Source organism: Blautia liquoris (assembly GCF_015159595.1).
GTDB classification, from domain to species: Bacteria; Bacillota; Clostridia; order Lachnospirales; family Lachnospiraceae; genus Novisyntrophococcus; species Novisyntrophococcus liquoris.
In genome coordinates, this window is the sequence record NZ_CP063304.1 from 1 (window position 1) to 922,746 (window position 922,746).

Below are 922,746 nucleotides of genomic sequence, written 5' to 3' on the forward strand. Positions count from 1 at the left end.
CTCGCACTTGATTAATCCACAAATTTATTATAATATATAGTAGAGTTATTATGATTGTAATGGTAATGTAGCAGAAGTGATATCGAAAGCGGAGACGAATATGAATCTTGTAGAACAGAACTGGACAGAAATTCTGAATAGAGTTAAAGAGGAGCATGATATTCTGGATGTTTCATTTGAAACCTGGCTTGCTCCTTTAAAAGTATATAAAGTTGAGGATAATATTGTGACAATTCTTGTGCCATCCCAGCAAGTTGGCCTTGACTATGTCAGTAAAAAATATAAATTGCCTTTAAAAGTAGCAATTGCTGAAATAACAGGAACAAACTACGAGATTGAACTGCTTTTGCCTGAAGAGATCGAACGCAGACAGAAAACTGAGGAAGATATAATCACTTCTTCAAATGCCGGTTTGAATCCAAAATATACGTTTGACACTTTCGTAGTCGGAAGCAATAATAAATTCGCCCATGCCGCTTCTCTTGCAGTTGCAGAATCTCCCGGGGAAATTTATAATCCTCTATTTATATATGGAGGTGTCGGACTCGGAAAAACTCATCTGATGCATAGTATTGCACACTTTATTTTACACAACAATCCAAAATCCAGAATACTATATGCAACGAGTGAAGAGTTTACGAATGAACTAATCGAGGCCATCCGTAACGGAAATAATACGGCAATGAGTAAATTTCGAGAAAAATATCGTAATATCGATGTACTGTTGATCGACGATGTTCAGTTTATAATAGGTAAAGAATCGACACAGGAAGAATTTTTTCATACCTTTAATACTTTACATGGAGCAAAAAAACAGATTATTCTTTCTTCAGATCGCCCTCCAAAAGATATGGATATTCTGGAAGACAGAATTCGATCACGTTTTGAATGGGGTCTTCTGGCTGATATCCAAAGTCCGGATTATGAAACAAGAATGGCAATCCTCAGAAAGAAAGAAGAACTTGACGGCTATAATGTCGGAGAAGATGTAATTGATTATATTGCCACCAATATTAAATCAAATATCCGGGAACTTGAGGGGTCCTTAAATAAGATTATTGCATATGCAAACCTCGAAAAACGAGAAATCAATCTTGCACTGGCCGAACAGGTTCTAAAAGATATGATTTCTCCAAATGAAAAAAAGGTAATCACACCCGAATTTATCATTAATACCGTAGCCGAACACTTTAATCTTTCTCCTTCAGACATCATCGGAAGTAAAAGATCAAGTAAAATAGCCCATCCTCGACAGATTGTTATGTATCTGTGCCGCGAATTTACCGGAACCAATCTGGTACAGATTGGCCAGCTCCTTGGAAAGAGAGATCATACCACAATCATGTACGGCATCGACAAAATAGAGGCCGAGATCAATAATCCTTCAAATACAGTTACAGAAGAAGAGATCGATATCCTGAAAAAAAAGATTAACCCGCCAAAGTAATTCACATTACTCATGTGGAAAGTCCGTGTACAAAAAATGGAAAGCATTTTACATTCAAACTTATACACATAACATACACAAGTCATACATAGGAAATCAACACAGTTATTCATGTTGATTTTTCCTTTAACTTCAAGGAGTTGGAGGCCATATCCACTTTTACACAACTCCTAAGAAGACTATTACGGATTCCTTTATATTTTATTATTTATGAAGGTCTCCGGCTATGAAAGGAGTTATACACATCTCATGAAACTTAAGTTTGCCAAAGGTAATCTGTTAAAAAGTGTCAATATTGTTATGAAAGCTGTACCCTCAAAAACTACCATGCCAATTCTAGAATGTATTCTAATTGATGCTTCATCCAGTATCATTAAATTTACCTCGAATGACATGGAACTAGGTATCGAAACAATTGTTGATGGAACAATTGAAGAAAGAGGAATTATTGCACTAGATGCCAAAATATTCTCAGAAATCGTAAAACGTCTGCCAGATGGTTATGTAACAATAGAGACAAATGAAAACCTGGAGACTATAATTACTTGTGGAAAAGCAAGATTTGATATACCCGGAAGATCAGGAGAAGAATTTTCCTATCTGCCAATGATAGAAAAAACAGATGGCATAGAAATTTCGCAGTTTACATTAAAAGACGTGATAAGACAGACAATTTTTTCTATTGCTGCAAATGAAAATAATAAGATTATGACAGGAGAACTTTTTGAAATTAAAGATAACTGCCTAAAAGTTATCTCATTAGATGGACATAGAATTTCAATTCGAAAAATTGAACTTACTCATTCCTATGAAAATAAAAAAGTTATTGTTCCGGGAAAAACTCTAAATGAAATCAGCAAGATATTATCCGGTGAAATGGATGATAAAGTAAATATATTCTTTACAAACAATCATATTCTTTTCGAGTTTGATCAGACAAAAGTAGTATCCAGATTAATTGACGGTGAGTATTTTCGCGTAGATCAGATGTTGTCCAACGATTATGAAACAAAAATTAAAATTAATAAAAGAGAATTTCTAGATTGTATTGATAGAGCAACTCTTTTGGTAAAAGAAGGAGATAAAAGACCCGTTATTATCAATATTGAGAATGAAAGTCTCAAACTTCATATGGATTCCGCTATGGGTTCGATGAACGAAGAAATTGGAATTGAGAAAGAAGGAAAAGACTTAATGATCGGATTCAACCCAAAATTTCTCATTGACGCTCTCCGCGTCATTGATGATGAGATAATTTCGATTTATCTGGTAAATCCGAAAGCTCCTTGTTTCATAAAGAATGAGGAAGAAGATTATATTTACCTGATTTTACCTGTAAATTTCAATTCTGTCAGATAAAAAGGAAAAAAATGGATACGATAAGAATAAAAGACGAATTTATAAAATTAGGTCAGGCTATGAAACTTGCCGGGCTGGTTTCGGAAGGTGTGGATGCAAAATTCCAGATACAAGAGGGAAACGTCAAAGTTAATGGTTCCGTTGAGATACGCCGCGGAAAAAAATTATATATTGGTGACGTATTTTCTTTCGAAGGTAAAGAAATAAAAATTGAGCAAAAATGACCCTAATATTTTATGTCAACCAACAAAATATTATGTCAACCTAAGACAAGAAAGAGCTGACATCATGTATGTGAAGTCTTTGGAATTAAAAAATTTTAGAAATTATGATTCTCTGTGTGTTTCCTTTGACCAGAAAACCAACATTTTTTACGGGGATAATGCCCAGGGAAAGACAAATATTCTTGAGGCTGTCTATCTTTGTGGAACCACAAAATCTCACAGATCAAGTAAGGATCGGGAAATGATTCAGTTTAACAAAGATGAGGCACATATCAGGATGCAGATCAGCAAAGCTGAGGTTGTTCACAGAATTGATATGCATTTAAAAAAAAACAAACCAAAAGGAATTGCAATTGATGGTATTCCAATACGCAAAGCTTCAGATTTGTTTGGCATCATTAATATTGTGTTTTTTTCTCCGGAAGATTTAAATATTATTAAAAATGGTCCCTCGGAGAGAAGAAGATTTGTGGACAGTGAACTGAGTCAGCTGAATCATATATACCTGATTTCTCTGGCCAATTATAATAAAGTGCTCATACAGCGAAATAAACTGCTCAGAGAACTAAAAGATACAAGATCCCTTTTGTGTACGCTGGATGTTTGGGATGAACAGCTGATAAATTATGGAAGAAGCCTGATTGAAGAGAGAACGAAGTTTATTGAGCAGCTAAATGAGATATTGAGTGATATTCATCTGCAGCTGACAGGTGGCAGCGAGCAGATTCGTTTGATTTATGAACCAAATACAAAAGCAGATGATTTTTTTCAGAAGTTAAAAGAAAATCGTCCAAGGGACCTGCAGCTTAGGACATCAACTCTTGGACCTCACAGAGACGACCTGTGTGTAGAAATAAATGGGATAGATATCAGAAAATATGGCTCTCAGGGACAGCAGCGTACGGCTGCTCTTTCCATGAAACTTTCAGAAATCTACCTTGTGAAGAAAATGATGAAGGATACACCAATTTTATTACTGGATGATGTATTATCCGAGCTTGACAGCAGCAGACAGAATTATCTGCTGAAAAGTATAGGTGATATTCAAACCTTTATAACTTGTACTGGCTTAGATGAATTTATGGAAAACCAATTTGATGTAAATAAGGTTTTTAAAGTTGCGGAAGGCAGGATTGCAACATAAGTAGGAGGAATTACATGAGTGAAGAAAACACAACAAATGTAGGGTCAAATATTGAATATGGAGCTGATCAAATCCAGATCCTTGAAGGATTGGAAGCGGTCAGAAAGAGACCCGGTATGTATATTGGCAGCACTTCCGTCAGAGGACTGCATCATCTGGTATATGAAATTGTAGACAACGCAGTAGATGAAGCTCTGGCAGGATACTGCAAACATATAGATGTAACGATTAATAAAGATAATTCCATCACAGTCATCGATGATGGACGTGGTATTCCTGTAGGGATTAATCACAAATCAGGTCTCCCGGCAGTGGAGGTTGTATTTACAATTCTTCATGCCGGTGGAAAGTTTGGAGGTGGAGGATATAAAGTCTCCGGAGGCCTCCATGGCGTAGGAGCTTCCGTTGTAAATGCCCTGTCGAGCTGGCTTGAGGTTACGATTTATAAGGATGGAAAAGTTTATCGTCAGAGATTTGAACGCGGGAAAACAGTTTATAAGTTAAAAATTATCGGTGATTGTGATAAAGATAAGACTGGAACTATGGTTGAGTTCCTGCCTGATGATACAATATTTGAGGAAACCGTCTTTGACTATGATACTTTACAGACGAGTATACGGGAAACTGCATTTTTGACTAAAGGATTAAGTATTACTTTAAGAGATATAAGATCGGAGAAACCTGTAGAGAAAAACTTCTGTTATGAGGGTGGAATTAAAGAATTTGTGAAGTATCTGAATCATAGCAAAACATCTCTTTACGATGAAATTATGTATTTTGAGGGTATGGTAAATGATGTTATGGTGGAAGTTGCCATGCAGCACAATGATTCATATACTGAGAACACATATGGTTTTGTCAATAATATTCATACACCGGAGGGTGGTACACACATAGTTGGTTTTCGTAACGCTCTTACGAAAACGTTTAACGATTATGCACGTAAAACAAAAATTCTGAAGGATAATGATCAGAATCTGAGTGGTGAAGATATCCGCGAAGGACTGACAGCTATTATCAGTGTAAAATTAAAAGATCCCCAGTTTGAGGGTCAGACAAAACAAAAACTTGGAAATTCCGAAGCCAGAGGTGCCGTTGATAGTCTGCTGAGTAAAAATCTGGAATTATTTCTGGAACAAAATCCAACGATTGCAAAGATTATTGTTGAAAAATCATTGATGTCACAAAGAGCCAGAGATGCAGCCAGAAAAGCAAGAGATTTGACTAGAAGAAAATCAGCACTCGATGGAATGTCCCTGCCCGGAAAACTTGCAGACTGTACAGATAGAAATCCGGAAAATTGTGAGATTTACTTGGTAGAGGGAGATTCGGCCGGTGGTTCTGCAAAATCGGCAAGAAGCCGTGATACACAGGCAATACTTCCACTGCGCGGCAAAATACTGAATGTTGAAAAAGCCCGATTAGATAAGATTTATGCAAATGAAGAGATCAAGGCTATGATCACGGCATTTGGAACAGGAATTCAGGATGATTTTGATATTACGAAACTACGTTATCACAAGATTATTATCATGACAGATGCCGATGTAGATGGCGCTCATATTGATACACTGATGCTTACATTCATGTATCGTTTCATGCCGGAATTAATTAAACAGGGATATGTCTATCTTGCGCAGCCGCCGCTCTTTAAAATTGAAAAAAACAAAAAAGTATGGTATGCATATGATGAAAAACAGTTAGAAGATATATTAAAAGAAATAGGACGTGACAATAACAATAAAATTCAGCGTTACAAAGGTTTAGGTGAGATGGATGCGGATCAGCTCTGGGAGACAACGATGGATCCGGAACACAGAGTGTTAAAAAGAGTAACCTTTGATGAAGAAACTGCGGCCGAGATAGACCATACATTTACCACTCTTATGGGTGATAAAGTAGAGCCCAGACGGGAATTTATCGAAGAAAATGCCTATAAGCTGGATATTGAAGATCTGGACATCTGATGATACCAGGTTTGCTATTGAGAGAATGCGGAGCAGTCCGTGGTATCAGAACAAAACTTTTTACAGAAGTTGATTGGAGGAAATAATGGAAGATAATGTTTTTGATCAAGTCCATGACGTAGACCTGAAAGAAACAATGGAAAAGTCTTATATAGCATATTCTATGAGTGTCATCGCTTCGAGGGCGCTGCCAGATGTCAGAGATGGTTTAAAACCTGTACAGCGAAGAATTCTATATTCTATGATAGAACTTAACAATGGACCCGATAAACCGCACAGAAAATGTGCCCGTATCGTCGGTGATACAATGGGTAAATATCATCCACACGGCGACAGCTCTATCTATGGCTCACTGGTCAATATGGCGCAGGAATGGTCAACTCGATATCCTCTTGTAGATGGTCATGGAAATTTTGGCTCTGTGGATGGAGACAGTGCAGCTGCCATGCGATATACAGAGGCTCGTCTGAGTAAAATTTCGATGGAAATGACTGCTGATATAAATAAAAATACCGTAGATTTCAGACCTAACTTTGATGAGACGGAAAAAGAGCCAGTTGTTTTACCATCTAGGTATCCCAACCTGCTTGTAAATGGTACATCTGGTATTGCCGTGGGAATGGCTACAAATATTCCGCCTCACAATCTGTGTGAGGTAATTGATGCAGTAGTGAAAATTATTGATAATATTATTGATCATGACAGAGATACAAACATGGAGGAAATATTAGATATCGTAAAGGGCCCGGATTTTCCAACGGGGGCTGAGATATTAGGTACAAGAGGAATTGAGGAAGCTTATCGAACCGGAAGAGGTAAGATTCGTGTTCGTGCTGTCACAAATATCGAGACACTGCCTAATGGCAAAAGTCAGATTATAGTTACAGAACTTCCATATATGGTAAATAAAGCCAGATTGATAGAAAAAGTTGCTGATCTGGTGAAAGATAAGAGAATTAATGGAATCACAGCTATCAATGATCATTCAAGCAGAGAAGGTATGAGAATCTGTATTGAACTGAGAAAAGATGCCAATGCAAATGTCATCTTAAACAAATTATATAAGCATACACAGCTTCAGGATACCTTTGGTGTTATTATGCTTGCACTCGTAAACAATCAGCCAAAAGTATTAAATCTTCTGGAAGTACTGAATCTATATCTGAAACATCAAGAAGAGGTTGTCACCAGAAGAACACAGTATGATTTAAACAGAGCGGAAGAGCGGGCACATATTCTGGAAGGATTGTTAAAAGCTCTTGATAATATAGACCGTGTGATAAAAATTATCCGTGGATCTGCAAACACACCAGAAGCAAAAGAAAATCTGATAGATGAATTCGAACTGTCAGATGCACAGGCTCAGGCAATTGTAGATATGAGACTGCGGGCACTTACCGGACTGGAACGAGAGAAACTTGAAAATGAATATAAAGATCTGATGGAAAAGATAGACAAATATCGTGCTATCTTAGGAGATCGTAAATTACTTCTCAAGGTAATCCGTAAAGAAATTATGGAGATTTCTGACAAATACGGTGATGATCGGAGAACTTCAATAGGTTTTGATGAATTCGATATTTCCATGGAAGATCTGATTCCGAGGGAAAACACGGTAATTACTATGACTAAACTAGGTTATATTAAACGAATGACCGTCGATAATTTCCATTCTCAGAACAGAGGAGGTAAAGGAATTAAAGGCATGCAGACGATTGATGATGACTATATTGAGGAACTCCTGATGACAACAACTCATCATTACCTGATGTTCTTTACAAATATGGGAAAAGTCTATCGGCTAAAGGCATATGAGATACCAGAAGCGTCAAGAACCGCCCGTGGAACAGCGATTATAAATTTGATTCAGCTTCAGCCGGGTGAGAATATCACTGCAGTGATTCCGATCCGTGAGTATGAAGAGGGTTATTACCTGTTTATGGCAACTAAGAATGGACTTGTAAAGAAGACTCCAATTACTGATTATGCGAATGTGAGAAAAACCGGACTTGCGGCAATTGCTCTGAGAGATAACGATGAATTGATTGAAGTTAAATCCACGGACAGTAAGAAGGATATTATTCTGGTTACGAAATTTGGTCAGTGTATCAGATTTAAGGAAACTGATGTGAGAAGTACCGGACGTGTATCTATGGGAGTGAGGGGAATTAATCTTCTGGATCAAGATGAAGTAATCGGCATGCAGCTGAGTTCGCAAGGAGATTATCTGTTGTTTGTATCTGAAAAAGGACTGGGCAAGAGGACCTCTATGAGTGAATTCACGCCTCAGATTCGCGGCGGAAAAGGTGTAAAATGTTATAAGATTGCAGAAAGAACGGGAAATCTGATTGGTGTAAAGGCAGTTAATTCTGAAAATGAAGTTATGATTATCACTACTGAGGGTATTATTATACGTATACAGTGTGATGATATATCTGTGTTGGGAAGAATTACATCGGGTGTTAAACTTATGAATCTGTCAGAAAATATATACGTAGCCAGCATTGCAAAAGTCAGAGACAAGAAAGATGGTGTAGCGGCAGCAGTATCAGAAGAAATAATCGAAGAGATGTCTGAAGAGGAAACCGATACAGATATAGATGATTCAGAAACACCTGAGCCATAAATGATGAGATTACAGGATTGTGTATGAAAGAGAATAATAAGTAACATTATCATAATAAGAGGTTGGGGTCAAAAGTAATTTGACCCCTTATGATACACGGATTGTTACGCTCTTCGAGCTCTCACAATCCTAAAAACATTCGAATTCCACCCTAATCGGGTTGCGTTCTCATGTTTTTACGGGTCCCAAAGTCATGCTTTTTCATGTGAGCATGAAACGCAGAACCTTTTGACCCTGGTATCATAAAATCGGAGATAATAATTATTATAATAAAGGGAAAAAACAGTTGACAAACAACTTGCTGTTTTGTATAATAATTAATGCGTCACATATTGGCGTAAATTAAATAAGTTTATTTTACTCAGGCAACTGGAGAAGTACTCAAGTGGCTGAAGAGGCGCCCCTGCTAAGGGTGTAGGTCGTTTGCGCGGCGCGAGGGTTCAAATCCCTCCTTCTCCGTTGATTATCAATGGGCAAAACTTGCCCCAAGATTATCATAAAAAAGTGTTGACAAAAGATACTAATATGTGATAAGATAATCAAGCTGTCGACGAAACAAGCTGCACAGCAAAACATCTCATATTGAGATAAAAAGAAAGAAAAAGTTCTTGACAAAGCAGATACAGCGTGATAAGATAATCAAGTTGCTGCAAAAACAGGAACGAACAGGAACCTTGATAATTAAACAGTAAAACACATCCTCGAAAGTCCATTTGAGAATTAACAATGAACGATCGAAAGATCCTTAAAAAACAGTAAAAGGGATAAATTAGCTAGTAGTTGATTTTGACCTGGAACGAACTTTGCATCAACTGAGAAATCAGCGGATGATCATATTGATCAGAGAGTTTGATCCTGGCTCAGGATGAACGCTGGCGGCGTGCTTAACACATGCAAGTCGAGCGAGAAATTCTTTCCAAAGTCTTCGGACAGAGGAAGGAATAGACAGCGGCGGACGGGTGAGTAACGCGTGGGGAACCTGCCTCGTACCGGGGGATAACAGTTGGAAACAGCTGCTAATACCGCATAAGCGCACAGCATCGCATGATGCCGTGTGAAAAACTCCGGTGGTATGAGATGGACCCGCGTTGGATTAGCTAGTTGGCAGGGCAAAGGCCTACCAAGGCAACGATCCATAGCCGGCCTGAGAGGGCGACCGGCCACATTGGGACTGAGACACGGCCCAGACTCCTACGGGAGGCAGCAGTGGGGAATCTTGCACAATGGGCGAAAGCCTGATGCAGCGACGCCGCGTGAGTGAAGAAGTATTTCGGTATGTAAAGCTCTATCAGCAGGGAAGAAAATGACGGTACCTGACTAAGAAGCCCCGGCTAACTACGTGCCAGCAGCCGCGGTAATACGTAGGGGGCAAGCGTTATCCGGATTTACTGGGTGTAAAGGGAGCGTAGACGGACCGGCAAGTCTGAAGTGAAATTCCAGGGCTCAACCCTGGGACTGCTTTGGAAACTGCAGATCTTGAGTACCGGAGGGGTAAGCGGAATTCCTAGTGTAGCGGTGAAATGCGTAGATATTAGGAAGAACACCAGTGGCGAAGGCGGCTTACTGGACGGTAACTGACGTTGAGGCTCGAAAGCGTGGGTAGCAAACAGGATTAGATACCCTGGTAGTCCACGCCGTAAACGATGAATGCTAGGTGTCGGGAAGCACAGCTTTTCGGTGCCGCCGCAAACGCATTAAGCATTCCACCTGGGGAGTACGTTCGCAAGAATAAAACTCAAAGGAATTGACGGGGACCCGCACAAGCGGTGGAGCATGTGGTTTAATTCGAAGCAACGCGAAGAACCTTACCAAATCTTGACATCCCTCTGACCGGTACGTAATGGTACCTTTCCTTCGGGACAGAGGAGACAGGTGGTGCATGGTTGTCGTCAGCTCGTGTCGTGAGATGTTGGGTTAAGTCCCGCAACGAGCGCAACCCTTATTGTCAGTAGCCAGCAGGTAGAGCTGGGCACTCTGATGAGACTGCCAGGGATAACCTGGAGGAAGGCGGGGATGACGTCAAATCATCATGCCCCTTATGATTTGGGCTACACACGTGCTACAATGGCGGAAACAGAGGGAAGCGAACGGGAGACCGGAAGCGAACCCCAAAAATAACGTCTCAGTTCGGATTGTAGTCTGCAACTCGACTACATGAAGCTGGAATCGCTAGTAATCGCGGATCAGAATGCCGCGGTGAATACGTTCCCGGGTCTTGTACACACCGCCCGTCACACCATGGGAGCCGGAAATGCCCGAAGCCTGTGACCGAACCTCTACGGAGGACGGAGCAGTCGAAGGTGGAGCTGGTAACTGGGGTGAAGTCGTAACAAGGTAGCCGTATCGGAAGGTGCGGCTGGATCACCTCCTTTCTAAGGAAACGGACAAGTAACCGGATGTGTTTTACTGTTTAGTTATCAAGTGTAAAAGTAACAGAAACGAAACTTTTACAGCTTGTCAGTCTCAAAACTGAATAACTAACTGCTGGCGGCGATGCGTTTAGGGGAAACACCCGTACCCATCCCGAACACGAAGGTTAAGCCTTAAGCGGCCGATGGTACTACACTGGTAACGGTGTGGGAGAACAGGTGGCTGCCAGCACCTAATAATAAAATTGAGGGCTTATAGCTCAGCCGGTTAGAGCGCACGCCTGATAAGCGTGAGGTCGGTGGTTCGAGTCCACTTAAGCCCAGCTAATAATTTAAGTGAAAGCCATAGGGCAAAGGCCCACTTAAGCCCAGCTAATAATATATCATAAATACCCAGGGGATATAGCTCAGTTGGGAGAGCACCTGCCTTGCAAGCAGGGGGTCGAGAGTTCGAATCTCTTTATCTCCACTCATCGATGAATGAATAGTCAGGAATCGGTGTATGATATGTACCTTGAAAACTGCATACAGATTATATCTATATCCAAGCGTGAAAAACGCAAGATAGAGAAAAGACATCCGAGGCATTGTGTATGAGAATACATGATGTTATCGAAACCAGATAGATTCGAAAGAATCGATGCTTTTAAAGAAAGTCGAAGTCCATGGAAGATGAGAGTCAGACATGGATTCCAATACAGAATCAGTAAACACAAAACCGAACCGCACGCTAGCGGGGAGGTGGACCAACAAAGGTCAAGCATTAAGAGCGCAGGGTGGATGCCTTGGCACTGAGAGCCTAAGAAGGACGCGGCAAGCTGCGAAAAGCTTCGGGGAGGCGCACACAGCCTGAGATCCGGAGATATCCGAATGGGGAAACCCGCATGAGCAGACCTCATGCATTCCTACGCCAATTCATAACGTAGGGAAGGGAACCGGGGGAACTGAAACATCTAAGTACCCCGAGGAGAAGAAAGAAAACTCGATTTTCCAAGTAGCGGCGAGCGAACGGGAAAGAGCCCAAACCATGGTGCGTGCACCATGGGGTTTTGGACTGCAGGAGGTACTTTCTAACTTAGCCGAATGGTTTTGGGAAAGCCATCCAAAGAGGGTGAAAGACCCGTAGGCGAAAAGAAGGAAAGACCGGCAGGATCCAGAGTACCACGAGACACGAGAAACCTTGTGGGAAGACGGGGGGACCACCCCCCAAGGCTAAATACTCCTCAGTGACCGATAGCGCATAGTACTGTGAAGGAAAGGTGAAAAGGACCCCGGGAGGGGAGTGAAAGAGAACCTGAAACCCTGTGTTTACAAGCTGTGGAAGTGTTACAAATGCACAACCGCGTACTTTTTGTAGAACGGTCCGGCGAGTTGCGGGTGCCGGCAAGGTTAAGCACTGTCAGGTGTGGAGCCGAAGGGAAACCAAGTCTTAAGAGGGCGAAAGTCGGAACACGCAGACCCGAAACCGGGTGATCTACCCATGTCCAGGTTGAAGCTGCCGTAAAAGGCCGTGGAGGACCGAACGCACATCCGTTGAAAAGGGTGGCGATGAGGTGTGGGTAGGGGAGAAATTCCAATCGAACCCGGAGATAGCTGGTTCTCCTCGAAATAGCTTTAGGGCTAGCCTCAGACAAGATACACGGAGGTAGAGCACTGAATTCCCAAGGGGGCGTCAAAGCTTACCAAAGGATATCAAACTGCGAATGCCGTGATACCGATGTCTGGGAGTCAGACCATACGAGATAAGTTGGATGGTCAAAAGGGAAACAGCCCAGATCTGCAGCTAAGGTCCCAAAGTGCGTGTTAAGTGGAAAAGGATGTGGGATTTCAAAGACAACCAGGATGTTGGCTCAGAAGCAGCCATACATTAAAAGAGTGCGTAACAGCTCACTGGTCGAGAGGTTCTGCGCCGAAAATGTCCGGGGCTAAAACACGACACCGAAGCTCAGGAATGATTGTAAGATCATTGGTAGAGGAGCATTGTCAGAACGAAGAAGCGGTACCGGAAGGGGCCGTGGAGATCTGAGAAGAGAGAATGCCGGAATGAGTAGCGAGAGAGAGGTGAGAATCCTCTCGGCCGAATATCCAAGGTTTCCAGAGTAAAGCTGATCTTCTCTGGGTAAGTCGGGACCTAAGGCGAGGGCGAAAGCCGTAGTCGATGGAAAGCAGGTGGAGATTCCTGCACTGCAGTAAAACAGAACTGTGGGGACATGTGTGGAGAGCACGGGCGCGGAATGGAAAGCCGCGTGCAAGCGAAGGAGGAGTGCTGCAGGTAAAACCGCAGTACAATCCAAAGACGTGAAGCGGACCGAAGTAAAGTAGGGAAGCGTGTGAGCCATGGATCAAGAAAAGCCGCTATTGTTTTTATTGTACCCGTACCGTAAACCGACACAGGTAGATGAGGAGAGAATCCTAAGGCCGACGGAAGAAGCATTGTTAAGGAACTCGGCAAAATGGCCCCGTAACTTCGGGAGAAGGGGTGCCTGGCGAAAGTCAGGCCGCAGAGAAAAGGCTCAAGCAACTGTTTAGCAAAAACACAGGTCTATGCGAAACCGAAAGGTGAAGTATATGGGCTGACGCCTGCCCGGTGCTGGAAGGTTAAGAGGAGAGGTCAGAGCTACGGCTCAAAGCTTTGAATTTAAGCCCCAGTAAACGGCGGCCGTAACTATAACGGTCCTAAGGTAGCGAAATTCCTTGTCGGGTAAGTTCCGACCCGCACGAAAGGCGTAATGATTTGAGCGCTGTCTCAACAATGCATCCGGTGAAATTGAAGTACCAGTGAAGATGCTGGTTACCCGCGCCAGGACGGAAAGACCCCATGGAGCTTTACTCCAGTTTGGTACTGGGACCCGGTACTGCATGTACAGGATAGGCGGGAGGCTAAGAAGAAGGTACGCAAGTATCTTTGGAGCCGCTGTTGGGATACCGCCCTTGCAGTAGTGGATTTCTAACCAGAGTCCGTGAACCGGACATGGGACAATGCCAGACGGGGAGTTTGACTGGGGCGGTCGCCTCCGAAAGAGTATCGGAGGCGCTCAAAGGTTCCCTCAGGATGGTTGGAAACCATTCAAAGAGTGCAAAGGCAGAAGGGAGCTTAACTGCGACACCGACGGGTGGAGCAGATACGAAAGTAGGACTTAGTGATCCGGTGGTATGAAAGTGGGATTGCCATCGCTCAACGGATAAAAGCTACCCTGGGGATAACAGGCTTATCACTCCCAAGAGTTCACATCGACGGAGTGGTTTGGCACCTCGATGTCGGCTCATCGCATCCTGGGGCTGTAGTAGGTCCCAAGGGTTGGGCTGTTCGCCCATTAAAGCGGTACGCGAGCTGGGTTCAGAACGTCGTGAGACAGTTCGGTCCCTATCCGGCGTGGGCGTAGGATATTTGAGAGGAGCTGTCCTTAGTACGAGAGGACCGGGATGGACCGGCCGCTGGTGTACCTGTTGAGCCGCCAGGCTCAGGGCAGGGTAGCCAAGCCGGGAAGAGAGAAACGCTGAAGGCATCTAAGCGTGAAGCTCACCTCAAGATGAGATATCCCATTCGAAAGAAGTAAGACCCCTTGAAGACGACGAGGTAGATAGGGCAGAGGTGGAAGTACAGCAATGTATGGAGCTGACTGTTACTAATCGGTCGAGGGCTTGACCTTGACACTTGATGAAGTTTATCATCAAGTGAAGGTCCGGTGTTTACAAAAAGATGGAATGATGTTATAATTTGTATGCGGTTTTGAAGGTACATACTTCAAATATCATAATGGCCCAGTGGCTCAGTTGGTTAGAGCGTCGCCCTGTCACGGCGAAGGTCATCGGTTCAAGTCCGATCTGGGTCGCTTTATTTTCTTAAAATTGTATATAATATGGGATCTTAGCTCAGCTGGGAGAGCATCTGCCTTACAAGCAGAGGGTCACAGGTTCGAGCCCTGTAGGTCCCATTATGGATGGATTCCCGAGTGGCCAAAGGGGACAGACTGTAAATCTGCTGGCAACGCCTTCGAAGGTTCGAATCCTTCTCCATCCATTGAAGAGTAAATTTAAATTGCCCTTCATTTGTTTTAGTCATTTAATTGGATGGTTTTCCTTGTGCCGATGTGGCTCAATTGGCAGAGCAGCTGATTTGTAATCAGCAGGTTATCGGTTCGAGTCCGATCATCGGCTTCAACAAATTTTTTATTTTAATAGCGCGGGATGGAGCAGTCTGGAAGCTCGTTGGGCTCATAACCCAGAGGTCGTAGGTTCAAATCCTACTCCCGCAATTGAATGCCTAGTTAGCTCAGTTGGTAGAGCAGAGGACTGAAAATCCTCGTGTCTCTGGTTCGATTCCGGAACTAGGCATATTTTTTTCGGAGCATTAGCTCAGGTGGTAGAGCACTTGACTTTTAATCAAGTTGTCCGGGGTTCGAATCCCCGATGCTTCAGTGTTTATTATGAATTTTAAGGATATCAAATTTATTTGATATCCTTTTTTGAAATAATATAATACTGAAGATAGGGGGAATGCTTAATATGGAACAAGCATCTATTAACACGAACAGACGGCATCAGATGGAGGCCAGACGTGCAGCCAGAAGAAAAAAGAAAAAAAGACAGACAATATTTTTATGTCTTTTATTACTGATTATTATTCTTTTGATGATTCTCATGGTATTTAAGATGTTAGATTCGAATAATATCCATGAAATCGATCAAATAAAAACTGTGAAGGAGGCAGCATATACAGAAGTTCCACCCGAAAATATTGTTAAAGAAGAAGAACCTCCTGTACCTTCTTCAGCCCCAATTCCAGTCAGTGTTATACCGGGTGAAAGTATACATAGTGCCAGTGGCTATCTTGTTCGTCTAAGAGATCAGGCAGTTGTAATGAATAAAGCAGGTACAGAAAAGATATATCCGGCTCCTCTGACAAAGATAATGACCATTATTGTGGCTATTGAGAATCTTTCAAATCTGGATGAAAATGTAATGATATCTGATGAAATTATAAATACTCTTTATACACAGGGTGCAGCTATGACTGGTTTTGTAGGAGGAGAAAACCTGACAGTAAGAGATTTGTTATATGGTTCTATGATATCTTCCGGAGCAGAATCTTGTGTAGGACTTGCACAGCGAGTTTCAGGATCGGAGGATGAATTTGTAAACCAGATGAATCAAAAAGCAGATGGGCTTGGTATGAATAACACTCACTTTGTATCGTGTACGGGTCTTCCAGGTGATGACAATTACTCAACTTGTAAAGATATGGCTGTTTTGTTTGAATATTGCCTGAGAAATGATGTATTTCGTGAAATATTTACTTCAGATACTTATACTACATCTGTTACGCCTCCACATCCGAACGGAATTGTCTTAAAAAATTCAGTATTAAGTGAATTAACAGAAAATAACTTGACAAACGGAGGAGTGATAGAAGGAGGAAAGGAAAGCTTTACGAATTCTTCCGGGCAGTGTTTGGCCAGTCTTTCAAAAATTGGAGAAGATGAATATATTTTAGTTACAGCTAAATCAGATGGAAATCCCAAAAGTGAACAATATCATATATCTGATGCAGTTTCTGCATATAATTTAATAAACTAATTTTTTGGATATCGGAAGCGGGGGCAGAGTATATGACAAAGCAGGAACATGATAAGTTATCGGAAGAAAGAGGCCAGACAGAAATTATTTTAGAAGAGATGCTGAATGAACAACAATATAGTTTCTCTATATTGGGACAGGAGTATTACAAAAAAGTATGTGAGGATCCAGACATTCTTATTTCTAATTTATCTGATTATGTGGATACAGTGAAAGTGAGTGAATTAGAGATCGCAAAATTGGAAGAAGATATCAAAGGGATGAATAGGCTGTTAAAAGAACCTTTGGATCTTGTCTGTTCAAAATGTGGAAGAATTATGGATCCGAATGCTAAATATTGCTCAGAGTGTGGAGCTCAATTGGAAAAAGAAGAACAAGACATAAATTGTCCCAATAGTCATATATTAGAATAAGAAACATGGACTGATATGTGTATATGATAAAAAATAAGAAACATATAATGCAGGAACAGATGAAATATTTTGCAGCGATTCTGTTTCTGCTTATTTTTTTGCCAATTCTTGGAACTATGCTATTGTCGGGAAAAAATTACGTGAAATTATCACAAAAGGATAATATTGAGCAACTACTTCCTTCTATCTTATACCGGGAGATACCGGATCATTATCAGTTAGAAACAATTTGTGCACAGGCTGTTCTCGTCAGAAGTCGTGTATGGTATGAATATGAAAAATCTGATTATGACCAGAAAGTCTATGATCAGATTCTGAAAGAAAATATGGAATATGAGAGATCACATCATTTACAAACTGACAGGATGCTATTATGTAAAGAGGCCGTAAAAAAAACAAAGGGGTGTGTATTGGGATATGGTGGTAGGATTGTATCAGCACCTTTTTGTCGGGCAAGTAATGGCTGGACCAGGAGTGGCAAAGAAGTTCTCAAGAGAGATGATTATGGCTGGCTGGTAGGTGTAGAGAGTAAGCCCGACTTAGATTATATGCCAAAGAGAAAACCACTTTCGTTTTCTAATGATGAGTTGTATGAAAAGTTGAAGAAAATTGATAAGGATCAGAAATTAAAGAAAGATAATTTTGCTGATCATATAGCGATATCATCAGAAGATTCTTCAGGATATGCAATGGAAGTCGAGGTTTTTGGGATAAAAATACCAGGAGAAGTATTTAGGGACCTGTTGGGACTACCCTCTGCATCTTTTTCTATTTCCAAAAGAGATGACAAAATATTGATCACCTGCAGAGGAAGTGGCCATGGTATGGGAATGTCACAATATGGAGCAGATCAAATGGCAAAGGGAGGAAAATCATGGCGTGATATCCTAAATTATTATTTTCCGAATACACAGGTTATGAAAGACAAGAAAAAATAGAAAAAATTGTATAGATTTTCATTTTTAGGCAACCCTACTAATACAGAAAAAGTTAATGATACCAGGAGCACAAAGTGCGCAACAATCCGTAGTATCATTGGAGCAAGAGAAATTTTGCCCCCCAATTTCAATAAAATTAGTAGAGGTGAATGAGATGGAATCAGGAAAAAAGACACTGCGTATTGTATTGAGCGTAGTTTTGGTAGCTGCTACTCTTGTCTGTGGTGTATACGTATACCATTATGAGAGTAAAAAGCCGGATGAGGCACGTATTGAAAGTGCAAAAAAAGATAAAGAAGAAGAAAAGAAAAGTAACGAAACAACAGAGGAAGAAGAGACAAAAGATGTAAATACTTATGATACAGAAAATGAAGAAACCAATGTTACCCCGGATCCAAGTGAACCACCGGCACCATCACAGAGCAGTGAAAATGAAGCACAGCCGGAGACTCCATCTGCGGATGCAGATGCAGCAGCTTCACAGGCTGTCCTTCCGGAACTGGATTTTAACGAAGGTACCTTACTAAATCTTCCGGTATCAGGAAAAATTTTAATTCCGTATAACATGGATAAAACTGTTTATTTTTCTACTTTAGATTCTTATCGATGTAATCCGGCAGTTATGATTGAAGCAGCTGTGGATACCCCAGTCGCGGTAGTGGCCAATAGTCAGGTTGTATCTATTACAGAAGATGCAGTTACAGGAACAACTGTCACCATGGATATGGGAAATGGCTATCAGGCAGTATATGGACAGCTGAAAGACGTGAATGTAGAACAAGGACAGACAGTTGCCAGCGGAACGGTTATTGCCAATATTAATACTCCTACAAAGTATTTTACGAAAGAAGGAAGCAATTTATATTTTGCACTTCAGAAAGATGGTTCTCCCCTTGATCCATCTTTGTACCTTCCCCCAGAAACTGAATGATTGTAAGATCCAAAAAAGATCACAGCATCTGAATGAATGTTGTGATCTTTTTTTTACATAATTGTCTTGATTTTAATTATGATATGATGTAATATAATTAGTACAACAAGTAGTTATTAAAACTATGTAATGAAATAGAGGCGATTAATATTGAAAAAAATATCTATTAAGGATCCGGGAAGTGCAATCACTCATGGAATAGCCTGTATATTGGCTATTCTTGGAACAGTACCGCTGCTTTCAAAGGCAGCGAGAGATCCGGATCATATTCATATCATTGCACTTGCAATATTTATGACCAGCATGATTTTACTCTACGCTGCAAGTACAGTATATCACACATTTGATATCAATGAAAAAGTAAACAAACGTCTGAAAAAAGCGGATCACCTTATGATATTCATACTGATTGCCGGAAGTTATACGCCTATTTGCCTGATTGTTCTGGAAGGAAGAACCGGTATTATCCTCTGTGCAATTGTCTGGACGGTGGCTATAATCGGAATGTTAATTAAAGCTTTCTGGATTAATTGTCCGAAGTGGTTTTCGAGCGTTATCTATATTGGGATGGGGTGGTTGTGTGTACTGGCATTTCCTCAGATCTTCCATGCATTGTCCAGACCTGCGTTTGGATGGCTTCTTGCAGGAGGAATTATCTATACCGCAGGGGGAATTGTATATGCAGTTAAAACCCCCATATTTGATGCAAGACATAAAAATTTTGGCTCACATGAGATTTTTCACCTGTTTGTGATGGCAGGGAGTTTATGCCACTTTATTATGATGTATTATATTGTAGAACCGATAGTAATCTGATACGAAAAGAGGTCTTGCGTAAGCTGAGTTGTCAGCCCGAAGACCTCTTGTTTTATATTTTCATGTCAATCAGCGCTAACTTTTTTTTGCGGGGAAGGTGCTTAATTTTCCATTCTCTTTGCATAGCCTCTTCTTTTGTTTTGAATGTCTCATAATAGACTAAAGATACAGGCCGCCGTGATTTTGTGTATTTTGCACCTTTTCCACAATTATGAGCCCTCAGCCTCTTTTCAATGTCATTCGTCCACCCAGTATAAAGGGTGTTATCACAACATCTGAGAATATAAGTATAATTTTTATTAATCATTTGATCCTCTTGTTTGTTCAAAATCTGCAGATTGATGCGTTTTTTCTGGGTTATGTAAGACCGCCGAAGCGGTCCCTTTATGGTAAAGCAACCGATAAAAGTATTTCACCCAGATATATGCATGCACTTTAAAAACTGACAGTATAAAACCTCGATTGCGGGTTTACTATACTATATGCAAAGAAACGCTACATTGACAGCAGTCTCATAGTTTTATGTTTTTGAAGAGAGAACCAAGATTTGTGGTCAGGTCTTCCGCCTTTGGAAGCTTCACATTTTTTACTGCATCTTCCTCGGCTTTTTTAGCATCGTCGTCTATTGCCTTGATGGAGAGACTTAATTTTCCATCTTTGATTGCGATTATTTTAACCTTAACGGGATCACCTACATTCAATACAACAGAAGGATCTTTGATCCTGTTCTGACTGATCTGTGAAACATGAAGCAGACCACTTAAGTGATTGCCAAGGTCGACAAAAGCTCCATAAGGTTTTATGCTCTCTACAGTTCCCTCCATAATAGTTCCGACTATAATCTGATCAATCTTTGCTTTTCGTTCTTCTTTTTCTTCTGCCTGCAGCAATGCACGGCGGGAGAGAATCAGACGATTTTTTTGTTCATCGATATCTAGAACTTGAACTTTGATCTCTTTTCCAAGGTATTCATTTAAATCTTCAATTCTCCCAAGGGAGAGTTTGGAAGCAGGAATAAATCCACGGATTCCCTCTACATAGGATACAACACCTTTGTTGACAATACCATCCACTGTAACATCCAGAATTGTCTTGTCTTCTTTTAGCTGTCTTAATTTTTCCCAGACCATTTGGTCCTCATCTTTAAAGGAATCAAAAGATTCATCTACAGCTTTATTAAATTCATCCATAGTCATTTTTTCTTCTGCCATTTTTTATACTCCTTATCATTAATAATGATGCACATGTGGTTATTCTAACATAGATACGTGAAAATAAAAACATTAAAATAAGAATTCTATTTACCATATATTTAAAAGATGTTACTATTATTACTATAGTAGGAGGTTTTCTATGAATAGAAGAGAAAAAGTATATATCATCGGTCATAAGAATCCGGATACGGACTCCATATGCTCGGCGATTGCATATGCTGATATAAAGAACAGAACAGAAAATGAAAGTTTTGTTGCAAAGCGTGCCGGACAGATCAATGAAGAGACAGAATATGTACTGGATCGTTTTGGTGTACGGGTACCTGGCTATCTCCCGGATGCGGGAACACAAGTAAAAGAGATTGATATCCACGAGATTTCGGGCGTGAGAGGGAATATATCCGTAAAAAAAGCTTGGAAAATGATGCGTGAAGAAAACGTCGTTACCCTACCGATTACGAGTAAAGATCAGAAACTGCTTGGTATTATCACAGTCAGTGATATAGCAAAGTCTTATATGGATGCTTATGACAGCAGTGTCATGTCACAGGCGAAGACAAAATACCGCAGCATCGCGGAAACTCTGGATGGCGAAATTATTATTGGTAATGAACATGGATATTTTGTGGAGGGAAGGGTTGTAATCGGTTCTTTTCATCCGGACTTTATGGAGAAATATATTAATAAAAGTGATCTGGTTATTCTTGGAAACAGAGCGGATGATCAGCTTTGTGCGATTGAGATGGAAGCCAGCTGTATTGTAGTGGGTCTTGGTGCAAAGGTGTCAAAAAGTATTCAGAAACTGGCTATGGACCATGACTGCGTGATTATCAGCAGCCCACATGATACGTATACGATTGCAAGACTCATTAATCAGTCTATTCCAATTAAACATCTGATGACGAAAGAGAACCTTATCACATTCTCAACGAATGATTTTCTGGATGATATTAAAGACATTATGAAGGCCCACAGGCATAGAGATTTTCCTGTTTTAGACAAGAAAAATCAATACATTGGTACCATATCCCGAAGAAACTTAATCGGAAGTGGAAAGAAAAAATTGATTTTGGTAGACCATAATGAGAAGACGCAGGCGGTGGATAATGTCAGTGAAGCCGAGATTTTGGAAATAATCGATCATCATCGGCTGGGTTCACTGGAAACAATATCCCCGATCTTATTTAGAAATGAGCCAGTAGGATGTACTGCGACGATTATGTATCAGATCTATCAGGAACGAAATCTTGAGGTGCCTCAGGACATTGCAGGGCTTCTTTGTGCTGCTATCATTTCAGATACGCTGATGTTCAGGTCTCCTACCTGCACGGCACTCGATAAAAAGGCAGCAGAATTTTTGGCTGATGTAGCAGGAATTAAAATCCAAGAATTCGCAAAGGAGATGTTTAAAGCAGGGAGTAATCTGAATGAAAAATCTCCGGAGGAGATCTTTTATCAGGACTTTAAAAAGTTCAATGTAGAGGAATCAAATTTCGGAGTGGGGCAGATTAACTCCATGGATGCAGATCAGCTTAAAGACATCAAAAATCAGATACTTCCACAGCTTGAAAAAGAGTGTGAGAAGCATGGAATTCCGAGGGTATACTTTATGCTGACTAATATTATTGAGGAATCCACGGAACTGCTGTTTTATGGGGACGGAGCAAAAGAATTGGTAAAAGAAGCTTTTTCACCGAATGAAGTAAGTGAGAACAGTGCTGTTCTTCCGGGAGTAGTTTCCAGAAAAAAACAGTTAATTCCGGGATTTATGTTAGCACTTCAGGATCAAATGTAGGAGAGGATAAAAAATGGCTAAACAGATATGGAAACCAGGTAATATGCTCTATCCTCTGCCGGTGGTAATGGTCAGCTGTAAAAGAAGAGGGGAAAAGCCGAATATCATTACGATTGGATGGACGGCAACGGTTAATACATCTCCCCCTATGACATCAATATCGATCCGCCCTTCCAGATATTCTTATCAGATGATTAAGGAAAGTGGAGAGTTTGTGATTAATCTCACGACGAAAGATCTGATTTATGCGGCGGATTACTGCGGAGTTAAATCAGGAAGAGATGTGAATAAATTCGATCATCTTCATCTGACGCCGTGTGAGTCAAGTTTGGTTGAAGCCCCTGGTATTTTAGAAAGTCCGGTTAATATTGAATGTAAAGTGAAAGAGATCAAAAATCTTGGCAGCCATGATATGTTCCTAGCCGAAGTTTTAGCAGTTCATGTCGATGAGAAGTATATGGACCGCAAGGGAGAATTCCTTCTGAATCAAACAGGATTAGTTACTTATTCACATGGAGAATACTTTGAATTGGGGAAAACTCTTGGAAAATTCGGATTTTCTGTGGAAAAAAAGAAGAAAAATCATAAAGATGGAGTTAAAAGAAAAGGCAGTCAGGGAAATAAAAAAAAATAATTCCTTAATAAGAAAGATGATCATCAGAAATATTCAATAATCCCAGTATAATAAGAATTTTTGCGCTGTTAATGAAGGGAACAAATTACAATCTTGCAAAGTGCTTTTTTTTCGTTTATAATTAACAAGAAGATGTATGATACTTATGGATTGTCAGATCATCTCTACTTTTGCAATTTAGGGTATCATTTATGATGAAAAAATATCAGGAGGATGAACAAATGTCATATGTTGACGAGATAATTCAAGAAGTCGTAGTAAAGAATCCCAGCGAACCAGAGTTTCATCAGGCTGTAAAAGAGGTCCTGGAATCTCTGCGCCCTGTGATTGAGGAAAACGAAGATAGTTATCGAAGAGAGGCATTGCTGGAGAGAATGGTAAATCCGGAAAGACAGATAAAATTTCGTGTTCCATGGGTGGATGATCAGGGACAAGTTCATGTAAACACGGGTTATCGTGTACAATTTAACAGTTCCATCGGGCCTTATAAAGGAGGACTTCGTTTTCATCCTTCTGTCAATCTTGGTATTATAAAGTTTCTTGGTTTTGAACAGTCATTCAAAAACGCTCTGACTGGTCTTCCGATTGGCGGAGGCAAAGGAGGAGCTGATTTTGATCCCAAGGGAAAGTCAGACCGAGAGATTATGGCATTTTGCCAGAGCTTTATGACAGAGCTATATAAATATATCGGCTGCGGCAGTGATGTTCCGGCGGGGGATATCGGTGTGGGAGCCAGAGAAATCGGCTATATGTATGGTCAGTATAAGAGAATTACTGGTTTGTATGAAGGAGTACTGACTGGAAAAGGATTGTCTTATGGAGGTTCTCTTGCAAGGACTGAGGCTACGGGATATGGATTGTTATATCTGACAGAGGAAATCTTAAAGATTAATAACATAAAACTTGCCGGAAAAACATGTGCAGTATCAGGATCCGGTAATGTAGCTATTTACGCAATTGAAAAGGCACAACAGCTTGGAGCAAAAGTCGTTACATGTTCAGATTCTAATGGATGGATCTATGATCCGAAAGGAATTGATCTTGAACTGCTAAAAGAGATCAAAGAAGTAAAGCGAGCACGTCTGACGGAATATGTAAAAGCTCGTCCGGATGCCCAATATCATGACGGAAGAGGTGTATGGAGTATCAAAGTTGATATAGCACTTCCCTGTGCAACACAGAATGAACTCCTCCCAGAAGATGCAAAACAGCTGGTGGAGAATGGATGCCTGGCAGTCTGTGAAGGCGCTAATATGCCTACAACTTTTGAAGCTACGGAATATCTGCAGGAACATGGAGTGATTTTTGCACCTGGAAAAGCTGCGAATGCCGGTGGTGTTGCAACTTCTGCGCTCGAAATGACTCAGAATAGTGAAAGGCTTAGCTGGACATTTGACGAAGTTGATGCTAAACTGAAACAGATCATGGTTGATATTACACATAATATAGACAGTGCTGCAAAGAGATATGGTCATGAGGGGAATTATGTGGCAGGTGCAAATATAGCAGGATTTGAAAAAATTGTAAATGCTATGACTGCTCAGGGAATTGTTTGATTTGTGACGAATGTCGCAGGAGGATCAAAATTTTGGCGGAAGCAAAGAAAAAGATTGTACTTTCTGATGAAGAGGGATTCTATAAAATTCTTCAGGATGTTTGCAGAGATTCTAGATTCTGCGAATCAAAAAAATATATTCAGCATGGAAACATTTCAGTTTATACGCACAGCATAGCGGTGGCATATTATAGTTGCTGGCTGGCTGAACACTACAATATAAAAGTGAAAAAGAAGGAACTCATTCGAGGTGCCCTTTTGCACGATTATTTTTTGTATGACTGGCATAAGAATAAAGAAGAAGGAAGGCATCTGCATGGATTTACACATCCGGCCACTGCTCTTAGGAATGCATTAGAGGATTTTGATCTGACTTTGATAGAGCAGGATATTATTAAAAGGCATATGTTTCCACTGATTCCTGTTCCTCCAAAATATAGAGAAGGAGTTTTGGTCAGTATCGCAGATAAAATTTGTTCGATATACGAGACGACGCATAGAAAACTGAACTGGTCTTTCTATCTCCTGAAATGGAGCTGAAGATTTGGTTTATAGAAATCAAAAAGGAGGTAGGGAATGAACGCCGAAAAAGAAAAGATGTACCAGTTACTGATCAGACAGCAGGAAGAGCTGCTTTCATATGAAGATCACTGGATCTCCATATTGGCGAATTCATCGGCACTTCTGAATGAAACACTTAGAAATTCTGTTTTTACCGGGTACTATTTGTTTGATGGTGAAAAACTTTTTCTAGGTCCGTTTCAGGGAAAAGTTTCCTGCACTTCAATTCAGCTTGGACGGGGAGTCTGCGGGGCAGCAGCTAAGAACAAAGAAACTTTGATTGTTGACGATGTCAGAGAATACGATAATTATATTTCCTGTGATTCGGCGGCGGCGTCTGAGATTGTCGTACCGATGTGTAGCGATGATAAACTTCTCGGTGTACTCGATATCGACAGTAGTAAAGTGAAAGAGTATGATGATTTGGATAAAAAATATCTGGAGAATTATATAGAAATAATAATAAGGGGATATGAATGATACCAGGGTCAAAAGGTCCTGCGTTTCATGCTTGCATGAAAAAGCATGACCTTGAGACCCGAACAAAAATGAGAAAGCAACCCGATTAGGGTGTATTTCGAATGTTTGTAGGGTGCTGAACATCCAGTGGATGTTCGTTTAGCACCGACCGGAGCGGAGCGAAGATACGTGAGCACAAAGTGCGGAGTAATCCGTGTATCATATGAATGATACCAGAATCCAAAACGTATGCTTGTAATCCGTGGTATCATTCAATTATTGTCTTTATAATGAAGGTATCAGTAATTTATCAAGATCCATCTGTCGCCCTGCGGTGACAGATATGGATCTTTTTATTTTTCCATAAACCAGATTAATTTCCTGCGTTTGAGATGAAATTAAAGTTCCATGTATGAGCTTGCCATCTGACCATGCGAGACTGATTTGGATGCCTCCTGGTGCGCGAAGTCCTGAAACACTTCCGGATTTCCACTTTTTGGGAAGAGCGGGAAACAACACAATGCGGTCCTCATCGGCCTGCATGAGCATCTCTGCAATTGCAGCAGTGGCGCCCAAATTCCCGTCAATTTGAAATACAGCACCCTCCCCTCTAGGGTGGCTGTCCATCAGATTGGGAAATGTGGATTGTCGCCAGAGTTTTTCCAGATTTTCGAGTGCTTTTTTTCCATTTCCCAGACGAGCGTAAAAATTGACAATCCAGGCACAGCTCCAGCCGGTGTGACCTCCGCCATAATGAAGGCGGCGTTCTAATGTTTTCTCTGCAGCAATGGATAACTCCGGAGTCTTATCCGGTGTGATCTGATGAGATGGGTGCAGTGCATATAGTTGTGAGATGTGTCTATGACCGGGTTCTGCCTCGTCGTAATCTTCTCTCCATTCCATAATCTGTCCATGTTTTCCGATTTTTGTAGGGGGAAGCAAATTCAGTATTTCTCTTGTCCTTTTTGTATCATCATCTTCGATATTAAAAACATTGGAAGCTTTTAGATAATCATTCAGCAGATCTTTTAAAATCTGTGTATCTATAGAAGAACCGGCACATACACGGCCCTTTGTTCCATCAGGAAGAATATATGTATTTTCCGGGGATACCGAAGGGCAGGTGACCATATCTCCGTGATCTTCAATCAGAAAGTCATGAAAGAAGAGAACAGTATCTTTTAAAAAAGGGTACATTTTTTTCAGAAAATCAATATCACCGCTGTATGTATAATGTGTCCAGATATGTGTGGCAAGCCATGCACCCCCCATGACCCAGTAGGTAGCCGGAACATAGAGATCTTGTGGTGCACAGTCACCCCAGATGTCCGTATTATGGTGCGCAGCGAAACCTCTGCAGTGGTACATCTCCTTTGCTACCATTTTTCCGTTATCCCACATACGCAGCAGATGGTCAAACAAAGGGAGATGGCATTCCGATAAACCGCATATCTCAGCAGGCCAGTAGTTCATCTCTGTATTGATATTGATGGTAAACTTGGAATCCCAAGCCGGAACATAGGAATCATTCCAGATGCCTTGCAGATTTGCCGGAAGACTTCCTGGACGACTGCAGGAGATCAAAAGATATCTTCCAAACTGGAAATATGTTTCTGCAAAAGAATTCTCTTCTCCGTCAAGATGCAGAGATACCTGATGATAGAGTCTCTGATAATCTTTCTGATGTTTCTGCCTGATACAGGTAAAACCGTCATGGGATGCATAATTCAGTTTTTTTACGGCAAATGTCTTATAGTCTTCGGCATAGAAAGAAGTTTCACAGCTTAAATATAAAGTGACTTCAGTGGCATCTCTTACAAGAAGGTGTTCTCCAAGGGTTTTAACACTGCCGTCTGTCACATCTGCTCTCAAAGCGGTAAAAAAGGAAATGCCTTTTTCTCCTAAAGATCCGTCCATAAAGATTGTACGATTGTCGAGTTTACCGGCATGGTCATAAAAACGGTTCCTGCGTAAAATAGCGTCAAAAGAGATTGTCCCTTCATCAGCCTTCAAGTGGAAAGAGAGTATTCCATGTGGATAAGATGCCAGATATTCTTTGCAGATGTGGAATGATTTATTATCACTTTGAAGCTGATATGATTCGGTCACCTTTCCATTCTCCAGATCAAGCATGCGTCCATAATCTGATAGATAGCCACCCTGGTTGTAATAGGTCAGCTCTATATTCCCGAGTGTCTGGTAGGGACGCTGGCTCTGCGGGATCCCCGACAGAGTGTAAGTCATCAGTTTCTCAGCTTCCGGAATCTTTCCCTCCAATATCAGGCCGCGAATCTCATTCAAATGTCCCTTTGCCTCCGGATTGATTCGATTTATAGATGAACCATACCAGATACTGTCCTGATTCAGTTGAATCACTTCTTTTTCCTGACCGCCGAATATCATGGCCCCCAGGCGGCCATTTCCGATTGGAAGTGCCTCCTCCCAGCGATCGGCAGGTTTTTCAAAACAGATAGAATTCATGAATTTTCTCCCTTTTAGTCGTATAGATATTCGTTATAAGTGACAGGCATCTTATGCCTTTGCTATGTCAAAACTATCGTATCATAAATAAACAAAAAAAGAAATAATAACAAAAAAGACTTGAAAAAGAACAGACGTTCTGATACAATAAAAAACATAAGTTCGGAACATTAGTTTGTATCAAAGGAGGAATTATAAATGGGAAAGAATATGGTTAATGTCGTAGGGACAGGACTGCTGATGACATTCGTAATGGTAGGGATGTTTGTACTGCTTTGTGTTGCGTGAAGAGAAAAATATAATGTTTTATTGTTGATAGAAAGAAGCCGATAAGTTTGAAATCACAGTTCATCTTATGGGCTTCTTTTAAATACTTGTACTTGACAAACAGTTTTGATATGATATAATTTGAAAGTCAAAGTATTTTAGAATAAAAGCAAATGGAGCCAAGATATGGTAGGAAAAATATGTGGAACTGGTTCTTATGCGCCTGCTCTGGTCTGGAGTAATAATAAGTTGGCCGAAATGGTGGATACGAGTGATGAGTGGATCAGGGAACGCACAGGAATAGCCAGAAGGCATGTGATTTCCGGGATAGAAGATGCAGCCTATATGGCAGCACAGGCAGCGCAGGAGGCTCTGAAGAGTGCAGGTATGAGGTCCAAAGAAATTGACCTGATCTTAGTTGCAACGATGTCATCGGAAGGGATTATGCCATGTACAGCCTGTGAGGTGCAAGGAAAAATTGGAGCTGATCGGGCCACTTGTTTTGATATGAATGCTGCATGCACCGGATTTCTCTATGCACTTAATACAGCACAGGCATATCTGGGTCAGGGGATCTACCGCACTGCGATTGTTATAGGTGTGGAGAGTCTTTCCAATCAGTTAAACTGGAAAGATCGTTCTACATGCATTCTCTTTGGCGACGGAGCGGGTGCTGTGGTTTTAAAAGCGCAGGACAGTGGAAGATATGCTCAGGTTACACATTCTGACGGTACAAGAGGCGAAGTTTTGACATGCAGCAGTAGAAATCAGATTCGTTTTGAAGAAAATCCAAAAGATCAATCAACGTATATGCAGATGGATGGTGGAGAAGTCTTCAAATTTGCTGTATCAAAGGTTCCGGAAGTCATACGGGAACTGTTAAGACAAGAGAAACTGTCAGCCGATGATATTGATTATTATATTCTTCATCAGGCAAATGAACGGATTGTGCGGCTGGCTGCCAAACGTTTGAAACTGGGTATGGATAAGTTTCCAATGAATATGGAAGAGTACGGAAATACTTCGTCTGCCAGTATCCCGATTCTGCTGGATGAACTGAATAAGAAAGAGATATTTCATAATGGCGACCAAATTGTTATATCCGGATTTGGCGGAGGGCTTACATATGGTGCCAGTCTCATGGAATGGTAAACAATCATGAAACTATTATTTATTTCAGATACCACGGATTGTTACGCACTGCGTGCTTTTCAAGATGGTATCCATACAAAAAGGAGATTGCTATGTTAGAAAAAATTAAAGAAATTGTTGCAGATTCATTAGGTGTGGAAGTTGATACTTTAAAATCGGAAACTTCTTTTAAGGATGATCTTGGCGCGGACTCACTTGATTTGTTCGAACTTGTGATGGCTTTGGAGGAAGAGTTTAATGTGGAAATTCCAACGGATGATCTGGAGAAAATTCAGACAATTGGTGATATTGAGACTTACATTCAGAAACTGCAGTAAATAATGATACAGGAGGCACTTTATGAAAACGAAAATCACCGAATTACTTGGAATCGAATATCCAATCATCCAAGGAGGAATGGCCTGGGTAGCTGAATACCATCTGGCAGCAGCTGTGTCCAATGCCAAAGGACTGGGACTGATCGGAGCGGCCAGTGCACCGGGATCGTGGGTACAAGAGCAGATCAGAGAGGCAAAGAAGCTGACAGATAAACCTTTCGGCGTCAATATTATGCTGATGAGTCCTTATGCTGATGAAGTGGCGGATATTATTGTAAAAGAGGGTGTCAAAGTAGTTACCACCGGAGCTGGCAATCCCGAAAAGTATATGAAGATGTGGAAAGATGCAGGGGTGAAGGTGATTCCGGTTGTTGCTTCTGTCGCATTGGCGAAAAGGATGCAGCGCCTTGGTGCTGATGCGGTTGTGGCTGAAGGGTGCGAATCGGGAGGTCATATTGGAGAGACGACGACGATGGTTCTGGTCCCTCAGGTTGCACAGGCTGTGGATATACCGGTGATTGCTGCGGGTGGTATTGCGGACGGAAGGGGCATTGCGGCTGCGTTTATGCTGGGAGCCAGAGGTGTTCAGATGGGAACCCGCTTTGTCGTGACAAAAGAATCCCAGGTTCACGACAACTTCAAAAAACAGATTATAAGAGCCAAGGACATTGATACTAAGGTTACGGGACGATCCACGGGGCATCCGGTGAGGGCACTTCGAAATCAGATGACAAAGGAATATCTGAAGAAAGAAGACGAAGGAGCCCCATTCGAGGAACTTGAACTACTGGCACTTGGCGGCCTTAGAAGAGCTGTCGTGGAAGGAGATGTCAAGACAGGAAGTCTGATGTCCGGGCAAAGTGCAGGTTTGGTAAACACCGAACTATCCTGTGAAGAACTGATACAGGAACTTGTGGGAGAAACCGATGCATTGATGAAAGGAACGGATCTTTATGAGTAAGTTGGCATTTCTATTTCCAGGACAGGGGGCACAAAAAACTGGAATGGGAAAAGACTTCTATGACAATTATCAGTCGGCCAGACAGGTATTTGACGATGCGAGTCAGTGGCTCAATCTGGATATGAAGGAACTCATATTTGAGAAAAATGAAAAATTGGATGCCACACAGTATACACAGGCGGCCCTCGTTGTCACCTGTCTTGCGATGGAAAAGGTTCTTGCTGATCAAGGGGTCTGTCCGGATGTGACGGCAGGTTTAAGTCTTGGTGAATACTGTGCAATTCAAGTTGCCGGAGGTATCAGTCTGAAAAATGCCGTCACGACAGTCCGAAAAAGAGGAATACTGATGGAAGAAGCGTATCCTTCTGGTAAGGGTTCTATGGCAGCGGTTATTGGACTGTCAGCAGATGAGGTGAAGGATATCCTTAAGGATGAAAATAATGTGAGTATTGCAAATTATAACTGTCCGGGACAGATTGTGATCACCGGTATAAAAACAGAGGTTGAAAAAGCTTCTGTGAGGCTAAAAGAAGCTGGAGCGAGAAGAGTTCTGCCACTGAATGTGAGCGGCCCCTTCCACAGTCCGATGATGGAAGAGGCAGGGATAAAACTAAAAAAAGTGTTGGATGAGGTCGAAGTGGATAGACTTGAGATTCCCTATGTTACGAATGTCACAGCAAAGTATGTGACGGACGAATGTCAGATTAAAGATCTATTATCACGACAGATTTCATCTTCTGTGCTTTGGCAGCAAAGTATTGAGAATATGATTTCAAAAGGCGTGGATACCTTTGTAGAGATAGGACCAGGTAAAACATTAACTGGCTTTATGAGAAAAATCAACCGTGATGTGAAGATGTATCATATTCAAAATATCGAAGAAATGGAACAGACTGTTACATCACTGAAATAAAGGAGAAAGTTATGTCTGATGAGAAAGTAGCCGTAGTGACCGGAGCATCACGTGGAATTGGAAGAGCCATAGCCCTGGAACTTGCAAGAACCGGTGCAATGGTTGTTGTAAATTATAATGGCTCCAAAGATAAAGCATGTGAAGTAAAAGCAGAGATTGAAGCAGAGGGGGGAAAAGCCCTGATCATGCCCTGCAATGTGGCAGATGCAAAAGAATGTGAGACATTTTTTAAACAGCTGATCCAGGAACTGGGACGAATTGATATTCTGGTCAATAATGCAGGAATCACAAAAGACGGACTTCTGATGCGTATGAGTGAAGAAGATTTCAATAAAGTTCTGGACGTAAATCTGAAAGGGACTTTTCACTGTATCCGGCAGGTATCTCGTCAGATGATCAAACAAAAAAGCGGGAGAATCATCAATCTATCTTCTGTCGTCGGGATTGCGGGAAATGCCGGACAGGCGAATTACAGTGCATCAAAAGCCGGGATAATTGGACTTACAAAAACTGCAGCAAAAGAGCTGGCATCCAGAAATATTACTGTGAATGCCATTGCGCCGGGCTTTATCGATACAGATATGACAGGGGTATTGACAGAGGGCATAAAAGAAAAGATCATATCGCAGATTCCCCTTGGACAGTTGGGAAAACCAGAGGATGTGGCAAAGGCAGCGGCATTTCTCGCATCAAGCGACGCAGGCTATATCACCGGACAGGTTTTATGTGTGGACGGAGGCATGATATAATACCCCGATTCTGGGGTGTTATGAAATTGATAAAGTGGAGGTTGTTATGAAGAGAAGAGTAGTGGTAACAGGACTTGGGGCGATTACGCCTCTCGGAAATGACGTTAATTCTTTCTGGGATGGAGTTAAGGCAGGGAAAGTTGGAATCGGGGAGATCACGAAATTTGATACTTCCGACTTTAAAGCAAAGCTTGCGGCAGAAGTGAAAAATTTTAATCCCCGTGAGTACATGGATTTTAAGATGGCAAAAAGGATGGAACCGTTCTCCCAATATGCAGTTGCCGCGGCAAAAGAAGCCTTGAGTGATGCCGGCATTGATATGAAAAAGGAAGATCCTTTTCGGGTTGGAGTTATTGTAGGATCAGGTGTCGGAAGCCTTCAGGCTATGGAGCGGGAAGAACATCGGATGACAGACAAGGGCCCTTCCAGAGTAGATCCTCTTCTTGTGCCAAGAATGATCACGAATATGGCAGCAGGTAATATTTCGATTGCAACCGGAGCAAGGGGAAAATGTACAAATGTAGTCACTGCCTGTGCTTCCGGGACTCACTGTATCGGAGATGCATATCGTGCGATTCAATATGGAGACGCCGATGTTATGATAGCGGGCGGTGCTGAGAGTGCTATCTGCCCAATCGGAATTGCAGGTTTTAGCAGCCTGACAGCACTTTCTGCCAGCGAAGATTCCAGGAGGGCATCAATCCCGTTTGACAAAGATCGTAATGGTTTTGTGATGGGTGAGGGTGCAGGTGTGGTCATTTTGGAGGATCTAAAACATGCCAGAAATCGAGGTGCCCATATTCTCGCGGAAGTTGTCGGATATGGAGCAACGGCGGATGCCTACCATATCACTTCACCGATACCGGATGGAAGCGGGGCAGCGAGAGCGATGGAAGACGCGATGAAAGAGGCAGGTGTGACATCAGATCAGATTGAATATATCAATGCCCATGGAACCAGTACCCACCATAACGATTTATTTGAAACAATGGCCGTAAAGTCGGCATTTGGAGAGGATGCGTATCATGTAAAGATGAATTCTACCAAGTCGATGATAGGACATCTGCTTGGAGCGGCTGGTGGTGTTGAATTTATCGTATGTGTCAAGACGATCCTTGATGGATTTATTCATCAGACAATGGGGACCATACAGACGGATGAGGAGTTGGATCTGGATTACGTGATAGGAGCACCCATCAGGCAGGATGTGAGCTATGCGATGAGCAACTCACTGGGATTTGGAGGACATAACGCAACTTTATTGATCAGAAGGTACAATGCTTAAAGGAGAACACAATGGAATTTGAAAAAATTATAAAACTGGTAGAATGTGTATCTGCATCAGGCCTGACTTCTTTTCAGTATGAATCCGGCGGAGAAAAAATTATATTAGAGTGTAAAAATCAGGATAATAGAATGACACCTGTTGGAAGTACGGTTGTATCAAACATGCCACTTTGGGATTTGCAGGCAAAAGGACAGACTTTACAGTCACAGCCTGTAGTTCCATCGAGGGAGGATGACGAATCCGGAAATATAGTGAAATCTCCGCTTGTGGGGACCTTTTATTCGGCTTCCTCTGAAGAGGCAGATGATTTCGTCAGTGTCGGAGATCATGTGAAAAAGGGCCAGATTCTTGCTATTGTTGAGGCCATGAAACTGATGAATGAGATAGAAAGTGATTTCGAAGGGGAAGTTGCGGAGATTTATGTAAAGAATCATGAGGCCGTGGAATATGGTCAGCCATTGTTTCGTATTGTCTGATCCAGGAAAGGAAAAACTGATGAATCATCTAAACGTTGAGCAGATAAAAGAGATTATACCGCATCGTCATCCATTTCTCCTGATTGATGAGATCGAGGACTATGTGCCGGGAAAATTAGCCATTGGGTATAAATGTGTGACTTATCACGAGGACTTCTTTGCGGGACATTTTCCACAGGAACCGGTGATGCCGGGAGTACTGATTGTCGAGGCACTTGCGCAGACAGGTGCTGTTGCAATTCTCTCCGAACCTGAGAATAAAGGCAAAATCGCTTACTTTGGAGGCATTAATAAGTGCAGATTCAAAAACAAGGTTGTTCCCGGAGATAAAATTCGCCTGGAGACAAAAATTGTGAAACAGAAAGGTCCGGTTGGGATCGGAGAAGCCACAGCTACGGTGGATAAAAAGACAGTGGTGACGGCGGAATTGACATTTATGGTCGGATAAGGGTGAGTATATGATTCGAAAGTTATTGATAGCCAATAGAGGAGAAATAGCGGTGCGCATTATCCGTGCCTGCAGAGAGATGGGAATCGAGACAGTCGCAGTTTATTCCGAGGCAGACCGGGATAGTCTGCATACTCAGCTTGCAGACGAAGCGGTCTGCATAGGTCCTGGTCCGTCGGCAGAGAGTTATCTGAATATGGAGCGCATTATGAGCGCGACGATGATATCAGGAGCAGATGCCGTACATCCTGGATTTGGGTTTTTATCAGAAAATGCACGGTTTGCAAAACTGTGCGAAAAATGTCATGTCACATTCGTGGGTCCCTCTTCTAAAGTAATACGTAATCTTGGAAATAAGCAGATTGCAAGAAATACGATGGTGGCTGCGGGTGTTCCGGTCATTCCTGGAACGGATGGCCCGGTGTATGACGTGAAAACCGGAATAAAGGAAGCAAAGAAGATTGGATATCCTGTGATTATCAAGGCAGCACTTGGCGGGGGTGGAAAAGGAATGCGCACCGCTCACACGCCGGAAGAATTCGAACGTGCTTTTCTCACGGCGCAAAAGGAAGCAAAAGGTGCATTTGCAGACGAGACAATGTATATTGAACATTTTGTGGAGCATCCAAGACACATTGAATTCCAGATTCTGGCCGATAACACCGGACATGTGATTCACCTGGGAGAGAGAGACTGTTCGATCCAGAGGAATCATCAGAAGATGATTGAGGAATCACCGTCTGTGGCCTTATCCGAAGATCTGAGAAAAAAGATGGGAAAAGCTGCTGTAAAGGCAGCAAAAGCAGCACACTATGTCAATGCCGGAACGATTGAATTTCTTCTCGAAAAGAATGAAAAGTTCTTCTTTATGGAAATGAATACCCGAATTCAGGTAGAACACCCTGTCACAGAATGGGTAACTGGGGTTGATCTGGTAAAAGAACAGATTCGAATTGCATCCGGACTGCCTCTTGGCATCAGCCAGAGGGATGTCAGGATTAAAGGACATGCGATCGAGTGTAGAATTAACGCTGAGAATCCTGAGAAAAACTTCAGACCATCTCCGGGAACAATTACTGGACTGCATCTGCCTGGTGGAAAAGGTGTTCGGGTCGATACGGCGCTCTACAATGGCTGCCAGGTTCCTCCATACTACGACTCCATGCTGGCGAAACTAATTGTCTATGGAGTGGACCGTAAGGAAGCACTCTGCACGATGAAAAGTGCCCTGGGTGAGACAATTATTGATGGAGTTGACACGAATGTGGATTATCAGTTTGAGATTTTGAACAATCCGGATTATCAGGAAGGAAATATTGACATAGAGTTTTTGAATACCCATGTGATTGCGGGGGTGAAGATTAATGATGTTTAATCATGTGTTTAAAAAAACAGCAACAGAGAGACAGGATAATTCTTCTGATGTCAGACCTGAGGTTCCGGATGGGATTCTAAAAAGATGTAATGCATGCAAGTCAGCTGTCTTTGTCGAGGATGTCAGGAAAAATCATAATGTATGTCCACACTGTCACAACTATTTTCGCATGAATGCCCACAGCAGATTGCGTATGATTGTGGATAAAGACAGCTTTACAGAGTGGGATATGGGGATAACTTCTAATAACCCGCTAAATTTTAAGAATTATCCGGAAAAACTGGAAAGCCTTAAAGAAAAGACAGGACTTGATGAGGCAGTAATGACCGGAACAGCCAAAATACATGGAATACCGGTTGCTCTCGGCGTCTGTGATGGCCGCTTTATGATGGCCAGTATGGGAGAAGTCGTAGGAGAAAAGATCACAAGGGCAGTGGAACGGGCAACGAATGAACAGCTGCCTGTTATTTTGGTTGCCTGCTCCGGCGGAGCACGTATGCAGGAGGGAATTGTATCCTTGATGCAGATGGCAAAAACGGCTGCAGCACTCAAACGTCACAGTGATGCCGGACTTTTGTATATCAGTATTTTGACAGATCCGACAACTGGTGGAGTGACGGCAAGCTTTGCTATGCTGGGTGATATTATTCTGGCTGAACCAGGTGCACTGATCGGATTTGCCGGCCCCAGGGTAATCGAGCAGACAATCGGGCAGAAGCTTCCAAAAGGGTTTCAGCGTTCAGAATTTCTTATGGAGCATGGATTTATTGATCAGATTGTGGAACGCGGCAAGATGCGCGAGACACTATATCAGATACTGATGCTGCATCAGAGGAAAGATACTCAAGAAATCTTTGGTGAGACAGTTGAATCGTATGCGGATCATGATGAGGATTTATCGAGTGTGGAAATGGATGCGTGGGAACATGTAAAACTTGCCAGGGATAAATCACGTCCTTCCGGAAAAGATTATATCAGCCTTTTATTCTCTGACTTTATAGAACTTCACGGAGATCGGGATTTTGGAGATGATCCTGCGGTCGTCGGCGGAATTGCATCTTTTCAGGGAATACCGGTAACGGTCATTACACAGGAGAAAGGATGCGGGACGAAAGACACCATTTACCGGAAATTTGGCATGGTGTCCCCGGAAGGATATCACAAATCTATGCGGCTTATGAAACAGGCAGAGAAGTTTAGAAGGCCTGTGATTCTGTTTGTCGATACACCTGGAGCGTTCTGCGGGATTGAGGCGGAGGAAAGAGGAGAAGGCGAGGCTATCGCCCGTAACATCTATGAATTATCTGGTCTTAAGGTGCCAGTTCTTTCTATCGTAATCGGAGAAGGCGGAAGCGGAGGCGCACTGGCCTTTGCAGTGGCAGATGAAGTATGGATGATGGAACATGCAGTTTATTCGGTACTTTCTCCGGAAGGTTTTGCGTCTATTTTGTGGAAGGATGGAAAGCGTGCCAAAGAAGCGGCACAGGTGATGAAACTGACATCGTATGATTTGAAAAATCTGGGTATCATTGAACATATCATAGGAGAAAAAAAGCCATTGACCCGAGAAAATATTCCGGATACAGCCAAAAAACTGGAAAGCTATATCATGAAGTTTATCCACAGATATGGACAGATGAACATCGACGAGTTAGTGGAGAACCGCTATCAGAGATTTCGGCAGTTTTAGTGCTGGAAAAGGTGTGCATTCTGTGTTATACTTAATGCGATTTAATGGCGGAATTTGTCGTCTGGTGAGGAGAGTGTGTGCTGTGGATAACCGGGAGATTATTAATGATGTATTGGTTCATCTGCTTAATGAGATCTGGCAACTGGAAGAGAAGGCCATTATAACGGATGAATATAAGGACATTACGAATAATGATATGCATATTATTGAGGCAGTAGGTCTTGATGGTGCTAACATGTCGGCTATTGCAGGGAAATTAAAAATTACTGTAGGTTCACTCACAACCTCCATGAACAGCCTGGTTAAAAAGGGTTATGCTGAGAGGGAGAGAAGTGAGAGAGACCGCAGAATTGTATATATCCATCTGACCACAAAGGGAAGAAGAGCATATCACCATCACCAGGAATTTCACGAAAAGATGACAGATGCTGTCCTCGAGAGACTGGATGAGGAAGAGATGGCTGTTTTAGCCAAGGCATTGAATGATTTGTATGCATTTTTCCGCCAGCTTGCAAACGATAAAGAATCTTGAAAGATCAGATTTTATATGATAAAAAATATTGTGCTTATAGGAATGCCAGGTGTCGGAAAGAGTACAGTCGGTGTGATTCTGGCGAAAGAGCTGGGATATAACTTTGTAGATTCGGATTTGATAATACAGACGAATGAAAAAAGACTGTTAAGTGAGATAATTGAACAGGAAGGCATTGATGGTTTTCTTAAGATAGAGAACCAGGTCAATGCCTCGCTTTGTGTACAGAAGGCTGTAATTGCAACGGGAGGCAGCGTAGTTTACGGATATGAAGCCATGGAACACCTGAAGAAGATTGGAAATATCATATATCTCAAGCTCTCTTATCAGGAACTTGAGAAAAGACTTGACAATTTGGAAGGAAGAGGAGTCGTTGTGAAATCCGGTCAGACATTGAGAAATATCTACGATGAGAGAACACCTATTTACGAAAAATACGCAAATCACATAATTGACGAGGAAAATCTTGATATTGAAAAGACTTTGCAGAAAATAGTGGAAGTTATTGGAAACTAAATGACATTTTATTACCATTTTATGGCAAGAAATTAAATTTTGTTTACAAAACCATGATGATGAGTTAAGATAGATGATAACATTAGAAAGCGGTCTGACAGGGCGAGTTTTAATATATGATGAAAAATAATCCGATTATTCTAATAAGGGTATGAAAATCGGAAATAACGAGGTGACTCATGGAACAGTATATAATCAAGGGGGGGAATCCTCTCGTTGGCGAGGTGGAAATTGGGGGAGCCAAGAATGCAGCGCTTGCAATACTTACAGCGGCGGTTATGACGGATGAACCGGTTCTGATAGAGAATGTACCGGACGTCAGTGATACGAACGTGCTTCTTGAGGCGATTTCTGTTATCGGAGCAACAGTGGACAGGATTGACCGTCATACGGTCAGAATCAATGGATCAACCATTGGATCAGTAAGTGTAGACTATGAGTTTATTAAGAAAATTCGTGCATCTTATTATCTTTTGGGTGCGCTTCTTGGAAAATATAAACGGGCGGAAGTTCCGCTTCCAGGTGGATGTAATATTGGAAGCAGACCAATTGATCAGCACTTAAAGGGATTTCGCGCACTTGGGGCAAAAGTCGATATCCTGCATGGTGCAATTCTTGCCCAGGCAGATGAACTCAAGGGAAATCATATATTTTTAGATATGGTTTCTGTCGGTGCAACGATTAATATTATGATGGCGGCAGCACTTGCAAAAGGAAATACTATTATTGAGAATGCGGCGAGAGAACCACATGTTGTGGATGCTGCCAATTTTCTGAACAGTATGGGAGCCAATATCAAAGGTGCAGGAACCGATGTGATCCGTATTCGCGGCGTGGAAGAACTCCATGGGACAAGATATTCCATTGTCCCGGATATGATTGAGGCAGGAACCTATATGTTCGCGGCAGCTGCGACAAAAGGGGATGTGCTTATCAAAAATGTAATTCCAAAGCATCTTGAGGCTATGACTGCAAAACTGGAAGAGATTGGCTGTGATGTGGAAGAGTTTGATGATGCAGTGCGTGTCAGTGCCACAAAGAGACTGGGAAGAACCCATGTAAAGACACTGCCCTATCCGGGATTTCCGACCGATATGCAGCCACAGATATCGGTTACACTAGCTTTGGCTGAGGGAACCAGTATTGTGACAGAGAGTATATTTGAAAATCGATTCAAATATGCAGACGAGCTGGGAAGAATGGGAGGATGTATCAAAGTAGAAGGTAATACCGCTATCATAGATGGAGTAGAGGGATTTACAGGAGCTCAGGTGAGTGCACCGGATCTCCGTGCAGGTGCAGCACTTGCCATTGCTGGTCTTGCTGCCGAAGGATATACGATTGTGGATGATATCATATATATCCAGAGAGGCTATGAAGATTTTGACGGCAAGCTTCGAGGCCTCGGAGCTGAGATTGAAAAAGTAAAGAATGAAACAGAAATACAGAAATATAAATTAAGAGTTGTTTAACTTCAAGGGACCTGCATGGTATCAGTCTTCTTAAGATGTACCAGGCAGGCTCTTCTTTGTCTTAGTCGGCAAGTTGCCTCTTGACGAATATTAAAAAAAGAGGTACAGTATATGCGTAAACTAAATAATGATTGCTTTTCTCTTATTCAGAGTGGTGGAGATACAGAGGATCTGTGAAGCCACGGCAACCCCGGAGACGGAAGGTGCCAGCCTGAGCGAAAGTTTCGAACAATAAGGGGATTTGATATTGATTTGTTGAGTCCGCCTGATCAGACGGGCTTTTCTCTATGTTCCAAATAAATATACTAATCTTAGGTATAGAAAAGCATCTCAGTTAATAAGGAGAACAGATACATGGAAAAAAGATTATTTACTTCTGAGTCCGTGACAGAAGGACATCCGGATAAAATGTGTGATCAGATATCCGATGCGATTCTGGATGCGTTACTTGAACAGGATCCGATGAGTCGTGTAGCCTGTGAGACAGCTACGACAACCGGCATGGTGCTGGTTATGGGCGAGATTACTACGAATGCCTATGTGGACATTCAAAAAATTGCAAGAGACACCGTACGTGAGATTGGTTATACACGAGGAAAATACGGATTTGACGCAGAAACCTGCGCTGTGATCACTGCAATTGATGAACAATCTACAGATATTGCCATGGGAGTTGACAAGGCCTTAGAGACAAGGGAAGATGGTATGAGCGATGAAGAGATTGATGCCATCGGGGCAGGCGATCAGGGAATGATGTTTGGCTACGCATCCAACGAGACGGATGAATATATGCCATATCCGATTGCACTGGCTCACAAATTGGCCAGACAGCTGACCAAAGTCCGTAAAGACGGGACTCTTAAGTATTTAAGACCGGATGGAAAGACTCAGGTTACGGTTGAGTATGATGAGGACGGGAAACCGTTTCGTCTGGATGCGGTTGTTCTTTCCACCCAGCATGATCCGGAAGTGACACAGAAACAGATTCATGAGGATATTAAGAAATATGTGTTTGATGCTATTCTGCCGGCTGATATGGTAGATGAGAACACGAAGTTTTTTATTAATCCTACAGGAAGATTTGTAATCGGAGGGCCTCACGGAGACAGTGGACTGACCGGACGGAAGATTATCGTGGATACATACGGTGGATATGCTCGTCATGGCGGCGGAGCATTCTCGGGAAAGGACTGTACGAAGGTTGACCGTTCTGCTTCTTATGCGGCTCGTTATGTTGCCAAGAACCTGGTGGCAGCCGGACTTGCAGATAAGTGTGAGATCCAGTTGTCCTATGCAATTGGGGTTGCTCATCCTACATCCATTCAGGCAGATACTTTTGGAACCGGTAAACTTTCCGATCAGAAACTCACCGAGATTGTACGTGATCACTTTGACTTAAGACCGGCGGGAATCATAAAGATGCTCGATTTGCGTCGTCCGATCTACAAGCAGACCGCCGCATACGGACATTTTGGAAGGAATGATTTGGATCTTCCATGGGAAAAATTGGATAAGGTTGATGAACTGAAAAAATATCTGTAAAAGCATTCAAAAAAGAGAAGGCATTTCCTATGACAATAGTCATGGAGGGGCTTTCTTTTTTTAAATTTCCCACAATCTTACAACTTTATAGAAAGTTTAGAAAAGTATGCTTTACTTAAGATGAAAAACCCTAACGCATATGCTATACTGAAATTAACTATAAAATTTGCGAAGAAGAGAGCGGTAGGAATGAAATTAAAGACAAGGGTAATTATCTCTTTTTTCTCTATAATATGTATACCGGTTGTATTGACATGCATTATGTTTCAAATTGGAATAAATGTAAAGATGGAGAGAATTGGAGAAAAGTATGGGATTGACGAGCCCACATTCGAGAGCCTTGTGAATAACACTCTGATGCTGAATAAGATTACAGAGAATGATGCGCAGGAGCTTCGCGAAGTCGTCAAAGACAGGCCGGAAAAACTAAAGGATCAAAATTATCTGAATAATTTCAATAACAGACTTTCGGAAAGTTATTCATTTCTTGTTATCAGAAAAGGGGACAAGATTGACTATAACGGAAGCAAAAAACATTTAGATAATCAGAAACTTCTTGATACACTGCCTGAATATGGAGATCCCAGAGCTTCCTCTGATAATGGAATTTACATGAGAGCAAAGGAACAGTCTATTGTTCGCCAGGTCGACTATCGGTCAGATGACGAAAAGACGAGTGCTTTTATTGTAACGAAGACAAATCGAATTCTTCCGCAGATGGAGTCCATGATCAAAGAGATGCTTGTCGTGGTGGTTCTGATTCTGGTTGGAACCAGTTTTGTGATGTGTCTTTGGATCTATCACGGAGTGGTCACACCAATTGGGCAACTGAAAACGGCGACACAGAATATCAAAGAGGGAAATCTGGATTTTACGGTTGGCGCCGATGGAGCCAGGGAAGTCCGGGATTTATGTGAAGATTTTGAAGAGATGCGCGTCCGTCTCAAGGAAAACGCCAGGGAAAAAGTTGAATATGACAGTGACAATAAAGAATTGATCAGCAATATATCTCATGATCTGAAGACTCCGATTACAGCGGTGAAAGGATATGTTGAAGGAATCATGGATGGTGTCGCAGATACACCGGAAAAGATGGACAGATATATTCGAACCATATATAATAAAGCTAATGAGATGGATCGTCTGATTGATGAGCTTACGTTTTATTCAAAGATAGATACAGATCGTATACCATATACTTTTACAAAGATCCATGTTTCCGATTATTTTGAAGATTGTGTGGAAGAGTTGAGTCTTGAACTTGAGTCTAAGGGCATTGAACTTGCTTATTTCAATTATCTCGAAGAGGACACTATTATCATTGCGGATGCAGAGCAGCTGAAAAGAGTGATCAATAATATTATCAGTAATTCCATAAAATATATGGATAAACCGCGTGGTGTCATTAACATTCGCCTGAGAGACGTGGGTGATTTTATACAAGTTGAGATTGAAGATAACGGAAAGGGAATATCTCAGAAAGATTTGACAAAGATATTTAACCGGTTTTACCGCACGGATGTCTCGAGAAACTCGAATAGAGGAGGAAGTGGCATCGGACTTTCCATTGTGAAAAAAATTCTGGAAGACCATGGCGGCAAGGTTTGGGCAACCAGTAAATTAGGTGTGGGAACTGTGATAAACTTTGTATTTAGAAAATATCAGGAGGTACCTTTAAATAATGAGCAGGATATTAATCATTGAAGATGAGGAGTCGATTGCGGAGCTGGAGAAAGATTATCTTGAACTGTCTGATTTCGATGTCTCTATTGAAAATCGCGGAGACATAGGGCTTGAAAAGGCATTAAATGAAGATTTTGATTTGTTTATCCTGGATCTCATGCTGCCGGAAGTCGATGGATTCGAGATCTGCAGACAGATTCGGGAGAAGAAGAACACCCCGATTTTGATGGTCTCCGCGAAAAGGGATGACATTGATAAGATCCGGGGACTTGGACTGGGAGCAGATGATTATATGACAAAGCCGTTCTCGCCTAGTGAGATGGTTGCCCGTGTCAAGGCTCATCTGGCCAGGTATGACCGTCTGATTGGAAGCGGAATGCCGAAGAACGATGTGATCGAAATGCGTGGTATCAAGATTGACAAAACAGCCAGAAGAGTGTGGGTCAACGGAGAAGAGAAAGGCTTTACGACAAAGGAGTTTGATCTTCTGACATTTCTGGCTGAACATCCGAATCATGTGTATACGAAGGAAGAACTTTTTCGGGAGATCTGGAATATGGAGTCTATCGGTGATATTGCCACAGTGACGGTACACATTAAGAAGATAAGAGAAAAGATTGAGTATAATACCTCAAAACCCCAATATATAGAGACAATCTGGGGTGTTGGTTATCGTTTCAAGGTCTGAATTAATATCTTTGAAATGATAGAAAGTGTAAAAGGAAGGGCTTAAACTAAATGGGTAAAATATTTTATATTATGGGAAAAAGCGCTTCCGGTAAAGACTGCATATATAAAAGAATGATGTGTGACTCGGATATGCGGCTTCTTCCCCTTGTACTGTATACGACAAGACCGATCAGAGATCAAGAGGTACCAGGAAAAGAATATAATTTTGTGAACGAGGAAGAGATTAAAAGGCTAAGAAGTCTGGAAAAGATCATAGAGGAGCGTTCTTACCACACGGTATATGGGATCTGGACTTACGCCACAGTGGATGATGGAAACATCGACCTGGAACAGAATGATTATGTGGGAATCGGAACCCTTGAATCCTATATGAAAATAAAAAAATATTTTGGAAAAGATTCCGTATGTCCGATCTATATTGAAGTAGAAGACGGTATTCGGCTGGAACGTGCACTTCAAAGAGAAAGAGAACAAAAGAATCCGAGATATGCGGAAATGTGCCGCAGATTTCTGGCAGATAATGAAGATTTCAAAGAGGAACATATCAGGGAGGCTGGTATTATAAAACGTTTCCAGAACAATGGGGATATTTCAAATTGTCTGAATGAGATACACAAATTTATAGGGAGTCGGCGAAAAACTTTGTAATTCAAGGTGCTGATGTGATATAATACAGATACCCAGAATTGTTGAAGTATAAAAGTACAAGATGATCTGTAGGTATGACGGACAAAATTTTGGAGGTGATGCTATGAGTGGCTTTGATGATGTACTCGGGCAGGAAAAGATCATAAAGCATTTACAAAATGCCATTTTGATGAACAAGGTTTCTCATGCGTATATATTTTCCGGGGAGCGTGGAGCGGGAAAGAAACTACTGGCATCGTTGTTTGCCATGACACTTTTATGTGAGAAGCAGGGTATCGATCCTTGTATGGAATGTGCATCCTGCAAAAAAGCCATGAGCAGGAATCACCCCGATATTATAAACGTTATCCATGAAAAGCCAGGTTCGATTGGCATTAAGGATATCAGGGAGCAGCTAGTTGATGATGTCGAGATCCGGCCATACAGCGGCCCTTATAAAATCTACATTATTAACGATGCACAGAAGATGACGCTGCAAGCTCAGAATGCTTTACTTAAGACAATAGAGGAACCACCAATTTATGCGATTATACTGCTTTTGACAGATAATCCGGATGCGTTTTTACCAACAATAACTTCAAGATGTGTGACGTTAGCTTTAAGGCCTGCGTCTGACAATGTGGTGAAGAGTTACCTGATGGATCGCATGCATATTCCTGATTATCAGGCTGAGATAGATGCTTCATTGGCACAGGGAAATATAGGCAGAGCGAAACAGGCGGCGACGTCTGCTGAGTTTGCACAACTTACCCAGAATGCACTTCATATTGTGGAGCAGGCAGAAAATATGCAGATTTATGAACTGGTGGATGCGGTAAAAGAGATGTCGAATGACAAGAATAATATCACAGATTATCTCGATATTTTTACCATGTGGTTTCGCGATGTGCTGCTGTTTAAGGCAACGCGGGAGATAGATAGCCTTGTATTTAAGCAGGAGATTAATCATATAAAGGAACGTGCGCAGATGAGTTCCTATGAAGGACTGGAACATATTATAGATGCGATTGAAACAGCCAGAATCCGGCTGAGTGCAAATGTTAACTTTGATTTGACAATGGAATTACTGTTCCTTACAATTAAGGAGAATTAAAATGACGAGAATAATAGGAGTTCGTTTTCGCAATGTAGGTAAGATATATTACTTTGATCCTGTATCTTTTGATATTAAGACAGGAGATCATGTGATTGTGGAGACAGCACGCGGCATTGAATATGGTCTTGTGGTACTTTCACCGAAAGAAGTGGAAGACTTTGAGGTTGTTCAGCCTTTGAAGGAAGTCCTTCGAATTGCTACACCAAAGGATGATGTAAAGGAAGAGAATAACAGGGAAAAGGAAAAAGAAGCCTTTGAGATCTGTCAGAAGAAGATTGCGGCGCATCATCTGGATATGAAGCTTATCGATGCAGAATATACCTTTGATAATAATAAAGTGCTTTTTTATTTTACTGCGGATGGAAGGATTGATTTTCGCGAACTAGTTAAAGATCTGGCAGCAGTTTTTAAGACGAGAATTGAACTCAGACAGATAGGTGTTCGTGACGAGACTAAGATTCTTGGAGGGATTGGGATCTGTGGCCGTTCCCTATGCTGCCATACGTATTTATCAGAGTTTGCACCTGTATCAATTAAGATGGCAAAGGAGCAGAATCTCTCATTGAACCCAACTAAGATATCGGGAGTCTGCGGAAGGCTGATGTGTTGCCTGAAGAATGAACAGGAGACTTATGAAGACTTAAACAGTAAAATGCCTGTTCACGGAGAGATGGTTATGACACCGGAAGGGCTGAAAGGAGAAGTGAGCAGTGTCAATGTCTTACGTCAGTTAGTCAAGGTCCTGGTTGAGGCAGACAATGAAAAAGAGATCAGGGAATATCCTGTGAGCGAGCTGAAATTTAAACCTAAGGCGAAAAAGGGAAAGGCTAAAAACAAAGACAGTAAAGAGGCAGTAAAGAAATAATAAACTGAGTCATTAAGGATGGTCAGATGGAATTACTAGAAGGTGAACGACTGGATGATCTCCAGAATGGTTACTGGATGATACAGGACAGGAAAGATTTTTGCTATGGGATTGATGCGGTGCTTTTGGCATCATTTGCAAGAGTAAAACAGGGAGAAAGAGTTCTGGATCTTTGCACCGGTACAGGAATTGTACCGGTGCTTTTGAAAGCAAAGACAAAAGGTAAACACTTTACAGGTCTTGAAATACAGGAAAAAAGTGTGGATATGGCGAGAAGAACTGTAGAATATAATCATCTTGAGAATGACATCACAATTGTACAAGGTGATGTCAGAGGGGTGGATGACATATTTTCTGGTACCTTTTTTGATGTTGTGACATGCAATCCTCCATATATGATCTCTAGCCACGGTTTGTCAAATCCGTACCTGCCCAGAGCGATTGCAAGGCATGAGATTCTCTGCACGTTGGAGGATGTAGTAAGGGAAAGTGCAAAACGACTGCCGCCGAGGGGAAGATTCTATATGGTTCACAGACCTTTTCGCCTGGCGGAGATTATAAATCTTATGATGAGGTATAAGCTGGAGCCTAAAAGAATGCAGCTTGTATATCCTTTCGTGAATAAAGAACCAAATTTGGTATTAATCGAAGGTGTAAAGGGCGGTAATTCCAGGATTACAGTGGAAAAACCTTTGATTGTCTATGAAAAGCCGGGGATATACACTGCTGATATCAGGAGAATATATGGAGAATGATAATATGCAAGGACAATTGTATCTGTGTGCGACTCCTATAGGGAATTTGGAGGATATTACGTATCGGGTAATCCATACACTACAGGCTGTAGATTTGATTGCAGCGGAAGATACCAGAAACAGTATTAAGCTTTTGAACCATTTTGAAATAAAAACTCCGATGACAAGCTATCATGAATATAACAAGATGGACAAAGGCCGTTATCTTGTGGAACAGATGACCCAGGGAAAAGAAGTCGCTTTGATTACAGATGCAGGAACACCCGGGATATCTGATCCAGGAGAAGAACTTGTCTCCATGTGTTATGATGCGGGTATCACAGTCACTTCTCTGCCTGGTGCATGTGCATGTGTCACAGCACTTACAATATCGGGACTCCCTTCCAGAAGATTTGCATTTGAAGCGTTTCTTCCTTCGGATAAAAAGGAAAAGAAAGTGATTCTGGAAGAACTTTCTTGTGAGACCAGAACGATTATCTTGTACGAGGCCCCTCACCGGCTTGTGGATACACTTTCAGAACTTAAGGATACACTTGGAAGGGATCGGAAGGTATCTGTCTGCCGGGAGCTTACGAAGAGGCACGAAACAGTTTTCCAGACAACTCTGACTGAGGCACTGTCTTATTATCGGACGCATACCCCAAAGGGAGAATGTGTGATTGTAATAGAAGGCAAGAGTAGAAGGATTATAAGAAAGGAAGAAATTGATTCCTGGATGCAGATGAAACTTGAAGATCATATGAAGTTCTATGAAGATCAGGGTATTACCCATAAGGAGGCAATGAAACTGGTTGCTCGGGACCGGGGGGTCCCGAAACGGGAAATATATAAGGAACTACTTCAGTAAAATTGTTATTCTTTCTTGTACATGAACCGGGCAAACAGTATCCCTGCCAGTGTACTTACAGTGGTGGCCGCGATAGCGGGTCCGATAATTGAGGCCGGAGCAGTACTTCCATACTGACTTCTATATGCAATCACATTAACCGGGATCAGCTGAAGGGATGAGATATTAACAATCAAAAAGGTACACATGTCTTTTGTGGCAATGTTTGGTGCACGAAGTCGGTTTGTTCCAAGATTACGGCAATCCTCTTCATTTAATTCTTCCAGTGACTCCATGGCCTTTAAGCCTGCCGGAGTTGCTGCCCATCCAAGCCCGAGAAAATTAGCGATCATGTTCAGTGAGATATGTCCGTAGGCCGGATGATCTTCCGGTACATTTGGAAAGAGAAACTTCAGAATTGGTTTCATCTTTTTTGTCATCTGTTCGATCAGACCACTGCTTGTGGCAACTTTCATCAGACCGGTCCACATGGCAGTGACACCGGCCATGGCGATTGCCATGGAGACAGCTTCTTTGGATGAGCTGACTGCGGCTTCTGTGACGTCTTTCAGATTCCCGGTGAGGGTTCCGTAGACGATTCCGATGATCAGCATACCTCCCCAGATATAGTTCATATTCCTCTCCTCCTGGTGCATAACCTTTTGACCCTATATGATACACGGATTACTCCGCACTTTGTGCTCACGTATCTTCGCTCCGCTCCGGTCGGTGCTAAACGAACATCCACTGGATGTTCAGCACCCTACAAACATTCGAAATACACCCTAATCGGGTTGCTTTCTCATGTTTGTGCGGGTCCCAAAGTCATGCTTTTTCATGCAAGCATGAAACGCAGGACCTTTTGACCCTGGTATCATTATATTCAGGGGAGGGATTTCTATGAAGCGGATCTTGCAGAGCAGCATGTCCATCTTTTTATTATGAAGGTGGAAGAAACAACTCTGTGAGTGCTATTTTCATGAATATTTTGAATTTTTATTCTTTAGGGGTTGAAAACCACTACAAAATGGTATAGTATCTAAGTGTAGAAAATTGTTAGCTTGAGCTAATTTTTATTGCCCAGGTCAAAAGGTTATAGGACTTGCGGTGTCGATTAATAAAAATACATTATTTACCGATTGAAAGGAGACATATGATATGAGTGATACATTACTCGACATACAAAATTTAGGGGTTTCTGTGGGGGATGATCATCATAAAATCCTAAGCGGCGTAGATCTTAAAATAAATAAAGGTGAGATCCATGTTCTTATGGGGCCAAACGGTACAGGAAAGTCAACGTTGGTCTCAACGATCATGGGTGATCCGAGATACGAAATTACAAGTGGAAGAATTCTATTTGAGGGAAAGGATATTACAGATGAAAAGACAGATGTGAGAGCCAGACTTGGAATTTTTCTTTCATTTCAGTCACCGGAGGAAATCCCGGGGGTAACTGTTGAAAATTTCCTTCGCACTGCGAAGGGTGCCATCGACGGCAGACCGCCGAAGATATTCAAATTCGAAAAAGAACTAAAAGCACAGATGGAAGCACTCGGAATTGATCCTTCCTATGCTGAACGATATTTAAACGTAGGATTTTCAGGAGGAGAGAAGAAAAAAGCAGAGATTCTTCAGCTGCTTATGCTGCAGCCAAAACTGGCCTTGCTGGATGAGACAGACTCGGGTCTGGATGTAGACGCCGTAAAAACAGTATCAAAGGGGATCCAGAACTATCACAATAAAACCAATTCCGTTTTGATTATCACACATAGTGCAAAAATATTGGAAGGACTTGACATTGATTATGTCCATATCCTCGAGAAGGGTAAGATTGTAAAAACAGGCGGAAGCGAACTGGCCTCCGAGATTATCGAGAGAGGATTTGAGAACATGGAGAAGAGGAGTGATGAATATGAGAAACTTTGACTCCGAAAAAACCGATGTTAAAGAAGTCGACAGAAGTGTCTATGATATTAAAGATGAATCTCATCCTGCCTTTGAAGTACATTCAGGTCTCACTGAGGATATTGTAAGCCAGATTTCGGAGGAGAAACATGATCCTGCATGGATGCGTGTTTTCCGAATGAAATCACTGGAATTGTATAATGAGATACAGGTTCCCGACTGGGGGCCTGATTTGGATGATCTGCATCTGGACGATATCAAGACGTATGTCCGCCCGGATACCCCGATGCGTGGAAAATGGTCCGAGGTGCCGCAGGATATTAAAGATACCTTTGACAGGCTGGGAATCCCGAAGGCAGAGCGCAAATCACTTGCCGGTGTAGGTGCGCAGTACGATTCAGAGGTTGTCTATCACAATATTACAGAGACGGCAGCAGCACAGGGAGTTATTTTTACTGATATGGAAAGTGCTCTCACGGGTCCTCATGAGGAAATGGTGAGAAAGCATTTTATGAAACTGGTTCCACCTTCTGATCATAAATTTGCAGCGCTTCACGGTGCGGTCTGGTCAGGCGGAACTTTTGTTTATGTTCCGAAAGGAGTGAAGGTTGAGATCCCCCTGCAGTCTTATTTCAGACTGAATGCCCCGGGAGCCGGACAATTTGAACACACACTGATCATCGTGGACAAGGGGGCATACCTTCATTTTATAGAAGGTTGTTCGGCACCAAAATATAATGTAAACAATCTACATGCAGGTTGTGTTGAGATCTTTGTGGGGGAGAATGCGAGAGTTCGCTATTCGACAATAGAGAACTGGTCCAAAAATATGTATAACTTAAATACAAAACGTGCCAGAGTAGAAAAAGGCGGAAGTATCGAATGGGTATCCGGATCTTTCGGATCCCATATTTCCTACCTGTATCCGATGAGTATTCTTAAGGGCGAGGGAAGTCATATGGAGTTTACTGGCATAACATTCGCCGGAAATGGACAGAACCTGGATACCGGTGCAAAAGTCGTTCATGCGGCACCGCATACGACATCCAATATCACAACAAAATCCATCTCAAGAGATGGCGGTATCTCTACTTTTCGTAGTTCTGTCAAGGTTGCTCCGGGCGCAGCCGGGAGTAAGTCCTCTGTTTCCTGCGAATCTCTGATGCTGGATGATCGGTCGAGGTCGGATACGATCCCTGCCATGGATATTCAGTGTTCGGATGCAGACGTTGGACATGAAGCCAAGATTGGGCGAATCAGCGAACAGGCGGTCTTTTATCTTATGAGCAGGGGGCTCAGCGAGGAAGATGCGAGAGCCTTTATCGTTGGCGGATTTGCAGAACCGATTGCGAAAGAGCTTCCACTGGAATATGCAGTTGAGATGAATAACTTGATTACTTTGGAAATGAAAGGCAGCATAGGCTGAGAAGGAGGTATCTGATGAATGAGCAATTAAACAATCTTCCTGTTCTCACCTGGAATCATCTGGGAGTTAATCGGGCCGGACAGGAATTTGCACTTCCTGAAGTGCCGCAGTTAGAGTCTGCAGAGAAAAATCTGACCATGTCGGTTCTGCCCTCTACGGTGGAAAGAATTCAGGAGTTTCCAATAGATTATAAAGATATGGAAAGTGGCATAGGCAGTGCCTATGATAATTATATAGCGAAAAACTCGAATGTCTCGTATTTTTTGAAAGTGAAACAGGAGACGGAACAGACGATTCGGACGAAGACCTGTATCACACCGGATCATAAGACATTGGCCGGTGATTTTGGAATTTATGCAGAAGAGGGAAGCAGTCTTGTTTGGATGCAGGAATCTGTGTCAGATGAAGAGGCTGCCGGCTTTTCCACAGAACTGACAAGGATTTACGCAAAGAAAAATTCACGGGTCAGACTGATACAGGTTCAGAATCTGAACAGATCTACAGCATGCTGGAATGGTGTTGCGATCTATGCGGAAGACGGTGCCAAGGTAGAAGTTGTGCGTGCCATACTCGGATCTTCTCACGCGGCATATGGAACGAGAGCAGAACTAAAAGGAAGAGAAAGCAGCTATCAGTTAGAGACTATTTATTTTACCGATCAGTCTCAGATCTATGACTTCAATGATGTTGCAAATCATTATGGGAAGAACACCCAGACAGATATGTATACGGCCGGTGTACTTGCGGGAGAGAGCAGTAAGATTCTCCGCGGAACGATTGATTTTAAAAAGGGAGCTGTCTATGCAGTAGGACATGAATCGGAAGAGGTGCTGATGCTTGGTGAAAAGGTCAGAAATCGCACCGTTCCTCTGATTTTATGTGCGGAGGAGCAGGTTGAAGGACAACATGCGGCATCAATTGGACGTCTGGATGAAACACAGATTTATTATCTGATTTCAAGGGGGCTGACCCCCCTTCAGGCGAGGATGCTTTTAATTGAAGGGCGTTTTGCCCCTGTACTGGACAAGATTCCTGATGAACAACTCAGAGAAGAACTTGCTTCTCAGATTGAAAGGAGATTGAAGGAAAATGAACCAAAGTAAGCTGCTTCATGATTTTCCGGTCCTGGCACAGGATGAAAATGGAAAGAAACTGTCTTATCTGGATAATGCAGCGACGACACAGCGCCCGGTTCAGGTTTTGGATGCGGTAAAGAACTTTTATGAAACAGAGAATGCAAACCCGTATCGTGGTGTATATGAGTTGGCAGCAAAGGCAACAGAGGCTCATGAACATGCAAGAAGTACGGTGGCGGAATTTATCAACGCCGACCACGATGAGGTGATCTTTACTCAAGGAACGACAGAGGGATTAAATCTGATAGCCTATAGCTATGGACTTAACTTTTTAAAGGACGGCGACGAGATTGTCATATCTGTAGCCGAACATCACAGCAATCTTGTCCCATGGCAGAGAGTTGCAAAAGCGACAGGTGCAGTGCTCAAATATATGTATCTGGACGATAGCGGACGAATTACAGACGAAGAAATCGAGAAAAAAATCGGATCAAACACTCGCCTTGTCGCCATCGCACAGGTGTCTAATGTTCTTGGACTCGAGGCACCCATCGAAAAGATTGTAAAAAAAGCACATGCTGTCGGAGCTGTTGTTGTTATGGACTGTGCACAGAGCCTTCCGCATATTCCGGTTGACGTCAGAAAACTAGATGTCGATTTTGCAGCATTGTCAGGTCATAAGATCTATGGTCCTATGGGGATTGGTGCATTATACGGTAAGAAAGAACTTTTGGAGAAAATGCCGCCATTTTTAAGTGGAGGTGATATGATCCAAAGTGTGCATGAACAGAGTGTTACCTATGGAGAGGTTCCGCGCAAATTTGAAGCAGGTACCAGAAACGTCGGCGGAGAAGTCGGCCTGGAAGCTGCAATCAACTATGTGAAAGAGATTGGCTATGACGAAATTATAAGACATGAGCATGAGCTGATCGAATATGCGATTGATCAGTTGAGAGATCTGCCATATGTGACAATCTATGGAGAGCCCTCGGACAAACTTCGTCATGGTGTGATTGCATTCAACATTGATGATGTGCATCCTCATGATACGGCTACAATCTTAGATGCCGAAGGCGTTGCAGTTCGTGCAGGGCATCACTGTGCCCAGCCTTTGATGGATTACCTTCATATCACTGCATGTGCCCGTGCAAGTTTTGCCATTTATAATACGAAAGAGGATGTCGATGCGCTGATTCGCGGAATCAAGAACGTAAGGAGGTACATGGGCTTTGGAGATTAATCAATTGTATAATCAGATTATTATCGAAAACAGCCGTGCAAAGTGGAACCGCCATGCGGTGGAGAACAAAACCATAAGTCTGGAAGGTGTAAATCCAAGCTGTGGAGATGATATTACTTTGGAACTCCGAGTAAAGGACAACATGATCGAAGACGCCGGGTTTGTAGGTGACGGATGTGCGATCTCACAGGCATCCGCTTCTATAATGATTGACTTAGTTAAGGGAAAGTCTGTCGGGGAAGCAAAAAAGCTGATGAGGATTTTCTTTGGAATGATCAAGGGAGAAATCACAGACGAATCTGAGATAGAAGAGCTGGATGAAGCGGCCGCCTTACAAGGCGTTTCACAGATGCCGGCAAGGGTAAAATGTGCAGTGCTTGCATGGCATACGCTGGAAGAGGCACTGGACGATGAAGAAAAAGAAGATAAAAAGGTATAAGATACGAAACCGGACGAAAACAACAAAAAATGTCGTCCGGTTTTTTGAAATTATAAAAAAAGTACTGTAATACCTTGAAAAAGATGTTATGATATGATAAAAGGACCGAAAGGTCATCGCGCGGAGCAATCCGTGTTATCAGGAAAATCATAGTTGGGAGGTATTTAAGTATGTACAATGATGAGCAATTAACCAGAATGCATGAGGGAAAAGGCTTTATAGCTGCCTTGGATCAGAGCGGCGGCAGCACACCGAAAGCTTTGAAGCTTTACGGAATTGACGAATCAAGATACCATGGTGACGAGGAGATGTTCGAACTTGTCCACAGGATGCGGACAAGAATTATCACGAGTCCCTCATTTACCTCAGAGCGTATCCTGGCGGCGATCCTGTTTGAGAACACCATGGATCGCAAGGTGGCAGGAAAGTATACAGCAGATTATCTTCTTCAGGAAAAGGATATTTTACCGATTCTTAAGGTTGATAAGGGTCTGGCTCCTGAGACCGAAGGCGTGCAGCTTATGAAACCCATCCCTTCTCTGGATGCACTTCTTGACAGAGCAAATGAGAGACACATATTTGGAACAAAGATGCGTTCGGTTATCAAACTTGCAGATAAAGAAGGAATCCGAAAGATTGTAGATCAGCAGTTTGAACTTGGACTGCAGATTGCAGAAAAAGGATTGATTCCTATTCTGGAGCCGGAAGTCGATATTTACAGCAGTCAGAAAGAAGAAGCCGAGAAGCTTCTGAAAGAAGAATTCTTCAATCACCTAAAGAAAGTTCCCAGTGATGTCAAATTGATGTTTAAAGTCAGCATTCCGACTATGGAAGGATTTTATTCGGATCTGATGGAAGATCCACGAGTTGTGAGAGTGGTAGCTCTCTCTGGAGGATACAGCCGGGATGAGGCAGATAAACTTCTTGCAAAAAATTCAGGATTGATTGCCAGCTTCTCAAGAGCTTTGTCTCAGGGACTTAATGATGCGCAGGCGCAGGATGAATTCGATAAAATGCTGAGAGATTCTATTCAGCAGATTTATGAGGCATCTATCAGCTGATTTATTCAAGCAGCAGAGGTTAAGCATACGGCACGGTGTAATACAGTTTTGCAGTTTTGAAAGTGGTATGGAAAAAGCGTTCATATGGGTAAAAATACATACGCCCGATGAGCGCCTTTTTTCTTTGGGTCTTCTCTTTTGGGAGGAATTGAGGTATGATAAATAGTAGTCCGAAAGGCTGGACTTTTGATAAAATACTGTATTATAGGAGAGTTGTAAAATGGGAATCAATGCACTAAAAATGTTGAAATATAAGAATGAATACGAACAATTTATGAATCGTCATCCAAAACTGTCTGTTTTTCTCGAAGCTGTGTCCCGGGAAGGGATTCAGACAGGAACTGTAATAGAGGCTAGGGTGACCATGCCAGATGGCAAAGATTATGTTTCAAATATAAAACTAACGGATCAGGATGTGAAACTGATTCAAGACTTGAAGAGCGATGGACTTGGAGGAAATTAGATGAAAGGAAAAACACTGGCCATAATATTGAGTATCTCACTTGCAGGGAGTATGGCAGGGTGTGGCATCTGTAATAAAAAGGGTAATATCTCTTCTGTTGTCGTGACGCTCCCTTCTTTTGAAGAGCCTGAAGCAGGATTCGATCCTGTCCATGGCTGGGGCATGGGAGATAATCTTCATGATCCTCTGATCCAAAGTACTCTTACCACGACTACAGAGGACCTGAAACTTAAGAACGATTTGGCAGTGGATTACACGGTCAGTGAAGATGGCCTCACATGGACAGTAACAATTCGAGATGATGTGAGATTTACAGATGGAAAAAAGCTCACCGCGAACGATGTGGCTTTTACCTACAATGAATGTAAAGACAGCGGTGCACCCAATGATTTGATGCTGCTTAAGAGAGCGGAAGCTATTGATGATGCTACGGTGAAATTCCACATGGAACGTCCCTTTAATATCTGGCCGTATACGATGGCACAGGTCGGAATTGTTCCAAAATACGCCTATGGACCTGATTATGGTAAGAATCCAATTGGATCCGGCCGATACAAATTAAAAAAATGGGATCGGGGAAAAGAGGCGATATTTGAGGCAAATCCGGACTATTATGGCGACGAGATCAAGATGAAGAATATTCATGTAAAGTTTCTGACAGAGAAGAAGTCATATCAGGCAGCTGAAAATAAGGATACTGATGTGGCATATATTTCGGCCGGCTATGCTGGCAGAAAGTTGAAAGGCTATCAGCTCAAAGAAGTTACCGCGGTTGATACGCTTGGAATGAATCTGCCTGTGGAGGAGCTTTCTTTGCGACGAGCTGTGAACGTAGGAATAGACAGAGACAAGATTGTGGATAAAGTACTAAAAGGTTATGGAACGCCTGCGTACACGATCTGTGATCAAACGCCATGGTATCAGGAGGAGGCAGAAACTGTCTGCGATCCGGAACAGGCCAAAGAAATCTTAGAAGAAGCCGGCTGGAATATAGGGGATGATCAGATCAGAGAAAGAGATGGAAAAAGGGCGGAGTTTAATCTCTGGTTCGATTCATCAGATGAAATCGAAGAGAAGCTGGCAAAGGAAATCTCAGATCAGCTGCTTACTCTGGGTATGCGGGTCAATCCTACAGCAGCAAAGTGGACGGATGTCTGTAAGAATGCACAGACTCAGCCGGCAGTCCGGGGAGTCGGAAGTTACACGCCTATGGAACTATATAAGATCTATCATAGTGATAAAGAAACAGGATCTTCCAGGTATTCGTCATATGCGAATCCATCTGTAGATAAATATATGGACGAGGCACTGGAAGCGCCATCATTCGAGACGTCATATGAATTATGGCGAAAAGCTCAGTGGGATGGAGACACTGGAATTAATGGAGATTTGCCGTGGATCTGGCTTTGCAATATGGAGCATTTATATTTTGTAAAAGATGATCTTCAAACAGGTGATAAGGATATACATCCACACGGACAAGGCTGGTCTTTATTAAATCATGTGGATCAGTGGCAGTGGATGCATTAATGACAAAAAGAGCAGATGGTATTTATGAAGATAGATATGGTCGAGTCTTTAAAAAGTGTGGAATGAGATATTACCAGGATTGCCAAGGCACTTTGTACAGAGCAATCAGAGCAATCCATGGTATTATATCAAGAATTCATGGGTCAAAAGGTCAGAAAACCTTCTGACCTTTTTGAATTACATGTATAAGGTTCAGATCATGATCCAACAGAACAAGGTTTCCGGCTTTTCCCTCTGTAATACTTCCGTAGTGGTTGAAAATCCCAATGGATTTTGCGGAATTGACAGCTGCGGCCTTTACTGCACTTTCGAGGGGGATTCCCATCTTTAATACTGCTGTTCTCAGGCAGCTCATCAGATTGGTCGCAGAACCGGCGATAGTGCCGTCTTTTAAGGCTGCCCGCGGTCCTGTTACCTTTACAGCCTGTCCGCCCAGAGAGTAATTTCCGTCCTTAAGCCCTGTGGCCATCATACTGTCGCTGATCAGGATGACACGGTCATCGCCGAAAAGCTGGAAGGTCGCCCGGATAACGGAAGGGTGGATATGGACTCCGTCACAGATCAGTTCGACCATTACATTTTTGTGGTCGAATGCCGCTCCGATTACGCCAGGGGCTCTGTGTGTGAAGGGAGGCATGGCATTATACAGATGGGTTACCTGTCTTGCACCTTTAGTAAAAGCCTTATCGGCTGTGTCATAATCGGCTGTCGTATGTGCGATTGAAACAACGACTTCATCTTTTACTGTCTCTATAAACTCCATAGAGCCCTCTTCTTCCGGTGCAATGTCAACCAGCTTAATCAATCCTCCAGATGCCTCTTGAAGGTTACGGTACATAGAAAGATCCGGATGATGGATAAAGCGGGGATTTTGGGCCCCCTTTTTTTTGGCAGATATAAAAGGCCCCTCCATGTTGATTCCGACCAGTTCGGCACCTTTGATGTTATGGTGAGCCTTTGCAGTCTCCATAATTTTCATCAGGCGTTCTTCTTCAAAAGTCATCGTAGCGGGGGCAATGGTGGTGATTCCGTTTTTTTGCTGGTAATCAGCGAGGGCAGAGATGGCTTCCTCTGTGCCATCGCAGAAATCATATCCGATACAACCATGAAAATGTATGTCCGTAAGACCGGGAATAGCATAAAGACCAGTTCCATCAATACATATACCGTCCACTGTAGATTCTGAAAATACGCCGTTTTGAATAAAGAGATCCTTCTCTATAAAAGTGTATTCGTCTGAAAATACCTTTGCGTTTTTAATAATCATATTTGAACATCCCTCCATTTTCTATTGTTGTTCTTCTTACTCTATTGTATACGATCTCGAAAAAAAAAGATAGATAAAATTATGTTCTGTTTTTGGGTTCATATCCGTAGACTGTAGAAGGAGGTTGCATATGAAAGTACTTTTATATTTGTCGGATTTTATGATTCCGTTTCTCATATTTTACATAATCGGTTATGGAATGCTTCAAAAACAAAATATATATGAAGACTTTGTGGCAGGGGCGAAAGATGGTTTGAAAACTGTAACTAATATACTGCCCACATTGATCGGACTGATGGTGGCTGTAGGGGTCTTGAGGGCTTCAGGCTTTCTGGATTTAATATCCGGACTGCTCGGCAGGATACTGAATCCAATCGGTTTTCCGTCTCAGCTTGTTCCCCTTTCTGTAGTTAAGATGTTTTCATCATCGGCTGCAACAGGCCTTCTATTGGATGTATATAAGACATATGGAACAGATTCCTTTATCGGTCTGGTTGCCTCTCTTTCCATGTCATGTACAGAGACGATATTTTACACAATGTCAGTGTATTTTGTGGCAGCAAAGGTCACGAAAACGAGATATACGCTCGCGGGTGCGATGTTTGCAACGTTTGCAGGACTTGCGGCAAGCGTAGTACTTGCAAGATTGATGGTCTGAAGAGAAAGGTATTGACATATTTTATGGAAACATGTATTATGAAAATATCTTATTATATGACTGAGGTAGTGTCAAATGATTTATGAAAAAACGGAGTCAAAAAATAGGCTCTGATGAACCTTGAAAACTGTAGATATTGATGAGTTTAGACCTTGGGGCGTTGCCCCAAACCCTACAAGGGACCAGTCCCTTGACCCATTTTCGGGCTTTGCCCGAACCCATCCTCGCCGGATGGCAGGAAAAGGGCGCAGTTGCGCCTTTTCTGCTGAAACAGGATAATCCGCGAACCTTATGTCAAGGAACTTTCGCGGCATATCCTCGTGCGTTGCACTGCGGTATTCCACGGTTTCCTTGACAATGGTTCCGCTCCTTTTAGGCAGTTCCCTGATTTTGCATATTTAAAATCGCCTGTTGACCTAGGAAAATAAGAAGTTGCCATTTCCCTGGCATATTGCCAGCACCACGAAGCAGATCTACATCATTAAGAACCGTGTAACCAGCATGTTTGTGGGGACGGAGAAAGTTATAATAAGCAACCCATAGTGCTAAATCATAGTTGGCACCGTCGATCGTATCAAAACCGTTTGTAGGTCGGTAAGAAGCCTTATAGGTGCGGTTTAGTCTTTCAATCATCTGTTTGTATGGTCGGAATTCTTTTGACACTTCATCGTCGTTGGTAAGTCCAATAACCTGAGTGATGTCGAATTTAAATTTATCGCCAAACTCGCGAAAAAACTGTTGAGCAGCTAATGGATAGGCACTGTAACCGTCTGCAATAAAGCGAAAATTTTTAGGAAGTTCTTTTAAGTGTCGAAAAGCCATTCGCATAGCAAGGATGCAGGGACCAACACCACGATTGTCAGAGACCTGATAGCCAATGATGGAGCGACTGGCAGCATCCATAATGAACCAAATATATGCTTTTATACCACGGATTTTGATGTAAGTTTCGTCAGCAGTAAATACCTTTTTGGTGCCATACTCATAGTTATCAACGAAAGGCTTGATACACATAGCAGCGGATTTACAGTAGTTGGCAATACTTTGGTGGGAGATGTCTATGTTGTATAGATCCTTGAGTGCCTGTTTTGTTTTTCTAAGAGACAGTCCAAGATTTATGTGCAGAGTCAGGCATAAGGACATGGTATTGGAATCAAACTTGGTGAATTTCAGGGAAGATGCATTCTTTGGCAGGGAGTTTAAGTCCAGCTTAAAGAAATCTATCGTGAATTCGCGGTAAATATAGTGGAGTTTGTATTTATTTTTGCCATAGTCTTCATCCAAATGTTTTTTGTCCACCTTCTTCAGGTTGTGCAGGTAGTAAGGGCATTTTGGATGAACGCATTTATGGATAATAAAGTGCTTACGGTCTTTCTTATGTACCAGGCTGTGATTACAGTGAGGACATCTCAAAACAGTAGTTTTAGAGAAACGATTGTCCTTTGTTGGAGAGAAGTGTGTCTGGCAGACTTTGCATAAGACTTGGGATTTCTTTTTCCCATCATTCCACATGAGATAGTCAACCGGTGCATCACAGGCGGGGCAGGTACAGTGTTTTGGAATATCGCATTCTACACGGCGGAAGACAGGCTTTATGGTCTTGCCATAACGCCACTGATAGTAAGAGATAAGGTCTTTCCAATTCCAGTCCTGTTTAGAGGAAATAACTTTTGGGAGTTCATCGATTTTGAACTTTTGATACTTTGGAGAATGGGAATCATCAAAAGCCCACTGTTTCAGCGGGATGTATCTGCAGATAAAGTTGATAAGCCAGCAAATTTGTTTCTGTTGGTATTGAATAAAGTGAAGTAAATAAAGTATAATGTCCATGAGCAATGAAATCCTTTCTGGTATTTTGGATTTTTAGTCGAGGACATTATACCAAAAAAGGGAGGACATTGCTCTTTTTATTGCAAACTCCCATAAAATCAAGGTTTATAACAATAAAACAGGGTAGTAATTTGACACTACCATGACTGAACAGGAGGAAAAGTTATGAAGAAATACGAGTGTGGGCCATGTGGCTATATCTATGATCCGGCAGAAGGCGATCCGGACGGAGGAATTGAACCGGGAACAGCATTTGAAGATCTTCCAGATGACTGGGTGTGCCCTCTATGTGGTGCAGGTAAAGAAGATTTTACCCCTGTAGAAGACTAATAAAGTATATGAATGCCGCATTGCATAAGACGGATTTTATGCAATGCGGTATTTTTGGATATACTATGATTATGAGGTCAAAGACATTTTTGACCTTATGAAATTGGGAGGACGAAAACATATGAAAACAATGAAATTAAGGGATGGCTTTTACTGGGCCGGAATTGTGGACAAGAATTTGAAAGTCTTTGATATCATTATGACAACAGAATTTGGTACAACCTATAATTCCTACATTATGAAAACAAAGGGAAAGACAATCCTCTTTGATACGGCGAAAGAAGCTTTTTTTGATGAATATCTTAATAAATTAAAAAAGGAAGTTGATGTCACAGCTATTGATTATCTCATTGTGAGTCATACAGAACCAGATCATGCAGGATCAGTTGGGAAACTTTTGGATTTAAATCCACAGATCAAGGTCATAGCAACAGGATGTGCAATTGATTTCCTGAAAGAGATCACAAATCGCGAATTCTTCAGTATCGCAGTAAAAGACAATCAAGAGATGAAGATTGGCGATAAGACTTTGAAGTTCCTGATTGTCCCGAATCTCCACTGGCCGGATACGATGTATGTGTATATTGAAGAAGAACAGATTCTGATAACCTGTGATTCCTTTGGCGCTCACTATGCCTTTGACGATGTTCTTGTGAGCAAGGTGACAGACCAGGAAGGTTATATGAGATCACTGAGGTATTATTTTGACTGTATTATGGGACCGTTTAAACCATATGTCCTGGATGCGCTTGATCGCATCAGGGATCTTGATTTGTCTATGATATGTACCGGGCACGGACCGGTTCTGGATACAAAAATTGACTATATCCTGAATCTATACAAAGAATGGAGTAATGTTGTCAGTCCAAATACCAAAAAGACTGTCATCATGCCTTATGTGAGTGCATATGGTTTTACTCGCCTTATGGCAGAAAAGATTGCGCAAGGAATTAAAGACAGCGGTGATATTGATGTCCGTACCTATGATATGGTGAATGCTGCAAGAGACAAGGTTTTAGAGGAACTTTTATATGCCGATGGAATTTTGTTTGGAACGCCGACAATTGTGGCAGATGCACTTTCTCCGATCTGGGATCTTACGAGTGCAATGTCATCCGTGACACATGGGGGAAAGCTTGCCGGCGTTTTCGGGAGCTATGGATGGAGCGGCGAAGGAGTCCAAAACATCACAGAACGATTAAGACAGTTGAAGATGAAGGTTCTGGATCCGATCCGTGTTCGCTTTAATCCTAGCGAGGTGGAACAAATCGACGCCTATGAGTATGGATATAATTTTGGGTGTGTGCTTCAGGAAAAGGAGAATCCAAAGACAAAACAAGGTAGTGGAAAACTAGTGAAATGTCTAATATGTGGTGAAATCTTTGATTCATCCCTGGAAGTCTGTCCTGTCTGCGGAGCAGGCAAAGAAAATTTTGTACCAGTGGAAATAGGTACTACAACATATCGTAAAGACACGGATAATTATTATGTCATTCTGGGAAATGGTGCGGCAGGTTTAAGTGCTGCAAAGGAAATTCGTAAGCGCGATCAGACAGGGTCTGTTGTGATAGTATCAGAAGAAGCTTTCTGTACCTATAACCGGCCAATGCTGACGAAAGCACTTATGGCAGATATCAACGCAAACCAGATTGCAGTGGAAGATGAACGGTGGTATGAAGATCATAGGATATTCCAGGTTTTAGGGAAGAAGATAGAGTCCATCGATGTTGATAAGAAAGAGGTTGTCCTTTCCGATCAAAGCCGTCTGAAGTACACACGGCTGATCTATGCCCTGGGTTCAGAATGTTTTATGCCGCCATTTGCAGGAAGTGATAAACCTGAAGTTCTCACAATACGAAGAGTGACAGATACGCAGATGGTGACTTCATTGATGAAACATACAAAGGAGGTTGTCGTAATTGGCGGCGGAGTACTGGGACTGGAGGCTGCATGGGAAATTAAAAAAACCGGATGCCAGGTGACTGTTCTGGAACTTGCTCCACATCTGATGGGGCGTCAGCTTGACGATGAAGCAGGCGAGATGTTAAAGATAATCAGTGAAGGTCAGGGGATTCGGATCCATACGGGAGTATCGATCGCTGCAATTGAAGGTGATCAACATGTGACAGGTGTGAGACTTGATGATGGTTCGGTATATCCGGCACAGCTTGTGATTGTATCTTGCGGCGTCAGACCCAATATTGCCCTTGCAAAAGAAGCAAAAATAGAGACAGACCGTTCCGTAATTGTGAATGAGAAGATGCAAACGAATATCCCGGATATTTATGCAGCCGGAGACTGTGCACAATATCAGGGTCAAAACTATGCAATATGGCCGCAGGCTCTTGAAGAAGGCAAGGTTGCCGGTGCCTGTGCCGCAGGAGATCCGGATATTAGCTATGAACCGGAACTTCCTGCTCTTTCCTTCAATGGAATGAACACTTCGCTTTTTGCAATTGGAGATAATGGAAAGAATCCGAATCTGATCTACAAGACTTTGGAATTAAAGGACAGTGGAAAAAAACAATATCAAAAGTATTACTTCTTAAACAACCGCTTGTGTGGAGCGATTTTGATAGGAGACACGTCCAAAATTGCAGAAGTTACAGTTGCAGTGAATAAGAGAATGATCTTTCGTGAATTCGTAAATACGCAGCATTAACAATCAGGCCCTCACCATTTTGATTATCAAAATATGGTGAGGACTTTTGCTTATGAGAGCATTTCCTTTTTCAGAATGGAAAATGGCATAGGACCCAGTTCAAGGATTTTTTGATGGAATTGTTTGAGATCAAAATCTTTTCCCTGCTGTTTTTTGCAGCCGTCTCGGATATCGAGAAAATTCAGGTATCCATAATAGTACTTCAGATAGTTCGCAGGTGTTTCCAGAATATACTGAAATACCTCTCCTATGGTTCCTTTATCCGAGATCCCAAAGTTTGCAAGGTACTTTTCAACCTGCTGCTCGTTCCAGCCATGATAGTGAATGCCCACATCAAGGATCGAATATAGAGCAAGATTCATCGAACGGTTTAGCCAGAGGATGCGGTTTTTATCTGGATTGCCATTGGCATAAGAGTAAGCATAGGATTCGATATATGTCGCCCAACCTTCTATGTAACCGCTTGGAGCATAGAGATGACGGATCAAAGGCGGATTGGTTTCTGAAAAGTATACTGTCTGATACAGATGCCCGGGGAATCCCTCATGGGCCAGTGTGGTAAAAAGTTCGGTTCCGCGCATATTTGCCTGTGGGTTTATGTAGATGGCATTAGGTGTGTTAATATCCACAGGGGGAGTCAGGTAAAATGCAGGACTTGAAAACTCCTGAAGATCTTTATGGACGTATTTGACCTCATAAGGAGTTTTTGAAAGACGAGGAAAGTCTTTTTTCATGCAGTCCTGGAGTTCTTCCAATATTTCAGCGGGTTTTGCAGCCTCAGAAGCAGATACATCCGGTTCGATCAAAAGGGAGGGATTCTTCTTCAGCATCTGGCTCATTTCCTTTGAATCTGCGACAAGTTGTGCAAGCAGCCGGCGCTCAAGTACTTCAATGCTGTCCTCAGTTCCCACCTGCGTGCGAAGAAGGTAAAGGTAGTAGGACTTCCCGCCTGGATAGTAGGAGAGTCCATTATTATTGACACCGCTTCCTTTTAATTGTGTGATTCCATCAATCAGCTGCTGATATGCGGGGATAACTTTTCCGACAATCAGCTTATTGTGCAAAGCCTGACAGGATGATCGCTCTTCTTTGCTCATCTGTTTCATATTTTGGATTTTTTCATTGAAAACTGGAATTAGGTAGTTTTCATCCGGTCGATCAATAAAGGCAAGACACTGAGCAATAACTCTCTCAGCTGCTTTGTCATTCATAAAAAGACCGCGTTTCGATTTTTCCTCTTCCAGTTTAAGAATTTTTTGAAAATAATCTGGCAGCGTTTTCAAAAGGTGAAGATAATCGAGGACGTCCTGTTTGCTGCGAAACGTGTATTCTGCAAGAAGTACGGGCAGCTGAGCCTGAACACCCAGGGAGGGACTCAAAGGGTCCTGAAGATACCATGCATCAGGACAATCCAGCCCTGCTTTACAGTTTTGTTTCAAAATTAAAAGCGTCAGGCGATTTTGTTTTGAAAGACGCTTTGGATTGAAAGAAGAGAGTACAGCGTTCTGATTTTCCATAGCAGCCTGATAAGATGAGGGATCTCCATGTGGAACTGAACCAAATGTGATGGGATAATCAGAGATATCACATGAATCCGGATCTGCAAGCGTGTAGTGAAGATTAATGGTAGATGAGCTGACCTCTGAACGAAATAAATTATCCGTGAAAGAATCGAATTTTTTATTTTCTGAATAAAAACCGGGGACAACCATGAGAGCCAGCAGCAACAGCAAAAGAACCGGAGTAAGAAAGAGCAGGACATGACGTTTTTTTCCGTGGAAAGGGTTTTTCATAAAACACACATTTCCTTTCGAATGACTCTTTAAAATAGTTTATGTGTGAAGATCATTGGAAAGTACAAAAAGATGTGATATGATACAAGGTAGAAAGGCTATGAGTAAAGGAGGTATTTGGTTGAAGCGTTATGTTTTGATAATCGCACTGCTCACTGCATTAACCTTTGCCGGGTGTAAAGAAAAAAAAGAAGAAATACCTATCGCGGCGAACTCATCGTCCAGCCTGGATGATGAAGATCCTAGCGATGACCTCGATGAAGAACTTCCCGGAGAAGACATACCGGAGTATGATGTAAAACTTCCCGGGAAGCTGTCAACATTTACCTTTGCAATATGGGGTGAAACATATAAACTTCCCGAGACTTTTGAGGAATTTACAAAACGTGGATGGGAGTACAAAGGAGATGAAACAGCTAAGCTGGGAGCTGAATCTTATGTGGAAGATGAAGTGTTTGAACAGGAGGGAAATCTTATTACTGCTGATTTGATGAATTTGGAGACAGAACAAAAAAACATTTCGCAATGTTATATTGCGGGGATTCATGTGGATGCATCAAATTCAAAAAGTCAGGGCATATTTATTAACCTCCCAGGCGGAATTGTATTTCAAAAGTCAGTTGAAGAGGATGTAACGGCAGCCTACGGATCACCGGTTGACCGATATGAAGAAAGCGGTTCTATCCTTCTGACTTATGAGTACGCAATGAACAGCAGGGTAAAGATGAGATTCGATCAGGAGACGAAAGCCCTGATAGCTTTGGACATACAGAATTTTCGTAATCCGGAAGGAGAAGAGGACCTGAAGAATGTCAGTGACACGGTAACGCCGGAGGTTCAGGCATATCAGACTCCGGAAGCTTTGGGAACCCGCCTCGATGAATTTGTTGTAAATTACGATGAGGCTTTTTATCGCCTTCCCGCCCCTGTATCCAGTTTTCTGGATAACGGATGGAGATTGGATGAGGAAGGCTCAGACGAGGCGATAAAATCGGCGAAATACGGATATGTCACTCTCTTGAAGAATGATCAGAAGGTCTATGCTGTTGTATATAATTATGGAAGTGATGCCACAGTAATTAAGAACTGTTTTGTCACAACACTGTATGGTGATTTGGATACTACAAAGATACGCATAGAGGCTGCGGACGGAATTACACTTGGGACAGACGAGGAGGAACTTCTTCAAAAAACTGCGGACGAACCGTATGAAAAGAGAGAAGATAAGGATAACGGATATGATATCTACACATTCTATGTAGATGACAGAAAGTCCGATTATACGCAGATTACTGTAGATCAAAAGCTTCATCTTGTGAGGCAGATCAAAGTGGTTCATAATAAGGATGTTCCTGAAGAAACAGACAATACGGATAATCCGGGTACTGCAAGTTAGATCGAAAGGAGAGATGACATGAATAAAATATATGACTTAATTATTATAGGATCCGGCCCTGCAGGTTTAAGTGCTGCAATCTATGCTCAGAGGGCGAAATTATCTACAATTATAATTGAAGCGAATTATATTAGTGGCGGGCAGATCGTCGACACTTATGAGGTAGATAATTATCCGGGACTGCCGGGAATCAGTGGAATGGATTTAAGTACGACATTGCGTGAACATGCGGAGAAGATGGGAAGCGAGTTTGTTACAGACGAAGTCAGAAGCTTGCTTCTTGAGGGAAAAGTCAAGACGGTTGTGACAAAGAATACGAAGTATCAGGCAAAAACTGTTCTTCTTGCCACAGGAGCAAAACACCGGAAGCTTGGTGTTTTGGGAGAAGAGAAATTTACAGGAAGCGGGGTATCATACTGTGCCACCTGTGACGGTGCCTTTTTTAAGGATAAGACAGTAGCAGTTGTGGGCGGCGGAGATGTAGCAGTGGAAGATGCCATATTTCTTGCCAGAATCTGCGAGAAGGTCTACCTTATCCACAGGAGAGATGAACTGCGTGCGGCTAAAATTCTTCAGGACAATCTGTTTGCCCAGAAAAATATCGAAATCATATGGGACAGTGTTGTAAATCGAATTGACGGTGATTTCCAGGTGAAGAGCATATTGGTAGAAAATGTGAAGACAAAGGAGATACATGATCTTAAAGTAAGCGGCTGTTTTATCGCTGTGGGAATTGTACCAAACAGCGATCTGGTGAAAGATCAGTTAAAGTTAGATCAGGGGGGGTATATCGAAGCAGAAGAAGACGGCGTTACCAGTATTCCGGGTGTGTTCGCAGCAGGTGATGTGAGAACAAAACTGCTCAGGCAGATTATCACTGCAGCATCAGATGGGGCGAACTGTATAACGTCACTTCAAAATTATCTGTTGCGTGAATAATTAAGATGTCAGAATTGTATTTAATTGTGTGGATTAGACATTGTGCACAATGTTTGGCGGAAATTGTCGAAAGGCATTTTTCCGCCAGAATTATACCACAAAGTTATCCACATAATCAAAAGCCGCAAGTTAGCTGAAAATAGAGTTATACACTGAGTTATCCACATTCTCCACCGCAAAAGAGGATAAAGATGAGATTTACATAAGAATTTCTGAGAACGAGTGTTTTGTAGAGAATTTATAAATCGTCATGAAATCAAAAAAAAATGAGTAAATCCCTTGACTTTCGAGAAATCAAAAAACGAAATATATTTCCAAAAAATGGCGGAAATATCCTAAAATCAATAAACAATTCAGACTATTCAGCGAATTTTTAAAAGAAGCGCTACCTTGAAAGGTAACGCTTCTATCTATCGTTCTTTTGCCTGTTTCATTTTTTTGATAACTTTCAGTCTTGTGAATTCTTCTCGCTCTTTTTCTTCCAGAGCATCCGAGATATCCTTTGTCAGAGTCACGTAATGAGGAATGGTTATATTTTTAAGAGCATTCGCACGTTTTTGTGTCTTTTTAATAGCAACAGCCAGACGATATGCCGAGTTTTCAATCATGGACAAGCGGATCGTCAGGTTTTTTACTTTTTCAAATGCAATTCTTGCCTCATCTAAGGATTCCCAGGTGTTATAATATGCATATGTCGGGTTTTGACCATCAGGATCAGACTGAACCAGTGGAATTTCAACACCCATGATGCTTCGCGTCTTAATTCGTATCGAGTCTTCGACAGGAACTGTATTGGAGATGGACTGTACATTATTGATTCCATTTTCTATATTTGCATTCTGGAGGGAGGCGTAAGCCTCACGGAAGGTTACATCAATCTGAGACTGAATTTCCCTGGCCTGATCAATCAGGTTCATCATTTCTCTAATCAGAATATTACGTTTTCTGTCCATCAGATCATAGCCCATACGTGACAGAGATAAAGAGTTCTTAGCCAGTATCAGATTTCCCTTAGTGGGAAATGTATTCGGATCCATAGAATCCCTCCTTTCCGATTATATATGATCTTCGTCAGTTTTGGACTGCTTGTCTGAACCAGTTTCGGCGGGGGTATAATACTTATCCAGAATCTTTGTATCAATACGATCGAGTTCCTCCCTGGGAAGCATACCCAGAAGTTTCCAGCCAATATCCAGCGTTTCCTCAATAGATCTGTTTTCTTCCTTGCCCTGTCCGATAAATTCGTGTTCAAAGGTGTTTCCGAAGTTCAAGTACTGTTTATCTGTTGGTGATAGTTCATCTTCACCAATTACAGAAGCGAGTGCTCTTGCATCGCCTACCTTTGCATAACAGGAGAACAATTGATTGGATACATCCTGATGATCTTCTCTGGTGTAACCCTCTCCGATACCGTCTTTCATAAGTCGTGAAAGAGAAGGCAGCACACTGATAGGCGGATAAACAGACTGCCCATGCAGCTGGCGGTCCAGAACAATTTGGCCTTCGGTGATATAACCGGTAAGGTCAGGGATCGGGTGGGTAATATCATCATTTGGCATGGTCAGGATCGGAATCTGCGTGACAGATCCCTCCTTGCCTCTTACGATACCTGCACGCTCATAAAGACTTGCCAGATCAGAGTATAGATAACCGGGATAGCCTTTACGTGAAGGAATTTCACCTTTTGAAGAAGAAACTTCACGCATAGCCTCGCAGTAGGAGGTAATGTCAGTAAGGATAACAAGAATATGCATACCTTTTTCGAATGCCAGATATTCTGCCGCAGTAAGTGCAAGCTTTGGCGTTACAAGACGCTCCACCACAGGATCATTTGCCAGATTCAAAAACATAACAACGTGATCCGATGCACCGCTCTCCTCAAAAGTACGGCGGAAGAATTCTGCCACATCATATTTAACACCCATTGCTGCGAATACGATTCCAAAGTTCTCATTGTTGTCATCACCTAAAGATGCCTGCTGTACAATCTGAGCGGCAAGATCATCGTGAGGAAGTCCGTTTCCTGAGAAGATTGGAAGTTTCTGCCCGCGAATTAGCGTTGTAAGACCATCAATAGCGGAAATTCCTGTACGGATATAATTCCTGGGGTATTGGCGGGCAACAGGATTTAACGGAAAACCATTGATATCCGCTTTATAATCGGACTCAATCGGTCCGAGAGCGTCAATCGGGTTTCCAATACCGTCAAAGGTTCTTCCGAGGATATCCTCAGAAAGAGCAATTTCCATTGGATGGCCGGTGAGACGAGTGTGGGTATTCTTAAGAGACATATTTTGTGTTCCCTCGAATACCTGTATGATTGCCTTATCTTCGTAGATAGCCTCAATACGGCCCAGTTTTTTTGTTTCATGACCAACATTGAATTCTACAATTTCTTGGTAGAATGCGCCTTTAACACCTTCTAAGACCACGAGGGGCCCATTAATTTCACTTAAACCTAAATATTCAATTGCCATAGGAATTCATCCCCTCCTTAACCGTTTTTCTTCAATACGTTGTCATAGAATTCGTCAATTGCGTTTCTATAATCATCAAACATCTCCAACTTGTCATTTGGCACATCAAATTTGATTGAGATTACTTTATCGAAGATATCATCCTCTTTTAACACGGACATTGGCATGCCCATTGTAACCAAGGTCTTCGACTTCTTATAAAGATATAAAATTGTTTCCATCATCTTATACTGCTTGATCAGCGGCACACTGGTGTCATCTTTATGGAAAGCATTCTGCTGTAAAAATCCAAGCCGTATCACTCTGGCAATCTCAAGCGTCAGTTTCTGATCATCGGGAAGCACATCACCTCCGATTAGTTTTACAATTTCCATCAGAGAGCTTTCATTATTCAGAATTGCCATAAGTTGATTACGCATGTCCACAAAGTTTTTGTTTACATGATCTTTGTACCATGGTGCCAGATCATTAATGTATTCTGAGTAACTGGTCAGCCAGTGAATAGCCGGGAAGTGTCTCGCATAAGCCAGAGATTTATCGAGTCCCCAGAAACAACGGACAAATCGCTTAGTATTCATAGTGACCGGCTCTGAGAAATCGCCTCCCTGGGGCGAGACTGCCCCGATAATGGAGACACTGCCTTCCTGACCGTTCAGACATCTCATCATACCCGCTCTTTCATAAAAAGCAGAAAGTCTTGAAGCCAGATAGGCAGGGAAACCCTCCTCAGCAGGCATTTCTTCCAGACGTCCTGATAATTCACGGAGTGCCTCAGCCCACCTGGATGTAGAATCGGCCATGATAGCAACATCATAACCCATATCCCTGTAATATTCCGCCAGAGTAAGTCCGGTATAAATAGAAGCTTCACGGGCCGCAACTGGCATATTTGAAGTGTTTGCAATCAGGGCTGTGCGGTCCATCAGAGGATTGCCGGTTTTGGGATCGACAAGTTCAGAGAATTCTTCCAGAACCTGTGTCATCTCATTCCCACGTTCGCCGCAGCCGATGTAGATGATGATATCTGCGTTTGACCATTTGGCAACCTGATGTTGTGTCATTGTCTTTCCGGTACCGAATCCGCCGGGAATGGCTGCTGTTCCCCCCTTGGCTATCGGAAACATGGTATCCAGAATACGTTGTCCGGTGATCAGTGGTTCCGATGCGGGATAACGTTCCAACGTTGGTCTGGCAACACGAATTGGCCACTTCTGACATAAAGTCAAGTCTCTCTTGGTGCCATTCTCCATCTTGATTTTTACAATAGGATCTTGGATCGTGTATTTTCCGTCTTCGGCCACCCAGGTGACAATGCCATGTGTATTGGGAGGAACCATGGATTTGTGCTCAATCATCTTTGTCTCCTGGGTTGTTGCTATGACAGTACCGCCAAAGACTTCATCACCCTCATGCACCTTCATATTTACATCCCACAGTTTGCTCGTATCCAGAGAGTCTACATTGACACCACGAGTGATATATCTTCCGGATTTTTTTGCAATCTCGCTCAAAGGTCTTTCAATACCGTCAAAGATGTTATTTAGAATTCCGGGTCCTAAGAGTACAGATATTGCGTCGTTTGTTGCTGTTACTGTGGCTCCCGGCTTCAATCCGGAAGTTTCTTCGTATACCTGGATTGTTGTGGTGTCTCGGGTAAGACCAATGACCTCACCTACCAGGTTTTGTTCACCTACATATACCATCTCAGACATCTTAAATCCGGTATTTCCTTTCAGATAGATAACCGGACCATTGATGCCGTAGACGATTCCTGTTTTATTCATGTGCAGCACCTCCATGGAAGATAAATGAATCTTTTTCATCACTTAAAAGAGTGATAAATGAATCATCAATTAATATATGTTTCTCTTTAATGACTGCACGAATTCCACCTTTAAAATCCTCTTCTGATATTGTCAGCTTTGTGCCTGTTTTCTGCTCAAGCTGATCCCTTAACTGGGCATCAGACGAGTTAATATAGATGACCAGTGGATCGGAACCAGCAAATGTGCAGGCTTCTCTTATTTTTCGTTCCAGATACACAGGATATTCCTGCGAATCCATAAAATTTTGAAGCTTGTCGCTGACTTCACGAAATAATTTATTTTTCAGTTCTGTTTCTTTTTTTGACAAGGTTCGTTTAATGCCAAGCTGCTCTGCAGAGAGACGTTTGTTTAACTCTCTTTTCGACTTTTCCTTCTCTGCCTTTAATTCGGCGGCTGCCTGACGCTGCATGGTTTCTTTGTGTTCGTCAAAAATTTTGTCGAGGGCAGCCTTGTGTTCCTCAATCATGGCTCGGGCCTGGGACTGAGCCGAATCTATAGAACTGTCATAAAAACTTTGTAATTTTTCTTCGACTGTCAAATCTCTCACCTGCCTTATAATTTAAGTCCAATTGCTTCGTTTACATAGGAAGTGATAAAATCAGCCTTTCGGCCTGTACCATGGCGGTCCGGTATCTCTATGATAAGAGGAAGCTTATTGTTCAGCCTGACATCGTCGATAATGTCAGGGAATTCTCTGCCAAATTTTTCAGTCAGCAGAATAATGCCAATTTCTTTATCTTTTAAAGTATTCTCGAGAGCGTTTCGAAGCTCCTCACGCTGATGAACCACGATTCCCTCTACCCCGGCAAGGCGCATACCGGTTTGTGTATCGACGTTGTCACTGATTAAAAACATTTTCATATATAGTGCACCTTACTTTCTTTAGGTTTTCCTATTGGTTTCCTTTGTATGCTCACGCAATTGTATTACAGTTTTCCGAGGATCATAAAGGAAATGATTAAGCCGTACAGTGCAATACCTTCTGCCATGGCCACGAAGATCATGGATTTACCAAACAAAGAGCCATCCTCGCTGATTGCACCCAGAGCGGCACTTGCGGAACTTGCAACAGCGATACCAGAACCAATACCGGATAATCCGGTAACAAGTGCGGCACCGAGATAACCCAGGCCAGTTGCAAGACCTGCACCGTCAGCGGCAGCATGTACACTTACAGTTCCTGCCATATTTACGATAGTTCCGACAATTAGTACGCCAAAGAATGCAAATACGTTCGTTGCCAGTGTCTTTTTATATCTTGCTTTTGTTTTGTCTCCCATAAAAAATACAGCTGTAGGGATGATAATAGTTAAAATAAGTGCAATTGCTGTAATAATTTGAATTATAGATGTCATGATAGATACCTCCATTGTAAATAAATTCTTTTTATCTTGTTTATGCGGCATGACAGCTCGCATATAAAAACCGGATAAGCCCTTAGTTTTTCTTTAAGAATGGCTTAAACTCTCGGCCATTACCTGTGTAAAAGCGGCTGAACATCTCATAGTACTCCAGACGAAGTACTTGGATACCAACGATCAGACCCTCCATGGCACATACAAAAACATTGCCAAAGACAATGACAATCCAGTTAGGAGATCCGCCGGATTCAGCACCTGCCAACATTAACACGACTTCCATCATAGCGGCGTGACTCACTGCAAACGCCCCCATACGGACAAAGGAGAGGGTGTTTGACAGATAACTTAAAAGAACTTCAAACAGTTCGAAGAAGCTTTGCATAAAGTACATACCCTTTCCACCTTCGATTGCTGGATTTCGACCTTTTACCAGTCTTGTCAATGGTTCCTTTAACATAATCAGAATCAGTGGAATAACGAACATGACCACTAATATCGCTGTTGCGGGAAGAGTGTGACCTGACATATACAAAAAGACTACTGTTGTCAGTGCTCCGTAGAACACCAGCCCGCTAATTGAGTTCTGATCAAAATAAGTGCCTTCCACATCATGTGTTCTGACTGCATTGATAATATGCAGAATCATCGTAAAGAGAATCAAAAACATGCCAAATGCGATGGCAACCACAAACACAGTATTCATAGTTCCTATGAACGGAAGGGTAGTCATAGCTGTCTTGGGTTTCAGCCAAAGTGCCGGAATAACATTTTCAAAGCCGAAGAAACTGCCGTAAAAAACCCCAAATATTGTTGAGAATATTCCGGCAAGGCTCATAATTGCGGCTAAAGTTATATTCTTAAATTTATAAAGTAACGCTCCTCCAACCACAAGACAGAGGCCCTGACCGACATCTCCAAACATACATCCGAATATAAAGGAATATGTGAGAGCTACAAAAATTGTAGGATCCATTTCATTATAACCCGGCAGACCATACATCTTTACAAACATCTCAAAGGGTTTGAAGATCTTCGGGTTTTTTAGTTTTGTCGGTGGCTGTACGAGGAGAGTACTGTTGTCATCTTCCAAAAAACAAAAAAGATTTGGATCATCTGCAATTTCTTTTTGAAAAGCAGATGATTCTTTCTCCGTCATCCAGCCACAGAGAATGTAGAAAGTTTCATGTTTTGAGTTCGTGCATGCGGCAAGTTTTCTGACATCAAAATTTTCTGACTGTGCAGAAAGCCTGTTATAGGCAGCAAGAATATCTTCTGAGCGATCACTTATCTGGTCTTGTATCTTTTTATCACATGCAGCAATTTTCTGATTCGTACCTTTCAGCTCGTCGGCCAGCTTAGTATGAGCCTCCATAGGAGTGCCTTCATAAGCGTCCGGGAGAAAAAGCCGTTCGAAATGCATAGAAGCGAAAGCCGCATCCACACGGCTTACATGCTCTCTGACACAAAAGTATATGCCCCATACATATTGATCATCAGAATGACAGCGGTAAAAAACAGATTCCATGTCGTTGTAAATATAGCTTTTTAATTTGTTGTAATATTCTTTTGGAATTTTACCAAAGCGAAATTTCAAATGTTTAAATTGCAGGATCGTTGAAATATCATATTCAAGACCCATAAATGGTTCAATCTTTTCGTAAAGTTCCTGGTATCTGCTCCTTTGAGCCTCATATTCTGCTCTCTCCTGATTGATCGCATTCAGATTTTTGTCCAGATCGCGTACAAGATTCACAGAATCCTCAATTGACAGCTTTTTGTCGGTGGCATTTGTGTCTTCTGGCAGAAGCTTTTTAAAGTTTTCTGTCAGCTTTAAGTCTTCTTTATATGGGTTAATCTGGATATAAGGCGTCAAATCTTGTACAGATTTTAACTCAGCCAATGCATTTTCCAGATGAATCTCATATTTTGACAGATACTCGTTGACCACACGGTCAATATCGGATTTTGGACCGGTAATACTCAGGAATTTCATCTTTTCTATCAAAGTAAAACACCTCCGGTTTGATTAAATATTAGTGTCATGTGCCAAAGCCTCCTTTCATGCCTATGTCTTTTTAATATAATTCATTGCTTTATCGGAGGCTATCCGGTAGCGCACACACTCAAGTGCAATAATAAGTCGGTCAACTTCATGTTCTTTGTGATGCAGATAAGAATATAAAGTGATAACGGAATAAGGGTTGTTACGTGAGGCACTTGAGAGAATATGACGCATAATATCCGCGTACATACTTTCCAGATTGTCCAGTGAAAATCCCTTATATTGCCGGGCATAAAAACATTGGTTAATTAATGATTCCAGAGTTGATAAGTTTTCAGCTTCAACCATTGCAGTGATCTGTTGATTGCTGATGCGGTATTTCACTGGAATCAAAAGAGCATAAATATCAGCAGATGACATATGATAATATTTTTTTGAGCGGTAAATCCACTGCAAGTTCAGCATTTCAAATTTGCTGCCATAAGCTGTTGTCAAGTCCTTAAGATCCTGCCCGGTATAAAGCTTATCCTTCATCTTCCAGATATCCCTGAAATAATAAAGATCCAAAGCCATCTCATAATCGAATAGTGTTGGATGTTCCGTCTCAAGCAGTTTCGAGAATGTTCCATAATAATCGGTCCCCTTCATGGCATCTACAAATTCAGGAAGAGTGGAGCTTGATGACATCGCAGAGACATTCAAATGGGAATGCTTCTGAAAAAACTCTTCAAAAGCAGACAAATCAATCGTTAAATTCCTCTGGTCAAAAAGGCTGTTCAGACATTCCTTAATTATAATTACCTCGTATCGCTTAAAATAAAGATCCAGAAATTTTCTCTGAGAGATATTGGAAAACTGATATATCTTCGCAAAATCCCGGTATATACTTTGGCGAAGCATACGCTCTATAGAGGCACGGTGAAGTTCGTTCTCATCCACGGTATTAAAGACCGACTCATAGGACTGAAATTTCTTTAGATAATTTACTGCCTCCAATACGGATCCTAATTCCGTGATATTTCGAAAATCGGCATCACTTAGGAAATGACTTTCCATTGCACGAATCTTGGTGGTAAGACCGCTGTAGGATAACAAACCGTTCATCTTATCACTTCCTTATTAGTTTTTCATAAATCTGTGTCGATAGATCTTCATGATTTTTTTCATATAGCTGATCTATAGTTTTAAGCTTCATCTTAGAGCTTTCTGTTAATGAAGCCAGTTCTGCATCTACTTTCTTTGAGAGTTCGTCCTGAAGAGAAGCCAATTCTTTGGCTGTTGAAGCATCCAGTTCTTTATCATATTCAGCAATACGTTTCTGATGTTTTTCATCAAGCTGTTTTTTTTGATTTGCAGCGGCATCTAGAATACGAGAAGCAGTCGCTTCAATTTCAGTGAGCTTTTCAATTATTTCATTCATTGCGCACCTCCTTTTCATGTCGAAATCATGCCCGGCTACATGTTACTATCATACACCTTTTTAAAAAAAATACTAGCAAAAAATGCAGAAAAATATGAATAAATCGTCTTTCCTTTTTTCACACTTTCTGATAGAATATTTTATGTATGTCTCTTCCCTCCAGGGAAGAATTTTACAATAAAAGTCAGCGAAGAAGGCGGTTTATCAGCATGCGTTTGAGAAATATCACAGGAGCACAGGAAATCATACAAAAGTGCGGATATGTTATAAATAATCCGGAAGCAGCAAAAGGACATTGGTCACAGATCTTTGGTAATGAAAATCCGGTTCATATAGAAGTGGGAATGGGAAAAGGTCGGTTTTTGATAGATATGGCACAGACTCATGCCAGGATCAATTATATTGGAATTGAAATGTATGACAGCGTACTTTTGAGAGCAGTACAAAGGGTAACATCGTTAGAAAACCCGCCTGGTAACTTTCGATTTATAAGGATGGATGCAAAAGCATTGACGAATGTGTTTGAAAAGGGAGAGATTGAAAAGATCTATCTGAACTTTTCGGATCCATGGCCAAAAGACAGACATGCGAAACGACGACTTACATCCAGACAATTCTTAGAATGTTATCGGCAGACTCTGCTTCCGAAGCAGACTGTTGAGTTCAAGACAGACAATAAAGATCTCTTTTTGTTTTCCCTTCAGGAAATAAAAGAATGTCACTGGATCCTGGATGCCTGTACCAGTGATCTGCACGAGGATGAAACGATGAACAGGGGAAATATTATGACAGAATACGAAGAAAAGTTTTCTTTGGAGGGAAATCCGATCTTCAAGTTAATCGCACATTATGAATAACGTCAGAACTACTGTATCATAGTATAATATATAGAAATAAAAACAGCAGGCCGGTGAAAGCCTGCTTTGGTCAAAGTTGGAAATGTCGGAGGTATATATTATGAAGAGGTCTAAAATAATAAATAAGCTGGAAGAGTTCAGTTACCAGATAAATGCAAAGAAGGGAAATACTCCTGTCATATTAAAATCAATTAATGAATTGGATAAATCGCTGGAAAAAATCGCAAATGACAGAAAAGATAAAAAAAAGTAAAAAAAGGGTTGATTTTTTCCTGATAGTCTACTATAATAATATTTACGTTCTAAAAATAACAAATGAATGCGCTTTTAGCTCAGTTGGTAGAGCAGTAGACTCTTAATCTATTTGTCCAGGGTTCGAGTCCCTGAAGGCGCACGGAAAGCACTGTTTTCGATGACGATAAAGAGCACCGGGGGCGGTGCTTTAATTTTTCTTGTGCGCCCGGCGGGCGCACGTTCTAACGGGTGAAAGTCCCGAATCCGCCTAGCAGTGGGAAGGATATAGCTGAACACCAAGGTTCTCGCCGTGAGGTTTGAGAGGGCTGAAGGAAGGTGTAGGCAAACCTCTGCCCCAACGAACAGAAACCATTTCAGGCTGAACACGGAGGATAAGACCGCAAGACAGGTCAAAGTCCAATAACTGCACGGAATCCGACACAGTAAAGATGGTGGGGACATGGAGAGAAAGAACGTGTGAGTACCCGGGGAGATCTCACGAACGTGACAAGGTGATAAAACATTCGCCGCCACGGAGTAAAGCTTGCCGTGAGAAGTCAGCAGAGGCCATAGTAAGCCGGTGATTGTAAATACCGGACGAAGGGCTGAACAGTAGGAGGTGTTATTTCCAAATGGAAACCGGACATGGAACTAAGTACAGACAACTTCATATTGAGGACTACCTGCGGATGGTATCTGCGGAACAGAAAGAACAGGCAGGAGTGTACGCCCAAGGAAGGATTACCGGGAACCCTGACACCAACACGGATTTTTGGATGGACAATCTGCTGGACACCATACTTAGAAGCGACAATCTCAACGCCGCATATAAGAAGGTGAAAGCAAACAAGGGAGCCGGTGGTATCGACGGAATGCAGGTGGATGAACTTCTGCCCTATCTGAGAGAACACCAAGGCGAGCTTGTCCGGCAGGTGAGGGAAGGAAAATATAAGCCAAACCCAGTCCGAAGGGTAGAAATACCCAAAGAGGAGAAAGACAAAGTGAGGAAGTTGGGGATACCCACCGTGGTGGACAGGGTAATCCAGCAGGCAATCGCACAGGAACTGACCCCTATTTACGAGGAACAGTTTTCAGACAACAGTTTCGGATTTCGACCCGGCAGAAGTGCGCATGACGCACTGGAAAGATGTAGGAAATACATCAACGAAGGATATATCTATGCAGTCAGCATGGATTTACAAACCTATTTCGACACGGTGAATCACAGCAAACTGATAGAGGTGCTGTCGAGGACGGTAAAGGACGGGAGGGTGATCTCGCTGATACATAAATATCTGAATGCCGGGATAATGGAGGACGGAGGTTTCCAGGAAACGACAGAGGGCGTGCAGCAAGGCAGCCCGTTAAGTCCGCTATGTGGAAATGTTATGCTAAACGAACTGGATAAGGAACTGGAACGCAGAGGGCATAAATACGTGAGATATGCCGACGACTGCCTGATTCTGTGCAAAAGCAGGAAAAGTGCAGAGCGGACGCTGGAAAACATTGTGCCATTTATCACGAGGAAACTGTTTCTGAAAGTCAACCTCCAGAAAACGACGATAAGCCATATCAGCAAAATAAAATACCTCGGCTACGGCTTTTACCGCTATAAAGGGAAATGCCGTATGAGGGTACATCCCAAATCGGTGGCAAAAATGAAGAACCAGCTAAGGGAACTGACGATCAGAGGAAACAAGTGGAGCAATTCGGAAAGAGAAGAGAAACTCCGAAGCTATGTGAATGGGTGGATTAACTATTACCGATATGCGGACATGAAAAGTCTGATGGAACAGACGGACAAGTGGCTGCGCCACAGAATCCGGGCGGTGTACTGGAAGCAATGGAAAAAGGTGCGCACGAGGTACAAAATGCTCCGGGCACTATACCTGTCAGAACGGAAAGTACACGAAATGGCGAATTGTCGGAAAGGAGTGTGGAGAGCGGCGGCAATGCTGAACTCTGCACTCACAAAAACAATCATAGTGGACAGACTCGGCTATCCTTGTATGTCTGCCCACTATCTGAAATCACGTGTAAACTATTGAACCGCCTTGGTACCGAACGGTATGCCAGGTGGTGTGGAAGGGGGATTAATCCCCCCCTATCCGATTTTAATTCCCAGTGGCCGATACAGTTTTCGCATTGTCTTAATTACTTTGTTTGTATCCTCATCGTGGATCACAATATCATCATCTGAAGCATAATCGCCAAAGGTGATTACATCCTCTACTCCTATATATTCCTTCAGATATTCTATCATGTTTGATTTTGAGGCGTTTCTGCTGTAAATACGCAGGTAGTCATTCCCGGGAAACGCTTTTGATGGAACAACTTTTATCTTGAGCTTCTTTGAAAAGTCCTGCCTGCAGAGTTCTTCATTAAGAGTGTGAATTGTATCATGATCTGCAAACGCATAGATGTAGACGGCTTCATGACCCATTGGGAACTTAGATTTTACATACTGCCGGTATGGTGATTTTCTGTAGAACAAATATTCTTTTTCTTCCGCCATTGTCATATGCTCCGGACAAAAGGTCACTGCGATTTCTCCGATAAAAGTGTTGATGAAGCAGTTTGCTTTCTGGTTGTCAAAGAAAGAGAGCAGTTTTTTAGTTGTAGCACCTGAGATCATATATAGTTTCAAATACTCATTTTGACGGACATCATATAGAACAGCCCCGTCCATAGCGATTACGGGGAGATTCAGATCAATGCCCTTGATTACCTCAACGAGAGAGGCAGGGGTGCGGTTTGTAAAAACCGTGAATTTTGCACCCTGAGAAATCATTCGATTTAACTCTATTTTGCTATAGGAACTTAAAGATTCATTCATGTTCAAAAGAGTATCGTCCAGTCCCGATATAAACAAAATGTCGTTATTATGATGATGGGGCAACTCAAAGTAATTGACTCCGATAGCTACGACAATTCCAATTAAAGTATCTACAACTCGATTTAATGCGTAGAAGATAGGATCATTTCCCACGGGGCCTAAGGTCATGGAAAAGAGGACTACGCAGCCCATAATCGCTGAGTTATTTAGTTTCAGCAGGACACTCGTATAGATAACGGGAACAACGGCAAGAGATATAAGTACATATTTGGGGAGTCCGCCCAAAGCTTCCATATGTGGAAAAAATCGCAAAAGCAAAGCGATCAGATATCCGAATACGGCACCGATCAAAGTACCGGCGATTCTTTCAAATCCTGTTCTTGCACTGTAATCCATACGTGACTGAATACAGATGCAGGCAGCGATAATTGCCTGAATAACATCCCGTGTTCCTCCAAGAATCATATTAATGATAAAGCAAATAAAGACAGCGACAGCCGATTTAATCATTCTCATACCAACCGGAGGTATCTTATTAGGTACTCGTATCATCTCTTTTTAACAGCCCTTCCTTGTTTTATAGCTGGAGAGTTATGTATATATATATATATGATACCACGTATTTCTATGAAAGAACAGAGGATGTAAAACTTGCAGGGATGTTTTTTCTGTTGTAAACTAAAATATAGAAAAAAGACAGAAAGGACATATCATGGGAAAAGAAATCAAAACAAATGCCATGAGGATTCTGGAAAAGAGAAAAATTCCATACGAATTGGTTCAGTATGAATCGAATGAGTTTACAGATGGTGTTCATATGGCAGAAAAAGAAGGAATTCCAGTTCATCAGACATATAAAACACTGGTCCTTGAGGGAAAAAGCAAAGAGTATTATGTAATGGTCATACCGGTTGACAGGGAAATCGATCTGAAACAGGCAGCAAAAGAGGTAGGAGAGAAGTCAATTCATATGGTTCCCGTCAAAGATATCACAAATCTTACCGGATATGTAAGGGGAGGCTGCAGTCCTGTTGGAATGAAAAAGAAGTTTCCTACATATATAGATGTTTCTGCCAGGGATTATGAAAAGATATATGTGAGCGGTGGCAGAATTGGAACGAGCTTATATCTTTCACCGGAAGATCTGTTAAAAGCAGTAAGCGCAAGTTATGCAGACCTAACTCAAAACACGATGCGATAAGTGATATCGGCAAAAGTAACCTCATCACCTGAGGTTAACTTGATTTCATCCTCGCCTGCTATCGGTCTTCCGTTTACAAAGGTCCCGTTTCTGGAGTTCAGATCACCGATATAGTAACCGGTCTCAGACTTTTTGATCTTTGCGTGAATGCGGCTCACAGCAGGGGAGTCGATAATTCCGTCGACAGCCTGCGAGAGCTTTCCTATAAGAACGAGTTCTTTGTTCAGAGGAATAGGGTCTGCAGTGTGAGTGGATAAAGGTATAAGTTGAGGACTAATATGAGGCTGGGCATTGCCAAGTAATTCAGTTTTCCCATAAAGTGGAGGTAAATCTTTATCTTCCTCTTTTGAGTTTATCTCTGAATACACGAAAGAAAAGGGACCTTCCTTCTGAGAAAGAGGATAGGAACTTGCGTTACCCTTATTCCGCTTTTTGCTCTCAGCATAATATGCAGCTACGGCCCCTCCTCCAGTCAGGCAGAGGATCAGAATACAAATCCATAAAGGAAGAGAAAAGATCTTGTATAGAATTATGGAAATCGTCAGAACTAACCCAATCCCTACTCCCAGAGCTTTTTCGTCAGAATTGTCTTCCTCTTCATCTGAAGACGAAAAAAAATCATCTAGAATTTTTTCCCTCTCTAAATTTTCAGGTTCCTGATCCACTGGGTCATTCGAGAGAGCTTCTGGTGGCGCAATGGAATTTTTCTGCAAATGAAGGGCTGATCGAAGTTCTGCGATGTCACAATGTTCTTCTGTAATTACGCGGTACAAACCGTAACCGGCTGTAACTGCTTTCTGATCCTTGTGGTCAATCTTGGGAAGCAGGTACTCCATTAGTTTTCGGAGTTCTTTTTGTATATCGTTATCATAACCAGGTAAAAAACATAGATTAATATCGTCTTCAGGAGTTATATAGATTAGTTCAGGCAATAAGATTAGATCCTTGAAGTTTAATAAAAACTGTTCCATAAGTTCTAAAACCTGAAGAATTTGTTCATAAAGATGAATGAGAAAATCTGCCTGTACATTTTTGCATTCATAAACATTCTTCAGTGACTGCATGGAAGTGATATCATAGCAGTATAAAGTATGTCCATCTACACCCCGGATGCTGCAGTGAAGCAGCCCGCCGATATCATTTGACAAAATCATTCTGACCTGATAAGTACTGGTGTCCACTGTACCTGGACTTTCTAAAATCACGTAATTGTGATTTAGATCTCTTTTGTATTCAATATTCATGTTCTCACCTTCCTAAATGCTTTTGCTAGGTACCAATTGGTATCCCGTCCAGTTTTTAGTTAATTTCTGTAAGCTGTTTTGTGCTTCTGATTTTCCGGATGATTGCTGCAGGCTCTGTGATTTGAGTTTCGGCAGATGACTGATAGCTTAACTTTATGTTACCTAAGGTTATGATATTTCCACGATAAGTAACTTTTATGTGATGGTTATATCTTTGGATATCTACATCGGGAACGCCGATTGCAAGAGGGGAATGATCCAACAGAAGGTATGCTTTTTCTTCTTCATATTCCGGAGACAAGACTGCCTCATAGGCGGCTTCGGTAAACCATACTTTTTGATGCGTAAAGAAGCTAAAGGAAAGTAAAAAGAATAATATAAATAAAATTAGTGGTACAACGAAAACTGCTTCTACGGACATAGAAGCCCGATAGAACTTGTGCTTTTTCTTCATGATAAAAACATCCTTCCCAGATAACTGAATAACAAAAATGGTATAAAAGGTAATTCTGTATCTCCTTTAAATTTTTTTAAGGCCAACAGTACGGCGGAGAAGATAAACGCCATAAAAAGCCCTGTCGTGAGTGTAAGCAGACAATCAGTGAAACCAATCCAAATACCTGTTGTCAATATTACGAGGCCATCTCCATAGCCGACCTTTTCACGACTGATTTTTCCGATCAGCAGAAGAAAGAGACCTGGAATGAGGTCAGGGATTAGGTTATAGAGGGGGTGGCCTGCAGTGAAGAACTTATAGAGTATGCCTGCAAGCCCATAAATGACGGTGGGGATAAAACAGATTTCCCTGCTGCGCAGATCCCTCCAACTGTTGATGATCAGAAGAGCAAAAGTTATAAGGTTTTTCCAATCCATTGCTGACAAAGACCTCCTTACCGTCTGCCTTGCGACTCACATCTGCTGCAAAGACTAAGATCAGAAATTTGTGACTGATCAACTAACCGGACATTTCTTTTCAGACCGCTGCATTCAAGGGTGTTGTGATAAGCGGTTCCATGTTCCGACAGATAGACTTGCTGATTTGTGTGTGATTTTTGAATGCATTTTTCACATGGATGATAACGGGCACCATCTATATTTCTGGATTTTTTTGCTTCTGAAAGAGATTTGGTGTATATATGGAGATCAAGATGCGTACAGGAGGGCTTTGTGTGGTATACGCTTTCATAATCGGTGACATACACCATCTTGCCGGAAAAATCGTTACCCGGCTGGATTCCCGCGCCCAGATATCCACACCAGATGTGAACTCTGGCATAACAAGGGACAGTAAGTGCAGGCAGTGGAATGGGGGAATAAGGAACTTTATACTTCACTTGTTTAGTGAGTGTCAGATAACCGTCAGAATCTGTAGTATCCCCGAATTCATATGCGTATGCGGCTGTTTTTTCAGCCTTGTCTTTTAAGGCGATGCTTTCTGATACATACAAACTATAAAAATTCAGCATACTGAATATGCCCAGACAGATTAGCAGGAAAAATGGAACTATAAGAGCAGCCTCAACTGTGAAAGAAGCCTTTTTCAAGGAGGTGAGGATGGCTGTCCTTTTACCGGACTTGACTTTACTGGTACAGGCAGGAAACTTCGGGGCAGATTTCCTTATGAAATTTTTATTCGTTTTTTCTTCTTCTCTGGGAGGAAAGCTCAACTTATTTTTTTGTGTATTATCCATGTAAAAGGACACCCATCCACACCTCCTTATTGATATCCGTATTTTCTGCATATCTTGTACTGGCTGTGATCTATTTCCCATTCACTCTCCATTTCCATTGATTCTACGCAGTTATCAATGCGAAAAGATTTATTCGGATTCTTCAGGTTCATGTTATATTCCACCAGATCCATCGCAGCCATTGTAAGAATTTTCTGTGACTGCTTAAAAAGCAGAAATCTCAAATACCAGTTATAATCAAAACCTTCGCTATTGCTGTGCACTATGATTTCTTTACTGCTCAGAAAGGATGTAATACCTTCAAGTGATATCTTCCAGCAGCTGTCAGTCTTGATCAGGGGAGCATTCTGGCCGGCGAGAAGACCTCGCACATCGGATATGCTCTCCACATAAGCCCAGCTGTATAGAAGTGCCAGTGAGAGAACCGGCTGCGCCACAGGGATCAGCAGGGACGAGGAAATACCCGTTGCTGCAAGATCAATCTGTGCCTTTTTTTCTTGAGAAGAACAAAGATAGATCAGATTCGAAACTTGCCGGATTTTTAACAGCTGATTAACGACAGATTTTAGATTTTCCGTATCTGTATCTTTCCCTGCAATCACATATTCAACCTGACAGGAAAGTCCGTCGGTGTGGCCGGATGACGTATAGTTTGGAAATTTGTCCATGATATATTCCAACATCATCAATCGATCCGTTTCGTTTGACGAAGCGGCAGGAAGAACCCCCATTCCCTGATTCAAGCTTCTGCTTGAAGGCAGAACGAAAGAATCTATCTTAAACGGTGACAATGCATCCGGATCTGCCACTACAAGTCCAAGAGCACCTGACTTTCTAATGTTTTTAATGAGCTCAATGGGATTTATGTGATCGATTTTAGCGGGAGTGGCCTCGGGTGGCTCATCGGATTGTAAGGGCACCGAAGCATTTATTTCCCGATCATATTCGGATATGGGATCGCTTTTTATCAGCGCTTTTATCTGGGTTAGCTGCGAGTCCATCTGTTTATCCTGTGTGTTTAGAGTGTTAGAAAGATCCTGTATACCAGAAGTCACGAGTGATGATTTCATATGTTCCGATACCTGGTGCACAAATGAGTTTCCCGTCTGATCTGTGGCCAGTATGTAACCGGTGATGCTGCCCGATACAAAGTCTGCTCCAAAAAAATTTCTATTTCCATGCCCGTATGGATCCAGGCTATCCAACGCATCGTGCCTGACCATCTCATATAAAGTTTTCATCTGAAGTGAATCGCTGCCAAAACCCCCGTCAATATAGAACAAATCATATTCTTCCAGGAGGTCTTTGTCATATTGAGCAAATAACGAAAACAGACCCTGGTCCATGGCTGACGCTATCATAACACGCCCTCCGGCAGTCCGGATGGATTTTAACATGGCAGTGAACAACGACAATATAATTGTCAGTGTCAGACAGAGGTAAATGGTGATACTTCCCCGGCTGTCCTTCATGGTATACAGCTCCTTCCTATTAGGCAATTTGGACTTGCGGTTAAATGTTTTTACTTTCTTTGGTAATCTTTGACAGGATATCATTAACCAGACTTACTAATTGTTTTTTAAAAATAACCACGAGAGCAATCAAAACGACAAGGATCAGAATAACCTCGACGACTGCAACTGCATCTTCTTCTTTCCAAAATGCCGAAAGTTCCTTCATAAGCCTCACCTCCTTTCCAATAATTTTATATCTTCCGAATATCATGAATAACCTTTCGATTCCAGTATGATCAGATTTTGGTAAAAGACAGATAAGCGGGTACCATTAAGATCAAAAAGACGATGCCAAGCATCAGGATCATGGGAACCAGCAGTTTTGTTCCGGCTTTTTCACCTGTAATTCGGGCGTTCCTTTTTCTCTGGTCGAAAGCATTGTGCGCTTCTCTCTCAAGAATATCCATGATGGCTTTATTACCTTTTCGTGCGTTTTGTGAAAGAACGGTGGAGAATGTTTTATATGCAGGGCATCCGCACCTTTTTCCGAGATTTTCATAAGCAGTAGTTTCTGAAACGCCACTCTTTATTTGTCGGTAAGTAAAGGCTATTTCTTCGTATACGGGATGATTCTTTTTATATTGTTCTTCCTCGATCTTTTTATAATCCATCGTGATTCTCTCAAAGCAGTTCCTTATACTGAGCCCGGCACTTAATAATAGAAGAAACTTGGATATTATGTCAGGATAGTCCAGCATCAGCTGCTCGTTCCGTGTCTGTATCAGCTGTTCCTGCTCCTTTTTGGGACGAAGATACAGGAAAAGAACGATAGCGAAGGTTAAAATCAAAAGAGAGACACCAGTAGATGAGGGCTTGAATTTCCATGTGATCTTATTTCCATCCATAGATTTTGGAAGAATGAAGTGTTTTCCCTCCAGTTCACTGTTTTCATCTTCAATTTTGTAATTTAGCTGTTCTCTAACCGTTTGGGGAGTGGGACGGAAGAGTTTTAAATTTTTCTGATAGATTTCTGATTGTTCCATGAGACTGACTTCGGCCTCAAGTAAAACTTCTGTTCCGTTTTTTGGGATATCGCGGCTTAAGATGCCTTCGAAATCGATGAGATCTGGCCGACTGCTGCTCCATGAGATAGAGACAGGGCTGTCTTGAAGGGAATCCGGCAGGTTTAGATTGTGGTCCACGTGGGAGAAAGACTGATTATCTCCCAGGATCTGTTGATCTAGCTGAGACAAAGCGTCCTTTAGCAGCTTCTTTCTTTCTCTTGGCGTATTAGTCTCTTCTGGTATCTGTAAAGTTATTTCTCCCTTTACTCCATCACTGATTTCAAAATCCAGAGTCTCTTCTCTTTGACCGCTTCCAAATGGATTGCGTTCCAGTCTGTACCCTGTAATTATTCTATTGGTGCTGTAGTCTTTTATCATACATGCAGCGCTTAAGACAACCCCGGATATGGCGAAAATTATCAAAGGTTTCTTTTGCATAGGATTCACCTCCGGTGAGATTTATACTTCGATATCTACGATTTTGCTGCCCAACAGATATGCAGCGGCGTATAAGATAAGTGAAAAAGTCATTACGATCCTGCCGACGGATGTCGTGTACATCTCCAAAAGGAAAGAGGGCATGGTGAGCTGGAGATAAAGTATGATACATGCCGGCATCAGGCTCATGATGTTCTGCTCGAATTTTTTTGCAGCAAGCTGTGCATCTATTTCCTGCCTGGTTTCTATCTTCTCGCTCAAAGTATTCCAGGTAGCCTGCAGAATCTGATTCAGGTTACCGCCAGTTCTTTTGGCGATTCGTATGACATGTGCAAAGGTTATGATATCGTCAATTTTACTTCGGCTTCCCAGATCTGCAAACAACTCTTCTACAGGGATTTTTAAGGATATCTGATTACACATCATATGAAGTTCCTGAACCATCACATCGGACTTTCCGTAGGTCTTTTCCAGTTCCAGGTAAGCTTCTTTTACAGAGTTCTCAAGGGAATGGCCACTCAATACGGATGTATGTATTGCAGATACTGCTTCTTTAAAATGATAATGAAGAGTCTGGCGCAGCTTTTCAAGTTTTCTTTTTTTCTCTTTCGAAAAGCAAAGCCACCCTACTGGAAAAATAAGAAGCAGTCCCCACATGCTGCGAAAGAAAAGATAATTAAATAGTAGAGAAATTCCAAGAACTTCCAGAGTTAACATCATGTATTCTTTAGCAGAAAAGAGATACGTATCATATTTTTGTTTCATAGCCCGACCTTTCCAGTTTTTGTGTGTTTCGCAAATCATTTCTCCTTTTCAGTTCTCCATCTTTCCTGTCGTAGAGAGTCTGGAGTCTGACATCCTCTTTCTGAAGATCCAGAACCTCTGTAATCTCTTCAACCTGGCGGTGTCCATCTTTATCACGCCCCAGATGGATTAGAATATCAATACCTGAGGCGATCTGACGACGAACGACAAAAAGAGGGAGTTCCATGCCCATAAGCACCATAGTCTCGAGACGGGTGATCATCTCTGCGGCTGAATTCGCGTGAGCAGTTGCCATGCTTCCATCGTGTCCCAGGTTCAGAGAACTTATATAGGATCTTGCCTCAGGGCCCCTGATTTCACCCACAATAACGCGATTCGGACGCATTCTAAGAGCAGACTTAATTAAGTCATCCATGGTGATTGTTAGTGATTCATTCATAGTGCCGGCTCTGCATTCGAGGCGTACCAGGTTATCGACATTTTGTATCTGAAGTTCTGCATTGTCTTCAATTGTCACAACCCTTTCAGAAGAGGGGATGAAGTTGGAAAGAGCGTTTAAAAAAGTGGTCTTTCCTGAAGATGTTCCGCCGCCGATCATAATGGAGTAACCGGAGATGACAAGTTTCTGTAGAAAACGTGCGGCATCCCGTGTAATGCTGTTGTTTTGTATCAGGTCAAGCATAGTAATGGGTGAATCAGGAAACCGGCGAATGCTCAGAATTGGGCCGTTTAAGGCAACAGGCTTTAATACGATACTTACTCTTGAGCCATTGTCAAGTCTGGCATCAACAATAGGAGTCTGCTCGTTGACAACCCTGTTGCACTGTCCTACAATCTGCTGTATCACATCGTCCAATCTTTCGGGTGAAGAAAATTGATGACCATATTTTTGGATTTTTCCTTCTTTTTCTATAAAGATATTTTGAAATCCATTCACCATAATTTCTGTGATTTCATCGTTTTCCAGCAGTTCAGAGAGTATATCCAGTTTTCGAATAGAATCAAACAGCTCTCTGCGAAGACGATCTTTCTCATCGAGAGTCATCGGGTTTTGTCTGCTCTCATTTAGGATCATATCATCGATCAGAGACAGAACCTCTTTATCCTCATATTCTTTTGTCATGTCCATCTGTGCCAAGAGCTGTTCTTGGAACTCATCCTTGTGACTTAACATGAATCCTCCTTTCTTAGTACTTCGCGGACATAATCTCCGAGTTCACTCCAGACTAAATTTTCAAAGTAAGCCTTTCCGCTGTGACTGGCTGCATGGAACGGAAGTTTCAGCTTTCTGATGCGCTCCATAAGATGTGTGTGTCCCCAGACATTTAGAAGATACTCGAATTGAGTAATTTTGGCAGCAGAAATAACATCATTTCTAATCGGAACATAGATTTGATCGCAGGCTTCCAAAATTTGGAATAGGTTTTGTACACCGTCACCCAGATCAAGGATCACAATCTCATAACGTGTTTCTTTTATAATCATTTCCAGAAGGCTGGTCCATTCCTCGTAAGTGGTGCACTGAATATCCATCGGAGAGAGCGCCGGAGGAATGAAGTCCAGGTTTTGCAGACTCTCTGTCATACTCGCCATTTTATATGAAAGGTTCATGTTCTCTTGACGGATGAAATAGAGAAGATCACTTAAGGTATGTTCAAATCTTTGTTCAAGCAGCTGGTCAAAACCGGAAAAGTTCTCAAGATTCAGATAGAGTACAGCTTGGCTTTTGGCCAGTATCTGACCCAGCGTCAGTGCAAATGAAGTTTTTTGGGTTCTTCCTATTGGTGAATAGACTCCGATTACACGGGTCTGCCGTTTTAGTACTTGTGTTTGGCTATGAGGTGTTTTATCAGCACCGTAATAACTCATGATTTCACGCAGCATGCCGTCGGAAGACTGATACTTGTAGACACTGGGATAGTGATCGAGACCTGGGTTATGAACACCCTCAGAAAGAATAATCAGCATCCCTACGTCTAACTGTTTGACCATGTCATTCATGGCTTTTCCTGAAATCAGAAGGATCTCAATGGGATGTTCTCTCGCGTAGTCACAAAGAACCTCCGGACTGGTAAATGCCTGGATTTCAAATGGGATACTCTTTTTATTGTTTAGATATTCCATGAAATTGTACGCATACTCTACCTCCAGATCACATACGGCGAATATGCTTTTGGGTCTGTTCAAGAATAGATACCTCCAATCCATAGAAGAATGCTGATCAGTATTGCCGCAGAAAAATGAATGTGCTCAGGACGTCTCCGGCCAGGGCAGCGATAGGATATTCGTTTTTTCTTTGTGATACAGCGATTGAAATAATTGAAGAAGTACAAAAGACGTCTGAAAAAAATATGATGATAAATAAGAATAAATAAAGAAATGACAGCACCGCAGACAAAGGAACATAACGTGCAGGTAAAGATTCCACCAGGCCCCATGTAGCCACCCAGTACGGAAAGTAGTTTTATGTCACCGGCTCCCAGCATACGCATCAGGAACAGAAGAAACAAAAGGGCAACAGGCAGCAGGGCTCCACATATAAATGTGAGTACTTGTGTGATTCCACCAGTTTTTATCTGAAAGATCAGTCCGATGCACCATCCTGCAAGAATCCATGTGTTTGAGATTTTTTCTGATTTAAAATCCATAGAAACAGATATGACTGTAAAGATGAGAACTAATACTTTTCCATGTCTATCACCTCCGAAGTTAAAGTTTAAATAATGAAATTGCAGCGAGTGTGCTGATGACTGTTTCCAGAAAAGACAATGAATCAATAAGATTTATTTGATGAAATTGATTATATACGAAACAGATATATTTGTCCAGTAAAATAATGCACAAAAATCAAGTGAAAAATTTGTGGATTGAGTTATTTGAAAATATTCATTATAATCTATTGTGTGGAGATATATATAAAGTCAATTTATCATTTATGACTGATATATTTAAAATTTTTACAGTCAGGCAGGAAGGAAGGCATGAGAGAAGAAAGATATAATGAGGATATTATCGATGAAATGCGAAAGAACCCTGCAAGTATTGTCAACTTAATCATTATAGGGGTGAACATCCTGATGTTTATCCTGGTGGAGGTTACTGGAAGTTCATCAGATGCAGAGCACATGATTGAATGGGGAGCTGCCTACACTCCATTGATTAAACAGGGACAATATTATCGCTTGTTGACTTGTATGTTTCTACATTTTGGAGCGGAGCATCTGTTTAATAACATGTTTTTGCTTTTTTTTATGGGATACTATCTGGAACAATATGTCGGAAAGATCTGGTATCTGATTATTTATCTGGGAGGGGGACTGTCAGGAAGCATCTTATCGTGGATTTTTGAAGAAATCAGAAGGGAAAATGTGATATCGGCCGGTGCATCAGGTGCTATATTTTCGGTGCTTGGAGCCCTTGTGATCATAGTCTGGCACTACAGGGGTCAGAAAAGGAATCTGAGTCTGCGTCGATTGGTTGCAATGATTGCATTATCTGTGTATGTAGGATTCAGTTCTTCCGGTGTAGATAATCTGGCCCATGTAGGCGGACTATTTGGAGGAGCTCTTTTATCAGTAGTACTGATTCACTTTAAGAGATTGGAAAAATTAAAGTGAACTGAGTTCCCTCATCTGGTATTGATGTTACGGATATGGATCCGTTATGAGCCTCTGCGATTTCTTTGCAGATCGCAAGGCCGAGGCCTGTACCGTCTTTTTTGTAAGTCACGAATGGGTCAAAGATCGTATCTGACAGCTCTTTTTTGATGCCACATCCATTATCTTCGATTTTAACTTCTACATTGTTTCCATCGCAGGATATATGGATGACTATCTTGCCGTTTTCGTGAGAGATGGCCTCTTGGGCATTTCGGATCAGGTTTGTGAATAATTGGTTCATCTTGACCGGATCCAGTTTAATTCTTGGAATCGCAGATTCCTTCTGAAGGATGAGACTGATCCCTTTTTCTTTCAGCATTTCCCTAGCTGAATCGGTGAGGTCAGTTAAAAACAGGTAAAGATTGACCTCTTCTTCATAAAGGTTTTTAGCATGGTTGTAGTCTGTCAGCTCATCCAGCAGTCTTCGAAGAATTGTCATATTTTCTTCGATTTTGTCATAAAAGTTGTAGGTAGTTATCTCCGGGTGTTCCTGTACCATCAGCTGAAGAAAGCTGTTGATTAAGGTTACGGGGTTTCTTACCTCATGGGAAAACTTTGACAACGTGTAATTATATTCTTCATTTTTCATATATATCACCTCTTTAGTTTAGTTTATCACCTGAATGTGTAATAATCAAACAAAAGAGTTTGCGTTTTTCTGACAAAAACTGACAAATGGAGATTTGTAAGAAAAAAAATAAGGAGGTAAAGGTGCTATGGATTGCGTTTTTTGTAAAATTGCAGAAGGTGAGATTCCTTCGGCTACAATTTATGAAGACAAGGATTTCCGAGTGGTGCTGGACATAGGCCCTGCATCTTTTGGACACGCGTTAGTATTGCCGAAGAGGCATTATGCCAATATTTATGAACTGCCAGAGGAAATTGTTTCCAGTGCATTTGTTTTGGCAAAAAAAACAGCGGTGGCCATAAAAGAGGGGTTACATGCAGATGGCATGAATATTCTTCAGAATAATGGGGAACAGGCGGGACAAAGTGTTTTTCATTTTCATATTCATGTAATTCCCAGGTATCAGGGGGATCAGGTGGGGCTGGTATGGACTCCGGGCAATCTGGATGAAAACGATAAGAAAGAGATCATCCAGAAAGTCAGACAGTTCATGTAATCAACAGGAAATAAATATGGACGGCATGGATTTTGGAGAAATTTACGAAAAATACTACTGTCTTGTGGTTAAAATTGCTTACGATATCATAGGGGATTTTTACCTTGCTCAGGATATTACTCAGGATGTATATGCATCACTTTATGAAAAAATAGATCAGATTGACATAGATAGGGTCAAGGGATGGCTGATTACGTGTGCATCACACAAGGCAATCGACTATAAGAGAAAAAAATATTATAACAGAGAAGTCATGGGAGATCACTTTTTCCCGGAACCAGATTCTATATCCACGGAATGTGTTTTTATAAGGAGGGAGATGTGGGGACAGGTTTTTGCAGAATTGTATGAGAAAAACAGACAATGGTTTTTTTTGATTATGTGTATGGATATTGCCGGTGAGAAGCCTGAAGAGGTTGCAAAAGTGCTGGGTATCACTTTGAACAACTTAAGAGTCAGGCATCACCGCGCAAAAGAGTGGGTACGCAAAAGATATGAAAAAGATTAGAAAAGTCTGTCTCGGCTTTTAAGCTTTTACCATGTTTTCAATCACGTCAATGATCACATGAATAGAGTCACTATGGCTGCTGTTTTTCATGGCGCTGATATACTGTTCTTTCTTGTTATATAATTGATGAACTGCCTGAAGCAGTTTTTCGGGGGTGATCGATTCCTCTTCCATAACGATACTGTAACCCTGCTTTTCAAAAGACTGCGCATTCAATATCTGATCCCCTCTGCTGGCACTTGCAGGCAAAGGAATCAGCAAATTTGGTTTTGCCAGTGCACTGATTTCGCAGATTGCATTCGCACCGGCACGGGAGATGACAAGATCAGCAAGTGCAAACATATCCGGGAGTTCTTTTTTTATATATTCATACTGAACATATCCTTCCATATCCTCTAAAGCGGGATCGGTTTTGCCTTTCCCGCACAGATGAATAACTTGAAATTCTTTCAGAAGATCGGGAAGTATGTTTCGAACAGCATTGTTGATGGCAGCGGCACCCAGGCTTCCGCCGATAACCATGAGAACCGGTTTATTGGCTGTGAAATTACAGAAGTTAAGAGCTCTTAACTTATTGCCCAAAAGCAATTCCCTGCGGATCGGTGTTCCTGTAACAATGGCCTTTTTTGACGGAACATTATTAAGGGTTTCGGGGAAATTACAACAGATCATGGCAGCTGACGAAACACACAATTTATTTGCCAGACCGGGGGTCATGTCAGATTCATGTATTATGACAGGTATCTTTAACCTCCTGGCAGCGAGAACGACAGGTACAGAGACGAATCCTCCTTTTGAAAATATGATATCGGGGGACAATTCTCTCAGAAGTTTTCTGGCTTCACGGAAGCCCTTTAAGACGCGGAACGGATCGCTGAAATTTTTTATATCAAAATAACGACGTAATTTCCCCGATGAGATACCATAATAGGGAATATCCTGTTCTTCAATTAATGTTTTCTCTATTCCGTCATAGGATCCAATATAGGAAATCTTATAACCGGCCTCTATTAAAGAGGGGAGTAAGGCGATATTAGGTGTTACATGTCCGGCTGTTCCTCCGCCTGTCAGAACAATATGTTTCATTCCATCCTCCTTCGCATCGGGTGATGCTGACTTATTTATGCTTTCAGTATACATTTAGTCGAAGGCAGGGGCAAGAGTTAATTTGATCCAGTGATGAGACGTATCTACAAAAGTTCAATAAAATACTTTGATTATGTAATTATTTTGATTTTGAATCGTATTACTTATTGTAAGGCATATCATAAACAGGAGGGGGGTACTTATATTTAAAGGTGCAAGATAATCTGCCTGAGGAACCCCACCACAGGCATCAGGAAATGTAGCAGGGCGTGCTTCAGTTCCGTTCCAAACACACGAAAAAGGCAGACAATGGATATCCGATATCAATATCGGTAGTATTGTCTGCTTTTGTTCTGGAATTTGACTGTCAATGCGTTATAATTAAATTATCGGAAGCAATTAATCTATCGGAAGCTTCTGATGGAATAGACTATAAAGCGGACTATAGAAGGGAGACAACACGATGTTAATTACTTTTTTAGGTGCAGCACATGAAGTGACCGGAAGTTGTTATTATCTTGAAGCTTGCCGGAAACGATTCCTGGTTGATTGTGGAATGGAGCAAGGACCCAATATCTTTGAGAATAAGCCGCTGCCGATTCCTGCATCAGAACTTGATTTTGTTTTATTAACTCATGCACATATTGATCACTCCGGAAATCTTCCGGCACTCTATGCAAAAGGTTTCCGGGGACCGGTCTATGCTACGGCGGCGACCAGAAATCTCTGCGATATCATGCTTCGTGACAGTGCACACATACAAATGTCTGAGGCTGAATGGAGAAACAGAAAAAATAAAAGACAGGGAAAAGAAGAATATATTCCTCCTTACACCCTGCAAGATGCCATAGGGTTGATTGAAAATATAAGAGGATTTCCCTATAATCGAGTCATCGATGTAGAAGAGGGAATAAAGATTCGTTTTACAGATGCGGGTCATCTGCTGGGATCGGCTAGCATTGAACTTTGGCTCACGGAAGATACGGTGACGAAGAAGATTGTTTTTTCCGGAGATATTGGGAATCTGAATCAGCCGCTGCTTAAAGATCCTGTTTATGTTAAACAGGCGGATTATGTTGTTATGGAATCAACATATGGTAACAGAAGTCATCAGCGGGTAACGGATTATGTAACAGCACTGGCCGGGGTCTTTCAGGAAACCTTTGCAAAAGGCGGAAATGTTGTTATCCCTTCTTTTGCGGTTGGAAGAACCCAGGAGATGCTTTTTTTCATCCGTCAGATGAAAGAGCAGAGACTGGTCACAGTATTTCCCGATTTTGAGGTTTATGTGGACAGTCCCCTTGCAGTTGAAGCTACACATATCTTCCATGAATCGGACATCAGCTGCTTTGATGAAGAGACATCTGAATTGATCAGAAAAGGAATTAACCCGATTAGTTTTCCCGGCCTGCGTCTTTCCATCACTGCAGGGGAATCAAAGAACATCAATTTTGATTCCAAACCTAAGGTAATTATATCTGCAAGCGGTATGTGTGATGCCGGTCGTGTGAAACATCACCTGAAACATAACCTCTGGAGAAAAGAGAGCACGATATTGTTCGTGGGTTATCAGTCAGTGGGAACGCCCGGAAGGGCACTGACAGAAGGAGCAAAAAGTATCCGCCTTTTTGGGGAGCCGGTTCAGGTGAATGCGAAGATTCAGGTACTGCCCGGAACAAGTGGTCATGCCGATCAGGAAGGACTTATGAGATGGGCGTCCTCTTTCGAAAACAGGCCGGATCATGTATTTGTTACGCACGGAGAGGATCAGGTTACCGAATTTTTCCGGGAGAGACTTTCACGTGAACTTCAATATGATGCGATGGCACCTTATAGTGGTACCATTTATGACTTGAGGGAAAACAAGATTGTAGAGACACCGGTGCCTGTTCGTCTGGAAAGATCGAAGAAAAGTGCGAAGAAGAACTCCGTGTATGAAAGACTTAAAGCTGCAGGGGAAAGGCTTCTTGGCGTCATCCGCCGAAATGAAGGCGGAGCTAATAAAGATCTGTCTAAATTCGCCGATCAAATTAACAGTCTTTGTGATAAATGGGACAGATAAAAGATTAAGGATAATATGTGCCCGGCTTCAATGAACCGGACACTTTATGGTGGATTGCTTAGATTGCCTGCTTTAATGCCTGTGCCAGTTGGTCAGGACAGGATGTATGCTTCGTTCCGCACTGAATTCCTTCTAACTTTTCAATAGCTGTTTTTACATCCATGCCATCTACCAGAGAACAGATCCCTTTTAAATTTCCGTTACATCCTCCGGTGAATGTGACATTTCTTACTTTGCCGCCTGTAAGGTCGAAGGTGATTTCTTTGCTGCAGGTTCCATGTGTCTTATATACCATAATGATGGCCTCCTCGTACAGTTGTAAAAAATGATTTGCCGTGATAAACTCTTTACAGAGCATTTCTACTATATCATGATGTTGGGGTCAAAAGTAATTTGACCCCATATGATACACGGATTACTCCGCACTTTGTGCTCACGTAATCCTACAAACATTCGAAATACACCCTAATCGGGTTGCTTTCTCATGTTTTTACGGGTCCCAAGGTCATGCTTTTTCATGCGAGCATGAAACGCATGACCTTTTGACCCTAGTATCATATCATTTTTACAGAAATGATTCCAGTGTAAAATACAGGAGGTAACAAAAAGTTCGAATGAATGTAATTGGTATTATTGGGGCAATGGAAGAAGAGGTTGTCAGATTAAAAGAGCATATGACAGAGGTAAAGGTAGGGACGAAGGCCTCTATGGAATTCAACAGAGGAAGACTAAATGGAAAGAATGTTGTGGTTGTCAGATCTGGAATTGGAAAAGTAAATGCCGGTATCTGCACGCAGATTCTGGCTGATGATTATAATGTAGATGCAGTGATTAATACGGGAATAGCTGGGTCTTTGAAAAAAGAAATCAATATCGGGGATATCGTGGTGTCAACGGATGCACTCCAGCATGATATGGATGCAACAAATTTTGGATATCCCAAAGGACAGATTCCAAGACTTGCTGTTTTATCATTTCCGGCGGATGATAAGCTGATTGAGGCTGCCTGTGATGCCTGCAGGGAGGTGAATCCTGAGATCTCTGTATTCAAAGGCAGAGTGGTAAGTGGAGATCAGTTTGTCGCCGACAAAGAATTGAAAGAGCGCATTATTCATGATTTTGACGGTTTCTGTACGGAGATGGAAGGAGCGGCTATTGCACAGGCGGCATATCTTAACAGGATTCCATACCTGGTTATAAGAGCGATCTCCGATAAAGCTGACGACAGTGCTTCCATGGATTATCCAACATTCGAGCGGGAAGCCATCGAACATTGTGTCAAGTTAGTGGAGAATATGGTGAAAAGACTATAAACCCGAAGAACCTGTCGTGATTTGACGAACGATTTTTATGCAAAAAACAGCATTTGCGGTATATAATGACAGTACCAAAACGTAAGGGGGTATCATTAATGCTGCAGACATGCATTGATATGAAATTATTTCAATACGGTATGATAGCGGCAGGCATCATGGGAGTATGGTGTCTGTTCTGGAGTAATCATTTTTATAATAGGGCGCTGGGCGACCTGAAGAGAAAAGATAAGCCGAAAAGTAAGTGGACAAGCAGTGTTCTGGAAGAAAGCAAGAATAAACTTCTGGAAGATCCGGATTCTTATATTCGTGTAAAACTTGCCGAAGCACGAGGGGCAGGCACTCACGTTGGGCGTTTACATCAGGGAGCAAATCTTTCGCTGTGTATCTGTGGTTTGTTATTCGCACTGGCCGGTTATACAGTGTTGAAGTATCATTATGAAACTTATGTGTTATGGAGGCATGGCCTGCTTGCAGGTGCCATCGCGTGTGGAATCTTGATGATTAAATTTTGCCAGAATCAGCCAGATAAGGAAGATCTTTTGGTTGACGCCTGGAGGAACTATTTTGAGAATATCAAAGGCCGGGCAAGAGAAAGAGCTCAGCCGGAGGTCTTTCCGGCCACGGTACAGGAACGGGAAAGTATCAGGAAAAAGAAAGAAAGGCGGCAGGAACAGTCAAATACTAATATGGAAGAGCAGATCACCCAGATTGAGAAAGGAATCCGTGAAGCTGCCGCATCGGACAGTCGGTTTGCAGGGGTCCTGACTCCCGAAGAGGAGACGCTGTTTCGGGAGGTGATCCGCGAATATATGAACTGATATAGGGCAAAGACCTGTCTTGACTGGAAACCCCTGGTTTGCTAAACTAAGCTTAGCCTGATGATTTTAAATCCATATAAAAAGGAGATACCACAACACATGGAGAATAAGTGTAAGTTCGATTATTCAAAGGCAGTAAAGTTTATCCGTGATGAGGAAACTGCATCATTTGAGCAGATTGCAAATAGTGCAAAAGAAGTCCTGACATCAAAAAACGGACAGGGGAATGATTTTCTTGGATGGGTTGACCTTCCAGTCAATTATGACAAAGAGGAATTTGCCCGTATCAAAAAAGCAGCAAAAAAAATACAGGGGGATTCCAAAGTGCTGCTTGTTATAGGAATCGGAGGTTCTTATCTGGGAGCCAGGGCAGCAATAGAATTTTTGCGGCATGGATTCTATAACAATATCACAGAGCAGCAGCGAAAAACTCCTGAAATCTACTACGTGGGTAACAGCATCAGCAGCAATTATATTCAGGGGCTGATTGATGTGGTCGGAGATAGAGATTTTTCTGTAAATATCATTTCAAAGTCCGGGACTACAACAGAACCGGCAATTTCATTCCGTATTTTTAAGGAGATCCTGGAGAAAAAATACGGGAGAAAAGAAGCAGCAAAAAGAATATATGCCACCACTGACAAGGCAAAGGGAGCATTAAAGAATTTATCCGACGAAGAAGGTTATGAGACTTTTGTCGTTCCGGATGACGTTGGGGGACGATTCTCCGTGCTGACCGCAGTAGGTCTGCTTCCAATTGCAGTAAGTGGTGCCGACATAGATCAATTGATGGAAGGGGCAGCAAGTGAACGTAAAAGGGCACTTGCTCTGCCATATGAAGAAAATGATGCATTAAAATATGCGGCAGTCCGCAATATCCTTCATAGAAAGGGGAAATCTGTGGAGATATTGGCCAACTATGAACCGAGTCTCCATTATCTTGCTGAATGGTGGAAGCAGCTCTTTGGCGAGAGCGAGGGGAAAGACCAAAAAGGCATCTTTCCTGCATCTGTAGATCTGACTACTGATCTCCACTCCATGGGGCAGTTCATTCAGGACGGCTCCAGAATTATGTTTGAAACGGTATTAAATATTGAGCAGTCGAAAGTTTCGTTAGAGTTAAAAGAAGAACCCGTAGATCTGGACGGACTCAATTATCTGGCCGGAAAGACCGTAGACTTTGTCAATAAGAGTGCCATGAATGGAACAATTCTGGCACATACAGACGGCAATGTGCCGAACCTGAGAATTGATATTCCGGAGCAGAACGAGTTTTATCTTGGACAACTTTTCTATTTCTTTGAGTTTGCATGTGGTGTCAGTGGATATATATCTGGTGTGAATCCTTTCAATCAGCCGGGTGTAGAGAGCTATAAAAAGAACATGTTCGCACTTCTTGGCAAACAGGGATATGAAAAGGAACGTGAAGAACTGCAAAAAAGGCTTTGATAACGCGTTACATTCATAAGCGGGGCTGCCGTACTTAAGGCGGCAGCCCTTCTACCTAAGTTTTACTCCTCTATTACCTGTATCTCCAGGTAATCAAAATCGATGTTCTCAATAAAGTTATCCTGTCCGAATCTTGTTTTCGATAATTCTTTAAACTCTGAAATATTACTGTCAAGCCAAATTGGTTTACTTAAGTCCCAGTTATCACACATCTCATAGACGGCATCAAATATCTTGTGCGTTCTGGTGTCATCCGTCTCGTTTAAGATCGTCTGGTCTTTTTTCATCTTATTGTCCTTTATGATCTTTCCCCATATTCGAAACATGTCCAAAATCCTTTCTATGTCTTTGCGGTCTTTGCAAAAATCTGATTCTGCTTTTTATGTTAGCATGAAATTCACAACTTTAAAACCCTTTTGAATCTGATTCTTTCGAAAATCTTAATATATTTCCGAGGTAATAGTAAAGAAATCCCTGATATCATAAGATGGTAAACAGAGTGGTTTTAAGCTATAATGAATGAAGCATGATTAAAAATGAGGTGAAAGATATGATGAATATACTGGTATGTGATGATGACAAAGAGATTGTGAATGCAATAGAGATTTATCTAAGTCAGGAAGGGTATCATGTTTTGAAAGCTTATGATGGACTTTCCGCAGTACAGATTCTGGAAAGAGAGGAAGTCCATCTTCTAATCATAGACGTCATGATGCCGAGGATGGACGGAATACATGCAACTCTTAAAGTGCGTGAAAAGAGTTCCATTCCAATAATCATCCTGTCTGCAAAATCAGAGGATGTGGATAAGATTCTGGGACTTAATATCGGTGCGGACGACTATATGACGAAGCCTTTTAATCCGCTGGAGCTTGTTGCCAGAGTGAAGTCACATCTGCGTCGATATACAAAACTTGGTAATATTGCAGCTGCAGAAGGCGGGAATGTCTGTCAGGCCGGAGGAATCGTAATCAACGATGATTTAAAAGAGGTCAGTGTAGACGGAGAACAAGTAAAATTAACACCCATTGAATATAATATTCTTTTGTTGTTGGTCAAAAACCCAGGCCGGGTCTTCTCCATAGAGCAGATTTATGAACAAATTTGGAATGAGGAGGCAATTGGAGCAGATAACACAGTCGCCGTCCACATCCGTCATATTCGTGAAAAAATTGAGATTAATCCGAAGGAGCCGCGCTATCTCAAGGTAGTATGGGGAATCGGATACAAGATCGAAAAATTATAGGAAGGAGCATCTATGCAAGAATCGAATACGGGGAATGCCAAAAAGGGAAAGAATGGATTCTTTGGAATCCCCTCCAAAATAGTTGTCGGAGTCTTACAGGTACTGTGTATCTTTATCTTCGCTTTTTCAGCTGCTATTTTACTTCTTCTGCACAACAGCGGTTGGACTTTGAATGATTTAGGGACGAAGGCACACTTCTACGAGACCCAGGCAGCAGGGGAAAAGATGGATGATTATCTGTCAAAGGTGGGCAATATAATCCGGCTTTCTGAACGATTTAAAACAGACGGGAAAATTAATCAGGAGGTAGTTGTTGACATTATGCATGACGAGATTTGGGAACCGCATGCTCAGATGATGGATGAAAGTTCTTTTAACCGGGAGACATCTTACACCTTAGGACAGCTTGAAAAAATGTCCAAGACCCAAATTGCAGATGAATTAAACGAACTTTCACAGAGCTACTATTATGACCCAAAAGGCGTTGATTTCGAAACACCGGAAACAAAAGCTGCCATAAAGAGAATTGAAGAGCTTTCCGGTGCAGATATTGATTCATTTTCAGATAAATTTATCTATATGTTTAAGAACGGGAAGGCTTTGGAAGAAGCAAAGGGACAGAAGACCGCTGCCGGGGAGACGCTTGCAGAGTACGCAGCGAAAAATAAGGATACTGTCTCGCTTCAGGAACTTTATGAGCAGCTTACTATCTCTATGGATCGTTACACAGATACTATGAGGATATTGAGCAATACTTCTTGTTTCAATAATTCTAATTTCAGATTTTTTCTAAAAGCCGGCAATGGGCATGTCTATACAAATGTTCCAGAGTGGAAAGATCTGAAGGATATATCAAAGATTGAACCTGAAGGGGATCAGTATATTTGCTACAACAGACAGCAGGGCATGATAGATAATCAAGGCAGAGAGTATCCGGACAACGAGGCCGGAAGATACTTAAGTGATATTCTATCGGATAATCCGGTTCTGGATACGGATGAGATGGTATATCTGGGGATGAATAAGGCATATCCGGAACATGATGAATTGTACAGGACAGCCAGAATGCTTGACAATTTTATGCCGTATGCACAGGTACTTGTTGTACTTGGAATAATATCCATTTTTTTGTGGATGCTCTTATTAATACTTGGGACAATTCAAGCGGGAAAAAATCCTTATCACGCCGAGATACATCTGTACTGGCTCGATAAAATTCCGACGGAGATTGGCCTGGCAGTTGGGATCCTTGCCATGATCGGATTGGCTATTGGGCCGGCATTCCTGATTGATGAAATAACCTCGTATGAACGTTCTATGTGGGTGTATGTCTTAAGTGCACTGGTTGCTGCACTATGCTATGCGGTATTCCTTTTGATCTATTCAAGTATCGTGCGCAGAATCAAGGCTCATAATCTCTGGGAGCAGAGCCTGGTCAAAAAAATTGCAGATTTAGGAGGAGGTATTTACAAAAGAGGGAAAACATCTACAAAGATGATCCTTGTATACGGCGTGTTTATCGGGGTGAACGCGATCCTTATTATTTCACGTTCCTGGGTATTTTTCTTTTTTTGTATGCTGCTCGATGCACTGGTTCTGCTTTATCTGATGAAAAAAGCGGAAGAGAAAAAGCGGGTCTTAGAAGGACTTGAAAGAATCGGTTCCGGAGATCTGGAATATAAAGTTGATGTGACGGATTTAAGTGGGGATAATCTGAAACTTGCGGAGACAGTCAATCATGTCGGAGACGGGCTCTCGGCTGCAATCTCGGATAAACTTAAGAGTGAGCGTCTCAAAGCGGATCTGATTACAAATGTCTCACATGATATAAAAACTCCGCTGACATCAATTATCAACTATGTTGATTTGTTAAAAAGAGAGAATTTTCAGGATCCCAAAATTAAAGGTTATATTGATGTTCTTGTTTCTAAATCTTGGAGGCTGAAGCAGCTGACAGAAGATCTGGTGGAAGCATCAAAGGTAAGTTCGGGAAATGTTAAGCTTGAGTTTATTACGATTAACCTGAATGAACTGGTGCAGCAGATGAACGGTGAATTTGATGAGAAGTTTAAGAAGAGCCGTCTAAGTATTGTGCCGACACTTACCACAGATGCATTGTGTATATCCGCTGACAGCCGGCATATGTGGAGGGTTCTGGAAAATCTGTACAGTAACGTGGTGAAGTATGGGATGCCGGGGACCAGGGTATACGTTGAGACAAGGAGAGATCAGGGAAAGATTATCTTTTCCATGAAAAATATCTCTGAAAATCCCCTGAACTTTGAGGCAGATGAACTGACGGAACGCTTTATCAGAGGGGACGTGGCACGTAAAACAGAAGGAAGTGGTCTGGGATTGTCTATCGCTTCTGAGCTGACTCGTCTCCTTCGTGGCACCTTTCATATCTATCTGGATGGCGATCTCTTTAAAGTTACGCTGTCCTTCGACGAAGTAAAGGAGCTGCCACACTAATTACTTAGTGCGACAGCCCCTTGGGACCCTAGTATTATACACCTGGTCTTTTATGCAGCGTAAAGTTTAAAGAGAGAGGCTGTCAAACAGGTTATTAACATTAACCATTCCATAGCCCCAGATGTTGTTTGGATACGTCAGGGCCTCATTGCGCTGAGCTGCGCGCTGCAGCATATTACTGATATCATTTCCTGTGATCTGGGAATAATTCCCCCGGATCACTGCCCACTCTAAAATCATGGCTACAATTCCCGATGTCTGAGCCGCCGCCGCACCGGTTCCTGTGTAAGAGGAGTAACTGCCAAGAGGGGCTGCACACGTAAGTTCAAAACCGGGAGCGGCGAGTGTCGGCTTGACCTTCCCGGTTCTGCTGTATCCTCTTCCGGATTCAATCAGGACACTGTTGCTGTTTTGATTGTATGCCGTTACGGTTATCAGATGTTTTGCATTACCGGGGGATGTAATCGTTGTGTCAGGCGAGGACTGCAGAAAATAAGTTCCTCCCGAAATCAGATTCCCCGATGGAAGCCATGCATGATAGGAGAAGTCCTCGCTGTTTATATTCGAAACTCTAAAGATCCAGACTCCCTCAACCGGATTACGTATGCGGATCAGGATACACTGATTACCACTCTCTTGTTCCAGGAGTATGTTATTAACCCAGAGCTCGCTGGAGGATCTTGTAAAACTGTAAGGGACACATTCCATGATTCGCGGGTAAATCATCTGCGTAGTCTCACCGGTCGGAGAAACAACTTCAATAGTCAGGACAGCTGGTGCGTTTGGCCATATTTCCATGGAAAACATGTGATCTTCGTTTCCCACCCGAAGTTCAAACTCCTCGGAGTAGGGGGCATTTGTTATGTTACTGTAGTAATGGCGGCGGGCATTTCCCTCATTACCGGCACAACACGATATTCCGATCCAGGGATTCTGGATCAGATAATCGAGATAGTCACTCATAGAACCTTCGCCGTCATGACCATTCAGAGAATTGCCCAGAGCAAAACAGATAGAGATCGGTCGATTCATAAAATCTGCAGTTTCTATGAGATAACGGATCCCAAGCAATAAGTCTGTCTCCTGATAACAAGTGACATTATCGGGAACCAGGAATAATTCCCTGATATTTTGTTTGGCCTCTTTTAGTTTAACGACAACCAGACCTGCATCCGGAACAACGCCACTGAAGTTGTTAACCGTATCGGTGTTACCGGCGGCAATACTTGCAACGGCAGTTCCATGGCCGTTTTCGTCTACTGTAGGAACCGTGGAAAGAGGGTTTGCACTTCTCAGAGCGTAGTTAATACTGTCGGCGTTGTATTCTGTTCCGTACCCAAAATTTCCAGGGGCAGGACCGTTCTGAATTGTCTGATCCCAGATTGAGACGATACGAGTGGTTCCGTCTCTGTTTAAAAAGGCAGGATGCTGGTAATCAATTCCGGTATCTATGATGCCAATCAGTGTACCTTGCCCAAACAGGGAAAGATAAGGGTTCAGCTGTACGCTTTGTATTCCGGACTGCTGAAGGCTGATTAGCGAGCAAAGTGTGTAGATAGTCGGAAAATTATGGTATAGATATCTTCCTATCATACACATATCCGTCGTATCGCCTCTGTACACATGAAGAATAGACTCGCGTTCGTTCATCGGAGTGATATCATCATCTGCAGCTGTCTGGGGCAGGACAGTATTGTTAAAAATCAGGTCATAGTATTGCTCATCAAGGATCTTTGCCATGTGATGATCTCCTCTCAAAAACTTAACTTGTCAAACAAATTTTGCAGATCTATCGTCCCATATCCCCAGATGTTGTTCGGATAGATACTGGATATCGTGCACTGTGCTCCCCACATCAGCAGATTGGAAATGTCGTTTCCAGTGACCTGTGTATAATTTCCCCGAACTATACCCCATTCGAATAACATAGCCATAATCCCGGCTGCATGTGCGGCGGCGGCACCTGTCCCGGTATAGGAACCATATCCTCCGGAATTGACCGCACAGGTCAGTTCAAAACCAGGAGCAGCCAGATTTGGTTTTACGATACCGGTTCTTGTATATCCTCTGCTTGAATTTAACAGGATTGTATCGTTGTTTTGATTATAAGCGGTAATCGTCATAACGTGTTCAGCATTACCTGGTGAGGTGATTGTTGTGGACGGTGAGGATTGAACAAAGTAAGTATCGTTTGATATCAGATCACCGGAAGGAAGCCAGGAGTGAAATGTATAATTTTCGTTGTTTATATTCTGCACCCGGAAGCTCCATACACCTTCATTCGGATTCCTGAGACGTATCAGTATGAACTGACTGCCGGATTCCTGTTCCAGAAGATAATTATTAACCCAGACGACAGCCTGAGATCTCGTAAAAGTATAGACAGAACAGTTATTGATTCTGGGGTATATGATCTGTGTGGATTCACCCAGGGGTGAGATGATCTCGACAGTCAATACTGCAGGACTGTTAGACCAGATTTCCATAGAGAACATAGTGTCACGTGCACTTATCTGAAGCTCGATTTCATCCTGATAAGGGGGTGCGGTGACCGAACCATAATAGTGACGTCGGTTGCTGCCTTCATTACCGGCGGCACAGGATACCCCGATTTGGGGACTTTGCGTCAGGTAATCCAGATATGTATTGGTGGATCCTTCGCCGTCGTGGCCGTTTTGAGAGCTTCCCAGTGCGATACATATGACAAGTGGACGGTTCAGCAAGGATGCGGTCGAAACAAGATAGCGAATTGCCAGCATCACATCGGAATCCTGATAACAGACTGCTTCGGAGGGCACAAGAAATAATTCTCTTAGATTTTGTTTTGCTTCTTTTAATTTAACTACAAGAAGATCAGATTCGGGAACCACACCACTGAAAGAATTCTCTTCGTCGATACTTCCGGCGGCAACGCTGGCAACTGCTGTACCGTGTCCATTGGTATCGGTAGAAGGAACGACAGACAGAGGAGAATCACTTTCCAGGGCAAGGTTGATGTTTTCCGCCGTGTATTCAGTTCCGTAAGTATAATTCAGAGGGGGCGGACCGTCCTGAATGGTCTGATCCCATATTCTGGCGATTCGTGTGCTTCCGTCAGAGTGTAAGAATGCAGGATGCTGGTATGTAATTCCGGTATCTATGAATCCTACCAATACGCCTTGTCCGAACAGGGCCAGGTAAGGGTTGGACTGGATGCTCTGTACGCCCGATCTGTTAAGACTGATCAGGGAAGTTAAGGTTAAAAAGGTCGGAAAGTTATGGTATAGATATTTTCCGACGGTACACATATCAGTGGTATTGCCTCTATATACATGTAATATGGATTCGCGTTCATTGATTGGAGTGATATTCGCACTCAAATCTGGAGTAAGCGAGGAATTATTTACGACCAGATCATAATATTGTTCGTCCAATATTTTTTCCATTTCATATGCTCCTGTTGTATCACAGTGCAGGCCGTTAAAAGATCCATGCGACAGTGCACTTGTGTTTTGACTTTATAACACTTTATGTTTCTTCTATTGTGAATATGAAAAAAAATGTCCGCAGCCGGTTTACCGGCTGCGGACATCGGGATAAACACATTCAGTTTTGATTCTGGTCTTTTGGATCCTGTTCGATCTGATCAGGTTCATCCTGTTTCACATCAAGTTCGCTCATATGAGCGATGACTTCATCTTCAGATTGTTCCAGATCTTCATCTGGAGGCATATAGTTTGCAAAAATCTTGTTAAAGAAAATTGAATTAATGTAGGTTATGCCAGAGAATCCAAAAAGGAATATAAACATCAAGTAGAAAGAAAATACATTTCCCGGCGCATACAGGCAGATCACAGGAGGGGCTATAATAATTGCCAGAATTAAAATCGTATAGGGCAGATGACGTATTGAAAATAATAATGAATTGGTAAAAGTATGTTTGATCGTGTTGTAAAATCTGCTCTGCGATGGGAATACATATAGGAGCACAAAAGCGTAGATCAGGATTAAAAAGTAAAATACATATCTGATATTCGTTATTGCACCTTTCATTACGTTGTTCACAAGATAGATATCAGCACCTAAAAACAGACCGATTGCCAGCATGATCAGCCAGATAATGGTTGACTGTTTAAAATTCTCTTTGAAAGATCTGAAATAACTTTTGAACACATAGGAATCTTCATTCCGTACCATCTTAATTGTTACGTAATACATAGCTGTTATGTTCGCCCCAATTGTAACAATTGGAATACACAAGACAATAAAGATAAAATTCAGGATCATCAAATCGAACAATCTGCTCATAACTTGGGAAAATTTACTGTCAATACTAAAAATACCGCCCATAGTCTGCTTTCCTCTTTTCTAAATAGTGACGTAAGGGTCAAGCCCCATATCAAAAAACTACTCCAAATGTAAAATGTTTTTAAAGCCTTATTGTCAAGTATAACGAAAAGTGGAAAAAAAATCAAATAGAAAATAGCTTTCGTCAATCTGTATACGATTAATAAAAATATTTGGTCAATCTGTCTGAAGTTTAAAAGGTACTAATACATGATATTCAGATTTGACAAATGAGGTTGTCAAAGTTTGTGTAAAAGTGGCATGGTGTAAAAGTAAGCAATTATGTATACTAGTGTCAGCAGATAAAAGAGGGATAAAAACCCTTGTAATAATTTTAGGAGGAAAAGGAAAATGTCAAGCTTATCATTAGAGCACATTTATAAGAAATATTCGAATGGGTTTGAGGCGATAAAAGATTTTAATCTTGATATCGAAGACAAAGAGTTTATCATTTTTGTAGGGCCATCAGGATGTGGAAAATCTACCACCCTTCGTATGATTGCAGGTCTGGAGGAAATCACAGAAGGAACTCTGAAAATCGGCGACAAAGTAATGAATGATGTAGAGCCCAAGGACAGAGATATTGCCATGGTTTTCCAGAACTACGCTCTGTATCCTCATATGACTGTATTTGATAATATGGCATTTGGACTGAAACTTAGAAAAGTTCCAAAAGATCAGATCAAAAAACAGGTAACTGAGGCGGCTAAGATTTTGGATCTTGAGAAACTGCTAGACCGTAAACCGAAGGCTCTTTCCGGTGGACAGAGACAGCGTGTTGCCATGGGTCGTGCAATCGTGCGTGATCCTAAAGTCTTTTTGATGGATGAACCGCTGTCAAACCTGGATGCAAAACTTCGTGTTCAGATGCGTACAGAGATTTCAAAACTGCATGAGAGACTGGGAGCTACTATTATCTATGTAACCCATGATCAGACAGAGGCTATGACCCTTGGTACCAGAATCGTTGTTATGAAAGACGGTGTGATCCAGCAGGTTGATACTCCACAGAACCTTTATAATGCTCCTTGCAACGCTTTCGTTGCAGGATTTATCGGATCACCGCAGATGAATATGCTTGATGTTAAAATCAGCGTTGAAGGGGAAGATGTATATGCGACGATCGGAGACCACAAGCTGAAGGTTCCAGCTTCCAAGGCTAAAGCATTAATTGATGGCGGATATGATGGAAAGACAGTTATTATGGGTATTCGTCCTGAGAATGTCAATGATTCTCAGATGATGGTTGAAGTTTCAAAGAACAGCGTGATAGAAGCAAAGATTAATGTATACGAGCTGCTTGGTGCAGAGGTTTATCTGTATTTTGAGCTGGAAGGATTCCCGATGACAGCACGTGTTGATCCCCGCACCACAGCCAGAACCGGTGATACTGTTAAGTTTGCACTGGATATGGAAAAAGTGCATATGTTTGACAAAGAGACAGAAATTGTAATTACGAATTAATAATCTTAAAGCTGCAGGAGAACACCGCATTGCTGACTTTGATCAGTATATGCGGTGCTTTTTTTATTTTGTGTTGATTCTTTTAAAAAAATAAGTTATATTTAATTATATGCCAATAACTCTGAATGAAAGAAAGGCAAAAGGCAGAGTATAACGGCAGGAAAGGATGTGACTATTTTGATTACGAGTCAAGTTTTACAGAAAACAATAGACGAATTAAAGAATATTACAAGAATTGATTTGAGTGTATTAAATCCCGATGGAAGTATAGTTGCTACCACGTTTCCAGAAATGGAAGTCGATGTTAAAGGCGTTGATTCTTTTGTAAACTCGGCTGCTGACAGCCAGGTGATCTCTGATTATCATTTCTTTAAAGTTAATGATAATCAGAATGTAGAGTACGTTCTTGTTGCAAAGGGAAACAGCGACGATGCCTATATGATAGGAAAGGTTGCCGTGAGTGAGATCCAGAATCTGATCATCGCGTATAAAGAGCGTCTCGACAAGAATAATTTTATCCAGAATCTTTTGCTGGACAACCTGCTTTTGGTTGATGTATATAATCGTGCAAAGAAACTACGGATTGATACAGCGGCCCGCCGATTGGTTTATATGATAGAGACCAAGAATGAAAAAGATACAGGAGCTATGGAGACGGTAAAAACAATATTTGCTTCGCACCCGAAAGATTTTGTCACTGAGGTGGAAGAGCACAGTATTATCATCGTCAAGGAGCTAAAAGAAACCGATTCTGACGAAGATATGAAGCAGACAGCACATATGTTGGTTGATATGCTAAACGCTGAGGCAATGTCACAAGTCCGTATCTCCTATGGAAATCCGGTAGCGGAGATTAAAGATGTATCAAAATCTTATAAGGAAGCGAAGATGGCTCTTGAAGTAGGGAAAATCTTCTATGCGGAAAAGAATGTTGTGCCATACAGCAAACTCGGAATTGGTCGGCTGATCTATCAGCTTCCCATTCCTCTTTGCGAAATGTTCATGACAGAAGTGTTTGGTGAAGATCTGCCGGATACATTTGATGATGAGACTTTGACAACAATCAATAAATTCTTTGAAAATAACCTGAACGTTTCCGAGACATCACGCCAGCTATATGTACACCGCAACACTTTGGTATACCGACTTGAGAAACTTGAGAGAAGCACTGGTTTGGACATCCGTGTATTCGATGATGCGTTGACTTTCAAGATCGCAATGATGGTGGTAAGTTATATGAAATATATGAGAAACATAGATTAGAGGAGATAAGGCAGCTATCCGATGGAGTTTTCCTGAATGATAGCTGCTTTTTAAAAAACGTTTTTAATTTCCAGAATACTTAGACAATTTAAAGAAACAATAGTAAAAGAAAAACAATATTAAAAAATGCAATAAATATGTTGACAAACGAAGAGAAATTTGCTATTATACAGTTAAACAAACAGTAAACAACTTACATCCTTTCGAATCGCTTACAAAAGAATATGATGACGAGAAAATCATATGAGATATATCGTAAGTGATGGAGAAAGCAGATATGTTTAGGAGGTGGTTCCATTGGGCAAGTTAGAGGTTAGCATTCAATACGAGAGTGGCATTACCCGGCACCCCCTGTTAGAAAACCTTTATCATATGAGTGATAAGTTTCCCTGATTGAATGGAATAGCAAAAGATAAAAGGTATATCCTGCCGGTACTTGTATTGAATATATGCCACGATAAGAAGAGGTTTTGATTTGTGTAAAGAAACAAATCAAAAAGGACAGGCAACCATTGAAATTGAAAGTATACATATCATTGGACCATAGATTAATCTTTTGTTGGATCTAAATTTGTTGAATAACAGATATTTATACTGATATCTAATATGATTTGTCTGACTGGAAGTACGATAAACCGATTATATTGTACCAAAACTCTTGCTTATCAATATAGATATGGAACAATTTCTAAGTAAGCAGACTTGGTGAAAGGAAAAGTTAATACTTACGAAGCAGGGAAGAAACTATAAAAAATATAAATAAAGAGCATACACTGCTCTGGAAAGAGAAACATATAATTGAATAAAGGAAATCAGTAGACAGCCGTCGTATCGATGAATTTTGGTATGACGGCTGTCGTTATGTTATGAAAAAACTTTATTGACAAAGTGAATAACATGCTCCATACTATTCATGTGGTACGGGGAGAAGAATAGATGAATTTAGATTTAAAAGATATATTGTGGGAAGACGAAGATATCCTGGTAATCAGAAAGCATGCAGGGGTACCGGTACAGCATTCACGTGCTGGGCAGATGGATCTGGAACATCTGTTGCTGAATTATCTTGCACTTAAAAAATCACAAAAGAAAACAATCCCATATCTGGCTGTGATTCACCGGCTGGATCAGCCGGTAGAGGGAATCTTGGTATTCGCAAAGAATTCTGATTCTGCGCGGAAGCTGAATGCTCAGCTGGCAGTGGGCCGGATTAAAAAAGAATATCTTGCAGTCACTGACCACGAACCGGAAAAGCTGGAAGGAACGTTGGATAATTATCTGGTAAAGTGTAAGGGGGATAACAGATCTGTAGTTACCCAGAAGGATGTACCCGGTGCGAAACGATCGATACTTAGCTATAAGACGTTGGAAAAAGACAAAAAAAGCGAAAAGGTTCTTCTTTTGATTTTCCTGAAAACAGGACGTCATCATCAGATTCGAGTACAGATGGCGCATGCCAAAATGCCCCTCTGTGGTGACAGGAAATACAATAAAGAGTATAAAGACGGTGAGAATCTGGCACTCTGTGCATACAAGCTGACATTTTTCCATCCAGTCACGAACAAAGAATTGAAATTTCAGGTCAGCCCTGAAAATATAGTATTCCATCCTTTCCTGGGAAAATTAAGAGAATAATAAGAAAATATGTGAAATGTCAATATAGACTTTACAACAAAAATTGTAGTATCATACTAGGAAGACAATCAGAAAGGGAGTATATTGAGGAATGAAGTATTTACGAAGCACGGGAGCAGCAGCACTTCTTCTGGCAGTTTTTATTTCAGGATGTGGAAGCAAAAAAGAAGATCGACAACCGGTTACCCCACCGACAAAGGAGCCAGTAGTAACAGAGACTCCAACTCCAAGTGAAGCTGTCAAGTCAACAGAAACTGTGAAACCAACAAAAGAACCGGAAGAAGAAATAAAAGTCACTCTTTCAAATTCCCAGGAATTGACCGCTGATTATACAACAATGAAGGACTTGCCTGTAGAAAAGGGTACTTATATTGCTGTAGTGGCCAAAGGAATAGATTCCAGTTATTGGAACAATGTGAAAAAAGGCGCTGAGGCAGCCATTAAGAAGTTAAATGAGGAACTGGGCTATACAGGAAATGATAAGGTGAGGATAACCTTTGAAGGGCCTGCAAATAATTCAGACATAGATTCACAGATTAATATTATAGATGCAGTATTGGCAGATAATCCGACAGTTCTCTGTCTTTCGGCCATAGATATGCAGTCCTGCAATGCACAGCTGGAAACAGCTCAGGAAAATGGAATACCAGTTGTGATTATTGATTCAGGTGTGGAGAATAATTTGATTGCATCAGCATGTGCAACGAATAACTATAATGCAGGTGCAGAAGCTGCAAAAAAAATGAGTGAGGCAATTGGAAACATCGGGGAAGTCGCTGTTATGGCACATCAGGCTACTGCCCAAAGCAGTATTGATCGTGTAAAGGGATTTACAGAAGAGATGACGAATCATCATCCGGATATTAAAATCATTGAAACTTCTTATGAGAGTGAAGACAAGACAGTAAAAGAAATCGTATCTGGAGTACTAAAAGATCATCCGGATTTGTCAGGATATTTTGGTACGAATGAGAACATGGCAGTCGGCGTCATGGATGCCATGCAGGAGACTGAAAATGATAAAGTAAAGCTTATAGGATTTGACTCTGGAGAAACACAGCAGAAAGCAGTGAAAGACGGAAAGGAATATGGGATGATCTGTCAGAATCCATATGGGATGGGATATGCATCTATGGTTGCTGCGGCCCGACTGGCATCACATCTTCCGGTAGATACTTACATCAGTTCGGGATATCAGTGGATTGACAATAAAAATATAACCCTGCCCGAAAATCGTCAATACTTATATAAATAGTAAAAGAGTATGTCTGGGGAACGGACATACTCTTTGTGCCTTTATTTGGGATTTTGCTGATCTTTACTTTCTTCGTTGTAGATATCCTGGATTTCTCTGGATATTTCGGACCGTATATCTGATAAATCAACTGTATAATTGGAGTCATCAGGCCGGGAGGGTTTATCGACAATCCTAGTTTTATCAGAAATAGTGTCGTCAGGCCGAGAGGGCTGAGGTTTAATCTCCGTCTGAGATGTAGGTTTTGGCCGGTATTGGTGTTGTATCTTTTTCCTACTTCTCTTTTTCATGTTTCTCTTTCTGATCTTTCCTCCATGTTTTTTCTTCTTTTTCCATAATTTCAGCTGAAAAGAAACTCCAAGAGCAGCCAGTATGATAGCCAGAAGAACGGTGAACAAAAGACTTTTATGTCCGGCCAGGTCAAGAATTGATTTCGCGGAACCTACGGCCCCATATAATGCAGTTATGATACTCACAATAATTTGTTCTTTCACAATGGCAAGAAATCCTACTGCAATTCCAAACACGACGAAGCCACAGATTGCACTGAAGGTTGGCGTTGGAAATAGTTGAAATAGTGTGAATATCACAACTCCGATACAGAGAAAAAATATTCCGATTCGGTAAAGCAGAAAAGAAAGGACAGTGAAAATCAATCCTCCCGCGAGGGCAGATCCCAGGCTGGCAACAGGGCCAAGATTAAAATACAGTCCAAGCGATATTCCAGCACCAAGTCCTAAAAGCAGGCCAAAGATGCAGCTCCAGAGTTTTCTTAGGGCATAGCCGAAAAAACAGTTGAGCAGCGAAAATACCAGAGCTGCCCCGACAAGATAAGAGGCATAAGTGGTAAAGAAATCAGTAATATATTGTGAGTTTCCGAATATTGTGCCTATATTGTTGATACTGTCCATTCGTGATTCTCCTTTATGTATCTGCTAGTGTCATGGATTATTCTATAATGTTTTTAACAATTTGGCAAGTGATAAAAAGGGATTCCAGAACAATGACTTATCCTTACGCATATATTATAGAAATATCAAAATTGGAGTATGTGCATGTATATAGAGAAGCCCCTGCCCTTTTATGCAGCGTATCCGCTGTATGCCGGAATGGAACAGGAACAGGAACATGAAAAAGATCTGCAGAAGATGAAAACCTACTATTCCAAAAGGTGTGCCAAAATTCAGCAGTTGGTGGAAGATGAATGTGATCAGATGGAGTATGACGGGAGCATGATGTTTGACGAATATCCGGACAAATTGATGATGGAAAACCTTTGCCGAAAAATTGAAAACAGATATTTGAGTCAGGAGAATGAAGATTCTGATGAGATGCAGGCGATGGATCGCAGAAGAAATCCGGAAGTCAGAGATTTGATCAGGGTACTATTGTTTAACGAAATGTTCTGTAGAAGGTGCAGGCACCGCAGACATCGCAATTATTACTATTATTAACATGATGATACCAGGGTCAAAAGGTCCTGCGTTTCATGCTTGTATGAAAAAGCATGACCTTGGGACCCGAACAAACATGAGAAAGATGTTCGTTTAGCACCGACCGGAGCAGAGCGAAGATAGATAAGCACAAAGTGCGAAGTAATCCGTCAGTCGGGTCAGAACTTGAAAGTTTACAGACCTGCGCGAGTATGAAACCTTTACAAAACCTTTAACAATTTTAAATTTTCATTTTTCTGTTGCTCTGTGAACCGAAAGCGATTACAATAGATAATAGATTCATTACACAGTTGACATAAGATTTGAATTATTTTACAGGGGTTATTGATAAAATTATTAGGGAGACGTTCTATGAAGAAAGGTGCTGTTCGTTTTATTGCACTTCTGGCCATTTTTATTGTATCTTTGGCGGGATTTTCATTTTATTTTAATAGAGATAAAGAAAAAAACACGAGAGATTTTGAAACATCGACATTGCCCACAGCATATATTAAGCTTGGAGATTCTTCTGTAAACCGTATGTTTGGCTACAAAAAAAAGATGGATGGAACGACTATGAGGGAAAGTCTTACTCCACTTTCGGCAGACAAGAATATGACTTTGCAGGTGAATCCATATGGGAGAAAAATTAAAAATATTTCTTATGAAATAACATCGGCAGATGGTTCAAAACTGGTTGGGAATGCCAGAATAAATGGACTGAAAGATAAAGACAATTTAAAGGAAGCTTCCTTTCAGATAGATCCGCCGCTTCTTATGAATCAGGAGTACCTGCTTACGTTTTCCCTATCTCTTGAGGGAGAATCGGATCCAGTCTATTATTATACAAGAATTGTACAAAGAGCAGGGGTTAACACAGACATATATCTAAAATTTGTACAGGATTTCTATGAGAGATGTATGAAGAAGGACGCGGCAGGTGAACTGACTACTTATTTGGAACCAGATGAGACTGTTTCGAACAACAGCTTTCATAATGTCACGATACATTCCAACTTTGATCAGCTGACATGGGGAACTTTGGCTCCAAAGATTGTTAATAAAGCGGTTCCTGTTATTAAAGAAGCGAATGAAAATACGTTAAGTGTAACGCAGCAATACACGATCAGCGCAAAGGACACAGATAATAATACAGAATATTATAGTGTCAGTGAGTTTTACCGCATGCGCTATACACAGTCTCGTGTAGTTTTGCTGGATTTCGAAAGAAGTGCTACTCAGATTTTTGATGCAAACCTTCCGGTAATTACCAGCACCGGAATCAGTCTTGGAGTTGTTGGAAAAGATGTGCAGTATGTAAGTAATAAGAGTGCAGATATCGTAGCCTTTGTGGTGGATGGTGACCTCTGGTCTTACAACAGGAGTGCCAATAAATGTACGAAGATATTTGGCTTTCGAACCAAAGCAGGTGACACCGATGAGAGAGCCGTAAACATGGAACATGATGTTAAGATTGTCCGCGTATCAGAGACAGGAGATATTTCATATGTTGTCTACGGATACATGAACTTAGATGTACATGAGGGAAAGGTTGGAAGTGCTGTTTATCACTATAATGCAGAGAGAAATGTGACGCAGGAAGAATTATTTATTCCGAGCAGTAATTCCTATGAATTTTTAAAGCAGAACCTGTCGATTCTGTCCTATGTGAGCCAGAAAGATCAGCTGTATCTTTATGTAGAGGGAAATCTCTATCAGGTCGATCTGACAAATGGCAGCTATAAGATCGTAAAAGACAAGATTGCATCCGACTGCTTCGTGATTTCAAAGAGCCAGGCATCTGTGGCGTGGATGGATGATATGGACGAGAACCAATCGACACATATCACGGCGTTGAGTCTGGAGACCGGAAAAACACTGTCTATATCAGCACCGGATGGACAGAAGATTAAAGCTTTGGGTTTTATCAACGAAGATCTGGTATATGGTGTTGCCAATGATCAGGATATTCTAAGCGATGCTGCCGGAAATGTAACATTTGCCATGAATCATCTATATATACGGAATTTTGATGATGAGATCATCAAAGAGTACCAGCAGGATGGTGTCTATGTGACCCAGGTTAATATTCAGGAGGGCCTCATGGAACTTGTGCGAGCCACAAGAGAGGGTAATTCCTTTGTTTCGGCAGCGAATGATCATATTATGAACAATCTGATGGATCGAGATAAAACAGTCAGCATAAAGATGAGTGTCAGCGAGAGAAAGGGAACGCAGGTGAGTCTTGTTTTTACAAAGGTCGGAAAGACTAGAAATCTGCTTGTTCTGCAGACAAAGTTTATTGATGAGGAAAATCTGCCGACGCTTACGATAGATGTGCCGAAACAGGAGACCGATGAGTACTATGTGTACGGAAGGGGAAGGCTTCTGGATGTGACATCCAAAGTGGGAAGTGCTATAAAAGAAGCTGACCAGAATGTGGGAGTTGTGCTGAACAGAAAACAGCAGTATGTATGGGAAAGAGGGAATCAGCCGGATAACAGGAAACTTGACGTGGGCGGCATTCCGCAGGAACTGCTTTCGGCTCCGCTGGATGAAGCCACGATCCAGAACACTCTGGGTGATTCTTATAAGGTGATGAACTTAAGCGGCTGCAGTCTGTCAAGTGCACTATATCAGATCAGTCTTGGGTATCCTGTGATGGTCAGGACCGGTGATGGCAGCAGTGCTCTGATTGTGGGATATGATCAATATAACATCTGGCTCTACGATACTTCGGAAAATAAGGTATATGCGAAGGGAATGAATGACAGTACCGCCGAATTTGGTGCTGCAGGCAATATCTTTATCAGTTACAGGGATAAAAAATAGAAAAAAGAAAGAGTTTCGAAGGGAAGCTCTTTCTTTTTTTATAATGGAATGCTGTCCCGAAGGCAGAGTGCACCATATCCAACCTGAGGGTTTGGGTAAATATCGAAGCCAGGAAGACTTCGAGCTCCACGTCGTAAATAAGCCTTTACCTTTTCTCCATATAAAAATGCATCATTTCCGCGAATGATTCCCCATTCCATCATAAGAGCAGCACTGCCTGTCACAAAAGGTGTTGCAAAAGATGTTCCGGTAAATTCTCCATAAGAAGTTCCGCCGTAAGAACTCGGAGCGGTGATTCTTACACCGGGTGCGACGATATCCGGCTTGACTGTAAGTACAATTCTGGTATAGCCTCTGCCGGAAAAATCAGCATAAGTCAGCAGGCGGGAATCATAGGCGCCAACCGTGATCGCACGGAGTGCCGTAGATGGTATGGTCAGTGTCGAATCCGAAAACGGAGTGAGAAATCGAGTGCTTGTTCCGACATATCCACCACTTGGAAGCCAGAGATTATAGGAACCCTCGACGATTCTTCTTGCTACCAGACGGAAGGTCCATATTCCGGAAGGCAGATAATTCTGATTGGTTCCAGGCAGAAAATCAAAGAAAATTTCCTGTGAGAAGGAATAGGGGGAAGGCATGCCATAGTAGACAAGCAGGTCAGTTCCGGGAAGGGAGTATCTTTGCGTTCCCGATACCGGATTGACGGGCCCAACGATGGTTCCATTTGGATGAATCAGGTAAATGTCGAATTCATCCACGTAATATTTCCAAAGTTGTATACTTAGTCCGGGTTCGTAACCTCCGACACTGAATTCAACGAGAGTAGAAGAGTTCGGCAAAAGAATCCCCGCAGTGTGCAGAGCAGTGTTCCCCTCATTTCCACTTCCGATACAGATGACATTTTGTCCGAGGTTGGCAACCGTATTAATATAGTTTTCAATAAGAGAATCACCGCTGTGAGATCCGTAGTTATTACCAAAACTTAAGTTTATCGCTATGGGCATCTGCAGAGATAGTGAGAGACGGACACAGTAATCGATGCCCTGTATCAGCTGAGTGGTACTGGGGAAGTCATTGGGAGCGGGGGTTCCTAATTTGACGACGACAAGACTGCTTAACGTAGCTACCCCAGCATAGACGCCCTCTGATGCACGGCCATTTCCGGCTGCGATCCCCATGACTGCTGTCCCATGGCCGCCTGGATCTGAACTTGGAACAAGAGTCGGATCTCCTGATAAGGCTTCATCAATCTGTTCCTTCGTGTATTCTGTTCCGATATTATATCCTTCGGGAGCAGGACCTGTTTGGATTGTCTGGTCCCAGAGACGCAAGATTCGCGTTGTTCCGTCTTCATTGCGAAAATCCGGATGCGTGTAATCAATTCCGGAATCAATACATGCAACCAGAACGCCATTTCCAAAAAGTCCATTGACATCATTCTGCTGCAGCGGATTTATGCAGGAAACGGCTCTTCCCGGATAGGCAGCAAAGGCCAGACGTTTGGGCTTTTCCATGTAGGTAATTTGAGGAAGAAGAGCCACCGTGTCCACAAGATCCGCCGGGACGATAAGAATTGCATAGTTGCCGAGAAGTAGGGTGATGACAATTCCCTCCTGCTCGAGAAAGCTGATATCTCCCTGGTAGTTTACGATGACCTCCCAGGTGTCACGCTCTACATTATGACCGATATTTAAGATGTATGATTTTCGTCTTTCCTCGGGGGTGGCTTCAAGTGCCAGGTTTAAAAGATTCTCTATTTTCTGATTAGGCATATAAGACTCCTTTTATCTGAGATATGATACCCTAATATCAGGGTATGAAGGAATCGCAAGATCTGTGCTTCATAGAATTGAATCTGTGATATGATGATAGGGAAAAAGAAAGGAGCAGAGTTATGAATGACTTTGAGATGGCAAAAAAAATCATACAGGAAGGAAGCAATATTGTGTTTTTTGGCGGAGCAGGTGTGTCCACTGCATCAGGAATTCCAGATTTCAGATCAGCGACGGGTCTGTATAATCGGAAAGCGGGAAGTGATTATTCACCGGAGTATATGTTAAGCCATACCTTTTTCATAAAACATCCAGATTATTTTTATGATTATCTGAGGAATAATTTATATTACCCTAAAGCCCAGCCAAATGATGCACATCAAGCATTGGCGAAACTGGAAAAAGAAGGCAAACTGACCGCCGTGGTCACACAAAACATTGATGGACTCCATCAGGCCGCCGGTTCGAAAAACGTAATTGAGTTTCACGGAAGCAGCAACAGATTCCACTGCATGCAATGTAAAAAGGAATATTCAGCAGAATTGGTGTATCAGTCGACAGATGTTCCAAGATGTGATGTATGTGGAGGACTGGTGAGACCTGATATTGTATTATATGAGGAGCCAATTGACCCAAACGTGTATCAGCGGGCAATTGAAGCAGTGTCGAATGCAGATATTTTGATCGTCGGAGGGACATCTCTGGTTGTTTATCCGGCGGCAGGACTTCTCGCATATTATGATAAAAAGAAATTGATTTTGATTAATCAGGAAACAACGGTCAATGACCATGCGGCAAATTATATAATAAAAGGAGATATATCACAGATTCTGAAAGAACTGGCAGATTAAAGAAAAAAATACAGCCTGTGAGTGCCCCGCCTTTACGGGGCCAGTTATGCAGGCTGTATCCTTTCTTGTGACTTATTCAGGATGAACTTCTGCCCTGGTATCGTCTAATATAGAAGTACAATGAGGGCAGCGTGTCGCTTCAATATCAATCTCCGACTTGCAGTAAGGACAGATTTTAGTGGTATCTTCCTCCTCTTCTTCGATTCCTCTGACATGGTTAGCTGTGGCAGAGATTTTGTTCAGTGTTTTGATCAGCATAAATATAACCAGAGCCATAATTAAAAATTGAAGAATACTGGTGATAAACACTCCGAAATTTAAGGTAGGAGCCTTTGCAGCAGCAGCCTCGGCAAGTGTGTCATAGTGATGACCATTCAAAGATATAAACCAGTTTTCAAAATTGACGCCTCCGGTGACCATCGTGATAAGAGGCATGATGATATCGGCCACCAGAGAACTGACAATATTTTGGAAGGCTCCGCCGATGATAACACCGACTGCCAGATCCATAACGTTACCCTGCATGATGAATTCTTTGAATTCGGCGATAAATCCCTTCTTTTCCATGGTAATCCCCCTTCTTCTTATGTATTTGATCATAGTTTAGTCCATATGGTAAAAGATGTCAAGATGTATAGGGAATACTTGCATAAGGACATTCTGTAAATGGATACAATAGTAATAACATCAGATTTGAGGTCAGTATATGGAAGATCATCCTGGAAAATCACCTGCTTTAATTAGAAAGTTTTCGTTTATGATGTTTGCTGTTTTCCTGATGGCAGCTTGTGTGATAGATGCAATTCGATATCTGCCTGGCCAGGTTACTGTAACAAGCAGTCATATCGCAAAGATGGATATGCCGATCTATCATGTCACAGCCGAAGAACCATACGTCGCTCTTACTTTTGATGTGGGAGGAAATCATGATGGGATACAGAAGATATTGGACGTTCTGGATTCCCGGCAGGTAAAAGCTACATTCTTCGCATCGGGAGAATGGATTGACAGATATCCGGAGGAAATATCCGAAATATGCCGCAGAGGACATGATCTTGGGATATATGGAGATAATCCAGAAATCATGAATCAGTTGACATATAAAGAATTGCAGAGTAATCTTTTGAGTGTACAAAACAAAGTAAAAAGTTTGACAGGATATGAGATGAATCTGCTGCGTCTGCCATATAGCGGATATGAAAGGACGGTTATAACAAATGCAAAAAAATGTGGATACTACAGTGTCAAGTGGGATATTGACAGCATGGACTGGAAAAATTACGGATCGGATTCCATTGTACATACAGTGATGGAGAATGGACATCTGCAAAATGGGTCAATTATCCGCTTTCGAACGGATGCGAGGTATACGGCAGATGCATTGAGTGCGGTGACAGACACTCTGTTTGCTCAGGGATATGAACCAGTAGCTGTTTCGAAGATGTTGGAACTTGAAAATACCGGGAACACTGGAAATGAATACTACGAATGAAAATGGAGAGTGATAAGGATGAAATTTACAAAGATGCATGGATGTGGCAACGATTACGTGTATGTGAATTGTTTTGAAGAGAAGGTGGAAGATCCATCTGAGACAGCAATTAAGGTGAGCGACCGACATTTTGGAATTGGATCGGACGGACTGATTTTGATAAAGCCTTCTAAGACAGCGGATTTTGAGATGGAAATGTATAATGCGGATGGTTCCGAAGGATCAATGTGTGGTAATGGCATTCGCTGCGTGGCGAAATATGTATATGATTTTGGGCTTACAGATCAAAAAAATATTCGGGTTGCCACAAAAAGTGGAATCAAAGACCTTGAACTTACTGTTGAAGGCGAAAAGGTATCACAAGTGCGTGTCAACATGGGGGAGCCGGTATTTGAGGCAGAAAAGATACCTGTTCTTAGCGAGACGAACCAAGTGATTGGAGAACCTGTAACAGTGGAGGGCAGAGAGTATTATATGACCTGCATTTCCATGGGAAATCCTCATGCGGTTGTCCCATTAAAAGAGCTGGAGAATCTGAAGATCGAAGAGACAGGTCCGAAATTTGAAAAAATGGAATCTTTTCCGGATCGTGTTAACACGGAATTTGTCAAAGTGCTGGACAGACATACAATTCAGATGAGAGTATGGGAGAGAGGATCCGGAGAAACCTATGCGTGCGGAACCGGGGCTTGTGCCGCCGCAGTGGCTGCCATCACAAACCACTGGGTAGAGGATAGTCCGGTGAAGGTAAAGCTTTTGGGCGGAGACCTGGAAATCTTCTGGGATCATGCCGAAAATACAGTTTACATGACGGGACCGGCAACGATCGTTTATAGTGGTGAGATCAATCTGTGAATATCTGGCCCAGGAGATGTAACAGAAACTTAAGACTTTTGTACTTTCTTTCTTTATCATAAGTCCTTATAATTAATGTAGTGACTTAAAAGGGGAAAAGTATGAATATACATAAATATAAAAAAATAATCAAAAGAAGCTGTATGTTATTTGCTGTGACGGGGACCTTTCTCTTATCAGCATGCAAGAATAAAAATGCCAGTATTGTGCTTATCACGAATGGAATGCAAACAGAAGACTCGGCCTCAATGAATTCGGCTGAAGAAGGAGTAAAGAAATTTACGAAAAACAGTAATAAGACATATACATCTGTTGCATCCAAGGAGCAGAATACAAAAGGATATGAGGAGGCAATTGATACTGCTCTTGAGGCCGGTGCAAAGGTAATCATCTGTCCGGGTAAAGAGTTTGAGACAGCTGTGTACAACAGGCAGAAGGATAATCTCAGTGTAAAATTTATCCTGTTGAATGGGCTGCCCCATGCTGCGGACAGCAAAAAGGAGAAGCTCAGGGGAAATACACATGCTGTGTTATTCTCTGAAGAACAAAGTGGATATCTGGCAGGATACTCTGCGGTCTGGGAAGGCAATACGAATCTTGGGTTCATGGGCGGAGAAAAAGATGACAGTACGATGTACTATGGATCCGGTTTTGTACAGGGGGCAAATGATGCCGCAAAAGAGATGGGTCTAAAAGCAGATCAGATTGTCGTTCGCTATGGATTTCTGGGAACGACATTGGCATCTCCACAGGTAGAGCAGACGGCAGCATCCTGGTATGACGAAGGATGCCAGGTAATCTTCGGATGTGACCACTCTATCTTAAACGCTATTGCGAAAGCAGCATCTGCAAGAGGAAGAAGAGTGATTACAGTCGACAATATATTAAATGATTTTTCCGCAAACGTTCTCTCCTGTATCAGCTATAATTATGGTTCTGCGATCTATAAAGTTTTAAATCATATGGAAGAGAAAGAATATCCGGGCGGAGAAGCCCAGACAGTCAAAGTGGGATCAGACGGAGTATATATAGATTTTGACCATTCTACGTTTCATACGTTTACTCCTGAAAAATATGATGAACTCTGTAAAGAATTAAAATCCGGCAGCAGAAAAGTAAAAACAGTAGATGTTACTAAAAATTTAAGAAAATATAAGATCGAAAATGTGACAGTAAATTTGGAAAAATAATTACATATAACTAAGTCAGACATAATAAAAAACATCATTTTATCCCTTAAAACAAAGAACCTCGGGGCAGTTTCAATTATTAAGTATTTTTTAAATCTTGGGGTTGCATCCTCCCGGAATATGTGTTAGTATGTAGAAAGAATCGAAAAAATGTTTCGGAAATGTTACAAATCAATTAGTATTTTGTTTTAAGGGGAATGAAAATGAAGAAAAAAGTATTGGCTATGAGCTTAGCTGTAGCGCTTGGATGTGCACAAGTGATGGTCGTAGGTGCAGATACAATCGACGAGGTAAAACAGCAGAAAGAACAGACAAGCAGTCAGCTGGCGAATACAAAAGCACAGATTAATGCCTTGGAAAGCAAGAAAAGTCAGTTGACAGGCGAGATTAATGACTTAGATGCGAAATTGGTTACGACGATTGCCAGCGTGAATGAATTAAAAGACAGCATCGCTAAAAAAGAAGCGGAAATCGAAGAGACGAAGGTTAAGCTGGAAGCTGCTGAAAAAGACCGTGATCAGCAGTATTCTGACATGAAGAAGAGAATCCAGTATTTATATGAGAACGGCGGAAATGGTGCTTGGGCAACCACTCTTTTAGAGAATGGCAATATCAGTGATATGCTCGGTAACGTAAAACAGACACAGGATCTGTATGATTATGACGAGAAGAAACTGACAGAATATGCTAATGTCGTACAGGAAGTCGAAGATCTCGGGAAAAAGCTGGATGATGACAAGACAGAACTGCTTGACTTAAAAGAAGGACAGGAAGAAGAACAGAAAAGTCTGGAAAATCTTCTGGAACAAAAAAGAGCGAGTTCCTCGGACTACGACAATCAGATCGCCTCAGCGAATCAGAAAGCATCGGAATACCAGAATTTGATTGGCCAGCAGAATGAAAAGATTCAGGAACTTGTCGAAGAACAGCAGAGACAGGCAGCAGCAGAAGAAGCTGCAAGAAAAGCAGCGGAAGATGCAGCAGCACAGGTTTCTAATAACACCGAAGAAACTTCATCTGTTTCTAATGCCGGCAGCGGATCAAACACCAGCACATCTGCAAAGCCAACAGCAAATACAAACTCAGGTTCATCAAATGGCGGAAGTGCCGGAACAACGAAACCGGCGAAAAACAATAATTCCTCCAATGGCTCCGGAAGCTCATCAAACAAGAACAACAGTAAGCCGACTAACAATTCCGGAAACAGCAAACCGGCCAACAATTCCGGAAACAGCAAACCGGCGCCAAGTACAGGCTCAGGATCGGGAAGTGCAATTGTAAGTTACGCAACTCAGTTTATAGGAAACCCATATGTATGGGGAGGCAACAGCTTGACAGGCGGTACCGATTGCTCAGGATTCGTACATCTGGTGTATGCACACTTTGGATATGATGTGGCTCGTCAGTCGGGAGCACTGCAAAGTGCCGGTCGTGGAGTCTCTTATGCAGAGGCACAACCCGGAGATATTATTTGCTACAGCGGACATGTTGCCATCTACATGGGCGGCGGTGCAATTGTACATGCTTCCAACAGTAAACCTTATCCGGCAGGCGGAATCAAGATCACTTCGAATGCGGCATACCAGCCGATTGTAGCTGTGAGACGTGTCATTGGATAATTAGAACTTAATACATAATTGAAATAAAAGTGGCTGTCGCTTAATGCGGCAGCCACTTTTAAATGTACGGGAAATTTAAAGATCGGGTATTTCGTCAGGTTTATCTTCTGTTACATCAACCCGAACGCCAGAATCAGATTTGTAGAGGCTGAAAGCAGATATGTTCAGTGCCAGAAGCAGAAAATTGATGAGAATAAAAGAAATAAATACAATTGCAGCTATTTTCCAGATTCGCCGCGAACGACGGTTCTTAATTGCAAGTTGCTCATTGATTTTAGAGAGTTGTTCCGCTACGGCATCCATTTCTGTCTCATTTTCTATTTTTGAACCCAACAGTTCGCTAACGGATACTTCGAAGATATCAGAAAGTCGAATCAGTAAACTTGCATCTGGAACGGACAATCCTTTTTCCCATTTGGATATGGTTTGACGGACTACATGCAAGCGGACAGCAAGTTCTTCTTGCGAAAGTCCTTTTGCCTTTCTGAGCGTTTTAAGATTTTCAGCAAACATTATAATGTCCCCTTTTCTGTCTTTTCTGTCTTTATAGTAATCTATATACATTCGTTGCGGCAAGCAACGCATTTTTACATTCGATATTTTTCATGATTGTATCACGTTTACAACTAAAACGCTATATGAATCTGAAGGAGAAAAACAGAAAGCAGAGATGTCTATGTTGACATAATCTGTGTAGCGGTTAGAATAAAAATAATCGCACATTTAGGCAGATAAAAACGTTAATCATAGTGAAAGGAGGTTTCAAATTTACATATGGACTTAGAGGAAGAGTATGACAAGATATATCGTTATTGTTTTTTTAAGCTTCATCATCAGCAAATGGCAGAAGATATTACGCAAGAAACCTTCCTTCGTTTCCTGGAGCAAAAAGAATATTGTGAAAGGGGGAAAAAGCTGCGCTATCTATATACGATTGCTCATCATTTGTGTGTCGATGCCTATCGGAAAAGTAAGGAGGAACCTTTGACAGACGAACTGCCATCAGAGGATATGGAAGATGACATGCTGACAGGAATTGTCGTGAAGGCGGCATTGAGGGAACTTAGCAGAGAGGAACAGGAATTATTGCTCTTAAGATATGCAAATGAGGTTGGGGTGTCTGATATTTGTTCTATTTTACATATGTCAAGATTCACAGTTTACCGAAAAACGATAAAAGCAATAAAACAACTTCAAAATATATTAAGAGAGGAAGATTTTAAATGAAGAAAAATTTTAAAAAGGCTCTGCAAAATGCATTTGAGCCGCCAATGCCATTACGGAAAAACGAATTTTTAAAAACCATTCCTCAACCTAAAACCAGTATGATATCTTTCATGCTGACACAGGCTGAATATCTTCCAAAACATGTTTGGTGGAGTTCTACGCTTATTGTTTGTATCGCGCTGTTTGGAGCTTATTTTCTGAAAAATGACGTGTTGGGAATAGTTTCTACAGTCATTCCATTTGCTGCAGTGTCTGTAATCACGGAAAATATCCGTTCAGACATCTATATGATGTCCGAACTAGAAATGGCCGCTCAATTTTCTTTAAAAAGTGTTGTACTTGCCCGAATGGGGATTTTAGGAGTACTACATTTGATACTGCTGCTGTTTCTGATTCCGCTGAGCTCTTTCTATAATGTTGCATCCGTTCTGCAGACGGGTCTGTATTTACTTGTTCCCTATCTTCTGACCATAACGATAGGACTTTGGGTAACTAGAAAAGTTCGGGTGATAGAGTCCATGTATGTATGTATAGGAATTTCAGCATGTATTAGCGGAATTAATTTCTTTGTGCAAACTATTTTTCCTATCGTATATGAGGAAAAGTACCTTCTAAATTGGATACTGATATTGATAATTCTAATTATATTAAGCATAAGGGAACTAAAAAAGGATATAAGACAAACGGAGGAACTGATATGGAACTTATTATAGACAGATTAACAAAGCAATATCATAGTAAAATTGCTGTAGACCGTATTTCAATTAAATTACAGCAAGGTGTATATGGTTTACTCGGTGCGAATGGTGCAGGAAAAACAACAATGATGCGACTGGTCTGCGGTGTTTTAAAGCCAGACAGCGGAACGGTTACGTTGGATCATTTAGATGTGTCTACAGAAGAATATCGAGCAAAGATTGGATATTTACCACAGGATTTTGGATATTACCCTGACTTTACAGGAATGGATTTCTTGCTTTATATGGCGGCATTAAAGGGGATAAAAAAAAAGCGGGCAAAACACAGAGCGAATGAATTATTGGAGCTGGTGTCCTTACGGGAAGAGGCAGGAAAAAAGATAAAAAACTACTCAGGTGGAATGAAACAGCGGCTGGGAATTGCACAGGCTCTATTGAATCAGCCGCAACTTCTAGTTTTAGATGAACCAACGGCAGGGCTTGACCCGAAAGAGCGTGTTCGTTTTAGAAATCTGATTGCTGAAATTGGGAAAGAAAATATTGTTATTTTATCGACTCATATTGTTTCAGATATCGAGCATATTGCGGATACCATACTGATGATGAAAGACGGACAGTTCATTTATCAGGGAAAATGGGATGAAAGTCAGGGGGATCTGGAAAAATTTTATTTGAAACAGTTTGAGGAGAATGTATATGAATGAAATAGGTACACTTTATGTCTATGAGTTGAAAAAAACTTTTAATAGAAAGATTGTTTGGATTGTTGGTGGTATAATGCTGCTGCTATGTGTGTTTCTTAGCCTGAGTGATTTGATCTCTAATTCAACTTCTTACGGAGCAGAAGAAGTGAGTGCATATGAGAGGATGAAGATAAATCAAGAAAATGCGAGAGACTTATCTGGAACCGTAATTGATCATACGCTGCAGCAGAAAGTAAAAGAATCAACCACGAATGTGAAACCGAAAAGTATGCAAAAATATGCACCTATTTATTTTTATATGCTTAAAATCATAGGCAATGACAGTATGACTTCGGAAATCTATTTTGATAAACTATATGAAGAATTATATGAAGAACGTGAGCATCAGATTTCTCAAAACCGTACAGACCAGAAACTGACAGAGAAGGAGAGGGACATTTGGAGAAATAGGGATGCAAAGATAAAGACACCCTTTACGTTTGAATATACAGATGGTTGGAGTAATTTATGGGACTTTGCCTATACAATCAATTATCTGCTGCTGCTTATGCTTTCTATCTGTCTATCTAATGTATTTTCCGTGGAACATTTGAGGAAAACAGATGCGATTATTTTATGCAGCAAATACGGAAGAAAAGAATTGTATTTTGTAAAAATACTTGCGGGAATAACATTTGGTGTAACGACCGCACTTTTATTCTTTGGAGTTACTGCTGCCGCAAGTATATTAATCTATGGAGCAGATGGTTTCCATGCAGCAATTCAAATTGCATTTCCATTATGTTCATGGAATATAAGTGTTGGTGCATCTGTTGTAATTTTGCTGTTTCTATTGATAGCCGTAGCCATCCTATATAGTGCTGTAATTATGTTCTTATCAGAGATACTAAAAAACAGTGTGGCAGTTATGGCCATTCCTGTCGGTTTTATGATTTTAACAATGTTGATGGATGTGCCCTATCAATTTCGCAGTGCTTCGCAGATTTATGATTTGCTTCCAACAAATTTACTGGCAGCATGGGAACTATGGGATGATCGATTGGTTTCTATATTGGGATACTATGTAACCAATGTTCAAATTGCTCCGATCGTATATCTGCTTATTACTCTTTTGACCTTAGTAATTGGAAAAAGAATATATATGAAATATCAGGTTGGAGCAAGATAGAACTACTTGCTGCAGATGGAGGAGGCAGACAATTTCTTCGTGTATACATTGAAAATATTGCTTTTATTCTCTGCTTACAACATTCCTCCCACCACGTCAGCGCCCTCCAATTTGAGTAGTTTTACCTTTACATCAACCCCACCCGCATAGCCGGTTAAGCTGCCATCGGAACCGATAACCCGATGGCAGGGAATAATGATAGAGATGGGGTTGTGCCCGACGGCTCCACCAACCGCTCGGCTGGACATGCTTTCTTTGTTCATGATCGCTGCAATTTTTGCTGCAATCTCACCATAGGTGGTTACTTCTCCATAGGGGATTTCACACAGTATTTTCCATACGTCCTTGCGAAAATCACTGCCGCGAGGGGATAGAGGCAATTGAGAAATACCCGGTTGTTTCCCGGCGAAATATCGATCCAGCCAGTTTTTTACCATACCAAAAACCGGCAGGTCGTCTTTTTTCATCATTGTTTCGGGCATATTTTTACAGAAGTATTTTTGACCTTCTATCCACAAGCCAATGAGATTGTTGCCGTCACTTGCCAATGTAAGCAATCCTATGGGAGATTGATAAGTTGTAGAGTAGCACATAATGAAATCCTCCTATTTTGCTGTTAGTGAGTTCCAAAGATATATGTAGCCAATATGTTTCTTGCCCCCTTGTTTTAGAACATGAATTCATTATACCACATCAAACGTGAAATACTCGCCATATTCGGACACATATTTTTATTTTGACCATCAATAGAGACATGTGTTTGTGAAGTAGAAGTGAAGAATGAAACTACATTCCAAAATATACGGAAGGTATATAATTTTTTCCTTTCGCTCCAACAAATGAGAGCTTTCTAATTTCAGAACTATGATGACTTTTTTATCAAAAAACAGATAAAATCCAGATTGTCTCCATATAAAATCCAGATTCGTGTAGTATAGTTTGTTTGTAGCAATAAATTGGAAAGCGTAAGGGGATAAGCTTTCGGATGATTAATGTCATCTGGAAGTCCTATTGTACAAAGCGAAAAAGGGGCAATTATAATGAGAAAATTTCCAAAGGAATACCTTCTGTTTTATATACAGATGACATTCGTAGGTATTTTTTTGCTGGTTCTTTTGGCTTATAACATAGATATACATGAGGAAAATAAGATTGACAACTAAGCAATGGAAATAGATGTGCCTTTGGAACAGAACGTAGGTATAAAGCAAGAGTGAATGCAACAAGATATCCTTTGTCAGAACATGATACCAGAATGATTATCGATTCAGTTGGGGGATACATTGTCAAACGATGGAAAATCAATGAAAGGGTATGATGTGGTTCTTACCATCAAAGTGGAGAGAGTTTCAAGTTTTGTGTAAATGAAAAAAACTGATGTAAAATATGTTAGCAGTGACCCAAGGACAGAACCATTCATACAAGGTTTTGTCCTTGTCTGTATTATAACGCTGATTTTTTGCATGTCAATAAAACTGGTTAATTGAGACCAGTTTTATTAATAGCCAGCCAAGCGTTCTTCAAAGTAAATTTCTAGTTGAGAATGGATCACGCCCCAATCCTGCCGATGACCAGTCCATTTTTTGGTTATATCCATTGTGGCCAGATACAACATTTTCAACAAGCTGTCATCAGAGGGAAATATCGTCTTGCTTTTCGTGACTTTTCTTAGCTGCCGGTTGAAGCCTTCGATGGCATTCGTGGTGTAGATTAAGCGGCGGACTGGTTCCGGATATTTGAAGTAAGTAGACAGCGTTGCCCAATTATCTTTCCAAGACTTCGATATCTTAGGGTATTTACTTGCCCATTTATTTTCAAAATCCTCTAATGCTGACAATGCTACATCTTCTGTGGGGGCGGCATAAACCCTTTTTAAATCGGCCATAAGCACCTTGACATCTTTGTAGGAAACGAATCTGGTTGAATTGCGGATCTGATGAATCACACAGTGCTGCACTTCGGTTTTGGGAAACACCGCTTCGATTGCCTGGGGGAAGCCGGAAAGGCCATCTATACATGCGATTAAAATATCACACACACCACGATTTTTTAGTCCATTCATAATGGATAACCAAAACTTTGCACTTTCATTTTCACCAACGTACATCCCCAAAACATCTTTATGACCGCTCATATCAATTCCAATGGCGATGTAAACAGCACGCTTTACAATTCGGCCTTCGCTACGCACATGATAGTGAATGGCATCCATAAAAACAATGGCATAGACTTCTTCCAAAGGGCGTTCCTGCCATTCACGTACAATTGGCAGAATCTTATCTGTGATCCGACTGATTGTGCTATCGGAGATAGCAATGTCGTAAAGCTCACGCATATGACTTTCGATATCTCCAGTGGTCATGCCTTTTGCGTACATCGAGATAATTTTTTCCTCCATGTCTTGCGTAACGGTATTCTGATATTTTTTAATGACCTGAGGTTCAAAGTCCCCATTTCGGTCCCGAGGAATTGCCACATCCATATCTCCATAAGAAGTATGCATGGTTTTGGAAGAATGACCATTTCTGCTGTTGTCGGTATCCTTGTTTCGATAGTCATACTTTGAATAACCTAATTCTTCATCCAGCTCCTCGTCCAGCACACCTTCCAGTAAGACAGACATCATGTCCCTCATGACGGAATTGACGTCAGTACCATCCTTGACATGGACATCATTGTTTTTCAGATAGTCTTTCATCATTTCGCGCATGGCTTGTTTCTGTGGTGATTCATTTCGTGTTCTCTTTGGCATAGTAAAACCTCCAAACTGATGTGATTTTATCTTACAACAGTTTGAAGGTTTACACAATCTTTGAAGGTCTCCCTCAAAGTGCTGCTTCTTTATTTAATAAACTACTTAATTTCCTTTCTCTTAAACACACAACATCCTATACCAACAGCACCTATTCCCCAAAATAATGATATGCATATGGTCGTTATCAAGTGTGAAATATTTAATCCGGGATTCAGCGACCATCTCCACAAGTAAGGAGGATAGAATTTAAGTACAGCTCCCTTACTAATTTCATAAGCCGAAGATATATCCTCTGTAGTCAACATATTAGAAACAACTGCTGACATAATGTAACAACTTATAAACAGAAAAATAAAAGACATAATTAAAGTTTTCGTTGTGTCCTGAAAAGCAACTGAAAATACCAAGCAAAATGATACAATCGAAAATGCCAGAAAAAACGTAAAAATTATAGTTCTGAAAAAGTAACCAGCATCCCCGCATATAGCATGAACAAAGTTTTCTACTCCATACTTGAAACATCCTACTACTGCCGAAAAGCAAATCAAGAATCCAACTACTAAAAATGTTTTCAGACACTGTACTAAATAGATAGCAATTCTACTATATCCGCAAACAATTTTTAAATTTATTGTACGCTGCTTAAATTGCTCGCTAAAAAGATAAGCACTATAGCATCCCGTAATAATAATCAATGCTACACCAACGTCCGCCATTTGATTCATGAATACTCCCATTAAATTATTAGGCGTGTTTTGTACTATTGGCTCTAAAAGGTACTCATCGCTTGTAAAAAGCAACGTCATCGTACAACAAATAAATAGCATAAAGTAAAACATCCTGCTGTGTACAAGTTGATATATCTCCATTCTTATTAATCGTTTTACCATACACTTCCTCCTAAAATTCCGCTTTTCGTATACAAATCAACGACAGAAGCAATAAAACCACGTCCCATAGCAATAACATGAAAAAATACTTATCTAGCGTCATTAAATTTCCGAGCACTAATTTAGTAGCTCCAACAGGCAGTATATGGGCCATTAAAAGACCTATACTTGAGCTATTTACACTTAATAGCGTTATTAAATGAAATATAATTGTTACACCTATCGATATTCCTTGATTTTTGGCAACTATTGCGAAGAACGCAGATAATAATGCCAAAAACACTCCCAGTAACACATATAAAACAAGAAAAATCTTGTATTCCCTATATTCACTTTTAGAAACTAACGGAATAATGCAAAGAGGGAAAATAAGAAGCTGAATCTCTATACACACGATAGTCATAGCAGCTTTCGCAAGTAATATTTTACTTTTCCTATTCCCGGATGATATTTCATATAAAATCTTTCTATCCTCATAGTCCTTTGCCATAAAACTTGTTCCATAAAGTGATGCAATGACAATTGTTAAAAACAATTTCTGTGCCAATAAATCAACGCTAATATCTTGCCCGGCAAACATCACACCATTAATTAACATTATTAGCATTGTAATAATCCAAAATAATTTATCATGCCTTAATTTGTACCATTCATATTTCATCAAACATCTCATTATCGACCAATCCTTTTGAAAAAGTATTCTTCCAAACTATCCTCTGAGACGGAAATTCCTGCTGGATCAATTCCGTTATCAGCAAACAGATTCATAATCTGCAATACTTCCCCTGCTAATTCATATACTCTGATCGTACCATCTTCCATTTCCTTAAAATCATCAGTTTTCAATTGATTTTTTAAAACATGTTTCACCTTTGCTGTGTCTTTATCCGTAATTAATACATATCTCTGAGTCTTTTGAGTTAATTCCTCATGAGTTATATTTTCAATAATTTCCCCTTTATTTATTAAGATGTAGTTATCTACCATTTGATACAACTCGCTGAGGATATGGCTTGATACTAAGATTGTGGCTTTTCTCTTTCTGCTTATCTGCTTAATTAAATTTCGTACTTCTAAAATACCGTCCGGATCCAATCCATTTATAGGTTCATCTAAAATCAAAAATTTAGGATCATTAACCAATGCCATTCCTATACCCAGCCTTTGTTTCATTCCTAATGAAAAATGTTTTACTTTTTTTCCACTTTCATTGCAAAGACCCACTAGCTTTAAAATCTTTTCGATTCTATCAAATGAAACACCATATAAGATACAAAGCGCCTTTAGATTTTGCTTTGCTGTCATATCTAAGTTTAATGCCGGACCTTCAATGATACATCCGATTTTCTTTCTTTTCTCTGTCAATCCTTTGATATCAGTTTCGCCGTCTAAAACAACCTGACCTGAAGTAGGATATGCCAAACCTGTAATGATTCTCATCGTAGTTGTTTTACCAGCTCCGTTCCTTCCGATAAAGCCATAAACCTTTCCTTCTTCTAGTCGTAAATTGATATTACATAAGACCTTATTTTTCGAATAAATCTTATTAACATCCTTCAACTCACAAATTATACCCATAATTCTTCCTACTCCTTCCTCTAGACTGCATATTATCAAAGAATCATTCAAACCACAATACCCATTAACGCAACGGTCAGATTACATTACTGAATGGTATATTTCATTTAAGTGGCAAGATAACAACTGCCGTAAAGCTCTCTTTTTCAATATAATATTTGAAATCACCATTATTACGTTCTATCGCTGTCTTTATGGATTTCAAACCATACCCATGAGTGTCCAATTCACTTTTGCTTGTCATTAACTTTTCCCCCTGGATATTCAAAGCTCCTTTATACGGATTTTTTATTTTTATAGCCAGTCCTCCTTTATATGAGAAATATTTCACTTCTATACATCTTTCTTCCAGGTTACTCCTTAATACTGCCTCTATTGCATTATCAAGCAAATTATCCATGATGGCTGAAATATCTACTGGACTAATTTCTAACTTTGGAACTTCATCCACAAGCAAAATCAACTCTATATCCTTGCTCTTACAAACAGCTGAATATTTACTCATAATCACATCCACAATTGAATTTCCACTTTTTATAACAGGTTTCATGTTATCTAAGCGCTCACCCAGCTGATCGACATATTCTCTTGCCTGGCCTACTTGTGCTCCATCTAGTAAATGGGATACATTAGCCATATGTTTTTTTATATCATGACGTATATTTTTTAATTCCGATGCCATATGCATTTGGTAGCTCACTATTTTATCCAACTCACTACTTCTCAACTGAAATATCTCAAGTTCAGTTTGTCGTTCATAGGCCCAACATATTTTTCCAAAAAAATAAATTACTCCGATCCCCATAATCAGTATGAGATACGATAATACAATCACATATTTCAAATTATTTGATAACTGATTATTATTCGTTAAATTGCTTTCGATAAATATGCACAACTGTAACATCTCTATAAAAACTACAAACATAAGATCTAATATGTACCAATATTTTCGTGGCAGCTTCGGTTGTAGTTTATTAATATATCTAACAAAAATAATTCCACACACGATCACTATTAATTTAATCCCCAATGTGAATACCGTTTCCATTAGAGTACTGTTAATTAATGTTGACGAAAACTGTTGTGGTAAGGAGAATACAATGTTAGCTATGCACATCTCACTCGCTCCCACTATATACATGCCCAAAATCAAATAGAAAATTTTCGTACACATATTTCCTTGAAAAATCATCTCACTAAATACACCAAATAAACCAAGCATTATTAATGGTTTTACAAAAATATTAACACTCAGTAAGTTGTTTGCTGCTGCTCCGATAATCATGCATGCAAACAGTATAGTTAAACCTAGTCCTTTTTCAATTTTTTTAGGCAATACACTCCATGGAATCGCCAGTATACTTCCTACTTCCACTAAGGAAAATGCATAATTAGCAAAATCTCTCATTATAATTGTCCCTCTCTATAAATATCATCCAGAAATGAGTCTAAGACCTGTTTTCTTTTCCTCCGACTCATAATTAACTCTTGACCATTATCTAAATATACCGTTGTTTCACCAACACTAATGACAAACTTCGCATTTACTATACAAGTCCTATGGATATCAAGAAACTCTAATGCAATAAATTTCCTGACTATATCAGAAAATTTATAATGGTATAATCGAAATTTTCCATAAACCGTATACATATATATTTCTCTATTAATAACCTCAAAATAGATGATATTATTCAATGGGAGCTTTAACTCCAAGATTTTATCTGCATTTTTTTCACCATATACTTGAAAAAATTGTATCTCAGGTTTTTCTTCTTTTATTTTTTTTACTACTCGCTTTACTGTATCCCCTAAGTATTTCTTCAAGTTATTTTTAGGCAAAAAACCAATAATATCATGTTGGAACATATTCAGTGCCTCATGCTCATAGGCAGTCATAAATATTAATTTGAAATTTTTGTCCAGTGCACGCAATTTCTGCGCAACGATTTTTCCATTCATATCTGGCATATCTATATCTAGAAATATAATATCAAAATATGGGATATTAGCACGAAACTCATCAACTAACTTTTTACCACTTTGATATTCCTTAAAATTAATATTCACTTTATATTTCTTAAATTCTGCATGAATAACCGGAAGAACACTCTTCAAAAAATAATTATCATCATCGCAAAAAGCTATATTTATCATATTCTCTCCTATTAAATGTTACCACTATTCTAAAAATTATATCATCTTCAGTTTCACAAGACAATGTGGATTTGAAGAATATACGCTGTTTTTAGCACTCACCTCTTGACAGTGCTAACAAGTGGTGATATAGTCACGATATAACAAAGTGATGTGGTTCTAAAGCCCATTTCTCATTAAAATATAGAGCCAGGGAGCTGGATCTTTTGTTTTACGAAGTTGGATGAATAGTGTTAATATGATAGATTGGAGGCAAAAAAGTATGAATATAAGCAAGTTTACACAGAAATCACTGGATGCTGTGCAAAACCTGGAGAAGACTGCCTACGATTTTGGTAATCAGGAGATAGAGCAGGAGCACCTGCTCTACTGTCTGTTACATCAGGAAGACAGCCTGATCTTAAAGATGATTGAGAAGATGGAGATTCAGAAGGAACATTTTCTGAAGAACTTGGATAATCTGCTGAATGGCAGAGTGAAAGTGCAGGGCGGACAGCCCTATATTGGACAGTATCTGAACAAAACACTGATTAATGCCGAGGATGAGGCAAAGGCGATGGGAGATGAATATGTATCTGTCGAGCATCTGTTCCTCGCCATGATGAAAAACCCGAATTCGAACATTAAGAAATTGATGAAAGAATATGGAATTACCAGAGACAGATTTTTAAAAGCTCTGGAAAGTGTCAGAGGAAATCAGAGGGTTACAAACGATAATCCAGAGGCAACCTATGATACGTTGGAGAAGTATGGAGTTAATCTGGTTGATCGTGCAAGGGAACAGAAGCTGGATCCCGTCATCGGCAGAGACGAAGAGATTCGAAATGTGGTCCGGATTCTGTCGCGTAAGACTAAGAATAATCCGGTTCTGATCGGTGAACCCGGTGTCGGCAAGACGGCAGTTGTGGAAGGACTGGCACAACGAATTGTAAAGGGAGATGTCCCGGAAGCACTAAAAGAAAAGACAATCTTTTCTCTGGATATGGGAGCTCTAGTTGCAGGCGCCAAATACAGAGGAGAGTTTGAAGAACGTCTCAAAGCCGTTTTGGAAGAAGTCAGAAAGAGCGAAGGGAAAATTATCCTGTTTATCGATGAACTTCATCTGATCGTCGGTGCCGGAAAGACGGATGGAGCCATGGATGCCGGAAATATGTTAAAGCCCATGCTGGCAAGAGGTGAACTACACTGTATTGGTGCGACAACGCTGGATGAGTACCGCGAATATATTGAGAAAGATGCAGCACTTGAGAGACGTTTCCAGCCAGTCATGGTGGATGAACCAAACGTTGAGGATACGATTTCCATTCTTCGAGGCCTAAAGGAACGCTACGAAGTGTTCCATGGCGTGAAGATTACAGACAGTGCACTGGTTGCAGCTGCGACACTGTCGGATCGCTATATCAGCGACCGCTTTCTTCCGGATAAAGCTATTGATCTGGTCGACGAGGCCTGTGCTCTGATAAAGACAGAACTTGATTCCATGCCGACGGAGTTGGATGAGCAGCGCCGCAGGATCATGCAGATGGATATCGAAGTTGCAGCGCTGAAAAAGGAAACCGACAATCTCAGCAAGGAACGCCTTGAGAGTTTACAGAAAGAACTGGCGGAACAAAGAGATGCATTTAATGCACAGAAGGCTCAGTGGGAGAATGAAAAGTCTTCGGTTGATAAATTATCTGCTCTTCGCGAGCAGATTGAAGACTTAAACCGCCAGATCGAGCACGCGCAGCAGAATTATGATTTGAACAAAGCCGCTGAACTGCAGTATGGTGAGCTTCCGAAACTCCAGCAGCAGTTAGAAGTGGAAGAAGAAAAGGTGAAAAATGCTGATCTGTCGTTGGTACACGAGAACGTTACTGATGAGGAGATCGCCAGAATTGTGTCCAAGTGGACTGGAATTCCTGTTGCGAGACTGACAGAGGGGGAGCGGATGAAGCTCCTCGGCCTGGAAGATCAGCTTCATAGACGGGTAATCGGACAAAATGAAGCGGTTTCACTGGTTTCTGATGCGATTATCCGTTCAAAGGCAGGAATTAAGGATCCCACAAAACCGATTGGCTCTTTTCTGTTTCTGGGTCCGACCGGTGTCGGAAAGACAGAACTTGCAAAAACTTTGGCAAGACAGCTTTTTGATGATGAGAACAACATGGTTCGTATTGATATGAGTGAATATATGGAGAAATACTCCGTATCGCGTCTGATCGGAGCACCTCCGGGATATGTGGGCTATGAAGAAGGCGGCCAGCTCACAGAAGCGGTTCGCAGAAAACCATATTCAGTCGTTCTTTTCGATGAGATCGAAAAGGCGCATCCCGATGTGTTTAATGTTTTGCTTCAAGTTCTGGATGACGGGCGGATTACCGATTCACAAGGCCGCACCGTTGACTTTAAGAATACGATCCTCATCATGACCTCCAATATTGGTTCTTCCTATCTTCTAGATGGGATTCGTTCTGACGGCAGCATCAGCGAAGAGGCGCAGCAGATGGTTCATAATGATCTGCGGTCACACTTCCGTCCGGAGTTTCTGAACCGGCTGGATGAGATTATCCTATTTAAACCTCTGACGCAAGACAACATCGGGGATATTGTGGACCTTCTGATGGAAGAGCTCAACCAGAGGCTGGGGACACAAGAGTTGTCTATCGAACTTACAGACAGAGCGAAAAGGTTTATTGTTCTTGGCGGGTATGATCCCGTGTATGGGGCAAGACCGCTGAAACGTTATATACAGAAAAATGTTGAGACACTGACTGCAAAGCTGATTCTGGAAGGCTCTGTCCACACAGGAGATACAGTTTTGATTGACGTCAGAGATGATAAGCTGGAGGCGATGATTAAACCTCAGGTTGAGGTGGTATCGTGATGCCAAAAGATCCCTATATGCTGCTGAGTTTTGTGAATACGCAGCTGCGGGATACGTACCATTCACTCTCTGATCTCTGCCAGAGCTTCCAAGTAAAAGAAAGAGAGATCATTGACAAGCTGTCAGCAGTTGACTACGATTATGATGAAAAATTAAATCAGTTTGTATAAAAGTATTAAAACTGGCTGCCGCACTGCGGCGGCCTTTTCTATTTACAGAAAACCCGCTTTCGTTTATACTTAAAGGGACTTTGGAGGTTAGACATGGAAAGTAAACAGGATACAGTTTCTTATAAAAGTTTTGCACAGGTCTATGACCTGTTTATGAATGATATTCCATACAGGGAATGGTCCGCGTATGTTCTGGGTCTTCTGAGGGAATATGGAATCAATGACGGTCTTGTTCTGGAGCTGGGCTGTGGAACCGGCAGTATGACAGAACTTTTGGCGGCGGGTGGTTATGACATGATTGGTGTAGATAATTCCGAAGATATGCTGGAGATCGCCATGGATAAGCGTGTGTCTTCCGGGCATGATATTTTGTATCTGCTGCAGGATATGCGTGAATTCGAACTGTATGGTACGGTTCGGGCGGTCGTAAGCATCTGTGATTCGATGAATTATATACGAAAGGAGAGGGATTTGCTTGAGGTGTTTGGACTGGTGAACAATTATCTGGATCCAAAAGGATACTTTATCTTTGATCTGAACACCATCTTTAAGTATGAGCAGATCGGTGACTCTACAATCGCGGAGAACCGAGATGAGGCCAGTTTCATATGGGATAATTACTATGACAAAGATTCCTGTGTCAATGAATACGATCTGGCTCTTTTTATTCCCGAGGGGGATCGGGGACTGTACCGCAAATACGAAGAGGTGCATATCCAAAAGGCGTATTCTCTGGATACCGTAAAAGAGTTGATTTTGGAGGCGGGGATGAAGTTTGTAACTGCATATGATGCATTTACCCATGATCCGGTAAAAGCGGACAGCGAGCGCATCTACGTGATTGCGCAGGAGAATGGAAAATAACCATAAAGGAGACGGATATAGATGGATTATATTGTACGAGCAACGGCAGCGGACGGGCAGATTCGTGCATTTGCCGCGACAACGAGAGATATGGTGGAGACGGCAAGAGCGGATCACAACACCAGTCCTGTGGCGACAGCGGCACTGGGAAGACTTCTGACTGCGGGAGCCATGATGGGAATTATGATGAAAGGTGATCAAGATATCCTGACTTTGCAGATTCGCGGAGACGGGCCGATTCAGGGGATTACAGTTACGGCAGATTCGAAGGGAAGAGCGAAAGGGTATGTGATAAACCCAAGTGTCATCCTGCCGGCAAACAGTATCGGAAAACTGGATGTCGGAGGAGCTGTTGGACACGGATATTTTCGGGTCATCAAAGATATGGGATTGAAAGAACCGTATACGGGACAGGTAGAACTGCAGACCGGAGAGATCGGTGACGATCTGACTTATTATTTCGCGGCAAGCGAGCAGACTCCTTCTTCTGTGGGACTGGGTGTTTTGATGGAAAAAAATAATACCGTAAAGCAGGCAGGGGGATTTATCGTTCAGCTGATGCCGGATACAGACGAAGCTGTGATCGAAAAACTGGAACAGAATCTTTCCGGAATAAAATCCGTCACTTCGATGCTGGAACAAGGTGACACACCAAAGATGATTCTGGAAACCGTGCTGCATGGGATGGATATGGAGATTAATGAAACTCTGCCGACAAGCTTTTATTGTAACTGTGACAGAGATCGTGTGTCGAAAGCACTGGTCAGTGTCGGAAAAGAAGAGCTTGAAGATATGATAAGTGAAGGAAAGGATGTTGAACTGAAGTGCCAGTTCTGTAACAGCAGTTATGTTTTTAATGTTGAGGAACTAAAAGGATTACTAAAGAAGGCAAGATAATGTTCGACGAAGGAGATCACATGAATCAGGGATTTGTAAAAATGGCGGCTGCAACACCGGATGTATTGGTTGCAGACTGCGTGGAAAATGCAGTGAAAATTGTGGATAACATACAGGAAATGGCGTCCGCCGGTGCAAAACTTATGGTATTTCCAGAACTTTGCCTGACTGGTTATACCTGCAGTGATTTATTTTGGCAGGAACGGATGATTGACGAGGCACGGACGCAGCTTGGTATAATCGCAGACCAGACGCGGGAAGTGGATGCGATCATTTTTTTAGGTCTTCCATGGGAAGAATGCGGAAAACTTTATAATGTGGCGGCGGTCATCAGCAGAGGCGAGGTGATCGGAATCGTTCCGAAGAAATATCTGCCCAATTATAATGAATTCTATGAGAGACGGCATTTCGAAGGGGGCAATGAAATAGTTCGGATGACTACTTTTGGCAAAAAAGAGGTTCCATTTGGCATGAATCTCTTATTTCAATGTGATGAGATGCCCCGTCTTACTGCAGCAGCAGAGATCTGTGAAGATCTCTGGTCACCAAACCCTCCAAGTACTGCACATGCCATGGCCGGAGCAACCATAGTGGCAAATCTGTCTGCCAGCGATGAGACCATTGGCAAGGACAGCTACAGGAAAAGTCTGGTGAACGCCACGTCTGCCCGTCTTGTCTGCGCCTATCTTTATGCCGCCGCAGGGGAGGGAGAATCGACCACGGATCTGGTGTTTGGCGGTCAAAATCTGATCAGTGAAAACGGCAGATTACTCTCTGAGGCTCCAAGATTCGAAAACGGGATCATTTACGCGGATATTGACGTGGATTATCTTGCCGGCGAGAGGAGACGGATGACCACATATCCTGCATGGAAGCGGGATGGTTATCAGGTGGTTAAGTTCCATCTTGAGATGGGGGAGACGAAGCTTGCCAGAAGGTTTGCCCCCTGGCCTTTTGTTCCGGAAGATCAGGCACTTCGAGATGAAAGATGCGATGAAATATTGAATATTCAGGCAATGGGACTGAAAAAGAGACTGGCACATACAAAGAGCAGATGTGCCGTAATTGGCATCTCCGGAGGGCTGGATTCCACACTGGCACTTTTGGTTACAACCCGTGCCTTTGACATGCTGGGAATCGATCGCTCGAATATCCTCTGTGTTACTATGCCCTGCTTTGGTACGACGGACCGAACCTATCGCAATGCCTGTGAGTTGACGCACATCATAGGTGCAGCGCTCATGGAAATTGATATCAGGAAATCGGTACTTCAGCATTTTGAAGATATTGGGCAGAACTTCGAAAACCATAATGTGACCTTTGAAAATGCACAGGCCAGGGAGAGGACACAGGTCCTCATGGATCTGGCAAATCAGAGAAACGGACTGGTGGTGGGAACCGGAGATTTGTCGGAGCTCGCACTTGGATGGGCTACTTACAACGGCGATCATATGTCTATGTATGCGGTCAATGCTTCTGTGCCGAAAACCCTTGTGAGACATCTGGTGAATTATTATGCGGTTACTTGCCAAGATGAGAAACTGGAATCTATCCTGATGGACGTGCTGGACACACCGGTAAGCCCTGAGCTGCTCCCGCCAAAAGACGGTGTCATAGCCCAAAAGACAGAGGATCTGGTCGGGCCATATGAACTTCATGACTTTTTCTTATACTATATGCTCCGCATGGGATATGAGCCTGCAAAGATCCTCCGGATTGCAAAACTCGCATTTTCAGATAAATACGATGAAAAGACGATACGAAAATGGCTGGAAACTTTTTACCGCCGTTTTTTTGCACAGCAGTTTAAACGATCCTGCCTTCCGGACGGACCGAAGGTCGGTTCTGTCGCGGTATCGCCGAGAGGAGATCTTCGCATGCCAAGCGATGCGTGCGTCCGGATCTGGTTAGATCAACTGGAGAACCTGTAACAGCACGAAACGTATAACCTTTTGACCCTGAAGATATTTATGAAACTACGGTTTCATAATGTGTGCAGGAGATGCATACACTTAGTTAGCCGCTAATTCAGACGTGCCTGGCATGTCTGAATCCAGTTTTGTGATGAAAGGGAGAGGTATATGTATGAACAGATGTCTCCTACAGAAGTGGAAAAGAAATTAGATACGAATCTGCAGCAGGGGCTTTCGAATGCGGAAGCAGCACGCAGAAGCAAAGAGAACGGGTATAATGTACTGGCAGAACCAAAGAAGAAGTCGGTGTTTACTATGTTTGCGGAACAGTTGAATGATCCTTTGATCTTTATTCTTCTGATCGCGGCCGGGATTTCTATGGCGATGCGGGAGATGAGTGATGCGGGGATTATATTTGCCGTCATCATCATGAACGGTGTGGTCGGAGTTGTACAGGAGGGAAAAGCCCAGAAAGCCTTGGAGGCTTTGAAGAAGATGACCAGCCCAACTGCGATTGTAAAAAGAGAAGGCGTTTACAAAGAGACTGAGGCGGCTGATCTTGTATGCGGGGATGTTGTCTCTCTCGAAACCGGCTGTCAGATACCGGCCGATATTCGGCTGATTTCCTGTTATAGTATTAAAACGGATGAGTCAGCACTGACCGGGGAATCTCTTCCGGTTCAGAAAACATCAGAATCGATTTTGGGAGAGAAACTCTCACTTGGAGATATGAAGAATATAGCCTTCATGTCCACAAATGTTGTTTACGGTCGGGGTGAAGGCGTGGTCACGGCTGCGGGGATGCACACGGAGATCGGAAAGATTGCCGGCATGCTGCATGGCGGTCACGAAGAGCCGACACCTTTACAGCGCAGACTGGGTGAAATCGGAAAGATTTTGAGTGCCTGTGCGGTGATTTTATGTGCTGCGCTTTTTGTTATCGCGGTGATTCAGCACAGGAATGTTCCAGAAATGCTGATCACGGCTATTTCTCTTGCGGTTGCCGCGGTTCCGGAAGGGCTTCCGGCGATCGTGACAATCGTGTTGGCACTGAGTGTTTCCAGAATGGTGAAAGTCAATACAATTGTCCGCAGACTTCCTGCTGTAGAGACTTTGGGTTCTGTGAATGTTGTCTGCTCGGATAAGACGGGAACACTGACTCAGAATAAGATGAAAGTGGTTTCGTGTTATACGGATCAGAAGAGCCTGGACTTGGAACAGCTGGATCCTTCGAAGAACCGGGAATTCCTGGAGGGTTTCGTGCTATGTAACGATGCTATCATCTCCGGCGGAGTATCTATGGGTGATCCCACGGAAATTGCACTGATGGATATGGGAGCACATTTTGGCATCAGCAAGATAAAGTTGGAAGATGAATACAAAAGAGTCGATGAGCTTCCCTTTGATTCCAAGCGTAAGATGATGACAACAGTTCATCAAAATGGGGGGAATAGAGTTTCTTACACGAAAGGGTCCAGTGACGTTCTCATAAACCGCTGTACAAGAGTTTTAAAAAAGGGCGAGATTGTAGCGATTACAGAAGAAGACAGAATACAGGTCGCACAGGCAACCCGTGATATGAGCAGTCAGGCACTGCGCGTGCTTGGACTTGCAATGAGGCCGCAGGCCGCTTCGCCAGAGGAGAACAATCTGGTGTTCATCGGACTTGCCGGGATGATCGATCCGCCGAGGGAAGAGGCAAAAGAAGCCATATCCGTATTCCGGCATGCCGGCGTAAAGACAGTTATGATCACCGGAGATCATGTGGAAACTGCATTTGCCATAGCAAAACAGCTGGGAATTGCAAGGTCGATGCACGAGTGTATCACCGGAGATGAGATCGAAAAAATGTCGGATGAAGACTTGAAAGAAAGATGCGAGAGCTTAAGCGTCTTTGCCAGGGTTTCGCCTACGCACAAGGTGCGGATTGTAAAAGCATTCCGTGCCAGGGGAAATATAGCCGCCATGACAGGAGACGGTGTAAATGATGCGCCATCTTTGAAATCCGCCGATATTGGAATTGCCATGGGAAAGTGTGGCACAGACGTAGCGAAGAATGCAGCTGATATCATTCTCACAGATGATAATTTTGCCACGATTGAAAAGGCAATCGAAGAGGGAAGGGGAATCTATGAGAATATCAAAAAATCCGTGCTGTTTCTTCTGTCATCCAACTTTGGTGAAATTATCACCATGTTTCTGGCCGTAACCGCAGGCCTCAGTTCTCCCCTGAAAGCCAGCCATATTCTTTGGGTGAATCTGATTACAGACTCACTTCCGGCACTGGCACTTGGTGTGGATGAAAATGACGGAAAGATGCTTATGGAAAAGCCGCCGCGCAGCGCTGCAGAGAGTCTGTTTGCCGGCGGAGGCTTATTTTGCACATTGTTCTATGGATGCCTGATTGCAGCGATCAGCCTGATCGCATTTTTCAGTGTACCCTATGCATTTTTAAACGGTCAAGGGGCGGCGTTCACATTGAGCAATATCAAAGCAGCCCTTTCTTATGAGGAGATTCTGATGCGTGCTCAGACTTATGCCTTTACGGTTCTCGGAATATCAGAACTGTTTCATGCAATTGGAATGAGAAACGTGGAAAAATCATTTTTTACGAACCATCCATTTTCGAATAAACTGATGATAGTAGCCTTCACGGTTGGGATTGCCCTTCAGATGCTGGTGACTGAGATTCCATATTTCAATCTTGCCTTTGAAACTGTGCATCTGTCATTTGGCGAATGGGTGGGTCTGACCTTTTTGTCTTCTATGCCGTTAATTGCCCATGAGATGTTGCTTTTTAATCCTGTATCCTGGTTAAAAAAACTTCATAAAAGCAAGGACAATAAGGAGAATGCCACTGAGCCAGGAAAGATCTGATTTCAGTTTATCAGCGATGAGATTACCCGAGAGGCAGCCAAAAAAGATTGCACATGCACCCACCGCGAGTGACAGTATTACCGTACAACTGATGTTAAGAGGAAGTACCCCGGCTCCGAAACCGACGGCGGCACTGTCCAGTGAAAGTGCGACTCCCAGAGATATAGCCTCTCTGGGGGAAAGGGTGTGACTCTGATCCATGTCGGCTTTGTCGGGGTCAGCATAGACCGTCAGTATAAAGCGAAAGTGCATGAATGAAAAGTGTATATATGGTGCCGTGGGCTGGTTTTTTCTGATCAGAGTTTTCAGATAGCTGTCGAAAAGTTTTAGAATTCCCAATCCGAATAAAATTGCAAAACAAAAAATCCTGATCAGCTGCTGTGGCAGGTAAGGACTGATTACCCTGCCTAAGGACAGGAAAATCAGCAGGATCCCACCGGAAATGAAATCCATCAGAGCAGCTGACAGGAAAGGAATTTTTATTTTATTTGTGCCGTAGGCAAAGCATGCTACAAAGGTATCTATGGAAAGTGCTGTCACAAGCACCAGTGATTCGAGAATAAGAGATAGAGATATCACATTTACTTACCCCACGATAAACTTTTTACTTATAATATGATAAAAAAAATAAAAAGTTACGCATTTCATGCAGGCATAAAATGCGTAACTTTTTTATTTGCTTACTTCGGCTTTTGAAAGTGCTGATTTTACAGCATCCAAAAGAAGCATGGAAGTATATTTATTGTCATCAGAATATTTTATGTTCTCTGTAGACTGTGTTGCATAAATCTGGCTTGCTATGTCTTCTAAGGTGGGTTCCATCAGAGGATACATGGCAGTAGTAACGTCACTTAGGTTTATCAGTTCAACAGAATTGATATGATCTTTATCTACAGTCACCTGTACGTCGAATGAGTTGCCATTTAATTCGATGGAAGACGTATAGACACCTGGTGTATACTGGTTGACCGAGGTGGAAACTGTAGCTTCCGAATTCGGTTCCCTGGAATTCTTACCATGAAACATCACGACAAGCAGTATGACAGCTACCACAGCCAGAATCAGAAAGATAGCTGTATAGATAACTTCTTTCATATGTAGTACAACAATTTTAGTTTTTGAACTCATAGACGGTACACTCCTTTTGCATTCTCTATAAATGATATGATCTGACTTATGAAAATATGCAGATATTAACGGTAATCTATGGCAAATTTCCAACAAAGCTTCCCGTGCTCTTTTACAGGGTTTCAACTTATGGTATCATATGATGATACCAGGGTCAAAAGGTCCTGCGTTTCATGCTCGCATGAAAAAGCATGACCTTGGGACCCGAACAAACATGAGAAAGCAACCCGATTAGAGTGCATTTCGGATTTTTGCAAACATAAAAAGGAGGCGGCTTATGTCGTTACAATTACTGCTTGGAAGTTCTGGTGTGGGGAAATCTCATTATGGCTTTCAATACATTATAGATGAATCAATCAGACATCCTGACAGAAAATACCTCGTTGTTGTACCGGAGCAGTTTACGATGCAGACGCAGAAGGAACTGGTTTCCCTTCACCCAAACAAAGGGATTTTGAATATAGATATCCTGAGTTTTCCCCGACTGGCTTACCGAATATTGCAGGAAGTAGGAGGAGCACCTCATCCGGTGCTTGAGGAGACAGGAAAGACACTGGTAATCCAGCGTATCGTACAGGAGCAGCAGAAGAACCTGAAATTTCTCGGATCAAACTTAAAGCGTACTGGTGCTATTGCCGAGATGAAGTCATTGGTTTCAGAACTCATGCAGTATCAGGTGGATGCTGCCTGTTTGGAAGAATGGGCCGGGGAAGCAAAGGATAAGCCGCTGTTGGCCGCCAAGCTTTCTGATACAGGTGTGATTTACAAAGGCTTCATGGGTTTTATGGAGGGAAGATATATCGCGGGAGAAGAAGTACTGGATGTCCTGTGCCGTAGAATCGGCGAATCGAAATTGATACGGCATAGCACGGTTTTTTTAGATGGTTTTACCGGTTTTACGCCGGTACAAAATCAGGTAGTGCAGGAGATGCTGCATCTTTGTGATAAGGTGATTGTGGCTGCAGCCATAGATGAAAGGGAAGATCCATTTCACTATGACGGTCCGCACAGATTATTCTCCATGACGAAAAAGATGATTCAGAAACTGACCGACATGTGCCGTGAGGGGCACATTGAGATAGAAGAGCCGGTATATCTAAGACATAACAAATATTCGAGATTTTCACATGCGCCGGCTCTTGCGGCTCTTGAGAAAAATATATTCCGCTATCAATTTAGTCCCTATGAGAAAAAACAAGATGAGATCTGCATCCGGGTAATGGATGATCCGAAAGCAGAACTTTTAGATGTGGCGCGCACGATACATAAAATTGTACGAGAAGGGGATTACCGATACAAAGATTTCGCTATTGTGACCGGTGACTTAAAGACATATGGCAATTTTGCAAAGCAGGTGTTTGAAAAGTTCGATATTCCCTGTTTTGTGGACGAGAAACATTCTGTACTTATGAATCCATTTGTAGAGTTTTTGCGTTCCGCAGTAGATCTTGTGGTTTCGAATTTTAGTTATGAGAGTGTCTTCCGATATCTGCGTTGTGGGATGAGCCATCTTGCGACATCCGAAATTGATGAGATGGAGAACTACTGCCTTGCGCTTGGAATCCGTGGTCTGAAGAAATATGAAGAGACGTGGGTTCGTGTTTATAAAGGGATGGACAAAGAGAAGCTTTTAGCTGTCAATGAATCCAGAATTCGTTTTATAGAAGAAGTAGGGGAGTTTGCACATGGGTTTAAGAAGAGAAATCTGAATGTTGAAGAGAGGACAAGAGTGCTATATGGTCTGATCTGTTCCTGCGAAATTCAACAACAGTTAAAGGAATATGAGGATGTATTCCATCAGAGTCAGGATATGGAAATGGAGCGGGAATATGGGCAGATCTATGGTGTTTTGATGGATCTTCTGGATAAATTGGTGGAGGTTTTGGGAGATGAGAAAGTGAGTCTTGCCCATTATCAGGAGATTTTGGAGGCAGGATTTCTTGAAACGTCTGTAGGTCTAATTCCGCCCTCCACGGATCAAGTATTGTTAGGGGATATCGAGAGGACGAGACTAAAAGATGTGAAAATACTGTTTTTCGTGGGAATTAATGATGGGATCATTCCAAAGCCAGTCTCAAAAAGCGGAATTCTCTCAGAACCTGACAGGGAGTATCTTGCCGATCAAGATGTTTGGCTGGCACCAACCGGGCGCGAAGAAATGTATATGCAGAGATTTTATCTGTATTTAAACCTTACGAAACCCTCTGAAAAACTTTTTTTATCCTACAGTAGATCTAACAGCAAGGGAGAAGCACTGCTCCCTGCATACCTGATAGGTATGATTTCGAAGTTATATCTGGATATCGAGGTGGAGGAAGTCAGATCAAACGGATGCGGCCTGTGGGAGATGGAGACAGCAGATGATGCGGTAAAATCTCTGGTAGAAGGGCTGAGATCGTTTCGGGAGGGAGAAGAAAATTCTGTATGGAAGGAACTCTTTTCCTGGTATTGCAGGGATGAAAAAAGAAAAAACCAGATCGATCATCTTGTGGAGGCGGCATTTTATGAAAATCCTGAGGAAGTGGTGAGTAAGGCTGTTGCAAAGGCACTCTACGGGAATATTCTGGTGAACTCGGCGACAAGGCTGGAACAGTTTGCGGCATGTGCATTTTCACATTTTTTGAAATACGGACTGGAACTTACGGAGCGTGAAACCTACGAGTTCAATGCTGCAGATATGGGGAGTATCATGCATGAGGCACTGGAAGAATTCTCGAAAAAACTGGATGAAAAAGGGCTTCACTGGAAGGACCTGACGGATGAGTTCAGAGAAAGTCTGATTGATGAAAGTGTGGAAAAACTTGCCGACAGTTATGGGAACACGATTCTTCACAGCACGAATCGAAACAGCTATATGATCATACGGGTGAGGAGAATGCTTAAGAGAACCGTGTGGGCCTTGCAGCAGCAGATAGAGCAGGGGATGTTCGAGCCGGGCGGATTCGAGGTATCATTTGCCATGGAGGACCAGCTTGAGGCAATCAACTTTGACATCTCACCGGATGAAAAGGTGAAGCTTCGCGGAAGGATAGACCGTATGGACCTCTGTGAAACGGATGATAAAGTATATGTGAAAATCATTGATTATAAATCGGGAAATACTTCATTAAGTCTGGTAGAGTTGTACTATGGGCTTCAGATACAGCTGGTTGTTTATATGAATGCGGCACTGGAGCTGGAACAAAAGAAATACCCGGATAAAGAGGTGGAGCCGGCCGGAATCTTCTATTACAGAATCGGTGATCCTTATGTCGCCGCGTCAGGCGGCGAAAGTGATGAAGAGGTACTTCAAAAAGTTCTGAAAACTCTGAGACTTGATGGAATTGCCAGAGCGGAGGAAGAAGTCGTTCATCTTATGGACCAAAACGTCGGTGCGGGTGAAAACTCCAGTATAATCCCTGTAGGCTATACCAGGAATGGCTCTTTAAATCGTTATTCCCATGTAGCTGAAAAAGAAAATTTCGATACCATCAGCCATTATACGAGTAAAAAGATTCGGGAGATCGGAAGAGAGATATTGGAAGGATATGTTCAGGTATCTCCTTATAAATTGGATAACAAGGAGGCGTGCACTTATTGTCCATATCATGGTGTATGTGGATTTGATGAGAGAATCGACGGTTTTTCGTTTCGAAAGCTGAAGAAAGAAGAGCAGGAAGAGATCATAGAGAAGATGAAGAAAGATTTATCCGAAAGCGGGGATGATAATTATGGCAGTGGCATGGACAAAAGAACAGAAGAAAGTGATTGATCTGCGAGATCGGAACATTCTGGTTTCTGCGGCCGCCGGTTCCGGAAAGACGGCGGTTCTGGTGGAGAGAATTCTCACTATGGTGACGGATAAAGAGAATCCTGTTGATATCGATTCTCTGCTGGTGGTGACATTTACAAGGGCAGCGGCAGCAGAGATGAAAGAGCGTATTAGGGCTGCACTTGAAAAAGCCCTGACAGAAAGTCCGGAAGATGAGCATCTGCAAAGACAGAGCGCGCTGATTCATCATGCACAGATCACAACGATTCATGGATTTTGTACCTATGTAATTCAGAACTATTTTCACCTTATAGATCTGGATCCCGGGTACCGAATCGCCGACGAAGGTGAATTAAAGCTTTTGAAAAAAGAAGTTCTGGAAGAAGTTCTGGAGGAGGCATATGAAGAAAAAGATCCGGGGTTCCTGAAGTTTGTGGAGTGGTATGCACCGGGAAAGAGTGACCAGTCCATAGAGAATCTGATCCTGAAGTTGTATGATTTCGCGGTCAGTTATCCTTACCCAAAGGACTGGCTGGATGAATGTAATAAGATGTATGAGTCAGCTGGGGAGGGCAGATTGGAAGATATGCCATGGATGCAGGAATTGTTGGAGGAGATACATACTCAGCTGCATAACGCACTGGAAGTAACAAAGAATGCGAGTGCACTTGCGCGGTCATCAGCCGGTCCATATATGTATCTGCCCATGCTGGAGGCAGATGAGGAGATACTTCATACACTTTTGCAGAAAGAATCTTATCAGGAGATGTATCAGGCCTTACAGGGAATGGGGTTTATGACCTTGTCCCGGAAGAAGGATACTTCTGTGGATGAGACATTACGGGCACAGGTAAAGGCTCTTCGGGATGACGTAAAGAGTATACTGACCGACATCCAAACAAAATACTGTTCCAGACCCAAAGAGCAGGTTGTAAGAGAATTTCAGTTGTGCCGAGAGCCGATTTTCTGGCTGGTTGGGCTTACGAAAAGGTTTATGGAAGTATTCTCAGAGAAGAAGAGGAGAAAAAGTCTGATGGACTTTTCGGACCTGGAACATTTTGCGCTGGAGATTCTTGTACAAAAAAAGAATGACGGATATGTAAGAACCGAAGCGGCAAAAGAACTCTCCAACCGGTATGCTGAAGTCATGATTGACGAATATCAAGACAGTAACTTTATTCAGGAATTCCTTTTAGAATCTGTGTCGGGTGTGTTTGATGGCACGTATAACCGGTTTATGGTGGGAGACGTCAAGCAGAGCATCTATGGATTCCGTCTGGCCAGACCCGAACTTTTTCTTAAAAAGCAGGAAGATTATACAGTAGAAAGCAGCAGGGAGCAGAGAATTGATCTTCACAAAAACTTCAGGAGCCGGAAAAATGTTTTGACTTCCATTAACTTTATGTTCCGGCAGATCATGGAGCGTTCTCTCGGAGGAATTGAATATGATGACTCAGAAGCCCTATATGCAGGTGCAGATTATCCAGATGGACAGGATCCTGATTTTCCGTGTACGGATGTTCTCCTGATTGACAGCAAATCACCGGAACTGGAAGATACGAAGACCAGGGAGACGATGATTGAGACCGAAGCTCTTTTTGTATCCAAAAAGATCATATCTATGGTGGGAAAAGACAAGGTATGGGACAAGAATCTAAAGACTTACCGAAAGGTCGAGTACCGCGACTGTGTAGTACTTCTTCGAACGGTCAGCGAATGGGCGGACATCTTCTCTCGTGTTCTTCAGAGCCAGGGAATACCGGCATATACGACTTCACAGACTGGATATTTTTCGGCGCTTGAGGTTGTGACAGTCCTCGATTTTTTGAGAATTTGTGATAATCCCATGCAGGATATCCCTTTTGCGGCGGTTCTTCATTCTCCTATCGGAACATGTTCATCTGAAGAACTTGCAGTGATCAAGAGTACATATCCAAGTCAGAGAATCTATCAGGCTTGTAATCTTTATGCGAGGGAAGGGTCTGATGAAAGCTTACGTGGAAAACTTTTAAGATTTTTAAAGATGATTTCCGATTTCAGAGACAGGGTTCCTTACACCCCGATTCATCAGCTGGTGGAGGAGATTTTAGAAGAGACCGGTTATGGGGATTATGCGGCCGCTATGCCCGCGGGTCAGCAGAGAACAGCCAATCTTGCCATGCTTGTGGAGAAGGCCGTTGAGTTTGAAGATACCAGCTATCGGGGTTTATTCAATTTTATCCGTTACATAGAGGAAATTCAAAAGTATGAGGTTGATTTCGGGGAAGTGAATATAAACGGCGAGACGGAAGATACCGTGCGGATCATGAGCATACATAAGAGCAAGGGACTGGAATTCCCTGTAGTATTCGTAGCGGGAATGGGGAAGAGATTTAACTTTATGGATGCAAACCAGACAGTAGTACTGCATTCAAAGCTTGGCATCGCATCTGATGTGATTGACAGCGAAAGGAGAACGAAGGAGGCGACCCTGTTAAAGGAGGCCGTTCGTCAGAGAATGACGAAAGAAACGCTGGGAGAGGAACTGCGTATTCTATATGTGGCACTTACCAGGGCGAAGGAAAAGCTGATTTTATGTGGAAGTGGAGACCTGAAAAAATGGGTCGAAAGCTGCGGATATCTCATTTACTCTGAGAACAGGCATCTATACTACGGAAGGCTTATCAAGGCAAGGTGTTATTTTGACTGGGTACTTGCATCACTTGCGGGACATCCCTGCTTTCAGAGTCTTTTTGAGATGTATCAGCTTCCCACAGGAAGGGAAGTCTCTCTGGAAGATAAGGATGCAAAGATTAAGATCCAGGTAATCACACCGTCATCCCTTGTAGCTTCTGAGATGCTCACAAGGATGAATCGGGATGTGAAGAAACAGGAACTTTTGCATTGGGATGCGAGTGTCATACGCGATCCAGATACAAAAAAGATACTCGAAAAGAGATTCTCGTATGTATACCCATATCGGGAACTGGCCCTTATACCAGTTAAGATGTCTGTGTCTGAACTGAAAAGATCCGGGGAGGATGAGCAAGGGGAGGAACTCTTCTACGAATCGGATCAAATGCCATATATTCCTGAGTTTATGCAAGAAGCCAGAGATGAAAAAGGCGGATCCGCCAGAGGAACCATATATCATAAGGTGTTTGAGAATCTGAATTACAAAAGCCTTAAGGCGGTAATTGAAAACCCGTTTTCTGAACTGAAAAGACAGATTGATGCGATGGTTTCAGATCAGAAGTTGTCAAAAGAGGATGCAGAACATGTATGGATCAGGGATCTTGTACAATTTCTCCACACGGATATCGGACAAAGAATCTGCCAGGCAGGTGCAGCCCAAAGGCTGTATCGAGAACAGCCATTTGTAATGGGCATACCAGCTTCCGATATCGACGAAAAGTGGCCGGCGGACGAACTTGTCCTGGTGCAGGGAATTATCGATGCTTATTTTGAAGAAAAAGGAAAGCTGGTGCTAGTTGATTATAAGACAGATCGAGTGACTGACCCCGATGGCAGTGATCTCGCTAAAAGGTACGAAAAGCAGCTTTTATACTATAAAAAAGCTCTTCAGCAAATCACCGGCAAGGAAGTAAAAGAGATGGATATCTACTCGGTCAGTCTGGGAAGAAAAATCGAGATCGTTTAAAAAATTCTCAAAATACTCTTGACAAATTATCTGGCTTATAATACTATATATCATATAATATAAGACAGAGAACAGTATAATGTGATAAATAGTATTATAGTCGAGCGAATAATTGTTTTCTGATCAGAAAGTCAGGAGTTGATAATATGGTATTTAATACTGGTGCTGCACTTTTGGATGCGATTGTGCTTGCAGTTGTCTCGAGAGAGAAAGAAGGCACCTATGGCTATAAGATTACACAGGATGTGAGAAACGTCATAGATATATCGGAATCAACCTTGTATCCGGTTCTTCGAAGATTGCAGAAAGACGAATGTCTGATGGTTTACGATATGAAATTTGACGGAAGAAACCGCAGATACTATAAGCTGACGGAAAAAGGCGAAGTTCAGCTGCGTCTGTATAAGATGGAGTGGAAAAGCTATTCCAGGAAAATAAGTTCGTTATTCGAAGAAGGAGGGGAGAGTTAATTATGAACAGAACAGAATTTATAGATCAGCTGAGCCGTCTGCTCTGCGACCTTCCGGAGAATGAGAGACAGGATGCCCTCGATTATTATAATGATTATTTTGACGATGCCGGTCCGGAAAATGAAGGAATGATCATACAGGAGCTTGGCAGTCCCGGGAAAGTGGCCGCGGGGATTCGCGCAAGTTACCGTGGGGACTATAAAGATCAAGGTCAGTACACAGACAATGGATATCGCGATCATGAAACATCACAGGAAAATCCGATATCAGCAGTGTCATCCGAATCAGGTCAAAAAGGCCGAGACAATAATCGGAACAGCAGGAAACAAAATCAGGAAAATAGAGAACAAAAACAGGATAACAGGGAGCAGAAACAGGAGCACAGGTATGACAAGAAAGGAAGACGCGGCGTGGGCGGATGGTTTCTCATCATCCTTGTACTCATAATGTTCTTGCCGATTACCTTTGGAATTACAGGTGGAGCATTTGGCATTCTGGCAGGGCTTTGCGCTGCGGTGCTGGCATTGTTCCTGTCGGGATTCATTCTTGCAGGATGTGGAATCGCCTTCGTGGTAAAAGGTATGATGCTTGCAGTCACTTCCCTGGGCAGTGGATTGCTGCTAACAGGGATTGGCCTGATCCTTTTTGCAGCGGGGCTGGCGCTGACTGTATTCTTTGTTTGGCTGCTGTTTAAGATACTGCCAAAAGTATTTCGATGGCTGATTAGCCGACTGTCCAGAATCTTTCACCATGGACGGGGAAGAGATGAGGGAGGTGCCAGCTCATGAAAGTGTGGAAAAAAGTTCTGCTGATTATCAGCGGTGTAGCTCTGGTATTGGGGATTTGCTGTATCGTTCTTGGACTGATACTTGGAGGAAGAACCAATGCGATAAGACATACCGCAGGAGACTATTTTAACATCGGCTTTGGAAACCATAGCTTTGATATCTGGGATGATTGGAGAGATGATTTTAGTGTGGGTAATGAGACAACCAGAGAATTTTCCAATATTGAAGAACTTGATATCGAGTCAAAGTATGGCGATATCATAATAAAGGAATACGACGGGCCGACCATCAAAGTCACATCGCAAAGGGTTAATCCGCTGAAATACTCCGCCGAAGAAGATGGATATGTACTTATGATCACAGATCATACAGTCAGATCATCCAATCATCCTAAAATCACGATCCAGATACCGAAGGATTATCATTTTACAGACGTTTCTATCGGTCTGTATGGGGGAACGGTAAGTATAGATACTCTGAATACAGATGAATTTGACGCAGACATTGGTGCGGGGAAACTTTTGGTAACCAAGGGCTTAAGCTCAACGGAGGTCGACTGCACTGTGGGAGCAGGTTCGATTGACTTTGGTCTGCTGGAATCATCGTATGTGGAGCTCGAATGCGGGGCAGGAGAGATTAAAACCTGGATGTCCGGCGGACAGTCGGATTATTATCTGGAAGGCGACTGTGCAATCGGAGAGGTTCGGTTTGGTTCGCAGAAATTCTCCGGAAATGTAGAGGATATTGCATTTGGATCGGGGGATAATGTAATCGATGTAGATTGTGGAGTTGGCCGTATTGATATTCAGTTTCAAGACAGCAAGGTCTGATGAGATTGAAACGTATTAAGGATTGTAAGAGCACGGCTTATGGCCGGAAAGGAAGTGCTATTATGGATAACAACAAAAGATTGTATCGTTCATCGACAAATTATATGCTATGTGGTGTCTGCGGGGGGATTGCAGAGTATTTTAACATCGATCCGACACTCGTCCGCATAGCATGGGTGGTATTAAGTGTCTTCAACGTGGGATGGGGGATTGTGGCTTATATCCTTGCTGCGATTATTATCCCAAAATAAAAGATGTGAAGGCGTATAATTCTTTTCGTTCTGGCAACACTCCTAGATAGTTAAGCCATACCACTTGAGTATGGCAGCAAAGAAAGGTGTGTGGTCTCTATGAACAGCAAAAGTGAAAAGAAGATCGATCTGAATAATCTTACCTCCGATGAAGTCATGAAGTATGAAATTGCAAATGAACTGGGGCTGCTTGATAAAGTCTTGGACAGTGGATGGAAAACTCTGACAGCAAAAGAAACGGGCAGAATCGGGGGGCTGATTACAAAGCGTAAAAGAGAGGCAAAAAAAGAGCAGGAGTGACTGCTCTTTTTTTAAAACAAACTTTACTTTATGGCTTTAAAGCGATATAATGTCACATAAACAAAGCCGTGGTGGCTACAGTCCCAAAAGGGACGAATAAATGTCAAAAGAAAAAGCGAGGGAGGAAAAAACAATGTACGCAAGTCAGATGTATGAACTTGGCGCTGAACCCAATATTATCAGGAAAATATTTGAATATAGCCAGAAGAGATGTAATGAAATCGGAGAGGAGAATGTCTTTGATTTTTGCATCGGAAATCCTAATGTACCGACCCCGGAGGGCTTTCATAAAGCAATCCGGGAGCTTATCAGTCAGAAAAACGATTATTTTCTGCATGGTTATACCTCAAATGCGGGGGATCAGGAGACGAAAAGGGCAATTGCCGCTGATTTGAATACCAGATATCAAACTTCGTTCCATGAAGATAACTTTTATATGACGTGTGGGGCAACGGCGTCACTTCGAATCAGTGTCGAAGCACTGTGCGAAGATGGGGATGAGTTTATTACATTTACGCCGTTTTTTCCTGAATATCGTGTTTTTGTGGAGACAGCCGGTGCCAGCCTTGTCACGGTCGAGACAAATCCGGACAGCTTTCAGATTGATTTTGATAATCTAAAGCCCGCTTTTTCAGAGCACACGAAGGGAATTATCATCAACTCACCGAATAATCCGTCAGGAGTGGTCTTCAGCGAAAAATCTATTCGGACACTTGCCGGGATTCTAAAAGATAAATCAGAAGAATACGGTCATCCGATTTTTCTGATCTCCGACGAACCTTACAGGGAACTGGTATATGACGGCTTAAAAGTACCATTTCTGACGAAATATTATGATAACACATTAGTGTGTTATTCGTTCAGTAAATGCATGTCAATTCCCGGTGAACGAATTGGATACATCCTGATTCCGGATGAGGTGGAAAATCATAAGAGCATTCACGCCGCCATCTGCGGTGCCGGCCGAGCACTGGGATATGTGTGTGCACCCAGTCTGATGCAGCATGTGATTGCGAAATGTGCCGGAGAGGTGGCAGATATCGAACTATATAAGAAAAACAGGGATTTTATGTATCAGGCACTGACTTCATATGGCTATGAATGTATCTATCCCAATGGGGCTTTTTATATGTTTGTAAAAGCAATGGAGGAAGACGCGGCAGCTTTTTGTGATAAGGCAAAAGAATTAGAGCTTCTCATGGTTCCAAGTGACAGCTTTGGCTGCAGTGGTTACGTTCGGATCTCATACTGTGTTCCACTGAAAAGAATTGAACGTGCTCTCCCGGCATTTCAGGCACTTGCAAAAAAGTATCAGTCGTGATAATCTGTGTATCATTAGCGTCAAAATACCTTTTGAAATTACATACTGGAAAAATTCAGTAAAGTATTATATACTATGATATAGAAAACACGATTAGACAAGGAGCTTTTGACATGAATGAAACGAAGGTTACTGATGCAGTCCGATATATAGGGGTCCATGACAAGACCCTAGATCTGTTTGAAAGCCAATATGCAGTTCCCTTTGGAATGACTTATAATTCTTATGTAATATTAGATGACAAGATTGCGGTTATGGACACGGTGGATGAACGAGCTACCAAGGCATGGATCTCAAATCTTAGAAACGTTCTTGACGGGAAAACTCCGGATTATCTGGTGATTTCTCATATGGAACCAGATCATGCTGCGAATGTGAAATATCTGGCCGAATTGTATCCCAATATGAAGATCGTTGCAAATGCGAAAGAATTCGCCATGATTGAACAGTTTTTCGGCGAGGATTACAAAGAACGGGGCATTGTTGTCAAAGAAAATGATACTTTAAGCCTGGGGACACATACGCTGCAGTTTATCATGGCCCCCATGGTTCATTGGCCGGAAGTGATGGTTACGTATGAAAAATCGGAGCAGATCTTGTTTTCTGCTGATGCTTTTGGAAGATTTGGCGGAGCAGATCCGAAAGAGGAATGGACCGATGAAGCCAGAAGATATTATATCAATATAGTCGGAAAATATGGAAAACAGGTCCAGATGCTCTTAAAGAAACTTTCCGGACTTCCGGTTTCAAAGATCTGTTCGCTGCATGGAGCAGTGCTTGATTCTGATATCGACTTTTATCTGGGAAAGTATGACACCTGGAGCAGCTACAGACCAGAAGAGGAAGGCGTTTTTATTGCATATGCGTCTATCTATGGACATACAAAGGAAGCTGCCATTCGGCTGGCCCAGATGTTAAAGAAACAGGGAAGCAAGGTTGTCCTTTGTGATTTGACGAGAGAAGACATCTCAGGTGCTGCTGCGAATGCTTTTCGCTACGATAAGATGGTACTTGCGTGTTCAACATATGATGGCAGTCTGTTTCCGCCTATGGAAGCATTTCTCCACAGGTTGAAAGTGAAGAATTATCAGAACAGAAAAGTTGCACTGATTGAAAACGGAACCTGGGCACCGATGGCAAAAAAACTGATGCGGACCTATATGGAATCAATGAAAGATGTGACAATCTGTGACACGATGGTGTCGATTAAGTCTGCTCTGAAACAGGAAAATCTGGAATGCATGGAAACTCTTGCAAAGGAGTTGTCAGATAACAGGAAGAAGGAATAAGGATGCATCTGTGCAGTCTTTGTCCGAGAAACTGTCATGTGGATCGTGACCTCAATCTGGGAGTCTGTAAAATGACGGATCAGATCTATCTGGCCAGAGCAGCGCTGCATTACTGGGAAGAGCCGTGTATTTCCGGAAACACAGGTTCTGGAACAGTCTTTTTTTGCGGGTGTAATTTGCATTGCGTGTATTGTCAGAATTATGAGATTGCCCATGCGGCTTCTGGAAAAGAGGTTTCTTTGTCACGGCTGGCGGATATCTTCCTTGAACTTCAGGATCAAGGGGCAGCCAATCTGAATCTCGTTACACCGACACACTATGTATTACAGATTATATCTGCGGTAAAGATGGCCAGAAATCGAGGCCTTAAGATACCGCTTGTGTATAACACCAGTGGATATGAAAAAGTGGAAACGCTGAAGATGCTTGAAGGTATTGTGGATGTTTATCTGACCGATTTTAAGTACTGGGAGGAAAAGACAGCTCTTGCATATTCGAAAGCGGGTGACTATCCTAAGGTGGCGAAGATGGCGGTAGAAGAGATGGTATCACAAGTCCCTCATCCTGTGTTTGACAAGAGTGGAATGATGCAAAAAGGAGTGATTGTACGTCATCTCCTTCTTCCCGGCCATGTTCATGAAGCAAAAAATGTGGTAAAATATCTTTATGAGACTTACGGATCTTGTATCTGTCTGAGCCTGCTGAATCAATATACACCCTCAAAAAGACTGCAGAAGAAATATCCGGAGATTGCAAGAAAGACGACAAAAAGAGAATACGATGCCCTGACAGATTATGCCTGCACTCTTGGAATTGGTCAGGCATATATTCAGGAAGGGGATACCGCAAAAGAAAGCTTTATCCCCAGTTTCCACTACGAGGGCGTGTAGTTTTTTTGATTCGATACAATGCATAGACGGTAAGAATGATTCCCACAATCATGGCCAGAAAGTTCAGGTAATCATCAAAATACCTGCTCTCCAGATCTGAAAGCCATGTTCCGAAGAAGTTAAAGAATGCGTGAAAAGTCATGCTTGCAATAAGAGAATTATATCGTTTTACAAGATATCCAAGCAGAATCCCCAAAAAGAATGCGTAGATTCCTTGAACAAGATTCATATGGAAGACACCGAACAGCAGTGCCTGCAGGATATTTGCAATCCAGAAGGGAGCGCCCGCCTTTTGGAATAAATGCATGGTAATCCCCCGAAAAGTCAATTCCTCCACAAGTGGCGGAAGAATAATTGTCGAAACGAACCAAAGCACAGAGTAGTTGAGCATTCCGGAGTCTTCGATCAGGTTATTGTAACTGTTCAGTGCATCCGGTATGAAGATGGACATGATCATGAATAACAAAGTCAGACTGTGCGAGACTCCAAGAGCAAGAAAAACAACCGGACCGACAGTTGACGGGCCAAAGGAGCCTCTTCTCCTGGATGAGTGCTTTTGGTATATGCCAAAAAAATACCAGCAAGTGACTGGAATCAGAGCACATGCATACATGATCGTCGAGATCAGGTTCAGGTAGTCTGGGCTGTTTGGATTTCCGGCGGGTCCAAGAAGCCGAAAGAGGAAAGCACCGGGGAACAAAATCTGCATCAGTGCAAAAAGATTAGGTACCAGAAAAAAGACTGCAAGTACCATAAGTAATGGAAGACATGCGTATAAGTATTTGCTGATTTTTTTCACAGATATCTCCTTTGTACAGTATTTGCCAAATTTCTGAATGTCAATTAAAATTTGGCAGGATGATTTTTAGATAGCTGTTCTTATTATAACACAATTCATTTATTTTTGGAGGTGACATATGAAAATTACGGACATTAAAATTGGGGAAATTTCAGTACCCCTGAAAACACCATTTAAAACTGCTCTTCGAACTGTAGACAGTGTCGAGGATATTATTGTTGAGATCCACACGGATTCTGGTCAGATTGGTTTTGGAGAGGCTCCGCCAACCGGGGTGATCACAGGAGACACGAAAGGTGCCATTGTAGGTGCACTAAAAGATCATATCATAAAAAGCCTTGTGGGAATGGACATTGAGAATTTTGAGGAAATTATGCTGAGACTTAATTCCTGTATTGTTGGAAATCACAGTGCGAAAGCCGCTGTCGATATTGCACTTTACGATCTGTATGGACAGCTGTATCACGCGCCTCTTTACAAGATGCTGGGAGGGTATCAGAAACAGATTATTACGGATATCACGATCAGTGTCAATTCCCCCCGGGAAATGGCAGAGGACAGTGTCGATGCGATAAAGAGGGGATTTAAGACTCTTAAGATTAAGGTTGGAAAGGATGCAGCCATGGATCTTGAGAGAATGAAAGCGATTCGAAAAGCGGTAGGTTACGATGTTGATCTTAGAATTGACGCAAATCAGGGATGGTCGCCTAAAGAGGCAGTTAAGGTTCTCACAGATATGGAGGACGCAGGACTTAATATTGAATTTGTAGAGCAGCCTGTAAAGGCCCATGATATCGAAGGGATGAAGTTTGTAACAGACCATGTTGCAATACCGGTTCTCGCGGACGAAAGTGTATTCTCACCCCAGGATGCTCTTTCAATTCTGCAGCAGCATGCTGCGGATTTTATCAATATCAAACTGATGAAAACCGGCGGACTTTACAATGCGCTTAAGATCTGCTCTATTGCGGAGGTTTACGGCGTTGAGTGCATGATCGGATGTATGCTTGAAGCTAAGGTCAGTGTAAATGCAGCCGTTCATCTTGCGGCGGCTAAGAGTATCATTACTAAGATTGATCTAGACGGACCAGTACTTTGCAGTGAGGATCCGGTAGTCGGAGGTTCGGTATTTGACAATGATCGGATTACTCCTTCAGATACACCGGGTCTGGGTGTGACGAAGGTGAACGGGATTCGTTATCTCGACTAAGAGAACGGAGATCACTTTTTGCTGTATAGTTTCTTAACTGTTTTGGCGACCTGATCGGAGTCTTTGCTTTCTACGGTGATGTCGCAGGTATCTTTGTAATCGCCAAAGCTAATAGTCTTGGGCAGATTCAGCTTTTTCTGCAGATAATGATTCATATTTTCTTTCCGGGCATTCTTGCATAGAATATGCAGGAGTGCCTGATTTTCATATTCACTTTTTTTCAGAAGAAAACGACAGTTTCGATCCAGACCTTCCTGGTTAAAATCGCTGATCAGAGCGTTCAGTCGCGTGGTATCATCCAGCAGGGTAAATGAAATCACATTCTGTTTTTCAGATCTTTTTCCCCGCATATAATTGTGGAGCGGAGAAATACGCTGCTTCTCATAATATTCTCTTTGCTGCGGGGTCTTAAAGTCCTGATAATAGATTAACAGGACATCATCGACGATAACATTCTCAAAAAAGTGAAAATTCTTGTCGTCCAGAATATGTTCAATTCTTGATACTGTCTGGCGGCTCATCATATATTTCAACAAATATTGATTTTTACCGATATCATAGAGAACGGCTCCGTCCATGGCGATGACCGGAAGCTGCAGGTGAAGATTCTCTGCTGCTTTAAGGATTGCAGCGGGCGTGTGACTGGTGGAGAGCGTAAAGTTTGCTCCTGATCCAATCAGATGATTCAGCTCCCTTATTGTATAAGCACTGGGGGTGCTCTTTCCGGGTAAAAGAATCTGATCGAGTCCGGAAGTAAAAAGGATATCAGTTCGCTTTTTTTGTGGAATATGGATCCAGTTTATAACATAGGACAGAAAAACGCCAAAAAGAGTGTCTGAAAATCGAAACAATACGAACAAAAAAGGTCCGCCGTCACTGCCTCTTGACACTACTGTGGCGCTTAAAAATACGACACAGGAAATATAAGAGGCCGTTGTCATATGAAAAATTACAGTGACATATATAATTGCTGTGATGCAGATGATAACACTTACAAGATAAAGGAAACCTTCCCTCGTGAATGCAGATATACGGATCTCAAGCATGGTTAAAAATGCTGCAAAGGAGGCGCCAACTGTAGTCCCAAATGCGCGATTAAGAGCGGTCCTTTTGCTGTTTGAAAGATCTGACTGCATCGATAATATTGACGCGATCATCGCGTAAAAAGGGCTTCGTCCCAGGTGCAAAATCCGAAATAGAAACATGATAAGAAAGGCCGTTACGGCTGTCTTGACGATACGAAGTCCTATTGTCGGAAGCGAATATGAACTCATATACTTTTTTCCCCCTTACTGTTTTGCCGGTACGCACTCGGCGAACAATTGATCTGCTGCCTGAATACTCTGGCAAAGTACCCCGGACTTGAAAAGCCGGACCGCTGTGCGATTTCCGTAATTGAAAGCGAATCACGTGCGAGCAGAGGCAGACTTTTTTCTATTCTATAATACATCAGGTAGTCAAACAGTGAAACATCCATGTACTTTTTAAAAAAGCGGCAGCATTCACTTTTGCACAGATGGATTTCATCGGCAATATCGGATAGTGTTATCTTATCAGAGTAATGCTCCTGAATATAAGATAGAATTGCCCGAAGTCTTTCAATATCTCTGACGGAATCTGTACTTTGGGTACTTTGGATTCGTTTTATATCCAGGTGATCATAGATAGAAAGCCAGACTGTCCCAAGCAGCTGAGAAACCTTCATTTCAAATGAAACGGAAGATTCCAGATAGAGTTGATAAATCTGATGCAGATTTTTCAGTACTTCTTTTTGCCAGCCAGTCTCTTCACGTAAAACCAGAGATCCAATGGAAGGATTTGTGACAATAGGATTCACATATTTTCGCTGCAGCACGCTTCCCTCAAAACCGTAGATAATGCGCGGGTGAAAGGTGGTGGACAGATAATAGCAGTCTTCACCGTCAATCATATGACCGGCATGAAGAGCGTTAGCGTTGCAGAAGAGGCCGTCCCCAGATGAAAGAAGATAAGTCTGGTCGTTGACCTGATAGCTGATGCGGCCCTCCAGAATCAGCGTAATCTCTATCTCGGGATGCCAGTGCCAGTTAAATGCCCCACGCTCATAGCGGGACAATACTTCCTGACTGATAAAAACAGGAAATTCAAAACACCCGTGTGATTTCACCTCTTTTTGCTTTTTATCTGTTTTAAGCTGCATAAAAATCCTCCCGCAGGCATGAAACGCAAAACCTTTCAACTCTGTATCATCTCAATATAGTGTCAGAAGTAACTAATATATTTATAGAAAAATATTAATAATCTCATTATAATGAGATTACAATAGGATTGCAAGTAGTGTTCTGTATGAACAGGAGGAGAATAATGGAGTTAAACGAAATCGGAAACTATTTTGACAAAATATTCGGAGGCGATGGCGATATCAGAAGATATTTTGCCCCGGGACGTGTCAATCTGATCGGGGAACATACGGATTATAATGGAGGACATGTATTTCCCTGTGCCTTGACGATGGGAACGTATCTTCTTGCAAGAAAGAGACAAGACAGAAAGCTTCGTTTCTTTTCTATGAATTTTGAGAGTGTTGGTGTAGTTGAAACATCACTGGATCAGATGGCACCGCAAAGTGAAGGCAATTGGACTGCTTATCCCAAAGGAGTTATCTGGACGTTTGACCAGAAAGGCTATAAAGTCGATCAGGGATTCGACATACTGCTCTATGGAAATATACCCAATGGAGCAGGACTATCGTCCTCCGCATCGGTAGAACTTGCCACAGCAGTTATGCTCCGGGATCTTTGCGGATTTGAAAGCCTTTCGAATATTGACCTGGCGTTACTGGGACAGTACTCGGAAAATAATTACAATGGGGTAAACTGTGGAATCATGGATCAATTTGCCATAGCCATGGGGAAAAAGGATCATGCAATCTTTCTTGACACTGCAGATCTAAGCTATGAATATGCACCGGTATCTCTTAAGAATGCGAGAATTGTGATCAGCTGTTCGAATAAAAAGAGGGGCCTTGGAGATTCTAAATATAATGAGCGCCGCAAGGAGTGCGAGACGGCGCTTGCCGAAATCCAGAACATAAAGAATGTAAAAAGCCTCGGTGCACTTACGATATCGGAATTTGAAGAGGTAAAGGATGCCATCAAAGATCCTATCAGAAGAAAACGGGCGAAACATGCTGTATATGAGAATCAGAGGACTATTATGGCAGTAGAAGACTTAAAGCAGGGCAAGATTGACGAATTTGGGCAGCTGATGAATGAATCGCATAGATCACTTCGAGATGATTATGAGGTGACCGGTGTGGAACTGGATACGCTTGTGGAAGAAGCCTGGAAGTGCAATGGAGTGATTGGATCACGCATGACTGGTGCCGGCTTTGGCGGCTGCACGGTGAGCATCGTGGAAAAGGATGCAACAAGCAGTTTTATCACTCGCGTTGGGGAAGCTTATGAGAAAAAGATAGGATATTCAGCGGATTTCTTCGTGGTGGATATCGGTGATGGAGCAAAGAGGTTAATATAAAGATGATTGATCTAAGTGTAAAGAAACTTGTACAGTATGGAATAGAAACCGCGTTAATATCTGATGAAGACCGCATTTATACGACGAACCGGATTCTGGAAGTGCTCGAAAAAGACAATTATGAGGAGCCACAGGAACAGGTATCCAATATAGATCTGGAGAAGACATTAAGGGAACTTGATGATTACGCTGCCGCGTCAGGCTTGCTCGAAGTGGACAGTATTGTATACCGGGATTTGTTTGACACCAGACTGATGGGATGTCTGGTTCCAAGACCAACGGAGGTGATTTCAAGATTTCACACACTTTATCAGAAAAGTCCAAAAGACGCAACAGATTTTTTCTATAAATTTAGTCAGGATACAGATTATATACGCAGATACCGAATTAAAAAGGATATGAGGTGGAACGTAAACAGCACGTATGGGGATATTGATATTTCGATTAATCTGTCAAAGCCGGAGAAAGATCCCAAAGCGATAGCGGCTGCAAAAAACGTGAAAGCAAGCGGCTATCCAAAATGTCTGCTCTGTAGGGAGAATGAGGGATATGCCGGAAATGTAAATCACCCGGCGAGACAAAATCACAGAATTATTCCTCTTACGATCAATCACAGTGAATGGGGACTTCAATATTCTCCCTATGTGTATTATAATGAACATTGTATTTTACTAAGTGGTAAACATGTTCCTATGAAGATCAACAGGGATACCTTTGTGAAACTCTTTGACTTTGTAGAGCAATTTCCACATTACTTTATCGGTTCGAATGCAGATCTGCCAATCGTAGGGGGATCTATCTTAAGCCATGACCATTACCAGGGAGGACATTATACCTTTGCCATGGCAAAAGCGCCTATTGAGCAGTATTTTGAAATCCCAGGATACACAGATGTGGAAGCGGGAATTGTAAGATGGCCTCTTTCTGTGATTCGTATCAGACATAAAGATGCATCGCGGCTGATCGACCTGGGCTGGCACATCTTAGGCTGTTGGCGCAGTTATTCAGATAAGAACGCTGATATCCTGGCAGAGACAGATGGGGAACCCCATAATACAATTACCCCTATTGCAAGAAAAGTGAGAGACACGTATGAACTGGATCTGGCTCTTCGCAATAATCTTACGACAAAAGAACATCCGCTTGGCTTGTATCATCCGCATGAAGAATACCATCATATCAAGAAAGAGAACATCGGTTTGATAGAAGTGATGGGTCTGGCTGTGCTGCCGGCACGCTTGAAAGATGAGATGATGACTTTGGCAGATTATATTTTGACGGGAAAAGACATACGATCCGATGAGACGATAAAAAAGCATGCGGATTGGGCATATGAATTCCTGCCCAAATATCCGCAGATCAATGAGAGCAACGTGATGGATATTTTAAAAAAAGAGATTGGGAAAGTTTTTGTAGGAGTGCTCGAAGACGCCGGCGTGTACAAATGTACAGAGGAAGGCAGAAAGGCATTTTCAAGATTTCTGTACACACTTTAATGAAAAGGAGACTTATTATGAGTATATTAGTTACTGGCGGTGCAGGTTATATCGGCAGCCATACCTGTGTGGAACTGTTAAACGAAGGCTATGATGTTGTAATCGTGGATAATCTCTATAATTCCAGTAAGAAAGCAGTTGAACGGATTGAAAAGATCACAGGCAGACAGGTCACATTTTACGAGGAGGATTTGCTGGATAAGGAGAAAATCGACTATATCTTTGACGTTGAAAACATTGACGCTGTCATACATTTTGCGGGTTTGAAAGCGGTCGGTGAATCTGTGCACAAACCACTGGAATACTATCACAACAATATAACGGGTACGGTAAATCTTTGTGATGTGATGAGAAGCCATGATGTGAAGAAGATCATATTCAGCTCCTCGGCAACAGTGTACGGTGATCCGGCACAGATTCCGATTACTGAGGAATGCCCGAAGGGAACGCCGACAAATCCCTATGGATGGACTAAGTGGATGCTGGAGCAGATTCTGACAGATATACATACTGCAGATCCGCAATGGAAAGTGATACTTCTGCGTTACTTTAATCCGATTGGAGCGCATAAGAGCGGGCTGATCGGTGAGGATCCCAAGGGGATTCCCAACAATTTGATTCCTTATGTAGCACAGGTTGCCATCGGAAAATTAAAATCGGTAGGGGTCTTCGGAGATGACTATGATACGCCGGACGGGACAGGAGTCCGAGACTATATTCATGTGGTTGATCTGGCAAAGGGACATGTAAAGGCAATAGAAAAGCTGTCAGATCAAAAAGATGTCGGCATCTATAACCTGGGGACTGGAAAAGGATACAGTGTACTGCAGGTGATTCAGGCTTTTGAAAAGGCCTGCGGACATAAAATCCCCTATGAAATCAAACCCCGCCGCGCGGGTGATATCGCTGCATGCTATTCCAGCTGTGAGAAAGCCAAACAAGACCTGGGCTGGAAAGCACAGTACGATATCGAAGAGATGTGCGTGGATTCGTGGAACTGGCAGACGAAGAATCCTGAAGGCTATTGATATTTTGGTTCACAGGTCAGATCACAGCCGAGCTTTTGGAATGTTTTTCTGTCTGCGGATGATAAGATGACACTGGAGTGTACCTGACAGCCTTTTAATCTGGCCAGCTGCGTCAGAGCCAGCTTTGCATCGTCGCTTCTGGCTGCGGTGCTTGACAAGGCTATCAGGACTTCATCGGTGTGGAGTCTCGGATTTTTGCTTCCGAGATACTTTGTCTTTAATGTCTGAATTGGTTCAATCGCTGTGGGGGAGATGATATGTTTCTCATGGTCAATCCCGGCCAGTTCTTTGATGGCATTTAAAATCAGTGCGGCACAAGGCCCCAAGAGGCTGCTGGTTTTTCCCGTAATGATCTTTCCACTTGGAAGTTCCATGGCGGCAGCCGGGGCATTCGTCGCCTCCGCCCTTACAAGTGCCGGAGATACTGTACTTCTGTCTTGCACGGTCAGGTGTTCCTGTTTCATAAGCAGCTCGATTTTAAAAGATTCTGCTTCCGTGGATGTACCGGCCGCGATTCCTTCCAGAGCATGATAATATCTCCGGATAATTTCCTGACGGGAAGCCTCTTTGCAGGCCTCGTCATCGATAATACAGTTGCCGGCCATGTTGACGCCCATGTCTGTCGGAGATTTGTACGGGCTTTCACCGAAGATGTTCTCGAATATAGCATTGAGCACGGGAAAGATTTCCACATCACGGTTGTAGTTTACAGTTGTCTTTTTGTAAGCTTCCAGATGAAAAGGGTCGATCATATTGATGTCATTCAGATCAGCCGTCGCTGCTTCATATGCAAGATTAACCGGATGCTTTAAAGGGAGATTCCAGACAGGGAATGTCTCATATTTTGCGTAACCGGCATGGATGCCCCGCTTGTGCTCATGATAAAGCTGGGAAAGGCAGGTGGCCATCTTTCCGCTTCCCGGTCCCGGAGCTGTGACTACAACCAGGGGCCTCGAGGTCTCAATATAATCATTCTTTCCGAACCCATCGTCACTGACAATGAGCGGAATATTGCTGGGATATCCCGGAATCAGATAGTGGTTATAGACTCTGATTCCGAGATTTTCCAGCTTTTTTTTGAACATGACGGCATTTGCCTGTCCGGTAAATTTTGTGATGACAACACTTCCTACATAGAGCCCTTTGGCCCGGAATTCATCAATCAGCCGCAGGGTGTCATCGTCGTATGTAATTCCCAGATCACCGCGGACCTTATTTTTTTCGATATCAGCAGCAGAGACAGCCATTACAATTTCGGCCTGATCAGAAAGCTGCATCAGCATACGTAATTTGCTGTCAGGGGCGAAACCGGGAAGCACTCTCGAAGCATGGTAGTCGTCGAACAATTTCCCGCCGAATTCCAGATAGAGTTTGTTGTCAAACTGGTTGATACGCTCTTTGATATGTTCGGACTGCATTTTTAAGTATTTTTCATTGTCAAATCCTGTTTTCATCTATTTATACGACTCCTTGTTTGGTGTTTTTTATCATCTGACCCGCTATACAGTATACCTTTTGGGAAAGATTCAGACAAGGGTGAATTCACAAAATTTTCATTGCTTATCCCATAGTTATCCTTTATAATATGATACAAGGGTCAAAAAGTAATGCGAATGGTTTTAGGATTGTGGGAGCACGAAGTGCCAGGCAATCCGCGAAAGTGCCGGATGTAGGAGGAGCAGAATTTGCCAGGAGAAAATAACAACGGGCCTTCAAATAGCGGGGGACCGAAGAATAAACAGACATTACTGATTATTATAATATGCATTTTGCTGAGTCTGATTTTTATGGGTATGTTCAGCAACATGGTTCATAATTCGACATCAAAGGATATCACATACGATAAGTTTTTGAGGATGGTTGAAAAAGACGAGGTAAAGGAGGTCACGATACAGTCAGGAGTACTTACCATTGTTCCCAAAGACCAAAAATACGACGGTCTGGAAGTAACATATAACTGCACTTTAGTCGGCGATGAGAATTCACTGAGAGATCTGCTGGAGAAACATGGGATCAAATTTGAGAAAAAACTTCCGGATGCCACGGGTACGATTATATCGGTGATTTTGAATCTTCTGATTCCCATTGTCATGCTTGTCGTCGGATTTACCCTGATTTCCCATATGATGAATAAGAACGGCGGAATGATGGGCGGAGTCGGAAAGAGCAAGGCGAAAGCTTATGTTCAAAAAGAAACCGGAGTTACATTCAAGGATGTGGCCGGGCAGGATGAAGCGAAGGAATCTTTGCAGGAAGTTGTTGAATTCCTTCATAATCCGGCTAAATATACGGCGATTGGAGCGAAACTTCCAAAAGGGGCTTTGCTTGTAGGCCCTCCCGGTACCGGGAAAACTCTTCTGGCAAAAGCAGTTGCCGGAGAAGCACATGTTCCTTTCTTTTCGCTTTCGGGTTCCGAATTCGTGGAGATGTTTGTCGGTGTCGGAGCTTCCCGTGTCAGGGATCTGTTTGAGGAGGCCAAGAAGAATGCACCCTGTATCATATTTATCGATGAGATTGACGCGATTGGGAAGACCCGAGACGCGCGATATGGCGGAAATGATGAGCGTGAGCAGACATTGAATCAGCTGCTTGCGGAGATGGACGGTTTTGATACGTCGCAGGGACTTTTGATCCTGGCGGCAACCAATCGTCCGGAGGTTCTTGATCCGGCTCTTTTAAGACCCGGACGTTTTGACCGGAGAGTAATTGTTGACCGCCCGGATCTGAAGGGACGTGTCAACATCTTGAAGGTACATGCAAAACAGGTAGCACTGGATGAAACCGTTGATTTTGATGCCATTGCACTGGCCACCAGCGGTGCTGTCGGTTCCGATCTTGCCAATATGATCAACGAGGCTGCGATCCTTGCAGTGGAAAACGGAAGAAAAGCCGTATCACAGAAGGATCTATTCGAATCTGTGGAGATTGTCCTTGTGGGAAAAGAAAAAAAAGACAGAATCTTAAGTCAGGAAGAGCGAAAGATTGTGTCATATCATGAAGTAGGTCATGCTCTGGTCACTGCTTTACAAAAACATGCGGAACCAGTGCAGAAAATCACTATAGTCCCAAGAACTATGGGAGCTCTCGGATATGTCATGCAGGTTCCGGAGGAAGAGAAATATCTCAATTCCAAGACAGAACTTGAGGCCATGGTTGTAAGCCTTCTGGCAGGACGTGCCGCCGAGGAACTTGTATTCCAGGATGTGACCACTGGTGCGTCCAATGATATCGAAAAGGCGACACAGATTGTCCGTGCGATGATTACGCAGTATGGAATGTCTGATAAGTTTGGTCTTGTCGGCCTCGCAGCTCAGGAGAACGAATACCTGGATGGTCAGACTGTTCTAAATTGCGGAGACGCCACAGAGACAGAAATCGATCATGAAGTGATGAAAATTATGAAAGAATCCTATGAGCAGGCAAAAGAATTACTGATGGAAAACAGAGATGCACTGGATAAGATTGCCGCTTATCTGATAAAGAAAGAGACGATTACCGGAAAAGAGTTCATGAAGATCTTTGACGAAGTGAAAAGAGAACGGATTACTTCGGATGATCCGCCGCAAGAATAATAGTTTATAGTATCCCTCAGGATGACTCTTCCTGGGGGATTTCGTGTAGAAAGGAAGATTAGTCAGTGGATTTTGATATAGAGGAAGAACTGAAAAAGCTACCTGCAAAGCCAGGCGTTTATCTTATGCATGATAAAAATGATACAATCATATATGTCGGGAAGGCAGTCAGTCTGAAAAATCGCGTACATCAGTATTTTCAGAGCAGCAGGAATAAGGGTCTTAAGATAGAACATATGGTTCCGCAGATCGCAAGATTTGAATATATTGTGACGGATTCGGAGCTTGAAGCACTTGTGCTCGAGTGCAATCTGATTAAGGAATATCGTCCCAAATATAATACCATGCTAAAGGATGACAAAACGTATCCCTTTATTCAAGTTACGGTGGGGGAACCATATCCCCGCATACTGTTCTCGAGACGGATGAAAAAAGATAAGTCAAAATATTATGGGCCATATACGAATGCTCTGGCTGTAAAGGAGACAATTGAACTGCTTCGGAAGCTTTACTCGATTCGTTCTTGTAACCGGAATCTGCCCAAAGAAATTGGGAATGAACGTCCTTGTCTTTATTATCATATCAAACAGTGTAAAGCACCCTGTCAGGGGTATGTCAGTGAGGAGGAATACCGCGCACAGATCGATAAAGCACTGGAGTTTCTAAATGGCAATACAAAGGAGACGAAAGAGGTGTTAAGTGATCTGGAAGATAAGATGGCGTCTGCATCCGAGGAACTCCGCTTTGAGGAAGCGTCACAGTATCGCGATTTAATTGCAAATGTCAGGCGAATCGGTGAGAGGCAGAAGATCACGCAAAGTGACGGAGAGGATAAGGACATCATTGCACTTGCGACAGATAAAGAAGATGCGGTGACGCAGATTTTTTTCATGAGAAAAGGAAAGATGATAGGGAGAGAACATTATTATCTGCGAATCGCAGAGCAAGATACCCGAGGAGATGTTCTGCTGAGCTTTATCAAACAGTTTTATTCAGGAACACCATTTATCCCCCGGGAACTGATGTTGTCCGATGACATCCAGGATCAGGAGGTGCTGGAGGAATGGCTGACAAAAAAGCGCGGACAGCGTGTGCACATCGTCGTTCCGAGAAAGGGGAAAAAAGAGAAATTGGTAGAGTTGGCTGCAAGAAATGCCGGGATTGTCCTGACTCAGGATCGTGAGAGAATCAAAAAAGAAGAAGGCAGAACGATTGGAGCCGTAAAAGAGATAAAAAACTGGCTGGGGTTAGAGCACCTTGAGAGGATCGAGGCATACGATATCTCTAATATCAGCGGATATCAGTCGGTCGGTTCCATGATTGTCTATGAAAAAGGCAGGCCAAAACGGCAGGATTACCGAAAATTTCGAATTAAGTCTGTTCAGGGGCCGAATGATTATGCCAGCATGAAAGAAGTTCTGACGAGAAGATTTCGGCGCGGATTGGAACAGGATTCCGGATTTGAAAAACTGCCTGATCTGATTATGATGGACGGAGGACGAGGGCAGGTAAACATAGCACTGGAGGTGCTCGATGACATGGGACTCGATATTCCCGTCTCCGGAATGGTAAAAGATGACAGGCATCGGACCAGAGGTCTGTATTATGAGAACCTTGAGATTCCTGTAGACAAAGATTCAGAGGGATTTAAGTTGATTACCAGAATTCAGGATGAGGCCCATCGCTTTGCGATAGAATATCACAGATTACTCAGAAGCAAAGGACAGGTACACTCTATCCTGGACGATATACCGGGGATCGGGCCAGCTAGAAGAAAGGAACTGATGCGCCATTTTCAGGGAATTGATGACATCAAAGGGGCGACCGTGGAGGAACTTGAATCTCTCCCTTCCATGAATACAAAGTCTGCACAGCAAGTATATGACTTTTTCCACAAAACAACGGAGGAGATCAGTTGAACAGCCCCTCCTGGTATGATACAATAATGTGATGATACCAGGGTCAAAAGGTCCTGCGTGAGAACGCAACCCGATTAGGGCGTATTACGAAACATCGGTTATGAAAATAAGTGTATGAAAGCGAGGGCTTTGATGATGGATATAAGTTTGGTAAAATTGGTTGAGGAGCTGAATCTCAAGAATCTGACGCCGGATGTGGATATGAATGAAGTCCGGATATCTGTCCCGGATATTAACCGTCCGGCCTTGCAGCTCACCGGATACTATGAGCACTTTGCAAGCGAGAGGGTTCAGATTATAGGTACGGTAGAATTTACCTATCTTCAGCATCTGAGCGAGGAAGACAGAGTTCAGTCTTTTGAAGAGTTTGTCTCCAAGGATATTCCCTGTGTGATCTTTACGACGAATATGATTCCGGAGGAAAAACTGCTCCGGTTATGCAGAAAATATCAGGTGCCGACTTTTGGTACAGACAGAAAAACTTCTTCGTTCATGGCAGAGATTATAAGATGGCTGAATGTGAAGCTTGCCCCCACAATTTCGATCCATGGGGTTCTAGTGGATGTATTCGGCGAAGGTGTTTTGATCATGGGCGAGAGCGGAATCGGAAAAAGCGAAGCTGCACTGGAGTTGATTAAAAGAGGGCATCGGCTGGTGAGTGATGATGTTGTCGAAATCAGCAAGGTGAGCGATATTACTTTAGTCGGCACAGCCCCGAATATCACAAGACACTTTATCGAGCTGCGCGGAATCGGGATTATCGATGTCAAAACATTGTATGGCGTGGAAAGTGTGAAGGATACACAATCTATTGATTTGGTCATCAAACTGGAGGAATGGGATAAGGAGAAGGAATATGATCGTTTGGGGTTGGAAGAAGAATATATCCAATTTCTGGGCAATAAAGTGGTCTGCCATTCTCTTCCGATTCGCCCGGGAAGAAATCTGGCTATTATTGTCGAGACAGCAGCCGTGAACCACAGACAGAAGAAGATGGGGTATAATGCAGCACAGGAGCTTTACAGGCGTGTGCAGCAGAACTTATCAAAGAAGAGAGAGGATTAGGCAATGGCAGAATATATATTTGGCGTAGATATCGGCGGAACAAGCATAAAATTCGGACTCTTTTTGACAGATGGCACTGTACTAGACAGATGGGAAGTCAACACTCGTCTGGAAAATAACGGGACTGAGATTATCCCTGATGTGGCAAAAAGTATTCAGAATAAGATGTACGAGAAAAAACTAAAAAAAGAAGAGATTGCCGGTGTCGGCGTCGGCGTTCCAGGTCCTGTCACAGAGAACGGAGAGGTAATCGTTGCGGTCAATCTTCACTGGGGGCACACGAAAGTTGCAAAAGACTTGGAGAAGCTGCTTAATATTCCGGTGAAAGCTGGAAATGATGCGAATGTTGCTGCACTCGGTGAGATGTGGAAGGGCGGCGGCCGCGGAACGAAGAATCTGATTATGGTTACACTTGGAACCGGTGTCGGCGGCGGAATCATCGTGGATGGCAAGATTGTCGCAGGGGCACATGGTGCCGGCGGTGAGATCGGACATGCATCGGTGGAACCGGATTTTCCGATTGCGTGCAACTGTGGAAACCATGGCTGTCTCGAACAGTTTACATCTGCCACGGGAATAGTTCGAATTGCAAAAGAAGAGATTGCGAAGGCAGAGAATACCAAGACGGTTTTAATTGAGAATGAGATCTCAGCAAAATCAATCTTTGATGCATATAAGGAAGGCGATGAAGTATCGAAAAAAATTGTAAATCAATTCGCCAGGTATCTTGGAAAAGCTCTTGCAATATTCGCCTGTGTCATTGATCCGGAGATCTTTGTGATCGGCGGCGGGGTTTCAAAGGCGGGACAGCCTCTGCTCCGTGCAGTTGAACAATACTACAGGAAATTCGCGTTTAAGTCCTGTAAAGAGACACCTCTGGTGCAAGCCAAGCTCGGAAACGATGCGGGGATATACGGAGCAGCAAAATTGGCACTTGACGCTGCTCGGTGAAATTTTGACGGAAACTAAGTGGTGTGACGAAAAAAAACGCAAGAAATAATAGCATTGACAAATTTATTTGTCAATGCTATTATTTTAATGACAAGTATTGTTGTCAAAATGACAACCTGATATGTCATCTCAAAGCTGTGAAGCATGCACAGAATGGAGGTTAAGATGCCATTATTAAATCATATGAAAGAGCATCGTGCCAGACTGGGTTTAAACCAGGCAGAGCTTGGAAAACTGGCGGGGGTATCCCGTCAGACTATCAGTTTGATTGAGAGGGAGGATTATTCCCCTTCGGTTACTCTGGCATTAAAGCTGGCAAAGATTTTTGGATGTCCGGTCGAGGACATCTTTGAATATCTGGAGGAGGAAAGGAAATGAGCAGGAAGAAGAAAGAAAAAAAGGCTTTTTGTCAATGGGCGGGAAGATATTGCTTGGGGCTGTAATCGGAGGAATCATCGGTTACATGTTTGGAGACAGTGATTCTACAGCTGTGGAGGAAACCGCCAATTACTTCTTAGATATGACGGTGAATGCGTATAGGCCTGTTATGATTATCGTCACCCTGTGCATGCTGCTGCTGAACCTCCTCTGTTTTTTTAAATTGAGATCCTGTGTGTTACAGGCAGAAGGGTGCAAAGACGAGGAGAAGAGTGATCTGCTTGATGATAAAATTGACCTTATCAGTACATTGTGCTTATCCGGAAACGGTGTTTTCTATATTTTGCTGTTTTTCACTTATGCGTTGTCATATATCAGGGGAGACGAAACAGATATTATGAAGGTTTTTTTGTTTATCGTCCCTGTTTTGATATATCCTACATTTAACATTCTTATTATCAACCTGCTAAAGAGGCATGACCCTTCAAAAAAAGGTGTCCCGGGCTCCGTGTGTTTTCAGAAAGACTGGATGGAGAGCTGTGATGAAGCGGAAAAGATGAGAACATTCCGAACATCCTATCAGACGAATATTGCTAGCTGTTACATTATAAGCATTGGTTTTTGTGCCACTGCAATCCTGGCCCTTTTCTTTCCAGTGGGTGTATTCGCGTTATTTATAACAGCACTTATGTGGCTGGCACAGACTATTATAACTGCTTATTATGATATAAAAAGTAAAAAAGAGAAGATGATGTAGACGGGATATATCCGATTACATATAAAAATCAACCCATGGAGGAAATAACATGAGACTTGAGGTGAAAGATATTCACAAAAGCTTCGGAGGCAAAGAAGTGCTTCACGGAATATCATTTTCAGTAGAAAGCGGGAGTGCACTGGGACTTTTGGGACGCAATGGCGCCGGAAAAACGACCACAATCCGCATTTTGATGGATGTGTTCAAAGCAGATAAGGGTGAAGTCCTGCTGGATGGCAAAAAATTTCGTCCCGGTGAATACCGTATCGGATATCTCCCTGAAGAAAGGGGGCTCTATCCTAAGAAAAAGGTGGGGGAACAGATTGCATATCTTGCCCAGCTGCGTGGAATGGGCACAAAGGAGTCGAAGGAGAGCATGCGAAGGTGGCTCGCGCGTCTGGAGGTATCCGAATATGAGAATAGACTGCTGGAAACCTTGTCAAAGGGAAATCAGCAGAAGGTTCAGCTGGCGCAGACACTCGTCTGTGATCCCCAGATCATCATATTGGATGAACCATTTTCCGGTTTGGACCCCGTTAATTCACAGGTGTTAGAAGATGTGATTCAGGAGGAAATCCAAAAAGGGAAGCTAGTGATTTTCTCCAGCCATCAGATGGGATATGTGGAAGAGTTTTGTAAGGATATCATAATTATCAATAAAGGAACCACAGTTCTTTCCGGTGATTTGAAGAATATCAAGCGGGAATTTGGCAACAATCGTCTGATTCTCTCAGTCAATGACATGGAGCATGAAGAACTGCACAGAAACGCAGACCAAAAGTGGGGAAGCCTGGTGAGTGTATACGGGCACAATAAGGAACAGTTAATTCTGGAGATGAAGCCCGATGTCAAAAAGGAGATGATCTTGAGTGCCCTTGCAAAAAGCGGTCTGGATGTAGAACGATTCGGAGATTATCAGCCATCGTTAAATGACATTTTTGTACAAGTGGCAGAAGATTAACCTGTCGATGAATAAAGACGAAAGGGATATATAGCATATGAAGAAGTTTTTAACAGTTCTGAAATTTGAAATCGGGAATTATTTTAAGAATAAAAGTTTCCTTCTTACCACAGTTGGACTGACACTTCTTATGGTGGGAGTCGTAATTGTACCTACTTTCTTTATGGGAGGCTCGAAAAAAGCGGATGCAGGGGAAGATACAAAGAACACCTTGGCATTTTTTGATGAAAAAGGGTATCTGGGAAATCCGAAGGAATTTGAACAACTGCTGCCCCAATATGACTGGCTGAACTGTTCTGAGGAACGGGAGCTTAAGGAGGCTGTAAAAAGTGAAAAGGCCGAAGCCGGATTTATTGTTCAAGGAGAGACAAAATACACTTATGTAGTGGAAAACAGATCTATGATGGACAACATACAGGAAAGCTTTGAATCAGGTATGCTTAAATCTTACCGAATGAAAACATTGACAGAACAAGGGATAGACGCCGGCATAGTGGAATCCCTGTATGAGAAGCCGCTGCAATCGGATACGATGATTCTGGGCAAGGATAGTGCAAAGAATTACACGTATACCTATGTATTGGTATTTGTGATGTATTTCTTTGTATTACTCTATGGGCAGATGATTGCTACCTCAATTACAAGTGAAAAGAGCAATCGAGCCATCGAGATTCTGGTCACCAGTGCGAACAGCAACAGCCTGATTTTTGGGAAAGTGGTTGCCGGCGCCGTCTGTAGTCTCTTTCAGGGCGGGTTGATACTGGGGGCAGGTGTTGCCTCTTACCGGATGGTTCGCAGTGCCTGGAATAACCGGCTGGATTTCCTGTTTGATATACCGCTCAATGCATGGCTTGCCTTTATCCTGTTTGGGATACTGGGATATCTGCTTTACGCGTTCCTTTTTGGCATGCTTGGGGCATTGGTATCGAAGACGGAGGACATCAGCAAAAGCGCCACACCAGTTACAATTATATATATTGTGGCATTTTTTGTAGCCATATTTGGCATGAACACGCCCGACAGCGTTTTAATGAAGGCTGCGTCCTTTATCCCCTTTACCGCCAGCAACAGTATGTTCATAAGAGTGGCTATGGGTTCTGTCACGGCGGCCGAGGTTGTGATCTCGGTCCTGATTCTGGCAGCATCCTGTGGACTTGTAGGATTTTTGGCCGCAAAGATCTTCCGGTTTGGTACTCTGATGTATGGAAATCCTATTAAATTTTCAGTTGCGTTGAAGAAAATTCGTGAAAAATAAGGGCAAACTCGTAAACCACTTGCTACTTGCGGCAAAAGAGAAAATCTAGTATACTGTTCTTTATAAAAACTGACTGTCTAAACTAAGACTATATGGATGAAAACAAACATTCAAAATCTGGTCAGTCATTATAGAAAGGGAATTTTTATGTCAAATCCAATCATTACAATCACCATGGATGATGGTGACATTGTGAAAGCAGAATTATACCCGGACATTGCTCCGAATACAGTTAATAACTTTATCAGCCTTGTCAAAAAAGGATTTTATGATGGACTTACCTTCCACCGCGTGATTCCGGGATTTATGATCCAGGGTGGATGCCCGCTTGGCAACGGAACCGGCGGTCCCGGTTATGGTATTAAAGGTGAGTTCTCTCAGAACGGCTTTGATAATAATCTGAAACACGAGGAAGGCGTTCTCTCTATGGCTCGTGCGATGCAGCCGGACTCGGCGGGAAGCCAGTTCTTTATCATGCACAAGAATTCTCCGCATCTGGACGGCGCTTACGCAGGCTTTGGCAAAGTGGTTGATGGCATGGAGGTTGTCAATAAGATTGCACAGACTCCGACAGATTTTCGCGATTGTCCCGTAAATCCCGTAAAGATTGCTTCCATTACGGTTGATACTCTTGGTGTGGATTATCCGGAACCGGAAAAGTGCTGATCTCTCCTTCTTTCAGAACAGCAAAATAGAGATTTTTTTGTTCCTGCAGTCTTACAGTACCTCCCGTGATTTCTGTCAGTTCGGATTTCAATGTGGGCAGATCGGATACATGAGTCAGTACGGTCAGAGAAACCTGATCAGTGTAGCTGCTCTCCATGACAGGGATATTCCGACTGGCGAGAAGATACTGGATCTTTCCGATCATACTGTAATCGGTACTGAGATTCAATAAGGTGCCAAGTTTCTTTTCTATGATAACAGAGGCTTCGACTGCCTGGCGTGCCGCAGTGGAGTAAGCTCGCACGAGCCCTCCGGTTCCAAGGAGAGTTCCGCCAAAATAGCGGGTTACAACCACTGCAGTATTGCATAGATCCTCACCCAGGATAACGTCTAGTATCGGATGGCCGGCGGTCCCTTGTGGTTCACCGTCATCGGAAGACCGTACAATCTCATGGTGGGTACCGACTGTATAGGCAAAACAATTATGGCTGGCATTCCTGTTTATTTTTCGAACCTTTTCTATAAATTCAAGTGCTTCTTCTTCACTTTCCACCGTATCTGCGGCAGCGATAAATCTGGATTTTTTTTCGATAATTTCAGCTTTTTCACCTTTGTATATAGTTTTATAGTTTTCAGGCATGAGAATCCTCCTGTTTGATAGATTTTGATCTGATTGAATGCTTTCTGCGTGCATCTTGCTGTAGTCTAAGTGACAGATGAGTGTCGGTTTGCGCCAATATTAAGAATTATAACATAGAAATTTTATATAAGGGGCTTTATTTCAAATTTAATATTTGATATAATGAATTCTAATCAACAAGGAGGAAAATCATGAACTTTGGTAAAAAGAGCGTATCCGATAAGCGCGATAAGCTAAACTCCTCATCTGCCAAGGTAGGTAAGAAGGCAGGAGTCTCCGCGTTACGTGTGCTGCTATTCGGTCTTTTGACCGTACTGGCCATGGTGATCTGTCTGGGGCTTGGAGCATTTAAAGGGCTTATAGACAGTGCACCGGATATTTCGGATGTAAACATTATGCCAATGGGTTATGCAACATTTATATACGACTCGGATGGTAATGAAATACAAAAACTAAATTCTTCGGATGGAAACCGTATATCGGTCTCAATCAAGGAGATACCGGAAAGTATGCAGCATGCGATTGTAGCGATTGAAGATTCCCGGTTTTATGAACATAATGGAATCGACCCCAGGGGGATCGCACGTGCTGCCGTAGTAGCTGTGAAGAATCGCGGCAAAAATATGGAAGGTGCCAGTACAATTACCCAGCAGCTTCTGAAAAATAATGTTTTCACAAACTGGACAAAAGAGGGTCCCATGGAAAGGTTCCGGCGTAAATTCCAGGAGCAATATCTGGCAGTCAAGCTGGAGTCGGAGCTGAACGCCGAAGGAAAAAACGCAAAAGACGTGATTTTGGAAAATTATCTGAACACGGTAAACTTTGGAGCGGGAGCCTATGGCATTCAAACTGCAGCCCAGACTTACTTTGGGAAAAACAGCACCGATCTCACTCTCTCAGAGAGTGCGGTTTTAGCGGCTATTCCCCAGAACCCGTCTAGATATAATCCACAAAGACACCCAGACTACAATAAAAAGCGAAGAGAAAAAGTCCTGAAGGATATGCGAAAGCAGAAGTTTATCACTGAACAGGAATATAATGAGGCCATTGCGGACGATGTATACGCAAGGGTAATCCAGACTTCCGATGAGAAAACTTCTCAGCCATATACGTATTTTGTTGATGCATTGGTCAACCAGCTGAAAGAAGATCTGATGAATCAGAAAGGATATTCAGAGGTTCAGGCTAAGAATGCCATCTACAGCGGAGGACTGAAGATCTATACGACACAAGATCAGAAGATCCAGCAGGTTATGGATGAAGAATTCCAAAATCCTGATAATTATCCTTCGGGTACAAGGATAGGGCTTGACTGGGCATTGTCTGTAACGCATAAGGACAACCCGGATAAAGTTGAAAATTACAGCCAAGAAATGCTCCAGAAATATTTTATGGATCAGGGAGACGAGGATTTTAATCTTCTATTTGACACGGAGGACGAGGCACGTGCTGCAGTCGCTACCTACAAAGCGGCCATCTTAAGAGAGGGTGATACGATTGTTGCAGAACGTATTGCTTTTACTCCGGAACCACAGGCATCTATGGTGGTGATGGATCAGTATACAGGATATGTGAAGGGACTGGTCGGAGGCAGGGGCACGAAGACAGCAAGTCTTACACTGAATCGTGCCACGGATACTTACCGTCAGCCGGGATCCACATTCAAGATACTTTCCACATATGGACCGGCACTTGACACCGAAGCAATTACACTTGGTGATATCGTGTTGGACGAGCCTTATCAGTATGTAACCGGGACACCGATCAGAAATGCCGATGGTCAGTTCCATGGAAATGTGAGTATTCGGACAGCCATACAGAATTCTTACAACATAGTTGCGGTCAAAACTCTGACTGATATTACCCCTCAGACGGGTTTTGACTATCTTAAGAAGATGGGATTTGACGGGCTAGTAGATTCAACGGCCGTTGATATCAGACAACCACTTGCACTGGGCGGCATCAGCAAAGGTGTTACGACACTTCAGCTGACTTCTGCCTATGCTGCTATAGCGAACAAAGGAACTTATCTGGAACCGGCACTGTATACGAAAGTACTTGACCATGATGGAAACGTTCTGCTGGACAATACACCTGTGGAAACACATATATTCAAGGACAGCACAGCATATCTTTTGACAAGTGCCATGGAGGACGTCGTAAAATATGGTACCGGTACGATGGCACAACTTGACAACATGTCTGTTGCGGGAAAGACTGGTACGACAAGCTCTACAAAGGATCTTGTATTTGCAGGATTCACCCCATATTACACTTGTAGCGTGTGGGCGGGATATGACAACAATATCCCTGTGCCTAAGAGTTCTCAGAACTTTCATAAGGTTTTGTGGAAGAAGGTGATGAGTCGTATCCATGAAGGGCTGCCGAATGTAGGATTCGAAAAGCCTGCCTCCGTGCAGGAGGCTTCGATTGACCCGACTACAGGTCTGTTGGCCGGACCGGGATGTCAGACAGCCACGGAGTATTATGAGATCAATACTGTTCCGAAAAAGAGATGCTACCATGTCCTGCCTGCGCCGACAAAGGCTCCGGTACCGAAGGATGATGATGAAAAACCTGATACCGAGAAGCCGGATGGATCTGCGGAACAGAATCCCGATAAAGATAACAAGGATCAGAACGATAATTCCGGAACAGATCAGGGAAAGGACAACCAAAAACCGTCGGATGAAAATTCTGGCGAAAAACCGGCAGCACCATCACCGCCCACAGATCCGGAAAATCCCCCCTCTGGTTCGGATGAAGGGCAGCCGTCACAGACTCCGGAGGATGGATGACTGTTCTGAAATAAAAAGAAGCTTTCCCGCCGTCGATAGTATGTCGACGGCGGGAAAGCTTCTTTATTGAAAAGAGAGAATTTTACAGTTCTGTCGTATCCGTGATCTTTGGCGGTACTTTGAAACCGGCAACGATCTTATCGTAACAAGATTCACACAGATCAAAGTTGTGTCTTTCCATATCTTTTTTGGAAAAGTAGCCCCAGAGGGTATCCACAGAACATATATCCTCTACGGGTATACCGTCCATTAATGTCAATTCTTTTCCGCAGCAGTTGCAGACTACGCGAATCAGCTTCTTAGAATCCTTATCATAGGTTTTCATGAACATTTCCTCCCGTTAAAACTCTTCCCCCTGTACCCTACAGTCTAAACCAGATACCCCTTAATTTCCAGAGGGAACTATTGGTATCTCCAGGACATCAAAACTGCATCTTCGACAGGCACTTCATAGTAACGAGGCCGCAGGCCGTCTTGTACAAAACCCAGCTTTTTATACAGCTGTAAGGCTGCCTGGTTACTTTCCCGGACTTCCAGGTGTATGGTGGTAATATTCTTGCTCAAAAGGTCATTTTTTAGTTTAGAAAACAATTCTACAGCGATTCCTCTGCGTCTGGAATCCATCCTTACGCAGATATTTGTAATATCAGACTCGGGGGGTGTCAGAATTGCCCCGCAATACCCCAGAACCTGCCCGTTTTCCTCTGCTACAAGAAGATGAACATCTTCGCGAATCAAGAAAGAGAAGAATCCATTCGCGGTCCATGGAACAGAAAAATTGGATTCCTCAATCGGGAGAACCTGCTCTAAATCATCCAGCTGCATTTCTCTGATCGTTATCATCTTGATTCCTCTTTTAACCGTTCTTCACGTTCCCTTTCGGCCTGAGTTTTTCTCAGATATTCGGGACGGTGCTCATCGGCACTGACTATATGGCCTTCTTTATAATAAATCTCTCCGAGTGCTCCAACGGAGGAAGCACGCTGACGGTTTACGTGAGCAGGTGCATAAGAGTGGACAACACGCAGGGTATCATCTAAAGTATCTCGGCAGACATCAACGCCGTCCCCCAGGAAGATAACCTCCCGTCCCAGGACGTTCAGCTTTTTGATAAGCTCTGCAGCCGGGATCGCCATCTGACTGGCAAGCGCTCTTAGCATGTGATCTTTATACTCGTAGATTCCAGTGTAAACCTGAGCTCGTCTGGCATCTATAATCGGGCAGATTATCTTGTCACAGTCATAGATGTTATAAGCCAGAGCATCAAGGGTCGGCACCTCGATCAGGGGTTTATCAAGAGCAAGGCCAAGACCTTTAGCAGTCGCCGAACCTATTCTAAGTCCGGTAAAGGAACCCGGCCCAGATGAAATTGCAATTGCGTCCACGGTATTTAAATCCAGTTCTATCATTGCAGCAATCGTGTCAAGCATGGGCAGCAGCGTCTGAGAGTGCGTTTTTTTATAATTTACTGTATACTCTGCCAACAATTTGTCATCTTCAAGAACTGCAGCCGATGCTGCCATTCCTGAGCTGTCAAGTGCTAATATTTTCATAAGTTAATGTCCCTTTCTTCTAAGCCTTGTGATACATCGGCGGGAAGTCCCGTGACGGTGATGCGTCGATAGTCGAATCCATGTCGGAGATCTTTTTCTATTGTAACCGAAATGACATGTTTTGGAAGCAGTTCCTTTATCATATCAGCCCATTCGATGATGGACACACCCGATCCAAAGAAATAATCGTCGTAGCCAATTTCCTCCATTTCGTCAATATCTTCAATCCGATATACATCAAAATGAAAGAAAGGAAGCCGTCCTCCTTCATAAACCTGTACAATTGTAAACGTGGGACTGCTGACTGGTTCCGTGATCCCAAGCCCTTTTGCCATTCCCTGTGTAAAGACAGTCTTTCCCGTGCCCAGGTCTCCGCTGAGAGTATAGACCTGTCCCGGAAGTGCGAGAGTTCCCAGCTTTTGGCCAAATGCTGCGGTCTCGGAAGCACTGTGGGTTTCTATTATCATAAGCAAAATACCTCTATTGTTTTGCGGGTTCTAGGCTCAGATAACCTCATGCGGGCATGAAGTATCAGACTTTTAAACCCTTTGTATCATGATACCACATCTGTTCTTTTGATACAATCAAGAGATGTGGCTGACGAGTGCGGCATTTTATGTTATTATGAAAGAAAATACCTTTTGATGTTTCATCATGAAATGTAAGGAGATCAGAAAGGAAGAAAACTATGGCAGAATTATTTAACTGGTTTTTAGCGATTGCGTTGGGTGCAATCAGTATAGCAATGTTCATCGGAAAAGGTGATGCAGTATTGGATCTGTTTGACGGAAAAAAAGATAATCCAAGAAAAAGATGGCCGGAAGAAAAACGAAAAAAATTCAACCGGGGGATTGGATATTTTACGGGAGCTCTTGCAATTGCCGAGGTTGTGATGGGACTTTTTTCTCGCAGATATCCGCTGGTGACACTTGGTGTTTTCATCTTCATGATTGTTGCTATATTCATGATCTTTCAGTATATTAAGAAAAACTTTTAAAACATAAATCTGGAAGTTTACATAGATTTTACATTTCTCCTGTTTTGTTTTTTACAAAGTTCCTGTACAGTTATTTATGAATAGAAAAGGTGTTGGAGCCTGATAATAACAAGACAAATATTTTTTGTACAACAGGAGAATCAATCATATGAATAAAAAAAGAATGATAACTTCGCTGATTATTTCAGCAGTGCTGTTGTTCGCTGCCGGATGCGAAAATCAGAGTGATACGATCAGTCTGGTTTCAAGAGAAGATGGATCCGGTACAAGAAGTGCTTTTATCGAGTTATTCGAAATTGAGGAACAGAATTCTTCCGGTGAGAAGGAGGATATGACAAGTCTGGAAGCACAGATTACGAACAGTACTTCGGTTGTGATGACAACCGTGGCAGGCGATAAATCAGCGATCGGGTACATTTCCCTGGGCTCACTCAATGACACTGTAAAGGCTATAAAGATTGACGGTGTAGGGGCCAATGCGAATACCATAAAAGATGGCTCCTACAAGATCCAAAGAAAATTCCATATTGTGACAAAAGGAGGGTTAACTCCTGCGGCTCTCGATTTTATGAACTATATCCTCAGTCTGGATGGACAGAAAATTGTGGAAAGCGAAGGGTATGTCCCAATGGATGGGGCACAGTCATATCAAGGGACCAATCCATCTCAGAAAGTTGTGGTGGGAGGCTCTTCCTCTGTCACACCGGTTATGGAAAAACTGGCGGAAGCTTACAAAAAGGTAAATGCAAATGCAAATATCGAGATTCAGCAGTCGGATTCTACGACTGGAATCAAAACTGCAAGTGACGGCCTCTGCGATATCGGGATGAGTTCGAGAGAACTGAAAGATTCAGAAAAGGATCTGGGTCTTGCGGATACCGTAATAGCGACAGACGGAATTGTGGTGATCGTAAACAAAGACAATCCGACCGAAGATTTGCGCTTAGAGCAGGTTCAATCTATCTATATGGACAAGATCACAGACTGGTCAAAGGTGTCGCAATAAAGGCGGGACTACATGGGAGATGAGTAAATGAAAGTAAATACAGTAAAAGCAAGTACAGTAAAAGAGAAAGTCATGAAGGGCGTATTTTTTATCGCAGCCGGAGTATCCATTCTGGCAGTCGCTTTGATCTGCGTGTTTCTCTTTGCCAATGGAGTTCCTGCAATCAAAAAAATCGGAGTATTCGATTTCCTTTTGGGTCAGGCCTGGAAACCGGGTAATAACCTGTATGGGATTCTTCCGATGATCCTTGGAAGCGTATATGTGACAGGAGGTGCAATTGCAATCGGGGTTCCCATTGCAATACTGACGTCGATATTTCTTGCATATTTTTGCCCCAAAAAGATGTATAAAGTAATACGTTCTACAATCAGTCTGATGGCCGGGGTGCCCTCAGTCGTATATGGATTTTTTGGACTTGTAGTCCTGGTGCCGTTTGTAAAAGATATATTTTCTCTGCCGAATGGGAATACGATGCTTACAGCATCCATTCTCCTGGCGATTATGATTTTGCCCACAGTGGTGGGTGTGACTGAATCAGCACTTCAAAGTGTTTCCAAAAGTTATTACGAAGGGGCGCTGGCTCTTGGCGCAACGCATACACAAAGTGTGTTTTTCACAGTTGTTCCAGCTGCAGGGTCGGGCATTGTCGCCGGAATCATACTCGGGATCGGCCGGGCAATCGGCGAGACTATGGCTGTGATTATGGTAGCGGGCAATCAGCCGCGCATGCCGAAGGGACTGTTTAAGGGGGTCCGCACCATGACATCCAATATCGTTCTTGAGATGGGATATGCGGCGGATCTTCACAGAGAAGCGCTAATTGCGACCGGCGTGGTTCTCTTTGTATTTATACTGCTCATCAATGTAATTCTGGCAGTGATGAATCGGAGGAATGAGCATGAATAAAAACATAAAAGTTTCTTATAAAAAAAGCTATACATCAAAGATGCTTACCTGGCTGACCTGGGGGGCGGCAATGCTCACCATGGCTGTGCTTGTATTCATCATAGGATTTGTTCTGCTAAAAGGGATCCCGCATCTGTCGCCGGAATTGTTTGCGCCCCATTATACAAGTGAGAATGTATCTTTGCTTCCGGCACTTGTAAATACGTTGTTTATGACGCTGCTCGCTCTTTTGATTGCAGCTCCGATTGGCATATTCGCAGCGGTTTTTCTGGTAGAGTACACAGACCATGAAGGAAAGCTGGTCGGATTGATACGCCTTACAGCCGAGACATTGTCGGGAATTCCCTCGATTGTATATGGATTGTTTGGTATGCTGTTCTTTTCAACAGCACTTGGGTGGGGATATTCCATGCTCGCAGGAGCATTTACCATGGCAATCATGATTCTGCCGCTCATCATGCGGACTTCAGAGGAAGCACTTATATCTGTGCCGCGCTCGTATCGCGAGGCAAGTTTCGGACTGGGAGCAGGCAAACTGCGCACAATATTCAAGGTTGTGCTTCCGGCAGCAATTCCGGGTATTCTCTCGGGTGTTATTCTCGCTGTCGGCCGTGTGGCAGGGGAGACGGCCGCACTGATCTTTACCGCAGGAACGGTGGCAAAGTATGCAGGATTTATGGATTCGGGGAGAACACTTGCTGTTCATATGTATGTCCTCTCAAACGAAGGGCTTCATATGGATCAGGCATATGCGACTGCTGTGATACTGCTGATCTTTGTTTTTGCGATGAATGAACTTTCTGAATTCGCCGCAAGAAAAATTTCGAAAGGACACGAGAATGAATAAGATAGAAGTTGAGAATTTAAACTTGTATTATGGAGAGTTTCAGGCACTAAAGGATGTGAACCTGAAGATAAAGGAAAAAGAAATTACAGCATTTATCGGTCCAAGTGGCTGTGGAAAGTCCACGCTTTTAAAATCGTTAAACCGTATGAATGATCTGGTGAGGGATTGTAAGATTACAGGGAAAATCCGTCTGGACGGTGAGGATATCTATGATAAAAAGATGGATGTCAATGAACTTCGAAAAAGAGTGGGTATGGTATTCCAGAAACCGAATCCATTTCCAATGAGCATCTATGATAATATCGCCTACGGACCGAGAACACATGGAATAAAGAGCAAGGTGCAGCTAGACGAGATTGTAGAAACCTCACTTCGCCAGGCGGCAATCTGGAATGAAGTGAAGGACAGGCTTAAGAAAAGTGCTCTCGGAATGTCAGGCGGACAGCAGCAGAGACTTTGCATCGCAAGAGCCCTGTCGGTACAGCCTGAAGTGTTACTGATGGATGAGCCAACTTCAGCGCTGGATCCGATATCAACATCAAAGATCGAAGATCTGACCGAGAAGTTAAAAAAGGAGTATACCATCGTGATGGTGACACATAATATGCAGCAGGCGGCACGTATCTCTGACAAGACAGTGTTCTTCCTCATGGGAGAGATTATCGAGGAGGGAGATACCGAGAAGATGTTCTCCATGCCTCGTGATCCGAGAACAGAAGACTATATATCCGGAAAATTCGGATGAGAAAGGATAGGTATGTATCAATGAGAGAATTGTTTCAAAAGCAGCTGGAGCAGCTTCACACCCTGCTGATCGAGATGGGAGCGCTCTGCGAGCAGGTGATCGAGCGAACGTATCTGGTACTGATGGCAGAGGACAAGAAGGCCGCTGCTGAAATCATGGAAAAAGATGAGATTATCGACATGAAAGAGCGTGAGATCGAGGATCTTTGTCTCAAGATTTTATTGCAGCAGCAGCCAGTTGCCAGCGATCTCAGGCGAGTTTCAGCCGCGCTTAAGATGATTACCGATATGGAGCGGATCGGGGATCAGGCCTCGGATATCGCAGAGATCATCAAAACTTCAAATCTAAAGGCTCCGGCAAAAGAAATTAGATTGAATGAGATGGCAAAAGCCACAATGCAGATGGTAAAAGAGAGTATCGACTCCTTTGTCAAACAAGATCTTGAGATTGCTCAGAAAGTTATCAAAGATGATGATATTGTAGATAATTTGTTTTTAGATGTCAGAGGTCAGATTGCTTCGGGGCTGACAGATGACCTTGTCTCAAGAGAGGAGCAGCTGGATCTTTTGATGATTGCAAAATATTATGAGAGAATTGGAGATCATGCCACGAATATTGCCGAATGGGTTGAGTTCTCCATACTTGGGCAGCATGTAGAAGAGGAATAAAAGGCCGGTGATGTCATGAAAGATATAGCTAAGACAAAAGTATATTGTGTTGAGGATGACAGAAACATCCGTGAACTGATCATATACACACTGGAATCAGGTGGATACCAGGTGAAAGGTTTTTCCTCATCCGAAGGGTTTTGGCAAAGCCTGAAAGAAGAACTCCCGGATCTAATCTTGCTGGATCTGATGCTTCCGGGCGAGGATGGGATGAAGATACTTGAGCGATTAAAAAGGTCTGGCAGGACAAAGTCTCTTCCTGTCATTCTCGTCACGGCTAAAGGTGCAGAATATGACAAAGTCAAAGGCCTCGACTGTGGTGCAGACGACTATATCACAAAGCCTTTCGGCATGATGGAATTCATTGCGAGAGTAAAAGCAGTACTGCGCCGGTCTGGATATGAAAACAGGCAGGCAGATACCCTGATCATCAAAGGTCTAAAGCTGCAGGTCTCTTCACATCAGGTGACGGTGGAAGGCGAAAAAGTGGAGCTCACGTTAAAGGAATTTGAACTGTTAAAATACCTGATGGATAATTCGGGGATTGTGCTCACCAGAGATCAGATTTTAACTGGCATCTGGGGATATGATTATTCCGGAGAGACCCGAACTGTGGATGTCCATATACGGTCCCTGCGCCAGAAGCTTGGCAGCTGCGGGGATCTGATTGAGACGGTGCGGGGAGTGGGCTATAGAATCGGTGAGTGATATGAAAAAGAAAATCCTGAAAAATACAGGCCTTTTAGTTGTACTTTCCATCCTTTTTACTTTTGTCATCATGAATATCATTATGTATGAGAGAAGTCTGTCTGAGATGAAAACGACAATCCAAAGCGAATGTAAAAACCTCAAGAACATTCTGGATCAGGCTGGAGAGGAGTATCTCACCCAGGAAATATCGGATTTGACATCAAGCCGTCTGACACTGATCAGAAGAGATGGAACTGTCTTGTATGAGTCCATGGAGCCCGTGGATCTGATGAATGATCATGATAACCGGCCGGAATTTCGCGAGGCGCTCAAAGAGGGGCGGGGAAGCGATCTGAGATCATCGGAAACTTTGAATGAACAGGGATATTATTATGCGATGATGCTGGAAAACGGCGATGTGATCCGCGTCTCCAGAAACATCGATACTGTTGTCAAAAGTATGCTTTCCGGTATTGTAATCGTCTTGGTGCTGCTCATGATCCTTGGTATTCTCGCCTTAATTTTGGTAAATCGGATGGCTGCACGCCTGATTGAACCGATCAATCAACTGGATCTGGAAGATCCGACAAGAAATATAGCATACGAGGAGTTAAGTCCGCTTTTGGTTCGAATCGATCGACAAAACACTAAGATCAGAGAACAGATGGATCAGCTGAGACAAAATCAGGAGGAATATCTTGCTATCACAGAGTATATGAAAGATGGTCTGATTGTGACGAATAACAAGGTTGTTCTTTCGATCAATCGCGCAGCACAGGAACTCTTTGATGTGACGCAGGAGGATTGTGTGAACCACGATATCATCACAGTTGGGAGAAATGAAGCGGTCAAGAGAGCGTTTCTGGCAGCACTTTCCGGAAAAAGCGATGAGCGGACAGCAGATATATCCGGGAGAACGTATCAGCTTCTTGCGAACCCTGTCCGGGCAGAGAAAGAGGATGTGACGGGTGTGGTTCTTTTGATTCTGGACATCACAGAAAAGCAGAGGGCGGAGATGATGAGAAAGGAATTCTCGGCAAATGTATCCCATGAACTGAAATCACCTCTCATGTCAATCTCAGGATATGCAGAACTGATTGAGAACGGAGTGGCAAAACCGGAAGATGTCAAGAAATTTGCAGGAATTATTCACAGTGAGGCCGCAAGACTGACTTCTCTGGTGGAAGATATCATCAAACTTTCCCGCCTGGATGAAAAAAGCGAACAACTTTCGATGGAAGATGTGGATCTCTTTGAGGTGGCCTGCGAGGTGAAAGATCATCTGGAATTAAAAGCAGAACAGCAGCGGATTGATATCGGACTTTGTGGAAACCATGTAATCATAACCGGCGTGCACCAGGTACTCTATGAGATGATCTATAATCTCTGTGAAAATGCGATCAAATATAACCACGCAGGAGGGCATGTGTGGATTAATGTATATTCTGAAGGACTTAAAGGAGCCGTAATTGCCGTAAAAGATGATGGTATCGGGATTGATAAATCTGAACAGGGGAGAATCTTTGAGCGATTCTATCGGGTGGATAAGAGCCATTCCAGAGAAACCGGCGGAACAGGGCTTGGACTTTCAATTGTAAAACATGGAGCATTACTTCATAATGCAAAGATTCAAGTGGAGAGCGAGATAGGAAGAGGGGCTGAGATTAGGGTGTATTTCTCTTGAATTCTGTTCTAATCTATGATATCCTTTTTTATATATTGGAAACGTTACCGGAACCGTTTTTGGTACACGATGTGTATGATAAAAAAATGAACAGTAAGGAGAATTTTGCGTATGAGAAGCAGTGGTATCTTGCTTCCGGTGTCGTCACTGCCCTCCAGATATGGAATCGGCAGTTTTTCGAAGGAAGCTTATGAATTTGTGGATTATCTTGAAAAAGCCGGACAGAGCAGCTGGCAGATTCTGCCTCTCGGGCCGACCGGATATGGGGATTCTCCATATCAATCTTTTTCTACCTTTGCAGGCAACCCGTATTTTATTGATCTGGAAACGCTGACAGACGAGGGCCTGTTGACAAGGCAGGAGTGTGAGAATTGTGATTTTGGTACTAATCCGGAATATGTCGATTATGAGAAGATGTATCATGCCAGATTTGGAGTTTTGAGGAAAGCATATAACCGCTATCAGCCGGATAATTCTTATGAGACATTTGTAAAAGAAAATACAGACTGGTTGGAAGATTACTGTCTCTACATGGCGATGAAAGACAGTCTTTGCGGGAGCAGCTGGAACAAATGGGAAGATGAATTAAAATATCGTAATCCCACTGCGCTTGCAAAAAAGAGAAGAGAGCTTTCGGATGATGTTGATTTCTACCGATTTTTGCAGTATGAGTTTAGCGTCCAGTGGGCAAAGCTTAAGAACTATGCAAATGAGAAAGGAATCCGTATGATCGGCGATATTCCGATCTATGTTGCGTTTGACAGTGCCGATACATGGGCGAATCCGGAGCTGTTTCAATTTGACGAAGAGGGAAATCCAAAAGGAGTTGCGGGAGTACCGCCGGATGCATTCTCAAAAACCGGTCAGCTCTGGGGAAATCCCCTGTATAACTGGGGATACCACAAAAAAACAGAATTTGCCTGGTGGATCAAAAGAATGCAGGCTTGCTTTAAGAGATACGATATCGTGCGGGTGGATCATTTTCGCGGTTTTGATGAATATTATGCAGTCCCCTATGGTGATTCGACGGCAGAGAATGGGAAATGGGAGAAGGGTCCGGGAATCGCTCTGTTTCAGGCGATAAAAAAAGAGCTGGGTGCTGTCGATATCATCGCCGAAGATTTGGGATACCTGACAGACAGTGTGCTGAAACTGGTCCATGACTCAGGATATCCGGGAATGAAAGTACTTCAGTTTGCCTTCGATTCCCGGGAGGAGAGCGATTATCTTCCTCATCACTATCCGCATAACTGTGTCGTCTACACAGGGACACACGACAATAATACACTACTTGGCTGGCTCGATGAGATGAGGCCGGAGGACAGAAAATTCGCCAGGCACTATATGCACAATGCGAAAACAGCAAAGAAAGATCTCCCCTGGGACTTTGTTCGCCTGGCAATGGCATCTGTGGCAGATCTGGCAGTCATTCCGATGCAGGATTACTTGTGTCTTGGAAGCGAGGCGAGAATCAACACTCCGTCTACATTAGGACAAAACTGGAAATGGCGGCTTCTTCCCGGACAGATTGATGATCGGCTGCTTGAGCGAATACGGGAGATGACGAAACTCTATGGAAGACTTCCAAAAGAATGAGGATAAAAATTATATATATAACTGGGAAGGAAAAGAGATAAGAGGATAACAAAAGATGGGAACCATAACAATTAAAGATATCGCAAAAAGATGTCAGGTAGGTGTCAGCACGGTTTCCAGAGCCATGAATGATCATCCGGATATTAATCCCAAGACGAAGAAGAAAATTTTGAAGGTGATCGAGGAATCCGGTTACGTGCCCGACAACAGTGCCCGCAATCTGAAACGGGTTGATGCGCGGGCGGTCGCCGTGCTGATCAAAGGTATCGGAAATACATTTTTTAATCAGTTCATCGAGATTCTTGAACAGGAATGCCAAAAAAGGCACTACAGCTGCGTGATTCAGAGAGTGGAAGAGTATGAGAATGAGATTGATGTTGCCCTTCAGATTGCCAGAGAGAAAAAGCTGCGTGGAGTTGTATTTCTAGGCGGAAATTTTTCCCACTCGGGGGAAGAATTTGGCAGACTGAAGATTCCCTATGTGCTCAGCACGATAAACAGTGGAGAAGGTAATAACCGTATTGCAAGTGTATCTGTGGATGACTTTAAGGAGAGCTATAAGATGACCGATTATCTTCTTGGACTGGGGCATAAGAGAATAGCGATTATCACGGCCAGAAAGGAAGACGAGAGTATCGGAAAACTGAGACTGCTCGGCTACCAGAGGGCACTTTCCGATCAGGGTATCCAGTTTGATGAAGACCTTGTCTGTTATATGAAGATGCATGTGGATCGGTATTCGTACCGCTCCGGTTATAAGATCACGAAGGAGCTGCTATCGAGGAAAACACCGTTTACGGCACTTTATGCCACATCGGATACGCTGGCAGTCGGAGCTATAAGAGCGCTCTTTGAGGCTGGGATCCATGTGCCGGATGACTGTTCAGTGGCAGGATTTGATGGGATGGAGGCCGGGGAGTTTTGCATTCCGGGAATCACAACAATTCGGCAGCCGGCAAAAGAGATTGCACGTGCAACGGCAGATCTTCTTTTCTCTATGATTGATAAAAAGGAAGAGCCAAAAAGAGTGATCTTTGATGGAGAACTGATTATACGCGAGTCAACCGCAATATCAAGAATTAAATCGTCTGAGGAGGAATAAAAAAATTATGGAAGAAAGAATACAAAAGCTCCTTTGTGAGCGTTTTGGAAGAGATATCGATCATTGTACAAAAGAGGAGATTTTCGAAGTATTGATGCTGATTACTAAAGAAGAAACTTCTAAAATACAAAGAAACTTCGGAAAGAAAAAGTTATACTATATTTCCGCGGAGTTTCTGATCGGGAAACTATTGTCCAATAACCTGATTAACCTAGGACTTTACGAGGAGGTAAAACAGGCACTTGCGGTTCATGGCAGGAAGCTGGAGGAGATGGAAGAGATGGAGATGGAACCTTCCCTTGGAAATGGTGGTCTGGGGCGCCTTGCGGCCTGTTTTTTGGACTCCATCGCCACGCTTGGACTTTTCGGAGATGGAATTGGACTGAATTACCATTTTGGTCTGTTCCGGCAAAGGTTTCGTGATCACAAGCAAAAAGAGGTGAAAAACCCGTGGATGCGGGCAGAGAACTGGACAAACAGGACGCCAGTCAGCTTTACTGTGCCATTTAAAGATTTCTCCATACAGTCTGTGATGTATGACCTCGATGTGCCGGGATATGAGGCCGGATGCAACCGTCTTCACCTGTTTGACGCGGATACTGTAGATGAGAGTATCGTCGCGGGAGACAGTATTGATTTTGATAAGCACAATATCCAAAAAAACCTTACGTTGTTCCTGTACCCGGATGACTCCGATGATGCCGGACGTATGCTTAGAATCTACCAACAGTACTTTATGGTGAGCAATGCTGCTCAGCTGATCTTAAAAGAGTGTGTGGATCAGGGATATGATCTTCATAAGCTGGATGAGCATGTGGTAATACAGATCAATGACACGCATCCCTCCATGGTGATCCCGGAACTGATCCGTCTTTTGACGGATCGTGGATTTTCCATGGATGAGGCAATTGATTTGGTGAGCAGGACTTGCGCGTATACAAATCACACGATTCTCGCGGAGGCTCTCGAGACATGGCCCACCTCATATCTGGAACAGGTGGTTCCTCATCTGATGCCGGTGATACAGGAACTGGACCGGAGGGTGAGAAAGAAATATACGGATGAAAGTACCTATATCATCGACGACAAGAATCATGTGCACATGGCACATATGGATATTCATTATGGATTCTCTGTAAATGGAGTGGCAGCACTTCACACGGAGATATTAAAAAATACAGAACTGTCGAACTTTTATAAGATTTATCCAGATAAGTTTAATAATAAGACGAATGGAATCACGTTCAGACGCTGGCTTGTATCCTGCAACCGTGAACTCTCAGCCTATATAGAGAAACTGATTGGGGATGGATTTAAAAAGGAGGCGAAAGAACTTAAAAAGCTTCTTGATTTCAAAGATGACAAAGAGGTTTTAAAGACACTTGGAAGAATAAAGAAGAAGAAAAAAGAAGAGTTCCGGGATTATCTCTATGAGACACAAGGAGTTCTCACAGATGAGAATTCAATCTTCGATGTTCAGGTAAAACGCCTTCATGAATATAAACGGCAGCAGATGAATGCACTGTATGCAATTTATAAGTATCAGGAGATCAAAAAGGGGCACAAACCGAAAACACCGATCACCATGATTTTCGGTGCAAAAGCAGCACCGGCTTACACGACTGCAAAGGATATCATTCACTTGATCCTGTGCCTTTCTCAACTGATTGAAGACGACCCCGAAGTCAGACCCTATCTTCGCGTTCTTATGATCGAGAATTACAACGTGACGAAAGCCTCGAAGATTATACCGGCAGCTGACGTCTCCGAGCAAATTTCTCTTGCTTCTAAGGAAGCATCCGGAACCAGCAACATGAAGTTTATGTTGAATGGTGCTGTAACTCTCGGAACCGAAGACGGCGCAAATGTTGAGATCGAAGAACTTGTCGGGGAGGATAATATCTATATCTTTGGCAAAAAACCGCAGGAAGTCATTGATTTATATGCAGACGGAAGCTATAGTGCGAAGGATATCTATGAGAAAGATGAACTCATTCATGAACTGGTGGATTTTATCATTGGCGAGGAGTTGACAAAGATCGGAGACAAGGAGAATCTGTGCCGTCTGCATCATGAGCTCGTGAGCAAAGATTGGTTTATGACCTTACTGGATACGAAAGAGTATATCTGTATGAAGGAGAGGGTGTTTCAGGAATATGAAAATCAGGAAGAGTGGAACAAAAAGGCACTGGTCAATATTGCAAAATCCGGATTTTTTTCTTCAGACAGAACGATAGAACAATATAATCGCGATATCTGGCATTTATAAGGTATTGCAGTCACAGATAGAGGATGTCCCCGATTGGCTTATATCAGTCAGGCGGGGACATACCAGTTAAGCTTTATCATTTGCTCTCTTTTTTATCTTTTCCCATTTCTCTTGATTTTTCTGCGCTCGCTCTAACTGCGGAGATGACTGCGTCCCGCATTCCCTTTCGTTCAAGAACACATACTCCCTCGATGGTGGTGCCGCCCGGCGAGCAGACGGCGTCTTTTAGGACACCCGGATTCTGCTTTGTCTCAAGCACCATCTTTGCAGAACCGAGAACTGCCTGAGAGGCAAACTCATAGGCAAGGTCTCTTGGCATTCCTTCCGCCACGGCGGCATCCGCCATCGCCTCGATGAATAGATAGACAAAGGCTGGGGATGATCCGCTTACCCCGGTTACCGCGTCCATCATAGATTCCGGGATGACCTCGGCCTTCCCCATACTGCAAAAGATGGACAGCACCTCCTGAAGATTCTCCTCAGTCAGGAATTGATTGGGACTGACGGCGGACATAGCAGATCCCACGAGAGCGGGAGTATTCGGCATCACCCTCGCGAGCTGAATGTTGGATTCAAAGAGGGATTCTACCTGACGAATTGACTGCCCTGCAGCTATCGATACAATAGCAGCATCTGTTCTCAGACTGTCTTTGATTTCTTTTATTACTACGGGATAGACAGCCGGTTTTGTGGATAAAAATAAAATATCTGATGCCGACGCTGCCTCTTTGTTATCTGTTGTGATGACAACATGTAATTTTTCCTCCAGTTTTCGAAGCTTTTCCTCTGTAGGGCCAGATACAATTATGTTGGAGGGTGCGGTAAGTTTCGATGACAAAATCCCACCGATGATGGCAGCGGCCATATTTCCCCCTCCGATAAATCCAATTTTTTTCATAGTTCCTCCAAAAATAAAAAAATACCTTTGACGATTTCATCTTTGTATCAGTATACATCAAGTTATCCCCATGTACTAGCGTTTAACGGAAAAATCTGTTAAAATGTCATTTGAAGTCATTTGAAACGTTTTTTACAATTCATACGAGAAGGATTTGAGACATGAAGAATTTATTGAAGTATATGAAAGGATATGTGAAGGAAAGTATCATAGCGCCGCTTTTTAAGATGTTGGAGGCAAGCTTTGAATTAATCGTACCGGTGGTGACGGCTAGAGTGGTTGATGTAGGGATTAAAAATGCAGATAAATCATATATCTGGAGACAATGTATTGTGTTGGTCATTCTTGGAATCATCGGGCTGCTCTGCGCGATCACGGCACAGTATTTTGCCGCAAAAGCAGCCTTTGGTTTTGGGACGAATCTGCGGGCGGACTTGTATAAACATATTAACAGTCTGTCGTATACAGAACTTGACACAGTGGGGACGCCGACATTGGTCACACGAATCACAAGTGATGTCAATCAGATGCAGACGGGCGTAAACCTCTTTTTGAGATTGTTTTTAAGATCCCCGTTTATTGTGATTGGTTCTGTGATTATGGCCATGACAATCAGTCTTAAGCTATCTGTGATTTTTCTGATCTCGGTCCCTATGATAGGGCTTGTGATTTTTTTGATTGTGAAGTTTACCATGCCAATCTATAAGAAGGTACAGAATATGCTGGACCGTGTGGTTCTTCTCACCAGAGAGAATTATGAAGGGGCTCGTGTCGTCCGGGCTTTTCGAAGGCAGGAATCAGAGAAAGAGGAATTTGCCCGGACGAATGATCACCTGAAGAAGACACAATTTAAAGCCGGAAGAATTTCGGCACTTATGAACCCTGCTACTTATGCACTGGCAAATCTCGCAATTATCGTGATATTGCTCGCCGGCGGCCGTCAGGTCGATACCGGGAATCTGACACAGGGAGAAGTAATCGCTCTGGTTAATTATATGAATCAGGCGCTGCTTGCACTGATCGTTCTTGCCAATCTTGTGATTACGGTTTCCAGAGCGTGGGCCAGTGCAATCCGTATAAATGAAGTGTTCGCGGTGGAACCGAGCATGACTGCACCTGAGAAAAGAATGGAAGATTCAAAAAAATGCTGCGAGCCTGAGGATGCCGTCGTTTTTGATCATGTGACCTTTACATTCGCGAAAGCACAGGCACCGTCTCTAAGCGATATCCATTTTACCGCCAAAAAGGGCCAGACGATCGGCGTCATAGGCGGAACGGGTTCCGGAAAATCGACACTGGTAAATCTGATTCCCAGATTCTATGATGCTACAAAAGGGAGAGTATTGGTCGATGGCGTTTTGGTTGGTGAATATCCGTTTGAACAACTTCGGGGGAAGACTGGGATCGTCCCGCAAAGATCCGTACTCTTCCGCGGCACGATTCGTGAAAACATGCAGTGGGGCAAGGCGGATGCGACAGATGATGAGATCTGGAAGGCATTGACGATTGCACAGGCAGCAGACTTTGTCAGAGAAAAAGGGAATGGTCTGGATGAGCCGGTGGCAACCAGAGGAGGAAATTTCTCGGGCGGACAAAGACAGAGGCTTTGTATTGCCAGAGCACTTGTGAAAGATCCGAAAGTCCTGATACTCGATGACAGTTCTTCGGCACTTGATTTTGCCACGGATGCAGCGCTTCGAAGTGCAATTAAAAAAGGGACAGAAGGAATGACTACATTTATCGTATCCCAAAGAGCGGCGACTGTGAAAGGGTCGGATTTGATACTGGTGCTGGATGACGGGAAGATGGCCGGCATTGGGACGCACGAAGAACTGCTAAAAGATTGTGAGGTTTATCGGGAAATCTGTGAATCTCAGTTTTCGAAAGAGGAGGTGACTGGATTATGAAGAAGACGAATAAAGTCGGGTCCACCTGGAAACGGATTCTTTCGCTGATCAAACCTTATCGTATGTATGTAATTTTGATGCTGGTGATGGCGTTTCTCACAGTGGCATCGACGCTTTACGCTCCGATACTAATCGGAGAGGGAGTGGATATGATTGTTGGACCTGGGCGGGTTAATGGCAAAGGACTTCTTTCACTGGTGCTCACTTTCTTGATTGTCATTGCGATTACTTCTGTCTCTCAGTGGATTATGAGTCTTGCTACAAATCATATTACCTTTCAGGTTGTACAAGATGTCAGAGACGATGCATTTCGTAAGATGGAGATATTGCCGATCCGATATATTGACAATCATCAGCCGGGAGATGCGATCAGCCGCATCACAACCGATGTGGAACAGTTCTCAGATGGTCTTTTGATGGGATTTACCCAGTTTTTCACAGGAGTTATCACGATATTCGGAACAATTGGATTTATGGTGTCCATACATCCGGGAATTACCCTTTTAGTGGTCTGCATCACGCCGTTGTCATTTTTTGTTGCGGGATTTATTGCGAAGCGGACATACGATCTCTTTCGCATTCAGTCTGAGGCGAGAAGTGATATGACATCACTTGTGGAGGAAATGGTCGGAAATCAACAGGTAGTGAAGGCATTTTCCTATGAGGGACGAGCAAAAGAACGCTTTGGGGTCATTAATGAAAGATTGAGAATTACGGGAATTAAATCAGTGTTTTTTTCGTCGCTTACAAATCCAAGTACAAGATTCATCAACAGTCTTGTGTATACCGGTGTGTGTATCTACGGTGCCTTCATGGCGATTTCAGGCGGAATCAGTGTAGGTCAGCTTACCAGCTTTATGGCATATGCTAATCAGTATACGAAACCATTCAACGAGATTTCAGGTGTTGTGACAGAGCTGCAGAATGCACTTGCCTGTGCAAAGAGAATCTTTGACTTCATCGATGAAAAACCTGAGACGCCGGACGATGCGGCTGCCGTGGATATGAAACACGGCAAGGGTAGTGTCGCGTTATCCCATGTGAATTTTTCTTACATTCCTGAAAAACCGCTGATTAAAGATGTGAGTCTTGAGGCGAAACCGGGGCAGAGGATTGCAATTGTCGGACCGACAGGCTGTGGAAAAACGACAGTGATCAATCTGCTGATGCGTTTCTATGATATCGACAGCGGCAGTCTTCAAATTGATGGACATGAGATCAGACATCTCACTCGGGATTCTCTGCGGGAAAATTTTGGGATGGTTTTACAGGATACCTGGTTAAAAAACGGGACGATTGCGGAGAATATAGCTTATGGGAAGCCAGATGCCTCGATGAAAGAGATTGAGACGGCAGCAAAAAAAGCACTTGCACATTCTTTCATTATGAGGATGCCGGATAAATATCATACGGTCATCTCCGAGGATGGGGGGAATATCTCCCAGGGACAGAAACAGCTTCTGTGTATTGCCAGAGTTATGCTGATGAAGCCTCCGATTCTGATCCTGGATGAAGCCACTTCTTCAATCGACACCAGAACAGAACTTAAGGTTCAGGAGGCCTTTCAGAACTTGATGGAGGGCAGAACCAGCTTTGTTGTCGCTCACCGTCTCTCCACAATCCGGGAAGCTGATGTGATTCTGGTGATGAAAGATGGTGAAATTATAGAAAAAGGAAAGCACCAGGAATTATTATCACGCGGCGGATTTTATGCAAAGCTTTATCAAAGTCAGTTTGCGAAAAGCTGAAATACGACAGAAAGACGGTGATAGAGATGTTTATGTTTAGAAAAAAGAAAGCAAATGTTGTGGCCGAGAGAAGTCACAGATGTGAGGAAAAACTGCGTGAGTATGCATTTTTAAAGGAAGATAAGATGTTTTCTGATCTTGACTCATGCAAAGATGGAATCACAGGTGAACAGGCCTGTGAGAAATTAGATGAGTTTGGAGAGAATGTAATTATCACAGGCACTGAAAAGGGTATTGTGAAAAGATTGGTGGAGGCATTTATCAATCCTTTTAATATCGTGCTTTTCTTTGTAGCTGTTGTTACTTTCGTGACTGATGTAGTAGTGGCAGAGCACAATGACTATGCGACTGCTCTGATCATCGTGCTGCTGATTCTGATATCAAGTTTGATTTCATTCTTTCAGAGCGAACGTTCGAATTCGGCTGCGGAGAAACTATCACACATGATCAGCAATAAAGCCGATGTGTTAAGAGACGGACAGATAAGTGAAGTCGAGATGCGTGAGGTGGTGCCCGGGGATATTGTCAGACTCTCAGCAGGCGATATGATTCCCGGAGATGTACGTTTCCTCACTGCAAAGGATGCATTCGTCGCACAGGCGGCTCTTACGGGCGAGTCGAACCCGGTAGAGAAGTTTGTAGAGATGTCTGAGGATAAAAGTGCGCCTCTGACGGATCTGCAGAATATCGGATTCATGGGAACGAATATCGTCAGCGGCAGCGCCATGGCTTTGATACTGACCACTGGAAATGACACATATCTGGGCAGTATGGCGAAGTCTCTAAATGGAAGCCGGGCAAAAAACAGTTTTGAGCGAGGGGTGGAGTCGGTCAGCAGTCTGCTGCTGCGTTTTATGTTGGTGATGGTTCCGGTCATCTTCTTGATCAATGGGATTACAAAGGGAAACTGGGCATCTGCACTGCTGTTTTCCGTCACCATGGCAGTAGGATTGATTCCGGAGATGCTCCCGATGATCATGACTTCCACGCTGGCCAAGGGTGCTGTAAATATGTCCAAACACGAAGTGATCGTGAAAAACTTAAGTGCAATTCAGACATTCGGGGAGATGGATATCCTATGTACAGATAAGACCGGCACTCTGACAGAGGACAAGATTGTTCTTGAAAAATATATGGATGTACATGGTAATGACGACATGAGGATTCTTCGTCACGCATATCTGAACAGTTACTTTCAGACAGGCCTTAAGAACTTGATTGACATCGCGATCATCAACCGTGCCGCTGATCAGGGGCTGAAACCGGTCTTGGACAAGTATGTCAGGGTTGATGAGATCCCCTTTGACTTTTCGAGAAGAAGGATGAGCGTTGTTCTGAAGGATCCTTCGAATAAGACTCAACTTATCACAAAAGGAGCTGTGGAGGAGATTCTCGGAATCTGCAGTCATGTGGAATATAAAGGCCAGATTCTTCCGCTTGAGGGAGAACTATTGGAAGAAGCACGCAGAATCTATCAAAAACATAACCGGGAAGGGCTTCGAATTCTCGCGGTTGCCCAGAAAAATGAAATTGCGGGGATCAGCGAATTCTCTGTCAAAGACGAGAACGATATGGTTCTACTGGGGTTTGTGGGATTCTTAGACCCCCCGAAAGCGAGTGCAAAGACAGCCATCGGCGCCCTGAAATCTCATGGTGTCCGAACGGTGGTGCTGACCGGAGACAGTGAAGGGGTTGCCATAAAAGTATGTCAGAAGGTCGGGCTTTCCTGTGAAAAGGTGCTGATGGGACAAGACGTGGAATCTATGGATGATGAGACATTGAAAAGAGAAGTCGCAGACTGTAACTTGTTTGCGAAACTTTCACCGGATCAGAAACAAAGACTGGTACAGACCTTTCAGAATATGGGTCATACAGTCGGATATATGGGTGATGGAATCAATGATGCCCCGGCGATAAGACAGGCGGATGTCGGAATATCCGTCGACAGCGGTGTGGATATTGCCAAGGAGGCCGCTGATATGATTCTGTTGAAAAAGGATCTGATGGTATTGGAAGAGGGTGTCGTCGAAGGACGAAGAACGTTTGGAAATATCATGAAATATATTAAGATGGCAGCCAGCGGAAACTTTGGAAATATGATTTCCGTTATGGTGGCGAGTATCTTCCTGCCATTTCTGCCTCTGCTGCCGGTTCATATACTAACACAGAACCTACTGTGTGATTTTTCCCAGATAGGAATTCCCTTCGATGCCGTTGACCGCGAATATCTTCAGACACCGCACAGGTGGGATACGAACAGTATAAAATGGTTCATGCTGATTATGGGACCGCTTAGTTCGATCTTCGATATCGCATGTTTCGGAGTCCTCTGGTGGTTTGTAGGAGCCAATTCTGTGAAAATGGCACCGACATTTCAGGCTGGATGGTTTATCTTCGGAACGCTGTCGCAGATTCTGGTTGTTCACATGATCCGTACAAGTAAGATACCATTTGTCCAGAGTCGTGCATCCCGGCCGCTTGTTTTGTCATCTACAATTGTGGCTGTTATTGCTATGGTTATCGTGTTTTCACCGATTACCGCAGGACTGGATTTTGCGGAGCTTCCCTTTTCCTATATTCCGTGGATGATACTGCTTCTGGCAGCCTATTGCCTGGCAACACAGTTATTTAAAAACTTCTATAAGAATAAGTTTGGACACTGGCTATAAAGTCTTCTTTCCGCCTCTTGCAATCCAGCTAAAAAGGAGAGTAAGAAAAATCCCCATCAGTGCACCGGTACTGTCAATCAGTACGTCTTTGCCGGAGGGTACTCTCGCCGCGACAAATGACTGATGATATTCATCACCGGCAGCGAAGAGGAGGCAGATGATGCCGCTTACCAGAATCAGTGCGATTCCCCTCAGACCATATACGTGCAGGGGAGTCGCAATGGTGATGGCAAGAATACAGTATTCCGTCATGTGTGCGGCTTTGCGCACATAATGATGATACTGTTGAACCCTCTGTTCCATCTGTGCTTCATTCCAGCCTTGATCTGTCACTTTATTGATGGCAATCACAGCGGTCTTTGTTACTTTTAGACTCAATTTTGAGGACTCTTCCCCGGCCTGACCTGAGAATGAGAAAATTAGGTACATCATGCAGAGTGCCGGCAGGAAAGATAAAGGTTTACATAAGGTTTTTAAAAGGCGTTTCATTTATTAGTGCTCCTGATATTTTTCTACACCAAGTTTAAAATTATTTATCTAAAATATAACAGGTAAGACAATGGTTGTCAATTTTGAGAAAGTTCGGATTTAACTAAGTCCGAAAAGAATTTGAGCTGTGAGATATTGTCATTGTTCGTTTCATCTAGTATACTTAATGAGAAACAGTTTTAGACAGCCTTGATAGTTTGATATATTAGGCTAAATGGAAAGGTGGCAGATACGATGAGTTATGCAGATCATTTGTTTATAAAAATGTGTCAGGATATTTTGGATCACGGTGTCAGCACAGAAGGGGAGAAAGTTCGGCCTCACTGGGAAGACGGGGCTTCGGCCTATACGATTAAAAATTTTGGTGTGGTGAATCGCTATGATCTTTCGAGGGAATTCCCGGCGATTACGCTTCGAAGGACGGCACTCAAAAGTTGTATGGATGAGATTTTGTGGATCTGGCAGAAGAAGTCAAATAATATCCATGAACTTCACTCCCATGTATGGGATGAATGGGCCGATAAGAATGGTTCGATTGGTAAAGCCTATGGGTATCAGCTGGGCGTTAAACACCAGTATAAAGAGGGAATGATGGATCAGGTGGACCGTGTCCTTTATGATCTGAAACATAATCCTTACAGCCGCAGGATCATGACGAACATCTATGTCCACCAGGATCTGCATGAGATGGCGCTGTATCCATGTGCGTATTCGATGACATTTAATGTGACAAAAGATCCGGACAGCGAAAAACTGGTATTGAATGCAGTACTGAACCAGAGATCACAGGACATACTTACAGCAAATAACTGGAATGTATGCCAGTATGCGATCCTGCTTATGATGTTTGCACAGGTCTGTGATATGAAACCGGGAACACTGCTTCATGTGATCGCCGATGCACATATCTATGACAGACACATTCCGATTGTCAAAGAACTAATTGCACGTCCGACTTATGATGCGCCAACTGTGAAGCTCAATCCGGATGTGAAAGACTTTTATCAATTTACCAGAGATGATCTGATTGTGGAGAACTATGTAACCGGACCTCAGGTCAAGAATATTCCGATAGCTGTCTGATTTCAGGGAGGATGATATGAAGGCAATTGTAGCGACCGACAAAAACTGGGCAATTGGCTATAAAAACAAACTTCTTGTGTCAATTCCCTCAGACATGAGATACTTTAGAAATACAACGAATAACCGCGTTGTTGTGATGGGAAGAAAAACACTGGAAAGTTTTCCGCAGGGACAGCCGCTGGCATCCAGAACGAATATTGTGATCACCAGAGATCCTGCGTATAAAGTAAAGGGTGCGGTTGTGGTACATTCCCTCGAGGAGTTAAAAGAAGAGCTGGAAAACTATGATGACGATGACATCTTCGTCATAGGCGGGGGGAGCGTGTATGAGATGCTTCTTCCGTACTGTGATACAGTACTGGTAACGAAGATAGATCTGGCCTATCAGGCAGATACCTTTTTCCCAAATCTTGATAAAAGTCACGAATGGGAGATGACAGAAGAAGGAGAAGAGCAGACTTGCTTTGATATTGATTTTCGGTTTACAAAATATGAGAGAAAATGAGTTAAAAACGATTAGAAAATGCCCATAGAGGAGTCAAGTTTTGAAGGAACAAAAAGGTAAGGGAAAAAAGGAGTTATTTCAACAACTGGTTCGTTTTGGATTTGTTGGTGTCAGTGCATTCATAATAGATTATGGAATTATGATTCTGCTGACTGAAGTATTTCACATTAATTATCTGGTCTCCAGCGGAATCTCTTTTTCCGTTTCTGTGATTTATAATTATATATTGAGCATATTCTGGGTTTTCAATGTAGACAAACAGAAGAGTGGAATTGCAAACTTTGCCGTTTTCATGGTACTGAGCATCATAGGGCTTGGAATCAATCAGCTCGTTATGTGGATATTAGTAGACAAGGCCCAAATATTCTATATGCTCAGTAAAATCGTGGCCACAATTGTGGTTTCAGTTTATAATTTTATTACAAGAAAAATATTTTTGGAGGAGTAAGAAAATCAAAAAGCTGTCGGGAATCCATGGTGATCCCGACAGCTTTTTGATTATATGATTATTTAATCGGACGATACCAGTAACCAGTTCTGCTATTTTGCGAATTCTCTTTGATACGTCCCGGTTTGAAGTTATTGAATCCGTACATGGATGCCATAAATTGTTCATTTGCATTATATATCCCCGGAACTCCGAGGTAATACTGGCCATTTCTTGTATTTGAGTGTCCCAATAACAGATGGTTATATCTTTGGAATCCGCGGTGAATAAACTGGTTGCATCCAATTGGAATACCAAATCTTCGCAAGTCAGAAAAGTCGCGAATCGTGATACTCACACATTCATCTATTTCGTCATCATTGAATGGCGTGAGAGGAGAATATTTTCTTTTCACATCCGTCCAGTTGTCTTCATTGTGCTTATGCCTGACATCTGCAGTTTTTATACTTTGTTGTGTCAGCGGTGCTTCTGGTGCCTCAGGGTCCTTTGCCGGCTGATCTGGTATCTGCCCGGACCAGTCGGGAGGAAGATTGCGCACTCTCTCTCCGGGAGAGACATCCTGATTATCCGGAGAGACGTTATTCGGGTCAATACCTATAGGTTGAACTGGCCGGGTAGGCTGTACGGGCTGAACGGTCCAAGTAGGCTGGACAGGCTGAGCGGTCTGGGTAGGCTGAACAGGCTGAGCGGTCTGAGTAGGCTGGACAGGCTGAGCGGTCTGAGTAGGCTGAACGGGCTGAGCGGTCTGGGTAGGCTGGACAGGCTGAGCGGTCTGGGTAGGCTGAACGGGCTGAGCGGTCTGGGTAGGCTGAACAGGCTGAGCGGTCTGAGTAGGCTGAACGGGCTGAGCGGTCTGGGTAGGCTGAACGGGCTGAGCGGTCTGGGTAGGCTGAACAGGTTGAGCAGGTTGAGCACGTTGTACATGTTGTGAGGGTTTCACAGGATGTACGGGAGGAGCTGTCCGAGTTGGCTGCGTGGGCTGTACTTGTGATGTCGGCTGGAGCGGCTGTATTCTTTGAGTAGGCTGAGCTGCCCTTGTGGGCTGAATAGGCTGGGCTGTTCTTGTGGTCTGAGCTGCCCTGGTAGGCTGAGCAGGCTGAATCTGCCATGCCGGGTGAGACGGATAGGTGTGTCCGGTTTGCTGATATTGGGAACGCGGTGTCCCGCGATATCCGAAATCTGTTCCATCGGAGTTGGCAGGCCGGGTAGGCTGAAGTGGCCGTGACGGCTGTGTCTGTCCAGCTGCCCCAGTGGATCCGGTAGGTCCGGTGGGTCCAGTAGCCCTGATAGGTTCTGTAACCCTGATAGGTTCTGCAGCCCCGGTAGGTCCGGTGGGGCCTGTAACGTCAGTAACTCCTGTCTGTCCAGTAGCTCCAGTGGATTCTGTGGGCGGAGTTTGGGGGGTACTTCCTGTAGCTGGCCGAATTGACGGAGCATTGCCCGGCAGTTGTCCGGCTGAACCGGAATTCTCATCAAACTGCTGGGAATTGAGATGATTAGTTTTTTTGGAAGCGGTAGTCTTTACAGGCTGGAATTTGCCCGGGGTAATTGGATTATCATCCCATTGGCTTCCATAGAATTTACCGCCGGGTTCTGTGAGAATCAGGCCGTTAAAGTCCATAACATTGTAAGATGTAGCGGGAATTCTTGCCGGTACAGATAAAATTCCACCGGTTCCGTCCTTTCCGGCATTCAGTTTTCCAAGAGGATAGCCGTTCAGATCTCCATCCTTGTAAATGTAGCCGTATATGGTAATGGGTGTATTTTCAGGAATGGATCGTACATTTAACTGAAACTGCAGTCTGCAGCTGCCAGAGCGAAGTTCTACCTTTACAAAGCCCCGGTTATTTGCTTTCTTATCAGATATGTATTCATATAAGTAGGAAACAAAACGTTTATAATCAGACATAAAGAGTCCTTCAGATATATTTCTTACTCCAAGAATATGTTTTTATTATTCAGATTATGATTGAATTTTATGTCTTGCGTATTTTTTTGACCTGGATGTTAAAGGTATGGTATACTCTTCTCAATTAAAAGTAAAGTGAGAACATGTGGAGCAGAGAAACTATGGAACATGAGTATTATATGAAAGAGGCTATAAAGCAGGCAAGAAAAGCCGAGAAGATTATGGAGGTTCCGATTGGATGTGTGATTGTGTATGAGGGAGAGATTATTGCCAGAGGATACAATCGCAGGAATACAGATAAGAATACACTGTCACATGCGGAACTGAATGCCATCAAAAAGGCAAGCAGAAAGCTTGGAGACTGGCGGCTGGAGGGCTGCACAATGTATGTCACACTGGAACCGTGTCAGATGTGTGCGGGGGCGATGGTCCAGTCGCGGATCGACGAAGTGGTGATTGGCTGTATGAATTCAAAAGCAGGATGTGCGGGATCCGTTCTTAATCTGCTCCAGGTTCCGACATTCAATCATCAGGTAAAGATTACGAGTGGAGTATTGAATGATGAGTGTAGTGAGATGATGAGCGGATTTTTCCAGAAACTGAGAGAAAAGAAAAAAGCAGAGAAAGCAGCAAAAAAAGAAGAGAGAAATGCAGCAGGAGGTGAATAATGGGTTTTTCAGTAGATGTCAGTGTTCCAGTAATTACAGTGTTTATACAGGGGCTGCTAAGCTTTTTTTCTCCCTGTGTGCTTCCTCTGATTCCCCTTTATATTAGTTATTTATCTGGAGGGACGAGGACAAAAGGAGTAGATGGAAAGGATTATTACGACAGAAAAAAGGTTTTGCTCAATACGATATTCTTTGTGATAGGAATCAGTTTCGTCTTTTTTGTTCTCGGACTTGGGGCATCTGCACTTGGATCTGTTCTCAAAGGGAACCAACTGCTCTTTGCGAGAATTGGCGGAATTTTGATCATACTGTTTGGGCTGTACCAGCTGGGTATATTTGGAGGTTCAAAGATTCTCGGAGGAGAACATAGGCTTCCGTTTCAACTTGATACACTTGCCATGTCACCATGGACGGCACTGGTTATGGGAATTACATTCAGCTTTGCATGGACACCCTGTGTGGGACCGGCACTGACTAGTGTTCTTTTGATGGCTGCATCTGCGAATACGAAGTTCCTTGGATTTGCATTGATTGGCGTGTATACGCTGGGTTTTGTGCTCCCATTTCTGGCTGTTGGAATATTCAGCACGACATTGCTGGATCTGTTCAAACGCCATGGAAATATCGTAAAGTATACGGCCAGGGCCGGCGGATTTCTCATGATTCTGATTGGAGTTATGATGTTTACCGGGAAGATGAACGATATAACGGGGTACCTTTCACAACTACAGACTGCACAGAAAACACAGCAGGATCAGAAAAAGACGGAAGAAGAAAACAAAGATAGGGAATCCGGAACCGTAACTGGGGAGGATGCATCAGGTGAGAATCATTCTGAAAAGCTTACAGATGCCATTGAGTTTGAACTGAAAGATCAATACGGTCAGATGCATCATCTTTCCGATTATAGAGGAAAAATTATTTTTTTAAATTTCTGGGCAACCTGGTGTCCGCCCTGCCGCGCGGAAATGCCGGATATTCAGAAACTCTATGAATCATATCAGACCAAAGAAGATCCGGAAGTGGTAATTCTTGGAATTGCAGCACCTGGATATGGAAAAGAACAGGATGAGGAAGAAGTCAAAAAATTTCTTCAGGATAACGGTTATACCTATCCGGTTTTGATGGATACGGGTGGAGACTTATTTGAGCAGTATAGTATCTATTCCTATCCGACTACATTTATGATCACTGCAGAGGGGAAAGTATTTGGCTATGCCAACGGTCAGCTGACAGATGATATGATGAAAAGCATCATACAGCAGACGTTGGACGGCACTACGGGCTGAATAGTCCGCAGTGCCGCCTTTTACTTGCTTCTGGAGCCGTAGAATAGATTATCGGAAATTTGTAGCTGGTTTCTAAAAAATCCCATACTTTTCTGCAATTACTTCTCTTATTTCACTAAATGGTTTTACTGCAGGGGGATTATCTGTGTGCTCTGAAAGATGCTTTTCCATCCATACCATATTATACCAGCGGCCAAACTTATATCCGCATTTATAAAATTCTCCAACGAATCGATATCCAAGATGTTGATGAAATTGAATGCTGTTTTGCGTGAGATATTCATCTTCAACTTCGGGATAAGCAATACAGGCATTTAAGTTCAAGATGTTTTGAGCAAAGAGAACCTTTTCTAATGCTTCGTACAACTCCCCCCCTATACCCAGATTTTTCTTATCATGCCTGACATACACCGTGGTTTCCACAGCCCAGTTATACGCTGGACGCTCTTTAAATGCACTGGCATAAGCATACCCCATAATTTCTTCGCCTCTCTTAGCAATCAGAAAAGGATATTTTTGTAAGACATGAGAAATTCTTGCTTCAAACTCCTGTACAGTTGGCACGACATATTCAAAAGTAATAGCTGTTCTTTCAACATACGGAGCGTAAATCTCAAGTAAGCGCCTTCCATCTTGTTTTTCTGCAATTTTGATTTTGCTTTTCATCATTTTGATCCTCGCAAATTCCTATTATCTATTTGTTTTTTATATTATTCCGTCGATGGTAATTGTAGCAATATATGGTGGAAAATGCAATTTTTTAGTTCGTTTGATATTAGGCATGCATGGTATAATAGGTTCATTTTCAAGAGTCTACGGAGCATGGATTGATGCCGTTACCAAATTTCACTGGAAGCAACCAATAATTGCGTGATAGTTGGTGGAGGCAACCGCTGTTTTTTAGTATTATGACTGCAAAACAGAAAGGAGTCAAATGGGCCAATGATTTTGCAAACACATGAGCTGACAAAAAAATATGGTGAATTCTACGCGTTGAATGGAGTATCCATAACGGTAAAGAAAGGCGATATTTATGGTCTTGTGGGCCGCAATGGTGCGGGGAAAACAACCTTTTTCAAATGTATTATGGGACTCGCGGCACCTACCGACGGGGCAATCGAAATAAACGGTGAAACGGCGAACTTGAATGCCGCCCGCCGTCAAATGGGGTTTATGATTACCCCCTCGTTTTTTCCGTATCTGAATGCAAAAGAGAATCTAGAATATCTTTGCCGGGTAAAGGGGGTAAAAGAAAAAGGCAAGGTAGAATGGTTATTAAAGATCGTAGGACTTATGGGCGTGAAAAAACCTTTTAAAGTCTTTTCGCTGGGAATGAAGCAACGCCTTGGCATTGCAGGGGCCCTGTTGGCCTCGCCCCCTGTCGTTGTATTAGATGAACCGATCAACGGCCTTGATCCACAAGGGATTATTGATATGCGCACAGTGATAAAAGAGGCACATACACAAACAGGAGCAACTTTTCTCATATCGTCTCACATCTTAGCGGAACTTGATTTAGTGGCAACACGTTTTGGATTTATTGAGCAGGGTGTTTTGCTGAAAGAAATATCGCATAAGGAATTGCACGAACGGACGAAAAAATCCCTTCTTGTCGAAGTGGATAACACATCAAAAGCGCAGACGATATTGCAATCGTCAGGTGTAGAAATTGCCGCCGTAAGTGGCCGCCAACTAACTTTAGATGCTCACTTTGACAAATCTGATGAGCTGGCCCGTGCTTTGGTAAATGGCGGTGTAAAGCTATATGACCTTCATCGGCAGGAAACCACATTGGAAGAATATTTTATGCGTTTGATTGGGGGTGGACGACATGCTTAAGTTGATTCGCGGGGAGTTATACCGTATTCTACATAAAAAAAGCCTGTATATGTATTTTGGCGTTTTAGCATTTGTTTATATTTTGCTTGCATTTATGCGCTCTGGTGGTTTTAATTCGGAATCCCTTGTCGGGGATGCAAGTAATCTCTTTTTCATGACCCCGGCTGTGGTGGGTGGATTTTTCTTTTCCACAATTTATACAGATGATTTGAATGCGAAAAACTTGATTACGCTTGCCGGGTATGGATTAAATAAGTCAAAAATCGTGACAGCGAAAATTATTTTGGCCGCTCTTTTCAGTACAGTCTTTTTTGGAGTGCTGCCGCTTTTTCACTCGGCTGTTTATATGGGATTTGGCTGTAGGGCCACCGTGGAACAACTAACTGTGGTTTATGCGGTTTCGCTTAAATATCTGCTGATGACTTTGGCATATATCAGTATTTCAAGCGTTGTAGTTTATGCCTTTCAGCATTCGACGTTTGCTATTGTGACCTATATTTTATTTTCGTTCGGTGTGATTGGAAATCTTCTTATGATGGCTGCACATACACTGAATTGTAAAATTTCCGATCACCTTATTTCGGGGATTACAGACAAGATTATGACGGATATTCTTGGTGGAGGTGTCTTACTTCGTCCCATAATTGAATATGCTGCATACCTTGTAATCTCGTCAATATTGGCAACAATGACCTTTTATAAAAAAGAAATGGAGTTCTAATTATGAAAAAAATAGTATTATGGATTGTTCTGGCGGCAGTAGTTGTGATTGGTGTAGCAGGTGCGATATGGGGGAAAGAATATTACGAAGACCGCTATATAGGAAAGGACTATTATGCAATGGTTCCCTCAAACTTTGATATGACACCGGAACCCTTGTATGATGATAAAGGCAAATCTCAAGATATTGGAAAGCTATATAAGCTGACGGCATACAACGAAAAAGGAGAAGCTAAAGAAGTTGAATTTACGGTTCGCGGAGGAGATAGTACAAAATATCCGCAGCCGGGCGAATTTTTATTAGTAAGTGTAAGCAAACAGCTTGTCGTCAAGCAGAGTGTTATTTCGGAAAGTAGTGTTCCGAACGCCGCACTTACAAAGATTAGAGAAAATCAATAACTTGAAATCCGAGGCGATTTTTCCGCTTCGGATTTTTATGATTGCAGCGTCAAATTTTGTGAATGATCTTCTAGGAAAATTATTTGTAGGAACTTTTTAATTGACAAAATGTAATGGATATATTACAATACAAAAGTAATCAAATCATTACATTTTGGAAAGGAGAGATTACATTGATATGGAATAGAATTAAGGTGTTGCGAGCCGAACAGGATTGGACACAGGCTGATTTAGCAGAAAAAGTCGGAATATCACGACAGGCGGTTATTTCAATAGAAAAATACAAATATACACCATCATTGGAGCTGGCTTTTAAGATTGCAGAAACCTTTGGCATTTCTATTGATAAAGTTTTTGAGCATAGGAAGGAAGAGTAACATGAGTGAACAAACAATTTTTTTGATTTTTATTCTTTTGGGGACGGGAACAACCCTTTGCCTGTACATTTTGAAAGCTGTAAAACAGGTGAAATATAAAGGAGATGAACGCTGGTGGCTGATACAATTAAAAGCGACGAACGCTGCCGATATTATGAACTTGGTTTTGATACTTCTGTTGCTGCTTGTGCCGTTGTTTATAGATAGACAAACTACATTCACACTTCAAAGGATAATAACCTTCGGACTGATTTATATAGGTGTACGTAATTTGATTGAATTAGTTGCAATGCTATATTTTGATAAACAACTATAATTACTGATTCCAAAAATCATATAAAGAGAAAATACTTGAAACAAAACGTCTGATATTGAGACCATTTAAAGAATATAATGGTCTCATAAATTAAGACACTTTCTCAGACAGATTTTAATGAATCTGATATACTAAAATCAGTAAGAAAGAAAGGATTCATTGCTATGTCCAGACAAAGAAGAAACTTTAGTGCCAAATTTAAATCAGACCTTGTGATTGAGTTAATTAAGGGAGCGAAAGATCTCAATACCCTTGCAACTGGGCAACCTTCTTCTCCAATGGGAAGTGGAACTTGAACAATCTCTGGAAGCGTGGCCTCGAGACAGACTTCTTTAAGAAGACGCTTCCAGTAGTAGTACTGGTCCTTGGTGAAGTGATTCTGATAACACCAGGCTTTGATGGTCAAGCCACTTGCCTGCTGTTCCCGGATCCGATCGGATCAGGTAGATAATTGCAACTTGTGAGTGACGTCGTTGGTATTCATGACTATCCCTCCGATATGAAATTTTTTGATCGAGAGAATTATCTCATTTTTTCAAGGGGAGTCACAGGTACCGGTGATTGAGCGTTTACGCGAGGAATTCGGGCATTGGGAGTTCGACCTGGTTATCGGGTCAAAAACCAAAGACGACAATGTCCTGCTTACAATGCTGGAGCGCAAGACACGAGAGTTCCTCATGATTCCTGTGGCAAATAAAGAAGCCTCCACTATAAGCAATGCTCTTATGTCACTTAGGAATCGTTATATTGAGCACTTCGATGAAGTGTTCAAAACAATCACTACGGACAACGGATCTGGGTTTGCAGATCTATCACAGATAGAATCCGTTGCCAAGACGCTCGTTTATTATGCTTATCTCTATACATCCTGCGAAAAGGGATCTGTTGAGCGCCATAATGGTCTTATACGAAGGTTCATTCCGAAGGGAAAGCGTATAGACCAGTTTTCAATCCAGGCCATTGCTGATGTAGAGACCTGGTGTAACAGTTTTCCACAAAAGATTTCAGATTACAGGACACCGGATGAACTCTTTGAGGAAGAACTCGATAAAATCTATCAATTAGATGTAGCCTGAAGGAGTGTCTAACTTGTTATTGCAATTTACGTTAATTTTTAGTAATATAGATACAAATAATTATGAATTAGAGTGTTGTCATAGAAAATATGAAGGACCTCTAAATGAGAAAGAAATAAGTAGGTAAACAGAATTTCTATAATAAGATTTGTAAGAGAAAAAATATATATCAAAGTTATTGTATATATGTGTTGAAAAGTAGATATATAAACTCAATGATGTGAAAGAGTGAATAATACAGGAAGTTTGCACTATACCGGAGGTTATCAGCATACATGGAAACAGAAAATGATATATTAGAAGAAACATTATCGATTGCCGATGATGGATATGTTTTGGCATATGACTATCTATTAAAAAAATATGAAAAAAATAATGATGTATATGGACCACAGACTCTATATTTTCTTGCATGTCTGGCAGGTGGTGCCAATATGCCTGATAAGGCATTAGAGTGGCTTACAACAGCAATCCTTGAAAAGGGATGGTGGTACCGGCCGGAAGTGCTGGATGATGATGACCTATCCTTGCTGAGAAGCAGTGATAAGTTTATTTCACTGAAATCTATTTCTGATAAGCGCCATGCAGAAGCTATGTCAGGAGCAAAGGCTGTATTTACCTGGGAAAAGAAGACAGCAGACAATCTTTTTATTGCTGTTCATGGAAACACCCAGAACGGGCAGACAGCAAAATCTGATTGGAAACCGATATTAAATGATAATACCGGGTGGCAGCTTGAAACTGTTCAAAGTGCTGTACCGGATGGATATGGGACGTTTCGTTGGAATTATGATATGTCATCTTATTTACCGGTAGCTCATGCATTGGAAAAAGTTCAGTCTGAAGGCTACAAAATGATTGTCTGCGGCGGTTTTTCCGCAGGGTGCGATATGATTTTGCGCACCATTATGTATTCTGAAGCACTTTGTAACACACTGTTTCTACAAAGTCCATGGATTCCTGTATTGAAAGGACATGAAGAAGAACTGCTGAAAGCAGTTAAACGAAAAAATATTCAGCTGAAGATATTCTGCGGATCATGTGACGAAGATTGTCTTCCTATGGCGGAGCATTTATATGAGATAACAAATACAGGTGGCATTCATGCGGAGCTTACTATTCAAGAAGGAAGCCGGCATCAATTCCCAAAGGAGTTACCTTATAGCTGAAATCTGCCAAAATAATTATTGCATTATGTGAGAATTTACTATAATGGCTCAGTTGTCAAGACAAAAATCTAAGATTTTTATAATGAACTGATCTTGTTGATTCGTTCAATCATGATGTTATTAGCCCAGCGGCTTTTGCCATCCATGCATTGTCGGATTCCATTTTCTTTTACGAAATCAATATACTGCTGGCTCGTAAACTGACAGCCCTGATCGCTGTTATGCCGAATTCGGCATAATTCTGACAGAGGCTGTCACTACAGATGGCCCGGGTGGATTGACCGAATGGAAAATGTGGGCTTTATTCGCGCTATGTCTAAAAAGGCTTGTTCTCCTGATAACGCTGCTTGTGAAGGGTTGTCACTTGGCGGAATGAGTCCGCTCAACTACAGAAAAAGTCTGGGGTTGGTAGCTTAGCTTTGATTTTAATCTGAAAAATTGGAAATTAACAAACAAAAAGGACAATTATACAATGGACACAGATAATGATTTACTAAAAAATCTGAATAAATTACACACAACCAGATTAGGTGTAGAACGCATTAAAAGAAATTTATCTTTAGATACAGATGATGTGGTTGACTGGTGTAAAATCAAAATCAATTCTGTAAACGCTGTTATTACAAGAAACGGGAAGAATTGGTACGCGAATGTTGATGGCTTTATTATAACTGTAAATGCTTATAGCTATACGATTATTACGGTACATAGGGAAAAGGAATGAAATATACAATTCGTGAGTTAAACGCATTTTCGGTTATTGGACAAGAAGTAGAGCTTACTAATTATCAAAAAAAGAATATTCAGATTAGTACACAGTTTTGGAAGAAATTTAACGGCAACTTGAAGAAATCATATCTTTCACAATCAGGAAACTGGGTAAAATATGCTTTTATGGAAAGAAGAAACGGAAAACTCTATTATTTCTGTTCTATTCCAAAGAAAACTATTATTCCAGATGGCTTTCTGTATAAGGAAATACCGTCTTATAAATATTTGGTTATAGAACATATTGGTGCTATGGGTAAAATATATGAAACTTACGGAAATATTTATCAAACGATTATTCCCAGCACACCGTATATCCCTATAAAAGATATTATCTTACACTTTGAAAAATATGATTATCGTTTCCATTGGAATAGAGATAATTCGATTATCGAAATTTGGATACCAATTAAGAGTAGTTAAATTGCAGTTTGTCGAACATAACAAAAAATGGGGCGCAGACAGCCAGTAAATGACTGTCCGCGCCCCGCTTTTCATGGGTGCGTTTTAGTATCTGTTACGCAGCAGAAGCTATCCTAAAGACGGTCATAGCTATCCTGCAAATCCTATTAAAGAAGTATTTGTTGAGAACAGAGGTGCTAAGTGGTATAATTTAGCAAAATATAACCGTTGCAAAGAGAAAAAGCAGGTGTTTAACATGAGCAACGAGAAAAGAAAAAATCCTAAGAGAAAATGTATTAACTATGGACGAGCCATGAAACAGCAGTTTATCGGATTGGGGCATTGTAAATGCGGAATGAGTTGGAAAAAGGATATTGAATATTTTGAACGCACTCCCGATATGGTCTTTGCGTTAGAGCGTCAGGTAGTTAAAAATCAAAAAAATCAGTAAAAATAAAGCAAGTCCCGGTTATTAGGCATATTGAAAACAGAATTTCAGGAGGTATACACATGGCAAAAAAACCTATAAAAGAAACAATTCATGCTAAAGGCATGGACATTGCTATTTATACAGAAAATTTTCAAGATGAATTCATTTCTCTTACCGATATAGCTCGATATAAAAGCAATGAACCAAAAGATGTTATCAAAAATTGGATGCGAAGCAAGGATACCATTGAATTTTTAGGTTTGTGGGAATCCTTGCACAATGAAAATTTTAAAGGGGTCGAATTCGACTCCTTTAAACGGCAAGCTGGTTCAAACGCATTTACACTTTCACCCCAAAAATGGATTGAAACGACAAATGCTATTGGTATCATTTCAAAATCTGGTCGTTCCGGTGGCACTTTTGCACATTCAGACATTGCTTTTGAATTTGCTTCTTGGATTTCAGCCGAGTTTAAATTGTATATTATTAAGGATTATAAGCGTCTTAAATCTGATGAGAATAGCCGTCTATCCCTTAATTGGAATTTGAATCGGGAGATTTCTAAATTGAATTACCGTATTCACACTGACGCAATTAAGGAAAATCTGCTTCCACCTGATTTATTGCCCTCTCAGATTTCTTTTACTTATGCAAGTGAAGCGGACATACTAAACGTTGCATTATTTGGTAAAACAGCAAGACAGTGGCGTGATGCTAATGCTGATAAAAAGGGAAATATTCGAGATGATGCCACTATAAATCAGCTATTGGTTTTAGCAAATATGGAAAGCTATAATGCGATTTTGATTGAGCAGGGAAAAAGCCAGTCCGAACGATTGATAATTTTACATGAGTTAGCAGTAAAGCAACTGAAAACATTGACTGGTTTTAGTACATCTGAATTACCGCAAATAAGAACTGATAATTGACATAGCGATTATTTTATGAAACATTATATCCACCGGTAAAGTGCCGCAATAGTTACACATTAACAAAGCCTTGTCCTCTTTTTTTACAAATTTTAATTGAACAAAATCGCTGCGCGATAGCCTGCCAAGGCTGTGGCATAGCGATTTTTTATTTTATAATAGGAAAGTTCGCCAAATGGCGAACAAAAGAAAAAGGTACTTCAATCCTCTTACGATCATTTACATTTTGTGTAAATGTAAAACTTTATAAAATCTAAAAAACACCATGCTAATACCTAAAATCTCCATATTTAAAGAAAAAAACTGAATGATAAAATAAAAGCATCAAGAAGATGGAAATAAGAAAAGAAAGAAGGTATGAGGGTATTATGGTTTCAGTAAAAACAAAAAATGTTGTCGCAAAATCATCCGGTCCCAAAAATCACTTTAAAAAGTATTGGCCGTATTACGTAATGATGCTTCCGGGAATTATTTATCTAATCATGTTTAAGTATGTTCCGATGATGGGAAGTGTCATTGCGTTTAAAGATTATTCGGCATATAAGGGTATCTGGGAGAGCGCATGGTGCGGACTGGAAAACTTCAAAAAATTGTTTATGTATCCGGATTTTTATAAGATACTTCGGAACACAATTGTGCTGGGACTGCTGAAAACAGTTTTGACATTTCCAATTCCGGTTATTCTGGCATTGATGCTGAACGAACTTCGGAATGCGAAGGTTAAGAAGGGAATCCAGACAATTATATGCATCCCCTATTTTGTATCATGGGTTGTTGTAGGCGGTCTTGTATTTGATATTTTTGGTGTTGGCGGATTATTCAATAATGTAAGAGAGTTCTTTGGAATGGATACACTTCTGGTTATGCAAAAGGAAATCTGGTTTCGTCCAATTTATGTACTTTCCACAATCTGGAAGGAATCCGGTTGGGGAACAGTTGTATATCTGGCCACGATCAGCAGTATAGACCCGAGCTTGTATGAATCGGCAGCAATTGACGGAGCGTCAAGATTTCAGAAGATGCGTTATATTACATTCCCGCTTTTGATTCCGACAGTGTTGACATTGTTTCTTTTGAACATTGGAAGTTTCCTGACACTTGGATTCGACCAGGTTTACAATCTGTATACTCCGATGACATATGCGGTTGCAGATATCTTTGATACATATGTATTTCGTGTGGGAATCCAACAGGCACAGTACAGTTTTGCAACGGCCGTTGGTCTGTTCCAGTCGGTAGTCGGATTGATTATGGTAGTTACATTTAACAAAATTGCAAATAAGGTTTCAGAGGATGGAGGGCTGTGGTAATGAAGGTTCGTACAAAAACATCACATGTACGGGAGTCGGCAAAGGACAGGATTTTCGAAATTGTAGTCACGGTAGTGTTGATTTTGTTTGCAGTTATTACAACGATTCCACTTATTTCGGAACTTGCGGTTTCCCTAAGCTCAAAGACTGCGTCACAGATGAATCTTATCAACTTGCTGCCGGTAGAATTTACGCTTGATTCCTGGAAATATCTTCTGGGTAAGGGGGGAATCTGGACACCATTTTTAATTTCGGTTTTATCGACTATACTTGGTGTGATTATTGCGTTGCTGCTGAACGTTCTGATGGCCTATCCGCTGTCAAAGATAGAGTTTAAAGCTTCAAAATATATTATGTTGTTTGTTGTGTTTACGATGGTATTCGCGGCGCCGAAGGTGCCGTACTTCCTGACACTCCGTTCATACGGATTATATAACAGCTATTGGGTTTTGATATTCCCACATATTATTACGGCATATAACCTGATTATTGTCCGGACATTTTTCAAGCAGTTTCCGAAAGAACTAGAAGAAGCTGCTATGATCGATGGATGTGGGAAATTCCGTATCTTATTCCAGATCGTATTACCCGCATCCAAAGCAGTATTGGCAACGGTTGGTTTGTTCTATGGTGTGACTATGTGGAACCAGTATGAGCATCCGATGATGTTCATTCAGAAGATGGATCTCTTTCCGCTGCAGATGAAGATTCGTTCCATCGTAGACGGCGGGAGTGAGCTGCAGGCGATTACAATGGCGCAGACGGCAAATTATACACCGGCGACGTTGAGCGCAGTAGCAGTTGTGTTTGCAATTCTTCCGATTTTAATTGGTTATCCATGGATTCAGAAATACTTTGCCAAAGGTGCAATGCTTGGTTCTGTGAAAGGCTGAGTGCGCCAAGAAAAGGGCGGATAGTTTGACAGGGACTGCGGTGTTCCAATTGTAAAATACATGATGAAACCTAAAAAAACACATAGTAATAACTAAAAACCCCATATTAAAAAAATGAAGAAAGCTGATAAAATAGAATCAGAAACTAATAAAGAACGAGGTGGAAAGGTATGAAAAGCAAATCCGTGAAAAGACTGTTAAGTGTAATAGCAGCATCAGTGATGGTATTATCCATGCTGCCAGGCTGCGGGTCCTCAGACGAGGTGGATGGAAAAACAGAATCTGATGGTAAAGAGGCAGTATCAGATAAAGACATTGAGGTATGGGGAACCAATACCGGATATCTACCGGTGGAAGCAGGAAGTGAATTGTACAATTTGTACAAGGAAATGATTGGTGTCGGTATTGTTCAGCCATACGTAGAGTGGAATGGCGGTGAGACTTACCTGGAACAGTTAAACTTGAGAATCGCGGCAGGCGATATGCCGGATATATTCACTCCGTGGAACGGTATTGAATCGGAGTTGATTGAGAGCGGTGCACTTCTGGATTTGACAGATTTACTGCCAGAGAAGGCTCCTCATTTGTGGGAAAGCATTCCGGAAGAAATGTGGGATGCCGTAAAAGCTAATGACCCAACAGGTGAGAATCGTATTTATGTGATTCCACAGGTTCTGAATTATGGGAGAAACGGCGGCATGATTCGTCAGGACTGGCTGGATAATCTGGGATTGAAAATGCCGGAAACACAGGAAGAATTCGTAGAAGTGCTCCGTGCATTTAAAAATGACGATCCGAATGGAAACGGTGTTGCAGATGAAATAGCCACTGGCGGACGTGCAGAAGCAAGATGGATGGGACAGTTGTTCGGACAATTTGGAATTGCAATGTGGGAGGGATATCCTCAGTGGGATCTTTATGACGGCGAAATTACATATTCCGCAGTGACTCAGAATATGAAAGATTGTCTGAAATGGATGTCAGAATTGTATGCGGAGGGTTTGCTAGATCCCGAGACGCTGTTAAATGACAAGTCTGCATGGGATGGAAAGATTAACTCCGGAGTTGTAGGCGTATGGGAACATCTTCCACAGGAGTGTTACAACTATGCTGAGAATATTTATAATGGAACAGGTGTAAAACCTGAAATTGCCATACTTCCGGCAATCTCTGCACCAGGATATGAAGGTTACTATACACAGCGTCAGATGAACGGCGGCGGATTTATTGTAGCCAACACAGAGGACGAAGAAAAAATCGATAAGATTATGAAGGTGTTGGATGCATACGGAAATCAGGATATGTGGATGGACTTCTACAATGGCGTAGAAGGTATGCACAGTAAGGTGATAGATGGTGAGGCGGTTCGCCTTCCGGATGATCCGTCTACACAGCAGAACTTGGTACTTGCACCATACAACAGTATTGCAACAATTGATTTTCAGGTAAATGTATTATCCACACAGTTGACAGACGACAGAGAGTGGGCAGTTTCTCAGGCGATTGAGAATGTTCAGAAAAATCAGGAGTATGTAAAGGGCTTTGCTGGTGACGGTTTACCGGATTCTATTTACTCTGATTATCCGGATATTGGAAACAGAACATTATATATTGAGTATGCAACCAAGATTATCACAGGGGAATACTCAATCGATAAGTTCGATGAGTTTATTGAAAAATGGTATGCATCAGGCGGAGAAAAAGTGACAGAATTGGTAAGAGAGTGGTATGCAGACAAAACAAAATAAGAACGGATATGGTCTTCGGCAGAAATTTGCAGGAGATGAATAAGAGGGGATCTTAAACTGTAGGAGTCCGGAGGATACATTTCCTCAGGGCTCCTGTTTTTATGATATAGGAAACGGAAGGAGTAGAGGATGAAAACACAGTATCAAGATGTGCGGGAGAAATAATCTGTGTTAGAATAGGTGAAAAGAGAAGGAAGGGGAAACTTACGTTTTGGTGTGGCGGTAATGAAGAAGACATGGAATAACTTGAATATGGCTTCAAAATTGATACTTGTGTTTTCAATGATTAGTGTAATACCGTTGTTTATCAGTAGTTTTGTGCTTTATCGCATATCTGCAGTTAGTTTGGAAGCAGCAATGGAGGAGACAACATCTATATTCAGTTCGCAGATTGCTTCAGATATGAATGCATTTGTAAGTGATTATGATTCCCTTACAAAATCACTATTGGTAAATAACGGACTGATGGATAATTTGGCTACCAATATTCCAATATCCCAACAGATTGAAAAGAAACTGTATTATCGTAAAATGGTTATGAAACTGATGACGATGGAAAGTGAAATTCAATCGATTACAATTATGAATGAAGCAGGGGAATATTATCAATATGACAGGAACGGAAAGACTTTAAATTATGAAGATCTGATTCAGCAGAAGTGGTTTTTAGAACAGCAGAAGCGTTCTGATACCATGTTTTTGACGCCTTTGCATGATTGCTCTTATTATGATAAAAATAAGGATCAAATTATAGTTACCTTTGGACGGAAAGTCTATGGGGGTAATGGAAGATATGCCGGTTTGATTCTGATTGATTTTCCGCCTGCGAGTATTATCAAGCTGAGTGATGCGTTTTTGCTGGAACGCAATCAATATAACATAAAAATCAATATTACAGATGAAGAAGGCGGTCTGATTTATGATTCGGATCTATCCAGTGGACGGGTAAATTATAGTGAAATAAATAAAGAAGAGCTTCTGATGTATCAGAAGAATCCAAGCAATTATCTTGTGATAGAAGATACGACGGAACAGTTGGGAATGAAGATTAATACAGTCATTCCCCGAAGCAAAATGCTTCTGCGAATCAATTTTATTCAAAAGGCGACCCTTCTTCTTGTTGTGATTTTGATAGCGGCTATTATTTCAGTGTCTATACTGTTCAGTAAAAGAATGGTTCATCTAATCAGGAAACTGCAAAGCAGTATGAAGCATCTGGAAAGTGGGAATTATGAGCTGATCACGGATTCGGCAGGCAATGATGAGATTGGAAGTCTTGTAAAAAGCTATAACCATATGGTTGGTAAAATGGAGGCACTGATTGAAGAGGTGTACCAGGCCGGAATTCGTCAAAAAAATGCACAGTTTCTGGCGCTTCGCACACAGATTAATCCCCATTTTCTGTTTAATACACTGGAATCAATTCGTATTAAAGCAATTTTGAATGGAGACGATGCAGTGGCAGATATGGTAAAGATGCTGGCAAAGATGTTCCGAACCGTTCTGGACAGCGATAAGAAGAATTATAGAGTACATGATGAATTGGAAAATATTCGATATTATATTCAACTCCAAAATATCCGATTTGATAATGTGATTACACTGACAGAGAATATAGATCCGCAAATCTATCATGCAAAGATTATGTCAATTCTGTTTCAGCCGGTGGTAGAAAACTGCTTTAAATACGGAAGTCAAGAGAGTGGTATACCGATTCATATCTCAATTACGGGGCGGCTGACGGAAGAGAAGATGATGGTATTCACCATCAGGGATGACGGGCAGGGAATGAGTCCGGAGAGGTTGGAAGCGGTACGCCAGGGACTATACATAGCGCAGGATGCGGAAGAGAGCACTTCTCATAGAATCGGACTTCGTAATATTGCCGAGAGACTCCATCTGCGTTACGGAAGTGACGGAGAACTGCGAATTGTATCAAGTGATGAACAGGGAACGGTTGTCGAGATTCGAGTACCATATATGGAGTAGATGAGGAGGTTGATTTATGGCATATAAAGTGTTGATTGTAGAGGATGAGAAAGAAAAAGCAAGAGGAATTGCCTATTTGGTAGAAAAGTACAATCCGGAATGCACACCGGTTCTATTGGCACATGACGGCAGGGAAGGGTATAAGAAGGCAGCAAAGGAACAGCCGGATATTATATTGACAGATATCCGTATGCCGGTCATGGATGGATTGGAAATGATCCGGGCACTGCGGGGAGTGGATTTTCCGGCAGAGTTTATTGTATTGAGCGGTTATGCAGAATTCAGCTATGCCAAGAAGGCAATTGAACTTGGTGTGAGAGATTTTATTACAAAACCGGTGGATGAAGAAGAACTGAGCAAAACTCTGAGTAAGGTGTGTAAAGAAATCACAGAACGAAGAGCGACAGAGGATTCCCTGAGTAAACTGAATGATGATATGAGAAATTATGCTCTACGGGATTTTCTGACAGGCGGCATGGACAGCCAGTATAAAGTCGGAGAATATCTGAAACAGATGGGGGTGTTGGAAGAATATGGACAGTATACCTGCATGGTGATGGAAGGGGATGAAGCGCTGAGTGATTTCCGTATAGAAGAAGGGCTCATTTCCCAAAATGGGATGTTTTTCTACGGTGTGAAGACGGGAAATGCACAGATGGCAGTTGTCGCAGGTTCGAAGAGTATGGATATAGAAGAAAAAAAGAATCTTGTTCGTCAGTTTATTATAAAGGAAGAGTTGGATCGACTCCATATAAGAATTGGAATTGGAAGTTCTTATGAGGAATATACGCAACTTCCGAAAGCATATGAAGAAGCCTGCGTGGCACTGAATTACCGAATCCTGAAGGGCAGTGGTACGGCAATTTTGTTTGAGGAACTGTATGATATGGAGAACCGGACAGATTTGCTTACAGAGAAAGAGACTGAGCAGCTGAAAGACCGGATTGACCGCTTTGATCAGGATGGATTTCATATTGCGGTAAAAGGGATTTTCAATCGAGCTCTTTCAGAAAACAATCTTTCACTTCCGGAACTGCAGAAATTGAGTCTGAATATTGTACTGCTTGGGCTGCATAATATACCAACGGCACAGCTACAGATGAATGGGTATTTTGGAAAAAACCTGTTCACGCTGAAAAGTATTGAAAAATTTAAGACTATGGAACAGCTGGAAAACTGGATTATGAATATGGTAAGTAGTATGAATGAAGTGATGTTGAAAGACAGTATACCGAAGAAAAAAGATGTGATTGTAGAGGCGAAAGAATATATCCGGCAGAATTATAATCAAAACATAACCTTGAATGATATATCAAAGCAGTTTTATATCAATCCGTCTTACTTCAGTCAGTTATTTAAGAAAAAATCAGGTATGACCTATCAGAAATATCTGACGAATTATCGTGTGGATCGGGCGAAGAAACTGCTGGCAGAGACAGAACTGCGAATCTATGAAGTATGCAAGCTGGTGGGGTATAGTGATGTGAATCATTTTAATCAGATCTTTGAACGGACGGAAGGAATGAAGCCCAGTGAGTACCGGCAGAAGTATGCGCAGGATAAGTGACCCGAATGCAGAGAGCAAGGCCGAAAAGGGAGGCAAAGATGGATTCAAAAATAGAAAGACTATTGAATAACGAAATGGATAATTATATTTTTCCGTTTTTCTGGCTGCATGGAGAAACAGAATCGTTAATTCGGAAATATATGCAAGTGATTTATGATGCTAATATCCGGGCTGTCTGTATTGAAAGCCGTCCACATCCTGATTTTGCCGGAGATGGGTGGTGGAAGGATATGGATATTATTCTGGATGAGGCAAGAAAGCGGAGGATGAAGGTATGGATTCTGGATGACAGTCATTTTCCCACAGGCTATTGTAATGGAAGGATAGAGGAAAAGCCGGTTTCTTGCAGAAGATGGTACCTTACATATAAGGTGCTGGGGGAAGTATCTGTGGGAGGCGAACAGACATGGGAGGCTTCGGAATATAAGAGTGCCGCTCCCTTTGAACCGACATGGATTGAAGATTATTTCCATATGTCATTTGAAACATTTTCGGATGATCAGTGGATAGGTGCCGTAGCTGTTAAAAAGAATGGATGCGGAGAAGAAGACCTTGTGATACTGAAGGAAAAGGAAGGGAAAATTGTATTTACGCCTTCAGAGGGAGACTGGAAAATCTATTCCTGTCATCTGACTAGAAACAGAGGACCGCATCGGAACTATATGAATATGCTGGATAAAGAGGCATGCCGCACATTGATTGAGACAGTATATGAACCTCATTATGTGCATTATAAGGATGATTTTGGAAAGACAATTGCGGGATTTTTCTCTGATGAGCCGGAGATTGGAAACGGACATCTTTATTTGATGGATCAGAAGATTTATGTGCAGAATGATCAGCCGTGGAGCGTACAGCTGCAGAAGGATCTGGAGAAACACTGGGGCGCAGACTATTTAAAATATCTGCCGCTTCTCTGGAACAGAGAATTTGATGAAAACCTGACAGCAAAGGTACGGTATGGTTTTATGGACTTAGTGACCCGGCGTGTGGAAGAGGATTTTTCCATGCAGATTGGCGACTGGTGCAAGGAACATGGTATACAGTATATAGGACACTTGATTGAGGATAATAACCAGCATGCTCGGTGTGGGTCCAGTCTGGGACATTTTTTCAGAGGCCTTGCGGGACAGGATATGTCGGGAATTGATGATATTGGGGGACAGGTACTGCCCCATGGGGAAGATATTGAGTATGTATCCCATCTCGGGACAAAAAGAGACGGTGTATTTTATCATTTTGCACTGGGGCGCCTGGCATCCAGCGCGGCTGCCATTGATGTACGAAAGCAAGGTCGTTCCATGTGTGAGATTTTTGGGAATTATGGGTGGAAAGAGGGGGTGCGTCTGGAAGCGTACCTTGCAGATCATTTTATGGTGCGAGGTATTAATCATTATGTGCCTCACGCTTTTTCTGCAAAGGCATTTCCGGATTCGGACTGTCCGCCCCATTTTTATGCGCATGGGCATAATCCTCAGTATCGATATTTTGGAGTATTGATGAAATATATGAACCGAATTTGCAATCTGATCAGCGGAGGAAGACATGAGAGTGAGGCAGCAATTTTATATCACGGAGATGCGGAATGGACCGGCATGACATGTATGTATATACAGGAACCCGCGCGGGTTCTGACAGAAGCACAGATTGGATTTGACTTCGTACCATCAGATATATTTACAGACGGATGTTACCAAGTGGATTTGAGCAATGGAATGAAAGTGCATACACAAGAGTACAAAATATTTATTATTCCGGAAGCGGACTATATTACAGTGGAGACTGCAGAAGCGATTGTAAAACTTGGCAGACAGGGATTTCCATGTGTTTTTGTAAATGCTTATCCGAAGGGATTATGCAGCCAGATAGAATTAGACAAGGAAGCGATATTATTGGAAGAAATAAAAGAAAATACGGAGCTTGTAAGACTTACAGAACTTGTCGATTATATGAGACAGAGAAAAATGCCTCAGATACAGTTACGTCCAGCAGAGAAATTTATCCGCAGTTATCAGTATTACGGAGAACCGGAGATTCTCTATCTAGTGAATGAAGGTAAAGAAACCTATAAAGGAAGCATCAGGCTTCCTGGGAAGACTGAGATGTGTTACCGATATGATGCGTGGGAAAATTGTCTGGAATCATTAAATATAAGAATAAGGACAAAGCAAAGTGAAATACCGGGGGATGGTGAAGCAGAAACCGAGTTAGAGATTGAAGTTCAAATTGAGCCGGGAAAGAGCTGGATCATTGTGTTTGATCAGGGAATGCCTGTGAATTTGAAAGAAAGAAGTCTCTGTCAGACGAAACACAAATTGAAAATAGAAACCAATTGGAAACGGTCTGTCTGTAAGAGCATTGACTATCCGGAATTTGGACAGAGCGAACTGGTTTCACTGCCTGATTTTGCAGAGAAAGAAATGCCTGATTTTGCCGGACTGCTGCGTTATGAGCAGGATGTGAGTCTGGGAGCTGAATCGGAGAGGGATGTGATTCTGGAGATAACAGATGCGGGCGAAGCTGTGCAAGTGTTTGTTAACGGAATGGACTGTGGAATTCAGATTGTGCCGCCGTATCGCTATGAGATTGGGAATTTCCTGCAACAGGGAAAGAATCAGATTGTGATTGAGGTGGCAACCACTCTGGAGCGGCAGATTCCGCCTAAGAATAAGCCGGAGAACTGGCATCCGCAGAACCATACAGGGCTGTGTGGAGAAGTTTATTTATATCAGAAAAAGTAAAGATTACAGAACCGTTAGGAGAGAATGAAATGAAACAATTTCCAGAAGATTTTTTATGGGGAGCAGCCAGCGCAGCTTTTCAAGTGGAGGGAGCAAGAAATGAGGACGGTAAAACAGACAGCATCTGGGATGCCACAAGTGAGGGGCATATCAAGCGAAATGTAAATGGAGATGTGACTTGTGATCATTATCACCGCTATAAAGAGGATGTAGCTATGATGAAAGAACTGGGGCTGAAAAGTTACCGTTTTTCAGTCAGCTGGCCGCGTGTTATGTCCAAACGTGGAGTGATAAATGAAAAAGGGCTTCAATTCTATCGGAATCTGGCGGATGAGCTGATACAGGCAGGGATTGAGCCGTTTTGTACATTATACCACTGGGATTTGCCTATGTGGGTCTACAACGAAGGCGGGTGGGAGAACCCACAGATTATAGAGGAATTTACAGAATATGCGAAGGCGGTTATTGATGCGCTCTCCGACAAAGTGCGGTACTGGATGACATTCAATGAACCGGCATGTTTTATCGGGTTTGGTTACTTTGAAGGACGTCAGGCGCCGTTTAAGACCAGTCACATGAGCAGAGAGCAGAAATTTCGTGATTTGGCACATATCAGCAAAAATGTCCTGCTCTGCCATGGTCATAGTGTGCAGTTGATTAGAGAGCGCTCTAAACTGGCAGATCCTCAAATTGGATTTGCGTTGAACGCGAGAAACTTTGTGGCTTATGATGAAACGGAAGCAAGTATTGAAAAAGCAAGAAAACGAGATGTTTGATATTGAAAAAGGATTTTCTATGGCTGCAAACTGGTGGGCGGATCCGATGGTGCTTGGTAAGGCCCCGGAATATATGGATGAGATTCTTACAGGGGAAGAATTGAAATTTATCAGCCAGCCATTGGATTACTTTGGTTATAATGTGTATTTTGCAAATAATTATAGTGCAGATGCGAATGCGCCGGATCTGGGATGGGCCGGTATGCCGCGCACACAGATGGGGTGGGCAATCACACCGGAAGTGCTCTACTGGTTACCGAAGTTCCTCTATGAACGTTACAGTCTTCCGATTCTCATCACAGAAAACGGTATGTCAAATCTGGATTTTGTAATGAGAGACGGAAAGGTGCATGATCCGCAGCGAATTGATTATATGTACCGGTATCTGAGCGCGTTACACCGGGCGATGGAAGAAGGTATTCCCGTAATCGGTTATACGGTATGGTCTATTATGGATAACTTTGAGTGGGCAGAAGGATGTGATCCGCGGTTCGGTTTGATTTATGTTGATTACAGAACACTGGAAAGAATACCAAAAGATTCTTTTTACTGGTATCGGAGAGTTATTCAGAATGGTGGGCTGGAAGACTAAAGCGAAGTAGGATACAGAGGAGATGAAAGGACAAAACAGAAAATGGAATTTGTAAAAGACATCAAAATGGAAATGCGTCCAAAAATCAGATATTGGCTGCCCTGTGCCGCAGTAGACGATACCTATCAAGTGTGGGTGAATGACAAGAAAGCAGATTTCCCAGATCAGGTTATGAAAGAAGTAGAAGTGACAAATCTGCTTGAAGAAGGTGAAAATGCTCTCCGGGTTGTCGTGAATAGTAATCTCTATAATCGGTTACTTGAGGAAGGTATGATATGGAAGGGAAATTCGATACCATTTACAGAAAAAAGATATGGAATTTGTGAGACAGAAGAGAAGCCGGTTTGTCTGTATAAAGTAAAGAGTAATTCAAAATAAAAACAGAGTTTATGTTTGAAGAACCCTACACCGGGAACGATCATTTTTTTGACTGGAATCACGATGGAATATCATCTCGGCCACTCGGGGCTGAAAAAATATCGAGTGTGCCTACACTTGAATTGCTTGCAGATTTATGTAATCTATGGAAGAGACATTTGATCAGACTTAACCATTAGTTAAGTTTAAAAGGTAAATTTGAATGCGCGTACCTTGTTTATCATTGCGGTTAAGTTTATGATTAGTATAAAGGAGGGATTAAATATGGAATTACAAATTGGAAGAATCATTCGAGAGCGCCGGAAACACCTCAATCTTACCCAAGAAAATTTAGCAATTGCCGTTGGGGTATCTGTGCCAGCAGTTTCAAAGTGGGAAAGCGGTAGTTCTTACCCGGACATTACACTGTTACTTCCTATTGCATGCACGCTTAATCTGACCGTAGACGAGTTGCTGGACAATCCCGGAAGTTTGTCTGTTGAAGAAGTGCCAAAACTCGGAGAAAAAGCAAAAAGATATTTTGAACAAGGTGATTATTTGAACGGAATATCGTTCTGTCAAAAAGAAATAACCGAAAATCCTCACTGCCTACTCTTGCAGTATCATTTTGCGGCAATACTGATAAACTATCTGTCTGTCTTGGATGGTAGTGAATATACCTTGGCCTTACAAACTGCTATTGCATGGCTGGAAAATGCGACCCAAATTCAAGAACCTGTTGAAATCAAACTGGCATCCTATTACTATTTAGGGCAAATGTATCTTAATACGGAAGAATATGAAAAGGCAGAGGAGGCCCTAAAAAAATTACCAAATGATATAGGTTTGGATTTTGCCAGTAGTATTGCATTACTTTTTATTCAAAAAAAGGAATACGATAAAGCAGAACAGTTTTGTCAAGAAAAACTCTACATTGATGTCAACTATGCGTGTTCAAATTTAGCGTTTTTAGCTGATGGGGCATATAAGACTGGGGATTATGAGAAGTCTTATGATCTATCTTCGAAAGAGGTGGAATTGTTAGACCTGTTTAAAATCAATTCCGATAAGACAATTTATGCTCTATGGCAAATGGCGTTATGTGCTAATTTGCTGGCCGATGAAGTCAGAACATCCCAATGTCTAAATCAAATGATGAATAGGATAGATGCGTTATCAGACTCGCCCATTACAGGAAACGCACTTTTTGAAAAAGTAAAAGCCCCAACGCAAGTAGTTTCAGCGGAAATGTCCAAGTATATTGTAAAGGATAATCTCAAAGCAATGATAATTAACAATGACCTTATGGATGTCCAAGCGTTTTCGCAAATACAAAAGCGCTTATGAGATGTGACAGAACAAAGTAAATAAAAAAAGTCAAAGGTCCTGCGGAGGTGTGATATGAATCATTTAGGTACAAAAATACTTGAAACAAAACGTCTGATATTGAGACCATTTAAAGAAACAGATGTTGAAGACATGTATGATAACTGGGCAGGCAATGATAATGTTACCCGATATCTGACGTGGCCAGCGCATGCTTCCAGAGAGGTCTCGAAATCTGTCGTGGATTTGTGGGTAAGTAATAATGAGGACATGAGAAATTATCAATGGTGTATTGAACTAAAAGACAATCAGCAAGCTATTGGCAGCATTGGAATCGTCCATATGGAGGAAGAGATAGATTCAGTAGAGATCGGATATTGTATAGGAGAAGAGTACTGGAACAGAGGAATTACAAGTGAAGCTTTCAAAGAAATTATTAAATTCCTGTTTGAAGAGGTTGCGTGTAACAGAATTTTTGCGCAACATGATGTACATAATCCAAATTCAGGGAAGGTAATGAAGAAATCAGGGCTTTTGTATGAAGGAACGTTACTAGAAGCAGGAAAAAATAATACAGGTATATGTGATATGGCCGTATATGGAATTACCAGGAACGTGTATAGTATGAAAAAGGGGGAGCAAAGAAGGCAGGCATTGGAATAACAAAAAATATAAAAAGAGTGATTTCTTAATATTAACACTTGACAAGAGGTCACTTCATAACAGAAAGGTGGTTTTCCATGGATAAATCGAATCTAGTATTAACATTGGAACAACGGCAGGCTTTGTCCATACAACAAGTGGAATCATTGGAACTTCTGGGCTATTCAAACCAGGAGTTGGAGTCGTTTCTTACAACGGAATACCTGGAAAATCCTATGTTAGAAAGTTCCGACGATAAACAAAGCACACAGATTCAGAATATTGAGCAAATGTATGAAAAAAGCACTTCCTACGAGGAACATTATAAAAAATGGGCAGATGACGATTCGAATCGTCAACAGGATATTGCTGCCAGTAACACGGAAGATTTAGCAGAGTCCTTGCTCTTACAGCTCAATAAAGCTGATTTCAGTGAAGAACAGTGGAACCTTATTCCGCATCTGATTCGGGGATTAGATGAAGACGGTTTTTTTCCATATGAACCGAGGGAATTTGCTGAGGTATTCCATACGGATAAACAAACCGTAGAGTGAGCGCGGACCCTTAAAGCAATCTATAAAAAAGGAATTCACAATATGGGTCGCCGGAAGCCCGGCTGTCACTAATTCGACGTTTTCATAAGCTTGAGTTGCAAACAAAGCGGTAAGTAGACTGGCGGTTACCGCACTCCCATGAATCCCAAAAAACCAGAGTAATTCTGCGAGAAATACTAACAGGCATGCCGCCCAGACATTACTACCCATATTTTGTAAAGGCATTTGCTGCCAGGGCAGTGCTTTCTGACAGACTTAAATCTGCACAGTTTTTTCCAAAATATGTCTGGGCAGCCGTCTGAATCCCATAGGCTCCCGCACCAAAGTTAACTGTGTTCAAATAGTTTTCCAGAATAATATCTTTGGCATTCAGCCCCTTGGCGTTCAGGCTGCTCTCAAGCTTGACAGCAAGATACTGCTCCTGGAATTTCCGGCGGAATCTTTCCATGGATCCCTCATGCACCCAATTCGTAAAGACATTGTTCTTCAGCAGCTGCTGTGTGATCGTGCTGGCACCTTCCATATTCTTGCCGCGGTTTTTTACAGCGACAAAAACTGCTCGTGCGATACCCTGAGGGTCAATTCCGTTATGCTCATAAAAACGGGAGTCTTCAATTGCCACAATGGCATGCTGCATACTTTCCGGGATTTCATCGATGGACACCGAAATACGGTTGCCATCCGAAGAATTTAACATAAATTAGCAAGAATTCCCCTTCCTCTTCAGGTGGCGGGATGAATTGCCATAATGTCCAAATCTTTGGAAAAGATTATATACAGCGACCAGTATAGGGATCGTTGCTTTTTGCACTGTATCCTCCAAAACTTTTTCTAAAACGTGGAAAGAACGCTTGTTCTTATGACAAAAATGTGTTATGCTATCATCAGTCGATAAGAGAAAAGAGATGATAAATGTGAATAAATTGGACAATAATGCACATTCAGTATTCCTCCTGTATTACCATCTGATTATGGTCGTAAAATACAGGAGAAAAGTGATTGATGATGATAGTTCTAAAAGGGCGGAGGAGATTTTTTCTTATATTGCACCCAAGTATGGAATTACCTTGGAAGAATGGAATCATGACAAAGATCATGTTCATGTGATGTTCCGGGCTCAGCCGAAAAGCGAACTCAGCAAATTTATCAATGCCTATAAGAGTGCAAGCAGTCGGTTAATTAAGAAAGAATATCCACAGATTCGAGAGAAACTTTGGAAAGAAGCATTCTGGAGCCAGAGTTTTTGTCTGCTCCGTGCAGGAGGAGCACCAATCGAAACCATACGGGCTTATATTGAAAGTCAGGGTGAAAAAGCATGAACAAAGCCATAAAATTTCGTATCTATCCAAATAAAGAGCAGGGAGAACAGTTTGCAAGAACCTTTGGATGCTGCCGGTTTCTATACAACGTGATGTTGGAAGATAAGATGAAAGAATATCAAAAAAGTAAAAAGCGGTTGAAGAATACGCCGGCTTTTTATAAAAAACAGTATCCGTGGCTGAAAGAGGTGGATTCACTGGCACTAGCCAATGTGCAGCTTCATCTGGAAAGGGCATATCAGAACTTTTTTAGAAATCCGCAGAGTGGTTTTCCAAAGTTCAAATCAAAACACAGAAGCCGTGCAAGTTATACGACGAATGTAGTAAATGGAAATATCAAACTGGAAGAAGGAAAGCTGAAGCTTCCGAAAATGTCTCATGTAAAACTGGTACAGCACCGACAGATACCGAAAGAATATCAATTGAAATCGGTGACGGTCACTCAGGAACCGTCCGGAAAATATTATGCCAGTCTTCTCTATACCTATGAGAGCCAAATAAGTGAGGAGAAAGAGGCGGTAGAAAAGATGTTGGGAATGGACTTTGCCATGAGCGGTATGGCGGTGTTTTCAGACGGAAGCCGGGCAGAGTACCCGATGTATTACCGGAAGTCAGAAAAGAAATTGTGCAAAGAGCAGAGAAAGTTGTCTCACTGTGTAAAAGGAAGCAGAAATCACGAAAAGCAGAGACGAAAAGTGGCTGTCTGTCACGAAAAGGTAAAAAATCAGAGAAAAGATTTTCAGCATAAGCTGAGCAGAAAATTGGCGGACAGTTATGATGCAGTGTGCGTAGAAGATCTGAACATGAAAACCATGAGCCGGAGTCTGCACTTTGGGAAGAGTGTTATGGATAATGGATATGGAATGTTTCTGGGAATGCTGGAATACAAGCTGATGGATCAGGGAAAGAGGCTGGTGAGAATAGATAGGTTCTATCCGTCAAGTAAGACGTGCTGTAAATGTGGAGCAGTAAAAAAAGAACTAAAATTATCGGAGCGGATATATGAGTGTCGTTGTGGAAACCGGATGGACAGGGATGTCAACGCGGCAATCAATATCCGTGAAGAGGGAAGAAAAATAGTATGTGCATAACTTCACCGAAAAAAAGCCCGTAACCGGGCAAAAACCGTGGGGCACACGGGGATAGCCTGCAGATACTTAGCCCGTTGGGGCTATTGAACAGGAAGCCCTCACTTCAAAATCATGAGATTTAAGTGGTGGGAGTAGGTCACTTCATATGCTTATTTTTCTCTTTTCCAAAACGAATTAAGAACGTCTGCTAATTTTTGGGGCGCTTCTGTATTAATTTCATGTCCTACATCTTCTATAATTTTCATCTCTGCATTTTGAATACGATTGCCTAAATCATTCGTAGCCCTTATATTGGCATTGTCATTTTTCCCACATACAAGCAAAGTGGGACATGAGACATCTTTTAAATTCAAGCTGAAATCTAAATCTATCATTGAATTCGTTAATGCAAGTATGTTCTTTTTTGGCATACCCATCTTTATAAATGATTTTTCAGGCATAACCTTAAAAATAAAATTCTGAAATTTCATCAAGTTTTTGGGGACCTTATATTGCGCACCAACTAATACCATGGACTGTATTCGATTTGGAAATTCTATTGCGTAATTCAGTGCAATAATTGCACCTAGAGAAAGTCCGCATATATGTAATCTGCCCGGCAGACTCTCACAATAAGTTACAAAAGAATGGTATAAATTTGTATAGGTTGCATCTTGTCCGTTTAATATTTTCCATAAATCCGGGCAGTCAATCGTATCGTCTAACGATAGCAGGGAAGTCGTTTTATCCCAAGTTGTTGAATTTTGTCCAAGTCCATGAATGAAAATATAATGCATATTGTTCCTCCTCGTATAATGAGTAATCTGTTCAATTGTCAAATTTGTCGTTGTAAGTAAACTTTATCTTTATCGTTTTAAAATACCACTTGTATTAAGAGCATATACAGTAGGAGAGAGGTCATTCGATCAAGCGGCATGGTCTTTCACCTCCCCTTCCAGGCGATGTCTTGTAATAAACAATACCAGATTTTCATGCAAGTTTTAAACGGCATGAAAGTAAATAAAAACATCCCTATTATTCAGTTAAAATAAAGTGTAACATAAGAAACGCTATCTTTGTAAACTACAAATTATTGTGGTCAAGATGGAGTGACTATAGGTAATTTTATTTATATTTTCAATATAAAAGGATTTGTTAATGTTAAATCAGGCATGACCTAAATATTTTTGTAAAGTATTTGCTGTGTCAAATTATTTGGGTCATTTTTGTTTTCCAGAGGTGAAGGCAATGAAAGTGGTGCGACGTTTAAACAATAATGTAGTATTAGCGGATGATGATGGCAAGGGGACTTTTCAACGTATTCCTAAAAAGTCTTTCTATTGGTATCGAGAAGTAATATGTTCAAATGGTGCTTACAAATGAGTGATTACTCCGAATGGGACGGCGATTGAAAGTAGTTGTAAAATCAATCGAATATGTATATTTTGCAAAAATTTAAGTTCCTGTTAAATGCTATATTCCGCCGTATATGGTTAACTCCATATCGGCGGTTTTTTCGATTATCATTTTTTCAATCGGAAGTTAGCGTGGTTAGTCATGTTTTCTTTTTAATGAAAACAGTATTATTACTATTATGGCTGTTAAGAACAGCGCTAAAAGAATCACTATGCCAATTCTAACACTAATTATCCCCAAAGAGTACAAAAGAGCACACACCGCAATTACAAGTAATATACCCGAAACACCTCCGATGATTTTTAACCACAAGGGTTTATTTTTTTTATTCATATTTTTCAACATTCCTTTCAAGATAGTTTATTCCCATACGATACAGGTTCATTGCTCCAATGCGATCATTATTGGATTTGTAACCACAGTTTTTACAGGTAAACAGATGCAGTTTCTTATCCCTGTTAGACTTTTCAATATGACCACAGATCGGACAGCACTGAATTACATACATCAGAAAGGTTACTATCTTCAACATCGTAAGTTACAGGGATATGTAAAAAATATTTACCGTGCTTATTTACGAGTTTGGAAATGATTGGCCTTCCATTACTCGTTATCCAAATCTCCCGTCTTAAAGACATTGTAACGTAGTGATAGCTGGCATCAATACCTTTCATATAAACTTCACGGTCGTTGATTTTGTCCGTCAATGCCGCACGAAGGAGCGTTTTGATTTCAACGTCTTTAATCGGGCTTCGCTCCATAGCGAGCAGGTAATCGTCCTTGTCAACCTTACTCCAGTCAATCACCTTACTCAGGTTTTTTTGAGAATGGTATCAAGGCAAATTCTTGTGCTCCTGCCATTGCCCTCTCTAAACGGATGAGCTACGTTCATTTCCACATATTTTTCGATGATTTCATCAAAAGTAGATTGAGGCATTTTTCCAATGTTTTCAAGGGCCGCTGCGAGGTACATAACAGGTGCGAATCGAAAACCGATTTTTGCAATGTTCACAGTCCGCATCTGTCCTGCAAAATCGTATATTTCATCAAACAGATACTTGTGTATATTTGACAATCCTTTAAATGTTCCGACCTCGAAGGTATCAAGCAGATTTAGTTCGAACAATTCAAGAGCTTTTTTCTTGCTTGCTTTTTCTTCGGCACGGGCAAGCTCTGCTGAGTCTGTAATGCCCAATTTATTTTCTCTATTTCTGTACATGTTCCAGATAATGCAGCACATCTATTACCTTCCTTTGCAGTTTCTCAGGTATTTCCTGTCTGCCTGGCAACACTGCTTGAAAACACTTTTGGGGTATTAATTCTTTTTTAAAAACGGGTTTTTTCAAGCCGAGAAGCATAGAAAGCTCTGATTGAAATTGCATATAATCATAGGTATCCCTTGTTCCGATATGAAATATTCCTCCAAGATCTTCTTTGATGATATAGGCAATCCATTCTGCAATTTGAATATTTGTTGTATAATTAACATGCAAATTGGGGTAGGTAACAATCGGCGTATGGCTTTCCGTATCCTCTATCAATTTCAATATTCGAGGGCAATTTCTTCCCCAAATTTCTGGAATACGAACAGTAACACATCTATCATTTAATTTCTCTTGCAGCAAATGCTCACATGCAATTTTAAATCTACCATAATCTGTATGAGAATCAGTTCTATCAGATTCATAATGAGGATTTTCCTCTGCCGCATCAAAGACATTAGCAGTAGATAGGAAAATGATTTTTCCAGCTTTATTTTCTGCCAAGTAATTGGCAACATCATTATGTGCTGCTAATTGTAGTTGAAAATCCCCTCCCAAACTTGAGATAATAATTTGAGGCCGTATACGATCCAGTATATTTTTAATAGAACCGGGTATGCCGAGGTCCAATTGAAGCATTCTATTTTGAGCAATACCTTCATTCTTTTGTGAGTGATAGGTTCCATACACTTCATAATGTTCACCCAGTCGTTGTGCAATTGCCTGACCGGCATAGCCACTGGCGCCTAATATTAAAATTTTCATCTGAAACCTCCTCTCAATTCTTTATGTATCTACACGTTATACCAATAAGTGTCAAAAGCACTGTAGGTGCTTCATACAGGCTTTGGAAATTGTGATAAAACAAAAAATACCCAAGCGACAGAAGCCGTTTGGGGACTGGATTCTCAAACGGAGTGGGTGGGATTCGAACCCACGCGCCGGAAAACCGACGACCTGATTTCGAGTCAGGCTCGTTATGACCTCTTCGATACCACTCCGAATTCATACATATCATCTGATCACGTCAGACAACGTATTTTATTATAAGGGTATTTGGCCTCATAGTCAATATAAAAACTGAAATTTCGCGTCCTTCGCGTCCTGTCTTATTTTTTTGACAGATATCGTGTGATTTTTCTGGTCCGATTGTTTTCATGCTCTTTTTTTGCGCACCGCAATATGTTAAAGTGTAATATATGAACGGCAGGCAGACTGTGAAAATGATAATAGGAGTGTGAGGGCATGCGTTTTTTACATATAGCCGATCTTCATATCGGCAAACGGGTCAATGAATTCAGTATGATCGAGGATCAACGGTATATACTGGATCAGATTCTTGCGGTTGTGGAACGGGAAAAACCAGATGGAATATTAATCGCCGGGGATGTCTATGATAAGAGCCAGCCGTCGGCGGAGGCGGTGGAACTTTTGGACGAATTTCTGACGGAATTGATGTCTTACAGGCACCCGGTTTTTGTGATCAGCGGCAATCACGATTCACCGGAGCGACTCGGCTTTGGCAGTCAGATCATGCAAAAAGACGAACTATATATTGCCGGGGTATTTAACGGGCACCTTTGGAAAGTCACACTTTCCGATGAATATGGACCTGTGAATATCTATATGCTTCCCTTCGTAAAACCGGCATCTGTGAGGCCTTTTTATGATGAGACAATCGAGACGTATGAGCAGGCAGTCCGAGCAGTGATTGATGACAGCAATGTTGACAGGAATGAGCGAAATATTCTGATCGCGCACCAGTTTATAAGTGCCGGCGGTCAAAAACCGGAGCAGTCGGACTCAGAAGTATTCTCGATTGGTGGATTGGACAATATTGATTCTGCTGTCTTTGAAGATTTTGACTATGTGGCTTTGGGACATCTGCATGGCCCGCAGAGAATTGGAAGGGATACCATTCGCTATGCAGGGTCACCGCTCAAATATTCCTTTTCGGAGGCAAGGCATCACAAATCTGTGGTGATGATCGGGCTTGCTGAAAAGGGGAACGTACAGTATGATCTGATTCCGCTGAAACCGCTCCGCGATCTCCGTGAGATTCAAGGACCGATTGAGGAGCTTTTGTGTGTTGGAAGAAAGGACGCTGCGTTCTCACAGGATTATATTCATGCCACGCTTACCGATGAAGATGAGATCTACGATGCCATAGGTCAGATACGAAAAGTATATCCGAATCTGATGGCACTTGACTTTGACAACAAAAGAAGCAGGCAGGCATCGGATGAGCAGGATGCGTTTGCACGGGAAGCGGCGAAAAAGAGCACGATGGAACTTTTTGCAGATTTTTATAAACTGCAGAATCATGTAGAACTATCGGCAGAACAGATCACAATCATGAAAGATATCTTCGAGAAAGCGGGGGGAGAACGATGAAGCCTTTACACGTCACGATGAGTGCATTTGGCCCATATGCAGGCAAAACAGAGCTGGATTTGCAGACCTTTGGCGGTCAGGGTTTGTTTCTGATCACGGGGGATACCGGGGCGGGAAAGACAACCATTTTCGATGCGATTGCATTTGCGCTTTATGGGGAGGCGAGCGGTGATATCCGCACAACGGACACGATGCGAAGTGATTTCGCCGAGCCAGAGATGAAAACTTATGTAGAGCTGACATTTTTGCACAGGCAAAAGACTTATCGAGTGATCCGAAATCCAAGGTATCTGCGCCCCAAAAAGAGCGGCGAGGGGACGACAGCAGAGAATGCCGATGCAGTGCTGGAAATGCCGGATGGAACTGTGATCACCGGATTTCGCGATGTGACGGCAAAAATCACGGACCTTCTTGGCATCAATTATAAACAGTTTAAACAGATTGCTATGCTCGCTCAAGGAGAATTCTTAAAGCTTCTTCTTGCGGACAGCAAGGAGCGTGGAGATATCTTTCACCGGGTGTTCGGCACGGAACTGTATCAGTTGGCAGGAAGGCTTTTAAAAGAGAGAGAACGGGATGCCAAAAGAAATTGTGAGGATGCGCAAAATGAAATTATGCAGTATTTTTCTCTTGTGTCATGTTCGGAAGACGAATGGGGGACTAAGTTCCAGACGCAGCTTAAAGACGCAGCCATTCATGATTCGGATGAACTGTTTGAACAAGTAAAGAAACTGGTCAAAAAGGATCGTTCACTGCAGGAGAATCTAAGAGAGAAGCTAAAAGATTCCCAGAGAAGACTATCGGATCAGATTACAGTGATTGCGGCGGCAACTGCATTGAATCAACTTTTTGATCAGAGGGATACGGCAAGAAAAAAAGAGGAAGAGATGCTAAGTCACCGGGATGATCATATGCGTCAGAAAAAGGATCTGGAGGATGCCAAACATGCGCGGTATACAATATATCCGCTGGAGAAAGATTTTCTCCGCGAGCAGGAGAAAGAGGACAAGCTGAAAGAGGAAATCGACGTTTTGCAAGAGAAGATCTCGGTGCTGTCCGGACAGATGAATCTTGCCGGGGATGAATACAAAAAACAGACAGAAAGAGCGCCGGAGCGTGAAAAACTGGCTTCGGCGATGGATCATCTTGCGAAGATGCTTCCTGCATATGATCAGGCGGATTTACTGAAAGATCAGTTGAGAACGCTTGCAAAGAAGAGAGCGGATCTGTTGGATGAGCAGGAAAGTCTTTTGAGACAGAAGGAAAGAATGAAGATTCAAAAAGATGAATTGCGTGCAGCACTTGAGCAAATGTCGAATTTGGAGATTCAGCTGGCAAGATGTGAACAGGAGTCCGAACAGATTCAAACAAAGTCGGAACATCTGGATAATGTGAAGAGCCATGTGGATAACCTTTTGAAAATGAAACAGGAGAGTGGAAAACTGCAGAAAGATTTTCAAAAAGCGCAAGATCAATTCAGAAAGGACAGCCGTATCTATGATGAGAATGAGATGGCATTTTACCGTGAGCAGGCGGGAATTATGGCGGAGAAACTGGAAGACAAAACTCCATGTCCGGTCTGTGGATCTACAGAACATCCGGCAAAGGCAGTCATAGCAGGCAGCGCTCCGAGCGAGGCCGAACTGCTAATGCTCAGAAAAAGAACGGAGAATTCCCGCGAAAAGATGCAAGATTGCAGTCGTAAGGCAGCAGCAAAAGCAGCTGAGACGGATCTGGCAGGGGAGCAGCTGAAACAAATGGTGGAAAAGCTGTTTTCGGAAGGGGAATTTTGCACAGAAGGGATGTTCAATTCAGAACGACTGACGAATTTGCAGCAGTTATTGGATGCTCAGATGCTCAGATGTAGTGAACTCACAAAGGAATATGTGCAGAGAAAGAAGATGTGTCAGAGAAGCATCAGGGATAAAAAAGCTCATAAAGAACAGTTGGCTCTTACAGAGCGGCAGCTACAGGAGAATGAAGCCAGAAGGTCAGAGGTGGACGAAGAGAAGACACACGTTTCATTCGAAGCGGATTCTAAAGCCGGGGAGTTGAAAAATATACAATCTTCTCTTGAATATGAGGACAGGCAGCAGGCCAAAGAACAGATGATGGGATGGGAAAAGGAGCTGAAAAGGCAAAAAGACGATTTTCAGAAAGCAGAAAAAGCTTACTATGATCTTCGAAATGATCATAACAGCAACCGGCTTTTGTTGGGGGATAAAGTGGAACAATACACGGAAACAGGAAGATTAAAGAAGAAAGCCTTTTTGCTCTATCAGGAGAGATTGACTGCGGTCGGATTCAAGAATGAAGCTTCGTATCAGGCTGCAAAAAAGACGGAAGATGAGATCCGTGAATCGGAAAACAGAATCCGAAAATTCGAAGATGATCAAAAATCGATCGTGCAGGAACTTGGCAGGCTTGAAATAGAAACAAAGGGAAAAGAAAGACAGGATCTGGATAGGCTTATGGCGCAAAAGGTTCAGACCGAACAGGAAAAAGAAAAAATTGACGGAGAGTTCCGAAAGGTACTTTCCAGACTTGGCAATAACGAATTGATTCTAAAGTCACTGGAAAAGGTCAGGAAGAACTTTTCGGAGTATACGAAAAAATATCTTCTGATTTCGGATCTTTCAAAAACAGCGAACGGCGAACTTTCGGGAAAACAGAAGCTTGCATTTGAACAGTATGTTCAGGCAGCATATTTCCGTCAGATTCTGATGGAGGCGAACAAACGCCTGCGGGAAATGACAAATGGACGATATGAACTTGTCCGCCGTGAAAGTGCTTCTGATTTTCGTTCGCAGACAGGTCTTGACATCGATGTGATGGACCACTACACCGGACGTCTCCGCTCTGTGAAATCGCTGTCCGGCGGAGAATCTTTTAAGGCATCTTTATCTCTGGCGTTAGGACTCTCAGACGTGATTCAAGGTCATGCCGGCGGTGTCGAGATCGATACACTGTTCATCGATGAGGGATTTGGTGCACTGGACGAACAGTCTTTGGAGCAGGCGATACAGACACTGGCTCGACTTGCTGATGGAAACCGCCTGGTGGGAATTATTTCGCACGTCAGCGAGCTGAAAGAACGGATTGACAGACAGGTCATTATAAAAAAGAGCAATAAGGGAAGCTCGATTCATATTCGCAGCTGAGAGTGAACATTTAAATCCGACAGTCCGAGATTTTTACACTCGTTATTCTGTCGGATTTATTATACAGATTGTTCTCCAATATCAAAAGTCTCTCTTCTTATATAATTTCAATGCAATCTGATATGAGATCAGCACAGTCAAAAGCCATATCAATATTCCGGAGGTTATTGCAGTTACTGGATTTTTGGAAAGCCATTCTATGAAACGGCTCAGAACTTTGCTTACGTGTTTCGAAATCACGATAATCAGGAATGCCAGCACCATCAGAGGCATGTATGTCATCATTTTTCCCTTGGCATATCCCATCTTGAAGAAAACAGGCAGCTGAAGAGTCTGAAGAAAACTAAGCACGAAGAATAAGGTGACTACCACGATTAAGGTTTCTCTTGCTTCAATCGGTCTATGGAGAAGCAGAGATAGCAGGACGGATACAAGGCATGCGAATACACCAAGGCAAAGTTCCATCAGAATTGTGAACAGATACCGGCCGCCCACGACTGCGTTTCGGGAGATGGACAGCGAAATATACAGTTCATCCATATTGCATTTTTCGCCTACGGCAAAGGGGTATCCGGTAAACATGAATCCATAAGCCATCAGGATGGAAATGGAGGAGGTATTCGACTGTACTGTGAAAAACAATGCAACTGCTATCATGATGAACAGGTTTTTCATAGTCACATAAGGTCGCAGTGTTACATAATCCAACTTCAGAAATGACAGTGTTTTATTCATCGGTTTTTCCCTCCTTGTTCATGAATACGATAATCTCGTCAAGCGTGATCGGTTCCGTCAGCAGCTCATTTGGCAGTTTCCTGATATCAGAAGTTTTGACCATTGCCTCGAAGCCAGTGCTGTATTCTCTTGCGCCGATGAGAAGTTTTCGCTGTTCCTCATTGATCTCATAAAGGCTTCCTTTCGCAAGCGAGTAGTTTTCCATCAGATCATCTTTGAGCCCTGTGTAAACGATTTCACCATTCAGAATGAAAGTAATATAGTCTGCGATCTTCTCAAGGTCTGAAGTGATATGTGTTGAGAATAGGACACTATTGTTTTCATCTGTCACAAATTCGCTTAGCAGATCACAGAGTTCCTCTCTGGCGACAGGATCCAGTCCGCTTGTCGGCTCATCCAGAACCAGAAAGGTGGCATGATGTGAGAGGGCAACCGAGACCATGAGTTTGACCTTCATTCCACGCGAGAGATCCCTTAATTTTTTCTTGCGGTCAATAGAAAACTTTTCAAGCAGCGATGCATAAGTTTCACTGTTCCAATGTTGGTAAAAAGGTGAAACAGCCGTCTCAATATCGGATGCGTTCCAGTCCTCCGCAAAATAAGGAGTATCCATCACAATGCCGATCTTATCGTTGAACTGCCCGTTCATGCCCTGGCTGTCTTTTCCAAAAAGCTTTATATTCCCGCTGGAAATGTTCAGCATGCCAAGAATTGTTTTGATTGTCGTTGTTTTGCCGGCTCCGTTCGGGCCGATAAATCCCATGATGTAGCCCTTTGGTACTTTAAAAGAAATATTTTTTACGGAGAAATTTTCATATTGTTTTTCCAGACTAGTAACTTCTAATACATACTCCATTCTTATTCCCCCTCCCGATATAAGAGGTTCAACATCCGGATGACCTCTTCCTTTGTGATGCCTCCGGCCTTCGCTGTGCCAATCGCATCATTTAATGATAACTCAATCTTTCTCAGTGTATTTTCCCGTGCCATTTCCTTATTCTGCGGCAGGACATAACTTCCCTTGCCCTGTACACTGGTGATAAATCCTTCTTCCTCCAGATCATTATAAGCTCTGGTTGTTGTGATGACACTGATTTTCAGATCCCTCGCAAGCTGACGTATGGAAGGCAGAAGCTCTCCCTCGGCAAGATTTCCGGAGAAGATTGCTTCCTTGATCTGCGATTTAATCTGTTCATAGATCGGAAGTTCCGATCGGTTCGATACGATTATTTTCATTTGATAGTAATGAAATCCTTTCGTAAAATTAAACAACTGTATATATACATATATATACAGTATAATCACTATTATGAGTTTGTCAAGGAAAAAATGAAATAGCTAGCAGCAATTCGATGGAGCATTCTTTGCATACCTCAGTACTGGTCGGGAAACACTATGACTGGAGGTGTATCATTATGTTCTCAAGAAAATCAGTGATCAGCTTCGGGATGGTCGCGATCCCGATAGCGATGCTCACAGCGACACAAGATCATGATATTCATTTTAATCAGCTGCACAAGGAAGATAATAGCCGAATTCGATATAAGAAAACCTGTGCACACTGTGGAAAGGAACTTACATCGAAGGATATCGTGAAGGGCTATCAATACGACAAGGATCAGTTTGTCGTAATTACCGATGAGGAAATCGAACAGATAAAGACAGAGAAGGAAAAGTCGATTCAGATCCTTCATTTTGCTAATCTGAATCAGATCTCACCTGTTTATTATGAGAAGACGTATCAGATTGTCCCGGAGGCCGGAGGCGAAAAGGCCTTTGAACTCCTGCGCACTGCTTTGATGGCAGAACAAAAAATTGCAATCGGAAAGACAGTTATGGGAACGAAGGATACGCTGATGGCGATTATCCCCAGAGAAGAGGGGATGCTGTTATCAACGATGTACTATGCCGATGAAGTGAAAGAGCTTCAAAAGTCCTATACGAGACCGGAAGTCTCTGATCAAGAGCTAAAGATGGCGAAGACTTTAATTGATTCGATGGATACGCCTTTTGAACCATCAAAATATAAAGATGAATATCAGGCGAAACTGCGCGGCCTGATTGAGACTAAGATTTCCGGTAAAGAGGTCGTCGCACCGCAGGATGAAGGCCCGTCTAAGGTGATTGACCTGATGGAGGCCTTAAAAGTAAGCGTTGCAAATGCAAAAAAAGAAAAAGAGACAGCATGAGAATTAACAGCCCGCGTGTATCAAAAGAGAGAGGATGATTATGGACAAAATCAGTGAATATCGGCAGAAAAGAAATTTTGACCGCTCCTATGAGCCCGAAAGTGCAAATTACCCCATGAGAAATGAACACTCAGGCGGGTTTCGATTTGTTGTTCAGCACCATATGGCAAGTCATGACCACTATGACTTTCGCCTGGAATGGGATGGTGTTCTGCTCTCCTGGGCGGTGCCCAAAGGGCCCTCCTATGATACACGTGACAAGCGATTGGCCGTTCATGTGGAGGATCATCCTTTGGAGTATCGCAACTTTGAGGGCACGATTCCAAAAGGTGAGTACGGCGGCGGAACGGTCATGCTCTGGGATGAGGGTTTCTGGGAACCGAGGGAAGATATGAAACAGGGGCTTTTCAAAGGTCAGGTGAAGATGAATCTGAGCGGGACACGTCTGAGGGGAAAGTGGGCTTTGATTCGCCTAAAAGGAAAGAAAGAACAGAAGTCTAGGGATAAACAAACAGATAACTGGCTCTTATTGAAGGAAAGAGATGAGTATGCCGGTATGGATTTTCGCTTGGAGAACTTCACTACAAGCGTGAGAACGGGCAGGACGATGGCAGAGATTGAAGAGGGGACAGAGGAAAAGATAGTCAGGAACCCCTTTCGACAGACCAAAGTTCAACTGGCAAAACTCGTACATCAGGTCCCCAAAGAAAAAGGATGGCTGTATGAGATGAAGTATGACGGCTACAGAATCGTAGCGTTTGCCGAGGGAAACCAAGTTCGCCTGATGACGAGAAACGGTGTGGACGTTACGGAGAAATTTTCCGATATTGCCCATTCCATTGTAAGTTTTGCAAAAGGAAGAGCTCTGGTTCTGGACGGTGAGATGACAGTGACAGATTCGAATGGCAGGACAGATTTCCAGGCACTGCAGGATTATCTGCGAGAGAAGAAACAAAAGGATCTGACTTATATAATATTCGACCTTCTTGCCTTAGATGGCACAGATATAAGAGATCTGCCGCTCGCCAAAAGAAAAGAGAAACTTGAAAGGTTGCTGGAAGATGCGCCGGAAAATCTATATTATAGCCGTCATGTCAGAGATATGGGAAATGAGAGCTTTGCCGCCGCCGAGAAGATGGGAATGGAGGGAATCATCGGAAAAAGAGAGGATTGCGTCTACAGCGGAACAAGAAATGGTGATTGGATTAAATTGAAGTGCGTGAAGAGACAGGAGTTTGTGATCGGAGGATATGCTGTTCGCGATGACAGTACAAGACAGATCAGTTCACTGTTATTGGGAGCTTATCAGGATAACTGCTTCCTATATGTAGGCCGGGTGGGGACTGGATTTAAAGAAGATGAGATACAGGAGCTTCTACAACAGTTTTCAATGATAAAAAGAATTGATTCGCCTTTTTTAACTATACCAAAACCCAGATCAGGCGAGCGTGTAACCTGGGTAAAGCCAAAACTGCTCGCAGAGGTGAAATTTGCGCAGTGGACGAAAGATCATATTTTGCGCCATGCGAGTTTTCTCGGGCTGCGGACGGATAAGGACCCGCTTTCTGTCCGGATGGAAATACAAGATGGCCCTGATACGTTTAGAGAAGCAAAAGCATCAGAAAAAACCATGCTTCACAGAAAGCCTGACCCTTCCGGCAGCAGTGAATCACGAAAGATTGGGGGAGTAATCATTACCCATCCGGATAAGTTGATGTTTGAGGAAGATGGCATCACAAAAGGAGAGATGGCCGAGTACTATGCCAAAGTATCCAAACGGATGCTGCCATATGTAAGCAAAAGACTTTTGAGCCTCGTATGTTGTCCAAAAGGAATCGCACAGACAAGCTTTTTTAAGAAACATCCGGCATCGGCCGATAAAAAGGCTCCGGTGCTTACGATCACTGAAAATGACGGCGAAGAGTCGGATTATCTCTATATAGATGACTTACACGATCTCTTACTTCAGGTTCAGAACAACGCAGTAGAATTTCATACCTGGGGGAGCAGGACAGAGGACCTCGAAAAACCTGACATGATGGTGTTTGATCTGGATCCGGACGAGGGGATGGACCTTGCGCGTGTGCGTCAGGGTGTATTGGATATCCGAAATATTTTAACAGATCTCTCGCTTACCTCTTACTTGAAGACCAGTGGTGGGAAAGGTTATCATATCGTTGTCCCGTTTCAGCCCGGTGCCGGCTGGGAGTCGTTTTCTGGTTTTGCGCGAAAGACAGCTGAGGTTTTGGAGCAGCAGTGGCCGGATCGGTATACAAGCAATATCAGAAAAGCGAAACGAAAAGGCAGAATCTTTATCGATTGGATACGAAACGGACGAGGAGCCACAAGTGTTGCTCCCTATTCGATTCGTGCCCGCAAAGGTGCCAGAGTATCGATGCCGATTACGTGGGATGAGTTAAAGGATGTGGATCCTGATGGGATTACGATGGAAGAGGCACTCAAGAGACTACAGTTTCCGGATCCTTGGGCAGGGTTCTATGAAAGCAGCCAGAGACTGAATAGGAACTGATCTATATAACCAATGTCATTCGATATTTTTTGGTAAGTATAGCGATTGCTTTTATTGTCCGCATGTGATATTATGATGCAAGCGTCAAAAGAGAAAGGACAGTTGTTATTGTGCATGTAAAACAAGAAGTAAGTCTGAAAAAGATACAGGAGGATGCAAAGAATAACTTCCGGGAAGGTTTCTTCTGCTGTGAAGCGCTGGTATCCGCAGTGAAAGATAATTTTGAATTGGATGTCCCGGATCAAGTGATTGCCATGGCTACCGGGATGGCAGTCGGTGCGGGGCATTCGGGCTGTATGTGTGGGGCCTTAAACGGAGGCATTCTCACATTGGGTCTGTTTTTTGGGAGAACCGAGAAAAAAGGACCTGCTGATCCGCAGGCAGTAAAGTGTATGGAACTGACGAATGAACTGCATGACTGGTTTCGGAAAGAGAATGGAAAGAATGCAGTCTGCTGCCGGGTTCTGACCAGAGAATTCGACATGGGTAAGGGAGAACACAAGGAACAGTGTATTCATTTTACCGGGATGTGTGCCTGGAAGACTGCTCAGATCATCGTACGCGAGCTGGGCCTTACCAACGTGGATGAGATAAAGACGGCACAGGAGGCTTGACGGTATGAAGGATCTGATTAAAAAAGTTCCCCTGCCGATCTGCGGCGTTGCTCTTGGGACGGCTGCACTGGGTAATCTTCTACAGAGCTATTCGGAAGGAATCCGCTATTTATGTGGAGTCATTGCCGGGATATTTCTTCTGCTGTTTCTGCTGAAGATGATATTCTATTGGGACAGCGTAAAAAAGGATTTGGAGAATCCGATTATGGCAAGTATCGCGGGAACATTCTCCATGGCATTGATGCTGCTCAGTGTCTATATCAAACCATGGGCGGGACAGGCTGCATTTATTATATGGATTGCGGCAATCTTGCTGCATCTTATGCTGATTATATATTTTACGGCGAGGTTTATATGCAAGCTGCAGATGCCCAAAGTGTTTGCCAGCTATTTTATTGTATATGTTGGGATTGTTGTGGCTTCAATTACGGCACCCGCTTTTAAAAGAACAGGAGTGGGAACAGCGGCATTCTGGTTTGGGTTTGCTGCACTAATAGTGTTGCTTGTCCTTGTGACGATTCGTTATGCGAAATATAAGGAAGTCTTGGAACCGGCAAAGCCGCTGATCTGTATCTATGCAGCACCTGCAAGTCTTTGCGTGGCAGGATATATTCAGTCCGTGGAATCAAAAACTTATGGATTTCTGATTGCGATGTATATATTGGCCTTGATACTGTACATATTTGCACTAATCAAAGCGGTTACCTATCTGAAGGTACCATTCTATCCGAGCATTTCGGCGTTCACTTTTCCATTTGTAATCAGTGCGATTGCGTCGAAACAACTGATGGCATGTCTTATAAAGATGGGAAGACCGATTCCTGCGCTTCGGTATATAGTTCTGCTTCAAACTGTGATTGCAGTTGTTCTGGTTGTATATGCGATTGTGCGATATTTGTTTTTTTTGCTGCAGGAAAAATCATAAGATTAAAAAGTGAGACATGAGAGACGGAACTTTCATATCTCACTTTTTTTGAGTAAACCGTCTGTTTTCCGGAAATACTGCCAAGTAGTTCATAAAAAGTTTATAGATGAACCCTTGACAACAAGATCATAAGAGAGCTATAATAATTGTGCACAATATAATTGAGGAAAATAGTTAGGAGGATTTTAATATGTCTGTTTATGATTATGAATATACTTCGATTGAGAAGAAACCGATAAAGATGTCTGAGTATGAGGGAAAGGTTCTGCTGATTGTCAACACGGCAAGCAAATGTGGATTTACCCCGCAATATAAAGGTCTGGAAGAATTATATCAAAAATATAAAGATCAGGGTTTCGAGGTGATTGGATTTCCGTGCAATCAGTTTATGGAACAGGAGCCAGGAGATGAAAAAGATATCTCGGAATTCTGCTCCGTGCGCTATGGCGTGACATTCCCTCTGTCAGGTAAAGTGGAGGTACGTGAGGAGAATGCCATTCCCCTGTATCAATACCTGACTTCACAAAAAGGATTTAAAGGACTTGGCAAAGGTTTAAAGGCAAAGGGTATGGAACTCATGCTCAAAGGAAGATATAAAGATGGCTATACGGATAACCAGATTAAGTGGAACTTCACGAAATTTCTCATCGACCGCAAGGGAAATGTGATTGAACGCTTTGAGCCGACCGTAGAGCCAAAAGATATCGCCGCTAATATAGAAAAACTATTGTAAAAAACTCTGGGAGGATTGAATTATGAACAAAGTTGTATATGTTTCAAGAAGTGGAAATACGAAGAAGGTTGCCGGAGCCGTTGCAAAAGGGGCATCTGCGAAGGCGGTTTCTGTGGAAGAGGCAAATCTTTCAAAACCGGTCAATATTCTTTTTGTCGGAGGATCTATCTATGCGGGAAAGATTGACGGTAAACTGCGCGATTTCCTCTCTGCTCTGAGAAAAGATCAGGTGAAGATCGTTGCTGTATTCGGCACAGCTGCAAGTAAAAAATCAGCGCTGCCTGAGGTAAAAGCAATTCTTGAGCCAAAGGGAATTTTGGTCAGCGATGATGCTTTTCAGTGTAAAGGTAAATTCATGATGGTAGGCAGCGGCCATCCGAATGTAGAGGATCTGAAACAGGCAGAGGCTTTTGCAAAGCGAATCTGTGAGGATAATTCCCATGAATGAGCAGATTTTAAAGCTCGAAAACCAGCTGTGTTTTCCTCTTTATGCTGCGGCAAAGGAGGTTGTTAATCGCTATAAGCCTTATCTCGATGAGATTGATCTGACATATACTCAGTATATCGCCATGATGGTTCTCTGGGAACATCAGAGTATTGGTGTAAAGGAGATGGGCAGATACCTCTATCTTGATTCCGGCACGCTGACGCCGCTTTTAAAGCGTCTCGAGAAAAAGGGATATGTCAGACGCGAGCGCTCCGAAAAAGATGAACGTGCAGTGATTATAACGATCACGGATAAAGGGGAAAAATTAAAGAAAAAGGCAGCGGAAGTGCCCCTCAAGATGAAAGGATGTATTCCGCTGTCTATAGAAGAAGCCGGTATCCTGTATAAACTTCTGTATAAGGTGTTGGATCAGGAAGTGTAGTGTTTCACGGTTTTGTTATATTCTTTCATGATATTCTGCAGAATATCCATATGCCTGAAGTCGTTGTGGTAGAGAATATTGATTTCCCGGATCATGCTTAGATTTTCAATCGGCAAAACCGTGATTTTTCCTTTTTTTAGTTCATCCAGACAGACACTGCGCGCAAGAATGGAGACCCCGATACCGCGGCGGATCAGGTCTTTAATGGTTGCGATGTTGTCTACTTCCAGAATGACGTTAAAATCATCGAGTGAGATATTACGGCTTTCCAGATTTGCTGTGAACAGATTTCTGGTATCAGAGGATGAACTTCGAAGAATTAATGGCTGCTTTTTCAGTTCATTCAATGTTACCATTCTCTTTTTGGCAAGAGGATTGTTATTAGAGACAACCAAGACCAGTGAGTCTGTATCAAGCAGCAGAGAATTGATACTGCTGTCTGGGATATTTCCCTCTGCAACAGCCAGATCCAGTTCAAAGCTTTTTAACATGTCATAAAGATTATTTATGGAGCTAGTAAATATTTTTATATTTGTTCCGGGATTTTGCGCACTGTATTTTCCCAGAACCTCGACTACAGCATTGCTCTCTGCGGTGTGAGTAATCCCCACTCGCAGATGTCTTATCTGCCTTTCATCATCAGCAAGTTCTTGCTTCATTCTTTCATATAATGCAATATTTCTTCGTGCATATCTAATCACATAATTTCCCGAACTCGTTGGCTTTATCCTGTTTCCGGAGCGATTGAACAGCTTCACATGCAGCTCCTGCTCTAACTGCTTGATATGCTGGGTTACAGCTGGCTGTGTCAGTGACAGATGTTCTGCAGCTTTCGTATAACTTTCGTATTCGACGACAGCAAGTAACGTGTACAATTTTGTATCAATCATCGGATCACCTCATTTCCCATCTAAACATAATAAAAGCTTATGATATATTAATTATTCATAAATTAACTTTATGATGTTTTTGTATATAATGGTAACATAAACAGGAGCGGGAAGCAACATAAAACAACAGCTAAAAAAATATAAGAGTAAAGGGGAAATGTTGAATTGAAGAAATTATTATCGATCTTTGAAGTCTTTTTTAAAATTGGATTGTTTACTTTCGGAGGAGGCCTTGAGATGCTTCCTCTGTTTAAGCGAGAGTTAGTCGAAAAGCATCACTGGATCACAGAGGATGAACTGATGGATATGATATCAATCTCTCAGTCCGTACCGGGGAGCCTGACAATCAACAGTGCGGCTTTCCTTGGAAGAACCATGGAAGGTATCAAGGGTGCAGTCTTTGCAATCCTGGGCGCAGCACTGGCTCCGATGCTCTGTATTGCCCTGGTTGTAGTAATTGAGCCTTTGATTGATGGCAATATCTATGTGGACCACTTTTTTACAGGAGTTCGTGCCGCAGTGGTAGGCCTGATCTTAAGTGCACTGCTGGATCTTCGATCACATGTACTTCAGTCTAAGGCCGATCTGGTGATTATGGCAGGATCATTTGGAGCGATGCAGGTGTTTGACATTAACTTTGTTTATATCATTGCCTGTGGAGTCTTATGTTCTCTGTTCTTGTATTTTCTGGCAAATAAAAACAAAGTCGGGACTGCTATTATATTAGGAAGTAATCTTGTGATATCAGCAATAAACTATAAGACTGCCTATGTCTTCTGGGGAATTTTTGCCCTATCCTACATCTGTTATCGATATGACAGATTTCAGATTCGAAAGAAAATCGAAAATAAGAATATCGAACAAGAAGAAAAAAATCCACATGTGGCACTGAAAGGGGAAGAGGCAAATGCTAATACTTGAATTATTTTTAAGATTTTTTAAATTGGGTTTTATGAGCTTTGGCGGGGGATATGCGATTGTCCCTCTGTTATATGAAGAGGTGTCGGGTATATGGGATGTAACGAAGACACAGTTTGCCAATCTGATTGGCCTGTTCGAACTGACGCCCGGTTCTGTGACAGTGAATGCTGCAGGTTATGTGGGGTATCAGATTGGAAAAATACCGGGAGCTGTGCTGTCGACCATTGGCGTTATACTGCCGTCCTTTATCTTGATGCTGATTATAAGCAGCCTCCTGAAGAGATTTTCTGAAAATGAACTGACAAACGAAGTGATCCGGGGAGTCAGACCTGCAGCGATGGGAATTATGTGTTCTTCGCTCATCTTTTTTATCGGGACTTCGATTATGGAGGCCGGCAATATGCCAAAATCGATATCAGATCCTCTGGTTATCAGTATTCCTTCGCTTTCTATTGCAGCACTTAGTTTTTATGCTGTGCATAAAAAGAATATAAACCCTATTTGGGTTACACTGGGCGCAGGAGCTCTGGGCGTTTTACTTGTAAAATGACAGAGTCTGAAAAAAACCTTGACTTTTGACATTTTTAAGGATATAATATCTGAGCGTGCATAAGATGTACGACCATTTTGTGCGCAAAATTTTATAATAAGAAGTTAAGCAACCGGGTACCCCGTATTATACGGAGATTTTATCAGGAGGTGAAAAGGAATGCCAACATTCAATCAGTTAGTAAGAAAAGGACGTCAGACCACATCTAAAAAATCTGATGCTCCGGCTCTGCAGAAAAACTTTAACTCTCTGCAAAAGAAAACATCCGATCTGTCTTCACCACAAAAACGTGGCGTCTGCACAGCAGTAAAGACAGCGACACCTAAGAAGCCGAATTCAGCACTCAGAAAGATCGCCAGAGTTCGTCTCTCTAATGGTATCGAAGTTACAAGCTATATTCCGGGTGAAGGACATAATCTTCAGGAACATAGTGTTGTTCTGATTCGTGGAGGAAGAGTTAAGGACCTGCCAGGTACAAGATACCACATTATCCGTGGAACATTGGATACTGCAGGTGTAGCTAACAGGAAACAGGCCCGTTCCAAATACGGTGCTAAAAGACCAAAAAAATAATTAAGACAAAGGTCTTTTGTCTGCTTTAAGCAGGCTTACTAATATTCGAATTTTCTTGTATCACAGATATCTATGATTGTACGGTGTTCCTTAACCTTTCACGGTTGCAGGTTAATAGAGAATTTACCAGTGCGAACATACATTATATGTGTGAGTACCTGAGATCTAATCGAATTATGATTAAGGAGGGAAGTAACGTGCCACGTAAAGGACATACTCAAAAGAGAGATGTTTTAGCAGATCCGTTATATAATAATAAAGTGGTAACCAAACTTATCAATAACATCATGTTAGATGGTAAGAAGGGTGTTGCACAGAAGATTGTATACGGTGCATTTGCTAAAGTTGAAGAAAAGGCTGGAAAACCAGCTATTGAAGTTTTTGAAGAAGCTATGAACAATATCATGCCGGTTCTTGAAGTAAAAGCAAGGCGAATCGGTGGAGCTACGTATCAGGTTCCGATCGAGGTAAGACCGGACAGACGCCAGGCATTAGCACTTCGCTGGCTTACGACTTATTCTCGTAAGAGAGGCGAAAAGACTATGGAAGACAGGCTGGCCAATGAGCTTCTGGATGCAATGAATAACACAGGAGCATCCGTTAAGAAAAAAGAAGACATGCATAAGATGGCAGAGGCAAATAAGGCTTTTGCTCATTACAGATTCTAATGCAGGTTTTAGGTGAGAAGGATTCCGGTCTTGGCCGAATCCGACTCGTTTCATACTAAAACAGGAGGAAAAAATTTTGGCTAGGGATTATCCATTAGAGAGAGTCAGAAATATCGGTATTATGGCACATATTGATGCAGGTAAGACAACTCTTACCGAGCGTATTCTGTACTATACCGGTGTTAACTATAAGATTGGTGATACCCATGAGGGAACTGCTACCATGGATTGGATGGAGCAGGAACAGGAAAGAGGTATCACAATTACTTCAGCCGCCACCACCTGTCATTGGACGCACGAAAAGGACGGTGAGCCGGAGCCAGGTGCTTTGGAACATCGCATCAACATTATTGATACGCCAGGACATGTTGACTTTACTGTAGAAGTAGAGAGATCCTTACGTGTGCTTGACGGAGCAGTCGGTGTATTTAGTGCAAAAGGCGGTGTCGAGCCACAGTCTGAGAATGTATGGCGTCAGGCGGACACTTACAATGTCCCACGTATGGCATTTATCAACAAGATGGATGTTATGGGCGCTGATTTCTACGGTTCCGTAGATCAGATCAGGACTCGTTTAGGAAAAAATGCAATTATGCTTCAGCTGCCAATCGGAAAAGAAGATTCCTTTACTGGAATCATCGATTTGATGGAAATGAGAGCTTACATCTATAACGATGAAAGAGGCGACGACATCACGATTGAGGAGATTCCGGATGACATGAAGGAAGATGCAGAACTTTATCGTGCAGAGATGATTGAGAAGATTTGCGAACTGGATGATGATCTTACGCTTCGTTATCTGGAAGATGAGATTCCATCTGAAGATGAGATGAAAGCAGTTCTGAGAAAAGCCACCTGTGAAGGTACAGCTGTTCCAGTATGCTGCGGTTCCGCTTATAAGAATAAAGGTGTTCAGAAACTTTTGGATGCTGTTATTGATTATATGCCTTCACCAATTGATATTCCGCCAATTGACGGAACAGATATGGAAGGAAACGAAGTAGTCAGACATTCATCTGACGAAGAGCCGTTTTCAGCTCTTGCGTTCAAGATTATGACTGATCCATTTGTAGGAAGACTGGCCTACTTCAGAGTATATTCTGGTACCATGAAGGCCGGCTCTTACGTATACAATTCTACAAAAGACAAGAAAGAACGTGTCGGACGTATCCTTCAGATGCATGCGAACAAGAGACAGGAGCGAGAGATCGTATATTCAGGAGAGATTGCTGCGGCAATCGGGCTGAAAGTTACATCTACAGGTGATACACTCTGTGACGAGCAGCATCCGGTAATTCTTGAATCCATGGAATTCCCGGATCCGGTTATTGAGTTGGCTATTGAACCTAAGACAAAGGCCGGGCAGACAAAACTTGGCGAGGCTCTTGCAAAACTTGCAGAAGAAGATCCAACCTTCCGTGCCCATACGAATGAGGATACAGGACAGACTATTATTGCCGGAATGGGTGAACTTCATCTTGAGGTTATCGTGGATCGTCTGCTCCGCGAATTCCATGTAGAGGCTAATGTCGGTGCTCCGCAGGTTGCATATAGAGAGACCATCACGAAACCGGCTGATGTTGACAGCAAGTATATCAAGCAGTCCGGAGGACGTGGACAATACGGACACTGTAAAGTTAAGTTTGAGCCCATGGATCCGAATGGGGAAGAAAGCTACAACTTCCAGAATTCTGTTGTCGGCGGAGCTATTCCGAAAGAATATATCCCGGCAGTTGATCAGGGTATTCAGGAAGCTATGAAAGCCGGTATCCTCGGAGGATTCCCGGTAGTAGGTGTTGCGGCTAACGTATATGACGGATCCTATCATGAGGTCGATTCTTCAGAGATGGCTTTCCATATCGCGGGCTCTATGGCATTCAAAGATGCTATGCACAAAGGTTCCCCGGTACTTTTGGAGCCGATCATGAAAGTGGAAGTTTCCACTCCGGAAGACTACATGGGAGATGTTATCGGTGATATTAACTCCCGTCGTGGACGTATCGAAGGAATGGATGACATCGGCGGAGGAAAGATGATCCGAGGATTTGTACCTCTTGGAGAAATGTTCGGATATGCAACTGATCTGCGTTCCAGAACACAGGGTCGTGGTAACTACTCTATGTTCTTCGACAGATATGAGCAGGTTCCGAAGTCGGTACAGGAAAAAGTTCTGTCTGCTGTAAGCAAATAGAAATTATAAGTCAAAAAACACACTTGCAATACCTTTGATTATGCAATATAATCAAGGGTAGCAGGTTGCGTAAAATAAAGAAATTTAAAAGCCCGTATGAGGCATATCTATTAAGGAGGAATTTTAAAAATGGCTAAGGCTAAATTTGAAAGAACAAAACCCCATTGCAACATTGGTACCATTGGACATGTTGACCATGGTAAAACAACTCTGACAGCTGCTATCACGAAAGTTTTGTCTGTAAGAGTACCTGGTAATGATTCTGTTGATTTTGATCATATCGATAAAGCTCCGGAAGAAAAAGAACGTGGTATCACAATTTCTACTTCTCACGTTGAGTATGAGACAGAGCACAGACATTATGCTCATGTTGACTGCCCAGGGCATGCCGATTATGTAAAGAACATGATCACAGGTGCTGCTCAGATGGATGGAGCTATCCTTGTTGTAGCTGCTACAGATGGTGTAATGGCTCAGACAAAGGAGCATATTCTTCTTTCCCGTCAGGTAGGCGTACCTTATATCGTAGTATTCATGAATAAATGCGATATGGTTGACGACGAAGAATTACTGGAACTGGTAGACATGGAAATCCGTGAACTGTTAAGCGAGTATGACTTCCCTGGCGATGATACACCGATTATTCAGGGATCCGCTCTGAAGGCAATTGAAGAGCCGGAAGGACCTTGGGGAGACAAGATTATGGAACTTATGGATGCTGTTGACAGCTGGATTCCGGATCCACAGCGTGCAACAGATCAGCCATTCCTGATGCCTGTAGAGGATATCTTCACAATCACAGGACGTGGTACAGTTGCCACAGGACGTGTTGAGCGTGGTACACTTCATCTGAACGAAGAAGTTGAAATCATCGGAATCAAAGAAGAGACACGTAAGACAGTTGTAACAGGTATTGAGATGTTCCGTAAACTTCTGGACGAGGCTCAGGCTGGTGATAATATCGGTGCACTGCTTCGCGGGGTTCAGAGAACAGACATCGAAAGAGGACAGGTACTTGCAAAACCAGGTACGGTAACCTGCCATACAAAGTTTACCGCTCAGGTTTACGTTCTTACAAAAGATGAAGGTGGACGTCATACTCCTTTCTTCAACAACTATCGCCCTCAGTTCTACTTCAGAACAACGGACGTAACAGGTGTTATCAATCTTCCGGAAGGAACAGAGATGTGTATGCCTGGTGATAACGTAGAGATGACAATTGAACTGATTCATCCAATAGCTATGGAGCAGGGTCTTACATTCGCTATCCGTGAAGGTGGACGTACAGTTGGATCAGGACGAGTTGCTACAGTTATTGAGTAATAATTGTATAAATAAATAATTTGTGATCAAACGGAGTAATACAAATGCCGCAGTTCTTGGAAAATTGAGAACTGCGGCATTTTTAATTGCTGTTTTAAATTATAGTTCGATCAGCTCTTTTGGTGAATGGGCGAGATCTTCGTATCCGTCTTCTGTGATCAGAATCATGTCCTCGATCCGGACGCCGCCGAAACCAGGTATATAGATGCCAGGCTCGATGGTCTCAATCATGTTTGCTTTCATGACTGTCTGGTCAGTCATGGAGAAACGCGGTTCTTCATGGATGAACAGGCCGACACTGTGACCAAGTCCGTGCCCGAAGCAGTCTCCATATCCGGCTTCCGTGATGATATCCCTGGCAATTTTGTCCACCTCACAGCCCTTCATGCCTGGTTTTACTGCAGCCATGGATTCTTTATGTGCACAAAGAACGATATCATAGATCTCCTTTTGCTTATCATTTGCCTTGCCAATTACTATGGTTCTTGTCATATCGGAACAATAGCCCTTGTAGATGCAGCCAAAATCCATAGTGAGAAAATCGCCATATTCCAGTTTCTTTTCACTTGGAACAGCATGAGGCATAGAGGAGTGAATACCGGATGCAACAATAGAATCAAAAGATAACCCTTCTGCACCGTTCATCTTCATCTCGTATTCAAGACGGGCAGCTACTTCAAGCTCTGTCTGTCCCTCTTTGATATAACCTAACATGGCTGAAAATGCAGCATCTCCAATACTCTCAGCTTTTCTGAGGTAATCGAGTTCTTCCGGAGTCTTAACCTGACGAAGTTTATTCACGGATTGTCCCATGGGGGTCCAAGCTTCAACATGGAGCTCATTCTCGAACTTATTAAAATCACTGCACAACATGGAGCAATCTTCATATCCAAGAGTCCTGGCATGATCCTGGCTGATGCATCTGTTCAGAAGTTCGGTCCTGGAATGTTCTTTGTTCTCCTCAGTTACTGTGAAATCACTTTCTTTTTGGGCTGCTTCTGTATATCGGGAATCCGTGATCAGCACATGCTGGTTTTGGGAAATGTATAAAACACCTTCGCCGCCTCTAAAACCGCTGATATAGCGCATATTATAAGGATCGGTGATTAACAGTGCATCGATATTTTTCTGGCTTATCAGGCCGTTAACATTATCTCTCATTTATCTGATTCAATCCTTTCTTAGGTTTATGTATAAGAACATCTTAGCACAATAAAATCTCTTTTACAATCGTTTTCCTATGTGACTAACTCACAGAACATTATTTGAAATTGTATTATTCTATACTCAACAAGAGATACTAGTACATAAGAGATATTAGTACAAAAAGCAAATGACTTTTAATAAATGGAGGTAACTGATATGGCAGTAACACAATTAAAAAAAGACAAATTTGATGAAGCGATTCAAGAAAAAGGAAAACTTGTGGTGATTGATTTTTTTGCAACCTGGTGTGGACCTTGTAAGGTTTTAAGTCCAGTTGTTGATCAGGCGTCTGAAGAATTTACCGATGTGGCTTTTTATAAAGTGGATATTGACGAAGAGATGGAACTCGCTCAGAGATATCAGGTGATGAGCGTACCAACAGTCCTTTTTATAAAAGAGGGCGAGGTTGTAAATAAGAGTGTTGGATCGATTCCAATTGAACGCCTGAGGGACCTCATCAATGAGGCGAAATAATAAGTTTATAACTGAAAAAGTTTGATAAAAGTTTTCTATGTACTTTCTCCTATTAGGGACAGCATCATGACAGATGCCGTCCCTCTTCCTTTTATGACACTTTGATCATAACCTTCCCGGTTCTGCGGTATTCCGGCTTTGTGAAGACATCTGCGATATCGTCAAGCGGTACGATGTTTGTGATCAGATTTTTTACATCTATCATGTGTGAATCCAACACCGCGACAGCCCGCTTAAATGTGTATGGGTTGATGAAAGATGATGTGATCTTCAGTTCTTTTTTAAAGACAAGATCCGGCCGGAGTGGAAAACTATCATCTGGAGATGCCAGACCAAAGAACATGACAGTAGCTGTATTGCCCGCAAAGTTTAGGGCATCTTCCTGCGTATGTATATTGCCGACACACTCGATGACAACATCTACGTTTTCACAATAATTTCTTAGAACGGTTTGCACATCCTCTTCCAGTGGATTGATGACCTTGGTGGCGCCCAATTTCAATGCCTGGGTTCGCTTCTCCTCTACAGGTTCTGATAAAATCAGCTTAGCCGCCCCTGCATGTTTTGCAAGCTGCAGCATAATCATACCAATCGGTCCGCCTCCGATGACCAACACAGTTGAACCCACTTTGATATTGCACAAATCAATTCCGTTCAAGCAGCAAGAGACCGGTTCAGCCATAGCCGCTTCCATAAAACTCAAGTCTTCTGAGAACGAATAAACTTGCTTTTCGTGTGTGATGACATATTCCGCAAACGCGCCGTTCACGGTCGTCCCGACTCCGATCATATCTGTACAGAAATGGGCCTTCCCATTCTTGCAATAATAGCATTCTCCGCATGTGTCATTGGGGTCCCCGCTTACCCGGTCGCCGACCTTGACGGAAGTGACATTCTTCCCGACTTTTGTGACCACACCAGAAAACTCATGTCCCGGTATCAGTGGGGGAGTGACCTCAAAAGCACCTCCGTCACCGTTAAAAATATGGATATCGGTGCCACATACCCCACAGTACTTTACCTGAATTAATACTTCATCCTCCTTTAGATCGCGAAGAGGAACCTCTTTTACAGTTAAATCTTGTTTTCCCTGGTAAACTGCCGCTTTCATCCTATTGCCCTCCTGTTTGTATGTTAAACTTAAATATGAACCTTGTTATAGGTATCATACGTCAAAATCATACAAGGTGCAATGAAAAACAGACAAAACCATCATTTTATTTTAATTGAAATATGGTATACTACTAATATGATGCAAGTGTCAAAAGGTATTTTGACGCTAATGATACATAGATTGTTACAGGAGGGTCAGATAATGTACGGTTTGGATGAAGTAAGAGCGGTAGATCCTGAAATTGCGGTTTTGATCGAAAAAGAACTTGAGCGTCAGAACAGTCATATTGAACTGATAGCTTCCGAAAACTGGGTTTCGAAAGCGGTCATGGCTTCGATGGGAAGTGTATTTACGAATAAATATGCGGAAGGATACCCGGGAAAACGTTTTTACGGTGGATGTCAGTATGCTGACGAGGTGGAAACACTGGCAATTCAACGTGCAAAGCAGATTTTTGGATGTACGTATGCCAACGTTCAGCCGCATTCGGGAGCACAGGCGAACATGGCAGTGTTTTTTGCTCTTTTAAAGCCGGGAGATACGATTCTGGGCATGGATCTGGACCATGGCGGCCATTTGACACATGGAAGTCCGGCTAATTTTTCAGGAGCTTATTTTAAAGCGGTGCCCTATGGAGTAGATGATCATGGGTTTCTGGATTATGATCAGGTAAAACGTCTGGCGAAGGAATACAGACCAAAAATGATTGTGGCAGGTGCCAGTGCCTATGCCAGAAAAATTGATTTTAAACGGTTCCGGGAAATCGCCGACGAGGTGGGTGCATATCTGATGGTGGATATGGCTCATATTGCGGGACTGGTTGCGACCGGGCAGCATGAAAGTCCGATTCCCTATGCTCATGTGACAACCACTACAACCCACAAAACACTTCGCGGACCACGCGGTGGGCTGATCTTATCTTCAGAAGAATTTGCAAAAGACCATCAGCTGAATAAAGCCGTATTTCCAGGAATCCAGGGAGGGCCCCTGATGCATGTGATTGCGGCGAAGGCCGTCTGTTTTAAAGAAATTCTCAGTGATGAATTTCAGCAGTATGGGAGAGATGTGGTGACAAATGCCAAAGCTTTATGTGACGGATTGGTGAAGCGCGGAATTCAGATTGTATCCGGCGGAACGGACAATCATCTGATGCTGCTTGATTTGGCTCCCATGAGAAAAACAGGAAAAGAAGTGGAGAATCTGCTCGACAGTGTGAACATTACGGCAAATAAGAATACTATACCAAATGATCCTAAGTCTCCGTTTGTGACCAGTGGTTTGAGGCTTGGTACTCCGGCCGTGACTACCCGCGGGATGAAAACAGGAGATATGGATGTGATTGCACAGGCAATTGCCGTTATGCTTTATGAAGGGGAAAGCGGAGAGAAAAAAGCAGAGAAGCTGGTTAAAAACCTTACGGATAAATATCCGCTGTAATAGAAGGAGAGCCGGGGATGCATGATCCCCGGCAGGTATGAAAAAGAAAATTTATGCTAAAAGAGCAAGGCAGCCATCTATCTCTGACTTTTCTCTGACTTTTAACGACTACTAAACTCTTTATTTGATTTATGACTTTAGTATACAGAACATTTGTGAGTAAAGTGTGATGAAATATTCAATAAACTGTGAAGACTACATGAAGTATCTATAAAGCGCTTTATGAATATTTTACATCTAGGGCCAAGATCTTAAAGATTAAACATTTTCTGGAATGATCTCAGGTTTTCTTTTCACATCTATTTCGATCTCTTTGTTGTTTGCGGTTACGGTCAAAGTAGAGTGCTCAAGACTGCCTTCCAGCATTTTTTCTGCGATGGCATCCTCCAGTGTAGATTGTATCACTCTTTGCAAGGGACGTGCCCCATATACCGGGTCAAATCCTTTTTCGGATAGTATGCCGACGGCCTTGTCGTCCACTTCTAGGGTAAAGCCAAGCTGCCTGGAACGATCCTGCAGTTCTCTTAACATCTTGAGTGTGATTGCATGAATCACTTGCTTATCCAATTGATGGAAGATAATGATATCGTCCAAGCGATTCAGGAATTCAGGCTGAAAAGTTTCTTTGACAGTTTCTTTGATTCGGGACGCCATGTCTTCCTTTTCCTGCTCGGCAGATGCTTCCGCTGAAGAGGCGAATCCGAGTGTTTTCTTTGAGGCGAGATCTCTTGCACCGAGGTTTGAGGTCATGATAATAATCGTATTTTTAAAATCTACGGTTCTGCCCTGTCCATCGGTAAGTCTTCCGTCATCCATAATCTGCAAAAGTGCATTCCACACATCGGGATGTGCTTTTTCTATTTCATCAAAGAGAACAATGCTGTATGGTTTGCGTCTCACGCGTTCTGTCAGCTGACCGCCCTCTTCGTATCCGACGTATCCCGGAGGGGACCCAATTAGTTTTGAAACTGTGTGTTTTTCCATATATTCTGACATATCAATTCGAATAACAGCATTCTCATCCTGAAACATTACCTCGGCCAATGCCTTGGACAACTCCGTTTTTCCTACACCGGTCGGACCAAGGAAGAGAAAGGATCCAATTGGGCGCTCCGGCGAGCGAATTCCCGTCCTGCTTCTGCGGATAGCCTTTGCCACGGTAAGGATAGCTTCATCCTGTCCTATGACACGTTGATGAAGGGTATCTTCGAGCTTCATCAGTCTCTGGCTTTCACTCTCCGTGAGCATAGTTACGGGGACTCCAGTCCACTGTGATACGACAGATGCGACATCTTCTTCATTGATTTCGTGGATTTTTGAATTGGTCCACAGCCCTTTCTGGTAATCTAGACGTTCCCGAAGGGTTTTTTGACGGTCTCGGATCTTAGCTGCCTCCTCATAGTTCTGGATGTTTACGGCCTCCTGCTTTTTGTTCTGCAGCTGATGGATCTCCTCTTCCATTTTGCGAAGATGGGGAGGTATGGTCATGCTGTCTGTTTTTACACTGGCCGCAGCTTCATCAATCAGGTCAATGGCCTTATCCGGCAGATATCTGTCGGAAATATAACGAGAGGAAAGTTCAACGGCGGCCTTTAAGGCATCATCCGTGATCTTTAGGTCATGGAATTGTTCGTATTTTTCACGAATTCCTCTCAGAATCGAAAGTGTATCCTCTCTGGAAGGCTCATTTATTGTAACCGGCTGGAATCTGCGCTCAAGAGCAGCATCCTTTTCGATATATTTTTTGTATTCATTCAACGTCGTGGATCCGATAACCTGGACCTCACCTCTTCCGAGAGCCGGTTTTAAGATATTTGATGCGTCCATGGCGCCTTCTGTTGCACCTGCTCCAATCAACGTATGAAGCTCATCGATGAAAATAATAACATTTCCGGCGGCCTTGGCTTCGTCGAGATACGATTTGATTCGTTCCTCGAAATCCCCACGGTATTTTGTACCGGAGACCATTTTGCTAAGATCCAGAGAAAGTATTCTTTTGTCCAGAAGGTTCTTTGGTGCCAGTCCCTCAGATATCCGCTGTGCCAGACCTTCTGCAATGGCGGTTTTTCCTACACCAGGTTCTCCGATAAGCACAGGATTGTTTTTCGTCCTTCTGGAAAGGATCTGAATAGCTCTTTTTATTTCTTTGTCTCTTCCGATGACCGGATCGAATCCACCTGCGGATGCAATTGAAGTGAAGTCCACACTGAATTGTTCCAGGGTTTTTGTCTCTGGTGCTTCCTTTTGCTTCGTCTGTGTCATAGTCTGTGGCCACTGTGTGCCCATGGTATCCATGAGATCTTTTATTATCTTATCACAATCGGCTCCTGCAGAGGTCAACAACTGGTTGGCTGCACAATTCTTCTGAAGGAGGATTGCGAGCAGGATATGCTCAGGATCTGTCGATGCGTGATGCAGCTTATCTGCCTGCGATTTGGCAAGTTCTAAGACCTGATCAGCCTCCGTGCTAAAGCGCATCAGAAAGCTTTTGGAAGCTTTTGCTGCATCTTCATCATAAGTTTTGATCAGATCAGCGATCAGCTGATCATCAAATCCATTCTTGAGCAAAGCGCTGGCTGCACTGCTGTTCTTGTGGTCTTTACTTACAAGAGCGAGAAGTAGGTGCTCACTGCCCGCGAACCCATGTTCCATATCGCCTGCAATACCTACAGCTGTCTTTAGAAGAAGTTTGGATTCTTTGCCAAGTGATTGTTTACTCATATATGACAGCCCCCTTTTTTTCTTGTTGTATCTCATCGCGAAGCCTTGCGGCTTCCTCGTACTCTTCACTTTGCACTGCCTGTTCAAGCTGGTATTTTAATGCATTCAGGCGGCGTTTTTTCTTAATCTCCTCATCTGCGGCATGCAAGAAAGGACTCTCACCGATATCCCTTGCCTTTGTCTGATTCTGCATATACATCCAATTATTTCCTCCCATCTGGTTCCATGCACTCTGCTGCTTTGCAGCAATTGCATATTGTCTGAATTTTTCGGCACAGTCGTTACACAGATGAACTTCCTGTTCCACTCCCATCCAATTTACTAAAAAACTAAGTGTAGCTTCATTTTCATGACAATGCTGGCACTTCATGTCAGATCACTCCTTTCTGTGGCAAGGCCTGTTGTTCACTCCCTCGTAGATGTCTACGAGACGGTTGAGATAATCTATCAGTTGAAACATATCCTCTTCACCGAACTTAGAAACAACTTCATTTAACATCTGTTCGTAGGAAACTTTTGTTTCCTTTAATACAGCACTGCCTTTCGGTGTTGCAGTTACGTATAACTTTCTTCTGTCAGATAAATCTATGTCACGGATAATATAACCCTTTTTCTCCAGGGAGTTTAAAATTTGTGAAATCGCTGGCCTGGATAGATGCATGCAGGTCTGAATCTCCGTGACGTTTAACCTGCTGCTTGTGCAGACACAGCCGTTCGTGATCTTATCCATGACAACCCATTCATTAAGTGGAATGCAGCAATGAGAAGGATAGCAGGCATCCAGTTTCTTAAAGCGAAAGGAAGCACTTAAAAAGCTATCCTTTATAGAACTCCCCATGTGATTCACCTCCTGTTAGTTAGTCGAGACTAGTTAAGAACTTAACTATTTATTTGCTTAACATTATAACGCGTAATATCAGAATGTCAATAGGTTTTGAAAAAAATATACTAAAATAGTGTACATTTTGAAAATGTACTTGAAGGATCCCAGATATTGCTGTATATTAGAAGAAAAATAACTACATATGGTAAGATTGTGAGAGCCCGAAGAGCGTAGCAATCTGTGTATCATTAGCGTCAAAATACCTTTTGACGCGTGCATGCTATACCGAAATACACGAGAAGGAAAGCTGGGAGGGAGGAAGAAAGGTAAATGATAGATACAATGAAGATTGTAAAACGAGATGGGAGTTTTGAAGTATTCTCTTTAGATAAGATTAAAAATGCTGTGAGAAAATCATTTTTAAGTGTCGATACGCAGATCAGTGAGCAGGAATATGGTCGTCTGACCAGACGTATTGCAAAAAAGATAACGTGTGATTATTCAGATGAAAACAGGGCTTCCGTGGAAGAAATTCAAGACATTGTGGAACAGACTCTCATGGAGGAAAATTACTATAAGGAAGCAAAGAGTTATATCCTTTATCGCGATGTCAGAAATAGAAAACGAAAAACAAGAGATGACATCAGTGAATTTTTTAGAACACTTCCTGAGATTGATCAAACGTTAAAGAAGATTGAAAGGGATTTTAGAGAAGAAGTTTATGATCTGGATTATCTGAAAAATAAGTTCAAGGCTTTTTATAAAACGGACATGGATACGGATGAATGTCTGTCTATGCTGATTAAAGCGGCCGTGGAACTGACTACACAGGAAGCACCTCATTGGGAATACATTGCAGCAAGGCTTTTATTTATTCAAGTTGAACGAAATCTAAAAAAGGAGGCCAGAGATCTTCGCATCCATAGCCTCTATGAGAAAATCAGTTACCTCACGCAGCAGGAGCTGTACGGGAGCTATATTCTAAAACATTACACAAAAGAGGAAATTGATGAATTTGAGACCTATATTGATTCATCCCGCAATGAGCTTTTAAACTACTCAGGACTTGAACTACTAATCAAACGCTATGTGATCCGTTCTCATGAAAATGTTCCTCTTGAGAGCGTTCAGGAGATGTATCTGGGGATTGCCATGCATCTGGCTATGCTCGAAAAAAATGACAGAAATAGCTGGGTAAGAAAGTTTTATGATATGCTTAGCACACTTAAGGTGACTATGGCAACACCGACGCTCTCGAATGCCAGAAAGCCGTATCAGCAGCTGTCCTCGTGCTTCATTGATACGGTACCGGATTCTTTGGATGGAATTTATAGAAGTATTGATAATTTTGCCAAAGTAAGTAAGTTTGGCGGAGGGATGGGAATGTATTTCGGAAAGGTACGAGCAAGTGGAAGCAGTATCCGCGGATTCAAGGGTGCTGCAGGTGGCGTGATTCGGTGGATCAAGCTGGCAAATGACACGGCCGTAGCAGTAGATCAGCTTGGCATGAGACAGGGGGCTGTCGCGGTTTATCTGGATGTATGGCATAAAGACTTGCCGGAATTTTTGAATCTTCGCACGAATAACGGAGATGACCGGATGAAGGCCCACGATGTATTCCCGGCGGTATGCTACCCGGATTACTTTTGGAAGATGGCAAAAGAGAATGTCGAGGGGGACTGGTACTTGATGTGCCCTCATGAGATTCTCACTGTAAAAGGATATGCCCTGGAGGACAGTTATGGGGATGAATGGGAGAAGAAGTATCTGGATTGTATAAGAGATGAGAGAATCGGCAAACGGGCGATTCCCATTAAAGAACTCATTCGTCTGATTATAAAAAGCGCTGTGGAAACGGGGACGCCATTTACATTTAACCGAGACCATGTAAATCAGGCGAATCCCAATAAACATAAAGGTATGATTTACTGCAGCAACCTGTGCACAGAGATTGCACAGAATATGAGTGCCATTGATGCCGCCGATCAAAGGATTGAGCAGGTAGATGGTGAGACGGTTGTTGTCACTGTTACGAAGCCAGGAGACTTTGTTGTGTGTAACCTTGCCAGTCTCTCCCTTGGCAATATTGATGTGGATGACAGCGAAGAGGTTATGGATATTACAAGGAGTGTAGTCCGGGCTCTTGACAATGTCATCGACTTGAATTTCTTCCCTCTGCCCTATGCAAAAATCACGAACCAGAAGTATCGTCCGATCGGACTTGGAGTGAGCGGGTATCATCATATGCTTGCAAAACATCAGATCAGATGGGAGAGTGAGGAACATCTAAAGTTGGCAGATCGGGTTTTCGAAGACATTAATTATGCGGCGATTACTGCAAGCATGGAAAATGCCAGAGAAAAAGGGACATATGAGTGTTTTGAAGGCAGTGACTGGCAGACGGGAAAATACTTTGAAAGCAGAGAGTATCATTCAAAAAGATGGATCAAACTAAAGAAAGAGGTCGCCGCGTCGGGTATTCGAAATGGATATCTTCTTGCGATAGCGCCCACAAGCAGTACCAGTATTCTCGCGGGAACGACAGCAGGACTGGATCCCGTCATGAACCGATATTTTCTTGAGGAGAAGAAGAATGGCCTCGTTCCCAGAGTGGCACCAGATCTGTCACCGGATACCTACTGGTATTATAAAAATGCCCACTATATTGACCAGATCTGGTCTGTCAGGGCCTGCGGTGTTCGCCAAAGACATATTGATCAGGCACAGAGCATGAACCTGTATATTACTAATGAATATACATTCCGAGGGGTTTTGAATCTTTATATCAGAGCATGGGAGGAAGGGGTGAAGACGATCTACTATATTCGTTCCAGGAGTCTGGAAGTAGAGGAGTGTGAAGCCTGCTCGTCATGAAAGGAGAACAAAGTGGGCTGCTTTGTACAAAACAGGAAAGAAATAGGAAGGAGAGAGTTATTGCAAGACAGGGTTTGTTTTCAATAACAAGGAAGATATGAGTGAATTGAAGAAAAAGTTATTATTTAATCCCGACGGTGATATCGATGTGGGAAAGCGAAAATTGGTTGGGGGAAATACTACAAATCTGAATGATTTCAATAATATGAAATATACGTGGGTCAGCAGCTGGTACCGTCAGGCGATGAATAATTTCTGGGTTCCGGAAGAGATTAACCTGAGTATGGATGTAAAAGAATATCCCAATCTAGCTGATCCTGAAAGACGGGCTTATAATAAAATTTTGTCATTTTTAATTTTTTTGGACAGTCTGCAGTCTGCGAATCTCCCTACGCTGGGCGAATATATCACTGCAAATGAGGTGAATCTCTGTCTGGCAATCCAGACATTTCAGGAGACGGTTCACAGCCAGAGCTACAGCTATATGCTGGATACTATCTGTGAACCTCAGCAGAGAAATCAGGTTTTGTATGAATGGAAGAATGATAAACATCTTCTGGAGAGAAATACATTTATTGGAGATATCTACAATGCTTTTCAGAAGGAGAAGTCTCTTGACAATATGATGAAGACAATTGTTGGAAACTATATATTAGAAGGAGTTTATTTCTTCAGCGGGTTCATGTTTTTCTACAATCTCGGAAGAAACAATAAAATGCCGGGATCAGTTCAGGAGATACGCTATATTAATCGTGATGAGAATACCCATCTTCGTCTGTTCCAGAATATCATCATGGAACTTAAAAAAGAGGAGCCCCACCTTTTTACTCCGGAGAAAGTTGATGTATATCGAGCTATGATTAAGGAAGGCTGTGAACAGGAAATTCGCTGGGGATGTTATGCAATTGGAGACGAAGTTCAGGGGCTGACAAAAGATATGGTGACAGACTATATTCAGTATCTGGGTAATCTGCGATGTAAAAATCTTGGGTTTGACGGTATCTTTGAAGGACACGATAAGGAACCGGAATCTATGACCTGGGTCAGTCAGTACAGCAATGCCAATATGATAAAAACAGATTTCTTTGAGGCGCGCAGCACGGCATATGCAAAGAGCAGTGCTTTGTTGGATGACCTGTAAAAAACGAAAAGAAAGACCTTGACTTTCAATTATTCACATGATATATTTATATAGTGACGTGAAAGAAGGTCTTTTTTTTATGCACAAATCAGGGCGGCATCCCTGAGACTGTATGAGAGAAATGACTATAAGGATGAAGTGATTCATCGAATATGCAATGATACAGTGGAGGTGGAAGTCGTGCGCGTAAATATAACATTGGCATGTACGGAATGTAAACAACGTAATTATAACATGACAAAGGACAAGAAGAATCATCCCGACAGAATGGAGACAAAGAAATATTGTAGATTCTGCAAGAAACACACAACTCACAAAGAGACCAAATAATTAATAGCTAAATTTGGCGCGATGCGTGATACAGAGGTGATAGGATGTCAGAAACGGTAAAAGAAAAGAAAGTTAAGAAAAGCTGGTTCAAGGGCTTAAAGTCCGAATTCAAGAAGATTGTCTGGACCGATAAGAAGAGTCTTGCAAAGCAGACAATTGCTGTTCTTGTGATCTCTGTGATCATGTGTGTTTTGATTGCAGTGATTGACAGTGCCTCTTTTGAACTGGTGAATTTATTACTGAAGTAAGGGCAAAGGTGATTCAATGTCAGAGACAAACTGGTATGTTGTTCATACCTATTCCGGCTATGAGAATAAAGTAAAGGCCAATATAGAAAAGACAATTGAAAACAGACATCTTGAAGACCAGATTATCGAAGTGCGAGTTCCTCTTGAAGAAGTGATAGAAGTTAAGAACGGAACAAAGAAACAGGTACAGAGAAAGTTGTTCCCGGGCTATGTTCTCATAGACATGGTCATGAATGATGACACCTGGTATGTCGTAAGGAATACAAGGGGTGTGACCGGATTCGTCGGTCCGGGCTCCAAACCGGTACCACTTACAGAGACAGAGATAAACTCACTGGGTCTGATAGAGCAGGATAAGCCCGAAGAGGATGTAGTGATTGATCTGGAAGAGGGCGATGCAGTTGTTGTTACAGGCGGAGCCTGGGAGAAGACAACCGGAGTCGTTTTAAATATCAATAAACCAAAGCAGGTTGTCACGATCAATGTTGAACTGTTTGGCCGGGAGACCCCGGTGGAAATCAGTTTCTCAGAAGTTCAGAAGATATAATTATTTAAGAGACTGCGGGATCATATATGATGCTGCATGACTCGTGGGAGGGGAATTCCCGCAATTACCACAATATAGGAGGTGCCTTAATATGGCAAAGAAAGTAACAGGATATATCAAACTACAGATCCCTGCTGGTAAAGCGACACCAGCACCGCCGGTTGGCCCGGCTTTAGGTCAGCACGGTGTTAACATTGTACAGTTTACAAAGGAGTTCAATGCCAGAACTGCCGACAAAGGAGATGTTCTCATCCCCGTTGTAATCACTGTATATGCAGACAGAAGTTTCAGCTTTGTAACCAAAACTCCTCCGGCAGCTGTTTTGCTGAAGAAAGCCTGCAATCTGAAATCTGGTTCGGGAGTTCCGAATAAGACAAAGGTTGCAACCATTTCCAAGGATAAACTGCGTGAGATTGCAGAGACAAAGATGCCTGACTTAAATGCAGCATCTGTTGAGACTGCGATGAGCATGATTGCCGGAACAGCAAGAAGCATGGGTATCACAGTAGAAGAATAGAATTAATTCCATTTTGACCCGGAAAAAAGAGACGTGGGAGGGAAATTCCCGCAATTACCACCAGGAGGTTATAGAAAATGAAACATGGTAAGAGATATACAGAGGCTGCAAAAACAGTTGATCGTACAACACTTTACGATCCTGAAACCGCTGTTGCAGCAGTTAAGAAACTGGCAGTAGCAAAGTTTGATGAAACAATTGAAGTACACATTCGCACAGGATGTGACGGACGTCATGCCGATCAGCAGATCCGCGGAGCAGTTGTGCTGCCACATGGAACAGGAAAGACAGTTCGCGTTCTGGTATTCGCAAAAGGTGCAAAAGCTGATGAAGCTGCTGCAGCCGGAGCTGATTTCGTTGGAGCAGATGAGCTTGTCCCGAGAATCCAGAATGAAGGCTGGCTGGATTTTGATGTAGTTGTTGCTACACCGGATATGATGGGAATCGTCGGACGCCTGGGAAGAATCCTTGGACCGAAAGGTTTAATGCCAAACCCGAAGGCAGGAACTGTAACTATGGATGTTACAAAAGCTGTAAATGATATTAAAGCAGGTAAGATTGAGTATCGCCTCGATAAATCAAACATCGTACACGTGCCGATTGGAAAAGCTTCTTTTACGGAGGAGCAGTTAGCGGACAACTTCCACACACTGATGAGTGCGATTAACAAGGCCAGACCTTCTACACTGAAAGGGCAGTATTTAAGGAGCGTTACACTTGCTCCGACAATGGGCCCCGGTGTGAAACTGAACCCTGTTAACCTTGCATAAATAGAATGATTGAAAAAGACTGATGCGGACTTTGACGTCCTGCTTCAGTCTTTTTTGAACTTGTAGTACACAGATAGGATGACATATCGGAAGATGAAAGAGGTGTAAGAGGATGATAAATGCAGGATTAATATTAGAAGGCGGAGCGACCAGAGGGGTATTCACGGCCGGTGTTTTGGATTATCTGATGGAAAACGATGTTTATCTTTCTCATGTTGTGGGTGTGTCGGCCGGAACCTGCAATGGCGTGGACTATATTTCCCGGCAGATCGGCAGATCTCGAGATTGTATGATTCACGAGGACAAAAAAGATGGGCATGCCTACATGGGTGCTTCAGTTCTTTTGAAAAAGCATACGCTTTTCGACATGGATATGGTGTTCGATGAATATCCGAATCACCTGTATCCTTTTGATTTTAAAACATATGAGAATTCTGACATGAAGGGTGAATGGGTCGTCACGAACTGCCTTACCGGTGAACCCGAATACATGGATGATAAAGAGAACCGGGAAAATCTTATGACAATCTGCCGTGCATCTTGCAGCATGCCAATTGTATCTCCGATGGTATATATCGGAAAAGTGCCATATCTAGACGGAGGCGTCTCGGATTCAATTCCGCTTAAGAGGATGTTTTCTTATGGAAAAGACAAGAACGTTGTGATCCTGACCAGGAATCCGGGATATCGAAAGAAACCGTTCGGTCGAGCGGAAGAGAAACTTTATGCCCGTGCACTGAAAGATTACCCAAAGATGTACGAAGCTTTCAAAAATCGTTATCAGGTATATAATCATTCCGTGAAAATGGCGGAAAAACTGGAAAAAGAGGGGAAGATATTTCTTATCAGACCACTTGAGAATACAGTGGGACGTACGGAGACAAGCTATGAGAAACTGATGGCGTTCTACCGCCATGGGTATGACTTGATGTCAGAACAGTTTGAAAAGCTTGTAGATTACCTGAATAAATAATATTGACAGTACAAAAAATATGTGATATGATACATCAGTATCACGCCGAAGACAGCAGGTGCCGTAAGGCATAAGGTTAATAACGCCTGCCGAGGATAGAAATTCTTTAGATGAAGAATATTTAGTCCTGTTCTGTGTGAACAGGACTTTTTTAGCGTGTACGATAAATCTATAAGGAGGTGCACCAATCGTGGCAAAAGTAGAACAGAAAAAACCGATCGTTGATGAGATTTCCAGTCTGATCAGTGATGCAGAATCTGTGGTACTGGTAAACTACAGCGGACTTACAGTTGCAGAAGATACTCAACTTCGTAAAAACTTAAGAGAAGCAGGTATCGTTTACAAAGTTTTTAAAAACACAATGATGAACTTTGCATTTAAGGGAACTCCTTGTGAAGAGCTCTGCAAACATCTGGAAGGAACGAATGCAATCGCAGTTTCCAAAGATGATGCGACAGCTCCGGCAAGAATTATTGCAAAATTCGCCAAAACAGCTCCGAAAGCAGAACTGGTTGCAGGCTGCGTAGAAGGAAGCTATTATGACAAGGCAGGAATTGAATCGCTCTCCACAATCCCTTCAAGAGAAGAACTTCTTGGAAGATTACTTGGAAGTATGCAGTCACCTGTCGCAAACTTTGCTCGTGTGCTGAAACAGATCGCTGAATCAAAAGGTGATGAAGCAGCAGCAGAATAATAAGTGATATCAAGGTCAAAAGGTAATACGCTTCAGTCTAAAAAAAACATAAGTTTCGACCTTGACTATTCAGAACAAAAAATAAAAAAGAAAGAATATTTGGAGGTAAATAAGAATGGCAAAGTTAACAACCGCTGAGTTTATTGATGCGATTAAAGAATTATCTGTATTAGAATTGAATGATTTGGTAAAAGCCTGCGAGGAAGAGTTTGGTGTATCCGCATCTGCAGGAGTTGTAGTTGCAGCAGCCGGTGATGGTGCAGCAGCCGAAGAAGAAAAAGATGAATTCGATGTTGAGCTGACGGAAGTCGGAGCAAGCAAGGTTAAAGTTATCAAAGTTGTTCGTGAAGTTACAGGACTTGGACTGAAAGAAGCAAAAGATCTCGTTGATTCAGCACCGAAAGTTATCAAAGAGTCTGCAACAAAGGCAGAAGCTGAAGAGATTAAGACAAAATTGGAAGAACAGGGTGCTAAAGTTACACTTAAGTAATTACACTGTAACTGCCATAAGAAGTAAAAGATCCCGGATAAGTCTGTTTCCAGATTTTACCGGGATTTTTTTCGCGAAAAAATGTATAATTTCCTGTTGACATACTTGACAAACTGTGATAATGTAAAGGATGCACTATTATGGCAAGATATGCCTAGGAGATTGCCCATATAACAAAAAAGCAATCTAAGGTATATGGTTATAATAAATATTAAAACACACAAGGGGTGAAACGTCAATGGAGAAAAACAGAATACGTCCCGTAGCCAGCGGAAAAAGTATGCGAATGAGTTACCAGAGACAAAAAGAAGTTTTGGAGATGCCCAACTTGATAGAGGTTCAGAAAGATTCCTATAATTGGTTTATCCACGAAGGCCTCCATGAAGCCTTTGATGATATTTCTCCAATCTCAGATTACAGTGGTAAGCTGAGCCTGGAATTCGTAGATTTTACTCTGTGCGAAGACGATGTTAAGTATTCCATCGAAGAGTGTAAACAACGTGATGCAACTTATGCGGCACCTTTAAAGGTTAAAGTGAGGTTGTATAATAGAGAGAAGGATGAAATCAGCGAACATGAGATATTCATGGGTGATCTTCCATTGATGACGGCAACAGGTACATTTGTAATCAATGGCGCAGAGCGTGTTATTGTTAGCCAGTTAGTACGTTCCCCTGGTATATATTATTCTATCGCACACGACAAGGTAGGAAAACAGCTGTATTCTTGTACTGTGATTCCGAACCGCGGTGCCTGGCTTGAATACGAGACGGATTCGAATGACGTCTTTTATGTTCGTGTTGACAGAACAAGAAAGGTTCCGATTACGGTTCTGATCCGCGCACTTGGCATTGGAACGAATGCGGAGATCGTAGATCTTTTTGGGGAAGAGCCGAAAATATTGGCAAGCTTTGGAAAAGACACTGCTGAGAATTATCAGGAGGGTCTTCTTGAATTGTATAAAAAGATACGTCCGGGTGAGCCACTTGCAGTTGAGAGTGCTGAGAGTCTGATTAATTCCATGTTTTTTGATCCCAGACGTTATGATCTGGCAAAGGTCGGACGTTATAAATTTAATAAAAAACTATCTTTTAAAAACCGTATTCGTGGTCACGAGCTCGCTGAAACAGTGGTTAATCCGCAGACCGGAGAAATTATCGCTGAAAAAGGTGCGAAGATGAGCCTGGAACAGTCGCTTGAGATCCAGAACGCTGCGGTTCCGTTTGTATGGATAAAAACCGAGGAACGGACTGTAAAAGTTCTTTCTAATATGATGGTTGATATTAGAAATTGGGTTGACTTATCAAAAGAGGAGCTTAACAGCCTTCACGTGACGGAAGATGTCTATTATCCGGTATTGGAGAAAATTCTGGAAGACTATACAGATATATCAGAACTCAAAGAAGCGATTGCCCGGGATATTCACGACCTGATTCCAAAGCATATTACCAGGGAAGATATTCTTGCTTCTATTAATTATAACATACATCTTGAGTATGGAATAGGAAATGATGATGATATTGATCATCTGGGAAACCGTCGTATCCGTGCGGTGGGTGAACTTCTTCAGAATCAGTATCGAATTGGATTGTCAAGACTCGAGAGAGTTGTCCGCGAGAGGATGACAACCCAGGACATCGATGGTATTTCACCGCAGTCTCTGGTCAACATCAAACCGGTGACTGCTGCGATTAAAGAATTCTTTGGTTCTTCACAGCTGTCACAGTTTATGGATCAGAACAACCCTCTGGGAGAACTGACACATAAGAGGCGTCTGTCGGCACTTGGACCAGGCGGGCTGTCAAGAGACCGTGCGGGGTTTGAGGTCCGTGATGTTCATTACTCTCATTATGGGAGAATGTGCCCGATTGAGACTCCTGAAGGACCTAACATCGGTTTGATTAATTCACTGGCATCGTATGCCCGCATTAATCAATATGGGTTTATTGAGGCACCTTATAGAAAAACAGACAAATCAGATCCTATGAATCCGCGCGTGATAGACGAAGTTGTATATATGGCAGCGGATGAAGAGGATAATTACCACATTGCACAGGCGAATGAACCGCTTGATGATAATGGATATTTTATTAATAAGAATGTGGCAGGCCGCTACAAAGAGGAAACGCAGCAATACGAGCGCCAGATGATGGACTATATGGACGTTTCTCCTAAGATGGTCTTCTCAGTTGCAACATCACTGATTCCATTCTTGCAGAATGATGATGCGAACCGTGCACTGATGGGATCAAACATGCAGCGCCAGGCAGTGCCGCTTTTGACAACAGAGGCACCGGCAGTCGGCACAGGTATGGAAGAGAAGACAGCGATTGACTCGGGTGTTTGCGTACTTGCAAAGAAATCTGGTACGGTTTCTTATTCGGCGTCAAATGAGATCCGAATAACAAATGATGATGGAACCAGAGATGTCTATCATTTGACGAAGTTTATGCGGAGTAACCAGAGCAACTGCTACAACCAAAGGCCAATCGTCTTCAAGGGAGACCATGTGGAGGAAGGCGAAGTGATCGCAGATGGCCCGTCTACGGATCACGGAGAATTGGCCCTTGGCAAGAATCCCCTGATCGGATTTATGACCTGGGAAGGTTATAATTACGAGGATGCAGTTCTTTTGAGTGAGAGGCTGGTGCAGGACGATGTATTTACCTCCGTTCATATTGAGGAATATGAAGCAGAGGCGCGTGACACCAAGCTTGGGCCTGAAGAGATCACAAAGGATGTCCCAGGTGTGGGTGATGATGCACTCAAGGATCTGGATGAAAGAGGAATTATTCGAATCGGCGCGGAAGTTCGTGCCGGGGATATTCTTGTTGGAAAAGTCACACCGAAAGGTGAGACCGAGCTTACGGCAGAAGAGAGACTTCTTCGTGCAATTTTTGGTGAAAAAGCCAGAGAAGTTCGTGATACATCGCTGAAAGTACCCCATGGTGAATATGGTATTGTTGTTGACGCAAAAGTCTTTACCAGAGAAAACGGCGATGAGTTATCACCCGGTGTCAATCAGGCAGTCCGAATCTATATTGCCCAGAAGAGAAAGATCTCTGTCGGCGATAAGATGGCCGGGCGTCATGGGAATAAAGGTGTTGTTTCCCGTGTGCTTCCTGTTGAAGATATGCCGTTTCTACCAAATGGCCGCCCCCTTGATATCGTTTTGAATCCCCTGGGAGTACCTTCGCGTATGAATATCGGTCAGGTGCTTGAGATTCATCTTTCACTGGCTGCAAAAGCTCTTGGATTTAATATATCCACTCCGATTTTTGACGGGGCAAATGAAGTCGATATTCAGGACACACTGGATCTGGCAAACGATTATGTGAATACAAGCTGGGAAGAGTTTTCAAAAAAGTATAAAGATAAGCTGCTGCCTGAAGTGTATGAGTATCTGCATGACAACCTTGACCACAGAAGTGAATGGAAAGGGGTTCCGATCCAACGAGATGGAAAAGTGACCTTACGTGACGGGAGAACCGGTGAGTTCTTTGATGGCCAAGTTACAATCGGCCACATGCATTATCTGAAACTCCATCATCTGGTGGATGACAAGATTCATGCCCGTTCTACAGGCCCATATTCTCTGGTTACGCAGCAGCCACTGGGTGGAAAAGCTCAATTCGGCGGACAGCGCTTCGGAGAGATGGAGGTGTGGGCCCTTGAGGCATACGGTGCTGCATATACACTGCAGGAGATTCTGACAGTGAAGTCGGATGATGTGGTAGGGCGTGTAAAAACTTATGAAGCAATTATTAAGGGTGAGAATATACCAGAACCTGGCATACCGGAATCCTTTAAGGTACTCCTGAAAGAACTTCAGTCGTTAGGACTTGACATGAAGGTCTTAGATGAGAATGATAATGAGGTGAAACTCATAGAATCACAGGATTATGGCGAGACTGACATGCGTGCCATTATCGAAGGTGATCGTTATACAAATAAAGAAGAAGATTTTGGCTCATACGGTTATGGCAAAAAAGAAATTAGCGGAGACGAGATGATTGACGTCGAAGAAGCCAATGATGAAGAAAAAGATGATCTCTTAGAATTTGACGAAGGACAGGATGAGTAATGCACATCCAAATCGTGAAAGGGGTATTTAGATGCCAGAAACAGTAAATAAAGAAACTTACCAGCCGATGACATTCGATGCAATTAAGATTGGCCTTGCATCTCCGGAAAAGATTCATGAATGGTCATATGGTGAAGTAAAAAAGCCAGAGACAATCAACTACAGAACTTTAAAACCTGAGAAAGATGGGCTGTTCTGTGAACGTATTTTCGGACCCACGAAAGACTGGGAGTGCCATTGCGGAAAATACAAAAAGATACGTTATAAAGGTGTGATTTGTGATCGGTGCGGTGTTGAGGTGACAAAATCTAGTGTACGCCGTGAGCGTATGGGACACATTGAACTTGCGGCTCCGGTATCCCATATCTGGTATTTTAAGGGGATCCCATCCCGAATGGGACTGATCCTTGATCTGTCTCCGAGAACCCTGGAAAAGGTGTTGTATTTTGCCAGTTATATTGTATTGGACAGCGGCGATACAAGACTGCAGTACAAACAGGTTCTCACTGAGAGAGAGTATCAGGAAGCGCGTGAAGAGTATGGGGATGCTTTCAGAGCTGGAATGGGTGCTGAGTCCATCAAAGAGCTGCTTTTTGCAATTGATCTTGATAAGGAATCAGAGGAATTAAAGAAAGGCCTGAGGGAATCTACTGGGCAGAAACGTGCTCGTATCATCAAGCGGCTTGAAGTAGTGGAAGCCTTTCGTGAGTCTGGAAACCGGCCGGAATGGATGATCCTGGATGCGGTACCGGTTATTCCGCCGGATCTGCGTCCTATGGTTCAGTTGGATGGAGGTCGCTTTGCAACCTCTGATTTGAATGATTTGTACCGCAGAATTATAAACCGCAACAATCGCCTGAAGAGATTGCTGGAACTAGGAGCGCCGGATATTATTGTCCGTAATGAAAAACGTATGCTGCAGGAAGCGGTTGATGCTTTAATAGATAATGGACGCCGTGGCCGTCCGGTTACAGGTCCCGGAAACCGTGCACTGAAATCTCTGTCGGATATGCTGAAGGGAAAATCAGGCCGTTTCCGTCAAAATCTTCTCGGAAAACGTGTTGACTATTCGGGACGTTCAGTTATCGTGGTAGGTCCGGAGCTTAAGATCTATCAGTGCGGACTACCAAAAGAGATGGCAATCGAGCTGTTCAAGCCTTTTGTTATGAAAGAACTTGTTGCAAATGGAACCGCACATAATATCAAGAATGCCAAAAAGATGGTTGAGAGGATGCAAGATGAGGTATGGGATGTCCTGGAAGAGGTAATCAAAGAACATCCAGTTATGCTGAATCGAGCGCCTACACTGCATCGCCTTGGAATTGAAGCCTTTGAGCCGATTCTGGTTGAGGGAAAGGCAATCAAACTTCATCCATTGGTTTGTACTGCATTTAACGCCGATTTCGATGGTGATCAGATGGCGGTCCATCTTCCATTATCTGTAGAGGCTCAGGCCGAGTGCAGATTTATGCTTCTTTCCCCGAACAACCTGCTGAAGCCTTCGGACGGAGGTCCAGTGGCTGTTCCGTCGCAGGATATGGTGCTTGGAATCTATTATATTACGCAGGAGAGGCCAGGTTCCGCCGGAGAAGGAAAATATTTTAGAAGTCTGAATGAGGCGATCCTTGCAAAAGAAAACGGTTATCTGACACTGCAGTCGAGAATCACCATTCGCCGCTATGGAAAAGATGCGGAAGGTAATCCAATCCATGCGAATGTGAACTCTACACTTGGACGCTTTATGTTTAATGAAGTTATTCCACAAGATCTGGGCTATGTAGACAGAGAGATACCGGGAAATGAACTTCTTCTTGAGATCGATTTTATGGTTGCCAAAAAGCAGCTGAAGCAGATTCTTGAAAAGATTATCAACAATCATGGCGCCACAAAGACGGCGGAAGTGCTGGATGACATCAAAGCCATGGGATACAAGTATTCCACACTTGCAGCTATGACCGTGTCGATCTCAGATATGACTGTGCCATCTGAGAAACCTCAGATGATTGAAGATGCCCAAAATACTGTTGACAGAATTACCAGAAACTACAAACGTGGTCTGATTACCGATGAAGAGAGATATAAAGAGGTTGTTGAGACCTGGAAAGAGACTGATGATAAGCTTACACACGCACTGCTTTCAGGACTAGATCCTTACAATAACATCTTCATGATGGCTGATTCCGGTGCGCGTGGTTCTGATAAACAGATTAAACAGCTTGCCGGTATGCGTGGACTTATGGCAGATACGACTGGTCACACGATTGAGATGCCTATCACATCCAACTTCCGTGAGGGATTGGATGTACTGGAATATTTCATGTCAGCTCATGGAGCCCGTAAGGGACTATCAGATACGGCCCTTCGTACCGCCGATTCCGGATACCTGACAAGACGACTGGTTGATGTGTCTCAGGATTTAATTATCCGTGAAGTTGACTGCAGTGACGGGAAAGATCTTCCCGGTATGTATGTCGAGGAATTCGCAGATGGAAAAGAAGAGATTGAGAGTTTGCAGGAACGTATTACAGGACGTGTGGCCTGTGAAACGATAAAAGATAAAGATGGGAATGTGCTGGTAAAAGCAAACAGCATGATCACGCCAAAGAGAGCTGAGAAAGTCATGAAATATGGCGTGGATGAGAGCGGTGAGTTTCTGAAAAGTGTTAAGATCCGTACAATTCTCACCTGCAAGTCCCATGTGGGTATCTGTGCGAAATGTTACGGCATGAACTTGGCTACAGGAGAAACCGTTCAGGTTGGCGAGTCTGTCGGAATTATTGCTGCTCAGTCTATCGGTGAGCCTGGTACACAGCTGACTATGCGTACATTCCATACCGGTGGTGTAGCCGGTGGGGATATCACACAAGGTCTTCCCCGTGTCGAGGAACTTTTTGAGGCAAGGAAGCCGAAAGGCCTTGCGATTATTACAGAGATCAAGGGCCGTGCGTCGATCAAAGACAGCAAAAAGAAACGTGAGATTACAGTAACCGATGACGAAGAAGGAGTATCTAAGACCTATTTGATACCTTACGGTTCCAGAGTGAAAGTTCAAGACGGTGATATACTTACTGCCGGTCAGGAGCTCACAGAGGGAAGTATTAACCCGCATGATATCTTAAGAATCAGAGGGGTCCGTGAGGTGCAGGACTATATACTCCGCGAGGTACAGCGTGTTTACCGTCTCCAGGGTGTGGAGATCAACGATAAACATATTGAAGTTATTGTTCGTCAGATGCTGAAAAAAATCCGCGTGGAAGAGCATGGAGACACAGATTTCCTTCCGGGAACTCTCGTGAATATACTTGATTTTGAAGATGCCAATAACGAAATGATCGGTGAAGGTAAAGAGCCGGCAGTCGGAAAACAAGAGATCCTTGGTATTACGAAAGCTTCGCTGGCAACAGATTCCTTCCTCTCCGCGGCATCCTTCCAGGAGACGACAAAAGTGTTGACAGACGCTGCTATTAAAGGAAAGATAGACAGATTGATTGGATTAAAGGAAAATGTTCTGATCGGAAAATTGATTCCTGCAGGAACGGGAATGAAGGCTTATAGAAATATTAGTCTGGATTCTGACCATGAACTGGAGGATCAAATTGCAGAAGAAGAAGCGGAAAAGGCAAAGAGAGAAGCACAGGCCGCTGAAACTGTAAAGGCAAAAGATACGAAGTCAAAAGGCAGCTATTCGATGACAGATAAAGAAGAAGCGGCTGATGTAACTGTAACCGATGATCAAAACGCAGATCATTCAACCATTGTTCTGTAGGAAATAGGAGAAATTATATTAAAAAAAGATGCCATTGCATATGTGATGACATCTTTTTTTATGTTTTCCTTGCCATTTTCCGGGAATAATAATAAACTAATCATAAGTGCCAGCTCAACCAGGACAGGAAATCAATGCACAATAAGATATTGACAGAAAGCGAGGGATATATGTTTTGAAGAAAATCACTCAGATGGATGGGATGAGTGGCCTGAAATTGGCCGTGAACGCTTTGATGATGGTGATAAATGGATTCTTACTGGCCATAATTATCTGCCTGTATGTGTTTCAGCCATCGGATGGTAAAAGAGTAAATGCCACGATTAATAGTTACAGGAATGACAGAAGACAATACTATGAGGAAGGTGAGGTCTACCGTCAAGTAAACGATGATGTTGATACCTACAGGGCATCAGGACGACCAGATTAAAAACTCAGATACCATACCAGGGGAGAAAATTGAAAAGCAAAAAGGATGAAAGTGAATCATGCAAAGAAAAGTAAGAGAAATAGTTCAAAAGCTGCCACTATGGATACGCGGGTTGATAATAAACATGGTGGCTTTATTGCTTCTGCTTGCTGTTTTTTATATGACGGGGAATTATCTTTATGGACCTGCCAAGACAGCAAGGGCCTATTGTGATGCAAAACTTTCCGAAGACTGGAATAAAGTGTACGACAATTGTAAATTACCGGATTCGAAATTTTTAAGTAGAAAGATCTTTGTCAATGCCAATTCTTATCAGGAGGAAGGCACAAAAAAGAAGAGAGACAAAAAAGAAATGACTTCTTACATGCTGCGAAAACAGAAGGGCGATGCGAAACGATCAACTTATAAGGTCAGTTACTCCCTAAAAGATGATGGAGAAAGTTATTCAGATAATCTGGTCATGACACGAGGGGAGAGCGTCCTTCACTGGTTTCACAACTGGTATGTACTTCCGGAAGATCTTTATCTCAAGGATATAAAACTGACAGTACCAGAAAAGGCAAAAATAACGGTTGATGGCATATGCCTTTCGGGAGGGAAGCCTTCAGAAGATAAAAATCTGGCAATATATAAACTTCCCTACATGTTTCGTGGAAATCATACCATAGAGTTGAAGGAAGCAGGAAAAGAAACATATCAGGAGATTTTTGAGATTGATAATCAACGTTCAGTGGAAGTTGTTCCGGAATTCGCGCTGAGTAACGAATCTGGCCGTGAGATCAGCGAACGGGCCGAGCAGGCAGTCAATGAGATTTTTAAGGCCACATCCGGAAATCAGTCGTTTTCAAAGGTGAGCCAGTTTTTCGCAGAAGACTCTTTTGCTTCTGCAGAATCTGATTTTAATAAACTGAAGACCAAATTCTCCACGAAAAAGAGAGCAGGAATATCGACTTTAAGTGTCACAAGAATTACGACTTCCGTTAAAAATAATAAAGAAGACAAAATGAGTGCTGAAATTGAAATCCGCTACACGGTGCAGGAGGTGAAAAGACGTTTCTTCTTTTTTTATAAAGATAAAAATTATTCTGATACAGAAAGTTTAAAAGTACGTGTCGCAAAAGAAGACGACCGATGGGTCTTTGATCATGGAATAATACCGTTACTTGAAAAAGATAGATGAAAAACAGGGGAAAATCATGAAGACAATAATAGAATTTATCAACAATTGTTTTGCTTTTTTTGAGCCGTTATCTAATTTTATATGGGAGTTTCCAACCAATTTTGGCTGGTATGCGAAGATACCGATTTTGGGAAGTCTTCCGTTCGCTATTATATTATTGGTTGGTTCAGGAGTATATTTTTCTTTTAAACTAGGATTTATCCAGGTTACATATTTTAAAAAGGGAATCAGAGTGCTGACAGAAAAGAGAAATGTAAAAACAGGAATTTCACCTTTGGCAGCCTTCTTTTTGAGCACTGCGATGAGAGTCGGACCTGGTAATATCCTTGGAGTCACAGGTGCTATTGCAGTCGGAGGGCCGGGTGCACTTTTCTGGATGTGGATTTCTGCATTTTTCGGCATGGCTACCGCTTACATGGAAGCGGTTCTGGCTCAGATATTTAAAGAAAAGAAGGACGATGAGTATGTGGGCGGACTTCCATTCTATGGAAGAAAATTACTGGGAAATAAAGCATGGGTTGGTATTTCCCTGTCTGTTCTTTATATTCTATATGCATTTTGCTGTCTGCCTGCCCAGGGGTTTAATGTAGTATCCTCCCTCGGCCGTCTTGGAGAGATCGCAACAGGTAAGACATTTGCCGCACAATCCGTTTTTTATTATATTATCAGTATCGTCATTGTGATCGCTACAGCTGTAATTGCCTTTGGCGGGATTAAAAAAGTATCGAAGATAACGGATAAGATGGTACCTGTGATGGCAGTTGTCTATATTGTAACGGTTTCGGTTTTGGTCGTTGTGAATATTAACAGGATTCCTTTTTTCTTCAAGAGTGTATTCGGGGGTGCATTTAGGCCGAAGGCTTTTTTTGGAGGAGCTTTTGGCATTGTGCTTGCGCAGGGAGTAAAACGAGGTCTCATGTCGAATGAGGCCGGCCAAGGTACCATTACAATGTCAGCGGCTGCAGCAGATGCAAAGCATCCTTGTGAACAGGGTATCGTGGCTTCACTGGGCGTATTTCTGGATACAATTGTCATCTGTACCATGACGGGATTTGTTGTTGTCATGGCTCATAGCTGGATGGGGCCGAATGCCGCAGCTTGGACTGAAATGGACAAACTGCCCAAGTTTACGGCTTCCATTGCAGAGCTGACACCTGGAACGGCCTTTAACGCTGTTGTTACATTCCTTGTAACGCTGTGTTTTTGCCTTTTCGCTTATACAACGCTTTTGGGGATGGTAAGCTTTTCTGAAATTGTAGCTAATCGAATCAACAAGAGCAAAAGATTTATCAATGTAATCCGTGTATTGGCACTTTTTACGATGGCATTTGGAATTCTATGCAACATCGCAGGTCTGGAACTGGGAAATCTCTGGGCATTTTCAGATCTTGGCAATATATTAATTGTGCTCGCCAACATCCCAATTCTATATGTCGGATCAAAATATGTTTTCAAGGCTACCAGACATTATAAGAAGAACGATGCAACACCGTTTACATCCTCTACAGTCGGCCGGAATGACTGCACTTACTGGGACGATAAAGCTATAGAAGACCGTCAGGAAAATCAAGGTTGACACGAGGCCTGGTTTTAGGTAAAATACATTTATATTCCTTTGAGGGAGTAGTCGGCAGATTGTCTGCAGTGATATCAACATAATGATGAAAATCTGGTATTGCTTGAAATGACGAGACTCAGAAGAGCTTTTATGAGTTCTTCTGGGTCTTTTTGACGCCAGTAAGAAAAACGAGAGGATATGAATTATGAGTTTGACGGAATTATTTATACTTGCGGTAGGATTATCTATGGATGCATTTGCAGTGGCAGTCTGTAAAGGGTTATGTCTGGAAGATTTGACATTTAAAGATGCACTGACAGTCGGCCTGTGGTTCGGAGTGTTTCAGGCTGTCATGCCTCTGACCGGATATATACTGGGAGCCCAGTTCCGAGATCAGATCACAGCCATTGATCACTGGATTGCATTCATACTTTTGGTGCTGATCGGGGGAAACATGATCAGAGAGGCCTGTTCAAAAGAGGACCATGGGGAGCCGTGCTGTAAGGAGAAGAAGAAAGAGCTGGCTCCAAAGACAATGCTTGTCCTCGCTGTTGCCACCAGCATCGATGCTTTGGCTGTGGGAATCACTTTTGCATTTTTAAATGTCGAGATTGTTCCTGCGGTATCCTTTATAGGTGTTGTTAACCTGGTCTGTTCTGTCGCAGGAGTATACATTGGCCACAGATTCGGCATTAAATTAAAAACAAGGGCTGAAATCACCGGAGGGGTCATCCTGATTTTGATGGGCAGCAAAATTTTGCTCGAGCATCTTGGCATCATATAATGATGGGGATCAAAAGTAATTTAACCCCCATGATACACGGATTACTCCGCATTTTGTGCTCATGTTATCTAAAATCTCAGCAGTGTCGAAAAATGTAAAATTAATAGAATTGTAATTGCATATTGTCATCGAAACAGGTATGATAGATATATAACAGATCATGGTTTCCGTGTCTTGACGGAACAAAAAGATACATAGTTTGGTGATGATATGGATAAAGAAAAACTCAGAAAAATTGTAGAACGTAATCGAAGAAGGACAATGTTCCAAAACTGTATGAAGGTTGTAGTATGTGTACTCGTAACACTTGTACTTGTGACGGTGGGATGGAAAGCTGCAGAACCTTTTGCAAAAAAAGGGGGCATCAGTACAGATGATAAGACGTTGCCGGTGATTCAGGTTCAGGCCGGAACGAACACTCAGGCGGATGGAAGCGGTGATGCATCAAAAGAATTGATTCCGGATGACAAGTCACCTGTGAATGAGATCCCTGGGTGGCAGGCAGACGGCAATGGATGGTGGTATGCCGCAGATTCTAAGACACTCTATTCGAATGGGTGGCTGACGATTGATGGTCAGCGTTATCACTTTGGGAGCAGTGGATATATGGATACCGGGTGGACTCCTATCGGTGGAAAAGGCTATTATTTTCAGGATAACGGGATTTACGATCCAAACAGAGATCCCAAGAAAGTAATCGCGCTGACTTTTGATGACGGACCGGGTCCTTACACCAATACCTTGCTGGATATCCTTCAGCAGAATCATGTTAAGGCGACATTTTTTATGCAAGGTGTTAATGTTAAGCGCTATGGTGCCGACACGATTCCGAGAATGGTACAGTTGGGATGTATGTTGGGTAATCATTCTTATGACCATCCCGACCTGTTGGCCGCCGGGCCGGAGGTGGCAAAGCAGCAGATTGATCAGACAGATCAGCTGATTGCACAGTACAACAATGGGGCAGGGGCAGATGTAATTCGCTTTCCATATGGAAAGTTCACAAAGGAGATGTCACAGGCGACAGGCAGGTCCTGTTGGTTCTGGGATCTGGATACGAGAGACTGGGAGACAAAGAATACGGATGCCACGATATCAGCAGTTTTAGATCATGTAAACGGCGGGGATATTATTCTGCTTCATGATATCCACGAAACAACCGTGGCGGCCTGCCAGACGATTATACCAGAACTGATTAACAGAGGCTATGATCTGGTCACGGTCAGAGAGCTGGCGGCGTCCAGAGGCTATGAAACAGAGGCAGGGGTTACATATTATGGCTTTACGGATAGAGATTTGACAAAAGATACTGTGACGGATAAAAACAGGTAGCAAGAAATTATAAAATCGATCGGAGAGAATGTACTGGAATCTCACTGGTCGATTTTTTGATGATCCGTCGACATATAACGTTGTGAACAGACGAAATGAATGTTATACTTGAAAAAAGAATGATTTATATAAATGAAATCTTACTACTGGAGGTTTGTATTATGGGAGAAGTGCAACATGATGGGTTGATGTGGGCCCTGGTAAAGGAGAAACCGGAAGAGGGATTATGGATGAAGAGAGTTCCGATTCCCAAAACAGGTCCGAATGATGTAAAGATCAAGATTCATAAAACAGCAATCTGCGGGACAGATGTTCATATCTATCAGTGGAATGAGTGGGCACAGCGTACCGTGCCGATTGGTCTTACAGCAGGCCACGAGTACGTCGGAGAGGTTGTAGAGACTGGTGAGGCAGTGCGTGGATTTAAGGCAGGCCATCTGGTATCCGGAGAAGGACATATTACATGTGGAAAGTGCAGGAACTGCCTGGAAGGTCACAAGGAAAACTGTAAAAATGCGAAAGGGGTCGGGGTTAATCGAAATGGTGCATTTGCTGAGTACCTTGTTATTCCTTCCTGCAATGTCTGGCCATGCAATCCTGCAATACCGGAGGAAACGTATGCGATCTTTGATCCCTTTGGAAATGCAGCCCACGCCGCACTGTCATATGATTCTCTTGGCGAGGATGTCCTGATATCCGGAGCTGGTCCGATCGGGTGCATGGCGGCGGCAATCGTGAAGTTTGCAGGAGCAAGGAATGTTGTTGTAACAGACTTCAATAATTATCGTCTGGAGCTTGCTGCAAAGCTTGGTGCGACCAGAACTGTGAATCTTAAAAATGAAAAATTGACAGATGTCATGCAGGAGATCGGCATGACAGAAGGGTTTGATGTAGGACTTGAGATGTCTGGTGCACAGTCAGGTTTAGGAGATATGATTCATAATATGAAACATGGTGGAAAAATTGCTCTTCTTGGACTGCAGAGACCAGATGCGGTTGTGGATCTTGAGACAGTTATCTTCAATGGACTAAATCTTCGCGGAATTTACGGAAGAAAAGTGTGGGACACGTGGTATAAGATGTCCACTATGCTGCAGGCAGGATTGGATATATCTGCTATTATTACCCATCATTTTGACATCAGGGATTATGAGAAAGGATTCGAGGCAATGATCTCTGGTCAGTCTGGAAAAGTGATACTGGACTGGGCCAGGGTAAATGATAACAGATAATAACGGATCGTATCATTCAAGGAGGGCTATATATATGGCGCGCAAGAACGAAATATTAGATATTTATGCAAAAGAAGTGGAGAAAATCAAAGAGGCAGGTCTTTTTAAAGGAGAAGCGCCCTTTGTCTCTCCGCAGGGAGCAAGAGTAGTGATGGAAGACGGCAGAGAACTTCTCTGTATGTGTTCAAATAATTACCTGGGTCTGGGGGACGATCCCCGACTGATTGATGCGGCGAAGAGAACATATGATGAGAAAGGCTACGGAGTGGCATCTGTGCGATTCATCTGCGGGACGCAGGATATTCATAAAAAACTGGAAAGAAAGATATCTGATTTTCTAAGTACAGATGACACTATTTTATATTCGTCCTGCTTCGATGCAAACGGAGGTCTGTTCGAGACAATTCTTTCCGAAGAAGATGCCGTTATCAGCGATGAGCTGAACCATGCATCGATCATCGATGGCGTACGTCTTTGCAAAGCAAAGCGTTTCCGCTATAAGAACAACAATATGGAAGATCTGGAATCTAAGCTGAAAGAAGCGGACGATGCGGGGGCAAAGGTAAAACTGATCGCAACAGATGGTGTATTTTCCATGGATGGAATTATCTGCAACCTAAAAGGAATCTGTGATCTTGCAGATCAATACAATGCTCTCGTCATGGTAGATGACAGCCACGCGGTGGGATTTATCGGAAAAACAGGACGCGGAACTCCAGAGTATTGTGGTGTGCAGGGGCGGGTAGATATCATCACCGGAACGCTTGGAAAAGCACTGGGAGGAGCCTCAGGAGGATATACCTCAGGCCGAAAAGAGATTATTGATCTTCTCAGACAGAGAAGTCGTCCGTATCTGTTCTCGAATTCATTGGCTCCCGCTATTGCGGGCGCAAGCCTGGAATTATTCAATATGCTTGATGAGAGCACCAGGCTTCGGGATCATCTGGAGGAAGTAACACGATACTACCGAAATCTCCTTGTGGACAATGGCTTTGACGTTATCTTGGGGACACATCCTTGTGTACCGGTTATGCTCTACGATGAGAAAGTTGCAGCAGAATTTGCAAAACGTATGATGGAAAAAGGAGTCTATGTAGTGGCGTTTTCTTATCCGGTCGTTCCAAAGGGAAAGGCCAGAATTCGTACCCAGGTTTGTGCGAGCCATACAAAAGAGGATCTGGAATTTGTTGTAAAGTGTTTCATAGAGGTTAGACACGAGATGGGACTGGACAAAGAATAAAGAAGTAAAAGGACGGCCATATCAGCTGGTTAACAGTGATATGGCCGTCCTTTGCTTCCGGGAAACTATAGACTGCCAGTCATGAAAGTGTGCCCAATCTATTTTAAGCTTGCACGTTTTCTCATTCTGGAGTCCAGAATACGTTTTCTGATGCGAAGACTTTTTGGTGTTACTTCAAGAAGTTCATCCGTATCTATGAATTCAAGTGCCTGCTCCAATGAAAGCACCCGTGGAGGAGTAAGCTTTAACGCCTCATCTGCAGACGAGGATCTTGTGTTAGTAAGATGTTTTGTTTTACAGACGTTCAGCTCAACATCCTCTGCTTTTCCGCACTGTCCGATCACCATGCCGGCATAGACTTTTTCACCCGGGCCGATGAACAAGGTTCCGCGGTCCTGAGCAGAAAAGAGACCATAGGCAACAGATGTGCCGCCTTCAAATGCGATTAGAGAGCCTTGCTTTCTGTATTTGATGTCCCCCTTATAAGGAGCGTAGTCGTCAAACGTGGTATTCAATATTCCCTGACCCTTCGTCATCGTCATGAAGTCACCGCGAAAACCAATCAGTCCACGGGAAGGAATCTCGAATTCAAGTCTCGTGTTTCCACCGCTTGCCTGACTCATACCCTGAAGTTCGCCCTTACGTTCGCTTAGGCGCTGGATCACAGTTCCTGAGAACTCTTCGGGCACATCGACATAAGCGATTTCCATAGGCTCCAGTTTACGTCCCCGTTCATCTGCCTTATAAAGCACTTCGGCTTTACTTACTGCGAATTCATATCCTTCACGGCGCATATTCTCAATCAGAACAGAGAGATGAAGTTCTCCGCGTCCTGAGACCTTCAGGCACTCAGGAGTCTTGGTGTCCTCCACACGCAGGCTCACGTCTGTATTCAGTTCGCGGTAGAGACGATCTCTTAAGTGACGGGAAGTGATATATTTACCTTCCTGTCCTGCCATAGGAGAATCATTCACCATAAAGTTCATGGATATGGTTGGCTCTGATATCTTCTGAAATGGAATAGCCTCTGGATTCGATGGATCACAAAGGGTATCACCGATACGGATATCGGGGATCCCCGATATCGCAACAATAGAGCCAATCCCTGCTTCCTGGACTTCTGCTTTATTCAGTCCCTCGAATTCATAAAGTTTGCTTACCTTTACACGCTCTTGTTTTTGAGGGTCATGGTGATTCAGCAGCAGGATATCTTCATTTATCTTGATTTTGCCGTTATCTACTTTTCCAACACCGATTCGGCCAACATATTCATTATAATCAATTGTGCTGATCAGTACCTGGGTGCCTTTGTCAGGGTCACCTTCTGGAGCGGGGATATAGTTTAATATTGTTTCGAAGATCGGAGTCATGTCTTTTGGCTCATCCTCCAGATTATCAAGAGCAAAACCACCCTTGGCAGAGGCATAAAGGAACGGGCAGTCCAGCTGTTCATCGGATGCATTCAGATCCATGAGCAGCTCTAATACCTCATCAATAACCTCAGCGGGTCTTGCCTCTGGCCGATCAATCTTATTAATGCAGACAATCACCTTCAGATCGAGATCCAGTGCTTTCTGGAGCACGAACTTTGTCTGTGGCATGGGTCCTTCAAAAGCGTCTACCAGCAGGATTACACCGTTTACCATCTTCAGAACACGTTCAACTTCTCCTCCAAAATCAGCATGTCCGGGGGTATCTATGATGTTAATCTTCGTTCCCTTATAATTTACGGCTGTATTCTTGGACAGTATTGTGATTCCACGTTCACGTTCTATCGCATTGGAATCCATGACTCGATCCTGAACTTCCTGGTTTGCGCGGAAAATACCACTTTGTCGGAGCAGTCCGTCAACCAGCGTTGTCTTGCCGTGATCTACATGGGCAATGATAGCGACATTTCTTACATCATTTCTTTTCGTTTTCATTTATATTTACCTTCTTTTCTTAACCGTCAAACTACACGGTCGTAGTATAGCATAAATTGTCGGATTTGAACAGGGATAGAAATTACAAAAAATAATTGTTCTAAGATCTATTTGTGGTGAATAAATATGTTTAATATAAGATACCAACAAGAGAAAGGGGAACTATTTATTCATGGCAGATAAGATTATTGAAAACAATCAGGTACAAATTATGGGAGAGGTAGTGTCACAGTTTACATTCAGTCATCAGGTATTCGGGGAAGGTTTTTATCTGGTAGACGTTAATGTAAAACGTCTCAGCGATGCAACAGATATCATTCCGGTTATGATATCCGAGAGACTGATCGATGTGACACAGGATTATGATGGCGAATACATACTAGTGACGGGCCAGTTCCGCTCCTACAACAGACATGAAGAGAAGAAAAACCGCCTGGTACTGTCCGTCTTTGCCCGTGAGATCACCTTCGTGGAGGAAGAAGATGATTCCGTCAAAACCAACCAGATATTCCTGGATGGCTACATATGCAAACCTCCTGTTTACCGAAAAACGCCTCTCGGAAGAGAAATCGCCGATTTGCTGATTGCCGTTAATCGTCCATATGGAAAGTCAGACTATATACCTTGTATATGCTGGGGAAGGAATGCCAGGTTTGCTTCTGCATTTTCAGTAGGTGGACACGTTCTGGTCTGGGGAAGGATCCAGAGCAGGGAGTATGTCAAAAGACTCAGTGAGACCGAATCAGAAAAGCGTGTGGCCTATGAAGTATCTGTGAGTAAACTCGAATATGCGGATCAGGGGTGAAAACAGTTCTTGACAATGATATAAACAGATGTTATTATGAAAATTAAATAAAGATTGAAGATAGAGGTTGCATTTTTCAAGAGTATGATGTTGGATGTTCCAGAAACAGGTGAAAACAGCAGAAAGGGAAAGATGCCGAAAGAATATAGCATCTGGGTTATAGTTCTTGGGCGTGACATTAACAGTGGCACGACTGTCATCGCAAGGTGGAGTGCTATCCCATGTATATGGTTTAAGTATATACGAGAGACGGCGCTCATGCTCCGTCTCCTTTTTAGTACCCGTAGATATGGGGTTGCTTTCTCATGTTTGTTCGGGTCCCAAGGTCATGCTTTTTCATGCAAGCATGAAACGCAGGACCTTTTGACCCTGGTATCATAACATATATATATAAGGAGCGGATCATGAACACTGCTGTCAAGAAGGAGGAAAGATATGGCTGTATTTAAAGGAGCAGGAGTTGCAATAATAACTCCAATGAAGGACAATGGGGATGTGAATTTTGAGAAACTTTCTGAAATAATCGAAGATCAGATAAATAATGGCACAGATGCGATTATTATCTGTGGTACGACAGGGGAGGCTTCCACGCTTTCACACGAGGAGCACGTAAAGACTATCCGTCATTGTATCAGACAAGTGAATGGCCGTGTTCCTGTGATTGCAGGCACAGGTTCTAATGATACCGCAACGGCAGTCCGGACATCGACAGAGGCAGAGGAAGCAGGGGCTGATGCGGTTCTTCTCGTTACACCTTATTATAACAAGGCGACGCAGAAAGGTCTGATCGAACATTTTACAAAGATAGCGAATTCAATCTCTATTCCGGCAATACTGTACAATGTCCCCGGCAGGACAGGATGCAATATTCAGCCGAAAACGATAGCATATCTTGTAAAGAATGTCGAAAATATTGTCGGTGTGAAAGAAGCCAGCGGCAATATCTCTCAGGTAGCGGAGCTGATGCATCTTACGGATGGTGAGATTGATCTTTATTCGGGAAATGATGATCAGGTTGTTCCGATTCTTTCCCTTGGCGGACTCGGAGTGATCTCTGTTGTGTCAAATGTCGCCCCAAAATATATGCATGACATGGTTATGCAATTCTTTAATGGGAATGTGAGAGAAAGTGCCCGAATGCAGCTTGATGTCATGCCGCTTTGCAAAGCCTTGTTCTGCGAAGTGAATCCCATCCCTGTAAAGACCGCCATGAATCTGCAGGGCTGGGATGTGGGGCCACTTCGACTGCCGCTTTGTGAGATGGAACCTGATAACAAGAAACTATTACACAATGTGATGAAAGATATGGGACTCTTATGATAAAAGTAATTATGAATGGCTGCAATGGACATATGGGACACGTGATCTCAGACCTGATTTTTGATGATGATGATATGGAGATTGTTGCCGGAATCGATATTTCAGGAGAAGGAGACTGCAGCTATCCTGTCTATACAGATATTTTCAACTGCAAAGTTAATGCAGATGTTATGATAGATTTCTCATCCTATAAAGCAACGAATCGTGTACTTGAGTACTGCGGGCAGAGAAAACTGCCCCTGGTACTTTGTACAACGGGACTAACTGAGGAACAACTAAACCTCGTTTCTAAGATGAGCCGAGAGACAGCAATTCTTCACTCGGCGAACATGTCTCTTGGCATTAATGTCTTGTTTAAACTGATACAGGATGCAGCAAAAGTTCTGGCCCCGGCAGGATTCGATATGGAAATCGTGGAAAAACACCACAGATTAAAAAAAGATGCACCCAGCGGGACGGCGATTGCTCTGGCAGATCACCTGAATCAGGCGCTGGACAAGCAGTATCATTACTGCTTTGACCGCAGCCAGAGACATGAAGAAAGAGATTCAAAGGAAATCGGGATTTCTTCTGTCCGCGGCGGAACCATAGCGGGCGATCATGACGTGATCTTCGCAGGAACAGATGAAGTGATCACGATTTGTCATCAGGCAAGTTCTAAAGGTGTATTTGGAAAAGGTGCACTGGAAGCAGCAAGATACCTTGCCAATAAACCGGCCGGTCTGTATGATATGAGCGATGTGATTGCCGGATGAGTATTTTACCCGCAACATCGTATTTTTTGTGAATAATTCCATTGATTTTTCGCATACTACTCCTATCAATGAATGATTCCAGAACTGCACAAGCACAAAGTGCGAAGCGGACGATGGTATCATGGAATCAAAATATCTATTGAATGAGCAAAGGAGAGTTATGATGAAACACATGAAAAAAATCCTGATTGGCTGTCTGATGGTAATTATGCTTACAGGCGTTACAGCATGCGGAAATAACAATACGAATGATGCCACAGACGGTACGGACAATGGAACAACTACAGATGGAACAGATAACGACAAAGTTGATAATAACGACAGAATTGATGATAAAGACAAAACCGATGATAAGGTAAGAGACAATAATACTGACATAGACAACAATGGGGACACTGCTGGAGATAAAGTAAGAAATGGTGCGAACGATGTTGTCGATGGCGTCGGTGAAGGTGTTGAAGGTGTTGGCCAGGGCGTTAAGGATCTGGGAGATGATGTGACCGGAACGGATAATGACAACAACACGAATAACAACGCAGACAACAATACAACAAAGGATACAAACGATAATCGTTGACGGAATGACAAGAGCAGCCGCCTGCTAAGCATATTGAATGCATATAGCAGTGCGGCTCTTTTTATGGAGGGTTTCTAGATGAAAAAAAATCAAGAGACAGGTCTGTCCGTCTGGCAGCTGTCTATGATGGCAGTTGGATCCGTGATCGGTGGTTCCTTCTTCTTAGGTTCTTCAGTTGCCATACATTCTGCCGGACCGTCTATCATTCTTTCGTATATATTGGGAGGAATTCTTGTCTATTATATCCTGTTCGCCCTTTCTGAGATGACAGTCAATGATCCGGATGCCGGGTCATTTCAGACATTTACGGAGCGTGCATATGGAAAGATGGCAGGGTTTGTGACAGGATGGGTTTACTGGGCAGGTATTGTTCTTGCGATGTCGAGCGAGGCAACAGCGATCTCTGTTTTGGTAAAAATATGGTTTCCCCATGTCTCTACATTGATTCTGGGAAGCATAATTATCGTGAGTGTAACAGTTATCAATTTGTTAGGGGCACAGAGACTTGGAAAGCTTGAGAGCATTCTGGCGGCAGTGAAACTTATCACAGTTGCAGCATTTATTGTTATGGGAGCACTTCTGATTATAGGTGTTATAAAAGGAAATCAGGCAGGAGAGAATCACGGGTACAGTCGTCCGGCCTTTCTCATGGAACCTTTTTTTGCGAATGGGTTTAAAGGGTTTTCAGGAAGCCTGCTGGTGGTGATATACGCCTATTCAGGGTTTGAGGTTTTAGGACTGGCGGCAGCTGAGGCCAAAGATCCAAGAAAGACGGTTCCCGTGGCCATTCATAAGGTTGTTACTATTTTGTTGACTCTTTATATTATATCTGTCGGAATCATTCTGGCTTTAATTCCAACTGATGAGATCTCAGGCGATAGAAGTCCAATGGTGGCAGCCCTGGAGCACTATGGTTTTGACTGGGCAGGGAATATCTTAAATATTATACTGATTACTGCTATTCTCTCCACCATGCTGGCCTCTATGTTTGGTGTGGGAAGAATGATTCGCACACTTGCGTCTGAGGGACTTGCGCCGGCATTTTTAAAGGAAAAGGCAGAAGTTCCGTACAGGGGACTTATCTTCTCTGGATGCGCGATGCTGCTGGCACTTCTTGCAGCAATATTGATGCCGCAAGTCTATGTTTTTCTTATCAGTGCAGGAGGATTTTCATCGATATTCGTATATATCATGATTATGGCATCTCATATTCGGTTTCGGGAGAGGAACGGAAAGCCTAACGACAAATTAAGGCTTGAGGGATTTCCTTATTCTTCTTTGTTTGTGATGATATGTCTGATTGCCGCTGTTGCCTTTATGCCTTTTGTGAAAGGACAAACAGCTGGTCTTGCAGCAGGATTCATGATTATTGCTTTTTTTAGCGTGGCGTATCTTTTTGTAAAAAAGCATGCAGAAAAACCGGATCAGCCAGTTGACAAGTCCTGAGAAATCCAGGATACTAGAGGCAAAGCAATTATGAAAATGGAGGTTGAAAAGCTATGAGGTACCCTGACTTTTTAAATGACAATGGGATCATAGGATTTGTCGCCCCTTCTTTTGGATGTAATACTGAACCCTATTATACAGCATTCAAGAACGCTCTGTTGGTCCTGAAGAAAAAAGGATACCAGATAGATCTGGGACCAAACTGTTTCGAGGGTAAGGGAATTGGAATCAGCAATACACCCAGACGTTGCGGGGAGGAATTTAGCGAATATTACTGTTCAGATGAGAACGATGTTCTTCTGTCATGCGGAGGCGGAGAACTGATGTGTGAGATTCTGGATTATGTGGATTTTGAAAAGATTAAGATGAACAGACCTAAGTGGTTTATGGGTTATTCTGATAATACAAATCTCACGTTTTTGCTCACAACGATTTGCGATGTAGCTTCGATCTACGGACCTTGTGCTACGACTTTTGGTATGGAACCATGGCATCTGGCCATCGAAGACTCCGAAAAGCTTCTGCGGGGAGAAAAACTCACTGTGACAGGCTATGAGAGATGGGAACGGGAATCGAAAAAAGACGAGGAGCACCCGCTTATGCCTTATCATGTCACAGAAAAAAGGATTCTCAAGGTATTCGCTAAAGAAGAATATGTTGCGATAAAAGGACGCCTGTTGGGCGGTTGTATGGATTGTCTGAGAAACCTGATTGGGACCAGATACGATTATGTGGCGGAATTCAACAGGAAATACCATAATGATGGGGTAATCTGGTATCTCGAATCTTGCGATTTAAATGTTATGGATATCCGAAGAGCACTCTGGCAGATGCTTCATGCCGGATGGTTTGAGAATGCAAAAGGGTTCCTGATAGGAAGACCATATCACTACGGAGAAGAAGTCATGGGCCTTGACCAGTATCATGCGGTTTATGACATTCTACATATTTTAGATGTCCCGGTGGTAATGGATGTTGATCTTGGCCATCTTCCGCCCATGATGCCCTTGATTAACGGTGCGTATTCGCTTGTAAATGTCAGGGGAAACGATATCCAGATTGAAATGCGGACGGATGTGTGAAGTTTTTAGAAATCTATTGCAATGAAGGGACAGGATTGTTATAATTAAAGTACTTACTAAAGGCTTAATCATTGCTTTTAAGTAAAATACAATTAAAGGGGTTGACGGCATTGAATATTATTATTAGTGGAAAAAACATCGACATCACAGAGGGAATCCGCTCTGCTGTTAACAGTAAACTTGGAAAACTTGAAAGATATTTTACTCCTGACACGGATGTCAACGTTACTTTGAGCGTTGAGAAAGAAAGACAGAAAGTCGAAGTTACAATACCTGTGAAGGGCCGGCTTATTCGTTCCGAACAGGTCAGTAATGATATGTACGTATCCATTGACCTGGTAGAAGAAGTGATAGAACGGCAGCTTCGCAAATATAAGAGCAAACTGATCAATAAGAAACAGGATGTAAGCAACTTCCAGAAAGATTTTATTGAAGACGAAGATCTAGAAGATGAAGATATCAAGATTGTCAGAATGAAAAGATTTGGCATGAAACCGATGTTCCCGGAAGACGCATGCGTTCAGATGGAACTTTTAGGGCACAATTTCTTTGCGTTTAGAAATGCAGAGACGAATGAAGTGAACGTGGTTTACAAGAGAAAAGGCAATACGTATGGATTAATTGAGCCGGAAAACTGAGATCATATGAGGTAGGGGCTGACGCTGCGGCGCCAGTCCTTTTTGCGAAAATGCTAGGACCGCCGTAAATCTGTACAGGAAAAGTGTAATAAAATCATTGTTAATTTGTATTAAAAGTGTTAGAATAGGCGGTATGAGAATATTAGGAGTGTGTAAAAATTCATGAAAATATCAGAGAAATTATTTGGAACGCACAGTGAGCGTGAATTAAAACGCGTCATGCCGCTGGTTGATAAAATTGAGGCACTGCGCCCGGATATGCAGAAATTATCTGATGAAGAGCTGCGTGCGAATACGAAAAAATTTAAAGAACGTCTGACCGGAGGAGAAACTCTGGATGATATTCTTGTTGAAGCATATGCAACAGTACGTGAGGCTGCCAGACGTGTACTCAATATGGAACCTTACAGGGTGCAGGTTATGGGCGGAATCATCCTGCATCAGGGACGTATCGCTGAGATGAAAACCGGTGAAGGAAAGACGCTGGTTTCCACACTTCCGGCTTATTTGAATGCACTGACAGGACGTGGCGTCATGATCGTCACGGTCAATGATTATCTGGCCAAAAGGGATGCCGAGTGGATGGGAAAAGTTCATGAATTCCTCGGCCTTACAGTCGGGGTGGTGCTGAATCCTATGAATAATGACGAACGACGTGCTGCTTATGCCTGTGATATTACTTATATTACGAATAACGAGCTTGGGTTCGACTATCTGCGTGATAACATGGTCATATACAAGGAACAGCTTGTACAAAGGGATCTGTATTATGCTATCATTGATGAGGTCGATTCTGTTCTGATTGATGAGGCAAGAACACCGCTTATTATCTCCGGACAGAGCGGAAAATCCACAAAACTGTATGAGACCTGCGATATCCTTGCACAGCAGCTGGAGCGCGGTGAGGCCAGCGGCGAGATGACGAAGATGACAGCTATTATGGGTGAAGAGATCGAAGAGAGCGGAGATTTCATCGTCAATGAAAAGGACAAGATTGTAACTTTGACAGAAGATGGGATCAAAAAAGTTGAGAATTTCTTCCATATAGACAACCTGTCTGATCCGGAGAATATGGAAATTCAGCATAACATAATCTTAGCTCTGCGCGCACATAATTTGATGTTCCGTGATAAAGACTATGTAGTGAAGGATGATGAAGTGTTGATTGTCGATGAATTTACCGGACGTATTATGCCGGGACGGCGGTATTCAGACGGACTGCATCAGGCAATCGAGGCGAAGGAGCATGTAAAGGTCAGAAGAGAGAGTAAGACTCTTGCGACGATTACATTCCAGAACTTCTTCAACAAGTTTGAAAAAAGAGCTGGTATGACAGGTACTGCGCTCACCGAAGAACAGGAGTTTCGTGATATCTATGGCATGGACGTTATAGAGATTCCGACGAATGAACCGATGATTCGTGTAGACTACGACGATGCTGTCTACATGACAAAGAAAGAAAAGTTCCGTGCGGTTGTGGAAGAAATCAAGAGATCTCATGAAAAGAATCAGCCTGTTCTGGTCGGCACGGTAACGATAGAAACTTCCGAACTGCTCAGCAAGATGCTGAAAAAAGAAGGAATCAAACATCAGGTTTTGAATGCCAAGTTCCATGAGCTTGAGGCAGAGATCGTATCCCATGCCGGCGAGGCAGGGACTGTCACGATTGCAACGAATATGGCAGGCCGTGGTACCGATATTAAATTGGATGACGAGTCTAGAGCTGCCGGCGGACTGAAAATTGTCGGAACAGAGCGCCATGAATCAAGACGTATTGACAATCAGCTGCGTGGACGTTCCGGACGTCAGGGTGATCCTGGTGAATCCCGGTTCTATATATCTTTGGAAGATGATCTGATGCGTCTGTTCGGATCTGAAAAACTGATGGGTGTGTTTAAATCACTCGGTGTTGCTGAGAATGAACAGATCGAACATAAGATGTTATCTTCTGCAATTGAGAAAGCACAGAAGAAGATTGAGGCAAATAACTATGGAATACGTAAGAATCTGCTCGATTACGATCAGGTGAACAACGAGCAAAGGGAGATCATCTACAAGGAGAGAAGACGTGTACTTGACGGCGAGAATATGCGTGATTCGATTCTCAAGATGGCATATGATACCATTGATGATACCGTGGACATGTTCATCGGAGAAAATGCAGATCCCCAGAAGTGGGACCTTGGAGAGCTCAATGCCTTTTTAATCCCGATCATTCCTGTGAAACCTCTTAAGAATGAGGATGTCGCAAAGATGAAGAAGGATGAACTGAAACAGAAACTTAAAGAAGAAGCTGTAAAGGTATACGAAGAGAAAGAGAGCCAGTTCCCGCAGGAGGAGCAGATCCGTGAACTAGAGCGTGTTATTCTTTTGAAAGTAATTGATCAGAAGTGGATGGATCATATTGATGATATGGATCAGCTGCGTCAGGGTATCGGACTTCAGGCTTATGGTCAGAGAGATCCGAGAGTCGAATATAAGATGAGTGGCTATGATATGTTCAATGAAATGCTTAATTCTATCGAACAGGATACTTTGCGGCTGCTCTACCATATCCGCGTCGAAGAAAAGGTAGAAAGGGAGCAGGTAGCAAAAGTAACAGGAACCAATAAAGAAGAGGGAAGCCCAAAACCGACTTATAAGCGTTCCCAAAAGAAGATCTACCCGAATGATCCATGTCCGTGCGGCAGCGGATTGAAATACAAACAGTGCCATGGAAGAAAAGATGCAATGCAGGCATAAGTATAGTCGGCAAGTAAAGAAATAATCAGTTTTTTATCAAAATATATATCAGAAAGAGGTGAAGCAAATGGTTGAATTGGATCAGTTTAAGACTGAATTGAGTTCCTATGAGGGACCATTGGTGGAAGTGAGGGATTCACTTTGACCTCGCTGACAAAGAACAGCGGATCGAAGAATTAGAAAGAAAGATGGAAGAACCTGACTTCTGGGACAACCCTGAGAGAGCTCAAAAGATGATGAAAGAGCTTGGGAGCTTGAAAGAAGACAGGGACACATATCATAAACTTGTCCTGGCCAGGGAAGATATGGAAACCCTGATTGAGATGGGATACGAGGAAAATGATGCCAGCGTAATCCCGGACATCAGGGAGATGCTTTTGGCCTTTAAGAAGGATTTCGAGAATATACGCATTAAGACCTTGTTATCCGGAAAATATGATGAGACAAATGCAATTGTAAAATTAAACGCAGGAGCTGGCGGAACAGAGGCTATGGACTGGTGTTCTATGCTTTACCGCATGTATACACGCTGGGCAGAAAAAAAAGGTTTTTCTCTGGAAGAACTTGATTTTCTGGAAGGGGAAGAGGCAGGTATCAAATCGGTTACATTTCAGGTGAACGGTGAGAATGCATATGGATTGCTGAAATCTGAAAAGGGCGTGCATCGTCTGGTCAGAATATCTCCATTCAATGCAAATGGAAAACGCCAGACCTCTTTTGTATCATGCGATGTGATGCCAGATATAAAAGGTGATATTAACGTAGAGGTAAAAGATGAGGATATTCGGGTGGATACGTATCGCTCAAGCGGAGCCGGCGGACAGCATATCAATAAAACTTCATCAGCGATCCGCATCACTCATTTCCCGACAGGAATTGTGGTGACATGCCAGAATGAGCGTTCACAGCATATGAACAAGGATAAGGCTATGCAGATGCTCAAGGCAAAACTATATCTGTTAAAAGAGCAGGAGCAGGAAGAACAGCTTTCCGGGATTCGAGGTGAAGTGACGGATATTGCCTGGGGAAATCAGATTCGCTCTTATGTTATGCAGCCATATACGATGGTGAAGGATCACAGGACGAATGAGGAAGTCGGCCAGGTAAATGCTGTATTGGACGGGGATATTGATCCGTTTATTAATGCATACCTGAAGTGGACGGCACTTAAGAAGTAAGTGACAATCATGACATGGAGGTGACATGGATGAAAGAGGCATGGTGGAAGGAAGCGGTTGTGTACCAGATCTATCCGAGAAGCTTTATGGACAGCGATGGGGACGGCATTGGAGACCTGAAAGGTATTACAAGCCGTCTGGATTATCTGAAGACTCTGGGAGTGGACGTGATCTGGCTTTCGCCGGTATATCAATCACCGAATGATGACAATGGATATGATATCAGCAATTACCGGGATATTATGGATGAATTTGGAAGCATGTCTGACTTTGATGAGATGCTGAAAGAGGCTCATGACCGCGGGATACGGATTGTGATGGATCTCGTGGTGAATCACACATCGGATGAACATAAGTGGTTTGTGGAAAGCCGAAAAAGCAAAGATAATCCATACAGAGACTACTACATCTGGAGAAATCCAAAAGAAGATGGGAGTGCCCCCAATAACTGGGGTGCAAGCTTCGGAGGTTCCGCATGGGAATATGATAAGAATACAGACATGTATTATCTTCATCTCTTTTCTAAAAAACAGCCAGATCTAAACTGGGATAATCCGAACGTTCGGGATGAAGTCTTCGACATGATGACTTGGTGGTGCGAAAAGGGTATCGATGGATTCCGCATGGATGTAATCAGCATGATCTCAAAGACACCCGAGATGCCGGACGGCGAAGAGACAGACGCACAAGGCTACGGAAGCTTCGCTCCATATTGTATTCATGGACCTCATGTTCACGACTATCTAAAAGAGATGAACAAAAAAGTTCTCTCGCAATATGATCTGATGACTGTAGGCGAGACTGCCGGCGTCGATATTGAACAGGCAAGAAAATATGCCGGTGAAAACAGCCATGAGCTGAACATGGTCTTTCAGTTTGAGCATGTCGAGTCAGACGGAAAATATGGGAAATGGACAGACGAGAGAGTACCGCTGTCATTTTTAAAGGAGAACCTTTCCAAATGGCAGACCCAGTTGTATGAAAATGCCTGGAACAGTCTTTACTGGGATAATCATGATCAACCCAGGGCAGTTTCTCGTTTTGGCGATGACAGTTCAAAGTACAGGGACGTTTCAGCAAAGATGCTCGCGACTCTTCTTCACATGATGCAGGGAACACCCTATATTTATCAGGGGGAGGAACTTGGGATGACGAATTACCCGTTCCAGTCAAAAGATCAGTTCCGTGATATCGAGAGTATACATGCATATGAAGATTGGGTTGAGTCAGGAAAGGTAAAACGGGAAGAGTTCTGGCCCTGTCTTATCAATAAGAGCCGGGATAATGCACGGACTCCGGTACAGTGGGATGACACCGAGAATGCAGGATTTACCACCGGGACGCCCTGGATTGATGTAAATCCGAATTATAAGACAGTCAACGCGAAAAATGAAGTGAACGATCCGGATTCTGTTTTTTCATATTATCAACAGTTGATTGCTCTTAGGAAGACTTATCCAATTATTGTGTATGGAAAATATGATCTGATTCTTTCAGACGACGAGAACATATTTGCTTATACAAGAACTTTAGATGACAGGCAGCTACTTGTGGTATGCAACTATACAAAAAAGAACTGTAAGCTTCGGGTACCGAAAGAATATGAGGGAGCCGATTGTCTGATCTCGAACTATAACAGGGATAACTATCGGGGAATGTTGGAACTGAATCCCTATGAAGCATTTGTCCTTTTTCGGAAATAAACAAAATATCCGTAAACGTTACGGTGAAAAAGAAAACAGTCAACAAAAGTTGACTGTTTTTTACTAAAATATTCTCCGATTTTTGTATTGCAGCTTTTTTCTGAATATGGTATTATCTTTACAGTGGACACAAATGTATTTTTGGGACACACAGTGTGGAGAGGAAGGTTATGTCAGAGACAGAAAAATATTATGTTGTGAAAGAAAAAGCAGTTCCTGAAGTCCTTCTGAAAGTACTTAAGGCAAAAGGCCTGATAGAGAAGAAAGAGCTTACGGTCCAGGATGCGGCAGAGAGAGTGGGCATCAGCCGGAGCTCTTTTTATAAATATAAAGATGATATCTTTCTTTTTCACGATACTGCAAAGGGAAAAACAATTACCTTTATTCTGCAGATGGATGATCAACAGGGGTTACTGTCCGATGTTTTGAAAACAATCGCAAGGTATAATGGAAACATCTTGACGATTCATCAGTCAATCCCCCTTAACGGAGTGGCTACTCTTACAATCAGTGTAGTGATCGCACCAGATATAGGGGATGCAACGGGAATGATGAGCAGTATTGAGAGTAAAGAAGGTGTTCACTACTTTAAGATATTAGGCAGGGAGTAAATATGATAAAAGTAGCAGTATTAGGATATGGAACCGTGGGATCCGGTGTTTTAGAAGTTTTTCAGAAGAATCAGGAAATATTGAATCAAAATGTCGGCGAAGAGATTGAATTAAAATATGTCCTGGACAGGAAGAAATTCCCGGGAGATCCGGTCGAAAGATACCTGATTCATGATTTCGAGACGATTGTAAATGATCCGGAGATTAAAATTGTTGTAGAAGTGATGGGAGGTCTGAACCCGTCCTTTGATTTTGTAAAAAGATGTCTGGAAAACCAAAAGAGTGTCTGCACATCCAATAAAGAACTGGTCGCGCAGCATGGGACAGATCTTCTTTTGACGGCAAAAGAGCATCATGTAAATTTCTTGTTTGAGGCCAGCTGTGGTGGAGGAATACCAATCATCCGACCGTTGTATCAATCTTTGACAGCGGACAGAATTGATGAGGTTTCCGGAATCCTCAACGGGACAACCAACTATATCTTAAGTAAGATGACGAGTGACGGATATGGGTTTGAAGAAGTATTAAAGAGGGCACAGGATAAAGGATATGCCGAACGGGATCCACAGGCGGATGTTGAGGGATATGATGCATGTCGGAAAATTGCGATCCTGTCTTCTCTTGCTTTCGGAAATTATATCGATTATAAAGATATTTATACAGAGGGAATCACCGATATTACTGCCACAGATATAAAGTATGCAAAAGCGGCAGGCGCGGTAATTAAGCTTCTGGCCATTGGCCGTCGGACAGATCAGGGTGCATACGCACTTGTATGCCCTGTGATGATTGACGCTTCGAATTCTCTATATAGTGTAAATAGTGTCTTCAATGCAGTCTCAGTACATGGCAACATGATTGGAGATGCTATGTTCTATGGAAAAGGTGCGGGGAAGCGTCCGACTGCAAGTGCAGTTGTGGCAGATGTTGTGGAGGCAGCAAAGAATCCGGGTACAACTGTGATGGGAGATGGATGGAACGCAAAGAAACTGGAACTTATGCCATTGGATGATATACCAGGCCGTTTTTTTGTTCGTATACAGGGAAATATAGCCGCCTGTCTTCCTTCGGTTGAGAGCGTATTTGGAGAAGTGGATCCGATTACTGTTCCAAGTATCGACCGTGAATTCGGCTTTTTCACAGGGGAAATGACTGAGGCACAATATAAAGAAAAGACAGAACGGCTGGAAGGAATTATTCATATGATCCGAGTTAGATTCTAAAGGAGGTCACACACGGTGAAAACAATTGTAATGCTGTCAGATGGCATGGCGGACGAGTCGGTTTTTGACTTCGGGGGAAAAACACCCTTGGAATATGCGAGTACGCCAACTTTGGACCGCCTGGCAAAAGTGTCTGAGATTGGTATGGTCCGGACGATTCCGGAGGGGATGGCTCCGGGCTCAGATGTCGCCAATCTGTCTGTGATCGGATATAATCCCAGACTATATTATACCGGGCGCTCCCCACTTGAGGCTTTAAGTATTGGTGCTAAAATGGACGAAAATGATGTGGCACTGCGCTGCAATCTGGTTACAGTTTCCGAGGAGGACAGTTTGCCTTATGAGGAGAGAAGGATGGTTGACCACAGTGCATCTGAGATCACAACCGAAGAGGCAGAGCAGCTTTTATCGGATCTGAAGAGTGAGTTTGAAAGCGATAATTGTCACTTTTATACCGGTACGTCTTATCGTCATTGCATGATCTGGAGAGGTGGGGAGATACTGCCCTTTACTCCACCCCATGATATTCTTGAACAGAAAATCGGAAGATATCTGCCAGAGAACGATTTGTTTTTGTGCATGCTAAAAAGAAGCTATGAGATTTTGAAAAATCATCCGGTAAATCAGAAAAGAAGAGCAGCCGGTTTGAATCCGGCAAACAGTTTCTGGTTTTGGGGTGCGGGAACAAAGCCTTCTCTTCCTTCTTTTTGGGGCAGATATCATAAAAAAGGAGTTATGATATCCGCTGTTGATCTACTAAAGGGGATAGCAGTGGGAATTGGACTTGACAACAGGAATGTTGAAGGGGCGACTGGAGGACTTAATACCAATTATGAGGGAAAGGCCCAGGCGGCCGCAGATGCACTTTTAGGAGAGAATTATGATTTTGCCTATATCCATCTCGAGGCACCAGATGAGATGGGACATCAGGGAAGTGCTGTGAAAAAAGCAGAAGCCATACATCGGATGGATACCCGGATTCTGGCACCGCTTCTGAGACAATTAGATGCCTCCGGTGAAGAATACAGACTGCTTGTGCTGCCGGACCACCCGACACCGGTAGGTCTGCGCACCCATACAGCTAATCCTGTACCATACCTGTTGTATGACAGTACAAGGCATCAAAACCATGACTGGAATTACAACGAGCAAGAGGCCGTTGACAGTAAGAACCGGGTTGAACATGGGTGGGAATTGATGGACTATCTTTTTTCGGACGGCAGTTCTTTATAGTTCATGATTCAGCTGACGATAAAAATTTGCCACTGTCACATGGTGATATGGAGTGATCCAAAGCAGTGGAATAGAGCCGCCGATATATCCCAGAGAATAAAAACCAAAAAAGCTCAGAAAACTCACGTAGAAGTAAGCTTTCAGGTTCCCTTTCATCATTCTTGAACTGTTTCTTAAGGATTCCATTGCCGTAAGTTCTTCGTGATCTATCAGAAGGAAAGTCGACATGGAATAACGCAGAAGGATCAAAAATGTCACCAGACCTCCGATCCCCAGAATTAAGAGCAGACCCAGAGTATAAGTAAGAACAAATCGAAGGACGGACTGTAATTCAGGATTCGTAAATAGATGTTCATTTTTTTCAAAAATATAGCTCGTATAGATAATCACCGGCACGATAGTAAAAATCATACGGATTAGTCCCTTGATGGTTTCAACAATCAGGAAGCGGTCCGAATGGTGGGTAAACGCATAGAACAGATTACCAACAGAAATCGGCTGATGTCGGCTCACGGACAGAGACGATACCCAGATGCCTGTGGACAGAAGACTCAACAGGACGTTGCAAAGGAATGCAATAACGATTCCGCTGATGACGGAGAACATCGACATGCTCCTCAGCAGATACCAGTATATAAACATGAAAACGAAGGAGCTGATTATTGAATACATGATATAAGTGCCGATATATATCCCGTAATTCCCGATTAAGGCTTCACGGGCTTCGCTCTTTAGATATTTTGATTGACTCATATTTTGCACCAGGCCTTTCATTGTAGATTCATAATCACAGGGCTGTTGTTGTATCATTAGATGGGATGTCACTGCCATTCGGAAGAATGTCCTCGTAATTCTCTATGATATCAGTCCAGTTCATCTTAGAGACGTCGTTTACTACAGAAACAAGAGAGAAGACCATGACAATACAGCCGACAATCAGACCTGCAGCAGATAATCCGACGCCTATTTTTGCAGGTTTTTGCATGCTTCCTCTTCCTCTGGACAAAAGTGCGAAGATGATTCCCAGAACGGCAAAAGTCAGTCCCAATCCATAGAGCGAAAACAAAAGTGAGCAAATTCCTAAAATAAAGGCAGCTTTTGCCATTCCGGGAGAACCAGATTCGTGATAAGAATACGGATCAGGGGATGGTTTTTGAAAGGGATCATTATAGTTGCTATTATCCAAAAGTAACACCTCCTCGACCTTGGATATGATAATAGTTTATCACGGGAACCAAGGCTCCGCAAGTACAAGGTAAAGTCTTTTTATCCAACAAGGGAGGCGAGATGTGCAGCGAAGATGCTGTAGAATAAGATGCACCACGGTTTCATAGTCACAATAATGAGAATGAACTTCTTTTTGGATATTGGCGTCAGTCCTGCCAGCAGACACAACTCGTCGTCGGGAGTCAGAGGCAGAAAAATTGCAAGTGCAAAAACCCACAGGAAGGAATCTTTCATTGTCCATCCCAGATATTTATCATAGAACTTTTCACCAATCAGGCCCTTCACTACAGGGGAGCCATATTTCTTTGCTATAAAAAAAGCGGTAATTGATCCGATGCTGATAGCCAGGTAATTGATCCAGAAACCATTGACAGCTCCAAACAGAAGTGATCCGGCGATGCATCCGAAAAGGCCCGGAAGAAAAGGGATAATCACTTGGAAAAACTGGATGAAGAACAACATAATCGGTGCGAACAGTCCAAAACTGTTAATATAGTTCTTGAATGAATCTAAAGAATGAAAATGACCATCTATGTAACTTTTTGCAAAAAAAATAATTGTCAGGACTAGAAAAGCCAGTCCTAAAATTTTACTGATTTTCTTGGCTAATAAAACCTTCTCAGACATAATATTCCTTATTCCTCTCATTCGAATGAATATAAGTATACCTTATTTCTGTGAAAAAGTGGAGAAGAAAAGATTAAGAAACATTTAAAATTAAAAACGCTTGGCATTTTTTAGACAAATGTGGAACTTGACATTATGAATTTTAGAGACTATACTTTTAAAGTAGTTTTCTAAAATATATTTCCGGGGTGCCGCTATGCGGCTGAGATTGGCTTTCGGGCCTGACCCGTATTACCTGATTCGGTTAATGCCGACGTAGGGAGAAGCCATATATTGCATCATGACTGATAGAATGCATGACCTCCTCACAGGTGATATCCCGTAAGGAGGTTTTTTAATGCAGAAAATAGAAACAGTAAATCATGGCAATCCGGATGCCAAAGGAGGAGATCTATGAGCTCTGTCAGGATCAATCACCTGAATGTAGATTTAAGCGGAAAAAAGGTGCTCGAGGATCTCTGTCTGGAATTCAACACGAAAGAGCGTATCCTGATTCTGGGGGCAGGAGGATGTGGAAAGTCTACGCTGCTTCTCTCTATGATGGGGATTGTTCAGCGGATGGAAAATGCTGAAGTGACTGGAGAAGTGTTCTTCGATGATTGTCCGGTTACAAAACTAAAAGCCTTCGAAGTGGCGAAAGTTTTGGGTATTGTGTTTCAAAATCCGGAAAGTCAGTTTTGCACGCTCTATCCGGAAAATGAAGTGGCATTCGGTCTGGAAAATCTCGGTGTGGAGCCAAAGAAGATGGACCGGATTATCAGCGATTCGCTGATGGCAATGCATTTTCCCAAGAAAAGAATTCATGCTCAGATCAATCAACTTTCCGGAGGTGAACAGCAGAGGCTGGCGTGTGCTGCAGCAGTGGCACAGGGAGCACAGATGCTTCTTCTGGATGAGCCTACTTCGAATCTAGATCCCGAGGGGAGAAGACAGGTTGCAGACGCGGCAGAAACTTTGAGCAGAAAGGGTAAAGGACTTCTTGTGGTAGAACATAACCTGGAGAATTGGCTTCCTCTGCTGGGGCGTGTGATTGTTTTGGGGAACAACGGAAAACTTCTGGCTGACGGTGACCCAAGAGATGTTTTTGTAAAATACAAAGATCAGATGACACAGCAGGGAATCTGGCGCCCGAGGGCACTTCGCATGTTCGACGAGCTGAAAAGTCTTGGATATACGCCGGCACGGGTACCACTTACTGCAAAAGAACTTCGCAAAGAGCAGATATCTTGGGAGCTGCTTGCAAAAGCATGGGAAAAGGCATTTCCAACTTGTGTCCGAAAAATCTCCACCGCAAAACCACTTATTCAGACGGAACATCTTACGGGGGAATATAAAAAAGGACAGCCTGTTTTTAGGGATGTAAGCTTTCGGATGGATTGTGGAGACTTTGTAGCTTTGACGGGAAGAAATGGCAGCGGAAAATCCACGCTGGCAAAAACATTGGTTGGGCTTCATGAGGCCTCAGAAGGACGGATTATGCTGTTTGGACAAGATACAACCGGGGAAAGGGCGAGTTCTGTTTTCAGAAGCGGTGATATTGGTTATGTGTTTCAGAATCCAGAGCATCAGTTCTTGAAGGAGACGGTCTGGGACGAACTGAAATACAGTGTCAGACAGGATTTAAGCGGGAACAGTATCGTTCACAGACTGATTCAGCAATTCGATCTACAGGGTGTGGAGAGCAGCAATCCCTTTCGTCTTTCCGGGGGGCAGAAGCGCAGACTTTCTGTCGCCATTATGTTGTCGGGGCATCGAAAACTCCTGATCTTGGATGAGCCTACTTTTGGTCAGGATGAAAAAGCTACATATATGTTGATGGATAAGCTGATCGAATACAATCAGGGAGGAACTGGCATATTGATGATTACGCATGATTTGGATCTGGCGGCGAGATATGCTAATAAGATAGCAGTGCTTTCAGACGGCAGCCTTGCTTATTATGGGACACCAGAGGAGCTCTGGAAAAAGCCCGATGTGATTAAACACAGCGGACTGCAAATTCCTTTTTTTGCAGAACTGCGTATGGAGGATCAATAGAACGATGAATAAAAATATAAACCCGACAGCAAAATTACTCGTGAATTTGGTCATCCTTTTATGCAGTGTGTGTATCTCAGACCCATTTACGATCATTCTTCTTTTTATGACGTGTGTCATCTATGGAATCTGTTCTCGTGCATTTACTGTAAACAGTCTCAAAACCATGATGCCGATGGGCGTCTTCGCTCTGGCAATGCTGTGGATGAACGCAGCATTTGCCCGCACAGATCATGCGCGGATCATTGGTACATTTGTGCTTTTTCATTTCACGGATCAGGGGCTCGCTATTGGAATATCGATATTTTTCAGGATATTGACTATCTCATTTTCCTCGATTTTATTTATTTCAACGACAGATGCGGATGATTTATTACTGAGCCTGATTCAGCAATGTCATCTGAATCCCGCAATTGCGTATGGGGTTTTAACGGCCTTTCGCTTCTATCCTCTGATGAAATCGGATCTTGCACAGATTGATGCTGCGCATCAGATTCGGGCAGCCGTTCATGATAAAAAAGGATCCGGAAAAATTTCATGGTACCGTAAGGCAATTCCTCTTTTAGCTTCGAATATACGGCGGGCGGAGCAGGTTTCTGTGGCGATGGAGGCCAGAGGATTCGAGACAGGCATGCATCGGACTTACCACAGATCGATTCGATGGAAAGTTTCTGATACAGCCTTTGTGACAGCGGCATGTCTTCTGATCGCAGTGATTTTGTTCGTATCATGGCAGATGGGATGGCTTCTTATCTTTCACAGGTGGAAGGGATTTTAACATTTTATCATGAAGATGACGCCGCAAAAGAGAGTATAATTATAAGATAGAGGAGGAATAAGAAATTATGTCATCATGTAACAACAACTTAAAGAACTCGGTGGCAGGTGCCAGAATTGGTATCTATCCCATGCAGGATGATTTTGCCGATATCATCCTGAATGCTGTAAAGGAAAGTGATCATAAAGGAATTTATGTCAGAACGGATGATCTTGGCACAACAGTTCAGGGAAGACTCGGACGTGTATTTAATTATGTGAAAGAAGTTTTTTGCCGAGCAGCTTACGCCGGCGGACATGTCACGGCAGATGTTCTGTTTTCTGTCGGATGTCCCGGTGATGTGCCCGAAGACTTCGACTTTGATGTTTCCATTAACGAAAAAGAAGATATTCCCGGATCAAAGATTCATACAGCATGTGCATGGTCATTATATCCCCTGGGAAATGAAGAATATTTTCCCATTATTATTGATGAGATTGAAAGGTTTAAAAAGGAAGCTGATGTACGGGTGACCGCCTCCCATTACTGCACAAGGATCGATGGAAAAGCACAAGACATCTTTTCGCTGCTTGAATCTTCGATGAAAAGAGTATGTGAAAAGAATTCACACACGGTCATCCATGCGTTATTCTCGAAAGGCAGTCCCTCTAAAGAAAGAGAAACGATTGATACAGACGAGGAGAAAAATGATGATTAAAAGATTCAAATGGACATTGAAAGATATTATAGTACTTTGTGTACTGGGGATTGCCTTTGGGGCACTGTATATGGGTGGCGTCGGTATCTGGGGACTTGTCAATGGTATACTTGGGCCTTACGGGTTGGAACTTGTTTATGGTATCTGGTTTACTGCATCAATCACGGCATTTTACATTATCAGAAAACCTGGAATTGCACTTGGAGCCGAGATGCTTGCGGCCCTCGGTGAGGTACTTCTCGGAACACCGGCAGGAGTAGGGGTTTTTATCGGTGCTTTTGTACAGGGCATCGCATCAGAGGCGGTATTCGCAATTACGAAATGGAAGAATTATTCAACTCCGGTACTGGTTTTAGCGGGCATGGCACCAAGTGTCACAACTTTTATCTATACCTATTTTCTCTATGGATATGGATCCTTCCCGGTGCCAATGCTGATTTCAATGCTGGCGATCCGTCTTGTTTCAGGTGCAATACTTGCAGGCCTGCTGGGCAAGGCCATCGGTGACGGACTCGCGGCTACAGGAGCCCTGTCAACATTTCCCTTGGGACGTGAAATGGCAGAGAAAAAGGAAAAAAAAGTTTCTGCTCAAGCTGCAGAGAAATAAAGATCAATCCATAACGAGACAGCACAGAGATATCCTGCAGCTGCCTCGTTTTTTCTTGTATAAGAAAAAAAACCTGATATAATGTATGATACCAGGGTCAAAAGGTTATGCGTTTCATGCTTGCATGAAAAAGCATAACTTTGGGACCCGAACAAACATGAGAATGAAGCCCGAACAGGGCGGAATTCGAATGTTTGAGGATTGCGGGAGCCCGAAAGGGCGGAGCAATCCGTGGTATCATCATCGGTGCGGAACACCCCAGGGAATCTCGTGCTCTTTTTCATGTTCACATGAAAAAGGCATATCCCCGCGGCCTAGACAAACAAGAATGCAGCGCCCCAGGGAATCTCGTGCTCTTTTTCATGTTCACATGAAAAAGGCATATCCCTCGGCCCAGACAAACAAGAGAGGATAAAAATATAGATGTGGATTGCAGACAAATGGAAAGACTATGAAGTGCTGGACACTTCTGACGGAGAAAAGCTAGAGAGATGGGGAAAGTATATTTTGGTGAGACCAGATCCACAGGTGATCTGGAGCACGCCGCGTAAACATCCAGACTGGCAGAAGATAAACGGCCATTATCACAGAAGCAGTAAAGGCGGCGGAGAATGGGAATTCTTCAATCTCCCCGAACAGTGGAAGATCTCATATCGGGATTTAAATTTTCACTTGAAGCCTTTCAGTTTTAAGCACACGGGTCTGTTCCCGGAACAGGCGGTAAACTGGGATTGGTTTTCAGATAAGATTAAAAATGCAAACAGACCTATAAAAGTATTGAATTTATTTGCATATACCGGAGGTGCCACCCTGGCGGCAGCACAAGCCGGTGCATCCGTGACACATGTGGATGCTTCGAAAGGTATGGTGACCTGGGCAAAAGAAAATGCAGTAGAATCAGGACTTGAACAGGCCCCTGTACGATGGCTTGTGGATGATTGCAAGAAATTTGTGGAACGTGAAATCAGAAGGGGGCATCATTATGATGGGATTATCATGGATCCGCCCTCATATGGAAGGGGTCCCAAGGGCGAAATCTGGAAGATAGAGGAATCGATTTTTCCCTTTATCATGCTCTGCACACAGATATTAAGTGAGGAGCCCCTGTTTTTCCTGGTGAACTCCTATACGACCGGACTTGCGCCGTCAGTTCTTGGCTATATGCTTTCCGTGGCACTTAAGAAATACGGCGGCTATGTAGAAGCTGAGGAGATCGGACTTCCAGTCATGTCTTCGGGACTGATTCTGCCCTGTGGAGCATCCGGAAGATGGGAACGATAATAAATGCAAGTTATGATAAAGAATAATTCAAAAAGCTGAGAGTAAAAGCGAGAATATAGGAAGAATATTGTGTAATATGAAAGAATACCTTGACAGAAGTTCAATCTGAGTAATAAAATAGATAACAATGATGTAAATGAACTTGTCAAGGAGGGAATCGTATATTATGAAAGCATATAGCGAGTTAAATAAGGAAGAATTGCTGGCTTTGAAATCACAATTGGAAGCAGAATATCAGGACATTAAGGCAAAAGGACTGTCACTTGACATGTCCAGGGGAAAGCCCTCAGTTGAGCAGCTGGATTTGGCGGAGAAAATGCTTGGCATTATAACTGATAATGAAGACGTAAAGGCTGAAAACGGTCTGGACTGTAGAAATTACGGAGCTCCGATCGGACTACCCGAAGCGAGGAAACTTCTGGGAGATATTGCCGGAGTGTCTGCGGATCGTGTGATTCTGGGAGGAAACTCAAGCCTTCAGCTGATGTTTGATACGGTATCGAGATCATATTCCCATGGTGTACTGGGAAGTATTCCATGGTCAAAATTAGATTGTGTAAAATTTCTCTGTCCGGTTCCCGGATATGACCGCCATTTTGCAGTGACAGAATACTTTGGTGTTGAGATGATCAATATTCCGATGACAGAGGACGGTCCGGATATGGATCTTGTCGAAAAACTGGTATCAGAGGATCCCGCGGTTAAAGGTATTTGGTGTGTTCCAAAGTATTCCAATCCGCAGGGCTATGTGTATTCTGATGAGACGGTGAGGAGAATGGCATCTTTGGACCCTGCAGCAGAGGATTTCCGCATTTACTGGGATAATGCGTATGGGATTCATCATCTGTACGAAGAGGCAGAAAAGCAGGCACAGATTCCGGACATCTTGACAGAGTGTGAAAAAGCCCAAAAACCGGATATGGTTTATGAGTTCATATCCACATCCAAGGTTAGTTTTGCCGGAGGAGGAATCTCGGCTATTATCAGTTCTGATGCGAATTTGGAGCAGATCAAAGAGTATATGTCTTTTCAGACAATTGGAAATGATAAACTGAATCAGCTTCGCCATGTGAAATATTTTAAAAGTCTTGACGGTGTGAAGGCTCATATGAAGAAGGAGGCGGATATTCTCCGGCCAAAATTTGAAGCAGTGGAGAGCATCCTTGAAGAGTCCCTGGGGGGTCTGGGTATCGGGAACTGGACTCGTCCGCTGGGCGGATATTTTATTTCCTTTGATGCAATGCCGGGCTGTGCGAAAGAGATTGTCGTAAAGGCGAAAGAGGCAGGACTTGTTCTGACAGGAGCAGGGGCAACCTATCCTTACGGAAAAGACCCCAAAGATTCCAACATTCGTATTGCGCCTACCTGCCCGACACTTTCGGAATTGATCCTGGCGGCCAAGGTGTTTGCAGTGAGTGTAAAACTGATCAGCGCAGAGCATCTTCTGAGGGAAATGTAGGGAAAGGAAAAAGGGGCAGAGTGGATACTGGATATTCCGCGCTGTCCCTTTTTTGCATCCTCCTTTCGAAAAGTCTTTACCGCAATCAGGACTGGTGATATACTTACGGATAAGGGGAATTAAAAGCATTAAGGTAAAGGCAAGGTATATATATTATGAATAGATTAAAAAAGAAAAAGATTGTTTTGGGTATCCTTGTTGGGATCCTGATGATCCTGATTGGTGTTTACCTTGGAATAAGCCTCTTCTTTCACTCACATTTTATAACAGGAACCACGATTAATGGTGCAGATGTAAGTAAGATGACTGTCCAGCAGGCAAAGAAAGCCCAACAAGATCACATATCAGAATATATTCTTACAATAAAAGAGCGCGGAGGAAATACCGAGAAGATTACAGCAGATCAGCTCGGTCTTACTTATGTAGATGATAAAGGTGTAGAAAAGCTTTTGAAAGAACAAAAGGCTTTTTTGTGGCCTGTTTCTGCCGGGAAGAGAAAAAACTATGAGTTGGCGGCGAATGTTTCATATGATAAGAGTATTGTCGATGGAATTCTTGAGGGGCTTTCCTGCCTTCAAAGCGACAATCAGACACCGCCCCAAGATGCCTTCGTTCAGCCTGAAGATAATGGTTTTGCTATCGTTCCGGAGAATCCGGGAAGTACATTAAAGCGTGATGATATGAAGAATGCGGTGATCAATGCGATCGATACCGGAAAAGAGGCACTTGATCTTGAAAAAGAAGATCTCTATGAAAAACCTTCGGTTGTGAGTACAGATGAATCACTGAAAAAAGACATGGATCAGATGAATGCTCTTACAACTGCGAATATCACCTATGATTTTGGAGATGACCGGAAGTTTACGGCGGATCGCAGTGTGATCAAGGACTGGCTGGTCAAAGGCGATGACGGAAACTACACAGTGGATGAATCCGGCGCTGCCAAGTGGGTAAGGCAGATGGCATATGAGACTGATACATTCGGACTTGCCAGAGATTTTACAACACATTCAGGGCAGGTGATTCAGCTGCCCTATGGCGGAGACTATGGATGGCTGATCAACCAGAAAGAGACGACTTCTTCGTTGATAGAAGCCATTCAATCCGGCACACAGGAGACTAGAGAGCCGGAATATACATATAAGGGGATGGACCGCTCAAAGAATGATATTGGCGGCACTTATGTGGAGATCAGCATCAGTGAACAGAAGATGTGGTGTTACAAAGACGGACAGCTGATTGTGGAGACTCCCGTTATTACAGGCAATCATTCTACAGGGCATGACACACCGTCAGGCCACGTATGGGCAATCGATGCAAAAAAGCGAGACGCAGACTTTAAAAGATATCCTGTACATGTAAATTTCTGGCTTCCTTTTAACGGGGATGTGGGAATTCACGACGCAAGCTGGCGCACTGAGGAGATGTATACTCCCACATTTTACCAGAATAGCGGATCACATGGGTGCATTAATACTCCAGTCGATGCCGCAGAAAAAATCTTTAATACAGTCGGCATCGGCTCTCCTGTGATCGTATATTATAGTACAGATCAGGTTGTAGGCCCGCAGCCAACCCAGGAAAACAGCATCTGATGCTGGACGCCACAGGGAACTAGTGCAAATTTTCATAATGAAACAAATAGGAGGAACAATAACATGAATATCGTAGTATTAGCCGGAGGAACCAGCACAGAGAGAGAAGTCTCTATTGATTCCGGCACCATGGTGTGCAGGGCATTACGAGAGAAGGGACATCAGGCAATACTTTTAGATGTATTCTTTGGGCTAGATGAGGTTACAGAACCGTTATTTGGTCCGGATTATGATATAGATCGCGCTGCGGATAAGATGAGGGCGAATTCAGGGGAAGTTCAGAAAACTGCCAGAGAGCGAATAGAATTTTTTGGATCACATGTAATCGAGATCTGTCAGAAGGCGGATGTTGTATTTCTAGCTTTGCATGGGGCCAATGGTGAAGATGGAAAGGTGCAGGCCGCATTCGATCTTTTCGGGATTTTATATACCGGGACCGATTATCTCAGTTCTGCTATTGCAATGGACAAAGGGCTTTCAAAAGAACTATTCGAAATTCATGGTGTTCCGACACCGAAGGGTATAACGATTAACGCAAACAAAGGATATTCTGTTCATCCGGCTGCGTATGATCTTACTTTTCCACTGGTGGTGAAGCCCTGCTGCGGCGGCTCCAGTGTGGGAGTGTCTATCGTCAATACTCAGGAAGAGTACGAAAAAGCCCTTCAGGACGCATTTTTTTATGAATCGGAAGTAGTAGTTGAGGAATATGTGTATGGCCGTGAGTTCTCTGTAGGTGTGGTCGATTCCAAGGCATATCCTGTCATCGAGATAGCACCGATACAGGGATTTTACGACTATAAGAATAAGTATGAGGCCGGCTCCACAATAGAGACCTGCCCTGCTGACTTAGATGATGAAACGACACATAAGATGCAGGAATACGCTGTTATGGGTGCCAAGGCTCTGGGAATTAAGAGTTACTGCAGACTCGATTTTATGATGAGAGAAGACAAAAAGATGTATTGTCTGGAAGCGAATACACTTCCGGGCATGACCAGCACCAGTCTGCTCCCGCAGGAGGCAGCAGCAATTGGAATTGACTACCCTGCACTCTGCGAAAAGCTGGTTAGCCTGTCACTACAGGCACAGGAGAAAAAAGAATGAAGAATATGACACTGGAGCATATAGCAAACGCATGCGGCGGAAGTTATATCGGTACAGAAGGAAAAAAAACCGTCTGTGTATCGGATATCACGACAGACAGCCGAAAAGTATCAGATGGCTGTCTGTTCGTGCCGATTCAGGGAAGTCGGGTAGACGGGCATGATTTTATAGACCAGGTAATTGAAAAGGGTGCACTTGCTGTGCTCTCCGAGAAAGATCTGGGAATACAAAACTTTCCTTACATTCGAGTTGAGTCGTCACTGAAAGCTTTGAAGGATCTGGCCGAATATTATCTTCAACAACTTAAAATCCCTGTGATTGGGATTACCGGAAGTGTCGGAAAGACCAGTACGAAGGAGATGACGGCGGCTGTTTTATCACAGAAATATCATGTTTTAAAGACACAGGGAAACTTTAACAATGAACTGGGGCTTCCGCTCACTGTCTTTCGGCTTCGCGATGAGGATGAGATGGCGATTTTGGAGATGGGAATCAGTGATTTCGGCGAGATGCGTACACTTGCCGAGATTGCACGTCCCAAGACGGCCATGATCACAAACATTGGATATTGTCATCTGGAAAACTTAAAGGACCGGGATGGAGTTTTCAAAGCGAAGACAGAGATATTTGAATATGTCAGAGATGACGGACATGTAATCTTGAACGGAGATGACGACAAGTTGGAGCAGGTCTGTGATGTTCATGGAATAAAGCCTGTAAAATTTGGACTCAATCAGAAGAATGACGTCTATGCCGATGAGATAAAATCAATGGGATTTTCGGGTGTGTCCTGTACAATTCATACGCCTGCGGGCAGTTTTAAAACACTTGTCCCGATGCCTGGAAAACATATGGTGTACAATGCCCTTGCGGGTACCTGTGCGGGTATTCTCTATGGTCTCACGCTGGAGCAAATTAAATCCGGAATAGAAAGTTTTCAGCCGCTTGAGGGGAGATTCCATATTATCACAACCTCCAGGTATCAGATTATCGATGACTGCTACAATGCAAATCCCATGTCCATGAAGGCTTCCCTGGAAGTTCTTCAGGATGGTGAAGGACGAAAAGTGGCAATCCTCGGCGATATGGCTGAGCTTGGAAAAGACGAGAAAGATCTGCATGAAGAGGTGGGTACATTTGCCGGGAGCCTGAAACTGGATGCTCTGTACTGCACCGGACGTTTAAGTGAAAGTCTGGCCGCTGCCGCTAAAAAAAGCAATTCAAAACTGGATGTCCGCCATTTTGTGGATAAGGATGCTTTGCTTGACTGGCTGCCCATTCTGCTTAAGGACGGGGATACGATTCTTGTAAAGGCGTCACATTCCATGGAGTTTGACAAGGTCGTGAAGTATCTGGAACGAGAAGAGAAGTAGGAGGGAGATGCAGATGCTACGATTAATATTAGTGCTGTTTTTTGCAGTTGCATATTTAATTTTAACGATACCAGTGCTGGCTGTGGAATGGCTGATAGGTAAATTTAACCCCCATGTGAAGGATATCACCTCTTTACGCATGGTTCAGTGGATCTTCAAAGTTATCTTATGGGGTGCCGGAGTGAAACTGGATGTGATAGGCGAGGATAACGTCCCGAAGGATCAGGCAGTCCTCTATATTGGAAATCACCGCAGTAACTTTGATCCGATTATAACATATTCAAGATGTCCGGGACTGACCGGGTATGTGGCAAAGAAGGAAATGAAAAAGATCCCGCTGCTATGCACCTGGATGAAATATCTGCACTGCCATTTCCTTGACAGGAAGGATCTGAGACAAGGACTTAAGATGATCCTATCCTGTATCGAAGATATTAATAATGGTATTTCCATCTGCATCTTTCCGGAGGGGACAAGAAGCAAGCAAGAGACAGAGACTCCGCTTCTTCCTTTTCATGAGGGAAGCTTCAAGATCGCACAGAAAACAAATTGTCCGATTATACCGATGGCGCTTACAGGAACAAATCGAATTTTGGAAACACAGTTTCCGAAAATCAAATCAACACACGTGATTCTCGAATACGGAAAACCGATTATCCCTTCTGAGTTATCCCCAGAAGAGAGAAAACATCTCGGAGGATATACTGGAAAAGTGATCGAAGAAATGCTGGAAAAAAATCGCTCCCTTTTATAGAGGACAGGATAAACAATTGTTATGCACTGCTGTATGGCCGATTTCATTTGGTCTGCGGCAGTTTTTTATTCTAATCATCGGGTATCATGCATACAATACCAATAAAGAGCGGGTAGAGGCCAAAGATTGAAGAAAATTGCCTACTTATTAATATGTGCACTGTTTGTGGCAGCAGCTATCAGCTGCTCTCCAAAAAAGAATGACGGGGATGAGTACAAGGCTTGCGACTTTACCGTGCTGAAAACAGGGGAGATTCCAGATGAAGTGAGTCAGCTGATTGAAAAGCAGGGCGATGAGGCATTCCAGATGGTCTACAGAAGTGACGGATGGCTCTTTTGCATGCGTGGATATGGAAAACAGAAAACCGGAGGTTATTCCATCCGTATTCTGGATGTAGGTATTCGTGGTGAGATGCTGCGCATAAAAAGTGAACTGCTTGGCCCCCAAACCAAAGAAGAACAAAAAGGCGTCGGGTCCAGGCCATATTTTGTTTTAAAATTGGAAGATCCGGGATACCCGGTGATGTTTGAAGAATCAGGAGGGGAAATGAATGGAATTAACGAAGAAAAATCTGCATCAGATTTGCAGAAAAAGTGATGCGAATACCCAGATTACGTTTGATGAAGATTACAATGTGCCAGATTCTAAACCAGATGTAGGGCGCATGATACAAAAAAAAGGAGAAGTCAATCTTACGGAAGTTGTTGTCAGTGACGGGCACGCTCACATCACCGGATCTTTGGACTTCCATCTGCTTTACGTCTCTGACGGTGATATCAGAAGAATATACAATCTGGACGGCTCACTTCCGATTGATGAGAATATCAATCTCGATGGAGCTGCAAGCGGTGATAAGATCTGTCTAAGATGGGATATGGAAGACCTCAGTATCCGATTGATCAACTCCCGAAAACTGAACGTGCGTGCCCTGATTACGTTTCATGCTTATGTGGAGGAGTTACAGGATATCTCTCTGCCGATCGACGTCAAAGAGTCGGACAGTGTATCGGTAAAAAAAGCAGAGATACCGCTGTTGGAGCTTAGCGTACATAAAAAAGACACCATGAGGATAAAAAAAGAACTGACACTTGCCTCGAATAAGCCGAATATTCATACAGTGCTCTGGAAGGATATGCAGGTACGTGCTTTGGATATCAGGGGACTGGATGGGAAGATAGAGGTAAAAGGCGAGTTGTTTCTGTTTACCCTATATTCCGGTGACGATGAAGATCATCCTCTGCAGTATCTGGAACAGGCACTCCCATGGCATCAGGAGGTAGAGTGTGACGGCTGTACGATGGATATGATTCCAAATATCGAGGTAAATATGAGCCAAAGTGACCTGGAGGTTGCACCCGATGCCGACGGAGAAGAACGTGTCCTGCAGATGGATGTCGTGCTGGAACTCGATATCAAGATGTATAAGGAAAATAATTGCCAGATTGTGGAGGATGTGTACACTCCAAATAAGAAGTTTGTGCTGGACACAAAGCCTGAAGTATTAGAGAGCCTTTTGGTTAAAAATTATTCGAAGTGCCGTGTGGAAGATAAGATAAATGTACCGGAGCCGGCGAATAAGATTCTGCAGATCTGCCACAGCGAGGGAAGCGTAAAAATAGATTCCGCACAGGTGGCAGAGAAAGGGATCAATGTAGAAGGTATTGTACAGCTTCGTATTCTGTATATTATCAGCGACGACGATATGCCGTTTTATTCTATGGAGACAGCAATTCCATTCAGCCATGTGGTAGAGGCACAGGGGATCAGCCAGGACTGCCGCTATTACCTGCAAAGTGATATCGAGCAGCTGTCCACGATGATGCTCGACAGTAATGATATCGAGGTAAAAGTGGTAATCAATCTGAATGCCCTTGTGATGCGTGAGCATAAGAAAGCTGTTGTAAATGCCATAAGGGAAGAACCGCTTGATGTAGAAGAAGTAAGGGCAATGCCGGGTATTGTATGCTATATGGTCCAGGACAATGACACACTTTGGGATATCGCCAAGAGATTTTATACTACTGTGGATGAAATCATAAAATTAAATGACCTGCCGTCAGAGAATGTCAAACCTATGGATTCCCTGCTGCTGGTTAAGAAGGTAGAGTAACAGGATGCAGGCACGCGGTTAAAAAATCGCGTGCTTGCATTTTGAATATAAATCAGTTACTATATTTGTATAGCAAAAGATGAGGTGAATTATGAAATTACGGGCTATGGCGAAGATCAATCTGGGCCTTGATGTGGTGAAAAAGCGTGAGGATGGCTACCATGAGGTCCGCATGATTATGCAGACTATTCATATGTATGACCAGATTGAGCTGCATAAAAGTGATATTGTCGGGATCCATATCAAAACGAATCTGCCCTATCTGCCGACAGGGGAGAATAACCTGGTTTACAGAGCAGCCAAACTTCTGATGGATGAATACCATATCACGAAAGGTCTGGATATCAATCTTGTAAAATTTATCCCTGTTGCAGCAGGTCTCGGAGGGGGAAGCTCAGATGCTGCGGCGGTTCTTGTAGGAGTGAATCGGATGTTTGGCCTTGGTCTTTCCCAAAAACAATTGGAAGATAAGGGTGCCAAAATTGGTGCGGACGTTCCCTATTGTATTTTAAGGGGAACGGCACTCGCCGAGGGAATCGGCGAGGTGCTCACACCGCTTTGCTTGATGCCGCCTTGTTATATTTTGGTTGCTAAACCCGGAATTAATGTTTCAACCCGGTATGTATATAAAAATCTGGATCTTGAAAAAGTAAAAAATCATCCAGATATAGACGGGATGATCACTGCCATAAGCAAGGGATCTCTTACAGGCGTGACATCACGTATGTCGAATGTGCTGGAGAATGTGACTGCAGGCGAATATCCCATTATTCATGAGATTGAGACAAAGATGATAGAATTAGGAGCGTTAAGCGCTATGATGAGTGGAAGCGGTCCGTCTGTGTTTGGAATCTTTGAGGATGAGAAGAAGGCGCAGCGCGCTTATCGTAAACTGAAACATACAAGTCTGGTAAGACAGATTTTTTTAACAAAGCCTTTTGGGCGAAGAGGAAAATGAGGAATGGATAAAGATACGTTAACTTTAAGCATGGGGGATTACCAATATATGCCGCTCCGGGACGTGGTATTTCATACGCTTCGAGATGCGATTCTAAAGGGAGAACTGCAGCCTGGTGAGAGACTGATGGAGATCAGACTGGCGGACCGCATGGGTGTGTCAAGGACACCGGTTCGCGAGGCGATTCGCATGCTGGAACTAGAGGGGCTTGTGATCATGATTCCGAGAAGGGGAGCACAAGTTGCGCAGATCACCGAAAAGGATCTGAAGGATGTGCTGGAAGTACGGATGGGTCTTGAAGAGCTGGCAGTGAAATTTGCCTGTGAGAGAATTACACCGGAGCAGTTAAAGAAGTTGAAAGATGCCTCCCTGCAGTTTGAAGAGCAGGTGAATACTGTGAAAGAAGATGACATCACCGCCCTTGCAGAAGCGGATGTACACTTTCATGATCTTATCTATCAGGCGACAGATAACCAGAGACTGGTACAGCTTCTGGGAAACTTAAGAGAACAGATGTATCGTTATCGTGTAGAATATTTAAAGGATGTGGAAATTCGTTCATCCCTGATAAAAGAACACAATGAGATCTGTAAGGCACTTGAGAATCATGATGAGAAAGAAGCCTATGCCTATACAATAACTCATATTAAAAGACAGCAGGATACCATCATGAGCATGATGAAAGAGGGGAAAAGAGAGAATCCTGACTGAAAAGGCAGAATAGAAGCAGTGGAAAAGGGCTGTGCACCATTCAATTGGTGTGCAGCCCTTTTTCTCGTATGAATTTCCATAAACAGGAAATACTGTTGACAGAGGGACTCAAAAAATGAAAGGGATACATTCAATGTCTGAGAAAATAAGTCACGATATAGGAGTAAATGAAAGATACATTCGAGAGAGATGTGAGGGATGTGCTGATATTATCATCCGTCCGATGAAACTCGGAGCTGGGGTAAAAGTAAGATGTCTTGTGGTGTATATAGAGGTTGCAGTCAGTAACATGACTCTGGAAGATTCCGTGATCGGAAAGCTGATCAATCATCTCTGGGAGATCCCGGGGGATAAAATCAAGGAATTTGTCGCAGATAACGGTCTTGGAATCTCGGATACAGCAGAATTTACGGAGATGGAACCTGCCTTTAAGGCAATGCTGGCCGGAAACGCAATCTTCTTCCTTGACGGATATGATAAAGCTATAAAGATCAGCAGCAAAGGTTATCCGAACATGGGAGTGTCCAAAGCGGAGTCCGAAAAAGTCTTAAGAGGTTCCCAGGAAGGGTTTTCAGATTCGGAAAAGGTGAATACCGCACTGATACGTAAGAGAGTCAGAAGTACGGATCTGAAGGTAGAGGAGATGATGATCGGTGTACGCTCCGATACGATGGTCGCATTGGTTTATATGAAAGAATTGATGCCGCCTCACCTTCTTACAGAGGTGAAGGAGAAACTTGAGAACTTTGAGATTGATGGAGTCCTAGATTCTGGAATGCTCGAACAACTGACAGAAAACAACTGGAAATCTCCATTTCCGCAGTTTGAGACGACGGAACGCCCAGATCGTGCAGCCATGGAGGTTTTAAACGGCAGGATGGTTATCATCTGTGATAATTCTCCGATGGCGGTCATGATTCCCACGACTTTTGACAGTTTTTTGAAAGTGAGCGAGGACCGCTATAATCGTTTCGAGATTGTCACGTTTCAGAGACTTATTCGATATGTGGCGGTTTTTATTGCAATGGGCTTATCAGGGAGTTATCTTGCTGTAATCAATTTTCATACACAGGTGGTTCCGACTAATCTGCTCCTTTCCTTTGCTCAGTCGCGCCGGGGAGTTCCATTTCCCAGCATGGTGGAGATTATTCTTATGGAACTTGCCTTTGAACTCATCCGTGAAGCCAGTATCCGTATGCCCGGACCACTGGGCGGAACGATCGGTATCGTGGGTGGGTTGATTATCGGTGATGCGGCAGTGAGCGCAAATCTTGTAAGTCCGATGACGGTTGTTGTGGTTGCAGTAAGTGCTCTCTCTTCCTTTGCAATTCCGAATGAAGAGTTTTCAGCGGCTTTTCGGATTCTAAAGTTTGGATTTATATTGTTGGGGGGACTGTTTGGAACTTTTGGACTCGTATTAGGAGGTTTCCTGCTGTTAGGACACCTGAGTGCCCTGAGCAGTTTTCAGATTCCATATCTGATTCCGTTTGTCGGACGGGACAAACCGGATTATGTTAATGAAGGCGACAGCATGATCAGAGCACCTCTTCGAAGGATGCGATATCGTCCGGTATATGCGAATAAAGGACAAAGGGTGAGACTGAAGGAGAAGAAACATGAATCAAAATAAAAAGGAAAGTACAGCATCGGAGAATACAGGGATTTCAAACCGCCATATGAAACGGCAGCTGGTCATCACTTTTGGCGGTGCTCTAATCCTCCTCCTGTCCGGTGAAGCAGCAGGAGGAGGGCGCAATGCGATACTTGGGATTGTACTGGGATATGGCGTGCTTTTGGCATACTTATGGATCCTCGTGAAAAATCGAAAGGAAATACAGGATCTGGTTGTTTCCGGTAACATATTAAAGTGGTTGATGCGTTTATTCTATGGAAGCTTTTTAGTTTTGACAGGGAGCTTTCTTCTTGAGAAAACCAGTCAAATCACAAAAATCTATCTGTCTGCGAATATGAATCAGAATCTTGTTAGGATCCTCATTCTGACAGCTGCTGTCATCGGCATGGGCAGCGATACGAGGAAGAGAGCACGCATGGGGGAGATGGCTTTTTCACTGATTTTCTGGGGTTTTGTTTTGCTTTTAATCCTGTCGGCAGTTCATATGCGGGTTCCGGATGGCACACAGATGCCACCTTTGGATGCCCGATCTGTATTTTTTTATGGGTATCAATATTTTTGCGTCGGAAGCATCACAAGTCTTTATCCTTTTGCGTATACAAAGATAAAAGGTGATCCGAATCAGACGTGGTCAATTGGAAAGGCATGGATGACTTTGAGTATTCTCTTTGGGGCCACAGTTCTGATTCTTCTTGGAACGTATGGATACCCAGGGGTGAAATCTATGGAACTTCCAGTACTAAACTTGATGGCCGGGACGAATCTTCCGGGGGGATTTCTCGATCGGTTTGATATTATCTGGATGGCGCTGCTTTTGTTTTCACTGCTATTTTCTATCGGAAGTCTGATGTTTTACTGTGTAAAGATCTTTCTTCCCGAGAACTGCGGGCTTGATTCTGAGAAAAGGGAAGGTTATACCAGAGGCATTCTTGTAGCGGCGACTTTGATTATATGGGTGTTATCTATAGTGAATTTTCGGGGAATGGTAATAGAGGATGTATATATGCGGCTGTTGAAGTTTTTTTATGGACCACTTTTTGTGATCATCACTTTGCTGGCCGGATTTCGAAAAAAAGGAGATCAGTGATGAGAGAGATATTAAAAAGAACGGGAATCATAGGAGTCGGCATGTTAGCCCTGTTTCTTGTCGGCTGTGGGGGTGTCGAGCCTGAAAAGAGAGACTACCCTATGACTCTGGCTTTCGGCCATGAGGATGGCAGTAACTATGTGATCTACGGAATGGCAAATCTGAATGAAGTAACCGAGCAGGGAAAAGGTGAGCAGGATACACCAGAAGTTCTGAAAATAAGAGGAGAGTCCATGAGCGAGATTCATGAAGAATATGCGAAAACACAGCAGTATTATCTGGATCTTGGGCATGTACAGGCGGTGATCTTCGATAAGAGTCTTCTTGATGATAAGGAGTCATATGGAAAGATCGTTGAAGAGATGCAGGGCATACCGGAGATTGGGAAGAATGCCTATGTGTTTCGTACCACCCGGCTGGAAGAGATTATGATAACCGGTCAGGAAAAGGAGGACAGTCTTGGAGAGTATCTGCGAGGAATGTATGAAAATCATATGAAAATTAAAAAAAAGGGCCTTACGCTGGAAGACCTGTATTACGAATGGAATAACTTTGGCGTCATTTCGAAGATTCCGACATTGAATGTAAAAGATGGGCAGGTGGTATTATGCGAAGATCTGTAATCACCTGGGCGGCGGCCATATTCATGGGCATTTTTGCAGCGATATTTGCAGGAGAAACACAAGGAAAAGAGGCGGCATTGCAGCAGGAAATCGCAAAAGAGGTGATACGTTTCCATGTACTTGCAGACAGCGATCAGGTGAAAGATCAAGAAATAAAATTAGAGGTGAAAGAGTGCCTGCTTGACCATATCAATTTCTTGATCCGTGATGCAGGTTCCCTGGAAGAGACAAAAGCAATCCTAAAAAATAACACCGATTATCTTCAGCGTGAGGCAAAAAAGTGTCTGAAAAAGAAAGGAAACATGGATTCTGTCACTGTGAGTTACGAGACAGATCATTTTCCCGTGAAAAGTTATGGTGAGTATACATTTCCGGCCGGGCAATACGAAGCACTTCGTGTGAAAATTGGCCGTGCTAGGGGCCATAACTGGTGGTGCATGCTTTATCCATCTTTATGTTTTCAGGACTCTCTCCACCCCGTGCTGAAAGAGGAAAAATTGGATCAGGTACTAAGTGACGATGCCTATGACAGCATATTAAAAACAGAAAAGCCGCATTTTACTTTTCGATGGTTTGACTTGAAATTGCCCGAATAACAAGGTATGATAGAGAAGATAAAAAAATACCCTGGGACTTAAGGGGCACAGTACGTATGTGCAAAAAAGCCCGTAAGAGGCATAACAGACTAGGAGTAATTGCAGCTATGATAATAGACAAATATGCGCCAATCGGCGTGTTTGATTCTGGTGTGGGCGGGCTCACGGTGGTGCGTGAACTCATGCGGAATCTTCCTCAGGAGAACATTGTATATTTTGGAGATACCGCCAGGGTTCCCTATGGAAATAAATCGAAGGAGACGGTTTTGCGCTATTCCAGGCAGATTATTCGCTTTCTTGAGACAAAGGATGTGAAGGCGATTGTTGTGGCATGCAATACAGCAAGCGCACTTGCAATGGACACGATTGAAAAGGAAATCAATATTCCGATTATCGGGGTGGTAATTCCGGGAGTTCATACAGCACTTCGGACGACGAGAAACAACAGGATTGGTGTGATAGCGACAGACAGTACGATTAAGAGCAATCTTTATCAGACGCTGCTTCGCAGTAATAACAGCGAAATCACAGTTTTTGGCAAGGCTTGTCCTCTCTTTGTACCCCTTGTAGAAGAGGGATGGACCAAGGATAGGATTACATATGAGATAGCCTGCCGTTATCTGGATGATGTTTTGGATAAAGATATCGATACACTGATTATGGGTTGTACGCATTATCCACTGATGCGTTCGCTTTTGAAAAAGGTAGTCGGTGATGATGTGACACTTGTCAATCCGGCATATGAGACCTCGGTGGCACTGAAAAAGCTGTTAGAGGACCTAAATCTTCAAAATCCCGGTGATTTTGTGAAAGAGAAGAAATTTCAGTGCGGCAGATACCGCTTTTTTGCCAGTGACGCAGTTGAACGATTTAATACATTCGCTGATACGGTGCTCCCCTGCGAAGTGGAATCTGCCGAACTTGTGCAGATTGAGGATTTCTGATTGGGAAGAAAGGGAAATTTCTGATGAAAAAAGATGTTATGATCAGTATGTCGGGACTTCAGTATATGGCAGGAGATGATTTGGATGCCCGTCCGGTTGAAGTAATGATACCGGGAACGTATTATATAAAAAACGGAAAAGGTTATCTGGTCTATGATGAGGTCATGGAGGGTTTTGAGAACAAGACCCATAATATCATGAAGTTTAATCAGGAAAAGATTGAACTACATAGAAAAGGGCTGATCGATGTACAGATGATTTTTGAAAAAAACAAGAAAAATCTCTCGCTATACAAAACTCCTTATGGAATGATGAATATGGGAATTGCAGCGACAGACATACAGGTCGATGAACAGGAAGATGCTATAGATGTGTCCGTGGATTATACATTGGATATGAATGGCTCTTATGCCGCAGACTGTACGCTTTCTATGAAGATACGTTCCAGAGTTTCTGATTAAAAATAAAATCCCCCGAATCTGCCACGCTGTGGTATCCGGGGGTGATTTTACGATATTGTATTCAGCTGTTTCCTCTTGCCTTGTCAAGAGTTCGCTTCCAGAATCCTTTTTTCTTTGCCGGCGCGGTCAGAGGGCCTCGAATTCCCCTGACATCTGTGATATAGATGCCACTGATGGTTGCCTTTACCTCTTTCTTTACGGGAATGAGATCGAAGATCTTCTCGTCAGCTACCATGGTCATGATTCTTGGTCCGATTTTAGCCTTGACGATCGGCAGTTTTGAACGTTTCATCAATTTTGGAGTCTGATCAATTACCATCTGCGGAAGGCCTGATTCTGTTATCTTTAATCGTTTCTTATCTATGATCAGCATAGAAACCGTTTGCTTTGCCGCTTCAATCTGTTCTTGCTGTGCGGCCTGTTTCCGCTCTGCCTTCTTTCCGAAATAATACAGTACCACCAGTAATACTGCCAGTACGGCAAGAATAATCAATAAAATCTGCCAGACTTTCATACCTTAACCTCCTATGATATACCGGATCTGATATCTGCGGATTGCCCGCATTTATGCCCGAGATGTATAAAGTGTATCATTTTTTTAATTAAATGGCAAATAAATTTTTGACGGAAATCATGAGCCTGTGATACAATGGGTGTACGAATACGAAGGAGAAAATCATGGCTGTAAATAACGAGCATAAGACGGAGGACAGGCTGCGAAGGCAGAGGCAGGCACGTCTTGCAAGGGAGAGAAGGCGCAGAAAAAAGAGACAGAAAGCAATAATGATTCGTGCCGCCTGCGTAGTTGTATTTCTTTTGCTTATCATAGGTATCGTCTTTGGAGTCAGGGGGTGCCTGCGCTACAACAACAGGCGGGAACAGCAGCAAAAGGAGAGACAACAGGAGCAGGCGAAGAGGGAAGAAAAAAGGATACAAAAGAGTCAGGACGCACTCGCAGAGGCACAAAAGATGGCAGCCGGTTACGACTATGACGGTGCGATTCGCCTCCTCAAAGGAATTGACAATTACGAGGAAGATGACGCAATAAGTGCGGCGGTTACGGCACTGAAAAAAGACGAGGCCGGTATGGTGACATATCAGGTGGATCAGGTAGAACATTATTATTTTAATACACTGGTTGTGGATGAAGATGCCGCTGCGTCCTCTGATAAGGAATCTGTTCTGCAGGCAAATCAGGAGACGATGACGGTAGATGCGTTTAATCAGACAATTCAGAAGATGTATGAAGATGGATATGTACTGGTCAGCATACACGATCTTGTGAAAGAGTCTGAGAGTAAAGACAAGAAACAAACGTTTAAGAATGGGACATTACGACTTCCTGCAGGGAAAAAACCTTTTGTATTGTCCCAGAATGATGTGAGCTATCCGTTTGAACTTTCCAAAAGCGGCCGCGGGTCGAAGATGATAGTCGGACAGGATGGAAAGGTTCTTGTACAATATGAAAAACCCGATGGGAGTGTGGAAGACGGGGATTATGATGTAGTACCATGTCTGGATACATTTATCGAAAATCATCCCGACTTTTCTTACCACGGTGCCAGAGGAATTCTGGGGCTTTCCGGGTATAACGGTGTCCTTGGCTACCGCACAGATGAAACACTGGGAAAAAGCATGGAAGATGGAAATGTCTATGGGGATTACGGGATCTTTGATGTTCCTTCCGAGACGGAAGGAGCAAAAGAAGTTATAAAGGCACTTGCAGAAGAAGGCTGGGAATTTGCATGTAATGGTTATGAAAAGATCAGCTATGCGAGTACTTTTGACAGAGTAAAAGCAGATGTTGAAAAATGGGAAGAATACGTAGGGCCTTTGATTGAGGGAACGGATATCCTTTTATATCCCGGCGGATACGATATAGACAGTTGGACCGATTATTCCTCCGGAAATCAGAAGTACAAGTATCTGAAATCACAGGGATTTAAGTTTTTCTGCAATATCGATCAGACGAATGATTACTGGCTTCAGATCAGGAGCGGTTATCTACGTCAGGCAAGGAAAAAAACTGGAATGTAAGCGCTCTTTGATTTCGCAATGAGATAAAACTTACATTTGACAGCAAAACAAATCTGAATGGAGACTATAATGAAGAAAAAATTAGTTACGATATTGGCTGTACTTTGCACCGGAGCACTTGTCTTTTCCGGGTGCGGAAAGAAAGATTCAAAAGAAAAGAACACGACAAGTTCTGCAAGCACCCAGACGAAAGACAAGGATAAGGACGGCGGCAAATCATCAGACAGCCAGGAGGTCCCAAAAGATGATGATCTTCCAATTGTGGATGAAAAAGATGTCACTAAGTGTATTGAAATTGGTGATTATAAAGGCCTGAAACTGGAGAAAACAGTGACCCAAGTGACGGACAAGGATATTGATGATGCGGTAAAATCAAATTACAGTAATACGCCGATTAAAGATGAACCCGCTAAGATGGGGGACACAGCATACATCAGCTATGTCGGTAAGATTGACGGAAAAGAATTTGACGGCGGAAGTGCTGACTCGGTTCCGCTGACACTTGGATCGAAGAGCTTTATCGAGGGATTTGAAGAAGGAGTAGTCGGAATGAAAGCCGGTGATACGAAAGATTTGAATTTGACATTTCCGGATCCATATGAGAGTAACAAAGATTTATCCGGTAAGCCAGTAGTCTTTACAGTTACAGTAGGCAACGTCACACGTCCGTTTACAGAGCTTTCAGAGGAATGGGTAAAGCAATACACAAAATCGTCAAATATTGATGAGTATAAGGATACGATTAAAAAACAGCTGACGGATCAGGCGGCCGCCACAGATGAAAATGCTCTTAAGAATGTGGCATGGCAGAAGGTTTTGGAGAACAGCAACGTAAAGCAGTATCAGAAAGAAGAACTTGAATCTTCGAAAAAAGAGATGGAGGACTATATCTCGCAGTATGCTGCAATGATGGGCACAGATCTGGATGGATATAAAAAGCAGGCTGGAATCTCGGATGAAGATTATGAGACACAGCTAATCGTCGGTGCGAAAGAGACTGCAAAGAGTAAGATGGCCATGAAAGCAATAGCTGAAAAAGAAAAATTCACAAAGAAAGACCAGGAATATAAAGATTTGCTTGCAAAGACAGCAAAAGAGTATGGTGTATCGGAAGATGATTTTATTAAGCAGATGGGTCAGGATCAGGTGGATGCCTATATTGAAAGCGAACGTATCATGAAGGTGATTCTGGATTCCGCAGAGATTAAGGAAGTACCGGCTGAGACGAAAGACACTGCGTCGACTTCGTCAGACAAGTGAGGATAAAGGGATATGGCAGACGGCTTTCTATCACCAGAAGGTGAGTTTTTTGAAAAAAATGAAAAAGAAGATTTTCATAGTATGACGGCAAGAAGGATTCTTGGACCGGATTACAGCGATACGGATCCGGTAAGCGAACTGATTCGCCGTGGCTATCTGTCACTGATAGAGTTCCGGGCGCCCGGCGGATTAAAAAGTATCCAGCCAGATCTTGATTATGTGATCGGTAAGAGATCGGGGATGCTGACCGATGCACAGAAAGAATGGCTTGAGCTGCATCAAGATTGGCTTACCAGACATCAGCAATATACGATCAATATGGACGAGAATGGTATTTTCAAAGATTACGAATTAAATGATGTCAAAATGTATCTCGTCTGTGATGTCTGCCCTCTTCGGGATACCCGGAAGTTATGGTGCGACGGAAGAAACATAAAAGAACCGGATGACTGTGGGGCATGTGATAAGATTGTACCGGAGCCGTTAAAACACCGACAGAGATAATCCGTATGGATTCTACTGGAATCGAGTTACGTATCTATGGTTATTCGGATCAAAAAGGTTATGGTTTTCATGCAAGTATGAAAAGCATAACCTTTTGACTCTAGTATCCTGTTTATCTCACTGCTTCTTTTGCATATTTGGTAGTGACCAGTTTGTCATAGGGAGCGCGCCTGGACAACTCTTTGCTGCTTTCGAGGATATCCTGCAGAAGTTCGAAACTTTCTTTTTCGTATATCAGATCGGATTTCCATGTCTCCTGGTCATAATAACGTTTTACAATGGTAGTGATAGTCTCCAGTTTCGTTTCTTTAAACTGAGGGGCAATCACTTTGGCGATCTCTTCTGGAGTATGATTTTGGACATAATCCATTCCTTTTTGAAGTGCGTTTGTGAAAGAATGAATAATCTCAGGATGATCCTTGATATAACTCGATTTGGCACTGTAAGAAGTGTAAGGAACATATCCAGAGTCTGTTCCGAGGGATGCAACGACATATCCATCGCCCTCTTCTTCCAGAGCGGTCGCGGATGGTTCAAACTCAACCGTGTAATCGCCGCTGCCTCCAGAGAATGCAGCTGCAGTGGAACCGAAATCAATACTCTGATTGATGTCAAGGTCTTTAAAAGGGTCAATATTGTTCTGCTTCAAGACATATTCGAAGACCATCTCAGGCATTCCGCCCTTTCGTCCTCCAAGTACATCTTTTCCTTTGATGTCCTCCCACGTAAAGTCGGGCTCTTTTTGTCTGGACACCAAAAAGTTTCCGGCTCGCTGTGTGAGCTGGGCAAAGTTTGTGATGACATCATTCGCACCTTCAAGATAAGCGTAGATGGATGACTCACCGCCCATAAACCCAATATCAGCCTCACCGGAGATCAAAGAAGTCAATACCTTGTCAGCCCCGAACCCCGTCACCAGTTCCAGATCAATCCCCTCTTCCTTGAAGTAGCCCTTCTCAATAGCCACATACTGTGGAGCATAGAAAATCGAATGTGCGACTTCATTGAGCGTGACATGTGTGACCTTCGAAGAAGAATCTCTCTTCCCTGAACAACCAGAGAGAATAAGGCCTGTCAGAAGTGTAAATATTAGTAAACTTAACGTTTTTCTTCTCATAAAATCCTCCTGTTAGATATATTACGGTGCTATATTCTATGAGAAACCAGGGCAAATGGTGCCCTCCACTTGCCACCCAAAGAAAAAAAGAGTATAGTGATACCAAGAGTTTCAAAGTCATGCTTTTTCATGCTTGCATGGAAAAGCATGACCTTGAAACTCGCAACAGCATGAAAAGGAAGCCCGCCAGGGCGGACTTAGAATGCTGTTAGGATTGCGTGAGCGCAAAGCGCGGAGCAACTTACACAGCCCCTTGCCCTCTACTTAAAGTGCTATTCTGATATTTTGCAGAGAAAGTCACATCCTTACCGAACCAAGACGGCGGTATGAACTTGCGTGCACTTTCCTCATCTGGGAATTCCACTTCTGCGAGATAAAGAGTCTCATAGGGTTTATGAAAGTGATCCAGTTCGATCTTAAGCTTCTGGCCAAGAGGGAGGACATACCGGGTTTTTGATATCAAAATACCATCTGTTTTGGGGCGCATATGTTCATATGCTTCTTTTGTAAGCGGAAGATTGTATTCTTCTCTGGACAGAAACCCCTTTGATTTATAGGTAAGAACATACTCATCACCCTGACGGCGGATGCGGACAACGGGTTCCGTATTCAGGTAGCCTTGTTCAATTTCATAATGGGGATACCGATTTATGTTTTCCGGCAGTTGATGTATCAGATATTTACGTTCAATTTCCATATAAGTTCCTCGCTTTCGTTTTGATATTCATGATGTCCAGGGCGGAAGTTGTTGGATTGATTATAACACAACAGTAAAAAGAAGAGAAGATGATGGGTAATGATTGTAAGAGTCATTACAGAAAGGATGAAGAAGATGGCAAAAGCATATATATTTTTGGCGGATGGATGTGAAGAGGTGGAGGCACTGACGCCGGCCGATCTGTTTCGAAGGGCAGGCATCACAGTGTCTACGGTTTCTATTATGGGATCACAGACAATCGAAGGGGCACACAAGATTAAGTTCAAAGCAGACCAGTTGTATATGGATACGGACTTTGAAGATGGGGACCTCTTCATGCTTCCCGGAGGAATGCCGGGCACGAAGAATCTTGCGGATTACAGCCCTCTGATTCAACTTCTGAAAGACAAAAACAATGAGGGGAAGCGTCTTGCAGCAATCTGTGCGGCACCTGCACTCATATTGGGTGAACACAGTTTTTTGGACGGAAAAAAGGCTGTCTGCTATCCGGGTATGGAGGAAAAGCTGCTTAAAGCTGAGGTTCATACCGAGCCGGTGATCACAGATGGCAATATCACGACCAGCCGGGGAGTCGGCACGGTAATCGACTATAGTTTGGAACTTATACGGCTGCTCAAAGATGAGAGGACTGCACAAGAGATAAAAAAGAGCATTGTTTATTAAAAAAGGCTCTTTTCATTTTTCTATGTTTATGCTATACTGCAATAATGACTGTAAGTTTGAGATGATGCGAGCATTACTTTATAGATTTCAAGGAGGAATAAAAAAAGACATGAGTGTACAGGTCGAAAAATTAGAGCACAATATGGCGAAACTTACAATAGAAGTTTCAGCTGCAGATTTTGATAAAGCAATCCAGAAAGTATATGAGAAACAAAAAAGTAAAATCAGTATTCCGGGATTTCGTAAAGGAAAAACTCCCAGAGCTGTCATTGAAAAGATGTATGGCACAGGTATCTTTTATGAAGATGCGGCAAATGACACGATTCAGCAGAACTATCCGGCAGCAGTATCCGAATCTGAACTATCAATCGTATCGCAGCCTGATATTCAGGTTGTTCAGATCGAAAAAGGAAAACCGTTTATCTTCACGGCAGAAGTTGCTGTAAAACCAGAAGTTACTCTCGGGGAATATAAGGGGTTAGAAGTTTCGAAGTCAGACCTTACTGTGACCGATGAGGACGTGGATGAAGAAATAAAAAAAGAGCAGGACAAGAATGCCAGAACTATTACAATCGAGGACAGATTTTCCCAGGAAGGGGATACTGTTACGATCGATTTTGACGGTTCGATAGACGGGGTTGCCTTTGACGGTGGTTCCGCAAAAGATTATCCTTTGACTTTAGGCGCTCACCAGTTTATTCCCGGATTCGAGGAACAGCTTGTCGGAAGGAATCCGGAAGAAACTGTCGATGTACATGTAACGTTCCCTGAGGACTATCAGGCAGAAGAACTGCGGGGAAAAGAAGCAGTGTTTCAATGTGTCATCCACAAAATTGAAGCGAAAGAGCTTCCCGAATTAGATGATGAATTCGCCCAGGACGTCTCAGAGTTTGACACGATGGAAGAATATAAAGCCGATATCAGGAAAAATCTGGAAAGTAAAAAAGAAGAAGAAGCAAAACGCGCAAAAGAGGATGCAGCGGTTGACAAAGCAATTGAGAATGCCACAATGGATATTCCGGATGCCATGGTCGACACGCAGGTAAATCAGATGGTCGATGATTTTGCAAAAAGAATCCAGTCTCAGGGACTTACCATGGAGCAGTACATGCAGTTTACCGGTTCAACGATGGACAGCGTCCGTGAGCAGATGAAGCCGCAGGCACTCAAGAGCATCCAGTCCAGACTGGTACTTGAGAAAATAGCTGAGGCAGAGAAGATTGAAATCGGCGATGACAGGTTGGATGAAGAAATCAAAAACATGGCAGAGATGTACAAGATGGAACCGGATAAATTCAAAGACCTCATCGGCGATTATGAAAAAGAGCAGATGAAACAGGATCTGTCCGTTCAGGAGGCAATTACATTTCTGGCAGACAGTGCAGTAGAAAAATAACAATAGATGTTTTTTTCAAAAGGAGGCTATAGTATGAGCTTAGTACCTTATGTCATAGAACAGACAAGCAGAGGCGAAAGAAGTTACGATATATATTCAAGATTGTTAAAAGATCGCATCATTTTTCTCGGTGAAGAGGTCAATGATGCAAGTGCAAGCGTGATTGTCGCTCAGCTTTTATTCCTTGAGGCAGAAGATCCGGGAAAAGACATTCACCTGTATATCAACAGTCCGGGCGGTTCTGTTACATCCGGATTCGCAATTTACGATACGATGAAGTACATTAAGTGCGATATTGAGACTATTTGTGTTGGAATGGCAGCCAGCATGGGGGCATTTTTGCTGACAGCCGGAACAAAAGGAAAACGTCTTGCACTGCCAAATGCCGAAATCATGATTCACCAGCCTTCCGGCGGTGCCCAGGGACAGGCTACAGAAATTGGGATTGTGGCAGATCATATCATGAAAACGAAACAAAAGCTAAATAAGATCTTATCGGAAAGTACAGGGCAGCCAATTGAGAAAATTCAGGCTGACACCGAGCGTGATAACTATATGTCCGCTCAGGAAGCTCTGGACTATGGTCTGATTGATAAAGTAATTACGAACAGATAAGAATTGTCAGAAAGGGGTACTGCATTCGCAGCGCCCTTTTGTTAAAAAAATGGAAGGGAAAGGATACGTAAAATATGGCAGTAAAGGGAAATGACAGAGTCAGATGCTCATTTTGCGGAAAGACCGACGAACAGGTCAGAAAGATGATTGCGGGTCCCGACGGAGCTTATATCTGTGATGAATGCGTAGGGATATGTTCCGAGATCATCGAAGAAGATTATGAGCCGGAGATGACTGATTCAGATGATATTAATCTTATGAAACCAAAAGAGATTAAGGAATATCTCGACGAATATGTCATAGGACAAGACGAGGCAAAGCGTGTGCTGTCCGTGGCTGTATATAATCACTATAAGAGAATTTTAGCTCAGGAGGCATCGGAAGTGGAGCTTCAAAAGAGCAATGTTCTAATGCTTGGACCGACAGGATCTGGAAAGACATTGCTGGCCCAGACACTCGCAAAGCTTTTGAATGTGCCGTTTGCGATCGGCGATGCTACGGCTCTTACCGAGGCCGGATATGTCGGCGAAGATGTGGAGAACATTCTGCTAAAATTGATTCAGGCTGCTGATTATGATATGGAACGTGCACAGCACGGCATCATATATATCGATGAGATTGATAAAATAACAAGGAAATCGGAGAATGCATCCATCACCCGGGATGTCTCTGGTGAGGGTGTGCAGCAGGCACTCCTTAAGATTCTGGAGGGAACCGTGGCAAGTGTGCCGCCGCAGGGAGGAAGAAAGCATCCACATCAGGAGTTTATTCAGATTGATACGACGAATATTCTGTTCATCTGCGGTGGAGCTTTCGACGGAATCGAAAAGGTGATCGCATCTCGTCAGGATACGAAAGCCATCGGATTCGGCGGAAATATCTCGGAGAAGACAGATGAGAATGTAGGAAAACTGTTAAAGCAGATCATGCCGCAGGATTTTGTAAAATACGGGATGATTCCGGAATTTATCGGGCGTGTGCCGGTGGTTGTATCGCTGGATGCTTTGGATGAAGATGCATTGATTCAGATTCTCACAAAGCCTAAAAATTCACTGGTAAACCAGTATCGCAAGCTGTTTGAACTGGATGGTGTCAGACTGGAATTTGATGAAGATGCACTGAAAGCGATGGCGAAAAAGGCGATGGATCAAAAGACCGGTGCCAGGGGATTAAGATCCATCATGGAAGGAACTGTGATGGATCTGATGTATGAGACTCCGTCAGACAACACGATTAAGTCCTGCAAAATCACCGCTGATGTGGTGGGCAGGAAGGGAGAACCCGTTATCGAATATGGAGAGGCCGCTCCTATCCCGAGAAGGAAACAAAGCAGACGCAAAGGCAGACCGGAAACGGCTTGATGAAGAATTGAGGAGTACAGATGAGTAACCTGATTAGAGTGATGCCGGCGGTTACACTTCGAGGTGTAACGATCTTGCCGGATATGATTGTTCATTTTGATGTGAGCAGAGATAAATCCGTGAAAGCGGTTCAATCCGCTATGAGTTCTGATCAGAAAGTGTTCTTAATTACGCAGCGTGACCCGGAGGTTGAACATCCGGGTCTGTTTGACGTGTATAAAGTTGGTACCATAGCTAAGATTAAACAGATTGTAAAGATGCCGGAAGGTGTACTGCGGATTCTGGCGGAGGGCGAAGATCGGGCAGAATTGAAACAACTCAGGGAGAAAGAGGAATATCTTGAGGCCGAGATTGAAAAGATAAAGGATTGTGAAAGAATCGAGGATGACGATGTCAAAGAAGCCATGCTTCGCAGTATGAAAGAACTTTTTATTGTTTATGGGAAGGATAATCCTCGGATCAGCAAACAACTGCAAAAAGAGATTCTTAAAAATGATGACATTGTGCAGCTGATGAATCAGATCTCGATCAATATCCCGGTGACGTATCAGCAGAGGCAGAAGATCTTAGAGGCAGCAAGTCTTGCTGACCGGTATGAACAGCTGGGGTTGATTTTGACAAAAGAGATTCAGATCAGAGGAATACAAAGTGAACTTCAGCAGAAGATGCAAAGTCAGATTGATAAGAACCAGAAAGACTACATCTTAAGAGAGCAGATGAAGGTGATTCGCGAGGAACTCGGTGACGGTGCAAAAGCCGATATTGACCGATTTCGGGAGGAAACCGAAAAACTTACGGCATCGAAAGAAGTAATGGATCAGATTTATAAAGAAATCGATCACTATGAAAACGTGAGCAATAACCCTGCAGAGGGAGCAGTAAGCAGAGGGTATATTGAAAACCTGCTGGGTCTTCCCTGGAATAAAACCTCCAGAGAAACGAAAGATCTGTCAAGGGCCAGAAAAATCCTCGAGGAGGATCATTATGGACTTATTAAGGTAAAAGAACGGATACTGGAAACACTGGCAGTCCGCATGCTCACACGCAAAGGGGATGCGCCGATTATATGTCTGGTGGGACCTCCCGGAACAGGAAAAACTTCCATCGCAAAGTCTGTCGCGAGGGCACTGAAGAAGCGATACATCCGCATCAGCCTGGGCGGAGTCCGCGATGAGGCTGAGATCAGAGGACACAGGCGAACCTATGTGGGAGCCATGCCGGGAAGAATTGCCGCAGGTTTGCATCAGGCCGGAGTGAAGAATCCATTGATGCTTCTGGATGAAATCGATAAAATTGGTTCAGACTATAAAGGAGATCCCTCTTCAGCACTTCTGGAAGTCCTGGATTCGGAACAGAACAGTAAGTTTATCGATCACTATATTGAGATCCCGATTGATCTGTCGGATGTTCTGTTCATTGCCACAGCGAATGATATCCAGACAATTCCGCGGCCCCTTGTCGATCGAATGGAAATCATAGAGATTTCAAGTTATACAGAAAACGAGAAGATGCATATCGCAAAAGAACATCTGATCTCAAAGCAGATGAAGGCAAATGGTATAAAAAAGGGGCAGCTGATTATCCACGATGATGCTCTGGAACACATGATTTCTTCCTATACACGAGAAGCAGGTGTCAGAGGTCTGGAACGCAGCATTGCCCAGATCTGCAGAAGATCTGCGCGTCTGATACTGGAAGAAAAAAAGACAGTGTCCGATGTGCGCACAGATAATCTGGAAGCCTATCTTGGAAAGCCCAGATATACGATTCCAAAGATGGGTAAGAATCCCGAAATTGGAATCGTGAACGGACTGGCCTGGACGAGCGTGGGAGGTGTCACACTGGAGGTTGAGGTGAATGTTATGCCTGGCAAAGGTGCATTTCTCCTGACCGGAAGTCTCGGAGATATTATGAAAGAATCCGCACAGACTGGAATCAGCTATATTCGCTCCGTCGCAAAAAGGTATGGTATCTTTGATGATTTTTTTAAAGAAAATGACATTCATATACATATTCCGGAAGGGGCAGTTCCAAAAGACGGTCCGTCTGCCGGCGTGACAATGGTGACAGCCATGATATCTGCGATCACAAAGAATCCCATTCGGCAGGATGTGGCAATGACCGGAGAGATTACGCTGCGAGGAAGAGTGCTTCCAATCGGCGGGCTGAAGGAAAAACTTCTGGCTGCAAAAAAGGCCGGAATTACAACTGCATTTGTCCCCGATGAAAATCGTCCGGATGTGGAAGAATTGGATAAAGAAATAACAGATGGCCTTGCGATCTGCTTTGTAAAGTCGATAGATCAGATTTTAGAAAAAGTAGTGATATGGCCCAAGACCGAGAAAATAGAGGAAAATGTATCATGATTATAAAACAGGTATCGCTGGGATTTGTATGCGGAATTACAAGCACGCTTCCTGACACAGGGCAGCCTGAGATTGCATTCGCCGGGAAGTCGAATGTGGGAAAATCATCGCTTATCAACGCGCTGATGAACAGAAAAGCTCTGGCAAGGACAAGCGGACAGCCGGGTAAAACACAGACGATCAACTATTATCATGTAAATGAAGAGATGTATCTGGTTGACCTTCCAGGCTATGGTTATGCGAAGGTTTCTGAGAGCGTTAAGGAAAAGTGGGGAAATATGATAGAATCCTATCTGCATTCCTCGCAGACCTTAAAAGCTGTATTCCTTCTGATTGATATCCGTCATGATCCCTCAGCAAATGACAAGACGATGTATGACTGGATCAGTTATCAGGGATATCAGCCGGTGATTATTGCGACAAAACTAGATAAGATTAAGCGCAGCCAGATACAAAAACAGGTGAAACGAATCCGCGAAGGGCTGGATGTGGCGGAGAAAACACCAATTATTCCATTCTCCGCCCAGACAAAACAGGGCCGTGATGAGATCTGGGACTTAATCGAGGAGTTCTGCTGATGGGGATTATTAGAGCGTCAAAATTAGGATTTGAGTATTACAAATACAATGATGAAGATCAGGATCCAGAAGTTACCCGTGCGATCGAGGATGTGAACTTAGATATCAGGGCAGGACAGTTTATCGCAATTCTTGGTCATAACGGCAGCGGGAAATCAACACTGGCAAAACACATGAACGGACTTCTTGTTCCCACGGAAGGGACACTTTGGGTCGAGAACATGGATACTTCCGAAGAGGAGGATGTCTGGAAGATCCGCCAGAGAGCTGGAATGGTTTTTCAAAATCCAGATAATCAGATTATCGGCACGGTTGTGGAGGAAGATGTGGGATTTGGCCCTGAGAATATGGGTGTGCCCACAGACGAAATTTGGAAACGGGTTGATGAAAGTCTTGAAAAAGTTGGAATGGTTGCCTACAGACACCAGTCTCCGAATAAACTCTCAGGAGGACAAAAACAGAGGGTTGCGATCGCAGGGGTCATGGCGATGCGGCCGAAGTGCATCGTGCTCGATGAGCCAACGGCCATGTTGGATCCCAATGGAAGAAAAGAAGTACTGCAGGCTGTCCTCGATTTGAATCAGGAAGAGGGTGTGACCGTGATACTGATCACACACTATATGGAGGAAGTCGTCCATTCGGATCATCTATTTGTGATGGATAAGGGGCGGATTGTCATGCAGGGAACACCCAGAGAGATCTTCTCACAGGTCGACCGATTAAAGGAGCTTCGTCTTGATGTCCCGCAGGTAACTTTGTTGGCCCATGAACTGGGAAAGTCCGGGCTTGACATTCCGGAAGGAGTTCTTACAATTGAAGAACTGATCAAAAGTCCCGGTATTCAAAGTGCGCAAGAGAAAGCCCGTGCAAAAGATACAGAAGTTGATGGAGCGAAGAACCGTGTTTTGGATCATGCACTGGAATCCCAAGAGGATTCAAGTGATGATCAGGGATCTTTGCGGTTGGAAGATGTGACGTATACCTACAGTCCGGGCACCGTATATGAGATTCATGCCCTGGATCATGTGAATCTTAAGATACCGCAAGGGCAGTTTCTGGGAATTATCGGTCATACGGGAAGTGGAAAGTCGACTTTGATTCAGCATTTGAATGGTCTGATCCGACCAACCGGTGGTAAAGTTTTGTACAGCGGAGAAGACATCTGGGCAGAAGACTATGATCTCAGAAGCCTGCGGTTTCATGTAGGACTCGTATTTCAGTATCCGGAGCATCAGCTCTTTGAGACTGACGTACTGACCGATGTGTGCTTTGGACCGAAGAATGAAGGGCTGACATCGGATGAGTGCAAGGCACGGGCGATCGAGGCACTCGAACATGTCGGAGTGGGAGAGGATTTATATGAGAAGTCTCCGTTTGAACTGTCAGGCGGACAGAAACGAAGAGTGGCAATTGCCGGCGTTCTGGCCATGAATCCGGACGTTCTCGTGCTGGATGAACCCACTGCAGGTCTAGATCCGAGAGGAAGAGATGAGATCCTTGATCAGATCGCCCTGCTGCATAGGACGCGGGGAATCACGATCGTGCTGGTCTCACACAGCATGGAGGATATTGCAAAGTATGTAGAGCGTCTTGTTGTCATGAATGAAGGAAAAAAGGCGTTTGACGGGGCCCCAAAAGAGGTTTTCTCTCATTATAAAGAGTTGGAAAAGATGGGACTTGCGGCGCCGCAAGTGACTTACATCATGCATGCACTAAAAGATCAGGGACTGTCTGTGGATGTCACCTGCGATAAGGTGCAGGAGGCAAAGGAGTCAATTCTTAAAGCCGTCAATCAATTCGAAAAAAAGATACAGATGGGACAAACGAATGATTAGAGATATTACATTAGGACAATACTACCCGGCAGATTCTGTTCTGCACAGACTGGATCCCAGAGTCAAGTTTATCGGGACAATTGTGTATATCATATCGCTTTTTCTGTTTAAGAGCTGGGGCTACATTCTTGGAACTATGTTCTTAGGCGGCGTTATCATACTTTCGAAGGTGCCCTTTCGCTTCATGGTCAAAGGTTTAAAGACGATTGTGGTACTTCTTGTAATCACGCTGTTCTTTAACATGATTTTTACACCCGGGGAGGTACTTGTAAAGATTGGTATTATCAAGATCACAAAGGAAGGACTCAGCCTTGCAGCGAGAATGGGGATTCGCCTGATCTATCTGATTATGGGATCTTCAGTGATGACACTTACTACGACCCCAAACCAGCTTACAGACGGTCTGGAGCGTCTTATGAAACCATTGGATGTGATCCACGTACCCGTGCATGAGATTTCGATGATTATGTCGATTGCACTTCGCTTTATCCCGATCCTTCTGGAAGAAACTGATAAGATTATGAAAGCGCAGATTGCAAGAGGAGCTGATTTTGAGACCGGTAATATATTTAAAAAGGTAAAAAACATGGTACCGCTTTTAGTACCGCTCTTCGTGTCAGCATTTCGCAGGGCAAATGATCTGGCACTTGCCATGGAAGCCCGTTGCTATCACGGTGGCTTTGGAAGGACGCAGATGAAACCGTTAAGATATAAGAGGAGAGATTACGCCGCCTATGGCGTGCTCGCCGCCTATCTGGGCCTTAGTATCACCTGCCGTGTGGTACTTGGATGGTAGAGGTGAAAACCATGCGTGTGAAACTGACAATTGCCTATGACGGCACAAATTACAGTGGGTGGCAGATTCAGTCCAATGGCATTACAGTTCAGGATGTTTTGAATCAGGCACTTAAGAATCTTTTGGGTGAAGATGTCAGGACAATAGGGGCCAGTAGGACGGATGCAGGTGTCCATGCCCTGGGAAATGTAGCAGTATTTGACACGACATCTCAGATACCGGCGGAGAAGTTCTCATATGCCCTGAATGCAAGACTCCCGGAGGATATCCGAATCCAGAGATCGGAAGAAGTGCCGACGGATTTTCATCCCAGATTCACGACGACTATCAAAACTTACGAATATCAGATTCTGAACCGAACCTTTGCAGATCCCACGAGAAGGCTTTACTCCTTCCACTGGTATGGAAAACTGGATCTTGAAGCGATGCAGCAGGCAGCCCTTTATCTTGTGGGGGAGCACGATTTCAAGAGCTTTGCGACGGAATCCCCAGATGTGACAACCACTGTTCGTACCATCAATTCTATACGGTTGTGGAAGGAGAACGATATGATTCATATTCGGGTCACGGGAAATGGATTCCTCTATCATATGGTTCGCATTATAGCGGGAACCCTGCTCGAAGTAGGAAAAGCAAACTACAGACCCGAACAGATCCAAAAGATTCTCACTGCAAAAGATCGAAGAGCGGCAGGACCGACCGCACGAGCGCAAGGACTGACTTTGGTTGAAATTTGTTATCCCGACTGGGAATAGAAGAATATACCTCAGGACCTGGCGAAAGGTGAAGAAAACAGTTGACACGCCCGGCTGAGTATAATATAATGTATTATTGTGACAATGTATGTAAATACCTAAGCCAAGCCCCGGTGGGTGTTTTAACATATATCTGAAAAGTGAAGGAAAATGATTACAGGAGGTAAATCCATGAATACTTTTATGGCTAATCCAGATAAGATTGAAAAAAAATGGTATGTAGTTGACGCCGCTGGTTGTACTCTGGGTCGTTTGGCATCAGAGGTAGCGAAGGTTTTAAGAGGAAAGAATAAACCGGAATATACTCCTCATGTTGATACAGGAGATTATGTAGTTGTTATAAATGCTGACAAGATCAATGTAACCGGTAAGAAATTAGACCAGAAAATATATTATCAGCATTCCGGATATGTCGGTGGAATGAAAGAAACCACACTGAGAGATATGATGGAAAAGAAACCAGAGAAGGTTATTGAGAATGCAGTCAAAGGTATGCTTCCAAAAGGACCTCTGGGAAGACAGATGATTACGAAACTTCATATATACGCTGGTGCTGAGCATCCTCATGCGGCTCAGAAACCGGAAGTATTAACATTTTAAGGAGGAGGTAAAAAAACATTGGATAGCACAAGATTCTACGGAACTGGAAGAAGAAAAACATCGGTTGCAAGAGTTTACTTAGTACCAGGTACAGGTAAAGTTACAATCAATAAAAGAAGTATAGATGATTATTTTGGACTTGAGACATTAAAGACAATCGTACGCCAGCCACTCGTTGCGACAGAGACAGCTGACAAGTTCGATGTTCTGGTTAATGTATATGGTGGAGGATACACTGGACAGGCCGGTGCCATCAGACATGGTATCTCAAGAGCACTGCTTCAGGCAGATGCCGATTACAGACCGACCCTTAAGAAGGCCGGATTCCTGACAAGAGATCCAAGAATGAAAGAAAGAAAGAAATACGGTCTCAAGGCAGCACGTAGAGCGCCGCAGTTCAGCAAGAGATAATCAAAGCCCCAAAGGCTCGACAAACCCCGGAAAATCAATGGTTTCCGGGGTTTGTCTATGTCCGGAGATATCAAAGATAAGAGATTGAACTTAATCAGCTAAACTGATTTATCTGCATTTATAAGATTTGAAAAAGGAGGAATCATTCTATGACCGGACCAGACAAGAAAAAACTTTATCCGAATAAAAATATAAAGACAGTTTGCTATATAAGTAACCTGCCTAAAAGACCCAATGTTGAGATTGGAGAATATACCTATTATAGCGATAATCAGAATTCTCCGGAGAAATTTTATGATAATATAGAGCACCACTACGAATTTCTGGGGGATAAACTCATAATAGGCAGGTTCTGTGCAATAGCCGAGGGTGTCAAGTTTATCATGAATGGAGCAAACCACAGGATGGACGGAATTACAACCTATCCGTTTAATATCTTTGGATGCGGGTGGGAAAAGGTTACCCCTGCAATATGGTGGAACTGGGACGAAGAGAAGATATTTAATAATCTTGAAAAGCTAACATCGGAAGCAGGGTTAGATAAATTAATGAAATAAATAGTTCTTTTATAAAGCATGTAGACAAATAGGAATTTATTAATATCAATATTTAGTAGATAGGAGAAAAGAATGAAGTCATTTTTACTAATTGGACAATCAAATATGGCAGGTCGTGGATTTACACATGAAGTGCCTCCGATTTATAATGAAAGAATTATGATGTTGAGAAATGGCAGATGGCAAATGATGACTGAACCAATTCATTTTGATAGACCAGTTGCGGGCGTGGGGCTTGCGGCATCATTTGCAGAAGCTTGGTGTAAGGATAATAAGGGAGAAAAAATTGGTCTCATTCCATGTGCAGAAGGTGGTAGCTCCATTGATGAGTGGTCGATAGATGGAACATTATTTCGTCACGCAATAAATGAAGCTAAATTTGCAATGGAAGATAGCGAATTGGCAGGAATACTATGGCATCAGGGGGAAAGTGATAGCCAAGATGGAAAATACAAAGAATACTATGAAAAAATATTAAGAATCTTTAATGAAATAAGAAGAGAATTATCTGTACCTAATATTCCATTTATTATAGGTGGTTTGGGCAATTATTTGGGTAAGGTGGCATTTGGTGCAGGGTGTGTGGAATATCAACTCATTAACGAAGAACTAAAAAAATATGCACAGGGTAAAGAAAATTGCTATTATGTTACTGCTAAAGGACTTACATCTAACCCAGACGGTATCCATATCAATGCTATGTCACAGAGAATATTTGGCATAAGATACTATGAAGCATATCATAAAAAAGAGCATATATATGAACCATTAACAAATGAAAAAGAGTTAGTGGATAAATGTCATAATAGAGTGAATACTTCAGCGGAAAAAACATATATAACACTAGAAAGATTTACCTTGGGAAAGATTTCTTATGAAGAGTTGATGAAGGCTTTTTCGTAGGGATATGGCAGCAACAAATTCCAATTTATCGGGTGGGATTATTTCTATAACACGAAGATAAATAGAAATATAAGGAGAATCTAAATGATAATTCGTCAAGAACAAAGAAACGATTATGAAGAAATATATCAAGTAGTTCAGAAAGCCTTTGAGGAAGTAGAGCATCGGGATGGCAACGAGCAGGATTTGGTTGTTGCTTTGCGAAAAGGGGTGGCATTTGTGCCGGAATTATCTTTGGTAGCAGAAAAAAACAACAAGATTGTTGGACATATCATGTTTACCGAAATTCACATAAATGATATAACACAACTTGCTTTAGCACCGCTTTCGGTTTTACCTGAATATCAAAACCAAGGGGTGGGTAAAGCGTTGATGGCTCAAGGGCATAAAATCGCCACTCAAATGGGATATGGGTTCTCAGTAGTATTGGGTAGTGAAAAATATTATCCGAAAGCAGGGTATGTACCTGCCGAGCAATATGGTATAAAAGCACCATTTGATGTTCCAAGCAAGAATTTTATGGCACTTGATCTACAAGGTAATTCGCACAAACTGAATGGTATAGTGGATTATGCCAAGGAATTTTTTGAAGTATAACGAAGATCGAATGTTTATATACCCCGCATATAAACAGGAATTTATCATTAAGATAAAGTTACTATGCTGTAATGAATACAGGGACTTATCTGCTGCTTTTTTCTGTTTTTATTTTGTAAGCAGATACAATATGGCTATGTTGGACGAAAGGGCATATTTCAAATAAGAGTACCAGATATTCTATACGCAATCAAAATTCTAACCCCATTTGGTTTTCCACATGCAGGATTTCGGTCAAGCGACTATTTTCCTCTGTTGCCTTGGATATTTTTGTATCTATGCGGATTTTTCTTTCATCAAATTTTTATGGAGCATGAGACTTGGAAAAGGTTTGCACATTATAAGCTCCCCTGCTTGTCGGTCATAGGAAGTAAAACGATATGGATTTACCTGTTACATCAGCCGCTAAGTATGTTGATTTGCAGTTTGCTCTTTCATTAAAGGCGCAGCGATAATTAACAATGACCTTATGAATGTCCAAGCGTTTTCGCAAATACAAAAGCGCTTATGAGATGTGACAGAACAAAGTAAATACTGTTTAAAATCATGCTTGATGATAGATAAAAATTATACTATTTTTTAACATAAATTAGCAAGAATTCCCCTTCCTCTTCAGGTGGCGGGATGAATTGCCATAATGTCCAAATCTTTGGAAAAGATTATATACAGCGACCAGTATAGGGATCGTTGCTTTTTGCACTGTATCCTCCAAAACTTTTTCTAAAACGTGGAGAGAACACTTGTTCTTATGACAAAAATGTGTTATGCTATCATCAGTCGATAAGAGAAAAGAGATGATCAATGTGAATAAATTGGACAATAATGCACATTCAGTATTCCTCCTGTATTACCATCTGATTATGGTCGTAAAATACAGGAGAAAAGTGATTGATGATGATAGTTCTAAAAGGGCGGAGGAGATTTTTTCTTATATTGCACCCAAGTATGGAATTACCTTGGAAGAATGGAATCATGACAGAGATCATGTTCATGTGATGTTCCGGGCTCAGCCGAAAAGCGAACTCAGCAAATTTATCAATGCCTATAAGAGTGCAAGCAGTCGGTTAATTAAGAAAGAATATCCACAGATTCGAGAGAAACTTTGGAAAGAAGCATTCTGGAGCCAGAGTTTTTGTCTGCTCAGTGCAGGAGGAGCACCAATCGAAACCATACGGGCTTATATTGAAAGTCAGGGTGAAAAAGCATGAACAAAGCCATAAAATTTCGTATCTATCCAAATAAAGAGCAGGGAGAACAGTTTGCAAGAACCTTTGGATGCTGCCGGTTTCTATACAACGTGATGTTGGAAGATAAGATGAAAGAATATCAAAAAAGTAAAAAGCGGTTGAAGAATACGCCGGCTTTTTATAAAAAACAGTATCCGTGGCTGAAAGAGGTGGATTCACTGGCACTAGCCAATGTGCAGCTTCATCTGGAAAGGGCATATCAGAACTTTTTTAGAAATCCGCAGAGTGGTTTTCCAAAGTTCAAATCAAAACACAGAAGCCGTGCAAGTTATACGACGAATGTAGTAAATGGAAATATCAAACTGGAAGAAGGAAAGCTGAAGCTTCCGAAAATGTCTCATGTAAAACTGGTACAGCACCGACAGATACCGAAAGAATATCAATTGAAATCGGTGACGGTCACTCAGGAACCGTCCGGAAAATATTATGCCAGTCTTCTCTATACCTATGAGAGCCAAATAAGTGAGGAGAAAGAGGCGGTAGAAAAGATGTTGGGAATGGACTTTGCCATGAGCGGTATGGCGGTGTTTTCAGACGGAAGCCGGGCAGAGTACCCGATGTATTACCGGAAGTCAGAAAAGAAATTGTGCAAAGAGCAGAGAAAGTTGTCTCACTGTGTAAAAGGAAGCAGAAATCACGAAAAGCAGAGACGAAAAGTGGCTGTCTGTCACGAAAAGGTAAAAAATCAGAGAAAAGATTTTCAGCATAAGCTGAGCAGAAAATTGGCGGACAGTTATGATGCAGTGTGCGTAGAAGATCTGAACATGAAAACCATGAGCCGGAGTCTGCACTTTGGGAAGAGTGTTATGGATAATGGATATGGAATGTTTCTGGGAATGCTGGAATACAAGCTAACGGATCAGGGAAAGAGGCTGGTGAGAATAGATAGGTTCTATCCATCAAGTAAGACATGCTGTCAATGTGGAGCAGTAAAAAAAGAACTAAAATTATCGGAGCGGATATATGAGTGTCGTTGTGGAAACCGGATGGACAGGGATGTCAACGCGGCAATCAATATCCGTGAAGAGGGAAGAAAAATATTATGTGCATAACTTCACCGAAAAAATGCCCGTAACCGGGCAAAAACCGTGGGGCACACGGGGATAGCCTGCAGATACTTAGCCCGTTGGGGCTATTGAACAGGAAGCCCTCACTTCAAAATCATGAGATTTAAGTGGTGGGAGTAGGTCACAGAAGCATGGTATAATCTCTCTAAGAAGGATACTATCAATTATCAGATATGATAACTGAGCAAGCAATGATAATGTCACCCGATATTTGACGTGGCCAGCGCATACTTCACATAATCCAAATTCGGGGAAGGTAATGACGAAATCAGGGCTTTTGTATGAAGGAACGTTATTAGAGGCAGGAAAAAATAATACAGGTATATGTGATATGGCCGTATATGGAATTAGCAGGAACGTGTATAGTATGGAAAAGGGGGAGGAGAAATGAGTATTCTTGAGATTAATCATTTCAGCAAGACTTACAAGGGAGCAAAGAAGGCAGTAGATAACCTGACGCTTACCGTGGAGCCCGGTGATATATATGTGTTTATCGGACACAATGGTGCCGGAAAGTCTACGACAATGCGAGCGATAGCTGGTATTCTGGATTTTGAAGAAGGGGATATCCGGATTGATGGAATGTCCATTAAGAGCCAGCCTTTAGAATGTAAATCAATCTTCGCATATATACCAGATAACCCTGATTTATATGAACATCTTACGGGAATTGGCTATCTGAATTTTATTGGGGATATCTTTGGATTATCTGCTAAGAGCCGGGAGCAGGATATTAGAAAATATGGAGATGAATTTGAAATTACAGCAAATACGGTAACAGGTGTGATGATGGCCATTCTTTTATCAGGGGGATTGATGCTGTTGGGCCCGGACAAGCTGGCGGAGATTCTTAAAGAACCGGCAGCAGCGAAATATATGTTACAGGCAAGCCCATATGCAGCAGCAGCGTTTCTTGGCATGTGTTGCACAACGATGGCCTCTGTCTCGCTGGAGGGCAAAAGTCTCTGGATTCTTCAGAGTATGCCTGTAAATATGAAGGATATTATGAACAGTAAAATTCTGGTCAACCTCACAGCTACGGTTCCGGGAGCGCTGATCAGTGCCACAATGCTTGTGATTGGCATGAAACCGGGATTGGCGGGAGGGGTTGTTTATTATCTGCTCCTTCTGGCCTTTGGTGTTGGTACCGCTGTATGGGGGCTGCTCATTAACTTGATGATACCAAATTATGAATGGGAAAGTGAGACACAGGTTGTAAAACAAAGTCTTCCAGCATTTTTAGGGATGTTTCCGCTTATGCTGCTTGGAGTTCTGCTTGGAGCAGTCGCTGCGGTGCTGCCGGTGGATTACAGGCTGACAGGGCTTGGCGTTTCCCTGCTGTTATTTGGCGGTTCCTATATCTTGTATCTATACATGATGAAAAAATATAAAAAGATGCCAGTGTGATAGAAGAGAAATCTCTGCAATATACCGGTTGACTTTGACGCTGCGTAAGCTTGATAAGTACGGGGAGGGTACGGCTCGATTTATGAGTGATGCCATCAGGATTTACTGTAGCAGCGGCTTGTAGAAAGAAAAGTAATAAAAAAAACCATAATAATTGAGAAGAAAGTTGGGCAGCACCATAATGAAGAAAATTATCAGACTACAAATTGAAAATCCCAAAAGTTTAGATCCAATATATGGGATTGATACCGTTTCTGGCGATATAATAAATGCATGTTATGATAGACTTTTTCATTTTGAAAATGATCATTTTGAGCCATTACTGCTTGAAGAATATTTTAGTAATGGAAGAAGTATCTATTGTAAGTTGAAAAAAGAAGTTTTATTTAGCAATAATAAAGAGTGTACATCTGATCACGTAGTGACCTCGCTGAAAAGATGTATTACTAAGTGTGAAAAAATAAAAACATATATTCATGAAGATATTCATACAACAGATATCCAAAGAGTTGATAGCCATGTCTTAAAAATCAATACAAAAATGCAGCTAAAAGATTTTGTCAAAATTTTTTCAAGTAATGCAACATCCATTGTGAATTTAATTGACTATAACGAAAATTTTTTTAAACGAAATACCTGTGGAACAGGACCCTATGTGTTTTCAAGCTATAAAAATAACACTCTGAGACTGATAAAACACTTGAATTGGTGGGGGAAGGAAGAGCTGTTAGATGAAATAGTTATAATTTCAAATTATAATTATGAGATATTAAAAAGGATGTTCCTAGAGGGTGAGGCAGATATCATGTATGCTCTCCCTTCTGATGTTGGATCATTTATAAATAAGCGTAATATCAGAGTTGAGTATTTCCCCTCTTTAGATACATGTTGTTTTGTGCTTAATCAAGCATCAGGAAGATTGAGAGATTATGAGCTTCGTAGATTTATTTGTAATATAGTTAACAAAAAAGAGATAGTAGATAGCATTCACAGGGAAAATATATACGATTTAAACTGTGTGATACCTGCAGGACTTGGGTATAGTTATAATAAATGTAATGGAAGTATATTTGATTCAGGAAAAATGATGTGTAAGACAACAAATGATGATAAGCCAATTAAAATTTTAAGTGTCAATGGGCTAAATGACGCTGAAGTTATGTGTCAAAATTTAAAAGAACAATTATATAAATATGGAATAAACAGTCATATCTGCTCTCTTGATTTTAACAGTTATTGTGATGAATTTGATAAAGGGAAATTTGATATAGCTTTTCTGTCTTGGGCAGTTGACATTGTAGATCCGATAGGGTATTTATATGATTTTTACCATTCAAAGGGAGAAGTATCAAGAGCGATTCGATATAACAACAAAAAAATTGATCAGATGATTGAGAGTAATAAATCCAACAATTTTGATTCAATTATTCAAAAAGCAGAAAGCGAGCATCTATACATATGGTTATATCAGGGCAACAATCTAAAGATATATAAAAACAGGATTATAAAATTAAAACATTCATTAATGGATGGAGATTATTCTTTCAGACATATACGGGTTAAATCATGAAGATGCTGAATTTAATAGAAAGTTCAAGTAAACATATAAGCGACAACCGGATAACTTCGCATAGTGAAGACGGATGCATATGCTTCGGCATACGTATATTGAGCAAAGGTATATTGCTGATTTTCAGGAAAAAGATAAGCACATAAATGTAAGATAATAGAGCACCATCTCATTCTTTATAAAATAAAGAATGAGATGGTGTTTTTTGTGCTCGAATCTGGGTGTAAAGACAAAAATCATGGCTTTGGGGTGTATAAAGAAATGGCATAGAAAATGCCACAGAGAGAATCAATACCGGAAGAATGTCCAATTGCTTCAAACGCCGGAAGAATATCCTGGACGGAGGCGGCGGAACTAAGATTCATAACAGCCTGACCAAAGTGTCCCCTCAGGGCACATTTCAGAAACTCCTGGCTGATGTCGTTTGTATTATCCAGATGTCTTTCCAGTTGTTCTTTTAAGGAACGAGAAAAAGGATGGAGCCATTGGCTGCATAAGATTAGCCCGGCTAAAACTCCACAAAGGAAGTCATCCCCGCTGGGCGTCAGACCAATACCCAGTCCCACCAGGCTAACTAATTCAGAAGCGGCATCGCCATAATTGTATTGCTTAAAAAAGGCAGTGCATTGATTGATCTTTGTCTGAGCAAAAGTTAAAAATAAAAGTGAATCCAAGCTGGAAAAGACTATTCCCTCAGCTGCTGTTTCAGAAAAGATTGGACGAAAACCATTGAGGTGTGATTCATCTAAAGCCTGTTGTAAAACCGGCACAATTTTATTGGGATAGGTCATCGGTAATAACCTGGTGAATGTTATGAAGGCATTACGGTAGTTAAAAGTAATGGTTTCTCCAGAAGTGGCGATGTTGATCCCCAAAGCTGTAGTTGTTACCTGTTGTCCAGGTATAACAGGCAGCTTTTCCATACTGGCTTCATCCAGAGTGGTTATCAGACTGATTGGAGAAATTGGAGAAGCGGTTGCCTGCAGAGCAAGAAGAAAAGAGTCTATCTTTAGATTTATTGTTTTGCTATATACCGAATGAACGGTTCCTTTTTTACGGGAAACGAGAATCTTAGCTATGTAATCAGTGGTGTGGGAAATAGCATAAACCATATCTTTTATGTATCCTTTCGTATAGCCTATCTTATATTTTATCAAAAAATGGGATAAAATACAAAAGTTATTTAGAATTACAAATGAATTTATACACTTTGGACAAAAAATAAGTTTATAATTTCGTTTTTAGGCAATTGTTTTTGTGAAACTTTCTATTTAAAATAATAAAAAGTGCTATTTTAATAGCAACCTTTGGTAATAAAATTGTTAAAGGAGGAAATACGTGGAAAATCATGATTTTCAAATTAGTGATGAGGATTTAAACAATTTCCGTGAACGAGGTTACAATGACGATTTACTGCCAAAACGTCAATCCGAAAGAAATATGGGAATTCGGAACTATTTTACACTGTGGATGGGATCGATCCATAACATTCCCAACTATGCAGCAGTAGGAGGTTTTTTATTCCTGGGACTCTCCCCAATTAATGTTGTTTTTGCATTAATATTAAGTGCTGTTGTTGTTGCAGTATTTTTGTCTCTTAACGGAGTGGCCGGGTCTAAGTATGGAATACCATTTTCCATACATTTAAGGTCAACTTACGGAGCACTTGGAGCAAAGTTACCTGGTTTTCTGAGGGGCTGTGTGGCGGCAATTGCATGGTTTGGCCTGCAAAACTATACTGGGTCCCAGGCTTTATTAATTTTAATTGGAAAACTGTGGCCTGGTTTCTTACGTCTGGGGGGAGAGACTAAGTTTTTTGGAATCAGTATTCCCGGATTGATTTCCTTTACAATATTTTGGGCCATCAATGTTTTAATTGGATTGGGCGGAGGCAAGATACTTAATCGGTTTACTGCAATTTTAAGCCCGCTGATTTACATAGTTTTTGGTGGTATGGCAATTTGGGCAGTCAATGCAGCCGGAGGAATCGGTGCTATCTTTTCGTATCGCGCTGTTGAGACAAGCAGTAGTGTACCACCAGTTCTTATTTATCTGATGATTATTAACTCGGTTCTTGCAGTCTGGGCAGCACCTGGAGCAAGTGTGGCGGATTTCACTCAGAATGCAAAATCAACCAAGGCTCAGATGATCGGGCAGATGTTAAGTATGGTAGTTGGATATGCAATATTTGCATTGTTTAGTGTTGTGATCTTAATCGGAGGATCCATTCGCTATGGTACACAGGAATGGAATGTTCTTAACATTATTGAGCAGTGGGATAATCTGCCGGCTGTAATCCTGACGATGGCTGTTTTTCTTTTGACTACAATTTCCACCAATGCCACAGGTAATATTATCCCCGCCGGCTATCAGATACTTGCTTTATTGCCGAAAAAAATTAATTATCGAAAAGGTGTTATTATTGCAGGGATTATCAGTTTTGTTATTATGCCATGGAAACTGATGGAACGTTCCGACAGTATCTATGTGTTTTTAAATGCAATCGGGGCAATACTGGGACCGGTAGCCGGGGTCATGATTGCACATTTCTTTTTCAGCGAAAAGCAAGAACTGGACCTGAACCAGTTATATATGGATAAAACAACAGATAATACGGAAAATCCCTATGTGGGAATAAATCGGAATTCGTATATCGCAACTATTATAGCCGTAGTATTGTGTTTAAGCGGTCAGTTTATACCAGTATTATCGGGGATATCGGATTACCTATGGCTGGTCGGCTTCTTCTTTGCCTTTGTACTGTATCTGATTTTAGATAAGCTATGGCCAGTGAAACGAACAGGTGTAACCAGCAACAAAAAATAAATTCTTGATAGGAGGAACACAAGATGAGCTATGATTTAATTATTAAAAACGGGTTGGTGATCTTAGAAGGGGGTGAAGTAAAAACCGATATCGGTGTAAAGGATGGGATTATTACCGGTATTGGACATGGTTTAACAGATGGTGAAACAATTCTTGATGCAACTGGGCTGATCGTAAGCCCAGGTATGGTAGATGCTCATGTACACATTACAGAGCCGGGAGGAAGCTATCGTGACCAGTGGGAGGGGTATGAAACCGGTACGGCGGCCTGTGCAAAAGGTGGGGTGACGTCTTTTGTAGAGATGCCTTTAAATCAGATTCCGGCCACTACAGATGGAAAAACTCTTGAGATCAAGTACAATGCCGGAAAAGGGAAACTAAAGGTTGATGTGGCCTCCTTTGGCGGCCTGGTACCTTTTAATCTGGATAACGGCGGAATCAAGGAACAGCATGAAGGTGGTGTTGCAGCATATAAATGTTTCATGGCAACCTGTGGAAACCGAGATATTGATTTTGATTTTATGAATGTGGATGACTATTCGCTTTATGAAGGAATGCGCCAAATTGCCAAAACCGGAAAAGTACTGGCGATTCATGCAGAAAATGCTGCTCTTACAGATACTCTGGGAGATTTAGCTTATAAAAGTGGAGAGACATCTTTAAAATCTTATGTTGAAAGCCGCCCTGTATTTACAGAAGTTGAGGCAATTCGCAGAGCAATCTTCTTTGCGAAAGAAACAGGATGTCGGATTCATATCTGCCATGTGACCTGCCCGGAAGGTGTTGCGGAAGTGACGAAGGCAAGAGCAGAAGGTGTTTGCGTTACCTGTGAAACATGTCCACATTATTTGTATTTTAATACAGATGAGTTGGATGCTATCGGGCAGGTAACAAAATGTTCACCACCAATCCGCGATAAAGAGAATCAGAAGGAACTGTGGAAAAAGGTGCTGCACGGAGAAGTGGATTTTGTTGTTTCCGATCATTCTCCTTGTACGCCAGATTTAAAAGAAAGTGAAAATGCTTTTGAGGCTTGGGGTGGAATTTCAGCGGTTCAAAATAGTGTGGATGTTTTCTATGATGAAGCAGTTCAAAAAAGAGGGATGCCGCTAACGCAATTTGCGGATCTTATTGCAGCAAATCCGGCTGACTTATATAAGCTCAATCAAAAAGGAAGAATTAGTATTGGTAAGGACGGAGATTTCGTGTTAATTAAACCGGATGCTCCGTATACTCTGAAGGCAGAGGATCTGGAATATCGTAATAAGATCAGTGCCTATGTAGGACGCAAGATCGGTGCTCAGGTGGTTCAAACGATTTTGAGGGGTAAGGTTATTTATAATAAGGACAGCGGCGTAACGAAAGAATTCTCCGGTAACTACATAAAAGTAAAATAACATAGACGATAAGTCTGAAATGGCTGGCAGCGGATGAATATAGTGTGAATGAAGGGACGGATTGTTTTTGGGCACTCCGTTCCTTCATTCGATGAGAAAGATAAAAGTAAATATTCTATTATTTTAAAGCCTTTTTTTGATGAAACAAAGGGTTGATTCCAAAAGCCGCACGGTATCAGGATGATCTGGTTGACGGTCAAAATCATGGATTATTCCTGATACTACAAAACGTTTCGGCTGATACTTTTTACACAGCTCAAGGAATTCTGCATAAGGCACATCTGGATCACTGGTACTATGAGCACAAAATAACGGGCAAGGCAGCTGCTGATATGCTCTTAAAGAATACTGCAGAAAGAAATCTTTTTCTCTGCCTTGATAAAAAAGGGATCGCCATAGTCCCGTTTGCCGAGCATATACATAAGCACTGTAATGAGTATCCAGACTGCCTGATCCATGTATTTCGGATGGCAGGGATTTGAGACAGGATTTATCGACAGGCGGGAATGAGCAGTAATATGATGTGGGACTGTCAAACCAGCCGTCACTTACAAAACCATACCCATAATAGGAGATAATCCCATTTGGCGGGTTCAGTAGTCTGTTTCCAGATGCAGCTATGAGGCACAGATAAGCTCCGGCAGAACGCCCCCATAGAAAATAGGGGAGCCTTTCTTTCGTATATGCCTGTGGCCTCTTTATGTAATCGTTTACGGAGTCGATAACATCCTCAAGAATCATGGAAATCCTGGCGGCAGGAGCAAGAGGATAATCAAAGGCGATAATGGTATATCCAGCTTTTGTAAGGATCTGCAGATGAGGCTGTGGCAAGTCATCTCTGCTGCCATATAACAGACCACCACCATGAAAATATAGAATACAGGCAGTTTGTCTTATTTTTGGATCACAGTAGATGGTGGCATGTTTTAAATAAGGGGTTTCACTTAACAAAAGCTTATATTGTTCCAGCATAATGGCTCTCCTTTAAAATTATAAACTTATTATAACACAAATAATAGTGTTAAATATTAAACAAAGGTGAATAAAAGAGATAAAAAATATCTATTCTTTTATCTCTTCTGTTAGTTGAAAAAGCACTTGAAAAAGGGGGATAATCAGGGTATATAAACTTGTTAACACTGCACAATATGGTAAAAAAAGAAAGGATAAGTTATGAGTTATTTAAATGGACAAACAGGTTACAGAGAAGATTTACTGGATACACGTTCTATCGTAAAAAAGGAAAATTATGTTTTGATTGAGCCTGATGGAATTGTCAAAAATGCTATTCCCGGATACGAGAATTGTGATGTAACAATTCTCGGTTCACCGGAACTGGGTGCTTCTTTTGCAGATTATTTGATTACCGTAAATAAAGGCGGTATGAATTCTGGTTTTGGCGGAGCGGGTCTGGAATCTTTTCTCTATGTTTTGGAAGGAGAAGTTACTGTCAAAAATGCGGATAAGGAGGCAGTACTGACAGGTGGAGGATATATTTATTCTTCTGCGGGCAATCTGGTATCTTTTGTGAACACTGGTAATGAACCTGCTAAGATTTTCGGATATAAGCGCAGGTATGAGGAGATAGAAGGGTTCTGCGCTCATACGGTTGTTGGAAATGCCAAAGACCTTCCATGGGTTCCATACGAAGGAATGGAAAATTGTTATGTGAAAGATTTTCTTCCGGCAGCCGGAGATTTTGGATTCGATATGAATTTCCATATTCTAAAATTCCATCCGGGTGCATCGCACGGATATATTGAGACCCACGTACAGGAGCATGGAGCCCTGATTCTGACTGGCAAAGCTATGTACAGATTAGATCAGGACTGGGTTCCGGTAAAGAAAGGAGATTACATCTTTATGGATGCGTATTGTCCTCAGGCTTGTTACGGTGTGGGTAAAGATGAGGATCTGACCTATCTCTATTCCAAAGATTGTAACAGAGATGTTAAATTATAAAACTATATTGGAGGAGAATTAATAAATGAAACTTTCAAGAGCAGAGCTGAAAAGTCTGATGAAAAACAAACTGATGAGAGCCGGCCTTAAAGAGGAACATGCAGAAATTACAGCCGAAATTCTGACATGGTCAGATGAACGGGGATACCATTCCCACGGAGCTGTTCGGGTGGAGTACTACAGTGAAAGAATCTCAAAAGGAGGTATTACGATAGAGCCAAATTTCCAATTCAAAGAAACAGGTCCCTGTTCAGCAATCTTTGAAGGAGACAATGGCAGTGGGTATGTTGCTGCCAAGTTAGCTATGGATAAAGCAATCGAAATGGCTAAGAAGAACGGAATTGCAGTTGTAGGAATACGCAATATCTCCCACAGTGGGTCGATTGGTTATTATACCGAAATGGCGGCGAAAAAGAATCTTGCTGCAATTTCTTTTTGTCAGTCAGACCCGATGGCTGTACCTGTAGGCGGATCAGAGCCCTATTACGGTACCAACCCGATTTCTTTTGCAGCCCCTACTGCAGATGGCAGGACCGTTGTCTTTGATATGGCCACAACCGTTCAGGCGTGGGGCAAGATTCTGGATAAGCGCTCCCGGGGTGAGTCTATCCCGAATACGTGGGCAGTAGATGCTAAAGGGAATCCGGTAACAGATCCGAACCTTGTGAATGCACTGCTTCCTATGGCCGGAGCCAAAGGCTACGGACTAATGATGATGGTGGATGTATTTTCCGGGATTCTCCTGGGTGTTCCTTTTGGGAAACACGTTAGTTCCATGTATCATGACTGTTCCAAAGGCCGGGAACTTGGACAGATGCATATTGTTATAGATCCGGCCCGATTTGTGGGGATCGAGGAGTTTAAAAAGAATATGTCCCAATGCTGTGATGAACTAAACTCCATAACTCCGGCAGATGGATATGACAAGGTGTATTATCCGGGTGAGCGGGCAGAACTTCGAAAAGAAAAAGCATATGCCTCAGGTGGTATTGAAATTGTTGATGAAATATACGAATATTTAAAAAGTGATGATATTCATTTTAACAGATATGATCATAAGAACAGATTTGCGGATTAAGGAGAAAAAAATATGTTAAAAACGCTTGTAAAGAAAGGCAGTTATCATGATTCTGTAGTATTGATGCTTTTGACAAACCACATTGCCGCAATTAAAGGGGTTAAGACAGTTTCAATTATGATGGCAACGCCTGCGAATAAGGATATCTTTAAGCAGAGCGGCCTGGATACTGAAGAATTAATGGCAGCTACTGCAAATGACATGGTTGTTGTAGCGGATGTAGATGATGATAGTCTGTTGGATACCATTATGTCAGAAGTAGATCTGTTTTTTCAGAATCAGTCCGCAAAGAGTGCAGATAAAAAGAGCAGTAAAAGTGTAAAGTCCTGGGATAAAGCACTTGAAAACCTTCCCAATGCAAATCTTGCAGTTATATCTATTCCGGGAGCATATGCGGCATTAGAAGCAGACCGTGCCCTTGATGAGGGAATGAATGTATTTATGTTCAGCGATAATGTGACGATTGAGGATGAAAAAAAGCTAAAAGAAAAAGCCCATGAAAAAGGTTTGGTTGTTATGGGACCAGACTGTGGTACCGGAATTATTCAAGGGGTTCCTGTTGCATTTACCAATAACGTTGCACCCGGTCCTATTGGGATCATTGGTGCATCGGGAACAGGAATTCAGGAACTGACTACGATTATTGACCGCCTGGGTGAAGGCGTAACAAATGCCATTGGAACAGGAGGCCGTGACCTTTCGGCGAAGGTTGGCGGAATTACGATGATGGACATAATCAATGCCATGGAAAGTGATGAGCATGTGAAAGTCCTGATTGTCATATCAAAACCACCACAAAAAGCAGTGCGGGAAAAAATTTCAGCTCGGCTGAGTATTTGTAAAAAGCCTGTTATTACGTTATTCCTGGGAGAAAAACCAGAATATCACGAAGAAAATTTTTATCATGCCTATACACTGGATGAAGCAGCTCGTCTGGCCGTTAGTCTTGTCCGCAAAGAAGCAGTCAAAGAGGGTATGGTAAATGTTGACAATTCCCAGTTCTATTGTGCTGATGAGAAGAAGACAATTAAAGCATATTATTCCGGCGGTACTCTTGCCGGAGAAGCAGCAATGCTGATTAAAGATGCTTTGCAGATGCGGATTCCACCACAAAAAGCAGAAGGGTATATGCTTAAGACAGCAGGACATATTGTAGTTGACCTGGGAGATGACGTTTATACACAGGGAAAACCACATCCCATGATTGATCCGGCAAAACGGATTGAATGTATGCAGGAAGCAGTAGATGATGAATCAACAGGGGTGGTTCTTTTAGATATCATGCTAGGCTATGGTTCTCATGAGGATATGGCAGGTGCGTTGATTCCCACAATTAAGAAGCTTCAGGAGAAGGCTACTGCAGAAGGCAGAAAAGTATTTTTCATTGCGACAGTATGTGGAACCAGAAGAGATTTTCAGGGATATGATGAAGCTGTCAGTAAATTAACTAATGCAGGGGTGATTGTCTGTGAGACAAATAAACTGGCTGTGCGTACCGCAATCCAGGCTATCGGCCTTGATTTTTCTGATCCAGAAAAAGAAATTCGGGCAAAGGAGGTAAAAAAAGTAACTGCGGGTCAGACTTCAGAAAAGTTACTGCAGATGTTATCCGGGAAACCAAGGATTATTAATCTGGGACTGAAAAGCTTTGCAGAAGTAGCAGAAAAGTTTGGCTGTGAAACAATACAGTATGACTGGACGCCCCCGGCAGGCGGAAATGTTGAGTTAATTAAAACATTAAGCTTTTTGCGTCATTATGAGGGATTTGACATTGATGAGGCCAACCGCAAAGTAGTTGCCAAAATAGTATCCGGCCAGCCAGTTATTAAAGATGTGGCGGCGGCAAAAACAGTCATCAAGGAATTGGAAAAAGGTAAAGTGATTCTTCATGCCGGCCCCCCTATTGCATATCGTGATATGCCGGATACGGTACAGGGATCTTGCGTTGGGGCAGTGCTTTTTGAAGAGTGGGCCGATAATGAAGATGATGCAAGAAGATTATTAGAATCCGGTGAAGTTACATTTATTCCCTGCCATCATGTCAAGGCTGTGGGACCCATGGGGGGAATTACTACTGCCAATATGGCCGTTTTTGTTGTGGAAAATGAAACGGATGGAAATGAAGCTTATTGTACATTGAATGAAGGTATCGGCAAGGTTCTTCGCTTTGGTGCATATTCAAAAGAGGTCGTTGAGCGGCTTCGCTGGATGAGAGATGTGCTGGGGCCAACACTTGGAAAAGCAATTAGATTATTAGGCGGAATCAGTGTTAATCCGATTGTTGCAAAAGCCATTGCAATGGGTGATGAATTCCATCAGAGAAATATCGCCGCTTCGCTGGCTTTTTTGAAAGAGGTGGCACCAACCATTGTGAAAATGGACATGGATGAAAAACAACGTGGCGATGTTATCCAATTTTTATCGGATACAGATCAGTTCTTCCTGAATATTATGATGGCGTCAGGCAAAGCGGTTATGGATGGAGCCCGGATGGTAACCGAAGGAACAATTGTAACTGCAATGTGTCGTAATGGCGTGGAGTTCGGGATTCGCATTGCAGGTATGGGAGATGAATGGTTTACCGGTCCGGTTAATACTCCTTCGGGGTTGTACTTTACCGGATATGACGGAGAGGATGCCTGCCCGGATATTGGCGACAGCTCTATAACAGAAACTTTAGGTGTTGGCGGAATGGCAATGATCGCGGCACCGGCTGTTACCCGATTTGTTGGAGCGGGAGGGTATGAAGATGCCCTCCGAACCAGTACAGAAATGACGGAAATCACAATTGATAGGAATCCAAACTTTATTATTCCAAACTGGAGCTTTAAAGGCACATGTCTTGGAATTGATGCTAGACTTGTTGTTGAAAAAGGAATAACACCGGTTATTAATACCGGAATTGCACATAAAATTGCCGGTTACGGACAGATTGGGGCAGGTACGGTTCATCCTCCATTGGAATGCTTTGAAAAGGCAGTCCGGGCATATGCAGAGAAACTCGGGTTTAGTCTGTAACAAAAACAGTGTGAAGGGGTGCGAATGCAATGAGTCTATAATCTCTTTACATAGTGGGACTAGTAAGTATCTGGGCAATCTGACACATACATCTTGGGAGTTGGAAAATGAATATACCAGTTAATTTATTCATGTGGATTATGGCATTTCTGCCAATCATTGTTCTATTGGTTTTAATGATGAAATTTCATTGGGGTGCAACGGAAGCAGCCCCAGTGGGACTTTTGATTACAATTATTACCGGTGTCTTTTTTTATAAGGCGGATATTCGGTTAATTGCTTCTGAAAGTGCAAAAGGAATTTGGAATGCATTGATTATTATATTAATTGTGTGGACCGCAATTTTAATGTATCAGGTAGGAGACGAGGCCAGGGCATTTTTGGTAATACGTAACGGAATGCGCAAATTATTGCCGAATGAGCTGCTATTAATATTGGCAATGGGATGGATTTTTGAAAGTTTCTTACAGGGAATCACAGGTTTTGGCGTTCCGGTAGCTGTGGGTGCTCCACTGCTGATTGGAATTGGTGTAAAACCTATGTGGGCGGTTATTATTCCTTTGCTCGGACAAGCCTGGGGCAACACCTTTGGGACTTTGGGGGCGGCATGGGATTCTCTTGCGATGGGTACCAATCTGATTCCGGGAAGCGGCGAATATCTCATGACTGCTTTATGGGCAGGCGTGTTTATCTGGATTTGGAACGTAATTGGAGGGCTTGCCACCTGCTGGTTTTACGGCAAAGGCAGAGCCTTAAAAAAGGGTTTTGCAGCAGTTCTTATTCTGTCCGTAATCCAAGGCGGCGGAGAACTTTTACTGACCCAGATCAACACCACAATATCATGTTTTGTACCAGCATGTATCTCTTTGATTGTAATTTTAATCCTTGGCAGGACAAAATGGTACCGGGAAGAATGGAGTCTTAAGGATAGCCCCATTATGAACCGTGACTATGCTTCACAGGGAGGGGAGGAGGCTCCTTTGGACATGAGTCTTATCCAGGCGTTTGTTCCTTATTTCCTGCTTTCTTTCATTACTTTGGCAGTGTTGTTGATAAAACCAGTTTACAATTTTTTGGGACAAGTTGAATTTGGCTTATCTTTCCCTAAAACAGTGACCGGTTATGGCCATGTTAATGAGGCATATGAGAGTTTTTCACCACTGACTCCTTTTAATCATGCCAGTATGTTCTTGCTTGCTTCGTCATTAATTGGACTGGTATATTATAAAAAACATGGCTGGATCAAAAAGGGCGGTGCTCAAAGGATATTTGTTAAATCCATATCGATGACAATGCCTTCAGGAATCGCAGTGATATGTCTGGTTATTATGTCGAAGATAATGGATGGAACCGGTCAGACAATTGTACTGGCAAATGGAATAGTCAGCGTCCTTGGAAGAATCTATACTGCACTGGCGCCTTTTGTGGGATTTTTAGGGACCTTTATGACTGGAAGCACTATGAGTTCCAACATTTTATTTGGAGGATTCCAGATGACCACTGCAAACCTCCTGCAAGTTGATCCTTCACAAATTATGGGTGCGCAGACAGCCGGCGCGACCATCGGCAGTGCCATCAGTCCCAGCAAGATTATTCTGGGGACAACAACAGCAAGCATTCTTGGCAGTGAAGGTGATATTATGAAAAAAATTCTGCTTATCACGCTTCCGGCCACTATTCTGATTGGATTGATTCTGTTTGTAATTACAATCATATGATACAAAAACACAGGAGAATACAGGATGGAACATAACAGTTTTTTTCATACTAAGGAAGGTTCGCTTACCTTGGCTTTTGTTGTAATTATGGTCGCTTTTGTTATAATTATGCTAGGTCTAAATATAGCAAATGATGTAATATGTCTGATTGGGTTCGGATTGGCTCTTTGCGGAATGCTCTATTCGCCGACCGATGTATATATTTTAAAACCATTAAAAAGATGTTGGGGTCAAAAGTAATTTTGCCTCCATGATACACGGATTACTCCGCACTTTGTGCTCGCGCAACCCAGGTATCTTTAAAAATAAATAATAGAAAAAGAGGATGAGTGTATGGCAATAGAAGAAATTGTTGGGAGAATAGCCGAAGATCTGGAACATTTAAAGCAATATACAGCTACTCAAGGAGAGGGATGTACGAGACTTCCCTTTACCAAAGAAGCACAAGGAGCAGTGGAGTTCCTAAAAAGTACTATGCAAGAAGCGGGATTGTGTGTAACAGAGGATGCTGCCGGAAATGTCATTGGCGTTTTGGAGGGCGTAGACTCGGAAGCACCCTGTGTGATGATGGGATCCCATTATGATTCTGTTGTAAATGGCGGTGATTTCGATGGAGTTGCAGGAATTGTATGTGCGATTGAAGTTGCAAGACAGTTAAAGGAAAAAGAAATTGTTCCACAACGTAATTTTGTAGTTGTAGGTTTTTGTGATGAAGAAGGAATGCGTTTTGGGACTGGATATTTTGGCTCCGGTGCAATTTTAGGCAATCGCGATGTTGCGTACTGTAAGCGATTTAAAGATGTCAATGGGGTATCCATTTACGATGCCATGAATAGCTATGGTCTGGATCCCGAAAAGATCGAGGAAGCAAAATGGCCAAAAGGCTCCATTGGATGTTTTCTGGAAGCACATATTGAACAAGGACCCGTTCTGGATGCCATGGGTATAGAAATCGGCCTTGTTGATTGCATTGTTGGAATCCAGAGACATATGGTTACCGTTCATGGAAGAGCAGACCATGCAGGTACAACACCTATGGATATGCGGATAGATGCTGTTGAAGCAGCTGCAAAAGTAATTTCAAAAATACCTGACTGGGCCAGAGAAAAGGCGGATGGAACCGTTGCTACGATAGGATATATTAATACCGTTCCTGGAGGAGTAAATATAGTTCCGGAAAAATGTGAATTTACTGTGGACATCCGTTCTAAGAACAATGATAATATTAATGATATTAGTAAACGAATGGAAGCTGCCCTGGAGAGGGAAGTAAAGGCTATCGGCGGAAGCTTCGAGATTAAAAACACGTTAACGATTACATCGGTAGACTTGTCTAAAGATATGCTGAAGATTATGGAAGAAAGCTGTAAAGATCATCAATATAGCTACAAATATCTTCCAAGCGGAGCAGGTCATGATGCCCTGGAAATAGGGCAGGTGATTCCCACAGCAATGATTTTTGTACCAAGTGAAGGGGGAAGAAGCCATTGCCCAGTTGAATTCACCAAATACAGCGATTTTGCAAAAGCAGCAACTGTTATGACGGATCTGGCCATAACATTGTTGGAAAAATAATTGGTAAAGAGCCTGCCTTGGGTCATATTGCAGTGCTGTCTCTGAGTTTTTATGGTATAATGAAAAACACAGTTACTGCTGAATTTAGTTATAATATTCTTATTGTAGGTGGAGTATGGGATTTACGGTAGAAGAACTCCTTAAAATTGAGGAAGTAAAAAATCTGTCTGTAATCTGCGGACAAGATGGACTTAAAAATGAAATAAAAGGTGTCACTATTATTGAAGCTCCTGATATTGCTAAGTTTATCAATGGAGGGGAGTTGCTGCTGACCGGATTATTTGCTTTTAAAACCTGTAGTGTAGATGAATACAAAGACTTTCTTCGGGAATTGGGAAAAAAAGAGATCAGTGGTCTGGCTTTAAAAAGGGGCAGAACAGTAAAAGAGGCAGATGTTAAAATTGAACTGCTCAAAGAATTTGCCCGGGATAACCATATACCATTAATTGAAGTTCCTTTTGAACTGTCTTTTCAGGTTATAATTGGTCTGGTTATGGAACATCTGTTTAGTGATGAAGTTACTCAGCTGAAGTACTACAAAACAACCCATGACAATTTTTCAGCATTGACCTTGTCAAATGGATTTAACGAGAATAAAATTCGAGACATCTTGGGGCTGTTAGATAAGATGATTTGTAATCCGGTATCACTTTATGATCAATATATGTCTTGTTATGAGACAACAGCAGGTGAAAAAAATCAAAGACTAAAGATTGCTGCTGATGCCACGAAGTATGATCCTGGAATTTTAACTAATTATATTTATTTGAAGCAGGAAGATGAACATAATCGGTATATTGTTGAAATTAACCTGAATGTGGGGCTCCGGATGTATCTGGTGGTGACAGAGATGATGTCAACATTTAGTCTGATGGATTGTATTGCATTAGAAAATGCTATTATCGCACTTCAATATGAGTTTTCAAGAATATTCGCTGTTTCAGAGCTGGAAAAGAAGTTTCAAAATGATCTTCTGCATAATATTTTGAGCGGTAATATAGAATCAATAGAAGAACTGAAGAAGAGTTCGAGCCTTCTAGATGTCAATATTGATGGCTATTATCGTGTGGTTGTATTTGGCGTAACAAATGAAAAAAGCTCTCGCAAAGATACGATTAATGAAAAGATGCACCACATTGATTTGCTGGAAGAAACAGTTGCCCATAAGCTTCCGAAAAGCAAGGTATACAGGGATCTGGATAAGATTGTAGTTGTCATGGAAGTTAACTCTGATTCCTCACAGATTGAATATCGGGAAGAGTTGAAGGATATCCTGAAGCAGATTCAGGCGTTTATGACTGTCCAAAATAAATATCTGAAGGTAAAAGCCGGGGTGGGAAGAATTGTACAAGGGATACTACAATTGCCCAAAACCTATAAAGAGGCAAATGATGCCTTTTTGTTTGTCGATATTGCCGGTGACATAGTGGGAGAAAGTGCCGTGCAGATGATGCTTTTTTCGGACTTGGGAATTTTTAAATTATTGTGTCAGTTAGATGATCCGGAAATGTTAAGGGAGTATGTTCCAGAAACACTTGGAAAGTTATATGATTACAAAAAACCTCAAAGAGATGATTTGATAATGACGCTGAAAACATATCTGGATAAAAACCAGAATCTTTCCAAGACGGCCAAAAGCTTATACGTGCACTATAAAACAGCAGCTTATCGTATTGAGAAGATAGAAAAGATAACTGGAATAGATTTTAATAATGCCAATGAAGTGTTGGCTGTCAGAATTGGTCTGATTGTCCATCGAATGATCGAAAATTATGAAAAAAAGGTTATTTAAAATTTGATTTCTTGTAGAAATGGTCCAGTATATATGACTGGCCATTTTTGCTATAAGGATAAACTTTGACTTTAAATCTCCAAAGTAAATGTCTTTGCTAAAGTACTGGAAGTACGACACAAAATGTTGTCCCATCCTTTTCATTACTTTCAGCTTTGATTTTTCCGTTATGCTTTTGTACAATTGTGTGCGCGATTGATAATCCAAGACCGTAACCGCCTGTTTCTCGTGATCTGGACTTGCTTGCACGATAGAAGCGTTCGAAGATATGTTCCAGATCCTTTTTGGGAATTATCACACCTGAGTTTTTGATACTTAGGATCACTTTTTCGTGTTCCTGCCGCAGCAGAAGATAGATCGTTCCTCCTTTTGCGTATTTACATGCATTGTCCAGCAAGATGATCAAAAGCTGTTTGATCTGCTTTTCGTTTCCATTAATTAGAATATGATCCTGAATGTCTTCTGTCATCTCGGTTTTTTGTTCGTAAGTCACGGACTCGAAAGAAAGGATGCACTCCCAGACAAGCCTGGATAGATCAAACTCTACATGTGGAGCAGGTGGAGCGTTGTCTGCATCCTCTCTTGCAAGAAATAAGAGGTCCTGCAGCAGATCCTTCATCTGAATAGCTTCTTCTTCGGTGTTGTCAAGCCATTTTCTTTCCTCTTCGATGGTATGTTGTGAATGACTTTTGATGATTCCCAGGTTGGCGAGGATGACAGTTAGCGGAGTTTTCAGTTCATGAGAGGCATCTGCTACGAACTGATGCTGTTGATCCCAGGCTTTTTGTACCGGTGCAAGGGCTCGTTTGGAGAGAAAGAGGCTGATGATAAAGGATGTCAGAAGTACGATTGCAAATATAAGCACTGAAATCAGGATCAGGCTTTGCATGCTGTCCTGTTCATTAGTAATATCTGCAAAGGCAATCTTCAGACCGTTTTTTGCAGCCTGCATTTTAAACCGCAGTCCCATACTCTGCAGTGTTCCGGAAATTTTATTAGCTGCAATAGCTGCGTCTGCAGCTTTTTGCGCAGTGTCAGTGTCAACTTGGATGCCGCTGTCATTGATACCCGATACGGTATTTGAATTTACTTCAAGTGTTACGGTAAATACAGCAATTTTGCCAATTCCACTATCATCTTTGGGGCGTGGAGGTCGTTTCCCATCCCTGTCACCGAATTCCAGTGCCGGTTTTAAATCTTCTACATCTCCGGACAAAGTCCGGTCAATCGCTTTTATGCTGTCTGCGTAGAATCTCCGGTAGTTGGAGACACACATGACAACCAGTGCTGACAGGATGACGGCGATTACAAAGATCATATTTGTTATGATGAATCTTTTTCGTAGTCTCTTAAGCATCTTTATTTCCCTCTAGGCGATAGCCGACTTTTCGGATCGCTACAATTCCCACTTTGGAACCAAGATAGTAAAACTTTTTCCTGAGAAATGAAACATAGGCTTCTACATTATTATCCTCCGCATCGGAGTCATTTCCCCATACTTTTTCTATCATAGATTCTTTTGAGATGATCATATTAGAATTGATCATCAGCATCTTCAAAATCTCAAATTCCTTAAAACTTAAGTGAATATTTCTGTCCTTGCACCACAGATCATTCGTGGCGAGGACGAGTTTCAGGTCACCAAAGGTAAGATTCTCGAAGATTACTTCACCGGTTCTTCTGGCGAGGGCACGAATTCTTGCCAACAGCTCCCCGGGTTCGAAGGGCTTGGTCATATAATCATCGGCACCGTGATCCAGACCTGCAATCTTGTCGCTGATATCATCTTTGGCAGTTAGCATCAATACTGGTGTCTGAATCGCCTGACTTCTCATTTCGTGAACGATAGAGAATCCATCCATTTGAGGCAGCATCACATCTAAAACAACTACATCGTAGTTTCCGTTTGTTGCGTAATCCAGTCCATCAGTTCCAGTGTAGACCACATCACAGAGGTACTTTGATTCTGTCATGATCTCCCGCAGTGCCTCTGCCAGACGAACTTCGTCTTCTACAATTAGTATATTCATTTCACACGTCCTCCTCGATTTATCTTCAATATACAGTTGCTTCAATAACAACAAGTCTTATCATAATGGTTGTCACGTCTGTTTACACTCAGATTATAAGGATGAAACCTGAAATAAAGCTGAAATTGTACCTGGGATATGATATAGATTGAACAGGTTATCTTTTCCTACAATCAGAAAGAAAAAGTATTGGAAGACTGTGCTTGTAATTGCGCACAGGATGTGCACAGTTAATTTTAGAGAGATGTCCTTTGTCAGTGTAATTAGTGCATTGCAACTATTCATTTTCTATATGCCATTCTGTAATCCTTCGGTGTCATTCCAGTTTTCTGACGAAATTGTCGGTAGAGATGCACTTCGCTGGAATAACCGCAGATATCCGCAATCTTCTCCACACTTAGATCTGTGTTATGTAAGATGGTTTTTACTCTTTCTATTCGCATATTGATCAGATCCGATTGGAGCGAGATACCAAAAAAATCGGAATATAAATGTTGAAAGTATGAGCAAGAGATCCCAACTGATTCGGCTAGTTCTTTTATTGAATATTTTTTCATTGGCTGTGACTGAATCTGAAATCTCAGTTCCTGCATTCTCGCATAATAGGGACTATATTTCTTTGGACAATTTTTATCTTGGTATGCAGCCTCTACATTATTCATCAGAAGCTTAAAAAGCATATCTACATTCTCATCGCGCCACTTTTCATCTGCATAACTGTTTTCCCATAAAATCTGTTGAATATATAATGTAAATCGGGGAGGATTGCTCAAAGGTATCGCATTGTAAAACAGCTTGGCATAGCGGTCTAATATATGATCGTCGTCGCATCTGAAACGAATCCAGTCATCAGAATACTCCCCATCCGGATTCACACAGTGATAGGGAACCTCACGTTTAATAAGAACAACCTGATTAGGTTTTACAGATAATTTTTGATCTGTAAATGTAAATACCCCGTTTGTCTTGGCCATCAGAAGGACATGCCCATCTGCCCCATAAGGACGACTCATTTCAAAGGATTCCGGATGTTCACTGTTACATTCGCCGGCTATTATCGTATACATGCATAGCTCTCCTTACTCATAACAGATAATGTTAGTAATTAACGCTATTTGATATTATATCACAGAAAATTTGAAGATACAATGTAGCTGTAAAGTAATCATTTATACTTTATGTAATTTGTTTTTCTTGTCTTTGTACATTTTTTTGTGTACAAATATAAAAATTACGGAGGAGGTATTTTTATGAAGCATTCAAGATTAAACAAAGCAGTTCCATCACTACTTGCTGCAGCAATGGCCGTATCATCAGCATCTTACACGCAGGCAGGAACTTCCCCGCCTCAGAGTCAAACTTCGGATTATTCGGATCTCTCTGTCTGGCATTCGGCATCGGATTCGGATATGATATTCTCTGAGGGAGACATCACGCTGCAGGGAAGCTCCAAAATTATAGGTGATGCGGGAACCAACTCCACAAGAGACAAAAGTGTTCGCTTTGACTGGTCAACCTTTATTGACGGAGATCTCTGGATCGGCCCACACAGTGAGTGGTCCAAAGTTGCCACTTCCCCGAAAGCAGATGTAGGTGAACATGCGTCGAAGAAGATCCGACAGCTTACGAGAGAGAAGAAATTCGCACCGCCAGCTTATCGCGATTCCCCCGCTCTTGAACCGAAAGGAAATCTGTATGCCGGATATCAAGATACTGGAGATGCTATAATTGATAAAAGTGGTGCTTATAGCAATATTTCTGTAACAAAAGATCTCGTTGTAAATATTGGAGATGAGGATCTTAATATTACAGCAGAGACACTGTCTGTCTCCGGAGATGGGCAGATTATTCTGAATCGAAGCGGAAGCGGCCATGTAAATTTGTTTGTGACTGACAGTCTTGAATTGTCTGGTAGTGGAAAAATCAATTCCAAAGGTAATTACGATAGTATCAATTTGTATTATAGTGGGAATTCACCACTTCGTTTTGGAGGAAACACTCGTGCAAATATGAGCCTATACGCCCAAACAGCGGATATCTCTCTGTCAGATTCTGCACAGATGACAGGCAGCATTGTAACAGGAGCGAAGGATATTTCTCTCTCGGGAAATTCTCAGCTGAATCCGGGTGAGATCTACGCACTGAATGCAGCACTATCCCTAAGCGGAAGCAGCCGTATACAGGGGGTTACAGTATCCGATACCCTGTCTCTTTCAGGTACTTCCCAGATCGAGTACGACGACTCCATGAGCCTTAAGGTGCCAGAGTTTAAAGCGCAGAAAACACCTGTCACTGAAAAACTAGGTTCCGGAAACTGGGGTATGTATTATGACTTCAATCGTTTCGATGACAAGACTTTTAAGGCAAATTTCGATTATGACTTGTCTATGCTTAAGAAGCTGCCTTTTACTTATTTCCGTCTCGGATTTGTCATTTATGACAATATGGTTGATCAGAATGGCAATTACAACTTCTCTCGCCTTGACTATGCCGTTGATGAGACGCTCAAAGCCGGAAAGAAAGTGATTCTTCCCCTGTGGTTTGTCAATGATGGAATCGCAGATAAAGGAAACATTGATTACCACGAACAGGTTAGTAATATGAGAAATCTAATTACCGCCATGGTGAAACACTATAGTGGGAAGGGAATTATCTATGAGGCGCTTGATGAGGCAAACTCACTGGGGCATTTCTGGATGGAACAGTGGAGTGATGACTGTGTGGAGGATATTCTGGCATTGAATCAGCATTTTGTCCAGACCATACAGAGGGAAGATCCGACCGCTGTCTTTATGGCTGGTGACTTTGCGTGGCCGAAGAACAGCAGTGACGGGAGACTCGACCGGGTACATAACATGATCGAAAAGGGATATCTGGATTATGGCACTTATGGCAGCTTCCATCCTTACACTAACGGAATCCCTGAACAGATGCTGGGCGACAGATATGATATCGAAGCCATGAATCATATATTGAGCCACAATCTGCTGCCGGCCGCGACGGAATTTGGCTTCCCGCATAATATTCCCAATCCATTTAACGGGAATTATACCCGCCAGGAACAGTCTGATTATACCGTCCGCCAGATGCTTCTTCTGGATGCCATGGGATTCGAGGTGATCTTGCCGTTCACCATGGACAATTCCGATAAAGCCTGGGCCCTGCAGGCACAATATTATGATGCCGGCGTCGGTGAAGGCAAAGACCCTTACTTTAATCAGGTAGGCGACAAAATACAAGATCTGTTCGGAAAGCTGGATGGCTACACGTTTGAGGCTCGGGAAGATAGCGAAAGCGAGAATGATTATATATTCCGTTACACTTCATCCTCGGATGACCGCCCGGATAAAATTGTTTACTGGACTGCGGAATCCGATCATGAACTTGAAATTGAGGGTAATACTTTTATGGTGACTGGAACACCCGAAATAGCAGAATAAATACAGGAGGATATTATGAAAAAGAAAGCAGGAAACAAAACCTATAAACTATGGACAGCTGCAGCTCTAAGCACAATTATGGTCACTTCTCTTCTGAGTGGATGTGGAGGAGGTGATAAAGGGGGCAGTAGCTCTGGCAGCTCAAAAGCAGAATTATCCGACTCTGTAGAGGCAAAGGAGAATACATATCCTCTGAACTCCGATGATACATTCACATACTGGGGAGTTATGCGCCCCAATATTGCACCGAACTTTACGAATATGGGGGACACTCATATAGGAAAACAATGGCAGAAGCAAACTGGTGTGAAAATTAAGTTTGAGCATCCGGTTACCGGACAGGACACAGAACAGTTTAATCTGATTCTTGCGGATGGGAATTATCCCGATTTGTGGGACTACGACTGGAGAAGTTTCCCCGGTGGCCCGGCAAAAGCCTTAGATGACGGTGTAATCCTGGAGCTCAACGATTTAATCAATGAGCACTGCCCGAATCTGAAAAAATATCTGAAAGACCATCCAGAGGTTGCCCGCACGATTAAGACAGATGACGGAAGATACTATTCTTTCCCCTCCCTGCGAGATGTGTATGCCTCTTATCTGGGCCCCCTCGTTCGGTCAGACTGGCTGAAGAAGTGTAATCTTGAGGTTCCCGAGACGATAGACGAGTGGCATGATGTACTTACAGCTTTTAAAGATCAGATGGGCGCCAGTGCTCCATTTACTGCATCGAATAAGTCGGATACCTTTTTCGCCTATGCATACGGCGTCCAGAACGGATTTTTTCTGGATGACGGAAAAGTTGTCTTTGGACCGGCCAAAAAGGAATATAAAGAGTATATGAAAACTATGCACCAGTGGTATGATGAAGGATTAATCGATCCAGATTATTTTGCAAGCGGTGAAGACGAAACGACAGCGAAGATGACCACAGGTCGTTCCGGAGTTACCTCAGCATGGGCTGCTTCAGGAATGATGAACTACATCCCCATCGGCCAGGAAACAGAGCCTGAGTATGACTTGACTGCAACTAAAAATCCAGTTCTGAAAAAAGGAGAAACTCCCGAATACGGGTATATTGAAAACCCATACTATTATGGAGGTCTCGCAATTGGAGCAACCTGCAAAGATCCGGTTACCGCCGCAGAGGTTCTCGATTACGGATACGGTGAAGAAGGTCATATGATGTTCAATTTTGGTGAGGACGGGGTCTCTTATACCATGGAAAACGATAATCCGGTTTACACGGATGTCGTCTGGAAAAATGAAAACGGATGGCCGGTTTCCCAGGCAATTGCCGACTATATTCTGGCATACAGCTTTGGTCCTTTCGTTCAGGACAGCCGCTATCAGGAGCAGTACCTGTATATGGATCAGGCAAAGGAGGCTATTAAAACCTGGGCAGACACAAACGCGAAAGAGCATCTGATGCCGGAAATTACCAGGACATCCGATGAGAGTTCTGAATATGCGACAATTATGAACGATATTGGAACATATGTAGGCGAGATGTCCGCAAAATTTATTATGGGAACGGAAGATATTGACAGTGGTTTTGATAAGTATCTGGATACTTTGAATCAGATGGGTCTCGAGCAGGCTGTCGAGATCAACACTGCCGCATACGAGAGATACCAGAAACGCTGAAAGAATACGGGGAGGTTTCAGCCTCCCCGATTTTAAAGGAGTCAGATCATCTATGAAAACCAAAAAAGAAAAATTCAGTTATAGAGTCAAACGGGACTGGGTCAGGAATAAGTCCTTATATATCCTGATCATACCCGTTATCGTATTTTATGCAGTTTTTATGTATAAGCCAATGTATGGTGCTCTAATAGCATTTCAGGATTATATACCGACAAAAGGGCTGCTTGGGAGCAGCTGGGTGGGATTGAAACACTTTATACGATTCTTTAACAGTCCGTATTTTGTGCGTCTTGTCCGGAACACGATCGTCCTGAGCCTGTATAGCCTGGTATTTGCATTTCCGGCGCCGATTATACTCGCTCTCCTGCTCAACGAGGTGAAGAAAAAGAGATACAAGTCCTTTATACAGACGGCCACCTACCTTCCACATTTCATTTCATTAGTAGTTGTTGTAGGCATCATCAAAGAGTTCTGTGTGTCTGATGGCCTGATCAATGACATTATTGTATTTCTCGGAGGGAAAAGAGTTCCTCTGCTGCAGGATCCGGCATACTATCGTATGATCTATATCCTCTCGGATATCTGGCAGGAAATCGGATGGGGATCCATAATTTATCTGGCAGCCCTTTCCGGGGTAGACCAGCAGCTCTACGAGGCCGCCGAGATTGACGGCGCGGGAAAGTTTAAGCAGATGCTGCATGTGACACTTCCGGGAATTACTCCTACCATCGTAATTATGCTGATTCTGCGTCTGGGTTCGCTGATGGGTATGGGGTATGAGAAGACAATTCTGCTCTATAATAACTCTACTTATGAGACAGCAGATATCATTTCATCTTATATCTACCGAGTCGGATTACTGGAACAGAACTGGAGCTATTCAACGGCAATCGGTCTGATGAATTCACTGATTAACTGTGTGCTTTTGGTTCTGGCCAACAAGATCAGCAAAAAAGTAACCGAAAACAGTTTGTGGTAAGGAGGCGTAAGTGATGAAAAAAAATAAAAAAATCAAGGTCTCCCTGCCTGAGAGAATCTTCCAATGTGTCAACTATGTACTTCTGCTTATTTTGGCTGTCGTATGTATCTATCCGATGTGGCATGTATTAATGGCTTCTTTCAGTAAGCCCAATAAGATAATCCGTCATCAGGGCGCTCTGATTAAACCTCTCGGATTCAGCATTCAGGCTTATAAACAGGTACTCTCGAATCCAAATATTTTAAGTGGATATAAGAATACATTAATCATACTTGTGAGCGGCGTTATCGTATGTCTGTTCATGACCTCTCTTGGGGCATATGTTCTGTCGAGAAAAAACCTTATGTGGAAAAAGCCAATTACAATCTTTATTATGATCACAATGTTCATAAGCGGAGGACTGATTCCCTTCTATCTGAATCTGAAATCACTGCATCTGACCAACACTTTGGCCGGGATCGTTGTCCCCTTTATGATCAATACATACAATATGATTATTCTTCGGACAGCTTTTGAATCCATACCGGACAGTTTAATCGACGCAGCTGAAATTGATGGTGCAAGCCATCTGAAAATTCTCACCAGTATTGTACTTCCATTATCCAAACCCACGTTATCCGTGATGGTCTTATATTACGGAGTGGAAAAATGGAACGGATGGTTCTGGGCATCGGCGATTCTTCGCGACCGGAATCTTCTTCCGCTGCAGGTCATTCTCCGGGAGATACTGCTTTCCTCCACACAGTCCATGCAGGCAGGAGGGATTGGCGGAGACACAGAGGCTATCGGCATGACTATCCGATATGCGACCATTATCGTCGCAACAGTACCGATTCTTCTGGTTTATCCTTTTATACAAAAATACTTTACAAAAGGCGTCATGATCGGAGCGGTGAAAGAATAAGCTGCTCCCAATAATTACATGAGGAGACAAAACATGTTATATCCAAGAAACAGTGAATCACGCAGCGTAATAAATCTCGATGGAATTTGGGACTTTAAACTAGATAACGGCAATGGAATGAAAGAAAAATGGTTCGAAAAAAGGCTGCAAAATCCAATCAAAATGCCCGTCCCAGCCTCCTACAATGATCTTCAGGAAGGATATGATTTTCGAAATCACTGCGGTCTTGTGTTTTATCAGCGGGATTTGACTATCCCGCGTGCCCTTCTCGAAAGCCCGGACCGGCTGGTCTTACGTTTCGGTGCCGTGACACATAAAGCAAAGGTATATGTAAACAAAGAATTAGCAGCCAAACACATTGGAGGCTTTCTCCCTTTTGAAGTGGAACTGGATAAGAGCGGGCTTCACACACACAATTTGCTTACAGTATGTGTCGACAACCGTATTGATTACTCCACGCTCCCTGTGGGTCGGGAAGATCACCCTGATAAAAATGAGGCCAATTTTGATTTCTTTAATTACAGCGGAATTATCCGACCGGTTTTTCTGTACACTACACCGCGTGCATACATTGAAAACATTACAATTGTACCGAAAATTGATGCGAAAAAAGCATCTTTGACTTATACTGTAAATACCAAAAATGCTACTTCACATGATCCGGAAATGGATACTTCCATTCATATCGAACTGCTCACAAGAGACGGAGAGCTAGTTTCCGATGAACATAAGATAACGGGAACATTGAATGTTGATAGCCCTTGCCTCTGGGAACCGGGAAATCCATATCTGTATCAAGTTCGAGTCTCTTTCGAAGATGATATCTATGAATTTTTATACGGAATCCGGACGGTCGCCGTGAAAGGAAACAAATTTTTAATCAATGAAAAACCATTTTATTTCAGAGGATTTGGGAAACATGAGGATACCTTTCCAAATGGCCGAGGTTTCAATGAGGTTATGAACGTAAAAGATCTGTCTCTGTTTGATTGGATTGGTGCAAATAGTTTCCGAACCAGTCATTATCCCTACAGCGAAGAAATGATGCAGTTGTGTGATGAAAAGGGGATTGTAGTAATTGACGAAGTACCGGCTGTCGGTTTAAATATCAATTTCAGCGGTGGAGCTAATCTCCATAACGGAATTGAAATCGGGACTTTCAGTCCGGAAAACGAGGGTGGAATCCGGACCGCTTTGGCACATCAAAAAGTAATACATGATTTGATAGATCGAGACAAAAATTATGCCTGTGTCGTGATGTGGAGTATTGCAAATGAACCGGATGGTTCTGCAAAAGGTGCATACAACTATTTCAAACCGCTTTTCGACCTTGCAAGAAGGGAAGATCCCCAGTGTCGCCCTTGTACCATGGCCAGTGTTGCAATGGAAAACTATAAAGACGATTGCAGTTTAAAGCTTAGTGATATCTATTGTTTAAACCGCTATTACGGATGGTATATTGCCTGTGGCGACCTTTCCCGTGCCCGTGATCTAATGGAAAAAGAAATGAAGTTCTGGAACTCGACTGGTAAACCTTTTATGTTCACGGAATACGGAGTGGATACCATAAGTGGATATCACAATTCGACACCTCGTCTGTTTACGGAAGAATATCAGCTGGAATATTATAAGATGAATCATGACGTTGTAGATCAATTGGATAATTTTATAGGTGAACAAGTATGGAATTTTGCTGATTTTGATACAGAGGAAAACCTCACCCGTGTCTGTGGAAACAAAAAGGGACTATTTACCAGAGATCGAAAACCGAAACTTGCCGCTCACTATTTCAGAGAGAGGTGGCATCAACCGGATAAATATCATTGATTGCGACTATGTAATAAATAGTAAGGAGAACTTATATGATTATAAAAAAAACAGCCAGCGTACCACTGATTACACATGACCCGTATTTCTCAGTCTGGTCACCGTCAGATCATCTTTACGACGCCGATACCATGCATTGGAGCAGAATATCACAGAGAATGTATGGGAGTCTGGCAGTGGACGGTGAAACATATTATTTTATGGGAAACCATGATGACAATAAGGTACTTATGCAGACATGTATGGAGCTTACCGCGACATCTACAATTTATCATTTTGAAAACGAAGCTGTGAAATTAAGTGTGCGGTTTACTTCGCCACTTTTGCTGGAAGATCCACTTTTGGTGTCAAGACCATGCACTTATGTGGATTTTGACATCGAAAAGAAAAAAGACGTAGTGGTAAGCTTGCATTTGGAACTGACAGCAGAGCTTGTTAGATATACGAAAGGCAAGATTATCGGGGGCAGTCATCAGGCTTCGCTGCCATCTGGAGGCAGTTTCCATTATGCCACTATGAGTAAGGCAAACCAGGCACCGCTCGGACACAGTGGAGATAACATTACCATCGACTGGGGAACGCTATATCTTGCTTCTGATTCGAAAGGCACCAAGATCTTGTTTGACGGCGAAGAGGAATGCTTAAAAGGCAGCGCTGCAATACAAGATCAAAAGGAGAAGGTATCCTTCGTGATTGCTTACGATGACCTTTTGTCAATCTATTATTTTGGAAACTGGAAGAAGGCTTATTGGACAGAACAATATGCAACGATTCTTGATGCAATTGCGGCAAGCCTAGAGGATAAAAAAGTCGTTTTAAAGAAAGCAGAACAATTCGACCAGAGGATGGAAGAGGCTGCGGAGAAGTCCGGAGGCAAAGAATATGCTTACTTGTGTAATCTAAGCTATCGTCAGAGTATCGCTGCACATAAACTGATTACAGATGAAAACGGGGAAATCATCTTCCTTTCCAAAGAAAATGATTCGAATGGATGTATCGGAACCGTGGATGTCAGCTATCCTTCGATTCCTCTGTATCTGCTGCACAACACCGAATACGTGAAAGGAATGCTTAGACCGATATTCCGATTCAGCCAGCTTCCGGTGTGGGAGTTCGACTTCGCACCACATGATGTCGGGCGGTATCCCTATGCGTCCGGTCAGGTCTATGGACTGAAGAACCATAAAGGCGAATACGACGGTGAAAATGGAAACATAGCTCCCTTTTATCATCAATTCCCGAAAAAATGTGATATCTATGAATATCATTTCCAAATGCCAGTGGAAGAGTGTGGGAATATGCTGGTTATGACAGCAGCGGCCTGCCTCTTGGATAAGAATGCAGACTTTGCCCTTCCCTACATGGATATTCTGAAACAATGGACGAAATATCTGATAGAATATGGTGATGACCCGGGAGAACAGCTTTGTACTGATGACTTTGCAGGCCATCTCTCCCATAACGTCAATCTTTCAGCAAAAGCGATTGTAGGAATCGAGGCATATGCACAGATTTGCAGACTCGCGGGCAGCGAAAAAGATTATGAAACTTATCACGAAAAAGCAAAAATGATGGCAGAAAGCTGGGAAGACCGTGCATTTGATCAGGATCATTATAGACTGACCTTCGATGGTGAGGGTACCTGGAGCTTAAAATACAACACAATCTGGGATAAGTTCTTCAATAGCAATCTGTTTTCTGATCAGATGTATGAGAAGGAGATAGAATATTATCTGAAGAAAAACCAGAAATATGGTGTACCACTCGATAACAGAAAGTCTTATACGAAGAGTGACTGGATTCTGTGGTCGGCGGCGCTTACGGACGATCTGGAACAGAGGAAGCAATTTATTGAACCAGTGGCGAGATACCAGCAAGAAACCGAGTCACGGGTACCGTTCTCAGACTGGTACGACACTAAGACCGGAAAACAAAATGCCTTTATTGCAAGAAGTGTACAAGGTGGAATCTTTATGCCAATATTGATTGACAGAATGCAATTCATTGGCCGACAAGGAACAAAATAGATCCACCGCGATCGCTCGGAGGCGCTGCTCTTGAGACGCTTAACTTGCTATAACTCGCCTATTCGTGGTATTCTTATGATAATAATCACGATTGGACGATGAGATATGATTAAAAATACAAAAAAGTTGGTGCTTGGGATACTGGCTCATGTGGATGCCGGGAAGACGACACTGGCAGAGAGCATGCTATATCTGACCGGAAGTATACGAAAACTGGGTCGGGTCGACCATAAGGATGCGTTCTTGGATACTTATGAATTGGAGAAAAACCGTGGAATTACCATATTTTCCAAGCAGGCAGTGTTCATTTCTGGGGATCGGGAAGTGACTTTACTTGACACCCCGGGACATGTGGACTTTTCAGCGGAAATGGAGCGGACGCTGCAGATCCTGGATTATGCCGTGCTGGTTATCAGCGGAGCCGATGGGGTACAAGGGCATGTGGAAACTCTCTGGAAACTATTAAAGAAATATAAGATTCCGACCTTTTTGTTTATCAATAAGATGGACCAGCCAGGGACAGATCGCGGACGCCTCATGGAAGAGCTTCAGCGAAGGCTTGATGAACGATGCGTGGATTTTACGGGCTGTCCGGGGCAGGAAGAATTTCTGGAAAATCTGGCGATGTGTGATGAGATTGTTTTGGACGAGTACCTGAAAAAAGGCAGTATATCCGAGAAGAAAATCACCGGGCTGATCACACAGAGAAAGGTTTTCCCCTGCTATTTTGGGTCTGCACTGAAAGTGCAAGGTGTCCGGGAACTGTTGGATGGGGTTACGTCTTACACTCATTGTCTGGACTATCCCGATGAGTTTGGGGCCCGGGTATATAAGATCAGCAGAGATGATTCAGGTATAAGACTGACACACTTGAAAGTGACAGGAGGATGTCTGAAGGTAAAGATGCTTCTGACAAATCGGTCCGGTGACATTGATAAAGATCCGGATGGCACTGCTGTCTGGGAAGAGAAAGCAGATCAGATCCGTATTTATTCCGGTTCTGATTATCGCATGGAAAAAGAGGTGCCGGCAGGAACGGTCTGCGCTGTCACTGGGCTTAGCAGCACATATTCCGGGCAAGGCCTGGGCTTTGAAAGACACAGCGAAGAGATTCCGGTATTGGAACCGGTTCTGACTTATCAGATTCTGTTCCCGGAGGGAACAGATCAACATCGGATGCTCCGGAGACTTCGAGATCTGGAGGAAGAAGAGCCCCTTCTTCATATCGTATGGAATGAAGAGCTGCAAGAGATTCACGCACAGGTGATGGGGGAAGTTCAAATTGAGATACTAAAAGATTTGATCCGGGAGAGATACGGCGTGACTGCCGGTTTTGGATCCAGAAAGATTGTGTATAAGGAGACGATTGAGAATACGGTGGAAGGGGTCGGGCATTTTGAGCCTCTCAGACACTATGCAGAGGTACATCTTCTGATGAAGCCAGGGGATCCTGGCAGTGGTCTTGTGTTTTCAAGCAGCTGCAGCGAGGATATTCTCGATAAGAATTGGCAGAGACTCATTCTCACACATCTGCAGGAGAAAAGCTATCGTGGTGTTTTGACGGGATCCGAGATTACCGATATGAAGATTACGCTGCTGACTGGGCGTTCACACATCAAGCACACGGAGGGCGGTGATTTTCGGCAGGCGACGTATCGCGCGGTGCGCCAGGGGTTGATGCAGGCAAAATCTGTGCTGCTGGAACCATATTATGCATATCGGCTGGAGATACCAGTCGATATGCTTGGAAGGGCGATCTCGGATGTGCAGAGAATGGGCGGCAGTTTTTCGGAGCCGGAGACACAGAATGATTTTTCCATAATCACTGGTGAAGTGCCGGTGAGTACCATGCAGAATTACCAGAGAGAAGTGACAGCATATACAAGAGGCAGGGGCAGTCTGTCTCTTTTGGTAAAAGGCTATAAGCGATGCCACAATGCGAATGAAGTCATAGCCAAGAAAAGTTATGACCCGGATAAAGATCAGGAAAATCCGTCATCTTCCGTCTTTTGTGCCCATGGGTCCGGTTTTTTGGTTCCATGGAATCAAGTTCGTGATTATATGCACATCAAAACGGATGATATCGGACAAGATCGTTCCTGGAACACGGGAGACAGTGGGGATTCCCTGCGCAGTGAAAATGCCGGAAAAAGTCTGAAACTGGACAGGGAACTAAAGGATATCTTCGAGCGGACTTATGGTACCACCCAGAGAAAGAAAAACGGGTATGCAAAGACCATTCGCACGGCCGGGCAGCGAGAAGAAAAAAAGAATTATGGCAAAGAAAAAGAGGAGAGCAGGAGACCGGAGTATCTGCTGGTGGATGGATATAATATTATCTTTTCCTGGGAGGAACTAAGCGACCTTGCAGCATATGATCTGGGCGCTGCGAGATCAAAGCTGATGGACATACTTTCCAATTATCAGGGATACAAGAATAATACGCTGATTCTGGTTTTTGATGCCTATAAGGTGGAAGGAAATGCAGAAAAGACGATGAAATATGATGACATCTATGTGGTGTATACGAAGGAAGCGGAGACAGCAGATCAATATATCGAAAAAGCTGTACACAGAATGGAACACAGATATAACTTGACGGTTGCGACCTCGGATGCGCTGGAACAGATTATCATCATGGGACAAGGGGCCATCCGAATGTCCGCGATGGAATTAAAAGAAGAGATTCAGACCGCAAATATCGAGATTTCCACTACTTATCTGAACAGACAGCCGCACAGTAAAAACTATTTATTCGATCATCTGCCCAAAGATCTGGTGGAGTTGATGGAAGAGATTCGTCTGGGGAAAAAGAACCGAAAGAATAATCCGCAAAAGAAAAAGAAATAAGAAAAAAATAGAGAAAGAACGAAGAAGGCAGGTCCTGGTATTGGATCTGTCTTTGCTTTTTTATTCCAATTCTGCATCATATGATCTAATTATAAATAATATATCATTAAGAAAGAAAAATGAGCAAAAAATTTATATTTAATCAAGATTATTAGTATATTTGGGACAAAATTCACTAATTATTATTATATAAAATTGTGGGTTGTAATTAAAATCACGATAGCATATAATATAAACAGGCGATAAAATATACATAGATTCAAGAATAGTATATCGTTATAAAATATACGTTCTTTATATCGCTATAGTATAACAAAGATAAGTACAGGAGGGTCTTATGGATTTTTTGGACAGACGTGCAGGCGTTATCTGCAATGAACTGAGAAGACTTGCGGTAAAGCAGAGAAGAAAGATCGACGGGTGGGAATATAAGAAGGGATTCTTTATACACCCGGAAGATGTCAAAGATGATTTAACTGAGTTTGAATCCTTTGACAGCGACAGGATGTATTGGTACGGACCGGATGAACACTATTGGTTCCGGTGTGAGCTTACTGTGCCAGAAGAGTTTGACAATAAACCTCTGTGGCTGCATATCAGCACAGCTATTGAAGGCTGGGCAGGTGGCGATCCACAGTTTTTACTGTTTGTAGATAAGAATCCGCTTCAGGGCGTGGACAGCAATCACAATGATATTCTCTTAAGCCGGGCTGCCATATCCGGTAAAACTTATCTTCTTGAACTGCAGGCATACAGCGGCAGACCCTATGGTGAACTCAAGATGATTGCAGAGGCCAGGGAGATTGATCCTGAGATTACCGGATTATATTATGATATGAAAGTTCCGCTGGAGGCATTCCCAAGATTAGAAAAAGATGGAAAGCCAAGAAGGGACCTGGAAAGAGTTTTGAATCATGCCGTCAACCTTCTTGATCTTCGGACACCCTATTCAGAGGACTTTTACGATAGTGTACATAAAGCTCGAAAATATCTGGATCAGGCATTGTATACTGATCTTGCAGGCTCAGATGAAGTAATTGCAACCTGTATCGGACATACTCATATTGATGTCGCATGGCTGTGGACGGTTGCCCAGACGCAGGAAAAGACAGTGCGCAGCTTTGCAACAGTTTTGAAATTGATGGACGAGTATCCCGGGTATCAGTTTATGTCCAGCCAGCCCCAGCTATATCAGTTCCTTAAAGAACGATATCCAAAGACCTATGAGCAAGTAAAACAGAAGATCAAGGATAAACGCTGGGAGCCGGAAGGCGGTATGTGGGTTGAAGCAGACTGCAATCTGACCAGTGGAGAGAGTCTTGCTCGTCAGTTCTTATATGGAAAGAGATTTTTTAAAGAAGAGTTTGGACTGGACAATGAGATCTTATGGCTTCCCGATGTCTTTGGTTATTCAGGGGCACTTCCTCAGATTATGAAGAAGAGCGGTATCAAATATTTCATGACAACAAAACTTGCGTGGAATCAGTTCAATCAGATGCCATATGACACGTTTATGTGGAGAGGGATTGACGGAACCGAGATTCTGACGCATCTGGTTACGACACTCGGTGTAGGTCAAAGCGAGGATAACTTCTTTACAACTTATAATGGTATGCTGCATCCGGATGCAATCCTGGGCGGATGGCACCGCTATCAAAATAAAGATATCAACAACGATATTCTGATCTCTTATGGCTATGGAGACGGAGGCGGCGGTCCGACCCGGGATATGCTCGAAACTTCCATTCGTATGGAAAAGGGAGTTGAGGGAATACCGAAAGTTCGACAGGCGTTTTCCCATACCTATTTTGAAGAGTTGGAGGAACGGGTAAAGAATCATCCGCGCCTGCCCAGATGGGAGGGAGAACTATATTTTGAATATCACCGGGGAACTTATACTTCCATGGCCCGCAATAAACGTTCCAACAGAAAAGCGGAGCTGCATATGATGGATCTAGAGTTGCTCAGTGTTCTTGCAAAAGAAATGGTCGATTATCCACACGAAAAATTGGACGATCTGTGGAAAGTCATATTGAAAAATCAGTTCCATGATATCCTTCCGGGTTCGGCGATTCACGAGGTGTATGAAGTATCAAAACATGAATATGAGCAAGTGGAAGAAAAGATTGGCATACTGACACAAGAACGATTACAAAAGCTTTTGAAGACGGAAGAAAACAATGCAATTACAATATTCAATACTACCGGATTTGAGCGTGATGACCTTGTGGTTCTTCCCGATTTTGAAGGAAATGCACTTCAAAACTCCAAAGGTGATGTTTTCGATGTGCAAAAGACAAAAGAGGGAGCCATCGCATACATCGAACATCTGCCGTCAAAAGGCTACGAGATATTTACACCCGCTGTCAGAGAGGAGAAATCAAATCCAATTGCATTTTCTGAGGATGGCATAGAGACTCCATATTATATTATAAAGTTCGATGAAAATGGATGCATGACTCGTATCTGGGATAAGGAAAATAAGCGTGAGGTGTTAAGAGAAGGCGAGCATGCTAATCTCTTGCGGATGTATGAAGATAAACCCATGAGTTTCGACGACTGGGATATCGATATTTACTACACAGAGAAATTCTGGGATGTCACTGATCTTGCGAAGGTGGAATGGATCGAGGAAGGACCGATACGCGCAGCCCTGTATCAGGAACGCCGTGTCAGTAACTCGACAATCTGTCAGAAGATATATTTTTACGCAGATTCACGCAGAATCGATTTTGAGACAAAGGTAGACTGGAGGGAGCATCAGCATCTTCTTAAGGTGCATTTCCCAGTCAATGTTCACACGGATGAAGCTACTTATGAGATACAATATGGAAACCTGACTCGCAAGACACACAGCAACACCAGCTGGGACAAAGCTCAGTTTGAATCCTGTGGACAGAAGTGGGCTGACCTTTCAGAAGGACATTACGGAGTAAGTATCCTAAATGATTGTAAGTATGGACACTCCATCAAAGATGGTGTGATAGGACTCACGCTGATCAAGTCAGGCACCGATCCGAATCCCACAGCTGATCAGGAAGTACATCATTTCGCTTATTCTATATATCCACACGCTGGGACGTGGAAAGAGGGTGAGACGGTAAAACAGGCATACTTTTTTAACCAGCCAGTCCTTGTGCATGCTGGAAATGCAAAAAACAGCAGATTTTCTTATGTTTCTGTCGATGCCAGAAACGTTGTACTCGAGACGATCAAAGAAGCAGAGGACAAAGATGGTGTGATCATACGACTCTATGAGTGTGAAAATGCACTGACCAATGCAAGACTGACATTCGATGCTTTGATAAGTTCTGCATGCGAATGTAGTCTGATTGAGGAAGAGACTGCAGAGGTGAAAACAAAAGGAAATACATTGAAATTTGCAATCAAACCATATGAGATAAAGAGTTTTCGGATTCGTTTTTAATCGGGATTATAAACACATATTAGATTGTGGTCTTATAGGAGGTATGACATGATGAAAAAGAGAGCGATTTCCATTTTAATGACAACTTGTCTGCTTTTTGGTCTGGCGGCGTGTGGGGGACCGCCTCCGGGAGAAGAGACAACGGCAACAACATCCGCAAAAACAGAGGTCAAAAAAGGTGAAAAGGTCTATATCACAGAAGGAGCAATTCCGGATCCGGCAACCTTTATTGCGAACCAGCATTCTGAGGCCGGAACTGGAAATTTCGGAGATCTCGCCTATGAGGGACTGATGCGCTATCAGCGAGGAACTGATGATATTCAGATGCAGCTGGCCGAGAGTTACACGAACGAGGGGAATAAGACAATCTTTAAACTCCGGCCGGATGTGAAATATAACGATGGAGAGCCTTTTACAAGTAAAGACATCTGGGCATTTTATGCGATCAATCCAAACACTCCGGTAGAGTATCTTGAGAGCGTGGAGACACCGGACGATTTTACAGTTGAATTTGTCTGGAGAGAGCCTGCGCCGTCGGAGCAGCTTCGAACCATGCTGATCACAAGAGAGATTCATCATGCGAGATGTCCTTACCATATTTATGGAAAATATGCAGATGAGTTGAGCAACCTTTGGGCACAGCTTCCGGATCTTACTCAGAAACAGATTGATGAAGGCGTGAAAGCCCCGTGGGGGAAAGACCGGACGGCGGACCCAAAGACAGCTGCGAAAATCGATGATGTATATAAACAGTACACACACCATGAAGAAAAGGAACATTATGTGATCGGAACCGGTCCCTATGTGAATGTATTGGGACATACCATGAACGAGGCGACATTGATTCCAAATAAGTATTATTGGAATAAAGATGTAAGACTCTTTGACAAAGTCATCATCAAAAAGACAACGGGCGAGACGAAGGCTAACATGATGATGAACGAAGACATCTATGCAATGGACGGAACACTGCCAAAGGATATGACAGAGAAAGTTCTCTCGTCCAACAAGAATGTGATCTATTATCCTATGAAGGATCCGGCATGTATGGGAGTTTATTTTAATACAAAGTCTGAGAGAGTTCCGCTCGATAAGAAGGAATTCCGCCAGGCTCTAAACTATATTGTGGATCGTGAGGCAATCCGTGATATCGGATCCTACCAGTCAGATACTAATCCATATTCTACGACTGTTATTCCGCCTTCGATGCTTGAAAAATATCTGAGCCCGGAAGTCATTGATAAGATGAGAAATTATTCTACAGATCACGATAAAGCGGCAGAACTGCTCGAAAGTATCGGCTGCACCAAGAAGGGCGATGAGTGGCTTAGCCCCGAGGGAAAACCGATGAAGATGGTGGTCGGAATTGATAAGGGATGGTATGTTGCCACACTGATTGCACCTGCACTGGCAAACCAGTTTAAAAAGTTTGGCATTGACTGTGAGGTAAAAGCGATGGATGGCAGCATGTATGGAAAAGCAGCTGATGATGAGCATCAGTTTGACATGAGCTTTGACTGGATGAATATTGCATGGACTTTCAGCCATCCGTTCTTCAGCCTGTCTGAGTTCTTCGATGCGGGAAATGGAATGTTTAAGAAGATGAATTTTCCATTTGATGAGAATCGTAAACTTTCCACTCTGGAATTGGAAGACTGGGATGGGAACAAGTTTAACCCATGGGCATGGACACAGGGCATGCTGCGCGAGAGCGATGAGAATGTCAACAAGGACCATTATGAGAGAATGATCTGGGCGACAAACGAAAATGCTTTCGGCATCAACTTCTTCCAGAACACGACAGGTTACTGGGAAAATATGAAGTATGTTTCCGGGCTCCCCATGCTGGATAAACTGACAGACGACAGATGGATGCCAATTGCAGAAACTGAGGAAGAGGATATCCAGGTTCGTAACCTAAATATCGGACAGTCTGGATATATTCGTAAAATGTGGATGCTGCAGCCGCCCGAAGACAAGGAGGAGGGCAAATGAAATCCCGATACTATATAAACAAGATCGGCATGGCTATCCTGACTATTATACTTTGTTCTATTCTGACTTTTGTACTGTTTCGCCTCATGCCGGGTGATATCTTCACCGCAAAGGCACGTGATATGGCAGTCGAGAGAGGAATTCCACTGGAGGAAGCCAGAAAACTGGTTGTCAGCCGATATAACTATGATCCGAAGGAACCGATCCTTTCGCAGATGAAGCGCTACTATGGCGCTCTTCTGCGGGGCGATATGGGGAATTCCATGTCGAATTATACGGTAAAAGTCACTTCAATTATTGGTTACTATATGCCGTGGACACTGTTTCTGGTTTCGATTGCACTCATACTAAGTTACTTACTGGGCACATGGCTGGGAAGTATTATGGCATGGAAACGAAAATCTGTGGTGAGTGCTCTGATTGCTGGGTATACAACAATTGTAAATGCAATTCCGCCGGCACTTGTGCCGACACTCGTCCTGGCTATCTTTGCATTTGGACTGAGGTGGTTTCCGATCCAGGGGGCTTATTCTTCGAATCTGACCCCGGGATTTAACTTCACATTTATCAAAGATATGCTCTGGCATGCGGTGCTGCCGGTGTTTGCCTATACCTGTACACAGATCAATACCTGGGTGATGAACATGAAAGGAAGTTGTGTCAGTGTTATGGCTGAGGACTATGTCTCCGCCGCATATTCCCGGGGAATCTCGAGTAAAAGGATACGGAATAAATATGTGAAAAAGAATGCATCCCTGCCCCTTTATACCTCACTGGCAATCAGTTTTGGGTCTATGCTTGGAGGCGCAACCTATATGGAAGGACCATTTGCCTATCCGGGAATCGGATCACAGCTCGGCGCAGCCCTTGGAAACCGTGATTTTACTGTCTGCCAGGGAATTCTTCTGATTACGACAACTGCAACGGTTGTGGCAAGTCTTGTGGTAGATCTGCTTTTACCGAAACTTGATCCGCGTGTAAAAGCTGAGGACTAATAAGGAGGGGAATAATGAATACAATCAAATCGTTTTTCAAGACGATGTATCAAAACAAACAGGCTTTCGTCGGAATGATTATTCTTATTTTCTTTATTCTTACAGCAACAGTAGGGACAAAGGTTGTGCCGCTGGATCTGGGGACGGATTTCGAAAACCGTTATCAGATGCCTTCACTTTCTCACCCCCTGGGAACAGATTATGTGGGAAATGATCTGTTTCAGCAGATCGTTCATGGAACAAAATCGGTGCTGTACATTGGACTTCTGGCATCGCTTTTCACTGTGGCATTGGGCTTCTTTTTGGGAGCCCTCGCCGGTTTTGCGGGAGGTGTTGTAGATCGAATTATATCACTAGTGGCGCAGATTTTGATCAGTGTACCGATTTTTCCGATTCAGCTGATTATCGCTGTTGTCTTTCCGATCAAAAGTACCGTTATGCTGGCGGTAGTTCTTGCAATTTTAAGCTGGGCACAGCTTGCAAGAAATGTCAGGTCGACGATCCTTTCTCTAAAGCAGAGAGAGTTCGTCCTTGTTGACAGGATTATGGGTATGCCCCAGTGGTATATCATATTTAAAGAAATTCTGCCAAATGTGACTTCTTATCTGGCATCGACATTTGTACTGAACACGAATGCAGCTATAGCATCCAGTGTTGCGCTGATGATGTTAGGGATGGCTCCCTATGATGTCACACACTGGTCGATTATCCTCTCCAACGCCACAGCACAGGCGGCAAGCGGAATGAACACAGCGGGAATCTTCAATATGCTGGTTCCGACTTTGGCGTTTGTGCTCCTGCAGATGTCTCTTATCTTCTTCGCAAATGGCCTGGATGAGGCACTGAATCCGAGACTGCGTTCTGCCGCAAGTGCCAAAAAAAATAAAAGGAGGATAAGTCCGAATGCCGCCTAAAGAACAGATAACAAGTAGTATGAAATCAGATGTTTTCGGGGAGATCAGTTTAAAAATAGAAGATTTGTGTGTTGACTTTTTGCTGTCAGGCGGGGATCTCCGCGCAGTCTATCATCTGGACTTTGAACTTCCGGCACATAAGATGACAGGGCTTGTCGGGGAAAGCGGCAGTGGGAAAACAACGCTCACAAGTGCTATTCTCCGCTCGGTATCGACGCCGGGTGAGATCACACAGGGCAAAATTTTTTTCGAGAATCAAGATGTTTTGAAACTTTCCGATGAGAAGCTGAGAAGGTTTCGGTGGAATGAGATAGCTATGGTTTTTCAGGCGGCTCAGAACTCTTTAAACCCCTCAATGACCATCCAGGAACAGTTTGCGGAAACAATTATGGCTCACCGAAAGAACATAAGTAATAAAGAGATGATGGAGATTTCCAGAAAACTTTTAAAGCAGGTGAAACTGGAACCAGAACGCATCTTAAGATCCTATCCTCATGAGCTTTCCGGCGGGATGAAACAGAGAGTGATGATTGCATTTGCGCAGCTGCTCGATCCGCCTGTTCTTCTGCTCGATGAACCGACGACAGCGCTCGACGTCATTACACAGGATTACATATTTACCCTTATTAAACAAATGCACGACCAGACCCATAACACCATGCTGCTCTCCACCCATGACATCGCAATCGTTGCGAGAGTCTGCGATTATATGGCCGTGATGTATGGTGGACGAATTGTCGAGATGGGGGATATTTTCACGATGTTTGAAAGCCCACTGCATCCCTACACACAGATGCTGATCAAGGCGGCACCTTCTCTCGTTGGGGAATTAAAGGAACGTGTTGCGATTCCGGGCTCTGCTCCAGATCTCATGAAGCATCACGAAGGATGTATCTTTGCCGACCGATGTCCTTACTGTTATGACCGGTGCCAAAGCGAAGAGCCGAAACTTAAGGTTGTCGGGGAAGAGCATCTGGCGGCTTGTCACAGAGCCGATATTGGGAAGGAGGGCAGGTGATGGAAAAAACAGCACCGATTGTAGAACTTTCACACGTAGAGGTCAATTTCAAGAAAAAGGCCGGACTGTTCAAGAAAGCAGACTATGTAAACGCACTGCATGATATTAATCTGTCTATCTATCCAGGGGAAGTCGTCGTTCTCGTAGGGGAGAGCGGAAGCGGGAAGACAACTATGGCGAATGTGATCGCCGGCATCGTACAGCCGACCTCGGGTAAGGTATTTTTCAAGGGCACTCAGGTGCCGAAAATGAATCAGGAGCAAAGGGAGGAGTACCGAAGCAGGATACAGATGGTGCAGCAGGATTCCTATGCCTCCTTAAATCCGATGCGCAGGATGATTAAAACACTTGGAGATCCGCTTGTAATTAAAAAGTATTCCGACAAGAAAAACGTCGAGGAAAAAGTCTCTCATTTTCTAAATACCGTTGAACTGACACCGCCAGAAAACTTTCTGCAGAAATACCCACATCAGCTTTCCGGAGGGCAGAGACAGCGTATGTTGATTGCACGCGCAATTTCCATGAATCCTGAACTCCTTCTCGCCGATGAGCCGGTTTCCATGATTGATGTATCGCTTCGCGTTTCCGTGCTGAACCTACTTGCAATATTAAACCAGAGGGACAACATTGCAATTACCTACATTACACATGACCTGGCAACGGCACGTTATGTGGGGCAAAATGGAAGAATTGCAGTGATGTATCTGGGGCAGATCGTTGAAACCGGGAATCTGCAGGAGGTGCTTTCGAATCCACAGCATCCCTATCTTCGTGCTCTGCTTGCTGCTGTGCCGATCCCGGATCCGAGGGTTGCAAGGCAACCCAGGGAGACCAATATTAAGACTATGGAAGAGATCGAGGAGGGAATTCCTCATGGCTGTCGTTTTCACAACCGCTGTCCTTACTGTAAAGAAATCTGTAAAGAAAAGAAACCGGTTATGGAGAAACATGGTTTTTCTATGGCTGCATGCCATCGAATAGCGGAACTGCCGCCGTTTTCACTTTATCAGGCTTCAAGGAAGGAGGACAATCATGAAGGATAAAGAGGAGTCTTATCAGGGATTGACAGAACTTGATGAGTTAGTGATCACTCAGGCAAAACCCTATCTGTCTGCTTCCATTCTCTGCTGTGTTCTTTCGATATTCTGCCTTTTTATTATAGGAGTACAGCCGAAAGAGCCAGGATTCTGGCTTTGCATCCTGACTTTTCTGCTAAATGTATTGTTTATAGCAGGAGTTTACAAAAAGACTCATAAAATTAGAAAGACGTAATAAGATATGATCAAGAATTGACATACTGGTCCTTTCAGTCTACAATAAATATTAACTAACTGTTTGATGATTTCGGAAGGATTATAATGAAGTTTTTATATCGATACGTGAAGCCGTTTGCAGGTATCATGCTGGTCGGTCTTTTTATCAAGACGATTGGCACGATGTCTGAACTGGCTTTGCCCTATATTCTAAGTTACATACTTGATGAAATTGTTAAATCAGACGGGCGGATCTCGATGATTGTTCTGTGGGGCTGCCTGATGATTTTTTTTGCGTTGCTCGCGCTTGCATGCAATGTTAAAGCCAACCGTATGGCATCGAAAGTTTCCAGGGACTGCACGGAAAATGTCCGCCATGATCTGTTCTATCGCACGATGACCCTGTCCGGCCACCAGATTGATACCTTTACAATCCCTTCACTTGAGTCAAGGATTACCACGGACACTTATAATGTTCAGAATTTTATCAACAGAATTCAGCGCCTGGGTGTACGGGCTCCGATTTTGCTCTTCGGTGGGATGATTGTGACGCTTGTCATGGATTCGTATCTGTCACTTGTCATGTTCGGGGTTCTTCCGGCAATCTTTCTGGTTACACTGTTTGTCTCGAGAATTGGCGTAAGGCTCTATACGGGAGTACAGAAGGCCGTAGACAACATGATCCGTGTTGTCCGGGAGGATTCTCAGGGAATCCGTGTAATCAAGGCATTATCTAAAGTAAAGAAAGAACACCAAAGATATGATCAAGTCAACCAGAAATTGGTTCGTGCTGAGAGAAAAGCAGGCCTTGTCATGGGATCGGCAAATCCGATTATGGATTTACTGATGAATCTTGGCATCATCTTTGTAGTGCTGCTCGGGGCTTACCGTGTAATGGGACGCCAGACACAGCCGGGAAAGATTGTGGCATTTACACAGTATTTCACCATGATTTCGACTGCACTGATCTCTGTTACGCGTATGTTTATGATGTATACAAAGTTCTCTGCGTCCGCGATTCGAATCAAGGAGGTTGTGGATGCGCCGATGGGGCTGACACCACTTTCCGAAAAGAAATACCCCCCTATAAATGAAGAAGGCTATCTTGTCCTTGACGACGTCTCATTTGCATATCCAAATAGCAAGGAAACACTTCAGCATATATCATTTTCTCTGCCCCGCAGATCATCACTTGGAATTATTGGTGCCACAGGAAGTGGAAAGACGACGCTGATCAATCTGATTATGCGTCTCTACGATGTGGACTCAGGAGCTGTAAGGATCAAAGGGCGCGATATCCGCACAATACCGGAAGAGGAACTTCATCATATCTTTGGCATCGCCATGCAGAATGATTTCTTGTATTCAGATACGATTGAAGAAAACATCAGCTTCGGACGAGATCTTCCTCATGAGAGCGTTGTCCGTGCCGCGAAAATAGCACAGGCGGATGATTTTATCATGTCATTTTCCAAAGGATATACGTATGTATTGAATCAGAAGGCGACAAATCTCTCCGGTGGTCAGAAACAGAGAATTCTGATTGCCCGGGCACTTGCGGCAGATCCGGATATCCTGATTTTGGACGATTCCTCCTCAGCCTTGGACTACAAGACGGATGCGGCACTTAGACAGGCGATCGCCAGACATCACAATGATGCAACACAGATTATAGTTGCGCAGAGAGTCAGCTCGGTTAAGAGCTGTGATCAGATTCTTGTTCTGGAGGAGGGAAAGATTCTGGGACTGGGTGATCATGAACATCTGATGAAAACATGTGAGGTATATCGGGAGATCAGTGAATCGCAGATGGGAGGAAATTTTGTTGAGTGAGAAAAAACAAGAAGACGGGGCAAAACAAAAAAAGTCTCATATCTTACAGCGGCTGATCGGATATATGATGGATCAGTGGCCGCTTGTGCTTATGTCTGTCCTTTTGGCTGTTTCATCAAACTATCTTGCTCTTTTGGGTCCCAGGTTTCTGGGAAATGCGATTGATGCTATCTCGGATGAGAGGGGGGTGCAGATGGATATCGTCATGCAAAGTTTCTGGCGGATGCTCATCTGCTATGTGCTAGCAGCGATGTTCGCTTATCTGCTGAATTTTTGCATGGTAAATCTGAGCCAGAGAATTACTTACCGAATGAGAAAACAGCTGTTTGAGAATCTGACAACCCTTCCAATATCTTATTTCGATACACATACGACCGGTGATATCATCAGCCGTATATCTTATGATGTTGATACGGTTAATGAAACCTTGTCTTCCGATTTGGTACAAGTGCTCGCCAGTGTATATACGGTCTTTGCAGCACTGTATTTTATGATTAAAATATCAAAACCTCTGATACTCGTATTTGCCGTTACCGTTCCGATTTCTGTAATCTTTACCAGGGTGAAAGCGAAAAAGATACATCCCCTGTTTCGCAAGCGTTCACGCAAACTCGGAGAGCTGAACGGTTATGCGGAGGAGATGCTCTCCGGTGCGAAGACAATTGGTGTCTACGACAGAGCAAAAGTAATCACAGACAGATTTGATCAGAGAAATAAAGAAGCGGTAGATGCCTATTATGATGCCGAATATTATGGTGCCATGATTGGCCCGACGGTCAATTTTATCAATAACCTGTCCCTTTCGCTGATTATGATATTTGGAGGGATTCTTTACCTCTTATCACAGAGTAATACGGTTGCAGCAGGCTCTATCTGGTTTATAACAATCGGCGGGGTCACCCAGTTTGTGATGTATTCCAGAAGATTCACCGGACCAATCAATGAATTCGCCAATATCATCAGCGAATTCCAGTCGACCTTAACGGCCTCTGAACGAATCTTCCGTATCATCGATGAAGAACCTGAGAAGGCAGATAAGCCAGGGGCAAAGGAACTTACAGACGCCGCAGGTGAGGTTGAATTAGATGATGTCAAGTTTGGATATAACCCAGACAAAACGATCATTCACGGTCTGTCGATCGATGCAAGACCGGGCCAGACGGTGGCAATTGTGGGCCCTACGGGCGCCGGGAAAACCACCATTATCAATCTTCTGATGCGGTTTTACGATGTGAATGAGGGAGAGATCTTCGTCGATGGGAATGAAATACGTGATATGACAAGGGACAGCCTGCGTGGTTGTTATACGATGGTGTTGCAGGATACATGGCTTTTTTATGGAACAATATTGGATAATATCATCTACGGAAATGAAGATGCAACGATGGATGAGGTGATTGCCGCCGCAAAAGCCGCAAGAATCCACTCTTATATCGAACATCTGCCGGATGGATATCAGACCATATTGTCTGACGATGGTGTCAATATATCAAAGGGTCAGAAACAGCTGATTACGATAGCCCGCGCGATGCTGCCAAAAAGCCGAATGTTGATCCTCGACGAGGCAACTTCAAACGTAGACTCACGTACAGAATTTAAGATCCAGGAGGCGATGGCTCTTCTGATGAAGAATCGTACCAATTTTGTCGTTGCGCACCGCCTGTCCACAATCAAGAATGCCGACAAGATTCTGGTGATCAAAGATGGAGATGTCATAGAACAGGGAACTCATGAAAAACTTTTGAAGGAAGATGGGTTTTATGCGAAGTTATATAATAGTCAATATTCATGATACCAGGGTCCCAAGTGCGGAGTAATCCGTGTATCATAGGGGTCAAATTACTTTTGACCCCAACATCTATTCATAAGAGGAATTTACTTCAAGTGATCGAGAATAAAAAAAGAGCCTTTCCAGGCTCTTGGGATTTTTATATCGGGAGAATAGCTTCCCTGTCATACACACTGCAAGCGGAAACTCCAAATCACTAATTGCGGAGGAAGTGATCGGGAATATACAGGTGCATGAACAGTGGAAGTATTCACCCTGCCGTTTCATGCAATGCATAAATTCCGCTCCAAGGTCCCGTTAGGATTAAACGTCCCTAATCGGGTATTCCATATCGAATGGATAGATGGAAAACTTTGCTCGGAAGCTTCAACCTTTGACAGACTGAGCAGGTTTCCTGGCTTACAGATCAACGCCTGACGCTCCTTCTCATACAAAAGTACAATGGATTCTGCGCCCTGCTTTCTGCTTACAGTGACCGGATCGCTTGGGATTTACACCCAGATTCCCTTTTCACCACTACATCGTGATGCACTCAGAATGCTGATATGAAATTTATACATAAACATATCATAGCACTACGAGTGAAATGTGTCAAGAAAGTTTAGAGAATGCAGAATGTTTCTGTTAAAATAGTGAAGGACCGAAAGAACTCTTGACAAATAAAAAAAAGTCTTCTATGATAAACAAATATAAAAGTGTTGAGAAAGAGGAGTACGCAGTACCTGCCGCCTAAGAGAGGATGATTCGCCGGCTGTAAGATCGTCCGGAGGGCAAGCTGCGGAAGGTAGCTTTTGAACTGAGATGCCAAAGACAGGCGAATTGTAAAGCCTGATTGTGTAGGCATTTCCGGTTGTCCCCGTTAATAGACAATAATGAGAGATAAACAAAGGTGGTACCGCGGAGTTTTCCGCCCTTTTGGTGTAAGACCGCGGTCATGACCTGTTACAGTAATGAGTGGGAACAAGATTGCGCGTCTGGCACATATTTTGTTCCCATTTGACGTTATTGTAAAGGAGAAAGAGATGAGTAAAGAGCTTGCCAAGACCTATGATCCAAAAGGTCTCGAAGACAGATTATATCAAAAATGGATGGATAAGGGGTATTTTCATGCAAAGGTAAACCCAGATAAGAAACCGTTTACCATCGTGATGCCTCCGCCGAATGTGACCGGCCAGCTGCATATGGGTCATGCACTGGATAATACCATGCAGGATATCATTGCGCGCTTTAAAAGAATGCAAGGATATGAGACTTTGTGGCAGCCGGGCACTGATCATGCTGCAATCGCCACAGAAGTCAAGGTGACGAACATGCTGCGCGATAAAGGCATCGACAAAGAGGAAATCGGCCGCGATGAATTTCTGAAATACTGCTGGGAGTGGAAAGAAAAGTATGGAGACCGTATCGTGGAACAGCTCAAGAAGCTGGGATCTTCTGCAGATTGGGAGAGAGAACGCTTCACTATGGACGAAGGCTGTTCCAAGGCTGTCGAGGAAGTTTTTGTAAGACTGTATGAAAAGGGCTACATCTATAAAGGTTCAAGAATCATCAATTGGTGTCCGGTCTGTCAGACGTCACTTTCGGATGCTGAGGTAGAACATGAAGATCAAAATGGACATTTCTGGCATATTCATTACCCGATTGTGGGAGAAGAAGGCCGTTTTGTGGAGATTGCGACCACCCGTCCGGAGACGATGTTGGGGGATACTGCCGTTGCAGTGAATCCAACCGATGAGAGATACCAGGATCTGATCGGGAAAATGCTGAAACTGCCGCTTACTGACCGTGAGATTCCGGTTGTGAAAGATGAGTATGTTGATAAAGAGTTTGGAACAGGCTGCGTAAAGATTACACCGGCTCATGATCCCAATGATTTCGAAGTCGGAAAACGTCACAATCTGGAAGAAATCAATATCTTAAATGATGACGGAACAATGAATGAGCGTTGTGGAAAATACGCCGGGATGGACCGCTACGAGGCCAGAAAGGCAATGATCGAGGATCTGAAAAAGGAAGGACTTCTCGTGAAGACGGTGGAGCATGTACACGCGGTTGGAACACATGACCGCTGTCATACAACTGTGGAGCCGATGGTGAAACCTCAGTGGTTCGTAAAGATGGATGAGATGGCAAAAGCGGCGAAAGATGCCTTGAATAACGGAGAACTTAACTTTGTTCCGGAACGTTTCGACAAGACATATCTGAACTGGCTTGATAACATTCATGACTGGTGTATCTCCAGACAACTCTGGTGGGGCCATCGGATTCCTGCATATTACTGTGATGACTGTGGTGAAGTAGTCGTGAAGAAGGACGGGGCGCCGGACGCTTGTGAAAATTGTGGATGTACACATTTCACTCAGGATCCGGACACCCTGGATACGTGGTTCAGCTCAGCACTGTGGCCGTTTTCAACACTTGGATGGCCGGACAAGACACCAGAACTTGAATATTTCTATCCCACGAATGTCTTGATTACGGGTTATGATATTATCTTTTTCTGGGTGATCCGCATGGTGTTTTCCGGAATTGAACAGACTGGACAGGTGCCGTTCGACCATGTTCTGATGCATGGACTGGTTCGCGATTCCGAGGGGAGAAAGATGAGCAAATCTCTCGGAAATGGCATTGACCCACTTGAGGTGATTGACAAGTATGGTGCCGATGCTCTTCGCATGACGCTGATTACAGGAAATGCACCGGGAAATGACATGCGTTTCTACTGGGAGCGTGTAGAAGTAAACCGCAATTTTGCGAATAAAGTATGGAATGCTTCCAGATTTATCATGATGAATCTCGAAAAAGCTGAATTGCCCGATACAATCAGGAACAGCGAGCTGACAAGTGCCGACAAGTGGATCTTAAGTAAAGTAAATACACTGACCCGGGAAGTGACAGATAATCTTGAGAAGTTTGAGCTTGGAGTTGCGGTGCAAAAAGTTTATGATTTCATATGGGAAGAGTTTTGCGATTGGTATATCGAGATGGTGAAACCGCGTCTTTACAGCGAAAACGATACATCAAAGGCGGCTGCACTTTGGACATTAAAGACCGTTCTTTGCGATGCACTGAAACTGCTTCATCCTTATATGCCTTTTATTACAGAGGAGATTTACTGTACTCTAAATCCAGGGGAGGAATCCATTATGACTTCATCATGGCCGAAGTACAAGGATGAATGGAATTACCGGGATGATGAGGAAGCTGTTGAAATTATCAAGGAGGCAGTTCGCCAGATTCGCACGGTGAGGAGCGAGATGAATGTTCCCCCGAGCAAAAAGGCATCGGTATATGTTGTATCTGAGAACGAGAAGATTCGCGATGTCTTTATGAACGGTAAGATCTTCTTTACTTCCCTAGGCGGAGCCAGTGAGGTGTTAGTACGTGAGAACAGAGATGGTATCGCGGATGATGCACTCTCCGCCGTGATTCCGAATGCGACAATCTATATTCCTTTCGCAGAGCTCGTAGATATTGAAAAAGAGATCGAACGTTTGAGAAAAGAAGAGCAGCGTCTTAAAAAAGAGATTGCACGTTCACATGGCATGCTTGGCAATGAAAAGTTTCTGAACAGAGCACCTGAAGCTAAAGTTCAGGAAGAAAGAGATAAACTGGAGAATTATCGGCAAATGATGGATCAAGTGAAGGAACGGCTGGCACAGCTATCCTGAAAGAATGATCCTGTGAGGAGATTAGAATGAAGTTACTGAAAAAAATTAACTGGCAGAAGATAAGTATATTCTGTAATAGGGTTTCCATAATTTTACAGGCTCTGGCCTGCTGCCTGCTTTATTTTGTGATAGAAGCGATTTCCCGCCATTCCTTTGTACAGGCCTGGGATTTTATGACGAGCCGTCCATGGGTATTTTTGTATAATTCATTTTTGATTTTTACTACTTCGATTATTGTATATCTGTTTCGAAGAAGAACGCTAGTTCGAGTGACGATAGGAGCATTGTGGCTGCTTCTCGGTATCGTGAATGGTGTGATTTTAGCCAATCGTGTTACTCCGTTTACCGGCCCGGATTTGAAACTTTTAAGTGATGCCACAAAGATCGTGAATAACTATCTATCGCCTGCTCTATTGGTTGTTGTTATCATATTATTGATTATCGGAGTGTTTCTCCTGATATGGCTTGGAATCAAAGGACCAAAATTCAAAGGAAAAATCCACTGGCCGGTCAATATCGCACTGGTCGTTGTAACGGCACTTCTCTTTGTGGGGACTACGAAACTTGCGCTTGAAAAGCGAGTTCTTTCCAACTATTTTGGTAATATCGCATTTGCCTATCAGGATTATGGCTTTCCGTATTGCCTTGGAGTGACCATCTTTGATACTGGAATTTCTGAGCCAAATGGTTATTCCGAAGAACTGATGGACAATATCATAAAAAGTGAAGGTGATCATCCGGATACACAGATGGAACAACAGCCCAATATCGTCTTTTTGCAGCTGGAATCCTTCTTTGATCCGGAACAAGTCAATTTCCTGAATCTCTCGGAGGATCCGATTCCTATTTTCAGACAGCTGATGAAAGACTATTCCTCAGGTTATTTCCGTGTGCCTGCTGTCGGAGCGGGAACGGCGAATACAGAATTTGAAGCGATCACGGGGATGAGCCTTCATTATTTCGGACCGGGCGAATATCCCTATAAGACGATTTTAAAACAAAGCACTTGTGAAAGCGCTCCGTTCGTGTTAAAAAATCTTGGGTACTCGACACATGCAATTCATAACAATGAGGCGAACTTCTATGCCAGAAAGTCGATATTTCCGATGCTAGGATTTGATTCCTTTACCTCCGAGGAGTATATGCCGGATATCTCAGATACGAATGAGAATGGTTGGGTGAAGGATCATATTTTGACGGATGAAATTGTAAAGGCCATGGATGCAACCGATGGGCCGGATTACGTATACACGATCTCTGTACAGGGGCACGGCGATTATCCGACGGAGCCGATACTTAGCAATCCGGAAATTACAGTTACCGGTGCGGAGAACAAAGAAAAGAATAACTATTCCTGGGAATATTATGTCAATCAAATTCATGAGATGGATAATTTTATAAAAGAATTGACAGATACACTGTCGAAATACCCGGAACCGGTAGTGCTTGTGATGTACGGCGATCATCTGCCGACGATGGGACTTGAGACTAAGGATATGGAGAATCGTTATCTCTTCCAGACAGAATACGTGATGTGGGATAATTTTGGATTAAAGAAGCAAGACAAGAATCTGTCCTCCTACCAGGTAGCAGCGGAGGTATTTAACCGCATTGGAATCCATGACGGAACAGTTTTAGGATTTCATCAGACACGCAGGAATACAAAAAATTACCAGGTGGATCTGGAAGCACTACAGTATGATCTGCTTTACGGAAAAAAGTACGCTTATGGCGGAAAGAGTCCATATAAGAAGAACCCTATGACACTTGGTGTACTTCCGATTACGATTGACAAAGTGGAGAAAATCTCAGATGACACGTATTCGATTACGGGTGAGAACTTTACGGCGTCGAGCAGGTTAGAGATCAATGATAAGATGCTCGAAGATACACGCCCTGTCAGTAACACTCAGTTCTTGATTAAAGATCTGGACCTGAAAAATGGCGACAAAGTTGATATTGCGCAGCAGAGTAACTCTTCGACGAGAAGAGTACTGTCTCGAAGTGCAGCTGTCATATATCAGGCTCCAGATGCCGAAAACGATATGACGCTTCCTTCCAAGACGCCGCAGGCGACTGGGACTGGGGATCCGGATCCGTCAAAAGAGGCACACGACACTTCCGAAGAACCCGCAGACGAGACAAAAATGGAAGATAATTGAAAAAACCTTAAAAAATGACACAAACCAGAAAAGTGTCGAAGAAAAACTCTAAAAAACTATAGACATATTCCATCACTAGAAGTATCATAATGAACAGGGGCCGCACTTTAAGCGGCCCAACTATGAATAAAGTGGTGGAATATTTTGAATTACGCAGAAGCTGTTGAATATATAGATGAGATACCCAAATTTACCAAGAAGAATTCTTTAGATCACACAAGAGAACTGCTGCGGCGTATGGGCAGTCCAGAAGAAAAGTTCAAGATCATACATGTAGCCGGAACGAATGGGAAAGGAAGCGTATGCTCTTATCTGAATGCTATGTTGATGGAAGGGGGTTACCGCTGTGGCATGTTTACGTCACCGCATTTGGTTAAGATTAACGAGCGATTTATGATCAACAATAGAAAAGTAAGTGATGAATTGTTTCTTGAGGCGTTTACAGAGCTAAAAAAAATCATTGATCAGTTTATTGTACAGAAAGAGGCGCACCCAACTTATTTTGAGATGCTTTTTTTGATGGGGATGTACATTTTTGACAAAGAAGATGTCGAATATGTGATCCTTGAGACCGGGATGGGCGGCCGGCTTGATGCAACTAACACGGTAAAGAGACCGCTTGCCTGTGTGATCACTTCGATCAGCAAAGATCATATGGAGTATCTGGGAGATACAATTCCGAAGATCGCGGCCGAAAAGGCGGGGATTATCAAACCACATGTGCCGGTAATTTATGATGGACATAAGAGGGAGGCTGCCTGCGTGATTGCGGCAAGGGCCAAAGAGCTTAAAAGTCCGGCATATGAATTGGTATCATCCATGTATACTGTGAAAAAGCAGGGAAGAGACGGGATTACGTTTGAATTTTCATTTGAAAAGGAGAAAGTGACCTTACAGATTCCTTACATAGCAAAGTATCAGATGATGAATGCGTCACTGGCATATCTTACCATGAAAAAGCTTGAGAATGTTCATCATATTTCGCGTGAAAACCTGATCCATGGAATTGCCAAATCCAGATGGCCCGGCAGGATGGAGACGGTGCTTCCCGGAGTGATCATAGACGGTGCTCACAATGAAGATGGAATTGCAGAATTTGTAAAGACAGTAAATGATTTTAAAAGTGAAGGTGAAGTCACGCTTCTTTTCTCGGCGGTCCGTGATAAACGGTATCAAAGTATGATTCGGGAGATTGTAGAGGGAATACATCCGCAGCATGTAGTGACAACACAGATTTCGGGAAACAGGATCGTATCTGCTAAAGAGCTTGCAGCTGTATTCGCAGAGCTTGGATGTCAGGATGTCTCGGCCTGTTCGAATGTGGGAGCGGCCTTCGAAACCGCAAATCATAAGAGAAAGGGAGGCATGTTGTTCTGTGTCGGCTCTTTATATCTTGTCGGAGAAGTGAAAGATTATCTGAACAACCGAAACCGGTAGGTAACGAGAAGTCTTACAGTTGGAGGATATATGATTAATTACGAGGAAGAGCTAAAAAAATTTAAACCGCTGCTGGATGTGGATGAAGTGGAAGACGCTATATACAGCAGGGATCTGACAGATGTCATAGATATATTAAAAGAGATGCTGAAGATGAATCATGACATGAACTACGATCAGGATACGAAGGAGCAGACATAAGATGAAATGTATGAATTGTGGTGCGGTGGTTCATGATGCCAAGATTTGTCCTGAGTGTGGCTTTGATCTTGAGGTTCAGATGCATTCTCTGCAGCTTTCTGTTCAATATTATAACCAGGGATTGGATAAAGCCCAGATTCGTGATTTGTCCGGGGCTATTGAACTGCTGAAAAGAAGCCTCAAATTCAATAAGTTGAATATCCCGGCCAGAAATCTTCTGGGACTTGTCTATTTTGAAACAGGAGAGGCAGTATCTGCCTTAAGTGAATGGATTATCAGCAAGAATATCATGCCGGATAACAATGCGGCTACGGATTATATTCAGAAACTACAGTCTGAACCGGCAAAACTTGATATGATTAACCAGACCATAAAAAAATTTAATATTGCATTAAAATGCTGCCACGAGGGGAATGAAGATGTTGCGGCGATTCAGCTGAGGAAAATCTTGTACCAGAATCCCAAACTGATCAAGGGTTACCACCTTCTGGCTTTGATCTATCTGAAGAGAGAAGAGTATGAAAAGGCCAGGAGAATATTGAAAAAGGCTATGAGAATTGATAAGACGAATGCAACGTCTCTGCGCTTTTTAAAGGAAGTGGACGAGCAGACAGGTACTGTGACCAGTCTTGAGCCGAGAAAACTTTTCCGACGGCAAAAGGGAGAGCAGGCACCAAAGGAGCAGATTCAGCAGGACAGTGTGACTGTGATTCAGCCACCGACGTTTCGCGAGACATCCATGGCGGCAACGCTCCTTAATATCGGGCTGGGGCTGATTGTGGGAGGGCTGATGGTCTGGTTTCTGTTGATTCCGTCTATCAAACAGGGAATTAACCGTAACGCGAATGAGAAGATCGTTGAGTACAGCAACACGATGGCAGGTCAGAAAACTCAGATTTCAGATCTGAATGATCAGATCAAAAAGTCAAATGACACGGTGGCATCAGCACAGCAACAGATCAATGATGCCAACGAAAAGACCACTGCATATGAGAACCTGATGAAGGCGAATTCTGCTTACACGGATGAAAAATATGATCTGGCAGCAAATGCTCTTGAGGGGATGAACACGGAACTGTTGTCTGTGGATGCAAAGGAAATCTACGATAAGATTTATGCAAGTGTGCAGACTACGATGTTCACACAGCTGAAATCAGCAGGTCAGGAAGCCTTCGATAAAGAGGATTATGACATGGCAATCGATAAGTTGACCAGGGCAAAGGAGATCAAGGACAATGATTACACGGTGCTCAACCTTCTTGCTCATTCTTATCGTAATAAAGGGGATACCCAGAATGCGATTGACAATTTTCAGGAAATTATAGATAAATTTCCAAAGACAAAACGTGCGAACAGTGCGAAGAGCTTTATTGATAAGCTGCAGGCAAATACGAAGACGCCGGATGATACGAAGTCTGGCGATGATTAAAAAAGAGAAACCTCCAAAATGGGGATGCGCTATTTCGCGTATCCCCATTTTGATTTCGGATTACCAGGTACAAGCTGCCGGGCAGTCCATAAATATCAATATTGTGTACTGATAAATTTAGGGAAAGGGGTTAGACAGATGAATGATTTACATGAATTATTTCAGGTCAAGGGGAACATACTAATAGTCAGAGTACCTGAGGAACTAGATCATCACAGTGCCGAGACAATCCGCGAAGGGTCGGAGGAGATTTTGGAGACACTCAAGATCAGGGAGGTGGTTTTCGATTTTCACGATACACAGTTTATGGATAGTTCCGGAATTGGAATGCTGATGGCAAGATACCGGGAAATGAAACAGATGGGAGGTACAATCAGGGCAGTTCATGTCAGAAAAAGAGTTGCCAAGATCCTGCAGCTTTCGGGTATTTACAAGGTGATTCCAATTGAATTAATACGAAGCTGGAACGATCTTTAAACAATAAAATATAGAAAAGTTCATAAGGAGGTTATACACAGATGGAGAACACCAATGAAATGGTAATTGAGTTTGACAGCCGCTCATGCAATGAAGGGTTTGCCAGAGTAGCTGTCGCAGCATTTTGCACACAACTGAATCCTACACTTGAAGAGGTGGCGGATCTGAAGACTGCGGTGTCGGAAGCTATCACAAATTCTATCATACATGCCTATGACGAGGGTGTACATAAGATTCGCATGGAATGTAAGATTGTTGATCATGACTTGTATGTAACGGTCATCGACTATGGAAAAGGTATTGAAGATGTCGCAAAAGCCATGGAGCCTCTCTTTACTACAAAACCTGAGATGGAACGTTCTGGTATGGGCTTTGCTTTTATGGAAGCTTTTATGGACGATCTGAGTGTTATCTCAAAGCCGGGCGAGGGGACGCAGGTTCATATGATGAAACATATTGGGAGCGAGACAACACGCCCCCTTGAATAGGAGGAACTTCATGGATCATACCCTTATGTTGATAGAAAAGGCGCATACAGGGGATAAAGAAGCAAGAGATACTTTAGTTGAACAGAACTTAGGCCTGGTGTACTCTGTTGCAAAGAGGTTTATGAACCGTGGTGTAGAGATGGAGGATCTGGTACAGATTGGAAGTATTGGACTGATTAAAGCTATTGATAAGTTTGATACTACTTTTGATGTCAGATTCTCTACTTATGCGGTTCCGATGATTACAGGTGAGATCAAGAGGTTTTTGCGGGACGATGGCATGATCAAGGTCAGCCGTTCTATGAAAGAGACAGCCGGGAAAGCTTATATGGCTCGCGAGATTCTCGAGAGGAAACTGGGCAGGGAGCCAAGTCTGAACGAAATTGCCGAAGAGATTGAGCAGTCTGCACCGGAACTTGCCATGGCCCTTGATGCGGCGGCCGATGTGGAGTCTTTGCACAAAGTCATTTATCAGGGAGAAGGTAATGATATTTCTTTGATGGATCGAATTGAAGATCCTGTTTCCTACGGAGACAGGATGATGGACCGCATGCTGCTGGAAGAGATATTGAAAAAGCTGGATGCTGAAGAAAGACAGCTCATCTATCTGAGGTATTTCTGTGATCAGACTCAGTCAGCCATTGCTGAGAGGATGGGAATCTCTCAGGTTCAGGTGTCCAGGATGGAGAAGAGAATACTGAAACAGCTTCGCAGGGAAATTTAGTCTCTTCTGCGAATAGTTTCCATGGAAATTGCCATACTAAGCTTATAGATTAGAGAGGAAGGCAAGATGGCCAGATGAGTAAGATACTTTATGTACAGACAGATAAAAATGTGAAAGTGACCAAAGAAACGGTTCTTCTCGGTGATATTGCAAAACTTAGCAGTGCGGATGCCAAAGTATTACAAAGAAATCAATGTCGCAAGGTGGTTTCTCTTGCGAAAGGCAAATATGGCAGATATGTAGTTTCCGCAATGGATTTGATAAAAGAAATAGAAAAAGAAGAGGAGAACGTGGATGTAACGCATATCGGAGAGGCGACTTTTGTGATCACCTATGAGAATCCGAATGCGAAGAGTTCCGTTATAAGCTGGGTAAAAACAATTCTGATCAGCCTTGTCACGTTCTTTGGCACAGCGTTTTCAATTATGACATTTAATACAGATGTGTCAGTGGCTAAGTTGTTCAGGCAGATCTATCACATGTTCACCGGAGGGAAATCATCGGGGTTTACCATTCTGGAAATCACCTATTCTATAGGCATCGCGATCGGTGTTATCTTCTATTTTAATCATTTTGGAAGCAGAAAGCTGACGCAGGACCCAACACCTATGGAGGTACAGATGAGACTTTATGAGGATGATGTCGATACGACAATCATTGAGAAAGATGAGCGGAGGAATAAGAAATCATGTGGCAGCAATTCTTGATGGGAGGTCTTGGCCTGGTGAGCGGCTTTATCATAGCAAGCGGGACGGTGGCTTTTATCATTAGCCTTGGTGTTGTGCCAAGATATGCAGGGATCACGCGGACAGCAGATAAGGTGATGCTGTATGAAAATTGTTGTATTTTCGGAGCTATATTAGGAAATGTTCTTTCACTCTACCGAGGACAGCTCCCGCTTGGAACAGCGGGGCTTGCCATATATGGAATCTTTGCTGGGATCTTTCTGGGAGGATGGGTGATCGCCTTGGGTGAGGTGGTCGACATCTATGCGATACTTGCCAGACGTGCCGGTCTTACACGTGGGATTCCCATCGTGATTGTCTGTATGGCACTTGGCAAAGCACTGGGATCGCTTTTTTATTTTTTTAAAGGCTGGGCAAAATAAAAGAGTTACAGCAAACGAAAAGTACAAAAATCAGGAGGAAGTTACGAAACGATATGGGAAGCATAAAAGATGAAGACAAAAAGAAGGAATATGAACAGTATGTGAACCAGGTGACACCAAAAAATAATCTGTTTGTGCAGATGATAAAAGCCTTTGTTGTCGGGGGGCTGATCTGTGATCTCGGTCAGGTTATCCTGAATTATTGCAAGAGTCAGAATATGAATAAAGAGACGGCAGGGGCATGGTGCTCATTGACTTTGATCTTTATCAGTGTAGTTTTGACGGGTCTGAACCTGTATCAGAAACTGGTAAGTTTTTCGGGTGCAGGAGCGTTGGTCCCGATCACGGGTTTTGCTAATTCTGTAGCGGCACCTGCCATAGAATATCAAAAAGAGGGCCAGGTCTTCGGGGTCGGATGCAAAATTTTTAATATTGCGGGCCCTGTGATCTTATACGGTGTTTTTATCAGCTGGCTTTTGGGTCTTATCTATTGGATTCTAAAGTTGATGCATGTGGTATGACAGCGTGCATCAAGGAGCAATCCGTGTATTATGGAATGATACACAATACTTTTAGAAAACAGAATGAACAGAAAGGTGGATGGTTTCGTATATGAACCAGATAAAAGGCAGACAAAGTACAAAATTCGAAAAGGATGTATATATTCTCGGCTGTGCTTCTGTTGTCGGACAGAAAGAAGGGGAAGGTCCCCTGGGAGATAATTTTGATAAGGTGGTAAAGGATCCGATGTTTGGAAAAAAGAGCTGGGAAGAGGCGGAGAGCGAGATGCAGGCTATAGCGGCACGCTTGGTCCTTGAAAAATGCCAGATCAAGGCAGACGATATCCGTATGGTATTCGCAGGAGATCTGTTGGCACAGTCGATTGCATCGTGTTTTGGACTGGTCGACCTGAATCGGCCTCTCTATGGTCTCTTTGGTGCATGCTCCACTATAGGTGAGGCAATCTCACTGGGGGCTATGGCGGTAGCAGGCGGATATGCAAATCATGTATTATCTATGACGTCCAGCCATTTTGCAAGTGTAGAGAAGGAATTTAGATTTCCCCTTGCTTACGGTAATCAGAAACCGCCCTCATCCAGTTGGACTGTCACAGGCAGCGGGGCCTGTGTTATCTCATCGGAGAAGAGCAACGTTAAGATTACGGGGATAACATCCGGAAAGATCGTCGATTTTGGTCTCAAGGATTCACAGAATATGGGAGCTTGCATGGCTCCGGCAGCAGCAGACACCATTTCTCAGAATATGGCTGATTTTGACAGAAATCCCGGAGATTATGATCGGATCATCACCGGAGATCTGGGTAAGATTGGAAGAGAAATACTTATAGAGTTGATGAAACAGAAAGGATATGATATTCGTGACAACTATCTGGACTGTGGAATGCTGATATTTGACTCAAATACACAGGATACGAATGCGGGGGGAAGCGGATGTGGATGTGCAGCAACCGTTCTGGCGTCGACGCTGATACCGAAATTGGAATCAGGAGAGTGGCAGAGAATCCTCTTCGTTCCTACCGGGGCTTTGATGTCTAAGGTGAGCTTTTTTGAAGGACAATCAGTTCCGGGAATTGCTCAGGGCGTTGTCTTGGAATATGTGGGAAAGGAGAAATAAAGATTATGGATTATATAAATGCATTCTGGGTAGGAGGATTGATCTGTGCATTTTGCCAGATACTGCTTGAGAAAACAAAGATGATGCCCGGACGAATCATGGTGCTTCTGGTTTGCTCCGGTGCAGTTTTGAGCTTTTTAAATCTTTATGATCCATTTGCCGATTATGCGAAGGCGGGAGCCAGCGTTCCACTTCTTGGTTTCGGTCATCTGCTCTATCAGGGAGTCAAAGAGGCAGTCGACAAGCAGGGATTTATCGGCCTCTTTACAGGTGGACTAAGAGCCGGTGCGGCCGGAACCAGCGGAGCATTAATCTTCGGATATTTGGCAAGCCTCGTGTTCAAACCGAAGATGAAAGACTGAAAACCAAATGTCACAGTTGCGTTTTTTTCCAACCGATAGTATAATCTAAATATTAAAGCCCCGGGGGGCTTAAGAAAACAAAGGGTCAGAAGTGTCTTGACCCTTAAAGTATTTCCGGAAATGAGGTTATGAATGGTTTATGGCGGAGGATATCAAAAAGCGTTTTTATGACATAACAGGAGAATCAAACGTAAAAGAATACGAACCGATGAAAATGCATACCACTTTTCGTGCGGGAGGACCCGCCCGATATTATATCTGCCCGCACACGGTATCTGAGATTTCACAGATCCTACAGGTCTGTCGGGAATATGAACTTTCTTGGTTCATTCTTGGACGTGGCAGTGATCTGCTGGTCTCGGATCAGGGATATGATGGAGTTATCATACAGATGTATCAGAATTTTGATGATATTGCAATTGAAGGCAACCAGATCAGGGCACTCTCGGGTGCTCTGCTTTCCAGAATAGCTGCAAGAGCTCAGAAAGCATCGCTTGGTGGATTTGAATTCGCCTCAGGGATTCCCGGTACTCTGGGGGGGGCTGTTATGATGAATGCCGGAGCTTATGGCGGGGAGATGAAACAAGTCCTTGCCGGCGCCACAGTGATGGATCAGGCGGGCAATGTCATAAAACTTGCTGCAGATGAACTTCACCTTGGGTATCGAACCAGTGTGATTAAAGAAAAAAACTATATTGTTTTGGAAGCAATTCTTGAGCTTATTCCAAAGGATAAAGAAGAGATTCTTGTTCTTATGAATGATTTACAGGAGAGGCGTGCATGCAAACAGCCACTCGAATATCCGAGTGCCGGGAGCACGTTTAAGCGTCCCAAGGGTTATTTTGCCGGAAAGCTTATCATGGACAGCGGCCTTCGGGGATATTGTGTCGGGGGTGCCTGTGTGTCAGAAAAGCACTGCGGTTTTGTGATTAACAGAGATAATGCCAGTGCCTCAGAGATCTATCAGCTGATCAGTTATATTAGAAGAACCGTCCATGAAAGATTTGGTGTCTGGCTGGAACCGGAAGTGAAGATGTTGGGAAAGTTTGACTAGGAGATAAGCATACATGCGTTTTGTGATAGTGACAGGGATGTCCGGAGCCGGAAAGAGTACGGCACTTAAGATGCTGGAAGATATGGGGTATTTTTGCGTAGATAATCTTCCGATTTCTCTTGCTGAAAAGTTTGCTCAGCTTATCTTAGATGGTGTCGAGGGAAGAATCAGAAAAGCCGCCATGGGCATTGATGTCCGAAGTGGTCAGGCTCTGGAAGATTTGCAGAACGTTTTGGAGCATATGAGTATCATCGGAATCGAATACGAGATACTTTTTCTCGATGCAAGGGACGATGTCCTTGTCAAACGTTACAAGGAGACAAGACGGGCACATCCTCTGGCGAACGGTGGCCGTATAGATGTCGGAATTAAGAAAGAGAGAGAAAGATTAGAATTTCTGAAAAAACAGGCTGACTATATTTTAGATACGAGTCAGCTTTTGACCAGAGAGCTGAAGATAGAACTGGATAAGATTTTTGTATACAATCAGGAGTTTAACAGTCTGATTATAACGGTACTGTCTTTTGGCTTTAAGTATGGAATACCATCTGATGCGGATTTGGTATTTGACGTCCGTTTTCTTCCCAATCCGTATTATATGGATGATTTAAGACCCAAAACTGGTCTGGACCAGGAAGTCCGCGATTATGTGATGGGATTTGACAATACTCGTATTTTTCTGGAAAAGCTTCAAGACATGATAAATTTTTTGATTCCGAATTACATCAATGAGGGGAAAAACCAGTTGGTGATAGCGGTCGGCTGCACAGGAGGGAAACATCGTTCCGTGACACTTGCCGAAGAACTTTACCGGTGCCTGAAAAAGGGCGAAGGATATGGTTTAAGTCTGGAGCATCGCGATATTGAGAAGGATATGTATCGAAAGAAGGGGTAAAAGATGTCTTTTTCCAGAGATGTAAAGGAAGAATTATCCATGCATATACCGCAGGCGAGACATTGTCAGATAGCGGAGATTGCAGCAATTATCATGTACTGCGGACATGTCAAAATTACGGCAAAAGATCATTTTTCAATCCGGGTACAGACAGAAAATCTGTATGTTGCCAGAAAACTCTTTACTTTATTGCAAAAAACCTTTAAGATAGAAACAGAAAATGTGGTTCGCAGGAGCGAAAATAAGAAAAGACTTGTAACATATGTAGTGTACGTACAGGATGCACGCAGAGTTTTGATGGCGGCAAAACTGTTGGACAGTAATCTGCAGCTGATAGAGAATCCTCCCTTAAAGCACAATGTTATTGTTCAGAACGATTGCTGCAGACGGGCTTTCCTGAGAGGCGCATTTCTGGCAGCTGGTTCGATCAGTGATCCACATCGGTTTTACCATTATGAGATTGTATGTCAGACTTCATGGAAGGCAGAACAGCTCGCAGGCTTAATCCGCAGTTTTGAGATAGATGCAAAGATTGTGAAACGAAAAAACCATTATGTGGTATATGTGAAAGAAGGCTCGCATATTGTCTCATTGCTGGGATTGATGGAGGCGAATGTTTCCCTTTTGAATCTAGAGAATATCAGAATATTGAAGGAGATGAGAAACAGTGTCAACCGTCAGGTGAACTGTGAGGCAGCCAATATCAATAAAACTGTGAATGCAGCCGTAAAACAAATTGATGATATTACATATATCAGAGACACCATAGGTTTAGAGGCTTTAAGTGAAGGGCTGGAGGAAATTGCAGGACTAAGGCTTCAATACCCGGAAGCGACACTGAAAGAACTAGGCATGATGCTTAGCCCACAGGTGGGAAAATCGGGTGTAAATCATAGATTAAGAAAGTTGAGCAATTTAGCAGAGGAGCTAAGAGGAAGCAAGGAGGAGAATTATTATGATTAGGAAACCTATTACCATTGAACTGTCAACTGGAATGGAAGCAAGACCTGTAGCTTTATTAGTCCAGGTGGCCAGTCAGTTCAGCAGTGATATCTATCTTGAGATTCCCGGCAAGAAAATCAATGCAAAAAGTATCATGGGTATGATGGCATTAGGCCTGGATACCGGTGAAAAGGTTACATTGACAGCTGATGGGCCGGATGAAGAGGAAGCCATAAAAAGTGTAGAAGAATATCTGACCAATAAGTGATTAAGATAAACTGGGCTGTTGCTTTTATGTAACAGCCCAATTCGATTGACGATGAAAAAACCAAGGAGAAATATGAATGTCTAAATTTTTACGTTTTATTGTTAATCTGTGCATGATCTGTCTCCTGCTTGGTGCCGCGGCACTGATTGTTCCGCAATTTGCCGGTATATCCACAACAGTCGTGGACAACGATATTACAGATACAAACTTAAGCCTGGGTTCCGTGGTGTATGGAAAAAAGGTCAGCCTTGATAAGCTGAAAAAAGGCGACAGCCTGCTTTCCTCCGCGGATGCCTCAGTACATACTTTAAGGATTACAAAGGCCGATCCAAAGACCGGAGAGTACACATTGAAAAGTGGGGAAAAGAAAGAAGAGAAAGTCACACTCCACGATAATGCTGAAAAAGTTCTGGTGACAGTACCCGTAATCGGGTATCTCGCCATAGCTATACAGACGTTTGAGGGAAGAATCATTCTTGGACTGATGATTGCTTTTCTGGTGATTTTATTCATCCTTTCTGAAATATGGAAAAATAGTGAAGAGGAAGAAGAAGTGGAAGAAGATGTCAGGGATCTTGATTACGAGAAATCAGATCCGATAGATACCGGACATATAGAAGAAGACGAGACAGCAGCCATAGAGGAATATGAAAAAAAGACTGACAAGGTAAGCCTGGATGACGACACACAAGATACATCTGACGTGGTAAAAGAAATTCAGGAACTAATATTGGAACCCGCAGATGAGCCGGAAGAAAAACCGTCAGAAATTGAAGACGATAATTTTACAGCAGCAATTCAAGCTGCACTGGAGAAGGAAGCAGATGCTGTCCCAAAAGCCGGCAGCACCAGTCAGGAGAAAGAGGTGCCGGAAGAACCGGATCCGGCGATGGAGTCTCCTGCTGAAGAAGATATCCAACACACCTTGGCGGATCATAAAATATTAGCCATGCCTGCCATGACAGCGGAAGAACTTCTGCAAAAAGCTCTGGAAGAAGGCGATGATCCGAAAATCATCAAATATGAGGAGGAAGGGATAACGCTAATTGATTATTCCGATGTCCTGTAGATAATCATGGTATGCATTGAAATGATAACAATCACGGATGCATACCTGTTTTTTTGTAAATAATAAATTTTTTAAAAAAGTTCTTGCATTATGGGGAAAAACCTAGTATAATGGCTCTGTTGTGACATTGATAGCGTGGAAGCGTGAGGTTGCTGCCTATTAGCAGGTTTTCCGTGGAGCGAATGTCAAGTTATGAAACTGGCGACAAGTCACTGTACAAAGAGAATAGTCCACTGATGTGGAACGGTTGTGTGAATAGTTAGGACACACACGGAGAAGTGTACAGTCACCACTTGTCGTACTCGAATAGTGCGAATAAGGAGGCGACTTTTTTTATGGCAAGTCAAGTAATGAGAATCACATTAAAGGCTTATGAACATCAATTGGTGGATGCATCTGCAGCAAAAATTGTTGAAACTGTGAAAAAGAATGGAGCAACTGTGAGCGGACCGGTTCCGCTTCCGACAAAGAAGGAAGTTGTTACTATCTTGAGATCTGTACACAAGTATAAAGATTCCAGAGAACAGTTTGAGCAGAGAACCCACAAGAGACTAATTGATATCATTGCACCGACACAGAAGACAGTTGATGCATTATCACGTCTTGAGATGCCGGCTGGTGTCTATATTGATATCAAGATGAAGACAAAATAAGCGTTAGTTGATTGAAAAAATCCTAAGTTTTTTGATATAGAAGAAACACTTCGCAGGAATCAACATCCCATCCCATATGGGTTATAGTGTTCCACTTATATCAACTGTGCTAGGATGAGCTCCGCGATATGCGGTGCTCCGCTGTAGAACAACAGGAGGTAAAAGAATGAAGAAAGCAATTTTAGCTACAAAAGTTGGAATGACTCAGATCTTTAATGAAGATGGAACGGTTATTCCGGTAACTGTATTGCAGGCGGGTCCTTGTGCCGTTACTCAGATTAAGACACAGGATAACGATGGTTACAGTGCAGTTCAGGTCGGTTTTACTGAGAAGAGAGAAAAACTTATCAATAAACCGATAAAAGGGCAGTTTGATAAGGCCAGGGTGTCTTACAGAAGATTCTTAAAAGAATTCAGACTGGATGATGCCGAAGATTATAAATTAGGACAGGAAATTAAGGCGGACATTTTTGAAACCGGCGATAAAGTTGATGCAACTGCTGTTTCTAAGGGAAAAGGATTCCAGGGTGCCATTAAGAGACATAATCAGTCCAGAGGACCTATGGCTCATGGCTCCAAATATCATCGCCATGCAGGATCCAATGGTTCGGCATCTGATCCGAGCAAGGTGTTTAAGGGAAAAAAGATGCCTGGACACATGGGTGGAAAACAGATCACTGTTCAGAATCTTGAGATTATACGCATTGATTCCGATAACAATTTACTGCTGGTCAAAGGATCTGTCCCAGGACCTAAGAAAGCACTGGTAACGATTAAGGAAACAGTGAAGACTGCAAAATAATGGGAAGGAGGACTAACAGATGTCAAATGTATCTGTTTTAAATATGGAAGGCAAGGAAGTTGGCACCCTTGAACTGAATGATGCAATATTTGGTGCAAAGATTAAAGAACACCTCGTACATCAGGCAGTAGTGCTGCAACTTGCAAATAATCGTCAGGGAACACAGAAAGCTAAAACACGTTCCGAAGTAAGGGGCGGGGGAAGAAAGCCATGGAGACAAAAAGGAACCGGTCATGCGAGACAGGGATCCATCCGGGCACCGCAGTGGACAGGCGGCGGAGTTGTATTCGCACCGCAACCAAGAGACTACTCGTTCAAGATGAATAAGAAAGAAAAAAGAGCTGCTCTTCTGTCAGCATTGACAAGCAAAGTTCAGGATAAAAAATTCATCGTCCTCGATGAATTGAAACTTGACAATGTTAAGACAAAAGACATGAAGAAAGTTCTGGACAATCTAAATGTATCAAGTGCAATCCTTGTTCTTGGAAAAGAAAATGAGAATGTAGTGTTATCAGCGAGAAATCTCCCGGGAGTAGCTGCTACGACCGTGAATACACTGAATGTATATGACCTGCTGAAATACAACACTGTAATCGCTACGAAAGCAAGTGTTGCATCTATTGAGGAGGTGTACGCATAATGGCAAAGCTGAATTATTATGATGTAATCTTAAAACCAGTTGTGACTGAGAAGAGCATGAGCTCCATGGGCGAGAAGAGATACACATTCTTAGTTCATCCGGAAGCGAATAAGACACAGATCAAAGATGCTGTTGAAAAGATGTTTGACGGAACAAAGGTAAAAAGTGTCAATACCATGAATGTACTCGGAAAGAAAAAACGCCGTGGAATGGTAGTAGGAAAGACAGCTAAGACGAAGAAGGCAGTCGTTTCTCTGACAGACGACAGCAAGGACATCGAGCTCTTTGAGAGTCTGTAAAATAAGACAGAAATTAGAAAGGAGTTAATAGAATGGGAATCAAAAGTTTTAACCCATATACACCTTCCAGAAGACATATGACTACTTCTGATTTCTCCGAGATTACAAAATCTACACCGGAGAAATCTCTGCTGACATCTCTGGACAACAATTCTGGACGTAATAACCAGGGTAAGATTACAGTAAGACATCGCGGAGGCAAGGGCAGAAGACAATATAGAATTATTGATTTTAAAAGATATAAAGACGATATACCTGCGACTGTGAAATCTATCGAATATGATCCGAACAGGACAGCTAACATCGCTTTGATCTGCTACGCAGACGGAGAAAAATCATATATTCTTGCACCGGAAGGACTGAAAGTCGGCACAAAAATTATGAATGGCCCAAATGCTGAAGTACGTATCGGAAACTGCCTGCCATTATCATGTGTACCTGTTGGTACGAATGTTCACAATATTGAACTGCATGTAGGAAAAGGCGGACAGATGGTTCGCTCAGCGGGAGGCGATGCTCAGCTCATGGCAAAAGAGGGCAAATATGCCACCCTTCGTCTTCCTTCAGGAGAGATGAGAATGGTTCCGATTCAGTGCAGAGCTACAGTTGGGACGGTAGGAAATGGTGACCACAGCCTGATTACAATCGGCAAGGCTGGACGTAAACGTCACATGGGTATTCGTCCGACTGTTCGTGGATCTGTTATGAACCCAAATGACCATCCACATGGAGGTGGAGAGGGCAAGGCACCAGTTGGACGCCCGGGGCCAAGCACACCTTGGGGCAAGCCTGCTCTTGGATATAAGACAAGAAAGAAAAATAAACATTCCAATAAATATATTATTAGAAGAAGAGATGGGAAAGCATTATCTAAATAAGGAGGTTATTTGAATGGCTCGTTCACTGAAAAAGGGACCATTTGCAGATGAAAGCTTACTGAAAAAGATCGACGCTGCAAACGAGTCCAAAGATAAAACAGTAATAAAGACATGGTCAAGACGGTCTACAATCTTCCCGTCATTCGTCGGACACACAATTGCTGTTCACGATGGCAGAAAACATGTCCCGGTTTATGTTACAGAAGATATGGTCGGACACAAACTGGGAGAGTTTGTCGCAACCAGAACCTATAGAGGACATAGCAAAGACGAAAAGAAATCTGCAATTCGCTAGTGACAAAAACCCCTTATGGGATTGAAAGGAGGCCTACTAATCATGGCTAAAGGACACAGAAGTCAGATTAAGAGAGCAAGAAATGAAGAAAAAGATACAAGACCTTCAGCGAAACTGTCATATGCTAGAATGTCAGTTCAGAAGGCTTGCTTTGTACTAGATGCAATTCGTGGAAAAGATGTTGAGACTGCACTCGGCATCCTGACCTATAACCCGAGATACGCCTCGGATGTGATCAAAAAACTGCTGGAATCCGCTGTTGCAAATGCTGAAAATAACAACGGATTAAGCAAAGAGAACCTCTATGTAGCTGAGTGCTATGCGAATAAAGCGCCGACTATGAAGAGAATTAAACCAAGAGCACAAGGCAGAGCGTATCGAATCGAAAAGAGAAACAGTCATATCTCTATCGTGTTAGATGAAAGATAAGGAGGGTAAGAATGGGACAGAAAGTTAACCCACATGGCATCAGAGTCGGAGTCATCAAAGACTGGGATTCAAAATGGTATGCACAAGGCGATTTTGCCGATTGTTTAGTCGAAGACTATAATATCAGAAACTTTTTAAAGAAAAAATTATATGGCGCCGGTATTTCAAAAATTGAAATTGAGAGAGCGTCAGACAGAGTAAAAGTGATTATCTATACGGCGAAACCTGGTATCGTTATCGGTAAAGGTGGATCCGAGATTGATAAAACAAAAAATGAACTTAAAAAATATACAGACAAGAAACTGATTGTTGATATCAGAGAAGTTAAAAAACCAGATCGCGATGCTCAGCTTGTGGCAGAGAACATTGCTCTCCAGCTGGAGAATCGTATTTCCTTCCGCCGTGCGATGAAATCCACGATGCAAAGAACCATGAGAGCTGGAGCAAAAGGTATCAAAACATCAGTATCTGGTCGTCTTGGTGGAGCTGATATGGCTCGTACAGAGTTTTACAGTGAAGGTACCATCCCGCTGCAGACTTTACGTGCAGATATCGACTATGGTTTCGCTGAAGCAGACACAACTTACGGAAAAGTTGGCGTAAAAGCATGGGTCTACAATGGTGAAATACTTCCAACCAAAGGAGCTGAGGAAGGGAGCGGTAAATAATTATGTTAATGCCAAAGAGAGTAAAACGTCGTAAACAATTTCGTGGATCTATGAAGGGCAAGGCCTTAAAGGGAAACAAAATAAGCTATGGCGATTATGGACTGATCGCTACAGAACCTTGCTGGATCAAATCAAATCAGATAGAAGCTGCCCGTGTCGCTATGACTCGTTTTATTAAACGTGGCGGTAAAGTTTGGATTAAAATATTTCCGGATAAACCAGTAACTGCAAAACCTGCAGAAACTCGTATGGGTTCCGGTAAAGGCGCTCTTGAATACTGGGTAGCAGTTGTAAAACCAGGCCGTGTATTGTTTGAAATCGCAGGTGTCCCGGAAGAGACAGCCCGTGAAGCATTACGTCTTGCTATGCATAAGTTACCATGCAAATGTAAAATCGTTTCTCGTGCAGATTTAGAAGGCGGTGATAACAGTGAAAATTAATAAGTATGTAGAAGATTTAAGAACAAAATCAGCTGCAGAATTAAATGATGAATTAGTAGCTGCTAAAAAGGAACTCTTCAACTTGAGATTCCAGAATGCAACCTATCAATTGGAAAATACGAGCAGGATCAAAGACGTTCGTAAGAATATTGCAAGAATTCAGACTGTGATTGCCCAGAAAGCCAAAGCAGAGAATTGAAAACTGGAAAGGAGTACCAGATACCGTGGAAGAAAGAAATCTGAGAAAAACACGTGTCGGCAAAGTAGTCAGCGATAAGATGGATAAGACGATTGTCGTTGCAATTGAAGATCACGTTAAACATCCGCTTTACAAAAAGATCGTGAAGAAGACGTATAAATTAAAAGCACACGATGAGAACAACGAGTGCAAAATCGGTGATACCGTGAAGGTTATGGAAACCAGACCGTTATCGAAAGATAAGAGATGGAGACTGGTTTCAGTCTTAGAAAAAGCAAAATAAGGAGGACGCTAGGATGATTCAGCAGGAAAGCAGATTAAAAGTCGCTGATAATACTGGGGCAAAGGAAATCCTCTGCATACGCGTTATGGGCGGTTCAACAAGAAGATATGCAAGCATCGGGGATGTAATCGTTGCTTCGGTCAAAGATGCAACACCAGGTGGCGTTGTGAAAAAAGGTGATATTGTAAAGGCCGTTGTTGTTCGCACTGTAAAGGGAAGCCGTCGTAAAGATGGTTCTTATATCAAATTTGATGAGAATGCAGCCGTTATCATCAAAGATGACAAGACTCCAAGAGGAACCCGTATTTTTGGGCCAGTAGCCAGGGAGCTTCGTGAGAAACAGTTCATGAAGATTGTTTCTTTAGCTCCTGAAGTATTATAGGAGGTCAAACATGGCAGTTAAAATTAAAAGAGGCGATACCGTTCGAGTAATCGCCGGAAAAGATAAAGGCAAAGAAGGAAAAGTTCTTTCCGTAAAAGAGAAAAAAATTCTTGTTGAAGGCGTCAATATGGTGACAAAGCACGAGAAACCTTCTATGTCAAATCAGCATGGTGGTATTATATCAAAAGAATCTCCCCTTGATATCTCGAATGTGATGTACCTTCACAATGGGAAAGTTACAAGAATAGGTTACAAGATGGATGGAGACAAAAAGGTCCGCGTTGCCAAGGCAACAGGCGAAGTAATCGATTAAGAAAGAGAGGAGGCCAAAAAACAGTGAGTAGATTACATGACAGCTACAACAGTGAAATTGTTGATGCGTTGACAAAAAAATTTGAATACAAGAATGTTATGGAAGTGCCGAAACTTTCAAAGATCGTTATTAACATGGGTGTCGGTGAGGCAAAAGAGAATGCGAAAGTATTAGATGCTGCAGTCAGTGATCTGACAGCGATCTCAGGTCAGAAACCGGTTCTTACAAAAGCAAAAAAATCTGTTGCTAACTTTAAGATCAGAGAAGGAATGCCGATTGGATGCAAAGTTACCTTACGAGGTGAGAGAATGTATGAATTCCTCGATCGTCTGGTAAATCTTGCACTTCCTCGTGTTCGAGATTTCCGCGGTGTGAATCCTAATGCGTTTGACGGAAGAGGAAATTATGCCCTAGGTATCAAAGAGCAGTTAATCTTCCCTGAAATCGAATATGACAAAGTCGACAAAGTTCGTGGAATGGATATTATCTTCGTTACAACAGCGAAAACAGATGAAGAAGCTAGAGAATTATTGGCTCAGTTCAATATGCCGTTTGCTAAATAAGGAGGAAATATGGCTAAAAAGTCAATGAAAATTAAACAGCAGCGTGCACCGAAATACTCTTCAAGAGCGTATAATCGCTGCAGAATATGTGGTCGTCCGCATGGATATTTAAGAAAATATGGAATCTGCAGAATTTGCTTCCGTGAGTTAGCATATAAGGGTCAGATCCCGGGAGTTAAAAAAGCGAGCTGGTGACCGAAAGCAACTTAGCGAAAGCAAGCCATAGGCGTTGAGCTTAATGCGAGGCTGTTCGTGAACCTTAACGAGTACGAAGTACGAGTTTAGTTGAACGAACCACCCTCTGTTCTCGATACCCCCTGGAGCATGAGCTTAGTTGAATGAACTCACCCGTCACGATAGATATAGAAGGAGGAAAAACAATGACAATGAGTGATCCTATTGCAGATATGCTTACAAGAATTCGTAATGCAAATACTGCAAAGCATGATACCGTAGATGTTCCGGCATCAAAGATGAAAATCGCTATTGCTGATATCCTTGTTGATGAAGGCTATATTGCCAAATATAACATTATTGATGAGGGAAGCTTTAAAACAATCCATATTGTGTTAAGATATGGTGCGGATAAAAATGAAAAGATTATTACAGGCTTAAAGAGAATTTCAAAGCCTGGACTTCGAGTATATGTTAACAAAGACCAACTTCCAAGAGTACTTGGTGGCCTGGGCATAGCAATTATTTCTACGAATAAAGGTGTCATCACAGATAAAGAAGCGAGAAAACAGAACGTCGGCGGAGAAGTACTTGCATTCGTGTGGTGACCGAAAGCAACTTAGCGATTGACGAGCCGGTAGGCGAAGACAGAGCTTAGTGCGAGGTCGTTCGCGAACCTTAACGAGTACAAAGTACGAGTTTAGTTGAGTGAACTTACCCGTGGAAAGCAACTTAGCGATTGACGAGCCGGTAGGCGAAGACAGAGCTTAGTGCGAGGTCGTTCGCGAACCTTAACGAGTACAAAGTGCGAGTTTAGTTGAGTGAACTCACCCGTGGAAAGCAACTTAGCGATTGACGAGCCGGTAGGCGAAGACAGAGCTTAGTGTGCTGTTGTTTATAAATTAGAAATACTGAAAACAGAAGAGGACGTTTTTTATAAGATCTTCCTCTTCCGAGAATTTAAGTTATAGGAGGAAATTTGGTATGTCACGTATTGGAAGACAGCCAGTTGTTGTTCCTGACGGCGTAACAGTCGAGATTAAAGAGAACAATGATGTAATAGTTAAAGGACCAAAAGGAACACTTGAGAGGTCCCTCCCAATTGAAATGGAAATTAAATTGGAAGATGGAAAGGTAATTGTTACCAGACCAAATGATCAAAAAAAGATGAAATCATTACACGGCTTGACCAGAACACTGATTTCAAACATGGTTATCGGTGTGAAAGATGGCTTTGAGAAGACTCTTGAGGTTAACGGTGTAGGTTATAGAGCTGCAAAACAGGGCAAGAAACTTGTACTAACATTAGGCTACTCTCATCCGGTAGAAATGAATGATCCAGAGGGATTGGAATCCATTGTAGACGGAAATAAAATTACCATAAAGGGAACCGACAAAGAAAAAGTAGGCCAATACGCTGCTGAAATCAGAGACAAGAGAAGACCCGAACCTTACAAGGGCAAGGGAATCAAGTATACTGATGAAGTGATCAGACGTAAAGTTGGTAAAACTGGTAAGAAATAAATAAGGAGAGTGTGGAAATGATTAATAAAGTATCAAGAACGCAAGTTCGCCAGAAAAAGCATAGAAGAATGCGTAATCATATCGCTGGTACCGCTGCTAAGCCACGTCTTTGTGTGTTTAGAAGCAACAATCATATGTATGCTCAGATTATTGATGATACAGTTGGAAGTACTTTGGTTTCCGCTTCTACTCTTCAGAAAGACGTAAAAGCAGAATTAGAGAAAACCAATGATGTCAAAGCAGCAGCATATCTCGGCAGTGTAATAGGAAAAAAAGCGGTTGATGCAGGTATCACTGAAGTCGTTTTCGACAGAGGCGGTTTCATATATCAGGGTAAAGTTCAGGCATTAGCAGATGGAGCCCGCGAGGCAGGTCTGAAATTCTAGGAAAGGAAGGAAAAGAACACATGAGACATACAATCATTGATGCCAGCCAGTTAGAACTGGAAGAGAAAGTCGTATCTATCAAACGTGTTACCAAGGTTGTTAAAGGTGGTCGTAACTTCCGTTTTACTGCTTTAGTAGTAGTTGGTGACCACAACGGACATGTTGGCGCAGGTCTTGGAAAGGCAGCAGAAATTCCGGAAGCAATTCGCAAGGGAAAAGAAGATGCCACTAAGAAGTTGATCACTGTTGCTACAGATGAGTACAATAGTATCACACATGATGTTATCGGAAAATACGGCAGTTCCAACGTACTGCTTAAGAGAGCTCCCGATGGTACTGGAGTAATTGCAGGAGGACCTACACGTGCCGTAATAGAGATGGCCGGAATTAAGAATATTCGTACAAAGTCTTTAGGCTCGAATAACAAGCAAAATGTAGTTTTAGCGGCAATTGAAGGACTTAGTCAGTTAAAGACACCTGAAGAGGTAGCTAAACTCCGTGGAAAATCAGTTGATGAGATTCTGGCTTAAAGGAGGACGAAAAAATGGCAGATAAATTAAAAATAACCTTAGTAAAGTCTACGATTGGTGCAATACCAAAGCATAAAAAGACTGTAGAAGCGCTGGGACTTAGAAAACTTAACAAGACAGTTGAGATGCCAGATAATCCTGCCGTACGCGGTATGATTCATCAGGTAAGCCATCTGGTTAAAGTAGAAGAGGCTTAAACGTTTAGAATTATAGAAGGAGGTACCATAATGGACTTATCAAATTTACAGCCTGCCGAAGGTTCCAGACAGAGCAATATGTTCCGAAAAGGCCGTGGACATGGATCGGGTAACGGAAAAACAGCCGGCAAGGGACATAAAGGGCAGAAAGCCCGTTCGGGAAAAGGACCGAGACCAGGCTTTGAAGGCGGACAGATGCCGTTGTACAGACGTCTTCCCAAGAGAGGATTTAAGAACATAAACTCTAAGGAGATTGTCGGCATTAATGTCAGCGCTTTAGATCGTTTCGAAGATGGCGCAGAAGTAACTGTAGCTTCATTAGTTGAGAGTGGGATTGTGACCAATCCAAAAGATGGAGTTAAGATCTTAGGTAGTGGTGAAATTTCCAGGAAACTGACAGTGAAAGTGAATGCCTTTAGTGAAAGCGCAAAAGCTAAGATTGAGGCAGCAGGTGGAACAGCCGAGGTGATCTAATGTTTAAAACATTAAGAAACGCATTTAAGATCAAGGAAATTCGAAAAAAAATATTTTATGTTTTAATGATGTTGGTTGTGATCCGTTTCGGGTCACAACTTCCAGTACCCGGTGTTAATACTGCTTTCTTTGCTGATTTTTTTAAGAATAACAGTAATGAAGCCTTCAGTTTTCTGAATGCATTTACAGGAGGAGGATTTGATAATTTTTCAATCTTTGCACTCAGTATTACACCTTATATTACATCCTCTATCATTATACAGCTTCTGACGATTGCCATCCCGAGCCTGGAAGAGATGCAAAGGGATGGAGAAGATGGAAGAAAAAAGATTACAGCACTTACGCGTTACGTTACAGTAGGGCTTGCTTTATTCGAATCGGTAGCTATGGCTGTCGGTTTTGGGAACAAAGGACTTCTGAATGATATGACGTTAATTAACGTAATTGTTGCCGTTGCATCTCTTACAGCCGGTTCAGCTTTCCTGATGTGGGCAGGAGAACAGATCAATGACAAAGGGGTCGGAAATGGTATCTCCATGGTCCTGCTTATTAATATCTTATCGCGAATACCGACAGATATGGTGACTTTGTTTAATAAGTTTATCAAAGGTAAAACTATTGCAAAAGGTGTTTTGGCAGGAGTTATTATATTCTTGATTATTCTTGTACTCACTGTTTTCGTTTTAGTGTTAAATGGTGCAGAGCGAAGGATTCCTGTCCAGTATTCTAAGAAAATGCAGGGAAGAAGAATGGTAGGCGGTCAGTCTTCCAATATTCCTCTGAAAGTCAATACAGCAGGAGTTATGCCAATTATCTTCACATCGTCAATTATGTCTTTCCCTGGAATTATCGCATCTTTTATCGGAAAAGCAAATGTAGGCGGATGGGGCGGAAAAGTTTTGGGTGTACTCAACTCCGCGAATTGGTTCAAAAAAGATAATATGTTTAATACGATTGGATTGATTCTCTATGTTGTATTAGTGATATTCTTTGCTTACTTTTATACTTCAATTACTTTTAATCCATTGGAAGTTGCAGATAACATGAAAAAACAAGGCGGTTTTATACCAGGCATTCGTCCGGGGAAAGCTACTGTCGAATATTTGAATTCAATCTTGAATTATGTTATTTTTATAGGTGCTGCAGGGCTTACAATTGTAGCAATCATACCGTTTTTCTTTAACGGCATGTTTAATGCAACCGTTTCCTTTGGCGGAACATCCCTTATTATTATAGTATCTGTCATACTGGAGACATTAAAACAGGTTGAATCTATGATGCAGGTTCGTAATTATAAAGGATTTTTGAACGATTAAGAACGTTTACATTGGGCTGTGGCGTGTAATTCCGTCATAGCCTTTATGGGATTGGAGATGAAAGATGAAGATCATTATGTTAGGTGCACCGGGTGCCGGAAAAGGAACTCAGGCTGAAAAAATAGCGGATCGATATCATATACCACATATCTCAACAGGGGACATATTCCGTGCGAATATCAGTGAGGGGACGGAACTTGGTAAAAAAGTAAAAAAGTATATTGATCAGGGACAGCTGGTTCCGGACGAACTGACTTGCGATTTGGTCGTGGACCGTATTTCAAAATCTGATGCGGCAAATGGTTATGTATTGGATGGATTTCCGAGAACAATTCCACAGGCAAAAACCCTCACGGACGCTATGGATGAGCGAAATGAAAAAATTGATTATGCAATCAGTGTAGAAGTGCCTGATAAGGACATCATAGAACGTATGTCAGGACGCAGAGTATGTCCCGGATGTGGTGCCACATATCATATCAAACATCAGCCGCCAAAGCAGGAAGGGATCTGCGATAAATGTAAAAAAGAGCTGGCGATGAGAGATGACGATCAGCCGGAAACTGTGAAAAAACGACTGAAAGTTTATCATGAACAGACCAGTCCGCTGATTGACTTCTATCGCACTCAGGATGTTTTATATCAAGTTGATGGTACAACTGGTATTGAAACGGTATTTTGCGATATAATGAAAATATTAGGAGTATAAAGCGATGTCTGTATCTATTAAAAATGCCAGGGAAATTGAGCTGATGAGATATGCGGGACATCTGTTGGAAAAGGTCCATGACGAACTGGGTCAGGCTATTAAGCCGGGAATGTCAACCTGGGATATTGATCATCTAGGTGAAGAGATTATCCGCAGTTTTGGATGTACACCGAACTTCCTTAATTATGAAGGATATCCTGCATCTATTTGTGTATCAGTCAATCAAGAAGTTGTACATGGGATTCCAAAAAAGAATCGCATCTTAAAAGAAGGCGATATCGTAAGTCTTGATGCTGGCCTTATCTACAAAGGATATCATTCCGATGCCGCACGTACACATGCAGTAGGAGAGATCAGCGATGAGGCAGAAAAACTCATACAAGTTACAGAACAAAGCTTTTTCGAAGGAATCAGGATGGCAAAAGCAGGGAATCACTTGCATCAGATATCGGCAGCAATTGGTAATTACGCAGAAAGCTTTGGATACGGTGTTGTTCGAGATCTTACAGGTCATGGAATCGGTACACATCTTCATGAAGACCCGATGATTCCGAACTTTGCATGTAAGAGCCGTGGAATTCGTCTGCAGCCGGGCATGACACTTGCAATTGAACCTATGATAACACAGGAAAGTCCTGAAATTTACTGGTTGGATGATGACTGGACAGTTGTCACAGCAGATGGAAAACTCTCAGCACATTATGAGAATACAATTCTGATTACTGAGGATGAGCCTGAGATCCTGACTTTGACACACGTGAGGTGAGGCCATGAGAGATCCCAGCGTTGGCATGTTTGCAAGAAGCCTTGCAGGACATGATAAAGGAAGACTATATATTATCATTAAAACAGACGATGAGTATCTTTATCTGGCAGATGGAAAAAACCATACTGTGCTTCGTCCAAAGAAAAAGAAAAGAAAACACATCCAACATGAATCAGAGCTGTCTGAGATTATAGGTGAGAGGATTGCAGCAAAAAGCCCAATCCTTGATGAAGATATTATCAAAGCAATGAAAACCAAGGAGGTTTAAGAATGTCAAAATCAGATGCAATTGAAGTGGAAGGCAAAGTGCTCGAGAAACTTCCCAATGCTATGTTCAAAGTAGAACTGGAGAATAAGCATGTTGTCCTTGCTCACATCAGTGGAAAACTCCGTATGAATTATATCCGTATCCTTCCGGGAGACAAAGTGACCATTGAGCTGTCACCGTATGACCTGGATAAAGGACGTATTATCTGGAGAGATAAATAATTTAAAGCCTTTAGACGATTCATCAACTTATCGGAAGGAAAGCAAATGCCTTCATAAGCCGCTTGCTTTCCTTCCGATAAGTTATACATACTGTTATGAAGGCGTTGTATACCTCTATGGTATGATTTGTCAGGATTCCTTGACAAAAATAGATTGACGTATAGAAGCAAAAAGGCTATAATAGAGTTTGTTGACCGGAATCAAGAGCATAATTAATTTGGCTTCATGAGACGTTTTTCATACTTTTTAGGGTGTGAATCATAATCAGAAAACTGAAAATCCAAGGGATTGGATTTTTTTTTAAATTCATATGTCCATCTAGTAAAGACAAATGTATAAAAAAGAAAAGGAGTAGTACCAATGACGAAGTATGTGGGTAAGAGAATTGTTCTTGCTTTGGTCACGTTGTTTATCGTATGTGGTATCACGTTTTTTGCGATGAATGCCATTCCCGGCGGGCCATTCGACGGAGAAAAAGCCATTTCACCTGAAGTGAAGGCAGAGATGGAAAAGAGATTTAACCTTGATAAACCGGTTTCTCAGCAATTTATAATTTACATGAAGAACATATTACACGGCGATTTTGGTGTATCAGCGAAAACAGGTCGTGATATAGGAAAAACGATATCAACTTCCTTTAAAGTATCGGCTAAACTGGGTGCGATGGCAATTATAACTGCTGTTGTTTTTGGGGTGATTCTTGGGAGTAGTGCTGCTCTTACAAGAAATCATTTACCGGACAGGCTGATTATATTTTTATCTACATTAATATCTGCACTGCCAAGCTTTGTATTGGCATCACTATTACTTCTGGCTTTTTGTATTAAGTTAAAATGGATACCAGTATGGAATCCGAAAAATCCAAATTATATATTACCGGTTATTTCACTTGCGGCTTATCCGATGGCCTATATCACCAGGCTGACAAAAACCAGTATGTTGGATGCTATGGGACAAGATTATGTCCGCACAGCAAAGGCAAAAGGGGTTGCAAGTTGGAAGGTTTTGTTTAAACATGCGCTGCGTAATGCGCTAATTCCTGTTGTCACTTATGTGGGACCTATGATTGCTTCGATTTTAACCGGAAGCCTTGTTATTGAGAAAATTTTTACAATTGGCGGTTTGGGGTCGAAATTTGTTGACAGTATTACGAATCGAGATTATCCATTAATTATGGGTGTGACAATATTTTTGGCGGTTTTGATGGTAACAATGAATCTGATTACAGATATCGTATACAAAATCATTGATCCGAGAATCAACTTGGATTAGGGAAGGAAAACAAAAGATGGACAACACAAATAATAATATAGATCAAATGCCTAAAAAATCTCCATTTAGTATGCAGATTGATTTACAGAAGTTTGAAAAAGCTACGGATGAAGAAAAACACCAGCAGGAAGTAATGAGCAATTCGTCCTCTTTCTTCAAAGATGGGATGAAAAGACTCAAAAAAAATCCTCTTGCGATGGGAAGCATCATTGTGCTGATTCTAATTGTACTTATGATCATCATCACGCCTCACGTTATTCCTTATCAGTATTCACAGATTATCACTGTTGACGGTGTACGTGATAAGTCTGCATCTAATATGGCACCTTTAAAGCATTCAGACTTGGAAAAAGAATACATTAAAAAGGGAGGAAAGGTATTTCCTCACTTGATGGGTACTGACGAACTGGGTCGTGATTATTTTGTGCGTGTCGTTTACGGCACCAGAATTTCTCTGACTGTCGGGATCATTGCAAGTATTCTGGTTCTGCTGATAGGAGTTCTATATGGAAGTATTTCAGGATACTTCGGCGGAAGAGTGGATATGGTTATGATGCGTATCGTAGATGTGATTTATTCGGTCCCTGATTTATTGATGATCATACTGCTTTCTGTAGTACTCAATGAAATTCTGGATGTAAACAGTTTTCCATTTATGCAAAAATTGGGTACAAACATGATATCCCTCTTTATAGTATTTGGATTGTTGTACTGGGTAGGTATGGCACGGCTTGTACGAGGACAGATACTCACGGTAAAGGAGAATGAATATGTTCTTGCAGCGCAGGTCAGTGGGGCAAAATCAGGAAGGATTATACGAAAACATATTCTTCCAAATTGTATCAGCGTTATTATTATATCGGCAGCACTACAGATTCCATCCGCTATATTTACAGAGAGTTTCTTGAGCTTTATTGGACTCGGAGTAAAATCGCCGATGCCATCACTTGGCTCTCTGGCAAATGAGGCAAGAGCAGGACTTACCACTTATTCCTATAAACTAATTTTCCCGGCAATTATGATTGCCCTGATTACTTTGGCATTCAATTTGCTTGGTGATGGTCTGCGCGACGCATTTGATCCAAAATTGAGGAGGTAAAAAATGAATGAACATATATTATCTGTAAAAGATCTGCACACCTCCTTTACAACAGAAAAGGGAGAAGTCAAAGCTGTAAATGGTGTATCCTTTGATCTCGATAAAGGAAAGATTCTGGGTATTGTTGGTGAATCTGGATCTGGAAAGAGTGTCACTGCCTATTCCGTTATGCGGATTCTTGAGGCAAATGGGAAGATTGACAGTGGAGAAGTGTTATATAAAGGACAAGATATTACAAAATTTTCTGAAAAACAGATGAGGGACTTTCGCGGAAAATGCTGCTCCATTATTTTTCAGGATCCCATGACCAGCTTGAATCCGGTATTTACTGTAGGAAACCAGTTGAAAGAGGCGATTGAGCTACACACATCCAGAAAAGGAAAAGAAGCTGAAAACAGAGCTGTAGAAATGCTTACTCTGGTAGGGGTCAATGAACCAGAGAAACGTATAAAACAATATCCTTTTGAATTTTCAGGCGGTATGAGACAGAGAGTTATGATCGCTATGGCTCTTGCCTGTGAACCGGACATTTTGATTGCTGATGAACCTACTACGGCATTGGATGTTACGATTCAGGCTCAGATTCTGGAACTCATGCAGGATCTTCAGAAAAAGATGGGTATGGCGATTATCATGGTCACCCATGACCTCGGGGTCATCGCTGATATGTGTGATGAGATCATTGTGATGTACGGTGGACGTGTATGCGAACGTGGTACAGCGGAGGATATTTTCTATCGCCCTTCCCATGAGTATACAAAAGGGCTTCTAAGTTCTATCCCTGATGTAGAGAAAATCGGAGAAAAACTTCACCCAATTCCCGGAACCCCAATTAACCTGCTGAACATGCCCAAGGGCTGTGCATTCTGTCCGAGGTGTGAGAGTGCAATGAAGATCTGCTTGAACGAGCAGCCGCCGGAGATGCAGCTTCCGGACGGACATTATGCTTCCTGTTGGCTAAATATAAAAAAAGCGATGGAAGCGAAGGAGGGAGCCGCTCAACATGAATAAAGATTATATACCAAATAAAGATAATCTGATTGAAGTTAGTAATCTGAAGCAGTACTTTCCGATAAAAGTAGGATTCGCGAAAAAAGTTCCGCTTAAGGCAGTAGACGGCGTATCATTTGCGATAAAGCCAGGAGAGACACTGGGTCTTGTCGGAGAGTCCGGATGCGGAAAGACAACTGCAGGCAGATCTCTGCTCAGGTTGTATGCGCCCACTGATGGTGATGTGTTTTTTAACGGAGAGAGGGTTGATGAGAAGAGCATAGGGCATATGCGTAAAGATATGCAGATGGTTTTCCAGGATCCGTATTCTTCTTTAAATCCCCGAATGACGGTAGAAGATATTATCGGTGAACCACTGGATGTCCATAAGATGTATCATTCTAAAGGTGAGCGAAGAGACAGAATTTTGGAACTCATGGAGCTTGTGGGACTGAATGCTGAACATGCAACAAGATATGCTCATGAGTTTTCCGGTGGTCAGAGACAGAGAATCGGAATCGCAAGGGCTCTGGCTACGAACCCAAAGTTTATCGTCTGCGACGAAGCGGTCAGTGCACTGGATGTATCCATTCAGGCGCAGGTAATCAATATGTTTGATGAACTGCAGAAAAAACTTGGTGTAGCATACCTTTTTATTGCCCATGATCTGCTGGTTGTTCATCACATCTCAGATCGTATCGCGGTTATGTATCTGGGGAGAATTGTGGAGATGTCAGATGCAGATGAACTGAATGAGAATCCGATTCATCCGTATACACAGTCACTGCTCTCAGCGGTTCCTTACCCAGATCCCAGGAAAGCAAAAGAACGTCACAGAATTATTCTGGAGGGTGATGTCCCAAGCCCCCTGCATATGCCTACAGGATGCGCTTTTCGTACCAGATGCAAATATGCGACTGAACAGTGTGCGAAGGAATGCCCACAGCTGACCGAGCGCGGCGATGGACATCAGGTAGCATGTTGGAACAAGTAAAGTTCAACTAGGTGAAATTATGACTTTCCTTTTTGGAAGAATTAAGGTATAATCATCTAATATAGACCTTAAAAAATTGCTTTTAAGGCGAATAAAGGAGGAGATTTTTATGAAAAAGCGTATCATAGCAGTGTTACTTGCCACAACTATGGTTCTTGGATCTGCCATGGCAGGATGCGGAAATTCGAATGGAGAAAGTTCCAAATCTTCGGCCAGCAAATCGGAGAATAGCAAATCGGAGGATAGCTCCGCTGGCAGTACGTCGGCTGTTTCTGAAGAACACGGACCATCTAGCGAAGCTGCACCGGCCTGGGATAAGTTTGACAAGCTTATTCATGATATCAGAAGAGAAGTAGATCCGGCTAAACGTGAATCAATGATGCACGAAGCAGAGGATATGCTGATGGATACATGGACGGCAATCCCGTTGTATTATTACAATAAAAACTATTTGCAGAGTACAGATGTCACAGGAGTATATGCCAACTTGTTTGGATATAAGTTTTTCCAGTATGCACAGGCACCAGACAATAAACTGTCAATGAACCTCGGACCGGAACCCGCTAAGTTGGATCCTGCGCTGAACTCTGCAGTTGATGGGGCAATTCTCTCAATCATGGGATTTTCCGGACTGTATACTTTTAACGACAAGGGTGAGCATGTTCCGGATCTGGCGGAGGACTATGAAATGTCAGAAGACGGACTTACCTATACATTCACAGTCAGAGACGGCCTGAAATGGTCGAATGGTGATCCGCTGAACGCAAAAGACTTTGAGTATAGCTGGAACCGTCTCGCAGATCCTAAAACAGGAGCGGACTATTCCTATCTGACAGATATTATTAATAAGAAAGATGACGGCAAGCTCGATATAGAAGCTTCGGAAGACGGAAAGACCTTTACCGTTAAACTTGTCGCTCCCTGTCCGTATTTTCTCGACCTGGCTGCATTCCCGGCATTCTTCGCTGTACCGCAGAAGAGTGTTGAAGCTGCAGAAGGAGCGGATTCAAACCCGGGTGCATGGGCTTTGGAAGCAGGGTTTGTTGGTTCGGGACCATTCCTCTTAAAAGAATGGAAACATAATGAATCTATGTTATATGTGAAGAATCCAAATTACTATAATGCAGATAAGGTATCTATTGAGGAGATTCAGCTTATGTTGAGTGATGATCATACAGCGATCTTTAATGCGTTCAAAGATGGATCCCTGAATTATGCCGATGTAATTCCGACAGATGAGATGAAGAATGTCAAAGATACACCGTAGTATCATGTGATTCCGAATCTCGGAACCTATTACTGTGCATTCAATGTAAACAGCGATTTGTTTAAAGGCAAAACAGTTCAGCAAGCAGCCGATATGAGGCATGCGATGTCCTTACTGATTGATCGCCAATATATCGTTGATACTGTTGCACAGGCGGATCAGGAGCTTGCGAATACCTTTGTTCCTGCAGCTATGGAAGACGGTAGTGGCGAAGAATTCCGCAAGAACGATGATGATTACACATATCCGGACAAAGAAAATGTAGGATACTACGATCCGAATAAGGTCGATGTTAAAGGTGCTATCGAACTTCTCAAGAAGGCAGGTTTCGAATTCGACGGAGAGATGTTATCCTCCAGCACACCGATCAATATGACCTATGCGGTCAATGAAGGATCTGGAAATGTTAAGATCGCAGAAGCAATTCAGCAGGATCTTGCTCAGATCGGAATTAATGTAGACGTTGAAACAAAAGAGTGGTCTGTATTCCAGGAAGAAAGAAAGAATGGTGTCTATGACTTCCAGCGTGAAGGATGGATCGCAGATTACAATGATCCCATTAATATGCTTGAGATCTTTGAATCCACATCCGGTAATAACAACAGTCAGCTTGGTAAATAGACAACAGATTGCCAGATAAATATCTCTTAAAAAAACAGGGCTGCCCGGCCGAATCTTACTGACTCGGTTCGGACAGTCCGCTTTTGTAAAAATGTACTTGCAATCCTTGAATTTCAATGATATAATATAAAGCGATCTTTTGTGCGCATTTTTGGACTAACCCGCCAGAAAACGTATTGAAAGAACGAAACTTATTTGTTTTATTTAAGAAAGGAGGATTCATCATGAAAGTGAGATCTTCAGTAAAGCCAATGTGTGAGAAGTGCAAAGTGATCAGAAGAAAAGGCAAAGTAAGAATCATTTGTGAGAATCCAAAACACAAACAACGTCAGGGATGACCGGAAGTACTTAATAAAAACGAGCCTAGTGGCGAAGTTTGAGTTTAGTACGAGGTCGTTCGTGAACCTTAACGAGCATAAAATGCGAGTTTAGTTGAACGAACATCCTTGAAACAATTATTAAGTGCGGCTGCAGTTGACTCACCAGGAGGTGTTGTCGACTGATAATATTATAAAGTAAGACATGATTAAAATAATTGTAATCATGACACCCCGGTGGATGCATATAGTATCCCCTTATAATATTGCTTAATACTCTTTTACATTCATTTTGTGCGAAAGAGAACGGTCGTGTGAGGCGCGGCTGGATACAGATGTATCGTATCCCAATTAGGAAAATATTAGTATAATGGAGGAAAACGTACATGGCTCGTATAGCTGGTGTAGATTTACCAAGAGACAAACGTGTTGAGATCGGCCTGACTTATATCTATGGTATAGGCAGAAGCAGTGCCGACAGAATTTTAAAAGAAGCTGGGGTGGATCCGGATATCCGCTGCAGAGACCTTACAGATGACGATGTTAAAAAGATCAGTGATGTCATCGATGGGACTCAGACAGTAGAAGGTGATTTGCGTCGTGAAGTTGCTATGAATATCAAACGACTTCAGGAAATCGGATGCTATCGTGGAATCCGCCATAGAAAAGGACTTCCGGTTCGTGGGCAGAAAACTAAGACAAATGCCAGAACCCGTAAAGGACCAAAGAGAACAATTGCGAACAAGAAGAAATAACAAGTAAATAGAAAGCGTAGGTTAGTTTTTATTATGGCAAAAGTGACAAAGAAATCGACAAAACGTCGTGTCAAGAAAAACGTTGAACGCGGACAGGCACATATCCAGTCATCATTCAATAATACGATTGTTACACTGACTGATACAGCTGGGAATGCTCTTTCATGGGCAAGTGCAGGTGGTCTGGGATTTAGAGGTTCAAGAAAATCTACTCCTTATGCAGCCCAGATGGCAGCAGAAACTGCAACAAAGGCAGCATTGGTACATGGATTGAAAACTGTAGATGTGTTCGTAAAAGGACCTGGTTCAGGACGCGAAGCAGCAATTCGTGCATTACAGGCGAATGGTCTGGAAGTCACCAGTATCTGTGACGTTACACCTGTACCGCACAATGGTTGTCGCCCACCAAAACGTAGAAGAGTCTAATTAGGAGGTCATAGCAAATGGCAGTAGATAGAGTTCCGGTTCTGAAAAGATGTAGATCTTTAGGGTTGGATCCGGTTTATTTGGGAATTGATAAAAAGTCCACACGTCAGTTGAGACGCTCGAATCGTAAGATGTCTGAGTATGGACTTCAATTGAGAGAGAAACAGAAAGCAAAATTTATATACGGAGTACTGGAAAAACCTTTCCGTAATTACTATAAAAAAGCAGATAAGATGGCAGGACAGACAGGTGCTAACCTGATGACACTTCTGGAGATGCGTCTGGATAATGTTGTTTTCCGCCTTGGATTTGCAAGAACGAGAAAAGAAGCGAGACAGATCGTTGATCATAAGCACATTACCGTGAATGGCAGAACGGTTAATATTCCATCATACCAGGCTCATCCGGGAGATGTAATTGAAGTAAGAGAAAACAAAAAATCCTGTCAGAGATATAAAGATATTCTGGATATGACAGGAGGACGTCTGGTACCGGAATGGCTGGATGCAGATCAGGAAACACTGAAAGGATCTGTTAAAGAACTTCCTGCTCGTGAAGTAATTGATGTCCCTGTAGATGAGATGCTGATCGTCGAATTGTACTCTAAGTAAACAATAGCAACAAGCCAATCAATATTATAAGGAGGGGCTTTCGAGTGTTTGATTTTAACAAACCGAAAATTGAGATTACGGAGATTTCTGAAGACAAAAGATACGGCAGATTTGTAGTAGAACCCCTGGAAAGAGGTTACGGTACAACACTTGGTAATTCTCTTAGAAGAATTATGCTTTCATCTCTGCCGGGTGCCGCAGTCAGCCAGGTTAAGATCGAGGGCGTACTGCACGAATTCAGCTCCATTCCAGGAGTGAAGGAAGACGTTACAGAGATTATCATGAATCTGAAGAGCCTTGCTATTAAGAATACGAGCGAGACTGACGAAGCCAAAATTGCTTATATAGAGTACGAAGGTGACGGCGTAGTGAGAGGATCTGACATTCAGGCGGATCAGGATATTGAAATCATGAATCCCGACCAGGAGATCGCTCATTTAAGCGGCGGTGCGGACTGTAAGCTTTATATGGAACTGACAATCACAAAAGGCAGAGGTTATGTGAGCGCCGATAAGGGCAAGACAGAGGATATGCCGATTGGTGTAATCGCAGTAGATGCGATCTATACACCGGTAGAACGTGTGAATCTTTCCGTAGAAAATACCCGTGTCGGCCAGATAACCGACTTTGATAAACTTACTTTAGATGTTTACACCAGAGGGACTCTCGATCCGGACGAGGCAGTGAGTCTTGCAGCAAAGGTTTTAAGCGAACACCTGAAACTGTTCATTGATCTTTCTGAGAATGCAAAAACTGCAGAGGTTATGGTAGAGAAAGAGGACAATGAAAAAGAAAAGGTTCTTGAGATGAACATTGATGAACTTGAGTTATCTGTTCGTTCTTATAACTGCCTGAAACGTGCCGGTATTAATACAGTAGAGGAACTTTGCAATAAAACCCCTGAAGATATGATGAAAGTTCGTAACCTTGGACGTAAGTCTTTAGAAGAGGTTCTTGCAAAATTAAAGGAACTGGGGTTGGAGCTTAGCCCTGGCGAAGAACAGTAATTGTTTGTAGAAATAAGCGCTGTGTCAGTAAGACCGAAGAAGCATGGCATATGCGTTCCACAAATGGAGGAAAATAATGGCTAAATATAGAAAACTGAGCAGAACATCTGATCAGAGAAATGCATTGCTCAGAAATCAGGTGACGAATCTGCTTTATCATGGAAAGATCCGTACAACGGAGGCCAAAGCAAAAGAAATTCGTAAAATTGCAGAGGATTTGATCGCTCTTGCAGTTCGCGAAAAAGATAACTATGAGACAGTAACCGTAACAGCAAAGGTTCCGAAAAAGGATGCTGACGGAAAACGTGTGAAAGAAGTTGCAGACGGAAAGAAAATTACCGTCTACGATGAGGTGGAAAAGGAAATCAAAAAAGATTCCCCGTCCAGACTTCATGCCAGACGTCAGATGATGAAAGTTTTATATCCGGTTACTGAGGTTCCGAAAGAAAACAAAGAGAAGAAGAAAAACACAAAAAAAGTCGATATGGCCGCTAAATTATTTGATGAGATTGCACCGAAGTATGAAAACCGCAATGGCGGATATACTCGTATTATTAAAATCGGAGAGCGTAAAGGCGATGCTGCCATGGAAGTTCTTATTGAATTGGTGTAATATTTTATACATCAACTAACAAGGTTGAGTCAAAAGAGTGAACGAAAGCGTAGCAGTTGTTCGCTCTTTTTCTCTTTCAAGGAGTTATACAATGGAGAAAAAAAAGCTTTTATTCATATTTAACCCCAGGGCCGGAAAAGGACAGATTCGCAGTAAACTATTCGAGATTATAGATATCTTTGTCAAGCATAACTTTGAAGTTATTGTTCATCCAACGCAGAAAGCAGCTGACGCATATGAAAAAACAATGGAACTTGCACAGCAAGTCGATCTGGTTGTATGCAGCGGAGGCGATGGAACTCTCGATGAGGTTGTGAATGGGCTGATGGAAGCTTCCGCTCAGGTACCACTGGGATACATACCGGCGGGAAGTACGAATGATTTTGCCAACAGTCTGAAAATATCTAAGAATATGGTCCGTGCGGCAAAGGATATTGTAGAGGGACATCTGTATTCCTGCGACGTGGGTGTATTTAATGAAAAGAACTTTGTGTATATTGCCGCTTTTGGCCTGTTTACGGATGTCTCATATGAGACAGACCAAAATCTGAAGAATGTATTAGGACACCTTGCATATCTTCTGGAAGGGAGCAAACGAATCTTCAATGTTCCTACTGCCCATATGAAAGTGAATTGTAATGGGATGACACTGGAGGGAGAATACATCTATGGAATGATCACGAATGCACGTTCTGTAGGAGGTTTTAAGAATCTTGTAGGACCCGATGTTAAACTCAACGATGGCCTGTTCGAGGTGACTCTAATACGGAATCCCAAAAATCCGATTGAGCTCAACGAGATTATTACGTCTCTGATCACCGCTGAGGATAAGACGGATCTGATAGACAACTTCAAGACCGATTATATCGAGATTGAATCACCCGAGAAAGTGGCATGGACACTGGACGGGGAATTCGGAGGAGAACATACCGCCGTGAAAATCTTTACAAAAAAACATGCACTTGAAGTGATCATCAATCACAATGGAAAAGATAACGACGGAAAAAACTTATAAAATGGATTATTTTTTTGTTGGCAAATTCCCTCATTTAGGTTATAATAGATCCAAACAAACAAGGAAAATTCATGTCAGCATGATGTTAATATTATAAATTACAAGGAGGAAGCAATGTTAGTATCAGCAAAAGATATGTTGCAAAAAGCAAAAGCAGGGCATTACGCAGTCGGACACTTTAATATTAATAATCTGGAGTGGACAAAAGCTGTGCTTCTCACCGCTGAAGAATTAAGATCCCCGGTTATTCTGGGTGTTTCCGAGGGTGCTGGAAAGTATATGACAGGTTTCAAGACCGTTGCAGCGATGGTTAAGGCTATGATAGAAGAACTTCACATCACGATTCCGGTAGCATTACATCTTGATCACGGGACTTACGAAGGATGTTATAAGTGTATCGAAGCAGGTTTTTCTTCTATTATGTTTGATGGTTCTTCTTATCCAATCGATGAGAATGTGGCCAAGACAAGAGAACTCGTGAAGATTTGTGCTGAAAAGGGAATGTCACTTGAGGCAGAAGTTGGAGCTATAGGCGGAGAAGAAGATGGTGTAATTGGTGTCGGCGAGTGCGCTGATCCAGAAGAATGTAAGATGATTGCTGATCTGGGAGTTGATATGTTGGCTGCCGGTATTGGCAATATACACGGCAAGTATCCGGATAACTGGGCTGGGTTGAGCTTTGAGACACTTGCAGCAGTTCAGGAATTGACAGGCGAGATGCCACTTGTACTTCACGGCGGAACCGGAATACCGGACGACATGATTAAAAAGGCCATTGATCTGGGGGTATCCAAGATCAATGTGAATACAGAGTGTCAGCTGGTTTTTGCTGAGGCAACCAGAAAGTACATTGAAGAGGGAAAAGACCGTCAAGGAAAGGGATATGATCCCAGAAAACTACTGGCACCCGGAATAGAGGCAATACAGGAAATAGTGAAAGAAAAGATGGAACTTTTTGGCTCAGTTGGTAAAGCCTGATTGAGTTTGGCAGGTATATAGTTGATAGACGAGGGCGTTCTGCGAATGGTGTAGAATGCCCTTTTGATGTATCGAAACAGAGAGGAGAATATGCGTATGCAGGAGAATGTGAACGTAGCTGAAATTTTTGGAGAGAATGTTTTTAACGATGCCATTATGCAGGAAAGACTGCCCAAAAAGGTTTATAGAAGATTAAAAGATGCAATTGCAAATGATGAAGAATTGGATCTTGATACAGCCGATATGATAGCCCACGAGATGAAAGTCTGGGCAATCGAAAAGGGTGCAACTCATTTTACTCACTGGTTTCAGCCGCTTACGGGGGTCACAGCGGAAAAGCATGATGCTTTTATCACGGCGCCGGATGAAAGAGGAAAAGTGCTCATGAGCTTTTCCGGAAAAGAGCTCATTAAGGGAGAGCCAGATGCATCATCTTTTCCCTCTGGAGGACTTCGTGCAACCTTTGAAGCGAGGGGATATACGGCATGGGACTTCACTTCTCCTGCATTCGTTCGTCAGGACGCGGCAGGGGCAACACTTTGTATTCCGACTGCTTTTTGCTCATATACTGGTGAAGCACTGGATCAGAAGACACCGTTGCTGCGTTCTATGGAAGCAATTAATATGCAGTCTCTTCGCCTGATAAGACTGTTTGGAAATACAACATCAAAAAAGGTTACTCCGTCTGTAGGTCCGGAACAGGAATATTTTCTGGTGGATGCCAAAAAGTTTCTTCAGAGAAAAGATCTGATCTATACGGGGAGAACCTTATTCGGAGCCATGCCGCCGAAAGGTCAGGAGATGGACGATCATTATTTTGGAACGATTCGTCAGAGAATTGCCGGATTCATGAGAGATGTCAATATTGAGTTGTGGAAGATGGGCGTTTCAGCGAAGACACAGCACAATGAGGTGGCTCCTGCACAGCACGAACTTGCGCCTATCTATACGGAGGCGAATATCGCAGTCGATCATAATCAGATTATTATGAAGACATTAAAAAGAGTAGCTTGTCAGCATGGAATGAAGTGTCTGCTTCATGAGAAACCATTTGCAGGGGTGAACGGTTCTGGAAAGCACAATAACTGGTCACTTACGACAGATGACGGGATTAATCTGTTGGATCCGGGCATTACACCTCACGAAAATATACAATTTCTTCTGGTGTTAAGCTGTATTATCAGTGCGGTTGACAAACATGCCGGACTACTTCGCGAATCAGCAGCCGATCCGGGAAATGATTTTAGACTTGGGGCAAATGAAGCACCGCCGGCAATCATATCCATATTCCTCGGGGAACAACTCGAAGATGTAGTGGAACAGCTAATCAGCACCGGAAATGCCACCAGAAGTAAAAAATGTGGAACACTTCACACAGGGGTCAGGACGCTGCCCGATCTTTCAACAGATGCAACAGACAGAAACAGGACATCACCCTTTGCCTTTACAGGTAATAAATTCGAGTTTCGAATGGTGGGGTCCAGAGATTCGATCGGGATGCCAAATACAGTTTTGAATACAATCGTGGCAGAAGCTTTCTGTGATGCCTGTGACAGACTGGAGAACTCCAAAAATCTTGTAGATGCGGTTCATGATCTGATTAAGGAAAACCTAAGTGAGCATCAAAGAGTTATCTTCAATGGGAATGGATATTCCAGGGAGTGGGTTGATGAAGCCGAAAGAAGAGGCCTGGCCAATATAAGATCTATGGTGGATTCCATCCCGGAACTTCTGAAAGAGGATACGGTCACCATGTTCGAAAAATTCCATGTCTTTACGAAGGCAGAGCTTAATTCTCGCGCAGAGGTTCAATATGAGAATTACTCAAAGACTATTAATATAGAAGCAAAAACTATGATTGATATCGCCTCGAAACAGATTATACCAGCCGTTATCAAATACGAAAAGAGTCTCAGTGAAACTATAATCGCGATAAAAAATGCCGGTGTCTGTGAAGTGAGTGTCGAGTCCGAACTGCTGTGTAAGACATCATTGCTCTTAACAGAAGCGAATAGAGCGTTAAAGAACCTTAAAGAGACAGAGACAAAAGCATGTTCGCTGCCCGAGGGAGCACCGCGGGCGAGATACTATCACGATGTTGTAATGGAAGCTATGAACACTCTTCGAAGTCCCATTGACCGTCTCGAGATGATCGTGGATAAGGAGATGTGGCCGATGCCATCATATGGCGACTTAATGTTTGAAGTCTGATTTTTATTTCATATGTGTCATATCAACTGTGGATGAAGAAGCCTTCCGATTATATAGGGACACTGTCTTTATACCTATCGGAAAGCTTTTGACTGTTTTTCCGGAAAATGTCCTCTGCTTTTCAATTCTTGTGTTTTTTGATTCTTTCTGGTATAATTAATCGGAGTGTCGTTGGAAAGGTTTTTAGGTACCTTTGGAAAGTGAGGCATATGTGCAATAAAATTGACGTGTTAGGTGTGCATATAGATTATATGGATGCAGAATCATCTATGAATCGAATAGCAGAAATGATGAAAAGTGACCGCATGGATATGGTAAGCGTGGTGACCATGAGTACTCTGATGCTTGCCAGGAGAGATCCTGTGTGGAAGAAGTATATAGAAGATATGGATCTCACCGTCATCGGAGATGATGAGATTTTAAAAGCCGCAGATATCTTAATGGGACCGATCAAGGAAGAAGTTCAAAACAACAAATTTATAGAACTTTTTTTTGATTTTATGATTCAGAATCAGAAACAGATCTTCGCTCTTGGTGAGACAAAAGAAGAGGTCGAAGGCTTAAGAAACTATCTGCATAATGATTATCCCGGGATTCAGATTGTCGGTGAAGCGGTTGTACAAGACGATGCTTCGCCTGAAAAATATATGAATGAGATCAACAGTCTTACGGTTGACGTGATTGTAAGTGGACTTTCCGGCTTTCGCCAGGACATGCTCGCGTTTGAGAATAAAAGTCAGCTGAACTCTAAACTGTGGCTTTGTCTTGGAAAACAGCCATTTATTCAGTCAAATGCAGGTTTAAAAGTGAGCCTCTGGAGCACACTATTAAGGAAGAATGCATTCAAACGAATGGTGGCAAAATATAAGGAAGAGAATCATATGATTGTCTGATATAGATGATGATGAGGAAGACATATGAAAGAGTCTGGGTTTGTAAAGAGCAGATATTCCGATTATCTGCTCATAATTATCGGAACGGCTTTGATGGCTCTGGCAATCAATCTGATACTGGATCCGGCGGGGCTGGTAACAGGAGGATTTTCGGGTCTTGCAATTGTGATTAAGTCTTTGACCGGAGAGTTTATTGAGGACGGGATACCGATCTGGCTTTCTACGACGGTATTAAATGTACCGTTGTTTTTAATTGGATTTAAAATACAAGGAGCCAGATCTCTGGGTAAAACACTTTTTGGCGCAGCTGCACTTTCTGCATGGCTTTACCTGATCCCTGCGGGTTCACTGGCACCGGATGATCTGCTGCTTTCTGCTGTGTTCGGGGGTGGACTGCAGGGATTGGGAATTGGTCTCGTCTTTATCGGACATGCAACGACAGGTGGAACAGATATGGCGGCTGCACTGGTTCAAAGAAAGTTCCGGCATTATACGATCGCACAGGTTATGCAGGTGATCGATGGAATTATTGTACTTAGCGGTGTATACGCATTTGGGATCAGCAAAGCACTGTATGCGGTGATTTCAATTGTCGTGATGACGAAACTTACTGATACATTAATAGAAGGTCTTCATTTTGCGGTATCTGCATACATTATTACGGAGAAACCGGAGGAAATTGCCAGTGAGCTGATGCTAAAGGTAAACCGGGGGGTTACCGGCATTGATGCAAAAGGCATGTATACGGGTAATAAACGCACCATGCTTTATTGTGTGGCCGGAAAGAAACAAATTGTTGAGCTAAAAGATATTGTGATGAAACTGGATCCGAATGCCTTTGTTATCGTAACGGACGCAAAAGAAGTTCTGGGAGAAGGTTTTATCGAAAACATATGACATTTGTAAATATTTACCCTTTATTTTTGGGGTATTTTGTATTAAAATGTAGAGTATGTTACAATGGGATAAAAAGATCACGCTTCATTACTATATAGTCGAAAGAGGGAAAAGTTATGATTTCAAATCAGATACTGCAAAATACAATCGAAGGCATTAAGTCGATCTCGAGAGCAGAACTCGCTGTCACGGATGTGGAGGGTAATGTACTCGTGTCTACATTTCCTGAAGAGGAGATCAGTAAAGAAGAGGTTGAGAATTTTGCCGAATCACAGGCTGATTCTCAGTCTATGAAAAGCTTACAGTTTTTTAAGGTGTATGATGAACACCAGGCAGAATATGTGTTAATTGCCAGGGGTGACAACGAGGATATCTTTCTTGTTGGAAAGCTGGCGGCATTCCAGCTGCAGAATCTCTTAGTGGCTTATAAAGAGCGCTTTGACAAAGATAATTTTATCAAGAATCTGCTGCTCGATAATCTGTTGCTGGTCGATATCTATAACCGTGCAAAAAAGCTTCATATTGATACAGAAGCACGCAGAGTCGTATTTATTCTGGAGAGTGATCCTGACAAGGATCGTGGAACACTGGAGAATGTCAGAAATCTATTCGGTAATAAATCCGGTGATTTTGTCACCGCTGTCGATGAAAAAGACATCATTATAGTCAAGGAACTGGCCGAAGATGATGATTATACTCAGATGAACAGGATTGCTAACTCGGTCCTTGATACACTGGGCCGTGATGAAAATCATGAGGTTCATATTGCCTACGGAACCATCGTTAAGGAATTAAAAGATGTCTCACGCTCTTATAAGGAAGCGCGGATGGCTTTGGATGTTGGAAAAATATTCTTTGAGGAAAGGGATGTCATTGCCTATAGTTCACTAGGAATTGGACGTCTGATTTATCAGCTGCCCATACCACTGTGTAAGATGTTTATCAAAGAGGTTTTCGTCGATAAATCCCCAGATGATTTTGATGAGGAGACACTGACTACAATCAATAAGTTTTTCGAAAATAATCTGAATGTATCAGAGACATCCAGACAGTTGTATATTCACAGAAACACATTGGTATACCGTCTGGATAAACTGCAGAAAAGTACAGGACTGGATCTGCGCGTATTTGAAGATGCGATCACGTTCAAGATTGCGTTGATGGTCGTGCGGTATATGAAGTACATGGAAACTCTGGATTATTAAATTTATGTGCAGCATTAACCCCAGAGTTTTTTTAGGAGGAATATAATGATTACATTAGATGGTGTAAGTAAGAGTTATGAGAGAGGCCAGCCGGCTATTGATAACATATCCTTACACATAGATGAAGGGGAATTCGTTTTTGTTGTGGGAAACAGCGGTTCCGGAAAATCAACGCTAATCAAACTCTTATTAAAAGAGTTAGAACCGACTTCCGGAATCATAAAAGTAAACGGACAGACATTAAGCAAGATGAAGAGAAGAAAGATTCCCAAATACCGCCGTGGTGTGGGTGTTGTATTTCAGGATTTCCGCCTTCTAAAGGACCGCAATGTTTATGAAAATGTAGCATTTGCGCAGAGAGTGATTGAGAAACCGGGCCGTGTGATCAGAAAAAGGGTTCCCGAAGTACTGACATTAGTAGGTCTTGCTGAGAAATACAGATCTCTGCCAAGAGAGTTATCCGGTGGCGAGCAGCAGAGAGTAGCACTTGCCAGGGCACTGGTAAATCGTCCGGATATTCTGCTTGCGGATGAGCCTACAGGAAATCTGGATCCGAAGACATCAACTGAAATTATGAAGCTGCTTGAGGAAATTAATGCACGTGGTACTACTGTACTCGTCGTCACGCATAATCGTGAAATTGTAAATGCGATGAAGAAGCGGGTGATTCGGCTGCGGAAAGGCGTCATAGTGAGCGACGAAGAAAAAGGTATCTACCATGAGGATTAGTACAATTGGTTATAGTATCAAACAAGGTGTAAAGAATATCTGGAGAAACAAGATGTTTTCGATTGCATCGATTGCAACCATGAGTGCCTGTATCTTTTTGTTCAGTCTGTTTTTCTCTGTCCTGACAAACTTTAATTATATTATAAAAAGTGTCGAAGAGGGCGTTTCCATGGTTGTATTCTTTGAAGAGGGAACCGATCAGGGCACAATTGACGGGATTGGAGATCAGATTGAGGCTCGCCCGGAAGTAAAAGATGTAAAGTATGTATCTGCAGATGAATCATGGAAGAGATATCAGGAAAGATACTTTAAGGATCATCCTGAGGCGGCAGAAGGATTCAAGAATGATAATCCTCTTGCGAATGCGTCAAGTTACGAAGTCTATGTAAATAAGGTGGAGCAGCAGAGCACACTGAAAGAGTTTATAAAAAAACTTCCCGGTGTCCGCGCGGTGAACCAGTCTGAGGAAGCCACGAAAACACTGTCTACCATTAACAAATTGGTCGGCTACGTATCTATTGTGATTATCGGAATACTATTCGCAGTATCTGTTTTTCTGATCAGCAATACCGTCTCAGTTGGAATTTCCGTGCGCAAAGAGGAAATCGGGATTATGAAACTGATCGGTGCGACGAATCTGTTTGTCAGACTTCCTTTCCTGATGGAAGGTATCTTAATCGGACTGTTGGGTTCCGCAGTCCCCCTGGCAATATGGTATTATGTGTATAATAAGGCAATTACATATATATTAAATAAATTCCATATGATTGCCGACTTTATGAATGGATTAATGCCGGTGACACAGGTTTTCCATACATTACTTCCGGTCGGACTTCTGCTCGGTATGGGTATTGGCTTATTAGGAAGTATATTTACGATTCGAAAACATTTAAAGGTTTAATAGCTTAGAGCTGTCTCAATTCCAAAGAGTATGGTATTGAAGGCAGCTCATCGTATATATGAAGGAGTCAGGATGCGCGATAATAAAAAATCAAATGACGGGCTAAAAGGTTTTATCCTTGGAATATTGACGACACTTATCGTTTTGGGTGCGCTTTTTTTAGTTCAAAACCGCGGTTATCTCATACACGGGAATATGACTCCTACACAGGCCGGCGCCAGGAAGAAAATTGCCGACATTTACTATTCGATCGACAAAAGCTATCTTGGTAAAATAGATGATGACACGCTCACGGATTATATGTGTGCAGGTCTTGTTCAGGGTCTCGGGGATAAATATTCGACTTACTACACACAGGAACAGTATGAGAAGATTATGCAGTCCGCCGGTGGACATTATTCCGGTGTCGGGGTTGCCATTTCCAAAAATAATAACAAAGAGATACAAATAGAATCCGTTTTTGAGAATACACCGGCTTTTAAGGCGGGGATTAAACCAGGCGATATTCTCCTCAGGGTAAATGACGAAGATGTTACAAAGTTGTCTGTAACGGAGGTTGTCAGCAGGATTTCGAAAATCAAAGAAGGGGATGTTGTTTCACTGACACTGAAAAGAGACAGTGCTTCTTATCAGACGGATGTAACGGTCGAAGAGGTAGAAGCGGTGTCAGTATCGGGAAAGATGCTGCCGGATAATACCGGCTATATTAGGATATCAGAATTCACAGGTGTCACCTCAGATCAGTTCAAAAGCGCATATAAGAAGCTGAATGAAGCAGGAATGACAAGCTTGGTGATTGATCTCAGAAGCAATCCCGGCGGTCTGGTAACCGGTGTCTGTGATACACTGCGTCAGATTCTTCCCAAAGGGGTGATTGTTTACACAGAAGATAAGTACAAAAACCGAGAAGAGCAGAAATGTGATGGGAAAAATCCGATTGATATCCCGCTGGCAGTGCTGGTAAACAAAAGTTCTGCCAGCGCATCAGAGATCTTTGCAGGTGCGGTGAAAGATTATGGAATTGGAACTGTTGTTGGAACTGTCACTTATGGAAAAGGTGTTGTGCAGGATACGTATCAGCTGAAAGAAGGAGGGGCTCTTAAGCTTACAGTCTCGCATTATTTTACCCCTAAGGGTAATAATATCAATGGAAAAGGAATCTCGCCGGATGTCAGCGTCGACCTTCCGGAGAATTCATCAGAAGATGTTCAGCTGGATAAGGCGCTGGAAGTACTCAAAGGATCAGAGGAGGGAATAATAAGATGAAAAAAAGCAGAGAGTATGTGATCACCACAGAAAATACATGTGATATGCCTTATAGTTTCTATGAAGAAAATGGTGTGGAGTATTCATATCTTCCCTGTACCATGGGAGATATTGTATATAATAAAGAAAATGATATTGATCCAAAAGAGTTTTACGATCGGATGAGAAACGGAACCATGCCGACTACTTCACAGGTCAATATAGAGGATGCAAAAAAATTGTGGAGACCAATTCTTGAAAAAGGTTATGACATTCTTCATCTGTCATTTTCTTCTGGGTTAAGCGGTACATACAATAACTGCTTCCTCGCAGCGAAGGAACTGATGGAAGAGAATTCACAGTATAAGATCCTTGTTGTAGATACGCTCTGTGCTTCTATGGGACAGGGGCTTCTTTTATGGAAAGCACTGGAACAGAAACGTGAAGGAAGAAGTATCGATGAGACAGCTTCGTGGGTAGAGTATCACAAGAAAAATCTTTGCCATGTCTTCACGGTAGATGATCTGATGCATCTTCACAGAGGGGGGAGGGTATCCAAAGTAAGTGCAGTTTTAGGCACAGTAATCAATGTCAAACCGATGCTTCATGTTGACGATGAAGGACATCTTATACTGTTGAGCAAGGAGAGAGGGCGCAAAAGGGCATTACAGTCACTTGTAAGTATGATGGATGAACGTCTGGGAAGCTATCGAGATAAGAATGATGTTATTTACATCAGCCATGGAGACTGTGAAGAGGATGCGTTATATGTAAAAAATCTGCTGCAAAAAAAATATGCATCTATAAAAAAGATAGAAATCAATACAATCGGATCCACGATCGGCGCTCATGCGGGGCCCGGCACCGTGGCAATGTTCTTTATGGGAGATCAAAGATGAGCAGAGAAATAACAGATGGTTTATTAAAGTTTGTGGAAAACAGTCCAACCAGCTTTCATGCTGTTTCAACTATGCAAAAGGAACTTGATGACTGCGGTTTTATACACATCTACGAAGAAAAATCATGGAATCTTCAAAGAGGCGAAAAGTATTATGTGACGCGTAACGGATCATCGCTGATTGCCTTTGTGATTCCTGAGAATATGATAACAAGTTTTCAGATCATGGCCAGTCACAGCGACTCACCGACTTTCAAGCTGAAATCAAATCCCGAGATTGATGTAGAGGATCATTTCGTGAAATTAAACGTTGAAAAGTATGGCGGGATGATGATGGCACCATGGTTTGATCGCCCTCTCTCACTGGCAGGAAGACTGCTTGCTGTAGATGATAAAGGCCAGATTACCCCGCACCTTATCAAGATAGACCGCGATCTGGTGCTGATTCCGAATCTTGCGGTCCATATGAACAGAAAAGCCAACGATGGTTATAGTTATAATCCTCAGATTGATATGCTTCCGCTATTCGGAGGGGCGGACAGTAAAGGCACGCTGATGAACATCTTAAGCAAAGAAGCCGGTGTAAAACCCGATCAGGTTCTCGACATGGATGTCTATCTGTATAACAGGATGAAAGGGAGCATATGGGGTGGAAAAGAAGAGTTTGTTTCGAGCTCCAGACTTGACGACCTCCAGTGCGTATACTCTTCACTGAAGGCTTTTAAATCGAGCAAAAATAAAAATCATGTGATTGTTCATTGCGTTCTGGATAATGAGGAGGTAGGGAGCCTGACGCGTCAGGGAGCTGCATCTACGTTCTTGAAAGACACTTTGGAACGAATCGCAATTTCAATGAATTTATCGAAAGAAGAGTATCTGCGTGCGCAGGCTTGCGGATTCATGCTTTCTGCGGACAACGCTCATAGCGTACATCCCAGCCATCAGGATAAGACGGATCAGAGCAATCGGCCATATATCAATGGTGGTGTTGTATTAAAATATAATGCTAATCAGCATTATACGACAGATGCGTTCAGTGCCGCTGTGGTTAAAAGTATCTGTGCTCAGGCCAATGTTCCCATTCAGACGTTTGTGAACCGCTCTGATATACCAGGGGGCTCCACGCTGGGTAATATCTCAAACGGACAATTTTCCATACATACGGCGGACATCGGACTTGCTCAGCTGGCCATGCACTCTCCCTATGAGACGGCCGGCGTGTGTGATACCGAATATCTGGTCAGGATGGCAAGTGCATTTTACGATTCGGATATTCAGATAAAGAAAGATGGTTCCTGTAAGATCGTGTTTTAGGCAACAAAAAGCCGCTGCACCAGATATTTGAGTGCGGCGGCCTTTTGTAGTTCAAATCAATAAATTTTGTTTAGCTGATCAGAAGATCGATATTGTTTATATCACATTGTTCCTGATATTCCTTGGGAAGAATATGATCTGTAATGACCGATTGTATCTGATCCAACTTTGCATAAGTCATCAGGGAAACCTTCCCAAATTTCGAGTGGTCGGCCAAAAGGTAATTTTCCTGACTGTTTTCAATTACTGCTTTTTTGATTATATATTCTTCGGCAGAAGCTATTGTAAGACCATTTTTCACAGAGATGCCTGAGCATGACAGAAAAGCTTTTCCAATGTTGTACCTCTTGAAGTATTCCAGACAATCGGTACCGACCAAAGAGAGTGTATCGGTCTTCAGTTTTCCGGGGAGAGATATTACATTAAGGTTTGAATATTCGGTTGCCCTTGCAGTTACACGCAAGCTGTTAGTGATGATTGTAACATTCTTATCAGAGATATAGTCAATCATGTTACGACAGGTTGTGCCGGAATCGATATAGATGATATCGCCATCTTCCACAAGCTGAGCCGCCTGACGACACAAAAGATCCTTTTCACGTGCCAGGGCGACTGTTTTTTCACGGCAGGAAATAGTTTCTTTTGGTCTGCTGCTTATGCCGGAGGTGTTATTAACATTCGGCTTTTCCATGATATCACCATAGTTCAAAGAAGGTATCTCCATATTCTCAGGTATAGTTACAGATTTTGCTTTACTCATATTTATGTCTTCTGGCATATTGTCCTCATTCTTAATGTAGAAGTTTCTGTCGATTTCTTTTTCCAGTGCCTCCTGAATTGTGTTCGCCAGAGTTTCGTCGTCTGAAATGATCTCTGAAGAATCAGATGCCGGACGCTGATCTTTGTGTTCAGTTGATTCCAGAAATTCGGAAGTGTCAGAATCTGCGTTCTTAAAGGACTTACTGTTGGCGAATTCCAGTAGATTTTGCGCCCTGATTTTCTTCATATCGTCTTCTTCATCGTTTTTCAAAATTCCGGACAGGATATACAATACAACCAGAGCAGAAAATAATAAGCATAAGATAATTCTTCCCTCAAAAGAATGTGCTGCTATGGATATGTAGCCGATCAGAGGAACCGTGATATATACCTTCTCTGCAGTTTCCTTGGCTTTGAACAAACCTTCTTTTCCTGTAAATTTGGATACGTGAACAGAAGTGTCAGAAAAGTCGAGTAGCTGATCTCCCTCATCCAGGCGATTTGTGTTTACAGGATGACTGTAAACAACAGTACCAATCCCCAAATTGGTATCTGTTATGTTGTGGTCAATAATTACAGTTGTAACCCCCGCAGATGGCGGAATTATCAGAGCCAGTGCAGACAGTAGGAAACAAATGATAAGTAAATTGATAATTAGTCGTAAATGTTTAGTCACTTTGCCTTTCTCCTTTGTTTTTGTCAGTGCCTTTTATTATAACTTGAGTTGAAAAAATATGCAAGACTTTTCTAATACGTATTATATGTGAATTGGGAGTGGATGACTATACTTATCTGGTTAAGCATGATAAAATATGTAAGATTATATATAATTCTCGGGCAGGAGGAAAGAGTAGATGGATCATTTTGAATTACATTCCAAATATCAGCCTACCGGTGATCAGCCGGAAGCGATTGCCAGACTGGTCAAGGGATTTAAAGAAGGAAATCAGGCAGAGACGTTACTCGGGGTAACCGGGTCAGGCAAAACTTTCACGATGGCTAATGTGATAAAGCAGATGAATAAGCCTACACTGGTCATTGCACATAATAAAACCCTTGCGGCGCAGCTTTATGGAGAATTTAAAGAATTTTTTCCTGAAAATGCGGTAGAATATTTTGTGTCTTATTATGATTATTATCAGCCGGAGGCGTACGTTCCGTCTTCGGATACGTATATAGCAAAAGATTCAGCAATCAATGATGAGATTGATAAACTTCGTTTGTCAGCTACCTCTTCGTTAAGTGAAAGAAAGGATGTCATCATCGTTTCCAGTGTATCTTGTATCTATGGAATCGGAAGTCCTTCCGATTATATGAATATGACGATATCTTTAAGGCCCGGAATGGAAAAAGACCGGGATGAGGTGATTAAAGAGCTGATCAATATACAGTATGACAGAAACGACATGGATTTTCACAGAGGAACCTTTCGCGTGCGCGGAGATGTTCTTGAGATATTCCCGGCTGAGGAAAGTGAGCTTGCGGTCCGCGTCGAGTTCTTCGGGGATGAGATTGACCGAATTACTCAGATTGATACCCTGACAGGAGAAATTAAGTCTGAATTGAAACATATTGCAATCTTTCCGGCATCTCATTATGTCGTTCCCTTGGAAAAAATCCGCGAAGCAACCGTTGAGATTGAGGCGGAGCTTGAGGAAAGAATCAGATATTTTAAGAGTGAGGACAAGCTTTTAGAGGCACAGAGAATTGAAGAGAGAACGAATTTCGATATCGAGATGTTAAGGGAGACCGGGATCTGTGCCGGAATCGAGAATTATTCCCGACATCTGACAGGCTTAAAACCAGGACAGCCGCCCTTTACGCTGATTGACTATTTCCCGGATGATTTTCTGATTATGATTGATGAGTCACACAAGACGATTCCACAGATTCGCGGTATGTATGCAGGTGATCAGTCCCGCAAGGGAACACTGGTGGATTATGGCTTCCGTCTTCCCTCTGCAAAGGACAATCGTCCCTTGAATTTTGAGGAGTTCGAAAGTAAGATTGATCAGATTATGTTTGTCTCGGCGACACCAGGAGAATATGAAGGGGATCATGAACTTCTGCGTGCTGACCAGATCATACGACCGACCGGACTGCTGGATCCGAGAGTTGAAGTAAGGCCGGTACAAGGCCAGATTGATGATCTGATCAGTGAAGTTAATAAAGAGGTGAAAAAACATAACAAAGTATTAATTACGACGCTTACCAAACGAATGGCAGAGGATCTCACGGATTACATGAAGGAGAATGGCATCCGTGTACGCTATCTGCACTCAGACATTGATACGCTGGAGAGGACGAAGATCATCCGTGATATGCGTCTGAATGTATTCGATGTGCTGGTGGGAATCAACCTTTTACGAGAAGGACTTGATATCCCTGAAATTACTCTTGTTGCAATATTAGATGCAGATAAAGAAGGATTTCTGCGCTCAGAGACTTCCCTGATTCAAACCATAGGAAGAGCTGCCAGAAACTCGCAGGGTCATGTGATTATGTATGCAGATATGATGACCGACTCTATGAGACAGGCTATCGATGAAACAAAAAGGCGGCGCATGCTTCAGCAAAAGTATAATGAAGAACATGGAATTACACCTAAGACGATTGAAAAAGGTGTGCGTGATTTGATCAGTATCTCACAGGATGTGGCAAAAACGGAAGATCAGATGGAAAAAGATCCTGAATCTATGAGTAAGGATGAACTCGAGAAATTGATTAAAAAAGTAAAAAAGGAGATGAAGGCAGCAGCGGCGGAACTGAACTTCGAGGCCGCTGCCGGGCTTCGCGATCAGATGATTCAACTAAAGAAATATCTCGAGGAATTTTGACTTTTTTAAATAAAAACCAATAAAGGTGTTGACAAAATCAAAAGTCAGTACTATAGTAAGAACATAGATGTTAGCACTCCACAACATCGAGTGCTAACAAACCTGATAGGAGTGCAACAGCGAAACGACGTAATGTGCCAGGCATTCTGCAGGTATCAAAATCATAAGAAGGGAGCTTGGAACATTGGATTTGGATGAAAGGAAACAAAAGATTTTAAATGCGATTATCCAGACTTACCTGGACACAGGCGAACCGGTTGGATCCAGAACCATTTCCAAATATACAGACTTGAATCTGAGCTCTGCTACGATAAGGAATGAGATGTCGGATCTGGAGGAGATGGGTTACATTATGCAGCCCCATACTTCAGCCGGCCGAATTCCATCAGATAAAGGTTATCGACTATATGTCAATCAACTTATGAGGGAAAAGAACCAGGAAGTTGAAGATATCCAGCAGCTTGCGATCAAGAGAACTGACAGGCTGGAGAAGGTTCTTCAGCAGGTGGTGAGGGTTCTGGCAATGAATACAAACTATGCTACAATGATCACCGGACCTCAGATCCATAAAACCAGGCTGAAATTCATTCAGCTGTCCAAGGTCAGCGAAGAGCAGATATTAGCTGTGATTGTTGCCGAGGGAAATATGGTTAAGAATCGGATGATTCCACTGGAAGAGCCGATCAATGACGAGCAGATATTGAAATTGAATCTGATGCTGAATACACAATTAAACGGCCTGACTATGGACCAGATCAATCTCGGCATGATAACCAAATTGAAAGAAGAAGCCGGCATTCACAGCAGTGTGATTAATAATGTGCTGGATGCGGTGGCTGCTGCAATTGCTGTAGATGCTGATGATGTTCCTGTGTATACCAGTGGTACTACAAACTTTTTGAAATATCCGGAACTTGTTACAGACAGTGAGAAAGCCAGTCAGCTTCTGGGCACTTTCGAAGAAAAAGAAGTGCTGATAGATATGCTCAAAAATGTAGAAAACAGCAGTGGTGAAGATGACGAGAACAGCACAGGCATCCAGATTTATATAGGGAATGAGTCCCCGGTTCAGACGATGAAAGACTGCTCCGTTGTCACTACTACCTATGAATTAGGGGATGGAATGACGGGCACAATAGGAATTGTGGGTCCCAAACGTATGGATTACGAAAATGTGGTGGATAACCTGAAGACTTTGAAGAGTCAGCTGGATGGGATATTCAAAAAACAAAAAAAACCGGATACTTAAAAGGCGGTGGATAATAAGTGTCACAAGAAAATAAGAAAGTAGACGAGAAAATGGAGAATACCGAAAAAGACTTAACGGACATCCATAAACAAACGGATCAGATACAGACCGAATCGGATGTCCAGGAGACACCTAAGGAGACGGATCAGCCACAGGATGAGAAAACTGCGGACGATAAGAAGCAGGATCAGAAAAAAGAAACTGATGAGGAAAAGCAGGAGCTAAAAGAAGATTTAAAAGATGGTGCTAAAGAAAAAGATAAAAAGTTTTTTAAGAGAAAGAAAGACAAAAAAGACGAGAAAATTGAAGAATTGACAGATCAGCTTAAGCGCCAGATGGCTGAGTTCGATAATTTCAGAAAACGCACGGAGAAAGAAAAATCAGGAATGTATTCCATGGGTGCGAAGGATGTTGTGGAGAAAATTCTGCCAGTTGTAGACAACTTCGAAAGAGGACTTGCGACAGCATCGGATATGTCAGATCCTTTTGTCAACGGGATGAATAAAATTTATAAACAACTAACTCAAGTTATGGAAGATATGGGGGTGACTGCAATTGAAGCAGTCGGAAATAAATTTGACCCCAATCTGCACAACGCAGTGATGCATGTGGAAGATGAAGATGCAGATGAGAACGTTGTTGTAGAAGAGTTCCAAAAGGGCTATTTATATAAAGACTCTGTCGTACGCCACAGCATGGTAAAAGTGGCAAATTGATATGATACCAGGGTCAAAAGGTCCTGCGTTTCATGCTTGCATGAAAAAGCATGACCTTGGGACCCGAACAAACATGAGAAAGCAACCCGATTAGGGTGTATTTCGAATGTTTGTAGGATTACGTGAGCACAAAGTGCGGAGTAATCCGTGTATCATACATTGATATGATACCAGGGTCAAAATTCATATAGAATAATCAGGTAATCAGGAGGAATAAAAACTATGAGTAAAATAATTGGTATTGATTTAGGTACAACCAACAGCTGTGTCGCAGTGATGGAGGGTGGAAAACCAACGGTTATCACGAACACAGAAGGTGCCAGAACGACACCGTCGGTTGTAGCGTTTACAAAAACAGGAGAGAGACTTGTCGGAGAACCTGCAAAACGTCAGGCTGTTACCAATGCAGACAAGACAATTTCTTCCATCAAGAGACATATGGGAACGGATTATCGTGTTACGATTGAGGGAAAGAATTATTCACCGCAGGAGATCTCAGCGATGATTCTCCAGAAGATGAAAAGCGATGCAGAAAATTACCTCGGCGAAAAAGTAACAGAGGCAGTGATCACAGTTCCCGCTTATTTCAATGATGCACAGCGCCAAGCGACAAAAGATGCCGGAAAAATTGCAGGACTTGATGTAAAACGTATTATCAATGAGCCTACAGCGGCAGCTCTTGCCTATGGCCTGGATAATGAAAAAGAACAGAAAATCATGGTTTATGATCTGGGTGGCGGTACATTTGATGTCTCCGTCATTGAAATTGGAGACGGTGTAATTGAAGTATTATCAACCGCTGGAAACAATAAACTGGGCGGCGATGATTTCGATCAGAAGATCGCGGATTACATGATTGCCGAATTTAAGAAGAATGAAGGCGTTGATCTGTCCGGTGACAAGATGGCTATGCAGCGTATCAAAGAAGCTGCAGAGAAGGCAAAAAAAGAGCTTTCAAGCGCAACAACGACGAATATTAACCTTCCATTTATCACTGCGACTTCAGACGGACCGAAACATTTTGATATGAATCTGACAAAGGCCAAATTTGACGAGCTGACAAGTGATCTTGTCGAGAAGACAGCAGAGCCGGTTACAAGAGCTCTTTCTGATGCCGGAATCTCAGCTTCTGAACTTGGAAAAGTACTTCTGGTTGGCGGATCTACCCGAATTCCCGCGGTACAGGACAAAGTAAAACAGCTGACAGGTCATGAACCAAGCAAAAGCCTGAACCCAGATGAATGTGTTGCACTTGGTGCTTCCGTACAAGGTGGAAAACTTGCAGGGGATTCAGGAGCAGGTGATGTTCTTCTGCTTGATGTCACTCCGTTGTCATTATCCATCGAGACGATGGGTGGAGTTGCCACTCGTCTGATTGAACGTAACACAACAATTCCTACTAAGAAGAGTCAGGTGTTCTCGACTGCAGCTGATAACCAGACAGCAGTTGATATCAACGTAGTTCAGGGTGAGCGTCAATTTGCCAAGGACAATAAATCTCTTGGTCAGTTTCGTCTGGACGGAATTCCACCGGCAAGACGTGGAGTTCCTCAGATTGAGGTTACTTTCGACATTGACGCCAACGGTATTGTGAATGTATCTGCAAAGGATCTGGGAACCGGAAAAGAGCAGCATATCACAATTACAGCGGGTTCGAATATGTCTGACAGTGAAATAGATAAAGCAGTAAAAGAAGCAGCTGAATTCGAAGCACAGGATAAGGTAAGAAAAGAAGCGATTGATACCAGAAATGAAGCAGACTCAACGGTATTCCAGATAGAGAAAGCTCTCGAGGAAGTCAAGGATAAGATTTCTGACAGCGATAAATCCACGGTACAGGCTGACCTTGATGCATTGAAAAAACTTCTCGCTGACACTCCGGCAGAAGAGACAAGTGAATCACAGGTAGCCGCTATCAAGGCTGCTCAGGAAAAACTGACACAGAGTGCTCAGCCGGTTTTCACTAAGATGTATGAAAACATGCAGCAGAATCAGGGCGGAGATGCCTCCGGTCAGGAGCAGGCTGGACCATCGAACGAATCCGGCAATAATGGTGGCGATGACGATGTCGTTGATGCAGATTACAAAGAAGTATAAGAAAGTATAGATAATTAGTAAACGGCAGGGAGCGCAGATTATGTCTGCGCTGTACTGCTGTTAGAAGGTGATAGATAAATGGCAGAAAAAAGAGATTATTATGAGGTCCTCGGAGTAGATAAGGGTGCGGACGATGCCACATTAAAACGTGCCTATCGTAAACTTGCAAAAAAGTATCATCCGGATATGAACCCGGGAGATAAAGAGGCTGAGGCAAAATTTAAGGAAGCGACAGAGGCCTACAGTGTCTTAAGTGATCCGGATAAAAGACATCAGTATGATCAGTTTGGTCACGCTGCTTTTGAAAATGGAGGCGGCGGAGCCGGTGGTTTTGGCGGTTTTGATTTCGGCGGTGACATGGGAGACATCTTCGGAGACATCTTCGGAGATTTGTTTGGAGGCGGAAGCCGCTCCAGAAGAGCTGATAATGGGCCGGCAAGAGGCGCAAACCTGCGTGCTTCTGTCCATATCACATTTGAGGAGGCCGTTTTCGGCTGTGACAAAGAGATAGAGCTCACTCTCAAGGACACCTGTAAGACCTGCCATGGAACAGGTGCAAAACCGGGCACTTCGCCGGAGACTTGCAGTAAGTGTAACGGAACCGGTCAGGTGACCTATACACAGCAGTCTATGTTCGGCACGATCCGTAATGTCCAGACTTGTCCGGAATGCGGCGGCACTGGAAAGATGATCAGGAATAAATGCTCTGAATGCCATGGAACCGGGTATACGGCGAGTCGTAAAAAGATCCAGGTTTCTATTCCGGCAGGAATTGATAATGGCCAGAGCATCCGAATCCGTGACAAGGGAGAACCCGGAAGAAACGGAGGACCCAGAGGAGATCTGCTTGTAGAAGTCATGGTAGCCCGCCATCCAATATTTACAAGAGAAGATATGAATATCTATTCCTCGGCTCCGATATCATTCGCACAGGCTGCACTTGGCGGAGATGTCAAGATCAGTACCGTGGACGGAGATGTCGTATATACAGTTAAGCCCGGAACTCAGACAGATACCAGAATCCGTCTGAAGGGAAAAGGAGTTCCTTCCTTGCGCAATAAAAACGTTCGCGGGGACCAGTATGTGACACTGGTTGTTCAGACACCTCTCAGATTGAATGAAGAAGCAAAAGAAGCACTTCGCAGATTTGATGAGGCGAGTACAAACAGCTTAGGCGGAAGCGAAAAGAAAAAAAGAGGCTTCATGGATAAAGTAAAAGAAGCTTTTGAAGATTAACAATATAACGGGTCAAAAAGTTATGCTTTCATGCAGGTGCAAAGGGCATACCTTTTTGACCCTGTTCTTTTCCTTGATATTTTGCCCAAAATCGTGTATTATTATCTATACTTGATTATGAAGGATTGGAAGTAAAAACCATGAAATGGAATAAATACACATTAAAAACAAGAAGTGAAGCAGAGGATGTCGTGATTGCAGCATTGGCGGATATTGGGATACAGGGCGTTGAAATTGAGGACAAACAGCCGCTGACCAGACTGGACAAGGAGCAGATGTTTGTCGATATACTCCCGGATAGTCCTGAGGATGACGGGATTGCTTACCTTCATTTTTATCTGGATCCCGAAGATGATAATGAGACAATGCTTGGCAATGTAAAGAAAGAACTGGATGAACTTAGGGTATTTATTGATATAGGTGAGGGAACAATCACAGTTTCAGAAACTGAGGATAAGGATTGGATTAATAATTGGAAAAAGTATTTTCATCAGTTTCATGTGGATGATATCCTAATCATTCCTTCCTGGGAAGAGATACAGCCGGAGGATACAAAAAAGATGATACTGCATATAGATCCGGGTACGGCTTTTGGAACCGGAATGCATGAAACAACACAGCTTTGCATCCGCCAGCTGAAAAAATATGTCACAGAGGATACGAATCTTTTGGACGTTGGAACCGGAAGCGGCATATTATCAATCATAGCGTTAAAACTGGGTGCGCAATCTGCGGTGGGTACGGATCTTGACCCATGCACGATCAACGCGGTTAAAGAAAACAAAGAGGCAAATCAGATACCGGAAGATGCATTCAGACTGATGATTGGTAATATCATTGATGATGAAAAAATACAGTCAAAAGTAGGCTATGAGAGGTATGATATTGTAACGGCAAATATTCTGGCCGATGTGCTGCTCTCGTTGACACCGGTGATTGTTCATCAGATGAAAAAGGGCGGTATCTACATCACATCCGGGATTTTGGATGTCAAAGAACAGGAAGTGAGAAAGGCAATTGAGGATGCAGGCCTTACAATTGTTGAGACCACTCGTCAGGGTGAATGGGTGTCTATTACGGCACAGAAGAGGTGATGCATGTATCGCTTTTTTGTAGAACCCGATCAGATTGAAGAGAAATGGATTCGTATCCGCGGCAGTGATGTGAATCATATAAAAAATGTCTTAAGGTGCAGAATCGGAGAGGAAATTCGGGTGAGTGCTCAGGGTGATCGGGAGTATGCCTGTTGCATTGAGCAGATAGATGAAGATGAAATATTGGCAGAGATTTTGTATATTCAGGAGAACGGTATGGAACTTACATCCAGAATATACCTTTTTCAGGGAATCCCGAAAGGGGATAAGATGGAGTGGATTATCCAGAAGGCAGTTGAACTCGGAGTGTACGAAGTGATTCCTGTTGATACAAAAAGAAGTGTCGTAAAACTTGACCGGAAAAAAAAGGAAAATAAAATCAGAAGATGGCAGGCGATTTCCGAGAGTGCTGCAAAGCAGTCAAAGCGCATGATAATTCCAAAGATCAGTCCGGTTTTAACATTTGACCAGGCGGCCGACAGAGCCGATTCGTTGGATGTTTGTCTGATTCCCTATGAACTTGCAAAAGGATTTCAGAAGACTAGAAGTATCATGGAAGGAATCAGACCGGGGCAGTCCATTGGGATTTTTATCGGTCCGGAAGGCGGATTTGATGAACAAGAAGTAAAGCTTGCTATAGAACATAAGATTGTGCCCATCACATTGGGCAGAAGAATTTTGCGCACTGAGACTGCAGGGATGACGGTCTTGTCAATTTTAATGTATCTGCTGGAAGGAAAATAAGATGGAAGTGTATTTTGACAATTCAGCGACGACGAGGTGTTACGATGCGGTCAGGGAGATTGTAGACCATACAATGATGGGGGACTACGGTAATCCCTCTGCCATGCATAACAAAGGGGTCGAAGCTGAGAAGTATATAAAAGAATCAAGAGCAGTACTGGCCAGACTGATGAAAGTTCATGACAATGAGATATACTTTACCTCAGGCGGCACAGAGTCGAATAACTGGGCACTTTTGGGAACGGCGCTGGGAAATCGCAGGCAAGGGAATCACATCATCACAACGGACATTGAACATTCGGCAGTTTTGGCTCCTCTTACATTTTTAGAGGAACAAGGTTTTGAGATTACAAAATTAGGGGTAGATTCTTCTGGAAGGATCAGCCTGAAAGAGCTGGAGGATGCCATTACGGACGAGACGATTCTTGTCTCGGCCATGTATGTGAATAACGAAATTGGTTCCGTACAGGATATAGAGGCGATCGGAGAATTGATTAAGGGGAAAAATCCAAAGACTTATTTTCATGTAGATGCTACCCAGGCATTTGGAAAGTATAGAATCTATCCCAAAAGATTGAAGGTAGACATGCTTTCAGCCAGTTCACATAAATTTCACGGTCCTAAGGGTGCAGGCTTTTTGTATATTAAAGATCATGTAAAGATTCATCCTCTGATTATGGGAGGCGGACAGCAAAACGGTATGCGTTCCGGCACAGAGAATGTTTCTGGTGTGGCAGGAATGGGAAAAGCCGCTGAACTGATCTATAAGGACCTTGACAAGAATTGTGGGCATCTGTATGAATTGAAAAAACACCTGATTTTGGGACTTAAGAAATTCCCTAATGTAGTGATACACGGCATGAATATGGAAGAGGGGGCGCCACATATTGTAAATGCCTCTTTTGTAGGCGTGCGAAGCGAGGTCATGCTTCACGCTCTGGAAGAACACCAGATCTATGTGTCTGCAGGCAGTGCATGCTCAAGTCACAGAAGATCCGGAAGTGCCACACTTCTTGCCATAGGATGCCCAAAAGAAGAGAGAGAGTCTGCCGTGAGATTTAGTTTCAGTGAATTCAACACAATCGAAGAGGTTAATTACGTTCTACGTGTATTGGCGGAACTGCTTCCTATGCTCAGAAGGTATACCAGACATTGAAAGGAGATAACATGTACAAGGCATTTTTGATAAAATATGCTGAAATTGGAATTAAAGGAAAGAACAGGCACTTGTTTGAGGAGGCACTCGTAAGACAGATCTGGCACGCCTTAAAAGACACAGACGGAACATTCAAGGTTGTGCGTGAGCAAGGAAGAATCTTTGTCTTTGCACAAAGCGAATTCGATTATGAGGAAACTATCGAGGCTTTAAAACATGTGTTTGGAATTGCAGGAATATCTCCGGTTATTGTACTTGAGGAACTGGAATTCGACGCTCTGGCATCTACTGTAACTGAGTATATAAAAAACCTCTATCACGATGAGAAGAAGACCTTTAAAGTGAATGCCAGAAGGGCGAATAAAGAATATCCCATGAATTCCATGGAACTGAACTGTGAACTAGGGGATAGAATTTTAGTTGCCTGTCCAAACCTGAAAGTAGATGTACACCATCCGGATATCAATCTGACGGTTGAAGTGAGGAAGAAAATATACGTATATTCTGAGACGATATCGGGCCCGGGTGGTATGCCGGTGGGGACGAATGGATCTGCCATGCTGCTGCTTTCCGGAGGTATTGATTCTCCTGTTGCAGGTTATATGATTGCAAAGCGCGGAGTGACGCTTGATGCGGTATACTTTCACGCACCGCCATATACGAGCGAACGTGCAAAGCAAAAGGTTGTGGATCTTGCAAAAATTGTATCCCGTTACAGCGGACCTGTCAGACTTCACATCGTGAATTTTACAGATATTCAACTGTACATTTATGATAAATGTCCTCACGACGAACTGACGATTATCATGAGGCGTTATATGATGAAGATTGCAGAACAGTTTGCAGAAAAGGATAAAGCACTGGGACTGGTCACTGGTGAGAGTATCGGACAGGTAGCAAGCCAGACGATGCAAAGCCTGGTATGTACCAATGAAGTGTGTACGATGCCTGTGTTTCGCCCCCTGATCGGTTTTGACAAACAGGAGATTGTGGATCTGGCTTTAAAAATCAAAACCTATGATACCTCAGTTCTGCCCTATGAGGACTGTTGTACGATTTTTGTTGCGAAGCATCCTGTTACGAAGCCAAACATCAACATTATCAGACGTTCGGAACAGAACCTGCAGGAAAAGATCGATGGGATGGTTCGGACGGCCATAGATACGGCGGAGACGGTCATGGTTGAGTAAAAAAAGCAGCTGCTGATGCAGCTGCTTCGGTCTGCCCTTATGGGGCTGACCAGATATCTGTTCCATTATTTCATCAAACAAGGTATGGGTTTAATACAGCCAAAACCGCCTCCAGATTTTCACCTTCGGAGTGAATGTTGAGGTCGATCGGTTTTGATAAATCCAAGCTGAATATTCCCATGATGGATTTTGCATCTATTACGTACCTTCCGGATACTAAGTCAAAATCAAAATCAAATTTGGAAATATCATTGACAAATGATTTTACTTTGTCAATTGAATTGAGTGAAATCTGTACTGTTTTCATTGATAAAATCCTCCCTGAACTTAAGTTGAGTTAATGAGACCTTTTTTAGATAACTATTAACTATCAACGGGGAAAATATAATTTTGATAGTATAGTATCATCGTCATAATAATCTTACATTTTATGGCAGTAAAAGTCAAGGCGAAAACGCACAAATAAACATAAAAATCTTTGGTAAATATTTAGAGAAAGTAGGGAGAATATAATGAGCAGGACAGTAGCTTTTCATAACCTGGGATGTAAAGTTAACGCTTACGAGATGGAGGCCATGCAGCAGGAACTTGAGGAAGACGGATATCAGGTTGTCCCATTCTCACCCGGAGCAGACGTCTATATTATCAATACGTGTACGGTTACGAACATCGCAGACAGAAAATCCAGACAAATGTTGCACAAGGCCAGAAAGATGAATCCTCATGCGGTTGTAATTGCAGCCGGGTGTTATGTGCAGACGCAAGGCGAAAAAGTTGTGAAAGATTCGGCGATTGACATTGTATTAGGGAATAATGAGAAACATAAGTTGACAGAAATCCTGAAAGAATACAAAAATGCAGATCTTTTCGATAATAAGGAAAAAACAGACGCGGACATGCATATGATTGATATTAATCACACCAGTGAATACGAGCCGTTATCTATCGCACGGACTGGAGATTACACCAGAGCATATATTAAAGTCCAGGATGGGTGCGATCAGTTTTGCTCTTACTGTATCATACCTTTCGCCCGGGGACGTGTCAGAAGCCGTCAAAAGAAAGATATCATAGAGGAATGCAGGAGACTTGCAAAAAACGGTCATCAGGAGATGGTGCTCACAGGGATACATCTGAGCTCCTATGGGAAGGACTTTGAGGAAAAGGACTCTTTCTTAGACTTGATCCGTGCAGTTTGTGAGATTGACGAGGTAAAAAGAGTGCGGCTTGGATCACTAGAGCCGCGGATTATTACGGAGGAGTTTGCAAAAGAAATTTCCTCTCTCGATAAGGTTTGTCCGCACTTTCACCTTTCACTTCAAAGCGGCTGCGATGCAACACTTGTACGGATGAATCGAAAATATACATCGAGGGAATATATGGAAAGCTGCAGGATATTGCGAAACTACTATGAAAATCCCGCACTTACGACCGACATTATCGTGGGATTCCCCGGTGAAACATCAAAAGAATTCGAGGAGTCGAAAGCTTTTGTAGAATCAATTCATTTCTTCGAGACACATGTATTCAAGTATTCAAAAAGAGAAGGAACCAAGGCGGCTGCGATGCCCTGTCAGATTCCGGAGAATGTAAAACATGAACGAAGCCAGATTTTGATCACTCTGGACAAAAAAAGACGTGTTGAATACATGGACCAGTTTGCAGGAAAACGGGTAGAGGTGTTATTTGAAGAACTGCAGGAGATCGATAACGAACGGTATTATACAGGCTATACCCGCGAATATATCAGAGCTGCAGTCAAATCTGAGACTTCGCTTTCCGGTACACGGGTGCCGGTTATCATTCACTCCCAAAAAGATAATTTGCTTCTGGGCGAAACTTGCCATTGAATTTTTTCGTAAAGTATATTAGAATGAAATAGATATCAATGAACGAGGACGTGAAAAAATGACGGATTTAGGTAATACACAATACTTTAAAGTCAAAGGTGAGCCGGAGATTCAGGTGAAAGAAGTTCTGGACGTGGTGTATAATGCAATGTCAGAGAAGGGATATAATCCTGTGAATCAGATTGTAGGGTATATTATGTCCGGAGATCCGACTTATATTACCAGCTATAAGGGCGCCCGCAGCATGATTATGAAAGTAGAGCGGGACGAGCTCGTCGAAGAGCTTTTAAAAGAGTATATTAAGAATGAATCCTGGAAGAGAGACTAGCAGGATGCGTATACTGGGGTTAGACTACGGCTCTAAGACAGTGGGCGTCGCAGTGAGCGACCCCCTTGGGATTACGGCTCAGGGGGTAGAGATAATAAGAAGAAAGTCTGAGAATAAGCTGCGTCAGACACTTGCCCGTATTGAAGAATTGATTAAACAGTATCAGGCAGATCAGATCGTGCTTGGATTTCCCAAACATTTGAACAATGATATTGGAGACAGGGCTGTGAAATCTCTGGAATTTAAAGAGATGCTTGAAAAGAGAACAGGCCTGAATGTTGTCATGTGGGATGAGAGATTTACAACTGTCGAAGCGAACAGAACATTGATAGAAGCGCAGGTGTCGAGAGAGCATAGAAGATTATATGTAGATCAGATTGCAGCAGTATTTATCCTGCAGGGATATTTGGATTATTTGTCCAATCAGAAATCAGAATGAAATGCCTGCTCTTGGAAATACTAACTTGCAGGTGTATAATTGTTGCTATTTTTGATGGCAAAAGGACGTAAACTATGGAAAAAATAAAATTTATATCGGAAGATGGAAGTGAAGTGGATTTTTTCGTGGAAGAACAAACCATGGTAAATGGTACCAGTTACCTATTGGTTTCAGATTCTGACGAGGATGAGGCGAATGCTTATATTATGAAGGATGTTTCCAGGGAATCCGAACCTGAGGCACAGTATGTTATGGTGGATGATGATATCGAATTCGATGCTATAGCAGGAGTATTTGCCCAGATGTTGGATGATGTGGACCTCCGGTAAAAATTTAAGCGTTGTATAGCAGGGAGATGACAGAAGAAGATCTTCTTGTTTTGTGTGTTCAAAAAAAATGGAGGTATATGCTATTTGAAGAAAAAAAGTGAAAGTAAATTAAAGATCATTCCTCTTGGCGGATTAGAGCAGATTGGAATGAACATCACTGCCTTCGAGTATGAAGACAGTATTATTGTAGTGGACTGCGGTCTGGCATTCCCCGAGGATGATATGCTGGGGATTGATCTTGTGATCCCGGACGTCAGTTACTTAAAGGACAATATAGATAAAGTAAAAGGGTTTGTGATAACCCATGGACATGAAGACCATATCGGTGCACTGCCTTATGTGTTAAAAGAGGTCAATGTCCCGATCTATGCGACAAGGCTTACGATAGCCTTAATTGAAAACAAATTAAAAGAACACAACCTTCTTCGCTCGACAAAGAGAAAAACAATAAAATACGGACAGTCTATTAATTTAGGCGCTTTTCGAATTGAATTTATTAAGACAAACCATAGTATACAAGATGCAGCAGCCCTGGCGATCTACTCACCGGCAGGAACAATTATTCACACAGGGGACTTTAAAGTAGATTATACTCCAGTATTTGGTGATACCATAGATCTGCAGCGTTTTGCGGAAATTGGGAAAAAAGGTGTCCTTGCACTCATGTGTGACAGTACCAATGCAGAACGACAAGGCTACACAATGTCGGAACGCACGGTTGGAAAGACCTTTGACAATATTTTTTCAGAACATAAGAATACTCGTATCATTATAGCTACATTTGCGTCTAATGTCGACCGTGTGCAGCAGATTATCAATTCTGCCTACAAGTTTAAGAGAAAAGTTGTTGTAGAAGGGCGCAGCATGGTAAACGTCATAGGAACTGCATCTGAGCTGGGGTATATCAAGATCCCGGAAAATACCCTGATTGATATCGATCAGATGAAGAACTATCCGGATAATCAGATGGTTATGGTTACAACGGGAAGCCAGGGGGAATCTATGGCAGCACTATCCCGTATGGCTGCTGATTTACACAAGAAAGTGACAATTAAACCGGGGGACACGATTATATTCAGCTCGAATCCAATTCCGGGTAATGAAAAAGCTGTATCCAAGGTTATCAATGAATTGATTGCCAAGGGCGCAGATGTTATATTCCAGGATGTGCATGTCTCAGGACATCCATGTCAGGAAGAGATTAAGCTTATCTATTCTCTGGTAAAACCGAAGTATGCAATCCCTGTACACGGGGAACTCCGTCATCTGACAGCACAGGCGAAGGTTGCAGGGACGCTCGGAATACCGAAGGATCGTATTTTTATTCTGAGATCAGGCGACGTACTCGAATTAGATGACAAAGATGCCGCTGTGACCGGAAAGGTACACACAGGAGCCATCATGGTAGATGGTCTTGGAGTTGGAGATGTTGGAAATATTGTTCTGCGTGATCGCCAGCATCTGTCAGAAGATGGAATCATGATTGTGGTTCTGACACTGGAAAAATACAGCAATCAGCTTCTGTCCGGACCCGATATTGTATCACGCGGATTCGTCTATGTCCGCGAAGCCGGAGATCTGATGGGCGAGGCGAGATCCGTGGTCGAAGAGGCTCTCGACAACTGTCTCAGACATAAAATCAGTGACTGGGGTAAGATTAAGACGGAGATCAGGGAAGCATTAAGCGATTTCATCTGGAAGAAGACAAAGAGAAGGCCGATGATTCTTCCGATCATTATGGAGGCTTAATAATGTCGGATGAGGTGACACGCCAAACTGAGGCGCTTGCCAGCGCGATTGTAAACAGTGAGGAATACCAGACATTACAAAAATATGAAGAACAGTTAAAAGAGAAGCCGGATCTTCGCAGGAAGATTGATCATTTCAGGGATAAAACTTATCGTTTCCAGCAGCAGGAGGGAATTGATCCCTATGAGGAAGTGGACAAACTTGATCAGGAGTTTGTCCAGCTTCGCAGTGATACACTGGCAAATGCATACCTGGAAGCTGAGCTTGCTTTTTGCAGAATGATGCAGAATATTCAGGAGGCTCTTGTGAAAAATCTGGATATCGCCATACCGGATGAGGTTTAGCAAAGGAGAGGCATATGGCAAAGAAAAAGAAGGATACCGGCTATAAAGCAGCCTTGTTTGGTGCCAGAGGAATCTTAAAGACACTCATATATATCTGTGGTCTTGTGATCATCTTATATCTGGGAAAGACTACTTATACATTTGGTTATGATGTATTTAACCAAAAGCCTGTTGCTGAATCGGAAGCTAAGGGTCAGGATGTCACCGTGGTTGTAAAGGACGGAACATCTACTTATGGGATCGGGAAACTGCTTTATGAGAAGGGACTGATCACAGGTGGCCCCAGAGTTTTTTGGGTACAGGTTCGTACGTCAGACTATTATGGCAAGCTGGAAAAAGGAACGTATATCCTGAATACCCATCAGACAGTGGATGATATGCTAAAGATACTATCAAAAGAAGAAACAAAAGGGCAGCCGTCCGAAGAAGATGAGGGAGAAGAGGGAGGCAGCGAAGAAGACGCAGCTTCCGTGCCCCCGACAGAGGAGGAAGGCACCCAGGAGGGCGGAGAATAAAATTGATTGTTGATGAGCGAATGACGACATTCATCAATTCAATGGATACCTCGAACACGCCATATCTTGAGAAGCTGGAACAGGAGGCGAAAAGGTCTTATGTTCCGATTATCCGAAGAGAAATGCAAAGCTTTTTAAAGGTATTACTTACAATAAAGAAGCCAAGGAGAATCCTGGAGGTGGGAACCGCCATAGGATTCTCTGCTCTTTTTATGGCGGAATACGGACCAAAGGATTGTGAGATAACAACAATAGAAAATTATGAAAAGAGAATCCCTATTGCCAGAAGAAATTTCTTAGAGGCAAAAAGATCAGACCAGATTACTTTGCTTACAGGGGATGCGAAAGATGTGCTGAAGACTCTGGAAGGATCCTATGATATGATTTTTATGGATGCAGCGAAAGGACAGTATATCAATTTTCTGCCCGATGTTTTGAGACTGATGGAAGAGGGAAGTATACTTGTCTCGGATAACGTTCTGCAGGAAGGGGACATCATAGAATCTCACTATATTGTAGAGCGCAGGAATCGTACCATTTACAAACGCATGCGGGAATATCTCTATACACTGAAACATCACGATGAGCTTGTGACGGCGATTATACCGCTGGGAGACGGAATCACCTTAAGCGTCAAGAAACAACAGTAAAAGATGGAGGCAATTATGAGAAAACCGGAGTTATTAGTGCCGGCAAGTAATCTTGAAGTGTTAAAAATAGCCGTGATATATGGTGCAGATGCGGTATATATCGGCGGAGAGGCATTTGGCCTGAGGGCAAATGCAAAGAACTTTTCGATGGAGGACATGAGAGAGGGTATACGTTTTGCTCATGAGCATCAGGTAAAAGTCTATGTGACGGCCAATATTCTTGCCCATAATGGAGATCTTGACAGAGTCAGAGAATATTTTGAAGCACTAAAAGAAATCAGGCCGGATGCATTGATCATCTCGGATCCGGGAGTCTTTCAGATCGCGAAAGAAGTCTGCCCCGAAATCGAGAGACATATAAGCACACAGGCAAACAATACCAATTATGGAACCTTTCGGTTCTGGTATCAGCAGGGCGCAAAGAGAGTAGTCGCTGCACGCGAACTCTCTCTTTCAGAGATCCGGGAAATGAAGAGAGAGATTCCAAAAGATCTTGAGATTGAGGTGTTTGTCCATGGAGCGATGTGTATGTCCTATTCAGGCAGATGCCTGCTCAGCAACTATCTGACCGGGCGAGATGCAAATCAGGGTGCCTGTACACATCCCTGTCGATGGAAATATTCTATTGTCGAAGAGACGAGACCAGGGGAATATATGCCGGTCTATGAGAATGAACGAGGCACTTATATCTTTAACTCGAAAGATCTTTGCATGGTTGAACATATACCAGATCTTTTTGATGCCAAAATTGACAGTTACAAGATTGAGGGCCGCATGAAGAATGCACTGTATGTCGCTACGGTTGCGCGTACCTACAGAAAGGCAATTGACGATTATCTTCGAGACCCTGCGATCTATGAGAAACATATGCCGTGGTATCAGGAGCAGATTTCGCACTGCACATATCGTCAGTTTACCACTGGGTTTTTCTATGGAAAACCAGGGCAGGAATCTCAGATTTACGATAACAACACTTACATTCAGTCTTACACGTACCTTGGAATTGTGGGCCAAAGAGATGAACGCGGGTATTATAGTATAGAGCAGAGAAACAAGTTTTCCGTTGGTGAAGAGATTGAGATTATGAAGCCGGATGGAAGCAATGTGACAGCGACAGTAAATGCCATCTATAATGATGACAAAGAGGCGATGAACTCGGCACCGCATCCAAAACAACAATTATGGATAGATTTGGGACACGAGATGGATTCTTTTGATATTCTTCGAAGAAAAAACATGTCTTAATCTGTCAAAAAATAAAAGGGACAGTTGGAAAAGCACAAATTCGTTGGTTCAATCATAGAATAGATTGAAATCCTCTTCGAGGTGCAGCTTGAAAACTTTCCAAAAGCCCCTTTGCGCGCGTGATGAAAAGATATACCTGAAAAAATTTCAAAATGGAGACCTCAGTGCGAAAGATGTTCTGATTGAACATAATATGCGTCTGGTGGCTCATGTCGTCAAGAAGTATCAGGGGGTGGCGGAGGACCAGGAGGATCTCATCTCTATAGGTACGATTGGCCTGATTAAAGCGGTGGATACGTTTGATTACAATAAAAGCAGCAAACTGGCCAGTTATGCGGTTCGCTGTATAGATAATGAGATTCTGATGTTCCTTCGCTCCCGCAAAAAGTTAAATAAAGAGGTGTCTCTTTATGAATCCATAGGAACCGACAAGGAAGGGAACGAAATACATCTTATGGATGTGATTGAAGGGGATGCCGAAGATACGGAAGAGCAATATCTGCAAAAGGAGGATGTGAGAAAGCTCTATGAGCTGATCGAGCAGATATTGACAGAACAAGAATATAAGGTCATCTGTATGCGGTATGGGTTATATGGCACAGAAGGCCTTACTCAGCGCGCCATAGCAGCGCAGATGGGTATCAGCAGATCCTATGTATCAAGAATCGAAAAAAATGCAGTTATTAAGTTGAGAAACCATTTTAAATGACACACTAATCCTGCAAGTATTTAAATTTTGCCCTGATCGGGGTAATTGGGGTCACATTCCCATATTTCTTCGGGTCAAAAGGTCATGCTTTTTCATGCAAGCATGAAACGCAGGACCTTTTGACCCCTATGATACACGGATTACTCCGCACTTTGTGCTCACGTAATCCTACAAACATTCGAAATACACCCTAATCGGGTTGCTTTCTCATGTTTGTTCGGGTCCCAAGGTCATGCTTTTTCATGCAAGCATGAAACGCAGGACCTTTTGACCCTAGTATCATATATATTTGTGTTGACACTTTTTATTTCAGATGTATAATTTATTCATAGAGCAAATCAAACAATCCGGTTCTCGGATGAAACAATGTCCTTTTGGACTCAGGCAAGTTTTTATTCTTTTTGATTTCCTAGGTTTGTTAATTTACTGGAGGTATTATGTTTTGTAGTGTTTTGTCGGCTGCAATCTATGGGATTGATGCCGTAAAAGTACAGGTGGAGGCCGATGTAAGCGACGGGATGCCACAATTTGTTATGGTGGGTTCTGTGTCTTCAAGGGTAAAAGAGGGGCAGGATCGCGTAAAAACAGCTCTGCGGAATGCAGGTGTAGCCTTTCCGCCAAAGAGAGTGACGGTCAATCTTGTCCCTGCTGATATCAGGAAAGATGGATCAAGATTTGATCTGCCGGTAGCTGTGGCGTTTTTAAAGGCTGTCGGGAGGATTCCACCAAAATCACTTTCTGACGCCATGATCATCGGAGAAGTGCGCTTAAACGGTGCAATACAGGGTGTTACAGGGGTACTCTCAACCGTCCTTTTGGCCAGAAAAGAAGGCCTTTTAAGATGCGTGATACCGCATGACAATATAATAGAAGCAAAGGCAGTAGATGGGATCAAAGTGATTGGCGTCGCTTCCCTGCAGCAGCTGATTGCCTATTGTATTGATGAAACGCAGACGGAGGAGGAGAATATTGTTTTGCCAGTCAGTGAGAGGAAAGACTATGATGTGGATTTTCAAGATCTTGTCGGACAAGAATATGTAAAGAGAGCTGCTTTGATCGCTGTCTGCGGTTTTCATAATCTACTGCTGAGGGGAGGACCGGGAAGTGGCAAGACTATGCTGGCAAAGTGTCTTCCTACGATTATGCCGCAGCTGACAAAAGAGGAAAGTCTTGAACTTTCCAAGATTTACAGTGTGGCAGGATTACTCCCCAAAGATGAGCCGGTTATAAAGAGGCGGCCCTTTAGACAGCCGCATCATACGATATCGTTACAGGCATTGGCCGGCGGCGGGCGGATACCGATCCCGGGAGAGATCACTCTGGCTCATCATGGAGTCCTTTTTCTGGATGAGATTGCCGAGATACCAAAAAAGACGATTGAGATCTTAAGACAGCCTCTGGAGGAACATCAGATTGTGATATCAAGAATAGGAGGAAGATTTACATTCCCTGCTGATTTCATGTTGGTGGCGGCGATGAATTCCTGTCCCTGCGGTTATTATCCTGATACGAATCGGTGTACCTGCAGTATGTCTGAGATTATAAGATATAGAAATAAAATCAGTCTTCCACTGCTGGACCGAATGGATCTGTGTGTGGAAGTACCGTCTCTTCGGTATGAAGACCTCACGGGAAATGATAGGCGGGGTCAATCATCAGAAAAGCTTCGACAAATTGTATGCCGTACGCAGCAGATACAGCGTGAGAGATTTAAAGAAAAAAATTACGAACAATCTAATATCATACGATTAAACAGCAGTCTGTCTTCGTCGGACATAGAAAGATTCTGCCCGCTGACCCCAGATGCCGGGAAACTCCTGAAACAGGCTTTCGAGATTTATGGCCTTACGGCAAGGGGGTATCATCGGATTATAAAAGTTGCGAGGACGATTGCGGATATGGAGGAGAGTGATATGATTCGGGCAGAACACGTCAGTGAAGCGATCTGTTATAGAAGCCTTGATAAAAGAGCACTTTGGAAGGAAAGTGAAACGTATGACAGCAAAACATTATGAATACATAAAGATAGAGGACCCTAGATATCCCATGCGCCTGAAGATGATTCCCAAAAGGCCGGGCGGCCTTTATGTAAAAGGTGAGCTTCCCGGAGATGATCTGCCCTCTGTTGCAATTGCCGGCGCCAGAGCATGCTCTTCTTATGGAAAACAACAGGCCTTCGAGTTTGCAAAAGTACTTGCAGGGCAGGGAGTTCAGATTATCAGTGGTCTGGCCTATGGTATAGATGCCAGCGCACATGAAGGGGCGCTGGCGGCAGGAGGAAAGACTTTCGCAGTTTTAGGATGTGGTGTGGATATCTGTTATCCAAAAGAAAACTATCCTGTATATAGAAGAATGATCGAAAGTGGAGGAGTTCTCTCTGAATTCGCCCCCGGATCAGCCCCGAAGCCATGGCACTTCCCAATCCGAAATCGCTTGATCAGCGGTCTGGCAGATGCAGTACTCATCGCAGAAGCAAGGGAAAAAAGCGGCTCCCTGATCACGGCCGACTACGCACTGGATCAGGGAAAGACGGTTTTTGCACTGCCGGGGAGAGTATCGGATGCCCTGAGCAAAGGGTGCAATTACCTGCTTTATCAAGGGGCGCAGGTCGCATATGAACCGGGCTGTATTTTAGAAGAGTTGGGAATTTTTGCGGGTAAAACTGACAAAAAAGAAAAAAACTTTTCAAAAGAAGAACAGGAAGTTTATGATCACCTTGAAATTTGGCCCAAAAGTCTGGGCAAACTTGTGGATGAGACAGGACTAAAAATGCCGGTTTTATCTGGAATTCTGCTGTCTTTGCAGCTTCAGGGTACTGCCGTGGAATCATACAGAAACTATTGGCGAAAATATGGAGAATTTTAGCTCCATATCTTCGAATTTTTTGAAAATGGATGCCCCTATCCGGGAAAAAGAACTTGCAAGAAAAAATAAATTGGTGTATAGTGGTTAAACTGTAACAACATAGAAATAGGAGGCATCATTAGATGGCAAAATATCTTGTTATCGTGGAATCACCGGCGAAAGTAAAAACGGTGAAAAAATTCCTTGGAGCCAATTATGAAGTAGCAGCATCAAACGGACATGTTCGTGATCTTCCAAAGAGCCAGCTTGGAATTGATGTGGAGCATGACTTTGAACCAAAATATATTACAATCAGAGGGAAAGGCGAACTTCTCGCCGGCCTTAGAAAATCAGCAAAAAAGGCGGATAAGGTCTATCTTGCAACTGACCCGGATCGTGAAGGGGAAGCAATTTCGTGGCATTTGTCAAAGGCTTTGAAGCTGGATGACAGTAAGATGCGACGTATAACGTTCAACGAAATTACGAAGAATGCCGTAAAGGCTTCGATAAAAAGTGCCAGAGATATTGACATGAATCTGGTGGATGAGCAGCAGGCCCGCAGATGTCTGGACCGTATGGTGGGATATGAGATCAGTCCGCTGCTCTGGAAAAAAATAAAACGTGGTTTAAGTGCGGGGCGTGTTCAGTCTGTTGCGCTGCGTATCATAGGTGACCGGGAAGATGAGATCAATGAATTTATTCCTCAGGAATACTGGTCACTGGATGGGCAATTTCATATTCCAGGTAAAAAAAAGGAACTGACGGCTCACTTTTATGGTAAAAATAAAAAGAAAATCAACATAGAGTCGAAAGAAGAATTAGATGATATCTTGAAAGAACTTTCTGACGTCAGTTTTCAAGTTTCGGAAGTAAAGAAAGGAGAGCGAATAAAAAAAGCTCCGCTTCCTTTTACAACCAGTACTCTGCAGCAGGAAGCAGCGAAAGTTTTGAACTTTTCAACTTCCAAGACAATGCGCATTGCCCAGCAATTATATGAAGGAGTAGATACAAAAGGCGGACTAATCACCTATCTGCGTACCGATTCTACTCGTATTTCTGCAGAGGCGAGTCAGATAGCAAAAGAGTATATTAATGAACAGTATGGCCGGGAATATACTTCTGATGTGGCTTCCACGGAGAATAAAAACAAGAAGGCACAGGATGCCCATGAAGCAATCCGGCCTACAGATATTACGAGACTTCCGGCTATGATTAAAGAATCCTTGTCAAGAGATCAGTTCCGTCTTTACCAGCTGATCTGGAAAAGGTATACGGCCAGCCGCATGCATCCAGCGATATATCTGACCCATTCGATTAAAATTACAGGCGGAGATTATTTATTTACAGTCTCTGCATCCGAGCTGAAGTTTGATGGTTTTATGTCTGTCTATACGCAGGATGAAGATCAAAAGAAGAGTGATAACCTTCTTTTGTCTTCCATCGAGCAGGGAACCGATCTGAAGTTAAAAAAATTTATACCCGAACAGCACTTTACTCAGCCACCGGCTCATTATACGGAGGCATCTCTGGTTCGGACATTGGAAGAGTTAGGCATCGGACGACCCAGTACGTATGCCCCCACGATTACCACGATATTGTCACGACGGTATGTTACGAAGGAGAAGAAGAATCTCTACATGACGGAGCTTGGCGAAGTGGTGAACTCAATGATGAAAAAGGCATTTTCGACAATTGTAGACGTGAATTTCACCGCGAATATGGAAGCACTGCTCGACAAAGTCGGTGACGGAAGTGTTGAGTGGAAAACCGTTGTCAGAAATTTCTGGCCGGATCTGAAAGAATCTGTGGACCGCGCGGAGGAGCAGCTGGAACGTGTAGTGATAGCTGATGAGGTGACGGATGTCATCTGTGACAAATGCGGGCGCAATATGGTCATCAAATATGGACCACATGGTAAATTTTTGGCCTGCCCCGGTTTCCCTGAATGCAGAAATACAAAACCGTATCTGGAAAAGATTGGTGTAAAGTGCCCCAAGTGCGGTGGCGAGATTATACTGAAAAAGACGAAAAAAGGAAGACGGTATTATGGATGCGAGCATAACCCCGACTGTGATTTTATGACTTGGCAGAAACCTTCGAATGTGAAATGCCCCAAATGTGGCGGTTATATGCTGGAAAAGGGAAATAAGCTGGTATGTGCCAATGAGCAGTGTGGATATGTCACACAAAAACCAAAAGAGGAAAACGATGTAGATACCAGATCTTAAAGTTTTCAGACAATATCTTGCATAGATTTGTGTTTTGTGATAAACTGTCTTAGAGGTGAAATGCAATCTATATTTAACTAAATTAGATGTATGATTACTGTAGGCTTATTGAATTGTAGCACAAAAAATAATATCTAAAATTTTTAGAAAGGAGTATCGTTATGAGTGTACAGTTATTAGATAAAACTAGAAAGATCAATAAACTGCTTCACAATAACAATTCTACAAAGGTTGTCTTCAGCGACATTTGCAAGGTTTTGAGTGAAACATTGAATTCTAATATTCTGGTTATCAGTAAAAAGGGAAAAGTTCTGGGAGTTGGACTCAGTAATGATGTCAGGGAGATTACGGAGTTAATTGATGATAAGATTGGTAATCATATTGATTCGCTTTTGAATGACAGATTCTTGAGCGTCTTGTCAACGAAAGAGAATGTAAATTTGGAGACACTAGGTTTTGAAGGTGAACAATTTCAGCAGTACAATGCGATTATAGAGCCAATCGATATTGCCGGTGAACGTCTTGGCACTGTCTTTATGTACCGATGTAATACGAATTATGATATTGATGATATTATTGTAAGTGAATATGGAACTACGGTGGTTGGTCTGGAGATGATGCGTTCTGTCAACGAGGAGAATGTAGAGGAGAATCGAAAAGTCCAGGTTGTTAAATCTGCTTTCAGCACGTTGTCCTTTTCAGAATTAGAGGCAATCATTCATATCTTTGATGAACTCGAAGGGGACGAGGGAATTTTGGTTGCCAGCAAGATTGCAGACCGGGTTGGGATTACAAGATCTGTGATCGTGAATGCACTTAGAAAATTCGAAAGCGCCGGTGTAATTGAATCCAGATCCAGTGGCATGAAGGGAACGTACATCAAAGTATTAAATGACTATATTTTTGATGAACTAGATGAAATAAAGACCAAAAATACCTTCAAGGGTCATGAGAGAAAAAACCAGAAATAATTATTGTCGGGCAGATTCCGAAAGGAACCTGCCTTTTTCATGAGTGTTTCCGCAATCAGGGAGCCATGGCTTTGGAAACCTTGGTACAATAAATTTAAATATTGAGAAATCAATAGAAAACAAGAGGTTTAGAAAGAAAAAATAAGATAATACTATAAAATACAACGATAAATACAGTTGCGATTTCTGACCAGAATCACTAATATAAGAGACATCGAGTAGCACTCAACGACATCGAGTGCTAATAAAGAAAAATCTAAGGAGGTAACATAGAATGAAGTTAGTACCATTAGGTGACAGAGTTGTATTGAAACAGTTGAAAGCGGAGGAAACTACAAAATCAGGTATTGTTCTTCCGGGACAGGCGCAGGAGAAACCACAACAGGCAGAAGTTGTCGAAGTTGGACCTGGCACTGAAGATGTAAAGATGGAAGTTAAGGCCGGCAATCAGGTTATTTATTCCAAATATGCCGGAACAGAAGTAAAATTGGGTGATGAGGAATATATCATTGTAAAACAGGAAGATATACTTGCAATTGTTGAATGAAAAGTTTTAAATTATTAGATAAAATCAGACAGGAGGCTATTAGATATGGCAAAGGAAATTAAATACGGAGCAGAAGCAAGGGCGGCTCTGGAAACAGGTGTTAATAAATTATCTGATACGGTCAGTGCTACTCTCGGACCGAAAGGAAGAAATGTAGTTCTGGATAAACAGTTTGGCACACCACTCATCACAAATGATGGTGTTACTATCGCAAAAGAGATCGAGCTGGAAGATGGCTTTGAAAATATGGGTGCACAGCTGATTAAAGAAGTTGCTTCTAAGACAAATGATGTTGCCGGTGACGGAACAACAACAGCTACAGTTCTTGCACAGGCGATGGTAAATGAGGGTATGAAGAATCTGGCAGCAGGTGCTAACCCTGTAGTTATCAGAAAAGGGATGAAGAAAGCAACAGATAAAGCTGTGGAACTTATTTCCGGGATGAGTCAGGCTGTAGAAGGCAAAGAGCAGATGGCCAGAGTTGCCGCGGTATCTTCCGGCGATGACGAAGTTGGTCAGATGGTTGCAGATGCCATGGAAAAAGTATCCAACAACGGCGTTATTACAATTGAAGAATCCAAGACAATGCAGACAGAACTTGATTTGGTGGAAGGTATGCAGTTTGACCGCGGATATATCTCTGCTTATATGTCAACAGATATGGAGAAGATGATCGCAAATCTCGATGATCCATATATCTTAATCACTGATAAGAAGATCAGCAACATTCAGGAGATTCTTCCACTCTTAGAGCAGATCGTTCAGTCTGGTTCAAGCCTGCTGATCATTGCAGAAGATGTTGAAGGTGAGGCATTGTCTACCTTGATTGTAAACAAACTTCGTGGAACCTTCAAAGTTGTTGCTGTGAAGGCACCGGGATATGGCGATAGGAGAAAAGAAATGCTTCAGGATATCGCAGTTCTGACTGGCGGTACGGTTATCTCTGAAGAACTTGGATATGAGCTGAAAGATACAACTATGGATCAGCTAGGACGTGCAAAATCTGTCAAGGTTGAGAAAGAAAACACAACAATTGTAGACGGAATCGGCAATAAGGCAGACATTGATGCCAGAGTTGGACAGATACGCGCGCAGATTGAAGAGACAACATCTGATTTTGATAGAGAGAAATTACAGGAAAGACTCGCAAAGATGGCAGGCGGTGTCGCTGTTATCCGCGTCGGTGCTGCAACAGAGACAGAGATGAAAGAAGCAAAACTTCGTATGGAAGATGCTCTGAACTCAACAAGAGCAGCAGTGGAAGAAGGAATCATCGCAGGAGGCGGTTCTGCTTACATCCACGCTTCAAAAGAACTTGAATCATTCACGGAATCTCTGGAAGGCGATGAGAAGACAGGTGCAAAGATTATTCTGAAAGCACTGGAAGCACCTCTGTATCATATTGTTGTCAATGCAGGACTCGAGGGTTCTGTAATCATTAATAAAGTAAAAGAATCAGAAGTTGGAATCGGATTCGATGCTTATAATGAAAAATATGTTGATATGGTTAAGGCAGGCATCCTGGATCCATTTAAAGTATCCAGAAGTGCATTACAGAATGCAACAAGTGTTGCTTCTACCTTGCTTACAACAGAATCCGTAGTTTCCACAATACCTGAAGAAACTCCGGCAGCACCAGCTGGCGGTCAGGGAATGGGTATGATGTAATTGGCAATATGTAAGTAAAAAAAGGAGCTATGCGCATAGACGCTGGCTCCTTTTTATGATATTATGATACCTAGGGTATAAAGTGCGGAGCAATTCGCAGGTATCAGAAATAAGAATGTAGTACAGAAGTCAACATAAACCAAAGTTAAAGAATTATGGAGTGTACTAGCATGAGCAGACAAGAGAAAGAGAAGGGTCCTGCCAAACATCATCGCTATGAGTCAGACATGACCAGAAAAGAAAAAAGAGAGATTGAGAAAGAAAAGCTCTCGACGATGAGCATTGGCGGAAAGCTGGGATATATCTGGACATATTACAAAGGAGCCATGGCGGCCATCCTTGGGGTGATTTTATTGATCGTGGTTATTCTCCAGCTGGTCGAGAATTCCAAATATCATACGATATTAAATGTCAGTGTTGTCGATGCACAAACTATGGAGGAGCAGAGTAAGATACAGGATGAATTACAAAAACAGTTTGGTACAAAGAATAAATATGATCAGATTACATTTGACACATCTTATATGATGGGAGAAGATGTCGAAAAAGCGGATTATAACACAGTGATGAAGTTTACTACAGTGATAGCCGCAAAAGATATGGATGTTTTGATCACAACGCAAAATGTTTACAACCATTATAAAGAGCAGGAGATGTTTCTGGATCTCTCTTCATTATTTACGCCAGAGGAATGTGAGAAGCTCGGTATATCGAAAGGGACAGATATGCTGGATATCACGAATACACCGTGGCTTGAAAAGCATAAGTGGGTTCAATACGAACCCGTGTATCTTACTGTTATCAGCAATACACAAAATCAGGACAAAGTAAAAGAATTTATCACTGCGGTTGAGGAGGAGAAATAACAGATGAGCGATTTGTATACAGAAGTTTTAGTAGAGAAAAAATTCACCGGAAAAGATATGGCAGTTAAGGTAATCCTGATATTTTTAACCGTACTTGCAGCGATAGCAGGTATTCTGATCCATCCGATGATTCTGATAGCTGCACTGGCTTTTGGTATTGCAGACTATTTTCTGATTCCAAGATTAAATATGGAATATGAATATCTTTATGTAAATGGAGAGCTTGATATAGACAAGGTTTTTTCGAAACAAAAGAGAAAAAAGGCCGGAAGTTACACTTTGAGTAAGATGGAAATTATGGCACCGCTTAACTCTCACCAGCTTGATTCCTATCGAAACAATACAAACATTAAAACGGTTGATTATTCCTCCGGTAAAGCCGATCACAAAACATATGCGGTTATTATTCCAGGAGATAAAGGGTTGGAGCGTCTTCTTTTTGAGCCGAATGAAATAATAATCAAAGATATCAAGAGTAAAATGCCGAGAAAAGTATTTACGGATTGACATCTCTTTTATATTTTGGGATACTAGGATTAAAAGATGTTTGTCAAAAGTAATTTGAAGAACGGAGGATATAGATGGGAACGATTATTGGCGAGGGAATCACCTTTGATGATGTGCTGCTTGTTCCTCAGTACTCAGAAGTGACCCCGAATATGGTTGATTTAAGTACACATCTGACGAAAAGCATCAAGTTAAATATTCCTATGATGAGTGCCGGAATGGATACAGTGACAGAACATCGTATGGCAATTGCCATGGCAAGACAGGGTGGTATCGGCATTGTTCATAAAAACATGTCAATTGAGCAGCAGGCAGATGAAGTGGATAAGGTAAAGCGTTCTGAAAACGGTGTCATCACGGATCCCTTTTACTTATCCCAGCACCATACGTTACAGGATGCAAGCGATCTGATGTCAAAATATCGGATTTCAGGAGTTCCGATCACTGAGAATGGAAAACTTGTGGGGATTATCACAAATCGTGATCTGAAGTTTGAAGAGGATTTTTCAAAACCGATTAAAGAAAGTATGACTTCCGAAGGTCTGATAACGGCAAGGGAAGGGGTTACTCTTGAAGAGGCAAAAAAGATCCTCGCAAAGTCCAGAAAAGAGAAACTTCCAATCGTAGATGACAGTTTTAATCTGAAAGGTCTGATCACGATCAAGGATATTGAAAAACAGATTAAATATCCGGCATCGGCAAAAGACTCACAGGGGCGTCTTCTCTGCGGTGCGGCAGTTGGAATTACAAGCAATATTATGGAACGAGTGGATGCTTTGGTGAAGGCACATGTTGATGTCATTGTTATTGACTCGGCCCATGGACACTCCGCTAATATACTCCATACACTGAAAGAAATGAAATCCTTTTATCCAAACCTTCAGGTTATCGCGGGAAATGTCGCGACAGCTGAGGCAACAAAAGATTTGATTGCTGCAGGAGCAGATGCAGTTAAGGTGGGAATCGGACCGGGATCCATATGCACAACCCGTATTGTCGCAGGAATCGGAGTTCCACAAATCACTGCGGTTATGAACTGTTATGCAGAGGCAAAAAAGTCGGAAATTCCGATTATAGCAGATGGAGGAATTAAGTATTCCGGAGATATGACAAAGGCCCTTGCTGCAGGTGCAAATGTGTGTATGATGGGAAGTATTTTCGCAGGCTGTGATGAAAGTCCGGGAACTTTTGAGCTATTTCAGGGAAGAAAATATAAGGTTTACCGCGGCATGGGATCAATCGCGGCTATGGAAAATGGAAGCAAAGACCGATATTTCCAGTCGGATGCTAAAAAGCTAGTACCGGAAGGTGTGGAAGGGCGTGTCGCTTATAAGGGACTGCTGGAAGACACCGTATTTCAGTTGCTGGGAGGAATCCGTTCCGGAATGGGATATTGCGGAGCTAAAGATATTGAGACACTAAAAGAAACAGGGAAATTTGTGAAAATTTCTGCAGCTTCTCTGAAAGAATCTCATCCTCATGATATCCATATTACAAAGGAAGCACCGAATTATAGCTTAGATGAGTAAGAGACAATCATGCAAAGTTTCAGCCGACTCTTTCGAGAATTGAGTCTGAAATTTTGCATGTTTTTTCCAGAGGAGTAATAGTTATGATACATAAGAAGAAGTCTCACAGGAGGTTGTCGAAAGCATACAGACGCCGCCGCCGTATTGTCTATCGAAACAGGGCAGTACTTGTATTATGTATGGCACTGTTGGTGTGGACCTGTGTATGGGGAATTAGAAGAAAAGTGTCTGATGGAGGAGCAAATCAGGCAGTAATAGCACAGACATCTGTAGACTGGAGGGGAGCACCGGCAATTAATGTACAGCTTCTGACGCCGAATCAATATTCGCGTCCGCAAAAGAAGCTTCACGCAGTCAAGGGGATCGTGATTCATTATACCGCCAATCCCGGGACAACAGCTCAGGCAAATCATAATTATTTTGAAGGATTAAAAGATGGATCGGGTGTTTATGCCAGCAGTCATTTTATTGTGGGACTTGATGGGGAGGTTGTACAGAACATTCCCACCACCGAAGAGGCATATGCCTCTAATTCACGAAATGATGATACGATATCTATTGAGACCTGCCATCAGGATGAATCAGGTTCATACAATGAGAAAACGTATGCGAGTATGGTTCAGCTGACCGGATGGCTGTGCGTAAGATATCATCTGGATACAGAGGATGTAATCCGGCATTATGACATAACAGGGAAGATATGTCCCAAGTACTTTGTCGACCATGAGGATGCATGGAAACAGTTTAAAAGGGATGTTTCAGACAAGATCAAAGAAATTAAGACTGAACAGAGGGGGTGACGAGACGAACAATTTGCTGTAAATTCAGAAAAAGGATTCTCTAAGTTTAGACATATTTATTTCGGGATGCCCCTTGAAAATAGGAGTGAGTATGTTACAATAATGTTACGGATTAATCAAAAAGGTGATAGTATGAATTTATATGAGGCTATTTTTGTAAGAAAATCAGTACGAAATTTCAGCATGGAGAATCTGAGTGCTCAGACGCTGGATAAAATTCAAACACATTATGATGAGTTAACGGGCCTTTTCGGCAATTTTAAGACAAACATTGCGATTCTTGATAACCGGAAAGGACAGCATAAGGCATTGAGCTTTTTTGGTGTCAAAGCCCCTTATTATTTGGCATTTTATTCAGAAGAGGCACCCAAATATCTGATGAATGTGGGATATATGATGGAACAGATGGTTCTGTATATGTGCAGCATTGGAATCGGAACGTGCTATATCGGGACTAACAAAGTGAAAAAAACAGAAGTGTCTTTGAATGGTCTTGGTCTGATCGGAGTTGTGGCGTTTGGAAAAAGCAAAGGGTCTCATGTCAGGAAACAGTCGGAAGCTAAGCGTTTGAGCCTTGATGAATTGTGTGTGTTCAAAGAAGTGCCGAGACAGTGGATGAAGCAGATGTTAGAAGCAGCACGCCTTTCCCCATCCAGTTTGAACAGGCAGCCTTGGCGTTTTGTCGTATACGACAGCAGAATACACATTTTTTCAAAGAAGGACAGTGTAGAACGGCTGAAAAAGTGGGATGAGGTCAATTTTGGAATTATGTTTGCCAATATGATGGTGGTGGCAGAGGAATTATGGCTGGATGTCGATCTGATCAAACTAGAGGACATCTCTCAGAAGAATTTTTCAAACAGTCAGTATGTGCTGAGTGCGATTTTGAAGCCATAACAGAAAAACGCATTGACAAAGTTCAACATTTATAGTATATTTATATCTGCGAGTAATAAACTCGAAGATATGCGCGAGTGGCTCAGGGGTGGAGTACAACCTTGCCAAGGTTGGGGTCGCGGGTTCGAATCCCGTCTCGCGCTCTATAGAAAGAAGATCAGAAATTTCGGTTTCTGGTCTTCTTTTTTTCAGGAAGCCTTGCGGGTATTATGTAAGCGTCAGCTTGATTTAAAGATTGATCTCCCATAACGGTCTAGAACTTTAAGCAGTACACTTCCCAACACTCCGCAGGAAATAATTTCCCCGATGCCTACAGTGAGCATCATGAGTGGAATTGGCAGATTTATCTGATAGCCATAGTACAGCACAAAAGGTACGACTAAGGTATTGACGATGACAGGAGGAACTGCAACCAGATACTTATGGCGTCTGACGCGATAAGAGATTGCCGCACCGATGAGTGTGGCCAGGCTTCCGAATAGAATATCGGGCAGGATGCTGCCTCCTATGATATTGGAAAGCAGACAGCCAATAAAAAGTCCGGGAATCGCGGCCGGTGTAAAATAGGGCAGTATCGTTAGAGCCTCGGATATCCGCACCTGGATATTTCCATAGCTGAAGGGGGCGAATACCAGCGTCAGAACAACATAAATGGCTGCAATCATGGCAGATTGCGAGATAAATAGTACTTTCTTGTCTTTCATTTTCATTCTCCTCTAGTTTTTTTTACCGTGTGGAAGGTTACGAACACACAACGATAATAAGTATAACATTGGCAGTGCAAGGATAGCAAGGGAAGATATGCAAAATCATGCTTGACAGGGGCAGGCAAGGTATGGTACTATCTCATTTAGATAGTTTAGCGTAGTAACGTGTCTCATTGATAAATTGATAAAAATAAAAGTGGGAGGATTCATATGATGAAAAAAAGTCTGGCAGGAGTATTAATTATGGGATCGGTGATGGCTGCACTGACGGGATGTACAAAGAAAGGCACTGACAGCAGCTCGGCTAATTATGCAAATACAAGTGAAACAAACAGTTCAAAATCTTCAGAAACAGGTACCTTTACAGTAGGATTCGATCAGGATTTTCCGCCGATGGGATTTATGGGTGATGACGGAGAATTTACCGGATTTGATCTGGAACTGGCTGCGGAGACAGCAAAGCGTATGGGACTTACAATCAAGTACCAGCCGATTGCATGGGATTCCAAGGATATGGAATTAAAATCAGGAACGATTGACTGTATCTGGAACGGATTCACGATGAACGGGCGCGAAGAAGGCTACGCATGGAGTGAGCCTTATATGGAGAATGATCAGGTGTTTGTTGTCAGAGAAGATTCCGGGATCAGTAAAATATCAGACTTAAGCGGTAAAAGTGTGGAGGTTCAGGCAGATTCCAGTGCAGAGGCAGCTCTAAAGGATAAGCCGGAGATTACGTCTTCCTTCCTCTCGTATCAGGCAGTTCCGGATTATCTTACAGCAATGATGGACCTTGAGTCTGGAGCAACTGATGCGATTGCCATGGACAACGTAGTTGCAAGCTATCAGATTAAGGCTGCGAAAAAAGATTTTGTAATCTTAGACGATCCGATTACAGCGGAAGAGTATGCGGTCGGTTTTGCAAAAGATAATACGAAACTGCGAGACGAAGTGCAGAAGACTCTGGATGAAATAGCGGCCGATGGTACGGCAAAGAAAATATCGGAAAAATGGTTTGACAAGGATATTACCACGATAGGAAAAGGGCAGGGGGAAAACTAAAGTGAATATAGATATAGGGGTTCTGTTGTCTAAGCTGGGAAGCGGCATGCTGACATCTTTTTGGATCTTCTGCATTACCTTGCTTCTTTCTATTCCACTGGGACTTTTGATCACATTTGGAAGGATGGCACATAATGCCATTCTTCGAACCATCACGAAAATATACATTTCCATCATGCGTGGAACACCTCTGATGCTGCAGCTGATGCTTGTTTATTTCGGGCCATTTTACATCTTTCATGTAAACATAAGTTCCACATACCGTTATACGGCTGTCTGTATCGGATTCGTGCTCAACTATGCGGCTTATTTTGCAGAAATATATCGCAGTGGAATAGAGTCCATGCCAATCGGACAGTATGAAGCCGCGAAAGTACTGGGATACAGCAAGGCACAGACGTTTTTCTATATCATTCTTCCACAGGTGGTGAAACGAATTCTGCCTACGATCACGAATGAGGTCATCACGTTAATTAAAGATACTTCTCTGGCATTTGTAATCGGAGTAACTGAGATGTTTACGAATGCAAAGGCACTGGCATCCGGGATGTCAAGCGTTATGCCGTATCTGGGAGCCGGCGTCTTTTATTATGTCTTCAACTTTGTCGTGGCGTTTGTCATGGAGAAGTTTGAGAAGAAACTGAGCTATTACCGCTAAGGGAGGAGGAGTGGAATGAAATATCTGGAAATGAAACATGTAAAAAAACAATTTGACAGTCTGGAGGTCCTAAAGGATATCTCTCTCTCCGTTGAAGAGGGGGAGGTGACTGCGATCATCGGTCCTTCAGGTTCCGGAAAGTCAACGCTTCTTCGATGTGCGACCATGTTGGAAGAGATGGACGACGGAGAACTGTACTATCTTGGCGAGCAGGCGGCGAAAAGTGAGAATGGACGTGCTGTATATCAAAAACCCGCTGTGCTCAAAAAAATGCGCCAATACTATGGTCTTGTCTTTCAGAACTTCAATTTGTTTCCCCACTACAGCGTTTTAAAAAATATTATAGACGCTCCCATTCATGTGCAGAGACGAAAGAAAGACGAGGTTGGGGAGCAGGCAATGAAACTTCTCGATCAGATGGGACTTTCCGATAAAGCGGATGCTTATCCCTACCAGCTCTCGGGCGGACAGCAACAGAGAGTCTCCATAGCCAGAGCACTTGCCATGAATCCGAAGATTTTATTTTTTGATGAGCCGACCTCGGCACTTGACCCGGAACTCACCGGAGAGATTTTAAAGGTTATCCAGGAATTGGCAGCTATGCATATGACGATGGTGATTGTAACTCATGAGATGGAATTTGCCCGTAAAGTGGCAAACCATATCATCTTTATGGAGAACGGAATCATCTTGGAGGAGGGAACACCCGACGAGGTGTTTTCCTCTCAAAATGCAAGAATTTTGAGCTTTCTTGGAAAATTCAAGCGGGATTAGTCTTGCTTTTAGCAACACGCTAGCTTATAATTATACAGGGACTGCGCCAGCACTTTGTGCCGCGCAGCCCGCGGTAGTGTTATAATCAAGAAGTTTGAGGTAATTAGATGGAGCGAACCGATAAATATATAAGCCCGTTATCTGAGAGATACGCCAGTGGTCAGATGCAGTATATCTTTTCACAGGACATGAAGTTTAAAACATGGAGAAAATTGTGGATTGCACTGGCTGAGACCGAGAAAGAGCTGGGTCTTTCGATCACTCAGGAACAGATTGATGAATTAAAAGAGCATCAAAATGATATTAATTATGAGGTGGCCAAAGCCCGTGAAAAAGAGGTGCGCCACGATGTGATGGCACATGTATATGCGTATGGTGTGCAGGCTCCTCACGCAAAGGGCATTGTGCATCTTGGTGCGACAAGTTGTTATGTAGGCGATAACACGGATATAATCATCATGAATGAGGCACTCACTTTGGTGAAAAGACGCCTGCTCTCCGTGATCGATGAACTCGCAAGGTTTGCAGATCAGTACAAGGACTTGCCGACACTGGCATTTACACATTTTCAACCTGCGCAGCCTACGACTGTTGGAAAGAGGGCTTCTCTTTGGCTGCAGGATTTTACCATGGATTTTGAAGACCTTGAATATGTTCAGAGTACTTTGAAACTATTGGGAAGCAAGGGAACCACGGGAACTCAGGCAAGTTTTCTGGAACTTTTTGACCAGGATCAGGAGAAGGCCGACAAGATGGATTCTATGATCGCCGACAAGATGGGGTTTTCATCTTGCTATCCAGTATCCGGACAGACCTATTCAAGGAAAGTGGATACCAGGGTGGTCAATGTGCTTGCGGGAATAGCTGCCACAGCGCATAAGTTCTCCAACGATATACGCCTGCTGGCACATATGAAGGAGATCGAGGAACCCTTTGAAAAGGATCAAATCGGCTCATCTGCCATGGCCTATAAGAGAAATCCGATGCGGAGTGAACGAATTGCTTCTCTGTCGCGCTATGTGATGATTGATGCTTTAAATCCGGCAATCACATCGGCAAATCAGTGGTTTGAGAGAACGCTGGACGATTCGGCGAACAAGAGACTGTCGATTCCGGAGGCGTTTCTTGCGGTCGATGGGATTTTAGAGCTATGCCTGAATGTCGTGAGTGGACTCGTGGTGTATCCGAAGGTGATAGAGAAACATCTCATGGATGAGCTTCCGTTTATGGCGACAGAGAACATCCTGATGGATGCTGTCAAAGCTGGCGGAGACAGACAGGAACTTCACGAACGCATTCGTGAGCTATCCATGATTGCGGGAAAACATGTAAAAGAAGAAGGATGTGAGAATGATCTTCTGGATTTGATCGCAGAGGATCCGATGTTTCATCTGTCAAAAGAAGATCTCAAGAAAACCATGGATCCGGCAAGATATACCGGCCGTTCGGCACAGCAGGTAGAAAACTTCCTGAAACAGGCAGTAAATCCTCTTCTTGGGAAGAATAAAGAACTGCTTGGAATGAAGGCTGAGATTAACGTATAAGCTTGTACTTCATATCTGATATGGGGTGATGTCTGTGACACCGCCCCATATTGGTGCGGTTTCGATGTTACATGTAAGTAAATCAACATCAATTAATTAGGAGGATTATAATATGATCAAGGCTATTGTAGGAGCAAACTGGGGAGACGAAGGAAAAGGAAAGATCACGGATACACTGGCTGAAGAAGCAGATATCGTAGTGCGTTTCCAAGGTGGAGCCAATGCCGGCCATACCATCGTGAACAACTATGGGAAATTTGCACTTCATACATTGCCGTCTGGTGTTTTCTATAAGCATACCACGAATATTATCGGAAATGGTGTTGCACTTAATATCCCTGTCTTATTTAAGGAACTTCACGAAGTGGAAGCGAAAGGGGTTCCGGAACCGAAACTTTTGATTTCGGACCGTGCACAGATTGTAATGCCTTATCATATTCTCTTTGACCAGTACGAAGAAGAACGTCTCGCAGGTAAATCATTTGGTTCCACAAAATCGGGTATCGCACCTTTTTATTCTGATAAATATGCGAAGACAGGCATTCAGGTTCATGAATTATTTGATGAAGATGATTTAAAGGAAAAGCTTGAAAATATCTGTACAGTGAAGAATGTCCTGCTGGAGCACTTGTATCACAAACCGCTTTTAAATCCGGATGATATCTTTCAGGAACTTATGGAGTATAAAGAGATGGTAAAACCATACATGTGTGACACATCACTTTATCTGTGCAATGCACTAAAAGAGGGGCAACAAGTTTTGTTGGAGGGACAGCTTGGAACTTTAAAGGATACAGATCACGGAATCTATCCGATGGTAACCTCATCCTCAACTCTTGCAGCTTATGGTGCAGTAGGCGCTGGCGTTCCGCCATACGAGATCAAAGACATCATCACAGTCAGCAAAGCCTACTCAAGTGCAGTGGGGGCAGGTGAATTTGTCTCAGAGATATTTGGAGATGAGGCTGATGAATTGAGAAAACGAGGCGGAGATGGCGGCGAATTTGGTGCGACGACAGGACGCCCGAGACGTATGGGATGGTACGATTGTGTCGCCTCAAAATATGGCTGCAGACTCCAGGGTGCTACGCAGGTTGCCTTTACAGTACTGGATGTTCTGGGATATCTGGATGAGATTCCTGTCTGTGTTGCCTACGAGGTTGATGGTAAGACAACGACAGAGTTTCCGACAACGTCGAAGCTTAGGAAGGCGAAACCAGTTTATAAGAAGCTTCCGGGATGGAAACAGGATATACGGGGAATAAAAGAATATGAGGATCTTCCCAAAAACTGCCGGGCCTATATAGAATTTGTTGAAGAACAAATAGGTTATCCAATTACCATGATTTCAAACGGTCCGGGAAGAGAAGATATTATATACCGCAAAAAGTAAGCGGATTTCCGGAACGGAGGTATCAGTGAGGGTAATTTACAAAAAGAAAAGCTTCCTGTCTATTTTGAGTCTTATACTTTTTCTTACCGCCTGTGGCAGAAAGAGTGAGATTCAGGAGACCACCATTTCTGTCAGTGCAAAGGGTGCACTTACAGAGGAGATTGTAGGCAGCAAAGATAAACAGAACTATCCGTTGGACGAGTTACGGGCTTTCGCAGAGGATGACATTAAAAGATATAACAAGAAGGTAAAAGACGGACAAGTAGATCTAAAATCCTGTGAAATCAAGAGTGGAGTTCCCAGAATTAAGATCACCTATGGTTCTTGGAAAGACTATGCGGATTATCACAATTCTGTGTTTTTCTATGGTACGATAGAGGAGGCCAAAAAAAAAGGATATGATTTTGACACCAAATTTGTGGATAACAACGGTGATACAGCTGCCTCTTCCACAATCCTTGCCAATGATGCTAACTGGTATGTAGTAATACTGAATGAACCAATCCGCGTGAAAGTGAGCAAAGATTTCATCTATGTAAGCGAAAATGCAAAAGTAATTCACGCGAAAGAAGCAGGACCCAGAGAAAAAAAGGATCAAGAGAATGGTAACATCACGACAGACGCTCTTGTTTATCTGATATGCAAATGACAATCCACAGTATTGATCATTGACGAATGTAAAGGAGATAAGAATGGAAAAGACAATGGAAAAAATAGTTGCTCTTGCAAAGTCAAGAGGATTTGTTTATCCGGGTTCAGAGATATATGGGGGTCTTGCCAATACATGGGATTATGGCCCGCTTGGTGTTGAACTGAAAAATAATGTAAAAAAAGCATGGTGGAAAAAATTCATAATGGAGAATCCCTATAACGTGGGTATTGACAGCGCAATTCTTATGAATCCACAGACATGGGTGGCGTCCGGTCATCTCGGAGGGTTTTCTGATCCACTGATGGACTGTAAGGAGTGTCACGAACGTTTTCGTGCAGATAAAATAATCGAGGATTATTGCTGTGAAAAGGGAGTAGAGATACGAGGGGGAAGCGTAGATGCATGGACACAGCAGGAAATGAAAGACTTTATAGAAGAAAACCAGGTTCCTTGTCCAAGCTGCGGCAAGCATAACTTTACAGATATTCGTCAGTTCAATCTGATGTTTAAAACCTTTCAGGGGGTAACAGAGGATGCGAAAAATACAGTTTATCTGCGTCCTGAGACAGCGCAGGGGATCTTCGTAAACTTTAAGAATGTACAGCGGACATCACGGAAAAAGTTACCATTTGGGATTGGTCAGATCGGAAAATCTTTCCGAAACGAGATCACACCGGGAAACTTTACTTTCCGTACCCGCGAGTTTGAACAAATGGAACTGGAATTCTTCTGTGAGCCAGATACAGATCTTGAGTGGTTTGCTTACTGGAAGAAGTTCTGCCTTGACTGGCTTTACGAATTGGGCCTTCATGAAGGCGAGATTCGCTATCGTGATCACGATGCAAAAGAACTCAGCTTCTACAGCAAGGCGACAACAGATGTTGAATTCCTCTTCCCGTTTGGTTGGGGAGAGCTGTGGGGAATTGCCGACAGAACAGATTATGATCTGGGCAGACACCAGGAAGAGTCTGGACAGGATATGACTTATTTTGATGACACAAAGAATGAAAAATACATTCCTTATGTGATCGAACCTTCTCTTGGTGCGGACCGCATGGTTTTAGCTTTTCTCTGCAATGCTTATGACGAGGAAGTCTTGGATGAAGACAAGCATGATATTCGAACGGTTATGCATTTCCATCCGGCACTTGCACCCGTAAAGATTGGTATTCTGCCGCTGTCTAAAAAGTTGGCAGCAGGAGCGAATGACATTTATCAAGAGCTATCAAAGATCTACAACTGTGAATATGATGACCGCGGAAATATCGGAAAACGCTATCGCCGTCAAGATGAGATCGGAACACCATACTGTGTGACATATGATTTCGATTCCGAGACAGACCATGCTGTCACTGTACGCGACCGCGACTCTATGGAACAGGAAAGAATTAAGATTAAAGATCTGGAAGCGTACTTTATTGAAAAATTCAGATATTAAGATTCAAGGATAAAACGCCCCCAAAAGACACAAGGTATGTCTTTTGGGGGCGTTTTATTGCCCTGACGGTGCTCATTTTTGATACAAGAAAAGAACTCTTTTCAATAAATATATATTAGTGTTATTATATTAGAAAATAAAATGATAATTATTATTGGGAGGTAAATATGAATAACTACCAAAGAAAAAAGATGGATTCCAGATGTATGGATGAAGACAGCAGAATTCGTGTTGAAAAGCTTGTTGAAATTCTTAAGATGAGCGTAGATCCCGATAAAAGAAGGGAGATTGCAGCGTTTCAGGAGAAAGCGGATGACGGCATGACGATGCCCTTTGAAATAGGGGATAGCACGTGGAGAATAGGGGTTGAATTGCGAAAGACATCAAACAGTGAGACAATGGAAGAACAGACAAAGATGTCTGAGAGATTTACAATCAGACCTGAGCAGAGACGAATCTTTAAAGGTGGCAAGCCTGTTCTCTTGACATCAAAAGAGTATAAGATCTGCGAGATGCTGTTAAATAGTCGAAACAGAGTGGTGACAAGAAATGAGATTTTTTATAATATCTGGGATTCCGCAGATAATGTTGTCAATGACGGCACGTTGAATGTTCATATCTGTAGAATACGAAAAAAACTTGAGTGTAGTTCATGTATAGAAACTGTAAGGGATGTCGGTTATCGCTGGGGATGCTGCAAAAGAGATTGTTACAAATAAGAGCGCAGCTTTCTTGTGTCTAATATTGTGATTGTTCCTCTGGAAAGAAGGACAATGCCCTCTTTCTCAAAATATTTCAGCATTCGGGATACTACTTCCCTGGCACTTCCCAGGTTCTTGGCAATTTGCTCATGAGTTGTCTTAAGCACACAAGAACCCGATCGGATTCTCTCATCTTCGAGATATGCAGCAAGCCTTTTATCAAAACTTGAAAAAAGTATCTGACCAAATGCCCACATGACATCAGAGAAATGTTCAGTTGTATGCTTATAGATGTAATTTTCCACATATATGTTATGATCAATAAGTGTCCGAATGGCAGGGGTATTGCTCAGCAGTATCTTACTGCTTTCTTCTGCTTCAATCTGAATATCGAATGTGATTTCCTGAATCAGACAGGAAGCTGACAAAGTGCACACTTCATCTGGGGCCAGTCGAAACAAGGTGATCTCCCGGCTGTCTTCCGATTGAATGTAGATCCGAATCTGTCCTTCGAGCACGATAAAAACGCCAAGGCAGTCTTCGTCACGGCTGTAGATGAAAGAATCTTTTTCATATCTTATCATAGTGGAATTAGAGATGAGAAGACTTTGCTCTCGTGAGTTTAGCTTATTCCAGAAAGGATAACTTTCCTTCAGATAATGTGTGATGATGTTTTCAGATTGATTCATAGGAACCTCCGTAATCCGTCTTCTTAATGTATATGATGCTATACTTACAGTGTATCCAATTTCGTGTTTAATTGCAACTATTTGAAGAATGATATTTTATCCTTTTGACCCAGGTATCATAAGATATGACTTGCTGTCATAAACTGTAAAAACAGCATTTGTAGGGGACCTTTATTTGAAGGATTATATCGAAGAACGTGCTGTGGAGATTGCCACCTACATAATTGAGCACAATGCCACGGTCAGACAAACGGCAAAAGAATTTGGAGTTTCCAAAAGCACGGTCCACAAGGATGTCACAGACAGACTCATACAGATAAATCCGCTTCTTGCACAGAGTGCAAGGAAAGTTCTTGATGTGAATAAATCGGAAAGACATATCAGAGGAGGTCTGGCTACCCGGGAAAAATATCTTCATCAGAAGCCCAGGTAACCGGAAGTTTCAGCGAAAAAGGGACGTCGTATCTTGCACGGCAGTCCCTTTTATTCGGCAATTTATGGAGAAAAACAAGTGAATAGATAAAATAATATACAAACGGTCATCTTAAATAAGACAATTTCAGAACAAAGTTGACAAGAAATTATATAGATGATATAATGGAAAAAATTAGATGATTGATGTACTTGCGGCGTAGCAGGGACAACGACTTTTAAGCACGTTGAAGTGCCTTTGGTTTCCTTTTTATAAGAAAACCGGGGTACTTTTTTGTTTTATGAAAGGAGGATTGATTTGGATTACTTTTATCTGAAAACGCAGATTTTTACAGGCAGGGAAGGGCTTGATGATATCCTTGCCAGAGTAAAAAAAGCATTTGTTGTCACAGATCCCTTTATGGTAAAGAGTGGTATGTCCGAATATCTGACATTGCCATTTGAACAGAAAGGGATAGAGTATCAGGTTTTTTCAGAGGTAAGCCCAGATCCGGACATTTCACTGGTAGCAAAAGCACTGTCGATGATGCAGGAGTTTCAGCCTGAAGTTGTGTTCGCTCTTGGAGGAGGTTCTGCGATTGATGCAGCCAAGGCTGTGAATTATCTGTATGCAAGAGGGGGAGGGACGAATAAGTGCAGATTTATCGCAATTCCGACGACAAGTGGGACAGGCTCTGAGGTCAGCAAGTTTGCCGTGATCAGTGATCCGGAGAAGTCGGCCAAATACCCTTTGGTTATGGATGATCTGATTCCTGATGTAGCTATATTGGATGCAGAATTGGTAAAAAGTGTTCCGCCATCAGTCACTGCAGACACAGGAATCGATGTTCTCACCCATGCAATTGAGGCCTTTGTATCTACGAAAGCCAATGATTTTACGGATGCGGCCGCCGAAAAGGCAATTCGCCTTGTAAGGGACAATCTGCTGAAAGTATATCAACAACCGGGCAATCTTGAGGCACGCCAGAAGATGCATCATGCATCCTGTCTTGCCGGGATCGCATTCAGTAATTCGGGGCTGGGACTGAACCATGGGATGGCTCACACGTTGGGGGCTCATTTTCATATTCCTCATGGACGGGCGAATGGAATTCTGCTTCCCTATGTGATGGGATTTAATGCCGGATGCTTTGATAAGATTACGCCTGTGGCGGCACGTTACGCGGAAATTGCGGGAAACAACGGTCTTGAAGGCCCGACACTCAGACAGAGTGCATTCAATGTCGTTAGAGACACAAAACAATACATCCAGCGGCTGCACATTCCATCCAACATTGAAGCGGCGGGTGTTTCAAGAGAAGATTTTGACCGTGTACTCGATGAAATGGCTGAGGCGGCATTGAATGATGCCTGCACGAAGACAAATCCACGGGCATGTACCAAAGAGGATATTCGAGAACTGTTTGTAAGAGCATATCAAGGCAGACTCGTCAGCTATTAATTGATTCAGAGAAGATCAGAGGACTTTACATATGTATGAAGACAAAAAAGAGCGGATTATACAGGAATTTGTACCAGGCAAGCAGGTCACGCTTGCCCACGTGATTCCACATCCGGTGAAAGATTTATATGCGAAGATGGGGTTGATTGACGGGGAAGGCGCTATTGGGATTTTTACCATAACACCAAGCGAAGCAGCCATCATTGCGGCGGATGTCGCCGGAAAGGCAGCAGATATCAAGATCGGATTTGTGGACCGATTCAATGGTTCTCTGGTGATTACCGGTGATGTAGCCGGCGTCGAGTCTGCCCTGCATGACGTTATCCATGTGCTGTGCAATACTATGGGATTTGCACCAACTTCGATCACACGTTCTTAAGGGAGATTTCATGGATAACAAGAAGAAAAAGAGAGTGATCTTGATTGGACGTTCTATGGCCGGAAAGACGACGATGTGCCAGTATATGAATCACGAAGGCTTGAAGTATCATAAGACACAGACGATCCAGCTGATCAATGATAAAGTAATTGATACACCGGGAGAATATCTGGAGAGAACTTATATGCGCGGAGCCCTGCAGGTGACGGCAGTGGATGCAGATGTGATTGCTTTTGTGCAGGGGGCAGACGAGGCAGGAACGATGTTCTCACCGGGATATGCCAGCATGTTTGGAAAACCGTGCATTGGGATTGTTACAAAGAGTGATCTGGCATCAGAAAAGCAGATTGAAGATGCAAAGAATTTTCTGAGACAGGCCGGCGCACAAAAGGTTTTCGTGACGAGTAGTTACGAGGGAACAGGTTTTGAAGAACTGATCCATTTTTTTGAGGACGAATAGAGACGAATAGATCAGAGGTTACAGATCATTAACTACATGGATGTTCAGGCGGAAGGACAAATACGATGAGAGTAGTCATTGCGGACGATGAACCAATTACGAGAATGGATTTAAAAGAAATGCTTGAAAAAGAAGGCTACGAGGTCGCCGCCGAAGCAGGTGACGGGTTCGACGCCATTGAAGCATGCAGACAAGAAAAACCGGATCTGGCTATCTTGGATGTGAAGATGCCGCTTTTGGATGGCCTGATGGCCTCACAGGTCATAAGTGAGGAAAGTGTGGCCGGTGCGGTAGTGCTGCTCACGGCATATGATGACAGGAAGTTTATAGAGGAGGCAAAAAAAGCAAAAGTAAGCGGCTATCTGATGAAACCTATCAGAGAAGGCTCGCTGATACCAGCTCTCGAAATTGCCCTGGAACGCAGCCATGAGATACAACGGTTAAAAGAAGACTATGAGATGGTGTCAAAGAGACTTGAGAGCAGGGTTGTTATCGAACAGGCGAAAGGTGTGATTATGAGCAGCAGAGGACTTTCTGAGCAGGAAGCGTATGACTACATCAGAGGTATCAGCAAGAGCAAAAATGTCGCGATGAAAAAGATTGCGGAAATTATATTGATGCGCAGGGGAAAATGACATGTCGAATGAGATTAAACAGCTATGCAAAGAATATACAGATTTGTCAAAGGAAGAAGTTCAAGTCATAGAGATGATGGCGCAGACCCTTCAGCCGCTGGCTAATCTGGAGGCCGCTGATATTTTTATAGATTGTCCCTGCAGGGAAGGCGATGCGATTGTGGTCGCCGAGGCAAAGCCGGAAGATGTTCCCTCTTCCTACAAGGGGAGTGTTGTCGCAATGATGGCGCTGGAGGAGAATGAACCGGCTGTCGCGCGAACACTGAAACTTGGAATAGCGACAAAATATATGAAAGCGAGAACGCAGGAGAACAACTATACCATTCAATCGGTAGAGCCCATAAAATATCATTCTCGGGTGATTGGGGTACTCATACGAGAGAGAAGAATTACCGATGATTCAAGTAAAGCAGACGAACAGTATAAAGCCGTAGAAATTCCATTAAATCACATGATTAATGAAAATGAATGGCTGACGGAAAGCATTGATGAAGGATTGATCTTAGTCGATGCCAATGACAATGTGATTTTTCGAAACGCTTATGCGAAAGAACTGTTTCAGGCTCTTGGCTATGTGGTGGATATTCTCGGACAGAAGTATAAAAACATTCGGCTGACCGGGAATTATAAATCAAAGGATTTTGGTGAAGTGATTTCGGAAGTAAAGATCGGCAGTCATTATCTGAGAATTCGCCAGATTAAACTGGATAAAGGAGATATTCGTCTGGCTGTGATTGTCCGCGACATTACTTGGAACAGAGAGCAGGAAAAGAATCTGATGCTCAAGTCAAAGGCGATAGAAGAAATCAATCACAGAGTAAAAAACAATCTGCAGACTGTCGCATCACTTCTCAGGATGCAGGCGAGACGGACAGATAATGAGGAGACAAAGCAGCATCTAGGTGCGAGTATTAACAGAATCCTCTCAATAGCAGCTACTCATCAGCTTCTTGCACATAGTGCCAAAGATGAGGTCAGTTTGAAAGAAGTTCTGAAGAAGGTAATGAACAATGTGCTTCAGTCTCTGGTGGAGACGGGACAGAAGATGCACATGGAGATCATCGGGGATGATATGATGGTAAACTCTGATATTGCAACGTCAGTCGCCATAGCTGTGAATGAACTGCTTTCAAACTCCATAAAGCATGCATTTTCCGGCAGCGAGGAAGGAAATATCCATATTTGTATCGAACAGGGACAGATGTTGTCAAAAATCACAGTAAGCGACGATGGAAAAGGATTTGACGTCAGACAGAAAGAACCGGGAAGTATGGGACTTGAGCTTGTAAAGTCAATGGTACGCGACAAGCTGCATGGATACTTGAAGATAAGATCTGATGATACAGGGACGAAGGTTTCCTTCGAGTTTATGAATCAGACAGAAGATCTCATAAATTTTCCGGAATAGATTGAAAATTAGCGGCATAGTGGGAAGGTGGTCAGATGAGAGAAGAAATTTTAAGTGTTGGAATCGATATTGGAACCTCTACGACGCAGTTGATTTTCAGTAAACTAATTATTGAAAATCGGGCGAGTGAGTATGCTGTACCGCGTATCGACATTGCCGAGAAAAAGGTTGTATATCGCAGTAAGATTTATTTTACGCCTCTTTTGTCACAGACTCTGATTGACACAGAAAAAGTAAAACAGTTGATATCCGATGAGTACCGAAGAGCCGGTATCAGTCCGAAAGATCTAAAGACAGGAGCCGTGATCATCACAGGAGAGACAGCCAGAAAGCAAAATGCAAACAGTGTGCTGGAAGCATTAAGTGATATGGCCGGAGATTTTGTTGTAGCCACCGCAGGACCGGATTTGGAATCTGTCCTGTCTGCAAAGGGGGCGGGAGCGGATAAACTCTCTGAGGAACATAGAGATGTGACAGCCAATATCGACATCGGAGGCGGTACCAGCAATATTGCCTTTTTCCAGAAAGGGGAACTGAAGGGTACCTGCTGTCTGGACATCGGCGGGCGTCTGATCCGCGTTGAAGAGGGGCGGATTACCTATATTTATCCCGGAATACAAAAACTGGCAGAAAAGCATCAGATTCGAATCGAAGAGGGGGATCGGGCAGATGAAAAGGTTCTTTATCGAATCTGTGAATATATGGCTTCACAGCTGGCGATGGCACTTTATACAGTCGAGGAAGATTCAATACATAAGTCGATGTATACCAATGAGGGAGCTCCGCTTCCAAAAGATCCAAAGATCACGTCAGTGACTTTCTCAGGGGGAGTGGCAGATTGTGTGTACAACAAAGAAGAAGGAAATATTTTTAAATATGGAGATATCGGTGTCCTGTTGGGAAAGGCTGTGAAGAACAACAGCTCTCTGCAAGGACTTAAGATATATCCGGCAGCCGAAACAATCAGAGCCACCGTGGTCGGCGCCGGAACACATACTACTAATGTGAGCGGCAGTACCATCAGCTATACCGATGGAAAACTACCTATCAAAAACATCCCGGTTCTCAAGGTTTCCGCGGAGGAGGAACAAGAACCATCAAAATTTTTGGAGGCAATACGAAACAGACTGTTTTTGTATAAGACAGATGACGAGACAGAACAGGTGGCAATTGCATTCTCAGGAAGTTATCATACAAGTTTCCAACAGATTCAGGAACTTGCGAAGCTGATTGCAGAGGGTGCAGGTGAGATCATTCAGGGGCCTTATCCGCTCATACTGGTGATCGAAAATGACATTGCCAAGGTTTTGGGCAATGCAGTCAATGTTTTGTTGGAACGGAAAAAAGATGTAATATGCATCGATGGAATTCATGCCGGAAATGGCGATTATATTGATATCGGTGCACCTGTTGCGGATGGCAGGGTTGTTCCGGTGGTGACAAAAACACTGATCTTCAATACATGAGAAGCAGCCTGTAAATTCAAAAAAGGAGAGGTGAAAGAATTGATCCTAAAGACGAAGTTATTTGGTAAGATGTATGAATTTAAGTCTCTTCGTGAGGTGATGGCAAAGGCCAACGAAGAGAAATCAGGCGATAAGTTAGCGGGCATCGCAGCGGAGTCAGCCGAAGAAAGAGTGGCGGCAAAAGTCGTTCTCTCCCATATTACATTGCAGGATCTCAGGAATAATCCTGCAGTTCCGTATGAGGAAGATGAGGTAACACGAATCATACAGGACGGGATTAATGAAAAAATCTACAATGAGCATAAACATAAGACGGTGGCCGAATTCCGCGAATGGCTTATGGATACCAATACAACCAGCGAGATGATCCGAAGAGCATCCAGAGGACTTACCAGCGAGATGGTAGCAGCTGTGTGCAAACTGATGACAAATCTGGATCTGATCTATGCGGCAAAGAAGATGCGGGTTTCTGCTCACTGTAATACGACAATCGGACTTCCGGGAACTTTTTCATCGCGCCTGCAGCCGAACCATACCACAGATGATCCAAAGGGAATTATGGCTTCTGTGATGGAAGGATTAAGTCTGGGCTGTGGTGATGCCGTTATTGGTCTCAATCCGGTGGACGATTCTGTAGAAAGTGTTACGAGAATACTAAAAAGCTTTGATGAGTTTAAGAATAAATGGGAAGTTCCCACACAGATTTGTGTACTTGCACATATCTCGACGCAGATGGAAGCTATCCGGAAATTCCATACCCCCATTGATCTGATGTTCCAGTCCATCGCCGGATCTGAAAAAGGAAATAAGGCATTTGGAATTGATGGTGCAATGCTGAAGGAAGGTCATGACATGATGGTGCAGGAGGCAACCAGCACAGGGCCGAATCTGATGTATTTTGAAACCGGACAGGGATCTGAACTTTCTTCGGATGCTCACAATGGCTGGGATCAGGTGACAATGGAAGCCAGATGCTATGGACTTGCGAGACAATATGATCCGTTTCTGATCAATACCGTAGTGGGATTTATCGGACCGGAGTACTTGTATGATTCCAAGCAAGTGATAAGGGCGGGTCTTGAAGATCACTTTATGGGTAAATTAACCGGTGTGCCAATGGGGTGTGATGCCTGCTATACCAACCACATGAAAGCGGATCAGAACGATATTGAGAACCTGGCAACACTTCTCGTGGCAGCAGGATGTAATTATATCATGGGCGTGCCTCAAGGTGATGACTGTATGTTGATGTATCAGTGTACAAGCTATCATGAAGCGGCAGGTCTTCGTGAAGTATTCGGACTCCGGCCGATCCGTGAGTTCGACCAGTGGCTAGAGAAGATGGGATTTTCGAAAGACGGAAAACTGACACCACTCGCCGGTGACGCATCTGTATTTTTGAAATAAGCAGGAGGTGAACGATTTGGTAAATGAAAAAGAATTGAGAACCATCATTGAACAAGTTCTGATGGAAATGAATGTTGACAATACGAAAAGTGCTGCTGCAGACGAATCAAGAGACGAAGACAGGAGGCAGACAAACCAGAGCTGTAAAGCTGAAGAAACAAAAATTGAGGACGGTTTTATTCCGGATATCACAGAGATTGATATTCGTGACCAATATCTGGTGGAGAATCCAGTGAGCAAGGAGGCCTATGCGGATCTGAAACATTATGCTCCGTGCAGGCTTGGAATCGGAAAGGCCGGGGCACGAATGAAGACGCTTCCTGTCCTTGAATTCAGGGCTGCCCATTCAGCTGCACAGGATGCGGTTTTCTCCAATGTGGATCAGGATTTTATTGACAACATGGGGTTGTTTACCGTACAGACACAATGTACCTCAAAAGATATTTACCTCACCAGACCTGATCTGGGAAGAAAACTAAGTGAAGAAGGCGTAAAAACAGTCGAAGAAAAATGCAAGAAAAATCCAAAGGTACAGATCTATGTATCCGATGGACTTAGTTCGGCGGCAGTTGCAGCAAACGTGGGAGATGTCCTTCCAGCTGTGGAACAGGGACTTAAGAGCTATGGCATAGAAAGCGGAACCCCGTTTTTTGTAAAGTACGGACGTGTCGGGGCCATGGATCAGATTTCTGAGATTACCGGTGCCGATGTAACCTGCGTGCTGATCGGTGAACGTCCGGGACTTATCACGGCAGAATCGATGTCAGCCTATATTGCTTATAAAGCGACAGTTGGCATGCCCGAAGCGAGAAGGACTGTAGTTTCCAATATCCATAAATCCGGTACGATCCCCGCCGAAGCAGGTGCTCACATCGCAGATGTGATAAAGAAGATCCTGGATAAAAAAGCCAGCGGAACAGATCTTAAGCTATAAATATTCAAAGAAAGGAAGCGAAAAATAATGAAACGAGATCCAATAAAAGCGGATGTCCTTGCGACAAAGATCATCCCTAATGTCAGCCCAGATTTGGCGAAAGAGTTAAATCTGACGCCGGACCAGAAGTCAATTGCGCTGATTACGTCGAACAGCGATGATGTTACCTACACGGCACTCGATGAAGCAACAAAAAAGGCTGATGTCTCTGTGGTGTATGCCAAGAGTTTCTATGGTGGCGCCGACAATGCGAATACGAAACTGGCCGGTGAGATTATTGGAATTCTGGCCGGACCAAATCCGGCAGAGGTTCGAAGCGGTCTGGAAGCATGCGTGGATATGATCGAGAATGTTGCCCACTTTGTATCTGCCAATGAAGACGATTCCATCATCTATTATGCTCACTGCATTTCGCGCACAGGCTCGTATCTGTCAGACGGAGCAGGAATTGCGCAAGGCGAGGCGATTGCCTACTTGATCGCACCGCCACTTGAAGCAATGTATGGTGTAGATGCTGCATTGAAAGCGGCAGATGTAAAGATGTGTGTTCTGTATGCACCTCCTTCCGAGACAAACTTCGGCGGGGCATTGCTCACCGGCAGCCAGTCAGCCTGCAAAGCGGCCTGCGATGCGTTTGCACAGGCTGTGGAGTTCGTGGCGGACAATCCAAAGGAGTGATGAAAGAACCTGCAGACGGAGGTAAAAGATATGAAAGCATTAGGCATGATAGAAGTATATGGCTACCTTGCTGCAGTCGAAGCGTTGGATAGTGCACTGAAAGCGGCGAATGTTTCTCTGGTGGATGTGGTTAAGGTAAGAGGTGGTCTGGTCACTGTGTTGGTGGATGGAGACGTTGGAGCCGTAAAGGCTGCGATGGATGCCTCACAGGCTGCAGCAGAGCGAGTGGGGCGTATCAACAGCCTTCATGTGATCCCACGTCCGGCCGAAGGTGTGATCAGGATGCTTACTCCTGACTGCGGACCGGAAATGTCTGCAGATGATGAAAGCACTCCAGATTTAGAAACTTCGAGTTCTTCCCTGTATGAAGAAGAACTCAACCATATGACTGTAGCGCAACTTCGCAGATTAGCAAGGGAAATGAAAATAGATACCATGACCCGGCAGGAAATCAGAGATGCCAAAAAACAGGAATTGATTCATGCAATCATACATAATAAGAGACAGGAGAAATAAAATATGCAGCTATACGATAAAGATCTATTGTCGGTGCAGGAAGTACGCGAGCTGGTGGATAAGGCGAAAGCTGCTCAGGAAGAGTTGAGTCACAAAAGTCAAAAAGAGGTGGATTTTCTCGTTAAATCCATGGCATCTGCCGGTGTACGTAATGCAAAACGTCTGGCGAAAATGGCCTGTGAGGAAACAGGATTCGGAATTGAAGAAGATAAAATTGTCAAAAACGTATTTGCGAGCGATGGTGTGTATCAGTATATTAAGGACATGAAGACGATAGGGGAGCTGGACTATGATAAGGAGAAGAAAGTAAAGAGTTATGCGGTTCCAGTGGGTGTGATCGCTGCTCTTATACCGTCGACAAATCCAACGTCAACAGTTCTCTATAAAGCACAAATTGCCGTGAAGGCAGGGAATGCAATTGTGTTTTCACCCCATCCCAATGCCAGAAACTGTATTTTAGAAACCGTAAAAGTGATTCGCCAGTCTATTGCAGAGGCAGGAGGGGATGAAAATCTGGTATCTTGTATCACAACACCTACGATTCAGGCAACCAGTAACCTTATGAGTCATGCGGATGTCGCGTTGATTCTTGCCACGGGCGGTTCAGCCATGGTACGGGCAGCCTATTCATCCGGGACACCGGCAATCGGTGTGGGACCGGGCAACGGGCCGGCTTACATTGAAAAGACGGCAGATCTTCCCTGTGCGGTTAAGCGAATCATGGATTCCAAGACGTTCGACAATGGAACGATCTGTGCATCCGAACAGTCCGTTATATGTGACGATGACAGGGAAGAGGCAGTACAAGAAGAGATGGAGCGGCAGGGAGCGTACTTCCTGAGCGATGAGCAATATAAACAGTTAGGCTCCTTTATCCTGAGGGCGAACGGCACGATGAATCCGGAAATAGTCGGAAAGAATGCAAAGGTAATCGCCAGACTTGCAGGGATTCAGGTGCCGGAAGGAACCAGAGTACTTGTGGCGAGAGAAGATGGTATCGGAAAAGGACATCCGTATTCCAACGAAAAACTATGCCCGATTCTTGCATTTTACACAGCCCCATCTTATAGAGAAATTTGCGAGCTGACGGAAGAGATTCTTCATTATGAGGGAGCGGGTCATACCTTCTCGATACACACAAAAGATGAGAGCATCATTGAATATTTTGCAAAGAGGGTACCGGCTTCCAGAATTGTCGTGAACGCGGCGAGTGCGCTTGGCGGAATTGGCGCGACAACTGGTTTGGTTCCGGCACTGACACTTGGATGTGGGGCAGTCGGCGGAAGTGCCACATCGGACAATGTCGGACCGGCGAATCTGTTCAACGTCAAAAATGTCGCATGGGGCTGTAAAGAACTAGAAGATATTAGGAAGGAGCAGCCCGACTGCTCGGAAGGAGTATGCAAACCCCTTTGCGGGGAAAACAGCTTCAGAGATATCGACATTGACGCCGTGGTCAGCGAAATCATAAAGAGACTTCAGGCAGTATGAGCAGACCAGAACCAGTGAATATGTGTTTTATAAATAATAGACGAGATGTCAAGGAGGATTTGATATGGCAGCAATGCAGGCATTAGGAATGATTGAAACAAAAGGTTTAGTAGCATCAATAGAAGCAGCCGATGCGATGGTAAAAGCGGCGAATGTAACTTTGATTGGGAAAGAGCATGTAGGCGGCGGACTTGTGACCGTGATGGTGCGCGGGGATGTGGGAGCTGTTAAGGCGGCTACAGATGCCGGTGCGGCAGCCGCAGAACGAGTAGGGGAACTGGTTTCTATCCACGTAATTCCGCGTCCGCACGAAGAGGTAGAGGCCATTCTTCCTAGATTAGGAGAGTAAATCAAAGAAAGCAATACCGTTGACAAGTAAAAGCAGATGATATTTATATGATCAGGAGGAATGAATATGGCAGCAACACAGGCACTGGGAATGATTGAAACAAAAGGGTTGGTTGCATCGATAGAGGCTGCCGATGCGATGGTAAAGGCGGCAAATGTGACCTTGATTGGGAAAGAGCATGTAGGCGGCGGACTCGTGACCGTGATGGTGCGTGGAGATGTGGGAGCTGTGAAAGCAGCTACAGATGCGGGGGCAGCGGCAGCAGAGAGAGTAGGAGAGCTTATATCCATTCATGTAATCCCAAGACCACATGATGAGGTGGAAGCTATTTTGCCGAAAATTGACCAATAATCAGGTGCAGGGAGCATAAAGGAGGTGGCTTTGTTTAATGAAAGTGATAACGGAAGCATATCTGCGTGATGAGTTACGAGCGTCTAAGCCAGATTCCTATACGATTCCGGAGGGAAAGATCCTGTCACCGGCGGCCAGAGAATATCTGCAGCAGTACAAAATCAAGATCATATGTGCAGCAGACCAAAAGAAACGGGAGCAGAAAATACAAAACAAGGAGCCAGAAATTGTAGCAACGCCAGTTTTGACAATGCCAGAAGTAAAGCTGGCTGCCGGGGAGAGTGCAAAGAAACCAAAATTTGTGGATTATGAGACAGGAGCCTACTACTTTGAAAAACCGGAGCATATGACACACTTATACGCAAATGTGCTGGTTCCAAAGGATCACAAGAGAATTCTCTTTCGGGGAAAACTGGACAGTCTCGAAGCCTCGTTCGTCTTAGTTCAGAGCATGCTTGATGAGACCGGTGAAACTGAAAAGCTGATTGCCGATCTTTTAGATATTTTAGACAGCTTGCGGGAAATGATGCGCTGCGATGCACTGAATGAGCCGTTTCGAAGGGATTTGATCATAGGGCTGACCCATGAGGAACTCAGAGAACGTTCTCATGACCCGATGAAATTCTACAACATTAAGCAAATGGTATTGCCCGATTATACATTGGGAAAGACGTATGCTTTGTTAAATCAGCTTCGTGCTTTCATAAGAGAGACAGAGGTGGCAGCTACTGGTGCATTTCGTAATGGGAAAACGTATGATCGAAAAGACATTATCGAGGAGTTAAATCGTATGTCCAGTGCCATGCATATTATCATGTGCAAGTATCTGGCGGGCGATTATAAATCTTAAGGAGGAAAGATGGAACAGCTGGTAGATCAGGTAGTACAGGCAGTTAGAAAAGCCGGTCTTGTGGAAGTGGAAGTTTCAGCCAGACATGTTCATCTGTCGCAGGAAGATATGGAAACCTTGTTTGGGAGCGGGGCCACGCTTCATCCAAAGCGGCCGCTCTCCCAGCCAGGACAATTCTTAAGTGAAGAGCGGGTGAATCTGATCGGAAACAGGGGAAGAAAAGAGCATGTTGCAATCTTGGGCCCGGTACGAAGCCATACGCAGATTGAACTTTCGAAAAGTGACTGCGTGGATTTGAAGATAGACGCACCACTTCGGGAATCCGGACATCTGGACGGAGCTGCTTCTATCCGGATCGAGGGTCCTAAGGGAGTGATAACTGTGAAACAAGGAGCGATCGTTGCCCACAATCATATACATGTTCCCCCGAAAATGGCTGATGAACTATGTTTAAAAAATGGCGAGCATGTGAGCGTCAAGGTACTTGGCAGGAGGCCAATGACTTTCAATGATGTAATTATCCGGATCAGTGAAAACTTCAGATTTCGTATGCACATCGATTTTGATGAGGCAAATGCCGCATTTGTGAGCGGTTTTACTCTCGGAAAAATAATAAAAAAGGAAAAAGACTGACGTCGGGGAGCTTAAAATACAGATGGATTTAAAACGTGTGGATGAATTTATACAGCGTGTAGAGGATTCCGAGGTTGGGACATTCTCACCGGTAGGATCAAAATTGAAGGTCGGTGTGGATCTGGGCACAGCATACATTGTCCTGACGGTGTTGGACGAGGATGACAATCCAATTGCCTGTGAAAAACAGGCGTCCAGCGTGTTAAGAGACGGTGTAGTCGTAGATTATACGGGTGCGTTGGACACAGTGACAAAGTTAAAGAAAAAGCTGGAAGAACGCTTGGGAAGAGGGCTTGTAAATTGTGCGATTGCAATGCCTGCGGGAACCGAAGGAAGCACCAAGACCCATCAATATGTCGCGGAAGGCGCAGGGTTCGAGGTGACGAATGTTCTGGATGAGCCCTCCTCAGCCAATTCGGTATACCAGATCCAAAACGGAGTGATCGTGGATGTCGGAGGAGGGACCACAGGACTTGCTGTATTCAAAGACGGACAGGTGTATAAAACCGCAGATGAACCGACAGGCGGGACGCACCTGACACTTGTTCTTTCAGGAAATTACCATATACCCTTTGACCAGGCAGAGGCGATGAAACAAGATTACAGCAGACATAAAGAAATCCTTCCTGTCGTGAAAGCAACGATAGAAAAAATTGCATCCATCATCAGCCGCTATGTGGATTCCAATGAGACAGATATGATATATCTTTGCGGCGGAACCTGCTGTCTGACAGGAATTGAAGATATTATAGAAAAAGAGACAGGCATCCGGACAATCAAGCCTCGCAACCCTTTTCTGGTTACGCCGGCGGGAATCGCGATGAACTGCAAACTATAAGGAAAGGAGGAGAATGGATGGATATTGATCAATTAGTAAATGAGATCGTAAAACGGGTACAGGCAAAGATCGAAGATAGGGAAAATGTCTGTGATGCTCCTTTAAACACCAGGTCGAAACCGAGGATTCTGATTTTAAATGATTTTCATAAAAGCAAATGTGATGAGTTTGTCAAGTCCTCACAGCTCTTTGACTATTATGACATGGATTATGCCTTACAAGAGGAATACGACTGTCAAATCTCTTCTTATGAAGCTGTGATAGCTTTTCATCTGACGAACGAATATCTGGGAAAGATTGCAAATGGCATCTTTGACAGCGGTTATACAAGGCTGTTCGGAGAGGCACTTCTTGCGGGGAAAAAGATATTTCTTCCGAAAGAAGAGATAGAACTGTGTACTTATCAGAAGAGTGCACCAATCATTTATTACCGCAGACTTGCGGACAATCTGCAGCTATTGACGGAAAGTGGTGTTGTGGCTGAATCTTATCGTGTTCTGCCGGATTTTATATTGAATGGCGGGTCTGATTTAAAAGATAGCAAAGTGGAGCGAAAATCTGTACATTGCGAAACATTTGGTGAAGTAGGAATCTGTAAACATGTCATCACGGAGAGAGATATCAGGAAGGTCTGGGAAGAAAGTAAGATCCAGAAGATCGTTATTGGTTCAAAAGCAATTTTGACGGATCTTGCGAGAGAATATGCGGATAAACAGAAGATAATGATTGTACGCTCAGACGATACACATTCCGTGAGAGGTGAAAGAAGATGAAGACAGGAAGAGTGATAGGCAATATCTGGGCTACTCGGAAGGCAGAAGATCTGGAAGGGCTGAAATTGATGGTGATTCAGCCCATAAACCTGTTAGATGACGAGCCGATTGATAATCCGATCGTTGCAGCGGATATCATCGGCGCAGGGGTCGGAGAGAAGGTTCTCTATGTAGGGGGAAGTTCCGCCAGAACTGCAGCAGGCAGCCGGGAAATTCCTGTGGATGCCACCATTGTGGGGATTGTGGATGATCAGGAGATCGACGAGGATCAGGTACATGGAAAGCGGTGATTGCATGGATGTGACAGAAAAGATTAAAAAAGCAGGAGTGGTAGGAGCCGGAGGAGCCGGTTTCCCGACACATGTGAAACTAAATGCAAAGGCAGAATATTTCATCATTAACGCGGCAGAATGTGAGCCTCTGATTGAGATTGACAAATATCTGTGCAGGACCTATGCCGATAGAATCGTCAAAACTGTGGATTCTCTTGCAAAATTTTTGCAGGCGGAGCAGGCAGTCATCGCCTTAAAAGGAAAATACAAAAGCGAAATTGCAGCACTCTCGAACGCAATACGAAGTCAGCATGCAGATATCCGTATTCATCAGATGGACACCTTTTATCCTGCAGGAGATGAGCAGATTATGGTACATGAGGTAACGGGCAGAGTTGTCCCCGAGCGTGGACTGCCGCTGGATGTAGGATGCGTGGTGGATAATGTTGGAACCATTCTTGCCATCGCCGATGCCATAGAAGACAAACCGGTGACGGATAAAATTCTCTCCGTTACCGGTGATGTAGAGCACCCGCTGCTGTTTCAGGTTCCCATCGGAACTAGTGTCCGCTTTCTTCTCGATCAGGCAGGGCTTTCAAGAGGTACATATGGAGTGATAAACGGCGGTCCCATGATGGGAAAGGTTTTGCACGGAGAAAACGAGATTGATGAAGCGGTTGTGACAAAGACAACAGGAAATCTTCTGGTGCTGCCAAAGGATCATTACCTGATGAAACGATCCGCACTCAGTGTAAACCGCATGGCTCACCAGGGAAGATCAGCGTGTATTCAATGCAGGATGTGTACCGATCTTTGTCCGCGATATCTGATTGGACATGATGTACAGCCGCATCTCGTCATGCGAAACCTTTACCGGGAGAATACGGATCTGGATCGTGAGGAGTATAAGAAAGCATTTGGAAGCGCTCTAAATTGCTGCAGCTGCGGAATCTGTGAGATGTTCTCGTGTCCTATGGGTCTTTCTCCCAGAAAGATGAATGATTACGTAAAGGGAAGGCTTCGCACGCAGGGGATTCAAGTGGAGAAAAATCACAGTCCGAGTGTCCGAGACGGATGGGAGCATAAAAAAATACCGACCAGTCGTCTGACTGCACGTCTGGGACTTTCAAAATACGTATCACACGAGGTGCCTGATGATGTAGTTCAATTGCAGCCGGATTGTTGTTTTATACCGCTGTCCCAACATATAGGAAAACCGGCTGTGCCGGTTGTGGAAAATGGAAATCGGGTGGAGAAAGGGACACTGGTGGCCGGTGCAGCGGAAGGTCTGTCAGCGAATATTTACTCTGGAATGACCGGAATCGTCACAGAAGTTACTAAGCGTGGGATCAGAATTAGCAGGAAGGGGGATTAGGGCATGGGAAAATCAATTGGCATGGTGGAACTGTCCAGTATCGCCAGAGGAATTGAGACAAGTGATTATATGGTCAAGGCCGCCCAGGTAGACCTGATTCGCTCTTCAACAATCTGCCCCGGCAAGTACGTCGTTATCGTTGCCGGAGATACAGGAGATGTAAAGGCGTCCATGAAAGAAGGAATCGACAGAGGCGGAGAATATCTTGTGGATTCGCTGGAGATTCCAAATATCCATGAACAACTGATACCGGCTCTTTCGGGAACGGTCACGGTGGATGACCCGCAGGCAGTCGGCGTAATTGAGTTTTATTCCGTGGCATCAGCGATACTGGCTGCAGACCAGGCTGCGAAAGCCGCCCAGATTACTTTGATTGAAGTCAGAATAGGGTTTGCAATCGGCGGAAAAGGTTTTGTCACTCTTACAGGGGATGTCGGTGCAGTGAAGGCGGCAGTTGAGGCAGCCGTGCGGGAGAAGGACCTCTACGTAGAGAGCACCGTCATTCCAAGACCGGCACCTGAAGTCTTCCAGTCATTATTATAAATACTTACCGCAAGGAGGAGCGCGTATGTTTCAAGAATTGATTGACAATATAAGCAATGTCAGTGTATTTACGGAGAGCATGAAACAGTGGATCAGCGGATTATCGGTCAACGACGTGATTGTTTTTGTCATGATGATCTTTATGATCATCGGAGCAATCGATCGAATCAGAGGTAATAAGCTGGGGTATGGGGAACAGTTCGAAGAAGGTTTCAATGCCATGGGCCCCCTTGCAATTGCCATGGCCGGTGTCGTGGCGGCAGCGCCCGTTCTGGCTATTATCCTGAAACCAATCATTGTGCCTGTCTATAAGCTGCTCGGAGCAGACCCATCCATGTTTGCCACAACCCTTCTGGCATGCGATATGGGTGGTTATCCGCTGGCAATGAAGTTGGCAGAAAACGAGACGATTGGAAACTTTTCGGGCTTGATTCTGGGAACTATGATGGGACCGACGCTGGTATTCACCATTCCGGTTGCCTTGTCCATTATTAAAAAGAAAGATCGCCCATACCTCGGAGCCGGTATTCTGGCCGGTATGATCACCATACCGATCGGCTGTATTGCCGGCGGTCTGGTTATGAATGTTACAAAATATAAAATTAGTATAGGAACGATTCTCATCAATCTTGTGCCGGTTATCATCATTGCAGGACTGATCGTACTCGGATTGTGGGTCATTCCGGATAAGATGATCCGTGGATTTAATAAATTTGGCACGGGGGTCACGGTTGTCATAACCGTATTTACAGCGATTGCGATCTTTGAATATCAGACAGGAATCAAATTTCCGCTGATGAATATCATGGTAGAACCGGATGCAGACGGGATAATTCCCTTGGAGAGCGGACTTTTGACCTGCGGTCAGATCTCGATTGTATTAGTGGGAGCATTTCCCATGGTTTTCTGGATTACAAAAACATTTAAAAAAGGACTCAGTGCGATTGGTAAGAAATTCGGCATGGATGAAAACGGATCTGCGGGTCTTGTGGCATCACTGGCAAACAATATTGCAATGTTCAACATCATGGACAAGATGAATCCAAAGGGAAAAGTATTAAATGTGGCTTTTGCAGTCAGTGCGGCATTTGTGTTCGGTGATCACCTTGGATTTACCGCAGGCGTAAATAAAGAGATGATATTCCCAGTGATTGTCGGAAAACTTGTCGCAGGGATCACAGCGCTTCTGCTTGCGAATGTACTCTCTCCGAAGCTGCTGTCTAAGATTCAATCCTCTGTGGAAACAGATGCAGAGGAAGCGTAAAGGGGGCATTTATTTATGAATGTAAGTGAAGATATGATACGTCAGATAGTCCGGGAAATTCTTTCTGAACAGAGCCCCTCCAATCAACCTGTGGAGAATTTTGTAAAAGAGAAGGACAAAAGCGGTATTCTGAAGATTCAGACAGATACGGTTATATGCGAGCCGTTTGAGCAAGACGGTGTGAAACTGAAAGATGTTGTCACTTTGGATGAGGCACCACATATGGGATGCGGGATTATGGAGCTGGATCATACGGATTTTGAATGGACACTTGTCTATGATGAATACGATCTGGTACTTGAAGGTACTCTGGAAATAGAAATTGACGGAAGAGTCTTAAGTGCAAAGCCCGGTGAAATAATATATATTCCGGAAAACAGCCATATCCATTTTAAGACACTATCCAAGACGAGATATGCTTATTTTACATATCCGGCCAATTGGCAGGAACGCCTGAAGAATAAGGAAAAGTAAGCAGATAAACGAATATAAAAAGATGAAACATCAGCATCCAATTGCCGCAGTAAGCCGCATATGGATGCTGTTTTTCAATCAAGAAATACTTGTCAGAGGGAGAAAATTCAACTATACTGTAAAAGTACGAAATGAAAAACAGGAGGCATACTTTTTTGGAAAAAGAACTGATTCTTATTTTGGACTTTGGCGGTCAGTACAACCAGCTGATTGCAAGACGTGTACGTGAGTGCCATGTATACGCCGAAGTTCATCCTTATACATTATCAATGGAAAAGATCAAAGAGATGAATCCGAAGGGAATCATCTTCACGGGAGGACCAAACAGTGTATACGATGGCGAGTCAGCCAGATATGGTGTCGAGATCTTCAGGCTTGGGATCCCGATCCTGGGTATCTGCTATGGGGCTCAATTGATGGCTTATCTGCTCGACGGCGCCGTTAAGACAGCACCGGTCAGCGAATATGGAAAAACCGAAGTGCTTTTGGACAACTCTTCTGCCTTATTTGACGATGTATCCGAGAAGACGATTGCATGGATGAGTCACACCGATTATATATTCAAAGAACCCGAAGGGTTTAAAGTCACAGGATCCACACCGGTGTGTCCGGTGGCCGCTATGGAAGATGCGGACAGAAAGCTTTATGCTGTTCAGTTTCACCCGGAAGTTCTCCATACAAAGGAAGGGAAGAAGATGCTTTCCAACTTTATATATAAGATCTGCGAGTGCGAGGGAACATGGAAGATGGATTCTTTTGTCAAAACAACGATTTTGGATCTGAAAGAGAAGATTGGAGACGGGAAAGTGCTCTGTGCACTTTCGGGCGGGGTCGATTCTTCCGTTGCAGCGGTATTATTGTCAGAAGCAATCGGGGAACAGCTGACTTGCGTCTTTGTGGATCATGGTCTTCTGCGCAAGGACGAGGGCGATCAGGTAGAGGCAGTTTTCGGGCCGGATGGTCCTTACAAGTTGAATTTTGTCCGTGTCAACGCGCAGGAAAGATTCTATCGTAAGTTAAAGGGTGTCACGGAACCGGAAGAGAAACGTAAGATTATCGGAGAAGAATTTATCCGCGTATTTGAAGATGAGGCCAAGAAGATCGGAAAAGTGGACTTTCTGGTTCAGGGAACCATCTATCCGGATGTGATTGAGTCCGGCCTTGGAAAATCAGCGACAATCAAGTCTCATCATAATGTAGGAGGGCTTCCTGACTATGTGGATTTCAAAGAGATTGTCGAACCGCTTCGAATGTTGTTTAAGGACGAGGTCCGCGCAGCGGGGCGGGAGCTTGGTATTCCGGAACATCTTGTAAACCGTCAGCCCTTCCCGGGACCGGGACTCGGAGTCCGCATCATTGGAGAAGTCACAGCCAAGAAAGTCCGCATTGTCCAGGATGCAGACGCCATTTACCGCGAAGAAGTAGACAAAGCCGGATGCAGCAAGAATCTCGGACAGTACTTCGCGGCACTCACGAACATGCGCTCTGTCGGTGTCATGGGCGATGAGAGAACCTACGATTATGCGATTGCACTTCGCGCAGTATTGACCAGTGATTTTATGACCGCGGAATCAGCAGAAATTCCATGGGAAGTGCTGAATAAGGTCACGAACAGGATTGTAAATGAAGTGAAAGGCGTCAATCGGGTGCTGTATGACTGCACTGGGAAACCGCCGGCCACGATAGAATTTGAATAGCAGTCGAATTGGCATTTGGATTACCTTTCCAGGTGCCTTTTCTTTTGGAACAGGACCAACTAGTGTTGGCTTTATTTATTAGGAATAAAGTAATGATAACACAAGAAAGTACTGGATAAAACAATCTGCCGCATAATGCATCAGAATAACTTATCCAGTACCTTCTTTTAATTTGCATGAAAACAAACATCTTCAGACTTCCATCAGAACAGTGTATGGAACCTGAAATGTTCCACAGAATCGGTTTGAAGGTTGGCGCTAAGATTGCAGAGGAAGAATTTGAAAGGGCATTAATTTTTTGCGGAACAGGTATGGGAATCCATATTGCAGCAAGTAAATGCCCCCACGTACATGCGGCAGTGGTAGAAAACGTTCCTTCTGCGCTTCGATGTATCACAGGAAATAATTGTAATATTATGTCTATGGGTGCACATTATGTAGCTCAGCATACGGGGATTGCTATGGCAGATGCTTTTCTGGAGCATAATCTTGGAGATGGTTATGAGGAGCGGAATAATTTTTATGAATTTCATAAGCTTGCCTACGATGAATTGGAAGCATTTGAGTACGAAGAATTCAAAAAAAATGGGTTTGAAGTGAAAAAAATTGGAGAAGTAGAACTGGGACCGGAACCATTGGAATAATTATATATGTGTTAAAAAGCTCAAACCTAGAACTCATTGGGGGGAGAGCTTTTTTTGATTCAGAGCTGACAAATGGTACTAAAGCATTATGATAATCTTGGAAAACATATATAAGGCTGATAACGGTTTCATATTTTGCTTCTTAAAGTAATAGCAATAAAAGGCTGGGTCTGGTAGAATAGTATGGAAAGAGAAAGGCGGTTTTAGTTATGATAGGAGATATTGTAAAGGTAACTGTCGATAGACCGTTGGGAAGTTATCATCCAGAGCATAAAGATATATATTATCCAGTTAACTATGGATTTATTGAGGGAATTATTGCACCGGATGGTGAAGAACAGGATGCTTATATACTGGGAGTTTACGAGCCTGTAAAGGAATTCACAGGAGAAATAATAGCAATTATTTGCCGGGCTGATGATGTTGAAGAAAAATGGGTTATTGCACCTGAAAACATTTCTTTTAGCAAAGAAGAAATTATGGAACAGCTAGGATTTCAAGAACAGTATTTTAAATCAGAGATTAAAATGTAGAATTAACCAAGTAAGTGGGTGTGAAAACAGATCCATGAAAACACCTCCCCTTCTGCTGATTTTAGTATGAGGCAGATGGGAGAGAAAATCAAGAGCTGTTTATCTGATGGCGTGCTTTGACCGTCGCCCTTTCATATAATTCAGTCAGAGAAACGCGCTTGTGGTTATGGTAAAGCTCCAGAAAGATCATTTTTTGTCCGCAGTTTGGGCATTCCAGTGGATCATAACCAAAAGACAGGAGAATTAGAGTTCTCCATTGATTGAAATCCAGAAGAATTTTATGTTTAGGTTTGGGAACAGCCTTTGCAAGACGTTTGTCTATTTCACGATCTCTAGCATAAAGGCCATAATAGCGGGTCATTTTGAAATGTTTTTCCGGGATATGCTGAATCAGGAGTTTGATGAATTCCGGAACGGGAAGTGTTCTCTCAATATAAGTATTATCCTCATGCCGGTTGTAATGAAAAGTAACCTGTTCACCATCATAAGAGTCAATACGGGAGGTGGCAATGACTGGTCGTCCCAGATAACGGCTGATATACGTTACAACCGTATCAGGGTCGCAGAGATTCGATTTCGCATAAACATAGAATCCCTTCTTGTCCCTTCGATAAATGGAAGACTTCATTTTTTTAAAGGAGGGTCCAATCTGTGCTTGCATTTCATTCAGGAGAGCAGTCTGAAAAGCAGTTCTGAGATATGGATAGCTGAAATGCTTCACGACACGCCAGAAGCCGTTATCGGAATATCTGCCTTCTGTGAGAAGGCAATGGATATGAGGATTCCATTCGAGAGGACGCTCAAAAGTATGGAGCACACAGATAAAACGGGGAACAAAATTTTTCGATTTGTTCATATTATGGAACATTCTTAAAATGACACTTCGAACAGCAAGAAAGAGGCAGTTAAGAAGAGAACGGTCTACCAGAAAGAAGTGTCTGAGAGACTCATCTATGGTAAAGACCAAATGGCGGTGACTGCAGCGGATGAGCTTAAAGGACATTGAGGTAGAGCGTTCCATGGAATATTTATTCCCACAGGTGGGACAGAACCTGGAATGACAACGAAAAGGGACAAATTTAAGTTCAGCACAATCAGGGCATCCATACATGGCACCGCCATAGGAAGGATCCCCACAATGAATCATTTTAGAGATGTTTTCCATACATCTCTGGGATGAAGAGTATATTGAATGATTTCATAATTGTCTCTGAAGATAGTCTGTAAGATGTTCATGAGATTATTATGAAACAAAATGGTAAAAAAAGAACCCCCTAATCCCCTCAAGATTGAGGGGCAGGGGAGTTAAAGTGTCGAAGACACTTTTTTCATAAAATTTATAGCTCTTTTTGATTGTGCAATATCAGAAATATGCTGCGGAATAGATTTTAACTTCAGTACATAAAACAGTCGATTCACTACATTCCTCCCAAAATAACAGTTTAAATTCTTTATACTAAGAAGGAATTTCTGCGCTGAAAGATCTAGTCTTAATTGACACTATTATTATATTGGGAGGAATGAGTGAAATTGAAAGAAGGAAAACAAGTAGAAAGAATAAAGGGTGTTGCTTGCAAAAGCAATTTATGTGGTAAAATCATTGGCTGGTTATTTTTAGTCACAATATTAGCGGGCCTGTTTCCGGCGTCACCGTTGTATGCGGCTGCCGAAAAAGTGCAGACTGCGCAAATTCCTGTTGTCCATCAAGTGACCGGAGAGCAGATCCCCGAAGGGGTTAAGTTTGATTTTTTGTTAAAACAGGTTGATGCATCTGGGACAGAGATCACTTCAGGAATACAAGCGTCAAAAACTGTCACCACAGTTTCCGGACAGGCTTCCTATTCCTTTGTTTTTGATCTTGGGCCTATTCATGATGGGACTTACTATTTTACCATCCAGGAGCGTTCGATATCTCCTTCCCTGGGTTGGGAATCTCTGCCCGAAGCACAGATGATCAAGGTGCTCGTATCTGATGGTACAGCAACCATTCCCAATCCGAACAGTACAAAAGGGGATGGGCTATTATGGGAGGCACCAGGTACGAATGGCAATCCCTTCGGATCAGGAAACTATTTCAGTGTATTATGTTTTGAGAATTTCTCTGTTCAAGGAGCAGATGTAGAAAGCGGATTAGCAGTTGGGGGAGAGCTTCAAAGTACTGACCAATATTCGCTTGGAAAGCCATATAAAAATGTTGGCTGGCCGGTATCTCCTCACTCGCCACGATTATTGGTAAAAGGAAATATTGATATGCCTGGCCAGCTTGAGGTTTGGGGTGGTACAATTGTGGTCACTGAAAATTCTATCGTCAATGCTAATCCTGCCCGGGCGATGGAATATATTGGATCAGATGACTCTTACTGCCAAGGTGATGAAAGCGACTTCCGTGAATATGATACATCTGTTGTACGGGAACCAGAACAAAAGATAGTGCGGTTTTTTAACAATGCTGAGGCCGATCTTAAATTACTAAGTCAAAATTACAAAGAACTAAACGGTGTAGCTGTTAAGGTGGTAAATTGCATGACGGGTGCGTCCCATCCATTTGCAGATATTAATAACTCGAATTATATCGAAAATATTTATTTTGACAGCTCGGTTCATGGTATTTTCCCAAATGATTATGTTGACTTTGACACAATCGTTTTCAATTTGACCTTAGATGGATTTAGCGGTAATCAAGCAGAGCTGCGCAGCATTTATATGAGTATTCCCGATGATTATGACGGCAATATAATCTTTAATGTGTTGCCTGGTGCAGGGATAAACAAATTACGGATCAATACCGGAGCGATGTTTATCAATGATCAGAAGGCCAGCTATGAGCTTGCGCGTGAATATTCAGACCGCATTATATGGAACTTCCCATCTGGAGAATTGGATGAGATTAGCGTAAATAAGCATTTGTTGATTGGATCAGTTCTAGCACCTAATACTGCTTTTATACCGAATGAAGGATCAGTTGATGGAACACTGGTTGCTAAAAGTGTAACAGCGCAAGGAGGTTGGGAAACGCATGCAGCCACGAGGTTTGGACATAACAAGCAAACGATAAGTCCGATCGACATTATTTTTTCCAATGCATATAAAGCACCGCAAGAAGATAATAGTGTTTCCGTAGCGATCAAAGGATCAAAAATCCTTACGGGAAAGAGTTTGGAGGCAGGACAATTTACATTTGCCTTGCTTGCGGACGGTATTGTCCTGGATCTTGTCAGCAATGCCGGAGACGGGAGCATAACCTTTACTGGTCCTTATCTGGAATATCAGCAGCCTGGAACGTATACCTATACCATGTTGGAGTGCGGTCCGTCAGCAGCTATTTCAAATGATTGGAACATTGGTCAAAAACCCGGAAGCAAAACACCTGACGGGAATGGCTGGGTCTATGATTCAAGTCAGTTTGAGATTGAGGTAGAAGTCAGCGATCGGGGTGGATATTTAGAAGCGGTACTACAATATAAAGATGGAGCCGCTGATTTCCATAACAACTATTCTACATCTGAATTTGTTTTGTCTTTAATAGGAAATAAAACTGTTGAAGGAAATACGCTGACAGATAATCAGTTTGAATTTGGTGTATTTGATGAGGAGAACACCTTAGCAGCACATGGAACAAATGATGCATCAGGGGTAATTGCTTTTGATAAAATAACCTTGAATAAGCCGGGAATCTATCAATATACGGTCAAAGAACTTTCTGCTTCGGCAAATGGTTGGAAAAAGGATGATAACGTTTATAAGATTACAGTAACTGTAACGGACAATGGCAGGGGTAGTTTAACCGGGAGTATCGAATATCCAGATGGCAAATTAAACTTTCATAACATTTACACCCCAACGAAGGTTGTTTTACCTAAGACAAACACAACAAAGACAAATTCACCGAAAACGGGAGATACCAATAACATGTTTTTATATCTGGTAATATTGGCGGCAGCCAGTCTTACGGGAGTGACCGGAATGATTATGCGGCACTATTTTAAAACAAAAAATATAAAATAATAGCGTAAACGTAGGTGGTACGATGCTAAAATGAATAATTTGAAAATATCCTCTCACGAAAAAACTCAAAAGTCGCATAAATACTGATATTTTCTGCGATTCCCGTTTGCAAAATCACGGTTTTTTGATATACTAATTGAGTAGGATTAAATACTCATAGGAGGCGCGAGTATGTACTATGATTTTGCTGTAAAAATTCCAGAAAACACAGGGAAGATATCAAAAAATAAACGTGGTAATACAACTTATATTGAATATACATATGATAGGGTATATCTACGAGGAGGAACAGCGTGAAAATCACAATGATACATGGTCAGAGCCATAAGGGTTCTACATATCATATTGCAAGAATGCTTGCAGAAAAGCTGGATGGTGAGATATTAGAGTTTTTTCTTCCACGAGATTTTGACGGAATCTGTGTCGGATGTACGAATTGTTTCATGAAATCCGAGACGCTCTGCCCCCATTATGAGCAGCTGAAGCCGATTACAGAGGGAATTGATCAGGCAGATGTAATTATTCTGGCAAGTCCGGTGTATGTGTTTCATGCTACCGGGGCTATGAAGGCATTATTGGATCATTATGGGTATCGCTTTATGGTACACCGTCCGGAAGAAAGCATGTTTGAAAAACAGGCTGTATGTATTTCAACTGCTGCAGGTGCAGGCATGAAAACTACAAATAAAGATATGGCTGACAGTACTTTCTTTTGGGGGGCTGCAAAAACCTATAAATACGGAGTAGCTGTTGCCGCAGACTCATGGGATACGGTGAAACCTGAGTTAAAAAAGCGTATTGATAAAAAAACGACTGCAATAGCAGATAAAATAATGAAACACGCAGATTGTATAAAACCAGGTATAAAAACCAGAGCTTTTTTTCATGTTATGAGAGTTATGCAAAAAAATGGGTGGAATGAAACAGATGCCGCCTACTGGAACAAAAAAGGATGGACAGCAAAAAAACGGCCATGGAAAAATCAACCCGGAACCATGGAGGCGCCGGGTTGATTTTTAGCGGTCACAACAGCTGTGCCCTTCCTCGTGGGATGATATCCCGTGGCTGCCGCAGCCATCTCCTTCCCCATGGTCATGCTCATTGTGGTGGCTGCATGCTGCAGCAGGGTCGTATTGCAAGTCACCGGACAGGAAGTCTTTTACAGCGTGTTCGGCATTTCCAGAGACGCCGCCGTACAACTTGATACCCGCTTCGCTCAAGGCAAGCTTTGCACCTCCTCCGATTCCTCCGCAAATCAGGGCAGTAATACCCTTTTCTTTCAGAAAACCAGCCAGCGCACCGTGACCGTTTCCCTCTGTGTTCAAGATGGCGGTTGACTGAATCTTTCCGTCATCAATATCATAGACTTTAAATTGCTCAGTGTGTCCAAAATGCTGAAATACGTTTCCATCTTCATACGTTACCGCAAGCTTCATTTTTCTTCCTCCAATTCTTTTGGAAAATTGACAGATCCTTTTCGATTGCAGCAGCACTTGCCGCAGGATGGATGAGGATGTTCGCAAATCCGCACATCGCCGCCGCCAATTTGCAGCGGATGTCCCTCTACGATACATTGAGCCAGTGTTTTCCGGGCACTGGCGTAAATGGCCTGTACAGTGGTGCGGGCGACCTCCATCTGCTTTGAACATTGCTCCTGTGTCAGTCCTTCTAAGTCAATCAGGCGGATGACCTCGTATTCGTCAAGAGTCATGGTGACAACCGAAGCATCTCCTTTACATGGCTTGAAGCTGGTACATCGCGGATGTGCGCATACACGTCGGCATTTCCTGGGTCTTGCCATCTTTTCACCTCGTTTTATCAATCAAGTTATCGACATATGTCAGTATCATTATACTGCATTTATGTCATATGTCAATAATTAAAAACTCACGTGTCTTGAAAAAATAGTCATTTTTTGTTAGTATGATACTAGGGTCAAAAGGTCCTGCGTTTCATGCTTGCATGAAAAAGCATGACTTTGGGACCCGAACAAACATGAGAAAGCAACCCGATTAGGGTGTATTTCGAATGTTTGTAGGATTGTGAGAGCTCGAAGAGCGTAACAATCCGTGTATCATAAGGGGTCAAATTACTTTTGACCCCAACCTCTTAGTATGATACCAGGGACAAAAGCGGAGGTAATAAAAAAATGTTAAACATAGCATTATGTGATGATGATCGAAAGGCAGTCTCTCGGTATGCGGGCTTAATTAGGCAGATTGCAGCAAAGCATCAGATACCGATTGAGATTTCTTATTTTGACAGTGGGGAATCCCTATTCCAACAGTATCGAGAAAAGATGGAAGATCTGGACATTGTGTATCTGGATATCTTAATGGGTGGGATGAATGGAATGGATACGGCCAGAAAACTGCGGGACAACAAGTGCAAAGCTCAGATTGTTTTTCTGACTAACGATGAGGAATGTGTATATGATGCATTTGAAGTAAGCGCTATCCAGTATCTTGTAAAGGAAGACACCAGCTTTTCTAAATTTGAAAGGGTTTTTCTAAAAGCTGCGAAACTGATCGTGAAAAGGGCGGGGGAGATGTTTACTTTCGAGTTTGATGGGACAAAAGGCATAGTCCCTATCCGTGAGATTTCCTATTTTGAGATCCACAGAAGGCTTGTAACGATACATTATGGAGAGGGGAAAACGTGTAAATTTTACGGCAATATGTCACAGCTAGAAGAGCACTTAAGTAAATATAATTTTATCCGCGCCCATCGTTCCTTTTTAATACAGCTGCCCTACATTGCAATGTTTCGTCAGCGAGAGTTATTGTTAAAAACGGGTGAAGCCGTTCCAATCGGAAATACTTATGAACAGCCGTTAAAAGAGGCCTTTGCAGGGTATATTTCTGAACTGAGTATCTACTGTGAAAAGGAGACAGCCCTGTAATAGGAGAAATCGGTAAGGAATTTTGCAGCAGCATAAGAGTGGAACAGTAAATTGGAACAAAATATGAATAATTATCAATTCGATTGACCATGATATAAAGAAATGATAGAATACAGTTAATTGTAATCATGGAGGTGGTCAGTGTGAAAAACTCGTCAGTTCGCTTATCTGAAATTTCAATTCAGAATTTTAAAAATGTCGAAAACGGACAGTTAAATTTTATAAACCGAAGAAAAGATTTCCGTTCAAGTATTCTGGGATTGTACGGGCAGAACGGTTCTGGGAAAACAGCGTTGATAGATGCAATACAGTTGTTAAAATATACACTTTGCGGGAAAACCATACCCACAGAGATGGCCGATTATATCAATATTGATGCCGAATATGCAAATATGATGTATGTGTTTGAAGTCTTAACACCTTCGGGTAAATTTGAGGCTTTTTATGAATTCCATATTCGAAGAGAGGAAAATCTTTCGGAGCAGAATCTGGATCTGTCAGAAGGTTATGAAATTCCATACAAAATAGTAATTTCTGATGAAATTCTCAGCTATTCTTTTGAAGGATCGGGGCAGAGGATTCGGAAAGGTCCATTGATCGATACGCGGACGGACGGTGTATTTGTCCCGGTTTCAAAGTATCATGGCCTTATCGGGAACGACAAGAATATGGCTATGAACTTACTCGTAGCAAAGAAAATGGCAGCTAATTCATCGAGATCTTTCATCTTTTCAAGAGAATTGCTGAACGCGGCCAGAAAACAACAGGAGGAAAAGAAAAACGACCTGGAATTCATGCGGCATCTGACCTTATTGGAAAACTTGATCTTTTATGGAAACTATGAATTATTTGTCATAAACACAGCGAATACAGGCATGATCAGTATGAATGCCCTTCCATTATCTTTTAAATATGAAGAAAGAACCAGCGGCATGATCGGACAACTGACACTGCCGCTTGACAGTTCTGCCGTTATTCCGAAAGATGCACTAAATGTAGCAAAAAAGATCATTTGCAATATGAACATAGTACTTGAACAGCTCGTGCCGGGATTGACGATTGGTCTGAAAGAATCAGGTTCTGAGACTTTGAAAAATGGGAAAGAGGGAACCAGAATTCAGCTGATATCGCGTAAAAACAATAAAGATATTCCTCTAAAATACGAATCCGAGGGAATTAAGAAGATAATTTCTGTTCTTCAGCTTCTGATTGTGATCTATAATCAGTCCTCGATTACAGTTGCGATTGATGAACTGGATTCGGGTGTGTTTGAATATCTTCTGGGAGAAATCCTCCGCATTATATCTGAGAAAGGAAAAGGTCAGCTGATCTTTACGTCCCATAACCTTCGCCCCTTAGAGACACTGGATCGAGGTTTTATTGCATTTACAACGACAAATCCCTCAAAAAGATATATGAGAATGTCGAATCTTAAAGACAATAACAATCTGCGCGACTTTTATTTCAGAGATATTGTTCTCGGTGAGCAGAACGAGGAGGTTTACAAGCCGACAAATAATGCAGAAATTGCTCTGGCTTTCAGAGAGGCTGGTGACATCAGTGCCACGTAAAAAAATTGTATTTGTAATTGTAGAAGGGCCTTCCGATGACGAGGCACTGGGGGTTATTATTCATCGTATCTATGACAAGTCTGTGGTTCATGTTGAGATCACTCACGGAGACATCACTTCTAAGTCGTCTGTCACGCCTGGAAATATTGCCGCCAAAATAGGAAGAGTAGTTCAGGAATATGCGAGGTCAAATCATTATAAACAGAATGATTTTCAGGAGATTATTCATCTGATCGATACAGATGGAGCATATATAGAAGAAAAGGATGTTGTAGAGGATCCCAGTGCAAAGAAACCATTTTATACAACGACAGAAATCCGTACAGCAAGGCCAGATCAGATCATCCAACGAAACAAAAGAAAAAGTGACAATATAAACCGTATCTGCGTTATGACAAAAGTATGGGGCTCCATTTTGTATCGTGCCTATTATATGTCGGCAAATCTAGATCATGTTCTGTATAATAAATTGAACAGTTCCGATGAAGATAAAGAAAATGATTCCTTTGCATTCGCAAAAAAATATAAGGATCATTTAGATGATTTTATAAGTTTTATCGCAGACTCGGATTTTTCTGTGTCGGATGATTTTAAGCAGTCATGGGAATTCATAAAAGCAGACAAGCATTCCCTTGAACGACATACCAATCTGGGAATCTGTTTTAAAGAGGTACCGTTGTCACAGAGATAAGTGGGAAAATTGTTGTTCTATCCAGAAAAAATGGTATATACTTTGATTACGTATAAGGTAAAGAAACAGGAATGGCTTTTGCCATTCTTTTTTCTTGCCCAAAATATGAACATTCTGTAAACAATGTAGCGATTTACTTGACTACTATACTAAAGTAATCTATACTCTTTATCAACTTATCAATTTACCACTCTACTATAGTAAAGGAGCAGTATGGAGGTATTCAAGGAAACTCTGAAAAAGGATGAGCAGGTCTCGTCTAAACTGCGAAGCGTATATGAGCAGTTTGGATATAAAAAATATAAGATGGGCGGATTCGAGGAATACAGTTTGTATCTGGAAAACAGGGATTTTCTGCCGAGTGATCAGATTATTGCATTTCCAAATGCACAGGGAAAGATGATGGCACTTAAACCAGATGTCACACTCTCTATCATCAAGAATACGAAAGCCAGACGTGGACAGACTGATAAACTATATTATATGGAAAACGTATTTCGTCATTCAAAGGATTCTCATGAATATCAGGAGATCAGCCAGATGGGTCTGGAACTGATTGGAGATGTAGGGACATATGAGACATGGGAAATCCTGGAGCTGGCGCTTGAGAGTCTGGCGGCGATTGAATCGGAATTTATTCTTGATATCTCGCACATGGGATTTGTGACCGGTTTGCTCGACAACATGAGCATAGATCGTTCTGTCCGAGAAGAACTGCTCGCCTGTATCCGATCCAGGAATCTTCATGATCTGAGGGCAATCTGTAAAAGAGAAGAAATTTCAAGAGAAAACTGTGAAAAGCTGGAGGCGATGGTTATGACAGACGGCGACGCTTACCAAATGCTCAAAAAGGCGGAAGAACTTGTGGAGAATGAATCTATGAGCAGCGCTTTAGAGGAACTCAAAAAGCTGATGGAAATTGCATCCATACACCCTTTTTCGAATCATATACATATTGATTTTTCCATTGTGAATCAGATAGATTATTACAACGGGATTGTTTTTCAGGGGTTCACAAAACACCTTCCGCAAAATGTATTGTTCGGCGGGCGCTATGATCATCTTCTTGAGAAGTTTGAAAAAGATGCCGGTGGAATCGGATTTGCACTCTATTTAAATGATCTGAACCGCGTTTATCCCGTAAAACAGGAATATGATGTGGACATACTGCTCCTCTACGATGAAGCAGCAGATTTTAAAACCTTGTCAAAGACGGTCTGCGAGATGGTAAATGCCGGGTATCGTGTGAGAACGGAAAGAAGTATTCCCGAGGATTGCAGGTTTCAAAAACTTGTGAATTATAGAGAAGAAAGTGAGGCGGAGCATGCTTGATATTGCATTGCCGAAGGGTCGTCTTGGAGATCAAGTCTATGAGTTGTTTTCCCGTGCAGGGTATGACTGCAGATCCATCTATGAGGACAGCCGAAAGCTGGTATTTCAGAATGAAGAAAAGCAGATTCGATATTTTCTGGTAAAGCCCAGTGACGTCGATATCTACGTCGAGCACGGTGCTGCCGATGTGGGTGTGGTCGGCAAAGACGTGCTGCTCGAGAGCGATAGCGATGTGTATGAACTTCTGGATCTAGGGCTTGGAAGGTGCAAGATGGCCGTGGCAGCCAGGGATGATTATCAAGAAGATAGGGATCGTGTGCTGCGTGTTGCCACGAAATTTACAAAGACAGCAAAGTCATATTACGAATCCGTGAATCGCGAAATCGAAATCATAAAACTACACGGTTCCATTGAACTGGCGCCGCTGCTTAGACTATCCGATGTGATTGTGGATATCGTGGAAACAGGCAGAACACTTGAGGAAAATCATCTGAAAGTGATTCAGGAGATTATGCCGGTCAGTGCACGGTTGATCGCGAATAAATCGAGCTATCGTTTCAAGCATCAGGCGGTGAATCAGATGCAGATCAAATTGAAGGAGGAATTGGACGGTGATATCATTTTATAAAGCGAAAGACATGAAAAAGGAAGACATTCTCACACGGGGAATTTGTTTTGACCCGGAAATAGAGAGGACTGTCGATGAGATTCTCGCATCTGTTCGGACAAACGGAGATCAGGCATTGTATGAGTACAACAGAAGATTCGATCATGCCGACCTTTCTTCGCTTGAAGTAAGTCAGGAGGAGATGCAGAAGGCATATAAGGCCGTGGCATCGAAATTCTTAGAAACCTTAAAACTCGCCCGGAAAAATATTGAGGATTTTCATAGACGTCAGGTGCGCAGTCAATTTGTTATCACCGATCAGCCGGGGGTAGTACTGGGACAGAAAATTACACCGATTGAAAGAGTGGGTCTGTATGTTCCGGGCGGAACTGCAGCTTATCCGTCCACGGTTTTGATGAATGCAGTACCGGCTAAACTGGCAGGTGTACAAGAGGTGGTCATGGTGACACCGCCGAATGAAGATGGCAGTATAAAACCTGAGGTACTTGCCGCGGCCCAAATAGCGGGAATTTCCCGTGTGTTTAAAGTGGGCGGTGCACAGGCAATTGCGGCACTTTGTTATGGCACAAAGACTATTCCGCGTGTAGATAAAATTACGGGTCCCGGCAACATCTATGTCGCCACTGCCAAGCGGCGTGTCTATGGCATGGTGGATATCGATATGATCGCAGGTCCCAGTGAAATTCTGGTGATTGCAGATGAGACCTCAAAACCTGCGCAGGTCGCGGCCGATCTTCTTTCGCAGGCAGAACATGACCGGATGGCTAGTGCCGTGCTCGTGACGGATTCGTTAAAACTTGCAAAAGAGGTGCAAGAAGAACTAAAAAAGCAGCTCATGACGCTTCCCAGAAGCGAAATTGCAAGGACGTCTATGGAGAACAACGGGAAGATCATTCTGACAGATTCCATCGATGAAGCAGTAAAGATCAGCAATCAGATCGCACCGGAACATCTGGAACTTTCTGTTCAAGATCCCTTTCGGATTTTGGGTGCTGTGAAAAACGCAGGCTCTATCTTCCTCGGAACGCAGGTCCCGGAGGCACTTGGAGATTATCTGGCAGGCCCGAATCATACACTGCCAACTGGTGGTACAGCGCGATTTTCCTCCCCACTGTCCGTGGATGATTTTGTGAAAAAATCTTCTTTTATCTACTACACCGCCGATGCACTGGACAAGATTGGAGACCACGTGATTGATTTTGCAAAAAAGGAAGGATTAGACGGCCATGCCCGGGCGATATCCGTGAGAACGAAAGGGGAACTGCTATGAGCAGGTTTTTGAGCAAACGATTGAACAGCCTTGAACCGTATGTGCCGGGAGAACAGCCTCACGGTAAAAAGTATCTGAAATTGAATACGAATGAATCTCCGTATCCGCCTTCCCCAGCAGTACTCGCAGCGAAAAATAAGGAAGAGAATCTGCAGCTGTATCCAGATCCGGACGCAGGGTTGCTTTCGGAGGTGCTTGCGGCGAAATATAAGGTGAATGCAAATCAGATTTTTTTGGGAAATGGATCCGATGAGGTTTTGGCATTTCTCTTCCAGGCATTTTGCGACGAAGATCATGAAATCTGTTATCCCGATCTCACATATGGATTTTATTCGGTATTTGCCGCACTTTTTGGCCTAAAAAGGAACGAGATTCCATTGAAAGCGGATTTTACAATTGACCTCGGCGACTATGCTTTCTGTGGGAAGAATGTTTTGATCGCCAACCCAAATGCCCCAACCGGACTTTCCTTGAAAAGAGAGGAAATCGAGCAGATTTTGAAAACTAACGCGGAGCATCTGGTTATCATCGACGAGGCCTATATTGATTTCGGAGGCGAGTCATCTGTTTCGCTCCTTGAGAGATACGACAACCTGATCGTTGTGCAGACATTTTCAAAATCCCGTTCACTGGCCGGTGCCAGACTGGGATACGCAATTGCATCTAAAGAAATAATCGCAGACCTGAAAAAACTTAAATTTTCTTTTAACCCTTACAATATCAACAGCCTTTCGATGAAAGCCGGGACAGCGGCTGTACTGGACGAAGAGTATTATTGCATGTGCTGTGAAGAACTGATTCAAACTAGGGAGAAGACGAAGCGTGCTTTGCGTGAACTGAAATTTACTGTGACAAATTCCGATACAAATTTTCTGTTTGCAAAACCAGATGGGATCAAAGGAGAGGAGTATTATTTGGCACTTAAGAGGCATGGAATTTTAGTGCGCCATTTTAACACAGAAAGAATCAGAGATTACGTAAGAATCTCAATAGGAACTCCTTTACAGATGGACTTTTTTCTGGAAGAGACGAAGAAGATACTGAAAGGAAGCAAAAAGATGCAGGAGGTGATACAAAAGTGAGAGAGACAGAGTATAGCCGGCGGACAAGTGAGACAAATATTTCGCTTACACTTGTGATTGAGGGGAGCGGAAAATATGACATCCATTCGGGGTGTGGGTTTTTAGATCATATGCTGGAACTTTTCACAAGACACGGCAGATTTGATCTGAAGCTAACTTGTGAAGGCGATACGCAGGTAGACTATCATCACACAACTGAAGATATCGGAATCTGTCTGGGGGAGGCATTTGCCAGAGCTCTGGGCGAAAAACGCGGAATTAGCAGATATGGGAGCATGCTCCTCCCCATGGACGAAGCACTGATCCTGTGTGCGGTTGATTTGAGCGGCCGCGATCTGCTCATCTATGATGCGGTGCTTCCGACAGCAAAGGTCGGGGATTTTGACACAGAGCTGGTGGAGGATTTTATGCTGGGTTTTTCCCGCACACTTCGGGCAACGATACATATTCGGCAGATTTCCGGGAAAAATTCACACCATATCATCGAAGCTATGTTTAAAGCCCTCGGCCATGCGATGAAAGGGGCGGCAGCCATTGATCCTGAATTTGCGGAGGAGATACCTTCCACAAAAGGCATATTATGAGGAGGCATTATTCATGATTGCAATCATAAACTATGGAGTTGGAAATCTATTCTCGCTTACCAGCTCCTTGGATTATCTGAACATCGACAACATAATCACCAGTGATTACAGCCAGATCCGACGTGCAGACCGATTAATTCTTCCCGGGGTAGGGGCATTTCCCGATGCCTATGATATGCTGCAGCATTTTGATCTTGTACGTATGATATGTCAGGAAGCAAAAGACGGTAAACCGATTCTCGGCATCTGCCTGGGAATGCAGCTTTTGTTTGAGCGAAGTTATGAATATGGATCCTGCCCCGGACTTGGCCTGATACCGGGGGAGATTTGCCCCTTGTCGGAGGATCTGTCGGGCAATCTGAAAGTTCCGCATATCGGCTGGAACAGTCTCAAATTCACGAAAGAAAATCCCCTCTTACGAAATAACAAAGAGGGGGATTACGTCTACTATGTGCATTCGTATTATGCAAAAGGATGTGACAAGAGCACCATTGCCACTTCAGAATATGGTGTCGATATCACCGGGGCCGTCTGCCGAGGAAATGTCTATGGAACGCAGTTTCATCCGGAAAAGAGCGGAGAAGCTGGCCTCAATATCCTGCGGGCATTTGCAAGTCTGTAAGAAAAGGAGCATGATAAAATGATTATTTTTCCCGCGATAGATTTAAAAGAAGGAAAAGTTGTCCGTTTGACGCAGGGTGATTATGACCAGATGGAGGTGTATTCGGACAACCCTGTTGAGATAGCAGAACAGTTTGAAGCGCAGGGAGCCACCCATCTTCATGTGGTGGATCTCGATGGTGCCAAAGCGGGCTATGCTGTTAATGAACCGATTATCTCAGAAATCGTAAAGAACACAAAACTCTTTGTCGAAGTTGGCGGCGGCATTCGAAGGGAAGAGCAGATCGGAAAGTATCTGTCTGCAGGTGTCAGACGTGTGATCTTAGGATCCGCCGCGGTTACGGATTTTTCGTTTGTAGAGGAGATGGTGGAAAGATATGGCGGCAGTATTGCAGTTGGTGTCGATGCAAAAGACGGATGCGTTGCTATCCATGGGTGGCAGGAGGGCACGAAAGTTGATGCATTCGATTTCTGCAAAACCTGTGCCGCATCTGGTGTTTCGACGGTAATCTTTACGGATATTGAAAAAGATGGAAAACTGGAGGGCACGAATCTTGAAATCTACCGAAAACTATGTAAAATCAGGGAACTGAATATGATCGCATCCGGCGGTATTTCAAGGAAAGATGAACTTGTCAGCCTGCAGGAGATGGGAATCTATGGCGCTATTGTGGGAAAGGCGATTTATACCGGAACTTTGGATCTGAGAGAACTAATCAAAGGCACAGAAACGGCGCGAAAATAGGAGGAAACATGGTCACAAAGAGAATCATACCCTGCATGGATGTGAGAGACGGACGTGTGGTAAAAGGGGTGAATTTTAAAGGGATTCGTGATGTGTCAGATCCCGTAGAACTCGCAGAATATTATTACGAAAATGGCGCGGATGAACTTGTTTTCTATGATATCACGGCATCTGTGGAAAAACGTCTGCTCTTTACAGAAGTTTTAAAGGCAGTTGCGCGCCAGATTTTTATTCCGCTTACCGTCGGCGGTGGAATACATTCACTGGAAGATTTTGATCGGGTCTTAAAGTGTGGAGCCGACAAGGTCAGTGTCAATTCCGGAGTGATCGATAATCCCGACTTAATCAAAGAGGCGGCGAAACGCTATGGAGATCAGTGCGTCGTGCTCTCCATGGATGTAAAAAGTGTCGGAAATCACTATCATCTGTTTCGAAAAGGAGGCAGAGAGGACACCGGAATCGATGCAGTCGAATGGGCAAAGAGGGGAGAGACAAATGGTGCGGGAGAACTGGTCGTAAACAGTATTGATACAGACGGTGTCAAGAAAGGATTTGATCTGGAAATGCTTCGCACGATCTGTGAAAATGTGTCGATCCCGGTGGTTGCATCTGGCGGTGCGGGAAACAGGGAGCATTTTTCTAAACTGTTTCTTGAGGTTCCGGATGTGGACGCGGCACTGGCCGCATCGATCTTTCATTTCAAAGAAGTGAAAATCCCTGAATTAAAGAGGTACCTTATGGACGAGCAGATTGAAATACGCATGTGAAACGGGCCGCAGTTTATTATCTGTGGGCATGCCAGGAGGATATATTCGATGAATCAAGATGAAATGCAGTTGAAATTTGATGCGGATGGTCTGATACCGGCCATTATACAGGATTATTATACGAAACAGGTGCTGACTCTTGCCTATATGAACCGCGAGAGCCTTTCAGTCAGCATGAAGGAGGGAAAGACATGTTTTTGGAGCAGGAGCCGGAAAACACTTTGGCGAAAAGGGGAGACATCCGGGAATTACCAGCATATCGTCTCCATCACTGCGGACTGTGACAGGGATGCCCTGGTGATTGAAGTGGTAAAAGACGGGCCGGCCTGCCACCTTGGGACACAGTCTTGTTTTAACGATAAGATATACGACGGCGGTATTCGAAAGGATTTTTCCATAGACGGCCTATATGAATTGATAGAGGGAAGAAAGACAGATGAAAAAGAAGGGTCCTACACTTCCTATTTATTTGAAAAGGGCATGGACAAGATTCTGAAAAAAGTAGGGGAAGAATCGACAGAAGTTGTGATCGCCGGGAAGGGCGGCGCAAAGGATGAGACTATTTTTGAGATCTCAGATCTGACTTATCATGTGTTGGTGTTGATGGCAGAGATGGGCATTTCGATCAATGACGTTCGAGATGAACTTGCAAAGCGCCATGTGATCGATCACAAGGTAAAGCAGGAAAAAATGCAGTGATAGAAGTTATTTTCTCCGCAAATATTGACTTGAGGTGCGCAATGCCGTATACTCATGGTAAAGTGGGGGTGGCAAAATTGCCACCCCCACTACGTGGAAAGGAGACTGGATATGCCGCAAAAAAAGCGAACCTACATTGCCATCGATTTGAAATCTTTTTACGCATCGGTAGAATGTCAAGAACGAAAATTGGATCCGTTGACGACGAATCTTGTGGTTGCGGACGCATCTCGTACAGAAAAGACGATTTGCCTTGCGGTATCTCCGTCTTTGAAAGCCTATCATATTCCAGGAAGAGCAAGATTGTTTCAGGTTGTCCAAAAGGTGAAGGAGGCAAATCGTGAACGTCAAAGACATGCTCCGGGCAGAACCTTTACCGGTTCCTCTTACGATGACAAGAAACTTAAAGTTTCTCCGGAGCTTGCGGTCGATTACATCGCGGCGCCTCCTAGAATGTCTCTTTATATGGATTACAGCATGAAAATATATGAGATTTATCTAAAGTATATCGCACCGGAGGATATCCATGTGTACTCCATCGATGAGGTGTTTATGGATGTCACAGATTATCTGGGCACGTATCAGATGACGGCACGTGAGCTTGCGATGAAGATGATTCGTGATGTGCTAAAGAGCACGGGAATCACATCAACCGCAGGAATCGGAACGAATCTCTATGTCTGCAAAATTGCTCTTGACATCGTTGCAAAGCATGTGCCGCCGGATCAAGACGGTGTGCGTATCGCATCACTTGATGAGATGTCTTATCGTCAGCAGCTTTGGACACACCGGCCGCTTACGGATTTCTGGCGGGTGGGAAGAGGATATGCCAGAAAACTAGAGGAAAACGGCATGTATACAATGGGGGATGTGGCACGGTGCTCACTTGGAAAACCTTCCGATTATCAAAATGAAGAACTGCTGTATCGCCTGTTTGGTGTCAATGCGGAGCTGCTCATAGACCATGCCTGGGGGTATGAACCGTGTACGATTGCCGATATCAAAGCCTATAAGCCCGCTGCAAACAGCGTGGGTTCGGGTCAGGTCTTGCAGTCACCCTATGATTTTGAAAAAGCAAAACTGATTGTCCGAGAGATGACAGAACTTCTGGTACTGGATCTTGTGGATAAAAAGCTGGTGACAGACCAGATGGTTCTGACTGTGGGATATGACATTGAGAATCTAAAAGACCCTGCAATCCGCAAAGCTTATAAGGGTGAGATTACGGTAGATCAGTATGGGCGCAGTATACCAAAGCATGCACACGGCACGGCCAATCTCGACCGTGAAACATCTTCGACAAGGCGGATTGTGAATGCTGTGATGGAACTGTATGACAGAATTGTGGACAAAAAACTCCTGATTCGACGACTCAATATCACGGCAGCACACGTTGTAAAGGAAGATTCTATAGAAAAAAAAGAAACTTTTGAGCAGCTGGATCTCTTTACGGATTACTCTACTTTGGAAAAACAACGCAAGGAAGAAGAAGAGAAATTAGAGCGAGAGAGAAAAATGCAGCAGGCAATGCTTGAAATTAAGAAAAAGTACGGAAAAAATGCCATCCTGAAGGGGACAGATCTACAGGAAGGTGCGACGACGATAGAAAGGAACAGACAGATTGGCGGACACAAAGAATAGAGAATACAATATTCATGACTATGACGACATCATCCGCCTTCCGCATCATAGTTCTGCGGTTCATTCCTCTATGCCGGTGAAAGATCGGGCAGCACAATTCGCGCCATTTGCGGCACTCACGGGGCATGGGGAAAGGATCAGGGAGACGGCACACATGGCAGAAGAAAAGGCAGAAGAAAAGACAGAAGAAAAGACAGAAGAAAAGATAGAAGATATCTAGTTAATTGCGACTAATTGATGAAATGGGATTGCGTTTTTGCCAAATAGAATCTATACTATAATTTGATACTAGGGTCAAAAGGTCCTGCGTTTCATGCTTGCATGAAAAAGCATGACCTTGGGACCCGAACAAACATGAGAAAGCAACCCGATTAGGGTGTATTTCGAATGTTTGTAAGATTGTGAGAGCTCGAAGAGCGTAACAATCTGTGTATCATTAGCGTCAAAACACCTTTTGACGCTTTCATCATAATTTGATACTAGGGTCAAAAGGTCCTGCGTTTCATGCTTGCATGAAAAAGCATGACCTTGGGACCCGAACAAACATGAGAAAGCAACCCGATTAGGGTGTATTTCGAATGTTTGTAAGATTGTGAGAGCTCGAAGAGCGTAACAATCTGTGTATCATTAGCGTCAAAATACCTTTTGACGCTTTCATCATGATTTATAACCATGTTAAAAGTACACCAGAAGAAGGGAAGTGTTAAGTATGTCAGATTCAGGATTTTATCGCTGTGATAGTTGTGGCACTACAGTTTATTTACTTAAAAAAGGTGGATGTGAACCTTCCTGCTGCGGCAAAACGATGACACAGCTTAAAGTTAACGCAGCAGAAGCGGCAACAGAGAAACATATCCCGGCGGTAGAAAGAACAGACGACGGAAAGCTAAAAGTTACTGTTGGCTCCACCTTGCACCCGATGACATCGGAGCATTTTATTGAGTGGATTGCACTCAAAACAGATGACCGAGTCGATATCCGATATTTGAAACCACAAGATCAGCCCACGGCAGTATTTGACAATGTATTAAATGGCAGTGTATACGCATATTGTAATTTACATGGTTTATGGATCAGGGAATTAGATTTTGTCATTCCTGATGAAGGGGCATGCTCTGCCGAGTTTCCACAAGGCTGTGTGATTCCCGATTAATAAATCAGTAATTGGACGAAAGGACAGTGACATTTTCATGAAGAAAGAAATTGATGTATTCGATTATGCAAAAGATATCACAAAAGCACTTGGCAGCGGTGTCCTGCTGACAACAAAGGCAGACGACAAGGTAAATTCCATGACGATTGGCTGGGGAAATCTTGGCGTTGTCTGGGGAAAACCGGAGCTCATCGTGTTTGTCAGAGAAAACCGTTTTACAAAAGGACAGCTGGATAAAAACCCGGAATTCACGGTTAATATACCATATGGTGATTTTGATAAGAAGATATTGGGATACTGCGGATCAAAATCTGGGCGCGATGTCGACAAGGTAAAAGAGCTGAACCTGACGCTCGAAGAAGCCGAGATCATCACCGTTCCGGCCATTAAAGAACTGCCTCTTACATTGGAGTGCAAAGTAAATTATAAACAGACAATGGACCTTGGAGCAATCAGCGAAGAAAACAAACATTCATTCTATCCTCAGGATGTCGACAGTTTCTTCCATGGCTCAAACAAAGATATACACACCGCTTATTATGGCGAGATCGTCAGCGCGTATATCGTAGAATAACGAATATCCGGCTGCTCAGCAGCCAGCAAGGCAAAGCCTTACATAAGGTAAAAGTTATTTATGTAAGGCTTACCTATTCTAATTTCATTAAACAATTCAGCGGAATCTAAGCATGTTCAAAATTTCAGAAAAAGTCTAGGTAAAACAAATTAAGGGTGGGCATCGTGGACAACGAACCAAAGATTGATTTTTATAAACGCGTGGCGCTGGTATGCCGGCGGATTCCGAAAGGGACAACAGCGACATATGGACAGATTGCCCTTTTATGTGGGTATCCCAAGAACTCCAGACAGGTAGGATATGCACTTGGCCATCATCTCGCCGAAGATGCTCCTGCACATCGCGTGGTAAATACAAAAGGAATCCTAAGTGGAGCCGATTCCTTTGAGACACCCAGCAGGCAAAGAGAGCTGCTTGAGAAAGAAGGTGTAGCGGTGACCTGGACAGATCAGGGCTACCGTGTTGATCTGAAGACATATGGCTGGAAAAACACTCTGCGAGATGCCTTATGGATTCGAAACGAGTTTGAAGCAAGAAACATCTGAAACGTGCAAACAAAAACACTTTTCGATTTGCAACACCGCAGAAAACACGCTATAATCTATGAGGTAGGCTATCGGAAGGAAAACAGGAGGCTTTGGAGGAGATATTTTGCCAGGCGAGATTAAGATTAAAACTCCTGATCGGGAGATACCGATTCAGGTAATTCGGTCATCCAGAAAGACGATGGGTCTTGAGGTGAGACGAACGGGCGAGGTGCTTGCGCGAGTTCCCCATTCTCTGACGGATCAGGAGCTGAAAGCTTTTATTATGAAAAACCAGGAATGGATAAAAAAACATGTTTTTCTGGAAATGAAGGAACAGACCACGACCAATGCCACGCCGCTGCAGGAGTTGACGACAGAGGAGATAAAACGAATCAAGCAGAAGTTCGCAGCGCGAGTTTCACATTACGGAAAGAAGATGGGAGTGACCTGGGGAAGGGTGACAATCCGAAATCAGAAAACCAGATGGGGCAGCTGCAGCTCGAAGGGGAACCTGAACTTCAATTACCAGCTCTATTATCTTTCGGATGAGCTTTTGGATTACGTGGTGGTGCACGAACTGGCACATCGCAGACATATGAATCATTCGCCCCAGTTCTGGGCAGAAGTTGAGCAATATTATCCAGATTACAGAGAATCCAGGAGACGTCTGAAAGAGATACGCATCATATGAGCATGCCAGGCTGCGCACGCAGAGCACGAGACAATGCACGGTGTCAGGACAAAGGATAAAGGAGGAGATTTGGGTGTGAGTGATTCGCACAAGGTTTTACAGGAAGTATTCGGCTACAGTTCTTTTCGTGAGGGGCAGGAAGAAGTCATCCATGCGGCACTGAAACAACAGGATGTACTCGGTATTATGCCGACCGGGGCAGGAAAATCACTCTGCTACCAGATTCCGGCACTCCTCTTTGACGGTATTACCGTCGTTGTCTCACCTCTGATCTCACTGATGAAAGATCAGGTTGCGGCTTTAAATCAGCTTGGAGTTCACGCGGCATTTATCAACAGTTCGCTCTCGGAAGGACAGTATCGAAAAGCGATGGCAAATGCGTGCCGCGGGCAGTATAAGATCATCTATGTGGCTCCGGAGCGTCTGATGACGGAATCCTTTTTGTCGTTTACATCCTGTGTCGAGATTTCTATGTTAGCGGTTGACGAGGCACACTGTATTTCCCAATGGGGGCAGGACTTTCGGCCAAGCTACATCAAAATCGTGGATTTTATTCAGACGCTGCCGAAAAGACCAGTGGTTGCGGCCTATACAGCTACGGCGACAAAGGCAGTCAAAGAGGACATCATCTGCATCTTAGGTCTAAAAAATCCCTATGTGGCAGTCACAGGATATGACAGAGAGAATCTGTTCTTTGCAGTGAAAAAACCGCAGAATAAACAACAGGAATTACTCTTTTACCTTCAGAAAAATAAAAACAGCAGCGGCATTATCTATTGTAATACCAGAAAAAATGTGGAAGAAGTCTACGATAGCCTGATCGAGAGAGGATATCCAGCGGCGAGATATCACGCAGGGCTTTGTGACAGCGAGAGGAAACAAAGCCAGGATGATTTTATCTATGACATACGGCCAATTATGGTTGCGACGAATGCTTTTGGGATGGGAATCGACAAGTCGAATGTCCGTTTTGTGATTCACTATAACATGCCCAAAGATATCGAGAGCTACTATCAGGAGGCAGGCAGAGCCGGCCGGGACGGTGAACCGGCGGAATGTATTTTGCTTTATTCAGGGCAAGACGTAAGAATCAATGAATTTCTCATCGAAAAACAACTGGAGAACGATGAACTGGATTTTGAGGAGCGAAAGCTGATCAGAGAACGCGACAGCGAACGCCTCCAAAAGATGACATTTTACTGCTTTACAAATGAATGTCTGAGAGACTACATCCTCCGATATTTTGGGGAATATGGGAACACCTTCTGCGGAAATTGTGAGAACTGTCTGACTGAGTTTGACGATATCGATGTGACACAAGAGGTGAGCACCCTGATCCGAATGGTTCATGCAAGTGGTGAGCGGTATGGAATCAATGCCATCATCGAGGCTGTACATGGTTCTAAGACCGCAAAAGTACATAAATTTCATCTGGAACAAAGTCCCGGCTTTGGGAGCCTGAATCAGGTGACACTGGTGCGGATTCGACAGATTTTGAACGATATGCTGCTCAAAGGATATCTGTATCTGACACCGGGAGATTATCCGATTCTTAAGATGACAGACAAAGGACATAATCTGATTTTTGGAGAAAGCGATGAGAAGATCATCTTGAAACTTCCAAAAGAAATAGAAAAAGCACATACGAAACAGAAACAGAAAAAAACGGCTGCTGCAAAAGCAAAATATCCCATACTTTTTGAAACCCTCCGAAAAAGAAGATACGAGATGGCACAGAAAAATCACGTTCCGCCGTATATCATCTTTTCGGATAAGACACTCAAAGAGATGAGCACATATCTGCCGTCAACGAAAGAGGCCATGCTGCAGATAAATGGCGTGGGAGAGAAGAAGTACGAAAAATACGGAAAAGAATTTATGAATCTGATACAGGAATACAAGGCAAGTGAGGAATTAAAAGAACTCTCATAGTAAAAAGGAGAACGTTAATGAAGCAGAAGATACATGATAAATCTCTCGGTCAGCTGAAAATCAACGAAAAAACCTATGAATATTACAAGATCGATGCACTGAAAGAGGAGGGCGTTACAGTTGACAGATTGCCTTACTCAATCAGAGTCCTGCTGGAGTCTGTGATCCGGCAGTGTGATGAATTCAGTATTACAGAAGAACATATCACAAACCTTGCCCACTGGAACAAGGATAGCAATGGTTCGTCCGAAGTTCCTTTTCTGCCCGCAAGAGTAATCCTTCAGGACTTTACAGGAGTTCCGGCGGTTGTAGATCTGGCATCCATGAGACAGGCTATGGCGGATGCCGGCGGTGATGTGAAGAGTATCAATCCGGAAGTTTTGGTGGATCTTGTTATCGACCATTCTGTTCAGGTAGATGAGTATCTCTCGAAACATGCTCTGGAAGAAAATATGGAGAAAGAGTTTGAACGCAACAGGGAACGCTACCAGTTTTTGAATTGGGGGAGATCAGCTTTTGATAATTTTAAAGTTGTTCCCCCTGCAACCGGAATTATTCATCAGGTAAACCTTGAATATCTGGCAGATGTCGTACACGAGAACAAAGAGGAGGATCAGATTCTACTTTATCCGGATACCCTGGTGGGTACAGACTCTCATACGACAATGATCGGGGGACTTGGCGTACTCGGATGGGGTGTCGGCGGGATCGAGGCAGAGGCCGGAATGCTCGGACAGCCGTCTTATTTTCCAATTCCCGATGTTATCGGTGTTCGTTTTACCGGTTCACTTTCCGCCGGAGTCAATGCGACAGATCTCGCCCTCTATGTGACACAGGCTCTGCGAAAAAAAGGAGTGGTCGGAAAATTTGTAGAGTATTTCGGAGAAGGGCTTAATGCACTTTCCCTTGCTGACCGTGCGACGGTGGCCAATATGGCACCAGAATATGGGGCAACCTGCGGGTTTTTCCCGGTAGATGCGAAGACAATTGAATATCTGAGGCTGACTGGCCGTGAGGAAAGACATATTCAGGTCATCGAAGCTTATCTGAAGGCAAATCATATGTTCCTGGACCACACGAAACAGACGCTCGATTATACGGATGTCATAGAAATTGATTTGTCACAGATTCAGACTGCACTTTCGGGTCCAAAACGTCCGCAGGATCGCATTTTGCTCGGGAAGATGAAAGAGGAATTCGAAAAATCAATCACAGCTCCAGCAGGCAATCAGGGACACGGTCTTGCGGAGAGTGAATTCGAAAAGGAAGCACAGGTGAACCTGACTGACGGCAGAAGCAGTGTCATGAAAACCGGAGCTATAGCGATCGCCGCGATCACATCTTGTACGAATACTTCGAATCCGACCGTCATGGCAGGGGCAGGTCTTCTCGCCAAGAATGCTGTGGAAAAAGGGTTAGAAGTTCCCGCTCATGTAAAGACATCACTGGCACCGGGCTCTAAGGTCGTGACCGAATATTTGAAAGGGGCCGGACTGTTGTCCTATCTGGAACAGCTGGGATTTGGGGTTGTCGGCTATGGCTGTACCACCTGTATCGGGAATTCCGGACCGCTCCTTCCCGAAGTATCAGACGCAATCACTGAGCAGGATCTGCTCGTGACATCTGTTCTCTCAGGAAACCGGAACTTTGAAGGAAGGATTCATCCCCTGATAAAGGCGAATTATCTTGCGTCACCGGTTTTGGTAGTAGCCTATGCGCTGGCAGGAACAGTAGATATTGATCTTCTTCATGAGCCGATCGGAGTGGGGAAAGACGGAAAAAAAGTTTATTTGGAGGACATTTGGCCAGATTCAGATGAGATCGAAAAAACAGTCGCAAAAAGCGTGACACCCAAGGTGTTCCGGAAGGAATATCAGTCTGTTTATGATAGTAATCCACTGTGGAATGCAATCAAAGTCGATGGCAAGAATAAGGATTTATATGATTTTGACAAGGATTCTACCTATATACAAAACCCGGATTTCTTCGATCATATAGCAAAGGAACCGAAGAAGATCAAGCCAATTACGGACCTTCGGGTTCTGGCAAAATTCGGTGATTCCATCACGACCGATCATATATCACCGGCGGGTGCGATTGGGGAGCATACACCGGCGGGAAGATATCTGACGGAGCACGGTGTCCCAAAAGAGGAGTTTAACACGTATGGTTCCCGGAGAGGAAACCATGAAGTGATGATGCGCGGAACCTTTGCAAATATCCGAATTCGAAATCAGATTGCACCAGATACCGAAGGCGGTTATACTACGTACTGGCCGGACCACGAGTTGATGTCGATCTACGATGCATGTATGAAATACAAAAAAGACGACACGGGTCTTGCGGTACTTGCCGGAAAAGACTATGGAATGGGTTCTTCCAGAGACTGGGCTGCAAAAGGGCCGATGCTGCTGGGCGTCAAAACGGTGATTGCGAAAAGCTATGAGAGAATTCACCGCTCTAACCTCGTCATGATGGGCATCCTGCCGCTTCAGTTTCTGCCGGGGGAATCAGCAGATACTTATGGACTGACCGGGGAGGAGACCTTTTCAGTTGATATCAATGAGAATGTAAAGCCATCCTCAAAAGTGAACGTGACCGCAGTGCTGGGTGAAAAAGAGACTACGTTTGACTGTATTGTTCGGTTTGATTCCTATGTCGACATTGATTACTACCGTCATGGCGGAATTTTGCAGATGATTTTGAGAAAAAAACAAAACGACATGATGTCATGACTGCGATTGGGGTGTAGTATATGAAATCTGAAAATCTGGTGTTTAATTTCAGACACAGTTACTCAGAAAAATTGAAAGAAGAAAAGGACCTGACGTGGGTAGAATGTTCCGATATTCAGGAATGTGTACGCTATTGTTCTGCCCGTGCAAAAAAACAATTGAAGAAAAAGATTGACCAATTCGATATCTCCGGAATCCATTTTATAGATTCCGGAGATTATCATTATATGACGAAGTTTATCACAGATCGAATTACAGAGCCGTTTTCTCTGGTCCTGATCGATCACCACACAGATATGCAGAAACCGATTGTGAAGGGATTCACCAGCTGTGGAAACTGGGCCTGGGGCGTGTTAGAGGAAAATCTGCATCTTGTGCAGTTGATTCTGATTGGACAGGATCAGCGGTTCATCGACGAGCTCGATCTGTCGAATGCTGACAATAAAGAAAAAGTCCTTGTAATCAGCGAAGAACAGCTTGGCCATGGAAATGCAAAAGACATATTTGCGGGAATCCAAAAAGGGATTCCGTTGTATCTTTCTATCGACAAAGACGTTTTGTCAAAAAAAGAGGCACTCACAAACTGGGATCAGGGTAATATGAGTGTGTCATACCTGAAACAGCTGATCAGGTTCTTCTTTTTCAAGTGGGATGTAATTGGCATCGATCTTGGCGGAGAAGTTCCTAATGCATTTATAAAAGCAGAGTTTGACAAGGAGAGGAGAATCAACGGCAGATTAAATCAGGAGTTGTATTCATACATCATTGAATGTTCAGAACGCAGACGGCCTCCTGTTCTTTGATATCTGCATAGAGCATCAGTGAATTGGATCTGTAGACGCCGATAACTTCGTTTAAAGATCCATATTCCGGGCAGATGTCAGAGAAGATATTTTTACTGTGGGCCCAGAAGTTCTTGTTGAATATTAAAGTATCTTCCGTCTCTAATATGGCTGCATAAAAGATCTTCGCCTCTACAAGATCCTGAAACATATGGCTGCCGTATGAGAGCTCTGGCATATATCCTGTTTTCCCATCGGAATATTCACAGATGATGTTAAAGTTTGAAATATTTGAGAATCCCACAGGTATTCCAAGCTCGGGCGATGAGGTGCCGATTCGGCCGGGAACAACGAGCATCAGCCGAAGTGTTTTATCCGAAAAATGACGGTTGATTTTATCGACAGCCGATACGAGCTGCCCTTTTTGGACATAAGGGAACCGGTAATAGTTTTCTGAATCTATCCAGATGACGTAATCGATTCTCTGGCTTGCAGTGTCACCCATAAAGGTTTTTCTGATCTTAAAGAACGTCTGCGCCCCGGAGAGTTCCGGAATCCGGATAGATTTTGCCTTTTTCCAGACAGAGAGGGGACGACATTGTACGAGGTTGACCATAAAATCGTTTTCTTCATTGAAATTTACGGTATATTCGATGTCCACTGGGACGCCGTACTGTGTCTCCAGCGTCTTTAAGATGTTCTGCATCATGGTGGTGAATTCTTTCCTGTGGACAATCTTTTCACAGGAAATGTACTGGATATCCCGCAATTCTCCACGATCATAGAAGTTTCGCTCGGCCTCACGGTCATGTTCTGCAATGAGCTGACGATACCATCTTGGAAACTGTGGCAGCAGCTGACAGGCATCTATGCTTTCAATTCTATTTCGGGAGAACACGATGGCATCCATGTTTCTCTGGGAGAACTTATGACGAGACTGAGGATCGCTCAGAGGAGAGCGTTCCGGCCGGTCCAGATTCACGAGACGTGGGTAATCGCCATCGGTCCGGTCAACTGCACGGGTTCCCATGCCGGCGACGAGACGCAGCATCCCGGCATGAGGATCCAGGTCACTGTTCCATCGGTAAAGGCTGTAGGAAAATCCAGTTCCGGCTGCGCAAGGCATAAAATAATCGCCGAACCGTGTACCGGACACACGTTGGACCAGGATGGCCATCTGCTCATCATTTTTGGCAAGTCCTCTGGTTTTGCGGTATTCGAGGGCAGAGTGGTCCATCGTACTCGCATACACCCTTTTCACTGCATTCTCCAGCATTTTTAGATTTCCTTCCGGAGAACCGCCATTTGCACAGAATATTGATTCGTATTTTCCGGCAAAAGCACTTCCGAAACCATCTTCAAGAAAACTGCTTGAGCGAACGATCACAGGGCTCTGTCCAAAATACTCCAGCATTCGCCTGAACTGTTCACGAATACCCGATGAGAATGTCCCTGCAAGGATTTTTTCTTTCATGACCTCACCGGCAGGAAAATAAGTTTCGTCATTTTTTTGCTCAATTCGAAGGTTCCAGAAACCATTTTCCACGATATAGGAATAAAAAACATCAGTGCCAATGAAGAAGGAATCGTGGGGTTCCAGTCGTTTTTTATACTGGGGAAGATGAAGTTCCAAGAGCTTTCTGGCGAGCAGCATGCCACATGCTTTGCCTCCGATTGTTCCTGTTCCGATCATGCGATCCTTGATAAAGAGATAATCTCGGGGTTCAAAGTTATCAAGGATCAGACAAGAGAGCCGCGGATCCCGCGTCATCATACTCAGAACGATCTTTTTAGCAGTGTGTGCGAACGGCTTTTGGGCGAGATAACTGTCTTTTGCGCTCTGGAAAAAACGTTCATAGCTGTCGAGGTTTTGCTGCTCGATAAATGTGCTCTCCAAATGGAGCAATGAATAGAAAGCACTCATATCGATTCCGTTTGCAAGGACTGAAAAACGTTGGTCCCTTTCCATGCGGTGAGGAAGAAACATTTCCGGCGAATAACGGTTCCATACCTTGAGTGGGTGCAGATAGCGGACATTTTCATCGGAATATACATCTAAGAACAGCTGCGTTGTCTCACGGATTCTGGCAATTGTCTCAAAGCTGTGGTGACCTCTGAGAAGTGGAAAAAATGCGACTGTATCCATTTCGAACAGGTATGGACAGGTCACGCAAAAGAAATTGCCCATCATCAGATCGGTGAACCAGGCCGCCTGCAGATCTGAGAGTGAGTCAAAGATGTAGATTGCACCTGATCCCTCCTTCGTGATAATGTTATGGACATTGATGGTAAAACTTTCGAATCCAGAGGAGGCATTCAGGCAGTAAGTCTGCACACCAAAAAAATCTGTAAGAACAGACGGTTGTCCGGAAAATCGTATATAGATTACATTTCTCCCCTCCGAAATCATCTGCCTTGCAAAAGGTTTTGCAAAAGTGCGGTAGTCATCCAGAGATGAAACCTGCCATACGACATTGTCACCCATGCGTATATGGTGAAGCATATGGTCAAGACCCGGGATACCGGAATTTACTTCTATAAAAGAACCCATATCAAAGGCACCTCCAAAATCTTCTGATTTTGTTATTATTATATTTCATTCTACAATGGATGTAAATTGAAAATATGGATATTGGATATTTATTGCGGATATGTTATTCTATTTTTATGATACTTAGAATGAAAGCAAAACAATATTAAAATGGAGGGTAATCTTATGGAGGGTATATTTGAATCGCCAATGGCACATCTTATGCATCTACAGGGAGGAAAGACAAGGTCCATCAGCCCGGAGAACAAAGATGGTTCCAAGGGAATGGGCGGCATGGCGACGGAGGGAACGGGAAAATCTTGTGCCCGTGATCTGGGACAGGGATGGAAGGTATCTCCTTCGGAAGTCATACCGGCGAATTCCGTGCTGACACTTGCGAATATTGAAGACCAGGGTGTGATCCAGCATATCTGGCTTACATGTCCGTCAGAAGACTATCGGACATTGATCCTAAGATTTTACTGGGATAATGAAGAGAACCCTTCTGTGGAAGTACCACTGGGAGATTTTTTTTGTATGGGATGGTGCAAAAGAGATAACCTGAGTTCATTTGCGGTCTGTGTGAATCCATCAGGAGGCATGAACTGCTATTGGCAAATGCCATTTCGCGGAGCGTGTAAAATCACGATTGAGAACATTAATGACAGTGACAGCATCATATACTATCAGGTTACATATTCACTGACAGAAGTTGCTGACAATGCACCTTATTTTCATGCATACTGGAACCGAAGCAATCCTCTTGAAGAACGAAAAAATCATATTATTGTCGATAAAATTAAGGGTATAGGTCATTATGTCGGAACATATCTGGCCTGGGGAAGTAATAGTTCTGGATGGTGGGGAGAAGGTGAGATTAAGTTTTTCATGGATCATGATCGGGAATATCCTACAATCTGCGGCACAGGAACAGAAGATTATATCGGCGGTGCATGGAACTTTGAATTCCCACAAGGTGAGTACTGCAGGTTTTCTACCCCTTATTCCGGGCTTCATCAGATTATAAAACCCGACGGACTATATGCTTCACAGCAGAGATTCGGCATGTATCGCTGGCATATCACAGATCCCATATGTTTTGAAGAGGATCTTCATGTAGAGATACAGGCACTTGGCTGGAGATCGGGAGGAAGATATCTCCCGCTGCACGATGACATAGCATCTGTGGCATATTGGTATCAACTCGAACCACACGATAGAATGCAAAAAATTCCGGGAAAAGATGAACTGGAAGTGAATTAAGATGACCCAAACTAGAGCATTCTGGGAATTAGTTGAATTTTTTTAAAATGACTTAAAAGAACAATAACAAAAGAATAGTAATATGTGACAAAATCCTTGTAATTTTTTCTGAAATGATATAGTATATATATCAAGACCACTTATGAGCACGAGCACGAAACATTCCATGGGGGACATTTGTTTGCCTGAATGAAGCCATGCTATTAGATAGAAAGGAATTAAATTTATGAAACATTTGCCACTTTACGAAAAGATTTACAAGGATATCTCTGATGCAATCAACCGAGGGGATTACAAACCTGGTGACAAACTGCCGTCAGAAAAAGAACTTACAGAAAAGTATAATGTGAGCCGTATTACGAGTAAAAAGTCGCTGGAGATGCTCTCTGATGAAGGTCGTATTGTTCGGATGCCCGGGAAAGGTTCTTTCGTGACAAATGCGGCGGTCAAGTTAAAAGGACATTCTTATCGGGAAGCTTCTGCCGATAATTCCGATCACGAGAATAGATTGCCTGAAAATGCTAAATTCGGCGATGATGACCAGCAGGAAAAAGAGAAATTTGAGATACGGCTTATCGGTGTCATCATGGAGGGATTTGGCAACGGCTTTGGTTCAACAATGTTAAACAGTATAGAACGCGAGTGCCGTAAGAAAGGCCTTACGATGCTTTTTCGGTGCAGTGACGGATCTGTGGATGAAGAGACGAAAGCCATCGATGATTTTATTAAAGCCAATGTAAAAGGCATGATTATTATGTGTGCTCAGGATGAGAATTATAATCCGAGAATCCTGCAGCTTGTGGTGGAACATTTTCCGGTGGTGACGATTGATCGTCAGATGAAAGGAATACCAGTTTCTCATGTTGGAACTAACAATATAGAGGCATCCAGAAAGCTTACGGAATGCCTTCTTGATCAAGGCTGCCGTGGGATCTGCTTTGTAAAACCAGATGCAGATAATACATCGACATTACAGGAAAGAATAAAAGGATTTAATCAGGCGATGAATGAACATGGGATCATCACAGATGCCAGCAATTATGTCACAAACCTGAAAGCGACGCTGCCAAAACATCATTTTCAGGAGATGATTGAACAGGATAAGGAGACGATATATCAGCATCTGACAGAGTATCCCCAAACAGAGGCTTTCTTTGCGGCGGAGTATGGAATCGCATTGATATTATATCAATGCCTGTTGGAGAGAGGAGTTGAGAAGAAATATCCGATTGTATGCTTTGATTCCAACGATAATATCACCGGGCAGTACCCATTTCTGCACGTACAGCAAGGAGAAGAAGAGATTGGTAAAGGTGCGGTGGATACCTTGCTTGACGTGATGAAAGGTGAGAGAAATGTCAGAACGATAATGGTTCCATATGAGATTAAAAGATAAAGAAATGCCTGGAATATAGCCGGGCGTTTTTTAGTGTTAATATCTATGGGAATACTATAGAATAACATGACTGGAATATAAAAATATAATATATATTGACGATCCCAATAAAGATATATATAATATAACCTATGAGCAGGAAAGCAAGCGGATCCGAAGGAGACATTTGCTTTCATCTCATAGGTTAACGAAAAACCGAAGGCTTTGAGTTACTGCACGAAGTGCAGGCTATGAGCAGGAAAGCAAGCGGATCCGAAGGAGAGATTTGCTGAAAAGACCATAAGTGTCTTAAAGGACGCTTTATGATAAAAATAATGAATGAGGAGGAAGGATATTTTATGCCGAAGGCAATTCCTGAAATATTAATCAAACGATCCGAAGCGTTGGAGAAATACTACGAAAAAGCATATCCAAAACTGGCGCCTATGGTAAAACAATGTTTTTTAAATGCGATAGAAACTACAGTGGAGAAACTGTATGACGGTACATACTTTGTGATTACTGGAGATATCCCGGCTATGTGGCTTAGAGATTCTGCCGCACAAGTACATCACTACATCCGATATGCAAAAGGGGATCAGGTACTCGACAAGATCATACGTGGTGTTCTGAAAAAGCAGGTTAGTTTTGTCCTTTTAGATCCCTATGCCAATGCATTTAATTCAGAAGATAACGGCAAAGGTTATAAGGATGAGACAGATCAAAATCCCGGTGTATGGGAGCGCAAATACGAGGTTGATTCCCTGTGTGCTCCAATTTATCTTGCACATGCCTATCTGGAGGAAACAGGAGAGTCCAAGATCTTTGACGAAGACTTTCTGAAGATGATCAAAACAATTTTAGAGGTTTTTCGCACGGAGCAGGATCATGCAGCACGCTCACCGTATCATTTTCAGAGACATAACGGAGTCAGTACGGACACCCTTCCAATGGAAGGAAAGGGGAATCCTGTGTCACCTTGCGGGATGACATGGTCCGGATTTCGACCATCTGATGACAGTTGTACTTACGGATATCTGGTTCCGGCAAATATGATGGCGGTTAAGGCGCTGGACTACGCCGAGGAGATTATCAATTCTTTTTATGATGACAGTAAGACAGCTGGAGAATGCCGCAAGCTGTCAGATGAGATTAATACAGGAATTCAAGAGCATGCTGTTGCAGAAGCTTTGGGGGTCGGGAAAATCTATGCGTATGAAACAGACGGAAGAGAAAATTACCTTCTGATGGATGATGCGAACTCTCCGAGTCTCCTGGCAATTCCCTATCTGGGATACACAGATACGCAAGATGAGATGTACCAACGAACAAGAAAATTTGTACTGTCGAAAGAAAATCCATACTATTATGAAGGGAGGTATGCAAAAGGGATCGGAAGTCCGCACACACCAAAAGGATATATTTGGTGTATCAGCATCATTATGCAGGCACTTACATCGGATGACAGTGAGGAGATCTTAAACTGTCTGGAAATGTTGTCGCGGACGCATGGGGAAACGAACTATATGCATGAATCCTTTCATCCGGACAAACCGGAGGAGTACACCAGATCGTGGTTTGCATGGGCGAATTCACTTTTTGGAGAATTGCTGGATCGTTTGATGGAGAATGATTTTTTTAAAATAAACACAGACAACTAATTATGAGACGGGGGATATTTGGATATGGAAAGGAAGCGAAACTATAAGGAAACAAAGACGAGCAGTCCCACAGAGAAGGTGAAAGTACTGGATTATGACATTGACTTTGAACAGATAGCTTATGACGCTTTCACCGCTTATATTGACAACTTCTACACCCACGACGAAGAGGAAGATGTGTGGCGTTTCGGAGGTTTCTGGACAGGAGCCGAGACGTTTGAAATCGTGATTGATGCATATGAACATACCGGGGATGCCCGCTATAAAGAGATGATTGATCAGATCTATGAAGGTTTTACAAAGGATTACAAGCACCAGGAGGTTGAAGGCTGGTGGGGCGGCAATGACTACAATGATGACCTTATGTGGATTACAATTGCCTGTGCAAGATCCTACCTTGCGACGGAAGATACGAAATACCTTGCCACGGCCAAAGTCAATTTTGACAATACTTATGCGAGGGCATGGAGCGACGAGCTGGGAGGCGGACTGTTCTGGCGTGCTGACAACAAGACGAAGAATGCCTGTGTCAATGGTCCCGGGGCGATTGCAGCCTGCTTTCTTGGAGAAGCACTGGATGACGAGAGCTATTTTGAAAAAGCAAAGAATATTCTGGAATGGGAAAGGGAGGTTCTCTTTGATCCTGTGACTGGACACATTGATGACAACGTTGGCCTCAACGGAGGCAGAAACTCGTGGGCATCCACCTATAATCAGGGGACATTTATCGGTGCCAGCTGCCTTCTGTATGATCATTACGGCAAAGAAAAGTATCTGTCAGATGCGGTTTTGGCAGCAGATTACACGATGATTGATATGTATCATTATGGTGTGATGAACAACGAAGAAAGCGGCGAGGATCTTCCTGGTTTTAAGGGGATTTTTACAAGATGGTTAAATGATCTTATCGTCAATCACAATCAGCCTCAATATATCGACTGGATGCAGTACAATGCACGGACAGCCTGGAACAACAGGAACTCAGCAGGAATTACAAAAACCCAGTGGGGAAAAAAGACTGAGGACAGCGAGAGTCCATCTTCCTGGGATGCATCAGCGGCGACAGCTTTGTATCAGAACACGCCGAATTCGAAAGACTTGATTAGAAGTGCGTTCCACCCAATTCCAGCCAAAGATTTTGACTCCGTAAGGAATATCACCATAAAGACCGAGAATGGAATGAAATATGTTGGAGATATTAAAAATGGTGCTTATACGGTCTACCACAACGTGGATTTTGGCAATATAGCTCCTGAAGCTGTGGAATTTCAGGTATTTCTAGAGGTTGCCGGGGGAAGCATCGAACTGCATGTTAAAAGCCAAAAAGGGGAGCCTGCGGCAGTGCTTGATGTGACCAAAGCCCAAAATGCCAACAAAGCCATCAATAACTGGACGAATCAGGCGACAAAGATGACTACAAAGGTCACTGGCCTTCAAACTGTATATCTGGTATACAAAACAGAGGAATCTCAGTCTTATAAATTGAATTTTTTTCGTTTTCTCGCTGAAAATTAGCAGATTGTGGATTGACTTTATGTATCATGTGAGCGAAAACATCTGCAATATAGATAGTTTAGTATTTGAAAATCCAAAAAATATTGACAAAATGTAATGTAAATGTTAGAATATAACTGTATTTACATATGAATAATAACCATTGGATTGTTACTGGTAAGCAGGCAAGACCAAATTTTGTAAAGTCTATACATAGACTGTACAAAGTTTGGTCTTTTTTTCATTAGAAGCCTTATTAATTTTTGATTTGGGGTGTATAAATGCGGGTTGAGAAAGTAATTAATAATAATGTTGTTAGTACCAAAGATGAAAACAGCCGTGAAGTGGTTGTCATGGGAAAAGGATTAGGGTTTAAAGCAAAGCGGGGAGATATGATTCGAGAAGATCGAATTGAAAAGATATTCCACATGGAAAGCCAGAGCTCAGTAGATAAATTCAAAGTGTTATTAGAAAAAATGCCCTTGGAGCATATACAGGTGACAAGTAAGATCGTGGAACATGCCAAAAAGGTTCTTAATAAAAAACTAAACCCGAATATTTACATTACATTAACCGATCACATCAATTTTGCTGTCGAACGGTATAGGCAGGGCATGATGTTTCAAAATCCTTTAGTATTGGAGGTGAAGAACTTTTATCGTCAGGAATATTTGATTGGGAAATATGCGGTTGACCTGATCGGAAAAGAATTAAAAGTGGCTTTGTCTGTGGACGAAGTTGTCTCAATTGCTCTTCATATTGTAAATGCAGAATATAATACGCAAATGAGTGAGGCAATCCATATTACAAAATGTATTCCCGAAATTCTTGACATTGTAGAGGAGTATTTTAATATTCGGCTGGATAAAGAATCTCTACATTATGAGCGCTTTGTAACTCATTTGAAATTCCTGACCCAGAGAATTGTTAAGAAAGAATTATTAGATAATAAGGACAAAGAATTTGAAGAAGCGATTGAGAGATTATACCCAAGAGAGTTTAAATGTGCCAGAGAAGTAAAAGGTTATATTGAAGAACATTTTGAGTATCAGATTACAGAGGAAGAATTGGCTTACCTGACAGTGCACATCAGACGAGTGATTTTAGCAGATCAATGACAGAAAATAGTTGAAATTAAGGAGATAAAAATGTTTGGTAAATTAAAAGGAGTTTTAGGTAAGACAAAAAATGTTGTCTTAGCACCAGTGCAAGGTGAGGTATGTCCTCTTAGCGAGGTAAAGGATCCAACATTTAGTACGGAGATGCTTGGGAGAGGTGTTTCAATAAAACCGGAAAGGGGGAGAATCGTGGCACCGGCGGATGGTGTCATTACAACTCTATTTGAGACGAAACATGCGGTCAGTATTACAACGGATTTCGGTGCAGAGATACTGATACATGTAGGTCTGGATACAGTGAAATTAAAAGGAAAATACTTTGTGTCTTATGCTGAGACAGACGACAGAGTAAAAAAAGGGGACCTGCTGATAGAATTTGATATGGATAATATAAAAAAAGCAGGCTATGAAGTTATTACACCGGTTGTAATCTGTAATTCGGATCGTTTTCCCAATATGGAGACAACAACTGGTCAGAGAGTAAAAGAACTGGATGAAATTATAAGACTATAAGACAAAGGGGGATATACTATATGATGAAATATCTGCAAAGATTAGGGAAATCTTTAATGTTGCCGGTTGCAACCTTGCCAATTGCCGGGATTCTTATGGGTATAGGTTACGCGATTAGCTCAACCAGCTGGGGCGCTGACAGTGTCATCTCCGTGTTTTTGACAAAAGCCGGAGGTTCTGTGATCGACAATTTACCAATTCTGTTTGCTATAGGGATCGGTATTGGAATGGCTAAGAATAATGACGGTGCCGCTGCGCTTGCGGCACTTGTATCCTGGCTTATGATAACGAATTTGCTCTCTAGCGATACGGTAGCAGCCATGACCGGCGCAGAAGCGAACATGGCATTTGATATGATTGAAAATGTCTTTATTGGTATTATTGCTGGTATCATAGGCTCTTCCTGCTATAACAAGTTTAAGAATACAAAGCTTCCGGACGCACTAGCTTTCTTCAGTGGAAAGCGAAGCGTTGCTCTTGTTACGGCGGGTGTTTCTATATTAGTAAGTATTGTATTGTTCTTTGCATGGCCATTTGTATATGGGCTACTGGTGAAGTTTGGAAAAGCAATTATCAGTACTAAGGCCATTGGAGTAGGTATCTATCAGTTCTTTAATCGGCTACTCATACCCACGGGCCTTCATCATGCACTGAATTCTGTATTCTGGTTCGATGTTGCGGGCATCAATGATCTGGGCAATTTTTGGGCAGGCAGTGGTACATATGGTATGACTGGTATGTATATGGCCGGATTTTTCCCCTTTATGATGTTTGGAATTCCCGGGGCAGCGTTGGCAATGTATCACACGGCGAAAGATAAGAATAAAAAGATAGCAGGCAGCTTATTAGCTTCCGCAGCATTATGTTCGTTTCTGACCGGAGTGACAGAACCACTGGAATTTTCTTTTATGTTTCTTGCGCCGGGGCTCTATTTGGTGCATGCGATTCTGGCCGGCATATCAGGATTCATTGTAGCTTCTCTGCCAATAAGAGCCGGGTTTAACTTCAGTGGAGGTATGATCGACTATGTATTAAGCTTTAGCTCGCCGATGGCTCAAAATCCCTTATGGCTGATCCCGATCGGTCTTGTGTTTTTCATGCTGTACTATGTAGTATTTCGCTTTGTCATCACAAAGTTTGATTTAAAAACACCCGGAAGGGAAGATGACGAGAGCGAAGAGGCAGAGTTGAAACTGGATACAGATATAATCTCTGGCGGCGATTATGCAAAGGTGGCGGCTACTATATTAGAAGGTCTTGGGGGAAAAGAAAACATTGCCGATGTGGATAACTGTATCACGAGGCTCCGGATAGAGGTGAAAGACTATACGGCAGTCGATGAAAAGAAAATAAAATCGGCAGGTGTTGCGGGCATTATCCGTCCGAGCAAGACAAGCGTACAGGTGGTGATAGGTACACAGGTACAGCATGTAGCCGATGAATTTAAAAAACTTCTGTAACCGGAGGTAAGATGAACACAATAGCAAGATGAACACAAAAGAGGGAAACGCAAAGCTGAATATCAGTTTTACGTTTCCCTCTTTTATAGGGGATATATTGCCGCTGAGCAAAAAACAGATTAATGGGCGAACTGTGAATTGTACAGCTGTTCGTAGTATCCTTTTTTTGCAAGTAATTCTTTATGGGTACCCAGTTCCACAATGTTACCGTCTTTCATGACCAGAATCAGGTCAGCATTTTTGATTGTCGACAGTCGATGGGCGATGACGAAGGAAGTACGTCCTATCATGATCTTTTGCATCGCATCCTGCAGCATCTGCTCCAGACGAGTATCCACAGAGCTGGTGGCCTCATCAAGGATTAGAATTGGCGGATCGCAAAGGACGGCACGGGCGATGGTCAGAAGCTGCTTTTCACCCTGCGAGATGTTGTCGGCTTCTTCATTTAACACCATATCGTAACCTTCCGGCAGCGTCATGATGAAATGATGCACATTTGCAATTTTTGCGGCTTCTACGATTTCCTCTCTGGTCGCATCGTCCTTGCCATACGCGATATTTTCCCCGATCGTCCCCTTGAAAAGCCAAGTGTCCTGGAGGACCATGCCAAACTGGGAACGCAGATCTTCACGCTTCATCTGGCGGATGTCCGTGTTGTCAATCTTGATGCTGCCGCCGGTCACGTCATAGAAACGCATCAGAAGATTGATCAATGTTGTCTTCCCGACGCCGGTTGGCCCTACGATTGCGACCATCTGACCGCTTTCGATTTTCGCATTTAAACCCTGGATCAGCGGCTTGTCTGGTGTATAGGAGAAATAGACATCGTTGAACACCACATTTCCACGAATGGGTGCTGTGAGAGGCTTGTAATCGGTGTCCTCATACTCTTCTTCTTCGTCAAGAAAATCAAAGACACGGTGAATGGCTGCTACGGCGGACTGTATTGCTGCCGAGAGCTGTGTCACCTCAGAAAGGGGCTGATTTACCTGCCAGATATAGCGGATAAAGGACTGCAGTTGTCCAACGGTGATGACGCTGGATATGACATAGAGTGCTCCCAAAATCACAATCCCTCCAATGCCCACGTAAGTGACCAGTGTCACCAGAGGAGACATCAGACCACTGATAAATTGTGCTTTAAAACCATTATCACAGAGATTTGAATTGGCCTCTTTGAACTCTTCGAATGCATCCTCCTGCTTTCCAAAAAGCTTGATTTCATTAAATCCGGTGTACTTTTCCTGAACAATACCGTTTAGCCTGCCCAGAGCATCCTGCTGTTGGGTGAACAGTGGCTGCGACTTTGTGACAATGATTTTGGATATGATCACTGAAAAGACGATGATCAGCATCGCAGACAGAGCCATTTTCCACTGTATACGGAACATCATGAAGACGGCAAAGGTCAGACCTAAAATTGCGTTGAAGATTCGGGCAAGACTTTGCTGAAGAGCATTTGAGATTGTCTCCATATCATTCGTGATACGGCTTAGCGTGTCGCCCAGCGGTACAGTGTCAAAATAAGCGATTGGAAGCTTTCGAATCTTTCCTTCTACTTCATTTCGAAGATCCACCATCGCATCCTGAATCGCATCCGTCAGTAAGAACATAAAGAACGCGTTGCTGGTCGCGCTGACCAGATAGACGATGAGAAGAGTGACGATCAACTGTGCTATTTTTGCAAAATTGACACCGTTACCGGCTTTGACATCGGAAAACAGCTGGGTTGTGACCATTCCTTCAATGTAAGGGGCAGCTGCATTCAATGTTGCCACGACGACAATCAGAATAATTGCTCCAAAGATTTTTGCCTTATAATTTTTCAGATAAGGAATCAGCCTTGACATGCCGGTATTCTTTTTCATGCTCCTAATTCCTCCTTTGATAACTGGCTTTCTGCAATTTCCCGATATATCGGGCAGGTTTTTAACAGTTCTTTGTGTGTACCCTGACCGACAACCCGGCCTTCATTCATCACAATAATTTTCGTTGCGTCAATGATCGAGGAAACCCTCTGTGCCACGATCAGTGTGATTGCTTCTTTTGTCTCGGGTTTCAGATTTTTTCGCAGCGCGGCATCTGTCCTCAGATCCAAGGCGGAGAATGAATCATCGAAGATATAGATCTCGGGTTTCCTTACAATTGCTCTGGAAATGCTGAGCCGCTGACGTTGACCGCCTGAGAAGTTTCCTCCTCCTTCTACGACTTTTTCGTCATATTTTTTTGGCTTTTCCTGAATGAAATCATAAGCTTCTGCGATCTGTGTGGAGTGATCGAGTTCATTTTTCGAGGCCGTATCCTTTCCGTAGCGGATATTTTCCCTAATGCTTCCGGAGAACAGCAGTGCCTTCTGCGGAATGAATCCAATCTTCTCTCTGAGGGCTTTCAGGTCATACTTACGAACATCGACACCGTCTACTTTAATTGAACCAGTGCTGATATCATAAAAACGCGGAATCAGATTGATCAGCGTACTCTTACCGCTTCCGGTGCTCCCGATAAATGCAATCGTGTCACCCACTTGTGCTTCGAAGGAAATATCTTGCAGCACGGCGGCCTCCCCGTCTGGATATTGAAAGGATACGTGGTCGAAGACCAGCGATGTACTTCCGTCTCCGTCCATAACCGGGTTTTCCGGATTCTGTATCAGCGGTTCTTCATCGAGAAGTTCCTGAATACGCTTTGCACTGATTGCGGCTCTCGGATACATCATAAAGACTGTGGAAAACATCATCATGGAAAACATTGCGTGAAACATGTATTCCTGGAATGCCACAAGCTGTCCGACCTGCAGAGTTCCCACATTAATCATGCGGGAGGATATGACGTAGACAACGATAACACCGAGATTTAAGAGCAGGAAAAATGCCGGCTGTGTGACAGACATGAGCTTAAACAGTTTCTTGGCATTCCCTGCGTAGTCTTCATTGGCATCCGCAAAACGTTTGGATTCATAATGATCCTTGCAAAAAGCACGGATAACACGCACACCGGTCAGGTTCTCTCTCGAAATCCGATTCAGACGGTCCATTCCCTTTTGCTGCCTTGCGCTGATCGGGCTGCTGGTTTTGGCAATCTGATAGATTCCCAGAATCAGAATTGGGATACAGGCGCCGATTACCATCGATAGTGACACACTGGTCTTTAACACCATAAACATGCTAATCAGCATCATGATCGGTGTCAGAAGAGCTGTCCGAAAGATGACATTTAAAAACTGCATGAGGACAAATGCATCATTCATTGTTCTTGTGATCATACTGGAAACACCGAACTTATTATATTCCGTATGAGAGAATTCCTGTGATTTCCGAAAGATATCATTTCGCATATCTCTTACGATTTTCGTACTTGCTCTGGAACTGCAGTAAGCCAGAACAATGTTTCCAAGTCCTCCCAATAGTGCAACCACAAGCAGGATTATTGCCTTGTGGTAAACGTAAGATGTGTCATTCTGACTGATCCCATTGTCGATCAGATCGGATACGATCGTTGGAATCCCAAGTTCCGCCGCTGCGAAACCAAAAACCGCCAGAATGTTGAAAAAAATGTACCGCTTGTAGCGGTTCATGTGATGTAGCACCAGCTTCATACTTTTCCTCCTTCGTATTCTTCCGTTTTGAAAATGTGGTAGATATAGATGATACTGTTATGGATAAGCAGTTATACTATCATATCATATAGAGGAGGGGGAAAGTCAAGAGGGAGGTGGGGAGAAAGTGAAAAACCTTAACATAGGAAATTGGTATGCTTGAAATCCTGGTGGACGTTGTCTTCCGTGGAGAAAGCGAATAGTAAGAATCGTTTGCGGTGAATTTGGAATTATTGTATACTCTTAGGGAAGAACCTATCAAGTTTTTATATAAAAGTTTTTAAATTTGTCCGGAGGATATTAATGATGAGGATAAAATCAATAAAGAGTTTTTCTGCTCGTATGTTTCTGAGTGTCTTTTTGTTTGTTGTGATTCCTATGTATATTCTAAATCTGGTCTCAGTAAAAAAGATGGAGAATACTCTTCAGGAGCGACTTAGTGAGCAGGTAATAGAAAATATTTCTAAAAATGAAGGCTTCGTCTATGAGCAACTACAGGATTTAGCATATTATTCCACCTTATTTGTCAATGATAAAGAATTGAGAGAACGTATCTCGAATTCGAACACACAGCTTTATGAAAATTCGAAATATTTTGATCAGATCGTTGAGCGTGCAGGCATTCTGAGCTTGGAGACTCGATTTCCATCTCTAAACGTTCTGCTTTTAGATAAATACGACCGTATCTATTCAAATCTTCCCCATCAGCAGAATGTGCAGGAAATCAATGAAACACTATTGAATAAAAGTAAAATAGAACATGGTCATGTTGTGTGGGACATGTTTGGAAGAAAAGAATTAAGCGGCGAGGGGAAAGAATCTATATCTCTTGCCAGAGCTGTATTAAGCAATGGAACAGATGGGGTACAGATCGGTACTATAATCATAAGCATAAGTAAAGAGGATTTTGAAAAAACACTGATGGAGTATTCAAGTCCGGGGGATTTTGTTTACATGTGTATGCGAGATGGGACGGTACTTTTAAATAATGACAGGAAGAAGGAGATATCAAGCAGTGAATTTTCAAAGGTATATAGCAAAATTGATTCGTCTTACAATGGCAGAACACAAGTTAAGATATCCGATAAAAATTTTCTCGTTTCTTACTATACGATGAGGAAACCATGGGAATTTAATGGAAGGGCAATAAAAGTTATTAATTTTACCGATTACGATGTAGTAAGAAATGATATTATGGCTCTTACATTGAAGATAGATGTTACTGCAGGAATTTTGTGTATCATGGTGATTTTAATACTAGTTGTGCTCAGCAATTGGCTTGTAAAACCGATAAAGTTATTAACACAAAAAATGGAGTCTTTTGATGTGAACACACCAATAGTGGGCCTCGATATCAAGAGAAAAGATGAAATAGGAAAACTTAATGAATCCTTTGTGAGAATGGGGAATAATATTCATCGTCTGTTTGATCAGCTCAATAGGGAACATAAAATTCGAGAACAGTATCATTATGAATCACTAAGGGCACAGTTAAATCCCCATTTCATTTTTAACACATTACTAAACGTTAAGTCGATGGCAAAAATCCGTGGAGCAGACAATATTGTAAAATGTATTGATGCTTTTGGAAACCTCTTATCCTACAGCATGTTAGAAGAAAAGACGTTAGTTTCTCTTCAGGAGGAGATTAAAAATGTAGAAAGTTATATCTATGTACATAACTGCAGGTATCCCGATTATGCAAAATTGCGAGTCGATGTATCGGAAGATCTTTTAGACGCCAAAATGATGAAGTTCATCTTACAGCCAATTGTAGAAAATGCAGTAGTACATGGTTATGATAATAAATGCGAAGAACTGTGTATTACGATTCGTGCTTGGAGGCAAGAACATTTTCTATATATTCATGTCATAGATGATGGGGTTGGAATATCGAAAGACGCTGCAGATGCGTTCGAATCAGGAAAGAAAAATTTGGACAGAGATAAGATGACAAAGATTGGATTATCTACGGTCGATTCCTGTATCCGGATGGCATTTGGGGAAAGTTATGGCCTGAGCCTGAAAGCAGGGGAAAATAGGGGGACAATTGTGAAATTTATTCTGCCGGAGATATCTGATAAAGAAGGAGAAGCGTATGAGAACGGTTTTGATTGTGGATGATGAAAACTTAATACGAATCGGTATTATGTCAATGATTGACTGGGAGGAAAATGGATATCAAATTCTCGGAGACACTGGGCTGGGTGAGGAGGCAATTCGTCTAATTGGAAAATTAAAGCCGGACATTGTATTGACAGATTTAAAGATGGATCCAGTTGACGGATTCGAAGTTATCAAAAAGGGATTATCGATTAGCCCAAAGACAAGGTTTTTGGTGCTCAGTAATTATAATGATCTGGAAACTACAAGGAGTGCAATTCGATTAGGTGCATCAGATTACATTTTTAAACTGTCCATAGATCCGGAGAACTTATTGAAAGTAATGAATGAGATTTCCAGGGTGGAACCGGTGATTCAAGAACAGGATTCGAATGAGACTCGAGTAAAAACATATTTTGACTGGGAAAAGGAAAATGCAATAAAACATATCGTGGATTATGGAGAAAATCCTGAGCAAGCACTATCGGATATTTGTATAAGAACGAATTTTGAACATCCCTATATGGTATTATTCCTTAGAATGGATAATCTCAGGGCGTTAAGACAGGCTGGAGAGTATAAGGATTTATTATTTGTCAAAAAAACGCTGGAACAGATGGCTTTGGAGATATTTGGACGCCAGTTCCTGCTTGAGATTTTTCGGTATGGTGATGCTGAAATGGTTTTGATGGTGAATGAAAGGTATTCGAACAGCTTTTGTCATGTGGAAAGAGCATTTACGGTTTTGAATAATTATGCGAAACAAAACTGTGGATTTTCTTTGAGTGGTGGATGCAGTTCGGTCTGCCTGAATTTGGGTGCGTTTAGGCAGGCACTCTTGGATGCAAGAAGAAATGCAAGAGATGTATTTATGCCTTACGAGGATATGATTACACAGGAAACAAAAAAGAATACTGTTAAAGCTGCAGATGAATCGTGTAGATTTATGTATTTGGAAGCTGATGTAAAACAAGATAATATCAGTGAAGCACTGAAGATACTTTTAAAATATATGGAAGATGCAGCGTTTCAAAGCTCAATTCCAGGTAGTTGCGTCAAACAAAAAATTTTGGAATATCTTCAGGTGATGATGTATGGATTTATCAAGATTGGTTATGAAAAGAAAAATTTAGTTGACAAAAATGGAATATCTTTTGAAAATTTGATTTATGAATATGATACACTTTTAGCGGTAAAGACGGCGATAGAAGAAATAGCGCTTAAAGTTGAGAATTCTTTAAACGAGATGAGAAAAGAAGATCGTTTAGAAGTCACCAAAGCAAAATATTTTACAAAAGAACATTTGCATGAAGAAATCTCCGTAAAGCAGGCGGCTTCTTATGTCCATATGAGTGAAAGCAGATTTTCACATATTTTTAAGGAAGATGTCGGGATAAGCTATATTGATTATGTCAATCAAATGAGAATTGCCAGGGCTAAGACCTTGTTAAAAGGCAGTGACAGTATCTATGAAATAGCGTTTCAAGTTGGGATTTTGAATCCCAATTATTTTAGCACCCTGTTTAAAAAGTATACAGGAATTTCACCGATGGAATATCGTAGAAAAAAGTAGCAGAATAATGTAGACAATAAAGCAGAAAATGAAAGATATGAAAAATATCTTTAAAATCATAAAAAATTAATAGCAGAAATTTGAAGAGTCGAAGCAATTTAGATTATTCATTGTTTGGACATGTTTTTGTATACTTTAATTACAATGATGTTGGGGTCAAAAGTAATTTGACCCCTATGATACACGGATTATCCGCACTTTGTGCTCGCGTAATCCTACAAACATTCGAAATACACCCTAATCGGGTTGCTTTCTCATGTTTGTTCGGGTCCCAAGGTCATGCTTTTTCATGCAAGCATGAAACGTAGGACCTTTTGACCCTGGTATCATTACAATTAAAGTAGGAGGAGAAAAGGATGAAAAGAAAAGCTTTAGTAATGCTGGCTGTCTCAATTATGACCGCTGCTGTAATGGCCGGATGTGGAGGCTCTGACAAAAATGGCTCTTCAAATGAGTCGGGAAAAGAAAAATCAGATGATGTAGTGACCTTACGATTATGGGGAGGTGTTCCACCGGAAGCCGGACCGCAGGAGTCGTGCGATCTTTTTAATAAGGAGTACAAAGATAGGGGTATTCAAGTTGAGTATGAACGTTTTGTAAACGATGAGACAGGAAATCTAAAACTTGAGACAAACCTTCTCTCCGGGACAGGAATAGATCTTTATATCTCTTATGCATCGGATCAATTAGAAAAAAGAGCTTCTGGAGATATGGCTCTTGATTTGAGTGAATTCATGAAAGAAGATGATTTTGACCTGGAATCTTATGTTGGGGATATGGCTAAGGCATATTATGTGGATGGAAAACCATATTCATTACCTACGAAATCCGATAAGTATGGGATTGTTATCAACAAAGATATGTTTGATAAAGCAGGAATTGAAGTGCCGAAAGACTGGACATTTGAGGAGTTTAGAGAAATAGCGAAGAAACTTACACATGGAGAAGGTCAGGATAAAGTATATGGAATGTTTTGGAACACACAGCAGGATATTACCTATCCGTTAAATTATCTATCTGTTCTGACACTTGGCGGAGACCCAATGTATCAGGATGAAAATACAACACGTTTCTCTGATCCGGTCAATATAGCAAGTATACAATTACTGAAAGACATGATGGCGGAAGATGAAACGTCTCCAACGCATACGGATTCCATGACGCAAAAGCTGTCACAGGAAGGAACGTTCCTTGCAGAAAAATCGGCTATGACAGTTGGTCCATGGATGATCAGAAGCATCAAAGATACAGCGAATTATCCTCATGAGTTTGTTACAGCGTTTGCCCCTTACCCAGTGATAGACGAAAACCAACGAAATTACACGCAGGGAGGATATGGAGATCATCTGTGCATTAATCCGAAATCAGAACATACAAAAGAGGCATGGGAGTTTGCAAAATGGTATGCGATGAAAGGTATGATTCCATTAGCGAAGGGCGGAAGAGTACCTGCATTTAATACATATGATGTTCAGGAGGTGACGGATGCATTTATGGATGGTGCCGAGGACCTTCTAGATGAGGAATCAACAAAAAGTGTATTGATTGAACCTGCCGATAATTATGCGGTTCCGACAATTACAAACCATATTGCGGAAATAAAGAAAGTTTTAATAGAGGAAAGTGAGAAGGCGTTAATTGGAGATGAATCTGTTGAGGATGCCATGAAAACGGCAGATGAAAGAAGTTCTGTGATATTGAATAAGTAAAAGATCAAGGTGTATAGAAGGGCTGGGTAAATACCTGTCCCTTCTATATTGAAAGGAGCAGAATTTGGATAAGATACACTTATCAAAGAAAATAAAGCAGAATTTAACCGGTTACGCTTTTATTCTGCCGAATGTGATTGGCGTTTTTCTCTTTACATTATTTCCTATGGTTTTTTCGCTTATCACGAGTTTTACGGACTGGGATTATACAAAAGGGATTGGAAATTGGAATTATATCGGGATGCAAAACTATGTAGAGATGTGGAAAGATGATTGGTTTACAAGTTCACTTCTCAATACGATTGTGTTTGCATTGATAGTTGTTCCATGCACAATTGTAATTTCATTAGTTCTGGCGGTGATTATTGATCAATATTGTTTTGGAAAAGTTCCCCTGCGTATGGCTATGTTTATGCCATATATCTCAAATATTGTGGCGGTGTCTATTGTATGGGTTATGATGTATTCTCCCTGGGGACCTTTTACTCAATTAGTCAAGGCATTTGGTGTAAAGAATCCCCCCCAATGGCTTGGGGATGAAAAGTGGTCTCTGATTGCAATCATGATTATGACTATATGGAGTCAAGTTGGATATTCGATTATGATTTATACCTCATCAATTCAAGGGCTGCCAAAGGATGTATATGAGGCGGCAGACATAGATGGGGCATCAGGGTTCCAAAAGTTTTTTAAACTGACAATCCATTTTTTGTCACCTACAACTTTCTTTTTGATTATTACAACGTTTATTTCCTGCTTCCAAGTGTTTGCACAGGTACAGATCATGACGAAAGGTGGTCCGGGCAGCTCCTCTAATGTCCTTGTCTATTACATATATACCTCGGCATTTTCATTTTATAAGATGGGGTATGCGTCGGCAATGTCATGGATTCTTTTTATTATTCTGTTTATTATCACGATGATTCAGTGGCGCGGACAGAAAAAATGGGTGAGCTATTAAGGAGGGCACGATGTCAAAAAGTAAAAAAAGGAAACTCATTTTCAGGATATTTATAACAATCCTTGTTGCGTTGTTTGCGATTACGATGATCACGCCTTTTTTATGGATGCTGTCTGCATCGATGAAACTGCCAAATGATGTTATGAAACTTCCGATCAAATGGATTCCGGAATATTTTTATCCGGATAATTATAAGAAAGTATGGAATATTGGTGAATCCGCTGTAAGAGACTATCATTTTGGAAGAGCATACTTTAATTCTCTGAAGATAGCAATTATTAATCTAATCGGCTCTGTTATTACGAGCTCAATGGCTGGATATGCATTTGCAAAGCTAAAGTTTAAGGGAAGAGACGCTATTTTTTTGATCTATCTTTCAACAATGATGATACCAAGCCAGGTTACATTGATTCCGAAATTTGCAATTTTCAACAAATTGGGAATGACCAATACTCATTTGCCACTGATCCTGCCAGGCCTGATTACAATCACGGGAACCTTTTTGATGCGGCAGTATTTTATGCAGATTCCGAATGAATTGAGGGAATCAGCCAGAATTGATGGAGCAGGCGAATTTCAAATATGGGCCCATATCATGCTTCCTGTTGCAAAACCGAGCATGGCATCTCTTGGAATGGTTGTGTTTTTGTGGAACTGGAATGCTTACCTTGAACCGCTCGTATTTTTGAGCGACTGGAGACTTTACACAATTCCTCTGGCGCTTACGAACTTTATTGAAGAGAGTGTGACGGAATATAATCTTGTAATGGCGGCGGCATCTTCGGCCTTAATTCCGGCTTTTGTGGTTTTTCTATTGGGTCAAAAGTTTTTGGTAAAAGGTTTGACTGCCGGAGCTGTGAAAGGATGAATCGAGAAAAAATAAGGGAAGGCAGGTAGAATCATGGAAAAAATAATTGATAAAACGTATGACTTTGTTGTAGTTGGCGGCGGGCTGTCTGGTATGTGTGCGTCGATTGCAGCCGCCAGAAAAGGTGTACATACAGCTTTGGTGCATGACCGCCCGGTTCTTGGAGGGAATGCAAGTTCAGAGATCCGAATGCATATCTGTGGTGCGAATCGACATGGTCAGAATCCAAATGCCAGAGAAACAGGGATTTTGGAAGAAATTCTTTTGGAAAACAAAAGAAGAAATCCACACATGGTATATCCAATCTTTGATATGATCCTTTGGGAGAAGGTAAGATTTCAGGAAAACCTTGATTTGTTTTTAAACTGTTATGCAAATCAAGTTGAGGTTGAAAATGATAAGATTCGTAAAGTGACTGCTTTTCAGATGACAAGTGAAAGAGAGTATCATTTTTATGCAAAACTATTTCTCGACTCGACCGGTGATGGAAGTATCGGAGAAAAAGCAGGTGCAATCTATCGGGTCGGACGGGAAGCAAGAAGTGAATTTGGTGAAAACCTTGCGCCGGAAGAAGCGGATACAGCAACTATGGGTAATTCAATGATGTTTAAGGCGAGGGATATGGAAGAAAATGCTCCTTTTATATGCCCTGACTGGGCAAATCAGTATACGGAACAAGATCTTAAAAATCGAGATCACACAGATGCTACATCTGGATATTGGTGGAATGAGCTTGGCGGAACTCGATATGACACGATTGATGATGCACAGGAGATCAACGAAGAATTGCTTAAATCTTTGGCGGGACTATGGGATCATATAAAAAATGGTGGCGATCATGCTGCGGATCAGCTGGAATTGGAGTGGGTCGGCTTTTTGCCGGCGAAACGTGAAAGCAGGCGGTTTGTCGGAGATTATATCTTGAAGCAGTCTGATATTGATGAGAAAAAAGTGTTTGAGGATGCAGTGGCTTATGGCGGATGGACGATGGATCTGCATACTGCAGATGGTCTTTTAAGTGCTGATGATGTTCCTACAGTCTGGAATCCGGTTAAGGAGTGGTATACGGTTCCTTATCGATGTCTTTATTCAAAAAATATAAGAAATCTATTCCTGGGAGGAAGGATTATCAGCTGCTCACATGTGGCATTTTCATCCTCTAGAGTCATGGGAACCTGTGCAGTTGTTGGTCAGGCAGTGGGGACTGCAGCATCTATTGCTGTAGAGAAGCATATTGATCCCAGAGAGGTAGGAAGTTATATTCAGCTGCTGCAGAGAGAATTAATGAAGGACGATTGTTTTATTCCGGGATATTGTTATGAAGACAAAGAAAATTTTGCAGCCACTGCAGAAATTACGGCTAGTTCTCATGAAAAAGGCTGCGAGCCACGGAATGTGATGAATGGGTATGCGCGAGCAGACCAAAGGCATACGAATTGTTGGAGGAGCAAAATTACGGAAGGATTGGAACCAGAACTTACACTAAATTTCAATGAGATTAAGACAATTCATGAAATTCGTTTGATTTTTGATTCGAATCTTTCGAAAGAAATTACTCCATCCATCAATAAAAGTGTCCTTGAAAGACAAGATCAGGGCTCACCAATAGAGCTGGTGAGAGATTATGAGATCGAATTCCTGCATAATGGAAAGATCCGTAATACTCTGCGATATAAATCCGAAGGACAACGGCTGAATATTCTTTGCTTTGACGAAGGGATAAAAAAGGTCGATGCCGTGCGGGTCAGAATTTTGAACACATACGGAAGCAAATTTGCGTCTGTCTTCGAGGTCAGGATTTATTGATAGAAACAGAAATTTGAAAGGAGTATGAAGCTATGAACACATATATAGAAGATAAGAGGGAAATATCTGTTCTTGGTAACTATGATGTTTTAGTTTTGGGAGGCGGACCTGCTGGGGTTTCCGCAGCAGTAACAGCCGGCAGACTAGGCGCCAAAACCATGCTGATTGAACAGCTTGGAAACGTGGGCGGAATGTCGACGACAGGTCTTATGAGCCATTGGACTGGAAATACGAAGGGCGGTATTTATGAAGAAATCATAAAACGCTCAGTATCGATGGAAGAGGAAGAGTATGTCCATACAAACAAATCGAGCAGACAGACGATAAATCCCGAGAATCTAAAAACCATTTATCTGCAAATGCTGGAGGAGGCAAATGTACATATCCGGCTATACACATTTGCCAGTGAAGTGATTATGGAAGACAATCGACTAAAAGGCGTGATTGTAGAGAGTAAATCGGGAAGAGAAGCGATCATGGCCAAAGTGGTGATCGACGGCACCGGGGACGGAGATATTGCTTTTCAAGCGGGAGTGGATTTTGTAAAGGGACGTGAAGAAGACGGACTTATGCAGCCGGCAACTTTGATGTTTAAAATTGCAGGAGTAGATTATTCAAAGGCGGTTTTCCCTGGAAAATTTGAAGATCATCTGATGATACCTAAAGGAGATATTCAAAAACTAGGAGAAGACTCTCTTCCGTTTCCGGCAGGACATGTGCTGCTTTATCGCACGTCACTTCCAGGTGTAGTTACCTGCAATATGACGAATGTTTTAGAAATAGATGGTACTAATGTGGACGACCTTGTACGTGCGACAATTCAATGCCGGAAACAGATGCAGCCGATCGTGGATTTTCTGAGAAACAATGTTTCGGGCTATGAAAAGTGTTATGTAATTTCATCGGCAGACTTAATTGGAATTCGTGAGACCAGACATTTTAAAGGACTCTATACAATCAACGAAAAGGATATAGAAGAAGGAAGAATTTTCGATGACTGGGTGGTTTCAAAAGCGCATTTTAATTTTGATGTGCATAATATTTCCGGCAGTGGATTGGATAAGACGGGTGCTCAGGATACATTTAAGCAGAAGAAAGGGTACACCATTCCATATCGGTGTTTTATACCGGAAAAAATCGATGGGCTGCTGCTTTCGGGAAGAAATATCTCTGGTACACATCTGGCACATTCGAATTTCAGGGCAATGCCAATTTGTGCAAACATGGGGCAGGCGGTTGGAATTGCTGCATATATTGCTGCGAGAGAGAATGGTCTGCCAAGAGATGTCGATGTGAAAGAAATACAAGAAATACTGAAAGATCAAGGATGCGTCAAATAGGTAATCGCCCCTGTCTAAGATCGCGATTACCCAAGAAAAATTAAAGAAAATATAGATTTCGGTTTTGTAAACCCGATGCTGTGAAAACAATCTTGCGAGAGCTTCGGACGTCAGGCAAAGGTGCCGCGCATATTACTTTGTGCAGCACCTTTCTCTGGTCTGTCTAGGAGCCAATTAAAACTTCTTTTCCCCGAAAAGCAAAACCATAGTGTATTATTTTATCCTTCGGGATTTTGTTGGCAATCAGTTCCATATCATAGTTTCTTTCTTTAATTTGTTCCAGTGCGTTTTGAACGGTCTCAGTAAGATTTTTTTCTTTTCTGGGATTAAATACTTTGAATTCCAGAATATATGCCTTATCATTTGGACTTTGAGGAAGCATCATAACATCATATCGTCCAAATCCACTTTCCCTGTTTGATGTGATATGATAGCGATCTGCAAGATCAACGATCAGCCCCAGCACAAATCCATGATAAAAACGCTCTGGTTCAGCGTGTTCTGAAGGTTGTTTTCCTGTGTCAAAGCTGCTGAAAGTTTTCAAAGCAATCTGACTTAGGAATTGATTCATATAATCCAGATCCCCCTGGAGGAGTGCATCCTTAAAATTGCTGTAGGAAGTATCATCTGCGGAGAACCAATTCTCAATCATCTCTTCAAACATCAGCATTGTCTCATAATTTGTGATTCTTAAATAGTAAGTGTATTTGCCCGTCTGATTGTCAAAATTCCAATCTACTATCTTTAGATAGCCGGCTGCAAGCAGTAGACTCCAGATTGCCCCCTTTTTTTGGGGGAGTTGTTCAAATATAACTTCTTCATCCAACCCGGTTTCCAGAACTCTTCCTGCAAGAAGCTCCTCCATACTCATCTTAAGCTTGGGTGTACCCTGTTGAATCAGATCTGATACCAGCTTATTGGAACTTGTGTCTGCCCAATAGGTCTTAAGCTCTCCGGAATCTAAAAACTTTGTGATGGACCAGGGGTTATAGATATCAGCTCGATTGCCAAATACAAAACCATCATACCAGAATTTTACCTGCTCCATCTTTGAATTCATTCCCATAAGTTCCAAAGAATCTGATACTTCTGTTTCAGTAAAACCAAAAGCAGTAGTATATTTATTTGAAGTAGTTGTGACTACTTCCAGGTTATTCATATCTGAAAAAATCGATTCTTTGCTGACTCTGGTGATACCGGTTAAAATTGCTCGCTCCAAGTATGGATTGGTTTTAAAAGTCGAGTTAAATAAAGCCCGAATCAAGGAGGTAAGTTCCTGCCAGTACCCATTTGTATATGCTTCCTGTAATGGAGTGTCATAATCATCTAAAAAAATAAATACTTTTTTACCATATCGGCGCTTCAAAAAATAGGATAAATCTTTTAGGGCTCTGGTGATTGTTGTATCAGTGACAGGGTTTTCTTTTTGTGGATATTTTGAATACTCTTCAAAAGAATTAAAGTATTGTTTTTCTGTTTCGGTCAGACTGTCACCTTGCAAAAGATGGCTGTGTTCCCGGTAAGTCTCGGCTAGTGTTGCGATAATCCCGTCTCTGGTATCTTGATAGGTTCCCCCCTTGATATCCGAAAAGCTTATAGAAATTACAGGATAGCTACCCTGGAGCTGCCGATATTTGTCATCTTTCCAAATGGAAAGACCGCGGAATAAATCCTCTCTTTTTGAATACTGATTCGAAAAGAAACATTTGAACATATCTAAATTCAGGGTTTTGCCAAATCGCCTGGGACGGGTGATCAATGTGACGGCATCTCCGTTTTCCCACCATTCCTTAATAAAATCGGTTTTGTCAATAAAGAAATAATTGTGTTCTCTTAAATATTCAAAACTTTGGGTTCCGATTGAGATTGTCGGCTTCATAGGGTTCGCACTCCTTCCTATGTTAGAGATTTATTAAGTCTTTGGTTTTAGTATGGTACAGTCTGATAGACTTGTCAAGTATTGGGAAGGAGATTTAGGTGGAAGAACACGTCCATCCAATTGGAATTGTTGTAGGAGGAGTGGAAATGTTGAGGAGTAGGAGTGGTATATGAAATATGTGTGTGAAAATTGACGAGTTTCATCGAAAAATTGTAGAAAATATGATAAAATGGAACAAAGATAAGAAGAGCCGAGTTCGTATGATTTTTAAAACTGAACTCAGCCGTTCTCATTATACACAAAATAATAATTTCAATCCGCACTTTGTAGAAAGTGACCAGTATTATTATAACATAAACCCTTGGGTAGAAAAACAAAATATTTGATAAAAAATTTACAATGTTCCAATTCTTGTACACTACATTGACTAGTTTTATGAAAAATTCTAGGTAATTGCTTAAAATCAGATTGACTTTTATGATAAATAGAATTATAATCTTTATAAACAAATTAATAAAAGAAAATAATTTGCTGATTGAAAATGGGGGATATATTATTATGTTTGAATTTATGAAAACTTTCACCGTACGTGCAAACTACGAATGTCGTAAAGATGGTATCCTCCCCGGATATCTCGGATCGACAATACGCGGAATTTTGGGTCATTGTATCCGCGAGACTTATTGTCAGGAGAAAGACAAAAAATGTTTTCTATGTGAGAGACGAGAAGACTGTATGTATGTCCGCTGTTTTAATAACACAGGTGGGGAAGCCGGTGCGGTGAATCCATATAACATCTATGTGCATGGACAGGGGAAAGAAAAGTGGGAGAAAGGTGATACTTGTGTTTTTGACCTCACACTGCTGGGCACCGCAACAGAATATGCAGAGGTCTATCTGGCAGCACTGATTGATGCAGAAAAAAAAGGGTGGGGCGCTGCCCGACTGCCATTCAGGCTCATTCATGTTACAGATTCAAAATCCGGGAAAATGCTCTATGCCAGAGGAAAAAGCTGGCTTCACAACTTGAATCCAACGATACTATCAATTGAGGAGAGGAATGCCTCATATGCCTGTATAAATTTTGATACGCCGCTCAGAATAGTTTCCAGTGGAAAGCTGCTGCGGAACCTGCCATTTGATGTGTTGATTCAATTTCTGAGCCGGAGGATGTCACTGATCACGCAGAAGTACACCGATGTCTGCCTGGAATGGGACACGGAGATGATGCTCCAACAGGCAGCACAGATTCGGATTGCTGATGAAAGCTGGAGGGAAGTTCCCTTTTCCAGATATTCGATAAATCAAAAAACTGGAAAACTAGAACTCGATGCGATTTTCGGTTGGGTTTTGTATGAGGGGGATTTATCCTGCTTTGTGCCACTTCTGGAGGCGGGAAAATATGTTCACATCGGGAAAGGAGCAACTATTGGTTTTGGGCACTATGAGGTGTTTTACGATTCATAATGTTTCTTAATAATATATGAAAATACTAAGGAGAAGATAAGAAATGTGTGCAAAAGAAAAGAGTGAAAAGAAAACGGTCAGTTATGAAACTGTACTGAAATCATTAGGAGACAACTATGTGGAGATTGAACGGTCGATTGTGAATCAGTTATTGCTGGAAGTGCCCAATCACCACCTGACAACAGGAACTTACCGGGAAAAGGTATGGCAGGAATTGTTCGAAATGGTGATTCCGAAAAAGTATCGCATGGAACAAAGCGTATTTATTATTGATTCTTTTGGTAATATATCTAAAGAGGTCGATTTGGCAATTTTTGATGAACTCTATACACCGTATATATTCAATTACGGAAAAATCAAATTTATACCAATTGAAGCCGTGGCAGCAGTGGTTCAGTGTAAAAGTAGGAATCCAGATGAAGAAGGACTTGATAAGTGGGTAGAATCAATTAATGGTCTGATAACATCGTTTGATTCCGTAGCCAGACAGGCCACTGCTATGACGGATAATTTAAGTGAGTTGCTAAAGGAAATAGAACCTCGGAAAAAAGTAACACAGACAGCAACGCGCCCTATTGAAATATTATGTATGCTTGAGGGTGAGGATGCTATGGAAAAATATGAGGAGTATTTTGATATAATATTATCGTCAAAGTACTCTGATAAAAGAGAGGATAACAAATTATGCAAATTAATACCAAATTCTTGTCGGAGTTTAAAAGAATGGAACACTGCGTTAAATCATTCATTTATGAATGGAAGTATGGGCAAGGGAGACATAGATTATCGTCAGAAAAAAATAGCGGAAATTGAGAATGATCGACCACATATCCTTGAGGATTTGAAAGTTTTGAAAGGTAACCCAAAGGAGGAAAATGTAATTCTCTCGCTGGTTTTCCAACTGAATCAATTGCTGATGATTATCAATAACCCGATGCTTTTCCCTCATCGTGCCTATGCGAACAGATTCAGTAAAATCTTACAAGGGAAAGAGCAAACAAAGGATAAGCAGTCAAAGGAGAAAAAATAAATGAGTTACATATTGGCGAAGTTTGATGTCAGCGGAATTCAGGACTATATTTTTGCGACAAACCGTCTGCAGGAAAATGCCGGCGCATCTTATCAGGTGACTCGTGTTCTGGACGAGTTCCTGATAGATACATGCGACGAAGTATTGGGGGAGGAAGCCGTGGTGGATGAAGGGCCAGAGGAGACAAGTTTGCGTCTGCCAGGGAAAGAGAGTAGCGAAGCCGAAATCCTGTATATTGGCGGCGGTAATGCAATGGTATTATTCCGCAACAGGGGTACGTATGAAGAGGTGAGAAAAAAGCTGACCTATAAAGTCATGAAAGATTGTCAGGGCATCTATCTGGCGGTTGCATGTATCGAGACGGAGCTGAAGGATTTTTTAAAAGACAGAGAGAAGTTAGATACGCAGCTGGCGCAAGTCAAGCGCCGCATGGTGCGAATACCAAACTATTCTCCATTTCCCGTAGTCGAACAGGATAATGATACCCACCAGCCAATTACTGCGATATCCATTCGGAAAAATGCCAGTGGCGACAGCGTCGAATACATCACGGAAATTCAGCGCCAAAAAAGGGAAGGTTACGAGCTTATCAGCCGAAACAAAAATCTGTTTCCGGAGTTAGAGAATGGACAACGCTATAAATATCCGAAAGAAATGGAGGTGCTTTCCAAACGGCGTGGAGAGGACAGCACAATTGCGGTTGTTCACATTGATGGCAATGGTATGGGGAACCGCATGCATCAGATTCTAACGAAAAACAGAAATTATGATAAGGCAATTCCCGCCTTGCGCAAAGAATCGCAAGAGATTGCGAAACTTTTTCGTGAAAGTTATCAAGAGGTGCTGCAGGAATTGGTGCAATGGCAAGTGGATAATAAGCCGCGGACGAATATAAATCAAGAGGATAAAGAATTGCTGTTGCCGTTGCGGCCAATTCTCATGGACGGCGATGACTTCACATTTCTGTGCACGGCAGAACTGGCTGTCCCGATGGCAGCGGGCTTTATCAAGAAACTGATGGACAGGCAGAAAGGCAGGGAAGAGATCATCACAGCCTGTGGCGGAATTGCCTTTGTCCATAGTCATTTTCCATTTCGAATTGCCTACTCTATTGCGGAGGAATCCTGCGCAAGGGCTAAGAAAAGCTGGTATCAAAGGCATCAAAGTAAAGAACAACAGGTTTTTGGGTATCTGGATTTTCAGGTGATAAAGGGAAGTGAACTGACCTGGCAGACAGAGGATACCAGATGGAAAAATCGTCCATATATGATCCCTCTAAAGGAAACGCAAAGGGATAAAAATTCACTGAAATCTCTCATACATACGTTAGATGCGATGCAGAGTTGGCCATCAGGGAGATTACATAAAATCTATGCTGCACTCCAAAGAGGAGATTCCTCCATGCAACTGTTAGAACGTGAATTTGAGTCGAGGGGCTATCACCTGGAGAAACTGACCCAAGGAAGATGGGAAGAATCCCCGCTCTTTGATGCATTGGAGCTGCAGGGATTGTGTCAAACAGACTTGTTAAAGCGTTTTACAGATATAGCGAGGTGCAAATAGATGAAGCGATGGAATTTAAAGATTGAATTAATGAGTTATTTCTGTACAACAGATGGCGAAAATGCACCGGGGCTGATTCATGACAAGACGGCTCTGGACCATGGGATTCCTTATATTCCGGCAAAGCGTATCAAAGGCTGCCTGCTGGAAGCTGCAAAGGAGATGGCGGATAATGATGAGATTGAACAGGAGATGCTGCCACGCATATTTGGCAGACCAGGACAGGAACAGGGTGAGGGGATTCGTCTGGGCGATGGATACTTATGCCGGATTCCGGGATATCTTTTAAAGCAGGAGACAGATGTAGAGATTTCGAGAGAGGAGTATCTTGCATTTCAAAAGATAATGGAAAAAAATTCAGAGTTTTCTGCTGACTGGCTGGAAGAGATCTTTACCAGAAGGCAAACACGAACTGCGCTGGAGGAATCCCAAATTGCGGAGAAACATTCGCTGCGAACGATTCAGGTGGTTCCGGCCGGTATGGTTTTCAATTGTCCGATTGAAGGAGAACTCGAAGAGAAAGAAAAAGACATCTTGTGTTGGTGTGCAAAAGGAATGCGCCATATGGGACTTGGCATTTCCAGGGGGATGGGAGAGGTTCACTGTGTACTGGAAGAAATCAAAGAAACGAAAACATGTGAGCAATCGCGTGAGCCGACTGAACAATTCCCACTCGAAGCAGAGGTAAGCCTGTCCTATGAGATTGAGCTTCAGATGCCGGTGGTTTTAGCGGCAGACGCTGAGAGTGGAAGTGACTATATTCCGGCCAGCACGATAGCGGGTGCATTGGCAGGAATGTATATTCAGAGACATTCACTGGGAAAAGATGCTCATACGGATGCTGGATTTCGAAGAATCTTTCTACGAGACGGCGTACAGTTTGGCCATGCGTTTTTTAAAAAAGAAAATCTGGAATATTACCCCTGTCCTAGAGTCATAGCACTGGTAAAGGAGCATCCGGAGCAGTGGCTTTATATTATGGATGATGTTTCGGCGGAAGTGAGACGTAAGAAAATATCCGGACAGATTGCTTTTCCGAACGGAAAGGAGAATACAATAGCAATTGCATCACCTCGAAAAGAGATTCATTTTCACCACGCAAGACCGGAAAATCGGGGGATTGCACATCCGCTCAATGACAGAGTTAAGAACAGCGAAGAAAACATGGGTCAATTTTTCCAGTATACGGCGTTGTCAAAAGGACAGACATTTAGCGGAACTTGGATTGGCAAGTGGGCTGATCTTCGGGATTTAATAGAATGTCTAAAAGAACACCAGTACACCTTGATGTTGGGCAGGTCAAGAACCGCCGAATATGGGCGTGCAAGAATTCATACTGGAGATTTGACTGTATTGGATCATAAGAATAAAACGACGAGGGGAAAGCAGTGGTTACTGTGGCTGGTAAGTCCCTTGGTTTATAGAAAACAGGACGGAATGTATGCGACCGGGTTTGAACCGCTGTTGAAAGATCTGGAAGAAAAACTAGAATGCAACATTACGTCATCGAAAGAGATGTGCGACTACACCGTCTTGGGCGGATACAACAGTAAATGGAGACTTCCTGCAAAGACATATCCCGCTTTAGCACCTGGGAGCGTGCTATGTATAGAGACAGACCGGGATATTACCGCAGAAGAAATCGAGCAGCAGCGGTGGGGAATGTTGACTGGAAAGGGCTGCGGACAAGTGAAAGTGGAACCGATGGAACACTGGAGAAAACTCGAACAAGTGAAGGAGGACTCTCTAAAAAAATGCAGAGGAGGTCTTGTGGAAACGGCTCCAAAAGCCGAACAGAAACAGAACGGGGAGAAATCTGTATTGCTGGATGTTTGTTTGGAATATAAAGAGAAGCGATGTCAAGAAGAGCAGGATAAGGATGCAGCATTGCAAGAGCTGGAAGAACATGATAAGGGAAATGATTTTCTACCGGCATCATCGGCTATTTCGGTATTGGAACATTTAGCCAGAACATTGGATGCAAAACAGAAATCTCAGATAGATAAAATATTAGATAAGGAGGCAGATAAGATTCAAAATGAGGAAAAAAAGAATATGATTCAAAAATTTCTGAATCCTTGTAATGGAAAATCAAATGCGTTTATCACGTGTTATTTGGATGCTGCAAAGTGGAGAGCGCGCAATCGGGAGACAGGCTTGAATCAGGAGGAGAGAGTCAATGAATAAGACAGAAACGCAAAGCAATAAGATATGTGAACGCTTATGTGTGAAAATAACAGCTTCTCTGGATGCCCCACTTTTGATTGGCTCCGGGGAAGAGGAGCATACAGATGCAGATGTAGTCGTGAATGAACAAGGACAGCCATACATACCTGGGAGTGCTTTGGCCGGGGCTATGCGCAGATATATGTGCGGGATAGATGACGATGAGATTCCTGTGGGCATGGGAAAAAAGATGACGCCAGCAGATTGGCTGTTCGGTGCTCCTAAGAATGGGGAGGCAGGAGAAGTCGATGATCGCCAGAGTAGAATATTTGTCTACGATGCCCAACTATTGGATGACGCTAAGATTCAGATTCGGGATGGGGTAAAGCTGGACGAAAATAAAACCGCAGTTGCCATGGGAAAGTATGAAATGGAAATTGTCGAGCGGGGTGCATCGCTTGTTCTTCGATTTGAGATTATTGAACGGGAAGAATGGCTGGAGATCTTTGAGAGTAAGGAAAAGATACAGGAAAAAAATATGGCATGGATTCAATGGCTGCTGCATGGATTTGACAGCGGAGAGCTTCGGCTGGGGGGCAGGAATAACCGCGGTTTTGGCAAAATAGCGATAAAAGATGTGTATGTCAAGGTGTTTGACATGAGTAAAGCGTATCAGACATGGTTGAATTGGGACTGGAACCAGCCACATGCTTTTCAAGGAGCACAGCGGATAGAGATTGTGAATAAAAATCAGCTGGAGCATTGTCTGGAAATACCGCTGAGCATTCCCGGTACACTCCTCGTTCGTTCCTATAAGACCTCGTTTAGCCGCGAGAATGGACAAGCAGACTATGTCCAATTGACAGTAGGCGGAGAAGGAAAACAGGCAGTGATTCCCGGCAGCAGCTGGGCAGGAGCATTTCGCAGCCATTTGGTTAAAATCATCCGGGAAATGGGAGCGGATTCCGGCTTTGAGAAAACACAGAAGATGCTGGAACCCTTATTCGGAAGCTGGATCAGTGGTGAAGAAAAGGAACAAGACTTAAAACCATCTCGACTTGTTTTTGAAGAAACCTTAGTAGAGGGAGGACATGGACTGCCAACAGCCAGAAATGCGATTGACCGATTTACCGGGGGTACGGTTCAGGGTGCGTTATATGAAGAGATCCCCTGGGTGCAGGGGTCCGGATTGCTTCGCATTCGCTGGCGAAAAGACCGAATATCCGATGAGAAGGACCTCACAGAAGCTGCTATATGTGGAGTGCTGCTCTGGGCAATCAAGGATTTGCAAGCAGGTTTTTTTGCTGTGGGTGGAGAAACGGCAGTGGGAAGAGGAATCTGTATGGAACCGAAAAGACCTCTGTCAATTAAATACGATGGACAGGAACTGAAAGAGAAGAGACAAGAAGAATATATGCAAGAAGCAGCACAATGGGTACAGGGTTCTAAAAAACAAAATGCCAGGAGGAATGCAAATGGACGGATGTGAAACCTTGACAGAGCTCTCTGAAATAGAGGCCAAGAATCAGATTAGCAGTCAATTCCAGCAACCTGCAAACATATATGCTGTGCTTGACGATGCAGTTTGCTTCGGGATATTTCAGTACGATAAATTTTTAATCGCGCCAACCGAAAAGAAAAAATTAGCAGAGTTAGATTGGAAATACCTGCGGGAACTTCGTGTTTTTGAGGAGAATCAGGAGCTGCTTTTGCTGCCGGAAGAAACGGGTTCTAACCGATGGACAGGCAGAATACGGCGGGATTCCTCCGAGATTTTAAATGGCGACAATATCATCAAAGAGAAGCAAAAACTTTGGGGGCATTTAGAAGGCAGCTATCGGGCAGAAGGTGTAGTATGGAGCCTCCTGAAATCGGAGCGGGGAACCCGGATATGGATTCCGTGGGAAATGAAAGAAAAAGAGGCCGCAATTTGTGTATACAAGTATCTACAGATTCCGGATGAATCAGAGGTACAGTGTAGCCAGAATGATATTCGAATGGTCGGCTTTTGCTCATGGGGAGGAGGAAATGCAAATGAATAAAGAGGAGAGATTTGTAAACCCTTATAACTTTATTCCGTTTGAAAGGAAATGTGAACGCAGCAAACCGGAGATAAACAGAAACGATTGTTATACAGGGTATTTTGACTGCAAGATAACGCTTTTAACACCGTTGTTTATTCCGAATACTTCATCTGATACAAGGCTGGTATGTGAAAGTGATAGAAAGGAAGCAGCGAAACGTTCAGAAGAAGATGGGAAGAATGTGGAAGAGGAATTCAAAGGCTATGACTTTTTCTCGTATGACGATTGGTCAGGGGAAAAGGCAATAGATGATTTAAAAGAGGCTTATCCTCCCAAAGAGCCGATTATTCCAGGCAGTGAACTTAGGGGAACGCTGCGCAGTGTATATGAGGCTGCATTCAATGGGTGTATGTCGTCTGTATCATCAGAACGGATACTCTCCAGGAGATCGAATGACGTTATGAAGCCGGGTATTCTGATGGAAAAGAAGGAACAAGGGGATAAGGTAGGTAAGAAGAGTGGGTGGATTCTAAAACCTTGTAAGAAAGTTGGAATTACATTTCGACAATGCTCCGGAGAATATGAAAATTGGAAGGAAGGGCAGGAGATATGGTTTAAGCCCCGAGGAAGGGGAAATATATGTGATAATTATGAAGTGATTGAAGAAAGCACTTATGCAGAGCCTAAAGAAGGTGGAAAAGAAAGATACGAAAGAGCGCAATGGAAAAAGGAAAAATATTTTAAGGGATGGCTTCATAAAGGCGAGCCTATAAAAGGAAAATGCCATGAATCTATTTTTTACAGTCCTGATAAAGCTAGAGAAAATGTTCTTTCTTGTGATGTCGATGCATTAAAAAAACTAAAACAAGAATATGGTACGTCTAGGTATAATGAGTATAAAGTGGATCCAAAGGGGACGCTTGTCTATTATAATCGAAAAGGAGAACATATTTATCTATCTCCTGCCTGTATTGGGAGGGAAATATTCACTAAATCTATTACGGATTTATTGGAAAAGAATGGCGGGTATATGCCATGTACAGGGAGTGGGGATAAATTATGTCCGGCATGTCAGATATTTGGAATGTTGGAGAACACAGGGAAGCATGTTTCCTATTCCTATGCTTCTAAAGTGCGGATAACAGATGCTAAGTTAATTCAACCAGCAGTGGATCGTGACAAACTATTTGATGCTCCTCTAGTTCTTCCGGAATTAGGAGAACCTAAGCCGGGCTGCGTTGAGTTTTATACAGAATCTCCTTATGAACTTACAGAAGAGAAAGCTCATAGCGATAAATATATAGAGAACAGAGAGGGCTATTGGACTTATGATTATAAAGATGTGGGAAAAATAAATCATGTTCCACTGGAGAAGAACCAGCCAAAACTGCGTGGTCGGAAGTTTTATTGGCACAGTAATCCAGATTGTAAAAGCATAAGAGAAAAAACAGGGGAAAAACTTAGTGCTATGAAAGTCAGGATAAGACCCATGAAAAAAAATAATCAGCCTCTATTTTGCTTTCGTGTATATTTTGAACAGCTGAATAAGCAGCAACTACAGCAGCTAAAATGGACACTGGATTTTGAGGATAGGAATTGTGCCCATAAATTAGGTCGTGCAAAGCCTCTGGGATTTGGCAGTGTAAAAATTCAAGTGGATGCACTTGTACTTCGGGAGATTGACTTTAAAACAGGTATTTGGAGAGAAAAGGTTCAAGATATAAAAACATTTTTCCCAAATCCTATTTGGAATAATAAAAATCGAACTAACCTGAAGTTAATAGCAGATTGGGAAAATAAACCTGATAATGTGAGGTATCCCTGCGTTAAAACAGCAAAAAATGCGAACGCAGATGGAGGGGATGATGCAGCGGGCTATGAGTGGTTTGCACAAAATAAGGGGAAGATGCGATTCCCTAGTTTTATGAAGGTTCTTCCAAAAGTAGCTGAGGATGCTTTGAAAGATTTGGAATCCGGTAAAGCATTGGATATGTTAGATAGAAAATAAGATTTGCAGGTACTGTGTTGAGTAGAATTAGGAATGTAAAGCGGTAATCCTCGGTTATTCAATTGCCGAGTAGTTCATACATAGAATTCTTTCTGAAATGCTTGCAAGGATAAGTGATAAGTGATACTATTGTATGGTGCGAAAGGGTAGTGAACATAAAATTCCAGGGGGATTCGCACCAGAAATAGTGCACAAAATAGTTGGGGAAAGACAAGTATACAGATTCTTAATGTTATATGTGTGCTCGCATTGTAAATTGTGTATATGAATTTGCTCGCTGAATGATAAAATTCTATACAAATTTGCTGTCGATATCTGTATGGATATCGTGGATTGAAATCGACTTAACATACTTTTCCATCTCCCTTTCCCTTAAAAGTCGATATCTGTATGGATATCGTGGATTGAAATCGACTACTATCGTGAGTACGACATGATGGTAGACGGTCGATATCTGTATGGATATCGTGGATTGAAATTATACGTTGTGGTGTCTCTACCCATCCATAGTTGTCGATATCTGTATGGATATCGTGGATTGAAATGCTGAGGGACGGCATATCTGAGATTATTGGATCACGTCGATATCTGTATGGATATCGTGGATTGAAATTGGAAGGCCTAACCAGTGTTGTATAGCCCTCACAGTCGATATCTGTATGGATATCGTGGATTGAAATTATCCAACTCTGATGAAACTGCATTTCATGGCAGCGTCGATATCTGTATGGATATCGTGGATTGAAATAAATGGATGCCCTGCCTTAAATTGTTCTTTTTCGTCGATATCTGTATGGATATCGTGGATTGAAATGTTAATCTGCATGAAGACATTATAACAGCCGTTTCCGTCGATATCTGTATGGATATCGTGGATTGAAATTTTCAACAACTCACGAATTCGTGGATTTTCTTTAGTCGATATCTGTATGGATATCGTGGATTGAAATTTTGCTCTCCAACCTGCTAACTCATCCATCAAATCGTCGATATCTGTATGGATATCGTGGATTGAAATAAGATTCCCGATGGAGTTTCTTTTAGTCAAGAAGAGTCGATATCTGTATGGATATCGTGGATTGAAATTCTTTATGTGATGGACATTGAAGAAGGGTCTATCTGGTCGATATCTGTATGGATATCGTGGATTGAAATCCATATCCCTTGATTATACAGCATTTTCTTTCCGTCGATATCTGTATGGATATCGTGGATTGAAATTACAGGTCTACTATTAATGGATAGTTGACGGTATGGTCGATATCTGTATGGATATCGTGGATTGAAATCATTATTTGGATGGGAAGAAGACGGATGGCTTACAGTCGATATCTGTATGGATATCGTGGATTGAAATCCTGCATTCGACTTCCAGAATTCGGTTGATGGCGTCGATATCTGTATGGATATCGTGGATTGAAATGTCATCCTCGGGGTCGAAACCGATGGTACAGGTTCCGTCGATATCTGTATGGATATCGTGGATTGAAATCGTCATAACAGAGTTTTTTACAATCGAATATGTCAGTCGATATCTGTATGGATATCGTGGATTGAAATATCGCAATGATAAGAGGAGCAAGCGTTCCGACCTGTCGATATCTGTATGGATATCGTGGATTGAAATTTACTGGCTGCATCACTCAGCAGCGTTCTGGTCAGTCGATATCTGTATGGATATCGTGGATTGAAATTATAAGATTAGCTGGATAGCATGGCCAGTCCAGGTCGATATCTGTATGGATATCGTGGATTGAAATTGATATCTGATTCGTCAAAATCAGATTTTTTAAGTCGATATCTGTATGGATATCGTGGATTGAAATTTGTTGAGGATACTACAGTTGTCCGTGATCCGAAGTCGATATCTGTATGGATATCGTGGATTGAAATAGCAGTAGACCGCTGTCTTTCCCACCAGAAAATGGTCGATATCTGTATGGATATCGTGGATTGAAATGTTGTGATTATGCACAAAAAATATGCAAATTGCGGTCGATATCTGTATGGATATCGTGGATTGAAATATAAATTTTATTTTTTTCTGCTGTTCTTTGGTTGCGTCGATATCTGTATGGATATCGTGGATTGAAATACCCTTATAAAGTGTATTCTGAGCAATCAGTTCCGTCGATATCTGTATGGATATCGTGGATTGAAATTCTTACGGACTGCATGAAATCACTGTCTTTTCGGTCGATATCTGTATGGATATCGTGGATTGAAATTTTTCGTCCGATGAGCGTTGCTCCACTTACGAAGAGGTCGATATCTGTATGGATATCGTGGATTGAAATGCGAACGAGAGGTCGGCGACTATGACACAATCGCGTCGATATCTGTATGGATATCGTGGATTGAAATATCTCTTCGTATGTGTATTCTTCTGCAAGTTCCTCGTCGATATCTGTATGGATATCGTGGATTGAAATGATTTTTAGCGTCTTTATTGGAAAAGAGAATATTATGTCGATATCTGTATGGATATCGTGGATTGAAATAAGTTACGTCGGCGCAGCATGATCTCTATTTTACGTCGATATCTGTATGGATATCGTGGATTGAAATTAAAATTGAAAGTGCAGAGGCGCGCTCAGCATGGTCGATATCTGTATGGATATCGTGGATTGAAATAGATATGTTAGTATTCTCTGATCCTCTGCCCCTGTCGATATCTGTATGGATATCGTGGATTGAAATCCCATCATCAGTTCCAATCCAATCTATCTCTGACGGTCGATATCTGTATGGATATCGTGGATTGAAATTCTTCTCTCTCTGAAAATATTGTTCTTCCCGGCGTCGATATCTGTATGGATATCGTGGATTGAAATTGTTACCTTCGTAGCAAGCATAGTGTACTCTTCGTCGATATCTGTATGGATATCGTGGATTGAAATATTTTTAAGATTCAGCCATGCCCGCCAAACACGGTCGATATCTGTATGGATATCGTGGATTGAAATATTTTGGGCAATGTCTATCCGGTCTTCGTGTTCCGTCGATATCTGTATGGATATCGTGGATTGAAATTTATGTCCGATTTCTAACATTTCACCAAATAGTGTCGATATCTGTATGGATATCGTGGATTGAAATCACAAATTGTTGTGGATAACTTGAGATGTAGTAATCGTCGATATCTGTATGGATATCGTGGATTGAAATACTATATGTGAGTAACTAATACTAATATGCACAGTCGATATCTGTATGGATATCGTGGATTGAAATACCCGTAATGGGTTAGGAAAGTTTTTGAAACTTCGTCGATATCTGTATGGATATCGTGGATTGAAATAATAAAAAAATCGGCGTTCAGACGGGTACAACGTCGATATCTGTATGGATATCGTGGATTGAAATCACGAACACCGGCGCCTTGTTCGGAAAAACTACGGTCGATATCTGTATGGATATCGTGGATTGAAATATACATTCCGGCTATGAACTTATGCATGGCCTGTGGTCGATATCTGTATGGATATCGTGGATTGAAATTTATGTTTGCAAACAGGTCGGACTGACTACACAGTCGATATCTGTATGGATATCGTGGATTGAAATGGATATACGCATTGCAGCCGTTGGTAGAGCATGGTCGATATCTGTATGGATATCGTGGATTGAAATACTCTAAAATGCTTTGCCAATTTGTACAGATTAGTCGATATCTGTATGGATATCGTGGATTGAAATAAAAACACAAATGGCTTATCTTTCGGACGGTGTAGTCGATATCTGTATGGATATCGTGGATTGAAATGCCGGATATAGCTTGTCAATCTGGTTAAATTTTTGTCGATATATATCGTGGATTGAAATAGCAAATTTTACTGATAAAAATATGAACAAAAAATCATAATAACCTATAGAAAAAATATAAAAATTATGTTAAGATATGATCTATGGAGGTGATTGGGATTAGATATCTCGCACATATTAGTGAAGATAAAACTAGAGAACAGGCATTATACGACCATTTAATAGGAACGGCGAAACTTGCTGGAGAATTTTCATCCGCTTTTCATTGTGAGGGTTGGGGATATGGCTGTGGAATGATGCATGATATAGGAAAATATTCAGATAAATTTCAAAAACGTCTTCATGGCGGTTCAATCACAGATCATGCCACAGCTGGAGCAAAAGAGTTATATAAGAGAAATATAATAGCGGCCTACTGCATTTCCGGGCATCACTCTGGACTTCTGGACGGAGGGCAGTCTGCGGATGTGGGGGGAGAGGCTACTTTATGCGGAAGAATGCAGAAAAAACTAGAAAATTATCAGTATTTTCAAACAGAAGTTGAAGTTCCAAACTTTCCTGCTATTCCACTTAAACAGCTGGGAAAGGGCGGCTTCAGTCTATCATTTTTTATTCGTATGCTGTTTTCCTGTCTGGTAGATGCAGACTATCTGGATACAGAAATGTTTATGGCAGATGGAAACGTCGACAGAGGTGATTTTGATCCTGTGGATATTTTATTTGAACGTCTTTTTCGCCACGTGAAACCATGGCTTCAAAATACGGATAAGAATACGGTAAACGGAAGGCGGACCGCGATTCTTAAAGCCAGTTTGGAGATGGGAAAACGTAAGAAAGGCCTTTTCCAAATGACGGTTCCCACTGGCGGTGGGAAAACAATTTCATCCCTTGCTTTTGGACTTTGCCATGCGAAAGAGCATAGGCTTAACAGAGTCATTTATGTCATCCCATACACTTCAATCATTGAACAAAATGCCCAGGTGTTTAAAGATATTCTGGGTGAACAAAATGTTCTGGAAGATCATTGCAATGTGGTTTATGAGGATAGAGATGGGGAATTAAATCTGATGCAGCTGGCGGCGGAAAATTGGGATTGTCCGATTGTGGTGACTACCAATGTCCAGTTTTTTGAATCGTTGTTTGCCAGTAAGACATCTAAGTGTCGAAAATTACATAACATTTCCAATAGCGTGATTATCTTTGATGAGGCGCAGATGTTGCCAATTAATTATCTGAGGCCGTGCGTTCAGACAATCAGTGAATTGGTTTATAATTATCAAAGTTCTGTTGTACTTTGTACGGCTACGCAGCCATCCTTGAAACAATTTTTTCCTTCTCAGATGGAAATTTCTGAGATATGTCCTGATGTTAAAGGACAATATAATTTTTTTAGGCGTACAAGCTTTAAAAATGCCGGGGAATTGGCAAAAGATCAGTTGAGCATGGGATTAAGAGAGCATTCTCAGGTACTTTGCGTTTTGAACAGCAGGAGAGCAGTTCAGCAGATTTATGCCTCTTTAAGCAATGAGAAGGGGATTTTTCATCTTTCCACTTTCATGTATCCTAAGCATAGGAAAAGGCTTTTGTCTGTCATTCGAAAACGTTTACAAGAAGGTAAACCATGTAAATTAATTTCTACCAGTCTGGTTGAGGCTGGAGTGGATTTTGATTTTCCAACTGTGTATCGGGAATTGGCAGGAATTGATTCTATGATTCAGGCAGCCGGAAGGTGTAATAGAGAAGGAAAACGTCCACGGGATATGAGTAAAACTGTGATTTTCACATTGGAGAAGGAGGAGAATATCCGTATTCCTCAGTCGCTGAAGCTTCCAATCGAAGTTGCAAATCAGGTGTCAGAAGAATATGAAGATATTGCTTCTCCAGAGGCAATCGAAACGTATTTTAAACAATTGTATTATTTTAAGGGCGAAAGTCTGGATGTAAAGGATATTATAGGGCAGATGGAGGAAGGAGTAAAATCAAGACTTTTCCCCTTTGCAACAGTAAGCAGGCAGTTTCGACTAATTGAAAATGATACAAAAACTATTTTCATTGACAAGGAGCCGGAAGCGAAGCAAATTGTTGAAAGAATCCGGCGCGGAGAGCATTCCCGTCAGCTGGTGAGAGAAGCAGGGCAATACTGTGTCAGCATATACAACAATGACTTTGAGAACCTGAATGGGGCGGGAAGGCTGGAAGCAATTGAGATGGATTTTTATCTTTTGCGTAACAAGGAACAATATACTGAACAGAAAGGTTTGGAAATTCAGGTAGAAAGAGGAGATGCAGTAATGTATTGACGAATGAGAGGAGGAATTTCATGAGCCATGGAGTAAAAGTCCGTGTCTGGGGTGATTTGGCGTTATTCTCCAGACCGGAAATGAAAGTAGAGCGGTGTAGTTATGATGTGATGACGCCGTCAGCGGCCAGGGGTATTTTAGAAGCAATCTACTGGCATCCTGGTATGCGTTGGATAATAGATCGGATTTATGTCAGAAAACCTGTTCGTTTTACCAGTGTACGAAGAAATGAAGTAAAAGATAAGGTTCTGGCAAGTAAGGTGCTGTCTGCTGTAAATGGAGGCAAGAATCCGCTGTATATCAGCACCAAGAAAACGATTGTTCAGAGAGCTTCCATATTACTGCAGGATGTGGACTATGTCATTGAGGCACATTTTGAAATGACGGAGCAGGCAACCGACAGTGATAATCCCGGAAAGTTTAAAGATATTATTATGCGCCGCTTAAGGAAAGGTGAATGTTATCATATGCCTTATTTAGGATGTAGAGAGTTCCCGGCTAATTTTGAGCTCTTTGAGAAAGCAGATATTGATACAGCCTATCCTGGTGAAGACAAGGATTTGGGCTATATGTTATATGATTTTGACTATTCAGATCCGATGGATATTCAACCGATGTTTTTTCGGGCAGTTTTAAGGGATGGCATCCTGGAACTAAGGGATTGTGAGGTGGTACGATGATATTGCAGTCTCTGGTTCAGTATTATGAAACGCTGGAGAGAAGGGGAGAAACAACAAAACCCGGGTGGTGCAGGGCAAAGGTATCATTTGCGCTTGAGCTTTCTCCAGATGGAGATTTGATTCGGGTCCTCTATCTGAAAGAGGAAAAGGAGAGAGGGAAAAAGACAGTTTGGGAACCGCAGCTGCTTACAGTGCCGCAGATGATTATCAAGACTTCGGGAATAGCGGCAAATTTTTTATGTGATAATTCCAGCTATTTTTTAGGAATTGACAATAAGGGTAAACCAGAACGTTCGAAAGAGTGCTTTCAATATGCCAAAGAAAAGCATAACCAGATTTTAAAGGAAACAGATTCTATGGCATCCAAGGCTGTGCGGAGATATTTTGAAAAATGGGATCCCGCTGTAGCGATGGAGAATCCCGTTTTGGCTGAGAATTTGGAAGAAATACTAGCCGGAGCGAATCTGATATTTTATTTTGCCGGTAGTTATCTGCAGGAGGACAGTGCAATAAAAGCCGCATGGGAAAAATACAGGCAGGAGACATCGGATGGTCCGAAAGGAATTTGTCTGGTAACTGGGCAGAAAACTAAAATTTCCAGAATTCATGGAACGATTAAGGGAGTAGCGGGAGCACAAACCAGTGGAGCAGCATTCGTTTCGTTTAATGCACCTGCATTTGAATCTTATGGAAAAGAGCAAAGTTTTAATGCTCCTGTAGGAAATTATGCTGTATATGCATATACGACAGCACTTAATCATTTGTTAGGGGATAGAAAACATGTGACAACGATTGGAGATACAACGGTGGTATATTGGTCGGAGGACGGAGAGGAAGTCTGCCAAGATGTGTTTGCAGATGTATCTGCTCCATCCAGTGCTAATTACGAAGTTGTAGATGGTGTATTTAAAAATCTGGAAGCAAAAAAAGCAGTAAATGTTCCCGGGGTGGATAAGGCAATTTCTACGGAACAGCGATTTTATATACTGGGTTTGTCACCAAATGCAGCCAGACTTGCAGTACGTTTCTTTTATCAGGACAGTTTTGGCAATATACTAAATCATATAAAGGCTCATTATGACAGGATGGAGATTGCAAAATCAGCAAAGGATGAGATGCAATATATGGGCATCTGGAGAATGTTGATGGAAACTGTAAATAAAAAATCTAAAGAAAAGAAACCGCTCTCCAATATGGCAGGAGCTGTCTACAGGGCAGTTGTTTCGGGAGAGCGCTACCCCAATTCCATGTATCAGGCTGTGATGGGGAGAATACGGGCGGAACAGGATGACAGTGATAATCGGACTTATAAAATCACCAGAGGAAGAGCAGCAATTATTAAGGCTTTTTTGCTTAGAAACACAAACTATGGCAAGGAGGATATAACTGTGGCACTAAATGAGAAAAGTGAGAATGTAGTTTATACATTGGGCAGAGAATTTGCAGTATTAGAGGAAATACAGGAGGCAGCTAATCCTGGTCTTAATGCAACAATCAAGGATCGGTATTTTAACTCGGCCTGCGCAACACCGGCATCTGTTTTTCCAATTCTGTTTAAATTGAAGAATAGCCATATCAAGAAGATGAGAGATAAAAAAAAGGAAATTTATTATGAGAAAATTTTAACTGATTTACAGGGGAGGATTCCGCTTGCCGATACAGGAGTTTTGGCATATCCAAAGAGATTGTCACTGGAAGAACAAGGGATGTTTATTTTGGGGTATTATCATCAGACACAGAAACGATATGAAAAAAAAGCCAAGGAGGAAGTATAAGATGGGAGATGTAATTAGAAACAGATATGAATTTGTTGTGTTATTTGATGTGGAAAATGGAAATCCTAATGGGGATCCGGATGCGGGAAATCTGCCAAGAATAGATCCAGAAAGCGGTTATGGAATTGTTACTGATGTATGTCTGAAGAGAAAAATCCGTAATTATGTGGATACAATAAAAGAAGAGAAAGAGGGATATAAAATCTATATTAAGGAAGACGTTCCTCTAAACCGGAGCGATCTGACAGCATATAGCTATTTGGGAACCACCGAAAAAGGGATTAAGGATTTAAAGAAAAATGATCCGGACGTAGACCGAAAAATCCGTGATTTTATGTGCAAAAACTTTTTTGATATCCGAACTTTTGGGGCGGTCATGACGACATTTGTAAAAGCGGCATTAAACTGTGGTCAGGTTCGCGGACCCGTTCAGCTTGGATTCGCCAGAAGTGTGGATCCAATTATTAGCCAGGAGGTCACGATTACACGCGTTGCCATTACGACAGAAAAAGACGCAGAAAATAAAAGTACGGAAATGGGCAGGAAAAGCATTGTGCCTTATGGGCTTTATCGGGTGGAAGGTTACATATCTGCCAATCTGGCAAGAAAAGTAACAGGATTTTCAGAGGAAGATTTGGAACTGTTATGGGAAGCGATAATCAACATGTTTGAAATTGATCATTCAGCAGCCAGGGGTAAAATGGCAGTTCGTGAATTAATCGTGTTTAAGCACAGCAAAGAGATGGGAGATTGTCCGGCTTATAAATTATTCGATGCTGTTGAGGTACATAAGAAGGAAGATATAATTTATCCAAGGCAATACAAGGATTATTCAGTAACGATCCACGAAGACCAGATTCCGGATTCGGTAGAAATATCAAGAAAAATATGATGGAATATAAGGAAGAAGATTACTTAATGCTCTCAGGGATTCAGCATTTTGCATTTTGCAGACGGCAATGGGCACTTATACATATTGAACAACAGTGGCAGGAAAATGAACATACTATAGCCGGAGAACTGCTGCATAAAAATGCTCATGATCCGTATTTTAAAGAGAAAAGAAAAGATGTAGTTATTAGTCGGGCATTGCCTGTGTTTTCGAGGAGAATGGGTATCAGTGGTGAATGTGATATTGTCGAGTTTAGAAAAACAGAGGATGGAATTCCGCTTTATGGGCACAGAGGGTTTTATCAGATTTATCCTGTTGAGTACAAGAAAGGAAGTCCAAAAGATTCTCAGATTGATATTCTACAGCTTACAGCGCAGGCCATGTGTCTCGAAGAAATGTTTTCCGTAGAAATTAAGGAAGGTGCTATTTTTTATGGAGAAATACGTCACAGAGAAACCATCAAAATTACTGATGAATTGAAAATGCAGGTACGAGAGTCCTTTGATGAAATGCACCAGCTCTATAACAGGAGATATACGCCAAAAGTGAAATGGACGAAAGCTTGTAATGCCTGCTCCCTGAAAGAAGTTTGTATACCAAAATTGGGAAAAGCCTCTTCTGTGAAAACGTATATTCATAAGGTGATAAGGGAGGAGTCCCCATGAGAAAATTGCTGAATACATTATATGTAACATCACAGGATAACTATCTTTCTCTGGATGGAGAAAATGTGATAATATTAGATAAAGAACAGGAGGTAGGGCGTCTGCCGCTTCATAATCTGGAGGCCATTGTCTCCTTCGGGTACAGGGGAGCAAGTCCTGCACTCATGGGTGGATGTGCTAGCCGGAATATTGCCCTGTGTTTTCTGACACCACAGGGAAAGTTTTTAGCAAGAGTGACTGGAAAGGTGAAAGGAAATGTTGTCTTAAGGAAGAAGCAATATGAAGTATCTGATAATCCAGTTATGTCTGTAGGAATAGCAAGAAACTGTATTCTTGGAAAAGTATATAATTCTAGATGGGTACTGGAACGGGCAATCCGGGATCATGGTGTTTCTGTGGACTTGGAAATGCTAAAAAAGGCTTCCGGTCATTTGAAAAACTCGTTGAGCAGCATAGCAACATGTATGGACTTGGCGCAGCTTAGGGGGTATGAGGGGGAGGCTGCAAGTGTTTATTTTGGAGCGTTTGATCAACTGATTTTACAACAAAAGAAGGAGTTTGTATTTTCGGGCAGGAATAAAAGACCCCCTATGGATAATGTAAATGCAATGTTATCTTTTGTATATACACTTTTGACCAATATGATAGCTTCTGCACTTGAAACTGTTGGATTGGATCCATACGTGGGATTTATGCATACGGATCGTCCAGGGAGGGTTTCTCTGGCATTGGACTTAATTGAGGAGCTAAGGCCAGTTCTGGCGGATAGATTTGTTTTAACATTAATCAATAAAAAAATGATTACCGGAAAAGACTTTACAAGAAAAGAAGATGGTGCTGTCTTAATGAAAGAGAAGGCAAGAAAAGATATGTTAGTGGAATGGCAGAATAAGAAGAAGGAAGTCATTACTCATCCATATCTTGGAGAAAAAGTAGAATGGGGCATGATTCCTTTTGTTCAGGCTATGCTATTAGCCAGGTATTTAAGAGGAGATATTGATGAATACCCACCATTTTTCTGGAAATAGGAGGTTCTTATGTTAGTACTCGTTACTTATGATGTGAATACAGAAACAGCTTCCGGAAAGACACGGTTAAGAAAGGTGGCAAAGCAATGTGTGAATTATGGAACTAGAGTTCAAAACTCAGTCTTTGAATGCGTAGTGGATCCTGGGCAATGTCTTTTGCTAAAATCTATTCTAACAGATATTATTGATGAAAATGTTGATAGCCTTAGATTTTATTATTTGGGGAAACAGCGAAATGCTAAAGTGGAGCAGATCGGGGTCTGCAAAGGCGTAAATGTAGATGAGCCTTTAATCTTTTAGTGTGTGGTTAAAAAATAGTCAGTATCCATTCATTTATCTCTGTATGGGTCTGATTGAGTCATCTAAATCAGATGGATGTAAAAATGATGCGACAGCACTTGCAACAGATGATGCCCATGGTGGAACAGATAACAGAGTACTTGCTGCAGAAAAAAATACTGAACTAATCACTAGTAGCTTCACTTAGAAAGTAACCCCAGGTTTTGAACTTGATGAAACCGAAACAACAGTACTTGGTTGTCCAGTAGGACACATACCAGAAAGTAGCTCTTCTTTTCCACCACCAGTGTACAGTTTCTAAAACTTATAAACGGGTTGCTAAGCTGTTTACTTCAAAACGCAACACATGAACGTGCAAGAACCCAAGGGGATTGAACTGGATGAGCGATTATGCAAGCTTTCGAATCGGAATAAGTCATTATTTGAAGCTAAAATAGCAGCACTTAATTTCTGAAAGCTCATTAACTACTATTGAAAGGTTTGGATCATTAGACTTAAATCCAGTAATTACTTAGATAATCGGTAGTAGATGGCTTGATCACAAGCCACGAAACTTGAAGTATTGAATAAACTAAAGATTTACAATTATAAATATGGGGTTTTCAAGGCGCTGAAATGGGCTAGACTAATTCAACAGAATTGCCATATTTGTATACCAACCAGTAAATGGATGACTTTGTGCGAAATATATGTGCGCAGGAATTTCCAAGGAGATTCGCACCGGAAAGATAGGGAATATCAATTGTGATTTGAAAAAACTAATAATGAAAGAATAAAAAGAGTAAATAATAGTGTGGTTTATAGTGATTATTTATAGAAAATGAATTGTTTTTTGTGAAAATTTGCTGTCACCACCTTCGGGGTGGTGTGGATTGAAATTATTGTATTACCATTATTATCTTTACTCTTTATTGTCACCACCTTCGGGGTGGTGTGGATTGAAATTCTATTGTCCACATCGTGCCTCCATAATCTTTTAGTCACCACCTTCGGGGTGGTGTGGATTGAAATCCAGCAGTTGATGTTATTCAGGAGTTGAGAAAAAGTCACCACCTTCGGGGTGGTGTGGATTGAAATGGCTACAATGTTAGACATAAGATCTACATCATGGGTCACCACCTTCGGGGTGGTGTGGATTGAAATCGGCTATGTTTGCGTTGTCTGCAACCATGCTGTCGTCACCACCTTCGGGGTGGTGTGGATTGAAATCTTTGTTGTGTGACATTTTCTGTCTTTGAAAAAGTCACCACCTTCGGGGTGGTGTGGATTGAAATTTTTAGACGACAACGGAACTCCCGATAACGTGCATGGTCACCACCTTCGGGGTGGTGTGGATTGAAATAATTGTTTTTGAATCAAAAGCGGATGAAGTAATCGTCACCACCTTCGGGGTGGTGTGGATTGAAATCTGTAGCATCAAACAGTGTCTGCAATCGCCTGGGTCACCACCTTCGGGGTGGTGTGGATTGAAATCATTTGCTGCTTTTGTAAAACTGCTTTGTCTCTTGTCACCACCTTCGGGGTGGTGTGGATTGAAATAAAGATATCACTCCTTTTAATCAAATGGAAGTTCGTCACCACCTTCGGGGTGGTGTGGATTGAAATGCCAACAGTCGGAACTTCGTGCCCAATTGCCTCGTCACCACCTTCGGGGTGGTGTGGATTGAAATGTAATTGCATGGATGAGTGCCTTAAACTGCGTAGTCACCACCTTCGGGGTGGTGTGGATTGAAATCCCTCTACGGCGTCAAGGTACTTTTCGACTGTGGTCACCACCTTCGGGGTGGTGTGGATTGAAATAATTTTTTTATTTTATTTTTTCGCTTGATTTTTTGTCACCACCTTCGGGGTGGTGTGGATTGAAATTGTCTGACATTCGCATATCAGTCAAAGAATCATCAGTCACCACCTTCGGGGTGGTGTGGATTGAAATCGGTAGACCCAGCCAGTGCTGTATTGCACGTACAGTCACCACCTTCGGGGTGGTGTGGATTGAAATAATACAAGTGGATCTCCAGACTCTCTGATAATATCGTCACCACCTTCGGGGTGGTGTGGATTGAAATGTCTGACAGCATTGTAAATTCACCGTCTTTCAACGTCACCACCTTCGGGGTGGTGTGGATTGAAATATCAGTCAAAGAATAAGAACGCCAGAATATTATCGTCACCACCTTCGGGGTGGTGTGGATTGAAATTAACAGATTAGGGCATAAACAAGTCAGCACCACAGTCACCACCTTCGGGGTGGTGTGGATTGAAATCATAGTCGATCTGTGGCGTCTGTCCTGTTTGCTGGTCACCACCTTCGGGGTGGTGTGGATTGAAATCCTGAAACGCATTGATGATATCAAAAATCATCTGGTCACCACCTTCGGGGTGGTGTGGATTGAAATATCTGTGACAAATCTTAAAATATTTACTGTATAGTCACCACCTTCGGGGTGGTGTGGATTGAAATCGTGTTTGGTGGTGAAAACGGTCAGCGGATTACTGTCACCACCTTCGGGGTGGTGTGGATTGAAATATGGATGCAACAATGATGCTGTTCAGTGTCCGAACGTCACCACCTTCGGGGTGGTGTGGATTGAAATCAGATGTGCAAAAGAAACCATTCACCGCGATTGAGTCACCACCTTCGGGGTGGTGTGGATTGAAATAGTATTAGTAAGGCTCTGGATGGGCGCACAGGCGTGTCACCACCTTCGGGGTGGTGTGGATTGAAATGTAAATATCAAGCCAATTTTCCAGAGGCATAGTCGTCACCACCTTCGGGGTGGTGTGGATTGAAATGTTTGGATGCAGCTTTTGAAATACTAAATCCATTGTCACCACCTTCGGGGTGGTGTGGATTGAAATAATGAGTTGTAATCAATGGGCTGAAAATTTTGCGTCACCACCTTCGGGGTGGTGTGGATTGAAATAGATCAGGAGAAAGCATTAGAAGAAATGATGGAAGTCACCACCTTCGGGGTGGTGTGGATTGAAATTTACAACTTTACGGGTTAAGTCCGTAGCAGATACAGTCACCACCTTCGGGGTGGTGTGGATTGAAATCGCTTGATGATATCGCCGTTGGTTACATGGGCGGCGTCACCACCTTCGGGGTGGTGTGGATTGAAATCTTCGTATTATCACCTCCAATTGCTTTGAGTATATCGTCACCACCTTCGGGGTGGTGTGGATTGAAATGTTATGCTTTGATAAATGCAGCACATAATGTTGTGTCACCACCTTCGGGGTGGTGTGGATTGAAATGAGTTGTGTCTCGAGGAAACAATCAACGTCTCCGAGTCACCACCTTCGGGGTGGTGTGGATTGAAATAGAGAAGGCCCTATCAGATTCCATGCTTCAAGGCAGTCACCACCTTCGGGGTGGTGTGGATTGAAATATATCTGGATCCGCCCCATTCGAAACCGATTAAGTCACCACCTTCGGGGTGGTGTGGATTGAAATTGTTCAAATTCTTCACGGTCGATTTCTCGACTATGTCACCACCTTCGGGGTGGTGTGGATTGAAATTCAATAAAGAAAAGCCGGAAGAAGTAAAGGTTGAGTCACCACCTTCGGGGTGGTGTGGATTGAAATCAGATGTGCAAAAGAAACCATTCACAGCGATTGAGTCACCACCTTCGGGGTGGTGTGGATTGAAATCCTCCTTTTTTGTACAAAAATAGCACCTATACAGTCACCACCTTCGGGGTGGTGTGGATTGAAATTGGATGTGTTTGGCGTTATTGCTGATGTTGTCGGGTCACCACCTTCGGGGTGGATTGAAATCTTGACAAAGAAAGTTTTCTGGCCATGGACTTAGAGTCACCACCTTTGGGGTGGTGTGGATTGAATGTATGGAGTAGAAGAATAGTTTATAGTTGATTCTGTCACCTTTTACAAATATCTGTTTGAGATCCCTCTCCTGACAAGTAGTCTTGAACTGCCTGCCTTTTTAATTGAGCCGAATAACAACTCTTATAACCGCTCATTAAAAGTGTTTCTTCTCCCATACTCTCATTAGGGAGCATATTACTTTAATGCGAAGCCACTTTACATGTGCGCCCGGTGGTGCACGTTCAACCGGTGCAAGTCCGGAATCCGCCTAGTAGTGGGAAGGATACAGCCGAAGGCAAAGGTGTTCATCGCAAGGTGAAATCTGAAGAAGCCGGATGTTGGAATAGAACCAACGGGCAAATCTCTGGTCTGACGAACAGAAATCACATCAGGCTATGCAAGAGGATATGGCATGACAAGTTGAAGTCCAATTACACGGAATCATGTATGGTATATGTGGCAGATGGATGGAGAGAAAGAATGTGTGAGTATCAGGGTTATCGCCAGTTAATGATTATTACCAGTTGGTTCTAGAATGACCTTTAAAACTTAAAAATAGTTTCCTCAACTGGTAATAATCCTTGGTACTTAAGATGTGCTTATCTTCTGACGGATTCGTTGTAAGATGTCCATATCTTCCCATTTTGGTTTTTCATCCATCTCTTTTTTCGGTTAAAACAGAGGCACTGGATTGGAGCACAGCCGGTATCATTGCTTCGGAACCAATTTCAAGATAGACATTATGACAATCTTGTCATAATAATCCTGCGTTTCGTAAATGGACTGGTGTCCCATATATAATGAAAGATATTCAAGGTTGGCATTCACATCCCCTCCCTGTTCAATAAGCTGCTGCAGAGAATGTACTGCAAAAGTATCACGGAGATCATGCAGGCGTGGCCCGTAGCCTCTTCCACGATGCGGAATCCCTGTTTCCCCTATCAGGTTGCAGAAATATCTGTATGCAGTATTTGTGCCAATCTGCCCGTTGTGCAGATCAGAGCCAGAATCAAAAAAATATACATTATGGCGGCTACAGCGTTCTGATAGATATTCCTCACATTTTAGTGAAAGGGACTCTGTAATGGGGAGCAGCCGTTGTCTCCCGTTTTTTGATTCCGTAACGAGCACCGTGTGTCCCACCAATGAGACATCGGAAAGCCTCAGTGACAATGCCTCGGAAATACGCATTCCGGTACAATAAAGCACCGTATATAAACATGAAATGACATTTTTCATGTTTGGGTTTACACTGTCGTAGCAGGAATGAAAGTCAGATGCTTCCTGTAGGAGGAGGATTATCTGCTCCCTGCTGAAAATATAAGGCGTATAAGTGCTTTTTCTGCTACCATGAAGCCCGGTAACATAAGCATCTTTTATTCCAATCCTGTGCATGTACCACCCTAGTTCCCTTAAAACGGAAGCATCTTTTAAAACAGAGGAAAGCCTGCGTTGATCTGTTATCTGTAGAAATCCGTCAACGGTTTCTTTGTCTAACATTGTTGCAACACTTGGAAGGGAACAGCAGTAATTATCAAATGTTTTTAGTACGGAGACATAAAGGCGCTCTTTTCTTCCGGTTGATTTTTTGTATTTTACGAATCGTTCAAATATATCTTTCATTCCACATTTATAACCATGTTCATTCATTGGACGGCACCTCCAATGAGCAGCGTGAGAGTCTTGAAATATCAACTTTTGAATACAGGCGTGCTGTTTCTGCTGAGGTCTGCCCCAATACATTTGCTATAGTAAAGATAGAATGCCCATCATTAACCATGCTGGTAGCAAGAGAATAGCGCAGACAGTGTGAACCGTACTTCCTTTTACCGATATCAATATCGCAGGAAAGGAATGCATTCCTGACCACACTGCTGACCGATTTTGAACACAGTCCCATTCCGTCAGCTTTGAGAAAAAGCAACCTGGAACTACCGCGTGGGCGTTCATTTAGGATGTAATCAGTAATGGCATTCCCTACATGCGGTAGAATCTTGTGGCTGATAGAAGGACATGAAAGGCATTCCTACAGATCTGTTCCCGGCGGCTCAGTTGGTAAGAGGGAAGGTTCCATATGTCCTTCTCCCTTGTATTTATAAGGAAGGATACAATTAAATCTTCATCTAGTTCCTTGTCGCCTGCTTCTTTGCAAAAAGAACGGTAAAAGCAGGCATAATTCTTGTGGATTGTCTGTTCTTTGATACCTGCATCTCTTAGTTTGGAGAGCAGGTCACCTGTAATCGTTTGTACTAACATCTTTATCACCTCATAATGGTATTTCAGCAAAGCTGATATCTCCATTATAGATGATATGATTATTCCCAGTTGATTGTGTAGGAATACATTATTTCAGTCATTCTAGAACCAACTGGTAATAATCATTAACTGGCGATAACCCAGGTTATTACCTGCTAGTAATAACCCGGGGAGGTCTGTATGAAATGCTTTGAAAGGAGTAACCACCGTTCAAGGAAATGAGGCGGTGCCATGCAGAAGTCAGTAGAGATCATAGTGTGCGACTTGAAAGTCGCTGTTTAAATTGTGATAGATTCACTACTACATCCGTTTGAAGTAGTAATACGAGTTTTTGCGTTTCGCAAAAGCCTAATTGGAGCATTCTCTGCTAGTATTAAACCTTATAGATTTAATCTATTCAAGTCTTATGTCAAGTCTTAATAAGCACCATTTCATTCATTGTATGAAACAAAGTACCATATATTATGTATTTTATAGACATTTCTGTTTCGCGATAATATAATAGTCACAATAGAAAGAAATAAATCTCGGTAAAAAACATTAATTTGCATATCACATATTAAAAAAAGGAAATAATATTATGAAAAGTGTAAGGGTGAAACTGAGAGAGTACTTAACACATGCGAGTAATACAGAACGAGAAATTATACAATTCATTTTGAAAAGTCCTGAAGATGTTTCTGTTATGAGTGTCAGGGAATTGGCCAGAGTTACATTTACATCGCCTTCGACAGTAACGAGATTTTGCAAAAAAACCGGATTTAACGATTATAAGGATTTTCAAAGATCATTGATGTATGAAAACGCTATGCGAAAGGAAGCTATTACAGATAAAAATTCAGAGATCAAAAAGGATGATTCAATTGAACAGCTAGTGAACAAGATTATTTACAAGAGTATCGTTTCTCTTGAGGAGACAAAAAGTCTGATAGATTTGGAGATCCTTGATGGAAGTGTATCTGTTATACAAAAGGCGAAAAGAGTTGCTTTCTTCGGAATGGGAGCGTCTTTACTGGTGGCAAAGGATGCTTGCCTGAAGTTTATGCGGGTCAATAAAGTATGCATAGTGAATGAGGATTTTCACGCACAGCTGGTTCAGGCGAAGAATATGACCAATGAGGATGCAGCGATTATTATCAGTTACTCAGGAATGACAAGGGAGATGGTGGAATGCGCGGAAATCTTAAAAGATGTTGGAGTACCGATTATTGCCATTACCTGTTATCATGAGTCACCATTATCAAAAATTTCTGACTATAATCTATATGTTACAGCAACCGAGTTTGAGTTTCGAACTGGAAAATTAGGTTCACGACTTTCACAATTGGCAGTCATTGATATGCTGTATGTTACATATGTCCAGGAAAACTATGAGACTTGCATGGACAGTCTTAGAAGAACTTATATCTCCAAAGAGGAGAAAACCAATCATGAGGGAGAGATTCGATGGCAAATTTAGAAAGACTGATGACAGAAAAGAGAAATACGAAAACTATGAATCTGGATGAGATGTCCCCTTATGAAATCATAACAATCATGAATAAGGAGGACCAGAAGGTTCTGGATGCAGTCCATGATGCGCTTCCGCAGATCGGAAGAGCCATAGAATGGACAACAGAAAGCCTGCAGAAGAACGGGAGAATCATCTACATAGGAGCAGGCACCAGCGGACGTCTTGGTATTTTGGATGCTGTGGAATGCCCCCCTACCTTTGGAGTCTCTTATGACACGATTGTAGGTGTAATTGCAGGAGGCGAAGGAGCATTTGTAAAGGCAGAAGAGGGGGCGGAAGATGATCCGGAGCTTGGGAAGGAAGATTTGAAGCGGATATATCTTTCATCGAATGATGTTGTGATAGGTCTGGCCGCCAGCGGCAGAACACCTTATGTGCTTGGTGCACTTCAATATGCAAAGGAGGTGGGCTGCAGGACAGTAGCGATATCCTGTAATACAAATACAAAGATTTCGGAGAAGGCAGACTGTGCAATAGAGCTTCTGACGGGTCCGGAGATTCTGACCGGTTCCACCAGATTAAAGGCAGGGACTGCAGAAAAGATGGTTTTAAATATGATATCTACAGTCAGTATGGTAGGGATAGGAAAGGCGTATCAAAATCTGATGGTAGACTTGCGGCAGACGAACAAGAAACTTGTAACCCGAGCGGAGAATATCGTGATGGAAGCGGTAGGCTGTGAGAGGGACGAGGCAAAAAAAGCTTTGCGGGAAGCTGGCGGAGGAGCAAAGCTTGCAATTACAAAGATGCTTTTGAACTGTGATATAGAAACTGCCCGGGAGTGCCTCACGCAGGCAGATGGAAAAGTGAAAGTTGCCGTGTCAAAGCGGTTAACCATATAAAAAAAGGAGGGTTTTATTTTATGAAAAGAAAAAGAATGGCGGCATTGGGGATGGCAGCTGTAATGACACTTTCATTATTGGCGGCAGGCTGTGGTGGAACAGACAAAGGGGGAAGTTCATCCGCTTCCGGTACGGCCGCAGAAGGAAAAAAGGACGTGGTAACAGCTTTACTGCCTCCGGTTTCTGCTACTTATCAGGATAAAATTAACACCTACATTGAGGATTTTAATAAGGAGAATCCGGATATTGAAATTAAAGTCACAACGGCAAGCTGGGAGGATGTAACGCAGAAGCTGGATGTTCAGGTAAATGCCGGATCACCGCCGGATATTGCCTTTATCGGCAGCAGCGGAGTAACAAAGTATCTGGATACGGATATGGCTGTAGATATTTCAAAATATCTGGAAGAGGATCAAATAAATGATTTTGATGAAAATGTTCTGAATTATTTTAAGAATCAAGAAGGACTGTATGGTCTTCCGGCCTACTGTGAGATTCAGTGTATCGGAGGAAACAGAGAACTTCTGGAGACTGCCGGAATTGACTGGAAAGCAGTACAAAAAGATGGGTGGACATATGATGAATTTCGAGAGGCTATAAAAAAGGGAGTTGTGAAAGAGGGTGATCAGGTAAAAACCTACGGATTTCTCTTTGCCTGTGCCGGTGTTACAGCAAAGGACTATTTTGGGATCTTTGTTAAGAATGCAGGGCTGCCAGATGCTTTTGATAAGGACTTAAAGTATGCATATACCAGTAAACAGATGCTTACATTTCTGGAAGATTTGAGAGCCTTAATTGATGATGGTTCTATGCCAAAGGAACTGGGTTCTATTGATGCCGGAAAAAGATGGAACATGATGCTTACCGGGCAGACCATGATTACAGGAAAAGGATTGTCTTCCTTTGAAAAATCAGCCTATGAAAACACTGAAAAGCTGAAGAACAATGACAGCAGTGCGGTAGAAGGAAGTATTCCTGTGGAATATGTAGTACTTCCTGTACCGGTATTTGAAGAGGGAAAGCAGCAGGCACAGGGGGCGGTTGACGGATACATCTGCCTTACAGGGGAAAAGAATCCGGATGAACAGCATCTGAAAAATGTTGCAAAGGTTGCATACTACCTTGCCAGCAGTGAGCGTGCTGCTCAGACCTGTCAGGAGCTTTATTTAAAGCCGGTTTGTGAGACCGGACGTACTGCTTATGAGAAACTGCCTCCAATTGAAAATAAGAATGAGGATAATACAAAGGCAGTGGAAACCCTTACAGCACAGATTGCAGAGGCAAGACCGGACATACCGGCTGACAAGGGTGCTGCGGCCATAAAGATTCAGGATGAAGTTATTATGCCGAAATTCCAGGGGCTGCTGGCAGGGGAGGTTACACCTGAAGAGATGTACAAGGCAATTGTGGATACAGGACATGCGGCATTTGGTGAGGAAGGATGTGTATCAGATGAATCTTAAACTTTTGGAAAACTAGCACATTAAAGTGATATCCTGTAAGCAATGCTTACAGGATGTTCAAAACAAATTGTCGGACGTACCTGATAGAATGGGAGGATCCTGAATAGTGAAAAAAATGAAGAAAGAAGCCATGTGGGCATATGTGTTCATACTGGTTCCGTTGTGCACATTTATTGTGTTCACATTGTATCCTGTAATCTCTGCAGCTGTTATCAGCTTTCAGAAGTATAAACCACTGGGTTCGGAGTGGGTCGGGTTGGACAATTATATAAATACTTTTAAGAATGGCTTATTCTATAAGGCCCTGAAAAATACACTTGTATACTCCATTATAACGGTACCGGTATCCATGCTGTTATCATTCATGATTTCCATTATGATTTTGCCATTTCGGAAGAAATTGCAGTCAGTATTTAAGGCGGCCTTTTATCTCCCGGCAATTGCGTCAGGGGTTGCATTATCCTTCGTGTGGAAATGGATTTATGATCCGCTTCCGTCCGGATTGTTGAATAATGTGGTTAAGATGTTTGGCTTATCCAACCAAAATTGGCTGGGGAGCCAGAAAACTGCAATGCTGTCCCTGATCATCATGGCCGTTTTCGCAGGTCTGGGACAGAATGTCATCATTTATACCGCTGCATTGCTTGGAATTGATTCGACCTATTATGAGGCGGCTGATATAGATGGAGCTACCTTCTTTCAGAAAGTACGTTATGTCGTATGGCCAATTGTAAAACCCACTACGGTTTTTCTGACCATTACAGGAGTAATCAATGGTTTCCAATCCTTCCAGAACGCATATCTGATGACAGGCGGAGGGCCTGACAATGCAACGACCATGGCAGGATTGCTGATATTCAATCGTGCATTTACATATTTTGAATATGGAGAAGCCTGTGCCCAGGCTTTGATTCTTGCCGCAATCATAGCAGTTTTTGCGGTGCTGCAATTTAAACTCAGTTCCGGAGACGTGGAATATTAAAAGGAGGGCATGATGGGATTATATAAAAAATATAGCGGAAAACTAAAATATAAAGGAAAAATCCGAAATGTGATTCTGGCAGCTGTATTATTCACGATTGCTCTGGTCACATTGTTTCCTATTTATTATATGGCAATCTCCTCCTTTGGAGCACCGACAGAGGCAGGCGGAGCCAGCTATTCGCTGATTCCGAAACATTTTACGCTGGATTCTTATAAGTTTTTCTTTTCTTTTAGCACCTATTCTTTTCGCTGGTTGCTGAATTCTTTGTTGGTAGCTTCTGTGGTCACAATTAGCAATGTGATTTTTGCAACACTGGCCGGCTATGCATTTGCAAAATTGCGTTTTCCCGGATGCAAGGTATTCTTTTTTGTTCTTCTTGTGGCGATGATGGTGCCTTATCAGGTAACACAGGTTCCCCTGTATATCTTGATCGTCAATGTCTTGAAGATCCAGGATACCTACATGGCTCTGGTTGCACCGACTCTTGTGACTTGCTACAATGTATTTTTGGCAAAGCAGTTCTTCACTTCGCTGCCGACTTCTATTATAGAATCAGCAAAGATCGAGGGGTGTAGTCAGCCTATGATCGTATGGAAAATTGTTGTGCCGCTTTCAAAAACCATACTTTCGGTCATGGCAATTATGACGTTTCTCGGAGAATGGAACACCTTTTTCTGGCCTTTCCTAGTCTGTAATTCAGAGTCCATGCAGACCATTCAGGTTGGCTTGAAAAACTTCAGCTTTGCAAATACAACTTACTTTGCACCGATGATGGCGGGTGCTACAATTTCCGCTCTTCCTATGTTCATTCTGTTCTTTTCACTGCAGAAATATTTCCTGGAAGGGGTTACGGTAGGTGCGGTGAAAGGGTGAGTGTCATGAAAAAAGAAAAACCATATCTGCTTGGACTTGACGGTGGAGGAACAAAGACGATGGTCTGCGTTGCAGATGAAGAAGGCAACATTTTAGAGCGGTTCGAATCCGGAGCGTTTAACATGAATGGACAGAGCAGGGAAAAAGTACTTCAGACTCTGAGTGATATTTACGTCCGGCTTGAAACGCTTGGATATGAAATCAATAAATGCTGGGGAGTCGGCATCGGAGCCGCTGGAATCAGTAACCCGGCGGTTTCTCAATTTTTAAGGGAAGCGTTCCAACAGGAGGGTTTCCACTGCCGTATCGGATTGTTTGGGGATCACGAAACGGCCCTGGCGGCTGCCTTCCCGGAATGTCGCGGAATGGTATTGATTTCAGGAACCGGCTCAATCTGTATAGGGAGGGATGCGGCGGGCAGGCAGTACAGGGCAGGAGGATACGGGCATCTGATTGATGACGTGGGCAGTGCTTATGCGATTGCCAGAGATATGCTTTCAGCGGTGGTACGCGCAGAAGACGGAAGGGCAGAATCCACACTTCTTAAGAAATTGATTTTTGAAAAATTAAGTATTCAAAAAACAGAAGACCTGCTTGAATTTTTATATCAGCCAGGCCGTTCGAAAAAAGAAGTGGCATCGCTGGCTCCGCTTATCAGTCAGGCGGCCGCATATGGAGATTGTCCCGCAATGGAGATAGAAAGAAAGAGCGCCCGGGATCTGGCCGACCTTGTAATTGCTGTAGCCGGAAAGATGCCGGAGGAAAAGCATCTTGCTCTGAGTGGAAGTGTGCTGCTCCACAATCTGAATATACGAAGGCTTGTGTGCAGCTATCTGGAAACGTACGACGGCTCTATAAAAATCATTATGAACCATGGGGAAGCGGCGGTCGGTGCACTTCGGCTTTTTAGGATGACAGACGATGCATGTCCGGAGGGAAAGAGATGATAAAAAAGTATCTGACGATAGATATTGGAGGAACATTTATAAAATACAGCATCATGGATGAGAAATACAGGATACTGGAGGAAGGGAGCGAGGGGACAAGAAAAAATCCAGAGGAATTTTTAAAGCAGCTGGAAACATTGGTACTTCGTTACAAGACAGAGGTGGAAGGAGCGGCGGTTTGTATTGCCGGATTCATCAATCCCGAAACAGGAGAAAACACGGACGATAGTGTTGGTGAAAATTTCAGGGCTTACAATTTGAAACAAGCGCTTTCCACAGCAGGGGATTTCCCGGTTATTCTTGAAAACGACAGCAATTGTGCTGCCCTTGGTGAGATGGTGCTGGGGGCAGGCAGAGGTCTTCGGGATTTCTGTCTTTTAACGTTTGGCACAGGGATTGGAGGGGCACTTGTTTTGGATGGTAATCTGTACCGTGGGAAACATTTTAAAGCAGGAGAAGCTGGTTTGACCTTACTGAGATATTCTATGACAGATGGTAAAACTTCATGTGAAAGCGCAGGAGCCACATCGGCCCTGGTACGGGAGGTATCCCGGACGCTTGGAAGAGATGTGGATGGAATCTATATCTTCGGACATCTGGATCATCCGGATATCTTAAAAAAATATAACGTATGGTTGGAAAAGGCAGCGCTTGTAACAGGCAATACAGCCATGCTGCTGGATCCGGAGGCAGTCCTGATCGGAGGAGGAATCTGTGGCTCCCCAAGGTTTATAGGCGATCTGCAAAAGACTGTTTACCACATGTTTCCGCAACTTGAGGATTATACGGAAATCAGAGTGTGTGAAACAGGAAATCAGGCGGGCCGAATCGGGGCGCTTTCTTTGTTTCTGAAACAAGCCTTTTAAGAGAGGAGTATAGGATGGAGAAAGGTATTAAGATTGTAACAATCGGAGGCGGTTCTAGTTATACGCCGGAGCTTGTGGACGGGTTTTTAAAGAGATATGACAGCCTTCCGGTGAGAGAATTGTGGCTGGTGGATGTACCGGAGGGTGAGCATAAGATGCAGGTAGTTGCCGGACTGGCCCGCCGTATGGTAAAAAGGGCGGGGGTGCCTATGGAAATCCACACGACGCTGGATCGCCGCACAGCGCTGAAAGATGCCGAGTTTGTGACAACACAGCTTCGTGTAGGGCAGCTTCAGGCCAGAATTAAAGATGAGAGGATTCCAATTTCGCATGGAATTCTCGGACAGGAAACGAATGGGGCGGGAGGATTGTTTAAGGGTTTAAGAACAATTCCAGTCATTATGGATATCTGCCGGGATATGCAGGAGTTATGTCCAAAAGCATGGCTGATTAACTTCACGAATCCGGTAGGAATGGTGATGGAGGGGATTCATAAGTATACGGATTTTCACAAGATCATCGGTCTGTGTAATGTGCCTATTGGAATGCATCGTGCCATTGCAGAACTTTTAGGACGCAGGATGGATGAGGTGCAGGTAACTTTCGGCGGATTGAATCATATGGTCTTTGCCACAAAAGTCATTGTGGATGATAAAGATGTGACAAAAGAAGTACTGAAACTATGGGGCGGCCAGAGCGTTAAGAATATCAAGGGAGTTGTCTGGAATCCTGACTTTATAGAAGAACTGGGTGTGCTTCCCTGCTCTTACCACCGGTATTATTATATGACAAAAGAATATCTCCAGGAAGAGCAGGAAAAGTTTGAGAAACATGAGGTACGGGCGGAATTTGTAAAAGGTGTGGAGGAAGAACTGTTCAAGCTTTATGAGAACCCCAGTCTGGATCAGAAGCCGAAGCTTCTGGAAGAACGGGGAGGGGCCTATTACAGTGACGCAGCATGTAATCTGATTAACTCCATCTATAATGATAAGCGGGATATCCAGGTGGTCAATACAGTAAACCATGGTGCAATAGAAAATTTTGAGGATGACGAAGTTGTGGAGGTTAGCTGTGTGATTACTAAAAATGGGCCGGTACCTCAAAAGGTTGGCCGGCTGCCAAAGGCAGTCAATGGATTGATTCAACAAATTAAATCTTTTGAGGCAGCAGGAAGTGCAGCGGCAGTTACAGGTGACAGGAAAAAAGCCCTGCTGGCATTGATGATCAATCCGCTGGTCATGTCACAGAAGACTGCAGAGGTTGTGCTTGAGGAACTATTAGAGGCGCATCGGAAATATCTTCCACGGTTTTTTGCAGACAAAACTTCTATAGATAAGGAGGAGCAGCTATGAGGACAGTGCATGTACAGAAGGATTCACCGTTACTTGTAAAAACATATCAACTTTTTGCGCAGTCGGTACAAAACGGGGATATGCTTTCTAAGAAAATGAGCTTTGAAAAATTTCAGGATACATTTTTCCCGGAACGGAAAGGAATTACAGCTGTCAATCTGTTGGAAGAAGAGGGAAGGGCATTTGCCTTTGGGTGTCTGGATGAAAGCATACAGAAGACCTTCATTACCATGGTGATTGTGAAAGAAGAGGAACGGGGCAGGGGGCTTGGCAGATGGATTTTAAATGAGCTTGAGCAGGAGCTGATAGCTCGTGGGAAACGGCATAGACTGGAAATTTCCTTTTTTAATCCGATAACGTTATCCTGGGTTATTCCGTGGAGGAGGGGCGCGGAACATCCGAATATGCCGGGTGTGGATGTCGGATCCGGTGCATATCTTTTCTTGAAAAACTGCGGATACCGGGATTTTTCCATGCAGAACAGCTACTACACGGCTTTGAATACTTATCATTACCCCAAGGCTATGGAGGATAAGAAGAACGAACTGGCTCATGCAGGATTTAAACTGGATCTATATGATGAGAGGATACATACCGGGATGGAGGAGATGCTGCGCAGATTCGGAAATCCCATGTGGGAGCGGGAGATACTTGGAGAACCATCACGTCAAAAAGGCGGACGTCCGATTCTGGTTCCGCTCTATGAAAAGCGGGTATGTGGTTTCACGGGACCGTTGGATGTTGAAAAGAATGGAAGAGGGTATTTTGCAGGAATTGGAATTGACCCGGATTTTCGCGGAAAAGGATTGGCTAAAGTATTGTTTTGCGAATTGTGTCAGACGCTTAAAAAAGAGGGGGCATCCTATATGACCCTTTTCACGGGAGAAAATAATCCGGCCAGAAACATATATGAGGATGCGGGTTTCTCCATCGTAAGAACCTGGGCTGATATGAGGAAGGAAGATTAAAGAAAGTACGATTAAAGACAGAACGAGGAGGTATGATATGGCAAAAACAGTTATGGCGATAGGGGCGCACATAGGAGATGTGGAGCTGACCTGCGGAGGTGTATTAGCTACATATGCTTTAAAAGGATATCAAGTCATCACAGTGGCACTGACCGGTGGGGAAAGGGGAAATCCGCCTCATCTTACGGTGGAGGAATACCGGAAGCAAAAAGAAGAGGAAGCAGCAGGTTTTGCCGGAGTCCTGGGTGGAACAGCGGTTGTACTTCCCTATGTGGACGGGGAGCTGCCGGATAATGAGGAGGTCCGCTATCAGGTGTGTGATCTGATACGCAGCTACAGGCCGGAAGCGTTGATGACACATTGGAAATACAGCATGCATAAGGATCATGAGCTGACGCACAGAATCGTCAGGGATGCACAGTTTTACGCCGGGCTGCCTGCAATCATACGAAAGGATAAGGCTCATTTTGCAAAAGGGCCGTACTATGCGCAGAATTGGGAGGATTCTCCTGAATTTCAGCCATATGTCTATACCGTGGTGAGCCGGGAGGGATTCAAGCTTTGGAAAAAAGCCATCCGGCTGCATTGGTTTGCGGTGAACAGCCCTAGCTTTCCCTATATGGATTACTATGCCCATCTTATGCGATGCAATGGCTGTCTGGCAAGAACAGAATATGCCGAGGCTTTTGCGGTAAATGAAGAGGATAAGAGGATCACAGTACATGAGTTTTGATTGGAGGCCGGTATGATAAAAAATGGAATTGACTGTATTGGCAAATATGATAAGGTATTGCGTGGGAAAAGGCTGGGTCTTATCACATCGATATCAGGAGTAGACCAGAAGCTTTGCTCTACGATAGAAATACTTGCAGGAAAATATGAATTGCGTGCACTCTTTGCCCCGGAGCACGGTGTCCGGGGAAATGTGGGGGCAGGGGATGTCGTGGACAGCTATACTGACCCCTATACAGGGATACCGGTGTTCAGTCTGTACCGGAAGGATTCCAAACGTCTTACAGAAGAAATGCTGGAGCTTGTGGATGCGGTTGTCTATGATATCCAGGATCTGGGTGTCCGTTACTTTACCTTTATTTCAACGATGTATTATGCCATGCAGGCCTGCGAAGGCTGCCAAAAAGAGATGATTATTATGGACCGCCTGAATCCTTTGGGCGGAAAGGCAGAGGGAAATCTGATAAAGCCGGAGTACGAAAGCTTTATCGGGGCGTATCCTTTGTGCATGCGCTATGGATTAACTATAGGAGAACTGGCAGAGATGATATATGAGGAACAGCAGTATCATTTTCCGCTGACCGTAATTCCGATTGAGGGATGGAATCGGGAGATGCTGTTTCCGGAGACGGGAAACATATGGGTGATGCCAAGTCTTGGCATGCCCAGGTTTGAGACGGCGCTTTTATATCCGGGGACCTGTCTGTTCGAGGGGACAAATCTTTCAGAGGGGAGAGGAACCGCAGCTCCCTTTGAACTGATTGGGGCGCCCTATGTGGATGGGTATCGGTTTGCAAAGCATATGAATGAAAGGAAGCTGCCGGGAGTTCTTTTCTCTCCCGCCTATTTTGTACCCTCAACTTCCAAGTATGAGAAGGAAGAGTGCCAGGGAGTACACATTCATATTACAGATATAAATGCTTTTTGTCCTGCAAAGACTGGTCTGACGCTGTTGTATGCATTCCGCAGCTGCTATCCGGAACATTTCCGGTTCTTAGAGCCTTTCCGCGAAGGGGGAAGGCGAAGTATTGAGCTGTTATTCGGAAACAATAAGATTATCGATTCAAATATATCATTGGAAGAATTACTGGAATCTTTTGAAAGAGACAGTGAGTTATTTTGCAGGCGTAAGGAAAAGTACCACAGGTATTAAAAGCAAAGTGTTCTGTGATAAATTTTCAGATACAATAGGAGGACCGTATGAAAATAGAAGAAATGACACTGCAGCAGAAAATAGGGCAGCTATTTGTAGTTGGATTTCCGGAGACAGAACCGGGTGATGCGTTTTTTGAACTGGTGGACAGATATAAAGTGGGAAATGTCATTTTATTTTCCCACAATGTGGAGAATAAGGAACAGTTAGCGAAATTATGTGGAAAACTTCATGAAAAAATACGAAAGACGACAGGGGTTCCTCCCTTTATTAGCATTGATGAAGAGGGTGGGGTCGTATCACGCTTACCCCAAGGGTGTGCGGTCATGCCCTCTGCCATGGCACAGGCACGGACAGAAAACCGGAATCTGATGTATCAGGGGGCAAAAATCACGGCACATGAATTAAAGGAGTCAGGCATTAATTTTAATCTTGCCCCTGTTCTGGATATCAACAGCAATCCTGAAAATCCGGTCATCGGAGTCAGGAGCTTCGGCGAAAACCCTGAGACGGTCACCCAGTGCGCAAAGGCTGTGATGAGGGGATATCTGGATGGGGGTATTTTATGTGCGGGAAAGCACTTTCCAGGTCATGGGGATACATCGGTGGATTCCCATCTTTCACTTCCGGTCGTGGATTTGTCCCGTGGAGAGCTGGAGAGCAGGGAACTGGTTCCTTTTAAAGCCCTGATTAAAGAAGGGCTTCCTGCGGTTACCATGGCACATATTCTGGTTCCTGCTCTGGAGCCCGAAAAAATCCCCTGCACAATGTCCAGGAGGGTTGTTCGCGGATTCTTAAGAGAAAACCTCGGATTTCAAGGACTGATTATCTCTGACTGCATGGAGATGAATGCTATAAAAGAATTTTACGGGACGGAAGCCGGGACAGTGGCAGCGCTTGCCGCCGGGGTTGATTTAATCTTTATTTCCCACACGTCATCTCTTGCCAAATCCGCCATCCTCGAGGTAATGAGGGCACTGGAAGACGGAAGACTTTCCATGGAACGGATAGATGAGGCAGTTTCCCATGTCCTGGCTCAAAAAGAGCGCCTTTTGACATTATCACAAGGAGAAGGGGAAAAACCTGATGCAAAAGCCCGGATTAAATTTGCAGGTGAATTCTTGGAGAAAACCATTACTCCGCAAAATGGAAACATATCCGGGGCTTTTTGCCTGGGAAAGAATCCTGTGTTTGTCGGACCGGTACCTTCCCGTGTGACGCTTGCCTCAAGCAGTATCAGCGATACATTTGATTTTTCCCATGAGATGCAAAAGACATTCGGCGGGGAAGCTGTCTGTATCCCGCAGAATCCCGATGACCGGGAGATTGAGAATGTCCTGCTTGCTTCCAGAGGCAAATCGGCGCTTGTACTTGCTACGTTGAACGGCCATCTGTCTGCCGGACAGAGGAAATTAATTGAAGCCGTAAAAAAAGAAAACATTCCCAAAGCCTTTGTGGCACTTCGGAATCCTTACGATTTAGAGATTTCCGGGGAAGATTATTTTGGTGTTGTGTTATATGAGTATTCACTCAGGACGATTGGCGAACTGAAAAAATATTTCCGGAAGACACAGATAAAAAACACATGGGATGAACAATAATTATCATATTAAAAATGGAAAATAAAAGAATGCAATGAGGCCCTCAACAGGGCTCATGGATTTCAAACGGAGATGCTCTAACATAGATTGACTAATATACTTTATTAGTTATGCCAAGACCTAGAAATTTAAAAAATACACAAAAATTCATGTAAAAAATTGAATGATATGATGAAAATATTGAATTCCATTGACTCACACCAACCTATATGATAGCTTATAGGTAGTAATTAAGATAGGAACGGGTAAAAATGAGACAAGGAATTAACAGAACCCCACTGCAATCAGAAATAATTAAATTCATACAGGATTATATACAAGAGGAAAATCTTAAAACAGGCGATAAGTTACCTTCTCAGGCGGGACTGATAGAGATGATGGGTGTCAGCAGAACATCGCTTCGGGAAGCTATTAAAACGATGGAAGCAAAAGGTGTATTGGAAACGAAAAACGGCAAAGGAGTTTTCGTAAAGAATGATGACAGGAACTTAATCTTGTCTCAGCTTAGCTTTCTCGAAGAGAAAGAGTCTTTACTGGAGGTTATTGAAGCTCGTAAGATACTCGAAAGGGAAATCCTAAAACTTACCGTTAAGAACATTACGGAGCATGAGATCGAAGAACTGGGAAAAGTTTTAAAGGTGATTTTAGATAAGTATCATCGAGAGGAGCGGCAAAATGTTGAAGATAAACAATTTCATTATATGATTTACGAATACTGTCATAACAGAGTCTTATATAAGATGATGTTGTCTGTCAGATATTTATCCGATAAATTGTGGGAATTTCCTCTGGATATGAAGGAACCTTTTACAGACACAATTCCGTTTCACAAAGATTTGTATAATGCCATCAAAGAACGTAACGCAAAGAAAGCATTGGACATAAATGATCAAATTTTGGACATGGTATACCATACCGTTCAGGAACGGTAGCATTATAATGTGTGTCGGGTTTTAGACACATCAACAGACAAAAATGAGGAGGGGTTATGGATATCCGGTTTGAATTGGAACGAATGGAACGGATTTTAAACGATATAGAGAAGCTTCGCTGTTCGGAATCCGCTGCGGTTACGGAATATAGGATCTGGGACGGAAAAAAGGAAGATGGAGCTGTATGCGATACCGGGGAATGGAGGCAAGCACAGATAGATACTCCCTGGAAGGGGACAGATCAGCACAGATGGTATCGGACGAAGATACAAATCCCCTTTTCCATGAGGGAGAAACATGTTGAATTTTGGATTTCAACCGGAAGAGAGGGGCAATGGGACGCTACGAATCCTCAGATGCTTTTTTATCTAAACGGTAAAATCATACAGGGAATTGATGTAAACCACCGACGTGTTTTGATTTCAAAAAATGCTGTTTCAGGTGAAGAATATGATATTGCCTTATATGCGTACAGCGGAACCGTAGAGGGAGATTTGATGATTCATACCGGTATCGAGGCATTAGACGAACAGGTGAATCAAATCTATTACGACTTTATGGTTCCGGTTCAGGCTGTAAAAGTCCTGATGAAAGATAAAAAAGATGATGCGAGAAAAATTCTGCTGAAATTACAAAATGCAGCCAAAACCATAGATTTAAGAATGCCTTATTCGACGCAGTTTTATGAGTCAGTACATAAAGCCGGCCTTATGCTGAAAAAGGAGTTTTATACAACAGAACTGGAAAATATACCGAAGGTCAGTGGCATAGGACATACACACATTGATATAGCCTGGCTATGGACCGTTGAACAGACACGCGAAAAAGTCATCCGAAGCTTTTCAACGGTGCTCAGACTTATGGATCAGTATCCGGATTACAAATTTATGTCCAGTCAGCCGATTCTTTATCATTTCGTCAAAGAACAAGAACCCGAGATGTATGAAGAAATAAAAAAAAGAATTGCAGAGGGAAGATGGGAAGTCGATGGTGCCATGTGGCTGGAATCAGACTGTAACCTGCCAAATGGAGAATCCCTGGTTCGGCAAATTCTAAAGGGGCATAAGTTTTTCAAAGATGAGTTTGGAAAAGAGAGCAAGTCCTTGTGGCTTCCGGATGTATTTGGATATTCTGCAGCCCTTCCGCAGATTTTGAAAAAGTGTGGAATACCTTATTTTATGACAACAAAGATTGCATGGAACCAGTATAATCAGCTGCCCAATGATACATTTCTATGGAAGGGTATTGATGGTAGTGAGATCTTTGTATTTATGCCTACAACATGTAATTATGACAGGACACTGGGAGAAAATATCTCTTATTCTGAAACCAGAAATACGACGACTTATACCGGGATTATTAATCCGAATATGCTTTTGGGAACCTATGAACGTTTTCAAAATAAAGATTTGACAGAAGATACTCTTATGCTTTATGGATATGGAGACGGGGGAGGCGGGCCGACCCGGGAAATGTTAGAATGTGCCGACAGATTAAAGTACGGGCTGCCTGGAATTCCGAAAATACAGCTTGAATCCGAGCAGGAATTCTTTGATCGCACCTATGCGAACATTGCTTCAAAGGAAGAGATGCCAACCTGGGATGGAGAATTGTATTTCGAGTATCATAGAGGAACGTATACATCTATGAGCAAGATAAAACGATACAATCGAAAAAGTGAAATCCTCTATGAACAACTGGAAATGTTAAGCAGTATGTCTTCTCTCTTAGGCATAGAGTATCCCCGGAGAGTGATAGATAACGGATGGAATACAATCCTGCTAAATCAGTTTCATGATATTATTCCAGGAAGTGCAATAGAAAGCGTGTATACACAGTCGGAGAACGAATATGAAGAGATTTTATACGAAGGTTCAGACACTGTCCAAACACTTGCGAGCCAGATAGCTGAGACTGTGTATTCATCAAAACAATCCATTATCGTTATCAATACATTAGGATATATGAGAGATGATATTGTAGAAGTCGATACTCAGGGAGCGTATATTGCATCAGGACTTATCGACCAGGCTGGAAATCACTATGAGATCCAATACATATCTGAAAACAGGTTTCTGTTTTTTGCAAAACAATTGCCCCCAACCGGATGGAAAACTTTTTATATTCAGCGGGGAGAAAAGCCTGAAAGCCTTAAAAATAAGTGGAACTATGAATTTGAAAATGATTTTTATTCCGTTCGTTTCAACAAGGATATGCAGATAGAGTCCCTTTATGAAAAGAAAAGCCAAAAAGAATTTATAAAAGAAAATCGTCTCGGAAATGTACTGACGACATATGAAGACAGGCCTATGAATTGGGATAACTGGGATATCGATGCCTATTACAAGAAAAAGAAATATGATTATGACGGGATTTCCGATACAAAAGTGCTTGAATCCGGGCCACTTAGAACTGTAGTGGAGACTTCCTATAAATTTTTAGATTCTACTGTGACACAAAAAGTTTGCCTATATAAGAATCTGCCCCGGATTGATTTTGTCAATCATGCAGATTGGAAGACACATCATGTTTTACTAAAAGTGAATTTCCCGGTTCAGATTAATACAAAATATGCAACATATGAGATCCAATATGGAAATGTAGAGCGGACAACTTCCAATAATCATAGCTGGGAAGTGGCACAATTCGAAACATGTGGACATAAGTGGGCCGACCTGTCGGAAAACGGACTGGGGATCAGTCTTTTGAATGACTGCAAATATGGATATGGAATAAAAGATGGTGAAATGTCACTAACGTTGATAAAATCGGGAACATATCCAAATGAAAATGCAGATATCGGAATGCACGAGTTTACGTATTCCATATATCCACACGACCGCAGATGGCAGGAAGCGAATACAGTAGCGATGGCGTACAATCTCAATGTTCCTTGTATAAACGTTCTTCATCAGGGAAATGAAACAGGTAGTCAGCCACAAGAATTTAGTCTGGTTTCCTGCAGCCAAAAAAATTGTTTTATTGAGACAATGAAGGAAGCGGAGGATGGAAAAGGATGGATTCTTCGCATGTATGAAAATAGCAATACCAGGGTAAAAGCAGATATAAAGTTAGGACGGGAAGCAGAATCAGTTATGGAATGTGATCTGATGGAACATGATTTAAAACAGCATAAATGTGATCACAAGAGATTCCAGGCCTGGTTTGAACCCTATGAAATAAAAACATTTCGAATTAATTGGGCATAGGAGGGAGAATAGCATGCTTAAAGAATTAACACAACTTTGGGGCGTCAGTGGAAGAGAAAGGCGGGTATCGGATTATATTATTGATCAGATTACGCCATATGCAGATGAATTAAAGAGAGATGCAATGGGTAATGTGATCGCACTGAAAAGAGGATGTGGTGAAAACAAGAAAAAGATCATGACTGCAGCACATATGGATGAAATAGGATTAAGCGTTGTAAAAATTATGGATAACGGATTAATTCTGGTTAAAAATGTAGGAGGAGTTTCACCATATGTAGCTTACATGAATCGTGTCAGGTTTGCGAACGGAACAACAGGATGTGTGTCTTGTAATAAAGCTGTTCAAGATTTAAAGCCGAATGAGATTGATCAGTTGTACGTGGATATAGGAGCAAAAGATAAAGAAGAGGCAAAAAAGTATATTCAAATCGGAGACTGTGCTTCATTTTTGGGAGAGTACATAAAACTAGCTGGCGATAATGTGATGTCTAAAGCTTTCGATGACCGAAGTGCATGCTATATTCAAATTGAGACGATAAAACAATTAAAAGAAGTGTACCACGATATTTACTTTGTATTCACTGTACAGGAAGAAGTAGGATTGTTCGGATCCACTACTTCAGCAGAAAGTATTCATCCCGATTTGGGAATTGCTATAGATATCACTGGTTCCTTCGACATTCCGGGAGATGATTTTGGCACACCGGTATTAGGTAAAGGCGCAGCGATAAAAATAAATGATTCCAGTGTAATCTGTGATGAAATCCTGACGCAGTCATTGATCGACTGTGCAAAAGAAGGCAATGTACCATACCAGCTCGATGCACTAAGGGCAGGCGGTACAGATGCCGGGGCAATCAACAAATCAAATGGGGGCGTAAAAGTCTTGGGTATTTCAATACCTACCAGATATGGGCACACACCAAATAGTATTATTAATCTGGAAGATGTCAGGGCATGTATAAGATTGCTTACAGAATTTGTTCAAAAGCCCTTGAACATCGTTACAGAAGAAATAATAAAATGAGAGAAAGAAGGAGAAGTCTATGTTTCAACGGAGGTATCTAAAAAAGGCAGCTGCATGCACTCTGTCTTGCATCATGGCATTTAGTATGGCAGCCTGCGGCGGTTCAGGAGGAAATAAGGAGAACGGGTCGTCTGTATCTCAGCAGGAGGGAAAAAATCCGGGAGATGGTAAGCAGGTGGTAAATATTGCCATGACTACGGATCCGGACATTCTGGACCCAACCCGTTCGGATGACGCACAGAAAAATCAGATTACGCTGGAAGTCCAGGAAACTTTAATACGTATGAAGGATGGAAAGATCACACCGGGCGGTGCAAAGTCATGGGAAACTTCAGATGACGGTCTTGTCTGGACATTCCATCTGCAGGATAACAAATATTCGGATGGTACACCTGTGAAGGCGGATGATTATGTCAACTGTATGCTGAGAACCTTTGATCCGGAGGTAGGATGCCATAATGCCGGAATGTTTTATTGCATTGAGGGAGGAGAGGCTTATAATACAGGAAATGGCAAGAGGGAAGATGTGGGCATAAAAGCTCCGGATGATCAGACATTGGAGATTCATCTGAATGAAGCGCTTCCATATTTTCTTTTGATGGCTAATTGTGCAAACCTCACTCCGGTACCGGCTGATAAAACAACTGGCGAAGATAATCTTACATATGGTTCAAATGCAGAAGGAATGATGTACTCTGGCCCCTTTGCAATAGAAAGCTGGACAAGAGGAAGCCAGATCGTACTTAAGAAAAATGAAAATTACTGGGATGCAGAGAATGTTAAATTGGATACCGTTAATTTGATTCTTGCGCAGGAAGAAAATACAAGACAGCAGATGTTTGAAGAAGGTAATCTTGATATGTTAACGGGAATCAACTCTGAATACCGTAAAAAGATGCAAGATAAAATTGACTCAAAGGAAGTAGTGTTCGAGGAGAACGCAAATCCAAGTTCTTCTTATATCTGTTTTAATAATAATGATCCGGATGGTGTTTTTTCGAATGCTAAAATCAGAAAAGCATTTTCACTGGCAATCGACAGGGAAAGTTTTCTGAAAAATGTACAGAAAAAGAATAAACCGGCTTATGGATTAGTTCCTTATGGAATTAACAATGAAGAAAGCATGTATCGGGAAGAGATAGAAGATCCATTGCTGAAATCGAAAGATGAGGACCCCGTCGCCCTATTTGAAGAGGGATTAAAGGAAATTGGAAAAACCAGAGACGAGATTACTGTTACTTTCCTGCAAAGCAATGCCAATAATGATACGAAATTAAATTCTGAATTTTTCCAGAGACAATGGCAGGAGAAATTTGGAATTACGGTAAAAATTGATACAGCAGCGGATAATTCAACATTCAACAATACGGTTTCAAAGGGAATGTATCAGATTTGTAACACTGGCTGGGGTGCGGATTACAATGATCCTATGACCTTTATGCAGTGCTATCTCACCGGAGATGGTAATAATCCGGCGTTTTTCTCCAATAGTGAATATGACAAACTGGTCAACGAAGCTAAGTCCGAACAAGATATGAAGACGAGACAGGAAAAATTCGCAAAAGCTGAGAACATTTTGATTAACGAGGATGCGGGGATTGCACCACTTAGCTATAGTTTTCAGGAAAACCTGATTAACAAGAATCTCAAAGACTATGGAATTAATGGATCGGGTGGACCCCTGATTGAACTGAAAAATGCATATATGGAGTAAATAATCAATTAATCTTGAGGCGGAGAAATGGTTCTCTGCCTCTGACAAATTTAAGGAGATTAGGATGGTTAAGTACATATTAAAGAAATTACTGTACATGATAGTCACGCTTTGGATTATTATGACAGCTACTTTTTTTATGATGAATATGATTCCGGGAGATCCTATGCAAAATGGCACAAAGGTTCTCCCGGAGGCAGTGGCGAAAAATCTGGAGAAAAAGTGGGGATTAGATAAGCCAATCACGGAACGCTATGCGCGGTATATAAAGAATTTCCTTAAAGGCGATTTAGGGGAATCCTATACAACACCCGGATTAACTGCCAATGAGGTCATTGCAAGCAGACTTCCGGCTTCTTTGAGGCTGGGGTTACAGGCGGTAATTGTTGGGCTGGTACTGGGGTTGCTCATAGGAATTCTGGCAGCACTTCGGAGAAATACATGGGTCGATTTTCTGGCTATCTTCCTAGCAATTGTGGGTGTATCAGTTCCAAGTTTTGTATTTGCCGCTTTACTGCAAAAGAGTCTCGGGGGGAGTTTCTTTCCGATTGTCGGCTGGGTTACAAAGGGAATGGGATTGCCAGAACAGTTTAGAGTTACAGCACTTCCGACATTATCCGCTGCGATAGGCGGAATGGCAACCTATTCAAGATTTATGCGTTCTTCTGTCCTGGATGTCCTGAGTAATGATTATATTTTGACGGCAAGATCGAAGGGCTTATCAGAAGGTGAGATTTTACGCAGGCATGTTTTAAGAAATAGCATTACACCAATCATATCAATCGTTGCTCCTCAGGTGGCCGGGATTGTAACCGGATCATTTGTAATTGAAAGAATTTTTTCGATACCGGGACTTGGAAGGTATTATGTGGACAGCGTAAACGGGAGAGATTATCCGATGATTATGGCAACCACGATATTCTTTTCAGCTATATTTATTGTTTCTATTGTTGTGATGGATATATTATATGCGTTAGTTGATCCGAGAGTAAGACGGAATTTGATTAAATGACAATAAAAAGCAAGATGGCAGAAAGGAATAGGATATGGATAGTCAAAAAGTGACTCTGACAGAAGATATGTTTCGTCGAGTCGGGACGAATGAACATAAATCAGAAAGTGTGGTCAGGCCAAGTATATCGTATTGGCAGGATGCATGGAGGCGTTTAAAACAAAATAAAGTTGCTTTGTTCAGCATGTGCTTCTTAATATTTATGGTATTGATGTGCATATTTGCGCCATATATTTATCCACATGCATATGATGAACAAATTATTGAGAATACGAATCAAGGCCCAACGGCTCAGCATATCTTTGGTCTGGACGATCTTGGACGAGATATCTTCGCACGTGTGTGGGTAGGAGGGCGTGTATCACTTGCAATTGGTCTCGTTGGGGCGGTGGTCTCTCTGGTTGTCGGTGTAATATATGGCGGAATCAGTGGGTATTTTGGCGGAACTGTAGATAATATTATGATGAGAATCGTGGAGGTTCTGGTTGGAATTCCATACATGATCGTAGTAATACTGGTGAGTATTGTGCTTGGAAAAGGTATGGGATCGTTGATTTTAGCCTTATGTCTTACGAGCTGGACCGGACTGGCCCGGTTGGTGAGGGGGCAGATTCTTAATTTGATGGAGAGTGAATACATACTGGCGGCGAAAGCATTAGGGACGCCAACTTATAAAATCATTTTCAAGCATTTATTACCGAATACCTTGAGTGTAATAATCGTAGATACAACATTTTCTATACCCAGTTTCATATTCGCAGAGTCATTCTTAAGCTTTATAGGAATGGGAATACAGCCTCCGAATACGAGTTGGGGAGCGATGGCAGCGCTTGGTCAGCAGCAGATGTCCTATTACCCACATGAATTACTCTTTCCGGCATTGGCGATATCGCTGACGATGCTGGCGTTTAATTTACTTGGGGATGGGCTGCGAGATGCATTTGATCCCAAATTACGTCAATAACATACCAGGAGGAAATAAGATAAAGATGAGTCATTTATTAGAAGTCAATAATTTAAACGTTTCCTTTCATACCTATGCGGGTGAAGTTCAAGCTGTTCGTGGTGTGTCATTGTATTTAGATGAAGAAGAAACACTTGCAATAGTAGGTGAATCGGGATGTGGGAAGACAGTAACATCAAAAGCAATTATGGGGTTAATTGCCACCCCTCCGGGAGAGGTGAAAAAGGAAAGCGAAATCTTGTATAAGGGCAAGAATATATTAAAATATTCCAAGAAGAAATGGCAGGATTATCGGGGGAAAGAGGCGGGAATGATCTTTCAGGATCCCATGACCTCTTTAAACCCTACAATGAAGGTAGGAAAACAGATTCAGGAGGGTATCAGAAAGCATCAGAAGATCAGCAAGCAGGAGGCGAAAAAGAAAACAATAGAGCTTCTGAAGAAGGTCAATATACCGAATCCGGAAGAGCGTCTTGACCAGTATCCTCATGAATTCTCCGGCGGTATGCGTCAGCGGGTGATGATTGCCATTGCGCTGTCATGCAATCCGAATATTATGGTAGCGGACGAGCCGACCACAGCCCTCGATGTAACGATACAGGCACAGATTTTAAAGCTTCTCAAAGATATTCAGAAATCGAATCATTCCTCTATTATCATGATTACACATGATCTGGGTGTTGTTGCCGGCATGGCTGATCGTATAGCCGTTATGTATGCGGGAGAAATAGTTGAAGAGGGATCGGTGAGGGATATTTTTAAAAATCCTCAGCATCCTTATACTTATGCTCTGCTAAATGCGGTTCCCAACCCTGAGCTGGAGAATAAGGCAGAATTGCACGTAATTAAGGGAACACCTCCTGATTTAATTTCACCGCCGAAAGGTTGTGCATTTGCACCACGATGTAAATGCTGTATGCAAGTTTGTCAGGAATATGAACCGGAGAGAACAGAAATATCGGTTGGGCATATCGCGAGGTGCTGGCTTCAGGATCCGATGGCTAAAAAGATTTATAAATTTGACGATGCAAGGAGTGTGATGATGGAATGAACACGGAGACAAGAGAGCCGCTTATAAAAGTCACCCATTTGAAAAAATACTTTCCGCTTCAAAGAAAAAAAGTACTTAAAGCCGTCGATGATGTATCATTTGAGATCTATCCAGGAGAAACTATGGGACTGGTAGGTGAGTCGGGATGTGGGAAAACAACGTGCGGAAGAACAATATTAGGCCTGTATCCGGCCACCGGCGGAACCATTCATTATAAAGGCAAGGACATCAGCCAGCTAAAAGATAAAAAAGATCTTCTGAAATTCAAGAAAGATGTACAGATGATCTTTCAGGACCCCTATTCATCATTAAATCCTCGTATGACGGTAGGCGATATTATATCAGAAGGAATGGAAAACCACCATTTACCAGGGGGACATGCCAGAGTACAGGAATTGTTGGAAATGGTTGGATTAAACAAAGAGCATGCGAATCGCTTTCCACATGAGTTTTCTGGTGGTCAGAGGCAGAGAATCGGTATTGCCCGTGCATTAGCTGTCAAACCTGAATTTATCGTATGCGATGAGCCTATATCTGCACTGGATGTATCCATACAGGCCCAGGTTGTCAATCTCCTGATGCGCCTTCAGGAGGAATTAGGTCTTACATATTTATTTATTGCCCACGATTTGTCTATGGTTCGTCATATTTCTGATCGTGTAGGGGTTATGTATATGGGTCAATTGGTAGAACTGGCTCCAAGTCAGGAACTCTATGATAAGCCGATACACTTTTATACGCAGGCTCTGCTTTCAGCAATACCAATTCCGGATCCTGATATTGAGAAAACTAAGACGGTTCTTCCACTGGAGGGTGAAGTCGGAAGTCCGATAGACTGCGGACCTGGATGTCGATTTAATGGAAGGTGCAAATATGCTACGGAAACCTGCAGAAGCGTTACACCAGTACTAAAAGAAGTTGAAAAAGGACATTTTGTCGCGTGCCATGTAATAAATGGTGAAACGTAATTTAGAATATAGAAATCATAAGAAAGCCATGACAATAAAATCATGGTTTTTTTGTCTGAAGCCATGGTTTAGACGCTAAAGTGTTCCGATTTGAAAATTCTATAAACAAATAACAAAATATTATATTGAACCTTTTGCCCTTTCTGTTATCCTATATATATGAATATCAGAAAGGGCAAATCTATGGACTATTTAATGGGAATTGATCTGGGAACGTCAAGTCTAAAGACTTTGATTATGGAAAGAAACGGAAAGATTATTGCACTGTCAAAATGCAGATATGATGTCCAGTCACCAATGCCCGGATATATGGAACAGGATCCCAAGATATGGTGGCAGGCTTGTGTGCAGACAATCAGGGATTGTCTATACAAGTCCGGAATAAATTCGGATGAGATAGCGTCACTTGGTTTTTCAGGACAGATGCATGGACTTGTATTACTGGACAATAAGAAAGAACTAATTCGTCCGGCGATTTTACATAATGATGCAAGATCCGGTGATGAAGTAAAGGAGTTATATGAATTGTTGGGAATGAAAAACATTCAGGAGCATCTCATGAATCCACTTTTCACTGGTTCTCAGATTACATCTTTATACTGGATGAAGAAGAATGAAGTCAGACAGTTTCGAAAAATCCGATATATTCTTTCACCTAAAGATTACTTACTGTTCAGGTTGACGGGCGTCATCTGTACAGACTACTCAGATGCTTCTGCTACACTTCTTTATGATATCAAAGAAAATCGCTGGTGGAAGAAAGCTTTGGAGTGTATCGGTCTGTCTGATTTGCGCATGGCACCGGTTCAAGAGTCAATAATTTCTGTTGGAAAGGTATTGGAAGCAGCAGGAGAAGAAACTGGAATTTCGAAAAAAACGGTTGTTTGCGTCGGAGGAGGAGATCAGGTTATGCAGGCACTGGGGAATGGAGTAGTGGAACCTGGTAAGGCTACAGTGACGATTGGAAGTAGTGGCCAGATTTTTATTCCAACAGACTGCCCTGTTGGGAATCCGAATTATAATATGCATACTTTTTGTGGAGCACAGGAAAATACATGGTTTTCTATGGGCGCAATCCTGTCCGCAGGACTAAGTTTAAAATGGGCGGGAAGTGTTCTGGAAGTAAACGATTTTGCAGAACTTAGCAGAAGAGCGGAACTTGCCCCGGCCGGGAGTGGTGGCATTCTTTTTCTCCCCTATCTGAATGGAGAGAGAACTCCACATATGAACCCTATGCTTCGTGGGGGAATTTTAGGTTTGAATACGAAAACAGGGACAAACGATTTTGTACGATCTGTAATGGAAGGGGTGGCATTCGCTTTAAGAGAAGCAATGGAAACATGTCTGCAGATAACACCAGATCCAACACTATGGATCGCATCAGGAGGAGGGACGCAAAGTAACATCTGGATGGAAATTTTAGCAGATATTCTTGGCAAGCCACTTTATATATCAAAAGTGGAGGAAAATGCAGCAGTTGGAGCTGCCATCACAGCTGGGGTGGGGGCTGGTGTTTACCGAAACCTAAAAGAGGGATGTAAAGAGGTAGTATCTTATCAGCCAGATCCAGTTGTTCCAGATGTAGAGCGAATAAAACAATATGAAGAATTGTATCAGATATTCAAAGAAAGTTATACCGCAAATAAGATGGGACTGGAAAAATTGTCACAAATTCAAAGGAGAGATCAGGATGCTTGAGCAGCTGCCATATATAGGAGGAAGAATTACAAGACAGATATCCGCTGAGAATCCCACTGGGAATCCGGGAAATGCATGCAGATGGAAAAATGCAAATGAAACATTAGATGGGGGTAAGAATCTAAAAGTTCATCCGTTCTTACAGCTAAGTTCTGGCGAGACAAAGATTTTAGCAGATATGGAAGGACCTGGATGTATCACAGAAATTTTCTTTACCTGTGATCATGTGGAATTAAGTGAATTAGTGCTGCGTATTTATTGGGACAATGAAGAAAATCCATCTGTGGAAACACCAGTTGGGATGTTTTTTGCTAATGGGTTTGATGCATATAAACATGAAATCCATTCAGCAGTTATCATGGCGCTGCCTCGCAATGCGTATAGCTGCTATTGGCAGATGCCTTTTAAAAAACATGCAACGATCACTCTGACACATGGGGGTACAGAAAAAATCTCCTGCATTGCTTACCGGGTGATGTACCAACTTTATGATATCCCCGATCACATGATGTATTTTCATGCTTCTTATCATCGGGAGAACACCAGTTTCGAGAAGCCGATATATACAATATTGGATCACGTGGAGGGTGAAGGCTGTTACGTTGGCACTTACCTTGCCTGGAATGCCTTGCATAGTGATTGGTGGGGGGAAGGGGAGGTAAAATTCTATATAGACGATGACGGATTTTATCCGAGTATGGCAGATAACGGAACGGAAGACTATTTTGGAGGATCGTTTGGGTTTTCCCCATTTAATTCAGATCTATGCTGGAATGAAGAACAGACATTTTCAGCACCTTATATGGGCATGCCGCTTGCAGTTACCGGCGGGGCAGACAGCGTCAGAAAATACAGCTTATATCGATGGCATATCTATGATAATATCGGATTTCGACATAAACTTCGGGTTACGGTGGATACAATTGGTTTATGGGATAGACAAGGATATAGACCACTAGATGAAGATATTGCTTCCGTTGCGTACTGGTATCAATGTGAGCCACATAGACCCTATAAGCGCTTGCCGTCTGCAGAGCAGCGAATGGATCGCTGAGAGCGACGGGGATTGACTATTCCCCGCCATTTTTCTCTCTGTAAGCGGAAGGAGATACCCCTATCTTTTTTTTAAAGCTGTTACTGAAGTAATATTGATTGGCATACCCACATCTGCTACTGATTTCCTTTAATGAAATATTGGAATTGACAAGATATTTACAAGCCTTGTCAATTCTATAGCTTGTGATGGTGTCGCTAATACTGATCTTTCTGACCTTTTTATAGAGTGCACTCATGTAGGAAGGACTGACATTAACATGTCTGGCGATATCATTGAGAGAAAGGGAACTGTCATCGTAATTCTCGGAAATATAGATATGGGCCAGTTCACATACCTGATTATGATATGTATCAAGAGATGTATCCATTTTTTTACATACATGAACACATAACTGATTCATCCATTCATAGAACTGTTCATAAGTCTGAAAAGAATCAAAATGTGTGTATGCTTCTATGATTTCACTTTCGAGATCGGAAGTATCGATATTCAGCTCATATAAGAACTTCAAGATTCTTCCAAGAAGAGAATAGATTCGGATAAACATCATATTTTTTGTTGGATACTTCTGCGTTTGTTCCAGAAAAAATGTATGAAGCCATTTCTCTATTGCCAGAAGATCTTTTTGACACAGCAGGCTGATAAACTCTTCCTCACTGGAGTCGGAGAATGATAAAAGACTGAAATCTTGTCCCAAAGCTTCTTTTGCATCAAAGATATTCTGATGTGGAAAGAAAAAATGATATTTTAATGCATGAGCAGCATTTTCATAAGAGATATGGAGATCCCAAATATCGTTCACAATGCTTCCTATACCAATATTCATCTTCAATAAATTACTGGGATAGTCTTCTAATAAGGAAGAAAGCACTTTATGTGTGGACTGAAGAAAGTGATTGGGGTTTTTCGTATTTTGTGCCAGAATCATGATAATATCATTAAGCTCTTTTACAAAAAACATCCGGTCAAAGATCCCATACCTATCCCGAAGAAGATCTATAACGTGAAGGACCTCCATCTGATATCTTGTGATTCCAAGTTGTTCCTCTAGTTCTCTTGAATTTCCAAAATTGACTTTTACTACGTTAAAATAGTCAAAGTTTAAATCTAGATTTAAGAATACAGGGTATCGTCCAAGGTAAGATTCGGCATCTTTGCCCTTATATGTCATAAGATCCAGAAAAAATTTCTCGATCATAAGAGGACGGCTCTGTTCGATGAGCTCTCTGTTGTGATTTTCCTGATCGATGGATAGCAGAGCGTGTTTAGTTTTTTCAGTTAAGTAATCATAGTCAATTGGCTTTTCAATATAATCACATACACCCAGACGAATTGCCCGTTTTGCGTACTCGAACTTATCATAGGCACTGATCAGAATTATTTTCACCGATGGATTGATGGAGACAGCAAGGCTGCTCATGGAGATTCCATCAAGATCAGGCATTTCGATGTCAGATATAATTAAGTCGACGGGTTCCGCTTTCATTGATGTGATAGCGGCAGCTCCACTGGATTCAATATGTATTACCTGGGCATCCATAGAGTTCCAGTCAATATTTCTGGCAATTCCCTCACTGGAAATAGAGTTATCATCAACAATCATAACTTTTTTCATGGGTCTTTCTCCTCCATCTGGTCAAATAAAATCGTAATTCTTGTGCCTTTTCCAATACTGCTCTCAATCTGAATATTACCGTTCCCAAAGGAGGGACTTGAAATTCTCTGATTGACATTTCCTATTCCATAATGCTTTTCATAGTCAATTTTTTTATCCTTAAGTGTCTTCTTCAGATCATTCAGCTGCTTTACAGTCATGCCACATCCGTTGTCTGTAATTGTGATAATTACTGTATCATCGCCATAACATACGGACACATTAATATGTATGTGGGATGATATTCGGGAAATGCCATGATGAATACTGTTTTCCAGGAAAGGTTGAAGCGTAAAGCGGCACATCATGAAATTCTCAATTCCGTCTTCTTTATAAATATCCCATGTGAGAGTATCATTATGACATAGTTTTTCCAAATCAAGATATAAACGACAGATTTCAAGTTCATCCTTTATTGAAACCAGATCACTGTTATTCCTTAGGAGTAGACGATAAAAGCGTGTCAGATCTGTAATCATCTGATTCGCAGTGTCAATTCTGCCTAATGTCATGCAGGTTTTGACGGATCCTAAAATATTATATAAAAAATGAGGGTTAATCTGGGACTGCAGCAATTGATATTTCAGCTTTTCCTCCGATAAAGACAAATCCAGAATTGACTGCATATTCTCATTCAGAGAACTCTGCATCTTGTCAAACGTAATGATCAGTTCATCAATTTCATCGTATGCCCGAGAGTCTGCAGAGGTAGGGATCAGGTTGTAGGATGCAAGATCTAAGGAATTACCCAGGCTGAAATTTTTCATGGCAAAGGATAAGATACGCAGTCTTTTCGTAAGGTTTTGTGACATGCTTATAATAATTAAAATAGTAATGGGAAGGGCGATGAGCAAGGTAATAATAATTGTCCGCAGTAATATATGGGTATTGGCTTTCAGGTAATGGTCAGGTATTTCTGTCATATGATACCAGCCATTATCTAATTCCATTACATGGTAATGTTTGCCGTGCTCATGAAAATTTGTTTCTTTCTTGTGGCTTTGCAGAAGTGAGAGTTCTTCCCGGGGCAAATATGTCCCTACAAGATGCTTGTTCGTATGCGCAGTTATCAGTCCCGTGTTTGATATCAGGTAACTTGAGATCTCTGAGTTTTTGTATGTGTCCGATAATGACCTGGAGAATTCATCTGTCTTTAAAAAGATCATATAACTGTATTCAATATCGCCATTTGTCTGGTTTTGGAGGAATCTTCCACAAACGATAACATCTTGTGGCGACTGATCTTCAGAGACAATGAAGGGGAGTTTCATGCCTGGTTTGTAAAACCATGTGGAAGCCGTTCCCTGAATGTTTTTCCGTGTGTCAGCAGGTGCAAAATCATATATCTGAGACAAGGGAAGTAGATTAAGACCTTCATGAGCACCTAACATATTATCAGGCAGGAATACGTAAATATGGTAGAAATTAAAGGTCGATGTAAACAAGGAGATATCGTTTCTTACATTATTTAGTGATAATAAGGTCTCGTCCATAGATCTGTCTTCAAGAGTAAGCGAATACATGTCATACTGTATTGAATCCGCTACATTTTCAGCTTGCTGGATTCTGTCATTGATCTGTGTATTTAGCTGATCAGAAGAGAGGATTGCACTGTCCATAATTTTGTCCTCCGCGATACTTTGCGTTACATGATAAAAGATAAGGGCGATGATAGTAAGAGGCAGTAACGTACATAAGAAAAAAGACAGCAGCAATTTTGTCTGAAACCCCGAAAATAGTTTCCTAATATGAATGATGAGAACTTTTATCGCCATTCGATTACCCTCCTTGAAGTTTTGCTCTGCATTTCAGTATAGGGAAAACATCTGTGCAATTCAATACATACAAAAATAATATAAACGAATCGAAAGAAATTGTATTTTGTCTAATACAATTCTTTGTTATTCTTGGGGAAGTAAATAAAACATGGCATTCTAAGAGAGGAGTGCCGGAAAGGTAAAGTTATGAAAAAGAGAATGATAAGTGTACTGCTTAGCATGTTGATGCTCACAAGTTTACTGACCGGATGTGGAGGGGGTTCCAAGGATTCCGGGAATGCATCGTCAGGTGGAGGCAACAAAAAAGGGGCGTATGATTTGACTCTTTACAGTATTAATACCACGGACCCGGATTTTGATGACTGGTTAAAGAATGTAGAAGATGCAACCGGGCTAAAAATTAATGTCATCGCTGCCCCAACCGATTCAGACACTCGGCAGCAAAAGATTACAACAGTTCTGTCTACAGGCGATTCAAGTGTCGATGTTATTGAAATTAATGATGAAATGAGCGCGTCATTTAAAAACTCTGGATGGCTTGAGGGTTTAAATGATAAGGTTATGACAGATGATATAAGGGGTCAGTTTCCACAAGGATATCTGAAAGATATGATTACAGATAAGGATGGCAATGTTATAGGTGTTCCGGGTTATATTGGTTATCTGGCTTTCTGGGTAAATCAGAAGATCATGGATGAGGTTGGCATAAAGTCTATTGATACGAAAGATGATTTTATGAAATATATGAAAGCCGTTTCTGGTAATGGAAGATATGGATATGGAGGATCTTGGGAGAAGACATATTCTCATAATGAAATTGCACAATTTGTCAATATGTTTGGAGGAGATTATCTGGACTGGAAGAACCCCAAAAATAAAGAAGCAATACAATTTTTACATGACATGGTAAAAGAGGGAGAAACACCAATTGATCAAATAGCAGATAAGTATGAACAGATGAATCCAAAAGCAAATGATGGAAAATACGGATCCTGGTTTATGTGGGGATTAGGAACTGATTATGAGAAAGCTGGTATGCTTGGAGCGGATAAGATTCATATGGCAATGGTACCTGATTTTAGTGGTGAGGGAAAGAGAAGTATCTTTACAGATTCCTGGAGCTATGTACTGAACAAAGCCTCAAAGAATAAAGATGCTTCATTGAAATTCATGAAATATATGACGGAAGAAGGTGGAATGGAGGCTTCTTATAAAGCATTTGATCGTTATCCTGCCCGTGCGGATGTAGCGGAAAAAGTAGTGCCTGATTCAGATCCGGCAAAAAAGATGTACAGTGAGTATGCAACAGAATGTGATGTAAAAGGACGTCCGATGCTGCCGCAGACCATGGAATTTATAACTGACATGGGCACTATCTTTCAGTCTTGCATGAAAGACGAAATTACAGTTGATGAGTTCTGCAATAAAGCAGCGGAGATGGTAGAAAAATATGGTAAATAAACTACGAGACACTGCAGGAATTATCTGCAGTGTCATCTGCTAAGCGAAAAGGAGGCACTTTTTGAACACAAAACAGAAGTCTACAAAATGGATGATTCCATGGATTCTGATACTTCCCGTAGTCTTGATTCGTGGATTCACAACCCTATATCCGATACTTGCAACCTTAAAAAACAGCCTGTTTGATATCAAGGTTCTATCTGGTGTAAAAGAATTTGTAGGATTGAGTAATTATATCAATGTCTTTAACGACCCTAAGATTATTACGTCGATTAGTTTTACTTTGATGTTTGTTGTAGTCTCTATGATTTTTCATGTTGTTTTAGGAGTAGCGCTGGCTTTAATATTGAACATGAAATTTAAAGGCCAGCGATTTCTTCGTACCATTGTACTGATTCCTTGGGCAATGCCGGCTGTTGTTGTAGGTATGGCTGCAAAATGGGGATTTAACAATGATTATGGACTTGTAAATGATTTTATACGGCGATTTGTACCTTCGTTTCAATACAACTGGCTGATCAATACGGGATCAGCCAGAGCATCGGTAATCATCATGGACTTATGGAAGGATCTTCCTTTTTTTGCGATACTTGTGTTGTCAGGACTGCAGTTTATATCCGGAGATATTTATGAAGCTGCAAGGGTAGATGGTGCAAATGGAGTGCAAAGTTTCTTTAGAATTACACTTCCTCTCATCACAAAAAACGTAATGACTTTGTGCATCCCCTTTACTTTGTGGAGACTGACCACGTTTGATCTTGTATATTCAATGACATCAGGCGGACCAGGTGAGGATACCTCGTTGATTGCATATCGTATTACGACGGAAGCTTTTACTAACCTGAATGTCGGATACGCATCAACACTTGCAGTGATGTTATTTATCGTCATGGCTGCTTTTAGTTTTCTCAATATGAAGGTCATGAGTAAGGTGGATAGTTAGGAAGGAGAACTTTATGAACGAATCAAAGAAATATAAAATTTACAGAGGACTTGTTTCTGCGGGAAGATGGGTTCTCTTTGCATTAGTAGCATTTCTGATTCTTTTTCCTGTTTATTGGATATTCATCTCTTCTATAACCCCTCCGGGGGAATTGTTTCAAATGCCTATAGATTATCTTCCTGACAATCCATCTTTGGACAGCTACAAATTTCTTGTTGAAAATGTAGGCCTTATTTCTAAAATAGGCAACACAATTCTTATTATTGGTGTTACACTGCTAATAGGCACCGTAATATGTGTAATGGCAGCATATGGATTCTCCAGATTTCACTCTAAGGGAATTAATCTTATGTTTGGGTTTATTATTGCTACAATGCTGATTCCTGAAGTTGTCACTGCAAGACCGCTTTACGAGTTTATGCAAAAGGTAGGGTTATATGATACATATCCCGGTTTGATTATTCTATATATCAGCGCTGTTATTCCCTTTACTGTTCTGATATTGAGAAACTTTGTCGGGGAAATACCAGTTTCACTTGAAGAGGCAGCAGCGATTGATGGGGCATCATTTTCACAGAGGCTTTTCCGGATTGTGCTTCCTCTCATGAAACCAGCGATTGCAACTGTATGTATTATTAACTTCATCACATGTCTGAATAACTTTTTTACACCGCTTTACTATTCAAACGGAATACAGGTTCTTTCAGTTTCTATTGTACAGTTGCCATTGCGTGATAATATGTATGGTGTACCATGGGATCTTGTAAGTGCTATGGGATGGATTATCCTGCTGCCGATTATTATATTTGTAGCTATATTTGAAAAGCAGATTATGGAAGGAATTATGGCTGGTGGAGTAAAAGCATAAAAAAGAAAGGAAGGTATTACATGATGTATGATTTAACAGGAGGAGCTCTTGGGTCTCTGCCATTGGCGAAACATGTAAAAAGCCGATCGATTAATGCGGAGAATCCGCGTGGAGAAAAAGGGAAAGGCGGAATGACAGCGAGTCCCCTTGGACCGTCAAGGAAGGGAAATCCCTGTCTGCATGATATTGCAAGCGGTCAGACTGTAACGTTGGCGGAAATTGAAGGGCCTGGTGTCATTAATCATATCTGGATTACTGTGACAAATAAGACTACAGAGGCAGACTGCTTTGTCTTGAGGGATCTGGTACTTCGTATGTACTGGGATGAAGAAGAAAAACCCTCCGTAGAATGCCCACTTGGAGACTTCTTCTGTTGTGGGTTTGGAAGAGAATGTGATGTGAATTCATTGCCGATTGTAGTGGTTCCAAGCCGTGGATTAAACAGTTATTTTCAGATGCCGTTTCAAAAAAAGGCCAGAATAACTCTTGAGAACCAGCATACCAATGCAATTCCGGCTTTCTTTTATCAGATTGATTACGCGCTTCATGAAGAACTCCCGGAAGATATCGCTTATTTCCATGCACAGTGGAGAAGACAGAAAATTACGGAACTTCAGAACGATTATGTGATTCTTGATTCAGTAAAAGGAAAAGGACATTATGTTGGAACCTATCTGGCACTGACAACACTGGAACGTTACTGGTGGGGCGAAGGTGAAATAAAATTCTATATGGATGGTGATGACGAATATCCGACAATCTGTGGAACAGGCACAGAAGATTATTTTGGCGGTTCATGGAGTTTTGCAAAACAGATAGATGGAAAAACGGTAGAACAAAACTACAGTACCCCCTATTTGGGGTATCCATACTATTCCAGCCATGATGAAGAGATCCATAACTTGTATCACAATGATGACTGTATGCCAATGCGGGGCTTTTACCGCTGGCATATTCAGGATCCAATCTGCTTTGAAGAGGATCTGAAAGTGACTATCCAGCAGATTGGAGTTGGATATCGAGGTTTATTTGAACGACAAGATGATGTTGCCAGTGTTGCTTACTGGTACCAGTCTGAACCTCATCATACATTTCTGCCCTTGCAAAAAAAAGAGGACAGATGGCCAAGATAAAGAAAAGGTGTAGTGCTTGAAGAGACAGATAGGGTTGTTTGGACTCTGCGTGATTCTTTTTCTTTCGGGATGTAACTATACCGAAAACAATGTACAGGAAAAAGCCACGAAAGAGAATAAAGACAGTATTACTTTGATGCATGTAAATGCAGATAAGGCAGGTGTGCAAAAGTATGTGGAAGATGCTGAAAAAAAGCTAAATATTAACATTAATTTAACTTCGCCTCCTGCGAATGCTTATAATCGTCAGGCGAAGATATCCACATTACTTTCTTCTGGGGATTCCAGTGTAGATATCATTACGGTCAATGATGAGATGATCAGCGAATTTAAACATAAAGGTTACTTAGAGACCCTGGACAGTGCGGTTATGCCAAAGGATATTATACAATGTTATCCAAGTGATTATATGGAAAAGATTGTAATGAAAGATTCGAAGGTGTATTCTGTACCTTATGCACTTGATATCATGGTATTTTGGGTCAATGAAGATGTTACAAAGAAAGCTGGAATTAATCAGATATCAGATCTGGAGGACTTCAAAAAACTGCTGAATACCAATTATGGAAGTGGGGTGTATGGATATGGAGGGTCCTGGGAAGCCACATATGCATACAACGAAATTCTTCAATTTATAAACATGTTTGGTGGAGACTTTCAAAATTGGTCCGATCCCTATACCAGAGAAGCGATGCAGTTTTTGCATGATATGCTAAAGGATCGAAAAGTTGCGGTAGATGTTCTTTTCGACCAATATGAACAAATGGAACAAAAGTTTATGAATGGTAAGACTGGAGCTATTTTCATGTATAGCGGAATTCTAAATACATTTCTAAAAGCAGGAAAGTATGGTGAGGATAAGCTTCATGTTGTACCGCTGCCTATGTTCCGCGAACGAGCGGCCAACGTTGGAAGCTGGCAATATGTGCTGAACAAAGGATCGAAACATAAAGAAGCAGCAAAAAAATTTCTATCATATGCAGCAAGCAGGGAAGGGAGTATGGCATATGCAAAAGCCATGAATCATCTTCCAGCCAGGCTAGATATTATAGAAAATGAAGATCTCGGCATACCGGATCTCGATATCTGGAAAGACTACGTGGAACATGTAAAATTGAAGGCCAGACCTTTGTCAGATGATCCAATGTCAGAAATTGAGAAAATAGGAGTTCTGTTTCAGAAATATGTTACAGATGAAATTACGTTGGAGGAGTTTTGCGACAGTGCCGGCGAAATTGTATGATTCAGATCATGTAAGGTAATCACAGAACAATAAAATAAAGAAGGATATTGAATTAAGTTGGGTATACTCGTTCAATGTCCTTCTTTTTTACTTTAGTGTGCCCGGCGGCGCACGTTTCTAACCGGTGAAAGTGCCGTGTACCGAACGGTACGCACGTTATTTCATTAAAAAAAATCTTATGGGAATAATAGAAATGTATTGACAAATAGGAACAGAGAATAGTACAATGTACTATATAGAAAGAAAGGAGTTATTAAAATGGCATTTTCAATTAGATTGTCAAAAGAAGAAAAAGATTTAGCTGATAGCTATGCAAAAATTCATTCTATTTCTGTTGGAGAGGCCTTTAAAAGGGCGTTATTTGAAAAAATAGAAGATGAGTATGACATTGCTGTTGCCGATGATGCATACAATGAATATCTAAAAAGTGGAAAGAAAAGCAGACCTATTGAGAAATTATGGGATGAAACGAATTTATGAATTACCGAGTAGAAACAACGCCTAGATTTGATAAAGAATTTAAAAAACTTGATAAATACACAAAACGAATAATTAAAGCATGGATTGATAAAAATTTAATTAGATGCGAAAATCCGCGTCTACATGGAAAAGGACTTACATCCAATCGTAGCGGACAATGGAGATATAGAATTGGTGATTACAGATTGATATGCTTAATTGAAGATAACAAGCTTGTTATCACTGCATTAAATATTGGGCATCGAAGAGACATTTATAAAAAATAGTTTCAAACAAGGAAGGGGCTTCTCGCTCCTTCCTTGTTTGTACCTTTCGAGTCCTCTTGAGAACCAGCATGCCAATGCAATTCCGGCTGACAACACTCGTTCAATGTCCTTCTTTTTTACTTTTTGTGGTGAATTTTTCTTCCGGGTGCTATACTGTAGCTATTATAGAATGTGAAAGCAGGTACAAAATGAAAAAAAGGTATATGATTTTGGGCATTTCAATAGTAATCATGTTTGTTGGTTTCTTTCTTACCTGTGAAAGCTACCATTATGGAAATCCAAGAAAAACAGCAACAGATGAAAACCGTATTATGGTCATCCTATCAGGAGGTGCAGATGATCTGAGTTGGAATATGGCGAACATTGAAGGGGTCAGAAATTGTAATAACCAGATGGAAAAGAATATTGAATATGTAGAAAATATAAAGGAAAGTAATTTTGAACAGGAAATGAATGTATATGCGGATAAGGGATATAGATTAATTATAGCAGTTGGGTCACAATTTACAGAGGCGGTGGAAGCCGTTGCACCTAAGCATAAAGAAACTGTTTTTTGTGTAATCAATGGTGTAAAAGAGAAAACAAGAAATATAGTGGCTGTACAACCGAATGAGAACGAAGCCAGCTATATTGCCGCATTGATTGCCGGAAGTGAAACCCAAAACGGAAAATTTGCTGTTATAGGAGGATATCCCAATAAATGGATGGTCAAATTATTAGATATATATGAAAAAGCAGCAATTAAAACTGCATCAAACCGTGGGTTTACTGATGCATCCAGTCGACGTGCATATACGAACAGCTGGGATGATGTTGATTTGGGAGAGATGATGACGGAACAAATGGTCGAAGATGGTGCTGATATAGTTTTTACGTATGCTAATAAGGCCGGTTTAGGCTGCATTGAAGCAGCTGAACGGAATAATGCAAAAGTAATCGGCTTTTGCACGGATCAAACAAAAATCAACCCAGATGTAGTGATTGCATCCGTTGTATTTGATTTTGGAAAGTTATATCAATGGATTATTGAACATTACGAAAAAGGGGAACTGTCAAATAAAAAACTATATCAAATTGGAATGAATGAGGAGATGTTTTATCCTGTATATACAAATAATATCTCTTCAAGGACACAAAGTCTAGTAGAGAAAAAATTGAAAAAGATGAAAGCGGGAGAGACTCCATATTCGACAGAAGAAAGGAAAAGCTATGTCTTTAAGAAATAAAATGAGTCTGATGTTTGTCAGTATTATCTGCATTGTTTCAATAGCTATAGGATATGCTTCCTATTATTCGGCACAGCGCTTAATATTGGAGAATAAAAGAGATGATATGGCTAATACCGTGAATTTAATCGATATAAATATTACAGAACAAATTCGGACAATTAATGAATTTACGAATTATACAAGTGAAAATTTACAGTTACAGAAAATTGCCGGTGAAGGCATTCAAGGTGAATTGGATGGGGAACTTCTGACTTGGTTTCAGAATTTATCACAATCATATAAGGCAATATCAAATATCTATACATTGAATCAAGATTTAAACGTCACATATCAATATAAAACAGAAAGTATGTTTGAGGATACCGAACAGTTACGGGGTTATTGTGATAAAGCGACTAAAAAAACAGACAGAGATATCTGGTCAGGCTTATGTTCTGTGCGAACAGAAGGGTATAAAAAAAAGTCAGTGGTAATGTTGACAAAGGCCATTACTAATCCAAAGCAAAATAATGTAATTGGTTTTCTGGTAATTGAATTTGACCCGGATAGTTTCGCGAAGTTGTTGATCAATAATTTAAGCACATTTCAACACCAGCATACATTGATCATTGATAAAAACCATGATACAATTTGCACTAACAATAGTGTGCAGGCTGATTATACAGAGGAGGCAATTCAACGTTTTGATTCAGGAGAGAGACAGTTTGACTTCCATTGGGCAAATACGAATTATCATGTATGTGGACAATATAACGGAATTACCGGGTGGACCATTTATTCAATCATATCTTCAGCAGATATTTTTCCCAAACTGACAATTTTGAGAAAACAGATAATATATATAGTGATTCTGTTTTTGTTAGTGAGTTTTATTATGAGTATCATTCTTGCCTATACGTTGACCAAGCCTATGAAAAAATTGTCGGAAGCAATGAAAGTGGCAGAAAAGGGAGAATTCAATATTCAGATTGTTACCAGAAGAAAAGATGAGATTGGATCGCTTATTCGCTCATTCAATTACATGATTAATGAAATAAAACTTTTGATTCAGAAAGTATACGAGGAGAAGATTACGCAAAAAAATGCAGAATTAGGTGCGCTGCAGGCGCAGATTAACCCACATTTCCTATATAATACGTTAGATACTATAAACTGGATGCTGATTGAACGAGGGGAAGATGATATCAGTGATATCGTACTCTCTCTTGGAGATTTGATGAAATATTCCATTCAGGGAGATAATATGGTGACGTTACAAGATGAAATCGATTATGTTGAGAGTTACATACGAATTCAGAAATGCAGGATGGAAGACCGTTTAAATTATTCTATAGATATTCCGCAAGAAGCAAGAATCTGGCGTATCCCGAAATTGACTTTACAGCCCATTGTGGAAAATGCGATTACCCATGGGATTGAGACGAAACCTGAAGGTGGAAGCTTGAAAATCAGTGCATGGGTATGTGATGATAAGTTGTCACTTCAAATTAAGGACGATGGTGTAGGAATATCGGAAGGCGACATTCAAAAGATACAGTCCGGACAGGGGAATAGTATTGGAATGCACAATGTTCAGAAGAGAATTCAACTGCACTATGGATCGGAGTATGGATTGAAAATCAGATCAAAAAAAGATATAGGAACAGAGATAACGATGTGGATTCCCAAAGAGTCCTCCGAATAGAAAGTAGGTGAGACTATGAGGATTGTTATAGTAGATGATGAACCGAAAATCAGGAATGGATTAAATAATTTGCTGAATAAAAGAGAAGGATGGGAGGTGATCGGAGTCTATGAGGGTGCCAGAAAAGCGCTGTTAGACATAAGTGAGAAAAGACCAGATGTCATCATAACAGATATTAAAATGCCGGAATTTAATGGGCTGGACCTCATTGCACATATTCGAGAGAGAGATAGTCGTATTGCGATTGTGATTTTAAGCGGCTATGGGGAATTTACATTTGCACAGAGGGCGATTGAGCTTGGTGTATACCGATATCTCACCAAGCCTACGAAACCAAGAGAATTAATTCAGGTATTAAAAGAGATTGAACAAAAACAAATTTCAGATGATAAGAAAGAGGATTTTCGAGAAGGACAGGTGCAGGAAAAGGATATTCCAAACTTGTTGGTTCGTCAGGCAGTGGATTATATTGAACTGTACTTTTCGGGAAAAATCGGTTTGAAAATAATCGCAGAAGAATTGTATATCTCCCCCAATTATCTGTCAGAACTTTTTAAGAAGAATATGGGTATGAATTTGTCAGATTACCTTTTAGAGTATCGAATGAAAAAAGCAAAGGAATACCTGCTTCAACCGGAGTATAAAGTATCGGATGTGTCTAAGATGGTTGGATTTCAAGATTCAAGATATTTTAGCATTACATTCAAAAAGATGAATCAGATCACACCATTAGAATTCAGAAACAGTAAACACCCCTTGAAATCGTGACAGGTCTCAGGGGTGTTTATTATTACCAAAAAATAGCTTGTAAAACATAGATAAAGTAAAATATTAAACATAATCGTAGAATATTACTCTGTCAGAAGTAAACAAAAATAAGTATACTTATCATAAAATGTAGTAAAAAAACAAAAAGGGAGAGTTGTTATGAGAAAAAGGAGATTTTTAGCAATATTTATGTGCACCGTGATGACACTGGCAATGATGACGGGATGTGGAGGAGGAGCCGATAACAGTTCGTCCGGATCATCGGGATCATCGGCTAAGAAAAAAGGCGAAGGTGATTACAGTAGTATGAAAATTGTTCTGATCCTTCCGGGAAGCATTGATGATCAGAGTTGGAATGCCAGTAATAATGCAGGTGCCGAAACATGTAATAAAGAACTTGGAACCAATATTGAAGTTGTAGAATCTGTTCCGGTAGAAGAATTTGAGTCCACTTTTACAGAATATGGAGAGAAAGGCTATGACCTGGTTATGTCAGCTGGAAGCCAGTATGATGAAGCCTGCGCAGCAGTTGCTCCGCAGTATCCGGATACGATTTACACTGTGATCAATGGTACGGCCTGTGAGTCGGATAACATGGTTCCGGTGTTTCCAAAAGAGTATGAGGGGTCCTACCTTGCAGGAATCATTGCGGGATATACGACAACGAATGGAAAATTTGCTACACTTGGAGGAGAATCAAACGCTGCAATGGTTAAGCTGATGGATACCTATGAGGCGATGGCGATAAAAACGGCAGAAGAACGTGGAATATCAGGAGCTTCGTCAACCCGTTCATTTTTAAATACATGGACGGATGTCTCTGTTGGAAAGTCAATGACATCACAGATGATCGACAATGGTGCAGATACGGTGTTCTGTTATTCAAATGAAGCGACCTCGGGTTCTATTCAGGCGACAGCAGAGAAGGATGCAAAATTTATCGGATATGCGGCAGACAAAAACAGTGAGAGCGACTGTGTGGCGGCATCGGTGAATATGAATTGGCCAAATATATATCCCTGGATCATCAAAGGAGTCAAAAGTGGTGAATTAAAGGGTGCCCAGGAAGTCGGAGTAAAAGAAGGGGTATTCGAAGTTATCTATACAGATCAGTGCTCAGATGAGTGTAAGAAAGCAGTAGAGAAAGCCACAGATGAAATTTCAGATGGAAAAATTGATATGGAACAGTATTTCTCCAAAAAGTAGAACATACAAGATTTGTTCAGGCGGTGTCATACACCGCCTTTTATCAAAACAGGAGGAGAGGTGTAATGGGAACACCGGCAATTGAATTAAAACATATTACAAAAAGATTTGCAAAAGTGTTGGCGAACGATGATATATCTATGAAAATTGGAGAAGGAGAGGTTGTCGCGCTTCTTGGCGAAAATGGCGCCGGTAAAAGTACGATCATGAAGATCTTATATGGCTTGTACCACGCTACATCTGGGAGCATTTTGATTCATGGGGAAGAAAGAAAAGTTGATACACCAAGAGATGCGATGAATCTGGGAATATCTATGATTCAGCAGCATTTTTCTCTGGTACCGGCTCATACAGTTACAGAAAATATAATTTTAGGTAATTGCAAAGGAAAGATTGACTACAAAGCGAAGGAAAAAGAAATTCAGGAACTCGCAGACAGTTATCATTTTGAAGTCCGTGCAGACGAATATGTGAAGAATCTAACTGTGGGAGCACAGCAAAAAGTCGAGATATTGAAAGCACTTTATCTAAATGCAAAGGTACTGATTATGGATGAACCTACTGCTGTATTGACACCGCAGGAAGCGGAAACTCTGATGCAGTTTGTCAAAGAGTATGTTGCAAAAGGAAATTCTGTTGTTTTTATCACACATAAAATGAAGGAAGTTTTTGAAGTTTCAGATCGGATTATTGTCATGCGAAACGGGCGTATTTGTGGCACCGTAAATCCCGAGGAGATTGGAACGATTACAGAGACTCAGCTGGCACATATGATGATCGGACACGATTTGGAAAAGCTGCAGACTCCCGGGAATGAGGATTGTTGTCAGCGCCAGAAAAGGCTTACAGTCGAAAAGGTTTCGATTCGGCCGGAGAATCAAGCACCGCTGCTTTCTGATATTACATTTGATATCCATGAGGGAGAAGTGTTAGGCTTTGCAGGCGTGTCGGGAAATGGTCAGCAGGAGCTCTGCGAAGCCATATATGGCGCCAGAAGTATTACAGAAGGAAAGATTACACTGGATGGAGAGGATATTTCTGATTTGTCAGTGAGAGAACGTATTCACCATGGAATGGGCTATGTTGCCTCTGACCGTTTTCGTTACGGCATGGTTGCAGATATGTCTTTATCGGAAAACATGTTGTTGAAAGCAAGCTATCTTCCCAGATGGATCAAAAAAGGAATGATTGATTGGAAAAAATTAGACCGGGATACAAAGACAGCAATCAAAGATTATAAAATTAAGGCGCCGGATCATTCTGTCTCTGCGGGAAGTTTGTCAGGCGGAAATCAGCAGAAAGTTGTAGTTGCAAGAGAAGTTGACATGGGCAATAACGTGGTTATTTTTGATCAGCCAACGAGAGGCTTAGATCTGGGTGCAATTAATTATGTACATAAGACCATTCTGGAAGAAAAAAGGCAGGGAAAAAGTATACTTCTGGTTTCGACAGAGTTGTCTGAGATTTTTTCTTTATCTGACCGCATAGCTGTACTTTATAAAGGGAAAATCATGGGGATTTACCAGAACGGAGATCTGACAACGGAAGAAATCGGACTTTTGATGGCAGGCTATACGATTGAGGGGGATGATGAGCATGAAGAGAAATAATATGAAAGATTTCATTCTGTGGACAATTTTAGCTATCGTTCTGGGATTGTTTTCAAGCTTTATTTTCCTGCCTCTACTGGGTGTCAATCCGTTTCATGCAGTGTCTGTCATGTTTACGGAGACGTTCGCGGATACGTTTACGATGGGCAATATTCTGATTAAGACGGCACCTCTTATTTTGACGGGACTTGCCTTTGCATTTACCTACAAGGCAAACTTGTACAATATTGGTGCACAGGGGCAGTTTTACACAGGATGTATCTGTGCAGCGGCAGTATCCCTTGGGCTTGGTGAAAAACTGCCGGGCGTGTTGGTGATTCTTCTTGCAATGCTTGCCAGCATGCTTGGCGGCGGTGCTGTCGGACTGTTGATTGGGTTTTTAAAGGCAAAGTTCAATGCAAATGAATTCTTGATCAGTATGATGTCCACGTATGTGATTACTTACCTTATGCAATTTCTGCTGAGAACAGTGTTGCAGGAATCAAAACATGAGTATCTAAAGACTGATTATCTGGATAAGACAACCTGGCTTCCTAAAATAATTCCCGGGACATCGGTTTCGCTGGGAATTGTGATCTCTATTGTGGCAGCAGCTGCAATTTGGTTTGTTTTATATAAAACAGCTCTGGGATATCGTTTGAGGGTTACAGGTATGAATCAGGATGCGGCTAGAATGTCAGGAATTAATCCGAAGAAACAGTATATGATCGCATTTACAATCAGTGGGGCAATTGCAGGTTTGGCGGGTCTGGTAGAGATCAACGGGATGCAGCATATGTTACTCACGGATATTGATACACAGATTGGCTCTTATGGAATTGGAATTGCGATTCTTGCAAATGCACATCCATTGGGGGTTATTCCGGCAGCCCTGTTGTTTGGTTTCCTTCAGGTCGGCGGAACTGTTCTTGGACATGCGTCGGATGCACCTGCAAGTGTTATTGATCTGATGCAGGGATTTGTGATGCTCTTTGTGTTAATGTCATTCTTTTTTAGAAGAAGAATTGAATTAAAGAGAATGAAACAACAAAAACTGGCAGGAGAGGGGGAAGCATAACATGGGAAATATTGTGAATTTACTTACAAGAGCATTTTTTATGAGTACGCCTCTGATTCTTGGAGCTTTGGGAGAGGTGATTGCAGAACGAACCGGAATGATGGTTACTGCGGTTGAAGGGATTTTCCTGATTGGAGCCTGGGGTGGTTTTATAGGTGCGTATGTCACGGGAAACCTTGGGATCGGTTTCTTGCTTGCTTTGGTATGCGGAGTTTTAGTGGCAATGCTATACGGTTTAACTACCGTCTATATGAACCAACATCAGATTGTAATGGGTACTGCCATAGCAATCCTTATGACGGGGTTTTGCACATTCTTTTACCGGGTGATTTTCGGTGTACAGACGACACCATTAAAAGTGAAAGTATTGGACACCATAAAAATCCCTTTGTTGTCAAAAATCCCGGTTATAGGACCTGTTATTTTTTCACAGAATATAATAACGTATATCACATATCTGCTGGTTCCGATCATCTTCTTTGTCTTGTTTAAGACGTCATTAGGTCTGACGCTTCGTTCTTGCGGAGAAAATCCGGAGGCAGCGGATGCGGCAGGAATCAATGTCCGACGCGTCCGTTTTCTGGCGGTAGCTGTGGCAGGGGGACTCGGCGGTATAGCAGGGGCATACTATTCCTTATGTAATGTTGGAATGTACACATCAGAGATTATCAATGGGCGTGGCTGGATTGCGTTTGGAATTTGCTTTTTGGGTAACTGGAACCCCGTTGGTGCCTTGATCTTCGGAGTGGTATTTGGTATATCGGATGCAATTGGTGTTTATGTGAAAGCATTAGGGGTGGCAGGGCTTCCCAGTGAGCTATTTAGCGCACTTCCGTACTTGCTGGTCATTATACTGACAGTCTGTAGAAAACAGTTAAAAGCACCGGAAAAACTGGGAGCAAATTATATAAAAGAAAACTGATCAATGTCAGAAGTTGAGAAAATAGAGGGACAGATCCATATCCGTCAGCCAGAAATGGCTGGCGGTTTTTGATTGTCGCGAGTGTTAATGCTCTTGTATTCTAGAGGGCTTACTCCTTCTACACGCTTAAATACTTTACTAAAATAAGAAGGGGAGGAAAATCCAGTCATCTCGGCTATTTCTGAACAGGTTAAAGAAGATTTTAATAAATAATTTCTGGCGTTTTTAATTCGAATATCCGTCAACAATTGATTTGGGGTTACGTCATATTCCCTTTTCACGCATCGGATGATATGTACGGGATGGACATTAAGGAAATTGCCCAAGTCCGATAACGTCACATTATCGGAATAGTGACTTTGCAGATAGTTCAATGTTGCATATGCAATATTATTGTGTGATGCTGTGTCGCTATTTGGAATAATCAAAGACAAAATTTTCATCAATAATTCCTGATAAAATAGGATTCCCTTATGAGCTTGTGATGAGTTTTCATGAGGGTAGTATTTGTTGATTTTTACCATTTCAACCTGTTTTAAGAGATTTAGTAATGTTGTGCCTCTATCTTGTGTCAGAGTTTGGAAGGATGGTATTACAATATTGGAAGAAGAAATTGTGTATACATTTGCCTTATATGGGTCGTAGGACTCATTTTTTATACTGTTGGAATAAGTATACTCCCCAGTTGTATAAAAATGTAGCCAATGAAAATAGGTTTCTGCACTGCAGTTTTTATATCCATAATGTGTTCGATTTGGATGAAGAATCAATGCATCATTTTCCGCCAAGTGGTAAGAATTCTCTCCATCCGACATATAAAGATCTCCATATTCTACAAAAATAATATCAAATACATTCAGATTTGAACGACGTCTATGTCGATCGCCGGGACGATATAATGCAGAACCAGCGTGGATGAAATAAGGGAATGGCGGTGTTGAAAGTGTAATATATTCCATAAAAAGTCTCCTCTATCATGTTGATAATATACAACGAAAATAACATAACACCGAGGAAAAGTCAATGATTTAACTATTTCTATGCTAATAAAATACAAAAAACTATGATAAAAAAATACAAATTGCTGTTAAGAAAATTTATTTACTTGTAAACATACGTCAACTATGATAGATATGCAATCATTAATAACCGAAAAGGTTTAGGGTGTACAGGAGGGTTAAAAGTATGAAAAGAAGAATTTTTAGTTTAATGTTGTCGGTTGTGGTTCTAGCTAGTTTAACGGGGTGTGGAGGCAATTCTGTGACATCGGATAAGTCGAAAGACAAAGCCAATAAAGAAACAACGGACAATGATGAAGTTGAATTGACATTATGGGCACGTCAAAATTATTATGATGTTTGCAAAATTGCATCAGAAAAGTATCATGAGAAAAACCCACATGTTACAATCAAAGTGGCTGAACAGACGGAACTGTCAGATCAATTTGCAATTGCGTTATCGGCTAATAACGAACCGGATATTGTTTCTATGGATAGTGTTTTAATTCCTTACTACTCATCAATTGGTGCATTAACTGATATTACAGATAAGGTAAATGAAATGGATTTTAAAGATACTTTTAGTGAGGGTATGATTCGTTTATCTACTTTTGAAGAGCAGCAATTTGCTGTCCCTTTTGGACCCGATGTATCTGTTTTGCTATATAATAAGGAACATTTTAAGGAAGCGGGGTTGGATCCGGACAAGGCTCCTGCCACGTGGGATGAATTAGTGGAGTATGCAGAAAAATTAACGACGGAGGATCATGCTGGATATGTTTATAGCGGTGGAGATGCGGGTGGAAATATGTTTACTTTTGTCCCCTATATCTGGAGTAATGATGGAGATGTGTTGACAGAAGATGGTTCTAAATCCTTGTTGGATCAACCGGAGGCGATTGAGGCTTTACAATTTTTTTGTGATTTAACGAATAAATATAAAGTTACACCTGCAAGTGTTAATTCCTATGATTTTGGTGAGGCGACAGATGCTTTTACCACTGGTAAAGCGAGCATGGTAGTTCTGGGAAGTGCTGCGGTCTGGAATATATTAAATGGGGAGTATGGAGATATTTCTATCGGTATTTCGTTGATTCCAGCAAAAGATGGTAAAAACTTTACATCTTTCTCAGGAGGAGATAGTCTCGCAATTAGCAGAGGATGTAAAAATCCAGAGGTGGCATGGGATTTCATTCAATATTGTTTATCAGAAGATATACAAGTTGAAGAACTGGCACAATATGGAATGATACCTGCACGGTCTGATTTGTTTGAGAATGAATATTTTAATGAAAGACCGGAGTTTAAAGTGACACAAGAAGCATTAAAAGTAGGACGCGCGCCTTATAGCTTGAAATATAATGAAATGTATGCACCTTTTTTGGATGGGATGCAGGCGGCATTAAATGAACAAATGACTGCGGAAGAAGCATTTACGAGTGCTGCCAAAAAGATTAACTCTATACTAGAAGAATAGTAGTTTCAATTCAGAAGTAGCAAGATGATGAGAGACATTGTCTTGTTGCTTCTAAAAAAGATAAGAAACAAGAAATTCCATTTTTAGAAAGGAATTGGTGAGCATCGTGCATATTAAGAATAAAAAAGGTGAAACATTGAATTTCCTTTTTATCCTTCCGGCTGTTCTACTGAATCTCATGTTTTTTATATGGCCTTTTGTGAGAGCATTATATATGTCTTTTTATGACTGGTCACTTATGGGAAATAAGAAATTTATAGGACTTGGAAATTTTATAGAAGCGTTTCATGATGAAAAGTTCATAAATTCTCTTATATTTACACTGAAATACGCAGTTATTGTTACGCCATGTCTTTTTATTGTGGCGTTTGCACTTGCCTTATTGGTGAATCAAAACTTTAAGGGGGTTACAATCTTTCGGACAATTTACTTTGCACCGGTTGTTATCTCAATGACAACTTGTAGTCTGGTATGGCTATGGATTTATAATGATTTATATGGTGTTTTAAATTATATTCTGGATAAATTGGGAATTATTTCTGAAAACATTTTATGGATGAATTCGGCAGATACATCCCTTCCTGCTATTGTGTTTATGATTACATGGAAGATGGCAGGTTTTACTATGTTAATATTAATCGGAGCATTTCAGACGATTGATGAAGAAGTGTATGAAGCAGCAAGCATAGATGGTGCATCCAAAATTCAAAAGTTTACAAGGATCACGCTTCCGATGATTAAATCGTATATTGCATTGGCAATGATCATTTCCGTAATTGGTTCTGTGCTGGCATTCGAACAATTTAGTATTATGACTAAGGGAGGCCCCTCCTCGTCTACAACGACGACAGTTCACTATATCTATAATACATCGTTTAAATATTTTCATTTTGGATATGGTTCTGCAATATCTATGATTTTATTGGTGATATTGCTTGGGTTAAGCTATTTTCAGATGGCTGCACTAAAAGATCCTACGGATAATTAGAATGCGAGGTAAATTATATTGAAGAAAAAGAAGTTTCATATAAACCCGAAAATTATTATAAATGTAGTTGTGGCTCTGCTTTTTATTTCGCCATTATATTGGACATTTATTACATCCATAAAAGAAAAGGCAGAAGTTTATGGAACGCCTCCGACATTGTTCCCCAAAAGTTTTTCTCTTGAAAATTACACAAAAATATTTACAATTAATGATGGTATCTATTTATCGTATTTTTTTAATTCGTTAAAGATTACGATCATAACGGTGTTTTTTGTTTGTGCTATTAGTGTGTTAGCGGGATACGGATTCTCAAAATTGGCATTTCCAGGCAAAGGAATGTGGATGACATTGATTATGCTTGCGTTAATGGTACCTTTCCAGGCATTAATGGTGCCGTTATATAACATTATGTCGGAATTAAACTTGCTAAATTCCCAGTTATCTTTGATTTTTATATATGCGACATTTCAAACGCCTTTTTGTGTTTTTATGATGAAGAATTCCTTTGATATGATTCCCAAGGAACTAGGTGAAGCTGCGGTGATTGATGGTGCAGGAAGATTTAGAACCTTTTCAAAAATATACTTTCCGCTTGTTTTGTCCGGCATCGTTACAGTAGGAGTTTATTCAGCCTATACGACATGGAATGATTACATCATTGCATTAGTTTTTGCTAATACAAATATGAAAACGTTTAATGTTGGACTGGTGAATATGGCACTCGGAGATTACGGAACAGATTGGGGAATACTAACCTCGGGTTCTTTTGTCGGATTGATACCTATTCTCATTATGTTCATATTTCTACAAAAATACTTTGTAAAAGGCATGATGAGTGGTGCATTAAAATAATAATTAGAAGAGGAGTTATGGGATGAATCTAAGCGGAGAGATGATAAGATTAAACTTGACGGAAATTAAACCAGAAGGATGGATACTCGACCAATTACATATTCAAATGGATGGTTTGACAGGTAAGCTTTATGAGATCTGGGATAGCGTAGGCAGTTATTCCGGATGGTTGGGGGGGAGTGGAGAGAATTGGGAACGCGGCCCCTACTATTTGGATGGCTTAGTTCCGCTTGCATACTATTTGAAAGATAAAAAGCAATGGGAATTATGCTGTAAATTTATTGAATGGACATTGGGAAGTCAGGATGAGGACGGGAATTTTGGACCCGTGACGAGTAAGGAGGATTACTGGTCTCGTTATGTGATGCTAAAGGTATTAATACAATTCCAAGAGATTACGGGTGATAAAAGAGTCATTCCCTTTTGTGAAAAGTATTGTATTTATCTTAACAAAAAAATAAGAAGGAAGCCTGCAGTTGAATGGTCAAAGGCCAGAATCCCTGATTTGATATATTGTGTGAGATGGATTTTTGAAAGGACAGGCAATGAAATTCTGTTAGAGCTAGTTGATGAATTAGAAAAACAGACACTAAATTGGACAGATGTATTTCGTAATTTTCCTTATACTCGTTCTACTGCTCATTATCTTAATTGGGATAAAGTATCCCTTCTGAGAAAGAATCTTCTGGATGAGGTATTTGTTTATCATGAAACACATATTGTAAATATTACTATGGGTTTAAAATATCCTGCAATGCAATATTCTTTTCATAAAGATAAAAAATATTTGGATATTGCAAAAAACGCAATTGATACCTTGAACAAATATCATGGGGTTGTATCAGGAGCAATTAATGGGGATGAGCACTTAAGTGGAAACTTGCCTACGCAAGGAGCGGAACTTTGTTCTATCGTTGAATATATGTTTAGTCTTGAAATATTAATGGAGACTTTTGGAAGTGCTTTTTTTGCTGATACATTGGAACGATTAGCGTACAATGCGCTGCCTGCGACGATTACTGAGGACTTTATGGCACATCAGTATGTACAGCAGGCAAATCAGGTCTTGGTATCCAAAGCAAAAAGAAATTGGTTTAACAATGATGATACAGCAAATATGTTCGGTTTGGAGCCGCACTTCGGTTGTTGTACCGCGAATATGCATCAGGGATGGCCTAAATTTGTCAATAGTTTGTGGTACAAAAAAGGGAATGACACATTAGTATCCATGGTGTTGGCACCCAACACAGTATGTACCGCATTGGAGGAAGAACCAGTTGAAATACAATTGGACACAGAATATCCATTTAGGGACACGCTTACCTATAGGATTAAAAAAGCTCCATCAAAAGAGATAAAGATACAAATTAGAATTCCTGGATGGTGTAAGGAACCAAAGATTATTTCGGAATCGGGGACAGTAGGACGTGAAGATGAATGGATTATAATAAGCGATCGGTTCCATAAAGGAGATGAGTTTCAGATAGTTTTGCCTATGGAAGTAAGATATTCACATTGGCAGGGAGACAGTATTGCTGTTGAGAGAGGGCCATTGGTGTATGGCCTTGATATCAAAGAGGAATGGCGGATATTTAAAGAGGTTGCTGGAATAAAAGATTATGAAATTTTTCCTGGTGGACGCTGGAATTATTCTCTGCTAAAAAATGGTAAAATTAGAGTGATTCAAAATGATGTTAGTAAGGTGCCCTTTTCAAAAAAGAATCCCCCGGTTCGGCTGATTGCTAATGGCAAACAATGTGATGAATGGAAGATTGAAAATGACAGTGCAGGTCCAATTCCTAAGAGTCCGGTTATGAATGATCATAAGACTGTTCCTGTTGACTTAATTCCGTTTGGGTGCACCAAATTAAGAATTTCGGAATTTCCTTATTATGTAAGGGAATAATTTAATGACAATAAAGCTGTCCGTACTTTGTGGGTACAGATTATGAATTATGGAGAGATCATCCATTTTCCTCGCGGATCATCAGAAAATTCTTAGGTGATATTCCATAGTACTTTTTAAATCATTTGCTGAAATACCCGGCATCTGTAAACCCGCAAAGCAATGCAGTATGAAAGCTGCACTGAGGTATTGGGGACTTACGTATAGCGCAGATGCTATGGTACTTAACTGCATATCGGGATCCATATAGTGTACATTACAATGGACAATTGTAGATCATACAACAGGAAAAAAGAGGAATGATAGCCAAGATAAGACAAAATTGTATCAAACGAGAGATAACTGAATTTCTAATTGTGAATCCAATATTCTTGTGATAGACTGAGCATATGGTGTAGGATACATATCAGAAGAAACACCAAAATGATAAGGAGACAAACAATGAGTACAGCAGGAATCAGAGACTTTCGACCCAGAATTCACTTTACACCTCCATCTATGTGGATGAATGATCCTAATGGTATGGTCTATGTGGATGGAGTTTATCATTTGTTCTATCAGAAATATCCTTATTCTACCGGACATGGTCCAATACATTGGGGGCATGCGGTTACAAAGAATCTGGTGCATTGGGAACATAAGCCAATAGCTATTTACCCAGACGAGCTGGGATCCGCCTTTTCAGGAAGCTGCGTCTATGATAGGAATAATACATCAGGGTATGGAACAGAAAGGCACGCGCCAATTATAGCTATTTATACAAGCCATAATAATAATACCGGATTGGAGCAGCAGAGCATTGCCTATAGTACTGATGGCGGTAATCATTTTGAAAAATCTTATCTTAATCCTGTGATAAAGAACCCCGGACTCTCAGATTTCAGGGATCCTAAGGCTTTCTGGAATTCAAAAAAAGAGTGTTGGAGCCTTGTATTAGCTGCGTATGACCGTGTTCAGTTCTATTCTTCTAAAGATATGAAACAGTGGGAGAAGACAGGGGAATTTGGTTTGGAAGAAAACCATGCATCAGGGGTGTTTGAGTGTCCGAATCTATTTCCGGTACATGTAGATGATAAAGTATTGTGGGTATTACTGCTCAGCATGACGACAACCGTGGAAGACGGTAAGAGCAGAACACAGTATTTTATCGGTGATTTTGATGGAGAAACATTCAGATGTACTTATCCATCGGATGAACCTCTTTGGATTGATTTTGGTTTTGATAATTATGCCGGTGTTACTTTTCAGAATCTTGATGAGCCTTTGTTCATCGGGTGGGCACAGAACTGGGAATACTCAGACCGGGTTCCCACAGGCGAATTTTGCAGCCAGATGACCCTCGCCAGAAAACTGTCATTAAAGAAAATCGGAGATACTTATCGACTTTGTGGACAGCCGGAAGGCATCAGGCAGTTTCAAGCGCAGGCTTATCGTATCGAAAACAAAACACGAATAAGATCTGAAACATTCGGAATGAGAATTCATGGGAGAGGTGATGCAAAACTAACTCTTGCAAATTCCAAAAATCAGGAGATAATCATTGAGGTTAATGATGACCGTATTATCGTAGACAGAGGAAAGGCCGGAGCGAATGACTTTGATGAAACGTTTATGACAGAACAGTATTCAAGAGCTACCATGACAAGACTTGCGCCAGGGGAATATGACGTTGAACTTATTTTTGATGTCTCCCTTTTGGAACTCTTTGCCGATGATGGATTAGAAGTGTGTACAATGGAAATGTATCCGGATACACCATATGATCGGGTGATATGGGAAGGGAATCTGCAAGTTGAGTATTATCAGATTGTGTAGACAATCAGGGACATAGAAAACCTACTTCTATGTCCCAAATAAATCCTCAGATATTAATGAACTATATCTTTTTTCTTAATATCTTCATCTGCAGCACCCCATCTACATGGAACACTTCTGAATATAAACAAGGGTTTCCAAACAGGTCATATCCCACTTCGCCAAGAAAGAGAAGAGCAGTGCCACGTGGGATGCCAAAAATCCGGGCCTGTTCATCGTCGGTAATTTTGGCATTGATATCTGACATAGACATATAGACTTTCTTATGGCAGTTCTTTTCCAGAAAATTAAAAACTGGGTTTTTTAGATCTTCCAGAGTATAGTTGTCATCCGTGACATATCGATGTGCTATGTAGTCAAAACACATAATCGCAGGCTTGCCGTCTGCAGAGACGGCCTTGAAGATTTTATAGACCTTTTCGCCCTCCTCGATGTTAAGTTTCCCAGACAGGGTCTTATCACAGATGATAGTCTCGATATCAACTTTCTCAACTTTTGGTGTAAAACCGGCCATTTTTACCAGATCCATGAATTCAGCTAATAAGTCCAGGCGTATTTTCGTATCTGCCACATAGCGGTTGATAATAGAACCGACTCCGTGTTTCCGGCTGATAAAGCCTTCCCGATCCAGGATTGAAAGACAATCCCGGATCAGATTTCGGCTGACTCCAAACTTTTCGGCAAGGACTTTCTCTGTTGGAAGCTTTTTTTCTTCCTTATAGATCCCGTTAACAATTTCATCCAGAAGCAGCTCGGTTATCTCTTCGGAAAGCTGTTTTGTTTGCTTTGCCGCCTTTTCCATACAAATTTCAATCCATTTCTTTCAATTATTTTCTTTCCAATCATGTATCCAGTCTTCTAATACTGGCAGATGCTGCTGCCCGCAGATCGAGTATTTCAAACTGTTACGTTCCATATCGAAGATATCCTCTTCGGTCAATTCCAGTGCATCTGCAGTTTGAATCATATTTTCTATCAGATCCCCGACATATGGGGGATCGTCTGAATTAATTGAGCACGGAATTCCCTGATCCATCAAGCGTTTTAATGGATGTTGTGACAAATCCGGATATACGATCATAGTATTACTTAAAGGACAGATAGTCAATAAGATTTCTTTCTCAGCTAAGAGGTTCATTAATTTCCTATCATTCACAGAGAGAACTCCATGCTCAATTCTCTTACAATGCATTCTCTCCACTGCATCCCATATATTCTGAACGGCCTGATCCCCGGCATTTGGATCTTCTCCTGCATGTGCACTCAGATAAAGGCCCATATCTTCTGCGAGTTCGTACGCTCTTTTGTGTTCGATACATGGATTCCCCCTTTCCTCACAGTCCATGCCGATTCCGGTGATGATTCCCAGATAGGGTTCCAGGCTCTTTATAAACTGATAGCTATCTTCTGCAGATAAGGAACGGTCGATACCTGCGATAAAGGTAATATCAATTCCATACTTTTTCATTGCCTCCTGTCTTCCGGCCTCATAACCGTTGATGACAGTCTTAAGGGGAATATTTCTTACCTGATTTAAAGGGTAGTCCAGTAAGAATTCGGTATAAATGATATTTTGTTCTTTTGCTCGTTTTCCAAGTTCGAGTATGACTTCATAAAAATCTTCTTCGTTTATGCAGACAGAATTGATAAGTCTGTCACTTGCCATGAAAGAATCCAGACTGGTGACATTTTTTTTGATGTACTTTTTCATTTCTTCTTCGGAAGAGAAGGGGAGTTCTATTTTATTCCTCTTTGCAAGTTTTACGGCCGTTTCGCCTGGAATAGACCCTTCAATATGGATATGATTTTCACCTTTCGGTATCGTTCTAATCATTTCTGTTAATTTTTCTGAAATCATGCGTTTTTCTCCTCTACATTATTTTTAATTCCCATCATTAGTTCTCCAAGTTCTTTGAGAGATGTTTTTTCGGTACTCACGGTTTCTATGATTTGACCGTGATAGATCACCATGATACGGTCGGTCAGATCCATCAGTTCGTCCAGCTCACTGGAAACCAAGAGCACACCGCCGCCCTTTTTCTTTGTATTTATAATTTCTCTTTGAATATATTTTGCAGCCCCGATATCCAGTCCTCTGTCAGGATGTACGGCGATCAGCAGTTTGGGATTCCTGCTCAGTTCACGTCCGACGACTACTTTCTGTTGGTTTCCTCCCGACAAATTCATGATTTTTTCATCTGTATTCTGTGCCTTTATCTCGAATTCGTCACAAATTCTTTTTGTGTAGTTTTCGATATTTTTTGACTGGAGAAAACCAAATCTGGAAAGCGGTTTGTGCAAATAAGACATTAAGATCATATTTTCTTTAATTGACATTTCCTGCACGATTCCGTATTTTTGCCGGTCCTCGGGGATATGGGCAACACCTCTGGACATGATTTTCCGGGATTTTTCTCTGGTAGTGTCGGTGCCATTTATCATGATTATTCCTTTTGAAGCCTGTTTTATCCCGGTGATGCAGTGAATCAGCTCACTTTGACCATTGCCGTCTACTCCGCAGACTCCGAGAATTTCCCCTTCATGAACCTGAAAAGAGATATCTTTCAAGACTTGAACCTTCTTTTTATTCTGATAAGAAACATTCTGGAGAATTAAAACTGGTTTTCCCACCTCCGTTTTTTCTTTTTTTATAGTCAGTTCTACTGTTTTGCCTACCATGAGTTCAGCCAGTTCCCGGGTGTCCACAATATCTTTGACCCATATAGTCTTTATCGTCTCACCCTTTCTAAGAACTGTGCAGGCATCGCAGACAGCCATGATTTCCTTCAGCTTATGACTGATAAAGATAATCGTACAGCCCTCGATTTTCAGCTTTCGCAATACATCGAACAAAGCTTCCGCTTCCTGTGGAGTCAGTACAGCTGTTGGTTCATCGAGAATCAGAAGCCGGGCTCCGCGGAATAATGCCTTTAATATTTCCACTCTTTGCTGTTCTCCGATACTGAGGTTTGAAACTTTCTCCCACGGATTGATTTCCATATGAAATGTTTCTGCCAGTTTTTTCAGTTTTGCTGCGGCAGATTTCAGATCCAATACGGTCTTGTTATCCTTCAGACCAAGAACAACATTTTCGATGACGGATTGAGCGGGAATCAGCATAAAATGTTGATGCACCATTCCGATTCCATTTGATATGGCATTCTGAGGTGATGATAGATTCAGCTTCTTTCCGTCCAGATAGATTTCTCCTTCTGTTTGTCTGTACATTCCGTATAAGATATTCATCAGGGTAGACTTGCCAGCTCCATTTTCGCCGAGAAGAGCATGAATTTCACCCTTTTTTATTGAGAGTGTCACATCCTTATTGGCTGTCACATTGCCAAACTGTTTTGAGATATGATTCATTTGCAAAAATTCCATGTTCCTCTCCTTATCTTATATATGGTTTCGCACTGCAGGCCGGTTTGTTGGAGTTCTTTCTGTAGAGACACAGAGCGAAAATGGTTATGATATAGGGGACCATGAGCCAGAACTGATAGGGAACATGGTAGGAGGATGCCTGCATTCTATATTTCAGGGAATCTGCCATTCCAAATACCAGAGCAGCTATGAATACACCTCTGGGTGTATAATTTCCAAATACTACAGCGGCTACGGCGATGAATCCTCTTCCTGCTACCATGCCCTCTGTGAAGGAGCTCATCTGGGACAGGGAGATATAGATGCCGGCCAGTCCTGACATGATTCCACTGAAAAACATGGTTGAATATCTTACCCTGTCAACGGATATTCCCAGGGTGTCACATGCTCTGGGGTTTTCTCCGACAGAACGGATCTTCAGTCCCACATTTGTCTTATAGAGGACAGCACTGACTATGGGAACTGAAATCAGAGCTATGTAAACAAGAATCGTCTGGTTGGAGAAGATGGCTCCTATAATCGGAATGTTTTTTATGACGGGAATCTCAATTTTTTGAAACAGCGGGATATCTGCATTGTCAGTTCCAATTCCGAACACGGATCGATTCACGGTTACAGTCAGGCCTCCTGCCAGAATATTAATGGCAGTGCCCACTACAGTTTGATCGGCCTTTAGAGTGATCGAGAAAAATGCAATAATCAGATTGACTGCCACACTTCCCACAACAGCGCAGAGCACACCGATCCAGATACTTTTGCCGGCCCATGATCCAATTGCTCCGAACAAGGCTCCGGTCAGCATAACGCCTTCTGTCCCGATATTTAATATTCCTGCTCTTTCGCTGACAACCAATCCCAGCCCTGCTAACAGAATTGGAGTTGCCATACGAAGTACCGTCATAATGACACTATTCAATAATTCCAATGGCTTCTTCCTCCTTTATGACGTGCTTTTTTATCAGGACTTCCTTGATTTTTCCGGCCGGCAGATTTCTTCCTATGATAAACAGGATAATCAGTCCCTGAATGACGGAAATGAATGCATTCGGGACTTTTGCAAGCATTTCCATGGTACCGGCTCCACTGCTCATGGCTCCGAAGAGCAGAGAAGAAAAAAGGATGCCGATTGGTGAATTGCTGCCCAACAAAGCGGCAGCAATCCCTTCAAATCCCAGGTCCCCGGCAAATGCCTGCGTCAGTCGCGTCTGTACACCCAGAATTTCTATTGCTCCGGCAAGTCCTGCAAGGCCGCCGGAGATTGCCATTGCAATTCCCTGATTTAAGTTTTTGCTGATTCCTGCATATTTACCGGTATTTTCGTTCAGTCCAATTACTCGAATCCCATATCCGAGAGATGTGTGCCAGAAAAACAGAAAGTATAGGACAATTACAAGAAGAGCAATGAGAAATCCAATGTTTAGTCTGGACCCCGGAACGAATAGGGGAAGCTTTGCGGATTCCAGGATCTGGCAGGACTGTGGATTACTGTTTGACCCTTTGGTATCTTTCATGGGACCGGTGACCAGAAAACTGACAAGGTAGGCTGCAACATAATTCAACATGATAGTCGTTATCAGTTCGCTTGCCCCAAACACAGATTTCAGAAGACCCACAAGATATCCAAAGAGAGCGCCGGCTGCGATTCCGGCGAGAAGGGATATTGTTATATGTATTCCTCTCGGAAGCTGATCAAAATTGGTTGCAATTAAAGTGGTGCAGATAGCTCCCATATAGAGCTGACCAGTGGCTCCAAGATTGATCATCCCACTTTTGAATGCAGTAGAAAAAGCAACCGCTGTGAGGATGAGAGGAGTTGTTTTTACTGCTGTCTCACAGAGAGAATTTATACTTCCAAAAGAACCCTGCAGAAGGTATCTGTAGGAATTCAGCGGACGATATCCCATGATTTTCATAACAAGTCCTGCTATGATCAGAGCCGCTATTACAGACAAAGCGGCATATATCAAAGAGAAAAGCGGATCGTATAGTGTTTTGTTTTTTCCATTCTTCATGATATTCACCTTAGTTGGTTATGATTGGTCTATAGAAACCGAGATTTCTTTGGACTCCAGTTTTTTGAAGACATCCGCGATCTTTTCCTTGTCATCATCAGACAGTATCTGATCGGATGCCGGAAGCCATTCGCCCAGATAGACGACTCCTTCTTTCGCACCATATTTGGGGATACTATCACCAGAGAGTTTCCCATCGAGGAATTGCTTATAGGATGCCAGATAGGCAACAGAAGTGTCTTTGTTGACGGCTGTCAGCATAGTGTCCGGTCCCTTGCCTTTTTGACCATCACCGGTTCCCACAGAATAAATACCGGAAGCCTGCGCACCCTCGATGACTCCTATACTGGCATCATCCGCCATAGGAACGACAACATCAACACCGGCGTCCGCAAATGCAACGGTCTGCTCTTTGGCAGCGGTGACGTCCAGAAAATCTCCGGTCATGGCACTGTCGATTTCAATCTCTGGATTTACGTATTTTACACCTTGTTCAAATCCTTTATTTCCATTGATGATAGGCGTAATCTCCATACCTCCTACAAAACCTGCTTTCTTTGCATCAGATGCATATGCTGCAATTACGCCTAACAAGAAACCCTGTTCTTCATCGGATATTTGCACGGAATAGTAATTAGTGCCCTGTTCTGTTCCGTTTATAATGATAAAGGTAACGTCCGGATAATTGGAAGCATTTTCTGCTACGACATCCTGATAAGAATCGCTGGAAATATAGATCAGGTTCATACCGGCTTCAGCATAAGTACGGATACTGTCTGCACAGTCAGAAATAGCTACATTTTCCTGATAAAACACTTCTGCACCTTCTTTTTCAATCAGCTGCAGTCCCTGATAGGCTGTATAATTCCAACTCTTATCACTGATTGAACCACTGAGGATCAGGCCAACTTTCTGTCCCTTTTTATCAATACCAGAAGCTTTTGAGGTTCCGGCAGCTTCTGCAGTTTTTGAACTATTATCAGAACCCTTACAGGCTGTACCTAACAACCCTGTGCATACCAGTAAGACAGATAAAGCAAACATTTTGATCTTTTTCATTTTAAACTCCTTTGCTCAGGAAAAACACGTTTGCATGTTAGTTTTTATTTGATGGCTTCCAGTAATTTTCATGTAATTTCAGAAAATCATCTTCCAGTTCGAGGATTGGACCCACAACCTCAATATTTTTTTGACCGCTTGCAAATACAACCTGAGCAGGAAGATCCAGGGTTGGATTTCGAATATCATCTCCGGTGTATTCTTTTAGTTTTGACTCCCTTGCAATCATGACAATACGTCCCAGATTTCCCCAATAGATGGCGCCTGCACACATGGCACAAGGTTCTCCGCAGTTGTACATGGTAAGATGCTTCATCTCTTCTTTTGAGTAGAGCTGACTTGCCCTGCGCATCAGCAGTGATTCTGCATGAGCTGTGCAATCGCCACCTCCGGTCACTTCTTCATTTCCCTGTTCCATCAGGATTTTGCCGTTTTCATCTGCCAGCAGGCATCCAAAAGGATGATTTCCCTTTTCTTTCGCCTCTTGGCAGATCTCAATTACTCGCCTTAACAATGTTTCTTCGTATGGCTTTAGATCTTCTAAGCGGGTGGTTTTGTCTTCATACTCTCTGATAAATTTCATACTTGTCTCCTTTACATTCGCATACAGATGATGAAAGCGTCAAAAGGTATTTTGACGCTAATGATACACAGATTGTTACGGTCTTCGAGCTCTCACAATCTTACAAACATTCGAAATACACCTTAATCGGGTTGCTTTCTCATGTTTGTTCGGGTCCCAAGGTCATGCTTTTTCATGCAAGCATGAAACGCAGGACCTTTTGCCCCTGGTATCATACAGATTGGCAGTAACTGGAAATAATATATAAAAAAATGCAGTACTCCAATGATCTTTCCATTAAAGAACTGCATGATCTCCCTCCTTGCATAAGTATAGGTACTACCTATTTATTTGTATTTTATCATGAGATTTCATTTTGTCAATCACCATTTGATTTTGGGGTTTTTGGGTTAATTACACAAATATACTTGTAAAATGAATTTACATAGAATAAATTTTATACAGGAACACGAAAAAAATGTAAATATTTTGATGAAAATGGAAAATATGAATTAATTAATGTGGGATGTAAGTGAAAAATTATGTGACATAGATTTTAATAAGACCTGAATGGAAAGATGTAAGATTTATTGAGAATCTAGATTCCCCAGTCTAGTGTAAATGAAGAATATTATGCTGAAAATTAACGTTTTCTGAAAAAATAATGGTATAAATTTTAGACAATTTACTATTTCATCATCACTGAATATGATGAATATGTACAAACCAAATAAAACTGATAGGAGATGGTGGTATGGGAGTAAAAAAACAAAGAAAAATTGAAGGAGGAAAAAAACAAAAACAGGGATTCAAAAAGGCTTTCAAAAACAACTGGCAGTTATACGTTCTTGTCTTGCCGGCGTTGATTTATTTTTTTGTATTCAATTATCTTCCACTTTACGGGATACAGATTGCCTTTAGAGATTATAAAGCAGTGCATGGAATAGCCGGAAGTGCATGGGTAGGATTAAAACATTTTAAAACCTTCTTTGATGCTTATTATTTTAAAAGGCTGTTATCTAATACGCTTTTACTGAATGTCTATTCATTGCTATGGAGTTTTCCGATTCCACTAATTCTGGCTATTTTACTGAATCAGATCAAAAGTGCAAAGCGAAAAAGGTTCATCCAGACAAGTATTTATGTTCCTTATTTCATATCTACAGTGGTGCTTGCAGGCATGCTTTACATATTTCTTTCTCCCAGTGGTGGCATATTCAATGTCTTTCGTGATGCTTTTGGTCTGAAAGCAGTGGATTACATGTCAGAGTCAAGTGCTTTTCGAACAATCTATATTGTATCCGGCATCTGGCAGGGAGCCGGTTGGGGAACGATCCTCTATATCGCCTCACTTTCAGGGGTTGATCAGGAACTTTACGAAGCAGCCGAAATAGACGGAGCGAGCATTTGGCAGAAAATACGTTACATTGATTTTCCGAGTGTGATTCCGGTTGCTATGATGGTGTTTATTCTTGACTGCGGAAAATTATTGAGCAGTAATACCGATAAAGCACTTGTCATGCAGACACCAGGCAATATACCTACATCAGATATCATTGGTGTTTATGTATATAATATTGGCTTGGGAAGTGGACAATTTTCATATACAGCAGCTATTGGTTTGTTCGTGAATGTGATCAACTTTGTTCTGATTATTGCAGTGAATAAAATCTCAAAGAAAGCAACAAATGTAGGTCTGTTTTAATAGAAAAATAAGGTTGGGAGGCGCTTAAATGGTTCGGCAGAAAAAAAAGCTAAGCATGAGTAATCGGATCTTTTACATATTTAACGGTATCTTTTGGACAGTTATAATGCTTATTATACTGTATCCCTTATATCTGGTAATCATTGCATCTGTTTCGGATCCGGATGCAATTATACGGGGCGAGGTGATCTGGCACCCGGTTGATTTTTCCCTGATAGGGTATAAGGCAGTTTTACAATATGGAGAACTTATCCGCTCTTATGGGAACTCTATATTATATACAGTAGTTAGTGTGTTTATTAGTATAGCAGTGACTATGGCAGGAGCATATGCTTTGTCAAGACCTAAATTTCCGGGAAAATCATTTATCAATTTTTTACTGGTTTTTACTATGTTCTTTAGTGGAGGATTGATACCAACATTCTTGGTGATGAGAGATATCGGGCTTTATAATACAAGGCTTGTGATGATTTTGATGGGAAGCGTAAGTGTGTGGAATCTGATGGTGGCAAGAACCTATATTCAGACTAGTATTCCTCATGAATTATACGAAGCGGCCATGCTCGACGGTGCGTCGCATTTTGATTATTTCTTTCGATGTGTGATTCCTTTGAGTAAGACGATTATTGCAGTGCTTGTCGTGTATTATGGTGTAGCCAAATGGAATGATTATTTTACAGGACTGGTTTACTTAAAAGACAGATCCCTTTTGCCGCTGCAGACAGTACTGCGTGAAATACTGGCAACACTACAGGTGGATAAATCAGGTGACTATATGCTGAGTATATCCGAAAATGCTGCCTCTATGAACGAGGCGATACGTACTGCTAATGTGGCAAAATATTGTATTATTGTGATAGCGACAGGCCCTGTGGTTATCTTATATGCGTTTTTGCAAAAGTATTTCGAAAAAGGAATTATGATAGGTTCTTTAAAGGGATGAAATCAACACAAAGAATGTGTTGCAATAGAAAAGGAGGCAGTGTAATGATGAAAAAAATTTTGGCTGTAACGCTTGCGGCAGCAATGACGGCGGTAACCATGGCAGGCTGCGGATCAGGTGGAAGCAAAGAAGATTCAGAAGAGAAAAGCAAGAGCCAGACCACAGAAAAAGACAATTTTAATGAAGAAGGGTATCCGATCGTGAATTCGCCGTTGACCCTGAAAGTGATGCTATCAATCAGAGATACCGATTCTCTGATTGCCCCAGACGATATGCCCGGAATTCAGGATTTGGAAAAGAAAACAGGAATACATATCGATTGGGAGGTAATTAAGGGAACTGACTGGAAGACCAAGCTGAATCTGATGTTCGCTTCGGGGGAGTATCCTGATATTATTATGGGATCAAGTGGAGAGGTTGATGTTGAAGAATATGGAGTAACCCAGGGACTACTGCTGCCTTTGGACGATCTGACAGAAAAATACATGCCGACTTATACGCAGCGGATTACAGACGAGGAAACTGATCCAACAGCCAGTCTGGTGGCTTCCGATGGGAAAAAATATTCCGTTGGTTATTTGGTGGGGCAGAATATTAATACACAGGCTCATTTCTTTATTAATCAGACATGGATGAATAATCTGAATCTGGAGATGCCAAAGACGTTGGATGAACTGACGGATGTTCTTCGAAAGTTTAAAACTGAAGATCCGAATGGAAACGGACAAAAGGATGAAATTCCTGTGGAAATGTCATTGAATGATGGCTACTATGGTGTGCCGTGGATGCTTCCAATGTTTGGAATTCCGGCCACACCCCTGTATATAGATGATAACAAGGAAGTACAATTCGCACCTGTACAAGAGGGATTTCGAAAGTGTATGGAATGGTTGAATATGTTATATAAAGAGGAGCTGCTCGATCCGGAAATCCTCTCTCAGGATGCAAATACTGTAGAATCAAAGCTAAGCGGAGGCAATGCCGGATTCTTTACTGCATGGCGTTTGACGGCCATGGGATGGGATAATGGGGTAGAAAAAGACTGTACACTATTTATGCCGACGGCGCCGGAGGGAGTGACACCAAAACTGGCCAGATATCTGGAAATGGCAAAGAATGGCGCTTATATTACTACATCAAATGAACATATCCCTGAAAGCATGCGATGGCTGGATTCTTTGCTGGACACTGAGACCATGTATTCGTTGTATTATGGACCAGAGGGGGAAGGATGGGAGTACGATGCAGAGAATAATAAGATCAATTCAATTGTGACAGATACAAGTGGTACGAAAAACTGCCTGGATGTGAATACATTGTTTTTTGCACCTGCGAAATATATATCAGATACTTTTAATATGTCACCTCAACGTCTGGAGAAGACCGATTACTGTCAGACCTATGACAAAGCAGGCATCATACAGAAGTATTCCAATGATTATCTGACGACAGCTCCATTGACTGCAGAAGAACATGCCAATAGTTCTTTGATAGAAACAGATATCAAAAACGCAGTGGACGAAAATATGGCGACTTTTATATCGGAAGGAGTCACGGATGATAACTGGAATGCGTTTGTGAAAATGTTTGAAAATATGAAGGTTTCAGAATATGTAGACATGTATCAGAAAGCCATTGACAAGATGGATATAAAATAATATAACCGGGTATAGTCCTGCAAAAAATAAAGGGCTATGCCCTTTTGGTAATTACGAGGGTAGGTTTGGAAATTTATCATTCAAAAGTAAGAGGGGCAAAATGATGAAGAGATTCTCAAGGGAATTTAGGAGCAAAAATCTATGGGGTTATATCTTGTCTTTTTCTGCAATTATGGTATTCATTTTTTTAATTATGGGATCTTATTTGTACTGGTTTTATTACAATACAGTCTATACTAATTTTAAAAAATCCAATCTGGATTATCTCTCTGCGGTCTCAGATGAACATGAAAATAACATGAGCGTATTGAATAATATAATGACACAGCTTAGTCTCATGGGAGGAAATGTGGAATTTAGTCTGCACGATCAGCCTCAGAAGAGCATTGAATTGAAAAAGGTGATGAATCAGTATCTGTCAGTAAGTCAGTTCTTCGACCGCTGCTTTTTCTTTTACCATGGGGATTCTTATCTCTATAATCAGAGCACATCAATAAATGTGAGTAATTTTGTGACGGAAGGGATCCGCTTAGAGAAATTCAATTCAGAGCAATTAAAGGAGTTTCTGTATGAGAACGAAAAGATGTCTGTACTTTCGGAACAGAAAATAGAAGGATACCTGGTTCAAAAATCAGGCAGGATCATGGAAAGCACTGTCATTTATTCCATTCCTATGGAGCCAAAGAAAGAAAGCACTATTTTGTTTCTAGTAGGTGGGAAATATTATGATAAGCTACTTGGAAGTGAATCGAACGATAAGAGGCGGACTTTTATATTTTATCAAGATGTTCCAATTGTTGCCAGAGGGAATGTGCCATTAAGTCCTGATCCGCCGGGAAAATCAGATGAAGAACAATATGTTATGAAAAAAGACGGTGAAAAATATCTGGTTACCTGGATGCAGGGAGAAAGTGGGCTGCTATACTGTACAGTACAGTCTGAAAAGATTTTTCAGAATAATTTTTTCTCAGAACAATGGGGAGTGCTGCTGATCTTGGCAATTTGCAGTATTCCTACTGCTTTTGCTTTTTTGAAACTATCCAAAAGCTTATCGGAAAAGGTTCGGAGCATTAATATTCTTCTGGGGACAGAAGAATATTATAATATGGAAAATATGGAAAACGGAGTTCGTGTTCTCGTGGAAAACCACAAAGAAAGCAATGAGGAACACATGCTGCTGCGCAGAACGAGATTTATCAGTGAATTTGTTCGTGGACAATTTGCGGACAGAGATCAGGTGATTTGCGTGGCTAAGGAAGCGAGTCTTAACATAGATAAAGCATATTATGTTATTACACTTATGGGAGATTATGGAGATAATGCTGAAAATGTTGGGCAGGAAATGATGCTCCATGCAATATCAGAAAAAAGGGTCGAAGAAGGATATGGTATACACCTGATCAATAGCAACCAAAGCCTATATGTTCTTTTCTCAGATTCGATTAAGAGATTGGAAGAATTATTAAAAGAGTTGTTTATTGTCGGTAAAAACTGCTGTGAGGAATTCGTTATGTCTGTCAGTGATTTTCACAGTGATTTTTGTGAGGCGCCAACTGCCTATCTGGAAGCAGATTCAGCATATAGTACCCGATTATTGGTGGACAATGGGAGAATCCTATATTTCACAGACATAGAAATCCGGAAAGGATCGATTACGGTTACGGATCCTTACTTACATAGATTGAGAAGTGCAATTCGGGATCGAAATGAAACAGAAGTAAAGAAAATCATACAGGAGATATGTGATACTCTTCGATCCAGCGGTCAGTCGCTGCTTACATTTCGAATTCTCTGTAATAATATTATTTATATGCTCTTTGCGGAGGGAAAAGATAGCAAGATCAGTTTTGAAGACACCTATAGTGTATTTTCACTTGCACAGTGTCTCACTCTCAACGATTTCCACGATATTTTATGGGAGGTCTGCAGTAAACTGATGGAAGCATATCCTGGGAAAGCAGAAAGTGGAGAAAAGTTTGTAGGAGAAGCAATAGAGAATATGAAACAAAATTATCAGAATACGGAGTTTAATATGGCTACGCTGGCGGAGCAGCTAGGGGTCAGCAGTGTGACTCTGGCAATAAAATTCAAGAATGCAATGGAAATAAGCCCTTCTGATTATCTGACTATTTTACGGATGGAACAGGCAAAAGTCCTTTTAAAGGAAACTGATCTAAAGGTGAAAGAAATAAGTGTCAAAGTTGGTTATATGGACGTTCATGTTTTTATTCGCAAATTCAAAAAATACACGGGAACAACACCCGGTCAATATCGAGTGCAGGCGATATAATATCTAAAAAAATTACACCATACATCTAAAAAAAGTCCTATTTATAGAGTTAGGACTTTTATAAAATAGATAATAAGACCAATTATAAAAGGGGAGAAGATTGATGAAATATATGAATCCAGTTGTACGGGGCTTTCACCCGGATCCGAGTATATGCAAAGTGGGTGAAGATTACTATCTGGTCAACAGTTCTTTCGAATACTTTCCGGGAATTCCTGTCTATCACAGCAGAGATTTGGTAAATTGGAAGCAGATAGGCAATTGCATTACCAGAAAATCACAGATTTCCCTGCAGGGAGCTAAAGATTCAGGAGGAATATGGGCACCGACAATCAGGCATTATGATGGAAAGTTCTATGTTACTTCAACCTTGGATGGGGGTGGAAATTTTATTGTTTCTACAGACGATATTCAGGGAGAGTGGTCGGACCCTGTGTGGGTTCCTATGAGCGGAATTGATCCATCTTTGTATTTTGAAAACAGGAGAACTTATTACTGTACGAATCAGACACTGCATCCGGGTCAGGAAGAAATCACCATGGCTGAGATCGATATAGCTACAGGCAGACTGCTAAGTGAGATTAAAACCATATGGAAAGGGACAAAAGGCGGATTCCTGGAAGCTCCTCACATTTATCATATCGGGCACTGGTACTACATGATGACTGCAGAGGGAGGAACGAATTTCAATCACATGATTACCATAGCAAGAAACAGAAACCTTTGGGGCGATTACGAGAGCTGTCCATATAATCCCATACTCACAAATAGGCATGATACATCGAAAGAAATCCAATGCACCGGACATGGGGATCTAATCGAAGACAATCATGGAAACTGGTGGATGCTGCATCTGGGAATCCGCCTATCCAGAAGAACCATGTCTCATCTTGGAAGAGAGACATTCCTTACACCTGTAGAATGGAAAGAGGATTGGCCTGTTATCGGAAACGATGGGAAAGCAAAGTTAATAGAAAAAGGCCCCCTATGGGAGAAACAAAGGGAGAAAAAGTGTTTTGCACCTGATTTTGGAGAAGAAAACTGGGAGCCAGATTGGATATTTTTAAGAAACCCGGATTTCTCCAATTATATCAGAGGCAATGGTACTCTTACAATTCGGCCATCAGCTAAGTTAGAGGAAAGCCAGAGCAGCCCTTCCTTTACAGCGATAAGACAATGTGATTTTTCCTGTAAAGTGGAGGTAAATTTACAATTTTCTCCTGTATTGGATGGAGATGAGGCGGGGATACTGATTTATTTATCTTCGGAATTTTATTATTGCTTTTCAAAAAAGAAAATCGATGGGGAGAATTACCTTGTGGTAGAGAAAAAAGCCGAAGATTTTATACAAAGGTCCTGTATGGTGAAGATAAAAGGAGAAAGATTACGGCTGATCATAGAAGCGGATGCATTGGAATATCGTTTTTATTATGAACAGGAGGAAGAAGAAATAACCCATTTTGCTGGGAGAGCGTCTACACGCTTTCTTTCCTGTGAAATAGCAGGAAAATGCTTTACAGGAACAGTAATCGGACTATATGCACTGTGTGAAAATCCCTCGACTGCGGAAGCGATATTTGATGGTTTTTGTATGAAATAAAATGAGCTGTCAATTTATTTCACTTGAAAGATAAGATATGGAGGTCAAAACATGGCTAGAAAAGAAATAGGAATAATGACTGGATGGGAGTTTGCATTAGAGGAAAAGGGTGAAAAACATTTCTCAGAAGTTGAGCTTCCTCATGACTGGGCGATCACTGGTCCGTTCAAAAAAGATATGGAGCAGGGAGAAGCACAGGGTTTTCGGGACCGCTGGGGAATTGGCTGGTATCGAAAAAAACTTGAGTTAAGTGAAAAAAAGGATAGGTGTTGCTATTATCTGGATTTTGGCGGTATCTATGAGGACAGCACTATATGGTTCAATGGTCACATGGCAGGAGGTCGAAAGTACGGATATAGTCCTTTCCGGCTGGATGTTACCGATTATGTACATACAGGAACCAATGAGATACTAATACGCGTAGACAATACAAAAAAGCCCGTGGATCGCTGGTATAGTGGTGCCGGGATTTATCGGACAGTAAAGTGGATTGAGACAGAAAAACACCATTTGGACGAGCGAAAAATCAGAGTCAGCACCGCGATAGATAATAATTCAGGTGTCATCACTGTGAATCCCGGAATACAGGGGAGTATGCGCCTGAGCGCTGAACATGATGGTAATATGTATCAGACTGAGAGAAAAGAAGAAATCATAACCTTGCGAATTCCTGACGCAAAATTCTGGTCCGCAGAGGAACCAAATCTGTATCATCTGAAACTGGAACTTATGGATGGGGAAAGGTGTGCAGATCAGATTACGATGCATGTGGGAATCCGTGAGTTTGATTTTATTCCTGACCGGGGGATGATCGTAAATCATAAACCGGTAGTATTGAAAGGTGTTTGTGTGCATCAGGACATAGCCTGCAGAGGAATTGCTGCAACAAAGGAGATGTGGCGTACACGGCTTATGGACTTAAAAGAGCTTGGCTGTAACGGTATACGTGCGGCTCATCATATGTATGCAGAGGAGTTCCTGGATTTGTGTGATGAGCTTGGATTTTATGTCTATGAAGAATGCTTTGACAAGTGGACCGGGGGCCTTTACGGCAGGTATTTTGAAACAGAGTGGAAAAAAGACCTGACAACAATGGTAGAAAGAGACCGGAACAGAACATGCGTATTTATCTGGGGGCTTGGAAACGAAGTGGAAAATCAGGCTCAGGACTCTATGATCCGTCTGTTGAAAATGTTGAAAGGACAGGTCGTGTCATTGGACAATACAAGACCGGTAACTTATGCAATGAATCCCCATTTTAAGAGGGAGAGTAACGTGGATTTATCCAGGGTGAAAGATATCCAGAAGTTTGTGGACGAGACAGATGATATGGAAATCTGTGATATGGAAGAACGCCTGGATTGTATTGCGCGGATCGCAGATGTAGTTGATATTATCTCCTGCAATTATCAGGAACAGTGGTATGATAAAATTCATGAAAGATTTCCGGATAAATTGATTCTGGGAACGGAGATTTATCAGTTTTTCAAAGGGCATGAGAATCAGATGCAGAATTTTATCTGTGAAAACCCTTCTCTTGTCCCATTGGAAAAGAAATATGTGATGGGTGGTTTCATATGGACGGGTTTCGACTATCTTGGAGAATCCATGGGGTATCCGGCAAAAGGATGGGGGGGCTCTCTGATCCGCACCAATGGTAATCGCAGACCCTCCTATTACATCATGCAGAGTTACTGGAGCAAAAAACCGATGGTATACTTTGCTGTGATGGATTACAGTCTAAAAGATGAGGGAGTAAAAGAACACTGGGATATTCCGATTTATGCGGAGCATTGGCATTTTCCGCAGTTTCACAGGGCAGTCATTCCCTATATGATTGCCAGCAACTGTGAGGAGGTCAGATTGTTTGTTAATGAAAAAGAGTTCTATCTGCCCAACCCATCTCAGTGTGCCAACCGATTGATTACAGGATTTATTCCCTATGTTCCGGGAAGAGTTAAAGTAGTGGGATATATACAGGGGGAGGAGGTATGCAGCAGGGAAGTTGTCACCCCGGATGCTCCTGTAGAACTAAGATTTACAGAAGGTGAATATGTATCGGCTGACTGTGGTCAGCAGAGACTACTGACAGTCCGGGCATGTGACGAGCATGGAAATCCATACTTTCGTGAAGAGTCTCTCGTAAACTTTGAAATCGAAGGAAATGGAGAAATTCTGGCGGTGGATAATGGGAATCTGATGGGAAATGAGCCCTACGATGAGGCTTTTATTCATATGTATCACGGTCAGGCAAGTGTCCTCGTCAAATGCGGGGATATTCCGGGAATCATCCGGGTATCTGCACACGCATCAGGTATGAAAAGTGGTTCTTTACGGTGTGGCTTGAATACGGATAAGTAATAATGCAACGGGAGGGAAAATGATGGAATTTAAAGCGAAAAGAAAAGACTTAGTTCCTGTATGGATTGGAAAAGATGAGACAGAGGCAGTCAGTATTGCAGTAGAGAATCTGAAGGTCGATTTGCAAAAGGTTTTGGAAACAGAGACATTGTTATCGAAAGTGTCTGATGCAAAAATTGTCGTGGGAACCATCGGTGTCTCTCATGAGATAGAGAGATACTTCGATCTACATAAACTCCAGGATGAAACAGGAGAATTTCGAAAAGAAGCCTATATTCTGACGGTGACCGATGGGCGTCTGGTAATTGCGGGAACGGACAGACGGGGAACAATATACGGAATATACGAGTTCTGTGAATGGATGGGTGTTTCCCCTTGGTATTTCTGGGCAGATGTTCCGGTTCGAAAGCGAGAGTGCATTCATCTTCCGGAAGGATATGAAAAGATTGATTACCCATCCGTGGAATATAGAGGGATCTTTATCAATGATGAAGAAGAACTTGAGCACTGGGCGAAACTTCACATGGACGAGAATACCATAGGAACACATACGTATGAAAAAATATTTGAGCTGCTTCTCCGGCTGAAAGGGAATTATATCTGGCCGGCAATGCATGTCAATTCCTTTAATATAAAAAAAGAAAACGGAGCACTGGCAGACCGGATGGGTATTGTAGTGGGAACCTCTCACTGCGACATGCTGATGCGCAGCAACAACCGGGAATGGCTGCCGTGGCTTTCGAGAAAAGGATATCAGGATGTAAAGTATGACTACTCCATAGAGGGAAGAAACAGAGAAATTTTAAATGAATACTGGAGGGAGAGTGTTCAGCAAAATAAAGACTTTGAAGTGAGTTATACCCTAGGTATGAGGGGGATCCATGATTCCGGATTCGAGACGAGCATGCTCGATGGAAAGACAGACGAGGAGCTTCGGAGACAGAAAATCGAACTACTGGAGACTATTATATCAAATCAGGATCAGATTCTGGAGGAGGAGCTCACCGAGACACCACTTAGATTATTTATTCCGTATAAAGAGGTATTGGAATTATACGATCATGGACTCAAAATTCCGGAAGACTTTACCATGATCTGGGCAAATGACAACTACGGATATATCCGGCGTTATCCCTCCATAGAGGAACAAAAACGGCCGGGGGGACATGGAATTTACTACCACAATTCTTACTGGTCACCGCCGGGAAGATCGTATCTTTTCCTTTGCTCTATTCCTCTGGCCCATACAAAGTATGAGCTGATGAAAGCTTATCAGGAAGGAATTCAGAAGTTGTGGATCCTCAATGTGGGTGCATTGAAGCCTCTGGAGATGGAGGCAGAGTTTTTTCTGCGCCTTGCCTGGGAGGCTGGGAGAACAGATGAAAGAACCGCGGACACGGATCGTTATGTGAGTCAGTGGATTGACAGAAACTTTTCAGGAGACCATGGGCAGAAGCTGGCGCCCATGATCAATCAGTTTTCTCAGATTGCAAATGTCAGAAAGCTTGAGATGATGGAGGACGATGTTTTTTCCCAGACGGCTTATGGGGATGAGGCCGTAGTCAGAGTTCATAAGCTGAAAGAGATTCTGGACAAGGCAGATGAAGTATATGATAGTCTTCCCGCAGATGAAAAGGATGCGTTTTTCCAGCTGGTTTTGATGAGAATTCATGCAGTTTATCTGACGATGTGCCAGTATTACTTTTCAGATAGAAGTACGCTTTGCTGTTCCCAGGGAAAGATGCAGGCAGCGAAACAGTATGTAGAGGAGACAAGGGCATATGAGGATGCCAGAAGAAAACTCATCTTCTACTATAATCACAATATGTCCGGAGGAAAATGGAACGGAATCGTTACACCGGAGGACTTCCCGCCGCCGAGAACGGCGATGTATCCTGCATGTACCCCACCCCTTTCTATGGGAGAAACTAGGATGCTTATTTCTCTTTGGAATGAAGAAGACAAGATTTCTTTTGTCAGTCCTTCCACGAAATGGCTGGAGATTTCCAATGCGGGAGCGGGCAGTTTTCAATATAAGATTGAAGCTCCGGACTGGGTGAAACTTTCGAAAAAACATGGACAGGTGTCCCGGGAAGAGAGAATACTAATTTCAGCAGATGATACAACTGAAAAAAGGCAGGGAAAGATTCTTATTACAAATGAATCAGATGGCAGCAATTACGATATACCGGTAGAGATAGATCCTGTGCCTGCTGATTTTGAGAATCCGGAAGACGACGGAGCAGTTGTGATCTCAATGTCTGGTGTAAAAACAAAAGGATTTCGAACTATTCCGAGACTTGGAAGGGAAGAAGGCAGCCTTCTGGAAGGATACAAAGAAGGGGCAGAGACATCTTTTCCTATATATTTGACCAGTGAAGGAGAATTTCTGCTGGAAGTTCACCGGTTTCCCTCTCTGAATTCTACCGGAAGGATTCGAATGGGCGTGAAGATTGACGATGGTGAATTCCGGACCATAGAGAGTAAAGCCACTGATGAGTATAGGGATACCTGGGAGTGTAACTCCGCAAATAATGTGGACAAGCTCTGGCTGAAACTGGCGCATCTGAACCATGGATCCCATACGATTACCCTGAAAGTAATAGACCGGTATTTTGCAGTTTCTAAATTGGTGATTTATACAAAAAAGAAAAAAGAAAACAATCTCGGGATCCTCCGTGGGAGTCAAGAACTTCCCAAAACGGGGTGGATTTTAAAATGGGCAGATGACTTTTACGGAAACTTCAGACTTAAGCCAAGAAAAGAGATTTTCGCCAGGAAGTCAGTGACAAAAGACAGTCTGGTAGCCACAGATCATTTTATAGAGGTCCCGAGATATGCCAAGACAAAAACTCCTGAAGAAATTCTTAAAGCGGCGTATGAAGTTTTTGAAGAGAAGGATCAGGCAGTAAAGATCGATGCTGTCACTGCGTATATGCAGACAGATTTCGCTTTTACAGAACAGGAGAACTGGCAGTACTGCAGCAGTGAGTCCTATGGAAGAAGTGGTCTGGCATTATATATCAGGGATAAGGAAAGATATTGGAAGGACGTCATGTCTGCGCCAAAGCTTAACTATCAGATCAAATGTACGGGCGGAAGGTATTGTTTGTGGGTGCTGCTTCGAATTAATCCTACAAGATTGTATTGCCTGGGCGCAGCAGTGGATCACAACTTTTTAAGTGAAAATCAATTGTATAATCAGGGACGATTATGGAGATATGAAGCAGAACAGATCTGGCAGTGGCTTTCTTTTGCTGACATAGAACTCAGTAAAGGGAAGCATCTGCTGACATTAGCAGTACTATCAGGGGGTGTCAGGATAGACAGACTTTACCTGACGAAAAAAAGTGACACTCCTCCGATGGATCTGTACTGGGACTACGGGTTAAATTAATCAGAAACTTTTCTTTATTGCATAAACTTCCGGCATGGGTTAAAATCTCATTATGGAGACAAAGAGATCTCTGAATCATATGGGGTCAAATTACTTTTGACCCCAACCTCATATTATTTAACGAAAGGTTTTAACTATGTCTATTTCTAACACAGAAAACAAAATAGGGATCCCACTGGAGGGTTTCGGCGAAGCATCCCGGAAGGCATCCTGTGAGGGAATTGTCCTTCTTAAAAATGACCGCAACATGCTCCCTTTCCTTTCCTCTGACAACATTTCCATCTTTGGCAGATGCCAGATTGATTATTATAGAAGTGGAACCGGTTCAGGTGGTGCGGTAAATGTAGAATACACATCGAATTTGTTAGATGCTCTTCGTCAACAAAAAGATGTACGCATCAATGAAGAGCTGGCAGCTGTTTACGAATCATGGATCAGAGAACACCCCTTTGACAACGGGGGAGGCGCCTGGGCAGCCGAGCCATGGTATCAGGAGGATATGCCTGTTTCAGATGAACTGGCAGCAAGCGCGAGTGAAAATTCCAATAAAGCCATAGTCGTCTTTGGCCGAACAGCCGGCGAAGATCAGGACAATGCCCCTGTGGAGGGTAGTTTTCTTCTGACAAGGGAAGAACTCGGAATTTTGCATACCGTGACAAAACATTTTGATCAGGTCGCAGTGGTCTTAAATGTCTCGAATATCATAGATATGAGTTGGCTTGACACTTTGGAATATAAGGATCACATATGCTCGGTACTCTATAGCTGGCAGGGAGGTAGTGAAGGTGGTAATGCCTGTGCATGCGTTCTTTCTGGAGACGTAAATCCCAGTGGAAAGCTGGCGGATACGATAGCCAGTTCGATCGACGATTATCCCTCTACGAAGAACTTTGGGGACGAAAAAGAGAATATATATCAGGAAGATCTCTACGTCGGATATCGCTATTTTGAGACATTTGCACCAGAGAAAGTACTTTTCCCATTCGGATATGGGAAGTCTTATACAGACTTTGAACTGAGAGGTTCCGGCTTTCAGGTGAGCGGAAGCGGAAAAGACACACGGATTAAAGTCTGCGTTGAAATAAGAAACAAGGGTTTGAAATATGCCGGTAAAGAAGTCGTACAGCTCTATGTGGAAGCGCCGCAGGGGGCGCTTGGAAAGCCATCCAGATCGCTGGCAGGATTTGCAAAGTCCAGCTTGCTTGCGCCACAGGAATCAGAAAAGCTCCAGATTGAGGTTTCGGTTACCGCATTGGCATCCTACGATGACAGCGGCAAAACAGGACACAAATCTTGCTGGGTCCTCGAACCAGGGGTGTATCGCTTCTATCTGGGTACGGATGTGAGATCTGCCGAGCCGGTCTGTGACGACAAAGACACCTTCTATCTGAACGATTGTCTTGTGACAGAACAGTTGGAGGAAGCACTTGCTCCTACAAAAAGTTACCAGAGGATCCGTCCCGGACAGAGAAAAGAAAATGGAACGTATGAAATTGCTTATGAAGAAACACCGCGCCATACGATATCCATGGCGGAGCGGATTTGCGAGAATCTTCCGGCGGACATGCCGATCACCGGGGATCGGGGAATTACATTTCGAGATGTGAGAGACAAAAAGGTCGAATTGTCAGAATTTGTGGCGCAATTTTCAAAAGAAGAACTGGCCAGAATTGTTCGGGGCGAAGGTATGGGGAGTCCACTTGTAACGCCCGGAACCGCATCTGCTTTCGGCGGCGTTGCAAAGAGTTTGAGACACTATGAGATTCCTGCAGCATGCGCATCGGACGGTCCGTCTGGAATCCGTATGGACAGTGGTCTTAAGGCGACACAGCTTCCGATTGGCACGTTGTTAGCCTGTACCTGGAATCCGGCACTGGTTGAAGCACTTTATGAACTGGAAGGCAGAGAATTGCTTTCGAATCGCGTTGATACACTTCTGGGGCCGGGAATCAATATCCATAGAAATCCATTAAATGGAAGAAACTTCGAATATTTTTCCGAAGATCCGCTTCTTGCCGGACGTTTTGCGGCAGCGGTTACAAGAGGAATTGGAAGAAAAGGCCCTGCCGCGACGGTGAAACATTTTGCATGCAACAGTCAGGAGCAGGGGAGAAACACAGCTAATTCGGTAGTTTCCGAGCGTGCACTTCGCGAAGTTTATCTGAAAGGTTTCGAGCTTGCTGTGAAAGAAGGCCAGGCACGCTCTATCATGACTTCCTATAATCCGATCAATGGTCACTGGTCGGCCTCAAACTATGACTTGTGTACGACTGTGCTGAGAAGGGACTGGGGATATACAGGAATCGTAATGACCGACTGGTGGGCAAAGATGAATGACCCAGTAGCCGGGGGAACTGCTGGTGTGACGAACACAGCTGCAATGGTGCGGGCACAGAATGATCTCTATATGGTAGTGACAAACAAAGGAGCCGAGGAAAATGCCTACGGTGACAACACGCTGGAAGCCATAGAAGAAGGAAAACTTACAACAGGCGAACTTCAAAGATCAGCGATGAATATCTTAAATTTTATTCTGCATTCACCAGTGGCAGAACGTGCGGAAAAAGACATCGCTGCGGAAGATGGTGAGGACGGATTAGGTGCAGAAAATATCCGATTTACCACGATTCGTTTTCTGCCAAAAGAGCAGAAGAGTCGGCAGATTACACTTGAACAGGACGGAAAGTACAAGATTCTGGCAAAGGTAAAGTCAGACCTTTCGGAGCTTGCACAGTCATCTACTAATATTTGCATGAATGGCCAGATCGTGGCAACGATTCAGTCGCATGGAACCGATGGAGTCTGGAATCTGATCAAAGTAGAAAACGTGTTCCTAAAGGCGGGAGAATATGAGATGACACTCGAAACGATAAAACCCGGTCTTGAAATCACATGGGTCGATTTGACTGTGTGAAGTTAATCATCATATAGCTATTTTGAAAAAGTCCATTAAGACATCTTGACCCCACAAAAGTATGGTGATACAATATATAAAAGTGGCTTTTGCCATGTGAGTTCGAAAACAACGAGTAGTATTTATCAGGGCAGTATCTGATAAGTGCTCCTCGTTGTATTATTTCAGAGAAAGAGGTATACACATTATGCTAAAAGAGCTTGCTAAAAGTATTCGAGAATACAAAAAAGCTTCGATTGCAACCCCGTTGCTGGTATCGGTGGAGGTAGTGTTGGAATGTATCATTCCCTTTATTATTGCAAACCTGGTGAATCATATTAAGGCCGGCAGTGATTTAAGTGTGATCATAAGATATGGAATTGTACTTTTTATTATGGCAGCATTTTCACTTTTGTTTGGCGCACTGGCGGGTAATACCAGTGCAATTGCTTCGAGTGGCCTTTCAAAGAATCTTCGTAAAGATATGTTCATCAAAATTCAAAGTTATTCATTCGAAAATATTGATAAGTTTTCCCCTTCATCAATCGTGACAAGAATGACAACAGATGTTTTTAACATACAGAATGCCTATATGATGATTATCCGTGCTGCGATCCGTTGTCCGCTGATGATTGTGTTCGCATTTGTCATGGCCTTTGTCATGGGCGGAAGGATGGCATTCATTTTTTTGATTGTTGCTCCAATCCTGGGTTTTGGACTTTTTACAGTAATTCGTAAAACAGTTCCTTTATTTCGAAAGGTTTTCAGAAAATATGATAATCTGAATGCTTCCATACAGGAAAATGTGAATGCCATGAGGGTTGTAAAATCTTACGTTCGTGAGGATTATGAGAAAGATAAGTTTGAATACGCCGCACAGGATGTCTGTAACGATTTCACAAAGGCCGAGAGAATTCTGGCTTGGAACGGACCGATGATGCAGTTTTGTATTTATACGGTTATGAGTTTTGTCTTATCCTTTGGGTCTTATATGGTTATTACCACCAGAGGTCTGGATCTTGATCTCGGGCAGATGTCCGCGCTGGTTACATACAGCTTTATGATCCTGCAGAGTCTGATGATGTTGTCCATGGTATTTGCCATGATTACGATGTCAACCGAATCTGCAGAACGTGTTGTTGAGATTCTGACGGAAGAGAGTTCCCTGACGGATCCCGAGGATCCGATTTATGAAGTAAAAGACGGATCAATTGATTTTGAAAATGTCAGTTTCAAATATTCAAAGAATGCGAAAAAGATGGTTTTGTCGGATATTAATCTTCATATTAATTCCGGTGAGACGATCGGAATTATAGGTGGAACAGGGTCATCAAAATCCTCTCTGATCCAGCTGATATCAAGACTATATGATGCGACCGAAGGAACAGTCAAAGTTGGTGGCCTCGATGTGAGAAGTTATGATCTCGATGCTCTTAGAAACCAGGTTTCTGTTGTTCTTCAGAAAAATGTCCTGTTTTCTGGAACGATTAAAGATAATCTGAGATGGGGCAGCAAGGATGCGACAGATGAACAGATGATTCAGGCATGTAAGATTGCACATGCGGATGAATTCATTGATCAGTTTCCGCAAGGGTATGATACTTATATAGAACAGGGCGGAAGCAATGTCTCCGGCGGACAGAAGCAGAGACTGTGTATCGCCCGTGCACTATTGAAAGATCCTAAGATCCTGATCATGGATGATTCGACCAGTGCAGTTGATACAAAGACGGATGCCCAGATCCGTAAAGCGTTCCGAACGTTTATTCCGGAGACGACGAAGATTATTATCGCACAGCGTGTTTCATCGGTTGAGGATGCCGATCAGATTATTGTTATGGAAAGTGGCCGGGTCAATGCGGTCGGAACCCATGACGAACTGATGGCTCATAATGATATTTATAGAGAGATTTACGAATCACAGAATAAGGCAGGTGATAATGATGAAGAGTAATGAAAAGGTTAAGCCGACTTCCGGAATCAAGAAAGGTACGGCACTGCGCGTTATAAAGACACTATTTCAATTTTATCCGGTTATGATGCCTCTGACAGTGATCTGTATTCTGTTTAATGCCATAGTAGGGGCAATCCCTGCTGTGTTTATGCAGCGTGTTATGGCAGTTGTTGAGACAAGCTGGAAGACAGGGGATTGGGCAGGTGCCGGTCCAAAGATATTGTCAGACGTCAGAATTTTGGTCACTTTTTATGTGTTGTCCCTGCTTTCCGGTGTTGCATTTAACCAGATGATGGCTGTTATCACACAGGGATTTTTAAAGAAAATGCGTGTGAAGATGTTTTCCGGGATGCAGAATCTGCCGATCAAATACTTTGATACGCATAATCACGGTGATATTATGAGTCACTATACGAATGATATTGATACGATGCGGCAGATGGTATCACAAAGTTTCCCACAGCTTTTGATTTCAATCGTCTCAGTGGTCAGTGTATTCTTTATTATGATTTACTACAGTGTCTGGCTTGCTCTTGTCGTAGTGATTGGTGTTATCATCATGTTGTTTGTCACAAAGAAAGTGGCAGGGACATCATCGAGATTCTTCTTCAGGAACCAGGACTACCTGGGGCGGGAAGAAGGTTATATAGAAGAAATGATGAACGGTCAGAAGGTTGTCAAGGTGTTCTGTCATGAGCAGGAGGCGATTGACGGTTTCAATGAGATCAACGATAAACTGTTCGTGACATCGAGCACTGCTCACCGCTACGCCAACATGCTGATGCCGATTCTTACAAATATCGGAAATGTATTATACGTTATCGTAGCTGTGGTGGGTGGGATCCTTTTGGTACAGGAAATACCGAATATCAGTCTTTCGGGAATGGCAATCAGTATCAGTGTGGTAGTACCCTTCCTGAATATGACAAAGCAGTTCTCCGGAAATGTAAGCCAGGTTTCAAATCAGATCAACTCCGTTGTCATGGGTGTTGCAGGTGCACAGCGTATTTTCGATCTGATCGATGAGAAGCCGGAGCAAGATAATGGATTTGCGACTTTAGTCAATGCGAAAGAAGCGAATGGAGACATCGTGGAATGCAAAGAGCATACAGGAATCTGGGCATGGAAATACCCTCATGAAGATGGGAACGTTACTTATTCGAAGCTAAATGGTGATGTCCGATTCCGCGACGTGGACTTTGCCTATGATCCGGATAAGATGATTCTGCATGACATCTCCATTTACGCAGAACCGGGACAAAAGGTTGCGCTCGTGGGTGCCACAGGAGCCGGAAAAACAACGATTACCAATCTACTGAATCGTTTCTATGATATTGTGGATGGAACAATTCTCTATGACGGAATTGATATTAATGAGATCAAAAAGGACGATCTGAGACATTCACTCGGAGTCATCCTGCAGGATACCAATCTTTTCACCGGAACAGTTATGGACAACATCCGCTATGGCAGGCTGGATGCAACGGATGATGAGTGTATTGAGGCTGCAAAGCTTGCCGGAGCGGATGATTTCGTCACGCGGCTGCCGAACGGATATCAGACGATGCTTTCAGGAAATGGTGCGAATCTTTCCCAGGGACAGCGTCAGCTGCTTGCCATCAGTCGTGCTGCCGTTGCGGATCCGCCGGTTTTGATCATGGATGAGGCGACATCCTCTATCGATACAAGAACTGAGGCGATCGTACAGCGCGGCATGGATGCTCTGATGGAGGGCAGGACTGTATTCGTCATCGCCCACAGACTTTCAACTGTAAAGAACTCAGATGTCATCATGGTACTGGATCACGGACGAATCATAGAGCGTGGCAATCATGATCAGCTGATTGAGAAGAGGGGAACTTACTATCAGCTGTATACAGGTGCATTCGAACTCGAATAACTCTATCATAAAAAAGCCCTGAGACTGGCTGATATCGGAGTAATCCGGCAGAGCGCAGTCTCAGGGCTTTTATCGCAGTTAGTTTTCGAGTTTGCTATTATTTATACTTTGTCAGTTTTCCAATCAGGTTCACTTTCGGGCAGGTTCCTCGCCAGATACTCACCAGACTGGGATAGTGCTTATAAAGCATTAGTATGGTGATGATCATTGCCAGAATTCCCGCTTCCGATCCATATCTAAAAAATGCCGGAACGAGAAAAACAATAGGAATAGTGATCGCACCAATGGGAAGGTATTTGGTGAGCAGCACGAGGATACCACCGATGATGCATGCGAGAAATCCGTAACCGGGTGAATACAAGACCAGCAGGATGCACGTGACGGCGACACCCTTTCCGCCTTTAAAGTGTTTCCAGAATGGAAAATTGTGACCGATCAGAACACCAAGGCCCGCGTAGAGGATAGAAAGTCTGTGCGGCAGAGAAAGGAACACGCCGCACAGAACGCAGGCAATGATCGTCTTTCCGATGTCGCCGACCAGAACCATAAGACCGGGCAGAATGCCCAGTTGGCCGGTTACATTTGCCATGCCGGGATTCCCGCTTCCAATTTCCTCCGGGTGTTTTCCAAGTTTATTCTGTACCACTAGTTCAGCAGTCAGAAAATTACCAAATCCATATCCTATCAGTAAACAGATGATACGTATCATAAAAGGTACCCCCTTTAGGCTTGTGATCTGATGTTGCTTTTGCAAATCCAGTATTATTGATAACCTAGTATAGCATCATCTACAGAAGTTTCAAGGGCTTTTGTCAGTATGGGCCAGATTATTCCATATATTCGGGTGTTACGCGTTTGTGACTTCAGGTTCATGTTTTATACGATTTTGATCCTGTATTTTTGCAGCCAGTAGTTAACCTGAAGCATGTAGGCAATTAGCTGGGGCCCCGCCATCAGTTGTCCGTAGAATGGTTTTCCATAATCAGACGGCGATTCCAGGAATGCATAGACTTTTCGCTGATCCAGGAAGTCGCGGATCGGGGCACGCGGATCGGTCAGTGTCTCTCTTAACAGATTTGCGAGCATTTTTTCATATGCGGGATCATAGGTCTTGGGGTAGGGACTCTTTTTTCTCCACAAAATTTCTTCTGGCAGAATTCCCTCTGCACTGTAGCGAAGCAGTCCTTTTACAATGCCATTTGGACTTTTCATGTCCCATGGAACATTCCAGAGATATTCTACGATTCGGTGGTCGGCAAAAGGCACTCGTGCCTCGAGTCCAGAGTACATGCTGGCCCGATCCATACGGTCCATAAGCGTCACCATAAACCATCTGAGATTCAGGTAAGAGATTTCACGTCTGCGGCTTTCTTTTGGATCCTCTCCGATAAGACGCGGTGTCTCACTTATCGTCTTTTCATATGCTGCATGGGCGTATTCCTGTAGGGACAGTTCATGAATGACATCATCGGACAGCAGCATTTTCCGAGGTTCCATACTTGGGGACCAGGGAAATTCGTCTGTTTCAAAGGCCTCCCTTTTGTGGAACCAGGGGTAACCACCGAAGATTTCGTCGGCGCATTCGCCAGTCAGTGTTACTTTGTTGTAGCTTACAACCTGTGAGCAGAAGTAAAGCATCGAAGATTCCACGTCACCCATACAGGGGAGATCCCGGGCATCTACTGCTTTGAATAGATAGTCAATCATATCGAGGTTATCGCATTCAAGAAATCGATGATTTGTTCCGGAATATGTGACCATCTTTTCCACCCATGGCCGGTCCTGACTTGGCTGGAAGGAGTTTGACTGGAAATATTTGCTGTTATCTTTAAAGTCAAAAGAGAATGTGTTAAGCACTTTCCCCTGTTTTTTCAGCTCTCGGGCACAGATGGCTGTGACGATACTGCTGTCGACGCCTCCAGACAGGAACGTACTGATGGGAATGTCGGAGAGCATTTGTTTTTTGACAGAGTCTTCGACAAGCCATGCAGTCTTCTCTACGGTTTTTTTCCATGGGTCCTCATGGGGATGACTTTCCAGTTTCCAGTAAGAAAAAGATTTACAGCCGTCCCGATCAAATGTGAGATATTCTCCCGGCAGGACTTCAAGGGTGTCTTTGAAAACGCCTTTTCCGTAAGATTTTGCCGGACCTAAGGCAAACACCTCGCATAATCCGTCGCGGTCTAAAGCGGGCGAGAATCCGGGGTAGGAGAATAACCCTTTGATCTCTGATGAGAACACAATTGTTTTATTCAGGATTGTGTAGAATAAGGGTTTTACGCCCAGACGATCGCGGAAGAGGAAGAGCCTGTCGGACCGGGTATCCCAGATGGCAATCGCGAAGATGCCGTTTAACTTCTTAATATAATCAGCTCCATACTTCATATAACCAATCAGGACAACTTCTGTGTCGCTTTCGGTTTCGAATTCGCATCCCTCTTCTTGAAGTTCATTCTTTAATTCACGCATGTTGTAGATCTCTCCGTTCAGGAGAATACTGCATGAGGTTGATTCATATCTTCGAGTCATGGGCTGATGCCCGGTCTCCAGATCAATGATGGAAAGCCTTACGTGGGCAAGGCCGCAGTTTTCATCCAGATAGCTTCCCTCGTCATCGGGGCCACGGTGTTTTTGAACTCGATTCATCTGGTCAAGGACAGCGGTCCACTTTCCGCTGTCTTTCGTATAATTCTCAGTTAGATTACAAAATCCGGCAATTGCGCACATTGCTGCCTCCTTCATGAAAAGTCGGGATCACTGGATCACCGGTTGATATTGTCTGTCATCAAGAGCCATTTCCAGAGTCGGAATCAGAAGTTTGGTATGTGCAATCATGGAATTTGGCTTCTTTTTGGGATTATCCTGGCCGAAGGGGACGAAATAAATATGCTTAGCATTCATAAGCAGACCAATATTTTTCATATTTGTCGCCAGAGCATCGTTTGTTGCGATTGAGAGAACCAGGGGCTTTTCGTTGCGCAAATGGGCCTTGGCTGCCATAAGAGCCGGCGTGTCAGTGATTCCATTAGCCAGTTTAGCGATGCTGTTGCCAGTTGCGGGCATGATAACCAGGATGTCAAGGAGACTCTTCGGACCGATGGGTTCTGCCTGATCAACTGTGAGAATCGGTTCATTTCCTGTAATATATCTTGCCTCGGATATAAAGTCCCGGGCGTTTCCAAAACGGCTGTCTATTCGTTGGGCGTTGTCGGAAAAGATCGGCGTAACGATGGCCTCGGCTTTTACGAGGTCTTGTAATACCTCGAATGCTTTTTTATAAGTGCAAAAGGAACCGGTGAATGCAACACCTACTTTTTTCCCTTTTATAGTCATATACTAAAACTCCTTTCTGATAAAAGGTAAATTGGATTTTACAGAGCGAAGGATGGCGTTTGCAGAAGAGACGGGAGAATACCGCCCCGGAAGCTGGGGCACCAGGTGTGCCGCCAGATGAAGCTTTTCGGCTGCGTCATAATCAACTCCGCCCGGAGCCGATGCTATGTCTATGATTAAGGCATCCGGCTGAATCTTTTCCAACAGTTCATGCGTGAGCAGAACGCTGGGAATGGTATTAAAGATGAAAGAGAAGTGACCGATAGAATCTTTCAGCTTTTTCATATCAATGGTGCCATCTGTGACGATTTCAGCTTCGGCTCTTGCCCTTGGGTTTCTGGCGCATACTGTCACTTCACAGAAAAGGCCTTTCAGGTAAGTTGCCAATGACTTTCCACACTTTCCATAGCCCAGCACGAGACAGGGACTGTGAGAAAGATTTTTGCTGCTTTCGGCAATTGCTTCACAGATTGCACCTTCCGCAGTTGCAATAGAGTTATAAAGTGTAAGTTCTTCATCATTCATTAGATCAAAGACCCGCACGCCCTTTGCACTCAGGGTGTCTTTAAAAAATGCGGGAATATTTCCTGCAAAGAAATACTGTCCCTCCTGAAGAGAAGCCGTGAGTTTATCAGGGATCAGATTCATCTCTCCCGTCTGATGGTTAATGAGTTTGTTTCTCATCAGCGGAATAGGCGCGATGACAGAAAAAGCACTACTTACGGCATCTTCAATACAATCAGCCGAAAAAGCTTTCTCTGATTTTTCACAAAGGGCATACTGACACACACGGTATCCCTCATCTATCAGTTGCTCAGTGATAAAAAACTGGCGCATATCTCCGCCAATCACCGCAAAATCATAATTTTGTCTATTCAAAAAAGTGCCTCCTATTGTGAGTTCACTTATAAATAACATATGATACAACAGGGTCAAAAGGTTATGTTTTTCATGCTTGCATGAAAAAACATAACTTTGGGACCCGCAAACTCATGAGAATGCAGCCCAATAGGGCGGAATTCGAATGAGTTTAGGATTGCGGGAGCACGAAGTGCGGAGCAATCCGTGTTGTATCAAAAGGTGCGAGAGGCCACAAGGAAACTTGTGCTCTTTTTCATGTTCACATGAAAAAGGCATACCCCGTGTTGTCAGCACCCTTTTTTGCAAAATGCCCAAAATCTCGTAGAATCCTGTCGGATTCATTGACTTAATGTCTATTCTTTATTATAATATACGGTAGGATTGCATGCACACGAAGTGCAGACCAATCCCCGGTATCAAAGAATGAAATCCAGGAGAATTAAGTTCTGATGAATTAAAGGTTTGACAGATAATAAGCTTGGAAAAAGAGGAAACAATGGAACATAAGACTGGTCTGGAAGATGCATACGTGATGAAAGACAATAAGAGGCTCCGTATGGGATATACGACAGGATCGTGTGCTGCCGCCGCGGCAAAAGCGGCGGCGTCTATGCTTTTGTGTGGAAGTAGCATCGAGGAGACTGCACTTATGACGCCGAAAGGTATTCTGCTGCATCTTCTGATCGAAGACATCAAGATCAAGACAGATGACAACAATACACCGATTCAGGTGAGCTGCGCAGTGCGAAAGGACGGCGGGGACGATCCGGATGTGACAGATCAGGCGCTTGTCTATGCGACAGTGACCAGACAAGACGAGGGAATCACGATCGATGGCGGAGAAGGTGTGGGACGTGTGACAAAACCAGGTCTTGCCCGTGCGGTCGGGGAGGCGGCAATCAACCCTGTTCCCCTTCAGATGATTACGCAGGAAGTGCAGGATATCTGCAGAGAATATGGATATCACGCTGGATTAAAAGTGGTCATCAGCATCCCGAGAGGAAGAGAACTGGCAGATAAAACCTTTAATCCCAGGCTTGGAATTGAGGGCGGGATCTCGGTTCTCGGGACCAGCGGGATTGTGATCCCCATGAGCGAAGATGCACTGATTGCCAGCATTCGTCTGGAAATGCAGACGTATGCTGCACGAGGAGAGAAATATCTGCTTGTCACACCCGGAAATTACGGAGAGAGATTTGCCTCTCAAATGAAGGAGTTAGATCACAGCACACAGATGAAATGCAGCAATTATGTCGGAGAGACAATTGACATGGCTGTCGAACTGGGGTTTAAGGGCGTCCTTTTTATCGCCCATATTGGAAAATTTATCAAAGTCTCCGGCGGGATCATGAATACGCACTCCCACAGCGCAGACTGTCGTGCAGAACTCATGGCAGCGGCATGTATCCGGGCTGGGGGAGATGCGGATACAGCCCATAAGGTTCTTGATACATTTACCACTGAGGAAGCACTTGATGTTCTGGAAAAATCTGGTGCACAACTGGTTTGCAAGACGATGGAACAAGTCTGCCTGCGTGTGGAATTCTATCTGAAAAACAGATGTAAGGGCAGAATTCAGATTGGTGCAGTTCTCTTTTCACAGGTGAGGGGAAAACTGGGCGAGACATCTGAGGTGCCTTCGCTGATTAATTATTTAAATAACGAATGAGAGGAATAAAATAGATGACAGGAAAATTATATGGTGTCGGTGTCGGTCCCGGGGATCCGGAACTTATGACTTTAAAAGCGGTAAAGGTCATAAGAGACAGCGATGTGATTGCGCTGCCGGGAGAACATCCAAAAGATACGGTTGCCTGGCAGATTGCGGTAAAAGTCTGCCCGGAGATGGAAGAAAAAGAACTTCTGGCAGTACCTATGCCGATGACGAAAGATAAAGAAAAACTAAAAGAGAGTCACAGACAGGGTGCAAGAATCATCTGTGGCGGGCTAAAAACCGGAAAGCAGGTGGCTTTTCTGACACTTGGAGATCCGACGGTTTATTCTACCTATCTCTACATGCATAAAATCGTAAAAAATGCCGGATATCCGGTTGAAATCATTAATGGGATCACTTCATTTACCGCAGTAGCGGCGAAACTGAATATGGGTCTGGCAGAGGGCGGCGAGCTTTTACACGTTGTACCGGCGTCCTATCAGATTCAGGATTCCCTGGAACTTCCCGGGACGAAAGTTCTGATGAAGGCTGGAAAAAGGATCCGCGATGTAAAACAGCAGCTGAAAGATCATAACGTGGAAGTTTCGATGATTGAAAATTGTGGAATGCCTGAGGAAAAGATCTATTACGGGGTGGATGAGATACCGGAGGATGCCGGCTATTATTCGCTGTTGATTGTAAAGGAGAAACGAAGATGATTCATTTCGTAGGAGCAGGCCCGGGAGCACCGGACTTGATTACTGTTCGGGGAAAACAATACCTTGAAAAGGCAGATGTGATTATCTATGCCGGATCGCTGGTGAATCCGGAACTGTTAAGCTATAAAAAAGAAGGCTGTGAAGTCTATAATTCTGCAAAAATGACGTTGGAAGAGGTTATCGCTGTCATGGAGCAGGCTGAGAAAAGCGCTCTGACGACGGTGAGATTACATACAGGCGATCCCTGTATCTATGGTGCGATCCGTGAGCAGATGGATATCCTGGATGAGAAGAAGATTACCTATGATTCGTGTCCCGGCGTGAGTTCTTTTTGTGGGGCGGCATCGGCACTCGATCTGGAATATACGCTGCCGGATGTCTCTCAGAGTGTTGTGATTACCAGAATGGCAGGGAGGACTCCGGTACCCGAAAAAGAGAGCATAGAGTCTTTTGCAGCACACCAGGCGACGATGGTGGTTTTCTTGAGTACGGGGATGCTGCAGGACTTAAGCCGCCGGCTAATTGCAGGAGGATACACGGCCGATACGCCGGCAGCCATCGTGTATAAGGCGACCTGGGATGACGAAAAGACATGTGTCTGCACTGTGGGTACACTTGCAGAGACGGCAAAGCATGAAGACATTACGAAAACCGCACTGATGATTATCGGAGATGCGGTCACACATTCAAATTATGACCGCTCTTTGCTGTACCATCCCGAGTTTACAACAGAATACAGAAAGGGGAGCAGTCCGACGTAGTTATGAAAATAGCAGGAATATGTTTTACCCAGAACGGGTATCACTTGTTAGAGAAGATAGAAAAGATCTTAAGACAGGAGGATCACGATGTCTGCGTCGCTTATAAAAGCCGCTTTTCAGCGAAAGATCATCCGGAGAAACTCCAGGAGGATTTAAAAGAATGGGTTGGGAAACGTTTCCTAGACAGCGATGCGGTCATTTTTATCGGTGCTACAGGGATTACGGTACGAACAATCGCGCCGTATGTAAAGGATAAAAGGCAGGATCCGGCTGTGATTGTACTCGATGAGAGTGGAAAGTTCTGTATTCCGCTCCTGTCCGGACATATCGGCGGTGCAAATGATCTCGCCGTGTGGCTGGCGGATCGGATACATGCGGTTCCGGTTGTGACAACGGCGACGGATATCAATGATATCTTTGCCGTCGATGTTTATGCGAAGAAGAACCATATGACACTTTCTAATATGACCTATGCGAAAGAGGTTTCTGCATCACTGCTGAGTGGATATCCGGTGGGCTTTCAAAGCGATTTTCCGGTAGAGGGTGCGCTTCCATCGGGATTCGTGTGGGAGAAAGATCTGGGTCCGGAAGATCCAGAGACTGTGACGCTAGGTGTAAGCGTCAGTCCTTCCTACAAGAATGCACACTTTGACCATTGTCTGTGGTTGATTCCAAAGTGTATCACAATCGGGATTGGATGCAGAAAAGGGGCAACTTCTGCGCAGATTGCGGATCTTGTCCGCGATGTTTTAAAGGAGAATTACCTCTATCCGGAGGCTCTTAGCCGCGTGGCTACAATCGACCGGAAAGCCGAGGAGCCTGGACTTTTGCAGTTTTGCAGGGAACTAGATCTTCCGATGGTCACCTACACAGCAGAGGAGCTCAATGCAGCAAAGGGGAAGTTTACCCCATCCAAATTTGTCAAGGATACCACGGGCGTGGACAATGTATGTGAACGCTGTGCGATGCTTGCGGGTAATGGTGAGATGATTGTAAAGAAAACACAAAAAGATGGCGTAACCTGTGCCTGCGTGCTTTCAGACTGGAGGGTTAGCTTTGAATAAGATTTATGTTGTGGGCATCGGCCCCGGAGCTTATGAAAAAATGACAATTGAGGCTGATCGGGCCTTACAGTCAAGCGATATGATAATTGGATATACGGTGTATGTAGATCTGGTAAAGGAACACTACCCCACTAAGATATTTCTCACAACGCCGATGAAAAAAGAAGTAGATCGCTGCATGATGGCGTTTGAGGAAGCAAAAAAAGGTCACGTGGTGTCGATGATCTGCAGCGGAGATACCGGCGTCTATGGAATGGCGGGGCTGATGTATGAGATCGGGGAAAAGTATCCGGATGTGGAACTTAAGATTATACCAGGTGTGACGGCGGCTCTTGCAGGAGCCGCTGTCCTTGGGGCGCCCCTGATTCACGATTTCTGTCTGATCAGCCTAAGCGATCTTCTGACGCCGAAAGAAAAGATAAAGAGCAGACTTTTACACGCCTCTGAGGCGGATTTTGTGATCTGTCTATATAATCCATCGAGTAAGAAGCGAAGCGGTTATCTTAGATGGGCATGTGACCTAATGATGGAATATAAGAGCGAAGATACCGTCTGTGGAATTGTAAAAAATATTGGCCGGGAGAAAGAGAGCGTTTTGCTTCTGTCACTTTCACAGTTAAAGAATACAGACGTGGATATGTTTACCACGGTATTTATAGGGAATTCTCAGACGAAACAAGTAGATGGACATATGGTGACCCCGAGGGGTTACAAGGGGGTCTGAAAATGTATCAGGTACTGCTGTTTGCGGGTACGATTGAGGGCCGTCTTCTCGCAGAATTTTTAAGGACACATCACATAAAAACCAGAGTTTGTGTGGCCACAGAGTATGGCCAAAGTCTGATTGATGGCGATTCGGATATCCATGTCTCCCATGAGAGACTTACAAAAGAGCAGATGGAAGAGCTGATGGACTCCATGCCGGGTGTCCTTGTCGTGGACGCCACGCACCCCTACGCTGCGCTTGTGACGGATAATATCAAGAATGCCGCAGCACACACGGGTTGTGAGTATCTCCGCCTTTTAAGAGCAGGAGAAAGTATGCATGAGAACACAGGCCAGGGTCTGCCTGTTATCTATGTGGATTCTGCCGCGGCTGCCGCCGACTGGCTAAACGGCCGAGAGGGAGCCGTACTGCTTACGACAGGGAGCAAGGAATTGGCCGAATTTACGAAGGTAAACAATTATGAGGAAAGGCTGTATGCCCGGGTTCTTTCTCTTTGGCAGGTTGTGAAAAAGTGTTCAGATCTTGGAATTCAAGGAAAGCACCTGATCTGCATGCAGGGACCATTTTCCGTGGAAATGAACATTGCTCTGATTCGCCAGCATCAGATCCGATATCTTGTCACCAAAGATACTGGGGCCGCGGGAGGGTTTCCGGAAAAGGTACAGGCAGTAAAAGAGACAGGCACTATACTTGTAGTGATAGGCCGGCCGGTAAAGGAGACTGGAAAGTCTCTTCTGGAATGCAAACATAAGCTGTGTGAGCGTTTTCACTTGGGTTCAAACGCACGGATTGCCCTTGTCGGCATCGGAATGGGAAAAAAAGACGGTATGACCTGCGAGGCCAGAAAATGGTGTGAGAACTCTGATCTGCTGATCGGTGCCTCACGTATGCTTGAGGCTGTCGCAGGTGAAAATCAGGATGTTTATCAGGAATACCGCGCCAAAGAGATTGCAGATTATATCCATAAACATCCGGGATATGATCAGATCGCCATTTTGATGTCTGGCGATGTGGGCTTTTACAGCGGAACTAAGAAGTTGCTTGAGCTATTGCCCCAAGATACCAAACTCTTTCCAGGCGTGGCCTCTGTCGTGGATTTTTGTGCAAAAATCAGAGAATCCTGGGATGATGCCGTGATTTTAAGTGCTCACGGGAAGAGATGCAACTTGTTGATGGAGATTATGCAGCATGAAAAAGTGTTTGCAATTCTGGGAGAACGTGGACAGGTAAGCGACCTTTGTGGAAAACTGCACGACTTTGGGATGGACAATGTGGATATCTATGTCGGCGAACGGCTTTCCTATCCGGAGGAACGGATTATAAAAGGCCATCCGGCAGATTTCCTAAAGTTTGTCACAGATCCGCTTGCAGTTATTCTGGTAAAGAACAAACATGCTTTGGCGTGTGTTACGCATGGACTTTTAGATGAGGACTTTATCCGGGAGAAAGTTCCGATGACAAAGGAAGAAGTGCGTGAAGTCGCAGTCTGCAAACTGCATCTGAAACGCGATTCTGTCGTTTATGATATCGGTGCGGGCAGCGGTTCTGTCTCTGTGGAGATGGCCCGTGTGGCATCGAGGGGCAGAGTCTATGCCATCGAGAAGAAGCCAGACGCAGTACAGCTGCTTAAAAAAAACCGTCAAAAGTTCTGTACAGACAATATGGAGATTGTAAAAGGATATGCCCCGGAGATACTTGAAAGTCTTCCTGTTCCGACGCACGCATTTATCGGCGGTTCTTCCGGTAATCTGAGGGAAATTTGTGAATTGCTGCTGAAGAAGAATCCCAAAATCCGTCTGGTTATGACGACGATCACTCTCGAGACACTCACCGAGGCGCTGAGTGTGCTAAAAGATCTGGCGGTAAGTCATCAGGAAATTGTGCAGATGAGCGTTTCAAGATCCGAGGAGATTGGCCGTTATCATATGATGAAGGGCCAGAATCCAATCTACATTGTATCCTGCCAGGGCGAATGCCAGGTAAAGTCCATGGACAGAAAGGAGAATATATGAGCATAGCGAGAATCCTTTTTGCCGCACCAAAGAGCGGAAGCGGGAAAACACTGATCACCTGTGGTATCCTAAATCTTCTGAAACGCCGTGGTCTTGAGGTATCCTCCTTTAAGTGTGGCCCGGACTACATTGATCCCATGTTCCATCAGACAGTACTTGGAATTGCCGGCAGAAATCTGGATCCTTTTTTCACAGACCCGGATACGACCTGTTATCTCTTTGAAAAACATACAAAAGCCTCCCAGATTGCTGTGATGGAAGGTGTGATGGGTTATTACGATGGTCTTGCCGGGACGAAAACAAGGGCAAGCACCTATGATATGGCAAGGATTACCAATACTCCGGTGATTCTTGTGGCAGATGCGAAAGGAGCCAGTGTCTCGCTGGCTGCTTTAATCAAGGGATTTCGGGATTACAGAGAAGACAGCCATATCGAGGGTGTGATCTTAAACCGACTTTCTCCTATGATGTATAGCGGGATGAAGGAACTTATCGAACGTGAGACAGGTATCGCAGTTCTTGGATACGTTCCGGTTTTAGAGGATTTTGGACTCGAGAGCCGCCATCTGGGTCTGATCCTTCCGGGTGAAGTGCCGGAGCTCAAGGAAAACCTGAACAGACTATCCGACACACTCGAAAAAACATGTGATATTGACAGAATGATGAAACTTGCATCCGGTGCGGGCGAAATCACTTTTGACAAAGATAAGATCAGCACAGCCGGACTTTATACATCGAACGTTAAGAACCAAAGAGTGAGAATCGGTCTTGCCAAAGATGAGGCTTTCTGTTTCTTTTATCAGGACAACCTGGAGTTATTGGAAGATCTGGGTGCAGTTCTTGTGCCTTTTTCTTTGATTCATGACCGGAAACTCCCAGATGATCTGGATGGACTATTGCTTTATGGAGGCTATCCGGAATTGTATGCGAGGGAATTAAGTGAGAATAAATCGATGATGGAAAGTGTGAGAACGGCTATTCAAGAGGGTCTTTTGACTGTGGCAGAATGCGGCGGATTCATGTATCTGCACCGTGAGATGGAGGACATGGAAAGACATAGCTGGCCGATGACTGGTGTGATTGACGGAAAAGTCTCTTATACAGGCAGCTTAAGTCGGTTTGGGTATATCACATTAAATGAAGGCAGTGTTTTTGGAGAAAAAATAGGACCGCTTACGGCGCATGAGTTTCATTACTTTGATTCCACAAGCTGCGGTAATTCCTTTCATGCAGATAAACCGGAAAGCAGCCGACACTGGAAGTGCGTTCACAGCACAGATACTCTGTTTGCCGGGTTCCCGCATCTTTATTACTATGGAAATCCCGCATTTGCAAAGAACTTCATAGATCGGTGCCACGAGAGGAGATTAACGTGAGAGACATGATACTTCCGGCTGTGGCGGCAGGATTTTTGCTGGATCTGATCTTTGGAGATCCGCATTTTCTATATCACCCTATACGGCTGATCGGAAAACTCATCGAAAAACTGGAAAGATTTCTGCGGGCTGTATTCCCAAAGAATAAACGTGGAGAGCGCATCGCCGGGTTTTTACTGGTGATCTTTGTGGTCGGAATCAGCACTGCGCTTCCCGAACTCATTCTGCATTTTTTCTATACAAAAGTGAATATCTGGGCATATTTTGCGTTGGAGACGTTCTGGTGTTATCAGCTTTTGGCGACAAAATCTCTGAAGGTGGAAAGCATGAAGGTCTATGACAAGTTAAAGAACGGCACGCTTACAGAGGCAAGACAGGCAGTTTCCATGATTGTGGGACGGGATACGGATGCTTTGGACAGGGAAGGCGTTACGAAGGCGGCGGTCGAAACCGTGGCGGAGAATACGGCGGACGGTATCATTGCCCCGCTGATTTTTATGATGATTGCCGGGGCAGCAGGAGGGTTTTTCTACAAGTCGATCAATACCATGGACTCCATGGTCGCATATAAAAATGATAAATACCGTTATTTTGGTACTCCTGCAGCAAAACTTGATGATGTGGCAAACTTTCTGCCAAGTCGAATCGGCGGACTTTTGATGATTGCCGCAAGTTATCTGCTCGGGATGAACGGGAAACAGGCGAAAAAAATCTTTTTCCGAGACCGCAAAAAACACAGCAGTCCGAACTCCGCGCAGACAGAATCTGTGATGGCAGGGGCACTGGGTGTACAGCTTGCGGGCAATGCCATCTATTTTGGAAAGATGGTGGAAAAGCCTGCGCTGGGGGATCCGCTTTGTGCGGTCAATCCGGAGGATATTGTAAAGGCCTGCCGGCTGTTATATGCGACGGCTGCTCTGGCATTGGTGCTGACTGGAATCATCCGGCTGCTTGTACTATTGATTTTTTGAATCAAAAATGCCGGAATGGGAGTCAATAGATCTGATTGATATCAACAACTTACGCGCAATCGAGAGGGCAAAATGGAGAATTTGATGAAAGAACAGATACACGGCGGGGATGTGTACCGGCACCCGGATGTGCTCGATTTTTCCGCCAATATGAATCCTCTGGGCACGCCGGAATCGGTGATTTTGGCGGCACAGAAAGGAGTAAGAAACATCTGCAATTATCCGGATGTGCAGCAGCACAAATTAAAGACCGCACTGGCAGACTATGAGAATGTGCCATATGGATCATTGATTTGTGGAAATGGTGCGGCTGAGCTGATCTTTACACTTGCCCAGGCGCTGCGTCCGAAGCGGGCTGTGGTGTTGGCACCGACGTTTGCGGAATATGAGCTTGCCTTAAAGAGCGTGGGATGTGAAATGCACCATGTAATGCTTTTTGAGGAAGATGGCTTTGAGTTAAAAAGCGTACAGGGGGTCTGTGATGAAGTCTCAGCCGGGGCAGACCTCGTCTGTCTGTGCAATCCGAATAATCCCACGGGGAAACTAATCAGCCGCAAGATGATTCTTTCTATCTTAAATCACTGCAGAAAACATCATTCGCGTCTGCTGCTGGATGAGTGTTTTAATGATTTCATTGATGATCCGGATACGTATACGCTGAAACATGATTTTTATGAGTATCCGAATCTTTTTCTGCTCAAGGCATTTACAAAGAGATACGCAATGGCAGGCCTTCGGCTTGGTTACGGAATCTGTTCAGATGTCGGTCTTCTCGACCGCATGGGAAGATGCGTACAGCCATGGAACATCTCTATACCGGCACAGGAGGCGGGAACGGCAGCGTTAATGGAAAAGGATTATGAAAAAAGGGCACGCTTACTGATCCGCACAGAGAGGGAATGGCTGAAGGGGGAACTGAGAAACGCAGGGCTTACGGTATATGATTCAAAGGCAAATTATATCTTTTTTAAGGGACCGGAAGACCTGGGCAGGCACTGCCTTGAGAATAAGGTTATGATTCGTGACTGCAGCAACTATGCCGGTCTTGCGAAGGGATATTACCGGATTGCCGTAAAACGGCATGAGGAGAATGAACAGCTGATCAGGGCGATTGGGAGGTAGAGGATATGGCGAAGGCGATTATGATTCAGGGCACGATGTCGAATGCGGGCAAGAGCCTGATTGCGGCAGGATTGTGCAGAATATTTAAACAGGATGGGTACAAAGTGGCACCATTTAAATCTCAGAACATGGCCTTGAATTCTTTTATCACAAAAGAGGGTCTCGAGATGGGGCGGGCACAGGTGATGCAGGCGGAGGCGGCGGGAATCGAGCCTTCGGTTGATATGAACCCGATTCTGTTAAAGCCCACGAACGACACCGGTTCGCAGGTGATTGTAAACGGAGAAGTTCGCGGCAACATGAGCGCGAGGGATTATTTCAAATATAAAAAACAGCTTTTCTGCGATGTCATGAAGGCTTACCAAAAACTCGATGAACAATATGATATCATTGTGATCGAGGGTGCGGGAAGTCCTGCTGAGATCAATCTGAAGGAAGATGATATCGTGAATATGGGCATGGCAAAGCGTGCGCATGCGCCGGTTCTTCTGGTCGGCGATATTGACCGGGGCGGCGTGTTCGCTCAACTGGTCGGAACGGTTATGCTTTTGGACGATGAGGAAAGAGACATGATCAAAGGGCTGATCATCAATAAATTTCGCGGGGACAAGAGCATTCTGGATCCGGGAGTGGAGATGCTCGAGAAACGCGCGGGGAAGCAGGTTGTCGGCGTTGCACCTTATCTCGATGTTTCGCTGGAAGATGAAGACAGTCTGACCGAACGGTTCGAGGGAAATCAAGAAGTGGGGTTGATCGACATCGCGGTGATCCGTGTTCCGAGAATCTCGAATTTTACGGATTTCAATCCTTTTGAGCGTATGCCCGGGGTGTCCCTTCGGTATGTGACAACTGTAAACGGGCTGAAGAATCCGGATATGATTATTCTGCCCGGGACTAAAAATACAATGGGAGACCTTCTGTGGATGCGTCAGAACGGCCTTGAGGCGGCAATCCTTAAAAAAGCGGCGGCTAAAACAGTAATCTTCGGGGTCTGTGGCGGCTATCAGATGCTGGGTGAGATACTTTCGGATCCTTATGGAGTGGAGCAAAAGGGTACGATGCGTGGTATGGGTCTGCTCCCCATTGAAACCGTATTTACCAAACAAAAAACTAGAACTCGCGTTTCCGGTTCCTTTTCGAAAATTGAAGGACCGCTTTTTGGCCTGCATGGAGTACAGCTTGCGGGTTATGAGATTCATATGGGGGATACGACGCTTTTGGAGGGAGCCAGAGCGCTTACCAGTATCCGTGACACGAACGCGGATAATTCCGGAGAAAAGGCTGATGGAGCCTTTATGGGTCAGATCTATGGGAGCTATGTACATGGTATCTTCGACAAGGAAGAAGTCTCTGACCGGATTGTACAAGCACTTGGGAAAAAGAAGGGAATTGACACCAGTGAGATGACGGGTGTTGATTATCAGACATTCAAGGAGAGTCAGTACGAGCTTTTGGCCGATGGCCTTCGAAAGAATCTGGATATGGAGCAGATTTATCAGATTTTAAATGACGGACTATGATTACAGCAGCGATCAGGGATTATTTATTTCGTGCTTGTATGAGAAAGGATAATTATGGAGGTTAAGGTGGAATTGGAAAATGTAAGGCCTGTGGATATCGAGAAGCGAAGCTTTGAGATTATCACAAGAGAACTGGGAGAAAGAAAACTCCCAAAAGATCAGGAACTGATTATAAAAAGATGTATCCATACGAGTGCAGATTTTGACTATGCAGATAACCTCTGCTTTTCGGATGGTGTGGTAAAAAAAGCGATGGATGCATTAAAACATGGGGCGAACATCGTGACCGATACGCAAATGGCAAGAGCCGGAATCAACAAACGATCCCTTAAAAGACTTGGCGGGGAAGTATACTGCTTTATGTCCGATGAGGATGTGGCGGTGAAAGCGAAAGAACTTGACGTGACCAGAGCCCATGTCAGTATGGAGAAGGCTGCTTGTCTTGAAGGTTCGCTGATCTTCGCCATTGGAAATGCACCGACGGCACTTGTGCGCCTGTATGAATTGATTGAAGAGGGCAGAATTCATCCGGAACTTGTCATCGGTGTTCCTGTGGGATTCGTAAATGTTGTCCAGTCGAAGGAACTGATTATGAAGGCTGACACTCCTTATATTGTGGCAAGAGGCAGAAAAGGAGGAAGCAACATCGCGGCGTGTATCGTGAATGCACTGCTCTATCAGATCAGCAATGATCGAAGCTGAATCGGTTTACCAGAACGGATCTGCCTGTCTGCACATAAACCGGTACATTCATACATAGATCTTATAATAAAACGATGATACCACGGATCGCTCCGCACGGATCTTTTGTTCCTGGTATCATACAGATTGTGTGAGAATCAAAGCCTATGAGAAATAAGAGAGAAGATATCACATTCGATGCGAGCAGCCTGTATACTTATGAGAAGATGCGGCGAGATCTATATATGTTTGAAGCTTGTTTTCCACATATGGCTCTTAATACGGCAGGAATTTCACTTGATGGGCGGGATATCTATGAAGTCATTGTTGGAAATAGAGATGCTAAAAGGCACATTCTGATTCAGGCTTCCATACACGGCCGGGAGTATATCAATACCCTTCTTGCCATGAGACAGCTGAAAAGTTTTCTCGAACAGGAAGAGCCGATGAATGAGGTGTGTTTTCACATCCTTCCTATGACGAACCCAGATGGTGTTACAATCTCTCAGAGAGGCCCCGGGGCAATTCGGAAACCAAAGTTAAGATCCAGGCTTCAAAGGTGCTGCAAAAAGGATTTCAAATCAATAAAAGCCGGTAACGAAGGGACAGTGATTCCGGAATCAAAATATGACGAATATTGGAAGAGATGGAAGGCGAATGCGAGAGGAGTTGACCTGAACCGAAACTTTGACAGTGGATGGCAGGCCTTTCAGGGAACTGCATATGCCTCCTGTGAGCAGTACAAAGGGGCGTTTCCGGCATCGGAACCGGAAGTGCAGGCGATCTTAAAGGTAGAAGCCGAGAATCCTGTTGTGTGTACAATCTCTTACCACTCGTCCGGTCCGGTCATCTACTGGGATTACGGAAGTACAGGGGACGTACGGCTGGCAGATCAAAGCTTGGCTGACTTTGTTTCGAAGGTAACAGGATATGAAAAAGAGTCCACGATCTTAAGTGAACTCGATGCCGCAGGATGCAGTGATTATTTTGTCCTTGAGAAGAGAATTCCATCTGTCACCATAGAAAATGGGGAAGGAGAATGTCCGATCTCATATGAAGAATTCGATGCAATCTGGAGTGCAAACCAAAAGTTATGGCCTCTGCTTGCCAGATATGTCTGTGAATATAAAGGATAGACAATGATCCAGGCCTCGAACAGAGCAATCCTTACGGATGTGCCCTTTTCGGGGCTTTTTCTCTCATTGCCTCTTTTATATGACTGATCAGAAGGTTTCGGATCTCTTTATACTCTCCTAATCCTTTTAAGACGCAGGTTACAGCGTAGCCCTCGGCTTCGAAGCGACTCTTCCAGGAATCAGGATTATCACCTGCCATATCGTTGTTGGCATGGTCGCCTGCCACAATCATAAAGGGAGCGAGAATGACCCGTCTGGGCTGATATTCACGGATCATGTTCAGAAGAGAATCCATGCCTGGATAAGATTCCACGGTACCCAGGAAGATGTTGGGATATCCGCTGTCTTTAAACGTATAGTCCAGTGCCGCATAGATGGAATTCGCATAGTGCGTGGTTCCATGCCCCATCAAAACCAGCACTTCATCTTTGCTCAGATCTGGGAATTCATCTACAATTGCATGAATTAAACACTCATTATCCTTAAAACTTGTAAGGACAGGTGTTCCGAAACGAATCGAAGAAAATTGTGGCGAGAAGGAAAGTGCCTCTTCCGTCATAATCTCGTTTTCGATTCCGTTGATCACATGAGTCGGCTGTACGATGACGTCTGTGATGCCGTCTGCCAACATTCGTTCAAACGCTTCTTTTACGGTATCATAGTGGATGCCGTCCCTTTTTTTGATCTTAGATAATATCATCTTGCTGGTCCATGCCCGATAAATATGATAGTCCGGGTAAGTATCTGCGATGTCTTTTTCAATCGCATCAATTGTGACTTTTCTTGTGCTGTCATAGCTGGTACCAAAACTCACAACTAGAATTGCCCGTTTTGGTGCTGCATTGTTTTGTATGGCATGAAAACCAGAAGAGTTTCCGGAAGCAGCGGCAAAGGGAATTTCTGAGATATACTGTTCCAAGGCATCCAGATTGTGCGGAACAGGAAGTGTTGTCTTAAGTATTCCTTTTTGACAGAGACTGTCAAAGAGCAAGAGTGCTGCAGGGGCAGTCAGATTGGTCTCATCGAGAGCTCTTTTATTGGAGAAAACCTCTACAGGTGTTCCCTGCATCAGGACCTTTCCATCTTTGAAGAGAACAATCTCATCAGCCCACTCGAAAGCATAATTCACATCGTGGGTTGCCATCATGACGGTAATCCCTTTTTTCGTCATCTGTTCTACGGCATGATTGACGAGTGCTGTATGTTTCGGATCTAGTGCGGAGGAAGGCTCGTCCAGGATGATAACTTCCGGGTGCATAACCAGGATGTCTGCGATGGACACCTGTTTTTTTTGCCCTCCGGACAGTGCATGAGTCGGTTTGCTCCGATACGGTGTGATCTCCATCTCGTCGATGATGGCTTCCACTTCTTCTTTGGCTGTTTCTTCGCTGACGCCCATATTTAGAATGCCAAACGAGATTTCCTGATAGACACTTGCGGAAAAAAGCTGATTGTCGGGATCTTGAAAGACAATACCGACATTTTTGCGGAGATCTAAGAGTCCTTTTCTGGTATAATCCACTGGTTTTCCATCGTAATACAAGGTACCGGAGGAAGGTTTGTGGATTCCGTTGCAGCAGAGGAAGAAGGTCGACTTGCCAGAGCCATTGGCACCCATAAATGCTATCTTTTTTCCCTTTTGAATCTCAAGCGAGAGTCCATTTAGGGAGTGTGTCTTTTCATCATCATAGGAAAAGTACAAGTCATCGGCTTTTAGAATTACATCATTTTCTCTCATCGTATTCTCCAGATCATTAGTAATATCAATAGCAGTTCATATAGAATCAGCAAAAGGAGTTCAGAACTCTTTGCCGGATAATTTTCAGTTAATACATGAATTGTCCCGTCATAACAACGTGCTTCCATGGAATCATATAGGGCGTCTGATTTTTTCATGGCCCGTATAAACAGTGCGGATCCGAGTGATCCAAAAGATTTGCAGGACGTTTTAAAGTTGCGATTTCCCAGCCGCGAATTCTGTGAAGTTGTAATCGCAGAGGCAACATCCGTCAGCACGAAGATGAAACGGTAGATCAGCAACATCAATTCAATAAACAATGCGGGGAGTTTCAGCTTTCGAAGCTGGGTCAGAATATCGGTCATCGGTGTATTCAAAGACAGAAAATAGAGGCAGGACACACTGGCAAGAGCTGTCAGTATCAGAGAAATTCCCTGGTGAAGTCCTGCATGGCTTCCGGTGATGAAGTAACTTCCGATGGGTATGGCATAAGCATCCAGTGGGGTCCTGCTGATATTTACAAGGATTGCGATGGTAGACAGGAGAAGAAAGGCCAGAGGAATTCCCATAAGCCTGAGAAACCGGCGCATAAGAACTCCTCCGCGGCAGACACAAAGCCAGGTGTTGACACCGATCACAATGCAGGAGATTAGTGCGGAACGGCTGATGATGCATAAAATAAGTGTGGTGATGCTGTATGCAAGTTTTACCCCCGCGTTGACATATCGAAGTTTTGACTGATAACAAAGTTTATCAATAATCATAGTCTGCCCCTTTCCATGGTAATTACAGATCCTGATCTTCTTTGCCCAGCTTTTTGCGCTCCACAAGACGGCCCATGCAGTATGCGATGATGCCGACACCGATTCCGGTCTGGAGACAGAATAAAAGACTTTCTACTTCACCTGGGAGTTCACCACCGATAATTTTTTCAAGAATCGGCTCAGCCCATGGCTCATAGCTGCTGTCAACTTCTGCCACTACTTCGCTTCCGGCATCATCAGATCCGCCGAACTCGGCGCCTTTTAAAGCAAACAGTGGAACGAATGCGATCAGTATGGCCACAATCAGCAGAATCACTACAAGTTTGGTATTTTTTTTCTCTTTCATCAGATTAAGCCTCCTTCATAAAACCGATGGATTTCAGTTCTTTTTTCGCATATGTTTCCAGGCCGATGATGATCAGGACGGTGATGATTCCTTCGAGGATCGCAAGCGGGACCTGGGTAGGTGCGAAAACAGCCAAAAATTTCACAGCGGATGCCGGGACGCCTCCGGCCTCTGACGGATGAGCCAGTGCCAGCTGGAAAGCTGTAATACAGTATGTAAAGAGATCCCCTAAAGTGGCTGCAAGGAAGATGGAGACCAGCTTATTGACTTTGAGTTTCATGCAAAGCTTATAGATTCCATAAGAGAGGAACGGTCCTGCGATTGCCATGGAGAACGTGTTGGCACCGAGTGTTGTAAGGCCTCCGTGTGCCAGAAGAATTGCCTGGAACACAAGTACGATGATTCCCAGTATGCTGACAGCGGCAGGTCCGAAAAGAATCGCTCCGAGGCCCGTTCCGGTCATGTGAGAGCAGCTTCCGGTTACAGACGGAATCTTCAGTGATGATATCACGAAGATGAAAGCTCCGGCCATTGCCAGAATTGTAAGGGCACGCCGATTGGTATTCAGCGTATTTTTGATGGAAAAAAATCCTGCAACAAAGAAAGGAATACAGATAACCCCCCATACAATACAATAGACCGGGGGAAGGTATCCTTCCATAATGTGCATCGCATTCGCAGCCGGTATGATACCAAAGCTGATCGCCAGTGCGGCAGCAAGCGCCACAAGTTTCTTTTGTTTCTTGTTCATAATTACTCCTTTCATTTTTACGTATACCCCCCTATTATCTTTTTGTGCATGAAAAAAACGCCTCATCATGCTTCCGTTTTTATATTATGAAGGGCGTACAGACGGCCGGGTATACAAAAAAGCCGCCTTACGAGATGCCATCACTCGTGACACCGCGTAAATCTCATACAAAAGGCAGGTCTTCTGGCTTAAGTCATATCATCTGTCTCCTTCCCGGTTACCCAGTGGATCTATTGACAGGATACTTTGCGCATGAGCGCAAAGGACTATCACAGCGGCGTGACCGCGGGGGAATCATACCCCTACTTCCCTATTATCCTATGAAAATGAAAAACACAGGCTCCTTTTGCATTCAATTGTAACAAAATTATAAAGCTTATATGAGTAAAAGTCAATGTGAAATATACAAGAGCTCAAAGTTGTGAGCTCCATGTTTGCATGAAAATGCATAAGTAAATTTCGCAAAAGAGAGAAAAGAGAGTTTAGAATTTAAACAAAGTGTGTTATGATAAGTGCTGTAAATACGATGGAGGAATTGAAGATGAGTGTACAAATGGTCGGCATTGATTATCATCGCGCCGATGTGGATATACGAGCTGCTTTTTCATTTACGAAAAAAAATGCCGGTGAGGCCATGAAATATCTGACAGAAAAGTCCGTAGTATCCGGATGCGTGATTATATCTACCTGCAACCGCATGGAGTTGTGGGTTAATACAGCACAAGACGAGTGCATCTCTCTGGCAGATGAATTGTGTGAATTAAAGGGAGTATCAAGAAAAGAGTATGACTGCTATTTTGAACAGCGCAGTGGGGATAACGCAATAAGACACCTCTTTCGTCTGGCCTGTGGCTTGGATTCCATGATCCTTGCAGAAGATCAGATTGTGTCACAGGTGAAAGACGCTCTATCTATTGCGAGAGAAAATTACTGCACAGATAATGTACTCGAGGTGCTTTTCAGGAAAGCAGTGACTGCTGCCAAAAAGGTGAAAAGCAGAGTGACTTTTACCCATGGAAATGCAACAGCAGTAAGTCGTGCGGTGGATATGTTGAAATCTCAGGGATACCATTTTAAGAACAAGCGCTGCATGGTTATCGGAAATGGCGAGATGGGCAGAATTTCGGCCTCGACATTAAGAGAGGAAGGTGCCGCCGTCACGGTTACTGTGCGTCAGTACAGAAGCGGAGTGGTACAGATTCCTGCCGGCTGCAATAGAATTAATTACGGCGAGAGGATGGAACTTTTGCCCCGATGCGATCTGGTGGTGAGCGCTACAGCGAGCCCGAATTACACAATACGAAGGGAACTATTTGATCAGAATGGGAAGATGGATCATCCGATTTATGTCATTGATCTTGCGGTTCCGCGGGACGTTGAGCCAGAAGTGGGAGAGATTGAGAATATTACATTATATGACATCGATGATTTCAAGATTACTGCACAGGATGCAAACCGTGAGGCAATCATTCGGGCAGAGAAGATTCTGGATGAGGAGATGGAAGATTTCTTTAACTGGTATAACTGCAGAGATCTGATTCCAAGAATACAGAAACTGCAGGAAGAGGCAGTCAAAGACCTGAACCTTCGGATCAGCAAAAAAATGCATAAATCATCCCTTGAGGAGATAGAACAACAGCTTCTGCTGGAGCAGATTGATGTCTCTGCAGGAAAAGTTGTGGGTAAGATGATGTTCGGACTTCGTGATCATCTTGAAAATGATTGTTTCCGGGAATGTCTGGACGGACTGGAGAAATTATATGAGTGAGAACAAAGCATTCTTCCCTATGTTTATCGATCTTACGGATAAGAGAATTCTGGTGATTGGAGCCGGTAAGATTGCTGTACGCAGGATCAGGACATTACTTTTGTTCACGGAGCAAGTAGAGGTGACGGCTCGAAAATTTCTGCCGGAAATACAGGAACTTGCTGCGAAAGGGAAGGTTAAAGTTGTCGAAAGCACATTCGGTGAAGAACTTATGGACGGGGTCTTTATGGTTCTGGCTTGTACGGATGACAAAAGGCTTAACAGTCAGATCTGTGCCACTGCAAAGAAAAGAAATATCCTTTCCAATAACTGCAGTGATCAGACGGAGTGCGATTTTTTCTTTCCGTCTGTAATTAAGAAAGACGAGTTGGTTATCGGCATCAATGCCGGCGGAACAGATCATAAAAAAGTAAAAGAAGTAAGAAGGAAGATAGAGAGGATCACGGGATATAATGAAGCAGATTACAATCGGCACCAGAAAGAGTACACTGGCACTGATACAAAGCGAGATGGTAAAAAAGTACATAGAGGATCACAATCCGGAAGTTGAAGTGAGACTTCTGAAGATGAAGACAACCGGAGACAAGATATTGGATCGCCGCCTGGACCAGGTGGGCGGAAAAGGTCTCTTTGTAAAGGAACTGGATAAGGCACTTCTCGATTCGAGAAGCGATCTGTCCGTACATAGTCTGAAAGATCTGCCCATGGAGGTATCCGATAAACTTCCTGTTCTTGCCTATTCAAAGAGAGCGGATCCAAGAGATGCCCTGGTTCTTCCGATAGGGGCGTCAGAGCTGGATTTGTCGAAGCCGATTGGAACCTCAAGCAGACGACGCATTGTACAGCTTGCAGTGCTCTATCCCGAAGCGAGATTCGAGAGTGTCCGGGGAAATGTTCAGACGAGACTGAACAAGTTGGATGCCGGAGAATATGGCGGTCTGGTACTGGCGGCGGCGGGTCTTAAAAGACTGGGGCTCGACAATAGGATTAGCCGATACTATGAACCGGAGGAGATTCTTCCGGCAGCGGGGCAGGGAATTCTTGCGGTACAGGGAAGGGCTGGTGAATGTTACGACTATCTGAAGGGGTTTGCCGATGAAGCAGGTACCTTCGCGGCACAAAGTGAGCGAAGCTTTGTACGGGAATTAGATGGGGGTTGTTCTTCCCCAATTGCTGCATTTGCAAGGGTCAGAGATAGTCAGATCTATCTGACAGGTCTGTACTGCGATGAGGAGATGAAAGATGTAAGGAAAGGCGAGATCAGCGGACCGGCAGATATGGCCTGTGAACTTGGGATCCGTCTAGCGAAGAGATTGAGAGAAGAGGTGTGATATGAGCGAGGGAAAAGTATGGCTGGTAGGTGCAGGTCCCGGAGATGCGGGACTTCTCACTAAAAAGGCAGAAAGTGTGTTGAAAGGTGCGGATGTTGTCGTATACGACCGGCTAGTCGGTGACGGGATACTTACGATGATTCCAGAGAGTGCTAGGATGATCGACGTGGGGAAAAATGCCGGCCATCACACGAAACAGCAGGAGGAAATCAATCAGATTCTCCTTTTGGAAGCACAGAAGGGTAATCTGGTTGTAAGGCTGAAGGGAGGAGATCCTTTTCTCTTTGGAAGAGGCGGTGAGGAGCTTGAACTTCTGATTGAACATGGCATCCCCTTTGAGATTATCCCCGGAGTGCCTTCTCCGATCGCGGTGCCTGCCTATAACGGGATACCAGTGACACACAGAGATTACTGTTCTTCGGTGCATTTCATTACAGGTCACAAAAAGGCTGGTGAAGAATACGATATTGATTTTGATGCTCTGGTAAGAACAAAGGGGACGCTGGTGTTCCTGATGGGTCTTGGCGCACTCGATGACATCTGCAGGGGACTTCTGGATGCGAAGATAGATCCCGGTATGCCTGCATCTGTCCTGCAGCAGGGGACCACAGCCGGACAAAAAAGAGTTGTGGCCACAGTTTCCACACTTTCGGATGCAGTCAGACGAGAGAAAATTGAGACACCGGCCCTGATCGTGGTCGGAAAAGTGTGCGAACTTTCAAAAAAGTTTGAATGGTATGAGAAACTTCCGCTGTCAGGGTGCAAAGTGGTAATCACCCGCCCGGGAGGAAAAAATTCAAGGTCAGCGGAAAAGCTGAGACGTCAGGGAGCAGAAGTTCTCGAACTTCCGGCGATCCGGACCGAAGTGATCCCAGACAATCAAAGACTTTTGCAATGTATTCAAAATGTGAAAAGTTATCAGTGGATTGCTTTTACAAGTACCACTGGGGTGCGTATTTTCTTTGAAGCAATGGCAAAAGAGCACTGTGATATCAGGAATCTGATGCAATGTCGGTTTGCAGCCGTTGGAAGAGCCACTAAGAAGGCGCTTGCACAGTGCGGATTTTTTGCCGATTTGGTTCCGGAGGGTTCTGACGGTGCCTCTCTTGGAGAAGAACTTGCGAAAGTCTGTGGACCATATGATAAGATTCTTCTTCCGAGAGCAGAGGCCGGAGGTCATGAGATTCTCGATGAGATTGGGAAGAGAAAAGATCTTGTCGTGGATGATGTTTCGATTTATACCACAACATACAAAAGATCAGGCTATCTGGATGAACGAAGACTCTTCGAGACGGGGAAGATTGACTGTGCGGTCTTCACCAGTGCCTCCACGGTAAAAGGATTTGTGGAAGCGACGCAAGGGTTAGATTATACTCTTGTGACCGCTGCCTGTATCGGAAAACAGACGAAAGCGGCCGCAGACGCCTGTGGTATGAAAACCTTTATGTCTGACAAGGCTACTATGGACAGCCTTGTCGATTTGGTGATAGAATTAAAAAAGAACAATCAGAAAGGAAGTTAACAGGATTATGGATCAGAACTTAAGACCACGCCGTCTGCGTGGAGGAAATACGATCCGAAAGATGGTAAGAGAGACAAGGATGGACAAGTCTTCACTGATCTATCCGATGTTTGTCATGGACGGAATGAATATCAAGGAGGAGATTTCCTCTATGCCTGGCCAGTACCGCTATAGTGTCGACCGAATGTCCGCTCAGCTGGAACTTTTGCAGCAGGCTGGAGTATCAAGTGTGATGCTGTTTGGAATTCCAGATGAAAAAGACGAAGTCGGGAGCCAGGCATATGCCCGGAATGGAATTGTACAGAGAGCACTTCGTGAAGGAAGACGTCTTTTTCCGGATATGTACTTTATCACGGATGTATGTATGTGTGAATATACCTCACACGGTCACTGTGGGATCTTACATGGAAATGATGTCGACAATGATGAGACACTGAAATATTTAAGTGAGATTGCGCTGTCTCACGTCGAGGCGGGAGCAGATATGGTGGCACCGTCTGATATGATGGATGGGCGTGTTCTGGCGATCCGTCATAAGCTGGATAAAAATGGTCATAAAGACACGCCGATTATGTCTTATGCGGTGAAATATGCGTCAGCGTTTTACGGACCGTTCCGCGATGCGGCCGATTCAGCTCCGTCGTTCGGAGACCGAAAAAGTTATCAGATGGACTTCCACAACAGCCGTGAGGGAATTAAAGAGGCACTCTTGGATGTAGGTGAAGGTGCCGATATTATCATGGTAAAGCCCGCCCTTTCCTACATGGATATGATCAACAAAGTGAAAGAACAGGTCAATGTTCCTGTAGCTGCATACAGCGTCAGTGGGGAATATGCGATGGTGAAGGCTGCAGCTAAAAATGGCTGGATCGATGAGGAGAGAATTATGTGTGAGATGGCAGTATCCACTTATCGGGCGGGGGCACAGATCTATCTCACCTACTATGCGAGGGAACTGGCAAAATGCATGGATGATGGTATCATCGGATAGGAGGTTTGACATGAAGACACATTCAGAACGTTTGTTTGACGAGGCGGTAAGATATATTCCCGGAGGGGTAAACTCGCCGGTTCGGGCCTACCAGGCTGTCGGCATGACGCCCAGATTCATGCAAGGAGCTACAGGGCCTTATATCTTTGATGTGGATGGAAATAAATATATCGATTATATTTGCTCCTGGGGTCCCATGATCCTGGGACACAACGATCCGGAAGTGTTAAAAAGTGTCGTGGAGGCTTGTGAATATGGTTTGAGTCTCGGCACTGCCACTGAGATTGAAGTGTGTATTGCAAAGTTTATCTGTACGAAAATACCGCATGTCGAGATGATTCGTATGGTAAATTCCGGCACGGAGGCAGTGATGAGCGCTGTTCGTGTTGCAAGAGGATTTACCGGAAGAGACAAAATTATTAAATTTGCCGGCTGCTATCACGGTCACAGCGATGCAATGCTGGTCAGTGCGGGGTCCGGAGTCATGACTTCAGGCGTTCCCGACAGTCTGGGCGTGACAAAAGGGGCGACAAAAGACACACTGACAGCGTGCTATAATGATTTGGAGAGCGTCAAAGAGCTGTTGGATGCGAATAAAGATCGGGTAGCAGCCATAATTGTGGAGCCGGTAGCCGCGAATATGGGTGTGGTTCTGCCAAAACCTGGATTTTTGGAAGGACTTCGGAAACTTTGTGATGAGACAGGTTCCCTTTTGATCTTCGATGAGGTGATCACGGGGTTTCGTCTCTCCTTTGGCGGGGCTGCAGAGTATTTTGGAGTACGCCCAGATCTTGTCACCTATGGGAAAATCATCGGCGGAGGAATGCCGGTAGGGGCATATGGTGGAAGGCGGGATGTCATGAGTTTCGTATCTCCGGCAGGAGACGTTTATCAGGCAGGAACTTTGAGCGGCAATCCAATAGCGATGGCTGCAGGAATGACACAGCTGCAGATCCTTTATAATCACAAGGATAAATATAAGGAGCTAGATCGCCTCGGTGTGAAACTTTACGGTGGAATGGAAGAACTTTGCCATCAGTATGATCTTGAAGCACACGTAAACTATATTGGATCTCTGGGAAGTTTATTCTTCACACAAGAAGAAGTCATTGACTACGATTTGGCGAAAACAGCAGATACAAAAGAATTTGCAAGATACTTTGCCTTCATGCTGGAACAGGGGATTCATCTTGCTCCCTCACAGTTTGAGGCGATGTTCCTGTCCTGCATGCATACCGATGCGATTATTGATGAGACATTAAATATATTCGAGAGATACCTGAACGATACAAAGATTGTTTAAGTGCTTTGCATAGAGCATAACTTTCGACTTAAACAAACATAAGAATGGAGAAGAGAGATGGCCGCTTTAACTATTAGTGCTAAAGAAGAAAAACGTCTGAAAGGACTTGGATTATTAAACAATAAAGGAACAGACAATTTTTCGGCAAGGATTATAACGATAAATGGAAAAATTACAGCAGAACAGATGAGAGGAATCAGTGAGGCGGCAGAAAAATACGGAAATGGTATGGTGACATTTACAACAAGGCTCTCGATCGAAGTACAGGGAATTCCTTATGATAAGCTAGATGAGTTTCAAAAAGATATAGCGAACTACGGTCTGAAGATCGGAGGCACCGGTTCAAAGATCAGGCCGGTTACCAGCTGCAAAGGAACCGTCTGCCACTACGGACTGATTGATACATTCGCACTGTCAGAGGAAATTCATCACAGGTTTTTTGAAGGTTACGGAGATGTCAGACTTCCCCATAAATTTAAGATTGCGGTTGGCGGGTGCCCGAACAACTGTGTAAAACCTAATCTGAATGATGTCGGCATTATCGGACAGATGGTACCGGTTTATGAAGAGGATCTGTGCAAGGGCTGCAAAAAATGTAAAGTCGAAGACGTATGTCCGGTCAATGCACCGAAAGTAGTGAACGGCAAGATGCAAATTGACGAGAATATCTGCATTCACTGTGGACGCTGCGTAGGTAACTGTCGTTTTGACGCAATTAAGACTGGAAATCAGGGATATAAGATCTACATAGGAGGCCGATGGGGTAAGCAGATCTCAATCGGGCGTGAACTGGACAAAGTGTTCTTTGACAAAGAAGAGGCATTAGATGCGATTGAAAAGACGATTCTTCTCTACAAGGAACAAGGTAAAACGGGAGAGCGTTTTTCACAGACGATTGAAAGACTCGGATTTGACACTGTTCAAAAACAGATCATTTCCTAGATCTTGGCAATAATCATGCAGAAAGGATATTTTATGGAAGAAAAAGCAAAATTTCGCTTTGCCGTCATGGGAGCTGGCCACATATCCCATAAATTTTGTGATGCAGTAAGTCTGATCGATGAATGTGAAATCACAGCGATCGCCAGCAGAGATCTGAAGAAAGCCCGCAAGGTAGCACATAAGTATGGTATTGCAGCGGCTTATGACAGTTACGAACAGATGTTGATTGATGAAAAGCCGGATGCAGTCTATATTTCAGTTACCACGAATGCTCACTATGACCTTGCAATGCTCTGCATGGCTCATGACACACCGATCCTCTGTGAAAAAGCGATGTTTCGAAGTGCATGTGAGGCCGAGGACGTGTTTCGCCATTCCAAAGAGCAAGGTATCTTCGCGATGGAGGCGATGTGGAGTCTTTTTCTGCCAAATATCCGTCAGGCAAGACAATGGATTGAAGAAGGGAAAATCGGAGATATCACCCTTGGAAGATTCGATATCGGATTTCAGGCGGAGAAAAACCCAAAGAACCGCTTTTACAATCCAGACCTTGGAGGCGGTGCATGCTATGATATTCTGGTCTATGCCTATGATATTTTGACCTGGCTGATTGGACAGCCGGTACAGGGGACATCCGTTCAGGCAGTGTATACGAATGACGGAGTGGACAAGACAGATATTGTCCAGCTGGAGTTTCCAGATTGTATGGGCGTGCTGACTGCGACCTTCGAAGCAAATCTCGGCGATCAGGAACAAGCTGTCGTCTATGGCAGCAGAGGTAAAATTGTGATTCCCCATGCACATCACGGGAAGGAATGTTGTCTTTATGTGGAAGGTGAAGAGCCAGTAACATGGAAAGATGACAAGACAATCAATGGATTCGTATATGAGATACAAGAAGTGATGAGCTGTATCGAAAGAGGGGAGATTGAGAGCAGCACCGTACCACATGAGATGACTATGAGGACGTCGCTTCTCTTTGATAAAATATATGAATAGGTTTTCGAGAAAAAAGCGTTGCCACAAGATAGGAATGGTCAGCGGCAAAGTCTTAATTAACAGCTTAAACATTGTGAGTTGTTTTATTTAACTATTGGTGATATACTTACAAAGACACAAACGACATATCGGGCTTGTATCATATAATAAGCCGCGAACCACTCAGTTATTTTGGAGGAAAAGATAAAGTGAATACTTTAAAAACTGAAAAAAGAAACATGGAAGTCAAAGCTAAAAGACTTAGACGTGAAGGATTTGTAACAGGAAATATCATTGGCAAGGAAATCGATGGATCCATACCGGTACAGATTCCGCAGCTGGATGCAGAGAAACTGATCAAGTCCGGTGGTAAAGGAAGTCAGGTAAAACTGGATGTTGATGGACAGATATATAATACTCTGATTAAAGATGTTGATTATAATGCCTTAAGACATCAGATCTATGAAATTGATTTTCAGGCATTGGTTGCAGGTGAAAAAGTTAATTCCGTTGCAGAGATCATACTGCTCAATCAGGATATGATCAATACAGGTGTTCTTGAGAGACCGACTACGGAAATCGCTTACCGTGCAGTTCCAGATGCATTGGTTGAAAAGGTGGAGGTTGATGCCGGTCGTCTGAAGCTCGGCGACAACATTTTGGTGAAAGACCTTGAAATTGCATCCAATAAGGATATTGAAATTCTTACAGATCTTGATGCAGTTGTTGCAACTGTTTCTGCAGTAAAAGAAGAGCCAACTCCCGAAACGGATGAAGACGCAGCAGTAGATACAGAAGCTGCTCCGGAAGCATAATTAGAATCTTCTTAAAATAGAGTCAGGCGTTTTTGCCTGGCTCTATTTTTGACTTATTGGAGAAAGATGGTGGTAAAGGAATAGAGGGCAAATAAGTCATCTATACATATTTTAGATTAATAGGAGGAAGTCAGTAGTTATGGGAAGAAATTTAACTGAATTACATCCACGCCTGCAAGAAAAGGTTGCGCAGCTACAGATACTGTGTGCAAAGGAAAACCTATTGCTTGGCATCGGCGAATGCTTTCGGACAGCTGCGGAGCAAAATGAATTATATGCTCAAGGCAGAACTAAAGCGGGTGCAATCATTACCAACGCACCGGGATCGAGTTACAGCTCACAACATCAATGGGGGATCGCGTTTGATTTTTTCAAAAATGTGCGCGGTCATGAGTACGATGACAATGCATTTTTTACCCGTGTTTCGCAATTGGGTAGGACAATTGGCCTGGCTTGGGGCGGAGACTGGCACAGCATCGTGGATAAACCGCATTTGTACCTCCCGGACTGGGGATCCAATACGGGTATCCTGAAAAGTACGTATGGAACCTTTGAGAGTTTCAAGAAAACCTGGAGGAAAGCATCAATTACTCCGATTAAACCGGCTCAGCCAGTCGTGGAACCCCCCTGGAAAGCGACAGGAACTGCGACCTGTGGCGGAGATGGGGTCAGAGTGCGTATGATTCCGAATGGCAATGTGATCTTACAGTTAAACAAGGGTCAGCGATTTGAGGTCAATGGAGAAACGTCTGGAAAATGGGTAAAAATTAAGGCGCAGAACACGATCGGATGGATGCACAGCAATTACGTAAAATACGACAAACTTATCCTTAAAGAGGACGGCAAGTGGGGTGCAGATACGACCAGACGAGCACAGCAGATCTTTGGTTTGCCACAGGACGGCGTTATCAGTAACCAATTAAACTTCTATAAATCCATATGTCCCGGGATTTTATCCGCACAGTGGAGTAATGCAAAAAAGGGCGGATCACAGCTTGTACGTGCAATGCAGGCATGGTTAGGTATACCACAGGACGGATACATCGGACCGGTATTTATAAAGGCTTTGCAAGGAAAAATGGGCAAGCGTCAAGATGGCGTATTGTCCAATCCGAGTCAATGCATTACTGCTTTTCAGCATTGGTGCAATCAGCAGTCTTAATAAATGTGTTCCGCTAGTAACACGTTAGTAACAAATTCTAAAACCCCTTAGTATAGCAAAGTTTCCGAAAACTTCCGAAACTCCTATAGATAAGCAAAGGAAGAGCCTGGCAGGGGAGCTGCCAGGCTCTTCGAGGGGAGTATAAATAATTAATAAGGGGTTATTAATTGTAAAAAAAATTTTTTGAAGGGTAAATTCTTTTTACATTGGTAATTATAATACATAATTTGGAAAATTGCAACAAATTAATTATGTGAATAATCTCTAAACATTTGCTCCGATTTTCGGTAAAAGTACTATTTTCGAAATGCTTTTCGGCTGAATCCGGGTATGGAGATCAGAATTGGGTATAATGATATGGACAGAATCAGTCCGGATATTCCCTGAATGAGATTTGCCGGTATGCTGGCCAGCGCTCCTTTGACTCCATAAAAAAACATTTCAAAAAGATAATACCCTCCGCTGATAACTGCCATATCAATAAGTCCGCACAAAAAAACTGCGAGATAACAGGATTTACGGGACTTGGCGAGGTATTCATAGACATATCCGCATAGCAGTGCTGTGATGCCCTTTATTAAAAAAGTGGCAGGTGAATAGAAAAAATATCCTCCGATAATATCGGCCATAGCAGAACCAATTCCGGCAGATAAAGAGCCATACATGGGGCCTAAGAAGATTCCGGATAAAATTACGATGGAATCTCCAGGATGGATATAACCGCCCGTTCCGGGCGTTGGTATCCTGATAACCATTGTGGCGATACAGGTCAACGCTGCAAAGAGTGCAGCATAAATTAAATTTTTAAATTTTTTGTCCAAAACACGAAACCTCCTTGGTACAGTATTACCGCAAAAATCAATTTTTTGCATATACACAGTATAACGCAGAAGAATTGATTTAACCAGCACGTGACAAATTTTTCATGAATTATTTTTTGATCTTTAAGCATACTAAGAGCGTAACATCATAAAAGGAGGAAACAAAACTATGAGTAAGAATTATAGTAGCAATAACTACAGCAAAAATAACGCTAATAATGCGTATAACACAAGCAATGAATCCAATGCTTACAACACAAGCAACGAATCCAATTCGAATGCGTATAATACAAGCAATGAATCCAATGCGAACAACTGTGGAAGCAACGCAACATCAAAGAACTATACTTCAAAGAACACAACATCCAAGAACTATACTTCTAAGAATGCGACTTCAAAAAATGCAACATCCAAAAATGCTTCAAACAAGAATACAACTTCTAAAAATTCTTACAACGGCACAAACAAGAATGCATATGAATCAGATGCATTCGATGACAGATACTAAATAACAGCAAATTCTTAAATGGTGAATGACAAAGGCGGACTCTTTGCTTATTGCAGGCGAAGGGTTCGCTTTTATGACTTTTGAACTCAGTGTATCATAGTATAATAAAAAGAGGTTTGATGATATGAGATGTCTGGGGATGATTTCTGCTGACGAAGTGGATCGGTACATCGATCACCCGGATGTATTGATAATAGATTTACGTTGCCAGGAAGAATATATGCAGATGCATATTGAAGGAGCCTGTAATATTCCTTACGATGAGTTTGAATGCTTATGTTTGCCGCGAGATAGACTAATTGTGCTTTATTGTGATCGTGGGGCAGCCAGCCTTATTAAGGGAAGGGAACTCGCCAGATGTGGATATCGTGTGCAGTCTGTCACGGGGGGGATCCATGCATACAGGGGGAGACATCTGGTCAAGGGAGAATAAGATGCAGGACAGCAAAAGGGCAGTAAACTCAATCGAAGCCAGGATTCTTTGATTACTGTTCTTTTTGCTGCCATATTTAAACCCTTTAAAAGACCTTGTCGAGTTTTGAATTTTACTGTATACTATTTCTATGTATTCATTGACTTTATAAGACACGAAAGGATTGATTCATCTATGAAATATATGATAGCTTCGGATATTCATGGATCCGCATATTACTGCAGGAAGATGCTGGATGCTTACAAGAAAGAAAAGGCAGACCGGCTGGTACTTCTTGGGGATCTTTTATATCATGGTCCGCGCAATGATCTGCCGAAAGATTATGCTCCAAAGCAGGTGATTGCCATGCTTAATGAGAATAAACATGATATATTGGCGATCCGGGGAAACTGTGATGCCGAGGTAGACCAGATGGTACTGGAATTTCCAATTATGGCGGATTATGGTGTCTTAATTGATGAGGGCAAAACCTTCTATCTCAGCCACGGGCATATCTATAATGAAGAACATATGCCGCCACTGCAAAAAGGTGATGTATTTCTCTATGGGCATACGCATATACTTCGGGCCGAAGATAAAGATGGACAGGTTTATTTGAATCCGGGAAGTGTATCCCTGCCAAAAGAAGGGAATGTACCAAGCTATGCGGTGTTGGATCATGGTACATTTTCAATCAGGGATTTTGACGAGAACACGATCAGACAACTGGAGATTTAGATGAAACAGATTATATTTGCAACGGGAAATTCAAATAAAATGGTTGAAATCCGAGAAATTTTGGAAACACTTAGTATTCCTGTGATTTCCATGAGGGAAGCTGGAATTGAGATGGATGTTGAAGAGAATGGCTCCACGTTTGAAGAGAATGCACTGATTAAGGCGAGAGCAGCTGCCTCGGCCGTTCATGACAGTGATACCTATGTACTTGCAGACGATTCGGGATTGGAGATTGACGTTCTAAATAAGGAACCAGGCATTTACTCAGCAAGATATATGGGAAAAGATACTTCTTACCACATCAAGAATCAAAATTTGCTCGAAAGAATGAAAGGGGTACCCAATAAAAAGAGAACTGCAAGGTTTATATGTGCCATTGCAGCTGTCTTGCCTGATGGATCAGAGATTACCACAAGAGGGGTGATCGAAGGCAAAATCGGTTATGAGGAACGTGGAGAGCGTGGATTTGGATACGATCCTATCTTCTATCTCCCGGATATGAGCAGAAGTACGGCTCAGCTTTCGCCGGATGAAAAGAATGCTATCAGCCATCGAGGAAGAGCATTGCAGGAAATGAGAAGAAAATTACAAGAAATCTGTTGACAAGGTAAACAAAAGATTGGTGAGGTGTAGGATGAAGATTTTAATTGTAAGTGATACACATGGCCAGGCGGAAAATTTATTGAGAGTACTTGACAGACAAGGACCAGTCGACTGCCTGATTCACTGCGGGGATATTGAAGGCCAGGAGAATTATTTTCGCACACTTACAGATGGCCCCTGCTACATGGTTGCCGGCAATAGTGACTGGGGGACAGACCTGAGAAGAGAACTGGAGTTTTCTCTGGATGACTACCGGGTATATCTGACACATGGGAACCAATTTGGAGTTTCTCTGGGAACGAAGCAGCTGAGAGATGAAGCAAAAAGCCGCAATATGCAGTTCGCAATGTTCGGACACACGCACAGACCGCTGATCGAGGATGCGGATCATCTGGTACTTATGAATCCCGGTTCATTAAGCTATCCCAGACAGCTGGGACGAAAGCCCAGTTATATTGTAATGGAGATTGACAAAAACCATGAGGCACATTACCAGATCCGCTATCTCGATTAATGGCGGAAGTTTTCAGAAATCTAAAAAAAGTGTTGACATTCCTCAGATGCTGTAATATACTATATCTTGCGTCAAGCGCTTTTGGTAGTTTTCGGGGTGTGGCTCAGCTTGGCTAGAGCGCCTGGTTTGGGACCAGGAGGCCGCAGGTTCAAATCCTGTCACCCCGATTACCGATTACATGCGGGTGTAGTTCAATGGTAGAACACCAGCCTTCCAAGCTGGATACGTGAGTTCGATTCTCATCACCCGCTTACGTGTTTGTAGCTCAGTTGGATAGAGCAACGGCCTTCTAAGCCGTGGGTCGGGGGTTCGAATCCCTTCAAGCACGTTTGGCTTTCTGCCAGTGAAAACAGTCGTTTTCATTTTCTAATAGTTATATGGTGGGTATAGCGCAGCTGGTCAAGCGCGCCAGATTGTGGCTCTGGAGACCATGGGTTCAAATCCCATTACCCACCCTGCCGTAGATGGCGAACGTTGGGCTATCGCCAAGCGGTAAGGCACAGCACTTTGACTGCTGCATACGCTGGTTCGAATCCAGCTAGCCCAGCTGATACAGGGAGCATTAGCTCAGGTGGTAGAGCACTTGACTTTTAATCAAGTTGTCCGGGGTTCGAATCCCCGATGCTTCATAAAAGCAAGTCTGTGAAGGCTTGCTTTCGTTATTACAGGAGAAGTATTTTTTAATATCGATTTGTTCTTAGGTCAGCGGTCATGGCGGAATTGGCAGACGCGCAAGATTTAGGTTCTTGTGTTACGACGTGAGGGTTCAAGTCCCTCTGACCGCATTTTATAACAAATGTATTGAGGTCTTTCGAATTTTTTGTTATACTAAAGATAAGATATCGCAATGAGCGCAGTAATTCATAAGTATCATCACTGAAGACATTAAGACATCATGCAGTAAAAGGAATCCTTTCATGAAAATCTCTTTGAATACTATCCCCAAAGATATGAAACCAACATCATTAATTAATCGAATAAAGGAGTTTAAATATGACAAAAGCGCAATATGAGTCTTTGCAGCTTGGAAAACTAAAAGAATTGGCAAAAGCCAGAGGCATGAAAAGAATATCGACCTTGAAAAAACAGGAGTTGATACAACGTATGCTTGAAGAAGACGAAAAAGAAGAGAAAAAAGCAGATTCCGGCGCACAACCGACAACAGAGACTTTACAAAGCCCGCAGGAGACACAGACGGTACCTAATACACAGGAAGCAAAACCATCAGCAAGAAAAGAAAGTTTGAATACATCTCAGGATTCTCCCAAAACACAGAGCCACAGTCCGCATGCACCTCGGGTATCACATGCGACACCGAACTCACATAATCTACATCCATCACCGAATCAAAATACACAACAAAATTCTCATGATTCACAAAATGACCGTACAACACAAAATCCTCATCAAAGACCGGTAAATGATGGCGAAGAACACTCAAAAAAAGATTTTGAAAGACTGGACAGCGGCGAAGAAGTAGGGGGGATTTTGGAAGTAATGTCTGACGGATATGGATTCATCCGTTCTGATAATTTCCTTCCTGGTGAAAATGACGTCTATGTCGCACCATCACAGATTCGCAGATTTCATCTCCGGACCGGGGATATTCTAAGAGGGAATACCCGAATTAAGTCGTTAAACGAAAAGTTTTCAGCTCTGCTTTATGTCAAATCGATTAATGATCTTCCGCCGGCTATGAGTATCCGAAGAATGAATTTCGAAGATATGACACCTATTTTTCCAAATAAGAGAATATATCTGGAACGCCCGGACGGGACTATGGCTATGCGTATTGTAGATCTGGTGAGTCCTATCGGAAAAGGACAGCGCGGAATGATTGTATCCCCTCCAAAAGCAGGAAAGACCACGCTTCTCAAAGATGCTGCAAAATCCATCTTAAAAAATAATCCTGAAATGAACCTGATGATTGTACTGATCGATGAAAGACCGGAGGAAGTGACAGATATTAAAGAGGCGATCTCAGGTCCGAACGTGGACGTGATTGCATCTACCTTTGATGAACTGCCGGATCATCATAGAAGAGTATCAGAGATGGCGATTGAGCGTGCGAAACGTCTCGTGGAAAGCAAAAAGGATGTGGTCATTTTCATAGACAGTATCACCAGACTGGCCCGTGCTTACAATCAGACTGTACCACCGAGCGGAAGGACATTATCAGGAGGTCTGGATCCGGCCGCACTTCATATGCCAAAACGATTTTTCGGGGCAGCCCGTAATATGCGTGAGGGAGGAAGTCTGACGATACTTGCCACCGCACTTGTGGATACTGGAAGCAAGATGGATGATGTGGTATACGAAGAGTTTAAGGGAACTGGAAATATGGAACTGGTTTTAGATCGAAAACTTCAGGAAAAGAGAGTATTTCCTGCTATTGATGTTGTTAAATCGGGAACCAGAAGAGAAGATCTTCTTCTTTCCAGTGCAGAGCAGGATGCGGTGAACATCATACGAAAAGCATTAAACGGAATGAAGTCTGATGAGGCTGCGGAAAACCTTATGAATATCTTTGCCCGTACCCGGACAAATGAGGAAGTTGTGGCTAGAATTCGCAGGAAAAGGATTATCTAAAACCACTTGCATAAAAAAATAAAACATGCTATAATTTATTAGCTATTTAAATTAGAAGTAATGTGGCAGTTGCCGCAAGTAGATAACATATCGTAGAAGAGGTGAAAGAAATGAAACAAGGAATCCATCCGGCTTACCATCAGGCAACCGTTACCTGCAACTGTGGTAATACATTTACAACAGGATCTACAAAAGAAGACATTCATGTTGAGATCTGTTCCAAATGTCATCCGTTCTTTACAGGACAGCAGAAAAATGCAGCGGCACGCGGACGTATTGAAAAATTCAATAAGAAATATGGTATCAAATAATAGATATTGCATATTGAGACTTGGGTTGAGGTTGGAAAATCTCAGCCCCTTTTCTTATAAAAAGTTCATCCGAGAGCTGTCAGGGTGGACAGACAGGACATCAATCCGGATAGTAAAGGAAACAGATTATGAAATCATCTAATATCGGCGGTCAGGCTGTTATGGAAGGAATAATGATGCGTCACGGGGATTCTTATTCCATTGCGGTTCGAAAACCAGATCATGAAATTGAGGTCAGGGTAAAACCATACCAGAGCCTGATTCAGAATAAAAAAATATTAAGCCTTCCGATTATCCGTGGGGCAATAAGCTTTTTCGATTCTCTAATTATTGGAACAAAGTGCTTGATGTATTCGGCAAGCTTTTTCGAGGATGAAGAAGAGGATGATAAGGAGAAAGCAAAAAAAACGGAGGAAGAACAGAAAAGGCAGGAAAAATGGCTTATGTATGGCACTGTGGGGTTTTCCATTGTGCTCTCGGTGGCCATATTTATGATGCTTCCGTACTTCCTCACGAATCTGCTGCGGCATTTGATATCGTCTCATGTCATTCTATCTCTTGTGGAATCAGTGGTGCGAGTTGCAATCTTTCTTTTGTACCTGTTTATAGTTTCGCATATGAAAGATATACAGAGGACGTTTGAGTATCACGGTGCGGAACATAAGTGTATTAACTGTATTGAGCACGGCCATGCACTCACAATTGAAAACGTCAGGGACAGTTCAAGAGAACATAAACGCTGCGGAACTAGTTTCCTGTTCTATGTGATGATTGTAAGTGCCATATTATTGATGTTTGTTCGTGTGAATTCTCCCGTACTTCGTATCGTGGTGAGACTGCTTTTACTTCCAGTAATTGCAGGCATATCTTATGAAATTATCCGAATGGCAGGCCGCAGTGACAATAAGTTTGTTAATGCATTAAGCAAACCAGGGCTGATGATTCAGCACATGACAACTCGTGAGCCGGACGAAGAAGAGATTCAGGTTGCGATCGAGGCGGTGGAAGCAGTCTTCAACTGGAAGACTTATCTGGCAGAGAATTTTGATTATGACATAGAAGACGGTGAGGGGAAAAAATCATTTTCCGAAGCGTATGAGTGAAAAGATAGAAGTACTGACTTCGCTGAAGTCCTGGAAAGAATATGGTGAAATTACTCTGAGGATGGCTGGGATCCCTGATTATAAAGTGGATGCCTGGCTTTTGATGGAGTATGTATGCAATATTAATAAGAGCTATTACTATCTGCATATGGACCGCCCTATGGATAAATCCGATGCAATAGAATATCAAAAACTGATTGACAGAAGATCCAGACACGTTCCGCTGCAGTACCTGACGAGAGAAGCCTGGTTCTATGATCAGCCGTTTCTTGTAAATGAGGCGGTTTTAATTCCCAGACAGGATACGGAAACTCTGGTGGAAGAATCGTTAAAATACCTGAAACCCCACAACAGTGTCCTTGATCTTTGTACTGGAAGTGGCTGTGTAATCCTTACACTGATTCGGCATGCGTCTGTGATTGGAACAGGAAGTGACGTGTCAGAAGAGGCACTTACAGTGGCAATGGAGAATGCCAATAGACAAAAAGTGAATAATTGTGCGTTCATCCTCAGTGATCTCTTTGACAAGATCAATGGAACCTACGACATGATCACGGCCAATCCGCCTTATATTCCGACAAAGGATATCAAAGGTCTCATGAGGGAAGTCAGTGAACACGAACCAATTCTGGCATTGGATGGACATGAGGATGGCCTGTATTTCTATAGAAAGATTGCAGATGAGGCACGTGGATATCTGAAAAGCGGAGGGCGCCTTGTCATGGAGATCGGATACGATCAGCCAGATTTGGTAAAGGATATATTATTTCAGAATGGATATAGAGATATAAAGATAATCAGAGATCTTGCCGGACTTCCGCGCGTGATGTCAGCAAGGTGGTCATAAAATAAGTAAAGGAGAACCTAATGTTTGATAAACTAGACGATATTTCAATTCGCCTGGAAGAAATTTTGCGTCAGTTAGCCCAGCCCGACGTGGCCGCTGATTCGGCCAGATTTCAAAAGTTAATGAAAGAACAGGCGGAATTGCAGCCAATTGCAGATGCCTATCAGGAATATAAGAACAACCGTCAGGTCATCGAGGACAGCATCTCCATGTTGGAAGGCGAAAAGGATGATGAAATGCGTGAAATGCTCAAAGAAGAGCTGTTCGATGCAAAAAAACAGACGGAACAACTTGAGGACAAACTGAAGCTCCTGCTTCTTCCGAAAGACCCGAACGATCACAAGAATGTCATCGTTGAAATCCGAGCAGGTGCCGGAGGAGATGAGGCGGCGCTGTTTGCAGCCGAAGTCTATCGTATGTATGTTAAATATGCTGAAAACCGTAACTGGAGGACAGAGATGATCAGTGTGAATGAGAATGGAATTGGAGGCTTTAAAGAAGTCACATTCATGATTAACGGTACTGGCGCATATTCCAGGATGAAGTATGAGAGTGGTGTTCACAGGGTACAGCGTGTACCCGAGACCGAGAGCGGCGGAAGAATCCACACGTCCACAATTACAGTGGCGATCATGCCAGAGGCAGAGGAAATAGATTTTCACCTTGACATGAAGGACTGCAAGTTCGATGTGTTCCGTGCATCTGGAAATGGCGGTCAGTGTGTCAATACTACAGATTCAGCTGTGCGTCTGACTCATATACCGACAGGGATTGTTATATCTTGCCAGGATGAAAAATCACAGCTCAAGAACAAGGACAAAGCCTTAAAGGTTCTGCGTTCCCGCCTTTATGATATGGAACTTGAGAAGCAGCATGATGCAGAGGCCGAGGCAAGGAGAAGCCAGGTCGGATCGGGTGATCGTTCGGAAAAGATCAGAACGTATAACTTTCCACAGGGAAGAGTGACCGATCATCGGATCAAACTGACACTTCACAAACTTCAGGAAGTATTAGACGGAGACTTGGATGATCTGATCGACAGTTTAATTGCCGCAGATCAGTCCGCAAAACTCAGCAGTCTGGAAAATACTGCATGAATTCTCGACACGAATAAGTAGGAGAGGGAAGCAAAAAAAGATAAAGCATGAGGAGAGAGATATCATGAAAAAAACATCATTGGTGATTATGGCAGCCGGAATTGGCAGCCGTTTTGGCAAAGGAATTAAACAGCTGGAACCAGTGGGGCCATGTGGAGAGGTGATCATGGATTATTCGATACACGATGCGCTGGAGGCAGGATTTAATAAAGTAATCTTTGTAATTCGAAAAGATCTTGAAGAGGATTTTAAACAGATGATCGGACACAGGATTGAACAGCTGACAGAGGTGCAATATGCTTATCAGGAGTTGGATGATCTACCAGAAGGATTCGAGAAACCAAAAAAGAGAACGAAGCCCTGGGGGACAGGGCAGGCGGTTCTCTGTGCAAAAGATGTTATTCATGAACCGTTTGCCGTCATTAATGCTGATGATTATTATGGAAAAGAACCCTTTGTGAAGCTGCACAAGGACCTGACTTGCGAGCATACTATAGAAAAGGGTGTTCACCCTGTCAGCATGGCTGGATTTGTGCTGGAAAATACACTCAGTGACAACGGCGGAGTGACCCGTGGGGTCTGTACGACCGATGAACGGGGGAATCTGATAGGAATCAATGAAACCTCCAATATTGTAAAGACAGCTCAGGGTGCTGCAGTACAGGACGAAAAAGGCTTTACTCCACTCGACCCCGAATCCTTGGTGTCCATGAATATGTGGGGACTGCGGCAGGAGTTCTTGGATGAACTTGAAGAAGGATTTGCCGAATTTTTAATAAATCATAAGGATGATGAAAAGACAGAATATCTTCTGCCAACCTTTATTGATGAACTTCTACATAAAGGCAGGGCACAGGTAAAGGTATTAAAGACCACTTCCAATTGGTTTGGAGTTACATATCAGGAAGATAAAGATTCAGTAAAAGACGCATTTTGCAGGCTGATTGCAGACGGCATCTATGACAAAAACCTGTACGAAAACAAAGTTGAAGCTTAAAAAGAAATTATAACTATAGGGAGATCAAAATCATGGGAAAATATTTTGGTACGGACGGTTTCCGCGGGGAAGCTAATATCGATTTGACAGTAGAGCATGCATATAAAGTAGGGCGTTTTCTGGGCTGGTATTTCGGAAAAGATCACAAGGCGTCTATTGTGATTGGAAAAGATACTCGTCGTTCCAGTTATATGTTTGAATATGCTCTTGCTTCGGGACTTACTGCTTCCGGTGCAGATGCCTGTCTGCTTCATGTGACTACTACACCGAGTGTGTCATATGTTGTGAGAACTGAGAATTTTGACTGTGGAATCATGATTTCAGCCAGCCACAATCCATATTATGACAATGGAATCAAGGTCATAAACGGACAGGGGCAGAAGTTGGAATCAGAGATTGAAGAGCAGATAGAGAATTACATCGATCAGGAAGAACCAAAGGTTCCATTTGCAATAGGGAAAGATATCGGGAGAACCATCGATTTCTCAGCGGGAAGAAACCGCTATATTGGACATCTGATCTCGATTCCGACGCGTTCGTTTAAAAATATCCGTGTTGGTCTGGACTGTTCGAATGGCAGCTCCTTTTCCATTGCAAAAAGTGTTTTTGATGCAGTAGGTGCAAAAACATACGTGATCAGCAACAATCCGGATGGTACAAATATCAACAAAGACTGTGGTTCTACTCACATTGAAGCTTTACAGCAGTTTGTAAGAGATAATCAGTTGGACGTAGGGTTTGCCTATGACGGAGATGCGGATCGCTGTATCGCTGTTGATGAAAAAGGTGAAGTCGTGGACGGCGATATGATTATGTTTATCTGTGGAAAGTACTTGAAAGAGCAGGGAAGATTAGATCAGAATACGATTGTCACAACAATTATGTCAAACCTGGGACTTTACAAAGCATGTGACCGAGAGGGGATTCGTTATGAAAAAACGGCTGTCGGGGATCGCCATGTATGTGAGAATATGATGGCAAACGGCTATTCTCTGGGCGGAGAGCAGTCGGGCCATATCATATTCAGCAAACATGCTTCGACAGGCGACGGGATTCTGACATCTTTGATGGTTATGGAAGTAATTCTTGAAAAGAAGACTTCACTTCATACACTGGCAAAAGAAATCACGATATATCCGCAGTGCCTGAAGAATGTGAAAGTAGCCGATAAGAAGGCGGCAAAAGAGAATTCAGCTGTTAAAAAAGCGATTGCAGAGGTGAAACAATCACTTGGGGGGGAAGGAAGAATCCTGGTCCGTGAAAGCGGAACGGAACCTGTAATTCGTGTGATGGTGGAAGCTGCAGAGGATGCGCTGTGTGAAACCTGCGTAGATCAGGTAATTGAAGTAATGAGACAAGAAAACCTGATAATTTCAGACTGAGAAATTTGTATGGAGAAAAAACTTTGAAGAAACGAAGGATCCTTACGGTCTTAAGCAGTCTGCTCATCTTTATGTCAGCCTGCGGACCGAAAGATTATACCGGTGCATATGACTTGGGTGTGAAATCATTAAAAGAGAATGATTATAATACAGCACTTGCGAGTTTTTTAAAAGCCAAGGAAGATTCTGAACTGGAAGTAGAATCCAGCCGCATGATAGGAATTACCTATCTGAAAATGGGAGACTATAAGAATGCAGTCACTTATCTTGATGACTGCCGAAATAAGCTTAGATTTAAATCTGAGGAGTTCGAATGTGATGTGATGTATTATCTCGCTGAGGCCTGCGAAGGCAGTGGAGATACGAAAAGAGCAATAAAACTTTACAGCCGCCTGATCAAAGAACATGATGATGCAGATGCCAGCTTTATGAGGGGCAGGATTTATCTCGGGCAGAATGAGGAGAAAAAGGCCAAAGCTGATTTCAAAGCTTCGCTTGCAAAGAACCCTGGATATGACAATTATATCAGAGTCTATTTGATTTATGCGGGCAATAACCGTGAGGCAGATGGTGCGGCATATCTGGAAGAGGCTGTTAAAAAAGAACCCAGGGGAGCAGAGGAACAGTATGAGCAGGGACGTATCTTATATTATCTGCAGGATTATGATAAAGCGTCCAAAGTCTTGAAAGAAGCGGTCGATGAGGGAGTCGATGAGGCTGTCTGGCTGCTGGGACAGATTTATCTGAAGAACCAGAATCAGGTATCCGCGCGAAAATTGTATCAGCGGTATCTCGACGAAAACAAGGATTCGGCAGCCGCTTATAATGGTCTTGCACTCTGTGACATTGCAGATAAAAATTATGATGATGCACTCTCTGACATACAGACAGGCCTTGAAAAGGCAGATAATAAAGATAAGGAGAACTTGTTGTTTAATGAGATTGTCGTCTATGAAAATAAACTTGATTTTAAAACAGCGAAGGAAAAGATGAACGTCTTTGTGCAGCAGTATCCGGAAAACGAGACGGCCGTTCGCGAAAACTTGTTCCTTCAGAGCCGTTAAAAGGAGGAGATATGGAAGATCTTTTTGAATCTGAAAAAAGAAAAGAACGTGTGATTCTTGTCGGTGTAGCAGGCCAGGGGCAGGAGGAAAAAGTTTATTGGTCTATGAAAGAACTTGCAGAACTTACGAATACTGCCGGTGCCGAGGTGGTTGAACAGGTCGTGCAGAACCGGGAATCAATTCATCCTGGAACGTATGTGGGGAAGGGAAAGATTGATGAGATAAGGCAGATGCTGTATGTAAGGGAAGCAGATGGTATTATCTGTGACGATGAGCTTTCTCCGGCTCAGATGAAAAATCTGGAAGATGAACTGGAATGCAAGGTTATGGACCGAACACTTCTGATTCTGGATATCTTTGCATCCAGAGCAAAAACCAGTGAAGGGAAGATCCAGGTTGAGCTGGCCCAGTTGAAATACCGTCAGGCAAGGCTTGTGGGGCTACGTTCTTCTTTGTCCAGACTGGGTGGAGGAATCGGAACCAGAGGACCGGGAGAGAAAAAGCTGGAGATGGACCGCCGTCTGATTACAGACCGGATCGCTGCTCTTCGAAGAGAACTGCAAGAAGTCCAAAAACATCGGGATCTCATTCGGGAAAAGAGAAAGAAAGGACAATTAAAGGTCTGTGCCATTGTAGGATATACCAACGCCGGGAAGTCTACACTCCTCAATGTGATGACAGATGCAGATGTTCTGGAGGAAGATCAGTTGTTTGCAACGCTTGATCCTACGACTCGTGTGCTGGATCTTCCGGGAGGACAGCAGGTATTGCTGACGGATACCGTTGGCTTTATTAATAAGCTGCCCCATCATCTGATTGAGGCATTTCAGGGCACCCTGGAAGAAGCAAGGTATGCGGATATTCTGATTCATGTTGTCGATGCATCGAATCCACAGATGGAACAGCAGATGCAGGTGGTATATGATACCTTGAAACAGCTTGGTGCACAAGATAAGACGGTACTGACTCTGTTCAATAAGCAGGATAAAAGAAATCCGGAAGAGCATAATTTTACAGATCCCCATGCGGATTATATACTGAAAACCTCATTGAAATATCTAAAAGGCCCGGATCAGATCAAAGGCACTCTGGAAGAAATTATAAAATCACAGCAGATCTTTATCGATCGGCTATATTCTTACACAGAGGCATCTAAGGTAGCTTTGATCCGATCCTTTGGACAACTGGTTTCGGAAGAGTATCTGCCGGAGGGCATAAAAGTACAGGCCTATGTGCCAAAGGAACGGTATGGGAATATCTGATTTATGCTTTCAGTCTCCGTATTGTGGGCAGATAAAAGGAAAGATAGCTGCTCCCCATGACCAGAATGACAAGGATTAGATTCAGGATACTATTTCCGGCCATGAATCTTCCCAGGATCGCATCGGCAAAAAAACTAACTCCTAAAGCGATCATGAGCAGGCCTGATGGCTTTAAGATACACTGCATGGCATTGAACGAAAAACGGGCGCTTTTTTTCAGAAAGATTACATTTAAAACACTGGAGACAAGTTCACTGAACAGAAGACCCCAGAGGTATCCTTTGACGCCGAATGACGGAATAGCAAACAGCACAAACAGGATTCGGATGGACAATCCTGCGATGTTCTGATAAAAACAAAGACGCGTTTTTCCCAGACCATTCAATATACTGGTCAGGGTGGAATTCAGATACAAAAACGGACTGATAAATCCCAGGATCTGCAGATATTTGCCGGCCTCTTCATTTTGAAAAAGAAGTGTTCCGATGGCATTACCGTAGGCGCAGAAGACACCGACTGCAAAGATACCCAATATAAGACAATACTTTATCGTGACTTCGATCGTTTTTTTTACATTTTCATCATTTCCAGCGGCCTGGTCTTCGGCAACACTTGGAAGCAGCATAACCGCCACTGAACTGGTCAGGGCACTTGGGAAGAGGACCATGGGAAGAGCCATGCCGGTTATAATACCATAAGTTGCGAGCGCCTGGTTGTTGGATAAACCACACAGGCGCAGCCTGCTTGGAATCAGGACGGCTTCCACACTGTGCAGCAAGGTGATGCAGATTCTGTTTGCCGTGAGCGGATAGGAGAGTGTAAAAAGCTCCTTGAAGTTCTTTTCAGCCTCGCTGAGGTGAAAATGGTAATTATATTTGGAACACTCCCAGGCAATTGCAATCAAAGTGAACAAGCTGGCACCAGCTTCCCCTGCAAGCAGTCCAATTACGGTCATTATTGCGTCCGGCTTTATTCCCCGACTTATCATGATCTGATATACGAGATAGGAAGAGAGGACTCTGATAAGTTGTTCCAGGAGCTGGCTGGCTGACGGAATTCCTGTCTTTTTTCGAGCGTAATAATAGGAAATGATACAGGTATGTATCGTAGACACAGGAACTGACAGCGCAAGGATGTCGAGCATCCTGGCAGTTTCCGGTTCACCCAGAATATGTATGGCGATAAAATTCGAAAAAATACGGATGAGACATGCAGCCAGGACAGAGAGACAGACACAAAAACCTGTTCCGACGAAAAGCACATCAAATCCGCCCTTCTTGGATCCTACGGCATTTTTTGCCGCAATGGTTCTGGACATGATTGTCTGGAATCCGCCGATACATATGGCCGCACACAGAAAGGAGACGGGCGATAAAAGCTGATAAATCCCCATACCCGTGGCACCGATTGTATGTGACAGGAATATTCTATAGAAGAACCCTATGATTCGGGTTAAAAAGCCTGTTCCGGTGAGAATTATAGTACCCAAGAGCAATGTTTTTTTGCGTGACATCATACACCTGATTTTTATATACTTAGAATAAATGTATGTCGGAGCGGGCCTTGACAGAACCTGATTGCGGTGATACTTTATAATGGATTAAAGGAGATTGACAGCATGATTTATTTAGATAACGCAGCTACAACCAAGACGGCACCGGAAGTAGTAGATGCCATGATTCCGTATTTTGGCGAACTGTACGGCAATCCTTCCAGTATCTATGAAATCGCAGGAAAGAGCAAAGAAGCGGTGGATAAAGGAAGAAGCCAGATTGCGGACGTACTAGGTGTCTCTCCGGAGGAGATCTACTTTACCGCGGGCGGAAGTGAGTCCGATAACTGGGCGATTATAGCCGCGTTTGAGTCTTGCAAATCAAGAGGAAATCACATAATCACGACGAAAATCGAACATCACGCCGTTCTTCATACTTGCGAATATCTGGAAAGGGAAAGAGGAGCAAAGGTCACTTATCTGGATGTGGATGAGAAGGGTATGGTGGATCCGAAAGAACTTGAACGTGCTATTACTCCCGAGACAATACTGATCTCGGTGATGTATGCGAATAATGAGATCGGTACGATCGAACCAATTCAGGACATCGGGAAAATAGCTAAGGAACATGAGATCCTTTTTCATACGGATGCCGTACAGGCATTCTGTCAGGTCTCGATTGATGTTGCTGCATGCAACATAGATATGCTTAGCTCCAGTGGTCATAAGATTAACGGGCCGAAAGGGATCGGCTTTTTATATATCAGAAGGGGCGTAAAGATACACTCCCTTATCCATGGCGGAGCGCAGGAGAGAAAACGACGCGCAGGTACGGAAAATGTCCCCGCAATTGTTGGATATGGTGTGGCTGCCAGCCGTGCATGGAACTCTATGGAATCCAGAACAAAGAAAGAAGTTCAGCTGCGCGATTATATGATCGACAGAATTCTGAGAGAGATTCCATATTGTCGCCTAAATGGAGATCGTGTGCGTCGTCTTCCAAATAACGTAAATATCAGCTTTCAATTTGTAGAGGGTGAATCCCTCCTGATTATGCTTGATATGGAAGGGATTGCAGCATCCAGCGGATCCGCCTGTACATCGGGAAGCCTGGATCCGTCTCATGTATTGCTCGCCATTGGTCTTACGCATGAGACTGCACATGGGTCACTTCGCATGACATTGGGAGAAGATACGACAAAGGAAGACATTGACATCACTGTAGAGAAGATAAAGGCAATCGTTAAGCGGCTCAGAAGCATGTCGCCACTTTACGAAGACTTTATGAAGAAGCAACATTGAAGCAGCAAAAGAAAAAGAGGATTAGTATTAAAATGTCGAAGAAAGTAGTGGTAGGAATGTCAGGAGGAGTGGACTCCTCTGTGGCTGCCTATCTTTTAAAAGAACAAGGCTATGATGTGATCGGAGTTACCATGCAGATCTGGCAGGATGAGGACGAATGTTCACTGGAAGAAAATGGGGGATGCTGTGGCCTCTCTGCGGTTGAAGACGCCAGAAAGGTGGCTCGGGTTCTTGATATTCCTTACTATGTCATGAATTTTAAAGAGGAGTTTCAAAGGGATGTCATAGAGTATTTTAAATATGAATATCTCCATGGAAGAACGCCAAATCCGTGTATTGCCTGTAATCGTTATGTGAAATGGGAAGCCCTCCTGCAGCGGAGCCTTGCGATTGGGGCGGATTACATTGCCACCGGTCATTATGCACAGATCGCACACCTGCCAGGTGGACGATATGCGATTCAGAATTCGGTTACATCTGCAAAAGATCAGACATATGCTCTGTATAATCTGACGCAGGAACAACTGGCCCGCACATTGATGCCGGTTGGAGCTTATCATAAAGATCAGATTCGTGAAATAGCAAGTCAAATCAGGCTTCCGGTCGCACATAAGAAGGACAGTCAGGAAATCTGTTTCGTCCCTGATCATGATTACGCTTCATTTATTGAGAACGAGACGGGAAAAGAGATGCCGGAGGGCAATTTTGTAGATACATCCGGTCGGGTGATCGGCAGACATCACGGAATTACACACTATACTGTCGGACAGCGAAGAGGACTTGGGATTGCCGCTGGGAAACGTATCTTCGTATTAGAGATACGCCCGGAGACGAATGAAGTCGTGATCGGGGACGAGTCGGATGTGTTCTCGCATACGGTACGCGCGGACAAGTTGAATTTTATGGGAATTGAGGACCTTCCGATAGGAAAATCCATGGATTTTACAGGAAAAATCCGCTATGGACATAAGGGGGCATCCTGTACGGCTAAAAGGACAGGAGAAGATGAGCTCACCTGTTATTTCCCGGAGTCGGTAAGGGCTGTTACGCCGGGACAGGCCCTGGTACTTTATAAAGATGGATATGTAGCGGCGGGAGGAACAATACTATGATAGCTGATTCACATATGCACACGAGTTTTTCCACAGACAGTGAAGCACCAATGGAAGAGATGGTTCAAAAGGCCATCGAGCTTGGTCTTGACAATATCTGCTTCACGGATCATTATGACAAAGATTTTGGAGGAGACTTTCACCAGATGGGTGAAGAAGAGGCGTTTCAGCTCGATACAGAGTCTTATCTTCGAAGCATCGAGCGAGTGCAGGAGAAGTATGAAGGACTCATTGAGATTCGTGCAGGTGTTGAGCTGGGGCTGCAGCTGCATTTGAAAGAATGGCTTTCAAATTATGTGAATGAATACCCTTTTGACTTTGTCATAGGCTCTATGCATCTTCTGGATGGAAATGATCCTGCGATACCAGGCAAAATCCCAGAAGGCAGTCAAAAGGAACTGCTCCGCAGATATTTTGCAGCAACGGCTGAAAATCTTGACAGCTTTCATGGTTTTCAGAGTCTGGGTCATATGGACTATCTGTCCAGATACCTGGATGAGGAGGCTGGTGCCTATAATTATGCCGATTACAGTGATGAGATTGATGCCATTTTGAAACAGCTGATCAAGTATAACGTGGCTATGGAAGTAAATACTGGAGGGTATCGTTCCCGTCAGGACAAGTCGAATCCGAAAGAAGATGTACTGAAAAGATATAGGGAACTTGGCGGGGAACTGATTACAATCGGTGCGGATGGGCATACTCCCAGACAGATCGCTTTCGGTTTTGACCGGGTATCGGAACTGCTCTTAAAATGTGGATACAGATATTATGCACTTTACAGGCAGAAAAAACCAGAATTTATGAATCTGGTATTGTAATTTTGGTTAAAATTAGGTAGAATGTAAATAGGTTGATGTTTCTTTAACAATCTGAGAAACTCAATGAAATCAAAACACTTTAGGAGGAATAAAAATCATGGCAGTAAAAGTAGCAATTAATGGTTTTGGACGTATCGGCCGCCTTGCTTTCAGACAGATGTTTGGCGCGGAGGGATACGAAGTCGTAGCTATTAACGATCTGACATCACCAAAGATGTTGGCTCATTTGTTAAAATATGATTCATCACAGGGAAAATATACATTGGCTGATAAAGTAGAATCGGATGACGATTCCATCACCGTAGACGGACAGAATATCAAAATTTATGCATTCCCGGATGCAAATAACTGCCCATGGGGCGAACTTGGAGTTGATGTAGTTCTCGAGTGCTCAGGATTCTACACATCAAAAGAAAAAGCTCAGGCACATATCAATGCTGGCGCTCGTAAAGTTGTTATCTCTGCTCCGGCAGGAAATGACCTGCCAACAGTCGTTTACAATGTAAACCACGAAACTCTGAAACCGGAAGACACAATCATATCAGCTGCTTCCTGTACAACAAACTGCCTGGCTCCTATGGCAAAGGCACTTAATGAACTTGCACCCATTAAATCTGGTATCATGTGCACAATCCATGCTTATACAGGGGATCAGATGATTCTTGACGGACCGCAGAGGAAAGGCGATCTCAGAAGATCTCGTGCAGCTGCAGTAAATATCGTTCCTAACAGCACTGGTGCTGCAAAAGCCATTGGCCTTGTTATTCCTGAATTAAAGGGCAAACTGATCGGTGCTGCTCAGCGTGTACCGGTTCCGGCTGGTTCTACAACACTGTTGAATGCAGTTGTTGAGGGCGATGTAACTGCTGAACAGATCAATGAAAAGATGAAAGCTTCTTCTGACGAATCCTTTGGATACAACACAGATGAAATCGTATCCAGTGATATTCTCGGCATGACTTTTGGATCATTGTTTGATGCTACACAGACTATGGTTCTTCCTCTCGGGAATGGAACAACTCAGGTGCAGGTAGTTTCATGGTATGACAATGAGAATTCTTATACAAGCCAGATGGTTCGTACAATCAAATATTTCTCAGAGTTATCATAAATAAAAAACAAGATCCATAAGGGGTCCGGTTCTCTTTGGACCGGGCCCTGATTTTTATATAATTTGACGCTTACATCAAAAGAGGTTGGGGTCAAAAGTAATTTGCCCCCCTATGATACCCAAGGTCATGCTTTTTCATGCGAGCATGAAAAGCAGAACCTTTTGACCCTGGTATTATCAAAATAAATAGGAGAATGATTATGCTGAACAAAAAAAGTGTAGATGATATTAATGTAAAAGGGCAAAAAGTCTTGGTTCGTTGTGACTTTAATGTGCCCCTTGAAAACGGAAAGATTACTGATGACACCCGACTGGTGGCGGCACTGCCGACAATCAAAAAACTGGTTTCAGACGGTGGAAAGGTAATTCTCTGCTCGCATCTTGGAAAACCGAAAGGACAGCCTCTTCCTGAGATGTCACTGGCACCGGTTGCTGTCCGTTTAAGTGAACTTCTGGGACAAACAGTAAGATTTGCAGCGGATCGGGGAGTGGTTGGACCGAATGCAAAGGCAGCGGTTGACATCATGAATGATGGAGACATCGTTCTTCTCGAGAATACCCGTTACAGGGCAGAAGAGACTAAGAATGAAGATACCTTTAGCAAAGACCTGGCATCCCTTGCAGAAGTATTCGTAGATGATGCATTCGGAACTGCTCACAGAGCGCATTGTTCGAATGTCGGTGTTACAAAATATATGAAGACCAATGTAGTCGGTTATCTGATGCAAAAAGAGATTGATTTCCTGGGAAATGCAGTCAATGATCCGAAACGTCCTTTTGTGGCAATCTTAGGGGGTGCGAAAGTTTCCAGCAAACTTTCCGTAATCGAAAACCTTCTGGATAAAGTAGATGTACTGATTATCGGAGGGGGAATGTCCTATACTTTCAGTAAAGCACAAGGAGGCACAGTTGGAAATTCTCTTCTGGAAGAAGATTACTGTGACTACGCATTGAAAATGATCAAGAAAGCCAAAGACAACAAAGTAAAACTCTTACTTCCTGTAGATACAGTCATTGCTGATGATTTTTCAAATGATGCAAATACGGAAGTAGTTGATGCCGGAAAGATCCCTGATGGATGGGAAGGCCTGGATATCGGACCAAAGACCTGTGATCTGTTCGCAGATGCGGTAAAAGATGCACAGACGGTAGTTTGGAACGGACCGATGGGAGCCTTCGAAATGTCAAAATTTGCAGTCGGAACCGAAGCTGTTGCTAAAGCACTTGCCGACACCGATGCAGTCACAATCATTGGCGGCGGAGACTCCGCAGCAGCGATCAACAGCCTTGGATATGGCGATAAGATGACACATATCTCAACAGGTGGCGGAGCATCTATGGAGTTCCTGGAAGGAAAAGAACTCCCCGGAGTAGCAGCAGCAGATAATAAGTAAGGCACTTAGCGAGGTGTTGTCGAGCCTAGTAAGGTGAACAAACCCATAAGGCACTTACTTAGAGAGGCACTTTTAAAGGAGAAAATTATGAGAAAGAAGATTATTGCCGGAAACTGGAAGATGAATATGACTCCGACGGCAGCCGTGGAGCTTACAAATACATTGAAGCCGCTGGTTGCGAATGAGGAGGTCGATGTCGTATTCTGCGTTCCTGCCATTGATATCATTCCTGTGGTAAAAGCCTGTGAAGGAACGAATATTCAGGTAGGAGCAGAGAATATGTATTTTGAGGAAAGTGGAGCCTATACTGGTGAAATTTCACCGGAGATGCTTACGGACGCCGGAGTCAAGTATGTGGTTTTGGGACATTCTGAGAGAAGAGAGTATTTTGGCGAGACGAATGAAGATGTGAACAAGAAGGTCTTAAAAGCCTTTGAACATAATATCACTCCGATTATGTGCTGCGGTGAGACTTTAGATCAGAGAGAACAGGGTATCACCATGGACTTCATACGTCAGCAGGTAAAGGTAGGATTTTTGAATGTAACTGTGGATCAGGCCAAAACGGCGATAATCGCCTATGAGCCAATCTGGGCGATTGGAACCGGAAAGACAGCGACGGCCGATCAGGCAGAAGAGGTCTGCAAGGGAATCCGTGACTGCATTGCCGAGATCTATGATAGGGATACTGCGGAACAGATCAGAATTCAGTATGGTGGTTCTGTCAATGGCAAAAATGCAGCAGAGCTTTTCGCACAGCCAGATATTGACGGTGGTCTGGTCGGCGGTGCTTCCTTAAAAGAAGACTTCGGAGAGATCGTACACTGGTGATATCAGGGACTCAAAGTACGGAACAATCCGTGGTTCACAAAAGTGCAAAACGCCACAAGGAGACTAGTGTTTTTTATGCTTATATGAAAAGGCACCCTCTCCCGAATTAACACGACAGAGGCATATTACCCAATTGACTGATCCGGTAATATGCCTCTGCTTATCACCCGTTTGAAAGGATGAAATATTAATTGAACGTAGAAAGCTTTCAGAAAAAACTAGGCGAGATCATGAAACTTGCGAAATATAACAACAACATATTGAACTATGATATCGCCGTTCATTTCTTTGAAGAAGACCACTTAAACGAAGACCAGACTGCAAGTATTCTTGCATACCTACGGTCACAGGGAGTCCATATAAAAAATGGACTGGGAGATGACGGCACTAAGGCGGATGGGCCTGTGCCATTCGTGACGAAAAAAACTCCTGATCCACTTACACAAGAGGAAGAAGAGTATTTAAAGGATTATTTGGAAGAAATCAGAGGCGGATTTGAATCTGAGGAGCAAGAGAAGAGACTGCTGAGATCAGCTTTGGAGGGTGACGACGAGGCAAAGAAACGTCTGATTGAAGCCTATGTTCCGGATGTGATATCTTCAGTGAGAAAATTCCATCGCAAAGAGTTCTTTGCCGGTGATATGCTGCAAGAGGGCAATCTGGGTCTGATAATGGCACTTGAAGACATTGCTGACCATAAAGATACAAATCTTCGTGCATGGATCATGGGTTCCATCGATCAGGCAATACTTACAGCCATACAGGCACAGGAACAGCAAAAATGGGAAGATGATGCTCTGGTGGGGCGGGTAGAAAAACTTGAATCAGCAGTAAAGCAGCTCACAGATGAATCCGAAGAAAAATTCAGCGTAGAGGAATTGTCAGCACTTTTAGACATGAGTGTGGATGAAATAGAAGATGTACTTCGCCTGACCGGCGATGACAAATAACGCCACTTGTGATACAATGTTTTAGGATTGCGGGAGCAGAATGCAGCCCGAATAGGGAATACCAAGGAGGAAGGAAGAGTTATGCCACCGATCAACGGAGCCTGGGCAAGGGCACTCGAAAGTGAATTTCACAAACCATATTATAGAGAGCTTTTCAATACGGTAGGTAAAGAATACCGGACACATAGGGTTTTTCCACCTCCGGATGATATTTTTAACGCATTTCACTTTACACCGCTGGATCAGGTGAAAGTGGTGATCTTAGGACAGGATCCTTATCATGGCGATGGGCAGGCGCATGGTCTTTCTTTTTCTGTAAAGCCTAGTGTTGAGATTCCACCGTCATTGGAAAACATATATAAAGAACTGGAAGATGACCTCGGCTGTTACATACCCAATAATGGCTATCTGGAGAAATGGGCCAGACAGGGAGTCCTGATGCTGAATACGGTTTTGACGGTGCGGGCTCATCAGGCAAATTCACACCGTGGAATCGGATGGGAGCAGTTTACCGATGCGGCAATTAAGGTATTGGCAGATCAGAACCGGCCAATGGTATTCATACTTTGGGGAAGACCGGCGCAGGCCAAAAAATCCATGCTGTACAATCCAAAACATCTGATTTTGGAGGCACCTCATCCCAGCCCTCTTGCAGCTTACAGAGGATTTTTTGGGAGTAAACCTTTTTCCAAAACAAATAAATATCTCGAGGAAAACGGAATTACACCCATCGACTGGCAGATAGAAAACAAATAAGAAGAGATACGGAGTTAGAAGATGAGTAAGAAAAATACGCTGATGAAAAATGCCACTCTGCTTATGGCGGCATCGCTCATTTCCAGAATCATAGGATTGCTTTACAGACGTCCTCTCGGACAGGTACTTGGAAGAGAAGGGCTTGGGTATTATGCGTATGCAAGCAATCTGTATGCAATATTGCTTTTAGTGTCATCATACAGCATACCAATGGCAGTTTCCAAAGTAGTATCGGAACGTCTGGCACTGAAACAATATAAGAATGCACACAAAGTCTTTCGGGGAGCACTTCTCTATGCATTGCTTGTCGGCGGATTTGCCGCACTGATCGCACTATTCGGGGGAAGATTCTTATTGCCGAGAAATCAGCAGAACGCGATTCTGGCACTCCGTGTTCTTGCACCTACCATTCTGTTGTCAGCTATACTTGGTGTTTTCCGTGGATATTTTCAGGCACATAATACCATGATGCCTACTTCGATCTCTCAGATATCAGAGCAGCTTGTGAATGCAGTAGTCAGTGTACTGGCGGGCTATCTTTTAATCAAAGGATTTGCAAAAAATAAGACAACACATGCCATCTATGGTGCGGCAGGCGGTACGATGGGAACCGGAGCGGGCGTGCTCGCAGGACTGATCTTTATGATATTTGTCTACATGGTAAACAAGAATACGATTGAAAGACAGATGGAGAGAGATATCAGTGAAAAAGAGGAGAGTTTTGGTGAAATTTTTCGAATTATCTTTCATTTAGTGACTCCGGTTATCTTCACGACCTTTATCTATAATGCAAGTGCTTATCTGGACAGCTACATTTTTTCCAGTATTCAGGGCTTCCACGGGATCAGCAGCAAGGTGATTTCAGAACAGTATGGCGAATTCAGCAATTATTATATCACATTGATCAATGTTCCATTGTCTCTGGCTTCCGCCAGTGCCTCTGCCATGATGCCGATTGTGTCGGGAAATTATGCGACTGGACAGAAAGAAGATGCAAACAATCAGATCAGTGAGACGATAAAGCTGACGATGTTCATCTGCATTCCGGCTGCTGTGGGGTTATCTGTGCTGGCGCATCCGATAATGGGAGTCCTGTTCCCGGGATCGACACGCCTTGCGAGTAACCTACTGATGTTCGGAGCAATCTCTGTGATCTTTTCAGCACTGTCGACAATCACAAACAGCGTCCTGCAGTCGATCGGGCAGCAGAAAACAGCACTTTTCAATGCAGCAATTTCGCTGGTGCTCAATCTTGTCATATTGGCTTTGATGCTCTTGATTGCACCGGGAATCGGAATTTATGCCCTGTTGATTGTCAATATTTTGTTTGCTGTCAGTATGTGTATATTGAACGGCATGGCAATTAGTAAATATCTGGGATATAAAAATGAAATCAAAGATTCCTATGGAAAGCCATTTGTAGCAGCTGCAGGAATGGGACTAATCACAAGAATTATATACAATGGACTCTTTGAGCTGACGAAGCGTCCGTCGATTTGTCTGATCATCTCTATTGTAATTGCAGTTGTTGTATATTTGATCCTTTTTGTTGTGGTTACAGGTACAAAGGAAGAGGAGATGAAGCGTTTTCCGTTTGGAACAAAGATTACTGCATTTTTGCATTTAATTAAAATATACCGTTAAGACCTGAAAGGATAAAGAAATATGGAAAAAATAGCAAGTTTTACTGTAAATCATATAGAGCTGCAGCCTGGAATCTATGTGTCAAGAAAAGATCATATCGGGGCGGAGACGATCACTACTTTTGATCTTCGAATGACTTCTCCGAATGAAGAACCGGTTATGAATACCGCAGAGCTTCATACGATAGAACATCTTGCGGCGACCTGCCTCAGAAACGATTCAAAGTGGAAAGATAAGATGATTTACTTTGGACCGATGGGCTGCAGGACAGGATGTTATCTTCTTCTGGCGGGTGATTATGAGTCGAAAGATATTGTAGATCTCGTTACTCATACATTCGAGTTTATCCGAGATTTTGAAGGCGAGATTCCCGGAGCAAAGGCAAAAGACTGCGGAAACTATCTGGATCAGAATCTGGGTATGGCAAAGTATACAGCAAACAGATATCTGAATGAAGTATTATATGATATTAAGCCAGACCGGCTTGTATATCCTGAATGAACGGAAGGTGGCTTAAAAGCAATATGAAAGATACAGCTGGAAAGTATGTAGCTTATGTGGGAACTTATACACATGGCAGCAGTATAGGAATTCATCTGTATGATGTAGATGTGGAAGAAGGCACTCTGACAGAGCGAAAGGTGATACCGGTGAGAAATTCTTCGCACATCTGCCGATCTCTAAACGGGAAATACCTGTACTCTATAGCAGATGAAGGAGTTGCTGTCTTTTCGATTGATGAAAAAGACGGAGACCTGCTGCCAATTAATAAAGTTGATATCGATGGAATGCGAGGATGTTATTTATCGGTAGATCAGGACGGATGTTACCTGTATGTGGCGGGTTACCATGATGGAAAGGTGACGGTGGTACATACACATCGTGACGGCCGGCTGGGCAGCCTGATGGACGGAGTGTTCCACAAGGGCCTCGGAAGTGTAGCAGAACGGAGCTTTCATCCGCATGTAAGCTGTGTGATTCCCACACCGGATAATAAGTATCTTTGCGCAGTGGATAACGGTATTGATCAGGTTAAGATTTATAAAATAAATAAGCAGAAGAACAGGCTTCAGCTTGTGGATATATTAAGGTGCGAAAGGGAATCCGGGCCGAGACGCCTGCTTTTTTCGAAAGATGGACGTTTTGCCTATCTGATCTTTGAATTGACGAATGTGGTAGATGTATTCGGGTATAAAGAGGGGGCGAATGCCCCCGAATTTGAGAAACTGCAGTCCATCAGTACTACTTCTGACAACGTAGACCGTGCACATGATGCTGCGTCTGGCATCTGTTTTTCGAATGATGGCAAATACCTGTTTACGTCCACAGCGGGAGATAATACAGTTGCCATGTACAGCATCAATTCCAAAGACGGTCTGCTGAACAAGGAATTTGCACTCCCCATCAGTGGTGAATATCCAAAAGATATCGCTATGTTTCCAGATGATAGGCACATTGCGGTCGTGAACCATGAATCAAACAGTATTACGACATTTGCCATTGATTATGAAAGAAAGGTTCTGGTGCAAAAAGGAAAGCCTATGAAAGTGGAGACGCCAAACTGTATTCTGATTGCATCAGTTGGCGCGATGATATAACTAGTTCCATATTTTTTTCAGATTAGACAGCCGGCAGCTCATGCCAGTCATCAAACTGTCAATCAGCGTGACTGCGGTCATTGATTCGACAACAACAACAGCACGGGGCACTATGACAGGGTCATGGCGCCCTTTGATATTGATTTCAATATTGTCACCTTTTGAATTGACCGTCTGCTGCGTGGTGAAGATGGAAGGGGTTGGTTTGAAAGAGGCTCTCAGGATCAAGTCACTTCCATCACTGATGCCTCCGAGAATTCCCCCTGCATGATTGGTCTTTTTTCTCACCTCACCATTTTCTCCGACAAATGCATCATTATTATGACTTCCTGTGGTGACGGAAACTTCTTTTCCATCTCCAATTTCTATGGCCTTTACAGCACCGATGGACATCAGTGCTTTTGCAAGGTTGGCGTCCAGTTTTTCAAACACGGGATCTCCGACACCAGAGGGAAGACCGTGTACGATACATTCTATACATCCCCCTGAGGAATCCTGTTTCCTGAGACAATCTTCCAGATATTCGGATGCACGTTCTGCTGCGGCCGCATCTGGCATATTCAGTGAATTTCTGTTGATTTCTTCCGGATGAAATGTCTCAATGCTGACAGGTCCAATTGAGCGGACATAGGTAGTCAGTGTGACCCCCAGTTCTTTTAGTAGTTTGGATGCTATGGCACCTGCCGCGACACGCCCTGCAGTTTCTCTTCCGGAAGAGCGGCCACCCCCTCTGTAGTCGCGGAAACCGTATTTTTCGTCATATGTATAATCCGCGTGTCCTGGACGATAGTAATCGGCGATTTTGTTGTAATCTTCGGACCGCTGATCCGTATTTCTGATCATCAGTGCAATTGGAGTGCCGGTAGTATATCCTTCAAAAACCCCTGAGAGTATTTCAACAGCGTCTCCTTCTCTGCGCTTTGTGGAATACCGATCTTGTCCGGGCTTTCTGCGGTCTAAGAACTTTTGAATATCTTCCCGCTCAAGCAAAAGACCTGCCGGACAGCCATCTATGACTACTCCAATTCCCTTTCCGTGAGACTCTCCCCATGTTGTAATCTTAAAAATCATTCCATATGTTGAACCGGCCATAATCGCCCTCCTAATTATTTTTAGATACCAGGGTCGAAAGGTTCTGCGTTTCATGCTTGCATGAAAAAGCATGACCTTGGGACCCGAACAAACATGAGAAAGCAACCCGATTAGGGTGTATTTCGAATGTTTGTAGGATTACGTGAGCACAAAGTGCGGAGTAATCCGTGTATCATAAGGGGTCAAATTACTTTTGGCCCCAACCTCTATTTTTATCTATCAGGTAAAATCAAAGACCGTTTTTGCGCCTGATTTTATTCCATTGGTTACAGTATAACGTTTGACAAACATATTTTCAACGATTATAATGGACAAAGGTAAATAAGTTACATGCTATGATGGGTGTATTTTTTGAAAGGATGTGTTGTTATGGAAAGCGGGCCTTCCCCGGAATCGCGAAGTTCGAATAAAAATCTGAAAAAACTTAATTATATAGAATAGATAAGAGGGCAAGGTTCGAGTGATTCTTTTTGCCCTTTTACGAGTGGTGAAAGGAGTCACATAACATGATCAGAATTTTCAAATCAGAAGAAACACGAATTAAGACACTGGAAGCACCGGAAGAAGGGTGTTGGATTGCACTGACGAACCCGTCGGACAATGAACTGTCTGAGGTTACGCGCCGTTATGGGATAGACCAGAACGACCTGCGTGCACCTCTGGACGAAGAAGAACGTTCACGAATCGGGATTGAAGATTCTTACACTCTTGTTTTGGTGGATATCCCCGTGATCGAAGAGCGTAATAACAAGGATTGGTATGGTACGATTCCCTTGAGTATTATTGTCTGTGATAAGGTGATAATAACGGTATGTCTCGAAGACACACCGATCCTCACAGACTTTATGAAGGGAAAAGTGAAAAACTTTCATACCCATATGAAGACTCGCTTCATTCTGCAGATACTATACAGAAATGCCAGTATGTATCTTAATTATCTTCGTATCATAGATAAAAAGAGTGATATGGTTGAGAAGAATCTCCATAAATCCCAGAGAAACAAAGAATTGATCGAGCTGTTGGAACTGGAAAAATCGCTGGTTTACTTTACAACATCTCTGCGGTCGAATGAAGTTGTATTGGAGAAACTTCTGAAGGTGGATACCATTAAAAAATATCCGGAAGATGAAGATCTCCTTGAGGATGTTATTATCGAGAATAAACAGGCAATCGAGATGGACAATATCTATAGTGGAATCTTAAGCGGTATGATGGATGCATTTGCCTCGGTAATATCCAACAATCAGAATATTGTTATGAAAGCACTCTCCGTCATCACAATTGTGATGTCAATACCAACAATTATATATTCGGCTTATGGCATGAATATGAATGTAAAAGGAATGCCCCTAGCCGGAAACCCGCACGGATTTATAATTGTCATAGTTGTGTCTGTTGTGCTGAGTCTGGTTGTTGCATTGTGGTTTTCAAAAAAGAACATGTTCAGATAAATCAGTGTTTTTTCATGTCTGAAAAAGACATAAGCCCTCTGCAGCATTATTACAATCTAAAGAAAGTGAAAGAACAAATATGAATTTTTTAGGGAAGATGGAGCGCAAGTTTGGAAAATATGCGATCCGTAATTTGACGGTTTATATAATTGCCACGTATATCATAGCTTATTTTCTTCAATTTTTGGGAAGAGCAGGATTACCGGTTCTTGGGTATCTTACCCTGGACCCCGGTTTGATTCTTCGTGGTCAGGTCTGGCGCCTGATAAGTTGGGTTCTAATACCGCCGGACAGCTTTAATCTGATCACCTTGATTATCTTGTTTACTTATTATCAGTTGGGATCTGTGCTTGAGAAAACCTGGGGAGCATTTCTCTATAATGTGTATATCTTCTTTGGGTTAATTATGACAGTCATAGGGGCATTTATTCTCTATGCGTTTATGGGTGACGCCTATACAATATTGGGCTATGGCTCACAGTTTTCCACTTATTATGTCAGCCTTTCCATTTTTTTGGGATTTGCCCTCACATATCCCGATATGCAGATGCTGCTGTATTTTTTCATACCAATCAAAATCAAGTATCTTGCAGTCATCGATGTCGTGTATTTGTTGTATTCTGTTGTCACAGGAAATTGGGCTGGCAGGGTAGTGATTATCTGTTCTCTGATGAACGTAATCGTCTTCTTCTTGCTGACGAGGAATTATTCACGCATCAATCCGCGGGAGATCCATCGCAAAAAAAATTTTAAGAAAGCAGTATCAAGAGGCCAGGTGAACAATGGCGGCGCAAAGCATAAGTGTGCGGTCTGCGGGCGGACAGAAAAGGATGATCCAAATCTGGAATTTCGTTTCTGCTCCAAATGCAAGGGCAATTACGAATACTGTCAGGACCACCTGTTTACTCATGAACATGTAAAATGATAAAGAAAGAGAGACAATACCAGATGAAAAGAACAAAGATTGTTTGTACTATGGGTCCAAACCTGAATGACGAAAAAGTAATGAGAACTCTGATTGAGACAGGAATGGACGTTGCGCGTTTTAATTTTTCACACGGAGATTATGAGGAACATAAGAGCCGTATGGATATGTTAAAGAAACTTCGCAAGGAGTATAAACTTCCGATTGCAATCCTTTTGGACACAAAAGGACCGGAAATCCGGACGGGTGTTCTGGAAGATGGAAAAAGTATAGAGTTAAAGGAAGGACGAAAGATTGTCCTCACGACAGAGGATGTTGTCGGAAACAGTGGTAAAATATCTGTCAGCTATAAAGAGCTGCCTTCTGATGTAAAAGAAGGTGATAAGATTCTGATTGACGACGGTCTGATTGAGCTTAGAGTTGATGAGGTGTCCGGCACCGATATCGCCTGTATCGTGGATAACGGCGGAGAACTTGGCGAACGAAAAGGAATCAATGTTCCGAATGTTTCTGTCAATCTTCCTGCCATCACAAAAAAGGACAAGGAAGATATTCTTTTCGGAGTTAGTCAGGGAATTGATTTTATCGCTGCCTCTTTCGTCAGAAAACCAGAAGATATTCGGGAAATAAAGAGTTTCTTAGCCGAGAATAATGGTTCCCATGTCGATGTCATTGCAAAGATTGAATGTGCTGAGGCAATTAATAATATTGATGCAATTATTGATATTGCTGATGGTATCATGGTGGCAAGAGGAGATCTTGGCGTGGAGATTCCTCCATATCAGGTGCCACATCTTCAGAAAACGATTATTGAAAAATGCAATCACAAATACGTACCGGTTATCACAGCAACGCAGATGTTGGATTCCATGATGCGAAATCCCCGTCCGACTCGTGCAGAAGTGGCAGATGTAGCTAATGCTATCTATGATGGGACGGACGCCATTATGCTTTCTGGCGAGACTGCTATGGGAAAATACCCGGTTGAGTCTGTACAGATGATGGTTCAGGTTGCCGAAGAAACAGAAAAATATCTCAAGTTTGATACATACAGAGATAAAAAATCTGTGAATGAGGGCTCCACCGTGTCAAGTGCTGTCGGATTCGCTGCCGTCGAGATGGTCGAGCACATAGGAGCAGCATGTATTGTCACGCCGACGATGTCTGGAAAGACAGCACGTCTGATCTCAAATCTGCGGCCGAGTGTACCAATCTACGCTGTCACTCCCCATGAATGGGCGAGAAGAAAGATGCAGCTGTATTGGGGAGTAAATCCTGTGGAGGGATACTTGGAGGACACGACAGAAAATATCATCTCTCATGCACTTTACTTGGTTACACGCGAAGGATATGTAAAGAGGGATGAGAAGATCATATTTACAGCGGGAGATCCGTCTACAAATGATGTGAAAGGTGAAACTCAGGCTACCAATATGCTTCATATTGTTCAGGCCAAATAACTATAGATAATCACAACCATTCGAATGTTGTAAAAAAACTGCTAGGAGATACTATAACGATGAAAAAGCCTTTTGTTACAGATGAGAAACTGAAAGAGATTACAGCAACAATTCCAACGCCCTTTCATCTATATGATGAAAAAGGCATCCGTGAGAATACAAAAGCAGTCAAACAGGCTTTTTCATGGAACCCGGGGTTTAAGGAATATTTTGCAGTGAAAGCCAATCCCAACCCCACACTAATCAAAATCATGGGTGAGTATGGCTGTGGCTGTGACTGTTCGTCTCTGACAGAACTGATGTTGGCTGATGCGATGGGATTTTCCAAAGATCAGATTATGTTCTCGTCGAATGTGACACCGAAAGAGGAGTATATTCTCGCAGACAAGCTTGGTGGAATTATAAACCTTGATGATTTCACCCATATTGATTTTTTGGAGGAAACACTTGGAGCTATTCCGGAGGTAATCAGTTGTAGATTTAATCCGGGCGGATTATTCAAGATGAGCAACGGAATCATGGACAATCCGGGAGATTCTAAGTACGGGATGACGACGGAGCAGCTTTTCGAGGCGTTTCGGGTGTTGAAAGCGAAAGGTGCCAGGGAGTTTGGAATTCATGCATTTCTCGCATCGAACACTGTTACCAATGAGTATTATCCAATGCTTGCAAAAATCCTGTTTGAACTGGCCGTAAAGCTTCAAAAAGAGACCGGATGCCATATTAAGTTTATTAACCTTTCCGGAGGAGTGGGAATTCCTTACCAACCAGATGAGACGCCAAATGATATTCTGGCCATCGGCGAAGGTGTTCATAAAGTGTATGATGAAATCCTGGTTCCGGCCAAAATGGGTGATGTCAGTCTGTGCACAGAGATGGGGCGTTTTATGACTGGCCCATACGGCTGTCTGGTCACAAAGGCTACCCATGAAAAGCATATATATAAAGAATATATTGGCTGTGATGCGTCAGCAGTGGATCTGCTGCGTCCGGCAATGTATGGTGCCTATCACCATATTACTGTAATGGGAAAAGAGGATCAGCCATGCGATCATAAGTATGATGTTACCGGTGCGCTTTGCGAAAATAATGATAAGTTTGCTGTCGACCGCATGCTTCCTAAAATAGAGCCAGGCGATCTTCTTGTTATACACGATACCGGAGCGCATGGATATTCCATGGGTTATAATTATAATGGCAAATTGAAATCAGCCGAGGTCCTGCTGAAAGAAGATCAGAGCTTTGAGGTGATACGTCGTGCGGAGACTCCGAAAGATTACTTTGCCACTTTGGATGGGACGTCCGAATATAAGAAAATGTTTCCGAATGGATAAGTCAATATAGATAGCAGCTCAGTTGTGGGAAACACAGTCTGGGCTGCTTTTTGCATCTTTAAATCATAAATTGCATTGCAAGATTTGTAATATGGGAAATGAAACACTAATTATTTAATAAAGACAAGTTACTATACTAAATTATCAATTATTTGAGAATATTATTCTGAATATATTGACAAATATGACGAATATGGTATAATACAGATAGTTCAAATCATTTGTTGCAACTTAGTTAGTTTCTCCTTTCTCCAAAAATTCTCCCGGTGATGATCACTCCGGGAGAATTTTTTTATTCGGTGAAGACTATGATAAGATGAAAATTTGTGGTAAACTGAAAAACAAAAAGGAATTGCACAGATTGTTATAGTGCAGGCCGGTTAGGAGTTGTATTATGGATAATTCAAAACAATTGCCACTTCGTGAAGATGTACCAGAAGCTAAGACATGGGACTTGACGAGAATATTCACAGATGATGATGAATTCGAAACGGCATTTCATATGCTTAAGAAAGATCTTGAAAGATCCAGGGAATATAAGGGAACACTGGATAAAGGTGCGAAAGATTTCCTTGCTGCTTTGGAATGGGTGCTCGCAGTTTCCAGAAAACTTGAAACCTTATATACTTATAGCAGCATGAAGACAGATCAGGACACGGGAAATACATTCTATCAGGGAATGAATGCCAGAACAGGTGCACTCCTTGCACAGACGAGTGAAGCCATCAGCTGGTTCGAGCCGGAAGTTCTTTCCCTGAGTGATGATGTGATCTGGAGTTATTTTGATAAAGAGCCCCAGCTTTTTGTTTATCGTCATTTTGTAGAGCAGATAGTGGATAATCGTCCTCATGTACTTCCGGAAAAACAAGAAGCACTTCTTGCGGCGGCCGGTGAAATTCTCGATTCTCCGGGTACGACATTTTCGATTCTCAACAATTCAGATCTCGTGTTTCCGACGATCGAAGATGAGAATAGGGAAAAGGTTCAGCTTTCGCATGGAGTCTATGGTCAATTGATGGAAAGTACGGACAGAAGTGTTCGGAAGGCTGCATTCAAGGGTCTTTATAGTGTCTATGATCAGTTTCAGAATACATTTGCCACGACGCTACGGACAAATGTAAAGACTCATAATTATAATGCCAAAGTACATGGATATAAATCTGCAAGGGAAGCTGCACTAAGTACAAATCATGTTCCTGAAAGTGTCTATGATACGCTGGTGGAGGTCGTGAATAAGAATCTGCCCCTGCTGCACCGCTATATGGAGCTGAGAAAGCGATTGTTAAAGGTGGAAGAACTTCATATGTATGATGTGTACACTCCTTTAATGGGCGAGGCACCGATCACCTATACATTTCAAGAGGCAAAGGCCCAGGCCCTCGAAGCGCTTACTGTGATGGGCCCAGAATACATGAACATAGTACACGAGGCATTCAACAACCGCTGGATTGATGTTGTGGAGAATAAAGGTAAGAGGAGTGGTGCTTATTCCTCCGGGGCTTATGACACAGATCCTTATATTCTGCTGAACTGGCATGACACACTGGATCAGGTGTTTACCCTGATACATGAGACGGGACACAGCGTGCATAGTTATTTTACCCGTCATAATCAACCTTACGTTTATGGTGATTACTCTATTTTTTTGGCGGAAATTGCCTCAACAACCAATGAAAATATTCTGACAGAGCATCTGCTGAAGACGAGGAGTGAGCCAAAAGTTCGTGCCTATGTGCTGAATCACTTTCTGGATGGATTCAAGGGAACTGTATTCCGTCAGACACAATTTGCCGAATTTGAACATTTTATGCATGTGGAAGATGCTAAGGGAACAGCACTTACAAGTGATTTTTTGGATCAGGCATATGGCAAACTGAATAAAAAATATTATGGGCCGTCAGTAGAAGAAGATCCGGAGATAAGTCTTGAATGGGCGAGAATCCCACATTTTTATTACAATTACTATGTATTCCAGTATGCAACCGGATTCTCAGCAGCTTCAGCTCTTTCGGATAAGATTTTAAATGGAAAAACAGACGCATTGAATGCTTATCTGACTTATCTAAAATCAGGCAACAGTGATTATCCGATCGAAGTCATGAAGAAAGCCGGCGTTGATATGACAAAAGCAGATTATCTGAAGGATGCAATGCATGTCTTCGAGAGCAGGATGAATGAACTGGAAGACCTGGTGCAAGAGCTGGAAAAATAAGAAAATAATTATTATGGGATGAATAAGTAATCTTCTCAAAGCGAAAAGCTTTCTGGGGATTACTTTTTTATTGCAGCTATTGGCTGATCAGTACAAAAAGGCTAGGTGAGATTTGATGAAAAATCGTATCTTCGTACCATGTTATATATACAGGAATAACAATATAATAAAGTAGATAGATCAATAGTTGTTAGTCATAGAGAGGGGGGATAATTTATGGATTTCATGCAACGAGCAGCAACAAGAGACTATTCGAAACATTGGAGTACTAAAGGTACTTTTCCATGGATGATTCAACAGCCGAAACCGAAGATTGAAAAAAGACAGATCAGTGTACGTGATAATTATATTCGTTGTGTAAAAGGAGAAAAACCTTATTGGATGCCTGCTTATTTTTACGAATCGGATACGGTATGGCCGGATGCAATAGAAGAACACCCAGTACCTGAAATCGATGGTTATGACTGGTGGGGAGTAAATTGGTTTATGGTGGATGAAATCAACGGGATGATAACAAAACCGGGGACCAGAACAATTTCAGAGTTTTCTAAGTGGAAAAAAGAACTGCAATGGCCAGATGTGTCCAAAATTGATTTTGAAAGTGATGGAAAAAAGATCCGGAAAACATTAGATCCGGAAAGACCACATATTTATGAGTGTGTGGAGGGGATCTTTGAACGACTTCACGAATTGATTCCGTTTGATGAAACGCTTTTAGCATTTTATGAGGAGCCAGATCTTTTAGAAGAGTTTTTTCAAAAGATGGCCGATTATAAAATTGAGACGACGGACAAAGTTTTTGATTTCTATGGAAGGGTTGATGGTGTTTTATATCATGACGATTGGGGAACGCAAAGAAGTGGTTTCTTTTCAAATGAAATGTATCGGGAGCAGCTGATGCCTTCTACTAGTCGCTATTTGAATTTTGTGAAAAGAAAGGGGAAATTTATAGAGTTGCATTCCTGTGGCAGGAATATGCAGTATGTGCCAGAAATGATAGAGATGGGGATTGATATGTGGACTCCTCAGCCGAATGCAAATGATGCAGATTTCCTTCACAACACCTATGGAAAAGAAATGACTTTTTCTTTCCCGATAACTATAAAACAGGATTGGAGTGAGCAGAAGATTCGTGAGGGCGTTCGTGATTTTGTTGACCATTATGGTGAAAACGGGCGCGTAATGGCATGGATTATGACGGAACCAATGGACGCTGAAAAAGAAAAGATTGCCAGAGCTGAATTGTATCATTATTCTTTAGAATACTATAACAAGCTATATCAACGGGAGGAGGGGCTATAAAATGAATGAAAATAAACAAATAAAGCCAATTCAAAGTGCTGCAATACTTGCTATTTTTCTGGGTGCGATGGCGTTTACGGTGGTCACACCGGCAATGGCAACTTTAGCACAGCATTTTGAAGGGAAAGATGTTTCCTGGATCTCTACTCTGCCTACATTGTTTGTAGTCATTGCTACGATGATTTCCGGAACAATCATGGGAAAAAGAGTGAAGTATAGGACACTTGCAATTGTATCAAGTGTTTTATCTTTGCTGGGTGGATGTGCTCCTGCATTTTTTGACAGTTATACTGGAACTTTAATCTGCAGGGCTATTATGGGATTTGGTCTCGGACTGATGGCACCCCTTGGGAATGCACTGATCATCGGGCTATATGAAGGGAAAAAACAAGCATCCATGTTGGGGTATGGGACCTTATTCATGAATGCCGGCGGGATTATTATGCAAATGCTGGGGGGATCGCTGGCCGAACTTGGATGGAATAAAACATTTTACGGGCATGCTTTTCTGGTAATCGGACTTGTCATGTCATTTTTCCTGCCTGAACCAGATAATGTGTCTTATCAAAAGGACACCGGGAGTGATGGAACAAAAGCTAAGGTGAGCGGGAGCGTATGGGTGATTGCGCTTGTGGTTTTCATATTCGGTATGCTGAACTATCCAATTATGATGAACTTATCTGTGTTATTTGAAGCGAGATCGGCAGGGGGTGCTGCAGCGGCCGGAACTTCACTTTCTCTCTATACAGTAGCGGGCTGTGCTGCAGGCCTATTGTTCGGAAAGATTTTCCAGATGGCGAAACGTTGGTGTCTGTCTCTTGGATACGTATTGAGTGCGCTTGGAGCTTTGTTCGTATATGTTGGCCAGTCAGCAGCAGTTATGACAATTGGATTGATTTTAATTGGCTTTGGGTTTTCTGTTATCATGCCGGCTTGTCTATCGTGGATTGGGATAAGTACTGCACCAGAGACAATTGCACTTGCAACTTCAATTGTAATGGCCGCTACGAATCTTGGGAGCTTTGCAAGTTCTCTATGGCTGCAGATATTAAAGATGGTGACAGGTGAAAATCTATATAGTGCTATTGTGGCAGAAATTATAGTGCTCTTTGTTACGGCAGTAATTTTTGCAGTCTATAATCCATTTAATGCCGTAAAAAAAGACACTGGCACTGCCACGGGTGCAGTCTAACTTATTCGATTGCTTAACTCCAGTATGCGTATGGATAAGCTGATATATTCCCTTGTGTATGCACGATTAAGATCACATTGTAGTTTGTTCTCCAGCTTTTTGATTCGGTATACGACTGAATTGCGATGAACAAAAAGGGTTTGGGCGGTTCCAATCAGGGATCGCTCATTTTCTATGTACGCCTTTAATGTTTCAAAAAGATAATCATTTGAATTCTCTTGTAGATTCCATAATTTTACGACATCAGGATGACATGCGTACAGCTTGTATTCAGGTCGCGCTGATTCGAGGATGTAATCGATGGCATAGGTATAAAAAGGATGAAAGATTTCCTTAACAGTTCGCTGCGTCCCTGCTTTTAATGCATAGGATGCCTGATCCATCAAAAAATGCAGTCTGTTGATATCAAAAACAGGAAGACTGGCAGAAAAGACAAAATGATTGGGTTTTGACAAATCTTTCAGTATAGGATCTGGGCAGTCATTGCTTTTTGAGGTATTGCACAGGATTACAAGATTCTGTTCCAAGTGAATAACTTCACATTTTGATAATTGCTGCGTAAACATATGTGAAAGAATAGTGACCTGTTCTCTGTCATAGGATTTGAAGCTTAAAAGATACAACTGATACTGATCTTTAATTTCCCATTCGCGAAAAAGCAGTGTCTCTTTCAGCTGCTCATGGTCAACGTGCTTTCCCCTCAAAAGCAGTGGATAGATATTCATATTTTGGCGACAACTGGAAACTTCGTCCAGACTTAGGGGCTGCATCTTTAAGATCCCGGCAAAGATGTCAATCAACTGATAATCGCCGGGATTTAAGGGGCGCTCTTTTTCGAGAAGCGTAATTCTCCCGCAGAAGAGATCATCATAGTACAATCCATAAGTGATTCCCTGTCGATACTTTTTACTTACAAAGTCGAGACGTTTCATTCCATCATAGTCAAAGATGCTGCCGGCAGCTTGAAATTTTATAAAGTTTAGAAAGTTCATCGATGGAAATCTGTATTTTAAAAGAAAATCCCATTCCTCATCCACCTCCCCGATGCCATAGCGGCTGCTCATTCCAAGAGTTCTGCTGTTTCCGTTAAAGAGGATGATTGGATTTTGAAAAAACACCCAGGACTGATCAATGGCCTCCTGATAATTCCTGGAAGCGATCAGATGAATGATGTTCGAATACCAGTCATCATAGGAGTCAAAGACGGACTGAACGATTTCAGAAGCCTCGGAAACGGAGATATCTTTTAAACGAATGGTATCGTCTTCCCCGTCACAGATAACGTCCCTTCCTTCCTGAGAGATGAGTACACAGTTTGTGGCATAAGCCCGCCTTGCACTTTTCAATATTGGTTTTGCATCCTGCCTGATATTCAAAATTGGGTCCAGGGAGTATAATCTGTTTGCAATCATCCACATGCTGAGTTTCATGAACTTTCTCCTCTATTATAAATCGCTTTTGATAATAAATGATACCAGGGTCAAAAGGTCCTGCGTTTCATGCTCGCATGAAAAAGCATGACCTTGGGACCCGTAAAAACATGAGAACGCAACCCGATTAGGGTGGAATTCGAATGTTTTTAGGATTGTGAGAGCTCGAAGAGCGTAACAATCCGTGTATCATAGGGGTCAAATTACTTTTGACCCCAACATCAATAAATAAGACAAGAGTGATTGTTAAAAGTGTTATCTGTATACTAGTATACCATATCGGATTGGTATATGAGTACAAAAAGAAAAATATATAAAGAACAGTTATTGTACTCATCAAAGCTATTATCCGGGATTGTTTTTTTGTATAATTCTTAAGTAGGAGAGCAATAAGAAGGGAGATCAGAACATAATGACAAAAAGAGAGAATCTGTTGGAAACCATTCGGGGAGGGAATCCAGAACGTTTTGTAAATCAGTATGAATACTTAAGCCTGATTCCTGATCCGGCGATGCTTGCTGCTTTTGGGAATATTTCAAAAGGCCACGATGGCATCAATGGATGGGGCGTCACAATACGCTTTCCGGAATATGTGCCAGGTCCATTCCCGGATACGAGTGAGAAATTGAAAGTGATAAAAGATATAGCAAACTGGAAAAGTTATGTAGAAGCACCGCCAGTTCATTTTCCGGAAGAAGCATGGAAACCCTTTACCATGATGGCAGAGAAGGTAGATCGAAAGGATCAGTATGTGGCATCTATGGCTGCACCGGGAATCTTTGAGAAACTGCATTATCTGATGGGTATGGAAGATGCGATGATAGCATTTTACGAAGAGCCAGAGGCAATGCACGAACTAATTGATTTTCTTGCAGATTATGAGATTTCCGCTGCAAAAGAAGTTGTTTCGCATCTTCATCCGGATGCCTTGTTCCATCATGATGACTGGGGCAGCCAGAAGTCTTCATTCCTTTCACCGGAGATGTTCGGAGAGTTTATAGCACCTGCTTATAAGAAGATTTACGGATTCTGGAAGGCGAATGGGGTGGAACTGATTGTCCATCACAGCGATTCCTACGCCGCTAACCTGGTACCGTACATGATCGATTGTGGAATTGATATCTGGCAGGGGGTGATGTCAACCAACAATGTTCCTGAATTAATTCAGCGCTATGGACAGCAGATATCCTTCCATGGAGGAATCGACAATGGAAAAGTAGACCGTACGGACTGGTCAGAGGAGACGATCAGAAAAGAAGTCGAAACCATGTGTCATGACTGTGGCAGACACTTCTTTATTCCGGGAACCACGATGGGCGGACCGGAAAGTACTTATCCGGGTGTCTATGAAACAGTTTCCAAGGTAATCAATGAAGTTTCAAAAGAGATGTTCTAGTTCACAGACAAGCACGTAATTTTTAAACTACGGCAGGAAATTTCCTCTATACATTGCCTTAAACTCTCGCGGTGAGATTCCATATACTGCTTTGAAGTTCCGGAAAAATGAAGAGTAATCTGAGAATCCACAGAGTTCGCTGATATTGCTGAAGGCTTCCCCTTCCCAGATCAATTCGCATGCTTTCAGGATTCGCTTGTGATTTACGAAGTCGTGTACGGTCATACCCGTCAGTTCTTTGAAGACGCGGACAAAATGGTATTTGCTGAGGTGAGCCTGACTGGCCAGCGTATCTAGTGTGATGGGTTCATCAATGTGCTCATTGATATAGTCCGTCAGGGTCCGGATCATAGGATTGCTGCTGGTGTTCTCAATTCGGAAAGAGAATTCGGGATGGCGGCACAGTTGATTTAAAGAGATGAAAAACAAAGTCAGGTACGAATCTTCTAGAAGTTGTTTTTCTCCTTTTGGTGTGAGAGAATCTGATTCCAGATATAAAAGTGTGTTCAGATATTGAGATAGATGCTCTCTGTGGTGAGCGGGGAAATGCCAGGCCGGGGTCTGCGTCTGAGTGAAACAGGAGGTCAGGTCTGCGTTTTGCTGTGCCAGTGTTTCCAGATAGTTTGCGGAGACCCACATTAGAATCCGCTTTGAGTTTTCGTGTTGGTTTTTCACGTACTGGTAATGATGAAATTGATTTTGCCTGATCAGTATAAAATCACCTGGATTTAAGTGATATGTGATGTTGTTGACCAAAATTGCAAAATCACCCTGACAGATAAACATAATCTCATAAAAATGATGAAAGTGCATCTCCATCGCACCACTGGGGATGCCTTTTTTTTCGTAAATCTCAAAGTTGTCCTTCAGCATATATTGCCTGGCATCATCTGCATCCATAACGGATAACTGCTTTCTGTTCATCGGAATACACCTCCTTTTTCATGTTATCATAAAATAGCAACTTTTGCAATGAATCAAGCACAATATAACATTACAATGCAAATGATTTTGGGTATGATAATGATAATAGTAAAAAATTGTGGAATGGAGGAATTATTATGCAGATGACAATGCGTTGGTATGGAAGTAAATATGACACGGTGACACTAAAACAGATCCGGCAGATTCCGGGAGTTACGGGTGTGATCACGACATTGTATGACAAAATGCCGGAAGATTTATGGACCTGCGATGAGATCATGACTATGAAAAAAGAAGTGGAAGAGGCCGGACTGACTATTGCCGGGATCGAGAGTGTGAATGTTCACGATGCAATCAAAGTGGGAACACCGGATCGAGATCGGTATATTGATACCTATATTCAGACTCTTGAGAATCTTGGAAAGGCAGATATTCACATGGTCTGCTATAATTTCATGCCTGTATTTGACTGGACTCGTACGGAACTTGCCAGAAAACGTCCGGATGGTTCTACGGTCCTCGCGTACACGCAAGAGGCAGTGGATAAGATCAAACCGGAGGAAATGTTTGATTCCATAAAAGGGGATACCGAGGGTGCTATGATGCCTGGTTGGGAACCGGAGCGTATGGCAAAAATCAAAGAACTTTTCGCAATGTACTCTGATGTAGATGACGAGACACTCTTTACAAATCTGAAGTATTTTCTGGAAAGAATTATGCCAGTATGCGACAAATATGATATCAAGATGGCAATCCACCCAGATGATCCGGCATGGAGCGTCTTTGGACTTCCGCGTATTATTATTAACAAGGAAAATCTTCTGCGTCTGACAAAAATGGTCGATAATCCACACAATGGGGTGACGCTTTGTACGGGATCTCTTGGGACAAATCTGAAAAATGATCTTCCGGATATCATCCGGTCTTTAAAAGGCAGAATTCATTTTGCACATGTACGGAATCTGAAATTTAATTCTCAGGATGACTTTGAGGAGTCGGCACATCTGTCTTCGGATGGAACATTTGATATGTATGAGATCATGAAAGCTCTGTATGACATTGATTTCGACGGACCCATTCGTCCGGATCACGGGCGAATGATATGGGGTGAAAAGGCAATGCCAGGCTATGGCCTCTATGACCGTGCACTTGGTGCCACTTATCTGAATGGTCTGTGGGAAGCAATTGAGAAAAGTGAGGGGAGGTCCTCAAAATGATCTTAAGCAATCGTGGTTTAAAAAGTGATGAGTGGAAGGCTGCCGGTTATCAGATACCATTATTTGATAGAAAAGCAGTGACGGAGAATACAAAGAAAGCCCCAAGATGGGTACATTTTGGGGCAGGTAATATCTTTCGGGCATTCCAGGCAAATCTGATGCAGAAACTGTTAAATGAAGGTGTGTGTGATACCGGCCTTGTAGTAGCAGAAGGGTTTGATTATGATATTATAAATCTGGTGAATCGGCCACATAATGATCTGAGTATTCTGATGACATTAAAGGCCGACAATACCGTTGATAAAAGCGTAATCGGCAGCATTGTGGAATCCGTGATTCTTGACAGTGAAGATAAAGCTTCATTTTCTAGGATGAAAGAGATCTTCTCCAGTCCTTCCCTGCAGATGGCAAGCTTTACTATCACAGAGAAAGGATATCAGCTTGCAGATGCATCCGGAGCTGTTCATCCTGATGTAAAAAGAGACTGGGAACATGGTCCGAATAAACCTGAAAGTTATATTGGAAAGATTGCATCATTGCTTTATACCCGTTATCAGGAAGATAAATTGCCGATAGCGATGGTGAGTATGGACAACTGTTCCCATAATGGAGAAAAGCTGGAAAATGCTGTCCTGGCATTTGCAGAAAATTGGGTGGAACGCGGATCAGCAGAAGAGGGATTTTTGGCATATCTGAAGAACGAAGATAAGGTCAGCTTTCCCTGGACAATGATTGATAAGATCACCCCTCGACCGGACAGAAAGGTGGAGCAGATCCTAAAAGAAGACGGCATAGAAGATGTAAGCCCGCTGATCACACCGAAACATACGTATGTAGCGTCTTTTGTGAATTCGGAGGAATGTGAATATCTGGTCATAGAGGATAAGTTCCCGAATGGACGTCTGCCGCTTGATAAAGCAGGAGTGATGTTCGCAGATCGTGATACTGTGGAGAAAGTGGAACGGATGAAAGTCTGTACCTGTTTAAATCCGCTGCATACAGCACTGGCAATCTATGGATGTCTGTTGGGCTATGATTTGATTTCAGAGGAGATGAAGAATCCACTGTTGAAAAAGATGATTGAGCGGATTGGATACAAAGAGGGACTCCCAGTTGTCACAGATCCCAAAATCCTGAATCCGGAACACTTTATCGATGAAGTTGTGAATAAGAGAATTCCCAATCCGTTTATGCCGGATACCCCTCAGAGAATTGCCACGGATACATCACAAAAACTTGCAATTCGATATGGAGAGACCGTAAAGTCCTATCTGGGAGATGACACTTTGGATGTAAAAGATCTAAAGATGATTCCGCTTGTATATGCCGGCTGGTTTCGTTATCTGATGGGAATTGATGATGATGGTAAAAAGTTTGAACTTAGTCCGGACCCTATGTTGGATGTGATTTGTCCGGCACTTGCCTCACTGAAACTGGGGCAAGTCAAAGATGCTGAAAAAGTACTCAAACCATTTATGGAAAATTCTGCTTTGTTTGGCGTGAACCTGTACGAAGTCGGACTTGCGGCTCAGGTTTTGCAATACTACAAAGAACTTGCGGCAGGTCCGGGAGCAGTCAAAAAGACATTGGAAACCTATGTAAAAAAAGCATAAGTTTTGATCTGTAGTATCTCATACAAGAAAAGTCACAAGTCGAAATAGATTTGTGACTTTTTCAAAATTATACTTGCTTTTTATGCTCCGAGATATTATACTGTTATTGGTTGAAAGAGATTATCACGCAGATATAGTTCATCGGTAGAACGCCAGCTTCCCAAGCTGGAGAGACGAGTTCGATTCTCGCTATCTGCTTTTTTTGTGCTCGAAATTGTCTTCGTGGCGCATTCGATAAAACATTGGAATATAAAGCCCTCATGTAATCAGCATAATTATGATTTCTGTGAATATCAAGATATCAGCTACTTTCTTCTAACTAGTCTTCATAAACATTTCTATGGTTCTTCGCTGTTTCCTCTGTCAATTGGGCGGTATCACGCCATGTTGTGCAGTGCCAATATCCTGTCCTAAAATTGTCTTCCAGACTCATTCCGGTCTAAAAAAGAAAAAACCCCGCTTTTCGTAAAAAAGCAGGATGCATCTATGAAAAACGAGGGTCCTGAATTTTTCATTCAAAACCCTCGTCAGACCATATAAACACTGGATTTTACAGCCCTATATCTATTTTGGCCTAATGTTATACTGCCGGCAGCGGGACTTGAACCCGCACGTGGTTGCCCACAACAGATTTTGAGTCTGCCTCGTCTGCCATTCCGACACGCCGGCATATCTTGTGCTTAAACAAGCAAAGTAATAATATCATAAATTTTCATGAATTGCAAGAAGAACTTTCCAGGCGGCATAGCAGCCTATAACTAGCATACAATCCATATATAACCCTTTGGTGAAATCACCAATCAGAACTATAATAAAACCCTTTGTCTATGAATAACTTGTTTTACGGGTTCATATACATATTTTAAGAGACAAAAAGGGGGACAGGAGTGATGCATAAGAGATGGGTGGGTTGAGAAAAACAGAAATTATCAGGCTGTTTGCAAAGTCAATACGCAGTATTCTGGAATTGTTTGATAAAGATTTTGACGGGATTTATGAGATCAGGCTTCGAACTGGGGCACCGCTTCAGATGATCTATGGGGGAAGAGACTGTTTCCTTAAGAAAAACGGAGGAGAAACTTATCTTTCTCAAAATGCCTATGTTGTTACAACTGAGGATATATGCGAAACGATGGAGTACATAGGAAATTATTCGCTTTACGCTTTTGAGGACGAGCTCAGACAAGGATTTCTGACGGTGCGGGGAGGACACCGGGTAGGGGTTGCCGGACAGGTGATTGTGGAGGATGGAAAGATCAAGGGAGTAAGCCCGATTACTTGCGTAAATGTGCGCATCTCGCATCAGATTATAGGGTGTGGTAATGTTCTGTTTCCATATCTTTGGAACTGCGGCGAGTTCTGTCATACATTGATTATCTCAGCGCCCAGATGCGGAAAGACAACACTGCTTCGGGATATCGTAAGACAGCTGTCTGATGGGAATGAGAGATTTCCGGGGCTGACAGTCGGTGTGGTTGACGAAAGGTCTGAAATTGCGGGATGTTACCAGGGAGTACCGCAAAATGATATCGGGATCCGCACAGATGTGCTGGATGGGTGTCCGAAAGCAGAGGGTATGATGATGCTGATCCGCTCCATGTCACCGCAGGTTGTGGCAGTGGACGAGATTGGTACAGCTGCTGATATCAGGGCGCTGGAATCGGTTCTGAACTGTGGATGCAAAGTACTTGCCACAGTCCATGGAAATAACATTGATGATGTCAGAAAAAAGCCACTGCTTTCCTCCATGGTAGATGCACATGTGTTTGAACGGTATGTGCTGCTTTCGAACCGCATGAGGGCAGGAACAGTACAAGCTGTATTCGACGGGAGAGGAACTTGTTTGTTTGAAAGGGAGAGATTTGCATGTTGAGAGCAATAGCGATTGTGCTTCTGGTGGTATGCTGCGGGCTGCTTGGATTTGCCAAAAGCAGGGCAGAATCCGGGAGAGTAAAGGAACTAAAGGCTTTGAGAAGGATGACATCTTTGCTGACGGGTGCAATTACCTTTGGATCAGTTCCGCTGCCGACCGCCCTTGCCCAGGTCGGAGGGAAGATGGAAAAACCATATAAAGATTTTCTACAGCAGGTATCTGGAGAATTGAAAAAACTTCCGGGTCAACCATTTACAGAGGTATTTAGCCGGAACACAGATGAATATCTAAGCGATACGCACCTTCAAAGAGAAGACCGCGAGTCACTGAAGAATATGGGTGCAGATTTGGGATTTCTGGATAAACAGATGCAGCTTATGACACTGAAAGCATATCAGGAAGAGTTGGAGGAGAAAATCGGCGGACTGGCTGATGATCTGCCGACGAGAATGAAACTGTATCAGAGTCTTGGAATTATGGGAGGACTTTTCCTGGCCATACTTTTGATATGATGATACCAGGGTCGAAGGGTCCTGCGTTTCATGCTTGCAGGATTGCGTGGTACGCAGCAGGATTCAAAACAGGAAAGGAGAACAGGTGGAGGTCGGAATCATCTTTAAAATCGGGGCAGTGGGAATTTTGGTTTCTGTACTGGGACAGGTTTTAAAACACAGTGGCCGCGAAGATCAGGCATTTCTGACCAGCCTTGCCGGGCTGATTGTGGTGTTGTTCTGGCTGCTGCCTTATATAGCTGATTTATTTGAGACACTTAGAAAATTGTTCGCATTTTAGGAGGTGTCGCCTTGGACGTGATTAAAATAGCGGTATTGGGGATAGTCGGGCTGATTTTATGCCTCATTGTCAAAGAACTTCGCCCGGAATATGCATCCTATATATCGATGGCGACTGGCATCTGTATCCTACTTCTTGCCACAGGAAAACTTGAATATCTGCTTGACATGGTAAAAAAGATGGAAAAGTATGTTCCGATTGATTCAACGTATCTTTATACGCTGTTTAAGATGATTGGAATTACTTATGTGGGTCAGTTTTCCGCCGGGTTATGCAAGGACGCAGGGTATTCCTCTATTGCGGGTCAGATTGAGGTCTTTTGTAAATTATCTATCTTAGCCTTAAGCATGCCGATACTTAGCTCACTGCTGGATACGATCCAGGGGTTTCTCACATGAGAAGGAATATGATAACACTCATGGCTGTTGTCCTGTTCCTTCTATTAGGAGGACAAGCGGTCTGGGCAGATGGGGAAGGCAATTCAGAGAAAGAGGTGGAGGATTCACTGCTTGATTCTATGGATTTTAATTCCATCCAGGCAGCAGTCGATGAGATGCTTGAAGATCAGTCCGTGTCTTTTTTTCAGGCTGTCGAAGAATTGATCAAAGGAGAAGATCCATTTTCATATGAGAATGTCAAGAAGATGGTAAAAAAAGTGGTACAGTCAAGCTGGGGAACGCAAAAGACAATATGGATTAATATACTGATACTAGTGCTTGCATCGGCATTGTTTTCCAACTTCTCCGGACTTTTCAATGACGGACAGTTGGGGGAGATGAGTTTTTATATTGTATATCTGCTGCTTTTTGGGCTTCTGATCAAAAATTTCACCATACTTAGCAGAGAACTTGAGAACACCCTAAACGGAATCCTGACATTTATGCGTGCGCTGACGCCAGCATACTATCTTTCCGTTGCAACTGCTACGGGCGTTAGTTCTGCCGCCATGTTTTATCAGATTGTACTTGTGATTATTTCACTGGTGGAGAAAGTGCTCATTAAGCTGGTACTGCCCGGAATCCACATCTATATTATGATGTCTTTTGTCGACCAGCTTTCAAAAGAGGATATGATGGCGTCGATGGCCGAACTGCTGAAAAACGTCTTGAGCTGGACGATGAATACGATGCTCGGCATGGTGGTGGGACTTCAGGTGACAAAAAACCTGATAGCGCCTGCACTTGACTCATTGAAACGGACAACGATAGGAAAGACTGCAGGGGCAATTCCGGGATTGGGAAATGTCATCAATTCCGTAACAGAGATGGTGATTGGATCTGCTGTACTGGTCAGAAACTGCCTTGGCGTGGCAGCTGTCGTGATTCTGTTTCTATGTGCGCTGAAGCCGGTTTTGCATATCGCCGTTACCGGGCTTTCATATCGGTTTCTTGCTGCATTTTCCGAGCCAGTTACGGACGAGCGCATTGTAGACACCCTGAATTCTATGGGGGAGGGATGCGGATTACTGCTGAAGGCATTGTTTACAACGGAGGTCTTGTTTTTGCTAACGATTGCAATCCTGGCAGGATCCTACGGCGGTGCATAAAAAAAGGAGGGGCGGATGACGGAAGCAATTTATGACTGGATGAAAAATCTTGTGTTCTTTTTTTTGTTTATGGCTGCCATATTAAACTGTCTTCCGGATAATCAATATCGAAAATATGTCCAGTTTTTTTTGGGCCTTGTGCTTTTGGTTCTTCTTGCCGGACCTTTTCTCAAAGCAGTCAATCTCGATATCATCCTGAAAGACACGTTAAGTTCGGAAGTTCTTGATGAAGAATTAAGAAGCAGCAAGAATGCGGCGTATTCCGTGGAGGGGGTACAAGAGGAACTTCTGGAGAATGCTTATGCGAAGGAGATAGAAAGACAGATCAGCGATATGTTAGCGGAGCAGAAGATTCAAGTGGATAAGATACAAGTCACTTTGAAAGGAGAAGATCGCCTTCAGGTAGAAAAGATCTCTCTTTGTGTCAGCAACATGCAGGAGCCATTGTACCAAAAGGAGGGGGATGATATGAACCGGGAGTTTACAAGAAAGCTTGATGCTGTAAAAACAAAGTTGTCACAGGTCTATGAAGTAGATGCGACTCATATAGATATTAGCAGGTAGTGGGAGGGAAGATGAAGGAAAAAGTTAAAGCTTTCCTTACAGGTATGAAGAAAGAGCAAGTTGTTGTCTATGTGCTTCTGCTTTTGCTGCTGATCGTAATTGCACTTCCTGTAAAGAAAAAAGATAAAAATACAGGCAATAATGAAAAGGAGGTGGAACAAGGAACTTCTTCCCAAAAGGAGCGTGACACTACACAGGTCGAGGCAATGGAACAGGAGCTGTCGAATGCTCTTTCCAAAGTCGATGGAGTTGGAAAGGTGGATGTCGTGATTACATTGGAATCGACAAATCAGAAAATAGTCGAAAAAGACCGCCCCACTTCTGAAAACAGTGAGAAGACGGATGGGGAAGGAAGAAATTCTTTGGTTTCCTCAGGAAGCACCGAGGAAAGCACTGTCTATGAAAAGAGCAGTGACGGAGGTCAGAGCCCTTATGTGGTATCGGAAACCTTTCCTGAGGTGAGAGGAGTGCTTGTCATAGCCGAGGGGGGGGATAATGCTGCTGTAAAACAGCAGATTTCTGAAGGTATAATGGCATTATTTCGGGTGGATGCCCATAAAATTAAAGTAATGAAAATGAAATAAGAAGGAGAATGCTATTTTGAAGAAAAAACTGTTCAAGAAAAATCAGATCATAATTACAGCATTAGCGGTTATGATTGCGGTAGCCGGGTATATTAATTATGCAGATAAAAACTTGAGCCAAAAAGGCAAAGAGGCAACAGCCAAAACTGAAGATGCCAAGGCGGAAAAAGATGATACAGTACTTAAGGACATTGAAAGTCTGGATACCGATATAACGGATGTAACCGCGGAGAATGCGGCACCGGAGGAGAACAAGACGGATGAGGCAAAACCGGAAGATGCTGCTGACAACCCGGATGCAGACGCCGCAACGGATACACCTGGAGAAGCAGTTCTCACCGGAGCCAATACGTATCTTGCTCAGGCAAGACTCGACAGAGAACAAACACGTTCTCAGAATAAGGAAACTCTGCTTTCTATCATTAATAATACGCAGCTGTCAGAGGATGAACGACAAGGTGCAATCAAAAGTATGGTTGACATGACAGATGCTGTGGAAAAAGAGGGTGCGGCAGAACTGTTATTGGAAGCAAAGGGATTCGAGGATGTCGTCGTGAATATGACCGGTGAAACTGTGGATGTTGTTGTGCCCCAAAACAATCTGGGAGATGATCAGAGAGCTCAGATTGAAGATATCGTAAAGCGCAAAACAGGTACACAGCCTGAAAATATTGTAATAACACCGATTGACTGACTATCATCCATATGATAAAATACATAAGTTAGTGTAAAATACAACTATGAGCAGCACGATTAGAGAATTCATAGTTTACAGGCAGTCAGTTAAGCTGCTTTGAGGAGACATTTAACCAATGAATAATAAAGTAAGAGACATAATATACTTGACCAGTGAGTTCAAAGAGCAGGCGGATCCTGAAGAGGAGACATTTGCTTTTTGCTCATTGGTTCAAAAAGAGCCCTAAATTATGAGTCTGACACACGGGTGACAATTATTTTAAGGTTTTAGGAGGATTTTTTAGTGGCTGATTATACAAAGGAAATAGAAAGACGCCGTACGTTTGCGATTATTTCTCACCCTGATGCTGGAAAGACGACTTTGACAGAGAAGTTTCTGCTCTATGGAGGCGCAATTAATCAGGCGGGATCGGTTAAAGGAAAGGCGACTGCCAGGCATGCCGTATCGGACTGGATGGAGATTGAAAAAGAGAGAGGAATCTCTGTGACATCATCTGTGCTCCAGTTTCATTATGAGGGCTACTGTATCAATATTCTGGACACGCCCGGACATCAGGACTTTTCAGAGGACACATACCGGACTTTGATGGCTGCAGATTCTGCAGTGATGGTGATTGATGCATCGAAAGGTGTAGAGGCACAGACAAGAAAGCTTTTTAAAGTCTGTGTGATGAGACATATCCCAATTTTTACTTTTATAAACAAGATGGACCGCGATGCAAGAGATACTTTCGACCTGCTTGATGAGATCGAAAAGGAGCTCGGCATTGCAACGTATCCGGTCAACTGGCCGATCGGCTCAGGGAAAAAATTCAGAGGAATCTATAATCGGGAGTCAAATCAGGTGATGACTTTCTCGGATACCCAGAAAGGTACACACGAGGGACAGGAAGAGAATGTTGATGCGGACAAGCTGGTTGAAAGAAGTCTTGCTGATCAGGAACAAGTTGACACGCTTGGTGATGAGATTGAGTTGCTTGACGGGGCCAGTGTTTCTTTTGATCAGGATCTGGTCGACAAGGGAGAATTGACGCCGGTGTTCTTTGGGTCGGCGCTTACAAACTTCGGCGTTTTGACATTCTTGGAACATTTTCTTAAGATGACAACATCACCGCTTCCCAGAGTTGCAGATGGGAAGGAAATTGATCCGGTTAATGCAGATTTTTCTGCGTTTGTCTTTAAGATTCAGGCGAATATGAATAAGAACCACAGAGACCGAATTGCATTTATGAGGATCTGTTCCGGAAAGTTTGATGCCGGAATGGAAGTGTACCATGTACAAGGAGGTAAGAAGCTGCGCCTGTCCCAGCCTCAGCAGATGATGGCGGACAGCCGACATGTAGTACAGGAGGCTTATGCGGGAGACATCATAGGAGTATTTGATCCTGGAATCTTTTCTATCGGTGATACAGTATGTGCCACTGGTGATAACTTTCAATACGAGGGGATCCCAACCTTTGCACCGGAACATTTTGCAAGAGTTTCCCTGATTGATACGATGAAACGAAAACAATTTGTTAAGGGAATCAATCAGATTGCACAGGAAGGTGCCATCCAGATCTTTCAGGAGCTAAAGGGAGGTATGGAAGAGATCATTGTAGGTGTTGTCGGTGTCCTGCAATTTGATGTCTTAAAATATCGCCTGACGAATGAATACAACGTCGAGATTCGTCTGGAAACACTTCCATATGAATATATCCGATGGATCGAGAACAAAGATGAAGTAGAAGTGGATAAGATCGTCGGTACATCTGATATGAAGACCGTTATGGATCTAAAAGAAAGACCCCTCCTTCTGTTTGCAAATTCCTGGAGTGTAGGCATGGTTCAAGAACGAAACGAAGGGTTAAGGCTTGCTGAGTTCAGCAAAAATTAATAACACAAAGAAAAATGAAAAGATTGTCTGCCTGTATGCATTATGGTGGATGATCTTTCTTGTGTTTAATCGGAGATAAAAGCGAAATACTTTAAATAACCTTTTATTTTCTAAACCTTTTTGTTATAATAGTAGAACAGACAAACCCAAAAGGAGGTTTTAGCGCTATGTCAGAAAACAAGAATACTAAGAATAATAACACCTATACGATATATGATGATGAGACAGTAGGAACTGTACAGATTGCGGATGAGGTTGTGGCCATTATCGCCGGGCTTGCTGCCACCGAAGTAGAAGGAGTAGCTTCCATTGCAGGGAATATAACGAATGAGCTGATTGGAAAGCTTGGGATGAAGAAACTTCAAAGAGGAGTAAAAGTAGAAGTCGCAGAAGGAGTAGTCAGCGTAGATCTGGATATCAATATCAAATATGGTTACAGTATTCCCAAAGCCAGCGCCGTGGTACAAGAAAAAGTGAAATCTGCCATTGAGAATATGACAGGACTGGAGGTAGCTGATGTAAATGTCAATATTGCGGATGTTGATATGCAGCAGTCAGAGTAATACAGATGAAGAGAAGAGAGTTACGTGAGAGTATATTTAAACTATTGTTTATTGACGATTTCAACAGTGATGATGAGATGCCCGAACAAGTTTCTCTGTACATGGATACACTTGATGAGAATTATGAGAGCACAGACGCTCAGGACCGTTCTTATATAGAACGGAAATACGAGCACATCCGTGATCATCGGGAAGATATTGATCAGCTGATCAAAAAATCTGCAACGGGATGGAAACTGAATCGTATGAGTAAAGTTGATCTTTCCATCCTGCGGCTTGCCATATACGAGATGATCTATGATGATGAGATTCCTGTAAAAGTGGCTATCAATGAAGCTGTTGAACTGGCAAAACGTTTTGGAGGCGATACATCAGCGTCCTTTATCAATGGAATACTGGGAAAGGTTGTAAGGGATCGCTTTCCGGAATCGCCAGAGGAAGAACTTTGAGCAGTATATATTCAGTAGGACAGGTAAATACCTATATTAAACGCATGTTTCAGCAGGACTTTATGTTGAGCCGAATCTATGTCAGAGGAGAAGTCAGTAATTTAAAATATCATCCTTCCGGACATATCTATTTTTCTTTGAAGGACGATATGTCAGCGATCTCCTGCGTAATGTTTGCGGGAAGCAGAAGAGGTCTTGCCTTTCAGATGAAAGATGGGGATAAAGTCGTCGTCGGGGGCAGTGTCAATGTTTATGAAAAGAGCGGACACTATCAGCTCTATGCAAAAGAAATAAAACGGGAAGGCTCAGGACTCTTATATGAGCGTTTTCTGGCACTTAAGCAAGAGCTTGAGGAGATGGGGATGTTTGCCTCGGAGTACAAACAGCCAATTCCTGCCTATGTGAGAAAGATGGGCGTGGTAACGGCGTCATCCGGGGCGGCAATTCAGGATATCCGCAATATATCCTATCGCAGAAATCCATATATTCAGATTATTCTGTACCCGGCTCTCGTGCAGGGAGAAGGTGCAAAGGAAAGCATTGTCCGGGGGATCGAAACGCTGGATCAGATGAATCTCGATGTTATCATCGTCGGCAGAGGCGGCGGCTCTATAGAAGATCTGTGGGCGTTTAACGAGGAAAGTGTTGCCCGAGCCATCTTCAACTGTAATACCCCGGTGATTTCAGCGGTCGGTCACGAGACAGATACAACAATTGCTGATTTTGTGGCAGATCTTCGTGCACCGACACCTTCTGCTGCAGCGGAACTTGCAGTGACGGATATCCGCAGTCTTTTCAATCAGATGGAAGAATACCAGAAACACCTCCGGTATTCTATGCAAAACAAAGTGATCTTTGCGAGACGAAGATTAGAGGGATATGAAACCAGGTGGAATTATCTGAATCCCCAAAATCAGATTATTGAGAAGAGACAGCAGCTGCTTGAGATTGAACAACGTATCCAGTACCGGATGGAACGTGTGCTGACAGGGGAAAAACACCGTCTGTCCTTATATATTCAGCATTTCAAAGGACTGTCACCACTGGACAGATTAAACCGGGGATTTTCTTATGTTGAAGATGAAACGGGACATGCGGTCACGAAGATCAGTCAGGTTAATCCGGGAAACTATGTGAAAATTCAGGTAAGCGATGGGGAACTGGGAGCACAGATCAAGACGGTTGTCCCTGCAGAGCGGGAAATGTTATCAAAAGGGGAAGAAAATGGCTGATAAAGACAATGAATTGACACTTGAGCAGTCTTTTGATGAACTCAATAAGCTGGTAGAGAAACTTGAAAAGCCGGACATCAGTCTGGAAGAATCATTTCAGACTTATAAAAAAGGAATGGAACTTCTAAAAGAATGCAGCAGCAAGATCGATACAGTTGAGAAAAAGATGCTTAAAATAAATGGAAATGGTGAGATCAGTGAATTTTAGAGATGAATTGAATCAAAAGACACATTGGGTGGAATCGGTAATCGAAAGATATCTTCCAGATGGCGAAGAGTTTGCTTGCGCCCTAACAGATGCCATAAATTATAGCATGAAATCGGGCGGAAAGAGAATTCGGCCGCTGCTTATGTATGAGAGCTACCATATGGTGGGCGGAAGCCATGCGGTTGTGGAGCCTTTTATGGCTGCAATCGAAATGATACATACTCATTCTCTGATTCATGATGATTTGCCTGCAATTGACGGGGATTTGTATCGAAGAGGAAAGAAGACCACCCACGCAGTCTTTGGAGAAGCACTCGGTGTGTTAAGCGGAGATGCTCTGCTCAATCTCGCATATGAGACAGCGATGAAAGCCTTTTCTTATGCAGATGATAAGAACAATACCATCGAGGCTCTTACTATTCTGACTTTAAAGGCGGGTATTCACGGAATGCTGGGCGGTCAGAGTGTGGATGTTACAAATGAAAAAAATAATGTGGAGCATTTAGACAAAGAGACACTGGATCATATATACCGAAACAAAACAGCATCACTATTGGAAGCCCCGCTTATGATTGGAGCTGTACTCGGCGGTGCATCGCGCGGTGAAATCACCTGTATGGAGCAGATCGGGAGAAAAATTGGGATGGCATTCCAGATACAAGATGATATTCTGGATGTTACCAGTACAACAGAAGTTCTCGGGAAGCCGGTGTTCAGCGATGAAAAAAATCAGAAGACGACCTATGTGACTCTTATGGGAGTACAAGGTGCCAAAGGTGAGGTTGAACAATTGACATCGGAGGCTTTGCGGCTTCTTGACACGTTGCCGGGCGAAAAAGAGTTTATGAAAGAGTTACTGTCTTATCTTGCTTTTCGGGACAGATAAAATCCCGCCCGTCAGGGAGACATCTAGATTTTTAAGACAGATGAAAGGATGAGAGGAATGTTGGAACAGATAAACGGACCAGAGGATATTAAGCGGATACCGGAACAGCGTCTGCCGCAGCTGGCAGAGGAGATCCGAAAGTTTCTCGTGGAGAAATTGAGCGAAACAGGGGGACATCTTGCATCCAATCTCGGAACCGTGGAACTGACGATTGCGCTGCATCGGGTGCTGAATCTTCCCAATGACAAATTAATCTGGGACGTGGGTCATCAGGCATATACTCATAAGATATTGACCGGAAGAAAAGAGGAATTCGACAGGCTTCGCATGGAAGGGGGAATCAGCGGTTTTCCAAGAAGAACGGAAAGTGCGTGTGATTCTTTTGATACGGGGCATAGTTCTACTTCGATTTCTGCCGGTCTTGGTTATGTACAGGCACGCGATTTGAAAAGCAAGGATTATACCGTCGTGTCAGTCATCGGTGATGGGGCCCTGACCGGAGGAATGGCATACGAAGCTCTAAACAACGCGTCAAATCTGAAAACCAATTTTATTATTGTTTTAAATGATAACAACATGTCCATCTCGCCAAGTGTGGGTGGAATATCCAGTTATCTCGCCGAAATGCGGACAGCATCTGCCTACACAGGGCTGAAAACTGATGTCACGACAGCCCTCGAGAAGATTCCCGGTGTCGGTAAAGGAATGGTGGATGCAATCAGAAAGACGAAGAGCAGTATCAAGCAGTTTGTGATACCGGGCATGTTTTTCGAGAACATGGGGATTACCTACCTGGGTCCGGTAGACGGACATGATATTAAAACTATGACGAGGGTGTTTCAGGATGCCAGACGTGTCGAAGGTCCGGTCATAGTCCATGTCATTACACAAAAAGGGCGTGGGTATCTTCCGGCCTTGCGGCATCCGTCCAGATTTCATGGAACATCTCCTTTTGAGATTGATACAGGAATTCCTAAAAAACATACAAAACCTACATGGACGGATATCTTTTCTACAGTCATGCGGAAGATGGGAGACCGCGAACCTGATGTAGTGGCTGTGACAGCCGCCATGAAAGAAGGAGTAGGACTAAAGCGTTTTGCCAACATGTTTCCGGAACGTTTTTTCGATGTTGGAATTGCAGAGGCACACGCAGTGACATTCGCAGCGGGACTTTCTCTTGGGGGCCTTATTCCGGTTGTGGCCATCTATTCAACCTTTTTGCAGAGAGCATTTGATCAGATTATCCATGATGTCTGTATGCAGAATCTACACGTGGTATTTGCCGTCGACAGAGCCGGATTGGTGGGTGCAGACGGAAGGACGCATCAGGGAGTGTTTGATCTGTCATATCTGGGTATGATGCCCAATATGACAGTTATGGCGCCAAAAAACATATGGGAGTTATCCGATATGATGAAATATGCGGTTCATGCAAGTGGTCCTGTGGCAATCCGATATCCGAGAGGAGAAGCCTGTGATGGGATGAAAGAGCATCGGGAAAGAATAGAACCCCATAAAGCAGAAGTTATTCACCGTGGTGAGAAAATTGCAATTTTAGCTGTCGGGAATATGGTGAGCACTGCAGGGGAGGCTGTAAGAGATCTGCAAAGGCAGGGGATTAATCCAACGCTTGTGAATATGAGATTTGTCAAACCTTTTGACAAAGAGCTTGTCAAAGAACTTGCCTTGTCCCATGACTGTCTGATTACGGTTGAGGAGAATGCGATAAGCGGCGGTTTCGGAGAGCAGATCCTTGTGTATGCAGAGGAAGAGAAACTAAAGGTTGAGGTAGAGATCATGGCGGTTCCGGATCAGTTTGTATCACACGGAAGTGTAAAACATCAGCAGGAAATCACGGGCCTTGATACGCAGGGGATTGTCTCACGTATTCTTTTGCATGAGCGTTTCCATCCAAAGGAAAAGATAGATGCGAAAGAATGTACGAATGAAGAGGAAAGTTTGAGCGAAGAAAAGTTGGAGAATAGTAAGAGATGAAAGAACGGTTAGATGTACTTCTGGTAAAAAAAGGAATTTTAAAATCCAGAGAAAAAGCAAAGGTAGTCATTATGGCCGGGGATGTATTTGTCGACGGGCAGCGAGAGGATAAGGCGGGGTCGATGTTTGATGATTCAGCAGATATCACTCTGCTGGGGAATCCGATTCCCTATGTCAGCCGCGGAGGACTGAAACTGGAAAAAGCCATGAAGCAGTTCTGCCTCGATCTTTCCGACAGAATCTGTATGGATGTCGGTTCTTCCACAGGCGGATTTACAGATTGCATGCTGCAAAACGGTGCATTGTTTGTCTATGCGGTCGACGTGGGACGCGGACAGCTTGACTGGGGACTTAGAAATGATCCCAAAGTCCGCTGTATGGAGAAGACAAATATTCGATATGTCGTACCGGAGGATATTGACCGCAAACCATCTTTTGTCTCAATTGATGTATCTTTTATTTCCCTTACAAAGGTGCTCCTGCCGGTATATAATCTGATGGAGAAAGAGGGTGAGGTGGTCTGTCTGATTAAGCCGCAGTTCGAGGCAGGAAGAGAAAAGGTACAAAAAAAGGGCGTTGTGAGAGACCCTGCTGTGCATGAAGAAGTGATTCAAAAAGTGATGGATTATGCCAGAACGATTGATTTCTCGCTTTGTGATCTTGACTTTTCTCCAATTAAAGGCCCTGAGGGAAATATTGAATATTTGCTTCACCTGGCAAAAACCGGCCATCCGCATGACAGGGAAGAGCTCCCGGTAAAAGAAGTTGTTGCCGGGGCACACAAAGAACTAGATAAGTAAAGCAGGTTGAAAAGATGAAGCAATTTTATATCATTACGAATACAATGAAAGACAAAAATCTTGTAGTCACGCATGAGATATCCGATTATCTTAAGAAACATGGCTGCTGCTGCTATATCAGGGAAGAACAGCCGCATGACAGCAGAAAGATTCCTTCCGCTGTCCAATGCGTTCTTGTACTTGGCGGAGATGGAACCCTTCTTCGTGCCGCCCGGGAAGTCGTGGATCAGGATGTCGCTTTGTTAGGGGTGAATCTTGGAACACTCGGATATCTGGCAGAACTCGATCTGAAAAGTCTTTATCATGGGCTTGATCTTCTGATCGCCGATGAATATAAGATTGAACAGAGAATGATGCTCATGGGCAGTGTCTATCATGAAGATAAACTGATCAGCAATGATATTGCACTGAATGATATTGTGATGACCCGCGACGGAATTCCCCGCGCGGTAGATTATAATAATTTTGTAAATGATAATTTTCTGAATAGTTACCATGCAGACGGGATCATTATATCGACTCCGACTGGTTCTACCGGATACAGCTTGTCAGCAGGCGGTCCGATCATTTCCCCGGATGCATCTATGCTGCTCATGACACCTCTTGCACCGCATACCTTGAATACCAGGAGTATTATCTTCGCGGAAAAGGATAAGATAACGGTAGAGTTCGGTGCAGGGCGAGATGGACGATTCGAACGCGGAGTAGCCACTTTTGATGGAGAAAACCGTGCACATATGGTGAGCGGAGATCGGATAGAGATACAAAAAGCGAGAAAGGACACCAGAATTGTCAAGATCAGTGACAGGAGTTTTCTGGAAGTACTGCGGAAGAAGATGGCGAATACCTAGAAGATCACAAGGAGGTGCAACATGAAGATTGCCAGGCATGCACAGATATTAAAGCTGATTAGTCAGTATGATATTGAGACGCAGGAGGAATTGGCAAAAAGGCTGAATGAGAGCGGATTTAAGGTTACACAGGCGACCGTATCCAGAGATATCCGTCAGCTGAAACTGATGAAGATTACAAAAGAAGACGGACATTCAAAATATGCGGAGCAGCAGACCACAGACCAGGAGGTTCTGCTGAGATATATCAGAATCCTGAAAGAATCCATGATCTCAATGGATCTGGCTGTTAATATCGTTGTTCTAAAAACCGTATCTGGTATGGCTATGGCTGCGGCTGCGGCTTTGGACGAGCTGGCCTGGAGTGAAATTGCAGGATGTATAGCAGGAGATGATACCATTATGTGTGCGGCAAGGTCCGAAGAGGATGCACTTATGGTTATAGATAAACTAAAGAAGACACTGGAGAGCTTTTGATCATTGAGGCGATATTATGTTGACGAATTTACATGTGAAAAATCTGGCTCTGATTGACGAAATTGAAGTGGAGTTTGGCTCTGGTCTCAATATTCTGACCGGTGAGACAGGAGCCGGAAAGTCTGTTATCATAGGTTCTGTAAATCTGGCACTTGGCAGGAAAATGTCAAAAGAGATGATTCGAAAAGGGGAACAGTCTGCCCTAGTTGAACTGGTCTTTCAAACCAGTAATTCCAAAGTTGTGAAAAAATTAAAAGAGATGGAGATTGATGTGTCCGATGGACAGATCATTATCACCCGCAAACTGACGGAAGGCCGCAGCATCAGCAAGATTAATGGCGAGACTTGCACGGCTGCACAGATTAAAAATATCTCTTCGGATCTTCTTGATATTCATGGACAGCATGAACATCAGTCCTTGTTGTATAAAGACCGGCAGCTTGCCATACTGGACGCATATGCCCAGGAAGAGATCAGAGAAGATCGCCTTGAAGTAGAGCGGGGCTATAAAAATTTCAAAAAAATCAAGAAAGAACTATCCGAATATCAGATGGACCAAGAGGGAAGAGCCAGAGAAATCGATTTTTTGGAATTTGAAATCAATGAAATTGAATCTGCATCCCTGATAAGAGGAGAAGATGAACAACTGGAGCAGAAGTATAAAAAGATGTTTCATGCCAGAAAGATTGCAGAAAGTCTGAATCAAGTCTATACTCTTTCTGCTTATGAGGATGAAAACGGAGCCGGAGAACAGATCGGCAGAGCAATCCGGGAACTTTCTCAGATTTCTGGATATGACAGTGCATTAGGTGAAATGGAAAAGGTTCTTACAGATATTGAAGGCCTTTTGAACGATTTCAACCGGGAACTTTCAGATTACCAGTCAAAAAATCTTATTTTTTCGGAAGAAGAATTCATTGAGGTCGAAAACAGACTGGACGACATCAATCATTTAAAATCAAAATATGGTAATTCGATTGATGAGATTCTGGATTATCAGCAAAAACAAAATGAAAAACTTCAGCAAATGCTTCATTATGAAGAGCGCAAAGAAAAACTTGCTGCAGATTTGAGAACTGCAGAGGAAAAACTTGAGGCATCATCACATAATTTATCCGAAAAACGGAGATTCTATAGCAACAGGCTGGAAAAGGAAATCGTAAAAGGAGTGGAGGATTTAAATTTTGAAAGTGTAAAGTTCAAAATTGATTTTCAGCGGTTGGAGCAGTATACACAAAATGGATATGACAGTATTGAATTCCAGATTTCAACCAATCCGGGAGAAAAACTAAAATCACTGGCCAAGGTGGTATCGGGTGGCGAGTTGTCCAGAATAATGCTGGCGATCAAGACAATTCTGGCAGACAAAGATGACACGGAGACATTGATTTTTGATGAAATTGATACGGGGATTAGTGGTCGGACAGCATCAAGAGTTGCCGAAAAGATGAATCAGATCGGAAAGAACCATCAGGTTCTGGCGATCACACATCTTCCACAGATTGCTGCTATGGCAGACAAACATTTTGAAATTTCAAAATTCACAGAAGGAATGAAGACAAAGACGATAATCCAAAAGCTGTCGGAAGAAGAGTCAATTATGGAACTGGCACGGATTCTGGGCGGCGCAAAGATTACAAAAGCAGTGGAAGAGAATGCAAAAGAGATGAAAGAATTGGCGCGGATTCAAAAATCTTCCCGATTATAATAGCTGAATTATCACATACTAGGAAGGATACATGATGTTAAGTCATGTGTCCTTTTTGACAGAAAGGATGTGATAATAATGACTAGAAGGCAGAAATATCGCAGATTGACAATTATATTACTGACAGTTGCCTGCGTAGGAACCGGAATATACGCATATATCAATTTCCGGGATTCTATTCCGGATGAAATCCATTACTGTGAGGATGATGATAATCCATTAGGCAGACTGACCACGCATCCTTACGTCACCTATTCAGAAGATATGGAAGTTTCGGGAAACGGGTCATATAAAGTGGATGTGAAACTGGCGGATCTGATTCCGCTGAAAACTGTGAAGGTAGAAAAGGTAGATCGTCCATCCGTATATGCCAGTGGAAGTTCCATTGGGATCTATATGGAGACTGAAGGGATTCTAATTGTAGATTCCGGGGAAATCCAGACTGCAGAAGGAACGCTTTCAAAGCCGGCGGAACATATCGTAAGAGCGGGTGATTATATAGAAAAGCTGAATGGAGAAAAGCTGCAAAACAAACAGGAACTGATAGAGAAAGTAGCCTCGGGCGATGGCAGCGCCATGGTTTTGTCGGTTATCAGAGAAGGACAGCCACTCGATCTTAAGATTAGTCCGGTGATGGCAGAAGACGGTTCCTATAAGCTTGGGATATGGGTCAGGGATAATGTACAGGGAATTGGAACTTTGACATATGTGACGCAGGAGAACCACTTTGGAGCCCTCGGACATGGAATCAGTGATACCGACACCGGAGATCTGCTGAAACTTGGCAAAGGCGAGCTCTATCATGCGGAGATTCTGGATGTTTTAAAGGGAAGTCGGGGAAGTCCGGGTGAACTTCGGGGTGTCATTCGCTATCGGGATGAGGATATCATGGGAAGAATTGATAAAAATACTAAAATTGGAATATATGGGAGTATTGATCAGGAAGACCGCGATCAACTGCCGCTTACACCATATGAGGTCGGCATGAAACAGGAGATTCAAGAAGGACCTGCGACAATCTTGTGTAGTGTTGATGGGTCTATCAATGAATATCAGGCGAAAATTGATCACATAGATCTTGGAAAGACGGATACGAACAAGTGCTTTGAACTCTCTGTAACAGATGAGAGACTTTTAAACACAACCGGAGGGATTGTTCAGGGAATGTCAGGAAGCCCGATTATCCAAAATGGCCGAATCATAGGAGCAGTCACTCACGTGTTTATTGCAGATTCAACATGCGGCTACGGAATCTTCATAGAAAACATGCTTGACCAGTGATTTATTTGACAATAATTGACGGAAAATGTTGAAAATAGAGATAAAATGTAATTTCCTGTAACTTGAATAGGAAAAATGCGAAAGAAAACTACTAGTATTTGGAAATTTCTATTGAATTTAGAAGATTTAAAACCTATAATGAATCTAGTGTTTGGAAATAAGATATCTTAAAAGGGCGCCCTCCATTTCCCACACATCATAATCAGACAATATCGGGGTTGATTATGGCAGGAACAACGGGAGGAGATACTGTACTATGGAAAAACTGAATATTGCAGTTGCAGATGATAATGAACGAATTTTGGATTTACTATCTACCATTATTAGAGGTGATCAAGAACTTCAACTGGTAGGACAGGCAGATAATGGCAAGGACATCTACGATATCATACGGGAAAAAAATCCGGATGTTGTTTTGCTGGACATTATTATGCCCAAAATGGACGGACTTACAATCATGGAAAAAGTATCTAATGATCAAACGATTAAGAAACAGCCTGCCTTTATTGTGATTTCTGCGGTTGGGCAGGACAGAATCACTGAGGATGCCTTTAATCTGGGAGCGAATTATTACATTCTGAAACCCTTTGACAATGACGTGGTACTTAGTCGAATAAAAACGGTAGGAGGAAGAGAAACCAGACGAGGGGAAGTAAGGATGAATGAGTATACACCACAGCCACAGGAAAGGAACCTGGAACTTGATGTTACGAATATTATTCATGAGATAGGAGTCCCCGCACATATTAAAGGATATCAATACTTAAGAGATGCAATTATACTTTCCGTAGAAGATGTGGAGATGCTTAATTCGATAACAAAAATTCTGTATCCCACAATTGCAAAGAAACACCAGACAACATCGAGCAGGGTGGAACGTGCAATTCGCCATGCAATTGAGGTGGCCTGGAGCAGAGGCAAGATGGACACGATAGACGCGTTGTTCGGCTATACAGTCAGTAACGGAAAAGGGAAACCTACGAATTCCGAATTTATTGCTCTGATAGCAGATAAAATCAGGCTTGAGTATAAGAACTGATCCGCTAAAGCTGTTTAGATGCTTTCCAATCGTGGGGTTCTATGCTATAATTTATATGTTTAGCAGGACAAGGACAGGGAGGTAAACTGATTGAAAAAAGTATTATTTACAGCCTCAGAAGCGGTACCTTTTATCAAGACCGGAGGATTGGCCGATGTGGTCGGATCCTTGCCAAAATATTTTTCGAAAAAAAATTATGATATACGTGTTATGATTCCAAAGTATTCTGATATCGGCGAAGAATTTACAAAACAGATGCATTACATGGATCACTTTTATATGGATTTAAACTGGCGTCAGCAGTATGTGGGAATCTTTGAACTTGAATATGGGGGAATCAAATTCTATTTTATTGACAATGAGGAACATTTTGCAGGGCCCAGGCCTTATATGGGTATACCGGAAGATCTTGAAAAATTTGCTTTTTTTAGCAAGGCCTCGCTGTCTGCATTGCCGACGATCGGTTTTCGCCCGGATATTATCCACTGTCACGACTGGCAGACGGGCCTGATTCCTGTGTTTTTAAAAGATGGTTTTCAGCAGAGAGAGTTTTACCGTGGAATAAAAGCGGTTATAACGATACATAATCTTAAATTCCAGGGTGTATGGGACATCAGTACAATTAAGAATATCACAGGTCTTGCTGATTATTATTTTACGCCGGACAAACTGGAATATAGGAAGAACGCCAGTTATCTGAAAGGCGGTCTGGTATATGCGGATGCAATTACCACGGTCAGTAAAACTTATGCCCAAGAGATTCAGATGCCCTTTTATGGAGAGGGTTTCGATGGGTTGATGCGGGCTCGCTCAGAAAATCTCCGCGGGATTCCAAATGGTATTGACTACGAGGAGTATAATCCGCTTACGGACAAAAACATTGCAAGAAAGTATTCAGCTAAGAATTTCCGAAAGGAAAAGGTGAAAAATAAGACGGCCCTGCAAAGGGAGCTTGGATTGACCGTTGATCCCAAAGTTATGATGATCGGAATAGTGTCTCGCCTTACAGACCAGAAAGGTTTCGATCTGATTGCTTATATGATGGATGAGATATGCCAGGATAATATTCAGCTGGTAGTCCTCGGAACGGGAGAAGCCCGTTACGAGAATATGTTTAGGCATTTTGCATGGAAATATGGAGACAAGGTATCAGCCAATATTTATTACTCTGAAGAAATGTCGCATAAGATCTATGCATCAGCGGATGCATTTCTGATGCCGTCTTTGTTTGAACCCTGCGGTTTAAGTCAGCTGATGAGTCTGCGATATGGGACCCTTCCGATTGTACGTGAGACGGGGGGGCTTGCAGATACAGTAGAACCTTACAATGAATATGAGGGAACCGGAACAGGATTCAGTTTTAAAAATTATAATGCCCATGAGATGTTGGGAATTATTCGATATGCCGAGCGGACTTATTATGACAAGAAAAGAGCGTGGAACAAGATCGTAGACCGTGCAATGGCAGTGGATTATTCCTGGAATCATTCGGCACTTGAATATCAGGAGCTATATGACTGGCTTTCAGAATAATTAGCACAGGACAGAGGCAGATTCCGGCAAAGGCCGAAAGCTGCCTCTGCTTGACGTTCCTCTGCTTTTATGGTAGATTAAAACTGTAATTCAACATGGCAGTTTTCCTGCGAGTTTCCCAAAAGATATTGACAACAATCAAAAAGTGTAATACGATATACATAATGTGCGAACATATGTTTGCGGGATAAGGAGAGAATATGTCGAATAAAGATGAGAAGTTAAAAGCCCTTGAGGCTGCAATCGGACAGATAGAAAAACAATATGGAAAGGGTTCTGTGATGAAACTGGGAGATGCCAGTGCACATATGAATGTGGAGACGATCCCCACAGGCTCTTTGAGCCTTGACATTGCCCTCGGCCTGGGCGGCGTTCCAAGAGGAAGAATTGTGGAGATCTATGGACCGGAATCATCCGGAAAGACAACTGTGGCTCTTCATATGGTTGCAGAAGTTCAAAAAAAAGGTGGAATTGCAGGATTCATAGACGCTGAGCATGCTTTGGATCCCGCCTATGCCAAAAATATTGGGGTTGATATCGATGATCTCTATATCTCACAGCCGGACAGTGGAGAACAGGCTCTGGAGATTACAGAGACGATGGTCCGATCGGGTGCAGTGGATATCGTAATTGTCGATTCTGTTGCCGCTCTGGTTCCAAAGGCGGAGATTGACGGTGAGATGGGAGATTCCCATGTAGGACTGCAGGCGAGACTGATGTCGCAGGCACTTCGTAAACTGACCGCTGCTATCAGCAAATCAAATTGCATCGTAATCTTTATCAATCAGCTGCGCGAGAAAGTCGGTGTCATGTTTGGGAATCCTGAAACTACGACAGGTGGCCGTGCCCTGAAGTTCTATGCGTCCATCAGACTTGATGTGAGAAGAATTGAGGCGTTAAAGCAAGGCGGCGAAGTAGTCGGAAACCGCACCAGAATCAAGGTGGTGAAAAATAAGGTGGCGCCGCCGTTTAAGCAGGCAGAGTTCGATATTATGTTTGGAAAAGGCATTTCCAAAGAAGGAGATGTCCTCGATCTGGCTTCAGATCTGGGTATTATACAGAAAAGCGGTGCATGGTATGCATACAGCGATGCCAAGATTGGTCAGGGGCGTGAGAATGCAAAGCAGTATCTGACTGAGCATCCGGATGTCTGCGATGAGGTGGAACTGCAGGTGAGGGAAAGTTATGGTTTGATCGAACAGGATGAGAAACCGGAGGCGGATACCGGCAATGATGATACAGACAATTAAACCGCTGACGAAGAAAAAAAGTCGGGTGATAACAGAGGGGCAGTCTGATTTTGTGTTATACAAAAGTGAGCTGTCCCGTTATCACATCAAAGAGGGCATGGAACTTTCTGATGCGACTTATGAAGAGATCATAGAGAAAGTCCTGAAAAAGCGTGCAAAGCTGCGCGCACTGCATCTGCTTACAGCACAGGACCGGACGGAACATCAGCTCAGAGAAAAGCTGAAAAGGGACGGGCACCCCGATGAAGTTATCGACTGTGCAGTTGATTATGTAAAAAGTTATCATTATATTGATGATGCCAGATATGCGAAAGTCTATGTGAGAAGCATGCGTGAAAAAAAGAGCGCCAGATGGATTCGATTGGAACTGGAGAGGAAAGGGGTATCCGAATCGTATATCTTGGAAGCCCTGAAGCCATACGAGGGAGAATCTGAGGTGTCTGTCATAGAAAATCTTGTGCAAAGGAGAGCAGGAGAGCCACATCCTATAGATGAAAAGGAGATGCGGCGCCTGTATGGCTATCTTATGCGCCGCGGATTCAATGGATCAGAGGTCAAAAAGGTGCTTCAAGGCTATCGTGAGGCTGAATCATATCATTACTAAAACAGCTGTGAAAAGGTATAACCATCCGTGGACAAGTCCATATATGGTTATACCTTTTCACAGTGTAATGGTTAAACTGATTGACAAAAGGTAAAAAACAGTATAAAATTGAGGTGTTGTGAATGAACAATGAAAACTAAATAAGGAGGTGCTCCTGTGATAGTTGCAATAGTTGCAATTGTTGCTGTGTGTGTTACTCTACTTATTGCGGTTCCTGTTGTTAGCAAAACTGCAGTTGACAAGAAAGTCCGGGAAGATGCCGAAAAAATTGGCACTGCAGAGGAAAAGGCCAGAAACATTATAGATGAGGCGTTGAAAACTGCTGAAACTAAGAAACGTGAGGCACTTTTAGAGGTTAAAGAGGAATCTTTAAAAGCTAAGAATGAGGCTGAAAAAGAGAATCGGGAACGAAGGCTGGAGCTGCAGAAGTATGAAAAGCGAGTACTGTCCAAGGAAGAATCAATTGACAGGAAAGCCGATGCGTTAGAGCGTCGCGAAAATGATATTACAGCAAAAGAAGCAGAGATTAGAAAAAAAGGAAAGCAAATCAACGAGTTACATGATCAGGGAGTACAAGAGCTGGAGAGAATATCCGGTCTCACCTCCGAACAGGCAAAAGAATATCTTTTAAAATCTGTTGAAGACGAAGTTAAAATTGACACTGCAAAAATTTATAAGGAATTAGTTACACAGGCGAAAGCCGATGCAGACAAAAAAGCAAAGGAATATGTGGTTACCGCGATACAAAAGTGTGCAGTAGATCATGTCTCGGAGTCCACAATTTCCGTAGTACAGCTTCCAAATGATGAGATGAAGGGGAGAATTATAGGCAGGGAAGGGCGCAATATCCGTACCCTGGAAACTCTTACAGGAGTGGACTTGATTATCGATGACACACCGGAAGCGGTAGTGCTGTCTTCATTTGACCCAATCAGACGAGAAGTGGCACGTATCGCATTAGAGAAATTAATTGTTGATGGACGAATTCATCCGGCTCGCATTGAGGAAATGGTTACAAAAGCACAAAAAGAAGTGGATGCAACGATTCGTGAAGAAGGCGAAGCGGCGACTCTTGAAGTCGGCGTACATGGCATTCATCCTGAATTGGTCCGCCTCTTAGGCCGTATGAAATTCCGTACCAGCTATGGACAGAATGCATTGAAGCATTCAATTGAGGTGGCACAGCTGGCAGGCTTGCTTGCCGGTGAGGTAGGAGCAGATGTGCGCTTGGCAAAGCGTGCAGGACTGCTGCATGACATTGGAAAATCCATTGACCATGAAGTAGAGGGATCCCATATTCAGATTGGTGTTGATCTCTGTCGTAAGTACAAAGAGCCTGCGATTGTTGTTAATGCGGTGGAATCCCATCATGGTGATGTAGAACCACAGTCTCTGGTTGCATGTCTCGTACAGGCTGCAGATGCTATTTCAGCAGCTCGGCCGGGAGCGAGAAGAGAGACATTGGAAACATATACAAACAGATTAAAACAGTTAGAAGATATTACAAACTCTTTTCAGGGAGTGGACAAGTCTTTTGCTATTCAGGCAGGTAGAGAAGTCCGTGTTATGGTGATACCAGATCAGATCAATGATGACGAGATGGTACTTTTGGCGAGAAGTATTTCAAAACAGATTGAGGCAGAGTTGGAATACCCAGGACAGATCAAAGTGAATGTAATTCGCGAAAGCCGCGTAACAGACTACGCGAAATAAGTAATTTTCTTTAGTAAACATAAAAGGTTGTGATTTTCATCAAAAAACGATGAAGATCATGACCTTTTCGTTTGCGCGAGATTGATTCCCATGTATAATGATCTCAAAAGCACAAATGATAAAAGAAAAGTGTAAACAGGAAAATCTGAAAGGGCCAAAGACATGAAGAAAAAAATATTGATTTTAAATACCGGAGGGACGCTTTCCTCTGTGGAAAGCGAAGAGGGCCTGGTTCCGGGACTTAGCAGTCAGAAGATTCTTGGAAAGATGCATATGGTAGCTGAAGATATTGAAGTGGAAATGAAAGATTACAGTTCTGTGGACAGTGCGAATATATTTCCCGAAGACTGGGCAAAGCTTGCCAAAGTGATCGCGGATGAATATGAGAAGTATCAGGGGATTGTGGTAATTCATGGGACCGACACACTTGCCTATACGTCATCTATGCTGACTTTTATGCTTCAGAATATTCCGATTCCGGTGGTGGTTACCGGAAGCCAGCTTTCGATTTCTCATCCGGTAGCGGATGCGATGGAGAACTGCCGATGTGCGATTCACATGGCGGCGAGTGGTTATCCAGGGGTTTTTGTGGCATTTAACCGGAAGGTGATCTTAGGATGCAGAGCATCCAAGGTCCGTACGGTGAGCTTTGATGCGTTTGAGAGCATTAACTATCCGAACGTGGGAGAGATCAGCTCACTGGGTCTTCACATTGATGAGAATCAGATTCCGTCCAGAAAGGGGATTTTCCGTCCGCAGATGAATTATTCGGAGAAAGTATTCATGTTGAAGCTTTATCCTGGAATCGATCCCGGCATTTTGGGTTTTTTGCAGCAGCAAGGTTATCGCGGGGTCTACATCGAAGGATTCGGACTTGGCGGAATGCCGTTTCTTCATCAGAATTTTATAGCATCTGTGGAAAAGGTAATTAAACAGGGTATGGTGGTGCTGGTCGGAAGCCAGTGCCGATATGAGGGAAGCAACCTGTCTGTCTATGAGACGGGACGTAAGGCACTCAAAGGAGGAGTTTTTCAGGCTTACGACATGACTGCAGAGACAGCCGTCACAAAATTTATGTGGGTGCTTGGACAGTCACAGAATCATCACGAGATGGAAGAGTATTTTCTTATGGATCTCGCCGGAGAAGTGAGCATTCCAAAGTGAGATCATCGATGGCCGGTCGGGCTTTCTTCTCATGTTTTTCTTTACAGGCAAGATATAACAGGGTATGATTAATCTGTGAGATTTATCACGCGGTGCGGAACAATCCGTGTATTATAATAAGAGGAGGTATCGTAGTGAAACGTTCTAAGATTAATGCTTGTATTAAGGACATGGAAAGACTGGTAAGGGAGAATGGATTCCATCTTCCGCCATTTTGCAGCTGGACACCAAAAGAATGGGAAGACAAGGGCCATGAGTATGACGAGATTCGTGACAACATGCTCGGATGGGATATCACAGATTATGGCCTGGAAGACTGGGACAAGGTAGGGTTCGCTCTGATTACGCTGCGTAACGGAAATCAGAATAATCCCAAATACAAAAAAGTATACGCAGAGAAATTACTGATGTTGAAAGAAGGACAGCATTCTCCCATGCATTTTCACTGGAAGAAATCAGAGGATATTATCAACAGAGGCGGCGGAACGATGATCATTCACGTCTATAACGATGATGGCAATGAGGAACTTGCCGACACGGATGTCTGCGTGAATTCCGACGGCAGATCTTACTATGTGCCTGCGGGCACAGGTGTTGAGCTAAAACCTGGGCAGAGCATCACCTTGTGGCCTCATCAATACCACGATTTCGATGTCAAACCGGGGACTGGCGATGTCCTGATTGGTGAGGTTTCCATGTGTAACGATGACAATACAGACAACCGCTTCAATCCGCCGGTCGGCCGTTTTCCAAAGATTGAAGAGGACGAAGAGCCATACCGTCTCCTTTGCTTTGAATATCCCAAAGCCAGAGAATAACTAAAACTGACTGTAAGCGTGGCAAACCCATTCTGTCAGGATGAATGCAATGCTGCTTTTCGATATTCGCCAGGCGTACAGCCAAACTGACTTTTAAAAAGACGGTTAAAATGATTAATGTTCTGAAATCCGGATTCGAGAGCAGCTTGCTTGATTGTAACAGCATCATTGCTCATCAGGTATTTTGCTTTGGAAAATCGAGCTTGTATAAGTTCTTCCTTAGGTGAACAGTGGAAGAAATCCTGGTAATAGATATAGAGCTGGCTCTTTCCGATATGCAGAATCTTACATAGCTGTTCGATGGTCCAGTTCTGTTCACAGTTCCCCAGCATCTGTCCGCGAAGCGCCAGAAGCTGGGGATATATATTCTGATGCTGTTTTGTCGGCACGGACTCCTGACACTGCCCGCGGTGAAGAAGGATCAGAAGCTGTCGGATATAAAGTTCCATCATAGTTTCAGAAAAGGTCATCTGACTTAGGAACTCCTGATAGATCTGCTTTAGCAGCCAGTTCAGCTCGTCCGTGTTGTATGGATAAAGTATATCATTTAGCCGGATATCATATTGATCTACAATTTTACGGTCACAGCTGAAATGAACATAGCTGTTGAAGAACTCTTTATCTGCCCGATAATTTTGATACTGTCCGGGAGAGTAGAGGATACATGCTCCTGATCTCACTTTTAACGCAGAGCGGCCTGGAAAGCGAAAAGTCATCGGAGCAAGGACTAAAAGGAAGAGATAGCTAGCTGTTCCAGACGGACGATAGATCAACTCACAGTCAGGATTGTGTGTGTGATATCCGCAATAATCAATTGAAATCATAAGAACTCCTTTCTGCAACTGTAAGCAGATGAAATATCTGCAAATAGTTTTTGCATAAAACATAAAAAATATCCAAGACCTGAGAAAAGAATAACAGAACCGGAAGAAATGTCAATATTAAAAGAAATTAGGTAATTGATACCAAGAGTCGAAAAGAGTATGCTGTTCATGCTTGCATGAAAAAGCATACAAAGAAGAGAGAGGGCAGAGGATGAAAAAATCAAACTTATTTATTGACAAACACTTTAAAGTTGCAGAAGTAGACAAGAGGATCTACGGATCCTTTATCGAACATCTCGGACGGGCTGTGTATGGAGGAATTTATCAGCCGGAAAGTGCCTTTTCGGACGAACAGGGATTCAGGACAGATGTCGCAAAACTGATTACCCGGCTGGATGTTCCGGTTGTACGTTATCCGGGAGGAAATTTTGTATCTGGATATCACTGGGAGGACGGCGTAGGACCAAAAGATGAACGCCCCAGAAAAACGGATCTGGCATGGAATGTCATCGAGACGAATCAATTCGGATTGAATGAATTCATGGACTGGACAAAAAAAGCAAATACAGAGGCCATGATGGCGGTAAATCTTGGAACTCGGGGTGTGGATGATGCAAAAAACATTGTGGAATACTGCAATCTCAAGGGCGGTACGTATTACAGCGATCTGAGAAAAAAACACGGCTATCAGAATCCTCATGACATTAAACTGTGGTGTCTGGGCAATGAGATGGACGGTCCGTGGCAGATGGGACATAAGACGGCACCGGAATATGGCAGGATCGCCGCTGAAGCCGGCCGCATCATGAAGATGGTGGATCCGTCGATTGAACTTGTGGCATGCGGAAGTTCATCCCTTACGATAGATACGTTCGGTACCTGGGAGGATACGGTTCTTTCAGAAGCTTATGACATGATAGATTATCTTTCCCTTCATCAATATTATGGGAATCAAGATAATAACACACCAGATTTTCTGGCCAACACAGTTGCCATGGATGAATTCATCAGTTCCGTTGTATCCATCTGTGATGCGGTAAAAGCAAAAAAACGCAGACATAAGAATATCAACCTGTCGTTTGATGAATGGAATGTATGGTACCATTCCCATGAACAGGATCAGAAACTGGAGCGTTGGTGCGAAGCACCTCATCAGCTGGAGGACATCTATAATTTTGAAGATGCACTGTTGGTTGCCGGGATGATGATCACGATGCTTATGCATGCAGACCGTGTGAAAATTGCATGTCTTGCGCAGCTTGTCAACGTCATCGCACCGATTATGACCTCAGATACAGGGGCGTGGAAACAGACCATTTATTATCCTTTTGAGCTGATTAGCCGATATGGCCGTGGTACAGTCTTAGGCACACTTTCTGATGCACCGTGTTATGAGAGCTCTCACGGAGACGCGTCGTATCTCGATGCAGTCTGCATTATGGATGAGGAACAGAGTGCTCTGACAATCTTTGCAGTGAACAAAGACCTGACGGATTCTATGGAACTCTCCTGTGATCTTCGTCAATTTGAGGGATATCAGGTGAAGGAACATCTTGTGCTGACAAATCCGGATCTGAAGGCTGTCAATACAGAAGAACATCCCGATTGTGTAGTACCTGTAAAAACTCAGAATGCAAAAGTGACGGATGGTATTTTACATGCCTTACTTTGCGACAAGAGTTTTCATGTAATCCGTCTGGAAAGGTAAATTGGAGTGAAAGTATGAAGAGTATCATTGAAGATATAAAGAATAAAGACTTTAAAAGAGTATATCTGCTTTATGGAGAGGAAACATATCTGAAGATTCAGTTTCGGGACAAACTGTGTCATGCACTGAATCAGGAAGATACAATGAATTATTCCGAATTTGAGGGAAAAGGTCAAAACGAAGGTCAAATCATAGATCTGGCTGAGACGATGCCTTTTTTTTCAGATCACCGTCTCATTCTTTTGCAGGATACGGGATTCTTTAAAAATAAAGCAGATCGGATGGCGGACTATATGGCCGAACTTCCGGATTATATCTGCATGATATTCGTGGAGAGTGAAGTTGACAAACGCAGCCGTATGTACAAGGCTGTCAGGAAATACGGAAGAACTGTAGAATTCGTGAGCCAGGATGAGAAAACACTTGCCAGATGGGTTTTGGGAACGCTAAAAAGAGAAAACAAGAAGATCACAAAGTCTGATCTGGATCTGTTTTTTACGGTGACGGGCACAGATATGGGAAATATAGAAAGAGAACTTGAAAAACTGATCTGTTACACAATGGGAAGAGACGTAATCACAGACAAGGACATCAAAACGATATGTACCGCCCAGATCACGAATCAGATCTTCGATATGGTCCGGGCAGTGACAGCGAAACAGCAGAAAAAGGCACTGGATCTATACTATGATCTTCTTTCGTTAAAAGAATCGCCCATGAAAATTCTCGCACTGATCGCAAGGGAATTCCATATGATGCTGCAGGTGAAAGGCCTGCAGCTTGAAGGAAGTGATATCCATACAATCGCCGAACGAACAGGTCTTCGCGATTTTGTGGTAAGAAAGTATCTGCCTATGACACGCAGCTATTCCATGGAGCAGCTGCGTGCCGCCATGGATGACTGTATTACAACTGAGACAGATGTGAAGACAGGGCGGCTTTCGGATGCCATGAGTGTGGAACTGCTGATTATCCGGTTTAGCTCGAAAAAGTCATATTAATGCCTTCAGAAATTGTGTAACTGAGACGTTTGATTGTCTCGTCGATATCTTTTGGGGTTACGAACATAGACATCAGCGAAGGGCTTATGATTTCGCCTAAGAATTCCTGAATCTCGGATTCTTCCAGAGCTTCCAATAAGTTGGAAACGGCATCATGGACGATCGTCCCGGCATCTACCACGGTGGGAATGCCAATTCCAATAACGGGAATGCCAAGCGTTTCTTTTGTGAGAGCACAGCGGTAATTCCCCACGCCAGAACCGGGACTGATTCCGGTGTCAGTCAGTTGTATCGTGCAGTTTAGACGTTTGGTATTGCGGGCCGCCAGAGCATCGATGACAATGACGGAGTCCGGCTTTGTCTTTGCTATGACACCCTGGAGGATTTCCATCGTCTCCATTCCGGTTTGGGCCATAACACCCGGTACCAACGCACTGATCATCGGGGCACCTTTTGTGCCGGGACCGGCGTATCCGTATTCACGTACAAGATGTCGGGTAATATGCAGATTATTGATGACATCGGGGCCAAGGGCATCCGGGGTGATTTCCTGATTTCCAAGTCCTACGACAAGGACGGAATTTGGATGGGCGGGCAGCAGTTTTTTTAAATGACGCGAAAGTTCTACAGAGATTTCTCGGTGGTAATCGTCGTCATCTGCTGTCATAGAAGGAGCTTCCATCGTGATATAGGTGCCAATTGGTTTTTCCATCAGATGTGCCCCATGTTCAGTTTCGATTTTTACCCAAGTGGTACGAAGATCTTTAACCTTATTATAATGTTTTCGGATCTTAACGCCGGGTATCTCTACGTTGTCTTTTTCGTATTTTTCACCATTCTCCATGACAAGATCGGTTCGCACTTTGTACTGATTCATTTGGATCGTCTCCTTTGCAGGTCTTTTTAAGGCTTATCTTATCTTTTGCATTTTTCATTTAAATATGTATTGACAATGACAGATAAAAAGTATAAGATAAATTAGTATGTTCGTCGGAGTGTCCGTGTCTGCCCCGACGGCAAAGATAAAAATGATATCAGGTATACAGGAGGTGTAACTTTGGCAAATATTAAATCATCGAAGAAGAGAATTCTGGTAGCACAGACAAGAACAGAAAGAAATAAAGCAGTCAGATCTGCTGTAAAAACTTCGATTAAGAAAGTTGAAACAGCTGTTGAGGCAAAAGATAAGGCTGCTGCCCAGAGCGCACTTACAGCCGCAATTTCGACAATCGAAAAGGCAGGTTCGAAGGGCGTTTATCATAAGAACAACGTATCCAGAAAAGTTGCACGTTTGAGCAAGGCTGTAAACTCAATCGCATAACGCATAAATAGATAAAACAGATAAAATCAGAGGTTTCCATTCATACCGTCATGTGAATGGGAGCCTCTTTCTGATTGGCCGGGCTTCCAACGTCATGAGAATGAATCTGCAGGTATCAACTTACACTCCATGCATAAACTATATACAGGGGGTGAGAGGTTGGACAATAATGACAAAGGGACGGGGACAGTGGTGATTATCATACTGGCAGTGATTGCGTCGGTTTTAGTTTACAGAAGTTTTAAAGTTATCTCATCCGGCGGATTTGACAGAGGAAAAGAGATTATCTCTTCTGCGTACGAGCAGGCACAGAAACTGGCAGTCAAAGTTTACCTGCCGCAAGTTTATTATGACGAAGATAATCCAGGCAGTGGAGATTTTATTGAACATGTGGCTCAGACCGCAAAGGAGCAGATTCCGGGAATGGGTGTGAGTCAGAAAAAAAAGACGGAGGATGAGATGGCCATCGAGGATGCCTCTACCAAAAAAGCAATCATAGATGAAAATAATAAGGCTATCCAGACAAAGATGACTGCAGAAAATCAGCAAAAAGTACAAGATGACGAACAGAAAAAGCAGGAAGAGGAGCTCAAGAAAAAGCAGGAAGAAGAGGCAGCGAAAGCGAAAGAAGAGGCGGCGAAGGCAGCCAGTTCCATTAATATTATAAACCCCATACCTTTAGACTCGCTGAGGGACTTTAATTATCTCGTAAAAAACTACTTTGTTGTCGATAATAATACGACAGCTGAAAAATCTCAGATTAATGTAGACGAATTCTGGTCAAAGGATATGAAGATCACAAAAGATCCGTCTGTTCCGCAGATTCTGATCTACCATACCCATTCTCAGGAGACATTTGTGGATTCGGTGCCTGGTGATGCGAATACCACTGTGGTGGGCCTTGGAAATCTTCTGACATCGATTCTTCAGGATACCTATGGCTATCAGGTAATTCATCTGACCAATACTTTTGACCTTGTGGACGGAAAAGAAGAGAGAAGCAGAGCTTATGATTATGCGCTTCCTGTCGTTGAGCAGACTTTACATGACAACCCATCTATTGAAGTGGTGATTGACCTGCACAGGGATGGTGTAAAGGATTGGCAGCATATGGTCACTGAGATTGATGGAAAGCCAACAGCACAGATTATGCTTTTTAACGGAGTTTCCCGCACGAAGATGAACGGCGACAACCCGTCACTTCCCAATCCCTATATCAAAGACAATCTGGCATTTTCTTTTCAGCTGGAACACATGGCAAACCAGTGCTATCCGGATTTTACCCGCTGTATCTATCTAAAAGGACTGCGATACAACCTGCACGTGCGCCCAAAATCCATTCTGCTGGAGGTGGGAGCTCAGACCAATACATTGGAAGAAGTGAGAAATGCTATGGAACCTTTCGCAAAAGTGCTTAATTCCGTTCTGGATGGGACGAATAAAACACTGCAGTGAGTGCAGAGGCAAAGAAGAGTGACAAAAGCCCCTCATCTGTGGTATTATGTAATTTGTAAAGACACATTTCAGGAGGATGAAATACTTGGCAGTTATAGATCAAAAGAATATACGGAACTTTTGCATTATTGCGCATATTGATCATGGAAAATCCACGCTTGCTGACCGGATTATTCAGATGACTGGTTTGCTGACCGAACGTGAGATGCAGTCTCAGGTGTTGGATAACATGGAACTTGAGAGAGAACGTGGAATCACAATCAAAGCGCAGGCAGTCCGGACCATATACAAGGCAGAGGATGGACAGGAATACATTCTGAATATGATAGATACCCCAGGGCATGTGGATTTTAATTATGAAGTTTCCAGGAGTCTTGCTGCCTGCGACGGGGCGATACTCGTGGTAGACGCTTCTCAGGGGATTGAGGCTCAGACTCTTGCAAATGTCTATCTGGCTCTGGATCATAATCTGGATGTGTTTCCGGTGATCAACAAGATTGACCTGCCCAGTGCTGAGCCGAATCGAGTGATCGCAGAGATCGAGGATGTGATTGGAATCGAAGCGCAGGGATGCCCTGAAATTTCGGCAAAAACAGGATTAAATGTTAATCAGGTTCTGGAAGAGCTTATAAAAAAAGTTCCGGCCCCCGGCGGGAACAGAGATAATCCTCTCCAGGCACTGATCTTCGACTCTGTCTATGATTCATATCGAGGTGTCATCATCTCATGCAGAATCAAAGAAGGTAGTGTGAGAAAAGGAACCAGGATCAAGATGATGGCCACAGGTGCCACAGAAGAGGTAGTCGAAGTCGGATATTTCGGAGCCGGGCAGCTGATTCCCTGTGAGGAACTTACGGCGGGAATGGTCGGATACATCACTGCAAGTATCAAGAATGTTGCCGATACACGTGTAGGTGATACGATCACGAATGCGGACAGACCTTGTGAGCAGCCTCTTCCGGGTTATAAAAAAGTAAACCCTATGGTTTACTGTGGGATGTATCCGGCGGATGGGGCGGATTATCAGGAACTGCGGGATGCACTGGAGAAACTTCAGCTCAATGATGCGTCACTTTTCTTTGAACCTGAGACATCTGCAGCACTGGGATTCGGATTTCGCTGTGGTTTTTTAGGCCTTCTGCATCTGGAGATTATACAGGAACGTCTGGAAAGAGAGTACAATCTGGATCTTGTCACCACGGCACCTAGTGTAATCTACAAAGTCCACAAGACAGATGGGACATACATGGAACTTACGAATCCGTCCAATCTTCCGGATCCCACAGAGATAGACTATATGGAAGAGCCGCTGGTCTCTGCAGATATCATGGTCACGACAGAGTTTATCGGACCGATCATGGAACTGTGTCAGCAGAGAAGGGGACAGTATCAGGGCATGGAGTATATGGAGACAACCCGAGCGCAGCTGCACTATAAATTGCCGCTGAACGAAATCATCTACGATTTCTTTGACGCTCTGAAATCGAGATCGAAAGGGTACGCATCATTTGACTATGAGCTTTGCGGCTATGAGAAGAGCGATCTTGTAAAACTGGACATCCTGGTAAATAAGGAAGAAGTCGATGCACTTTCCTTCATTGTGTTTGCTGACTCGGCTTATGATCGCGGCAGAAGAATGTGTGAGAAACTGAAAGAAGAGATTCCAAGACAGCTCTTCGAGATACCGATTCAGGCGGCTGTCGGTTCCAAAATTATTGCCAGGGAGACCGTGAAGGCAGTTCGAAAAGATGTACTTGCCAAATGCTACGGCGGCGATATCAGCCGAAAAAAGAAACTGTTGGAAAAACAGAAAGAGGGAAAGAAACGCATGCGCCAGATCGGGAATGTGGAGATTCCCCAGAAGGCATTCATGAGTGTCCTGAAACTTGATGATGACTGATGAGAGGCTGTTCCCTTTTTAGGGGAATGGCCTTGCGTTTTCTGCCTTGCGAGGTGAAAAGGTTCAAGGAGGAATCAATGAACAAAAAAGAATTAGAACTCTATGTGCACATCCCTTTTTGTGTCAAAAAATGTGATTACTGTGACTTCCTTTCTTTTTCCTGCTCCGATGAGGCGAAAGTTTCTTATACAAGAGCTTTACTCAAAGAGATTGACAGCCAGCCGGATATGGAGGATTATCAAGTGGTTTCTATCTTTTTCGGGGGAGGAACACCATCTCTTATGGAAATTGATCTGATGCAGAAGATAACAGAACAGATCAGGGGTAAATTTCACATTTCCGATCAGGCGGAGATCACACTGGAGGCAAATCCGGGCACGCTTACGATGGAAAAATTACAGGCTTACCTTCAGATGGGTTTTAACCGTATCAGTATCGGTTGTCAGTCGCTGTCGAACACAGAGCTTATCAGACTTGGGAGAATACACACGGCGGAGGAGTTTTACGAGAGCTTTTTACTGGCACGCAATGCGGGATTTGATAATATAAATGTGGATCTGATGTCTGCACTGCCCGGACAAACCTTTGAGAACTGGGAGAGAAACCTGCGGGAAATGGCAGATCTTGCACCGGAACATATCTCTGCCTACAGTCTGATACTGGAAGAAAGAACTCCATTTTTCCAGAAACAGTGCGATTTGGATCTTCCAGATGAAGATACGGAGCGGCTGATGTACGAAAAGACGCAAGATATCCTGAGAGAATACGGTTATCATCAGTATGAGATATCGAATTATGCGAAAGCAGGGTATGAATGCCGTCACAATATAGGTTACTGGAAACGGGTTCCTTATTTGGGATTTGGACTTGGTGCGTCATCTCTGAAAAACGAGGAGAGATATTCGAATACTTCCGATTGGAAAGAATATCTGAAGAAAAGTGACAGACCAGAGAGCATAAAAAAGAGCTGCGAGAAACTGAGCAGGAAAGATCAGATTGAAGAATATATGATACTCGGTCTTCGGATGAACTGCGGTGTCTCGGAAAAGGATTTTTCCGGGCAATTTGGCTGCACCTTTGATGATATCTATCATGACGTAATCAATAAGTACGTAAAAACCGGATACATGCAGAGGACAGAGGGGAAAATCACTTTGACAAGAAAGGGAATATCGGTCAGCAATATCATCATGGCAGATTTTATACTCTAAGGGAACAAACGTTTGCTTTCTGGGTGCGATTGTGATATGATATATTAGACAAATTATAATAGCAAAAGGAGCTTTAATATAAATATGGCATTACAGCAAAAGAAAGAATTTATTAAGATACGGGGTGCTGCAGAGAATAATCTGAAGAACCTGAATGTGGATATCCCGCGCAATGAACTCGTGGTTTTGACAGGACTTTCTGGATCAGGAAAAAGCTCACTTGCCTTTGATACAATCTACGCAGAAGGGCAGCGGCGCTATATGGAAAGTCTTTCCTCCTATGCCAGACAATTTCTGGGGCAGATGGAAAAACCGAATGTGGAAAGCATCGAGGGTCTGCCGCCTGCGATCTCCATAGATCAGAAATCCACAAACCGTAACCCGAGATCTACCGTGGGAACCGTGACAGAGATTTATGACTATTTTCGCCTCCTTTACGCACGCGTGGGAATTCCGCATTGTCCGAACTGCGGCAGAGAGATCAGCAGACAGACTGTGGACCAGATGGTGGATAAGATCATGGAATTACCTGAGCGGACGAGGATTCAGCTGCTGGCACCAGTGGTAAGAGGAAGGAAAGGCAGGCACGAGAAAGTGCTTGACCATGCAAAAAGATCAGGATATGTCCGCGTGCAGATCGATGGCAGCATATATGAACTGTCCGAGGATATCACACTTGACAAGAATAAAAAACACAACATTGAGATTGTTGTGGATCGTCTGATTGTAAAGAAAGGAATTGAGAAGAGACTTACAGATTCCATTGAAAACGTGCTTACACTTTCAGGAGGCCTGCTTCTCGTCGATACCATGGATGGCAATATGTTAAGCTTCAGTCAAAGCTTTTCATGCCCCGACTGTGGAATTAGCATTGACGAGATTGAACCCAGAAGTTTCTCATTCAATAATCCTTTTGGGGCCTGCCCGAGTTGTTTTGGCTTGGGATATAAGATGGAGTTTTCGGAAGAGCTTATGATACCGGATCCGTCTTTAAGCATTGCGCAAGGGGCAATCGTCGTATTGGGCTGGCAGTCCTGCACGGACAAATCCAGCTATACCAGAGCGATCTTAGAGGCACTGGCAAAAGAATATCATTTTTCCCTGGATACGCCTTTCAAGAATTATCCAAAGAAGATTCACGATGTTCTGATTTTCGGAACTGAGGGAAAAAAGGTCAAAGTTTACTATAAAGGGCAGCGAGGTGAGGGGGTTTACGATGTAGCCTTTGAGGGGTTGATCAAAAACGTGGAGCGCCGTTACCGCGAAACCAGTTCGGATTCCATCAAACAGGAATACGAGACATTTATGCGGATTACGCCCTGCCCGGACTGTCATGGACAAAGACTGAAACCGTCATCTCTTGCTGTGACAATCGGCGATAAAAATATATTCGAGGTAACATCGCTGTCTATCGAGAAACTGACTGCTTTTCTGAAAGACTTAACATTGTCGGAACATCAACTACTGATTGGAAAACAGATACTGAAAGAAATCCGTGCCCGTGTGCAGTTTCTAATGGATGTAGGCCTTGACTATCTGACGCTTGCCCGTGCGACAGGGAGTCTGTCCGGGGGGGAGGCACAGCGAATCCGGTTGGCAACTCAAATTGGATCTGGCCTTGTCGGGGTCGCATACATTCTGGATGAGCCGAGCATCGGTCTGCACCAGAGAGATAACGATAAACTTTTAAAGACGCTGATGCATCTTCGGGATCTCGGCAATTCCCTGATTGTGGTTGAACATGATGAGGATACGATGAGAGCCGCTGACTGTGTGGTAGATATTGGACCTGGTGCCGGAGAGCACGGGGGAGAACTGGTGGCGATTGGAACTGCAGAGGATCTGATGAAGAATCCGAACTCTGTCACCGGGGCATATCTGAGTGGAAGAAAAAAGATTCCGGTTCCAAAGACCAGGAAAAAGCCTGCAGGATGGATCAAAGTTTGTGGTGCAAAAGAACACAATCTGAAAAATATTGATGTGAAAATTCCTCTTGGCGTCATGACTGCCGTGACCGGTGTATCCGGTTCAGGAAAGAGTTCCCTTGTAAATGAAATTCTATACAAGAGACTGGCAAGAGATTTGAACCGCGCACGAGTTATTCCCGGGGAGCATAAGAAAATTGAGGGTATGGACCAGTTGGACAAGGTGATCAATATCGATCAGTCTCCAATTGGAAGAACACCAAGATCCAATCCTGCGACTTATACGGGGGTATTCGACACCATTCGCGACCTATTTGCCTCGACGGCGGATGCAAAAGCGAGAGGATATAAAAAAGGTCGTTTCAGTTTCAATGTAAAAGGCGGAAGATGCGAAGCCTGCAGAGGTGACGGTATCATCAAGATCGAGATGCATTTTCTCCCAGATGTGTATGTGCCATGTGAAGTTTGTCATGGACAGAGGTATAACAGAGAGACTCTGGAGGTAAGATATAAGGGGAAAAGTATCTACGACGTGCTGAATATGACTGTGGAAGAAGCTTTGACCTTCTTTGAAAATGTCCCCTCCATCAGCAGGAAGATCCAGACACTTTATGACGTGGGACTGTCCTATATCCGTCTCGGACAGCCGTCTACAACACTTTCCGGAGGAGAGGCACAGAGGATCAAGCTTGCGAGTGAACTCAGCAAAAGAAGCACCGGAAAGACCATCTATATTCTGGATGAACCTACGACGGGCCTGCATTTTGCCGATGTACACAAGTTGATTGATATACTGAAACGCCTTTCGGAAGGCGGAAACACCGTTGTGGTAATTGAGCATAATCTTGATGTGATTAAGACAGCAGATTATATCATAGATATCGGACCGGAAGGCGGCGATAAAGGCGGAACCGTGATAGCTGCTGGCACACCGGAGGAGATTGCGTCGAATCCGGTATCTTATACCGGACAATATGTCAGAAAATATCTATAAAAACCACTTTCCCTCCCCCCACCTTATGGTGTATGATAGGAGTGCGTAGCAATCCGTGGTATCATACACGGTGCGAGAGCCCACAGGGAAATGCGCCTTATGTGGTAAAGAAAAAGAAAGGGGATTATTATGGCTGCGGTAACGGATATTGGAATTGATTTGGGTACAGCCAGTATATTAGTCTATACAAAAGGCAAAGGGATTGTTTTAAAAGAGCCGTCCGTAGTTGCTTATGATAAAGATGCCGATAAGGTAAAAGCTATTGGAGAAGAAGCCAGACAGATGATCGGAAGGACGCCGGGTAATATTATGGCGATTCGGCCGCTTCGTCAGGGCGTCATCTCTGACTATATGATTACAGAGAAGATGCTGCGGTATTTCGTACAGAAAGCCCAGGGAAGAAAGTCTTTTCGAAAGCCTAGGATCGCAATCTGCGTGCCAAGCGGTGTAACTGATGTGGAGCGGCGTGCAGTCGAGGAGGCAACTTACCAGGCCGGGGCAAGAGATGTGACAATTATCGACGAGCCGATTGCAGCAGCGATCGGTGCCGGAATCGATATCACAAAGCCAGTCGGAAACCTGATTGTAGATATCGGAGGAGGGACAACCGATGTGGCAGTCATTTCCCTCGGCGGAATTGTGGTTTCTACTTCAATCCGGGTGGCAGGAGATAACTTCAATGAAGCAATTATCCGTTATGTGAGAAAGAATCATAAATTATTTATCGGGGAGCAGACCGCTGAGGCAGTAAAACTGCAGATCGGAACGGCCTGCAGGCGTCTGGAGACAAAATCAATGGATATCAAGGGGCGCAATGTAGTGACCGGTCTGCCAAAGACTATTCATCTGACTTCCATTGAAGTCTGTGAGGCATTGAAGGATCCTGTGAACCAGATTGTGGAGACCGTTCAGAACGTTCTAGAGAAGACACCGCCGGAACTTGCGGCTGACGTGTCTGAGAGGGGGATTGTTCTGACAGGCGGAGGTGCTCTGCTGGACGGGATTGAAGAAGTTATTCAAGAGAAGACTGGAATCAATACGATGACAGCTGAGAATCCAGAGATGGCTGTCGCAGCTGGTACTGGAAAGTACGTGGAACTGATGAATAAGTTTAATCATTAAGGATTGCAATGGAAGATAAAGTAGAAGGATATGTGGAACATATCATATTTCGAAATGAAGAGAACGGGTATACAGTATTAAATCTCAATTTTGAGGGAAATGACCTTACATGCGTAGGGACCTTTCAGTATGTCAGCGAGGGAGAATATCTGGAAGCAACGGGAGAGCATACCTCCCATGCTGTGTATGGCGAACAATTTAAGGTTGAATCCTATGAGGTCAAGGTTCCGCAGGACGCAAGAGCCATGGAACGTTATCTCGGATCGGGAGCGATTAAAGGAGTAGGTGCAGCTCTGGCCGCCAGGATTGTCCGGAGATTTAAGGAAGATACTTTGAATATCATCAGAGAAGAGCCGGAAAGACTTGCTGAGATAAAGGGAATCAGCGACAGAAAGGCCCACGAGATTGCGGGACAGATTGCCGAGAAGGCCCAGATGCAGGATGCGATTATCTATATGTCGCAATATGGCATTAGTCTCGCACTTGCGCTCAAGATCTATAATCAGTACTCCGATAAGGTTTATTCGGTCTTAAGAGATAATCCTTATAAGATTGCCGAAGATATTCCGGGTGTGGGATTTAAGACAGCTGATGAGATTGCATCCAGAATCGGAATACGCGTGGACTCCCAGTTCCGCATCCGAAGTGGACTTTTTTATGTCCTGACACAGGCCAGTGTAAATGGCCATATCTACCTGCCCAAAGATGTCTTGTTTCGCAGAGCCAGTGAGGTGCTTCAAGTTCCCGTCCAGGCTATGGATCAGCAGCTGATGGATATGGCAATTGAACGAAAAGTAATTCTGAAAGAAGAAAAAGACGGACAGGAAGAGCCCTGTACCATCGTCTATGCCAGTCAGTTCTATTATCTGGAATTGGATACAGCCCGTATGCTTCATGATTTGAATATCACCTGCCAGGACGACCATATTCAGATCGAACACCGGATAAAAAGTATCGAAAGCAGGGAAAATATTGAACTGGACGAACTCCAGCGTCAGGCAGTCGCCCGGGCGGCGTGCAGCGGACTACTCATTCTGACAGGGGGACCGGGAACCGGAAAGACCACGACGATCAATACGATGATTCAATATTTCGAATCTGAAGGCATGGATATTCTGCTCGCTGCACCGACGGGAAGAGCAGCAAAACGAATGACGGAGACGACCGGCTATGCCGCTTCCACGATTCATCGTCTGTTGGAACTGTCCGGGTCTGTGGAAGAATCCTCGGCAAATGTAACATTTGAGAGGAATCAGGATAATCCGCTGGAGACCGATGTGATTATCATTGACGAGATGTCCATGGTAGATATTAATCTGATGCATGCGCTGCTTTTGGCAATCGTACCAGGAACAAGGCTGATCCTGGTGGGTGATGTCAATCAGCTTCCCAGTGTGGGACCGGGAAGTGTACTGCGTGATATGATCCGCTCGAATGCGTTCAAAATGGTCGAACTGACCAGAATTTTCAGACAGGCAGCTAAGAGCGATATCGTAGTAAATGCTCACAAGATCAATGCAGGGGAATCTGTCACCCTTGACAATAAGAGCCGGGACTTTTTCTTTCTGAAGAGATTTGATGTCAATGTAATCTTGAAAGTTATCGTGGTGCTGATTCAGCAAAAACTTCCCAAATATGTCGAAGCGGATGCGATGGATATTCAGGTGCTTGCCCCGATGAGAAAAGGTGCACTTGGTGTCGAGAATCTGAATCTTGTGCTTCAGCGATACCTGAACTCGCCATCTCAGGAAAAAAAAGAAAAAGAGACGGTTCGCGGTGTATTTCGTGAGGGTGATAAGGTGATGCAGATCAAGAACAATTATCAGATGGAATGGGAAGTAAGAGGAGCGAACAACTTTGCTGCCGAACAGGGGCTGGGCGTATTCAACGGCGATCTGGGTGTCATTCGGGAGATTAATTCTTATGCGGAGACATTAACTGTAGAATATGATGAGCACCGCTTTGTGGAATATACGTTTAAACAGCTGGACGAGCTGGAACTTGCCTATGCCACAACCATACATAAAGCACAGGGAAGTGAATACCCTGCAGTAATCATTCCACTGCTTGGTGGTCCTAGGATGCTTATGACCAGAAATCTGTTGTACACAGCGGTGACAAGAGCAAGGAAATGTGTGATGCTGGTGGGCAGTGATGTCACCTTTCAAGCTATGATTGACAATCATAAGATCGAAAACCGATATACGACACTCGCAGAACGAATTACGGAGTACAAATAAGGGAGGAGAGCTTTCGGGGAGAAAGGATTCCTTATGAATTTGTTAGACATCTTATATCCAAAGCACTGCGCTTTATGTGACCGTGCGGTTACAAGCCGGGAGTACCCGGTGTGTATTTCATGCAGAAAGGAGCTAAAGCCGATTATCGGCCCAAGATGCATGAATTGCAGCAAACCCATAGAGAACGAGACGGAAGAATTATGCCTGGACTGCAGGCGACATCATTTTTCCTACGACAGCGGGTTTGCTGTTTTTTTATATTCCGGGAAGATGAAAGATTCCGTCTTGAGGTTTAAATATCAAGGCAGACAGGAGTATGCACAATTTTACGGACAGATGATGAATCTTTTTGCCAGTGACTATATTAACCGATGGAAACCGGATGTCCTGATGCCGGTTCCCATACACCGGGAAAAGCTTGTAAAAAGAGGATACAATCAGGCTCAGGTGCTGGCGGAAACCTTAGGAGGGATGTGGGGGATTCCGGTCGATGCCAAAAGTCTGAAGAGAAAGCGAAGAACAAGGGCACAAAAAGAACTGAATCCACAAGAGCGAAAGAAAAATCTAAGAGAGGCATTTACACTGAATAAAAAAGTGAAATACGATACAGTTGTCCTCGTAGATGATATTTATACCACGGGGAGCACGGTAGATGTTCTCGCCGGACTTTTGAAAGAAAATGGTGCCAAAAAGGTGTATTTTCTAACCGTATGTATCGGAAAAGGCTTGTAAACATCTTTTCATAGCCTGCGAATTATGATACAATGGTCAAAGATATCAGGGCTTGCGGGAGAATCTGATGTGAATTTGACAACAATCGAGAGGTGTCTATGTTAAGTGAAGAGAGAATAGAGCTGATGACGAAGTTGTCCCTCTTTGAGAAGAGGGAAGAAAAAAGGTATCTGAGAATCAGTAAATATTATCGCAGTGACTATATTGGGATTTCTCTGCTTAAGAATTTTTTTGCGGTCACAATTGCTTATATTCTGATTCTTGCCCTTTTTGTAATCTACCGAATGGATCACGTCATGATTACGTTAAACGAATTAAAGCTTCGTCCGCTGACATTTAAAGTAATTGCGGGATACTTATGTATTTTGGCAGGATACAGTGTTATAACCTATATCATCTCTTCTCTTCGCTATAAAAAGGCAAAAAAAAGTGTAGAGTCTTATATAGAAGATTTGAAAAAACTGGACCGGCTTTATAAAAACGAGGCAGTTGGGACCAGACATAAAAGACCGGGAGGAGATCGCAGATGAGCACAATCTTAGAGTGGAAAGAGAGAATACTGGATGTTTATGATGACTATCGGCAGTATATTCAGCTGATATTGAAATTTATATTGGCATTCATAATATTCCTCACAATTAACCAGCAGCTGGGATATATGCATTTGATCAACAACATGTTTGTTGTCCTGATAGTATCTTTGCTGTGCGCAATTCTTCCGACCTCGGCTATCGTAGTTTTCGGCGGGATTATGATATTATTACATACGTTTGCACTTGGATTGGAGGCGGGAGTTCTTACTTTTGTATTCCTGCTGCTTATATACCTCCTGTTTTTTCGGTTTACTCCGAAAGATGCTCTGGCGGTGGTCATTACACCGGCTGCCTGCTCAATTGGCATACCAGGAGTTGTCCCCCTTGTTGCCGGCCTCCTTGGCGGACCTGTTTCATCCATATCAGTGTGCATTGGAATTTTCTGCTTTTATTATCTCCAGGTTATCAAAAAAGTGATCAAACCTGTGAAGAGTGCAGGAACCAGCGATATGTTGGAAAACCTTCAGAAGATGATTCAAGGAGTTTTGAATAATAAAGCGTTGCTTATATTCATGATATCTGGTGCAGCAGCTGCAATAATTGTCTACGCAATTCGCAGGATGAGTATAAAATATGCCTGGTATCTGGCGATTGGGATCGGATGTGCAAGTTATATCATCATCACGGCTGTCTTTAGTGGGGTGATGGATGCAGGGATATCAATTTTCAGTCTTTTCTTTGGAACAATCGTATCCGGAGCAATCGCACTGGTTGTTGATTTCTTCAATTTCAATGCAGACTATCGAAGTATTGAGAATCTGCAGTACGAAGACGATTCCTACTTTTACTATGTAAAGGCAGTGCCAAAGAAACGAAGCGATGCGAAGAATAAGCAATGGAAAAGAAATCTTTCGAAGATGAATGCTGACAAACCGATAAACATAGAAAGACACAATGACCAAGATACGGATACAGATGCATCAGAAAAATATATGGATGTAGACTTTGAAGAAAAGCTGGAAAAATCCCTAGACGAGTTAAAATAGATAACAGATTCGGAAGAAAGGAAGTGACTACATGGATCGTATCATCATCTGGTTTAAAACACAAGCCGCAAATTTTTCATTTCCTCAAATACCGAAATCAATTGAAATTATTGATATTGTTCAGATTCTGATGATTGCATATTTTGTATATCACCTGATTTTGTGGGTAAAAAATACGAGAGCATATGTCCTGTTTAAAGGCATTACGTTAATTGCTGCATTTGTCCTAATCGCGAAAATTTTTCAGATGAACGTGATTCTGCAGATCTTCAGAGGAGTCAGCGTTGCTGCGATTACGGCAGTTGTCATTATCTTTCAGCCTGAACTTCGAAGGGTGCTGGAGCAGCTGGGAGATAAGAGTATTTTTGATTTTGCCTTTCTTGGAACGTCCAATGCTCAAAGTGACAAGAGATTCAGCGATAAAACGCTCAATGAGATGGTCAGAGCATGTTATGAGATGGGTGAGGTGAAGACGGGCGCCCTGATTGTAATTGAACAGAATATATCGCTTACAGATTATGAAAAAACAGGAATTCCTGTCGATGCGATATTGACAGGTCAGCTCTTGATCAATATTTTTGAAAAAAATACACCTCTGCATGATGGTGCTGTGATTGTCAGAGGGGACAGGGTGACATCGGCCACCTGTTATCTGCCATTGTCGGAGAGTATGGCACTCAGTAAAGATCTGGGGACCAGACATCGTGCAGCTGTTGGAATCAGTGAAGTAAGCGATTCCTTTACGGTTGTCGTCTCAGAAGAGACGGGAAATGTTTCTTATGCATTGAATGGAGAGATTACGACTGCAGTGAATCCCAACGAACTCCGTGAACAGCTTCATAAGATCCAAAAGCTATCTGTTGCGCCGGAGAGTTCCAGAATTCAACATTGGAAGGAGCGGGTAAAGCATGAAAAAAAATATGACAAAAAACCTGACAAATAACCTTGCTCTGAAAATTGTATCACTTTTTTTTGCAGTGCTGATCTGGGGCATTGTAGTCGGAGTCAGTAATCCGATTGAACCGAAGACCTATGATGTTCCTGTGACGATTACACATGCGAATTATATTCAGACAGGAAAAAAGACCTATCTGATTGATGATCAATATCGAACCATACGTGTGAAGATAAGAGATAACAGGCAGAAGCTGGGTACGATTAAGGATTCAGATATTGTCGTCGAAGCAGATCTTACGCAGATTGTCGATATGGACACTGATCCGGTGTTCGTTCCCCTGACGGTTTCGTGTCCCGGGGTGGAGGATAAGAATATCACACTTTCTAGAACAACGATTCCAATTAAGATCGAGGATATCGAGCAGGAGACTTATAATATAGAAGCAGATACCGGAGATACGATACCGGGCGACGATTATGAGGTGGGAAAAGTTGCGCTGGATCCGGAAAATATCAGTATATCGGGACCGAAATCTATTATCAGTAAGATAGACCGCGTAAAAGCATTGCTGGATGTAAGCGGTATGACCGCAGATGGGGACAGATCGACTGAGCTTGTGATCTATGATAAGAACGGCGAAGAGCTCACAGATGATACCATGAGTTATCTGAGATATGATATTGGAAGTACGAAGGTGAAGGCGTCTGTTGATCTGTGGAAACGCAAAGAGAATGTTAAGATGAACATCCACCTTGAGGGAGGACCTGCGAGCGGATATCAGCTTGGCGAGATCATTACCTCTCCCTCAGAGATTACAATGGTTGGAACTGATAATGCTCTTTCTGATCTTGCTGCGAATGACAATACAATAGATATCCCGGTTCCAAGGGACGTCATTGATCTGAAGAATAAAAAGTCGGATGTAAGGGGAACTTTGGATCTTACGACTGTTTTTGACAAGGATAGCTCGATTCGTCCAAGTTCCAGAACATCGGCAATTGTGATCAAGGCAACGATACTTCCGAACGGGAGCAAAGAGTTCGACCTCGATGTGGAGGCGATCCAGAAAAATGGACTGGATCCTAGCCTAAGTCTCACCTACGATCAGCCTACGATTTCCATCCGGGTTAAGGCATCAGACAAAAAATTGGATGCATTCAATCCGGCGCAGATGATTCAAGCATCCATAGATCTAACAGGTAAAGTTGACGGAGATTACCCTGTACCTGTGACTGTCAAACTGCCGGAAGGATATGAGATGGTCGATGACGTACAGACTACGGTGCATTTGAAAAAGGCAGAAAAGGCAGCTGCGGCTTCCGCCGCAGACTGAAGTTTCGCATCTGGGGAAAGCCAGGAGGAAAATATATATGGTCAGCAAAAAAGTGAAAGTGATCAACCCATCAGGTCTTCATCTGAGGCCTGCAGGAATATTGTGTAACAAAGCGATGAATTACAAGTCTTCCATTACATTCGACTACCAGGATAAGGTGAAGACCGGTACGGCTAATGCAAAGAGCGTTTTAAGCGTTCTCGGTGCATGTGTGAAAACCGGTGATGAGATTGAGATACACTGTGACGGCGAAGATGAAGAGGAAGCCCTCAAAGATTTGACAGAGGCAATTGAAAGTGGATTAGGAGAGTAATTACAGATGCGTTTAAGAGCAAAAATTAAGAAGGCAGCAGTCTGCGCGGCAGCAATTCTGACGATCAGTACGACGATGACAGTGCCGTCTGTGGCAGCGGTGAATAACGCAAACCAATTTTCGGTCGATACAAACAGCTGGACGGGATGGCCGCAAGCCCCCGACATCTTGTGCAGTACCGGAATTCTCATGGATGCAGACACCGGACAGATTTTGTTTAATAAGGGTATGGATGATCAGAGATTTCCTGCAAGTATCACGAAGATTATGACAGCCCTGCTTGCCATTGAAGATTCGACACCCGATCAGCAGGTTACTTTCACAGCTACAGGAATGGCGGATGCCTACTCTGGTGTCTCGAATATTAATCCGCAGTTGGGAGAGTCCTTCACGATGGAACAGTGTCTCTACATGATGATGCTGAAATCGGCCAATGATGTCGCCACACAGGTGGCAGAGACCATTGCCGGAAGTGTTCCCGCATTTGTAGATAAGATGAATCAAAAGGCACAGCAGCTGGGATGCACCAATACACATTTTAATAATGCCAATGGGCTGCCGGATGACAATCATTATACATCGGCACGTGATATGGCGCTTATCACCCGAGAAGCATTTAAAAATGAGACATTTCGTAAGATTGTAAGTACACAGAGATATGAAGTCCCTGCGACAGCGATGTCAGGTCCGCGCGTCTATGATAATCATCATCAGATGCTGCTTTCAGGAACCAGATGGACCTATGAGGGTTGTCTTGGCGGAAAGACTGGGTATACAGATTCGGCACAGAGCACGCTTGCGACCTATTCAGAGAAAAACGGTATGAATCTGATCGCGGTCGTCTTACACGGACCAGGAGATGATGCCGTCTATATGGATACGATCAGCCTTATGGATTATGGCTTTGAAAACTTTAAGCCGAAAGATAGCGGTCTTGTGACAGCCGATGGTAAGATTATCTTCGAAGATCAGGCATTGACGCAGCAGGAATATGACAAAAAGATGGCGCCAGAACCGACAGGGAAGGAAAAGGAACCTCAAAACTTTGGCGGTAATAGCAGTACATCAACATCCAAGGCAGCCCTATCAAAAAAGAAGAAACAGCAGCCCGCACGCGGAAAAGCGGATATGGGTGCGTACATAGCGATTGCAGTACTGGGCGTACTTATCTTGACCGGAATCATCCTGATAATCGGGATATTGCATAAAAGGAAAAAAGAAAGAAAAGACGAATATGAGGAATCATAAGAAAAGGCCGCGGACAGCGGCCTTTATGACATCATTTAGGATGATTGTAGCAGTATCAGCAAGTCTTACTCTTTGATAGTTCGTAGAAGCGCGTCCTCTGACAACAACCTAATGTTCATCTTTCTTTGTGAGAAAGGTGATAGCCAAGAATATTCCCAGCGAGACAGCGCTTAATATGATGCCCTCCCGCAGAAGTGGCGCCTGATAATTAAGCGTGAATTCGTGTTCTCCGGCTTGCACATAGAAGCCTGTGAACCCATAGTCTGTTCGGACAAGCTCCACGGGTTTGCCGTCTACTGTGGCATGCCAGCCTTTCTCGAAGGGAATGGCAAGAAAAGCGAGACTGTAGGAGCCGGCATGTATCTTTCCGGACAGGTGGCTGTCATTCCCGGTATTATTGATCGTCACTCCTGAATCTTCTGGAAAATCTGATGCCGCACTTTGTGCCATAAACGAGATATCTGTCAGAGTATGTGCGATGCCCTGATATCTGCTCTCACAGCGGATAGATGTTGTATCTTCCGGAATGGTGAGAGTGTAGGTGTAAGTTGGCTGTACATCAAACTTGGTAAGCTCAATCCTGCCAGTATCGGTGATTCCATTATTCGTGATAAAAGTAAGTGCCGGCGGCCGTATGGCAGTGATGTTAAAGTTCATGGTGACTGGTGCTTTTTCTTCTTGCAGGGCGGAGTCAAGGGGGATTGTCACGCCATCCACGAAACTTACTGCGTGGCTTTCGGGATTGATGTGCTCTGTGAGTTCTGACGCATTGTATCGTGTGTAATCAGGAAGGGGCTGCTTGGCATAAGAGGCAAGCTCCTCGGCAGACATTGTCAAATTGTCCGGTTCGTCTGTTACCACTGCCTGAGATATGAGACCGGAGAGATCATAAGCACCGGGATTTGCCTCAAAGGTGCTCTTATCCAGAGTATTCTGATACAGACGGCCGACGGAGGCGTCATTTTGATTCTGATATAAATACAGGGATCCAAATTGCCTGAGCAGACGATACGCGTCGCTGCTGTAATTTTCATCCGTTGTCACAAGATATTTAATTCCGAACAGTGTGGCAAACGCGTCATCATGTGCGATATGGCGATAGGTAGTTCTCGCAAAATTATATAAGTTCAGGTTCGGGATCATTTTTTCGGTAAATTGGATCAGGTTCCGATTCAGTGTCGAGTTATAAGTTCCGATCCCGCGGTAATCCTGAGCGCAGGATTCCATAGACCAAGAAGCCTGTGCGAATGTCTTCTCTATGCGGCAGAACTCAGGATCAGTGTCCTCTACATATCGAAGTAGGTTGTCCATATCCGGACTGTATAGATAGTTGAAATAATTCGGATCACCTTTTACCACCGATGAACGTCCCCGGGCGGTGATATGGGAATCACTCATCACGTTCACAGCGGTCACACATGCAAGAAGAGCAAAGACTGCGGAAGTGCTGTAGCTGCGGACTGGATTCCTGTGAGCTGCCATATACAAGAGACAGATCATGAGCAAAGTGCTTCCCCACAGAAGAAGGACATTCAGTTTCACGGACGGGGTCAGGGCGGTTTTTCGGTAACTGAAGCCGTAAAGTATCGTGGCACAGATCAGAGTCAGGATGCCGCCGGTGATGCTGAAATATCTCCGATCGAAGATGACGTCTGTCATGTTTGCAACAAGCAGAGCAAATACTGGCATGAGTACGAAAGTATGTCTGGAAAATGGTGCGGCGAATCCGTTGAAGACCAGACTTCCGGCCATGAGCAGCAGCGCCACAGCAGATAACAGGATCAAAGTCCACTGTGTAACCTTTTTTCTGGTGCATTCTTTTGAACGTGCCAGATAGAAAAGGTACTGTACAAGCAAAATCACGAATAAGGTTGAGAAGAAAACATTCGGATCTTCATAAAAATTGGAATATCCCCGGTATGGCATGTGAATCGTGTCATTTCCAATTCCCTCAAGATTCGAGGAGAAGAAACGAAACAGCAAGGTGAAGTAGTAGCGAAGAGGGTAAGGTGCAATACTTGTCCAGATCTTCTCCCAAAATCCCATGTTGCTCTCCAGACGGGAAGAGACATTTGTCACGAGAGCAAATGCCGGAAGCAGTGAGAAGAGTCCCATACAGACGCCTAAGATCATGGATGCACAACCTCGAAAAAAACGCCTATACCGCGTCTTCCAGAGGAGATCTTCCATGAAAAAAAGACGGATAATCAGATAAATCCCACCTGTCAGCATTGTCATGTATCCCGTGTAGTAACTGTAGATGATAATACAGGTTGTGATCAGAGAAATTGACGGTGAAAAGCGATCTCTGTGAAGTGACTTCTCCAGAAGATACAAAAAGAGCGGCAGATACACAGCGATCATGGAAAACTGGTAATGCTGTCCCCAGACAATTAAAAACCCATTAAATGCATAGAGATAAGACGCCAGCAATTTTGCCTTGTCTGAAAAGGAAAAGCAAGTCAGAAACTGGTAGCATGCAATTCCAGCTAGGATCATCTTGCCAATATGAAGATAGATCAAAAGATATGGCATCAATGCCGGTCCAAAGATAACACCCGCGAGATACAAGATCATCAGAGATGGATCGAACAGGTTCAGCTGCAGCATACTGGTGCCGAAACCGTTCGTGAAGTCCCAGACGGAGAGATTTCCGTCGCGGATATGGTTTACGATGGAATTGAACTGCATGATATATTGCTGCTGCGTGTCGGCACCAATGTCATTGAAGATAAAGATGGAGTTTCCAAAAACATACTGGTAATATACGAGACATGAAGACAGCAGGATTGTGATGGCGAGAACCATTCTTGGATGTTGCTTCAAGGTCCGCAGTTTATCAGAAAAATTCATAATACAAATACCTCAATTCTCAAGTCATTCTTAAGTAGTATACCACTACTAGAAAGGAGTGTCGATAATTTAACCGAATTCATGCCCCGGAATTTGGTTATAGACAAGGGTGACACCATTCAAAGGTGCAAACCCGGATATCTGCATATCCGCAATATCTGGATGAGCTCCATGCAAGTCGGGGAAAGTAAAATTAAGTGTGTATTTTTCGCCGTTATATGCAGCGGTTGTACCATCGCCGGTAAAGACAGCGGTATGTTTTTTAAAGATTAAGGACCTGTCTTCTGTCTTTCCATCCACCTTATATATGGTAAAATCAAAGGCGGTATCTGTCACATTCGAGATATCTACATTATAATAGTCGTCTGGCTGATAGACACCGTCGATGATCTTTTCGTCTTCAACGCCATATACAGACTCGTCGAAATATGTTGCTTCATATAATTTCAATGCCGCTTTTACCGATTCGGATCCGGTACTGGATGTCGATGTATTATCCTTGGCAGTGTTTTCATCAGTCATATTCTTAGATTCGGATGATGGCTTCGACGAAGTTTTTGCAGTAGAAGAGGATTCGGTATTCGAGGGTGGTTTTACATTCGAGGAAGAATCATTCTCTGCAGAAGGCGTGCTCTCTGAAGCCAAATGACTGTCGGATTGAGAATTTGTTAAAGCATTTGTCGGGGCGGATTCGGAAATGGCAGATGACGATGTCTCTTTCTTTGAGGTTGCTTTTGCATTTCCACAGCCAGTTAATAATGATGATAACAGCATCGATGACGATGCGAGTACGATAATAAATTTTTTATTCATAATTTCCTCCTGTTTGTTTCTGTATTTACTTATCCTACTATAGAATTGTTACTATTTTTCGTGTGAACTTGTTAACTATTATTCATGATTCTTTTATACTAATATGAATATTGTTTGAAGTTGGCGATGCTATGAATGTAATATTCTTAATCTTCTGCTTGATTGTCCGATCTGAAACTATTATGACACAGCTTTTTCATACAGGGTATGTAATATACAAATAAGAAAAAAAGAGTGCAAATCTCCCGGATGATGCACTACGTGGAGATGTGATCGGAAAAATATTTTTTGAATGGGACCAGTGTTACATTAGATAATAGAATTGTGATAGTAAAGTTGTCGAACTTGTGATAATTACATTATGCAATATGCTGAAGAAAATTAGCGAAAAGAATTGGAAATCATAAGAAAACCAAAAGATTACAGTTGTTACAACTGATAATCTTTGATATAATACAATTATTATATTCTGTTAGGAGCGACAAGAATGAATTTCAAAGGTCATAAAAAAAGAAAATCGTCGAAACTTAATCTTCATTTTCATAAAAATCTATCAAAAATATCATTTCATAAAACAAGGACTACAAACTATTTTTTTAGAATTATGTCAGGTTTGGGCATAACCGTGACTGTTATCATTGGATTTTTGGCCGTACTGATTCTGCGAAGTTCTTCATGGATGCTAAAAACGTGGAACAACTTATCAATGGAGGAGTTAGTATTTCATATCAAGTCACCACTGCAGGGAACAAATGAGGGAATGATTAGAGACTATATTGTATCCTGCCTTATCATTTCACTGGTTATTGCAGTTGTATTGGCGGCAATTTTTATTATAACCAAAAAAAACAGAATGGCTCATCGTATTAGTATATTGACTACATTAGTGATTTCTGGTTTGACTATTGTATTATCTGTCCGCCATGTATGGACAATGCTTGATATTACAGCTTTTAGCAACAATCATAATACATATTCAACTTTTATCGATGATAATTATGTTGATCCATCTGATGTTTCTATAAAATTTCCGGAGAAGAAAAGAAATTTGGTTTACATATACCTTGAATCAATGGAGATGACTTATGCTGACAAGAACAATGGAGGAGCTTTTAAAGAAAATGTTATTCCTGAGCTTACTCAGCTATCATTAGATAATGAGAATTTTTCAGGAACTGAAAATATTTTAAACGGAGGTACTTCACTGACTGGAACAGGTTGGACTGTGGCAGCCATGTTCGGTCAGACATCAGGCCTTCCTCTTCTAATTCCAATTGAAGATAATTCTATGAACACACAAGAACATTTTTTCCCTGGGATTACTTCACTCGGTGATATATTAAAATCTGCTGGATATCAACAGAGCTTGTTGATTGGATCAGAAGCAGAATTTGGCGGAAGAAAACTGTATTTTACTGAGCATGGGGATTATAATATGTGGGATTATAATTACTTTAAGAACATTGGGGGAATACCACAGGACTATCGAGTGTGGTGGGGATTTGAAGACAATTACCTATTTAAATTTGCAAAGAAAAAGCTTACCGAATTAAGTTCTTCAGATGAGCCCTTTAATCTTACTATGCTTACAGTAGATACACACTTTGAAGATGGCTATTTGTGCCCTGACTGCTCTGATACGTTTGGTGATCAGTACTCTGATGTTATGGCATGTTCCAGCAAAAAGGTAACAGAATTTGTTGATTGGATAAAACAACAAGATTTTTATGATAATACAACCATAATTATTTCTGGTGATCATCCGACCATGGACAGTGATTTCTGTGATTCTGTTGATGAAGATTATCAACGTAAAGTGTATACTACATATATTAACTCCGCAGTCGAACCGGAGAATACTGCATATCGTGATTATGCTACGTTGGATGCTTTCCCGACTACGTTAGCAGCAATGGGTGTAAATATAGATGGAAATCGTCTTGGCCTGGGAACAAATCTATTCTCCAATACACCAACTCTGATAGAAAGATTTGGGATAGATTCTATTAATGCAGAATTTGCGAAAAATTCAAGATTAATGGAAAATCTTACATCGGATATAAAAACAGATGATGATTTAAATATCTCTGAACAAGAAACCGTAGAAGAAGTGCAGACACCGGTTGTTACTGCTGATCTTTCGGTAATACCTTATGATTATCGCACTGGGAGATTTCAGGTGAACATAAATAATCTGGTGACAAATGGCACTGTAGATTTGCAGGCAGTTCGCTGTGCGGTTTGGGCAGCCGAAGATCAGAGTGATCTTCAGTGGTATGAGGCTGAACAACGGGAGGACGGATCTTATGTTGTAAATGTTATGGCAAGAGATTTCGGCTATGTGCAGGCAGTTTATAATATTGATGTGTATGTATCTGATACTATGGGCGAAAATCAGTTAGTTGGAAGAGTGAATGGAGAAATAGTAGGATAGTTATTAATAATTTTGAAAAGAGCAGGAAGACAGTTCATAATTTGGCTCCTGCTTTTTTTATATTCAAATTACGGGATCTTCTATTATCTAAATCTTTTTGAAGTATGAAACTCAGACGGATATAGACTGGTAAGCGTGTACGAAATTTGTTATAATATAAGGAAATATTTTTGATCAGTGAAAGGATCAGATTAATAATGAAAAAAATATCACTAATTGTGCCATGTTACAATGAAGAAGCGGCCTTACCTCTTTTTTATGAAGCAGTAAATAAAGTAACAAACAAAATGGATGAATATGAATTTGAACTGCTATTTATTGATGATGGATCAAAAGATAATACGCTTGCCGAACTGCATAATTTATCGGGAAAGGACAATCGCATTACTTATATTTCCTTTTCACGAAATTTTGGGAAGGAGGCAGCAATGTATGCGGGCTTTATCAATGCCAAGGGAGATTACGTTGCTGTTATGGATGCTGACTTGCAGGATCCGCCGGAATTACTACCACAAATGGTAGCTTACCTGGAAAGCGGAGAGTATGACAGTGTTGCTACAAGACGAGTAACTCGTGAAGGTGAGCCAAAAATACGTTCCTTTTTTGCCCGTGCTTTTTACAAGATAATCAACAAAATCTCTGATGCTGATATTGTAGATGGAGCCAGGGACTATCGTCTAATGAAAAGGGAGATGGTGGATGCTATCGTTGAGATGGGTGAACATAATCGCTTTTCAAAGGGAATTTATGGATGGATTGGATTTAAAACAAAATGGCTCCCATATCAAAACACAGAACGTGTAGCAGGAGAAACAAAATGGAATTTTTGGAAACTTTTAAAATATAGTGTTGATGGAATTGTTAATTTTTCTCAGGTGCCTCTTTCTCTGGCATCATGGAGTGGTGTCTTTTTTACAATCATTGCTTTTATAATGATTTTGGTAATTTGTATAAAGAAACTGGCATTTGGTGACCCAGTGAATGGATGGCCATCAATGGTATGTATAGTTATGTTTATTGGTGGTGTCCAATTGTTTTGTATCGGAATCATGGGACAATACATCTCCAAGATGTATTTAGAAACCAAAAAACGTCCTCACTATATTGTTGGAGAAACGAATAGTGATGACGTAAAGAAAATTCAATAAAGAAAGGCCTGGCTTTGAGTATGAAAAAGGGAAGAGTATTTCTTATAGTGAGTTTATGTATGACACTCATAGTAATCTCTGGATGCGGAAAAAGTAGAAAATCTCATTCGGATATTCCAAAATCAGATGATGAAGAGTATGGAATGGAGATTGTAGACGATACAAATAAGAATGTTAATATCTTAGACATTGTTGATCTGGGAGATTATAAAAATCTGAAATTAAATCATCAAGAAAAGAAAGTGACTAATTCCGATGTGGAAAGGGCAGTTGCAGATGCTTTACAAAACACACAAATCGTTGATGAGGGTGCTGAAAGTGGGGATTGGGTTTTTGCCAGTTTTACCGGACAGGTTGATGGAACCATAATATCTGATGAATCAAATGAAGGAATGCAGTTTAAAATTGGAGAAAGTGGCATGCCTTTTGGATTTGATGAATCTATTATTGGGTTGAAACCTGGTGAATCAAAAGATATAGACTTACAATTACCTGATGAATATAAGAAAAACCCTGATTTATCCGGAAAGAAGATAACGTATTCCATTATAGTGAATTCTATTACAAGATCGTATCCTGAGCTTACCGAAGATTGGATTCACAAGTACACAGAATATAGTTCAAAGGATGAATACAAGAGTTCGGTCAGAGAAAATTTGATACAGGAGGCGTCATTAAATCAGAATGACATTGACGAGGAGGAGTTTTGGGAAAAGATTAAAAAGACCTGTATTATTGAGAAATACATAAAAACGGATATTGATTCAGCAAAGAAACAATTTGATTTAAATATGAATAATAATTTGCAAATGTCCGGCATTGATCTGGACACTTATAAAAGTCAAATGAAGTTAAATGATAAAGAATATGAGAAACAAAAGATTAATGATATAAAAAGAATTGTAGAACAGGATATGATAATCCGTGCCATTTCTAAAAAAGAAGGATTTAAAATTGATGATGAAAAATCAAAAGAGGTTATTATGGACATGGCTAATGAGTACCAGATGACGGAGCAGAGTTTCCGATCGCTGTTCAAAAAGAAGGATCTTGAAAAGCAAGTCATGAGAAGAAGGGTTATTGATTTGATTGCTGAAAATTAAACTTGCTTGCACTGACCTAGATTTGATGATATAATTACCGAAGTCAAAAGTCATTTTTGAATGAAAATTGGAGGATAAAAAGATGCGTACCTACTTGGTGACTGGTGGAGCCGGATTTATCGGTTCAAACTATATACATTATATGTTTAAAAAGTATGATAATGAAATTAAAATAATTAATGTGGACAAGCTAACTTATGCAGGAAATCTCGAGAATCTGAAAGATCTCGAGAATCGAGATAACTACACATTCATTAAGGCTGATATTTGCGACAGAGATTCCATTAACAAAGTTTTTGAGCAAAATGATGTTCAAAGAGTTGTCCATTTTGCTGCAGAAAGTCATGTTGATAGGAGTATCAAAGATCCGGAAGTGTTTGTAAGATCGAATGTATTGGGTACTATGGTCATGCTTAATGCAGCGAAAGATTCATGGGAACTTCCAGATGGAACATTTAAGCCGGATCATAAGTTCCTTCACGTGTCGACGGACGAGGTATATGGCTCGTTAGAAAATGAGGGGGAATACTTTTATGAGACAACACCCTATGATCCTCACAGCCCCTATTCCGCCAGCAAGGCATCATCAGATATGCTTGTAAAGGCATATATGGATACCTACCAGTTTCCGGCAAACATTACTAACTGCAGCAACAATTATGGTCCCTATCAGTTTCCTGAAAAACTGATCCCTCTTATTATCAATAATGCACTTCAGGGAAAGAAACTTCCCGTCTATGGTGATGGTAAAAATGTACGAGATTGGTTATATGTTGAAGATCACTGCAAGGGTATTGACATGGTTCAGGAAAAGGGCAGATTGTTTGAAACTTATAATATCGGTGGGCATAATGAAAAGCAGAATATTCAGATTATTAAAATTATTATTGAATGTCTGCAGAAAATGCTCCCTGATAACGATCCAAGGAAAGCCCTGGTGAGTGATCAGCTAATTACTTATGTTGAGGATCGAAAAGGGCATGATCGCCGCTATGCGATATCACCAGATAAAATTAAAAAGGAGATAGGATGGTATCCGGAAACAAAATTCGAAGACGGAATTCGAAAAACAATTGCATGGTTCTTCGATCATGAAGATTGGATGAAGAATGTTACAAGTGGTGACTATCAAAAGTACTATGAAGATATGTACAGCGACAGATAATATTTGCATGTACTTGCCAAAAATGCAGTGAGGGTGTTCCACACTGCTTTTTGGCATCTTTTTGATGAAAAACGGAGGAATATAAGATGAAAGGTATTATATTGGCAGGGGGATCGGGCACGCGTCTATATCCACTGACTAAAGCCATATCAAAACAGATCATGCCGGTTTATGACAAACCTATGATCTACTATCCATTGTCTACACTGATGCTTGCAGGCATTAGACAAATTTTAATTATTTCAACACCGAGGGACTTGCCTGTCTTTAAGGAACTTTTTGGTACTGGCGAACAACTAGGGCTTTCTTTTGAGTATGCGGTACAGGAGAAACCCAGAGGGCTCGCAGATGCATTTCTCGTAGGAGAAAAGTTTATCGGAAATGATAATGTTGCACTGGTTCTGGGAGATAATATTTTTTATGGACAGAGTTTTTCCAAGGTTTTAAAATCTGCATCGGAAAGAGAAAAAGGCGCTACTATTTTTGGATATTATGTGCGTGATCCCAGAGATTACGGGGTAGTTGAATTTGATAAAAGCGGAAGAGCTTTATCAATTGAAGAAAAACCGGAGATACCAAAGTCTAATTATGCCGTTCCAGGATTATATTTTTACGACAATGATGTTGTAGAGATTGCTAAAAATGTAAAACCTTCTGCTCGTGGAGAGATTGAGATTACGAGTGTGAACAATGAGTATCTCAGACGAGGTACCTTGCAGGTAGAAACGCTTGGTCGTGGTTTCGCCTGGTTAGATACCGGAAATCATGATTCGCTTTTAGAGGCAGCAGATTTTGTTTCGGCATTTCAGAATCGACAAGGTCTTTATATCTCATGCATAGAAGAGATAGCATATAAGAAAGGATATATCTCAAAAGAACAATTGATAAAACTTGCCCAGCCACTCCTAAAGACAGAATATGGTAAATACTTGATGGAAATCGCTGAGGGACTTTAAGTGAAAAGAGGAACTAATAATGGGAAAAATTAATGTTGAAACATGTAATATTGAAGGATTAAAGGTTATATCGCCAACTGTATTTGGTGACAAACGAGGATATTTCATGGAGACATATAATCGTAAGGATTTTGAAGCAGTTGGAATAGATATGGAGTTCGTACAAGATAATCAGTCGGCTTCAAAAAAGGGAGTATTAAGAGGGCTGCATTTTCAGATTAAATACCCACAGGATAAGCTTGTCCGTGTTGTCAGCGGAGAAGTTTATGATGTGGCGGTGGATCTAAGACCAGAGTCTGAAACATATGGAAAGTGGTATGGAGTACTGTTGTCAGCAGAGAATAAAAAGCAATTCTTCATCCCTAAAAACTTTGCACATGGTTTTATAGTACTTTCTGAGAATGCCGAGTTTGCTTACAAATGCACGGATTTTTATCATCCGAATGACGAAGGTGGAATCTTGTGGTCAGATCCCGATATAGGTGTTGAGTGGCCAGTACCTGAGGGAATGACAAAAGGGGATTTAATCATATCAGATAAAGATACAAAGTGGTTGGGAATCAAGAATCTGAAGAGATAACTGGAGGTTTAAATTTGTCAACTTATTTTAACAATTTTTTAAAGTATAAACCTCTGCTGAGTGAGCTTACGATGAGAGATATTAAGACAAGATATAGGCGTTCTGTGTTGGGAGTGTTTTGGTCTTTGCTTAATCCACTTTGTCAGATGATCGTTTTAAGTGTTGTATTCTCCAGCCTTTTTAGGAACGATATTGAAAATTTCCCATTATACATTTTAAGCGGTCAGGTAATATTCAATTTCTTTACTGAGTCTACAAGCACTGCGATGAGTTCTATTATAGGGAGTTCCTCGTTGATTAAAAAGGCATATATTCCTAAGTATTTATTTGTCCTTTCGCGTATTTTATCAAGTGGAGTCAATGTGTTGGCTTCCTTTGCTGCGCTTATAGTAGTGATGCTTGCAACACATCAGGAATTTCATATTACGATTATCCTTGCGATAATCCCAATAATATTTGTAGTCGTTTTTTCCAGTGGAGTAGGCTTGATATTGGCTTCATATGCTGTCAAGTTCAGGGATATCATACATCTGTATGGAGTTTTTATCACTGCCCTGATGTATATGACGCCTATTATTTATCCAATGTCCATGCTTCCGGAAACAGTGAAAAAAATTGTAATGCTTAATCCTCTGACAAACATGGTTATTATGTTTAGAAACCTTGCACTGGATGGAATTTTACCGAGTATGGCCTCAATTTTACTTGCGCTGGCCGAGTGTATCATAGTTGTCGTTGTAGGATTATATGTGTTCTATAAAAAGCAGGATTCTTTCATCCTGAACTTGTAAGGAGATAATTATGAGTAATGTAATGATAGATGTAAGTGATGTCTCCATACGTTTTAACTTAGAGCGGGAGCGAGTTAATAGTCTGAAAGAATATCTGATAAGAACGATAAAAGGTACAATACAATATGATGAGTTCTGGGCACTGCAGCACATATCCTTTCGGGTTGAAAAAGGTGGATCATTAGGACTGGTGGGCTTAAACGGAAGCGGTAAAAGCACATTGCTTAAGGTGATTGCAGGTGTGTTAAAACCAACGGAAGGTTCAGTAAAAGTGAATGGAACTATTGCTCCACTGATAGAATTAGGGGCAGGTTTTGATTTTGATCTTACTGCGCGTGAGAACGTATTTTTGAATGGTGCAATATTAGGTTATTCAAGAAAGATGATGCTTGAGTACTATGATGATATTGTTGATTTTTCAGAACTGGTAGATTTTATGGATGTTCCTGTGAAAAACTTTTCCTCAGGAATGTTGTCCAGGCTGGCGTTTGCAATCGCTACAATTGGAAAACCAGATATCTTGATTGTCGATGAGGTTTTATCTGTCGGTGATTTCCGTTTCCAGCAAAAGTGTGAAGCACGAATACAGAATATGATCGGGTCAGACACCACAGTGTTGTTTGTATCACACAGCATTGAACAGGTGAAAAAGATCTGTAAAAATGCCCTTTGGCTTGATAAAGGTCATATGAAAATGTATGGAACAGCAGAAGAAGTGGGAAATCAGTATGAAATATCGTGAGATTGAGGTATAAGATGAAAAAAGCAATAAAATATATCATAGCAGCGTTTGTCATTATAGGATTTTCTTCACTTTATGCAAATATAGATAAGGAAATTCCAATTTATGATAAAACTGTTGATACAGCACTCTATGGAAATATGGGAGAACTTCATCAGGGGATTTATATACAGCAGGAGTTTATCTCAAAAAAATCTGTTTTGGATGGAATCAGTATTAAATTTGGTACTTATGGTATTGATTTGACATCTACCTATGATTATCAGATTCTTGACGGAGATTCCGGAAAGATAATAAGAAATGGGATATTAAAAGGTGCAGATGTTGAAAATGGAAAATTTCATGTAATCCGCTTTAAACAAATTAAGGGCTGTAAAAATCAAAATTTTGTTTTTCGATTCGGCTCCTCTAATGCCCAGGTTGGCAATGCACTGACTGTTTTTAATGTACCCAAGGGCAAAGAGAGGGTAAAATTAACATTAAATACCGATAGTTTTGATCACAATACACTGGCAATGCGTACAGTGAGCCATCAGTTTGATGTTGAGACATTCATTAGCGTTATATTTGCATTGACCTATCTGTATGTGTTTATTATTATTTTATTTAAGTTCTTTAATTAAAGGATAAATTATGCAAAACGATATATATGAAGTTAAAAGAGAACGCTTTGATCTGGTAGATGACAGTATCTATATTTTACAGGGAATGTTTCCGAAAAAATATGATGTCAGGGCTAAAATTGGCAAACAAAAACTTGAATCCTCAGTAAAATTGTGGGATAATACAAGTGTATTGGAAAGATTTGCCGATCTGGATGCAGCTGTCGGAGAAAAAGTAACAATACAAGTAAAGATTCCTGAGAAAATTCCTACACATGAAAAACTGACGATTGAGGCAGTGAAAGATAGTGACCATATTATGTGGTTTACAATTACGACGCGGGAATTAGTGAGAAAACAAAAAAGAATTCAATATTTTATTGAAGAGGAGCACGTTAGTTTTGCAGATAAAACCTGTAAAATAAGGGGTTGGGCAGTGAGCACTGATCCATTGGATATTTCCGTATGGGATGCAAACAGAGAAAAGGTTAACTGCAATATCCAGAGGCTGAACAGACCAGATGTCGTTGAATTATTTAAAGAGTATCAGGTCGAAGAAAAGTGCGGTTTTTATATCGAATTGGATCATATTTCAGGTAAACAATATGGTTTAGTGATGTCGGCTGGAGATGAAGATATGATCTATAATATCTCCTTGAGTAAGAGCCGAATCTTATCTCACAAAATTGTAAAGTATTCGAAAAAAGGTTTAAGATATTTGCAGAATCATGGATTCAAGGCATTCATTAATAAAGCATTAATTAAGATTCGCCAAAAAAAACAAGGTCCTGTGGATTACCAGAAATGGCTGCCAAAACATCTTCCCACAAAAGAAGAACTTGACAGACAGAGAAAAGAAGTATTTAAGGTTCAACCCAAATTTAGTATTGTTGTTCCGTTGTATAAAACACCAGAGCGATATCTTGCTGCACTTATTGAATCTATTGAAAAACAGACATATACAAATTGGGAACTTTGTTTTTCTGATGGAAGTGGAGCGGGGTCTCCACTGAAACAATATTTGGATGAATTGGTAAAAAAAGATTCCAGGATTAAAGTGATTAAATCAGATGTGCCAAAAAAAATTTCGGAAAACACAAATCGTGCAATTTCGATAGCAACAGGTGATTATATTGTTTTTGCTGATCATGATGATGTTTTAACAGAGCATGCACTTTATGAATGTGCCAGAGCTGTAAATAATAATTCTGATATAGATGTAATTTATTCGGATGAAGATAAGATGTCTATGGATGGAAATAAGTTTTTTCAGCCTCATTTTAAACCTGATTTTAATATTGACCTTTTATGTTCTGTTAACTATATCTGTCATCTGTTTGTGGTGAAAAACAATCTGCAGAAAAAAGTTGGTTTACTTAGAGAAGAATTTGATGGTGCGCAGGATCATGATTTTATTTTCAGATGTGTGGAAAAAGCCAAACAGGTTTACCATATACCAAAGATATTATATCACTGGAGAAGTCATGAAAATTCTACGTCTGAAAATCCGGAGAGCAAGCTATATGCCTTTGACGCCGGGAAACGTGCTGTCCAGTCACATTATGACAGAATGAAATTTCCGGCAATAGTATCAGAAGGCGAGTATCTTGGGCTATATCGTACAACGTATATCATGGATATAAAGCCATTGGTTTCGATTGTTATACCTAATAAAGATCATATTGATGACTTGAACCGTTGCATAAGCAGCATAGAACAGAAGTCTGAATATGAAAACTATGAATATATAATCGTTGAAAACAATAGCGAGGAACAAGAGACATTTGAATACTATAAGCAATTGGAAAAGGAAAATTCTAAAGTCAGAGTCGTATATTATAAGGGAAAATTTAATTTCTCTTCGATAAACAATTTCGGTGCGAAGTTTGCAAAGGGTAAATATTTATGGCTACTGAATAATGATACCGAGATTATTAATAATAACTGCATTGAGGAGCTGGTGGGATACTGTACGAGAGAAGATGTGGGTGTCGTTGGGGCAAGGCTTTACTATGAGGACGATACAATCCAGCATGCAGGAGTTGTTGTGGGATTTGGTGGAATTGCAGGGCATTGTTTTGTACAACAGCCAAGGGGTTCTACTGGTTATTTCCATAGAATTATATGTGCTCAGGATTATAGTGCAGTAACGGCTGCCTGTATGATGGTGAAAAAGTCGGTATATGATGCAGTCGGTGGAATGACTGAGGAGTTGGAAGTGGCTTTCAATGACATAGATTTTTGCCTGAAGGTACGATCTCTTGGTAAACTGGTGGTCTATAATCCATATGCTGAGTTATATCATTATGAATCGAAATCTAGGGGATTGGAAGATACACCAGAGAAGATTAGACGGTTTCAGGGTGAGATTGCCATTTTTGAAAAAAGATGGCCTGAAATATTAAGAGATGGAGATCCGTACTATAATCCTAATTTAACATTAGAAAGTCAGGATTTTTCATTGAAACGTATATAAGTTTGAGTTGGGGATGAGGAGGTTTACAGATGAAAAAGAAAAAAATTTTAATTGTTACAATAGCTTTGACAATGTCACTTGGAACCCAGGTAATATGGGCGGATAACGCGCCATCGACATATGAAGCATCAGGCATCAGTAATAGTTCAGAAGAGAAGGATAAACCAGCAGATGGATTCGAAGATCCAGATGAAAACAAAAAGGATGAAGTTTTTTCTGACGATTCTTTAGAAAACAAAACTCCATCCCCTGAAAATGAGTCGGATTCTGAGCTTTTGCCTCAGAATGCTGTGCAGGAATACTCAAATACAATCACGCCTGAAGATCAGAAAAAAATTGAGTTTCATATGAGAGGTATTGATGCAAAACTTAGCAAGGACGGATCAAATGTCACAGTTACACCACAATATACTTCAAATGTAGATAGTACCCATATTAATTTCCGATATCTGATTTATGATCTTCAGAAATTAATATGGACAGAAATTCCTGCTGGTGAATCAGATGATTCAAGTTGCGTCTGGCAGCCTTCTCAACCGGGAACGTATTGGATCCATGTGATTGCTGATCCTGGTAATGGTACAGAATATACAAGTACGATTGGCTATGTTATTCAGGGAGCAAGGCTTGGGGATTTTTCCATGGACCACAGTAGTTCACAGCCATGGGATACTGCGATTACCTTACACGGATCAATAGTCAATCCATTATCTGAAGAACTTACCTATGAGTATCTGGTGTACGATGGAAGGTACTGGATGAGCCTGTATAAGTCTGAAGAACTGAAAGATTTTACATATACAGCTGACAAACCAGGCAGTTACTTGATCTGCTATCAGGTTTACAATGCGGAAGGGGTTGTTATAGGACAGAAATTTTTGGGATATGATGCACAGGAATTATCTGTCAGGATCAATGCGATACATGCAAATATAAGCGTATCAGGGGGAGTGGATCTCAGCATAGATGGCGGAACAAATGATTCTCAGACGGAATTTAAATGGGTAAGCTATGATCTAACAAAGAAGCAATGGATACTGATACAGGATTGGTCGACGAAGGTGAATGCACATTGGTCACCGAAGAGCGCGGGTCCTTATTGGATACAAGTAGAGGGGAAGACCAGAACGGGTCAGACCGACAATATGCTGATCGGATATAATGTAAAAGACATTAAGATTACCTCCTTTACAAGTGATATCAGTTCTCCAAAGGCGATTGGTACGACGATCGGATTATCCGGAACTGTGGAAAATCCAATGAACCAGAAGCTGCAGTATCGTTATATAGTTTATGATGGGACAACCTGGAGAGAGTTGTATTCTTCTGATAATCTGCAGAAAGTGTATTACTGGAAACCGGAACAAAAGGGAAATTATCTTTTATGCCTGGAGGTGACAGGGCCTGACGGTAAAGTTTATCAGTCATTTATGTCATACCAGATACAAGCTCTTTCGACAAAATTAAAAAATTTGCAGGTATATACGCCTGATTATCGGACATATTATATCATGCAAAATGTTGATTCTAATGATGGGAATTTGAAATACAAGTATCAGATCTATGATCTGAGAACGAAACAATGGCATATGCTTTCGTCTGGCGGAGTAAATACATATTGGCAGCCGAAGACCAGTGGGGACTATTGGATTCACGCATCCATTGTCGGAAGTGATGGCAAAGAATATACACAAACGATAGGGTACCACATTAAAGGATATTCTATTGGCAGTTTTGGCTTTTCGGGTAATTTGGAAGCCGGAAAAACTGCTAAGCTTTCTGCGAGTGGATATAATTATCTGGGTGAGAACTATACTTTTACTTATCTGCAATGGAACGGATCTGGATGGAATATCTTATATCGTGGAAATTCTCCTTCTGCTGTCAACTGGACGCCGCCTGTCAGCGGTGACTATGCCTTTTGCTGTCAGGTATCGAATCCGTATGGAGTAGTTGATACCAAAACAATTCACATTTCCAACAGAGACTTTACGAAAACGGGATGGTATTACGAAAACGGTTATAAGTTTTATTATATTAACAATCAAAAACAATTAGACCTCGATGGTATTTTACCAAGGCAGTCATCTTATATTGCCAGAGTCAACCGAACAACCTGCACTGTCACGATTTATGCAGCAGACGGAGGTAATGGGTATATTATACCTGTAAAGCGTTTTGCATGCTCTGTCGGACTTCCGGGAACACCTACTCCAACTGGGACTTATCGAACGTCTGTAAAGTATCGTTGGCATGAGCTGATGGGACCATCGTTCGGTCAATACTGTACTCGAATTGTAGGCGGGATCCTTTTTCATTCGGTAGCAGGTTCAAACACGACAAGTTTTAACCTAAACCCATCCGAATATAATAAGTTGGGGAAACCGGCATCCCACGGATGCGTAAGGCTGAGCGTCAGAGATGCAAAATGGATCTATGATAATTGCAAGATAGGTATGCAGGTCACGATCTATGACAGTTCAAATGCGGGGCCTTTGGGACAGGGACCCGTATACCGAATAACGAATCCCGGACAAAATTGGGATCCGACAGATCCTAATGTTTGATACAAAGAGAAAGTAATATAATTATCTAACTTATAGCTGTTGCTCCAGAAGATTTGTGGTGTATCCTCTGGAGCAACAGTTGTTCTAAAGGAGCAGAGTGACAGATATGATGAAAAAATTTGATACCATTGATGAATTTATAAAAAAAAGCCGATGGTCCATCGTGATATACTTTTTCTTTATTCTGTTTTCATATGGAATAAAGCTATTTCATGTTATAGTTTCAATTGATACAGAGAGTATCATAAGTGTACCGGAAGCTTTGTATAAGGCATGGTTTGGTATGGGACGCTTTGGAGCAGTGCTGCTTAAAAAGATTTTGGGGACATATTGGTTTAATCCATATGTAGCGTCTTTTATGATGGTTGTGATGCTGCTAGTAGGTGGTCTTATATGGATGTACTTATTTTCAAACCTGAATGATTCTCTGAGTAAAATTGGTTGGATTTTCCCTACTGTGTTTTTTACATCACCTATAATGGCTGAGCAGTCCAGCTTCTTGCTGCAGGCATATGAAGGTGCTTTCTGTATTGCACTGGTAGGAGTATCTTTGATATTTTTTTTCAAAGCTATTTATTATAGCAAAGGTTACTATTATATTCTTTCAACGATTTGTATTTTCTTTAGTTTTTCGACATATCAGTCAACTGTAATCTTATTTATAACAGGTGCAATTTCATCATTTTTACTTTTTTATGATGATATTGACAGAATTCAAGTAAAAGAAGACAAAACTTTTAAACAGGTAAAACACGGAGAAGATTCGAGAACAGTTATATGTTGGAGGACAATTGGGGGATTGATTCTAGAGTTTGTATTAGCATATTTCATATATTCTGTTGTAAACAAAATCGTGTTGTCTGTTCTGAATATACAAACGCACCCCTATATCACAGATCAAGTCAGATGGGGTAAGGATTCATTGAACGAATGTTTGAGAAACATAGTAAAGCAGGCTAAAAACATCTTGTTTGGAAAATCTGTCTATTATAATTTTGCCCTTGTTGTTTTAATAGTTGTATTCTTAATATATATTAGTTTACAGTTCGTACAGAAAAAGAAGGCTTATTATATTTATTTTCTTGCTTCTCTCGCTCTATGTATTTGCCCGTTTATTATGATCCTGTTGCTGGGCGGCACTGCAAGCGTCAGAACAGAATGGACGATTCCATTTGTAACAGCTTTTTTAAGTATGTACCTTGCAGGACACATTATTTGTTTTGACCGTGATATAATTCCATTGTCGCTCAAAAGGGCTGCTTTGCTGGGATTCTTTGCTTTGAGTATGCAGCAGGCCTCGGTAACTGCAAGAATATATTACACGGAATATGCAAAGTTTCAGCAGGACATGGTACTTGCCATAAAGATATCGGATCGCATTGATCAATTAAATTTAGGAGATCCACCGGAAAATCCGGTAGTATTTATTGGGGCAAGACCAACACATATAACCCCATCCATGTATACCGAGAAAGAGATAGAGTTAAGCGGGAGATCCTTGTTTTCTATGTCTTTTTATACCCAGCATGGAACATATGTGATGCGTAATTTTATGAAGAGTATAGGCTATGAATATGCGTTTCCGAGCGAAGAGCAGATACAAAAAGCAGAAGAAATTTCAAAAACTATGAATTCTTGGCCGGACACAAACAGTGTAAAAAATGAAGAGGGGATTATTGTGGTTAGATTATCATGAATACAGTTAGGAGAGAATGATATGCATACAAAGCAAATGATAAAAGCGTTGATGATTACAATTTCTATCGCGCTGAATGTATCCGTGGGAATTTCGATTAAAGCGGATTCAATAGCAGGAGAACGTTGTGATGAACAAGAACACGTTACAGGGATGGACGAGAATGGTAACGTTTCTGATTTGTCTGTTGAGAACGGAAGTTTTGAAAATCATCCGTCCTTATTTTCAACGGATAATGTTCAAATCGTAAACTTTAACATATCCGGCAGCAAGGTTACCGAATATGTAAATTCTGAAGACAGTAAGTTGGTAGGCTATTTAAATGGTGCCTATGCAGCGGACGGAGCTTATCTGGGAACGACAGGTAATGGCAAAGTGAAATTCATGATTGCTGGTGAAATAGGTGTTGTGGATTCAGAGGATGTTCAGGTGGTGAATTATAAAGATGCAAAATCTGTAAGCTATTATACAGTGTCGGGGGGGAGATTAATACACAAAATAACTACAAATATGACCAAGGCATCTTATGCAAGTTCTCTTGACAATGGACAAGCGCCCACATATTTAAAAGATGGTGCAAAATACTATAGCTATGATGGTCATTATTTCTACAGTGAGAATCAATATGCACAGATGCTGGAAGATTATAAAAATAACAATCGAGATCATTCAGTGAATAATAATAGCCCCTTTTACAATTATTATCAATTTCTTCCGCTAAGGAGCACTACTCGCTATTCTGAAGATGAGTTAAACAATATTATCAGGAATCGACCGATTAATGTAAATTCAAAGATGCAGAACATTGCATCATCTCTGATTGAGAATCAGAATAAGTATGGGGTTAACGCATTGTTGGTTGCCGGAATTGCAGGAAATGAAAGTGCATGGGGAACAAGCAATATATCGCAGACAAAGAATAATCTGTTCGGACTAAATGCAGTAGACAGTAGTCCGGGTGCAAGCGCAAATACATTTTCCAGTGTTGATCAGTGTATCAAAGAGTTTACGGAAACCTGGATGTCAAAACAATATATGAATCCGTCAAATTGGAAACATGCGGGTAGTTTTCTGGGAAATAAGGAAAGCGGGTTTAACGTACGGTATGCCTCGGATCCGTATTGGGGAGAAAAGGCTGCTGCCGGTGCATATGTTCTTGACAAGAATGGCGGAAACAGGGACATGTATTCATTCAGGGTAGGTATTAAAAACGCATTTACACAGGTAAATGTCAGGCGTGGCAGTTCAACAAGTACAAAAGCAGTGTATCAGACCCCAAAGCAGAGAAATACAACTTTTATTGTACGCAGGAAGAATCCGATAAATAATTTTTATGAGATTCAAAGTGATGGCGTCCTTAATGCAGATCGAACAAATCTTGATGAGTCAGGCGAATACAATAAAAGCAATATGTTGGTCAATATATCTTCAAACTACATAAAAGTAATATCAGATTCCAATATGAACTTTCGGGATGTTAATTCCGGAGATTGGTACTATGACGAGGTGGATTATGTATCAAAGATTGGAATTATGACAGGAATGAAGACTGATATCTTTGGACCTATGGATTCAATTGCCAGAGCACAGTTTGCTGTAATGCTGTGGAGAATAGGCGGTGAGGAACCGATACCTTATAATGGAAAATTTCCGGATGTGGGCAATAATATATGGTATACAGACGCAATAGCCTGGGCCAGTAAATATAACATTATTACGGGTTATCAGGATACAGGAAAATTTATGCCGGCCAGTCCGATAACAAGACAGGAGTTGGCTGTAATGCTCTACAGATATGCGAATTATAGGAAGATGGACACGAATAAAAAAGCTGATTTATCTAAATTTAAGGATTCTACAATGGTTATTGATTATGCAAAAGATGCAATGCGATGGGCCGTAGGCAGCGGAATCATAACAGGAAAATATCAGGGGACTCAGTTAGATCCGTTAGGAGTGACCTCAAGAGCAGAATGTGCCATTATGATAGACCGTTTCCTTAAGTTAATATAGCAGGACTAATGATAGAAGTAACAGAGAAGCAGCTTGGGATGCTGTTCTCTGTTACTTTTTTAAAAATTAGACTATTTGTGAAGCCCTCTCAGTTTACCGTTGAACTTAAAGCCAGATATTTCTTTACTCATCCCAAGCACTTACACTATTTATTGTTGCTGTCTCTAAACTTAGCCTTCAGTTTACGAAATGGTGAAGTAATTTTCCATGAGGTAGAGTTCTCAATCATATTTAGCGTATTCAATAGATCGAAATTACTTTTTTCAAGTTCTTTGCTTTGTTGTGTAAGAGATAGTATAACATTTTCCTTTTCAACTAAAGCCATATTGAGTTTTTTAATCTCCTGATTTTGATGATTTATTTCTCCGTCTAACTTGTTGATATGAAGTCTACATAAGTTAATACTGCTTTTTAAACTGTCATATTCAGCCTGACAACCTTGAAGATAGGGATCGTTATAAAGATGAGTCCCGGTGTATTTGCCAACTTCAATTGTTGAAAAATTATACTTCTCCTTGAGAAGCGCAGCAGTTTCCGGATTATTAAGAAGCCCTTCGATTTTTAACAAACCTAAAGCAGAATATGCAGTGGATTGATTAAAAGATCTGCAGATTAAAAATGCTTTCTCACATGAGAGTTCTTGTGGTGTACTTGCATTTTGGTTTATAAAAAAGTCTTTGAAAGTGTGTATAAATAGTTCATCTTCCATATGATCAAAAAAGTGGTATCGTATATGCATTTGTTCATTATAAAAACGTGTGTCATGTGTTTCCGAGTAACTACTCACATTTTTGTCATCATTTAATATACGTCGGCATTTCATCAGTGGTTCTTCTATAACCCCAAAAGTGTACTTCTGAGTAAATCGGACCCACCATTCCATGTCTGTCGCCTGAATGTAGAATAGATTATGACCGCCGATCGATGAAATCGTTTCTGCTTCAACCATAGATGAAGGATTTGGAAGCCTATTTCCGTGAAAGAAAAAGAAACGAAGCCAGTATTTCTGATCCTCAGTGTTGGCAGACAACAGCTCTTTTAATTGTGATAATTCTTCATTTACAAGTTTTCCATCTTGATCAATCAGGTCAACCCAGGTGAAACAACCCTTGTGTTCAGGGTGTTCCTTTAAATAATTAAGCTGAATCTCAAGTTTATTGTCATTCCAGACATCATCGCTGTCCATGATAGCTAAATACTTGCCATTCACCTTAGAAAAACCGTAGTTTGTAGCATAAGAGATATGTCGATTTTCTGAAAGTGTGTATATTTCTACCCGCTTGTCGGTTATTTTATTTAAGAGCTGCGGAGTGCTGTCGGTTGATCCGTCATCTACGATAATAAATTGCAAGTTACGATAGGATTGATTTAGTACACTATTTACGCTTTCAAGTAAATAGTCTTCGGAATTATGGACGGTCATAACTACACTGATTAAAGGAAGATCCATTTTTTTAACCACTCAAAGCCTTTCTTTTTTATATTAATAAGATTGTGAGAGCTCGAAGAGCGTAACAATCTGTGTATCATTAGAGTCAAAACACCTTTTAACGCTTTCATTATATTATACGTTACCGTTAGTTACATTTCAATACGAGCAATAAGATTCCTACGTTTTTTCAACTCAAAATTCTTCGATTTTGGACCTTTTGATTGTGCTGTTCTGTTTTTTATGTTAGTCTATACAGAGACTTAATTGGAAGGTGTATAGATGAAAAGAGTATATATACATGCATATCTGCAGGAAAATCTTGGTGACGACTTGTTTGTAGAGACATTATGCAGAAGATATCCTATGGTTCGGTTCTATATCATAGCTGATAAATCTTACAAGACAAGGTTCAGAGATTTACACAATTGTAAGGTAAGGGATCCGAAAGAAAAAAAGGTCCTTTTGGCGAATAAGATACTTAAGCATTTTAAAAATGTGAATTCATATCTCCAAGTATTGATTAGACGTTCTGAAGCAGTTATTCATATTGGCGGATCATCTTTCGTACAGCATCATGATGATTGGTCGGAATTCTATAATTTTGATAAGATGCTGGTTGAGAACAGCAAAAACCTTTTCCTGATTGGAGCAAATTTCGGCCCCTATAAAGATCAAAGATATCTTAAAGCATATCACGAGTTGTTTAAAAAATATAAAGGTATCTGTTTAAGAGACGAATATTCTTGGAATCTCTTTAGAGATGTTCCGCAGGTTTCTTATGCACCAGATGTTCTGTTTGGACTAAAATCAAATATTACATCGACCGTTAATAACAAGGAGAAAATAGTTATTTTCTCCCTCATTGATCTTCAGAACAGACAAGGAAACTATGACATAAGTGTCTATGAAGCGGATTATATTAGGTTTCAGGTCGATCTGGTTCGATATTTTATCAGTGAGCAGTATAAAATCATCCTTATATCGTTTTGCCGGAATGAAGGAGATGAGGTCATGATTCAAAAAATCCGTGAAAACTTTAATGAATTGGAAAGACAGAGAATTCAAAATATGAGTTATCAAACGGATACAGAGCCCATACTACATGAATTTGAAAAAGCTGAGATTGTAATTGGAACCAGATTTCACAGTATAGTTTTGGGGTTTGTCTATGAGTGTAAGGTGCTCCCTATTATATATAACCAAAAGACAGAAAAAATGCTAGACGATTTAAAGTATACATTATCTATAAAGCTTCCGGAATTAAACAATACTGACGCTACTGAATTAGGGAGAAAAGTTACTCTAAGGAAGCCATTAGATATAAGTGAGCAGGTTAAGCTGTCAAAGAGACAGTTTTATTATACGGATATGCAGTTTGCATCGGCCGATGAAAATGATTGATTTCCATAATGAAAAGGCTTATAATTTAACATTGAGTACAAAGATAGTGAGGTAGTACCAGAATGAATATTGACAACAGGCTTTTAATATATTTTTTCTTTGATGCAGATGGTGTGGTAGATGATTATAACATATATATGCTACAAGATATGATGAAAAGCTGCCAGCATCTGTTTGTAATCAGTAATGGAAAACTGACAAAAGAAGGTTATGAAAAGTTTTCAAAACTTGCTGATTGTATTGTGGAACGTAATAATACAGGTTTTGATGTGGGGGCTTATAAAGAAGCTCTTCAGACGATTGGTTGGGAAGAATTATCAAAATATGACGAAGTAATACTAATGAATTATACTATTATGGGGCCGGTTTATCCGTTTGAAGAGATGTTTGAAACTATGGATAATAAACAGGATCTTGACTTCTGGGGAATAACGAAATATCACGAGGTCCGAGTTGATCCATATGGTAAAATCAAATGTGGATATTTGAGAGAACATATACAGTCCCATTTTATTGCGGTGAGGAATAAGATGCTGACAAGCGATGACTTTTATGAATATTGGGAAAAGATGCCCCCTATTAAAAGTTATGGTGATTCTGTTGCATACCACGAATCTTACTTTACGCATCATTTTGCAAAAAAAGGATTTAAGTGGGATGTCTATGTAAATACAGATGATATGAAAAAATTCACAGAATATCCGCTGCTAAAAGCCCCGAAGAAATTGATTGAAGAAAAACGTTGTCCTATATTCAAAAGGAGAAGTTTTAATCATGATTATATCGATTTTATAAATACAACGATTGGTGAGCCAACATATGAATTGATGGAATATCTGAAAAATTCTACGAATTATGATGTGAATTTAATCTGGAATAATATACTTCGATGTTGTAACCAGGCAAAGATCAAAGAGTGTCTGCAGCTAAACTATGTAATTCCTTCTAAAATTTCCCCTGATATTTCAGGAATCCTTGAGAAACGAAGAATCGCATTAGTTTTACATCTGTATTATGAAGAACTGTTGGAAGAGAGTTTTCAGTACGCAAGCTCCATGCCGGCAGAAGCGGATGTATATATTACCGTTGGAAATAAAAGAATGAAAGAACTTGTTGAAAAACGTTTTGACTCTTTAGAGTGTAGAAATCTGAAGGTAATGCAGATACCAAACAGAGGCAGGGATGTAGGATCTGTGTTGGTGGCAGTGAATCCGGATATTTTGCAATACGATTATGTTTGTTTTGCACACGATAAAAAGGTTACACAGCTAAAACCGGAATGTAAAGGTGCTTCCTGGGCATATTTGTGTTTCGAGAGTGTATTAAAGAATAAAGACCATGTGAATAATGTGATTCAGCTTTTCGAAGATAATCCGAGACTTGGATTACTTACTCCGACACCACCGAATCATGCTGAATATTTTCCGACAATGGGGAATGAATGGGCAGGTAATTTTAAAAATACGAAAAAGCTTGCAGAACAATTGGACATACACGTACCTATGTCAAGTGATCAACCGCCGATATCTGCTTTGGGATGCTTTTTTTGGTATCGTCCTAAAGCAATGATAAAACTGTATGCGAGAAATTTTTCCTATGAAGATTTTCCAGAAGAACCAATGAAAAAGACAGATGGGACAATCCTTCATGCTGTAGAGAGGCTATATTCATTTGCAGTACAGGATGCCGGATATTATCCAGCATGGTGTTTCAGTGATAATGTTGCATCAATGGAGATAACAAACCTATATTATATGCTTCGTGGAATGAATATGGCAATGATGAATGGGGGGCTGGCAGGTACATTTGTCGACGTGGTGAATGAAATGAAAAGAAGAGGGCCGGCTATGAGATCACTCTCCGATCTGCATAATGAGTTGATGGGGCTGTATGGATCCGGTGCATCAGCAAAAAGTTCGTTTGACGGCATGATGCATCTGTATTATAGTGAGGGAGAAGGATTTAATGAAAGATCTTCGGAAATATGTCGAGCTTCATTCAGAAAGAACCGTTTTGAAGTGGAATTTGAGATTCCTGATGATAATTCTATCATAGAGCAGCTGAGATTTGATCCTGGTGAGGAAGGCATGATCATTCTGAAAAAAATGTATGCTTTCATCGAATATGAGGATGGACATCATGATATCATTGAGATGGAGACTTGTGACTCCAACGGGTTCTCTTTTGATAATAAGATATTATTTATCAATCAAGATCCACAGGTATATATACAATGTGGCACAGAATCAAGGGCTATTTCAATCATGATTAAAGGGGAATTGGACAAAGATGTTACTCCTGACATAGTGGAGAGGGCAATTAACCAGAGACTTCCCATGATGACTCCGAAGTTATATTTTGATACTGGAAACGGAATCAATGAAACCGATGCGCTTCATGTGGTAAACAGGGGAAATGCAGAAAGAATTGAGGCATCATTTACATTTAATCAGCCAATTGCAATTAAGATGTTTCGCTTTGATCCTTGCGAACAAGGTATGTTTATAGTACAGGATCCGGAGATTAATATCATTTACTCAGATGATTCGAGTGAAAATTTGCAGCTATCTGATCTTTCCACAAATGGATATAGGATCGAAAACAATATATTCTATTTAAATGAGGATCCACAGATGAGTTGGACAAACAGAAAAGGACAGGCTGTGAAACAGGTTTGGGTTAGTATGAATGTAAGCCAGGAATTTGATGCGTCTGTTATGGATGAAATCCTTTCCAGAAAAGAGTCCTTGGTCTCATTTGCAAAAAAGCACTTAAAATAGTTCCAGACAGAAAGGGACACTTATGAAAAAAGAGCGGTTATTTTATCTGGATTTTGTGAGAGCTGTCGCAACGATAATCATAGTTCTCACACATTATAATGCGATTTTCCTGTACACAAATCCTCCTATGCCTGAGAAAGCTGTTTTAGGAATTTCATTTGCAAATGTGTATATTGGTGATTTTGGTGTCTCCCTGTTTTTGACGATCTCTGGGGCTGCATTGATGTACGTTTATCAGGAAGAACTAAAATGTAGGGATTTTTACAGGAAACGTTTCTTAAATATTTATCCTATGTATTGGATAGGATTTATACTGGCTTTTTTGATCGAGTTTTACAAAAATCGTGGATTTAATCCCGATATTCCCCGATATAAAATTATCTATAGTTTTTTGGGAATAGATAAGTATATGTCGAACTTTGGAGACATCAATTTTTCACTCGTAGGTGAATGGTTTTTAGGACTCATTATAGTATTTTACCTGCTGTTTCCACTGATCAGAAAATGGATGAATACATCTTCGATTAGTCTGGGAGTTATTGCTACAATTGTATTCATTGTGTTTCTTGTCATGAATTTTGATCAAAACTCCATTTTACTTCCGGTACTTCTTCCAAGAATACTGTTTGGTATGTACTTTGTGAAGAGCAAACGAAAAGTGAATTTGCCTGTTGCGGTTGTTTCGTTAGCGATTCTCGTGATTAATTACTTAGCTGCCCCAAGTATAAACAGAGATTTACAGGCGACATACGTTGGAATTTGTGGCTTTTTGGTATTGGTTTATATTGCCGATTATTTAAGATGGGTTCCATTCAGAAGATTGTGCTCGTTAATCTGCAAGTACTCGTATGCGATCTTTATAGTCCATCATATGGTTATTTTACAGATCGTATCCAGAATGGATTTAAATGCACTGACAAGAACCTATAGTTATTTATTGTTCATGACTTGCTGCATTGCAGTTTTTGCAGTGGCTTATTTGCTGCAGAGGATATATGACAGCATCATGGAATTGTTTAAAAAAGATGAAAGGAGCGTATGACTGCTTTTGGGCATCATACAAATTTTAAGATGGAGAAAGTATTAGTTACAGGTTCTGGCGGATATATTGGAAGACATGTAGTAAGGACATTGCTGGACATGAATTATACTGTAATTGCTGCAGATATACACAATACTGAAGTTGATGACAGAGCTACAAAAATAAACATATCAATTTTTGATGATGATCCGGATATTTATAAACACCTGGGCAGCCCGGACATATGTATTCACTTGGCATGGAGAAATGGGTTTGTACACAATGCCTGCACTCATATGGAGGATCTGTCAGCTCACTGCAGATTCTTAAGACGAATGATAGAGTCTGGTCTTAAAAATCTGGCTGTAATGGGTACGATGCATGAAGTGGGGTATTGGGAAGGTGCGATTGATGAGAACACACCATGCAATCCTTTATCTCAATATGGAGTGGCAAAAAATGCTCTTCGCCAGTCATTGATGCAATTGACAAAAACACAAGATTTTAATCTATACTGGCTGAGAGCCTATTATATACTTGGGGATGATATGAAGAACCACTCCGTCTTTACAAAGATTCTGCAAAAGGCAGAGGAAGGAGAAAAAACATTTCCGTTTAATTCTGGAAAAAATCTTTACGATTTTATCAGTGTTGATCAGCTTGCAGAATATATATCGAAAGCAGCCACACAAAAAGAAATTACAGGTATCATTAACGTTTGCACTGGAAAACCCGTTTCACTGGCAGATAAAGTAGAAGAGTTCATTAAAAGAAAAAGGTTATCAATCAAATTGAATTATGGAGCTTTTCCCGACAGATCATATGATTCACCCGGAGTGTGGGGAAATCCTGAAAAAATGAAAAAAATATTAGAAATGTTTGAGGGGAGATAACTTATGAAGGTTTTAGTTACGGGTGTTAAAGGACAGCTTGGCTACAGTGTTGTTCGGGAGTTGGAAAAGAGAAATCATCAAGCTATAGGGGTAGACATTAACGATATGGATATTACCGATGCAGATCAGACAAAAAAAGTGATAATGGATATAGCACCTGATGCAGTAATTCATTGTGCTGCATATACTGCTGTAGATGCTTCTGAAGATAATATGGCTTTGTGCAGAAATGTTAATGTTAATGGAACTGAAAATGTTGCCAGAGCCTGCCAAGAGCTAAACATCAAGATGATGTACATCAGCACAGACTATGTCTTCGGAGGTGAGGGAACACATGCATGGGAACCAGATGATGAATGTCATCCGCTCGGAGTTTACGGACAGACAAAATACGAGGGAGAACTGGCTCTTCAGAAATATGTGAAAAAGTTCTTTCTGGTTAGAACGGCCTGGGTTTTCGGCCGAAATGGCAAGAATTTTATCAAAACCATGTTGAATCTTGCTAAGACTCATGATACATTGACAGTAGTTGATGATCAGATTGGCTCTCCGACGTATACGTATGATTTGGCCAGACTGCTTGTCGACTTGATTGAAACCGAAAAATACGGTACCTATCATGCAACTAATGAGGGCTTTTGCTCCTGGTATGATTTTGCCTGCGAGATATTCCGGCAGGCCAGTTTGGATGTGAAAGTGATACCTGTTACCAGTGAAGAATATGGATCAAAGGCAAAGCGGCCTTTTAACAGCCGCTTGAGTAAGGATAAGTTAGATGAACAAGGATTTAAACGCCTTCCGCCCTGGCAGGATGCTTTATCGAGATATTTAAAGGAGATTAACGACTGAGGCTATGAAAAAAGTTTTGTTACTCGGAGGTAATTATTTCCAGCAGACTGCGACGATAGCCGCGAAAGAGTTGGGCTATTATGTGATCAGTGTTGATTATCTGCCGGATAATCCCGCACATAAGTATGCGGATGAATATCACAATATCAGTACGATTGATAAGGAGGCAGTGCTTGCATTGGCACGTGAGAAGCAGATTGACGGAATTGTATCCTATGCTTCCGATGTGTCCGCGCCGACTGCAGCTTATGTGGCCGAAAAGATGGGACTTCCCACGAATCCGTACGAGTCAGTTATGACGCTTACGCATAAAGATCGTTTCCGTGCATTTATGCGTGAACATGGATTTCGGATGCCACGGGGAGATAGCTTTGCGGATGAATCAAAAGCACTTGATTTTTTTAAGAAGCTTTCGAAACCGGTCATGGTAAAACCTGTGGATTCTTCAGGCAGCAAGGGAGTTACAAAGATTTTTACCGACGAGGAATTTCACGACGCCTATGAGGAGGCGTTGTCGTATTCGATCATAAAACAGGTAATCATCGAAGAGTTCATATCGAAAAAAGGTTATCAGATCGATGGAGACGGATTTATCGTGGATGGAAAGATTGCATTCTTTGGCGTGATGGATCAGCATCATGATATTGAATGCAGTCTGTATACGCCGGTTGGTCTAAGTTGTCCATCGAAACAGAAACAAAAGTATCAGGATGAGGCAAAAGAGCAGATTCAGAAGATCTTTGATCTGTTGGACATGAAGATGGGCGAGTTTAACTTTGAGTATATCATCGGTGAAGACGATCAGGTGTATATTCTGGAGATCGGCCCGAGAAGTGGTGGTAATCTAATTCCAGACACTATCAAGGTGGCAAGAGAAGTCGATCTGGCATCCTATGTGATCAAAAGTGCCGTGGGTGATGACTGCTCCGATTTGTCTGAGAGACCAATACATAGCTGCACTTCTTCATATATTGTTCATGCTACAAAAGATGGTATATTCAAGAAGATTGAGATTGATGAAACTCTTGAAGAACAGATTGAAAGACAGGAGATTTTCGTCAAGCCAGGTGATCCGGTGAAGAAATTTAAAAATGCTGGCTATGGGATAGGAGCTATGATTATCACCTTTCGGAATGTGGAAGAGATGTGTGAGCGCATCGACCATATGAATGATTATATCAAGGTAATTGTGGAATAGCTTCACAAAAGGAGGATGGTATCTTGACACCCTTTACTGAAGGCGATAGACAGGTGCCTAGATGATTTTATGAAAAAACTTATGATTATGGGAGCCGGGTATACCCAGATCCCTTTGATAGAAGCTGCAAAACGTCTGGGTTGTCATACGATTGCAGCCAGTATTCCCGGGGATTATCCAGGGTTTGCGGCCGCAGATGAGGTGGCTTTGGCAGATATTGCCGATCCCGACGCTGTCGTTAAAAAAGCAAAAGAACTCAATATTGATGCGGTTACAACCTGCGGATTAGATCTTGGTATGGCTGCAATTGGTGCTGTGGCGGAAGCTTTACATCTTTCGGGGCCATCCAAAAGGGCGGCAGCACTGGCCTCGAATAAATTGCAGATGAAGACTGCTCTTGTAAAACAAGGGGTGCAGACTGCTCGGTTTGTCTGTATTCATACGAAAGAGGAGCTGGTTCATGCACTGGATCAGTTCCCTTTTCCTGTTATTTTAAAAGCTGTGGATCAGATGGGAAGCAGAGGAATCTTTCGGTGTGATACTGCGGAGGAGACTTTTGAAAATTATGAAAAGACCATGGCAGCTACGAAGAAAGACTACTGTCTTCTGGAAGAGTTTATCGAAGGCGAGATCTTTGGCGTGGAGGCTATGATTCAGCATGGGAAGATCCTATATATGCTTCCGAACAACATTGAGGCATTCATTAGTACAACTCCTACACCGATCGGACATTCTGTACCATTTAAGGAATTGGATATACTGGGAAGTCAGATTGAAGAGCAGACGAGAAAGGCAATCTTTGCGCTCGGACTCGACAATTGTCCTGTAAACTGTGATTTTATAAAAAAGGACGGAAAAGTATATGTGATAGAACTCACTGGAAGGTCAGGTGCAACGGGCCTGTCTGAAATGGTGAGTATTTATTATGGAATCGATTATTATGAGACTATCGTAAGACTGGCGCTTGGAGAATCAGTAGAGGGATACTTTATGGGAAAGACTCCCCATACTGCGAACCTGACACGGACATTGATGTCTGACCGAAGAGGGATCTTAAGAAAAGTTTATAACTATAATCTTCCATCAGATGATATCATAGATCTTTCTTTTAATGTACATCCGGGTGAAGAAGTGCGCACCTATAAAAACGGCAGAGACCGGATCGGACAGCTGATCCTAAAGGGCGATTCCCTGCCCTTATGTGAGATGCGAAAGGGGGAGATCCTTTCTCATATCAGTCTGGATCTTGAGGGAGACATTCCCCTGTATGATACAGTGATTCATCCGATCTCCGACATCGGCGGGAATCATGTGTATGTAAAGCGTGAGGACACACTTCCATTCTCTTTCGGCGGCAATAAGGTACGTTTTGCAAAGTATTATCTAGATGACATGGAACGGCAGGGAGCCGATGCACTGATCATATATGGCAATTATCATTCGAATCTCTGCCGGATTCTCTCTCTTGCGGCACATCAAAGAGGGATTCCCTGTAGTATGGTATATAACGTGGATGATGTGGATGACTCTCAGACAAGCTATAACTCTTATCTGATTCAGGCAATGGATGTCAGAGAATTTACCTGTCATAAGACAGAGATCAGCCGAGCGGTCGAACAGGCAAAGGAAGATCTTACCGGGAGAGGGTTTCACCCTTATTATATCTATGGAGATTCTCTTGGAAAGGGACATGAATGGGTTCCGATGCAGGCGTATGCAGATACTTACCAGGAAATACGAGCTTACGAAATTCGTGAAAATCGAAGATTTGACTATATTTTTCTTGCATCCAGCACAAATATGACACAATCTGGTCTTCTGGCGGGCCTTCTGACCGACCGAGACACTGACAAAAAAAGACGCCAGATCATCGGCATTTCGGTTTCCAGAAACAAAAAACGTGCCGAAGAAGTGATTTTAGAAAACCTGCGTGCTTACAGTGAGAAGATGGATATTACATTTCCTGTGGATCCAAAGGCTTGGATTACCATATCTGATGAATATCTGGATGGCGGATATGGGCGCTTTCATGAGAAGGTTAGCCAGACCATCCGAAGTGTCTATGAAGAGGACGGTCTGAACCTGGACGGGATCTACACGGGAAAGGCCTTTTATGGAATGAAGGAATATCTGAAAACTCATCAGATACGAGGCAAAAATGTTTTGTTTTTGCATACGGGTGGTGCGCCCCTGTTCTTTGACGAGCTGACAGATTTGTATTCCGGGAAAGGTAAAGGTTGAAAGTTATGGATCGTTGTGAGAAAATGGATAAAACAGCAAGATATGATGTGAGGTGGTTTCTCTTGCTCCATATCAGTCTGCTTTTCAGTTCGCTCAGCGGTGTGTGCTCGAAACTGGCAGCAGGTCAGAAATTTTTGTCTTTGCGGTTTTTCTTCTATTACGGACTGGTTCTTGTGATTATGTTTGGATATGCCGTTATCTGGCAGCAGATTCTGAAGCGGATGCCGCTGACTGTGGCTTATTCCAACAAACCAATCTCTCTGATCTGGGGAATGGTCTGGGGAGCACTGATATTCAAGGAAAGGATTACATGGAAGATGATTTTGGGAGCGGCGATAATATTTGCCGGCATTTACCTAGTGGTGACAGATGATGAGTCGTGAAACGATTGCAGTTTTAATACTTTTAAGTTCCGTGTTGATTTCTTCTATCTCGCAGATTATGCTGAAAATTTCGGCGAATAAGAGCTACGGGACCAGACTTTTGGAGTACCTAAATCCTCTGGTTATCACAGCATATGGAATGTTTTTTGTATCTACGATACTTACGATGTTGGCTCTTCGCTATCTTCCGCTGTCGATGTCTCCGATATTGGAGTCTGCGAGTTATATTTTTGTCAGTATTATGGGATACTTCTTACTAAAAGAAAAATTTTCCAGACGTAAGATCGCAGGGCTGGCGCTGATTCTGTTGGGGATACTGGTATTCTCGGCACTGTAGATGATGTCTGGAAGTTGGAGGAAATATATGTTAGTGTCAATTGTGGTGCCTTGTTATAATTCAGAGGGATCTGTCGGAGAACTGGTAGATCTTTGTGAAGAGGAATTCGACCGGTTGGATGGTTATGAGTGTGAAATCATCCTTGTAAATGATTATTCGAAAGACCGTACTTTCGAGACGATCCGCATGTGTGCCGAAAAATATTCCAATGTAAAGGGAATTAATCTGGCCAAAAATTTCGGACAGCACGCGGCAATTATGGCAGGTCTTCACTATGTAAGCGGTGAACTTGTCGTGGGGATGGATGATGACTTGCAAAATCATCCTTCGCAGATACTTCAATTCATCGAAAAGTTGAATGAAGGATATGATGTCGTATTCGGAGTTTTCAAAGAGCGGAAGTTCTCTTGGTTTAAGAATCTGACGGGGGCGGTGAGCCGCTTTTTCCTGTGGCATCTGTTGGAACGTCCGAAGGATATCCAGATGAGCAGCTTCTGGCTTGCCAGACGATTCGTGATTGATAAAGTAAAAGAATATGAAGGTGAGCAGGTATTCATACAGATCCTGTTTTTCCGCACGACACATAATATTGCGAATATCGAGATAGATCACTATGAACGAGAGTATGGAAAATCGAATTATACATTCGGAAAGGGACTGAAATTGTTTCTGTCCTGCATTAATTTCACGGCACTTCCGCTGCGTTTGTCCACACTGTTCGGGATGGCATTTTCGAGTATAGGACTGATTGGTGCACTGGTTGTATTGATCAGAAAACTTCTTCACCCCTCGATTGCGATGGGATGGGCATCGGTGATGTGTGCCATGCTGGTCTTTTTCGGTATCATGTTTTTTATGGTAGGAATTCTCGGCGAATATGTGGGGAAGATTATCCTGAATGTGAATAAAACACCACAGTTTGTAGTGAGGGAGACGTTAAATATTGCAGAAGAGAAAAGGGAGAAAGACCATTGATCGATTTTAACAGGCCGGCATTCGTCGGAAAAGAACTGGATTATATCAAAGAAGCAGTGGACAATAAAAAACTCTGTGGAGACGGTGTATTTACAAAGAAATGCGCTGCCTGGATGCGGGAGCATTTTCATTCGAAATACGTGATGCTGACGACTTCTTGTACAAGTGCACTTGAGATGGCGGCTTATTTGTCCGGAATTGGTCCGGGGGATGAAGTTATCATGCCTTCCTATACCTTTGTCTCATCGGCAGATGCATTCGTGCTGCGGGGAGCGAAGATCGTCTTTGTGGATATTCGGCCGGATACCATGAATATTGATGAGAATAAGATTGAGGCAGCAATCACAGATAAGACGAAGGCGATTGTGCCGGTTCACTATGCGGGTGTCGCCTGCGAGATGGACAAGATCATGGAACTGGCGGAGAAATATCATCTGAAGGTCATTGAGGATGCCGCACAGGGAGTCAATGCTTTCTATAAGGGGAAAGCACTCGGCACCATCGGAGATTTTGGATGCTACAGTTTTCATGAAACCAAAAATTATACCATGGGTGAGGGCGGTGCACTCCTGTTTCAGGATGATTCTTATCTGGAAAAGGCGGAGATTCTCCGCGAAAAGGGGACGAACCGAAGTAAATTCTTCCGGGGACAGATTGATAAATATACTTGGATCGACTACGGATCTTCTTATCTTCCCAGTGATATGAATGCCGCTTATCTCTATGCTCAGCTGGAAGAACACGACAAGATAGATAAAAAGCGTATGGATATCTATAAACACTATGAGAAAGCTTTAAAGCCGTTAAAGGACAAAGGTCTGATTGATCAGCCCTGTGTCCCAAAAGAAGCCGTACATAATGCCCATATGTATTACATAAAGGTGAAAGATCTGAATGTCAGGACAAATCTGATTCGTTATATGAAAGAACGTGATATGATGTGTGTATTTCACTATGTCCCGCTGCACTCTTCCCCGGCCGGAATCAAATATGGCAGATTCTCCGGTGAGGATTGCTATACGACAAAAGAGAGTGAGAGACTGGTGCGTCTGCCGATGTATTATGCGCTCACGAAAAAGGATCAAGATCGCGTGATTTCCTGTCTGTTATCTTTTCCTGGTTATGAAGGGCAGGTTGTATGAATCTTTCGAAAATGCTTTATTTTATAAAGAAATTAAAACCTTATAATATTGTAAAAGGTCTGCGTTATCTGAACCATTATGGACCAAAGGAATTTTTTAATCGCCTTTTTGAACGTCTGGAACCGGATGAAGTGCCTTACGGACCATGGTATGAGTCTCACAGGGCCACCCCGGAGGAATTGAAGCGGCAGAGCAGGCATACTTTTGCATATGCGCCTCTGATCAGCGTGGTGGTTCCGGCATACCACACACCAGAGGCTTTTTTGCGTGAGATGATTGAATCCGTGAAATCTCAGTCGTATGAAAACTGGCAGCTTGTCATAGCAGATGCCAGTCCGGATGACGAGAGGATGAATCAGGTGCTGAAAGTCTATGCAGATGATGACAGACGAATTGTCGTGAGAACACTAAAAGAAAATCTGGGGATCGCCGAGAACACGAATGCCGGTTTTTCGGCAGCTGCGGGTGATTATGTTGGGCTTTTGGATCACGACGATCTGCTTGCACCCGATGCCTTATATGAAGTTGTTGACCTCTTGAATAAAGATAGACACACAGATGTTGTCTATACGGATGAAGACAAGGTGACTACAGATCTTTCTGAACATTTTCAGCCGCATATGAAACCGGACTTTAATCTGGATCTTTTAAGATCGAATAATTATATCTGTCATTTTTTCGTTGTGAAGAGATCTTTGATTGAACGGGTCGGGGGCTTCAGACGGGAGTTTGATGGGGCACAGGACTACGACTTTATCTTTCGCTGCGTAGAGCAGGCAAAAAAGATTGGCCATATTCCCCGAATTCTTTATCACTGGAGAACACATAAAACTTCCACGGCAGATAATCCTGCAAGCAAGATGTATGCGTTTGAGGCCGGAAAACGGGCGATCGAAGGGAATCTGATGCGTATGGGAGTCACAGGAGCGTGTGTGTCTCACACATCAGATTACGGATTTTACAATGTCACTTATCCGGTGAAAGGCAGTCCGCTGATCTCAATCATTATCCCGAATAAAGATCACATCGATCTGTTAAAGCAGTGTATTGACTCAGTCACAGAGCTTTCTACTTATCAGAATTATGAACTTCTGATCGTGGAGAACAACAGCAAAGAGCCTTCTACTTTTGAATATTATCAGGAGCTTGAAAAACGCAGCAAGGTACGGGTGATCACATATCAGGGTGAATTTAACTTTTCAGCAATCAATAATTTTGCCGTATCAAGGGCAAAAGGAGATTTCCTGATCTTCTTAAATAATGATATTAAGGTGATCACACCAGGTTGGATGGAGAGCCTTTTGGCAAATGTACAACGACCGGAAGTGGGTGTCGTGGGAAGTAAGCTGTATTATCCGGATGACACAATTCAACATGCTGGAATCATCATCGGAATCGGGGGTATCGCAGGACATGCTTTTCTGGGAATGAAGAGAAGCAGAACCGGATATCTTCACAAGGCTTCACTGCAGATGGACTACAGTGCAGTGACGGCGGCGTGTATGATGATGAAACGAGAAGTGTTCGACCAGGTCGAAGGCTTTGACGAAAAGCTGAAAGTGGCCTTCAATGATGTCGATCTCTGTCTCAGAGTCTGCCAGGAAGGGTATCTTTGTGTGTATGACCCGCATGTAGAGATGTACCATTATGAATCAAAATCACGCGGATTGGAAGACAGCAAAGAAAAAGTACGCAGATTTCAGACAGAGATTGAATATATGCGCACGAGATGGATTGACTTGCTGAAAAAAGGAGATCCCTATTATAATAAGAATCTCACTCTTGGCAAATGGAATTATTCACTTCGACCTTAAAAGGAGACTTAGTATGAATGAAGTATCCGTTGTGATACCAAACTATAATGGAATCGATTATCTTAAGACCTGTCTGAACTCTGTGCTGGATCAGAGCTATACGGATGCCGCCGTCATTGTGGTGGATAACGGTTCTACAGATGGAAGTCAGGAGCTGATTCTTTCGGCATATCCGCAGATCCGGCTGATATCACTGTCTAAGAACACTGGATTTTGTCATGCCGTGAATGTGGGAATACAGGCAGTGGACAGCACTTATGTCATCCTGCTCAATAATGACACCGAGGTGGAGCATGATTTTGTGAAGAATCTGCTTTTGGGAATCAAAAGACATAAGAAGGCTTTTTCTTGTGCCGCCAGGATGATCTCATACCACGACAGAGATAAACTTGACGATGCCGGAAACTTCTATAATGCGTTTGGGTGGGCATTTGCCAGAGGCAGGGGAAAAAGTGTTTCGCTGTACAAGAAAGAAGACCAGATTTTCGCATCCTGCGGCGGAGCTGCGATCTACCAAAAGGAGATTATAGAAGAAATCGGATCTTTTGATGAGGAACACTTTGCTTATCTTGAGGATATTGATATCGGATACCGTGCCCGTATTCTGGGATATCAGAACTGGTATATACCGGATGCACAGGTCTGGCATATCGGCAGCGGCACCAGCGGTTCTCAGTACAATCGTTTCAAAATCAGGTATTCTTCAAGAAATAACATCTACATGATATACAAGAATATGCCCTTATTGCAGATCCTTGTCAATCTTCCTTTTCTGTTAGTCGGTTTCCTCTTGAAAATCCTTTTTTTTGCCGGGAAAGGGTATGCAAAAGAGTATCTTGCCGGTATAAAGAATGGATTTTCCCTATCTTTTACGGCGAAAAAGAGAGGTAAAAAAGTAAAGTACCAACAACAAAATTTCAGACATTATCTGAGAATCCAGTGGGAGCTTTGGATAAATATATTCCGAAGGCTGGCATAGGACAGTCTGCATTTTTTTATTGCTCTTTTTTGTGATTTGTTGTATAGTAATTCTATTGGTTACGAAGTAGCATAGTATTTTGAATTTGAAAGGCGTAAATCGTATCATGATTAAGGATAATCAGAGGTACTTTAACCGGCTCCATGTAGTGATTGACGGATGTGTGATTGCTTTTAATTACTGGATGGCATGGGTGCTGAAATTTAAAACCCCGATATTGGGTGCGGCAAAGGGCGGAGCACTGCCCTTTGCCGAGTATATGGAGCTTTTGATCCTGATTGTACCTTTGTTTTTGATTTTGTATTATGGATTTAGTCTGTATACGCCAAAACGGGTACAGGGCAGACGTCTGGAGTTTGCGAATATCATCAAGGCAAATACTCTTGGGATTATGATTCTGATTCTCGTTTTGTATATGCTAAAAGAGATTCATATTGCCCGGTCGGTATTGTGGATTTTCTATCTGCTGAACTGCTTTTTTGAGACGCTTGTCCGAAATCTGATCCGCATGACTTTGAAAAAGATGCGGAAGATGGGGTATAATCAGAAACATATATTGTTAGTCGGCTATAGCCGTGCGGCAGAACAGTACATCGACCGTATCATAGGGAATCCCGAATGGGGATATACCGTGAGAGGAATTCTGGATGATCATGTGGAAGCCGGAACAACCTATAAGGGAGTCAAGGTCTTAGGCCGAATTGCCAACTTGATGGTCATCCTGCCGGAGAACCGGCTCGATGAGATCGCCATCACTTTAGGGCTGAATGAATATCACCGTCTGGAGAAGATTGTGGCGATGTGTGAGAAGTCCGGTGTACACACGAAGTTTATTCCGGATTATCATAATATTATACCGACAAGGCCTTATACCGAAGATCTGATCGGACTTCCGGTGATTAATATCCGATATGTACCGCTTACAAACACATTCAATGCGATGTGCAAGCGGATTATGGATATTGTCGGTTCGATTGTGGCGATTATTCTCTTCTCGCCGGTGATGTCGATTGCGGCGATTGGTATCAAGCTGACATCACCTGGTCCGCTGATCTATAAACAGACCCGCGTCGGACTGCATAACAGAAGTTTTGAGATGTATAAATTTCGTTCTATGGAGATACAGCCCGCCGGCGAAGAGAAGAAAGCGTGGACAGTGAGAGATGATCCGCGCGTCACGAAGATAGGGAAATTTATGAGGAAGACAAGTATAGATGAGCTTCCTCAACTCTTTAATGTTTTGAAAGGCAACATGAGTCTGGTAGGGCCAAGACCGGAAAGACCATTTTATGTAGAAAAATTCAGGGAAGAGATCCCTAGATATATGGTGAAACATCAGGTGCGTCCCGGTATGACCGGATGGGCACAGGTCAATGGTTACCGCGGGGACACTTCGATCAAAAAGAGGATTGACTATGATCTTTATTATATTGAGAACTGGAGCTTAGGACTGGATGTCAAGATTTTACTCCTGACGATATTCCGGGGCTTTGTAAATAAAAACGCATATTAAGACGTTGGGGTATAAAGTTTCTTCCCCACGATACCAAAGAAGTACGAGGACAAAAAACATGTCAAAAAAAAAGGTCAACAAAAAAAGCAAGGCATATAAGCGGCGCAGACGAAGAAGAGTGGTTTTTGGACTGGAACTTGTGGTGCTGCTGATTTTGGGTGCTGCCCTTTTCGGCTTTGCTTACTTTAACTCAAAGCTTGACAAGATGCAGGATGGCAAACTGGATTTCAGTAAGATCGGTGTGAACAAGGATGTACAAAAGGCCGACAAGAACCAGAAGACCGGTACAGAACTTATCGCTCTGGCCGGACTGGACACGCGGGATAATTCTCTCGGTGCCGGAAGCAGAAGCGATACAATGATGATAGCCTGTGTCAATCATGATGAGAAGACAATCCGGCTGGTGTCTCTTTACCGTGACACCTGGCTAAACGTATTCGCAAGAGATGGCGGGGACAAGTTCACTAAGTGCAATGCTGCTTATGAGATTGGCGGTCCCGAGCAGATGATCACGATGATGAACAAGAATCTGGATCTTGATATCACAGATTATGCAACGGTGGACTTTAAAGCACTCTCAACGGCAATCGAAGATCTCGGAGGTCTTGATATTGATCTGACTCGAGCAGAGATTGTACATGTGAATAACTATAACAAAGAGACTTCTAAGGTTTCGGGTGTTCCATATAAGGAGATAGAGCTTCCGAGCAAATCGGAACTTGACGGTGCCCAGACCAAGACTTTTCATCTGAACGGTACACAGTCTGTGTCCTATGCCCGAATCCGAAAGGGAGATGGAGCAGACTTTCGAAGAGCCGCCCGTCAGCGTCTTGTCTTGAGTAAACTGATGGACAAGGCAAAAGGCGCAAGTCTGCCACAGCTGAACTCTTTGATGGATTCTATCTTTCCGCTGGTGAAGACTTCTCTTACGAAGCAGGAGATTATCAAGCTTGGCCAAGCACTTCTCACCTATAATTTGGACATGGAGAATGGACAGCTTGGATTCCCGATCGACCATATGTGGGGCGAGCCTGTAAAAAAGGCTATGAATGGCAACGACTGTGTTGTTCCCGTCACTTTAGAGACGAATGTAGAGAAATTACATGACTTTATCTATCCAGGGATAAACTATGAGCCGTCGGCTGAGGTAAAAGAATATAGTGATCATATCATAAAGGAAAGTGGATACGGCGAGAACGATATCCCGAAAACTTCTGAAAATGGTGCACTTCCAGTGAGTCCGGAGAGTAATTAAACAATGAGATCATATAAAGTAGATGTTTTAATACCGACATATAAACCTGATAAGGATTTTGCAAAGCTGCTGCGCCAATTAGCGCAGCAGTCTTATCATATAAGGAATATAATAATTGTAAATACCGATGAAAGGTACTGGAATCCCGGGTGGGAAGATATCAGAGAGCGCATATTTGTGTCCCATATTACACCAGAGGAATTTGACCATGGCGGCACGAGAAGGCTGCTGGCACAGTCTACGGATGCGGATATCATGGTATACATGACTCAGGATGCTATTCCGGCCGATGATCGTCTGATCGAGAAACTGGTCGAATGCTTTGCTATGCCCCGGATCAAGGCTGTCTATGCGAGGCAGCTTCCGAAAGACGGATGCAGTACGCTGGAGCGTTATACGAGAGCTTATAACTACCCATCTGAATCTGATATTAAAGACAAGGATGATCTTTCAAAGTTCGGAATCAAGACATTTTTCTGCTCCAATGTCTGTGCGGCATATGAGAGAAAAACTTATGAAAAATTAGGCGGTTTCGTGGAGAAGGCTGTCTTTAACGAAGACATGATCTACGGAGCCAGGCTGATTCAAGATGGGTATGCGATCGCCTACGCTGCAGATGCGAAGGTTTACCATTCACATAACTATTCCTGCATCAGGCAGTTCCAGAGAAATTTCGATCTGGGTGTTTCCCAGTCTGATCATCCGGAGATCTTCTCGAAATATCCCTCTGAGGGGGAGGGCTTTCGTCTCGTGAAGAAGACTGCTTCTCATGTGATACAGATTCATAAGCCATGGCTGCTTTTTCAGCTTGCAGCCATAAGTGGGGCAAAATATATGGGGTATTTTTTCGGCAAACATTACCGTGCCCTGCCCAACTGGTTGATCTTGCGATTTACGATGAATAAAAACTATTGGAAGGAAGGGGTATAGAGGTATGTGTGGTATTGTTGGATATATAGGTGAGAAACAGGCGGCGCCAATTCTCTTGGATGGCTTGTCGAAATTGGAATATCGGGGATATGATTCAGCGGGAATTGCCGTCTTTGATGGAGAAGCGATTCATATGACAAAATCGACCGGACGCTTGAAAGTGTTGGAGGATCTCACACATGGCGGTGCTCTGCTTTATGGAACTGCAGGAATTGGTCACACAAGATGGGCCACTCACGGGGAACCCACGGATGCGAATGCACATCCTCAGATCAACAAAGACGGATCCATCGCAGTGGTTCACAATGGAATTATAGAGAACTATATCAAATTAAAGAAGAAGCTTGAAAAAAAAGGTTACGAATTCCGTTCACAGACAGATACAGAAGTCATAGCCCATATGCTCGATTATTACTATACCGGAGATCCTATCGAAACGATCGCGAAGATCATGCATCGCATGGAGGGCTCTTATGCTCTGGGAATCATGTTTCAGGATCACCCCGGCGAAATTTATGCAGTGCGAAAAGACAGTCCACTGATTGTGGCTGAAAGTGACCAGGGTAATTTCATGGCTTCCGATGCACCGGCAATATTGAAATACACACGTAAGGTTTATTTTATTGAGAATGAAGAAATCGTCAGGCTTGGCAGGGATTCGCTGAACTTCTACAACATCGATGAGGAGGAGCTGACAAAAGAACCCACTATGATCGAATGGGATATCAAAGCTGCGGAAAAAGGCGGATATGATCACTTTATGCTAAAAGAGATCTATGAACAGCCAAAAGCCGTCTCAGATACTCTGATCCCTCGTCTGAAAGATAAAGATATCATCATCGATGAACTTGGCATGACAGATGAAGAGATTAAGAGGATCCGAAAGATCTATATCATTGCCTGTGGATCTGCATATCATACAGGGGTCACCGCCAAGTATGTGTTTGAAGGACTTGCCAGGATTCCCGTCGAGGTTGACCTTGCTTCTGAATTTCGTTATCGGAATCCGATCTTTGAACCGGATACATTTGCCATTATTGTCAGTCAGTCCGGTGAAACTGCGGATTCTCTCGCAGCACTCCGCGAGGCGAAAGCGCATCATATCAAGACACTTGGAATTGTCAATGTTGTGGGAAGCTCGATCGCAAGGGAGGCAGATAACGTGATGTATACCTGGGCCGGCCCGGAAATCGCTGTGGCTACGACGAAAGCATACAGCACGCAGCTGATCGCACAGTATCTTCTGGCACTGAAGTTTGCAAAAGTGAGAGAAACCATTGATGAAACTACATTTTCATCGATGATTGATTCCTTAAAACAGCTTCCAGAGCAGATCTCTTTCCTTTTAAGCCATAAGGAAAATGTTCAGAAATTTGCGAATCGATATCTGGCTTCCGATCATGTATTTTTCATCGGCAGGGGTATTGACTATGCGATCTCTTTGGAGGGATCTTTAAAATTAAAGGAGATATCCTATATTCATTCGGAGGCTTATGCGGCAGGAGAACTAAAGCACGGAACAATATCACTGATCGAGGACGGAAGACTGGTTGTAGCAGTTCTCACGCAGCCGGATCTGTATAAAAAGACGATCAGCAATATTTTGGAGGTAAAGACAAGGGGAGCGTTTGTCATGGCGGTGACAACCGTGGGCAATACACAAGTGGAAAAAGTCGCAGATTACTGCATCTATATTCCTGAGACGAATCCATATTTTACCAATTCTCTGGCTGTGATTCCGCTTCAGCTTTTTGGTTATTACGTTGCTCTCGGAAAAGGGCTGGATGTTGACAAACCTCGTAATCTGGCAAAGTCAGTCACTGTGGAATAAAAATATTTGTTCTTTTCACGATTTTTTAAAATGTTTTTCACATATTAAACACATATTTCACGTATTATAAGACTTGTAAGATACAAGGATAAGAAATTATACACACGAAGTGCAAAACAGCCTGTGTATCGTGATATGTATGATACTTTAGATAAAGTCTTTTTAATAGATCAAGAAGAGAGGTAAAGGATTATGAGTGACGAGTATAATAACAGTGAAAAAGATAATCTGAATCAGGATAATCTGAATCAAGAGAATCTGAATCAGGAGAATACGAACGGCAATACAGATACGAATGATACGGATTCCACCTATAGTTGGGTGAATCCAAAGATCAGCGGCAGCGCAGGGAAAAGTGAAACTGCAAATGATGATATGGCAAAGTATGCTTCCGAAGATGTGGGCGGTGCCGCATCTGACAATAATCAGAGGGAATATTATCATATTAATAAACCAAAGCAGCCGGAACATAATGAAAAGAGTCCGGATAAGAAATCAAAAAAAGCAAAGAAGGCAGAGCATATGACTTCGAATGGTAACAGAAAACCAAATACAGGGAAACGCTGGGCGACGAATATATCTATGGCGCTGGTATTTGGACTTGTGGCCGGTTCCGTGATGTATGGGGTCAATTATGTAGGCGGCCGCATAAACGGCACCGATTCACAGCAGACGATTCAAAATACCGCAGTGGCGACGGAGAAGTCAGATGGAGTAACAACCACTTCCTCCACTACAAAGCAGGGCACATTTACCGTGGCAGAGGTTGCCAACAGTGCAATGCCTTCCATGGTTGCCATCTCCACAGAGACTGTAGAGAATATACAAAGTTTCTTTGGAACCTATTCTCAGACTGTTCCGGCCAGTGGCAGTGGTGTGATCGTAGGAAAAAATGACAAGGAGCTTTTGATTGCAACAAACAATCACGTTGTAAAGGGCGCACAGAAGGTATCTGTGGCATTTATCGATGACAATGCAGTGGAAGCCCAGATTAAAGGAACAGATACCGACAATGATCTGGCGGTTGTGGCCGTAAAGCTTTCAGATGTTCCGGAGGAGACGAAGAGCGAGATTAAGGTGGCTTCGCTTGGCAATTCCGATGAGCTGCAGATCGGTGAAAGTGTGGTTGCCATCGGAAATGCACTTGGCTATGGTCAGTCTGTGACTAACGGTATTGTCAGTGCGAAAGAGCGCACTGTTCAGGCACAAGACGATGCGGGAAATCCGGAAGAGTCTCAGGGACTGATCCAGACAAATGCAGCGATTAATCCGGGCAACAGCGGCGGTGCACTGCTGAACATGAAGGGCGAACTGATCGGTATCAATGAAGCAAAATACTCGGATACCAGCGTTGAAGGTATGGGATTTGCAATTCCGCTTTCAAAAGCTGAGCCAATCTTAAAAGACCTTATGAATATGCAGACTCGTGACAAAGTCGATGAGAACAACGCCTCCTATCTGGGAATCACAGGAACGGATGTCAGTGCCGATGCCAATCAGGCATATGGAGTTCCGGTTGGAGTTGTGGTGCAGGATGTTGAAGAAAATGGACCTGCGGACAAAGCCGGCATTAAGAGCAAAGATGTAATCGTAGGTTTTGATGACAGAAAGATCACCTCGATGGCCGATCTGTTGTCTGCACTTGAATATTATGGAAAAGGCGAAAAAGTCGAAGTCAAGATTAAGAGAATGGGTGAAGGAGACTACAAAGAGCAAAAAGTCACCGTGACACTCGGAGCAAAATCCGACCAGAAACAGACAACACAAAATCCCCAGACCCAGCAGGTAAATCCATTTGGAAGATAAACAGATAAGCGCAGAGTTTTATCTCTCTGTGGCTGTGAGAATAAAAGACAGGTTTTATCAGGCCCTGTCTTTTATTATATATATAGGTTGCACACTCAAACCGTTTCAGATATAATAAACTTACCGGAAGGAATACAAGCGGATTTTCAAAAGCCGAAGTGTGACTGATCGGAAGGAAAGAGAGGATAGTATATGTCAGAGGACAAGGATAAGATAAACCTGCCCGCGGATGAAGATCCAAAGGCCGAAGAGACTGACAGTGATCATAAAAAAGACGACGAATATGAAGAAGTCTGCTTTATGTGCAGGCGGCCGGAGAGTAAAGCAGGAAAGATGTTCGAGCTTCCCGGAAATATTCATATTTGCTCCGATTGCATGCAGAAGAGTTTTGATACCATGAATAATGGGAACATGAACTATAGCGACCTGCTAAGTCAACTGCCTCCGAATGTCAGTATGATTGATTTAAGTTCTATCCAAAAGCAGGTTCCGCCTAGGCAGCGTCCGAAGAAGAAAAGCCAAGACAAGACAAAGGAGACAAAGAAACAGTTTTCTATGGAGAATATTCCGGCTCCGCACAGACTGAAGGAGATGCTGGATGACTATGTGATCGGACAGGAATATGCGAAAAAAGTGATGTCGGTTGCAGTTTATAATCATTATAAACGTGTTTTCTCTTCCCGGGAAGACGGAGTTGAGATTGAGAAATCAAATATGCTTATGATCGGGCCTACAGGTTCCGGCAAGACTTATCTGGTTCAGACACTGGCAAAACTTCTGGATGTGCCGCTGGCGCTTACAGACGCAACATCTCTTACGGAGGCTGGTTATATCGGAGATGATATCGAAAGTGTTGTCAGCAAACTTCTTGCGGCGGCCGACAATGATGTAGAACGCGCAGAACATGGAATTATCTTTATCGATGAGATTGATAAAATTGCAAAGAAGAAAAATACGAATCAGCGAGACGTGAGCGGTGAAGCTGTTCAGCAGGGTATGCTAAAACTGCTTGAGGGCAGTGATGTTGAGGTTCCGGTTGGAGCTAATTCGAAAAATGCCATGGTTCCGCTTGAGACAGTAAATACGAGGAATATTCTCTTTATCTGTGGCGGAGCATTTCCGGATCTGACAGATATCATCAAGGAAAGGCTGACCAAGACATCATCGGTAGGATTTCAGGCAGATCTGAAGGATAAGTATGACGATGAACCGAATCTGGTATCAAAGGTTACAACCGATGATTTGAGAAATTATGGAATGATTCCAGAATTCATCGGACGTCTCCCAATTATATTCACCTTAGATGCACTCTCGGAGGATATGATGGTTGAGATCTTACATGAACCGAAAAATGCAATATTAAAGCAGTATAAGAAACTGCTTTCCATGGACGAGGTAAAGCTGACTTTCAGTGAGGATGCACTTCATGCGATTGCAAAAAAGGCGATGGAAAGACATACGGGTGCCAGAGCATTGCGCTCGATTATAGAGGATTTTATGTTGGATATCATGTATGAAATACCAAAAGATGACAGTATTGGAGAGGTTGTTATTACAAAAGAATATATAGAACGCACAGGCGGCCCGCGTATTGTTCTTCGGGGACAAGAAGTCCCGAAGATTGGGATGCAATAATTCAGGTGATTGTTAGAAAGGAGTACATTATGGCAAATGATTTTTTCAGCCATCTGGGCAAAACATTGACAGATACCGCAAAAAATGTCGGAGAGAAGACAGATGAGTTTATTTCGGTGCAGAAACTGCGCAGTCAGCAGTCTTCTCTTGAAAGTAAGATAAATAAAGACTATAAGCTGATCGGCGAGCTTGTATACCAAAAGTATGTGAATGGAGAGCCATACAGCGAAGATCTTGCGGCTCTTTGCAGAGAAATCATGCAAACCCAGAGCGACATTACAGATCTGAAAGATAAAATTGCAGATCGAAAAGGACAGACGATCTGCCCGGTCTGCGGAGCGGCTGTTCCAAAAGATGCCGATTACTGTATGAAATGCGGTTCCCCGATTCCGATGCAGGATGCGGAATACGCCCACTATGAAGAGGCTTTTTCCGAGGAGCCGGATGAAAAAGAGGAATCAGCCGACACCACTTTCGATGAAAAAAGCGATGCCGGCGAAGTGAAATTAGATGACAAGGCAGAAGAAACCGGCAAAGAAGAGTAAGAGGTTCTTATGGTTTACATTGCAGTTCTTTTCGGCGTATTCTTTGGAGACCTGATCATCAAGAGGCAGGCGGAACAAAAGATTGGGATGGGGGAAGAATACCCCATTTTGAATGGAAGATTCATCATTCGTAAACTTCATAATGATGGGCTTGCTTTCGGCAGACTCTCGGATTACCCCAGACTGATAAAGTGGGGAAATCTGGGAATGCTGGGAAGCATAAGCCTTTATTTTATCTGGCTTTTGATGCATCCCGGGCAGCGGCTGAAAAAGGTAGGTCTTGGTATGGTGATTGGCGGAGGTCTTTCCAATGAGGCTGACCGCATAAACGCAGGTTATGTAACTGATTATGTCAGCATACAGAGCCGTTTTGAAAAAATCAGGAGAATTGTGTTTAATATATCAGATTTCTTCATTTTTATTGGAAGTATCCTATACATACTTGGAAGCTTTAAAAGAAATACGGGAAAATAGAAGGAGAATGAGTTTTGAAAGATAATAAAAAAGGTATTGTGACAGCAGTGAAGGGTCTGGTCGTAGGATCCACTATGATGGTGCCCGGAGTTTCAGGGGGATCCATGGCTATGATTCTGGGTGTTTATGACAGGCTGATTCACTCGGTCAGCTCCTTTTTCGAAGACATTCGGGAAAATATCAAGTTTCTTTTTACGTTTTGCATTCCGGCACTTTTTGGAATACTTTTATTTGCCAGACCGCTGGAATCACTGATCAATGCATATGAGAAACCTATGATGTTTTTCTTTATTGGTATTGTACTCGGAGGATGTCCCCTGATATTTAAAGAAGCGGGAATTCAAAAAGTCAGCTGGAGGGAAGTCATAAATCTGGCAATTGGAGCTATGATCGTGGTGGCGATATCCTTTCTCCCCGAGAACCTGTTTGCAGGTACGTCCGGCGGAATTGGAGGATTTATGGTTTTGTTTATTGGCGGAATTATCGTATCAATTGCTCTGATCCTGCCCGGAATCAGTGTAAGCTACATGCTTTTGGTTCTTGGCATCTATCAAGGTGTACTGCAGGCAGTAGGAAAGCTGGACATTCCCTATCTGCTTCCATTGGCGATCGGACTGATCGCCGGAATTATCTTCCTGACAAGGTTCCTTGAAATCGCCATGAAACGCTTTCCGAAACCGACCTATATGATTATTCTGGGATTTGTTCTCGGATCAGTTGGACAGGTATTTCCGGGAATGCCTACTGGGATTGAGATCTTGATCTGTCTTGTGCTTGGTGTTACTGGATTTGTTTTGATCTACTTTCTCTCAAAATTGGAAGAGCAAAAGACGAAAGAATCAGTGAATGAACCGAAGACTCCGAAGACCTCAGATGTTTCGTTTTGACTTTATAAGAGATAGGATATCTTCGTTTCGGTCGGTGCTGAACATTCATTGGATGTTCAGCACTGAACAAACATTCGAAATACATCCTAATCGGGTTGCTTTCTCATGTTTGTTCGGGTGAAAATGTCAGGATCAAGATAAAAAAAGATGTTGACTTTTATCTTGTATTCTGGTATTATACTTCTTGCGGGTACAAACACCCCAATATAATAATGAGCAGGAATGGCGGAATTGGCAGACGCGCAGGCTTCAGGTGCCTGTGGTAGCAATACTGTGAGGGTTCAAGTCCCTTTTCCTGCATCCTTTGAAATCACCGTATCTGCGGTGCTTTTTTTATACCTATATTTCTCCTAACAGATTTTGTTCGGATCAAATTAATATTTATCTTGCATTCACTCTGCGATGTATGATAGAATCTCAAAGATTAGTAGGATGTACGTACAAATCTATTTCCAACAATATTTCAGCCACAGAAAGGACGAAAGCAGAGACATGAAAACAAAAACATTTCTGATTTTGGAAGACGGACATATATTTTCCGGCATAGGAATAGGCTCCCCAAGGGAGGTGATCAGTGAGATTGTTTTCAACACATCGATGACGGGCTATCCGGAAATTCTGACGGATCCCTCGTATGCGGGCCAGGCGGTGTGTATGACGTATCCTCTGATTGGCAATTATGGTATCTGTTACGAGGATCGACAGTCGAATCAGGTATGGCCGGACGCATTGATTGCGAGGGAGTTTTCCAGAACTTTCAGTAACTTTCGATCGCAGGATTCGATTCAAAATTATCTAAAGAGTTATGATATCCCGGCAATTGAAGGAATTGATACACGGGCATTGGCGAAGGTCCTCCGGGAACATGGTACAATGAACGGCATGGTTACAACCAATTCTAATTATGATCTAAGTCAAATTATTCCCAAATTAAAAAAACATAAAAATCAATATCCAGTACGAAAAGTGACATGTTCCAAAAAACAAATTTTTGAGGGAACAGGTTTTAAAGTCGCGCTTATGGATTTTGGAGCAAAAAAGAATATTGTGGATTCACTTAGGCAACTAGGCTGTGAAGTGACGATTTATCCTGCATTTACAAAGGCCGAGGAGATTTTTTCGGATAAACCGGATGGGATTATACTCTCAAACGGTCCGGGGGATCCGAGAGAATATACCGATATTGTCCGAGAAGTAAGAAAGATATATGATTTTGATATACCTGTATTTGCAATCTGCCTTGGCCACCAGCTTATGGCACTGGCGGCAGGCCTTCGTGTGCGCAAGATGAAATACGGGCACAGGGGAGCTAATCATCCGGTCAGAAACCAGGATACAGGCCGTGTTTCTATCACATCTCAAAATCACGGGTATGTGGTGGATTCAGCCTCCATGGATGAGAGAATTGCGGTTCCCTCATACATCAATGTAAATGACAATAGTATAGAAGGATTGAAATATGTAGACCGAAATATAGTTACAGTCCAATTTCATCCGGAAGCGAGTCCGGGTCCGCAGGATACGAGGAACTTGTTCAACAGGTTTATAGAGATGATGGGAGGACATGTTTATGCCTAAGCAAAAGGATATAAAAAAAGTACTTGTCATTGGTTCCGGTCCGATTGTAATTGGCCAGGCGGCGGAATTCGATTATGCGGGAACGCAGGCCTGCCGATCTCTTCAGGAAGAGGGCGTTGAAGTTGTTTTACTGAATTCGAATCCGGCGACGATTATGACAGATGGAAGAATTGCCGACCACATATATATAGAACCCCTGACTCCTGAAGTGGTAGAGAAACTGATTATAAAAGAGAAACCGGACAGCATTCTTCCCACTCTCGGTGGACAGGCTGGTCTGAATCTGGCGATGGAGCTTGTGGAAAAGGGCATATTAAGAAAGCATCATGTACGACTGATCGGTACCACATCTCTTACAATCAAAAAGGCGGAGGATCGTCAGGAGTTTAAGGATACGATGGAGAAGATCAACGAACCAATCGCAGCGTCACTTGTGGTCCGGGATGTTGCATCCGGAATCCAATTTGCAAAGGAGACAGGATATCCGGTTGTACTTCGTCCGGCTTATACACTGGGAGGAAGCGGGGGCGGAATTGCAGAAAATGAAGAGCAATTGATCGAAATACTGACAAATGGATTGCGGCTCTCCCGTGTACATGAAGTTCTGGTGGAGCGTTGTATCTCAGGCTGGAAAGAGATTGAATATGAAGTGATGCGCGATGGGGCCGGAAATTGTATTACAGTTTGCAATATGGAGAATATTGATCCGGTAGGTGTGCACACCGGTGACAGTATCGTGGTGGCGCCCAGTCAGACGCTGGGGGACAAAGAATACCAGATGCTTCGAACTTCTGCGATGAATATCATCGAAGAGCTTCAGATTACGGGCGGATGTAACGTCCAGTATGCATTGAACCCTCAAAGCTTTGAATATTGTGTCATAGAGGTCAATCCAAGGGTGAGCCGCTCTTCGGCACTTGCATCAAAAGCTACGGGATATCCGATTGCAAGAGTGGCCGCTAAAATTGCTCTGGGCTATACCCTGGATGAAATCCCGAATATAATCACCCAGGTGACAAAGGCAAGTTTTGAGCCTGCACTGGATTACTGTGTGGTCAAGATGCCAAGACTTCCCTTTGATAAATTTACCAGTGCGAAGAGGAGGCTTACAACTCAGATGAAGGCAACCGGAGAAGTTATGAGTATCTGTGATAACTTTGAAGGCGCACTTATGAAGGCGATCCGATCGCTGGAGCAGCACGTGAATTCTTTGCTTTCCTATGATTTCTCGGCATTGACATCCGATGAAATGGAGAAGGCATTGCATACCGTGGATGACATGCGGATCTGGAGAATCGCCGAGGCGTTGAGAAAAGGAATATCTGTTGAAAAAATTTATGAAATCACTCAAATCGATCCCTGGTTTATCGATAAAATAGCAAAACTGGTGGAGATGGAGGATGGTCTTCGGACGCAGAGATTAGATGAAGAGTTACTGAGGGAGGCAAAAAGGCTGGAATTTCCGGATTCAGTGATTGCAGATCTTACAGGCAGAAGTGAAACTGAAATAAAGAAACTTCGCAGACAATATCAGATTCAGGCAGCCATAAAAATTGTCGATACCTGTGCGGCAGAATTCGATGCACAGACACCCTATTACTACTCTGTATATGGAAGTGAAGATGAGGCCGTACAAACTAGGGGTAAGAAAAAGGTACTGGTTCTCGGATCCGGGCCGATTCGTATCGGGCAGGGAATTGAGTTCGATTACTGCAGTGTACATGCCATCCGCTCCTTTCAGGAGACGGGATATGAGACGATAATCATCAACAACAATCCTGAAACGGTTAGTACAGATTTTGACATTGCAGATAAACTATATTTCGAACCTCTTACACCCGAAGATGTGGAAAATGTTGTAAACATTGAAAGGCCGGATGGTGCGGTTGTTCAGTTCGGCGGCCAGACAGCGATTAAACTTACCGAGTCGCTGATCAAGATGGGAGTGAAAATCTTAGGCACTGCGGCCTCTGATGTCGATGCCGCAGAGGATCGTGAACTTTTTGACAAGATTCTGGAAAAATGCAAAATTCCCCGTCCCGAAGGACGAACTGTATTCACCACCGAAGAGGCGAAAGAGGCAGCACATGTTCTGGGATATCCAGTTTTGGTGCGTCCCTCTTATGTCCTGGGAGGACAGGGAATGCAGATCGCCGTCCATGATGCAGATGTTGAACAATATATCGGAGTGATTAACCAGTTCGCACAGGAACACCCGATCCTTATAGACAAATATCTTCGGGGGACGGAACTTGAGGTTGACGCCGTTTGTGATGGGACAGACGTTCTGATTCCCGGGATTATGGAACATATCGAAAGGGCGGGGGTCCATTCCGGGGACAGCATCTCTGTATATCCGGCGAAAAGTATCAGTCAGAATACGAAGAAATTGATCGAAGAGTATACCAGACTTCTTGCACGTTCACTGCATGTGATTGGCCTGATCAATATTCAGTTTATCGCTGTCGGTGAAAAGGTATATGTCATAGAGGTGAATCCGCGTTCGTCCCGGACCGTGCCTTATATCAGCAAAGTAACTAAGATTCCGATCGTTGATCTTGCCGTCGCTGTGATAACAGGCAAAACGCTGCGGGAGATGGGGTATACCCCGGGACTTGTGCCGGATGCGAAATACTTCGCCATAAAGATGCCGGTGTTTTCTTTCGAAAAAATACGTGGAGCAGATATCGGCCTTGGTCCGGAGATGAAATCCACGGGAGAATGTTTGGGGATATCCGAAGATTTCCATGAGGCACTGTATAAGGCATTTCTCGGGGCAGGCATGTATCTTCCCAAATACAAAAAGATGATTATGACGGTTAAAGATGAGGATAAAGAAGATCTGGTGCCGATCGCCAGACGCTTCGAAGCACTGGGATACACCATCTATGCGACGAGAAGCACTGCAGACATTCTGCAGAAAAACGGCATTCAGGCTGCAAAAATCAATAAACTGGAAAACCCCTCACCGAATCTGATGGATCTGATTCTCGGACATGAGATAGATCTGATTATTGATACACCCAAAAGAGGATCAGAACATGCAAAGGACGGATTTTTGATCCGAAGAAATGCAATCGAGACGGGAGTTCATGTACTCACAACTCTTGACACTGCAAGAGCACTCGCAAGCAGCTTGGAAAATGCCGGAAAAAGAGAGCTGGAACTGATTGATTTATCTCGAAAATGAAACATGGGCTGTTCGATTTTCTGTGTGTCTGCTTGTTTTTCTACCGCAGATAGCATATAATTATGAGAAAGCAGCCCGAACAGGGTGACAAAAAATCGAAGTGAGGTCTAGACATGGTTTTAATCGAATGGTTAAAAGTGATCCTTTTAGGGATTGTGGAGGGGATCACAGAGTGGCTCCCTATCAGCAGTACCGGACATCTGATTTTAGTAAATGAATTTGTAAAACTTAACCAGAGTCCAAAGTTTATGGAAATGTTTAATGTTGTGATTCAGCTGGGAGCGATTCTTGCCGTTGTGGTAATCTACATTGAAAGGCTCTGGCCGTTTCATACGAAGAAAAAAGCTCCGGAGAAGCCGGTTTTTGCCAGTCCAAGTGATAATAAGGCACTTGCCGCATGCCAGAATTTTATGACAAAATACTTTTATATGGATAAGATAGTTCTCTGGCTTAAGATTGCGGTGGCGTGCCTGCCGGCGATGGTTGTCGGACTGCCGCTGGATGACTGGATGGAAGAGCATCTTCACAATTATTTTGTTGTCGCACTGATGCTGATTATCTATGGTGTATTATTCATTGTGATCGAAAACTATAATAAGAACAGGACACCGCGTATTCGCCGTGTGCGTGATATTACATTCAAAGATGCGCTGATGATTGGACTTTTCCAGGCACTGTCACTGGTTCCGGGAACTTCTCGTTCCGGCTCGACAATAATCGGGGGAATTTTAATTGGTACGTCCAGAGAGGCTGCAGCAGAGTTTACATTTTTCCTGGCCATCCCGGTTATGTTCGGTGCAAGTCTCATCAAACTTTTGAAGTTTGGACTGGCGTTTACAGGAACTGAGGCGGCAGTATTAATTGTCGGCATGGTTGTTGCCTTCCTGATCTCGGTGCTTGCGATTAAATTTCTGATGGGGTACATAAAGAAGCATGACTTTAAAGTATTTGGCTGGTATCGGATAGCACTGGGTGTGCTTGTACTTATGTACTTCGGCCTGAAAGCGAGGTTCTGATGAAAGAGACGGTTGCAACGATTCCTCTGATGGATGCCTTTTTGGCAAAGGACGAGTGCCCGTTCTGTTTTCTGGAAAGGGAAGCGGAACGGCATGCCATCTCCTTTATCATGGGATCGGCATATATGGAAGATGATATCCGGATGCAGACAGATAAGATTGGTTTCTGCCGTCATCACTATAAGATGATCTATGACTACGGAAACCGATTGGGAAGTGCACTGATATTAGATACGCATCTGAAGAAAATCAATCAGGAATTAAAGGAACAGATCGAGTCATTCAAACCAGGTAAAAAGCCATCCATCTTCGGACACAGGAGGACAGACGGGGAGCAGGAAACAGCAAAAGGAGCTCTTCCGACATGGATTGATGAAAAGACCACTTCCTGCTATGTCTGTGATCATTTTCAGAGCAACTATCAGAGGTATCTGGATACATTTTTTGATATGTACAAGAAAAATCCCGAATTTAAGAAAATATTTGAAAACAGCAAGGGCTTTTGCCTGCCTCATCTCGGGGATCTTGTAAAGAGAGCCCCAAACAAGCTGAATGAGAAACAGCAGCAGGAGTTTTATCCTGTCTTATTTCAGCTGATGCAGACGAATATGCAGCGCCTTCAGGAGGAAGTATCCTGGTTTGTGGATAAGAATGATTATCGGAACAAAGATGCCCACTGGGGTACATCGAGAGACAGCATACAAAGGGCAATGCAAAAACTGGCGGGAGGGTACCCGGCGGATCCCATATTTAAGCAGGATTCCTGATCATTTTCACGAAACAGGCAGCCCAATTTCTCTTGACTATAAATGTGATTATGATACAATGAATGTGTGCGCCAAAAAATGGCGTATATGTAAAAGTAGAGGGTATATTCTGGAAAAAACAGGAAATACTTTACTATAAAATTTCACATTACATTTAGGAGGAAAAGTAAATATGGCAAAATGGGTTTATATGTTTACTGAAGGTAATGCGTCTATGAGAAACCTGCTTGGTGGAAAGGGCGCTGGCCTTGCAGAAATGACAAACCTGGGACTTCCGGTTCCACAAGGGTTTACAATCACAACGGAAGCTTGCACGCAGTACTATGAAGACGGCGAGAAGATCAATGATGAGATCATGGGTCAGATCATGGAAGCAATCTCTAAGATGGAAGCAATCACAGGGAAGAAGTTCGCCGATAAGGAGAATCCGCTTCTGGTTTCTGTCCGTTCAGGAGCAAGAGCTTCTATGCCGGGTATGATGGATACCATCTTAAACCTCGGTTTAAATGAAGAAGTCGTAGAGATTCTAGGAGAAAAATCCGGAAATCCACGCTGGGCATGGGACTGCTATAGAAGATTTATTCAGATGTACTCCGATGTTGTCATGGAAGTCGGGAAAAAGTATTTTGAAGAACTGATCGACCAGATGAAAGAGAAAAAGGGAGTAAAGCAGGATGTTGAACTGACTGCCGATGACCTGAAAGAACTGGCCGGACAGTTTAAAGACGAGTACAAGAAAGTTCTGGGCGAAGAATTCCCGTCGGATCCAAAAGATCAGCTGGTTGGAGCAATCAAAGCAGTATTTCGTTCCTGGGATAACCCGAGGGCCAATGTTTACCGCCGTGACAATGACATCCCTTATTCATGGGGAACTGCAGTCAATGTTCAGATGATGGCATTTGGAAATATGGGCGATACATCAGGTACAGGTGTTGCATTTACACGTGACCCTGCTACCGGCGAGAAAAAACTCATGGGTGAATTCCTCATGAATGCACAAGGCGAAGATGTCGTTGCAGGTGTTCGTACGCCGAATAAGATTGACCATCTGAAAGATATTATGCCAGAAGTTTATGATCAGTTTGTAGATATCTGCCATACTCTGGAAGAACACTATAGAGATATGCAGGATATGGAGTTTACCATTGAAGATAAGAAACTTTATATGCTGCAGACTCGTAATGGAAAGAGAACGGCTCAGGCGGCTCTTAAAATTGCGTGTGACCTGGTAGACGAGAAAATGATTACAGAAAAGGAAGCTGTCTCGATGATTGATCCCAGAAATCTCGATACATTGCTTCATCCGCAGTTTGACGCAGCAGCACTGAAAACTGCCGTTCCGGTTGGAAGAGCACTTGGCGCATCACCGGGAGCTGCATGTGGTAAGATTGTGTTTACCGCAGAGGATGCAAAGGAATGGGCTGAAAGAGGAGAAAAGGTTGTTCTTGTGCGCCTTGAGACCTCTCCGGAAGATATCGAAGGAATGAAAGCTGCTCAGGGTATCCTGACAGTACGTGGCGGTATGACATCTCATGCAGCGGTTGTTGCACGTGGAATGGGTACCTGCTGTGTATCCGGCTGCGGGGATATCGCTATGGACGAGGCGAACAAGCAGTTTACGCTTGGCGGGAAAGTATATCATGAAGGAGATCCAATTTCACTTGACGGTTCTACCGGAAACATCTATGAAGGGATTATCCCCACAGTAGATGCCACAATTGCCGGAGAATTTGAAAGAATTATGTCTTGGGCAGATAAGTACAGAACGATGAAGGTTCGTACCAATGCCGATACACCAAGAGATGCGAAAAAAGCACGTGAGCTTGGCGCAGAGGGAATTGGACTTTGCCGTACGGAGCACATGTTCTTTGCAGGCGACAGGATCGAAGCTTTCCGCGAGATGATCTGCTCAGATACAGTGGAAGAAAGAGAAGCCGCACTTGATAAGATCCTTCCGGTACAGCAGAAAGATTTTGAGGAACTGTATGATGCATTGGAAGGAAATCCGGTTACAATCCGTCTGCTGGATCCGCCGCTCCATGAGTTTGTTCCCACAGATGAGGCGGATATCAAGAGACTGGCTGATGCCAAGGGCAAGACCGTTGATCAGATTAAGGTGATTATCAATTCTTTGCATGAATTTAACCCGATGATGGGCCATCGTGGATGCCGTCTTACAGTCACATATCCGGAAATCGGTGTGATGCAGACGAAAGCGATTATCCGCGCTGCAATCAATGAGAAGAAGAAACATCCGGACTGGACGATTTGCCCGGAGATCATGATTCCGCTGGTGGGGGATATCAAAGAGCTGAAATATGTCAAGAAGACAATTGTCGAGACTGCAGATGCCGAGATTAAAGCATCCGGAATTGACCTTGAGTATGAAGTGGGTACGATGATTGAAGTTCCAAGAGCTGCACTCACCGCCGATGAAATCGCAAAAGAAGCTGATTTCTTCTGCTTTGGAACAAACGATATGACACAGATGACCTTCGGATTCTCTCGTGATGATGCTGGAAAATTCCTGAATTCTTACTATGATGCGAAGATCTTTGAGAGTGATCCATTTGCAAAGCTTGACCAGAACGGTGTCGGCAAACTGATGGATATGGCTGTCAAACTGGGAAGACCAGCCAATCCGAATCTGCACATCGGAATCTGCGGCGAGCATGGCGGAGATCCAAGTTCCGTAGAGTTCTGCTATCAGCTCGGACTCGACTATGTATCCTGCTCCCCGTTCCGTGTACCGATCGCAAGACTGGCAGCGGCACAGGCTGCGATTAAAGAAAGCCTTTCGTAGAGCGAATGGTGGCTGTCCTAGGGGCAATCAATGGGAAGATTTAACCGTTGATGTCTATATCTAAAATGACGATAAGCGTATCATTAGAAATAGTGGTACGCTTATTTTTTGTCCCAATTTGCACATTTGAACCGTTTTCAGTTTCACCATGTAATTTTCTTATTATGGACGAACCAACAAATCATTTAGATGTTTATGCAAAAAAAGCGTTGCAGGTTGCTTTGTCTGAATTTGCAGGAACGGTAGTGTTAGTATCGCATGAGGAAGCATTTTATCATGACTGGACACAGAGGGTTATAAACATAGAAACAAAATAATAACTTTTGCATGATATTTGATAAAGAAAATATTGAATAGTAGTCTGTCAAATTAAAAAAACGGAGTTTTGGTGGCATAAACGGACAAGGCGGCAGGGAGAAATCTCTGCCACTATTGATATTGTTCGGCTGAGCGAGTATAATATATCTATTGAAAATTTGGAGGTCTGTTATGTTTGAATATATGACCGTACAGGAAGCAGCAAAACTATGGGAAATTTCCGAACGGCGAGTACAAAAATTATGTGAAGAAAATCGTCTTGAGGGAGTTGTTCGTCTTAGCCGAGTATGGCTTATTCCCAAAGACGCTAAAAAGCCTGCTGACGGGCGTTTAAGAGAATACCGAAAAAAGGAAAAATAAGAATTGAGGAAATAATATGTCTACAAAGATTTTAGTTATAGAAGATGAACTTAAAATGCAGGAGATATTAAAAGAGTTTCTTGTGGAGTACGGATATTCCATTGACTGTGCCTGTGACGGTCTGGACGGCCTTGCCATGTTCCGGCAGACGACCTACGCCCTGATTCTTTTAGATATTATGATGCCGAAAATAGATGGCTTTGCTGTTTTGGAGTTAATCCGCAAGGAATCCGATGTTCCTGTTATTCTGCTTACCGCATTGGAGGACGAAGAAAATCAGATTAAAGGATTTGACTTGCAAGCGGACGATTACATATCAAAGCCTTTTTCCATGAATCTGCTTATCAGGCGCGTGGAAGCCGTATTGCGCAGAAAACAGCCTTACCCGGTAAAAGAAGAAACCAAACATACTGTGGAGCATAAAAATGTTGTTTTAGATTTAGAAGCCTGTGAAGTCCGCATTTCAGGGAGAACGGTTCCTTTCACTTATAAAGAATACGAGTTAATAAAATTATTCATGGAAAACAAGAATCGTGTGTTTACCCGTGAGGAACTATTGAATCAGGTCTGGGGTTATGACTATTATGGTGACGGAAAAGTAGTCAACGGGCATATCAAGAATATTCGCAAAAAGATAGGTATGAATTTTATTACCACTGTGCGGGGAATGGGGTATAAAATTGATGGGTAAATTGATAAGCAGGATTAAAAACAGTTTAAGTACAAAAATATTTCTCGGCGTCATGAGTATTTTGATTACCGTGTGTCTGCTCATTTTCGGCAGTCTGCGTATACTCATGCCGAAAGCCTTTGAGAGTGAGCAAAGCGCGCAGTTTAGTACCAATCTGCATAAACTGGCAAATCAGCTTGAAACAATCGACATAGAGGATTTAGAATCATACATCACCTCCTTTGCCATAGAAAACCGTGCGAATGTCACCGTTTATGATGAAAACGAAACCGCTGTATCCTCCGTGAATATTGCCGAGGCAACAGATGGTTCTCCAGAAAAAAAGAGCAATAATAATGTTGTAGGAACTGTAACATTTCAAAATGAGGGGCGGGCATATTCTTTATCGGCGGATATTGCGGTAAGCACCGCAGAGCAACTTACAGGGACATTCATGCAGGTTTTCCCTTATATTTTAATCATTATCATTGTCATCTCCGCATTATCCGCGTTTCTATACTCCCGCATTTTGGCGAAGCCGATTGTGGATATCAGCCGTATATCCAAAAAAATGACGGCACTGGATATGACATGGCGGTGCGATATAAAGCGTTCGGATGAAATAGGCGTTTTAGCGGACAACTTAAACCGGATGGCAGCCAGCCTTGACAATGCCTTAACCGAACTAAGAACCACCAATGAAAAACTGCAAGAAGATATTGAGTGGGAACGGCGGCAGGAAAAACAGAGGAAAGACTTTTTTGCGGCCATTTCCCATGAACTCAAAACGCCTGTCGCTGTTCTGAAAGGTGAGTTGGAGGGAATGATATGCAATGTAGGGAAATTCAAAGACCGGGACACCTATTTGCAGGAGGCTTTTGAAACGGCGGAATCCATTGAAAAATTAGTCCGGGAGATTATGTCTTTGGCAAAGGTGAATATGGAGGAAATGAAGTTACACAAACAGGACATTCCTCTAAACGATATAGTAGCAGACTGCCTAAAGATACATGAAGACCTGGCTGCGGCAAAGCAGATTGCAATACAACAGGATTTTGAGGACGGCATATTATGCCGTGCCGATTACATGAACCTGAAAAAAGCCGTATCCAACATTATCGGAAACGCTGTCCACCATTCTCCTGAAAAAGCATCCATCGAGATAATCATACGAAAATCCGGCGGGAAGGGGATTTTGTCCGTAGAAAATTCCGGTGTTCATGTCCGGCAGGAAGAAACCCTAAGGGTTTTTGAACCGTTTTATCGGATCGATAAGTCAAGAAGCCGACATACGGGCGGCAGTGGCTTGGGGCTGTATATTGTCAAAAACATTTTGGATATGCACGGCTTCAGATATTCGCTGGAGAATACGGAAAAAGGCGTTAAGTTTACAATCGCTTTTTCCTGACCAGACCAGTAAATTGTAATGTTGGGAACTGCCCCTATGGGTGGTTCCTTTTTTTGTGGTTTTTGAAAATCGCACCTAAATCACACCTAAATCGCATTTATATGGCACTTTTTCGTTGTAGGATAAGCCTATCAATGATCAAGGAGGCAAAAATCCATGAATACACCAAAAAGGTCACTGTTATATGTAATACGAAAAAGAAGCCGGACAGGACTGCTGTTTGTCATATTGCTTGTGGTATCGACCCTTGTTTTGAGCGGCCTGTCCATTATGGACGCAGCGGGAGATTCTTCCGCTGAACTGCGGGAATCTACTGGGACGAGCTTTACGATGGAACGAAATCTGAGTACGGCAACCAGAAGCAACAGCGGCAACAACTTTGTATATCAACAGGAATACATAGCGGATGAAATGATTGAAAAAATATCAGACATTGACGGTATCAAAGGGTATAACGCAAAAATAGGAGGTTATCTTGAACTCCAGAACTTGGATGGGGATAGATTTGAAACGATTGTATACAACAAGTGGAATGAAGAAGATTTGAAATACGATATCGGAACATTTGGCTGCTTTAATACAGCCTATGATTCATTCTTTACCAGTAATCAATTTGAATTAAGTGAAGGTCGCCATATCGCCACAGATGATAAGCAGGTTATTCTTATTAGCGATGATTTGGCAGAAAAATATAACTTTAAAGTGGGAGATAAATTGAAACTCACTCTATCAGAAGAACAGGTTCAATTTGAAAAAAGATATGGAGTTTCTGATATTTCTGCAAATAGTGTTGACGTAGAAATTATTGGAATCTACAAGATCTTGGAGGAACAATCTGATAAAGAAACGTTAGGCCAGTACGAACTGTATGAGAATTATGTTTTCACAGATATGGCAACGTTTAAAGAGGTATTCTCAACATGGGCTGTGGCAGCAAAAGAAAATGAACAAGGGTATGAATCTGCTGATTTCTTTTTAACCGATCCAGCACAATTAGGCAGCATCATGTCAGAGGTTTCAAATATTTCCTCTATCAACTGGAATAATTTTACCCTTACCGCTAATGACGAGGTATTTCAACAGTCAGCCAGTTCCATGTCAAATGTAGAAAAGCTGATTACCACAATGATTATCGTTGTAGTAGTTATCGCTGCCGTCATCATTACCTTGATCCTCTCCATGTGGGTGCGAAGCCGTATGCGGGAAACAGGAATCCTGATGTCAACGGGTATTCCCAAATATAAAATTGTGGCGCAGTATGTGTTGGAAACGGTTTTGATTGCCATATTCGCCTTTGCCCTGTCCTATTTCACCAGCAACGCAATAGCCGGAAACTTAGGGCATATCATAGATTCTACCATCACCGCAGGAGATGTGCACATTGCGATAAGCAACTTTATCCTTGTCTTCTGTACAGGCATAGCGGTCATATTGGCGTCAATCGGAATATCCAGCATCCCGGTCATGCAGATGAATCCGAGAGAAATCTTATCGAAAATGAGTTAAAGGGGGAAATCATGAGCTTTATAAAACGTGCATTTTTACACACTACCAGAAAAATTGGAAAAAGCCTGCTGATATTCTTTGTGCTACTGATTATTTCCACCCTTGTCCTGACCTGCTTATCCGTATGCTCGGCGACCAACACGGCGGTGCTGAATGTCCGGGAGTCCCTGGGGGGCAGCTATACCCTGAATGCCAAAGGAACAGACGGGCAACTCACTAATTCCATTCTGGATCAGATTGCCCAGATAGACGGCGTGGAAAGAATTGATAATGCCCGTTCCGAATCCTATGCCGAATACAAAACGTCGGACGGCGTTTCCTTAGAGGTCAAAAAGGACGCGGCCTTTGACGATATGACAAAAGGCTTTGAACACGCGGGAAAATTGCAGAGCAACCTATACTCTGAAAAAGACGGGCTTTTCGTCAGTGAGGGTTTTGAACTGTTGGAGGGCAGGAATATTACAAAAGGCGATGAAAACGTCGCCCTGATCCATGAGGATTTTGCAAAGAGAAACGGACTGGACATAGGGGATACCTTTGTACTGGACTTGAACGGCGATATGGTGGAAATCCCCGATTATGTATCCACTCCGGTAGAGGTCGAGATTATCGGTATTTTCACGCATACCACGGAACAGGAAACGGCGCTGAACGTGTCCTATACGTTATATGAGAACACCGTATTCACAGACCCGGTGTCCTTTGCACAGCTTTTCGACGCCAGACGGGACACCTATTATTCCAATGCGGAAATCGTGGTAAACGACCCCGCAAGGCTCGACGCAATCGTTGCCGAAATGGAAACGATTGACGGTGTGGACTGGGATTCCTGCAACGTAACATACCATGACAAGGACTACCAAAACGCGAAAGAACCGCTGGAATCATTGGGAAATCTGGTTAGTATCAGCATTGTTATTATTATCATCGTCAGCGTAGCATTGCTTGCGTTGATATTGGCCTTATGGGTACGGAACCGCCTTCATGAAACAGGCGTGTTCATGTCGATGGGCCTCGGTAAATTCAATATCCTTTTACAGCACATCACGGAAATTATATTAGTGGCTGTCCTGGCCTTTGCCCTGTCATTTCCGGTTAGTTCGGTAATTGCACAAAAAGTAGGCGATACCCTGCTGGAACAAACAACGGCCTCAGTCACGGAAACGGTCAGTAATGAGAATGCGGATGAAGCGGGTAGCGCCGCATCCGGCCTAAGCAATTTGGAGGTGGAGGTTGCGCCTTTGCATCTCCTGATTGTGTACGGCATGGGAACATTGGTGATTATCCTGTCCGTGGCGATTGCCGCATTGCCTATCATGAAAATGAAACCGAAAGAAATACTATCTTCACTCAGCTAAGGAGGAATCTGTTATGAATATTTTAGAACTCAAAAACATCAAGTTTTTCTATCAGAAATCAAAGCCTGTACTGAAGGGCATCAACATCTGTCTGGAAAAGGGCAAGGTATATGCCATCCTTGGCCCGTCGGGGTGTGGAAAAACCACTCTGCTCTCTCTAATTGGCGGACTGGATGAACCTACAAGCGGTGAAATTTTGTACAACGGGACGGAAATCTCAAAGATTGGACTGACCAATCATCGCAAAAACAATGTGTCATTCATATTCCAGAGCTACAACTTGATTGACTATATGACCCCTGCTGAGAATGTCAATCTTACATCAAAGCTGCCCGCACTTCCCGTACTGGAAAAAGTGGGATTGACAAAAGAAGAATCAAAGAGAAATATACTAAAATTATCTGGCGGACAGCAGCAGCGTGTGGCGATTGCACGGGCATTGGCTTCTGATGCCGAAATCCTGCTTGCGGACGAGCCAACCGGCAATCTGGATGAGGACACCGCGCAGAGCATTACGGAGCTTCTATTGGACAGTGCGCATGGTACGGCTTCAAAATGCGTGGTGATCGTAACGCATTCCCATGAATTGGCGAATCAGGCGGATGTAATTTTACGATTGAAAAAGGGTGGCTTGCAAGTACCATAAAATAAGGCTGATTGTTACCTGATATACCACAATGCCCGTCTTGGTTCCAAATGCACAGAACTGGATGCACCAGATAAGCTTCGCATCTTCCATGACTTTTTCCGTACTGGTGAGGAAACAGCCTTTCGTACCATTTGTCAACAAGTTCCCCCGAAATACAGAGCTTTACAAGCTAATGACAACCATGTTTAATGAAAAGTAGAAATTCGCAAAAGTCGCCCACGCGTTGGTCATACTCAATACCCTTTTCACGCTGTATGCTATCGTATGGAATTTTTTTATCACAAGCAGTATTAGGGAAACGTTATTGATGGGTCCTCTAACGCTAATTACAACCGTATGCAGTATTATTTTTCTGGTGATAAAACGCAAATTAAGAAAAAACTAATCTATATGGGGTTATTGTCGATAACAACTTGATACAAAATACCGGGCGTTTTTGACACGCCCGGTATTTTAGAGGGGTATTAGGAAAAGAGAAATGGATAAAAAAGATAAGGTAGCTGAAAAACAAAAAAAATATATATATCATTATGAAAAACTTTGTGCCGATCTGAAAGCTCAAAATCGCAAAAAAATAGAAGTCCTTTATTCGGAGACAAAAGCTTCTGTTTTTGGGCTATGCTGTGCCGCCCCTTTTGTTGCCGCAATTCTTTTTAGCTATTTTTTACTGAATACTAACAATGGAAAACAACACAATATTTTTTATGGCATTATCATACTTATTGCCTGTTTTTCCCTATCCATTATTGTCCATGAGGTATTGCATGGTGTCGGATGGTGTATTGCTGGTAAGGTAAGGTGGTCGCATATCCATATTACTTTTGAAGGTGATATGCCCCTTTGCCATTGTGATGTCCCTCTGAAAGGGAGACAATACCTGGCGGGGGCATTGCTGCCGGTGATACTATTAGGATTTATTCCTGCGGTTATCGCATTTGCTATTCCCAATATTTTTCTAATGATATTTTCTGTTTTGAGTGTTGTAAGTGCGGGAGGCGATTTGTTACTTTCATTGAGAGTAATAAGGCATTGGGATGACATGATAATAGATCACCCAACAGAAGCGGGATTTGTTGCGTTCACGGCCTGATGGCACAAAAAAGGAATTAATATATAGGAAAAGCTATAATCATAATAAAGCAGAGGGAAAGATGAGTGTAGGAGAAGGATAACACGATTTTCTACAGGGTAAAAATCAATTCAATGCAAAACCCTTTCCCTGTAGTTGATATCGGGTCCAGTCGGATTTCGATGCAGAGGGCTTCTGCATACTTTTCAACCAGATATAGCCCCATTCCGGTTGCTTTTTGCCTGTCGGGGTGGTTTCCTGTAAAGCCCTTGTCAAAGATAAATGGTGCATCCTCCGGCGGGATTCCTTTTCCATTATCTGTTACAAAAAGATGTATCTTGTCATCGTTTTGCCATGCCGAAAGAGTCACTTCTCCTCTTTCGGGATCCGAATATTTCAAGGCGTTGTTCATAAGCTGGGAAATCATAAACCGCAGCACTTTCTGGTCCGATATAAGAGTCAATGGCGGCAGCTTATGATGTACCGCAATGTGGCACTCACCGGACAGAAAAGTATAATCATCAACAATTTCCTGAATGCATAGGTCCAGTCGGAACTTTGTGAATTTATACTCTTTGTGGTCGACTTGCAGGCGGGCATAATATAGTACAAGATCTATATTGTTGTTTAACTGTCGCTGCACACGATTCATTCTGGAATAAACGTAAGAACTCATTTCGTCTTTGTGATTGTTTAAGACCAGAGTAGAAAGGGAGAGGGGGGTTTTCACCTCATGTACCCAGCTCTCGATAAATTCCTTATAGGATAGCAGTTCTAGTTCCTTTTCATTCACTTGTGATGTCTGAAAGTGCATCTTCTCATACAGAGTTTCAATTGAATTTGTCCAGTTACGCCCAGTGGCATGCACAAGCTTTTCCTTATTTACTTCATCTGGCATTTCCAGAAAGTTTTCGAAGGCATCTGATATCCTGCGACGATGTCTCGCATCCACGATCACAGAGAATGCAAGTGCGATCAGCGTAAAAAGCAGAATCAGCGGGCCAAAACTTTTGACGGCGGATGGCTGCAGCAGCCATATGACAAAGAAAAGCAGCGAGTCGAAACATAACAGTAATACTGCAAAGTATCCGCAACTTTTTACAAGGCGTTTCATATATGTTCTACCTCCAGACAGTAGCCTTGTCCGCGGACGGTCCTGATAACTTGACTGAGGCCGACTAGTGACAGCTTTTTTCGAAGACGCGTGATGTTCACCGGGACAATATTTTCATCGACAAATTCTTCTGTGTTCCACACGAAAGAAAAGATTTCGCTGTGTGATACAGTCAGAGGATATTTTTCCATCAACAGGCGCAGAATCTTTCCCTCAGTTTCCGGCAATATCAAAGACTGTCTTCTCCACACTAATTTGTAGGTATCCGTATCTAGTGCAAGTGTTTTGACTTGGATCAGGCTGCCTATTTTCTGATAGATCTGCAAAAGTCTGTCCGCACGGGCGAGCAATTTGTCTGGATGGCATGGCTTGATCAGAAAATCATCAGCGCCAAGTTCTAGCCCGTTAAGCTCATCTGAGAGTGTATCCCTTGCCGTCAAGATCAATATGGGAAATGAGGCTCTGCATTTCAGCTCTTTGCACAGTTCAAATCCCGATTTATTTGGCAGATTAATGTCCAGTATCAATAGATTTGGTGCTGCGTCAAGAATCTGCTGTTTGGCAGTTTCAAAGGAAGAGATACCAAAGACTTGGTATCCCCTCTTTTGAAAGGTCAGCATAAGTTCTTCACGTAGATAAATATCATCTTCAGCAATAAGAACTCTTGTCAAGTGGCATCCCTTCTTTCTTCTGTTTCGAGTGAATATATTTCGCGGCAGGCTGTTCTGGTCACGATTTTAATGTAGATAATTTCTATTATTATAAAGACTGTAAGCACAATTAGTGCATAAGTCGTGACGGTGTGGATTGATGTCTCAGCCGGGAGTCTTGTAAGACCGGAAAACATGGAGCAGACGGCAGCAACACTGCTGATTGCTGCAACACCGAGGACAAGTGAGAAGAAGACGGTAATCTGTTTTTTTACACTGTCACAAAGTTCTCTGATCCCGGTTCCGAGCATAAGAAGAGTCAGGTATCTGTGTTTATTCTGCCGCTGCCAAATCAGATACTTTAATCCGATGACTGTATTGGCGATCAACAGAAATAAGATTCCAAGATAAATCGTCAGATAGCTTGCGGATACCGTGTAGAACAGATTGCGTCCAATGCCAGACAGGTAACTGTCGTATTTAAGGCCAGTCTTGGAAAGAATGCTGTCCATCTTTTGAATTGCCTGCATCAGCCCCATTTGATTGATTATCTCATCTTTCAGTGTGATATTTGTGCAGAAAGGGTCAGGCTCTGTTGCCAGCTTTGAAAATAATTCGTCCGGAACGATCAGGGCTGTGGAAAGAGTGATCGCACGGTCAGCTACGATATTATCATGACACAGTTTAGAAAGCAAGGAGTAATTTGTCCCGTTAATCTTGATTGAAACACCTTTTTTAAGGGCACTGTCAAGGGTAGAGAATGTATATCCATCGTTCATTGAAGAGAATAGAGCAGTCTGCCCCTCTGACAGTTCAAGTTTCTTTTTACCCATCGCCTGCATCAAATCATTGTAGGATCCCTCCGAAATCACACGTTCACAAGAAAGATATTCGGCAATATTTCCACCTCTTTCAACTTCACGCAGCGTTTTTGCCAGCTCGTCGGTATTGATTTTTGCATCTGTTCGGGAAAGATAGATGGGATATGAAGTTTTGACTATGTCCCGGATCTCTTTTTCGTCTAAGAGATGATGGATTTCTTGTTCATTTCCAAAAACCGAAAAATCGGTAGAACGGGTCTCTCTTGCATTTCCATGGCCAAGGGAAATACCATAAGAGACACAAGAAAGCGCCAGCAGCAAGAGCAGTGAAGAGATTGCCAGTGTTGAATATTGATGCAGTACATTTTCCTGAAGTTGTCTGCCAGTGAAAGTTGCAAGGCCTTTCGCGCCAGGGCGTTTCCTGCGTATTCTTTTTCCCAGGACTTCCCCTAATCCACGATATAATAAAAAGGTTCCGACAATTCCGGAAAAAAGTAAGAGAGGTGTCGCGTAATTTAAATCCATCAGGTGGAAGAGGCCAAGGTAATATGCAAAAAGCAGTAGGACAACTCCAAGAATAAAAGAAATAGTGCTCTTTGTATTTGACATTTCCAGCTGTGTTTTAACAGAATCACTGTGCAGCAGCTCAGCTGGTTCCGTATGAGCGAGGGAAATACACAGGATGATTAAAGAGAGAAGCTGGACGAGGATATAGCCGCCGATCGTCCAAAGAATAGCTCCGGGTGACAGTGTGAAATGGTGTCCGATAATACCGAGTCCTACAAGCTTTACTGTTACCAAACTGATGATCTCTGTCAGAAAAAGAGCTGCAGGGAGCCCGACCAGCAGCGAGAGCAGACTATTCCAGAGTGTTTCACCAAAAAGCATTGAAAATAGCCGGCTGCGTTTCATGCCGAGCATCAGATACATGCCAAATTCCTTACGCCGGTTGTCCGTCTGATATTTACAGGCAAAATACACTAGAAAGAAGACAAAAAACAATGACAGTATATATACTGCCGGGAGCAGCAACATGAGTTTGTGTACCGCATCGCCTTCAATCGTGGCTAGGAAACGCATGACATCCTGCTCTCCAAGAGACAGAAGCGTATAAAAAGCAACGATGGCGATCACCAGGGATCCGAAAAACAGACCGTTTCCCTTTCGGTTTTTGGCAGCATTTCGATAAACCTGTTTAAAGAACATTTGCACTGCCTCCTCCCAATTGTGCCATAACCGTCACGATTCGTTCATAGAAGTCTGCTGTGGACTCCGTTTTTGTATTTCGGCGAATTTCGTGAAAAAGTTTACCATCTTGAATAAATAAGATGCGGGTGCAGTAACTTGCCGCATTGGCATCGTGGGTCACCAGCATGATGGTTTTGTCCAGTTCCCAGTTGATTTCAGCAAGCTTATCCATCAGTGTTTTTGAATTTTGGCTGTCGAGAGCACCGGTAGGTTCATCTGCAAGCACAATATCCGGGTTTGAAATCAGTGCCCTTGCCGCGGCTGTCCGTTGTTTCTGCCCGCCGGACATCTGTGATGGGAATTTATCAAGAACATCTGTGATTTCCAGTTTTGAGGCGATGTCTTGTATTTTACTTTCGGCTTTCTTTTCTGTAATACCATGAAGGGATAGTGGAAGAACAATATTTTCTCTTGCAGTCATATTGTCAAGCAGTTCGAATTCCTGGAATAAGTATCCGATTTCCCTACCACGATAGTCGGACAGCTGCGTTCCATGAAACTTTGATAAATCCTGTCCATGCAAGATAATCCTGCCGGAACTCGGAGTAGTCATGGTGGCGATACAATTTAAAAGGGTTGTTTTCCCGGAGCCGCTAGCCCCCATAATTCCCAGAAATTCACCCTTTAAAACATCGAAGGTGATTCCGCGCAGAGCCTCTGTCTTATTCGAGGCTTTTCCATAAGTCTTACTCAGATTTTCTACTTGTAGAATTCGTTCAGTATCCATTTTTTCCTCCTCATTCTATGATTCCTTTGGAGCCGCTGCTTTGCATTTCATAATTTAAGTATAAGAGAGAATGAGACAGAAAGCTACTTACAGTTGATGTAAGGTGAAGAAATTTGCGTAACAACTGGAACCGTACTAACGGTATATTCCTTTGTCATCTATAAAAAGAAAAGCTGACTTATTTGTTGTTCATGTATCTCCATAACGTTGTCCGGCTGATTCCGAGCCTTTTGGCGGCGGCTGTCTGATTGCCGTCACAGGTATGAAGAACATGCTGCACAATGTCTTTATTGATGGCATTCAGATTTTGATTTAAATTCAGGGTGAAACTGTTCTCAGGAGAAACAGCGTCATTTTCAGCGGGAGAGGGGGAGGTTTTCTTATGTCTGAAAGCATAAGGAGAAGACAAAACAAGGCCGGATTCCTCTTTCAACAATTCCCTGATCGTTTCTGCTTTTATGTATGGAGTATCTGTCTTTAACACTGCCTCCTTTATGATGCGTTTGAACTGTGTATAGTTATAGGGATAATCATAAGTTTCAAGTAGTTTTATGGCCTCATTTTCCAGTCCGACGACCTGTTTTCCCAGTGTTCGATCCAGGGTATTAATATAAAGCCCGGCAGAGGAAGCAATATCGTATTTTCTCTCGCGCATAGGCTTCATGGGAATTACGATAAGGTCCATAGCATTGATATATCGTATGGCGGTATGCATCACCCCATCGCCGGCGGACTGGGTACAAGAAAAAATCAGATGGTTGCGCACGTGTACATTCGAATCTAAGATCACAGAGAGAAGCTTCTTCTGCCGTTCTTCCGATAAGCGATCGATATTGGAGATGTAGATTGTGTTGCCGTTGTCCGTAAGCGGTGACTGATAATGATTGATGATAAAGTTCCAGCTTCTGTCATTAATAAATGAGCAGTTTATAACATAGAGTGGATGATCTCGAAAATCACTCATCGAGTAATAAAGGAAGGCAGCTCTGTCTTTTCCGGTACCAGTTTCTCCGGTAATCATGATTCCTGTATCTGAGTCTCCGGCTGCCTTTGCATCTTCTATAATTTCCCGGCCCATTTTTGTGTTGCTGTAAAAACTGTTGGTGAAATGATCTTTGGCCTCTTTTTTGTCCATGATGGTAATACCATATTTGGAGTACGTCAGGGGGATTTTGGATGATGTAAGCTGAAAGATGATATACGAGTGTGAGCTATCACCGGATAAAGTGGATTGTACAAAATACATCTGATTTTCTATACGGATGAAAAAAGAATGGTTGGCAGTCTGAGGAGAAAGTTCCGACTCGTCTGACAATTTTTTACAGATCAAAGAAGTTTGACCAGGTTCAAAAGTTGAGAAGAGGCATTGATCATTCCTATCCAAGACAAGGTAATCACTACTGCTGTTTTTTAACACGTGCCTCATAAGCTTTGCGTTTTGGTTTATCTCAAAATTCCTTTCATATTCGTCTATTGCATGATCAACAGAAGTTTTCAGACTTTCCATACTGGAGGTCAAAAGTATCGGTGTGATTCCAATCATTTTTGCATAATCATAGGGAACAGTATCGCAGATTACAGTTTCATAGTCCAGCTTTTTCAACTTATCCAGGAGCACAGTGGCTTCTGACGAAGTACTGATAGAGAAAATGTCAATCGGGGTTTGGAGCAGATCGCATAAAGTCTGCGCGATGTCAGTAAGGGAATGAAACCCGATAAATGCAAAACGGGTATGGGTCTGCTCTGCCATTTTGATACACCTGAGGACATCATAATAATCAATTTTAATATCAGTCACCGGAATCGGCACAGCATTAGAAATCATAGCGGCAGTATTCGCCCTCGAGATAATCAGATCGTATTCCATAAAATATTCTTGTGCAATAGACACGCCTTTTTCCATGTTTCCAAACATAGCGGTTAATTTTATATCCTGTCTCTGCTCTTCATATTGTCTCATCAGGGCTGCGAGTCCTTCATAAGGAGCGATTCCCAATATTTTAATTTTTTTGTCCATATATTCCTCCGGATTGTTTCAAAATTAAACATATTATATACGGAAAGAGTTGAAAAGTAAAGGGCATTTCTTTATGATTATAAGTGAAAGGATAAAAGTGTTTCAAAAGTGAATAACGAACAAAGCTGCCTGCCCTGATCAGGGAAAGATGTAGCCGGTTTGTGTGTATTTCACTGGAAGAAAACGGGCACACTATGAATTGATGTGTGAGAGAAGATGAAAGACAGGAGGAGTATGTGATGAAAGAATTTTTATTACCCTATGGAAAGGGAACATTGAAAGCGGAGATAGAAGAGGATCATCTGGCAGGGGTTCTGCAGTCAGAACTTCACAGCTATCAAGCATCTGAGAGTGGTGCCGAGCTTGTACAGGATGCATTGGAACATCCGATCGGTACACCCAGACTCTGTGATATGGCGGAGGGAAAGAAGAAGATTGTGGTCATTTCATCGGACCATACCAGACCGGTTCCGAGTCATATTATTATGCCACTGCTTCTTGCGGAGATCAGAAAAGAAAATCCGGATGCGGATATCACCATTTTGGTTTCCACAGGACTGCACAGAGGGACAACAAAAGATGAATTGAGATCGAAATATGGTTCCGATATTGTTGACCATGAAAAGATTATTGTTCATGATTGTGATGACAAGGATAACATGGTTTATATCGGAAAACTCCCGTCCGGTGGAAATATCATCTTAAACAGACTGGCTGCAGAGGCAGACCTGCTTGTGGCGGAGGGATTTATTGAGCCGCATTTCTTTGCCGGATTTTCAGGCGGAAGAAAGAGTGTGCTTCCCGGGGTTGCAAGCCGTGAAACTGTGATGTACAACCATAATTCCGGTTTTATAGCAGATCCGCATGCCAGAACAGGTGTTATCGAAGGAAATCCGATACACAAAGATATGTTGTATGCGGCGAGAGCGGCAAGACTGGACTTTATTATCAATGTTGTGATTGATTCAAAACATGATCCGATCTATGCGGTGGCCGGCGACTGTGACCTTGCACATATACAGGGACGTGAATTTCTTGTTTCCAAGTGCCAAGTAGATGCGGTCCCTGCTGATATTGTGATCTCGACGAACGGCGGATACCCGCTGGACCAGAATATGTATCAGTCTGTGAAAGGAATGACCGCTGCAGAGGCAACGGTAAAAAAAGGCGGAGTGATTATTATGCTGTCGAAGGCCGAGGATGGAGATGGTGGAAAGTCATTTCACGAGACATTCCGCGATGAGAGGGATCTAAACCGCATGATGCAGACCTTCCTTGACAGAAAGCCTGAGGAGACGATTGTTGATCAGTGGCAGTCTCAGATTTTTGCAAGACTTCTGCTAAAAGCAACGGTTATCTATGTTTCATCCTGTGATGACCAGCTGGTTGATGATCTTCATATGATTCCGGCACACAGTATGGAAGAGGCTATGGAAAAAGCTAAATCGATTGTTTCAAAAGATGACTATCAGGTAACGGTTATTCCAGATGGGGTATCTGTAATTGTAAAAGAGTGAAAATGAGGGGAGGCTATGCATGAAATTCGTATTAATTCCGGATTCCTTTAAGGGAACACTAAGTTCAACTCAGATTTGTGAGATTGTCACCGGAAGGATTGAGAAACATTTTCCCGGAAGTGAAATTGTTTCGATTCCCGTTGCGGATGGCGGTGAAGGCTCAGTGGATGCATTCATTACAGCTGTCGGCGGAGAAAAGATTTCCAAGAAAGTTAAAAATCCTTATTTTGAAGATATGGATTCCTATTACGGGCTGATCGAGAACGGACAGACAGCTGTGATTGAGATGGCCTCATGTGCGGGTCTTCCTCTGGTTGAGGGAAGAGAAGATCCCAGTCGTACGACTACCTATGGTGTCGGACAGTTAATGATGGCGGCAGCCAGGCGGGGAGTTAAAAAAATAATTGTAGGTCTCGGGGGTTCCAGTACCAACGATGGTGCCTGCGGTGCTGCTGCCGCCTGCGGGGCGAAGTTTTTTGACGCAGATCAAAGAGAGTTTGTGCCGGTTGGAGGAACTCTGTCTGATATTAAGAGCATAGACCTTTCCGGAATGAATCAGGCTCTTAAAAATGTAGAGATTGTTGCGATGTGTGACATTGACAATCCGATGTATGGCCCCGCGGGTGCGGCTTATATTTTTGGCCCTCAGAAAGGTGCCGATGAAAAGATGGTGTCCGAACTGGATCAGGGACTCGTAAATCTTGCCGGGGTAATAGAGAAAACAATAGGGAAGGATATCAGCCAGTTTCCGGGATCAGGGGCAGCAGGAGCCATGGGTGCGGGAATGATTGCATTTTGGAGTGCCGAACTGCAGATGGGAATTCAGACTGTCCTGGATACGGTTAATTTTGACGACTTGATTTTAGATGTCGATTATATCATTACGGGTGAAGGTAAATTGGATTCACAGAGCCTAAGAGGAAAAGTTGTGATTGGAATCGCCGGAAGGGCTAAGAAACAAAAGAAACATGTAATTGCAGTCGTAGGCGGAGCAGATGACAATGAAATCAGGGAAGTCTATGATATGGGAGTTACAGCTGTTTTTCCGATTAACCGGCTGCCTCAGGATTTTTCGGTCAGCAGAAAATACAGCAAAGAGAATCTTGCATATACAGCCGACAATATATTAAGACTGATAAAATCAAAGATGTGATAATACACAAGGAGGAAATTTGCTTATGAAGATTCTACAGACGATAAAGAAGATCCCCGGAGGGCTGATGATCGTACCTCTGCTTCTGGGAGCGATTATCAATACCATTTCCGGTGGAAAAATCTGGGGGATGTTTGATGGAACCTTTACTACTTACTTATGGAAAGATGGCGCTATGCCCATTCTGGCTGCATTTATATTCTGTAATGCCACATCCATTAATTTTAAAAGTGCCGGTGTCACGATCTATAAAGGGGTTGTAATCACAGCTGTAAAAGTCGGACTCGGTATCTTAGTCGGGCTGCTATGTGGAAAAATATTTGGAGATAAGGGCTTTCTTGGTCTTTCCACTCTGGCAATTGTTGCGGCTATAGCGAATTCCAATGGAGGCTTATATGCCGCACTGGCAGGTGAATACGGGGATGCGACAGATGTAGGTGCTGTATCAATCCTGTCTATTAATGATGGCCCGTTCTTCACGATGGTTGCTCTGGGAGCTGCCGGTATCGCGAAAATCCCAGTAACGATGCTTCTGGGATGTATTATTCCTGTGATCTTGGGATGTATACTGGGGAATCTGGATGATGATATCCGCAAATTCTGTGAGCCCGGGGCATCCATGTTGATTCCATTCTTTGCTTTCCCTCTGGGGGCAGGACTAAATATCATGAATCTGTTAAAGGCAGGGGCTCCCGGAATTATTTTAGGAGTGGCCAGTACGCTGATTACGGGACTTGGTGGTTACCTTGTGTATAAGCTTTTGAGGATGGATCATCCCGAAGTTGCTGCAGGTATCGGTACTACAGCGGGAAATGCAGCAGCCACACCTGCGGCGGTGGCAGCAGTAGATGGGTCTCTTTTGGTTGTCGCGGAAGCGGCGACCGCACAGATTACAGCGGCTATTATTGTGACAGCGATTCTCTGTCCGCTAATGGTTTCATGGCTTCATAAGGTAGAAGAAAAGAAACGTGTGAAAGCTTAAAATAAATTATTACGGTCAAAATGCAGCCGCAAAGTTAAATAAAGCCAGAATGGCAGTCAGATTAATAGACTGCTGTTCTGGCTTTATTTGTTCTTAATTGGAGGTTTAGAATAAATTAGTATTAGTGAATAATATTGATGAAATTTTTTAAGAGCTTTTACTGTCCGATAAGAAACAGGAAGGTTTTGGTTTACTATCTTCTTGGAATCATCTATAATAAGTTTATCACACAATACACGGATTTCCCCCATAAGTTGCTGTTGCAAGAAAGAGGAGAGAGAATTGCCAATTATCAGATAGTGTCGTAAAACCCCTTGCTTTGCAAATAGACTGAGTCAGAATAAGCTGACATACGACAACTGGTGACGTAGAAGGAATTGATGATAGATTATGAAACGAATAACACTTGAACATCTGCTGAAGCATCAGAAGCACAAAACCTATCCTGAACAGTATGATTATATCATGTCCCTTTTGGAAAATGCTAAGATAAAACCGCTGAAGGCTTCAGGAACCAATGGAAAAAAACCTGCCCTCTATCGTGAATACTGGATTTTAGAGAAGAAGAAGGATTACAGCGCACTGGAAGATGAGTTGAAATTCAAACTTCTTCCCATGATTTCTGTGGATTATTATCTTTCTCATCAGGATGTCTATGAGAAAGACAGGCAATGGGTGCTGATGCTCAATGATTATCTGAAAGACAGTTCAAAGCTGCTGGATGTTCAGGAGTCAGAGAATGAAAGAAGCTTTGAGATCTGGGGTCATGAGAAGTTCTTGACACGTGGCTGCGGGAAACATATCTTACAGAGATGTGGTATTGACCTGAAATTGTTGAATGTTTACGGTACGACGGAGCCTCTGGCTTACTATTCGCATACCAGGAATACTCCTCAGAACCTGTTGATTCTGGAGAATAAAGATCCATATTACAGCATGCGGAGGCATCTGCTTGCGGGAAAGGATACCATACTTGGCGCCAGAATTGACACTCTGATCTATGGGGCGGGGAAAGGAGTTCTCCGCTCTTTTCGAGATTTTGATCTATGCGTAGAGCCTTATATGAAAGACAGCAGGAATATGATGCTTTATTTCGGAGATCTGGATTATGAAGGGATTGGAATCTATGAGAATCTTGCGGAGATGTTTCAGGAGAGATGGGGGATCCGGCCTTTTATACCTGCTTATTTGGCAATGATGCAGAAGGCGAAGACAGCAGCGAATTCTGGGGATGAGAAACAGATGCTGACGTGTCTGCCGGATACAAAAGAAAGACAGAACCGGAATATCAGGGATCTGTTCTTCTCGTATTTTGGAGAAGCAGATGTCAAAAAGATGAAGAAAATCCTGGAGCTTGGGAAGTATATTCCCCAGGAAATATTGAATATTACAGATTTCTAAAGAGGACAGAAGACTATGCAGCATGAATTTTTAAAGCATTTTCCCAAACGGATGAAGAACGTAGGCTTGTATGCGGTGTTGATTCAGAACAGTATCCAAAAGACCACGTGGAGGCAGTATGGATATATGACATCGGATGAACAGTTGAATCTGATCTTTGCGGTGATGCTTTATATTATGGAACAATCACTTCGGGAAGATAATTGCACGATGGATGATATCGGTGCCTATATTGACACAATTAATGTCCAGTACTGGCATAAGGGCATGAACTATGAGGACTGCCGGCAGCTGGGCGATTTTATCGTCAATGTCATCCTGTCTAATGATGGCCGAATCATGCAGTTTGATGGTTTCAACTTTGAAGAGAATACCTATCAGACGATGAACATCAGCTATGTAGCGAATAAGATTGTCTATGTAGATCTGGAAGTGAAACGAACCTCATATTATCTGACTGATGACGGTTATAATCTTCTTCTCGGGACTCTGGAAATTGAGAATAACATGAAATTGACGATTCATGAGATGATCTTTCAGATGCATCTCGAGAAGCAGAGCTACGACAAGGCGGTAGATGAAATAAAAAATGTTTTCAATTTGCTGCGGATTCAGCTGCAGAAGATTCAGGAGGCAATGAGTAAGATCCGGAGAAATGCACTGAATTACTCGGTTCGTGATTACGAAGATGTGTTAAATGAGAATCTCGAGACAATCGGGGACACCCAGGAGAAGTTCCAGAATTACCGGGAACTGGTGAGAAACCGGGCAAGAGAACTTGAGAATGAAAACATCAATGTCAGGCGCCTTGGCAAGAAAGACGAGGAGAATCTCAACAACCTCCGTGTGATAGAAAGCTACCTGAACCGGGCAATCGATGAGCACCAGAAGATACTCAACAATCATTTTGATCTGAAAGCACTGTACACGAAAGAACTGGAAGATCTGACACAGATGTCACTCATCCGGCGGTTTCCGATGCGGAGGGAGCTGTATGACAAAGTTCTGGAACAGCCGGAAGCATTGGAACGGATCGATCTCTTCCTGCGCCCGCTGTTCAACAAAGATCCCGGGAAGGTGTATAATCTGAATAAAGCATTCCAATATCAGAAGCCGGCCAGAAAACATACAGAAGAAGACACGCAGGAAGACCTGGATTTTGATGAAGAGGCGTGGCAGAAAGAGCAGGAAAAAAAGCTGGATGAAAAACTGAAAAAGTATGAGAACAGCCTTTCCTTCCTGTTAGAAAAAGCATGTGTAACCGGTGAAGTTTCACTGTCTAAGATCTGTGATCAGATATCGGAGAACCCGGCCGGGCAAGACAGACTGATTCCCAATGTAGAGATCTTCAAGGAGATCATGGTGGAAATGATCAAGAACGATGTGATTGATATAGATGCCTTAGAGCGGGAGAGAAGAGAGAATCTCCAGGACAGAAAAAAAGAGTTTCAGCTCAACAGTATGCTGCTGAAACTGATCCTGGATGAGCCGCGAAAGAAGATCACCCTGCCGGATGGAAGTGCAGTTCGCCGGATTGTGACGTCCAAAACCTTGGATAACAGCTATGTTACATTTTCCGATGTATTAAGTGAAAACGGTGAGAGAAAAGCAATTCGCTGCTCGGATGTGATCATCCGGGTGATGTAGAAGGGATTTTTAAAATGGCATACGAAATAGATGAAATCAAGACGAGCCAGGAGATCTTTTATTATCTGTTGGAACATCATGAACTGCGAGAGGAGGACGAGAATCTTCTATATAAGGCCTATACGGAAGAAGAACCGGTACAGAATCTGGTGAAATCACAGGGAAAAGCGGCCCTTTCCAGTATTGAACGTTATGGTAATGTGATCTACCTGATTCCTCACGAAGATAACAATATTCTTGGCTTCTCAAAGGCACAGCTGAAGGCGGTTCTGTGTAAGTCGAATGCGACTGACAAAGATTATTATCTCTCCCAGTTTGTGATTCTTACCCTTCTCGTGGAATTCTTTGACGGGCAGGGAAGCAGCAGTAAGACGAGAGAATATATCCGTGTGGGAGAATTACAAAACTGTATCTCTACACGGTTAAAAGAAGGAACAGAAAACCTGGGAGAAGAAGGAGAAGAGCGAGAGAATATTGCGTTTTCCGATATGCTTGAAGCCTATGAGGCACTGCGATCCGATGAGAGAGGATCCCGTGCCCGGACAACGAAGGAGGGGTTCCTTCATTATATCCTGATTTTTCTGCAGAAACAGGGACTGATCGAATACGTGGAGCAGGATGAGATGATCAAGACAACCAAGAAACTCGATAACTTTATGGACTGGAATCTGTTGAATCAAAACAATTACCAGAGAGTTATGCAGGTACTGGGGGTGGCAGAAGATGAGTAAGATCAACGGCTTTCGCATGATCAATGTCAATTACAACAACAATGCAATCCGGATCAGCGATGAGGCCTTTCATCTGAATGGGGAGAGTACGCTCGCCTCTCTTCGAAATGGCGGCGGGAAATCAGTACTGGTGCAGATGCTGATGGCACCATTTGTACATAAGAGATATCGCGACGCGAAGGACCGTCCGTTTGACAGTTATTTTACGACGAACAAGCCTTCCTTTATTCTGGTGGAGTGGGTTCTGGATCAAGGAGCCGGCTATGTGCTCACCGGGATGATGGTAAGGCGTACCCAGGATGTTGAGAACACGAATGGCAGTAATCTGGAGATGATCAATATCATCAGTGAATATCAGCAGCCCTGTATGCAGGATATGCATCATCTTCCTGTCGTAGAAAAAGGGAAGAAGACGATGGTACTCAAGAACTTTATGGCTTGCAGGCAGTTGTTTGAATCTTATAAGAAAGACAGCTCCGTAAACTTCTTCTATTATGATATGAACAATTCCGCGCAGTCGAGGCAGTACTTTGATAAACTAAAGGAATACCAGATCGACAATAAGGAATGGGAGACCATCATACGGAAGATTAATCTGGAAGAATCCGGTCTTTCCAACCTCTTTGCCGACTGCAAAGACGAACGCGGCCTCGTGGACAAGTGGTTCCTGGACGCGATCGAGAGTAAGCTCAATAAAGATAAGAACCGAATGCAGGAATTTCAGAAAATCGTAGAAAAGTATGTCGGGCAATATAAAGATAATCAGAGCAAGATAAAACGCAGAGACACCATTCGTGCGTTTAAGGAAGAATCCGGACAGATAACAGAGAAGGCCCAGCTCTGCCAGAAGACCGGAGATAAGAAGAGACACCAGGAAAACAAGATTGCTCATTTTATAGAGAAGCTATCCGAACTCCGGGAAGAAACCAGTGGCAGTTATCAGGAGTCCCTGCGGCAGAGCGAAGAGGTAGAGCAGGCGATCTCCCATGTCCAATACGAAAAGCTTTCCAGTGAGGTTCATCAGCTGGAAGATGACCAGAGTTTTCACGTCAGCAATCGTCTGATGATCGAGATGGAGCAGGAAGAGCTCGAACAAGAGGTAGAAAAGACAGAAAGATATCTTCATCTTCTCCTGTGTGCGAAACAACAGGAATTGACGAAAGAGGAAGAACGCGATCTTCTGCTGCTTCGGCAGAAACTGGAAGTTTCCCGGCAGAAGGATGAGGACCTGAAACCGGAGAGAAACCGTCTTGGGTATCAGTTGAAATGTTATTATGAACGTGCGCTGGACGAAAACAAGGAGCAGGGAAAAGACAAGAAAGAACTTCATCGTCAGGTAATGGAGCGTATCGGTACAGAGAAAGAAAAGATATCGAAATTAGAAGAAGAGATCCGTCAGAAGATGGCCAAAGAGGGGTCACTTCAGAGCAAAGTGGAGTCCTATAGCACTCAGGAGGATCGCTACAACAACAGTTACGGGGAAAGTCTTACCCGCAATATTCTCGGCACCTATGAACCGGGAACGATGGAGATACGAAAAAAATCATATCAAAAAGAGCTGGATGAGGAGACCCGGCGGCGCCTGCAGATGAAAAAGCAGATTGAGGGTTCAAAGAATGACCAGAGAAGTCTGGAACGGTCTCTGTCGGATCTTGAGAGAGAAAAGATTCAAAAGCAGCTCAAGAAAGAGCAGCAGGAAAAACAAAAAGACAAGTATGACCGGGAACTTGAAAAACGTAAGGTTATCATGACTTATCTGGAGATGGATGAAAACTCTCTTTTTGATACCGTTAGGATTCTTAAGACTTCTGAGAGAAAACTAATGGAGATTGCGGCATTGCGGAGGAACCTGGAAAAAGAGGAAGACACCCTCCAAAAAGAGTATCAGAGTCTAACACAGGGGAAGGTCCTCGAGCTTCCAAAAGAATTCGAGACGGAACTTCACAAGATGGACATCCATGTCGTCTATGGCATGGAATGGCTGAAGAAAAACGGATACACAGAAAAAGAGAACCGGAAGCTGGTAGAAAGTCATCCCTTTCTTCCATATGCCCTGATTCTTTCCCAAAGGGAGATGGAAAAGCTGTCCGGGAATCCGAAGACTGTCTTCACTTCCTTCCCGATTCCGATCATGGTGCGAGAGGATCTGGAAGAAAAGTCAGGGCAAATGCAGTCCGGAATTGTGGAATATCCGGATGTCAGTTTCTATGTACTGTTCAATGAAAATCTACTGAATGAGAAAAAACTCCGTGTTCTGGTGCAAGAGAAGGAGCAGCAGATCCAGAGAAAGAAAGAAGCGGCAGCGATCCGACAGTCGGAGTATGAAGAATACTTTGAACGCCGCGAGAGTATCAAAAACCAGGAAGTGACGAAAGAAAAACTCGAGAAAAATAAAGAGGCGGTCGGGGAACTTGGCATGCAGCTGAAACAACTGGATGAGAAAGCCAAAAAGACATCATCAGAACTAGCAGAACTGAAAACAGAACGTGACCGCCTGGAAAAGGAGATCCAGAAGTCAGAGCAGAGGATCTTTCATCAGAAGCGGCGGATGGAAGACTATATACAGCTATGTGAAGCCTATCAAATCTATGAACAGAATCGACAGGCACTGGAGAGATGCAGCAGTGACATTTCAGAAAAGAAAGAAAATCAAAGATCCTCCAGGGGTCAGCTTGACCGCCAGACAGAACGTCAGAGAGATCTGGAGACAAAAATTGACCAGCTGGAGAGAGAAGCACATGATCTGAGTGACAAATTCCAGATATATGCGCGATATTCCAGGGTGGAAGCGGATCTGTCAGGGCAGGATTTCGCTGAAATGGAGGCACGCTATGGTGCCATCACTTCCAGTATGTCACAGGAACTTCAGGATCTGGAAGCACAGGAGCAGAAAGCGTCCCGGCGTTATGAAGAGGCGCTGGATGAGCTGACTCATCTGAGTGGGAAATATCATCTGAATTCAGAGGAATGGCGAGACATACGTTACGACCGGAAAGGGGAATCTCACAGAGAGATTCTTCTGGAGGACGTCAGAAAGAAGCTGAATGTCAAGAATATGCTCTGGAATGAGGAGGACAAACAGATTGCCGTCCTGATTCAGCAGAAAGAGGACCGGTTGAAGCGGATCAAAAGTGAATGTGGTGAAGATCATGCTCTTTCGAAGGCAGAGATTTCGGATCAGGACTTTGATGCCAGAAGGAATAAACTCCTATATCAGAAAACTGAGATTCAAAAGCAGGAGAATAGCCTGAAAAGTCGTCTGCAGAGCTATGATGAGAACCTGACCGCACTGGCAGAGTATCATGATCTTCCCCTCCAGAATGAGGTTGTGTGGGAGCAGAACTTTTCCGCGATGGATAGCCGTGCCCTGCGAACCTTTAAGGGCATTCTGATTCGTGATTATAATCAGCACATCCGTGACGGACAGGAGGCGAAGGAAAGGATGGTTCATGTCTTAAATCGAATTGTCCGCATGGACCAGTTCCAGGATGATTTCTATAAGAAGCCGCTGGAGTCCATGCTGGAGTTATCGGAGGACGCATCTTCCGTACTGAAACAACTTGCCACCACACTACAGTCCTACGACAGTCTGATGGAGAAGCTGGAAGTAGATATCTCCCTCGTGGAGAAAGAGAAGAAAAAGATTGTGGAGCTGATGGAGGATTATCTCAAAGAAGTGCACCAAAATTTGGGAAAAATCGATCACAACTCTACGATCATAATCCGAAACCGCCCGATTAAGATGCTCAAGATTCAGGTTCCCGCTTGGGAGGAGAATGAAAACCTCTACCAGATGCGTCTGCAGGATTTCATCGATGAGATTACGAAAAAAGGAATTGAACTGTTCGAGAAAAATGAAAATGCCCAAGAGTATTTCGGAACCCATATCACAACCAAGAATCTGTACGATGCGGTGATCGGTGTGGGGAATATTCAGATCAAACTGTATAAAATCGAAGCACAGCGAGAGTATCCGATCACCTGGGCGGAAGTTGCCCGCAATTCAGGCGGTGAGGGGTTCCTCTCGGCTTTTGTGATCCTGACCAGTCTGATGTACTATATGCGAAAGGATGACACCGATATTTTTGCAGATAAAAATGAGGGAAAAGTTCTGATTATGGATAATCCATTTGCTCAGACGAATGCCTCCCATCTGCTGAAACCACTGATGGAGATGGCAGAAAAGACGAATACCCAGCTCATCTGTCTGAGCGGACTTGGCGGAGAGTCTATCTATAACCGGTTTGACAATATCTATGTTCTGAATCTGATTTCAGCCTCTCTGAGAAACGGTACAGAATACCTGAAAGGCGATCATATCCGGGGAGATGATCCTGAGACCATGGTAGTATCACAGATTGAGGTGATGGAGCAGCAGGAATTGCTGTTTTGAGAACAATGCGACAGCCCCTTCTCCTTTATTTGCCTTTCAATCTTGTAATTTAACTGAAAGGGAACTGAAAGGTTTCTCAATTATAATAAAAATGATGAACATGTTTGTTCGGGTCACAAGGTCATGCTTTTTCATGCAAACATGAAACGCAGGACCTTTTGATCCTGGTATCATAAAAACTAAGTAAAAACCTTAGCTCTACAGATACGCTTGGACCAGTTGCAGATGACTATAAGCCTTCAATCAGAGGATGCTAAGGAATCAAATCAACTAATTATCTAGACCCGCTGGCAAAAGAAAGACAGGTATCCATTGTCGCTAATCTGGAAACTACGGTTGCCTACGTGGGAGATTCTTATTGGATCTCACAGGCACTACTTAACATTATGAAAAATGCTGTTGAACATACCAATATGAACGGAAAGATATTTGTCTGTCTGAAAGAAAAGGGTACAACGGTGAAGCTCAGAATCGAGGATGAGGGGACTGGAATCTCGGCCGAAGAGTTGCCGCATCTATTCGAAAGGTTCCATCGGGGATCATTTACGAAAGCCGGATACGGAATTGGACTCAATATGGCTTATGATATCATAAAGGCTCATCACGGAACACTAAGTGCGGGAAATAGGATGGAAAAGGGGGCATGGTTTCTGGCGGAATTCCCAATACTCGAAGGAAGCAGGACCTATCAATAAGGGAGAGCCATCAGGCTCTCCCTTAAATGTTCTCATATAATTGATATAAACGTCTAAAGCCAGTGGGATTGCGGTAGCCCTATTTCAATATCCAATAATATTATCTGAAACTGCTGATGAGTTCCGATGAATATTGCAGGATCATTGATGCGTCTCTGGTATCGATGACACCGTCGAGATTGACATCTGCCGCATCTTTGGCATCCCAAGTGAGGTCATCCAGTTCTGCGGCTGATCTTAAGAGGGAAACAGCATCTTTGGTAGTTACTTCACCGTCTCCATCCAAATCTCCGAGGATACGCACCTGGGATAATTCCTCAGTAAGTGCACTGATGGAATTTTTGACATCTGCAATTGTCGCATCAATATTTTGATATACGATGTTCGCCTGATCAAGTGTTTCTCTCAATCCCTGTATAGAAGTCGGAGTGTATTTTATCTCCTCAGCAAGAATTGATTCCGCCTTTTCAATCCATGGCTTGAGATTATCACGATTTCCCCGTAATACTAATCCACCAATGGCATCACTGATCTGATTGCTGATATCGGAAATCTGTGAGGAGGTTCGATTATCATCGGCAAGTATGACCTCTGCATTTTTGAGTGCATTCTCCAGATCAGAGATCGAAGTACTTGTAAACTTCTCTTTCTCACTGAGAAATTCGTTCGCAATATCTACCAGTTTTTGCAGGTTTGAAGCATCCGCAATGTCCAACAGATGAATCATGGCATCGAGCAGTTCATTGCTGTGTTCGTCAAGTTCACTCTGGCTGATGGAGGGATTCTTCAGATCCTTGTTTACCAGATCCAGTGCGTGTTGAAGTTTCTGGATGGCATCCGGACGATATTTATGGGATTCCTGGAGAATCTTTTGGGCTTCGCGGACCAGAACTTCTGCTGCTGTTGTGTTTGGTCCCTCGTTTAGATCGTTAAAGGCTTTTGCGAGATCTGCATATGCGGCGTCATATTGTTCCTGTGTGGTTTCATCCGATTGCAGCAGGCTTTTTGCATTGTTGTATTTTTCTATCAAAGCTGCCCAGGAATCTTTTGTGAAGTCTTGTTCATCCAGACCATCCACCATTTCCAGAAGCTTTTCGAGAGCATATCTTGTAGTCTCATCAGGTTTTGATGGTTCTGTCGGTCCAGCCGGAATATTGTCAATTCGTGAAGTACTGATACCTTTTACGGTCCAGTTGAAATCGGCCATCTTGTCGAAATTACCCATCGTCTGCTCTGCCTTCCACCAGCTATCCCCTGCTTGAATCGTGAAAGTATGCTCTTTTGTGAGATCAAGCCCGGAAATTGTCCAGGTTGTATCAGAGGTTGTGATTGCACCATTTACCGGGTTAAAAGCTTTTCCATCTTTTCCAAATACGGGTATCTGATCTACATAGACACGATACCCATTTACCTTTGTGTCATCCGATGCGGCATCCCAGGTCAGTACCACATCACCGTTATCAGAAACAGTTGCGGTAACTTTGACATTTTCCGGGAATACAGGGGCTTTGTAGTCATAGTTGTCCAAGGTTCGGATGGATGCCTGATTGTAGGAGAATTCTGTTCCGGCATCGGTAAATGCCTTGATTTCTACGTTATTGTCCGTGCCTGGGGTGAGACGTCCAATCTGTTTTGATACAGTTTCAGAATTCTTGTAATCCGGAATCTGATAGTTATAGACTGTCTTTTTCAAATCCCCGTTGGCATATAGTTGATATCCGCGTACTCTTGCGTCGCTTTGATATGCGGACGGCCATTCTGCCTGTGCACAGGTGTAGATACCATTGGAAAGAGCTACATCAATCGAAGCAGGGGCGGTGATATCTGCTGTATCAAGATCTCCGGATGTTGTAAGCGTTGTCTCGCCAAGTTCTGTCTTGTTTCCGGTTTCATCACTCGCATAGATTTTAAATGTATACGTTACACCGGAGGAGAGTCCGGGGAGTGTCGCAGATGTCTCTTCAATTCCATCAACAGCGTCCACCTTTTCATCGTCGAGGAACGTATCGACACCATAGAGTACGTTACCGGAATTGTCATCGGCTGCACTCCAGGAAAGATCAGCGGATCTTCCGTCTTGGGCGGACACAGCATTTATTTCAGATGCAGGATCAATCGCGGGAGCAGAGGAAATATTGTCCATGACAGCGGTGTCTGCGTTTAATGTTTCAAGTGTACTGCCCTGAAAACGGATGTTTTTGCTGTATTTGATATTGGTCCATGCTCTATCGTTTTTTTTGTCAATTGCTTTCCCGTTATAGGAATTGGTCTTGACATTATAGAATACGGAGTTTTCACATCCTGTGAGTGTATCCCATCCATTATAATTCTTGAAAGAACCATTTCCGCCTACATCTCCGAAGGTGATGTCCTGAAAATAAAGGTTGCTGTGAACGTGCCATGGCTTGTCCGGATGGTTGACGGGGTCTACATCCGCGTATACACAGATCGTATTCTGGGTTGGTCCATATACGGAGATATTATAGGAAGCAAAATTGTAGAATCTTCCAATTTCTGCTGCCTCAGTGGAGGAGGCACTGTTCGGGTCACTGTAACTTGTAGTGAGCACCCAGCCCTGTGTGGGATCTGCTGCTGCACAGTCACGCATGGTGATGTTAGCACCAAAACCACCGTTTGTCGGTGCACTCTTGAAGCGAAAAGCTGCATCAATGTGATTCATCACCGTATCCTCGAAGAGAACATCCTGAATTCCGTTTCCGGTATGGCTGCCTGCGGCAAGACCGCCGTGTCCCTCGCGGAGGAAGTTGTTGAACATCCAGACTTCCGAGTTGGTTTGAATGTCACAGTCTCTGGCACCTTCGCCGACAGAAGCGCCGAATCCCAAGTTATCATCTCCGGTGTCATTGCAGTTATTCCAACAGATGACATTCTGGGAACATCCAAATCCAAGACCGTCCCCATTATTGCCGTCGTAGGAGAGAACCTTGACATTTGTTGCTGATACGTTCCTGGAATCTAAGATATTGACGGAGTGATTGGCCGGATTCATGACTGTTACGTCACCTAGGTATACATTTGTGACATTTCTCATGATGATCAGACTGGAACGTGTCGCATACGCATTTGTCAAATCGGCCGCATCTATCTCTGAAAGCTTGTCATCTTTGTTTGTGGCAATTTTTCCTGCCAGTGCGTTTACCACATCATCGGAATACTTCTTGCTTCCGTTCGCATCTGTTACATTGGACAGATATTTTCTTGCTGAATCTGCAGCCTGCACACCGTAGTGATATACTTTTTTGTTGTTGCCGGCAACCCATCTGGGAAGTGCGTATTTTTCGTTGCCCTCGACCGTAAGATCGACATCGCCGGCCTGTTGTGTGGAAGGATCTCCGGCATTCGGGATGTATCCATCTTTATAGATTGCATCTTTTGCGCCATATTTCCAGCCGTTTCCATAGACAGTGCCATTTCCGGTTACACGGATATTTTCAAGCGGCTGTGATTCATCGGAACTTACAGCATTGATCAGCCCCCAGCCTCTGGTATCCGTGTAGAAGGGATACATGTGGAAGCCGATCTCAAAGTGATCACTGTTCGGTGATGCCCATAACGTTCCGTTGACTTCAAGAGTCATGTCACTTTTCAGCCAGATTGCGCCGGAGACGAAAGTACCTTCCGGGATCACAACCTTGCCGCCAGGAGTACATGCATCAATTGCATCCTGAATGGCTTTTGTGTTTGCTTCTATAAAGGTGTTTGTCTCGTCGTCATATGTTGTGTAGCCCTCGGAGGTTTTGGCACCATACTCGGTAATGTCAAAAACTTCCGGAGAAGGGGTGGTTTTCTGATCAATTGATTTGGGAGTGCCTAGCTCATTGCCGGCCTCATCGATGGCGACAACTGAGAAGGAATAATTGGTATCTGGCTTTAATCCCGTTGCCAAAAAGGAGTGGATATCGACATTTACGGTATCAATATCACTATTGCCCTTGTCTTGATAATAATCGTAGAATGCATCCATGTATTTCGCAGTCCATTCGGCGTTAACTTTGAAGTTCTCCCGTGCAGTTTCCTGAAGTTTTCCATTGATATAGACGTGATAATCGGCTATATTATCATACTTTTCGGGTTTCTTCCAGACCAAACCGATACTGGTATCATCGTAAGCCAGTGTGGGAACCAGAAGGTCAGAGATATCATTGGATCCTCTCGCTTTATCAAAAAGAGGGCTGTCCAGATCTTTCGTGCCAAAGGTGTCGCTGCTTATGACATCGAAGACTTTGCTGTCCACGTACTTGTCGTGTCCTTCGGTGCCAGGCATTCCGGCTGCCCTTGTGTTTACTGTGGAGAAAACTGTTGTGAGCGTTATGAGTGTGGCTGACAGACATAAAGCTGATTTGAATTTATTATTCATAGATGAACCTCCGCTATGGTGTGGGACAGCAGGACTGGATCCACAAAGCTGTGTAGCAGTCCGCGCTGCCGTTGAGTTAAAAAAGCCGAAATGGAGATTCCATCCCGGCCTTTTGGTGTATGGTTTTATCTATTTGGTTATTTATTTCTTTTCCATCTTATTTAAGGAATCGACAATCTGTTTTGACCAGTCAGTTCCGCCTTCTTTTTCGAAACGAGCATACTCGTCATCAATATTGGCACCTTGTGTCACAACATTTGCAATAATTGTATTTTTCAGTGTTGTCAGATCTCCGTTGTACTGGCTCATCTCATCTGTTGAGACAAAGTTTGGAGCCAGAGTGGAGTTGTCGTTAAACAGCTGCTGAGCATCTCTTGCCTCCGGTGCGATCTGTTCTGCACCGGGATCCTTTTCCTTGAAGTCTGAGATGGAGAGCATCGGATCAATATTATTCTTGGTCCATTGCGTTCCTGGTTTTTCAAGACTCTCAAGCATATGGAACTGACCTTCTTCATAAGTGTTTCCACATACGGTTTCTGCTTTTGTCGACCAGTGTGTTCCTTCTACACCATAAGTCCACAGAACCTGCATATCTCCGCCGTCGAGCATGCTTTCGATGAAATACTTAAACACGCCTTCCGGATTCTTACATGCTGCAGTGATCGCGAACACCGGCGGGCGCCGTTCCAGATACTTTCCAACCTCTTTAATTGGAGGAAGAGCAACCAGTTTGTCATCTCGATTGTTTGCTGCAAGGTTTACTTTTAAGTTTGTAGCCCAGGTACCTGCCCAATAGGTGAATACGCCGAACTTATCTTCGTAAAATTTGTTTCTGCAGTCGTTTGTTCCATTCGTAAGAGACTCTTTGTCGATGTAGCCTGCCTGATAAGCATCACGCAGACGGCCGATCGCCTCTTTCATGGAATCCTCTGTGAAACCGTCCACCCAGGTTCCGTCATCTTTCTGATAGAAACTTGGATATGCACCCTGATAGAATTCCGGAAGATAATTGACAAAAGGAATTTCTTCACCGATCAGACGGGCAGAAGATACACCATAAGTATCTCCATCAACGCCATTGCCGTCCGGATCCCCTTCGGTGAATGCCTTCAGCATATTGATGTATTCATCATAAGTGGTTGGAACGTCCAGGTTGCAGTTGCCCAGCCATTTTTGCTTTACATATGTCACGCAGCCATTTCCACGGCCGTTTGCAAATCCGTAAAGTTTTCCATCAATATATAGATTTTTAATCAGATCCTCGTTGTTGATACGACCGGAAGCTTTCAGTTCGGAATTTTCCCAGGCATCTGTCATATCCCAGAGGGCCCCTTCCTTTGCATATCCGGAATAGTAGGTTGGATCCAGCAGGACAACATCTGGCCAGTTGTCCGGTCCGCTTGCGAAAGTCTGACCCAGAACATCATGATAAGCATCATGATCTGGCTGTGTGAGTTCAAGCTTTATTCCGCTGAGTTCTTCAAATCTCTCAACGAACTTGTCCTGTGCATTCTCTTTGGTGAAAACAGTCCCATCAATCATAAGTTTAATCTTGTCGGGCTTTTCTACATCCTTTTCTTTAGAATCCTCAGATGCAGATGATTTTGCTGAAGTTGCTGACTTTGCATCTTTGCCGGCGTCATTTCCACAGCCTGCGAACGTTGTTGCAGCCATCATTGCGGCTAAAAACGTGCATAGCATCTTTTTTCTCATACTTATTCTCCTCCTAATAAATAGTTATTCTGCTGTCCCTAATCTCATGCTCTAAGCAATGTGCACAAGATATCAGCGATTACGACACAAAAATATCATAGGATTTCTAGCTGCGCAAGGCTCATATTTCGAACAAAGGACATTTCTTGTGATTATTTGTGTAAAAAAGAGGGTGCATATTTTTTGATTTCCATCATTTTGAAGGGAACCCATGATCGTAAGGGGTTAATTTGCAAGGAATGTAAGGGCTTACAGCTTGCATTTTTTTGGGTTTTGTGATATTCTTAGAAAGCAACAAATGCGACACCACCGGAGGCGGATTTTAATGAAATTCTTAAAAAACATAACTAAAAAAGGAGATAATTTTGCCGCTAAGTTAATGCTTTCTTATAGCATATTGCTTTTGATTATTCTGTTGATTGGTATAAATCTCTATGATATAAGTAAAAATAATCTGCAAGAGAGTGTGAAAGCTCAGACAAAGTCTCAACTGGAAGATGCGGCGGGAAAGTTTGATTCTGATCTTGCCTCTATGCAAAATCTGGCATTGTACTTTACCAGAGATCGGATGATCACAAAATTTGCAAGGACATCAATATATGATGAGAATGAATTTCATCTGAATGCCTATAACGCACAGATCAGCTGCCGGGTCTACACCCCCATACAGCGGCTCCTTCCAATTAATTCCTATTATATACATTTCAACAACAGTGACTATATTCTCTCACCAACTGCATTTTCCCACATGAAGAACTACTATCATTCAAATTCCATGTTGGAGAATCACTATGGTCAGTGGCAGGACACTCTGAAAAATGGGGAAAAATATTCCACGTTCCTCCCCCTCTCAGATTTTAAGAAAGACAGTGAGGATTATCTGTATATTTTGCCATTGAATACGTACATCTTTCATCCGGTTCCGGCTGAATTATGCTATGAGATTGACAAGGATAAACTTACAGGAATCTTCTTCTCATTAGTTTCGCAGGAAGGGGGAGCACTATATGTGGAAGATTCCAGAGGAAAACTTCAGTTTTCGCTGGGAGATCAGGCCGGGGATTTTGATAGAAAAGAACTGAGAAACCTGAATTATAAGGACGACAACGCCAATTTTAAATATAAAGGTGATAAACTCAATGTCACCAGACAGACCTCTTCTGCCTTTGACTGGACATACTATTTCGTTCTTCCTGAGACAACCATCAGCAGCTCTCTGTCTCAGCTTAGGAATATGTTCTTGTTTATCACAGCGGCGGGACTTTGTATTGGGTTTATGTTTCTGCTTTTTATCAGCAGAATCAATGAACGTCCGGTGCTTCAGCTGAATGAGCAGCTGAATGATACGTTGAGTCGGGCGCAGCAGCTGCAAAGTTCCCTTGACTTTCAGCAGCCGCTGGTTCGAAATACATTCATAAGAAATCTGATGCTCGGACGGATCTCTTCGAAAGATGAGATGAGCTACATCAAAAAATATCTGAAATTAAGTGACGATGATAAGACATATTTTGTTTTATATCTCGTGACTTATCCGAATGAAGAACAGCTTGAAGAGTATGGAGATACACAATATACCCGTGATCTTGAGGATACAGAAGAATTCAGCTATGCTAATTCACTGTCCTATGATACGAATATCATTCACTGCCTGCAAAAGTACTTTGGAGAGCCGTTGTATGTTTTCAATCCGAAGAAACACAATTATGCGATTCTTCTTTCGACTGGTTATCAGGATGATACGGAGGATAAGGAATTTCCCGCAATCTGTGAAAAATTCGAAAACCTGCATGAGGATCTGTTGAATCAGTATGCGATCTGGACGATCGGCGGACTTGGCAATACCAATCATCATCTGGAAAATACGTGGAAATCATATCAGCAGGCCTATGAAGCGGTAAGCTATGCGTCATCGACGAATATTATCCAGATTTACAGTAATCTGGATCTGGCCTCAGATGCGTATTACTACCCTTCTCAGCTGTCAGACTCGCTGACAAACTTTATCAAAGCGGGAAATAAGAATCAGGTGGCAGAGACCTTTAAGTTTATCATCAAGGAAAACCTAAAGAAACGTGCTCTTTCTTATCCGAAGATGCAAAGTCTTTTGACGGAGATTTACAGCACGCTGTCGAGAATCCGCTACAGCATACCAGAAAAGGATAAAGATGAAACGATCAAACTGGTGGATCAGAAACGAGAGGAGTATCTCTCTTTCCGCCAACTGGAAGATATCGCACTTACGTTGTGTACATTTTATGGAAAAAAGACATCAAAAAGCCAGACGATCGACGATATCAAAGACTATATCCAGAAGAACTACAAGGATTCGTCGATGTGCCTTACAAAACTTTCTGATGAATTTAGACTTTCCGAGAGTTATCTTTCTTATCTGTTCAAGGAGTCGACTGGGGAGAATTTTTCTATGTATCTTGAGCATATCCGGATGGATGCGGCTCTTAATCTGGTGAAGGAGAGTGATATTCCTCTGTCTGATATTTACCAGGAGGTCGGCTATAACAATGCGAATAGTTTCAGAAGGGTATTTAAGAAAACATATGGAGTTTCTGCAAAAACAATGCGGGATTCGACAAGGGAAGGGAAATAACGACTATGGAAAAGAATATACCGGCTGTCTCACCGGAATCCGTTGGGATTCCATCCCAGGCAGTTACTGATATGATTGAAGAACTGGAGAAAAATCATGTCCCAATGCATTCACTGATGCTGGCAAGACACAATAAACTGGTGACATCTGCATTCTGGCGGCCATTTGGCCCGGGTCAGCTTCATCGGTTGTTTTCCGTCAGCAAGAGCTTTGTCTCCATCGCAGTGGGATGGCTTGAAGAGGATGGTCTCATCCGTCTGGACGATCCGATTGCACAATACTTTCCAGAATACCTTCCTGAGAATGCAGATCAGTGGCTGAAGGCAATGACGATACGAGACATGCTTGCAATGCAGACCTGCCATACAGCGACAACTTATAAGATCCATCCGGATCAGAACTGGGTGGAAAGTTTCTTTGTGACACCTCCGAGCCATTGTCCCGGAACTACTTTTAATTATGATACGTCTTCGCCACATACACTTGGAGCACTGGTGGAGAAACTTACCAGGATGCCAGTTCTGGATTATCTGAGAAGCAAATTTTTAGATGAGATCGGCTTTTCACCGAGGGCATATATGATTTGCGATCCATTTGGGACATCCATGGGTGGTTCCGGCCTTATGGCAGAGCCACTAGATCTTATGAAATTTGCACTTGCCGTCTTAAATAAAGGCAGAGCAGAAGACGGGCAGATACTGATTCCCGAAAAGTATCTGAATCAGGCTTGTTCCTGCCAGTCATCTACGCAGCATGTGCGTTCTACAATTGACGAAGGGCAAGGCTATGGCTATCAATTCTGGATGACACGCCATAATGGTTTCTGCTGCAATGGCATGGGTGGTCAGTTTGCAATCTTTCTTCCAAAAGAAGATATCGTGTGTGTGACCACTGCCGATACACAGGAGGTAAATGCAGGGAATCAGACGATTTTCAATGCGTTTTTTGATCATATTTTGCCTGCATTAAAAGAGATGCCGCTTGCTGAAGATAAAAAGGCCAGGGATCAGCTTGAAAAGAAGATTCATTCTCTGGTTATACGTCCGGTGAACGGAGAACTTCGGACAGACTGTGATGGATTTTTGGGAAAGACAGTCTATCGGGTGACAGAAAACTCGAAAGCCTTTCAAAAGTTCTTCTTTGAATTCTCGGATTCTTTCCGGGAGGGGAGCTTTCACTTCTACAGGGACAGCAGTTGGCACGTTCTGCACTTTGGACTGGGAGAGGTGAGAGAAGATGTGTTCCCAATTTATGATGACCGATGTGTAACTTCGGCGGCATGGACATCGGAAGATAGCTTATACCTTCGTTGCAGTCTGATCGGCGAGTCTGTCGGAACCATTCATCTCCAGTTTACATACAAGGATGGATGGATGTATCTCGCCATGCGTAAAAAAGAAGAGACTATGTTTCAGGAATTCAGCGGATACTTAAGTGCTGTGGCTGAGGTCAAAAGAAATGCAAGTTAAATATTAGACAATCCCTCGTATATCACGGATTCAAACTTTAGGGTGCAGATAAATTGATGAAAATCAAAAAATCTGCACCCTCATTTTTGCACATTAAACTATAAATGGTGGATGGAAAGAAAATATTACACCTTGAAATGATCAAAACATTATGTTAATTTTGATAAGTAAATTCAATATCCTTGTGCAAGGTGTTCAACATACTTTGGAATAGAACCGTTGCCGGGATGACAACCTGTAGGAGGAGACACAAAAAACATGAAGAAAAGAATTGCGTGCATGGCATTGGCTGCGCTTATGGCGACCACAATGTTTGCCGGATGTGGAAAAGATTCCAATTCAAGTTCAGGAAGCTCAGCAATTACTGCGGCTGACGGAGATATAAAAAAACCTGACAAGATCAAAGTTATGTATAATGGAACTGTTTTCACGAAGGAAAACGGACAGGATCAGTTCAAAAAGCGCTGGGAGGAATTGACCGGTATAAAATTAGAGATCACTCAGCCGGATCATGATGCTTACTATGATGTTCTGGGGCAGACGATGGCAAGCGGCCCGGACAACTGGCCGGATGTTGTGCTGCTGGATCCGACTTATTACGCCGGTTATGCGAAAGAGGGAGCTCTTTGGGATATGACGGATGCCTGGGAGAATTCTGAACTGAAAGCTTCCGGTCGTATCAATAATGAAGATTTGATCGAGAATCTATATATTGATGGAAAACTTTACGGTTTTACAACCGGTCGTGGAAATGGCTGCGTGACATACGTAAAACAGAAATGGCTGGACAACTGTAATTTGGAAGTTCCAACCACTTATGACGAGTATATTAATATGCTGAAAGCATTTACAGAAGGGGATCCGGACGGCAATGGTGTAGATGGCGACACCTATGGTTTATCCACAGCCGGCTTAATTGGCGAAGAAATACCTTATGTCAATTATCTTCCTGAATTTTATCAGGATGCATATCCGAGTTTCTATCAGAAAGAGGATGGAACTTGGGTGGACGGATTCACAGAAGACTCTATGAAAGAGGCAATTGAACGTCTGCGTGATGCTTATCAGGCTGGCTATATAGACAGAGAATCTCTTACGAATGGAACGAATGACTGCAGAACTAAGTTTTATGAGGACAAGTTTGGTGTGTTTACTTATTGGGCAGGCACCTGGGCTACCAACCTCAAGACAAACTTATTGGCAAACAATCGGGATGATAAATTGGTTGCAATTCCTCCGATTAAAGAGGTTGGAAAGTATCTGGAACGCCGTCCGTCGGTATTCGCAATTACTGCAGCATGCAAGAATCCGGAAGGCGTGTTTAAATATTTTATAGAAAATATGCTTGATGGCGGAGATATGCAGGTTCTGTGGACTTATGGTGTAGAAGGAACACACTGGTCGACAAAAGCAGAAACCGTATGTGGAAACACTTATGAAGAAGGTCAGTTCCATATGCTGGAAAGTATGGAAAAACCCGGAACTCAGTACACGAAGAATAACATCGATCCTATGCTTGCTATTGGAGATTTCAAAGAGAAAGATCCGGGAGCAGATCAGATCGCTCCGGAGGCGAAAGAATCTCAGGAGATGTTTAATGATAATTCCAAACTGGCACCAAACTTTTTCTCTACAGATGAGATGGGACAGTACAATGGAGATCTTACAACCTTGAAAAACACAATTATTGCCAATGTTGTAACACAAGGTTCAAGCATCGATGAGGAGTACAAACGCTTTAAGGACGAAGGCGGAGCTGAATGGTCGAAAAAGATCGTGGATTCTTTAAATAAGCTGAACAAATAATTCGTTCGGTGAAAGAAAAGAGGCCGGAATGGAAATGAGTCCATTTCGGCCTAATTAAAAGGAGGATATGCAGATGAGCAAGAGCAAGGCGGCTGCAGGGGTACCACAAAAACGTAAGTCCGATACACGAAAGAGGATGTATAAGTATCGCGGCTTTTATTTTATGTTCCTGCCAGTTCTAATTTTCACCATTGTGTTCCATTACCTGCCGATGTTTGGAATCGGATATGCGTTTACGGACTACCATGGAATCAACAAACCGACATTTGTCGGATTGGACAACTTCAGAAAAATGTTCGCTGCACCGGGATTCTGGACAGCTTTCTGGAACACGTTGAAACTGAGTATTGTGAAACTGATTCTGAATACGGGAGCGGCAGTATTGATCTCCCTGCTGTTGAATGAGATCAAGAATACAGCATTTAAGAAGACAACACAGACAATTATTTACCTGCCGCACTTTATGTCATGGGTTGTCACAGCTTCTGTATTCACCCTGATTCTTTCCCCGTCAGGAGAAGGACTTGTAAACTCTTTGCTGGTTCATTCGGGAATATTGAAAAAGGGATCAGAAATCTATTTTATGGGGAATAAGAAATGGTGGGTACCGATTTTCTATATCGTAAATGTCTGGAAAGATACCGGATGGGGAACAATTATATTCCTTGCAACCTTGTCAGGCATCAGCCCCGAATTGTATGAAGCTGCTACGATGGATGGTGCAGGGCGTTGGAACAGAATGCGTTATATTACCCTGCCGGCACTCTCCAATACAATTGTAACCGTATTAATTCTGAACCTGGCTAAGGTTATGAACCTGTTTGAATCTGTATTCGTAATGCAAAACGATGCAGTAATCAAACAGTCCGATGTACTGCAGACCTATATTTATACACAGACCTTTAACAGCGGGGCACTGCCGAATTACGGTTATACAACTGCCGTTGGTATTGTAAAATCTCTGGTTGGCTGTGCACTGGTATTGGTTTGCAATCATCTGAGCAAGAAAACCCGCGGCCGCGGTATTGTATAGGAGGCAATGTTATGACGAATAAGACGGCAAAAAAGAAACATAAGATCTCAACTTTTTCCGTTGTGAATGGAATCATTTTTATTCTGATTTGTCTGTTTATCCTGATTCCGATTTACAAGGTTGTAATCGACTCTCTGGATTTGCATACGACTTACGGGATGAAACTCTGGCCTGAAAAGTTCGGCCTGGCGGGATATCGCTCCGTGTTCTCAAACCCGACGCTGTACCGCCCGCTTTTGATCTCTTTGATCACAACGATAGCAGGAACGGCGCTTGGACTACTTCTGTGTACGTTAGGTGGTTATGTACTGATTCAGTGGGACATGCCGGGAAGGAACTTCCTTGCAGGACTGCTTTTGTTTACGATGATTTTCGAAGGCGGAATGATTCCGACTTATCTGGTTGTGAATAAACTGCATATGACGAATACTCTGTTCTCGGTTATCTTTATTCCGGCAATCAGTATCTACAATCTGGTACTGATGAGAAACTTCTTCGAGGGGATTCCGCAGGCGTTGTTTGAGGCCGCCGAGATAGACGGATGTTCCCCTATGCAGATTTTCTATAAGATTGTACTTCCGCTTTCCAAAGCGGCGCTGGCGTCCATCGGACTGATGTTTGCGGTGACATACTGGAACGATTATACAAACTTCAAGATCTATATCACGAATGCAGATCTGTATAATTTCCAGATGAAACTGAGAAGTCTGATTATGGGAAGTGATCTTCCGACAGCACTTTCCGGAGCTTCGGAGAATACGGTTAAGAATGCGGCTGTCATGGTTGCAATCATTCCGTTCATGATCATCTATCCGTTCTGCCAGAAGTACTTTATCTCAGGTATCAATATGGGTGCGGTGAAAGAGTGAGTAATTGTTCCCGCAATCCTCTAAACATAAAAAGGAGACAGCAATGAGTAATCCACGGATTTTCTGGGCCGGAGATTCTACGGTGACACAAAACGATTACCGCACATATCCCCAGTCCGGAATCGGACAAGGTATCAGATTATACATTCAAAAAGAAATCGAAATCAAAAATCATGCCGTAAATGGCAGAAGTACGAAGAGCTTTATTGATGAATCCCGCCTTGCATCCATTTATGATGAGATCACAAAGGATGACTTTCTGTTTATTCAGTTTGGACATAACGATGAAAAGATCAAGGATCCGTCCCGTTATACGGATCCTGACAGTGAGTTTTGCGTAAACCTCGGAAAATATGCCGCTGCAGCAAGAAATAAGGGTGCACATCCGGTTTTTATCACTCCTCTTTACAGACGTACGATAAAAGAGGATGGTATGTTGTATCAAGAAGAACATCTGGCTTATCAGAAAGCAATGATTAAAACTGCAGGAGAACTTCATGTTCCCTGTATTGATCTTTGTGCTGCAAGTAAAAAACTGATCGAGAAGACACCGACAGACGTCAGTCAACATTGGTTTATGAATCTTGAAAAAGGCGAGTTTGAGAATTTTCCGGATGGAAAACAGGATAATACTCATCTTCAGTGGAGTGGTGCGATAATTTTCGGAGGACTTCTGGCAGCAGGTCTTAAGGCACTTGGCGGCATCTATGAAGAACTATTAATTGAACCTGAAGAACTGACAGTCTCATTTGAGGGCGAGGTATTCCATGAATAATGATAAGTTGTGGTCACAAGATCTGGGAAACGGCATCTATCGTAATCCGATACTTTTTGCCGACTATTCAGATCCTGATGTGATACGTGTAGGGGATACCTACTATATGACGGCTTCCAGTTTTAATTATACACCAGGTCTTCCGATTCTAGAATCGGGAGATCTTGTCAACTGGAAACTGATTAATTATGCGGTTGAAAATATTGACTATCCTGACTATGTTAAGCCTCAGCACAGTAAGGGCATCTGGGCTCCGGCCATCCGTTATCATGATGGATGGTTTTATATTTTTTACGGGATGCCGGATGAAGGCATATTCATGGTGAGAACAAAAGATCCTCATGACACATGGGAGGCTCCCGTTCTTGTACTCGAGGGAAAAGGGCTGATTGATTCCTGCCCGTTCTGGGATGAGGACGGCAAGGCTTATGTGGTACATGCCTATGCGAAAAGCAGGATTGGTTTTAAGAGTTTTCTGGGACTTTTTGAAATGACTCCGGATGGGACAAAAGCAGTCAGTGAAGACCATCTGATCTTTGACGGAACAAAGACACAGATGACAATTGAAGGTCCGAAAATGCTAAAAAGAAATACCTACTATTATATCTTTGCTCCGGCGGGCGGCGTCACGAAAGGTTGGCAGACAGTGCTCCGCTCCAGAGATATTGCCGGTCCATATGAAGAAAAAATCGTGATGCGTCAAGGTGATTCACCGGTTAACGGACCGCATCAGGGGGGGCTTGTAGATACACCAGAAGGCGAAGAATGGTTTATTCACTTTCAGGATATGGGAGCGTATGGACGTGTCGTACATCTTCAGCCGGTATGTTTTAGAGACGGATGGCCCATCATCGGTATTCCAAAAGCAGGAGAAGACTGGGGAGAACCATGCCTGTTCCACAAGAAGCCGGCACTTCCTGCACAGGAGAGTTGTACCCTGCAGGCATCCGACGACTTTTCCGGTGAGAAACTGGATCTGAAATGGCAGTGGCTGGGCAATCACAGGGATGATTTTTATTCCCTTACTGAGTGTCCCGGATATCTTCGCCTGTACAGTCTAAATCCTTCGAAGGAAGACCCTGTTGTCTTATGGAACTGTGCAAATGTTCTGACACAGAAGATTATCTGCCCGAATTCCATCATGACTGCACATATGTGCTTTCAGAATCTGAAGGAAAATGAACAGGCCGGAGTGATCGTCATCGGTGGAAATTATGGCTGGCTGGGTGTCAGAAATACAAAAGGAAGTCGAGAACTGATATTTTCTGAGTCATTTACCAAAGAAGGTACTGTAGAAGAAAAGGTGTTAAAGCATATTCCTCTGCAAAAAGGCATCCGGGAGATTAATCTGAGAATACAGATTCAAAGAGGCAGGAATGTTGACGCAATTTTCTCATACAGTCTGGATGGAGAGAATTACAAAAAGATCGATTCAAAAATCACCCTTGCTCCACACACATGGGTGGGAGCGAAGACGGGCTTGTTCAGTGTTGCCTGTGATAAAGATGACCACGATGGATCCGTAGAATTTTCAAAAGTACACTATGATAATCCCGACAATGAACCGGATCCGGTATTTCAGATCGCGGAAGATGCAGATTTTGATACCATAAAATATATGGTGGAATTCTCAAAATCCAGTATGAATATCAAAGATGAGAGAAATCGTACCCCACTTCACTATGCAGCAAAGCATCAGAGTCGTGAAGTACTGGAATACTTTGTAAACCGCGTGGGTCTCTCGCCGCTTGAAGGTGACTGTGATCTGATCACACCTTATGAGGTGGCTTGCCAGAACAAGAATCAGGAAGCATTGACGTTCTTTGAAAAAGTCTGCGGTGCATCTCTTTCGGATATGTATAAAAATCCAATTCGAACAGGGATGTATCCGGACCCCTCGATGGTCAGAGTCGGGGATGACTACTATATGGTGAATTCTTCTTTTGTGTATTTTCCATGTATACCGATTTCACACTCCAGAGATCTGATTCATTGGGAGATCATCGGACATGCCATCACTGACAGCAATTGGGCTGCACTTGGGCATTTGGAAGGTGGCCGGGGCTACTGGGCTCCGGATATCTCCTATACGAATGGAAGATATTACATTACAGCTACCTACCGTATGAACGATGATGGAGTTGTTATCCGAAAACAGATGATTGTCTCCTCGGACAGACCAGAGGGTCCATATAGTGAACCGATTTTCATCGATGAGGATGGAATTGATCCTTCACTGTTTCACGATGATGACGGCAGACATTACATGCTTTTAAATCGTGGGGCCAGAATTGTGGAATTGAATCAAGATATGACAAAACAGATTTCCGAAGCGAGCCTGCTGTATTACGGTGATATGAAACGTGCGCCAGAAGGGCCGCATCTTTTGAAAAAAGATGATTACTACTACCTGTTTCTCGCGGAGGGCGGTACAGGTATGGGACATAGAATTACAGTTGCCAGATCGAAAAGTCTCAAAGAACCATTTGTGCCCTGTCCTTATAATCCAATCATGCGCCAGACAGATCCGAATGCCCTGATTCAGCGCTGCGGACACGGAAAACCCGTGAGCACTCCGGACGGGAGATGGTTTATCGCATATCTGTGCGGACGTATGCCAGATCAGAAACATACGCTGCTTGGCAGAGAAACCGCTCTGGATGAAATTGTATGGACAGCAGATGGCTGGCCTCTGATCAACAATGGTGACGGCCCCAGTGTGATGGCCAAAAAGCCATACCCGGCTTTGCAAGATTGCGGGTCAGATGGGTGGACTTATGATATCTGCAAAGGTGAAGTTTCAAAGGAATGGATGAGCCCGAGAGGTATAAGAGAAAAAGATATCGAACGAACTTCAGAAGGAATCTTCATGAAAGGAGATCCGTCAGACCTTGACAGTCTGGATGTAAGGGATGTGCTGCTTCGTCGTCAGACAAGTTTTGATTATGATGTAAAATCAAAGCTTACCATTCGAAAATTGGAGGAATGCGGGGAAACAGGCCTGGTCTGCTACTATGATGAGAGGACGTGGCTAAAATTTGGAGTTTTTAACCAAAAAGGGGATTTGTATGCCTTTGTGGAGGAAAACAGAGGAAATAAAAAAACAAGAAAAGAGCTTGGAAAACTGGAAAACTCAAAAAAACTCTCACTTTCCTGCGAAGTACGCGGGCTGACCCGCAGCTTCCTGCTTGAAAGTGAGAATGGAGAAACGATTGATATAAAGCTTGATCAGGTAGATTATCTGTGCGATGAAGGACATAATTATGGGAAACGGTTTACCGGTCCCACAATTGGCATCTTCTGCCTGGGCTGTGAATCAGAGATTTTAATTTCTGACTTTGCATCCAGGCAGGCATCTTAAGCCTGAAGGGAATGCATCTGATAGAAGATTCCTTTTTTGGCAATCAGCTCATCCCAGGTGCCATATTCTACACATTTGCCATTCCGTAAAACGACAATCTTGTCGGCTGTGCGGATAGTGGAAAGACGATGAGCAACAAGGAATGTGGTTTTCCCCTTGGACAGATTAGCGAGGGCACCTTGAATCTGTTTCTCGGAGAAACTGTCGAGAGCAGACGTTGCCTCATCAAATATGATGACCTCAGGATTCCGGATCAGGGCTCTTGCGATAGAAATCCGCTGCTTCTGACCACCGGAAAGTTTGTCACCGTGAGATCCAACCATAGTATCAAGGCCGTTCGGAAGTTTTTGAATCACATCTTCAAGATTCGCTGCCCGGACGGCTTTTTGCACGTCATCCTCGGTGAAATGTTCCAAGCCGTAGGTGATGTTATCGCGGATACTTCCGGAAAACAGGACAGTAGTCTGTGGTACTACAGCGATGTTTTTGCGATAACTGGGAAGATTCAGCTTTCGGCTGTCAATTCCGTCGATGTAGAGAGTTCCCTTGTTGGGCATGAGAAATCCGATGATGATGTTGATCAGTGTGCTCTTTCCGGCTCCGGATTCGCCGACAAAGGCGATCGTTTCGCCTGCGTGGACGTCGAGAGTGATTCCATCGAGAATTGCTTTCTGATCCTTTGCATACTGGAAGTGAATGTCATCCAGGCGATATTCACCTCTTAATGAAGAGAGCTTCGTCTTTCCACGGTTATCCTCAATATCGTTGTCATTTAGTATCTCACCGATACTGCTGACAGATTCCATACCTCTTGTGATTGTAGGAAGAAGTGTGATGACGGCCGAGACCTGGTTTACAATCGTCGCAAAATAACTTTGATACAGGACAATATCACCGGCGGGGATCTTATGGTTTAAAGCAAGATTTGCCGTAAAAATCAGACAAATCACCTGGAAGATCTGAAAGACAGCCCAGCTTACGGAGCCAAAGGTCGACTGGATGACATCAAGCCGATAACCTTCGGCTGCCACTTCAATCAGTTGTTGGCTCATTCGGCTGCTTTCCTTCTGTTCAAGAGCATGTGCACGTGTGATTGGTATCATTTCCACCATTTCCATTACTTTTGCGGAGGTGGTTTCGATTTCCTTGCGGAATTTTCGGTTATGCTTTTTCATGGGCCGTTTGAATACGAAGATTGTAAGTGCGGCCACAGGAATCGTAAGCAGAAAGAAGAAGAATACAACCCTGCTTTTGGCTACGGTGACACTTAGTGCGACAACGATATTAATCAGAATGTTGAGCAGACTGATAAACATCTGAGAAGACAGTGTTTCAACTGCCTCGACATCACGCATGATCTTAGACTGAATTCTGCCGGATTCCATCTCTTTATGAAATGAGATAGAGAGCTGCTGGATCTTACGGACCAGTGTGCTTCGAAGACTGGCTTCCACACTTCTGGTTGCAAGACTTTTAAAACGCGTGTGCAGATAGTTGGCAGGGATATTGATCAATATCAGTGCCACAATCAGAATCATGTTTGTAAGCAGAAGCTGATGTACATTCTCCGGAGGGTTCGTGACATAATTGACAATATTCGCCGTGACGATGGGCAGTGCCCATACCGGGCTGTGCTTTACGATATAGCAGAGAGTGGAAAGCATGAGCTTCTTGTAATTTCCGCGATACAGGTTCAAAAGAATCTGTACGGGATTATTCTCATGCTGGCGGTAGCTGTTCTGTACGAGGTCATCGTCGAGGTGGAATGGGTAAGAATTTTCTTTCTTGTGTTTAGTTTTCATATCCCAGGACCTCCTCTCGGCCATAATGCACAACTTCCTGATCACTGAATTGATGAATCCAGTCAGGCCGTTTCGATAGGCTGGAGCCGGGACCACTGCAGTGATATTCCGCATAACAGGCAGCGGTGTGAGCGGCTTCTTTGCCCCAGTCGTGCCAACCTTGTCTATGTATATGAGCACCAAGTTCGCATGCAATCAGTGCGGTTTTTGCGTGTTCTCTCCAAGGTCGGCCAAGATATACGGTTCCCGGAGCACAGTCACCGGTAAAACGGCAGTGCGAGAAGACATATCCATAGGTCTGGCCTTTCGGGGTCGAAGCAGCGGTAGTATAGCCATTGATATCTTCGCCTCTGTCCAGAGAATGAATCTCACAGTTTTCGAAGTAAGCGCAGGCTCCGCCAAAGATGAAGTCCACATCGCCCTCGATGTAGCAGTCTTTGTAATATTGGCGGCACAACTGATTCGGAGAGAGTACTTCCGGTTCTGTAAAGGCTGCCACCTGATCTTTTACAGTTTCAGGCAGCGGACCGGTAAATAAGGTATCCTGGTGTCCAAGCAGACGGCAGTTTTGTGCGGTGAAACGATCGCCTCCGACATATAAAGCGATAGCCTGACCGACTTTTCTGCCGTCTCCGGCGGTATTTTCAATTGTCAGGTTTTTCAAAGTGACATGGTTGGAGTTGACCAGAATGGTATAGGTTCGAAATGTTCCTCTTTTGGTATCGTCCGGCAGAACCATGTTGGCATACAATCCGCCGCTTACAACTGTGTGTGCGGCATCCTCGCCTATAAGGACAAGATCCGGGATGCGGATCTCAAGGAGTTCTTTGTAGATTCCGTTTTTGATATAGACCTTTCGTTCCAGTGCCGGATCAGCTGCAAGAGCTGTAAGAGCTGATTGGATAGATGAAAAATCGCCGTCATTGGTTTGTGATACTGTTAACATGATGATTGACACTCCCTTGTTGTATATTTATACTATAGAAGTATAATACCACAAAAAACTGTAATTAGTAAGGAGACGAGATGACTTTGAAAATTTTGTTTAAGAATGCCAGATTTGCCGCTGTTGAATTGGAGGATGGCGGTGTCTATGATATGGAAAAAACATGGAAGATCTTTGTAAATGGTAAATTGTACAAAGAAACGAGCCGTGTAATTAATATGATTTACGGTTTAGAGCCGGAGACGGAATATGAGATTCGCGCTGACCATGGTGATGAGACGGCATGTGTGACATGTAAGACGGATTATGAATATGTGACGATGAATGTGAGGGATTTTGGTGCAAAAGGAGACGGTGTCTCGGATGATACGCATTTTATCCAGGCAGCTGTTATGGCATGCCCGAGAGAGAGCCGTGTTCTGATTCCTTCAGGTGTTTATCGCATCAGTACTCTTTTCCTGAAGGATCATCTCAATCTGGAATTGGAAAAAGGTGCCGTCTTAAAAGCATTTACCGAGCGGGAAAAATTCCCGGTGTTTCAGGGGACAATTCCCGGAAACAGATCCGAAGAAGAGATGCTTCTTGGAACTTGGGAGGGAGATTCGCAGGCGATGTTCTCCGGAATTATCTGTGGTGTGCGTGTGAATGATGTTACGATCTATGGGGAAGGAGTGGTTGATGGAAATGCCAGCCACAAGAACTGGTGGGAGAATCCGAAGGACATCAAAATTGCCGCAAGACCCAGAATGATCTTTCTGAACCAGTGTGAAAACATTGTTGTGGCCGGCATCACAGTGCAGAATAGTCCAAGCTGGAACGTTCATCCGTATTTCAGCCGTCATCTGCAGTTTATCGGGATGCAGATTCTGGGCCCGAAAGATTCCCCGAATACAGACGGACTGGATCCGGAATCCTGTAAGGACGTCAGGATCACCGGTGTATATTTCTCTGTCGGCGATGATTGTATTGCGGTGAAATCAGGAAAGATTGCGGTGGGATCAAAGTATAAGACTCCTTCGGAGGACATCATTATCCGTCAGTGCTGTATGAGAGACGGGCATGGTTCAATCACGCTAGGGAGTGAGATGGCGGCGGGCGTGAAAAATCTCAAGGCCATGAATTGTAAGTTCTTAAACACCGACCGTGGACTCCGAATCAAGACCAGAAGAGGGCGTGGGAAAGATGCGGTCATTGACAATATTTTGTTTGAAGACATTGTTATGGACCATGTCATGACACCGTTTGTGATTAACTGTTTTTATTTCTGTGATCCTGACGGAAAGACGGATTATGTTCAGTGCAAGAAAGCACTTCCGGTGGATGAGCGCACCCCAGCCGTGAAAAAGCTGACATTTAAAAATATAAAAGCCGATAACTGTCATGTCGCGGCAGCGTTCTTTTACGGACTTCCGGAACAGAAGATCGAAGAGATCAATATGGAACACGTAAGAGTGACCTATGCAAAAGAAGCAAAAGCTGGAAAACCTGCCATGATGAATGGAGTTTCGGATGAGATCAAAAAGATGGGAATCTATGCCAATAACATCAAAAAACTGACACTTTGCGATGTTAATATACAAGGTGCAGATTCAGAAGCAATACATACAGAGAATGTAGATAAAGTGGTGAGGTGAGAAAATGGAGATGTTAGATCGTTATATCAAAGAACTAATGGAAAACAGCACACCGGATGCACCTGCCTGGAATATTGAAAAAATTCGGGGCGGAAAAAAAGCGAATAAATGGAACTATGTGGATGGCTGTATGATCAAGGCACTTTTGGAATTTTACTTTCTGAGTGGCGAGAAGCGTTATCTGGAGTTTGCAGACCAGTTTATCGATGCATTCGTCGATGAAGATGGGAGTATCCGCTCATACTCGGTGACAGAGTATAACCTCGACAGTGTAAATGCCGGTAAGACGTTGTTTGAACTTTATGATCTTACAAAGAAGGAAAAATATAAGAGGGCGATGAATCTGATTTACACACAGCTTGAGGGGCAGCCTCGCACGAAGAGCGGTAGTTTCTGGCATAAAAAGATATACCCGAATCAGGTATGGCTGGACGGCCTTTATATGGCTCAGCCGTTCTATTTGCAGTACGAACTGTCGTATAACAACGGTAAAAATTGTGCGGATATCTTTCATCAGTTCCAAAATGTAAAACAGAATATGAAGAATAACAGGAATGGCCTGTATTATCATGCCTTTGACGAGTCGAGAGAATCGTTCTGGTGCGACAAGGTGACGGGGCTTTCTGACCAGTTCTGGATCAGGGCAGAGGGCTGGTTTGCCATGGCTTTAGTGGATACCATAGAGATTTTGAACAAAGATGAAAACGCTTTTGGATACAAAAAAGAAAGAGATGAACTCGAGCAGATGTTCTTAGAGCTGATTGATGCCATGCTTCCCTATCAGGATACAAAAACAGGTATGTGGTATCAGGTGATCAATCTTCCTGGCATGGAGCCGAACTATCCGGAGGCTTCCGGGTCTTCAATCTTTGCCTTTGCGATTATGAAAGGGGTAAGACTGGGTATCCTTGACTCTTCTTACTACGATTATGGAAAGCGTGCATTTGACGGAGTCTGCAGCACTTGTCTCAGTGAAGAAGACCATGAGCTTCAGATGGATCACATCTGTCTTGTCGCGGGTCTTGGCAATACCGACCATCGTGAGGGAACCTTTGAATATTACATGAGAGAACCTGTTGTGAAGAATGATGCCAAAGGGGTTGCACCTCTGATTTTGGCATATATCGAAACTTTGAGATAAGCAGTCCGAAAAGAAAGGGGAAAAGAGATGGGTACATTACAAGTTGGAATTAGGCTGCACGATCTGGAGCCAGTGAAGATCGAAGAGAGAATCAAGATTGCATCTAAGAGAGGTTTTTCCTGCATTCATCTGGCATCAAAGCTTGTGTATTCGGAGTATAAGATTGGACGGGAAGGGCTTACCCCCGGACTGGCAGCTTACCTGAAAAGAATCCTGAAAAAATATGAACTGGATGTGGCAGTGTATGGCTGTTATCTGAACCTGGCAAATCCAGACCAGGGGCAGCTGAACGAGATTTTGGAAGAATACGAGGCAAATATCCGCTTTGCATCCTATCTGGGAGCACATGTTGTAGGAACAGAGACCGGAGCACCGAATACAGAATATAAGCCTTGTCCAGAATGCCATACAAAGGAAGCGTTGGATATATTTATTCATAATGTTAAGAAAGTCATAAAATACGCAGAACAATTTGGCGTTACACTTGCAATTGAACCGGTGTGGAAACATATTGTATACAATCCGGAGTGTGCCAGAACTGTGCTGGACGCTGTCGCCTCACCAAATCTGCAGCTGATCTTCGATCCGGTCAATTTGCTGTGTGAAGAAAATCATGACGTGCAAGGTGAACTTTTTGAGAAAATGATCTCTCTGAACGGGGATGATGTTGCAGTACTTCATGCGAAAGATTATTACGTGCATGACGGTGAGATCATCTCAGTGGCACCAGGTGTGACAAAAAACATGGGATATGGTGCGATTTTGTCCTGGCAGAGGCATAAGAAACCGTATTTGCAGGCGACGATTGAAGACAGTACACCTGAAAATTCTGTTCGTGCCCGCGAATATCTTGAAAATATATAAACGTATTCATTACTCAATTGTGGGCAGAATAAAAGCAGCTGATTTATCAAAGGAATTTCAAGAGATGATAACAATTGACACAAAAGTGTTTAAGGTGCAAGATAAAAAAACCAAACACCAGACAGAACACCAGGCGGCGCGAACACTGCTTGAGAGGATGCTGAGAGAAACATATGGTATCGAAACCTGGAGTCTTGCAAAGGATGAGAGGGGGAAACCATATCTTGTTTCTCATCCGGATATTTATATTAGTATCAGTCATAGTCATGGCCTCGCAGCCTGTGCCGTCGGAGATCGCCCGTTAGGTGTTGATATAGAACGAATCCGTTCTTTCAAAGAGAATATCTGGCATAAAGTCTTAAGTACGAAAGAACAGGAAACTTTTGCGAGCGCAAAGGTTTCTGCAAAAGAGCGGCAGGAATTATTCTACAGGTTCTGGACGCTAAAAGAGAGTTATGTGAAGGCAGAAGGATGTGGATTTCGTATCCCGCCGCAGGATATCACATTTCTTTTGAATTGGGACGGAGACATTCTTTCTGGCCCGGAAGGATATCAGTTTCAGGTAGAAAAGGTAAGAGATAACTATATGATTGCCTCATGTCAGAAATTGTAAAGGAGATGTCAGATGGCCAGAGTACAACTTGCAGTAGCTGAGATGATGTTGAACATGATTCAGGGAAAAACTGACGGTATCAGCCGAGTTGATTTTCATCCACAGAAAGGTGAATATCCGAAAGAAGTAAAGTATGAGCAGCCATTTATGCGTGCTGCCCCCGAAAGCCAGGGAATCTCTTCAGCACGGTTATCCGGATTGCTCCGTGAGCTAGGCGAGAACAAAAAGGTTGATCTTCATCATCTGATGATTCTTCGTCACGGAAAAATGATCTGTGAATGCCATGTGGCTCCTTATCGGGGAGATATCTGGCATATCGCTCATTCCATGTGTAAAAGTATCACTGGTATGGCAGTCGGCCTTTTAATCGGCGAGGGAAAACTCTCATTGGACGAAAATATCTATAAGATATTTGAGGAGAGAATGAAACCTCGAAAGAAGGTTTTTCGTGGAGTGGTCACAGTGGAAAACCTCCTCACTATGACGAGCGGAGTACAGTTCAACGAATCAGGGATTGTCTCCGGGAATGATTGGCTCGGAGGATTTTTGAATGCCCCTGTCTCTGAAAAACCGGGAACTGTGTTTCAATATAACAGCATGAACAGCTATGTGTTGTCTGCGATAGTGACTGAGCGCACAGGGCTTACACTGACAGAGTATCTTACACCACGGCTCTTTGCCCCGTTAGGTATAAAAAACTATCTGTGGGAGACATGCCCGATGGGGATCACCAAAGGTGGATGGGGACTTTTCCTTTGCCCTGAGGATATGGCAAAACTGGGCCAGTTATATCTTCAAAAGGGGAACTGGAACGGTATACAGCTGATTCCAAAGGAGTGGGTTTTACAGTCTGTCAGCAAGCATGTGGAAAGTTCAGAGGGAACTTATGGCTATG

General features: G+C 42.7%; 801 protein-coding genes, 23 tRNA genes, 3 rRNA genes, 10 pseudogenes, 2 CRISPR repeat arrays, 5 riboswitches and 2 other annotated features (1 of these 846 only partly in view). Of the genes and pseudogenes, 694 read left to right on the plus strand and 143 right to left on the minus strand.

Annotation, left to right across the window (positions count from 1 at the left end; translation table 11 throughout):
* Positions 1–100 precede the first annotated feature (100 nt).
* The 24 genes from dnaA (at position 101) to trhA (ending at position 19,811) form a co-directional block, all read left to right on the plus strand.
* Positions 101–1,447, plus strand: coding sequence for a chromosomal replication initiator protein DnaA (gene dnaA / locus INP51_RS00005; protein WP_193735737.1), 1,347 nt, complete (start codon positions 101–103; stop codon positions 1,445–1,447).
* A 249-nt stretch (positions 1,448–1,696) separates the two neighbouring features.
* On the plus strand, positions 1,697–2,806 hold the full coding sequence (dnaN, locus tag INP51_RS00010) for a DNA polymerase III subunit beta (protein WP_193735738.1): 1,110 nt from the start codon (positions 1,697–1,699) through the stop codon (positions 2,804–2,806).
* A gap of 11 nt (positions 2,807–2,817) precedes the next feature.
* Positions 2,818–3,030 carry an RNA-binding S4 domain-containing protein gene (locus tag INP51_RS00015; RefSeq protein ID WP_193735739.1) on the plus strand — a complete coding sequence of 71 codons (213 nt, stop codon included), beginning with the start codon at positions 2,818–2,820 and terminating at the stop codon, positions 3,028–3,030.
* 64 nt (positions 3,031–3,094) lie between these two features.
* The gene (gene recF, locus INP51_RS00020; protein ID WP_193735740.1) at positions 3,095–4,174 is read left to right on the plus strand and encodes a DNA replication/repair protein RecF; all 1,080 of its coding nucleotides are present in this window, start codon (positions 3,095–3,097) and stop codon (positions 4,172–4,174) included.
* A 14-nt stretch (positions 4,175–4,188) separates the two neighbouring features.
* Positions 4,189–6,141: a DNA topoisomerase (ATP-hydrolyzing) subunit B gene (gene gyrB, locus INP51_RS00025; RefSeq protein WP_193735741.1), complete on the plus strand. Its 1,953-nt coding sequence runs from the start codon at positions 4,189–4,191 to the stop codon at positions 6,139–6,141.
* Between the two features lie 85 nt (positions 6,142–6,226).
* The gene (gene gyrA, locus INP51_RS00030; protein WP_193735742.1) at positions 6,227–8,767 is read left to right on the plus strand and encodes a DNA gyrase subunit A; all 2,541 of its coding nucleotides are present in this window, start codon (positions 6,227–6,229) and stop codon (positions 8,765–8,767) included.
* A gap of 371 nt (positions 8,768–9,138) precedes the next feature.
* Positions 9,139–9,226 (plus strand) — tRNA-Ser (locus INP51_RS00035).
* Positions 9,227–9,604: 378 nt separating this feature from the next.
* Positions 9,605–11,139, plus strand: a 16S ribosomal RNA gene (locus INP51_RS00040).
* A 111-nt stretch (positions 11,140–11,250) separates the two neighbouring features.
* Positions 11,251–11,368 (plus strand): 5S ribosomal RNA (rrf, locus tag INP51_RS00045).
* Positions 11,369–11,385: 17 nt separating this feature from the next.
* A tRNA-Ile gene (locus INP51_RS00050) sits at positions 11,386–11,459 on the plus strand.
* Between the two features lie 73 nt (positions 11,460–11,532).
* Positions 11,533–11,605 (plus strand) — tRNA-Ala (locus INP51_RS00055).
* Between the two features lie 284 nt (positions 11,606–11,889).
* Positions 11,890–14,787 (plus strand): 23S ribosomal RNA (locus INP51_RS00060).
* Together the 16S, 23S and 5S rRNA genes with 10 tRNA genes alongside form the textbook arrangement of a ribosomal RNA operon.
* A 108-nt stretch (positions 14,788–14,895) precedes the next feature.
* Positions 14,896–14,969 (plus strand) — tRNA-Asp (locus INP51_RS00065).
* A 29-nt stretch (positions 14,970–14,998) separates the two neighbouring features.
* A tRNA-Val gene (locus INP51_RS00070) sits at positions 14,999–15,071 on the plus strand.
* Positions 15,072–15,075: 4 nt separating this feature from the next.
* Positions 15,076–15,157 (plus strand) — tRNA-Tyr (locus INP51_RS00075).
* 64 nt (positions 15,158–15,221) lie between these two features.
* Positions 15,222–15,294: transfer RNA gene (locus INP51_RS00080), tRNA-Thr, on the plus strand.
* Positions 15,295–15,318: 24 nt separating this feature from the next.
* Positions 15,319–15,392: transfer RNA gene (locus tag INP51_RS00085), tRNA-Met, on the plus strand.
* Positions 15,393–15,398: 6 nt separating this feature from the next.
* Positions 15,399–15,471 (plus strand) — tRNA-Phe (locus INP51_RS00090).
* A gap of 10 nt (positions 15,472–15,481) precedes the next feature.
* Positions 15,482–15,554, plus strand: a tRNA-Lys gene (locus INP51_RS00095).
* Between the two features lie 88 nt (positions 15,555–15,642).
* Positions 15,643–16,713 (plus strand): D-alanyl-D-alanine carboxypeptidase family protein, encoded by a 1,071-nt coding sequence (locus INP51_RS00100; RefSeq protein WP_193735743.1) that lies wholly within the window; start codon positions 15,643–15,645, stop codon positions 16,711–16,713.
* 32 nt (positions 16,714–16,745) lie between these two features.
* Positions 16,746–17,126, plus strand: a complete 381-nt coding sequence (locus INP51_RS00105) for a zinc ribbon domain-containing protein (RefSeq protein ID WP_193735744.1) — start codon at positions 16,746–16,748, stop codon at positions 17,124–17,126.
* Between the two features lie 23 nt (positions 17,127–17,149).
* Positions 17,150–18,064 (plus strand): SpoIID/LytB domain-containing protein, encoded by a 915-nt coding sequence (locus INP51_RS00110; protein WP_193735745.1) that lies wholly within the window; start codon positions 17,150–17,152, stop codon positions 18,062–18,064.
* Positions 18,065–18,218: 154 nt separating this feature from the next.
* Positions 18,219–18,995 carry a M23 family metallopeptidase gene (locus tag INP51_RS00115; protein ID WP_193735746.1) on the plus strand — a complete coding sequence of 259 codons (777 nt, stop codon included), beginning with the start codon at positions 18,219–18,221 and terminating at the stop codon, positions 18,993–18,995.
* A gap of 150 nt (positions 18,996–19,145) precedes the next feature.
* Positions 19,146–19,811, plus strand: a complete 666-nt coding sequence (trhA, locus tag INP51_RS00120; RefSeq protein ID WP_193735747.1) for a PAQR family membrane homeostasis protein TrhA — start codon at positions 19,146–19,148, stop codon at positions 19,809–19,811.
* Positions 19,812–19,863: 52 nt separating this feature from the next.
* On the opposite strand, the gene INP51_RS00125 is transcribed toward trhA, so the two are convergent.
* Positions 19,864–20,118 (minus strand): GIY-YIG nuclease family protein, encoded by a 255-nt coding sequence (locus tag INP51_RS00125; RefSeq protein WP_193735748.1) that lies wholly within the window; start codon positions 20,116–20,118, stop codon positions 19,864–19,866.
* A 205-nt stretch (positions 20,119–20,323) separates the two neighbouring features.
* Positions 20,324–21,022: a S1 RNA-binding domain-containing protein gene (locus INP51_RS00130; protein WP_193735749.1), complete on the minus strand. Its 699-nt coding sequence runs from the start codon at positions 21,020–21,022 to the stop codon at positions 20,324–20,326.
* A 142-nt stretch (positions 21,023–21,164) separates the two neighbouring features.
* Between INP51_RS00130 and INP51_RS00135 the strand changes: the two genes are divergently transcribed.
* The 5 genes from INP51_RS00135 to INP51_RS00155 all read left to right on the plus strand — a co-directional run bounded on the left by INP51_RS00135 (position 21,165) and on the right by INP51_RS00155 (position 26,050).
* A complete protein-coding gene (locus tag INP51_RS00135) occupies positions 21,165–22,820 on the plus strand; it encodes a putative manganese-dependent inorganic diphosphatase (RefSeq protein ID WP_193735750.1) in 1,656 nt (551 codons plus the stop codon).
* A 13-nt stretch (positions 22,821–22,833) separates the two neighbouring features.
* Entirely contained in the window at positions 22,834–23,454 is a 621-nt protein-coding gene (locus tag INP51_RS00140) for a flavin reductase family protein (RefSeq protein ID WP_193735751.1), read from the plus strand.
* 221 nt (positions 23,455–23,675) lie between these two features.
* Positions 23,676–25,010 (plus strand): NADP-specific glutamate dehydrogenase, encoded by a 1,335-nt coding sequence (gdhA, locus tag INP51_RS00145; RefSeq protein WP_193735752.1) that lies wholly within the window; start codon positions 23,676–23,678, stop codon positions 25,008–25,010.
* A 32-nt stretch (positions 25,011–25,042) separates the two neighbouring features.
* Positions 25,043–25,549, plus strand: a complete 507-nt coding sequence (locus INP51_RS00150; protein ID WP_193735753.1) for an HD domain-containing protein — start codon at positions 25,043–25,045, stop codon at positions 25,547–25,549.
* A 36-nt stretch (positions 25,550–25,585) separates the two neighbouring features.
* Positions 25,586–26,050 carry a GAF domain-containing protein gene (locus tag INP51_RS00155; protein WP_193735754.1) on the plus strand — a complete coding sequence of 155 codons (465 nt, stop codon included), beginning with the start codon at positions 25,586–25,588 and terminating at the stop codon, positions 26,048–26,050.
* A gap of 264 nt (positions 26,051–26,314) precedes the next feature.
* Here the strand turns inward: INP51_RS00155 and INP51_RS00160 are convergent, their stop codons facing one another.
* The gene (locus INP51_RS00160) at positions 26,315–28,510 is read right to left on the minus strand and encodes a glycoside hydrolase family 95 protein (RefSeq protein ID WP_193735755.1); all 2,196 of its coding nucleotides are present in this window, start codon (positions 28,508–28,510) and stop codon (positions 26,315–26,317) included.
* Between the two features lie 453 nt (positions 28,511–28,963).
* Here INP51_RS00160 and INP51_RS00165 point away from each other — a divergent pair, with 453 nt between their 5' ends.
* The 21 genes from INP51_RS00165 (at position 28,964) to rsmI (ending at position 48,792) form a co-directional block, all read left to right on the plus strand.
* Complete coding sequence (locus INP51_RS00165; protein WP_193735756.1) at positions 28,964–29,929, plus strand: beta-ketoacyl-ACP synthase III; 966 nt, start codon at positions 28,964–28,966, stop codon at positions 29,927–29,929.
* A 92-nt stretch (positions 29,930–30,021) separates the two neighbouring features.
* Positions 30,022–30,246 carry an acyl carrier protein gene (locus tag INP51_RS00170; protein ID WP_193735757.1) on the plus strand — a complete coding sequence of 75 codons (225 nt, stop codon included), beginning with the start codon at positions 30,022–30,024 and terminating at the stop codon, positions 30,244–30,246.
* A gap of 22 nt (positions 30,247–30,268) precedes the next feature.
* Positions 30,269–31,207: an enoyl-[acyl-carrier-protein] reductase FabK gene (gene fabK / locus INP51_RS00175; RefSeq protein ID WP_193735758.1), complete on the plus strand. Its 939-nt coding sequence runs from the start codon at positions 30,269–30,271 to the stop codon at positions 31,205–31,207.
* Positions 31,200–32,120: an ACP S-malonyltransferase gene (gene fabD, locus INP51_RS00180; RefSeq protein ID WP_193735759.1), complete on the plus strand. Its 921-nt coding sequence runs from the start codon at positions 31,200–31,202 to the stop codon at positions 32,118–32,120. Before fabK ends, fabD begins: the two co-directional genes overlap by 8 nt.
* A gap of 11 nt (positions 32,121–32,131) precedes the next feature.
* Positions 32,132–32,869: a 3-oxoacyl-[acyl-carrier-protein] reductase gene (gene fabG / locus INP51_RS00185; protein WP_193735760.1), complete on the plus strand. Its 738-nt coding sequence runs from the start codon at positions 32,132–32,134 to the stop codon at positions 32,867–32,869.
* A gap of 46 nt (positions 32,870–32,915) precedes the next feature.
* The gene (fabF, locus tag INP51_RS00190) at positions 32,916–34,154 is read left to right on the plus strand and encodes a beta-ketoacyl-ACP synthase II (protein WP_193735761.1); all 1,239 of its coding nucleotides are present in this window, start codon (positions 32,916–32,918) and stop codon (positions 34,152–34,154) included.
* Positions 34,155–34,165: 11 nt separating this feature from the next.
* Positions 34,166–34,633: an acetyl-CoA carboxylase biotin carboxyl carrier protein gene (gene accB, locus INP51_RS00195; protein ID WP_193735762.1), complete on the plus strand. Its 468-nt coding sequence runs from the start codon at positions 34,166–34,168 to the stop codon at positions 34,631–34,633.
* Positions 34,634–34,652: 19 nt separating this feature from the next.
* Positions 34,653–35,081 (plus strand): 3-hydroxyacyl-ACP dehydratase FabZ, encoded by a 429-nt coding sequence (fabZ, locus tag INP51_RS00200; protein ID WP_193735763.1) that lies wholly within the window; start codon positions 34,653–34,655, stop codon positions 35,079–35,081.
* 10 nt (positions 35,082–35,091) lie between these two features.
* Positions 35,092–36,456 (plus strand): acetyl-CoA carboxylase biotin carboxylase subunit, encoded by a 1,365-nt coding sequence (locus tag INP51_RS00205; protein WP_193735764.1) that lies wholly within the window; start codon positions 35,092–35,094, stop codon positions 36,454–36,456.
* Positions 36,446–38,146 (plus strand): acetyl-CoA carboxylase, carboxyltransferase subunit beta, encoded by a 1,701-nt coding sequence (gene accD / locus INP51_RS00210; RefSeq protein WP_193735765.1) that lies wholly within the window; start codon positions 36,446–36,448, stop codon positions 38,144–38,146. The genes INP51_RS00205 and accD overlap by 11 nt, the downstream gene beginning before the upstream one ends.
* 34 nt (positions 38,147–38,180) lie before the next feature.
* Positions 38,181–38,678 (plus strand): MarR family winged helix-turn-helix transcriptional regulator, encoded by a 498-nt coding sequence (locus INP51_RS00215; protein WP_193737177.1) that lies wholly within the window; start codon positions 38,181–38,183, stop codon positions 38,676–38,678.
* Positions 38,679–38,693: 15 nt separating this feature from the next.
* Positions 38,694–39,194 carry a shikimate kinase gene (locus INP51_RS00220; RefSeq protein ID WP_193735766.1) on the plus strand — a complete coding sequence of 167 codons (501 nt, stop codon included), beginning with the start codon at positions 38,694–38,696 and terminating at the stop codon, positions 39,192–39,194.
* Positions 39,195–39,373: 179 nt separating this feature from the next.
* Positions 39,374–40,666, plus strand: coding sequence for a UDP-N-acetylglucosamine 1-carboxyvinyltransferase (locus INP51_RS00225; RefSeq protein ID WP_193735767.1), 1,293 nt, complete (start codon positions 39,374–39,376; stop codon positions 40,664–40,666).
* A gap of 139 nt (positions 40,667–40,805) precedes the next feature.
* Positions 40,806–40,904, plus strand: a riboswitch (SAM riboswitch).
* A 116-nt stretch (positions 40,905–41,020) separates the two neighbouring features.
* Entirely contained in the window at positions 41,021–42,208 is a 1,188-nt protein-coding gene (gene metK / locus INP51_RS00230) for a methionine adenosyltransferase (RefSeq protein ID WP_193735768.1), read from the plus strand.
* Positions 42,209–42,397: 189 nt separating this feature from the next.
* Entirely contained in the window at positions 42,398–43,912 is a 1,515-nt protein-coding gene (locus INP51_RS00235) for a HAMP domain-containing sensor histidine kinase (RefSeq protein ID WP_193735769.1), read from the plus strand.
* Positions 43,890–44,579 (plus strand): response regulator transcription factor, encoded by a 690-nt coding sequence (locus tag INP51_RS00240; RefSeq protein ID WP_193735770.1) that lies wholly within the window; start codon positions 43,890–43,892, stop codon positions 44,577–44,579. The genes INP51_RS00235 and INP51_RS00240 overlap by 23 nt, the downstream gene beginning before the upstream one ends.
* 50 nt (positions 44,580–44,629) lie before the next feature.
* The gene (locus tag INP51_RS00245; protein ID WP_193735771.1) at positions 44,630–45,229 is read left to right on the plus strand and encodes a guanylate kinase; all 600 of its coding nucleotides are present in this window, start codon (positions 44,630–44,632) and stop codon (positions 45,227–45,229) included.
* A gap of 103 nt (positions 45,230–45,332) precedes the next feature.
* On the plus strand, positions 45,333–46,322 hold the full coding sequence (locus tag INP51_RS00250) for a DNA polymerase III subunit (RefSeq protein ID WP_193735772.1): 990 nt from the start codon (positions 45,333–45,335) through the stop codon (positions 46,320–46,322).
* 1 nt (position 46,323) lies between these two features.
* Positions 46,324–47,190, plus strand: coding sequence for a PSP1 domain-containing protein (locus INP51_RS00255; RefSeq protein WP_193735773.1), 867 nt, complete (start codon positions 46,324–46,326; stop codon positions 47,188–47,190).
* 26 nt (positions 47,191–47,216) lie between these two features.
* Entirely contained in the window at positions 47,217–47,945 is a 729-nt protein-coding gene (locus INP51_RS00260; RefSeq protein ID WP_193735774.1) for a tRNA1(Val) (adenine(37)-N6)-methyltransferase, read from the plus strand.
* A gap of 4 nt (positions 47,946–47,949) precedes the next feature.
* Positions 47,950–48,792 carry a 16S rRNA (cytidine(1402)-2'-O)-methyltransferase gene (gene rsmI / locus INP51_RS00265; RefSeq protein ID WP_193737178.1) on the plus strand — a complete coding sequence of 281 codons (843 nt, stop codon included), beginning with the start codon at positions 47,950–47,952 and terminating at the stop codon, positions 48,790–48,792.
* 5 nt (positions 48,793–48,797) lie between these two features.
* Here the strand turns inward: rsmI and INP51_RS00270 are convergent, their stop codons facing one another.
* Positions 48,798–49,406: a nucleoside recognition protein gene (locus INP51_RS00270; RefSeq protein WP_193735775.1), complete on the minus strand. Its 609-nt coding sequence runs from the start codon at positions 49,404–49,406 to the stop codon at positions 48,798–48,800.
* A gap of 523 nt (positions 49,407–49,929) precedes the next feature.
* On the opposite strand from INP51_RS00270, the gene sufC reads away from it, so the two are divergent.
* The 8 genes from sufC (at position 49,930) to INP51_RS00310 (ending at position 57,914) form a co-directional block, all read left to right on the plus strand.
* Positions 49,930–50,700 carry a Fe-S cluster assembly ATPase SufC gene (sufC, locus tag INP51_RS00275; protein WP_193735776.1) on the plus strand — a complete coding sequence of 257 codons (771 nt, stop codon included), beginning with the start codon at positions 49,930–49,932 and terminating at the stop codon, positions 50,698–50,700.
* A complete protein-coding gene (sufB, locus tag INP51_RS00280) occupies positions 50,687–52,105 on the plus strand; it encodes a Fe-S cluster assembly protein SufB (RefSeq protein ID WP_193735777.1) in 1,419 nt (472 codons plus the stop codon). The genes sufC and sufB overlap by 14 nt, the downstream gene beginning before the upstream one ends.
* Before the next feature lie 14 nt (positions 52,106–52,119).
* A complete protein-coding gene (locus tag INP51_RS00285; RefSeq protein WP_193735778.1) occupies positions 52,120–53,208 on the plus strand; it encodes a SufB/SufD family protein in 1,089 nt (362 codons plus the stop codon).
* Positions 53,195–54,421, plus strand: coding sequence for a cysteine desulfurase (locus INP51_RS00290; protein WP_193735779.1), 1,227 nt, complete (start codon positions 53,195–53,197; stop codon positions 54,419–54,421). Before INP51_RS00285 ends, INP51_RS00290 begins: the two co-directional genes overlap by 14 nt.
* Entirely contained in the window at positions 54,411–54,860 is a 450-nt protein-coding gene (gene sufU, locus INP51_RS00295; protein ID WP_193735780.1) for a Fe-S cluster assembly sulfur transfer protein SufU, read from the plus strand. The genes INP51_RS00290 and sufU overlap by 11 nt, the downstream gene beginning before the upstream one ends.
* Before the next feature lie 170 nt (positions 54,861–55,030).
* A complete protein-coding gene (locus INP51_RS00300; protein WP_193735781.1) occupies positions 55,031–55,921 on the plus strand; it encodes a fructose bisphosphate aldolase in 891 nt (296 codons plus the stop codon).
* A 220-nt stretch (positions 55,922–56,141) separates the two neighbouring features.
* Positions 56,142–56,384, plus strand: a complete 243-nt coding sequence (locus INP51_RS00305) for a hypothetical protein (RefSeq protein WP_193735782.1) — start codon at positions 56,142–56,144, stop codon at positions 56,382–56,384.
* A complete protein-coding gene (locus INP51_RS00310) occupies positions 56,385–57,914 on the plus strand; it encodes an ABC transporter substrate-binding protein (protein ID WP_193735783.1) in 1,530 nt (509 codons plus the stop codon).
* A 151-nt stretch (positions 57,915–58,065) separates the two neighbouring features.
* Here INP51_RS00310 and nagA read toward each other — a convergent pair whose 3' ends face one another.
* The gene (gene nagA / locus INP51_RS00315) at positions 58,066–59,181 is read right to left on the minus strand and encodes an N-acetylglucosamine-6-phosphate deacetylase (RefSeq protein WP_193735784.1); all 1,116 of its coding nucleotides are present in this window, start codon (positions 59,179–59,181) and stop codon (positions 58,066–58,068) included.
* 130 nt (positions 59,182–59,311) lie between these two features.
* On the opposite strand from nagA, the gene INP51_RS00320 reads away from it, so the two are divergent.
* The gene (locus tag INP51_RS00320; protein WP_193735785.1) at positions 59,312–59,839 is read left to right on the plus strand and encodes a spore maturation protein; all 528 of its coding nucleotides are present in this window, start codon (positions 59,312–59,314) and stop codon (positions 59,837–59,839) included.
* A gap of 372 nt (positions 59,840–60,211) precedes the next feature.
* On the opposite strand, the gene INP51_RS16465 is transcribed toward INP51_RS00320, so the two are convergent.
* Positions 60,212–61,669, minus strand: a complete 1,458-nt coding sequence (locus tag INP51_RS16465) for a DDE-type integrase/transposase/recombinase (RefSeq protein WP_193735786.1) — start codon at positions 61,667–61,669, stop codon at positions 60,212–60,214.
* 165 nt (positions 61,670–61,834) lie between these two features.
* Between INP51_RS16465 and rd the strand changes: the two genes are divergently transcribed.
* Complete coding sequence (gene rd, locus INP51_RS00330) at positions 61,835–61,999, plus strand: rubredoxin (RefSeq protein ID WP_193735787.1); 165 nt, start codon at positions 61,835–61,837, stop codon at positions 61,997–61,999.
* A 121-nt stretch (positions 62,000–62,120) separates the two neighbouring features.
* Positions 62,121–64,661, plus strand: coding sequence for an FAD-dependent oxidoreductase (locus INP51_RS00335; protein ID WP_193735788.1), 2,541 nt, complete (start codon positions 62,121–62,123; stop codon positions 64,659–64,661).
* 50 nt (positions 64,662–64,711) lie between these two features.
* Here INP51_RS00335 and INP51_RS00340 read toward each other — a convergent pair whose 3' ends face one another.
* Positions 64,712–66,454: a DUF885 domain-containing protein gene (locus tag INP51_RS00340; protein WP_193735789.1), complete on the minus strand. Its 1,743-nt coding sequence runs from the start codon at positions 66,452–66,454 to the stop codon at positions 64,712–64,714.
* A gap of 121 nt (positions 66,455–66,575) precedes the next feature.
* On the opposite strand from INP51_RS00340, the gene INP51_RS00345 reads away from it, so the two are divergent.
* The gene (locus tag INP51_RS00345) at positions 66,576–67,850 is read left to right on the plus strand and encodes a hypothetical protein (protein WP_193735790.1); all 1,275 of its coding nucleotides are present in this window, start codon (positions 66,576–66,578) and stop codon (positions 67,848–67,850) included.
* Positions 67,851–67,868: 18 nt separating this feature from the next.
* Positions 67,869–68,789: a thioredoxin-disulfide reductase gene (gene trxB, locus INP51_RS00350; RefSeq protein WP_193735791.1), complete on the plus strand. Its 921-nt coding sequence runs from the start codon at positions 67,869–67,871 to the stop codon at positions 68,787–68,789.
* 410 nt (positions 68,790–69,199) lie between these two features.
* Here the strand turns inward: trxB and INP51_RS00355 are convergent, their stop codons facing one another.
* The 9 genes from INP51_RS00355 to INP51_RS00395 form a co-directional block, all read right to left on the minus strand.
* On the minus strand, positions 69,200–69,826 hold the full coding sequence (locus INP51_RS00355; protein ID WP_193735792.1) for a V-type ATP synthase subunit D: 627 nt from the start codon (positions 69,824–69,826) through the stop codon (positions 69,200–69,202).
* Positions 69,827–69,844: 18 nt separating this feature from the next.
* Positions 69,845–71,266 carry a V-type ATP synthase subunit B gene (locus tag INP51_RS00360; protein ID WP_193735793.1) on the minus strand — a complete coding sequence of 474 codons (1,422 nt, stop codon included), beginning with the start codon at positions 71,264–71,266 and terminating at the stop codon, positions 69,845–69,847.
* Between the two features lie 17 nt (positions 71,267–71,283).
* On the minus strand, positions 71,284–73,050 hold the full coding sequence (locus INP51_RS00365; RefSeq protein ID WP_193735794.1) for a V-type ATP synthase subunit A: 1,767 nt from the start codon (positions 73,048–73,050) through the stop codon (positions 71,284–71,286).
* Positions 73,043–73,630 (minus strand): V-type ATP synthase subunit E, encoded by a 588-nt coding sequence (locus INP51_RS00370; RefSeq protein WP_193735795.1) that lies wholly within the window; start codon positions 73,628–73,630, stop codon positions 73,043–73,045. Before INP51_RS00370 ends, INP51_RS00365 begins: the two co-directional genes overlap by 8 nt.
* Positions 73,631–73,644: 14 nt before the next feature.
* Positions 73,645–73,953, minus strand: coding sequence for a V-type ATP synthase subunit F (locus INP51_RS00375; protein ID WP_193735796.1), 309 nt, complete (start codon positions 73,951–73,953; stop codon positions 73,645–73,647).
* A 65-nt stretch (positions 73,954–74,018) separates the two neighbouring features.
* Complete coding sequence (locus INP51_RS00380) at positions 74,019–74,447, minus strand: ATP synthase subunit C (protein ID WP_193735797.1); 429 nt, start codon at positions 74,445–74,447, stop codon at positions 74,019–74,021.
* Positions 74,448–74,529: 82 nt separating this feature from the next.
* A complete protein-coding gene (locus INP51_RS00385) occupies positions 74,530–76,458 on the minus strand; it encodes a V-type ATP synthase subunit I (protein ID WP_193735798.1) in 1,929 nt (642 codons plus the stop codon).
* Between the two features lie 60 nt (positions 76,459–76,518).
* Positions 76,519–77,559, minus strand: coding sequence for a V0D/AC39 family V-type ATPase subunit (locus INP51_RS00390; RefSeq protein ID WP_193735799.1), 1,041 nt, complete (start codon positions 77,557–77,559; stop codon positions 76,519–76,521).
* Between the two features lie 4 nt (positions 77,560–77,563).
* Positions 77,564–77,875 carry a hypothetical protein gene (locus INP51_RS00395; RefSeq protein WP_193735800.1) on the minus strand — a complete coding sequence of 104 codons (312 nt, stop codon included), beginning with the start codon at positions 77,873–77,875 and terminating at the stop codon, positions 77,564–77,566.
* Between the two features lie 209 nt (positions 77,876–78,084).
* On the opposite strand from INP51_RS00395, the gene trmB reads away from it, so the two are divergent.
* From trmB to ltrA, 4 genes are all read left to right on the plus strand, one after another.
* The gene (gene trmB, locus INP51_RS00400) at positions 78,085–78,732 is read left to right on the plus strand and encodes a tRNA (guanosine(46)-N7)-methyltransferase TrmB (protein ID WP_193735801.1); all 648 of its coding nucleotides are present in this window, start codon (positions 78,085–78,087) and stop codon (positions 78,730–78,732) included.
* Between the two features lie 100 nt (positions 78,733–78,832).
* Positions 78,833–78,985: a hypothetical protein gene (locus INP51_RS00405; RefSeq protein WP_193735802.1), complete on the plus strand. Its 153-nt coding sequence runs from the start codon at positions 78,833–78,835 to the stop codon at positions 78,983–78,985.
* Positions 78,986–79,053: 68 nt separating this feature from the next.
* A tRNA-Lys gene (locus tag INP51_RS00410) sits at positions 79,054–79,126 on the plus strand.
* A 472-nt stretch (positions 79,127–79,598) separates the two neighbouring features.
* Positions 79,599–81,014 carry a group II intron reverse transcriptase/maturase gene (ltrA, locus tag INP51_RS00415; RefSeq protein WP_193735803.1) on the plus strand — a complete coding sequence of 472 codons (1,416 nt, stop codon included), beginning with the start codon at positions 79,599–79,601 and terminating at the stop codon, positions 81,012–81,014.
* A gap of 56 nt (positions 81,015–81,070) precedes the next feature.
* Here the strand turns inward: ltrA and INP51_RS00420 are convergent, their stop codons facing one another.
* Positions 81,071–82,354, minus strand: coding sequence for an HAD hydrolase family protein (locus INP51_RS00420; protein WP_193735804.1), 1,284 nt, complete (start codon positions 82,352–82,354; stop codon positions 81,071–81,073).
* A gap of 160 nt (positions 82,355–82,514) precedes the next feature.
* Here INP51_RS00420 and ybaK point away from each other — a divergent pair, with 160 nt between their 5' ends.
* Positions 82,515–83,003 (plus strand): Cys-tRNA(Pro) deacylase, encoded by a 489-nt coding sequence (gene ybaK, locus INP51_RS00425; RefSeq protein WP_193735805.1) that lies wholly within the window; start codon positions 82,515–82,517, stop codon positions 83,001–83,003.
* On the opposite strand, the gene INP51_RS00430 is transcribed toward ybaK, so the two are convergent.
* The 11 genes from INP51_RS00430 to INP51_RS00480 form a co-directional block, all read right to left on the minus strand.
* The gene (locus INP51_RS00430) at positions 82,985–84,247 is read right to left on the minus strand and encodes a DUF6382 domain-containing protein (RefSeq protein ID WP_193735806.1); all 1,263 of its coding nucleotides are present in this window, start codon (positions 84,245–84,247) and stop codon (positions 82,985–82,987) included. The genes ybaK and INP51_RS00430 overlap by 19 nt on opposite strands.
* A 55-nt stretch (positions 84,248–84,302) precedes the next feature.
* A complete protein-coding gene (locus tag INP51_RS00435) occupies positions 84,303–84,701 on the minus strand; it encodes a TadE/TadG family type IV pilus assembly protein (RefSeq protein WP_193735807.1) in 399 nt (132 codons plus the stop codon).
* Positions 84,698–85,120, minus strand: a complete 423-nt coding sequence (locus tag INP51_RS00440; protein WP_193735808.1) for an A24 family peptidase — start codon at positions 85,118–85,120, stop codon at positions 84,698–84,700. The genes INP51_RS00435 and INP51_RS00440 overlap by 4 nt, the downstream gene beginning before the upstream one ends.
* A 17-nt stretch (positions 85,121–85,137) precedes the next feature.
* On the minus strand, positions 85,138–85,695 hold the full coding sequence (locus INP51_RS00445) for a hypothetical protein (protein ID WP_230406840.1): 558 nt from the start codon (positions 85,693–85,695) through the stop codon (positions 85,138–85,140).
* 269 nt (positions 85,696–85,964) lie between these two features.
* Positions 85,965–87,410, minus strand: coding sequence for a DUF5702 domain-containing protein (locus tag INP51_RS00450; RefSeq protein ID WP_193735810.1), 1,446 nt, complete (start codon positions 87,408–87,410; stop codon positions 85,965–85,967).
* 40 nt (positions 87,411–87,450) lie between these two features.
* Positions 87,451–87,618, minus strand: coding sequence for a Flp1 family type IVb pilin (locus INP51_RS00455; protein WP_193735811.1), 168 nt, complete (start codon positions 87,616–87,618; stop codon positions 87,451–87,453).
* Positions 87,619–87,688: 70 nt separating this feature from the next.
* On the minus strand, positions 87,689–88,894 hold the full coding sequence (locus INP51_RS00460; RefSeq protein WP_193735812.1) for a type II secretion system F family protein: 1,206 nt from the start codon (positions 88,892–88,894) through the stop codon (positions 87,689–87,691).
* A gap of 21 nt (positions 88,895–88,915) precedes the next feature.
* Positions 88,916–89,659 carry a type II secretion system F family protein gene (locus tag INP51_RS00465; RefSeq protein ID WP_193735813.1) on the minus strand — a complete coding sequence of 248 codons (744 nt, stop codon included), beginning with the start codon at positions 89,657–89,659 and terminating at the stop codon, positions 88,916–88,918.
* Positions 89,643–90,833, minus strand: a complete 1,191-nt coding sequence (locus INP51_RS00470) for a CpaF family protein (RefSeq protein WP_193735814.1) — start codon at positions 90,831–90,833, stop codon at positions 89,643–89,645. The genes INP51_RS00465 and INP51_RS00470 overlap by 17 nt, the downstream gene beginning before the upstream one ends.
* Positions 90,827–91,846: a P-loop NTPase family protein gene (locus tag INP51_RS00475; RefSeq protein ID WP_230406841.1), complete on the minus strand. Its 1,020-nt coding sequence runs from the start codon at positions 91,844–91,846 to the stop codon at positions 90,827–90,829. The genes INP51_RS00470 and INP51_RS00475 overlap by 7 nt, the downstream gene beginning before the upstream one ends.
* Positions 91,843–92,436, minus strand: a complete 594-nt coding sequence (locus INP51_RS00480; protein WP_268885806.1) for a prepilin peptidase — start codon at positions 92,434–92,436, stop codon at positions 91,843–91,845. Before INP51_RS00480 ends, INP51_RS00475 begins: the two co-directional genes overlap by 4 nt.
* A gap of 204 nt (positions 92,437–92,640) precedes the next feature.
* Here INP51_RS00480 and INP51_RS00485 point away from each other — a divergent pair, with 204 nt between their 5' ends.
* Entirely contained in the window at positions 92,641–93,276 is a 636-nt protein-coding gene (locus INP51_RS00485) for a rhomboid family intramembrane serine protease (protein WP_193735816.1), read from the plus strand.
* Here the strand turns inward: INP51_RS00485 and INP51_RS00490 are convergent.
* Entirely contained in the window at positions 93,251–93,907 is a 657-nt protein-coding gene (locus INP51_RS00490; RefSeq protein WP_193735817.1) for a sensor histidine kinase, read from the minus strand. The two genes, INP51_RS00485 and INP51_RS00490, sit on opposite strands and share 26 nt — an antisense overlap.
* A gap of 127 nt (positions 93,908–94,034) precedes the next feature.
* Between INP51_RS00490 and INP51_RS00495 the strand changes: the two genes are divergently transcribed.
* Together INP51_RS00495 and INP51_RS00500 are read left to right on the plus strand one after the other, a co-directional pair.
* Entirely contained in the window at positions 94,035–94,442 is a 408-nt protein-coding gene (locus tag INP51_RS00495) for an HIT family protein (protein WP_193735818.1), read from the plus strand.
* Positions 94,393–94,950, plus strand: a complete 558-nt coding sequence (locus tag INP51_RS00500; protein WP_193735819.1) for an RNA polymerase sigma factor — start codon at positions 94,393–94,395, stop codon at positions 94,948–94,950. The genes INP51_RS00495 and INP51_RS00500 overlap by 50 nt, the downstream gene beginning before the upstream one ends.
* Positions 94,951–94,968: 18 nt before the next feature.
* On the opposite strand, the gene INP51_RS00505 is transcribed toward INP51_RS00500, so the two are convergent.
* On the minus strand, positions 94,969–96,036 hold the full coding sequence (locus tag INP51_RS00505) for an undecaprenyldiphospho-muramoylpentapeptide beta-N-acetylglucosaminyltransferase (RefSeq protein ID WP_193735820.1): 1,068 nt from the start codon (positions 96,034–96,036) through the stop codon (positions 94,969–94,971).
* A gap of 463 nt (positions 96,037–96,499) precedes the next feature.
* Here INP51_RS00505 and INP51_RS00510 point away from each other — a divergent pair, with 463 nt between their 5' ends.
* On the plus strand, positions 96,500–98,098 hold the full coding sequence (locus tag INP51_RS00510) for an MBL fold metallo-hydrolase RNA specificity domain-containing protein (RefSeq protein ID WP_193735821.1): 1,599 nt from the start codon (positions 96,500–96,502) through the stop codon (positions 98,096–98,098).
* Positions 98,099–98,156: 58 nt separating this feature from the next.
* Here the strand turns inward: INP51_RS00510 and INP51_RS00515 are convergent, their stop codons facing one another.
* Positions 98,157–98,393, minus strand: coding sequence for a TIGR03905 family TSCPD domain-containing protein (locus INP51_RS00515; RefSeq protein ID WP_193735822.1), 237 nt, complete (start codon positions 98,391–98,393; stop codon positions 98,157–98,159).
* A gap of 319 nt (positions 98,394–98,712) precedes the next feature.
* On the opposite strand from INP51_RS00515, the gene INP51_RS00520 reads away from it, so the two are divergent.
* The 3 genes from INP51_RS00520 to INP51_RS00530 all read left to right on the plus strand — a co-directional run bounded on the left by INP51_RS00520 (position 98,713) and on the right by INP51_RS00530 (position 101,681).
* Complete coding sequence (locus INP51_RS00520; RefSeq protein ID WP_193735823.1) at positions 98,713–99,411, plus strand: 5'-methylthioadenosine/adenosylhomocysteine nucleosidase; 699 nt, start codon at positions 98,713–98,715, stop codon at positions 99,409–99,411.
* Between the two features lie 65 nt (positions 99,412–99,476).
* On the plus strand, positions 99,477–100,232 hold the full coding sequence (locus INP51_RS00525) for a hypothetical protein (RefSeq protein WP_193735824.1): 756 nt from the start codon (positions 99,477–99,479) through the stop codon (positions 100,230–100,232).
* 99 nt (positions 100,233–100,331) lie between these two features.
* A complete protein-coding gene (locus INP51_RS00530; protein ID WP_193735825.1) occupies positions 100,332–101,681 on the plus strand; it encodes a glucose-6-phosphate isomerase in 1,350 nt (449 codons plus the stop codon).
* A 62-nt stretch (positions 101,682–101,743) separates the two neighbouring features.
* On the opposite strand, the gene INP51_RS00535 is transcribed toward INP51_RS00530, so the two are convergent.
* Complete coding sequence (locus tag INP51_RS00535) at positions 101,744–102,007, minus strand: hypothetical protein (RefSeq protein WP_193735826.1); 264 nt, start codon at positions 102,005–102,007, stop codon at positions 101,744–101,746.
* 224 nt (positions 102,008–102,231) lie between these two features.
* Here INP51_RS00535 and INP51_RS00540 point away from each other — a divergent pair, with 224 nt between their 5' ends.
* Together INP51_RS00540 and INP51_RS00545 are read left to right on the plus strand one after the other, a co-directional pair.
* The gene (locus tag INP51_RS00540) at positions 102,232–102,927 is read left to right on the plus strand and encodes a response regulator transcription factor (protein WP_193735827.1); all 696 of its coding nucleotides are present in this window, start codon (positions 102,232–102,234) and stop codon (positions 102,925–102,927) included.
* A gap of 12 nt (positions 102,928–102,939) precedes the next feature.
* The gene (locus tag INP51_RS00545; RefSeq protein WP_193735828.1) at positions 102,940–105,399 is read left to right on the plus strand and encodes a sensor histidine kinase; all 2,460 of its coding nucleotides are present in this window, start codon (positions 102,940–102,942) and stop codon (positions 105,397–105,399) included.
* A 66-nt stretch (positions 105,400–105,465) separates the two neighbouring features.
* Here INP51_RS00545 and INP51_RS00550 read toward each other — a convergent pair whose 3' ends face one another.
* The 3 genes from INP51_RS00550 to INP51_RS00560 all read right to left on the minus strand — a co-directional run bounded on the left by INP51_RS00550 (position 105,466) and on the right by INP51_RS00560 (position 109,728).
* The gene (locus INP51_RS00550) at positions 105,466–107,139 is read right to left on the minus strand and encodes a S8 family peptidase (RefSeq protein WP_193735829.1); all 1,674 of its coding nucleotides are present in this window, start codon (positions 107,137–107,139) and stop codon (positions 105,466–105,468) included.
* A gap of 14 nt (positions 107,140–107,153) precedes the next feature.
* Positions 107,154–108,824: a S8 family peptidase gene (locus INP51_RS00555; protein WP_193735830.1), complete on the minus strand. Its 1,671-nt coding sequence runs from the start codon at positions 108,822–108,824 to the stop codon at positions 107,154–107,156.
* Positions 108,825–108,984: 160 nt separating this feature from the next.
* Entirely contained in the window at positions 108,985–109,728 is a 744-nt protein-coding gene (locus INP51_RS00560) for a YesL family protein (protein WP_193735831.1), read from the minus strand.
* 348 nt (positions 109,729–110,076) lie between these two features.
* Here INP51_RS00560 and INP51_RS00565 point away from each other — a divergent pair, with 348 nt between their 5' ends.
* The 4 genes from INP51_RS00565 (at position 110,077) to INP51_RS00580 (ending at position 115,342) form a co-directional block, all read left to right on the plus strand.
* Entirely contained in the window at positions 110,077–111,189 is a 1,113-nt protein-coding gene (locus INP51_RS00565) for an ABC transporter ATP-binding protein (protein ID WP_193735832.1), read from the plus strand.
* A gap of 177 nt (positions 111,190–111,366) precedes the next feature.
* Positions 111,367–112,452 carry a PucR family transcriptional regulator gene (locus INP51_RS00570; protein ID WP_193735833.1) on the plus strand — a complete coding sequence of 362 codons (1,086 nt, stop codon included), beginning with the start codon at positions 111,367–111,369 and terminating at the stop codon, positions 112,450–112,452.
* A gap of 936 nt (positions 112,453–113,388) precedes the next feature.
* Positions 113,389–114,087, plus strand: coding sequence for an RluA family pseudouridine synthase (locus INP51_RS00575; protein ID WP_193735834.1), 699 nt, complete (start codon positions 113,389–113,391; stop codon positions 114,085–114,087).
* Between the two features lie 91 nt (positions 114,088–114,178).
* The gene (locus INP51_RS00580) at positions 114,179–115,342 is read left to right on the plus strand and encodes an ABC transporter substrate-binding protein (protein ID WP_193735835.1); all 1,164 of its coding nucleotides are present in this window, start codon (positions 114,179–114,181) and stop codon (positions 115,340–115,342) included.
* A 41-nt stretch (positions 115,343–115,383) separates the two neighbouring features.
* On the opposite strand, the gene INP51_RS00585 is transcribed toward INP51_RS00580, so the two are convergent.
* Positions 115,384–116,253 carry an ABC-2 transporter permease gene (locus INP51_RS00585; protein WP_193735836.1) on the minus strand — a complete coding sequence of 290 codons (870 nt, stop codon included), beginning with the start codon at positions 116,251–116,253 and terminating at the stop codon, positions 115,384–115,386.
* 144 nt (positions 116,254–116,397) lie between these two features.
* Between INP51_RS00585 and INP51_RS00590 the strand changes: the two genes are divergently transcribed.
* Entirely contained in the window at positions 116,398–116,796 is a 399-nt protein-coding gene (locus INP51_RS00590) for a hypothetical protein (protein ID WP_230406842.1), read from the plus strand.
* 351 nt (positions 116,797–117,147) lie between these two features.
* Positions 117,148–119,607, plus strand: a complete 2,460-nt coding sequence (locus INP51_RS00595) for a hypothetical protein (protein WP_193735838.1) — start codon at positions 117,148–117,150, stop codon at positions 119,605–119,607.
* 38 nt (positions 119,608–119,645) lie between these two features.
* On the opposite strand, the gene INP51_RS00600 is transcribed toward INP51_RS00595, so the two are convergent.
* Complete coding sequence (locus INP51_RS00600; protein WP_193735839.1) at positions 119,646–121,382, minus strand: S8 family peptidase; 1,737 nt, start codon at positions 121,380–121,382, stop codon at positions 119,646–119,648.
* 122 nt (positions 121,383–121,504) lie between these two features.
* Between INP51_RS00600 and INP51_RS00605 the strand changes: the two genes are divergently transcribed.
* Positions 121,505–122,233: an NAD-dependent protein deacylase gene (locus INP51_RS00605; RefSeq protein WP_193735840.1), complete on the plus strand. Its 729-nt coding sequence runs from the start codon at positions 121,505–121,507 to the stop codon at positions 122,231–122,233.
* A 72-nt stretch (positions 122,234–122,305) separates the two neighbouring features.
* On the opposite strand, the gene mscL is transcribed toward INP51_RS00605, so the two are convergent.
* A complete protein-coding gene (mscL, locus tag INP51_RS00610; protein WP_207736889.1) occupies positions 122,306–122,800 on the minus strand; it encodes a large conductance mechanosensitive channel protein MscL in 495 nt (164 codons plus the stop codon).
* Positions 122,801–122,939: 139 nt separating this feature from the next.
* Here mscL and INP51_RS00615 point away from each other — a divergent pair, with 139 nt between their 5' ends.
* The 4 genes from INP51_RS00615 to INP51_RS00630 all read left to right on the plus strand — a co-directional run bounded on the left by INP51_RS00615 (position 122,940) and on the right by INP51_RS00630 (position 127,389).
* Positions 122,940–123,725 carry a polysaccharide deacetylase family protein gene (locus INP51_RS00615; protein ID WP_193735842.1) on the plus strand — a complete coding sequence of 262 codons (786 nt, stop codon included), beginning with the start codon at positions 122,940–122,942 and terminating at the stop codon, positions 123,723–123,725.
* 18 nt (positions 123,726–123,743) lie between these two features.
* Positions 123,744–124,580, plus strand: coding sequence for a diaminopimelate epimerase (gene dapF, locus INP51_RS00620; RefSeq protein ID WP_193735843.1), 837 nt, complete (start codon positions 123,744–123,746; stop codon positions 124,578–124,580).
* A gap of 101 nt (positions 124,581–124,681) precedes the next feature.
* Complete coding sequence (locus INP51_RS00625; protein WP_193735844.1) at positions 124,682–125,770, plus strand: BMP family lipoprotein; 1,089 nt, start codon at positions 124,682–124,684, stop codon at positions 125,768–125,770.
* A gap of 203 nt (positions 125,771–125,973) precedes the next feature.
* Positions 125,974–127,389 (plus strand): C40 family peptidase, encoded by a 1,416-nt coding sequence (locus INP51_RS00630; protein WP_193735845.1) that lies wholly within the window; start codon positions 125,974–125,976, stop codon positions 127,387–127,389.
* 75 nt (positions 127,390–127,464) lie between these two features.
* On the opposite strand, the gene INP51_RS00635 is transcribed toward INP51_RS00630, so the two are convergent.
* Positions 127,465–127,902 (minus strand): helix-turn-helix domain-containing protein, encoded by a 438-nt coding sequence (locus tag INP51_RS00635; RefSeq protein WP_193735846.1) that lies wholly within the window; start codon positions 127,900–127,902, stop codon positions 127,465–127,467.
* Positions 127,903–128,163: 261 nt separating this feature from the next.
* On the opposite strand from INP51_RS00635, the gene INP51_RS00640 reads away from it, so the two are divergent.
* The 4 genes from INP51_RS00640 to INP51_RS00655 are packed head-to-tail and all read left to right on the plus strand — an operon-like array spanning position 128,164 to position 131,186.
* On the plus strand, positions 128,164–128,616 hold the full coding sequence (locus INP51_RS00640) for an RNA polymerase sigma factor (RefSeq protein WP_193735847.1): 453 nt from the start codon (positions 128,164–128,166) through the stop codon (positions 128,614–128,616).
* Complete coding sequence (locus tag INP51_RS00645) at positions 128,613–129,329, plus strand: hypothetical protein (protein WP_193735848.1); 717 nt, start codon at positions 128,613–128,615, stop codon at positions 129,327–129,329. The genes INP51_RS00640 and INP51_RS00645 overlap by 4 nt, the downstream gene beginning before the upstream one ends.
* Positions 129,314–130,018, plus strand: a complete 705-nt coding sequence (locus INP51_RS00650; RefSeq protein ID WP_193735849.1) for an ABC transporter ATP-binding protein — start codon at positions 129,314–129,316, stop codon at positions 130,016–130,018. Before INP51_RS00645 ends, INP51_RS00650 begins: the two co-directional genes overlap by 16 nt.
* A complete protein-coding gene (locus INP51_RS00655; RefSeq protein WP_193735850.1) occupies positions 130,011–131,186 on the plus strand; it encodes an ABC transporter permease in 1,176 nt (391 codons plus the stop codon). The genes INP51_RS00650 and INP51_RS00655 overlap by 8 nt, the downstream gene beginning before the upstream one ends.
* Before the next feature lie 74 nt (positions 131,187–131,260).
* Here INP51_RS00655 and INP51_RS00660 read toward each other — a convergent pair whose 3' ends face one another.
* From INP51_RS00660 to INP51_RS00690, 7 genes are all read right to left on the minus strand, one after another.
* A complete protein-coding gene (locus tag INP51_RS00660; RefSeq protein WP_193735851.1) occupies positions 131,261–131,779 on the minus strand; it encodes a methylated-DNA--[protein]-cysteine S-methyltransferase in 519 nt (172 codons plus the stop codon).
* Between the two features lie 905 nt (positions 131,780–132,684).
* The gene (locus tag INP51_RS00665; RefSeq protein ID WP_193737180.1) at positions 132,685–133,896 is read right to left on the minus strand and encodes an IS256 family transposase; all 1,212 of its coding nucleotides are present in this window, start codon (positions 133,894–133,896) and stop codon (positions 132,685–132,687) included.
* 143 nt (positions 133,897–134,039) lie between these two features.
* The gene (locus tag INP51_RS00670) at positions 134,040–134,831 is read right to left on the minus strand and encodes a hypothetical protein (RefSeq protein WP_193735852.1); all 792 of its coding nucleotides are present in this window, start codon (positions 134,829–134,831) and stop codon (positions 134,040–134,042) included.
* Between the two features lie 10 nt (positions 134,832–134,841).
* A complete protein-coding gene (locus INP51_RS00675) occupies positions 134,842–135,492 on the minus strand; it encodes a hypothetical protein (protein ID WP_193735853.1) in 651 nt (216 codons plus the stop codon).
* An 11-nt stretch (positions 135,493–135,503) separates the two neighbouring features.
* On the minus strand, positions 135,504–136,391 hold the full coding sequence (locus INP51_RS00680) for an ATP-binding cassette domain-containing protein (RefSeq protein ID WP_230406843.1): 888 nt from the start codon (positions 136,389–136,391) through the stop codon (positions 135,504–135,506).
* Positions 136,392–136,512: 121 nt separating this feature from the next.
* Complete coding sequence (locus INP51_RS00685) at positions 136,513–137,820, minus strand: sensor histidine kinase (RefSeq protein WP_193735855.1); 1,308 nt, start codon at positions 137,818–137,820, stop codon at positions 136,513–136,515.
* Positions 137,820–138,569 carry a LytR/AlgR family response regulator transcription factor gene (locus INP51_RS00690; protein ID WP_193735856.1) on the minus strand — a complete coding sequence of 250 codons (750 nt, stop codon included), beginning with the start codon at positions 138,567–138,569 and terminating at the stop codon, positions 137,820–137,822. The genes INP51_RS00685 and INP51_RS00690 overlap by 1 nt, the downstream gene beginning before the upstream one ends.
* Before the next feature lie 262 nt (positions 138,570–138,831).
* Between INP51_RS00690 and clpB the strand changes: the two genes are divergently transcribed.
* The 6 genes from clpB to INP51_RS00720 all read left to right on the plus strand — a co-directional run bounded on the left by clpB (position 138,832) and on the right by INP51_RS00720 (position 148,156).
* On the plus strand, positions 138,832–141,435 hold the full coding sequence (clpB, locus tag INP51_RS00695; RefSeq protein WP_193735857.1) for an ATP-dependent chaperone ClpB: 2,604 nt from the start codon (positions 138,832–138,834) through the stop codon (positions 141,433–141,435).
* Positions 141,435–141,605 carry a DUF4250 domain-containing protein gene (locus tag INP51_RS00700; RefSeq protein ID WP_193735858.1) on the plus strand — a complete coding sequence of 57 codons (171 nt, stop codon included), beginning with the start codon at positions 141,435–141,437 and terminating at the stop codon, positions 141,603–141,605. Before clpB ends, INP51_RS00700 begins: the two co-directional genes overlap by 1 nt.
* 93 nt (positions 141,606–141,698) lie before the next feature.
* A complete protein-coding gene (locus INP51_RS00705; protein ID WP_193735859.1) occupies positions 141,699–142,469 on the plus strand; it encodes a class I SAM-dependent DNA methyltransferase in 771 nt (256 codons plus the stop codon).
* A gap of 21 nt (positions 142,470–142,490) precedes the next feature.
* Positions 142,491–143,366 carry an Hsp33 family molecular chaperone HslO gene (gene hslO, locus INP51_RS00710; RefSeq protein ID WP_193735860.1) on the plus strand — a complete coding sequence of 292 codons (876 nt, stop codon included), beginning with the start codon at positions 142,491–142,493 and terminating at the stop codon, positions 143,364–143,366.
* Positions 143,367–143,386: 20 nt separating this feature from the next.
* A complete protein-coding gene (locus tag INP51_RS00715; protein WP_193737181.1) occupies positions 143,387–145,297 on the plus strand; it encodes an NAD(+) synthase in 1,911 nt (636 codons plus the stop codon).
* A 150-nt stretch (positions 145,298–145,447) separates the two neighbouring features.
* Positions 145,448–148,156 carry a cation-translocating P-type ATPase gene (locus tag INP51_RS00720; protein WP_193735861.1) on the plus strand — a complete coding sequence of 903 codons (2,709 nt, stop codon included), beginning with the start codon at positions 145,448–145,450 and terminating at the stop codon, positions 148,154–148,156.
* On the opposite strand, the gene ytaF is transcribed toward INP51_RS00720, so the two are convergent.
* Entirely contained in the window at positions 148,094–148,735 is a 642-nt protein-coding gene (gene ytaF, locus INP51_RS00725) for a sporulation membrane protein YtaF (protein WP_193735862.1), read from the minus strand. The genes INP51_RS00720 and ytaF overlap by 63 nt on opposite strands.
* Positions 148,736–148,828: 93 nt before the next feature.
* Positions 148,829–149,284 carry a hypothetical protein gene (locus INP51_RS00730; protein ID WP_193735863.1) on the minus strand — a complete coding sequence of 152 codons (456 nt, stop codon included), beginning with the start codon at positions 149,282–149,284 and terminating at the stop codon, positions 148,829–148,831.
* Between the two features lie 277 nt (positions 149,285–149,561).
* Between INP51_RS00730 and addB the strand changes: the two genes are divergently transcribed.
* The 10 genes from addB to INP51_RS00780 all read left to right on the plus strand — a co-directional run bounded on the left by addB (position 149,562) and on the right by INP51_RS00780 (position 162,814).
* Entirely contained in the window at positions 149,562–153,035 is a 3,474-nt protein-coding gene (gene addB, locus INP51_RS00735; RefSeq protein WP_193735864.1) for a helicase-exonuclease AddAB subunit AddB, read from the plus strand.
* Positions 152,995–156,675, plus strand: coding sequence for a helicase-exonuclease AddAB subunit AddA (addA, locus tag INP51_RS00740; protein ID WP_193735865.1), 3,681 nt, complete (start codon positions 152,995–152,997; stop codon positions 156,673–156,675). Before addB ends, addA begins: the two co-directional genes overlap by 41 nt.
* A 146-nt stretch (positions 156,676–156,821) precedes the next feature.
* Positions 156,822–157,145: a PadR family transcriptional regulator gene (locus INP51_RS00745; RefSeq protein WP_193735866.1), complete on the plus strand. Its 324-nt coding sequence runs from the start codon at positions 156,822–156,824 to the stop codon at positions 157,143–157,145.
* A 2-nt stretch (positions 157,146–157,147) separates the two neighbouring features.
* The gene (locus INP51_RS00750; RefSeq protein WP_193735867.1) at positions 157,148–157,933 is read left to right on the plus strand and encodes a DUF1700 domain-containing protein; all 786 of its coding nucleotides are present in this window, start codon (positions 157,148–157,150) and stop codon (positions 157,931–157,933) included.
* Positions 157,930–158,763, plus strand: coding sequence for a DUF4097 family beta strand repeat-containing protein (locus INP51_RS00755; protein WP_193735868.1), 834 nt, complete (start codon positions 157,930–157,932; stop codon positions 158,761–158,763). The genes INP51_RS00750 and INP51_RS00755 overlap by 4 nt, the downstream gene beginning before the upstream one ends.
* 62 nt (positions 158,764–158,825) lie before the next feature.
* Positions 158,826–159,014 (plus strand): PspC domain-containing protein, encoded by a 189-nt coding sequence (locus tag INP51_RS00760; protein ID WP_193735869.1) that lies wholly within the window; start codon positions 158,826–158,828, stop codon positions 159,012–159,014.
* Positions 159,015–159,113: 99 nt separating this feature from the next.
* A complete protein-coding gene (locus INP51_RS00765; RefSeq protein ID WP_193735870.1) occupies positions 159,114–159,314 on the plus strand; it encodes a small, acid-soluble spore protein, alpha/beta type in 201 nt (66 codons plus the stop codon).
* Positions 159,315–159,447: 133 nt separating this feature from the next.
* A complete protein-coding gene (locus INP51_RS00770; protein ID WP_193735871.1) occupies positions 159,448–160,635 on the plus strand; it encodes a pyridoxal phosphate-dependent aminotransferase in 1,188 nt (395 codons plus the stop codon).
* Between the two features lie 113 nt (positions 160,636–160,748).
* On the plus strand, positions 160,749–161,924 hold the full coding sequence (locus tag INP51_RS00775) for an FprA family A-type flavoprotein (protein ID WP_193735872.1): 1,176 nt from the start codon (positions 160,749–160,751) through the stop codon (positions 161,922–161,924).
* Positions 161,925–161,926: 2 nt separating this feature from the next.
* Positions 161,927–162,814, plus strand: a complete 888-nt coding sequence (locus tag INP51_RS00780) for a radical SAM protein (RefSeq protein ID WP_193735873.1) — start codon at positions 161,927–161,929, stop codon at positions 162,812–162,814.
* Here INP51_RS00780 and INP51_RS00785 read toward each other — a convergent pair.
* Positions 162,783–163,613: a CPBP family intramembrane glutamic endopeptidase gene (locus INP51_RS00785; protein ID WP_193735874.1), complete on the minus strand. Its 831-nt coding sequence runs from the start codon at positions 163,611–163,613 to the stop codon at positions 162,783–162,785. The two genes, INP51_RS00780 and INP51_RS00785, sit on opposite strands and share 32 nt — an antisense overlap.
* A 118-nt stretch (positions 163,614–163,731) precedes the next feature.
* Between INP51_RS00785 and INP51_RS00790 the strand changes: the two genes are divergently transcribed.
* Positions 163,732–164,823, plus strand: coding sequence for a dipeptide epimerase (locus INP51_RS00790; protein ID WP_193735875.1), 1,092 nt, complete (start codon positions 163,732–163,734; stop codon positions 164,821–164,823).
* 11 nt (positions 164,824–164,834) lie between these two features.
* Here INP51_RS00790 and INP51_RS00795 read toward each other — a convergent pair whose 3' ends face one another.
* On the minus strand, positions 164,835–166,097 hold the full coding sequence (locus tag INP51_RS00795; RefSeq protein WP_193735876.1) for an HAD hydrolase family protein: 1,263 nt from the start codon (positions 166,095–166,097) through the stop codon (positions 164,835–164,837).
* Entirely contained in the window at positions 166,094–167,002 is a 909-nt protein-coding gene (locus INP51_RS00800) for an AraC family transcriptional regulator (protein ID WP_193735877.1), read from the minus strand. Before INP51_RS00800 ends, INP51_RS00795 begins: the two co-directional genes overlap by 4 nt.
* Positions 167,003–167,166: 164 nt before the next feature.
* Between INP51_RS00800 and INP51_RS00805 the strand changes: the two genes are divergently transcribed.
* The 3 genes from INP51_RS00805 to galE are packed head-to-tail and all read left to right on the plus strand — an operon-like array spanning position 167,167 to position 170,863.
* Positions 167,167–168,339, plus strand: a complete 1,173-nt coding sequence (locus INP51_RS00805; protein WP_193735878.1) for a galactokinase — start codon at positions 167,167–167,169, stop codon at positions 168,337–168,339.
* 2 nt (positions 168,340–168,341) lie between these two features.
* Positions 168,342–169,835 (plus strand): UDP-glucose--hexose-1-phosphate uridylyltransferase, encoded by a 1,494-nt coding sequence (gene galT, locus INP51_RS00810; RefSeq protein ID WP_193735879.1) that lies wholly within the window; start codon positions 168,342–168,344, stop codon positions 169,833–169,835.
* A 17-nt stretch (positions 169,836–169,852) separates the two neighbouring features.
* Positions 169,853–170,863 (plus strand): UDP-glucose 4-epimerase GalE, encoded by a 1,011-nt coding sequence (gene galE / locus INP51_RS00815; protein WP_193735880.1) that lies wholly within the window; start codon positions 169,853–169,855, stop codon positions 170,861–170,863.
* Here the strand turns inward: galE and INP51_RS00820 are convergent.
* Positions 170,857–172,317, minus strand: coding sequence for a DUF1846 domain-containing protein (locus INP51_RS00820; RefSeq protein ID WP_193735881.1), 1,461 nt, complete (start codon positions 172,315–172,317; stop codon positions 170,857–170,859). The genes galE and INP51_RS00820 overlap by 7 nt on opposite strands.
* A 231-nt stretch (positions 172,318–172,548) precedes the next feature.
* Here INP51_RS00820 and ftsH point away from each other — a divergent pair, with 231 nt between their 5' ends.
* The 9 genes from ftsH to INP51_RS00865 all read left to right on the plus strand — a co-directional run bounded on the left by ftsH (position 172,549) and on the right by INP51_RS00865 (position 182,387).
* Entirely contained in the window at positions 172,549–174,435 is a 1,887-nt protein-coding gene (gene ftsH / locus INP51_RS00825; RefSeq protein WP_193735882.1) for an ATP-dependent zinc metalloprotease FtsH, read from the plus strand.
* A 65-nt stretch (positions 174,436–174,500) separates the two neighbouring features.
* The gene (gene uvrC, locus INP51_RS00830) at positions 174,501–176,354 is read left to right on the plus strand and encodes an excinuclease ABC subunit UvrC (RefSeq protein WP_193735883.1); all 1,854 of its coding nucleotides are present in this window, start codon (positions 174,501–174,503) and stop codon (positions 176,352–176,354) included.
* Between the two features lie 132 nt (positions 176,355–176,486).
* Positions 176,487–177,419: an HPr(Ser) kinase/phosphatase gene (gene hprK, locus INP51_RS00835; protein ID WP_193735884.1), complete on the plus strand. Its 933-nt coding sequence runs from the start codon at positions 176,487–176,489 to the stop codon at positions 177,417–177,419.
* Positions 177,420–177,422: 3 nt separating this feature from the next.
* Positions 177,423–178,370 carry an ROK family glucokinase gene (locus tag INP51_RS00840; protein ID WP_193735885.1) on the plus strand — a complete coding sequence of 316 codons (948 nt, stop codon included), beginning with the start codon at positions 177,423–177,425 and terminating at the stop codon, positions 178,368–178,370.
* Between the two features lie 165 nt (positions 178,371–178,535).
* Positions 178,536–178,748: a helix-turn-helix transcriptional regulator gene (locus tag INP51_RS00845; RefSeq protein WP_193735886.1), complete on the plus strand. Its 213-nt coding sequence runs from the start codon at positions 178,536–178,538 to the stop codon at positions 178,746–178,748.
* Positions 178,749–178,776: 28 nt separating this feature from the next.
* Positions 178,777–179,505, plus strand: a complete 729-nt coding sequence (locus tag INP51_RS00850; protein WP_268885821.1) for a DUF3169 family protein — start codon at positions 178,777–178,779, stop codon at positions 179,503–179,505.
* Positions 179,506–179,554: 49 nt separating this feature from the next.
* Positions 179,555–180,466: an ABC transporter ATP-binding protein gene (locus INP51_RS00855; protein WP_193735888.1), complete on the plus strand. Its 912-nt coding sequence runs from the start codon at positions 179,555–179,557 to the stop codon at positions 180,464–180,466.
* Positions 180,467–180,503: 37 nt separating this feature from the next.
* Positions 180,504–181,721, plus strand: a complete 1,218-nt coding sequence (locus tag INP51_RS00860; protein ID WP_193735889.1) for an ABC transporter permease — start codon at positions 180,504–180,506, stop codon at positions 181,719–181,721.
* A 147-nt stretch (positions 181,722–181,868) separates the two neighbouring features.
* Positions 181,869–182,387, plus strand: coding sequence for a peptidylprolyl isomerase (locus INP51_RS00865; RefSeq protein WP_193737182.1), 519 nt, complete (start codon positions 181,869–181,871; stop codon positions 182,385–182,387).
* Here INP51_RS00865 and INP51_RS00870 read toward each other — a convergent pair.
* Positions 182,338–183,027 (minus strand): YigZ family protein, encoded by a 690-nt coding sequence (locus tag INP51_RS00870; RefSeq protein WP_193735890.1) that lies wholly within the window; start codon positions 183,025–183,027, stop codon positions 182,338–182,340. The two genes, INP51_RS00865 and INP51_RS00870, sit on opposite strands and share 50 nt — an antisense overlap.
* A 191-nt stretch (positions 183,028–183,218) precedes the next feature.
* Here INP51_RS00870 and INP51_RS00875 point away from each other — a divergent pair, with 191 nt between their 5' ends.
* A complete protein-coding gene (locus tag INP51_RS00875) occupies positions 183,219–185,825 on the plus strand; it encodes a PBP1A family penicillin-binding protein (RefSeq protein ID WP_193735891.1) in 2,607 nt (868 codons plus the stop codon).
* A gap of 82 nt (positions 185,826–185,907) precedes the next feature.
* Here the strand turns inward: INP51_RS00875 and INP51_RS00880 are convergent, their stop codons facing one another.
* The 4 genes from INP51_RS00880 to tsaE form a co-directional block, all read right to left on the minus strand.
* Complete coding sequence (locus INP51_RS00880; protein ID WP_193735892.1) at positions 185,908–186,150, minus strand: hypothetical protein; 243 nt, start codon at positions 186,148–186,150, stop codon at positions 185,908–185,910.
* 77 nt (positions 186,151–186,227) lie between these two features.
* Positions 186,228–186,668, minus strand: a complete 441-nt coding sequence (gene rimI / locus INP51_RS00885; RefSeq protein ID WP_230406844.1) for a ribosomal protein S18-alanine N-acetyltransferase — start codon at positions 186,666–186,668, stop codon at positions 186,228–186,230.
* Positions 186,665–187,378: a tRNA (adenosine(37)-N6)-threonylcarbamoyltransferase complex dimerization subunit type 1 TsaB gene (gene tsaB, locus INP51_RS00890; RefSeq protein ID WP_193735893.1), complete on the minus strand. Its 714-nt coding sequence runs from the start codon at positions 187,376–187,378 to the stop codon at positions 186,665–186,667. The genes rimI and tsaB overlap by 4 nt, the downstream gene beginning before the upstream one ends.
* Complete coding sequence (gene tsaE, locus INP51_RS00895; RefSeq protein WP_230406845.1) at positions 187,375–187,845, minus strand: tRNA (adenosine(37)-N6)-threonylcarbamoyltransferase complex ATPase subunit type 1 TsaE; 471 nt, start codon at positions 187,843–187,845, stop codon at positions 187,375–187,377. The genes tsaB and tsaE overlap by 4 nt, the downstream gene beginning before the upstream one ends.
* A gap of 221 nt (positions 187,846–188,066) precedes the next feature.
* Here tsaE and INP51_RS00900 point away from each other — a divergent pair, with 221 nt between their 5' ends.
* From INP51_RS00900 to INP51_RS00950, 11 genes are all read left to right on the plus strand, one after another.
* The gene (locus tag INP51_RS00900) at positions 188,067–188,375 is read left to right on the plus strand and encodes a hypothetical protein (protein WP_193735894.1); all 309 of its coding nucleotides are present in this window, start codon (positions 188,067–188,069) and stop codon (positions 188,373–188,375) included.
* Positions 188,376–188,523: 148 nt separating this feature from the next.
* Positions 188,524–189,381, plus strand: a complete 858-nt coding sequence (locus INP51_RS00905) for a substrate-binding domain-containing protein (protein ID WP_193735895.1) — start codon at positions 188,524–188,526, stop codon at positions 189,379–189,381.
* 27 nt (positions 189,382–189,408) lie between these two features.
* A complete protein-coding gene (pstC, locus tag INP51_RS00910) occupies positions 189,409–190,287 on the plus strand; it encodes a phosphate ABC transporter permease subunit PstC (RefSeq protein WP_193735896.1) in 879 nt (292 codons plus the stop codon).
* Positions 190,274–191,134 carry a phosphate ABC transporter permease PstA gene (gene pstA / locus INP51_RS00915; RefSeq protein ID WP_408610514.1) on the plus strand — a complete coding sequence of 287 codons (861 nt, stop codon included), beginning with the start codon at positions 190,274–190,276 and terminating at the stop codon, positions 191,132–191,134. Before pstC ends, pstA begins: the two co-directional genes overlap by 14 nt.
* Positions 191,127–191,879, plus strand: coding sequence for a phosphate ABC transporter ATP-binding protein PstB (gene pstB, locus INP51_RS00920; RefSeq protein WP_230406846.1), 753 nt, complete (start codon positions 191,127–191,129; stop codon positions 191,877–191,879). The genes pstA and pstB overlap by 8 nt, the downstream gene beginning before the upstream one ends.
* Positions 191,876–192,547 carry a phosphate signaling complex protein PhoU gene (gene phoU / locus INP51_RS00925; RefSeq protein WP_329602321.1) on the plus strand — a complete coding sequence of 224 codons (672 nt, stop codon included), beginning with the start codon at positions 191,876–191,878 and terminating at the stop codon, positions 192,545–192,547. Before pstB ends, phoU begins: the two co-directional genes overlap by 4 nt.
* A 15-nt stretch (positions 192,548–192,562) precedes the next feature.
* Positions 192,563–193,255: a response regulator transcription factor gene (locus INP51_RS00930; RefSeq protein ID WP_193735899.1), complete on the plus strand. Its 693-nt coding sequence runs from the start codon at positions 192,563–192,565 to the stop codon at positions 193,253–193,255.
* A 1-nt stretch (position 193,256) separates the two neighbouring features.
* On the plus strand, positions 193,257–194,921 hold the full coding sequence (locus INP51_RS00935; RefSeq protein ID WP_193735900.1) for a sensor histidine kinase: 1,665 nt from the start codon (positions 193,257–193,259) through the stop codon (positions 194,919–194,921).
* 111 nt (positions 194,922–195,032) lie between these two features.
* Positions 195,033–196,517 (plus strand): 4-alpha-glucanotransferase, encoded by a 1,485-nt coding sequence (malQ, locus tag INP51_RS00940; protein ID WP_193735901.1) that lies wholly within the window; start codon positions 195,033–195,035, stop codon positions 196,515–196,517.
* A 55-nt stretch (positions 196,518–196,572) separates the two neighbouring features.
* A complete protein-coding gene (locus INP51_RS00945) occupies positions 196,573–197,619 on the plus strand; it encodes a LacI family DNA-binding transcriptional regulator (RefSeq protein ID WP_193735902.1) in 1,047 nt (348 codons plus the stop codon).
* Between the two features lie 7 nt (positions 197,620–197,626).
* Entirely contained in the window at positions 197,627–199,888 is a 2,262-nt protein-coding gene (locus INP51_RS00950) for a glycogen/starch/alpha-glucan phosphorylase (protein ID WP_193735903.1), read from the plus strand.
* 76 nt (positions 199,889–199,964) lie between these two features.
* On the opposite strand, the gene proC is transcribed toward INP51_RS00950, so the two are convergent.
* On the minus strand, positions 199,965–200,786 hold the full coding sequence (gene proC / locus INP51_RS00955) for a pyrroline-5-carboxylate reductase (RefSeq protein ID WP_193735904.1): 822 nt from the start codon (positions 200,784–200,786) through the stop codon (positions 199,965–199,967).
* A gap of 161 nt (positions 200,787–200,947) precedes the next feature.
* Here proC and INP51_RS00960 point away from each other — a divergent pair, with 161 nt between their 5' ends.
* From INP51_RS00960 to mgtA, 3 genes are read left to right on the plus strand one after another with little or no spacing between them, the layout of a single operon-like run.
* On the plus strand, positions 200,948–202,693 hold the full coding sequence (locus INP51_RS00960) for an ABC transporter ATP-binding protein (protein WP_193735905.1): 1,746 nt from the start codon (positions 200,948–200,950) through the stop codon (positions 202,691–202,693).
* Complete coding sequence (locus INP51_RS00965; protein WP_193735906.1) at positions 202,690–204,441, plus strand: ABC transporter ATP-binding protein; 1,752 nt, start codon at positions 202,690–202,692, stop codon at positions 204,439–204,441. Before INP51_RS00960 ends, INP51_RS00965 begins: the two co-directional genes overlap by 4 nt.
* A gap of 32 nt (positions 204,442–204,473) precedes the next feature.
* Positions 204,474–207,110, plus strand: coding sequence for a magnesium-translocating P-type ATPase (gene mgtA, locus INP51_RS00970; RefSeq protein ID WP_193735907.1), 2,637 nt, complete (start codon positions 204,474–204,476; stop codon positions 207,108–207,110).
* Here mgtA and INP51_RS00975 read toward each other — a convergent pair.
* Positions 207,105–207,599: a VanZ family protein gene (locus INP51_RS00975; RefSeq protein ID WP_193735908.1), complete on the minus strand. Its 495-nt coding sequence runs from the start codon at positions 207,597–207,599 to the stop codon at positions 207,105–207,107. The genes mgtA and INP51_RS00975 overlap by 6 nt on opposite strands.
* 234 nt (positions 207,600–207,833) lie before the next feature.
* On the opposite strand from INP51_RS00975, the gene thyA reads away from it, so the two are divergent.
* Genes thyA through INP51_RS00990 form a run of 3 tightly spaced genes read left to right on the plus strand, consistent with a single transcriptional unit; the run spans position 207,834 to position 209,635 of the window.
* Entirely contained in the window at positions 207,834–208,682 is an 849-nt protein-coding gene (gene thyA / locus INP51_RS00980) for a thymidylate synthase (protein WP_193735909.1), read from the plus strand.
* Positions 208,683–208,698: 16 nt separating this feature from the next.
* Positions 208,699–209,187, plus strand: a complete 489-nt coding sequence (locus tag INP51_RS00985) for a dihydrofolate reductase (RefSeq protein WP_193735910.1) — start codon at positions 208,699–208,701, stop codon at positions 209,185–209,187.
* Positions 209,188–209,227: 40 nt separating this feature from the next.
* The gene (locus tag INP51_RS00990; RefSeq protein WP_193735911.1) at positions 209,228–209,635 is read left to right on the plus strand and encodes a GtrA family protein; all 408 of its coding nucleotides are present in this window, start codon (positions 209,228–209,230) and stop codon (positions 209,633–209,635) included.
* Positions 209,636–209,693: 58 nt separating this feature from the next.
* Here INP51_RS00990 and INP51_RS16280 read toward each other — a convergent pair whose 3' ends face one another.
* Positions 209,694–211,544 (minus strand): DUF6128 domain-containing protein, encoded by a 1,851-nt coding sequence (locus tag INP51_RS16280; RefSeq protein ID WP_193735912.1) that lies wholly within the window; start codon positions 211,542–211,544, stop codon positions 209,694–209,696.
* Between the two features lie 161 nt (positions 211,545–211,705).
* On the opposite strand from INP51_RS16280, the gene tadA reads away from it, so the two are divergent.
* Entirely contained in the window at positions 211,706–212,212 is a 507-nt protein-coding gene (gene tadA, locus INP51_RS01000; RefSeq protein ID WP_193735913.1) for a tRNA adenosine(34) deaminase TadA, read from the plus strand.
* The gene (locus INP51_RS01005) at positions 212,212–213,501 is read left to right on the plus strand and encodes a cytochrome c biogenesis protein/redoxin (protein WP_193735914.1); all 1,290 of its coding nucleotides are present in this window, start codon (positions 212,212–212,214) and stop codon (positions 213,499–213,501) included. Before tadA ends, INP51_RS01005 begins: the two co-directional genes overlap by 1 nt.
* Positions 213,502–213,573: 72 nt before the next feature.
* Here INP51_RS01005 and INP51_RS01010 read toward each other — a convergent pair whose 3' ends face one another.
* Positions 213,574–214,170, minus strand: coding sequence for a GNAT family N-acetyltransferase (locus INP51_RS01010; RefSeq protein WP_193735915.1), 597 nt, complete (start codon positions 214,168–214,170; stop codon positions 213,574–213,576).
* 273 nt (positions 214,171–214,443) lie between these two features.
* On the opposite strand from INP51_RS01010, the gene INP51_RS01015 reads away from it, so the two are divergent.
* The 5 genes from INP51_RS01015 to INP51_RS01035 all read left to right on the plus strand — a co-directional run bounded on the left by INP51_RS01015 (position 214,444) and on the right by INP51_RS01035 (position 217,152).
* Positions 214,444–215,340, plus strand: coding sequence for an ABC transporter ATP-binding protein (locus INP51_RS01015; protein WP_193735916.1), 897 nt, complete (start codon positions 214,444–214,446; stop codon positions 215,338–215,340).
* Entirely contained in the window at positions 215,333–216,061 is a 729-nt protein-coding gene (locus tag INP51_RS01020) for a hypothetical protein (protein WP_193735917.1), read from the plus strand. Before INP51_RS01015 ends, INP51_RS01020 begins: the two co-directional genes overlap by 8 nt.
* A 2-nt stretch (positions 216,062–216,063) precedes the next feature.
* Positions 216,064–216,459 carry a YxeA family protein gene (locus tag INP51_RS01025; RefSeq protein WP_193735918.1) on the plus strand — a complete coding sequence of 132 codons (396 nt, stop codon included), beginning with the start codon at positions 216,064–216,066 and terminating at the stop codon, positions 216,457–216,459.
* 113 nt (positions 216,460–216,572) lie between these two features.
* Entirely contained in the window at positions 216,573–216,836 is a 264-nt protein-coding gene (locus INP51_RS01030; RefSeq protein WP_408610515.1) for a helix-turn-helix transcriptional regulator, read from the plus strand.
* Position 216,837: 1 nt separating this feature from the next.
* Positions 216,838–217,152, plus strand: a complete 315-nt coding sequence (locus INP51_RS01035) for a hypothetical protein (protein ID WP_193735919.1) — start codon at positions 216,838–216,840, stop codon at positions 217,150–217,152.
* Positions 217,153–217,255: 103 nt separating this feature from the next.
* On the opposite strand, the gene tnpA (INP51_RS16550) is transcribed toward INP51_RS01035, so the two are convergent.
* A complete protein-coding gene (gene tnpA, locus INP51_RS16550; protein ID WP_408610541.1) occupies positions 217,256–217,582 on the minus strand; it encodes an IS66 family insertion sequence element accessory protein TnpA in 327 nt (108 codons plus the stop codon).
* 142 nt (positions 217,583–217,724) lie between these two features.
* On the opposite strand from tnpA (INP51_RS16550), the pseudogene INP51_RS01040 reads away from it, so the two are divergent.
* Positions 217,725–218,228, plus strand: a pseudogene (locus INP51_RS01040) (IS30 family transposase); the annotation flags it as partial.
* Positions 218,229–218,503: 275 nt separating this feature from the next.
* Positions 218,504–219,397 (plus strand): TPR end-of-group domain-containing protein, encoded by an 894-nt coding sequence (locus INP51_RS01045; RefSeq protein WP_193735921.1) that lies wholly within the window; start codon positions 218,504–218,506, stop codon positions 219,395–219,397.
* A 101-nt stretch (positions 219,398–219,498) separates the two neighbouring features.
* Here INP51_RS01045 and INP51_RS16060 read toward each other — a convergent pair.
* Positions 219,499–219,618, minus strand: a pseudogene (locus INP51_RS16060) (IS3 family transposase); the annotation flags it as partial.
* 16 nt (positions 219,619–219,634) lie between these two features.
* Here INP51_RS16060 and INP51_RS01050 point away from each other — a divergent pair.
* The 17 genes and pseudogenes from INP51_RS01050 to INP51_RS01125 form a co-directional block, all read left to right on the plus strand.
* A pseudogene (locus INP51_RS01050) lies at positions 219,635–219,814 on the plus strand (IS3 family transposase); the annotation flags it as partial.
* A gap of 55 nt (positions 219,815–219,869) precedes the next feature.
* Positions 219,870–220,121: a DUF3781 domain-containing protein gene (locus INP51_RS01055; protein WP_193735922.1), complete on the plus strand. Its 252-nt coding sequence runs from the start codon at positions 219,870–219,872 to the stop codon at positions 220,119–220,121.
* Positions 220,118–220,588, plus strand: coding sequence for a GyrI-like domain-containing protein (locus tag INP51_RS01060; RefSeq protein WP_193735923.1), 471 nt, complete (start codon positions 220,118–220,120; stop codon positions 220,586–220,588). Before INP51_RS01055 ends, INP51_RS01060 begins: the two co-directional genes overlap by 4 nt.
* A 235-nt stretch (positions 220,589–220,823) precedes the next feature.
* Entirely contained in the window at positions 220,824–221,018 is a 195-nt protein-coding gene (locus INP51_RS01065; protein ID WP_193735924.1) for a hypothetical protein, read from the plus strand.
* Between the two features lie 59 nt (positions 221,019–221,077).
* Positions 221,078–221,926: a KilA-N domain-containing protein gene (locus tag INP51_RS01070; protein WP_193735925.1), complete on the plus strand. Its 849-nt coding sequence runs from the start codon at positions 221,078–221,080 to the stop codon at positions 221,924–221,926.
* Between the two features lie 332 nt (positions 221,927–222,258).
* Positions 222,259–223,236 (plus strand): ABC transporter permease, encoded by a 978-nt coding sequence (locus INP51_RS01075; protein ID WP_230406847.1) that lies wholly within the window; start codon positions 222,259–222,261, stop codon positions 223,234–223,236.
* The gene (locus tag INP51_RS01080; RefSeq protein WP_193735926.1) at positions 223,236–224,129 is read left to right on the plus strand and encodes a carbohydrate ABC transporter permease; all 894 of its coding nucleotides are present in this window, start codon (positions 223,236–223,238) and stop codon (positions 224,127–224,129) included. The genes INP51_RS01075 and INP51_RS01080 overlap by 1 nt, the downstream gene beginning before the upstream one ends.
* A 170-nt stretch (positions 224,130–224,299) precedes the next feature.
* On the plus strand, positions 224,300–225,877 hold the full coding sequence (locus INP51_RS01085; protein WP_193735927.1) for an extracellular solute-binding protein: 1,578 nt from the start codon (positions 224,300–224,302) through the stop codon (positions 225,875–225,877).
* 225 nt (positions 225,878–226,102) lie between these two features.
* Positions 226,103–227,866 carry a sensor histidine kinase gene (locus INP51_RS01090; protein WP_193735928.1) on the plus strand — a complete coding sequence of 588 codons (1,764 nt, stop codon included), beginning with the start codon at positions 226,103–226,105 and terminating at the stop codon, positions 227,864–227,866.
* 16 nt (positions 227,867–227,882) lie between these two features.
* Complete coding sequence (locus INP51_RS01095; RefSeq protein WP_193735929.1) at positions 227,883–229,433, plus strand: response regulator transcription factor; 1,551 nt, start codon at positions 227,883–227,885, stop codon at positions 229,431–229,433.
* Positions 229,434–229,471: 38 nt separating this feature from the next.
* Positions 229,472–232,174 carry a glycosyl hydrolase gene (locus INP51_RS01100; protein WP_193735930.1) on the plus strand — a complete coding sequence of 901 codons (2,703 nt, stop codon included), beginning with the start codon at positions 229,472–229,474 and terminating at the stop codon, positions 232,172–232,174.
* 29 nt (positions 232,175–232,203) lie between these two features.
* The gene (locus INP51_RS16285) at positions 232,204–232,950 is read left to right on the plus strand and encodes a glycoside hydrolase family 1 protein (protein ID WP_268885811.1); all 747 of its coding nucleotides are present in this window, start codon (positions 232,204–232,206) and stop codon (positions 232,948–232,950) included.
* The gene (locus tag INP51_RS16290) at positions 232,922–233,542 is read left to right on the plus strand and encodes a family 1 glycosylhydrolase (RefSeq protein WP_268885812.1); all 621 of its coding nucleotides are present in this window, start codon (positions 232,922–232,924) and stop codon (positions 233,540–233,542) included. Before INP51_RS16285 ends, INP51_RS16290 begins: the two co-directional genes overlap by 29 nt.
* A gap of 42 nt (positions 233,543–233,584) precedes the next feature.
* Positions 233,585–233,920 carry a hypothetical protein gene (locus INP51_RS01110; RefSeq protein WP_193735931.1) on the plus strand — a complete coding sequence of 112 codons (336 nt, stop codon included), beginning with the start codon at positions 233,585–233,587 and terminating at the stop codon, positions 233,918–233,920.
* 264 nt (positions 233,921–234,184) lie between these two features.
* Entirely contained in the window at positions 234,185–235,246 is a 1,062-nt protein-coding gene (locus INP51_RS01115) for a helix-turn-helix domain-containing protein (RefSeq protein ID WP_193735932.1), read from the plus strand.
* Between the two features lie 54 nt (positions 235,247–235,300).
* Complete coding sequence (locus tag INP51_RS01120) at positions 235,301–235,888, plus strand: GNAT family N-acetyltransferase (protein WP_193735933.1); 588 nt, start codon at positions 235,301–235,303, stop codon at positions 235,886–235,888.
* A 77-nt stretch (positions 235,889–235,965) separates the two neighbouring features.
* Positions 235,966–236,421, plus strand: a complete 456-nt coding sequence (locus tag INP51_RS01125; RefSeq protein WP_193735934.1) for an RNA polymerase factor sigma-54 — start codon at positions 235,966–235,968, stop codon at positions 236,419–236,421.
* A 202-nt stretch (positions 236,422–236,623) separates the two neighbouring features.
* Here INP51_RS01125 and INP51_RS01130 read toward each other — a convergent pair whose 3' ends face one another.
* Positions 236,624–237,118 carry a biosynthetic peptidoglycan transglycosylase gene (locus INP51_RS01130; protein ID WP_193735935.1) on the minus strand — a complete coding sequence of 165 codons (495 nt, stop codon included), beginning with the start codon at positions 237,116–237,118 and terminating at the stop codon, positions 236,624–236,626.
* A 208-nt stretch (positions 237,119–237,326) separates the two neighbouring features.
* Here INP51_RS01130 and tnpA (INP51_RS01135) point away from each other — a divergent pair, with 208 nt between their 5' ends.
* Both tnpA (INP51_RS01135) and INP51_RS01140 read left to right on the plus strand, forming a co-directional pair.
* On the plus strand, positions 237,327–237,740 hold the full coding sequence (tnpA, locus tag INP51_RS01135) for an IS200/IS605 family transposase (RefSeq protein ID WP_193737187.1): 414 nt from the start codon (positions 237,327–237,329) through the stop codon (positions 237,738–237,740).
* Positions 237,737–238,831: an RNA-guided endonuclease TnpB family protein gene (locus tag INP51_RS01140; protein ID WP_193735936.1), complete on the plus strand. Its 1,095-nt coding sequence runs from the start codon at positions 237,737–237,739 to the stop codon at positions 238,829–238,831. Before tnpA (INP51_RS01135) ends, INP51_RS01140 begins: the two co-directional genes overlap by 4 nt.
* Before the next feature lie 149 nt (positions 238,832–238,980).
* Here the strand turns inward: INP51_RS01140 and INP51_RS01145 are convergent, their stop codons facing one another.
* From INP51_RS01145 to INP51_RS01170, 6 genes and pseudogenes are all read right to left on the minus strand, one after another.
* Positions 238,981–239,607, minus strand: coding sequence for an alpha/beta fold hydrolase (locus tag INP51_RS01145; RefSeq protein ID WP_193735937.1), 627 nt, complete (start codon positions 239,605–239,607; stop codon positions 238,981–238,983).
* A 754-nt stretch (positions 239,608–240,361) separates the two neighbouring features.
* A complete protein-coding gene (locus tag INP51_RS01150) occupies positions 240,362–240,559 on the minus strand; it encodes a hypothetical protein (protein ID WP_193735938.1) in 198 nt (65 codons plus the stop codon).
* A pseudogene (locus INP51_RS01155) lies at positions 240,552–240,731 on the minus strand (zinc ribbon domain-containing protein); the annotation flags it as partial. The pseudogene INP51_RS01155 and the gene INP51_RS01150, both read right to left, overlap by 8 nt.
* 139 nt (positions 240,732–240,870) lie before the next feature.
* A pseudogene (gene fic / locus INP51_RS01160) lies at positions 240,871–241,445 on the minus strand (protein adenylyltransferase Fic); the annotation flags it as partial.
* On the minus strand, positions 241,432–242,253 hold the full coding sequence (locus INP51_RS01165; RefSeq protein ID WP_193735939.1) for a sugar nucleotide-binding protein: 822 nt from the start codon (positions 242,251–242,253) through the stop codon (positions 241,432–241,434). The gene INP51_RS01165 and the pseudogene fic, both read right to left, overlap by 14 nt.
* A gap of 148 nt (positions 242,254–242,401) precedes the next feature.
* Positions 242,402–242,489, minus strand: a tRNA-Ser gene (locus INP51_RS01170).
* 244 nt (positions 242,490–242,733) lie between these two features.
* Here INP51_RS01170 and INP51_RS01175 point away from each other — a divergent pair.
* The gene (locus tag INP51_RS01175) at positions 242,734–243,882 is read left to right on the plus strand and encodes an exonuclease SbcCD subunit D (protein WP_193735940.1); all 1,149 of its coding nucleotides are present in this window, start codon (positions 242,734–242,736) and stop codon (positions 243,880–243,882) included.
* Entirely contained in the window at positions 243,879–247,043 is a 3,165-nt protein-coding gene (locus INP51_RS01180; protein WP_193735941.1) for an AAA family ATPase, read from the plus strand. The genes INP51_RS01175 and INP51_RS01180 overlap by 4 nt, the downstream gene beginning before the upstream one ends.
* A gap of 81 nt (positions 247,044–247,124) precedes the next feature.
* On the opposite strand, the gene INP51_RS01185 is transcribed toward INP51_RS01180, so the two are convergent.
* From INP51_RS01185 to INP51_RS01195, 3 genes are read right to left on the minus strand one after another with little or no spacing between them, the layout of a single operon-like run.
* Positions 247,125–247,778: an ABC-2 transporter permease gene (locus INP51_RS01185; protein WP_193735942.1), complete on the minus strand. Its 654-nt coding sequence runs from the start codon at positions 247,776–247,778 to the stop codon at positions 247,125–247,127.
* Positions 247,771–248,634: an ABC transporter ATP-binding protein gene (locus tag INP51_RS01190; protein ID WP_193735943.1), complete on the minus strand. Its 864-nt coding sequence runs from the start codon at positions 248,632–248,634 to the stop codon at positions 247,771–247,773. The genes INP51_RS01185 and INP51_RS01190 overlap by 8 nt, the downstream gene beginning before the upstream one ends.
* A gap of 2 nt (positions 248,635–248,636) precedes the next feature.
* The gene (locus tag INP51_RS01195; protein ID WP_193735944.1) at positions 248,637–249,014 is read right to left on the minus strand and encodes a GntR family transcriptional regulator; all 378 of its coding nucleotides are present in this window, start codon (positions 249,012–249,014) and stop codon (positions 248,637–248,639) included.
* A 179-nt stretch (positions 249,015–249,193) separates the two neighbouring features.
* On the opposite strand from INP51_RS01195, the gene ku reads away from it, so the two are divergent.
* The 7 genes from ku to INP51_RS01230 all read left to right on the plus strand — a co-directional run bounded on the left by ku (position 249,194) and on the right by INP51_RS01230 (position 255,638).
* Complete coding sequence (ku, locus tag INP51_RS01200) at positions 249,194–249,967, plus strand: non-homologous end joining protein Ku (protein ID WP_193735945.1); 774 nt, start codon at positions 249,194–249,196, stop codon at positions 249,965–249,967.
* A 40-nt stretch (positions 249,968–250,007) separates the two neighbouring features.
* The gene (ligD, locus tag INP51_RS01205; protein ID WP_331463483.1) at positions 250,008–252,497 is read left to right on the plus strand and encodes a DNA ligase D; all 2,490 of its coding nucleotides are present in this window, start codon (positions 250,008–250,010) and stop codon (positions 252,495–252,497) included.
* A 110-nt stretch (positions 252,498–252,607) separates the two neighbouring features.
* The gene (locus tag INP51_RS01210) at positions 252,608–253,111 is read left to right on the plus strand and encodes a C-GCAxxG-C-C family protein (protein WP_193735946.1); all 504 of its coding nucleotides are present in this window, start codon (positions 252,608–252,610) and stop codon (positions 253,109–253,111) included.
* Positions 253,112–253,115: 4 nt separating this feature from the next.
* Positions 253,116–254,036 (plus strand): TDT family transporter, encoded by a 921-nt coding sequence (locus INP51_RS01215; protein ID WP_193735947.1) that lies wholly within the window; start codon positions 253,116–253,118, stop codon positions 254,034–254,036.
* A 190-nt stretch (positions 254,037–254,226) separates the two neighbouring features.
* On the plus strand, positions 254,227–254,769 hold the full coding sequence (locus INP51_RS01220; protein ID WP_193735948.1) for a glutathione peroxidase: 543 nt from the start codon (positions 254,227–254,229) through the stop codon (positions 254,767–254,769).
* A gap of 22 nt (positions 254,770–254,791) precedes the next feature.
* Complete coding sequence (locus INP51_RS01225) at positions 254,792–255,217, plus strand: flavodoxin family protein (protein ID WP_193735949.1); 426 nt, start codon at positions 254,792–254,794, stop codon at positions 255,215–255,217.
* Positions 255,210–255,638 (plus strand): MarR family winged helix-turn-helix transcriptional regulator, encoded by a 429-nt coding sequence (locus INP51_RS01230; protein WP_193735950.1) that lies wholly within the window; start codon positions 255,210–255,212, stop codon positions 255,636–255,638. Before INP51_RS01225 ends, INP51_RS01230 begins: the two co-directional genes overlap by 8 nt.
* On the opposite strand, the gene INP51_RS01235 is transcribed toward INP51_RS01230, so the two are convergent.
* Positions 255,626–256,528, minus strand: a complete 903-nt coding sequence (locus INP51_RS01235; RefSeq protein WP_193735951.1) for a LysR family transcriptional regulator — start codon at positions 256,526–256,528, stop codon at positions 255,626–255,628. The two genes, INP51_RS01230 and INP51_RS01235, sit on opposite strands and share 13 nt — an antisense overlap.
* Before the next feature lie 165 nt (positions 256,529–256,693).
* Between INP51_RS01235 and INP51_RS01240 the strand changes: the two genes are divergently transcribed.
* The 6 genes from INP51_RS01240 (at position 256,694) to tuf (ending at position 262,754) form a co-directional block, all read left to right on the plus strand.
* Positions 256,694–257,449: a chromate transporter gene (locus INP51_RS01240; protein ID WP_193735952.1), complete on the plus strand. Its 756-nt coding sequence runs from the start codon at positions 256,694–256,696 to the stop codon at positions 257,447–257,449.
* A complete protein-coding gene (locus INP51_RS01245) occupies positions 257,436–257,999 on the plus strand; it encodes a chromate transporter (protein WP_193735953.1) in 564 nt (187 codons plus the stop codon). Before INP51_RS01240 ends, INP51_RS01245 begins: the two co-directional genes overlap by 14 nt.
* Positions 258,000–258,158: 159 nt before the next feature.
* Entirely contained in the window at positions 258,159–258,572 is a 414-nt protein-coding gene (rpsL, locus tag INP51_RS01250; protein ID WP_193735954.1) for a 30S ribosomal protein S12, read from the plus strand.
* A 197-nt stretch (positions 258,573–258,769) separates the two neighbouring features.
* A complete protein-coding gene (gene rpsG / locus INP51_RS01255) occupies positions 258,770–259,240 on the plus strand; it encodes a 30S ribosomal protein S7 (protein ID WP_207736890.1) in 471 nt (156 codons plus the stop codon).
* A 73-nt stretch (positions 259,241–259,313) separates the two neighbouring features.
* A complete protein-coding gene (gene fusA, locus INP51_RS01260; RefSeq protein WP_193737189.1) occupies positions 259,314–261,431 on the plus strand; it encodes an elongation factor G in 2,118 nt (705 codons plus the stop codon).
* 129 nt (positions 261,432–261,560) lie between these two features.
* Positions 261,561–262,754 carry an elongation factor Tu gene (tuf, locus tag INP51_RS01265; protein ID WP_193735956.1) on the plus strand — a complete coding sequence of 398 codons (1,194 nt, stop codon included), beginning with the start codon at positions 261,561–261,563 and terminating at the stop codon, positions 262,752–262,754.
* 99 nt (positions 262,755–262,853) lie between these two features.
* Here the strand turns inward: tuf and INP51_RS01270 are convergent, their stop codons facing one another.
* Entirely contained in the window at positions 262,854–263,915 is a 1,062-nt protein-coding gene (locus INP51_RS01270; RefSeq protein WP_193735957.1) for a M24 family metallopeptidase, read from the minus strand.
* A 201-nt stretch (positions 263,916–264,116) separates the two neighbouring features.
* Between INP51_RS01270 and trxA the strand changes: the two genes are divergently transcribed.
* Positions 264,117–264,434 carry a thioredoxin gene (trxA, locus tag INP51_RS01275; protein ID WP_193735958.1) on the plus strand — a complete coding sequence of 106 codons (318 nt, stop codon included), beginning with the start codon at positions 264,117–264,119 and terminating at the stop codon, positions 264,432–264,434.
* A gap of 91 nt (positions 264,435–264,525) precedes the next feature.
* On the opposite strand, the gene INP51_RS01280 is transcribed toward trxA, so the two are convergent.
* Entirely contained in the window at positions 264,526–265,545 is a 1,020-nt protein-coding gene (locus tag INP51_RS01280) for a zinc-dependent alcohol dehydrogenase family protein (RefSeq protein WP_193735959.1), read from the minus strand.
* Between the two features lie 204 nt (positions 265,546–265,749).
* Between INP51_RS01280 and INP51_RS01285 the strand changes: the two genes are divergently transcribed.
* Positions 265,750–266,985: a serine hydroxymethyltransferase gene (locus tag INP51_RS01285; protein WP_193735960.1), complete on the plus strand. Its 1,236-nt coding sequence runs from the start codon at positions 265,750–265,752 to the stop codon at positions 266,983–266,985.
* 258 nt (positions 266,986–267,243) lie between these two features.
* Here the strand turns inward: INP51_RS01285 and INP51_RS01290 are convergent, their stop codons facing one another.
* From INP51_RS01290 to INP51_RS01300, 3 genes are read right to left on the minus strand one after another with little or no spacing between them, the layout of a single operon-like run.
* Entirely contained in the window at positions 267,244–269,706 is a 2,463-nt protein-coding gene (locus INP51_RS01290) for an ATP-dependent Clp protease ATP-binding subunit (RefSeq protein ID WP_193735961.1), read from the minus strand.
* Positions 269,699–270,076 carry a UvrB/UvrC motif-containing protein gene (locus INP51_RS01295; RefSeq protein WP_193735962.1) on the minus strand — a complete coding sequence of 126 codons (378 nt, stop codon included), beginning with the start codon at positions 270,074–270,076 and terminating at the stop codon, positions 269,699–269,701. The genes INP51_RS01290 and INP51_RS01295 overlap by 8 nt, the downstream gene beginning before the upstream one ends.
* 6 nt (positions 270,077–270,082) lie before the next feature.
* Positions 270,083–270,544 carry a MarR family winged helix-turn-helix transcriptional regulator gene (locus INP51_RS01300; protein ID WP_193735963.1) on the minus strand — a complete coding sequence of 154 codons (462 nt, stop codon included), beginning with the start codon at positions 270,542–270,544 and terminating at the stop codon, positions 270,083–270,085.
* Between the two features lie 315 nt (positions 270,545–270,859).
* On the opposite strand from INP51_RS01300, the gene INP51_RS01305 reads away from it, so the two are divergent.
* The 19 genes from INP51_RS01305 (at position 270,860) to INP51_RS01395 (ending at position 294,719) form a co-directional block, all read left to right on the plus strand.
* On the plus strand, positions 270,860–273,403 hold the full coding sequence (locus tag INP51_RS01305; RefSeq protein ID WP_331463485.1) for a ribonucleoside-diphosphate reductase subunit alpha: 2,544 nt from the start codon (positions 270,860–270,862) through the stop codon (positions 273,401–273,403).
* Between the two features lie 97 nt (positions 273,404–273,500).
* Positions 273,501–274,544, plus strand: a complete 1,044-nt coding sequence (locus tag INP51_RS01310) for a ribonucleotide-diphosphate reductase subunit beta (protein WP_193735964.1) — start codon at positions 273,501–273,503, stop codon at positions 274,542–274,544.
* 180 nt (positions 274,545–274,724) lie between these two features.
* Positions 274,725–274,874, plus strand: a complete 150-nt coding sequence (gene rpmG, locus INP51_RS01315) for a 50S ribosomal protein L33 (protein ID WP_193737191.1) — start codon at positions 274,725–274,727, stop codon at positions 274,872–274,874.
* Between the two features lie 44 nt (positions 274,875–274,918).
* Positions 274,919–275,122 (plus strand): preprotein translocase subunit SecE, encoded by a 204-nt coding sequence (secE, locus tag INP51_RS01320; protein WP_193735965.1) that lies wholly within the window; start codon positions 274,919–274,921, stop codon positions 275,120–275,122.
* A 16-nt stretch (positions 275,123–275,138) separates the two neighbouring features.
* On the plus strand, positions 275,139–275,669 hold the full coding sequence (gene nusG / locus INP51_RS01325; protein WP_193735966.1) for a transcription termination/antitermination protein NusG: 531 nt from the start codon (positions 275,139–275,141) through the stop codon (positions 275,667–275,669).
* 91 nt (positions 275,670–275,760) lie between these two features.
* Positions 275,761–276,186 (plus strand): 50S ribosomal protein L11, encoded by a 426-nt coding sequence (rplK, locus tag INP51_RS01330; protein ID WP_193735967.1) that lies wholly within the window; start codon positions 275,761–275,763, stop codon positions 276,184–276,186.
* Positions 276,187–276,263: 77 nt separating this feature from the next.
* Positions 276,264–276,956 (plus strand): 50S ribosomal protein L1, encoded by a 693-nt coding sequence (gene rplA, locus INP51_RS01335; RefSeq protein WP_193735968.1) that lies wholly within the window; start codon positions 276,264–276,266, stop codon positions 276,954–276,956.
* Between the two features lie 112 nt (positions 276,957–277,068).
* Positions 277,069–277,929 (plus strand): patatin-like phospholipase family protein, encoded by an 861-nt coding sequence (locus tag INP51_RS01340; protein ID WP_193735969.1) that lies wholly within the window; start codon positions 277,069–277,071, stop codon positions 277,927–277,929.
* A gap of 27 nt (positions 277,930–277,956) precedes the next feature.
* Positions 277,957–278,091, plus strand: a sequence feature (ribosomal protein L10 leader region).
* Between the two features lie 28 nt (positions 278,092–278,119).
* Positions 278,120–278,623: a 50S ribosomal protein L10 gene (rplJ, locus tag INP51_RS01345; protein WP_193735970.1), complete on the plus strand. Its 504-nt coding sequence runs from the start codon at positions 278,120–278,122 to the stop codon at positions 278,621–278,623.
* Positions 278,624–278,738: 115 nt separating this feature from the next.
* Entirely contained in the window at positions 278,739–279,113 is a 375-nt protein-coding gene (gene rplL, locus INP51_RS01350; protein WP_193735971.1) for a 50S ribosomal protein L7/L12, read from the plus strand.
* A 238-nt stretch (positions 279,114–279,351) separates the two neighbouring features.
* Complete coding sequence (gene rpoB, locus INP51_RS01355; RefSeq protein WP_193735972.1) at positions 279,352–283,197, plus strand: DNA-directed RNA polymerase subunit beta; 3,846 nt, start codon at positions 279,352–279,354, stop codon at positions 283,195–283,197.
* 31 nt (positions 283,198–283,228) lie between these two features.
* Positions 283,229–286,963: a DNA-directed RNA polymerase subunit beta' gene (rpoC, locus tag INP51_RS01360; protein ID WP_193735973.1), complete on the plus strand. Its 3,735-nt coding sequence runs from the start codon at positions 283,229–283,231 to the stop codon at positions 286,961–286,963.
* A gap of 175 nt (positions 286,964–287,138) precedes the next feature.
* Positions 287,139–287,393: a hypothetical protein gene (locus INP51_RS01365; RefSeq protein ID WP_193735974.1), complete on the plus strand. Its 255-nt coding sequence runs from the start codon at positions 287,139–287,141 to the stop codon at positions 287,391–287,393.
* A gap of 58 nt (positions 287,394–287,451) precedes the next feature.
* On the plus strand, positions 287,452–288,573 hold the full coding sequence (locus INP51_RS01370) for a hypothetical protein (RefSeq protein ID WP_193735975.1): 1,122 nt from the start codon (positions 287,452–287,454) through the stop codon (positions 288,571–288,573).
* Positions 288,574–288,589: 16 nt separating this feature from the next.
* Positions 288,590–290,149: an alanine/glycine:cation symporter family protein gene (locus tag INP51_RS01375; protein WP_193735976.1), complete on the plus strand. Its 1,560-nt coding sequence runs from the start codon at positions 288,590–288,592 to the stop codon at positions 290,147–290,149.
* Between the two features lie 187 nt (positions 290,150–290,336).
* Positions 290,337–290,915, plus strand: coding sequence for a manganese efflux pump MntP (locus INP51_RS01380; protein WP_193735977.1), 579 nt, complete (start codon positions 290,337–290,339; stop codon positions 290,913–290,915).
* A 210-nt stretch (positions 290,916–291,125) separates the two neighbouring features.
* Positions 291,126–292,247, plus strand: a complete 1,122-nt coding sequence (locus INP51_RS01385; protein ID WP_193735978.1) for a polysaccharide deacetylase family protein — start codon at positions 291,126–291,128, stop codon at positions 292,245–292,247.
* A 161-nt stretch (positions 292,248–292,408) separates the two neighbouring features.
* Positions 292,409–293,479 (plus strand): L-threonine 3-dehydrogenase, encoded by a 1,071-nt coding sequence (tdh, locus tag INP51_RS01390; protein ID WP_193735979.1) that lies wholly within the window; start codon positions 292,409–292,411, stop codon positions 293,477–293,479.
* 34 nt (positions 293,480–293,513) lie between these two features.
* Entirely contained in the window at positions 293,514–294,719 is a 1,206-nt protein-coding gene (locus tag INP51_RS01395) for a glycine C-acetyltransferase (RefSeq protein ID WP_193735980.1), read from the plus strand.
* Between the two features lie 98 nt (positions 294,720–294,817).
* Here the strand turns inward: INP51_RS01395 and typA are convergent, their stop codons facing one another.
* Positions 294,818–296,644 (minus strand): translational GTPase TypA, encoded by a 1,827-nt coding sequence (typA, locus tag INP51_RS01400; protein ID WP_193735981.1) that lies wholly within the window; start codon positions 296,642–296,644, stop codon positions 294,818–294,820.
* Between the two features lie 172 nt (positions 296,645–296,816).
* Between typA and INP51_RS01405 the strand changes: the two genes are divergently transcribed.
* From INP51_RS01405 to INP51_RS01465, 13 genes are all read left to right on the plus strand, one after another.
* Positions 296,817–297,449 (plus strand): single-stranded DNA-binding protein, encoded by a 633-nt coding sequence (locus INP51_RS01405; RefSeq protein WP_193735982.1) that lies wholly within the window; start codon positions 296,817–296,819, stop codon positions 297,447–297,449.
* 53 nt (positions 297,450–297,502) lie between these two features.
* Positions 297,503–297,674, plus strand: a riboswitch (Lysine riboswitch).
* A gap of 210 nt (positions 297,675–297,884) precedes the next feature.
* On the plus strand, positions 297,885–298,769 hold the full coding sequence (gene dapA, locus INP51_RS01410) for a 4-hydroxy-tetrahydrodipicolinate synthase (RefSeq protein ID WP_193735983.1): 885 nt from the start codon (positions 297,885–297,887) through the stop codon (positions 298,767–298,769).
* Positions 298,766–299,524 (plus strand): 4-hydroxy-tetrahydrodipicolinate reductase, encoded by a 759-nt coding sequence (gene dapB / locus INP51_RS01415; protein ID WP_193735984.1) that lies wholly within the window; start codon positions 298,766–298,768, stop codon positions 299,522–299,524. The genes dapA and dapB overlap by 4 nt, the downstream gene beginning before the upstream one ends.
* Before the next feature lie 160 nt (positions 299,525–299,684).
* Positions 299,685–300,101, plus strand: a complete 417-nt coding sequence (locus INP51_RS01420) for a hypothetical protein (RefSeq protein ID WP_193735985.1) — start codon at positions 299,685–299,687, stop codon at positions 300,099–300,101.
* A 78-nt stretch (positions 300,102–300,179) separates the two neighbouring features.
* On the plus strand, positions 300,180–301,547 hold the full coding sequence (locus INP51_RS01425; RefSeq protein WP_193735986.1) for an amino acid permease: 1,368 nt from the start codon (positions 300,180–300,182) through the stop codon (positions 301,545–301,547).
* 53 nt (positions 301,548–301,600) lie between these two features.
* A complete protein-coding gene (locus INP51_RS01430) occupies positions 301,601–302,629 on the plus strand; it encodes a S66 family peptidase (RefSeq protein WP_193735987.1) in 1,029 nt (342 codons plus the stop codon).
* A 110-nt stretch (positions 302,630–302,739) separates the two neighbouring features.
* Positions 302,740–303,267 (plus strand): ribosome hibernation-promoting factor, HPF/YfiA family, encoded by a 528-nt coding sequence (gene hpf, locus INP51_RS01435; protein ID WP_193735988.1) that lies wholly within the window; start codon positions 302,740–302,742, stop codon positions 303,265–303,267.
* Between the two features lie 162 nt (positions 303,268–303,429).
* Positions 303,430–306,009, plus strand: coding sequence for a preprotein translocase subunit SecA (gene secA / locus INP51_RS01440; protein WP_193735989.1), 2,580 nt, complete (start codon positions 303,430–303,432; stop codon positions 306,007–306,009).
* Between the two features lie 67 nt (positions 306,010–306,076).
* A protein-coding gene (gene prfB, locus INP51_RS01445) for a peptide chain release factor 2 (protein ID WP_193735990.1) occupies positions 306,077–307,187 on the plus strand; the annotation gives its coding sequence in 2 pieces (ribosomal slippage) (positions 306,077–306,151 and positions 306,153–307,187; 1,110 coding nt in all).
* 29 nt (positions 307,188–307,216) lie between these two features.
* Positions 307,217–308,890, plus strand: a complete 1,674-nt coding sequence (locus INP51_RS01450; RefSeq protein WP_193735991.1) for a glycoside hydrolase family 13 protein — start codon at positions 307,217–307,219, stop codon at positions 308,888–308,890.
* 170 nt (positions 308,891–309,060) lie between these two features.
* Positions 309,061–309,501 (plus strand): ACT domain-containing protein, encoded by a 441-nt coding sequence (locus INP51_RS01455; protein ID WP_193735992.1) that lies wholly within the window; start codon positions 309,061–309,063, stop codon positions 309,499–309,501.
* Between the two features lie 2 nt (positions 309,502–309,503).
* Positions 309,504–310,724: a homoserine dehydrogenase gene (locus INP51_RS01460; protein ID WP_193735993.1), complete on the plus strand. Its 1,221-nt coding sequence runs from the start codon at positions 309,504–309,506 to the stop codon at positions 310,722–310,724.
* 15 nt (positions 310,725–310,739) lie between these two features.
* Positions 310,740–311,957 (plus strand): cofactor-independent phosphoglycerate mutase, encoded by a 1,218-nt coding sequence (locus INP51_RS01465; RefSeq protein WP_193735994.1) that lies wholly within the window; start codon positions 310,740–310,742, stop codon positions 311,955–311,957.
* Here the strand turns inward: INP51_RS01465 and INP51_RS01470 are convergent.
* The 3 genes from INP51_RS01470 to INP51_RS01480 form a co-directional block, all read right to left on the minus strand.
* Complete coding sequence (locus INP51_RS01470; protein ID WP_329602322.1) at positions 311,952–312,788, minus strand: DUF975 family protein; 837 nt, start codon at positions 312,786–312,788, stop codon at positions 311,952–311,954. The genes INP51_RS01465 and INP51_RS01470 overlap by 6 nt on opposite strands.
* On the minus strand, positions 312,745–313,143 hold the full coding sequence (locus INP51_RS01475; RefSeq protein ID WP_193735996.1) for a DUF4190 domain-containing protein: 399 nt from the start codon (positions 313,141–313,143) through the stop codon (positions 312,745–312,747). Before INP51_RS01475 ends, INP51_RS01470 begins: the two co-directional genes overlap by 44 nt.
* 80 nt (positions 313,144–313,223) lie before the next feature.
* Complete coding sequence (locus INP51_RS01480) at positions 313,224–313,811, minus strand: TVP38/TMEM64 family protein (RefSeq protein WP_193735997.1); 588 nt, start codon at positions 313,809–313,811, stop codon at positions 313,224–313,226.
* Positions 313,812–313,985: 174 nt separating this feature from the next.
* Positions 313,986–314,090: riboswitch (TPP riboswitch) on the plus strand.
* A gap of 114 nt (positions 314,091–314,204) precedes the next feature.
* Here INP51_RS01480 and INP51_RS01485 point away from each other — a divergent pair.
* From INP51_RS01485 to INP51_RS01580, 20 genes are all read left to right on the plus strand, one after another.
* On the plus strand, positions 314,205–315,848 hold the full coding sequence (locus INP51_RS01485) for an ABC transporter ATP-binding protein (RefSeq protein ID WP_193735998.1): 1,644 nt from the start codon (positions 314,205–314,207) through the stop codon (positions 315,846–315,848).
* Between the two features lie 4 nt (positions 315,849–315,852).
* Positions 315,853–316,626, plus strand: a complete 774-nt coding sequence (locus tag INP51_RS01490; RefSeq protein ID WP_193735999.1) for an energy-coupling factor transporter transmembrane component T family protein — start codon at positions 315,853–315,855, stop codon at positions 316,624–316,626.
* 67 nt (positions 316,627–316,693) lie between these two features.
* On the plus strand, positions 316,694–317,323 hold the full coding sequence (locus tag INP51_RS01495; protein ID WP_193736000.1) for a YkoF family thiamine/hydroxymethylpyrimidine-binding protein: 630 nt from the start codon (positions 316,694–316,696) through the stop codon (positions 317,321–317,323).
* The gene (locus tag INP51_RS01500) at positions 317,313–317,930 is read left to right on the plus strand and encodes an ECF transporter S component (RefSeq protein WP_207736891.1); all 618 of its coding nucleotides are present in this window, start codon (positions 317,313–317,315) and stop codon (positions 317,928–317,930) included. The genes INP51_RS01495 and INP51_RS01500 overlap by 11 nt, the downstream gene beginning before the upstream one ends.
* A gap of 423 nt (positions 317,931–318,353) precedes the next feature.
* Positions 318,354–319,211 carry a class I SAM-dependent methyltransferase gene (locus INP51_RS01505; protein WP_193736001.1) on the plus strand — a complete coding sequence of 286 codons (858 nt, stop codon included), beginning with the start codon at positions 318,354–318,356 and terminating at the stop codon, positions 319,209–319,211.
* Positions 319,212–319,377: 166 nt separating this feature from the next.
* Entirely contained in the window at positions 319,378–320,670 is a 1,293-nt protein-coding gene (locus INP51_RS01510) for a PLP-dependent aminotransferase family protein (RefSeq protein ID WP_193736002.1), read from the plus strand.
* A 155-nt stretch (positions 320,671–320,825) separates the two neighbouring features.
* Positions 320,826–322,265, plus strand: a complete 1,440-nt coding sequence (locus INP51_RS01515; RefSeq protein WP_193736003.1) for a L,D-transpeptidase family protein — start codon at positions 320,826–320,828, stop codon at positions 322,263–322,265.
* Positions 322,266–322,328: 63 nt separating this feature from the next.
* Positions 322,329–323,372, plus strand: a complete 1,044-nt coding sequence (locus tag INP51_RS01520) for a D-alanine--D-alanine ligase family protein (RefSeq protein ID WP_193736004.1) — start codon at positions 322,329–322,331, stop codon at positions 323,370–323,372.
* The gene (locus INP51_RS01525) at positions 323,369–324,745 is read left to right on the plus strand and encodes a UDP-N-acetylmuramoyl-tripeptide--D-alanyl-D-alanine ligase (protein ID WP_193736005.1); all 1,377 of its coding nucleotides are present in this window, start codon (positions 323,369–323,371) and stop codon (positions 324,743–324,745) included. The genes INP51_RS01520 and INP51_RS01525 overlap by 4 nt, the downstream gene beginning before the upstream one ends.
* A gap of 13 nt (positions 324,746–324,758) precedes the next feature.
* The gene (locus INP51_RS01530; RefSeq protein WP_193736006.1) at positions 324,759–325,499 is read left to right on the plus strand and encodes a lysophospholipid acyltransferase family protein; all 741 of its coding nucleotides are present in this window, start codon (positions 324,759–324,761) and stop codon (positions 325,497–325,499) included.
* A 126-nt stretch (positions 325,500–325,625) separates the two neighbouring features.
* On the plus strand, positions 325,626–326,096 hold the full coding sequence (locus INP51_RS01535; protein WP_193736007.1) for a protease complex subunit PrcB family protein: 471 nt from the start codon (positions 325,626–325,628) through the stop codon (positions 326,094–326,096).
* Positions 326,050–327,609 (plus strand): DUF3794 and LysM peptidoglycan-binding domain-containing protein, encoded by a 1,560-nt coding sequence (locus INP51_RS01540; protein ID WP_193736008.1) that lies wholly within the window; start codon positions 326,050–326,052, stop codon positions 327,607–327,609. The genes INP51_RS01535 and INP51_RS01540 overlap by 47 nt, the downstream gene beginning before the upstream one ends.
* Before the next feature lie 91 nt (positions 327,610–327,700).
* Positions 327,701–328,567 carry a 4-(cytidine 5'-diphospho)-2-C-methyl-D-erythritol kinase gene (gene ispE, locus INP51_RS01545; RefSeq protein ID WP_193736009.1) on the plus strand — a complete coding sequence of 289 codons (867 nt, stop codon included), beginning with the start codon at positions 327,701–327,703 and terminating at the stop codon, positions 328,565–328,567.
* A gap of 3 nt (positions 328,568–328,570) precedes the next feature.
* The gene (locus INP51_RS01550; RefSeq protein ID WP_230406848.1) at positions 328,571–329,278 is read left to right on the plus strand and encodes a GntR family transcriptional regulator; all 708 of its coding nucleotides are present in this window, start codon (positions 328,571–328,573) and stop codon (positions 329,276–329,278) included.
* Positions 329,279–329,411: 133 nt separating this feature from the next.
* Positions 329,412–330,908, plus strand: a complete 1,497-nt coding sequence (locus tag INP51_RS01555) for a spore germination protein (RefSeq protein WP_193736010.1) — start codon at positions 329,412–329,414, stop codon at positions 330,906–330,908.
* Entirely contained in the window at positions 330,895–331,998 is a 1,104-nt protein-coding gene (locus INP51_RS01560) for a GerAB/ArcD/ProY family transporter (protein ID WP_193736011.1), read from the plus strand. The genes INP51_RS01555 and INP51_RS01560 overlap by 14 nt, the downstream gene beginning before the upstream one ends.
* A complete protein-coding gene (locus tag INP51_RS01565) occupies positions 331,998–332,621 on the plus strand; it encodes a Ger(x)C family spore germination protein (protein WP_193736012.1) in 624 nt (207 codons plus the stop codon). Before INP51_RS01560 ends, INP51_RS01565 begins: the two co-directional genes overlap by 1 nt.
* Positions 332,606–333,217, plus strand: coding sequence for a stage II sporulation protein R (gene spoIIR, locus INP51_RS01570; RefSeq protein WP_193736013.1), 612 nt, complete (start codon positions 332,606–332,608; stop codon positions 333,215–333,217). The genes INP51_RS01565 and spoIIR overlap by 16 nt, the downstream gene beginning before the upstream one ends.
* Before the next feature lie 107 nt (positions 333,218–333,324).
* Positions 333,325–334,161, plus strand: coding sequence for a glutamate racemase (gene murI / locus INP51_RS01575; RefSeq protein ID WP_193736014.1), 837 nt, complete (start codon positions 333,325–333,327; stop codon positions 334,159–334,161).
* A gap of 23 nt (positions 334,162–334,184) precedes the next feature.
* On the plus strand, positions 334,185–334,622 hold the full coding sequence (locus INP51_RS01580; RefSeq protein WP_193736015.1) for a DUF1934 domain-containing protein: 438 nt from the start codon (positions 334,185–334,187) through the stop codon (positions 334,620–334,622).
* A 61-nt stretch (positions 334,623–334,683) separates the two neighbouring features.
* Here INP51_RS01580 and INP51_RS01585 read toward each other — a convergent pair whose 3' ends face one another.
* Positions 334,684–335,136, minus strand: a complete 453-nt coding sequence (locus INP51_RS01585) for a hypothetical protein (protein WP_193736016.1) — start codon at positions 335,134–335,136, stop codon at positions 334,684–334,686.
* Positions 335,137–335,300: 164 nt separating this feature from the next.
* Here INP51_RS01585 and INP51_RS01590 point away from each other — a divergent pair, with 164 nt between their 5' ends.
* The 3 genes from INP51_RS01590 (at position 335,301) to INP51_RS01600 (ending at position 338,423) form a co-directional block, all read left to right on the plus strand.
* Positions 335,301–336,659, plus strand: coding sequence for a polysaccharide deacetylase (locus INP51_RS01590; RefSeq protein ID WP_193736017.1), 1,359 nt, complete (start codon positions 335,301–335,303; stop codon positions 336,657–336,659).
* Positions 336,660–336,728: 69 nt separating this feature from the next.
* A complete protein-coding gene (gene tig, locus INP51_RS01595) occupies positions 336,729–337,919 on the plus strand; it encodes a trigger factor (protein WP_193736018.1) in 1,191 nt (396 codons plus the stop codon).
* Positions 337,920–337,931: 12 nt separating this feature from the next.
* Positions 337,932–338,423 (plus strand): hypothetical protein, encoded by a 492-nt coding sequence (locus tag INP51_RS01600; protein WP_193736019.1) that lies wholly within the window; start codon positions 337,932–337,934, stop codon positions 338,421–338,423.
* 112 nt (positions 338,424–338,535) lie between these two features.
* Here INP51_RS01600 and INP51_RS01605 read toward each other — a convergent pair whose 3' ends face one another.
* A complete protein-coding gene (locus INP51_RS01605) occupies positions 338,536–339,540 on the minus strand; it encodes an ABC transporter substrate-binding protein (RefSeq protein WP_193736020.1) in 1,005 nt (334 codons plus the stop codon).
* Positions 339,541–339,781: 241 nt separating this feature from the next.
* Complete coding sequence (locus INP51_RS01610) at positions 339,782–340,237, minus strand: CYTH domain-containing protein (protein WP_193736021.1); 456 nt, start codon at positions 340,235–340,237, stop codon at positions 339,782–339,784.
* A 135-nt stretch (positions 340,238–340,372) separates the two neighbouring features.
* Between INP51_RS01610 and INP51_RS01615 the strand changes: the two genes are divergently transcribed.
* The 19 genes and pseudogenes from INP51_RS01615 (at position 340,373) to INP51_RS01705 (ending at position 358,982) form a co-directional block, all read left to right on the plus strand.
* On the plus strand, positions 340,373–340,921 hold the full coding sequence (locus INP51_RS01615) for a DJ-1 family glyoxalase III (RefSeq protein ID WP_193736022.1): 549 nt from the start codon (positions 340,373–340,375) through the stop codon (positions 340,919–340,921).
* A 109-nt stretch (positions 340,922–341,030) separates the two neighbouring features.
* Positions 341,031–342,317, plus strand: coding sequence for a trigger factor (gene tig / locus INP51_RS01620; protein WP_193736023.1), 1,287 nt, complete (start codon positions 341,031–341,033; stop codon positions 342,315–342,317).
* Positions 342,318–342,350: 33 nt separating this feature from the next.
* Complete coding sequence (gene clpP, locus INP51_RS01625; protein ID WP_193736024.1) at positions 342,351–342,932, plus strand: ATP-dependent Clp endopeptidase proteolytic subunit ClpP; 582 nt, start codon at positions 342,351–342,353, stop codon at positions 342,930–342,932.
* 74 nt (positions 342,933–343,006) lie between these two features.
* Positions 343,007–344,293 (plus strand): ATP-dependent Clp protease ATP-binding subunit ClpX, encoded by a 1,287-nt coding sequence (gene clpX / locus INP51_RS01630; protein ID WP_193736025.1) that lies wholly within the window; start codon positions 343,007–343,009, stop codon positions 344,291–344,293.
* A 20-nt stretch (positions 344,294–344,313) separates the two neighbouring features.
* Positions 344,314–346,659, plus strand: coding sequence for an endopeptidase La (gene lon, locus INP51_RS01635; RefSeq protein ID WP_193736026.1), 2,346 nt, complete (start codon positions 344,314–344,316; stop codon positions 346,657–346,659).
* Positions 346,656–347,237, plus strand: a complete 582-nt coding sequence (gene yihA, locus INP51_RS01640) for a ribosome biogenesis GTP-binding protein YihA/YsxC (RefSeq protein WP_193736027.1) — start codon at positions 346,656–346,658, stop codon at positions 347,235–347,237. The genes lon and yihA overlap by 4 nt, the downstream gene beginning before the upstream one ends.
* Positions 347,237–349,072: an energy-coupling factor transporter ATPase gene (locus INP51_RS01645; protein WP_193736028.1), complete on the plus strand. Its 1,836-nt coding sequence runs from the start codon at positions 347,237–347,239 to the stop codon at positions 349,070–349,072. Before yihA ends, INP51_RS01645 begins: the two co-directional genes overlap by 1 nt.
* Complete coding sequence (locus INP51_RS01650) at positions 349,065–349,868, plus strand: energy-coupling factor transporter transmembrane component T family protein (RefSeq protein WP_193736029.1); 804 nt, start codon at positions 349,065–349,067, stop codon at positions 349,866–349,868. Before INP51_RS01645 ends, INP51_RS01650 begins: the two co-directional genes overlap by 8 nt.
* Complete coding sequence (gene truA, locus INP51_RS01655) at positions 349,862–350,623, plus strand: tRNA pseudouridine(38-40) synthase TruA (RefSeq protein ID WP_230406849.1); 762 nt, start codon at positions 349,862–349,864, stop codon at positions 350,621–350,623. The genes INP51_RS01650 and truA overlap by 7 nt, the downstream gene beginning before the upstream one ends.
* A 171-nt stretch (positions 350,624–350,794) precedes the next feature.
* Positions 350,795–351,223, plus strand: a complete 429-nt coding sequence (rplM, locus tag INP51_RS01660; RefSeq protein ID WP_193736030.1) for a 50S ribosomal protein L13 — start codon at positions 350,795–350,797, stop codon at positions 351,221–351,223.
* 18 nt (positions 351,224–351,241) lie between these two features.
* Positions 351,242–351,634 carry a 30S ribosomal protein S9 gene (gene rpsI / locus INP51_RS01665; protein WP_193736031.1) on the plus strand — a complete coding sequence of 131 codons (393 nt, stop codon included), beginning with the start codon at positions 351,242–351,244 and terminating at the stop codon, positions 351,632–351,634.
* Positions 351,635–351,783: 149 nt separating this feature from the next.
* Positions 351,784–352,107, plus strand: a pseudogene (locus tag INP51_RS01670) (acetyltransferase); the annotation flags it as partial.
* Between the two features lie 156 nt (positions 352,108–352,263).
* Positions 352,264–353,094 carry a sialate O-acetylesterase gene (locus INP51_RS01675; RefSeq protein WP_193736033.1) on the plus strand — a complete coding sequence of 277 codons (831 nt, stop codon included), beginning with the start codon at positions 352,264–352,266 and terminating at the stop codon, positions 353,092–353,094.
* An 84-nt stretch (positions 353,095–353,178) separates the two neighbouring features.
* Entirely contained in the window at positions 353,179–353,691 is a 513-nt protein-coding gene (locus INP51_RS01680; RefSeq protein WP_193736034.1) for a GNAT family N-acetyltransferase, read from the plus strand.
* Between the two features lie 162 nt (positions 353,692–353,853).
* Entirely contained in the window at positions 353,854–354,132 is a 279-nt protein-coding gene (locus INP51_RS16470) for a heparan-alpha-glucosaminide N-acetyltransferase domain-containing protein (protein WP_334298164.1), read from the plus strand.
* Between the two features lie 353 nt (positions 354,133–354,485).
* Positions 354,486–354,899: an IS200/IS605 family transposase gene (gene tnpA, locus INP51_RS01690; protein ID WP_193737196.1), complete on the plus strand. Its 414-nt coding sequence runs from the start codon at positions 354,486–354,488 to the stop codon at positions 354,897–354,899.
* A complete protein-coding gene (locus INP51_RS01695) occupies positions 354,896–355,990 on the plus strand; it encodes an RNA-guided endonuclease TnpB family protein (RefSeq protein WP_193736035.1) in 1,095 nt (364 codons plus the stop codon). The genes tnpA (INP51_RS01690) and INP51_RS01695 overlap by 4 nt, the downstream gene beginning before the upstream one ends.
* A gap of 408 nt (positions 355,991–356,398) precedes the next feature.
* Positions 356,399–356,770, plus strand: a pseudogene (locus tag INP51_RS16475) (ATP-binding cassette domain-containing protein); the annotation flags it as partial.
* 823 nt (positions 356,771–357,593) lie between these two features.
* A complete protein-coding gene (locus INP51_RS01705) occupies positions 357,594–358,982 on the plus strand; it encodes an ABC transporter substrate-binding protein (protein ID WP_193736036.1) in 1,389 nt (462 codons plus the stop codon).
* A 236-nt stretch (positions 358,983–359,218) separates the two neighbouring features.
* Here the strand turns inward: INP51_RS01705 and INP51_RS01710 are convergent, their stop codons facing one another.
* Positions 359,219–360,094: a DUF2877 domain-containing protein gene (locus INP51_RS01710; RefSeq protein ID WP_193736037.1), complete on the minus strand. Its 876-nt coding sequence runs from the start codon at positions 360,092–360,094 to the stop codon at positions 359,219–359,221.
* A gap of 226 nt (positions 360,095–360,320) precedes the next feature.
* Here INP51_RS01710 and allW point away from each other — a divergent pair, with 226 nt between their 5' ends.
* Both allW and allB read left to right on the plus strand, forming a co-directional pair.
* On the plus strand, positions 360,321–361,808 hold the full coding sequence (allW, locus tag INP51_RS01715; RefSeq protein WP_193736038.1) for an allantoin permease: 1,488 nt from the start codon (positions 360,321–360,323) through the stop codon (positions 361,806–361,808).
* A gap of 23 nt (positions 361,809–361,831) precedes the next feature.
* Positions 361,832–363,205, plus strand: a complete 1,374-nt coding sequence (gene allB / locus INP51_RS01720) for an allantoinase AllB (protein ID WP_193736039.1) — start codon at positions 361,832–361,834, stop codon at positions 363,203–363,205.
* A 123-nt stretch (positions 363,206–363,328) separates the two neighbouring features.
* Here allB and INP51_RS01725 read toward each other — a convergent pair whose 3' ends face one another.
* The gene (locus tag INP51_RS01725; RefSeq protein WP_193736040.1) at positions 363,329–364,177 is read right to left on the minus strand and encodes an alpha/beta hydrolase; all 849 of its coding nucleotides are present in this window, start codon (positions 364,175–364,177) and stop codon (positions 363,329–363,331) included.
* Between the two features lie 201 nt (positions 364,178–364,378).
* Here INP51_RS01725 and allE point away from each other — a divergent pair, with 201 nt between their 5' ends.
* The 7 genes from allE to INP51_RS01760 all read left to right on the plus strand — a co-directional run bounded on the left by allE (position 364,379) and on the right by INP51_RS01760 (position 374,348).
* Positions 364,379–365,167 (plus strand): (S)-ureidoglycine aminohydrolase, encoded by a 789-nt coding sequence (allE, locus tag INP51_RS01730; protein ID WP_193736041.1) that lies wholly within the window; start codon positions 364,379–364,381, stop codon positions 365,165–365,167.
* Positions 365,168–365,192: 25 nt separating this feature from the next.
* Positions 365,193–366,245: an ureidoglycolate dehydrogenase gene (allD, locus tag INP51_RS01735; protein ID WP_193736042.1), complete on the plus strand. Its 1,053-nt coding sequence runs from the start codon at positions 365,193–365,195 to the stop codon at positions 366,243–366,245.
* Positions 366,246–366,257: 12 nt separating this feature from the next.
* Entirely contained in the window at positions 366,258–369,263 is a 3,006-nt protein-coding gene (gene fdrA / locus INP51_RS01740) for a bifunctional FdrA/YlbE family protein (RefSeq protein ID WP_193736043.1), read from the plus strand.
* A 107-nt stretch (positions 369,264–369,370) separates the two neighbouring features.
* The gene (locus INP51_RS01745; RefSeq protein WP_193736044.1) at positions 369,371–370,981 is read left to right on the plus strand and encodes an L-lactate permease; all 1,611 of its coding nucleotides are present in this window, start codon (positions 369,371–369,373) and stop codon (positions 370,979–370,981) included.
* A gap of 24 nt (positions 370,982–371,005) precedes the next feature.
* Positions 371,006–371,221 (plus strand): hypothetical protein, encoded by a 216-nt coding sequence (locus INP51_RS01750; RefSeq protein WP_193736045.1) that lies wholly within the window; start codon positions 371,006–371,008, stop codon positions 371,219–371,221.
* A gap of 93 nt (positions 371,222–371,314) precedes the next feature.
* On the plus strand, positions 371,315–372,556 hold the full coding sequence (locus INP51_RS01755) for a M20 family metallo-hydrolase (protein ID WP_193736046.1): 1,242 nt from the start codon (positions 371,315–371,317) through the stop codon (positions 372,554–372,556).
* 115 nt (positions 372,557–372,671) lie between these two features.
* Positions 372,672–374,348 carry a PucR family transcriptional regulator gene (locus INP51_RS01760; RefSeq protein ID WP_193736047.1) on the plus strand — a complete coding sequence of 559 codons (1,677 nt, stop codon included), beginning with the start codon at positions 372,672–372,674 and terminating at the stop codon, positions 374,346–374,348.
* 97 nt (positions 374,349–374,445) lie between these two features.
* On the opposite strand, the gene INP51_RS01765 is transcribed toward INP51_RS01760, so the two are convergent.
* The 3 genes from INP51_RS01765 to INP51_RS01775 form a co-directional block, all read right to left on the minus strand.
* Positions 374,446–375,705, minus strand: coding sequence for a sensor histidine kinase (locus INP51_RS01765; protein WP_193736048.1), 1,260 nt, complete (start codon positions 375,703–375,705; stop codon positions 374,446–374,448).
* Positions 375,698–376,378, minus strand: a complete 681-nt coding sequence (locus tag INP51_RS01770; protein WP_193736049.1) for a response regulator transcription factor — start codon at positions 376,376–376,378, stop codon at positions 375,698–375,700. Before INP51_RS01770 ends, INP51_RS01765 begins: the two co-directional genes overlap by 8 nt.
* Before the next feature lie 281 nt (positions 376,379–376,659).
* On the minus strand, positions 376,660–377,445 hold the full coding sequence (locus INP51_RS01775; RefSeq protein WP_193736050.1) for an AraC family transcriptional regulator: 786 nt from the start codon (positions 377,443–377,445) through the stop codon (positions 376,660–376,662).
* Between the two features lie 183 nt (positions 377,446–377,628).
* Here INP51_RS01775 and INP51_RS01780 point away from each other — a divergent pair, with 183 nt between their 5' ends.
* The 82 genes and pseudogenes from INP51_RS01780 to INP51_RS02185 all read left to right on the plus strand — a co-directional run bounded on the left by INP51_RS01780 (position 377,629) and on the right by INP51_RS02185 (position 456,865).
* A complete protein-coding gene (locus INP51_RS01780; protein WP_193736051.1) occupies positions 377,629–379,818 on the plus strand; it encodes a DUF7305 domain-containing protein in 2,190 nt (729 codons plus the stop codon).
* Positions 379,819–379,833: 15 nt separating this feature from the next.
* Positions 379,834–381,465, plus strand: a complete 1,632-nt coding sequence (locus INP51_RS01785) for a type 2 periplasmic-binding domain-containing protein (RefSeq protein ID WP_230406850.1) — start codon at positions 379,834–379,836, stop codon at positions 381,463–381,465.
* A 52-nt stretch (positions 381,466–381,517) separates the two neighbouring features.
* Positions 381,518–382,444, plus strand: coding sequence for an ABC transporter permease (locus INP51_RS01790; protein ID WP_193736052.1), 927 nt, complete (start codon positions 381,518–381,520; stop codon positions 382,442–382,444).
* 13 nt (positions 382,445–382,457) lie between these two features.
* A complete protein-coding gene (locus INP51_RS01795) occupies positions 382,458–383,348 on the plus strand; it encodes a carbohydrate ABC transporter permease (protein WP_193736053.1) in 891 nt (296 codons plus the stop codon).
* 33 nt (positions 383,349–383,381) lie between these two features.
* The gene (uidA, locus tag INP51_RS01800) at positions 383,382–385,175 is read left to right on the plus strand and encodes a beta-glucuronidase (RefSeq protein ID WP_193736054.1); all 1,794 of its coding nucleotides are present in this window, start codon (positions 383,382–383,384) and stop codon (positions 385,173–385,175) included.
* A gap of 35 nt (positions 385,176–385,210) precedes the next feature.
* Positions 385,211–387,202 (plus strand): glutaminase domain-containing protein, encoded by a 1,992-nt coding sequence (locus tag INP51_RS01805; protein WP_193736055.1) that lies wholly within the window; start codon positions 385,211–385,213, stop codon positions 387,200–387,202.
* A gap of 105 nt (positions 387,203–387,307) precedes the next feature.
* Positions 387,308–390,052 carry a translation factor GTPase family protein gene (locus INP51_RS01810; RefSeq protein WP_193736056.1) on the plus strand — a complete coding sequence of 915 codons (2,745 nt, stop codon included), beginning with the start codon at positions 387,308–387,310 and terminating at the stop codon, positions 390,050–390,052.
* Positions 390,053–390,389: 337 nt separating this feature from the next.
* Positions 390,390–393,479, plus strand: a complete 3,090-nt coding sequence (locus INP51_RS01815) for an alpha-mannosidase (protein WP_193736057.1) — start codon at positions 390,390–390,392, stop codon at positions 393,477–393,479.
* A gap of 48 nt (positions 393,480–393,527) precedes the next feature.
* A complete protein-coding gene (locus INP51_RS01820) occupies positions 393,528–395,474 on the plus strand; it encodes an ABC transporter substrate-binding protein (protein ID WP_193736058.1) in 1,947 nt (648 codons plus the stop codon).
* A complete protein-coding gene (locus INP51_RS01825) occupies positions 395,471–396,469 on the plus strand; it encodes an ABC transporter permease (protein WP_193736059.1) in 999 nt (332 codons plus the stop codon). The genes INP51_RS01820 and INP51_RS01825 overlap by 4 nt, the downstream gene beginning before the upstream one ends.
* A 14-nt stretch (positions 396,470–396,483) precedes the next feature.
* Positions 396,484–397,383 carry an ABC transporter permease gene (locus tag INP51_RS01830; protein WP_193736060.1) on the plus strand — a complete coding sequence of 300 codons (900 nt, stop codon included), beginning with the start codon at positions 396,484–396,486 and terminating at the stop codon, positions 397,381–397,383.
* A complete protein-coding gene (locus INP51_RS01835) occupies positions 397,373–398,401 on the plus strand; it encodes an ABC transporter ATP-binding protein (RefSeq protein WP_193736061.1) in 1,029 nt (342 codons plus the stop codon). The genes INP51_RS01830 and INP51_RS01835 overlap by 11 nt, the downstream gene beginning before the upstream one ends.
* Complete coding sequence (locus INP51_RS01840; RefSeq protein ID WP_193736062.1) at positions 398,401–399,444, plus strand: ABC transporter ATP-binding protein; 1,044 nt, start codon at positions 398,401–398,403, stop codon at positions 399,442–399,444. Before INP51_RS01835 ends, INP51_RS01840 begins: the two co-directional genes overlap by 1 nt.
* Positions 399,434–399,673 carry a hypothetical protein gene (locus INP51_RS01845; RefSeq protein ID WP_193736063.1) on the plus strand — a complete coding sequence of 80 codons (240 nt, stop codon included), beginning with the start codon at positions 399,434–399,436 and terminating at the stop codon, positions 399,671–399,673. Before INP51_RS01840 ends, INP51_RS01845 begins: the two co-directional genes overlap by 11 nt.
* An 86-nt stretch (positions 399,674–399,759) precedes the next feature.
* Positions 399,760–401,487 carry an ABC transporter ATP-binding protein gene (locus INP51_RS01850; RefSeq protein ID WP_193736064.1) on the plus strand — a complete coding sequence of 576 codons (1,728 nt, stop codon included), beginning with the start codon at positions 399,760–399,762 and terminating at the stop codon, positions 401,485–401,487.
* On the plus strand, positions 401,480–403,279 hold the full coding sequence (locus INP51_RS01855) for an ABC transporter ATP-binding protein (protein ID WP_230406851.1): 1,800 nt from the start codon (positions 401,480–401,482) through the stop codon (positions 403,277–403,279). The genes INP51_RS01850 and INP51_RS01855 overlap by 8 nt, the downstream gene beginning before the upstream one ends.
* Positions 403,280–403,643: 364 nt before the next feature.
* Positions 403,644–403,827, minus strand: a riboswitch (cobalamin riboswitch).
* A gap of 138 nt (positions 403,828–403,965) precedes the next feature.
* Positions 403,966–404,194: a binding site (T-box leader), on the plus strand.
* A 104-nt stretch (positions 404,195–404,298) separates the two neighbouring features.
* Positions 404,299–406,947 carry a valine--tRNA ligase gene (locus INP51_RS01860; RefSeq protein ID WP_193737200.1) on the plus strand — a complete coding sequence of 883 codons (2,649 nt, stop codon included), beginning with the start codon at positions 404,299–404,301 and terminating at the stop codon, positions 406,945–406,947.
* A gap of 26 nt (positions 406,948–406,973) precedes the next feature.
* Positions 406,974–409,109, plus strand: coding sequence for an LTA synthase family protein (locus INP51_RS01865; protein WP_193736065.1), 2,136 nt, complete (start codon positions 406,974–406,976; stop codon positions 409,107–409,109).
* Between the two features lie 144 nt (positions 409,110–409,253).
* Positions 409,254–410,546 carry a bifunctional folylpolyglutamate synthase/dihydrofolate synthase gene (locus INP51_RS01870; protein WP_193736066.1) on the plus strand — a complete coding sequence of 431 codons (1,293 nt, stop codon included), beginning with the start codon at positions 409,254–409,256 and terminating at the stop codon, positions 410,544–410,546.
* A gap of 30 nt (positions 410,547–410,576) precedes the next feature.
* Positions 410,577–410,747, plus strand: a complete 171-nt coding sequence (locus INP51_RS01875; protein ID WP_193736067.1) for a hypothetical protein — start codon at positions 410,577–410,579, stop codon at positions 410,745–410,747.
* A 1-nt stretch (position 410,748) separates the two neighbouring features.
* On the plus strand, positions 410,749–412,176 hold the full coding sequence (locus INP51_RS01880; RefSeq protein ID WP_193736068.1) for a tetratricopeptide repeat protein: 1,428 nt from the start codon (positions 410,749–410,751) through the stop codon (positions 412,174–412,176).
* A gap of 138 nt (positions 412,177–412,314) precedes the next feature.
* Positions 412,315–412,653, plus strand: coding sequence for an STAS domain-containing protein (locus INP51_RS01885; RefSeq protein WP_193736069.1), 339 nt, complete (start codon positions 412,315–412,317; stop codon positions 412,651–412,653).
* 41 nt (positions 412,654–412,694) lie between these two features.
* A complete protein-coding gene (gene spoIIAB, locus INP51_RS01890) occupies positions 412,695–413,141 on the plus strand; it encodes an anti-sigma F factor (RefSeq protein ID WP_193736070.1) in 447 nt (148 codons plus the stop codon).
* A gap of 10 nt (positions 413,142–413,151) precedes the next feature.
* Positions 413,152–413,865 carry a SigF/SigG family RNA polymerase sporulation sigma factor gene (locus INP51_RS01895; RefSeq protein ID WP_193736071.1) on the plus strand — a complete coding sequence of 238 codons (714 nt, stop codon included), beginning with the start codon at positions 413,152–413,154 and terminating at the stop codon, positions 413,863–413,865.
* 74 nt (positions 413,866–413,939) lie between these two features.
* Positions 413,940–414,572 (plus strand): stage V sporulation protein AA, encoded by a 633-nt coding sequence (locus INP51_RS01900; RefSeq protein WP_193736072.1) that lies wholly within the window; start codon positions 413,940–413,942, stop codon positions 414,570–414,572.
* The gene (locus tag INP51_RS01905) at positions 414,554–414,973 is read left to right on the plus strand and encodes a stage V sporulation protein AB (protein ID WP_193736073.1); all 420 of its coding nucleotides are present in this window, start codon (positions 414,554–414,556) and stop codon (positions 414,971–414,973) included. Before INP51_RS01900 ends, INP51_RS01905 begins: the two co-directional genes overlap by 19 nt.
* A 53-nt stretch (positions 414,974–415,026) precedes the next feature.
* Positions 415,027–415,494, plus strand: coding sequence for a stage V sporulation protein AC (spoVAC, locus tag INP51_RS01910; RefSeq protein ID WP_193736074.1), 468 nt, complete (start codon positions 415,027–415,029; stop codon positions 415,492–415,494).
* Positions 415,495–415,585: 91 nt separating this feature from the next.
* Positions 415,586–416,608 carry a stage V sporulation protein AD gene (locus tag INP51_RS01915; protein ID WP_193736075.1) on the plus strand — a complete coding sequence of 341 codons (1,023 nt, stop codon included), beginning with the start codon at positions 415,586–415,588 and terminating at the stop codon, positions 416,606–416,608.
* A 5-nt stretch (positions 416,609–416,613) separates the two neighbouring features.
* The gene (locus INP51_RS01920; protein WP_193736076.1) at positions 416,614–416,970 is read left to right on the plus strand and encodes a SpoVA/SpoVAEb family sporulation membrane protein; all 357 of its coding nucleotides are present in this window, start codon (positions 416,614–416,616) and stop codon (positions 416,968–416,970) included.
* 139 nt (positions 416,971–417,109) lie between these two features.
* Complete coding sequence (gene murB, locus INP51_RS01925; protein ID WP_193736077.1) at positions 417,110–418,024, plus strand: UDP-N-acetylmuramate dehydrogenase; 915 nt, start codon at positions 417,110–417,112, stop codon at positions 418,022–418,024.
* 13 nt (positions 418,025–418,037) lie between these two features.
* Positions 418,038–418,919, plus strand: coding sequence for an RNase adapter RapZ (gene rapZ / locus INP51_RS01930; RefSeq protein ID WP_193736078.1), 882 nt, complete (start codon positions 418,038–418,040; stop codon positions 418,917–418,919).
* A gap of 3 nt (positions 418,920–418,922) precedes the next feature.
* Positions 418,923–419,882 carry a DNA-binding protein WhiA gene (gene whiA / locus INP51_RS01935; protein ID WP_193736079.1) on the plus strand — a complete coding sequence of 320 codons (960 nt, stop codon included), beginning with the start codon at positions 418,923–418,925 and terminating at the stop codon, positions 419,880–419,882.
* A complete protein-coding gene (locus tag INP51_RS01940; protein ID WP_193736080.1) occupies positions 419,875–420,129 on the plus strand; it encodes an HPr family phosphocarrier protein in 255 nt (84 codons plus the stop codon). The genes whiA and INP51_RS01940 overlap by 8 nt, the downstream gene beginning before the upstream one ends.
* Before the next feature lie 76 nt (positions 420,130–420,205).
* Positions 420,206–421,198 (plus strand): type IV pilus assembly protein FimV, encoded by a 993-nt coding sequence (locus INP51_RS01945; RefSeq protein WP_193736081.1) that lies wholly within the window; start codon positions 420,206–420,208, stop codon positions 421,196–421,198.
* Between the two features lie 335 nt (positions 421,199–421,533).
* A complete protein-coding gene (rpsJ, locus tag INP51_RS01950) occupies positions 421,534–421,851 on the plus strand; it encodes a 30S ribosomal protein S10 (RefSeq protein WP_193736082.1) in 318 nt (105 codons plus the stop codon).
* A gap of 166 nt (positions 421,852–422,017) precedes the next feature.
* Positions 422,018–422,653, plus strand: coding sequence for a 50S ribosomal protein L3 (rplC, locus tag INP51_RS01955; protein WP_193736083.1), 636 nt, complete (start codon positions 422,018–422,020; stop codon positions 422,651–422,653).
* Positions 422,654–422,672: 19 nt separating this feature from the next.
* Positions 422,673–423,293, plus strand: coding sequence for a 50S ribosomal protein L4 (gene rplD, locus INP51_RS01960; protein ID WP_193736084.1), 621 nt, complete (start codon positions 422,673–422,675; stop codon positions 423,291–423,293).
* The gene (gene rplW, locus INP51_RS01965; RefSeq protein WP_193736085.1) at positions 423,293–423,592 is read left to right on the plus strand and encodes a 50S ribosomal protein L23; all 300 of its coding nucleotides are present in this window, start codon (positions 423,293–423,295) and stop codon (positions 423,590–423,592) included. Before rplD ends, rplW begins: the two co-directional genes overlap by 1 nt.
* Before the next feature lie 32 nt (positions 423,593–423,624).
* On the plus strand, positions 423,625–424,470 hold the full coding sequence (gene rplB / locus INP51_RS01970; RefSeq protein ID WP_193736086.1) for a 50S ribosomal protein L2: 846 nt from the start codon (positions 423,625–423,627) through the stop codon (positions 424,468–424,470).
* A gap of 13 nt (positions 424,471–424,483) precedes the next feature.
* On the plus strand, positions 424,484–424,765 hold the full coding sequence (gene rpsS / locus INP51_RS01975) for a 30S ribosomal protein S19 (RefSeq protein WP_193736087.1): 282 nt from the start codon (positions 424,484–424,486) through the stop codon (positions 424,763–424,765).
* Between the two features lie 42 nt (positions 424,766–424,807).
* Positions 424,808–425,194, plus strand: coding sequence for a 50S ribosomal protein L22 (gene rplV / locus INP51_RS01980; RefSeq protein WP_193736088.1), 387 nt, complete (start codon positions 424,808–424,810; stop codon positions 425,192–425,194).
* A gap of 11 nt (positions 425,195–425,205) precedes the next feature.
* Positions 425,206–425,862 carry a 30S ribosomal protein S3 gene (gene rpsC / locus INP51_RS01985; protein WP_193736089.1) on the plus strand — a complete coding sequence of 219 codons (657 nt, stop codon included), beginning with the start codon at positions 425,206–425,208 and terminating at the stop codon, positions 425,860–425,862.
* A 2-nt stretch (positions 425,863–425,864) separates the two neighbouring features.
* Positions 425,865–426,302: a 50S ribosomal protein L16 gene (gene rplP, locus INP51_RS01990; RefSeq protein WP_193736090.1), complete on the plus strand. Its 438-nt coding sequence runs from the start codon at positions 425,865–425,867 to the stop codon at positions 426,300–426,302.
* Positions 426,292–426,501 (plus strand): 50S ribosomal protein L29, encoded by a 210-nt coding sequence (rpmC, locus tag INP51_RS01995; RefSeq protein WP_193736091.1) that lies wholly within the window; start codon positions 426,292–426,294, stop codon positions 426,499–426,501. Before rplP ends, rpmC begins: the two co-directional genes overlap by 11 nt.
* Positions 426,502–426,526: 25 nt before the next feature.
* Entirely contained in the window at positions 426,527–426,784 is a 258-nt protein-coding gene (gene rpsQ, locus INP51_RS02000; RefSeq protein WP_193736092.1) for a 30S ribosomal protein S17, read from the plus strand.
* 13 nt (positions 426,785–426,797) lie between these two features.
* A complete protein-coding gene (gene rplN / locus INP51_RS02005) occupies positions 426,798–427,166 on the plus strand; it encodes a 50S ribosomal protein L14 (RefSeq protein ID WP_193736093.1) in 369 nt (122 codons plus the stop codon).
* A 10-nt stretch (positions 427,167–427,176) separates the two neighbouring features.
* Entirely contained in the window at positions 427,177–427,479 is a 303-nt protein-coding gene (gene rplX, locus INP51_RS02010) for a 50S ribosomal protein L24 (RefSeq protein WP_193736094.1), read from the plus strand.
* A 23-nt stretch (positions 427,480–427,502) separates the two neighbouring features.
* On the plus strand, positions 427,503–428,042 hold the full coding sequence (rplE, locus tag INP51_RS02015; RefSeq protein ID WP_193736095.1) for a 50S ribosomal protein L5: 540 nt from the start codon (positions 427,503–427,505) through the stop codon (positions 428,040–428,042).
* Positions 428,043–428,051: 9 nt separating this feature from the next.
* Complete coding sequence (locus tag INP51_RS02020; RefSeq protein ID WP_193736096.1) at positions 428,052–428,237, plus strand: type Z 30S ribosomal protein S14; 186 nt, start codon at positions 428,052–428,054, stop codon at positions 428,235–428,237.
* Positions 428,238–428,422: 185 nt separating this feature from the next.
* Positions 428,423–428,824: a 30S ribosomal protein S8 gene (rpsH, locus tag INP51_RS02025; protein WP_193736097.1), complete on the plus strand. Its 402-nt coding sequence runs from the start codon at positions 428,423–428,425 to the stop codon at positions 428,822–428,824.
* Positions 428,825–429,200: 376 nt separating this feature from the next.
* Positions 429,201–429,740: a 50S ribosomal protein L6 gene (rplF, locus tag INP51_RS02030; protein WP_193736098.1), complete on the plus strand. Its 540-nt coding sequence runs from the start codon at positions 429,201–429,203 to the stop codon at positions 429,738–429,740.
* 17 nt (positions 429,741–429,757) lie between these two features.
* The gene (gene rplR, locus INP51_RS02035; protein WP_193736099.1) at positions 429,758–430,126 is read left to right on the plus strand and encodes a 50S ribosomal protein L18; all 369 of its coding nucleotides are present in this window, start codon (positions 429,758–429,760) and stop codon (positions 430,124–430,126) included.
* 20 nt (positions 430,127–430,146) lie between these two features.
* A complete protein-coding gene (gene rpsE / locus INP51_RS02040) occupies positions 430,147–430,656 on the plus strand; it encodes a 30S ribosomal protein S5 (protein WP_193736100.1) in 510 nt (169 codons plus the stop codon).
* 14 nt (positions 430,657–430,670) lie between these two features.
* Entirely contained in the window at positions 430,671–430,853 is a 183-nt protein-coding gene (gene rpmD, locus INP51_RS02045; protein WP_193736101.1) for a 50S ribosomal protein L30, read from the plus strand.
* Between the two features lie 30 nt (positions 430,854–430,883).
* A complete protein-coding gene (rplO, locus tag INP51_RS02050) occupies positions 430,884–431,327 on the plus strand; it encodes a 50S ribosomal protein L15 (protein WP_193736102.1) in 444 nt (147 codons plus the stop codon).
* Positions 431,327–432,643 (plus strand): preprotein translocase subunit SecY, encoded by a 1,317-nt coding sequence (gene secY, locus INP51_RS02055; protein WP_193736103.1) that lies wholly within the window; start codon positions 431,327–431,329, stop codon positions 432,641–432,643. Before rplO ends, secY begins: the two co-directional genes overlap by 1 nt.
* 64 nt (positions 432,644–432,707) lie before the next feature.
* Positions 432,708–433,352 carry an adenylate kinase gene (locus tag INP51_RS02060; RefSeq protein WP_193736104.1) on the plus strand — a complete coding sequence of 215 codons (645 nt, stop codon included), beginning with the start codon at positions 432,708–432,710 and terminating at the stop codon, positions 433,350–433,352.
* 4 nt (positions 433,353–433,356) lie between these two features.
* Positions 433,357–434,118, plus strand: coding sequence for a type I methionyl aminopeptidase (gene map / locus INP51_RS02065; RefSeq protein ID WP_193736105.1), 762 nt, complete (start codon positions 433,357–433,359; stop codon positions 434,116–434,118).
* Between the two features lie 4 nt (positions 434,119–434,122).
* A complete protein-coding gene (locus tag INP51_RS02070; RefSeq protein ID WP_193736106.1) occupies positions 434,123–434,386 on the plus strand; it encodes a KOW domain-containing RNA-binding protein in 264 nt (87 codons plus the stop codon).
* Positions 434,387–434,388: 2 nt separating this feature from the next.
* Positions 434,389–434,607 carry a translation initiation factor IF-1 gene (infA, locus tag INP51_RS02075; protein ID WP_193736107.1) on the plus strand — a complete coding sequence of 73 codons (219 nt, stop codon included), beginning with the start codon at positions 434,389–434,391 and terminating at the stop codon, positions 434,605–434,607.
* A gap of 360 nt (positions 434,608–434,967) precedes the next feature.
* Positions 434,968–435,879 (plus strand): ABC transporter permease, encoded by a 912-nt coding sequence (locus tag INP51_RS02080; protein ID WP_193736108.1) that lies wholly within the window; start codon positions 434,968–434,970, stop codon positions 435,877–435,879.
* A 16-nt stretch (positions 435,880–435,895) separates the two neighbouring features.
* Complete coding sequence (locus INP51_RS02085) at positions 435,896–436,978, plus strand: ABC transporter permease (protein WP_193736109.1); 1,083 nt, start codon at positions 435,896–435,898, stop codon at positions 436,976–436,978.
* 3 nt (positions 436,979–436,981) lie between these two features.
* The gene (locus tag INP51_RS02090) at positions 436,982–437,989 is read left to right on the plus strand and encodes an ABC transporter ATP-binding protein (protein ID WP_193736110.1); all 1,008 of its coding nucleotides are present in this window, start codon (positions 436,982–436,984) and stop codon (positions 437,987–437,989) included.
* Positions 437,982–438,962, plus strand: coding sequence for an ABC transporter ATP-binding protein (locus INP51_RS02095; protein WP_193736111.1), 981 nt, complete (start codon positions 437,982–437,984; stop codon positions 438,960–438,962). The genes INP51_RS02090 and INP51_RS02095 overlap by 8 nt, the downstream gene beginning before the upstream one ends.
* A 616-nt stretch (positions 438,963–439,578) precedes the next feature.
* Positions 439,579–440,850 (plus strand): annotated as a pseudogene (locus INP51_RS02100) (peptide ABC transporter substrate-binding protein).
* 224 nt (positions 440,851–441,074) lie between these two features.
* Complete coding sequence (gene rpmJ, locus INP51_RS02105) at positions 441,075–441,188, plus strand: 50S ribosomal protein L36 (protein WP_193736112.1); 114 nt, start codon at positions 441,075–441,077, stop codon at positions 441,186–441,188.
* A gap of 365 nt (positions 441,189–441,553) precedes the next feature.
* Entirely contained in the window at positions 441,554–441,922 is a 369-nt protein-coding gene (gene rpsM, locus INP51_RS02110; RefSeq protein ID WP_193736113.1) for a 30S ribosomal protein S13, read from the plus strand.
* A gap of 33 nt (positions 441,923–441,955) precedes the next feature.
* Entirely contained in the window at positions 441,956–442,348 is a 393-nt protein-coding gene (gene rpsK / locus INP51_RS02115) for a 30S ribosomal protein S11 (RefSeq protein ID WP_193736114.1), read from the plus strand.
* Positions 442,349–442,365: 17 nt separating this feature from the next.
* A complete protein-coding gene (gene rpsD / locus INP51_RS02120; RefSeq protein ID WP_193736115.1) occupies positions 442,366–442,959 on the plus strand; it encodes a 30S ribosomal protein S4 in 594 nt (197 codons plus the stop codon).
* A 44-nt stretch (positions 442,960–443,003) separates the two neighbouring features.
* Positions 443,004–443,966: a DNA-directed RNA polymerase subunit alpha gene (locus tag INP51_RS02125; RefSeq protein ID WP_193736116.1), complete on the plus strand. Its 963-nt coding sequence runs from the start codon at positions 443,004–443,006 to the stop codon at positions 443,964–443,966.
* A gap of 76 nt (positions 443,967–444,042) precedes the next feature.
* On the plus strand, positions 444,043–444,579 hold the full coding sequence (locus INP51_RS02130) for a bL17 family ribosomal protein (RefSeq protein ID WP_193736117.1): 537 nt from the start codon (positions 444,043–444,045) through the stop codon (positions 444,577–444,579).
* Positions 444,580–444,670: 91 nt separating this feature from the next.
* Positions 444,671–445,594, plus strand: coding sequence for a diacylglycerol/lipid kinase family protein (locus INP51_RS02135; protein ID WP_193736118.1), 924 nt, complete (start codon positions 444,671–444,673; stop codon positions 445,592–445,594).
* Positions 445,595–445,708: 114 nt separating this feature from the next.
* The gene (gene fba / locus INP51_RS02140) at positions 445,709–446,572 is read left to right on the plus strand and encodes a class II fructose-1,6-bisphosphate aldolase (RefSeq protein WP_193736119.1); all 864 of its coding nucleotides are present in this window, start codon (positions 445,709–445,711) and stop codon (positions 446,570–446,572) included.
* Positions 446,573–446,668: 96 nt separating this feature from the next.
* Positions 446,669–448,783, plus strand: coding sequence for a glutamine synthetase III family protein (locus INP51_RS02145; protein ID WP_193737201.1), 2,115 nt, complete (start codon positions 446,669–446,671; stop codon positions 448,781–448,783).
* 209 nt (positions 448,784–448,992) lie between these two features.
* Positions 448,993–449,676: a WecB/TagA/CpsF family glycosyltransferase gene (locus INP51_RS02150; protein ID WP_193736120.1), complete on the plus strand. Its 684-nt coding sequence runs from the start codon at positions 448,993–448,995 to the stop codon at positions 449,674–449,676.
* 24 nt (positions 449,677–449,700) lie between these two features.
* A complete protein-coding gene (locus tag INP51_RS02155) occupies positions 449,701–450,573 on the plus strand; it encodes a YitT family protein (RefSeq protein WP_193736121.1) in 873 nt (290 codons plus the stop codon).
* A gap of 116 nt (positions 450,574–450,689) precedes the next feature.
* Entirely contained in the window at positions 450,690–451,778 is a 1,089-nt protein-coding gene (locus tag INP51_RS02160) for a PucR family transcriptional regulator (RefSeq protein WP_193736122.1), read from the plus strand.
* 45 nt (positions 451,779–451,823) lie between these two features.
* Positions 451,824–452,507, plus strand: coding sequence for a cell division ATP-binding protein FtsE (gene ftsE, locus INP51_RS02165; RefSeq protein ID WP_193736123.1), 684 nt, complete (start codon positions 451,824–451,826; stop codon positions 452,505–452,507).
* Entirely contained in the window at positions 452,497–453,408 is a 912-nt protein-coding gene (ftsX, locus tag INP51_RS02170) for a permease-like cell division protein FtsX (RefSeq protein WP_193736124.1), read from the plus strand. The genes ftsE and ftsX overlap by 11 nt, the downstream gene beginning before the upstream one ends.
* A gap of 72 nt (positions 453,409–453,480) precedes the next feature.
* Positions 453,481–454,674, plus strand: coding sequence for a S41 family peptidase (locus INP51_RS02175; RefSeq protein ID WP_193736125.1), 1,194 nt, complete (start codon positions 453,481–453,483; stop codon positions 454,672–454,674).
* The gene (locus INP51_RS02180; protein WP_193736126.1) at positions 454,671–455,552 is read left to right on the plus strand and encodes a DegV family protein; all 882 of its coding nucleotides are present in this window, start codon (positions 454,671–454,673) and stop codon (positions 455,550–455,552) included. The genes INP51_RS02175 and INP51_RS02180 overlap by 4 nt, the downstream gene beginning before the upstream one ends.
* Complete coding sequence (locus tag INP51_RS02185) at positions 455,549–456,865, plus strand: M18 family aminopeptidase (RefSeq protein ID WP_193736127.1); 1,317 nt, start codon at positions 455,549–455,551, stop codon at positions 456,863–456,865. Before INP51_RS02180 ends, INP51_RS02185 begins: the two co-directional genes overlap by 4 nt.
* A gap of 70 nt (positions 456,866–456,935) precedes the next feature.
* Here INP51_RS02185 and INP51_RS02190 read toward each other — a convergent pair whose 3' ends face one another.
* On the minus strand, positions 456,936–458,300 hold the full coding sequence (locus INP51_RS02190; RefSeq protein WP_193736128.1) for a DeoR/GlpR family DNA-binding transcription regulator: 1,365 nt from the start codon (positions 458,298–458,300) through the stop codon (positions 456,936–456,938).
* A 178-nt stretch (positions 458,301–458,478) separates the two neighbouring features.
* On the opposite strand from INP51_RS02190, the gene uvrB reads away from it, so the two are divergent.
* From uvrB to thiI, 9 genes are all read left to right on the plus strand, one after another.
* Complete coding sequence (gene uvrB / locus INP51_RS02195) at positions 458,479–460,461, plus strand: excinuclease ABC subunit UvrB (RefSeq protein ID WP_193736129.1); 1,983 nt, start codon at positions 458,479–458,481, stop codon at positions 460,459–460,461.
* Between the two features lie 184 nt (positions 460,462–460,645).
* Positions 460,646–461,710: a heat-inducible transcriptional repressor HrcA gene (gene hrcA, locus INP51_RS02200; RefSeq protein WP_193736130.1), complete on the plus strand. Its 1,065-nt coding sequence runs from the start codon at positions 460,646–460,648 to the stop codon at positions 461,708–461,710.
* A gap of 50 nt (positions 461,711–461,760) precedes the next feature.
* Positions 461,761–462,426 (plus strand): nucleotide exchange factor GrpE, encoded by a 666-nt coding sequence (gene grpE, locus INP51_RS02205; RefSeq protein WP_193737202.1) that lies wholly within the window; start codon positions 461,761–461,763, stop codon positions 462,424–462,426.
* A 222-nt stretch (positions 462,427–462,648) separates the two neighbouring features.
* Positions 462,649–464,523 (plus strand): molecular chaperone DnaK, encoded by a 1,875-nt coding sequence (dnaK, locus tag INP51_RS02210; protein WP_193736131.1) that lies wholly within the window; start codon positions 462,649–462,651, stop codon positions 464,521–464,523.
* Between the two features lie 78 nt (positions 464,524–464,601).
* On the plus strand, positions 464,602–465,759 hold the full coding sequence (gene dnaJ / locus INP51_RS02215) for a molecular chaperone DnaJ (protein WP_193736132.1): 1,158 nt from the start codon (positions 464,602–464,604) through the stop codon (positions 465,757–465,759).
* A gap of 140 nt (positions 465,760–465,899) precedes the next feature.
* Entirely contained in the window at positions 465,900–466,853 is a 954-nt protein-coding gene (prmA, locus tag INP51_RS02220; protein WP_193736133.1) for a 50S ribosomal protein L11 methyltransferase, read from the plus strand.
* Between the two features lie 3 nt (positions 466,854–466,856).
* Complete coding sequence (locus INP51_RS02225) at positions 466,857–467,597, plus strand: 16S rRNA (uracil(1498)-N(3))-methyltransferase (protein ID WP_193736134.1); 741 nt, start codon at positions 466,857–466,859, stop codon at positions 467,595–467,597.
* 1 nt (position 467,598) lies between these two features.
* Positions 467,599–468,753, plus strand: coding sequence for a cysteine desulfurase family protein (locus INP51_RS02230; protein ID WP_193736135.1), 1,155 nt, complete (start codon positions 467,599–467,601; stop codon positions 468,751–468,753).
* An 11-nt stretch (positions 468,754–468,764) separates the two neighbouring features.
* Positions 468,765–469,943 carry a tRNA uracil 4-sulfurtransferase ThiI gene (gene thiI, locus INP51_RS02235; RefSeq protein WP_193736136.1) on the plus strand — a complete coding sequence of 393 codons (1,179 nt, stop codon included), beginning with the start codon at positions 468,765–468,767 and terminating at the stop codon, positions 469,941–469,943.
* Between the two features lie 73 nt (positions 469,944–470,016).
* Here the strand turns inward: thiI and INP51_RS02240 are convergent, their stop codons facing one another.
* Positions 470,017–470,250: an HPr family phosphocarrier protein gene (locus INP51_RS02240; protein WP_193736137.1), complete on the minus strand. Its 234-nt coding sequence runs from the start codon at positions 470,248–470,250 to the stop codon at positions 470,017–470,019.
* Between the two features lie 205 nt (positions 470,251–470,455).
* Between INP51_RS02240 and mtaB the strand changes: the two genes are divergently transcribed.
* From mtaB to INP51_RS02350, 22 genes are all read left to right on the plus strand, one after another.
* The gene (gene mtaB / locus INP51_RS02245; RefSeq protein ID WP_193736138.1) at positions 470,456–471,793 is read left to right on the plus strand and encodes a tRNA (N(6)-L-threonylcarbamoyladenosine(37)-C(2))-methylthiotransferase MtaB; all 1,338 of its coding nucleotides are present in this window, start codon (positions 470,456–470,458) and stop codon (positions 471,791–471,793) included.
* Between the two features lie 58 nt (positions 471,794–471,851).
* Positions 471,852–472,121, plus strand: a complete 270-nt coding sequence (locus INP51_RS02250) for an IreB family regulatory phosphoprotein (RefSeq protein WP_193736139.1) — start codon at positions 471,852–471,854, stop codon at positions 472,119–472,121.
* Positions 472,122–472,125: 4 nt separating this feature from the next.
* On the plus strand, positions 472,126–472,560 hold the full coding sequence (gene ruvX, locus INP51_RS02255; protein ID WP_193737203.1) for a Holliday junction resolvase RuvX: 435 nt from the start codon (positions 472,126–472,128) through the stop codon (positions 472,558–472,560).
* A 74-nt stretch (positions 472,561–472,634) separates the two neighbouring features.
* A complete protein-coding gene (locus tag INP51_RS02260) occupies positions 472,635–472,889 on the plus strand; it encodes a DUF1292 domain-containing protein (protein ID WP_193736140.1) in 255 nt (84 codons plus the stop codon).
* Positions 472,890–472,973: 84 nt separating this feature from the next.
* A complete protein-coding gene (locus tag INP51_RS02265; protein ID WP_193736141.1) occupies positions 472,974–474,638 on the plus strand; it encodes a ribonuclease J in 1,665 nt (554 codons plus the stop codon).
* A gap of 2 nt (positions 474,639–474,640) precedes the next feature.
* The gene (locus tag INP51_RS02270) at positions 474,641–474,982 is read left to right on the plus strand and encodes a YlbF family regulator (protein WP_193736142.1); all 342 of its coding nucleotides are present in this window, start codon (positions 474,641–474,643) and stop codon (positions 474,980–474,982) included.
* 14 nt (positions 474,983–474,996) lie between these two features.
* Positions 474,997–475,497: a hypothetical protein gene (locus tag INP51_RS02275; RefSeq protein ID WP_193736143.1), complete on the plus strand. Its 501-nt coding sequence runs from the start codon at positions 474,997–474,999 to the stop codon at positions 475,495–475,497.
* Between the two features lie 2 nt (positions 475,498–475,499).
* On the plus strand, positions 475,500–476,147 hold the full coding sequence (locus INP51_RS02280; RefSeq protein ID WP_193736144.1) for an O-methyltransferase: 648 nt from the start codon (positions 475,500–475,502) through the stop codon (positions 476,145–476,147).
* Positions 476,148–476,162: 15 nt separating this feature from the next.
* Positions 476,163–477,392: a peptidase U32 family protein gene (locus INP51_RS02285; RefSeq protein ID WP_193736145.1), complete on the plus strand. Its 1,230-nt coding sequence runs from the start codon at positions 476,163–476,165 to the stop codon at positions 477,390–477,392.
* Between the two features lie 88 nt (positions 477,393–477,480).
* Entirely contained in the window at positions 477,481–478,101 is a 621-nt protein-coding gene (gene sigK, locus INP51_RS02290) for an RNA polymerase sporulation sigma factor SigK (RefSeq protein WP_193736146.1), read from the plus strand.
* A gap of 437 nt (positions 478,102–478,538) precedes the next feature.
* The gene (locus INP51_RS02295) at positions 478,539–480,116 is read left to right on the plus strand and encodes a YifB family Mg chelatase-like AAA ATPase (RefSeq protein WP_193736147.1); all 1,578 of its coding nucleotides are present in this window, start codon (positions 478,539–478,541) and stop codon (positions 480,114–480,116) included.
* Complete coding sequence (dprA, locus tag INP51_RS02300) at positions 480,097–480,966, plus strand: DNA-processing protein DprA (RefSeq protein ID WP_193736148.1); 870 nt, start codon at positions 480,097–480,099, stop codon at positions 480,964–480,966. Before INP51_RS02295 ends, dprA begins: the two co-directional genes overlap by 20 nt.
* Before the next feature lie 122 nt (positions 480,967–481,088).
* Positions 481,089–483,173, plus strand: a complete 2,085-nt coding sequence (gene topA / locus INP51_RS02305) for a type I DNA topoisomerase (RefSeq protein ID WP_193736149.1) — start codon at positions 481,089–481,091, stop codon at positions 483,171–483,173.
* A 161-nt stretch (positions 483,174–483,334) separates the two neighbouring features.
* Positions 483,335–484,144, plus strand: a complete 810-nt coding sequence (gene codY, locus INP51_RS02310; protein WP_193736150.1) for a GTP-sensing pleiotropic transcriptional regulator CodY — start codon at positions 483,335–483,337, stop codon at positions 484,142–484,144.
* Positions 484,145–484,418: 274 nt separating this feature from the next.
* Positions 484,419–484,691, plus strand: coding sequence for a co-chaperone GroES (locus tag INP51_RS02315; RefSeq protein ID WP_193736151.1), 273 nt, complete (start codon positions 484,419–484,421; stop codon positions 484,689–484,691).
* 45 nt (positions 484,692–484,736) lie between these two features.
* Positions 484,737–486,359 carry a chaperonin GroEL gene (groL, locus tag INP51_RS02320; protein ID WP_193736152.1) on the plus strand — a complete coding sequence of 541 codons (1,623 nt, stop codon included), beginning with the start codon at positions 484,737–484,739 and terminating at the stop codon, positions 486,357–486,359.
* Positions 486,360–486,529: 170 nt separating this feature from the next.
* Positions 486,530–487,225, plus strand: coding sequence for a hypothetical protein (locus INP51_RS02325; RefSeq protein WP_193736153.1), 696 nt, complete (start codon positions 486,530–486,532; stop codon positions 487,223–487,225).
* Between the two features lie 3 nt (positions 487,226–487,228).
* A complete protein-coding gene (locus tag INP51_RS02330; protein WP_193736154.1) occupies positions 487,229–487,732 on the plus strand; it encodes a DUF6106 family protein in 504 nt (167 codons plus the stop codon).
* Between the two features lie 74 nt (positions 487,733–487,806).
* On the plus strand, positions 487,807–489,261 hold the full coding sequence (gene guaB / locus INP51_RS02335; protein ID WP_193736155.1) for an IMP dehydrogenase: 1,455 nt from the start codon (positions 487,807–487,809) through the stop codon (positions 489,259–489,261).
* 83 nt (positions 489,262–489,344) lie between these two features.
* A complete protein-coding gene (locus INP51_RS02340) occupies positions 489,345–490,061 on the plus strand; it encodes a peptidoglycan recognition protein family protein (RefSeq protein ID WP_193736156.1) in 717 nt (238 codons plus the stop codon).
* Positions 490,062–490,193: 132 nt separating this feature from the next.
* A complete protein-coding gene (locus INP51_RS02345) occupies positions 490,194–490,958 on the plus strand; it encodes a nitroreductase family protein (protein ID WP_193736157.1) in 765 nt (254 codons plus the stop codon).
* Between the two features lie 71 nt (positions 490,959–491,029).
* Positions 491,030–491,101, plus strand: a tRNA-Gly gene (locus INP51_RS02350).
* Positions 491,102–491,176: 75 nt separating this feature from the next.
* On the opposite strand, the gene INP51_RS02355 is transcribed toward INP51_RS02350, so the two are convergent.
* On the minus strand, positions 491,177–491,662 hold the full coding sequence (locus tag INP51_RS02355) for a QueT transporter family protein (protein WP_193736158.1): 486 nt from the start codon (positions 491,660–491,662) through the stop codon (positions 491,177–491,179).
* 213 nt (positions 491,663–491,875) lie between these two features.
* Between INP51_RS02355 and INP51_RS02360 the strand changes: the two genes are divergently transcribed.
* From INP51_RS02360 to INP51_RS02395, 8 genes are all read left to right on the plus strand, one after another.
* Positions 491,876–492,727 carry an amino acid ABC transporter substrate-binding protein gene (locus INP51_RS02360; protein WP_230406853.1) on the plus strand — a complete coding sequence of 284 codons (852 nt, stop codon included), beginning with the start codon at positions 491,876–491,878 and terminating at the stop codon, positions 492,725–492,727.
* 7 nt (positions 492,728–492,734) lie between these two features.
* Entirely contained in the window at positions 492,735–493,385 is a 651-nt protein-coding gene (locus INP51_RS02365) for an amino acid ABC transporter permease (protein WP_193737205.1), read from the plus strand.
* A gap of 15 nt (positions 493,386–493,400) precedes the next feature.
* Entirely contained in the window at positions 493,401–494,159 is a 759-nt protein-coding gene (locus INP51_RS02370; RefSeq protein ID WP_193736159.1) for an amino acid ABC transporter ATP-binding protein, read from the plus strand.
* Between the two features lie 107 nt (positions 494,160–494,266).
* Positions 494,267–495,703, plus strand: a complete 1,437-nt coding sequence (purB, locus tag INP51_RS02375; protein ID WP_193736160.1) for an adenylosuccinate lyase — start codon at positions 494,267–494,269, stop codon at positions 495,701–495,703.
* A gap of 112 nt (positions 495,704–495,815) precedes the next feature.
* A complete protein-coding gene (locus INP51_RS02380) occupies positions 495,816–497,096 on the plus strand; it encodes an adenylosuccinate synthase (RefSeq protein WP_193736161.1) in 1,281 nt (426 codons plus the stop codon).
* Between the two features lie 64 nt (positions 497,097–497,160).
* Positions 497,161–497,745, plus strand: coding sequence for a hypothetical protein (locus tag INP51_RS02385; protein ID WP_193736162.1), 585 nt, complete (start codon positions 497,161–497,163; stop codon positions 497,743–497,745).
* 43 nt (positions 497,746–497,788) lie between these two features.
* A complete protein-coding gene (locus tag INP51_RS02390; protein ID WP_193736163.1) occupies positions 497,789–499,186 on the plus strand; it encodes a glycine--tRNA ligase in 1,398 nt (465 codons plus the stop codon).
* Positions 499,187–499,353: 167 nt separating this feature from the next.
* Entirely contained in the window at positions 499,354–499,905 is a 552-nt protein-coding gene (locus tag INP51_RS02395; protein ID WP_193736164.1) for a winged helix-turn-helix domain-containing protein, read from the plus strand.
* Here the strand turns inward: INP51_RS02395 and INP51_RS02400 are convergent.
* Positions 499,896–500,576: a Crp/Fnr family transcriptional regulator gene (locus INP51_RS02400; protein ID WP_193736165.1), complete on the minus strand. Its 681-nt coding sequence runs from the start codon at positions 500,574–500,576 to the stop codon at positions 499,896–499,898. The two genes, INP51_RS02395 and INP51_RS02400, sit on opposite strands and share 10 nt — an antisense overlap.
* Positions 500,577–500,751: 175 nt before the next feature.
* Here INP51_RS02400 and spoIIID point away from each other — a divergent pair, with 175 nt between their 5' ends.
* From spoIIID to INP51_RS02530, 26 genes are all read left to right on the plus strand, one after another.
* The gene (spoIIID, locus tag INP51_RS02405) at positions 500,752–501,009 is read left to right on the plus strand and encodes a sporulation transcriptional regulator SpoIIID (RefSeq protein ID WP_193736166.1); all 258 of its coding nucleotides are present in this window, start codon (positions 500,752–500,754) and stop codon (positions 501,007–501,009) included.
* 297 nt (positions 501,010–501,306) lie between these two features.
* Positions 501,307–502,449 carry a 1-propanol dehydrogenase PduQ gene (locus INP51_RS02410; RefSeq protein WP_193736167.1) on the plus strand — a complete coding sequence of 381 codons (1,143 nt, stop codon included), beginning with the start codon at positions 501,307–501,309 and terminating at the stop codon, positions 502,447–502,449.
* 31 nt (positions 502,450–502,480) lie between these two features.
* Complete coding sequence (gene eutS / locus INP51_RS02415) at positions 502,481–502,828, plus strand: ethanolamine utilization microcompartment protein EutS (RefSeq protein ID WP_193736168.1); 348 nt, start codon at positions 502,481–502,483, stop codon at positions 502,826–502,828.
* A 10-nt stretch (positions 502,829–502,838) separates the two neighbouring features.
* A complete protein-coding gene (locus INP51_RS02420) occupies positions 502,839–503,288 on the plus strand; it encodes a EutP/PduV family microcompartment system protein (RefSeq protein WP_193736169.1) in 450 nt (149 codons plus the stop codon).
* A 65-nt stretch (positions 503,289–503,353) separates the two neighbouring features.
* Positions 503,354–503,923 carry an ANTAR domain-containing response regulator gene (locus INP51_RS02425; protein ID WP_193736170.1) on the plus strand — a complete coding sequence of 190 codons (570 nt, stop codon included), beginning with the start codon at positions 503,354–503,356 and terminating at the stop codon, positions 503,921–503,923.
* A 1-nt stretch (position 503,924) separates the two neighbouring features.
* Positions 503,925–505,331: a sensor histidine kinase gene (locus INP51_RS02430; RefSeq protein WP_193736171.1), complete on the plus strand. Its 1,407-nt coding sequence runs from the start codon at positions 503,925–503,927 to the stop codon at positions 505,329–505,331.
* Between the two features lie 35 nt (positions 505,332–505,366).
* Complete coding sequence (gene eutA / locus INP51_RS02435; protein WP_193736172.1) at positions 505,367–506,797, plus strand: ethanolamine ammonia-lyase reactivating factor EutA; 1,431 nt, start codon at positions 505,367–505,369, stop codon at positions 506,795–506,797.
* 39 nt (positions 506,798–506,836) lie between these two features.
* On the plus strand, positions 506,837–508,204 hold the full coding sequence (locus INP51_RS02440; protein ID WP_193737206.1) for an ethanolamine ammonia-lyase subunit EutB: 1,368 nt from the start codon (positions 506,837–506,839) through the stop codon (positions 508,202–508,204).
* Between the two features lie 16 nt (positions 508,205–508,220).
* Positions 508,221–509,138 carry an ethanolamine ammonia-lyase subunit EutC gene (gene eutC, locus INP51_RS02445; protein WP_331463493.1) on the plus strand — a complete coding sequence of 306 codons (918 nt, stop codon included), beginning with the start codon at positions 508,221–508,223 and terminating at the stop codon, positions 509,136–509,138.
* 27 nt (positions 509,139–509,165) lie between these two features.
* The gene (eutL, locus tag INP51_RS02450; RefSeq protein ID WP_193736173.1) at positions 509,166–509,816 is read left to right on the plus strand and encodes an ethanolamine utilization microcompartment protein EutL; all 651 of its coding nucleotides are present in this window, start codon (positions 509,166–509,168) and stop codon (positions 509,814–509,816) included.
* A 30-nt stretch (positions 509,817–509,846) separates the two neighbouring features.
* A complete protein-coding gene (locus INP51_RS16585) occupies positions 509,847–510,332 on the plus strand; it encodes a BMC domain-containing protein (RefSeq protein ID WP_193736174.1) in 486 nt (161 codons plus the stop codon).
* A gap of 3 nt (positions 510,333–510,335) precedes the next feature.
* The gene (locus INP51_RS02460; RefSeq protein ID WP_193736175.1) at positions 510,336–511,823 is read left to right on the plus strand and encodes an acetaldehyde dehydrogenase (acetylating); all 1,488 of its coding nucleotides are present in this window, start codon (positions 510,336–510,338) and stop codon (positions 511,821–511,823) included.
* A 64-nt stretch (positions 511,824–511,887) separates the two neighbouring features.
* Positions 511,888–512,172: an ethanolamine utilization microcompartment protein EutM gene (gene eutM / locus INP51_RS02465; RefSeq protein ID WP_193736176.1), complete on the plus strand. Its 285-nt coding sequence runs from the start codon at positions 511,888–511,890 to the stop codon at positions 512,170–512,172.
* Positions 512,173–512,238: 66 nt separating this feature from the next.
* On the plus strand, positions 512,239–512,523 hold the full coding sequence (locus INP51_RS02470; protein WP_193736177.1) for a BMC domain-containing protein: 285 nt from the start codon (positions 512,239–512,241) through the stop codon (positions 512,521–512,523).
* Positions 512,524–512,560: 37 nt separating this feature from the next.
* A complete protein-coding gene (locus INP51_RS02475) occupies positions 512,561–513,373 on the plus strand; it encodes an ATP-binding protein (RefSeq protein ID WP_193736178.1) in 813 nt (270 codons plus the stop codon).
* Positions 513,374–513,382: 9 nt separating this feature from the next.
* The gene (gene pduL / locus INP51_RS02480) at positions 513,383–514,006 is read left to right on the plus strand and encodes a phosphate propanoyltransferase (protein WP_193736179.1); all 624 of its coding nucleotides are present in this window, start codon (positions 513,383–513,385) and stop codon (positions 514,004–514,006) included.
* A gap of 22 nt (positions 514,007–514,028) precedes the next feature.
* The gene (eutJ, locus tag INP51_RS02485; RefSeq protein WP_193736180.1) at positions 514,029–514,844 is read left to right on the plus strand and encodes an ethanolamine utilization protein EutJ; all 816 of its coding nucleotides are present in this window, start codon (positions 514,029–514,031) and stop codon (positions 514,842–514,844) included.
* A gap of 17 nt (positions 514,845–514,861) precedes the next feature.
* Positions 514,862–515,617, plus strand: a complete 756-nt coding sequence (locus tag INP51_RS02490) for a hypothetical protein (RefSeq protein ID WP_193736181.1) — start codon at positions 514,862–514,864, stop codon at positions 515,615–515,617.
* On the plus strand, positions 515,614–515,907 hold the full coding sequence (locus INP51_RS02495) for a EutN/CcmL family microcompartment protein (RefSeq protein ID WP_193736182.1): 294 nt from the start codon (positions 515,614–515,616) through the stop codon (positions 515,905–515,907). The genes INP51_RS02490 and INP51_RS02495 overlap by 4 nt, the downstream gene beginning before the upstream one ends.
* On the plus strand, positions 515,894–517,264 hold the full coding sequence (locus INP51_RS02500; RefSeq protein ID WP_329602323.1) for a 4Fe-4S dicluster domain-containing protein: 1,371 nt from the start codon (positions 515,894–515,896) through the stop codon (positions 517,262–517,264). The genes INP51_RS02495 and INP51_RS02500 overlap by 14 nt, the downstream gene beginning before the upstream one ends.
* 3 nt (positions 517,265–517,267) lie before the next feature.
* On the plus strand, positions 517,268–517,807 hold the full coding sequence (locus INP51_RS02505; RefSeq protein WP_193736183.1) for a BMC domain-containing protein: 540 nt from the start codon (positions 517,268–517,270) through the stop codon (positions 517,805–517,807).
* Between the two features lie 25 nt (positions 517,808–517,832).
* A complete protein-coding gene (locus tag INP51_RS02510) occupies positions 517,833–519,071 on the plus strand; it encodes an ethanolamine utilization protein EutH (RefSeq protein WP_193736184.1) in 1,239 nt (412 codons plus the stop codon).
* 15 nt (positions 519,072–519,086) lie between these two features.
* Positions 519,087–519,545, plus strand: coding sequence for a cupin domain-containing protein (locus INP51_RS02515; RefSeq protein ID WP_193736185.1), 459 nt, complete (start codon positions 519,087–519,089; stop codon positions 519,543–519,545).
* 131 nt (positions 519,546–519,676) lie between these two features.
* Positions 519,677–521,242, plus strand: a complete 1,566-nt coding sequence (gene guaA, locus INP51_RS02520) for a glutamine-hydrolyzing GMP synthase (protein WP_193736186.1) — start codon at positions 519,677–519,679, stop codon at positions 521,240–521,242.
* A gap of 176 nt (positions 521,243–521,418) precedes the next feature.
* Complete coding sequence (locus INP51_RS02525) at positions 521,419–521,886, plus strand: RpiB/LacA/LacB family sugar-phosphate isomerase (protein ID WP_193736187.1); 468 nt, start codon at positions 521,419–521,421, stop codon at positions 521,884–521,886.
* Between the two features lie 209 nt (positions 521,887–522,095).
* Positions 522,096–522,419 carry an inorganic pyrophosphatase gene (locus INP51_RS02530; RefSeq protein ID WP_193736188.1) on the plus strand — a complete coding sequence of 108 codons (324 nt, stop codon included), beginning with the start codon at positions 522,096–522,098 and terminating at the stop codon, positions 522,417–522,419.
* 88 nt (positions 522,420–522,507) lie between these two features.
* Here the strand turns inward: INP51_RS02530 and INP51_RS02535 are convergent.
* Positions 522,508–523,655, minus strand: a pseudogene (locus INP51_RS02535) (IS91 family transposase).
* A 288-nt stretch (positions 523,656–523,943) separates the two neighbouring features.
* Here INP51_RS02535 and INP51_RS02540 point away from each other — a divergent pair.
* The 3 genes from INP51_RS02540 (at position 523,944) to INP51_RS02545 (ending at position 527,437) form a co-directional block, all read left to right on the plus strand.
* A complete protein-coding gene (locus INP51_RS02540) occupies positions 523,944–526,424 on the plus strand; it encodes a Spy0128 family protein (protein ID WP_193736189.1) in 2,481 nt (826 codons plus the stop codon).
* Between the two features lie 171 nt (positions 526,425–526,595).
* Positions 526,596–526,721 carry a hypothetical protein gene (locus tag INP51_RS16295; protein WP_268885815.1) on the plus strand — a complete coding sequence of 42 codons (126 nt, stop codon included), beginning with the start codon at positions 526,596–526,598 and terminating at the stop codon, positions 526,719–526,721.
* On the plus strand, positions 526,718–527,437 hold the full coding sequence (locus INP51_RS02545) for an NAD(P)H-dependent oxidoreductase (protein WP_193736190.1): 720 nt from the start codon (positions 526,718–526,720) through the stop codon (positions 527,435–527,437). The genes INP51_RS16295 and INP51_RS02545 overlap by 4 nt, the downstream gene beginning before the upstream one ends.
* A 3-nt stretch (positions 527,438–527,440) precedes the next feature.
* On the opposite strand, the gene INP51_RS16085 is transcribed toward INP51_RS02545, so the two are convergent.
* A complete protein-coding gene (locus INP51_RS16085; protein WP_230406854.1) occupies positions 527,441–527,860 on the minus strand; it encodes a NifB/NifX family molybdenum-iron cluster-binding protein in 420 nt (139 codons plus the stop codon).
* Positions 527,857–528,225 carry a DUF134 domain-containing protein gene (locus tag INP51_RS16090; protein WP_230406855.1) on the minus strand — a complete coding sequence of 123 codons (369 nt, stop codon included), beginning with the start codon at positions 528,223–528,225 and terminating at the stop codon, positions 527,857–527,859. Before INP51_RS16090 ends, INP51_RS16085 begins: the two co-directional genes overlap by 4 nt.
* Positions 528,226–528,573: 348 nt before the next feature.
* Here INP51_RS16090 and INP51_RS02555 point away from each other — a divergent pair, with 348 nt between their 5' ends.
* The 21 genes from INP51_RS02555 to INP51_RS02655 all read left to right on the plus strand — a co-directional run bounded on the left by INP51_RS02555 (position 528,574) and on the right by INP51_RS02655 (position 549,372).
* Entirely contained in the window at positions 528,574–529,326 is a 753-nt protein-coding gene (locus INP51_RS02555; RefSeq protein ID WP_193736191.1) for a LytR/AlgR family response regulator transcription factor, read from the plus strand.
* Between the two features lie 143 nt (positions 529,327–529,469).
* A complete protein-coding gene (locus INP51_RS02560; RefSeq protein WP_193736192.1) occupies positions 529,470–530,897 on the plus strand; it encodes an AAA family ATPase in 1,428 nt (475 codons plus the stop codon).
* A complete protein-coding gene (locus INP51_RS02565) occupies positions 530,887–531,588 on the plus strand; it encodes a hypothetical protein (protein WP_193736193.1) in 702 nt (233 codons plus the stop codon). The genes INP51_RS02560 and INP51_RS02565 overlap by 11 nt, the downstream gene beginning before the upstream one ends.
* A gap of 213 nt (positions 531,589–531,801) precedes the next feature.
* On the plus strand, positions 531,802–532,920 hold the full coding sequence (locus INP51_RS02570) for an ATP phosphoribosyltransferase regulatory subunit (protein ID WP_193736194.1): 1,119 nt from the start codon (positions 531,802–531,804) through the stop codon (positions 532,918–532,920).
* Positions 532,913–533,548 carry an ATP phosphoribosyltransferase gene (hisG, locus tag INP51_RS02575; protein WP_193736195.1) on the plus strand — a complete coding sequence of 212 codons (636 nt, stop codon included), beginning with the start codon at positions 532,913–532,915 and terminating at the stop codon, positions 533,546–533,548. Before INP51_RS02570 ends, hisG begins: the two co-directional genes overlap by 8 nt.
* Positions 533,532–534,818: a histidinol dehydrogenase gene (gene hisD, locus INP51_RS02580; protein WP_331463494.1), complete on the plus strand. Its 1,287-nt coding sequence runs from the start codon at positions 533,532–533,534 to the stop codon at positions 534,816–534,818. The genes hisG and hisD overlap by 17 nt, the downstream gene beginning before the upstream one ends.
* Positions 534,815–535,900, plus strand: a complete 1,086-nt coding sequence (hisC, locus tag INP51_RS02585; RefSeq protein ID WP_193736196.1) for a histidinol-phosphate transaminase — start codon at positions 534,815–534,817, stop codon at positions 535,898–535,900. Before hisD ends, hisC begins: the two co-directional genes overlap by 4 nt.
* Complete coding sequence (gene hisB, locus INP51_RS02590) at positions 535,897–536,484, plus strand: imidazoleglycerol-phosphate dehydratase HisB (protein ID WP_193736197.1); 588 nt, start codon at positions 535,897–535,899, stop codon at positions 536,482–536,484. The genes hisC and hisB overlap by 4 nt, the downstream gene beginning before the upstream one ends.
* A 13-nt stretch (positions 536,485–536,497) precedes the next feature.
* On the plus strand, positions 536,498–537,106 hold the full coding sequence (hisH, locus tag INP51_RS02595; RefSeq protein WP_193736198.1) for an imidazole glycerol phosphate synthase subunit HisH: 609 nt from the start codon (positions 536,498–536,500) through the stop codon (positions 537,104–537,106).
* 18 nt (positions 537,107–537,124) lie between these two features.
* Complete coding sequence (gene hisA / locus INP51_RS02600) at positions 537,125–537,850, plus strand: 1-(5-phosphoribosyl)-5-[(5-phosphoribosylamino)methylideneamino]imidazole-4-carboxamide isomerase (RefSeq protein ID WP_193736199.1); 726 nt, start codon at positions 537,125–537,127, stop codon at positions 537,848–537,850.
* An 8-nt stretch (positions 537,851–537,858) separates the two neighbouring features.
* Positions 537,859–538,617: an imidazole glycerol phosphate synthase subunit HisF gene (gene hisF / locus INP51_RS02605; RefSeq protein WP_193736200.1), complete on the plus strand. Its 759-nt coding sequence runs from the start codon at positions 537,859–537,861 to the stop codon at positions 538,615–538,617.
* 48 nt (positions 538,618–538,665) lie between these two features.
* Positions 538,666–539,316 (plus strand): bifunctional phosphoribosyl-AMP cyclohydrolase/phosphoribosyl-ATP diphosphatase HisIE, encoded by a 651-nt coding sequence (hisIE, locus tag INP51_RS02610; protein ID WP_331463495.1) that lies wholly within the window; start codon positions 538,666–538,668, stop codon positions 539,314–539,316.
* A 111-nt stretch (positions 539,317–539,427) separates the two neighbouring features.
* The gene (locus INP51_RS02615) at positions 539,428–540,957 is read left to right on the plus strand and encodes a Y-family DNA polymerase (RefSeq protein WP_193736201.1); all 1,530 of its coding nucleotides are present in this window, start codon (positions 539,428–539,430) and stop codon (positions 540,955–540,957) included.
* Positions 540,938–541,177, plus strand: a complete 240-nt coding sequence (locus INP51_RS02620; RefSeq protein WP_193737417.1) for a hypothetical protein — start codon at positions 540,938–540,940, stop codon at positions 541,175–541,177. The genes INP51_RS02615 and INP51_RS02620 overlap by 20 nt, the downstream gene beginning before the upstream one ends.
* 489 nt (positions 541,178–541,666) lie before the next feature.
* Positions 541,667–542,110: a desulfoferrodoxin family protein gene (locus tag INP51_RS02625; protein ID WP_193736202.1), complete on the plus strand. Its 444-nt coding sequence runs from the start codon at positions 541,667–541,669 to the stop codon at positions 542,108–542,110.
* 37 nt (positions 542,111–542,147) lie between these two features.
* Complete coding sequence (locus INP51_RS02630) at positions 542,148–542,684, plus strand: flavin reductase family protein (RefSeq protein ID WP_193736203.1); 537 nt, start codon at positions 542,148–542,150, stop codon at positions 542,682–542,684.
* 182 nt (positions 542,685–542,866) lie between these two features.
* Positions 542,867–543,229 carry an MGMT family protein gene (locus INP51_RS02635; RefSeq protein WP_193737211.1) on the plus strand — a complete coding sequence of 121 codons (363 nt, stop codon included), beginning with the start codon at positions 542,867–542,869 and terminating at the stop codon, positions 543,227–543,229.
* 106 nt (positions 543,230–543,335) lie between these two features.
* The gene (locus INP51_RS02640; RefSeq protein WP_230406856.1) at positions 543,336–543,902 is read left to right on the plus strand and encodes a M48 family metallopeptidase; all 567 of its coding nucleotides are present in this window, start codon (positions 543,336–543,338) and stop codon (positions 543,900–543,902) included.
* Between the two features lie 75 nt (positions 543,903–543,977).
* On the plus strand, positions 543,978–545,834 hold the full coding sequence (gene recQ / locus INP51_RS02645) for a DNA helicase RecQ (protein WP_230406857.1): 1,857 nt from the start codon (positions 543,978–543,980) through the stop codon (positions 545,832–545,834).
* A 17-nt stretch (positions 545,835–545,851) separates the two neighbouring features.
* A complete protein-coding gene (gene acnA / locus INP51_RS02650; protein ID WP_193736205.1) occupies positions 545,852–548,569 on the plus strand; it encodes an aconitate hydratase AcnA in 2,718 nt (905 codons plus the stop codon).
* A 20-nt stretch (positions 548,570–548,589) separates the two neighbouring features.
* On the plus strand, positions 548,590–549,372 hold the full coding sequence (locus INP51_RS02655) for an arginase family protein (protein WP_193736206.1): 783 nt from the start codon (positions 548,590–548,592) through the stop codon (positions 549,370–549,372).
* On the opposite strand, the gene INP51_RS02660 is transcribed toward INP51_RS02655, so the two are convergent.
* Positions 549,332–551,902, minus strand: a complete 2,571-nt coding sequence (locus tag INP51_RS02660) for a PEP/pyruvate-binding domain-containing protein (RefSeq protein ID WP_193736207.1) — start codon at positions 551,900–551,902, stop codon at positions 549,332–549,334. The two genes, INP51_RS02655 and INP51_RS02660, sit on opposite strands and share 41 nt — an antisense overlap.
* A gap of 165 nt (positions 551,903–552,067) precedes the next feature.
* Between INP51_RS02660 and INP51_RS02665 the strand changes: the two genes are divergently transcribed.
* From INP51_RS02665 to nagE, 7 genes are all read left to right on the plus strand, one after another.
* Complete coding sequence (locus INP51_RS02665) at positions 552,068–553,144, plus strand: glycoside hydrolase family 172 protein (RefSeq protein ID WP_193736208.1); 1,077 nt, start codon at positions 552,068–552,070, stop codon at positions 553,142–553,144.
* Positions 553,145–553,370: 226 nt separating this feature from the next.
* Positions 553,371–554,540, plus strand: coding sequence for a GntR family transcriptional regulator (locus INP51_RS02670; RefSeq protein WP_193736209.1), 1,170 nt, complete (start codon positions 553,371–553,373; stop codon positions 554,538–554,540).
* Between the two features lie 302 nt (positions 554,541–554,842).
* On the plus strand, positions 554,843–556,180 hold the full coding sequence (locus tag INP51_RS02675) for a glycoside hydrolase family 125 protein (protein ID WP_230406858.1): 1,338 nt from the start codon (positions 554,843–554,845) through the stop codon (positions 556,178–556,180).
* Between the two features lie 24 nt (positions 556,181–556,204).
* Positions 556,205–557,695 carry a glycoside hydrolase family 76 protein gene (locus INP51_RS02680; RefSeq protein ID WP_193736210.1) on the plus strand — a complete coding sequence of 497 codons (1,491 nt, stop codon included), beginning with the start codon at positions 556,205–556,207 and terminating at the stop codon, positions 557,693–557,695.
* A 260-nt stretch (positions 557,696–557,955) separates the two neighbouring features.
* Entirely contained in the window at positions 557,956–558,792 is an 837-nt protein-coding gene (gene licT / locus INP51_RS02685) for a BglG family transcription antiterminator LicT (protein WP_193736211.1), read from the plus strand.
* Positions 558,793–558,822: 30 nt separating this feature from the next.
* Positions 558,823–559,305, plus strand: a complete 483-nt coding sequence (locus tag INP51_RS02690) for a PTS sugar transporter subunit IIA (RefSeq protein WP_193736212.1) — start codon at positions 558,823–558,825, stop codon at positions 559,303–559,305.
* 20 nt (positions 559,306–559,325) lie between these two features.
* Positions 559,326–560,765 carry an N-acetylglucosamine-specific PTS transporter subunit IIBC gene (gene nagE / locus INP51_RS02695; RefSeq protein WP_193736213.1) on the plus strand — a complete coding sequence of 480 codons (1,440 nt, stop codon included), beginning with the start codon at positions 559,326–559,328 and terminating at the stop codon, positions 560,763–560,765.
* Positions 560,766–560,884: 119 nt separating this feature from the next.
* Here nagE and INP51_RS02700 read toward each other — a convergent pair whose 3' ends face one another.
* A complete protein-coding gene (locus tag INP51_RS02700; RefSeq protein ID WP_193736214.1) occupies positions 560,885–562,633 on the minus strand; it encodes an ABC transporter ATP-binding protein in 1,749 nt (582 codons plus the stop codon).
* A complete protein-coding gene (locus INP51_RS02705) occupies positions 562,630–564,360 on the minus strand; it encodes an ABC transporter ATP-binding protein (protein WP_193736215.1) in 1,731 nt (576 codons plus the stop codon). Before INP51_RS02705 ends, INP51_RS02700 begins: the two co-directional genes overlap by 4 nt.
* 303 nt (positions 564,361–564,663) lie before the next feature.
* Between INP51_RS02705 and INP51_RS02710 the strand changes: the two genes are divergently transcribed.
* From INP51_RS02710 to INP51_RS02740, 7 genes are all read left to right on the plus strand, one after another.
* A complete protein-coding gene (locus INP51_RS02710) occupies positions 564,664–566,484 on the plus strand; it encodes a cache domain-containing sensor histidine kinase (RefSeq protein ID WP_193736216.1) in 1,821 nt (606 codons plus the stop codon).
* The gene (locus tag INP51_RS02715) at positions 566,459–568,036 is read left to right on the plus strand and encodes a response regulator transcription factor (RefSeq protein WP_193736217.1); all 1,578 of its coding nucleotides are present in this window, start codon (positions 566,459–566,461) and stop codon (positions 568,034–568,036) included. Before INP51_RS02710 ends, INP51_RS02715 begins: the two co-directional genes overlap by 26 nt.
* A gap of 356 nt (positions 568,037–568,392) precedes the next feature.
* Positions 568,393–569,745 (plus strand): ABC transporter substrate-binding protein, encoded by a 1,353-nt coding sequence (locus INP51_RS02720; protein ID WP_193736218.1) that lies wholly within the window; start codon positions 568,393–568,395, stop codon positions 569,743–569,745.
* Between the two features lie 64 nt (positions 569,746–569,809).
* On the plus strand, positions 569,810–570,706 hold the full coding sequence (locus INP51_RS02725) for a carbohydrate ABC transporter permease (protein WP_193736219.1): 897 nt from the start codon (positions 569,810–569,812) through the stop codon (positions 570,704–570,706).
* A gap of 10 nt (positions 570,707–570,716) precedes the next feature.
* Complete coding sequence (locus INP51_RS02730; protein ID WP_193736220.1) at positions 570,717–571,574, plus strand: carbohydrate ABC transporter permease; 858 nt, start codon at positions 570,717–570,719, stop codon at positions 571,572–571,574.
* A 33-nt stretch (positions 571,575–571,607) separates the two neighbouring features.
* Positions 571,608–573,380 carry an FAD-dependent oxidoreductase gene (locus INP51_RS02735; protein ID WP_193736221.1) on the plus strand — a complete coding sequence of 591 codons (1,773 nt, stop codon included), beginning with the start codon at positions 571,608–571,610 and terminating at the stop codon, positions 573,378–573,380.
* Positions 573,381–573,412: 32 nt separating this feature from the next.
* Positions 573,413–574,720: an FAD-dependent oxidoreductase gene (locus INP51_RS02740; protein WP_193736222.1), complete on the plus strand. Its 1,308-nt coding sequence runs from the start codon at positions 573,413–573,415 to the stop codon at positions 574,718–574,720.
* A 163-nt stretch (positions 574,721–574,883) separates the two neighbouring features.
* On the opposite strand, the gene INP51_RS02745 is transcribed toward INP51_RS02740, so the two are convergent.
* On the minus strand, positions 574,884–576,599 hold the full coding sequence (locus INP51_RS02745) for an AAA family ATPase (protein WP_193736223.1): 1,716 nt from the start codon (positions 576,597–576,599) through the stop codon (positions 574,884–574,886).
* 558 nt (positions 576,600–577,157) lie between these two features.
* Here INP51_RS02745 and cas6 point away from each other — a divergent pair.
* From cas6 to cas2, 14 genes are all read left to right on the plus strand, one after another.
* Complete coding sequence (gene cas6, locus INP51_RS02750) at positions 577,158–578,066, plus strand: CRISPR system precrRNA processing endoribonuclease RAMP protein Cas6 (RefSeq protein ID WP_193736224.1); 909 nt, start codon at positions 577,158–577,160, stop codon at positions 578,064–578,066.
* Positions 578,067–578,109: 43 nt separating this feature from the next.
* Positions 578,110–579,096: a DUF6602 domain-containing protein gene (locus INP51_RS02755; protein WP_193736225.1), complete on the plus strand. Its 987-nt coding sequence runs from the start codon at positions 578,110–578,112 to the stop codon at positions 579,094–579,096.
* Entirely contained in the window at positions 579,097–580,659 is a 1,563-nt protein-coding gene (locus INP51_RS02760) for a Cas10/Cmr2 second palm domain-containing protein (protein ID WP_193736226.1), read from the plus strand. It abuts the gene before it with no gap.
* Positions 580,660–582,846: an RAMP superfamily CRISPR-associated protein gene (locus INP51_RS02765; protein WP_193736227.1), complete on the plus strand. Its 2,187-nt coding sequence runs from the start codon at positions 580,660–580,662 to the stop codon at positions 582,844–582,846. It abuts the gene before it with no gap.
* Positions 582,839–584,314, plus strand: a complete 1,476-nt coding sequence (locus INP51_RS02770; protein ID WP_193736228.1) for an RAMP superfamily CRISPR-associated protein — start codon at positions 582,839–582,841, stop codon at positions 584,312–584,314. The genes INP51_RS02765 and INP51_RS02770 overlap by 8 nt, the downstream gene beginning before the upstream one ends.
* On the plus strand, positions 584,301–584,867 hold the full coding sequence (gene csx19, locus INP51_RS02775; RefSeq protein ID WP_193736229.1) for a type III-D CRISPR-associated protein Csx19: 567 nt from the start codon (positions 584,301–584,303) through the stop codon (positions 584,865–584,867). Before INP51_RS02770 ends, csx19 begins: the two co-directional genes overlap by 14 nt.
* The gene (locus INP51_RS02780) at positions 584,860–586,857 is read left to right on the plus strand and encodes a TIGR03986 family type III CRISPR-associated RAMP protein (protein ID WP_230406859.1); all 1,998 of its coding nucleotides are present in this window, start codon (positions 584,860–584,862) and stop codon (positions 586,855–586,857) included. The genes csx19 and INP51_RS02780 overlap by 8 nt, the downstream gene beginning before the upstream one ends.
* 307 nt (positions 586,858–587,164) lie before the next feature.
* Positions 587,165–590,623: direct repeats of the CRISPR family, unit length 33 nt; unit sequence GTCGATATCTGTATGGATATCGTGGATTGAAAT.
* 157 nt (positions 590,624–590,780) lie between these two features.
* Positions 590,781–592,922 (plus strand): CRISPR-associated helicase Cas3', encoded by a 2,142-nt coding sequence (cas3, locus tag INP51_RS02785; protein ID WP_193737214.1) that lies wholly within the window; start codon positions 590,781–590,783, stop codon positions 592,920–592,922.
* Positions 592,923–592,942: 20 nt separating this feature from the next.
* Positions 592,943–593,602, plus strand: coding sequence for a type I-C CRISPR-associated protein Cas5c (gene cas5c, locus INP51_RS02790; RefSeq protein WP_193736231.1), 660 nt, complete (start codon positions 592,943–592,945; stop codon positions 593,600–593,602).
* Positions 593,599–595,377, plus strand: a complete 1,779-nt coding sequence (cas8c, locus tag INP51_RS02795) for a type I-C CRISPR-associated protein Cas8c/Csd1 (RefSeq protein WP_193736232.1) — start codon at positions 593,599–593,601, stop codon at positions 595,375–595,377. Before cas5c ends, cas8c begins: the two co-directional genes overlap by 4 nt.
* Before the next feature lies 1 nt (position 595,378).
* On the plus strand, positions 595,379–596,269 hold the full coding sequence (gene cas7c, locus INP51_RS02800; RefSeq protein ID WP_193736233.1) for a type I-C CRISPR-associated protein Cas7/Csd2: 891 nt from the start codon (positions 595,379–595,381) through the stop codon (positions 596,267–596,269).
* Complete coding sequence (gene cas4, locus INP51_RS02805; RefSeq protein WP_193737215.1) at positions 596,269–596,934, plus strand: CRISPR-associated protein Cas4; 666 nt, start codon at positions 596,269–596,271, stop codon at positions 596,932–596,934. Before cas7c ends, cas4 begins: the two co-directional genes overlap by 1 nt.
* Positions 596,931–597,962 (plus strand): type I-C CRISPR-associated endonuclease Cas1c, encoded by a 1,032-nt coding sequence (gene cas1c, locus INP51_RS02810; RefSeq protein ID WP_193736234.1) that lies wholly within the window; start codon positions 596,931–596,933, stop codon positions 597,960–597,962. The genes cas4 and cas1c overlap by 4 nt, the downstream gene beginning before the upstream one ends.
* Positions 597,963–597,971: 9 nt before the next feature.
* Positions 597,972–598,262, plus strand: a complete 291-nt coding sequence (cas2, locus tag INP51_RS02815) for a CRISPR-associated endonuclease Cas2 (RefSeq protein ID WP_193736235.1) — start codon at positions 597,972–597,974, stop codon at positions 598,260–598,262.
* A gap of 847 nt (positions 598,263–599,109) precedes the next feature.
* Positions 599,110–601,982: direct repeats of the CRISPR family, unit length 32 nt; unit sequence GTCACCACCTTCGGGGTGGTGTGGATTGAAAT.
* A gap of 817 nt (positions 601,983–602,799) precedes the next feature.
* Here the strand turns inward: cas2 and INP51_RS02820 are convergent.
* The 3 genes from INP51_RS02820 to INP51_RS02830 are packed head-to-tail and all read right to left on the minus strand — an operon-like array spanning position 602,800 to position 604,392.
* Positions 602,800–603,741, minus strand: coding sequence for a tyrosine-type recombinase/integrase (locus INP51_RS02820; RefSeq protein WP_193736236.1), 942 nt, complete (start codon positions 603,739–603,741; stop codon positions 602,800–602,802).
* Positions 603,734–604,015 carry a tyrosine-type recombinase/integrase gene (locus INP51_RS02825; protein ID WP_230406860.1) on the minus strand — a complete coding sequence of 94 codons (282 nt, stop codon included), beginning with the start codon at positions 604,013–604,015 and terminating at the stop codon, positions 603,734–603,736. The genes INP51_RS02820 and INP51_RS02825 overlap by 8 nt, the downstream gene beginning before the upstream one ends.
* A 53-nt stretch (positions 604,016–604,068) precedes the next feature.
* On the minus strand, positions 604,069–604,392 hold the full coding sequence (locus INP51_RS02830; protein ID WP_193736237.1) for a hypothetical protein: 324 nt from the start codon (positions 604,390–604,392) through the stop codon (positions 604,069–604,071).
* 535 nt (positions 604,393–604,927) lie between these two features.
* Between INP51_RS02830 and INP51_RS02835 the strand changes: the two genes are divergently transcribed.
* The 22 genes from INP51_RS02835 (at position 604,928) to INP51_RS02940 (ending at position 631,274) form a co-directional block, all read left to right on the plus strand.
* Positions 604,928–605,806: a MurR/RpiR family transcriptional regulator gene (locus tag INP51_RS02835; protein WP_193736238.1), complete on the plus strand. Its 879-nt coding sequence runs from the start codon at positions 604,928–604,930 to the stop codon at positions 605,804–605,806.
* Positions 605,794–606,702, plus strand: coding sequence for an N-acetylmuramic acid 6-phosphate etherase (murQ, locus tag INP51_RS02840; RefSeq protein WP_193736239.1), 909 nt, complete (start codon positions 605,794–605,796; stop codon positions 606,700–606,702). The genes INP51_RS02835 and murQ overlap by 13 nt, the downstream gene beginning before the upstream one ends.
* Before the next feature lie 20 nt (positions 606,703–606,722).
* Positions 606,723–608,165: an ABC transporter substrate-binding protein gene (locus INP51_RS02845; protein ID WP_193736240.1), complete on the plus strand. Its 1,443-nt coding sequence runs from the start codon at positions 606,723–606,725 to the stop codon at positions 608,163–608,165.
* A 115-nt stretch (positions 608,166–608,280) separates the two neighbouring features.
* Complete coding sequence (locus INP51_RS02850) at positions 608,281–609,147, plus strand: carbohydrate ABC transporter permease (RefSeq protein ID WP_193737217.1); 867 nt, start codon at positions 608,281–608,283, stop codon at positions 609,145–609,147.
* A 9-nt stretch (positions 609,148–609,156) separates the two neighbouring features.
* Positions 609,157–610,023, plus strand: coding sequence for a carbohydrate ABC transporter permease (locus INP51_RS02855; protein WP_230406861.1), 867 nt, complete (start codon positions 609,157–609,159; stop codon positions 610,021–610,023).
* Positions 610,024–610,028: 5 nt separating this feature from the next.
* Positions 610,029–610,970, plus strand: coding sequence for a BadF/BadG/BcrA/BcrD ATPase family protein (locus INP51_RS02860; protein ID WP_193736241.1), 942 nt, complete (start codon positions 610,029–610,031; stop codon positions 610,968–610,970).
* Positions 610,967–611,836 carry an ROK family protein gene (locus tag INP51_RS02865; protein WP_193736242.1) on the plus strand — a complete coding sequence of 290 codons (870 nt, stop codon included), beginning with the start codon at positions 610,967–610,969 and terminating at the stop codon, positions 611,834–611,836. The genes INP51_RS02860 and INP51_RS02865 overlap by 4 nt, the downstream gene beginning before the upstream one ends.
* Positions 611,837–611,850: 14 nt before the next feature.
* Entirely contained in the window at positions 611,851–613,188 is a 1,338-nt protein-coding gene (locus tag INP51_RS02870) for a 6-phospho-beta-glucosidase (RefSeq protein WP_193736243.1), read from the plus strand.
* On the plus strand, positions 613,185–614,156 hold the full coding sequence (locus INP51_RS02875) for a GNAT family N-acetyltransferase (protein WP_193736244.1): 972 nt from the start codon (positions 613,185–613,187) through the stop codon (positions 614,154–614,156). The genes INP51_RS02870 and INP51_RS02875 overlap by 4 nt, the downstream gene beginning before the upstream one ends.
* A 37-nt stretch (positions 614,157–614,193) precedes the next feature.
* Entirely contained in the window at positions 614,194–614,889 is a 696-nt protein-coding gene (locus tag INP51_RS02880) for a PIG-L deacetylase family protein (RefSeq protein WP_193736245.1), read from the plus strand.
* 12 nt (positions 614,890–614,901) lie between these two features.
* Complete coding sequence (locus INP51_RS02885; protein WP_193736246.1) at positions 614,902–616,041, plus strand: exo-beta-N-acetylmuramidase NamZ family protein; 1,140 nt, start codon at positions 614,902–614,904, stop codon at positions 616,039–616,041.
* A 47-nt stretch (positions 616,042–616,088) separates the two neighbouring features.
* Positions 616,089–617,642, plus strand: a complete 1,554-nt coding sequence (locus INP51_RS02890; RefSeq protein WP_193736247.1) for a glycoside hydrolase family 3 protein — start codon at positions 616,089–616,091, stop codon at positions 617,640–617,642.
* Positions 617,643–617,893: 251 nt separating this feature from the next.
* The gene (locus tag INP51_RS02895) at positions 617,894–618,574 is read left to right on the plus strand and encodes a FadR/GntR family transcriptional regulator (RefSeq protein WP_193736248.1); all 681 of its coding nucleotides are present in this window, start codon (positions 617,894–617,896) and stop codon (positions 618,572–618,574) included.
* Positions 618,575–618,630: 56 nt separating this feature from the next.
* Positions 618,631–621,783, plus strand: a complete 3,153-nt coding sequence (locus tag INP51_RS02900; protein ID WP_193736249.1) for an alpha-mannosidase — start codon at positions 618,631–618,633, stop codon at positions 621,781–621,783.
* A 13-nt stretch (positions 621,784–621,796) separates the two neighbouring features.
* Entirely contained in the window at positions 621,797–622,813 is a 1,017-nt protein-coding gene (locus tag INP51_RS02905) for a M42 family metallopeptidase (RefSeq protein ID WP_193736250.1), read from the plus strand.
* Between the two features lie 19 nt (positions 622,814–622,832).
* Positions 622,833–624,527, plus strand: coding sequence for a peptide ABC transporter substrate-binding protein (locus INP51_RS02910; protein WP_193736251.1), 1,695 nt, complete (start codon positions 622,833–622,835; stop codon positions 624,525–624,527).
* 64 nt (positions 624,528–624,591) lie between these two features.
* Positions 624,592–625,539: an ABC transporter permease gene (locus INP51_RS02915; RefSeq protein WP_193736252.1), complete on the plus strand. Its 948-nt coding sequence runs from the start codon at positions 624,592–624,594 to the stop codon at positions 625,537–625,539.
* Between the two features lie 34 nt (positions 625,540–625,573).
* The gene (locus INP51_RS02920) at positions 625,574–626,503 is read left to right on the plus strand and encodes an ABC transporter permease (RefSeq protein ID WP_193736253.1); all 930 of its coding nucleotides are present in this window, start codon (positions 625,574–625,576) and stop codon (positions 626,501–626,503) included.
* Positions 626,504–626,528: 25 nt separating this feature from the next.
* Entirely contained in the window at positions 626,529–627,554 is a 1,026-nt protein-coding gene (locus INP51_RS02925; RefSeq protein WP_193736254.1) for an ABC transporter ATP-binding protein, read from the plus strand.
* Positions 627,551–628,522 (plus strand): ABC transporter ATP-binding protein, encoded by a 972-nt coding sequence (locus tag INP51_RS02930; protein ID WP_193736255.1) that lies wholly within the window; start codon positions 627,551–627,553, stop codon positions 628,520–628,522. Before INP51_RS02925 ends, INP51_RS02930 begins: the two co-directional genes overlap by 4 nt.
* A 183-nt stretch (positions 628,523–628,705) precedes the next feature.
* A complete protein-coding gene (xylB, locus tag INP51_RS02935) occupies positions 628,706–630,220 on the plus strand; it encodes a xylulokinase (RefSeq protein WP_193736256.1) in 1,515 nt (504 codons plus the stop codon).
* Positions 630,213–631,274 carry a glycoside hydrolase family 172 protein gene (locus INP51_RS02940; RefSeq protein ID WP_193736257.1) on the plus strand — a complete coding sequence of 354 codons (1,062 nt, stop codon included), beginning with the start codon at positions 630,213–630,215 and terminating at the stop codon, positions 631,272–631,274. Before xylB ends, INP51_RS02940 begins: the two co-directional genes overlap by 8 nt.
* Positions 631,275–631,290: 16 nt before the next feature.
* Here INP51_RS02940 and INP51_RS02945 read toward each other — a convergent pair whose 3' ends face one another.
* Positions 631,291–632,892, minus strand: a complete 1,602-nt coding sequence (locus INP51_RS02945) for a response regulator (protein ID WP_193736258.1) — start codon at positions 632,890–632,892, stop codon at positions 631,291–631,293.
* Positions 632,889–634,706, minus strand: coding sequence for a sensor histidine kinase (locus tag INP51_RS02950; RefSeq protein WP_193736259.1), 1,818 nt, complete (start codon positions 634,704–634,706; stop codon positions 632,889–632,891). The genes INP51_RS02945 and INP51_RS02950 overlap by 4 nt, the downstream gene beginning before the upstream one ends.
* A gap of 189 nt (positions 634,707–634,895) precedes the next feature.
* On the opposite strand from INP51_RS02950, the gene INP51_RS02955 reads away from it, so the two are divergent.
* From INP51_RS02955 to INP51_RS03020, 14 genes are all read left to right on the plus strand, one after another.
* The gene (locus INP51_RS02955) at positions 634,896–636,170 is read left to right on the plus strand and encodes an extracellular solute-binding protein (protein ID WP_193736260.1); all 1,275 of its coding nucleotides are present in this window, start codon (positions 634,896–634,898) and stop codon (positions 636,168–636,170) included.
* Positions 636,171–636,261: 91 nt separating this feature from the next.
* Entirely contained in the window at positions 636,262–637,113 is an 852-nt protein-coding gene (locus INP51_RS02960; protein ID WP_408610543.1) for a carbohydrate ABC transporter permease, read from the plus strand.
* Positions 637,114–637,126: 13 nt separating this feature from the next.
* A complete protein-coding gene (locus INP51_RS02965) occupies positions 637,127–637,981 on the plus strand; it encodes a carbohydrate ABC transporter permease (RefSeq protein WP_193736262.1) in 855 nt (284 codons plus the stop codon).
* 23 nt (positions 637,982–638,004) lie between these two features.
* Positions 638,005–639,114, plus strand: coding sequence for a glycoside hydrolase family 172 protein (locus INP51_RS02970; RefSeq protein WP_193737219.1), 1,110 nt, complete (start codon positions 638,005–638,007; stop codon positions 639,112–639,114).
* Between the two features lie 16 nt (positions 639,115–639,130).
* On the plus strand, positions 639,131–640,357 hold the full coding sequence (locus tag INP51_RS02975) for an ABC transporter substrate-binding protein (RefSeq protein WP_193736263.1): 1,227 nt from the start codon (positions 639,131–639,133) through the stop codon (positions 640,355–640,357).
* A gap of 258 nt (positions 640,358–640,615) precedes the next feature.
* Entirely contained in the window at positions 640,616–640,837 is a 222-nt protein-coding gene (gene relB / locus INP51_RS02980) for a type II toxin-antitoxin system RelB family antitoxin (protein WP_193736264.1), read from the plus strand.
* Positions 640,834–641,103: a type II toxin-antitoxin system RelE family toxin gene (locus tag INP51_RS02985; protein ID WP_193736265.1), complete on the plus strand. Its 270-nt coding sequence runs from the start codon at positions 640,834–640,836 to the stop codon at positions 641,101–641,103. Before relB ends, INP51_RS02985 begins: the two co-directional genes overlap by 4 nt.
* 311 nt (positions 641,104–641,414) lie before the next feature.
* Positions 641,415–642,329, plus strand: coding sequence for a BMP family protein (locus tag INP51_RS02990; protein ID WP_268885823.1), 915 nt, complete (start codon positions 641,415–641,417; stop codon positions 642,327–642,329).
* Entirely contained in the window at positions 642,313–644,016 is a 1,704-nt protein-coding gene (locus tag INP51_RS02995) for a cache domain-containing sensor histidine kinase (protein ID WP_193736267.1), read from the plus strand. The genes INP51_RS02990 and INP51_RS02995 overlap by 17 nt, the downstream gene beginning before the upstream one ends.
* A 15-nt stretch (positions 644,017–644,031) precedes the next feature.
* Positions 644,032–644,784: a response regulator transcription factor gene (locus INP51_RS03000; protein WP_193736268.1), complete on the plus strand. Its 753-nt coding sequence runs from the start codon at positions 644,032–644,034 to the stop codon at positions 644,782–644,784.
* 159 nt (positions 644,785–644,943) lie between these two features.
* Positions 644,944–645,990, plus strand: coding sequence for a BMP family protein (locus INP51_RS03005; RefSeq protein ID WP_193736269.1), 1,047 nt, complete (start codon positions 644,944–644,946; stop codon positions 645,988–645,990).
* A gap of 65 nt (positions 645,991–646,055) precedes the next feature.
* On the plus strand, positions 646,056–647,600 hold the full coding sequence (locus tag INP51_RS03010) for an ABC transporter ATP-binding protein (RefSeq protein ID WP_193736270.1): 1,545 nt from the start codon (positions 646,056–646,058) through the stop codon (positions 647,598–647,600).
* Positions 647,587–648,657, plus strand: a complete 1,071-nt coding sequence (locus INP51_RS03015) for an ABC transporter permease (protein ID WP_193736271.1) — start codon at positions 647,587–647,589, stop codon at positions 648,655–648,657. The genes INP51_RS03010 and INP51_RS03015 overlap by 14 nt, the downstream gene beginning before the upstream one ends.
* Before the next feature lies 1 nt (position 648,658).
* Positions 648,659–649,579: an ABC transporter permease gene (locus INP51_RS03020; protein WP_193736272.1), complete on the plus strand. Its 921-nt coding sequence runs from the start codon at positions 648,659–648,661 to the stop codon at positions 649,577–649,579.
* 44 nt (positions 649,580–649,623) lie between these two features.
* On the opposite strand, the gene INP51_RS03025 is transcribed toward INP51_RS03020, so the two are convergent.
* The gene (locus INP51_RS03025; protein WP_193736273.1) at positions 649,624–650,538 is read right to left on the minus strand and encodes an AraC family transcriptional regulator; all 915 of its coding nucleotides are present in this window, start codon (positions 650,536–650,538) and stop codon (positions 649,624–649,626) included.
* 226 nt (positions 650,539–650,764) lie between these two features.
* Between INP51_RS03025 and INP51_RS03030 the strand changes: the two genes are divergently transcribed.
* From INP51_RS03030 to INP51_RS03050, 5 genes are all read left to right on the plus strand, one after another.
* Positions 650,765–652,054, plus strand: coding sequence for an ABC transporter substrate-binding protein (locus tag INP51_RS03030; RefSeq protein ID WP_193736274.1), 1,290 nt, complete (start codon positions 650,765–650,767; stop codon positions 652,052–652,054).
* 238 nt (positions 652,055–652,292) lie between these two features.
* Complete coding sequence (locus INP51_RS03035; protein ID WP_230406862.1) at positions 652,293–653,042, plus strand: carbohydrate ABC transporter permease; 750 nt, start codon at positions 652,293–652,295, stop codon at positions 653,040–653,042.
* An 18-nt stretch (positions 653,043–653,060) separates the two neighbouring features.
* Complete coding sequence (locus tag INP51_RS03040) at positions 653,061–653,894, plus strand: carbohydrate ABC transporter permease (RefSeq protein WP_230406863.1); 834 nt, start codon at positions 653,061–653,063, stop codon at positions 653,892–653,894.
* 22 nt (positions 653,895–653,916) lie between these two features.
* A complete protein-coding gene (locus INP51_RS03045; RefSeq protein ID WP_193736275.1) occupies positions 653,917–655,800 on the plus strand; it encodes a beta-L-arabinofuranosidase domain-containing protein in 1,884 nt (627 codons plus the stop codon).
* A gap of 441 nt (positions 655,801–656,241) precedes the next feature.
* Positions 656,242–657,615: a glycoside hydrolase family 32 protein gene (locus tag INP51_RS03050; RefSeq protein WP_193736276.1), complete on the plus strand. Its 1,374-nt coding sequence runs from the start codon at positions 656,242–656,244 to the stop codon at positions 657,613–657,615.
* A 61-nt stretch (positions 657,616–657,676) separates the two neighbouring features.
* Here INP51_RS03050 and INP51_RS03055 read toward each other — a convergent pair whose 3' ends face one another.
* The 7 genes from INP51_RS03055 to INP51_RS03085 are packed head-to-tail and all read right to left on the minus strand — an operon-like array spanning position 657,677 to position 664,650.
* Entirely contained in the window at positions 657,677–658,417 is a 741-nt protein-coding gene (locus INP51_RS03055) for a GntR family transcriptional regulator (protein WP_193736277.1), read from the minus strand.
* A gap of 21 nt (positions 658,418–658,438) precedes the next feature.
* Positions 658,439–659,473: an adenosine deaminase gene (gene add / locus INP51_RS03060; RefSeq protein ID WP_193736278.1), complete on the minus strand. Its 1,035-nt coding sequence runs from the start codon at positions 659,471–659,473 to the stop codon at positions 658,439–658,441.
* Complete coding sequence (locus INP51_RS03065; RefSeq protein ID WP_207736892.1) at positions 659,470–660,996, minus strand: ABC transporter ATP-binding protein; 1,527 nt, start codon at positions 660,994–660,996, stop codon at positions 659,470–659,472. Before INP51_RS03065 ends, add begins: the two co-directional genes overlap by 4 nt.
* Positions 660,997–661,006: 10 nt before the next feature.
* Positions 661,007–661,921 (minus strand): ABC transporter permease, encoded by a 915-nt coding sequence (locus INP51_RS03070; RefSeq protein WP_230406864.1) that lies wholly within the window; start codon positions 661,919–661,921, stop codon positions 661,007–661,009.
* The gene (locus INP51_RS03075) at positions 661,905–663,008 is read right to left on the minus strand and encodes an ABC transporter permease (RefSeq protein ID WP_193736279.1); all 1,104 of its coding nucleotides are present in this window, start codon (positions 663,006–663,008) and stop codon (positions 661,905–661,907) included. The genes INP51_RS03070 and INP51_RS03075 overlap by 17 nt, the downstream gene beginning before the upstream one ends.
* A gap of 18 nt (positions 663,009–663,026) precedes the next feature.
* Positions 663,027–664,067 carry a BMP family protein gene (locus INP51_RS03080; protein ID WP_193736280.1) on the minus strand — a complete coding sequence of 347 codons (1,041 nt, stop codon included), beginning with the start codon at positions 664,065–664,067 and terminating at the stop codon, positions 663,027–663,029.
* Between the two features lie 37 nt (positions 664,068–664,104).
* Positions 664,105–664,650: a nucleoside deaminase gene (locus INP51_RS03085; protein WP_193736281.1), complete on the minus strand. Its 546-nt coding sequence runs from the start codon at positions 664,648–664,650 to the stop codon at positions 664,105–664,107.
* A gap of 733 nt (positions 664,651–665,383) precedes the next feature.
* Here INP51_RS03085 and INP51_RS03090 point away from each other — a divergent pair.
* From INP51_RS03090 to INP51_RS03135, 10 genes are all read left to right on the plus strand, one after another.
* Positions 665,384–666,334 carry an ABC transporter permease gene (locus INP51_RS03090; RefSeq protein WP_193736282.1) on the plus strand — a complete coding sequence of 317 codons (951 nt, stop codon included), beginning with the start codon at positions 665,384–665,386 and terminating at the stop codon, positions 666,332–666,334.
* 28 nt (positions 666,335–666,362) lie between these two features.
* The gene (locus INP51_RS03095) at positions 666,363–667,277 is read left to right on the plus strand and encodes a carbohydrate ABC transporter permease (protein ID WP_193736283.1); all 915 of its coding nucleotides are present in this window, start codon (positions 666,363–666,365) and stop codon (positions 667,275–667,277) included.
* A 44-nt stretch (positions 667,278–667,321) separates the two neighbouring features.
* Positions 667,322–668,935: an extracellular solute-binding protein gene (locus INP51_RS03100; RefSeq protein ID WP_193736284.1), complete on the plus strand. Its 1,614-nt coding sequence runs from the start codon at positions 667,322–667,324 to the stop codon at positions 668,933–668,935.
* 193 nt (positions 668,936–669,128) lie between these two features.
* The gene (locus tag INP51_RS03105; RefSeq protein ID WP_193736285.1) at positions 669,129–671,225 is read left to right on the plus strand and encodes a helix-turn-helix transcriptional regulator; all 2,097 of its coding nucleotides are present in this window, start codon (positions 669,129–669,131) and stop codon (positions 671,223–671,225) included.
* 103 nt (positions 671,226–671,328) lie between these two features.
* Entirely contained in the window at positions 671,329–672,825 is a 1,497-nt protein-coding gene (locus INP51_RS03110; RefSeq protein ID WP_193736286.1) for a glycoside hydrolase family 43 protein, read from the plus strand.
* 51 nt (positions 672,826–672,876) lie between these two features.
* Positions 672,877–675,186 carry a glycoside hydrolase family 2 TIM barrel-domain containing protein gene (locus INP51_RS03115; RefSeq protein WP_193736287.1) on the plus strand — a complete coding sequence of 770 codons (2,310 nt, stop codon included), beginning with the start codon at positions 672,877–672,879 and terminating at the stop codon, positions 675,184–675,186.
* Between the two features lie 19 nt (positions 675,187–675,205).
* Complete coding sequence (locus INP51_RS03120) at positions 675,206–678,583, plus strand: glycosyl hydrolase 115 family protein (protein WP_193736288.1); 3,378 nt, start codon at positions 675,206–675,208, stop codon at positions 678,581–678,583.
* A gap of 136 nt (positions 678,584–678,719) precedes the next feature.
* The gene (locus tag INP51_RS03125) at positions 678,720–681,497 is read left to right on the plus strand and encodes a glycoside hydrolase family 3 C-terminal domain-containing protein (RefSeq protein WP_193736289.1); all 2,778 of its coding nucleotides are present in this window, start codon (positions 678,720–678,722) and stop codon (positions 681,495–681,497) included.
* A 187-nt stretch (positions 681,498–681,684) separates the two neighbouring features.
* Positions 681,685–683,430: an ABC transporter ATP-binding protein gene (locus INP51_RS03130; RefSeq protein ID WP_193736290.1), complete on the plus strand. Its 1,746-nt coding sequence runs from the start codon at positions 681,685–681,687 to the stop codon at positions 683,428–683,430.
* Complete coding sequence (locus INP51_RS03135; RefSeq protein WP_230406865.1) at positions 683,417–685,330, plus strand: ABC transporter ATP-binding protein; 1,914 nt, start codon at positions 683,417–683,419, stop codon at positions 685,328–685,330. Before INP51_RS03130 ends, INP51_RS03135 begins: the two co-directional genes overlap by 14 nt.
* Before the next feature lie 97 nt (positions 685,331–685,427).
* On the opposite strand, the gene INP51_RS03140 is transcribed toward INP51_RS03135, so the two are convergent.
* The 4 genes from INP51_RS03140 to INP51_RS03155 all read right to left on the minus strand — a co-directional run bounded on the left by INP51_RS03140 (position 685,428) and on the right by INP51_RS03155 (position 689,542).
* The gene (locus INP51_RS03140; RefSeq protein WP_193736292.1) at positions 685,428–686,039 is read right to left on the minus strand and encodes a glycerol-3-phosphate acyltransferase; all 612 of its coding nucleotides are present in this window, start codon (positions 686,037–686,039) and stop codon (positions 685,428–685,430) included.
* A 167-nt stretch (positions 686,040–686,206) separates the two neighbouring features.
* Positions 686,207–688,057 carry an asparagine synthase (glutamine-hydrolyzing) gene (gene asnB / locus INP51_RS03145; protein WP_193736293.1) on the minus strand — a complete coding sequence of 617 codons (1,851 nt, stop codon included), beginning with the start codon at positions 688,055–688,057 and terminating at the stop codon, positions 686,207–686,209.
* Between the two features lie 27 nt (positions 688,058–688,084).
* On the minus strand, positions 688,085–688,663 hold the full coding sequence (locus INP51_RS03150; RefSeq protein ID WP_193736294.1) for a dipicolinate synthase subunit B: 579 nt from the start codon (positions 688,661–688,663) through the stop codon (positions 688,085–688,087).
* Positions 688,664–688,666: 3 nt separating this feature from the next.
* Positions 688,667–689,542 (minus strand): dipicolinate synthase subunit DpsA, encoded by an 876-nt coding sequence (locus tag INP51_RS03155; RefSeq protein ID WP_193736295.1) that lies wholly within the window; start codon positions 689,540–689,542, stop codon positions 688,667–688,669.
* A 478-nt stretch (positions 689,543–690,020) separates the two neighbouring features.
* Between INP51_RS03155 and cbiD the strand changes: the two genes are divergently transcribed.
* The 12 genes from cbiD to INP51_RS03215 all read left to right on the plus strand — a co-directional run bounded on the left by cbiD (position 690,021) and on the right by INP51_RS03215 (position 703,267).
* Positions 690,021–691,193 (plus strand): cobalt-precorrin-5B (C(1))-methyltransferase CbiD, encoded by a 1,173-nt coding sequence (cbiD, locus tag INP51_RS03160; protein WP_193736296.1) that lies wholly within the window; start codon positions 690,021–690,023, stop codon positions 691,191–691,193.
* 14 nt (positions 691,194–691,207) lie between these two features.
* Entirely contained in the window at positions 691,208–691,897 is a 690-nt protein-coding gene (gene cobI, locus INP51_RS03165; RefSeq protein ID WP_193736297.1) for a precorrin-2 C(20)-methyltransferase, read from the plus strand.
* Entirely contained in the window at positions 691,894–692,658 is a 765-nt protein-coding gene (gene cobM, locus INP51_RS03170; RefSeq protein ID WP_193736298.1) for a precorrin-4 C(11)-methyltransferase, read from the plus strand. Before cobI ends, cobM begins: the two co-directional genes overlap by 4 nt.
* A 2-nt stretch (positions 692,659–692,660) precedes the next feature.
* On the plus strand, positions 692,661–693,722 hold the full coding sequence (locus INP51_RS03175; RefSeq protein WP_193736299.1) for a cobalt-precorrin 5A hydrolase: 1,062 nt from the start codon (positions 692,661–692,663) through the stop codon (positions 693,720–693,722).
* Positions 693,715–694,446, plus strand: a complete 732-nt coding sequence (cobJ, locus tag INP51_RS03180; RefSeq protein ID WP_193736300.1) for a precorrin-3B C(17)-methyltransferase — start codon at positions 693,715–693,717, stop codon at positions 694,444–694,446. The genes INP51_RS03175 and cobJ overlap by 8 nt, the downstream gene beginning before the upstream one ends.
* 2 nt (positions 694,447–694,448) lie before the next feature.
* Positions 694,449–696,461 carry a precorrin-6A reductase gene (gene cobK, locus INP51_RS03185; protein WP_193736301.1) on the plus strand — a complete coding sequence of 671 codons (2,013 nt, stop codon included), beginning with the start codon at positions 694,449–694,451 and terminating at the stop codon, positions 696,459–696,461.
* Complete coding sequence (locus INP51_RS03190) at positions 696,458–697,837, plus strand: cobyrinate a,c-diamide synthase (RefSeq protein WP_193736302.1); 1,380 nt, start codon at positions 696,458–696,460, stop codon at positions 697,835–697,837. Before cobK ends, INP51_RS03190 begins: the two co-directional genes overlap by 4 nt.
* A 5-nt stretch (positions 697,838–697,842) precedes the next feature.
* A complete protein-coding gene (gene cbiB / locus INP51_RS03195; RefSeq protein ID WP_193737224.1) occupies positions 697,843–698,808 on the plus strand; it encodes an adenosylcobinamide-phosphate synthase CbiB in 966 nt (321 codons plus the stop codon).
* An 84-nt stretch (positions 698,809–698,892) separates the two neighbouring features.
* Positions 698,893–699,930 (plus strand): pyridoxal phosphate-dependent aminotransferase, encoded by a 1,038-nt coding sequence (locus INP51_RS03200; protein WP_193736303.1) that lies wholly within the window; start codon positions 698,893–698,895, stop codon positions 699,928–699,930.
* 5 nt (positions 699,931–699,935) lie between these two features.
* Positions 699,936–701,450: a cobyric acid synthase gene (locus INP51_RS03205; RefSeq protein ID WP_193736304.1), complete on the plus strand. Its 1,515-nt coding sequence runs from the start codon at positions 699,936–699,938 to the stop codon at positions 701,448–701,450.
* Between the two features lie 54 nt (positions 701,451–701,504).
* Positions 701,505–702,152: a precorrin-8X methylmutase gene (locus tag INP51_RS03210; protein WP_193736305.1), complete on the plus strand. Its 648-nt coding sequence runs from the start codon at positions 701,505–701,507 to the stop codon at positions 702,150–702,152.
* Positions 702,153–702,298: 146 nt separating this feature from the next.
* Positions 702,299–703,267: a M14 family zinc carboxypeptidase gene (locus INP51_RS03215; RefSeq protein ID WP_193736306.1), complete on the plus strand. Its 969-nt coding sequence runs from the start codon at positions 702,299–702,301 to the stop codon at positions 703,265–703,267.
* A 31-nt stretch (positions 703,268–703,298) separates the two neighbouring features.
* Here the strand turns inward: INP51_RS03215 and INP51_RS16590 are convergent, their stop codons facing one another.
* From INP51_RS16590 to INP51_RS03235, 4 genes are read right to left on the minus strand one after another with little or no spacing between them, the layout of a single operon-like run.
* Positions 703,299–705,005 (minus strand): sirohydrochlorin cobaltochelatase, encoded by a 1,707-nt coding sequence (locus tag INP51_RS16590; RefSeq protein WP_193736307.1) that lies wholly within the window; start codon positions 705,003–705,005, stop codon positions 703,299–703,301.
* Entirely contained in the window at positions 705,002–705,769 is a 768-nt protein-coding gene (gene cbiQ, locus INP51_RS03225) for a cobalt ECF transporter T component CbiQ (protein ID WP_193736308.1), read from the minus strand. Before cbiQ ends, INP51_RS16590 begins: the two co-directional genes overlap by 4 nt.
* A gap of 22 nt (positions 705,770–705,791) precedes the next feature.
* Positions 705,792–706,115 carry an energy-coupling factor ABC transporter substrate-binding protein gene (locus INP51_RS03230; RefSeq protein ID WP_193736309.1) on the minus strand — a complete coding sequence of 108 codons (324 nt, stop codon included), beginning with the start codon at positions 706,113–706,115 and terminating at the stop codon, positions 705,792–705,794.
* 4 nt (positions 706,116–706,119) lie between these two features.
* Positions 706,120–706,866, minus strand: a complete 747-nt coding sequence (locus INP51_RS03235; protein WP_193736310.1) for an energy-coupling factor ABC transporter permease — start codon at positions 706,864–706,866, stop codon at positions 706,120–706,122.
* Between the two features lie 156 nt (positions 706,867–707,022).
* Positions 707,023–707,228, minus strand: a riboswitch (cobalamin riboswitch).
* A 179-nt stretch (positions 707,229–707,407) separates the two neighbouring features.
* Here INP51_RS03235 and hemA point away from each other — a divergent pair.
* The 10 genes from hemA to INP51_RS03285 all read left to right on the plus strand — a co-directional run bounded on the left by hemA (position 707,408) and on the right by INP51_RS03285 (position 717,678).
* On the plus strand, positions 707,408–708,634 hold the full coding sequence (gene hemA / locus INP51_RS03240) for a glutamyl-tRNA reductase (protein ID WP_193736311.1): 1,227 nt from the start codon (positions 707,408–707,410) through the stop codon (positions 708,632–708,634).
* Positions 708,627–709,184: a precorrin-2 dehydrogenase/sirohydrochlorin ferrochelatase family protein gene (locus tag INP51_RS03245; protein ID WP_193736312.1), complete on the plus strand. Its 558-nt coding sequence runs from the start codon at positions 708,627–708,629 to the stop codon at positions 709,182–709,184. Before hemA ends, INP51_RS03245 begins: the two co-directional genes overlap by 8 nt.
* On the plus strand, positions 709,087–709,965 hold the full coding sequence (hemC, locus tag INP51_RS03250; protein WP_193736313.1) for a hydroxymethylbilane synthase: 879 nt from the start codon (positions 709,087–709,089) through the stop codon (positions 709,963–709,965). Before INP51_RS03245 ends, hemC begins: the two co-directional genes overlap by 98 nt.
* A 1-nt stretch (position 709,966) precedes the next feature.
* A complete protein-coding gene (gene cobA, locus INP51_RS03255) occupies positions 709,967–711,487 on the plus strand; it encodes a uroporphyrinogen-III C-methyltransferase (protein WP_193736314.1) in 1,521 nt (506 codons plus the stop codon).
* A 7-nt stretch (positions 711,488–711,494) separates the two neighbouring features.
* Positions 711,495–712,478, plus strand: coding sequence for a porphobilinogen synthase (gene hemB, locus INP51_RS03260; protein ID WP_193736315.1), 984 nt, complete (start codon positions 711,495–711,497; stop codon positions 712,476–712,478).
* Between the two features lie 10 nt (positions 712,479–712,488).
* Positions 712,489–713,781, plus strand: coding sequence for a glutamate-1-semialdehyde 2,1-aminomutase (gene hemL / locus INP51_RS03265; RefSeq protein WP_193736316.1), 1,293 nt, complete (start codon positions 712,489–712,491; stop codon positions 713,779–713,781).
* A 57-nt stretch (positions 713,782–713,838) separates the two neighbouring features.
* Entirely contained in the window at positions 713,839–714,723 is an 885-nt protein-coding gene (locus tag INP51_RS03270) for a 4Fe-4S binding protein (protein ID WP_193736317.1), read from the plus strand.
* Positions 714,724–714,756: 33 nt separating this feature from the next.
* On the plus strand, positions 714,757–715,722 hold the full coding sequence (locus tag INP51_RS03275; RefSeq protein WP_193736318.1) for a Gfo/Idh/MocA family protein: 966 nt from the start codon (positions 714,757–714,759) through the stop codon (positions 715,720–715,722).
* Positions 715,723–715,910: 188 nt separating this feature from the next.
* A complete protein-coding gene (locus INP51_RS03280; RefSeq protein WP_193736319.1) occupies positions 715,911–716,516 on the plus strand; it encodes a 50S ribosomal protein L25 in 606 nt (201 codons plus the stop codon).
* 139 nt (positions 716,517–716,655) lie between these two features.
* Positions 716,656–717,678, plus strand: coding sequence for a M15 family metallopeptidase (locus tag INP51_RS03285; protein WP_193736320.1), 1,023 nt, complete (start codon positions 716,656–716,658; stop codon positions 717,676–717,678).
* Positions 717,679–717,974: 296 nt separating this feature from the next.
* Here the strand turns inward: INP51_RS03285 and INP51_RS03290 are convergent, their stop codons facing one another.
* Positions 717,975–718,499 carry an ECF transporter S component gene (locus tag INP51_RS03290; RefSeq protein ID WP_230406866.1) on the minus strand — a complete coding sequence of 175 codons (525 nt, stop codon included), beginning with the start codon at positions 718,497–718,499 and terminating at the stop codon, positions 717,975–717,977.
* A 169-nt stretch (positions 718,500–718,668) separates the two neighbouring features.
* Here INP51_RS03290 and INP51_RS03295 point away from each other — a divergent pair, with 169 nt between their 5' ends.
* The 21 genes from INP51_RS03295 to hflX all read left to right on the plus strand — a co-directional run bounded on the left by INP51_RS03295 (position 718,669) and on the right by hflX (position 731,926).
* Positions 718,669–719,007 (plus strand): hypothetical protein, encoded by a 339-nt coding sequence (locus INP51_RS03295; protein ID WP_193736321.1) that lies wholly within the window; start codon positions 718,669–718,671, stop codon positions 719,005–719,007.
* A gap of 124 nt (positions 719,008–719,131) precedes the next feature.
* On the plus strand, positions 719,132–719,440 hold the full coding sequence (locus INP51_RS03300) for a rhodanese-like domain-containing protein (protein ID WP_193736322.1): 309 nt from the start codon (positions 719,132–719,134) through the stop codon (positions 719,438–719,440).
* 174 nt (positions 719,441–719,614) lie between these two features.
* Entirely contained in the window at positions 719,615–720,157 is a 543-nt protein-coding gene (yfcE, locus tag INP51_RS03305; RefSeq protein ID WP_193736323.1) for a phosphodiesterase, read from the plus strand.
* The gene (locus INP51_RS03310; protein ID WP_193736324.1) at positions 720,158–720,760 is read left to right on the plus strand and encodes an XTP/dITP diphosphatase; all 603 of its coding nucleotides are present in this window, start codon (positions 720,158–720,160) and stop codon (positions 720,758–720,760) included. It begins immediately after the preceding gene.
* A 31-nt stretch (positions 720,761–720,791) separates the two neighbouring features.
* Positions 720,792–721,274 (plus strand): metallophosphoesterase family protein, encoded by a 483-nt coding sequence (locus tag INP51_RS03315; RefSeq protein ID WP_193736325.1) that lies wholly within the window; start codon positions 720,792–720,794, stop codon positions 721,272–721,274.
* Positions 721,275–721,366: 92 nt separating this feature from the next.
* Positions 721,367–721,441 (plus strand) — tRNA-Pro (locus INP51_RS03320).
* Between the two features lie 13 nt (positions 721,442–721,454).
* A tRNA-Gly gene (locus tag INP51_RS03325) sits at positions 721,455–721,525 on the plus strand.
* A gap of 3 nt (positions 721,526–721,528) precedes the next feature.
* A tRNA-Arg gene (locus INP51_RS03330) sits at positions 721,529–721,602 on the plus strand.
* Between the two features lie 52 nt (positions 721,603–721,654).
* Positions 721,655–721,729: transfer RNA gene (locus INP51_RS03335), tRNA-His, on the plus strand.
* 20 nt (positions 721,730–721,749) lie between these two features.
* A tRNA-Gln gene (locus INP51_RS03340) sits at positions 721,750–721,821 on the plus strand.
* A gap of 9 nt (positions 721,822–721,830) precedes the next feature.
* Positions 721,831–721,903 (plus strand) — tRNA-Lys (locus tag INP51_RS03345).
* Positions 721,904–721,979: 76 nt separating this feature from the next.
* A tRNA-Leu gene (locus INP51_RS03350) sits at positions 721,980–722,059 on the plus strand.
* 208 nt (positions 722,060–722,267) lie between these two features.
* Positions 722,268–723,863, plus strand: coding sequence for a transcription termination factor Rho (rho, locus tag INP51_RS03355; protein WP_193736326.1), 1,596 nt, complete (start codon positions 722,268–722,270; stop codon positions 723,861–723,863).
* Between the two features lie 110 nt (positions 723,864–723,973).
* A complete protein-coding gene (gene rpmE, locus INP51_RS03360; RefSeq protein WP_193736327.1) occupies positions 723,974–724,174 on the plus strand; it encodes a 50S ribosomal protein L31 in 201 nt (66 codons plus the stop codon).
* A gap of 128 nt (positions 724,175–724,302) precedes the next feature.
* Positions 724,303–725,277 carry a DUF1385 domain-containing protein gene (locus INP51_RS03365; protein ID WP_193736328.1) on the plus strand — a complete coding sequence of 325 codons (975 nt, stop codon included), beginning with the start codon at positions 724,303–724,305 and terminating at the stop codon, positions 725,275–725,277.
* Positions 725,270–726,124 (plus strand): peptide chain release factor N(5)-glutamine methyltransferase, encoded by an 855-nt coding sequence (gene prmC, locus INP51_RS03370; RefSeq protein WP_193736329.1) that lies wholly within the window; start codon positions 725,270–725,272, stop codon positions 726,122–726,124. Before INP51_RS03365 ends, prmC begins: the two co-directional genes overlap by 8 nt.
* A gap of 20 nt (positions 726,125–726,144) precedes the next feature.
* A complete protein-coding gene (gene prfA, locus INP51_RS03375; protein WP_193736330.1) occupies positions 726,145–727,221 on the plus strand; it encodes a peptide chain release factor 1 in 1,077 nt (358 codons plus the stop codon).
* A 64-nt stretch (positions 727,222–727,285) separates the two neighbouring features.
* Positions 727,286–728,218, plus strand: coding sequence for a sugar phosphate nucleotidyltransferase (locus INP51_RS03380; protein ID WP_193736331.1), 933 nt, complete (start codon positions 727,286–727,288; stop codon positions 728,216–728,218).
* Positions 728,219–728,250: 32 nt separating this feature from the next.
* Positions 728,251–729,600, plus strand: a complete 1,350-nt coding sequence (gene glmM, locus INP51_RS03385) for a phosphoglucosamine mutase (protein WP_193736332.1) — start codon at positions 728,251–728,253, stop codon at positions 729,598–729,600.
* A gap of 23 nt (positions 729,601–729,623) precedes the next feature.
* Positions 729,624–730,664 carry a tetratricopeptide repeat protein gene (locus INP51_RS03390; protein WP_193736333.1) on the plus strand — a complete coding sequence of 347 codons (1,041 nt, stop codon included), beginning with the start codon at positions 729,624–729,626 and terminating at the stop codon, positions 730,662–730,664.
* Between the two features lie 11 nt (positions 730,665–730,675).
* On the plus strand, positions 730,676–731,926 hold the full coding sequence (hflX, locus tag INP51_RS03395; protein WP_193736334.1) for a GTPase HflX: 1,251 nt from the start codon (positions 730,676–730,678) through the stop codon (positions 731,924–731,926).
* A 1-nt stretch (position 731,927) separates the two neighbouring features.
* Here the strand turns inward: hflX and INP51_RS03400 are convergent, their stop codons facing one another.
* Positions 731,928–733,442: a putative polysaccharide biosynthesis protein gene (locus INP51_RS03400; protein ID WP_193736335.1), complete on the minus strand. Its 1,515-nt coding sequence runs from the start codon at positions 733,440–733,442 to the stop codon at positions 731,928–731,930.
* Between the two features lie 93 nt (positions 733,443–733,535).
* Here INP51_RS03400 and nifS point away from each other — a divergent pair, with 93 nt between their 5' ends.
* The 11 genes from nifS (at position 733,536) to INP51_RS03455 (ending at position 744,937) form a co-directional block, all read left to right on the plus strand.
* Positions 733,536–734,720 carry a cysteine desulfurase NifS gene (gene nifS / locus INP51_RS03405; protein ID WP_193737226.1) on the plus strand — a complete coding sequence of 395 codons (1,185 nt, stop codon included), beginning with the start codon at positions 733,536–733,538 and terminating at the stop codon, positions 734,718–734,720.
* 20 nt (positions 734,721–734,740) lie between these two features.
* On the plus strand, positions 734,741–735,832 hold the full coding sequence (gene mnmA, locus INP51_RS03410) for a tRNA 2-thiouridine(34) synthase MnmA (RefSeq protein WP_268885824.1): 1,092 nt from the start codon (positions 734,741–734,743) through the stop codon (positions 735,830–735,832).
* The gene (locus tag INP51_RS03415; RefSeq protein WP_193736337.1) at positions 735,829–736,653 is read left to right on the plus strand and encodes a histidinol-phosphatase HisJ family protein; all 825 of its coding nucleotides are present in this window, start codon (positions 735,829–735,831) and stop codon (positions 736,651–736,653) included. Before mnmA ends, INP51_RS03415 begins: the two co-directional genes overlap by 4 nt.
* A gap of 97 nt (positions 736,654–736,750) precedes the next feature.
* Positions 736,751–737,764: a type I glyceraldehyde-3-phosphate dehydrogenase gene (gene gap, locus INP51_RS03420; RefSeq protein ID WP_193736338.1), complete on the plus strand. Its 1,014-nt coding sequence runs from the start codon at positions 736,751–736,753 to the stop codon at positions 737,762–737,764.
* A gap of 200 nt (positions 737,765–737,964) precedes the next feature.
* A complete protein-coding gene (locus tag INP51_RS03425; RefSeq protein WP_193736339.1) occupies positions 737,965–739,158 on the plus strand; it encodes a phosphoglycerate kinase in 1,194 nt (397 codons plus the stop codon).
* An 84-nt stretch (positions 739,159–739,242) separates the two neighbouring features.
* Positions 739,243–739,989, plus strand: a complete 747-nt coding sequence (tpiA, locus tag INP51_RS03430) for a triose-phosphate isomerase (protein WP_193737227.1) — start codon at positions 739,243–739,245, stop codon at positions 739,987–739,989.
* A gap of 191 nt (positions 739,990–740,180) precedes the next feature.
* Positions 740,181–740,939: a sigma factor gene (locus tag INP51_RS03435; protein ID WP_193736340.1), complete on the plus strand. Its 759-nt coding sequence runs from the start codon at positions 740,181–740,183 to the stop codon at positions 740,937–740,939.
* 81 nt (positions 740,940–741,020) lie between these two features.
* Entirely contained in the window at positions 741,021–741,695 is a 675-nt protein-coding gene (locus INP51_RS03440; protein ID WP_193736341.1) for a uracil-DNA glycosylase, read from the plus strand.
* A gap of 21 nt (positions 741,696–741,716) precedes the next feature.
* Positions 741,717–743,339, plus strand: a complete 1,623-nt coding sequence (locus tag INP51_RS03445) for a putative polysaccharide biosynthesis protein (RefSeq protein WP_193736342.1) — start codon at positions 741,717–741,719, stop codon at positions 743,337–743,339.
* A 21-nt stretch (positions 743,340–743,360) separates the two neighbouring features.
* The gene (locus INP51_RS03450) at positions 743,361–743,840 is read left to right on the plus strand and encodes an S-ribosylhomocysteine lyase (protein ID WP_193736343.1); all 480 of its coding nucleotides are present in this window, start codon (positions 743,361–743,363) and stop codon (positions 743,838–743,840) included.
* Positions 743,841–743,863: 23 nt separating this feature from the next.
* Complete coding sequence (locus INP51_RS03455) at positions 743,864–744,937, plus strand: lactonase family protein (protein ID WP_193736344.1); 1,074 nt, start codon at positions 743,864–743,866, stop codon at positions 744,935–744,937.
* On the opposite strand, the gene aroC is transcribed toward INP51_RS03455, so the two are convergent.
* Positions 744,938–746,029: a chorismate synthase gene (gene aroC, locus INP51_RS03460; RefSeq protein WP_193736345.1), complete on the minus strand. Its 1,092-nt coding sequence runs from the start codon at positions 746,027–746,029 to the stop codon at positions 744,938–744,940.
* Positions 746,030–746,535: 506 nt separating this feature from the next.
* On the opposite strand from aroC, the gene INP51_RS03465 reads away from it, so the two are divergent.
* From INP51_RS03465 to INP51_RS03495, 7 genes are all read left to right on the plus strand, one after another.
* Positions 746,536–747,480: a magnesium transporter CorA family protein gene (locus INP51_RS03465; RefSeq protein ID WP_193736346.1), complete on the plus strand. Its 945-nt coding sequence runs from the start codon at positions 746,536–746,538 to the stop codon at positions 747,478–747,480.
* 79 nt (positions 747,481–747,559) lie between these two features.
* Positions 747,560–748,405: a hypothetical protein gene (locus INP51_RS03470; protein WP_193736347.1), complete on the plus strand. Its 846-nt coding sequence runs from the start codon at positions 747,560–747,562 to the stop codon at positions 748,403–748,405.
* 23 nt (positions 748,406–748,428) lie between these two features.
* Entirely contained in the window at positions 748,429–749,865 is a 1,437-nt protein-coding gene (pyk, locus tag INP51_RS03475) for a pyruvate kinase (protein ID WP_193737228.1), read from the plus strand.
* A gap of 59 nt (positions 749,866–749,924) precedes the next feature.
* Complete coding sequence (locus INP51_RS03480; RefSeq protein ID WP_193736348.1) at positions 749,925–751,199, plus strand: diaminopimelate decarboxylase; 1,275 nt, start codon at positions 749,925–749,927, stop codon at positions 751,197–751,199.
* 394 nt (positions 751,200–751,593) lie between these two features.
* Positions 751,594–753,411, plus strand: coding sequence for an oligoendopeptidase F (pepF, locus tag INP51_RS03485; protein ID WP_193736349.1), 1,818 nt, complete (start codon positions 751,594–751,596; stop codon positions 753,409–753,411).
* A gap of 216 nt (positions 753,412–753,627) precedes the next feature.
* Positions 753,628–754,713 carry a uroporphyrinogen decarboxylase family protein gene (locus INP51_RS03490; protein ID WP_193736350.1) on the plus strand — a complete coding sequence of 362 codons (1,086 nt, stop codon included), beginning with the start codon at positions 753,628–753,630 and terminating at the stop codon, positions 754,711–754,713.
* Position 754,714: 1 nt separating this feature from the next.
* Entirely contained in the window at positions 754,715–755,905 is a 1,191-nt protein-coding gene (locus INP51_RS03495; RefSeq protein WP_193736351.1) for an MFS transporter, read from the plus strand.
* Here INP51_RS03495 and INP51_RS03500 read toward each other — a convergent pair.
* Positions 755,902–757,335, minus strand: a complete 1,434-nt coding sequence (locus INP51_RS03500) for a PucR family transcriptional regulator (RefSeq protein ID WP_193736352.1) — start codon at positions 757,333–757,335, stop codon at positions 755,902–755,904. The genes INP51_RS03495 and INP51_RS03500 overlap by 4 nt on opposite strands.
* A 412-nt stretch (positions 757,336–757,747) precedes the next feature.
* Between INP51_RS03500 and INP51_RS03505 the strand changes: the two genes are divergently transcribed.
* The gene (locus tag INP51_RS03505) at positions 757,748–758,731 is read left to right on the plus strand and encodes a uroporphyrinogen decarboxylase family protein (protein WP_331463503.1); all 984 of its coding nucleotides are present in this window, start codon (positions 757,748–757,750) and stop codon (positions 758,729–758,731) included.
* Between the two features lie 27 nt (positions 758,732–758,758).
* On the opposite strand, the gene INP51_RS03510 is transcribed toward INP51_RS03505, so the two are convergent.
* Positions 758,759–759,655: an AraC family transcriptional regulator gene (locus INP51_RS03510; RefSeq protein WP_193736353.1), complete on the minus strand. Its 897-nt coding sequence runs from the start codon at positions 759,653–759,655 to the stop codon at positions 758,759–758,761.
* A 137-nt stretch (positions 759,656–759,792) separates the two neighbouring features.
* On the opposite strand from INP51_RS03510, the gene uxuA reads away from it, so the two are divergent.
* The 3 genes from uxuA to INP51_RS03525 all read left to right on the plus strand — a co-directional run bounded on the left by uxuA (position 759,793) and on the right by INP51_RS03525 (position 762,683).
* Positions 759,793–760,872 (plus strand): mannonate dehydratase, encoded by a 1,080-nt coding sequence (uxuA, locus tag INP51_RS03515; RefSeq protein WP_193736354.1) that lies wholly within the window; start codon positions 759,793–759,795, stop codon positions 760,870–760,872.
* Entirely contained in the window at positions 760,869–762,485 is a 1,617-nt protein-coding gene (locus INP51_RS03520) for a mannitol dehydrogenase family protein (RefSeq protein ID WP_193736355.1), read from the plus strand. Before uxuA ends, INP51_RS03520 begins: the two co-directional genes overlap by 4 nt.
* A gap of 127 nt (positions 762,486–762,612) precedes the next feature.
* Positions 762,613–762,683: transfer RNA gene (locus INP51_RS03525), tRNA-Gly, on the plus strand.
* 388 nt (positions 762,684–763,071) lie between these two features.
* Here the strand turns inward: INP51_RS03525 and INP51_RS03530 are convergent.
* A tRNA-Leu gene (locus tag INP51_RS03530) sits at positions 763,072–763,154 on the minus strand.
* 232 nt (positions 763,155–763,386) lie between these two features.
* On the opposite strand from INP51_RS03530, the gene spoIIIAA reads away from it, so the two are divergent.
* From spoIIIAA to INP51_RS03665, 27 genes are all read left to right on the plus strand, one after another.
* Positions 763,387–764,358 carry a stage III sporulation protein AA gene (gene spoIIIAA, locus INP51_RS03535; protein ID WP_193736356.1) on the plus strand — a complete coding sequence of 324 codons (972 nt, stop codon included), beginning with the start codon at positions 763,387–763,389 and terminating at the stop codon, positions 764,356–764,358.
* Positions 764,352–764,870 (plus strand): stage III sporulation protein AB, encoded by a 519-nt coding sequence (locus INP51_RS03540; protein ID WP_193736357.1) that lies wholly within the window; start codon positions 764,352–764,354, stop codon positions 764,868–764,870. The genes spoIIIAA and INP51_RS03540 overlap by 7 nt, the downstream gene beginning before the upstream one ends.
* 85 nt (positions 764,871–764,955) lie before the next feature.
* Positions 764,956–765,150, plus strand: coding sequence for a stage III sporulation protein AC (gene spoIIIAC, locus INP51_RS03545; protein ID WP_193737230.1), 195 nt, complete (start codon positions 764,956–764,958; stop codon positions 765,148–765,150).
* 17 nt (positions 765,151–765,167) lie between these two features.
* The gene (locus INP51_RS03550; protein ID WP_329602333.1) at positions 765,168–765,548 is read left to right on the plus strand and encodes a SpoIIIAC/SpoIIIAD family protein; all 381 of its coding nucleotides are present in this window, start codon (positions 765,168–765,170) and stop codon (positions 765,546–765,548) included.
* Positions 765,545–766,696, plus strand: a complete 1,152-nt coding sequence (locus INP51_RS03555; protein WP_193736359.1) for a stage III sporulation protein AE — start codon at positions 765,545–765,547, stop codon at positions 766,694–766,696. Before INP51_RS03550 ends, INP51_RS03555 begins: the two co-directional genes overlap by 4 nt.
* A 15-nt stretch (positions 766,697–766,711) precedes the next feature.
* Positions 766,712–767,260 (plus strand): stage III sporulation protein AF, encoded by a 549-nt coding sequence (locus INP51_RS03560; RefSeq protein ID WP_193736360.1) that lies wholly within the window; start codon positions 766,712–766,714, stop codon positions 767,258–767,260.
* An 11-nt stretch (positions 767,261–767,271) separates the two neighbouring features.
* Entirely contained in the window at positions 767,272–767,844 is a 573-nt protein-coding gene (locus tag INP51_RS03565; protein ID WP_193736361.1) for a stage III sporulation protein AG, read from the plus strand.
* A 16-nt stretch (positions 767,845–767,860) separates the two neighbouring features.
* Entirely contained in the window at positions 767,861–768,538 is a 678-nt protein-coding gene (locus INP51_RS03570; RefSeq protein WP_230406868.1) for a SpoIIIAH-like family protein, read from the plus strand.
* 285 nt (positions 768,539–768,823) lie between these two features.
* Positions 768,824–770,416 (plus strand): peptide chain release factor 3, encoded by a 1,593-nt coding sequence (locus INP51_RS03575; RefSeq protein ID WP_193736362.1) that lies wholly within the window; start codon positions 768,824–768,826, stop codon positions 770,414–770,416.
* 167 nt (positions 770,417–770,583) lie between these two features.
* Positions 770,584–770,979 carry an Asp23/Gls24 family envelope stress response protein gene (locus tag INP51_RS03580; RefSeq protein ID WP_193736363.1) on the plus strand — a complete coding sequence of 132 codons (396 nt, stop codon included), beginning with the start codon at positions 770,584–770,586 and terminating at the stop codon, positions 770,977–770,979.
* A 5-nt stretch (positions 770,980–770,984) separates the two neighbouring features.
* The gene (gene nusB, locus INP51_RS03585) at positions 770,985–771,428 is read left to right on the plus strand and encodes a transcription antitermination factor NusB (protein WP_193736364.1); all 444 of its coding nucleotides are present in this window, start codon (positions 770,985–770,987) and stop codon (positions 771,426–771,428) included.
* Complete coding sequence (gene xseA / locus INP51_RS03590) at positions 771,425–772,660, plus strand: exodeoxyribonuclease VII large subunit (RefSeq protein ID WP_193736365.1); 1,236 nt, start codon at positions 771,425–771,427, stop codon at positions 772,658–772,660. Before nusB ends, xseA begins: the two co-directional genes overlap by 4 nt.
* Positions 772,653–772,868 (plus strand): exodeoxyribonuclease VII small subunit, encoded by a 216-nt coding sequence (gene xseB, locus INP51_RS03595; protein ID WP_193736366.1) that lies wholly within the window; start codon positions 772,653–772,655, stop codon positions 772,866–772,868. Before xseA ends, xseB begins: the two co-directional genes overlap by 8 nt.
* Positions 772,869–772,875: 7 nt before the next feature.
* Positions 772,876–773,754, plus strand: coding sequence for a polyprenyl synthetase family protein (locus INP51_RS03600; protein WP_331463505.1), 879 nt, complete (start codon positions 772,876–772,878; stop codon positions 773,752–773,754).
* 57 nt (positions 773,755–773,811) lie between these two features.
* Positions 773,812–775,752 (plus strand): 1-deoxy-D-xylulose-5-phosphate synthase, encoded by a 1,941-nt coding sequence (gene dxs / locus INP51_RS03605; RefSeq protein WP_193736368.1) that lies wholly within the window; start codon positions 773,812–773,814, stop codon positions 775,750–775,752.
* Positions 775,749–776,552: a TlyA family RNA methyltransferase gene (locus tag INP51_RS03610; protein ID WP_193736369.1), complete on the plus strand. Its 804-nt coding sequence runs from the start codon at positions 775,749–775,751 to the stop codon at positions 776,550–776,552. Before dxs ends, INP51_RS03610 begins: the two co-directional genes overlap by 4 nt.
* Positions 776,553–776,566: 14 nt before the next feature.
* Positions 776,567–777,403: an NAD(+)/NADH kinase gene (locus INP51_RS03615; protein ID WP_193736370.1), complete on the plus strand. Its 837-nt coding sequence runs from the start codon at positions 776,567–776,569 to the stop codon at positions 777,401–777,403.
* A gap of 21 nt (positions 777,404–777,424) precedes the next feature.
* Positions 777,425–777,880: an arginine repressor gene (locus INP51_RS03620; protein ID WP_193736371.1), complete on the plus strand. Its 456-nt coding sequence runs from the start codon at positions 777,425–777,427 to the stop codon at positions 777,878–777,880.
* A gap of 16 nt (positions 777,881–777,896) precedes the next feature.
* Positions 777,897–779,588 carry a DNA repair protein RecN gene (recN, locus tag INP51_RS03625; RefSeq protein ID WP_193736372.1) on the plus strand — a complete coding sequence of 564 codons (1,692 nt, stop codon included), beginning with the start codon at positions 777,897–777,899 and terminating at the stop codon, positions 779,586–779,588.
* A 78-nt stretch (positions 779,589–779,666) separates the two neighbouring features.
* Positions 779,667–780,869, plus strand: coding sequence for a SpoIVB peptidase (gene spoIVB, locus INP51_RS03630; protein ID WP_193736373.1), 1,203 nt, complete (start codon positions 779,667–779,669; stop codon positions 780,867–780,869).
* Positions 780,870–781,125: 256 nt separating this feature from the next.
* On the plus strand, positions 781,126–781,908 hold the full coding sequence (gene spo0A, locus INP51_RS03635; RefSeq protein ID WP_193736374.1) for a sporulation transcription factor Spo0A: 783 nt from the start codon (positions 781,126–781,128) through the stop codon (positions 781,906–781,908).
* A 90-nt stretch (positions 781,909–781,998) separates the two neighbouring features.
* Entirely contained in the window at positions 781,999–783,441 is a 1,443-nt protein-coding gene (gene glgA, locus INP51_RS03640) for a glycogen synthase GlgA (protein ID WP_193736375.1), read from the plus strand.
* Between the two features lie 200 nt (positions 783,442–783,641).
* On the plus strand, positions 783,642–784,691 hold the full coding sequence (recA, locus tag INP51_RS03645; RefSeq protein WP_193736376.1) for a recombinase RecA: 1,050 nt from the start codon (positions 783,642–783,644) through the stop codon (positions 784,689–784,691).
* Entirely contained in the window at positions 784,672–785,295 is a 624-nt protein-coding gene (locus INP51_RS03650; RefSeq protein ID WP_193736377.1) for a regulatory protein RecX, read from the plus strand. The genes recA and INP51_RS03650 overlap by 20 nt, the downstream gene beginning before the upstream one ends.
* A 204-nt stretch (positions 785,296–785,499) precedes the next feature.
* Positions 785,500–787,008 (plus strand): ribonuclease Y, encoded by a 1,509-nt coding sequence (gene rny / locus INP51_RS03655; RefSeq protein ID WP_408610544.1) that lies wholly within the window; start codon positions 785,500–785,502, stop codon positions 787,006–787,008.
* 162 nt (positions 787,009–787,170) lie between these two features.
* Positions 787,171–788,172: an asparaginase gene (locus INP51_RS03660; protein ID WP_193736379.1), complete on the plus strand. Its 1,002-nt coding sequence runs from the start codon at positions 787,171–787,173 to the stop codon at positions 788,170–788,172.
* A gap of 134 nt (positions 788,173–788,306) precedes the next feature.
* Entirely contained in the window at positions 788,307–788,990 is a 684-nt protein-coding gene (locus INP51_RS03665) for a D-lyxose/D-mannose family sugar isomerase (protein WP_193736380.1), read from the plus strand.
* A gap of 35 nt (positions 788,991–789,025) precedes the next feature.
* Here the strand turns inward: INP51_RS03665 and INP51_RS03670 are convergent, their stop codons facing one another.
* Positions 789,026–789,814, minus strand: coding sequence for a helix-turn-helix transcriptional regulator (locus INP51_RS03670; RefSeq protein ID WP_193736381.1), 789 nt, complete (start codon positions 789,812–789,814; stop codon positions 789,026–789,028).
* A 211-nt stretch (positions 789,815–790,025) separates the two neighbouring features.
* Between INP51_RS03670 and arfA the strand changes: the two genes are divergently transcribed.
* The gene (arfA, locus tag INP51_RS03675; protein ID WP_193736382.1) at positions 790,026–791,522 is read left to right on the plus strand and encodes an arabinosylfuranosidase ArfA; all 1,497 of its coding nucleotides are present in this window, start codon (positions 790,026–790,028) and stop codon (positions 791,520–791,522) included.
* Between the two features lie 14 nt (positions 791,523–791,536).
* Entirely contained in the window at positions 791,537–792,523 is a 987-nt protein-coding gene (gene holA, locus INP51_RS03680; RefSeq protein WP_193736383.1) for a DNA polymerase III subunit delta, read from the plus strand.
* Here holA and gpr read toward each other — a convergent pair.
* Positions 792,501–793,400: a GPR endopeptidase gene (gpr, locus tag INP51_RS03685; protein ID WP_193736384.1), complete on the minus strand. Its 900-nt coding sequence runs from the start codon at positions 793,398–793,400 to the stop codon at positions 792,501–792,503. The two genes, holA and gpr, sit on opposite strands and share 23 nt — an antisense overlap.
* Before the next feature lie 180 nt (positions 793,401–793,580).
* Here gpr and rpsT point away from each other — a divergent pair, with 180 nt between their 5' ends.
* The 14 genes from rpsT to INP51_RS03755 all read left to right on the plus strand — a co-directional run bounded on the left by rpsT (position 793,581) and on the right by INP51_RS03755 (position 810,794).
* Positions 793,581–793,844 (plus strand): 30S ribosomal protein S20, encoded by a 264-nt coding sequence (rpsT, locus tag INP51_RS03690; protein WP_193736385.1) that lies wholly within the window; start codon positions 793,581–793,583, stop codon positions 793,842–793,844.
* A gap of 159 nt (positions 793,845–794,003) precedes the next feature.
* Positions 794,004–795,299 carry a stage II sporulation protein P gene (locus INP51_RS03695; RefSeq protein WP_230406870.1) on the plus strand — a complete coding sequence of 432 codons (1,296 nt, stop codon included), beginning with the start codon at positions 794,004–794,006 and terminating at the stop codon, positions 795,297–795,299.
* Between the two features lie 85 nt (positions 795,300–795,384).
* Positions 795,385–797,199 (plus strand): translation elongation factor 4, encoded by a 1,815-nt coding sequence (gene lepA / locus INP51_RS03700; protein WP_329602327.1) that lies wholly within the window; start codon positions 795,385–795,387, stop codon positions 797,197–797,199.
* A gap of 77 nt (positions 797,200–797,276) precedes the next feature.
* Positions 797,277–798,410, plus strand: a complete 1,134-nt coding sequence (gene hemW, locus INP51_RS03705) for a radical SAM family heme chaperone HemW (RefSeq protein WP_193736388.1) — start codon at positions 797,277–797,279, stop codon at positions 798,408–798,410.
* Between the two features lie 84 nt (positions 798,411–798,494).
* On the plus strand, positions 798,495–801,329 hold the full coding sequence (uvrA, locus tag INP51_RS03710) for an excinuclease ABC subunit UvrA (protein WP_193736389.1): 2,835 nt from the start codon (positions 798,495–798,497) through the stop codon (positions 801,327–801,329).
* Between the two features lie 129 nt (positions 801,330–801,458).
* Positions 801,459–802,451 (plus strand): rod shape-determining protein, encoded by a 993-nt coding sequence (mreB, locus tag INP51_RS03715; RefSeq protein ID WP_193736390.1) that lies wholly within the window; start codon positions 801,459–801,461, stop codon positions 802,449–802,451.
* A gap of 8 nt (positions 802,452–802,459) precedes the next feature.
* Positions 802,460–804,691 carry an SF1B family DNA helicase RecD2 gene (recD2, locus tag INP51_RS03720; RefSeq protein WP_193736391.1) on the plus strand — a complete coding sequence of 744 codons (2,232 nt, stop codon included), beginning with the start codon at positions 802,460–802,462 and terminating at the stop codon, positions 804,689–804,691.
* 33 nt (positions 804,692–804,724) lie between these two features.
* The gene (locus INP51_RS03725; protein WP_193736392.1) at positions 804,725–805,423 is read left to right on the plus strand and encodes a ComF family protein; all 699 of its coding nucleotides are present in this window, start codon (positions 804,725–804,727) and stop codon (positions 805,421–805,423) included.
* Between the two features lie 98 nt (positions 805,424–805,521).
* A complete protein-coding gene (locus tag INP51_RS03730; protein WP_193736393.1) occupies positions 805,522–805,953 on the plus strand; it encodes a hypothetical protein in 432 nt (143 codons plus the stop codon).
* A complete protein-coding gene (locus INP51_RS03735; protein ID WP_193736394.1) occupies positions 805,950–807,002 on the plus strand; it encodes a hypothetical protein in 1,053 nt (350 codons plus the stop codon). The genes INP51_RS03730 and INP51_RS03735 overlap by 4 nt, the downstream gene beginning before the upstream one ends.
* 31 nt (positions 807,003–807,033) lie before the next feature.
* The gene (gene cdaA / locus INP51_RS03740) at positions 807,034–807,945 is read left to right on the plus strand and encodes a diadenylate cyclase CdaA (protein ID WP_193736395.1); all 912 of its coding nucleotides are present in this window, start codon (positions 807,034–807,036) and stop codon (positions 807,943–807,945) included.
* Positions 807,911–809,233 carry a CdaR family protein gene (locus INP51_RS03745; protein WP_193736396.1) on the plus strand — a complete coding sequence of 441 codons (1,323 nt, stop codon included), beginning with the start codon at positions 807,911–807,913 and terminating at the stop codon, positions 809,231–809,233. The genes cdaA and INP51_RS03745 overlap by 35 nt, the downstream gene beginning before the upstream one ends.
* A gap of 37 nt (positions 809,234–809,270) precedes the next feature.
* Positions 809,271–809,546 (plus strand): HPr family phosphocarrier protein, encoded by a 276-nt coding sequence (locus tag INP51_RS03750; RefSeq protein ID WP_193736397.1) that lies wholly within the window; start codon positions 809,271–809,273, stop codon positions 809,544–809,546.
* Between the two features lie 6 nt (positions 809,547–809,552).
* Positions 809,553–810,794: a D-alanyl-D-alanine carboxypeptidase family protein gene (locus INP51_RS03755; RefSeq protein ID WP_193736398.1), complete on the plus strand. Its 1,242-nt coding sequence runs from the start codon at positions 809,553–809,555 to the stop codon at positions 810,792–810,794.
* A 108-nt stretch (positions 810,795–810,902) separates the two neighbouring features.
* Here the strand turns inward: INP51_RS03755 and INP51_RS03760 are convergent, their stop codons facing one another.
* Positions 810,903–813,647, minus strand: coding sequence for a YfhO family protein (locus INP51_RS03760; RefSeq protein ID WP_193736399.1), 2,745 nt, complete (start codon positions 813,645–813,647; stop codon positions 810,903–810,905).
* A 69-nt stretch (positions 813,648–813,716) separates the two neighbouring features.
* Positions 813,717–814,460: a hypothetical protein gene (locus tag INP51_RS03765; RefSeq protein WP_193736400.1), complete on the minus strand. Its 744-nt coding sequence runs from the start codon at positions 814,458–814,460 to the stop codon at positions 813,717–813,719.
* Positions 814,461–814,947: 487 nt separating this feature from the next.
* Here INP51_RS03765 and INP51_RS03770 point away from each other — a divergent pair, with 487 nt between their 5' ends.
* The 13 genes from INP51_RS03770 to INP51_RS03830 all read left to right on the plus strand — a co-directional run bounded on the left by INP51_RS03770 (position 814,948) and on the right by INP51_RS03830 (position 832,733).
* Entirely contained in the window at positions 814,948–816,894 is a 1,947-nt protein-coding gene (locus INP51_RS03770; RefSeq protein WP_230406871.1) for a GBS Bsp-like repeat-containing protein, read from the plus strand.
* Positions 816,895–817,091: 197 nt separating this feature from the next.
* Entirely contained in the window at positions 817,092–818,042 is a 951-nt protein-coding gene (locus INP51_RS03775) for a glycosyltransferase family 2 protein (protein WP_193736401.1), read from the plus strand.
* Between the two features lie 20 nt (positions 818,043–818,062).
* Positions 818,063–819,145, plus strand: coding sequence for an FKBP-type peptidyl-prolyl cis-trans isomerase (locus INP51_RS03780; RefSeq protein ID WP_193736402.1), 1,083 nt, complete (start codon positions 818,063–818,065; stop codon positions 819,143–819,145).
* A gap of 82 nt (positions 819,146–819,227) precedes the next feature.
* Positions 819,228–820,310 carry a dTDP-glucose 4,6-dehydratase gene (rfbB, locus tag INP51_RS03785; protein ID WP_193736403.1) on the plus strand — a complete coding sequence of 361 codons (1,083 nt, stop codon included), beginning with the start codon at positions 819,228–819,230 and terminating at the stop codon, positions 820,308–820,310.
* 86 nt (positions 820,311–820,396) lie between these two features.
* Complete coding sequence (rfbA, locus tag INP51_RS03790) at positions 820,397–821,266, plus strand: glucose-1-phosphate thymidylyltransferase RfbA (RefSeq protein WP_193736404.1); 870 nt, start codon at positions 820,397–820,399, stop codon at positions 821,264–821,266.
* A 19-nt stretch (positions 821,267–821,285) separates the two neighbouring features.
* Positions 821,286–821,846, plus strand: a complete 561-nt coding sequence (gene rfbC / locus INP51_RS03795) for a dTDP-4-dehydrorhamnose 3,5-epimerase (RefSeq protein WP_193736405.1) — start codon at positions 821,286–821,288, stop codon at positions 821,844–821,846.
* Positions 821,847–821,860: 14 nt separating this feature from the next.
* A complete protein-coding gene (locus INP51_RS03800) occupies positions 821,861–822,637 on the plus strand; it encodes an ABC transporter permease (RefSeq protein WP_193736406.1) in 777 nt (258 codons plus the stop codon).
* A gap of 7 nt (positions 822,638–822,644) precedes the next feature.
* Positions 822,645–823,379 (plus strand): ABC transporter ATP-binding protein, encoded by a 735-nt coding sequence (locus INP51_RS03805; protein ID WP_230406928.1) that lies wholly within the window; start codon positions 822,645–822,647, stop codon positions 823,377–823,379.
* A 14-nt stretch (positions 823,380–823,393) separates the two neighbouring features.
* Positions 823,394–824,002: a hypothetical protein gene (locus tag INP51_RS03810; protein WP_193736408.1), complete on the plus strand. Its 609-nt coding sequence runs from the start codon at positions 823,394–823,396 to the stop codon at positions 824,000–824,002.
* Between the two features lie 10 nt (positions 824,003–824,012).
* Positions 824,013–826,457 carry a glycosyltransferase family 2 protein gene (locus INP51_RS03815; protein WP_193736409.1) on the plus strand — a complete coding sequence of 815 codons (2,445 nt, stop codon included), beginning with the start codon at positions 824,013–824,015 and terminating at the stop codon, positions 826,455–826,457.
* Between the two features lie 29 nt (positions 826,458–826,486).
* A complete protein-coding gene (locus INP51_RS16105) occupies positions 826,487–829,024 on the plus strand; it encodes a L,D-transpeptidase family protein (RefSeq protein WP_230406872.1) in 2,538 nt (845 codons plus the stop codon).
* Positions 829,025–829,130: 106 nt separating this feature from the next.
* On the plus strand, positions 829,131–830,720 hold the full coding sequence (locus INP51_RS03825) for a glucosyltransferase domain-containing protein (RefSeq protein ID WP_193736410.1): 1,590 nt from the start codon (positions 829,131–829,133) through the stop codon (positions 830,718–830,720).
* Between the two features lie 21 nt (positions 830,721–830,741).
* On the plus strand, positions 830,742–832,733 hold the full coding sequence (locus tag INP51_RS03830) for an S-layer homology domain-containing protein (RefSeq protein ID WP_193736411.1): 1,992 nt from the start codon (positions 830,742–830,744) through the stop codon (positions 832,731–832,733).
* Between the two features lie 145 nt (positions 832,734–832,878).
* On the opposite strand, the gene INP51_RS03835 is transcribed toward INP51_RS03830, so the two are convergent.
* Positions 832,879–834,195, minus strand: coding sequence for a glycosyltransferase family 2 protein (locus INP51_RS03835; RefSeq protein ID WP_193736412.1), 1,317 nt, complete (start codon positions 834,193–834,195; stop codon positions 832,879–832,881).
* Positions 834,196–834,444: 249 nt separating this feature from the next.
* Between INP51_RS03835 and INP51_RS03840 the strand changes: the two genes are divergently transcribed.
* From INP51_RS03840 to INP51_RS04015, 36 genes and pseudogenes are all read left to right on the plus strand, one after another.
* Positions 834,445–835,566 (plus strand): polysaccharide pyruvyl transferase family protein, encoded by a 1,122-nt coding sequence (locus INP51_RS03840; protein WP_193736413.1) that lies wholly within the window; start codon positions 834,445–834,447, stop codon positions 835,564–835,566.
* A 62-nt stretch (positions 835,567–835,628) separates the two neighbouring features.
* The gene (locus INP51_RS03845; RefSeq protein ID WP_193736414.1) at positions 835,629–838,346 is read left to right on the plus strand and encodes a rhamnan synthesis F family protein; all 2,718 of its coding nucleotides are present in this window, start codon (positions 835,629–835,631) and stop codon (positions 838,344–838,346) included.
* 22 nt (positions 838,347–838,368) lie between these two features.
* On the plus strand, positions 838,369–839,388 hold the full coding sequence (locus INP51_RS03850; protein WP_193736415.1) for an acyltransferase family protein: 1,020 nt from the start codon (positions 838,369–838,371) through the stop codon (positions 839,386–839,388).
* Positions 839,385–840,260 carry an NAD-dependent epimerase/dehydratase family protein gene (locus tag INP51_RS03855; protein ID WP_230406873.1) on the plus strand — a complete coding sequence of 292 codons (876 nt, stop codon included), beginning with the start codon at positions 839,385–839,387 and terminating at the stop codon, positions 840,258–840,260. The genes INP51_RS03850 and INP51_RS03855 overlap by 4 nt, the downstream gene beginning before the upstream one ends.
* 3 nt (positions 840,261–840,263) lie before the next feature.
* Positions 840,264–841,109, plus strand: a complete 846-nt coding sequence (rfbD, locus tag INP51_RS03860) for a dTDP-4-dehydrorhamnose reductase (protein ID WP_193736416.1) — start codon at positions 840,264–840,266, stop codon at positions 841,107–841,109.
* A 4-nt stretch (positions 841,110–841,113) separates the two neighbouring features.
* Positions 841,114–842,307 carry an ATP-grasp domain-containing protein gene (locus INP51_RS03865; RefSeq protein WP_193736417.1) on the plus strand — a complete coding sequence of 398 codons (1,194 nt, stop codon included), beginning with the start codon at positions 841,114–841,116 and terminating at the stop codon, positions 842,305–842,307.
* 69 nt (positions 842,308–842,376) lie between these two features.
* On the plus strand, positions 842,377–844,548 hold the full coding sequence (locus tag INP51_RS03870; protein WP_193736418.1) for a pyridoxal-phosphate dependent enzyme: 2,172 nt from the start codon (positions 842,377–842,379) through the stop codon (positions 844,546–844,548).
* A 5-nt stretch (positions 844,549–844,553) separates the two neighbouring features.
* Entirely contained in the window at positions 844,554–844,931 is a 378-nt protein-coding gene (locus INP51_RS03875; RefSeq protein ID WP_230406874.1) for a DMT family transporter, read from the plus strand.
* Complete coding sequence (locus INP51_RS03880; protein ID WP_207736893.1) at positions 844,918–845,268, plus strand: EamA family transporter; 351 nt, start codon at positions 844,918–844,920, stop codon at positions 845,266–845,268. Before INP51_RS03875 ends, INP51_RS03880 begins: the two co-directional genes overlap by 14 nt.
* Before the next feature lie 27 nt (positions 845,269–845,295).
* A complete protein-coding gene (locus tag INP51_RS03885; RefSeq protein WP_193736419.1) occupies positions 845,296–846,243 on the plus strand; it encodes a glycosyltransferase family 2 protein in 948 nt (315 codons plus the stop codon).
* Entirely contained in the window at positions 846,240–847,385 is a 1,146-nt protein-coding gene (rffA, locus tag INP51_RS03890) for a dTDP-4-amino-4,6-dideoxygalactose transaminase (RefSeq protein ID WP_193736420.1), read from the plus strand. The genes INP51_RS03885 and rffA overlap by 4 nt, the downstream gene beginning before the upstream one ends.
* Positions 847,382–849,199 carry a glycosyltransferase family 2 protein gene (locus tag INP51_RS03895; RefSeq protein WP_193736421.1) on the plus strand — a complete coding sequence of 606 codons (1,818 nt, stop codon included), beginning with the start codon at positions 847,382–847,384 and terminating at the stop codon, positions 849,197–849,199. The genes rffA and INP51_RS03895 overlap by 4 nt, the downstream gene beginning before the upstream one ends.
* Positions 849,200–849,212: 13 nt before the next feature.
* Positions 849,213–850,178 (plus strand): glycosyltransferase family 2 protein, encoded by a 966-nt coding sequence (locus INP51_RS03900; RefSeq protein ID WP_193736422.1) that lies wholly within the window; start codon positions 849,213–849,215, stop codon positions 850,176–850,178.
* Positions 850,179–850,284: 106 nt separating this feature from the next.
* The gene (locus INP51_RS03905) at positions 850,285–851,691 is read left to right on the plus strand and encodes an undecaprenyl-phosphate glucose phosphotransferase (RefSeq protein WP_193736423.1); all 1,407 of its coding nucleotides are present in this window, start codon (positions 850,285–850,287) and stop codon (positions 851,689–851,691) included.
* Positions 851,692–851,749: 58 nt separating this feature from the next.
* Entirely contained in the window at positions 851,750–852,946 is a 1,197-nt protein-coding gene (locus INP51_RS03910; protein ID WP_193736424.1) for an LCP family protein, read from the plus strand.
* A gap of 3 nt (positions 852,947–852,949) precedes the next feature.
* Positions 852,950–853,876, plus strand: coding sequence for a glycosyltransferase family 2 protein (locus INP51_RS03915; RefSeq protein ID WP_193736425.1), 927 nt, complete (start codon positions 852,950–852,952; stop codon positions 853,874–853,876).
* A 4-nt stretch (positions 853,877–853,880) separates the two neighbouring features.
* Positions 853,881–855,707: a glutamine--fructose-6-phosphate transaminase (isomerizing) gene (gene glmS, locus INP51_RS03920; protein WP_193736426.1), complete on the plus strand. Its 1,827-nt coding sequence runs from the start codon at positions 853,881–853,883 to the stop codon at positions 855,705–855,707.
* Positions 855,708–855,899: 192 nt separating this feature from the next.
* A complete protein-coding gene (locus INP51_RS03925; protein WP_193736427.1) occupies positions 855,900–857,513 on the plus strand; it encodes a S1C family serine protease in 1,614 nt (537 codons plus the stop codon).
* A gap of 192 nt (positions 857,514–857,705) precedes the next feature.
* Positions 857,706–859,148: an ATP-dependent Clp protease ATP-binding subunit ClpX gene (gene clpX / locus INP51_RS03930; protein WP_193736428.1), complete on the plus strand. Its 1,443-nt coding sequence runs from the start codon at positions 857,706–857,708 to the stop codon at positions 859,146–859,148.
* A gap of 29 nt (positions 859,149–859,177) precedes the next feature.
* On the plus strand, positions 859,178–859,693 hold the full coding sequence (locus tag INP51_RS03935) for a zinc ribbon domain-containing protein (RefSeq protein WP_193736429.1): 516 nt from the start codon (positions 859,178–859,180) through the stop codon (positions 859,691–859,693).
* 9 nt (positions 859,694–859,702) lie between these two features.
* Positions 859,703–860,167: a signal peptidase II gene (locus tag INP51_RS03940; protein WP_193736430.1), complete on the plus strand. Its 465-nt coding sequence runs from the start codon at positions 859,703–859,705 to the stop codon at positions 860,165–860,167.
* A 14-nt stretch (positions 860,168–860,181) separates the two neighbouring features.
* Positions 860,182–861,054 carry a DUF368 domain-containing protein gene (locus tag INP51_RS03945; RefSeq protein ID WP_230406875.1) on the plus strand — a complete coding sequence of 291 codons (873 nt, stop codon included), beginning with the start codon at positions 860,182–860,184 and terminating at the stop codon, positions 861,052–861,054.
* A gap of 216 nt (positions 861,055–861,270) precedes the next feature.
* Positions 861,271–861,354, plus strand: a tRNA-Leu gene (locus tag INP51_RS03950).
* Positions 861,355–861,546: 192 nt separating this feature from the next.
* Positions 861,547–862,632, plus strand: coding sequence for a carbamoyl phosphate synthase small subunit (locus tag INP51_RS03955; RefSeq protein ID WP_193736431.1), 1,086 nt, complete (start codon positions 861,547–861,549; stop codon positions 862,630–862,632).
* A complete protein-coding gene (gene carB, locus INP51_RS03960; protein ID WP_193736432.1) occupies positions 862,625–865,822 on the plus strand; it encodes a carbamoyl-phosphate synthase large subunit in 3,198 nt (1,065 codons plus the stop codon). The genes INP51_RS03955 and carB overlap by 8 nt, the downstream gene beginning before the upstream one ends.
* A 113-nt stretch (positions 865,823–865,935) precedes the next feature.
* Positions 865,936–866,838 (plus strand): undecaprenyl-diphosphate phosphatase, encoded by a 903-nt coding sequence (locus INP51_RS03965; protein WP_193736433.1) that lies wholly within the window; start codon positions 865,936–865,938, stop codon positions 866,836–866,838.
* Positions 866,838–867,605 (plus strand): DUF6062 family protein, encoded by a 768-nt coding sequence (locus INP51_RS03970; protein WP_193736434.1) that lies wholly within the window; start codon positions 866,838–866,840, stop codon positions 867,603–867,605. The genes INP51_RS03965 and INP51_RS03970 overlap by 1 nt, the downstream gene beginning before the upstream one ends.
* Before the next feature lie 172 nt (positions 867,606–867,777).
* The gene (gene ppdK / locus INP51_RS03975; RefSeq protein WP_193736435.1) at positions 867,778–870,408 is read left to right on the plus strand and encodes a pyruvate, phosphate dikinase; all 2,631 of its coding nucleotides are present in this window, start codon (positions 867,778–867,780) and stop codon (positions 870,406–870,408) included.
* 137 nt (positions 870,409–870,545) lie between these two features.
* A pseudogene (locus INP51_RS03980) lies at positions 870,546–870,725 on the plus strand (ABC transporter ATP-binding protein); the annotation flags it as partial.
* Positions 870,726–870,897: 172 nt separating this feature from the next.
* A complete protein-coding gene (locus tag INP51_RS03985) occupies positions 870,898–871,086 on the plus strand; it encodes a helix-turn-helix domain-containing protein (RefSeq protein WP_193736436.1) in 189 nt (62 codons plus the stop codon).
* Positions 871,087–871,102: 16 nt separating this feature from the next.
* Positions 871,103–871,777, plus strand: coding sequence for a response regulator transcription factor (locus INP51_RS03990; RefSeq protein WP_193736437.1), 675 nt, complete (start codon positions 871,103–871,105; stop codon positions 871,775–871,777).
* On the plus strand, positions 871,770–873,164 hold the full coding sequence (locus INP51_RS03995) for a sensor histidine kinase (RefSeq protein WP_193736438.1): 1,395 nt from the start codon (positions 871,770–871,772) through the stop codon (positions 873,162–873,164). Before INP51_RS03990 ends, INP51_RS03995 begins: the two co-directional genes overlap by 8 nt.
* Positions 873,165–873,320: 156 nt before the next feature.
* The gene (locus INP51_RS04000; RefSeq protein ID WP_193736439.1) at positions 873,321–874,670 is read left to right on the plus strand and encodes an ABC transporter permease; all 1,350 of its coding nucleotides are present in this window, start codon (positions 873,321–873,323) and stop codon (positions 874,668–874,670) included.
* Positions 874,671–874,681: 11 nt separating this feature from the next.
* Positions 874,682–876,028: an ABC transporter permease gene (locus tag INP51_RS04005; protein ID WP_193736440.1), complete on the plus strand. Its 1,347-nt coding sequence runs from the start codon at positions 874,682–874,684 to the stop codon at positions 876,026–876,028.
* Between the two features lie 13 nt (positions 876,029–876,041).
* Positions 876,042–876,674: an ABC transporter ATP-binding protein gene (locus INP51_RS04010; RefSeq protein ID WP_193736441.1), complete on the plus strand. Its 633-nt coding sequence runs from the start codon at positions 876,042–876,044 to the stop codon at positions 876,672–876,674.
* A gap of 481 nt (positions 876,675–877,155) precedes the next feature.
* A complete protein-coding gene (locus INP51_RS04015) occupies positions 877,156–877,767 on the plus strand; it encodes a DUF3267 domain-containing protein (protein WP_193736442.1) in 612 nt (203 codons plus the stop codon).
* A 91-nt stretch (positions 877,768–877,858) separates the two neighbouring features.
* On the opposite strand, the gene INP51_RS04020 is transcribed toward INP51_RS04015, so the two are convergent.
* The 5 genes from INP51_RS04020 to INP51_RS04040 form a co-directional block, all read right to left on the minus strand.
* Complete coding sequence (locus tag INP51_RS04020) at positions 877,859–878,860, minus strand: sensor histidine kinase (RefSeq protein WP_193736443.1); 1,002 nt, start codon at positions 878,858–878,860, stop codon at positions 877,859–877,861.
* Positions 878,857–879,531: a response regulator transcription factor gene (locus INP51_RS04025; RefSeq protein ID WP_193736444.1), complete on the minus strand. Its 675-nt coding sequence runs from the start codon at positions 879,529–879,531 to the stop codon at positions 878,857–878,859. Before INP51_RS04025 ends, INP51_RS04020 begins: the two co-directional genes overlap by 4 nt.
* A complete protein-coding gene (locus INP51_RS04030; RefSeq protein ID WP_193736445.1) occupies positions 879,528–881,537 on the minus strand; it encodes an FtsX-like permease family protein in 2,010 nt (669 codons plus the stop codon). Before INP51_RS04030 ends, INP51_RS04025 begins: the two co-directional genes overlap by 4 nt.
* Positions 881,527–882,306, minus strand: coding sequence for an ABC transporter ATP-binding protein (locus INP51_RS04035; RefSeq protein ID WP_193736446.1), 780 nt, complete (start codon positions 882,304–882,306; stop codon positions 881,527–881,529). Before INP51_RS04035 ends, INP51_RS04030 begins: the two co-directional genes overlap by 11 nt.
* A 178-nt stretch (positions 882,307–882,484) precedes the next feature.
* Complete coding sequence (locus tag INP51_RS04040) at positions 882,485–884,323, minus strand: sigma-54-dependent transcriptional regulator (protein WP_193736447.1); 1,839 nt, start codon at positions 884,321–884,323, stop codon at positions 882,485–882,487.
* A gap of 239 nt (positions 884,324–884,562) precedes the next feature.
* Between INP51_RS04040 and larA the strand changes: the two genes are divergently transcribed.
* The 8 genes from larA to INP51_RS04080 all read left to right on the plus strand — a co-directional run bounded on the left by larA (position 884,563) and on the right by INP51_RS04080 (position 896,842).
* On the plus strand, positions 884,563–885,840 hold the full coding sequence (larA, locus tag INP51_RS04045) for a nickel-dependent lactate racemase (RefSeq protein WP_193736448.1): 1,278 nt from the start codon (positions 884,563–884,565) through the stop codon (positions 885,838–885,840).
* Positions 885,841–885,859: 19 nt separating this feature from the next.
* Positions 885,860–886,993, plus strand: coding sequence for a glycerate kinase family protein (locus INP51_RS04050; protein ID WP_193736449.1), 1,134 nt, complete (start codon positions 885,860–885,862; stop codon positions 886,991–886,993).
* A gap of 25 nt (positions 886,994–887,018) precedes the next feature.
* The gene (locus INP51_RS04055) at positions 887,019–887,975 is read left to right on the plus strand and encodes a 2-keto-3-deoxygluconate permease (RefSeq protein WP_193736450.1); all 957 of its coding nucleotides are present in this window, start codon (positions 887,019–887,021) and stop codon (positions 887,973–887,975) included.
* Between the two features lie 390 nt (positions 887,976–888,365).
* Positions 888,366–889,376: a hypothetical protein gene (locus INP51_RS04060; RefSeq protein WP_193736451.1), complete on the plus strand. Its 1,011-nt coding sequence runs from the start codon at positions 888,366–888,368 to the stop codon at positions 889,374–889,376.
* 15 nt (positions 889,377–889,391) lie between these two features.
* Positions 889,392–891,023: a hypothetical protein gene (locus INP51_RS04065; RefSeq protein WP_193736452.1), complete on the plus strand. Its 1,632-nt coding sequence runs from the start codon at positions 889,392–889,394 to the stop codon at positions 891,021–891,023.
* Positions 891,024–891,037: 14 nt separating this feature from the next.
* Positions 891,038–891,754, plus strand: coding sequence for a DUF6063 family protein (locus INP51_RS04070; RefSeq protein ID WP_193736453.1), 717 nt, complete (start codon positions 891,038–891,040; stop codon positions 891,752–891,754).
* Complete coding sequence (locus INP51_RS04075; protein WP_193736454.1) at positions 891,747–896,147, plus strand: coiled-coil domain-containing protein; 4,401 nt, start codon at positions 891,747–891,749, stop codon at positions 896,145–896,147. The genes INP51_RS04070 and INP51_RS04075 overlap by 8 nt, the downstream gene beginning before the upstream one ends.
* A gap of 344 nt (positions 896,148–896,491) precedes the next feature.
* Positions 896,492–896,842 (plus strand): sensor histidine kinase, encoded by a 351-nt coding sequence (locus INP51_RS04080; protein ID WP_268885818.1) that lies wholly within the window; start codon positions 896,492–896,494, stop codon positions 896,840–896,842.
* A 100-nt stretch (positions 896,843–896,942) separates the two neighbouring features.
* Here INP51_RS04080 and INP51_RS04085 read toward each other — a convergent pair whose 3' ends face one another.
* Both INP51_RS04085 and INP51_RS04090 read right to left on the minus strand, forming a co-directional pair.
* The gene (locus INP51_RS04085; RefSeq protein ID WP_193736456.1) at positions 896,943–901,220 is read right to left on the minus strand and encodes a fibronectin type III domain-containing protein; all 4,278 of its coding nucleotides are present in this window, start codon (positions 901,218–901,220) and stop codon (positions 896,943–896,945) included.
* Between the two features lie 141 nt (positions 901,221–901,361).
* Complete coding sequence (locus tag INP51_RS04090; protein WP_193736457.1) at positions 901,362–902,933, minus strand: extracellular solute-binding protein; 1,572 nt, start codon at positions 902,931–902,933, stop codon at positions 901,362–901,364.
* 325 nt (positions 902,934–903,258) lie between these two features.
* Here INP51_RS04090 and INP51_RS04095 point away from each other — a divergent pair, with 325 nt between their 5' ends.
* The 7 genes from INP51_RS04095 (at position 903,259) to INP51_RS04125 (ending at position 914,851) form a co-directional block, all read left to right on the plus strand.
* Entirely contained in the window at positions 903,259–905,538 is a 2,280-nt protein-coding gene (locus INP51_RS04095) for a helix-turn-helix domain-containing protein (RefSeq protein WP_193736458.1), read from the plus strand.
* Between the two features lie 5 nt (positions 905,539–905,543).
* Positions 905,544–907,007: a serine hydrolase domain-containing protein gene (locus INP51_RS04100; protein ID WP_193736459.1), complete on the plus strand. Its 1,464-nt coding sequence runs from the start codon at positions 905,544–905,546 to the stop codon at positions 907,005–907,007.
* 258 nt (positions 907,008–907,265) lie between these two features.
* Positions 907,266–908,813, plus strand: coding sequence for an extracellular solute-binding protein (locus tag INP51_RS04105; RefSeq protein WP_193736460.1), 1,548 nt, complete (start codon positions 907,266–907,268; stop codon positions 908,811–908,813).
* A gap of 73 nt (positions 908,814–908,886) precedes the next feature.
* Entirely contained in the window at positions 908,887–909,846 is a 960-nt protein-coding gene (locus INP51_RS04110; protein ID WP_230406876.1) for an ABC transporter permease, read from the plus strand.
* A gap of 11 nt (positions 909,847–909,857) precedes the next feature.
* Entirely contained in the window at positions 909,858–910,715 is an 858-nt protein-coding gene (locus INP51_RS04115; protein WP_193736462.1) for a carbohydrate ABC transporter permease, read from the plus strand.
* 43 nt (positions 910,716–910,758) lie between these two features.
* Complete coding sequence (locus INP51_RS04120; RefSeq protein ID WP_193736463.1) at positions 910,759–911,490, plus strand: rhamnogalacturonan acetylesterase; 732 nt, start codon at positions 910,759–910,761, stop codon at positions 911,488–911,490.
* Positions 911,483–914,851: a family 43 glycosylhydrolase gene (locus INP51_RS04125; RefSeq protein ID WP_193736464.1), complete on the plus strand. Its 3,369-nt coding sequence runs from the start codon at positions 911,483–911,485 to the stop codon at positions 914,849–914,851. Before INP51_RS04120 ends, INP51_RS04125 begins: the two co-directional genes overlap by 8 nt.
* Here INP51_RS04125 and INP51_RS04130 read toward each other — a convergent pair.
* Both INP51_RS04130 and INP51_RS04135 read right to left on the minus strand, forming a co-directional pair.
* Positions 914,848–916,653: an ABC transporter ATP-binding protein gene (locus INP51_RS04130; protein ID WP_193736465.1), complete on the minus strand. Its 1,806-nt coding sequence runs from the start codon at positions 916,651–916,653 to the stop codon at positions 914,848–914,850. The genes INP51_RS04125 and INP51_RS04130 overlap by 4 nt on opposite strands.
* A complete protein-coding gene (locus tag INP51_RS04135; protein WP_193736466.1) occupies positions 916,643–917,599 on the minus strand; it encodes a pectinesterase family protein in 957 nt (318 codons plus the stop codon). Before INP51_RS04135 ends, INP51_RS04130 begins: the two co-directional genes overlap by 11 nt.
* A gap of 80 nt (positions 917,600–917,679) precedes the next feature.
* Between INP51_RS04135 and INP51_RS04140 the strand changes: the two genes are divergently transcribed.
* The 5 genes in view from INP51_RS04140 to INP51_RS04160 are tightly spaced (at most 27 nt apart) and all read left to right on the plus strand, a layout consistent with a single transcriptional unit that may run on beyond the window.
* Complete coding sequence (locus tag INP51_RS04140) at positions 917,680–919,233, plus strand: glycoside hydrolase family 28 protein (protein WP_193736467.1); 1,554 nt, start codon at positions 917,680–917,682, stop codon at positions 919,231–919,233.
* A gap of 4 nt (positions 919,234–919,237) precedes the next feature.
* The gene (locus INP51_RS04145) at positions 919,238–920,374 is read left to right on the plus strand and encodes a glycoside hydrolase family 88/105 protein (protein ID WP_193736468.1); all 1,137 of its coding nucleotides are present in this window, start codon (positions 919,238–919,240) and stop codon (positions 920,372–920,374) included.
* A 27-nt stretch (positions 920,375–920,401) separates the two neighbouring features.
* The gene (locus INP51_RS04150; protein WP_193736469.1) at positions 920,402–921,238 is read left to right on the plus strand and encodes a sugar phosphate isomerase/epimerase family protein; all 837 of its coding nucleotides are present in this window, start codon (positions 920,402–920,404) and stop codon (positions 921,236–921,238) included.
* On the plus strand, positions 921,225–921,851 hold the full coding sequence (locus INP51_RS04155; protein WP_193736470.1) for a 4'-phosphopantetheinyl transferase family protein: 627 nt from the start codon (positions 921,225–921,227) through the stop codon (positions 921,849–921,851). Before INP51_RS04150 ends, INP51_RS04155 begins: the two co-directional genes overlap by 14 nt.
* 12 nt (positions 921,852–921,863) lie before the next feature.
* On the plus strand, positions 921,864–922,746 hold the 5' end (the start) of the coding sequence (locus tag INP51_RS04160; protein WP_193736471.1) for a serine hydrolase domain-containing protein. 911 nt of this gene lie beyond the right edge of the window; 883 of the gene's 1,794 nt are visible here — the first part of the coding sequence; its start codon is at positions 921,864–921,866; its stop codon lies beyond the right edge, outside the window.

Coding starts and splice junctions, on each gene's coding strand:
- dnaA (WP_193735737.1), top strand. CDS start 101: ATGAATCTTGTAGAACAGAACTGGACAGAAATTCTGAATAGAGTTAAA.
- dnaN (WP_193735738.1), top strand. CDS start 1,697: ATGAAACTTAAGTTTGCCAAAGGTAATCTGTTAAAAAGTGTCAATATT.
- INP51_RS00015 (WP_193735739.1), top strand. CDS start 2,818: ATGGATACGATAAGAATAAAAGACGAATTTATAAAATTAGGTCAGGCT.
- recF (WP_193735740.1), top strand. CDS start 3,095: ATGTATGTGAAGTCTTTGGAATTAAAAAATTTTAGAAATTATGATTCT.
- gyrB (WP_193735741.1), top strand. CDS start 4,189: ATGAGTGAAGAAAACACAACAAATGTAGGGTCAAATATTGAATATGGA.
- gyrA (WP_193735742.1), top strand. CDS start 6,227: ATGGAAGATAATGTTTTTGATCAAGTCCATGACGTAGACCTGAAAGAA.
- INP51_RS00100 (WP_193735743.1), top strand. CDS start 15,643: ATGGAACAAGCATCTATTAACACGAACAGACGGCATCAGATGGAGGCC.
- INP51_RS00105 (WP_193735744.1), top strand. CDS start 16,746: ATGACAAAGCAGGAACATGATAAGTTATCGGAAGAAAGAGGCCAGACA.
- INP51_RS00110 (WP_193735745.1), top strand. CDS start 17,150: ATGATAAAAAATAAGAAACATATAATGCAGGAACAGATGAAATATTTT.
- INP51_RS00115 (WP_193735746.1), top strand. CDS start 18,219: ATGGAATCAGGAAAAAAGACACTGCGTATTGTATTGAGCGTAGTTTTG.
- INP51_RS00125 (WP_193735748.1), bottom strand. CDS start 20,118: ATGATTAATAAAAATTATACTTATATTCTCAGATGTTGTGATAACACC.
- INP51_RS00130 (WP_193735749.1), bottom strand. CDS start 21,022: ATGGCAGAAGAAAAAATGACTATGGATGAATTTAATAAAGCTGTAGAT.
- INP51_RS00135 (WP_193735750.1), top strand. CDS start 21,165: ATGAATAGAAGAGAAAAAGTATATATCATCGGTCATAAGAATCCGGAT.
- INP51_RS00140 (WP_193735751.1), top strand. CDS start 22,834: ATGGCTAAACAGATATGGAAACCAGGTAATATGCTCTATCCTCTGCCG.
- gdhA (WP_193735752.1), top strand. CDS start 23,676: ATGTCATATGTTGACGAGATAATTCAAGAAGTCGTAGTAAAGAATCCC.
- INP51_RS00155 (WP_193735754.1), top strand. CDS start 25,586: ATGAACGCCGAAAAAGAAAAGATGTACCAGTTACTGATCAGACAGCAG.
- INP51_RS00160 (WP_193735755.1), bottom strand. CDS start 28,510: ATGAATTCTATCTGTTTTGAAAAACCTGCCGATCGCTGGGAGGAGGCA.
- INP51_RS00165 (WP_193735756.1), top strand. CDS start 28,964: ATGGTAGGAAAAATATGTGGAACTGGTTCTTATGCGCCTGCTCTGGTC.
- INP51_RS00170 (WP_193735757.1), top strand. CDS start 30,022: ATGTTAGAAAAAATTAAAGAAATTGTTGCAGATTCATTAGGTGTGGAA.
- fabK (WP_193735758.1), top strand. CDS start 30,269: ATGAAAACGAAAATCACCGAATTACTTGGAATCGAATATCCAATCATC.
- fabD (WP_193735759.1), top strand. CDS start 31,200: ATGAGTAAGTTGGCATTTCTATTTCCAGGACAGGGGGCACAAAAAACT.
- fabG (WP_193735760.1), top strand. CDS start 32,132: ATGTCTGATGAGAAAGTAGCCGTAGTGACCGGAGCATCACGTGGAATT.
- fabF (WP_193735761.1), top strand. CDS start 32,916: ATGAAGAGAAGAGTAGTGGTAACAGGACTTGGGGCGATTACGCCTCTC.
- accB (WP_193735762.1), top strand. CDS start 34,166: ATGGAATTTGAAAAAATTATAAAACTGGTAGAATGTGTATCTGCATCA.
- fabZ (WP_193735763.1), top strand. CDS start 34,653: ATGAATCATCTAAACGTTGAGCAGATAAAAGAGATTATACCGCATCGT.
- INP51_RS00205 (WP_193735764.1), top strand. CDS start 35,092: ATGATTCGAAAGTTATTGATAGCCAATAGAGGAGAAATAGCGGTGCGC.
- accD (WP_193735765.1), top strand. CDS start 36,446: ATGATGTTTAATCATGTGTTTAAAAAAACAGCAACAGAGAGACAGGAT.
- INP51_RS00215 (WP_193737177.1), top strand. CDS start 38,181: ATGCGATTTAATGGCGGAATTTGTCGTCTGGTGAGGAGAGTGTGTGCT.
- INP51_RS00220 (WP_193735766.1), top strand. CDS start 38,694: ATGATAAAAAATATTGTGCTTATAGGAATGCCAGGTGTCGGAAAGAGT.
- INP51_RS00225 (WP_193735767.1), top strand. CDS start 39,374: ATGGAACAGTATATAATCAAGGGGGGGAATCCTCTCGTTGGCGAGGTG.
- metK (WP_193735768.1), top strand. CDS start 41,021: ATGGAAAAAAGATTATTTACTTCTGAGTCCGTGACAGAAGGACATCCG.
- INP51_RS00235 (WP_193735769.1), top strand. CDS start 42,398: ATGAAATTAAAGACAAGGGTAATTATCTCTTTTTTCTCTATAATATGT.
- INP51_RS00240 (WP_193735770.1), top strand. CDS start 43,890: ATGAGCAGGATATTAATCATTGAAGATGAGGAGTCGATTGCGGAGCTG.
- INP51_RS00245 (WP_193735771.1), top strand. CDS start 44,630: ATGGGTAAAATATTTTATATTATGGGAAAAAGCGCTTCCGGTAAAGAC.
- INP51_RS00250 (WP_193735772.1), top strand. CDS start 45,333: ATGAGTGGCTTTGATGATGTACTCGGGCAGGAAAAGATCATAAAGCAT.
- INP51_RS00255 (WP_193735773.1), top strand. CDS start 46,324: ATGACGAGAATAATAGGAGTTCGTTTTCGCAATGTAGGTAAGATATAT.
- INP51_RS00260 (WP_193735774.1), top strand. CDS start 47,217: ATGGAATTACTAGAAGGTGAACGACTGGATGATCTCCAGAATGGTTAC.
- rsmI (WP_193737178.1), top strand. CDS start 47,950: ATGCAAGGACAATTGTATCTGTGTGCGACTCCTATAGGGAATTTGGAG.
- INP51_RS00270 (WP_193735775.1), bottom strand. CDS start 49,406: ATGAACTATATCTGGGGAGGTATGCTGATCATCGGAATCGTCTACGGA.
- sufC (WP_193735776.1), top strand. CDS start 49,930: ATGAGTGATACATTACTCGACATACAAAATTTAGGGGTTTCTGTGGGG.
- sufB (WP_193735777.1), top strand. CDS start 50,687: ATGAGAAACTTTGACTCCGAAAAAACCGATGTTAAAGAAGTCGACAGA.
- INP51_RS00285 (WP_193735778.1), top strand. CDS start 52,120: ATGAATGAGCAATTAAACAATCTTCCTGTTCTCACCTGGAATCATCTG.
- INP51_RS00290 (WP_193735779.1), top strand. CDS start 53,195: ATGAACCAAAGTAAGCTGCTTCATGATTTTCCGGTCCTGGCACAGGAT.
- INP51_RS00300 (WP_193735781.1), top strand. CDS start 55,031: ATGTACAATGATGAGCAATTAACCAGAATGCATGAGGGAAAAGGCTTT.
- INP51_RS00305 (WP_193735782.1), top strand. CDS start 56,142: ATGGGAATCAATGCACTAAAAATGTTGAAATATAAGAATGAATACGAA.
- INP51_RS00310 (WP_193735783.1), top strand. CDS start 56,385: ATGAAAGGAAAAACACTGGCCATAATATTGAGTATCTCACTTGCAGGG.
- nagA (WP_193735784.1), bottom strand. CDS start 59,181: ATGATTATTAAAAACGCAAAGGTATTTTCAGACGAATACACTTTTATA.
- INP51_RS00320 (WP_193735785.1), top strand. CDS start 59,312: ATGAAAGTACTTTTATATTTGTCGGATTTTATGATTCCGTTTCTCATA.
- INP51_RS16465 (WP_193735786.1), bottom strand. CDS start 61,669: ATGGACATTATACTTTATTTACTTCACTTTATTCAATACCAACAGAAA.
- rd (WP_193735787.1), top strand. CDS start 61,835: ATGAAGAAATACGAGTGTGGGCCATGTGGCTATATCTATGATCCGGCA.
- INP51_RS00335 (WP_193735788.1), top strand. CDS start 62,121: ATGAAAACAATGAAATTAAGGGATGGCTTTTACTGGGCCGGAATTGTG.
- INP51_RS00340 (WP_193735789.1), bottom strand. CDS start 66,454: ATGAAAAACCCTTTCCACGGAAAAAAACGTCATGTCCTGCTCTTTCTT.
- trxB (WP_193735791.1), top strand. CDS start 67,869: ATGAATAAAATATATGACTTAATTATTATAGGATCCGGCCCTGCAGGT.
- INP51_RS00355 (WP_193735792.1), bottom strand. CDS start 69,826: ATGGATCCGAATACATTTCCCACTAAGGGAAATCTGATACTGGCTAAG.
- INP51_RS00360 (WP_193735793.1), bottom strand. CDS start 71,266: ATGGCAATTGAATATTTAGGTTTAAGTGAAATTAATGGGCCCCTCGTG.
- INP51_RS00365 (WP_193735794.1), bottom strand. CDS start 73,050: ATGAATAAAACAGGAATCGTCTACGGCATCAATGGTCCGGTTATCTAT.
- INP51_RS00375 (WP_193735796.1), bottom strand. CDS start 73,953: ATGAAAATGTTTTTAATCAGTGACAACGTCGATACACAAACCGGTATG.
- INP51_RS00380 (WP_193735797.1), bottom strand. CDS start 74,447: ATGACATCTATAATTCAAATTATTACAGCAATTGCACTTATTTTAACT.
- INP51_RS00390 (WP_193735799.1), bottom strand. CDS start 77,559: ATGAACGGTTTGTTATCCTACAGCGGTCTTACCACCAAGATTCGTGCA.
- INP51_RS00395 (WP_193735800.1), bottom strand. CDS start 77,875: ATGAATGAAATAATTGAAAAGCTCACTGAAATTGAAGCGACTGCTTCT.
- trmB (WP_193735801.1), top strand. CDS start 78,085: ATGCGTTTGAGAAATATCACAGGAGCACAGGAAATCATACAAAAGTGC.
- INP51_RS00405 (WP_193735802.1), top strand. CDS start 78,833: ATGAAGAGGTCTAAAATAATAAATAAGCTGGAAGAGTTCAGTTACCAG.
- ltrA (WP_193735803.1), top strand. CDS start 79,599: ATGGAAACCGGACATGGAACTAAGTACAGACAACTTCATATTGAGGAC.
- INP51_RS00420 (WP_193735804.1), bottom strand. CDS start 82,354: ATGATACGAGTACCTAATAAGATACCTCCGGTTGGTATGAGAATGATT.
- ybaK (WP_193735805.1), top strand. CDS start 82,515: ATGGGAAAAGAAATCAAAACAAATGCCATGAGGATTCTGGAAAAGAGA.
- INP51_RS00430 (WP_193735806.1), bottom strand. CDS start 84,247: ATGAATATTGAATACAAAAGAGATCTAAATCACAATTACGTGATTTTA.
- INP51_RS00435 (WP_193735807.1), bottom strand. CDS start 84,701: ATGAAGAAAAAGCACAAGTTCTATCGGGCTTCTATGTCCGTAGAAGCA.
- INP51_RS00440 (WP_193735808.1), bottom strand. CDS start 85,120: ATGGATTGGAAAAACCTTATAACTTTTGCTCTTCTGATCATCAACAGT.
- INP51_RS00450 (WP_193735810.1), bottom strand. CDS start 87,410: ATGAAGGACAGCCGGGGAAGTATCACCATTTACCTCTGTCTGACACTG.
- INP51_RS00455 (WP_193735811.1), bottom strand. CDS start 87,618: ATGAAGGAACTTTCGGCATTTTGGAAAGAAGAAGATGCAGTTGCAGTC.
- INP51_RS00460 (WP_193735812.1), bottom strand. CDS start 88,894: ATGCAAAAGAAACCTTTGATAATTTTCGCCATATCCGGGGTTGTCTTA.
- INP51_RS00465 (WP_193735813.1), bottom strand. CDS start 89,659: ATGAAACAAAAATATGATACGTATCTCTTTTCTGCTAAAGAATACATG.
- INP51_RS00470 (WP_193735814.1), bottom strand. CDS start 90,833: ATGTTAAGTCACAAGGATGAGTTCCAAGAACAGCTCTTGGCACAGATG.
- INP51_RS00485 (WP_193735816.1), top strand. CDS start 92,641: ATGAGAGAAGAAAGATATAATGAGGATATTATCGATGAAATGCGAAAG.
- INP51_RS00490 (WP_193735817.1), bottom strand. CDS start 93,907: ATGAAAAATGAAGAATATAATTACACGTTGTCAAAGTTTTCCCATGAG.
- INP51_RS00495 (WP_193735818.1), top strand. CDS start 94,035: ATGGATTGCGTTTTTTGTAAAATTGCAGAAGGTGAGATTCCTTCGGCT.
- INP51_RS00500 (WP_193735819.1), top strand. CDS start 94,393: ATGAAAACGATAAGAAAGAGATCATCCAGAAAGTCAGACAGTTCATGT.
- INP51_RS00505 (WP_193735820.1), bottom strand. CDS start 96,036: ATGAAACATATTGTTCTGACAGGCGGAGGAACAGCCGGACATGTAACA.
- INP51_RS00510 (WP_193735821.1), top strand. CDS start 96,500: ATGTTAATTACTTTTTTAGGTGCAGCACATGAAGTGACCGGAAGTTGT.
- INP51_RS00515 (WP_193735822.1), bottom strand. CDS start 98,393: ATGGTATATAAGACACATGGAACCTGCAGCAAAGAAATCACCTTCGAC.
- INP51_RS00520 (WP_193735823.1), top strand. CDS start 98,713: ATGAATGTAATTGGTATTATTGGGGCAATGGAAGAAGAGGTTGTCAGA.
- INP51_RS00525 (WP_193735824.1), top strand. CDS start 99,477: ATGACAGTACCAAAACGTAAGGGGGTATCATTAATGCTGCAGACATGC.
- INP51_RS00530 (WP_193735825.1), top strand. CDS start 100,332: ATGGAGAATAAGTGTAAGTTCGATTATTCAAAGGCAGTAAAGTTTATC.
- INP51_RS00535 (WP_193735826.1), bottom strand. CDS start 102,007: ATGTTTCGAATATGGGGAAAGATCATAAAGGACAATAAGATGAAAAAA.
- INP51_RS00540 (WP_193735827.1), top strand. CDS start 102,232: ATGATGAATATACTGGTATGTGATGATGACAAAGAGATTGTGAATGCA.
- INP51_RS00545 (WP_193735828.1), top strand. CDS start 102,940: ATGCAAGAATCGAATACGGGGAATGCCAAAAAGGGAAAGAATGGATTC.
- INP51_RS00550 (WP_193735829.1), bottom strand. CDS start 107,139: ATGGCAAAGATCCTTGATGAGCAATACTATGACCTGATTTTTAACAAT.
- INP51_RS00555 (WP_193735830.1), bottom strand. CDS start 108,824: ATGGAAAAAATATTGGACGAACAATATTATGATCTGGTCGTAAATAAT.
- INP51_RS00560 (WP_193735831.1), bottom strand. CDS start 109,728: ATGGGCGGTATTTTTAGTATTGACAGTAAATTTTCCCAAGTTATGAGC.
- INP51_RS00565 (WP_193735832.1), top strand. CDS start 110,077: ATGTCAAGCTTATCATTAGAGCACATTTATAAGAAATATTCGAATGGG.
- INP51_RS00575 (WP_193735834.1), top strand. CDS start 113,389: ATGAATTTAGATTTAAAAGATATATTGTGGGAAGACGAAGATATCCTG.
- INP51_RS00580 (WP_193735835.1), top strand. CDS start 114,179: ATGAAGTATTTACGAAGCACGGGAGCAGCAGCACTTCTTCTGGCAGTT.
- INP51_RS00585 (WP_193735836.1), bottom strand. CDS start 116,253: ATGGACAGTATCAACAATATAGGCACAATATTCGGAAACTCACAATAT.
- INP51_RS00590 (WP_230406842.1), top strand. CDS start 116,398: ATGTATATAGAGAAGCCCCTGCCCTTTTATGCAGCGTATCCGCTGTAT.
- INP51_RS00595 (WP_193735838.1), top strand. CDS start 117,148: ATGAAGAAAGGTGCTGTTCGTTTTATTGCACTTCTGGCCATTTTTATT.
- INP51_RS00600 (WP_193735839.1), bottom strand. CDS start 121,382: ATGCCTAATCAGAAAATAGAGAATCTTTTAAACCTGGCACTTGAAGCC.
- INP51_RS00605 (WP_193735840.1), top strand. CDS start 121,505: ATGAATGACTTTGAGATGGCAAAAAAAATCATACAGGAAGGAAGCAAT.
- mscL (WP_207736889.1), bottom strand. CDS start 122,800: ATGGAAAAGAAGGGATTTATCGCCGAATTCAAAGAATTCATCATGCAG.
- INP51_RS00615 (WP_193735842.1), top strand. CDS start 122,940: ATGGAAGATCATCCTGGAAAATCACCTGCTTTAATTAGAAAGTTTTCG.
- dapF (WP_193735843.1), top strand. CDS start 123,744: ATGAAATTTACAAAGATGCATGGATGTGGCAACGATTACGTGTATGTG.
- INP51_RS00625 (WP_193735844.1), top strand. CDS start 124,682: ATGAATATACATAAATATAAAAAAATAATCAAAAGAAGCTGTATGTTA.
- INP51_RS00630 (WP_193735845.1), top strand. CDS start 125,974: ATGAAGAAAAAAGTATTGGCTATGAGCTTAGCTGTAGCGCTTGGATGT.
- INP51_RS00635 (WP_193735846.1), bottom strand. CDS start 127,902: ATGTTTGCTGAAAATCTTAAAACGCTCAGAAAGGCAAAAGGACTTTCG.
- INP51_RS00640 (WP_193735847.1), top strand. CDS start 128,164: ATGGACTTAGAGGAAGAGTATGACAAGATATATCGTTATTGTTTTTTT.
- INP51_RS00645 (WP_193735848.1), top strand. CDS start 128,613: ATGAAGAAAAATTTTAAAAAGGCTCTGCAAAATGCATTTGAGCCGCCA.
- INP51_RS00650 (WP_193735849.1), top strand. CDS start 129,314: ATGGAACTTATTATAGACAGATTAACAAAGCAATATCATAGTAAAATT.
- INP51_RS00655 (WP_193735850.1), top strand. CDS start 130,011: ATGAATGAAATAGGTACACTTTATGTCTATGAGTTGAAAAAAACTTTT.
- INP51_RS00660 (WP_193735851.1), bottom strand. CDS start 131,779: ATGTGCTACTCTACAACTTATCAATCTCCCATAGGATTGCTTACATTG.
- INP51_RS00665 (WP_193737180.1), bottom strand. CDS start 133,896: ATGCGCGAAATGATGAAAGACTATCTGAAAAACAATGATGTCCATGTC.
- INP51_RS00670 (WP_193735852.1), bottom strand. CDS start 134,831: ATGGTAAAACGATTAATAAGAATGGAGATATATCAACTTGTACACAGC.
- INP51_RS00675 (WP_193735853.1), bottom strand. CDS start 135,492: ATGAAATATGAATGGTACAAATTAAGGCATGATAAATTATTTTGGATT.
- INP51_RS00685 (WP_193735855.1), bottom strand. CDS start 137,820: ATGAGAGATTTTGCTAATTATGCATTTTCCTTAGTGGAAGTAGGAAGT.
- INP51_RS00690 (WP_193735856.1), bottom strand. CDS start 138,569: ATGATAAATATAGCTTTTTGCGATGATGATAATTATTTTTTGAAGAGT.
- clpB (WP_193735857.1), top strand. CDS start 138,832: ATGAATATAAGCAAGTTTACACAGAAATCACTGGATGCTGTGCAAAAC.
- INP51_RS00700 (WP_193735858.1), top strand. CDS start 141,435: ATGCCAAAAGATCCCTATATGCTGCTGAGTTTTGTGAATACGCAGCTG.
- INP51_RS00705 (WP_193735859.1), top strand. CDS start 141,699: ATGGAAAGTAAACAGGATACAGTTTCTTATAAAAGTTTTGCACAGGTC.
- hslO (WP_193735860.1), top strand. CDS start 142,491: ATGGATTATATTGTACGAGCAACGGCAGCGGACGGGCAGATTCGTGCA.
- INP51_RS00715 (WP_193737181.1), top strand. CDS start 143,387: ATGAATCAGGGATTTGTAAAAATGGCGGCTGCAACACCGGATGTATTG.
- INP51_RS00720 (WP_193735861.1), top strand. CDS start 145,448: ATGTATGAACAGATGTCTCCTACAGAAGTGGAAAAGAAATTAGATACG.
- INP51_RS00730 (WP_193735863.1), bottom strand. CDS start 149,284: ATGAGTTCAAAAACTAAAATTGTTGTACTACATATGAAAGAAGTTATC.
- addB (WP_193735864.1), top strand. CDS start 149,562: ATGTCGTTACAATTACTGCTTGGAAGTTCTGGTGTGGGGAAATCTCAT.
- addA (WP_193735865.1), top strand. CDS start 152,995: ATGGCAGTGGCATGGACAAAAGAACAGAAGAAAGTGATTGATCTGCGA.
- INP51_RS00745 (WP_193735866.1), top strand. CDS start 156,822: ATGGTATTTAATACTGGTGCTGCACTTTTGGATGCGATTGTGCTTGCA.
- INP51_RS00750 (WP_193735867.1), top strand. CDS start 157,148: ATGAACAGAACAGAATTTATAGATCAGCTGAGCCGTCTGCTCTGCGAC.
- INP51_RS00755 (WP_193735868.1), top strand. CDS start 157,930: ATGAAAGTGTGGAAAAAAGTTCTGCTGATTATCAGCGGTGTAGCTCTG.
- INP51_RS00760 (WP_193735869.1), top strand. CDS start 158,826: ATGGATAACAACAAAAGATTGTATCGTTCATCGACAAATTATATGCTA.
- INP51_RS00765 (WP_193735870.1), top strand. CDS start 159,114: ATGAACAGCAAAAGTGAAAAGAAGATCGATCTGAATAATCTTACCTCC.
- INP51_RS00770 (WP_193735871.1), top strand. CDS start 159,448: ATGTACGCAAGTCAGATGTATGAACTTGGCGCTGAACCCAATATTATC.
- INP51_RS00775 (WP_193735872.1), top strand. CDS start 160,749: ATGAATGAAACGAAGGTTACTGATGCAGTCCGATATATAGGGGTCCAT.
- INP51_RS00780 (WP_193735873.1), top strand. CDS start 161,927: ATGCATCTGTGCAGTCTTTGTCCGAGAAACTGTCATGTGGATCGTGAC.
- INP51_RS00790 (WP_193735875.1), top strand. CDS start 163,732: ATGAAAATTACGGACATTAAAATTGGGGAAATTTCAGTACCCCTGAAA.
- INP51_RS00795 (WP_193735876.1), bottom strand. CDS start 166,097: ATGAGTTCATATTCGCTTCCGACAATAGGACTTCGTATCGTCAAGACA.
- INP51_RS00800 (WP_193735877.1), bottom strand. CDS start 167,002: ATGCAGCTTAAAACAGATAAAAAGCAAAAAGAGGTGAAATCACACGGG.
- INP51_RS00805 (WP_193735878.1), top strand. CDS start 167,167: ATGGAGTTAAACGAAATCGGAAACTATTTTGACAAAATATTCGGAGGC.
- galT (WP_193735879.1), top strand. CDS start 168,342: ATGATTGATCTAAGTGTAAAGAAACTTGTACAGTATGGAATAGAAACC.
- galE (WP_193735880.1), top strand. CDS start 169,853: ATGAGTATATTAGTTACTGGCGGTGCAGGTTATATCGGCAGCCATACC.
- INP51_RS00820 (WP_193735881.1), bottom strand. CDS start 172,317: ATGAAAACAGGATTTGACAATGAAAAATACTTAAAAATGCAGTCCGAA.
- hprK (WP_193735884.1), top strand. CDS start 176,487: ATGATGGATATAAGTTTGGTAAAATTGGTTGAGGAGCTGAATCTCAAG.
- INP51_RS00840 (WP_193735885.1), top strand. CDS start 177,423: ATGGCAGAATATATATTTGGCGTAGATATCGGCGGAACAAGCATAAAA.
- INP51_RS00845 (WP_193735886.1), top strand. CDS start 178,536: ATGCCATTATTAAATCATATGAAAGAGCATCGTGCCAGACTGGGTTTA.
- INP51_RS00855 (WP_193735888.1), top strand. CDS start 179,555: ATGAGACTTGAGGTGAAAGATATTCACAAAAGCTTCGGAGGCAAAGAA.
- INP51_RS00860 (WP_193735889.1), top strand. CDS start 180,504: ATGAAGAAGTTTTTAACAGTTCTGAAATTTGAAATCGGGAATTATTTT.
- INP51_RS00865 (WP_193737182.1), top strand. CDS start 181,869: ATGTCAAATCCAATCATTACAATCACCATGGATGATGGTGACATTGTG.
- INP51_RS00870 (WP_193735890.1), bottom strand. CDS start 183,027: ATGCCTGAAAACTATAAAACTATATACAAAGGTGAAAAAGCTGAAATT.
- INP51_RS00875 (WP_193735891.1), top strand. CDS start 183,219: ATGAACTTTGGTAAAAAGAGCGTATCCGATAAGCGCGATAAGCTAAAC.
- INP51_RS00880 (WP_193735892.1), bottom strand. CDS start 186,150: ATGAAAACCTATGATAAGGATTCTAAGAAGCTGATTCGCGTAGTCTGC.
- rimI (WP_230406844.1), bottom strand. CDS start 186,668: ATGATAACGATCAGAGAAATGCAGCTGGATGATTTAGAGCAGGTTCTC.
- tsaB (WP_193735893.1), bottom strand. CDS start 187,378: ATGAAAATATTAGCACTTGACAGCTCAGGAATGGCAGCATCGGCTGCA.
- tsaE (WP_230406845.1), bottom strand. CDS start 187,845: ATGATAATAGAAACCCACAGTGCTTCCGAGACCGCAGCATTTGGCCAA.
- INP51_RS00900 (WP_193735894.1), top strand. CDS start 188,067: ATGGCAGAATTATTTAACTGGTTTTTAGCGATTGCGTTGGGTGCAATC.
- INP51_RS00905 (WP_193735895.1), top strand. CDS start 188,524: ATGAATAAAAAAAGAATGATAACTTCGCTGATTATTTCAGCAGTGCTG.
- pstC (WP_193735896.1), top strand. CDS start 189,409: ATGAAAGTAAATACAGTAAAAGCAAGTACAGTAAAAGAGAAAGTCATG.
- pstA (WP_408610514.1), top strand. CDS start 190,274: ATGAGCATGAATAAAAACATAAAAGTTTCTTATAAAAAAAGCTATACA.
- pstB (WP_230406846.1), top strand. CDS start 191,127: ATGAATAAGATAGAAGTTGAGAATTTAAACTTGTATTATGGAGAGTTT.
- phoU (WP_329602321.1), top strand. CDS start 191,876: ATGAGAAAGGATAGGTATGTATCAATGAGAGAATTGTTTCAAAAGCAG.
- INP51_RS00930 (WP_193735899.1), top strand. CDS start 192,563: ATGAAAGATATAGCTAAGACAAAAGTATATTGTGTTGAGGATGACAGA.
- INP51_RS00935 (WP_193735900.1), top strand. CDS start 193,257: ATGAAAAAGAAAATCCTGAAAAATACAGGCCTTTTAGTTGTACTTTCC.
- malQ (WP_193735901.1), top strand. CDS start 195,033: ATGAGAAGCAGTGGTATCTTGCTTCCGGTGTCGTCACTGCCCTCCAGA.
- INP51_RS00945 (WP_193735902.1), top strand. CDS start 196,573: ATGGGAACCATAACAATTAAAGATATCGCAAAAAGATGTCAGGTAGGT.
- INP51_RS00950 (WP_193735903.1), top strand. CDS start 197,627: ATGGAAGAAAGAATACAAAAGCTCCTTTGTGAGCGTTTTGGAAGAGAT.
- proC (WP_193735904.1), bottom strand. CDS start 200,786: ATGAAAAAAATTGGATTTATCGGAGGGGGAAATATGGCCGCTGCCATC.
- INP51_RS00960 (WP_193735905.1), top strand. CDS start 200,948: ATGAAGAATTTATTGAAGTATATGAAAGGATATGTGAAGGAAAGTATC.
- INP51_RS00965 (WP_193735906.1), top strand. CDS start 202,690: ATGAAGAAGACGAATAAAGTCGGGTCCACCTGGAAACGGATTCTTTCG.
- mgtA (WP_193735907.1), top strand. CDS start 204,474: ATGTTTAGAAAAAAGAAAGCAAATGTTGTGGCCGAGAGAAGTCACAGA.
- INP51_RS00975 (WP_193735908.1), bottom strand. CDS start 207,599: ATGAAACGCCTTTTAAAAACCTTATGTAAACCTTTATCTTTCCTGCCG.
- thyA (WP_193735909.1), top strand. CDS start 207,834: ATGAGTTATGCAGATCATTTGTTTATAAAAATGTGTCAGGATATTTTG.
- INP51_RS00985 (WP_193735910.1), top strand. CDS start 208,699: ATGAAGGCAATTGTAGCGACCGACAAAAACTGGGCAATTGGCTATAAA.
- INP51_RS16280 (WP_193735912.1), bottom strand. CDS start 211,544: ATGTCTGATTATAAACGTTTTGTTTCCTACTTATATGAATACATATCT.
- tadA (WP_193735913.1), top strand. CDS start 211,706: ATGGAACATGAGTATTATATGAAAGAGGCTATAAAGCAGGCAAGAAAA.
- INP51_RS01005 (WP_193735914.1), top strand. CDS start 212,212: ATGGGTTTTTCAGTAGATGTCAGTGTTCCAGTAATTACAGTGTTTATA.
- INP51_RS01010 (WP_193735915.1), bottom strand. CDS start 214,170: ATGATGAAAAGCAAAATCAAAATTGCAGAAAAACAAGATGGAAGGCGC.
- INP51_RS01015 (WP_193735916.1), top strand. CDS start 214,444: ATGATTTTGCAAACACATGAGCTGACAAAAAAATATGGTGAATTCTAC.
- INP51_RS01020 (WP_193735917.1), top strand. CDS start 215,333: ATGCTTAAGTTGATTCGCGGGGAGTTATACCGTATTCTACATAAAAAA.
- INP51_RS01025 (WP_193735918.1), top strand. CDS start 216,064: ATGAAAAAAATAGTATTATGGATTGTTCTGGCGGCAGTAGTTGTGATT.
- INP51_RS01030 (WP_408610515.1), top strand. CDS start 216,573: ATGGATATATTACAATACAAAAGTAATCAAATCATTACATTTTGGAAA.
- INP51_RS01035 (WP_193735919.1), top strand. CDS start 216,838: ATGAGTGAACAAACAATTTTTTTGATTTTTATTCTTTTGGGGACGGGA.
- INP51_RS01045 (WP_193735921.1), top strand. CDS start 218,504: ATGGAAACAGAAAATGATATATTAGAAGAAACATTATCGATTGCCGAT.
- INP51_RS01055 (WP_193735922.1), top strand. CDS start 219,870: ATGGACACAGATAATGATTTACTAAAAAATCTGAATAAATTACACACA.
- INP51_RS01060 (WP_193735923.1), top strand. CDS start 220,118: ATGAAATATACAATTCGTGAGTTAAACGCATTTTCGGTTATTGGACAA.
- INP51_RS01065 (WP_193735924.1), top strand. CDS start 220,824: ATGAGCAACGAGAAAAGAAAAAATCCTAAGAGAAAATGTATTAACTAT.
- INP51_RS01070 (WP_193735925.1), top strand. CDS start 221,078: ATGGCAAAAAAACCTATAAAAGAAACAATTCATGCTAAAGGCATGGAC.
- INP51_RS01075 (WP_230406847.1), top strand. CDS start 222,259: ATGGAAATAAGAAAAGAAAGAAGGTATGAGGGTATTATGGTTTCAGTA.
- INP51_RS01080 (WP_193735926.1), top strand. CDS start 223,236: ATGAAGGTTCGTACAAAAACATCACATGTACGGGAGTCGGCAAAGGAC.
- INP51_RS01085 (WP_193735927.1), top strand. CDS start 224,300: ATGAAAAGCAAATCCGTGAAAAGACTGTTAAGTGTAATAGCAGCATCA.
- INP51_RS01090 (WP_193735928.1), top strand. CDS start 226,103: ATGAAGAAGACATGGAATAACTTGAATATGGCTTCAAAATTGATACTT.
- INP51_RS01095 (WP_193735929.1), top strand. CDS start 227,883: ATGGCATATAAAGTGTTGATTGTAGAGGATGAGAAAGAAAAAGCAAGA.
- INP51_RS01100 (WP_193735930.1), top strand. CDS start 229,472: ATGGATTCAAAAATAGAAAGACTATTGAATAACGAAATGGATAATTAT.
- INP51_RS16285 (WP_268885811.1), top strand. CDS start 232,204: ATGAAACAATTTCCAGAAGATTTTTTATGGGGAGCAGCCAGCGCAGCT.
- INP51_RS01110 (WP_193735931.1), top strand. CDS start 233,585: ATGGAATTTGTAAAAGACATCAAAATGGAAATGCGTCCAAAAATCAGA.
- INP51_RS01115 (WP_193735932.1), top strand. CDS start 234,185: ATGGAATTACAAATTGGAAGAATCATTCGAGAGCGCCGGAAACACCTC.
- INP51_RS01120 (WP_193735933.1), top strand. CDS start 235,301: ATGAATCATTTAGGTACAAAAATACTTGAAACAAAACGTCTGATATTG.
- INP51_RS01125 (WP_193735934.1), top strand. CDS start 235,966: ATGGATAAATCGAATCTAGTATTAACATTGGAACAACGGCAGGCTTTG.
- INP51_RS01130 (WP_193735935.1), bottom strand. CDS start 237,118: ATGTTAAATTCTTCGGATGGCAACCGTATTTCGGTGTCCATCGATGAA.
- tnpA (WP_193737187.1), top strand. CDS start 237,327: ATGATAAATGTGAATAAATTGGACAATAATGCACATTCAGTATTCCTC.
- INP51_RS01140 (WP_193735936.1), top strand. CDS start 237,737: ATGAACAAAGCCATAAAATTTCGTATCTATCCAAATAAAGAGCAGGGA.
- INP51_RS01145 (WP_193735937.1), bottom strand. CDS start 239,607: ATGCATTATATTTTCATTCATGGACTTGGACAAAATTCAACAACTTGG.
- INP51_RS01150 (WP_193735938.1), bottom strand. CDS start 240,559: ATGAATAAAAAAAATAAACCCTTGTGGTTAAAAATCATCGGAGGTGTT.
- INP51_RS01165 (WP_193735939.1), bottom strand. CDS start 242,253: ATGAAAATTTTAATATTAGGCGCCAGTGGCTATGCCGGTCAGGCAATT.
- INP51_RS01175 (WP_193735940.1), top strand. CDS start 242,734: ATGCGTTTTTTACATATAGCCGATCTTCATATCGGCAAACGGGTCAAT.
- INP51_RS01180 (WP_193735941.1), top strand. CDS start 243,879: ATGAAGCCTTTACACGTCACGATGAGTGCATTTGGCCCATATGCAGGC.
- INP51_RS01185 (WP_193735942.1), bottom strand. CDS start 247,778: ATGAATAAAACACTGTCATTTCTGAAGTTGGATTATGTAACACTGCGA.
- INP51_RS01190 (WP_193735943.1), bottom strand. CDS start 248,634: ATGGAGTATGTATTAGAAGTTACTAGTCTGGAAAAACAATATGAAAAT.
- INP51_RS01195 (WP_193735944.1), bottom strand. CDS start 249,014: ATGAAAATAATCGTATCGAACCGATCGGAACTTCCGATCTATGAACAG.
- ku (WP_193735945.1), top strand. CDS start 249,194: ATGTTCTCAAGAAAATCAGTGATCAGCTTCGGGATGGTCGCGATCCCG.
- ligD (WP_331463483.1), top strand. CDS start 250,008: ATGGACAAAATCAGTGAATATCGGCAGAAAAGAAATTTTGACCGCTCC.
- INP51_RS01215 (WP_193735947.1), top strand. CDS start 253,116: ATGAAGGATCTGATTAAAAAAGTTCCCCTGCCGATCTGCGGCGTTGCT.
- INP51_RS01220 (WP_193735948.1), top strand. CDS start 254,227: ATGTCTGTTTATGATTATGAATATACTTCGATTGAGAAGAAACCGATA.
- INP51_RS01225 (WP_193735949.1), top strand. CDS start 254,792: ATGAACAAAGTTGTATATGTTTCAAGAAGTGGAAATACGAAGAAGGTT.
- INP51_RS01230 (WP_193735950.1), top strand. CDS start 255,210: ATGAATGAGCAGATTTTAAAGCTCGAAAACCAGCTGTGTTTTCCTCTT.
- INP51_RS01235 (WP_193735951.1), bottom strand. CDS start 256,528: ATGATTGATACAAAATTGTACACGTTACTTGCTGTCGTCGAATACGAA.
- INP51_RS01245 (WP_193735953.1), top strand. CDS start 257,436: ATGCTAATACTTGAATTATTTTTAAGATTTTTTAAATTGGGTTTTATG.
- rpsL (WP_193735954.1), top strand. CDS start 258,159: ATGCCAACATTCAATCAGTTAGTAAGAAAAGGACGTCAGACCACATCT.
- tuf (WP_193735956.1), top strand. CDS start 261,561: ATGGCTAAGGCTAAATTTGAAAGAACAAAACCCCATTGCAACATTGGT.
- INP51_RS01270 (WP_193735957.1), bottom strand. CDS start 263,915: ATGAGAGATAATGTTAACGGCCTGATAAGCCAGAAAAATATCGATGCA.
- trxA (WP_193735958.1), top strand. CDS start 264,117: ATGGCAGTAACACAATTAAAAAAAGACAAATTTGATGAAGCGATTCAA.
- INP51_RS01280 (WP_193735959.1), bottom strand. CDS start 265,545: ATGAAAGCGGCAGTTTACCAGGGAAAACAAGATTTAACTGTAAAAGAG.
- INP51_RS01285 (WP_193735960.1), top strand. CDS start 265,750: ATGTACGGTTTGGATGAAGTAAGAGCGGTAGATCCTGAAATTGCGGTT.
- INP51_RS01290 (WP_193735961.1), bottom strand. CDS start 269,706: ATGAGTAAACAATCACTTGGCAAAGAATCCAAACTTCTTCTAAAGACA.
- INP51_RS01295 (WP_193735962.1), bottom strand. CDS start 270,076: ATGAAGTGCCAGCATTGTCATGAAAATGAAGCTACACTTAGTTTTTTA.
- INP51_RS01300 (WP_193735963.1), bottom strand. CDS start 270,544: ATGGGGAGTTCTATAAAGGATAGCTTTTTAAGTGCTTCCTTTCGCTTT.
- INP51_RS01305 (WP_331463485.1), top strand. CDS start 270,860: ATGATAGATACAATGAAGATTGTAAAACGAGATGGGAGTTTTGAAGTA.
- INP51_RS01310 (WP_193735964.1), top strand. CDS start 273,501: ATGAGTGAATTGAAGAAAAAGTTATTATTTAATCCCGACGGTGATATC.
- secE (WP_193735965.1), top strand. CDS start 274,919: ATGTCAGAAACGGTAAAAGAAAAGAAAGTTAAGAAAAGCTGGTTCAAG.
- nusG (WP_193735966.1), top strand. CDS start 275,139: ATGTCAGAGACAAACTGGTATGTTGTTCATACCTATTCCGGCTATGAG.
- rplK (WP_193735967.1), top strand. CDS start 275,761: ATGGCAAAGAAAGTAACAGGATATATCAAACTACAGATCCCTGCTGGT.
- rplA (WP_193735968.1), top strand. CDS start 276,264: ATGAAACATGGTAAGAGATATACAGAGGCTGCAAAAACAGTTGATCGT.
- INP51_RS01340 (WP_193735969.1), top strand. CDS start 277,069: ATGATAAATGCAGGATTAATATTAGAAGGCGGAGCGACCAGAGGGGTA.
- rplL (WP_193735971.1), top strand. CDS start 278,739: ATGGCAAAGTTAACAACCGCTGAGTTTATTGATGCGATTAAAGAATTA.
- rpoB (WP_193735972.1), top strand. CDS start 279,352: ATGGAGAAAAACAGAATACGTCCCGTAGCCAGCGGAAAAAGTATGCGA.
- rpoC (WP_193735973.1), top strand. CDS start 283,229: ATGCCAGAAACAGTAAATAAAGAAACTTACCAGCCGATGACATTCGAT.
- INP51_RS01370 (WP_193735975.1), top strand. CDS start 287,452: ATGCAAAGAAAAGTAAGAGAAATAGTTCAAAAGCTGCCACTATGGATA.
- INP51_RS01375 (WP_193735976.1), top strand. CDS start 288,590: ATGAAGACAATAATAGAATTTATCAACAATTGTTTTGCTTTTTTTGAG.
- INP51_RS01380 (WP_193735977.1), top strand. CDS start 290,337: ATGAGTTTGACGGAATTATTTATACTTGCGGTAGGATTATCTATGGAT.
- INP51_RS01385 (WP_193735978.1), top strand. CDS start 291,126: ATGGATAAAGAAAAACTCAGAAAAATTGTAGAACGTAATCGAAGAAGG.
- tdh (WP_193735979.1), top strand. CDS start 292,409: ATGGGAGAAGTGCAACATGATGGGTTGATGTGGGCCCTGGTAAAGGAG.
- INP51_RS01395 (WP_193735980.1), top strand. CDS start 293,514: ATGGCGCGCAAGAACGAAATATTAGATATTTATGCAAAAGAAGTGGAG.
- typA (WP_193735981.1), bottom strand. CDS start 296,644: ATGAAAACGAAAAGAAATGATGTAAGAAATGTCGCTATCATTGCCCAT.
- INP51_RS01405 (WP_193735982.1), top strand. CDS start 296,817: ATGGCAGATAAGATTATTGAAAACAATCAGGTACAAATTATGGGAGAG.
- dapA (WP_193735983.1), top strand. CDS start 297,885: ATGGCTGTATTTAAAGGAGCAGGAGTTGCAATAATAACTCCAATGAAG.
- dapB (WP_193735984.1), top strand. CDS start 298,766: ATGATAAAAGTAATTATGAATGGCTGCAATGGACATATGGGACACGTG.
- INP51_RS01420 (WP_193735985.1), top strand. CDS start 299,685: ATGATGAAACACATGAAAAAAATCCTGATTGGCTGTCTGATGGTAATT.
- INP51_RS01425 (WP_193735986.1), top strand. CDS start 300,180: ATGAAAAAAAATCAAGAGACAGGTCTGTCCGTCTGGCAGCTGTCTATG.
- INP51_RS01430 (WP_193735987.1), top strand. CDS start 301,601: ATGAGGTACCCTGACTTTTTAAATGACAATGGGATCATAGGATTTGTC.
- secA (WP_193735989.1), top strand. CDS start 303,430: ATGAAAATATCAGAGAAATTATTTGGAACGCACAGTGAGCGTGAATTA.
- INP51_RS01450 (WP_193735991.1), top strand. CDS start 307,217: ATGAAAGAGGCATGGTGGAAGGAAGCGGTTGTGTACCAGATCTATCCG.
- INP51_RS01455 (WP_193735992.1), top strand. CDS start 309,061: ATGTCAGAGACAGAAAAATATTATGTTGTGAAAGAAAAAGCAGTTCCT.
- INP51_RS01460 (WP_193735993.1), top strand. CDS start 309,504: ATGATAAAAGTAGCAGTATTAGGATATGGAACCGTGGGATCCGGTGTT.
- INP51_RS01470 (WP_329602322.1), bottom strand. CDS start 312,788: ATGGCAGTGACATCCCATCTAATGATACAACAACAGCCCTGTGATTAT.
- INP51_RS01480 (WP_193735997.1), bottom strand. CDS start 313,811: ATGTCTGAGAAGGTTTTATTAGCCAAGAAAATCAGTAAAATTTTAGGA.
- INP51_RS01485 (WP_193735998.1), top strand. CDS start 314,205: ATGAGCTCTGTCAGGATCAATCACCTGAATGTAGATTTAAGCGGAAAA.
- INP51_RS01490 (WP_193735999.1), top strand. CDS start 315,853: ATGAATAAAAATATAAACCCGACAGCAAAATTACTCGTGAATTTGGTC.
- INP51_RS01495 (WP_193736000.1), top strand. CDS start 316,694: ATGTCATCATGTAACAACAACTTAAAGAACTCGGTGGCAGGTGCCAGA.
- INP51_RS01500 (WP_207736891.1), top strand. CDS start 317,313: ATGATGATTAAAAGATTCAAATGGACATTGAAAGATATTATAGTACTT.
- INP51_RS01505 (WP_193736001.1), top strand. CDS start 318,354: ATGTGGATTGCAGACAAATGGAAAGACTATGAAGTGCTGGACACTTCT.
- INP51_RS01510 (WP_193736002.1), top strand. CDS start 319,378: ATGAAAGCATATAGCGAGTTAAATAAGGAAGAATTGCTGGCTTTGAAA.
- INP51_RS01515 (WP_193736003.1), top strand. CDS start 320,826: ATGAATAGATTAAAAAAGAAAAAGATTGTTTTGGGTATCCTTGTTGGG.
- INP51_RS01520 (WP_193736004.1), top strand. CDS start 322,329: ATGAATATCGTAGTATTAGCCGGAGGAACCAGCACAGAGAGAGAAGTC.
- INP51_RS01525 (WP_193736005.1), top strand. CDS start 323,369: ATGAAGAATATGACACTGGAGCATATAGCAAACGCATGCGGCGGAAGT.
- INP51_RS01530 (WP_193736006.1), top strand. CDS start 324,759: ATGCTACGATTAATATTAGTGCTGTTTTTTGCAGTTGCATATTTAATT.
- INP51_RS01540 (WP_193736008.1), top strand. CDS start 326,050: ATGGAATTAACGAAGAAAAATCTGCATCAGATTTGCAGAAAAAGTGAT.
- ispE (WP_193736009.1), top strand. CDS start 327,701: ATGAAATTACGGGCTATGGCGAAGATCAATCTGGGCCTTGATGTGGTG.
- INP51_RS01550 (WP_230406848.1), top strand. CDS start 328,571: ATGGATAAAGATACGTTAACTTTAAGCATGGGGGATTACCAATATATG.
- INP51_RS01555 (WP_193736010.1), top strand. CDS start 329,412: ATGTCTGAGAAAATAAGTCACGATATAGGAGTAAATGAAAGATACATT.
- INP51_RS01560 (WP_193736011.1), top strand. CDS start 330,895: ATGAATCAAAATAAAAAGGAAAGTACAGCATCGGAGAATACAGGGATT.
- INP51_RS01565 (WP_193736012.1), top strand. CDS start 331,998: ATGAGAGAGATATTAAAAAGAACGGGAATCATAGGAGTCGGCATGTTA.
- spoIIR (WP_193736013.1), top strand. CDS start 332,606: ATGCGAAGATCTGTAATCACCTGGGCGGCGGCCATATTCATGGGCATT.
- murI (WP_193736014.1), top strand. CDS start 333,325: ATGATAATAGACAAATATGCGCCAATCGGCGTGTTTGATTCTGGTGTG.
- INP51_RS01580 (WP_193736015.1), top strand. CDS start 334,185: ATGAAAAAAGATGTTATGATCAGTATGTCGGGACTTCAGTATATGGCA.
- INP51_RS01585 (WP_193736016.1), bottom strand. CDS start 335,136: ATGAAAGTCTGGCAGATTTTATTGATTATTCTTGCCGTACTGGCAGTA.
- INP51_RS01590 (WP_193736017.1), top strand. CDS start 335,301: ATGGCTGTAAATAACGAGCATAAGACGGAGGACAGGCTGCGAAGGCAG.
- tig (WP_193736018.1), top strand. CDS start 336,729: ATGAAGAAAAAATTAGTTACGATATTGGCTGTACTTTGCACCGGAGCA.
- INP51_RS01600 (WP_193736019.1), top strand. CDS start 337,932: ATGGCAGACGGCTTTCTATCACCAGAAGGTGAGTTTTTTGAAAAAAAT.
- INP51_RS01605 (WP_193736020.1), bottom strand. CDS start 339,540: ATGAGAAGAAAAACGTTAAGTTTACTAATATTTACACTTCTGACAGGC.
- INP51_RS01610 (WP_193736021.1), bottom strand. CDS start 340,237: ATGGAAATTGAACGTAAATATCTGATACATCAACTGCCGGAAAACATA.
- INP51_RS01615 (WP_193736022.1), top strand. CDS start 340,373: ATGGCAAAAGCATATATATTTTTGGCGGATGGATGTGAAGAGGTGGAG.
- tig (WP_193736023.1), top strand. CDS start 341,031: ATGAGTGTACAGGTCGAAAAATTAGAGCACAATATGGCGAAACTTACA.
- clpP (WP_193736024.1), top strand. CDS start 342,351: ATGAGCTTAGTACCTTATGTCATAGAACAGACAAGCAGAGGCGAAAGA.
- clpX (WP_193736025.1), top strand. CDS start 343,007: ATGGCAGTAAAGGGAAATGACAGAGTCAGATGCTCATTTTGCGGAAAG.
- lon (WP_193736026.1), top strand. CDS start 344,314: ATGAGTAACCTGATTAGAGTGATGCCGGCGGTTACACTTCGAGGTGTA.
- yihA (WP_193736027.1), top strand. CDS start 346,656: ATGATTATAAAACAGGTATCGCTGGGATTTGTATGCGGAATTACAAGC.
- INP51_RS01645 (WP_193736028.1), top strand. CDS start 347,237: ATGGGGATTATTAGAGCGTCAAAATTAGGATTTGAGTATTACAAATAC.
- INP51_RS01650 (WP_193736029.1), top strand. CDS start 349,065: ATGATTAGAGATATTACATTAGGACAATACTACCCGGCAGATTCTGTT.
- truA (WP_230406849.1), top strand. CDS start 349,862: ATGGTAGAGGTGAAAACCATGCGTGTGAAACTGACAATTGCCTATGAC.
- rplM (WP_193736030.1), top strand. CDS start 350,795: ATGAATACTTTTATGGCTAATCCAGATAAGATTGAAAAAAAATGGTAT.
- INP51_RS01675 (WP_193736033.1), top strand. CDS start 352,264: ATGAAGTCATTTTTACTAATTGGACAATCAAATATGGCAGGTCGTGGA.
- INP51_RS01680 (WP_193736034.1), top strand. CDS start 353,179: ATGATAATTCGTCAAGAACAAAGAAACGATTATGAAGAAATATATCAA.
- tnpA (WP_193737196.1), top strand. CDS start 354,486: ATGATCAATGTGAATAAATTGGACAATAATGCACATTCAGTATTCCTC.
- INP51_RS01695 (WP_193736035.1), top strand. CDS start 354,896: ATGAACAAAGCCATAAAATTTCGTATCTATCCAAATAAAGAGCAGGGA.
- INP51_RS01705 (WP_193736036.1), top strand. CDS start 357,594: ATGAAGAAAATTATCAGACTACAAATTGAAAATCCCAAAAGTTTAGAT.
- INP51_RS01710 (WP_193736037.1), bottom strand. CDS start 360,094: ATGGTTTATGCTATTTCCCACACCACTGATTACATAGCTAAGATTCTC.
- allB (WP_193736039.1), top strand. CDS start 361,832: ATGAGCTATGATTTAATTATTAAAAACGGGTTGGTGATCTTAGAAGGG.
- INP51_RS01725 (WP_193736040.1), bottom strand. CDS start 364,177: ATGCTGGAACAATATAAGCTTTTGTTAAGTGAAACCCCTTATTTAAAA.
- allE (WP_193736041.1), top strand. CDS start 364,379: ATGAGTTATTTAAATGGACAAACAGGTTACAGAGAAGATTTACTGGAT.
- allD (WP_193736042.1), top strand. CDS start 365,193: ATGAAACTTTCAAGAGCAGAGCTGAAAAGTCTGATGAAAAACAAACTG.
- fdrA (WP_193736043.1), top strand. CDS start 366,258: ATGTTAAAAACGCTTGTAAAGAAAGGCAGTTATCATGATTCTGTAGTA.
- INP51_RS01745 (WP_193736044.1), top strand. CDS start 369,371: ATGAATATACCAGTTAATTTATTCATGTGGATTATGGCATTTCTGCCA.
- INP51_RS01750 (WP_193736045.1), top strand. CDS start 371,006: ATGGAACATAACAGTTTTTTTCATACTAAGGAAGGTTCGCTTACCTTG.
- INP51_RS01755 (WP_193736046.1), top strand. CDS start 371,315: ATGGCAATAGAAGAAATTGTTGGGAGAATAGCCGAAGATCTGGAACAT.
- INP51_RS01760 (WP_193736047.1), top strand. CDS start 372,672: ATGGGATTTACGGTAGAAGAACTCCTTAAAATTGAGGAAGTAAAAAAT.
- INP51_RS01765 (WP_193736048.1), bottom strand. CDS start 375,705: ATGCTTAAGAGACTACGAAAAAGATTCATCATAACAAATATGATCTTT.
- INP51_RS01770 (WP_193736049.1), bottom strand. CDS start 376,378: ATGAATATACTAATTGTAGAAGACGAAGTTCGTCTGGCAGAGGCACTG.
- INP51_RS01775 (WP_193736050.1), bottom strand. CDS start 377,445: ATGTATACGATAATAGCCGGCGAATGTAACAGTGAACATCCGGAATCC.
- INP51_RS01780 (WP_193736051.1), top strand. CDS start 377,629: ATGAAGCATTCAAGATTAAACAAAGCAGTTCCATCACTACTTGCTGCA.
- INP51_RS01785 (WP_230406850.1), top strand. CDS start 379,834: ATGAAAAAGAAAGCAGGAAACAAAACCTATAAACTATGGACAGCTGCA.
- INP51_RS01790 (WP_193736052.1), top strand. CDS start 381,518: ATGAAAACCAAAAAAGAAAAATTCAGTTATAGAGTCAAACGGGACTGG.
- INP51_RS01795 (WP_193736053.1), top strand. CDS start 382,458: ATGAAAAAAAATAAAAAAATCAAGGTCTCCCTGCCTGAGAGAATCTTC.
- uidA (WP_193736054.1), top strand. CDS start 383,382: ATGTTATATCCAAGAAACAGTGAATCACGCAGCGTAATAAATCTCGAT.
- INP51_RS01805 (WP_193736055.1), top strand. CDS start 385,211: ATGATTATAAAAAAAACAGCCAGCGTACCACTGATTACACATGACCCG.
- INP51_RS01810 (WP_193736056.1), top strand. CDS start 387,308: ATGATTAAAAATACAAAAAAGTTGGTGCTTGGGATACTGGCTCATGTG.
- INP51_RS01815 (WP_193736057.1), top strand. CDS start 390,390: ATGGATTTTTTGGACAGACGTGCAGGCGTTATCTGCAATGAACTGAGA.
- INP51_RS01820 (WP_193736058.1), top strand. CDS start 393,528: ATGATGAAAAAGAGAGCGATTTCCATTTTAATGACAACTTGTCTGCTT.
- INP51_RS01825 (WP_193736059.1), top strand. CDS start 395,471: ATGAAATCCCGATACTATATAAACAAGATCGGCATGGCTATCCTGACT.
- INP51_RS01830 (WP_193736060.1), top strand. CDS start 396,484: ATGAATACAATCAAATCGTTTTTCAAGACGATGTATCAAAACAAACAG.
- INP51_RS01835 (WP_193736061.1), top strand. CDS start 397,373: ATGCCGCCTAAAGAACAGATAACAAGTAGTATGAAATCAGATGTTTTC.
- INP51_RS01840 (WP_193736062.1), top strand. CDS start 398,401: ATGGAAAAAACAGCACCGATTGTAGAACTTTCACACGTAGAGGTCAAT.
- INP51_RS01845 (WP_193736063.1), top strand. CDS start 399,434: ATGAAGGATAAAGAGGAGTCTTATCAGGGATTGACAGAACTTGATGAG.
- INP51_RS01850 (WP_193736064.1), top strand. CDS start 399,760: ATGAAGTTTTTATATCGATACGTGAAGCCGTTTGCAGGTATCATGCTG.
- INP51_RS01860 (WP_193737200.1), top strand. CDS start 404,299: ATGAGTAAAGAGCTTGCCAAGACCTATGATCCAAAAGGTCTCGAAGAC.
- INP51_RS01865 (WP_193736065.1), top strand. CDS start 406,974: ATGAAGTTACTGAAAAAAATTAACTGGCAGAAGATAAGTATATTCTGT.
- INP51_RS01875 (WP_193736067.1), top strand. CDS start 410,577: ATGATTAATTACGAGGAAGAGCTAAAAAAATTTAAACCGCTGCTGGAT.
- INP51_RS01880 (WP_193736068.1), top strand. CDS start 410,749: ATGAAATGTATGAATTGTGGTGCGGTGGTTCATGATGCCAAGATTTGT.
- INP51_RS01885 (WP_193736069.1), top strand. CDS start 412,315: ATGAATGATTTACATGAATTATTTCAGGTCAAGGGGAACATACTAATA.
- spoIIAB (WP_193736070.1), top strand. CDS start 412,695: ATGGAGAACACCAATGAAATGGTAATTGAGTTTGACAGCCGCTCATGC.
- INP51_RS01895 (WP_193736071.1), top strand. CDS start 413,152: ATGGATCATACCCTTATGTTGATAGAAAAGGCGCATACAGGGGATAAA.
- INP51_RS01900 (WP_193736072.1), top strand. CDS start 413,940: ATGAGTAAGATACTTTATGTACAGACAGATAAAAATGTGAAAGTGACC.
- INP51_RS01905 (WP_193736073.1), top strand. CDS start 414,554: ATGTGGCAGCAATTCTTGATGGGAGGTCTTGGCCTGGTGAGCGGCTTT.
- spoVAC (WP_193736074.1), top strand. CDS start 415,027: ATGGGAAGCATAAAAGATGAAGACAAAAAGAAGGAATATGAACAGTAT.
- INP51_RS01915 (WP_193736075.1), top strand. CDS start 415,586: ATGAACCAGATAAAAGGCAGACAAAGTACAAAATTCGAAAAGGATGTA.
- INP51_RS01920 (WP_193736076.1), top strand. CDS start 416,614: ATGGATTATATAAATGCATTCTGGGTAGGAGGATTGATCTGTGCATTT.
- murB (WP_193736077.1), top strand. CDS start 417,110: ATGGCGGAGGATATCAAAAAGCGTTTTTATGACATAACAGGAGAATCA.
- rapZ (WP_193736078.1), top strand. CDS start 418,038: ATGCGTTTTGTGATAGTGACAGGGATGTCCGGAGCCGGAAAGAGTACG.
- whiA (WP_193736079.1), top strand. CDS start 418,923: ATGTCTTTTTCCAGAGATGTAAAGGAAGAATTATCCATGCATATACCG.
- INP51_RS01940 (WP_193736080.1), top strand. CDS start 419,875: ATGATTAGGAAACCTATTACCATTGAACTGTCAACTGGAATGGAAGCA.
- INP51_RS01945 (WP_193736081.1), top strand. CDS start 420,206: ATGTCTAAATTTTTACGTTTTATTGTTAATCTGTGCATGATCTGTCTC.
- rpsJ (WP_193736082.1), top strand. CDS start 421,534: ATGGCAAGTCAAGTAATGAGAATCACATTAAAGGCTTATGAACATCAA.
- rplC (WP_193736083.1), top strand. CDS start 422,018: ATGAAGAAAGCAATTTTAGCTACAAAAGTTGGAATGACTCAGATCTTT.
- rplD (WP_193736084.1), top strand. CDS start 422,673: ATGTCAAATGTATCTGTTTTAAATATGGAAGGCAAGGAAGTTGGCACC.
- rplW (WP_193736085.1), top strand. CDS start 423,293: ATGGCAAAGCTGAATTATTATGATGTAATCTTAAAACCAGTTGTGACT.
- rplB (WP_193736086.1), top strand. CDS start 423,625: ATGGGAATCAAAAGTTTTAACCCATATACACCTTCCAGAAGACATATG.
- rpsS (WP_193736087.1), top strand. CDS start 424,484: ATGGCTCGTTCACTGAAAAAGGGACCATTTGCAGATGAAAGCTTACTG.
- rplV (WP_193736088.1), top strand. CDS start 424,808: ATGGCTAAAGGACACAGAAGTCAGATTAAGAGAGCAAGAAATGAAGAA.
- rpsC (WP_193736089.1), top strand. CDS start 425,206: ATGGGACAGAAAGTTAACCCACATGGCATCAGAGTCGGAGTCATCAAA.
- rplP (WP_193736090.1), top strand. CDS start 425,865: ATGTTAATGCCAAAGAGAGTAAAACGTCGTAAACAATTTCGTGGATCT.
- rplN (WP_193736093.1), top strand. CDS start 426,798: ATGATTCAGCAGGAAAGCAGATTAAAAGTCGCTGATAATACTGGGGCA.
- rplX (WP_193736094.1), top strand. CDS start 427,177: ATGGCAGTTAAAATTAAAAGAGGCGATACCGTTCGAGTAATCGCCGGA.
- INP51_RS02020 (WP_193736096.1), top strand. CDS start 428,052: ATGGCTAAAAAGTCAATGAAAATTAAACAGCAGCGTGCACCGAAATAC.
- rpsH (WP_193736097.1), top strand. CDS start 428,423: ATGACAATGAGTGATCCTATTGCAGATATGCTTACAAGAATTCGTAAT.
- rplF (WP_193736098.1), top strand. CDS start 429,201: ATGTCACGTATTGGAAGACAGCCAGTTGTTGTTCCTGACGGCGTAACA.
- rplR (WP_193736099.1), top strand. CDS start 429,758: ATGATTAATAAAGTATCAAGAACGCAAGTTCGCCAGAAAAAGCATAGA.
- rpsE (WP_193736100.1), top strand. CDS start 430,147: ATGAGACATACAATCATTGATGCCAGCCAGTTAGAACTGGAAGAGAAA.
- rpmD (WP_193736101.1), top strand. CDS start 430,671: ATGGCAGATAAATTAAAAATAACCTTAGTAAAGTCTACGATTGGTGCA.
- rplO (WP_193736102.1), top strand. CDS start 430,884: ATGGACTTATCAAATTTACAGCCTGCCGAAGGTTCCAGACAGAGCAAT.
- secY (WP_193736103.1), top strand. CDS start 431,327: ATGTTTAAAACATTAAGAAACGCATTTAAGATCAAGGAAATTCGAAAA.
- INP51_RS02060 (WP_193736104.1), top strand. CDS start 432,708: ATGAAGATCATTATGTTAGGTGCACCGGGTGCCGGAAAAGGAACTCAG.
- map (WP_193736105.1), top strand. CDS start 433,357: ATGTCTGTATCTATTAAAAATGCCAGGGAAATTGAGCTGATGAGATAT.
- INP51_RS02070 (WP_193736106.1), top strand. CDS start 434,123: ATGAGAGATCCCAGCGTTGGCATGTTTGCAAGAAGCCTTGCAGGACAT.
- infA (WP_193736107.1), top strand. CDS start 434,389: ATGTCAAAATCAGATGCAATTGAAGTGGAAGGCAAAGTGCTCGAGAAA.
- INP51_RS02080 (WP_193736108.1), top strand. CDS start 434,968: ATGACGAAGTATGTGGGTAAGAGAATTGTTCTTGCTTTGGTCACGTTG.
- INP51_RS02085 (WP_193736109.1), top strand. CDS start 435,896: ATGGACAACACAAATAATAATATAGATCAAATGCCTAAAAAATCTCCA.
- INP51_RS02090 (WP_193736110.1), top strand. CDS start 436,982: ATGAATGAACATATATTATCTGTAAAAGATCTGCACACCTCCTTTACA.
- INP51_RS02095 (WP_193736111.1), top strand. CDS start 437,982: ATGAATAAAGATTATATACCAAATAAAGATAATCTGATTGAAGTTAGT.
- rpmJ (WP_193736112.1), top strand. CDS start 441,075: ATGAAAGTGAGATCTTCAGTAAAGCCAATGTGTGAGAAGTGCAAAGTG.
- rpsM (WP_193736113.1), top strand. CDS start 441,554: ATGGCTCGTATAGCTGGTGTAGATTTACCAAGAGACAAACGTGTTGAG.
- rpsK (WP_193736114.1), top strand. CDS start 441,956: ATGGCAAAAGTGACAAAGAAATCGACAAAACGTCGTGTCAAGAAAAAC.
- rpsD (WP_193736115.1), top strand. CDS start 442,366: ATGGCAGTAGATAGAGTTCCGGTTCTGAAAAGATGTAGATCTTTAGGG.
- INP51_RS02130 (WP_193736117.1), top strand. CDS start 444,043: ATGGCTAAATATAGAAAACTGAGCAGAACATCTGATCAGAGAAATGCA.
- INP51_RS02135 (WP_193736118.1), top strand. CDS start 444,671: ATGGAGAAAAAAAAGCTTTTATTCATATTTAACCCCAGGGCCGGAAAA.
- fba (WP_193736119.1), top strand. CDS start 445,709: ATGTTAGTATCAGCAAAAGATATGTTGCAAAAAGCAAAAGCAGGGCAT.
- INP51_RS02145 (WP_193737201.1), top strand. CDS start 446,669: ATGCAGGAGAATGTGAACGTAGCTGAAATTTTTGGAGAGAATGTTTTT.
- INP51_RS02150 (WP_193736120.1), top strand. CDS start 448,993: ATGTGCAATAAAATTGACGTGTTAGGTGTGCATATAGATTATATGGAT.
- INP51_RS02155 (WP_193736121.1), top strand. CDS start 449,701: ATGAAAGAGTCTGGGTTTGTAAAGAGCAGATATTCCGATTATCTGCTC.
- INP51_RS02160 (WP_193736122.1), top strand. CDS start 450,690: ATGATTTCAAATCAGATACTGCAAAATACAATCGAAGGCATTAAGTCG.
- ftsE (WP_193736123.1), top strand. CDS start 451,824: ATGATTACATTAGATGGTGTAAGTAAGAGTTATGAGAGAGGCCAGCCG.
- ftsX (WP_193736124.1), top strand. CDS start 452,497: ATGAGGATTAGTACAATTGGTTATAGTATCAAACAAGGTGTAAAGAAT.
- INP51_RS02175 (WP_193736125.1), top strand. CDS start 453,481: ATGCGCGATAATAAAAAATCAAATGACGGGCTAAAAGGTTTTATCCTT.
- INP51_RS02180 (WP_193736126.1), top strand. CDS start 454,671: ATGAAAAAAAGCAGAGAGTATGTGATCACCACAGAAAATACATGTGAT.
- INP51_RS02185 (WP_193736127.1), top strand. CDS start 455,549: ATGAGCAGAGAAATAACAGATGGTTTATTAAAGTTTGTGGAAAACAGT.
- uvrB (WP_193736129.1), top strand. CDS start 458,479: ATGGATCATTTTGAATTACATTCCAAATATCAGCCTACCGGTGATCAG.
- grpE (WP_193737202.1), top strand. CDS start 461,761: ATGGAGAATACCGAAAAAGACTTAACGGACATCCATAAACAAACGGAT.
- dnaK (WP_193736131.1), top strand. CDS start 462,649: ATGAGTAAAATAATTGGTATTGATTTAGGTACAACCAACAGCTGTGTC.
- dnaJ (WP_193736132.1), top strand. CDS start 464,602: ATGGCAGAAAAAAGAGATTATTATGAGGTCCTCGGAGTAGATAAGGGT.
- prmA (WP_193736133.1), top strand. CDS start 465,900: ATGAAATGGAATAAATACACATTAAAAACAAGAAGTGAAGCAGAGGAT.
- INP51_RS02225 (WP_193736134.1), top strand. CDS start 466,857: ATGTATCGCTTTTTTGTAGAACCCGATCAGATTGAAGAGAAATGGATT.
- INP51_RS02230 (WP_193736135.1), top strand. CDS start 467,599: ATGGAAGTGTATTTTGACAATTCAGCGACGACGAGGTGTTACGATGCG.
- thiI (WP_193736136.1), top strand. CDS start 468,765: ATGTACAAGGCATTTTTGATAAAATATGCTGAAATTGGAATTAAAGGA.
- INP51_RS02240 (WP_193736137.1), bottom strand. CDS start 470,250: ATGAAAACAGTACAGATTTCACTCAATTCAATTGACAAAGTAAAATCA.
- mtaB (WP_193736138.1), top strand. CDS start 470,456: ATGAGCAGGACAGTAGCTTTTCATAACCTGGGATGTAAAGTTAACGCT.
- INP51_RS02250 (WP_193736139.1), top strand. CDS start 471,852: ATGACGGATTTAGGTAATACACAATACTTTAAAGTCAAAGGTGAGCCG.
- ruvX (WP_193737203.1), top strand. CDS start 472,126: ATGCGTATACTGGGGTTAGACTACGGCTCTAAGACAGTGGGCGTCGCA.
- INP51_RS02260 (WP_193736140.1), top strand. CDS start 472,635: ATGGAAAAAATAAAATTTATATCGGAAGATGGAAGTGAAGTGGATTTT.
- INP51_RS02270 (WP_193736142.1), top strand. CDS start 474,641: ATGTCGGATGAGGTGACACGCCAAACTGAGGCGCTTGCCAGCGCGATT.
- INP51_RS02275 (WP_193736143.1), top strand. CDS start 474,997: ATGGCAAAGAAAAAGAAGGATACCGGCTATAAAGCAGCCTTGTTTGGT.
- INP51_RS02285 (WP_193736145.1), top strand. CDS start 476,163: ATGAGAAAACCGGAGTTATTAGTGCCGGCAAGTAATCTTGAAGTGTTA.
- INP51_RS02295 (WP_193736147.1), top strand. CDS start 478,539: ATGTTTTGTAGTGTTTTGTCGGCTGCAATCTATGGGATTGATGCCGTA.
- dprA (WP_193736148.1), top strand. CDS start 480,097: ATGACAGCAAAACATTATGAATACATAAAGATAGAGGACCCTAGATAT.
- topA (WP_193736149.1), top strand. CDS start 481,089: ATGGCAAAATATCTTGTTATCGTGGAATCACCGGCGAAAGTAAAAACG.
- codY (WP_193736150.1), top strand. CDS start 483,335: ATGAGTGTACAGTTATTAGATAAAACTAGAAAGATCAATAAACTGCTT.
- INP51_RS02315 (WP_193736151.1), top strand. CDS start 484,419: ATGAAGTTAGTACCATTAGGTGACAGAGTTGTATTGAAACAGTTGAAA.
- groL (WP_193736152.1), top strand. CDS start 484,737: ATGGCAAAGGAAATTAAATACGGAGCAGAAGCAAGGGCGGCTCTGGAA.
- INP51_RS02325 (WP_193736153.1), top strand. CDS start 486,530: ATGAGCAGACAAGAGAAAGAGAAGGGTCCTGCCAAACATCATCGCTAT.
- INP51_RS02330 (WP_193736154.1), top strand. CDS start 487,229: ATGAGCGATTTGTATACAGAAGTTTTAGTAGAGAAAAAATTCACCGGA.
- guaB (WP_193736155.1), top strand. CDS start 487,807: ATGGGAACGATTATTGGCGAGGGAATCACCTTTGATGATGTGCTGCTT.
- INP51_RS02340 (WP_193736156.1), top strand. CDS start 489,345: ATGATACATAAGAAGAAGTCTCACAGGAGGTTGTCGAAAGCATACAGA.
- INP51_RS02345 (WP_193736157.1), top strand. CDS start 490,194: ATGAATTTATATGAGGCTATTTTTGTAAGAAAATCAGTACGAAATTTC.
- INP51_RS02355 (WP_193736158.1), bottom strand. CDS start 491,662: ATGAAAGACAAGAAAGTACTATTTATCTCGCAATCTGCCATGATTGCA.
- INP51_RS02360 (WP_230406853.1), top strand. CDS start 491,876: ATGATGAAAAAAAGTCTGGCAGGAGTATTAATTATGGGATCGGTGATG.
- INP51_RS02370 (WP_193736159.1), top strand. CDS start 493,401: ATGAAATATCTGGAAATGAAACATGTAAAAAAACAATTTGACAGTCTG.
- purB (WP_193736160.1), top strand. CDS start 494,267: ATGGAGCGAACCGATAAATATATAAGCCCGTTATCTGAGAGATACGCC.
- INP51_RS02380 (WP_193736161.1), top strand. CDS start 495,816: ATGATCAAGGCTATTGTAGGAGCAAACTGGGGAGACGAAGGAAAAGGA.
- INP51_RS02390 (WP_193736163.1), top strand. CDS start 497,789: ATGGAAAAGACAATGGAAAAAATAGTTGCTCTTGCAAAGTCAAGAGGA.
- INP51_RS02395 (WP_193736164.1), top strand. CDS start 499,354: ATGAATAACTACCAAAGAAAAAAGATGGATTCCAGATGTATGGATGAA.
- INP51_RS02400 (WP_193736165.1), bottom strand. CDS start 500,576: ATGAATCAATCTGAAAACATCATCACACATTATCTGAAGGAAAGTTAT.
- eutS (WP_193736168.1), top strand. CDS start 502,481: ATGTATGAAGACAAAAAAGAGCGGATTATACAGGAATTTGTACCAGGC.
- INP51_RS02420 (WP_193736169.1), top strand. CDS start 502,839: ATGGATAACAAGAAGAAAAAGAGAGTGATCTTGATTGGACGTTCTATG.
- INP51_RS02425 (WP_193736170.1), top strand. CDS start 503,354: ATGAGAGTAGTCATTGCGGACGATGAACCAATTACGAGAATGGATTTA.
- INP51_RS02430 (WP_193736171.1), top strand. CDS start 503,925: ATGTCGAATGAGATTAAACAGCTATGCAAAGAATATACAGATTTGTCA.
- eutA (WP_193736172.1), top strand. CDS start 505,367: ATGAGAGAAGAAATTTTAAGTGTTGGAATCGATATTGGAACCTCTACG.
- eutL (WP_193736173.1), top strand. CDS start 509,166: ATGAAACGAGATCCAATAAAAGCGGATGTCCTTGCGACAAAGATCATC.
- INP51_RS16585 (WP_193736174.1), top strand. CDS start 509,847: ATGAAAGCATTAGGCATGATAGAAGTATATGGCTACCTTGCTGCAGTC.
- INP51_RS02460 (WP_193736175.1), top strand. CDS start 510,336: ATGCAGCTATACGATAAAGATCTATTGTCGGTGCAGGAAGTACGCGAG.
- eutM (WP_193736176.1), top strand. CDS start 511,888: ATGGCAGCAATGCAGGCATTAGGAATGATTGAAACAAAAGGTTTAGTA.
- INP51_RS02470 (WP_193736177.1), top strand. CDS start 512,239: ATGGCAGCAACACAGGCACTGGGAATGATTGAAACAAAAGGGTTGGTT.
- INP51_RS02475 (WP_193736178.1), top strand. CDS start 512,561: ATGAAAGTGATAACGGAAGCATATCTGCGTGATGAGTTACGAGCGTCT.
- pduL (WP_193736179.1), top strand. CDS start 513,383: ATGGAACAGCTGGTAGATCAGGTAGTACAGGCAGTTAGAAAAGCCGGT.
- eutJ (WP_193736180.1), top strand. CDS start 514,029: ATGGATTTAAAACGTGTGGATGAATTTATACAGCGTGTAGAGGATTCC.
- INP51_RS02490 (WP_193736181.1), top strand. CDS start 514,862: ATGGATATTGATCAATTAGTAAATGAGATCGTAAAACGGGTACAGGCA.
- INP51_RS02495 (WP_193736182.1), top strand. CDS start 515,614: ATGAAGACAGGAAGAGTGATAGGCAATATCTGGGCTACTCGGAAGGCA.
- INP51_RS02500 (WP_329602323.1), top strand. CDS start 515,894: ATGGAAAGCGGTGATTGCATGGATGTGACAGAAAAGATTAAAAAAGCA.
- INP51_RS02505 (WP_193736183.1), top strand. CDS start 517,268: ATGGGAAAATCAATTGGCATGGTGGAACTGTCCAGTATCGCCAGAGGA.
- INP51_RS02510 (WP_193736184.1), top strand. CDS start 517,833: ATGTTTCAAGAATTGATTGACAATATAAGCAATGTCAGTGTATTTACG.
- INP51_RS02515 (WP_193736185.1), top strand. CDS start 519,087: ATGAATGTAAGTGAAGATATGATACGTCAGATAGTCCGGGAAATTCTT.
- guaA (WP_193736186.1), top strand. CDS start 519,677: ATGAAAAACAGGAGGCATACTTTTTTGGAAAAAGAACTGATTCTTATT.
- INP51_RS02525 (WP_193736187.1), top strand. CDS start 521,419: ATGAAAACAAACATCTTCAGACTTCCATCAGAACAGTGTATGGAACCT.
- INP51_RS02530 (WP_193736188.1), top strand. CDS start 522,096: ATGATAGGAGATATTGTAAAGGTAACTGTCGATAGACCGTTGGGAAGT.
- INP51_RS16295 (WP_268885815.1), top strand. CDS start 526,596: ATGTACTATGATTTTGCTGTAAAAATTCCAGAAAACACAGGGAAGATA.
- INP51_RS16085 (WP_230406854.1), bottom strand. CDS start 527,860: ATGAAGCTTGCGGTAACGTATGAAGATGGAAACGTATTTCAGCATTTT.
- INP51_RS16090 (WP_230406855.1), bottom strand. CDS start 528,225: ATGGCAAGACCCAGGAAATGCCGACGTGTATGCGCACATCCGCGATGT.
- INP51_RS02555 (WP_193736191.1), top strand. CDS start 528,574: ATGTTAAACATAGCATTATGTGATGATGATCGAAAGGCAGTCTCTCGG.
- INP51_RS02570 (WP_193736194.1), top strand. CDS start 531,802: ATGGAGGTATTCAAGGAAACTCTGAAAAAGGATGAGCAGGTCTCGTCT.
- hisG (WP_193736195.1), top strand. CDS start 532,913: ATGCTTGATATTGCATTGCCGAAGGGTCGTCTTGGAGATCAAGTCTAT.
- hisC (WP_193736196.1), top strand. CDS start 534,815: ATGAGCAGGTTTTTGAGCAAACGATTGAACAGCCTTGAACCGTATGTG.
- hisH (WP_193736198.1), top strand. CDS start 536,498: ATGATTGCAATCATAAACTATGGAGTTGGAAATCTATTCTCGCTTACC.
- hisA (WP_193736199.1), top strand. CDS start 537,125: ATGATTATTTTTCCCGCGATAGATTTAAAAGAAGGAAAAGTTGTCCGT.
- hisF (WP_193736200.1), top strand. CDS start 537,859: ATGGTCACAAAGAGAATCATACCCTGCATGGATGTGAGAGACGGACGT.
- hisIE (WP_331463495.1), top strand. CDS start 538,666: ATGAATCAAGATGAAATGCAGTTGAAATTTGATGCGGATGGTCTGATA.
- INP51_RS02615 (WP_193736201.1), top strand. CDS start 539,428: ATGCCGCAAAAAAAGCGAACCTACATTGCCATCGATTTGAAATCTTTT.
- INP51_RS02625 (WP_193736202.1), top strand. CDS start 541,667: ATGTCAGATTCAGGATTTTATCGCTGTGATAGTTGTGGCACTACAGTT.
- INP51_RS02630 (WP_193736203.1), top strand. CDS start 542,148: ATGAAGAAAGAAATTGATGTATTCGATTATGCAAAAGATATCACAAAA.
- acnA (WP_193736205.1), top strand. CDS start 545,852: ATGAAGCAGAAGATACATGATAAATCTCTCGGTCAGCTGAAAATCAAC.
- INP51_RS02655 (WP_193736206.1), top strand. CDS start 548,590: ATGAAATCTGAAAATCTGGTGTTTAATTTCAGACACAGTTACTCAGAA.
- INP51_RS02660 (WP_193736207.1), bottom strand. CDS start 551,902: ATGGGTTCTTTTATAGAAGTAAATTCCGGTATCCCGGGTCTTGACCAT.
- INP51_RS02665 (WP_193736208.1), top strand. CDS start 552,068: ATGGAGGGTATATTTGAATCGCCAATGGCACATCTTATGCATCTACAG.
- INP51_RS02670 (WP_193736209.1), top strand. CDS start 553,371: ATGAAACATTTGCCACTTTACGAAAAGATTTACAAGGATATCTCTGAT.
- INP51_RS02675 (WP_230406858.1), top strand. CDS start 554,843: ATGATAAAAATAATGAATGAGGAGGAAGGATATTTTATGCCGAAGGCA.
- INP51_RS02680 (WP_193736210.1), top strand. CDS start 556,205: ATGGAAAGGAAGCGAAACTATAAGGAAACAAAGACGAGCAGTCCCACA.
- licT (WP_193736211.1), top strand. CDS start 557,956: ATGCGGGTTGAGAAAGTAATTAATAATAATGTTGTTAGTACCAAAGAT.
- INP51_RS02690 (WP_193736212.1), top strand. CDS start 558,823: ATGTTTGGTAAATTAAAAGGAGTTTTAGGTAAGACAAAAAATGTTGTC.
- nagE (WP_193736213.1), top strand. CDS start 559,326: ATGATGAAATATCTGCAAAGATTAGGGAAATCTTTAATGTTGCCGGTT.
- INP51_RS02700 (WP_193736214.1), bottom strand. CDS start 562,633: ATGAAAAAGAATACCGGCATGTCAAGGCTGATTCCTTATCTGAAAAAT.
- INP51_RS02705 (WP_193736215.1), bottom strand. CDS start 564,360: ATGAAGCTGGTGCTACATCACATGAACCGCTACAAGCGGTACATTTTT.
- INP51_RS02710 (WP_193736216.1), top strand. CDS start 564,664: ATGATGAGGATAAAATCAATAAAGAGTTTTTCTGCTCGTATGTTTCTG.
- INP51_RS02715 (WP_193736217.1), top strand. CDS start 566,459: ATGAGAACGGTTTTGATTGTGGATGATGAAAACTTAATACGAATCGGT.
- INP51_RS02720 (WP_193736218.1), top strand. CDS start 568,393: ATGAAAAGAAAAGCTTTAGTAATGCTGGCTGTCTCAATTATGACCGCT.
- INP51_RS02730 (WP_193736220.1), top strand. CDS start 570,717: ATGTCAAAAAGTAAAAAAAGGAAACTCATTTTCAGGATATTTATAACA.
- INP51_RS02735 (WP_193736221.1), top strand. CDS start 571,608: ATGGAAAAAATAATTGATAAAACGTATGACTTTGTTGTAGTTGGCGGC.
- INP51_RS02740 (WP_193736222.1), top strand. CDS start 573,413: ATGAACACATATATAGAAGATAAGAGGGAAATATCTGTTCTTGGTAAC.
- INP51_RS02745 (WP_193736223.1), bottom strand. CDS start 576,599: ATGAAGCCGACAATCTCAATCGGAACCCAAAGTTTTGAATATTTAAGA.
- cas6 (WP_193736224.1), top strand. CDS start 577,158: ATGTTTGAATTTATGAAAACTTTCACCGTACGTGCAAACTACGAATGT.
- INP51_RS02755 (WP_193736225.1), top strand. CDS start 578,110: ATGTGTGCAAAAGAAAAGAGTGAAAAGAAAACGGTCAGTTATGAAACT.
- INP51_RS02760 (WP_193736226.1), top strand. CDS start 579,097: ATGAGTTACATATTGGCGAAGTTTGATGTCAGCGGAATTCAGGACTAT.
- INP51_RS02765 (WP_193736227.1), top strand. CDS start 580,660: ATGAAGCGATGGAATTTAAAGATTGAATTAATGAGTTATTTCTGTACA.
- INP51_RS02770 (WP_193736228.1), top strand. CDS start 582,839: ATGAATAAGACAGAAACGCAAAGCAATAAGATATGTGAACGCTTATGT.
- csx19 (WP_193736229.1), top strand. CDS start 584,301: ATGGACGGATGTGAAACCTTGACAGAGCTCTCTGAAATAGAGGCCAAG.
- INP51_RS02780 (WP_230406859.1), top strand. CDS start 584,860: ATGAATAAAGAGGAGAGATTTGTAAACCCTTATAACTTTATTCCGTTT.
- cas5c (WP_193736231.1), top strand. CDS start 592,943: ATGAGCCATGGAGTAAAAGTCCGTGTCTGGGGTGATTTGGCGTTATTC.
- cas8c (WP_193736232.1), top strand. CDS start 593,599: ATGATATTGCAGTCTCTGGTTCAGTATTATGAAACGCTGGAGAGAAGG.
- cas7c (WP_193736233.1), top strand. CDS start 595,379: ATGGGAGATGTAATTAGAAACAGATATGAATTTGTTGTGTTATTTGAT.
- cas4 (WP_193737215.1), top strand. CDS start 596,269: ATGGAATATAAGGAAGAAGATTACTTAATGCTCTCAGGGATTCAGCAT.
- cas1c (WP_193736234.1), top strand. CDS start 596,931: ATGAGAAAATTGCTGAATACATTATATGTAACATCACAGGATAACTAT.
- cas2 (WP_193736235.1), top strand. CDS start 597,972: ATGTTAGTACTCGTTACTTATGATGTGAATACAGAAACAGCTTCCGGA.
- INP51_RS02820 (WP_193736236.1), bottom strand. CDS start 603,741: ATGAATGAACATGGTTATAAATGTGGAATGAAAGATATATTTGAACGA.
- INP51_RS02830 (WP_193736237.1), bottom strand. CDS start 604,392: ATGGAGATATCAGCTTTGCTGAAATACCATTATGAGGTGATAAAGATG.
- INP51_RS02835 (WP_193736238.1), top strand. CDS start 604,928: ATGAAAAGTGTAAGGGTGAAACTGAGAGAGTACTTAACACATGCGAGT.
- murQ (WP_193736239.1), top strand. CDS start 605,794: ATGGCAAATTTAGAAAGACTGATGACAGAAAAGAGAAATACGAAAACT.
- INP51_RS02845 (WP_193736240.1), top strand. CDS start 606,723: ATGAAAAGAAAAAGAATGGCGGCATTGGGGATGGCAGCTGTAATGACA.
- INP51_RS02850 (WP_193737217.1), top strand. CDS start 608,281: ATGAAGAAAGAAGCCATGTGGGCATATGTGTTCATACTGGTTCCGTTG.
- INP51_RS02855 (WP_230406861.1), top strand. CDS start 609,157: ATGATGGGATTATATAAAAAATATAGCGGAAAACTAAAATATAAAGGA.
- INP51_RS02860 (WP_193736241.1), top strand. CDS start 610,029: ATGAAAAAAGAAAAACCATATCTGCTTGGACTTGACGGTGGAGGAACA.
- INP51_RS02865 (WP_193736242.1), top strand. CDS start 610,967: ATGATAAAAAAGTATCTGACGATAGATATTGGAGGAACATTTATAAAA.
- INP51_RS02870 (WP_193736243.1), top strand. CDS start 611,851: ATGGAGAAAGGTATTAAGATTGTAACAATCGGAGGCGGTTCTAGTTAT.
- INP51_RS02875 (WP_193736244.1), top strand. CDS start 613,185: ATGAGGACAGTGCATGTACAGAAGGATTCACCGTTACTTGTAAAAACA.
- INP51_RS02880 (WP_193736245.1), top strand. CDS start 614,194: ATGGCAAAAACAGTTATGGCGATAGGGGCGCACATAGGAGATGTGGAG.
- INP51_RS02885 (WP_193736246.1), top strand. CDS start 614,902: ATGATAAAAAATGGAATTGACTGTATTGGCAAATATGATAAGGTATTG.
- INP51_RS02890 (WP_193736247.1), top strand. CDS start 616,089: ATGAAAATAGAAGAAATGACACTGCAGCAGAAAATAGGGCAGCTATTT.
- INP51_RS02895 (WP_193736248.1), top strand. CDS start 617,894: ATGAGACAAGGAATTAACAGAACCCCACTGCAATCAGAAATAATTAAA.
- INP51_RS02900 (WP_193736249.1), top strand. CDS start 618,631: ATGGATATCCGGTTTGAATTGGAACGAATGGAACGGATTTTAAACGAT.
- INP51_RS02905 (WP_193736250.1), top strand. CDS start 621,797: ATGCTTAAAGAATTAACACAACTTTGGGGCGTCAGTGGAAGAGAAAGG.
- INP51_RS02910 (WP_193736251.1), top strand. CDS start 622,833: ATGTTTCAACGGAGGTATCTAAAAAAGGCAGCTGCATGCACTCTGTCT.
- INP51_RS02915 (WP_193736252.1), top strand. CDS start 624,592: ATGGTTAAGTACATATTAAAGAAATTACTGTACATGATAGTCACGCTT.
- INP51_RS02920 (WP_193736253.1), top strand. CDS start 625,574: ATGGATAGTCAAAAAGTGACTCTGACAGAAGATATGTTTCGTCGAGTC.
- INP51_RS02925 (WP_193736254.1), top strand. CDS start 626,529: ATGAGTCATTTATTAGAAGTCAATAATTTAAACGTTTCCTTTCATACC.
- INP51_RS02930 (WP_193736255.1), top strand. CDS start 627,551: ATGAACACGGAGACAAGAGAGCCGCTTATAAAAGTCACCCATTTGAAA.
- xylB (WP_193736256.1), top strand. CDS start 628,706: ATGGACTATTTAATGGGAATTGATCTGGGAACGTCAAGTCTAAAGACT.
- INP51_RS02940 (WP_193736257.1), top strand. CDS start 630,213: ATGCTTGAGCAGCTGCCATATATAGGAGGAAGAATTACAAGACAGATA.
- INP51_RS02945 (WP_193736258.1), bottom strand. CDS start 632,892: ATGAAAAAAGTTATGATTGTTGATGATAACTCTATTTCCAGTGAGGGA.
- INP51_RS02950 (WP_193736259.1), bottom strand. CDS start 634,706: ATGGCGATAAAAGTTCTCATCATTCATATTAGGAAACTATTTTCGGGG.
- INP51_RS02955 (WP_193736260.1), top strand. CDS start 634,896: ATGAAAAAGAGAATGATAAGTGTACTGCTTAGCATGTTGATGCTCACA.
- INP51_RS02960 (WP_408610543.1), top strand. CDS start 636,262: ATGATTCCATGGATTCTGATACTTCCCGTAGTCTTGATTCGTGGATTC.
- INP51_RS02965 (WP_193736262.1), top strand. CDS start 637,127: ATGAACGAATCAAAGAAATATAAAATTTACAGAGGACTTGTTTCTGCG.
- INP51_RS02970 (WP_193737219.1), top strand. CDS start 638,005: ATGTATGATTTAACAGGAGGAGCTCTTGGGTCTCTGCCATTGGCGAAA.
- relB (WP_193736264.1), top strand. CDS start 640,616: ATGGCATTTTCAATTAGATTGTCAAAAGAAGAAAAAGATTTAGCTGAT.
- INP51_RS02985 (WP_193736265.1), top strand. CDS start 640,834: ATGAATTACCGAGTAGAAACAACGCCTAGATTTGATAAAGAATTTAAA.
- INP51_RS02990 (WP_268885823.1), top strand. CDS start 641,415: ATGGTCATCCTATCAGGAGGTGCAGATGATCTGAGTTGGAATATGGCG.
- INP51_RS02995 (WP_193736267.1), top strand. CDS start 642,313: ATGTCTTTAAGAAATAAAATGAGTCTGATGTTTGTCAGTATTATCTGC.
- INP51_RS03000 (WP_193736268.1), top strand. CDS start 644,032: ATGAGGATTGTTATAGTAGATGATGAACCGAAAATCAGGAATGGATTA.
- INP51_RS03005 (WP_193736269.1), top strand. CDS start 644,944: ATGAGAAAAAGGAGATTTTTAGCAATATTTATGTGCACCGTGATGACA.
- INP51_RS03010 (WP_193736270.1), top strand. CDS start 646,056: ATGGGAACACCGGCAATTGAATTAAAACATATTACAAAAAGATTTGCA.
- INP51_RS03015 (WP_193736271.1), top strand. CDS start 647,587: ATGAAGAGAAATAATATGAAAGATTTCATTCTGTGGACAATTTTAGCT.
- INP51_RS03020 (WP_193736272.1), top strand. CDS start 648,659: ATGGGAAATATTGTGAATTTACTTACAAGAGCATTTTTTATGAGTACG.
- INP51_RS03025 (WP_193736273.1), bottom strand. CDS start 650,538: ATGGAATATATTACACTTTCAACACCGCCATTCCCTTATTTCATCCAC.
- INP51_RS03030 (WP_193736274.1), top strand. CDS start 650,765: ATGAAAAGAAGAATTTTTAGTTTAATGTTGTCGGTTGTGGTTCTAGCT.
- INP51_RS03035 (WP_230406862.1), top strand. CDS start 652,293: ATGGGAAATAAGAAATTTATAGGACTTGGAAATTTTATAGAAGCGTTT.
- INP51_RS03045 (WP_193736275.1), top strand. CDS start 653,917: ATGAATCTAAGCGGAGAGATGATAAGATTAAACTTGACGGAAATTAAA.
- INP51_RS03050 (WP_193736276.1), top strand. CDS start 656,242: ATGAGTACAGCAGGAATCAGAGACTTTCGACCCAGAATTCACTTTACA.
- INP51_RS03055 (WP_193736277.1), bottom strand. CDS start 658,417: ATGGAAAAGGCGGCAAAGCAAACAAAACAGCTTTCCGAAGAGATAACC.
- add (WP_193736278.1), bottom strand. CDS start 659,473: ATGATTTCAGAAAAATTAACAGAAATGATTAGAACGATACCGAAAGGT.
- INP51_RS03065 (WP_207736892.1), bottom strand. CDS start 660,996: ATGGAATTTTTGCAAATGAATCATATCTCAAAACAGTTTGGCAATGTG.
- INP51_RS03075 (WP_193736279.1), bottom strand. CDS start 663,008: ATGAAGAATGGAAAAAACAAAACACTATACGATCCGCTTTTCTCTTTG.
- INP51_RS03080 (WP_193736280.1), bottom strand. CDS start 664,067: ATGAAAAAGATCAAAATGTTTGCTTTATCTGTCTTACTGGTATGCACA.
- INP51_RS03085 (WP_193736281.1), bottom strand. CDS start 664,650: ATGAAATTTATCAGAGAGTATGAAGACAAAACCACCCGCTTAGAAGAT.
- INP51_RS03090 (WP_193736282.1), top strand. CDS start 665,384: ATGGGAGTAAAAAAACAAAGAAAAATTGAAGGAGGAAAAAAACAAAAA.
- INP51_RS03095 (WP_193736283.1), top strand. CDS start 666,363: ATGGTTCGGCAGAAAAAAAAGCTAAGCATGAGTAATCGGATCTTTTAC.
- INP51_RS03100 (WP_193736284.1), top strand. CDS start 667,322: ATGATGAAAAAAATTTTGGCTGTAACGCTTGCGGCAGCAATGACGGCG.
- INP51_RS03105 (WP_193736285.1), top strand. CDS start 669,129: ATGGGATCTTATTTGTACTGGTTTTATTACAATACAGTCTATACTAAT.
- INP51_RS03110 (WP_193736286.1), top strand. CDS start 671,329: ATGAAATATATGAATCCAGTTGTACGGGGCTTTCACCCGGATCCGAGT.
- INP51_RS03115 (WP_193736287.1), top strand. CDS start 672,877: ATGGCTAGAAAAGAAATAGGAATAATGACTGGATGGGAGTTTGCATTA.
- INP51_RS03120 (WP_193736288.1), top strand. CDS start 675,206: ATGATGGAATTTAAAGCGAAAAGAAAAGACTTAGTTCCTGTATGGATT.
- INP51_RS03125 (WP_193736289.1), top strand. CDS start 678,720: ATGTCTATTTCTAACACAGAAAACAAAATAGGGATCCCACTGGAGGGT.
- INP51_RS03130 (WP_193736290.1), top strand. CDS start 681,685: ATGCTAAAAGAGCTTGCTAAAAGTATTCGAGAATACAAAAAAGCTTCG.
- INP51_RS03135 (WP_230406865.1), top strand. CDS start 683,417: ATGATGAAGAGTAATGAAAAGGTTAAGCCGACTTCCGGAATCAAGAAA.
- INP51_RS03140 (WP_193736292.1), bottom strand. CDS start 686,039: ATGATACGTATCATCTGTTTACTGATAGGATATGGATTTGGTAATTTT.
- asnB (WP_193736293.1), bottom strand. CDS start 688,057: ATGTGCGCAATTGCCGGATTTTGTAATCTAACTGAGAATTATACGAAA.
- INP51_RS03150 (WP_193736294.1), bottom strand. CDS start 688,663: ATGACTATAAAAGGGAAAAAAGTAGGTGTTGCATTCACCGGTTCCTTT.
- cbiD (WP_193736296.1), top strand. CDS start 690,021: ATGGAACATAAGACTGGTCTGGAAGATGCATACGTGATGAAAGACAAT.
- cobI (WP_193736297.1), top strand. CDS start 691,208: ATGACAGGAAAATTATATGGTGTCGGTGTCGGTCCCGGGGATCCGGAA.
- cobM (WP_193736298.1), top strand. CDS start 691,894: ATGATTCATTTCGTAGGAGCAGGCCCGGGAGCACCGGACTTGATTACT.
- INP51_RS03175 (WP_193736299.1), top strand. CDS start 692,661: ATGAAAATAGCAGGAATATGTTTTACCCAGAACGGGTATCACTTGTTA.
- cobK (WP_193736301.1), top strand. CDS start 694,449: ATGTATCAGGTACTGCTGTTTGCGGGTACGATTGAGGGCCGTCTTCTC.
- INP51_RS03190 (WP_193736302.1), top strand. CDS start 696,458: ATGAGCATAGCGAGAATCCTTTTTGCCGCACCAAAGAGCGGAAGCGGG.
- cbiB (WP_193737224.1), top strand. CDS start 697,843: ATGATACTTCCGGCTGTGGCGGCAGGATTTTTGCTGGATCTGATCTTT.
- INP51_RS03200 (WP_193736303.1), top strand. CDS start 698,893: ATGAAAGAACAGATACACGGCGGGGATGTGTACCGGCACCCGGATGTG.
- INP51_RS03205 (WP_193736304.1), top strand. CDS start 699,936: ATGGCGAAGGCGATTATGATTCAGGGCACGATGTCGAATGCGGGCAAG.
- INP51_RS03210 (WP_193736305.1), top strand. CDS start 701,505: ATGGAGGTTAAGGTGGAATTGGAAAATGTAAGGCCTGTGGATATCGAG.
- INP51_RS03215 (WP_193736306.1), top strand. CDS start 702,299: ATGAGAAATAAGAGAGAAGATATCACATTCGATGCGAGCAGCCTGTAT.
- INP51_RS16590 (WP_193736307.1), bottom strand. CDS start 705,005: ATGAGAGAAAATGATGTAATTCTAAAAGCCGATGACTTGTACTTTTCC.
- cbiQ (WP_193736308.1), bottom strand. CDS start 705,769: ATGATTATTGATAAACTTTGTTATCAGTCAAAACTTCGATATGTCAAC.
- INP51_RS03230 (WP_193736309.1), bottom strand. CDS start 706,115: ATGAAAGAGAAAAAAAATACCAAACTTGTAGTGATTCTGCTGATTGTG.
- INP51_RS03235 (WP_193736310.1), bottom strand. CDS start 706,866: ATGAACAAGAAACAAAAGAAACTTGTGGCGCTTGCTGCCGCACTGGCG.
- hemA (WP_193736311.1), top strand. CDS start 707,408: ATGAGTGTACAAATGGTCGGCATTGATTATCATCGCGCCGATGTGGAT.
- INP51_RS03245 (WP_193736312.1), top strand. CDS start 708,627: ATGAGTGAGAACAAAGCATTCTTCCCTATGTTTATCGATCTTACGGAT.
- hemC (WP_193736313.1), top strand. CDS start 709,087: ATGAAGCAGATTACAATCGGCACCAGAAAGAGTACACTGGCACTGATA.
- cobA (WP_193736314.1), top strand. CDS start 709,967: ATGAGCGAGGGAAAAGTATGGCTGGTAGGTGCAGGTCCCGGAGATGCG.
- hemB (WP_193736315.1), top strand. CDS start 711,495: ATGGATCAGAACTTAAGACCACGCCGTCTGCGTGGAGGAAATACGATC.
- hemL (WP_193736316.1), top strand. CDS start 712,489: ATGAAGACACATTCAGAACGTTTGTTTGACGAGGCGGTAAGATATATT.
- INP51_RS03270 (WP_193736317.1), top strand. CDS start 713,839: ATGGCCGCTTTAACTATTAGTGCTAAAGAAGAAAAACGTCTGAAAGGA.
- INP51_RS03275 (WP_193736318.1), top strand. CDS start 714,757: ATGGAAGAAAAAGCAAAATTTCGCTTTGCCGTCATGGGAGCTGGCCAC.
- INP51_RS03285 (WP_193736320.1), top strand. CDS start 716,656: ATGGGAAGAAATTTAACTGAATTACATCCACGCCTGCAAGAAAAGGTT.
- INP51_RS03295 (WP_193736321.1), top strand. CDS start 718,669: ATGAGTAAGAATTATAGTAGCAATAACTACAGCAAAAATAACGCTAAT.
- INP51_RS03300 (WP_193736322.1), top strand. CDS start 719,132: ATGAGATGTCTGGGGATGATTTCTGCTGACGAAGTGGATCGGTACATC.
- yfcE (WP_193736323.1), top strand. CDS start 719,615: ATGAAATATATGATAGCTTCGGATATTCATGGATCCGCATATTACTGC.
- INP51_RS03310 (WP_193736324.1), top strand. CDS start 720,158: ATGAAACAGATTATATTTGCAACGGGAAATTCAAATAAAATGGTTGAA.
- INP51_RS03315 (WP_193736325.1), top strand. CDS start 720,792: ATGAAGATTTTAATTGTAAGTGATACACATGGCCAGGCGGAAAATTTA.
- rho (WP_193736326.1), top strand. CDS start 722,268: ATGACAAAAGCGCAATATGAGTCTTTGCAGCTTGGAAAACTAAAAGAA.
- rpmE (WP_193736327.1), top strand. CDS start 723,974: ATGAAACAAGGAATCCATCCGGCTTACCATCAGGCAACCGTTACCTGC.
- INP51_RS03365 (WP_193736328.1), top strand. CDS start 724,303: ATGAAATCATCTAATATCGGCGGTCAGGCTGTTATGGAAGGAATAATG.
- prmC (WP_193736329.1), top strand. CDS start 725,270: ATGAGTGAAAAGATAGAAGTACTGACTTCGCTGAAGTCCTGGAAAGAA.
- prfA (WP_193736330.1), top strand. CDS start 726,145: ATGTTTGATAAACTAGACGATATTTCAATTCGCCTGGAAGAAATTTTG.
- INP51_RS03380 (WP_193736331.1), top strand. CDS start 727,286: ATGAAAAAAACATCATTGGTGATTATGGCAGCCGGAATTGGCAGCCGT.
- glmM (WP_193736332.1), top strand. CDS start 728,251: ATGGGAAAATATTTTGGTACGGACGGTTTCCGCGGGGAAGCTAATATC.
- hflX (WP_193736334.1), top strand. CDS start 730,676: ATGGAAGATCTTTTTGAATCTGAAAAAAGAAAAGAACGTGTGATTCTT.
- INP51_RS03400 (WP_193736335.1), bottom strand. CDS start 733,442: ATGATGTCACGCAAAAAAACATTGCTCTTGGGTACTATAATTCTCACC.
- INP51_RS03415 (WP_193736337.1), top strand. CDS start 735,829: ATGATAGCTGATTCACATATGCACACGAGTTTTTCCACAGACAGTGAA.
- gap (WP_193736338.1), top strand. CDS start 736,751: ATGGCAGTAAAAGTAGCAATTAATGGTTTTGGACGTATCGGCCGCCTT.
- INP51_RS03425 (WP_193736339.1), top strand. CDS start 737,965: ATGCTGAACAAAAAAAGTGTAGATGATATTAATGTAAAAGGGCAAAAA.
- INP51_RS03440 (WP_193736341.1), top strand. CDS start 741,021: ATGCCACCGATCAACGGAGCCTGGGCAAGGGCACTCGAAAGTGAATTT.
- INP51_RS03445 (WP_193736342.1), top strand. CDS start 741,717: ATGAGTAAGAAAAATACGCTGATGAAAAATGCCACTCTGCTTATGGCG.
- INP51_RS03450 (WP_193736343.1), top strand. CDS start 743,361: ATGGAAAAAATAGCAAGTTTTACTGTAAATCATATAGAGCTGCAGCCT.
- INP51_RS03455 (WP_193736344.1), top strand. CDS start 743,864: ATGAAAGATACAGCTGGAAAGTATGTAGCTTATGTGGGAACTTATACA.
- aroC (WP_193736345.1), bottom strand. CDS start 746,029: ATGGCCGGTTCAACATATGGAATGATTTTTAAGATTACAACATGGGGA.
- INP51_RS03465 (WP_193736346.1), top strand. CDS start 746,536: ATGATCAGAATTTTCAAATCAGAAGAAACACGAATTAAGACACTGGAA.
- INP51_RS03470 (WP_193736347.1), top strand. CDS start 747,560: ATGAATTTTTTAGGGAAGATGGAGCGCAAGTTTGGAAAATATGCGATC.
- pyk (WP_193737228.1), top strand. CDS start 748,429: ATGAAAAGAACAAAGATTGTTTGTACTATGGGTCCAAACCTGAATGAC.
- INP51_RS03480 (WP_193736348.1), top strand. CDS start 749,925: ATGAAAAAGCCTTTTGTTACAGATGAGAAACTGAAAGAGATTACAGCA.
- pepF (WP_193736349.1), top strand. CDS start 751,594: ATGGATAATTCAAAACAATTGCCACTTCGTGAAGATGTACCAGAAGCT.
- INP51_RS03490 (WP_193736350.1), top strand. CDS start 753,628: ATGGATTTCATGCAACGAGCAGCAACAAGAGACTATTCGAAACATTGG.
- INP51_RS03495 (WP_193736351.1), top strand. CDS start 754,715: ATGAATGAAAATAAACAAATAAAGCCAATTCAAAGTGCTGCAATACTT.
- INP51_RS03500 (WP_193736352.1), bottom strand. CDS start 757,335: ATGAAACTCAGCATGTGGATGATTGCAAACAGATTATACTCCCTGGAC.
- INP51_RS03505 (WP_331463503.1), top strand. CDS start 757,748: ATGACAAAAAGAGAGAATCTGTTGGAAACCATTCGGGGAGGGAATCCA.
- INP51_RS03510 (WP_193736353.1), bottom strand. CDS start 759,655: ATGAACAGAAAGCAGTTATCCGTTATGGATGCAGATGATGCCAGGCAA.
- uxuA (WP_193736354.1), top strand. CDS start 759,793: ATGCAGATGACAATGCGTTGGTATGGAAGTAAATATGACACGGTGACA.
- INP51_RS03520 (WP_193736355.1), top strand. CDS start 760,869: ATGATCTTAAGCAATCGTGGTTTAAAAAGTGATGAGTGGAAGGCTGCC.
- spoIIIAA (WP_193736356.1), top strand. CDS start 763,387: ATGGGTGGGTTGAGAAAAACAGAAATTATCAGGCTGTTTGCAAAGTCA.
- INP51_RS03540 (WP_193736357.1), top strand. CDS start 764,352: ATGTTGAGAGCAATAGCGATTGTGCTTCTGGTGGTATGCTGCGGGCTG.
- INP51_RS03555 (WP_193736359.1), top strand. CDS start 765,545: ATGAGAAGGAATATGATAACACTCATGGCTGTTGTCCTGTTCCTTCTA.
- INP51_RS03560 (WP_193736360.1), top strand. CDS start 766,712: ATGACGGAAGCAATTTATGACTGGATGAAAAATCTTGTGTTCTTTTTT.
- INP51_RS03565 (WP_193736361.1), top strand. CDS start 767,272: ATGAAGGAAAAAGTTAAAGCTTTCCTTACAGGTATGAAGAAAGAGCAA.
- INP51_RS03580 (WP_193736363.1), top strand. CDS start 770,584: ATGTCAGAAAACAAGAATACTAAGAATAATAACACCTATACGATATAT.
- nusB (WP_193736364.1), top strand. CDS start 770,985: ATGAAGAGAAGAGAGTTACGTGAGAGTATATTTAAACTATTGTTTATT.
- xseB (WP_193736366.1), top strand. CDS start 772,653: ATGGCTGATAAAGACAATGAATTGACACTTGAGCAGTCTTTTGATGAA.
- dxs (WP_193736368.1), top strand. CDS start 773,812: ATGTTGGAACAGATAAACGGACCAGAGGATATTAAGCGGATACCGGAA.
- INP51_RS03610 (WP_193736369.1), top strand. CDS start 775,749: ATGAAAGAACGGTTAGATGTACTTCTGGTAAAAAAAGGAATTTTAAAA.
- INP51_RS03615 (WP_193736370.1), top strand. CDS start 776,567: ATGAAGCAATTTTATATCATTACGAATACAATGAAAGACAAAAATCTT.
- INP51_RS03620 (WP_193736371.1), top strand. CDS start 777,425: ATGAAGATTGCCAGGCATGCACAGATATTAAAGCTGATTAGTCAGTAT.
- recN (WP_193736372.1), top strand. CDS start 777,897: ATGTTGACGAATTTACATGTGAAAAATCTGGCTCTGATTGACGAAATT.
- spoIVB (WP_193736373.1), top strand. CDS start 779,667: ATGACTAGAAGGCAGAAATATCGCAGATTGACAATTATATTACTGACA.
- spo0A (WP_193736374.1), top strand. CDS start 781,126: ATGGAAAAACTGAATATTGCAGTTGCAGATGATAATGAACGAATTTTG.
- recA (WP_193736376.1), top strand. CDS start 783,642: ATGTCGAATAAAGATGAGAAGTTAAAAGCCCTTGAGGCTGCAATCGGA.
- INP51_RS03650 (WP_193736377.1), top strand. CDS start 784,672: ATGATGATACAGACAATTAAACCGCTGACGAAGAAAAAAAGTCGGGTG.
- INP51_RS03660 (WP_193736379.1), top strand. CDS start 787,171: ATGAAGAAAAAAATATTGATTTTAAATACCGGAGGGACGCTTTCCTCT.
- INP51_RS03670 (WP_193736381.1), bottom strand. CDS start 789,814: ATGATTTCAATTGATTATTGCGGATATCACACACACAATCCTGACTGT.
- arfA (WP_193736382.1), top strand. CDS start 790,026: ATGAAAAAATCAAACTTATTTATTGACAAACACTTTAAAGTTGCAGAA.
- holA (WP_193736383.1), top strand. CDS start 791,537: ATGAAGAGTATCATTGAAGATATAAAGAATAAAGACTTTAAAAGAGTA.
- gpr (WP_193736384.1), bottom strand. CDS start 793,400: ATGAATCAGTACAAAGTGCGAACCGATCTTGTCATGGAGAATGGTGAA.
- hemW (WP_193736388.1), top strand. CDS start 797,277: ATGAACAAAAAAGAATTAGAACTCTATGTGCACATCCCTTTTTGTGTC.
- uvrA (WP_193736389.1), top strand. CDS start 798,495: ATGGCATTACAGCAAAAGAAAGAATTTATTAAGATACGGGGTGCTGCA.
- mreB (WP_193736390.1), top strand. CDS start 801,459: ATGGCTGCGGTAACGGATATTGGAATTGATTTGGGTACAGCCAGTATA.
- recD2 (WP_193736391.1), top strand. CDS start 802,460: ATGGAAGATAAAGTAGAAGGATATGTGGAACATATCATATTTCGAAAT.
- INP51_RS03725 (WP_193736392.1), top strand. CDS start 804,725: ATGAATTTGTTAGACATCTTATATCCAAAGCACTGCGCTTTATGTGAC.
- INP51_RS03730 (WP_193736393.1), top strand. CDS start 805,522: ATGTTAAGTGAAGAGAGAATAGAGCTGATGACGAAGTTGTCCCTCTTT.
- INP51_RS03735 (WP_193736394.1), top strand. CDS start 805,950: ATGAGCACAATCTTAGAGTGGAAAGAGAGAATACTGGATGTTTATGAT.
- cdaA (WP_193736395.1), top strand. CDS start 807,034: ATGGATCGTATCATCATCTGGTTTAAAACACAAGCCGCAAATTTTTCA.
- INP51_RS03745 (WP_193736396.1), top strand. CDS start 807,911: ATGAAAAAAAATATGACAAAAAACCTGACAAATAACCTTGCTCTGAAA.
- INP51_RS03750 (WP_193736397.1), top strand. CDS start 809,271: ATGGTCAGCAAAAAAGTGAAAGTGATCAACCCATCAGGTCTTCATCTG.
- INP51_RS03755 (WP_193736398.1), top strand. CDS start 809,553: ATGCGTTTAAGAGCAAAAATTAAGAAGGCAGCAGTCTGCGCGGCAGCA.
- INP51_RS03760 (WP_193736399.1), bottom strand. CDS start 813,647: ATGAATTTTTCTGATAAACTGCGGACCTTGAAGCAACATCCAAGAATG.
- INP51_RS03765 (WP_193736400.1), bottom strand. CDS start 814,460: ATGAATAAAAAATTTATTATCGTACTCGCATCGTCATCGATGCTGTTA.
- INP51_RS03770 (WP_230406871.1), top strand. CDS start 814,948: ATGAATTTCAAAGGTCATAAAAAAAGAAAATCGTCGAAACTTAATCTT.
- INP51_RS03775 (WP_193736401.1), top strand. CDS start 817,092: ATGAAAAAAATATCACTAATTGTGCCATGTTACAATGAAGAAGCGGCC.
- INP51_RS03780 (WP_193736402.1), top strand. CDS start 818,063: ATGAAAAAGGGAAGAGTATTTCTTATAGTGAGTTTATGTATGACACTC.
- rfbB (WP_193736403.1), top strand. CDS start 819,228: ATGCGTACCTACTTGGTGACTGGTGGAGCCGGATTTATCGGTTCAAAC.
- rfbA (WP_193736404.1), top strand. CDS start 820,397: ATGAAAGGTATTATATTGGCAGGGGGATCGGGCACGCGTCTATATCCA.
- rfbC (WP_193736405.1), top strand. CDS start 821,286: ATGGGAAAAATTAATGTTGAAACATGTAATATTGAAGGATTAAAGGTT.
- INP51_RS03810 (WP_193736408.1), top strand. CDS start 823,394: ATGAAAAAAGCAATAAAATATATCATAGCAGCGTTTGTCATTATAGGA.
- INP51_RS03815 (WP_193736409.1), top strand. CDS start 824,013: ATGCAAAACGATATATATGAAGTTAAAAGAGAACGCTTTGATCTGGTA.
- INP51_RS16105 (WP_230406872.1), top strand. CDS start 826,487: ATGAAAAAGAAAAAAATTTTAATTGTTACAATAGCTTTGACAATGTCA.
- INP51_RS03825 (WP_193736410.1), top strand. CDS start 829,131: ATGATGAAAAAATTTGATACCATTGATGAATTTATAAAAAAAAGCCGA.
- INP51_RS03830 (WP_193736411.1), top strand. CDS start 830,742: ATGCATACAAAGCAAATGATAAAAGCGTTGATGATTACAATTTCTATC.
- INP51_RS03840 (WP_193736413.1), top strand. CDS start 834,445: ATGAAAAGAGTATATATACATGCATATCTGCAGGAAAATCTTGGTGAC.
- INP51_RS03845 (WP_193736414.1), top strand. CDS start 835,629: ATGAATATTGACAACAGGCTTTTAATATATTTTTTCTTTGATGCAGAT.
- INP51_RS03850 (WP_193736415.1), top strand. CDS start 838,369: ATGAAAAAAGAGCGGTTATTTTATCTGGATTTTGTGAGAGCTGTCGCA.
- INP51_RS03855 (WP_230406873.1), top strand. CDS start 839,385: ATGACTGCTTTTGGGCATCATACAAATTTTAAGATGGAGAAAGTATTA.
- rfbD (WP_193736416.1), top strand. CDS start 840,264: ATGAAGGTTTTAGTTACGGGTGTTAAAGGACAGCTTGGCTACAGTGTT.
- INP51_RS03865 (WP_193736417.1), top strand. CDS start 841,114: ATGAAAAAAGTTTTGTTACTCGGAGGTAATTATTTCCAGCAGACTGCG.
- INP51_RS03870 (WP_193736418.1), top strand. CDS start 842,377: ATGAAAAAACTTATGATTATGGGAGCCGGGTATACCCAGATCCCTTTG.
- INP51_RS03875 (WP_230406874.1), top strand. CDS start 844,554: ATGGATCGTTGTGAGAAAATGGATAAAACAGCAAGATATGATGTGAGG.
- INP51_RS03880 (WP_207736893.1), top strand. CDS start 844,918: ATGATGAGTCGTGAAACGATTGCAGTTTTAATACTTTTAAGTTCCGTG.
- INP51_RS03885 (WP_193736419.1), top strand. CDS start 845,296: ATGTTAGTGTCAATTGTGGTGCCTTGTTATAATTCAGAGGGATCTGTC.
- INP51_RS03895 (WP_193736421.1), top strand. CDS start 847,382: ATGAATCTTTCGAAAATGCTTTATTTTATAAAGAAATTAAAACCTTAT.
- INP51_RS03900 (WP_193736422.1), top strand. CDS start 849,213: ATGAATGAAGTATCCGTTGTGATACCAAACTATAATGGAATCGATTAT.
- INP51_RS03905 (WP_193736423.1), top strand. CDS start 850,285: ATGATTAAGGATAATCAGAGGTACTTTAACCGGCTCCATGTAGTGATT.
- INP51_RS03910 (WP_193736424.1), top strand. CDS start 851,750: ATGTCAAAAAAAAAGGTCAACAAAAAAAGCAAGGCATATAAGCGGCGC.
- INP51_RS03915 (WP_193736425.1), top strand. CDS start 852,950: ATGAGATCATATAAAGTAGATGTTTTAATACCGACATATAAACCTGAT.
- glmS (WP_193736426.1), top strand. CDS start 853,881: ATGTGTGGTATTGTTGGATATATAGGTGAGAAACAGGCGGCGCCAATT.
- INP51_RS03925 (WP_193736427.1), top strand. CDS start 855,900: ATGAGTGACGAGTATAATAACAGTGAAAAAGATAATCTGAATCAGGAT.
- clpX (WP_193736428.1), top strand. CDS start 857,706: ATGTCAGAGGACAAGGATAAGATAAACCTGCCCGCGGATGAAGATCCA.
- INP51_RS03935 (WP_193736429.1), top strand. CDS start 859,178: ATGGCAAATGATTTTTTCAGCCATCTGGGCAAAACATTGACAGATACC.
- INP51_RS03940 (WP_193736430.1), top strand. CDS start 859,703: ATGGTTTACATTGCAGTTCTTTTCGGCGTATTCTTTGGAGACCTGATC.
- INP51_RS03955 (WP_193736431.1), top strand. CDS start 861,547: ATGAAAACAAAAACATTTCTGATTTTGGAAGACGGACATATATTTTCC.
- carB (WP_193736432.1), top strand. CDS start 862,625: ATGCCTAAGCAAAAGGATATAAAAAAAGTACTTGTCATTGGTTCCGGT.
- INP51_RS03965 (WP_193736433.1), top strand. CDS start 865,936: ATGGTTTTAATCGAATGGTTAAAAGTGATCCTTTTAGGGATTGTGGAG.
- INP51_RS03970 (WP_193736434.1), top strand. CDS start 866,838: ATGAAAGAGACGGTTGCAACGATTCCTCTGATGGATGCCTTTTTGGCA.
- ppdK (WP_193736435.1), top strand. CDS start 867,778: ATGGCAAAATGGGTTTATATGTTTACTGAAGGTAATGCGTCTATGAGA.
- INP51_RS03985 (WP_193736436.1), top strand. CDS start 870,898: ATGTTTGAATATATGACCGTACAGGAAGCAGCAAAACTATGGGAAATT.
- INP51_RS03990 (WP_193736437.1), top strand. CDS start 871,103: ATGTCTACAAAGATTTTAGTTATAGAAGATGAACTTAAAATGCAGGAG.
- INP51_RS03995 (WP_193736438.1), top strand. CDS start 871,770: ATGGGTAAATTGATAAGCAGGATTAAAAACAGTTTAAGTACAAAAATA.
- INP51_RS04000 (WP_193736439.1), top strand. CDS start 873,321: ATGAATACACCAAAAAGGTCACTGTTATATGTAATACGAAAAAGAAGC.
- INP51_RS04005 (WP_193736440.1), top strand. CDS start 874,682: ATGAGCTTTATAAAACGTGCATTTTTACACACTACCAGAAAAATTGGA.
- INP51_RS04010 (WP_193736441.1), top strand. CDS start 876,042: ATGAATATTTTAGAACTCAAAAACATCAAGTTTTTCTATCAGAAATCA.
- INP51_RS04015 (WP_193736442.1), top strand. CDS start 877,156: ATGGATAAAAAAGATAAGGTAGCTGAAAAACAAAAAAAATATATATAT.
- INP51_RS04020 (WP_193736443.1), bottom strand. CDS start 878,860: ATGAAACGCCTTGTAAAAAGTTGCGGATACTTTGCAGTATTACTGTTA.
- INP51_RS04030 (WP_193736445.1), bottom strand. CDS start 881,537: ATGTTCTTTAAACAGGTTTATCGAAATGCTGCCAAAAACCGAAAGGGA.
- INP51_RS04035 (WP_193736446.1), bottom strand. CDS start 882,306: ATGGATACTGAACGAATTCTACAAGTAGAAAATCTGAGTAAGACTTAT.
- INP51_RS04040 (WP_193736447.1), bottom strand. CDS start 884,323: ATGGACAAAAAAATTAAAATATTGGGAATCGCTCCTTATGAAGGACTC.
- larA (WP_193736448.1), top strand. CDS start 884,563: ATGAAAGAATTTTTATTACCCTATGGAAAGGGAACATTGAAAGCGGAG.
- INP51_RS04050 (WP_193736449.1), top strand. CDS start 885,860: ATGAAATTCGTATTAATTCCGGATTCCTTTAAGGGAACACTAAGTTCA.
- INP51_RS04055 (WP_193736450.1), top strand. CDS start 887,019: ATGAAGATTCTACAGACGATAAAGAAGATCCCCGGAGGGCTGATGATC.
- INP51_RS04060 (WP_193736451.1), top strand. CDS start 888,366: ATGAAACGAATAACACTTGAACATCTGCTGAAGCATCAGAAGCACAAA.
- INP51_RS04065 (WP_193736452.1), top strand. CDS start 889,392: ATGCAGCATGAATTTTTAAAGCATTTTCCCAAACGGATGAAGAACGTA.
- INP51_RS04070 (WP_193736453.1), top strand. CDS start 891,038: ATGGCATACGAAATAGATGAAATCAAGACGAGCCAGGAGATCTTTTAT.
- INP51_RS04075 (WP_193736454.1), top strand. CDS start 891,747: ATGAGTAAGATCAACGGCTTTCGCATGATCAATGTCAATTACAACAAC.
- INP51_RS04085 (WP_193736456.1), bottom strand. CDS start 901,220: ATGAATAATAAATTCAAATCAGCTTTATGTCTGTCAGCCACACTCATA.
- INP51_RS04090 (WP_193736457.1), bottom strand. CDS start 902,933: ATGAGAAAAAAGATGCTATGCACGTTTTTAGCCGCAATGATGGCTGCA.
- INP51_RS04095 (WP_193736458.1), top strand. CDS start 903,259: ATGAAATTCTTAAAAAACATAACTAAAAAAGGAGATAATTTTGCCGCT.
- INP51_RS04100 (WP_193736459.1), top strand. CDS start 905,544: ATGGAAAAGAATATACCGGCTGTCTCACCGGAATCCGTTGGGATTCCA.
- INP51_RS04105 (WP_193736460.1), top strand. CDS start 907,266: ATGAAGAAAAGAATTGCGTGCATGGCATTGGCTGCGCTTATGGCGACC.
- INP51_RS04110 (WP_230406876.1), top strand. CDS start 908,887: ATGAGCAAGAGCAAGGCGGCTGCAGGGGTACCACAAAAACGTAAGTCC.
- INP51_RS04115 (WP_193736462.1), top strand. CDS start 909,858: ATGACGAATAAGACGGCAAAAAAGAAACATAAGATCTCAACTTTTTCC.
- INP51_RS04120 (WP_193736463.1), top strand. CDS start 910,759: ATGAGTAATCCACGGATTTTCTGGGCCGGAGATTCTACGGTGACACAA.
- INP51_RS04125 (WP_193736464.1), top strand. CDS start 911,483: ATGAATAATGATAAGTTGTGGTCACAAGATCTGGGAAACGGCATCTAT.
- INP51_RS04130 (WP_193736465.1), bottom strand. CDS start 916,653: ATGAAAACTAAACACAAGAAAGAAAATTCTTACCCATTCCACCTCGAC.
- INP51_RS04135 (WP_193736466.1), bottom strand. CDS start 917,599: ATGTTAACAGTATCACAAACCAATGACGGCGATTTTTCATCTATCCAA.
- INP51_RS04140 (WP_193736467.1), top strand. CDS start 917,680: ATGACTTTGAAAATTTTGTTTAAGAATGCCAGATTTGCCGCTGTTGAA.
- INP51_RS04145 (WP_193736468.1), top strand. CDS start 919,238: ATGGAGATGTTAGATCGTTATATCAAAGAACTAATGGAAAACAGCACA.
- INP51_RS04150 (WP_193736469.1), top strand. CDS start 920,402: ATGGGTACATTACAAGTTGGAATTAGGCTGCACGATCTGGAGCCAGTG.